890 protein-coding genes, 17 tRNA genes, 1 other RNA gene and 4 pseudogenes (2 of these 912 running past the window's edge) are annotated in these 910218 nt (G+C 60.3%); 446 read left to right on the top strand and 466 right to left on the bottom strand.

The genetic code is table 11. The features are described 5' to 3' along the window. Positions 1-411, top strand: the end of a protein-coding gene (locus tag ACPF9B_RS08040; RefSeq protein WP_424176597.1) for a phosphotransferase. It extends 606 nt beyond the left edge of the window; the window shows 411 of its 1017 coding nt (coding positions 607-1017); the start codon falls outside the window, past its left edge; its stop codon occupies positions 409-411. Here ACPF9B_RS08040 and ACPF9B_RS08035 read toward each other — a convergent pair. After that, entirely contained in the window at positions 408-623 is a 216-nt protein-coding gene (locus ACPF9B_RS08035) for a hypothetical protein (protein ID WP_007204405.1), read from the bottom strand. The genes ACPF9B_RS08040 and ACPF9B_RS08035 overlap by 4 nt on opposite strands. 109 nt (positions 624-732) lie before the next feature. Between ACPF9B_RS08035 and ACPF9B_RS08030 the strand changes: the two genes are divergently transcribed. Further along, positions 733-993 (top strand): DUF2312 domain-containing protein, encoded by a 261-nt coding sequence (locus tag ACPF9B_RS08030; RefSeq protein ID WP_007204406.1) that lies wholly within the window; start codon positions 733-735, stop codon positions 991-993. A 4-nt stretch (positions 994-997) separates the two neighbouring features. Here the strand turns inward: ACPF9B_RS08030 and ACPF9B_RS08025 are convergent, their stop codons facing one another. Beyond that, entirely contained in the window at positions 998-1879 is an 882-nt protein-coding gene (locus tag ACPF9B_RS08025; RefSeq protein WP_424176594.1) for a hypothetical protein, read from the bottom strand. Positions 1880-1961: 82 nt separating this feature from the next. Between ACPF9B_RS08025 and ACPF9B_RS08020 the strand changes: the two genes are divergently transcribed. From ACPF9B_RS08020 to ACPF9B_RS08005, 4 genes are all read left to right on the top strand, one after another. Then, complete coding sequence (locus tag ACPF9B_RS08020; protein ID WP_424176592.1) at positions 1962-3617, top strand: ABC transporter permease; 1656 nt, start codon at positions 1962-1964, stop codon at positions 3615-3617. A 101-nt stretch (positions 3618-3718) separates the two neighbouring features. Beyond that, positions 3719-3794: transfer RNA gene (locus tag ACPF9B_RS08015), tRNA-Thr, on the top strand. 166 nt (positions 3795-3960) lie between these two features. Beyond that, positions 3961-5148: a tyrosine-type recombinase/integrase gene (locus ACPF9B_RS08010; protein ID WP_007204409.1), complete on the top strand. Its 1188-nt coding sequence runs from the start codon at positions 3961-3963 to the stop codon at positions 5146-5148. A gap of 27 nt (positions 5149-5175) precedes the next feature. Further along, positions 5176-5493, top strand: coding sequence for a hypothetical protein (locus ACPF9B_RS08005; protein WP_424176589.1), 318 nt, complete (start codon positions 5176-5178; stop codon positions 5491-5493). Here the strand turns inward: ACPF9B_RS08005 and ACPF9B_RS08000 are convergent. After that, positions 5424-6181, bottom strand: a protein-coding gene (locus ACPF9B_RS08000) for an IS5 family transposase (protein WP_424176587.1) whose coding sequence is annotated in 2 segments (ribosomal slippage) — positions 5424-5857 and positions 5857-6181 — 759 coding nt in all. Because the reading frame shifts where the segments join, the coding sequence is not laid out codon by codon here. The two genes, ACPF9B_RS08005 and ACPF9B_RS08000, sit on opposite strands and share 70 nt — an antisense overlap. A 24-nt stretch (positions 6182-6205) precedes the next feature. On the opposite strand from ACPF9B_RS08000, the gene ACPF9B_RS07995 reads away from it, so the two are divergent. From ACPF9B_RS07995 to iolB, 17 genes are all read left to right on the top strand, one after another. Further along, positions 6206-6925, top strand: coding sequence for a hypothetical protein (locus ACPF9B_RS07995; protein ID WP_424176585.1), 720 nt, complete (start codon positions 6206-6208; stop codon positions 6923-6925). A 136-nt stretch (positions 6926-7061) separates the two neighbouring features. Beyond that, positions 7062-7271: a helix-turn-helix transcriptional regulator gene (locus ACPF9B_RS07990; protein WP_007204411.1), complete on the top strand. Its 210-nt coding sequence runs from the start codon at positions 7062-7064 to the stop codon at positions 7269-7271. Then, positions 7264-7689, top strand: coding sequence for a helix-turn-helix domain-containing protein (locus ACPF9B_RS07985; RefSeq protein WP_424176583.1), 426 nt, complete (start codon positions 7264-7266; stop codon positions 7687-7689). The genes ACPF9B_RS07990 and ACPF9B_RS07985 overlap by 8 nt, the downstream gene beginning before the upstream one ends. 52 nt (positions 7690-7741) lie before the next feature. Further along, positions 7742-8764 carry a site-specific integrase gene (locus ACPF9B_RS07980; RefSeq protein WP_007204412.1) on the top strand — a complete coding sequence of 341 codons (1023 nt, stop codon included), beginning with the start codon at positions 7742-7744 and terminating at the stop codon, positions 8762-8764. Between the two features lie 59 nt (positions 8765-8823). Next, complete coding sequence (locus ACPF9B_RS07975) at positions 8824-9069, top strand: hypothetical protein (protein ID WP_424176581.1); 246 nt, start codon at positions 8824-8826, stop codon at positions 9067-9069. Positions 9070-9244: 175 nt separating this feature from the next. Then, positions 9245-10285 (top strand): LacI family DNA-binding transcriptional regulator, encoded by a 1041-nt coding sequence (locus ACPF9B_RS07970; protein WP_424176579.1) that lies wholly within the window; start codon positions 9245-9247, stop codon positions 10283-10285. A gap of 155 nt (positions 10286-10440) precedes the next feature. Then, positions 10441-11256 carry a TIM barrel protein gene (locus tag ACPF9B_RS07965; RefSeq protein ID WP_424176577.1) on the top strand — a complete coding sequence of 272 codons (816 nt, stop codon included), beginning with the start codon at positions 10441-10443 and terminating at the stop codon, positions 11254-11256. Positions 11257-11334: 78 nt separating this feature from the next. After that, positions 11335-12279 carry a substrate-binding domain-containing protein gene (locus ACPF9B_RS07960; protein ID WP_040482751.1) on the top strand — a complete coding sequence of 315 codons (945 nt, stop codon included), beginning with the start codon at positions 11335-11337 and terminating at the stop codon, positions 12277-12279. Between the two features lie 95 nt (positions 12280-12374). Beyond that, positions 12375-13460, top strand: coding sequence for an ABC transporter permease (locus ACPF9B_RS07955; RefSeq protein WP_007204417.1), 1086 nt, complete (start codon positions 12375-12377; stop codon positions 13458-13460). A gap of 12 nt (positions 13461-13472) precedes the next feature. Continuing rightward, positions 13473-14255 (top strand): ATP-binding cassette domain-containing protein, encoded by a 783-nt coding sequence (locus ACPF9B_RS07950; RefSeq protein ID WP_007204418.1) that lies wholly within the window; start codon positions 13473-13475, stop codon positions 14253-14255. Beyond that, complete coding sequence (locus ACPF9B_RS07945) at positions 14252-15028, top strand: SDR family oxidoreductase (RefSeq protein ID WP_424176574.1); 777 nt, start codon at positions 14252-14254, stop codon at positions 15026-15028. The genes ACPF9B_RS07950 and ACPF9B_RS07945 overlap by 4 nt, the downstream gene beginning before the upstream one ends. Positions 15029-15071: 43 nt before the next feature. Continuing rightward, on the top strand, positions 15072-16064 hold the full coding sequence (gene iolG, locus ACPF9B_RS07940) for an inositol 2-dehydrogenase (RefSeq protein ID WP_424176572.1): 993 nt from the start codon (positions 15072-15074) through the stop codon (positions 16062-16064). Between the two features lie 114 nt (positions 16065-16178). Beyond that, the gene (gene purU / locus ACPF9B_RS07935) at positions 16179-17063 is read left to right on the top strand and encodes a formyltetrahydrofolate deformylase (protein ID WP_007204421.1); all 885 of its coding nucleotides are present in this window, start codon (positions 16179-16181) and stop codon (positions 17061-17063) included. Further along, on the top strand, positions 17063-18994 hold the full coding sequence (locus ACPF9B_RS07930) for a bifunctional 5-dehydro-2-deoxygluconokinase/5-dehydro-2-deoxyphosphogluconate aldolase (protein WP_007204422.1): 1932 nt from the start codon (positions 17063-17065) through the stop codon (positions 18992-18994). Before purU ends, ACPF9B_RS07930 begins: the two co-directional genes overlap by 1 nt. Before the next feature lie 12 nt (positions 18995-19006). Further along, complete coding sequence (gene iolD / locus ACPF9B_RS07925; RefSeq protein ID WP_424176569.1) at positions 19007-20839, top strand: 3D-(3,5/4)-trihydroxycyclohexane-1,2-dione acylhydrolase (decyclizing); 1833 nt, start codon at positions 19007-19009, stop codon at positions 20837-20839. After that, a complete protein-coding gene (gene iolE, locus ACPF9B_RS07920; RefSeq protein ID WP_424176567.1) occupies positions 20839-21744 on the top strand; it encodes a myo-inosose-2 dehydratase in 906 nt (301 codons plus the stop codon). Before iolD ends, iolE begins: the two co-directional genes overlap by 1 nt. A gap of 11 nt (positions 21745-21755) precedes the next feature. Then, positions 21756-22562, top strand: a complete 807-nt coding sequence (iolB, locus tag ACPF9B_RS07915) for a 5-deoxy-glucuronate isomerase (protein ID WP_040482752.1) — start codon at positions 21756-21758, stop codon at positions 22560-22562. Positions 22563-22575: 13 nt separating this feature from the next. Here iolB and ACPF9B_RS07910 read toward each other — a convergent pair whose 3' ends face one another. Then, on the bottom strand, positions 22576-23688 hold the full coding sequence (locus tag ACPF9B_RS07910) for a LacI family DNA-binding transcriptional regulator (RefSeq protein ID WP_424176565.1): 1113 nt from the start codon (positions 23686-23688) through the stop codon (positions 22576-22578). A gap of 52 nt (positions 23689-23740) precedes the next feature. Between ACPF9B_RS07910 and ACPF9B_RS07905 the strand changes: the two genes are divergently transcribed. The 5 genes from ACPF9B_RS07905 (at position 23741) to ACPF9B_RS07885 (ending at position 29214) form a co-directional block, all read left to right on the top strand. Next, positions 23741-24853, top strand: a complete 1113-nt coding sequence (locus ACPF9B_RS07905; protein ID WP_424176563.1) for a fatty acid desaturase family protein — start codon at positions 23741-23743, stop codon at positions 24851-24853. 11 nt (positions 24854-24864) lie between these two features. Next, the gene (locus ACPF9B_RS07900) at positions 24865-25176 is read left to right on the top strand and encodes a MocE family 2Fe-2S type ferredoxin (protein WP_007204428.1); all 312 of its coding nucleotides are present in this window, start codon (positions 24865-24867) and stop codon (positions 25174-25176) included. Position 25177: 1 nt separating this feature from the next. Then, positions 25178-26383 (top strand): NAD(P)/FAD-dependent oxidoreductase, encoded by a 1206-nt coding sequence (locus ACPF9B_RS07895; RefSeq protein WP_424176560.1) that lies wholly within the window; start codon positions 25178-25180, stop codon positions 26381-26383. Between the two features lie 42 nt (positions 26384-26425). Next, a complete protein-coding gene (locus ACPF9B_RS07890; RefSeq protein ID WP_424176558.1) occupies positions 26426-27208 on the top strand; it encodes a 3-methyl-2-oxobutanoate hydroxymethyltransferase in 783 nt (260 codons plus the stop codon). A gap of 488 nt (positions 27209-27696) precedes the next feature. Then, positions 27697-29214 (top strand): tyrosine-type recombinase/integrase, encoded by a 1518-nt coding sequence (locus ACPF9B_RS07885; RefSeq protein ID WP_424176556.1) that lies wholly within the window; start codon positions 27697-27699, stop codon positions 29212-29214. 664 nt (positions 29215-29878) lie between these two features. On the opposite strand, the gene ACPF9B_RS07880 is transcribed toward ACPF9B_RS07885, so the two are convergent. Continuing rightward, the gene (locus tag ACPF9B_RS07880; RefSeq protein WP_424176554.1) at positions 29879-30376 is read right to left on the bottom strand and encodes a hypothetical protein; all 498 of its coding nucleotides are present in this window, start codon (positions 30374-30376) and stop codon (positions 29879-29881) included. Positions 30377-31262: 886 nt separating this feature from the next. Next, the gene (locus ACPF9B_RS07875) at positions 31263-31817 is read right to left on the bottom strand and encodes a recombinase family protein (protein ID WP_424176552.1); all 555 of its coding nucleotides are present in this window, start codon (positions 31815-31817) and stop codon (positions 31263-31265) included. Between the two features lie 517 nt (positions 31818-32334). On the opposite strand from ACPF9B_RS07875, the gene ACPF9B_RS07870 reads away from it, so the two are divergent. Beyond that, a complete protein-coding gene (locus tag ACPF9B_RS07870; RefSeq protein ID WP_424176550.1) occupies positions 32335-33606 on the top strand; it encodes a hypothetical protein in 1272 nt (423 codons plus the stop codon). A gap of 158 nt (positions 33607-33764) precedes the next feature. On the opposite strand, the gene ACPF9B_RS07865 is transcribed toward ACPF9B_RS07870, so the two are convergent. The 3 genes from ACPF9B_RS07865 to ACPF9B_RS07855 form a co-directional block, all read right to left on the bottom strand. Further along, a complete protein-coding gene (locus ACPF9B_RS07865; RefSeq protein ID WP_424176548.1) occupies positions 33765-33896 on the bottom strand; it encodes a hypothetical protein in 132 nt (43 codons plus the stop codon). A 333-nt stretch (positions 33897-34229) separates the two neighbouring features. Continuing rightward, on the bottom strand, positions 34230-35411 hold the full coding sequence (locus tag ACPF9B_RS07860; RefSeq protein WP_424176546.1) for an ammonium transporter: 1182 nt from the start codon (positions 35409-35411) through the stop codon (positions 34230-34232). A 769-nt stretch (positions 35412-36180) separates the two neighbouring features. Further along, the gene (locus tag ACPF9B_RS07855) at positions 36181-39651 is read right to left on the bottom strand and encodes a class I SAM-dependent DNA methyltransferase (protein ID WP_424176544.1); all 3471 of its coding nucleotides are present in this window, start codon (positions 39649-39651) and stop codon (positions 36181-36183) included. 58 nt (positions 39652-39709) lie between these two features. Between ACPF9B_RS07855 and ACPF9B_RS07850 the strand changes: the two genes are divergently transcribed. Then, on the top strand, positions 39710-40126 hold the full coding sequence (locus ACPF9B_RS07850) for a hypothetical protein (RefSeq protein WP_424176542.1): 417 nt from the start codon (positions 39710-39712) through the stop codon (positions 40124-40126). A 191-nt stretch (positions 40127-40317) separates the two neighbouring features. On the opposite strand, the gene ACPF9B_RS07845 is transcribed toward ACPF9B_RS07850, so the two are convergent. From ACPF9B_RS07845 to ACPF9B_RS07800, 10 genes and pseudogenes are all read right to left on the bottom strand, one after another. Then, positions 40318-40632, bottom strand: coding sequence for a hypothetical protein (locus ACPF9B_RS07845; RefSeq protein ID WP_040483078.1), 315 nt, complete (start codon positions 40630-40632; stop codon positions 40318-40320). A gap of 591 nt (positions 40633-41223) precedes the next feature. Beyond that, positions 41224-42159, bottom strand: a complete 936-nt coding sequence (locus ACPF9B_RS07840) for a lytic murein transglycosylase (RefSeq protein WP_424176540.1) — start codon at positions 42157-42159, stop codon at positions 41224-41226. A 263-nt stretch (positions 42160-42422) separates the two neighbouring features. After that, entirely contained in the window at positions 42423-44675 is a 2253-nt protein-coding gene (locus ACPF9B_RS07835) for a methyltransferase domain-containing protein (RefSeq protein ID WP_424176538.1), read from the bottom strand. A gap of 117 nt (positions 44676-44792) precedes the next feature. Continuing rightward, positions 44793-45716 (bottom strand): glucose-1-phosphate thymidylyltransferase RfbA, encoded by a 924-nt coding sequence (rfbA, locus tag ACPF9B_RS07830; protein WP_424176536.1) that lies wholly within the window; start codon positions 45714-45716, stop codon positions 44793-44795. Continuing rightward, on the bottom strand, positions 45713-46582 hold the full coding sequence (gene rfbD / locus ACPF9B_RS07825) for a dTDP-4-dehydrorhamnose reductase (RefSeq protein ID WP_424176534.1): 870 nt from the start codon (positions 46580-46582) through the stop codon (positions 45713-45715). Before rfbD ends, rfbA begins: the two co-directional genes overlap by 4 nt. Beyond that, a complete protein-coding gene (gene rfbB / locus ACPF9B_RS07820; RefSeq protein WP_424176532.1) occupies positions 46579-47628 on the bottom strand; it encodes a dTDP-glucose 4,6-dehydratase in 1050 nt (349 codons plus the stop codon). The genes rfbD and rfbB overlap by 4 nt, the downstream gene beginning before the upstream one ends. Before the next feature lie 3 nt (positions 47629-47631). After that, positions 47632-48198: a dTDP-4-dehydrorhamnose 3,5-epimerase gene (gene rfbC / locus ACPF9B_RS07815; protein ID WP_424180385.1), complete on the bottom strand. Its 567-nt coding sequence runs from the start codon at positions 48196-48198 to the stop codon at positions 47632-47634. Positions 48199-48539: 341 nt separating this feature from the next. Continuing rightward, a complete protein-coding gene (locus ACPF9B_RS07810) occupies positions 48540-49175 on the bottom strand; it encodes a class I SAM-dependent methyltransferase (RefSeq protein ID WP_424176530.1) in 636 nt (211 codons plus the stop codon). Between the two features lie 3 nt (positions 49176-49178). Continuing rightward, a pseudogene (locus ACPF9B_RS07805) lies at positions 49179-50252 on the bottom strand (DUF3419 family protein). A gap of 146 nt (positions 50253-50398) precedes the next feature. Next, complete coding sequence (locus tag ACPF9B_RS07800) at positions 50399-51232, bottom strand: UDP-2,3-diacylglucosamine diphosphatase (RefSeq protein ID WP_007204444.1); 834 nt, start codon at positions 51230-51232, stop codon at positions 50399-50401. A gap of 211 nt (positions 51233-51443) precedes the next feature. Between ACPF9B_RS07800 and ACPF9B_RS07795 the strand changes: the two genes are divergently transcribed. Continuing rightward, positions 51444-52595, top strand: a complete 1152-nt coding sequence (locus tag ACPF9B_RS07795; RefSeq protein ID WP_424176527.1) for a glycosyltransferase family 4 protein — start codon at positions 51444-51446, stop codon at positions 52593-52595. A gap of 84 nt (positions 52596-52679) precedes the next feature. Here the strand turns inward: ACPF9B_RS07795 and ACPF9B_RS07790 are convergent, their stop codons facing one another. Both ACPF9B_RS07790 and ACPF9B_RS07785 read right to left on the bottom strand, forming a co-directional pair. Beyond that, a complete protein-coding gene (locus tag ACPF9B_RS07790) occupies positions 52680-53921 on the bottom strand; it encodes a saccharopine dehydrogenase family protein (protein ID WP_424176525.1) in 1242 nt (413 codons plus the stop codon). Positions 53922-53945: 24 nt separating this feature from the next. Beyond that, positions 53946-55040, bottom strand: coding sequence for a carboxynorspermidine decarboxylase (locus ACPF9B_RS07785; protein ID WP_424176523.1), 1095 nt, complete (start codon positions 55038-55040; stop codon positions 53946-53948). 672 nt (positions 55041-55712) lie between these two features. Between ACPF9B_RS07785 and ACPF9B_RS07780 the strand changes: the two genes are divergently transcribed. Together ACPF9B_RS07780 and ACPF9B_RS07775 are read left to right on the top strand one after the other, a co-directional pair. Beyond that, positions 55713-56762 carry an efflux RND transporter periplasmic adaptor subunit gene (locus ACPF9B_RS07780; protein ID WP_424176521.1) on the top strand — a complete coding sequence of 350 codons (1050 nt, stop codon included), beginning with the start codon at positions 55713-55715 and terminating at the stop codon, positions 56760-56762. Between the two features lie 11 nt (positions 56763-56773). Then, positions 56774-59824, top strand: a complete 3051-nt coding sequence (locus ACPF9B_RS07775) for an efflux RND transporter permease subunit (protein ID WP_424176519.1) — start codon at positions 56774-56776, stop codon at positions 59822-59824. Between the two features lie 250 nt (positions 59825-60074). Here ACPF9B_RS07775 and ACPF9B_RS07770 read toward each other — a convergent pair whose 3' ends face one another. From ACPF9B_RS07770 to ACPF9B_RS07760, 3 genes are read right to left on the bottom strand one after another with little or no spacing between them, the layout of a single operon-like run. Next, positions 60075-60791 carry a maleate cis-trans isomerase family protein gene (locus ACPF9B_RS07770; protein WP_424176517.1) on the bottom strand — a complete coding sequence of 239 codons (717 nt, stop codon included), beginning with the start codon at positions 60789-60791 and terminating at the stop codon, positions 60075-60077. Further along, positions 60788-61954 carry a M24 family metallopeptidase gene (locus tag ACPF9B_RS07765; RefSeq protein ID WP_424176515.1) on the bottom strand — a complete coding sequence of 389 codons (1167 nt, stop codon included), beginning with the start codon at positions 61952-61954 and terminating at the stop codon, positions 60788-60790. Before ACPF9B_RS07765 ends, ACPF9B_RS07770 begins: the two co-directional genes overlap by 4 nt. Continuing rightward, positions 61947-62990 carry a pyridoxal-phosphate dependent enzyme gene (locus ACPF9B_RS07760; RefSeq protein WP_424176513.1) on the bottom strand — a complete coding sequence of 348 codons (1044 nt, stop codon included), beginning with the start codon at positions 62988-62990 and terminating at the stop codon, positions 61947-61949. The genes ACPF9B_RS07765 and ACPF9B_RS07760 overlap by 8 nt, the downstream gene beginning before the upstream one ends. 172 nt (positions 62991-63162) lie before the next feature. Between ACPF9B_RS07760 and ACPF9B_RS07755 the strand changes: the two genes are divergently transcribed. Next, positions 63163-63624, top strand: a complete 462-nt coding sequence (locus tag ACPF9B_RS07755; RefSeq protein WP_424176511.1) for an Lrp/AsnC family transcriptional regulator — start codon at positions 63163-63165, stop codon at positions 63622-63624. 81 nt (positions 63625-63705) lie between these two features. Here ACPF9B_RS07755 and ACPF9B_RS07750 read toward each other — a convergent pair whose 3' ends face one another. Beyond that, the gene (locus tag ACPF9B_RS07750; protein ID WP_424176509.1) at positions 63706-64887 is read right to left on the bottom strand and encodes an ROK family transcriptional regulator; all 1182 of its coding nucleotides are present in this window, start codon (positions 64885-64887) and stop codon (positions 63706-63708) included. A 171-nt stretch (positions 64888-65058) separates the two neighbouring features. Between ACPF9B_RS07750 and ACPF9B_RS07745 the strand changes: the two genes are divergently transcribed. From ACPF9B_RS07745 to ACPF9B_RS07710, 8 genes are all read left to right on the top strand, one after another. Next, entirely contained in the window at positions 65059-66078 is a 1020-nt protein-coding gene (locus tag ACPF9B_RS07745; RefSeq protein WP_007204457.1) for a sugar ABC transporter substrate-binding protein, read from the top strand. Between the two features lie 99 nt (positions 66079-66177). Next, positions 66178-67266 (top strand): ABC transporter permease, encoded by a 1089-nt coding sequence (locus tag ACPF9B_RS07740; RefSeq protein ID WP_424176507.1) that lies wholly within the window; start codon positions 66178-66180, stop codon positions 67264-67266. Beyond that, on the top strand, positions 67266-68033 hold the full coding sequence (locus ACPF9B_RS07735; RefSeq protein ID WP_040482758.1) for an ATP-binding cassette domain-containing protein: 768 nt from the start codon (positions 67266-67268) through the stop codon (positions 68031-68033). Before ACPF9B_RS07740 ends, ACPF9B_RS07735 begins: the two co-directional genes overlap by 1 nt. A 237-nt stretch (positions 68034-68270) precedes the next feature. After that, positions 68271-69776 carry a cation:proton antiporter gene (locus ACPF9B_RS07730; protein ID WP_242601235.1) on the top strand — a complete coding sequence of 502 codons (1506 nt, stop codon included), beginning with the start codon at positions 68271-68273 and terminating at the stop codon, positions 69774-69776. Between the two features lie 27 nt (positions 69777-69803). Beyond that, positions 69804-70010 carry a hypothetical protein gene (locus ACPF9B_RS07725; RefSeq protein WP_424176504.1) on the top strand — a complete coding sequence of 69 codons (207 nt, stop codon included), beginning with the start codon at positions 69804-69806 and terminating at the stop codon, positions 70008-70010. A 51-nt stretch (positions 70011-70061) separates the two neighbouring features. Then, positions 70062-71009: a tRNA dihydrouridine(20/20a) synthase DusA gene (gene dusA / locus ACPF9B_RS07720; protein ID WP_007204462.1), complete on the top strand. Its 948-nt coding sequence runs from the start codon at positions 70062-70064 to the stop codon at positions 71007-71009. A 61-nt stretch (positions 71010-71070) separates the two neighbouring features. Further along, positions 71071-71889: a sulfite exporter TauE/SafE family protein gene (locus ACPF9B_RS07715; protein ID WP_007204463.1), complete on the top strand. Its 819-nt coding sequence runs from the start codon at positions 71071-71073 to the stop codon at positions 71887-71889. Continuing rightward, positions 71886-72647, top strand: a complete 762-nt coding sequence (locus tag ACPF9B_RS07710; protein WP_424176501.1) for a hypothetical protein — start codon at positions 71886-71888, stop codon at positions 72645-72647. The genes ACPF9B_RS07715 and ACPF9B_RS07710 overlap by 4 nt, the downstream gene beginning before the upstream one ends. Here ACPF9B_RS07710 and ACPF9B_RS07705 read toward each other — a convergent pair. Continuing rightward, complete coding sequence (locus ACPF9B_RS07705) at positions 72584-73282, bottom strand: helix-turn-helix transcriptional regulator (protein ID WP_424176499.1); 699 nt, start codon at positions 73280-73282, stop codon at positions 72584-72586. The genes ACPF9B_RS07710 and ACPF9B_RS07705 overlap by 64 nt on opposite strands. Positions 73283-73475: 193 nt before the next feature. On the opposite strand from ACPF9B_RS07705, the gene ACPF9B_RS07700 reads away from it, so the two are divergent. From ACPF9B_RS07700 to ACPF9B_RS07685, 4 genes are read left to right on the top strand one after another with little or no spacing between them, the layout of a single operon-like run. Continuing rightward, positions 73476-73694 carry a twin-arginine translocase TatA/TatE family subunit gene (locus ACPF9B_RS07700; RefSeq protein ID WP_007204466.1) on the top strand — a complete coding sequence of 73 codons (219 nt, stop codon included), beginning with the start codon at positions 73476-73478 and terminating at the stop codon, positions 73692-73694. Positions 73695-73720: 26 nt separating this feature from the next. After that, complete coding sequence (tatB, locus tag ACPF9B_RS07695) at positions 73721-74167, top strand: Sec-independent protein translocase protein TatB (RefSeq protein ID WP_040482759.1); 447 nt, start codon at positions 73721-73723, stop codon at positions 74165-74167. Beyond that, positions 74164-75030, top strand: a complete 867-nt coding sequence (tatC, locus tag ACPF9B_RS07690; RefSeq protein WP_007204468.1) for a twin-arginine translocase subunit TatC — start codon at positions 74164-74166, stop codon at positions 75028-75030. Before tatB ends, tatC begins: the two co-directional genes overlap by 4 nt. Next, entirely contained in the window at positions 75027-75869 is an 843-nt protein-coding gene (locus ACPF9B_RS07685) for an ATP-binding protein (RefSeq protein WP_424176496.1), read from the top strand. Before tatC ends, ACPF9B_RS07685 begins: the two co-directional genes overlap by 4 nt. A gap of 22 nt (positions 75870-75891) precedes the next feature. Here ACPF9B_RS07685 and ACPF9B_RS07680 read toward each other — a convergent pair whose 3' ends face one another. The 13 genes from ACPF9B_RS07680 to ACPF9B_RS07620 all read right to left on the bottom strand — a co-directional run bounded on the left by ACPF9B_RS07680 (position 75892) and on the right by ACPF9B_RS07620 (position 89326). Then, positions 75892-77088: a peptidoglycan DD-metalloendopeptidase family protein gene (locus tag ACPF9B_RS07680; RefSeq protein WP_424176494.1), complete on the bottom strand. Its 1197-nt coding sequence runs from the start codon at positions 77086-77088 to the stop codon at positions 75892-75894. Positions 77089-77150: 62 nt separating this feature from the next. Next, positions 77151-77792 (bottom strand): protein-L-isoaspartate(D-aspartate) O-methyltransferase, encoded by a 642-nt coding sequence (locus ACPF9B_RS07675; RefSeq protein WP_007204471.1) that lies wholly within the window; start codon positions 77790-77792, stop codon positions 77151-77153. After that, entirely contained in the window at positions 77789-78574 is a 786-nt protein-coding gene (surE, locus tag ACPF9B_RS07670) for a 5'/3'-nucleotidase SurE (RefSeq protein WP_424176491.1), read from the bottom strand. The genes ACPF9B_RS07675 and surE overlap by 4 nt, the downstream gene beginning before the upstream one ends. Positions 78575-78690: 116 nt before the next feature. After that, positions 78691-79335 (bottom strand): SDR family NAD(P)-dependent oxidoreductase, encoded by a 645-nt coding sequence (locus ACPF9B_RS07665; protein WP_424176489.1) that lies wholly within the window; start codon positions 79333-79335, stop codon positions 78691-78693. 52 nt (positions 79336-79387) lie between these two features. Then, positions 79388-80857 (bottom strand): amidophosphoribosyltransferase, encoded by a 1470-nt coding sequence (purF, locus tag ACPF9B_RS07660; RefSeq protein ID WP_424176487.1) that lies wholly within the window; start codon positions 80855-80857, stop codon positions 79388-79390. Between the two features lie 161 nt (positions 80858-81018). Further along, positions 81019-81621 (bottom strand): CvpA family protein, encoded by a 603-nt coding sequence (locus ACPF9B_RS07655; RefSeq protein ID WP_213396187.1) that lies wholly within the window; start codon positions 81619-81621, stop codon positions 81019-81021. A 27-nt stretch (positions 81622-81648) separates the two neighbouring features. Then, positions 81649-83013 (bottom strand): DNA repair protein RadA, encoded by a 1365-nt coding sequence (gene radA / locus ACPF9B_RS07650; protein ID WP_007204476.1) that lies wholly within the window; start codon positions 83011-83013, stop codon positions 81649-81651. Between the two features lie 2 nt (positions 83014-83015). Further along, the gene (locus ACPF9B_RS07645) at positions 83016-83483 is read right to left on the bottom strand and encodes a paraquat-inducible protein A (protein WP_213396185.1); all 468 of its coding nucleotides are present in this window, start codon (positions 83481-83483) and stop codon (positions 83016-83018) included. Continuing rightward, complete coding sequence (gene alr, locus ACPF9B_RS07640) at positions 83484-84521, bottom strand: alanine racemase (RefSeq protein ID WP_424176484.1); 1038 nt, start codon at positions 84519-84521, stop codon at positions 83484-83486. 57 nt (positions 84522-84578) lie between these two features. Then, positions 84579-86072 carry a replicative DNA helicase gene (locus tag ACPF9B_RS07635; protein ID WP_007204479.1) on the bottom strand — a complete coding sequence of 498 codons (1494 nt, stop codon included), beginning with the start codon at positions 86070-86072 and terminating at the stop codon, positions 84579-84581. 198 nt (positions 86073-86270) lie between these two features. Beyond that, a complete protein-coding gene (locus tag ACPF9B_RS07630) occupies positions 86271-86942 on the bottom strand; it encodes an orotate phosphoribosyltransferase (protein ID WP_007204480.1) in 672 nt (223 codons plus the stop codon). A 56-nt stretch (positions 86943-86998) separates the two neighbouring features. Further along, positions 86999-88051, bottom strand: coding sequence for a dihydroorotase (pyrC, locus tag ACPF9B_RS07625; protein WP_424176481.1), 1053 nt, complete (start codon positions 88049-88051; stop codon positions 86999-87001). A gap of 51 nt (positions 88052-88102) precedes the next feature. Next, entirely contained in the window at positions 88103-89326 is a 1224-nt protein-coding gene (locus tag ACPF9B_RS07620) for an acyl-CoA dehydrogenase (protein WP_424176479.1), read from the bottom strand. A gap of 109 nt (positions 89327-89435) precedes the next feature. Between ACPF9B_RS07620 and ACPF9B_RS07615 the strand changes: the two genes are divergently transcribed. The 7 genes from ACPF9B_RS07615 to ACPF9B_RS07585 all read left to right on the top strand — a co-directional run bounded on the left by ACPF9B_RS07615 (position 89436) and on the right by ACPF9B_RS07585 (position 97445). Beyond that, a complete protein-coding gene (locus tag ACPF9B_RS07615; RefSeq protein ID WP_007204483.1) occupies positions 89436-90338 on the top strand; it encodes an AAA family ATPase in 903 nt (300 codons plus the stop codon). A 59-nt stretch (positions 90339-90397) separates the two neighbouring features. Next, positions 90398-91660 (top strand): vWA domain-containing protein, encoded by a 1263-nt coding sequence (locus ACPF9B_RS07610; RefSeq protein ID WP_424176476.1) that lies wholly within the window; start codon positions 90398-90400, stop codon positions 91658-91660. A 35-nt stretch (positions 91661-91695) separates the two neighbouring features. After that, positions 91696-92658 carry an XdhC family protein gene (locus tag ACPF9B_RS07605; protein WP_424176474.1) on the top strand — a complete coding sequence of 321 codons (963 nt, stop codon included), beginning with the start codon at positions 91696-91698 and terminating at the stop codon, positions 92656-92658. Beyond that, positions 92655-93635 (top strand): molybdopterin-binding protein, encoded by a 981-nt coding sequence (locus tag ACPF9B_RS07600; RefSeq protein ID WP_424176472.1) that lies wholly within the window; start codon positions 92655-92657, stop codon positions 93633-93635. Before ACPF9B_RS07605 ends, ACPF9B_RS07600 begins: the two co-directional genes overlap by 4 nt. A gap of 88 nt (positions 93636-93723) precedes the next feature. Beyond that, positions 93724-94209 carry a (2Fe-2S)-binding protein gene (locus ACPF9B_RS07595; protein ID WP_007204487.1) on the top strand — a complete coding sequence of 162 codons (486 nt, stop codon included), beginning with the start codon at positions 93724-93726 and terminating at the stop codon, positions 94207-94209. A 62-nt stretch (positions 94210-94271) separates the two neighbouring features. Further along, entirely contained in the window at positions 94272-96641 is a 2370-nt protein-coding gene (locus tag ACPF9B_RS07590) for a xanthine dehydrogenase family protein molybdopterin-binding subunit (RefSeq protein WP_424176470.1), read from the top strand. A 12-nt stretch (positions 96642-96653) separates the two neighbouring features. Next, positions 96654-97445, top strand: coding sequence for an FAD binding domain-containing protein (locus ACPF9B_RS07585; RefSeq protein WP_007204489.1), 792 nt, complete (start codon positions 96654-96656; stop codon positions 97443-97445). 225 nt (positions 97446-97670) lie between these two features. Here ACPF9B_RS07585 and infC read toward each other — a convergent pair whose 3' ends face one another. From infC to cysG, 7 genes are all read right to left on the bottom strand, one after another. Next, on the bottom strand, positions 97671-98216 hold the full coding sequence (gene infC, locus ACPF9B_RS07580; RefSeq protein WP_081440109.1) for a translation initiation factor IF-3: 546 nt from the start codon (positions 98214-98216) through the stop codon (positions 97671-97673). Between the two features lie 303 nt (positions 98217-98519). After that, complete coding sequence (locus tag ACPF9B_RS07575; protein WP_424180382.1) at positions 98520-99368, bottom strand: ferredoxin--NADP reductase; 849 nt, start codon at positions 99366-99368, stop codon at positions 98520-98522. 64 nt (positions 99369-99432) lie between these two features. Continuing rightward, positions 99433-99843, bottom strand: coding sequence for a DUF934 domain-containing protein (locus ACPF9B_RS07570; protein ID WP_424176468.1), 411 nt, complete (start codon positions 99841-99843; stop codon positions 99433-99435). Further along, entirely contained in the window at positions 99840-100559 is a 720-nt protein-coding gene (locus ACPF9B_RS07565; protein WP_424176466.1) for a phosphoadenylyl-sulfate reductase, read from the bottom strand. Before ACPF9B_RS07565 ends, ACPF9B_RS07570 begins: the two co-directional genes overlap by 4 nt. After that, positions 100549-102219, bottom strand: a complete 1671-nt coding sequence (locus tag ACPF9B_RS07560) for a nitrite/sulfite reductase (protein WP_424176464.1) — start codon at positions 102217-102219, stop codon at positions 100549-100551. Before ACPF9B_RS07560 ends, ACPF9B_RS07565 begins: the two co-directional genes overlap by 11 nt. 88 nt (positions 102220-102307) lie before the next feature. Beyond that, positions 102308-102619, bottom strand: a complete 312-nt coding sequence (locus ACPF9B_RS07555) for a DUF2849 domain-containing protein (protein ID WP_424176462.1) — start codon at positions 102617-102619, stop codon at positions 102308-102310. Next, a complete protein-coding gene (gene cysG / locus ACPF9B_RS07550; protein ID WP_424176460.1) occupies positions 102619-104010 on the bottom strand; it encodes a siroheme synthase CysG in 1392 nt (463 codons plus the stop codon). Before cysG ends, ACPF9B_RS07555 begins: the two co-directional genes overlap by 1 nt. A gap of 136 nt (positions 104011-104146) precedes the next feature. On the opposite strand from cysG, the gene ACPF9B_RS07545 reads away from it, so the two are divergent. After that, positions 104147-104608 (top strand): Lrp/AsnC family transcriptional regulator, encoded by a 462-nt coding sequence (locus ACPF9B_RS07545; RefSeq protein ID WP_040482762.1) that lies wholly within the window; start codon positions 104147-104149, stop codon positions 104606-104608. Positions 104609-104685: 77 nt separating this feature from the next. Here ACPF9B_RS07545 and ACPF9B_RS07540 read toward each other — a convergent pair whose 3' ends face one another. Beyond that, positions 104686-105852: a cytochrome P450 gene (locus ACPF9B_RS07540; RefSeq protein WP_424176458.1), complete on the bottom strand. Its 1167-nt coding sequence runs from the start codon at positions 105850-105852 to the stop codon at positions 104686-104688. Between the two features lie 184 nt (positions 105853-106036). Between ACPF9B_RS07540 and ACPF9B_RS07535 the strand changes: the two genes are divergently transcribed. After that, entirely contained in the window at positions 106037-106867 is an 831-nt protein-coding gene (locus ACPF9B_RS07535) for a cobalamin B12-binding domain-containing protein (protein WP_424176456.1), read from the top strand. Here the strand turns inward: ACPF9B_RS07535 and tpiA are convergent. The 4 genes from tpiA to ACPF9B_RS07515 form a co-directional block, all read right to left on the bottom strand. After that, a complete protein-coding gene (gene tpiA / locus ACPF9B_RS07530; RefSeq protein WP_424176454.1) occupies positions 106864-107592 on the bottom strand; it encodes a triose-phosphate isomerase in 729 nt (242 codons plus the stop codon). The genes ACPF9B_RS07535 and tpiA overlap by 4 nt on opposite strands. A gap of 20 nt (positions 107593-107612) precedes the next feature. Then, on the bottom strand, positions 107613-107975 hold the full coding sequence (locus ACPF9B_RS07525) for a HesB/IscA family protein (protein ID WP_007204501.1): 363 nt from the start codon (positions 107973-107975) through the stop codon (positions 107613-107615). A gap of 75 nt (positions 107976-108050) precedes the next feature. Beyond that, positions 108051-109256, bottom strand: coding sequence for a glycerophosphodiester phosphodiesterase family protein (locus tag ACPF9B_RS07520; protein ID WP_424176451.1), 1206 nt, complete (start codon positions 109254-109256; stop codon positions 108051-108053). 85 nt (positions 109257-109341) lie between these two features. Then, the gene (locus ACPF9B_RS07515; RefSeq protein WP_424176449.1) at positions 109342-109704 is read right to left on the bottom strand and encodes an SUF system Fe-S cluster assembly protein; all 363 of its coding nucleotides are present in this window, start codon (positions 109702-109704) and stop codon (positions 109342-109344) included. A gap of 130 nt (positions 109705-109834) precedes the next feature. On the opposite strand from ACPF9B_RS07515, the gene tgt reads away from it, so the two are divergent. The 8 genes from tgt (at position 109835) to ACPF9B_RS07475 (ending at position 115558) form a co-directional block, all read left to right on the top strand. Next, positions 109835-110965 carry a tRNA guanosine(34) transglycosylase Tgt gene (tgt, locus tag ACPF9B_RS07510; protein WP_007204504.1) on the top strand — a complete coding sequence of 377 codons (1131 nt, stop codon included), beginning with the start codon at positions 109835-109837 and terminating at the stop codon, positions 110963-110965. Positions 110966-111079: 114 nt separating this feature from the next. Then, positions 111080-113488 (top strand): endopeptidase La, encoded by a 2409-nt coding sequence (gene lon / locus ACPF9B_RS07505; RefSeq protein WP_007204505.1) that lies wholly within the window; start codon positions 111080-111082, stop codon positions 113486-113488. Between the two features lie 117 nt (positions 113489-113605). Next, positions 113606-113926, top strand: coding sequence for an HU family DNA-binding protein (locus ACPF9B_RS07500; RefSeq protein ID WP_110549061.1), 321 nt, complete (start codon positions 113606-113608; stop codon positions 113924-113926). Positions 113927-113939: 13 nt separating this feature from the next. Beyond that, a tRNA-Val gene (locus ACPF9B_RS07495) sits at positions 113940-114014 on the top strand. Between the two features lie 62 nt (positions 114015-114076). Next, entirely contained in the window at positions 114077-114640 is a 564-nt protein-coding gene (locus ACPF9B_RS07490; protein ID WP_007204507.1) for a histidine phosphatase family protein, read from the top strand. A 114-nt stretch (positions 114641-114754) separates the two neighbouring features. After that, positions 114755-114830: transfer RNA gene (locus ACPF9B_RS07485), tRNA-Val, on the top strand. A gap of 465 nt (positions 114831-115295) precedes the next feature. Then, a tRNA-Asp gene (locus ACPF9B_RS07480) sits at positions 115296-115372 on the top strand. A gap of 109 nt (positions 115373-115481) precedes the next feature. Beyond that, positions 115482-115558, top strand: a tRNA-Asp gene (locus ACPF9B_RS07475). A gap of 41 nt (positions 115559-115599) precedes the next feature. Here ACPF9B_RS07475 and ACPF9B_RS07470 read toward each other — a convergent pair. Next, entirely contained in the window at positions 115600-116979 is a 1380-nt protein-coding gene (locus ACPF9B_RS07470) for a M20/M25/M40 family metallo-hydrolase (RefSeq protein ID WP_424176445.1), read from the bottom strand. A gap of 275 nt (positions 116980-117254) precedes the next feature. Here ACPF9B_RS07470 and hemA point away from each other — a divergent pair, with 275 nt between their 5' ends. From hemA to ACPF9B_RS07430, 8 genes are all read left to right on the top strand, one after another. Next, positions 117255-118478, top strand: a complete 1224-nt coding sequence (gene hemA, locus ACPF9B_RS07465) for a 5-aminolevulinate synthase (RefSeq protein ID WP_424176443.1) — start codon at positions 117255-117257, stop codon at positions 118476-118478. 112 nt (positions 118479-118590) lie between these two features. Continuing rightward, positions 118591-119799 (top strand): helix-turn-helix domain-containing protein, encoded by a 1209-nt coding sequence (locus ACPF9B_RS07460; protein ID WP_424176441.1) that lies wholly within the window; start codon positions 118591-118593, stop codon positions 119797-119799. Positions 119800-119871: 72 nt separating this feature from the next. Next, entirely contained in the window at positions 119872-120996 is a 1125-nt protein-coding gene (gene ispG / locus ACPF9B_RS07455; RefSeq protein ID WP_040483090.1) for a flavodoxin-dependent (E)-4-hydroxy-3-methylbut-2-enyl-diphosphate synthase, read from the top strand. Between the two features lie 45 nt (positions 120997-121041). Beyond that, the gene (locus tag ACPF9B_RS07450; protein ID WP_424176439.1) at positions 121042-122187 is read left to right on the top strand and encodes a pyridoxal phosphate-dependent aminotransferase; all 1146 of its coding nucleotides are present in this window, start codon (positions 121042-121044) and stop codon (positions 122185-122187) included. Then, on the top strand, positions 122184-123344 hold the full coding sequence (locus ACPF9B_RS07445) for an N-acetylmuramoyl-L-alanine amidase (protein WP_424176437.1): 1161 nt from the start codon (positions 122184-122186) through the stop codon (positions 123342-123344). The genes ACPF9B_RS07450 and ACPF9B_RS07445 overlap by 4 nt, the downstream gene beginning before the upstream one ends. A gap of 122 nt (positions 123345-123466) precedes the next feature. Then, positions 123467-125986, top strand: a complete 2520-nt coding sequence (locus ACPF9B_RS07440; RefSeq protein ID WP_040482765.1) for a PBP1A family penicillin-binding protein — start codon at positions 123467-123469, stop codon at positions 125984-125986. A gap of 63 nt (positions 125987-126049) precedes the next feature. Beyond that, positions 126050-127174, top strand: coding sequence for a peptide chain release factor 2 (gene prfB / locus ACPF9B_RS07435; protein WP_007204516.1), 1125 nt, complete (start codon positions 126050-126052; stop codon positions 127172-127174). 45 nt (positions 127175-127219) lie between these two features. Beyond that, on the top strand, positions 127220-128023 hold the full coding sequence (locus tag ACPF9B_RS07430) for a DUF2189 domain-containing protein (protein ID WP_424176434.1): 804 nt from the start codon (positions 127220-127222) through the stop codon (positions 128021-128023). Between the two features lie 24 nt (positions 128024-128047). Here ACPF9B_RS07430 and ACPF9B_RS07425 read toward each other — a convergent pair whose 3' ends face one another. From ACPF9B_RS07425 to bcp, 3 genes are all read right to left on the bottom strand, one after another. Further along, positions 128048-128548 (bottom strand): bactofilin family protein, encoded by a 501-nt coding sequence (locus ACPF9B_RS07425; protein WP_007204518.1) that lies wholly within the window; start codon positions 128546-128548, stop codon positions 128048-128050. Continuing rightward, the gene (locus ACPF9B_RS07420) at positions 128538-129830 is read right to left on the bottom strand and encodes a DUF5930 domain-containing protein (RefSeq protein ID WP_424180380.1); all 1293 of its coding nucleotides are present in this window, start codon (positions 129828-129830) and stop codon (positions 128538-128540) included. The genes ACPF9B_RS07425 and ACPF9B_RS07420 overlap by 11 nt, the downstream gene beginning before the upstream one ends. Before the next feature lie 225 nt (positions 129831-130055). Continuing rightward, the gene (bcp, locus tag ACPF9B_RS07415) at positions 130056-130523 is read right to left on the bottom strand and encodes a thioredoxin-dependent thiol peroxidase (protein WP_007204520.1); all 468 of its coding nucleotides are present in this window, start codon (positions 130521-130523) and stop codon (positions 130056-130058) included. A gap of 92 nt (positions 130524-130615) precedes the next feature. On the opposite strand from bcp, the gene ACPF9B_RS07410 reads away from it, so the two are divergent. The 6 genes from ACPF9B_RS07410 (at position 130616) to uvrA (ending at position 141546) form a co-directional block, all read left to right on the top strand. Beyond that, a complete protein-coding gene (locus ACPF9B_RS07410) occupies positions 130616-133933 on the top strand; it encodes a DUF3971 domain-containing protein (RefSeq protein WP_424176431.1) in 3318 nt (1105 codons plus the stop codon). Next, positions 133930-134985 carry a tRNA preQ1(34) S-adenosylmethionine ribosyltransferase-isomerase QueA gene (gene queA / locus ACPF9B_RS07405; protein ID WP_424176429.1) on the top strand — a complete coding sequence of 352 codons (1056 nt, stop codon included), beginning with the start codon at positions 133930-133932 and terminating at the stop codon, positions 134983-134985. Before ACPF9B_RS07410 ends, queA begins: the two co-directional genes overlap by 4 nt. A gap of 77 nt (positions 134986-135062) precedes the next feature. Then, entirely contained in the window at positions 135063-136328 is a 1266-nt protein-coding gene (locus ACPF9B_RS07400) for an MFS transporter (protein WP_040482766.1), read from the top strand. A gap of 99 nt (positions 136329-136427) precedes the next feature. Further along, positions 136428-137009 carry a DUF924 family protein gene (locus tag ACPF9B_RS07395; protein WP_424176427.1) on the top strand — a complete coding sequence of 194 codons (582 nt, stop codon included), beginning with the start codon at positions 136428-136430 and terminating at the stop codon, positions 137007-137009. 100 nt (positions 137010-137109) lie between these two features. Beyond that, positions 137110-138504, top strand: coding sequence for a dihydrolipoyl dehydrogenase (gene lpdA, locus ACPF9B_RS07390; RefSeq protein ID WP_424176425.1), 1395 nt, complete (start codon positions 137110-137112; stop codon positions 138502-138504). Positions 138505-138681: 177 nt separating this feature from the next. Continuing rightward, entirely contained in the window at positions 138682-141546 is a 2865-nt protein-coding gene (gene uvrA / locus ACPF9B_RS07385) for an excinuclease ABC subunit UvrA (protein ID WP_007204526.1), read from the top strand. 64 nt (positions 141547-141610) lie between these two features. Here the strand turns inward: uvrA and mmsB are convergent, their stop codons facing one another. The 4 genes from mmsB to ACPF9B_RS07365 all read right to left on the bottom strand — a co-directional run bounded on the left by mmsB (position 141611) and on the right by ACPF9B_RS07365 (position 146221). Further along, the gene (mmsB, locus tag ACPF9B_RS07380) at positions 141611-142477 is read right to left on the bottom strand and encodes a 3-hydroxyisobutyrate dehydrogenase (protein ID WP_424176422.1); all 867 of its coding nucleotides are present in this window, start codon (positions 142475-142477) and stop codon (positions 141611-141613) included. Beyond that, positions 142474-143496, bottom strand: a complete 1023-nt coding sequence (locus ACPF9B_RS07375) for an enoyl-CoA hydratase/isomerase family protein (RefSeq protein WP_424176420.1) — start codon at positions 143494-143496, stop codon at positions 142474-142476. Before ACPF9B_RS07375 ends, mmsB begins: the two co-directional genes overlap by 4 nt. After that, entirely contained in the window at positions 143493-144629 is a 1137-nt protein-coding gene (locus tag ACPF9B_RS07370) for an acyl-CoA dehydrogenase family protein (protein ID WP_424176418.1), read from the bottom strand. The genes ACPF9B_RS07375 and ACPF9B_RS07370 overlap by 4 nt, the downstream gene beginning before the upstream one ends. Positions 144630-144721: 92 nt before the next feature. Continuing rightward, positions 144722-146221, bottom strand: a complete 1500-nt coding sequence (locus ACPF9B_RS07365; protein WP_424176416.1) for a CoA-acylating methylmalonate-semialdehyde dehydrogenase — start codon at positions 146219-146221, stop codon at positions 144722-144724. A 95-nt stretch (positions 146222-146316) separates the two neighbouring features. Here ACPF9B_RS07365 and ACPF9B_RS07360 point away from each other — a divergent pair, with 95 nt between their 5' ends. The 3 genes from ACPF9B_RS07360 to coaD all read left to right on the top strand — a co-directional run bounded on the left by ACPF9B_RS07360 (position 146317) and on the right by coaD (position 148283). Continuing rightward, positions 146317-147261, top strand: a complete 945-nt coding sequence (locus ACPF9B_RS07360; protein WP_424176414.1) for a LysR family transcriptional regulator — start codon at positions 146317-146319, stop codon at positions 147259-147261. After that, positions 147258-147692 (top strand): CBS domain-containing protein, encoded by a 435-nt coding sequence (locus tag ACPF9B_RS07355; protein ID WP_424176412.1) that lies wholly within the window; start codon positions 147258-147260, stop codon positions 147690-147692. Before ACPF9B_RS07360 ends, ACPF9B_RS07355 begins: the two co-directional genes overlap by 4 nt. Positions 147693-147788: 96 nt before the next feature. Continuing rightward, positions 147789-148283: a pantetheine-phosphate adenylyltransferase gene (gene coaD / locus ACPF9B_RS07350; protein ID WP_007204533.1), complete on the top strand. Its 495-nt coding sequence runs from the start codon at positions 147789-147791 to the stop codon at positions 148281-148283. A gap of 57 nt (positions 148284-148340) precedes the next feature. Here coaD and gap (ACPF9B_RS07345) read toward each other — a convergent pair whose 3' ends face one another. The 4 genes from gap (ACPF9B_RS07345) to tkt form a co-directional block, all read right to left on the bottom strand. Continuing rightward, entirely contained in the window at positions 148341-149342 is a 1002-nt protein-coding gene (gene gap / locus ACPF9B_RS07345) for a type I glyceraldehyde-3-phosphate dehydrogenase (RefSeq protein ID WP_007204534.1), read from the bottom strand. A 79-nt stretch (positions 149343-149421) separates the two neighbouring features. Then, positions 149422-149565 (bottom strand): hypothetical protein, encoded by a 144-nt coding sequence (locus ACPF9B_RS07340; protein WP_007204535.1) that lies wholly within the window; start codon positions 149563-149565, stop codon positions 149422-149424. A gap of 25 nt (positions 149566-149590) precedes the next feature. Continuing rightward, the gene (gene gap / locus ACPF9B_RS07335; protein WP_424176409.1) at positions 149591-150592 is read right to left on the bottom strand and encodes a type I glyceraldehyde-3-phosphate dehydrogenase; all 1002 of its coding nucleotides are present in this window, start codon (positions 150590-150592) and stop codon (positions 149591-149593) included. A 178-nt stretch (positions 150593-150770) separates the two neighbouring features. After that, the gene (gene tkt / locus ACPF9B_RS07330; protein WP_424176407.1) at positions 150771-152789 is read right to left on the bottom strand and encodes a transketolase; all 2019 of its coding nucleotides are present in this window, start codon (positions 152787-152789) and stop codon (positions 150771-150773) included. Positions 152790-153043: 254 nt separating this feature from the next. Between tkt and ACPF9B_RS07325 the strand changes: the two genes are divergently transcribed. Further along, entirely contained in the window at positions 153044-153616 is a 573-nt protein-coding gene (locus ACPF9B_RS07325; RefSeq protein ID WP_424176405.1) for a hypothetical protein, read from the top strand. Then, positions 153603-153995: a cell division protein ZapA gene (zapA, locus tag ACPF9B_RS07320; protein ID WP_424176403.1), complete on the top strand. Its 393-nt coding sequence runs from the start codon at positions 153603-153605 to the stop codon at positions 153993-153995. The genes ACPF9B_RS07325 and zapA overlap by 14 nt, the downstream gene beginning before the upstream one ends. On the opposite strand, the gene grxD is transcribed toward zapA, so the two are convergent. From grxD to ACPF9B_RS07300, 4 genes are all read right to left on the bottom strand, one after another. Continuing rightward, entirely contained in the window at positions 153996-154355 is a 360-nt protein-coding gene (gene grxD / locus ACPF9B_RS07315) for a Grx4 family monothiol glutaredoxin (RefSeq protein WP_040482767.1), read from the bottom strand. Positions 154356-154381: 26 nt separating this feature from the next. Further along, positions 154382-154618: a BolA/IbaG family iron-sulfur metabolism protein gene (locus ACPF9B_RS07310; RefSeq protein ID WP_007204542.1), complete on the bottom strand. Its 237-nt coding sequence runs from the start codon at positions 154616-154618 to the stop codon at positions 154382-154384. A 100-nt stretch (positions 154619-154718) separates the two neighbouring features. Beyond that, entirely contained in the window at positions 154719-156878 is a 2160-nt protein-coding gene (gene purL / locus ACPF9B_RS07305) for a phosphoribosylformylglycinamidine synthase subunit PurL (RefSeq protein ID WP_424176400.1), read from the bottom strand. Between the two features lie 326 nt (positions 156879-157204). Then, positions 157205-158110: a LysR family transcriptional regulator gene (locus ACPF9B_RS07300; protein WP_007204544.1), complete on the bottom strand. Its 906-nt coding sequence runs from the start codon at positions 158108-158110 to the stop codon at positions 157205-157207. Between the two features lie 153 nt (positions 158111-158263). On the opposite strand from ACPF9B_RS07300, the gene ACPF9B_RS07295 reads away from it, so the two are divergent. The 11 genes from ACPF9B_RS07295 (at position 158264) to ACPF9B_RS07245 (ending at position 169627) form a co-directional block, all read left to right on the top strand. Further along, a complete protein-coding gene (locus tag ACPF9B_RS07295; protein ID WP_424176398.1) occupies positions 158264-161677 on the top strand; it encodes an indolepyruvate ferredoxin oxidoreductase family protein in 3414 nt (1137 codons plus the stop codon). A gap of 82 nt (positions 161678-161759) precedes the next feature. Continuing rightward, positions 161760-162665, top strand: coding sequence for a lysophospholipid acyltransferase family protein (locus ACPF9B_RS07290; protein WP_040483091.1), 906 nt, complete (start codon positions 161760-161762; stop codon positions 162663-162665). Next, a complete protein-coding gene (locus ACPF9B_RS07285) occupies positions 162643-163455 on the top strand; it encodes a glutamate racemase (RefSeq protein WP_424176395.1) in 813 nt (270 codons plus the stop codon). Before ACPF9B_RS07290 ends, ACPF9B_RS07285 begins: the two co-directional genes overlap by 23 nt. 12 nt (positions 163456-163467) lie before the next feature. After that, positions 163468-164496, top strand: coding sequence for an N-acetyl-gamma-glutamyl-phosphate reductase (argC, locus tag ACPF9B_RS07280; RefSeq protein WP_424176393.1), 1029 nt, complete (start codon positions 163468-163470; stop codon positions 164494-164496). Further along, on the top strand, positions 164493-164960 hold the full coding sequence (gene ccmE, locus ACPF9B_RS07275) for a cytochrome c maturation protein CcmE (protein WP_007204549.1): 468 nt from the start codon (positions 164493-164495) through the stop codon (positions 164958-164960). The genes argC and ccmE overlap by 4 nt, the downstream gene beginning before the upstream one ends. A 44-nt stretch (positions 164961-165004) precedes the next feature. Beyond that, positions 165005-165616: a holin-associated N-acetylmuramidase gene (locus ACPF9B_RS07270; protein ID WP_007204550.1), complete on the top strand. Its 612-nt coding sequence runs from the start codon at positions 165005-165007 to the stop codon at positions 165614-165616. Further along, positions 165607-166098, top strand: a complete 492-nt coding sequence (locus ACPF9B_RS07265) for a holin family protein (RefSeq protein WP_424180300.1) — start codon at positions 165607-165609, stop codon at positions 166096-166098. Before ACPF9B_RS07270 ends, ACPF9B_RS07265 begins: the two co-directional genes overlap by 10 nt. Next, a complete protein-coding gene (locus ACPF9B_RS07260) occupies positions 166088-166291 on the top strand; it encodes a hemolysin XhlA family protein (protein WP_424180298.1) in 204 nt (67 codons plus the stop codon). Before ACPF9B_RS07265 ends, ACPF9B_RS07260 begins: the two co-directional genes overlap by 11 nt. A gap of 74 nt (positions 166292-166365) precedes the next feature. Further along, on the top strand, positions 166366-168342 hold the full coding sequence (locus ACPF9B_RS07255) for a heme lyase CcmF/NrfE family subunit (RefSeq protein WP_424180296.1): 1977 nt from the start codon (positions 166366-166368) through the stop codon (positions 168340-168342). Then, the gene (locus ACPF9B_RS07250; RefSeq protein WP_007204554.1) at positions 168339-168779 is read left to right on the top strand and encodes a cytochrome c-type biogenesis protein; all 441 of its coding nucleotides are present in this window, start codon (positions 168339-168341) and stop codon (positions 168777-168779) included. The genes ACPF9B_RS07255 and ACPF9B_RS07250 overlap by 4 nt, the downstream gene beginning before the upstream one ends. Before the next feature lie 71 nt (positions 168780-168850). Continuing rightward, a complete protein-coding gene (locus ACPF9B_RS07245) occupies positions 168851-169627 on the top strand; it encodes an enoyl-CoA hydratase-related protein (RefSeq protein WP_424180294.1) in 777 nt (258 codons plus the stop codon). Between the two features lie 51 nt (positions 169628-169678). Here ACPF9B_RS07245 and ACPF9B_RS07240 read toward each other — a convergent pair whose 3' ends face one another. Both ACPF9B_RS07240 and gltX read right to left on the bottom strand, forming a co-directional pair. Next, positions 169679-170974, bottom strand: a complete 1296-nt coding sequence (locus ACPF9B_RS07240; RefSeq protein ID WP_424180292.1) for a citrate synthase — start codon at positions 170972-170974, stop codon at positions 169679-169681. Positions 170975-171063: 89 nt separating this feature from the next. Next, the gene (gene gltX, locus ACPF9B_RS07235) at positions 171064-172464 is read right to left on the bottom strand and encodes a glutamate--tRNA ligase (RefSeq protein WP_007204557.1); all 1401 of its coding nucleotides are present in this window, start codon (positions 172462-172464) and stop codon (positions 171064-171066) included. Between the two features lie 92 nt (positions 172465-172556). On the opposite strand from gltX, the gene ACPF9B_RS07230 reads away from it, so the two are divergent. Beyond that, entirely contained in the window at positions 172557-174623 is a 2067-nt protein-coding gene (locus ACPF9B_RS07230) for a ComEC/Rec2 family competence protein (RefSeq protein ID WP_424180378.1), read from the top strand. Here the strand turns inward: ACPF9B_RS07230 and lexA are convergent. The 7 genes from lexA to ACPF9B_RS07195 all read right to left on the bottom strand — a co-directional run bounded on the left by lexA (position 174617) and on the right by ACPF9B_RS07195 (position 180092). Further along, positions 174617-175300, bottom strand: a complete 684-nt coding sequence (gene lexA, locus ACPF9B_RS07225) for a transcriptional repressor LexA (protein ID WP_007204559.1) — start codon at positions 175298-175300, stop codon at positions 174617-174619. The two genes, ACPF9B_RS07230 and lexA, sit on opposite strands and share 7 nt — an antisense overlap. Positions 175301-175411: 111 nt before the next feature. Beyond that, entirely contained in the window at positions 175412-176584 is a 1173-nt protein-coding gene (gene glp, locus ACPF9B_RS07220) for a gephyrin-like molybdotransferase Glp (RefSeq protein WP_424180289.1), read from the bottom strand. Beyond that, a complete protein-coding gene (gene moaC, locus ACPF9B_RS07215) occupies positions 176581-177057 on the bottom strand; it encodes a cyclic pyranopterin monophosphate synthase MoaC (protein WP_424180287.1) in 477 nt (158 codons plus the stop codon). Before moaC ends, glp begins: the two co-directional genes overlap by 4 nt. Beyond that, positions 177054-177863 (bottom strand): indole-3-glycerol phosphate synthase TrpC, encoded by an 810-nt coding sequence (gene trpC, locus ACPF9B_RS07210; protein WP_424180285.1) that lies wholly within the window; start codon positions 177861-177863, stop codon positions 177054-177056. Before trpC ends, moaC begins: the two co-directional genes overlap by 4 nt. Beyond that, positions 177860-178501, bottom strand: a complete 642-nt coding sequence (locus tag ACPF9B_RS07205; RefSeq protein ID WP_424180283.1) for a uracil-DNA glycosylase — start codon at positions 178499-178501, stop codon at positions 177860-177862. The genes trpC and ACPF9B_RS07205 overlap by 4 nt, the downstream gene beginning before the upstream one ends. Beyond that, on the bottom strand, positions 178501-179514 hold the full coding sequence (gene trpD / locus ACPF9B_RS07200) for an anthranilate phosphoribosyltransferase (RefSeq protein WP_424180281.1): 1014 nt from the start codon (positions 179512-179514) through the stop codon (positions 178501-178503). The genes ACPF9B_RS07205 and trpD overlap by 1 nt, the downstream gene beginning before the upstream one ends. Beyond that, positions 179511-180092, bottom strand: coding sequence for an anthranilate synthase component II (locus tag ACPF9B_RS07195; protein ID WP_424180279.1), 582 nt, complete (start codon positions 180090-180092; stop codon positions 179511-179513). Before ACPF9B_RS07195 ends, trpD begins: the two co-directional genes overlap by 4 nt. A gap of 142 nt (positions 180093-180234) precedes the next feature. On the opposite strand from ACPF9B_RS07195, the gene ACPF9B_RS07190 reads away from it, so the two are divergent. Then, on the top strand, positions 180235-181542 hold the full coding sequence (locus ACPF9B_RS07190; protein WP_424180277.1) for a divergent polysaccharide deacetylase family protein: 1308 nt from the start codon (positions 180235-180237) through the stop codon (positions 181540-181542). Positions 181543-181544: 2 nt separating this feature from the next. On the opposite strand, the gene trpE is transcribed toward ACPF9B_RS07190, so the two are convergent. The 5 genes from trpE to fabI all read right to left on the bottom strand — a co-directional run bounded on the left by trpE (position 181545) and on the right by fabI (position 187528). Then, the gene (gene trpE / locus ACPF9B_RS07185) at positions 181545-183053 is read right to left on the bottom strand and encodes an anthranilate synthase component I (protein WP_424180275.1); all 1509 of its coding nucleotides are present in this window, start codon (positions 183051-183053) and stop codon (positions 181545-181547) included. A gap of 7 nt (positions 183054-183060) precedes the next feature. Beyond that, entirely contained in the window at positions 183061-184902 is a 1842-nt protein-coding gene (locus ACPF9B_RS07180; protein ID WP_424180273.1) for a peptidyl-prolyl cis-trans isomerase, read from the bottom strand. Between the two features lie 60 nt (positions 184903-184962). Continuing rightward, positions 184963-186138 (bottom strand): aminotransferase, encoded by a 1176-nt coding sequence (locus ACPF9B_RS07175; protein WP_424180271.1) that lies wholly within the window; start codon positions 186136-186138, stop codon positions 184963-184965. A gap of 75 nt (positions 186139-186213) precedes the next feature. Continuing rightward, positions 186214-186717: a xanthine phosphoribosyltransferase gene (gpt, locus tag ACPF9B_RS07170; RefSeq protein WP_007204570.1), complete on the bottom strand. Its 504-nt coding sequence runs from the start codon at positions 186715-186717 to the stop codon at positions 186214-186216. A 4-nt stretch (positions 186718-186721) separates the two neighbouring features. Then, complete coding sequence (fabI, locus tag ACPF9B_RS07165; protein ID WP_424180269.1) at positions 186722-187528, bottom strand: enoyl-ACP reductase FabI; 807 nt, start codon at positions 187526-187528, stop codon at positions 186722-186724. A 152-nt stretch (positions 187529-187680) separates the two neighbouring features. On the opposite strand from fabI, the gene pdxH reads away from it, so the two are divergent. The 5 genes from pdxH (at position 187681) to ACPF9B_RS07140 (ending at position 193645) form a co-directional block, all read left to right on the top strand. Further along, positions 187681-188286, top strand: a complete 606-nt coding sequence (pdxH, locus tag ACPF9B_RS07160; protein ID WP_007204572.1) for a pyridoxamine 5'-phosphate oxidase — start codon at positions 187681-187683, stop codon at positions 188284-188286. A 115-nt stretch (positions 188287-188401) separates the two neighbouring features. Further along, positions 188402-188929, top strand: a complete 528-nt coding sequence (locus ACPF9B_RS07155; RefSeq protein ID WP_007204573.1) for a cold-shock protein — start codon at positions 188402-188404, stop codon at positions 188927-188929. After that, positions 188926-189402: a DUF192 domain-containing protein gene (locus ACPF9B_RS07150; protein ID WP_424180266.1), complete on the top strand. Its 477-nt coding sequence runs from the start codon at positions 188926-188928 to the stop codon at positions 189400-189402. The genes ACPF9B_RS07155 and ACPF9B_RS07150 overlap by 4 nt, the downstream gene beginning before the upstream one ends. Before the next feature lie 43 nt (positions 189403-189445). Beyond that, positions 189446-189522, top strand: a tRNA-Pro gene (locus tag ACPF9B_RS07145). 514 nt (positions 189523-190036) lie between these two features. After that, positions 190037-193645 carry a vitamin B12-dependent ribonucleotide reductase gene (locus tag ACPF9B_RS07140; protein ID WP_424180264.1) on the top strand — a complete coding sequence of 1203 codons (3609 nt, stop codon included), beginning with the start codon at positions 190037-190039 and terminating at the stop codon, positions 193643-193645. 93 nt (positions 193646-193738) lie between these two features. On the opposite strand, the gene ACPF9B_RS07135 is transcribed toward ACPF9B_RS07140, so the two are convergent. The 6 genes from ACPF9B_RS07135 to ACPF9B_RS07110 all read right to left on the bottom strand — a co-directional run bounded on the left by ACPF9B_RS07135 (position 193739) and on the right by ACPF9B_RS07110 (position 198356). Beyond that, on the bottom strand, positions 193739-194167 hold the full coding sequence (locus tag ACPF9B_RS07135) for a cupin domain-containing protein (RefSeq protein ID WP_007204576.1): 429 nt from the start codon (positions 194165-194167) through the stop codon (positions 193739-193741). 10 nt (positions 194168-194177) lie between these two features. After that, positions 194178-194816 carry a DUF7002 family protein gene (locus ACPF9B_RS07130; RefSeq protein ID WP_424180262.1) on the bottom strand — a complete coding sequence of 213 codons (639 nt, stop codon included), beginning with the start codon at positions 194814-194816 and terminating at the stop codon, positions 194178-194180. Positions 194817-194849: 33 nt separating this feature from the next. Beyond that, positions 194850-196124: a phosphopyruvate hydratase gene (gene eno / locus ACPF9B_RS07125; protein WP_007204578.1), complete on the bottom strand. Its 1275-nt coding sequence runs from the start codon at positions 196122-196124 to the stop codon at positions 194850-194852. Positions 196125-196165: 41 nt separating this feature from the next. After that, on the bottom strand, positions 196166-197056 hold the full coding sequence (locus ACPF9B_RS07120; RefSeq protein ID WP_007204579.1) for a DMT family transporter: 891 nt from the start codon (positions 197054-197056) through the stop codon (positions 196166-196168). 3 nt (positions 197057-197059) lie between these two features. Next, positions 197060-197479 (bottom strand): Fur family transcriptional regulator, encoded by a 420-nt coding sequence (locus ACPF9B_RS07115; protein WP_007204580.1) that lies wholly within the window; start codon positions 197477-197479, stop codon positions 197060-197062. Between the two features lie 70 nt (positions 197480-197549). After that, a complete protein-coding gene (locus ACPF9B_RS07110; protein WP_424180259.1) occupies positions 197550-198356 on the bottom strand; it encodes a GNAT family N-acetyltransferase in 807 nt (268 codons plus the stop codon). A gap of 45 nt (positions 198357-198401) precedes the next feature. Between ACPF9B_RS07110 and ACPF9B_RS07105 the strand changes: the two genes are divergently transcribed. Beyond that, positions 198402-198551 carry a hypothetical protein gene (locus ACPF9B_RS07105; RefSeq protein WP_007204582.1) on the top strand — a complete coding sequence of 50 codons (150 nt, stop codon included), beginning with the start codon at positions 198402-198404 and terminating at the stop codon, positions 198549-198551. 72 nt (positions 198552-198623) lie between these two features. Here ACPF9B_RS07105 and tyrS read toward each other — a convergent pair whose 3' ends face one another. Then, positions 198624-199874: a tyrosine--tRNA ligase gene (tyrS, locus tag ACPF9B_RS07100; protein ID WP_007204583.1), complete on the bottom strand. Its 1251-nt coding sequence runs from the start codon at positions 199872-199874 to the stop codon at positions 198624-198626. A 61-nt stretch (positions 199875-199935) separates the two neighbouring features. On the opposite strand from tyrS, the gene ACPF9B_RS07095 reads away from it, so the two are divergent. The 5 genes from ACPF9B_RS07095 to ACPF9B_RS07075 all read left to right on the top strand — a co-directional run bounded on the left by ACPF9B_RS07095 (position 199936) and on the right by ACPF9B_RS07075 (position 205970). Beyond that, entirely contained in the window at positions 199936-201045 is a 1110-nt protein-coding gene (locus ACPF9B_RS07095; protein WP_424180256.1) for an anhydro-N-acetylmuramic acid kinase, read from the top strand. 273 nt (positions 201046-201318) lie between these two features. Beyond that, complete coding sequence (locus ACPF9B_RS07090; RefSeq protein ID WP_424180254.1) at positions 201319-201936, top strand: outer membrane protein; 618 nt, start codon at positions 201319-201321, stop codon at positions 201934-201936. A gap of 217 nt (positions 201937-202153) precedes the next feature. Further along, complete coding sequence (gene cysS, locus ACPF9B_RS07085; RefSeq protein ID WP_424180252.1) at positions 202154-203587, top strand: cysteine--tRNA ligase; 1434 nt, start codon at positions 202154-202156, stop codon at positions 203585-203587. Then, a complete protein-coding gene (gene cimA, locus ACPF9B_RS07080; protein ID WP_424180250.1) occupies positions 203587-205206 on the top strand; it encodes a citramalate synthase in 1620 nt (539 codons plus the stop codon). The genes cysS and cimA overlap by 1 nt, the downstream gene beginning before the upstream one ends. Then, positions 205203-205970, top strand: a complete 768-nt coding sequence (locus tag ACPF9B_RS07075) for a phytoene/squalene synthase family protein (RefSeq protein ID WP_424180248.1) — start codon at positions 205203-205205, stop codon at positions 205968-205970. Before cimA ends, ACPF9B_RS07075 begins: the two co-directional genes overlap by 4 nt. A gap of 70 nt (positions 205971-206040) precedes the next feature. Here the strand turns inward: ACPF9B_RS07075 and ACPF9B_RS07070 are convergent, their stop codons facing one another. The 3 genes from ACPF9B_RS07070 to cobA are packed head-to-tail and all read right to left on the bottom strand — an operon-like array spanning position 206041 to position 209453. After that, on the bottom strand, positions 206041-207261 hold the full coding sequence (locus ACPF9B_RS07070; RefSeq protein ID WP_424180246.1) for an MFS transporter: 1221 nt from the start codon (positions 207259-207261) through the stop codon (positions 206041-206043). A gap of 10 nt (positions 207262-207271) precedes the next feature. Next, positions 207272-208546, bottom strand: coding sequence for a cobyrinate a,c-diamide synthase (locus ACPF9B_RS07065; protein ID WP_424180244.1), 1275 nt, complete (start codon positions 208544-208546; stop codon positions 207272-207274). Positions 208547-208601: 55 nt separating this feature from the next. After that, on the bottom strand, positions 208602-209453 hold the full coding sequence (gene cobA / locus ACPF9B_RS07060) for a uroporphyrinogen-III C-methyltransferase (protein ID WP_424180242.1): 852 nt from the start codon (positions 209451-209453) through the stop codon (positions 208602-208604). A 97-nt stretch (positions 209454-209550) separates the two neighbouring features. On the opposite strand from cobA, the gene ACPF9B_RS07055 reads away from it, so the two are divergent. From ACPF9B_RS07055 to ACPF9B_RS07015, 9 genes are all read left to right on the top strand, one after another. Next, on the top strand, positions 209551-210594 hold the full coding sequence (locus tag ACPF9B_RS07055; RefSeq protein ID WP_424180240.1) for a cobalt-precorrin-5B (C(1))-methyltransferase: 1044 nt from the start codon (positions 209551-209553) through the stop codon (positions 210592-210594). Then, positions 210591-211313: a cobalt-precorrin-6A reductase gene (locus ACPF9B_RS07050; protein WP_424180238.1), complete on the top strand. Its 723-nt coding sequence runs from the start codon at positions 210591-210593 to the stop codon at positions 211311-211313. Before ACPF9B_RS07055 ends, ACPF9B_RS07050 begins: the two co-directional genes overlap by 4 nt. Continuing rightward, entirely contained in the window at positions 211310-211939 is a 630-nt protein-coding gene (locus tag ACPF9B_RS07045) for a DNA-3-methyladenine glycosylase 2 family protein (protein WP_207327957.1), read from the top strand. Before ACPF9B_RS07050 ends, ACPF9B_RS07045 begins: the two co-directional genes overlap by 4 nt. After that, positions 211936-212604: an alpha/beta hydrolase gene (locus ACPF9B_RS07040; RefSeq protein ID WP_007204595.1), complete on the top strand. Its 669-nt coding sequence runs from the start codon at positions 211936-211938 to the stop codon at positions 212602-212604. Before ACPF9B_RS07045 ends, ACPF9B_RS07040 begins: the two co-directional genes overlap by 4 nt. Positions 212605-212743: 139 nt before the next feature. Beyond that, positions 212744-213337, top strand: coding sequence for an HNH endonuclease (locus tag ACPF9B_RS07035; RefSeq protein ID WP_007204596.1), 594 nt, complete (start codon positions 212744-212746; stop codon positions 213335-213337). Positions 213338-213511: 174 nt separating this feature from the next. After that, complete coding sequence (zwf, locus tag ACPF9B_RS07030; protein WP_424180235.1) at positions 213512-214966, top strand: glucose-6-phosphate dehydrogenase; 1455 nt, start codon at positions 213512-213514, stop codon at positions 214964-214966. A gap of 4 nt (positions 214967-214970) precedes the next feature. After that, entirely contained in the window at positions 214971-215642 is a 672-nt protein-coding gene (gene pgl, locus ACPF9B_RS07025; RefSeq protein ID WP_424180233.1) for a 6-phosphogluconolactonase, read from the top strand. Beyond that, on the top strand, positions 215643-217244 hold the full coding sequence (gene pgi, locus ACPF9B_RS07020; protein WP_424180231.1) for a glucose-6-phosphate isomerase: 1602 nt from the start codon (positions 215643-215645) through the stop codon (positions 217242-217244). A 28-nt stretch (positions 217245-217272) separates the two neighbouring features. After that, complete coding sequence (locus tag ACPF9B_RS07015; protein ID WP_424180229.1) at positions 217273-217728, top strand: prepilin peptidase; 456 nt, start codon at positions 217273-217275, stop codon at positions 217726-217728. A 3-nt stretch (positions 217729-217731) separates the two neighbouring features. On the opposite strand, the gene ACPF9B_RS07010 is transcribed toward ACPF9B_RS07015, so the two are convergent. The 4 genes from ACPF9B_RS07010 to ACPF9B_RS06995 all read right to left on the bottom strand — a co-directional run bounded on the left by ACPF9B_RS07010 (position 217732) and on the right by ACPF9B_RS06995 (position 221102). Next, positions 217732-218082 (bottom strand): RidA family protein, encoded by a 351-nt coding sequence (locus ACPF9B_RS07010; RefSeq protein WP_424180227.1) that lies wholly within the window; start codon positions 218080-218082, stop codon positions 217732-217734. Positions 218083-218110: 28 nt separating this feature from the next. Continuing rightward, positions 218111-218184: transfer RNA gene (locus tag ACPF9B_RS07005), tRNA-Gly, on the bottom strand. Positions 218185-218230: 46 nt separating this feature from the next. After that, positions 218231-220261 carry an ASKHA domain-containing protein gene (locus ACPF9B_RS07000; protein ID WP_424180225.1) on the bottom strand — a complete coding sequence of 677 codons (2031 nt, stop codon included), beginning with the start codon at positions 220259-220261 and terminating at the stop codon, positions 218231-218233. Positions 220262-220415: 154 nt separating this feature from the next. Next, a complete protein-coding gene (locus tag ACPF9B_RS06995) occupies positions 220416-221102 on the bottom strand; it encodes a hypothetical protein (protein WP_424180223.1) in 687 nt (228 codons plus the stop codon). A gap of 111 nt (positions 221103-221213) precedes the next feature. On the opposite strand from ACPF9B_RS06995, the gene guaB reads away from it, so the two are divergent. From guaB to ACPF9B_RS06980, 3 genes are all read left to right on the top strand, one after another. Next, positions 221214-222662 (top strand): IMP dehydrogenase, encoded by a 1449-nt coding sequence (gene guaB, locus ACPF9B_RS06990; RefSeq protein WP_007204605.1) that lies wholly within the window; start codon positions 221214-221216, stop codon positions 222660-222662. Then, positions 222662-223831: an RsmB/NOP family class I SAM-dependent RNA methyltransferase gene (locus ACPF9B_RS06985; protein ID WP_424180221.1), complete on the top strand. Its 1170-nt coding sequence runs from the start codon at positions 222662-222664 to the stop codon at positions 223829-223831. The genes guaB and ACPF9B_RS06985 overlap by 1 nt, the downstream gene beginning before the upstream one ends. Before the next feature lie 190 nt (positions 223832-224021). Then, positions 224022-226247 carry an ATP-binding protein gene (locus tag ACPF9B_RS06980; RefSeq protein WP_424180219.1) on the top strand — a complete coding sequence of 742 codons (2226 nt, stop codon included), beginning with the start codon at positions 224022-224024 and terminating at the stop codon, positions 226245-226247. Here the strand turns inward: ACPF9B_RS06980 and ACPF9B_RS06975 are convergent. Genes ACPF9B_RS06975 through ACPF9B_RS06965 form a run of 3 tightly spaced genes read right to left on the bottom strand, consistent with a single transcriptional unit; the run spans position 226244 to position 229609 of the window. Beyond that, on the bottom strand, positions 226244-227245 hold the full coding sequence (locus tag ACPF9B_RS06975; protein WP_424180217.1) for a glucokinase: 1002 nt from the start codon (positions 227243-227245) through the stop codon (positions 226244-226246). The genes ACPF9B_RS06980 and ACPF9B_RS06975 overlap by 4 nt on opposite strands. Before the next feature lie 8 nt (positions 227246-227253). Beyond that, a complete protein-coding gene (locus tag ACPF9B_RS06970; RefSeq protein ID WP_424180215.1) occupies positions 227254-228576 on the bottom strand; it encodes a GH1 family beta-glucosidase in 1323 nt (440 codons plus the stop codon). Between the two features lies 1 nt (position 228577). Next, a complete protein-coding gene (locus ACPF9B_RS06965) occupies positions 228578-229609 on the bottom strand; it encodes a substrate-binding domain-containing protein (RefSeq protein WP_040483095.1) in 1032 nt (343 codons plus the stop codon). A 285-nt stretch (positions 229610-229894) separates the two neighbouring features. Here ACPF9B_RS06965 and ACPF9B_RS06960 point away from each other — a divergent pair, with 285 nt between their 5' ends. The 6 genes from ACPF9B_RS06960 to ACPF9B_RS06935 all read left to right on the top strand — a co-directional run bounded on the left by ACPF9B_RS06960 (position 229895) and on the right by ACPF9B_RS06935 (position 237271). Beyond that, entirely contained in the window at positions 229895-231160 is a 1266-nt protein-coding gene (locus ACPF9B_RS06960) for an ABC transporter substrate-binding protein (RefSeq protein ID WP_007204612.1), read from the top strand. An 82-nt stretch (positions 231161-231242) separates the two neighbouring features. Continuing rightward, positions 231243-232466 carry a carbohydrate ABC transporter permease gene (locus ACPF9B_RS06955; RefSeq protein WP_424180212.1) on the top strand — a complete coding sequence of 408 codons (1224 nt, stop codon included), beginning with the start codon at positions 231243-231245 and terminating at the stop codon, positions 232464-232466. Then, positions 232466-233620 (top strand): carbohydrate ABC transporter permease, encoded by a 1155-nt coding sequence (locus ACPF9B_RS06950; protein WP_424180210.1) that lies wholly within the window; start codon positions 232466-232468, stop codon positions 233618-233620. Before ACPF9B_RS06955 ends, ACPF9B_RS06950 begins: the two co-directional genes overlap by 1 nt. Before the next feature lie 85 nt (positions 233621-233705). Beyond that, the gene (locus ACPF9B_RS06945) at positions 233706-235322 is read left to right on the top strand and encodes an alpha-glucosidase (protein ID WP_007204615.1); all 1617 of its coding nucleotides are present in this window, start codon (positions 233706-233708) and stop codon (positions 235320-235322) included. A gap of 23 nt (positions 235323-235345) precedes the next feature. Next, positions 235346-236437: an ABC transporter ATP-binding protein gene (locus ACPF9B_RS06940; RefSeq protein ID WP_424180208.1), complete on the top strand. Its 1092-nt coding sequence runs from the start codon at positions 235346-235348 to the stop codon at positions 236435-236437. Positions 236438-236497: 60 nt separating this feature from the next. Further along, positions 236498-237271: an HpcH/HpaI aldolase family protein gene (locus tag ACPF9B_RS06935; RefSeq protein WP_424180375.1), complete on the top strand. Its 774-nt coding sequence runs from the start codon at positions 236498-236500 to the stop codon at positions 237269-237271. 57 nt (positions 237272-237328) lie between these two features. Here the strand turns inward: ACPF9B_RS06935 and ACPF9B_RS06930 are convergent, their stop codons facing one another. Genes ACPF9B_RS06930 through ACPF9B_RS06920 form a run of 3 tightly spaced genes read right to left on the bottom strand, consistent with a single transcriptional unit; the run spans position 237329 to position 239651 of the window. Continuing rightward, positions 237329-238393, bottom strand: a complete 1065-nt coding sequence (locus ACPF9B_RS06930) for a methyltetrahydrofolate cobalamin methyltransferase (protein WP_007204618.1) — start codon at positions 238391-238393, stop codon at positions 237329-237331. 9 nt (positions 238394-238402) lie between these two features. Further along, positions 238403-239326 (bottom strand): methylenetetrahydrofolate reductase, encoded by a 924-nt coding sequence (locus ACPF9B_RS06925; protein WP_110549064.1) that lies wholly within the window; start codon positions 239324-239326, stop codon positions 238403-238405. 28 nt (positions 239327-239354) lie between these two features. After that, on the bottom strand, positions 239355-239651 hold the full coding sequence (locus tag ACPF9B_RS06920; RefSeq protein ID WP_040483096.1) for a virulence factor: 297 nt from the start codon (positions 239649-239651) through the stop codon (positions 239355-239357). A 203-nt stretch (positions 239652-239854) separates the two neighbouring features. Between ACPF9B_RS06920 and ACPF9B_RS06915 the strand changes: the two genes are divergently transcribed. Both ACPF9B_RS06915 and ACPF9B_RS06910 read left to right on the top strand, forming a co-directional pair. Beyond that, the gene (locus tag ACPF9B_RS06915) at positions 239855-240967 is read left to right on the top strand and encodes a Ppx/GppA phosphatase family protein (protein WP_007204621.1); all 1113 of its coding nucleotides are present in this window, start codon (positions 239855-239857) and stop codon (positions 240965-240967) included. A gap of 14 nt (positions 240968-240981) precedes the next feature. Further along, positions 240982-241713, top strand: a complete 732-nt coding sequence (locus ACPF9B_RS06910) for an RlmE family RNA methyltransferase (RefSeq protein WP_007204622.1) — start codon at positions 240982-240984, stop codon at positions 241711-241713. Positions 241714-241762: 49 nt separating this feature from the next. Here the strand turns inward: ACPF9B_RS06910 and ACPF9B_RS06905 are convergent, their stop codons facing one another. Next, entirely contained in the window at positions 241763-242365 is a 603-nt protein-coding gene (locus tag ACPF9B_RS06905) for a hypothetical protein (protein WP_007204623.1), read from the bottom strand. A 182-nt stretch (positions 242366-242547) separates the two neighbouring features. Here ACPF9B_RS06905 and recA point away from each other — a divergent pair, with 182 nt between their 5' ends. The 3 genes from recA (at position 242548) to ACPF9B_RS06890 (ending at position 246715) form a co-directional block, all read left to right on the top strand. Next, on the top strand, positions 242548-243627 hold the full coding sequence (recA, locus tag ACPF9B_RS06900) for a recombinase RecA (RefSeq protein WP_007204624.1): 1080 nt from the start codon (positions 242548-242550) through the stop codon (positions 243625-243627). 149 nt (positions 243628-243776) lie between these two features. Next, positions 243777-246431 carry an alanine--tRNA ligase gene (alaS, locus tag ACPF9B_RS06895; protein WP_424180204.1) on the top strand — a complete coding sequence of 885 codons (2655 nt, stop codon included), beginning with the start codon at positions 243777-243779 and terminating at the stop codon, positions 246429-246431. Continuing rightward, complete coding sequence (locus ACPF9B_RS06890) at positions 246428-246715, top strand: DUF1330 domain-containing protein (RefSeq protein ID WP_007204626.1); 288 nt, start codon at positions 246428-246430, stop codon at positions 246713-246715. The genes alaS and ACPF9B_RS06890 overlap by 4 nt, the downstream gene beginning before the upstream one ends. Before the next feature lie 108 nt (positions 246716-246823). Here ACPF9B_RS06890 and typA read toward each other — a convergent pair whose 3' ends face one another. The 3 genes from typA to ACPF9B_RS06875 all read right to left on the bottom strand — a co-directional run bounded on the left by typA (position 246824) and on the right by ACPF9B_RS06875 (position 249672). Then, positions 246824-248641: a translational GTPase TypA gene (gene typA, locus ACPF9B_RS06885; RefSeq protein ID WP_007204627.1), complete on the bottom strand. Its 1818-nt coding sequence runs from the start codon at positions 248639-248641 to the stop codon at positions 246824-246826. A gap of 78 nt (positions 248642-248719) precedes the next feature. Continuing rightward, complete coding sequence (locus tag ACPF9B_RS06880) at positions 248720-249055, bottom strand: DMT family transporter (RefSeq protein WP_007204628.1); 336 nt, start codon at positions 249053-249055, stop codon at positions 248720-248722. A 2-nt stretch (positions 249056-249057) separates the two neighbouring features. Further along, positions 249058-249672, bottom strand: coding sequence for a YitT family protein (locus ACPF9B_RS06875; protein WP_007204629.1), 615 nt, complete (start codon positions 249670-249672; stop codon positions 249058-249060). Between the two features lie 267 nt (positions 249673-249939). Between ACPF9B_RS06875 and ACPF9B_RS06870 the strand changes: the two genes are divergently transcribed. Further along, positions 249940-250863 carry a transferrin-binding protein-like solute binding protein gene (locus tag ACPF9B_RS06870; protein ID WP_424180201.1) on the top strand — a complete coding sequence of 308 codons (924 nt, stop codon included), beginning with the start codon at positions 249940-249942 and terminating at the stop codon, positions 250861-250863. Positions 250864-250928: 65 nt separating this feature from the next. Here ACPF9B_RS06870 and ACPF9B_RS06865 read toward each other — a convergent pair whose 3' ends face one another. Next, complete coding sequence (locus ACPF9B_RS06865) at positions 250929-252137, bottom strand: NADP-dependent isocitrate dehydrogenase (RefSeq protein ID WP_424180199.1); 1209 nt, start codon at positions 252135-252137, stop codon at positions 250929-250931. Between the two features lie 270 nt (positions 252138-252407). Between ACPF9B_RS06865 and ACPF9B_RS06860 the strand changes: the two genes are divergently transcribed. Next, entirely contained in the window at positions 252408-253142 is a 735-nt protein-coding gene (locus ACPF9B_RS06860; RefSeq protein ID WP_424180197.1) for a 16S rRNA pseudouridine(516) synthase, read from the top strand. A 228-nt stretch (positions 253143-253370) separates the two neighbouring features. Here ACPF9B_RS06860 and ACPF9B_RS06855 read toward each other — a convergent pair. Further along, a tRNA-Ile gene (locus ACPF9B_RS06855) sits at positions 253371-253447 on the bottom strand. Positions 253448-253625: 178 nt separating this feature from the next. Between ACPF9B_RS06855 and purM the strand changes: the two genes are divergently transcribed. From purM to ACPF9B_RS06835, 4 genes are read left to right on the top strand one after another with little or no spacing between them, the layout of a single operon-like run. Next, positions 253626-254666 carry a phosphoribosylformylglycinamidine cyclo-ligase gene (gene purM / locus ACPF9B_RS06850; protein WP_424180195.1) on the top strand — a complete coding sequence of 347 codons (1041 nt, stop codon included), beginning with the start codon at positions 253626-253628 and terminating at the stop codon, positions 254664-254666. After that, positions 254663-255259: a phosphoribosylglycinamide formyltransferase gene (purN, locus tag ACPF9B_RS06845; RefSeq protein ID WP_424180193.1), complete on the top strand. Its 597-nt coding sequence runs from the start codon at positions 254663-254665 to the stop codon at positions 255257-255259. The genes purM and purN overlap by 4 nt, the downstream gene beginning before the upstream one ends. A gap of 57 nt (positions 255260-255316) precedes the next feature. Then, positions 255317-256474, top strand: coding sequence for a ribonuclease D (gene rnd / locus ACPF9B_RS06840; RefSeq protein WP_424180191.1), 1158 nt, complete (start codon positions 255317-255319; stop codon positions 256472-256474). A gap of 32 nt (positions 256475-256506) precedes the next feature. Next, positions 256507-256917: a SufE family protein gene (locus tag ACPF9B_RS06835; RefSeq protein ID WP_424180189.1), complete on the top strand. Its 411-nt coding sequence runs from the start codon at positions 256507-256509 to the stop codon at positions 256915-256917. On the opposite strand, the gene ACPF9B_RS06830 is transcribed toward ACPF9B_RS06835, so the two are convergent. The 5 genes from ACPF9B_RS06830 to ACPF9B_RS06810 all read right to left on the bottom strand — a co-directional run bounded on the left by ACPF9B_RS06830 (position 256889) and on the right by ACPF9B_RS06810 (position 260087). Continuing rightward, entirely contained in the window at positions 256889-257536 is a 648-nt protein-coding gene (locus ACPF9B_RS06830) for a DUF1638 domain-containing protein (RefSeq protein WP_424180187.1), read from the bottom strand. The two genes, ACPF9B_RS06835 and ACPF9B_RS06830, sit on opposite strands and share 29 nt — an antisense overlap. Further along, on the bottom strand, positions 257526-257705 hold the full coding sequence (locus tag ACPF9B_RS06825; protein WP_007204639.1) for a hypothetical protein: 180 nt from the start codon (positions 257703-257705) through the stop codon (positions 257526-257528). The genes ACPF9B_RS06830 and ACPF9B_RS06825 overlap by 11 nt, the downstream gene beginning before the upstream one ends. A gap of 52 nt (positions 257706-257757) precedes the next feature. Next, positions 257758-258465, bottom strand: coding sequence for a corrinoid protein (locus ACPF9B_RS06820; RefSeq protein WP_424180185.1), 708 nt, complete (start codon positions 258463-258465; stop codon positions 257758-257760). Positions 258466-258735: 270 nt separating this feature from the next. Continuing rightward, on the bottom strand, positions 258736-259755 hold the full coding sequence (bmt, locus tag ACPF9B_RS06815) for a betaine--homocysteine S-methyltransferase (RefSeq protein ID WP_424180183.1): 1020 nt from the start codon (positions 259753-259755) through the stop codon (positions 258736-258738). Between the two features lie 17 nt (positions 259756-259772). Then, the gene (locus ACPF9B_RS06810) at positions 259773-260087 is read right to left on the bottom strand and encodes a DUF1476 domain-containing protein (RefSeq protein WP_424180181.1); all 315 of its coding nucleotides are present in this window, start codon (positions 260085-260087) and stop codon (positions 259773-259775) included. Between the two features lie 132 nt (positions 260088-260219). Between ACPF9B_RS06810 and purC the strand changes: the two genes are divergently transcribed. The 6 genes from purC (at position 260220) to ACPF9B_RS06780 (ending at position 268081) form a co-directional block, all read left to right on the top strand. Beyond that, the gene (gene purC, locus ACPF9B_RS06805) at positions 260220-260981 is read left to right on the top strand and encodes a phosphoribosylaminoimidazolesuccinocarboxamide synthase (protein WP_007204643.1); all 762 of its coding nucleotides are present in this window, start codon (positions 260220-260222) and stop codon (positions 260979-260981) included. A gap of 40 nt (positions 260982-261021) precedes the next feature. Continuing rightward, on the top strand, positions 261022-261252 hold the full coding sequence (gene purS / locus ACPF9B_RS06800) for a phosphoribosylformylglycinamidine synthase subunit PurS (RefSeq protein ID WP_007204644.1): 231 nt from the start codon (positions 261022-261024) through the stop codon (positions 261250-261252). Further along, positions 261253-261921, top strand: a complete 669-nt coding sequence (gene purQ / locus ACPF9B_RS06795; RefSeq protein WP_424180178.1) for a phosphoribosylformylglycinamidine synthase subunit PurQ — start codon at positions 261253-261255, stop codon at positions 261919-261921. 45 nt (positions 261922-261966) lie between these two features. Further along, complete coding sequence (locus tag ACPF9B_RS06790) at positions 261967-263721, top strand: sensor histidine kinase (protein WP_007204646.1); 1755 nt, start codon at positions 261967-261969, stop codon at positions 263719-263721. Positions 263722-263730: 9 nt separating this feature from the next. Further along, on the top strand, positions 263731-265062 hold the full coding sequence (locus ACPF9B_RS06785) for a sigma-54-dependent transcriptional regulator (protein ID WP_424180176.1): 1332 nt from the start codon (positions 263731-263733) through the stop codon (positions 265060-265062). Between the two features lie 430 nt (positions 265063-265492). Further along, the gene (locus ACPF9B_RS06780) at positions 265493-268081 is read left to right on the top strand and encodes an Rne/Rng family ribonuclease (RefSeq protein ID WP_424180174.1); all 2589 of its coding nucleotides are present in this window, start codon (positions 265493-265495) and stop codon (positions 268079-268081) included. A 131-nt stretch (positions 268082-268212) separates the two neighbouring features. On the opposite strand, the gene ACPF9B_RS06775 is transcribed toward ACPF9B_RS06780, so the two are convergent. Further along, positions 268213-268440: a sulfurtransferase TusA family protein gene (locus ACPF9B_RS06775; protein ID WP_007204649.1), complete on the bottom strand. Its 228-nt coding sequence runs from the start codon at positions 268438-268440 to the stop codon at positions 268213-268215. Between the two features lie 93 nt (positions 268441-268533). On the opposite strand from ACPF9B_RS06775, the gene ACPF9B_RS06770 reads away from it, so the two are divergent. The 4 genes from ACPF9B_RS06770 to ACPF9B_RS06755 all read left to right on the top strand — a co-directional run bounded on the left by ACPF9B_RS06770 (position 268534) and on the right by ACPF9B_RS06755 (position 272428). Next, positions 268534-269289, top strand: a complete 756-nt coding sequence (locus ACPF9B_RS06770) for a cytochrome c biogenesis CcdA family protein (protein WP_040483099.1) — start codon at positions 268534-268536, stop codon at positions 269287-269289. A gap of 29 nt (positions 269290-269318) precedes the next feature. After that, positions 269319-270587: a hypothetical protein gene (locus tag ACPF9B_RS06765; protein ID WP_424180171.1), complete on the top strand. Its 1269-nt coding sequence runs from the start codon at positions 269319-269321 to the stop codon at positions 270585-270587. Then, positions 270584-271939 (top strand): cytochrome P450, encoded by a 1356-nt coding sequence (locus ACPF9B_RS06760; RefSeq protein ID WP_424180169.1) that lies wholly within the window; start codon positions 270584-270586, stop codon positions 271937-271939. Before ACPF9B_RS06765 ends, ACPF9B_RS06760 begins: the two co-directional genes overlap by 4 nt. A gap of 246 nt (positions 271940-272185) precedes the next feature. Beyond that, positions 272186-272428 (top strand): hypothetical protein, encoded by a 243-nt coding sequence (locus ACPF9B_RS06755; protein WP_424180167.1) that lies wholly within the window; start codon positions 272186-272188, stop codon positions 272426-272428. On the opposite strand, the gene ACPF9B_RS06750 is transcribed toward ACPF9B_RS06755, so the two are convergent. From ACPF9B_RS06750 to ACPF9B_RS06690, 13 genes are all read right to left on the bottom strand, one after another. Next, positions 272413-272646, bottom strand: coding sequence for a ribbon-helix-helix domain-containing protein (locus ACPF9B_RS06750; protein ID WP_424180165.1), 234 nt, complete (start codon positions 272644-272646; stop codon positions 272413-272415). The genes ACPF9B_RS06755 and ACPF9B_RS06750 overlap by 16 nt on opposite strands. After that, a complete protein-coding gene (locus ACPF9B_RS06745) occupies positions 272647-272823 on the bottom strand; it encodes a DUF4169 family protein (RefSeq protein WP_424180163.1) in 177 nt (58 codons plus the stop codon). Beyond that, entirely contained in the window at positions 272820-274211 is a 1392-nt protein-coding gene (gene fumC, locus ACPF9B_RS06740; RefSeq protein WP_424180161.1) for a class II fumarate hydratase, read from the bottom strand. Before fumC ends, ACPF9B_RS06745 begins: the two co-directional genes overlap by 4 nt. Before the next feature lie 65 nt (positions 274212-274276). Beyond that, the gene (locus tag ACPF9B_RS06735; RefSeq protein WP_110549002.1) at positions 274277-274744 is read right to left on the bottom strand and encodes an SspB family protein; all 468 of its coding nucleotides are present in this window, start codon (positions 274742-274744) and stop codon (positions 274277-274279) included. Between the two features lie 60 nt (positions 274745-274804). Further along, positions 274805-276055, bottom strand: coding sequence for a chromate efflux transporter (chrA, locus tag ACPF9B_RS06730; RefSeq protein WP_424180159.1), 1251 nt, complete (start codon positions 276053-276055; stop codon positions 274805-274807). 11 nt (positions 276056-276066) lie between these two features. Then, positions 276067-276714 (bottom strand): DUF1194 domain-containing protein, encoded by a 648-nt coding sequence (locus ACPF9B_RS06725; protein WP_424180157.1) that lies wholly within the window; start codon positions 276712-276714, stop codon positions 276067-276069. Between the two features lie 95 nt (positions 276715-276809). Then, positions 276810-277159, bottom strand: a transfer-messenger RNA (tmRNA) gene (ssrA, locus tag ACPF9B_RS06720). Beyond that, positions 277145-277501 carry a DUF4345 family protein gene (locus ACPF9B_RS06715; RefSeq protein ID WP_007204660.1) on the bottom strand — a complete coding sequence of 119 codons (357 nt, stop codon included), beginning with the start codon at positions 277499-277501 and terminating at the stop codon, positions 277145-277147. The genes ssrA and ACPF9B_RS06715 overlap by 15 nt, the downstream gene beginning before the upstream one ends. Positions 277502-277549: 48 nt before the next feature. Beyond that, complete coding sequence (gene hemN / locus ACPF9B_RS06710) at positions 277550-278899, bottom strand: oxygen-independent coproporphyrinogen III oxidase (protein ID WP_424180155.1); 1350 nt, start codon at positions 278897-278899, stop codon at positions 277550-277552. Between the two features lie 60 nt (positions 278900-278959). Further along, on the bottom strand, positions 278960-279565 hold the full coding sequence (locus ACPF9B_RS06705; RefSeq protein WP_424180153.1) for an SCO family protein: 606 nt from the start codon (positions 279563-279565) through the stop codon (positions 278960-278962). Between the two features lie 60 nt (positions 279566-279625). Beyond that, positions 279626-280078 (bottom strand): copper chaperone PCu(A)C, encoded by a 453-nt coding sequence (locus ACPF9B_RS06700; RefSeq protein WP_424180151.1) that lies wholly within the window; start codon positions 280076-280078, stop codon positions 279626-279628. 49 nt (positions 280079-280127) lie between these two features. Next, positions 280128-280526 (bottom strand): hypothetical protein, encoded by a 399-nt coding sequence (locus ACPF9B_RS06695; RefSeq protein ID WP_424180149.1) that lies wholly within the window; start codon positions 280524-280526, stop codon positions 280128-280130. A 117-nt stretch (positions 280527-280643) separates the two neighbouring features. Continuing rightward, a complete protein-coding gene (locus ACPF9B_RS06690) occupies positions 280644-281684 on the bottom strand; it encodes an ABC transporter substrate-binding protein (protein WP_424180147.1) in 1041 nt (346 codons plus the stop codon). A 149-nt stretch (positions 281685-281833) separates the two neighbouring features. Here ACPF9B_RS06690 and ACPF9B_RS06685 point away from each other — a divergent pair, with 149 nt between their 5' ends. From ACPF9B_RS06685 to ACPF9B_RS06635, 11 genes are all read left to right on the top strand, one after another. After that, complete coding sequence (locus ACPF9B_RS06685; RefSeq protein ID WP_007204666.1) at positions 281834-282568, top strand: DUF2182 domain-containing protein; 735 nt, start codon at positions 281834-281836, stop codon at positions 282566-282568. A 13-nt stretch (positions 282569-282581) separates the two neighbouring features. Beyond that, positions 282582-283223, top strand: a complete 642-nt coding sequence (locus ACPF9B_RS06680; RefSeq protein WP_007204667.1) for a DUF1326 domain-containing protein — start codon at positions 282582-282584, stop codon at positions 283221-283223. A gap of 63 nt (positions 283224-283286) precedes the next feature. Beyond that, positions 283287-284270, top strand: a complete 984-nt coding sequence (acuI, locus tag ACPF9B_RS06675) for an acryloyl-CoA reductase (RefSeq protein WP_424180144.1) — start codon at positions 283287-283289, stop codon at positions 284268-284270. After that, positions 284263-285477 (top strand): aminotransferase class V-fold PLP-dependent enzyme, encoded by a 1215-nt coding sequence (locus ACPF9B_RS06670; RefSeq protein ID WP_424180142.1) that lies wholly within the window; start codon positions 284263-284265, stop codon positions 285475-285477. Before acuI ends, ACPF9B_RS06670 begins: the two co-directional genes overlap by 8 nt. Next, a complete protein-coding gene (locus ACPF9B_RS06665; protein WP_424180140.1) occupies positions 285474-286889 on the top strand; it encodes a cryptochrome/photolyase family protein in 1416 nt (471 codons plus the stop codon). Before ACPF9B_RS06670 ends, ACPF9B_RS06665 begins: the two co-directional genes overlap by 4 nt. 101 nt (positions 286890-286990) lie before the next feature. Further along, on the top strand, positions 286991-288199 hold the full coding sequence (locus ACPF9B_RS06660; RefSeq protein ID WP_424180138.1) for a class I SAM-dependent methyltransferase: 1209 nt from the start codon (positions 286991-286993) through the stop codon (positions 288197-288199). 56 nt (positions 288200-288255) lie between these two features. Beyond that, positions 288256-288720, top strand: a complete 465-nt coding sequence (locus ACPF9B_RS06655; RefSeq protein WP_424180136.1) for a TrgA family protein — start codon at positions 288256-288258, stop codon at positions 288718-288720. Positions 288721-288846: 126 nt separating this feature from the next. Further along, complete coding sequence (locus ACPF9B_RS06650) at positions 288847-289878, top strand: cysteine synthase A (RefSeq protein ID WP_040483101.1); 1032 nt, start codon at positions 288847-288849, stop codon at positions 289876-289878. Next, positions 289875-292187: a DUF3772 domain-containing protein gene (locus tag ACPF9B_RS06645; RefSeq protein WP_424180373.1), complete on the top strand. Its 2313-nt coding sequence runs from the start codon at positions 289875-289877 to the stop codon at positions 292185-292187. Before ACPF9B_RS06650 ends, ACPF9B_RS06645 begins: the two co-directional genes overlap by 4 nt. Then, positions 292184-292900, top strand: a complete 717-nt coding sequence (locus ACPF9B_RS06640) for an alanyl-tRNA editing protein (RefSeq protein WP_007204675.1) — start codon at positions 292184-292186, stop codon at positions 292898-292900. The genes ACPF9B_RS06645 and ACPF9B_RS06640 overlap by 4 nt, the downstream gene beginning before the upstream one ends. A 3-nt stretch (positions 292901-292903) precedes the next feature. Next, on the top strand, positions 292904-293530 hold the full coding sequence (locus ACPF9B_RS06635) for a M35 family metallo-endopeptidase (protein ID WP_424180133.1): 627 nt from the start codon (positions 292904-292906) through the stop codon (positions 293528-293530). On the opposite strand, the gene ACPF9B_RS06630 is transcribed toward ACPF9B_RS06635, so the two are convergent. After that, positions 293527-294681 carry an AI-2E family transporter gene (locus ACPF9B_RS06630; RefSeq protein WP_424180131.1) on the bottom strand — a complete coding sequence of 385 codons (1155 nt, stop codon included), beginning with the start codon at positions 294679-294681 and terminating at the stop codon, positions 293527-293529. The two genes, ACPF9B_RS06635 and ACPF9B_RS06630, sit on opposite strands and share 4 nt — an antisense overlap. 126 nt (positions 294682-294807) lie before the next feature. Between ACPF9B_RS06630 and ACPF9B_RS06625 the strand changes: the two genes are divergently transcribed. The 3 genes from ACPF9B_RS06625 (at position 294808) to ACPF9B_RS06615 (ending at position 297288) form a co-directional block, all read left to right on the top strand. After that, positions 294808-294897 (top strand) — tRNA-Ser (locus ACPF9B_RS06625). A gap of 349 nt (positions 294898-295246) precedes the next feature. Beyond that, positions 295247-296083, top strand: a complete 837-nt coding sequence (locus ACPF9B_RS06620; RefSeq protein ID WP_424180129.1) for a DUF3883 domain-containing protein — start codon at positions 295247-295249, stop codon at positions 296081-296083. Between the two features lie 161 nt (positions 296084-296244). Then, positions 296245-297288 (top strand): hypothetical protein, encoded by a 1044-nt coding sequence (locus ACPF9B_RS06615; protein WP_424180127.1) that lies wholly within the window; start codon positions 296245-296247, stop codon positions 297286-297288. A 114-nt stretch (positions 297289-297402) separates the two neighbouring features. Here ACPF9B_RS06615 and ACPF9B_RS06610 read toward each other — a convergent pair whose 3' ends face one another. From ACPF9B_RS06610 to ACPF9B_RS06590, 5 genes are all read right to left on the bottom strand, one after another. Next, the gene (locus ACPF9B_RS06610; RefSeq protein WP_424180125.1) at positions 297403-297798 is read right to left on the bottom strand and encodes a hypothetical protein; all 396 of its coding nucleotides are present in this window, start codon (positions 297796-297798) and stop codon (positions 297403-297405) included. After that, positions 297795-299120, bottom strand: a complete 1326-nt coding sequence (locus ACPF9B_RS06605) for a recombinase family protein (RefSeq protein WP_424180371.1) — start codon at positions 299118-299120, stop codon at positions 297795-297797. The genes ACPF9B_RS06610 and ACPF9B_RS06605 overlap by 4 nt, the downstream gene beginning before the upstream one ends. Then, positions 299120-299527, bottom strand: coding sequence for a DUF2924 domain-containing protein (locus ACPF9B_RS06600; RefSeq protein ID WP_424180369.1), 408 nt, complete (start codon positions 299525-299527; stop codon positions 299120-299122). The genes ACPF9B_RS06605 and ACPF9B_RS06600 overlap by 1 nt, the downstream gene beginning before the upstream one ends. A 490-nt stretch (positions 299528-300017) precedes the next feature. Then, a complete protein-coding gene (locus ACPF9B_RS06595) occupies positions 300018-300938 on the bottom strand; it encodes an ImmA/IrrE family metallo-endopeptidase (protein ID WP_424180123.1) in 921 nt (306 codons plus the stop codon). Beyond that, the gene (locus tag ACPF9B_RS06590; protein ID WP_424180121.1) at positions 300935-301255 is read right to left on the bottom strand and encodes a helix-turn-helix domain-containing protein; all 321 of its coding nucleotides are present in this window, start codon (positions 301253-301255) and stop codon (positions 300935-300937) included. Before ACPF9B_RS06590 ends, ACPF9B_RS06595 begins: the two co-directional genes overlap by 4 nt. Before the next feature lie 158 nt (positions 301256-301413). Here ACPF9B_RS06590 and ACPF9B_RS06585 point away from each other — a divergent pair, with 158 nt between their 5' ends. From ACPF9B_RS06585 to ACPF9B_RS06510, 16 genes are all read left to right on the top strand, one after another. Beyond that, entirely contained in the window at positions 301414-302637 is a 1224-nt protein-coding gene (locus ACPF9B_RS06585) for a hypothetical protein (protein WP_424180119.1), read from the top strand. A gap of 13 nt (positions 302638-302650) precedes the next feature. Further along, complete coding sequence (locus ACPF9B_RS06580) at positions 302651-303559, top strand: hypothetical protein (RefSeq protein WP_424180117.1); 909 nt, start codon at positions 302651-302653, stop codon at positions 303557-303559. A gap of 172 nt (positions 303560-303731) precedes the next feature. Next, positions 303732-303941, top strand: a complete 210-nt coding sequence (locus tag ACPF9B_RS06575) for a helix-turn-helix transcriptional regulator (RefSeq protein ID WP_027261246.1) — start codon at positions 303732-303734, stop codon at positions 303939-303941. 11 nt (positions 303942-303952) lie between these two features. Next, complete coding sequence (locus ACPF9B_RS06570; protein ID WP_424180114.1) at positions 303953-304438, top strand: hypothetical protein; 486 nt, start codon at positions 303953-303955, stop codon at positions 304436-304438. Continuing rightward, a complete protein-coding gene (locus ACPF9B_RS06565; protein WP_058243160.1) occupies positions 304438-305184 on the top strand; it encodes an ATP-binding protein in 747 nt (248 codons plus the stop codon). Before ACPF9B_RS06570 ends, ACPF9B_RS06565 begins: the two co-directional genes overlap by 1 nt. Before the next feature lie 21 nt (positions 305185-305205). Continuing rightward, positions 305206-305709, top strand: coding sequence for a DUF669 domain-containing protein (locus ACPF9B_RS06560; protein WP_424180112.1), 504 nt, complete (start codon positions 305206-305208; stop codon positions 305707-305709). 65 nt (positions 305710-305774) lie between these two features. Next, a complete protein-coding gene (locus ACPF9B_RS06555; protein ID WP_424180110.1) occupies positions 305775-306137 on the top strand; it encodes a hypothetical protein in 363 nt (120 codons plus the stop codon). Continuing rightward, positions 306137-307081 (top strand): hypothetical protein, encoded by a 945-nt coding sequence (locus tag ACPF9B_RS06550; RefSeq protein ID WP_424180108.1) that lies wholly within the window; start codon positions 306137-306139, stop codon positions 307079-307081. Before ACPF9B_RS06555 ends, ACPF9B_RS06550 begins: the two co-directional genes overlap by 1 nt. Beyond that, positions 307075-308811 (top strand): DEAD/DEAH box helicase, encoded by a 1737-nt coding sequence (locus ACPF9B_RS06545; protein WP_424180106.1) that lies wholly within the window; start codon positions 307075-307077, stop codon positions 308809-308811. Before ACPF9B_RS06550 ends, ACPF9B_RS06545 begins: the two co-directional genes overlap by 7 nt. Continuing rightward, a complete protein-coding gene (locus ACPF9B_RS06540; RefSeq protein WP_424180104.1) occupies positions 308808-309032 on the top strand; it encodes a DUF6511 domain-containing protein in 225 nt (74 codons plus the stop codon). The genes ACPF9B_RS06545 and ACPF9B_RS06540 overlap by 4 nt, the downstream gene beginning before the upstream one ends. A 17-nt stretch (positions 309033-309049) precedes the next feature. Then, the gene (locus ACPF9B_RS06535) at positions 309050-311302 is read left to right on the top strand and encodes a DUF3987 domain-containing protein (protein ID WP_424180102.1); all 2253 of its coding nucleotides are present in this window, start codon (positions 309050-309052) and stop codon (positions 311300-311302) included. Positions 311303-311694: 392 nt separating this feature from the next. After that, positions 311695-312183 (top strand): crossover junction endodeoxyribonuclease RuvC, encoded by a 489-nt coding sequence (locus ACPF9B_RS06530; RefSeq protein WP_424180100.1) that lies wholly within the window; start codon positions 311695-311697, stop codon positions 312181-312183. Continuing rightward, positions 312180-312377: a hypothetical protein gene (locus ACPF9B_RS06525; protein ID WP_058243099.1), complete on the top strand. Its 198-nt coding sequence runs from the start codon at positions 312180-312182 to the stop codon at positions 312375-312377. The genes ACPF9B_RS06530 and ACPF9B_RS06525 overlap by 4 nt, the downstream gene beginning before the upstream one ends. Next, complete coding sequence (locus ACPF9B_RS06520) at positions 312370-312750, top strand: DUF6362 family protein (protein WP_424180097.1); 381 nt, start codon at positions 312370-312372, stop codon at positions 312748-312750. The genes ACPF9B_RS06525 and ACPF9B_RS06520 overlap by 8 nt, the downstream gene beginning before the upstream one ends. Before the next feature lie 426 nt (positions 312751-313176). Continuing rightward, a complete protein-coding gene (locus ACPF9B_RS06515) occupies positions 313177-314436 on the top strand; it encodes a site-specific DNA-methyltransferase (protein ID WP_424180095.1) in 1260 nt (419 codons plus the stop codon). Beyond that, positions 314433-314753 carry a DUF7220 family protein gene (locus tag ACPF9B_RS06510; protein WP_424180093.1) on the top strand — a complete coding sequence of 107 codons (321 nt, stop codon included), beginning with the start codon at positions 314433-314435 and terminating at the stop codon, positions 314751-314753. Before ACPF9B_RS06515 ends, ACPF9B_RS06510 begins: the two co-directional genes overlap by 4 nt. Here ACPF9B_RS06510 and ACPF9B_RS06505 read toward each other — a convergent pair. From ACPF9B_RS06505 to ACPF9B_RS06495, 3 genes are all read right to left on the bottom strand, one after another. Continuing rightward, positions 314735-314977: a DUF3489 domain-containing protein gene (locus ACPF9B_RS06505; protein WP_116904122.1), complete on the bottom strand. Its 243-nt coding sequence runs from the start codon at positions 314975-314977 to the stop codon at positions 314735-314737. The genes ACPF9B_RS06510 and ACPF9B_RS06505 overlap by 19 nt on opposite strands. A 90-nt stretch (positions 314978-315067) precedes the next feature. Further along, positions 315068-315286 carry a hypothetical protein gene (locus tag ACPF9B_RS06500; protein WP_149775041.1) on the bottom strand — a complete coding sequence of 73 codons (219 nt, stop codon included), beginning with the start codon at positions 315284-315286 and terminating at the stop codon, positions 315068-315070. A 5-nt stretch (positions 315287-315291) separates the two neighbouring features. Next, complete coding sequence (locus ACPF9B_RS06495; protein WP_424180091.1) at positions 315292-315561, bottom strand: hypothetical protein; 270 nt, start codon at positions 315559-315561, stop codon at positions 315292-315294. 146 nt (positions 315562-315707) lie between these two features. Here ACPF9B_RS06495 and ACPF9B_RS06490 point away from each other — a divergent pair, with 146 nt between their 5' ends. The 28 genes from ACPF9B_RS06490 to ACPF9B_RS06355 all read left to right on the top strand — a co-directional run bounded on the left by ACPF9B_RS06490 (position 315708) and on the right by ACPF9B_RS06355 (position 338755). Beyond that, positions 315708-316268, top strand: a complete 561-nt coding sequence (locus tag ACPF9B_RS06490) for a hypothetical protein (protein ID WP_424180089.1) — start codon at positions 315708-315710, stop codon at positions 316266-316268. Beyond that, positions 316216-318219 (top strand): phage terminase large subunit family protein, encoded by a 2004-nt coding sequence (locus ACPF9B_RS06485; RefSeq protein WP_424180087.1) that lies wholly within the window; start codon positions 316216-316218, stop codon positions 318217-318219. Before ACPF9B_RS06490 ends, ACPF9B_RS06485 begins: the two co-directional genes overlap by 53 nt. Beyond that, a complete protein-coding gene (locus tag ACPF9B_RS06480; protein WP_424180085.1) occupies positions 318219-318428 on the top strand; it encodes a phage head-tail joining protein in 210 nt (69 codons plus the stop codon). Before ACPF9B_RS06485 ends, ACPF9B_RS06480 begins: the two co-directional genes overlap by 1 nt. After that, positions 318428-319981, top strand: a complete 1554-nt coding sequence (locus ACPF9B_RS06475) for a phage portal protein (protein ID WP_424180083.1) — start codon at positions 318428-318430, stop codon at positions 319979-319981. Before ACPF9B_RS06480 ends, ACPF9B_RS06475 begins: the two co-directional genes overlap by 1 nt. Before the next feature lie 5 nt (positions 319982-319986). Further along, the gene (locus ACPF9B_RS06470) at positions 319987-322041 is read left to right on the top strand and encodes a prohead protease/major capsid protein fusion protein (protein WP_424180081.1); all 2055 of its coding nucleotides are present in this window, start codon (positions 319987-319989) and stop codon (positions 322039-322041) included. 78 nt (positions 322042-322119) lie between these two features. After that, complete coding sequence (locus ACPF9B_RS06465; RefSeq protein WP_424180079.1) at positions 322120-322455, top strand: DUF2190 family protein; 336 nt, start codon at positions 322120-322122, stop codon at positions 322453-322455. Next, entirely contained in the window at positions 322455-322766 is a 312-nt protein-coding gene (locus ACPF9B_RS06460; RefSeq protein WP_424180077.1) for a head-tail joining protein, read from the top strand. The genes ACPF9B_RS06465 and ACPF9B_RS06460 overlap by 1 nt, the downstream gene beginning before the upstream one ends. Continuing rightward, positions 322763-323392, top strand: a complete 630-nt coding sequence (locus ACPF9B_RS06455) for a DUF6441 family protein (protein WP_424180075.1) — start codon at positions 322763-322765, stop codon at positions 323390-323392. The genes ACPF9B_RS06460 and ACPF9B_RS06455 overlap by 4 nt, the downstream gene beginning before the upstream one ends. Before the next feature lie 203 nt (positions 323393-323595). Beyond that, positions 323596-324054, top strand: coding sequence for a hypothetical protein (locus tag ACPF9B_RS06450; RefSeq protein WP_424180073.1), 459 nt, complete (start codon positions 323596-323598; stop codon positions 324052-324054). Positions 324055-324066: 12 nt separating this feature from the next. Continuing rightward, positions 324067-324486: an acyl-CoA transferase gene (locus ACPF9B_RS06445; protein WP_424180071.1), complete on the top strand. Its 420-nt coding sequence runs from the start codon at positions 324067-324069 to the stop codon at positions 324484-324486. Between the two features lie 24 nt (positions 324487-324510). Then, positions 324511-325452, top strand: coding sequence for a phage tail tube protein (locus tag ACPF9B_RS06440; protein ID WP_424180069.1), 942 nt, complete (start codon positions 324511-324513; stop codon positions 325450-325452). A gap of 2 nt (positions 325453-325454) precedes the next feature. After that, positions 325455-325817 carry a hypothetical protein gene (locus tag ACPF9B_RS06435; RefSeq protein ID WP_424180067.1) on the top strand — a complete coding sequence of 121 codons (363 nt, stop codon included), beginning with the start codon at positions 325455-325457 and terminating at the stop codon, positions 325815-325817. A 197-nt stretch (positions 325818-326014) separates the two neighbouring features. Further along, positions 326015-326143, top strand: a complete 129-nt coding sequence (locus tag ACPF9B_RS06430; protein WP_424180065.1) for a DUF7697 family protein — start codon at positions 326015-326017, stop codon at positions 326141-326143. Next, positions 326136-328592 (top strand): phage tail tape measure C-terminal domain-containing protein, encoded by a 2457-nt coding sequence (locus ACPF9B_RS06425; RefSeq protein WP_424180063.1) that lies wholly within the window; start codon positions 326136-326138, stop codon positions 328590-328592. Before ACPF9B_RS06430 ends, ACPF9B_RS06425 begins: the two co-directional genes overlap by 8 nt. Then, positions 328589-329188: a hypothetical protein gene (locus ACPF9B_RS06420; RefSeq protein ID WP_424180061.1), complete on the top strand. Its 600-nt coding sequence runs from the start codon at positions 328589-328591 to the stop codon at positions 329186-329188. Before ACPF9B_RS06425 ends, ACPF9B_RS06420 begins: the two co-directional genes overlap by 4 nt. 20 nt (positions 329189-329208) lie before the next feature. Then, a complete protein-coding gene (locus ACPF9B_RS06415; protein ID WP_424180059.1) occupies positions 329209-329745 on the top strand; it encodes a hypothetical protein in 537 nt (178 codons plus the stop codon). Beyond that, positions 329745-330158, top strand: coding sequence for a DUF6950 family protein (locus ACPF9B_RS06410; RefSeq protein WP_424180057.1), 414 nt, complete (start codon positions 329745-329747; stop codon positions 330156-330158). Before ACPF9B_RS06415 ends, ACPF9B_RS06410 begins: the two co-directional genes overlap by 1 nt. A gap of 3 nt (positions 330159-330161) precedes the next feature. Beyond that, positions 330162-332756: a host specificity protein J gene (locus tag ACPF9B_RS06405; RefSeq protein WP_424180055.1), complete on the top strand. Its 2595-nt coding sequence runs from the start codon at positions 330162-330164 to the stop codon at positions 332754-332756. Beyond that, on the top strand, positions 332756-332986 hold the full coding sequence (locus ACPF9B_RS06400; protein WP_424180053.1) for a hypothetical protein: 231 nt from the start codon (positions 332756-332758) through the stop codon (positions 332984-332986). The genes ACPF9B_RS06405 and ACPF9B_RS06400 overlap by 1 nt, the downstream gene beginning before the upstream one ends. Positions 332987-333025: 39 nt before the next feature. Next, positions 333026-333337 (top strand): phage holin family protein, encoded by a 312-nt coding sequence (locus tag ACPF9B_RS06395; RefSeq protein WP_110281147.1) that lies wholly within the window; start codon positions 333026-333028, stop codon positions 333335-333337. 97 nt (positions 333338-333434) lie between these two features. Beyond that, the gene (locus ACPF9B_RS06390) at positions 333435-334367 is read left to right on the top strand and encodes a TIGR02594 family protein (protein ID WP_424180051.1); all 933 of its coding nucleotides are present in this window, start codon (positions 333435-333437) and stop codon (positions 334365-334367) included. Between the two features lie 65 nt (positions 334368-334432). Beyond that, a complete protein-coding gene (locus ACPF9B_RS06385) occupies positions 334433-334621 on the top strand; it encodes a hypothetical protein (RefSeq protein WP_424180049.1) in 189 nt (62 codons plus the stop codon). A gap of 135 nt (positions 334622-334756) precedes the next feature. Continuing rightward, the gene (locus ACPF9B_RS06380) at positions 334757-335110 is read left to right on the top strand and encodes a hypothetical protein (RefSeq protein ID WP_424180047.1); all 354 of its coding nucleotides are present in this window, start codon (positions 334757-334759) and stop codon (positions 335108-335110) included. After that, complete coding sequence (locus tag ACPF9B_RS06375; RefSeq protein ID WP_173486894.1) at positions 335107-335313, top strand: hypothetical protein; 207 nt, start codon at positions 335107-335109, stop codon at positions 335311-335313. Before ACPF9B_RS06380 ends, ACPF9B_RS06375 begins: the two co-directional genes overlap by 4 nt. Further along, the gene (locus ACPF9B_RS06370) at positions 335313-336428 is read left to right on the top strand and encodes a head decoration protein (RefSeq protein ID WP_424180045.1); all 1116 of its coding nucleotides are present in this window, start codon (positions 335313-335315) and stop codon (positions 336426-336428) included. The genes ACPF9B_RS06375 and ACPF9B_RS06370 overlap by 1 nt, the downstream gene beginning before the upstream one ends. 61 nt (positions 336429-336489) lie before the next feature. Next, the gene (locus tag ACPF9B_RS06365; protein ID WP_424180043.1) at positions 336490-336780 is read left to right on the top strand and encodes a hypothetical protein; all 291 of its coding nucleotides are present in this window, start codon (positions 336490-336492) and stop codon (positions 336778-336780) included. A 3-nt stretch (positions 336781-336783) separates the two neighbouring features. Then, on the top strand, positions 336784-337563 hold the full coding sequence (locus ACPF9B_RS06360) for a hypothetical protein (RefSeq protein WP_424180041.1): 780 nt from the start codon (positions 336784-336786) through the stop codon (positions 337561-337563). Positions 337564-338053: 490 nt separating this feature from the next. Then, positions 338054-338755 (top strand): hypothetical protein, encoded by a 702-nt coding sequence (locus tag ACPF9B_RS06355; protein ID WP_424180039.1) that lies wholly within the window; start codon positions 338054-338056, stop codon positions 338753-338755. A gap of 225 nt (positions 338756-338980) precedes the next feature. Here ACPF9B_RS06355 and drmC read toward each other — a convergent pair whose 3' ends face one another. The 10 genes from drmC to ACPF9B_RS06305 form a co-directional block, all read right to left on the bottom strand. Beyond that, positions 338981-339742, bottom strand: coding sequence for a DISARM system phospholipase D-like protein DrmC (gene drmC, locus ACPF9B_RS06350; protein ID WP_424180037.1), 762 nt, complete (start codon positions 339740-339742; stop codon positions 338981-338983). Beyond that, positions 339742-341583 (bottom strand): DrmB family protein, encoded by a 1842-nt coding sequence (gene drmB / locus ACPF9B_RS06345; RefSeq protein ID WP_424180035.1) that lies wholly within the window; start codon positions 341581-341583, stop codon positions 339742-339744. The genes drmC and drmB overlap by 1 nt, the downstream gene beginning before the upstream one ends. Continuing rightward, positions 341580-345569: a DISARM system helicase DrmA gene (drmA, locus tag ACPF9B_RS06340; RefSeq protein ID WP_424180033.1), complete on the bottom strand. Its 3990-nt coding sequence runs from the start codon at positions 345567-345569 to the stop codon at positions 341580-341582. The genes drmB and drmA overlap by 4 nt, the downstream gene beginning before the upstream one ends. Beyond that, on the bottom strand, positions 345559-346056 hold the full coding sequence (locus tag ACPF9B_RS06335) for a hypothetical protein (protein ID WP_424180031.1): 498 nt from the start codon (positions 346054-346056) through the stop codon (positions 345559-345561). The genes drmA and ACPF9B_RS06335 overlap by 11 nt, the downstream gene beginning before the upstream one ends. An 8-nt stretch (positions 346057-346064) precedes the next feature. Continuing rightward, entirely contained in the window at positions 346065-350009 is a 3945-nt protein-coding gene (locus tag ACPF9B_RS06330) for an Eco57I restriction-modification methylase domain-containing protein (protein ID WP_424180029.1), read from the bottom strand. Further along, positions 350006-353125, bottom strand: coding sequence for a DISARM system SNF2-like helicase DrmD (drmD, locus tag ACPF9B_RS06325; protein ID WP_424180027.1), 3120 nt, complete (start codon positions 353123-353125; stop codon positions 350006-350008). The genes ACPF9B_RS06330 and drmD overlap by 4 nt, the downstream gene beginning before the upstream one ends. Next, the gene (locus ACPF9B_RS06320) at positions 353116-353514 is read right to left on the bottom strand and encodes a very short patch repair endonuclease (RefSeq protein WP_424180025.1); all 399 of its coding nucleotides are present in this window, start codon (positions 353512-353514) and stop codon (positions 353116-353118) included. Before ACPF9B_RS06320 ends, drmD begins: the two co-directional genes overlap by 10 nt. 13 nt (positions 353515-353527) lie before the next feature. Further along, positions 353528-354625: a DNA cytosine methyltransferase gene (locus tag ACPF9B_RS06315; protein WP_424180023.1), complete on the bottom strand. Its 1098-nt coding sequence runs from the start codon at positions 354623-354625 to the stop codon at positions 353528-353530. Positions 354626-354656: 31 nt separating this feature from the next. Then, positions 354657-354845, bottom strand: a complete 189-nt coding sequence (mads1, locus tag ACPF9B_RS06310) for a methylation-associated defense system helix-turn-helix domain-containing protein MAD1 (RefSeq protein ID WP_424180021.1) — start codon at positions 354843-354845, stop codon at positions 354657-354659. Between the two features lie 548 nt (positions 354846-355393). Further along, positions 355394-357892 (bottom strand): membrane-bound PQQ-dependent dehydrogenase, glucose/quinate/shikimate family, encoded by a 2499-nt coding sequence (locus ACPF9B_RS06305; protein WP_424180019.1) that lies wholly within the window; start codon positions 357890-357892, stop codon positions 355394-355396. A gap of 523 nt (positions 357893-358415) precedes the next feature. Here ACPF9B_RS06305 and ACPF9B_RS06300 point away from each other — a divergent pair. Together ACPF9B_RS06300 and ACPF9B_RS06295 are read left to right on the top strand one after the other, a co-directional pair. Further along, the gene (locus ACPF9B_RS06300) at positions 358416-358808 is read left to right on the top strand and encodes a DUF3775 domain-containing protein (protein WP_424180017.1); all 393 of its coding nucleotides are present in this window, start codon (positions 358416-358418) and stop codon (positions 358806-358808) included. Positions 358809-358898: 90 nt separating this feature from the next. Further along, entirely contained in the window at positions 358899-360137 is a 1239-nt protein-coding gene (locus ACPF9B_RS06295) for a cation:proton antiporter (protein ID WP_424180015.1), read from the top strand. 334 nt (positions 360138-360471) lie between these two features. On the opposite strand, the gene ACPF9B_RS06290 is transcribed toward ACPF9B_RS06295, so the two are convergent. Continuing rightward, positions 360472-360681 carry a hypothetical protein gene (locus ACPF9B_RS06290; protein WP_424180013.1) on the bottom strand — a complete coding sequence of 70 codons (210 nt, stop codon included), beginning with the start codon at positions 360679-360681 and terminating at the stop codon, positions 360472-360474. A gap of 59 nt (positions 360682-360740) precedes the next feature. On the opposite strand from ACPF9B_RS06290, the pseudogene ACPF9B_RS06285 reads away from it, so the two are divergent. Then, positions 360741-360971, top strand: a pseudogene (locus ACPF9B_RS06285) (IS3 family transposase); the annotation flags it as partial. A gap of 515 nt (positions 360972-361486) precedes the next feature. Here ACPF9B_RS06285 and ACPF9B_RS06280 read toward each other — a convergent pair. After that, on the bottom strand, positions 361487-361723 hold the full coding sequence (locus tag ACPF9B_RS06280; protein WP_007204729.1) for a hypothetical protein: 237 nt from the start codon (positions 361721-361723) through the stop codon (positions 361487-361489). Positions 361724-361838: 115 nt separating this feature from the next. Here ACPF9B_RS06280 and ACPF9B_RS06275 point away from each other — a divergent pair, with 115 nt between their 5' ends. Next, positions 361839-362600: a Crp/Fnr family transcriptional regulator gene (locus ACPF9B_RS06275; protein ID WP_424180011.1), complete on the top strand. Its 762-nt coding sequence runs from the start codon at positions 361839-361841 to the stop codon at positions 362598-362600. 438 nt (positions 362601-363038) lie between these two features. On the opposite strand, the gene ACPF9B_RS06270 is transcribed toward ACPF9B_RS06275, so the two are convergent. Both ACPF9B_RS06270 and ACPF9B_RS06265 read right to left on the bottom strand, forming a co-directional pair. Beyond that, on the bottom strand, positions 363039-363776 hold the full coding sequence (locus ACPF9B_RS06270; protein WP_424180009.1) for a DUF5765 domain-containing protein: 738 nt from the start codon (positions 363774-363776) through the stop codon (positions 363039-363041). Between the two features lie 220 nt (positions 363777-363996). Continuing rightward, complete coding sequence (locus ACPF9B_RS06265) at positions 363997-364155, bottom strand: DUF3309 family protein (protein ID WP_424180007.1); 159 nt, start codon at positions 364153-364155, stop codon at positions 363997-363999. A gap of 477 nt (positions 364156-364632) precedes the next feature. Here ACPF9B_RS06265 and ACPF9B_RS06260 point away from each other — a divergent pair, with 477 nt between their 5' ends. After that, positions 364633-365412, top strand: a complete 780-nt coding sequence (locus tag ACPF9B_RS06260; RefSeq protein WP_424180005.1) for a PRC-barrel domain-containing protein — start codon at positions 364633-364635, stop codon at positions 365410-365412. A gap of 211 nt (positions 365413-365623) precedes the next feature. Here the strand turns inward: ACPF9B_RS06260 and ACPF9B_RS06255 are convergent, their stop codons facing one another. From ACPF9B_RS06255 to ACPF9B_RS06220, 8 genes are all read right to left on the bottom strand, one after another. After that, the gene (locus tag ACPF9B_RS06255) at positions 365624-366025 is read right to left on the bottom strand and encodes a Na+/H+ antiporter subunit G (RefSeq protein WP_424180003.1); all 402 of its coding nucleotides are present in this window, start codon (positions 366023-366025) and stop codon (positions 365624-365626) included. Between the two features lie 8 nt (positions 366026-366033). Beyond that, positions 366034-366303, bottom strand: a complete 270-nt coding sequence (locus ACPF9B_RS06250) for a K+/H+ antiporter subunit F (RefSeq protein WP_040483113.1) — start codon at positions 366301-366303, stop codon at positions 366034-366036. After that, complete coding sequence (locus ACPF9B_RS06245) at positions 366303-366794, bottom strand: Na+/H+ antiporter subunit E (RefSeq protein ID WP_424180001.1); 492 nt, start codon at positions 366792-366794, stop codon at positions 366303-366305. Before ACPF9B_RS06245 ends, ACPF9B_RS06250 begins: the two co-directional genes overlap by 1 nt. Beyond that, positions 366791-368347 carry a monovalent cation/H+ antiporter subunit D gene (locus ACPF9B_RS06240; RefSeq protein WP_424179999.1) on the bottom strand — a complete coding sequence of 519 codons (1557 nt, stop codon included), beginning with the start codon at positions 368345-368347 and terminating at the stop codon, positions 366791-366793. Before ACPF9B_RS06240 ends, ACPF9B_RS06245 begins: the two co-directional genes overlap by 4 nt. Beyond that, complete coding sequence (locus ACPF9B_RS06235) at positions 368344-368697, bottom strand: Na+/H+ antiporter subunit C (protein ID WP_007204739.1); 354 nt, start codon at positions 368695-368697, stop codon at positions 368344-368346. Before ACPF9B_RS06235 ends, ACPF9B_RS06240 begins: the two co-directional genes overlap by 4 nt. After that, on the bottom strand, positions 368697-371555 hold the full coding sequence (locus ACPF9B_RS06230) for a monovalent cation/H+ antiporter subunit A (protein WP_424179996.1): 2859 nt from the start codon (positions 371553-371555) through the stop codon (positions 368697-368699). Before ACPF9B_RS06230 ends, ACPF9B_RS06235 begins: the two co-directional genes overlap by 1 nt. Before the next feature lie 153 nt (positions 371556-371708). After that, positions 371709-372095 carry a hypothetical protein gene (locus ACPF9B_RS06225; protein ID WP_424179994.1) on the bottom strand — a complete coding sequence of 129 codons (387 nt, stop codon included), beginning with the start codon at positions 372093-372095 and terminating at the stop codon, positions 371709-371711. 132 nt (positions 372096-372227) lie between these two features. Continuing rightward, positions 372228-372785, bottom strand: a complete 558-nt coding sequence (locus ACPF9B_RS06220) for a YcbK family protein (protein WP_081440148.1) — start codon at positions 372783-372785, stop codon at positions 372228-372230. Between the two features lie 280 nt (positions 372786-373065). On the opposite strand from ACPF9B_RS06220, the gene ACPF9B_RS06215 reads away from it, so the two are divergent. The 3 genes from ACPF9B_RS06215 to ACPF9B_RS06205 all read left to right on the top strand — a co-directional run bounded on the left by ACPF9B_RS06215 (position 373066) and on the right by ACPF9B_RS06205 (position 375666). Continuing rightward, positions 373066-374130 (top strand): UDP-3-O-(3-hydroxymyristoyl)glucosamine N-acyltransferase, encoded by a 1065-nt coding sequence (locus tag ACPF9B_RS06215; protein WP_424179992.1) that lies wholly within the window; start codon positions 373066-373068, stop codon positions 374128-374130. Positions 374131-374194: 64 nt separating this feature from the next. Continuing rightward, positions 374195-374455 carry an acyl carrier protein gene (locus tag ACPF9B_RS06210; RefSeq protein WP_007204744.1) on the top strand — a complete coding sequence of 87 codons (261 nt, stop codon included), beginning with the start codon at positions 374195-374197 and terminating at the stop codon, positions 374453-374455. After that, entirely contained in the window at positions 374455-375666 is a 1212-nt protein-coding gene (locus ACPF9B_RS06205; RefSeq protein WP_007204745.1) for a beta-ketoacyl-[acyl-carrier-protein] synthase family protein, read from the top strand. Before ACPF9B_RS06210 ends, ACPF9B_RS06205 begins: the two co-directional genes overlap by 1 nt. Here ACPF9B_RS06205 and ACPF9B_RS06200 read toward each other — a convergent pair. The 5 genes from ACPF9B_RS06200 to ACPF9B_RS06180 all read right to left on the bottom strand — a co-directional run bounded on the left by ACPF9B_RS06200 (position 375663) and on the right by ACPF9B_RS06180 (position 380613). Further along, a complete protein-coding gene (locus ACPF9B_RS06200) occupies positions 375663-376247 on the bottom strand; it encodes an invasion associated locus B family protein (protein WP_424179989.1) in 585 nt (194 codons plus the stop codon). The two genes, ACPF9B_RS06205 and ACPF9B_RS06200, sit on opposite strands and share 4 nt — an antisense overlap. 413 nt (positions 376248-376660) lie before the next feature. After that, on the bottom strand, positions 376661-377962 hold the full coding sequence (locus ACPF9B_RS06195; protein WP_007204747.1) for an HlyC/CorC family transporter: 1302 nt from the start codon (positions 377960-377962) through the stop codon (positions 376661-376663). 50 nt (positions 377963-378012) lie between these two features. Then, the gene (locus ACPF9B_RS06190; protein ID WP_424179986.1) at positions 378013-378933 is read right to left on the bottom strand and encodes a site-specific tyrosine recombinase XerD; all 921 of its coding nucleotides are present in this window, start codon (positions 378931-378933) and stop codon (positions 378013-378015) included. 17 nt (positions 378934-378950) lie between these two features. Beyond that, the gene (locus ACPF9B_RS06185; protein WP_424179984.1) at positions 378951-380474 is read right to left on the bottom strand and encodes a hypothetical protein; all 1524 of its coding nucleotides are present in this window, start codon (positions 380472-380474) and stop codon (positions 378951-378953) included. Continuing rightward, the gene (locus tag ACPF9B_RS06180) at positions 380461-380613 is read right to left on the bottom strand and encodes a hypothetical protein (RefSeq protein ID WP_424179982.1); all 153 of its coding nucleotides are present in this window, start codon (positions 380611-380613) and stop codon (positions 380461-380463) included. The genes ACPF9B_RS06185 and ACPF9B_RS06180 overlap by 14 nt, the downstream gene beginning before the upstream one ends. A 150-nt stretch (positions 380614-380763) precedes the next feature. Here ACPF9B_RS06180 and ACPF9B_RS06175 point away from each other — a divergent pair, with 150 nt between their 5' ends. Both ACPF9B_RS06175 and aroB read left to right on the top strand, forming a co-directional pair. After that, positions 380764-381321, top strand: a complete 558-nt coding sequence (locus ACPF9B_RS06175) for a shikimate kinase (RefSeq protein WP_007204751.1) — start codon at positions 380764-380766, stop codon at positions 381319-381321. After that, positions 381321-382433: a 3-dehydroquinate synthase gene (gene aroB, locus ACPF9B_RS06170; protein ID WP_424179980.1), complete on the top strand. Its 1113-nt coding sequence runs from the start codon at positions 381321-381323 to the stop codon at positions 382431-382433. The genes ACPF9B_RS06175 and aroB overlap by 1 nt, the downstream gene beginning before the upstream one ends. Positions 382434-382512: 79 nt before the next feature. On the opposite strand, the gene ACPF9B_RS06165 is transcribed toward aroB, so the two are convergent. The 8 genes from ACPF9B_RS06165 to miaA all read right to left on the bottom strand — a co-directional run bounded on the left by ACPF9B_RS06165 (position 382513) and on the right by miaA (position 391841). Next, positions 382513-382824, bottom strand: a complete 312-nt coding sequence (locus tag ACPF9B_RS06165; protein WP_424179978.1) for a hypothetical protein — start codon at positions 382822-382824, stop codon at positions 382513-382515. A gap of 6 nt (positions 382825-382830) precedes the next feature. Further along, complete coding sequence (ssb, locus tag ACPF9B_RS06160) at positions 382831-383328, bottom strand: single-stranded DNA-binding protein (RefSeq protein ID WP_007204754.1); 498 nt, start codon at positions 383326-383328, stop codon at positions 382831-382833. A gap of 81 nt (positions 383329-383409) precedes the next feature. Beyond that, a complete protein-coding gene (locus tag ACPF9B_RS06155; RefSeq protein WP_424179975.1) occupies positions 383410-385491 on the bottom strand; it encodes a dipeptide ABC transporter ATP-binding protein in 2082 nt (693 codons plus the stop codon). Positions 385492-385579: 88 nt separating this feature from the next. Then, positions 385580-387025 (bottom strand): ABC transporter permease, encoded by a 1446-nt coding sequence (locus ACPF9B_RS06150; protein ID WP_007204756.1) that lies wholly within the window; start codon positions 387023-387025, stop codon positions 385580-385582. A 12-nt stretch (positions 387026-387037) separates the two neighbouring features. Continuing rightward, the gene (locus ACPF9B_RS06145; RefSeq protein WP_007204757.1) at positions 387038-388084 is read right to left on the bottom strand and encodes an ABC transporter permease; all 1047 of its coding nucleotides are present in this window, start codon (positions 388082-388084) and stop codon (positions 387038-387040) included. Positions 388085-388164: 80 nt separating this feature from the next. After that, positions 388165-389823: an ABC transporter substrate-binding protein gene (locus tag ACPF9B_RS06140; RefSeq protein WP_424179972.1), complete on the bottom strand. Its 1659-nt coding sequence runs from the start codon at positions 389821-389823 to the stop codon at positions 388165-388167. A gap of 209 nt (positions 389824-390032) precedes the next feature. After that, positions 390033-390848 (bottom strand): AraC family transcriptional regulator, encoded by an 816-nt coding sequence (locus tag ACPF9B_RS06135; RefSeq protein WP_424179970.1) that lies wholly within the window; start codon positions 390846-390848, stop codon positions 390033-390035. Positions 390849-390911: 63 nt separating this feature from the next. Continuing rightward, positions 390912-391841, bottom strand: a complete 930-nt coding sequence (gene miaA, locus ACPF9B_RS06130) for a tRNA (adenosine(37)-N6)-dimethylallyltransferase MiaA (RefSeq protein WP_424179968.1) — start codon at positions 391839-391841, stop codon at positions 390912-390914. 57 nt (positions 391842-391898) lie between these two features. On the opposite strand from miaA, the gene pyrH reads away from it, so the two are divergent. The 12 genes from pyrH to lpxB all read left to right on the top strand — a co-directional run bounded on the left by pyrH (position 391899) and on the right by lpxB (position 403589). Next, positions 391899-392624: a UMP kinase gene (gene pyrH / locus ACPF9B_RS06125; protein ID WP_007204762.1), complete on the top strand. Its 726-nt coding sequence runs from the start codon at positions 391899-391901 to the stop codon at positions 392622-392624. Between the two features lie 74 nt (positions 392625-392698). Next, positions 392699-393262: a ribosome recycling factor gene (gene frr, locus ACPF9B_RS06120; RefSeq protein WP_007204763.1), complete on the top strand. Its 564-nt coding sequence runs from the start codon at positions 392699-392701 to the stop codon at positions 393260-393262. Positions 393263-393284: 22 nt separating this feature from the next. Then, positions 393285-394016: a polyprenyl diphosphate synthase gene (uppS, locus tag ACPF9B_RS06115; RefSeq protein WP_424179965.1), complete on the top strand. Its 732-nt coding sequence runs from the start codon at positions 393285-393287 to the stop codon at positions 394014-394016. Positions 394017-394018: 2 nt separating this feature from the next. Further along, positions 394019-394822, top strand: coding sequence for a phosphatidate cytidylyltransferase (locus ACPF9B_RS06110; RefSeq protein ID WP_424179963.1), 804 nt, complete (start codon positions 394019-394021; stop codon positions 394820-394822). Continuing rightward, a complete protein-coding gene (dxr, locus tag ACPF9B_RS06105; RefSeq protein ID WP_424179961.1) occupies positions 394819-395988 on the top strand; it encodes a 1-deoxy-D-xylulose-5-phosphate reductoisomerase in 1170 nt (389 codons plus the stop codon). The genes ACPF9B_RS06110 and dxr overlap by 4 nt, the downstream gene beginning before the upstream one ends. Positions 395989-395992: 4 nt before the next feature. After that, positions 395993-397327: an RIP metalloprotease RseP gene (gene rseP / locus ACPF9B_RS06100; protein ID WP_424179959.1), complete on the top strand. Its 1335-nt coding sequence runs from the start codon at positions 395993-395995 to the stop codon at positions 397325-397327. A 111-nt stretch (positions 397328-397438) separates the two neighbouring features. Continuing rightward, positions 397439-399739: an outer membrane protein assembly factor BamA gene (bamA, locus tag ACPF9B_RS06095; RefSeq protein WP_040483115.1), complete on the top strand. Its 2301-nt coding sequence runs from the start codon at positions 397439-397441 to the stop codon at positions 399737-399739. Continuing rightward, on the top strand, positions 399739-400260 hold the full coding sequence (locus ACPF9B_RS06090) for an OmpH family outer membrane protein (RefSeq protein ID WP_424179956.1): 522 nt from the start codon (positions 399739-399741) through the stop codon (positions 400258-400260). The genes bamA and ACPF9B_RS06090 overlap by 1 nt, the downstream gene beginning before the upstream one ends. Before the next feature lie 80 nt (positions 400261-400340). Further along, positions 400341-400802 (top strand): 3-hydroxyacyl-ACP dehydratase FabZ, encoded by a 462-nt coding sequence (fabZ, locus tag ACPF9B_RS06085; protein WP_007204770.1) that lies wholly within the window; start codon positions 400341-400343, stop codon positions 400800-400802. Beyond that, a complete protein-coding gene (lpxA, locus tag ACPF9B_RS06080; protein WP_424179954.1) occupies positions 400802-401584 on the top strand; it encodes an acyl-ACP--UDP-N-acetylglucosamine O-acyltransferase in 783 nt (260 codons plus the stop codon). Before fabZ ends, lpxA begins: the two co-directional genes overlap by 1 nt. Then, a complete protein-coding gene (locus ACPF9B_RS06075; RefSeq protein ID WP_424179952.1) occupies positions 401584-402462 on the top strand; it encodes an LpxI family protein in 879 nt (292 codons plus the stop codon). Before lpxA ends, ACPF9B_RS06075 begins: the two co-directional genes overlap by 1 nt. Beyond that, the gene (lpxB, locus tag ACPF9B_RS06070; RefSeq protein ID WP_424179950.1) at positions 402459-403589 is read left to right on the top strand and encodes a lipid-A-disaccharide synthase; all 1131 of its coding nucleotides are present in this window, start codon (positions 402459-402461) and stop codon (positions 403587-403589) included. Before ACPF9B_RS06075 ends, lpxB begins: the two co-directional genes overlap by 4 nt. Positions 403590-403637: 48 nt before the next feature. Here the strand turns inward: lpxB and ACPF9B_RS06065 are convergent, their stop codons facing one another. Both ACPF9B_RS06065 and ACPF9B_RS06060 read right to left on the bottom strand, forming a co-directional pair. After that, a complete protein-coding gene (locus tag ACPF9B_RS06065) occupies positions 403638-404687 on the bottom strand; it encodes a transporter (RefSeq protein ID WP_424179948.1) in 1050 nt (349 codons plus the stop codon). Between the two features lie 154 nt (positions 404688-404841). After that, on the bottom strand, positions 404842-405708 hold the full coding sequence (locus ACPF9B_RS06060; protein ID WP_424179946.1) for a DMT family transporter: 867 nt from the start codon (positions 405706-405708) through the stop codon (positions 404842-404844). A gap of 280 nt (positions 405709-405988) precedes the next feature. Between ACPF9B_RS06060 and ACPF9B_RS06055 the strand changes: the two genes are divergently transcribed. The 3 genes from ACPF9B_RS06055 to ACPF9B_RS06045 all read left to right on the top strand — a co-directional run bounded on the left by ACPF9B_RS06055 (position 405989) and on the right by ACPF9B_RS06045 (position 412351). Then, positions 405989-408346, top strand: a complete 2358-nt coding sequence (locus ACPF9B_RS06055; RefSeq protein WP_424179944.1) for a methyl-accepting chemotaxis protein — start codon at positions 405989-405991, stop codon at positions 408344-408346. 668 nt (positions 408347-409014) lie between these two features. Next, positions 409015-409992, top strand: a complete 978-nt coding sequence (locus ACPF9B_RS06050; protein WP_007204779.1) for a TAXI family TRAP transporter solute-binding subunit — start codon at positions 409015-409017, stop codon at positions 409990-409992. A 103-nt stretch (positions 409993-410095) separates the two neighbouring features. Beyond that, positions 410096-412351, top strand: a complete 2256-nt coding sequence (locus ACPF9B_RS06045; protein WP_424179942.1) for a TRAP transporter permease — start codon at positions 410096-410098, stop codon at positions 412349-412351. Between the two features lie 115 nt (positions 412352-412466). On the opposite strand, the gene ACPF9B_RS06040 is transcribed toward ACPF9B_RS06045, so the two are convergent. The 6 genes from ACPF9B_RS06040 to ACPF9B_RS06015 are packed head-to-tail and all read right to left on the bottom strand — an operon-like array spanning position 412467 to position 419645. Beyond that, a complete protein-coding gene (locus ACPF9B_RS06040) occupies positions 412467-413870 on the bottom strand; it encodes an FAD-dependent oxidoreductase (protein ID WP_424179940.1) in 1404 nt (467 codons plus the stop codon). After that, a complete protein-coding gene (locus ACPF9B_RS06035; RefSeq protein ID WP_424179938.1) occupies positions 413857-414717 on the bottom strand; it encodes an isocitrate lyase/PEP mutase family protein in 861 nt (286 codons plus the stop codon). Before ACPF9B_RS06035 ends, ACPF9B_RS06040 begins: the two co-directional genes overlap by 14 nt. After that, on the bottom strand, positions 414714-415316 hold the full coding sequence (locus tag ACPF9B_RS06030; protein WP_424179936.1) for a cysteine hydrolase family protein: 603 nt from the start codon (positions 415314-415316) through the stop codon (positions 414714-414716). The genes ACPF9B_RS06035 and ACPF9B_RS06030 overlap by 4 nt, the downstream gene beginning before the upstream one ends. Further along, positions 415313-417385 carry a hydantoinase/oxoprolinase family protein gene (locus ACPF9B_RS06025; RefSeq protein WP_424179934.1) on the bottom strand — a complete coding sequence of 691 codons (2073 nt, stop codon included), beginning with the start codon at positions 417383-417385 and terminating at the stop codon, positions 415313-415315. The genes ACPF9B_RS06030 and ACPF9B_RS06025 overlap by 4 nt, the downstream gene beginning before the upstream one ends. Beyond that, positions 417382-419079, bottom strand: a complete 1698-nt coding sequence (locus ACPF9B_RS06020; protein WP_424179932.1) for a hydantoinase B/oxoprolinase family protein — start codon at positions 419077-419079, stop codon at positions 417382-417384. Before ACPF9B_RS06020 ends, ACPF9B_RS06025 begins: the two co-directional genes overlap by 4 nt. Continuing rightward, entirely contained in the window at positions 419076-419645 is a 570-nt protein-coding gene (locus ACPF9B_RS06015) for a tautomerase family protein (RefSeq protein ID WP_424179930.1), read from the bottom strand. The genes ACPF9B_RS06020 and ACPF9B_RS06015 overlap by 4 nt, the downstream gene beginning before the upstream one ends. A 141-nt stretch (positions 419646-419786) precedes the next feature. Here ACPF9B_RS06015 and ACPF9B_RS06010 point away from each other — a divergent pair, with 141 nt between their 5' ends. From ACPF9B_RS06010 to ACPF9B_RS05985, 6 genes are read left to right on the top strand one after another with little or no spacing between them, the layout of a single operon-like run. After that, positions 419787-420602 carry a GntR family transcriptional regulator gene (locus ACPF9B_RS06010; protein ID WP_007204787.1) on the top strand — a complete coding sequence of 272 codons (816 nt, stop codon included), beginning with the start codon at positions 419787-419789 and terminating at the stop codon, positions 420600-420602. Continuing rightward, a complete protein-coding gene (gene leuC / locus ACPF9B_RS06005; protein WP_424179927.1) occupies positions 420599-421981 on the top strand; it encodes a 3-isopropylmalate dehydratase large subunit in 1383 nt (460 codons plus the stop codon). Before ACPF9B_RS06010 ends, leuC begins: the two co-directional genes overlap by 4 nt. Then, positions 421978-422565 (top strand): 3-isopropylmalate dehydratase small subunit, encoded by a 588-nt coding sequence (gene leuD / locus ACPF9B_RS06000; RefSeq protein WP_424179925.1) that lies wholly within the window; start codon positions 421978-421980, stop codon positions 422563-422565. Before leuC ends, leuD begins: the two co-directional genes overlap by 4 nt. A gap of 48 nt (positions 422566-422613) precedes the next feature. Beyond that, the gene (gene dctP, locus ACPF9B_RS05995; RefSeq protein ID WP_007204790.1) at positions 422614-423612 is read left to right on the top strand and encodes a TRAP transporter substrate-binding protein DctP; all 999 of its coding nucleotides are present in this window, start codon (positions 422614-422616) and stop codon (positions 423610-423612) included. Between the two features lie 55 nt (positions 423613-423667). Continuing rightward, entirely contained in the window at positions 423668-424174 is a 507-nt protein-coding gene (locus ACPF9B_RS05990) for a TRAP transporter small permease (RefSeq protein WP_007204791.1), read from the top strand. Beyond that, entirely contained in the window at positions 424174-425481 is a 1308-nt protein-coding gene (locus ACPF9B_RS05985; protein ID WP_007204792.1) for a TRAP transporter large permease, read from the top strand. Before ACPF9B_RS05990 ends, ACPF9B_RS05985 begins: the two co-directional genes overlap by 1 nt. A gap of 9 nt (positions 425482-425490) precedes the next feature. Here ACPF9B_RS05985 and ACPF9B_RS05980 read toward each other — a convergent pair whose 3' ends face one another. Beyond that, positions 425491-426390 (bottom strand): LysR family transcriptional regulator, encoded by a 900-nt coding sequence (locus tag ACPF9B_RS05980; RefSeq protein WP_424179922.1) that lies wholly within the window; start codon positions 426388-426390, stop codon positions 425491-425493. 93 nt (positions 426391-426483) lie between these two features. On the opposite strand from ACPF9B_RS05980, the gene ACPF9B_RS05975 reads away from it, so the two are divergent. Both ACPF9B_RS05975 and ACPF9B_RS05970 read left to right on the top strand, forming a co-directional pair. Then, positions 426484-427692, top strand: coding sequence for an acyl-CoA dehydrogenase (locus ACPF9B_RS05975; protein WP_424179920.1), 1209 nt, complete (start codon positions 426484-426486; stop codon positions 427690-427692). 24 nt (positions 427693-427716) lie between these two features. Next, entirely contained in the window at positions 427717-428811 is a 1095-nt protein-coding gene (locus ACPF9B_RS05970) for a CaiB/BaiF CoA transferase family protein (RefSeq protein WP_424180366.1), read from the top strand. Positions 428812-428907: 96 nt separating this feature from the next. Here ACPF9B_RS05970 and ACPF9B_RS05965 read toward each other — a convergent pair whose 3' ends face one another. Then, positions 428908-431838 carry a beta strand repeat-containing protein gene (locus ACPF9B_RS05965; RefSeq protein ID WP_424180364.1) on the bottom strand — a complete coding sequence of 977 codons (2931 nt, stop codon included), beginning with the start codon at positions 431836-431838 and terminating at the stop codon, positions 428908-428910. A 995-nt stretch (positions 431839-432833) separates the two neighbouring features. Here ACPF9B_RS05965 and ACPF9B_RS05960 point away from each other — a divergent pair. Beyond that, positions 432834-433697 (top strand): helix-turn-helix domain-containing protein, encoded by an 864-nt coding sequence (locus ACPF9B_RS05960; RefSeq protein WP_424179918.1) that lies wholly within the window; start codon positions 432834-432836, stop codon positions 433695-433697. A gap of 772 nt (positions 433698-434469) precedes the next feature. On the opposite strand, the gene ACPF9B_RS05955 is transcribed toward ACPF9B_RS05960, so the two are convergent. Next, positions 434470-434544 (bottom strand) — tRNA-Asn (locus ACPF9B_RS05955). A 58-nt stretch (positions 434545-434602) separates the two neighbouring features. After that, complete coding sequence (locus ACPF9B_RS05950) at positions 434603-435544, bottom strand: MBL fold metallo-hydrolase (protein WP_424179916.1); 942 nt, start codon at positions 435542-435544, stop codon at positions 434603-434605. A 41-nt stretch (positions 435545-435585) separates the two neighbouring features. Between ACPF9B_RS05950 and ACPF9B_RS05945 the strand changes: the two genes are divergently transcribed. The 5 genes from ACPF9B_RS05945 (at position 435586) to ACPF9B_RS05925 (ending at position 440929) form a co-directional block, all read left to right on the top strand. Continuing rightward, positions 435586-436905 carry an ATP-binding protein gene (locus tag ACPF9B_RS05945; RefSeq protein WP_424179914.1) on the top strand — a complete coding sequence of 440 codons (1320 nt, stop codon included), beginning with the start codon at positions 435586-435588 and terminating at the stop codon, positions 436903-436905. 96 nt (positions 436906-437001) lie between these two features. Further along, positions 437002-438426 (top strand): circularly permuted type 2 ATP-grasp protein, encoded by a 1425-nt coding sequence (locus tag ACPF9B_RS05940; protein WP_424179912.1) that lies wholly within the window; start codon positions 437002-437004, stop codon positions 438424-438426. A gap of 1 nt (position 438427) precedes the next feature. Next, entirely contained in the window at positions 438428-439369 is a 942-nt protein-coding gene (locus tag ACPF9B_RS05935) for an alpha-E domain-containing protein (RefSeq protein ID WP_007204801.1), read from the top strand. Beyond that, the gene (locus ACPF9B_RS05930) at positions 439369-440166 is read left to right on the top strand and encodes a transglutaminase family protein (protein ID WP_424179910.1); all 798 of its coding nucleotides are present in this window, start codon (positions 439369-439371) and stop codon (positions 440164-440166) included. The genes ACPF9B_RS05935 and ACPF9B_RS05930 overlap by 1 nt, the downstream gene beginning before the upstream one ends. A gap of 34 nt (positions 440167-440200) precedes the next feature. Beyond that, positions 440201-440929 carry a peptidase gene (locus ACPF9B_RS05925; RefSeq protein WP_040482783.1) on the top strand — a complete coding sequence of 243 codons (729 nt, stop codon included), beginning with the start codon at positions 440201-440203 and terminating at the stop codon, positions 440927-440929. Positions 440930-440953: 24 nt separating this feature from the next. Here the strand turns inward: ACPF9B_RS05925 and ACPF9B_RS05920 are convergent, their stop codons facing one another. After that, positions 440954-442999 carry an FAD-dependent oxidoreductase gene (locus tag ACPF9B_RS05920; RefSeq protein WP_424179908.1) on the bottom strand — a complete coding sequence of 682 codons (2046 nt, stop codon included), beginning with the start codon at positions 442997-442999 and terminating at the stop codon, positions 440954-440956. Between the two features lie 169 nt (positions 443000-443168). Further along, positions 443169-443258: transfer RNA gene (locus ACPF9B_RS05915), tRNA-Ser, on the bottom strand. A 134-nt stretch (positions 443259-443392) separates the two neighbouring features. Here ACPF9B_RS05915 and ACPF9B_RS05910 point away from each other — a divergent pair. After that, positions 443393-444241 (top strand): DUF2059 domain-containing protein, encoded by an 849-nt coding sequence (locus ACPF9B_RS05910; RefSeq protein ID WP_424179906.1) that lies wholly within the window; start codon positions 443393-443395, stop codon positions 444239-444241. Between the two features lie 64 nt (positions 444242-444305). Beyond that, a complete protein-coding gene (locus ACPF9B_RS05905; protein ID WP_424179904.1) occupies positions 444306-444713 on the top strand; it encodes a hypothetical protein in 408 nt (135 codons plus the stop codon). Here ACPF9B_RS05905 and ACPF9B_RS05900 read toward each other — a convergent pair. Then, positions 444710-445045, bottom strand: coding sequence for a hypothetical protein (locus tag ACPF9B_RS05900; RefSeq protein ID WP_007204825.1), 336 nt, complete (start codon positions 445043-445045; stop codon positions 444710-444712). The two genes, ACPF9B_RS05905 and ACPF9B_RS05900, sit on opposite strands and share 4 nt — an antisense overlap. Before the next feature lie 178 nt (positions 445046-445223). Here ACPF9B_RS05900 and ACPF9B_RS05895 point away from each other — a divergent pair, with 178 nt between their 5' ends. From ACPF9B_RS05895 to ACPF9B_RS05870, 6 genes are all read left to right on the top strand, one after another. Then, positions 445224-445862, top strand: a complete 639-nt coding sequence (locus tag ACPF9B_RS05895) for a 50S ribosomal protein L21 (RefSeq protein ID WP_424179902.1) — start codon at positions 445224-445226, stop codon at positions 445860-445862. Between the two features lie 11 nt (positions 445863-445873). Further along, entirely contained in the window at positions 445874-446143 is a 270-nt protein-coding gene (gene rpmA / locus ACPF9B_RS05890) for a 50S ribosomal protein L27 (protein WP_026352164.1), read from the top strand. A gap of 125 nt (positions 446144-446268) precedes the next feature. Next, the gene (locus ACPF9B_RS05885; RefSeq protein ID WP_007204828.1) at positions 446269-446811 is read left to right on the top strand and encodes a GNAT family N-acetyltransferase; all 543 of its coding nucleotides are present in this window, start codon (positions 446269-446271) and stop codon (positions 446809-446811) included. Positions 446812-446884: 73 nt separating this feature from the next. Beyond that, positions 446885-447928: a GTPase ObgE gene (gene obgE / locus ACPF9B_RS05880; protein ID WP_007204829.1), complete on the top strand. Its 1044-nt coding sequence runs from the start codon at positions 446885-446887 to the stop codon at positions 447926-447928. Then, on the top strand, positions 447916-449022 hold the full coding sequence (gene proB, locus ACPF9B_RS05875; RefSeq protein ID WP_424179899.1) for a glutamate 5-kinase: 1107 nt from the start codon (positions 447916-447918) through the stop codon (positions 449020-449022). Before obgE ends, proB begins: the two co-directional genes overlap by 13 nt. Positions 449023-449031: 9 nt before the next feature. Further along, on the top strand, positions 449032-450288 hold the full coding sequence (locus ACPF9B_RS05870; RefSeq protein WP_424179897.1) for a glutamate-5-semialdehyde dehydrogenase: 1257 nt from the start codon (positions 449032-449034) through the stop codon (positions 450286-450288). A gap of 97 nt (positions 450289-450385) precedes the next feature. On the opposite strand, the gene ACPF9B_RS05865 is transcribed toward ACPF9B_RS05870, so the two are convergent. Beyond that, positions 450386-450976 carry a histidine phosphotransferase family protein gene (locus tag ACPF9B_RS05865; protein WP_007204832.1) on the bottom strand — a complete coding sequence of 197 codons (591 nt, stop codon included), beginning with the start codon at positions 450974-450976 and terminating at the stop codon, positions 450386-450388. A gap of 29 nt (positions 450977-451005) precedes the next feature. On the opposite strand from ACPF9B_RS05865, the gene ACPF9B_RS05860 reads away from it, so the two are divergent. The 3 genes from ACPF9B_RS05860 (at position 451006) to ACPF9B_RS05850 (ending at position 452907) form a co-directional block, all read left to right on the top strand. Beyond that, positions 451006-451188: a DUF3553 domain-containing protein gene (locus ACPF9B_RS05860; RefSeq protein WP_007204833.1), complete on the top strand. Its 183-nt coding sequence runs from the start codon at positions 451006-451008 to the stop codon at positions 451186-451188. A gap of 92 nt (positions 451189-451280) precedes the next feature. Beyond that, positions 451281-452096, top strand: coding sequence for a GNAT family N-acetyltransferase (locus tag ACPF9B_RS05855; RefSeq protein ID WP_424179894.1), 816 nt, complete (start codon positions 451281-451283; stop codon positions 452094-452096). Further along, positions 452089-452907, top strand: coding sequence for a lysophospholipid acyltransferase family protein (locus ACPF9B_RS05850; RefSeq protein WP_424179892.1), 819 nt, complete (start codon positions 452089-452091; stop codon positions 452905-452907). The genes ACPF9B_RS05855 and ACPF9B_RS05850 overlap by 8 nt, the downstream gene beginning before the upstream one ends. 59 nt (positions 452908-452966) lie before the next feature. Here ACPF9B_RS05850 and ACPF9B_RS05845 read toward each other — a convergent pair whose 3' ends face one another. After that, positions 452967-453593, bottom strand: coding sequence for a thiamine phosphate synthase (locus ACPF9B_RS05845; RefSeq protein WP_424179890.1), 627 nt, complete (start codon positions 453591-453593; stop codon positions 452967-452969). A 126-nt stretch (positions 453594-453719) separates the two neighbouring features. On the opposite strand from ACPF9B_RS05845, the gene ACPF9B_RS05840 reads away from it, so the two are divergent. From ACPF9B_RS05840 to ACPF9B_RS05830, 3 genes are all read left to right on the top strand, one after another. After that, positions 453720-454460 carry an RNA methyltransferase gene (locus tag ACPF9B_RS05840; protein WP_424179888.1) on the top strand — a complete coding sequence of 247 codons (741 nt, stop codon included), beginning with the start codon at positions 453720-453722 and terminating at the stop codon, positions 454458-454460. A 78-nt stretch (positions 454461-454538) separates the two neighbouring features. Beyond that, positions 454539-455675 (top strand): heme A synthase, encoded by a 1137-nt coding sequence (ctaA, locus tag ACPF9B_RS05835; protein ID WP_424179886.1) that lies wholly within the window; start codon positions 454539-454541, stop codon positions 455673-455675. Then, positions 455675-457144 carry a carboxypeptidase M32 gene (locus tag ACPF9B_RS05830; protein WP_424179884.1) on the top strand — a complete coding sequence of 490 codons (1470 nt, stop codon included), beginning with the start codon at positions 455675-455677 and terminating at the stop codon, positions 457142-457144. The genes ctaA and ACPF9B_RS05830 overlap by 1 nt, the downstream gene beginning before the upstream one ends. A 65-nt stretch (positions 457145-457209) precedes the next feature. Here ACPF9B_RS05830 and ACPF9B_RS05825 read toward each other — a convergent pair whose 3' ends face one another. Continuing rightward, positions 457210-457992 carry an enoyl-CoA hydratase gene (locus ACPF9B_RS05825; protein WP_424179882.1) on the bottom strand — a complete coding sequence of 261 codons (783 nt, stop codon included), beginning with the start codon at positions 457990-457992 and terminating at the stop codon, positions 457210-457212. 60 nt (positions 457993-458052) lie between these two features. Between ACPF9B_RS05825 and ACPF9B_RS05820 the strand changes: the two genes are divergently transcribed. Next, positions 458053-458472, top strand: a complete 420-nt coding sequence (locus tag ACPF9B_RS05820) for a PaaI family thioesterase (RefSeq protein WP_007204841.1) — start codon at positions 458053-458055, stop codon at positions 458470-458472. 46 nt (positions 458473-458518) lie between these two features. On the opposite strand, the gene ACPF9B_RS05815 is transcribed toward ACPF9B_RS05820, so the two are convergent. Next, positions 458519-458746, bottom strand: a complete 228-nt coding sequence (locus ACPF9B_RS05815; protein ID WP_424179880.1) for a DUF1127 domain-containing protein — start codon at positions 458744-458746, stop codon at positions 458519-458521. An 87-nt stretch (positions 458747-458833) separates the two neighbouring features. On the opposite strand from ACPF9B_RS05815, the gene ACPF9B_RS05810 reads away from it, so the two are divergent. The 6 genes from ACPF9B_RS05810 to ACPF9B_RS05785 all read left to right on the top strand — a co-directional run bounded on the left by ACPF9B_RS05810 (position 458834) and on the right by ACPF9B_RS05785 (position 464281). Continuing rightward, complete coding sequence (locus ACPF9B_RS05810) at positions 458834-460258, top strand: PLP-dependent aminotransferase family protein (protein ID WP_424179878.1); 1425 nt, start codon at positions 458834-458836, stop codon at positions 460256-460258. A 151-nt stretch (positions 460259-460409) separates the two neighbouring features. Then, the gene (gene rplM / locus ACPF9B_RS05805; protein ID WP_007204844.1) at positions 460410-460871 is read left to right on the top strand and encodes a 50S ribosomal protein L13; all 462 of its coding nucleotides are present in this window, start codon (positions 460410-460412) and stop codon (positions 460869-460871) included. Next, positions 460871-461362, top strand: coding sequence for a 30S ribosomal protein S9 (gene rpsI / locus ACPF9B_RS05800; RefSeq protein ID WP_007204845.1), 492 nt, complete (start codon positions 460871-460873; stop codon positions 461360-461362). The genes rplM and rpsI overlap by 1 nt, the downstream gene beginning before the upstream one ends. 167 nt (positions 461363-461529) lie before the next feature. Continuing rightward, positions 461530-462402 (top strand): ABC transporter permease, encoded by an 873-nt coding sequence (locus tag ACPF9B_RS05795; protein ID WP_424179875.1) that lies wholly within the window; start codon positions 461530-461532, stop codon positions 462400-462402. Next, complete coding sequence (locus ACPF9B_RS05790) at positions 462399-463199, top strand: ABC transporter permease (RefSeq protein ID WP_424179873.1); 801 nt, start codon at positions 462399-462401, stop codon at positions 463197-463199. The genes ACPF9B_RS05795 and ACPF9B_RS05790 overlap by 4 nt, the downstream gene beginning before the upstream one ends. Continuing rightward, on the top strand, positions 463196-464281 hold the full coding sequence (locus ACPF9B_RS05785) for an ABC transporter ATP-binding protein (protein WP_040482792.1): 1086 nt from the start codon (positions 463196-463198) through the stop codon (positions 464279-464281). Before ACPF9B_RS05790 ends, ACPF9B_RS05785 begins: the two co-directional genes overlap by 4 nt. Positions 464282-464356: 75 nt before the next feature. Here ACPF9B_RS05785 and ACPF9B_RS05780 read toward each other — a convergent pair whose 3' ends face one another. The 6 genes from ACPF9B_RS05780 to ACPF9B_RS05755 are packed head-to-tail and all read right to left on the bottom strand — an operon-like array spanning position 464357 to position 469204. Then, a complete protein-coding gene (locus tag ACPF9B_RS05780; RefSeq protein WP_007204855.1) occupies positions 464357-464872 on the bottom strand; it encodes an acyloxyacyl hydrolase in 516 nt (171 codons plus the stop codon). Positions 464873-464881: 9 nt separating this feature from the next. Beyond that, complete coding sequence (locus ACPF9B_RS05775; protein WP_424179870.1) at positions 464882-465499, bottom strand: TetR/AcrR family transcriptional regulator; 618 nt, start codon at positions 465497-465499, stop codon at positions 464882-464884. Next, the gene (ppk2, locus tag ACPF9B_RS05770; protein ID WP_424179868.1) at positions 465492-466361 is read right to left on the bottom strand and encodes a polyphosphate kinase 2; all 870 of its coding nucleotides are present in this window, start codon (positions 466359-466361) and stop codon (positions 465492-465494) included. The genes ACPF9B_RS05775 and ppk2 overlap by 8 nt, the downstream gene beginning before the upstream one ends. 46 nt (positions 466362-466407) lie before the next feature. Further along, on the bottom strand, positions 466408-467397 hold the full coding sequence (locus ACPF9B_RS05765; RefSeq protein WP_424179866.1) for an alpha/beta fold hydrolase: 990 nt from the start codon (positions 467395-467397) through the stop codon (positions 466408-466410). Next, the gene (metA, locus tag ACPF9B_RS05760) at positions 467387-468304 is read right to left on the bottom strand and encodes a homoserine O-acetyltransferase MetA (protein ID WP_424179864.1); all 918 of its coding nucleotides are present in this window, start codon (positions 468302-468304) and stop codon (positions 467387-467389) included. Before metA ends, ACPF9B_RS05765 begins: the two co-directional genes overlap by 11 nt. A gap of 36 nt (positions 468305-468340) precedes the next feature. Continuing rightward, positions 468341-469204: a hypothetical protein gene (locus tag ACPF9B_RS05755; protein WP_007204860.1), complete on the bottom strand. Its 864-nt coding sequence runs from the start codon at positions 469202-469204 to the stop codon at positions 468341-468343. A 124-nt stretch (positions 469205-469328) separates the two neighbouring features. Here ACPF9B_RS05755 and ACPF9B_RS05750 point away from each other — a divergent pair, with 124 nt between their 5' ends. Then, positions 469329-469676 (top strand): rhodanese-like domain-containing protein, encoded by a 348-nt coding sequence (locus ACPF9B_RS05750; protein ID WP_424179862.1) that lies wholly within the window; start codon positions 469329-469331, stop codon positions 469674-469676. A gap of 92 nt (positions 469677-469768) precedes the next feature. Here ACPF9B_RS05750 and mnmA read toward each other — a convergent pair whose 3' ends face one another. Then, positions 469769-470908, bottom strand: a complete 1140-nt coding sequence (gene mnmA / locus ACPF9B_RS05745) for a tRNA 2-thiouridine(34) synthase MnmA (RefSeq protein WP_007204862.1) — start codon at positions 470906-470908, stop codon at positions 469769-469771. Positions 470909-471037: 129 nt separating this feature from the next. Here mnmA and ACPF9B_RS05740 point away from each other — a divergent pair, with 129 nt between their 5' ends. From ACPF9B_RS05740 to ACPF9B_RS05720, 5 genes are all read left to right on the top strand, one after another. Next, positions 471038-471316: a DUF1153 domain-containing protein gene (locus ACPF9B_RS05740; RefSeq protein ID WP_424179860.1), complete on the top strand. Its 279-nt coding sequence runs from the start codon at positions 471038-471040 to the stop codon at positions 471314-471316. 87 nt (positions 471317-471403) lie between these two features. Further along, complete coding sequence (gene ctrA / locus ACPF9B_RS05735; protein WP_424179858.1) at positions 471404-472117, top strand: response regulator transcription factor CtrA; 714 nt, start codon at positions 471404-471406, stop codon at positions 472115-472117. Between the two features lie 84 nt (positions 472118-472201). Continuing rightward, positions 472202-474370, top strand: coding sequence for an NAD-dependent DNA ligase LigA (ligA, locus tag ACPF9B_RS05730; protein ID WP_007204865.1), 2169 nt, complete (start codon positions 472202-472204; stop codon positions 474368-474370). Further along, complete coding sequence (gene recG / locus ACPF9B_RS05725) at positions 474367-476457, top strand: ATP-dependent DNA helicase RecG (protein ID WP_424179856.1); 2091 nt, start codon at positions 474367-474369, stop codon at positions 476455-476457. Before ligA ends, recG begins: the two co-directional genes overlap by 4 nt. Positions 476458-476570: 113 nt before the next feature. Then, positions 476571-476693 carry a hypothetical protein gene (locus ACPF9B_RS05720; protein WP_007204867.1) on the top strand — a complete coding sequence of 41 codons (123 nt, stop codon included), beginning with the start codon at positions 476571-476573 and terminating at the stop codon, positions 476691-476693. Positions 476694-476847: 154 nt separating this feature from the next. Here the strand turns inward: ACPF9B_RS05720 and ACPF9B_RS05715 are convergent, their stop codons facing one another. Then, on the bottom strand, positions 476848-477294 hold the full coding sequence (locus tag ACPF9B_RS05715; RefSeq protein WP_424179854.1) for an iron-sulfur cluster assembly scaffold protein: 447 nt from the start codon (positions 477292-477294) through the stop codon (positions 476848-476850). Between the two features lie 67 nt (positions 477295-477361). Between ACPF9B_RS05715 and hisI the strand changes: the two genes are divergently transcribed. After that, positions 477362-477739 (top strand): phosphoribosyl-AMP cyclohydrolase, encoded by a 378-nt coding sequence (gene hisI, locus ACPF9B_RS05710; RefSeq protein WP_424179852.1) that lies wholly within the window; start codon positions 477362-477364, stop codon positions 477737-477739. Here hisI and gluQRS read toward each other — a convergent pair. The 5 genes from gluQRS to rocF all read right to left on the bottom strand — a co-directional run bounded on the left by gluQRS (position 477711) and on the right by rocF (position 484807). Beyond that, positions 477711-478568, bottom strand: coding sequence for a tRNA glutamyl-Q(34) synthetase GluQRS (gene gluQRS, locus ACPF9B_RS05705; protein WP_424179850.1), 858 nt, complete (start codon positions 478566-478568; stop codon positions 477711-477713). The two genes, hisI and gluQRS, sit on opposite strands and share 29 nt — an antisense overlap. Next, the gene (trmFO, locus tag ACPF9B_RS05700; RefSeq protein ID WP_040483125.1) at positions 478565-479920 is read right to left on the bottom strand and encodes a methylenetetrahydrofolate--tRNA-(uracil(54)-C(5))-methyltransferase (FADH(2)-oxidizing) TrmFO; all 1356 of its coding nucleotides are present in this window, start codon (positions 479918-479920) and stop codon (positions 478565-478567) included. The genes gluQRS and trmFO overlap by 4 nt, the downstream gene beginning before the upstream one ends. An 85-nt stretch (positions 479921-480005) precedes the next feature. Next, complete coding sequence (gene gyrA / locus ACPF9B_RS05695; RefSeq protein ID WP_007204872.1) at positions 480006-482732, bottom strand: DNA gyrase subunit A; 2727 nt, start codon at positions 482730-482732, stop codon at positions 480006-480008. Positions 482733-482834: 102 nt separating this feature from the next. After that, on the bottom strand, positions 482835-483878 hold the full coding sequence (locus tag ACPF9B_RS05690) for an ornithine cyclodeaminase (protein ID WP_424179847.1): 1044 nt from the start codon (positions 483876-483878) through the stop codon (positions 482835-482837). Continuing rightward, on the bottom strand, positions 483878-484807 hold the full coding sequence (gene rocF / locus ACPF9B_RS05685; protein WP_424179845.1) for an arginase: 930 nt from the start codon (positions 484805-484807) through the stop codon (positions 483878-483880). Before rocF ends, ACPF9B_RS05690 begins: the two co-directional genes overlap by 1 nt. An 85-nt stretch (positions 484808-484892) precedes the next feature. Between rocF and ACPF9B_RS05680 the strand changes: the two genes are divergently transcribed. Continuing rightward, on the top strand, positions 484893-485312 hold the full coding sequence (locus ACPF9B_RS05680; RefSeq protein WP_007204875.1) for an Lrp/AsnC family transcriptional regulator: 420 nt from the start codon (positions 484893-484895) through the stop codon (positions 485310-485312). Here ACPF9B_RS05680 and ACPF9B_RS05675 read toward each other — a convergent pair. Then, positions 485269-485745, bottom strand: a complete 477-nt coding sequence (locus ACPF9B_RS05675; protein ID WP_424179843.1) for a disulfide bond formation protein B — start codon at positions 485743-485745, stop codon at positions 485269-485271. The two genes, ACPF9B_RS05680 and ACPF9B_RS05675, sit on opposite strands and share 44 nt — an antisense overlap. Then, positions 485742-486320, bottom strand: coding sequence for a YqaA family protein (locus tag ACPF9B_RS05670; RefSeq protein ID WP_424179841.1), 579 nt, complete (start codon positions 486318-486320; stop codon positions 485742-485744). The genes ACPF9B_RS05675 and ACPF9B_RS05670 overlap by 4 nt, the downstream gene beginning before the upstream one ends. Before the next feature lie 108 nt (positions 486321-486428). Between ACPF9B_RS05670 and ACPF9B_RS05665 the strand changes: the two genes are divergently transcribed. Continuing rightward, positions 486429-486514, top strand: a tRNA-Leu gene (locus ACPF9B_RS05665). 212 nt (positions 486515-486726) lie between these two features. Further along, the gene (locus ACPF9B_RS05660; protein WP_424179839.1) at positions 486727-487485 is read left to right on the top strand and encodes a Hint domain-containing protein; all 759 of its coding nucleotides are present in this window, start codon (positions 486727-486729) and stop codon (positions 487483-487485) included. Here the strand turns inward: ACPF9B_RS05660 and ACPF9B_RS05655 are convergent. The 5 genes from ACPF9B_RS05655 to hemB form a co-directional block, all read right to left on the bottom strand. Continuing rightward, positions 487482-488072, bottom strand: a complete 591-nt coding sequence (locus ACPF9B_RS05655; RefSeq protein WP_424179837.1) for a nucleotidyltransferase family protein — start codon at positions 488070-488072, stop codon at positions 487482-487484. The two genes, ACPF9B_RS05660 and ACPF9B_RS05655, sit on opposite strands and share 4 nt — an antisense overlap. Continuing rightward, positions 488069-490477: a GcvT family protein gene (locus ACPF9B_RS05650; RefSeq protein ID WP_424179835.1), complete on the bottom strand. Its 2409-nt coding sequence runs from the start codon at positions 490475-490477 to the stop codon at positions 488069-488071. Before ACPF9B_RS05650 ends, ACPF9B_RS05655 begins: the two co-directional genes overlap by 4 nt. Positions 490478-490561: 84 nt before the next feature. Next, positions 490562-491119 carry a YSC84-related protein gene (locus ACPF9B_RS05645; RefSeq protein WP_040482794.1) on the bottom strand — a complete coding sequence of 186 codons (558 nt, stop codon included), beginning with the start codon at positions 491117-491119 and terminating at the stop codon, positions 490562-490564. Between the two features lie 147 nt (positions 491120-491266). Next, positions 491267-492583, bottom strand: a complete 1317-nt coding sequence (locus ACPF9B_RS05640) for a methyl-accepting chemotaxis protein (protein WP_424179833.1) — start codon at positions 492581-492583, stop codon at positions 491267-491269. 67 nt (positions 492584-492650) lie between these two features. After that, positions 492651-493649: a porphobilinogen synthase gene (hemB, locus tag ACPF9B_RS05635; RefSeq protein WP_424179831.1), complete on the bottom strand. Its 999-nt coding sequence runs from the start codon at positions 493647-493649 to the stop codon at positions 492651-492653. 119 nt (positions 493650-493768) lie between these two features. On the opposite strand from hemB, the gene ACPF9B_RS05630 reads away from it, so the two are divergent. Both ACPF9B_RS05630 and mfd read left to right on the top strand, forming a co-directional pair. After that, entirely contained in the window at positions 493769-494290 is a 522-nt protein-coding gene (locus tag ACPF9B_RS05630; protein WP_424179829.1) for a hypothetical protein, read from the top strand. A gap of 41 nt (positions 494291-494331) precedes the next feature. Beyond that, positions 494332-497778: a transcription-repair coupling factor gene (mfd, locus tag ACPF9B_RS05625; protein WP_424179827.1), complete on the top strand. Its 3447-nt coding sequence runs from the start codon at positions 494332-494334 to the stop codon at positions 497776-497778. A gap of 77 nt (positions 497779-497855) precedes the next feature. Here the strand turns inward: mfd and ACPF9B_RS05620 are convergent, their stop codons facing one another. Next, the gene (locus tag ACPF9B_RS05620; protein ID WP_007204888.1) at positions 497856-499064 is read right to left on the bottom strand and encodes a multidrug effflux MFS transporter; all 1209 of its coding nucleotides are present in this window, start codon (positions 499062-499064) and stop codon (positions 497856-497858) included. Further along, positions 499061-499705 (bottom strand): DsbA family oxidoreductase, encoded by a 645-nt coding sequence (locus ACPF9B_RS05615; RefSeq protein WP_007204889.1) that lies wholly within the window; start codon positions 499703-499705, stop codon positions 499061-499063. Before ACPF9B_RS05615 ends, ACPF9B_RS05620 begins: the two co-directional genes overlap by 4 nt. 96 nt (positions 499706-499801) lie before the next feature. Here ACPF9B_RS05615 and ACPF9B_RS05610 point away from each other — a divergent pair, with 96 nt between their 5' ends. After that, positions 499802-500425: a helix-turn-helix domain-containing protein gene (locus tag ACPF9B_RS05610; protein ID WP_007204890.1), complete on the top strand. Its 624-nt coding sequence runs from the start codon at positions 499802-499804 to the stop codon at positions 500423-500425. A 79-nt stretch (positions 500426-500504) separates the two neighbouring features. Here ACPF9B_RS05610 and ACPF9B_RS05605 read toward each other — a convergent pair whose 3' ends face one another. Beyond that, on the bottom strand, positions 500505-502337 hold the full coding sequence (locus ACPF9B_RS05605; RefSeq protein WP_424179824.1) for an extracellular solute-binding protein: 1833 nt from the start codon (positions 502335-502337) through the stop codon (positions 500505-500507). A gap of 252 nt (positions 502338-502589) precedes the next feature. On the opposite strand from ACPF9B_RS05605, the gene ACPF9B_RS05600 reads away from it, so the two are divergent. Together ACPF9B_RS05600 and ACPF9B_RS05595 are read left to right on the top strand one after the other, a co-directional pair. Continuing rightward, on the top strand, positions 502590-503363 hold the full coding sequence (locus ACPF9B_RS05600) for a 3-hydroxybutyrate dehydrogenase (RefSeq protein WP_424179822.1): 774 nt from the start codon (positions 502590-502592) through the stop codon (positions 503361-503363). After that, entirely contained in the window at positions 503360-504391 is a 1032-nt protein-coding gene (locus tag ACPF9B_RS05595) for a patatin-like phospholipase family protein (RefSeq protein ID WP_424179820.1), read from the top strand. Before ACPF9B_RS05600 ends, ACPF9B_RS05595 begins: the two co-directional genes overlap by 4 nt. Here the strand turns inward: ACPF9B_RS05595 and ACPF9B_RS05590 are convergent. The 5 genes from ACPF9B_RS05590 to ACPF9B_RS05570 all read right to left on the bottom strand — a co-directional run bounded on the left by ACPF9B_RS05590 (position 504384) and on the right by ACPF9B_RS05570 (position 508436). Next, positions 504384-504986 carry a LysE/ArgO family amino acid transporter gene (locus ACPF9B_RS05590; protein WP_424179818.1) on the bottom strand — a complete coding sequence of 201 codons (603 nt, stop codon included), beginning with the start codon at positions 504984-504986 and terminating at the stop codon, positions 504384-504386. The genes ACPF9B_RS05595 and ACPF9B_RS05590 overlap by 8 nt on opposite strands. 4 nt (positions 504987-504990) lie before the next feature. Next, positions 504991-505719, bottom strand: coding sequence for a DUF502 domain-containing protein (locus ACPF9B_RS05585; RefSeq protein WP_424179816.1), 729 nt, complete (start codon positions 505717-505719; stop codon positions 504991-504993). Positions 505720-505801: 82 nt separating this feature from the next. Next, positions 505802-506710 (bottom strand): pseudouridine-5'-phosphate glycosidase, encoded by a 909-nt coding sequence (locus tag ACPF9B_RS05580; protein WP_424179814.1) that lies wholly within the window; start codon positions 506708-506710, stop codon positions 505802-505804. Continuing rightward, on the bottom strand, positions 506707-507597 hold the full coding sequence (locus tag ACPF9B_RS05575; RefSeq protein ID WP_424179812.1) for a PfkB family carbohydrate kinase: 891 nt from the start codon (positions 507595-507597) through the stop codon (positions 506707-506709). Before ACPF9B_RS05575 ends, ACPF9B_RS05580 begins: the two co-directional genes overlap by 4 nt. A gap of 38 nt (positions 507598-507635) precedes the next feature. Then, positions 507636-508436 (bottom strand): DUF4198 domain-containing protein, encoded by an 801-nt coding sequence (locus ACPF9B_RS05570; RefSeq protein WP_424179810.1) that lies wholly within the window; start codon positions 508434-508436, stop codon positions 507636-507638. On the opposite strand from ACPF9B_RS05570, the gene ACPF9B_RS05565 reads away from it, so the two are divergent. The 3 genes from ACPF9B_RS05565 to tsf all read left to right on the top strand — a co-directional run bounded on the left by ACPF9B_RS05565 (position 508435) and on the right by tsf (position 511699). Then, positions 508435-509775, top strand: coding sequence for a HupE/UreJ family protein (locus ACPF9B_RS05565; RefSeq protein WP_424179808.1), 1341 nt, complete (start codon positions 508435-508437; stop codon positions 509773-509775). The genes ACPF9B_RS05570 and ACPF9B_RS05565 overlap by 2 nt on opposite strands. 195 nt (positions 509776-509970) lie before the next feature. Continuing rightward, on the top strand, positions 509971-510756 hold the full coding sequence (rpsB, locus tag ACPF9B_RS05560; RefSeq protein ID WP_040483128.1) for a 30S ribosomal protein S2: 786 nt from the start codon (positions 509971-509973) through the stop codon (positions 510754-510756). A gap of 70 nt (positions 510757-510826) precedes the next feature. Further along, positions 510827-511699 carry a translation elongation factor Ts gene (gene tsf / locus ACPF9B_RS05555; RefSeq protein WP_007204901.1) on the top strand — a complete coding sequence of 291 codons (873 nt, stop codon included), beginning with the start codon at positions 510827-510829 and terminating at the stop codon, positions 511697-511699. A gap of 93 nt (positions 511700-511792) precedes the next feature. Here tsf and aroQ read toward each other — a convergent pair whose 3' ends face one another. Beyond that, positions 511793-512239, bottom strand: a complete 447-nt coding sequence (aroQ, locus tag ACPF9B_RS05550) for a type II 3-dehydroquinate dehydratase (protein WP_007204902.1) — start codon at positions 512237-512239, stop codon at positions 511793-511795. Positions 512240-512420: 181 nt separating this feature from the next. On the opposite strand from aroQ, the gene ACPF9B_RS05545 reads away from it, so the two are divergent. The 4 genes from ACPF9B_RS05545 (at position 512421) to ACPF9B_RS05530 (ending at position 516963) form a co-directional block, all read left to right on the top strand. Continuing rightward, positions 512421-513479, top strand: a complete 1059-nt coding sequence (locus tag ACPF9B_RS05545) for a glycosyltransferase family 2 protein (RefSeq protein ID WP_424179805.1) — start codon at positions 512421-512423, stop codon at positions 513477-513479. Further along, positions 513460-514308: a hypothetical protein gene (locus ACPF9B_RS05540; protein WP_424179803.1), complete on the top strand. Its 849-nt coding sequence runs from the start codon at positions 513460-513462 to the stop codon at positions 514306-514308. The genes ACPF9B_RS05545 and ACPF9B_RS05540 overlap by 20 nt, the downstream gene beginning before the upstream one ends. Before the next feature lie 84 nt (positions 514309-514392). Further along, on the top strand, positions 514393-515040 hold the full coding sequence (locus ACPF9B_RS05535) for a class I SAM-dependent methyltransferase (RefSeq protein ID WP_424179801.1): 648 nt from the start codon (positions 514393-514395) through the stop codon (positions 515038-515040). Between the two features lie 36 nt (positions 515041-515076). Beyond that, positions 515077-516963, top strand: coding sequence for a glycosyltransferase family 2 protein (locus tag ACPF9B_RS05530; protein WP_424179799.1), 1887 nt, complete (start codon positions 515077-515079; stop codon positions 516961-516963). A 62-nt stretch (positions 516964-517025) separates the two neighbouring features. On the opposite strand, the gene phoU is transcribed toward ACPF9B_RS05530, so the two are convergent. Continuing rightward, positions 517026-517733 (bottom strand): phosphate signaling complex protein PhoU, encoded by a 708-nt coding sequence (gene phoU / locus ACPF9B_RS05525; RefSeq protein ID WP_007204907.1) that lies wholly within the window; start codon positions 517731-517733, stop codon positions 517026-517028. Between the two features lie 74 nt (positions 517734-517807). After that, positions 517808-518857, bottom strand: coding sequence for an ATP-binding protein (locus ACPF9B_RS05520; RefSeq protein ID WP_007204908.1), 1050 nt, complete (start codon positions 518855-518857; stop codon positions 517808-517810). 163 nt (positions 518858-519020) lie between these two features. Between ACPF9B_RS05520 and ACPF9B_RS05515 the strand changes: the two genes are divergently transcribed. Further along, positions 519021-519389, top strand: a complete 369-nt coding sequence (locus ACPF9B_RS05515; protein WP_424179796.1) for a hypothetical protein — start codon at positions 519021-519023, stop codon at positions 519387-519389. On the opposite strand, the gene ACPF9B_RS05510 is transcribed toward ACPF9B_RS05515, so the two are convergent. The 3 genes from ACPF9B_RS05510 to ACPF9B_RS05500 are packed head-to-tail and all read right to left on the bottom strand — an operon-like array spanning position 519386 to position 520692. Further along, positions 519386-519907, bottom strand: coding sequence for a gamma carbonic anhydrase family protein (locus tag ACPF9B_RS05510; protein ID WP_007204910.1), 522 nt, complete (start codon positions 519905-519907; stop codon positions 519386-519388). The two genes, ACPF9B_RS05515 and ACPF9B_RS05510, sit on opposite strands and share 4 nt — an antisense overlap. Further along, complete coding sequence (gene gmk, locus ACPF9B_RS05505; protein ID WP_424179793.1) at positions 519904-520542, bottom strand: guanylate kinase; 639 nt, start codon at positions 520540-520542, stop codon at positions 519904-519906. The genes ACPF9B_RS05510 and gmk overlap by 4 nt, the downstream gene beginning before the upstream one ends. Before the next feature lie 3 nt (positions 520543-520545). Next, positions 520546-520692, bottom strand: a complete 147-nt coding sequence (locus ACPF9B_RS05500; protein WP_007204912.1) for a hypothetical protein — start codon at positions 520690-520692, stop codon at positions 520546-520548. 186 nt (positions 520693-520878) lie between these two features. Here ACPF9B_RS05500 and ACPF9B_RS05495 point away from each other — a divergent pair, with 186 nt between their 5' ends. Next, complete coding sequence (locus ACPF9B_RS05495; RefSeq protein WP_424179791.1) at positions 520879-521532, top strand: PAS domain-containing protein; 654 nt, start codon at positions 520879-520881, stop codon at positions 521530-521532. Here ACPF9B_RS05495 and ACPF9B_RS05490 read toward each other — a convergent pair whose 3' ends face one another. Beyond that, on the bottom strand, positions 521533-522903 hold the full coding sequence (locus ACPF9B_RS05490; protein ID WP_424179789.1) for a class II 3-deoxy-7-phosphoheptulonate synthase: 1371 nt from the start codon (positions 522901-522903) through the stop codon (positions 521533-521535). A gap of 161 nt (positions 522904-523064) precedes the next feature. Here ACPF9B_RS05490 and ACPF9B_RS05485 point away from each other — a divergent pair, with 161 nt between their 5' ends. The 8 genes from ACPF9B_RS05485 to ACPF9B_RS05450 all read left to right on the top strand — a co-directional run bounded on the left by ACPF9B_RS05485 (position 523065) and on the right by ACPF9B_RS05450 (position 533410). Then, on the top strand, positions 523065-524066 hold the full coding sequence (locus ACPF9B_RS05485) for a GlxA family transcriptional regulator (RefSeq protein WP_007204915.1): 1002 nt from the start codon (positions 523065-523067) through the stop codon (positions 524064-524066). A gap of 14 nt (positions 524067-524080) precedes the next feature. Further along, positions 524081-525601 (top strand): DUF1963 domain-containing protein, encoded by a 1521-nt coding sequence (locus tag ACPF9B_RS05480; RefSeq protein WP_424179787.1) that lies wholly within the window; start codon positions 524081-524083, stop codon positions 525599-525601. Between the two features lie 150 nt (positions 525602-525751). After that, positions 525752-526936: an ABC transporter substrate-binding protein gene (locus ACPF9B_RS05475; RefSeq protein ID WP_007204917.1), complete on the top strand. Its 1185-nt coding sequence runs from the start codon at positions 525752-525754 to the stop codon at positions 526934-526936. Positions 526937-527031: 95 nt separating this feature from the next. Next, entirely contained in the window at positions 527032-527817 is a 786-nt protein-coding gene (locus ACPF9B_RS05470; RefSeq protein WP_424179784.1) for an ABC transporter ATP-binding protein, read from the top strand. 37 nt (positions 527818-527854) lie between these two features. Further along, positions 527855-528568: an ABC transporter ATP-binding protein gene (locus ACPF9B_RS05465; RefSeq protein WP_424179782.1), complete on the top strand. Its 714-nt coding sequence runs from the start codon at positions 527855-527857 to the stop codon at positions 528566-528568. A gap of 3 nt (positions 528569-528571) precedes the next feature. Beyond that, a complete protein-coding gene (locus tag ACPF9B_RS05460; RefSeq protein WP_424179780.1) occupies positions 528572-529582 on the top strand; it encodes a branched-chain amino acid ABC transporter permease in 1011 nt (336 codons plus the stop codon). Beyond that, a complete protein-coding gene (locus tag ACPF9B_RS05455; RefSeq protein ID WP_424179778.1) occupies positions 529579-530883 on the top strand; it encodes a branched-chain amino acid ABC transporter permease in 1305 nt (434 codons plus the stop codon). The genes ACPF9B_RS05460 and ACPF9B_RS05455 overlap by 4 nt, the downstream gene beginning before the upstream one ends. A gap of 55 nt (positions 530884-530938) precedes the next feature. Then, positions 530939-533410 (top strand): penicillin acylase family protein, encoded by a 2472-nt coding sequence (locus tag ACPF9B_RS05450; protein ID WP_424179776.1) that lies wholly within the window; start codon positions 530939-530941, stop codon positions 533408-533410. A gap of 67 nt (positions 533411-533477) precedes the next feature. Here the strand turns inward: ACPF9B_RS05450 and hflX are convergent, their stop codons facing one another. From hflX to dusB, 9 genes are all read right to left on the bottom strand, one after another. Beyond that, complete coding sequence (hflX, locus tag ACPF9B_RS05445) at positions 533478-534749, bottom strand: GTPase HflX (RefSeq protein ID WP_424180362.1); 1272 nt, start codon at positions 534747-534749, stop codon at positions 533478-533480. Positions 534750-534754: 5 nt separating this feature from the next. Then, positions 534755-534988 (bottom strand): RNA chaperone Hfq, encoded by a 234-nt coding sequence (hfq, locus tag ACPF9B_RS05440; protein WP_007204924.1) that lies wholly within the window; start codon positions 534986-534988, stop codon positions 534755-534757. Positions 534989-535114: 126 nt separating this feature from the next. Continuing rightward, positions 535115-536635, bottom strand: a complete 1521-nt coding sequence (locus ACPF9B_RS05435; protein WP_424179773.1) for a TrkH family potassium uptake protein — start codon at positions 536633-536635, stop codon at positions 535115-535117. Continuing rightward, complete coding sequence (trkA, locus tag ACPF9B_RS05430) at positions 536635-538011, bottom strand: Trk system potassium transporter TrkA (protein WP_007204926.1); 1377 nt, start codon at positions 538009-538011, stop codon at positions 536635-536637. Before trkA ends, ACPF9B_RS05435 begins: the two co-directional genes overlap by 1 nt. Then, a complete protein-coding gene (locus ACPF9B_RS05425; protein ID WP_007204927.1) occupies positions 538008-539411 on the bottom strand; it encodes a sigma-54-dependent transcriptional regulator in 1404 nt (467 codons plus the stop codon). Before ACPF9B_RS05425 ends, trkA begins: the two co-directional genes overlap by 4 nt. 7 nt (positions 539412-539418) lie before the next feature. Next, a complete protein-coding gene (locus tag ACPF9B_RS05420) occupies positions 539419-541647 on the bottom strand; it encodes an ATP-binding protein (protein ID WP_424180360.1) in 2229 nt (742 codons plus the stop codon). Between the two features lie 123 nt (positions 541648-541770). Continuing rightward, the gene (locus ACPF9B_RS05415) at positions 541771-543144 is read right to left on the bottom strand and encodes a response regulator (protein ID WP_213395012.1); all 1374 of its coding nucleotides are present in this window, start codon (positions 543142-543144) and stop codon (positions 541771-541773) included. Continuing rightward, positions 543144-544220 carry a two-component system sensor histidine kinase NtrB gene (locus ACPF9B_RS05410; RefSeq protein ID WP_007204930.1) on the bottom strand — a complete coding sequence of 359 codons (1077 nt, stop codon included), beginning with the start codon at positions 544218-544220 and terminating at the stop codon, positions 543144-543146. Before ACPF9B_RS05410 ends, ACPF9B_RS05415 begins: the two co-directional genes overlap by 1 nt. Further along, positions 544217-545218: a tRNA dihydrouridine synthase DusB gene (gene dusB / locus ACPF9B_RS05405; protein ID WP_424179770.1), complete on the bottom strand. Its 1002-nt coding sequence runs from the start codon at positions 545216-545218 to the stop codon at positions 544217-544219. Before dusB ends, ACPF9B_RS05410 begins: the two co-directional genes overlap by 4 nt. Before the next feature lie 184 nt (positions 545219-545402). Here dusB and ACPF9B_RS05400 point away from each other — a divergent pair, with 184 nt between their 5' ends. From ACPF9B_RS05400 to ACPF9B_RS05390, 3 genes are read left to right on the top strand one after another with little or no spacing between them, the layout of a single operon-like run. Further along, a complete protein-coding gene (locus tag ACPF9B_RS05400) occupies positions 545403-546536 on the top strand; it encodes a bifunctional 2-C-methyl-D-erythritol 4-phosphate cytidylyltransferase/2-C-methyl-D-erythritol 2,4-cyclodiphosphate synthase (protein WP_424179768.1) in 1134 nt (377 codons plus the stop codon). Further along, entirely contained in the window at positions 546533-547021 is a 489-nt protein-coding gene (locus ACPF9B_RS05395; RefSeq protein WP_424179766.1) for a phosphatidylglycerophosphatase A family protein, read from the top strand. The genes ACPF9B_RS05400 and ACPF9B_RS05395 overlap by 4 nt, the downstream gene beginning before the upstream one ends. After that, on the top strand, positions 547018-547485 hold the full coding sequence (locus ACPF9B_RS05390) for a CinA family protein (RefSeq protein ID WP_424179764.1): 468 nt from the start codon (positions 547018-547020) through the stop codon (positions 547483-547485). The genes ACPF9B_RS05395 and ACPF9B_RS05390 overlap by 4 nt, the downstream gene beginning before the upstream one ends. On the opposite strand, the gene ACPF9B_RS05385 is transcribed toward ACPF9B_RS05390, so the two are convergent. Further along, the gene (locus tag ACPF9B_RS05385) at positions 547446-547919 is read right to left on the bottom strand and encodes a type II toxin-antitoxin system RatA family toxin (RefSeq protein WP_040483134.1); all 474 of its coding nucleotides are present in this window, start codon (positions 547917-547919) and stop codon (positions 547446-547448) included. The genes ACPF9B_RS05390 and ACPF9B_RS05385 overlap by 40 nt on opposite strands. Before the next feature lie 135 nt (positions 547920-548054). On the opposite strand from ACPF9B_RS05385, the gene hpt reads away from it, so the two are divergent. Then, positions 548055-548600 carry a hypoxanthine phosphoribosyltransferase gene (gene hpt, locus ACPF9B_RS05380; protein WP_007204937.1) on the top strand — a complete coding sequence of 182 codons (546 nt, stop codon included), beginning with the start codon at positions 548055-548057 and terminating at the stop codon, positions 548598-548600. Positions 548601-548705: 105 nt separating this feature from the next. Here the strand turns inward: hpt and lipA are convergent, their stop codons facing one another. After that, positions 548706-549665 carry a lipoyl synthase gene (lipA, locus tag ACPF9B_RS05375; RefSeq protein WP_424179761.1) on the bottom strand — a complete coding sequence of 320 codons (960 nt, stop codon included), beginning with the start codon at positions 549663-549665 and terminating at the stop codon, positions 548706-548708. A gap of 102 nt (positions 549666-549767) precedes the next feature. Next, positions 549768-550904, bottom strand: a complete 1137-nt coding sequence (locus ACPF9B_RS05370) for a DUF6456 domain-containing protein (protein ID WP_424179759.1) — start codon at positions 550902-550904, stop codon at positions 549768-549770. 218 nt (positions 550905-551122) lie between these two features. Here ACPF9B_RS05370 and ACPF9B_RS05365 point away from each other — a divergent pair, with 218 nt between their 5' ends. Further along, entirely contained in the window at positions 551123-551461 is a 339-nt protein-coding gene (locus ACPF9B_RS05365) for a DUF6477 family protein (protein ID WP_424179757.1), read from the top strand. Here ACPF9B_RS05365 and ACPF9B_RS05360 read toward each other — a convergent pair. Further along, positions 551416-552966, bottom strand: coding sequence for a trimethylamine methyltransferase family protein (locus tag ACPF9B_RS05360; RefSeq protein WP_424179755.1), 1551 nt, complete (start codon positions 552964-552966; stop codon positions 551416-551418). The two genes, ACPF9B_RS05365 and ACPF9B_RS05360, sit on opposite strands and share 46 nt — an antisense overlap. 150 nt (positions 552967-553116) lie before the next feature. Here ACPF9B_RS05360 and guaA point away from each other — a divergent pair, with 150 nt between their 5' ends. Beyond that, positions 553117-554676: a glutamine-hydrolyzing GMP synthase gene (gene guaA, locus ACPF9B_RS05355; RefSeq protein WP_007204942.1), complete on the top strand. Its 1560-nt coding sequence runs from the start codon at positions 553117-553119 to the stop codon at positions 554674-554676. Between the two features lie 442 nt (positions 554677-555118). On the opposite strand, the gene nusG is transcribed toward guaA, so the two are convergent. Beyond that, complete coding sequence (gene nusG / locus ACPF9B_RS05350) at positions 555119-555571, bottom strand: transcription termination/antitermination protein NusG (protein ID WP_424179753.1); 453 nt, start codon at positions 555569-555571, stop codon at positions 555119-555121. 162 nt (positions 555572-555733) lie between these two features. Between nusG and ACPF9B_RS05345 the strand changes: the two genes are divergently transcribed. Then, positions 555734-556255, top strand: coding sequence for a hypothetical protein (locus tag ACPF9B_RS05345; RefSeq protein ID WP_424179751.1), 522 nt, complete (start codon positions 555734-555736; stop codon positions 556253-556255). A 320-nt stretch (positions 556256-556575) separates the two neighbouring features. Here the strand turns inward: ACPF9B_RS05345 and ACPF9B_RS05340 are convergent. Beyond that, a protein-coding gene (locus ACPF9B_RS05340; RefSeq protein ID WP_424177528.1) for an IS5 family transposase occupies positions 556576-557333 on the bottom strand; the annotation gives its coding sequence in 2 pieces (ribosomal slippage) (positions 556576-557009 and positions 557009-557333; 759 coding nt in all). A gap of 1009 nt (positions 557334-558342) precedes the next feature. Then, positions 558343-558669, bottom strand: a complete 327-nt coding sequence (locus tag ACPF9B_RS05335) for a hypothetical protein (protein WP_424179749.1) — start codon at positions 558667-558669, stop codon at positions 558343-558345. 287 nt (positions 558670-558956) lie between these two features. Between ACPF9B_RS05335 and ACPF9B_RS05330 the strand changes: the two genes are divergently transcribed. After that, a complete protein-coding gene (locus ACPF9B_RS05330; RefSeq protein ID WP_424179747.1) occupies positions 558957-559145 on the top strand; it encodes a hypothetical protein in 189 nt (62 codons plus the stop codon). Between the two features lie 67 nt (positions 559146-559212). Beyond that, positions 559213-559455: a hypothetical protein gene (locus ACPF9B_RS05325; RefSeq protein ID WP_424179745.1), complete on the top strand. Its 243-nt coding sequence runs from the start codon at positions 559213-559215 to the stop codon at positions 559453-559455. Positions 559456-559587: 132 nt separating this feature from the next. Here the strand turns inward: ACPF9B_RS05325 and ACPF9B_RS05320 are convergent. The 9 genes from ACPF9B_RS05320 to ACPF9B_RS05280 all read right to left on the bottom strand — a co-directional run bounded on the left by ACPF9B_RS05320 (position 559588) and on the right by ACPF9B_RS05280 (position 567199). After that, a tRNA-Arg gene (locus ACPF9B_RS05320) sits at positions 559588-559664 on the bottom strand. 49 nt (positions 559665-559713) lie between these two features. After that, complete coding sequence (locus ACPF9B_RS05315) at positions 559714-560937, bottom strand: cysteine desulfurase (RefSeq protein ID WP_007204985.1); 1224 nt, start codon at positions 560935-560937, stop codon at positions 559714-559716. Continuing rightward, positions 560934-561527, bottom strand: a complete 594-nt coding sequence (locus tag ACPF9B_RS05310) for a YIP1 family protein (protein ID WP_424179743.1) — start codon at positions 561525-561527, stop codon at positions 560934-560936. The genes ACPF9B_RS05315 and ACPF9B_RS05310 overlap by 4 nt, the downstream gene beginning before the upstream one ends. Continuing rightward, positions 561524-562027 carry a hypothetical protein gene (locus tag ACPF9B_RS05305; protein ID WP_007204987.1) on the bottom strand — a complete coding sequence of 168 codons (504 nt, stop codon included), beginning with the start codon at positions 562025-562027 and terminating at the stop codon, positions 561524-561526. Before ACPF9B_RS05305 ends, ACPF9B_RS05310 begins: the two co-directional genes overlap by 4 nt. Continuing rightward, positions 562027-563313, bottom strand: a complete 1287-nt coding sequence (locus tag ACPF9B_RS05300) for a SufB/SufD family protein (RefSeq protein ID WP_424179741.1) — start codon at positions 563311-563313, stop codon at positions 562027-562029. Before ACPF9B_RS05300 ends, ACPF9B_RS05305 begins: the two co-directional genes overlap by 1 nt. Continuing rightward, entirely contained in the window at positions 563313-564071 is a 759-nt protein-coding gene (sufC, locus tag ACPF9B_RS05295) for a Fe-S cluster assembly ATPase SufC (protein ID WP_007204989.1), read from the bottom strand. Before sufC ends, ACPF9B_RS05300 begins: the two co-directional genes overlap by 1 nt. 25 nt (positions 564072-564096) lie before the next feature. Further along, positions 564097-565620 (bottom strand): Fe-S cluster assembly protein SufB, encoded by a 1524-nt coding sequence (gene sufB / locus ACPF9B_RS05290; RefSeq protein WP_007204990.1) that lies wholly within the window; start codon positions 565618-565620, stop codon positions 564097-564099. A 10-nt stretch (positions 565621-565630) separates the two neighbouring features. Beyond that, the gene (locus ACPF9B_RS05285; RefSeq protein WP_424179737.1) at positions 565631-566662 is read right to left on the bottom strand and encodes a cysteine desulfurase family protein; all 1032 of its coding nucleotides are present in this window, start codon (positions 566660-566662) and stop codon (positions 565631-565633) included. Between the two features lie 75 nt (positions 566663-566737). Further along, positions 566738-567199 carry an Rrf2 family transcriptional regulator gene (locus tag ACPF9B_RS05280; protein ID WP_007204992.1) on the bottom strand — a complete coding sequence of 154 codons (462 nt, stop codon included), beginning with the start codon at positions 567197-567199 and terminating at the stop codon, positions 566738-566740. 168 nt (positions 567200-567367) lie between these two features. Here ACPF9B_RS05280 and ACPF9B_RS05275 point away from each other — a divergent pair, with 168 nt between their 5' ends. The 4 genes from ACPF9B_RS05275 (at position 567368) to ACPF9B_RS05260 (ending at position 571604) form a co-directional block, all read left to right on the top strand. Then, positions 567368-568021, top strand: coding sequence for an alpha/beta hydrolase (locus ACPF9B_RS05275; RefSeq protein ID WP_007204993.1), 654 nt, complete (start codon positions 567368-567370; stop codon positions 568019-568021). 3 nt (positions 568022-568024) lie between these two features. Beyond that, complete coding sequence (locus ACPF9B_RS05270) at positions 568025-568654, top strand: HD domain-containing protein (RefSeq protein ID WP_424179734.1); 630 nt, start codon at positions 568025-568027, stop codon at positions 568652-568654. A gap of 133 nt (positions 568655-568787) precedes the next feature. Next, positions 568788-571067 carry a DEAD/DEAH box helicase gene (locus ACPF9B_RS05265; RefSeq protein ID WP_424180358.1) on the top strand — a complete coding sequence of 760 codons (2280 nt, stop codon included), beginning with the start codon at positions 568788-568790 and terminating at the stop codon, positions 571065-571067. Between the two features lie 195 nt (positions 571068-571262). Then, a complete protein-coding gene (locus tag ACPF9B_RS05260; RefSeq protein WP_424179732.1) occupies positions 571263-571604 on the top strand; it encodes a TfoX/Sxy family DNA transformation protein in 342 nt (113 codons plus the stop codon). Between the two features lie 54 nt (positions 571605-571658). Here ACPF9B_RS05260 and ndk read toward each other — a convergent pair whose 3' ends face one another. Continuing rightward, entirely contained in the window at positions 571659-572081 is a 423-nt protein-coding gene (gene ndk / locus ACPF9B_RS05255; protein ID WP_007204997.1) for a nucleoside-diphosphate kinase, read from the bottom strand. A 137-nt stretch (positions 572082-572218) separates the two neighbouring features. On the opposite strand from ndk, the gene ACPF9B_RS05250 reads away from it, so the two are divergent. From ACPF9B_RS05250 to ACPF9B_RS05240, 3 genes are read left to right on the top strand one after another with little or no spacing between them, the layout of a single operon-like run. Beyond that, positions 572219-574072, top strand: a complete 1854-nt coding sequence (locus ACPF9B_RS05250; RefSeq protein ID WP_007204998.1) for an ABC-F family ATP-binding cassette domain-containing protein — start codon at positions 572219-572221, stop codon at positions 574070-574072. Next, the gene (locus ACPF9B_RS05245) at positions 574069-574698 is read left to right on the top strand and encodes a MarC family protein (RefSeq protein WP_007204999.1); all 630 of its coding nucleotides are present in this window, start codon (positions 574069-574071) and stop codon (positions 574696-574698) included. Before ACPF9B_RS05250 ends, ACPF9B_RS05245 begins: the two co-directional genes overlap by 4 nt. Positions 574699-574715: 17 nt before the next feature. After that, positions 574716-575294 carry a retropepsin-like aspartic protease family protein gene (locus ACPF9B_RS05240; protein WP_424179729.1) on the top strand — a complete coding sequence of 193 codons (579 nt, stop codon included), beginning with the start codon at positions 574716-574718 and terminating at the stop codon, positions 575292-575294. Between the two features lie 222 nt (positions 575295-575516). On the opposite strand, the gene ACPF9B_RS05235 is transcribed toward ACPF9B_RS05240, so the two are convergent. Then, positions 575517-575987, bottom strand: a complete 471-nt coding sequence (locus ACPF9B_RS05235; protein ID WP_424179727.1) for a DNA polymerase III subunit chi — start codon at positions 575985-575987, stop codon at positions 575517-575519. Continuing rightward, positions 575988-577457 carry a leucyl aminopeptidase gene (locus ACPF9B_RS05230; protein ID WP_424179725.1) on the bottom strand — a complete coding sequence of 490 codons (1470 nt, stop codon included), beginning with the start codon at positions 577455-577457 and terminating at the stop codon, positions 575988-575990. It lies immediately after the preceding gene. Between the two features lie 149 nt (positions 577458-577606). Between ACPF9B_RS05230 and ACPF9B_RS05225 the strand changes: the two genes are divergently transcribed. From ACPF9B_RS05225 to rsmA, 6 genes are read left to right on the top strand one after another with little or no spacing between them, the layout of a single operon-like run. Next, positions 577607-578716 carry an LptF/LptG family permease gene (locus ACPF9B_RS05225; RefSeq protein WP_007205004.1) on the top strand — a complete coding sequence of 370 codons (1110 nt, stop codon included), beginning with the start codon at positions 577607-577609 and terminating at the stop codon, positions 578714-578716. Then, positions 578713-579807 carry an LPS export ABC transporter permease LptG gene (lptG, locus tag ACPF9B_RS05220; RefSeq protein ID WP_007205005.1) on the top strand — a complete coding sequence of 365 codons (1095 nt, stop codon included), beginning with the start codon at positions 578713-578715 and terminating at the stop codon, positions 579805-579807. Before ACPF9B_RS05225 ends, lptG begins: the two co-directional genes overlap by 4 nt. Next, entirely contained in the window at positions 579807-581912 is a 2106-nt protein-coding gene (locus ACPF9B_RS05215) for an LPS-assembly protein LptD (RefSeq protein WP_424179723.1), read from the top strand. The genes lptG and ACPF9B_RS05215 overlap by 1 nt, the downstream gene beginning before the upstream one ends. A 17-nt stretch (positions 581913-581929) precedes the next feature. Next, entirely contained in the window at positions 581930-583147 is a 1218-nt protein-coding gene (locus ACPF9B_RS05210) for a peptidylprolyl isomerase (protein ID WP_424179721.1), read from the top strand. Further along, positions 583144-584160 (top strand): 4-hydroxythreonine-4-phosphate dehydrogenase PdxA, encoded by a 1017-nt coding sequence (pdxA, locus tag ACPF9B_RS05205; protein WP_424179719.1) that lies wholly within the window; start codon positions 583144-583146, stop codon positions 584158-584160. The genes ACPF9B_RS05210 and pdxA overlap by 4 nt, the downstream gene beginning before the upstream one ends. Then, positions 584157-585002: a 16S rRNA (adenine(1518)-N(6)/adenine(1519)-N(6))-dimethyltransferase RsmA gene (rsmA, locus tag ACPF9B_RS05200; RefSeq protein ID WP_007205009.1), complete on the top strand. Its 846-nt coding sequence runs from the start codon at positions 584157-584159 to the stop codon at positions 585000-585002. Before pdxA ends, rsmA begins: the two co-directional genes overlap by 4 nt. A gap of 3 nt (positions 585003-585005) precedes the next feature. On the opposite strand, the gene ACPF9B_RS05195 is transcribed toward rsmA, so the two are convergent. The 6 genes from ACPF9B_RS05195 to ACPF9B_RS05170 all read right to left on the bottom strand — a co-directional run bounded on the left by ACPF9B_RS05195 (position 585006) and on the right by ACPF9B_RS05170 (position 590354). After that, entirely contained in the window at positions 585006-585551 is a 546-nt protein-coding gene (locus ACPF9B_RS05195) for a DUF4167 domain-containing protein (protein ID WP_424179717.1), read from the bottom strand. A gap of 212 nt (positions 585552-585763) precedes the next feature. Next, complete coding sequence (gene prmC / locus ACPF9B_RS05190; RefSeq protein ID WP_424179715.1) at positions 585764-586597, bottom strand: peptide chain release factor N(5)-glutamine methyltransferase; 834 nt, start codon at positions 586595-586597, stop codon at positions 585764-585766. Then, positions 586594-587649: a peptide chain release factor 1 gene (gene prfA, locus ACPF9B_RS05185; protein WP_424179713.1), complete on the bottom strand. Its 1056-nt coding sequence runs from the start codon at positions 587647-587649 to the stop codon at positions 586594-586596. The genes prmC and prfA overlap by 4 nt, the downstream gene beginning before the upstream one ends. An 18-nt stretch (positions 587650-587667) precedes the next feature. Then, on the bottom strand, positions 587668-588114 hold the full coding sequence (locus tag ACPF9B_RS05180; RefSeq protein WP_050752710.1) for a DUF1499 domain-containing protein: 447 nt from the start codon (positions 588112-588114) through the stop codon (positions 587668-587670). 61 nt (positions 588115-588175) lie between these two features. After that, positions 588176-589144, bottom strand: a complete 969-nt coding sequence (speB, locus tag ACPF9B_RS05175) for an agmatinase (RefSeq protein WP_424179710.1) — start codon at positions 589142-589144, stop codon at positions 588176-588178. 52 nt (positions 589145-589196) lie between these two features. Next, complete coding sequence (locus ACPF9B_RS05170; protein WP_007205016.1) at positions 589197-590354, bottom strand: M20 aminoacylase family protein; 1158 nt, start codon at positions 590352-590354, stop codon at positions 589197-589199. A 62-nt stretch (positions 590355-590416) separates the two neighbouring features. Here ACPF9B_RS05170 and mazG point away from each other — a divergent pair, with 62 nt between their 5' ends. The 3 genes from mazG to ACPF9B_RS05155 all read left to right on the top strand — a co-directional run bounded on the left by mazG (position 590417) and on the right by ACPF9B_RS05155 (position 593188). Further along, positions 590417-591238, top strand: a complete 822-nt coding sequence (gene mazG / locus ACPF9B_RS05165) for a nucleoside triphosphate pyrophosphohydrolase (protein ID WP_424179708.1) — start codon at positions 590417-590419, stop codon at positions 591236-591238. Between the two features lie 78 nt (positions 591239-591316). Continuing rightward, positions 591317-592321: a Fe(3+) ABC transporter substrate-binding protein gene (locus tag ACPF9B_RS05160; protein ID WP_424179706.1), complete on the top strand. Its 1005-nt coding sequence runs from the start codon at positions 591317-591319 to the stop codon at positions 592319-592321. A 150-nt stretch (positions 592322-592471) separates the two neighbouring features. Continuing rightward, positions 592472-593188 (top strand): SDR family NAD(P)-dependent oxidoreductase, encoded by a 717-nt coding sequence (locus ACPF9B_RS05155; RefSeq protein ID WP_007205019.1) that lies wholly within the window; start codon positions 592472-592474, stop codon positions 593186-593188. On the opposite strand, the gene ACPF9B_RS05150 is transcribed toward ACPF9B_RS05155, so the two are convergent. Beyond that, a complete protein-coding gene (locus ACPF9B_RS05150) occupies positions 593189-594997 on the bottom strand; it encodes an ABC-F family ATP-binding cassette domain-containing protein (RefSeq protein ID WP_007205020.1) in 1809 nt (602 codons plus the stop codon). A gap of 41 nt (positions 594998-595038) precedes the next feature. Continuing rightward, entirely contained in the window at positions 595039-595755 is a 717-nt protein-coding gene (locus ACPF9B_RS05145; RefSeq protein WP_424179703.1) for a GNAT family N-acyltransferase, read from the bottom strand. Between the two features lie 66 nt (positions 595756-595821). Here ACPF9B_RS05145 and msrB point away from each other — a divergent pair, with 66 nt between their 5' ends. Next, positions 595822-596214 (top strand): peptide-methionine (R)-S-oxide reductase MsrB, encoded by a 393-nt coding sequence (msrB, locus tag ACPF9B_RS05140; protein ID WP_424179701.1) that lies wholly within the window; start codon positions 595822-595824, stop codon positions 596212-596214. Here msrB and bamE read toward each other — a convergent pair. Further along, positions 596211-596690 carry an outer membrane protein assembly factor BamE domain-containing protein gene (gene bamE / locus ACPF9B_RS05135; protein ID WP_424179699.1) on the bottom strand — a complete coding sequence of 160 codons (480 nt, stop codon included), beginning with the start codon at positions 596688-596690 and terminating at the stop codon, positions 596211-596213. The two genes, msrB and bamE, sit on opposite strands and share 4 nt — an antisense overlap. Positions 596691-596781: 91 nt before the next feature. On the opposite strand from bamE, the gene ACPF9B_RS05130 reads away from it, so the two are divergent. The 7 genes from ACPF9B_RS05130 (at position 596782) to ACPF9B_RS05100 (ending at position 601119) form a co-directional block, all read left to right on the top strand. After that, complete coding sequence (locus ACPF9B_RS05130; RefSeq protein WP_040482807.1) at positions 596782-597318, top strand: YceD family protein; 537 nt, start codon at positions 596782-596784, stop codon at positions 597316-597318. Positions 597319-597552: 234 nt separating this feature from the next. Next, a complete protein-coding gene (gene rpmF / locus ACPF9B_RS05125) occupies positions 597553-597759 on the top strand; it encodes a 50S ribosomal protein L32 (protein ID WP_424179696.1) in 207 nt (68 codons plus the stop codon). Positions 597760-597781: 22 nt separating this feature from the next. Next, positions 597782-598894: a phosphate acyltransferase PlsX gene (plsX, locus tag ACPF9B_RS05120; protein WP_007205026.1), complete on the top strand. Its 1113-nt coding sequence runs from the start codon at positions 597782-597784 to the stop codon at positions 598892-598894. Positions 598895-598898: 4 nt separating this feature from the next. Then, positions 598899-599870 (top strand): beta-ketoacyl-ACP synthase III, encoded by a 972-nt coding sequence (locus ACPF9B_RS05115; protein ID WP_424179692.1) that lies wholly within the window; start codon positions 598899-598901, stop codon positions 599868-599870. 107 nt (positions 599871-599977) lie between these two features. Next, a complete protein-coding gene (ihfA, locus tag ACPF9B_RS05110) occupies positions 599978-600280 on the top strand; it encodes an integration host factor subunit alpha (RefSeq protein WP_424179690.1) in 303 nt (100 codons plus the stop codon). A gap of 3 nt (positions 600281-600283) precedes the next feature. Beyond that, complete coding sequence (locus ACPF9B_RS05105; protein ID WP_424179688.1) at positions 600284-600931, top strand: MerR family transcriptional regulator; 648 nt, start codon at positions 600284-600286, stop codon at positions 600929-600931. A gap of 111 nt (positions 600932-601042) precedes the next feature. Then, positions 601043-601119: transfer RNA gene (locus ACPF9B_RS05100), tRNA-Pro, on the top strand. A gap of 10 nt (positions 601120-601129) precedes the next feature. Here the strand turns inward: ACPF9B_RS05100 and ACPF9B_RS05095 are convergent. Continuing rightward, on the bottom strand, positions 601130-601282 hold the full coding sequence (locus ACPF9B_RS05095) for a hypothetical protein (RefSeq protein ID WP_424179686.1): 153 nt from the start codon (positions 601280-601282) through the stop codon (positions 601130-601132). Here ACPF9B_RS05095 and ACPF9B_RS05090 point away from each other — a divergent pair. Next, complete coding sequence (locus tag ACPF9B_RS05090; RefSeq protein ID WP_424179684.1) at positions 601281-602363, top strand: 2'-deoxycytidine 5'-triphosphate deaminase; 1083 nt, start codon at positions 601281-601283, stop codon at positions 602361-602363. The genes ACPF9B_RS05095 and ACPF9B_RS05090 overlap by 2 nt on opposite strands. Here the strand turns inward: ACPF9B_RS05090 and ACPF9B_RS05085 are convergent. The 7 genes from ACPF9B_RS05085 to ACPF9B_RS05055 form a co-directional block, all read right to left on the bottom strand. Beyond that, positions 602353-602529, bottom strand: coding sequence for a hypothetical protein (locus ACPF9B_RS05085; RefSeq protein ID WP_007205033.1), 177 nt, complete (start codon positions 602527-602529; stop codon positions 602353-602355). The genes ACPF9B_RS05090 and ACPF9B_RS05085 overlap by 11 nt on opposite strands. A gap of 47 nt (positions 602530-602576) precedes the next feature. Continuing rightward, positions 602577-603218 carry an SMC-Scp complex subunit ScpB gene (gene scpB / locus ACPF9B_RS05080; RefSeq protein ID WP_007205034.1) on the bottom strand — a complete coding sequence of 214 codons (642 nt, stop codon included), beginning with the start codon at positions 603216-603218 and terminating at the stop codon, positions 602577-602579. Beyond that, the gene (locus tag ACPF9B_RS05075; protein WP_007205035.1) at positions 603211-604005 is read right to left on the bottom strand and encodes a segregation and condensation protein A; all 795 of its coding nucleotides are present in this window, start codon (positions 604003-604005) and stop codon (positions 603211-603213) included. The genes scpB and ACPF9B_RS05075 overlap by 8 nt, the downstream gene beginning before the upstream one ends. Positions 604006-604011: 6 nt before the next feature. Continuing rightward, entirely contained in the window at positions 604012-604998 is a 987-nt protein-coding gene (locus tag ACPF9B_RS05070) for a glycoside hydrolase family 3 N-terminal domain-containing protein (protein WP_424179681.1), read from the bottom strand. A gap of 3 nt (positions 604999-605001) precedes the next feature. Beyond that, positions 605002-605913 carry an SPOR domain-containing protein gene (locus ACPF9B_RS05065; RefSeq protein ID WP_424179679.1) on the bottom strand — a complete coding sequence of 304 codons (912 nt, stop codon included), beginning with the start codon at positions 605911-605913 and terminating at the stop codon, positions 605002-605004. A 69-nt stretch (positions 605914-605982) separates the two neighbouring features. Next, the gene (gene argS / locus ACPF9B_RS05060) at positions 605983-607725 is read right to left on the bottom strand and encodes an arginine--tRNA ligase (protein ID WP_424179677.1); all 1743 of its coding nucleotides are present in this window, start codon (positions 607723-607725) and stop codon (positions 605983-605985) included. 50 nt (positions 607726-607775) lie between these two features. Then, a complete protein-coding gene (locus ACPF9B_RS05055; RefSeq protein ID WP_424179675.1) occupies positions 607776-608948 on the bottom strand; it encodes a deoxyguanosinetriphosphate triphosphohydrolase in 1173 nt (390 codons plus the stop codon). Positions 608949-609018: 70 nt separating this feature from the next. On the opposite strand from ACPF9B_RS05055, the gene ACPF9B_RS05050 reads away from it, so the two are divergent. Next, on the top strand, positions 609019-609345 hold the full coding sequence (locus ACPF9B_RS05050) for a HesB/IscA family protein (RefSeq protein WP_040483145.1): 327 nt from the start codon (positions 609019-609021) through the stop codon (positions 609343-609345). Then, the gene (gene xth, locus ACPF9B_RS05045) at positions 609345-610124 is read left to right on the top strand and encodes an exodeoxyribonuclease III (RefSeq protein WP_424179673.1); all 780 of its coding nucleotides are present in this window, start codon (positions 609345-609347) and stop codon (positions 610122-610124) included. Before ACPF9B_RS05050 ends, xth begins: the two co-directional genes overlap by 1 nt. 30 nt (positions 610125-610154) lie before the next feature. Here xth and ACPF9B_RS05040 read toward each other — a convergent pair whose 3' ends face one another. Further along, complete coding sequence (locus ACPF9B_RS05040; protein WP_424180356.1) at positions 610155-611318, bottom strand: FAD-dependent monooxygenase; 1164 nt, start codon at positions 611316-611318, stop codon at positions 610155-610157. Next, positions 611293-611715 (bottom strand): RNA polymerase-binding protein DksA, encoded by a 423-nt coding sequence (dksA, locus tag ACPF9B_RS05035; RefSeq protein ID WP_040482810.1) that lies wholly within the window; start codon positions 611713-611715, stop codon positions 611293-611295. The genes ACPF9B_RS05040 and dksA overlap by 26 nt, the downstream gene beginning before the upstream one ends. A gap of 179 nt (positions 611716-611894) precedes the next feature. On the opposite strand from dksA, the gene ACPF9B_RS05030 reads away from it, so the two are divergent. The 5 genes from ACPF9B_RS05030 (at position 611895) to ACPF9B_RS05010 (ending at position 616337) form a co-directional block, all read left to right on the top strand. Continuing rightward, complete coding sequence (locus tag ACPF9B_RS05030; protein ID WP_007205045.1) at positions 611895-612734, top strand: AAA family ATPase; 840 nt, start codon at positions 611895-611897, stop codon at positions 612732-612734. Positions 612735-612832: 98 nt separating this feature from the next. Next, positions 612833-614164, top strand: a complete 1332-nt coding sequence (locus ACPF9B_RS05025; protein ID WP_424179670.1) for a DUF2927 domain-containing protein — start codon at positions 612833-612835, stop codon at positions 614162-614164. 20 nt (positions 614165-614184) lie between these two features. Continuing rightward, on the top strand, positions 614185-614355 hold the full coding sequence (locus tag ACPF9B_RS05020; RefSeq protein WP_007205047.1) for a hypothetical protein: 171 nt from the start codon (positions 614185-614187) through the stop codon (positions 614353-614355). 4 nt (positions 614356-614359) lie between these two features. Beyond that, positions 614360-615547, top strand: a complete 1188-nt coding sequence (locus ACPF9B_RS05015) for a vWA domain-containing protein (RefSeq protein ID WP_424179668.1) — start codon at positions 614360-614362, stop codon at positions 615545-615547. Positions 615548-615650: 103 nt separating this feature from the next. Then, positions 615651-616337 (top strand): M48 family metallopeptidase, encoded by a 687-nt coding sequence (locus ACPF9B_RS05010; protein WP_424179666.1) that lies wholly within the window; start codon positions 615651-615653, stop codon positions 616335-616337. Here ACPF9B_RS05010 and ACPF9B_RS05005 read toward each other — a convergent pair. Genes ACPF9B_RS05005 through ACPF9B_RS04995 form a run of 3 tightly spaced genes read right to left on the bottom strand, consistent with a single transcriptional unit; the run spans position 616334 to position 618689 of the window. Then, positions 616334-616879, bottom strand: a complete 546-nt coding sequence (locus ACPF9B_RS05005; RefSeq protein ID WP_424179664.1) for an RSP_2648 family PIN domain-containing protein — start codon at positions 616877-616879, stop codon at positions 616334-616336. The two genes, ACPF9B_RS05010 and ACPF9B_RS05005, sit on opposite strands and share 4 nt — an antisense overlap. Next, a complete protein-coding gene (locus ACPF9B_RS05000; protein WP_424179662.1) occupies positions 616876-618081 on the bottom strand; it encodes an RSP_2647 family RNA methyltransferase in 1206 nt (401 codons plus the stop codon). The genes ACPF9B_RS05005 and ACPF9B_RS05000 overlap by 4 nt, the downstream gene beginning before the upstream one ends. Before the next feature lie 50 nt (positions 618082-618131). Continuing rightward, a complete protein-coding gene (locus ACPF9B_RS04995) occupies positions 618132-618689 on the bottom strand; it encodes a DUF6778 family protein (RefSeq protein WP_007205052.1) in 558 nt (185 codons plus the stop codon). Positions 618690-618861: 172 nt separating this feature from the next. On the opposite strand from ACPF9B_RS04995, the gene edd reads away from it, so the two are divergent. From edd to ACPF9B_RS04980, 3 genes are all read left to right on the top strand, one after another. Next, positions 618862-620667: a phosphogluconate dehydratase gene (gene edd, locus ACPF9B_RS04990; protein WP_424179659.1), complete on the top strand. Its 1806-nt coding sequence runs from the start codon at positions 618862-618864 to the stop codon at positions 620665-620667. A gap of 81 nt (positions 620668-620748) precedes the next feature. After that, positions 620749-621393: a bifunctional 4-hydroxy-2-oxoglutarate aldolase/2-dehydro-3-deoxy-phosphogluconate aldolase gene (gene eda / locus ACPF9B_RS04985; RefSeq protein ID WP_040482811.1), complete on the top strand. Its 645-nt coding sequence runs from the start codon at positions 620749-620751 to the stop codon at positions 621391-621393. A 69-nt stretch (positions 621394-621462) separates the two neighbouring features. After that, positions 621463-623643, top strand: a complete 2181-nt coding sequence (locus ACPF9B_RS04980) for a methyl-accepting chemotaxis protein (RefSeq protein ID WP_424179657.1) — start codon at positions 621463-621465, stop codon at positions 623641-623643. Between the two features lie 9 nt (positions 623644-623652). On the opposite strand, the gene ACPF9B_RS04975 is transcribed toward ACPF9B_RS04980, so the two are convergent. Continuing rightward, a complete protein-coding gene (locus ACPF9B_RS04975; RefSeq protein ID WP_424179655.1) occupies positions 623653-623928 on the bottom strand; it encodes a hypothetical protein in 276 nt (91 codons plus the stop codon). Beyond that, complete coding sequence (locus ACPF9B_RS04970; RefSeq protein ID WP_424179653.1) at positions 623925-626684, bottom strand: glutamine-synthetase adenylyltransferase; 2760 nt, start codon at positions 626682-626684, stop codon at positions 623925-623927. The genes ACPF9B_RS04975 and ACPF9B_RS04970 overlap by 4 nt, the downstream gene beginning before the upstream one ends. A gap of 79 nt (positions 626685-626763) precedes the next feature. Here ACPF9B_RS04970 and ACPF9B_RS04965 point away from each other — a divergent pair, with 79 nt between their 5' ends. From ACPF9B_RS04965 to ACPF9B_RS04955, 3 genes are all read left to right on the top strand, one after another. After that, positions 626764-627234: a YbaK/EbsC family protein gene (locus tag ACPF9B_RS04965; protein ID WP_424179651.1), complete on the top strand. Its 471-nt coding sequence runs from the start codon at positions 626764-626766 to the stop codon at positions 627232-627234. Positions 627235-627345: 111 nt separating this feature from the next. Next, on the top strand, positions 627346-627774 hold the full coding sequence (locus tag ACPF9B_RS04960; RefSeq protein ID WP_007205059.1) for a DUF2852 domain-containing protein: 429 nt from the start codon (positions 627346-627348) through the stop codon (positions 627772-627774). Between the two features lie 136 nt (positions 627775-627910). After that, positions 627911-628717: an arginyltransferase gene (locus tag ACPF9B_RS04955; RefSeq protein WP_007205060.1), complete on the top strand. Its 807-nt coding sequence runs from the start codon at positions 627911-627913 to the stop codon at positions 628715-628717. A 4-nt stretch (positions 628718-628721) separates the two neighbouring features. Here ACPF9B_RS04955 and ACPF9B_RS04950 read toward each other — a convergent pair whose 3' ends face one another. The 4 genes from ACPF9B_RS04950 to ACPF9B_RS04935 all read right to left on the bottom strand — a co-directional run bounded on the left by ACPF9B_RS04950 (position 628722) and on the right by ACPF9B_RS04935 (position 634361). Next, complete coding sequence (locus ACPF9B_RS04950) at positions 628722-630887, bottom strand: TRAP transporter large permease (protein WP_424179648.1); 2166 nt, start codon at positions 630885-630887, stop codon at positions 628722-628724. Positions 630888-630902: 15 nt separating this feature from the next. Further along, complete coding sequence (locus tag ACPF9B_RS04945; RefSeq protein WP_424179646.1) at positions 630903-631847, bottom strand: TRAP transporter small permease subunit; 945 nt, start codon at positions 631845-631847, stop codon at positions 630903-630905. A gap of 99 nt (positions 631848-631946) precedes the next feature. Beyond that, positions 631947-633029 (bottom strand): TRAP transporter substrate-binding protein, encoded by a 1083-nt coding sequence (locus ACPF9B_RS04940; protein WP_424179644.1) that lies wholly within the window; start codon positions 633027-633029, stop codon positions 631947-631949. A 249-nt stretch (positions 633030-633278) separates the two neighbouring features. Further along, positions 633279-634361: a LysM peptidoglycan-binding domain-containing protein gene (locus ACPF9B_RS04935; protein ID WP_424179642.1), complete on the bottom strand. Its 1083-nt coding sequence runs from the start codon at positions 634359-634361 to the stop codon at positions 633279-633281. 241 nt (positions 634362-634602) lie between these two features. Here ACPF9B_RS04935 and yghU point away from each other — a divergent pair, with 241 nt between their 5' ends. The 4 genes from yghU to ilvN all read left to right on the top strand — a co-directional run bounded on the left by yghU (position 634603) and on the right by ilvN (position 639052). Continuing rightward, positions 634603-635445: a glutathione-dependent disulfide-bond oxidoreductase gene (yghU, locus tag ACPF9B_RS04930; RefSeq protein WP_424179640.1), complete on the top strand. Its 843-nt coding sequence runs from the start codon at positions 634603-634605 to the stop codon at positions 635443-635445. Positions 635446-635547: 102 nt separating this feature from the next. Beyond that, positions 635548-636465 (top strand): calcium/sodium antiporter, encoded by a 918-nt coding sequence (locus tag ACPF9B_RS04925; RefSeq protein WP_424179638.1) that lies wholly within the window; start codon positions 635548-635550, stop codon positions 636463-636465. Between the two features lie 240 nt (positions 636466-636705). Further along, complete coding sequence (locus ACPF9B_RS04920) at positions 636706-638457, top strand: acetolactate synthase 3 large subunit (protein ID WP_424179636.1); 1752 nt, start codon at positions 636706-636708, stop codon at positions 638455-638457. Between the two features lie 31 nt (positions 638458-638488). Continuing rightward, complete coding sequence (ilvN, locus tag ACPF9B_RS04915; protein WP_007205069.1) at positions 638489-639052, top strand: acetolactate synthase small subunit; 564 nt, start codon at positions 638489-638491, stop codon at positions 639050-639052. 144 nt (positions 639053-639196) lie between these two features. On the opposite strand, the gene ACPF9B_RS04910 is transcribed toward ilvN, so the two are convergent. Beyond that, on the bottom strand, positions 639197-639427 hold the full coding sequence (locus ACPF9B_RS04910) for a hypothetical protein (RefSeq protein WP_040483149.1): 231 nt from the start codon (positions 639425-639427) through the stop codon (positions 639197-639199). Positions 639428-639570: 143 nt separating this feature from the next. Between ACPF9B_RS04910 and ACPF9B_RS04905 the strand changes: the two genes are divergently transcribed. Then, on the top strand, positions 639571-640509 hold the full coding sequence (locus ACPF9B_RS04905) for a nucleoside hydrolase (RefSeq protein ID WP_424179633.1): 939 nt from the start codon (positions 639571-639573) through the stop codon (positions 640507-640509). After that, positions 640506-641900, top strand: coding sequence for a protein adenylyltransferase SelO (locus tag ACPF9B_RS04900; RefSeq protein WP_424179631.1), 1395 nt, complete (start codon positions 640506-640508; stop codon positions 641898-641900). The genes ACPF9B_RS04905 and ACPF9B_RS04900 overlap by 4 nt, the downstream gene beginning before the upstream one ends. A 74-nt stretch (positions 641901-641974) precedes the next feature. On the opposite strand, the gene ACPF9B_RS04895 is transcribed toward ACPF9B_RS04900, so the two are convergent. Beyond that, positions 641975-642520: a peptidylprolyl isomerase gene (locus tag ACPF9B_RS04895; RefSeq protein ID WP_424179629.1), complete on the bottom strand. Its 546-nt coding sequence runs from the start codon at positions 642518-642520 to the stop codon at positions 641975-641977. Beyond that, positions 642513-643019 (bottom strand): peptidylprolyl isomerase, encoded by a 507-nt coding sequence (locus ACPF9B_RS04890; protein WP_007205074.1) that lies wholly within the window; start codon positions 643017-643019, stop codon positions 642513-642515. Before ACPF9B_RS04890 ends, ACPF9B_RS04895 begins: the two co-directional genes overlap by 8 nt. Positions 643020-643147: 128 nt before the next feature. On the opposite strand from ACPF9B_RS04890, the gene ACPF9B_RS04885 reads away from it, so the two are divergent. The 6 genes from ACPF9B_RS04885 (at position 643148) to ACPF9B_RS04860 (ending at position 649697) form a co-directional block, all read left to right on the top strand. Next, positions 643148-644323 carry a phosphoglycerate kinase gene (locus tag ACPF9B_RS04885; protein WP_424179626.1) on the top strand — a complete coding sequence of 392 codons (1176 nt, stop codon included), beginning with the start codon at positions 643148-643150 and terminating at the stop codon, positions 644321-644323. A 165-nt stretch (positions 644324-644488) separates the two neighbouring features. Beyond that, the gene (locus ACPF9B_RS04880; protein WP_424179624.1) at positions 644489-645418 is read left to right on the top strand and encodes a class I fructose-bisphosphate aldolase; all 930 of its coding nucleotides are present in this window, start codon (positions 644489-644491) and stop codon (positions 645416-645418) included. A gap of 88 nt (positions 645419-645506) precedes the next feature. After that, complete coding sequence (locus ACPF9B_RS04875; protein ID WP_040482812.1) at positions 645507-645806, top strand: FtsB family cell division protein; 300 nt, start codon at positions 645507-645509, stop codon at positions 645804-645806. Positions 645807-645986: 180 nt separating this feature from the next. Further along, the gene (gene pdhA / locus ACPF9B_RS04870; RefSeq protein ID WP_040483151.1) at positions 645987-646997 is read left to right on the top strand and encodes a pyruvate dehydrogenase (acetyl-transferring) E1 component subunit alpha; all 1011 of its coding nucleotides are present in this window, start codon (positions 645987-645989) and stop codon (positions 646995-646997) included. Positions 646998-647000: 3 nt separating this feature from the next. Continuing rightward, a complete protein-coding gene (locus tag ACPF9B_RS04865) occupies positions 647001-648374 on the top strand; it encodes a pyruvate dehydrogenase complex E1 component subunit beta (protein WP_424179622.1) in 1374 nt (457 codons plus the stop codon). A 12-nt stretch (positions 648375-648386) separates the two neighbouring features. Beyond that, complete coding sequence (locus ACPF9B_RS04860; RefSeq protein ID WP_424179620.1) at positions 648387-649697, top strand: pyruvate dehydrogenase complex dihydrolipoamide acetyltransferase; 1311 nt, start codon at positions 648387-648389, stop codon at positions 649695-649697. A gap of 55 nt (positions 649698-649752) precedes the next feature. Here the strand turns inward: ACPF9B_RS04860 and cysE are convergent, their stop codons facing one another. The 24 genes from cysE to fabD all read right to left on the bottom strand — a co-directional run bounded on the left by cysE (position 649753) and on the right by fabD (position 669610). Then, entirely contained in the window at positions 649753-650562 is an 810-nt protein-coding gene (gene cysE / locus ACPF9B_RS04855) for a serine O-acetyltransferase (RefSeq protein WP_040482813.1), read from the bottom strand. A gap of 16 nt (positions 650563-650578) precedes the next feature. Next, on the bottom strand, positions 650579-650911 hold the full coding sequence (locus ACPF9B_RS04850; RefSeq protein WP_007205082.1) for a hypothetical protein: 333 nt from the start codon (positions 650909-650911) through the stop codon (positions 650579-650581). After that, positions 650908-654771 (bottom strand): baseplate multidomain protein megatron, encoded by a 3864-nt coding sequence (locus ACPF9B_RS04845; protein ID WP_424179617.1) that lies wholly within the window; start codon positions 654769-654771, stop codon positions 650908-650910. The genes ACPF9B_RS04850 and ACPF9B_RS04845 overlap by 4 nt, the downstream gene beginning before the upstream one ends. A 1-nt stretch (position 654772) precedes the next feature. Beyond that, positions 654773-655207 (bottom strand): NlpC/P60 family protein, encoded by a 435-nt coding sequence (locus ACPF9B_RS04840; RefSeq protein ID WP_424179615.1) that lies wholly within the window; start codon positions 655205-655207, stop codon positions 654773-654775. Then, positions 655204-656085: a DUF2163 domain-containing protein gene (locus ACPF9B_RS04835; RefSeq protein WP_424179613.1), complete on the bottom strand. Its 882-nt coding sequence runs from the start codon at positions 656083-656085 to the stop codon at positions 655204-655206. The genes ACPF9B_RS04840 and ACPF9B_RS04835 overlap by 4 nt, the downstream gene beginning before the upstream one ends. Further along, on the bottom strand, positions 656082-656711 hold the full coding sequence (locus tag ACPF9B_RS04830) for a phage distal tail protein, Rcc01695 family (protein WP_424179611.1): 630 nt from the start codon (positions 656709-656711) through the stop codon (positions 656082-656084). Before ACPF9B_RS04830 ends, ACPF9B_RS04835 begins: the two co-directional genes overlap by 4 nt. Positions 656712-656721: 10 nt before the next feature. Further along, positions 656722-657381 (bottom strand): phage tail tape measure protein, encoded by a 660-nt coding sequence (locus ACPF9B_RS04825; RefSeq protein WP_424179609.1) that lies wholly within the window; start codon positions 657379-657381, stop codon positions 656722-656724. Beyond that, positions 657374-657577, bottom strand: coding sequence for a rcc01693 family protein (locus ACPF9B_RS04820; protein ID WP_424179607.1), 204 nt, complete (start codon positions 657575-657577; stop codon positions 657374-657376). The genes ACPF9B_RS04825 and ACPF9B_RS04820 overlap by 8 nt, the downstream gene beginning before the upstream one ends. Further along, on the bottom strand, positions 657574-657888 hold the full coding sequence (locus tag ACPF9B_RS04815; RefSeq protein WP_424179605.1) for a gene transfer agent family protein: 315 nt from the start codon (positions 657886-657888) through the stop codon (positions 657574-657576). Before ACPF9B_RS04815 ends, ACPF9B_RS04820 begins: the two co-directional genes overlap by 4 nt. Continuing rightward, positions 657888-658304, bottom strand: coding sequence for a phage major tail protein, TP901-1 family (locus tag ACPF9B_RS04810; protein ID WP_213394636.1), 417 nt, complete (start codon positions 658302-658304; stop codon positions 657888-657890). The genes ACPF9B_RS04815 and ACPF9B_RS04810 overlap by 1 nt, the downstream gene beginning before the upstream one ends. A gap of 24 nt (positions 658305-658328) precedes the next feature. Beyond that, entirely contained in the window at positions 658329-658742 is a 414-nt protein-coding gene (locus tag ACPF9B_RS04805; protein WP_424179603.1) for a DUF3168 domain-containing protein, read from the bottom strand. After that, positions 658739-659077, bottom strand: coding sequence for a phage head closure protein (locus ACPF9B_RS04800; RefSeq protein WP_213394638.1), 339 nt, complete (start codon positions 659075-659077; stop codon positions 658739-658741). Before ACPF9B_RS04800 ends, ACPF9B_RS04805 begins: the two co-directional genes overlap by 4 nt. Continuing rightward, the gene (locus ACPF9B_RS04795; RefSeq protein WP_007205093.1) at positions 659074-659661 is read right to left on the bottom strand and encodes a head-tail connector protein; all 588 of its coding nucleotides are present in this window, start codon (positions 659659-659661) and stop codon (positions 659074-659076) included. Before ACPF9B_RS04795 ends, ACPF9B_RS04800 begins: the two co-directional genes overlap by 4 nt. Positions 659662-659815: 154 nt before the next feature. Continuing rightward, positions 659816-660994, bottom strand: coding sequence for a phage major capsid protein (locus ACPF9B_RS04790; RefSeq protein WP_007205094.1), 1179 nt, complete (start codon positions 660992-660994; stop codon positions 659816-659818). Between the two features lie 24 nt (positions 660995-661018). Beyond that, positions 661019-661549 carry an HK97 family phage prohead protease gene (locus ACPF9B_RS04785; RefSeq protein ID WP_424179600.1) on the bottom strand — a complete coding sequence of 177 codons (531 nt, stop codon included), beginning with the start codon at positions 661547-661549 and terminating at the stop codon, positions 661019-661021. After that, a complete protein-coding gene (locus tag ACPF9B_RS04780) occupies positions 661546-661752 on the bottom strand; it encodes a hypothetical protein (protein ID WP_007205096.1) in 207 nt (68 codons plus the stop codon). Before ACPF9B_RS04780 ends, ACPF9B_RS04785 begins: the two co-directional genes overlap by 4 nt. Next, positions 661745-662920: a phage portal protein gene (locus ACPF9B_RS04775; RefSeq protein WP_424179598.1), complete on the bottom strand. Its 1176-nt coding sequence runs from the start codon at positions 662918-662920 to the stop codon at positions 661745-661747. Before ACPF9B_RS04775 ends, ACPF9B_RS04780 begins: the two co-directional genes overlap by 8 nt. A gap of 262 nt (positions 662921-663182) precedes the next feature. After that, positions 663183-664463 carry a DNA-packaging protein gene (locus ACPF9B_RS04770; RefSeq protein ID WP_424180354.1) on the bottom strand — a complete coding sequence of 427 codons (1281 nt, stop codon included), beginning with the start codon at positions 664461-664463 and terminating at the stop codon, positions 663183-663185. Continuing rightward, on the bottom strand, positions 664432-664800 hold the full coding sequence (locus tag ACPF9B_RS04765; protein WP_424179596.1) for a hypothetical protein: 369 nt from the start codon (positions 664798-664800) through the stop codon (positions 664432-664434). The genes ACPF9B_RS04770 and ACPF9B_RS04765 overlap by 32 nt, the downstream gene beginning before the upstream one ends. Positions 664801-664959: 159 nt before the next feature. Then, complete coding sequence (gene mltG / locus ACPF9B_RS04760; RefSeq protein WP_424179594.1) at positions 664960-666117, bottom strand: endolytic transglycosylase MltG; 1158 nt, start codon at positions 666115-666117, stop codon at positions 664960-664962. Beyond that, entirely contained in the window at positions 666117-667379 is a 1263-nt protein-coding gene (gene fabF, locus ACPF9B_RS04755; protein ID WP_007205101.1) for a beta-ketoacyl-ACP synthase II, read from the bottom strand. Before fabF ends, mltG begins: the two co-directional genes overlap by 1 nt. Before the next feature lie 152 nt (positions 667380-667531). Beyond that, the gene (locus ACPF9B_RS04750; protein ID WP_007205102.1) at positions 667532-667765 is read right to left on the bottom strand and encodes an acyl carrier protein; all 234 of its coding nucleotides are present in this window, start codon (positions 667763-667765) and stop codon (positions 667532-667534) included. A 158-nt stretch (positions 667766-667923) separates the two neighbouring features. Further along, positions 667924-668661 (bottom strand): 3-oxoacyl-ACP reductase FabG, encoded by a 738-nt coding sequence (gene fabG / locus ACPF9B_RS04745; RefSeq protein WP_424179591.1) that lies wholly within the window; start codon positions 668659-668661, stop codon positions 667924-667926. Between the two features lie 10 nt (positions 668662-668671). Beyond that, entirely contained in the window at positions 668672-669610 is a 939-nt protein-coding gene (gene fabD / locus ACPF9B_RS04740; RefSeq protein WP_424179589.1) for an ACP S-malonyltransferase, read from the bottom strand. Between the two features lie 168 nt (positions 669611-669778). Between fabD and ACPF9B_RS04735 the strand changes: the two genes are divergently transcribed. Next, positions 669779-670972 carry a cytochrome b/b6 domain-containing protein gene (locus tag ACPF9B_RS04735; RefSeq protein WP_424179587.1) on the top strand — a complete coding sequence of 398 codons (1194 nt, stop codon included), beginning with the start codon at positions 669779-669781 and terminating at the stop codon, positions 670970-670972. A gap of 90 nt (positions 670973-671062) precedes the next feature. Here ACPF9B_RS04735 and ACPF9B_RS04730 read toward each other — a convergent pair whose 3' ends face one another. Then, positions 671063-671632, bottom strand: coding sequence for a YceI family protein (locus ACPF9B_RS04730; RefSeq protein WP_424179585.1), 570 nt, complete (start codon positions 671630-671632; stop codon positions 671063-671065). 103 nt (positions 671633-671735) lie between these two features. Next, positions 671736-672296: a hypothetical protein gene (locus ACPF9B_RS04725; RefSeq protein WP_424179583.1), complete on the bottom strand. Its 561-nt coding sequence runs from the start codon at positions 672294-672296 to the stop codon at positions 671736-671738. Positions 672297-672560: 264 nt separating this feature from the next. On the opposite strand from ACPF9B_RS04725, the gene rpsF reads away from it, so the two are divergent. From rpsF to ACPF9B_RS04705, 4 genes are all read left to right on the top strand, one after another. Next, entirely contained in the window at positions 672561-672962 is a 402-nt protein-coding gene (gene rpsF / locus ACPF9B_RS04720; RefSeq protein ID WP_007205108.1) for a 30S ribosomal protein S6, read from the top strand. Positions 672963-672981: 19 nt separating this feature from the next. Next, positions 672982-673209, top strand: coding sequence for a 30S ribosomal protein S18 (rpsR, locus tag ACPF9B_RS04715; protein ID WP_007205109.1), 228 nt, complete (start codon positions 672982-672984; stop codon positions 673207-673209). Positions 673210-673218: 9 nt separating this feature from the next. Beyond that, positions 673219-673800, top strand: a complete 582-nt coding sequence (rplI, locus tag ACPF9B_RS04710) for a 50S ribosomal protein L9 (RefSeq protein ID WP_007205110.1) — start codon at positions 673219-673221, stop codon at positions 673798-673800. 140 nt (positions 673801-673940) lie between these two features. Continuing rightward, a complete protein-coding gene (locus tag ACPF9B_RS04705; protein WP_424179580.1) occupies positions 673941-674510 on the top strand; it encodes a GNAT family N-acetyltransferase in 570 nt (189 codons plus the stop codon). Positions 674511-674688: 178 nt separating this feature from the next. Here the strand turns inward: ACPF9B_RS04705 and tig are convergent, their stop codons facing one another. Together tig and ACPF9B_RS04695 are read right to left on the bottom strand one after the other, a co-directional pair. Further along, a complete protein-coding gene (tig, locus tag ACPF9B_RS04700; protein ID WP_424179578.1) occupies positions 674689-676020 on the bottom strand; it encodes a trigger factor in 1332 nt (443 codons plus the stop codon). A gap of 23 nt (positions 676021-676043) precedes the next feature. Next, positions 676044-676128 (bottom strand) — tRNA-Leu (locus tag ACPF9B_RS04695). A 483-nt stretch (positions 676129-676611) separates the two neighbouring features. On the opposite strand from ACPF9B_RS04695, the gene ACPF9B_RS04690 reads away from it, so the two are divergent. Both ACPF9B_RS04690 and glnA read left to right on the top strand, forming a co-directional pair. Beyond that, positions 676612-676950: a P-II family nitrogen regulator gene (locus tag ACPF9B_RS04690; protein ID WP_007205114.1), complete on the top strand. Its 339-nt coding sequence runs from the start codon at positions 676612-676614 to the stop codon at positions 676948-676950. A 70-nt stretch (positions 676951-677020) separates the two neighbouring features. After that, positions 677021-678427, top strand: a complete 1407-nt coding sequence (gene glnA / locus ACPF9B_RS04685) for a type I glutamate--ammonia ligase (protein ID WP_007205115.1) — start codon at positions 677021-677023, stop codon at positions 678425-678427. Positions 678428-678735: 308 nt separating this feature from the next. On the opposite strand, the gene ACPF9B_RS04680 is transcribed toward glnA, so the two are convergent. Together ACPF9B_RS04680 and ACPF9B_RS04675 are read right to left on the bottom strand one after the other, a co-directional pair. Further along, entirely contained in the window at positions 678736-679341 is a 606-nt protein-coding gene (locus ACPF9B_RS04680; RefSeq protein WP_424179576.1) for a biotin transporter BioY, read from the bottom strand. 87 nt (positions 679342-679428) lie between these two features. After that, a complete protein-coding gene (locus ACPF9B_RS04675) occupies positions 679429-679851 on the bottom strand; it encodes a DUF6314 family protein (protein ID WP_424179574.1) in 423 nt (140 codons plus the stop codon). A gap of 92 nt (positions 679852-679943) precedes the next feature. Between ACPF9B_RS04675 and purB the strand changes: the two genes are divergently transcribed. Next, a complete protein-coding gene (gene purB / locus ACPF9B_RS04670; protein WP_424179572.1) occupies positions 679944-681251 on the top strand; it encodes an adenylosuccinate lyase in 1308 nt (435 codons plus the stop codon). Positions 681252-681277: 26 nt separating this feature from the next. Here purB and ACPF9B_RS04665 read toward each other — a convergent pair whose 3' ends face one another. Both ACPF9B_RS04665 and ACPF9B_RS04660 read right to left on the bottom strand, forming a co-directional pair. After that, positions 681278-681916, bottom strand: a complete 639-nt coding sequence (locus ACPF9B_RS04665; protein WP_007205119.1) for an acyl-homoserine-lactone synthase — start codon at positions 681914-681916, stop codon at positions 681278-681280. A gap of 119 nt (positions 681917-682035) precedes the next feature. Continuing rightward, entirely contained in the window at positions 682036-682644 is a 609-nt protein-coding gene (locus ACPF9B_RS04660; RefSeq protein ID WP_007205120.1) for a helix-turn-helix transcriptional regulator, read from the bottom strand. Positions 682645-682887: 243 nt separating this feature from the next. Between ACPF9B_RS04660 and ACPF9B_RS04655 the strand changes: the two genes are divergently transcribed. From ACPF9B_RS04655 to ACPF9B_RS04645, 3 genes are all read left to right on the top strand, one after another. Then, a complete protein-coding gene (locus tag ACPF9B_RS04655; protein WP_424179569.1) occupies positions 682888-683268 on the top strand; it encodes an autoinducer binding domain-containing protein in 381 nt (126 codons plus the stop codon). Between the two features lie 46 nt (positions 683269-683314). Then, positions 683315-684352 (top strand): FliG C-terminal domain-containing protein, encoded by a 1038-nt coding sequence (locus ACPF9B_RS04650; RefSeq protein ID WP_007205122.1) that lies wholly within the window; start codon positions 683315-683317, stop codon positions 684350-684352. Positions 684353-684531: 179 nt separating this feature from the next. After that, positions 684532-685524: a lysophospholipid acyltransferase family protein gene (locus tag ACPF9B_RS04645; protein WP_424180352.1), complete on the top strand. Its 993-nt coding sequence runs from the start codon at positions 684532-684534 to the stop codon at positions 685522-685524. Here ACPF9B_RS04645 and ACPF9B_RS04640 read toward each other — a convergent pair. Then, positions 685521-686210: a DUF1223 domain-containing protein gene (locus tag ACPF9B_RS04640; protein ID WP_007205124.1), complete on the bottom strand. Its 690-nt coding sequence runs from the start codon at positions 686208-686210 to the stop codon at positions 685521-685523. The two genes, ACPF9B_RS04645 and ACPF9B_RS04640, sit on opposite strands and share 4 nt — an antisense overlap. Before the next feature lie 230 nt (positions 686211-686440). On the opposite strand from ACPF9B_RS04640, the gene acnA reads away from it, so the two are divergent. After that, positions 686441-689218, top strand: coding sequence for an aconitate hydratase AcnA (gene acnA / locus ACPF9B_RS04635; protein WP_424179567.1), 2778 nt, complete (start codon positions 686441-686443; stop codon positions 689216-689218). A gap of 75 nt (positions 689219-689293) precedes the next feature. Here the strand turns inward: acnA and ACPF9B_RS04630 are convergent, their stop codons facing one another. The 9 genes from ACPF9B_RS04630 to yajC are packed head-to-tail and all read right to left on the bottom strand — an operon-like array spanning position 689294 to position 695304. Continuing rightward, positions 689294-689833 (bottom strand): DsbE family thiol:disulfide interchange protein, encoded by a 540-nt coding sequence (locus ACPF9B_RS04630; RefSeq protein WP_424179565.1) that lies wholly within the window; start codon positions 689831-689833, stop codon positions 689294-689296. Further along, entirely contained in the window at positions 689826-689969 is a 144-nt protein-coding gene (gene ccmD, locus ACPF9B_RS04625; protein ID WP_007205127.1) for a heme exporter protein CcmD, read from the bottom strand. Before ccmD ends, ACPF9B_RS04630 begins: the two co-directional genes overlap by 8 nt. Continuing rightward, on the bottom strand, positions 689962-690690 hold the full coding sequence (locus ACPF9B_RS04620; RefSeq protein ID WP_424179563.1) for a heme ABC transporter permease: 729 nt from the start codon (positions 690688-690690) through the stop codon (positions 689962-689964). The genes ccmD and ACPF9B_RS04620 overlap by 8 nt, the downstream gene beginning before the upstream one ends. A gap of 42 nt (positions 690691-690732) precedes the next feature. Continuing rightward, positions 690733-691389: a heme exporter protein CcmB gene (gene ccmB, locus ACPF9B_RS04615; RefSeq protein ID WP_424179561.1), complete on the bottom strand. Its 657-nt coding sequence runs from the start codon at positions 691387-691389 to the stop codon at positions 690733-690735. Further along, positions 691386-692000: a heme ABC exporter ATP-binding protein CcmA gene (gene ccmA, locus ACPF9B_RS04610; protein WP_424179559.1), complete on the bottom strand. Its 615-nt coding sequence runs from the start codon at positions 691998-692000 to the stop codon at positions 691386-691388. The genes ccmB and ccmA overlap by 4 nt, the downstream gene beginning before the upstream one ends. Next, positions 692001-692354: an Mth938-like domain-containing protein gene (locus ACPF9B_RS04605; RefSeq protein WP_424179557.1), complete on the bottom strand. Its 354-nt coding sequence runs from the start codon at positions 692352-692354 to the stop codon at positions 692001-692003. It lies immediately after the preceding gene. Between the two features lie 12 nt (positions 692355-692366). After that, positions 692367-693335, bottom strand: a complete 969-nt coding sequence (secF, locus tag ACPF9B_RS04600; protein ID WP_007205132.1) for a protein translocase subunit SecF — start codon at positions 693333-693335, stop codon at positions 692367-692369. A 4-nt stretch (positions 693336-693339) separates the two neighbouring features. Then, positions 693340-695001 carry a protein translocase subunit SecD gene (gene secD / locus ACPF9B_RS04595; protein WP_424179555.1) on the bottom strand — a complete coding sequence of 554 codons (1662 nt, stop codon included), beginning with the start codon at positions 694999-695001 and terminating at the stop codon, positions 693340-693342. A 21-nt stretch (positions 695002-695022) separates the two neighbouring features. After that, a complete protein-coding gene (yajC, locus tag ACPF9B_RS04590) occupies positions 695023-695304 on the bottom strand; it encodes a preprotein translocase subunit YajC (protein ID WP_007205134.1) in 282 nt (93 codons plus the stop codon). A gap of 249 nt (positions 695305-695553) precedes the next feature. Here yajC and serS point away from each other — a divergent pair, with 249 nt between their 5' ends. Beyond that, positions 695554-696846 carry a serine--tRNA ligase gene (gene serS / locus ACPF9B_RS04585; RefSeq protein WP_424179553.1) on the top strand — a complete coding sequence of 431 codons (1293 nt, stop codon included), beginning with the start codon at positions 695554-695556 and terminating at the stop codon, positions 696844-696846. Next, positions 696843-697553 (top strand): hypothetical protein, encoded by a 711-nt coding sequence (locus ACPF9B_RS04580; RefSeq protein WP_424179551.1) that lies wholly within the window; start codon positions 696843-696845, stop codon positions 697551-697553. The genes serS and ACPF9B_RS04580 overlap by 4 nt, the downstream gene beginning before the upstream one ends. Here ACPF9B_RS04580 and der read toward each other — a convergent pair. From der to ACPF9B_RS04565, 3 genes are read right to left on the bottom strand one after another with little or no spacing between them, the layout of a single operon-like run. Next, entirely contained in the window at positions 697543-699000 is a 1458-nt protein-coding gene (gene der / locus ACPF9B_RS04575; protein WP_007205137.1) for a ribosome biogenesis GTPase Der, read from the bottom strand. The two genes, ACPF9B_RS04580 and der, sit on opposite strands and share 11 nt — an antisense overlap. Positions 699001-699048: 48 nt before the next feature. Next, entirely contained in the window at positions 699049-700332 is a 1284-nt protein-coding gene (locus ACPF9B_RS04570) for a PQQ-like beta-propeller repeat protein (RefSeq protein ID WP_007205138.1), read from the bottom strand. Between the two features lie 28 nt (positions 700333-700360). Further along, entirely contained in the window at positions 700361-701020 is a 660-nt protein-coding gene (locus ACPF9B_RS04565; protein ID WP_424179548.1) for a tetratricopeptide repeat protein, read from the bottom strand. 248 nt (positions 701021-701268) lie between these two features. On the opposite strand from ACPF9B_RS04565, the gene ACPF9B_RS04560 reads away from it, so the two are divergent. Further along, entirely contained in the window at positions 701269-702486 is a 1218-nt protein-coding gene (locus tag ACPF9B_RS04560; protein WP_424179546.1) for an efflux RND transporter periplasmic adaptor subunit, read from the top strand. After that, positions 702483-706163, top strand: coding sequence for an efflux RND transporter permease subunit (locus ACPF9B_RS04555; protein WP_424179544.1), 3681 nt, complete (start codon positions 702483-702485; stop codon positions 706161-706163). The genes ACPF9B_RS04560 and ACPF9B_RS04555 overlap by 4 nt, the downstream gene beginning before the upstream one ends. A 9-nt stretch (positions 706164-706172) precedes the next feature. Here the strand turns inward: ACPF9B_RS04555 and ACPF9B_RS04550 are convergent, their stop codons facing one another. The 3 genes from ACPF9B_RS04550 to ACPF9B_RS04540 form a co-directional block, all read right to left on the bottom strand. Next, positions 706173-706514: a zinc ribbon domain-containing protein YjdM gene (locus ACPF9B_RS04550; RefSeq protein ID WP_007205142.1), complete on the bottom strand. Its 342-nt coding sequence runs from the start codon at positions 706512-706514 to the stop codon at positions 706173-706175. Between the two features lie 99 nt (positions 706515-706613). Beyond that, positions 706614-708440, bottom strand: a complete 1827-nt coding sequence (locus tag ACPF9B_RS04545) for an ABCB family ABC transporter ATP-binding protein/permease (RefSeq protein WP_424179541.1) — start codon at positions 708438-708440, stop codon at positions 706614-706616. 63 nt (positions 708441-708503) lie between these two features. Further along, entirely contained in the window at positions 708504-709667 is a 1164-nt protein-coding gene (locus ACPF9B_RS04540; RefSeq protein WP_424179539.1) for a LysM peptidoglycan-binding domain-containing protein, read from the bottom strand. Positions 709668-709776: 109 nt separating this feature from the next. Here ACPF9B_RS04540 and ACPF9B_RS04535 point away from each other — a divergent pair, with 109 nt between their 5' ends. Continuing rightward, positions 709777-710331 carry a TIGR00730 family Rossman fold protein gene (locus ACPF9B_RS04535; RefSeq protein ID WP_424179537.1) on the top strand — a complete coding sequence of 185 codons (555 nt, stop codon included), beginning with the start codon at positions 709777-709779 and terminating at the stop codon, positions 710329-710331. Here ACPF9B_RS04535 and ACPF9B_RS04530 read toward each other — a convergent pair. From ACPF9B_RS04530 to ACPF9B_RS04505, 6 genes are all read right to left on the bottom strand, one after another. Further along, a complete protein-coding gene (locus tag ACPF9B_RS04530) occupies positions 710326-711294 on the bottom strand; it encodes a threonine ammonia-lyase (protein WP_424179535.1) in 969 nt (322 codons plus the stop codon). The genes ACPF9B_RS04535 and ACPF9B_RS04530 overlap by 6 nt on opposite strands. Before the next feature lie 74 nt (positions 711295-711368). Beyond that, the gene (locus ACPF9B_RS04525; RefSeq protein WP_424179533.1) at positions 711369-711968 is read right to left on the bottom strand and encodes a superoxide dismutase; all 600 of its coding nucleotides are present in this window, start codon (positions 711966-711968) and stop codon (positions 711369-711371) included. 146 nt (positions 711969-712114) lie between these two features. Continuing rightward, positions 712115-712678: a sarcosine oxidase subunit gamma gene (locus tag ACPF9B_RS04520; protein WP_424179531.1), complete on the bottom strand. Its 564-nt coding sequence runs from the start codon at positions 712676-712678 to the stop codon at positions 712115-712117. Further along, a complete protein-coding gene (locus ACPF9B_RS04515; protein WP_424179529.1) occupies positions 712671-715679 on the bottom strand; it encodes a sarcosine oxidase subunit alpha family protein in 3009 nt (1002 codons plus the stop codon). The genes ACPF9B_RS04520 and ACPF9B_RS04515 overlap by 8 nt, the downstream gene beginning before the upstream one ends. After that, positions 715676-716005, bottom strand: coding sequence for a sarcosine oxidase subunit delta (locus ACPF9B_RS04510; protein WP_040483158.1), 330 nt, complete (start codon positions 716003-716005; stop codon positions 715676-715678). The genes ACPF9B_RS04515 and ACPF9B_RS04510 overlap by 4 nt, the downstream gene beginning before the upstream one ends. 28 nt (positions 716006-716033) lie before the next feature. After that, the gene (locus ACPF9B_RS04505; RefSeq protein ID WP_424179526.1) at positions 716034-717278 is read right to left on the bottom strand and encodes a sarcosine oxidase subunit beta family protein; all 1245 of its coding nucleotides are present in this window, start codon (positions 717276-717278) and stop codon (positions 716034-716036) included. A gap of 189 nt (positions 717279-717467) precedes the next feature. Between ACPF9B_RS04505 and ccmI the strand changes: the two genes are divergently transcribed. The 3 genes from ccmI to ACPF9B_RS04490 are packed head-to-tail and all read left to right on the top strand — an operon-like array spanning position 717468 to position 719376. Beyond that, positions 717468-718664, top strand: a complete 1197-nt coding sequence (gene ccmI, locus ACPF9B_RS04500; RefSeq protein ID WP_424179524.1) for a c-type cytochrome biogenesis protein CcmI — start codon at positions 717468-717470, stop codon at positions 718662-718664. Then, a complete protein-coding gene (gene ruvX / locus ACPF9B_RS04495) occupies positions 718661-719137 on the top strand; it encodes a Holliday junction resolvase RuvX (RefSeq protein ID WP_424179522.1) in 477 nt (158 codons plus the stop codon). Before ccmI ends, ruvX begins: the two co-directional genes overlap by 4 nt. Then, the gene (locus ACPF9B_RS04490; RefSeq protein WP_424179520.1) at positions 719134-719376 is read left to right on the top strand and encodes a DUF1289 domain-containing protein; all 243 of its coding nucleotides are present in this window, start codon (positions 719134-719136) and stop codon (positions 719374-719376) included. The genes ruvX and ACPF9B_RS04490 overlap by 4 nt, the downstream gene beginning before the upstream one ends. 191 nt (positions 719377-719567) lie before the next feature. Here ACPF9B_RS04490 and ACPF9B_RS04485 read toward each other — a convergent pair whose 3' ends face one another. Further along, entirely contained in the window at positions 719568-720638 is a 1071-nt protein-coding gene (locus ACPF9B_RS04485) for an ABC transporter ATP-binding protein (RefSeq protein WP_007205155.1), read from the bottom strand. 70 nt (positions 720639-720708) lie between these two features. Continuing rightward, positions 720709-721488, bottom strand: a complete 780-nt coding sequence (locus ACPF9B_RS04480; protein ID WP_424179518.1) for an SDR family oxidoreductase — start codon at positions 721486-721488, stop codon at positions 720709-720711. 97 nt (positions 721489-721585) lie between these two features. Here ACPF9B_RS04480 and ACPF9B_RS04475 point away from each other — a divergent pair, with 97 nt between their 5' ends. After that, the gene (locus ACPF9B_RS04475; protein WP_424179516.1) at positions 721586-722542 is read left to right on the top strand and encodes a Hint domain-containing protein; all 957 of its coding nucleotides are present in this window, start codon (positions 721586-721588) and stop codon (positions 722540-722542) included. Here the strand turns inward: ACPF9B_RS04475 and ACPF9B_RS04470 are convergent. Continuing rightward, complete coding sequence (locus tag ACPF9B_RS04470; protein WP_424179514.1) at positions 722531-723130, bottom strand: hypothetical protein; 600 nt, start codon at positions 723128-723130, stop codon at positions 722531-722533. The two genes, ACPF9B_RS04475 and ACPF9B_RS04470, sit on opposite strands and share 12 nt — an antisense overlap. Positions 723131-723184: 54 nt before the next feature. Next, the gene (locus ACPF9B_RS04465) at positions 723185-723793 is read right to left on the bottom strand and encodes a hypothetical protein (protein ID WP_424179512.1); all 609 of its coding nucleotides are present in this window, start codon (positions 723791-723793) and stop codon (positions 723185-723187) included. 102 nt (positions 723794-723895) lie between these two features. Here ACPF9B_RS04465 and ACPF9B_RS04460 point away from each other — a divergent pair, with 102 nt between their 5' ends. The 3 genes from ACPF9B_RS04460 to ACPF9B_RS04450 all read left to right on the top strand — a co-directional run bounded on the left by ACPF9B_RS04460 (position 723896) and on the right by ACPF9B_RS04450 (position 727729). Further along, on the top strand, positions 723896-725491 hold the full coding sequence (locus tag ACPF9B_RS04460) for a peptide chain release factor 3 (RefSeq protein ID WP_007205160.1): 1596 nt from the start codon (positions 723896-723898) through the stop codon (positions 725489-725491). Between the two features lie 46 nt (positions 725492-725537). Then, positions 725538-726044 carry a hypothetical protein gene (locus ACPF9B_RS04455; protein WP_424179510.1) on the top strand — a complete coding sequence of 169 codons (507 nt, stop codon included), beginning with the start codon at positions 725538-725540 and terminating at the stop codon, positions 726042-726044. Between the two features lie 188 nt (positions 726045-726232). Further along, on the top strand, positions 726233-727729 hold the full coding sequence (locus ACPF9B_RS04450) for a DEAD/DEAH box helicase (RefSeq protein WP_424179508.1): 1497 nt from the start codon (positions 726233-726235) through the stop codon (positions 727727-727729). A 100-nt stretch (positions 727730-727829) separates the two neighbouring features. On the opposite strand, the gene ACPF9B_RS04445 is transcribed toward ACPF9B_RS04450, so the two are convergent. The 32 genes and pseudogenes from ACPF9B_RS04445 to ACPF9B_RS04290 form a co-directional block, all read right to left on the bottom strand. Further along, positions 727830-729509 (bottom strand): ribonuclease J, encoded by a 1680-nt coding sequence (locus tag ACPF9B_RS04445; RefSeq protein ID WP_424179506.1) that lies wholly within the window; start codon positions 729507-729509, stop codon positions 727830-727832. Then, positions 729506-730279, bottom strand: a complete 774-nt coding sequence (locus ACPF9B_RS04440; RefSeq protein ID WP_007205164.1) for a type III pantothenate kinase — start codon at positions 730277-730279, stop codon at positions 729506-729508. The genes ACPF9B_RS04445 and ACPF9B_RS04440 overlap by 4 nt, the downstream gene beginning before the upstream one ends. A gap of 13 nt (positions 730280-730292) precedes the next feature. Further along, a complete protein-coding gene (locus tag ACPF9B_RS04435) occupies positions 730293-731054 on the bottom strand; it encodes a biotin--[acetyl-CoA-carboxylase] ligase (protein WP_424179504.1) in 762 nt (253 codons plus the stop codon). Next, a complete protein-coding gene (gene nuoN / locus ACPF9B_RS04430) occupies positions 731044-732489 on the bottom strand; it encodes an NADH-quinone oxidoreductase subunit NuoN (protein WP_424179502.1) in 1446 nt (481 codons plus the stop codon). Before nuoN ends, ACPF9B_RS04435 begins: the two co-directional genes overlap by 11 nt. A gap of 11 nt (positions 732490-732500) precedes the next feature. Continuing rightward, a complete protein-coding gene (locus tag ACPF9B_RS04425) occupies positions 732501-734042 on the bottom strand; it encodes an NADH-quinone oxidoreductase subunit M (RefSeq protein ID WP_424179500.1) in 1542 nt (513 codons plus the stop codon). Next, positions 734042-736159, bottom strand: a complete 2118-nt coding sequence (nuoL, locus tag ACPF9B_RS04420) for an NADH-quinone oxidoreductase subunit L (RefSeq protein ID WP_424179498.1) — start codon at positions 736157-736159, stop codon at positions 734042-734044. The genes ACPF9B_RS04425 and nuoL overlap by 1 nt, the downstream gene beginning before the upstream one ends. 4 nt (positions 736160-736163) lie before the next feature. Then, positions 736164-736469 carry an NADH-quinone oxidoreductase subunit NuoK gene (nuoK, locus tag ACPF9B_RS04415; RefSeq protein ID WP_007205169.1) on the bottom strand — a complete coding sequence of 102 codons (306 nt, stop codon included), beginning with the start codon at positions 736467-736469 and terminating at the stop codon, positions 736164-736166. Positions 736470-736554: 85 nt separating this feature from the next. Next, positions 736555-737160 (bottom strand): NADH-quinone oxidoreductase subunit J, encoded by a 606-nt coding sequence (locus ACPF9B_RS04410; RefSeq protein ID WP_007205170.1) that lies wholly within the window; start codon positions 737158-737160, stop codon positions 736555-736557. Further along, positions 737157-737555: a carboxymuconolactone decarboxylase family protein gene (locus ACPF9B_RS04405; RefSeq protein WP_007205171.1), complete on the bottom strand. Its 399-nt coding sequence runs from the start codon at positions 737553-737555 to the stop codon at positions 737157-737159. Before ACPF9B_RS04405 ends, ACPF9B_RS04410 begins: the two co-directional genes overlap by 4 nt. Next, the gene (gene nuoI / locus ACPF9B_RS04400; protein ID WP_007205172.1) at positions 737552-738052 is read right to left on the bottom strand and encodes an NADH-quinone oxidoreductase subunit NuoI; all 501 of its coding nucleotides are present in this window, start codon (positions 738050-738052) and stop codon (positions 737552-737554) included. The genes ACPF9B_RS04405 and nuoI overlap by 4 nt, the downstream gene beginning before the upstream one ends. A gap of 3 nt (positions 738053-738055) precedes the next feature. Beyond that, the gene (gene nuoH / locus ACPF9B_RS04395) at positions 738056-739096 is read right to left on the bottom strand and encodes an NADH-quinone oxidoreductase subunit NuoH (protein WP_040482819.1); all 1041 of its coding nucleotides are present in this window, start codon (positions 739094-739096) and stop codon (positions 738056-738058) included. Between the two features lie 10 nt (positions 739097-739106). Then, positions 739107-741125, bottom strand: coding sequence for an NADH-quinone oxidoreductase subunit NuoG (gene nuoG / locus ACPF9B_RS04390; protein WP_424179495.1), 2019 nt, complete (start codon positions 741123-741125; stop codon positions 739107-739109). A gap of 135 nt (positions 741126-741260) precedes the next feature. Beyond that, positions 741261-741668, bottom strand: coding sequence for a DUF5333 domain-containing protein (locus tag ACPF9B_RS04385; protein ID WP_007205175.1), 408 nt, complete (start codon positions 741666-741668; stop codon positions 741261-741263). Positions 741669-741854: 186 nt separating this feature from the next. Continuing rightward, positions 741855-742265: a hypothetical protein gene (locus tag ACPF9B_RS04380; RefSeq protein ID WP_007205177.1), complete on the bottom strand. Its 411-nt coding sequence runs from the start codon at positions 742263-742265 to the stop codon at positions 741855-741857. After that, entirely contained in the window at positions 742262-743548 is a 1287-nt protein-coding gene (nuoF, locus tag ACPF9B_RS04375; protein ID WP_007205178.1) for an NADH-quinone oxidoreductase subunit NuoF, read from the bottom strand. The genes ACPF9B_RS04380 and nuoF overlap by 4 nt, the downstream gene beginning before the upstream one ends. Then, positions 743548-743778 carry a DUF5337 domain-containing protein gene (locus ACPF9B_RS04370; RefSeq protein WP_007205179.1) on the bottom strand — a complete coding sequence of 77 codons (231 nt, stop codon included), beginning with the start codon at positions 743776-743778 and terminating at the stop codon, positions 743548-743550. The genes nuoF and ACPF9B_RS04370 overlap by 1 nt, the downstream gene beginning before the upstream one ends. A gap of 8 nt (positions 743779-743786) precedes the next feature. Continuing rightward, positions 743787-744326, bottom strand: coding sequence for an NADH:ubiquinone oxidoreductase (locus tag ACPF9B_RS04365; RefSeq protein WP_424179492.1), 540 nt, complete (start codon positions 744324-744326; stop codon positions 743787-743789). Between the two features lie 183 nt (positions 744327-744509). Beyond that, positions 744510-745427, bottom strand: a pseudogene (nuoE, locus tag ACPF9B_RS04360) (NADH-quinone oxidoreductase subunit NuoE); the annotation flags it as partial. A 121-nt stretch (positions 745428-745548) separates the two neighbouring features. Beyond that, positions 745549-745878: a hypothetical protein gene (locus tag ACPF9B_RS04355; RefSeq protein WP_040482820.1), complete on the bottom strand. Its 330-nt coding sequence runs from the start codon at positions 745876-745878 to the stop codon at positions 745549-745551. Positions 745879-745922: 44 nt separating this feature from the next. Beyond that, on the bottom strand, positions 745923-746120 hold the full coding sequence (locus tag ACPF9B_RS04350) for a hypothetical protein (RefSeq protein WP_007205185.1): 198 nt from the start codon (positions 746118-746120) through the stop codon (positions 745923-745925). Beyond that, positions 746117-747355 carry an NADH-quinone oxidoreductase subunit D gene (locus ACPF9B_RS04345; RefSeq protein ID WP_007205186.1) on the bottom strand — a complete coding sequence of 413 codons (1239 nt, stop codon included), beginning with the start codon at positions 747353-747355 and terminating at the stop codon, positions 746117-746119. Before ACPF9B_RS04345 ends, ACPF9B_RS04350 begins: the two co-directional genes overlap by 4 nt. Next, positions 747352-748248 (bottom strand): sulfotransferase, encoded by an 897-nt coding sequence (locus tag ACPF9B_RS04340; protein WP_424179489.1) that lies wholly within the window; start codon positions 748246-748248, stop codon positions 747352-747354. The genes ACPF9B_RS04345 and ACPF9B_RS04340 overlap by 4 nt, the downstream gene beginning before the upstream one ends. Further along, entirely contained in the window at positions 748245-748856 is a 612-nt protein-coding gene (locus ACPF9B_RS04335; protein ID WP_424179487.1) for an NADH-quinone oxidoreductase subunit C, read from the bottom strand. Before ACPF9B_RS04335 ends, ACPF9B_RS04340 begins: the two co-directional genes overlap by 4 nt. Positions 748857-748867: 11 nt before the next feature. Further along, positions 748868-749398 carry a NuoB/complex I 20 kDa subunit family protein gene (locus ACPF9B_RS04330; protein WP_424179485.1) on the bottom strand — a complete coding sequence of 177 codons (531 nt, stop codon included), beginning with the start codon at positions 749396-749398 and terminating at the stop codon, positions 748868-748870. Beyond that, complete coding sequence (locus ACPF9B_RS04325; RefSeq protein WP_424180350.1) at positions 749389-749721, bottom strand: NADH-quinone oxidoreductase subunit A; 333 nt, start codon at positions 749719-749721, stop codon at positions 749389-749391. The genes ACPF9B_RS04330 and ACPF9B_RS04325 overlap by 10 nt, the downstream gene beginning before the upstream one ends. A 218-nt stretch (positions 749722-749939) precedes the next feature. Beyond that, positions 749940-750719, bottom strand: a complete 780-nt coding sequence (locus tag ACPF9B_RS04320; RefSeq protein WP_424179483.1) for a crotonase/enoyl-CoA hydratase family protein — start codon at positions 750717-750719, stop codon at positions 749940-749942. Further along, positions 750716-751573 (bottom strand): hydroxymethylglutaryl-CoA lyase, encoded by an 858-nt coding sequence (locus ACPF9B_RS04315; RefSeq protein WP_007205192.1) that lies wholly within the window; start codon positions 751571-751573, stop codon positions 750716-750718. Before ACPF9B_RS04315 ends, ACPF9B_RS04320 begins: the two co-directional genes overlap by 4 nt. 101 nt (positions 751574-751674) lie before the next feature. After that, a complete protein-coding gene (locus ACPF9B_RS04310; RefSeq protein ID WP_424179481.1) occupies positions 751675-753585 on the bottom strand; it encodes an acetyl/propionyl/methylcrotonyl-CoA carboxylase subunit alpha in 1911 nt (636 codons plus the stop codon). Then, positions 753585-755147, bottom strand: a complete 1563-nt coding sequence (locus tag ACPF9B_RS04305) for a carboxyl transferase domain-containing protein (RefSeq protein ID WP_424179479.1) — start codon at positions 755145-755147, stop codon at positions 753585-753587. The genes ACPF9B_RS04310 and ACPF9B_RS04305 overlap by 1 nt, the downstream gene beginning before the upstream one ends. After that, the gene (locus tag ACPF9B_RS04300) at positions 755144-755437 is read right to left on the bottom strand and encodes a hypothetical protein (protein WP_007205195.1); all 294 of its coding nucleotides are present in this window, start codon (positions 755435-755437) and stop codon (positions 755144-755146) included. Before ACPF9B_RS04300 ends, ACPF9B_RS04305 begins: the two co-directional genes overlap by 4 nt. Before the next feature lie 34 nt (positions 755438-755471). Beyond that, a complete protein-coding gene (locus tag ACPF9B_RS04295) occupies positions 755472-756635 on the bottom strand; it encodes an acyl-CoA dehydrogenase family protein (protein ID WP_213394728.1) in 1164 nt (387 codons plus the stop codon). A gap of 90 nt (positions 756636-756725) precedes the next feature. After that, complete coding sequence (locus ACPF9B_RS04290) at positions 756726-757388, bottom strand: HAD-IA family hydrolase (RefSeq protein ID WP_424179476.1); 663 nt, start codon at positions 757386-757388, stop codon at positions 756726-756728. A gap of 121 nt (positions 757389-757509) precedes the next feature. Here ACPF9B_RS04290 and glmU point away from each other — a divergent pair, with 121 nt between their 5' ends. Genes glmU through ACPF9B_RS04275 form a run of 3 tightly spaced genes read left to right on the top strand, consistent with a single transcriptional unit; the run spans position 757510 to position 761395 of the window. Further along, the gene (gene glmU, locus ACPF9B_RS04285; protein WP_424179474.1) at positions 757510-758853 is read left to right on the top strand and encodes a bifunctional UDP-N-acetylglucosamine diphosphorylase/glucosamine-1-phosphate N-acetyltransferase GlmU; all 1344 of its coding nucleotides are present in this window, start codon (positions 757510-757512) and stop codon (positions 758851-758853) included. 2 nt (positions 758854-758855) lie between these two features. Beyond that, positions 758856-760676 carry a glutamine--fructose-6-phosphate transaminase (isomerizing) gene (glmS, locus tag ACPF9B_RS04280; protein WP_424179472.1) on the top strand — a complete coding sequence of 607 codons (1821 nt, stop codon included), beginning with the start codon at positions 758856-758858 and terminating at the stop codon, positions 760674-760676. Beyond that, a complete protein-coding gene (locus tag ACPF9B_RS04275) occupies positions 760673-761395 on the top strand; it encodes a DNA alkylation repair protein (RefSeq protein ID WP_424179470.1) in 723 nt (240 codons plus the stop codon). The genes glmS and ACPF9B_RS04275 overlap by 4 nt, the downstream gene beginning before the upstream one ends. Here the strand turns inward: ACPF9B_RS04275 and ACPF9B_RS04270 are convergent, their stop codons facing one another. Continuing rightward, a complete protein-coding gene (locus tag ACPF9B_RS04270) occupies positions 761396-761827 on the bottom strand; it encodes a D-galactarate dehydratase (RefSeq protein WP_424179468.1) in 432 nt (143 codons plus the stop codon). Positions 761828-761912: 85 nt separating this feature from the next. Here ACPF9B_RS04270 and moaA point away from each other — a divergent pair, with 85 nt between their 5' ends. After that, on the top strand, positions 761913-762917 hold the full coding sequence (moaA, locus tag ACPF9B_RS04265) for a GTP 3',8-cyclase MoaA (RefSeq protein WP_424179466.1): 1005 nt from the start codon (positions 761913-761915) through the stop codon (positions 762915-762917). Positions 762918-762923: 6 nt separating this feature from the next. Here moaA and ACPF9B_RS04260 read toward each other — a convergent pair whose 3' ends face one another. Further along, positions 762924-763535, bottom strand: coding sequence for an SAM-dependent methyltransferase (locus ACPF9B_RS04260; protein WP_424179464.1), 612 nt, complete (start codon positions 763533-763535; stop codon positions 762924-762926). Further along, entirely contained in the window at positions 763535-764698 is a 1164-nt protein-coding gene (locus ACPF9B_RS04255) for a M20 aminoacylase family protein (protein ID WP_424180348.1), read from the bottom strand. Before ACPF9B_RS04255 ends, ACPF9B_RS04260 begins: the two co-directional genes overlap by 1 nt. A gap of 222 nt (positions 764699-764920) precedes the next feature. Between ACPF9B_RS04255 and ACPF9B_RS04250 the strand changes: the two genes are divergently transcribed. After that, positions 764921-765169 carry a DUF1289 domain-containing protein gene (locus ACPF9B_RS04250; RefSeq protein ID WP_424179462.1) on the top strand — a complete coding sequence of 83 codons (249 nt, stop codon included), beginning with the start codon at positions 764921-764923 and terminating at the stop codon, positions 765167-765169. Here the strand turns inward: ACPF9B_RS04250 and ACPF9B_RS04245 are convergent, their stop codons facing one another. From ACPF9B_RS04245 to ACPF9B_RS04225, 5 genes are all read right to left on the bottom strand, one after another. Continuing rightward, on the bottom strand, positions 765170-765640 hold the full coding sequence (locus ACPF9B_RS04245) for a Dps family protein (RefSeq protein WP_007205207.1): 471 nt from the start codon (positions 765638-765640) through the stop codon (positions 765170-765172). 45 nt (positions 765641-765685) lie between these two features. Next, positions 765686-766042 (bottom strand): hypothetical protein, encoded by a 357-nt coding sequence (locus ACPF9B_RS04240; protein WP_424179459.1) that lies wholly within the window; start codon positions 766040-766042, stop codon positions 765686-765688. Between the two features lie 133 nt (positions 766043-766175). Then, positions 766176-767609 carry an NAD(P)(+) transhydrogenase (Re/Si-specific) subunit beta gene (locus tag ACPF9B_RS04235; protein WP_007205209.1) on the bottom strand — a complete coding sequence of 478 codons (1434 nt, stop codon included), beginning with the start codon at positions 767607-767609 and terminating at the stop codon, positions 766176-766178. A 14-nt stretch (positions 767610-767623) separates the two neighbouring features. Further along, the gene (locus tag ACPF9B_RS04230) at positions 767624-769198 is read right to left on the bottom strand and encodes a Re/Si-specific NAD(P)(+) transhydrogenase subunit alpha (protein ID WP_424179457.1); all 1575 of its coding nucleotides are present in this window, start codon (positions 769196-769198) and stop codon (positions 767624-767626) included. A 105-nt stretch (positions 769199-769303) separates the two neighbouring features. Then, positions 769304-769753, bottom strand: a complete 450-nt coding sequence (locus ACPF9B_RS04225) for a methyltransferase family protein (RefSeq protein ID WP_424179455.1) — start codon at positions 769751-769753, stop codon at positions 769304-769306. An 81-nt stretch (positions 769754-769834) separates the two neighbouring features. Here ACPF9B_RS04225 and ACPF9B_RS04220 point away from each other — a divergent pair, with 81 nt between their 5' ends. Further along, positions 769835-770593 (top strand): SDR family NAD(P)-dependent oxidoreductase, encoded by a 759-nt coding sequence (locus ACPF9B_RS04220; RefSeq protein ID WP_040483163.1) that lies wholly within the window; start codon positions 769835-769837, stop codon positions 770591-770593. Then, positions 770590-771798 (top strand): kynureninase, encoded by a 1209-nt coding sequence (gene kynU, locus ACPF9B_RS04215; RefSeq protein ID WP_424179453.1) that lies wholly within the window; start codon positions 770590-770592, stop codon positions 771796-771798. Before ACPF9B_RS04220 ends, kynU begins: the two co-directional genes overlap by 4 nt. A gap of 89 nt (positions 771799-771887) precedes the next feature. On the opposite strand, the gene ACPF9B_RS04210 is transcribed toward kynU, so the two are convergent. Both ACPF9B_RS04210 and ACPF9B_RS04205 read right to left on the bottom strand, forming a co-directional pair. Beyond that, positions 771888-772733: a YihY/virulence factor BrkB family protein gene (locus tag ACPF9B_RS04210; protein WP_424179451.1), complete on the bottom strand. Its 846-nt coding sequence runs from the start codon at positions 772731-772733 to the stop codon at positions 771888-771890. A gap of 107 nt (positions 772734-772840) precedes the next feature. Next, a complete protein-coding gene (locus ACPF9B_RS04205; RefSeq protein ID WP_424179449.1) occupies positions 772841-773848 on the bottom strand; it encodes a lysylphosphatidylglycerol synthase transmembrane domain-containing protein in 1008 nt (335 codons plus the stop codon). A 252-nt stretch (positions 773849-774100) separates the two neighbouring features. On the opposite strand from ACPF9B_RS04205, the gene ACPF9B_RS04200 reads away from it, so the two are divergent. Then, positions 774101-775075, top strand: a complete 975-nt coding sequence (locus ACPF9B_RS04200) for a S8 family serine peptidase (protein ID WP_424179447.1) — start codon at positions 774101-774103, stop codon at positions 775073-775075. A 24-nt stretch (positions 775076-775099) separates the two neighbouring features. Here the strand turns inward: ACPF9B_RS04200 and ACPF9B_RS04195 are convergent, their stop codons facing one another. Together ACPF9B_RS04195 and ACPF9B_RS04190 are read right to left on the bottom strand one after the other, a co-directional pair. Further along, positions 775100-775699, bottom strand: coding sequence for a hypothetical protein (locus ACPF9B_RS04195; protein ID WP_007205219.1), 600 nt, complete (start codon positions 775697-775699; stop codon positions 775100-775102). Between the two features lie 248 nt (positions 775700-775947). After that, positions 775948-776628, bottom strand: coding sequence for a DUF3047 domain-containing protein (locus ACPF9B_RS04190; RefSeq protein WP_424179445.1), 681 nt, complete (start codon positions 776626-776628; stop codon positions 775948-775950). 186 nt (positions 776629-776814) lie between these two features. Here ACPF9B_RS04190 and ACPF9B_RS04185 point away from each other — a divergent pair, with 186 nt between their 5' ends. The 4 genes from ACPF9B_RS04185 to ACPF9B_RS04170 are packed head-to-tail and all read left to right on the top strand — an operon-like array spanning position 776815 to position 780099. Further along, positions 776815-777564, top strand: coding sequence for an SDR family NAD(P)-dependent oxidoreductase (locus ACPF9B_RS04185; RefSeq protein WP_424179443.1), 750 nt, complete (start codon positions 776815-776817; stop codon positions 777562-777564). Beyond that, positions 777561-778289 (top strand): SDR family NAD(P)-dependent oxidoreductase, encoded by a 729-nt coding sequence (locus ACPF9B_RS04180; protein WP_424179441.1) that lies wholly within the window; start codon positions 777561-777563, stop codon positions 778287-778289. Before ACPF9B_RS04185 ends, ACPF9B_RS04180 begins: the two co-directional genes overlap by 4 nt. Then, positions 778286-779353: an FAD-dependent oxidoreductase gene (locus tag ACPF9B_RS04175; protein ID WP_424179439.1), complete on the top strand. Its 1068-nt coding sequence runs from the start codon at positions 778286-778288 to the stop codon at positions 779351-779353. Before ACPF9B_RS04180 ends, ACPF9B_RS04175 begins: the two co-directional genes overlap by 4 nt. Then, positions 779350-780099 (top strand): TVP38/TMEM64 family protein, encoded by a 750-nt coding sequence (locus ACPF9B_RS04170; RefSeq protein WP_007205225.1) that lies wholly within the window; start codon positions 779350-779352, stop codon positions 780097-780099. Before ACPF9B_RS04175 ends, ACPF9B_RS04170 begins: the two co-directional genes overlap by 4 nt. Before the next feature lie 2 nt (positions 780100-780101). Here the strand turns inward: ACPF9B_RS04170 and ACPF9B_RS04165 are convergent, their stop codons facing one another. From ACPF9B_RS04165 to ACPF9B_RS04115, 11 genes are all read right to left on the bottom strand, one after another. Beyond that, positions 780102-781088, bottom strand: a complete 987-nt coding sequence (locus tag ACPF9B_RS04165; RefSeq protein ID WP_424179437.1) for an ABC transporter ATP-binding protein — start codon at positions 781086-781088, stop codon at positions 780102-780104. After that, positions 781085-782095, bottom strand: coding sequence for an ABC transporter ATP-binding protein (locus ACPF9B_RS04160; RefSeq protein ID WP_424179435.1), 1011 nt, complete (start codon positions 782093-782095; stop codon positions 781085-781087). The genes ACPF9B_RS04165 and ACPF9B_RS04160 overlap by 4 nt, the downstream gene beginning before the upstream one ends. 8 nt (positions 782096-782103) lie before the next feature. Next, positions 782104-783081, bottom strand: coding sequence for an ABC transporter permease (locus ACPF9B_RS04155; RefSeq protein WP_007205228.1), 978 nt, complete (start codon positions 783079-783081; stop codon positions 782104-782106). 3 nt (positions 783082-783084) lie between these two features. Continuing rightward, positions 783085-784065 (bottom strand): ABC transporter permease, encoded by a 981-nt coding sequence (locus ACPF9B_RS04150; RefSeq protein WP_007205229.1) that lies wholly within the window; start codon positions 784063-784065, stop codon positions 783085-783087. A 78-nt stretch (positions 784066-784143) separates the two neighbouring features. Further along, the gene (locus ACPF9B_RS04145; RefSeq protein ID WP_110549011.1) at positions 784144-785727 is read right to left on the bottom strand and encodes an ABC transporter substrate-binding protein; all 1584 of its coding nucleotides are present in this window, start codon (positions 785725-785727) and stop codon (positions 784144-784146) included. Between the two features lie 206 nt (positions 785728-785933). Then, positions 785934-786782 carry an energy transducer TonB family protein gene (locus tag ACPF9B_RS04140; RefSeq protein ID WP_424179432.1) on the bottom strand — a complete coding sequence of 283 codons (849 nt, stop codon included), beginning with the start codon at positions 786780-786782 and terminating at the stop codon, positions 785934-785936. Next, positions 786779-787165: an ExbD/TolR family protein gene (locus tag ACPF9B_RS04135; protein ID WP_424179430.1), complete on the bottom strand. Its 387-nt coding sequence runs from the start codon at positions 787163-787165 to the stop codon at positions 786779-786781. The genes ACPF9B_RS04140 and ACPF9B_RS04135 overlap by 4 nt, the downstream gene beginning before the upstream one ends. Positions 787166-787169: 4 nt before the next feature. Continuing rightward, positions 787170-787538: an ExbD/TolR family protein gene (locus ACPF9B_RS04130; protein ID WP_424179428.1), complete on the bottom strand. Its 369-nt coding sequence runs from the start codon at positions 787536-787538 to the stop codon at positions 787170-787172. After that, complete coding sequence (locus ACPF9B_RS04125) at positions 787531-788154, bottom strand: MotA/TolQ/ExbB proton channel family protein (protein WP_007205234.1); 624 nt, start codon at positions 788152-788154, stop codon at positions 787531-787533. Before ACPF9B_RS04125 ends, ACPF9B_RS04130 begins: the two co-directional genes overlap by 8 nt. Next, a complete protein-coding gene (locus ACPF9B_RS04120; RefSeq protein ID WP_424179426.1) occupies positions 788151-788558 on the bottom strand; it encodes a hypothetical protein in 408 nt (135 codons plus the stop codon). The genes ACPF9B_RS04125 and ACPF9B_RS04120 overlap by 4 nt, the downstream gene beginning before the upstream one ends. Next, positions 788552-790657: a TonB-dependent receptor domain-containing protein gene (locus ACPF9B_RS04115; RefSeq protein ID WP_424179424.1), complete on the bottom strand. Its 2106-nt coding sequence runs from the start codon at positions 790655-790657 to the stop codon at positions 788552-788554. The genes ACPF9B_RS04120 and ACPF9B_RS04115 overlap by 7 nt, the downstream gene beginning before the upstream one ends. 214 nt (positions 790658-790871) lie before the next feature. On the opposite strand from ACPF9B_RS04115, the gene ACPF9B_RS04110 reads away from it, so the two are divergent. The 4 genes from ACPF9B_RS04110 to ACPF9B_RS04095 are packed head-to-tail and all read left to right on the top strand — an operon-like array spanning position 790872 to position 794624. Then, positions 790872-791912, top strand: a complete 1041-nt coding sequence (locus tag ACPF9B_RS04110) for a hemin-degrading factor (protein ID WP_424179422.1) — start codon at positions 790872-790874, stop codon at positions 791910-791912. Next, positions 791909-792769, top strand: coding sequence for a heme/hemin ABC transporter substrate-binding protein (locus ACPF9B_RS04105; RefSeq protein ID WP_424179420.1), 861 nt, complete (start codon positions 791909-791911; stop codon positions 792767-792769). Before ACPF9B_RS04110 ends, ACPF9B_RS04105 begins: the two co-directional genes overlap by 4 nt. Then, complete coding sequence (locus ACPF9B_RS04100) at positions 792769-793836, top strand: FecCD family ABC transporter permease (protein WP_424179418.1); 1068 nt, start codon at positions 792769-792771, stop codon at positions 793834-793836. Before ACPF9B_RS04105 ends, ACPF9B_RS04100 begins: the two co-directional genes overlap by 1 nt. Further along, the gene (locus ACPF9B_RS04095) at positions 793836-794624 is read left to right on the top strand and encodes a heme ABC transporter ATP-binding protein (RefSeq protein ID WP_424179416.1); all 789 of its coding nucleotides are present in this window, start codon (positions 793836-793838) and stop codon (positions 794622-794624) included. Before ACPF9B_RS04100 ends, ACPF9B_RS04095 begins: the two co-directional genes overlap by 1 nt. Positions 794625-794632: 8 nt before the next feature. Here ACPF9B_RS04095 and ACPF9B_RS04090 read toward each other — a convergent pair whose 3' ends face one another. The 3 genes from ACPF9B_RS04090 to ACPF9B_RS04080 all read right to left on the bottom strand — a co-directional run bounded on the left by ACPF9B_RS04090 (position 794633) and on the right by ACPF9B_RS04080 (position 796162). Beyond that, positions 794633-794911 (bottom strand): SH3 domain-containing protein, encoded by a 279-nt coding sequence (locus tag ACPF9B_RS04090; protein WP_040483171.1) that lies wholly within the window; start codon positions 794909-794911, stop codon positions 794633-794635. Between the two features lie 79 nt (positions 794912-794990). Next, complete coding sequence (locus tag ACPF9B_RS04085) at positions 794991-795623, bottom strand: NrsF family protein (RefSeq protein ID WP_424179414.1); 633 nt, start codon at positions 795621-795623, stop codon at positions 794991-794993. Next, complete coding sequence (locus ACPF9B_RS04080) at positions 795620-796162, bottom strand: sigma-70 family RNA polymerase sigma factor (RefSeq protein WP_424179412.1); 543 nt, start codon at positions 796160-796162, stop codon at positions 795620-795622. The genes ACPF9B_RS04085 and ACPF9B_RS04080 overlap by 4 nt, the downstream gene beginning before the upstream one ends. A gap of 183 nt (positions 796163-796345) precedes the next feature. Here ACPF9B_RS04080 and ACPF9B_RS04075 point away from each other — a divergent pair, with 183 nt between their 5' ends. The 5 genes from ACPF9B_RS04075 to ACPF9B_RS04055 all read left to right on the top strand — a co-directional run bounded on the left by ACPF9B_RS04075 (position 796346) and on the right by ACPF9B_RS04055 (position 799513). Continuing rightward, positions 796346-796657: a DUF2282 domain-containing protein gene (locus ACPF9B_RS04075; RefSeq protein WP_424179410.1), complete on the top strand. Its 312-nt coding sequence runs from the start codon at positions 796346-796348 to the stop codon at positions 796655-796657. A gap of 54 nt (positions 796658-796711) precedes the next feature. Continuing rightward, positions 796712-797560 carry a DUF692 domain-containing protein gene (locus ACPF9B_RS04070; RefSeq protein WP_424179408.1) on the top strand — a complete coding sequence of 283 codons (849 nt, stop codon included), beginning with the start codon at positions 796712-796714 and terminating at the stop codon, positions 797558-797560. Then, positions 797550-798296 (top strand): DNA-binding domain-containing protein, encoded by a 747-nt coding sequence (locus ACPF9B_RS04065; RefSeq protein ID WP_424179406.1) that lies wholly within the window; start codon positions 797550-797552, stop codon positions 798294-798296. The genes ACPF9B_RS04070 and ACPF9B_RS04065 overlap by 11 nt, the downstream gene beginning before the upstream one ends. Then, complete coding sequence (locus ACPF9B_RS04060) at positions 798293-798766, top strand: DoxX family protein (protein ID WP_424179404.1); 474 nt, start codon at positions 798293-798295, stop codon at positions 798764-798766. The genes ACPF9B_RS04065 and ACPF9B_RS04060 overlap by 4 nt, the downstream gene beginning before the upstream one ends. A 144-nt stretch (positions 798767-798910) precedes the next feature. After that, the gene (locus ACPF9B_RS04055) at positions 798911-799513 is read left to right on the top strand and encodes a methyltransferase domain-containing protein (protein ID WP_424179402.1); all 603 of its coding nucleotides are present in this window, start codon (positions 798911-798913) and stop codon (positions 799511-799513) included. On the opposite strand, the gene ACPF9B_RS04050 is transcribed toward ACPF9B_RS04055, so the two are convergent. Next, entirely contained in the window at positions 799510-800355 is an 846-nt protein-coding gene (locus ACPF9B_RS04050; protein ID WP_424179400.1) for an SDR family oxidoreductase, read from the bottom strand. The genes ACPF9B_RS04055 and ACPF9B_RS04050 overlap by 4 nt on opposite strands. A gap of 89 nt (positions 800356-800444) precedes the next feature. Between ACPF9B_RS04050 and ACPF9B_RS04045 the strand changes: the two genes are divergently transcribed. Then, entirely contained in the window at positions 800445-800798 is a 354-nt protein-coding gene (locus ACPF9B_RS04045; RefSeq protein WP_300975826.1) for a winged helix-turn-helix transcriptional regulator, read from the top strand. 13 nt (positions 800799-800811) lie between these two features. On the opposite strand, the gene ACPF9B_RS04040 is transcribed toward ACPF9B_RS04045, so the two are convergent. Continuing rightward, positions 800812-801972 carry an MFS transporter gene (locus ACPF9B_RS04040; protein ID WP_424179398.1) on the bottom strand — a complete coding sequence of 387 codons (1161 nt, stop codon included), beginning with the start codon at positions 801970-801972 and terminating at the stop codon, positions 800812-800814. Further along, on the bottom strand, positions 801969-802265 hold the full coding sequence (locus tag ACPF9B_RS04035) for an ArsR/SmtB family transcription factor (protein ID WP_007205252.1): 297 nt from the start codon (positions 802263-802265) through the stop codon (positions 801969-801971). Before ACPF9B_RS04035 ends, ACPF9B_RS04040 begins: the two co-directional genes overlap by 4 nt. Before the next feature lie 285 nt (positions 802266-802550). On the opposite strand from ACPF9B_RS04035, the gene ACPF9B_RS04030 reads away from it, so the two are divergent. Both ACPF9B_RS04030 and ACPF9B_RS04025 read left to right on the top strand, forming a co-directional pair. Continuing rightward, positions 802551-803216, top strand: a complete 666-nt coding sequence (locus ACPF9B_RS04030) for a sugar transporter (RefSeq protein WP_424179395.1) — start codon at positions 802551-802553, stop codon at positions 803214-803216. 21 nt (positions 803217-803237) lie between these two features. After that, complete coding sequence (locus ACPF9B_RS04025) at positions 803238-804866, top strand: alpha-D-glucose phosphate-specific phosphoglucomutase (RefSeq protein ID WP_424179393.1); 1629 nt, start codon at positions 803238-803240, stop codon at positions 804864-804866. 44 nt (positions 804867-804910) lie between these two features. On the opposite strand, the gene ACPF9B_RS04020 is transcribed toward ACPF9B_RS04025, so the two are convergent. From ACPF9B_RS04020 to ACPF9B_RS04010, 3 genes are read right to left on the bottom strand one after another with little or no spacing between them, the layout of a single operon-like run. Continuing rightward, positions 804911-806221: a TRAP transporter large permease gene (locus tag ACPF9B_RS04020; protein WP_424179391.1), complete on the bottom strand. Its 1311-nt coding sequence runs from the start codon at positions 806219-806221 to the stop codon at positions 804911-804913. Beyond that, positions 806218-806748: a TRAP transporter small permease gene (locus ACPF9B_RS04015; RefSeq protein WP_424179389.1), complete on the bottom strand. Its 531-nt coding sequence runs from the start codon at positions 806746-806748 to the stop codon at positions 806218-806220. The genes ACPF9B_RS04020 and ACPF9B_RS04015 overlap by 4 nt, the downstream gene beginning before the upstream one ends. A gap of 32 nt (positions 806749-806780) precedes the next feature. Continuing rightward, on the bottom strand, positions 806781-807809 hold the full coding sequence (locus ACPF9B_RS04010) for a TRAP transporter substrate-binding protein (protein WP_424179387.1): 1029 nt from the start codon (positions 807807-807809) through the stop codon (positions 806781-806783). Positions 807810-808302: 493 nt separating this feature from the next. Here ACPF9B_RS04010 and ACPF9B_RS04005 point away from each other — a divergent pair, with 493 nt between their 5' ends. From ACPF9B_RS04005 to ACPF9B_RS03990, 4 genes are all read left to right on the top strand, one after another. Beyond that, positions 808303-809403, top strand: coding sequence for an ABC transporter ATP-binding protein (locus ACPF9B_RS04005; RefSeq protein WP_007205259.1), 1101 nt, complete (start codon positions 808303-808305; stop codon positions 809401-809403). Positions 809404-809482: 79 nt separating this feature from the next. Further along, positions 809483-810598, top strand: a complete 1116-nt coding sequence (locus ACPF9B_RS04000) for an extracellular solute-binding protein (protein ID WP_007205260.1) — start codon at positions 809483-809485, stop codon at positions 810596-810598. A 126-nt stretch (positions 810599-810724) separates the two neighbouring features. Further along, entirely contained in the window at positions 810725-812329 is a 1605-nt protein-coding gene (locus ACPF9B_RS03995) for an ABC transporter permease (RefSeq protein ID WP_424179385.1), read from the top strand. Between the two features lie 4 nt (positions 812330-812333). Further along, the gene (locus ACPF9B_RS03990; RefSeq protein WP_007205262.1) at positions 812334-813221 is read left to right on the top strand and encodes an ABC transporter permease; all 888 of its coding nucleotides are present in this window, start codon (positions 812334-812336) and stop codon (positions 813219-813221) included. A gap of 67 nt (positions 813222-813288) precedes the next feature. Here ACPF9B_RS03990 and ACPF9B_RS03985 read toward each other — a convergent pair whose 3' ends face one another. The 7 genes from ACPF9B_RS03985 to ACPF9B_RS03955 are packed head-to-tail and all read right to left on the bottom strand — an operon-like array spanning position 813289 to position 819598. Continuing rightward, complete coding sequence (locus tag ACPF9B_RS03985) at positions 813289-814218, bottom strand: AEC family transporter (RefSeq protein ID WP_007205263.1); 930 nt, start codon at positions 814216-814218, stop codon at positions 813289-813291. A gap of 43 nt (positions 814219-814261) precedes the next feature. Then, positions 814262-815071, bottom strand: coding sequence for an MBL fold metallo-hydrolase (locus ACPF9B_RS03980; RefSeq protein WP_424179382.1), 810 nt, complete (start codon positions 815069-815071; stop codon positions 814262-814264). Further along, a complete protein-coding gene (locus ACPF9B_RS03975) occupies positions 815068-815871 on the bottom strand; it encodes a TatD family hydrolase (RefSeq protein ID WP_424179380.1) in 804 nt (267 codons plus the stop codon). Before ACPF9B_RS03975 ends, ACPF9B_RS03980 begins: the two co-directional genes overlap by 4 nt. 10 nt (positions 815872-815881) lie before the next feature. Next, the gene (locus ACPF9B_RS03970) at positions 815882-816988 is read right to left on the bottom strand and encodes a DNA polymerase III subunit delta' (protein WP_007205266.1); all 1107 of its coding nucleotides are present in this window, start codon (positions 816986-816988) and stop codon (positions 815882-815884) included. Continuing rightward, positions 816985-817593: a dTMP kinase gene (gene tmk / locus ACPF9B_RS03965; protein ID WP_007205267.1), complete on the bottom strand. Its 609-nt coding sequence runs from the start codon at positions 817591-817593 to the stop codon at positions 816985-816987. Before tmk ends, ACPF9B_RS03970 begins: the two co-directional genes overlap by 4 nt. Continuing rightward, positions 817590-818768, bottom strand: coding sequence for a D-alanyl-D-alanine carboxypeptidase family protein (locus ACPF9B_RS03960; RefSeq protein WP_424179378.1), 1179 nt, complete (start codon positions 818766-818768; stop codon positions 817590-817592). The genes tmk and ACPF9B_RS03960 overlap by 4 nt, the downstream gene beginning before the upstream one ends. Before the next feature lie 14 nt (positions 818769-818782). After that, positions 818783-819598, bottom strand: coding sequence for an SPOR domain-containing protein (locus ACPF9B_RS03955; protein WP_040483174.1), 816 nt, complete (start codon positions 819596-819598; stop codon positions 818783-818785). 240 nt (positions 819599-819838) lie between these two features. Here ACPF9B_RS03955 and ACPF9B_RS03950 point away from each other — a divergent pair. Then, positions 819839-819928, top strand: a tRNA-Ser gene (locus tag ACPF9B_RS03950). 235 nt (positions 819929-820163) lie between these two features. Here the strand turns inward: ACPF9B_RS03950 and ACPF9B_RS03945 are convergent. From ACPF9B_RS03945 to ACPF9B_RS03935, 3 genes are read right to left on the bottom strand one after another with little or no spacing between them, the layout of a single operon-like run. Then, the gene (locus ACPF9B_RS03945) at positions 820164-820967 is read right to left on the bottom strand and encodes a sugar phosphate isomerase/epimerase family protein (protein ID WP_424179375.1); all 804 of its coding nucleotides are present in this window, start codon (positions 820965-820967) and stop codon (positions 820164-820166) included. Next, positions 820964-822667, bottom strand: a complete 1704-nt coding sequence (locus tag ACPF9B_RS03940; RefSeq protein ID WP_424179373.1) for an FAD-dependent oxidoreductase — start codon at positions 822665-822667, stop codon at positions 820964-820966. Before ACPF9B_RS03940 ends, ACPF9B_RS03945 begins: the two co-directional genes overlap by 4 nt. Continuing rightward, positions 822630-823328 (bottom strand): TetR/AcrR family transcriptional regulator, encoded by a 699-nt coding sequence (locus tag ACPF9B_RS03935; protein WP_424179371.1) that lies wholly within the window; start codon positions 823326-823328, stop codon positions 822630-822632. Before ACPF9B_RS03935 ends, ACPF9B_RS03940 begins: the two co-directional genes overlap by 38 nt. A gap of 165 nt (positions 823329-823493) precedes the next feature. On the opposite strand from ACPF9B_RS03935, the gene ACPF9B_RS03930 reads away from it, so the two are divergent. The 8 genes from ACPF9B_RS03930 to ACPF9B_RS03895 all read left to right on the top strand — a co-directional run bounded on the left by ACPF9B_RS03930 (position 823494) and on the right by ACPF9B_RS03895 (position 831097). Further along, complete coding sequence (locus tag ACPF9B_RS03930) at positions 823494-824498, top strand: Bug family tripartite tricarboxylate transporter substrate binding protein (protein ID WP_007205273.1); 1005 nt, start codon at positions 823494-823496, stop codon at positions 824496-824498. 134 nt (positions 824499-824632) lie between these two features. Next, positions 824633-825208, top strand: coding sequence for a tripartite tricarboxylate transporter TctB family protein (locus ACPF9B_RS03925; RefSeq protein WP_424179368.1), 576 nt, complete (start codon positions 824633-824635; stop codon positions 825206-825208). Continuing rightward, positions 825208-826716, top strand: a complete 1509-nt coding sequence (locus ACPF9B_RS03920; protein WP_424179366.1) for a tripartite tricarboxylate transporter permease — start codon at positions 825208-825210, stop codon at positions 826714-826716. The genes ACPF9B_RS03925 and ACPF9B_RS03920 overlap by 1 nt, the downstream gene beginning before the upstream one ends. Then, positions 826713-827564, top strand: coding sequence for a shikimate dehydrogenase family protein (locus ACPF9B_RS03915; RefSeq protein WP_424179364.1), 852 nt, complete (start codon positions 826713-826715; stop codon positions 827562-827564). The genes ACPF9B_RS03920 and ACPF9B_RS03915 overlap by 4 nt, the downstream gene beginning before the upstream one ends. Beyond that, a complete protein-coding gene (locus ACPF9B_RS03910; protein WP_424179362.1) occupies positions 827561-829447 on the top strand; it encodes a bifunctional sugar phosphate isomerase/epimerase/4-hydroxyphenylpyruvate dioxygenase family protein in 1887 nt (628 codons plus the stop codon). Before ACPF9B_RS03915 ends, ACPF9B_RS03910 begins: the two co-directional genes overlap by 4 nt. Before the next feature lie 307 nt (positions 829448-829754). Then, positions 829755-830012 (top strand): PepSY domain-containing protein, encoded by a 258-nt coding sequence (locus tag ACPF9B_RS03905; RefSeq protein ID WP_424179360.1) that lies wholly within the window; start codon positions 829755-829757, stop codon positions 830010-830012. Continuing rightward, positions 829969-830577: a cytochrome b/b6 domain-containing protein gene (locus tag ACPF9B_RS03900; protein ID WP_424179358.1), complete on the top strand. Its 609-nt coding sequence runs from the start codon at positions 829969-829971 to the stop codon at positions 830575-830577. Before ACPF9B_RS03905 ends, ACPF9B_RS03900 begins: the two co-directional genes overlap by 44 nt. Continuing rightward, positions 830567-831097, top strand: a complete 531-nt coding sequence (locus ACPF9B_RS03895; protein WP_424179356.1) for a helix-turn-helix transcriptional regulator — start codon at positions 830567-830569, stop codon at positions 831095-831097. Before ACPF9B_RS03900 ends, ACPF9B_RS03895 begins: the two co-directional genes overlap by 11 nt. 47 nt (positions 831098-831144) lie before the next feature. Here ACPF9B_RS03895 and ACPF9B_RS03890 read toward each other — a convergent pair. Continuing rightward, positions 831145-831291, bottom strand: a pseudogene (locus tag ACPF9B_RS03890) (integrase core domain-containing protein); the annotation flags it as partial. Positions 831292-832285: 994 nt separating this feature from the next. Between ACPF9B_RS03890 and ACPF9B_RS03885 the strand changes: the two are divergent. Next, positions 832286-832885 (top strand): tetratricopeptide repeat protein, encoded by a 600-nt coding sequence (locus ACPF9B_RS03885; RefSeq protein WP_424179354.1) that lies wholly within the window; start codon positions 832286-832288, stop codon positions 832883-832885. Here ACPF9B_RS03885 and ACPF9B_RS03880 read toward each other — a convergent pair. Together ACPF9B_RS03880 and ACPF9B_RS03875 are read right to left on the bottom strand one after the other, a co-directional pair. Then, a protein-coding gene (locus tag ACPF9B_RS03880; RefSeq protein ID WP_424176587.1) for an IS5 family transposase occupies positions 832816-833573 on the bottom strand; the annotation gives its coding sequence in 2 pieces (ribosomal slippage) (positions 832816-833249 and positions 833249-833573; 759 coding nt in all). The two genes, ACPF9B_RS03885 and ACPF9B_RS03880, sit on opposite strands and share 70 nt — an antisense overlap. A gap of 310 nt (positions 833574-833883) precedes the next feature. Further along, a complete protein-coding gene (locus tag ACPF9B_RS03875) occupies positions 833884-834828 on the bottom strand; it encodes a glutathione S-transferase family protein (RefSeq protein ID WP_424179352.1) in 945 nt (314 codons plus the stop codon). Positions 834829-835334: 506 nt separating this feature from the next. Here ACPF9B_RS03875 and ACPF9B_RS03870 point away from each other — a divergent pair. The 5 genes from ACPF9B_RS03870 (at position 835335) to ACPF9B_RS03850 (ending at position 839380) form a co-directional block, all read left to right on the top strand. Continuing rightward, complete coding sequence (locus ACPF9B_RS03870) at positions 835335-835757, top strand: hypothetical protein (protein WP_424179350.1); 423 nt, start codon at positions 835335-835337, stop codon at positions 835755-835757. A gap of 4 nt (positions 835758-835761) precedes the next feature. Next, positions 835762-836259 (top strand): hypothetical protein, encoded by a 498-nt coding sequence (locus ACPF9B_RS03865; RefSeq protein ID WP_424179348.1) that lies wholly within the window; start codon positions 835762-835764, stop codon positions 836257-836259. A gap of 577 nt (positions 836260-836836) precedes the next feature. Further along, a complete protein-coding gene (gene rarD / locus ACPF9B_RS03860) occupies positions 836837-837760 on the top strand; it encodes an EamA family transporter RarD (RefSeq protein ID WP_424179346.1) in 924 nt (307 codons plus the stop codon). A gap of 705 nt (positions 837761-838465) precedes the next feature. Continuing rightward, on the top strand, positions 838466-838885 hold the full coding sequence (locus ACPF9B_RS03855) for a hypothetical protein (protein WP_424179344.1): 420 nt from the start codon (positions 838466-838468) through the stop codon (positions 838883-838885). A 3-nt stretch (positions 838886-838888) separates the two neighbouring features. Continuing rightward, positions 838889-839380 (top strand): hypothetical protein, encoded by a 492-nt coding sequence (locus tag ACPF9B_RS03850; RefSeq protein WP_424179342.1) that lies wholly within the window; start codon positions 838889-838891, stop codon positions 839378-839380. Between the two features lie 254 nt (positions 839381-839634). On the opposite strand, the gene ACPF9B_RS03845 is transcribed toward ACPF9B_RS03850, so the two are convergent. Further along, a complete protein-coding gene (locus tag ACPF9B_RS03845; RefSeq protein ID WP_424179340.1) occupies positions 839635-840780 on the bottom strand; it encodes an alpha-D-ribose 1-methylphosphonate 5-triphosphate diphosphatase in 1146 nt (381 codons plus the stop codon). Between the two features lie 34 nt (positions 840781-840814). On the opposite strand from ACPF9B_RS03845, the gene ACPF9B_RS03840 reads away from it, so the two are divergent. After that, positions 840815-841489: a DUF1045 domain-containing protein gene (locus tag ACPF9B_RS03840; RefSeq protein ID WP_424179338.1), complete on the top strand. Its 675-nt coding sequence runs from the start codon at positions 840815-840817 to the stop codon at positions 841487-841489. On the opposite strand, the gene phnN is transcribed toward ACPF9B_RS03840, so the two are convergent. From phnN to phnG, 7 genes are read right to left on the bottom strand one after another with little or no spacing between them, the layout of a single operon-like run. Beyond that, complete coding sequence (phnN, locus tag ACPF9B_RS03835; protein WP_424179336.1) at positions 841471-842013, bottom strand: phosphonate metabolism protein/1,5-bisphosphokinase (PRPP-forming) PhnN; 543 nt, start codon at positions 842011-842013, stop codon at positions 841471-841473. The genes ACPF9B_RS03840 and phnN overlap by 19 nt on opposite strands. Further along, positions 842010-842693: a phosphonate C-P lyase system protein PhnL gene (gene phnL, locus ACPF9B_RS03830; RefSeq protein ID WP_007205295.1), complete on the bottom strand. Its 684-nt coding sequence runs from the start codon at positions 842691-842693 to the stop codon at positions 842010-842012. Before phnL ends, phnN begins: the two co-directional genes overlap by 4 nt. Before the next feature lie 2 nt (positions 842694-842695). Then, positions 842696-843466, bottom strand: coding sequence for a phosphonate C-P lyase system protein PhnK (gene phnK, locus ACPF9B_RS03825; RefSeq protein WP_424179334.1), 771 nt, complete (start codon positions 843464-843466; stop codon positions 842696-842698). Beyond that, positions 843463-844293, bottom strand: a complete 831-nt coding sequence (locus tag ACPF9B_RS03820; protein ID WP_424179332.1) for an alpha-D-ribose 1-methylphosphonate 5-phosphate C-P-lyase PhnJ — start codon at positions 844291-844293, stop codon at positions 843463-843465. The genes phnK and ACPF9B_RS03820 overlap by 4 nt, the downstream gene beginning before the upstream one ends. After that, positions 844290-845372 carry a carbon-phosphorus lyase complex subunit PhnI gene (locus ACPF9B_RS03815; RefSeq protein ID WP_007205298.1) on the bottom strand — a complete coding sequence of 361 codons (1083 nt, stop codon included), beginning with the start codon at positions 845370-845372 and terminating at the stop codon, positions 844290-844292. Before ACPF9B_RS03815 ends, ACPF9B_RS03820 begins: the two co-directional genes overlap by 4 nt. Beyond that, on the bottom strand, positions 845372-845932 hold the full coding sequence (phnH, locus tag ACPF9B_RS03810) for a phosphonate C-P lyase system protein PhnH (RefSeq protein ID WP_007205299.1): 561 nt from the start codon (positions 845930-845932) through the stop codon (positions 845372-845374). The genes ACPF9B_RS03815 and phnH overlap by 1 nt, the downstream gene beginning before the upstream one ends. Continuing rightward, entirely contained in the window at positions 845932-846387 is a 456-nt protein-coding gene (phnG, locus tag ACPF9B_RS03805; RefSeq protein WP_007205300.1) for a phosphonate C-P lyase system protein PhnG, read from the bottom strand. The genes phnH and phnG overlap by 1 nt, the downstream gene beginning before the upstream one ends. Positions 846388-846475: 88 nt before the next feature. Between phnG and phnF the strand changes: the two genes are divergently transcribed. After that, positions 846476-847192: a phosphonate metabolism transcriptional regulator PhnF gene (gene phnF / locus ACPF9B_RS03800; RefSeq protein ID WP_007205301.1), complete on the top strand. Its 717-nt coding sequence runs from the start codon at positions 846476-846478 to the stop codon at positions 847190-847192. Positions 847193-847246: 54 nt separating this feature from the next. Further along, complete coding sequence (locus ACPF9B_RS03795; RefSeq protein ID WP_424179328.1) at positions 847247-848434, top strand: alpha-D-ribose 1-methylphosphonate 5-triphosphate diphosphatase; 1188 nt, start codon at positions 847247-847249, stop codon at positions 848432-848434. Here ACPF9B_RS03795 and ACPF9B_RS03790 read toward each other — a convergent pair whose 3' ends face one another. The 5 genes from ACPF9B_RS03790 to phnC all read right to left on the bottom strand — a co-directional run bounded on the left by ACPF9B_RS03790 (position 848435) and on the right by phnC (position 853086). Then, on the bottom strand, positions 848435-849049 hold the full coding sequence (locus ACPF9B_RS03790; RefSeq protein ID WP_007205303.1) for a chloramphenicol acetyltransferase: 615 nt from the start codon (positions 849047-849049) through the stop codon (positions 848435-848437). Continuing rightward, complete coding sequence (phnE, locus tag ACPF9B_RS03785; protein ID WP_424179326.1) at positions 849049-850377, bottom strand: phosphonate ABC transporter, permease protein PhnE; 1329 nt, start codon at positions 850375-850377, stop codon at positions 849049-849051. The genes ACPF9B_RS03790 and phnE (ACPF9B_RS03785) overlap by 1 nt, the downstream gene beginning before the upstream one ends. Then, the gene (gene phnE, locus ACPF9B_RS03780; protein WP_424179324.1) at positions 850374-851246 is read right to left on the bottom strand and encodes a phosphonate ABC transporter, permease protein PhnE; all 873 of its coding nucleotides are present in this window, start codon (positions 851244-851246) and stop codon (positions 850374-850376) included. The genes phnE (ACPF9B_RS03785) and phnE (ACPF9B_RS03780) overlap by 4 nt, the downstream gene beginning before the upstream one ends. Before the next feature lie 68 nt (positions 851247-851314). Beyond that, positions 851315-852217, bottom strand: a complete 903-nt coding sequence (phnD, locus tag ACPF9B_RS03775) for a phosphonate ABC transporter substrate-binding protein (protein ID WP_424179322.1) — start codon at positions 852215-852217, stop codon at positions 851315-851317. A 50-nt stretch (positions 852218-852267) separates the two neighbouring features. Continuing rightward, the gene (gene phnC, locus ACPF9B_RS03770; RefSeq protein ID WP_007205307.1) at positions 852268-853086 is read right to left on the bottom strand and encodes a phosphonate ABC transporter ATP-binding protein; all 819 of its coding nucleotides are present in this window, start codon (positions 853084-853086) and stop codon (positions 852268-852270) included. A gap of 164 nt (positions 853087-853250) precedes the next feature. Between phnC and nikR the strand changes: the two genes are divergently transcribed. Continuing rightward, positions 853251-853715 (top strand): nickel-responsive transcriptional regulator NikR, encoded by a 465-nt coding sequence (gene nikR / locus ACPF9B_RS03765; RefSeq protein ID WP_007205308.1) that lies wholly within the window; start codon positions 853251-853253, stop codon positions 853713-853715. On the opposite strand, the gene arsJ is transcribed toward nikR, so the two are convergent. The 7 genes from arsJ to ACPF9B_RS03730 form a co-directional block, all read right to left on the bottom strand. Further along, positions 853699-854934, bottom strand: a complete 1236-nt coding sequence (gene arsJ / locus ACPF9B_RS03760; RefSeq protein ID WP_424180346.1) for an organoarsenical effux MFS transporter ArsJ — start codon at positions 854932-854934, stop codon at positions 853699-853701. The genes nikR and arsJ overlap by 17 nt on opposite strands. Positions 854935-854951: 17 nt before the next feature. After that, entirely contained in the window at positions 854952-855950 is a 999-nt protein-coding gene (locus ACPF9B_RS03755; RefSeq protein WP_424179319.1) for an ArsJ-associated glyceraldehyde-3-phosphate dehydrogenase, read from the bottom strand. A 2-nt stretch (positions 855951-855952) separates the two neighbouring features. After that, positions 855953-856780, bottom strand: a complete 828-nt coding sequence (locus ACPF9B_RS03750) for a helix-turn-helix domain-containing protein (protein WP_424179317.1) — start codon at positions 856778-856780, stop codon at positions 855953-855955. A gap of 77 nt (positions 856781-856857) precedes the next feature. Next, positions 856858-857475 (bottom strand): ABC-type transport auxiliary lipoprotein family protein, encoded by a 618-nt coding sequence (locus ACPF9B_RS03745; RefSeq protein ID WP_040482826.1) that lies wholly within the window; start codon positions 857473-857475, stop codon positions 856858-856860. A gap of 4 nt (positions 857476-857479) precedes the next feature. Beyond that, positions 857480-859174, bottom strand: coding sequence for an MlaD family protein (locus ACPF9B_RS03740; protein WP_007205313.1), 1695 nt, complete (start codon positions 859172-859174; stop codon positions 857480-857482). Next, positions 859174-859971 (bottom strand): ABC transporter ATP-binding protein, encoded by a 798-nt coding sequence (locus ACPF9B_RS03735; protein WP_007205314.1) that lies wholly within the window; start codon positions 859969-859971, stop codon positions 859174-859176. Before ACPF9B_RS03735 ends, ACPF9B_RS03740 begins: the two co-directional genes overlap by 1 nt. Continuing rightward, a complete protein-coding gene (locus tag ACPF9B_RS03730; RefSeq protein ID WP_424179313.1) occupies positions 859971-861113 on the bottom strand; it encodes an ABC transporter permease in 1143 nt (380 codons plus the stop codon). Before ACPF9B_RS03730 ends, ACPF9B_RS03735 begins: the two co-directional genes overlap by 1 nt. Before the next feature lie 174 nt (positions 861114-861287). On the opposite strand from ACPF9B_RS03730, the gene ACPF9B_RS03725 reads away from it, so the two are divergent. Next, positions 861288-862139 (top strand): universal stress protein, encoded by an 852-nt coding sequence (locus tag ACPF9B_RS03725; protein ID WP_424179311.1) that lies wholly within the window; start codon positions 861288-861290, stop codon positions 862137-862139. Positions 862140-862184: 45 nt separating this feature from the next. Here ACPF9B_RS03725 and ACPF9B_RS03720 read toward each other — a convergent pair whose 3' ends face one another. Then, a complete protein-coding gene (locus ACPF9B_RS03720; protein WP_424179309.1) occupies positions 862185-862511 on the bottom strand; it encodes a phasin family protein in 327 nt (108 codons plus the stop codon). A gap of 73 nt (positions 862512-862584) precedes the next feature. Beyond that, positions 862585-863310 (bottom strand): endonuclease/exonuclease/phosphatase family protein, encoded by a 726-nt coding sequence (locus ACPF9B_RS03715; RefSeq protein ID WP_347360059.1) that lies wholly within the window; start codon positions 863308-863310, stop codon positions 862585-862587. A gap of 39 nt (positions 863311-863349) precedes the next feature. On the opposite strand from ACPF9B_RS03715, the gene ACPF9B_RS03710 reads away from it, so the two are divergent. Next, positions 863350-864012: a hypothetical protein gene (locus tag ACPF9B_RS03710; RefSeq protein WP_424179307.1), complete on the top strand. Its 663-nt coding sequence runs from the start codon at positions 863350-863352 to the stop codon at positions 864010-864012. A 9-nt stretch (positions 864013-864021) separates the two neighbouring features. Here the strand turns inward: ACPF9B_RS03710 and ACPF9B_RS03705 are convergent, their stop codons facing one another. Genes ACPF9B_RS03705 through ACPF9B_RS03695 form a run of 3 tightly spaced genes read right to left on the bottom strand, consistent with a single transcriptional unit; the run spans position 864022 to position 866581 of the window. Then, on the bottom strand, positions 864022-864783 hold the full coding sequence (locus ACPF9B_RS03705; protein WP_007205320.1) for an ABC transporter permease: 762 nt from the start codon (positions 864781-864783) through the stop codon (positions 864022-864024). Beyond that, the gene (locus ACPF9B_RS03700; protein WP_007205321.1) at positions 864780-865580 is read right to left on the bottom strand and encodes an ABC transporter ATP-binding protein; all 801 of its coding nucleotides are present in this window, start codon (positions 865578-865580) and stop codon (positions 864780-864782) included. The genes ACPF9B_RS03705 and ACPF9B_RS03700 overlap by 4 nt, the downstream gene beginning before the upstream one ends. After that, positions 865577-866581, bottom strand: coding sequence for an ABC transporter substrate-binding protein (locus ACPF9B_RS03695; protein ID WP_007205322.1), 1005 nt, complete (start codon positions 866579-866581; stop codon positions 865577-865579). The genes ACPF9B_RS03700 and ACPF9B_RS03695 overlap by 4 nt, the downstream gene beginning before the upstream one ends. A gap of 289 nt (positions 866582-866870) precedes the next feature. Between ACPF9B_RS03695 and ACPF9B_RS03690 the strand changes: the two genes are divergently transcribed. Continuing rightward, a complete protein-coding gene (locus ACPF9B_RS03690) occupies positions 866871-867173 on the top strand; it encodes a hypothetical protein (RefSeq protein WP_007205324.1) in 303 nt (100 codons plus the stop codon). 33 nt (positions 867174-867206) lie between these two features. On the opposite strand, the gene ACPF9B_RS03685 is transcribed toward ACPF9B_RS03690, so the two are convergent. From ACPF9B_RS03685 to ACPF9B_RS03665, 5 genes are all read right to left on the bottom strand, one after another. Beyond that, entirely contained in the window at positions 867207-867950 is a 744-nt protein-coding gene (locus tag ACPF9B_RS03685) for a L,D-transpeptidase (protein WP_007205325.1), read from the bottom strand. Positions 867951-868077: 127 nt separating this feature from the next. Next, positions 868078-869094, bottom strand: a complete 1017-nt coding sequence (locus ACPF9B_RS03680; protein ID WP_424179303.1) for a zinc-binding alcohol dehydrogenase family protein — start codon at positions 869092-869094, stop codon at positions 868078-868080. A 15-nt stretch (positions 869095-869109) separates the two neighbouring features. Further along, positions 869110-870291, bottom strand: a complete 1182-nt coding sequence (locus tag ACPF9B_RS03675) for a CaiB/BaiF CoA transferase family protein (RefSeq protein WP_424179302.1) — start codon at positions 870289-870291, stop codon at positions 869110-869112. Positions 870292-870830: 539 nt separating this feature from the next. Next, the gene (locus tag ACPF9B_RS03670; RefSeq protein WP_424180344.1) at positions 870831-871952 is read right to left on the bottom strand and encodes a Gfo/Idh/MocA family protein; all 1122 of its coding nucleotides are present in this window, start codon (positions 871950-871952) and stop codon (positions 870831-870833) included. Positions 871953-871963: 11 nt separating this feature from the next. Beyond that, positions 871964-872671: a GntR family transcriptional regulator gene (locus ACPF9B_RS03665; protein WP_007205329.1), complete on the bottom strand. Its 708-nt coding sequence runs from the start codon at positions 872669-872671 to the stop codon at positions 871964-871966. 103 nt (positions 872672-872774) lie between these two features. Here ACPF9B_RS03665 and ACPF9B_RS03660 point away from each other — a divergent pair, with 103 nt between their 5' ends. The 6 genes from ACPF9B_RS03660 (at position 872775) to dctP (ACPF9B_RS03635) (ending at position 878655) form a co-directional block, all read left to right on the top strand. Next, on the top strand, positions 872775-873932 hold the full coding sequence (locus tag ACPF9B_RS03660) for an LLM class flavin-dependent oxidoreductase (RefSeq protein ID WP_424179300.1): 1158 nt from the start codon (positions 872775-872777) through the stop codon (positions 873930-873932). Continuing rightward, the gene (locus ACPF9B_RS03655; protein ID WP_007205331.1) at positions 873932-874822 is read left to right on the top strand and encodes an aldo/keto reductase; all 891 of its coding nucleotides are present in this window, start codon (positions 873932-873934) and stop codon (positions 874820-874822) included. The genes ACPF9B_RS03660 and ACPF9B_RS03655 overlap by 1 nt, the downstream gene beginning before the upstream one ends. Next, the gene (locus ACPF9B_RS03650) at positions 874822-875331 is read left to right on the top strand and encodes a flavin reductase family protein (protein WP_007205332.1); all 510 of its coding nucleotides are present in this window, start codon (positions 874822-874824) and stop codon (positions 875329-875331) included. Before ACPF9B_RS03655 ends, ACPF9B_RS03650 begins: the two co-directional genes overlap by 1 nt. A gap of 77 nt (positions 875332-875408) precedes the next feature. Further along, positions 875409-876005 (top strand): TRAP transporter small permease, encoded by a 597-nt coding sequence (locus tag ACPF9B_RS03645; protein WP_007205333.1) that lies wholly within the window; start codon positions 875409-875411, stop codon positions 876003-876005. Beyond that, the gene (locus ACPF9B_RS03640) at positions 876005-877573 is read left to right on the top strand and encodes a TRAP transporter large permease subunit (RefSeq protein WP_424179297.1); all 1569 of its coding nucleotides are present in this window, start codon (positions 876005-876007) and stop codon (positions 877571-877573) included. Before ACPF9B_RS03645 ends, ACPF9B_RS03640 begins: the two co-directional genes overlap by 1 nt. A gap of 26 nt (positions 877574-877599) precedes the next feature. Further along, positions 877600-878655: a TRAP transporter substrate-binding protein DctP gene (gene dctP / locus ACPF9B_RS03635; RefSeq protein WP_007205335.1), complete on the top strand. Its 1056-nt coding sequence runs from the start codon at positions 877600-877602 to the stop codon at positions 878653-878655. 61 nt (positions 878656-878716) lie between these two features. Here dctP (ACPF9B_RS03635) and ACPF9B_RS03630 read toward each other — a convergent pair whose 3' ends face one another. The 9 genes from ACPF9B_RS03630 to ACPF9B_RS03590 form a co-directional block, all read right to left on the bottom strand. Continuing rightward, positions 878717-880429: a SulP family inorganic anion transporter gene (locus ACPF9B_RS03630; protein WP_424179294.1), complete on the bottom strand. Its 1713-nt coding sequence runs from the start codon at positions 880427-880429 to the stop codon at positions 878717-878719. Between the two features lie 58 nt (positions 880430-880487). Beyond that, positions 880488-880805: a YgaP family membrane protein gene (locus tag ACPF9B_RS03625; protein ID WP_424179292.1), complete on the bottom strand. Its 318-nt coding sequence runs from the start codon at positions 880803-880805 to the stop codon at positions 880488-880490. Continuing rightward, positions 880783-881454, bottom strand: coding sequence for a Crp/Fnr family transcriptional regulator (locus ACPF9B_RS03620; protein WP_007205338.1), 672 nt, complete (start codon positions 881452-881454; stop codon positions 880783-880785). Before ACPF9B_RS03620 ends, ACPF9B_RS03625 begins: the two co-directional genes overlap by 23 nt. A 45-nt stretch (positions 881455-881499) precedes the next feature. After that, complete coding sequence (locus ACPF9B_RS03615) at positions 881500-882723, bottom strand: glycerate kinase type-2 family protein (RefSeq protein WP_424179290.1); 1224 nt, start codon at positions 882721-882723, stop codon at positions 881500-881502. 29 nt (positions 882724-882752) lie between these two features. Next, positions 882753-884054, bottom strand: a complete 1302-nt coding sequence (gene xylA, locus ACPF9B_RS03610) for a xylose isomerase (protein WP_424179288.1) — start codon at positions 884052-884054, stop codon at positions 882753-882755. After that, complete coding sequence (gene xylB, locus ACPF9B_RS03605; RefSeq protein ID WP_424179285.1) at positions 884051-885490, bottom strand: xylulokinase; 1440 nt, start codon at positions 885488-885490, stop codon at positions 884051-884053. The genes xylA and xylB overlap by 4 nt, the downstream gene beginning before the upstream one ends. Before the next feature lies 1 nt (position 885491). Continuing rightward, positions 885492-886259 carry an ATP-binding cassette domain-containing protein gene (locus ACPF9B_RS03600; protein ID WP_213394094.1) on the bottom strand — a complete coding sequence of 256 codons (768 nt, stop codon included), beginning with the start codon at positions 886257-886259 and terminating at the stop codon, positions 885492-885494. Between the two features lie 12 nt (positions 886260-886271). Continuing rightward, positions 886272-887609 carry a sugar ABC transporter permease gene (locus ACPF9B_RS03595; protein WP_007205343.1) on the bottom strand — a complete coding sequence of 446 codons (1338 nt, stop codon included), beginning with the start codon at positions 887607-887609 and terminating at the stop codon, positions 886272-886274. A 162-nt stretch (positions 887610-887771) separates the two neighbouring features. Then, entirely contained in the window at positions 887772-888797 is a 1026-nt protein-coding gene (locus tag ACPF9B_RS03590) for a substrate-binding domain-containing protein (RefSeq protein WP_040483182.1), read from the bottom strand. A gap of 209 nt (positions 888798-889006) precedes the next feature. Here ACPF9B_RS03590 and ACPF9B_RS03585 point away from each other — a divergent pair, with 209 nt between their 5' ends. Together ACPF9B_RS03585 and ACPF9B_RS03580 are read left to right on the top strand one after the other, a co-directional pair. Beyond that, a complete protein-coding gene (locus ACPF9B_RS03585) occupies positions 889007-890272 on the top strand; it encodes an ROK family protein (RefSeq protein WP_007205345.1) in 1266 nt (421 codons plus the stop codon). Then, a complete protein-coding gene (locus ACPF9B_RS03580; RefSeq protein WP_424179281.1) occupies positions 890269-891750 on the top strand; it encodes a CRTAC1 family protein in 1482 nt (493 codons plus the stop codon). The genes ACPF9B_RS03585 and ACPF9B_RS03580 overlap by 4 nt, the downstream gene beginning before the upstream one ends. Here ACPF9B_RS03580 and ACPF9B_RS03575 read toward each other — a convergent pair. Next, complete coding sequence (locus ACPF9B_RS03575; protein WP_424179279.1) at positions 891721-893034, bottom strand: cytochrome-c peroxidase; 1314 nt, start codon at positions 893032-893034, stop codon at positions 891721-891723. The two genes, ACPF9B_RS03580 and ACPF9B_RS03575, sit on opposite strands and share 30 nt — an antisense overlap. Positions 893035-893093: 59 nt before the next feature. Beyond that, complete coding sequence (locus ACPF9B_RS03570) at positions 893094-894374, bottom strand: DUF3422 family protein (protein WP_007205348.1); 1281 nt, start codon at positions 894372-894374, stop codon at positions 893094-893096. Positions 894375-894517: 143 nt separating this feature from the next. Between ACPF9B_RS03570 and ACPF9B_RS03565 the strand changes: the two genes are divergently transcribed. Then, complete coding sequence (locus tag ACPF9B_RS03565) at positions 894518-895069, top strand: pseudouridine synthase (RefSeq protein ID WP_007205349.1); 552 nt, start codon at positions 894518-894520, stop codon at positions 895067-895069. 83 nt (positions 895070-895152) lie between these two features. On the opposite strand, the gene ACPF9B_RS03560 is transcribed toward ACPF9B_RS03565, so the two are convergent. Then, a tRNA-Leu gene (locus ACPF9B_RS03560) sits at positions 895153-895239 on the bottom strand. Between the two features lie 107 nt (positions 895240-895346). Between ACPF9B_RS03560 and lipB the strand changes: the two genes are divergently transcribed. The 3 genes from lipB to ACPF9B_RS03545 all read left to right on the top strand — a co-directional run bounded on the left by lipB (position 895347) and on the right by ACPF9B_RS03545 (position 898476). Beyond that, positions 895347-895991, top strand: coding sequence for a lipoyl(octanoyl) transferase LipB (gene lipB, locus ACPF9B_RS03555; RefSeq protein ID WP_424179277.1), 645 nt, complete (start codon positions 895347-895349; stop codon positions 895989-895991). A 176-nt stretch (positions 895992-896167) separates the two neighbouring features. Then, complete coding sequence (ctaD, locus tag ACPF9B_RS03550) at positions 896168-897826, top strand: cytochrome c oxidase subunit I (protein ID WP_007205351.1); 1659 nt, start codon at positions 896168-896170, stop codon at positions 897824-897826. A gap of 149 nt (positions 897827-897975) precedes the next feature. Next, positions 897976-898476: a DUF2244 domain-containing protein gene (locus ACPF9B_RS03545; RefSeq protein ID WP_424179274.1), complete on the top strand. Its 501-nt coding sequence runs from the start codon at positions 897976-897978 to the stop codon at positions 898474-898476. Positions 898477-898539: 63 nt separating this feature from the next. Here the strand turns inward: ACPF9B_RS03545 and ACPF9B_RS03540 are convergent, their stop codons facing one another. Then, on the bottom strand, positions 898540-899001 hold the full coding sequence (locus ACPF9B_RS03540) for a GatB/YqeY domain-containing protein (protein ID WP_424179272.1): 462 nt from the start codon (positions 898999-899001) through the stop codon (positions 898540-898542). 171 nt (positions 899002-899172) lie between these two features. Between ACPF9B_RS03540 and carA the strand changes: the two genes are divergently transcribed. After that, positions 899173-900321: a glutamine-hydrolyzing carbamoyl-phosphate synthase small subunit gene (gene carA, locus ACPF9B_RS03535; RefSeq protein ID WP_424179270.1), complete on the top strand. Its 1149-nt coding sequence runs from the start codon at positions 899173-899175 to the stop codon at positions 900319-900321. Between the two features lie 65 nt (positions 900322-900386). Then, positions 900387-902288: a glycosyltransferase gene (locus ACPF9B_RS03530; RefSeq protein ID WP_424179268.1), complete on the top strand. Its 1902-nt coding sequence runs from the start codon at positions 900387-900389 to the stop codon at positions 902286-902288. On the opposite strand, the gene ACPF9B_RS03525 is transcribed toward ACPF9B_RS03530, so the two are convergent. Beyond that, positions 902242-902895: a GntR family transcriptional regulator gene (locus ACPF9B_RS03525; RefSeq protein WP_007205356.1), complete on the bottom strand. Its 654-nt coding sequence runs from the start codon at positions 902893-902895 to the stop codon at positions 902242-902244. The two genes, ACPF9B_RS03530 and ACPF9B_RS03525, sit on opposite strands and share 47 nt — an antisense overlap. A 100-nt stretch (positions 902896-902995) precedes the next feature. Here ACPF9B_RS03525 and ACPF9B_RS03520 point away from each other — a divergent pair, with 100 nt between their 5' ends. Both ACPF9B_RS03520 and ACPF9B_RS03515 read left to right on the top strand, forming a co-directional pair. Next, positions 902996-903643, top strand: a complete 648-nt coding sequence (locus tag ACPF9B_RS03520) for a pyrimidine 5'-nucleotidase (RefSeq protein WP_424180341.1) — start codon at positions 902996-902998, stop codon at positions 903641-903643. A gap of 38 nt (positions 903644-903681) precedes the next feature. After that, positions 903682-904872, top strand: a complete 1191-nt coding sequence (locus ACPF9B_RS03515; RefSeq protein WP_424179267.1) for a UbiH/UbiF family hydroxylase — start codon at positions 903682-903684, stop codon at positions 904870-904872. Here ACPF9B_RS03515 and ACPF9B_RS03510 read toward each other — a convergent pair. The 3 genes from ACPF9B_RS03510 to ACPF9B_RS03500 all read right to left on the bottom strand — a co-directional run bounded on the left by ACPF9B_RS03510 (position 904869) and on the right by ACPF9B_RS03500 (position 907021). Continuing rightward, a complete protein-coding gene (locus ACPF9B_RS03510; protein ID WP_424179266.1) occupies positions 904869-905996 on the bottom strand; it encodes an aminotransferase class V-fold PLP-dependent enzyme in 1128 nt (375 codons plus the stop codon). The two genes, ACPF9B_RS03515 and ACPF9B_RS03510, sit on opposite strands and share 4 nt — an antisense overlap. A 120-nt stretch (positions 905997-906116) precedes the next feature. Further along, a complete protein-coding gene (locus tag ACPF9B_RS03505) occupies positions 906117-906569 on the bottom strand; it encodes an Lrp/AsnC family transcriptional regulator (RefSeq protein ID WP_007205360.1) in 453 nt (150 codons plus the stop codon). Then, positions 906566-907021 carry an Lrp/AsnC family transcriptional regulator gene (locus ACPF9B_RS03500; protein WP_424179263.1) on the bottom strand — a complete coding sequence of 152 codons (456 nt, stop codon included), beginning with the start codon at positions 907019-907021 and terminating at the stop codon, positions 906566-906568. The genes ACPF9B_RS03505 and ACPF9B_RS03500 overlap by 4 nt, the downstream gene beginning before the upstream one ends. A gap of 128 nt (positions 907022-907149) precedes the next feature. Between ACPF9B_RS03500 and ilvC the strand changes: the two genes are divergently transcribed. Both ilvC and ACPF9B_RS03490 read left to right on the top strand, forming a co-directional pair. Further along, the gene (gene ilvC / locus ACPF9B_RS03495) at positions 907150-908172 is read left to right on the top strand and encodes a ketol-acid reductoisomerase (RefSeq protein WP_007205362.1); all 1023 of its coding nucleotides are present in this window, start codon (positions 907150-907152) and stop codon (positions 908170-908172) included. A gap of 90 nt (positions 908173-908262) precedes the next feature. Next, complete coding sequence (locus tag ACPF9B_RS03490; protein WP_424179261.1) at positions 908263-909186, top strand: DMT family transporter; 924 nt, start codon at positions 908263-908265, stop codon at positions 909184-909186. Between the two features lie 48 nt (positions 909187-909234). Here the strand turns inward: ACPF9B_RS03490 and glmM are convergent, their stop codons facing one another. Beyond that, on the bottom strand, positions 909235-910218 hold the 3' portion of the coding sequence (gene glmM, locus ACPF9B_RS03485) for a phosphoglucosamine mutase (protein ID WP_424179259.1). It continues 360 nt past the right edge of the window; only the last 984 of its 1344 coding nucleotides appear in the window; its start codon lies beyond the right edge, outside the window; it ends in the stop codon at positions 909235-909237.

Here is a 910218-nt window from a genome sequence, read left to right as displayed (position 1 = left end):
CTTGATAACATGATCTTTGCGCGGGGCAGGCCGGATATTCTGGGCGTGCTGGATTGGGAATTGTCCACGCTGGGGCATCCGCTGGCGGATCTGGCCTATCAATGCATGCAATGGCGGCTGCCCAATGACGGGCGGATGCGCGGCCTGGGCGGGATCGAGCGCGCGGCCCACGGCCTGCCGACCGAGGCAGAATATGTCGCGGCCTATTGTGCGCGGCGCGGGCTGCCCATGATCGACAATTGGGCGTTTTATCTGGTGTTTGCCTTTTTCCGGTTGGCCGCGATCCTTGCAGGGGTCGCGGCACGGGCCGACAGCGGCAATGCGTCCAACCCCGATCAGGCGCGCGCTTATGGGCAGGCGGTGCCGGTTCTTGCTGCGCTGGCCTTGCAGGTGACCCGTGACGGGCCTTAGCCCAGCATGATCCCGACTGCGACCGTCATCAGACCCAGCACCGACACGCCCAGCGCGCCCAGATTGATCGGCAGCACCTTGGCCAGACGGGCGCGCATATCCGCATCCGACAGGTTTGCCCGTTTGGCGCGCGTGACCATGACCACGCTATAGCCGATCCCGATCAGGCCGATGACCGACAGCGCCGCACCGATCCAGACAACCATTTCCATGACGCACCTCTTTTGTTTGACCTGCCCTAGCGCGCAGGCCGAGGCCGCGCAAGGGTTGCGGGTCCACAGGCCAGCGGCTAGGAAACCGCAACCCCGCGAGGAGAGCGCCATGAACGATTCCGTCATCGACACGACTTCATCTGTTGCCGCCGAAGAACTGCGCCAGTTCATCGAACGGTTCGAACGGCTGGAAGCCGAGAAAAAAGACATCGCAGATGCCCAGAAAGAGGTGATGGCCGAAGCCAAAGGCCGCGGTTACGACACCAAGGTCCTGCGCAAGATCATCGCCATCCGCAAGCGTGACGCCAATGATCTGGCCGAAGAAGAAGCGGTGATGGATCTTTACATGTCCGCGCTGGGCATGTCCTGACCGGTCACCGGAACGGCAACACCAGATCAACCCCTGGCATCGCGTCGATCACGTCAAGGTCGCGTTCATAAAGCGTTGTCAGATGGTCCACGGTGGCGGCATCCAGTTCGGGCAGGTCGAGATCCTGTTCAACCGCATCAGGGAGCGCATGTTCGGCCCAGATCGCGGCGATCATGTCGTGCCTGTCGGTGTCACTGTCAAACGGTGCTTTGGCAAGGCTATCCGACAGGATCGACAGACCTTCGGGGTCCAGCACGGCAGCCAGCAGGTCGGTTGCACCCACGATCGGGCTTTGCGCGTCGATCCCTGACAGGCGGCGGATCAGCTGATCCCAGATCAGCGGCGAATCCTCGTTGCACCAGACCGTCAGCGGCGTGTCCGGTGCGGCTTGTTTGATGCGGCGGATCACGTCTGACCAGCGGATGTCTTCGGGTTCCAGCAGGCCAAGATTCGCGTCAATGCTGGTCTGCTCGATCCGGCGCAGCGTGTCCTGTAGGAAACCTGCCGGATTACGGATAGCCAAAAACAGGCTGATCTCGTCGTCGGGGAACAGCCGGTGCAGGCCGCGGGTCTTGGTTTCCGCCTGCGGATAGAACACGCCATGTTCATAAATCCGCTGCGGTACGCAAAGAAAGTTCTCGTTGCTCAGGACCAATCGTCGCAGATCCTCGGTATCGGTGATGGTATCGAGCAGAATATCGCGCGTGTCAGGGTGCAGATCGTTGCCAGCCAGCCCTTGGATCGCCTCTCGGATCAGGCTGCGGTACTTGCCGGGGCCGGGCACGGCAATGCCCTGCTGTGACAATATTTGGGCATTCTTGAGAATCGATTTCAGCAAACGGTCCTCGTCGGTGCAATGCGCGCCGATATGAAAAGCAATCTGCATAGGCGGTCCCCGTATTTTGTTCTGCTTTACAGTATCAGGCGCATTCTGGACAGCCAAACCGGTTTCGACTAAGCCGGTTTTCATGTCCGATCAAATAAGTCAGATTTCCTTGCCCCGTCCAAGGCGACGCCGGATCGACCCTTGGTCGGTCGGGGCCTTGGTGATCGCCGCCATGGTGATGATGCCGATCCTTGCGGTGGTCTGGTTCGCGCTGACGCCCACTGAAAACATCTGGCCACATCTGATCAACACGACGCTGCCGCGCTATCTGTCCAATACCTTCGTGTTGATGCTCAGCGTGGGCACGATCACGGCGGTGGTGGGGACAAGTACAGCCTGGCTGGTGGTGATGTACCGGTTTCCGGGGCGCGCGGTGCTGCAATGGGCCTTGCTGATGCCGCTGGCGGTGCCGGCCTATGTTGGCGCCTATGCGCTGGTCGATTTTCTGGAATATGCAGGTCCGGTGCAGACCGGGCTGCGCGACGCCTTTGGCTGGACCAGCCCGCGTGATTACTGGTTCCCCGCGATCCGCACCCGCGAGGCCGCGATCGTGGTGTTGAGCGCGGCCCTGTATCCTTATGTCTATCTGCTGGCGCGGGCGGCGTTTCGTGAACAATCGGGCGCGGCGTTCGAGGTTGCGCGCGCGCTGGGGGCAGGGGCCTGGGGCCGGTTCTTGCGGGTGGGGCTGCCGCTGGCGCGCCCCGCCATCGCGGCCGCTGTCGCCATTGTGATGATGGAAACCGTCAATGATTACGGCACGGTAGATTATTTCGCGGTGCAGACCCTGACGACCGGCATCTTTTCGGTCTGGCTTCAGGCGGGCAATCTGGGCGGTGCAGCCCAGCTCGCCAGCACGATGCTGGCTGTGATCGTGATCCTTGTGCTGGCTGAAAAGCTCAGCCGCCGCAAGATACGGTTTTTTGGTTCGGCCCGTGGCGCGCGCCCTGTCGCACCGGAACCATTGGCAGGCTGGAAGGCTTGGACCGTCACGGTGCTGTGCCTGTTTCCGGTGCTGATGGGCTTCGTGTTGCCTTTGGCGGTGATCACGAGCCACGCGCTCAACGCCGATATGTGGCTTGCCCCTGGCCTGCGCCGCGCGGCCCTGCACACGGTCACAGTTGGCGGGATTGCGGCGGTGGTGACCGTCGTTGGCGGGGTGTTCATGGTATACGGCGTGCGGATGTCGCGGTACCGGTTGCCTGCGCTGCTGATGCCGGTGACGGCCATCGGCTATGCAGCACCCGGTGCGGTGCTGGGTCTGGGGATTTTGGTGCCCTTGGCCGCGTTTGACAACAGGCTGGCCGATGGGATCGTGGCAGCAGGGTTCAGCGACCCAGGCTTGATATTCACCGGGTCAGCGGCGGCCTTGGTGTTGGCCTATGTCGTGCGGTTCTTTGCGATTGCCCAAGGGGCGGCTGACGCGGCATTGGGGCGGGTGTCACCCAGCCTGCCGATGGCGGCCCGGTCGCTGGGGCGGACGGCGGGCGGGACGCTGCGTGCCGTGCATCTGCCGCTGGTGCGTGCTTCGCTTGGGTCGGCGCTGTTGCTGGTGTTTGTGGATATCGTCAAGGAACTGCCTGCAACCTTGCTGTTGCGGCCTTTCAACTATGAAACACTGGCGACGCGGGTCCACGCCAAAGCGGTGCTGGAGAACCTCTCAGAGGCCGCACCCGCTGCCTTGATGATCACGCTGGTGGGGCTGGCCGCGGTGGTCCTGCTGGCCCGCGCCAACCGTTAAATCGACCGCGCACATATTTTACGCTTTTCTGTCAGATCGGCATTGCCAGAGAGCATTTGTCCCTGCTATACGCCCGCCATCGGGCGATGCCCCGCACCAGTGCCCCTATAGCTCAGCTGGTAGAGCAACTGATTTGTAATCAGTAGGTCCGCGGTTCGAGTCCGTGTGGGGGCACCATTTTATCATCCAAATTTATCCGGTGACATCCAAATAACCCTGAATTATAAGGGTTTTACGATGTCTCTTTGTCCAACGCCGTGCCATAGCGTTTGACAAGATACCCCCGAATTGGGGGTGTTTGCGGGGGTGTCGGGTTTGGTCCGGAAAGGTGATACCCCCAGCGATGCCATTATCTGATATTCAGGTGCGAAACCTAAAGCCGCGCGAGAAAGCCTATAAAGTTTCTGATTTCGAAGGGTTGTTCGTGCTGGTTAAGCCGAATGGCTCGAAGCTTTGGCAGTTCAAATACCGAATGGATGGTAAAGAACGGCTGCTTTCAATTGGAGTGTACCCCAACATCAGCTTAGCACAGGCTCGCAAGACCAAGGACGGCGCGAGAGCTAATGTTGCGGCAGGGATCGACCCAAGCGAAGCAAAGCAACAAGAAAAACGGCAGCGTCGCGAAGTGAATGACCAGACCTTTGAGAAGTTGGGCGCCGAGTTCTTCGCCAAGCAGCGGAAGGAAGGGAAATCCGCAGCAACGCTCTCCAAGACGGAGTATCACCTCCAATTGGCGTCCCGCGACTTTGGTCGCAAACCGATCATTGAGATCACTGCGCCTATGATTCTAAAGACGCTTCGAAAAGTTGAGGCCAAAGGCCACTACGAGACAGCGCACAGATTAAGATCGCGGATTGGCTCTATCTTTCGGTATGCAGTTGCAAGCGGCATTGCCGAAACCGACCCAACTTACGCATTGCGGGATGCATTGATCCGTCCGACGCGAAAGCATCGCGCGGCGATCATTGACCCGCAGGCGCTAGGTCGGTTGATGAACGAGATCGATGTCTTTGAAGGGCAGGCGACAACTCGCATCGCACTCAAACTACTGGCTATGGTTGCTCAGCGTCCCGGCGAGATACGCCACGCAAAGTGGTCAGAGATCGACTTCGTGAAGAAGGTTTGGTCTATCCCCGCTGACAGGATGAAGATGCGGAGGGATCATATTGTACCACTGCCGGATCAAGCAATTGCATTGCTGGACCAACTGCGCCGGATGAATGGCAACGGAGAGTATTTGTTTCCATCCCTGCGAACGTGGAAGCGGCCCATGTCTGAGAACACCCTTAATGCGGCGCTGCGTCGGATGGGATATTCTGGCGATGAGATGACCGCGCATGGTTTTCGTGCGTCCTTCTCGACCCTTGCCAATGAAAGTGGGCTTTGGAACCCCGATGCAATCGAACGCGCACTGGCTCACGTTGAGAAGAACGAAGTTCGGCGCGCCTATGCGAGAGGGGAGCATTGGGAAGAGAGGGTGCGTTTGGCCAATTGGTGGGCTGGATATTTAGAAAACCTACAGGCAATGTGAGTCGATATTGCCCAAGAGATTTCATTTATGCCCGATACAAACCTTAGGAAACTCTATTCGCTCTATTTTGCCGAGTGGCTCTTGGATGCAGGCGATGTGAACCTGTTATCGCTTGGCGACCATTTCGCCGAACGAATTTTAAAAATTATTGTATTCAAAGATCTTGTCGAGAAGGAAGTTGGCCTGCTCTCGGAAGACAGAGTTGCCAGACTTGTTGGTGGCCCGGACCAAGAATTGGACGATGCCGATCAGGCTAACATGATTAGGGTCAGGACTCATAACCAGAATATGACGGTTGCGGCGAGAGCGATTGCCGATAGGAAGACCTTGGGGCAACGATCATAGCGGGTTGAGACGCGTCTCCAGTCTTTGAGCCTGCCAAACATGCGCTCGATGCGGTTCCGGCGTTTGTAGCGACGCTTGTCGTATCTGACGACCTTGTTGCGTGACTTTCGACCTGGGATGCAGGGACGAGTCCCTCTGTCTGCTAAGGCTTCCCGGAACCAATCTGCATCATAACCCCGATCCGCCAATAGCCATTCAGCATCCGGTAGACTGCTGAGCAAAGCCATGGCACCGGTATAATCGCTGACCTGACCAGCCGTGATGAAGAAACGGATTGGGCGGCCGCTGGTGTCAGTGACAGCATGCAATTTTGTGTTCATGCCGCCCTTTGTCTCACCGATTAGGCGTCCACGCCCCCCTTTTTAAGCCGCAGGCTTGAGGCCGTGCGGTGTGCTTTGAGGTAAGTCGCGTCGATCGAGATGGTCTTATTGTCGGGTGCCTCCGCTGCCAAGCCTGTCATTATCCGAGCGAATACACCTGCATCGCTCCAACGTTTCCAGCGATTATAAAGCGTCTTGGGTGGCCCATACGCAACGGGCGCATCACACCAGCGTAACCCATTGCGATTGATGAAGATAATGCCGCTCAAAACACGCCTGTCATCGACGCGCGGCTTACCTCGGCTCTTTGGGAAATACGACCGTAGCCGCACCATCTGATCTTCTGTCAGCCAGTAAAGATTGCTCATCGTACCCCCAAATCATTGGTGGTCGTGAATCATGACGACAAACCAGCATCAAGGCATTTAATGGGTCCTGACCCTAGAGACGACGCCAAGTTTCGCAAACTTGCAAGAACTGCGCCAGCAGAGTTGCTCAATTCAAGGAATCAAGAGTTCGCACTGTGGGCACTTGGCCTTCGGCCCGAGATGTTTGCTGATTTTGATTATTGGGGCAAGTTCGATAAGTTCTCTCTGGATGAACTTGTTTGGCTCTCTACTGGTTTAAGTCCGCGAAGTGGATCGACAGAAAAGGAACTTCGGAGGCTGGCTAAAGCCCCTGCTTTTCCGCTAGCAGAAATAGAACGACGTCGGGCGTTAATCATTCGTGCATTTCCACAGGCGCAGAGAAACCACGTCAAGGCCGTGGAATTTTGCGATTGGGCATCGCGCGTTGGGCTGAAATGGCACACTGGCTTTCATGAAATGGTTGAAGCTGCTGCGATCCGTGTTGGGCAAGATCGAGCAGGCCCCACTGAAATGCCCCCAACAGGAAGTTCGGAGCGGGCGATGCAGCCACGTCAGTTCCGTACTGCTGCTAAGATTATTACGGCTATTGCCATTGACGCATATGGGCATGTGCCAAACGAAGTTCGAAGCAAGACTACAAAAGATATTCTTGATGCTTGCGACAAAGCTGGACTTACGGTCAGCAATGATACGATTTTGAAATTTCTTCGCGCAGGTGAACCGCAAATGGAAGATCCAAGTTAATCGTTATGCGAGTAACTCTGCAATAATTATTAAGTATCAGTGTGTTAAGTTGATAGCTTAAGCGTTCGCTTGACTAGCCCTAAACCTGATCAAACGGTGTCAGCCTTGTTGGAGTTTCAACAGACGAGGTTGCATCATGTCACACCAACAAAAGTTTCCCGATACTGGGTTCATTCGCCTTTCGCAAATATTGTACCCCGTTGGCCCGATCCCAGTATCCAAATCGACATGGTGGCAAGGCGTCAAAGATGGGCGCTTTCCACAGCCCCAAAAGTTAGGCCCCCGCACTACCGTCTGGAAAGTTGAAGACATTCGCGCGCTGTTTGAAAGCCAGATGGATGGGTAAGCGCGCCAACCCAATGGCAGTCAAGGCGGCTTTGACCTACGAGATAAGCGAGGCCGCCAAAGCGTTAGGTAAATCCCCTGCCACGATCCGCAACTGGATCAAGGATGGTTTGCCCGTCATGGCATCGCAAAAACCGTGTTTGATTTCGGGCGCGGCGTTGCGTGATTTTCTGCGGGCAAAATATCGCGCGACAAAGTCGCCACTGGCACCAGACGAGTTGTATTGCCTCTCATGTAGGGTAGGGCGCAACCCAGTCGGTTTTGCCGTCGAGGCTTCCCCGAACACGGCCAATACAACCCGTCTGAAAGGTGAGTGCAGTCGATGTGGGGCTGTCTCCACCCGCATAATTTCAAATACTGCGAGTGACACTTTCGCCGAAACCTTCCACTTCGCGAAAGGCGCTGACAGCGACCCCTAATTGATACCACCAGCCCCCGCCTAAATTTATAATTGCGAAGGAGTGCCGACACATGCGCAAAATCAACGAAGAAAACGAGCGGATCAAGCGCCGCTATCTGCAATATCTCAAAGTGGCAAAGCGCAAAGACCCGTCTACGGTTCTTAAGGCCGCTGAAGGCATTTTGAGATTTGAAGCGACCACGGGTTACGCCAGCTTTAAACGCTTTCGCATTGAACAGGCGATCAAGTTCCAGGAGCGGTTAAACAGCGATGTGAACAAAGCGACAGGCAAGCCGTTGTCGAAATCCACGATCCGCAGCGTCTTGGCTGCGAACAAAGGATTCATCTTTTGGCTTGCAGATCAGCAGGGCTATAAAAGCCGCATCCGTCACTCTGACGCCGACTACTTCAACATGGATGCGAAAGGTGCGCGGGTAGCCAGTGCAGTGCGGGAAACGCCCTATCCATCCTTGGAGATGGCCCGCCATGCTTTCTCCTACATGCCCGTGGATACCGAGATCGCCCAGCGCAACAAAGCACTTTTTGCTTTCTTGATGCTGACTGGCGCGCGTGATGGGGCAGTGGCTTCATTGCGTGTCAAACATATCAACATGATCGATGGTTGCGTTTATCAGGATGCCCGGGAGGTGAAGACCAAGAACTCCAAGACTATTACGACCTACTTCTTGCCTGTTGACGCCGCATATCTTGAATGCTTTACGGCTTGGATGACGTATCTCAGAACGGCTGCGCTCTTTGGACCAGACGACCCATTATTCCCACCCGCAAAAATCAAACCCGTCGACGGTACATTTAAGGTGGTTGGGTTTAGCCGCAAAACCTACAAGAATGCCAATGCCATCCGGGCGGTGATCAAAGAAGCCTTCACCCGTGCCGATTTGCCTCAATTCACGCCGCACGCATTTCGCAAGACCTTGGTCAAGTGGGCGGACACAGTGTACCCCAGCCGCGAAGCGTTCAAAGCGTTCTCACAAAACATCGGGCACACAAGTGTGATCACGACAATCAGCGCCTACTGCCCGATTTCTACTGAACAACAGGGGGTGTTGATTAAATCACCACGCTCTGGCTGATTGGCATTGTTCCTCGGATAGGCACGACTTGCCCTTGCTGAAAATCAAAGGAAACCAAGGTGTTTGAAAGCGCCTTCAACAACATCGACCGCGAGCATCGCAATGAAAAGCGGCTGGCGTCCAACCTTGAGTACGCCGAGCAAACATCTTGGATTCTTTTCTTCAAATACCTTGAGGACATTGAACAGGAACGACAAGACGAGGCCGATCTTGGGGGCCGCGATTATGCGTTCGTGCTAGTTAAGCCGAATGGATCGAAACTTTGGTGGCGCTTGTGGCTCTGCGGGCTTCTTGGTCGAGGCTGATACGCATGTGCTCACCCCCGACAGGCAAAGAGGTTGCAAAAAGTCGGTTCTTCGACAGCGCCTGCTTAAGAGTAGCGGCACTAACCGTCCGGACACAAGAGGACTCTTCGAGAACCGCCCAATCATCCAGATGCAGATGTGATTTCTTTTGCTACTATGATGAAATACCGTCATTATGGATTTTATGGCAAGACGACCAACAATCAAAGATGTCGCCCGCGAAGCTGGCGTGAGCGCTACGACGGTAGATCGCGTCATCAATGGTCGAACGCTCGTGCGCGAAGAGACGATGCGCAAGATCGCGGAGGCCGCCAACAGGGTAGGCTACCATGGTAAGGGCATCATCCAGGACAAGTTGAAGACTTCGGTCCCGGAAGTTCGCCTTGGTTTTATCCTTCTGAAGAAATCTCAGGAGTTTTACAAAAACTTCGCCCTGCAAATTGAAAAAGAGGTATCCGGACGGCCCGATTACAGAATAATCGTGGACATCCGTTTTTCGTCCTCACAGTCACCCGACGAATTCGCACAGTTGCTACAAGATCTTGGTCGGCGGTGTCATGCAATTGCCTGTACAGCCGTTAATGATAAGCGGCTTGACCCGGTTGTGCAAAGGCTGCGGGATGAAGGCGTAGTCGTGGTTTCGGTACTGAATGATTTTGCCCAAGGGATCAGGAAGGGGTATATAGGCCTTAATAACATGAAGATTGGCCGTACCGCTGCATGGATGATCACCAAGACGGTCCACCAGCCTGGTAAGCTCGCGATCTTCGTCGGGGGCAATCGATGGCATGGCCATGACCTACGTGAAGTCGGCTTTCGATCATTGGTCCGTGAGGTTGATCGTGGTTTTACGGTGCTTGATACGCTTGTAAACCTTGAGACGAGGCAGGTGACGTATGAAGCGACACTCGACCTGCTGCATAGGCACCCCGACCTGAAAGGCATCTATGTTGCGGGAGGGGGTATGGAGGGGGCCATCGCTGCGCTGCGCGAAGTCCATGACATACCTCATGTTGCGCTTGTCGTAAACGAATTGACAGCGGAAAGTCGGAGTGCGCTGATCGACGGTTATGCAGTTATGGCGATCGCTACTCCTTTGCCAGAGTTGTGTGCCGCACTCGTTGACCAGATGGTGGAATCTAGTTCAAAGGGCGTGGAAGGCGCATCTAGCCAGTACTTTCTGGAGCCAAAGTTGATTTTGCCGGAGATCCTATAATGATGTAAAAGCGTCATTATGTGACTAAAGTCACGTCATGAATGACATAAAATGAGACACGATCTATTGACCGAATCTTAGGTTGAGGCGCAGGTTCCCACCAGCTTTATACGGCAGACAACGTGATTACGTCATGTTTGCCTTGGGGGATAACAATGCAGACCGCACTCAATCACATGACGACGCCCAACCTGTCGTATGTAGAATTTCTTGACCTTGCAGCGCAGCTTGGTTGCGTCGGCGTAGAAGTGCGTAACGACATTACCCGCACGCTTTTTGACGGGTTGGATGCAACCAGCGCCGGGAAAATGGCCGCAGACAAAGGCCTGCGCCTAGTCGGGCTAAGTCAGGTCTATCCGTTCAACAGCTGGGATGACGCGCGCGAGGCCGCTGTCCGTGCGTTGATCGACACCGCCAAAGCAGCCGGGGCTGAAACCATCAGTCTGATCCCACGCAACGATGGGACCGGTTTGGGCAACGGCGAACGTCAGGCAAAGGTGCGGGTCGCGTTGAAAGGTATCTTGCCAATGCTAAAGGACGCAGACCTTGTCGCATTGATCGAACCGCTGGGTTTTGGGCGCTCTTCACTGCGGTCCAAGTCGGAGTTGGTTGACGTGATCGATGGAATTGACGGCACGGCCTATTTCAAGCTGGTCCACGACACCTTTCATCATACGCTGGCCGATGGTGGAGCGATTTTCCCCGAGTATACTGGGATCGTGCACATTTCGGGTGTCGTTGATCCATCGTTGGGCATCGACCAGATGGAAGACGAACACCGTGTTCTGGTCGATGCTGACGACCGGTTGGGAAATGTGGCGCAAATTCAGGCATTGTTGGCGGCGGGCTACGACGGGCCAGTCTCGTACGAATGTTTTTCGCCTCAGACCCATGCGCTGACTGATCCCTACACCGCGATCAAACGGTCATTTGAATTCATTGCCTCACAGCTCAAGCGGGAAGGCGCCTGAGTCTGGGGATTGATTGCCCCAGACAGGGGTTCCGGCAGGAGGAACGGTGCGCCGGACACCATTAACGGGAGGAACCCAATGAAAAAGACTCTTATGGCCGCAGGCCTCGCTTCGATGCTGTCCACAACCGCTATGGCCGAAAATATCGGGGTTTCCATGGCGCTATTCGATGACAATTTTCTGACCGTTCTGCGCAATGGCATTCAGGAAATGGCCGATGGCATGGACGGGGTGGACGTCCAGATCGAGGACGCACAGAACGACGTTGCCCGTCAGCTTGACCAGATCAATAACTTCGTCGCATCCGGCGTCGATGCAATCATCGTCAACCCTGTCGATACGTCGGCAACGCAGGCGATGACAGATGCAGCGGCTGCTGCCGGTGTTCCACTTGTCTTTGTGAACCGCCAGCCCGTCAACGTTGATACACTACCAGACAATCAGGCATTCGTGGCATCCAACGAGATTGAATCCGGTACGCTGGAAACTTTTGAGATATGCAAGATGTTGCGCGCACAGGGTCTTGGCGGCGGCGCAAAGGCCTATGTAATGATGGGCGAGCTTTCCAACCAGGCCGCCGTCCAACGGACAAAAGACGTCGAGGATATCCTTGGCATCGACATGTGCAACTTTATTGAAGTGATTGACCAACAGACTGCGAACTGGTCGCGCGAACAGGCAAACTCGCTGATGACCAACTGGTTGTCTTCAGGTGAAGAGTTCCACGCCGTCATCGCGAATAACGATGAAATGGCACTGGGAGCAATTCAGGCGATGAAGGCTGCAGGTATCGACATGGCTGATGTCGTGGTCGGTGGTGTTGATGCGACACAGGACGCTTTGGCTGCAATGCAGGCTGGCGATCTGGATGTGACTGTTTTCCAGAACGCTGCCGGTCAGGGTTCGGGCGCACTGAATGCCGCTATCGCGCTTGCGAATGGCGAAGACGTTGAACAGAAGGTCTATATTCCGTTTGAGTTGGTGACGCCTGCCAATATCGCCGACTATCTTTCCGCAAACTAAGCTGACTGACTAAGTCAGACCGAAGCGGCGCCTGTGTTGCGCCGCTTCGGGACATGAAAAAGATCACCGTGGGGTGAGCGCCTGAGGAGGGGAACATGGTAGATAAGCTATCACATGGTATCGGCGGGCTGACCTACGACAAAACCAAACGCGCTTGGCCGAACGAGGCAAACGTCTTTATCGCGCTGATTTTGATCATTCTGGCTTTTGAGGCTCTTGGGCAAATTTTGCCCTACATGAACGGCCAAAGCATGCTTTTTGATTTCAACACCAGCCGCGACGGCACCATCATGAATATCGCGCGGATCAAGATTATCATTCTGCAAGTGGCCATCATCGGCATTATCGCGCTGGGTGTGACCCAAGTCATTATCTCCGGCGGGATTGACCTGTCGTCCGGCCCGCTCGTTGGGGCGACGGCGATGATCGTGATGTCCTTTGCCCAGACCGAACTGGTGAACGGCCAGTTGAACCCCAAGGCTGTTTTTGGCGCATGGTCATTCGATTTGCCTGTTATCGTACCAATCATGGTCGGTCTGGTCTTTGGGGCCTTCATCGGCGGCATCAACGGGTTTTTGATCGCGTTTACGCGAATTCCACCCTTTATCGCGACGCTGGGCATGTTCCTGATCTGTCGCGGTATTTCGCAATGGTGGACCAAAGGGCAGCCGGTTTCTTTTCCAACGGACGCATTCGCCGCCATCGGGTCGGGCATGATGCCGGTCGTCTGGTTTGCAATGCTGGCCATTCTGCTGGGTCTGATCATGAAGTTTACCGTCTATGGCAAGCATACTTATGCGATCGGTTCGAACGAGGACGCAGCACGAATGTCCGGTATCAACGTCAGGCGGCACAAGATTCTGGTCTATATGATCGCTTCCATGTTTGCCGCCTTTGCAGCGATCGTGTTGTCATCCAAAAATCTTACCGCACAAGCTGGAATGGGGCAGTTTTACGAACTCTATGCAATTGCGATGGCCGTCATCGGTGGAGTCAGCCTGAAAGGTGGGCGCGGTTCGATGATCGGCACCGTGCTGGGGGCAATGGTGTTCGGTGTGATCCAGTCTGGCTTCACGTTTATCAAGCTCGATGCCTTTTACCAGTTGATGGCGATGGGCGCGATCATCATCGGCGCGGTGGTCTTGGATCAGTATCGTCAGCAACGTGCGACAGCCGGCTGAAAGGAACATATCATGAGCAACGACTATATCCTCGAAACCCGCAATTTGACTAAGCATTACGGCGGCGTTCACGCCCTGGAAGGCGCGAACTTCAAGCTGCGCAAGGGTGAACATATTGCGATCATGGGCGACAATGGTGCGGGCAAATCGACGTTCGTGCGGCAAATTACCGGCGTCGAACAGCGGACACGCGGCGATGTGATCTTTGATGGCAAACCAGTGAACTTTGTAGGGCCGTTAGACGCCCGCGAAGCCGGCATAGAAACCGTGTTTCAGACACTTGCGTTGGCTGACGATCTGGACGTGCCCGATAACCTGTTTCTGGGCCGTGAATTGACAAAATGGAATTTCCTGGGGCCGTTCCGTTTGCTTGACTACAAGGCGATGCATCAGGCAACCATGGCGGGTCTGGAAAAGACGGGCGTGAAAATCCCCAATGTCCGCAACCCGATCCGCAATATGTCTGGTGGTCAGCGGCAATGCGTCGCAATCGCGCGCACCGCTACATTCCATTCCAAGTTGACAATCATGGATGAACCGACGGCAGCTTTGGGTGTTCAGGAAACAGCACAGGTCGAAAACATCATTCGCACCCTCAAAGAAGCAGGCGAGCCATTAATCCTTGTCAGCCATAACATGCGTCAGGTCTTTGATCTGGTAGACCGTGTGGTCGTCTTCCGGCGCGGACGCATCTGTGCCGACCTCGACATCAAGAACGACGATGTAACGGGCGAAGATGTCGTGGGCTATATCACAGGTGCCAAGACCCAAGCTGGATTTGAAGACGCAGCATGAAAAATGGCATTCATTCCGATACTGCCGCGCTGGTCATTGGCGGGACGCAGGGACTTGGGCTTGCGATCGCAAAACGACTGGTCGCAGAAGGCTGCCGCCGTATCGTGATTGCGGGCCGTGATCCAGTGCGCGGTGAAGCGGCGGCACTTCAGATCGGTGCCAGTTTCATGGCTGCCGATCTGGAAGACACAGACAGCATTCTATCGCTCGTGGATAAGGCGGCCCATCGAATGGGCAGGATCACGGCCCTTGTTAATGCGGGTGCAATGACTGCCAGAGGTTCGGTGCTGGACACAACGCCCGAAGCGTTCGACCGCATGATATCAGCTAACCTCAGGTCGCCATTCTTTGCGATCCAGCGTGTGTCGCAACTTGCTATCGCAGCAGGAGAGCCTGCCGCAATCTTGAACATCCTGTCTATGGTCACCCATTGCGGTCAATCGTTTTTGGCGCCCTATTCGGCGTCCAAAGCGGCACTGGCCAACGTCACTAAAAATGCTGCCAATGCACTGCGCAACCATCGTATTCGTGTGAACGGAATAAACTGCGGATGGATGGATACCCCCGGAGAGGATGCCGTCCAAAAGAAATTCCAGAACGCCGGTGACGACTGGTTGGAAAAGGCCGAAGCACAGCAGCCCTTCAAGATGCTTGTGAAGCCCGACCATGTCGCAGGGCTGGCCAGTTATATTTTAAGCGATGCGGCGGGTGTCATGACCGGATCGCTTGTTGATTTTGACCAGAATGTTGCCGGAGCCTATCCGGAACACTGAAACACGCAAGGCTTTGGCCTGAAGGAAGAGAAAGAGAAGAAGAATGTCTATCAGATTTGCCGTGCTGGGTGCAGGCCGCATCGGACAAGTGCACGCAAAAGCAGTGTCGTCGGTCAATGGTGCAACATTGGTTGCCATCGCCGATCCTGTCGCAGCGGCAGCGCACCACATCCGCGACACGTATGGCTGCGACATCCGTTCCATCGACATGATCCTCACGTCCGACGATGTCGATGCCGTGATCATCTGCACCCCAACGGACACACATGCTGACTTGATCGAGCGTTTCATCAAGGCCGGAAAAGCGGTGTTCTGTGAAAAGCCAGTAGATCTTGACGTCGCACGCGCTCGCAAGGTTGTGGACACGGTAGTGGCCGAGAATGGGCTGCTGATGGTTGGCTTCCAGCGCCGTTTCGACCCCGATTTCATGGCGCTGAAACAGGCCATCGACGAGGGTGTCATCGGTGAGGTTGAAATGGTGACACTGACGAGTCGCGACCCCGGCGCACCGCCCGCAGACTATATCAAACGCTCTGGCGGGATTTTCCGGGATATGACGATCCACGATTTCGACGTGGCCCGCTGGCTACTGGGCGAAGAAGTCACTTCAGTTCAGGCGGCTGCGTCTGTCCTGACCGATCCGGCGATCAAAGAACTGGGCGATTATGACAGCGTCAATGTGATCCTGATGACGGCAAGTGGCAAGCAATGTACGATCAATAACACCCGCCGCGCGACTTATGGTTATGATCAGCGGATCGAAGTCCATGGATCAAAAGGCTCTGTCTCTGCCGAAAACCACCGCGAGAGCCGGATCGAAATCGCGAATGGGGCAGGGTATACCCGCCCGCCGCTGCTGAATTTCTTCATGTCCCGTTATACTGCGGCCTATGCCAACGAGATTGCGTCTTTTGTCGATGCTATTGCGAACGGCACACCAACCAAGACGACAGGTATGGACGGTTTGAAGGCTCTGGAACTGGCGGATGCGGCGCTAAAGTCTGCACAAACAGGACAGGCCGTCAGCTTGGCCTAGGGTAAGCTGCTTGGGCAATTGCAGCGCCAATGGCCTTTCAAAAGGTACATTGGCGCTGGCTGTGAAGTGGTCAGTTTTTGACAAGATCCCTGAAAGAAAAGAAGGACGAGCCTTATGAACAGCTTCGCGCTTCGCGTTCAATGTACATCCAGACGCGGTATCGTCGCTGCGGTATCCACTTATCTGGCAGAGGCCGGATGCAATATCATCGACAGTGCGCAGTTCGACGACGCGGATACGGGCAATTTCTTCATGCGGGTCAGCTTTCGGTCGGAGGAAGGATTGCCGCTAGAGAAACTGCGTTCGGATTTTGCACCGATCGCGGACGCGTTCGGCATGAATGCGCATTTCTTTGATGAGGCGGTCAAGCCGAAAGTCGTGATCATGGTCAGCCGCTTCGGGCATTGTCTGAACGATCTGTTGTATCGTTGGCGGATCGGGGCGTTGCCTGTCGATATCGTTGCAGTGATTTCGAACCACATGGATTACCAAAAGGTGGTGGTCAGCCATGACCTGCCGTTCCGCTACATCAACGTGACCAAGGCCAACAAGCCTGAAGCAGAGGCCCAAATCATGCAGGTGGTCGAAGAAACGGGCACCGAATTGATAGTGCTTGCGCGTTACATGCAGATCCTGTCCGACGCGCTGTGTCGCAAGATGTCGGGGCGGATCATCAATATCCACCATTCTTTCCTGCCCAGTTTCAAGGGCGCCAATCCTTACAAGCAGGCATTGGAGCGTGGGGTGAAACTGATCGGCGCGACCTCGCATTATGTGACAGCCGATCTGGATGAAGGACCGATCATCGAACAGGACACGATCCGCGTCACCCATGCCCAGTCTGCCGATGATTATGTCTCGCTTGGCCGCGATGTCGAAGCGCAGGTGCTATCGCGGGCGATCCATGCGCATGTGCATGGCCGTGTCTTTATCAACGGTGACAAGACGGTCGTGTTTCCGGCATCGCCTGGTTCTTTTGCCTCGGAGCGGATGGGCTGATGACGCAGGATCACAAAACGACCAAGCCACTTGATCTGATCACCATTGGTCGCAGCTCGGTCGATCTTTACGGCGCGCAGATTGGCGGCCGGCTTGAGGATATGCGGTCGTTCGAAAAGTATATCGGCGGCAGCCCCACGAATATCGCCTGCGGCACGGCTCGCCTGGGACTGAAATCTGCCCTGATCACTGGTGTGGGTGACGAGCATATGGGCCGCTTTATCGTAGAACAATTGCGTGCCGAGGGTGTAAATACAGACGGGGTAAAGATCGATCCTGAACGGCTGACGGCGCTTGTGCTTCTTGGGATCCGCGACAGCGAACAGTTTCCACTGATCTTCTATCGTGAAAACTGTGCCGATATGGGGCTGACAGTAGACGATATCGACGAAGATTTCGTTCGCAGCGCCCGCGCCGTGGTGGCCACTGGGACACACCTGAGCCACAGCCGTGTAGCGGCTGCGACGATCAAGGCCCTGCACATTGCCCGCGCCGACAGTATGCGCACAGCACTAGATATCGACTATCGTCCAAACCTTTGGGGCGTGGCTGGTCACGGTGACGGAGAAAGCCGCTTTGTCGAGAGCGCTGCAGTGACGGAAAAGTTGCAAGACACACTGCATCTGTTCGACCTGATTGTCGGGACCGAGGAAGAGTTTCACATCGCTGGCGGCACGACAGATACCATCGCGGCCCTGCGCGCTGTGCGTGCGGTAACGGCTGCGACGCTGGTATGCAAACGCGGGGCTGCCGGTGCGGTGGCCTTTACCGGCGCCATTCCCGACACGCTGGATAAAGGCGTTGCCGGTCCGGGTTTTCCGGTCGAAGTGTTTAATGTGCTGGGTGCTGGCGATGGCTTCATGTCTGGCCTGCTCAAAGGCTGGCTGGATGGTGCCGACTGGACTACGGCGCTGCAATACGCCAATGCCTGTGGGGCATTTGCAGTCAGCCGTCATGGCTGCACCCCGGCTTACCCAAGCTGGGATGAGCTTCAGTTTTTCTTTGGCCGCGGGATCACGCGACCCGATTTGCGCAACGACGCCGAATTGGAACAGGTGCATTGGGCTACGAACCGCGCCCACAATTGGTCATCGGTTAAAACTTTCGCCTTTGACCATCGGCTGCAACTTGAGGAGATGGAAGGGTATACCCTGGCGAAAGGGGGCGCCTTCAAAGAGCTGTGCCTTGACGCGGCATTGAAGGTCCAAGGTGGCATGCCCGGGTATGGTATTTTGTGTGACAACCGGATTGGACGGTCGGCATTGCATCGCGCGTCCGGGGCGGGCTTATGGATCGGCCGCCCGACCGAATGGCCCGGCTCGCGCCCGATTGAATTGGAACCAGAACTGGGGGCTGACTACGGCAAGTTGAGAGAATGGGCAGCAGGCAACGTCGTAAAAACTTTGGTCTTTTGTCATCCGGACGATGATGCCGAGACCCGCGCCAAGCAAGAAGAGGTGGTCAAACGTGTCTGGGCAGCCAGCCGCCGCAACGGTCTGGAGTTTCTGCTTGAGGTGATCCCCTCCAAAGTTGCACCGATTGATGACGGCACCACGCCGAGGCTGATCCAGCAGTTCTATGACGCGGGCGTTTTCCCCGACTGGTGGAAGCTTGAGCCATTTCGGACTGAGGCTGCATGGTCCAACGCGGTGGCCGCGATCGAACGCAACGATCCACGTACACGCGGTATCGTCGTTCTGGGTCTGGATGCGCCGGAGGATGAACTTGCGGCAAGCTTTGCGCTGGCGGCGAAACAGCCGTTGGTCAAAGGTTTTGCGGTGGGCCGTACGATCTTTGGTGATGCTGCCCGTGCATGGATGAAAGGCGAAATGAACGATATCGACGCCGTGACGCAAATGGCCGGACGGTTTGCGCGCCTTTGCCATCTCTGGGATCAGGCCCGCGTAGCGGCCCATGCGTACGCGGACTGAAGGATGACACCGATGACCAAGACAATCCGACTGACAGCCGCCCAGGCCATGGTCCGTTATGTGGCGGCCCAGATGAACGGAAACGGAGAGCAATTCATCGCAGGGTGCTGGGCGATCTTCGGGCACGGTAATGTGGCCGGTATTGGTGAGGCGCTTTATCACGTTCAGGACAATCTTCCAACCTACCGCGGCCATAACGAACAGACGATGGCCCATGCTGCCATTGCCTATGCCAAGCAACTGGGTCGTAAACGGGCGATGATGGTCACGTCCTCAATCGGGCCGGGGGCCACAAATATGGTGACGGCAGCGGCGCTCGCGCATGTCAACCGGCTGCCTGTGTTGCTCGTGCCGGGCGATGTCTTTGCCAACCGTGGTCCTGATCCTGTGCTGCAACAGATCGAGGACTTCAATGACGGCACAATCAGCGTCAACGATGTCTTCAAGCCCGTCAGTCGCTACTTTGACCGCATTACGCGGCCCGAACAGCTTTTGACCGCCTTGCCCCGCGCATTTCGCACGATGACCGATCCTGCGGACTGCGGCCCTGTGACTTTGGCATTCTGCCAGGACGTGCAGGCTGAGGCTTACGATTACCCTGAAAGCTTCTTTGCTCCCAAGGTCTGGACAACCCGCCGTATCCGTCCCGACTTAGAAGAGCTGGTAGCCCTTGCTGAGGCGATCAAGGATGCGCAATGCCCGGTGATCGTGGCGGGTGGCGGTGTGCATTACTCTGGCGCAACCGATGCGCTGCGGGCCTTTGCAGATGCGCACAACATTCCTGTCACAGAAACGCAGGCGGGTAAGTCAGCACTGGCTTGGGATCACCCGCTAAACCTCGGGCCGATTGGTGTAACCGGCGGTACGCCTGCAAATACGGTTTGCGCCAAAGCCGATCTGGTGCTCGGTGTCGGTACACGTTTTCAGGATTTCACGACCGGTTCATGGGGGCTGTTTGCCAACCCTGCGCGCCGGATCGCATGTTTGAACGTCGCGGCCTATGACGCGGCCAAGCATGACGCGTTGCCGCTGCTGGCGGATGCCAAGGTCGGTCTGGAGGCGCTGTCAGAGGCTTTGGGTGAACATTTTGCCAAGACGCCGGTCACTGGGCTGAAATCGGACTGGTTTGACAAGGTCGATCCCCTGACCGACGCGCCTAGTGACACGCACGCGCTGCCGACCGATATGCAGGTTGTGGGCGCTGTCCAGCGTGCAGCCACCGACGCCACGGTTGTAATGTGCGCGGCGGGCACGATGCCCGGCGAATTGCACAAGCTTTGGAAATCGGCGCGGCCCATGTCCTACCACATGGAGTACGGTTTTAGCTGCATGGGCTATGAAATTGCAGGTGCGATGGGTATCAAGATGGCACAGCCCGACCGCGACGTGATCTGCTTTACCGGCGACGGCACCTATATGATGGCCAACGCAGAATTGGCGACCGCGGCCATGATGGGTATCGCCTTTACCGTGGTTGTGACCGACAACCGCGGCTATGGATGCATCAACCGGCTCCAGATGGCCACCGGCGGGGCGGAGTTCAACAATCTGCTGGACCATAGTGTTCATGCGCAACCTTCGGCTATCGACTTTGCCGCCCATGCCGCCAGTATGGGTGCCACCAGCGTCAAAGTTTCGTCGATCGCCGAACTGGAAGTTGCCCTGGCAAGTCGTAGTGACATGCAAGGGCCCTACGTCGTCGTCATTGACACCGACCCCTATCCTAGCACGCCGCATGGAGGCACGTGGTGGGACGTTGGGGTGCCACAGGTGTCTCAGCGAGCCAAAGTAATCGCCGCACGCGCGGACTATGAATCCAAAAAGACAAAGCAAAGGGCGGACTGATGGCAGTCAAGATCGGCATATCACTGATTGCGTGGCAGAACGACGATCTGCCAGAACTCACAGCAGCTTACACGACTGAAGGGGCTATGGAGGATGCAGCAAAGATTGGCTATCAAGGTGTCGAACGGGGCCGCCGTATGCCTGCCGATACCGCGGGTTTGCGCGCATATCTCGACCGTTACGGCGTTGCACTCTGTGGCGGCTGGTGTTCGGGCAATTTGATGGTGTCATCCGTTGCCCAAGAAAAAGAGGCCGTGCGCCAGCAGGTAGAGCAGTTCGCCGCGCTGAACGCCCCGTGTATCGTCTATGCCGAATGTTCGAACACGATACAGGGCGCCATTAGCCGTCCCGTAAGCCAGCGCCCGAAACTCAGCAGGGACGAGGTTATGGCCTACGGCGCGAAACTGTCGGAACTAGCCAAGTGGTCCGCCGATAAGGGCTGTGTGCTGTCCTATCATCACCACATGGGTGCAATGGTGCAGGACGCAGAGGACATCGACTGGCTAATGGAAGGGTCCACATCGGACCTGACCCTTCTTTATGACACCGGACACCTGCACTTTGCCGGTGCCGACCCAGTTTCGGTTCTGGATAAATGGGGCCACAGAGTTCACCATGTCCACTTCAAAGACGTGCGCCAACCGGTGCTGGACTGGGTTCATGCTGGTGACAGAAGCTTTCTCGATGGGGTTGCGGCCGGTGTTTACTCGGTCCCGGGTGACCCCGAGGGCTGCATCGACTTTCAGGCCATCACCGACAAGCTCAAGGCGATGGACTATCAGGGCTGGATTGTGGTCGAGGCCGAGCAGGACCCTGCCAAGGCCCCGCCCTTTGACTACTCCAAGATCGGATATGATCATATTGTCAAAATCTGTGGCTGCTCAGGCCTGACCATCGTACACTAAAGGACTTCATTGTGACTGACCTCCTAAAGAAACCATTCGGCACCCGAGGCAAGGTGCACCAGATCACGCCGGAAAGCGCGGGATGGCGCTATGTCGGGTTCTCGCTCTACCGGCTAATAGCGGGGGATACTGTTGCCGAGGTCACAGGAGACCGCGAGGTCATTCTGGTGATGGTCGAGGGCAAGGCTGCGATTACCGGTGCGGGTCAGGATTGGGGTGTTCTGGGCGAGCGGATGAATGTGTTCGAAAAAACACCGCCGCATTGCCTGTACCTGCCAAACGGGACCGATTGGTCGGCAACCGCCGAAACCGACTGCGTTCTTGCCGTTTGCACGGCTCCGGGCAAAGGCGGCCATCAGGCACGGCGCATCGGGCCTGACGGGATCACCCTGACCGCACGCGGCAAGGGCACCAACACACGCCACATCAACAACATCGCGATGGAAAACGAAGACTATTGCGATAGCCTGCTTGTGACCGAAGTGTTCACCCCCGCTGGGCACTGGTCGTCCTATCCCAGCCACCGCCATGACGAAGACGATTTTCCGCGCATCACCTATCTGGAAGAAACCTATTACCATCGCCTGAACCCTGCATCAGGCTTTGGTATCCAGCGCGTCTATACCGACGACGGCCAGCTTGATGAAACCATGGCTGTGTCTGACGGCGAGGTTGTGTGTGTTCCGCGTGGCCACCACCCTTGCGGCGCGCCCTATGGGTTCGAAATGTATTACCTTAACGTCATGGCTGGCCCGTTGCGCAAATGGCGCTTTGTCCCCGCGCCACATGTCGAATGGATCATGGAGCGCGACGCCTGAGCCGGCACTCTGGTCAGAACGATTCTGGCACATAAAGCTGGGGTGTCATGAAGTGCTGGCTGGACGTCGAATCCGGCCCGTCCCTGACAGCGTTAATCATCAAGCCTATCAGATCACGACTAAGGTGCTGAAGCGGCGTTGCAATCACCATCGTGATGTAGCGGTCGACCAGCCCCTTGCGGCTTTCCTCGGTCAATTCGTTTACGACCAAAGCCACCTTTCCCGGCGGTCGCGCTTCACGCAAGGCCGCAATCGCGCCTTCCATCCCGCCGCCTGCAATATAGATGCCGCGCAGGTCGGGCTGCCTGCTTAGCAGTTCAAGCGTCGCCTCATAAGTCACTTGCCGTGTCTCAAGATTAACGACCGTGTCAAGCATCTGAAATTCAGGGGCATATTCTCGAATGTAGCTTTGAAAACCTGTCTCGCGTAGCAGGTGACCATGCCACCTGTTCCCCCCTACAAAAACTGCAAGTTTTCCGTTCGTGCGGGCCTGCGTCACGATCATCCATGCGGCCACGCGTCCCACTTTGACATTGTTCAGGCCCAGATAATTCTGTCGCACGCCCTGGGCGAAATCATTCAAAAGCGCGAAAACGGGGATGCCTTCGTCAATCAGTTTTGCTGCCAGGGCTGAAAGGCTGGGATGATTGATCGCCGACGTCGCGATGACATCGCAACTGCGCGAGACCTCTAGAATTTCCTTGGCAAAATCATCGGGTGCCTGAGAGGCCGCAAACCGGATGATCACACGACCGCGAATATCAGTCCGGGTCTCGACCGCTTTTTGAAGTTCTTGGGCGAAATTACGATAAAATTCTTGTCCGCCCTTGTGCAGGACAAATCCGAACTTGACGAGTGGCCGGGTCGTATCTTCGCGGCGCGCTGCCAGAACTCGCGTGGGGTATCCGATGCGCTCCGCTGCTTCGAGAACCCGATCAAGTGTTTCCTGCCGCACGTTTGAACGGCTGTTCAATGCGCGGTCCACGGTCGCGACGCCCACGCCCGCCGCTTGGGCCAGGTCTTTGATTGTTGGTCGTTGTGCCATTTTTTCAGCCGATAAATTTACATCATTACATGAGAATTTGATGATGTAAAATGATGTAATATACAAGTCGTTACGCGACATCCCCCGCCTTGATCTGGTATCACTTCGCCAATTTGATGCGCAGGAGATGGCAATGACGAAACGAGATTATTCCCTTCTTGGTCCTGACGCGGCGCTAGCCGTCGAAAACGGTCTGGCAGCCGCTGACTGGTATCACACCGATATTCCACGCCAGCAGATGAAGGCTTTGATGAAGCGCGAGGACCAGCCCGCAATCCGCGACACGCTGATCCTGTTCAGTGCGATGTTCGTTTTTACCGCGATTGGCGTTGCACTGTGGCCGTCGTGGTGGTCGGCACCATTCTGGCTGGCTTATGGTGTGCTGTATGGCTCTGCGATGGACAGCCGTTGGCACGAATGTGGCCATGGAACACCGTTCCGGACGGCGAAATACAATGACTGGGTATATCAGATCGCGTCGTTTTGTATGGTCCGCAACCCCGTTACATGGCGGTGGAGCCATGCGCGCCACCACACCGATACGGTCATCGTTGGGCGCGATCCTGAAATCGTCGCCATGCGCCCGCCTGCCTTATTCCGGATTTTCCTCAACTTTTTTGGTATTCTTGACGCCTTCCATGGCTGGCAGCGGATGATCGTCAACGCATCAGGGAAGCTTGAGACAGAAGAAGTGACCTACATACCGCAAAGTGAACACTATAAGGTCATTCGCGTCGCTCGGATCTGGGTGGTAATCTATGCCGCGGTCATTGCGATCGCTGTTGTTCTGCAGTCGATCCTGCCTCTGATGATTATCGGTCTGCCGCGGCTATACGGCGCTTGGCACCATGTCATGACAGGTATTCTGCAACACGCAGGGCTTGCCGACAACGTGATCGACCACCGCCTGAACAGCCGTACAGTCTACATGAATCCCGTCAGCCGGTTCATCTATTGGAACATGAACTACCACGTCGAGCATCATATGTTCCCGATGGTGCCTTACCACCGGCTTGCGGAATTGCATGAATTGATCAAGCAGGACGCGCCTGCCGCAAACCCCTCGATCTTGCAGGCCTACAAAGAAGTTTGGCCGATCCTGCTGCGACAGCTGCGTTATCACGATGAATTCTTGACCCGGGATCTGCCGCCAACGGCGCGGCCCTATCGTACAGACCTGCACGAAGGTGCCTTGGGCGATACCGGAGCCAGAACAACGACACCCCAAGCCGTTCCCGCTGAGTAAGGAGAAAAAACATGGCAAACTGGATTGACGCTTGCGCGGCAGAGGACATTGACGAAGAAGACGTGATCCGTTTCGACTATGACGGTCGGACTTTCGCGATCTACCGCTCGCCTGATAACGTATACTTTTGCACCGACGGGCTTTGCACGCATGAGCAGATCCATTTGGCCGATGGGTTGGTGATGGATCACACCATCGAATGTCCCAAGCATAACGGCCAGTTCGATTATCGCACCGGCAAGGCCATGCGCGCGCCGGTCTGTGTGAACCTTGGAACTTACGCAACCAAGGTCGAAGGTGACCGAGTCTTGATTGAAATCTGATATGTCAGGCATCGTAATACTGGGCGGAGGCGAGTGTGGTTCTCGCGCTGCGTTTTCCGCTCGGGACCAAGGGTATTCTGGCCCGATTACGATTGTCGGTGAGGAAACGGGGCTGCCTTACGAGCGGCCTCCTCTGTCCAAGCCTGATGCACAAGGGATCATCCGGAAGCCGATCTGCTCTGCTGACATGTTGCGTGATAAGGCGATCACGCTTTTGGATGGCCTGCAGGCAATTTCCCTTGACAGGGAAGTACGGTGTGTGACGCTGTCAACGGGTGTCAAGCTCGGCTACGACAAATTGCTTTTCGCAACAGGTGCCAGCGCACGGCAGTTGACCTGCGACGGAGGAGAACGGGCGCTGTCATTGCGGACGGTACAGGATGCCGCGCGCATTTATGATATCGCGCAACCGGGCACGAAAGTGGTGATCGTGGGGGCGGGGTTGATCGGTCTAGAACTTGCCGCAGTCCTCGTAGCGCGGGGCGTTGATGTGTCTGTGCTGGAGTATGCGCCAGTCGCTTTGGGTCGAAATGTGCCGCGCCCGCTGGCGCAAAGGATTGTTGACCGGCATGTGTCGGAAGGATCGCACATCTTCTGCGGTGTGGAAGTTGACAGTATCACGGCTGAGCATGTGGTTCTTGCTGACGGTCGGATGCTTGCGGCAAATCTGGTTGTGGCTGCAATTGGTGTCGCGCCAAGAACTGGGCTGGCTGCTGTGGCAGGTCTGGCGATTGAGAATGGCGTCTGCGTGAATGACAACCTTTGTACTGATGATCCACATGTCTTTGCCGCTGGCGATTGCGCCAGTGTCCAGCGCGGTGGCATCCGCCAGCGTTTCGAAACATGGCAAAACGCGCAAATCCAGGGGGATATCGCCGGACGGAACATGGCAGGCGGGCAGCACGCGTTCGACGGTCCCGTCTGGTTCTGGTCTGACCAGTTCGATCTTGGCCTGCAAGGCGTGGGGCAGACCAACGGCGCCGTTTTTGCGACGCGTAAGGTCGATAATGACGCCGAAGTTCTTTTTTACGTCAATGAAGCCAGTCAGTTGGTCGGTGCCGTCGGGCTGGGCCGCGGCAATGCAATCGCCAAAGATATCAAGCTCGCGCAAAAATTGATCGAAGCTGGAGTTTCTATAGTCGCCGAGCACCTGAACGATCCTGACATCAACCTCAAAACATTACTCAAGCCTGCGACAACAGCCTGATCATTGGAGATGACAATGGGACTTTATTACAAGCGGCCAACGGTGGCAGACATCCGCGCGCTCAAAGGCAAGCGCCAACTGACCATGCTCTATGTGGATACGCCGGCAGAAGCCGCAGCTGCAGCTACCGCTGGCATTGACATGTTGTCGATTATCGATCCGGTATGGAACGATGAAATGCGCGAAGCCGCGGGTGACTGCTTTGTGCAGGTCGGTTTGCTGTACGGTGAACTGGTGACGCAAGAGGATTACCAACGTGCAGCACATCGTGCCGTGAAGGTTGGTGGTGACTGCGTCTATTGTGCGTCGTCGATGGGAACGATCAAGGCGATCGCCGACGACGGTATCCCTGTCGTCGGCCACGTTGGGCTGATACCGTCCAAAGCGACATGGACCGGAGGTTTCAAAGCAGTTGGCAAAACTGCGCAAAGCGCTCTGCATGTGTTCAACCATGTCAAGCAACTCGAGGAAATCGGCTGCTTCGGAGCGGAATTGGAGGTCGTGCCGGATCGTGTAGCAAAAGAAATCGCGGAGCGGACAAACCTTGTGCTGCTGGGCATGGGGGCTGGGCCATATGCTGACGCGCAGTATCTGTTTGCCGAAGACGTGCTGGGCCACACGCAGGGGCATAAACCGCGGCATGCAAAGACCTATCGCAATTTTAAGGCAGAGCTTGACCGCCTGCAGCTCGAACGGATCGCTGCGTTCCGAGAATTCAAGGCCGACGTCGATGGTTGTGCTTATCCTGGGCCTGAACATACCGTCACGATTACTGATGCGGAACTGGAACGGTTCGTCGCATCACTGGTCGCAGCGGCTTCTTGAACTCAAACTTACAAGTGCTGAAAAACGTAGAGCAGATTGATTAAGCAATTGGTCGCTCTCGCGTCTGGTGGAGATCGTGGCTATGTCGCTTCCCCTATTCCATTGAGTAAGCTTAGAATGATCAAATTTGTAATTATGATGCACTCAACTCATGCCTGATCCGCCCCGCGAGAAGAACCTTGCCTGAAAAGTAAGTACAACATCGGTAGTATCCAGCCGTTGACGTCCCAATCTTTAAGCCAACCTCAATCCAGTTGGCGTACAAGGAACGTAAATTGGGGGTGTCATTGGGGGTGGCAAAATATAAGTAAAAATTTTTATATAATTATAACATTAAGTTAGCAGAAATTAGCGGGTCCGTGTGGGGCACCATTTACACCTAAATAATACTTATTTTGTTGACTTTACGAGTTAATTCCCCCGATTTGGTACTAAGAGATGGTACTAGGTTGGTACAAGCAGTGCGACTGGTCAGACAAAAGAACGGCATGAAGCGGTCATCGACTGGATACTATTCCTTTCGTAAGCAGGTACCTGCGACTTTAAGAAGTCTGTGGGGTAAGCGTGAGGTAAAAGTGGCGCTTGAGACCAAGGATGAGGCGACTGCTTTAAAGCGGTGCTCGTTGGTGTTGGCAGAGTTTAACGCCACGAAGCTGAGGCTGACAAAGGTGCTCGAAGGCGCTCATGATTTGACGCCCCAAGACATTCGTAACATTGCAGACAGTCGAGTTCGAAAATGGGGTCTTCATCCCGATCAAGCTCCTGTCTTGAAGGCTGGTCATACAGATGCCGAATATGTTGCGTTTAAGGACGCTGAGCAGACGTATTTGGAGGGCCTAGACATTTACTACGGGCTGGCTGCCGATGCTTTGATTGACGACGCTCAACTTGAAAAAGATTATCAGAGTGGCAGGTGGGCAGAACCCAACTATCAAACGCCATACAAGTCTCAGAGTGCTTCCACGGTTGAGAGTGTAACGGAAGGTATCGTCTCAGGTGCCATAGCGTCTACGACAACCCCGACCTTAAAGACTGCCATGGTCTCTTATCTTGAGTTCTATGCTGAAAAGAACATTGGTGGAAATGCGCGTACTATCCAGTCTCAAACGACCAACACCAAGCGTGTGATAACACAGTTTGCAGCTTTTATTGAGGGTGGCCGTGCTGTGAAAGGGTTTGATCGCCTTGTTACAAGCATCACTGTAGAAGAGGCCATCGGCTTCAGGCGGTACTTACGAGACCAGCACCCAAATACAGCCACTGGCGACAGTAACCTTCGTTATCCAAGTGCGGTATTTTCTCATATCATTGAGAAGGGGCAGGGGCTGTATATCGGCAACCACCTCATGCGTAACCCATTCGCCAAGCTCCGTAACAAGAGGCGTGAGGAGCAATTTACCAAGAAGAAATGGCCTTTAAACCCAGACGAGTTTCGCAGGTATGAGACAGCAGCCTGTCAGGCTGAGGATCATGTGAGACTACTTGTGTTGTTCCTGTTGTACACGGGATGCAGAGTGAGCGACGCATATGGGCTTGAGGTGCGGGACGTGAATCTGAAGGAAAACATCCCAACAATGTACCTCAGACATAACAGCATCAGGCGACTTGATAAGGACGGTATCCAAGCAAACATTCCCTTGGTTGGTCCCCTCCTAGACGGTCTTAGGAGCTACAAGATGTCTGATAACTCAAACGACCCAATATTCCCTGAGTTTGCCAACATTACATCTGGTCGTGATAGAGCTTCAGCGGAGGCTAATAAAGTGCGCAAGCGGGCAGGTATTACGAGAGATGGCGTTACAGCGCACAGCGCCCGACATACGTGGCAGGACAGGTTGGACGCTGCTAGAGTACCGATTGCCGAACGAGACTATCTCATTGCGCACAAGACTAAGCAGAGTAGTGCAGTGGCGCAGGCTTATGGTTCAGCTTACCCAGCTAGGAATATGCTCCAGAACCAGCTTGCTGCACTTGCTTGCAAGGACTGGGGCGATTTTCGCACGTAGGTATCTTGTCGCGCGTCTGATGGGACATGCCCAAGACAACCAGAGCTTTGGGAATTATTCTGATGGTTTGGTGTTCGAGGAGCTGAGGTTAGCAATCAATAGTGTTGACTGGTCCCAGCAGTACCCCTGAGAGGCCCTACAGGCGTACATGAGAGTGGTTGGCAATGTCAGCGCACCAATTCCGCACATCCGTCGTTACCATGCTGCACAACTCCCCTGAGGGGATACCCGATAAGGCCATTTACTCCATCGTGGGTCACAGCCTTGGGAAAGATGCGCATATGAAGAACTACATGGCAGGATTGAAGCCGCAGGCGCTGATTAAGGCTGTTGAGGCGATAAACTGGGACACTTGGGAGTGGCACTGAGTGACCTGTAGGAAGGCAGGAAACACTGGGGGCAGGTTTCTAACCGCGTAGCGTCGCCCCGCAACATTGTAAGCACAGTGACTGGACTGGTGCCACGGCTTTGCGAGTGGGCTACCATATCCCGATTGTGTCCGAGAAGGCTTACCAAATAGGTGAACAAAGCCCCGCATCGCGGTTCGTGAACCGAGCTATACGGTGGTCAGGTGTAATACACACCGTTACCGACGCTGCAACTCTCATGCTTTGACCATCATTACTAATACTGAAATAGTCAGCGATGTCCTCACTTTTGGTGTCTATTGCTCCTCATCTTCAAGACCATTTTTAAAGACTGCTGCCATCAGCGCGATGCCAACAAGAACCACTGGTAAAGAAAATGCGAAGGTTGTGAAATATGGTCGATTTTCAAAAATTAATACTTCATAAAAGATAACTAGATTATCTATCGTAGTATTCAGCGCATAGATAAACAGGGTTAGGCAAACTGTCCTGAACCCAAAATTAAAATATGCACTTATATTTAACGCAGCAAGAAGCCAGAAAACTACATGAGACCGACCATATAAAGCGCCGCTAAGCTCTTCATTCATTAATTCTTGACCTGGCGCATAAATCAGACCGTTTACCGATAGATAGTAAATAGATATGAAGGTAAAAAAGTATATGTTGATAGAGATAAGCAATGCTTTAAACAAAGTGCTTTGCTTGAGTGAGGATGTGTTATTCCCACTTACTTCCTCAAAGGACTGAAGGAGAGCGCTAATTTCTTTATCGTTTAGTCTGTTGTTCGACACGTCGCTAATATTTCTTGTATTTACTGAAAGTAAGTTCAAAGCTCATCCAGATCAAGCAGGCAATTGTAATTGGGCGAAGCGTCTGAAGAAGTACAACAAATCCTCTATCAGGATATTCTATAATTCTGTACAAAACCAAGTTATCGTCAATGTACATTGCAACAACCCAAGCAGTTAATCCAACTGTAAACAAAGTAATGTATTTCCGTGATTTCAATAGTAAAATTGGATAGGAGATTAATGCAATCGTAACAATCGCAGCTCTGACATATGTTAACTTGAAAACTGCAAGTGTGTGTTCTGGATTATTATTTATATCGAAAATGTTATCAGGAATAGTCAGAAAACTATAGATCACGGCTATGCCGAACAGATAATTTATTCCCAAGGCAATCCAGAATAACTTAGAGAGCTGTAGCTGTTTAACCATTTTAGTTAAGGTCCACGCAGTACTTTTGATCACAGAGATACTTTAGCTATATCAAATACCACCACTACTACTGATAGCTCGGCCTGACAACCGCAACTCAAGAAGTTCGTCGCAGGAACGAGTGCCCTGAACAAGCCTTGCAACGGCGGTTCCTACACTTCGAGAGGTTAGGACCTGCATCCTCAGGCTGGATAATTTGTTGGCTGATGTCCGCGAAGTCATCAACAAAGACCCACGCGTGTTGTGGGGCAAGGCTGTAAGAGAGTTCGCCCGACGAACGCTGCTGTGAAGTGAGAGAAAGCTAGTTCGTTGGCTTTCACACGACATAATAAAGCATGGGCCAAACTAATTTTTTGTCTTGCATACCAATGGGGAAACCCTTGGGGGCAAAACCCCTGTCCCAGAAAATAGGGGTCCCAAGAAGCATAGCTGCGCTACTACTACGATACGCCAGCATCAAGCCGCAAGAATACGGTAAAGGCTTGCCCTGCTGATGCCCAGCTGTTCACAGACCGTGGCCTTGGACATACCTGTCTTCAACAACGACAAAGCAGCATCTGACTTGTTCATGGCAGTAGGTTTACGACCTGTGTACTTGCCCTCAGCCTTGGCCTTGGCAATACCTTCACTCTGACGCTCAAGCATCATCTCACGCTCGAACTGGGCAACAGATGCCATGACGTTCAACATCATCTTCCCTGTGGCTGTTGTGGTGTCTATCTGCTGACCACCCATCGACAAGATGACTAGCCCTGCACCCTTCGCCTCCAGCGTCTCAAGCAACTCCCCAAGATGCCTGACAGACCTTGCCAGACGGTCCAGCTTGGTCACGACCAGCTTGTCACCCTTGCGCAGAGACTTGATGGCAGCATCTAGCTGGGGGCGTTCACCAACAGATGACACTTGTTCCTGATAGACTTCCTCACAACCGAAAGCCTGTAGGTCCCTGACTTGGGCCTCAAGCCCAGCCTGTTGGTCCAGTGTCGATGTTCTTGCAATTCCTACCAGCAACGTCTCAATCCCCTGTGCATGATTCTCAATAGGGTTATAGTATATTTAGAGAACTGCTTCAATAGGATTATTATTGCCTAGTTTTGAGACACTATTGGGCTGTTTCACTGAGGCAGGATCGTATGAGACGGCAGGCAACAACCAATACCAGCAGATCATTTCTAATCGAGCCAAGTATAACGCTGGTAAACGGCCCGATTGGCTAGCAAGGGGGGGCGATGGAAATCAAGTGTAGCGGGAACAGGTTGAGCAGACCCTAATAGTGGTTCGCACAAAATGCACTGCTGCAACAGAAAGTGGAGCTGGATCGAAGTGTAGTCAACAATCTGATCTATGATACTAAATGTCGTAACAGTAATCGGTCTGTGAGATTTACTTTTTCATTCGAACACATAACCTGCGCTACCAACCATAGTCTTTGTCCCCTATGCTCCTCTTAGTCTAACTAAGTTAGTAGTTATACTTTATAGCAGGTTGATCCTTCCATTAACTAATGACACTTGTGAGGCTTAGCGGTATGGCAACAGACAAACTTAGCGCGCCCTCAGGTACGTTTGCTGTACCAAGATATTATATCCCTGACTTTAGCCATGCTTATAAGCCTGCGCGTGCGCTGTTTGATCAGTTAAAGTGGGAGAAGGGTCGGTGGAGAGCTGACGCACTAGAATTTCGCTTTAAGGCTTTCTGTTGCCTACTTTGGGCTGCTGTTGAAGACCCGAAGTGGACTATTCATACAATCTTGAACAAGTCGCACTATGACGTGTCCAAGTGGCCTATCGGCTACAGGGCTATGCAAGATACTGTGCAGCAGTTGGAAAAAGAAGGATGGTTGGTCAAAGCTCATCCAAGGGAGAGACATCGCTCCCAAAGATACCTTGCACCCAAGAACTCCCCACTTCGGGCAATCAAAAAGTTCAAAGTCAGCGAAATGTATTGGGTGCCACCAGTCGTGAGCATCAGGCGAGGTGATAAGAATGGCCTTGATCGTGCGCCCCTAGACGTAGAGCTAATGGCAAACAAGAAGTGGAAAGCGTGGATAGCAAAGAATATCGTTCCGCCGATGGAGGCATTGAACGATAAACTGTTAAGCCATGACTTTACTTTGTTTCCATTTGGGAAGTCGAACGCAGATGCGTTCAGCCAACCACAATATCAACGTATCTACACAAACATCGCAGGATTTAAGCAGACGCCAGATTTGACGCATGGTCGAATTTATCCGCGTAATTTCTTCTTTCCGAGTAAAGACCAAGGTTGGCGGCAGATGACTTTGATCGATGGTCAAAGAACCGTGGAGGTTGATGTCCATGCTTCCTCTCTGACCCTGCTCTCAGAACATTATAACTACCAGTTTTCATTGCCAGATACGGATGACTATTACTCGTATGGACCACTTGGCGACCTCAACAGACCTCTTGTAAAGACTACTATACAGGCTGTCATTAACGGGGTTTCGTTAGAGCGGAAAAGTTGGCCAACCTCGTTCAAAGAGGATGCTAAAGTTCAACATCTTGTTGGAGATCAGGATTGGTCTGATTATTCATCAGCTATCCTTGCGGTCTATCCAGTTTTAGCAAAATTAGAAGCTGATTTGGGCCTTCGGCTCATGCTTGATGAGAGTAACATTATCATAAGGGCCATGAACAATTTGCTCGATAGAGGCATCGGCTGCCTTTCGATACATGATTGTTTGATCGTCCCTGAAAATAATGTTGGTGATGCTAAAGAGGCATTTTGTGCTGCCTACGCGAAAATGGATTGGAAGCCGCCAAAGTTAAGGGTTGAGTGAATAACGCCAGTCGCCTGTTTGTGCGCGGATTGACGTTGAGGGCCTCACGGACATGACCTCGAGCGCCCCTGCGTATACTTGGCTAGGCAGGCTAGGTAGTTTGACAGCAAGCCCTCAGGCGACCTCTCAGCGCGCCTACGCTGGGCGACATCCCGTGATTAGATGACAACAGGGGAACAGATGACACCACGCAGAAACCCGTCCAGATCAGACAACATCATATAATCGTCAGGGCTGTCATCAGACCACAGGTAGGCACCTAGACTTTCGAGGCCGATTTCATCTGACATACTGGTACCAGCTCCTTGTTGACGCCATACTGACAACATTTCTCATCTCATCAAGGATTGCCCCACCACTGTTCCCAACTTGCAGCGCGGCATCAATCTGGACGTTTGAGCAATTGTTCCCAATCCCAGCCAAAGAACTGATGATACCCTTTGTCACCTTGATCGAAGAACTGACTTCATTGCCGAAAGGATATCCCGCCATCTAGATGTCTTGCAGGAGTTCTGGTTGATCGCCACTCAACGCAAGCACAGTCGGTAGGCTGAAATCACCTTTCAAAAGGGCCAGATCGTTCTGTAGGTCATATGTGATGACTGTCACTGAGAAAGCGCGACCTAGCTGTTGAATTCGTAGGCCCGTTCACCATGCACGGCCAGATCAAGGCCTGTGGTTTCGGTCTCGTCATCCACGCGCAGTGTTGTTACCGCCTTGCAAATCAAGATGAGCGCGGTTGTCACGACCGTTGTGTAAACGCCCACAATCACAAGGCCGCCAAGTTGCGTCGCCCATGCACCCGCGCCGAAAACCGCGATCATGATGGTGCCGAAGATACCGCCGACACCGTGAACGGCGAAAACGTCCAATGTGTCGTCGATCTTGATCTTGTTGCGGAACAAGCTCACGGCCTCTTGGCACAGAATACCCGCGATGGATCCGATGATCAGCGCCTCGACGGGGCCGACAAAGCCTGAGGCGGGCGTGATCGAGGCAAGGCCCGCGATTGTCCCTGTAACCATGCCGACAAGAGATGATTTGCCGAATTTCACGCGCTCCCACAGCGCCCATGTGAGCGATGCCGCAGCAGCCGAAATATGTGTGACAGTGATTGCCATTGCGGCCCCGCCATCAGCAGCAAGCTGTGAGCCGCCGTTAAAGCCGAACCAGCCAACCCAAAGCATTGCGGCCCCGATCATGACCATACCGGGGTTATGCGGCGGCTTGGAGTGATCACGGCGTGCACCAAGAAAGATCGCCAAAATCAATGCGGCAAGGCCAGCCGTTTCATGCACCACGATACCACCGGCAAAATCACGCACTCCGGTGTCACCAAAAATACCGCCATCGGCCAGTATGCCGCCGCCCCAGACCCAGTGGACCACAGGCGCATAGCACAACAGCATCCAGAGCGATGAGAACAACAGCACAAAGCCAAAGCCGATCCGCTCGACATAAGCGCCGACAATCAGGGCAGGGGTGATGATCGCAAAGGTCATCTGGAAGGCAAAGAACAGAACCTCCGGCAGGGTGCCCGACAGCGTGTCGGCGGTGATCCCTGACAGGAACATTTTGTCCAGACCGCCCCAGAACCCACTGGTGCCCGATCCGAAGGCGATGGAGTAGCCGAAGGCAAACCACAGAATGCTCATCAGACAGGCAATCGCATAGCAATGCATGAACACGCTGAGCACGTTGCGCGCGCGCACCAGCCCGCCATAGAACAGCGCCAAGCCTGGCAACGTCATGAATAGTACAAGCGCCGTTGCCACGATGATCCACGCGGTATCTGCTCCGTCCATTGTCCCCTCCTTCAACTCTTTGGTCCTTGTTGACGGGGTTAGGTCGGATTCGAGCTGCCGGTTAAATAAGCAATGGCTGTGGATGGCGATTAATCTGCAAGCATTTTGCGAAATGACTAATCCGCGCGCGAAATTATCACCAAATGATTAATTACTGGGCGTATCTGAATCGACAGCCTTGGTAAGAAGCGCCAACCGGTGGTCGCGTGCCGCAACAAATAAACCGATAGTGACACCATGACCAAGCTATCAACCATAGGCGGCCACGTGATCTATTTATACTGCCGTTGCGGCCACTCTGCTGGCCTTCCAGTGGTGGACCTGTTGAAGACCCTACCAGAGGCTACCACGGTATCTCAGGTCGCTCAGGCGGCGCGGTGTAAGGGCTGTGGGGCAAAGGGTGACATTGTGTCCACACGCATCGTTTTCTCTTTGCCTGACTGATGATCCACGAAGCCGTAAGCTGCCAACAATATGGTACTAGAAATGTAAAGGATATGGTACTAACTTGATTTCGAAATAAATACAAAAATCATTATAAATCATACAGTTAGTTAACTTACATGGCTTAATGTGAGTCCGTGTGGGGGCACCATAAAATCCCGTAAGTCTGTTATATTAAAGTGATTGCACCGCTTTAGGGTTTGGCGCTGTGATGTGTTCCGCCATCGGGCAAGTTTTGCTGCTTTGTGGGGAACCGCCCGATCAGTGACAGCAGCGGTATCCGCAAAACAGCAAAGCGCTGCTTGCGACTGGCAAAGCCCACAGATCACACTGCGAACCGCCCGCCTTCCACGATGCGGGCTTGACCCAATGCTGTCAGGCTTTCCAGCAGTGGTTGCACGGTACCTGCGCGGGCGCGGGCAAAGCGGCGGGCGACTTGGTCGGGGGTGGCTTCGCCCATGTCGGTCAGGGCGGCGCGGACGGCCTTGATCTGTTCGGGCAGGGTTTTGGGCCATGGTTCTTTTGCCGTGGCGATAGCGGGGCCAAGGTCCATTGCGCCTTGGTCTGCCTTGACGGTCGCGGCGTGACCGGCGGGGTTCTGATATTCGGGGCGCAGCCAGCGGACCAGCCCGCGCGCTTCCTCTGCCGCGCGGGTGCGGTTGAGGTCCACCAAGCGGTGCAGAATGTCATCATCGGACAGGTCCGCAGGCCAGCCATAGGCCTCGGCCACCGCCCTGTCGATCTGGTCGTGCAGATCGCGCAGGATGCCCACCAGCCCTTGGCTATAGATTTCCTTGTCCTTGCCTTCGATCCGTTCATTCGCGCGCAGTTTTTCCAGCACGTTATACATGGCGGTCAGGGTTAACTTGGGGTGCGTGGCCTGACGCTCTTTGCGATGCGCGTCGAGCTGTTCGCCAAGGCTGCGCAGATGCGTTTTTTGGGCCTCGGTTGGGTCAGGGAAGGGGAAGGGGTCGAAACATTGGCCTTTTGGGTAAACAGCATCGCCATCATACATTCCGATCTTCGCAGCGTTCGCGATAGCCCATACCCAATGCGCTCTCGCTGACACCACTGCGAAGAACCAACTGTCGTCAAGGGTCAGCGCAACCAGCTTATTGTCTGGCAAGATATCACCATTAACCAGACTGAAAATTCTATGCTTCGCCGTTTCGACAGTTGCGATGTATCGCTTTAGGCCATCCAATGCAGGGCGCATATCTTTGCGGGGTTCCCCGTGTATCCACCAGTTCCTCTTGTAGCTTTCGCGGTTGTTCTGGTCCCGTTCTGGTTTCACTTTGTCCAGAACATGCTGATAAACAGAAGGAAACCGGTTGCGCACCTCAGCTTCGGTAAGCCCGAAAAGGTCGATGACCATCACGCCACGTGGGGTTGCCGTTAGGTCGCGCCCGTTGCGGTAGTTACGGATATGGTTTTCCAGTCCGGGCACGGTGCCCAACCCCAACGCACGAGCCTCGGCCCGAGAAATGATAAATCCCGAACCAATCACTTGCACGCCACGGTGCGCCAATTGCTCATTCGCCTTCAACGGAACCGCCCCCGCCACATCAGCCCCAATCCGCAGATTGCCAAAAATCTTGCCCTTCTGGATATCAAAGCGAACCAAGCGGCCTTCGGCCTCGGCCTCGCCTTTGGCTTCTTCGGCCACGGTCAGCAGCCGCCCCATCGCGCGACCCTTTTCGGCCACGGTCATGGCGATGCGCACCGCCGCGCCATCGCCTGCATCCACCCATGGATGGTCGGGAATGGCATAGGTCAGCGACAGCGGAGTTTTGGGGTCGGTCAGATGCGGTTCCAGCACTTTGCGGTTCAATGTCTGGCGCAGTGAATTGGTGGTGATCAGCCCGAAACGCCGCGCCCCTTTGGCCTGCGCCTTATCCGTGGCGGGTTTCCAATCGCGCGCAGCCTGTGCCGCCTTGTCCCACCAGAACATGACGAAATCTGCGCTTTGCGGCATTTTTGGATAGGCCTTCCACAACGCCTCGGCATAGCCATCGCCCAAGGCATCGCGCATCCGGCTGGCCCCGATAAACGGCGGGTTGCCGATGATGAATTGCGCATCGGGCCATTTGGCGGGCTGTGGTTTGAGATAATCCAGCACCGCAATGCGCGCCGCCGCATCCGGCACCTGTTCGCCCGTGACGGGGTGGGTGGTGGTCTGCCCGTCCCAGCGGGTGACGGGGTTGCCCGCATCATCCAGCCGCGCCTTGGTGCCTGCACAGGTCAGCACCGCATCGCGGTTTTCGATATTGCGAAAATCGCGCAGCACAGGTTCGGACGGGCTGGCCGTGCCATGGGTGCGGAAATGCCATTGCAGATAGCCGATCCACAGCACCAGTTCGGCCACCGCCGCCGCCCAAGGGTTTAATTCGATCCCAAGGAATTGGTGGGGGTCCACGGTATGCCCTGCCAGCGACAGCGCCGCCTGATCCTCGCCCAATTCGGCCAGCAGGGCGGTGACCTCGCCTTCCAGCCGCTTCATCAGTTCCAGCGCGACATACAGAAAGTTGCCCGATCCGCAGGCCGGGTCCAGCACGCGGATGTCGCATAGCTGGTCGTGAAAGGCGCGCACAGCGGCGCGGGCTTCATCTTCTTTGCCCTGCGCCGCCAGCGTCAGTGCCGCCGCCTGCACGTCGCGCCAATCGCTGCGCAAAGGGTCCATGATGGTGGGCACCACCAGCCGTTCGACATAGGCGCGCGGCGTGTAATGCGCGCCCAGTTTGTGGCGCTGTTTTTTGTCCAGCGCGCGTTCCAGCAAGGTGCCGAAAATGGCGGGTTCCACCTCGCGCCAGTCGCGGTTGGCGGCGTCGATCAGCAAGGACAGTTGCACGGCATTCAGGGGCAGGGCGTCTGCGTCTTTGAACAGGCCACCGTTAAAGCGTTTCAAGTCGATCATCAGCACTTGCGAAAAACCGCCTGTGTTCATCGTTTCCCACAGACCTTTCAGCGCGGGGGCCGCGTGTTCGGGATGCCCGCGCAGCCGTGTCAGCAGGTCTGAAAAGCTGTTATGCGGGATCAGGTCCACATCTTCGGCAAACATGGTGAACAGGCAGCGCATCAAAAAGCGCGCCACGGTTTCGGGTTCGTGGCCTTGCCCTTCGAATGATTTGCCAAGTGCGGCCAGCCTGTCGGCCACTTCGCGCGTGACTTCGGCGGCGATTTTCGAAGGGTCAAGCGCGTGCGGGTCGGTCCAGATCATGCGCAGGCGGTCTTGGGTCGCCTCATTGCGCAGATCGTCCATGGTGATGCGATAGCGGTTGCCATCGGGATATTGGGTGTAACCTTGGCCTTGCCCCGAAAAATCGGCATAAACCTCGATCACATGGCCCACGTCCACCACCAGCAGGAACGGCGGCCAGCCATCTTTGCGCGATACCGCGCGGGCGTATCCATCTGCCTGATTGCGGGCGCGCAGCATGGTATCATCCCAGCGCCGCGTGCCGCGCGTGCCGTGCCCTTTGCGGACAGCATTTGGCAGGTCGGGGATCAGGCTGGGCTGGCTGTCAGTGTCGGGCTGGTCGCCGCCCACGCCTTGCTTGGCTTCCATGACAAAGTGTTCGGCGCGGTAAAGGTCGATAAAGCCCCGCGATTGCGTGCCCGTGTGTATGAAGGTGACAGGGTGTTCGAAGCAATAAGAATTGGCCGCTGCAGTTTCCGTGGCCGGTGCAGGCCGTGGCACGCCCAGCGCGTCGCACAGTTCATTGGCGAAGGTTTGGAAATTCGCGCGTTCGCTTCCGCCCGAGTTTTTCCAACGGTTGATAAATGTCTCTATCGTCACAACACATCACTCGTTACGTCACCAGTATTGCAACTATAAAGTGTAAAGGGGAAGTGTTATGATCGATCCGCGACGCAATTTGCTGTTCGGTCAGAAGTTGTGGGTGAAGCAAGCAAGATTGGCTTTAGGCACTGGATTGCTATTCCCAATCTTTAGTTTGCCCGTTCCAGTGCCGCCCTTTTGGCCCGTGCCGGTCACAGATGTACCGCACCGGGTTTGTCGGAGGCTCCAACTCCTGAGGAGGATGGCGCATCATGAGCAAGACCAGGACACGTTTGCCCCTGAAGTGCGTGAACGCGTGGTGCGAGTGGTCTTCGACAATGAGGGGCAGCACCGGTCGCGTTGGCAGGCGATTATGTCGATTGTGGCGAAGATCGGCTGCGCACCCCAGACTCTGAACGACTGGGTCAATAATCGCCGCCTCCTCGGGCCTATCGGGAACATCCCGCCCGTAAAAGCCAAGGCAAACTTCTAGGCAGCTCTGGAAACCGAACATGTGGCTGCGTAACGAACCGAAATCAGCCACCGGCAAACGCGGTGCGGTTCAATCCTGTCAGCCATCGCTCTCTTGCTTGCAAAGGCCGTTGCACTGGCGTCCGTTGCCGTTGGTGATCTCTTCGACGTCCATACCAGCATGGCCAAGACGCCGTGCATCCCGTCTCGCCATTATTGTAAGGGCACCAAACCAAGCGGCGCGTTGATCAGCTTGTAGCCTGCGCGCTTTTCGGCGCCAGTCTTTTCAAGGTAGCCACGTTTGATCAAATGTTTCAGCGCCCGAAAAAACGTGCTGCGGGATATGTCTGCCATCAACGGATGCTCTTGCAATTCGACCAGCGAAACCTCTGGTTTGGCACGGGTCTGTATGGCAACGGCATAGAGCAGGCGGGTCTCCTGCTCTGGCAGATCAGCAAGCCCAAGATCACGCTCCATATCCAATAGAAGCTGTCGCAGATCTGCTAAACGCATCAATCCGTTCGTCATCACTTGCGCCACACGCTTGCTTGCGCCGGATTGGTACAAAGTCGCGCGGCGAAGTTGAAATCGTCCATTTTGCGGCTCATCGCTCTGAATCCATTGCCATTAAAGGTGTAATTAACAAACTATACGCGCTGGATAACACTACGTACTGGCATCGATTTTACTTACGTAGGCCTCAACCAGCCTTTTACGCAGAACGCCGTCACATGGGGTGATACCCCAGACCCACCACAGGTTTTTCAACCTGCAAAGACCATCTACTATGATAAGTTAACGCATGACAGGCGAGATTGCAACGCGACGCCGCTGCGCAGACAAGGCATCCGCGGCGTTTGCAATTGCGCCGCAAGGTCGGCCGCATCTGACAGCGCAATCGCAAGGCGTCCGTCAGGGTTTCGAAACAGGCGCGGTTTAGATCACGCAGAGGACGCTTGGAATGGCCCCGGCGGTCTGGCGTGATCTGAACTGGCGCCGCGCGCCCGAGCATAGCATCAGACAGTTGAAGATGTCGCGTCGCCTTGCCCGCCCCATGCCTGTTGGGTGTCAGTACCGGGCTGTGTCCTGCCAGTTACAAATCGCTGCGGTTTGGTTTGCTCAGCCTGCAACGGTCGGCGGGAAAGGCATTTGCAACTTTGCGCCACCGGCGATCCGGTCGGCCAGATGGCCTACACCGATCGCATAGGCATCGGAATTGTTATAGCGTTTGATTGCGCGGAAATTGGCGGTGGTGGTAAACCGTGGCCCGCCCCGCTGCGGTTCCAGCGTGCCACGCGGGTTCTCGCGCCCCCAGCCTATGCCGGTCTGCCAGCCGCTGCGGGCCAGGTAATTGGCCGCACTGGCCAGCGCGTCGGAAGGATCAACCGCCCAGATGTCGCGTCGCCCGTCGCCTGTGAAATCCACCGCGAATTCTGCGTAAGTCGTGGGGATGAACTGGGTATGGCCCATTGCGCCCGCCCATGATCCGGTCATGCGCGCAGGGCTGATGTCGCCCGCTTGCAGGATGCGCAGGGCTTGCAGTGTCTGCGCCTCGAAGAATGCGCCACGGCGGCCCTCATAAGCCAGGGTCGAGGTGGCCGCAATCACGGGGATGTTGCCTTGTCGTGCGCCGTAAAAGCTTTCTAGTCCCCAGATCGCGGTCACGATATAGCGGTTAACGCCGTAACGCGCCTCGATCGCGTTCAACACGGATGCATGGCGGGCATAGGCCGCGCGGCCCTTGGCGATCCGTTCGTCAGAGGCCGCAATGGCTAGGTAGTCCTGGAGCGTGCGGCGAAATTCCGTCTGGTTGCGGTCGCGCGTCACCACACCGGGCAGAAAGCCCACGTTTTGGAAGGCCGCATCAAAGGTTGTGGACGACAAGCCTTGGGCTAGCGCGCGGCGCCGAAACCCTGCGACCCACGCGTCATAGCCGGCATTGCGCTGCGGCAGCAGGTCAGGCGGCGTGGTGCCGCTCGTGTCGCGCCGCGAGGCACATCCCGCCAGCAGGCTTGCACCCAGCGCCGCGATGATGAAACGTCTGTCGGTCGTCATGTTATCCGCGTTTTCGTTATTTACTGGACAGTCTATTGGATGCTGTCCGTCGCACAAGCCTGCCATGATCGGACCAGCGGGGGCTTGCCAGGAGGGATGCGGTTTTGCGGCCATTGCGCCGGTTCTGCAGCCTGACTGCCTGGCTGAGCCGTGCCGCTATGAGTATTTGAAGAAAAGAGAAGCTGCCAGTGGCGCGAGGCTGGCCAGATCTGTCCAAAGCTGGTGCCGCCCAGCGTGATGCGCCATGAGCGAGTGATCGGCTATCATTTTTTGGCGCGATCTCTGCGCCTTGCCCGCGCATTCAGTCTTACACGATTCAATTGTTTGAGAATTGTCAGGAACTCGGATCGGTTCTTCTTGGAGCTATCCAGATCAATATTGGTGTGCGATCTCGGCTGGTTTTCGGTCCAGACCTTTCCGTCACGCGGAATCGACATGTGGTCAATTGCCGAACTTACAGAACCGCCATTGGCGAGAAAGACAGATTTCCAATTCAGGATACCAACGTTAAGGGGGTTATCTCTTATCAATTCAACCTTGATAAAGGGGAGGCCCTGAGATACCAAGTGATCCCAATAGCTATGGGATACGTTTACGCCCGCGTATGTTTCTTGTGGCATATTGCAAAAGAGATCATTCATCGGGAACAATATGCGCGTTGAAAGATTAAATTCATTCTTAATACTGGATAATAAGCTTATCTCGTAATTCTGTATGACATCAGATTTATTTGAAAGAAACGGCAAATTTTCGATAAACTTTCTGAATGCGATACTTTGCAAGGCTTTGTTCTGTAGAATCATGAAATACGTTTGTGCATGATGCTGGCGCACATAGGATTCTGTTGCAGCAATAAAGTCTTCTGTACATTCTCCGCATTTTTTTAGGAAGGTGGGGAGCAAGTCAGGGAGAAGAAACATACTATCATTTACAAGAAGCACACGATTTGCCTCTTGCCAGTCGGCGAGGTGTTTGAGGCAACTGGTCCACGAGCCAAAATCATAACCAATATTCTTTCTCAGAATAATCGCAGTGTCGCCATTTATATTTCCAAGATCTAATGCTTGCGCTGGGTTGTCCATCGCGAGGCAGAGGATGACGTCTATTTTATTATTCTGAAGCTCATTTATGTAGTTTGCAGTTGCATCAGATATTCTGTCGGACGATGTGTAGGCTGCAAAGATACAAACATCTCGGCCTTTCATCGGTCTTGGTTGGCGAAGCGTGATGGTGTAATCAATGTCGGTTTTGTCCCCCCCAATCTCAGAATCAAGATAAGAAAGTTTCTGATGTTCCTGCTTTGCAACTTCTATGAAAAATGCAGGCTCGCCTGCGAATTGCGCGCCTAGATCGATTTCTTTTTGCATGACCTCTATAGATCCGGAGATCAGTCTCAGTCGATTTAAAACTGAATGACCATGCCTGCCTTCGATAAGGCCGGCATAGAGCAAGGCACAACCCATCCAAGATGGGACCAGATGATTGTCGAGTTGTTTGCGATTTCGTGACAGATCAAGTGCTGGTTTGATATCGGCAAGATCTAGATCTAATCCCTCTTTTGCCACTTTCTTGAAACATTCATAAAACCAGTCGGCCCTGTCAAACTTTCCCAGGTTGTAGGAATCCTTCATGCCGCGGTAGACTGCGCCGCTGGCAACGTGATGATCTGCATTGTCTGACAGGATTTTCAGATAATCCAGATACAAATCCCATGCTGAAAACCCTATCTCGATATCGGGCAGGGCTTTTCTGGACGCCCACGCAAAGAGCCTATGACCACAATCATGGACTTTCACATGGTCAAATCCCGATTGTGTCAACAAGTCAGACAAGGCGCTTTTCGATGACACAAAATAGTGAAACCCGGGAGACAGGGTGGCAAGAACAACATGCTTGTTGCTGGTGGGTGTGAGTATGGTTGCACTCGGCGTTGTCAGTATAAGTATCCCATCATCGGACAAGGCGGTCGAAATCTCCTTGATAAATTCAAAAGGGTCTTCAACATGTTCGATGACTTCGCTGCTATAAACATAGTCAAATCGCCGGTCCTTGATCGCTTCTGCATTGGCGTAATATTCGGGAACGACTGTTATACCGAGCTTTTCGGCACCGATACGGCCATACGCGCTCATTTCCAATCCAATGGCGTCACCCCGACCCATCGTTTGCCAGAAATGCGGAACATAGCCAAATCCGCATCCAATATCCAAGAGACTACCGGTTGGATTGGATTTCAACGCAAAGATCGGCTCGAGCATTGCTGATATTCCAGCGCCGTTTTGAACGTAATTATACCAATAATCTTGGGCGAAATCCTGGGTATCATAGCCATCAACAGGATCATCATCAGTGAAATAAGCTGTGCCGCATTGCTGACATAAATTCATATGCAGGTCTTTTTGATTGTAAGAGCCGCTTTCGACTTGCAGCAATGGGCTGCTGTCACTTTTTGCGCACATAGGGCAAGGCTTGGCTGCCGTTGTGGTGTCGGTTGTCCCGAAATGAACTTTGACCATCTTTCTACTTTCCTGCCACGGTCATAACGTCCGGTTCTTGGGTCTTGTGGCGAAATGCACCGCGAAACTGGGATGTTTCAATCTCGCTGGTCCGTCGTGGTTTTGTTTCACCTTGTCTCAAACAGGTTTTATTTGTCGTGCGGGGGCGGGCTGATGCGCGCCGTATTCGTTCGTTGTGATACCGCGCAAATACGCGCCGTATTCATTCTTGGCATAGGTTGCGGCGGCCTTGGCCAGCGTGGCGCTGTCGATCCAGCCTTGGGCATGGGCGATTTCTTCGGGGCAGCCGACTTGCAGGCCTTGGCGTTGTTCTAGCGTGCGCACGAAATTGCCGGCGTCCAGCAGGCTGCCATGGGTGCCGGTGTCGAGCCAGGCATAGCCGCGCCCCATGCGTTGGACCGAGAGCGTCCCCTGTACGAGATAGATATCCAGCAACGAGGTAATTTCCAGCTCGCCGCGGTGTGAAGGCGTGACGCTGCGCGCTTTGGCGGGGGCGGTGCCGTCAAGGAAATAGAGGCCCGTGACGGCATAATTCGACGCAGGTGTCGTGGGTTTCTCGATGATCGATACTGCCTTGCCTGCCGCATCGAACCCCACCACGCCATAGCGTTCCGGATCGCTGACCTGATAGCCAAAGACCGTCCCGCCCGTGGTTTGCGCGGCCGCATCGCGCAGCAGATCAACCAGACCGTGGCCGAAAAAGATGTTGTCGCCCAGCACCATGGCCGATGGCGCACCGGCCAGAAAATCCTCCGCCAGCAGATAGGCCTGCGCCAACCCATCGGGCGAGGCTTGCACGATATAGGTGAACGCCAGCCCCCATTGGCTGCCATCCCCCATCATGCGCTGGAATTGGCCCTGATCCTCGGGGGTGGTGATGATCGCGATCTCGCGGATACCGGCCAGCATCAGGACGCTGAGTGGGTAATAGATCATCGGTTTGTCATAGACCGGCAACAGCTGTTTCGACACGGCCATCGTGATCGGATAGAGCCGCGTGCCGGAACCGCCCGCCAGAATAATCCCCTTGCGTTGGGTCATTGTCGCTCTCCTTGCAGGGATTGCAGAACATGGCGCAGGCTGCCTTGCCAGTCGGGCTGCGCGATGGCGTAATCGCGCGCCAAGGCGCTGCAATCCAGCCGCGAATTGGCAGGGCGCGCGGCAGGTGTAGGATAGGCGCTGGTGGGGATGTCCTGCACCGCGCAATCGATGCCTGCACTGGCAAAGATCGTGCGCGCGAAACCGGCCCAGCTGACATCGGGGCTGCCGCTGAAATGATAGGTTCCGCTGATCCCGCGCCCTGTGTGAAAGGCGCGCGCGATGCTGATCAGCGCTGCGGCGATATCATCTGCAGCGGTCGGCCCGCCATGCTGGTCGGCGACCACGTTGATATCGGGCCGCATCGCGCCAAGGCGCAGCATGGTTTTCACGAAATTCGCGCCATGGGCCGAAAATACCCAAGAGGTGCGCAGGATCACATGGGCGCCAGCGGCGGCGCGCACGGCATCTTCGCCCGCCAGTTTTGTCTGGCCGTAAATGCCCAAAGGGCCGGTCGGGTCATCCACCTGCCAAGGTCTGCTGCCACTGCCACCGAACACATAATCGGTCGAGATATGCAAAAACGGGATCTTGCGTGCGGCACAGGCCCGCGCCATGGCGGCGGGCGCTGTGGCATTGATCGCGCGGGCGAGATCGGGTTCGCTCTCGGCGCGGTCCACGGCGGTATAGGCGGCGGCATTGATCACGACATCGGCATGGGTTTGCGCGATGATCGCGGCGCAAGCGGCGGTATCGGTCAGATCGGCACGGTCGCGGCCAAGGCAGGTGATGGTGATATCTGCGCAGGTCTGCTGTGCCAATGCGGTGGCGACTTGGCCGGTTTGCCCAAAGACAAGCACATGCATCATGCCTTGGTCCCCAAGCGTTGGCCGACACCGGCGCGCGCCTGCAAAGGCTGCCACCACGCGGCATGATCCAGATACCATTGCACCGTCAGGCGCAAACCTTGTTCGACAGTGACGCTGGGCCGCCAGCCCAATTCGTCGCGGATACGGCTGGGGTCGATCGCATAGCGCGCATCATGGCCGGGCCTGTCGGTGACAAAGGTGATCTGATCGGCGTAGGACCCCGATACTTTGGGGCGCAAATCATCCAAGATCGCGCAAAGGGTGCGCACAAGCTGTAAATTGCTGCGTTCGTTTTCGCCGCCGATATTATAGCTGCGTCCCAACGCGCCCTTTTCCAGCACAAGCAACAGCGCATCGGCGTGATCTTCGACATAAAGCCAGTCGCGCACATTGGACCCGTCGCCATAGATCGGCAGCGGCTTGCCTGCCAGCGCGTTTAGAATGATCACTGGCACCAGCTTTTCGGGGAAATGATAGGGGCCGTAATTGTTGGAACAATTGGTCAGCACCACCGGCAGGCTGTAAGTTTCATGCCAAGCGCGCACCAGATGGTCGCTGCCCGCCTTGGACGCCGAATAGGGTGATCGGGGGTCATAAGGGGTGGTTTCGGTGAATTTGACGGCAGGGTCCGCTGGCAGTGAGCCGAACACCTCGTCGGTGGAAATATGATGAAAGCGGAAATCCGCAGGCTTGCCCTGTGCTGTCCAATAGGCGCGCGCAGCCTCCAACATGTTGAATGTGCCGGTGATATTGGTGGCAATGAAATCAGCCGGCCCGTCGATGGACCGGTCCACATGGCTTTCGGCGGCCAAATGCATCACCGCACCCGGGCGATGGGCGCCAAAGATCCGGTCCAGCGCCGCGCGGTCGCGGATATCGGCCTGTTCAAAGGCGTAATCAGGGTTGCTGGCCACGCTGGCGACATTGTCCAGACAGGCGGCATAGGTCAGCGCGTCAAGGTTCACCACGCTATGCCCGCGCGCAATGGCCAGCCGCACCACGGCCGATCCGATAAAGCCCGCACCACCTGTGATCAGCAGCTTCATCGCCTAACCCTCGAACACGAAGGGGGTATCCAGATCGCGCAGCAAGGGCGCTGCGGCGTCCTTGTCCGACAAGATCGGCGCAACCCCCGCAGGCAGGCCCCAATCAATCCCGATATCCGGATCATCGAACCGGACCGCACCATCACAGGCGGGCGCGTAATAATCGGTGCATTTATAGATGATTTCAGTATCGGGTGCGCGGGTGATGAACCCATGCAGGAAACCGGCAGGGATCAGTAATTGCCGCCCGTTTTGATCCGACAATTCCTCGCCCAGCCATTGGCCATAGGTTGGCGAACCACGGCGAATATCCACCGCAACATCAAACATACAGCCCCTGCCGCACCGCACCAATTTGGCCTGCGCATGGGGGGGCGATTGGAAATGCAAACCGCGTATTGTGCCAATTTGCGCCGAGAGCGAATGGTTATCCTGCACGAAATCAAGCGTGATGCCTTGCGCCGCAAGCGTTTTGCGGTTCCAGCTTTCCGAAAAAAACCCGCGCGCATCGCCAAAGCGGGCAGGGGACAGGATCAGCACTCCAGCGAGTTTTGTCGTCGTGATCTGCACCAATGTTTCTTCCAATCGTTTTTTGGCACACGCCATGATGGAAAATCTTGATCAGACGCTATCGTCCGCGGCGTATTTTTTCCTTGGCGGCTTCTCGCATAATCTACGAGGATTGTACGAAATACTGATTGAGGAATATTATGAGTAAAAAGAATCGATAATTTTAATAAATGTTTCGGATAGACACCTGCGCCGCCATTTGGCGTGCGGGTGGCAACACGTGCGACGTCTTGCGTCATGCACGCTCCGCCAGCCGTGGCAGATCATGCCAGATCATTGGAAATGCGGCACAGTTGCGGGGGGGGGGGGGGGGGGGGGGGGGGGCTGGCCGCGCAGGCCGGTCAGGTCCGCGTCAGGACCGCATGTTGCGCATAGCTGCCGTATAGATCGCGCATCTGCAGCGTCAGGCCCTGCGCTGTGGCCAGATCCGACAGCACCATGGGCAGGCTGTGGCGCGGCGTGACATGAAACCGTGCCAGCCAGCCGTTCAACACGCGCCTTGCGATGGCCGGCAGGCGGTGCTGTTGCCCGAAATCGACCAGATGCAGACGGCCCTTTGGGGCCAGCTGGTCCAGCGCATGGTGCAATGCCGCTTGCCAGTCGGGGATCATCGACAGGCTGTAGGAAAAGATGATGCTGTCGAATTGCGCGACCCCAAAGGCTGCGCGTGGGTCAAAATCGCAGGCATCACCTTGGGCAAGCGTGGCGCGTGCGCCAAGTTTCGCACCCGCGCTGCGCAGCATCTGCTGGGATATATCCAGCCCGTAAAGTGCCGTATGCGGGTATCGCTGCGCGATATGCTGCAAGTTGCGCCCCGTGCCACAGGCGATTTCCAACACCCGCCCTTGCGGCGGTGGCGCAAGATTTGCGATCAGATGATCGCGCCCCAGCAGATAATAGGCGCGCGTGGCATCATAGACCCACCGCTGATACCGGTACGTGTCGTCCATCAGCGCGGCATGTGATCTGTCGGTCATGCGTTACCCCGCAAAGCGATAAAGATGTACGCCCCCGTAAATTGCTGACCGGTCCTGCGCAAAAGCCAGGGCAGATGCAGGTGCATCATAGTGCCAGCGCGCCAGCAGATCGGCCGGCACCCGACCGGGCAGAATATCGGCATGCCCGCCGGTGCGGAACAGCACCCTTGCTCCGGGCCGTGCGGTGCGGGTGATCTGCGTCCAAAGCGCGGTCAGCTGCGCGTCATTCATCCAGTCTTGCGCATCAAGCAGCACATAGGCATCCAGCGCTGCCTTTTCGCGCGTGGCCAGATGGTCGGTCAGTGACTGGTTCAGGGCGCGGACACGGTTGGCACGCGCGGCGATATCGGGGAAATGCTGGCGCGCCAGATAGGGTGGGACCGCTGCGTCTGGCCTGTCGGCATAACCGCGGTGAAAGGCTTGCCACACGAAATAATTGTCCTGCACCGGAAATTCGCAGACCAGCCGCCGCGTGCGTTCGCGCAGCACCTTGATCACATCACCGCCGCCATCGGCGGCCAGTTTGTCGTATTACGCAGGCGGGATGCCCAGCCCGAACAGCGATGTGCGCTGGCGGGCAAGCAACCGCACGACTCGCTTGTCGAACAACGGGTCGATGACAGCCGCGTGAAACTGGCGCTGCGCGTCCAGGCTTTGCGCGGATAACAGCGGGCGCAGGTCGGTGCGCGTCAGTTTTGCCAGCAGATGCACCGCGCCGATGAACCGCCCCAATATCCCGTGCCGGTAAAGGTTGCGCGCGAACATGCCGGCCCTTTTGCGGCCCAGATGCCGCCCCGCCCAATAATCGCGGGTTTGGGCATCCAGATGCGGTGCAAGCTGGTCCAGCACCAGCGCCGGATTACCGGGCAGGTTGGCGCGGCCAAACAGATCATAAAATGCGGCTTGGTCAAGATGTTGGGCCGCGGCCACCTTCAGACGCAACAGCGCGATATGGGCAGGCGACAGATCGACAGCCGTCACAGAGGCGGGATCAGCGGTCAGATAGGACATCGCATTGCAGCCGCCCGATGCGATGCAGATCATATCCGCCCCCGCAGGCAGCGCCAGCGCCGTCATATCGGCAACGGGGTCTTCCCAGATCTGGGCATAGACCAGCCCTGCGAACAATCGTGCAAACAGCCGTTCCTGTATCCCCGTGACATGAAAGCGCGGGTTCTGGGACACGGCCGCGTCAAGCTGGCCTGCGACATCGGTTACTTGTGTCATCGTGTCATCGCTTTCTGTACAAGCTGCGTTGCAGCGTCCATGCGGTCGCTGATCTGCGGCGCAAGGCCGAATGCATGCTCGCGTCCCCCAAGGCGGCGCAGCGTGCCATCGCCGGGGTCTTCCAGCGCGGTCATGCTGTCGACCCAATCGCCACAATTGGCATAGGTCAGGCCGAAACGGTCATGCAGGGCGGCGATGTGGAAATGACCGCAGATCACCCCGTCCAGCCCTTTGGCCCGCGCAAGATTGACCATCCGCTGTTCATAGATCCGCCCGCGATAGCGCATCTTGTTCGCCGCGATCAGCAGCCAGTCAACCAGACCGCGCACATGCGGCTGGCGGCGCGATAGCTTGCGCAGCAGGCGGTCGCAGCGGCGCAAACCGTGGTCGATCAGGCTGCCCAACCGCGTCATCATATGCGCGCGGATCAGGCGGTCATCAGCCTCGTCACCATGCACGATCAGATAGTTTTTGCCCTGCAAGCTCTGATGCACATGGGATGCGACATAGTCCGCATCCAGCCGCGCATGGGGCGGGATCAGGCTGGGGTCAGGGTCATGGTTGCCGCGCACATAGATCAGCCGTGCGCCGTTGCGCGCGCGGGCCTGCAGATGGTCGATCACGGCCTGATCCTGCGCCGTCCAATGCGGCAGCAGCGGATGCCACAGATCAAGGATATCGCCGATCAACACATAGGTATCCGCGCGGTGCTGCTGCAGGAAACGCAGCACTAAATCGGGCCGTGAAGACAGCGCGCCCAGATGCAGGTCGGATATGAACAAGGTGCGCTGCGGTGACGGGGGCGGAAAGGTCAAACGTTCAATGGTCATCAAATCACCCCATCACTTGTGCATGTTGCGCGCGCCTTGAATCGCTCAGCGGGGTGACAGGGGCATGACCGGCATGTATCAGTTTTGTCTCAACCCCGGATTGTGACGAAAACCGCACAGGCGGACAACAGGGCTGGTCTGTTGCGCCGGGCTGACATGAAATTGTCATCTTGCGCGCGCTAGTTCGGCGAACCTTGTTGCAGGATGCCAAATGACCATCGCCAGGCCGGTTAACGCGCTACCCGTGCCGATCCGTCCTATAGGGCAGGGGCGGCCAGCGGTGCCTGCGCAGCGCATCCTGATCGTGACCGATGCTTGGGCGCCGCAGGTCAATGGCGTCGTGCGCAGCTATGAAAACATCATCCGCGAATTGCGGCTGTTGGGCCATGACGTGGCTGTGATCAGCCCGCGGGATTTCCCGACCTTGCCGTTGCCGGGCTACCGCGAAATCGCGCTGGCGGTGTTTCCCTATCGTCGCTTGGCGCGCAAGATCGCGCGCTATGCCCCCGACCGTATCCATATTGCCGTCGAAGGCCCCTTGGGCTGGGCCGCGCGGCGCTATTGCCTGCGCCATCGTCGCCCCTATTCAACGGCGTTTCACACCAATTTTCCCGCCTATCTCGCCCTGCGTGCGCCCGGGGTGGTCCGCGCACCGCTGCAAAAGCTGACGCTATGGTTGCTGCGGCGGTTTCATGATCGGGCCGCACATACCTATGTCGCCACTCCGTCGATCACCGCGCAATTGCGCGCTTGGGGCTTTACCGGTGTGGTCCGGCCATTGTCGCGGGGTGTCGATGCGGGGGTGTTCTATCCACCGCCTGTTCCTGCGCGCAATGATGTGCCGGTCCTGCTTTATGTCGGGCGGGTGGCTGCGGAAAAAAACCTCGACGCCTTTCTGGGCCTGACAACCGCGCAGACCGGACCCGTGCGCAAAGTCGTGGTGGGCGATGGTCCGGCACTGGGCGCGTTGCAGCGTGCCTACCCCGATGTCGCATTCCTTGGTACGCTGACGGGGCAGGCGCTTGCCGATACCTATCGCGCGGCGGATGTGTTCGTGTTTCCGTCGCGCACCGATACCTTTGGCATCGTGTTGATCGAGGCGCTTGCCTGTGGTCTGCCAATCGCGGCCTTTGACGTGCCGGGGCCTTGCGATATTGTCACCGACCCGTCGCTGGGGGCCTTGGATGACGATCTGGGGGCGGCCATATCCCGCGCACTTATTGCACCCGGCACCCGCGAAAGCCGCAGCGCGCATGCCTATGAGCGCTATAGCTGGCACGCCGTGGCTGCGGCATTTCTAGGGTGTCCGGGGCATGATCAGGACAGACCGCATGGTTCTGTCCTAAACCCAGCCGCGGGATGACGCCCCGTCCTTAGCGCTGCGCACAGCCCGCTTTTGGCGATTGACCAAAGGCGCGCCAGTTGTAGGCGTTCTGCTCGGTCATCGTTAGGCTTGGTCCCATGCCCGATCGCCAGCCCCATCCTGCACGCGCGTGGGCAAGCCTATCCGGTCAAGCAGCGTGAACAGCGGCTTTGGGTCCAATTCTTCCACGTTCACCATGCGGCCCAGATCATAGGTGCCATCCGCGATCAACATGGCCATGGCAACGGGCGGGACACCGGCAGTATAGGAAATCCCCTGGCTGCCAACCTCGGTATAGGCGTCCTTGTGATCGGCGATGTTATAGACGAACACCTCGACCTCCTCGCCGTTTTTGGTGCCTTTCACCAGATCACCGATGCAGGTCTTGCCGGTGTAATCGGGCGCAAGGCTGGACGGGTCGGGCAGCACCGCCTTGACGAGCTTTAATGGCACAACCTCCAGCCCTTCGGCGGTGGTGACGGGCTGTTCGGACAACAGGCCAAGGTTTTGCAGCACGGTGAACACGTTGATGTAATGGTCGCCAAACCCCATCCAGAACCGGATATCAGCCTGCGGGTAATTGGCCGCCAGCGAATGCACCTCGTCATGGCCGGACATATAGGCCTTTTGTTTGCCAACGACGGGCAGGTCCCATTCGCGGCCGATTTCGAACATCTTGTTTTCTTGCCAGGCACCTTTCTGCCAACTGTAGACCGTGCCGGTGAATTCGCGGAAATTGATCTCGGGGTCGAAATTGGTCGAAAAATAGCGGCCATGGTTGCCGGCATTGATATCCACGATGTCGATGGATGTTACGTCATCCATGAATTCATCCACAGCAAAGCGCGCAAAGGCATTGACCATGCCTGGGTCGAAACCGGCCCCCAGGATCGCGGTGACACCGGCGGCAGCGCAGGCGTCGCGGCGTTTCCATTCGTAATTGCCATACCACGGCGGGGTTTCGCAAATCTTGCGCGGGTCTTCGTGAATGGCGGTGTCGATATAGGCGGCACCGGTCTGGATACAGGCCTCTAGCACGGTCATGTTCACGAAAGGCGAGCCGACATTGATCACGATCTGCGCGCCGGTTTTGCCGATCATCGCCGCGACAGCCGCGCTGTCCATCGCGTCAAGGTCGTGGGATTCGAAAACGCCCGCCTGTTTCATCGCGCCTTTTTCATGCACAGAGGCGATGATCGCATCGCATTTGGCGCGCGTCCGGCTGGCAATGTGCAAATCGCCCAAAACATCGTTGTTCTGCGCGCATTTATGCGCCACGACCTGTGCGACGCCACCCGCGCCAATGATAAGAACATTGCGTTTCATCGTATCAAAACCCTTTTTGATCACTCAGGACAAGGCGGCAGCGAAATCAGCATAGTCGAAATCACGTACCAATCGTGTCGTTCCATCCAGTTCACGAATCGCGATGCTTGGCATCTTGACCCCGTTAAACCAGTTCTTCTTGACCATCGTGTAACCAGCGGTGTCCTGAAATGACAGACGATCACCTGCCTTGAGCGGCGCATCAAACAGGAATTCACCAAAGATGTCACCCGCCAGACAGGATTTTCCGCAGATCATCCATTCATGCGCGCCGGTATTCGGGGCGATCTTGGCCGGTTCGCGGTAGATCAGCAGATCAAGCAAATGCGCCTCGATCGAGCTGTCCACGATGGCCAGATTTTTCCCGTTATGCATCGTATCCAGCACGGTGACTTCAAGGGTGGCAGCGCCGGTAATGGCCGCCTCTCCGGGTTCCAGATAGACTTGGACGCCGAATTTTTGCGAAAATTCCTTGAGCCGCAGCGCCAGATTTTCCAGCGGGTAATCTGCGCCGGTGAAATGAATGCCGCCGCCCAGACTGATCCACGCCATCTTGTGAATGATCGCGCCAAAGCGGTCTTCGATCAGGGTCAGCATTTCATCGAAACGGGCAAAGCTGTCGTTTTCGCAATTGTTATGAAACATCAACCCGCTGATCTGATCAGCGACCGCGGCTATTTTCGCGGGGTCATGTTCGCCCAGCCGGCTAAACGGGCGGGCGGGATCGGCCAGATCAAATTCAGACGTCGATACCCCCGGATTGACCCGCAGGCCGCGCACATGCCCTTGCGACGCATCGTTGAATTTCGCCAATTGCCCGATCGAGTTGAAAATGATCTTGTCGGAATATGCCAAAACCTGTGCAATTTCGTGATCGGCATAAGCTACCGAATAGGCATGGGTTTCACCGGGAAATTTTTCACGCCCCAAGCGGACTTCGTACAGCGACGACGACGTCGATCCATCCATATGCTCTGCCATGAAGTCGAACACCGACCATGTCGCAAAACATTTGAGCGCGAGCAGACATTTCACCCCCGACGCCTCGCGCAGCCAAGAGATTTTTTCGAGGTTGCGAAGAAGACAAGACTTGTCGATCAGGTAATACGGTGTCTGCACGCCAAGACCTTTCGTGTGATTTGCGTGGGCGACTTACACCAAAATCCTATGGAAGACGAGGCTTAACAGACCCCGATCCGCCCCAAAAAACACGCGCAACCTGTCGACACGTCAGACCAGCCAAACGGTCAGGCCGCGGGCGCCATCCTCAGCAGGATGTCCGCAACAACGCAATCCGGCGCAGCAGTTTCAAAGCGGTGTTTCGCTTTGCCATCCAGCATCAAGATCGCGCTGCCTTAGGGTGTGTTGGTGTAAATATTTTCAACTTATCGTGAGCAGCCCCTATTTTCACCAGCGGAGGCTTTTTGTATCTATGCGCTGATCAAATAGCCTGTTAGTCTAGATTGCAGCGCCGGTCAGATGCCGGATTGTGCAAGAAAGCGATAAGAAAAAATGGCATATTGCTGGTGTAAGTCCCGGTCTTTACGTGTCTCATTGGTGCAATGCGAAGTGGCCGCGTTTTTCTTTCTGAATCCCATAAGGAACTGAAGATATGAGGAAAAAACGCATCGTTGGTCGCGGGCCGTGCATGTCAAATGATCCGCTGCGTCGCGTTATCGTACTGCGCGCGGCATCACCCCGCGAAGCATGCTGATCCTCTGACGGTTTTGTAGCCTGATCTTAATCAATTTGTTTTTTACTGGCCTTTCGAAGCCGCGACCGGAGCATCCTATGTTTAGATTCCTTGCCATCCTTTTCACAACGGCCGGTTTGTCCGGCACGCTTGCGCTGCCGCTTTTTGCGCAAGACCTGCTGCGGCCTGTCAAGCTGATGACAGTGGCGGATCAGGATCATCGGATGACACGGACATTTTTTGGTCAGGTCAACGGGCGTCAAACTGTTGATCTGGCCTTTCAGGTGGGGGGCCAAATTCAGGACCTGCCAGTCATCGAAGGGCAGTTTTTGCCTGCGGGCGAAATGATTGCCCAGCTCGACATGGAACCGTTCGCGTTGCAACTCGAACAAGCGCAGCTGCAAAAAAACGAAGCCGACCGCACTGTGGACCGGCTCCGGCGCCTGGCGGGCAGCGCTGCCAGCCAGGTTTCACTCGAACAGGCCGAAACGCAGGCACAACTTGCTGCACTGGCTTTGCGCGATGCTGCCAACCGCCATCGACATGCCACGTTGCAGGCCCCTTTTGATGCCCTTGTGGCAAGCCGCAAGATCGCCAATTTCAGCACGATCACGGCGGGCACGCCTGTCGTGCGGCTGCATGACATTTCTGAATTGTGGATCGAGATCAACGTCCCCGAAGTGTTGTTCCAGCGCTTTGATTCTGAGGATGACGTGCGTTTCCATGCCACGTTTCCGAGCCATGCCACCCGCTATCCGCTTGTCGTTCGGGAATTCACGGCCGAAGCCTCGGCCGTGGGACAAACCTTTCAGGTGACGCTTGCGCTGCAATCGACGGATGGGCTGCATATTCTGCCCGGTTCGTCGGCAACCGTCACCGCCGAGGCCACAGGCGGTCTGCAAGGTGCTGTTTTGCCAGCGTCGGCCGTGGGCATTGATCCGGATGGATCGACCTATGTGCTGTCGTTTCAGCCAGAGCCCGATGGAAACGGCACGCTGCACCGCCAATCTGTCATTGTGCAGCATGCCGATGACGGCAGTTTTGTCGCAATCAATGGCCTCGAAGCCGGGGTCGAAATCGTTGCTGCTGGCCTGCCGGTTCTGGAAAACGGCCAAAGAGTCCGGCGGTTTTCCGGGTTTGGCAACTAAGGAGCGTGACCATGAACATTGCACGCGCTGCCATCGACAGGGCTTTGCTGACGTGGATATTGATTATCGGCTGTCTGCTCGGCGGGCTGTGGGGGTTCAACAGCCTTGGGCGGTTGGAGGACCCTGCATTCACGATCAAGACAGCGGTGATTGTCACGCACTACCCAGGGGCCTCGGCCGAACAGGTGGCGGTCGAGGTGTCGGAACCGCTGGAAACCGCAATCCAAAGAATGGCAGAGGTTGCGCGGATCAGCTCGGTCAATCAGCCTGGCCAGTCGCTGATCGAGGTTGAAATCCATGCGACTTACGATAGCGACACGCTGCCTGCCATCTGGGTCAAGCTGCGCAATCGGATTAGTGATGCAGCCCGTGGCCTGCCGCAAGGCGTGACCGCACCGGTGGTCAACGACAGTTTCGGCGACGTGTTCGGCATCTATTACGCGGTGGTGGCCGAAGGGTTGAGCAATGCCGAAAAGCACCAGCTGGCAAGCTTCTTGCGCCGTGAACTGCTGGTGGTTGACGGTGTCGCTGATGTCGAGGTCAGGGGTCTGCCGCGCGAGGTGATCTATGTCGAACCCGACATGGTAAGAGCCGTAAACATGGGCGTGGCCCCGCAGGCGATTGCAGGGGCGATCGCGAATGCAAATTCTGTCGTGGACGCCGGCGCCCAAGACATTGGCAGCGCGCGCACCTTGATTCAGGCCCCCGAAGGCTCTGACAGTGTATCGGCGATTGCCGGCCTGTCGCTTGGGGTCGAAGGGCAGGTCCTGAGCCTGTTTGACATGGCGCATGTCTATCGCGGCGTCGAGGAACATCCCGCGATTATTGTGCACCACAATGGCGAGGACGCTTTCACGCTTGGGATTGCAGGCGCGTCATCTGAAAACATTGTGGATGTTGGATCACGGGTCGATCAGCGGCTGGCAGAGCTGGAATTGGACATGCCTTATGGGGTGACATTGCACCCGATCTACCAGCAGCATCTGGTTGTTCAGACGGCCTCGAACGACTTTCTGATCAATCTGTTCTTGTCAGTGCTGATTGTTGTGCTGGTGCTTGCCCTGTTCATGGGCTGGCGTGCCGCCGTGGTCGTCGGTACGACCCTGTTTCTGACTGTCGTTGGTACGCTGTTTTTCATGGCGATCTTTGCCATCGAGATGGAGCGGATTTCGCTGGGCGCATTGATCATTGCGATGGGCATGCTGGTGGACAATGCCATTGTCGTGGCCGAGGGGATGCAGATAGCGATGCAGCGCGGCAAGTCTTCGCGTGATGCGGCCGAGGATGTGGCCCGCAAGACCCAGATACCCTTGCTGGGCGCGACCGTTATCGGGATCATGGCCTTTGCCGGTATCGGGCTCAGCCCGGACGCCACAGGCGAGTTCCTGTTTTCGCTGTTCGCGGTGATCGGCATATCGTTGCTGCTGTCGTGGATACTTGCAATCACAGCGACCCCGCTGCTTGGGCATTATCTGTTCAGGCAGGGGGCGGCGGGCGGTGCAGATGCCTATGATGGACGGCTGTTCCGGCTGTACGGATCGGTTTTGCATGCTGCGATCCGGGCGCGTTGGCTGGTGGTGGTGGCGCTGCTTGTGGTGACGGTGGCGTGCTATGCAGGCTTCGGCCAGGTCAAGCAGCAGTTCTTTCCAGATTCCAACACCCCGCTGTTTTTCGCGCATTACAAGCTGTCGCAAGGCACGTCCATCCACACGACATCCGCGCATCTGGACCATTTGCAGCAATGGCTGTCCAAGCGTGATGAAGTCGTGTCGGTCACGGCTTTTGCGGGCGACGGCGCGGCGCGGTTCATGCTGACCTATGCCGCCGAACGGGCCAACGCGAGCTATGGGCATCTGATCATCCGCACCCGCACGCTGGATGATATTCCGGCGCTGAAGGCCGATCTGGATGCTTTTGCCCGCGAGACCCTGCCACAAGGAGAATTCCGCACCAAGCGGCTGGCCTTTGGTCCGGGCGGCGGCGATCCCATTCAACTGCGCCTGTCGGGCAGCGACCCTGCGGTGCTGCGCCAGTTGGCCGAGACGGCACGTGCCGTCATGCAGGACGCGTCGCCAAACTTGCGCGATCTGCGCAGTGACTGGCGCGAGCAGGAACTTGTGCTCGCCCCGATCTATGCCAGTGACCGTGCGCAGGCCGCAGGCATCGACCGCGATGACATCGCGCAATCGCTGTTGTTTGCGACCCAGGGGACAGTCGGTGGCGTCTATCGCGAGGATGAGCGACTTATCCCCATTGTGGTGCGTCAGGCGCCGTCTGCCGGGTTGGCCTTGATGGATCAGGTCGTGTATTCCTCGAGTGCCAATGCATTCATCCCGATCGAGCAAGCCATAGATGGCCTGCAATTCGAGGTGCAGAATACCTTGCTGCACCGGCGCGACCGTGTCCTGACGCTGACCTTGTCAGCAGATGTCGCCCCCGGCCTGACCACCGCCACCGTGCAACAAGAGATCCGCGCCGCCGTCGCAGCAATGCCTGTACCCAACGGCTATAGCGTCGCATGGGGCGGAGAGCTGGAAAGTTCGATGGACGCAATGACAAGCCTTGGCCAACAGCTGCCAGTCAGCGTGATCGTGATGGTGCTGATTTCGATCGTGCTGTTTTCGGCGCTGCGTCAGCCGCTGATCATATGGCTGCTGGTCCCGATGTCGGTGAACGGTGTGGTCATCGGGCTTTTGGCAACGGGTATTCCGTTTAGCTTTACAGCGCTGCTGGGCCTTTTGAGCCTTTCGGGTATGCTGATCAAGAACGGCATTGTGCTGGTCGAGGAAATCGATCTGGTGCGCGCAGAAGGCATAGCGCTGCGCGAAGCGATTGTCACCGCCTGCGTGTCGCGCCTGCGCCCTGTGGTCTTGGCTGCGGCCACAACAATTCTGGGCATGGCGCCGCTTTTGGGGGATGCTTTCTTCGTGTCGATGTCCATCACGATCATGGGTGGGCTTGCCTTTGCCTCGGTGCTGACCTTGATTGCTGTGCCGGTGCTTTACGATCTGTTCTTTTCGCGCGACGAGGTCGGCACGCCTGCTGGTGCAGGCGCGCGCTGATCAAGGCGTGAGCGTATACCGGATTTGCACAAGACCAGATCGGCGCGATGTGGCTGGTGTCGGAAAGACTTGGTGTCGGTAAAGACTGGCCTGTCAGGGTGGCTGTTGTGTTTCAATGCCGGTCCGCCCTGATGACGCAAGCCGAAAGATCATTGGCCATGCGGTTGCCGCGTGGCCGGTTGCTCTGCCTTGATGATCGTCAGCCGGTCGGGCTGGGCGCGCCGCCCCGATCAGGGCATGGCTGTCATACTCACCCATGCCCCGACGGTGGTGGCATTCCACAAAGCGATGCCATGTGCCAGCCAAGGCATTGGTTGGAACTCAGCACCGGCAGGCCCAATTCCACCGAAAGGGGGGCGAGGATATCGCGTGTTCGCAGATTGGTGCAGGACAGAAATATGCCATCAAGCTCTGCCTGCCGCGCAAGCGCGCGCGCGGCATTGGCAATAGAGGCGGGCGCGATGCGCGCGACCTTGGCTTCGACTTCTTCACCAAACGACAAGGTGGCGGGTACGGTGATGCCCGCGGATTCGAATGCCGCGCGGATCGGCGTGGCAACCGATGCGATATATGGAGAGACAATGCCGATCCTAGTCAGCCCCAAAACACGGCACTTTGCCAGCGCCGCAGTCAGCGGGTCCGTCGCGGCACGGGTCTGCGCGGCCCCCATCACAAGATCCCGCACACGCCCTGCGCCGATCAGGGTCGTCCCGGATGTGCAGGCATAACCGACAACATCTAGCCCGGGGGGCAACAGCCCGGCCGCGGTGGGCAACGCGGTTTCCATCTGGGCGATGCTATCGGGCGTCAGCTCTGCGCCCGAAGGGATACGGCTGATATGCAGCTTGACGCTGTCTGGTGCGAACAGATGGCGGAAATCCTGTTCGATCGTTTCATCGACCTGCAGCACGATCAGCCCAAGGCGCGGCAGGCTGTCGTCTTGCAGGTCATAAGGAAAGGCGGTCATGCGGTGATCTCTGGCAGCTCATGCGATGCGCGCGGTGATAGCACTTCGGCCCCATCCTTGCGCAGCACGATGTTTTCTTCATGCACCATGATCCGTCCGTCACCCGTCACACAGCCCGGTTCCAGCGTCAGCACCATACCTTCGCGCAGGGGTGTTTCGTCCAGTGGTGTAAAGGACGGCCATTCCGTCAATGTGATGCCAAGCCCGTGGCCCAGCCTGCCGCCGGATGGTGTGGCACCGTATTTTTGCAGGTTTGCGCAAAGGGCCGCATGCACATCACAGGCGCGCCATCCGGGGCGCAAAAGGGCCAGCGTGTCCTCGGTTGCCTGCCAAAGTGCGGCATGGGCGCGCCGTGCGGTGTCTGACGCGCGGCCAATCGCGAAATTGCGATCAAAATCGCAGAAATAGCCATTTTTGACAGCACCTGTGTCCAGCATCAGAATATCGCCGCGCCGCAAAGGCTGCGGGCCAGCGGGCGAGATCACATCGCCGTACCCATCTGGCCCCGCACCGCCCGCAACATAGCTGACCCAATCCGCCCCTTCGGTCAAAAGCGCGATCTGGAAGTCACGGAAAACGCAGGACAGGGGCTGACCTTCGGCTGCAAACTCTGGCACGCGGGCAAAGGCGCGCCCCGCAATGGCACAGCTTTCGCGGATCTTGTTGATCTCGGCCTCTGATTTCACCTCGCGGATGCGCTGGATGCAGGCGGTGGCATCCACGATCTGGCGCGGTGCAAGCCGTGCGCGCAGCAGGTCATAATCTGCAAGCGGCATGCGCAAATGTGTCTCTAAACCCATCGGCACGCCAATCTGTCCCTGTGCCGGGACCAGATCGGCCAAGGCACCCGCCAACAGACTGATCCCGTCATCGCGCGGGTCGGGCGCGTCCCAAGTGCGGATGTCATGCAGCCATGTCTGGCCCATCAGTGCCGCCCCGATTGACGGGATCACCGCCACCGGATCATCCGCCACCGGCACGATCACAAACCAGGGCCGCGCGGGGCTGGCCCAGAACCGGGTCAGAAAACCAGTGACATAAAACACATCCGCAGGTGTCGTCAGCAAGAGCGCATCCAGCCCCTGCGCGGCCATTCCCATCTGCAGCTTTGCCACACGATCACGGTATTCCTGCGCTGCAAAGATTATCATGGGTTCAGCCATCCTCTGGCCCTTCGCTTAGGATGGCCATCACACGCGCCTCGCGCGGTAAATCCAGCCCCGCAAGCAGGGCCGCAACGCCCGCAGCACCCGACGGGGTGGTCGGCAGCTGATATTCCGCTAACAAATCAACCGCACGCTGCGCCGTATTTTCCGAAATTGTAACAAAGTCATCGGCATCGCGCGCCAGACCATGCAGCGCAATCATCGACGCTGTCTTGCAATCTAGTCGCCCCATGCTGGACACAGGGCCGGTGGTATCCACCAGCCGGCCTGCGCGGATGCTTTCGATCAGGGCGGGGGCGGCGTCGGGTTCGACCACGATGATCTGTGGGCTGTCGCCCCAGACATGGCGGGCATGGGCCGCGACCGCCGCTGCCAGCCCCCCGACACCGGCTTGCAGCAGGATATGGGTCGGGGGCTGGTCGATCTGGGCTGCGGCCTCGGCGGCGAGTTGCAGATACCCTTCCATCACCCGCAGGGGCAATGCGGTATAGCCCGGCCATGAACTGTCCGACAGCAAGGTCCACCCATTGGCGTCAGCGGCCCGTGTGGCGGCCTGCATGCTGGCCTCATAATCCGCACCGTCGCGGACCACCGTGGCGCCTTTGTCCTGCAGGCGGGCGGCAAAGGTTTCTGGCACGGCCTGCGACAGATAGATCACCGCGGCTGCGCCAAACAGCTGCGCGCCTGCGGCCACCGACAGCCCGTGATTGCCCGCGCTGGCCGTCACATAGACCTGGCCTTGCAAGGCATGGCGCAGGTCGGGTGCGTTTGTTGCTGCTGCAGCGCGCGCGATGGCATAGGCCGCGCCAAGTGCCTTGAAACTGCCCAACCCCATGCGCCCGCGTTCATCCTTCAGCCAAAGCTGGCCAATCCCAAGGTGGGCGGCTAACGCGAGCTCTTGGCGCAGGGGCGTCGGGGCATGTGCAGGACAGCGCGCCAACAGCTGGCCAACGTCGCGCGCATCAGCCAGCGGAAACAGCGTTTCGCCAGGCAATCCTGACCCGCGCCAAGGATTTTTCAGATATTGACCCATAAACACCCCGTTCCTGACAGGGCCAGAATAATGCATTGCGCGATTGGCTTGACGGAAATATCGGCCCTGATTGGCGCTGATTTAGGATGGATCGGCCCTGTTTGGGCCGATTTTCGGACGAAGGGCCAGAATATGCTTCTCTTTTGGCCGATGTTACGCAATCCCTGTCGGCATGGATATATTCGACGCCCGTCTTCTCAACGCGCTGCAATCGCGCGCGCGCGCCACCGCCGAAGAGCTGTCCGCCCAGGTTGGGCTGTCGCCGGATGCTTGTCGCAAACGGGTGGCGCGGCTGCGAGCCTCTGGCCTGATCGAGGCCGAGATCGCGATCCTTGATCCGGCCCGTGCCGGGCGCGGCTTGATGCTGATTGTCGAAGTCACGCTTCAGAATGAACGCAAGCGCGATCTTGACCGGTTCAAATCGGCCATGCAGGCCGCGCCTGAAGTGATGCAATGTTATTACGTCACCGGAAACGCCGATTTCATCTTGATGATTTCCGCGCGCGATATGGCCGAATACGAGGCGTTTACCCGCCGCCATTTCTTTGCCGAAGACAATGTCCTGCGTTTTCGCACCAGCGCCGTGATGGACCGGGTCAAGACCGGCTTTGCGATCCCGGTTGAGGGCGATTGATCGCGGTTTGATTGCCATGACGCGACTGCATCGGGCTGCTGCTATGCAGCGCCGATACCGGCCCTGTGCGGCGTCAGGCCGTCAATTGTTGTTCAGCATGAATTGCGACAGGACCGGGCTGCAGGCGGCACCCAATGCGCGCGCATCGCTGCCGATACTGCCGCTTTCGATCACCGGCAGGATCAGCCCGCGCGTGTCCTCTGTCTCGATGGCGCGACGGACCTTTTTGACCAGTTCTTCGCGGATAACGGGTGGAAAGGCCCCGTCGATGATGATCGCCTCGAAGTCGATGACCGCGCAGGTGGACAGGCTTGCTTTTGCAAGCTCGATCGCGGTCTGGTCCAGCCATGGCGTCACATGATCGGCAAGATCGGTCCAGCTTTGCGGATTGTTCCAAAGCGTGATCGGGTTATGCCCGGCCTGCCGCAAACGCGCCTCCAGCGTATGGATCGACGCCGTGTCAACCAATTGGCGGCTTTCGCCACTTGGCCCGACGCTGCGCAGTGATCCCAGCGCGCCTGCATTGCCCAGCCGCCCCTCATAGACCGCATTGTTCAGTACGATGCCGCCGCCGACAAAGGCGCCCACGAAGAAATAGGCATAATCGCGAAACTGCTTGCCGCGCCCATAAAGGTGTTCGGCCTGACAGCCCGCCGTCGCATCATTGATGACAAAGACAGGCAGATCGGTGAAACGCGCCATTTCTGCGGTGAAATCGATGTTCTTCCAGGATTGGAACTCTGCCGCGTTCGGCCCTGTCAGGTCGTGCCAGTTCCACAGGTCGAAGGGTGCCGCGATGCCGATGCCACATATTCTGGCCAATTCGCTGTGGCTAAGATCGCTGGCCGCAGCGGCAAGCCCTGCCTGGACAAAGCCGAACACTTCGCGCGGAAGGGGATGGGTATAGGTCACCTGACGGTGCAACCGGATACCGCCGGTGAAATCTGTCAGCAGAAAATTTGCAGACCGCCGACCGATCTTGATCCCGATCGAATAGACGCCGTTCTTGTCAAACATCATGGGAACGGACGGTTTGCCAACTTTGCCCCGTAAAGGATCGCCACGCGTCAACAACCCGTCCGATTCCAGCTTGCGCAGGATCGCCGAAATTGTGGGTGGGGACAGATGCGACAGGCGTGCAAGGTCCGGTGCGGGCAATGACCCGTGCCGCTGCAGCAACGACAATAGCAGCCGCTCGTTATGGTCGCGGACACCTTTCTGGCTCAGCCCCATGCTGAGCGATCTGACCAATCCGTCATCCATCTGACATACCTTTACCTGCCATTTGGGGCATTTGTAGCGCCCTTTCATAAATTAATAAAGTTAATTAATAAATTGACAACCCGACACGAATCGCCTCTTTTGCGGTCATTCGCCGATGGTTCGGCCTGCGCCGCAGGCAGGCAAACGGCCCTAAATTTCTGGGAGGAAATCATGAAAAAACTGCTTATCTCGACGGCACTTGTGGCCATCACCAGTGTCGCTGCCACATCGGTCCAGGCGCAGGGCGTCTCGGCCTGTTTGATCACCAAGACCGATACCAACCCGTTCTTTGTCAAGATGCGCGAAGGTGCCGAAGCCGCTGCCGCCCAAGCAGGCATCACGCTGCGGTCCTATGCCGGCCGCGTTGATGGTGACCATGAAACGCAGGTTGCCGCCATTGAAACCTGCATCGCTGATGGCGCATCCGGTATCCTGATCACCGCGTCGGACACATCGTCCATCGTCGGTGCCGTCACGCAGGCCCGCGATGCCGGTCTGCTGGTGATCGCGCTTGATACACCGCTGGAACCGATCGACGCTGCAAACGCCACCTTTGCCACCGACAACTTTCTGGCGGGTGAACTGATCGGCCAATGGGCTGCTGCCTCGCTGGGTGACGCGGCTGGCGATGCACGCATTGCGATGCTGGATCTGGCCGTCAGCCAGCCATCGGTGGACGTGCTGCGCAACCAGGGCTTTTTGCAAGGCTTCGGCATTGATCTGGGCGACGCGAACCGGATCGGTGATGAAACCGATGCGCGTATCGTCGGCAATGACGTGACCGCAGGCAACGAAGAAGGCGGTCGCCGCGCGATGGAAAACCTGCTGGCCATCGATCCGATGATCAACGTGGTCTATACGATCAACGAACCCGCCGCCGCCGGTGCCTATGAAGCTCTGCGCTCGATCGGCCGTGAAAACGATGTGCTGATCGTGTCGGTCGATGGTGGCTGTCCCGGTGTGCAGAACGTCGCCGACGGCGTGATCGGTGCCACATCGCAGCAATATCCGCTGCGGATGGCCGCCCTTGGGATCGAGGCGATTGCCGCCTTTGCCGCCGATGGCACAATGCCTGAAAACACCCCCGGCAAGGATTTCTTTGACACTGGCGTCGCCCTTGTCACCGATATCCCCGCCGATGGTGTTGACAGCATCAACGTCGCCGAAGGTCAGAACCTGTGCTGGGGCTAAGCCTTTAAGACACCCGATGATAATGGGGCGGAGAAATTCCGCCCCTTTTTCCACCCCCGCGCTAGACTGCGGGGACCAAGACCGCAGGGGAGGCGCGCCATGTCCAGTCAGAAAGATGATTTCGAAGCCGTGGTGAAAACCGGCGCTCCTGGGACTGTCGCAGCCTTTGCACCCGCGCGCAAAGGCGGGCTGGCACAGATCCAGCACATGTTGCACCTGCAACCCGCGCTGGTGCCGCTGTTCGTGCTGGCGATGTCGATCCTGACCTTTGGGCTGCTTTTGGGCACCAAATTCTTTTCGCCTTTTGCGCTGACGCTGATCTTGCAGCAGGTGCAGATTGTGGGCATCGTCGCTTCCGCACAAAGCCTTGTGATCCTGACCGCAGGCATCGACCTGAGCGTTGGGGCCATCGCCGTTCTGTCCAGCGTCATCATGGGGCAATTCACCTTCCGCTATGGTTTGCCGGTCGAGGTGGCCGTTTTGTGCGGGCTGGCCTTTGGCACCGCTATCGGCACGCTGAATGGCTGGCTGGTCGCGGTGATGAAGCTGCCGCCCTTTATCGTGACATTGGGCATGTGGCAGATCGTGCTGGCCGCCAATTTCCTGTATTCGCGCAACGAAACCATCCGTGCGCAAGATATCGAAAGCCAGGCGTCGCTGCTGCAGTTTCTTGGCACGACCTTCAAGGTCGGCGCAAACGATGCGGGGCAGGGCGGTGCCACCTTTACCTATGGCGTGATCGCCATGGTGCTGATTTTCGTCATCCTTGCCTATATGCTGCGGCACACCGCCTGGGGGCGGCATATCTATGCCGTGGGCGATGACCCTGACGCGGCACAGCTGTCAGGCGTGAATGTGCGCGCGACGATTATTTCGGTCTATGCGCTGACCGGCTTTATCTGCGCCATCGCGGGCTGGGCCTTGATCGGGCGGATCGGCAGCGTCAGCCCGACATCGGGGCAATTGCTGAATATCGAAAGCATCACCGCGGTGGTGATCGGCGGCATCAGCCTGTTTGGCGGGCGCGGGTCGATCCTTGGCACGTTCTTTGGCGCGCTGATCGTGGGGGTGTTCACGCTGGGCCTGCGGCTGGCGGGCGCGGATGCGCAATGGACCTTCCTGCTGATCGGGGTGCTGATCATTGCGGCGGTCGCTGTGGACCAATGGATCAGAAAGGTATCAGGCTGATGGAACCGATTCTTCAAGGGCGCGGGTTGGTCAAACGATACGGCCGTGTGACCGCGCTGGACCATTGCGATTTCGATCTTTACCCGGGCGAGATTCTGGCCGTGATCGGCGACAATGGCGCCGGCAAGTCATCGTTGATCAAGGCAATGTCTGGCGCCATCATCCCCGATGAAGGTGATGTCATGTTGGAAGGCCGCAAGGTCAGGTTCACCTCGCCCAACGATGCGCGCCGCGAAGGGATCGAGACGGTCTATCAGACGCTGGCGATGTCACCTGCCTTGTCGATCGCAGACAACATGTTCATGGGGCGCGAATTGCGCAAACCGGGGATCATGGGCAAGGTGTTCCGCCAGCTTGACCGGCCGCGGATGGAAAGGCTCGCCCGCGAAAAGCTGACCGAACTGGGGTTGATGACGATCCAGAATATCAATCAGGCGGTGGAAACGCTGTCGGGTGGCCAGCGTCAGGGCGTCGCCGTGGCGCGTGCTGCGGCCTTTGGGTCCAAGGTCATTATCCTGGACGAACCCACCGCCGCACTGGGCGTCAAGGAATCGCGCAAAGTGCTGGAACTGATCCTTGACGTGCGCGCGCGGGGGATCCCGATCATTCTGATCAGCCACAACATGCCGCATGTCTTCGAGGTGGCGGACCGCATCCATATCCACCGTCTGGGCAAGCGGCTGTGCGTGATCAATCCGGGTGATTACACGATGTCGGATGCCGTGGCCTTCATGACCGGTGCGCGCGAGCCTGAAACGGCCGCCTGACTCGCGCCGGCGCATCACCGCATGGCACAAGATCATCATCCAAGGCGGATATGGCGGGCTTAACGCGACGTCGTTGACAACCGGGGCGCGTGGCACCACGCGCAGATCCGCAATTGAGCCAACCCGTCAAAGCCGGTACATGTTTTTATGCGCCAATGATGTGAGAGCGGCTCAATGTTCGAAGTCATCTGTATCTCTTTTGCATTCTTTTTTGGGCTAGCGGTACGGCAAGTCGGCTTGCCACCGCTCGTTGGCTTTCTTGCCGCGGGTTTTGCGATAAATGCAGTAGGGCCAAGCCTTGGTGTGCCGGAGGAGACCGGCGAGATACTGAAATATGTCGCGCATTTGGGCGTGCTTTTGCTCTTGTTTGCGGTCGGCCTGAAATTGCGCGTCGAACAGGTGTTCCAGCCGCAAGTGCTGGCGGGGTCGCTTGTGCATTTTGCAGTGACGGCAAGTGTCTTTACCTTGGGGCTTGCCGTGTTCTTGCAGCTTGATTGGAATACCGCGTTGCTGCTGGCCATCGCGCTATCGTTTTCATCGACGGTGTTCTCTGCAAAGATCCTGGATGCAAAGCGTGATCTTGGTTCATTTTATGGCCGTACCGCCATTGGCATTTTGATTGTTCAGGACGTTATTGCGCTGGTGGTTCTGGGGATATGGAGCGGGCAGACGCCCACCGTTTGGGCGCTGGGCGTCTTTGCAATTCCGCTGCTGCGACCTGCCCTGCACCGGTTGCTGGATTTCACCGGCCATGACGAGCTTTTGGTCCTGATGGGGATGCTGTTGGCGCTGGTCGTGGGGGGGATGGGGTTCGAAAGTCTGGGCCTGAGCGCTGAAATCGGTGCGCTGGTCATGGGTCTTTTGTTATCGACGCATCGTCGCGCAAAAGAATTGTCCGACGCGCTTTGGGCGTTGAAAGAGGTTTTTCTTGTCGGGTTCTTCCTGCAGATCGGGATGTCGGGTCTGCCGGATCTGGATGATCTCGTTTTTGCCGGGGTCTTTGCACTTGTTCTGCCGCTCAAGGGGGTGCTGTTCTTTTTCCTGTTCATTCTGTTTCGCATGCGCGCCCGCACGTCTTTCATGGCCGCCGCCAGCCTGACCGCCTATAGCGAATTTGGATTGATCGTCGCGGCAGGTGTGCTGACGGAATGGCTGGTGCCGCTGGCTGTCGCGGTCAGCCTGTCATTTGTGGTATCCGCGCCATTGAACAGGCTTTCACAAAGGTTTTTCGACCGCTACGAAGACCGCCTGCAGCGGTTCGAACTGTCGCGGGTTCATGTTGATGAATTACCCACCGATCTTGGCAATGCGCGCATCTTGATCCTTGGTATGGGGCGCATCGGAACAGCGGCCTATGATCATCTTAGCCCGGTTTGCGACCGGATCGTGGCGATTGATGCTGACACCTACAAGACCACGGCACATCGCGCGGCTGGCCGGAACGTCTGGTTTGCAGATGTCGAAGATGCCGGTTTCTGGCGCGGCCTTGATATATCCCTGCTGAAGGTGGTGATCCTTGCCATGGACAATGTCGAGGCAAAGGAATGTTCAGCCCGCGCGCTGCGCCGTAACGGGTTCGAGGGGGCGATCGTGTCGCATGCGCTGTTTGAAGACCACATCGACCGCCTGACATCCGCGGGCGCGACCCATACTTATCTGACGATGAATCAGGCCGGGATGGGGCTTGCCGATCATGCCGCACGCGCGATCGCACTTGCTGTGCCGGGCGATGACGGCGCGTGATTTTGGCGCGGAAGTTGTGACAATCTGATGCTGATGAACGAGAAGCCGAAAAAAGTTGCGCGTCATGGTGACAACATCGCGGTGAAAACAACCCAAACCGGCCTTGTCAGACTTGCCTTGGTCATGGAACAGATGGGCATCGCCACACCGCGCAGATGGCGTCTGATACGAATGCCCGTCAGAAACGGGCGGCGATTTTGGCTCATCGCCCCGCAGCAACCGCCGACAATTTGAAGATACAGAAAAATGCAAATCTCTCGACACGCCAGATTATCCATTGCCCCGATGATGGATTGGACCGACCGGCATTGCCGTTACCTGCACCGGCTGATGTCGCGGCATGTGCTGGTGTATTCCGAAATGGTCACAGCCCCCGCCGTGATCCATGGCGACCGCGACCGTCTGATCGGCTATGGTCCGGCGGAACATCCGGTGGCTTTGCAATTGGGCGGGTCCGATCCTGCGCTGCTGGCGCAGGCGGCGCGGATTGCAGCCGACATGGGCTATGACGAGGTCAACCTCAATTGCGGCTGCCCGTCGGACCGCGTGCAATCGGGATTCTTCGGTGCGGTGTTGATGGAAAATGCCGCCCTTGTCGCCGAATGTGTCGCGGCAATGATCGCGGCGGTTGATATTCCGGTGACCGTCAAATGCCGGATCGGGGTTGATGACCAGACCCCGTCCGACGTGCTGCCCGATTTCATCGCGCGGGTGTCGGCGGCGGGGGTGGACCGGTTTTCCATCCACGCGCGCAAGGCGTGGTTGCAGGGTCTCAGCCCCAAGGAAAACCGCGATATTCCACCCCTTGACCATGATCTTGTGATCGCGATGAAGGCGCTATTTCCGCATCTGCACCTGTCGGTCAATGGCGGGATCACGTCCCTGGATCAGGCGCAGGACTTTCTGGATCGCGGGTTGGACGGGGTGATGATCGGGCGCGCGGCCTATCATACGCCCTGCGATATCCTGCTGGATGCCGATGCCCGCATCTACGCCGACCCTTCGGGCCGCAGTGCCGAGGATGTCGTGCATCTGATGCTGCCCTATATCGCGGAGCATCTGCAAAACGGCGGGCGGCTGGGGCAGATCACGCGCCATATGCTGGGCATGTTCCAAGGCCGGCCGGGGGCCAAGGCGTGGCGGCGGCATCTGTCCGAACATGCGCATCAGGACGGAGCGGGGCCGCAGACCGTGTTGGCCGCCCTTGCCCATGTGACGCAAGCGGCGGCCTGAGCTCTGGTCATTTCCAGACCTCAGGTGTAGCGATAGCGCCAAAGCAGGCGGAGAACGCGCAATGCCCGAAACGATGTTATTGGTCCAGATGGCCCTGTTCTTGCTGGTGGTCGGGGCCTTTGCCGGGGTTCTGGCCGGGCTTTTGGGCGTCGGTGGCGGGATCGTGCTTGTGCCTGCCTTTTTCTATGTCTTCTCGGTTCTGGGTTTCGATAGCCCGCAGCTGATGCAGATATGCCTTGCGACATCGCTGGCCACGATCATCGTCACATCGGTGCGGTCTTTGCTGGCGCATCATCGCAAGGGTGCCGTTGATTGGGCTATCCTGAAAAGCTGGGCTCCCGGTATTGCCATTGGCGCGGTGATCGGCGTCATGGTCGCCGCGTCTTTGCGATCGGGGACGTTGCAGGTGGTCTTTGCGACACTGGCCGCGACCGTGGCGATCTACATCACCTTTGGCAAAAGCCATTGGCGGCTAGGTCCGGTGATGCCCGGCGGCATTCTGCGCGCGGTGCTGTCACCGGTGATCGGTTTTCTGTCGGTGCTGATGGGGATCGGGGGCGGATCTTTCGGGGTGCCGATCATGACCCTGTTCAACGTGCCGATCCACCGCGCGGTGGCGACAGCGGCAGGGTTCGGCGTGATCATCGCCACACCCTCTGTCGCAGCGTTTATGCTCATCGACATCGCGGTTGCCCCGCCTTTTACCATCGGCGCGGTCAACCTTGTGGCTTTCGTGCTGGTCATCGCGATGACGTTGATCACGGCGCCCTGGGGGGCGGCCCTTGCGCACCGGACCGATCCAATCCGCCTGAAACGGGTCTTTGGGGCGTTCCTGATCCTTGTGGCGCTGAACATGCTGCGCAAGGCTGTCGGCTGGTGATACAAACGCTGCACGATGACGGTTTTGCCGTTCTGCCGCATGATCCGGCGCTCGCGCGCTGGGCCGTTGCGGCCAATGCGGCCTGCGACCAGATGCTGCAACGCGGCCCGCTGCTGCGCCATGGCGGGACTTGGTGCGTGGGTGTCGATGCGCTGGACAATGGCCCCGACGGGGCGGTTGAGGGTGTGCCGCTGGCGGGCGCGTGGCGCGATCTGGTGCCTGTGCCGGACCATTGGCACCGCGCGCAGCTGTCGGTGGTCTTTCCGGGCTATCCCGCGCAGGACGCAGGCGAGACCGACGCTGCCCATGCCTTTCGCGTCAACCGCTGTGCTGCGCATGTTGACGGATTGCACGCCGAAGGCACGCCGCAACGCCGGCATCTGCGCGAAGCGCATACCTTCATTCTTGGGCTGCCGCTGAACCCCAGTATGGCCAGCCCCTTGGTCGTCTGGCCGGGCAGCCACACCGTCATGCGCGCGACCTTTGCCGCCTGTTTTGACGGGGTGCCGCCGACGCATTGGGGCGACATTGATGTTGCCGCCGCCTATCAAGACGCGCGGCGCCGCGTGTTTGCCAGCTGTCCGCAAGTGGCGGTGACAGCGCTGCCCGGGCAGGTTGTCATGCTTGACCGGCACCTGTTGCACGGGGTGGCACCTTGGGATGCATCAATCACCGATCAATGCCGCAAGCTCGCCTATTTCCGCCCGCTGGGGGCTGTTGCGGACTGGCTGTCGCCGTCTTTCCGGCGCGCCTTGTAATCATTCAGCGATTTGCCTGCCTCGGCCACGAACAGGCTGGGTAGCACCCGCAGGGCGGTGATCTGATCGACACGGATCACATCGAAATCGCGCCGTTTTTCGCACCAGACCACGCAGGTCCACAGCCGCCCCCAGTATTCCAGCTGCAACGGCCGCACCGTCCGGTCTTCGCCCTGCAAGGTCAGTGCGAGTTTCTGGCGCGTGCGCACGGCTTGGCGCAGGCGGGGCAGATGCTGGAACCCGCGCGCGGCATCCGCAAAAGGATAGATCGCAAAGCCATGCGCAGGCGCGCTGGCGGGATTTTCGGGCATCACGGCGTCCAGCTTTGCCAGCAGCTGGCGCGCGGCCTGCGCAAGATCGGGATCCTCGGCCGCCCCCACGGCGGACAGGCCCAGATGCAGCGCCTCGACCTCGGTCAGGGTCAGGTTCAGCGGGGGCAGGGTGATCGCGGCGGTCACGCGATAACCGATCCCGCGTTCTCCCGAAATTGGCACGCCAGAGGCGGCCAGCGTTTCCATGTCCCGGTAAATACTGCGCAAGGACACGCCCACCGCCGCCGCAAGGTCTTGGGCGCGGTGCAGGCTGCCATCGCGCAGGATCTGGACCAGCTGCATCAATCTATCGGCGCGGCGCATGGATGTCCTTTCAGCGCGATCGTTGTGCCAGTATTCTGGCAACTGACAGTTATTTGGCACAAAGTGGAAATAGATCATAGAAAATAGGGTGCTTAGGGCATCATTTTTTTGGAATGATCTCTTTCCTTGGCTCTTGGATAGGCATAGAAACCATCATCTGTGACAAGGGCGCATCCCGCCAGAGGAGAGAGACATGCTCAATAATATCGGCCTTCCGGGCCTTATCCTGATCGCGGTTGTCGTGCTGGTCCTGTTCGGGCGCGGCAAGATTTCCAGCCTGATGGGCGAAGTTGGCAAAGGCATCACCGCATTCAAGCGTGGCGTCGATGACAGCAAGAAAGAACTTGACGATAACCTTGCCGAACCACGCGATGTGACCCCCGAAGACCAAAAAGCCAAAGACAAAGTCTGAACAACACCCCGAAGGGATAGCCAGCCATGTTTGGTCTCGGCATGAGCGAAATGGTGCTGATCGGCATCGTGGCCTTGATTGTGATCGGGCCAAAGGATCTACCGGGCATGTTCCGGGCCTTGGGCCAGTTTACTGGCAAGGCCCGTGGCATGGCGCGTGAATTTTCCCGCGCGATGGAAGCGGCGGCAGATGAATCTGGGATCAAGGACGTCAGCAAGACGATCCGCGCAGCGTCTGACCCCAAGAAATTCGGCGTTGATGCGCTGAAGGACGCGACCAGCTTTACCAAGGGTCCAGCGACGCAGGAACTGGCCGCGCAGCGCAAGGCGGCCAAGGCCAAAGCCGATGAGCTGGCCAAGACCACGCAGGAAAATGCCGCGCGCGCGGCGGTCAAGACGGCTCCAGCAAAGACGCCGGCGCCAAAGCCCGAAGCCCCGGCAGCTGTGGCAGACACACCAAAGGACAAGGCATGAGCAAGTCTGACGAGATCGAAGACAGCTCTGCCCCGCTGATCGAACATCTGGCTGAATTACGCACCCGGCTGATCCGGTCGGTGCTGGCGTTTATCGTTGGCATGATCATCAGCTTTACGGTCTGGAACCCGCTGTTCAACTTTCTGACGCTGCCGCTCTGCGATGCGCTGGCCGCGCGTGACCAATCCTGCGATCTGCAATTCATCGCCCTGGAAGAAGGTTTCTTTGTCGCGATTTCAATCTCGCTTTTGGGCGGGCTGATTATCGGTTTTCCGATCATTTCCTACCAATTGTGGCGCTTTGTGGCACCCGGCCTTTACAAAAGCGAACAGGGGGCGTTTTTTCCGTTTCTGGTCGCCTCGCCTTTCATGTTCTTTCTGGGGGCGGCCTTTGCCTATTACGTCATCACGCCGCTGGCCTTTGGGTTTTTCCTTGGGTTTCAGCAACCCGGCACCGTGATGTCGGGCACTGATGGCAGCACACAGGCGGCGGGTATCCTGTTTCAGGGGTCGGCCAAGGCTTATTTGAGCCTGACAATCAAATTCATCGTGGCATTCGGCCTGTGTTTCCAGCTGCCCGTGCTGCTGACGCTGATGGGCAAGGCGGGGCTGGTATCGGCCCGCGGCCTGCGCGGCACGCGCAAATATGCTGTCGTCGGCATCTTGATCGTTGCCGCCCTTGCCACGCCACCGGATGTGATTTCGCAGGTGATCCTGTTTGTCGTGGTCTATGGCCTTTACGAAGTGTCGATCCAGCTGGTCGCGCGGGTAGAGCGCAAGCGCGAGGCGAAACTGCGCGCCGAAGGTCTGTGGGATGATGACCTGCATGGCGATGGCGCGATGGATGATGAGCCAAAGTCATGAATAAAGACACTTTGAAACGCATCGCACGCGCATTGGAGCGGATGCATCCTGCCCCGCAGAAAGCGCCCGATTTCGCCGCCGCCTCGGCCTTTGTCTGGCATACGCAGCCTGACCGTCTCGAACCCGTCGGCCGGATCAACCGGATCGATGTGTCCTTGCTGGTGGGCGTCAACCGGTCGCGTGATACGCTGTTGGCCAATACCCAGCGCTTTGCGGCGGGGATGCCTGCGAATAACGCGCTGCTTTGGGGTGCGCGGGGCATGGGAAAATCAAGCCTTGTCAAGGCGATCCACGGCGCTGTTCAGGCGGAACATCCCGCGCTGAAGCTGGTCGAGGTCCAGCGCGAGGATCTGCCCAGCATCACCCGCTGTCTGAACCTGCTGCGCAGCTCGGATGCGCGGTTCATCCTGTTTTGTGATGACCTGTCGTTTGGCCATGACGATGCGCATTACAAATCGCTCAAGGCGGTGCTGGATGGCGGGATCGAAGGGCGGCCAGACAATGTGGTGCTTTATGCGACCTCGAACCGGCGCCACCTGATGCCGCGCGACATGATTGAAAACGAACGCTCCAGCGCGATTTCACCCTCCGAGGCGGTCGAGGAAAAAGTATCTCTGTCGGATCGTTTCGGGCTTTGGCTGGGGTTTCATCCCTGCGATCAGGACGATTATCTGGCGATGATCCGGGGCTATTGCGATGCTTTCGGCGTGACCATCGACGATGTGACATTGCGCGCCGAGGCGATCGAATGGCAGGCCACACGCGGCAGCCGGTCAGGCCGCGTGGCCTGGCAATATTTCACCGATCTGGCAGGACGGCAGGGCGTGCGTTTGCCGTAAGGTGGATCTTGATCCACCTTACCTAGGGCAGGAAATCCATCGGATCGACGCTTTGCAGCCCGCGCCGCACCTCGAAATGCAAAAAGCTGGGGTTGCCAGCGCGCACCTTGCCGATGACCTGTCCGCGGCTGATGCTCGCATCCTTCTGGACGGTCAGATTGTCCATCTGCGTATAGACCGTCAGCAAACCATCGGCATGCCGTATCACCACGATGGACCCGCCCGATGTATCTGTTGTGACGGCAGCCACACTGCCCGCGTCGGCGGCGCGCACATCGGTGCCTGCAGGGACGCCGAAATCGACGCCTTCATTGGTGCCGGGCGCATAGGCGCGGATGATGCTGCCTTGTACGGGCGCAGCCAGCCGGCTGGCGCTGGCGGCCGCAGGTGCAGGTGCAGGCGTGCCGGTGTCGGGTGTCTGCGGTGCGGCGACAGGGGCTGTCGCTGCCGGCAACGGTCGGGCTGCACTCGGTGGTACGGGGGTTTCGCTGCCTGCGCCCGGCGCCGTCACAACAGCGGCTGGCGCACGCTGTGGGGTGGCACCGCCTTGCGGGATCAGCAGGTACTGGCCTTCGCGGATGGTGAATTCCGAATTCAGCCCGTTCCACTCTGCAATCGCAGTGACCGGCACATTGTAAAGCCGCGAGATCGAGAAAGCCGTTTCCCCGCGCACGACCTGATGGCGGATCGGTTCTGCACCGATGGCGGCTGTGGCGGGCGCGACAGCGGCGGGCGGTGCTGCCTGGTCAGCGGGGGGCAGTGCGGTTGCGGTGATTTGACCGCCTTCAGCGTCCGCACGGTCCAGCGCCGATGTCGCCACCGCGGCCACATCAAAGGGCTGCTGCGCTGCGGGCGCATCTGGGGCGATGGCGCCGTCTGGCAAGCGGCTCGGCAAGGCCACGATCTCGTCACGGCGCAGGATCGTATCAGGCTCGATTCCGTTATATTGCGCCAGCATGTTGGCATCCAGACCCAGCCGGATCGCAATGCCACGGATCGTATCGTCCTGCTGGGCCACCACAACCTGATAGGTGGGATAAGAAATCACGCCGCGGTCATCCGGGCGGGGGCGCTTGGGCAGATCCTGAACGGCACTTGCGGTGCTGAACCCGTTGCCCAGATCGCGCATATCAGGATCAAATCCTTCGCAGCCCGCAAGAGCAGCCAATGCAACGCTGGTCAGCAATAGGGTTCTGATGGTGCTTTGCCCTTGGGCCATTCTACCGCTCCTTGTGCTGGGCCGTCCCTTGTTGCCTGGACGGTACCTTATTTTGTGGCAGTTTACTCTTGTCCGAGCCCTTCTAGCAAGGGCACAAACCGGACAGCGCGCAATTCGTCATATTCATAGCCAGTGTCAAGCCGGGTCACGCGGATCAGGCTTTGCACGGCGTCTGATTGTCCGACAGGCAGCACCATGATCCCGCCCACGCGCAATTGCGCCAGCAAAGGCCCCGGCGGGTCTTCAGCGGCGGCAGTGAGCAGAATCCTGTCAAACGGCGCCTGATCAGGCAGGCCATGGCTGCCATCGGCGGTAAAGGTGATGATATTGGCGATCTGTTGATCAGCAAAGATCTGGCGCGCCTTTTCGGCCAAGCTGCGATAGCGGTCGATCGTATACACCCTGCGCGCAAGCTTGCTCAGGATTGCGGCCTGATAGCCGGACCCTGTCCCGATCTCCAGCACCTTGTCGCGCGGATTGACCTGCAAAGCCTGCGTCATCAACCCTACGACGGAGGGCTGCGATATGGTCTGGCCACAGGCGATGGGCAGGGGCATGTCTTCATAGGCGCGGTCCGCGAAAATGCCCCGCACGAATGCCGCGCGGTCCACCTGTTCCATCGCGGTCAGCACGCGGGTATCGGTGACACCCTTGCTGCGCAGCGCATAAAGGAACTGCATCTTAGTATCCGCGTCAAAGCTCACGCCAGCGCCTCTTGCAGCAGGGGTAGCATGGCGCGGTCAGTCAGGTCCGCGCGCATCGGGGTGACGGAAATATAGCCATCCAGATTGACGGCGGCATCGGTGCCGGGGTCTGTTGGCACATCCTGCGCGCCGCCGCGCACCCAAAGAAAACGCCGCCCACTGGGCGAGGTTTGCGCCTCGGCGGAAAAATGCGTGCCGCGCCGGAACCCTTGGGCGGCGGCGCGCATGCCTTTAACATCCGCACCGGCAACAGGCGGGAAATTCACGTTATAGAACAGCCGGTAATCGGCCTCATCCCACAGATCGCGCGCCATCAACCGGCGCACGACATCCGCGCCATGCTGTATCGCTGCATCGAACGGATCATCCAGATCGCGGTTGGCAGGGCCGAAGTATTGCGACAGCGCGATGGCGGGAATGCCTTGCAACGCGGCTTCCATCGCACCGCCGATCGTGCCGGAATATAGCGTGTTTTCCGCAGCATTATTGCCCCGGTTCACCCCTGACAGCACCAGATCGGGCCGCGCGTCGTGCATGACGTCGTAAAGCCCCGCGATCACGCAATCGGCCGGCGATCCTTCGGCGGCAAAGCGGCGAGGGGCTAGTTCGGCGATCATCGTAGGATGGGTATAGCTGATGCAATGGCCGACGCCCGATTGCTCGAACGCGGGGGCGACGGTCCAGACTTCGCCCGTTGGTCCTGCGATATCCTGTGCGATGCGGGTCAGCACCTGTAGGCCGGGGGCGTTGATGCCATCGTCATTGGTGATCAAAATACGCATGCGCTGCCCTTTGCTGTTGGCAAATACCTAGGCCAGCAGCCCTGCGGCGGCAAGCCGCGCAAGGCGTGCCTGCCTCCCACGTCCGCCTTTGTGGCGCAAAGGACCCAGAGGTCGGGTCAGTCAGCCAGTATCTGGGGCAAAAGCCGTGCGGCCTCTGCGGTCGGCTCGGTCAGGGTGCTGCGATCCTCGCCGGGATAGAACCGCGCACGGGTGGCGGTCGGCATCGGCGCGGGGGTGAGGATCTGCACGCGCGGGCCGGTCTTGACCGTTTCCGCCTGCCAGCTGCGCGCCAGGGCGATCTGTGCGGCCTTGGTTGCGCCATAAGCGCCAAAAAACTGCTGCCCGCCGCGCGGATCGTCAAAGAACACGGCCTTCCCGGTCTGGCCCAGCAAGGGGCTGACATAGGCGATCAGTCGGGCGGTGGCCTCGACGTTGATCGTCATGGATTTGGTCAGGTCCTTGGGGCCGATATGCCCCGCAGGGGCCAATGGGGCGGCATGAACGGCGGTGTGCAGCCACATATCAAGCTTGCCCCAGCGGTCGAATATCCCCCGGCACAGCTGCTGCATGGCGGCATCAACGGTGATATCCATCGGCGCCAGCGTTGCGGCCCCGCCAGCGGCCTGCACCGCATCGTCGAGTTCTTCCAGCGCGCCCACGGTTTTCGCCACGGCGATGATGTGATTGGTCGGCGCCAATTGGCGGGCAAGAGCCGCGCCCAAACCGCGCGATGCGCCGGTGATCAATACAATCTGTGTCATGGCGCGTCTGTCCAACGAACGCAGCCCCGCGTCAAGAGGGATCAGTGCCGCGCTATTGCGCTGCCGTCTTGGTCTGGAACCCGTCTTCGATCATGTCGGACGGCGCAACGGGGTATTCGCCGGAAAAACATGCATCACAATAGGCAGGCGATGCCGGATCGCGCCCGTTTGGCTGGCCCACAGCGCGGTACAACCCGTCAAGCGAGATGAATTTCAGACTATCCACCCCGATATGCACGCGCATTTCTTCTTCACTCATGGTCGCGGCCAGCAATTTGTCGCGCTGCGGCGTGTCCACCCCGTAAAAACAGGGCCAGGCCGTGGGCGGGCTGGCGATGCGGAAATGCACCTCGGCGGCACCCGCATCAAGGATCATGTCCTTGATTTTCTGGCTGGTGGTGCCGCGCACCACACTGTCATCGACCAGAATGATCCGCTTGCCGCGCACCAACGCGCGGTTGACGTTCAGTTTCAGCCGCACGCCCATGTTGCGGATCTGTTCAGAGGGTTCGATGAAGGTCCGGCCCATATACTGGTTGCGGATGATCCCCATCGCATAGGGAATGCCCGATTGCAGGCTGTAGCCAATCGCCGCAGGCGTGCCACTGTCTGGCACAGGACAGACCAGATCGGCGTCAACCGGGGCTTCTTTGGCCAGTTCGCGGCCGATGTTTTCGCGGGTTTCATAGACCGACCGGTCCCCGAGGATCGAATCAGGCCGGCTGAAATAGACATGTTCAAAAATGCAAAACCGCGATTTCGCACGGCGAAATGGGAAATGGCTTTGCACACCTTTGTCGCTGATCACAACCATTTCGCCCGGTGCGATGTCGCGGATGAATTCGGCCCCGATGATATCAAGCGCGCAGGTCTCTGACGACAGCACCCAGCCGTCGCCCAATTGCCCCAGCACCAGCGGGCGCACGCCCAAAGGATCGCGGCAGCCGATCAGCTTGGTGCGGGTCATGGCGACGATGGAAAACGCGCCTTCGACCTTGCGCAACGCCTCTTCCATCCGGTCGGGGATATTGCGGCCCATGGACCGGGCCATCAAATGGATGATACATTCGCTGTCCGACGAGCTTTGAAAGATCGACCCTCGTTCGATCAATTCCTTACGCAGCGCGCGCGCATTGGTGAGATTGCCATTATGCGCAATGGCGGCACCGCCCATGGAAAATTCGCCAAAGAACGGCTGCACGTCGCGGATCGCGGTCTGGCCTTTCGATCCGGCGGTAGAATAGCGCACATGCCCGATCCCGATCGTGCCGGGCAGGGTTTCCATGACTTTCTGGTTGGTGAAATTATCGCGCACCAGCCCCATGCGGCGGGCCTGATTGAAACCGGTTGCGGGGTCATGCGTGACGATGCCACCCGCCTCTTGGCCGCGATGTTGCAGCGCATGCAACCCAAGGGCCACAAAGTTTGACGCATCGGTGATGCCGACGACGCCAAACACGCCACATTCCTCGTGCAGCTTGTCGTCGTCAAAGGGATGGGCGGGAAGGTCTTTGCAAGACAATGGGCTGCTCCGAATCCGTGGGAGGGCGATTTGCCTCTACTTAGTCGCTGGCGGCGCGGGTGTCACGAAACGATCATGAAGATCTGTATCAAAGCGTGCCATGAACCAAAAAAGCCACCGCAAAGTTGCGATGGCTTTGATCGGTGACCCGAATCTTGCGCTTATTCGGTGACGGGGGCAGGGGCTGTGATCGGGGTGATCTCGGTTGCGGGTGCGCCGCAATTGCCGACCAGATCCTGATATTGCTGGGTGATCCAGCCAAGCGCCTGTTCGGGGTTTTGTGCCTCGATCCGCGCGGTGAGCTGGGCAAAGATATCAGCCGACCGGCTGTCGTCGATCATGCCAATCGCTTGGGTCGCAAAGATTGTGTCATAGACAAAGAACGCGACCGCGACCAACAGTATGCCGCGCAACACGCCAAAGAAAAACCCAAGCCCCTGATCGATTCCACCAATTGCGGATCGCTGCACAACGCTGGAGAACAGCGGCGTAAAGATCGACACGACCACCAGCGCCAGCGCAAAGACCGCTGCAAAGGCCGCGATGATCGCAAGTTCGCAGCTGTCGCCGATGAAATCGCCGACGATCGGGATTTGCCGCACCAGCGGTTCGACCTGTGGCGCAAAGGTAAAGGCGATGACAGCCGCACCGATCCAGCCCAAAATCGCCATGGTTTCGCGTACAAGACCACGGCTGTAGGCCAGCACCCCCGAAAGCAATATGATGATTGCCACGCCTGCGTCGACGAGTGTGAAACCGTCCATGCTTCGTCTTCTCCTACCATTGGCGCATTACCGCGCGCCGAATACGTCTTCTACAAATGCGGCCAAATCATGGGCTTGACGCAGATTTATCCCCTTGACCGCGACCTGCTTGGCCTGTTGCGGGGTGATCGCAGAGGTAAAACCAAGTTTCTCGGCCTCTTTCAATCTATTTTCGGTCTGCACCACCGGGCGCAGCGCGCCTGACAGGCTGATTTCCCCGAAAATCACGGCATCCGACGGCACTGCCGCATCCTCGCGCGCGGACACAAGGGCGGCGGCAACTGCAAGGTCGGCGGCCGGTTCTGAAATCCGCAACCCCCCTGCGACGTTCAGGTAAACGTCCAATCCGGTGAACGGCACGCCGCAGCGCGATTCCAGCACAGCAAGGATCATCGCCAACCGCCCGCCATCCCAACCGACGACCGACCGGCGCGGCTGGCTATGGGGTGAGGGCGCGACAAGCGCCTGTATCTCGCACAGCATCGGGCGGGTGCCTTCGATGCCCGCGAACACGACCGACCCCGGGGCAGGCGCGCCGCGTTCGGACAAAAACAGCGCCGACGGGTTCTTGACCTCGGCCAGCCCCTTGCCGGTCATCTCGAACACGCCGATTTCATCGGCGGGGCCAAAGCGGTTTTTCACCGCGCGCAGGATGCGGAACTGGTGGCCACGTTCGCCTTCGAAGTAAAGCACGGTATCGACCATATGTTCCACGACGCGCGGGCCTGCGATGCTGCCGTCCTTGGTGACATGGCCGACCATGACGACCGACATGCCGTTGCGTTTGGCGAATGTCGTCAGCTCATGCGCCGATGCGCGGACCTGAGACACGCTGCCCGGCGCGCTGTCGACATGATCGGCCCACATGGTCTGGATGGAATCGATAATCGCCAGATCGGGCTTTTCCGCCTCCAGCGTGGTCAGGATGTCGCGCAGATTGGTTTCGGCGGCCAGCCGGACAGGGCTTTTTTCCAGCCCCAGACGGCGCGCGCGCATCTGGACCTGTGCGGTCGATTCCTCGCCCGAAATATAGATCACCTTCAGACCGTTGCGCGCGAACCGGGCGGCCGCCTGCAACAGCAGCGTGGATTTGCCGATCCCCGGATCGCCGCCCACCAGCAGGGCCGAGGCCTTGACCAGCCCGCCGCCCAGCACGCGGTCAAGTTCTGCCACACCGGCCTGTGTGCGGGGTGGTTCGGGTTCATGCGTGTCCAGATCAATCAGCGGGATCGGCTTGCCGCGCAGGGCACCCAAGGATTTGCCCTTGGGTCCGCTGGCCAAAGCCTTGTTTTCGCTGATTGTATTCCATGATTGACAGGCATCGCATTGCCCCGACCATTTGGAATAGGCGGCACCGCATTCAGAACAGGTAAAGGACAGGTCTTTTGCCATGCTCAGCTTTTGGCCTGATCAGGGCTTGCATGCAAGCGATCCCGCGCCGTCAGCCCCGAGATCAGGATCGACGCCAGAACACAGGCGGTGAACAGATAGAGCCCCCAAGCGGTTTCCACCCGCCCCCATCCCATGCTTTTGAACACCACGATATAAAGCGCGATCAAGAACACATCCGCCATCGCCAGCTTGCCCAGCCAGCCCAGCAAAGGCAGGCTGCGGTCCGCCAGCAGGCCAAAATGGACCAAGGCCAGCAAGATCGTTTTGAGATAGGGCAAGAACAGAGCCAGCGCGGTGACCACCAGCGCCAGCACCACATCGCTGCCCCAAAGCGATTGCAACCCCGTGATGACCGAGATTTCAGACAGGCTGAACAAGGGCAACAAGCCCGCGCGCATCAGCGGCGCGAACCAGGCGACAGGAAACAGGATCAGCAGCGACAGGTTGGCGATGACCAGCGCTTGGCGCATTCACTTGCCATAGATCCGGCGGGTATAGCGCCCGCCCAGCTGCGTCAGCAATTCATAGCCGATGGTGCCCGCGCGGCGGGCGACATCATCGACGGTTTGTTCCGCACAGATCAGCGACAGCGCCTTGGGGTCTTCGGGCAGGTCGGTCACATCGACGGTCATCAGGTCCATCGACACACGGCCCACCAGTTTGCAGGGCGTCTTGCCATGATAGAAAATCGCGCGGTCCGACAGCGACCGGATGATGCCGTCGGCATAGCCGCCCGATATCGTGGCGATGCGCGACGCGCGTTCCGCCTGCCAGCTGTTGCCGTAACCCACAACCTCGCCCTGTGCGACATCGCGAATCTGGACCACGGGGAATTCCAGTGCGATGGCGGGCGTGCCTTGGGCGTAAGGTTCCGCCCCATATAGCCCGATCCCCGGACGGGTCAGATCAAAATGATAATCCGGCCCCAGCAGGATACCGCCCGTCGCGGACAAGGACCGTGGCACGCCGATCCCGTCCGTCATCATGTGGAAATTGGCCAGCTGATGCGGGTTCATCGGATGGTCGGGTTCATCGGCACAGGCCAGATGGCTCATCACCAAAGTCGGGTTCTGGTCCAGCGCCAGCCCGGCAATCGCCGCCCATTCCTGCATTTCCAGCCCCAGCCGGTTCATGCCGGTATCAAGCTGGATGCCGAACGGATGGCCGGGCAGGGTTTCGAAATGATGCGTCACCTGTTCCACGGAATTGAGCATGGGCGTCAGGTTCAGATCGCGGATCGCGGGGGTGTCGCCTTTCATATGGCCAGAAAAGACGTTGATTTCAGGGCGCGGGCCCAGTTCGGCACGAATGGGTGCGGCCTCTTCGGCGACGGCGACGAAAAACTGGCGCACGCCTGCCTTGAACAGCGCCTTGGCGATATTAACCGACCCCAGCCCGTAACCATCCGCCTTGATCACGGCGGCGGTTTTGCAATTTGTCATTGCGTCCAGCGCGCGCCAATTGGCGACGACGGCGTCAAGGTCGATGGTCAGGCGTCCGGTGCTCATAAGCGTCCTTTTGGCAGGGGCAGGCGGGGGCGGCAAGGGCGGATGAAGGTGCAGCCCCTAGAACTGCTGATCGCCGCCTTGCTGCCAGGGTTTGACAAGATTGCCAAAGCGGGTGAACTTGCCTTCAAAGCTCAGCTCCACCGTGCCGATGGGGCCGTGGCGCTGTTTGCCGATCACGACCTCGGCCCTGCCATGCAGGCGTTCCATCTCTTCTTGCCAGGCGGCCATCTTTTCCATCTCGTGATCGCCGGGCTTTTCGCGTTCCTTGTAATATTCCTCGCGGAACACGAACATCACGACGTCGGCGTCCTGCTCGATCGATCCGGATTCGCGCAGGTCGGACAATTGCGGGCGCTTGTCCTCGCGGCTTTCGACCTGACGCGACAGCTGCGACAGGGCGATCACGGGGATGTTCAATTCCTTGGCGATAGCTTTCAGGCCCATCGTGATTTCGGAAATCTCGTTCACGCGGTTTTCCGACCGGCCGGTGCCGCGTACCAGTTGCAGGTAATCCACCATCAGCACATCCAGACCGTGGGTGCGTTTCAGGCGCCGCGCGCGCGCCGCCAGCTGTGCGATGGGCAGGGCAGGCGTGTCGTCAATGAACAAGGGGCAAGCTTCGAGCGATTTGGCAGCATCGACGAAACGGCGGAATTCGGTTTCGGTCATGTCACCACGGCGGATCTGTTCAGACGGCACTTCGGCGGCTTCCGACAGGATCCGCGCGGCGAGCTGTTCGGCGCTCATCTCAAGCGAATAAAATCCGACCACACCGCCATCGACTGCCCCTTCGGTACCATCTGGCAGGATGCCCTTCTTGTAAGCCTTGGCAATGTTGAATGCGATATTGGTCGCAAGCGAGGTTTTGCCCATCGACGGACGCCCCGCAAGGATCAGAAGGTCGGATTTGTGCAAACCGCCCAGCTTCTTGTCCAGATCGATCAGCCCGGTCGAGACGCCCGCCATACCACCATCGCGCTGATAGGCCGCATTGGCCATATTCACCGCATCGGTGACGGCGCGCAGGAATGATTGGAACCCCTGATCGGTGGTGCCCTGTTCGGCCAGCGCATAAAGCGCCTGTTCTGCTTCGACGATCTGGTCTTTGGGTTCGCTATCCACATCGACCTTGGCGGCCTTGTCGGCAATATTGCGGCCCACCTGAATCAATTCGCGGCGCACCGCCAGATCATAGATCATCTGGGCATAATCGCGTGCGGCAAAGGCCGAAATCGCAGCCCCCGCCAGACGCGCCAGATAGGCCGGCCCGCCCAATTCCTTCAGCCCCTCGTCATCTTCCAGAAAGGTCTTGAGCGTGACAGGGCTGGCCAGCGCATTCTTGGAAATTCGCGTGGCGGCGGTTTCGAAAATACGCGCATGAACGGGGTCATAGAAATGTTTTGGCCCGATGATCGCCGCGACCCTGTCAAAAATATCGTTATTGGTCAGGATCGCGCCCAAAAGCTGTTGTTCAGCCTCGATGGAATGGGGCATCAGATCGACGCTGGCATCTGTCGTGCCGGACGCGTTGAAGGTCGCTATTTCGTTCATCACTTACCTCGCATGTCGCAATGTCATAGCAGGCCTTGGTACAGAGTTCACCTTGTATAACTTTGTTGACACCCGGCGGGATAAGGCGGTGCATAACGCCGATGACTGCAACCCGCCTACCAGATGCGGCAGGCGCAGCAAGCTGGTCAACCAGATATCGGGCGCGCGCGATTCTTCCGCGCCCGCCTGTGGATAAGTTCAGGCAGACGCCTGCCAACCCGCCGGATCATGCAGATAGGCCTCGACCGCCGCCAGCGTTTCGGGGTCATAGGCGCCACGCGCCTTGGCCTCGGCCAGCACGTCCCACCATGTGCACAGATGCAGCAATTGCACGCCATGATCGGCCAGCGTCTGTTCGACGCCGTCGAAAATCCCGTAATAGAAAATCACCGCCGTTGCGCAACAGGTGGCCCCCGTTTCACGGATCGCATCGACAAAGGACAGTTTCGATCCGCCATCGGTGGTCAGATCCTCGACCAAGAGCACGCGCTGGCCTTCGGTCATCACGCCTTCGATACGGGCGTTGCGCCCATATCCCTTTGGTTTCTTGCGCACATAGGTCATCGGCAGCGCCAGCCGTTCGGCCACGAGTGCGGCAAACGGAATCCCCGCCGTCTCGCCACCCGCGATATTGTCAAAGGCTTCGAAACCCGCCTCGCGCATGATCGTGACGGACAAAAAATCCATCAACGTGGACCGGATGCGCGGGAATGAAATCAGCTTGCGGCAATCCACATAGGTCGGTGCTTTCTTGCCCGATGCATGGGTGAACGGCTCGCGCGCATTAAAGGCGATTGCGCCGATTTCCAGCAGCATAGAGGCGCTCAGCCGTGCAATTTCAGCCTTGTCAGGATAGCAGGAGGGGATCATGGCAGTCGCTTTCTCATCGTTCGAGTATAAATATCCCCCGCGCGGAGCGCCGGGCGTCAGCCCGTCACACGCCAGTGCAGATCGAACCCGGGGTTGAACAGGGTCACCGGCCCGTCGCCGGTTTCGATCCTGTCGGGATAGGGAACAGGGTCGCCCTTAGTCAGGGTGATCGTCGCCTCATTCGGCGGCAGGCCGTAAAACATCGGCCCGTTGAGCGAGGTGAAAGCTTCAAGCTTGCGCAACGCGCCCGCGACATCGAACACTTCGGCCAGGCAGGACATGGTATTGGTCGCGGTGAATATTCCCGCGCAACCGCAGCTTTGCAGCTTTGCATCATCGGTGTGGGGTGCTGAATCAGTCCCAAGGAAAAACCGTTTATCCCCCGACACCGCCGCCTGCACCAAGGCAATCCGGTGCGTTTCCCGCTTGGCAACCGGCAGGCAATAGAAATGCGGCTTGATCCCACCAGCCAGAATATGGTTGCGGTTGATGATCAGGTGATGCGTGGTGATCGTGGCAGCCAGATTTTTCGGGTTGTCGCGCACATAATCGACAGCATTCTGCGTGGTCACATGTTCCATCACGACCTTGAGATCCGGCACTTTCTTGCGCAGCGGCTTGAGGATCTTGTCGATGAAAACGGCCTCGCGGTCGAAAATGTCGATATCGTGGTTGGTGACCTCGCCATGCACACATAGCGGCATGCCGATCTCGGCCATGGCCTCTAGCACCGGGCGAACCTTTTCAAAGTCACGCACACCCGATGCCGAATTGGTCGTGGCCCCGGCAGGGTAGAGCTTGACCGCCGTGGCGATCCCAGCGGCATGGGCTGCACGCACATCTGCGGGGTCGGTCGCCTCTGTCAGATAAAGCGTCATCAGCGGCGTGAAATCCATACCCTCGGGCAGCGCCGCCATGATCCGGTCACGATAGGCAGCTGCCTGCGCGCCCGTCACCACGGGCGGCACCAGATTGGGCATCACGATGGCGCGGGCGAAATCGCGCGCGGTTTCAGGCAACACCGCGCGCAGCATCGCACCATCGCGCAGGTGCAGATGCCAGTCATCGGGGCGGCGGATCGTCAGGCTGGTCAGGTTTTTATCGGGCATGGCAGTGCAATTACACAATCGTGATTGCGCTGACCATCCCTTTCCTGCGTCCTAGAAAAACGCCTGCAACCCGGTCTGCGCCCGCCCAAGGATCAGCGCATGCACGTCATGGGTGCCTTCATAGGTGTTGACCGTCTCCAGATTGACCATATGGCGCATGATCTGGAAATCCTCGGAAATGCCGTTGCCGCCGTGCATATCGCGCGACGCCCGCGCGATATCCAGCGCCTTGCCGCAATTGTTGCGCTTCATCAGGCTGATCATTTCGGGGGCTGCGCGGCCCGTCTCCATCAAACGGCCCAGTTGCACGGCTGCCTGCGTGCCAAGTGCGATTTCGGTCTGCATATCGGCCAGTTTCTTTTGAAACAGCTGGGTCTGCGCCAAAGGCTTGCCGAATTGCTTGCGGTCCAACCCGTATTGGCGCGCGGCATGCCAACAGGCTTCCGCAGCCCCCATGACCCCCCATGCAATGCCGTAACGCGCACGGTTCAGACAGCCAAACGGCCCTTTCAGCCCCTGCACGCCGGGCAGCAAAGCATCCTCGCCGACCTCGACATTATCCATCACGATCTCGCCGGTGACCGATGCGCGCAAGCTCAGCTTGCCGCCGACCTTGGGCGCGCTCAGCCCCTTCATACCCTTGTCCAGCACAAACCCGCGGATCTTGCCGCCATGCGCCTCTGACTTGGCCCAGACCACGAACACATCGGCAATCGGCGCATTGCTGATCCACATCTTGGACCCGTTCAGTACATAGCCACCGGCAGTCTTTTTCGCGGTGGTCTTCATCCCCGCAGGATCACTGCCCGCATCCGGCTCGGTCAGCCCGAAACAGCCGATGAGCGTGCCCGCCGCCAGCCCGGGCAGGTATTTTTCGCGCTGCGCATCGGACCCGTAGGCATGGATCGGATACATCACCAAGGACGATTGCACCGACATCATAGACCGGTACCCGCTATCCACGCGTTCAATCTCGCGCGCGACTAGGCCGTAAGTGACATAGCCCGCGCCCAGCCCGCCGTATTCCTCTGGGATCGTCAGGCCCAGCAATCCGGCCTCGCCCATCAGAGTGAAAATCTCGGGCGCGACCAAGGCATCGCGGTAGGCTGCGGTGACACGTGGCTGCAATTTGTCTTGCGCAAACTGGCGCGCGGCATCACGCAACATGCGTTCATCTTCGGACAGCTGATCCTCCAGACGCAGCGGATCGGCCCAATCAAACGGGCCAAGGTCGGGGCCAAAGCCGGTGGCGGTGATGGCGGCATTGTGGGTCATGTTGCGGTCTCCTTGTTGCCGCAAACTTAGGGCGCGGCAGGCATGGGGGCAATGCATGCCTTGACGCAGGGCGCGGCGAATGCAGCTATAGGCGGGCAGGGGGGATCACATGGCATTTGACACGATTGACGCAGCGCAGGCCGCCTTGGGCGATCAGGGCTATATTTGCGGCAGACCACTGGCGACGGTGGTGTTTCTTGCCCTGCGCCTTGGCCGGCCCTTGTTTCTCGAAGGCGAGGCCGGCACCGGCAAGACCGAAATCGCCAAGGCTCTGGCCGCAGCCTTGGGGCGCCGGTTGATCCGGCTGCAATGCTACGAAGGGCTCGATGCCTCATCGGCTGTTTACGAATGGAATTTTGCCGAACAGATGATTGCGATCCGCACCGCCGAGGCAACAGGCGGCGCCGACCGCAGCACGCTGAAATCGGAACTCTTCACCGAGGATTACCTGATCGAACGCCCCCTGCTGCAAGCCATGCGCCCGCAGCCTGGTGGCGCGCCGATCCTGCTGATCGACGAACTTGACCGCACCGATGCCCCGTTCGAGGCTTTCCTGCTCGAAGCGCTGTCCGATTTTCAGGTCACGATTCCCGAACTTGGCACGATCAAGGCGGCGGAACCGCCCATCGTGATCCTGACCTCGAACCGCACGCGCGAAGTCCACGACGCGCTGAAACGCCGTTGCCTTTACCATTGGGTCGATTACCCTGATTTCGACCGCGAAATCGCGATCCTGCACGCCCGCGCGCCCGAAGCCAGCGCCGCCCTTTCAGCCGAGGTCGTGGCCTTCGTCCAGCGGCTGCGCGACGAGGATCTCTATAAAAAACCCGGCGTGGCCGAAACCATCGACTGGGCGAAATGCCTATTGGCACTCGATGTCGTGAACCTCTCGCCCGAGGTGATCAGCGACACTTTGGGTGCGCTTTTGAAATATCAGGACGACATCCAGAAACTGCAAAACGCACAGGCCAAACGCATCCTCGACGACGCCCGCGCCAGCCTGTCCCCATGATGTCCCATCGTTCGAGCATAAATATCCCACAGGGGTCTGGGCCAAAAGAAATTGGGGATGTGAAATCCCCAGCCTATGCCCCGCTTGCCTTGCCGGACGATCCAAAACTCGCGGGCAATATCACCCATTTCGCCCGCGCCTTGCGCAAGGCAGGGGTGAAACTCGGCCCCGGACGGGTGATCGACGCGATCAACGCGGTGCAGGCGGTGGGGTTCAGCGAGCGCGCGGATTTCTTTTGGACCCTGCACGCCTGTTTCGTGTCCAAACCTGAGGACAGCGCCATTTTTGCGCAATTGTTCCGGCTCTACTGGCGCGATCCGCAATATATGGAACAGATGATGTCGCTGCTGACCCCGATGGTCCACGGCGTGCAACAGGACCGCGTGGCAGAGGCGGCAGAAAAACGCGCAGCCCAAGCCTTACTTGACGGGCGTGAGCCGCCCGCACCAGAGGCACAGGCGCGCGAAGACGAGATCGAGATCGACATCGACGCCAGCCAGACCGCCAGTGCCGAAGAACGGCTGCGCCAACTGGATTTCGAACAGATGAGCACGGCGGAAATGGCCGCCGCCACGCGGATGTTGGCTGGGTTGCGCCTGCCGGTGCCACCGATCCTGACACGGCGCAGGCAGGCGTTGCCGGGGCCTTTGGCCGATTGGCAACGGACCATGCGCCGCGCCGCGCGGCAGGGCGGCGAGATCGGGAAATTGGCCACCGCGCGCAAGCGCATGCGTTACCCCAACCTGGTGGTGCTGTGCGATATTTCCGGCTCGATGTCGTCCTATTCGCGCGCTGTGCTGCATTTCGTCCATGCCGTCGCCAACCGCGAAGGCCAGGGCTGGGCGCAGGTCCATGCCTTTACCTTTGGCACGCGGCTGACGAACATCACCCGCCACATGCGCCGGCGCGATGTGGACGCGGCACTGGCGGCGGCGGGCGCACAGGCGCAGGATTGGGAAGGTGGGACGCGGATCGGGGCCTGCCTGCATGATTTCAACCGCGACTGGGCGCGGCGGGTCGCGGGGCAGGGGGCGGTCGTGCTGCTGATCACCGACGGGCTGGACCGCGACGCCACCCATGATCTGGGGCGCGAGATGGAACGGATGCAACTGACCTTTTCGCAATTGATCTGGCTGAACCCGCTTTTGCGCTGGGACGGATTTGCGCCTCTGGCGCGCGGGATCGCGCAGATGCTGCCCTATTGCACCAGTTTTCGGGCGGTGCATAACGTGGCATCCTTGGCCGGTCTGGCCGCCGCATTGACGCGCCCTGATGACGGGGGCGAAAAGCGGCGGATGCTGGCGGCATTGCACGGGTCATGACCCATGCGACGGGCGGCCTATCGAAAGGGAAGACAATGACAAACGACCCCGCCGCGCTTGCGCTGCACTGGGCGCAGACCGGCCGCAAAGTGGCCTTAGCGACCGTGATCGCCACATGGGGATCGGCGCCGCGCGGTGTCGGCAGCCAGTTGGTCATCGATGCAGATGGCGCGATGGAAGGATCGGTCTCGGGCGGCTGCGTCGAAGGCGCTGTCGTTCTGGCCGCGATGGATGCCATTACGGCAGGGCAGCACGCGATCCTTGAATTCGGCGTCAGCGATGACGCGGCTTTTGCCGTGGGTCTCGCCTGCGGCGGGCAGATCAAGGTGCTGGTCCAACAGGTCGGTGATGGCCTGACCATCAAGACCTTGCAGGCCTTGGCCGAGGCCCGCGCCACCGCCCGCCCCATCGGGCTGGCCACCGATCTGGCGACAGGCATCAGCCGCGTCATCACCGCTGCCGATGCGCCCGAGCGGTTCCGCCTTGACCGTGCGGGGCTGGACGACGACGGCACGTTCATCACCATCCAGAACCCGCCCTTGCGCATGATTATCGTGGGTGCGGTGCATATCGCACAACCCTTGGTCGGGATGGCACGCGCCTGTGGCTATGCGCCGGTGCTGATCGACCCGCGCGGGGCGTTCGGCTCTGACGCGCGGTTTCCGGGCGAGACGATCCTCGAGGATTGGCCGGACGAGGCGCTTGCCGCGCTGAAACCCGATGCGCGCACCGCCATCGTGACGCTGACCCATGATCCCAAGCTTGACGACCCCGCAATCATGGCCGCCTTGCGCAGCGATGTGTTCTATCTGGGGTGTTTGGGGTCCACCCGCACCCATGCCAAGCGCGTGGCGCGGTTGCAGGCGGCGGGGTTCACTGACGCGGATATCGCGCGCATCCATGCCCCTGTGGGGCTGGATATCGGCGGTCGCCAGCCGGCAGAAATCGCGCTCAGCATCATGGCGCAGATCACGCAAACCCTGCGGCACGCCAGATGAAATTTGGCCCCGTTCCCGTAGCGGATGCGCTGGGCGCGATTCTGGCCCATGCGGTGCCAGCCGGTGCTACGCTGTTGCGCAAAGGCAAGCTGCTGGAGCCCGCTGATATTGCGGCCTTGCAGGGCGCGGGCGTGCGGCAGGTCACGGTTGCCATGCTTGATCCCGGTGATCTGGATGAAAACGCCGCAGCTGCGAAACTGGCGCGCGCGCTGGTGGGCGCGCATGTCACTGTCAGCGCGGCAGCGACGGGGCGCGTGAACCTTTTTGCGCAGGTTGCGGGCATTCTGTCTTTGGATGCTGCGGCTATTGGCCGCTTTAACGCGGTCAACCCGATGATCACGCTGGCGACCTTGCCGCTGCATAGCCGCGTTGCCGCGGGCAATATGATCGCGACGATCAAGATCATTTCCTATGCCGTGCCAGAGGCGGACGTGGACCGCGCGGCAGATATGGCAGCGGCGCTGGCCGTGCTGCCGCCCGTCTATCACCGTGCCACGCTGATCGAAACACGATTGGGCGAACCACAGCCCATCAAAGGGCGCACAGCTTTGGCCAAACGTTTGGCACGGTTTGATATCGCGCTGGATGAGCGTTGCATTGTCAGCCATGAAATCAACGATTTGGCCGCTGCTCTTGATGCAGCATCGGGCGAGGTGATCTTTATCCTGACCGCTTCGGCCACATCCGATATCGACGATGTCGGCCCTGCGGCGCTGCGCGCGGCAGGTGGGAAGGTCAGCCAATTTGGCATGCCTGTGGATCCGGGCAACCTGCTGTTTTTGGGTGATCTGCGGGGCAAACCGGTCATCGGACTGCCGGGTTGCGCGCGCTCGCCTGCGCTGAACGGGGCCGATTGGGTGCTGGAACGGGTGGTCTGCGGACGTATGCCAACGCCTGCCGATATCGCCGCGATGGGGGTGGGGGGGTTGCTCAAGGAAATTCCAGACCGGCCCCAACCACGCCGTCAGATCGGCTGATGCTGCACAGCAGCGAAAGATCGTTGTTCTCATGTGGTTTCAGCCGTGCTTAACTCGTCAGGTAGCAACGATGTATCGGGAGGAACGAATGGCATCTGTAGCAATGGTGGTGAACGGCAAGTCCATCACACGGGAGGTGGAAGGCCACACGCTTTTGGTGGATTTCCTGCGCGATGATCTGCGACTGACCGGCACCCATGTCGGCTGTGACACGTCGCAATGCGGGGCCTGCGTGGTCCATGTAAACGGCCAGTCGGTCAAGGCCTGCGCGATGTTCGCCATCGAGGCGGACGGCGCTGATGTCGCAACAATCGAAGGCCAGGCCAACAAGGACGGATCGCTGAATGTGATCCAGCAGGCGTTTCAGGACCATCACGGCCTGCAATGCGGGTTCTGCACGCCCGGCATGGTGATGACCGCGGCGGCGCTGCTGAAGGAAAACCCAAAGCCCACCGAGGCCGAAGTGCGCAGTTACCTGGAGGGGAATATCTGCCGCTGCACGGGATACCACAATATCGTCAAGGCGATTATGGCCGCATCCGGCCAGGATGTGACAGCCATCGCCGCAGAATAAGAATTCAGGGAGCAACGGGGACGCGCGCTATTGTGCTGCCGTCCCAACCGGGAGGAATTTCAATGCCTAAGGACACAGGAATTGGCGCCAGCGACAAGCGCCGCGAAGACATCCGCTTTTTGACGGGTGCGGGACATTACACCGACGACATTAAACATTACGGCGCGACCACGGCGATTTTTTGTCGCTCTACCGTGGCAAATGGGATCATCAAATCCATCGACACATCGGCCGCCGAAGACATGCCCGGCGTGCTGGCGATCTTTACCGGCGCCGATTTTGCCGATGTCGGCGGCAACCCCGCAGGCTGGCTGATCAACAGCCGTGACGGCACGCCAATGAAGGAACCCAAGCGCCCCGTGCTGGCGCATGGCAAGGTCCGCCATGTCGGTGATGCCTATGCCGCCGTGATTGCCGAAACTGAATTGCAGGCCCGCAATGCCGCCGAGGCCATCGTGGCCGAGATCGAAGAATTGCCCGCTATCGTCGATATGGCCGCCGCTTTGGCTGGCGATGCGTTCGTGCATGATGAAATCGGCACCAACCAGTGTTTCGACTGGGGCTGGATCGAGGATAACCGCGCCGCCACTGACGCTGCGATCAAGGCGGCCCCGCATGTGACAACGCTGGAACTGGTCAACAACCGTCTGGTGCCAAATGCGATGGAACCGCGCTGTTCCATCGGCAGTTATGACGCGGGCAATGACAGCTACATTCTGCAGACCACATCACAGAACCCGCATCTGACGCGCCTGCTGATTTCGGCCTTTGTCATGGGCATCCCCGAAAACAAGCTGACAGTGATTGCGCCTGACGTGGGCGGCGGCTTTGGATCAAAAATCTATCACTACGGCGAAGAAGCTTTGGTGCTGGCCGCTGCGCGCAAGATCGGACGTCCTGTGAAATGGACCGCTGATCGGACAGAGGCGTTTTTGACCGATGCACATGGCCGCGATCATGTGACCAAGATCGAACTGGCCTGTGAAAAGGACGGCACTTTCATCGCCTTCCGCACCGAAACCATGGCGAATGTCGGGGCGTATCTGTCGAATTTCTCGACCGCGACGCCGACCTTTCTGCATGGCACGCTGATGGCGGGCAATTACACGGTGCCGAATGTCTATGTGAACGTCAAAGCCGTGTTCACCAATACCGCACCAGTGGACGCTTATCGCGGCGCGGGCCGGCCAGAGGCGACCTATTCCATCGAGCGCGTCATCGACAAGGCGGCGCGCGAATTGGGGATCGACCCGATTGCGATCCGGCGCAAGAACTTCGTCAAGCCCGATCAGTATCCGTTCACCAGCGCCGCTGGTCTGGAATACGATTCCGGCAATTACGACGCGCTGATGGATACGCTGGAAAAGCATATCGACCGTGACGGTTTCGCCGCACGCCGCAAGGCAAGCGAAGCCCGCGGCATGCTGCGCGGTTTGGGCCTGAACGCCTATATCGAGGCTTGCGGCATCGCGCCGTCAAACCTTGTCGGTGTGCTGGGAAGCCGTGTCGGCCTTTATGATGCGGCCACCGTGCGGGTGAATGCCACTGGTAACCTGTCGGTCATGGTCGGGGCGCATAGCCACGGGCAGGGGCATGAAACCGTGTTCCCCCAGATCGTTGGTGAAATGCTGGGTATTGATCCGGCCAGCATTGATATCGTGCATGGCGATACGTCGAAAATCCCCTTCGGGATGGGCACCTATGGGTCGCGGTCCTTGGCGGTGTGCGGGTCCGCTATGGTCCGAGCGACCGAAAAGATCATCGCCAAGGCCAAAAAGATTGCTGCCCATATGCTGGAAGCATCCGCCGATGACGTAGATTTCAAGGATGGCCAGTTCACCGTCAAAGGCACCGACAAATCCGTCAGCTTTGGCGAGGTCGCGCTCAAGGCCTATATCCCCCATAACTTCCCCATCGAGGATATCGAACCGGGGTTGGAGGAAACGGCGTTCTATGATCCTGCCAATTTCACCTATCCATCCGGTGCTTATGCCTGCGAGGTCGAGGTCGACCCCGATACCGGCAAGGTCCGCGTGGACCGCTTCGTCGCGGTGGATGATTTCGGCAATATCATGAACCCGATGATCGTGACCGGGCAGGTGCATGGCGGGCTTGGGCAAGGCATTGGTCAGGCGCTGCTGGAAGGGGCGCGTTACGATGATGACGGTCAGCTTTTGTCGGCCAGCTACATGGATTACACCATGCCGCGCGCGGATGATCTGCCGTTCTATACGGTGGACCACGCCAATGGTACGCCCTGCACGCATAACCCCTTGGGCGTGAAAGGCTGTGGCGAGGCGGGGGCAATCGGATCGCCGCCGACAATCGTCAATGCCGTGGTCGATGCGCTGCAATCGGCGGGCAAGAACGTCACCCATATCGACATGCCCCTGACGCCGCTGCGCGTCTGGGATGCCATGCAAAACGCGTAAGGAGACTTTGGCATGTATGCTTTTGAAATCGAACGGCCTGGTACTATCGCGGATGCGGTCAAGGCGTTGCAATCGGATGGTGCGCAGGCGCTGGGCGGCGGACAGACCCTGATCCCGACGCTCAAGGCGCGCCTTGCGGCCCCTGACGTGCTGGTCAGCCTGTCCGCCATCGGCGAGATGCAGGGCGTCTGTTTGTCGGATGACGGCGCGCTTTGCATCGGGGCGGCGACGACCCATGCGACCGTCGCGCGCGACGCGGCGGCGCATTTCGCGGGGTTGGCGCATCTGGCCAGCCATATTGGCGATCCGGCTGTGCGCAACCGTGGCACTATCGGCGGATCACTGGCCAACAACGACCCTGCCGCCTGCTATCCGGCGGCGGTGCTTGGCACTGGGGCCGTGATCATCACGAACACCCGCCAGATCGCGGCGGATGATTATTTTCAGGGGATGTTCACCACCGCACTCGACGAAGGCGAGGTCATCACCGAGGTCCGTTTCCCGATTCCGCAGAAATCGCATTACATGAAGTTCGTCCAGCCCGCGTCACGTTTCGCGCTGGTGGGCGTGTTCGTGGCGAAATACGCAGATGGGGTGCGGGTCGCGGTGACCGGTGCGTCGGAGGAGGGTGTGTTCCGCTGGCATGAGGCCGAGGCCGCCTTGTCCGCCGATTTCTCGCCCAAGGCGCTGGACGCTTTGTCTGTCGATGCTGACGGCATGATCGGCGATCTGCACGGGACACCCGCCTATCGCGCGCATCTGGTCAAGGTGATGACCGGCCGCGCGGTGACCGCCGCGACCTGACCGGTTCGGCACCATCTTGCTTTCAACATGAAAAAGGGCGGCTCACTGAGCCGCCCGTTTGTCGTTGGAATGAGGGGCAAGTATGCTGCCCATCGTTGAAATATTACTTTGATAGCGGGCCGATCAGCATGACCATCTGGCGGCCTTCCCGCGTGTTTGCTTGCAAACATGCTCCAAGCGGCAGGTGTTTGCCTGCAAACACCGTGAGCTGGTTGGCCTGCAGACCTACTTTGATAGCGGGCCGATCAGCATGACCATCTGGCGGCCTTCCATCTTTGGAAAGTTTTCGACCTTGCCGGTTTCCTTGGTGTCCTCGGCCACGCGTTCCAGCAATTGGCGTCCCAATTCCTGATGCGCCATTTCGCGGCCACGAAAACGCAGGGTGATCTTTACCTTGTCGCCGTTTTCCAGAAACTTGAACACGCTGCGCATCTTCACTTCGTAATCATGGGAATCAGTGTTCGGGCGGAACTTGATTTCCTTGATCTCGATGATCTTTTGCTTCTTGCGCGCTTCGGCTTCTTTTTTCTGTGTCTCGTATTTGAACTTGCCGAAGTCCATGATCTTGCAGACCGGAGGAACAGCGTTTGGCGAAATCTCTACCAGGTCAAGCCCGGCCTCTTCGGCCATCTGCATCGCCCGTTCTGGTGATACAACGCCGACATTTTCGCCGTCTGCACCGATAAGCCGGATTTCGGATCCCCTGATCCGTTCGTTGATCCGTGGGCCGGTTTCGCGCTGTGGTGGCGCGTTGTGGGGTCTGCGTCCTATGGTCTTGATCCTTTGTTTGTGGCATAATGCTGCAGGGCAAACTAAACCTGCTTGGCGCGCGCTTCAACCCGCTATCATGCAGTTTCGCAGGTATTTTCAGCAGGACTGCGCGATTTCGCTTTCGCGCCGTTTACGACGCGATTTCACAATCTGTGGTTGAAAATAGCCTGCGGTTCTTAAATATGCGCTCTCCTGCAAGCTTATTTCCCAGCACGAGGTTCAGCGTCGCTGCAGGATTTGGCGTCAAACAATATGCACCAACAGCCCCTGGCCGCGATTAGCATCGTGCCAGGGGCAAAAAAATTAGTCCAGAAACGCCTTTTCCACGACATATTGCTGCGGATTGGAATTGGCCCCTTCGTTCAACCCATAGCTTTCCAGCATATCCTTGAGCTCCAGATTGAACGCCAGATTGCCGCAAATCATCGCGCGGTCGGTTTCGGGTGACAGGACTGGCACGCCAAGGTCGCTGAACGCCTCGCCCGAGCGCATCAGATCGGTGATCCGGCCCATCTTGGGGCTGTCTTCGCGGGTGGTGGTCGGGTAATATTTGATCTTTTTCCAGAACCCGTCGCCGATCACTTCGTTGAGCAATTCATCCCTTTTCAGCCCTTCGATCAGGTCGCGGCCATAGGTCAATTCGCCCAGTTCGCGGCAGGTATGGGTGATGATGATCTCGTCGTAATCTTCATAGGTTTGCGGTTCGCGCAACAGGCTGGCAAAGGGCGCAAAGCCGGTGCCGGTGGCAAAAAACCACAACCGTTTGCCGGGCAGCAAGGCGTCATGCACCAATGTACCAACAGGCTTGGGCCGCAGGATCAGCCCATCGCCGGGCTGGATATGTTGCAGTTTGGACGTCAGCGGCCCGTCCTGCACCTTGATTGAATAGAATTCCAACTCCTCGTCCCAGCTGGGCGAAGCGATGGAATAGGCGCGCATGATCGGCTTGCGCTTGCCGGTCTCTGGGTCTTCGTCGCCCATCAGCCCGATCATGACGAATTCGCCTGACCGGAACCGCAGGCTGGCCGGGCGCGTCACGCGGAACGAAAACAGCCGGTCGGTGTAATGTTTCACCTCTGTCACGGTCTGCATATCGGGCAATTGCGGGACGATTTTGGCGCTGGCGTGATTCACGGGGCTTTGCTCTGTCATATGTTCATCGTGACCCATATCGGGCCACCCTCTGTCTAGTCGTTGATCTGTGTCAGGGAAAGGGTCAGCTGCGCAAACGGGCCTGATAATGGTTTTGCTGCCAGTCGGCACGGGCCAGCCATTGGCTTTGTGGCTGGCGGGCGGCCATGGTGTCGTCGATCTCGACCTCGTCGAAACCCGCCCTGCGGGCCATGGCATATTGATCGGCGATCACATGGCCGCGCGCGCGCAAGCGGCCCTGATAGCCCGCGCGCCGCAACATCGCGGCCAAAGTGAAACCGCGCCCATCGGCAAAGCTGGGAAAATCAATGCGGATCATCGGCACATTGGTCAGCCGTGCCAGTGTGGCGGGGTCGGTGTCGGACGCGATGTCCACGGCATAGGCGCAATCATTGGCAATTGTCTGTGCGGCATCGCGGAACGGTCCGGTCCAGTCGTCGGCGGCAAAGCCGGTGTCGGTGACAATAATGCTCATGCTGCCTTGCCTTCCCGGACCATGCGTCCGTTTTCAAAATGAATACCGCATTCGGTTTTTTCGCTGCCGCGCCAACGGCCTGCGCGGGGGTCCTCACCTGCGCCGACGCGGGTTGTGCAGGGCATGCAGCCGATGGACGGGTACCCTTGCGCCACCAGCGGGTGACGCGGCAGGCTGTGGTCGGTCATATAGGCGCGCAGATCGTCCGAGGACCAATGCGCCAGCGGATTGATCTTGATGCGCGCACCGTCGGGTTCAAACAATGGCAGGCTGGCGCGCTGACCGTTCTGGAACTGCTTGCGCCCCGTGATCCAGCCGCCAAAGCCTTGCAGCGCCTGTTCCAATGGGCGGGCTTTGCGCAGGTCGCAGCAGGCATCGGGATCGGCCTGATGCAGCAGCCCGTCGACATCTTCGCGCAGAATGGCGTTGCGGTCGGGCGTGATAATGCGCACATCGCTTAGCCCAAGCGCCTTGGCCACGTCGCGCTGATAGGCCAGCGATTCGGGAAACAGCATTTCGGTATCCAGAAAAATCACCGGCACGGCCGTGTCGATCTGTGCAGCCAGATGCAGCAGCACCACGCTTTCGGCACCGAATGACGACACCAGCGCCACAGGCCCGATTTGGGTGTCGTTCAGCGCAGCGCGCAGGACGGCCAGCGCATCCGAATCGCGGTGCAGCGCGTTGCGGTGGTCGGCCAGATCATCAAGCGGCATCGGCTTTATCCTCGCTTGGGTAGAGCAGCGTCTTGAACGGGGCGAGCCCCAGACGGCGGTAGGTTTGCAAAAACGTCTCGGACGGGTCGGCGCGCAGGGTCAGATAGCCTGTCACCAGCCGTTCGATGGCGGGCACGATGTCGTCGGCGCTGAAACCGGGGCCAGCGCGTTCACCGATGGTCGTGGTCTCAGACCCGTCACCGCCCAAGGTGATCTGGTAGTTTTCCACGCCCGCACGATCGAGGCCCAAAATCCCGATATGGCCGACATGGTGATGCCCGCAGGCATTGATGCAGCCCGAGATTTTGATCTTCAGCGGGCCGACATCATGTTCGATTTTCAATGCGTCGAACCGCGTGGCGATCTGTTGGGCGATAGGGATCGACCGTGCCGTGGCCAGCGCGCAGTAATCCATGCCGGGGCAGGCGATGATGTCGGACGCCAGCCCGATATTCGCCGTTGCCAGATCGGCCTTGCGCAAGGCGGCGTAAACGGCAGGCAGGTCGGACTGGTGGACATGCGGCAGGATCACGTTCTGCTCATGGCTGATGCGCAATTCGCCGTGGCCATAGCGGTCTGCCAGTTCGGCCATCACGCGCATCTGGTCGGATGTCGCGTCACCGGGTGTGGCACCATGTTTTTTTATGCTGATCGACACGATGGCATAGCCCGCAGCCTTGTGCGCGGCAAGGTTCGTATCGGTCCATGACCGGAAGGCGGGGTTGGCCAGACGTGCCGCCTCATACCCGTCGGTGGCTTTGGTGACGAAAGCAGGCGGGGCAAAGGATTTTTCGATCTCTGCCAGCAGCGTCTGGTCATAGCCGCCAAAGCCGGCGCGGATCGCGTTGAACCGGTCTTCGACAAGATCGCGGATCGTCTCGATCCCGTTTTCATGCAGGGTAATCTTGATGCGCGCCTTATATTTGTTATCGCGGCGACCCAGCAGGTTGTAGACGCTGACAATCGCCTCGACGTAAGGCAGCAGGTCCGCCTTGGACACGAAATCGCGCAGCACCTTGCCCACCATCGGTGTGCGGCCCAGACCACCGCCGACGATGACCTGATATCCAACCTCGCCTGCATCATTGCGCACGACGACCAGCCCGATGTCATGGGCGCGGGTCACGGCGCGGTCGGCGGCGGCACCTGTCACCGCGATCTTGAACTTGCGCGGCAGGAACTGGAATTCGGGGTGGTCGGTGGACCATTGGCGCAGCAATTCGGCAATCGCGCGCGGGTCTTCGATTTCATCTGCGGCGGCACCGGCGAAATGGTCGGCGGTCACGTTTCGGATCGTGTTGCCGCTGGTCTGGATCGCATGCATGCCGACATCGGCCAAAGCCTCCAGCATATCAGGCACATCGCCCAGTTTGGGCCAGTTGTACTGGATATTCTGGCGCGTGGTGAAATGGCCATAGCCCTTGTCCCACCGATCCGCGATCATCGCCAGCTGGCGCATCTGCGCAGGGTTCAGCGTGCCATAAGGCACTGCCACGCGCAGCATATAGGCGTGCAGTTGCAGATAAAGCCCGTTCATCAGCCGCAGGGGCTTGAATTCATCCTCGGTCAGGGACCCATCAATGCGGCGTTCCACCTGCCCACGGAATTGCGCGACGCGGGTGCGCACGAAGGTTTCGTCAAAATCGTTGTATACATACATCTGTTTTGTCCTGTCGCCGTCCCGGACGTGATCCGGGACCTCTTGGTGGGCTTGGAGGTCCCGGATCAAGTCCGGGACGGGCCCCGGATCACGTCTGGGGCGGGGTCTCTACTTGTTTGCCGTGCGGATAATTCGACGGGCCGCGGGTGCGGAACGCCTCGCGGAAATGCACAGGCTCGGGGCCATCCGCGCCCAACCGGGCATCGGCCAGATAGGCCCCCGCGATTTCCGACGCCCGCGCCTTGGCCTGCAACAGGCGCAGATCGGCATGCGCCTCGTCGGTGATCAATTCAGCCTGGGACATCAGCGGCGACCAGCGGTCATCCTCGGTCAGCCAGACGGCATCACCGTCCAGCAGCGCATTGGCGGTGACGACCTTGGGGGTGAAACGGGGGGGCATCAGGCGAATTCCTTGATCTTGATGGCAGCCGCCGCCGCGTCGCGCGGAGCAAGGCCGTAAAAGGTGATGACGGGGCCGGTCAGGGCCGCGCGGGTCAGGGTGGGTTCCAGTTCCGCCAGACAGGTGGCGATCACGCGCTGATTGGCGCGGCTGGCGTTTTCGATGATCGTCACGGGTGTTGCGGGATCGGCCCCGTGCATCAGCAAACGGCCCTGAATGAACCGCGCGGCGCGCTTGCCCATGTAAATGGCTGCGACCTCGCCGGGGGCGGCCAGCGCGCGCCAATCGTGATCGGCGTAGCCGCGCGTGTCATGGCCGGTGATGAACCGCACCGCCGAATTGCGCCCGCGCTGCGTCAGGCTTTGCCCGATACCCGCCACCGCCGCAGAGGCCGCCGTGATCCCCGGCACGATCGTATAGCTCACGCCTGCGTCGATGATCGCGCTGATTTCCTCGTCCAGACGTCCGAACACTGTCGGATCGCCTGCTTTCAGCCGCACCACATGATGTCCGTCCAGCGCATGCTGCACGATCAGCGCGTTGATCTGGTCCTGCGGCATCGCACGGCCGAAACCCTGCTTGCCGGCGTCAATGATGATCGCTTCGCGGCGGGCAAGCTCCAAAATCTCAGCCGTGACCAGATTGTCGTGGATCACGACATCGGCTTTATCCAGCGCGTTGCGTGCTTTCAGCGTCAGCAGTTCAGGGTCACCCGGGCCCGCGCCGACCAGATCGACATGGCCCGCCTTGCTGCGCGCGGTGATGTGATTGTCGAGCAGCGTTTCCAGCGCGGGAATGATCCCGGCCTCGCCTGCCGTACCCATGGCCTTGGGGCCGTGCTGAAAATAGAAATCAGCCCAGAAATCGCGCCGTTTGCGCCCCATCGGCAGCACATCGACCGCATGGCGGAATGTCTTGCCAATCCGCGCCAGCACGCCCAGCGACACGGGCAGGCGTTCTTCGATATCGGCCTTGATCGCGCGGGCCAGCACGGGGGCGGCCCCTTCGGTGCCGATGGCGACGACGACAGGATCACGGTCGACGATGGCGGGGGTGATGAACTGGCTGTCCGCCAGGTTATCCACGATATTGACCAGCGCGCCATCGGCGTGGGCGATGGCGGCCACGCGGGCATCCTCGGCGTCATCTTCATTCGCGGCATAAAACAGGGCGGCACAAAGCGTATCACCCGGTTCCATCGCGCGATTGATGATGCGCAGCTTGCCCGCGGCGGCCCATGCGCTGATCTCGGGGGTGACATCGGGGGCGATCACCGTCAGATGCGCCGCGGTCTTCATCAGCAGACGCAATTTGGCCATGGCCGCATCGCCACCACCGGACAACACAATTCGGCGACCGGCGACAGCAAGGAAGATCGGAAAATGTTGCATGGCGCACCTTTTGATTTCTTGCCTTCAACATAGAACATTGTTCTGCTATTTACTGCCCCCAGACGGCAACAAAGGATGGATGTTCCAAGTTGCGCCAAAAACAGACCATGCGTCCTTGAATGATCGGAAAACAGGAATGGCTTTGCGGATTGATGCGACAGACCGGAAGATTTTAGCGGCCTTGCAGGCGGATGCGGCCCAGTCGCTGGACGATATTGCCAAGACGGTGGGGTCGTCCAAAACCCCCGTCTGGAATCGTATCCGCAAGCTGCGTGAGGCGGGGGTGATCGGCCAGCAGACCGTGATCCTTGATGCCGAAAAGCTAGGGTTCGAGGCGTGTTTTTTCGTGCTGATCCGCACGTCGGAACATGACAAGGACTGGCAGGCGCGGTTCCTTGCCGCGCTGAAATCACGGCCCGAGGTGCAAGAGGCGCATCGTCTGGCGGGCGATATCGACTATATCCTCAAGGTGCGGGTGAAGAATGCGCGGGCCTATGACACCTTCTATCAGGCGCTGATTTCAGAGGTAAAAGTGCATAATGTGACCGCGCTTTTGTCGATGGAAGAAATCAAATCGACGGTGGCCCTGCCGCTCTAGCGATGGGGTGCTTACGGGTGCGGGCGGGTTTTGCGCATCGTCAAGATCACACCGCGTTGATCGGGCCTGCCGCAGGCCTAGCGCGTGGCCACCATCAACCCTGTCAGCCCGTGAAAATGATAGACATCGCCATAACTGGGCTGGGCCGTCAGGCGCAGGTCTGGGCAGCGCGCGAACAGCACATCGAGCGCGATCTTCAGCTCGAGCCGTGCCAGCGGTGCGCCAACGCAGAAATGGATGCCGCCGCCGAAACTGGTGTTCTGCGGGCCGCTGCGCGCAGGATCAAACCGCGCGGGATCGGGATAGACCGCCGGATCGCGGTTTGCCGCCCCCAGCAGGCAGGCGATCTGGTCGCCGCGTTTGAAGCGCTGGTCGCCGATCTGCACATCCTCGTAAACCCAGCGGGTGAACATGTGCAGCGGCGGGTCGTGGCGGATAACTTCCTCTACGCAAGCATCTGTGATACCACGGATATTCTGTTCCAGCAGGGTCTTGGTGCCATTGCCCAAAGTATGCACCGTTGCTTCATGGCCCGCGTTCAGCAGCAAGATGCAGGTGGTGATCAATTCCTCGGTCGTTAGCTTTTCGCCCTGTTCCTCGGCCGCGATCAGGGTCGAGATCAGGTCGTCTGCGGGGGTCTTGCGGCGGGTTGCAACATAGCCGCGCATGAAATCTGAAAAATCCGTCGATGCGGTGATGGCCGCAGCCTCGATTTCCGGCGTGCGGCGGGCCTGATACATCGCGACCATGGCGTTCGACCATGCCAGCAGATCATCCGCGCGATCCTCTGGCACGCCCAGCAGCCGGGCGATGGTGATCACCGGCACGGGTTGGGCATAGGCCGTCAGCAGATCGAAGGGTTCGTCTGGGAAGCGGTCGATCAGGTCATGGCACAGCTGCGTGATCTGCGGGGCGAGCGCCGCAATGGTGCGGCTGGTAAAGGCGCGCAGGACCAGCGCGCGCAGGCGGGTGTGGCGGGGCGGTTCGAGTTCGAGCATCGAATGCGCCTCGATGTCATAGAACGGGCGTAGCGCATCGCGGATCGCGGGGGCCAGTTCGGGCGGACATTCGCGCCCCATGCGCCGGTCGCGCAGCACGGCATGAACAGCCTTGTGCGACACGGCACAGGGCATGGCATAATCGTCCCACCAGAAAAAATCACCCGTTTGCCGCGCGCGGTCATAGAACGGATAGGGGTTCTGCACAAAGGCGGGATCGGTCGGCGACTGGGTCAGATGCTGCATGGCGCAGCTTTGCCGCGCTGCCGCAATCTTTGCAATGGGGGCAGAACACATCCGATCACGAAACCGCGACGTTCTGACGCGGCACAGCGCCGTGCCGCTGTGTTAACCTGCATGCGATTGGATACCGCAGGCAGGCCGCAGAGTCGTCAACGATACCCAGTCAGCCAACGGGGGAGGAATGTTCATGGCGAAAACGTCTTTGGACGACGGAGTGTTCGACCGTTCGGCCTATCAGAACGCGAAACGGCAATTGCGTCTGGTGGAAACGGAACTGCCGCAAAACGCGGTATCCAGCCTGGCCAGAGAGGTCGTGCGCCGCCTTGCGTTCCGCATGCCGCGGCACGAAAACGCGGCCGACCTGCCGACGCAATCCGAAATCGACCTGCTTTGCGCCGCCCTGCTGTGGGCGGATGATACGGCTGCGGATCAGTTCATCCTTGCCGCCCGCCGTGATGGTGTCGATGTCGGGGCGATCAGCCGTGGCTATGTTGCCGGTGCTGCGCGCAAGCTGGGGCAGATGTGGGATGACGACCGGATTTCATTCATCGATGTGACGCTGGCCTGTGGCAAGCTTTACGGGATCATCCGTGGCCTGCGCCATGTGCTGGCCCCGCAGATCATTCAGGGCCGTGAAACGCGCCCTGCGCTGTTTGCCTTGGTGCCGGGCGAAACCCATACATTGGGGATCGAGATCGCGACCGACCATTTCCGCCGCGACGGGTGGGATGTGGATATGCTGATGGGGCTGGACCATGATGCGATGGTGTCCGAGGCCGACTTGCGCCATTACGAAGCCATCGTGCTGGTTGCCAATTCCGACCGCATGCTGGAACCGCTGACCCGGCTCAGCCTTGCGCTGCGCATCACGCAGCCGCTGGCGCATATCATCGTGGCGGGGGGCATTCTGGATCACCACCCCGATATCCTGCACCTTGTCGGAGCAGAGGCGGTGATGGCCGATCTGGATACCGCGATTGCCACCCTGCGCGACGTGCTGGGGCCAGCGAAAACCTAGCTTGCGGCAAGGGCCGCGATGATCGGGGTAAAATCGACAGCCTTCAGGCTGGCCCCGCCGACCAGCGCGCCTGTGACATGTGGCACGGCAAAGATGGCGGCCGCATTGTCGCCTTTGACCGACCCGCCATACAGGATGCCGAAACCGGCACCATCGGCAAAGCGCGCGGTCAGCCGCGCGTGGATATGGGCATGAACCTGCGCGATCTGGTCGGTGGTGGGCACCTTGCCAGTGCCGATAGCCCAGATCGGTTCATAGGCGATCACGGTATTGTCGGCGGTTGCGCAATCGGGCACAGATCCGGCCAGTTGCGCATCAATGACATCCAGTGTCGTGCCAGCCTCGCGCTGTGCGAGCGTTTCACCGATACAGATGATCGTGATCAGCCCCGCATCATGTGCGGCGCGTGATTTCGCGGCGACGATGGCGTCGGTTTCATGATGATCTGTGCGGCGTTCGGAATGGCCGGTGATGACATGGGTTGCCCCGACATCGGCCAGCATTGCCGCCGATATATCGCCGGTATGCGCGCCATGGGTGGCGGTGTGGCAATCCTGAGCGCCGATGGCGATCGGTAATCCCGCACAGGACCCGATCAGCGTGGCGGGCAGGCATATCAGCACATCAACATCATAGCCGCGCTGTTCTGCCAGCGTCGCCAGCTGTGTCAGATCGGCGCGCAATCCGTTCATCTTCCAATTGCCGGCGGCAAGCTTGCGTCGCATGGGCTGTCCTTTGATGGGCGTCAGCGCGACGCGATATTCTCCGCGAACTTGATCGATTCCCCGCAGCCGCAGGCATCGACCACATTGGGATTGCGGAACTTGAACCCGGATTCGAGCAAGGATGTTTCATAATCGATCTCGGTGCCGAACAGGAACATCTGCGCCATCGGCGCGATCATCACACGCGCGCCTTGCTGTTCGACGACCTCGTCCAGCGGATCAATGTCGGTGACATAGGCCATGGTATATTCCATCCCAGCGCAACCGCCCTTTTTCACACCAATCCGCAGGCCCTGATGGCCGTCCTTGGCCATGAGCCGGGCGATCTGGGTGGCGGCCTTTTCGGTGATGGTGACAGCTTGTTTGCCGGGGATGCCGAACATGGGAAACTCCTTGCGTTGTTTCCAAGATAGGGCAGGGACCCGGACGACACAAGGTCGCCGTCCGGGCCTTTGGGGTCACAGACCCATGCAATTGGCGTAATAGGTCGTGGTGGCGGGCCAGTCAGAGAACACGCCGATCACGCCGACATCCTGTGCCAGCACATCGAGCACCTCGAAATAGGCGCCGTCATTGGTGATCGCATCATTGACGCCCTGGAAATACCACCCGCCGCCGGTGTGCAATGGGCCGGACCGTTCCAGCGTCCAGGTGATGATCTGCAGATCGGCTGCCTTTGCGGCCGTGGCAAGTGCAGACGGCACGATCTTGCCGTCTTGCAGCGTGACCAGCATCCATGTCGGCGGCGCGATGATGTTCACACCCATCGCCTTGAGCTCTTCCATGGTGTTGGGCCAAGTCGCAGGATCATGCGGTGTATAGCCATCGACGGTTTCGTATTCGTCCATCAGATAGACAGCCTGCGCACCAAATGCGGGTTCGTTCTTGATCCAGTACAAGACATCGTCAAGGTTGAACGACTGCAGCCAGACGTCGCTGGCGGGGATACCGGCGGCTTTGTATTCATCGACCAGCTTTTGCGCGTAATCTTCCTGGCTAAAGCCGTTGAACGGCATTTCGACCGAGGGGGATTTCAGCTCTGGTGTGAATTTCGCGCCCAGATCGCGGAACAGCGCGATGGATTCGGCATGCGTCATCAGCGTAGCGTTTGTTGCATAAAGATCGGTGCGCCAGTTGGCGGTGCCGTTCAGATAGTCCTCGGCGGTGGTGGCGGCCGTGTTGGCAGCATCCATCTTGGGGTCAAGCGTCTGGAATTCGGCCAGCGTCAGGTCGCTGGTGCGGCATTCGGCGCTGGCGCGCGTGTCACCATTGGCGGGGCTAAAGCCTGCGGTGCATTTGTCGGCCAATGGTGTCACAAGGATGTTGGTCGTGGTGTGCAGGTCGTTCTGCGCATGGCGGCAGACCAGTTCCAGATCAGCGGTGAAGGTCACGTCACATTCCAGAATACCTGCACCCATCTGGGCTGCGGCGACGTTTGATTCGACAGTATGCTCAGGGAACATCAGCGGCGCGCCACGGTGCCCGATCGAGAAATCCGACCGCGTGGGCGTCTGGTCTGCGCAAGCCAGCAATTGCTCTTTCAGGGGGCTGTCGGTCATCTGGCTGACCAGATAGGCAGGGCGCGGACCATAGGTCAGTGCGGTCTCGGCGATGGCCGTGGTGCCGGCCAGCGTGGCAAGCAATGTAAGGGATAACCGTGTCATGGGATGCTCCAGTGTTATGACTGAAGCGGTGGATGCCGCGCGAATGTAACGGCTGCGCAATTCCGTTGTGAAGGTTTTCTGACGCTTACATGAAACCCAGTTCAAGCCGTGCTTCGTCCGACATCATGTCCATGCCCCATTGCGGCTCGAACGTCATTTCGACATCAACCTGTTTGACGCCGGGCAGAGGTTCGATCGCGTCAGCGACCCAGCCGGGCATTTCGCCTGCCACCGGACAGCCGGGCGCTGTCAGTGTCATGACGATGTTGACGGCGTTGTCGTCTTTGATGTCGATTGTGTAGATCAGACCCAGATCATAGATATTGACCGGGATTTCAGGGTCATAGACCGACCGGCACGCCTGAACGACATCGTCATACAAAGGATGATCTGTCGTCGATGGCGCGATCAAGGGCGCGCCTTCCAATTGTGCGTTTGCATCTGTCATCTGATTGGTTCCTGCATTCCTGAGAAAACATATAGGGTTTGCCGCCCATGCCGTAAAGGGGCGGCGGACGCTGCGGTCTTTCCAATCCCGCGCCCTTGCGGCATATGCCTTGCCAGCAAGAGGATAGCCGATGACCCAGCGTTTTTCATTTGACCTGCATGCCACCGACGGCAAGGCGCGCACAGGTGCGATCAGCACCCCGCGCGGCGTGATCCGCACGCCCGCCTTCATGCCCGTCGGCACCGCCGCCACGGTCAAGGCGATGCTGCCCGAAAGCGTGGCCGCCACGGGGGCCGATATTCTGCTGGGCAATACCTATCACCTGATGCTGCGCCCTACGGCGGAACGGATCGCGCGTCTGGGCGGGCTGCACAAATTCATGAACTGGGACAAGCCGATCCTGACCGACAGTGGCGGGTTTCAGGTGATGTCGCTGGCCGGATTGCGCAAACTGACCGAGGAAGGTGTGACCTTCAAAAGCCATATCGACGGATCGCGCCATCATTTGTCACCGGAACGGTCGATGGAAATTCAGGCGCTGCTGGGGTCTGACATCGTGATGTGTTTTGACGAATGCCCCGCCTTGCCCGCTGACCGTGACCGGATCAAATCCAGCATGGATCTGTCGATGCGATGGGCGCAGCGGTCACGTGATGCGTTCGGCGACAGGCCCGGTCATGCGCTGTTTGGCATCCAGCAAGGCGGGCTGGAACAGGACCTGCGCGAAGAATCCGCCCAAGCGCTGCAAGCCATCGGGTTTGACGGCTATGCCGTGGGCGGTCTGGCTGTGGGCGAAGGACAAGAGGCGATGTTCGGCGTGCTGGATTACGCACCCGACCAATTGCCGGTCGACAAACCCCGGTACCTGATGGGCGTGGGCAAGCCTGATGACATCGTGGGCGCGGTCAAGCGCGGCATCGACATGATGGATTGCGTGCTGCCGTCGCGGTCGGGCCGCACGGGGCAGGCCTTTACGCGCCACGGTGTCGTGAACATCAAGAATGCCCGCCATCAGGATGATCCGCGCCCCTTGGACGAGGCATGCACCTGTCCCGCCTGCCGCGGCTATTCGCGCGCCTATCTGCATCATGTGTTCCGCGCCAACGAGATGATTTCGGGCATGCTGCTGACATGGCACAACCTGCATTACTTCCAGCAGATCATGGCCGGTATGCGCGATGCCATATCCGCAGGCACCTTTGCCGCATGGGAGGCAGATTTCCACGCCCTGCGCGCGCAGGGTGATATCGACCCGCTGTGATCCATGGCTGGTTGACAGCCCCAGATGTCAGCCCCATTTGTATTGCCCAAGAGGGGACGCACCATGCTGCCGATCACACGGGGCTGACGCGTTCTGCCAAAAAAGGAAAAACCCATGCAAGAACCGTTGAGTTCGTCTTATCCCGTCCTGCCCCTGCGCGACATCGTGGTGTTCCCGCATATGATCGTGCCTTTGTTCGTGGGCCGCGACAAATCGGTGCGCGCATTGGAAGAAGTCATGCAGGACGACAAGCAGATCCTGCTGTCCAGCCAGATTGACCCCGGTCAGGACGACCCCGATCAGGATGGCATCTACAAATCCGGCGTGCTGGCCAATGTGCTGCAATTGCTCAAACTGCCCGATGGCACCGTCAAGGTGCTGGTCGAAGGGCGCAGCCGTGTGCGCATCACCGGTTTTCTGCCCAACGACTCGTTCTTCGAGGCCAGCGCCGAATATCTGACCGAAGAATCCGGCGATCCGACCGAGGTTGAAGCCTTGGTGCGCAATGTCGCCGCCGAATTCGAACGCTATGCCAAGGTCAAGAAAAACATCCCCGAAGAAGCCATGGCCGCCGTCAGCGACGCCACCGAGCCTGCAAAACTGGCCGATCTTGTTGCCGGCCATCTGGGCATTGAAGTTGCGCAAAAACAGGGCCTGCTGGAAACCCTGTCCGTCGCGGAACGGCTGGAAAAGGTTTACGGCATGATGCAGGGCGAAATGTCCGTCCTGCAGGTGGAACGCAAGATCAAGACCCGCGTCAAATCGCAGATGGAACGCACGCAGCGCGAATATTATCTGAACGAACAGATGAAGGCGATCCAGAAGGAATTGGGCGACGGCGAAGACGGCCAGAACGAAGTGGCCGAGCTGGAAGCCCGCATCCATGACACCAAGCTGTCCAAGGAAGCCCGCGAAAAGGTCGATGCCGAGCTAAAGAAACTCAAATCCATGTCGCCCATGTCCGCCGAGGCGACCGTGGTGCGCAACTACATGGACTGGATTCTTGGCCTGCCATGGAACGTTAAATCGCGCACCAAGAAAGACCTGCACAAGGCGCAGGCCGTGCTGGATGCGGACCATTACGGGCTGGAAAAGGTCAAGGAACGCATCGTCGAATATCTGGCCGTGCAGCAACGTTCGGCCAAGCTCAAAGGCCCGATCATGTGCTTGGTCGGCCCTCCCGGCGTGGGCAAGACCAGCCTTGGCAAATCCGTGGCCAAGGCAACGGGGCGCGAGTTTATTCGCATCTCATTGGGTGGTGTGCGTGACGAATCCGAAATCCGTGGCCACCGCCGGACCTATATCGGGTCGATGCCCGGCAAGATCATTCAGGCGCTGAAAAAGGCGAAAACCACCAACCCGCTGATCTTGCTCGATGAAATCGACAAGATGGGCAATGATTTCCGTGGCGATCCCGCATCTGCGATGCTGGAGGTGCTTGATCCCGAACAGAACGCGACATTCGTCGATCATTATCTGGAGGTCGAATATGACCTGTCCAACGTGATGTTCCTGACCACCGCCAACAGCTATAACATGCCCGGGCCTTTGCTTGACCGGATGGAGATCATCACCCTGTCGGGCTATACCGAAGACGAAAAGGTCGAGATCGCCAAACAGCATCTGTTGCCCAAGGTGATGCAGAACCACGGTCTGAAAGCGCGTGAATTCAGCGTGTCCGATGATGCGCTGCTGGCGATGGTACGTGTCTATACCCGCGAAGCGGGCGTGCGGAACCTTGAACGTGAACTGGCCAAGCTCGCGCGCAAGGCCGTGACCCGGATCGTCAAAAAAGAGGCAGAGGCGATTACCATCACCGCCGCCAATCTGACCGATTTCCTTGGCGTCGAAAAACACCGCTTTGGTCTGGCCGAAGAAAAAGACCAGATCGGTGTGGTGACAGGTCTGGCCTGGACATCGGTGGGCGGCGAATTGCTCAACATCGAGGCGCTGCGCCTGCCTGGCAAGGGCCGGATGAAGACGACCGGCAAGCTGGGCGATGTGATGAAGGAATCAATCGATGCGGCCTCCAGCTATGTGCGCTCGATCGCGCCGGAAATCGGGGTAAAACCGCCGAAATTCGACACGATTGATATTCACGTTCACGTCCCCGACGGGGCGACACCAAAGGACGGGCCATCGGCGGGCCTTGCGATGGTCACCTCCATCGTCTCGGTGCTGACGCAAATCCCCGTGCGCCGCGATATCGCGATGACCGGTGAAGTGTCGTTGCGCGGCAATGCGATGCCGATTGGCGGGCTCAAGGAAAAACTGCTGGCCGCGCTGCGCGGTGGTATCACCACGGTGCTGATCCCGCAGGATAACGCCAAGGACCTGCCGGACATTCCCGACAACGTGAAAGAAGGGCTGACCATCATCCCGGTCACACATGTGTCGCAGGTGCTCGAACATGCGCTGGTGCGCAAACCCGAACCGATCGAATGGGACGAAGCCGCCGAAGAAGCCGCCGCCGCCGCGGCAATCAAATCCGGCACCGCACCAGAGGCCGCGCGCACCCACTGACCGCGGTCTTGCAAAAACCAAAGGCGCGTCTTGCAAAAGGCGCGCCTTTCGCCTGCCAAGGCGCTGGCGCCGCGCGCCAAACCCGCTAAACTACCCCTGATTGCAACAGGACAGACCATGGCACGCGCAGATTCCTCCGCTTCCGAAACAGCCGCCCCGATGCCGCTGAAAAAACCCGACCTGCTAGATCAGCTGGCCACGCGCAGCGGGCTCAAGAAACGCGACGCCAAGCTGGCGCTGGACGCAACCCTTGCCCTGATCGGCGAGGCGCTGGCACGCGGTGACGACCTGCTTTTGCCCCCGCTGGGCCGGGTCCGCGTGGTCAAGGCCAAGGATCTGGGCGCAGGCGCACAGCTGCTGACATTGAAATTGCGCAGCGGCAAAGATGCCTCACAAAGCGGTAAAACCGGTCTTGCAACTGCAGTCGAGGACGTCTAAATCACCACGCAATGGGTGATTAGCTCAGTGGTAGAGCGCTTCGTTCACATCGAAGATGTCAGGAGTTCAAATCTCTTATCACCCACCATTTCGCTTGAAAGTGATGTGGTCCTTCGCCTGACAGCACAGCTCCAGCCTCACAGGTCCACAATGACATTCCCTGAAATCTATATCCTGCGCCACGGGCAAACCGAATGGAACGCCGAAAACCGGATGCAGGGCGCGCTCAATTCGCCGCTGACCGCGCAGGGCGCGGCTGACGCGGCGCGGCAGGGTGCGATCCTTGCGCAACGTGATCTGACTGGTTTCCAGTTCTGGTGCAGCCCGCAGGGGCGTGCGGTCCAGACGGCGGGCATCGCGCTGGCGCGGATCGCGGCACATATCCACACCGACCACCGCCTGCGCGAAATCGGTGTGGGCGATTGGGCAGGGTTGCTGCGCGACACGCTGCCGATGCCGGATGGCCCCGATCCAGTCGCTGCACAATATGCCATGGCCCCGAACGGCGAAGGTTTCGCAGCCCTCGAGACACGCTGCCGTTCTTTTCTGGCCGATCTGAACGCTCCCGCCGTTCTGGTGACCCATGGGATCACCAGCCGGGTGTTGCGCCGCATCCTTGCGGGGGATGCCGCGATTGCCGTGTCCACAGCGCATGGCGGGCAGGGGCGGGTCTATCACATCAAGGACGGCATCCAGCACCTTCTAGAAGCGTGACCCAGGCCGCCCGCACCCCCATTATCGTTCGAGCATAAATATCCTGGGGGTCCGGGGGTTAGCCCCCGGCCACCACTTGCATCACGCGCCGCGATATCCTAAAGCAGCTTCATCGGGTGATTAGCTCAGTTGGTAGAGCGCTTCCTTTACACGGAAGATGTCGGGAGTTCGAGCCTCTCATCACCCACCATCCACAATCCGCCACCCACAATCAGATTGTCGCGCCGCCGGTCTCGCACCGACATGTCATCGCGGTACTTTTGTGTGGGCTCGATTCACGATGTCGCCTGTCGCGGTCGGATCGGTCGCGCCGCCCATTTTGGTTAATCAAAAATTGATGGCAGCGCGCGGGATGATGGACCTTGTCAATCTCTGTGGCGGGCGTTGATTGCCAAGCATGGGTGCGTCAAGGTGCGCGGCGTGATTGCGTTTTTTTGGGGTCTCTCGATACGGATTTATTCATCGGCTTGCTTTGGTTGCATCGGCTAACTTGTGCCGTGACCAGCGCGCCAGTCTTTGTTGCAAATTTCTGCCGCGATCCGCGGGCGGCTGCGCGGATCAGAGTTATTTTCAGACAAGCCCTAAGACCGCTTGACGAGGCCCGCAGCCGCACTTAGAAGCACCCCACCAGCAGCGATGCTGGGAATGCAGATGCGCGGTTGTAGCTCAGTTGGTTAGAGTACCGGCCTGTCACGCCGGGGGTCGCGGGTTCGAGCCCCGTCAACCGCGCCACTGCCTTTCCCTTACAAAAGACGACCCGGAACGCCGCGCTGAAAAGCGCGGCTTTCGGTCTTTTTGCCGTTGACGCCCGGCGCGCCCACGATTATTGCGCCCCTCACGCGCGGTTGTAGCTCAGTTGGTTAGAGTACCGGCCTGTCACGCCGGGGGTCGCGGGTTCGAGCCCCGTCAACCGCGCCATTTCCCCGATATGACAGAGCGGCCTTCGGTGCTCTGCCTGATCACGCGGTCTGCGTCATTGCATGCAGGATTCGCGCCCAGGACCTGATTCCTTTGTGAAAAGACGACAGGTCATATTTTTCGTTGGGCGAATGGATCTGGTCGTCATTCTTGCCAAAGCCGATCAGCATCGCATCCATGTCCAAAATTTGCTTGAAATAGGCCGCAATCGGGATCGACCCGCCGCTGCCGACATAGGCGGCCGCCTGCGGCCATTCATCCGACAGCGCGCGGCGCGCCTGGGCAAAGGCGGGATGGGTCGTTGTCATCTGGCCTGCGGCGCTAGCCCCGTGCGCGGCAAAGGTCACGCTGCAATCGGCGGGGATCATATCCTGCACCATCTTGCGAAACGCGGCGCGGATCGCCAGCGGGTCTTGGGTGCCGACCAGCCGGAATGAAATCTTGGCGTGGGCCTGTGACGGCAGCACCGTCTTGAACCCGTCGCCGGTATAGCCTGACCACATACCGTTGACTTCGCAGGTCGGGCGCGACCAGATCATTTCCAGCGGACGGCGGCCTTTTTCGCCGGCGGGAATCGACAAGCCGACATCGCCCAGAAACGCCGCCTCATCAAAGCGCAGATCATCCCAAGCGGCAGCCAGTTCGTTCGACAAGTCTGGCACGCCGTCATAGAAACCGGGGACGGTGATGCGCCCGTCCTCGTCATGCAGGGCCGCAATCACGCGCGCCAGCACGCGGGCGGGGTTCATCGCCAGCCCGCCATACATGCCCGAATGCAAATCCTTGTCGGGGCCGGTGATCGTGATTTCCTCGCCCAGCAAGCCGCGCAGCTGGGTGATAATCGCCGGTGTGCTGTCGCCGTATAACCCGGTATCGCAGATCAGCGCGATATCGGCTGTCAGCTCTTTGGCATTGTCTTGCATGAACGGGACCAGCGAGGGTGAGCCTGATTCCTCCTCGCCTTCGAAAAACAGCGTCATTTTTGCGGGAAGTGACCCGTGCACAGCGATCCAGGCGCGGCAAGCCTCGACAAAGGTCATCAACTGGCCCTTGTCGTCGGATGTGCCGCGGCCGCGGATCACCTTGCCCTTTGGCGTGTCTTCGACCTGCGGATCAAACGGGTCGCGGTTCCACAGATGCAGCGGATCAACCGGCTGCACATCGTAATGGCCGTAAAACAGGACATGCGGCCCATCGCCACCCGCATGGGCCACGACCATCGGATGACCCGGTGTCGGGCGTTTGGACGCAGCGAATCCCATCGCCACAAGATCCGCCACCAACCAATCGGCGGCCATGTCACAATCGGCCTTGTAGGCCGGGTCGGTCGAAATCGACGGGATGCGCAGCAATTCCTTCAGACGTTCGACCGCCTGCGGCAAATCAGCATCAATACGGTCGAGAACGGGATCGAGGGACATGGGGAAGCCTTTCCAGAAATGTGTGATGCAAGGTTGTCCCGATCACAGCGCAGGTCAATGGCCGACGTGGCAACGCCCGATTGGACAAATCGCGCCAGCTGAAATTTATTGATCCAGATCATGGTCTGCACATTTTGGCCGGCCTAGGGTCAGCTCGGCGAGGGGTGACAGTTTGTAGCGTCTTGTTCGGGCGGTTTCTGCCCTATATGCAGATTAGAACGATTCATGGCGCCCCGCAAAAGAGAGCGTCCTGTCACGATAAGAAGGACGGATTGGTGGATTATAACGCCCAATTGGATACAGCGATCAACCGCTTGCATGACGAAGGCCGCTATCGCACCTTTATCGATATCGAACGCAAACGTGGTCAATTCCCGCATGCGACATGGGTCAAACCTGACGGATCCGAAATGCCCGTGACCGTCTGGTGTGGCAACGATTACCTTGGCATGGGGCAGCACCCTGTCGTGCTGGCCGCCATGCACGAGGCGATCGAGGCAACGGGCGCAGGTTCGGGCGGGACGCGCAACATTTCCGGCACCACCGTCTATCACAAACGGCTCGAGGCCGAGCTGGCCGATCTGCATGGCAAGGGCGCTGCATTGCTGTTCACCAGCGCCTATATCGCAAATGACGCAACGCTCAGCACGCTGCCGAAACTGTTTCCCGGCCTGATTATTTATTCCGATGCGCTCAACCATGCGTCGATGATCGAAGGCGTGCGCCGCAACGGCGGGGCCAAGCGGATTTTCCGGCATAATGACGTCGCCCATTTGCGTGAATTGCTGGCCGCCGACGATCCGGCTGCGCCCAAGTTGATCGCCTTTGAATCGATCTATTCGATGGACGGTGATTTCGGGCCGATTGCCGCCTTTTGCGATCTTGCCGAAGAATTCGGCGCGCTGACCTATTGCGACGAAGTCCATGCCGTCGGCATGTATGGCCCGCGCGGGGCAGGGGTGGCGGAACGTGACGGTGTGATGCACCGCATCGACATCATCAATGGCACGCTGGCCAAGGCATATGGTGTGATGGGCGGCTATATCGCCGCTTCGCCAAAGATGTGCGACGCTGTGCGGTCCTATGCGCCGGGGTTCATCTTTACCACCAGCCTGCCGCCAGCAGTGGCAGCCGCAGCGGCAGCGTCTGTTGCACATCTGAAAAAAGATCAGGCACTGCGCGACAGCCACCAGATGCAGGCGAAAATACTGAAACTGCGGCTCAAGGGGTTGGGCCTGCCGATCATCGATCATGGCAGCCATATCGTGCCGCTGATCGTCGGCGACCCAAAGCACACCAAAAAGTTATCCGATATGCTGCTGTCCGAATTCGGAATTTATGTGCAGCCGATTAATTTCCCGACCGTGCCACGCGGCACCGAACGGCTGCGCTTTACCCCGTCGCCGGTACATGGATCACGTGAAATGACCGCACTTGTGGGGGCATTGGACGGTTTGTGGTCGCATTGTGCATTGAATCGGGCTGAATTGGCGGGTTGACGCCTATTGCTGATGTGCAAGCATCGCGTTGATATGGTACAGCTTTTGCAAGCAGTACTTCCCGGTTGATTCGGTCGGTGCCGCTGAGGGGCGTAGTGCGGCAGGACAGTCAATGATGGGAAAGACCTTCAGGCGTGCCAGCGTGGCGCAGGACGTTCAAACCAGAGGGTTTGACGATTACGCCTTGCGTCTTGGCGATATCATGCGCGGCGAACGTGCAACGCTCGGCAAAAGCCTTTTGGATATCCAGCGCGAATTAAAGATCAAGGCGGCCTATATCGCTGCAATCGAAAATGCCGACCCATCGGCGTTTGATACGCCCGGGTTCATCGCGGGCTATGTGCGGTCCTACGCGCGCTATCTTGGCATGGACCCCGACGCAGCCTTTGCCACCTTTTGTAAGGAAAGCGGCTTTGCGACCGCGCATGGCATGTCAGAACAGGCGTCCTCGCTGAAAAATCGCGTGGCGGACACCAGCCGCGTGTCGGCTGGCAAGGATATCTTTTTATCGTCGCGCACGCCTTTCGTCCCTGCACGGGAATCGGTTTTCGCGCAGCTTGAATTGCGTGCCATCGGGTCTGTGCTGGTGCTGATCACGATGATCGCGGGGCTGGGCTATGGCGGCTGGACCGTGTTGCAAGAGGTGCAGCGCGTGCAATTCGCCCCGGTCGAACAGGCCCCCGTTGTGGTGTCAGAGCTTGACCCACTTGCCGGTGGCGGCAATGGATTCAATGTTCCTGGCGATGCGCTGGCGGATGTGACGTTGCCATCGCCCGATGCGCTGGACCGGCTCTATCGCCCGCAGGCGCTGGATGTGCCGGTCATGGTCGCGCGCGACACCCCGATTGCAACGCTGACCCCGCGCATGATCGGTGCCTTGGCATCAGGCCAAGATAATTCCGCTGTCGCGATGGTCGCAGCTGATCTGCCCATTGCTCAGCCAGATACCCTGCCGACCCCCAGTATTCAGGTGGTCGAACCGCCCGCGCCGCAGGTGCAATTGGTCGCCGCACGCCCAGCCTGGGTGCGGGTACAGGCAGCGGATGGCGTTGTCCTTTTCGAAGGCATCATGGAACCCGGCCAGAATTTCGTGCTGCCCGCGACCGAAGACCCCGCCATTCTGCGGGTCGGCGAAAGCGGTGCGATGTATTTCGCGGTCAATGGCCAGCATTACGGCCCAGTCGGGCAGCGCGGTGTTGTGACCTCCAATGTGGTTCTGTCGGTGGATAATCTGACCGCCAGCTATGCCTTGGCCGATCTTGCCAGTGATGCGGACCTGGCCGAAATCATCCGTGTCGCAGAAGCCGTGACAGACCAATAGCCGCAGACGCTTGCCCACAGCGGCAGGGGCGCTTAGGTTGCGGATGAACGCAGGTTTCGTGAAAGCGCAATGATGTCCCTGAACCATATCCGTCCTTGGCGGAATATCTATCGCCGCAAATCCCGTCAGATCATGGTGGGCAATGTGCCGGTTGGTGGCGATGCGCCGATCTCGGTGCAGACGATGACCAATACGCTGACCACCGACATCAAAGGCACCATCGCCCAGGTGCAGGCCGCCGCCGATGCCGGTGCCGATATCGTGCGTATTTCGGTCCCTGATGAAGCCTCGTCCAAGGCATTGCGCGAGATTGTGCGCAATGTCTCGGTGCCGATCGTGGCCGATATCCATTTCCACTATAAACGTGGCATCGAAGCCGCCGAAGCCGGCGCTGCCTGTCTGCGCATCAACCCGGGCAATATCGGCGATGAAAAACGCGTCAAAGAGGTGATCCGTGCCGCGCGCGACAACAATTGTTCGATCCGAATCGGGGTGAACGCGGGGTCGCTGGAAAAGCATTTGCTGGACAAATACGGCGAACCTTGCCCCGATGCGATGGTCGAAAGCGGGCTGGATCACATCAAGATCCTGCAGGACAACGATTTTCATGAATTCAAGATTTCCTGCAAGGCGTCCGACGTGTTCATGGCCGCCGCCGCCTATCAGCAATTGGCGGATGCGACCGACGCCCCGATCCATTTAGGGATCACAGAGGCGGGTGGCCTGATCAGCGGCACCGTGAAATCCGCTATCGGGATGGGCAATCTGCTCTGGATGGGGATCGGTGATACGATCCGCGTTTCGTTGTCCGCCGATCCGGTGGAAGAGGTCAAGATGGGGTTCGAAATCCTCAAATCCCTTGGCCTGCGGCACCGCGGGGTGAATATCATTTCCTGCCCGTCCTGCGCGCGGCAGGGGTTCGACGTGATCAAGACGGTCGAGGCGTTGGAAAAGCGGCTGGAACATATCAAGACGCCGATGTCTCTGTCGATCATCGGCTGTGTGGTGAATGGTCCGGGCGAGGCGTTGATGACCGATGTCGGTTTCACCGGCGGCGGGGCAGGGTCCGGCATGGTCTATCTGGCGGGCAAGCAAAGCCACAAGCAATCCAATGCCGATATGATCGAACATATCGTCGAACAGGTCGAAAAAAAGGCCGCCGAAATCGAAGCCAAGGGCGATCTGGCCGCCGAGTAGGGTGGATCTTGATCCACCTTACGAAACCCCACCAAGAGGCAGCAGATGCGACACGCAACCCGCGGCGACGTTGACCCTTTCATCGTGATGGATGTGATGGAAGCCGCCCGTCAGGCCGAGGCCGCAGGCCGCCATATCATCCATATGGAGGTCGGCCAGCCCGGCACCGGCGCGCCAAAAGCGGCGCGCGACCAGCTGATCGCGGATATGGCCAATCCTTTGGGCTATACCGTGGGCCTTGGCCTGCCCGATTTGCGCGCCCGCATCGCGCGTCATTATGGCGATTGGTACGGGCTGGACCTTGACCCTGCGCGCGTGGTCATCACTTCGGGTGCATCCGGTGCGTTTCTGCTGGCCTTTTCGGCGCTGTTCGACAATGGCGAAAGGGTCGGCCTTGGCACGCCCTGTTATCCGTCCTACCGGCAGATATTGCGCGCTGTCGGACTGACGCCCGTCGATATTCCGACAAGCCTTGCGGACCGGTTCCAGCCGCAGCCGCAGCATGTGGCCGCGCATGATCTGGCCGGGCTGATCGTCGCCTCGCCTGCCAACCCCACCGGCACCATGCTGGATGCCCCCCAATTGGCCGCCTTGGCCGAGGCCTGTGCCGCGCGTGATGCCGCGCTGATTTCGGATGAAATCTATCACGGGATCGACTACGACCTGCGCCCTGTCTCGGCGCTGAGCGTCACTGACGAGGTCTATGTCATTAATTCCTTTTCCAAATATTTCTCGATGACCGGCTGGCGCGTCGGCTGGATGGTTGTGCCGGATGACCACGTCCGCCGGATCGAACGGCTGGCGCAGAACATGTTCATCTGCGCACCCCATGCCGCACAGCGCCTTGCGCTGCATGCGATGAATTGCGCGCCGGAACTGGATGCCAACAAGGCCGTCTATGCCGCCAATCGCGCACTGATGATGGACGGGCTGCGCGCGGCGGGGCTGGGGGCCTTTGCGCCGCCTGACGGGGCGTTCTACATTTATGTCGATGTCTCTGCCTATACAGATGACGCCCGCGCCTTTGCCGCCGAGATTCTGGATCAGGCAGGCGTAGCCGTGACACCGGGGCTGGATTTTGACGCAGCCCGCGGGCATCACTGGCTGCGGTTTTCCTATGCGCGCGGCACCGCGGATATCATCGAAGGGCTGGACCGGATCGCGCGGTTCATGCAGGCGCGCCGCGCATGATCCGCTGGATCGTGCTGTGCTGCCTGTTGGCCACGAGTGCTGGCGCACAGGCGCGGTTCGACCCCGAAAGATCCGATATCCGCGATGGCTGGCGGTCGGTGCAGATCGTGCTGGGCCTGTCGGACATCGTGCCTTACCGGATATTCACGCTCGATGACCCGCGCCGTCTGGTGCTGGATTTTCAAGGGCTGGATACCGGCGGGGCCAGTGCCAGCCCGATCAACAGCGCCCGCCGCGTGACGGATATCCGCTTTGGCCCCTACCGGCCCGGCTGGACGCGGATGGTGCTGGACCTGAGCGAACCCCTGACGCTGGCCAAGGCCGAGATGACCCGCGACGCGCAGGGCGCGCAGCTGACCCTGCGGTTGGCCCGCACCACGGCGGATGATTTCGCCGCCGCCGCCGGTGCGCCGCCCGATCCGGGCTGGGATGCGTTGAGCGAAGCTGCATTGCGCGGGCTGGAGCAGCGCCAGAGCGGTGCTTTTATCGTCGTGCTTGACCCCGGCCATGGCGGCGTTGACCCCGGGGCTGAACGTAACGGGATCACCGAGGCGCATCTGATGCTGGAATTTGCCGCTGAAATCGCAGGCCAGCTGCGCGCCCAGGACGGGGTGGCCGTGGTCATGACCCGCGAGGCGGATGTCTTTGTCCCGCTGTTCACGCGGATGAGCATTGCGCGCCGCGCGCGGGCGGATCTGTTCATCTCGTTGCATGCTGATGCGCTGGAACACGATGATGCCTGGGGCGCCTCGGTCTATACCCTGTCCGAGGACAGCGACGATATCGCTATGGAACTGCTGGTAGAACGGCATGAGCGCGGCGACCTGCTGGCGGGGGTCGATCTGTCCGTCACCGATGACAGGGTGACCGGTGTGCTGATGGATCTGGCACGCCAGACCACCAGCCCGCGCGCGGCATCCTTTGCGGACCACGTGATCGCGCAGATGCAGGCGCAGGGCGTGCGGCTGAATGCCAAGCCCCGCCGTACGGGGCGGTTTTCGGTGCTGCTGGCCGCCGATTTCCCCAGTGTGCTGATCGAGGCGGGGTTTTTGTCAAATACGCAGGACCGCCAGACCCTGACCGACCCGCAAAGCCGCGCGCGGCTGGTGGCGGCGATCACGCAGGCGGTTGCGCAATACCGCAGCGGCATGCCCTAGCGCGGATCAGGCGATTGTGATGTCCCGCATTGGCGCGTGCCGCTTGACGGGCATTTGCGGTTTTGACCCCCACGCAGGCAGCGCGTATAAGCACACGGAATCCTGAAAGGAACGACCGCCCCGTGTTGCGCTTTATCTTCTCATTCTTCGGTGGCATTTTCACCTTTTTGACGATGGGTCTGGTGATGGCCGCGCTTGGCCTGGGCGGGGTGATTTTCCTTTATGGCCGCGATCTGCCCAGCTACGAGACGCTGTCGCAATACACGCCCAAGACGATCAGCCGGATTTATTCGCGCGAAGGCCGCATCATCGACGAATTCGCCGTCGAACGCCGCCTGTTCACCCCGGCCGAGGATATCCCCGATCTGGTCAAACAGGCATTCATCTCTGCGGAAGACAAGAATTTTTATACCCACCAAGGCTTTGACGCGACCAGCATGCTGTCGGCCGTGATCGACGCCGTGCAATCGCGTGGCGAAGACCTGCGCGGTGCGTCCACGATCACCCAGCAGGTGATGAAAAACTTTCTGCTCGACGGGTCACGGTCGGTGGAACGCAAGATCAAGGAAATCATCCTTGCCGTGCGGATCGAGCAGGCGATGTCCAAGGAACGTATCCTTGAGCTGTATTTGAACGAAATTTTTCTGGGCCAGAATTCCTTTGGCGTCACCGCCGCGGCGCTGACCTATTTCAACAAACCGCTGACCGACCTGACCGCGGGCGAGGCGGCCTATCTCGCGTCCTTGCCCAAATCGCCCAGCAACCGCCACCCCGTGCGCGACCAAGAGGCGGCGATTTTCTGGCGCGACAATACCCTGCGGCTGATGCATCAGAACGGCTATATCGACGATATCACGCTGGCGGTGGAAACCGGATCACCGCTGCGCACCGTGCAGGGCGGCGATTATGCTGATTTCCGCACGACCTTGCCGGACCGTGATTATTTCACTGATGAAATCCGCCGCCAGCTCAGCCAGGATTTCGGGCAGGAGGAATTTTTTTCCGGTGGCCTGTCGATCCGCGCCACGGTCGATCCCGAACTGCAAAAGGTTGCGGCACAATCGCTGCAACAGGCGCTGGAGGATTTTGACCGCGCCAGAGGCGTCTGGCGCGGTACCGGCCTGACCATCGCACCAGAGGCGCTGGCGGATGAAGCTGCATGGCGCGCGGCGCTGCGCGCAACCGATCTGCCGCGCGACGTGATGTTGGGGGGGCAATGGCACCCTGCCGTCGTGCTGGCCGTGGCCGAAAACAGCTTGCGCATCGGCATCGAAGGGCTGCCAGCCTCCGAGGCGGAACCCCATGTCGTGCCACGCCGCGATATCGAGTGGATGCGCGGCAATTTCTTTGACAATTTCACCCCCGGCGATGTGGTGCATGTCCGGCGCATCGTGCAGGACAGCGATGGTTCATTCCTGCGCTGGAGCCTGCGGCAGGTGCCAGAGGTCCAGGGTGCCTTTATGGCGATGGATGTGAACACTGGCCGCGTGATCGCGATGCAGGGCGGGTTCAGCTATCAGGCATCGGTGTTCAACCGCGCGACACAGGCGCAACGCCAGCCCGGATCATCGTTCAAGCCTTTCGTCTATGCCACCGCGCTGGACAGCGGCTATTCGCCCGCCACCATCGTGGTCGATGCCCCGATCGAGATCATGACCCCACAAGGGCTGTGGCGGCCAACGAATGCGTCCAACCAGTTTTATGGGCCGACACCCTTGCGCACCGGCATTGAACGGTCGCGCAACCTGATGACCGTCCGCCTTGCGCAAGAGGTGGGGATTGACCGTATCGCCGAATATGCCGAACGCTTTGGCGTTTATGACCGGATGAACCCGGTGCTGGCAGCCTCGCTGGGATCGGACGAGACGACATTGTTCAAGATGGTCGCCGCCTATGCGATGTTCGCCAATGGTGGCGAACGGGTCGCACCCACGCTGGTGGACCGCGTGCAGGACCGGTTCGGCAATACCGTCTATCTGCACGATGACCGGCAATGCCCCGATTGCGCCAATCTGACCTTGCCCGCAGGGCAGGCGCCGCTGATCTTGTCTAACCGCACCCGCGTGATGAACGAAGTCACCGCCTATCAGCTGACATCCATGATGCAGGGCGTGGTGGAACGCGGCACGGCGGCGGGGTCGGTGAACCTGCCTGCGCAGATCGCAGGCAAGACCGGCACCACCAATGACAGCAAGGATGTCTGGTTCGTGGGTTTTTCGTCCAATATCGTGGCGGGCTGTTACATCGGTTATGACAATCCGCGCAGTCTGGGCAGTGGTGCATCGGGCGGCGGCATGTGCGGGCCGGTGTTCAACCGCTTTATGACCGAGGCGATTGATGTGTTCGGCGCGCCGCCTTTCAGGGTGCCCGATCAATGCCAGTTCATCAAGATCGACCGCTTCAGCGGTGCGCGCCTGCCCGATGATGCCTTGGGCGACAACGTGGTGGCGGAATGTTTCCGCGCGGGCGAAGAACCGGTCTTTGGCATCATGTATGACGGCGGTTTCGCCATGGCCGCCGATCTGCCGCTGTATGACGAAGTGCCGCGCAGCCAGCGCGAAGTCACGACATCCACCGGCGATACGGCAACCGTGGGCGAGCGTGCGACCTTTGGCACCTTGTCCACCGGCGGGTTGTACTGACCGCCTTGCCGCTGGCGGGTGCGGGATGTAAGACCCCTCAGAACCAATCGGAACAGGTGTCCCATGCGCGCTGAAACGCAGAACAATGTCGATGCGATCCAGAAATCGTTGAACCTGCTGGCGCAACGGATGGATTATGAAACCGCCCGCTACCGGCTGGAAGAATTCGACGCGCGGGTCGAGGACCCGACATTGTGGGACGATCCCGACGCCGCGCAGAAACTGATGCGCGACCGGCAGGTGCTGGTCGATACATTGACCATGCATGATACGATCAAACAGGAACTGGCCGATAATATCGAACTGATCGAGATGGGCGAGATGGAAGGCGATGCCGACATCATCACCGAGGCTGAAGAGGCGCTCAAATCCCTGCGCGAGAAAGCCGCGCAAAAAGAGCTCGAGGCGCTGCTGGATGGCGAGGCGGATGCCAATGATACCTTCCTTGAAGTCAACGCAGGGGCGGGCGGCACCGAAAGCTGCGACTGGGCCAATATGCTGTCGCGCATGTATGTCCGCTGGGCCGAGAAAAAGGGCTACAAGGTCGAATTGCAATCCATGCAGTCGGGCGACGAGGCGGGGATCAAATCCGTCACTTATAAGATCATGGGCCACAACGCCTATGGCTGGCTGAAATCCGAAAGCGGCGTGCATCGGCTGGTCCGCATCTCGCCTTTTGATTCAGCGGCGAAACGGCATACGTCGTTCACATCGGTCAAGGTCTATCCCGTCGTCGATGACAATATCGAGATCGAGGTCAACCCCAGCGACATCCGCCTTGATACCTACCGGTCGTCCGGTGCGGGCGGCCAGCACGTCAACACCACCGATTCCGCTGTGCGGATCACCCACTTTCCAACTGGTATCGTGGTCACCTCCTCGGAAAAATCGCAGCACCAGAACCGCGATATCGCGATGAAGGCGTTGAAATCGCGGCTTTATCAGATGGAGCTGGATAAACGCTCTGCGCTGGTGAACGAGGCGCATGAAAACGCGGGCGATGCGGGCTGGGGCAACCAGATCCGGTCCTATGTGCTGCAACCCTATCAAATGGTCAAAGACCTGCGCACCGGGTTCGAGACATCGGACACCAAAGGCGTGCTGGACGGTGATCTGGACGGGCTAATGGGGGCGACGCTGGCGCTGGATATGTCGGGCAAGGGGCGGGACGCGGCCAACGCGGACTGATCAGGCTGGCTTGCCAAAAGCCGCCCTTGGGCGCAAGATTTGCGCATGACCCAGACTGGCATGATCAGCCACTCCGCCACCCCGCAGGTGCGTGACCTTGCGCTGGCTGACCTGCGTGCGGCGCTGCTGGCCGGGATCAAGGATTTCCGCAGAACCCCGCAATTCGGCCTGTTCTTTAGCGCAGTCTATGTGCTGGGTGGGTTCGGGATGCTGTCGTTGGGCGCGGGGCATGTGACATGGACGCTGGCGACCAGCCTTGGCTTTCCACTGATCGCCCCTTTCGCCGCCGCCGGTTTATACGAGGTCAGCCGCCGGATCGAGACGGGCCAGCCTTTGTCATGGCGCGCGGTGCTGGCCATCGTCTGGCAGGAACGCACCCGGCAATTGCCGTGGCTTGGCGCGATCATCGTGATTTATTTCCTGTTCTGGACCTTTCTGGCGCATATGATTTTCGCGTTGTTCATGGGGCTGAGCACGATGACCAACGTATCCCAAAGCTGGGAGGTGTTCCTGACCCCCACCGGCCTGACCATGATTGCCGTCGAACTGGCGGTTGGTGCCGTGCTGGCGTTTTTGCTGTTTGCGCTGACCGTGGTCAGCCTGCCTTTGGTGCTGGAGCGCGAGGTTGATTTTGTCACCGCGATGCTGATCAGCCTTGCCGTGGTGCGCCAGAACCCCGCTGTGACGCTGTGCTGGGCCGGCCTGATCGCCGCGCTGACGTTGCTGGCGCTGCTGCCGTGGTTTGTGGGGCTGATCGTGGTGCTGCCGGTGTTGGGCCACGCGACATGGCATCTGTATCGGCGGGCGTTGGATTTCGACGAAAAAGGGCGCCCCAAAGGACGCCCGTAATCAATCTATCTTCTCTGCAAAGCCTCAGGCCTTGTCGCCTTCGGCTGTGGGCAGCACGGGCATTTTTTGGCCACCTGAGGACAACGGGTCATCTTGCCGCTGCACGGAGCCTTCGAAATGTGCGCCCGATTCGATAGCGATCGTCTTGTGGATGATGTCGCCTTCGACCCGCGCGGTCGAGGTCAGCCGCACCTTGAGACCGCGGACACGACCGATCACGCGGCCATTGACCACGACGTCGTCGGCGATGATTTCGCCCTTGACCGTCGCGCTTTCGCCGACCGTCAGAAGATGGGCGCGGATGTCACCATCGACCTGACCTTCGATCTGGATATCACCAGTCGTTTTCAAATTGCCGGTGATCAGCAGATCCGACGACAGCATCGATGCCGGTGGCTTGGCCTTGGGCGGCGATGTTTTGAAATCAGGAACCGGGCTGCCGGTCTTGCTGGCATCCACCGTGGTGGCTGCGGGAGAATCGGCCACCTTTGGCCCGGGCTCATTGATTTTGGATTTAGAAAACATTCTGTCCAGCTCTTATATAAGTCATCGGATTGACGGGGTTACCATTGACGCGCACCTCGTAGTGAAGATGGGGCCCGGTCGAACGACCAGAATTTCCCATAGCACCAATTCGGTCGCCACGCGATACCCTTTGGCCAACCCGCACGTCAATTGTGTTCAGATGAGCATAGCGCGTCTCAAGGCCAAAATCGTGGCGGATGGTGATCAGGCGGCCATAACTGGATTCCCAGCCTGCCTTTACCACAACGCCATCAGCAGCGGCATGGATCGGCGTCCCGACCGGCCCCGCGAAATCAGTGCCTGCATGCAGCCGGCCCCAGCGTTGTCCAAAACCCGATGTCAGCCGGTAATTCGACCGTACCGGCATCGCGATCGGCAGTTTGTCGGCGGCGATCCGGTACAGGTTGATCCGGTCCATTGACGCAAGAATCGCATTGGCACGCAGGCTGTCGGGGTCCGGCTCGCCCGTTGCGGCGGTAAATTCGATGGGCGCCAGCGGACCACCGGTGCCGGAATAGCCGCGCCTGACCTGTTCGATCAGCGTGTCTGGGTTCATGCCAGCGGCGCGGAACACATTGTCCAGCGGTTCGACCGAGACCAGCATCGCTTCTTCCAATTGGCGAAAGATCTGGTCGTTGCGTTCCTGCAGCAGGCGCAATTCCAGTTGCATTTCCGCGGCCTGTTCGATGGCCATGCCTGCATCATCGGCGATTTGATCACGCTCGGCGGCGGTTTCGGCCAGCGCGCTGGCCAGCAGGTTGACGGTGCCGACAGCTTCGTCAGGCATCGACAGCGGTGTGCCGTTGTCGCCGGTCGCGGTCAGCATGGCGACCTGCTGGCGCGCTTCTTCGCGGGCTTTCATCGTGGTACGCAGGGTGGTCTGCACCACCTCCAGCCCTGTTTCCAGCTCGCGGCGCTTTTCCTCGGTGGCCAATAGTTCCGATTGCATGATCGAAATCTGTTCTAGCGCCATTTCAAACCGCGCATGGGCGGATGCCGCTTCGGCGGCGCGGTTATCGCGGTCGGATGACAGGATATTGAGCCGCTGTTCATAGGTCATCTGATCGCGCTGCGCCTGTGCGCGGAAATTGCCCGCCCCGATACTATCCATCAGCAGGATCGCGGTGGCGACGATGGTCCAGCCGACCACGATAGTGCTGCCCGCCCAAGCGACCAGTTGTGTTTCCGATGACAGGCGGATGAAACGCGTTTCGGTGTCTGACCGCAGGAAAAGCCGCTTTTCAGGGAACCATCGCTCGAGCGTGGCATGGATCGGTTTCATCAGTCTTGAACGCACCAGTTATCCACCTTGCTTGGCTATCAGACCTGCCCCGTTTCCCCACAAAAGGCAGTGCTGGACCGTGTTAGCCAGCCAAACGCCATGTCGCAACACCCAATCCCCGATTTTCGGCCCTAGGGGGAAAACACGCCAATCTGCGCAAAGTTCCGCCGAGACCTGCAGATCCGTGCCGGTCACGGCCGTCGCACCCTGCCGGATGGCGCGCGATTACAGCGCCTTGACCGCCGCCAGCACCGCGTCAACATGGCCGGAGACTTTGACCTTGGGCCAGACCTGCGCGATCTTGCCATCCGGCCCGATCAGGAATGTGGCGCGTTCGATGCCCATATAGGTCTTGCCATACATGCTTTTCTCGACCCAGGTGCCATAGCGTTCGCAGACATCGCCCGCCTCGTCCGACAACAGCGCGATTTTCAGGTCATGTTTGGCGACGAACTTGGCGTGCTTGGCCACGGAATCCTTGGACACGCCCAGCACCACGGCACCGGCGGCGGCAAAATCATCGACGCTTTGGGTGAAACCGATGGCTTCGGTGGTGCAGCCGGGTGTGTCGTCCTTGGGGTAGAAATACAGAACCACTGTCTTGCCCGCGAAATCGGACAGATTGACGATATCGCCGCCGTCGCGCGGCAGGCTGATTGCAGGCGCAGTGTCGCCGATGGCAGGGTGGGTCATGGCTGATGATCTCCGCTGAGGTTTTGATTGCCTTGTTTTAGTTCCATGGTGTCAAAGATAAAGGGACCAGTGACCCCATGGGCGGAGAATCCTTGCCAGATCCAATTCCAGAGCCAGTGCCAGACCAGCCGCAGCCAGCCGACCCCGTCCGCGCCCTATGGCCGCTGTCGCGTGTCCGCCTGGTGCTGCGCGGCGTGCTGCTGGTTTGTCTGATGCCGCTGGTCTTTGCGCTGGTGGCTGGCGTCATGATCATCGACCGCGAGATTACCGCCCCAAGCTGGATCACCGCGCAGGTGCAAGACCGCGGGACCGAAGTGCTGGATGGCGGGCGTTTGCGCTTTGCCGCGATATCGGTGCGGATCGGGCGCGACCTGCACCCGACCATCCGGCTGATCGACACCCAGCTGATCGACCGCAACGGGGCGCTGGTCACGCGGATACCGGTGGTCGAGGCTGACCTGTCCCCGCGCGGCGTGATCTTGCAACGCGCGGTACTGGTCCAACAGGTGCGCATCATCGGCGCACAGATCAACCTGCGCCGCGCGCGCGACGGCAGCCTTGGGCTGGCGCTGGGGGCCGGCAACCAGTTGCGCACACGCAGCCTGCCGGAATGGCTGGATGAAATTGATCTGTTCCTTGACCGGCCCGTGTTCGATGCCCTGCGCACAGCGCAGGTGTCCGGATTGATTGTCAATTACGATGACGCCCGCGCAAGGCGGAACTGGACCGTCGATGGCGGGCAGGTCGATCTGGACATGCGCGGCGGACAGTTGACGGTGCAGGCGGAACTGGCGCTGTTGTCGGGGCGGGCCGATGTGACCACGGCGCTGTTGTCCTATGCCAGCCCGCGCGACAGCCGTGCCGCCGATCTGGCAGTGACGATCAACAATATCGCGGCCAGCGATATCGCAGCGCAATCGCCGGCGCTGAACTGGCTGCGCGATGTGGCTGCGCCTTTGTCGGCCACATTGCGCACCACGCTTGATGAGACTGGCGCGCTGGGGGCGTTGCGGGCCTCGCTCGATATCGGGGCAGGGGTGCTGCAACCGACGCCCGCGTCCGACCCCGTGGGGTTCAGCGCCGCGCGGGCCGAGCTGACCTATGACCCGATTCTGGACCTGATCCGGTTCAGCGACATCGCGGTGCAAAGCGAATGGGGCAGCCTGCAGGCCAGCGGCGATGCCTATCTGCGCGATTTCGCCGATGGTCTGCCGCGCGCCTTGCTGGCACAATTCCAGCTGCGCGATGTGGCGCTGAACCCGCCGGGCCTGTTTGATGTACCACCGCTGATCGACGGGGCGAGCGTGGATCTGCGGTTGTCGCTTGACCCTTTCGTGGTTGATATCGGGCAGGCAATCGTGCGCGATGGTGCGTCGCGCGTCATGGCGCAGGGCCGGATCGCGGCCACGGATGCTGGCTGGCAGGTGGCGGTTGATGCTGTGATCGACGCGCTGGCGCCGGACCGGCTGCGCGCAGTTTGGCCCAACGGGTTTCGGCCCGGCACCCGCGACTGGTTTGACCGCAACATGCTTGCAGGCCAGTTGTCGGACCTGCATTTTGGCCTGCGTCTGGAGCCCGGACAGCCGCCCATTATCGCAGGCCATTTCAGCTTTGCCGATGCCGCCGTGCGGGTGATGCCTGCGCTGCCGCCGGTGACGCAGGCGCGTGGCACTGGGCATTTGATCGACCACCGCTTTGTGATCGTTGTGGATAACGGCATGATGATCGCGCCACACGGCGGGCCTATCCAGCTTGACGGCACCAGCTTTGCCATCGCGGACCTGCGCCAAAAGCCGGGCCTTGCGACGCTGGACCTGCAGGCACAAAGCCGCCTGCCAGACCTTTTGTCGGTGATCAATCAGCCGCCTTTCGCCTTTCTGGACAAGGCCGGTCTGCCTGTCACCATTGCCCAGGCCAATGCACAGGCGCAAGGCAGTGTGAACTGGCCCTTGCTCAAGCGCACACCACGCGAAATGGTGCGTTTCGACATCGGGGTCGATTTGACAGATATGCGCAGCGACCTGCTGGTGCCGGGGCGGGTGCTGACAGCGGCCGGCATGCAGGTGGCGGTCGATGAGACGGGCCTTTCGATCACTGGCCCCGTGCAGCTGGACGGTGTCGCCGCCGATGCGCAATGGACGCGCAGCTTTGCGCGTAATGCGCCGCGCGGTAGCCAGTTGCAGGCGGAGCTGATGATTTCGGACGCAGCTTTGCGCGCCTTCGGGGTCGCGTTGCCGCCCGGCATGATCAGCGGTGCCGCCGCCGCGCGGTTGCAGGTCACGCTGCAACCGGACGCGCCGCCGCAGTTCGTACTGACCTCTGATCTTGACGGGCTGCGGCTGGCGCTGCCGCCGATTGGCTGGGCCAAAGCCGCCGCGACCAAGGGCGATCTGCGCATCGAAGGCCGTCTTGGCCCTGTCCCCGAAATCACCCGCCTGTCGATCAGCGGTGGCGGCTTGCAAGCCGAAGGACGCATCACGATGGCCGCTGGTGGCGGCTTGGCGCAAGCGGCGTTTTCGCGGCTGCGCATCGGCAATTGGCTGGATGCGCCTGTCACCTTGAACGGGCGCGGTGCCGATCAGGCCCCCGCCATTGTGGTCCAAGGTGGCATGATCGACCTGCGCCGCGCGCGGTTCGGGGCTGGCGGCGGGGTGCAGGGCGGGGCGGGCGGCAGCCCGGTGCAGATCGCGCTGGACCGCCTGGTCGTGACCGAAGGCTTGGTGCTGACCGGATTTCGCGGCGATTTCACAAGCGTTGCGGGGTTCATCGGGCAATTCAGTGCGCGCATCAACGATTCCGCTGCTGTCACCGGCACCATCGCGCCGCGCGCCGGGCGGTCCGCGATCAGGCTGCGCAGCGATGATGCGGGCAATGTCTTGCTGGCCTCCGGGCTGTTTCGCAGCGCGATTGGTGGCACGCTCGACCTGACGCTTTTGCCTGCGGCGGATGCTGGCACTTTCGACGGGGTCTTGGCCGTCCGGTCGGTGCGGGTGCGCGATGCGCCGACCATCGCGGCCTTGCTGGATGCGATCAGCGTCGTGGGTCTGCTGCAACAGATGGACGGGCAGGGGCTGTCCTTTGACGAGGTCGATGTCCAGTTCCGCCTGACCCCCGATGAGGTCATCGTGTCGCAGGCCAGCGCGGTCGGTCCGGGGCTTGGCATTGCGGTCAACGGGATTTACACGCTGGCGGCCAAGGGGTTTGATTTGCAGGGTGTCGTGTCTCCGTTCTATCTGGTTAACAGCATCGGCGCGTTCCTGACCCGCAAGGGGGAGGGGCTGGTCGGCTTCAATTTCACCATCGCGGGGACACCGGATGCGCCGCGCGTTAGCGTAAACCCGCTGTCGGCATTGACCCCCGGCCTTTTCCGCGAAATTTTTCGCCGCCCGCCACCGGAGCTTATCCAATGAAACTGAGCGATTTTGATTTCGACCTGCCCGAGGCGCTGATCGCCACGCGTCCCGCGCGGCCACGATCCTCGGCGCGGTTGTTGCTCGCGCAGGGCGACCGGATCGCGGACCAGATCGTCACTGATCTGGTGGACATTCTGCAACCGGGCGACCGTCTGGTGCTGAACGACACCAAGGTGATCCCCGCGCGGCTGAACGGCACCCGCGCGCGGTCTGGCGAGGCGGGCGATACCAGCGCGCGGATCGAGGTAACCTTGCTGGAGCCGCGCGCCGATGGCAGCTGGTCGGCGCTGGTCAAGCCGCTGAAAAAGCTGCGTGACGGCGAGGTTGTGGTGTTTTCCGCCGATCTGTCCGCAACCATGACAGGGCGCGGTGACGGGCAGGCCTATCTGCAATTCAACTTGACGGGTGATGATTTCGACGCGGCGCTGAATGCCGTGGGGGCGATGCCCTTGCCGCCCTACATCGCGGCGAAACGTGCGGCGGATGCCGCCGACATGGATGATTACCAGACCTTTTGGGCAAAGCACGCAGGCGCTGTCGCGGCCCCCACCGCATCACTGCATTTTGACGGGCCCTTGTTGCAGGCCTTGGCGGCGCGCGGTGTGACGATGTCTTATGTGACCTTGCATGTGGGGGCTGGCACCTTTTTGCCGGTCAAGGTCGATGACGTAAGCGAGCACAAGATGCATGCCGAATGGGGCGAGGTGACAGCGACAGCCGCCGCCCAGATCAACGCCACCAAGGCGGCGGGCAAGCGCGTGATCCCCGTGGGGACAACCGCGCTGCGGCTGATCGAAAGCGCGGCCAAAGGCGGGCAATTGCAGCCCTGGACTGGGCCTACGGATATTTTCATCACGCCGGGTTTCACGTTCCAGATTGCGGACGGGCTGATGACCAATTTCCATCTGCCGAAATCCACGCTGATGATGCTGGTCTCGGCGCTGATGGGCATGGACCGGATCAAGGCGATCTATGCCCATGCCATTGCCGAACGCTACAGGTTCTTTTCTTACGGGGATGCGTCGCTTTTGTTACCTGACCGCGCGTGATTGTCGCCCCGGTTGCATTGCAATCCGGTTATGATCAGGTCACACGGCGGGCTTGGACCAAGCCCTAGGGGGACAGGATGTTTCAGGTATTAACAGGATCATGGGCTCTCTTTCTGGGGATGTTCCTGTTGATGGTGGGCAACGGGCTGCAAGGCACATTGCTGGGCCTGCGCGGCGAGATGGAAGGTTTCAGCACGCTGGCTTTGTCCGTCGTGATGTCGGCCTATTTTCTGGGATTCCTGTTTTCGTCACGTTTCACGCCTGAACTGATCCGCCGTGTCGGGCATGTGCGGGTGTTTGCGGCGATGGGGTCGATGATTTCGGCCGTGCTGATCTTGTATCCGACATTGGTGGACCCGATTGCCTGGACCGTCGGGCGGGTGATCATGGGGTTTTGTTTCTGTGGCGTCTATATCACTGCCGAAAGCTGGCTGAACGACGCGTCCAGCAATGCCAATCGTGGCAAGGCGCTGTCCCTTTACATGATCGTGCAGATGGCGGGGATCGTGTTCGCGCAATATGTCGTCAGTATCGGTGATGTGTCGGGCTATGTGATCTTTATCATCCCGTCGGTTCTGGTGTCGCTGGCCTTTGCGCCGGTGCTGTTATCGGCGCGCCCGATGCCCGCCTTTTCCGCGACCAAACCGATGAAGATCAAGGACCTGATCAAAACCTCGCCCTTGGGCTGTGCGGGCATGTTCCTGCTGGGCGGTGTGTTTGCCGCGCAATTCGGCATGTCGGCGGTGTACGGCAGCCGCGTAGGGCTGAGCGTGGGGGAAATTTCGTTCTTTATCTCGGCTATCTATGTGGCGGCTTTGGTGCTGCAATATCCGATCGGCTGGCTGTCTGACAGGATGGACCGGCGCAGGCTGATCATCTGGATCGCCATGCTGGGCGGTCTGGGGTCGCTGATCGCCTTTATCGTGCCGGGCAGCTTTTTGCTGATCATCCTCAGCGGGGCCATCGTGGGTGGCACGTCCAATCCGCTTTATGCGCTGCTGATCGCCTATACCAACGATTACCTCGAAAAAGAGGATATGGCAGCCGCATCCGGCGGGCTGTTGTTCATCAACGGGCTGGGCGCGATCATGGGGCCGTTGATCGTGGGTCTGATGATGGATGTGATCGGCGATAACGGGTTTTGGCTGTTCACCGCTGTTCTGATGCTGGGGGTTGGCATCTTTGGCATGGTACGGGCCACGCAGCGTGATCGCGGTGCGCTGGATCTGGATCAGGTGCCATATGCGCCGGTATCGGCCGGATCATCCGCCGTTGCTGTCGGTGTCGCGCAAGAGGTTTATCTGGACGCCGCCAGCGACGAAATCGCGGCCCGCACCGACTAGACCGCGCGAAATCGCGGCGCGTTTGCCACGAAGCTCTTGTCAGATCACGATTTGTCTGTTCCTTTGATCCGAGGGACAGCATCAGCGGGGGACGGGACAGTGACGCGCGAAGACGAGGTTCTGGCCTTCTGGCTTGATGAATGTTCCCCGGCGGATTGGTACAAATCCGATCCGGATTTTGATGCCCTGATCCGTGACCGTTTCGAACAGACATGGCAGGACGCGACCGAAGGGTCGCTGGGGCTGTGGTTGACCCATGCGACCGGCACGCTGGCCTATATCATCCTGACCGATCAATTCCCGCGTAACATGTTCCGCGACACGGCCAAGGCGTTTTCGACCGATTTTCTGGGTCTGGCTGCCGCCAAGATGGCGATTGACCGCAATTGGGACATGAAAATCGCAGAACCCGCGCGCCAGTTTTTCTATCTGCCGCTGATGCATTCCGAAACCCTGTCCGATCAGGACCGTGCTGTCCGTCTGATCCATTCACGGATGCCCGAAACCGGCGACAACAACCGCGACCATGCCCGCGCGCATCGCCGGATCATCCGTGATTTCGGGCGCTTTCCCTATCGCAACGCGGCCCTTGGGCGGCGCACCAGCCCTGCTGAACAGACGTTTCTGGATGCGGGCGGATATGGCTTTGCCCTGCGCGCGTTGCAGGAAAAACCGGCCTGAACTGCCTTGCATCCGCGCGATAGCTGATATGACCCAAGGTCACTGGAGGTCGCCGCCAAATTAGTTTAACGTTCAACTAATTCTGAACAGGGAGGGCCAGATGGCTGCGAAAAACTTTGATCTGATCGTTATCGGGGCTGGTCCCGGCGGTTATGTGGCCGCGATCCGAGCGGCACAGCTGGGCATGAATGTTGTGGTGGTCGAGCGCGAAAATCTGGGTGGGATTTGTCTGAACTGGGGCTGTATCCCGACCAAGGCGATGCTGCGATCCTCCGAAGTGTTCCATCTGATGCACCGCGCCAAGGAATTCGGCCTGAGCGTGGAAAAGGTCAGCTATGATCTGGACGCCGTGGTCAAACGTTCGCGCGGTGTGGCCAAGCAGATGGAAGGCGGCGTCAAGCATCTGCTCAAGAAAAACAAGGTCACCGTCATCATGGGCGAGGCGACGATCCCCGCCAAGGGCAAGGTCTCGGTGAAAACCGAAACCGGCACCGAGGAACTGACCGCCAAAAACATCGTGCTGGCCACCGGTGCGCGTGCGCGCAACCTGCCGGGGCTGGAGGCGGATGGCGCGCGTGTCTGGTCCTACCGCCACGCGCTGGTGCCACCGCATATGCCCAAAAAACTGCTGGTCATCGGATCGGGTGCCATCGGCATCGAATTTGCCAGCTTCTACAACACTTTGGGTGCCGAAACGACTGTGGTCGAAGTGATGGACCGCGTCCTGCCTGTCGAGGATGCAGAAATCAGCGCCTTTGCGAAAAAGCAATTCGTCAAGCAGGGCATGGTGATCATGGAAAAGGCGACGGTCAAACAGCTTGACCGCGCCAAGGACAAGGTCACTGCCCATATCGAAAGCGGCGGCAAGGTCGAGACGCGGGAGTTTGACACCGTGATCAGCGCCGTCGGTATCGTGGGCAATACCGAAGGGCTGGGGCTAGAGGCTTTGGGCGTCACGATCGACCGCACCCATGTGGTGACCGATGAATATTGCCGCACCGGGGTCGAAGGGCTTTATGCCATCGGCGATATCGCGGGCGCGCCATGGCTGGCGCATAAGGCGAGCCACGAAGGCGTGATGGTCGCCGAATTGATCGCGGGCAAACATGCCCATCCCGTCAAACCCGAAAGCATCGCAGGCTGCACCTATTGTCACCCGCAGGTCGCATCCGTCGGCTATACCGAGGCGAAGGCCAAGGAATTGGGCTATACTGTCAAGGTTGGAAAGTTCCCCTTTATCGGCAACGGCAAGGCCGTGGCCTTGGGCGAACCCGAAGGTCTGATCAAGACAGTGTTCGACGCCAAGACCGGCGAATTGCTCGGCGCGCATATGGTCGGCGCGGAAGTGACCGAACTGATCCAAGGCTATGTCATCGGTCGCCAGTTGGAAACCACCGAAGAAGACCTGATGAACACCGTTTTCCCGCATCCGACCCTGTCGGAAATGATGCATGAAAGCGTGTTGGATGCTTATGACCGCGTGATCCACATGTGACCCGTAGGTTGGGTTCAAACCCACCTTACCCCTGCCAAAGGCGCGGCTTGTCAATTGCAGGCCGCGCCTTAGGCCGTGCTTGCAAATAAATCTGTAAATGTTCTATGAATGTTCCGGAAAGCCATTGGACCGGCGCGCCTGTCGGCTTATGTGCAGGGCTTGGACGAGGGATGACCCATGGCAGAGCTGAAATATATCGCGGTGCGCGGCGCGCGCGAACATAACCTCAAGAACATCGATGTGGATATACCGCGCGACCAGCTTGTCGTGATCACCGGCCTGTCGGGGTCCGGCAAATCGTCGCTCGCCTTCGATACGATCTATGCCGAAGGGCAGCGGCGCTATGTGGAATCTCTGTCCGCCTATGCGCGCCAGTTCCTCGACATGATGGAAAAGCCCGATGTCGATCACATCAGCGGCCTCAGCCCCGCGATTTCCATCGAACAAAAGACCACCAGCAAGAACCCAAGGTCCACCGTCGGTACGATTACCGAAATCTACGATTATCTGCGTCTGCTGTTTGCCCGTGCCGGAACGCCCTATTCCCCCGCCACCGGCCTGCCGATCGAGGCCCAGCAGGTGCAGGATATGGTGGACCGTGTCATGGCCCTGCCCGAAGGCACGCGCGGCTATTTGCTGGCCCCGATCATCCGCGACCGCAAGGGCGAATACCGCAAGGAATTTCTGGACCTGCGCAAACAGGGCTTTCAGCGGGTCAAGGTGGACGGACAGTTCTATGAATTGGACGAACCGCCGACATTGGACAAGAAATTCCGCCATGACATCGACGTGGTCGTGGACCGGATCGTTGTGCGTGCGGGGCTGGAAACGCGGCTGGCGGACAGTTTTCGCACCGCACTTGACCTTGCCGACGGGATCACCGTGCTGGAAACCGCCCCCGCCGAGGGTGAGGGCGCGCCTGAACGCATCACGTTTTCGGAAAAATTCGCCTGTCCGGTGTCCGGTTTCACGATTCCTGAAATTGAACCGCGCCTGTTTTCCTTTAACGCGCCTTTTGGCGCTTGCCCCGATTGTGACGGGCTGGGGGTGGAATTGTTCTTTGACGAACAATTGGTCGTCCCCGATGTCACGCTGAAAATATCCGACGGTGCGCTGGCCCCGTGGCGCAAGGGCAAATCGCCCTATTTCCTGCAAACCATCGAATCCATCGCCAAACATTACGGGTTCAACAAGAACGCCCGCTGGAAAGACCTTGACCCAAAGGTGCACAATGTGTTCCTGCGCGGGTCCGGCTCCGAGGAAATCAAGTTCCGCTATGACGAAGGCGGGCGCGTCTATCAGGTTGAACGCCCTTTTGAAGGCGTGATCCCCAATATGGAACGCCGCTATCGTGAGACCGACAGTAACTGGATCCGCGAAGAATTCGAAGCTTATCAGAACAACCGGTCCTGCGGCACCTGCGGTGGTTACCGGTTGCGGGCCGAGGCGCTGGCGGTAAAGATCGGTGGCCAACATGTCGGCCAAGTCGTGCAGATGTCGATCAAGGAAGCCTATGACTGGTGCCTGACCGTCCCTGACAGCCTGAGCAAGCAAAAGAACGAAATCGCCGTCGCGATCCTGAAGGAAATCCGCGAGCGGCTGGGGTTTTTGAACAATGTCGGGTTGGATTATCTGACCCTGGCGCGCAATTCGGGTACTCTGTCAGGCGGCGAAAGCCAGCGCATCCGTCTGGCCAGCCAGATCGGGTCGGGGTTGCAAGGCGTGCTTTATGTGCTGGACGAGCCCAGCATCGGGCTGCACCAGCGCGACAATGACCGCCTGCTGACCACGCTGAAAAACCTGCGCGATCAGGGCAATACCGTGATCGTTGTGGAACATGACGAAGAGGCGATCCGCGAGGCCGATTATGTCTTTGACATCGGACCGGGGGCGGGCGTGCATGGCGGGCAGGTTGTGGCGCAAGGCACTCCGGCCGAGATCATGGCGAATGAAAATTCGATCACAGGGCTATATCTGACCGGCAAGCGCGAAATCGCCGTGCCCAAGACCCGCCGCAAGGGCAAAGGCAAAAAGATTACAGTGGTCAAGGCCAGCGGCAATAACCTGCACGATGTGACGGCGGATTTCCCGCTGGGCATGTTCGTGTGTGTCACCGGCGTATCGGGTGGCGGCAAATCCACCCTGACGATTGAAACCCTGTTCAAGAACGCGTCCCAGAAACTGAACGGGGCGCGCCAGACGCCTGCACCCTGCGAGACGATCAAAGGGTTCGAGCATCTCGACAAGGTCATCGACATCGACCAGCGCCCCATCGGGCGTACCCCACGGTCGAACCCTGCGACCTATACCGGCGCCTTCACCCCGATCCGCGACTGGTTTGCGGGTCTGCCCGAGGCCAAGGCGCGCGGCTACAAGCCGGGGCGGTTCAGCTTTAACGTCAAGGGGGGCCGCTGCGAGGCCTGCCAGGGCGACGGCGTCATCAAGATCGAGATGCATTTTCTGTCCGATGTCTATGTCACCTGCGAAACCTGCAAGGGCGCGCGCTATAACCGCGAAACGTTGGAGATCAAGTTCAAGGGCAAAAGCATCGCCGATGTGCTGGATATGACGGTGGAAGAAGCGCAGGGCTTTTTTACCGCTGTGCCGTCGATCCGCGAAAAAATGGATGCGCTGATGCGCGTAGGGCTGAGCTATATCAAGGTCGGCCAGCAGGCCACGACCCTGTCAGGCGGCGAGGCGCAGCGCGTGAAGCTGTCCAAGGAACTGGCGCGCCGGTCCACGGGACGCACGCTTTATATCCTTGATGAACCCACAACGGGCCTGCATTTCGAAGACGTGCGCAAGCTGCTGGAAGTGCTGCACGAACTTGTCGATCAGGGCAATTCGGTGGTGGTGATCGAACATAACCTTGATGTGGTCAAAACCGCCGATCATGTCATCGACATCGGCCCCGAAGGCGGCGATGGCGGCGGCCGGATCGTGGCGGTTGGCACGCCCGAACAGGTAGCCGAGGTCGCCGAAAGCCATACGGGGCGGTATCTGAAACCGATGCTGACACCGCGCAAGGTCGCGGCGGAGTAGGGACCACCCGATCCTTCGGGATCGGGCGGGCGCGCCGCGCGGGAGTATTTTTGGAAATAAGAAGTTACGGGCGCTGGCGTGTTTCAAACCGTGGCAGCATGGCAGAAAAGTCTTTGCCGCGCCCATCCTCGGTTTCGACGAAACGCGCGTAAAGCGCGGTGGCAGCCTGACCCAGTGGCGTGTCGGCTTGGGCCGCTTCGGCGGCCTGCTGGCTGAGGCGCAGGTCCTTGAGCATCAGTTCCGCGGCAAAACCGGGTTGATAGCCGTTGTCGGCGGGGCTGACAGGGCCGATGCCGGGGGCGGGGCAATAGCTGGTCATCGACCATGACGCGCCCGATGAGGTGCTGACCACATCGAACATCGCCTGCCGGTCAAGGCCCAGCTTGTCGGCCAGCGCGAAAGCTTCGCAGGTGGCGATCATTGTCACGCCGAGGATCATGTTGTTGCAGATTTTCGCGGCCTGCCCGTTGCCCGCCGCCCCGCAATGCACCGCCTTTTGCCCCATGATGGCAAACAGCGGTGCGACCGTCTCGAACGCGGGCAGCGGGCCGCCGGCCATGAAGGTCAGCGTGCCGTTTGTGGCGCCCCCGATCCCGCCCGAGACGGGCGCGTCGATGGCGTGCAGCCCGTGGGCTATTGCCTGTGTTGCGACGGTGCGCGCGCTGTCCACATCGACGGTCGAGCAATCCAGATGGATCGCACCCTGTTTCATCGCGGGATGGAGCTCTGCCGCGACTGCGCGCAGGATATTGCCATCGGGCAGCATGGTGATGACCACATCGGCGTCTTGCGCCGCCGCAGCCGCGCTGGGGGCCAGGGTCAGGCCAGTGGGCTGTGCCACGGGGTCAAAGCCTGTCACCTCATGGTCGCGCGCGAGGTTGGCGGCCATCGGCGCGCCCATATTGCCAAGCCCGATAAAGCCGATTTTCATGTTGCATCCTCCCAGATCAGTGCGTCCTTGCCCAAGGGGGCGGTCATCGCGGTGATGTCGTCGTATGTGTAATTTTGCCAGCGCGGGCTGCGGTCGCGGTCGATAATTGCGGCGCGGATGCCTTCGATGAAATCGCCCTGCGCGGCGCAGCGGAAAGTATAGCGGAATTCATGGTCCAGCGCTGTTTCGATCCGGGGGTCGCGCCGGACAGCGCCGATGATCCGCGCGGCCACGGCCATGGCCAGCGGTGCGTTATAGTCCAGCAATGGCAGCGCGTGATCGGCGAGCGTGCCACCCTGCGCTGCCAGCTTTGTGCGGATATCGGTGAGGTCAGGCGTGCCAAAGGCCGCGTCGATGGCTTTTTGCCAGTCTTTCAGGCGGCTTGGTGGCGGCGGGCTTGGTTGGATCGCCGCCACATTGCCTGTTGTGATCAGGACCGATTTCAGTGCCTCCCAAGAGGGGGCTGCGATGTAATGGTCGGCGAAACCGGCATGGATCGCATCGCCTGCATCCATCCTGTCGCCCGTCAGGCCCAGATAGCTTCCCAGATAGCCCTCTGCGCGCGCAAGGATCAGTGAGCCGCCCACATCCGGCACCAGCCCGATGCTGCATTCGGGCATGGCGATCCGGCTGTCATCACAGACAATCCGGTGGCTGGCGTGGCAGCCGATACCGACACCGCCGCCCATGGTGAAACCGTGCAGAAAGGTGACGATGGGTTTGGGGTAATGGTGGATTTTGCGGTTCAGCCGGTATTCGTCGCGCCAGAACCGCTGGCCATAGCCAAAATCGCGACGCTGCGCGCTGGCATACATATCTGCGATATCGCCACCCGAACAAAAGGCGCGATCCCCCGCGCCGTCGATCAAGATCAGGTCAACCAGATGGTCCGTGCGCCAGTCATCCAGCGCTGCCTCGATCGCGAGACACATGTCCCAGGTCAGCGCGTTCAGCGCCTTGGGCCGGTTCAGCGTGATCAGCCCCGCGCGCCCGTCCTTGCGGATGATGATGTCGCTCATCGGATCATTTGGCGCGCGGTGATCAGGCGCATAATCTCGTTCGTGCCTTCCAAAATCTGATGCACCCGCAGGTCGCGCACGATTTTCTCGATCCCGTAATCGGCCAGATAGCCATAGCCGCCGTGCAGTTGCAGGCATTGATCGGCCACCATGCTGCCGGTTTCGGTGCAGAGCTTTTTCGCCATGGCGCAGAATTTCGTGGCATCCGGCGCGCCCGTGTCGAGCTTCCACGCCGCTTGCCGCAGGAAGGTCCGCGCCGATTGCAGCGCGATTTCGGAATCCGCCAGCCGGAATTGCAGGCCCTGGAACTGGTCGAGCGATTGGCCAAAGGCTTTGCGGTCTTTCATATAGGCCAACGTCTGATCGAGCGCGCATTGCGCAGCCCCGATGGAACAGGCCGCGATATTCAGCCGCCCGCCGTCCAGCCCGGCCATCGCATAGCTGAACCCTTGGCCTTCGACCCCCAAAAGATTGCCCAAAGGTGTCGCGCAATCGTCAAGCTGTACCTGCCGCGTGGGTTGCGACCGCCAGCCCATCTTGTCCTCGAGCCCGCCGAACGACAGCCCGGGGGCGTCGCCTTCGATCAGGATCGCGCTGATCCCCTTGGGGCCTGCGTCGCCGGTGCGGGCCATCACGATATAGGCGTCCGAATAGCCACCGCCGGAAATGAAGGCCTTGGTGCCGGTCAGCAGATAGGTTTCATTGTTGCAGGTCGCGCGGGTTTTCAGCGCCGCGGCGTCAGAGCCAGAGCCGGGTTCGGTCAGGCAATAGGACAGGATCAGGTCCATCGACAAAGCGCGCGGCAGGATGCGCGCCTTGAGATCATCGGACCCATAGCTGTCGATCATCCGCGCGCACATGTTGTGGATTGATAAAAACGCCGCGACGGACGCGCAGGAGTATGACAACGCCTCGAACACCAGTGTCGCGTCAAGGCGCGACAGGCCCGCGCCGCCGCTGTCCTCGGACACATAAAGCCCGCCGAACCCAAGCTCGGCCAGTTTCGGCCACAGGGCTTTGGGGATGGTGCCGTCGCTATCCCAGTCACGCGCAAAGGGCGCGATATGCTCTTGCCCGAAGGCCAGCGCCATGTCGAAAATTGCGGATTGTTCCTCGGTCAGCGCAAAGTCCATGGTGCCTCTCCCAGCAAGAAATGAACACTTGTTTAATTATTGCGCGCCTGCGGGTGGTTTGGCAAGGGCGGCGTGCGCCCTTGCCGACAAGTTCATTCCATCAGCGGGATGGAAAAGGCGCTACCGTCCTTGATGCCCGATGGCCAGCGCGAGGTGATCGTCTTGGTACGGGTGTAGAATTTGAACGCATCCGGCCCGTGCTGGTTCAGATCGCCGAACATGGATTTCTTCCAGCCACCAAAGGTGTGATAGGCCAAAGGCACGGGGATCGGCACGTTGATGCCCACCATACCGATATTGATCCGGTTGGCGAAATCGCGCGCGGCGTCGCCGTCGCGGGTGAAAATCGCGGTGCCATTGCCATATTCATGGTCCATTGCCAGACCCAAGGCTTCTTCATAGTTTTGGGCGCGCACGACGGACAGGACGGGGCCAAAGATTTCCTTGGTGTAGATGTCCATGTCCTTGGTCACCTGGTCAAACAGATGCGGGCCGACAAAGAAACCGTCCTCATAACCCTGCAATTTGAAATCGCGGCCATCGACAACCAGATCGGCGCCTTGGGCCACGCCGCTTTCGATCAGTTTGAGGATGTTTGCCTTGGCGGCGGCGGTCACGACAGGGCCGTAATCGACGTCATTGCCCGATGTATAAGGGCCGACCTTCAGCGCCTCGATGCGGGGGACCAGTTTTTCGATCAAGCGGTCGGCGGTTTCATCACCCACGGGGACAGCGACCGAAATCGCCATGCAGCGTTCGCCTGCAGCACCGTAGCCCGCGCCGATCAGCGCATCGGCGGCTTGGTCCATATCGGCATCGGGCATGATGATCATATGGTTCTTGGCACCGCCGAAACATTGCACGCGCTTGCCGTTGGCGCAGCCGCGGCCATAGATATATTCCGCGATGGGGGTGGACCCGACGAACCCGATCGACTGGATCACGTCATGGTCAAGGATCGCATCCACCGCTTCTTTGTCGCCGTTGACGACTTGCAGGATGCCTTTTGGCAGGCCCGCTTCTTCCATCAATTCGGCCAGCATCAAGGGGACCGACGGGTCACGTTCGGAGGGTTTGAGGATAAACGCATTGCCGCAGGCAATCGCAGGGGCGAACATCCACATCGGGATCATGGCGGGAAAGTTGAAGGGCGTGATGCCGGCGGTGACACCCAGCGCCTGTTTCATCGAATACATATCAATGCCGGGGCCGGCGCTGTCGGTGAATTCACCTTTCAGCAGCTGTGGCGCGCCGATGCAATATTCGACAACCTCCAAGCCGCGCACGACGTCGCCCTTGGCGTCGGGGATGGTCTTGCCATGTTCACGCGACAAAGCCTCGGCCAGCTTGTCCATGTCGCGGTTCAAAAGGCCGACAAAGGCCATCATCACCCGCGCACGGCGTTGGGGATTGACCTTGGCCCATTTGGGCTGTGCCTCGGCGGCGATCTGCACGGCCTTGTCCATCTCGGCGGCATTGGCCAGCGGCACGCGCGCCTGCACTTCGCCGGTCGCCGGGTTATAGACATCGGCAAAGCGGCCCGACGTGCCTTTGACATGTGCGCCGCCGATGTAATGAGTCAGTTCCTGCATAGCATCCTCCATTGGGTTTGGCGGACTATAGCCTTGCGTTTTTGTCCGTAAAAGAGACAATATACCAAAATCATTTTGCATTAATGCAGGACAGAATGGATAATTGGGATGACATGCGGGTGTTTCTGGCCGTTGCGCGGATGGAAAGCCTGTCTGCGGCAGCCCCGCTGACGAAAATGGACCCGGCCACCCTTGGCCGCCGGATCACGCGGCTGGAACGCAGCCTTGGGGCGGCTTTGTTTGTGAAATCGCCCCAAGGCTACGCGCTGACCGATCTGGGAGAGCGTTTGCGCGACCGCGCCGCCGATGCTGAAACGCAATTCGCGCTTGCCATCGAGGAAACGCGCGGGGGCGCCACGGCGCTGACCGGCCAAATCCGTATTGGTGCGCCTGACGGTGTTGCCAATTTCCTGCTGCCGCAGGTCTGTGCGGCGCTGCAACGCGACAATCCCGATCTGGAAATGCAGGTGCTGGCCTTGCCGCGTGTCGTCAACCTGTCGCGGCGCGAAGCTGATATGGCGATCACCGTCAGCCCGCCCGCCGCAGGCCAGCTGATCGTGCAAAAGATCACTGATTACCAGCTGCATCTGGCGATGCGCGCCGATGCGCCCCCCGCCGAAACGCTGGATGATCTGCGCGGGCGGCCTGTCGTTGGCTATATCCCCGATATGATTTTTGACAAGGAACTGGATTATCTGGGGGCCTTGGGGGCAGGGGGGGTACAGCTTGCGTCCAATTCGGTCGCGGTGCAGTTGCAGATGATCCGCGCGGCGGGCGTGGGCATCGTGCATGATTTCGCGCTGCCCTTTGCGCCTGAATTGCGGCGCATCCTGACCGACAAGGTATCGCTGACGCGGACCTTGCATCTGGTGCGGCACAAATCGGCGCGGCAATCGGACCGGCTGACGCGGGTTGCCAGCGCGCTCAGCGCGGGGCTGCTGGCCGAGGTGGCGCGGCTTGAACGTATCGCGTGCTTGACAGATGCGCCTGCGGTTTGTCAGGCTGAAGTAACGTCAGCGGATGGGGGGAACACATCATGATCGTCGGGCAAATCCTGAAAACCAAAGCCGATATGGGTGTTGTCTCGGTCAATCCGACCGATATGGTGACCGTTGCCGTGACGCTGTTGTCACAAAACCGGATCGGGACAGTGGTTGTGTCTGGTGACGGTGTCACGCTGGACGGTATCCTGTCGGAACGCGACATCGTGCGCGAATTGGGCAAACGTGGCGTGTCCTGTCTGTCTGCGCCCGTGTCAGAGATAATGACAGCCAAGCTGACCACCTGCACCACCGCCGACAGTGCCGATCTGGTGTTGCAGATGATGACCGAAGGCCGGTTTCGCCACCTGCCGGTGATGGACAACGGCACGATGATCGGGCTGATTTCCATCGGTGATGTGGTCAAGGCGCGCCTGTCGGAATTGTCGATGGAAAAAGACGCGCTCGAAGGGATGATCATGGGCCATTAGGCGGTTCATGTTTTCCTGCAAACCTCCTTGGCCCGTTGCAATCCGCCGCGCGATAGTGTTGCTTGCGCGCAATATTCTTTCTTCCAGAGGTGCCTTATGCGCGTAGGTCTTTATCCCGGAACCTTTGATCCGGTCACGCTGGGCCATCTTGATATTGTGCGGCGGGCGGCATCGCTGGTAGACCGGCTGGTCATCGGCGTGGCGATCAATCGCGACAAAGGCCCGATGTTCACGCTGGAAGAACGCGTGGCCATGGTCGAAGCCGAATGTGTTCCGCTGGGCCGCGACGTTGGCTGTGAAATTATCGTGCATCCGTTCGAAAACCTGCTGATCACCTGCGCCCATGATGTGGGGGCCAATGTGATCATCCGTGGCCTGCGGGCTGTTGCGGATTTCGAATATGAATACCAGATGGTTGGCATGAACCGGATATTGGACGATTCGATTGAAACCGTGTTCCTGATGGCCGAGGCCGAACATCAGGCGATCGCGTCGAAACTGGTCAAGGAAATCGCGCGCTTGGGTGGTGATGTGTCGAAATTCGTCACCCCCGCTGTGAATGACGCCCTGATCGCGCGCCTGCGCGGCTAGGCGCACAAAAAAGCCGGCCCCGAAGGGGACCGGCTCTTTGTTACAAAAACGGTTTGATTACAAAAGCTTGCCCATTGCAACAGCTGTATCCGCCATGCGGTTGGAAAAGCCCCATTCGTTGTCATACCACGACAGGATCCGCACCATATTGCCATCGAGCACCTTGGTCTGGTCCAGATGGAAGATCGACGAATGCGGATCGTGGTTGAAATCGGAGCTGACCATCGGCAGCGCGGTATAGCCAAGGATACCTTTCAACGGGCCATCGGCGGCTGCGATGATCGCGTTGTTGATTTCCTCGGCAGTGGTCGCGCGTGATGCTTCGAATGTCAGATCGACCACCGACACATTCGGCGTCGGCACGCGGATCGCCACACCGTCCAGCTTGCCATTCAGTTCCGGCAGCACCAGCCCCACGGCCTTGGCCGCACCGGTCGAGGTCGGGATCATCGACAGGGCCGCAGCGCGCGCCCGGTACAGATCCTTGTGCATTGTGTCCAACGTCGGCTGGTCGCCCGTGTAGCTGTGGATCGTGGTCATGAAACCTTTGGTGATCCCCACGGCATCGTTCAGCACCTTGGCGACCGGCGACAGGCAGTTCGTGGTGCAGGACGCGTTCGAGACGATGATATCATCCTTGGTCAGCGACTGGTGGTTCACGCCAAAGACGATTGTCTTGTCGGCATCAGTGCCGGGGGCGGAAATCAGGACGCGTTTTGCACCGGTGGACAGATGCGCCTGACACGATTGCTTGCTGGTGAAAATCCCCGTGCATTCCAGCACCACATCGACATCGCCCCATGGCAGGTCAGCCGGATTGCGGATCGCGGTCACGGCAATCGGGCCACGGCCTGCGTCGATGCTGGTTTCGGTCGTCGTCACAGTGCCGGGGAACCGGCCATGCACCGAATCGAACCGCAGCAGATGCGCATTGGTTTCCACCGGCCCAAGGTCGTTGATCGCCACCACCGTGATATCGGTGCGACCGGATTCGATGATAGCGCGCAAGATGTTGCGGCCGATCCGGCCAAATCCGTTGATAGCTACTTTGACGGCCATGGTTGATCCTCCTTGGGGATGAATGTTGGCGCTAACATTGCGATTTATCGCAAAAGGTCAACTGCCGATCCCCATCCGGTCAGCGCCAAAAGGCGAGATATTCCGTCAAATCGACGAATTTGCGCAAGCTGAAGGTGAAAGCCTGCCAATCGTTCGCCAGCCCGTCATAGGCCAGCGCCGCCCCGATCAGCACAAGAAGAAAAACCGCGATCCCATTCGTCATGCCACAGGTCTAGCAATGACTGCGCTTATTGCAAGCGCCCCATGGTTGCAGCGACATCGGCCATGCGCGCCGAAAAGCCCCATTCATTGTCATACCATGCCAGCACCCGCACCGTGCGCCCGCCGACGACTTTGGTCTGGTCGGGGGCAAAGATGCAGCTTTGTGTGGTGTGGTTGAAATCGATGCTGACCTTGGCTTCGTCATCATAGGCCAGGACCATGCCCATATACCCGCCTGCGGCCTCGGCCACGATGGCGTTGACTTCTGCCACGCTGACGGATTTGCCCGCCTCGAATGTCAGATCCACGGCGCTGACATTGGGGGTGGGCACGCGCATCGCGGTGCCGTCAAGCTTGCCTGCCAGTTCGGGCAACACCTCGCCCAAGGCTTTGGCGGCACCCGTTGATGTCGGGATCATCGCCATTGCGGCAGCGCGTGCGCGATACAGATCGTCATGCCGGCGGTCCAATGTCGGCTGGTCACCGGTATAGCTGTGGATCGTGGTCATGATGCCGCGTTCGATCCCGATGGCATCGTTCAAGACCTTGGCCAGCGGGGCAAGGCAATTGGTGGTGCAGGACCCGTTCGACACCAGCCGTTCGGTCGCCAGCAGGTCGCGGTGATTGACGCCGTAAACCACCGTGCGGTCCACGTTTGTGGCAGGCGCCGAGATCAGCACCTTGCGCGCGCCACGGTCCAGATGCACGGCAGCCTTGTGGCCGTCGTTGAACTTGCCGGTGCATTCGAGCACGACATCAACGCCGTCCCAATCCAGCGTGGCGGGGTCATAGCTTGACATCACGTCGATGGGGCCGCGCCCAAGGTCGAGCGTATTGCCTTTAACACTCACCGGATGGCCGAACCTGCCATGCACGGAATCGTATTTCAGCAGATGCGCATTGGTGGCGATGGGACCGGTGGCGTTGATCTTGACGACCTGCACGTCATTGCGTCCCGCTTCGGTGATATGCGCCAATGTGCAGCGTCCGATGCGGCCAAACCCGTTGATCCCGATGGTGATTGTCATGTGGCACCCCTATGTCTGCATGCGTCGTGCAGATTGTATGCCGCGGTGTCCAGAAAAAAGTGACTTGTTGTCAGGGTGTTAACGGTAACAGACGGGTTTTTGTGCTGTTACCGCTAAATGTTTGCGCCAACATTCGGGCGGATGGGTAAGGTGGGTTTGAACCCACCTTACGCCGGTTTTACTTGATCAGCGATTTGACCTTGTCGGCCACGCCCTGCGCGGTGATGCCAAATTCCGCATACAGCCGTTCCGCCGGCGCAGAGGCACCGAAGCCATGCATGCCGACGAAGCCGGACTTTTCACGCTTGCCACCCTCGCCAAACAGCCAGCGGTCCCAGCCGAACCGGATACCCGCCTCGACCGCGACACGCACGGGGCCTGCGGGTAGCACACGGCGGCGATAGCTGGCGTCCTGTTCCTCAAACAATTCCCAGCAAGGCATGGACACAACCCGTGTCCCGATGCCTTGGGCCTGCAACAGATCGCGCGCGGCCAGCGCGATTTCCACCTCGGACCCGGTGGCCATGATGATCGCCTGCCGCTTGCCATCCGCATCGGCGAGCACATAGCCACCCTGCGCGGTCAGGTTCTTGTTGGTGTGGGTCTTGCGCACCGTGGGCAGGTTCTGGCGCGACAGGGCCAGCACGCTTGGCGTGGTTTTGCTGGTCAGCGCGATTTCCCAGGCTTCGGCCGTTTCAATCGTATCGGCAGGGCGGAACACATGCATGTTCGGCGTGGCGCGCAGCATCGCCAGATGTTCGATAGGCTGGTGGGTCGGGCCATCTTCGCCCAGACCGATGCTGTCATGCGTCATCACATAGGTCACCGGCACGCCCATCAGCGCGGACAGGCGCATCGCGCCGCGGGCGTAATCGGTGAAACACATGAAGGTGCCGCCATAGGCGCGCGCCCCGCCATGCAGCGCCATGCCGTTCATCGCCGCAGCCATCCCATGTTCGCGGATACCGTAATAGATATACCGCCCCTTGCGGGTATCGGGATGGAACACGCCCAGATCACCGGTTTTGGTGTTGTTCGACCCTGTCAGATCGGCCGAACCACCGATGGTTTCCGGCATGATCGGGTTGATGACTTCCAGCGTCATTTCGGACGATTTGCGCGTCGCGACTGATGGCGCGCTTTCAGAGATCTGCTTTTTCAGCGCGCGGATCGTGGCGGATAGTTTCTTGGGCGCGTCACCGGCATAGGCGCGGGTGAATTCGGCCTGTCTGGCAGCCGATAGCGCGGCAAAGCGGGCGTCCCAAGCGGCGCGGGTGGCCGCACCGCGCGCGCCAATGGCGTTCCATGCGTCCAGCACGTCGGCGGCAACCTCAAAGGCCCCCATCGGCGCGCCATAGGCGGTTTTTGCGGCAGCCAGCTGGTCGGCATTGGTCAAAGCACCATGGCCTTTGGACGTGTCCTGCGCCGCATGTCCCAGCGCGATATGGGTCTTGCAGGCGATCATCGATGGGCGCGGATCAGCCTTGGCCGCCACAATGGCCGCGTCAATGGCAACCGGATCATGCCCGTCGATTTCCTGCACATGCCAGCCCGATGCGGCAAAGCGTGCAGGCTGATTGGTGATATCGGCGATATCGACCGTGCCGTCGATGGTGATGTTGTTGTTGTCCCAGAACACGACCAGATGGCCAAGTTTCTGCATCCCCGCCAGGCCGATTGCCTCTTGGCTCACACCTTCCATCAGGCAGCCGTCACCGGCGATCACATAGGTGTGGTGATCGACGATCTTGGCCCCCCAATAGGCGCGCTGGATTTCCTCGGCAATGGCGAAACCCACCGCATTGGCGATGCCCTGACCCAAGGGGCCGGTGGTGGTTTCAATGCCGCGGGCATGGCCATATTCGGGGTGACCGGCGGTTTTCGCACCCCATTGGCGGAAATCCTTGATCTGCTGCAGCGTGATATCCTCGTATCCGGTCAGATACATCAGCGCATAAAGCAACATCGAGCCATGCCCTGCCGACAGGATGAACCGGTCGCGGTCGGGCCATGCAGGGGACTTTGGGTCGAATTTCAGATGGTTCTGGAACAGCACTGTTGCGACATCGGCCATGCCCATCGGCATGCCGGAATGGCCCGAATGGGCAGCCGCGACCGCATCTAGCGTCAGGGTGCGGATGGCGGTGGCCTTTTTCCAGTGATCGGGGTGCGCAGAACGCAGGGCGGCAATATCCAAGGGGGCAGTCCTTTAACCAAAGGGATTAAATTCTATGAACAGCGTCATAACAGGGTCGCCCCCAAGATCAAGCGCGACAGCTAAGCTGTTCTGATCTATGCCGTCAGCGCGTTTGCCGCGCTGCGGTTGATCGCATAGGATTTGGAAATGCCGGAACGATTCGGGGTAAGCGCCGCTGACCGGGGTCGATACCGGGGTGAAGGTCTGGCCCTGATCGGGGCAATCGGGCGTCGCAGAATGTGAAAGGTCGGTCAATGAGTGATGTGCTGGAACTTGGTCATCGGATCACGGTGGCTTTGGACCGAATACGCCGCGGCATGGAGGCGCAGGACAAGGCTGATGCGGCGGAAAGCTCGCTCTTTGACGCCTTGCGGGCCGAACAGGCGCAGACCGGCGCGCTGCGGGACCAGATCCAGCAATTGCAGGCTGCGCTAGAGACACAAGACGCGCAGGCAGCGCAGGCCGCGCTGGACGCGCAGGCAGCGCAGGCCGCGCTGGATGCTCAGATTGCAGATCAGGCAGCACTGCATGCAAAGGACGCGCAGGTCGCTGCGCTGACCGTGCGGTTGGAAACCCAAGCGGCCCAGTTGCAGACCATGGATGCGCATTTGCAGGGCTTGCGCGCCGCGACCCAGCAATTGCGCGATCTCAATGGCCAATTGCGCCAGGCGCTGACGGTGGGGCTTGCACCCGGCATGATCGACACGGCCCTGGCCGCCGAAATTGACGCCTTGCAGGCGCTGCGCGCCACCGATGCCGCCGAGATTGATATGATTTTGGCCGAACTCAAACCCCTGATCGAGGACGCCGCCCATGCCGCAGGTTGAAATTTTTATCGGCGGGCGCACGTTTGAAGTGGCCTGTCAGGAAGGCGAGGAACATTTCCTGCATTCCGCCGCCGCCATGCTGGACGCCGAAGCCGCGACACTGGCCGAACAGATCGGCCGTCTGCCCGAAGCGCGGATGCTGCTGATGGCGGGGCTGCTTTTGGCTGACAAGACCGCCGGTCTGGAAGACAAGCTGCGCGAGGCGCAGGTCGAGGCGGTGGCACTGCGCGCCCAGCTGGATGATGCCCAAGCGCAGCCAGCACCCGCGCCTCAAAGGATCGAAGTGCCTGTGGTGCCTGTCGATGTTGTGGACACATTGGCCGAACTGGCCGCCAGGGCCGAAGCCCTGGCAGATCAGGTCGATGCGAAACTGGCCTGATCAGGCGTTGGCTTCACGGATCTTTTCGGCGGCGTCTTTATCAAAGGACACGCCTTTTTCGGCAAACAGGGTGTCCAGCTCGCCCGAGAGGGTCATCTCGGTGATGATGTCGCAACCGCCGACGAATTCGCCCTTGACGTAAAGCTGCGGGATCGTTGGCCAGTCGGAAAAATCTTTGACCCCTTGGCGGATCTCTTCGTCGGCAAGCACGTTTACATCGGCGAAATCGACGTTCATGAAATTCAGCACCCCTGCGACGCGGCTGGAAAACCCGCATTGTGGCATGGATTTCGTGCCCTTCATGAACAATACCACATCATTCGATGTGATTGTTTCTTGGATTTGGTCTTTGGCAGTCATGTGGCGGTCCTTTGTCAGGTCGTGTTTCAATCGGGCGCCTTGGTGGTCAGTGCCAGCGCGTGCAATTCGCCTTGGCTGCCGTCCATCCGGCCTTTGAGCGCGGCATAGACCGCGCGTTGCTGCTGCACGCGGTTCAGGCCACGAAAGCTTTCGTCGATGACCTCTGCCGCGAAATGCGCGCCGTCATCGCCTTGTACGCTGATCCGGGCCTGCGGGAAGCTTTCGCGCAACAGCGTTTCGATCTCATGGGCGGTGATGGGCATCTGCGGTCCTTTTCGGGCGTGTCATGTACAAACTAGGTGTGATGCGGGCGGCAGGCAAGGCGCTGCCTCCGGCGGGAGTATTTTGAGAAATAAGAAGCCATCAGGCCAGCGCTTTTTCAAAGCTGGTGCGATAGATCAAGGCAAGGTCGGCCAAGGGCGCGCTGTCGCTGCCAAAGGTGATCTGGTCGCCACCGGCCTTGCCCACGGTTGTGACCGGCACGCCGGCATGACCTGCGGCGACCATCAGCGCCTCGGCCTGATCGAAATTGCAGCCGATCAGGTAACGCGCCTGATCCTCGCCGAATAGTGTCGGCGTGTCGCCAGCATCAAGCGTGATACCCACACCTGCGGATTCGGCCAGTTCAAACACCGCGAGCGCCAAGCCGCCGTCGCCTAGATCGGTACAGGCGGTGATCAGCGTGTGATTGGCGCGGATGAAATCGCCATGGCGCCGTTCTGCGTCCAGATCGACGGGCGGCGGCGGGCCTTCAGCGCGGTGATAGACCTCTGCCAGCAGGGCGGATTGGCCCAGATGGCCTGTGGTGTCGCCCACGACCAACAGCACATGGCCGTCGCGCAACTGGCCGCTGATGATCTGGTCGGGGTGGGTGATGATCCCTACGGCCCCGATGGTGGGGGTGGGCAGGATGCCCTTGCCGTCGGTTTCGTTATAAAGAGATACGTTGCCCGACACGATCGGCATGTCGAGTGCTGTGACCGCCGCCCCGATCCCCTGAATGGCGCCGACGAATTGCCCCATGATTTCGGGTTTTTCGGGATTGCCGAAATTCATATTGTCGGTGGTGGCCAGCGGTTTGGCCCCGACGGCGGTGAGGTTGCGATAGGCTTCGGCGACGGCTTGTTTGCCGCCTTCCACCGGGTCGGCCATCACATAGCGCGGCGTGACGTCAGAGGTGAAGGCCAGCGATTTATCCGTGCCATGCACCCGCACGATACCCGCGCCAAGGCCCGGTATCCGTGCGGTATCGCCCATGACCTGAGCGTCGTATTGTTCATAAACCCATTGCTTGGCCGCGTAATTGGGGCTGCTGATCAGGGCGCGCAGCCCATCAATCGGGTTCACGCCCACCACATCACCCAAAGGCGGCTGTGCCGGTGTTGGCACCCAGGGCCGGTCATATTCGGGGGCGGACCCGGACAGCGTGGCCAGCGGCAGATCGGCCATCACCACGCCTTTGTGCACGACGATAAAGCGGTCCTCTGGGATGGTTTCGCCGACGATGGCGAAATCGAGATCCCATTTGACGAAAACGGCGCGCGCCTGCGATTCCAGTTCGGGGCGCAGGACCATCAGCATGCGTTCCTGGCTTTCCGACAGCATCATCTCATAGGCGGTCATGCCGGTTTCGCGCTGTGGCACGGCGTCAAGGTTCAGCCGGATGCCCAGCCCGCCTTTGTCGCCCATTTCCACGGCCGAACAGGTCAGGCCAGCCGCACCCATATCTTGGATCGAAATCACCGCACCTGTGGCCATCAGTTCCAAGGTCGCTTCCATCAGGCGTTTTTCGGTGAACGGGTCACCGACCTGCACGGTGGGGCGCTTTTCCTCGATGCTGTCGTCGAATTCGGCCGATGCCATGGTCGCGCCGCCGACACCGTCGCGCCCGGTTTTCGCGCCGAGATAAACGACGGGCATCCCTACACCGGAGGCTGCAGAATAGAAAATCTTGTCCGCATCGGCCAGACCGGCGGCAAAGGCGTTCACAAGGCAATTGCCGTTATAGGCGGCATGAAACCGCACCTCGCCACCCACGGTCGGCACGCCAAAGGCATTGCCATAGCCACCGACGCCAGCCACGACACCATTGACCAGCTGGCGGGTTTTTGGATGGCTGGGTTCGCCAAAGGACAGCGCATTCATCGCCGCAATCGGGCGCGCGCCCATGGTGAACACATCGCGCAGAATACCGCCCACGCCAGTCGCGGCCCCCTGATAGGGTTCGATATAGCTGGGGTGGTTATGGCTTTCCATCTTGAACACCACGGCCTGACCATCGCCGATATCGACAACGCCCGCGTTTTCACCGGGGCCACAGATGACTTGCGGGCCGGTCGTCGGCAGGGTGCGCAGCCATTTTTTTGATGATTTATAGGAACAATGTTCGTTCCACATCGCCGAAAAAATGCCCAGTTCAGTAAAGCTTGGCGTGCGGCCGATAATGTCCAGAATGCGCTGATATTCGTCGGGCTTCAGCCCGTGGGCTGCGATGAGATCGGGCGTGATGGCTGGCTCTGTCATGATGTCCCCTTGGTGCTGCGCCTGTCATACAGAGGCAGGCCCATGGATTAAAGACGCAAAACGCAAGGATTGCGGTGCTGGCATGCGCTTTCCGGCGGGTGGCGGTGGGCCGCACCACCGCCCCGCAGGGCAAAAAAAAGCCGGGCACAAGGCCCGGCGAAGTCCAACAGGGAGGTGAGAGCGATGCGCAAGCGCGCATGATGCCCTCGACCGGACAGATAGGGTGCGTTTTTTGACCGTTCAAGAAAAAATGTCTGCCGCATGCGCATTGCCGCTATGCGATTTTTGCATGGCTTGGTAAGGCGATCCCCCGCGCCGGGCCTTGCCTATTGCGGCGCGGCTTCGCGGATCTTGCGGCGGTGGGCAAAGATTTCTTCCTGCACGAAATCGCGGAATGCGGCGATCCGTTTGGATTGGCGCAATTCCTCGGGGTAGGCCAGGAATACGGGGACTTCGCCGCTTTCAAGATCGGGCAGGACGCGCACGAGATCGGGGAAATCCTCGGTGACGTAATCGGGCAGCACACCGATCCCGATATTGTTCAATACGCCCTGCAACACGCCAAAGTAATTATTGACGGTAAACAGGTGCTGGATGTCACTGGTCAGCAAATGCTGCACCAGCGTTGCCCCTGCCGCGACCTGGATTGAATTAAGACTTTGGCAGACCAGCCGGTGGTCCGACAGATCCAGCAGCGATTCTGGCGTGCCGTTCGTTTCCAGATAGGTGGGCGATGCATAAAGCCGCATCCTGACCGACATCAGCCGTTTGCGGATCAGATCGGCCTGTGACGGTTCTTTCATACGGATGGCGACATCGGCCTCGCGCATCGGCAGGTCGAGCACGCGTTCTTCCAGCATCAGGTCGATTTTCAGGTCAGGGTAGGCTTCGAATAATTTGGGCAGGCGCGGGGCCAGCCAAAGCGTGCCGAACCCTGTCGTTGTGGTCACGCGCAGATCACCAAAAACCTCTTCTTCGCTGTCGCGGATGCGGGCAGAGGCGGTTTCAAGGCGTTTGTTCATTGATTTGGTCGCGTCAAACAGCAATTCGCCCTGTTCGGTCAGAATCAGACCGCGCGCGTGGCGGTGAAACAGGGTGGTGTTTAACGTTTCTTCCAAGGCGCGAATCTGCCGGCTGACGGCCGATTGCGACAGGTGCAGCGTGTCGCCCGCATGGGTCAGTGACCCTGCGTCCGCGACCGCGTGAAATATTCTTAGCTTGTCCCAGTCCATCCTGTGCTTTCGTTGCCGCTGCTGCCGTGGATGTATACTAATGATGCTGCGCCTGCAGCAAAAGGTTGTGGAGGCCATTTTTCGCGATTTTTTGCTTTGTAGGTCAGCAATTGTGACCTACGCTCTCGCTATGAGTGCTTGGGAGGGTGTCAGATGGGCCGTCATGAAATCACACTCGATGACCGTTATGATCTACACAAATCGCCGGTTTTGTTGAACGGGACGCAGGCTTTGGTCCGTTTGATGCTGATGCAAAAGGCGCGTGATACACGCGCAGGGTTGCACACGGCGGGCTATGTAACCGGCTATCGCGGGTCGCCCTTGGGGGCGGTGGATATGCAGATGGCGCGCGCGAAAAATGTGCTGGAACCCGCCGATATTACCTTTCAACCGGGGCTGAACGAGGATCTGGCCGCCACCGCGCTATGGGGCAGCCAGCAGGCCGAATTGCGCGGTGAAGGCAAGTTCGACGGTGTTTTCGGCCTGTGGTACGGCAAAGGCCCCGGCGTGGACCGGTCCGGCGATGTGATGCGTCATGCCAATATGGCAGGCACATCGCCGCATGGTGGCGTCATCATGGCGATGGGCGATGACCATACTGGCGAAAGTTCCACCACTTTGCATCAATCCGACTGGGCGATGGTCGATGCCTATATGCCCATCGTGTCGCCTGCGGGGGTGCAAGAAATCCTTGATTATGGCCTCTATGCTTGGGCTTTGTCGCGCTATGCGGGTGTCTGGGTCGGGCTGAAGACGATGAAAGACACGGTCGAGGTCACATCGGTCGTCGATGCCGATCCTTTCCGTGCCGATTTTGTCACGCCCGACATGGCCTTGCCTGATGGCGGGTTGAACATCCGTCTGGTCGATACCCCGCAGCTGCAAGAGGCGCGGATGATCGACCACAAACGTTTCGCCGCCGAGGCGTTCAGCCGCGCCAACAAGATGGACCAGCGCAAATGGGGCAAGGCTGGTGCAAAGATTGGCTTTGTGGCGGCGGGCAAAAACTGGCTTGATCTGCAACATGCGCTGGCCTTGTTGAATATTTCCGAGGGCGACGCCGAACGTCTGGGCATCACCACATATAAAGTCGGGCAGGTCTGGCCGCTGGATATGGCGTCGTTCCATGACTGGGCGGCGGGGCTTGATCTGGTCATCGTGGTCGAGGAAAAGCGCAAGCTGATCGAAGTGCAGGTCAAAGAAGCCTTGTTCGACGACAGCCGCACCCGCGTTTACGGCTGGCACAAGGGGGACGAGCATTCCGAAGGGCGGCGCGAAGAGATTTTTCCGACCCGTGCAGCGCTTGACCCGATCTGGATCGCCGAAAAGATCGGCGGGATTTTGATAGAGGAAGGCTGCGGGTCGGACGGGATCAGCGCCGGCATGACCGCCTTGGCCCAGGCACGGCGCGCCGACAATGCGCCGGAACTGGCGGCACGTCTGCCTTATTTCTGTTCGGGCTGCCCGCATAATTCATCGACCAAGGTCCCCGAAGGGTCGCGCGCCTATGCCGGCATCGGCTGTCACTATATGGTGCAATGGATGGACCGTGACACGGTCGGGTTTACCCAGATGGGCGGCGAGGGCGCGAACTGGGTGGGTGAAGCCCCGTTTTCCACCCGTGACCATGTGTTCCAGAACCTTGGCGACGGCACCTATAACCATTCGGGCGTGCAGGCGATCCGCTTTGCGCTGATGGCGGGGACCAATATCACCTACAAGATTCTGTATAACGACGCGGTCGCCATGACCGGCGGGCAGGGCAATGATGGCGGGCTGACGCCTGACCAGATCTGCCGTGAATTGCAGGCGATGGGGGTGCGCAACATCGCACTTGTCCATGACGCGAAAGAGGATTTGGACCTGTCGGTGTTTCCTGCGGGACTGGACATCAACGAACGCGCTGATTTCGAAGCTGTGCAAAAGAAATTTAGCAAATACAAGGGTGTGTCTGCCATTGTTTATGTCCAAACCTGTGCCGCCGAAAAGCGCAGGCGGCGCAAGCGCGGCCAATTCCCCGACCCCGACAAGCGCGTGTTCATCAACACGGATATCTGCGAAGGCTGCGGCGATTGCGGGGTGCAATCCAACTGCGTCAGCATCGTGCCGGTCGAAACCGAACTGGGGCGCAAGCGCGCCATCGACCAATCGTCGTGCAACAAGGATTTTTCCTGCGTCAAAGGGTTCTGCCCGTCTTTCGTGACGATTGAAGGCGCGCAAATCCGCAAAGACGCCACCGCCGCCGTCGATCTGCCCGACATGCCTGATCCCGTTCTGCCTGCCATCCACGGCACGCATAACACCGTCATCACCGGCGTGGGTGGCACAGGCGTCGTGACCATCGGCGCGGTCATGGCGATGGCCGCGCATATCGACGGCAAGGGCGCAGGCATGATGGAAATGGCGGGGCTCGCGCAAAAAGGCGGGGCCGTGCATATCCATTGCCGGATCGCCGAAAAGCCGGGCGATATCAGCGCGATCCGCGTGGCGACCGGCGAATGCGACACGCTGATCGGTGGCGATCTGGTGGTGTCGGCGGGGGCTAAAACGCTGGGGCTGATGCGCGCGGGCCGCACGCGCGGTGTGGTCAATAGCCATGAGATCATCACCGGCGATTTCACCCGTGATACCGCATTCACCCTGCCGACCGATGCATTGCGCCTGTCGCTACAGGCGCGGCTGGGCGAAAATGTGATGCTGTTCGACGCCTCTGATCTGGCTCGTGCGCTGCTGGGTGACAGCATCTATTCCAACATGATGATCTTTGGCGCGGTCTGGCAGATGGGGGCAATCCCCTTGACCCGTCAGGCGATCATCGACGCGATTGACCTGAACGGCGCTGCGGTCAAGCGCAACATCGCCGCCTTTGACTATGGCCGCTGGGCCTATCTGCATCCGGCGGATGCGGCGGCCATCCTTGCGCCGGATGTTGTGGTTTTACCGCAGACATTGGACGACAAGATCGCCTTTCGCATGACCCACCTGACCCAATACCAAAGCGCGCGACTGGCGAAACGTTATCGCACATTCGTGGACCAGTTTCGGGATCAACCGCTGCGCGAGGCTGTGGCGCTGGGGTATCACAAGCTGTTGTCCTATAAGGATGAATACGAGGTTGCGCGCCTTTTGACCCAGACCCGCGCCAAGGCTGCCGCCACATTCGACGGCGATCTGAAACTGACCTATCATCTGGCGCCGCCGATCATGTCCAAAACCGGCAGCGACGCACGGCCCGTGAAACGGGAATTTGGCGCGCGGATGGCCTGGGCCTTTCCCAAACTGGCGCAGTTCAAATTTCTGCGCGGCACATTGCTTGACCCATTCGGGCGCAACCCCGAACGGCGGATGGAACGCGCATTGATCGCGCAATACGAGGCGGATATGGCACAGGTTCTGCGCATCCTGCGCCCCGATACGCATGATGCCGCCGTGGCACTGGCGCGCCTGCCGCTGGATATCCGCGGCTTTGGCCCGGTCAAGGATGCAGCTGCGCGCAAAGCCGCCAAGCGCCGCGAGGAATTGCTGACCAGCCTGCATGCGGCACCGATGCAGCAGGCGGCAGAATGATGCTCTGGGTTCACATTTTTGTCATGCAAGTGTTGCATGATCCTGCTAGTGCCGCGCGGGGTGCATGACGAGGGCATGAATGATGCGCAAGGATCGGCAGGTGGCGCGAGATATCACCTATGCCACATCGGCCAAGGGGCGGGGCGGGCGCGCCTTGATCCGCGTGATGGAAAACGCCACCGGACGGCTGCGCCTGATCAAAAAGGCGCGTGGCTATGACCGCGACGTCGCACAGGGGGCGGATTTCTGGCAGGTGATCACCGCCCGCTATGGCCTTGATTTGCAAATCGCGGGTGGATCGCTGGATGATATCCCCAGCTCTGGCCCACTGATCGTGGTGTCCAACCATCCATATGGTATTCTCGACGGGCTGATGATGGGGCTGATCCTGTCGCAGCGCCGTGGTGGCGATTTCAAGGTGTTGGCGCACCGGATTTTCCGCGCCTCGCCCGATCTGGAAAAGGTGATCCTGCCGATTTCCTTTGATGAAACCAAAGAAGCCGCCAAGCTGAACCTTGAAACCCGCGCAGAGGCTGTCCGCTATCTGGCGGCAGGCGGGGCCATCGGGATTTTTCCGGGCGGGACAGTATCCACCTCGGCCAAGCCGTTTTCGCCGCCGATGGACCCCAGCTGGCGCAATTTCACCGCCAAGATGATCGCCAAATCCGATGCGGTGGTCGTGCCGATCTTTTTTGAAGGCCGCAACAGCCGCCTGTTCCAGCTGGCCAGCCACCTGCATGTGACCCTGCGCATGGGCCTGTTGATCCGCGAATTCAAAGCCCGCATCAACAAACCCGTACGCGTGGTGATCGGCAAGCCTATTGCCGCCGATGCCTTGGCAGGGCTGAAAAAAGACCCCAAAGCATGCATGGATTTCCTGCGAAAAGCCACCTATGAGTTAAGTCTCGACCCGCTCGATCCGACCATGATCGGGCATGAATTCGAAGACAAATACAAGGTGCGCGATGGCCGTAGGGATATTCGATAGCGGATTGGGCGGTTTGACCGTGCTGGATGCGGTGGCCAAACGGCTGCCCGATGTCCCGCTGGTCTATCTGGGCGATAGCGCCCATGCGCCTTATGGCGTGCGCACGCCCGACGATATCTACAACCTGACCACCGCCGCCACCCAGCGGCTGTTCGATGCAGGCTGCGATCTGGTGATATTGGCCTGCAACACCGCCAGCGCCGCCGCCCTGCGCCGGATGCAAGAAAGCTGGGTGCCGCAGGGCAAACGCGTGCTGGGTGTGTTCGTGCCGCTGATCGAGGCGCTGACCGAACGGCAATGGGGCGACAATTCCCCCCCGCGCGAAGTGGCGATCAAGCATGTCGCCCTGTTCGCGACGCCCGCCACCGTATCCAGCCGCGCGTTTCAGCGTGAACTGGCGTTCCGCGCCATCGGCGTCGATGTCGAGGCGCAGGCCTGCGGCGGTGTCGTTGATGCGATCGAGGACGGCGATATGATCTTGGCCGAGGCACTGGTGCGCAGCCATGTTGACGCCTTGCGCCGCAAGATGCCGAACCCCGATGCCGCCGTGCTGGGCTGTACGCATTACCCGTTGATGGAAAAGGTGTTTCAAGACGCGCTGGGGCCTCAGGCCAAGGTGTTTTCACAGGCCAATCTGGTCGCCGAAAGTCTGGCCGATTACCTGACCCGCCGCCCCGAAATGGTCGGCACCGGCCGCGACAGCGCCTTTCTGACCACTGGCGATCCGGCCCGTGTATCGGCGCGCGCCACGCAATTCCTGCGCCGCCAGATCACGTTTACCGCTGCATAAAAGGGGTCCGTCATGACCTATAACATCGCCATTCTGGGCGCGTCGGGCTATACCGGTGCCGAACTTGTCCGCCTGATCGCCACCCATCCGCATCTGCGGATTGCGGCCCTGTCCGCCGACCGCAAGGCCGGCCAGCAGATGGCCGATGTGTTCGCGCATCTGCGCCATCTGGACCTGCCCGCGCTGGTCAAGATGGAAGACATCGACTTTTCCGGCATTGATCTGGTGTTCGCCGCCTTGCCGCATGGGTTGTCGCAAGCCTTGGTCCGCGATCTGCCCCAAGCGGTGAAGGTTGTCGATCTGGGCGCCGATTTCCGGCTGCGCGATCCGGCGGATTACGAAAAATGGTATGGTGCGCCGCATGTTGCGCCCGAATTGCAGAAAACCGCTGTCTACGGGCTGACCGAGTTTTACCGCAACGAAATCAAATCCGCGCGGCTGGTGGCTGGCACGGGTTGCAACGCTGCCACCGTGCAATTTGCGCTGCGCCCGCTGATTGCGGGTGGGCTGATCGACCTTGATGACATCATTTGCGATCTGAAAAACGGGATTTCGGGGGCAGGGCGGTCGCTGAAGGAAAACATGCTGTTCACCGAACGCAGCACCGATGTGCTGGGCTATGCCCAAGGCGGCAAGCACCGGCACTTGGGCGAATTCGATCAGGAATTTTCGGCCCTTGCCGGACGGAAAGTCGAAATCCAGTTCACCCCGCATCTGGTGCCGATCAGTCGCGGTATTCTGGCCAGCTGTTATCTGCGCGGCGATGCGCAGGCGATCCATGACGCCCTAAGCGTGGCCTATGCGGGTGAACCGTTCATTCATGTCCTGCCGTTTGGCCAATGTCCCGGCACCGGCCATGTGATGGGGTCGAATTTCTGCCATATCGGTGTGACATCCGACCGCATATCAGGCCGTGCCCTTGTGGTGGCGACCCTCGACAACCTATGTAAAGGATCGTCAGGGCAGGCCGTGCAGAACGCCAACCTGATGTTGGGTCTGAATGAAACGGATGGTCTGATGCTGGTGCCGGTCTTCCCATGAGTGGTTTGAAAAACCTCAAGAAACGCCGCCGCGTGCAGGTGATTTCCATCGCGGGGGCCTGCGTGGCCTTTGTGCTGGTCTTGTTGTGGTTTCTGCCGTCAGACAGTTTCCAGTTCTTCCGCTCGCCATCTGAAGTGGCCGAAGCCACCCCCATGCCCAATGAACGGTTCCGTCTTGGTGGTCTGGTTGAAACGGGGACACTGGTGCGCGGGCAGGGGCAGGAAATCAGCTTTGCCGTCACCGATGGCGGCGCGTCGATCCCTGTCGTTTACGCCGGTATCCTGCCGGACCTGTTTTCCGAAGGCGAAGGCGTCGTGGCGCAGGGCAACATGATTAATGGCCGGTTCGAAGCCGTTGAAATCCTTGCCAAACATGACGAGACCTACATGCCGACAGAGGTGCTGGACGCGCTGAAGGCGCAAGGGGTCTATGTCGACCCGAACGGTGCCCGCATCACCAATTAACCTTGTCTTGATAGCCTGTCCTCGCAATCAGCAGAGGGCAGGATATGCAAAGCATCACCGATATCGCCGCCGAGATCGTCGCCCGCGAAGGCGGCTATGTGAACGACCCTGACGATCCGGGTGGGCCGACCAAATATGGCGTGACCATTCATACGATGCGCAGGCTGGGGCTGGACCTGACCGGCGATGGCACGATTGACGCGTCCGATGTGCAGCGGCTGGACCATACACAGGCCGTGACGATCTTTGTTGAACATTATTATCACCGCCCCCGCATCGACCGGCTGCCGCAGGTCATTCAGGCCAGCGTCTTTGACATGTATGTCAATGCGGGCGTCAATGCGGTGCGCATTCTGCAACGCTTGCTGGTCGATATGCGTCTCCCCGTTGCCGTCGATGGCGTGATCGGCCCGCAGACCATTACCGCCGCCAGCCGCGCGGCAGAGGCGGCGCCGGATCATCTGGCCGATGCTTACGGGATCGCGCGGCGCAATTATTATTATGATCTGGCAGATCGCCGCCCCGCCAGTCGCAAATATGCCCGCAGGCGCGATGGCGGCAAAGGCGGCTGGATCACACGGGCCGAGGAATTCATCTCATCTCACTATCACCTGACAGCCGCGCAGCATCAGCAAAGGACCGCGACATGGGCTTGATTTCTGGACTCATGGGGCTGCTATTTGGCAATAGCCGCAATGTCTTGGTGGACACCGCGCAGGTGTTCCGGCCCAATGCCGAACGCTCCGCGATACGCGACGCAGACGCCAAAAGCGAAAGCCTGCAACAATTCGCCGCCGAATTTGTCCATGCCCGCCAAGGGCTGTTTGACCGCGCGGTCGATGCGCTGAACCGGCTGCCGCGCCCGATGCTGGCGCTGGGGACGATCTGGCTGTTCGTGATGGCGATGCTGGACCCTGACGGGTTTGCCGCGGGCATGGCGGGTCTGGCGCTGGTGCCGGAACCTTTGTGGTGGTTGATGGGTGCGATTGTCAGCTTTTATTTCGGCGCGCGCCATCAGGCCAAGGAACAGGATTTCCAGCGCGTGCTGGCCGCCGCCGCCGTGGCGCGCCAGCCCGGCCCTGCGCCTGATGACACCAACCCCGCGCTGCGCGACTGGCAGGCCAGCCATGGAAACTAGCGTGCTGGACAGGCTCGAATCCCGTTTGCGCCAGCTGGAAACCCGCAATGCGGTGGATGCGGTCCACCGCGACAATGTGGCAACCCGCCTTGGCGCAATCGAGGATACGCTCAAATGGCTTGTGCGGCTGATCATCGGGGGGATGCTGATGGCCGCCGTCAGCTATGTCGTGCAGGGCGGTTTTACGCTGTAGCTGCGCCAATTTGTATCGCTGATGTGATGTCGGTCGTTGTTTCAACCGGACATCCAATAGGGTAATTGAAAACCATGTTAAATGAACTCGCGCATTTTGCCCTGATTCTGGCCTTTGGCGTTGCCATCGTCCAGATGATCATCCCTTTGATTGGCGCCCAGCGTGGCAATGTCGGCTGGATGAGCCTGGCCGAACCGGCGGCGACGATCCAGTTTTTGCTGACGGGCTTTGCCTTTGCCGCGTTGACATGGGCGTTTGTGGTGTCGGATTTCTCGCTGCAACTGGTCTATCTGAATTCGCATACGGACAAACCGCTGATCTACAAGATCACCGGCGTTTGGGGCAATCACGAAGGATCAATGCTGCTGTGGGTGCTGATACTTGCGCTGTTCGGTGCCTGTGCTGGCTGGTTCGGCGGTAACCTTCCTATGCGTCTGCGGGCGCGGGTGCTGGCGGTGCAGGGCGCGATCAGTGTGGCTTTCCTAGCCTTCGTGATCTTTACTTCGAACCCGTTCACGCGGCTGGAATTCCCCCCGTTGAACGGGCGTGATCTGAACCCGTTGTTGCAAGACCCCGGTTTGGCGTTTCATCCGCCATTTTTGTATCTGGGCTATGTCGGGCTGAGCATGGCGTTTTCCTTTGCCGTCGCCGCGCTGATCGAAGGGCGGGTTGATGCCGCTTGGGGGCGCTGGGTGCGGCCTTGGACATTGGCTGCATGGATGTTTCTGACCGTGGGGATCGCGCTTGGGTCCTGGTGGGCCTATTACGAATTGGGCTGGGGCGGGTTCTGGTTTTGGGACCCTGTCGAAAACGCAAGTTTGATGCCCTGGCTGATCTCTGCGGCTTTGCTCCACTCGGCTATCGTGGTCGAAAAGCGTGAGGCGTTGAAAAGCTGGACGATCCTGCTGGCGATTCTGGCTTTCGGATTTTCGCTGCTGGGTGCGTTCATCGTCCGATCAGGGGTTCTGATCTCGGTCCATGCCTTTGCCGTGGACCCGGAACGCGGCGTTCTGTTGCTGATCATTTTGGGCATCTTTCTGGGCGGGTCGCTAACGCTGTTCGCATTCCGCGCCTCGGCCATGCAGTCCAAGGGCGTGTTTTCGACGGTCAGCCGCGAAAGCGCGCTGGTGCTGAACAATATCTTGCTGGCTGTCAGCTGTTTTGTCGTCTTCATCGGGACGATGTGGCCGCTGGTGGCGGAGATGCTGTTTGACCGGACATTGTCGGTCGGGCCGCCATTCTTTGACGCGGCTTTCACGCCTTTCATGGTCGGGTTGGCGATCGCCTTGCCGCTGGGATCAATGCTGGCATGGAAACGCGGCACGCTGGACCGGATGTCCAAGGCGATGGTGGGCTGGTTGGCGCTGGCGGTGGCGCTGGCCGCACTGGCCTATGCGGTGCAAAGCGGCGGGTCCGCGCTGGGGCCTGTGGGTGTGGCGCTGGGTGTCTGGGTTGTGGGCGGTGCGCTGGCTGATCTGTGGCTGCGCGCAGGCCGCGATGATCTGCCCACAAGGCTGCGGCGCATCCGTAACCTGCCACGCGCCGATTGGGGCAAGGCCACGGCACATATCGGCATGGGCGTGACCGTCTTTGGCGTCGCCGCGATGCTGGCTTGGCAAAAAGAGGATATCCGCATCGCTGATATCGGTGACCGCTGGGATATGGGCGCATTTCAGGTACAGCTTGATGCTGTGAACCAGATTGAAGGGCCAAATTACGTCACCACGATGGCTGATATGTCCATCTGGCGCGGAGATCGCGAATTATACACGTTGCAGCCTGAAAAGCGGTTCTATCCCGTGGCGAACATGCCCACGACCGAAGCCGCGATCAGCAACGGGATCATCCGCGATGTCTATGTCGTGGTGGGTGATCCGCAGGTAAATGGCGGCTGGGCCGTGCGCACCTATGACAAACCCTTTGCCAATTGGATTTGGGGTGGCTGTATGCTGATGGCGCTTGGCGGCCTGTTGTCGCTGTCGGACAGACGGTTGCGGGTTGGTGCAGCCGCGCTTAAACCAGAGCGTACAGGCGCGGTGCCGGCAGAATGATCCGGCTGATTGCGATATTCTTGTTGGTCGCATCAGCGGCTTTTGCCGTGCAACCCGATGAAGTGCTGGACGATCCGGTCCTGGAAAAGCGCGCGCGCGACCTGTCGCAGGGCCTGCGCTGCCCGGTCTGCCGGAACGAAAGCATCGACGAATCCAATGCCGAATTATCGCGCGAATTGCGTATCCTGCTGCGCGAACGGCTGGTCGATGGCGATAGCGATGAACAGGCGGTGGACTTTCTCGTCGCCCGTTACGGTGAATTTGTGCTGCTGCGCCCCGATACCAGCGGCGTGAATGTGGTGCTGTGGTATGCCGCGCCCGTCATGCTGCTGATCGCGCTTGGGATCGGCTGGTCGGTGATCCGCCGCCCCGCCGTCGCCCCCCCAGAGCTGAGCGACGCCGAAAAAGCTGAATTGCAAAAGATATTACGCTCCTGACGTGATGTTGTCCTTTCCTGAACCGCCTTGTTCAGTAATGTGGGGGTGATTTGAGCAACAAGGACCGCATTATGGATTATCAGGCCGTCACACTTACCATCCGCGATGCGGTTGCAACGCTGATGCTGAACCGGCCAACGGTGATGAATGCGCTGAACACGCAGATGCGCGCCGAAATCGCCCATGCCGTCAAAGCCGCCGAAAAAGACGCGCGTGTGCTGGTGATGACCGGTGCGGGCAAGGCGTTTTGTTCGGGGCAGGATCTGGGCGATGGCGGGTCTGCTGCGTCGATCGACCTCGAACGCACATTGCGCGACGAATATGTGCCGATGCTCAAGGCGATCTTTGACTGTCGTATCCCGACCATTGCTGCGGTCAACGGGGCTGCGGCGGGGGCAGGGGCCAATCTTGCGCTGGCCTGCGACGTGGTGATCGCCGCCGATTCTGCGTATTTCGTGCAGGCCTTTACCCGCATCGGCCTGATCCCCGATGCAGGCGGCACCTATTGGCTGCCACGGCAGGTGGGCGCGGCCAAGGCGATGGGGGCGGCCCTGTTCGCCGACAAGATCAGCGCGCAGCAGGCCAGCGACTGGGGCATGATCTATGAGGTCGTATCCGATGCCAGTTTCGCGGATCACATCGCTGCACGCGCGGCCCATCTGGCGCAGGGGCCGACCGTGGCCTATCGGCAGCTGAAAAAAGCGATTCGTGGCTCGTTTGAAAACACGCTCGACGATCAACTGGCGCTCGAGGCGCGGCTGCAAGGGCGCTGCGGGCAGACCCGTGATTTTCAGGAAGGCGTTGTGGCTTTCCTCGAAAAGCGCAAGCCGGTCTATGAAGGGCGCTGAACCACAACCCCGTGAAAATAAAAGGCCGCCCCGAGGGGCGGCCTTTTTCAATCAGCGGTTTTCGATATCGACGTAATCGCGGGCCGTTGACCCCAGATACAATTGCCGTGGCCGGCCGATTTTCAGCTGTGGATCGGCCAGCTGTTCTTTCCACTGCGAAATCCAACCCACAGTGCGCGCGAGCGCAAAAACCGGGGTGAACATCGAGGTCGGGAAACCCATCGCCTCTAATATGATGCCGGAATAGAAATCGACGTTGGGGAACAATTTCTTTTCCGCGAAATACGGATCGGCCAGCGCCTGACGTTCCAATTCCTTGGCAACCTGCAGGACGGGATTATTTTCCACGCCCAGCAAATCCAGCACTTCATCGGCGGATTGTTTCATCACCGTGGCGCGGGGGTCGAAGTTTTTGTAAACGCGGTGGCCGAAACCCATCAGGCGATATGGATCGTTCTTGTCCTTGGCGCGCGCGATGAATTCGGGGATGCGGTCTGGCGTCCCGATTTCCTTGAGCATTTCAAGACAAGCCTGGTTCGCCCCGCCATGTGCCGGACCCCACAGACAGGCGATACCCGCCGCGATACAGGCAAACGGATTGGCACCGGACGACGACGCCAGACGCACGGTCGAGGTCGAGGCGTTTTGTTCATGATCCGCATGCAGCGTGAAAATCCGGTCCATCGCGCGGGCAAGGATCGGGTTCACATGATAGGTTGCCGCAGGCACAGCGAAACACATGTGCAGGAAATTCGCCGCATAATCCAGATCGTTGCGCGGATAGACGAAAGGCTGGCCAATCGAATATTTATAGGCCATCGCGGCAATCGTCGGCATCTTGGCGATCAGGCGGATTGATGCCACCTCGCGCTGGTGCTCGTCGTTGATATCAGTGCTGTCGTGATAAAACGCCGACATCGCGCCGACCACACCGACCATCGTCGCCATCGGATGCGCATCGCGACGGAAGCCACGGAAAAAGTTGTGCATCTGTTCGTGAATCATTGTGTGGTTGGTCACCAGCGATTCAAACTTTTCCAGCTCGGCCGCCGACGGCAATTCACCATAAAGCAGCAGATAGCAGACTTCGAGGTAATGCGACTGGCTGGCCAGCTGGTCGATCGGATAGCCGCGATGCAGCAGCTCACCCTTGTCACCGTCGATAAAGGTGATCGTGCTGTCGCAGGCCGCGGTCGAGGTAAAGCCGGGGTCATAGGTGAACACATCGGCCTGGGCGTAAAGCTTGCGAATGTCCAGAACATCCGGGCCGGTGGTTGGGGAATAGACAGGCAGGTCATAGGTCTTGCCCTTGATCGTCAGTTTTGCGGTATCTGTCGTTTCAGCCATGGTGCTTTCCCTCATCTGCGGCGCATCAATCCACGCCCGCACGTCCTTGTTCAATTCTACCCGATAATCACCTTTTGTGACGATCTGGTTTACTTGCTGGCATCCGAAAGGCGGCCAATCGTCTCGGATTGCCCCAGAACCAGCATCATGTCGAAAACGCTGGGGGACACCGAACGCCCGGCCAACGCGGTGCGCAAAGGTCCCGCCAGTTTGCCAAGCTTGGTGTCATGCGCCTGGGCAATGGTCGCAACGATGCTTTCCAGAGTATCTCTGGTCCAGCTAGCATTTTGCAACTGCGGCGTCAATTCCGACAGTATACCACGGGATACATCGGTAAGTTGCGCGGCCGATTTCTCATCCGGGACAATCGGGCGGCTGGTCAAGATAAAATGTGCTTTTTCAACAAGTTCTGGAAAGGTTTTTGCACGTTCTTTCAGGCAATACATGCCGCGTAACAGCCCGTCTTTTTGCGCATCACCCAGCGGCGCGGCGCCGGTTGCCGCAAGGTAGCCCTGCAATTCATGCAGCAGCGCAGCATCGTCAGCGACAGCGATATGCTGACCGCACAGATGTTCAAGTTTGGCCGTGTCGAACCGTGCCGGTGATTTGCCAATCCCGTGCAGGTCGAACCAGTCGCGCGCCTGCGCATCGCTAAAGAATTCGGCATCGCCGTGCGACCAGCCTAGACGGGCCAGATAATTACGCATCCCCGCCGCAGGATACCCCAGCGCCTGATATTCCGCAGCGCCGGTCGCGCCATGGCGTTTGGACAATTTCTTGCCATCGGGACCATAGATCAGCGGGATATGCGCCAGCACCGGTTTCGGCCAGCCCATCGCGTCATAGATCAGGTTTTGCCGGAAAGCATTGGCCAGATGGTCATCGCCGCGGATCACATGGGTGACGCCCATGTCGTGATCATCCACCACGACCGCCAGCATATAGACAGGGCTGCCGTCCGAGCGCAGCAGGATCATGTCATCCAACTGGTCGTTGGACCATGTCACATCGCCTTGCACCTCGTCATGCAGGGTGGTTGTGCCTTCGCGCGCGGCCTTGATGCGGATGACGAAAGGCAGGTCAGGGTGGTCGGCTGCAGGCACGTCGCGCCACGGAGAGCGGAACAGCGTCGAGGTTTTCTGTTCGCGGGCCTGTTCGCGGAAAGCTTCGATTTCGTCTTGCGTGCTGAAACACTTATACGCCTTGCCGGCTGCCAGTAAGTCATGTGCGACCTGCGCATGGCGCGCGGCGCTGTCAAACTGGCTGACAGGATCGCCATCCCAATCCAGCCCCAGCCATGTCAGCCCGTCCAGAATCGCTTGCGCGTTTTCGGGGGTGGACCGTGCGCGGTCGGTATCCTCGATCCGCAGCAGAAACTTGCCACCGCGCCCGCGCGCGTAAAGCCAGTTGAAAAGGGCCGTGCGCGCGCCCCCAATGTGCAAAGCACCCGTGGGCGAAGGCGCGAAACGTGTGACGACAGGACGGGACATGATGGGCTTAACCTTTCGTTCACCAGCTTTGGACTAATCTGCCGGTGCCCCTTGGGGATAGCCAGCCAAAGGACGAAGAACAAGTGCGAGCCTTGGTCGAAGACGCGCTTTTGGCGCAGCGCGGGGGGCTGTTGTGCTGGGTACCGGTCTGGCTGGGGCTGGGGATCGGGTGGTATTTCGCGCAGCGGCAGGAACCGGGTGATGCGGGCCTTGCGATTGGGGGGGCTGTGGCCTTTGCCCTGCTGCTGGCGCTGCCACGCATTGGCGTTGCCTATCGCCCTGTCGTGCTGGCTATCATTATCGCGCTGATTGGGGCAGGCATCGCCAAATACCGCAGTGAAGCGGTTGGCGCACCTGTGCTGAATTTCCGCTATTACGGGACGATCGAAGGGCGGGTTGTCAATATCGACAGGTCCGCCAGCGACGCGCTGCGCCTGACGCTGGACCGCGTGGTGCTGGATCGGATCGCACCCCACCGCACACCCGCGCGTGTGCGCGTGTCGGTGCATGGTGACCAGCCGTTCAGCGATTATCGCCCCGGTACGGTGCTGATGATGACCGGCCATCTGTCGCCCCCGGCCGGCCCGGCGGAACCGGGCGGGTTTGATTTCCAGCGCCATGCGTGGTTTTTTGGGTTGGGGGCGGTCGGTTACACCCGCAATCCGGTGTTGCGGTTGGCCGCGCCTGCGGCCCCCGATGCCATGATGCGAATTTTCGCATTGCGCATGGCGATTTCGCGCGCCGTGCAAGAGGCGATGCTGGGCGAGGCGGGGGCCTTTGCCGCCGCTTTGATGACAGGTGACCGGTCGGGTATGGGGCAGGATGGTCTTGCTGCTTTGCGCGCGGCCAACCTTGCGCATTTGCTGGCAATCTCGGGGCTGCATATGGGGTTGCTGACGGGCTTTGTGTTTGCGGTTGTGCGCTATGGGCTGGCGCTGGTGCCGGCGGTGGCACTGCGGTTGCCCACCAAAAAGATCGCCGCGGTCATCGCCCTGATCGTGGGCGCATTCTATCTCGCCTTGTCGGGGGGCAATGTCGCGACCGAACGCGCTTTTGTCATGGTGGCGGTCATGCTGGTGGCGGTGCTGCTGGGACGGCGCGCGCTGACGCTGCGGGGGGTGGCCATCGCCGCGATCATCGTGCTTGTCTGGCAGCCAGAGGCCTTGACCGGCCCGGGGTTCCAGATGTCATTTGCGGCCACCATCGCCCTTGTCGCGGTGTTTCGCGCCTTGCGCGGGGCCAAGCTGCACCGGCTGCCGCGCTGGACGCGCCCGGTGATGTCGGTGTTTGTGTCATCGCTGGTGGCGGGGCTGGCGACCGCCCCTTATGCGGCGGCACATTTCAATATCATGTCGCATTACGGGCTGATCGCCAATCTGATCAGCGTCCCGTTGATGGGGATGCTGGTGATGCCTGCCGCAGTGCTGGCTGCCTGCCTGTGGCCTTTGGGGCTGGCCTGGATCGGGCTGGCGGTGATGGAACCGGGGCTGCGCTGGATCTTGTTTGTGGCACAGACAACCGCGGCCCAGCCCAATGCGGTCAGCCATGTGATCGCGCCGCCCGGCGCGGTGTTGCCCATACTGACGCTGGCGCTGCTGTGGTTGATCTTGTGGCAGGGGCGCGCGCGGTTTGCGGGGCTGGCCTTTGCCGCGCTGGCCTTTGTGATCTGGCAGCAGGGCACGCGGCCTGCGTTGCTGGTGGCCGACGATGGCGGCTTGATCGGGGTGCTGGGGCCAGAGGGGCGCAGCCTGTCAAAACCGACGGGGGGCAGTTTCAGCGCGGGGATCTGGCTCGAGAATGATGGCGCGCCGGTGGCCCAAGACATCGCCGCCGCCCGTGGCGGGGTGCAACGGGACGGCCGCGTGGTCACGGCCATGTTGGGCGAGTGGCGGATCGTGCAGGTGTCGGGCAAAACCGCGCTGGCCGCCTTGCAAGGCTGCGGCGGTGCGGATGTGTTGATCGTCAATCAGGTGGATGAGGTTGCGCGCCCCTGTCATGTCTATGACCTGACCGGTCTGCGCAGAACAGGCGCGTTGGCGATGGACCTGACCGCCACAGGCGACCTGCGCATCGAGACATCGCGCGCACGGGCAGGCAACAGGCCCTGGAACGGGCGCACCGGCCCGCCCGAAGCAGCCCTGTTGCTGTCGCGTCAATAGGTGCGGATCAACCCGACCAGACGGCCCTGTACCTTGACCTGATCATCGCGGAAAACGCGGGTTTCATAAGCAGGGTTCGCAGCCTCCAGCGCGATGGCGCTGCCGGTACGGCGGAACCGTTTCAACGTGGCTTCCTGCCCTTCGACCAAGGCCACGACGATATCGCCGTTATTGGCCACGGATGTTTCGCGGATCACCACGACATCGCCATCGTTGATGCCCGCCTCGATCATCGAATCGCCTTTGACCTCGAGCGCGTAATGTTCGCCCTTGCCCAGCATGGACTGCGGGACATGCACATGGTGCGAGACTTCGGAAATCGCCTCGATCGGGACACCGGCGGCGATGCGCCCCATGACCGGCAGCGACATTGACCCGCCTTCGACCGGCAGGGCGGCTGTGGGGATACTGGCGGGTTTGTCGCCTGCGATCACGCGCGGCTGGAACCCGCTGCCCATCATGCTGTCGGGCAGTTTGAGGATTTCCAGCGCCCGCGCGCGATGCGCCAGCCTGCGGATGAAACCGCGTTCTTCCAATGCCGTGATCAGCCGGTGGATGCCGGATTTTGACCGCAGGTCCAACGCCTCTTTCATTTCGTCAAAACTGGGCGGCACGCCGTCGCGCTGCACCCGTGTGTGGATGAAGGCCAGAAGGTCGAGCTGCTTTTTGGTTAACATGGCGAAATCCTTGGCTGGTTTTGCTTATGTTCTACCCCTGTTCCCCTTTTGTGTCAATCGCCTTGCGATCGACGCGCGCCGCGCGGGAGTATTTTTGGAAATAAGAAGCTGTCAGAGTGGCACGATTTGCACGCTTTCGCCGGCTTGGCGCGCGGGGTCATGGGGCGGGCGCAGGGCAAGGCAATTGGCCTGCGTCAGCACGCTGAGCAGGCTGCTGTCCTGGCGCTCAAAGATTGTCACACCGGCGGCGGTGGCATGCGCGCGCATGTAATGCGCACGTGGCCCGTTCGCGCTGATGTCATGGGCAAGCAGGGCTGTCTGCGTTGCGGCGGGATGCGCGCCAAGCCCCAGCATCTTGCGGATCACCGGCAGCACGAAGACATGACCGCAGACCATGGCCGAGACCGGATTGCCCGGAAGGCCGATCATGGCGGCGCTGCCAAGCCGGCCGGCCATCAGCGGTTTGCCGGGGCGCATCGCGATCTTGTAGAAGCTGCGCTGCATGCCAAGGCTTTGCGCTACCTGTCCGACCAGATCGTGATCTCCGACAGAGGCGCCGCCGATGGTGATGATCAGATCAGCGCCCTGCGCCAGGGCAAAGGTCTGTTCCAGCGATGCGATGCTGTCGCGCGCAATGGGCAGCAGCCGTGCTGTGGCGCCTGCGGCCGCGACCAATGCGGCCAGCCCATAGCTGTTGGAGGCGATGATCTGGTCGGGGCCGGGGCTGTCGCCCGGTTGCACCAATTCATCACCCGTGGCGATGATGGCGACCACGGGTTTGCGGGTGACAGGCACGCTTGCAATGTTCATGGCCGCCAGCAAGGCAATATCATTGGGCGACAGGTGGCGTGGCGCGGGCAGCGACGTGCCTTGCGCGAAATCGCCCCCCAGGGGGCGGATATTGCTGCCGCTGTCCTGCGCATCGGTGATGGTGATTTTTTCGCCGTCGCGGGTGACATTTTCCTGAATGATCACGCGACTTGCGCCCGCAGGGACAGGCGCGCCTGTGAAGATACGCAAAGCCTGACCCTGGGCCAATGTGCCGTGCCAGCCGTGACCGGCCGCAGCTTCGCCGATGACGGTCAGGCTGGCCCCTTGGCGGTGATCGGCCGCATGGATCGCATAGCCATCCATGGCAGAGGCCGCAAAGGGCGGCTGGTCGCGCCGCGCGGTCACATCGCGCGCCAGTACGCGCTGTGCGGCATCACGCAGCGGCACGTCTTGTGCTGGTAGCGGGGTGACCAGCGCAAAGAGGTCGTGCAGGGCCTCTGCAACGCTGATCATGGATTTTCGAACCGGCCTGATTTGCCGCCGTCCTTGAGCGTGACGCGCAAACCGCCGATGACCATGTCCTTTTGCACCGCCTTGACCATGTCATAGACGGTCAGCGCGGCAGTGCCGGCGGCGGTCAATGCCTCCATCTCGACGCCGGTCTGGCCGCTGGTCTTGACCGTGGCACTGATCCTGATGCCGGGCAGGGTGGCGTCGGGGGTCAGGTCGATGCTGACCTTGGTGATCGGCAAAGGATGGCACAGCGGGATCAGATCGGCGGTTTTCTTGGCCGCCATAATGCCTGCGATCCGCGCGATGCCCAGCACATCACCCTTTTTGGCGCGGCCTTGGGTGATCAGCGCCAGTGTTGCATCCGCCATCACGATATGGGCCTCGGCCACGGCGATCCGGTCGGTCACGGCCTTGTCGGAGACATCGACCATATGAGCCTGTCCTTCGGCGTCGAAATGCGTCAGCCCGGTCATCGCATCGTCCCCGTGGATGGATTGGCCAGCAGGCGGGCGGTGGCGGCGGCCACGTCATCCTGGCGCATCAGGCTTTCGCCGATCAAAAAGGCACGCGCGCCGTATCGGGCCATGTCGGCAAGGTCTTCGGGGGTGAACAGCCCACTTTCGCACACGATCTGCCGGTCCTCTGGCACCCGTTTGGACAGGATGCGCGTGGTGTCCAGCGTCACGTCAAAGGTTTTCAGATTGCGGTTGTTGATCCCGATCAGCGGCGATTTCAGCAGCACCGCGCGGTCGAGTTCGGCCTGATCATGGACTTCGATCAGCACATCCATCTGCCAGTCGATCGCGGCCTGTTCCAGTTCCTGCGCCTGCGCATCACTGACCGAGGCCATGATGATCAGGATGCAATCGGCCCCCAAGGCGCGGGATTCCGCGACCTGCCAGGGATCATAGAGAAAATCCTTGCGCAGCGCGGGCAATGCGCAGGCGTCGCGCGCTGCGACCAGATAGCTGTCGTCGCCCTGAAAGGACGGCGCATCGGTCAGCACCGACAGGCAGGTGGCCCCGCCTTGCGCATAAGCCTGCGCCAAGGCCGCAGGGTCGAAATCGGCGCGGATCAGGCCCTTGGAGGGGCTGGCCTTTTTGATCTCGGCGATCAGGCCGTATCCTTCGCGGCTGGCACCCGCCAATGCGGCGGCGAAACCGCGCACGGGGCTGGCGGCGCGCGCCAGTGCTTCGGCTTCGGCCAGGGGCAGGGCGATTTTGCGCGCTGCCACATCCGCCAGCTTGTAGTCTTTGATCTTGGCAAGAATGTCGGTCATGGGTCCGCCCAGTTGATTGGAATATCCCCCCGATCCATAAGCCATTGGTTGACCTTTGAAAATGGGCGCGACCCGAAAAACCCCCGATGCGCCGACAACGGCGAGGGATGGGCCGAGGTCAGGATCATGTGATGCGCGGGCAGGCGGGCCGCATATGCCTGCGCCTGCGCGCCCCAAAGGATAAAGGCGCGGGGGTGGTCATTCAGCCGCGCCAATACCTGATGAACCAATCTGGACCAACCGATTTTACCATGTGCGCCGGCCCGACCGGGCGCAACAGACAGGGCGGTATTGAGCAGCAAAACACCTTGATCCGCCCAGTCATGCAGGTTGGTTTTATTCCGGATTTGGCCTGTATCGCTCTGGATTTCTTTGAAGATATTGCCAAGGCTTGCCAGATTTCCGGTGAATGCGGGGTTGATAGAAAAGGCCAGCCCATCGGCCTTGTCCGGCGTGTGGTAGGGGTCTTGCCCGAGAATGACAACGCGGGTGGCGGCAGGCTGGCAACGTGTAAGGGCCGTGAATGTCAGCGCGGGGGGCGGCAGGATATCCGCACCAATCCGCCCCGCCAGTATCGGCAGATCGTCGCGGAAAAAGGGCAGATCTGCCCAATCCCCCAGACGCGACAGATCGAACATCAGGCGTTCGTGACACGCACCAGCGCGTCAAGGGCGGCTTTGGCCTTGCCGCTGTCGATACTGTCGCGGGCGATCTGTACACCATCGGGCAGGCTGGCGGCCTTGTCGGCCACGACCAAGGCGGCGGCGGCATTGAACAGCACCGCATCGCAATAGGCACCGGGTGCGCCATCCAGCAGCGCGCGCAGCGCCTGTGCGTTGTCCTGCGGCGACCCGCCAATGATGTCGCGGAAGGCATGTTCGGGCAGGCCCGCATCTTCGGGGTGGATCTGGCGGGAGGTGATCTTGCCACCGTCCAGCACGGCAACGGATGTCGGCCCGCAGATCGTGATTTCATCGGTGCCATCGCTGCCGTGGACCAGCCAGGCCTTTTCAGTGCCAAGCTGTTGCAGCGTTTCCGCCATCGGAAAGATCAGGTCGATGGCAAAGGCCCCCGTCAGCTGGCGTTTGACACCGGCGGGATTTGTCAATGGTCCCAATATGTTGAATATCGTCTTGCAGCCAAGTTCCAGCCTGACAGGCCCGACATGGCGCATGGCGGGGTGATGCAAGGGGGCCATCATGAAACCGATGCCCGCCTGCGCAATGGCGCGTTCGACCACCTCCGGCGTGACGTTGACATTGATCCCAAGCGCCGTTTGCACATCCGCTGTGCCAGATTTTGACGACAGGTTGCGATTGCCGTGTTTGGCCACCGGCACGCCCGCGCCTGCCACGACAAAAGCGGTGGCCGTGGAAATATTCAGCGTATGTTTGCCGTCACCACCCGTGCCGACGATGTCCATCGCACCGTCCGGTGCTGTGACAGGCACGCAATGGGCGCGCATCACGGCGGCGGCTGCGGCATATTCCGACACCGCCTCGCCGCGCGCGCGCAGCGCCATCAGCAAACCGCCGATCTGGGCAGGGGTCGCCTGACCTGCGAACAGATACCCGAACGCCTCTTCGGCTTGGGCGCGTGACAACGGCCCTTCGGATGCGGCATAGATTAGCGGTTTCATCGCCTCGGTCATGCTAGCACCTTGGCGATGTCCAGAAAGTTCTGCAGCAGGGCATGGCCATGTTCGGAGCGTATGCTTTCAGGGTGGAATTGCACGCCGTGGATCGGCAAGGTTTTGTGCTGAAGCCCCATGATCGTGCCATCCTCCAGATCGGCGGTGATTTTCAGACAATCGGGCAGGGTGGCGCGGTCCACCACCAGCGAATGATAGCGCGTCGCGGCAAAAGGGCTGGGCAGCCCAGCGAACAGGCCCTGACCCTGATGGCGCATCTGGCCCATCTTGCCATGCACGATGTCATGGCAGCGCACGACGTTGCCGCCAAACGCCTCGCCAATCGCCTGATGCCCAAGACAGACGCCCAGCAGCGGCATGCCGGTTTCGGCGGCGGCATGGACCAGCGGCAGGCAGATACCGGCCTGTGCGGGATCACAAGGACCGGGCGACAGCACGATGGCATCGGGCCGCATCGCCATAGCCTGTTGCACATCCAGCGCATCATTGCGGCGCACGACGACCTCTGCCCCAAGTTCGCCCAAATAATGCACCAGATTATAGGTAAAGCTGTCGTAATTATCGATCAAAAGCAGCATGGACAGGTCCCGTAAGCTGGAAATTTGGGGCTACCGTCTGCGGCCAAGCTGACGATATAAGCGCCGCCATACATGGGCCGACAGGGCCGGTCGCGTCAAGTCCGAAGGCGGCGGGCGCATTTGCAATAAGGATGTGAGGTACATGCGGGCATTTCTGGCGGGGGGTGGCTGGGCGGTTTTGGTCGGCGGTGGTTTGCTTGGACTGGTGTCCGTGTCGGTGGGGCCGGAAACGCCCGTGGTGAGCCAACCGCCCGCAGCGACCGCGCAGCCGGCGGCGGTGCCAGCGGCCCCGGCGACAGCACCCGTTCTGGATACGCCGGTGATAACAACGCCCCAGGTTGTGCTGCCCGATACGGCACCAGCCGTGCCAGAAATTGTGCCAGAACCTGCGCCAGAAATTGTGCCAGAAATTGTGCCAGAACCTGCGCCAGAACCTTTGCCGGCAATTGTGCCAGAAACTGTGCCAGAATTGGCCCCGCAAACCGCCGCCGATGCGCCGCCCTTGGCCGCTGCGATCGAGGCGGCTGCGCCCCCGCCTGCCGCCATGACCCCGCCTGCGCCCGAACAAGACTTGCCTGTGGCAACATTACCCGCGCCTGTGCCACCGGCTTTGCAAGATACCCCAGCCGAGCCGCTGCCCGCGCCTCAGGTCCGGCCCCAGACCAGCCCATCGGCATCGCTGCCACAATCTACGGCGGATGTGCGCGTCAACCGACCCCGCACGGCCCCCGCTGCCGGACCCGAAGAACCGGCGCTTGACGGCGATCTCGCCTCGCCGCTTTTGCGCTATGCCGCCGATTTTGATTATGCCGCTGACCTGCCGATGATCGCGGTGGTCCTGATGGACAATGCCCTGATCCTCGATGCGCCCGATGTCCTGAGCGGGCTGCCCTTCGTGCCGACAATCGTGCTGAACGCCGCCGCCGCCGATGTGACAGCGCGGATGCGCGCCTATCGCGCCGCCGGGATCGAGGTGCTGTTGCAGGCCGATTTGCCGCAAGGTGCGCTGCCGTCCGACGTCGAAACGACCTATGTCGGGGCGTTCGGTCTGGTCCCCGAGGCGATTGCCATCTTTTCCGATGGCACCGGCCCAGAGGCACAGGACCGGATGCTGGCCGATCAGGCGTTGCGGTTGATCGGTGATGAAGGGCGCGGTTTTGTCACCCTGCCGCGCGGTATGGGTGGGGCTTTGCGCAATATCACGGCAGATGGCGTGCCTGTGGCGCAGATCACGCGCGACATAGACGGTGCGGGCGAAACCCGTGACGCGATTGAACGCAGCCTGCAGCAAGCGGCGCTGCGCGCGCGGCAATCGGGGCATGTTGTCCTGCTGGGGCGCACAACACCCGAAACCTTGGCCGCGATCCGCAACTGGGCCGAGCGCAGCGATCCGTCGCAGATTTCCTTGGCGCCGGTGTCGGCGATCCTATTGGAACAGCTCGCGCAATAGGGTCAGTTTCCGCCGCCCTTGAACATCCGCGCATCGGCCGCCGCCTTGCGGATGGCGTTGGATTTATGGACGGTTTCTTGATATTCCGCCTCTGGGTCGCTGTCATAGACAACGCCGCCACCGGCCTGAATATAAAGCTTTTCATCCTGCAAAACGGCGGTGCGCAGCGCGATGCACATATCCATATCGCCACCCGCGCTGAAATAGCCGCAACCGCCGCCGTAGACACCGCGCTTTTCGGGTTCCAATTCGTCGATGATCTGCATTGCACGGACCTTGGGCGCGCCTGATACGGTGCCTGCGGGCATACCGGCAAAAAAGGCGCTTAATGCGTCCTGATCATCGGCCAATTCGCCCACCACGTTGGACACGATATGCATCACATGGCTGTAGCGTTCGACGATGAATTGTTCCGTCGGGCGGACAGAGCCAATTTTTGACACCTTGCCGGTATCATTGCGGCCCAGATCCAGCAGCATCAGATGTTCGGCCAGTTCCTTTTGATCCGCCAGCAGATCGGCCTCGTTCGCATCATCCTCGGCAGGGGTTGCCCCGCGCGGACGCGTCCCTGCGATGGGGCGGATCGTGACCTCGTTGCCGAACACGCGCACAAGGATTTCGGGGCTGGCTCCGATCACCTGAAACCCACCAAAGTTGAAAAAGAACATGAACGGCGACGGGTTGGTGCGGCGCAAGGACCGATAAAGCGCGAAAGGCGGTTCGCGGAATTCCTGTGTCCAGCGTTGCGATGGCACCACCTGAAAGATGTCACCGGCGCGGATATAATCCTTGGCCTTTTCGACCGCCTGCAAATAACCTTCATGCGTGAAATTCGACACCGGCGGCGCGACAGGTGCCGGATCTGCCAAAGCGCGGCTGTGCTGGGGCAGCGACCGGTCCAGCGCGCGCTGCGCATCCATGACCCGTTCGGCGGCTTGCGCATAGGCGGCTTTGGCCGACAGGTCAGCCCGGACATAGGCGGGGGCGACAAGGATCACATCGCCCTTGACCCCGTCCAGCACTGCCACGACCGAAGGGCGCAGCATGATCGCATCGGGCAGGCCCAAGGGATCGGGGTTCACATCGGGCAGATGTTCCACCAGCCGGATCATGTCATAGCCCAGATAGCCAAACAGCCCCGCCGCCGCCGCAGGCAGACTGGCTGGCAGGTTGATCCGCGATTCGGCTAAAATCGCGCGCAAGGCGTCTAATGGGGCGGCCGGCATCACCTCGAAAGCATCGGCATCGAAACGGGCAGAGCGGTTGACGCGCGCTATGGTGCCGCGACAATCCCAGATCAGATCAGGGTTCATCCCGATGATCGAATAGCGCCCCCGGATTTCACCGCCTGTCACGCTTTCGAGCATGAAGGCATTTGTGCCCGCCTCGGACAGTTTCAGCATCAAGGAAACCGGCGTGTCCAGGTCGGCGGCGATCCGCGTATAGACCACCTGGTTTTCACCCGCGTCATAGCTGCGGGCAAAGCTGTCATAATCGGGCAATAATGCCATGGCGCACCTATTGAAGCTGGGCGTTGACCGCGTCAACGGTGGCCTGGTTGATCGTGATGCGCGTGGCCTGCTGGACCGCTTGCACATAGGCGTCAAACAGGTCCTGCGCGATGCCTGCGGCGATAGAAGCGGATATCGACGCGCGCTGCGCGGCCTGATCGGTCGCGGTGGGGTCGGCGTCGGTGATGGCATCCAGCCGCACGATCAGCGCCCCGTTGCCTGCGTCCACGACGCGGGCTTCGCCGGGGGCAAGCGCAAAGACAGCGTCATTGAACCCTTCGGGCATGCCTTCGACAAAGCTGCGGCGGGTCAGGTTGGATTCCACACGCGGGGTCATGCCGAGAGCGGCCAGATCGGTGTCGGCAGTCAGGTCGGCGGCGATTTCGGCCGCGCGGGCCAGCACGGCATCCTGCTGCGCCTGCAGCTGCCAGCGGGCGGCGACATCGGCGCGGATATCCTGCAGCGGCGGCACGCGCGCAGGCGTCACACTGTCCAGACGCAGCGCAAAAACGCCGCCATCGGACAAAACTTCAAGCGCGGGAAATGCGCCTTCGCTCAGGGCTTCGGCAGCGGCGCGGAAATTGTCATAGGCGGCGATGCCATCGGTGACATCAGGTGTCCAGCTGATCTGGCCCAGCACCAGATCGGTGCGCTCTGCCAGATCCTCGAGCGTGGCGCCACCGGCCAAAAGATCGGTGATCCGGTCGAAATCATCATTGATGACGCTGCGGGCGGCCTCGGCGGCCAGTTCGGCGCGCAGATCGTCAGAGGCTTCGTCCAATGTGACCTCTTGCGCGTTCAGCACCGCATTGACGCGAAACAGCGCCGCGCCCAGCGAGGTGGGGAATGGCCCGACCACATCGCCGGGTGTGGCGGTGAACACCGCATCAGCGGTGTTGGCGGGCAATTCATCACGGCCCAGATCGCCCATGTCCACATCGGCCAGCGTCAGCCCGCGTTCCGTGACCAGCGCGTCGAATGTTGCATCCCCCGATGCCAGACGGCCGCCCGCGAGCTGTGCGGCAGCCGGATCGGCATAGTTCAGCCGTTCAACAAGCCGGCGTTCGGGCTGCACGAAATCTGTGATCCGGTCCTGATACAGGGTTTCAATCGCCAGATCGGTGACCTCCATCTGGTCCTGGATCATCGCGGGGGTCATCCAGGCATAGGTAATCTCGCGCGCTTCGGGCAGCAGGAATTCATCGCCGTTTGCCTCGTAAAAGGCGGTGATATCAGCGTCGGTTGCACCGGGGACCGGGGCGGTCAGCATATCGGCACTGACGCGCAGCAGGGTCACGTCGCGGGCTTCGGCCACATAGCGGACCAGCGCATCGGCAGGGGCGGCAGCCCCCGGCACGCCGCTGACAATGGCGGCTTGCAACAGGGTGCGGGCCAGATCCTCGCGGATTTCAGCCTCGAATTCGGATTCACTCTGCCCGGATTGCTGCAAGACTAGGCGGTAGGTGTCGCGGTTGAACCCGCCCGCGCTTTGAAAGGCGCCGATCGCGCTGATCCGGTCGAAGACGGCCAGATCACCGGCGGAAATCCCCATTTGGGCGGCTTCGTTGTCCAGCGTGCGGGTCTGCACCACCTGTGACAGGGCCTGCCGGTCGATCCCGAAAGCCTGCGCCTGCTGGAACGAAATCTGCGTGCCGAATTGCGCAGAGAGCGCGCGGATCTGCTGGTCCAGCGTGCGCTGGTAGGCTGCGACGGTGATGTCCTTGTCCCCGACTGTGCCAAGCGTGCGGATATTGCTTGTCAGGCCGCCGGTGCCAAACCCCGCCAGCCCGACCAGCACCACGCCAACGATGATCCATGCGCCGATCTTTGTCTTTTTCTTTTGTGCCATGCCATCGCTCCGCCTGAATTATCGCGTCTGAATAAGGGGCGCGGCCCTTGGGTGCAAGGGTCAGACCGTGACCTTGGCCAGCCTGTCGAACAGCGTGGCGATCCCCGCGCGGTCGATATTGGCAAAGGCGATGCGCAGCTGGCGTTCGCCCGCGGGCATATCGTCGGGCATGAACATGGTGCCGGGCAACAGCAGGATGCCCGCATCCGCAACCAAGCTTTGCGCCAGATCGGCCGAGGAGGTCGCAAAAGGATGTTCCAGATAGGCGAAATAGGCCCCAACCCCCAGCAGCGACCAGCCCTTGGCGGCGAGTTGCGGGAAATGATCGGTGATCACGGCGCGCCGGTCGAGGATTTCGGCGCGCTCGCCCGCCAGCCAGTCCGACAGGTTCTGCATCCCCCAAAGTGCGGCGCGCTGCCCGATCTGGTTGGGGCAGATTGCGACGGTATCAAGGAATTTCTCGATCTCGGCCATGCGCATAGGATTGGTCAGCACCGCGCCAATACGGTGGCCGGTCAGCCGGTAGGCCTTGGAAAAGGAATAAAGCTGGATCAGCGTGTCATCCCAGGCCGGATCGCTGAACAGGTCATGCGCAGCACCCGTGCGGCTGTCGAAATCGCGGTAGGTTTCATCCACGATCAGCGCGATGCCCTGCGCGCGCGCCAGATCCATGAAGGCGCGCAAGGTGGCGGCGGGGTATTCCACACCGCAAGGATTGTTCGGGCTGACCAGCACGATGGCGCGGGTGCGATCGGTGATCAGCGCCGCAGCCGCATCCGCTGTCGGCACCATATCTTCGCCGCAAACCAGCGGCACCGTGGTCACACCCGCCATATCGAGCCACATGCGGTGGTTGAAATAATAAGGCACAGGCAGGATCACCTGATCGCCTTCGCCACAAAGGGCTGCGATGGCGGCGGCGAAGGCCTGATTGCAACCCGAGGTGATGCCGACCTGGCCTGCGTTTATGCGCCCGCCATAGGCCGCAGACCATTGCGCAGCGATTTCATCACGCAGCGCGGGCAGGCCCAGAACCGGACCATAGAGATGGGCATCCGTATCCTGCATCATGATGCGGGCCACGGCCTCGCGCAGCGCCAGCGGGGGTGCCATGACCGGGGCGGCCTGGCTGACGTTGATCAGCGGCCTGTCGGCGGGATGCGTCACCCCGTCCAGCCAGCGCCGCGCCGCCATCACAGGCGGGGTGAAGGTGGCGGCGGTGCGGGATTTTGGCATGGACGGTCCAGACGGGTTGCGCCGAAAAACTTTTGGGCCTCCGGCGGGGATATTTAAGCTCGAACGATGCGGTGATCAGTCCTTGCCGCGATAAGGTTCGACATATTGCAGCGCCATGTCCCATGGAAAGAAAATCCATGTGTCCTGCGATACTTCGGTGATGAAGGTCTGGACCTGCGGGCGGCCTTTGGGTTTGGCATAGACCGTTGCGAAATGCGCTTTTGGGAAAAGCGCGCGCACCAGTTCCAATGTCTTGCCACTATCAACCAGATCATCGACGACCAGAATACCAGTGCCATCGCCCATCAGCGCGGCGTCGGGCGCTTTGAGCACGCGGGCTTCGGATTGGTTCTGGTGGTCATAGCTTTTCACGCTGATCGTATCCACGGTGCGGATATCAAGCTCGCGCGCCACGATCATCGCAGGCGCCATGCCGCCACGGGTGATTGCCACCACCGCGCGCCATGCGCCGTCATCGGGGCCTTGCCCATCGAGCCGCCAGGCCAGCGCGCGGCTATCGCGGTGAATCTGGTCCCAGGAAATGTGAAAGCCTTTTTCATGCGGTAAACGGTCGGTCATCTGCTTAGTCCTTTGTGATATCTGGCGCATCGACGGCCTTCATGCCGACGACATGATAGCCTGCATCGACATGCAACACTTCACCGGTGACAGCGCTGGCCAGATCCGACAGCAGGTAAAGCGAGGATTTGCCCACCTCGTCCTGCGTCACGGTGCGCCGCAGGGGAGAATTATATTCGTTCCATTTCATGATATAGCGGAAATCGCCGATGCCCGAGGCTGCCAGCGTCTTGATCGTGCCGGCGCTGATCGCGTTGACGCGGATGCTTTTCTTGCCCAGATCCTCGGCCAGATAGCGCACAGAGGCCTCTAATGCGGCCTTGGCCACGCCCATCACGTTGTAATGCGGCATCACCTTTTCCGCGCCGTAATAGGTCAGCGTCAGGCAGGAGCCGCCATCTGTCATCATCTTTTCCGCGCGCTGGACAACGGCGGTGAAGGAATAGACCGAGATATCCATCGACATCAGGAAATTGGACCGGCTGGTATCGACATAACGGCCGCGCAATTCGTTCTTGTCGGAAAATCCGATGGCATGGACCACGAAATCAAGCTTGCCCCATTTCGCCTCGAGCGCCGCGAACAGCGCGTCGATCGACGCCTCGTCGCCCACGTCACAGGGCAGCACCGTGTCGGAGCCGACCGATTGCGCCAGCGGATCGACGCGTTTTTTCAGCGCCTCGCCCTGATAGGAAAATGCAAGTTCCGCTCCGGCATCGGCGCAGGCCTTGGCTATGCCCCAGGCAATGGATTTGTCATTCGCAAGCCCCATGATCAGCCCGCGCTTGCCTTGCATCAATTGTGAGGTCATCAGAGCACCCTTTAAGATTTGTTTCACGGTCCCTAGCACGGTCGCCCGCCGGTTGCCTAGATGCCAGCAGCGTGCGGTCTATCCCTTAAAGCGGTTGATACTGGTTGTTTTTGATCCTAAGCCTATCGCTTGGGGCATGGGGGAGATCGGCAATGTCTGATCGTGCTGGTATTTTTGCGGGTGAAGACCCTTTTGTTATTGCGCAGCAATGGCTGGCGTCGGCTGCGCAAACGGAGCCATCGGATCCGAATGCAATCGCCCTGGCCACTGTCGACGCCGCGGGTCTGCCGAATGTCCGCATGGTTCTGTTGAAAGAGATTGAACCGGAGGCCTTTGTTTTTTACACTAATTACGAAGGTCGCAAGGCTGTCGAGATTGATGCGTCGGGCAAGGCGGCATTTGTCATGCACTGGAAATCGTTGGCGCGGCAGGTCCGCGTCCGCGGGCTGGTGACGCGCGAAGACGGGCCGGTCGCGGATGCCTATTATGCAACCAGATCGCTGCCAAGCCGGATCGGCGCTTGGGCATCACGGCAATCGCAGCCGCTTGAAACGCGTGGCGCATTGATGGCAGAGGTCGCAAGAAAGACCCTGCAACTGGGACCAAATCCGGCGCGGCCGCCATATTGGGGTGGCTTCCGGATCACGCCGCTTGAAATAGAGTTCTGGGCAGATGGCGCTTTTCGTCTACATGACCGGTTTCGGTGGTCGCGAGAGACAAAAGACGACAATTGGAAGATCACCCGCCTAAGCCCCTAAGGGCCTGGCGATCAGATCGGCCCATATCAGCCCGGCCTTGGCCATGTGATATGCGGTGGAACGAAAAGTATACGGGCGTAGTGCGGGACGAGTGCCGCGTCAAAAGGAAGAGAAGATGGAAACGCTAGAGACCGCCTACCTTCGGCGGGTGCAAGGTCAGGTAAAGTGGTTTGATCCGACAAAGGGTTTCGGATTTGTTATTGCAGAGCTGGGCGGTCCAGACATCTTGCTGCATGCCAATGTGCTGCGCAATTTCGGGCAGGGGTCGGTCGTTGATGGATCGCGCATCGACCTGATGGTGCAAGACACCCAGCGCGGCCTGCAGGCGGTCGAGGTGATCTCGATCACGCCGCCACATGCGGATGCGGCATTACCGTTGCGCGATATGTCGGATTTCACGCCAGAGGACATCGCCAAACGGCCGATCGAGCCTGCCCGCGTCAAATGGTTCGACAAGGCCAAGGGATTCGGTTTCGCCAATGTGTTCGGCAGTTCGGACGATGTGTTCATCCATATCGAGGTCTTGCGCCGGTCCGGTCTGTCCGACCTGCAATCAGGCGAGGCGATTGGCCTGCGTCTGGTCGATGGCGAACGCGGGCGCATGGCGATCGACATTGTCGGTTGGGAAGCTGCGGCAAAATGAAGTCTCTGATTCTTGCGCTGGTTCTGGGGATGGCGGCTCCGCTGGCCGCCGCTGCCTGCGCCGAGGACCGCGTGACGATTCGGGGCAATTGGGGGCAGGCGACATTTACCGTCGAAATCGCCGATACCCCCGCGACCCGCGCGCAAGGGTTGATGCATGTCGAAACCATGCCACGCATGGCGGGGATGCTATTTGTCTATGAACGCCCCCAGGCGGTCAGTTTCTGGATGAAAAACACCCTGATTCCGCTGGATATGATCTTTGCCAGCCCGCAGGGCGAAATCCTGCGGGTGCATGAAAACGCGGTGCCGGGCGACCTGACCCCGATTCCCGGCGGCGACGGGGTGCAGATGGTGCTCGAGATCAATGGCGGGCTGGCCGCGCGGTTGGGAATTGCTGCTGGCGATATCATGCAGCACCCTGCTTTCGGGGCTGACGCAATTTTAGCTTGTCGCGAAAAGACCGACAGTTAGGGCTTTTCAAATCGGTTGAGGGGGGCTAAAGACAGCCTCGGTTCGGGGCGTAGCGCAGCCTGGTAGCGCATCTGTTTTGGGAACAGAGGGTCGGGAGTTCGAATCTCTCCGCCCCGACCATAAATCCAAGTTTTGTGAAATCGTAGCAATTGCCCTCGGGCTGTTGCTTTGGCGTTGCATGCGCTGCTGGCCGCCCAAGACTGGTGCCGGTCTGTGGATAATTCATGCCACAGGACAGAATTCACCGCTAAGTCAAAAGAGACAAAGACTTTCTTTGCAGCGCTTCGTGTCGGGGGGCTGTGGGTCGTTTGGTGGGTGAATCATCCGCCTGTTTTCGACGCACCCCCGTCGCTGCGCGTCAATCGAAAAAATCTGCATTTGGTGTTAAAAAAACGTTGACCCACTAGGTATAGATGCGCCACTTTAATCAAGCCGCCCAGACACCACCATATGTCGCGTCGGCGTGGGGACGACCAATTAACTAAGTACCAGACTGGAATGTGTTTCCAAACAGACCGTGCATCGTACGGGCTGCGCCGGTTTGCTTGGTGAAATCGCCCTTTCAGGCGGCGCTGTGCAAATGGTGCTTAACAAATACGGGCTGCAACGACGGCCATCCAAAAGGGGCAGAGACATGAAAATCGAACGGAATTTCACGACCGAAGGCGCGGATGCTTATGCAGCGCTTGCGTTCAAGACCACGACCTCTGAGATCCGCAATCCGGATGGCACCATCGTATTCAAGCTCGATGATTGCGAAATTCCCGCAAGCTGGAGCCAGGTCGCATCCGACGTGATCGCGCAGAAGTATTTCCGCAAGGCCGGCGTGCCGTCTGCGACCACAAAGGTCAAAGAAAAGGGCGTGCCAGAATTTCTGTGGAAATCCGTTCCAGCCAAAAACGCGACATTTGGCGGTGAAATCAGCGCCAAGCAGGTGTTCGACCGTTTGGCGGGCGCCTGGACCTATTGGGGCTGGAAAGGCGGCTATTTCACGACCGAACAAGATGCGCGTGCCTATTTCGACGAAATGCGCCACATGCTGGCCAGCCAGCGCGCGGCCCCCAACAGCCCGCAGTGGTTCAATACCGGTCTGCATTGGGCCTACGGCATCGATGGTCCCGCACAGGGGCATTATTATGTCGATTACCAGACCGGCGAGCTGACCAAATCGACATCCAGCTATGAACATCCGCAGCCGCATGCCTGTTTCATCCAATCCGTCGCTGACGATCTGGTCAACGAAGGCGGAATCATGGACCTGTGGGTGCGCGAAGCCCGCCTGTTCAAATATGGCTCTGGCACTGGCACCAACTTCTCTTCCCTGCGGGGCGAGGGCGAAAAACTGTCCGGCGGTGGTAAATCATCCGGCCTGATGGGTTTCTTGAAAATCGGTGACCGCGCTGCCGGTGCGATCAAATCGGGCGGCACAACACGCCGTGCGGCCAAGATGGTCATCGTCGATGCCGACCACCCCGATATCGAGGAATTCATCAACTGGAAGGTGATCGAAGAACAAAAGGTGGCATCCATCGTCGCTGGTTCCAAGATGCACGAACGCTATCTGAACGCGATTTTCGCGGCGATCAAATCATGGGACGGCGAAGAAATTGCCGCCTATGACCCCAAGACCAACGAAACACTGGCCGCCGCTGTGAAAGACGCAAAACGCTCGGCGATCCCAGAGACCTATATCAAGCGCGTGCTGGATTACGCCAAGCAGGGCCACACCAGCATCGAATTTCCGACCTATGACACCGATTGGGATTCCGAAGCCTATTCATCCGTGTCTGGCCAGAATTCCAACAACTCGATTCGCGTGACCGACGCCTTCCTCAAAGCTGTTGAAAACGACGAGATGTGGAAGCTGATCAACCGCAAGAACGGTGAAGTCGCGAAAATCATCAAGGCGCGCGATCTGTGGGAACAGGTGGGTCATGCCGCTTGGGCCTGTGCCGATCCGGGCATCCAGTACCACGACACCGTCAACGCATGGCATACCTGCCCCGAAGATGGCGCGATCCGCGGATCGAACCCCTGTTCGGAATACATGTTCCTTGATGATACGGCCTGTAACCTTGCCTCGATGAACCTGCTGACGTTTTACAAGGACGGGCAGTTTCAGGTCGAAGATTACATGCACGCCACCCGTCTGTGGACCGTGACGCTGGAAATCTCTGTGATGATGGCGCAATTCCCGTCCAAGGAAATTGCTCAGCGGTCCTATGATTTCCGCACGCTGGGTCTGGGCTATGCCAATATCGGCGGTTTGCTGATGAATATGGGCTTTGGTTATGACAGCGCCGAAGGCCGCGCCATGGGTGCTGCGCTGACCGCGATCATGACCGGCGTATCCTATGCGACATCTGCGGAAATGGCAGGCGAATTGGGCGCATTCCCTGGCTATGCCAAGAACGCAAAACACATGCTGCGCGTCATCCGCAACCACCGCAACGCGGCCTATGGCAAGACGGATGGCTATGAAGCACTGGATGTGAAACCCGTACCACTGGATCATGCCAATTGCCCTGACGACCGTCTGGTCAAACTGGCCGTGGAAAGCTGGGACGAGGCGCTGCGCCTGGGCGAGGCGCATGGCTATCGCAACGCGCAAGTCTCGGTCATCGCGCCGACCGGCACGATCGGTCTGGTGATGGATTGCGACACAACCGGGATCGAGCCTGATTTCGCATTGGTCAAGTTCAAGAAACTGGCCGGTGGCGGGTATTTCAAGATCATCAACCAATCGGTGCCGGCAGCACTCGAAAAGCTCGGCTACGGTTCGGCCCAGATCGAGGAAATCATCGCCTATGCAGTCGGTCACGGCTCAATGGGGCAGGCGCCTGCGATCAACCACACGTCGCTGATCGGGCATGGTTTTGGTCAGGCGGAACTCGACAAGGTCGAAGGTGCGTTGCGCTCGGCCTTTGATATCCGCTTTGTGTTCAACCAATGGACGCTGGGGGCGGATTTCTGCACCAAAACGCTGGGCATCCCAGAGGCAAAGCTGAACGATCCAACCTTCGATCTGCTGCGCCATCTTGGCTATACCAAGCAGGATATCGAGGCGGCCAATGATCACGTCTGCGGAACCATGACGCTGGAAGGCGCGCCGTTCCTGCGCGAAGACCATTATTCGGTCTTCGATTGTGCCAACCCCTGCGGCAAGAAAGGCAAGCGTTATCTGAGCGTTGACAGCCATATCTATATGATGGCGGCGGCGCAGTCGTTCATCTCGGGCGCGATTTCCAAGACGATCAACATGCCCAATGACGCGACGATCGAGGATTGCCAGAAAGCCTATGAGCTGTCGTGGTCGCTCGGCGTGAAAGCCAATGCGCTCTACCGTGACGGATCGAAACTGTCGCAGCCATTGGCATCAGCGCTGGTCGAGGATGATGACGACGCGCGCGAAGTGCTGGAAAGCGGCAACCACCATGAAAAGGCCGCCGTTCTGGCCGAAAAGATCGTGGAAAAGATCATCGTCCGCGAAATCCGCAACCGCGAACGCGAAAAGATGCCGCAGCGGCGCAAAGGCTATACCCAAAAGGCCATCGTCGGCGGCCACAAGGTCTATCTGCGCACCGGCGAATACGAAGGCGGCAAGTTGGGCGAAATCTTTATCGATATGCACAAGGAAGGGGCCGGTTTCCGCGCGATGATGAACAATTTCGCCATCGCCGTGTCCGTCGGCCTGCAATATGGTGTGCCGCTCGAAGAATTCGTCGATGCCTTCACTTTCACCAAGTTCGAACCCGCAGGCATGGTACAGGGCAACGACAGCATCAAGAATGCGACCTCGATCCTGGATTACATCTTCCGCGAATTGGCGGTGTCCTATCTCGACCGGACGGACCTCGCGCATGTCAAACCCGAAGGCGCGTCGTTCGATGATATCGGCCGTGGTGAAGCCGAAGGCGTTGCCAACGTCCGCACGCCCAGTGAAAACGCCGCCTCGCGCTCGCTCGAGGTTCTCAAACAGATTTCCTCGACTGGTTATCTGCGCAAACGGATGCCACAGGACCTGATGGCGCTGCAAACCGGCGTCAGCTCTGCGGCGCTGGTCAGCGGCACGGCGACAATGACAGCCGTGGTGGCGGAAACGGCCACCCTATCGGCCCGCGACAAGGCCAAGATGCAGGGCTATGAAGGCGAAGCTTGCGGCGAATGTGGCAATTACACGCTGGTGCGCAACGGCACCTGCATGAAATGCAACACCTGCGGCGGAACCAGCGGCTGTAGCTAAGCCCGTTTCGTAAAAAAACCCGCCGCCCCTCAAGATTATCCTTTGGGGGCGGCGTTACGCTGTGGTCTTTCAACTTCTCTTTTCCAAAAATACTCAGGCGCGACCGCGTGGAATATCAAACCCCGGGTCCGCCAGCGTGAAACCGGCAAAATCAAACCCCGGCGATACGGTGCAGCCGACCAGCGTCCAGTCACCCGTGCTGCGCGCCGCCTGCCAATGCTGGTCCGGCACGATGATCTGCGGCAGCTGCCCCGCAATCAAATCAGGCCCCAGCACATGATCCACCGCAGGGCCTGCATCATCGGGCGACAACGACAGCACCAGCGGCGCACCGGCGTAATAATGCCAAATTTCAACAGCATCGACACGGTGCCAATGGCTGCCGGCGCCGGCCTTCAGCAGGAAATAAATGCAGGTGCCGACCGGACGGCCCGCGTTTTGCGCCACCCATGTCTGGCGGTAAAAGCCGCCTTCGGGATGCGGGGCCAATTGCAGATGGGCGATGATGTCGTCGGCGGTCATGGGCGGGCCTTTACTGGATGTCGGGGGCAAGATCGTAAAACAAGCGGGCCGAGATGGCGCTGGTCAAGGATATTTCGCTGACCCTGTCGGTGCCGGTAACCAGGCCACGGTCGCGCCGGTTTCGGCGGAATGCGGTGATCCCATCGGTGGCGCGGCAATAAAGCCAGTCGCCACGCCGCGCCCGCGCGCCGCCTTGGCGGAAATTACCGCTGTTGATCGGCGACAGCCATAATGCGGGGCCAAGCGCGTCGAAAAGAGCGTCACTGTCAAACCAGATCAGCGCAATCTCGTTGTCACGCCTGATACTGTCGACAAAGGCGCGCCCCTTGTGGGCGGGCCAAAAGAACACGCGCCCATCCAGCTGGCGTGCCCAGCTGGTCGCGTCATGGCCGTCGATGATGCTGTTGGCGGCAGCCAACCCCTGCAAAATCGGCAGCTGATGGTTCAGCCGCGCGCTGGTGCTGTCGGGCAGCGTCAGCAAAACGCGGTCGCGGCGCAGCGCCAGCGTGGCAGGATCGCGCCGCGCCTTTTGCGCCAGCAGGGCAGGCGGCATCAACCCGTTCAGATGGATGCCCGCCAGGTTGCTGCGCGCGGTGCAATGCAAAAGCTGTGGCCCCACGGCCCGCAGAAATGCGGCGCGGGCCGTCATGGCGTGATCGTGTAGGGTGGGATCAAACCCACCTTACCGCAGGATGCTGCGACCGGCATAGGTGGCTGTTTCGCCCAAGGCTTCTTCGATCCGGATCAGCTGGTTGTATTTCGCCAGACGGTCAGAGCGTGACAGCGACCCGGTCTTGATCTGGCCGCAATTGGTCGCAACGGCGAGGTCGGCAATGGTGACATCCTCGGTCTCGCCTGATCGATGCGACATCACATTGGTATAGCGCGCGCGATGCGCCATATCGACGGCTTGCAGCGTCTCGGTCAGGGTGCCGATCTGGTTGACCTTGACCAGCATGGAATTGGCGCAGCCACGTTTGATGCCTTCGGCCAGACGGGCAGGGTTGGTGACGAACAGATCATCACCGACCAGTTGGACCTTGTCACCGATCATGTCGGTCAGCAGTTTCCAGCCATCCCAATCATCTTCGGCCATGCCGTCTTCGATGCTGATGATCGGGTAATCCGCGGCGAGTTTTGCCAGATAGGTGGCATTCTGTTCGCTGGACAACGAGGCCCCTTCGCCCGCCATTTCATATTTGCCGCCCTTGTAATATTCTGTCGCGGCGCAATCGAGCGCCAGATAGATATCGGCACCGGGCGCATAGCCTGCTTTTTCAATGGCTTTCATGATGAAATCCAGCGCCTCGCGGGTTGATCCTATGGCGGGGGCGAAACCGCCCTCATCGCCGATGCTGGTGCTGAAACCTGCGGCTGACAGTTCCTTTTTCAGCGTGTGGAACACTTCGGACCCCATGCGCACAGCCTCGCGGATATTGCTGGCGGCGACGGGCATGATCATGAATTCTTGGATATCAATCGGGTTGTCGGCATGTTCGCCGCCGTTGATGATGTTCATCATCGGCACGGGCAACATGCGGGCAGAGGTGCCGCCGATATAGCGATAAAGCGGCTGGCTGGTGAAATCGGCAGCCGCTTTCGCCACGGCCATCGACACGCCGAGGATGGCATTGGCCCCAAGGCGCGATTTGTTCGGCGTGCCGTCCAGTTCGATCATCGACATGTCGATGCCAACCTGTTCGGTGGCGTCAAACCCAAGGATCGCTTCGGCGATTTCGCCGTTCACGGCAGCGACCGCTTCCAGCACGCCTTTGCCCAGATAGCGCGATTTGTCACCGTCGCGGCGTTCGACCGCCTCATGCGCGCCGGTGGATGCCCCCGATGGCACGGCGGCGCGGCCCATGGTGCCGTCTTCCAGGATCACATCGACTTCGACCGTGGGGTTGCCCCGGCTGTCGAGGATTTCGCGGGCGTGGATGTCGATGATCGTGGTCATGAAAGGCTCCTTTGGAAGCGATGTTAGCGGTATCAGTGTGTCTATATCGTGGCTTCTGCCACAAGGGAAGCGCGGCGCATCCGGGCCTCGCGCCAGAGCGTGAAGATGCCGGAGGTGATGATGATGGCCGCCCCGGCCAGCGTTGCGGCATCGGGTCTTTCGCCAAGCACGACAAATCCGATTGCCAGTGCAAAGATCATACGGCTGTAACGAAAGGATGAAATCACGCCGGCATTGCCAAAGCGGGTGGCGGCGATAATCGACAGATAGGACATCACCCCGATAAAAACCCCTGCCAGCACCAGCGCCCAGGTGCCTGCATCCGGCTGGACCAGCGGTTCGCCCGGCGCGATCATCAGCACAAGCGAGGCGGGCAGCACGAAGGCAAAGGCATGGATGCCCAATTGTACCCCCGACAGCGTGACATGCAGCGCGCGTGTCAGCAGATCACGCGACGCCAGCGCCAGCATGCCTGCAACAGCCAGCAGCGTGGCGGGGTTGAACCCGTCCAATCCGGGGCGGATGATCAGCAGCACCCCGCCAAAGCCCACAATGATCGCGATCCAGCGCCGCCAGCCGATGCTTTGCCCCAAAAACAGCCCCGCACCCATCGCCACCACCAAAGGTGTCGCCTGAATGACCGCCGATACTGTGGTCAGTGGCACCAGCGACAATGCCAGCGAAATCAGGCAGGTCCCGACCACTTCGCACAGGCTGCGCAGGATCACGCGGGGGTTGCGGTAATCCGTCTGCCACAAAGGGATGCGTTGCACCAAAGACCAGCCCAGAAGCAGCGCCAGAATACCGATGCTGATCAGCGCCAGCGCTTGGCCCACGGACATGGATTGCGACAATACCTTTATCGTTGTGTCAAGCAGCGCGAAACAGAACATCGCCAGCACCATGAAGGCTGCACCGCGCAGGTTTTCCAAAGCTCAGTGGTCCTTTTTCTTCACAGGCAGCCCGTAGAGTTCCAGCCGATGCCCCATCAACCGGTACCCTAGCTTGGCAGCGATGCGTTCTTGCAGCGCCTCGATCTCGGGATCGACAAATTCGATCACTTCGCCGGTGTGCATGTCGATCAGATGGTCGTGGTGGTCGCGGTCTGCGGCCTCGTATCTTGCGCGGCCGTCGCCGAATTCGTGTTTTTCAAGAATGCCCGATTCCTCGAACAATTTGACGGTCCTGTACACTGTCGCCAGCGAAATGCGCGGGTCGACAGCCACGGCGCGGTTGTACAATTCTTCGACATCGGGATGGTCATCGGCAGATTCCAGCACGCCCGCGATGACCCGGCGTTGGTCGGTCAGGCGCAGGCCTTGTGCCTCGCAGCGGGAAAGGATGGTATCTGTCATGCGCAGTCCGGATATTCGTCTGTTCCCGTCTTAACGGCCGATCCATGCGCTGGCCAGACGTGATTGCCCATCACAGCCATGGCACCTTGATCCATGTACCACCCAACTGGCGGATCACGGCCCCCGTGCCGATCTTGAACCGTGCAAGGCCGGGGCTGTTGTGTGTATCGACGAGCCCCAGATCAAGCCTGCAATAGCCTTTTGTGGCATGGTCGCAGGCGGCGGCGATCAGGATCTTGTGATGCGCGCCGCACTGCCGCCCTGCATCGGATGTCCAGCCAAGGTGATAGGTGATGACCGGTGCGTGCCGCAAGAACAGCATTGCCGCGATAGGTGCGCCAGCCTGTGCTGCCGTATAGACCACAGCAGCATCGCGCCCCGTCGCGGCAAAGGCCGCGATCAGCGCATGGGGCAGAGCGCGGTAGCGCGCGCGGCGTTGTTGCGTATGTTCGGCCTGTAGCAGCCAGCTATGCGCGCGCGCGCAAAACGGCGCTGTTGTCAGCGTCAGATCGCCCGCCTTGCGCCATGTCGCGCGCCATTTGGGATGAAGCCGCGCCAGAATATCCCCGTCCAGCGGCATTTCGGCCACCGAGGCCGCGCTATGCGTCTGCCGGAACCCCGCCTGTCGCAACGCGGGATCTGGCATTTCGGCGTTGAGCAGGTGCAGCCGCGCCTGCCGCAAGGCGGCGATACGCTGTTGCGGCGACGTATCAAGGTCGAACACCGGCCCGCGCGAGGCGAAACGAATGCCCCAGCGCTGTACAATCTGCAAGCTGCCCCCCTGCGGCAGGGCCATGCTGCGCGTCACCACCCCCAAGGCGGACAGGGCGGCGGCAAAACGCGGATGCTGTTGCAGCGGATAGGGGCGGCTTTTCATGACTTGGTTAAGACATCAGATACCTAAGGCTGCGTTAATGGGCGCATGACAAACGAGAATCGTAAAACCCGCGCCGTGCATGGCGTCACAGCCCCGCCTGTGCGGCCCACTGTGCTGGGGGCGGCACTGGTCGCGGGGGCTGTCAGCTTGCCCGTCGGGATCACGATCCAGCTGATCAGCCTGCTGGTGCTTTAGGAACCGCGCATGGCCTTGGCCTCCACGGTTACCGCCACGGTTGCCGCCACGGTTGCCTCTGGCGCAAAGGTGCTATCCCAGCTGCACCAGCGCGTGGCGTTTCTTGCCGGCGCTCAGTTTGATCGGCTGTGCCAGCATCGTGGCATCGACCATCAGCCCCGCGTCCGTCAGCGGTTCGTCATTCAGCCGCGCGCCGTTTTCTGCGATCAGGCGCTTGGCTTCTTTGCCGGTGGCGGCAAGGCCCGCGCGCACGATGATCTGCGCAATCGACATGCCGTCGCCCAGTTCTGCGGCCCCCAGCGTCAGCGTGGGCAGGTCGTCACCAACACCGCCTTTTTCAAAGACTTCGCGCGCGGTGGCCTCTGCCGTCGTCGCAGCCTCGGCGCCGTGCAGCAGGGCGGTGACTTCATTGGCAAGGATGATCTTGGCGGCGTTGATATCGGAGCCTTGCAAGGCCCCCAGACGATTGCATTCGTCCAGCGGCAATTCGGTGTAAAGCTTCAGGAACCGCCCCGTATCGGCATCGGTCGTATTGCGCCAGAATTGCCAGAATTCGTAAGGCGACAGCATGTCGGCGTTCAGCCAGACAGCGCCCCCCGCAGATTTGCCCATCTTGCGCCCGTCGGATGTGGTCAGCAAGGGCGAGGTCAGGCCATAGATTTCATGGTCCAGCACCCGGCGTGTCAGGTCGATGCCGTTGATGATATTGCCCCATTGATCCGACCCGCCCATCTGCAACAGGCAGCCATAGCGCCGGTTGAGTTCCAGAAAATCATAGGCCTGCAGGATCATGTAGTTGAATTCGAGGAAGGACAAAGATTGTTCACGGTCCAGCCGCGATTTCACGCTTTCGAATGCCAGCATCCGGTTGACGCTGAAATGCCGCCCGATGTCGCGCAAAAAATCGAGGTAATTCAACTGATCCAGCCATTCGGCATTGTTCAGCATCAAGGCATCGGTTGGTCCGTCACCATAGGTCAGGTATTTGGCGAACACCTGCTGCATGCCTGCGATATTCGCGTCGATCTGGTCAGCTGTCAGCAAGGGGCGTTCATCGGCGCGAAAGCTGGGGTCACCGACCTTGGTCGTGCCGCCACCCATCAAGGTGATCGGCTGATGGCCGGTCTTTTGCAGCCAGCGCAGCATCATGATGTTCAGCAAATGCCCGACATGCAGCGATTTCGCTGTCGCGTCATAGCCAATATAGGTCGTCACCACCCCACGGCTGAGCGCATCGTCCAGTCCTTGATAATCGGTGCAATCAGCCAGAAAGCCGCGCTCCATCATCACGGACATGAAATCAGATTTGGGGTGGTAAGTCATGGATATGTTCCTAATCTCGCACCAGCACTCTATAATCAGCGCAAGTGATGAGGGAAAGCAGATGTTGGAGGGGATTGCCGTCACCGCGCTTGGCACCATGTCGGGCACGTCGCTTGACGGGGTCGATGCCGCAGTGGTCGAAACCGACGGCGTGCGTATTTTCGGGTTCGGGCCAGTCGCCTATCGCGCCTATAGCGTTGCGGAACAGGATGTGCTGCGCGCGGCCTTGGGCCTTTGGCCGGATCAGGATGTCACCGCTGCCGCCCGCATCGTCGAAGATGCGCATATCGCGGTGATGGCGGGGTTTCGCGATGTCGCGGTTGCGGGGTTTCACGGGCAGACATTGGCGCATGATCCGCGCGGGCGCGGCACGCATCAATGCGGCGACGGCGACAGGCTGGCCGCGGCGCTAAATTATCCGGTGGTCTGGGATTTTCGCAGTGCCGATGTTGCGGCAGGCGGGCAGGGCGCGCCACTGGCGCCGTTTTACCATTTCGCATTGGCCAAATGGATCGGGGCGCGCGCGCCGGTGGCGTTTTTGAACCTTGGTGGCGTTGGCAACCTGACATGGGTCGATCCGGCCTGCGCCGATCCGGCTGATCCGGGCGCCTTGCTGGCCTTTGATACCGGTCCTGCCAATGCGCCGATCAACGACGCGATGCGCGCGCGGCTGGGGCGGGGATATGACGACAACGGGCAGGTGGCGGCAGCGGGGGTGCCGGATGTCGCGTCGCTTGCTGCATTTTGCGCTGATCCCTATTTCGCCCTGCCGCCACCCAAGTCGCTGGACCGCGATCATTTTCGCGCGCTTGGTCCGGCCACAGCGCATCTGGGCGATGCCGATGCCATCGCCACGCTGACCCAAGCCGTGGTCTGGTCGGTTGCATCGGCAATGGCGCAATGCCCGCGCCCGCCTGCGCGGTTGCTGGTCACCGGCGGCGGGCGGCGCAATGCCACGCTGATGGCGGGGCTTGCTGCAATCTGCGGTTTGCCCGTCGATCCGGTCGAGGCGGTGGGGCTGGATGGTGACATGCTCGAAGCGCAGGCGTTTGGCTATCTTGCAGTGCGCGTGCTGCGCGGCTTGCCGATTTCTGCTCCCGGTACGACCGGTGTCCCAAGGCCCGCGCGCGGCGGGCGTGTGAGCGTCCCGCGCGGGCGGACCCAGACCTGACCCAGACCTGACCCGCACCAGCATGGTGGCCCTGCACGTTGTCGTATCGGCCAGGCACCCCGGGCCACGAAACGGGCTTAGCCATTCAAGTCACTTGATATTTTTTCGTGTCGATGTTGCGATTATAGCGCAAAATTAGGCGGATACTGGCCGAGCAGGGTGCATTTTGGGGTAAACGTAGCGGTTGAGTTCACACCGCCGTGAGGTGGTATTGAACCGAACTGTTTAGTTGTCAAATTCCGATCACAAGACAACCCAAAATGGAGAAGACAAATGACAACGACATTCAAATTCGTACGGACCGCTATGCTGGCAGCACCATTCGCAGTTGCAGCAGGCATGTCCGCCGCGGGCGGCCTGGCGCAGCCAGTGGAAACAGTGGCACCCACACCTGTCGCGCCCGCCCCCATGATGGCCAGCACCGACTGGACCGGGTTTTACGCCGGTGGCCAGCTTGGCTATGCTGATGTGACCGGCAGCGGTACGACCGCTGATGTCGATGGTGCGATCTATGGTGTGCATGGCGGCTATATGTATGATCTGGGTAGCGTCGTTCTGGGTGGCGAGGTCGATTACGACCTGAGCAGCATCGACAACGTGGCAGGCACCGCTGATCTGGACGATATCATGCGCGTCAAGGCGCGTGTCGGCTATGATGCAGGCGCGTTTCTGCCATATGTGACCGGCGGCGTCGTGCGGGCCAACACATCCGGTCCCGATCTGGAAGTCGACGGCGACTTTTACGGTCTGGGCGTTGCATATAAATATGCCGACAATATCGTGTTCGGTGGTGAAGTGCTGCAGCACAAGTTCTACGAAGGTGATGCAGCAACGCTTACCGACACATTGCGCGCCACAACGGCAACGGCCCGCGTGTCCTACCAGTTCTGATCTGACGCTTTGATCCGATCCAAGGGCCTGCGCATCACGCGTGGGCCCTTTTTTATTGCCATGGGCCGCGTTTGGCGCTAGGCGGATGGCATGAAAAGCATTTGCACCATCACCTGCTGCATTATTCCCTGCTGACATCCGTCGCGGGCCGCTTTTGTCGTTTCCTACCAGATCGCAAGCAGCTAAGCCCGCAGCATAACCCCGCGCGCGAGGCAACATGACCACCATCCGGCTGCACAACACCAAATCCCGCAAACGCGAAGATTTCATCCCCATCGACGCGCGCAATGTGCGGATGTATCTGTGCGGGCCGACGGTCTATGACCGCGCGCATCTGGGCAATGCCCGCCCGTCTTTGGTGTTTGACGTGCTGTTCCGGCTGCTGCGGCAGATTTATGGCGCCAAGCATGTGACCTATGTGCGCAATTTCACCGATGTCGATGACAAGATCAACGCGCGCGCCGCCGCTGCCGGCCGCGCTATTGGTGATATCACCGCCGAAACCATCGGCTGGTATCACGCGGATCTGGACGCGCTTGGGGCGTTGCGCCCGACCCACGAACCCCGCGCGACGCAATATATCGCGCAGATGATCGCGATGATCACCGATCTGATCGCCAAGAACCACGCCTATGAGGCCGAAGGCCATGTGCTGTTCGCCGTCGAAAGCTATGCTGAATATGGCGCGCTGTCGGGGCGGTCGATCGACGATATGATCGCCGGTGCGCGGGTGGAAATCGCGCCTTATAAACGCAATCCGATGGATTTCGTGCTGTGGAAACCCTCTGGTGATGGCGTGCCGGGGTGGGACAGCCCCTGGGGCTATGGCCGCCCGGGCTGGCATATCGAATGTTCGGCCATGGCGCATGATCTGCTGGGCGATAGTTTCGATATCCATGGCGGTGGCAATGACCTGCAATTCCCGCATCATGAAAACGAGATCGCGCAATCGGCCTGCGCCCATCCGCATGGCGAATTCGCCCGCTACTGGATTCACAACGAAATGTTGCAGGTCGAGGGCAAGAAAATGTCCAAATCTTTGGGCAATTTCTTTACCATCCGCGATCTTTTGGATCAGGGCATCCCCGGCGAGGTGATCCGCCTTGTGATGCTCGGCACGCATTACGGCAAGACCATGGACTGGACCGAGGCCCGCCGGTCCGAGGCTGACCTGACGCTGCGCCGCTGGTACGGTATCTTGCATGGGCATGGCTTCGGTCCTGATCTGATCCGCGCGCTGAAGGCGGATGGCAAATGGCAGGCAGATGCGGAATTTCTGGGCGTGCTGGCCAATGACCTGAACACACCCGGTGCCATTGCGCGGCTGCATGTGCTGGCCAAAGGCAAGACGCCTACGGCACTGGCGGGTTTCGCGCATGGATTGGACATGCTGGGTTTGGTGCGTGACTGGGCCGCGATCCCGCTTTTGGACGGGGCAGAGGCGGGGCCGGATGTGACGCCCGCCGTTGCCGCGCGTGTCGATGCGCTGCTCGCGGCGCGCGCCGCCGCCCGTGCCGCCAAGGATTGGGCGCAGGCCGATGACGTGCGCGATATTCTGACCAGCGCAGGCGTGCAGGTCACCGATGTGGGCGGGCAGGCGACATGGTCGCCGGGCCCAGATTTCGATGCCTCCAAACTGGGTGGGCTGTGATGGCACGCGACAGGCTCTATCTTTATGACACCACATTGCGTGACGGTGCGCAGACCCAAGGCGTGCAATTTTCAGCCAAGGAAAAACACAAGATTGCCTCTGTGTTGGACGGGCTTGGGCTGGATTACATCGAAGGTGGCTGGCCGGGGGCAAACCCGACCGATACGGAATTCTTTGCCAGCCCGCCCGTGACCCGCGCCCGTTTCACTGCCTTTGGCATGACAAAACGGCAGGGGCGGTCGGCGGACAACGACGATGTGCTGGCCGCTGTGCTGAATGCCGGCACAGCTGCGGTCTGCCTTGTCGGCAAGGCCCATGATTTCCACGTCACCACGGCGCTTGGCATCGGACTTGACGACAATGTCGCAAACATCCGCGACAGTTTTGCCCATCTGGCCACATTGGGGCGCGAGGCGCTGTTTGATGCCGAACATTTCTTTGATGGCTACAAGGCAAATCCGACCTATGCGCTGGAGGTGATCCACGCCGCCTTTGGCGCTGGCGCGCGCTGGATCGTGCTGTGCGACACCAACGGTGGCACCTTGCCCGACGACATTGCGCGCATCGTCACGGCGGTGATCGCCAGCGGTATCCCCGGCGATCATCTGGGGATTCATACCCATAACGATACCGAAACTGCCGTGGCGGGGTCATTGGCCGCCGTCATGGCCGGCGTCCGGCAGGTCCAAGGCACGCTGAACGGGCTGGGTGAACGCTGCGGCAATGCCAATCTGACGACGCTGATCCCGACATTGCTGCTCAAAGACCCCTATGCCAGCCGGTTCGACATCGGCGTCAGCCATGATGCCCTGCGCGGCCTGCGCCGCGCCTCGCGCCTGCTCGATGACATCCTGAACCGCGTGCCCACCAAACAGGCCGCCTATGTCGGGGCCTCGGCCTTTGCGCATAAATCGGGGCTGCACGCCAGCGCCATCGCCAAGGACCCAACCACCTACGAACATATCGACCCTGCTGCGGTCGGCAACAGCCGCATCGTGCCGATGTCCAATCAGGCGGGCCAGTCGAACCTGCGCGCGCGTCTGGCTGACGCCGGTATCACGGTTGCCGCCGACAACCCCGCCCTTGCCCGCATCGTCGAACGGATCAAGGAACGCGAGGCGCAGGGTTATGCCTATGACACCGCGCAGGCCAGTTTCGAACTGCTCGCGCGTGCTGAACTGGGCCTTTTGCCCAATTTCTTCGAGGTCAAACGCTACCGCGTCACCGTCGAACGCCGCCGCAACAAGCGCAACCAGATGGTATCGCTGTCCGAGGCCGTGGTCGTGACCAAGGTGCAGGGCCAGAAATTTCTCAACGTCAGCGAAAGCCTTGGCCCCGACGGCAGCGACCGCGGCCCGGTGAACGCATTGGCGCGCGCGCTGGCCAAGGACCTTGGCCCCTATCAGGCGATGATCGATGATATCGAACTGGTCGATTTCAAGGTCCGCATCACTGGCGGCGGCACAGAGGCCGTGACCCGCGTGATCATCGACAGCGAAGACGGGCAGGGCAACCGCTGGTCCACCGTGGGGGTGAGCGCGAATATCGTGGATGCCTCTTTTGACGCGCTGATCGACGCGATCAACTGGAAACTGGTGCGGGACGGCGCACAGGCATGAGCTTTGACGCCTGCGCCGCGCTGGTTGAAAAGGCTGATCCCGAACGGTTCCGCGCGATTATGGCAGCACCTGTTGCCGCACGGCGGCTGCTGTTCCCGGTCTATGCGTTCAACGTTGAAATCATCCGCGCGCCCTGGCTGACCAAAGAACCGATGATCGCGGAAATGCGCCTGCAATGGTGGCGCGACGCGCTAGAGGAAATCAAGGCAGGCGGCAGGGTGCGCAAACATGAGGTGGTTGATGCCTTGGCCGCCGTGCTGGATGCACAAGGGGCGGATCTGCTCGATGCAACCATCGCTGCGCGGCGCTGGGACATTTATACAGACCCTTTTGCGGATTGGGACGATTTCGACGCCTATATCCATGCCACCAGCGGCGCGCCGATGATCACCACAGCACGGCTGCTGGGGAACAAAAACGCGGCTCTCGTCAGTGATTTCGCCTATGCGACTGGTGTTGCGAACCTGTTGCGCGCGCTGCCGGTGCTGCTGGACCGCCAGCGCCAGCCGCTGCCGGACCAAAGTGCAGCCGCAATAGCAGATCTCGCGCAGCGCGCCTTGGCGCGCCTGGACGCCGCCCGCACCGCGCGGCGCGATCTGCCACATCATGCCAGCGCGCCGTTGCTGCTTGGCCATGTCGCGAAACCGATCCTGACCCAAGCGGCCAAACACCCCGCCGCCGCGCTGCATGGCAATCTTGAATTGACACCGCTACGCCAAAGCATGCGGCTGGCACATATCGCCCTGCGCGGCTGGTGGGTCTGAGACCGCAACTTCTTATTTCCAAAAATACTCGCCTTTTGCCGGACGCAGTCCGGGGTGCAAGCTGCACCGCTTAGGGCGCCACCACCCTGCGCTGGCGTGACAGCCAGATCAGCGATGCGCCCGCGAGTACCAGAAACGGGATCATCGCAAGGTTGACGGCGTTCCAGCCCTCGACCGTGGTGCCGCCCGCGCAATTCAGCAACCCGCCGCCCGCCAACGACGCGACAGTGACCATGCCAAACACCAGCATATCGTTCAGGCCCTGCACCTGCCCGCGTTCTTCGGGGCGGTGCGCACCGGCCAGCATGGTCGTGGCCCCGATAAAGCCAAAATTCCAGCCCATGCCCAAAAGCGCCAAAGCAACAAAGAAATTCGCCAGTTCCACCCCCGCGATTGCGACACCCCCCGCCATGGCGAGGATCACCAGCCCCGTCGCAATGATCTTTTCCACGCCAAAGCGGGCGATCAGATGGCCGGTGAAAAAGGACGGCGCAAACATCGCAATCACGTGCAGCGACACGATGTCATTGGCGTTGTTGGTGGTGAACCCACAGCCAACGACCGCCAATGGGGTCGAGGTCATGACAAGGTTCATCAGCGCATAAGACACCATCGCGCAGACGATCGCCACCACGATGCGCGGATCGCGCAGCAATTCCCGACGACTGCGGCCCTTGATCGGGTTCAGCACCTTGGGTTCGGACCTGCTGCCCTTGGGCAGGTCAAGCCAGTAGAACAGGCCAACGCCGACAAGGTTCAACAAGATGATCGCCATATAAGAGCCAAGAAACGGCACGACAAAGGCATCCTGCGCCAGCTTGTTCAATTGCGGCCCGATCACGGCCGAGAGCAGCCCACCCGCCATGACAAAGGAAATCGCCTTGGGCCGGAACGCCTCAGAGGCGGTATCGGTCGCGGCAAAGCGGTAAAACCCTTGCGCGGACATGTAGATGCCGCTCAGGTACGACCCCACCAGCAACAAAAAGAACGACCCGGTATAAAGCCCGTAGGCCGATACTGCCGCCCCCATCGCGCCCGCGAAGGCACCGATCATAAAGCCGAACCGCCGCCCGTTGCGCTGCATCAGCGGGCTGATCCATGGCGCGGTCGTCATCGAGCCGAACACGATCATCGAAATCGGTAAGGTGGCAAAACACGGATTGCTGGCCAGTTGTCCGCCCGCCAGCCCGCCGATCACGAACATCATCGGCAATTGCGCGCCCAAAATGGCCTGTGCCAGTACCAGAACTGTCACATTACGTTTCGCGCGGCTATCGTCGATCATATCCATGCGCGAATTGCTACGCCGCGGTTTCGGGGCTGACAATGGCGAAAGCGTCGATCAGATGCGCAAAAGATCCCGCCACGCGCCCCGCGATCAGCCCCATGGGTGGCAAGGCGGCACCTGTCGCATCACTGGCAGTAAACAGAGGCGTGCCGTCGGCGCGCAATGTGCTGGCGTAATGGAATTCATGGCCGGCCCAGTGTCCCGCAAAGGGGCCTTGTGCTGCATGCAGATGCCGGTAGCCCAGATGCAATTTACGCTGCGCAAAGGATGTCTCTAACCGCAGCAGCCCCGCCATCGCGTGCCGCGTGCCACCCCCATCGACCAGCCCGTCACCCAGCACCATATAGCCGCCACATTCGCCATAGATCAGTGCCTTGGAATGGCGCAGGCTGTCCATGAACCGCGCGTTCGCCGCAATCCGGCCCGCGTGCAGTTCGGGATAGCCGCCCGGTAGATAGATGAAATCTGCGTCTGGCATCGGATCATCGGCGAGGGGCGAGAAAAACTGCAATTCCGCCCCGCCTGCGCGCCAATCTTTCAGCAGATGCGGATAGGCAAAGGCAAAGGCCGCGTCGCGCGCGATGGCGATGCGTTGGGCGGGGGGGGCCATACGGTGCGAGGCCCCGGCGCAGGGCCGGGGCGTGTTGAGCTTTTGCAGTGCGGTCAGGTCCAGATGCTGTGTCACAAGATCGGCGGCGTGGTCGAGGAACGCCTCTAGATCAGGGCGTTCTTGTGCCTGCACCAGCCCCAGATGCCGTGATCCCAGATGCAAGGCCGCATCGCGCGGGAGTGCGCCAAAGACCGTGATATCCTGCAAGGCGGCGCGCAGCATCGCCTCGTGCCGAGGCGAGCCTACGTTGTTGAGGATCACACCTGCGACCCGCAGATCAGGATCATAGCGCATGAAGCCCTGCGCGAGCGCACCCACCGATCCTGCCATGCGCCCTGCGTCGATCACCAGCACCGCGGGCAGGTGCAGGATTTTTGCCAGATCGGCGCTGGAGCCTTTGCCTGCGGGTGGCGCGCCGTCGAACAGGCCCATTGCGCCTTCGACGATCAGCGGGCCGCTGCCTGCGGCCAGTGCCCTGATCCGGTCTTGCGTCATCGCCCAGGCATCAAGGTTCACACATGGCCCGCCAGAGGCTGCGGCATGAAAGGCGGGGTCGATGTAATCGGGGCCGGATTTGGCGCTGCGGACGGGGTTTATGCGACTGAACGCGCGCAAGAGCCCCAGTGTGACCGTCGTCTTGCCGCTGCCCGAGGCGGGGGCGCTGATCAGAAAGGACATAGGTCCCTCCGGGACGCCTCCGGCGGGAGTATTTTGGGAAATAAGAAGACGGGCATCAGGCCGATTCGGCGGCGCGGCCCCGGCCCAAAGGGTCGAGGTTGCGCGCAGGCGCGCCTGCCGCCATGCCTTGCCAATCGAGGACCTGCCGCATCAGCACCGATTGGCCGACGCAGATGATCGCGGGTGGTTCGAGCTTGGCCGCGGCGATATCATCGACGATCGTGCCAAGCGTTGTTTCGAGCACGTGCTGGTCCTGTGTTGTCGCGGTGGTCACCACGGCGACGGGTTCATGCAGGCTGCGTCCGGCGGCGATCAGGTGACCTGCGATCTGGGCGATATGTTTCATCCCCATATAGATCACGATCACCTGAGATCCTTTTGATATACTTGCCCAATCAAGATTACCCGGCGTGTTGCCGGATTGGTCGTGGCCGGTCACGAAAGTCACGGACTGGTTCACGTCGCGGTGCGTGACGGGGATGCCCGCGTAGGCCAGCCCGCCGATGCCCGCGCTGATCCCCGGAATGATCCTGATCGGCACGCCGTGTTGCACCAGGGTCTGCGCCTCTTCGCCGCCGCGCCCAAAGACGAAAGGATCGCCGCCCTTGAGCCGCAGCACCCGTTTGCCCGCGCGCGCCAGATCGACCAGCCGTAGTGAAATGTCGCGCTGCTTGGCCGAAGGTTTGCCGCCGCGTTTGCCGGCATAGATCAGTTCCGCCCGCGGCGCCCAGTCGAGGATCGCTTCTTGCACCAGCGCGTCATAGATCACCACATCGGCCTGCCGCAGCGCGTTCAGCGCATGCAGCGTGAGCAGTCCCGGATCGCCCGGGCCAGCCCCGCAGAGCCAGACCCAGCCGGGTTGCATGATGGGCCAATCATGGCCGGGAAGGGGGGGCGCGTTATCCATGTAGCCGTTATGCCGCGATTTGTGCCGCAGGGAAAGCGGTGTTGCGACCTGCGATTGCCGATTGCCGTCATCCGCGCTGCTGCCTATCGTCGCGCCGATGACACGCAAACCCCAGACCGAATTGCGCCGTGGCTGGACCACGGGCGCCTGTGCGACAGCGGCGACCAAGGCGGCGCTGGTCCGGCTATGGGGCGGGGTATTTCCGCGCGACGTCACCATCACCCTGCCCAAGGGCGAGATGCCCAGCTTTCCGCTGGCCTTGGCCGAGGCGGGCGCGGGTTGGGCCAGTGTCGGGATCACCAAGGATGCGGGCGATGATCCTGATGTCACCCATGGTGCATTGATTGTCGTGCGGGTGTCCGCGTCGGCTGGCGGTGTGGTGTTCAAGGCGGGGGATGGTGTGGGCATGGTCACCAAGGCCGGTCTGCCGATTGCTGTGGGCGAGCCTGCAATCAACCCCGTGCCGCGCCAGATGATGACCGATGTTGTGGCCGAGATGGCCCTACTCTATGGGCAAAGCCCGGATGTCGTCATTGAGATATCGGTGCCGGGCGGGGCAGAGATCGCGCTGAAGACATGGAACCCCCGTCTGGGCATCGCGGGGGGGCTGTCGATTCTTGGGACCACCGGGATCGTGCGGCCGTTTTCCTGTGCCGCATGGATTGCATCCATCCATCGCGGCATCGACGTGGCGCGTGCGGATGGGCTGGTCCATGTCGCGGGTTGCACGGGGGCCACATCGGAAACCGTGGTGCAGGCGATCTATGGTCTGCCCGATCATGCGATGCTGGATATGGGTGATTTCGCGGGGGGCATGCTGAAATATCTGGCGAAACACCCGGTGCCGCGTGTCACCATCGGTGGTGGCATCGGCAAGATCACCAAGCTGGCCCAAGGGGCGATGGACCTGCATTCGGCGCGGTCGCAGGTGGATTTTGGCGGGCTCGCGCGGATGCTGGATGATCCACGGCTGGCCGATGCCAATACCGCGCTGGAGGCGTATCAGATCGCGGGCCCCCCGCTCGCGCAGGCGGTGGCGGAGGCAGCTTTAGCGCAGGTCAGCGCGCGGTTTGCAGGCATGACCTTTGATATCATCGTGATTGACCGCGCGGGGGCTGTGCTGGCGAGGGCTGGGATATGACGCTGCTTTTGCTGGCAGGCACGGCAGAGGCGCGCGCGCTTGCCACGGCCTTGCAGGGCCAAGATGTGATCGCCTCTTTGGCAGGGGCCACGCGTGATCCGGCACTCTTGCCCGTGCCAGTGCATAGCGGCGGGTTTGGCGGTGTTGAGGGGTTCGCCGCCTTTCTGGCGCAGCATGAAATCCATGCCGTGCTGGATGCAACCCATCCTTATGCCGCGCGGATCACGCAGCGCTCGGCCATGGTCTGCGCGGATATGGGCGTGCCGTTTTGCCAGCTGTTGCGTCCGCCTTGGGTGGCAGGGCCGGGGGATGATTGGACCGAAATCGCCAGCGAAGACAAGGCCGCAGAGCATATTCCACAGGGGGCAACCGTATTTCTTGGTACTGGCCGCCAGACGCTGGACGGTTTTGCCAATCTGACCGGCCGGCGCGTGATCTGTCGCCAGATTGATGCGCCCGAGCGGCCGTTTCCGTTTGATGGCGGGGAATTTCTGGTCGGACGCCCGCCGTTTTCGGTGGCCGATGAAATCGCGCTGTTCCGCCGTCTGGGGGTGGATTGGCTGGTCGTGAAGAATGCGGGCGGGCAAGCGAGTGCCACAAAACTGGTGGCCGCGCGCGATCTGCGTATTCCGGTGTTGATGATCGCGCGCCCCGCTTTGGGCGCGTGGTCCCAAGTGGCCAGTGTCGAGGCGGCCTTGGCCTGGGTGGCGCGCTTGTGATCGTGCGGGTCATCACATCGGATACCTGCATCCGTGAAGGCGCGGAACATCTGGCACGGATCGAGCCGCGCTTTGCCGCGATCATCCCCGATTTGCAGCCTTTGCCCCTGCGGTTGAAACCGGACGGGTTTGCCGCCCTGTTGGGGGCGATTGTCAGCCAGCAGGTCAGCGTGGCCTCGGCCAATGCCATCATGGGGCGGCTGGTGGCGGCGGGTATGGATGATCCGCGCGCCATTGCCCTGGCCAGTGCCGAGGACCTGCGCGCCTTGGGGCTGAGCGCGCAAAAGGCACGTTACGCCAAGGCGCTGGCGCTGGCCGATCTGGATTATCCGGGGCTGCACGCCTTGCCCAATGACGCGGTGATCGCACAATTGACGCAGGTCACGGGTATCGGCGTCTGGACGGCGGAAATCTATGCGATGTTTTCTCTGGGCCGCGCCGATGTCTTTGCCCCCGGCGATCTGGCCCTGCAAGAGGCGGCGCGCGTGATCTTTGATCTGCCAGACCGGCCCCGCGACACGGCGCTGCGCGCGATGGCGCAAGCCTGGGCGCCGTGGCGGTCGGTTGCAGCGCGGGTCATGTGGGCCTATTACGCGATAATAAAGGACAGGGAAGGGATCAGATGACACGGGCACTTCAGGCGCAGCGGCGCGAACCGCTCTCGGGTGAAACGCAATCTTGCGTGATTTTTCTGCATGGCTATGGCGCGAATGGCGCGGATCTGATCGGGCTGGCCGATCCTTTAGCCGAGCATCTGCCCGACACGCTGTTTCTGGCCCCCGACGCACCCGAAGGCTGCGCCGGTGCGCCGATGGGATACCAATGGTTCCCGATCCCCTGGATCGACGGGTCAAGCGAGGAAGAAAGCCAGGCCGGCCTGCAACGCGCCGCCGATGATCTGGATGCGTTTCTAGACGGGGTCATGGTGGACGAAGACCTGTTGCCCGAACAGGTGATCGTGCTGGGTTTCAGCCAAGGCACAATGATGGCGCTGCATGTCGTGCCGCGCCGAGAAGACCCGGTTGCGGGGCTCGTCGCCTTTTCGGGGCGGCTGTTGCTGGCGGACCTTTTGGCCGACGAGGCGCAATGCCGCCCACCTGTTCTGTTGATCCATGGCGACCAAGATGACGTGGTGCCGCCGCAATCGCTGCCGATGGCCGCAGAGGCGTTGCAGCAGGCCGGCTGGACCGAAGTCTACGCCCATGTCATGAAAGGCACCGCCCACGGCATCGCCCCTGACGGGTTGCAAGTGGCGCTGGCGTTCATGCGCGACCGGCTGGGGATGGAATGACCGGCGCATCCTGACTGGCCCTGCGTTTGTTTGGCACATATTGTGGGGGTTGTCACAAATCTGACGCGAGATATAGTCATGGTGAAAGCGCTGCGGAAACGCCGGTACGCAAGGCATCTGCACGCAATACGCGGGATTGATGACGATGGCTCAGACAGAATTTCGGACCGACTTTGTGCGCTCCTCGGGGGCATTGAAACATTTCCCCGCGCTTGTGCTGAACGCGGATTACCGGCCCTTGTCCTATTACCCACTGTCTTTGTGGCCCTGGCAAGAGGCGGTCAAGGCCGCATGGCTGGACCGCGTTGTGATCGTCAGCGAATATGCCGAAACCGTGCGCAGCCCGTCAACCGAGATCCGTATCCCATCGGTTGTCGTGCTCAAGGAATATGTCACCCCGCAACGGCAGGTCGCCTTTACCCGGTTCAACCTGTTCCTGCGCGATGAGTTTTGCTGCCAATATTGCGGGGCCAAGGGTGATCTGACCTTTGACCATGTCGTGCCGCGCGCGGCGGGGGGTGTGACAAGCTGGGAAAATGTCGTTGCCGCCTGTAGCGGCTGCAACCTGCGCAAAGGGTCGAAATCGCTGCGCCAATCGGGCATGTCGCTGCGCAAGCCGCCGCGGCGCCCGGCCGCGTCGCAATTGCACAACGTGGGGCGCAAATTTCCGCCAAACCACCTGCATCACAGCTGGTTGGATTATCTGTATTGGGATGCCGAGCTGGACGCGTGACCCGACGCTTGGGCTTTGGCCATCGGTGTCAGCTCTGGCCGGCACGAAACCCCGCTGCCAGCCCGCGCCATGCGTGTCCTGCGCTCAGGTGGCAAAGCCTGTAGACAGGCAAGCAAAGATGCTTTAGCCAGCGAGCGTTAGCGCTAACGAAATTGCAGCACAGCGGAGCAAGTCATGGTTTCTCGCGTCATACCTGTTGAAACCTTTGATCTGGTGATCTTTGGTGGCACCGGCGATCTGGCCCGCCGCAAGATCCTGCCGGGACTGTTCCGCCGGTTCCGGTCTGGCCAGATGCCCGAAGGATCGCGGATCATCGGGGCCGCGCGCTCAGAGATCGACAGCGACGGTTACCGCGCGATGATCGCCGAGGCGATTGCCGAATTCGGCGGCGACGAAGCCTCCGACAGCGACAGTTTGGCCGCCTTTCTGGCCACGCTTGATTATGTCGCGATCGACGCCAAGGGCGATGGCGGTTGGGCTGATCTGGCGCAAAAGGTCCGGTCAGACGTGGTGCAGGCGTTCTATTTCTCGGTTGCCCCGTCGCTGTTCGGCGATCTGGCCGAACGGCTGCACAGCCACAAGATCGCAACGCCCGACAGCCGGATCGTTGTGGAAAAGCCCTTTGGCCGCGATCTGGACACCGCCCGCGCGCTGAACGCGGTGCTGTCGACGCATTTCAACGAAGATCAGATTTACCGCATTGACCATTATCTGGGCAAGGAAACTGTCCAGAACCTGATGGCGGTGCGGTTTGGCAACGTGCTGTTCGAACCTTTGTGGAACAACCATTACGTCGATCACATCCAGATCACCGTGGCCGAAACCGTCAGTGTTGCAGGGCGGGGGTCGTATTATGACAAATCGGGCGCGATGCGTGACATGGTGCAGAACCACTTGATGCAGCTGTTGTGCCTGATCGCGATGGAACCGCCCAGCCGGTTTGGCGCGGACGAGGTGCGTGATGAAAAGCTCAAGGTGATCCGCGCCTTGCAGCCTGTTGCCCCGCATCACATCGTACGTGGCCAGTATGACGCCGGCCCCGACGGCCCGAGCTATCGTAACGATGCCGAAAATCCGCGCAGCTTTACCGAAAGCTTTGTCGCTCTCAAATGCCATATCGCCAATTGGCGCTGGGCGGGCGTGCCGTTCTATCTGCGCACTGGCAAGCGGATGAAAGCGCGGTCATCCGAGATTACCGTGGTGTTCAAAGACCTTGGTCACACGATTTTCGAAGGCGATACCGCGCGCCACCGCAATATCCTGTCGATCCGCCTGCAACCCAACGAAGGCATGGATTTGCAGGTCACGATCAAGGAACCCGGACCGGGTGGCATGCGTTTGATCGACGTGCCTTTGGACATGACCTTTGCCGACGCTTTGGGTGCCGATGCAGAGGAGGTGACAGATGCCTATGAGCGGCTGATCATGGATGTGATCCGCGGCAACCAGACCCTGTTCATGCGCGGTGACGAGGTCGAGGCGGCTTGGCGCTGGACCGACCCGATTATCCAGGGCTGGGAGGCGCGCAACGACGTGCCGAAACTATATGATGCAGGGTCCACTGGCCCCGAAGACGCAATGATGCTGTTGCACCGTGACGGCCGTAAATGGCGCGAAGTCAAAGGCTAGATTGATGGATCTGATTGAATACCCCGATGCCGAGCTGATGATGATGCGGCTGGCTGATGTGCTGGCCAGCCAGATCAAACAGGCGCTGTTGACGCAGGACCGCGCGTCCTTGGCCGTGCCGGGGGGGACCACGCCGGGGCCGATTTTCGACACGCTTTGCGCTGTCGATCTGGATTGGTCGCGCGTCGATGTGCTGCTGACCGACGAACGCTGGGTGCCTGAAACATCAGACCGGTCCAACACCGCGCTGTTGCGTCGCCGCTTGCTGGTGAACCGCGCAGCCGCGGCGCGGTTGATCCCGCTTTACGCTGATGCCCAAGCGCCAGAGGATCGGCTGGCCGATCTGGCCGCTGGGTTGGAACCCGTATTACCGCTGTCTGTCGTGCTGCTGGGTATGGGGGCCGATATGCATACCGCGTCGCTATTTGCGGGTGCCGACCAGCTGGAGCTTGCCCTGACGGGCGACGCCCCTCTTGTCGCGATGCGCGCACCCGGTGCGCCTGAACCCCGCATCACCCTGTCGGCAGCGGTGCTGAACGCCGCGATGCGCCGCCATATCGTGATTGTTGGCCCGCAAAAGCGCGCAGCACTGGATCAGGCGCAGGGTCTTGACCCGCAGGACGCCCCCGTCGCTGCCGTGCTGAAAGACACAACCGTGCATTGGGCGGAGGCATAGATGGTCTGGGACAACCTGCGCGCCCATCACGCGGCCACCGCCGAGCGGCGTTTTGAAACCCTGCTGGATACCGCCCGTGCGGCGGATTTCAGCGCCACGGCGGGCGATATGGTGCTGGACTATGCCAAGACCAATATCGACGCTGCCGCGCGTGATTTGCTGTTCGCCTTGCTTGATCAGACCGGCGTGGCCGCCAAGCGAGAAGCGATGTTCACAGGTGCCGCGATCAACGAAACCGAAGGGCGCGCCGTATTGCATACGGCGTTACGCAACCTTGATGGCGGGCCGGTCATGGTCGACGGGGCCGATGTCATGCCCGATGTGCTGGCCACGCTGGCGCGGATGGCTGATTTCGCCCGCGCCGTGCGTGACGGCAGCTATCAGGGGCAGGGTGGCCGGATCACCGATGTCGTCAATATCGGCATCGGCGGGTCCGACCTTGGGCCGGCGATGGCTGTGCGTGCCTTGGCGCCTTATCACGACGGCCCGCGTTGCCATTTCGTCAGCAATGTGGACCCTGCCGATATCGCGGCTGTGCTGCGCCAGTGTGATCCCGCGACGACGCTGGTGATCGTGGCATCCAAGACCTTTACCACGATCGAGACGATGACCAATGCGCGCACCGCCCAAGCCTGGATGGCGCAGTCTGTCAGCGATACGGGCGCGCAATTTGCCGCCCTGTCGACCGCTGCCGACAAAACCGCCGCTTTCGGGATCGCCCCGTCGCGCGTCTTCGGTTTCGCCGATTGGGTCGGCGGGCGTTATTCGCTTTGGGGGCCGATTGGCCTGTCCTTGATGATTGCCATCGGGCCAGAGGCATTCCGCGCCTTCCTGCGCGGCGCGCAGGCGATGGACCAGCATTTCCGCGCGGCAGACTGGCATGAAAACCTGCCCGCGCTGCTGGCCGTTGTCGGCATATGGCACAACCAGATTTGCGGCTATCCGACACGCGCTGTGCTGCCTTATGACAATAATCTCAACCGTTTACCTGCCTATCTTCAGCAATTGGAGATGGAAAGCAACGGCAAGGGTGTGGCGATGGACGGGACCGATCTGCCCCGTGCCAGCGGCCCTGTCGTCTGGGGCGAACCTGGCACCAACGGGCAGCATGCGTTCTATCAATTGATCCATCAGGGTACCGGCGTGGTGCCTTGCGAATTCCTGGTCGCCGCGCGCGGGCATGAGGATGACCTGCACCACCAGCACCAATTGCTGGTCGCCAATTGCCTTGCCCAATCAGAGGCGCTGATGCGCGGCCGCAATCTGGACGAGGCGCGTGCCAGCATCGCAGACAAGTTCACCGGCGACGAATTGGACCGCCAAGCGCGCCACCGCGTGTTCACCGGCAACCGGCCATCCGTGACCATCGCCTATCCGCAGCTGACGCCCTTTGTGCTGGGGCAGATCATCGCGCTTTATGAACATCGCGTGTTTGTCGAAGGGGTTGTCTTGGGCCTCAATTCCTATGACCAATGGGGTGTTGAACTGGGCAAGGAACTGGCGACCGCGCTGCAACCTGTCGTCGAAGCGCGCGCCGGTCTGGACGGCAAGGATGCATCGACCGCAGCACTTGTCGGGTTTTTGCAGCGTAACGGGGTCTGACGACCCGCTTGATTTGGGAATTGTGCGAATGGCGGCTTATGCACCGTTTTTGATGTCACTGATCCTGATCGCCGCCATGGTGATCGAAATGCGCGATGGGCGCTTGCCGAACCTGCTGACCATGTTGCCTTTTGTGGTGTTCATGGCGCTGATCGTCACCGCCCCGGACCCTGCGGTCTTTGCCGGTCGGCTGGTCGGCGCGGCGATGGTGTTCGTGGTTGGGCTGGTGCTGTTCGCTGTCGCGGGTTTTGGCGCGGGGGCGGTCAAGCTGTTGACGGGGCTTGCGCTGTTCATCCCGCCTGAAGATGCGCTGGCCACTTTTGCCATCTTTATCGTGACGATGTTTGGCGGCACGTTCATTATCTTGCAGCTTCACAAACGGTTCGCCGCGCAGGGCAGCAAATGGGTGATCCTGAACAAGCGCGTTTTGCCGATGAGCTTGCCCATCGGCATCGCGGGGCTGTGTGCCTTTTGGCTGATCTAAGCGTCAGATCGCGGCTGTGACGATGATTTCCACGTCATAATCCGGCGTTGCCAGTTTCGCCTCGCCGGTCCAGCGGGCGGGGCCACGGCCCTCGGGCACCCAGGCATCCCAGACAGCATTCATCGCGGCGAATTGTGTGCTGATGTCCGACAGCCAGATCTGCGCGGTCAGGACCTTTGTTTTGTCGGTGCCAGCCTCTGCCAGAAGTGCGTCGATCTGCGACAGGATCGCCGCCGTCTGTTCAGCCACCGTGGCCCCCGGCGTGCCGACTTGACCCGCCAGATAGGCGATGCCGTTATGGGTGACGAGCTGGCTCATGCGGGCGTTTGTGTGGTGACGGGTGATATCAGACATGGGGTGGGCTTTCTGGGGTGACAGGGATTGGAGCGGGTGAAGGGAATCGAACCCTCGTATTCAGCTTGGGAAGCTGCTGCTCTACCATTGAGCTACACCCGCGCGCTGCAATCAGGTAATTGCGTCACCCGCTGCCGTCAAGCGCCGATTACCGCCGCCCGCGCCGGCGCGGCCCACGGTCGCCGCCTTGGTTATGGTTGATCTGCGGGATCTTGACGATGGAATTGAGGATCGGGAAAGGTTCCACCGCGTTCGGAATGGCCGAGGCATTGACGAAATGTTCTTGAAAACGCGGCTCGATCGCGGTCTCGATCTTGTGGATCTGGCGTACGATGGTTTCTATTTCGCGCCGCGCATCGGTGTTGAGAAGCGCGATCCGCGCGCCGGTGCCAGCGGCGTTGCCCGCGCTGGTGACCTTGTCCAAAGGCGCATCGGGGATCATGCCCAAAACCATCGCGTGTTTGGGGCTGATATGCGCGCCAAAGGCACCGGCCAGCACGACGCGGTCCACCTTGTCGACACCGAACTTGTCCATCAACAGCCGCGCGCCGGAATAAAGCGCGGCCTTGGCCATCTGGATTTGCCGCACATCGGTATTGGTGACGGTGATCAGCGGGCCACCCGCCGCCGTGCCATCGTAGAGCAGATAGGAATTGGTGCGCCCGTCGGCAAAGCAATTGGGCGATCCGGTCTGGTCGGCCGATCCGATCAGCCCCGGCCCGTCGACGATGCCCGCCATGCGCATTTCGGCGATCACCTCGATGATGCCGGACCCGCAGATGCCGGTCACGCCGGTCTGGGCGATGGTATCGCCGAACCCGTCTTCGTCGGACCAGATATCGCTGCCGATCACCTTGAAGCGGGGCAGTTTCGTGACGGGGTCGATTTCCACATGCTCGATAGCGCCCGGCGCGGCGCGCTGGCCCGAACTGATCTGTGCGCCCTCGAACGCGGGGCCGGTGGGCGATGAACAGGCCAGCACTTTTTCGCGGTTGCCCAACAGGATTTCGGCATTGGTGCCGACATCGACGATCAGCACAAGGTCTTCGGATTTGTCGGGTGCCTCTGACAGCGCCACGGCCGCCGCATCAGCGCCCACATGCCCCGCGATACAGGGCAGGATATAGACGCGCGCAGCCGGATGCAGGTTCAAATCCAGTTCCAGCGCGCGCAGCGACAGCGCGTCGGAGGTGGCCAGCGCAAAGGGTGCTTGCCCCAGCTCATAGGCGTCGATGCCAAGGAACAGATGATGCATGACCGGATTGCAGACAAAGACCGCATCCATAATCAGGTCGCGGTCGATCTGCGCCTCTGACGCGATCTGCACGAACAGCGCGTTCATGCCTTCGCGCACGGCGCGGGTCATTTCGTCCGATCCGGTGGGGTTCATCATACCATAGCTGACCCGGCTCATCAGGTCCTCGCCAAAGCGGATTTGCGGGTTCATGATGCCCGATGACGCCACAACCTCGCCCGAGCGCAGATCGCACAGATGGGCGGCAATGGTGGTGGACCCCAGATCGACGGCAAGGCCATAGATCGTGCCTTCGTAAAAGCCCGGCCAGATCGCCACGATCCGCGGCGAAAACACCGCATCACCCAGATGGACGGCGACGGTGACGCGCCATGCGCCTTTGCGCAGCGCCTTTTGCAGGTTGCGCAAAACGCCCAGATCAGCCTCGAGCGCGGGCAGGGCCCAGTCGCGGCGCAGCGCGATGACCAGCCGTTCCAGATCGCCCGAGGGGTCGTGCATGTCGGGTTCTTCGACCTCGACATAATACAGCCGTGTGGACGGGTTCATCGTGATTTCGCGCACTTCGGCGCGTTTGCGCACGACTTGTTTGTGGACCTGGCTTTCGGCAGGCACGTCGATCACGACATCACCCCTGATCTGCGCCTGACAGCCAAGGCGGCGGCCCTGTTTCAGACCACGGATGCTGTCGTAACGTTCCTCGACGCTGTTCCACTCGGACAAAGCGTCGGGGGCGACGGTGACGCCATGCTTGGAAAATTCGCCATAGGACGGGGTGATCTGGCATTTCGAACAGATGCCGCGCCCGCCACAAACGGAATCAAGATCCACCCCCAATTGCCGCGCCGCCGTCAGGACAGGCGTGCCGACGGGGAAATGCCCTCGCTTGCCGGAGGGGGTGAAAATCACAAGAGGGTCGGTGGTCATCAGAGGTGCCTTTATTGCCTTGCCCCTACATATCGCGCGTCGCAGCCCAGGGAAGGGCGGTATCCGTCAATCCGTATGATAAGAGCGGCATGGCGGGGCGGCGGGGTGAACCCCGCCCTACGAGACATCGTGTAGGTCGGGGTTCACCCCGACTCTACCGCACCACATCCACGCCCCAGAGCCAGACCGCCAGCGGCACCGGCGCCGTGGCAAGGGCGATCACCAAAAGCGTCGCGGTAGTCCCGAACAGCCGGCTCAGCCCTGCGACCAGCATGATCCCGCCGCCACCGCCTACCGCGATATTGCCCGGCGTGTTGATCGCGATGGCAAGGGTCGCATAGCGGTATTTCACCACGACCGGCCCCAGCCAGGCGGGCAGCTTTTGCTGCAGCAGCCGCAGCCGGTCAGCGCGCGCAAGGCCGTCCACCCGGTCCAGCCAGCCCGCCAGCCGGTGCAACCGCAGCCCCCGCAGCAGCCCGATCAGCCACAGCAGCGACACATATTGCCCGATCACAAAGGCCAGCGACAGCCCGCAAACCGTGGCAAGATAGACGAAAGGCGCGGCCTTGGCCCCTTGGATGATCAACAGCGCCACGCCGATTTCGACGCCAGGGACAAAGGGCGTGGCCAGAACGATGGCATACAGGATCAGCACAGCCACCATCAGCCCTGACATCGCGCGCAATGCTGCATCCTGTTCCAGCCGCACGATCTGTGTCTGCAGCCAGTCAAACCCCAGCACAGCCAGCCCAACCACCGCCAGTACCGCACAAAAGCGCAGCCCGAGCCGGACAAGATAGGCCGGTCTGGGCAGGTCGGGACAGGGGTGCTGGTCAATCATGCCGCACCATGCGCGGGCGGCTTTGCGGCTTCAAGCGGTGATTTGACCTTTCGGCGCGGGACTATCCATGCGATAGGGACGCGCCAACAGCCCCCGAACGGAGACAGGTTGATGGAGATTCGTGAAGCCCTGACATTTGATGACGTCTTGCTGGTCCCTGCAGCATCGAGCGTCTTGCCATCGACGGCGGATACACGCACCCGCGTGACGGGGTCCATCGCGATGAACATCCCCTTGTTGTCCAGCGCCATGGATACCGTGACCGAGGCGCGCATGGCCATTGCGATGGCACAGGCGGGCGGCATCGGCGTTGTCCACAAGAACCTTGATATCGCGCAGCAGGCCAATGAAATCCGGCGCGTGAAACGGTTTGTATCTGGCACGGTCTATAACCCGATCACGCTTCGCCCCGACCAGACGCTGGCCGATGCCAAGGATCTGATGGACCGCTACCGCGTCACCGGTTTTCCGGTCGTTGGCCCCGATGGCCGGGTGATCGGTATCGTCACCAACCGCGACATGCGCTTTGCGCAGGACGATAAAACCCCCGTCAGCGTGATGATGACGACCGAAAATCTGGCGATCCTGCATGAACCTGCGGATCTGGACGAAGCGCGTTCCCTGATGCAGGCCCGTCGCATCGAAAAGCTGCTGATCACCGATCATGCAGGCAAGCTGACCGGTCTTTTGACGCTCAAAGACAGCGAACAGGCCGTGCTGAACCCGATGGCCTGCAAGGATGCGCTGGGGCGGCTGCGGGTGGCTGCTGCGTCCGGCGTTGGCGATGCAGGGTTTGAACGGTCGCAGGCGCTGATCGATGCAGGCGTTGACATGATCGTGATCGACACCGCACATGGCCATTCCGAAGGCGTAGCGCGCGCTGTCGAACGGGTCAAGGCGCTGTCGAACGAGGTCCAGATCGTTGCAGGCAATATCGCCACCGGAGAGGCCGCGCGCGCCCTGATCGGCGTAGGCGCTGACGCGGTCAAGGTCGGTATCGGCCCCGGGTCGATCTGCACCACGCGCATGGTGGCCGGTGTCGGCGTGCCGCAGCTGACCGCGATCATGGATTGTGCGCAGGCCGCGGGCGACGTGCCGGTGATCGCCGATGGCGGCATCAAGTTTTCGGGCGATTTTGCCAAGGCGATTGCGGCGGGGGCGTCTTGTGCCATGGTCGGCTCGATGATCGCCGGCACCGACGAAAGCCCGGGCGAGGTGATCCTCTATCAGGGTCGGTCGTTCAAGGCTTACCGTGGCATGGGCAGCCTTGGCGCGATGGCCAGCGGCTCTGCCGACCGTTATTTCCAGAAAGAGGCCGCCAGCGACAAGCTGGTCCCCGAAGGCATCGAGGGCCAGGTGCCTTACAAAGGCTCTGCGCATGCGGTGGTGCATCAGCTGGTGGGCGGCTTGCGCGCAGCGATGGGGTACACCGGCTGCGCCACGGTCGAGGAAATGCGCAAGAACTGCACCTTTGTGCGGATCACGGGGGCAGGGCTGAAGGAAAGCCACGTCCATGACGTGCAGATCACCCGCGAAAGCCCGAATTACCGGGTCGGCTGATGACCCCCGGCGCGCGCGTTGCTGCTGCCATTACCGTGCTTGACCAGATCGGCGGTGGGGCCTTTGCCGAACAGGCGTTGACAGGTTGGGCGCGCGCGAGCCGTTTTGCCGGTGCCAAGGACCGCGCCGCGGTGCGCGACCATGTCTTTGATGTGCTGCGCTGCCGGCGGTCGCTGGGTGAGGGTGACGGACGGCTGTTGATGGCGCGGTTGTTGCAGCGAGATAATGTCGATCTTTCACATATTTTCAATGGCTTGGGCCATGCTCCTGATGTGTTGAGCGAGGCTGAGGCTGCTGCCCTTGCTTTGCCTTTGGCGTTGTCGGACGCGGCTGCCTGCGATCTGCCGGATTGGCTCTGGCCGGTCTGGCAGGCCAGTCTGGGCGCAGATGCGCTGCAGGCTGCGCAGGCGCAACAGGCGCGCGCGGATGTGTTCTTGCGGGTCAATCAACGGCGTATCACATTGGCCGCAGCGATGGCCGCGCTTGCGCAGGACGGGGTTACGGCACAGGCACATGATACGGTGGATGGCTGCCTGCGGGTGCTGGACAATCCCCGCCGGATCAGGACGGCGGCGGCCTATCTGACGGGTCTGGTCGAATTGCAGGATGCGGCGTCACAACGCGCGGTGCAGATGGTGCCGGTGGCTGCAGGCGCGCGTGTGCTGGATTATTGCGCAGGTGGCGGCGGTAAGGCGCTGGCCTTTGCTGACAGGCATGTGGCGGACATCTTTGCCCATGATATCGCGCCTGCGCGGATGGCCGATCTGCCGGATCGCGCGGCACGGGCGGGGGTGGTGATCACCAGGCTGGCACCCGATCAGGTCGCGGATCACGCGCCATTCGATGTGGTTTTCTGCGATGCGCCGTGCAGTGGCAGTGGCACATGGCGGCGCAGCCCCGATGCGAAATGGCGCTTGACGCGCGACCGGCTGGACGCGCTCTGCGCCATTCAAAATGACGTGATTGGCCGTGCGGCAACATTTGTCGCACCACAAGGCCTGCTGGCCTATGCCACCTGTTCGGTGCTGCAAGACGAGAATGACGCGGTGATAACGCGGTTTTTGCACAGCAATCCAGCATGGTCGGTCATGCTGCGCGATCAGCGGCTGCCCGGGCCTGATGGCGACGGGTTTTTCCTGTCGGTATTGGCCCAAAACAATATTTCTTAGCCGTGCGACGAAATATCCTGTATTAATTAATGATTAAGATGTTTTCACTAGCCTGAGTGGATACTGCTGAGGGAGGTGACCTTTGCCAGACAATCCAACGATTGCAAGGCCCGCTTCGCCCGCTGCGGCCCGTTTGGCATTGGTTCCATGGGTATACATCGCGGCTGTATTGGTTCTGATTGAGGCGCAGATGACCGAGGAGGGCATGCTGCGCATCGGTCTGATCACGGCGGGCGGCTTGCTCTTTGTGTTGGCAACGGTGCTGGCTGGACGGGTCGCCTTTGGCTATTGGCGCAGCAAACAGCTTGAGACGACGGCCATCCGGCTGATGCAGGACGATCTTGATTGCGCCTTTCTGACCGATGCCGTGGGGCAGGTGCGCTATGCCAATACCGCGGCGGTCATGCGGTTCGGCAATTGCGCGGGGCGGCGGCTGGCCGATCTGTTCGGCAGCTTTCTGGCCAACCCGCATCCTTTTTTGCAACGTCTATCGCATAGCGCGCATCTGACCGGCGCCAGCAAAGAAGACGTGATCACGCGCAGCGGGCATTTCCGGCTGAGCGTGGTTGTGATCGGCCCGGCGCTGCGGTTGTGGCGCATGGATGATCTGGGCGATCAGGCGGTGGCCGCTGCACGCCAGCACGAGAACCTGCCGCTACCAATGATGACGCTGGGGCCGAACAACGCTGTGTTGCATATCAACGTCGCCTTGCGCAGCTTGCTGGGCCGTAGCGTGGCGAACATTGATGATCTGTTCGACGATCTGCCCTTGGCCCCCGGACAGCGCCATATGCTCAAGACCGCGCAAGGCCCGCAGCCGGTGATCGTGGCCGTCGCCGAAGGCTGGGGGGGGGCGCGCGATATCTATCTGCTGGCCGATCAACGCGGCGATGGGCCGCGGTTTTTCACCGCTGGCTGGCATGCGATCGAGGATCTGCCGATCCCGCTGCTGAAAATCGCCCGTTCGGGCGAGATTTTGGGCACCAATCGCGAATCGCGCCAATTGCTGCGGATTGTGAACACCGATGGTCTGAAACTGACCGACCTTCTTGAAGGGTTGGGGCGGCCGATCAACGACTGGCTGCGTGAAGCCTTCGAGGGGCGCAGCGGTCGCAGCCCGCAATTCCTGCAAGGGCGCGGCCAAAGCCAGGACACATTCGTGCAGGTCACGCTGAACGCGGCGGGTGGCACGACCGACCCGCATCTGATCGCGGTGCTCGATGACGTGACAGAGCTGAAATCGCTCGAGGCGCAATTCGTCCAAAGCCAGAAAATGCAGGCCATCGGCCAGCTTGCCGGTGGTGTAGCGCATGATTTCAACAATTTGTTGACCGCGATTTCGGGGCATTGCGATCTGCTGTTGTTGCGCCATGACGAAGGCGACCAGAATTATAGCGACCTGATTCAGATCCACCAGAATGCCAACCGCGCGGCCAGCCTTGTCGGGCAATTGTTGGCGTTTTCGCGCAAACAGACCCTGCAGCCAGAGGTGATTGACCTGCGTGAAACGCTGTCGGACCTGACCCATCTGCTGAACCGGTTGGTGGGGGAAAAGGTGACATTGACGCTGGACCATGATCCCGACCTGCTGCCGATCAGGGCGGACAAGCGGCAGTTGGAACAGGTGTTGATGAACCTTGTCGTGAATGCGCGCGATGCGATGCAGGGGGCGGGCGACATTCGTGTCACCACCCAAAACCTGCGCCTGCGCGACCCGATGGTCAAGGACCGCGCCGTCGTGCCATTGGGGGATTATGTGCAGGTCAAGGTGATTGACCATGGCCATGGCATCAGCCCAGACAAGCTGCACAAGATCTTTGAACCTTTTTATACCACCAAACGTCCCGGCGAAGGCACGGGGCTTGGCCTGTCAACGGCTTACGGGATCGTGAAGCAGACCGGCGGCTATATCTTTGCCGATAGCGAAGTGGGCAAAGGCACGGAATTTACGCTGCTGTTCCCGCGCGATAACCGCCCTGACGAGCCGGTGGTGGTGCCCGAACCCACGCGCCGCGAGCCGGTTGACGGCCCGGCCACCGGTGTCGTGCTGCTGGTCGAAGACGAGGCACCGGTGCGTGCCTTTGCGTCGCGTGCCTTGCGCCTGCGCGGCTATAGCGTGCTAGAGGCCGATTGCGCCGAGACCGCGCTTGCCATGCTCGAAGATTCGGCGCTGCATGTCGATCTGTTCGTCACCGATGTGATCATGCCCGGCATGGATGGGCCGACTTGGGTGCGCCAGGCACGCGAGGCCAGACCGGACACCAAGGTCGTGTTCATTTCGGGTTATGCCGAAGATGCGTTCAGCGACAGTCAACCGCAGGTCGCCAATGCGATCTTTCTGCCCAAACCGTTTTCGTTGAACACTTTGACGCAGACCGTGCAGGACCAATTGGCCGAAACCTTGCCCGCAGCTTAGCTGCTGCTCTGTGCGGCCAGCGATCCGGTCGCGCCCAACGCGACCAGATGCGCCGCCGATCCGGTCAGGGCGGCATAATCATCCTCGATCACATGGACGGCGAAATTGCCCATGAAGCCTGCGAAACGGCCCTTGTCGCGGAACGCCTCGGCAAAGCCGAAACGCGTCAGATGCGGGGCAAAGGCCCGCGCGACACCGCCCACCAGATAGACGCCGCCAAAGGGCAGCTGGATCAGGGACAGGTTGCCGCAGACCGTGCCAAGGATGCGGGTGAAAAGGCGTGCCGCGGCAACGGCGCGCGGATCGCTGTCATCGGCGCAGGCGGCCATGATGTCTTGTGCTGCCGCCTCGCGCGGGTCGCCTGCCTCGGTGCCCAGAAAGGCATAGACCCGTTCCAGCCCGCGCCCTGACAGCACATCCTCGACCGCCGGAAAGCCATGCGCGGTGGACACGAACTGGCACAGGCGCAATTCCATCTCGTTGCGGATCGGCAGGTTGGCATGGCCGCTTTCGGACGGCGTGACGATCCGGCCTGCGGGGAGATCGAACACCGGGGCCGCGTTGAACCCTGTGCCGATGCCGATCACCAGCTTGGCCGCCTGCGCGCCGGTATCGGGACCAGGCAGGATCGTGCGGATATTGGCTGCGGCCAGATACCCCAGCGCATGGCCCTGCGCCTGCAGATCGTTCAGGATAGCAACGGTTTCAGCCTTGGTCGCGCGTTGCAGCGTCGTTTTGTCGATGGTCCAGTCCAGATTGGTCATCGTCGCGCGCCCGTCGCGTACCGGGCCTGCCACGGCCACGCAGGCTGCAACAGGATCGACGCCGCCTTCGTCCGCGATATAGCGGCGCAGCACCGATTCTAGCCCCGGAAAATCCGCATTCGCATAGCGCCGGATCGTGCTTGTGATGATGCGCCGCCCGTCTGCAAGGGCCACACGCGTATTGGTGCCACCGATATCGGCGACAAGTGCATAGCTGTTGGCAGGGTGGGACATGGGGCTTCCTAGCGCGCGATGGCGGATTTGAAAGCGTGATAGGATGCTTTGGGCGTCCGCTTCAAGGTGTCGAAATCGACATGGACCATCCCGAACCGTTTTTCATAGCCAAAGGCCCATTCGTAATTGTCCAAAAGCGACCAGTAAAAGAACCCCTGCACATTGGCCCCCGCCGCGATGGCGCGGCCTGTGGCGGCGATATGTTCCGCGATAAACTGGATCCGTTCGGGGTCATCGACCGCACCGTCTACGACATGGTCATCCCAGGCGATCCCGTTTTCGGTGACGAACAGCGGCAGATCACCGACATAATCATCCGCGAGCCGCGTTAGAAAGGATTGCAACCCGTCGGGATAAATCTCCCAGCCCATCTGGGTTTTCGCGCCCGGCCCTTCATGTGATGCCAGATGCGGCCAAGGTTGGGCCAGATCCGTGGTGACCTGATGGCGTGTGTAATAATTGACGCCCAGAAAATCCACGGGCTGGCTGATCTCGGCCATGTCGTCGCGCCAGCCTGCGGGCATATGGGCGGCGAAACCGGCCAAAGCCTCGGCAGGATAGGTGCCTTTGGCGATAGCCTCGATAAACCAGCGGTTCATGATCGCGTCCCATGTGGCCACGGCCTGTGCCGCCCCTGCGCTGTCATCCAGCGGCGCGGTATGGTCGAAATTCAGCACCACGCCGCAATTCTGCATCCCCTTGGCGCGCAGCCGTGTCATCGCCATGCCATGGGCCAGATTGATATGATGCATCGCGCGCGCCGTGGCGCGGATATCGCGCAGGCCCGGCGCGTGATGGCCCAGAAAATACGAAAGATACGCCACGCACCAGGGTTCGTTGATCGTGGCGATGGCATGGACGCGGTCCCCGATCCGGTCGGTGATCACATCGGTGAAATCGGCAAAGGCGGCACAGGTGTCACGGTTGGTCCAGCCGCCCTGATCGGCCAGCGCGGACGGCAATTCCCAATGATAGAGCGTCTGAAACGGCTTTAACCCGCGTTCCAGTATCGCATCGACCAGCCGGTCATAGAAATCAAGACCTGCGGGGTTCACCGTCCGCCCGTCCGGCATGACCCGCGCCCAGGATGTCGAAAACCGGTACGCATCCATGCCCGCATCGCGCAGCAGGTCCAAATCTTCGGCAAAGCGGTGATAATGGTCGCAGGCCAAGGCGCCGTTTTCGGCGCGCAGGACATTGCCGGGGGTGGCGGCGAATGTATCCCAATGCGTGGGGCCTGCACCGCCGAATTGATGCCCTTCGATCTGATAGGCGGCGGTGGCGGCCCCGAACAGGAATCCGTCGGGAAAATCGCTGCGTTTGAATTGCATGTCAGTCCTTTCTGGGGGCGGGTCCGGTGGAACGACCCACCATCAATTCAGCTTCGAGAAGCACGTTCTGATGCAGCAACTCGGGGTCCGCGATCCCGCCCAGCAGGATTTCCGCCAACCTTGCGCCCGCCGCGCGTACCGACGACCGTGTCGCGGTGAAAATCGGGATGTCGCCGCCGTTCTTGAGATAGGACAGATCATCGTCATGGGTGATGATCGACACATCGCGCCCCATGATCAGCCCCGCTTCTTCGACCGCGCGCCGCGCCCCCAAAGCCGAGATCAGCGAGGCACAGAGCAGCGCCGTCGGCGGATCGCCCAGCGCCAGCATATCGCGGGTGGATTGATAGCCAAAGTCTTCGGTCATCTCGCTGGACCGCATGATCGACGGGTCGACGGGCACACCGCGTGCGAGCAGGGCAATGGTATAGCCGTCGCGCCGCCGGTGGGCGAAATCCATGAATTCCATCCCATTGATCAGCCCGATGCGCAGATGCCCCAGATCGAGCAGGAAATCGGTGGCCCGCTGGAACGCATGGCGGTTGTTCACGTCCAGCCAGGCATAGGGCAGGGTGGCCCCCGACGACCGCCCATGCACCACAAAGGGCAGCCCGATGTCATGCAACAACCTGATCCGGCTGTCATCCAGCCGTGGCCCATGCACGACCACGCCGTCCACCGCCCGCCGCGCCTTGAGCCCGCGGTAAACCTGTTCTTCTTGTCCGTCATCGGCAGTACACAAGATCATTTCATAGCCATGCCGCGCATAAGTTTCACCCGCGCCCGCGATGAAATCCCCGAAAATCGGATTGACCATCTCGTGTTTGCTGGAAATCGGGATGACATGGCCAATGGCCAGTGCCTTGCCGGTTGCCAGCCCCTTGGCGCGGGTGCTGGGGCGATAATGATATTGCGCGGCCGCCCGTTCGACACGCATCCGTGTCGCCTCGTTCACCTCGGGGTAGCCGTTCAGCGCGCGGCTGACGGTGGTTTGGCTCAGACCCAGCTTTTGCGACAATTGTTTGAGGTTCATCCGGTCGGTGTCTTTCAAAGCGCTTTCAAACTGGCGATGCAATTTAAGCAAGATAATTTGCCATCGCGCCACCTTTGATGATTTGAGTAACGCTCCATTTGCTCAAATCCAAGGCATTTTTTCACAAATGACTGCGTCATTGACAATTTTGAAACCTTGATGGAATGTGGGAACATCCAAAGCGCTTTGGTACAACGATTCCAAAGCGCAGCGAGATGAACAGAGCCGACACTTTTGGTGTCACAAAACGCACATGCCATGGCGGCATGATTGGGAGGAATATCAATGAAATTCAAACTGTATGCCAGCGTGGCAGCGGTTGCCTTGGGCAGTGCTGCACAGGCCGAACAGATCACCGTTTTCGGTCCATGGCTTGGGCCGGATCAGGCCAATGTCGAACAGGTGCTGGCCGCCTTTGCCGCCGCAAGCGGGCATGACGTGCGCTATTCCGGGTCTGACAGCTTTGAGCAGCAGATCGTGATCGACGCCGAGGCAGGCTCTGCCCCCAATGTCGCCGTGTTCCCGCAGCCCGGCCTTGCCGCCGATATGGCGCGCCGCGGCTTTCTGACACCGCTGCCTGCAGGCACCGGCGATTGGTTGCTGGAAAACTATGCAGCGGGTCAGTCCTGGGTCGATCTGGGGACGTATACTGGCCCCGAAGGCAACCCCGATCTTTATGGCTTTTTCTACAAGGTCGATGTGAAATCGTTGGTCTGGTACAGCCCCGAAAACTTTGAAGATGCAGGCTATGACGTGCCTGAAACCATGGAACAGCTGATCGCGCTGTCCGAACAGATCGTCGCGGACGGTGGCACGCCTTGGTGCATCGGTCTGGGCTCAGGCGGTGCAACCGGCTGGCCCGCGACCGACTGGGTCGAAGACATGATGCTGCGCACGCAGCCCCCCGCGGTCTATGACGCTTGGGTCAGCAACGAACTGCCGTTTGACGCGCCCGAAGTCGTGAACGCGATCGAACAATTCGGCCTGTTCGCCCGCAATGACGCCTTTGTCGCCGGTGGTGCCGGTGCGGTGGCCACGACCGATTTCCGCGACAGCCCCAAGGGCCTGTTTGACAGCCCGCCCCAGTGCTACATGCACCGTCAGGCGTCATTCATTCCTGCCTTCTTCCCCGAAGGGACCGAAGTGGGTGCCGATGCAGATTTCTTCTACTTCCCTGCTTATGAATCCGAGGATCTTGGCTCGCCTGTTCTGGGTGCCGGCACACTCTGGGCGATCACCAACCCGTCTGACGCGGCCAATGACCTGATCGAGTTCCTCAAGACACCCGAGGCACATGAAATCTGGATGGGTCTGGGTGGCTTCCTGACACCGCATACCGGCGTGGATAATGCCGCCTTTGGCGACCCGACGCTGTCCAACATGAACGACATCCTGTTGGGCGCGACCACCTTCCGCTTTGACGCATCCGACCTGATGCCGGGCGCTGTGGGTGCGGGGTCTTTCTGGACCGGCATGGTCGATTATGCCGGTGGTGCAGATGCGGCTGAAGTTGCCGCAGGTATTCAGGCATCTTGGGACGCAATCAAGTAAGATTGCCAAACCTTCATCACCCGATGATCCGGCCTGCGTGCCGGGTCATCGACCCATAACGCAGCCCGAGGGAGGTTGAACGATGAATCCTGCATTACAGGGCCTCATGACGATCATCATCGGTGTCGGTGGCTGCGTCGCGTATTTCTATTTTTCCAACCAGTTTCTGGACAAGGTGCTGTTGCCCGCCAAAGGGGCCAACGCCGGCCGCAATATCAACCGTGCCAACCTGATCCGGCCGTGGTTGTTTCTGTTCCCCGCGATTGTGGCGCTGGGGCTGTACCTGGCTTATCCGGTGGTCGCGACCCTGTGGTATTCGGTGACTGACCGCAATCAGGGCGGGGCTTTTGTCGGCTTTGCCAATTACCAGCGCATGATGGCCGAACCCAAGTTCTGGGAAGCTTTGCGCAACAACATGCTCTGGCTGATCATCGTGCCTGCGGCATCGACCGCCTTTGGCCTGCTGGCCGCCCAACTGACCGACCGGATCAAATGGGGGGCGTTTGCCAAATCGCTGATCTTCATGCCGATGGCGATTTCCTTTGTGGGGGCCTCGGTGATTTTCAAACTGATCTATGACACACGCCCCGTGGACCAGAACCAGATCGGGGCGCTGAACGCGCTGTGGCTGCAATTCGACGGCGGGATCGGATCGTTCCTGATCCTGCGGCTGTTGCCCGGTGCGCTGATGATCTTTGCCGCGGCGCTGGCGCTGTTTGTGGCCTATACCAATGCGCAGGCGATCCGCGATAAAGGTTTCAGTGCGAATGCCGCGCTGCGCGCCGTGTTGATCGCGATCCTGGGCTATGTTGTCTATGCCACGCTGGGCCTGGCTTATGGGGCATTCACCAATGTCCATCCTTACGGTGAACCGCAGACATGGATGACGATTCCGGGTTGGAATTCGTTTTTGCTGATGGTGGTGCTGATCTGGATCCAGACAGGTTTCGCCATGGTGATCCTGTCCGCCGCGCTGCGCGGTATCCCCGAGGAAACGATCGAGGCGGCCGTCGTCGATGGGGCCAACCCGTTTCAGGTGTTTTTCAAGATCAAGATGCCGCAGATCGCAGGCACCATCGTCGTGGTCTGGACCACGATCACGCTGGTCGTGCTCAAGGTCTTCGACATCGTTTTCGCAATGACCAACGGGCAATGGGAAACGCAGGTTCTGGCCAATTACATGTTCGACAAATTGTTCCGCGCCTCTGACTGGGGTGTCGGGTCTGCCTCTGCCATGGTGATCATGTTGCTGGTCAGCCCGATTCTGGTCTGGAACGTCTATAACGCACGCAAGGAGATGCGCTGATGGATGGGATCGCAGGGCGTACATCGGCGCTGAACTGGATCGTGCAGATATCTGTCGTCGCACTTGTGGCGCTGTGGCTGTTCCCGACGGTGGGTCTGCTGGTGTCGTCGTTTCGCACAGCGGACCAGATTTCGGGGTCCGGCTGGTGGGGGGCAATGACAGCCAGCGAACAGAACCTGACCCTGCGCACCGCCAACCCCGGCGATGACGGGGTGCAGATGCTGGTGGATGGTGTCTATATTGTGCAGGGCCAGTTGTTCGATAAAGGGTCCGAGGCCGCAATTGGGGTGTGGGGTACGTCGTCATTGGCGATTTCCGAATTCGCCCCCGGCGACACCGCGGAGCTGTCGGATGGCGAAACGCTGACTGTGCAGGCCGATGGTGTCTATATCTGGACCAGCCCCACGCAAATGACCGGACGTGGCCAACGGGTTTTCGTGACCGCCACAACCCCGCCCGAATTCACGTTGCAGAATTACGAACGCGTCTTGTTCAGCGGCGACAGCACCGATGGCATGTCGCAGGCGTTTTTCAACACGCTGACCGTGACGATCCCCGCCACGATCATCCCGATCGTGATCGCGGCTTTTGCCGCCTATGCGCTGGCATGGATGGATTTTCCGGGCCGCGCGCTGTTGATTGCGGCGGTCGTCGGCCTGCTGGTGGTGCCGCTGCAACTGGCGCTGATCCCGCTGTTGCGCCTGCATCTGGAGATCGGGATCGGCAAAGGGTATCTGGGGACATGGCTGGCGCATACGGGGTTCGGGCTACCGCTCGCCATATATCTCTTGCGCAATTACATGGTCGGTCTGCCGCGTGACATTATCGAGAATGCCAAGGTCGATGGCGCGACCGATTTCCAGATTTTCACCAAGATCATCCTGCCGCTGTCGTTTCCGGCGCTGGCCAGTTTCGCGATCTTCCAGTTCCTTTGGACATGGAACGATCTGCTGGTCGCCAAAGTGTTCCTGATCGACGCGACAGGGGAAACCACCGTGATGACCAACCAGATCGTCGAATTGCTGGGCACACGCGGCGGCAATTGGGAAATTCTGGCGACAGCGGCCTTTGTGTCCATCGCGGTGCCTTTGGCGGTGTTTTTCGCGATGCAACGCTATCTGGTGCGCGGCCTGCTGGCCGGATCAGTGAAATAACTTTTTGAGGGTATGACATCCGGCACCACCGGATCGTCACTAGACAGGACAAGACACTATGACGGCTTTGGCTACAAACACCGAAATGGCGGTGAACAAGGATTGGTGGCGCGGTGCGGTGATCTATCAGATCTATCCGCGCAGTTACCAAGACAGCAACGGCGACGGTATCGGCGATCTTATGGGGATCGTGCAGCGCCTGCCTTATATTGCCTCTTTGGGGGTGGATGCGATCTGGATTTCGCCGTTCTTCACCTCGCCGATGAAGGATTTCGGCTATGACGTCAGCGATTATTGCGATGTCGATCCGATGTTCGGCTCTTTGGCCGATTTCGATGCGGTGGTGGAAACCGCGCATAGGCTTGGCATTCGCGTGATGATCGATTTGGTGCTGAGCCATACCAGCGACCAGCATCCATGGTTCGCCGAAAGCCGCGCCAACCGCAACAGTGACAAATCCGATTGGTATGTCTGGGCTGACCCCAAGCCCGATGGCACCCCGCCTAACAACTGGCTGTCGATCTTTGGCGGATCGGCCTGGCAATGGGATGCGCGGCGCGAACAATATTACCTGCATAATTTTCTGGTCTCGCAGCCTGACCTGAACTTTCACAGCCCCGCAGTGCAGGACGCGCTGCTGGATGTGGCGCTGTTCTGGCTGAACCGCGGGTGCGACGGGTTCCGGCTCGATACGATCAATTTCTACATGCATGATGCGGAATTGCGCGACAACCCGCCCCTGCCCAAAGAGATGCGCAACGCCAATATCGCGCCTTCGGTGAACCCCTATAACCATCAAGACCATATCCACGACAAGAACCACCCCGACAACGTCAAGTTCCTTGCGCGTCTGCGCGCCATCATGGAACCCTATGGCGCCGCTGCCGTGGGCGAGGTGGGCGATGCCCAACGCGGGCTGGAAATCATGGGCCAATATACCGCCGGCACCGATCTGATGCAGATGTGCTATGCGTTCGAATTTCTGGCCAAGGACAAGCCGACCGCTGCGCGCATCGTCGATGTGATGCGTCAGGTCGATGAGGTCGCGGGTGATGGCTGGGCTTGCTGGGCGTTTTCCAACCATGACGTCGTGCGCCATGCCACGCGGTGGGACCTGCCCGCAGGCGGCCAGCGCATGTTCGTCAGCTTGCTGATGGCGCTGCGCGGATCTGCCTGTATCTATCAGGGCGAGGAATTGGGCCTGCCCGAGGCTGACGTCGCCTTCGAGGACCTGCAAGATCCCTATGGCATCCAGTTCTGGCCCGAATTCAAAGGCCGTGATGGGTGCCGTACGCCAATGGTCTGGGACCGCGACAACCACCACGGCGGGTTCAGCGCCGTGCGCCCTTGGTTGCCGGTGCCATCCGAACATCTGGGCCTGTCTGTTGCCGCGCAAGAGGATGAACCGGGCGCATTGCTGCACCATTACCGGCGCGCCATTGCATTCCGGCACAGCCATCCGGCCCTGAGCGTCGGGTCGCATGACAAGATGCAGGCGCAGGGCGATGTCATCTATTTCACCCGCACATCGGGCGACCAGACGATCCTTTGTGCGTTCAACGTCAGCGAGACACCATCCGATTTCAACCCGCCCGCAGGGGATTGGGTGCCGATCGGGGCCGAACTGGGCAGCGCGCATATCTCGGCAGATGGCAAATTGCATTTTGGTCCGTGGCAAGTTTGCTTCGCGCTCAAAAGGTAAGGCAAGGTTAGGAGAGTTGCGACATGGCTGAACTGAAACTGACGGGGGTCGCCAAGACCTATGGCGGGACTGTTGATGTTCTCAAGGACATCAATCTCGATATCAAGACGGGCGAATTGATCGTCTTTGTCGGGCCGTCAGGCTGCGGGAAATCGACCTTGCTACGCATGATCGCGGGGCTGGAAAAGATCACGGGGGGCGAATTGCAGATCGACGGGCAGGTCGTCAACGACGTGCCACCCGCGCAGCGCGGCATCGCCATGGTGTTCCAGTCCTATGCGCTTTATCCGCATATGACGGTGCGTGAAAACATGTCTTTTGCCCTCAAGCTCGCCAAGAAATCCAAGGCTGATATCGAAACGGCGGTGGCCCGTGCCGCCAAGATCCTGCAGCTGGAGGATTATCTTGACCGCCTGCCCAAGGCCCTGTCGGGTGGCCAGCGCCAGCGAGTGGCGATCGGGCGGTCCATCGTGCGCGACCCCAAGGTTTATCTGTTCGACGAACCGCTGTCGAACCTTGATGCCGCCTTGCGCGTGGCGACCCGGATCGAGATTGCCCAGCTCAAGGAATCGATGCCCGACAGCACGATGATCTATGTCACCCATGATCAGGTCGAGGCGATGACGCTGGCCACCCGCATCGTCGTGCTGGCCAACAAGGGGATCGCGCAGGTCGGCACGCCGCTGGAACTGTACGAACGGCCCGAAAACGAATTCGTGGCGCAATTCATCGGCAGCCCTGCGATGAACCTGCTCGCGGGCGAGATTGTCGGCACTGGCCCCGTTACCAAGGTCAAGCTGCATGGCGGCGGCATTGTCACATCCGCTGCGCCGACCCGCGACAACGACATGGGCCTGCAGGTCAATGTCGGCATCCGCCCCGAGGATATGATTGCGACTGATGGCGAGGATTACGCCTTTGAAGGCAAGGTCAATATCACCGAAGCCTTGGGCGAAGTGACGCTTTTGTACTTCGACAAGGTCGGCGACAATGCCGCCGTGATCGGCAAATTGCCCGGTATCCATACCGGTCTGCGCGGCACATCGGTGCGCATGGCCGCCAGCCCCGACAAGGTGCAGGTCTTTGTGAACGGCCAATCGCTTTATTATCGCTGATGGCTTGCCAGTTTCGCGCCGATGTGGTCGCATCGGCGCGAACACTGGACGAGGCAAATGATGCAAACCCCTGAAAACCGTTTGAAAACTGCTCTTGCTGCAGGGCAGGTGCAATATGGTATCTGGCTGTCCACCGGATCGGCGCAGCTTGCGGAAATGGCGGGGCTGGCGGGGTTTGACTGGTGCCTGATCGACGCCGAACACGGGCCGAACGCGCCCACCGGGCTGATCGCGCAACTCCAGGCCCTTGCGGCGACCGGTGCCAGCCCTGTCGTGCGCATCGCCAGCGCCGAGGTCTGGATGGTCAAGCAGGTTCTTGATCAGGGCTGCCAGAACGTGCTGGTCCCGATGGTCGATGATGCAGCGACAGCGGCGTTGATGGCGCGCGCCATGCGCTATCCGCCCGACGGTATCCGTGGCATGGGCGCGTCATCTGCGCGCGCCTCTGGCTATGGCAGCATCCCCGATTATGCACGCACCGCCAATGCGCAGGTCTGCTTGCTGGTGCAGGCCGAAAGCCGTGCTGCACTCGAAAACATCGACGCTATCGCAAATACGGACGGGGTGGACGGTGTCTTTGTCGGCCCCGCCGATCTGTCCGCCGACATGGGCTATCCCGGCCAGCCCGACCACCCAGAGGTTCTGGCCGCCATCGACCATATCATCGCGCGCACGCGTGCCGCGGGCAAGATCGCGGGGATCATCACCTTCGACGAGGGCCGCGTTGCGGATTACGTTGGCAAAGGCGTGAATTTCATGGGCGTGTTGACTGATGTCACGCTACTGAACACCGCCCTGCGCGGTCTTGCAGGACGGATCAAACGCTCATCTTAAAAGCCCGTCAACTCGCGCTCGCGCGAATTGACGTAATTCCCGCCGGCGGCATGAAAGTTATTTGCGCCGCCGCCCGGTCCGTGCGCGGCCTTCGCCATCTTTGACCGGAGCGCGGTTGAAGCGGATCCATTCCGCGCCTGATGGATCGTTGTTGGTCAGAAAATTCGCGGCGCGGATCGCTTCCATTTCCTTGCCCGGACGCGGGAAGGTCGATCCCAGCCCGAACAGGGTGACAAAGGTTTCGTCGTCCAGATCCTCGGGCAGGATAATCCCCGCCGCCAGCGCCTCGGCGCGTTTTTCGGCGATTTTCAGCGGGCCGATGGGCAGGGCGACAGGGTTCATGATGGCCGATGTCATACCGGCGGCCATAGCCATCGGCAAAAAGGCATTGTTGATCCCGTGCCGGTTAGGAAGGCCAAAACTGATGTTAGAGGCACCACAGGTCGTGTTTACGCCCAGTTCCTCGCGCAGGCGGCGGACAAGGGTAAAGACCTGCAAACCGGCAGTCCCCATCGCTCCGATAGGCATCACCAAAGGATCAACGACGATGTCATGCGCGGGAATGCCGTAATCGGCGGCGCGTTCGACGATCTTTTTGGCCACGGCAAAGCGCACATCGGGGTCCTCGGAAATGCCGCTATCGTCGTTGGAAATCGCCACCACAGGCACGTTGTATTTCTTGACCAGCGGCAAGACGAGTTCCATGCGTTCTTCTTCGCCGGTGACGGAATTCAACAGCGGGCGGCCTTCGGCGGCGGCCAGACCGTTTTCCAAGGCCCCCGGCACGGATGAATCGATGCACAGCGGCACATCGACCACGGCCTGCACCCGGCGGATCAATTCAGCCATCAAGGGCGGTTCGACGAAATTGTTGTCGGCATAGCGCGGGTCTTCGGCCATCTTGTTGGAAAAGACAGCACCCGAATTGATATCCAGCACCGTCGCACCGGCGGCGACCTGCGCGATGGCATCGGCCTCGACCCGTGAAAAATCGCCACGTTCCAACTCCTCGGCCAATATCTTGCGCCCGGTGGGGTTGATCCGTTCCCCGATCACGCAAAACGGCTGGTCAAAGCCGATGATGGCGGTCTTGGTCTTGGATTCGACAATGGTGCGGGTCATGAAAAGTCCTTAGATTTGCGAGGCGGGCAGGGCAGAGGCGCCGCCGTTGTCGATGGCCCATTGCGCATTGGTCTTGATCCCGCCCAGCGGGAAGAAATGCACATGGGTGATGTTGAAATCAGGGTTGGCGGCCTTGTGCGCGGCAAGCTGCGTGACAACCTCTGTCGGCTCGTAGGGCAGCAACAGCTTGGTCACATCCATCGCGCGCTTTTGCAACACCTTGAGCGAGGGGCCAACCCCGCAGGCGATGGCGAATTTGATCAGCGTCTGCAATTTCGCAGGCCCTGCGATGCCAATATGGATCGGGATCGTGATACCCGCATCCCGCAAGGCATCCGCCCAGGCGATGATCGGTCCCGCCTCGAAGGCGAATTGGGTGGCCATCGCCATCTGTGCATCCGATGTGTCGCTGAACCGCTGTTTCCAGCGCAATGCGGCCATCACATTGGTATCGCTGCCGTCATGGTCGATGTCGCGGTTTCCCTCTGGGTGACCTGCGACATGCAGGCGTTTGAAATCACGGAATAATCCGCTTTCCATCAGTTGCATGGAGCTGTCGAAATCACCCTGTGGCTGGGCTACGCCGCCCGCCAACAACAGCGCCTGATCGACGCCCGCCTCGCCTTGATAACGCGCGATCCAATCGGCCAGCGTGGCGCGGTCCTTGATGATGCGGGCGGGAAAATGCGGCATAACCTTGTAGCCGTCATGGGCCAGCCTGCGGGCGGTGGCGACCATGTCATCAATCGGCGTGCCGTCAATATGGGCGATATAGACGCGGGTGCCTGCGGGCAGAAGATCGCGGAAATTCTCGACCTTTTCGGCGGTGCGGGGCATCACCTCGATCGAATAATCGCGCAATAGGGCTTCGATCTCTGGATTGATCGCAGACGTTTGTGGTTCGCGGGATTTGAAAAACGGCAAGAGCGACATCAATGTCTCCTTCAGGCGGCGGGCGGGATCAGGCCCAGCCGTCATTTGCAATCAACGCTTTGATCCGGTCCTGATCATATTCGGCCACGATCCGGGCAACGGCGGCTTCGGCGGCCTCGGCATCGGTGCCATCCGTGACATAGGGGTCAGCCTTGCGGAAACCGGACATGTAATCATCGGATTCCGCGGCCCCCGATTTCATCGCGGCACGGTCGATGGCCTGTTCGAAACGTTCGGGCAGGGGCAGCTTGGTGCCGCGCCGTCCACGGCCGACGATGACCTGCGCGGGCATGTCGCGCCAGTACACGATGGTGACGTCAGGCATGTGATTCCCCCTTAACCGTTTCAGCGGTTCTAGCATCGCGCGGCGACACGCAGGGTCGGTTTTCGACATCACGCGCGCGGTCCGCGACGGGCCGCGATGTCCTGCGGTATTTTCACGCAAGACACCTGTGGCGGGGTCTTGGGCTTGTCTTGTGATCATGGGCAGCATAGGTTCTTGGTAACTCGAAATGGAGGGCGTGAATAATGACGCCCAAGCGTCCCAAAGGTGCGGGCGCGTTCCCGAAAGCGGTCGATAGCCCCGCGCCACAACTAGCCGATCCGGCCACGCTTTATGCGGCGCTGGACCTTGGCACGAATTCTTGCCGGATGCTGATTGCCCAGCCGAAGGGCAGTCAATTCCATGTCGTGGACAGTTTTTCGAAATCTGTCCAGCTTGGCCAAGGGCTTGAAAGCACAGGGCGATTGTCGCGTGCATCAATGAACCGCACGATTTCGGCGATGCGGATCTGCCGCGAAAAACTGCACCGGCACGGGGTCAAGCGGATGCGCCTTGTCGCCACCGAAGCTTGCCGTCGCGCGCTGAACGGCCAGCATTTCGTGGCACAGGTGCGCCGTGAAACAGGGTTGAACCTTGAAATCATCCGCCCCGAAGAAGAGGCGCGTCTGGCCGTGATTTCCTGCGCGCCGCTGGTTAGCGTGAACACCGAACAATTGCTGGTCGTGGATATTGGCGGCGGATCGACTGAATTGGTCTGGATCGACCTGACCAATGTGCCCAAGCGTGAACGCCCCCGCGCGATCATGCGGCTGCATGCGGGGTTCAAATCCGACCCCGGCCCCTTTGCCGCGGCCAAGGTGGTGGATTGGATTTCGGTCCCGCTGGGCGTGGCCACGCTGCGCGATCAATTCGGCGATGTCGAAGACGATGCCGCGCGTTTCGCGCTCATGAGCTGGTTTTTCGAAGAAAATCTGGAGGCTTTTGCGCCCTCTGCCAGCGCGCAATCGCGCAAGGGGTTCCAGATCATTGGCACCAGCGGCACGGTCACCACGGTCGCGGCCAGTTATCTGGGGCTGAAACGCTATGACCGGACCAAGGTGGACGGGCTGCGCATGACATCCGACCAGATCGATGCGGTGATCCGCGATTACCTGACGCTGGGCCCTGACGGACGCCGCGCTGACCCGCGAATCGGTCGCGACCGGCAGGCGCTGATCATGTCAGGGGCCGCGATTTTGCAGACCCTGATGCGGTTGTGGCCCACCGACCGGCTGTCGGTGGCGGACCGCGGTTTGCGCGAAGGGTTGCTTTATGCCCAGATGTCCGCCGATGGGGTCTTGGAAGATGCCCCGTTTTAAGGGTAAAGCGCGTCATGGCGAAAAAACCCACCACCAAGAACACCTCTGGACGCGGCCAACGTGACCTGCATGTCAAGGTCAAGACGGCGCGCGGGCGCAAGCTGTCGTCGACCCAATGGCTGCAGCGGCAGCTGAACGACCCTTATGTCAAACGCGCCAAGGCGGATGGGTATCGCGGTAGGGCGGCCTATAAGATATTGGAACTGGACGACAAATACCGCTTTTTGGTGCCCGGCGCGCGGATCGTGGATCTGGGCTGTGCGCCCGGTGGCTGGCTGCAGGTCGCGGTCAAGCGCGCCAATGCCTTGGGCGAACGCACGTCCAAGGCGCAGGGCTATGTGCTGGGCATTGACCTGCAAGAGGTTGATCCGATCCCCGGGGCCGAGATTTACCAGCTGGATTTCATGGCCGATGATGCCGATGTGCAGGTCCGCGACTGGCTGGGCGGCAATGCCGATGTCGTGATGTCAGATATGGCGGCATCCGCATCGGGGCATAAACAGACCGATCACAACCGGATCATCGCGTTATGCGAGGCGGCGGCGCATTTTGCCTTTGACGTCTTGAACGAAGGCGGCACCTTTGTCGCCAAGGTGTTGGCGGGCGGTGCGGAAGGTGATCTGCAAAAACTGCTCAAAGCGCGGTTCGAGAAGGTTGCCAATGTCAAACCGCCGGCGTCGCGGTCTGACAGTTCGGAAAAATTTGTCGTGGCGACAGGGTTCAAAGGCCGTGACACTGCCGGCTGACGCCGGATTTCTTTGAGTATTTTTGGAAATAAGAAGACGCAGACCGCGGTCAGCCCTGTCCTGCCTGCCAGATGTCGAATTCTGCGGCGCGTTTATGGTGCAGTTGCGCGCGCACATCGTCCGACAGGGTCAGGTCCATATCGGGCGAGACGTTGATCTGTTTGAGTGTCAGGGTGAGCGAGAGCCGGTGTTCGAGGAAAGCTGTCACCTGATCCCATGCCTCGTAGCGGAACAGATGTTGCACACCGATTTCGCCGTCGTTGATGCGCAGGAATTTATCCTGTGACCCGACAGCGGCAAAGGGCGCGGGATCGCCTTTGCAATATTCCACCACGAAATCGTCAAAACTGATTCCCCGGGTGCTGTTTTGGTGCCCCACCAGATCGTCGCGGTTGCGGTACCGGTACCAGCTGCCCAGCCAGGACACCGGATGGCGCACGATCGCCATCAATTCTGGCGTCTTGCCGCCAGCCTGCACGAAAAACGGCCGCAAGAATCGTTTGTAGCGATAGCAGGGCGCATGTTTGAGATGCGGCGGGTCGCGCAGCACCATGGATGCGCGCGGGGCCAGCGCGCCTTCGAGCGCGGTCGAGCCGGTTTTCGGCACCGCCAACAAAACAAGGTTCTGGTCCCAGAACACCAGCATCTGCATCTATTCCTTGCATCTTGAGGCGATCTTTCGCGTCATAACGCATCTTTAACCAATTGCCGTCCAGAGTGGGATAGGAAATTTCTGTTGCAATGTTCATGTTTTGATCGCATGTAATATGGAACATAAAGCGAACAAAGCTTTGATTGCCCCTTGGCGGGGTGCGTGGAATAAGGACAGGGTAGATGGCAACGGCAGATCTTTTGAAAATGATGGACAAGAAAACCGCAGACAAGGAAAAGGCACTGGAAAGCGCCTTGGCCCAGATCGAACGCCAGTTCGGCAAAGGCTCGATCATGAAACTGGGCGGTCAGAACCAGATGCCCGAGATCGAGGCGACATCGACCGGATCGCTGGGTCTGGATATTGCTTTGGGGATCGGCGGGCTGCCCAAAGGCCGCGTGATCGAGATTTACGGCCCGGAATCGTCAGGCAAGACGACGCTGACGCTGCATTCCATCGCGGAAGAGCAGAAAAAGGGTGGCATTTGTGCCTTTGTCGATGCCGAACATGCGCTGGACCCGCAGTATGCCAAGAAATTGGGCGTCAATCTGGATGAATTGCTGATCTCGCAGCCCGATACCGGCGAACAGGCGCTGGAAATCGTCGATACTTTGGTCCGGTCGGGTGCCGTGTCACTGGTTGTGGTCGATTCTGTCGCTGCCCTGACACCCAAATCCGAGCTGGAAGGCGATATGGGCGACAGTTCGGTTGGCGTGCATGCCCGCCTGATGAGCCAAGCGATGCGCAAGCTGACCGGGTCGATCAACCGGTCGGGCTGCATGGTGATTTTCATCAACCAGATCCGCATGAAGATCGGCGTGATGTTTGGCAGCCCGGAAACCACGACGGGCGGTAATGCGTTGAAATTCTATGCGTCTGTCCGGCTGGATATCCGCCGGATCGGCGCGATCAAGGACCGTGACGAGGTGGTTGGTAACGCGACCCGCGTGAAGGTGGTCAAGAACAAGGTGGCGCCGCCGTTCAAGCAGGTCGAATTCGACATCATGTATGGCGAAGGTATTTCCAAGACCGGCGAATTGCTGGATCTGGGCGTCAAGGCGGGTGTGGTCGAGAAATCCGGCGCATGGTTCAGCTATGGCGATGAACGGATCGGGCAGGGGCGTGAAAACTCCAAACTGTTCCTCAAGGAAAACCCCAAGATCGCAAACGAGATCGAGGACAAGATCCGCGCAGCCCATGGTCTTGAATTCGCAATGAGCGATAGTGACGGCCCGGCTGACGACGATATTGTCGAGATGTAAGAGAATGGGCGCAGCTCCGGCTGCGCCCTGACCCGGCCTTTGGTGAAAAAGACGCAGCCCCATGATCGCGTGATGCGGTCTATTGGTGGACACTGGCCTGTTGCACCGCTATTTCTGACGCTGATAGATTTTTTCCTTGAAAGCGCGCCATGACCAGCCTTGCTGACATCCGTTCTACTTTTCTGAATTATTTCGAAAAACAGGGCCACCGTGTGGTCCCGTCGAGCCCGCTTGTGCCGCGCAATGACCCGACGCTGATGTTCACCAATTCGGGCATGGTGCAGTTCAAGAACCTGTTCACCGGGGTCGAAACACGCGATTACAGCCGCGCCACCACCAGCCAGAAATGTGTGCGCGCCGGCGGCAAGCATAATGATCTGGACAATGTCGGCTATACCGCGCGCCACCACACGTTTTTCGAAATGCTGGGCAATTTCAGTTTCGGTGATTATTTCAAATCCGATGCGATTCCTTTTGCGTGGGAATTGCTGACCCGCGATTTCGGGATCGACAAATCGCGTCTGCTGACCACGGTCTACCATACCGATGACGAGGCGTTCGATCTGTGGAAAAAGATCGGCGTCCCCGAAGACCGGATCATCCGCATCCCAACAGACGATAATTTCTGGCGCATGGGGCCGACCGGCCCCTGCGGTCCCTGCACCGAGATTTTCTATGACCACGGCGATCACATCTGGGGTGGCCCCCCCGGATCACCCGAAGAAGATGGCGACCGGTTCATTGAAATCTGGAACGTCGTTTTCATGCAGAACGAACAATTCGAAGACGGGTCGATGCGCCCGCTGGACATGCAGTCGATCGACACCGGCATGGGGCTGGAACGGATCGGCGCGCTGTTGCAAGGCAAGCATGACAATTACGATACCGATGTGATGCGCGCGCTGATCGAGGCGTCGGCCAACGCCACATCCTCGGATCCCGATGGTCCGGGCAACACGCATCACCGCGTGATCGCGGACCATCTGCGGTCCACCTCTTTCCTGATTGCCGAAGGCGTGCTGCCCTCGAACGAAGGCCGCGGCTATGTCTTGCGCCGGATCATGCGCCGCGCGATGCGCCACGCGCATCTGCTGGGGGCGAAAGACCCCGTGATGCACCGTCTGGTATCTGCTTTGGTGCAACAGATGGGGGCTGCTTATCCTGAATTGGGCCAAGGCCAGCGCCTGATCGAAGAGACGTTGATGAACGAAGAGATCCGTTTCAAACAGACGCTGGATCGCGGGCTGAAACTGCTTGATGATGAACTGGCCGGTCTGCCCGAGGATGCCGCCCTGCCGGGTGAGGCCGCGTTCAAGCTCTATGATACCTATGGTTTTCCGCTGGACCTGACGCAGGATGCCCTGCGCGAAAAGGGCCGCGCAGTGGATACCGACGGGTTCGATGCCGCGATGGCCGCGCAAAAGGCCAAGGCCCGCGCCGCATGGTCCGGCACGGGGGAAGCCGCCGACAGTGCGATTTGGTTTGATGTCGCCGATCTGGCGGGGCCGACCGATTTTCTGGGCTATGACAGTTTGGACGTCGAAGGCCAGATCAAGGCGCTGGTTGCCGATGGCGCAATGGTCCAGCAGGCGGGCGGTGCCGTGCAGATCGTGCTGAACCAGACGTCATTTTACGCCGAATCCGGTGGTCAGGTTGGCGATGCTGGAATTTTGCAAACCGACACCGGCACAGCCCAGATCACCGATACCAAAAAGGTTGCGGGCGTCTTTATCCATTTCGCCACTGTCACCAGCGGGACCATCGCGGTGGGCCAAGGCGCGGCGTTGCGCGTGGACGCAGGCCGCCGTGCGGCTGTTCAGGCCAATCATTCGGCCACGCATTTGTTGAACGAGGCGTTGCGCGAAACCTTGGGCGATCATATCGCGCAGCGCGGGTCGCTGAATGCGCCAGACCGGCTGCGGTTCGATTTTAGCCATACCAAACCGCTGAGCGCCGATGAACTGGCGCAGGTTGAACGCGATGTCAACGCGCTGATCCGGCAAAACACCCGCGTCGAAACCCGCATCATGGCGCCTGACGATGCGCGCGCGCTTGGCGCGCAGGCGCTGTTTGGCGAAAAATACGGCGACGAGGTGCGCGTTGTGTCGATGGGCCGCAAGGATGGGTCTGGCAAGGGTGCGGCAGGCAATACCTATTCGCTGGAACTTTGTGGCGGCACGCATGTGCGCCAGCTGGGTGAAATCGGTGCCTTTGTCGCCTTGGGCGATGCGGCCTCCAGCGCCGGTGTGCGCCGGATCGAGGCGCTGACAGGTCAGGCGGCACTTGATTACCTGCGCGCGCAGGATCAGCGGTTGGCGGATGTGGCCGCCGCCTTGAAAGCCCCGGCCAGTGATGTCGCAGACCGTGTCAAGGCGCTGATGGATGAACGCCGGACGCTGGCCAATGAAGTCGCGCAATTGCGCCGCGAACTGGCAATGGGCGGCGGCGCGCAAGGGGCATCCCCCGCGCTGCAGGTCAATGGCATCGCCTTTCATGCGCAGGTGCTATCCGGTGTGACGGGCAAGGATTTGCCGTCGCTGATCGACCAGATCAAGACCGATCTGGGCAGCGGCGTTGTGCTGTTGATCGCCGATACTGGCGACAAGGCAGCAATCGCCGTGGGCGTTACGGCAGACCTGACGACGCGCGTCTCGGCCGTGGATATCCTGCGCGCGGTCACACCAGAACTGGGCGGCAAGGGCGGCGGTGGCCGCCCCGACATGGCGCAAGGCGGCGGCGCGTCAACCCAAAACGCCGAAGCCGCCATCACACAAGCAAAATCAATCTTGGAGAAACTGTCATGACCGCACTCTGGATCGCCCATGTCAAAGTCACTGACGATGCCGCTTACGGCGAATATGCCCGGCGCGCCACGTCAGCCATCGCAGATCACGGTGGCGTTTTTCTGGCCCGTGGCGGCGCCTATGAACAGCTCGAAGGGCCGGATCGCCCCCGCAACGTCGTGGCCCGCTTTCCCAGCTTGCAAGCCGCACATGACTGCTATTATTCGACCGCCTACCAGGATGCGCTGAGCCATGCCAAAGGCGCCAGCCAGCGCGAGCTTTGCATCGTCGAAGAAATCGCCTGACAACAAAAAGGCCACGCCCGTTCAAGGCGTGGCTCTGTCTTTCCCATCTTCCGAGCGCAAATATCCCCGCCGGAGGCTTCGCGCTGGTCACACCAGCGCGAAATCAAATCATGCGCTGCGCGAATTCTTCTTGCGCTCATGCGGATCAAGAAACCGCTTGCGCAGCCGGATCGCATTCGGGGTCACTTCGACCAATTCATCATCGTCAATATAGGCAATCGCCTGTTCCAGCGACATGGTCACCGGCGTGGTCAGGCGTACCGCCTCGTCCGTGCCAGATGCACGCACGTTGGTCAGCTGCTTGCCTTTCAGCGGGTTCACTTCAAGATCGTTGTCGCGGCTGTGTTCGCCGATGATCATGCCGGTATAAACCGCTTCCTGCGCGCCGATGAAAAACTTGCCGCGGTCTTCGAGCTTCCACAGCGCATAGGACACCGACACACCGTTTTCCATAGAGATCAAGACACCCTGACGGCGGCCGTCGATCTTGCCTTTGTAGGGCGCCCAGCCATGGAACAGCCGGTTCAGAATGCCGGACCCGCGTGTATCCGTCAGGAATTCGCCGTGATAGCCGATCAGCCCGCGTGACGGGACATGCGCGATGATGCGGGTCTTGCCGGCACCGGCGGGTTTCATTTCGACCAATTCACCCTTGCGCGGGCCGGTCAGCTTTTCCACGACCGCGCCGGTATATTCGTCATCCACGTCAATGGTGGCTTCTTCGATGGGTTCATGGCGGACGCCGTCGATGTCCTTGAAAATCACCTGCGGGCGGGAAATCGACAGCTCGAACCCTTCGCGGCGCATGTTTTCGATCAACACGCCCATCTGCAATTCGCCGCGGCCCGAAACCTCGAACGCATCGCCCATGGCGGTATCGGCGACCTTGATCGCAACGTTGACTTCGGATTCGCGCATCAGCCGTTCGCGGATGACGCGGCTTTGCACCTTTTTGCCATCGCGGCCCGCCAGCGGGCTGTCGTTGATGCCAAAGGTCACGGTGATCGTTGGCGGGTCGATGGGCTGGGCGGGGATCGCGGTGTCGATGGACAGATCGCAGATCGTATCGGCCACGGTCGCCTTGGTCATACCGGCAAGGGTCACGATATCGCCTGCCTCGGCCACATCGATGGGTTGCTGGCTCAGACCGCGGAAGGCAAGGATCTTCGAGACGCGGAATTGTTCGAGCTTGTCGCCGTTGCGCGACAGCGCCTTGACGGTTTCGCCTGCGCGCAGGGTACCGGCCTCGACGCGGCCGGTCAGGATGCGCCCGATGAATGGGTCGGCCGACAGGGTGGTCGCCAGCATCTGGAACGGCTCTTCGCGGCGGCTGATCTGGGCGGGCATTGGGACATGTTCCAGCACTTTGTCGAACAGCGCGGACAGGTCCTTGCGCGGACCATCCAGCTGTTCATCGCACCAGCCGGCACGGCCGGATGCATACATCACCGGGAAATCCAGCTGTTCGTCGCTGGCTTCTAATGCGGCGAACAGGTCGAACACGTCATCGACGGCCTGATCGGGTTCGCCATCGGCTTTGTCCACCTTGTTGACGACAACGATGGGGCGCAGCCCCAGCGCGAGCGCCTTGGATGTCACGAATTTGGTCTGCGGCATCGGGCCTTCGGCGGCATCGACCAGCAGGACAACACCGTCAACCATCGACAGAATACGTTCGACTTCACCACCGAAATCGGCGTGGCCGGGGGTGTCAACGATGTTGATCCGCGTGCCTTTCCATTCGACGCTTGTGCATTTCGCCAGAATGGTGATGCCGCGTTCGCGTTCGATGTCGTTGCTGTCCATCGCGCGTTCTGTGGTGGCTTCGTTTTCACGATACACACCGGATTGTTTCAAAAGTTCATCGACAAGCGTTGTCTTGCCGTGGTCAACGTGCGCGATGATCGCGATATTGCGGATATCCATGGGTCAGCCTTATGGGAAATTTAGCTGCGCGATACCGTGCAATCGCAGCAAAAGCCACCCCTTAATCGCAAGGCCGCGTCAGTGCGGTGATGTGTGTGAAAAAAGATGAATGACAAGGATGCCGCACAGGATCATCCCGATCCCGACCACCGCAGGCAGATCAAGCCGTTGACCGAACACCAGATAGCCGATCGCCGCGATCATCACGATCCCCAGCCCTGACCACATCGCATAGACCACGCCCACCGGCATTACCCGCAGCGTCTGAGCCAGCAGGTAGAATGACAAGCCATAAGCGATGACAACCAGCACCGATGGCCAGAACCGCGTGAATTGATGGCTGGCTTGCAGGGCGGTGGTGCCGATGGTTTCGGCAATGATCGCAAAGATCAAAAAGATGTAATGCAACGGCATGATCAGCGTCCTGTATACCGGTCGGGGCGGTGGTTCGTGGCGATGATCAGGTTCGCAACCACGGCACCGGCCAGCGAATACAGCACCAGCCCGGGGGCGATCACAGCAAAGGCCGCCGCGAACAGGCACAGATCGAAAATCAACTGGGTATAGCCCGCGCGAAACCCCGTCCGGTCCTGTATGAACAGCGCCAGAATACCGATCCCGCCAAGGCTGGCACCATGCCGGAACAGCACGATCAGGCCCAGACCCGTGACCGCCCCGACCAGCACCGCCCCCAGTAACGGGTCTAGTGCTTCAAACACGATCAACTTGGGAAAGCTCTCGGCCATCAGCGACACCAGCCCGACGCAAAGAAAGCTTTTGAGCGTGAACCGTGGCCCCATCCGCAGCCATGCCAGCCAATAGAACGGCAAGTTGACGCAAAAGAATACCAGCCCGAACGACAGCCCCGTGCCATAGGACACCAGCACCGCCAGCCCTGCGGTTTGTCCGGTGATCAGCCCCAGATGGGTCAGCATCGTCACCCCCAGCGCACACATCGCCGTGCCAAGCGCAAAGGCCTGCGCGTCTTCGATGCGGGTATGCGGGGCGGGGGTGGTGGCGGTCTGGCTCATGGCACCGCGTTAGCCAGAACAGCCCATACACGCAAGCCGTGCAATGCCGAATCCAGCAACAAGGGGCGGCGTTGCATCACAGGTAAGTATGGCCTGCCGGGCGATACGGGTGGTGCGTTGAAATAAACCATAAGGTGATTAAGCTTATAGTTTATACACGTTTTAATTGATTATTTATTACAACTTGCCTAAAATGTAAGGTAAATAGATTTATAATGGATTTGGTTGGGTCCCCGCGTGGGCCGCGTAACAAGTGAGGAGCGTTAAATGAAGAAGTTGATACCCTATGTTATCATGGGTGCGGGAGCTATGGCTTTGGCGGGATGTGGGGCCTCGGTTGTGGATGTCGTGGGCACAGGCGCCGTGAACGGCACCAACGGCCTGCCGTTTGCCAGCGGCGATGTCACAGGCGGTGGCACGCTGTCCACCGCGGTCACAGGCCGCACGGCCAGCACCAGCAGCGTGTCTTTCGCCGCCGGAAGCGGCACTGGAAACTTTCAGGAAAGTACGTTCGCCGTTCAGGGCCTGACGCCGGACAGTATCCGGATCACCTATAACGGCGCAACATCGGATCTGGCCAGACTTGGCACTGGTGAAAGCTATCGCGTGACGACCGGGACGGTCGATGAATATCTGACGCGTGTGATGCGCCCCGGCACTGCTGTGTCTGCCTATACTTATGCGCGATTTGACCTCACAAATTTACAAGACAGTCGGATCATCCGTTTCGTGATCGGGAATGACACCAATCCCGCGAACCTGAGCGGTACCGCAAGTTATGCCGTCCAGCTGGAAGGAACCGGCACTCAATTGGCCAACGGCAGAGTGCGTTCCCTGAACATTGACGGCGACGGCACAATCAACGCAAACTTTGCAACAAATGCTGTCAACGGAACGCTGACAGTTCGCACCAGAACCAGTGGTGTTGATAATGATACAGCGACGCAAAGCGCAAGAAACGATGGATTTTCACTGACTGGTACGCGCAGTGGTGCGGGGTTCACGGCAAATGCGACACGGACAGATTGTCTGTTCGCCGAAGCCTGCGTGTCAAAGTCAACCCTGTCAGGCAATTTCTATGGCCAGACTGGCGGCGAGATTGCCGGCATCGGGGTTATTGACGAGACGGCGACATCCGCCACCGGCCTTGTTGAAACCAAGGGCAATTTTGCCTTTATCGGGGCGCAGTAAACGCAAAGCAGTAAACTGCACGGCAGCACCACAAAAAAGGGGGGCCAATCGGCCCCCCTTTGGTTTTACATCGCGGCGTTCAGGTTCTGATCCACCTTTTCAAGGAATCCTTCGGTGGTCAGCCATTTCTGGTCGGGGCCGACCAGCAGCGCCAGATCCTTGGTCATGAAGCCGCTTTCGACCGTATCCACCACGACCTTTTCCAATGTTGTCGCGAAATTCATCAGCTGTGCGTTGTCATCCAGTTTCGCGCGATGCTTGAGCCCGCCGGTCCAGGCAAAGATCGAGGCGATAGAATTGGTCGATGTCGCCTTGCCTGCCTGATGCTGGCGGTAATGGCGGGTGACGGTGCCATGGGCGGCCTCGGCCTCGATGATCTTGCCATCGGGGGTCATCAGCGCGGATGTCATCAGACCCAAGCTGCCGAACCCCTGTGCGACGGTATCGGATTGCACGTCGCCGTCATAGTTTTTACAGGCCCAGACGAATTTACCTGACCATTTCATCGCGGATGCAACCATATCGTCGATCAGCCGGTGTTCATAGGTGATGCCTGCCGCCTTGAATTTATCGGCAAATTCTTCCTCATACACCTTCTGGAACAGGTCCTTGAACCGCCCGTCATAGGCTTTCAAGATCGTGTTTTTAGTAGACAAATAGACTGGCCAGCCAAGGTTCAGCCCATAGTGCAGCGAAGCGCGCGCGAAATCGATGATGCTTTCGTCAAGGTTATACATGCCCATCGCCACACCGGCGCCGGGGCTGTCATAGACGACCTTTTCGATCACGGTGCCGTCGTCGCCCACGAATTTCATGGTCAGCTGGCCTTTGCCGGGCATCAGAAAATCGGTGGCCTTGTATTGGTCGCCGAATGCGTGACGGCCGATCACGATCGGATCGGTCCAGCCAGGCACAAGGCGCGGCACGTTCTTGCAAATGATCGGTGCGCGAAACACCACACCGCCGAGGATATTGCGGATCGTGCCATTGGGACTGCGCCACATCTGTTTGAGGCCAAATTCCTCGACCCGCGCTTCGTCGGGCGTGATGGTCGCGCATTTGACGCCGACACCGTATTTCTTGATCGCCTCTGCGGCATCCACGGTGATCTGGTCGTTGGTTTCGTCGCGGACTTCCATGCCGAGGTCGTAATATTTCAAATCCAGATCCAGATAGGGCAGGATCAGTTTTTTCTTGATGAAATCCCAGATGATCCGGGTCATTTCATCGCCGTCGAGTTCGACGACAGGGTTTTCTACCTTGATCTTGGTCATGTCTTTGCTCCGCTTTTTTCTGGGATTCTGGCGCTTTCATAGCGCAAAATGACTGTTGCAGAAAGGGCTGTATGCCTTTGTATACCGAAAATATGGCATCCGAGGCGGGGCTTTGCCGATGACGGTGAAATCCGCGCCAGATGCGCCGGCCGTGCGGCCTTGGCGGCTTGTGGCAGCGCGCTGCGGGCGTTAGGTGTCCTGCGCGCCGGTATCTGTGGTCGCGTTACGATCGGGTCAATGCTTGCGGCGGTTTTTAAGGGTCTGGACATAATGACAAAAACGGCCACGGCACGGATTGACCAATTGCTTGGATCATTGGGCTATGGGTCGCGTGGCGACATCGCGCGTATGGCGAAATCGGGCTGGATCACACTGGACGATGCACGCATCTGGGATGCCACCACCCGTATCGCCGTTACCCCCGATCTGCCCGCGCGCATGATTGTCAGCCGCGAACCGTTGGATCCTTTGGCGGGCCTGGTCATCTTGTTGCACAAACCGCTGGGCATGACCTGTTCGCATAAAGAAGACGGGCCGCTGGTTTACGACATTCTGCCCGATCGCTGGAAACGCCGGCAACCGGTGATTTCCACCGTGGGACGGCTGGATAAACAGACATCGGGCCTGTTGTTGCTGACTGATGATGGCCCGCTCTTGCACCGGATCATCAGCCCCAAACAGCATATCAAGAAAACCTATCGCGCCACGCTGGCACGGCCGCTGGAGGGCAACGAGGCCGCGATTTTCGCCGCCGGTGATCTGGTGTTGCAGGGCGAGGACAAGCCATTGGCACCTGCCGAGCTGCGGGTGATTTCCCCGACAGAGGCGGTGTTGACCGTGACCGAAGGGCGCTATCATCAGGTGCGCCGGATGTTTGCCGCCACCGGCAATCACGTCACCGCCTTGCACCGCGACGCCTTGGGCGGGCTGGTTCTGCCCGACGACCTGATGCCCGGCCAATGGCGCATCATTGATGCCGCCCAGATTGCCACGATCTTTGCCTAGCGCGTGCTGTCAGCGTGAAAAGCCCTGCAAAGCCGGATGCTGAAATCTGCACGGCGCGGCGAGGGGATCGAAAATGCCCCGGCGCCCGGACCCTATTGTGCCAAGTTGTGCAGAGCGCGTGCATCGCTATGGGGATGTAGGGATCACCGCAGTAACTGGCCCTGGCGGAACGGGGGCTGGGTCGGGTCATTTGGGGGTGGCTGCCACGGGGGTCACCCCAAAGCAGATTGGTAGGCCCGGCAGGACTTGAACCCGCAACCAAAGCGTTATGAGCGCTCTGCTCTGACCAATTGAGCTACAGGCCCCCGGTGATCGGGTTAATCGGCGCTGTGCCGATGGTCAAGCGTTTCGCATTCGGCGCGGTCGAAAAGAACTTTTATGCCTCCGGCGGGGATATTTATGCTCGGAAGATGCATGCGAGGGCGTTGCGCGGGGCGCAGGCTTGCGCTAACCGCAGGTCAACCAGACAAAGGGGTACCCCAGATGAGTAAAAACGGCCTGACTTATGCGGATGCGGGGGTCGATATCGACGCGGGCAATTCTTTGGTGGAACGGATCAAGCCGGCGGCCAAGCGCACGGCGCGGTCGGGCGTGATGTCCGGGCTGGGCGGGTTCGGTGCGCTGTTTGATCTGAAAGCGGCGGGGTTTGTCGATCCGGTGCTGGTGGCCGCAACCGATGGTGTCGGCACCAAGCTGCGCATTGCCATTGATACCGGCCATGTGGATACGATCGGGATTGATCTGGTTGCGATGTGCGTCAATGATCTGGTGTGTCAGGGTGCAGAACCTTTGTTCTTTCTGGACTATTTCGCCACCGGCAAGCTGGAACTGGATCAGGCGACGCGGATCATCAACGGGATCGCGGCGGGTTGCGAGGCCTCTGGCTGTGCGTTGATCGGCGGCGAGACGGCGGAAATGCCGGGCATGTATCACAAGGGCGATTTCGATCTGGCCGGTTTTGCCGTGGGTGCGATGGAACGCGGGGCCGATTTGCCGCGCGATGTGGTGGCAGGCGATGTGCTGCTGGGGTTGGCGTCAGATGGCGTGCATTCCAACGGCTATTCGCTGGTGCGCCGCATTGTTGATCTGTCGGGACTGGGTTGGGCGGATGATGCGCCTTTTGCAGACGGGTCCTTGGGCGAGGTGCTTTTGACCCCCACCCGGCTTTATGTGCAATCCGCGTTGGCCGCCGTGCGGGCAGGGGGCGTGCATGCGCTGGCGCATATCACCGGCGGCGGGCTGACCGAGAACCTGCCGCGCGTTTTGCCCGATAATCTGGGGGCGGATATTGATCTGGGGTCGTGGGCTTTGCCGCCTGTCTTTGGCTGGCTGGTGCAGACCGGCGGGATGGCGCAGGCCGAATTGCTGAAAACCTTCAATGCCGGCATCGGCATGGTACTGGTCGTCGATGCCGGCCGCGCCGAGGCGTTGGCTGCGGTGTTGGCTGCGGCGGGCGAGACGGTGCATCGTATCGGCACTGTCACCGAGGGCGCGGGCATCCGGTACACAGGCGCGCTTGTGTGACCAAACGGGTTGCTATCCTGATTTCTGGCGGCGGGTCCAATATGGTCTCGCTCGTCAATTCCATGACCGCCGATCATGCTGCGCGTCCCGTGCTGGTGTTGGCCAATGATCCGGCGGCAGGCGGGCTTGCCAAGGCGGCAGGGCTTGGCGTGCCGCATGTTGTCGTGGATCACCGCGCCTATGCCAAGGACCGTGCCGCGTTCGAGGCGGCATTGCACGCGGTCTTGCTGGATGTGCGCCCCGATATCATCTGCCTTGCCGGTTTCATGCGCATTCTGGGGGCGGAGTTTATCCGTCAATGGGAAGGGCGCATCCTGAATATCCATCCGTCACTTTTGCCGAAATATCGCGGCTTGCACACCCATGCCCGCGCGCTGGAAGCAGGCGACACCCATCACGGCTGTAGCGTGCATGAAGTCACCGCTGCACTGGATGACGGGCCGGTGCTGGGGCAGGCGCGGATGCCTGTGTTGCCCGGTGATACGCCCGAGACGCTGGCCGCGCGGCTTTTGCCGCTGGAACATGCGCTTTATCCTGCTGTTCTGCGCCGGTTTGCGGCAGGTGATCGCCGTCCGGTCATGCTGGGTGGCTGATCTTTTCATTGCCGATCCGATGCCCTATCAAGGGTGCAACAAACCGACGGACATTGCATGAAGATTATTTCCACGACCGCCGACCTTGCCGCATTTTGCACCCAAGCCGCCAAGCGCGCCTATGTCACCGTCGACACCGAATTTTTGCGCGAACGAACCTATTATTCCAAGCTTTGCCTTGTGCAGATGGCCTATCGCGATGCGGCAGGCGAAGATGCTGTGCTGGTTGATCCGCTGGCAGAGGGCATATCGCTTGACCCGCTTTATGACCTGTTCCGCGATCCCGGTGTCGTCAAGGTGTTCCATGCCGCCCGTCAGGATCTGGAGATTTTCCACGTCGATGCCGGTTTGATCCCCGCGCCCTTGTTCGACACGCAGGTTGCGGCGATGGTCTGCGGGTTCGGTGAACAGGCCGGGTATGAGACATTGGTGCGCAAGATCGCCAAGGCCGAGGTGGACAAATCGTCCCGCTTTACCGACTGGTCGCGCCGCCCGCTGACCGATGCGCAGGCCGAATATGCGCTGGCCGATGTCACGCATCTGCGCGATGTTTACGAATATCTTGCCAACCGGCTGGCCAAATCGGGCCGCACGAAATGGGTGGCCGAGGAAATGGCGGTGCTGAACGATCCCGCCACCTATCAATCCAACCCTGACGAGGCGTGGATGCGGGTCAAGACGCGCACCACTTCGGGTCGGTTTCTGGCGATCGTGCGCGAATTGGCGCGGTTTCGTGAAACCTATGCGCAGACCCGCGACATCCCGCGCAGCCGTGTGTATAAAGATGATGCGCTGGTTGAACTTGCCTCGACCAAGCCATTGAATGAAAACGATTTGAACCGGTCACGCCTGTTGTTGCGCGAGGCCCGCAAAGGCGAGATTGCCGATGGTATCCTAGCCAGTATCAAGGCTGGGCTGGCCGCCAAACCTGGCGATTTGCCTGAACCGGACCTGAGCCGTGCCAAGTTGCAGGTCAATCCCGCACTGGCCGATATGCTGCGCGTGCTGCTGAAAGCGGTGACCGATGATGCGGGCGTTGCGCCCAAGCTGATCGCGTCGTCTGCCGATCTGGATGCCATGGCTGCGGGGATGCGTGATGTGTCGGCCCTGAACGGCTGGCGGCGCGAAGTGTTCGGCGACGTGGCCTTGCAGCTGTGCGAAGGCAAGGTCGGGCTGGCGGTCAAAGGCCAAAAGGTGGTCACCGTCCCGCTTTAGGCTAGATCAGGCGAGACTGAAGGAACCCAGATATGACTAATGCCGCCTTTGAAGAGCTTGTCGAGACATTTGAATTCCTTGACGATTGGGAAGACCGCTATCGCCATGTTATCGACATGGGCCGCGCGATGGACCCGTTGGAGGATGCCTTGCGCGTGCCTGCGACCAAGGTAGACGGCTGCGCCAGTCAGGTCTGGCTGGTCCCCCAGATCAAGGATGATGTGTTCACTTTCCGTGGTGAAAGCGATGCGATGATCGTGCGCGGGCTGATCGCGGTGTTGCGCACGCTTTATGACGACCAGCCTGTGTCCGAGGTGGTCAAGATCGACGCGTCTGCCGCATTGGGCCGGTTGGGGTTGAACGATCATCTGTCGGCGCAACGGTCCAACGGTTTGCGCGCCATGGTGGACAGGATCAGGCAGACGGCGGCGGCGGCGCTGTAACGCTGGCCAATGTCGTGGCCAGATCGCCGTAGCCGGTAAAACGCCTCTCGAACGCCAGACCCAGCCGCGCGGCGCAATCCTGCGCCTTTTCGGTCAGGGCGGCATCATCGGTTTGCGCCTGATAGACCAGTTTTTCGTAATTTCCGAAATACATGTCGCGCAGGGCAGGGTGTTTGTGCAGGCCCAAAGGTTCCCAGACGAAGGCATCGAATTGCCGGACCAGAAAATCGGTCAGGTAAAAGGCGGTCATCTCGTCGCGGGCGGCAAAGACATCGACACCTTCGAAGAACGCATAGCAATGCGGCCCCGCAACCATCCGCAGGCCCATGTCGTCGCAGGCGGCCTGCAACAGCCCGCCGGTGCCGCAATCGGCATAGACCACAAAGATATCGTGATAATCTGCACCATGTTTCGCCACAGCCGCGCGCAGGGCGGGGATGATCCTGTCGGGGTGGTTGTGCAGGATCGCGGGCAGGCAATGCAGGTCCATATGCGCCCAGCCATTGGCAGCTTTCAGCGCAAGGATTTCACGCGCCAGCGCACCGCAGGCGATCAGCAGGATCTGGCCCTGTCCGGCGGGCGGCAGCCCGTCATGGCTTAGCTCTGCGTCACTGATCACGGTGGCGGCGCAACAGCACGCTGGCCAGCAGCACGGCAATGCTGATGACGGCAAGGCCCAGCATCGGCGCAAGGCCAGCCGCCCCCGCAACCCAAGCCCCCAATGCGATGGTCACACCAGAGGCCGCGATCACGGCGGCAAGGATAATGGCAAGTTTTTCGAGCGGCATAATGGTTCTCCTATAGATCATAGGTAAGACCGGGTGCCGCCCGAATAAAGGGTCACGCGTGAACGGCACCCTGATTGTGCTTGCGCGCGACCAGCGTTTTGGCGGTTTCCACCGCCACGGCTGCATCGCGGCAATAGGCGTCGGCGCCGATGGCGCGGCCGAATTCCTCGTTCAGGGGGGCACCGCCGACCAGCACGATGTAATCGTCGCGCACACCCTTTTCCACCAGCGTGTCGATCACGACCTTCATGTAAGGCATCGTGGTCGTCAGCAGCGCGGACATGCCCAGAATATCAGGCTGTTCGGATTCGAGCGCACCCATATAGGATTCGACCGAATTGTTGATGCCAAGGTCGATCACCTCGAAACCGGCCCCTTCCATCATCATCCCGACAAGGTTCTTGCCGATGTCATGGATGTCGCCCTTGACGGTGCCGATCACCATCTTGCCGACGCGCGGTGCGCCTGTCGCGATCAGCAGGGGCTTGAGGATGAACATGCCGCCTTTCATCGCATTGGCAGCCAGCAGCACCTCTGGCACAAACAAGATACCGTCGCGGAAATCATGGCCCACGATGGTCATGCCACCAACCAGCGCCTCTGTCAGCACGCGGTAAGGGGTCCAGCCGCGGGCGATGAGGATGTTCACGCCTTCCTCGATCTCTTCTTTCATACCGTCGTACAGATCGTCGTACATCTGCGCGACAAGGTCTTCGTCGCTCAGTTCGGACAGGATGATTTCGTCGTCTTGGTCGGCCATGGGAACCCTCATGAAAGTCATTGTCACTGTAGTGCGCCGAATTGCGCGCCGCCACCCGATGAATTGCGACATTCACCGTCGCGGGACCGACGCGGGCGTGTTGGTATTCTGCTTTTGTTCGCACAAGCGCCATGACCAATGATCTGACGCCATGTTCGCACGGCCCTGGGGCGGCGCGCTTTGCAATCCGGGAGTGCTTGGATACCTTTTATGCCTTCGCCAAGGAGCACGGTGAATTGTGCAACAATTCACCGCGCCCGCAAGATGGGCCTAGTCGCGTTTGGCGCGGCGGCCACGGCGGGGGGCGGCCTCAGGCCCTGCGCCATCGGTGCCGTCAGAGGCAGAGGAGAAGCCGCCCAATGCCGCGGTGATTGCGTCCAATGTTGGCGCTGTGCCTTTTGGGCGGGTCTCCAAGGCGTTACGCATGGCGCGCAGATGATCTGGCGTCGTGCCGCAGCAGCCGCCGATGATCGTGGCCCCGCTGTCGCGCGCCAGCACGGCGTAATCGGCCATCAATTCGGGTGTACCGTCGTAATGGATATGGCCGTCGTGGTATTTGGGAATGCCCGCATTGCCCTTGGCGATCAGCGGCAGGGTCGGGCCAGCGGCGGCAAAGCCCAGCACCGTGCGCAAAAGATCCGACGCGCCAGTGCCGCAATTGGCACCAAAGGCCAGCGGTTGATGCGCGAGCTTGCCGACCTTTTTCACCATATCGGCAGATGTCAGGCCCATCATCGTACGGCCTGCGGTGTCAAAGCTCATCGTGCCGCACCAGGGCATGCCTGCCAGCGCAAAGGCTTCGGCCGCGGCGGCGAATTCTTCGGCGGCAGAGATGGTTTCGACCCAGAGCACATCCGCGCCGCCTGCCTTCAACCCTTCGGCCTGTTCATGGAACATTTCCACCGCGCGTGCGTGGGTCAATGTGCCCATCGGCGACATGATCTCGCCCGTGGGACCAACGGACCCGGCGACCACGATGGTCCGGCCAGAGGCATCGGCGATGTCGCGGCCCAAGGCAGCTGCGACCTTGTTGAGTTCATGGACCTGACCTTCCGCGCCATGCAGTTTCAGCCGCGAGGCATTGCCACCGAAAGAATTGGTCAGGAAAATATCACTGCCCGCATCGGCTGCGCCTTTATAAAGCGCGCGGATTTTTGCGGGTTCGTCGATGTTCCACATCTCGGGCGCGTCGCCCGACATCAGGCCCATGTTGAACAGGTTGGTGCCGGTTGCGCCATCGGCCATCAGCCAGTCGCGGGTTTCAAGAAGCTTGGACAAGGCATTGGTCATGGCAGGGTCTTTTCGGGTCAAAGTTCGGTCATCAGCTGCGCCTTGGCCTCGGCCATCAGCGCGGCCATTTTGGCGCGGATCGTTGCTGTATCGGCAAGATCGCCCAGATCGCCGGACAATTTGCGAAACACGTCTTCGTCGCCGGTTTCTTCAAGATCGGATTTGACGACGTCGATGGCATAGGCAGCCGCATCCTCGCCGGTTTTGCCCAGCAACGCGGCGGCCCAAAGACCCAAGAGCTTGTTGCGCCGTGCCTCGGCCTTGAACTGCATTTGCGCGTCATGGGCGAATTTGGCCTCGAAGGCCTGCTGGCGATCGTCGAAGGTGGACATAGGGCAAACCTCGTTTTGCTGGAACGGTTGGATCAGATATGGCTGCACAGGTGCTTGCCCGCAAGGGGTGCTTGCACTAAGACGCGATCATGTCAGCGCCTTGCACGGGCGCGAAAGGGGTAAGGGGTCAGCATGGCGCGCCGCAAGAAAATATACGAAGGCAAAGCAAAGATCCTTTATGAAGGCCCCGAACCGGGAACGTTGGTGCAATATTTCAAGGATGATGCCACCGCATTCAATGCTGAAAAGCGCGCGGTGATCGAAGGCAAGGGTGTTCTGAACAACCGCCTGAGCGAATTTTTCATGACAGGTCTTGGCCAGATCGGGATTCCCACGCATTTCATCCGCCGCCTGAACATGCGCGAACAGCTGATCCGGCAGGTCGAGATTATCCCGCTGGAAATCATCGTGCGCAATGTCGCTGCAGGGTCGATGGCCAAGCGCTTGGGAATCGAAGAAGGCACCCAACTGCCGCGACCGATTGTCGAGTTTTCCTATAAGGATGACGCGCTGGGTGATCCTTTGGTTCCTGAGGAATATATCATCGCCTTTGGTTGGGCCAGCCAGCAGGACATGGATGATATCGTCAGTCTTGCGTTGCGGGTGAACGACTGGATGTCGGGTGTGATGTATGGCGTCGGGATCAAGCTGGTGGATTTCAAGATCGAGGTTGGCCGCGTCTGGGACAATGAATTTCCCCGTCTGTTGCTGGCTGACGAGATCAGCCCTGACAGCTGCCGGTTGTGGGATATCGAAACCGGCCAGAAGCTGGACAAGGATGTGTTCCGCCGCGATCTGGGCAATCTGACCGATGCCTATACCGAGGTTGCAAAGCGCCTTGGCGTGATGCCGTCCAATGTCACGCATCGGCCCAAGCCGACCCTGATCAACTGACGTTGATTTTTGAGTATTTGAAACAAAGCGAGGCAAGGCCATGAAGGCGCGTGTTTATGTGATGTTAAAGACCGGCGTTCTGGACCCGCAGGGCGAGGCGGTGCGCCATGCGCTCGGCAGTCTTGGCTTTGACGGGGTGCAGGGGGTGCGGCAGGGCAAGCTGATCGAGCTTGATCTGGCCGATGGCACGGATGAGGCTGTGATTGCGCAGATGTGTGACAAGCTGTTGGCCAATACCGTGATCGAAAGCTACCGGATCGAGGTGCTGTAAATGCGCGCCGCTGTTGTCGTTTTCCCCGGATCGAATTGTGACCGCGACATGGCTGTCGCCCTGCGTGCGGCTGGTGCTGATGTGACCATGGTCTGGCACAAGGATGCCAGCCTGCCTGATGGTGTTGATCTGGTCGCTATTCCGGGCGGGTTTTCCTTTGGTGATTACCTGCGCTGCGGGGCGATTGCCGCGCAATCGCCGATTTGTCGCGCCGTGGTGGCCCATGCGGGTCGTGGCGGCTATGTGCTTGGGGTGTGCAACGGGTTTCAAGTGTTGGCCGAAACCGGATTGTTGCCGGGGGCATTGATGCGCAATTCAGGCCTGAAGTTCATCTGCAAGACTGTTGATTTAATTGTACAAACCTCTGACACTGCATTTACCGCCGGCTATCAGGCGGGTCAGGCGATCCGGCTGCCGGTGGCGCATCACGATGGCAATTACACTGTGGATCCTGACATGCTGGCGCGGTTGCAGGGCGATGACAGGATCGCGTTTCGCTATGCGCAGCCGTTGAACGGATCGGTTGAAGGTATCGCGGGGCTGGTGTCTGCTAACCGCCGTGTGCTGGGGATGATGCCGCATCCTGAACGTGCGGTGGATGTGGGGCATGGCGGCACAGACGGGCAGGCGCTTTTCCGCGAACTGGTAGCGCAGGTCGTCGCGGCCTGAGCTTTGAGAGTTGCCGCGCCGCAGCGCGCGGCGTAAACTCTGCCGATGAATGACACCGTGCCACAAGGGTCGAAACGGGCTGCGCGCCGCTGGTATCGGCGGATCGCATTGGGCCTGTTCACGCTGTTCGCGGCCAGCGTCATGTATGTGACCAATGAATTGACGACCCAGCGTTATACCGAGACGATCAGCAACCGGTCGGAATTGCGCCTTGCGCTTTACAGCGCAAATCTGATGAGCGAGCTGCAGCGCAATTCGGTCGTGCCGCAGCTTTTGGCGCGTGATCCCGAACTGATCAGCGCGCTGAACAGCCAGGATTATTCACGCTCGACCGCGCGGTTGATGTCCTTTGTTGATGAAATCGGGGCGGCGGCGCTGACCTTGCTGGACAGCGAGGGGCGCGCGGTGGCGGCAACGAACCGCAACGAGCTGGGCGTCAATCACAGCGACAGGCCGTATTTCGTCGATGCCTTGCGCAGTAACCGGACGGTCTATTCGACCTTTCGGATGGATACCGGCGCTTATGCGTTCATCTTTTCGCGCAAGATCGAATCCAACGGGCAGGTGTTGGGCACGATCATGGTCGAGGTTGATGTTGGCCGCATGGAACGTGGCTGGGCCGGTGTGACGGATGCGGTGTTCGTCACCGATGCCCAAGGCAAGATCATCATGTCCACCGAACCTTTGTGGCGCGGTTTGCAGGAACGCGATGCGCTGGCGCGCCAACCGGCATCATCGGCGATCGAGCGCGCGTTGCGTGCCACGCAAAGCTGGGCCATGGCCCCCGCCGAGGCCTATTTGCGCGGCGAGGCGGTGCTGCGCCGCGAAGCCCGTGTGCCGCATCAAGGCTGGCAGATCGTCAATTTCACCACCTACGATTCGGTGCGTGAAAAGGTGAATGGCATCCTTGCGCTGCAGGTGATGGGCTTTGCGATCATTCTGGCGGTCAGTTTCTGGGTCATGTCGCGCCAGACCGCATCGCGGCTGGTGCTGTTCCAGCGGGAATCGGCGGAACTGCGCGCATTGAACCGCCGTTTGCAGCGGGAAATCGCCGAGCGCGAAAGGGTAGAGAAAACGCTGCAAGTGGCCGAACAGACCATCGCGCAATCATCGAAACTGGCGGCTTTGGGCGAGATGTCGGCGGCGGTCAGCCATGAATTGAACCAGCCACTGGCGGCGATGAAAACCTATCTGGCGGGCGCGCGGCTGTTGCTGCAACGTCAAAGACCGGACGAGGCGCTGTCGTCGTTCCAGCGGATCGACGATCTGCTGGAACGGATGGGCGCGATTACGCGGCAGTTGAAATCCTATGCACGCAAGGGGTCTGACGCGTTCGAGCCGGTGGATACACGCGCTGCCGTTTCAACGGCGCTGGCGATGATGGAGCCGCAGTTGAAAACGCGCTCGGTCAATATCGTCCGCACCCTGCCCACCGAACCTGTGATGATCATGGGCGACAGGCTGCGGCTGGAACAGGTGATCATCAACCTGTTGCGCAATGCGCTGGATGCGACCAAGACATCCGACAACCCCACAATCGAGATCCTTTTGGCGGTCGGCGATACCGTCAGCCTGCAAATCCGCGACAACGGCGAAGGGATCGAAAACCTCGATGAATTATTTGAACCGTTCTATACCACCAAACAGCCCGGCGACGGGGTGGGCTTGGGGCTTGCCATCTCTTCGGGGATCGTCAACGACCTTGGTGGCCGCTTGACCGCGCGCAATGCAGCGGATGGCGGGGCGATATTTGAAGTCCAGCTGCCGGCCTATATGCTGGGCCAGGCTGCGGCAGAATAGGAAGACAAGATGAGCAAAGCCATGAAGATCGCAATCGTCGATGACGAAAAGGACATGCGCCAGTCGATCAGCCAATGGCTGGCCCTATCGGGCTTTGACACCGAAACCTTTGCCAGCGCCGAAGACGCGCTCAAGGGCCTTGGCAGCGATTACCCCGGTATCGTGGTCAGCGACATCAAGATGCCCGGCATGGACGGGATGCAGTTTCTCAGAAAGCTCAAAGGCGTGGACAGCACCTTGCCGGTGATCATGATCACCGGTCACGGCGATGTGCCGATGGCGGTCGAGGCGATGCGGATCGGGGCCTTCGATTTTCTGGAAAAGCCGTTCAACCCCGACCGGATGACCGAACTGGCCAAAAAGGCCGCCAACGCCCGCCGCCTGACGCTGGACAACCGCGCGCTGCGGCGTGAATTGTCCGACGGCAGTTTGCTGATGAAAAAACTGATCGGCCAGTCGCCCAGCATGGAACGGCTGAAAGAGGATATTCTTGATCTGGGGCAGGCGGACGGCCATGTGCTGATCGAAGGTGAAACCGGCACTGGCAAGACGCTAATTGCCCATGCGCTGCATGCGGTCGGTGCGCGCGCCAACCGCAAATTCGTGCTGCTCAGCTGTTCGGCCTATGATGAGGACACGCTGACGCGGATCATCTTTGGGCCTGCGCATGACGACGAACCGATCCCCGCGATTGAAGAAGCGCGTGGCGGTACGCTGGTGCTGGAAGATATCGAAACTCTCAGCCATGCCTTGCAGTCGCGGCTTTTGACCGCGATCAATGATCAGGGCACGCCTGCAGAAACCCGCATTGTGGCGATCTGCAATCTGCAAGAACAGGACAAGACCTGCGAAAGCGTGCTGCGCCCTGATCTGTTCTATCGGCTGGCCGCGCTACGGATCACCGTGCCGCCGCTGCGCCAGCGTGGCGAGGATATTTTGACCCTGTTCACCCGTCTGGGGGAACAATTCGCCGATGAATATGGCTGTGACGCACCGCAAGTCAGCGCGCAGGAAGCCGCGCAATTGTTGCAGGCCCCATGGCCGGGCAATGTGCGCCAACTGATCAACGTGGCAGAACGTGCCGTGTTGCAAAACCGGCGCGGCAGCGGCTCTATCGCGTCGCTTTTGATGACCGAGACTGAAGATTCCCAATCCGCCATGACGACGGAAGGCAAACCGCTGAAAGAATTTGTCGAAGCCTTCGAACGGATGCTGATCGACAACACGATGCGCCGGCATCGCGGGTCTATCGTTGCGGTGATGGATGAATTGTGTCTGCCACGCCGGACCTTGAACGAAAAGATGGCCAAATACAGCCTGCAACGGTCGGACTATCTCTAGCCCCGCAAGCTGCCTCTCGCCCCGCTAACCGCCATTTGAGCCCCCGTGCAGCAAGCCACTTGTGCAGGGGGGCAAATCTCCATTATGTATTCATTACGGGTGCTCGTGCTTTGGTTGCGCGGTGATGCCCGATCGAGATTCTCTGCCCAAAGCTGGTTTCATCCTCTTTGCGGCGGCTGATTTGATCCCTTGGGGTCAGAAAAACGCCCTGCGCCGCGCGCCCAAAAGCGCCGACCGGGCCTTGAACGGGCCTCGGACCATTTCCGGGGTCGGAGAAGAACCGCGATGCAACGCGCGCAACATACAGGCAAGACCATGACGGCCCCGAGGGGCCCGGCATCTGCCCGCGCGACGCACGCCACAATCAGACACATCACGCGGACGGCCGCACCCCCTGGGGGGCCTGCCGCGCCATGTGCGAATGGACAAAATGCCAAAGAAAATGCTAATCGATGCCACCCATGCGGAGGAAACCCGCGTGGTGGTGGTGGACGGCAACAAGGTCGAAGAATTTGATTTTGAAAGCCAATTCAAACGCCAGCTGGCTGGCAACATCTACCTTGCAAAGGTAACACGAGTCGAACCATCGCTGCAGGCCGCTTTCGTCGATTACGGCGGAAACCGGCATGGTTTTCTTGCGTTCGCGGAAATCCATCCCGATTACTATCAGATCCCGGTCGCCGACCGCGAGGCGCTGATGGCCGAAGAACGCGCCTATGCCGAAAGCCTCAAGGCCGAGGAAGACGCAGAAGACGCGCCCAAACAACCCCGCCGCCGCACGCGCAGCAAGGTGCGCGCGGCCCCGGTCGAGGGCAGCGATGCTGTTGTGACCTCTGGCGATGATCCGGTCGGTCTGGAAACGATTGACTTGGACGACGATCTTGAAGGCAGCTCGCCGATGGAACTGGTCGGCGAAACGCCGGTCGAAACCCCTGCTGCCGACGAAGATATCGACGATGCGACGGCTGATGATGCCATCGAAAGCGTCGCTGAAACCGACGATATTGACGACATGCGCCCGGTGCGCAAACCGCGCCCGCGCCGCTACAAGATCCAAGAGGTCATCAAGGTCCGCCAGATCCTGCTGATCCAGGTCGTCAAGGAAGAACGCGGCAACAAGGGTGCGGCGCTGACCACCTATCTGTCGCTGGCGGGTCGGTATTGCGTGCTGATGCCCAATACCGCGCGCGGTGGCGGCATTTCGCGCAAGATCACCAATGCGGTGGACCGCAAAAAGCTCAAGGAAATCGCCGGTGAAATGACCGTGCCCGATGGCGCGGGTCTGATTATCCGCACCGCCGGGTCACAGCGGACCAAGGCGGAAATCAAGCGCGATTACGAATATCTGCAACGGATGTGGGAACAGATCCGCGAACTGACTCTGAAATCCATCGCGCCTGCGCGAATCTACGAAGAAGGCGATCTGATCAAACGCTCGATCCGCGATCTGTATTCCAAGGATATCGACGAGGTCATCGTCGCGGGCGAGGCGGGCTATCGCTCGGCCAAGGATTTCATGCGGATGATCATGCCGTCGCATGCAAAAAACGTGAAATTCTACGCCGAACCAATGCCGATCTATGCGCGCTATCAGGTCGAAACCTATCTTGCGGGCATGTTCAATCCCACGGTGCAATTACCCTCTGGCGGCTATATCGTGATCGGGATCACCGAGGCGCTGGTCGCCATCGACGTGAACTCTGGCCGCGCGACCAAGGAAGGCTCGATCGAACAGACCGCGCTGAAAACCAACCTTGAAGCCGCCGACGAGGTGGCGCGCCAACTGCGCTTGCGTGACCTTGCCGGTCTGATCGTGATCGATTTCATCGACATGGACGAACGCAAGAACAATGCTGCCGTTGAAAAACGGTTCAAGGACAAGCTGAAAACAGACCGCGCGCGCATTCAGGTCGGCCGGATTTCCGGTTTTGGCCTGATGGAAATGTCGCGCCAGCGCCTGCGCCCCGGCATGCTCGAGGCGACGACGCAAATGTGCAGCCATTGCCATGGCACCGGCCTGTTGCGCTCTGATGACAACGTGGCCCTGTCGATCCTGCGCCAATTGGAAGAAGAGGGCGTGCGCGCGCGCAGCAAAGAAGTGCTGGTTCGTGCTCCCATCGCGATTGCCAATTTCCTGATGAACGGCAAACGCGAAAACATCGCCGAGATCGAGGCGCGTTACGGCATGTCTGTTAGGGTCGAATGTGACCCTGTGCTGATCTCGCCCGATTTCGTGGTGGAAAAGTTCAAGACCGCAACCCGCATTGTCCCCGAAGCAGCACCGATCGTGGCCAGCGCGCTGTTGATGGACGACGACGAAGACGACGATCTGATCATCGAAACCCCCGATGAAGACGAAGAAGACGCAGTCGCACCTACGCCCAAAGCCGCAGCCGCCGTGCTCGACGCCCCCGAGGCCGACGGCGAAGACCGGCCCAAGCGCAAGCGGCGGCGGCGGCGGCGGCGGCGGACCGGCGCGGGCGATGCCCCGCAGGCCGAGGGTGCAGAACCGTCAGATGCCGAGGACGAGGCTTTGTCCGTGTCCGAACCCGCCCATACTGCTGCCTCCGAGGACAAGCCCAAGCGTCGCCGCACAAGGACCCGCAAATCCGCCGATGCCGCCCCGCAAGAGGTGGTAGAAACTGTCGCCGAAGCTGTCATAGACACGCCCGTCGCAGCCCAAGCGGCACAGGAGCCTGCACAAGACGCGACACCGGCAAAACGGACCCGCAGTCGCCGTAAACCTGCTGTTGCGCAGGATGCGACCCCAGAGCCTGTGGCTACGGCCGAAATCGCCGTGACCGAAGATGTGCCGGCCCCTGCCAAGCGCCGCAGCCGTGCAAAGCCGAAACCGGCCGAGCCCGCGGCTGCCGCGGTGCCAGACCCTGTCGCCGAGGCCCCCACCGATAGCGCGCCCGCAGCAGAACCGGCCCCCACACCGCAGCCCGTGCCTGACTCTGCGCCGGAACCCGCTGCTGACAAACCGCGCCGCAAAGGCTGGTGGTCACTCGGAAAATAACAGGCCACAAGACAACAAACAAAACGCCGCCCTGTCACGGGGCGGCGTTTTTCTTTGCCGACTTCTTATTTCCAAAAATACTCATCTTGTCCCGGATGTAATCCGGGAGAGGGGCAGCGCCCCTTCAACTCTCAGCCCTTGCGGATCAGATAGACCTGCGCGCCGTCCGTATCCTGACAGTCCAGCATCTTATGCCCCGCCTCGGCGCAGAAATGCGGCACATCGACGATGGCGGCGGGGTCATCGGCGGTCATGCGCAATACCTGGCCAGAGGCCAGCGCGCCAAGGCGCTTGCGTGCCTTCAATACAGGCAGCGGGCACAGCAGCCCGCGCGCATCAAGTTCAGCGTCATATGTCATGGCCGCAATCTGGGGGGGATGTTTCACTTTGTCCACCAAGATGTGACGCAACAGGGCGTGACGCTGCGCGATTGCTGGTCTAGGAACGTCGTGATGTTGGACACCGGATTGATCTTTGACGCAGGTTTGCTGCCTGCCATGATCGTCGCCTTGGCGGCGGGGGTCTTGTCGTTTCTCAGCCCCTGTGTGTTGCCGGTCGTGCCGCCTTATCTGGCCTATATGGGCGGCGTGTCCGTGACTGAAATGGAAAAAGCCAGCACCGCGCGCAGGCGCGTATTCATCGCTGCGCTGTTTTTCGTGATGGGCCTGTCCACGGTGTTCCTGCTGCTCGGGATCGCCTTTTCCACGATGGGGCGGATGCTGATCGGGGTGCAGGAATATTTCGTGATCGGCGCGGGGCTGGTCGTGATGGTACTGGGCGCGCATTTTGTAGGCGTGTTCCGCATCGGTTTTCTGGACCGCGAAATGCGGCTTGATGCGGGCGACAAGGGCGGGTCAGCTTTTGGGGCCTATCTTTTGGGGCTGGCCTTTGCCTTTGGCTGGACGCCCTGTCTGGGGCCGGTGCTGGGCGCGATCCTCAGCCTTGCCGCGTCAGAGGCGGATGTCGGGCGCGGCACGGTCCTGCTGGGGGCCTATGCGGTGGGTCTGGGTATTCCGTTTCTGCTGGTCGCGGCGTTTTTCCCGCGGCTCAAGGGCGTCATGGGCTGGATGAAACGCCATATGCGCCAGATCGAGGCGACATCGGGCCTTTTATTATGGACCGTGGGGTTGATGATGCTGACCGGCCAGTTCGCGGCGTTCAGCTTTTGGTTGCTGGAACGCTTTCCATTTTTGGCCAGCGTGGGCTAGACTGCTTCTGCAATAATCAGGGCAAGGCGATGACCAGTGACCTAAAACCCGTCAGCCTGCGCCGCGTGTTCCATATTCCGGGCTATGATCCGATCCACCCGCGCCGATACCGCGAACTCTACCGCAGCGAGAGTGCGGCGCAGGCGCATATCAGCGGCTATGACATCACCGTGCAAGGCGGCAGTGCCGGTGATATATTTCATTGGTTTGTGCAGGCACGGATCGCTGGACAGGCGGTGCAGGCGCGAATCGACGTGCTGGTCTGGGCCGATATCGTGCGGGCCAGCATGGCGCAGTCGGTGGGCGCGACCTATCTGCAACTGGTGCAGACGGCGTTGATCTATCTTGGCACCGGCACGCTGCGGCGGCTGATGTGGCTGCGCAAGGGGCCGATTATCGCCGCGTTCTACCCCGTGGGCATGCTGCTGGGGCAATTGCTGCTGGCAGTGCTGGCAGGCTGGTGGTTGGGCGGGCTGGTGCAGGCGGGGCTGGGTGCAGCCCTTGGCGCGGCTGGTTGGGGCGGTGGGGCTGTTGCGACAGATGTGATCTGGCTGGTCCGGCTGAGGGTTCTGGCATGTGTCGCCCTGTTCCTGCTGCGCTGGTTCAAGGCACGCGACAACCGGGTGTTCGCACATTACCTGATGCATGATTACGCCTTCAGCGCGCAGCATCTGGGGGCCACGCCGCCTGCCTTGGACGACCGGCTGGCGCAGTTCACCGGCCAGATCGCCCGCGCGCTCCAAGACCCTGTGGACGAGGTGCTGGTGGTTGGTCATTCCTCTGGTGCGCATCTGGCGATCAGCGTGGTGGCCGATCTGATCCGCGCGGGCCATGTGCCTGCGGGCGGGCCACGACTCGCCTTGCTGACGCTGGGGCAGGTCGTGCCGATGGTGTCGTTCCTGCCGCAGGCCAGACAGCTGCGCGCCGATCTGGCCTATCTGGCGACGCAGGATGCGCTGACATGGGTTGATGTCACCGCGCCGGGTGACGGCTGTTGCTTCGCGCTTTGCGATCCGGTTGCGGTCAGCGGTGTCACGCCGCCCGGCAAACGCTGGCCTTTGGTGATTTCGGCCGCTTTCACCCAAAGCCTGTCACCGGCGCGCTGGAAAGCCCTGCGCTGGCGCTTTTTCCGGCTGCATTTTCAATATCTTTGCGCTTTTGACCGGCCCAAGGATTATGATTATTTCCAGATCACCGCAGGGCCGCTGGCATTGGCCGACAGGTTTCGGGACCGCGCGCCGTCGGCCTCGCGCATTGATGTGGCGGCGTCGAAATATACCTCGATGGCGCTGCCATGACCCTGCCGCCGAAACCTGTCGCGCGCCCTGACAAGGTATCCTTGTGGCGCTATCTGCGGCTGTTCCGCCAGGATATCCTGGCGGCGCAACCCGCGCGGCTCTACCATGCATGGATGGCCGAATTCCGCACGCCGTTCTTTCGGTCTTTTCTGGTCAATGATCCCGCCTTGTTGCGCGAGGTGCTGAAAGACAATCCTGACGCCTATCCCAAATCCGACCGGATCGGCGCGGGTCTGCGCCCCTTGCTGGGCAACAGCGTGTTTTTGACCAATGGCGCGCAATGGCGCGCGCAGCGGCGCATCATCGACCCCGCGTTCGAAGGCGGGCGGCTGCGCGATACCTTCCCCGGTATCGTCGCGGCGGGGCAGGCGGGCTGCGACCGGTTTGCAGCCATGGCCGATGACACGCCCCGCGCCATCGACGCAGCAGCCAGCCATATCGCGGCTGATGTGATCTTTCGGACACTGTTTTCATTGCCGATCGAGGATGAAACTGCCGCCGAGGTCTATCACCGGTTCCAAGCCTATCAGCAGGCGCAGCCGATCCTGAACCTTGCGGCCTTTCTGCCGCGCCTGCGCTGGATGCCCGCGTTTTTCCGCCCCGGTGTGCGAGGGCAGGCGCGCGCGATCCGCCGTCTGATCGCCGATCTGACGCAGGCACGGCTGGACCAGATCGCCGCGGGAATCGCACCCGACGATCTGGCGACCAAGATCATGACGACCGCTGACCCCGAAACTGGCAAGACCTTTACCAAGGGTGAAATGGTCGATCAGGTGGCGATCTTTTTTCTGGCGGGGCATGAAACCAGCGCCTCTGCACTGGCTTGGGCGCTGTATCTGCTGGCCACCCATCCCGACTGGCAAGACAAAGTCGCCGCAGAAGCCGCCACGTTCGAGGCCCGTTTCAGCGACCTGTCGCGGCTGGCCACAACGCGCGATGTGTTCCGCGAGGCGCTGCGGCTGTATCCGCCGGTGCCGATGATGGTGCGGCAGGCGTCTCAACCCACGATATTCCGGTCGCGCCGCGTGCCTGCGGGCGCACAAATCGTGCTGTCACCATGGCATTTGCACCGGCATGACCGGATATGGGATGCGCCCGATGCCTTTGATCCCGCCCGCTGGCAGGATGACGCGACCAAGACCGCGCAGCGCGATGGCTATCTGCCGTTTTCCGCCGGCCCGCGCATGTGCAGCGGCGCGGGTTTCGCGATGATCGAAGGTGTCGTGCTGCTGGCGCAACTGGTGGGCCGGTTCCGCTTTGCGCCGGTCGCGGGGCAGGTGCCGGTGCCTGCGGCGCATCTGACGGTGCGCGCGCGCGATGGAATCATGCTGCGGATCACGCCAAGGGATTGATGCATTGTTTCCAATAATGACGATGATGCTGCATACCGGATAGGTTTAGTGAAGATAACGAAATAATGGTATGACACCTTGCCTTATTTCCGTGCCGTAAATGCGCGCCATATGACAAAAATATGCGAAAAATTGGCGTTTTTTGGGGTAAATATCTTTCTGTATGACGTGGGTATGATTGCATGCAAGCCATGATTGTGCCACATCTTCCCGTGAAAATGTACAACCTCAGGGGGGTGGGGCCACATGACAATTGCATTGACACAATCGCCAAAGGGCGGTCTGGCGCGGCTTTGGGGCCGCAAGAAAACCGCGGATCAATCGGCCCCTGCGCAAAAACTTGGCGCGCGCGACATCGCCAAGCTGTTCACGACAGGGCGCGATACTTTGCCCGAAAAGCGGATCACACCGGCGATACTAAATGACCGCGAACAACAGGATATCGCCCGGCTGTCCAGCCTGCGTGGTGCGCTTTACGCCAAGGATTGATCCTGCGCCAAGCTGCGTTCCAGAACATAGATCCTGATCGCCGAGGCCAGCCCGATATCACCGCGTTCCGCGTCGATTTCGGCGGCCAAGCCATTGATTGTCTTGGTATCCCGCCGTGCGATATCGCAAAAGGCGGTCCAGAATATATCTTCCAGCGTCACGCTGGTGCGATGGCCGCGCAAGGTGAGCGAATGTTTCGCGGGGCGGCGGTGGTTCACCTAGTCTTCCTCGAATTTCAGCTGCGACAGGTGGTTATGCGCCTTTTGCGCGCGGGCCGCATCCAGCAGGCGTTCGGCCTTGGTGCGGCCAAAGCGGATGGCGTTTTCATCCGCCTTGGCCTTGGCCGCCGCGCGGTCGCGTTCCTTGCGGGCTTGGTTCAGGTTGACGGGTTTCACTTGGGGCCGATCATGTCTTCGGGGCGCACGACGCGGTCGAATGTTGCTTCGTCCACAAAGCCCAGCTTGATCGCCTCTTCTTTCAGGGTGGTGCCGTTCTTATGCGCGGTTTTCGCCACGGTGGTCGCGTTGTCATAGCCAATGGTCGGCGCCAATGCCGTGACCAGCATCAGCGATTCGCGCATCAGTTTTTCAATCCGCGTGCGGTCGGCCTGAATACCCACAACGCAATTGTCGGTGAAGGCGCCGCAGGCATCGCCGATCAACTGCATGGATTGCAGCACGTTATAGGCCATCATTGGTTTCATCACGTTCAGTTCGAAATGGCCCTGCGACCCTGCAAACCCGACAGCGGCGTCATTGCCCATGACATGGGCGCAGACCTGGGTGATCGCCTCGACCTGGGTGGGGTTGACCTTGCCGGGCATGATGGATGATCCGGGTTCATTCTCGGGCAGCATCAATTCGCCAAGGCCGCAGCGCGGGCCGGACCCCAGCATGCGGATATCGCAGGCGATCTTGTACAGGCTGGCGGCCACGGTTTTCAGCGACCCCGACATTTCGACCAGCGCGTCATGGGCGGCCAGTGCTTCGAATTTGTTGGGCGCGGTGACAAAGGGCAGGCCGGTGATGTCGGCCATATGCGCCGCCACCGTTTCGCCCCAGCCCACGGGGCTGTTCAGGCCCGTGCCGACGGCGGTGCCGCCTTGCGCCAGTTCATAGATCGCGGGCAGGGCGCCCTTGATCCGGCGGATGCCCATGGCGACCTGATGGGTATAGCCCGAAAATTCCTGCCCCAGCGTCAGCGGCGTTGCATCCATCGTATGGGTGCGGCCGATCTTGATGATGTCGTTGAAATCGTCCTGCTTGGCGGCCAAGGCGGCATGTAGTTTTTCCAAGCCCGGCAGCAGCACATCGCGCGCGGTGGTGGCGATGGCGATATGCATGGCCGTTGGGAAAGTGTCGTTCGACGACTGGCCCATATTTACATGGTCATTGGGGTGGACAGGGGTCTTGGACCCGATCACGCCGCCCAGCATTTCGATGGCTCGGTTGCTGATCACCTCGTTGGCGTTCATGTTCGATTGGGTGCCAGAGCCTGTCTGCCAGACGACGAGCGGGAAATGATCGTCCAGCTTGCCTGCGACCACCTCGGCCGCGGCGGCAATGATCGCATCGGCCAGTTTGCTATCCAGCGCGCCACGGTCTTTGTTGGCGATGGCACAGGCCTGTTTGATCACGCCAAGGCCGCGCACGATGGCGACAGGCTGCTTTTCCCAGCCAATGGGAAAATTCAGGATCGAGCGTTGCGTCTGCGCGCCCCAATAGCGGTCTGCCTGCACCTCTAACGGGCCAAAGCTGTCGGTCTCAATGCGGGTCGCGGTCATGGGTTGATCCTTTGGTTCAATGGTCCAAAGGGTTTTAGCAGCGGACGCGCCCTGCGCAAGTCACCCTATTTGCGGAATTTGTCGAGGCTGACAACCTCGGCCTCTTTCCTTGCGGCGGGTTTGGTATCGTCGGGTTCGGCCATTTCATGCATCGGCGCTTCGGTGATTGCGGTGGGTTCGTCCTGTGTTTCGAACCGCAGGCCGAATTCGACGGATGGATCGACGAAAGTCTTGATCGCGTCATAAGGGATATAGAGCGTTTCGGGATTATCCCCGAAATTCAGCGTGATGGTAAAACCTTCGTCGGTGACATCAAGATTGGCAAACCAATGCTGGATCACGACGGTCATTTCGCCCGGATACCGGTCGGACAACCAATCCGCGATTTCGACATCGGGATGCATCGTGTCAAAGGTGACAAAGAAATGGTGATTGCCGGGCAGGCCAGTCTTGGCGACGTTTTCCAGCACCTGCTGGATCAGGCCACGCATGGCGCGGTGCATCAGGTTTCCATAATCAATGGTATTTGGCACGGCGCTACTCCTGTCGTTCTTAACCAGCATACGGGATTCTGCGGCCAAGAAAAGAGGCAGTCAAACTCCGCCCAAGGCAAATGTCAGCCCCAGTGCCGTGGTCGCCACCAGCGGCAGGACCAGCGCTAGCGGCCATTTCTGGCGCAACAGCAAGATCGCGGCCAATCCGGCCAGCCCAATCACCAGCGGTTGCAGGCTGGCCGGATCGGGAATGACCATGCTGATCACGCCGCTTTGCAGCCGCGTCACCGTGCCGAACATCACATGCAGCGCGAACCACAAAGACAGGTTTGCAATCACCCCCACGACCGCCGCCGTGATCCCCGCAAGGGCTGCGCGCAAGCGCGGGCGCCCATCCAGCCAGTCGATCAGTGGCGCGCCTGCGAAAATCCAGATGAAGCAGGGCACGAATGTCACCCATAGCGTCAACGCCCCCGCCGCCAGCGCCAAGGCCGTCCCACCCCGCGCCAGCCCCGCCACCATAGCCACGAATTGCGTCACAAGGATCAGCGGCCCGGGTGTCGTTTCGGCCAGCCCCAGCGCATCCATCATCTGTGGCGTCGTCAACCAGCCATAGGAAAAGACGACCTCTTGGGTCATATAGGCCAGAACGGCATAGGCCCCGCCGAATGTGACCACCGCCATGAGTGAGAAAAATGCCGCCACATCCAGCAGGAACGCGCTGCCCGACATCGCCACGATCACGACAGGTGCGGCCCATAACGCAGCACCGATCAGCAGCACCCGTCCGGCGGATCGCAGAAAGCCGCCCGGTGGCGGTGCTGTCGTGGTCCGGTCATGCGGCATCACCGCCCCGGCAATCCCTGCCATCAGCACGACAACCGGAAACGGCACCGCGAAGAAAAACAGCGCGACAAAAGCTGCACCCGCGATCAGCATATGCGCGCGCGACACCAGCGCGCGGCCCGCGATCTTGATCAGCGCCGCGATGACGATGACAATCACCGTCGCCTTGACGCCCAAAAACAGCGCCTGCACGACGGGCAGATTGCCGTAAACCCCATAAAGCAGGGCCAGTGCTGCAATTACCATGGCCCCCGGCAGTACGAACAACCCGCCGCCGACCAGCCCGCCGATCACGCCACCGCGTTTCCAGCCGGCATAGGTGGCCAGCTGCATCGCCTCTGGCCCGGGCAGCAACATGCAGAACGAAAACGCGCGCAGGAATTGCGCCTCGGTCAGCCAGGCGCGCTTGTCCACCAGTTCGCGATGCATCAGCGCGATCTGTGCGGCCGGTCCGCCGAAAGACAACAGGCCGATCCGGCCAAAGACCGTAAATAGTTCTTTCAACAGGGCATGTCCTAACCAACCACTTTGGAAATTTCGCGCAGGATCTTGGCCCTGATCGCTGCGGGATAATCCTGATGCATGCGGGCCGTCATGACAAACCCGTCCCGCGTGATGACCGCGCTTTGTAAAAAGTTTGTAATGGTGCGCCCCATGCTTTCGATCCCGATCCCGTTGATCGTGACTCCGGCACGTTCGGCGCGGCCCCGCACAAGGCGCACGTCGCCGCCCGCATTGGCGGTGCCGTCGGTGGAAATGTCTATCACCTTGCGTTTGCAATCGGCGACCGCATCGAATTGCGCCAGTGAAAACAGCAGCGCCTCGGCCGTGGCGGTGCCGGACAAAACGAAAGCACGCTCCATCGTGCGGGCGCGGCGCGACAGCTGGTCCAGCTGAGCGGCATGGCTGATCCGTTCCCAAGGGATGGCCACGACCTGGTCTGCCACCCCCGACCATTGCACAACGGCGACAGCGACACGGTCGCGCAGCATGATATCCACGATGGCGGGATCACGCAAAGCATCGGCCAAGCCATCGGTTTGCAGGCGGTATTCGGCGGCATCGACGCTGTTGGACACATCGATCGTCAGCAAGAGTGCTGTTTCGCACGCGACCGCAGGCGTGACCGACAGGGCAAAGAAAAACGGGGCAAGACAACGCATGGCCCAGCATCCTTGCCCCGCCAAGGCTTGGCAAGTCATTGCTGGCTGCAGTGATCATCACGAAACCGTCTGTGATCAGCAAAAATGGGGGGGAAGGTGCAGGTTTCTGTTGCCAGGTACCTGCGGACCCCGCCTATGGTCGCAAAACCATAGGGCTTAAGGTTTCAATAGTTCCGACTGCTTACGCAGCCATCGCCATTGGTGCTTTGTTGTCATTTGCAACTAGCTTTTTTGTACCGATAACGGTGGTAACTCACCGAGCCAAAGCAAACCCCTTTAGACGTTCGTCGATCCTGTTTCGTCCCCATGGCTGCCAAATGAGCAGTGTTTGGTGGAGACGCCGGGTACCGCCCCCGGGTCCGATCCGCGTATTACGAGCGCGTTTATGTCCATAGTCCCGAAGGACACTCCAGAAGTAGGCTTTCATCCGTCACAATGCAAGAGGCAGGTTCAGCGCCAGCGCGCCCAGACCAACGACAGCTTCGATCCCAAAGAACGTCCATTTCTTGCGTGATGTGCCGTCAAGCGCCAGCGACGTCGCGCGCCCTACAGCTGCCCCCAGCCAGCAAAAGCCCAGCATGGCATAGGCTTCTGGCCCGCCAATCATCAGCGCGCCCACACCCATGCCCACGAACAAAGCGCCCGCCGAAGCGCGGATTTCGGATGGGCCCATACCAGATGGCCCAGCCTGCAAATCCAGCGTTTCCAGCGTATAGCGCGGGGCGAGCCAGCCAAAGAAACCCAGCCCGATACTGGCCAGCGCAAAGATGATATTGATGATGTCCATGAATTGTTCCCTTTTTCAGTCCTAAAGCTGGCGCAACGGCCCGCCAGATCAAGAGGCTTGGGAATATCGCGCCGCCATCGCACCCGACCCGTCATAGGCATTGGCGATGATCCGCGTCAGCGGCCGGCCTTGTGGCAGGATGCGGATTGTATCGCCGTCGCGTACCACCATGCCAGCGAATTGGTCGAGTACCGCATCATGCACGGGGGCCACAATTGCAGCCTCTGGGTGTTGGTGCAGCACGGTCAGATCAATCTGAAAATCGCACATCAGCATGCTGATCGCCTGTGCGCGCAGCCGGTCCTGCGGCCCCATCGCATAGCCGCGATGGCCGGCCAGATCGCCCGCCGCGATCTGCGCGATATAGGCGGCGGTGACGGCGGCGTTCTGGACATAGCCGCCCGCATAATGCGAAATCGACGACGCACCGATCCCGATCAGGCTGGGGCAGGTATCATCGGTATAGCCTTGGAAATTGCGCCGCAGGCGGCCCGCTTGCATCGCTTGCGTCAGGCTGTCGGCGGGTTTGCCGAAATGGTCGATCCCGATGGGCAGATAGCCTGCATCCGTAAACGCGCGCGCGGCCTGTTGGGCCAGCGCGTACCGGTCTTCTTCCTTGGGCAGGGCTGCGTCGGGGATGAGTTTCTGGCGTTTGGAAAAAGTCGGCACATGCGCATAACCGAACAGCGCGATCCGGTCAGGATCAAGGCTGCGCACCTGCGCGATCGTATCGGCCAGTTTCGGCTGGGTCTGATGCGGCAACCCGTAAACCAGATCGGCGTTCAGCGATGTGATCCCCGCCGCGCGCAGGCTGTCCACGCAGGTCTTGGTTGCGGCAAAGCTTTGTTCGCGGCCAATCGCGGCCTGCACATCGGGGGCGAAATCCTGAATCCCGATACTGGCGCGGGTCATGCCCATCTTGGCCAGCATGGCGATTTTGGCATCATCCACCAAGGTGGGGTCAATCTCGACCGAGAAACTGAAATGATCGCCGGGCGGGATCACCGCCTTCACCGCCTGTGCCAGATCGCGGATCATGGCGGGCGGCAGGATCGTGGGTGTGCCGCCGCCCCAATGCATCTGGCCCATGCGGATACCGGCAGGCAGCGCGCGCGCCAACAACGCCAGTTCCAGTTGCACTACCCGCAGATAGTTTTCGACAGGTTTCAGCGTGCTGGTGCCTTGTGTGGCACAGGCGCAAAACCAGCACAGCCGTTCGCAAAAAGGGATGTGGATATAGACCGACACCGGTACGGCAGGGTCCAGCGCGGCAAGGCTTGCGCGTTGGAAATCAGCCCCCACCCCCGCGGTGAACGCCGTGGCGGGCGGATAGCTGGTGTAGCGGGGCACGCGCGCATCGAACAGACCCATGCGGCGCAAATTTGCAATATGATCCATCAGGCCATCTTGCAGATGATCCGGCGCGGTTTATTGCGCCAGATCAACAAATTTGCAAAATCAGCCCAGCTGGCCTGCAAAACAGGCGGTGATTTCGGCCACCTGTTCGGCGGGCGTGTCGCGCCGAAAGAAAGTGGCGAAACCCGTGTCCGGGAACATCAGATAGGTCTGGGTCGAATGATCGACCAGATAATACTCTGGGTCGCCTTCGACCGCGCGGTAATAGGTCTTGTAGGCTTGGGATGCCGCGCGCACCTGGTCGGGGCTGCCGGTCAGCCCGATCATGTCAGCGTGGAAATTATCGGTGAAATCACCCACAACCTGCGGCGTGTCGCGTGCCGGATCGACGGAAATGAACACGGTGCCGATATCCACGCCCTGATCGGCCAGAATATCCGCCGCGATGGCATTGCGCATCGAATCCAGCGGGCAGACATCGGGGCAGAAGGTATAGCCGAAATAGACCAGCGTCGGCTTGGTGATCACATCCGTGTCGGTGACGGTGGCACCGGTTTCCGAGACCAGCTCGAACGGGCCGCCGATAGCCGCACCCGCAACGGTGGTATTGCCGCAAGGGTCAGGTGCGGCATTGGTGGTCTGCCAAGTGTAAACCCCCAGCCCGACCGCAGCAGCGAGAACGCCCGATCCGATAATAACAGATTTCATATGGTTTCCTTTCGGGATGTGGCACCCCCCGCACGGTGGCGGGGTGGTGCCATGCCAGAATCAGTGGGTTTTGCCGTGGCCTGCCATGTTGCGTTTCACGATGGCAAAGGTAACGGGGATTTCGCCGGCCTGTTCAAAGACCAGCGTGGCGTCAATTGTGGCCCCTGCCATCAGCGGATTGCCTTGCAGGCCCATAAACATCACATGCAGCCCGCCCGGTTCCAGTGTGACGGTTTCGCCCGCAGGCACGGGGATTGTATCGACATGGACCATGCGGGCTATGTCATTTTCAAATTCGGTGGTGTGGAGTTGAACGCGCGGGAAATCGGCCAGTACGGCGATCAGCGTATCATCGCTGGTGCCGGTATTGGTGATGGCAAAAAACCCGCCACCCGCCATTGCACTGGGGGCAGTTTCAAAAGCGCGGGCATCGCTGACGCTGATCGCGCTATCTGCCGTGGCCGTGGTGGCAATGGCAAGCAGGGCCAAGCTGGCCAAAAAGGTCGTTTTCATGAGGATATATCTTTCCGTTATGCGCAGGCAGGCTGCGCCGATGATCGTTTCAAAGAGAAGTTGAATGATCAGCAAACGGGGGCGCACGCGCCGGATAGGCATTGGCGATTTTCAGCTCGGGGCGTGCCGTGGCCTGCATTGTCCAGACCATAGGCTGCGCGGTCACCGTGGCGCGCGGTGTCAGCACGGGGGCAGGCAGTGTGATGGCCTTGGCCAGAATACAGGCTGCGCAATGGTCGCCCGCGCGATGCGGCAAATCGTCTTGCGCACAAAGATCGGCCCAATCGCCACCAGCCAGAAGATAGGCAATGGCCTGCGGTTCGGCCTGCGCGGGGCGATGCCCGAAACCCACCAGAACAAGCGCCATCGACAGCACAGACGCCAGCACCATACGCCAGATCAGGCGCGGGTGGCGGGCGGTCGCGGTGGTGTGACGCTGCGGTTGCATGCGCAGTGGTTTACGACCTTTCGCGCGAAGGTCCAGTCACTTTTTTTGCGCCAACGGGCCGGCAAAGAAAAAGGGCGGCACCATCGGCACCGCCCCCGTTCTTTGCAAAGGACCAGATCAGAACCCGGCTTTGATCAATTCAAACGTCTCTGCCATCCGTTCGCGGTCGTCATTGCTGGTCGGCAATTGCGCCAGGATCGGCACGTCAATGTCCTCAAGGCCCGAAGCGACCAGATCTTCTTCGGTGACCAGCGCGTTCAATGCTGCGGCATTGGCAGAGCCATAGCCCGCTTCCAGCAACGGCAGGACCGACGATTCCGCCAAAAACGCGTTCAGATAATCATAGGCCTTGTCCACGCTGCCCTGACCTTCGGCCAGTTTCACATAACCACACAGCCACAGCGACGACCCCTCGGTTGCTTGACGCTGGAACGCGATGGGACGGTCTTCTTCGACCATGGTGGGGTAGGTTTCGTTCCACGCCCAGCTGACCAGAATTTCGCCCGAGGACAAAAGTTGCGCCAGTTCGGCCGGATCGGTCCAATAGGTGCGCAGGTTCGGATGGACGGCGCGCAGCCAGTTGGCGGCGGCTTCGAACTGCTCATCCGTCACCTCTTGCCAGTTGGTGACACCGGTCGCCAGATAGGCCAGCGCGAACGCGTCATCAACGTTGTCGGGCAGCGTCATGCGGCCGGCATAGGCAGGGTTGGTGAACACCTGCAGGCTGGCCACATCTGCGGCAGAGACCTCGTCAGGGTTATAGGCGATGGCGGTGGACCCGAAATCTGTCGGGATAAAATAGGTCTGGCCTGCGCCGATTTCTTCGCCGGTCAGGCTGGCGTTCAGATCGTCATAGGCGGTGATGCGCGCGGTATCCCATGGTTCCAGAATGCCGCTTTCGGTCCAGCGCGTGACCGACGGCGCGCAGACATGCGACACATCGGCCCGGAAACCCGAACGCAGTTTCTGGAACGCCTCGTCTTCGTCGCCAAAGAAGGTGAAGGTCGGGCTGGCCCCGTGCTTTTCGATGTAACCTTGATGGTATTCCGGCATCTCGAAGCCGGAATAATCGAACACCAGTAATTCGGCATCTTGTGCAAAGGCTGTGGTGGCCAGCGCCATGACACAGGTGGCACCCATGAATCTTGTTATCTTCATTTTGGTTCTCCCGGTTGAAGTTGACGTGAAATCTAGGTGCGTGCCAGCCGCACTGCAAGGGTATTTGCGCATTGCCGGGCCGGTGATTGTCTGACAGGCTTTGGTGATACGGGGGGATGCTTAATTTGCTGGCAGACAGGATCAGGGGAATGGGAACGGCGCATTGGCTGCTGGTCTTTGGGCTGATTCTGGTGGCTTGGTCGGCGCTGTTCGTGCTGGCGGTCCCGGCTGATCTGCGCAGCGCCGCGCGGTTTTACGGTGCCGATTTCTGGGACACGCTTTGCATGGTCACGCTCGACGGGGCGGGCTATGCCAATGCCGCGCTGATGTGGGCGCTGATGGCGGCGGCGATGATGCTGCCCAGCGCCTTGCCCGCCTTTGCCACCCATGACGATCTGGGCCGCCAGACCGGCGTGCCGTTTCTGCCACTGGTGCTGGGCTATGGTTGCGTCTGGATCGGGTTTGCATTGACCGCCGCGGCGCTCCAGCTGGGGCTGTACCGTTTCGGGCTGATCAGCGCGATTGGCGACAGCCTGTCGGTCTGGCTGACGGCAGGGCTGCTGCTGGGCGCGGGGCTGTACCAGTTTTCCCCGGTGAAAGAAGCCTGCCTTGCCAAATGCCGCCGCCCGCTGACATTTTTCATGCAGCATTGGGACGAAGGGCCATGGCGCAACGGTGTCAGGCTTGGCCTTGTTTGCCTTGGCTGCTGTTGGGCGCTGATGCTGCTTGCCTTCGTGGGCGGGGTGATGAACCTTGCCTTCATGGGGGTCGCCACGCTGATCATGGTGGGTGAAAAGATGGACATTGTCGGTCGCTATATCACGCGGCCTTTGGGGGTCATCCTGATTTTTGGGGCGTTTCTCGTCCTGCTGCGCACGGTTTAGAAAGGAAAATATTATGGCTTTGGATCAGAACGCACTTGTCGGCACAGTGCCTTGGGCGATCAAAGGGGAATTGATCCTCAACTGCAATTGCACGGTGTTCTGCCCCTGCGTGGTTTCACTGGGCAAACATGCCCCGACCGAGGGCTATTGTCAGGCCTGGGCGGGCATCCGCATCGACGATGGCCATTATGGTGACGAGGACCTTGGCGGGCTGAACGTCGGGCTGGTGCTGGAAATCCCCGGTCTGATGGCCCGCGGCAATTGGAAAGCTGCGGCCTATATCGACGACCGCGCCTCTGCGGCCGCTTATGACGGGTTGCTTAATATTTTTACCGGCAAGGCGCGTGGCACCACAGGCCTGTTCAAGGTGCTGGTCAGCGAATTTCTGGGCGCCGAACGCGCGCCTGTCGTGTTTGAAACCGAAGGCAAGGCCCGCCGCCTGATGGTCGGCAAAGCGATTCAGGGCGAAATTGTGCCTGTTGTGGGCAAAGACCCTGACACCGATATCGTTGTCACCAATACCGGCTATTGGATGGGGCCTGACATTACTGTCGCCACGGCCACCAAGGGCCGCGTGCGCGCTTTTGGCCGCGTGTGGGACTTTGACGGGCGCAGCGCCGAGATTTGCCAGATTGACTGGCATGGCCCGCAATGATCAACGCTTTTTCACACGCGCGTTACCCAATGATTTCTGCTTCGCTTTATAAAGGATAGACCCATGTTCAAGGCCCTGATTGTCGACAAAGATGATACCGGCAAAACCCACGCCGCCGTACAGGACATCACGCTTGACCGGCTGCCCGCGGGCGATGTGACGGTCGCGGTCGATTATTCGACCGTGAATTACAAGGACGGGCTGTGCATCGGGCCGGGTGGCGGGTTGGTGCGTCATTATCCGCATATCCCCGGCATTGATTTTGCCGGCACGGTCGAGGCGTCTGACGATCCGCGCTATGCGCCGGGCGATAAGGTCGTGCTGACCGGGTGGCGCGTGGGCGAGGCGCATTGGGGCGGCTATGCCCAAAAGGCCCGGGTCAAGGCCGATTGGCTGGTGCCTTTGCCCGATGGTCTGACCACGCGGCAGGCGATGGCGGTCGGCACCGCCGGTTTCACCGCGATGCTGGCGGTGATGGCGCTGGAAGATCACGGCATCAAGGCCGGTCCGGTGCTGGTCACGGGCGCTGCGGGTGGCGTGGGGTCGGTTGCTACCGCGATCCTTGCGCAGCTGGGCTATCAGGTCGCCGCTGTCACCGGACGGCCAGAGACAGCCGATTACCTGACATCTTTGGGTGCCACCCAGATTGTCGCACGCGAAGACTTGGCCGAAACGGTTAAACGCCCGCTGGAAGGCGAAACATGGGGCGGTTGCGTTGATGCTGTGGGTGGCGCGATGCTGGCGCGCGTATTGGGGCAGATGGAATATGGCGCCTCGGTCGCGGCCGTGGGGCTGGCCGGGGGCGCGACCCTGCCTGCGACGGTCATTCCGTTTTTGTTGCGCGGGGTAAACCTTTTGGGCATCGACAGCGTGATGCAGCCTTACGACAACCGTCTGCGCGCCTGGGCGCGGATCGCGCGCGATCTGCCGATGGACAAGCTTGACGCGATGATCCAGCCCGCGACGCTGGCGGAGCTGCCGCAACTGGGCGCGGATATTCTGGCAGGCCGCGTCAAGGGCCGTGTGGTGGTGGATGTGAATGCTTGATCTGGCATGGGTGCGGGCGCAATTCCCCGCGTTCTCGGAACCCGGCCTGCAAGGACAGGCGTTTTTCGGCAATGCGGGTGGGTCCTATGCCTGCCAGCAGGTCATCGACCGGCTGCACCGGTTTTACACCCAGCGCAAGGTCCAGCCCTATTCGGCTTACGAGGCCTCGCGCCTTGGCGGCGCGGAAATGGACGAGGCTCGCACGCGGCTGGCCGCGATGTTGGGGGTGGCACGGCACGAATTGTCCTTTGGCCCCTCCACCACGCAGAATACCTATGTGCTGGCGCAGGCCGTGCGCCGCTGGATCAAGCCGGGGCAAAAGATCATCGTCACCAATCAGGACCACGAGGCCAATTCCGGCCCGTGGCGCAGGCTGGCCGAGGATGGCGTGCGCGTGGTCGAATGGCAGCTTGATCCCGCCACGGGGCTGCTGAACCCCGATGATCTGGCGCAGCTTTTGGGTGATGATACAGCTTTGGTCTGTTTTCCCCATTGTTCCAACGTGGTAGGGGCCATAAATGATGTGGCAGCCATCACGCAGGTCGCCAAATCGGCAGGCGCGCGGGTCTGTGTTGACGGGGTCAGCTATGCGCCACATGGCTTTGCCGATGTTGGCGCGCTGGGGTGCGATGTTTATCTGTTCAGCGCCTATAAAACCTATGGCCCGCATCAAGGGATCATGGTGATCCGCGAAGATTTCGGGTTTGAGCTGCCCAATCAGGGGCACCATTTCAACGGTGATGTGCTCTATAAACGCTTCACCCCCGTAGGCCCGGATCATGCGCAGATCGCGGCCAGTGCCGGTATGGCGGATTATTTCGATGCCATGTCTCAGCATCACGGCGGTGGCACCGGTGCCTCTGCCGCGCGGCTGTCACATGACCTGATGCGCGCGCAGGAAATCGCCTTGCTGACGCCGCTGCTGGATTATGTCAGCGCCAAAAACTCGGTTCGGCTGATCGGCCCTGCGGATGCCAAAACCCGCGCGCCGACCGTGGCGATGGCCTTGCAAGGCAATGCTGCCGATGTCGCCGCACGGCTGGTGCCGTTCGGGATCATGGCCGAGGGCGGTGATTTTTATGCCCAGCGTCCCTTGCAGGCGATGGGGGTCGATCTGGACAAAGGCGTGCTGCGGGTCAGTTTCACGCATTACACCAGCATGGCAGAGGTTGACCAGCTGATGGCGGCGCTAGATCAGGTGCTATGACACAAACACCGATCATCGTGTGGGTCCGCCGCGACCTGCGGCTTGCCGACCATCCCGCGCTCACCGCTGCCTGCGAAAGCGGGCAGCCTGTGATTGCTGTGTATATCCACGACGATCAGGTGGCCTCGCTGGGGGGCGCGCAGAAACTGCGGCTGGATCTGGCACTGGCGCAATTTGGCAAGACGTTGGCGGATCGGGGCAGCAGGCTGATCCTGCGCAAGGGTCCGGCGCTTGGCGTGTTGCGCGATCTGATCCGTGAAACGGGGGCAGGGGCTGTTTACTGGTCGCGGCTTTACCATGCGGCGGCCAATGACCGCGATGCAGCTGTGAAATCTGCGCTGAAAGCAGACGGGATCGTGGCGCGCAGTTTCACCGGACATCTGCTGTTCGAACCTTGGACAGTCGCCACCAAGACGGGCGGCTTTTACAAGGTCTACACCCCGATGTGGAACGCTGTGCGGGGCAATGAAGTCGCCGAACCCCTGCCTTGCCCTGCGAAAATCACGGCCCCCGCCGTTTGGCCTGCCAGCGACGCGCTGGCCGATTGGCAGCTGCGCCGCGCGGTGCAGCGGGGGGGCGATATTCTGGCCCGCCATTGCACCGTGGGCGAAGATGCAGCGCGTGACAGGCTGGATGCATTTATTGCCGACCGCGTCGCTGATTACGTCAAGGGCCGCGACTTGCCCGCGATCAAAGGCACGTCGAACCTGTCCGAAAATCTGACTTTCGGCGAAATCAGCCCGCGCATGTGCTGGCATGCGGGCCAGCGCGCCTTGCGCGACGGCAAGGCCGATGCCGAGGTGTTTCTCAAAGAACTGGTCTGGCGCGAATTCGCCTATCATCTGGCGCATCACACGCCGCGTATCCTGACGGATAATTGGAAAGAGGATTGGGATGCTTTCGCGTGGAATACCCAGATCACGCCAGAGGTGGCGGCATGGCAACAAGGGCGCACCGGCATCCCCTTTGTCGATGCCGCCATGCGCGAGATGTATGTCACCGGCACCATGCATAACCGGGGCCGGATGATTGTCGCATCCTACCTGACCAAGCATCTGCTGACGCATTGGAAAATCGGGCTGGATTGGTTCGCCGATCACCTGATCGACTGGGACCCCGCCAGCAATGCGATGGGCTGGCAATGGTCGGCAGGGTCGGGGCCGGATGCGACGCCCTATTTCCGCGTGTTCAATCCGGTGACGCAGCTGGATAAATTCGACAAAGACCGCGCCTATGTCAAACGCTGGATCGCGGAACGGTACCGCAGCCCGCAAGACAGCGCGCTGACCTATTTCGAAATGATCCCGCAAAGCTGGCAGATGCGCCCTGACGCCGCCTATCCCGACCCCGTGGTCACCCCCGAACAGGGCCGGACCCGCGCGCTTGACGCCTACGGCAACCGCGGATTTTGAACCATGCAGTGACTTTTTGACAAGGATTGCCGTGACTTCGCCGGCGCAAAGGTTAATTAGCTGTCAACGCAGTCACCACAAATCTTACGAACGGAATACGCATGATTCTGACGACCACGCATGGGCAGACCGGACTGCCGCGGTATTTCAGCAATGTCTTTGACACGCTCAAGTCGATGAAACGCGGACGGCTTGATATCATCCTGCCCGATGGCCGCCATTTCCGTGCCGACGGGGCCGAACCCGGCTATGTCGCCGAAGTGCATGTCCACAATACCGATGTCTTTGCGCGCACCGTGCGCGAAGGCGATCTGGGCTTTTGCGAATCCTACATGGACGGCTGGTGGTCCACGCCCGACCTGATGGCTTTCATGGATCTGATGCATGACGACATGGAACATATCTATGACGGCTTTCCAGGCCAGTTTCTGGTGCGGTTTTATGAACGGGTGCGGTTTTGGTTGCAGAACAATTCGAAAAAGCAGGCGCGCAAGAACATCAGCTATCACTATGATCTGGGCAATGAATTCTATGGTCTGTGGCTGGATGACACGATGACCTATTCCTCGGCCAAGTTTGTCACCGGTCAGGAAAGCATGGAAGCAGGCCAGATCGAAAAATACAAAAGCATGGTTGACCAGATGGGCGTGCAACCGGGCGATCATGTGCTGGAAATCGGCTGTGGCTGGGGCGGGTTTGCCGAATATGCCGCCAAGGAACGCGGGCTGCGCGTGACCGGTCTGACAATCAGCCAGGCGCAGCATGATTATGCGGTGGAGCGGATGCAAAAGGCCGGTCTGTCCGACAAGGTCACGATCAAGATGCAGGATTACCGCGACGAAAAAGGCATCTATGATGGCATCGCCAGCATCGAGATGTTCGAGGCGGTGGGCGAAAAATACTGGCCGGTCTATTTTGAAACCCTGCACGACAGGCTCAAGCCCGGCAAGAATGCGACCTTGCAGATCATCACCGTCGAACACCGCCGCTGGCATGTCTACAAACGCGGCGTCGATTTCATCCAGAAATACATCTTTCCCGGTGGCATGTTGCCCAGCCCCGTCGTGCTGCGCCAAGAGATTGAAAAAGCAGGGCTGCAAGTCGCGCAATCGATCGAATTCGGCGAAAGCTATAGCCAGACCTTGCGCCGCTGGCACGACACGTTCAACGCGCGCTGGGATCAGGTGCAGGCGTTGGGGTTCGATGACAGGTTCCGGCGGATGTGGAACTTTTATCTGACCTCTTGCGCGGGGACATTTCATAGCGGAAACTGCGACGTCACGCAGATAACGGTGACCCGCACGTCCTGATCGGGGCGTGTTGGTGTAAGGTTTCAAGTGTTTGGTAACGAGTATGAGGTTGCAAGATGTCGGTATCGTATCGGTCTTCTATGCCCACAGCCGCGCGTTTGGCTGGGGCGATTTTGTTCGGGCTTTGGGGTTTTTATCATGCAGCGCTGGCTGCGCCGTTTTTCCTTGAAGGCAGACCGCCTAGGTCTTTCCTGCCGGCCAGCGTGATCATCGGTCTTTACCTTGGCTGGCGCTATGTGGGGCGGCGCGCGGGCAACGGATATGGCGCCGCCATCGGGGCCGGTGTGACGGCGGGGTTTGCCTTTGGCTTTTTGTCACTGTTGGTGATCGCTTTTTCGCAGATGATCCGCCACTCGCTGCACAACCGCTATCAAGGTTTGTCAGAGGCGATCCTCGATATCTTCGATCTGATGATCTCTGAAAGCAGCCGGTTTACCGATATAAACCTGTTCATAAGCCTCTTTGGTGGTGCCGTTTTATGTGCTTGGGTGACGGAATATGTTGGACAGAAATATCGCTAGGTAGCGGACCTTTTCGTTCACAGGACTATGGTGTCACAAGGGCTGATCCGGCCCTGCTGCGCGCGATGGGTTGATGTCGGGCGGGTGCGGTTCTACACATCAAGGGTGTAATGAAAGGCCCTGATGATGCAGATCCGCAATGATTTCGCCGAAGCAATCGGCAATACCCCCCTGATCAAGCTGCGCGCCGCATCGCAGGCGACAGGCTGCACCATTCTGGGCAAGGCCGAATTTCTGAATCCTGGCCAATCGGTCAAGGATCGCGCCGCGCTTTACATGATCAAGGATGCCATCGCGCGCGGCGATCTGCGCCCGGGTGGCACCATCGTCGAAGGCACGGCAGGCAATACAGGGATCGGACTGGCGCTGCTGGGCTCGTCGATGGGGTTCAAGACGGTGATCGTCATTCCTGAAACCCAAAGTCAGGAAAAGAAAGACATGCTGCGCCTTGCGGGCGCCAAGCTGGTCGAGGTGCCTGCCGCACCCTATAGCAACCCCAACAATTACGTCCGCTATTCCGAACGGTTGGCCATTGCGCTGCGCGAAACCGAACCCAATGGCGTGATCTGGGCCAACCAGTTCGACAATACCGCCAACCGGCAGGCCCATGTGGAAACCACAGCCCCTGAAATCTGGGCGCAGACAGATGGCAAGGTGGATGGGTTCATTTGCGCGGTGGGGTCCGGCGGCACGCTGGCAGGCGTTGCGCTGGCGCTGCAACCCAAGGGCGTCAAGATCGGGCTGGCCGACCCCGAAGGATCGGCGCTGTATAATTTCTATGAACATGGCGCATTGAAATCCGAGGGCGGGTCCGTGTCCGAAGGGATCGGGCAGGGCCGGATCACGGCCAACCTTGAAGGTCTGACCCCCGATTACGCTTATCGGATTCCCGATGCTGAAGCCTTGCCGCTGATCTATGACCTGATGCAGCACGAAGGTCTGTGCATGGGCGGGTCCACCGCGATCAATATGGCGGGGGCGATCCGCATGGCGCGCGATATGGGGCCGGGCCATGTGATCGTGACGATCCTGTGTGATGTCGGCAGCCGGTACCAATCCAAGATCTACAACCCCGCCTTCATGCGCGAAAAGGGTCTGCCGGTGCCGGCATGGCTGGAAGAAAAGGCCGATGTGCCATCGGTGCGCGCAGCCGTATGACGGCACGGTCGCTGGTCTTTCGCCTGCTCGTCTGCCTGTTGTGGCCGATGGCCGCGCTGGCGCAGGACGCAGCGCCATTGCCGGGTGGACCCTATGACGATACCGCCGTGTGGTCCGCGCTGGCCGAACGGGCCGAAACGCTGGTGATGCGCGACAGATCCTCGCAATTTGCGATCATGCGGCTGCGTGCAGAACTGGCGGGGTGGCGCGACCATTTCCTGTCGCAGAGCAATGTCAACGCGAACAGGCTTGCGACGGTGAATGCGCAGCTGTCCGCATTGGGCGCCATGCCAGATAGCGGCGCAGAACCAGCACAGGTCGCCGACAGGCGGGCCGCACTGCAGGCGCAGCGTGACGCCCTGCTGGCGCCCCGCGCGCTGGCGCAAGAGGCCTTTGCGCGCGCCAACGGGCTGATCAGCGAGCTGGACATGAAGGTCCTGCAACAACAGACTGCCCAGCTGTTCCAGCGGGGGCCGTCACCGCTGAACCCCGCGCTCTGGCCGGCGGCGGCCAGTGCGACATGGCAGGTGTTCCGCACCGTCGGCGCGGAAACGCTGGCTGGTTTGCAGGTCCAGTCCGGTAACGGGCGGCTGTTGGCGAACCTGCCGCGCGCGGCCTTGTTCATCGGCCTTGCGGTGTTGCTGGTCGGCTATACGCGTTGGTGGCTGGTGCAATGGCGTGCGCGGTTGTCGCATCGTGACACGTTCCTGCTGCCGATCTGGCTGTTTCTTTTGTCGCTGATGCAGATCCTTGTCTCGCTGGTCGGGCTGGTGGCCTTGGCGCAGGGGCTGGATACGCTGGCGATCTTCGGGCTGCGCGGACAGGCGGTGATCGCCGCGATCCCTGCGGCGGGGATGACGGTGGTGTTGGGCTGGTGGCTGGGCCGGCAGGTGTTCAGCGACGGCACACTGCCTGCGCATCTTGGATATGGCAAAGACACCCGCGCCAATGCGCGGCGGATCACGCTGGCGCTGGCATGGGTACTGGCCTTTGGTGCGGTGTTCGAGGCGGCGGCGGGGTCTGTCGATCTGGCAGCGGGGGTTGCGGCCACCATGGGCTTGCCGGTGATCGGCGTGGCTGGCGCATTGTTCTGGCAGCTGGGACGGTTGATCAAGACGCCCCCCATCGCATCCGACACCGCGCCTGTGTCGCAAGGCCGGATGCGGATACAGGTTGGCCTGTTCTGCACGATCGTAGCGGTGGCAAGCCCGGCGCTGGCCGCTGTGGGCTATTCGGCGGCGGGGCAGGGGATTTTGACATCCTCGATCCTGTCGCTGGCCTTGTTGGGGGCGATCCTTGTCTTGCAGCGGATCGTGCATGACATCACCCTGCGCCACGCATCCGCCGACGAAGCCAAGGGCCTGATGGCCCTGCTGCCTGTCCTTGCCAGTCTGGCGATCTATCTGTGCAGCCTGCCGGTCCTTGCCCTGATCTGGGGCGCGCGCACCGACGATATTCTGGAAATTTGGAACCGGTTCCGCGAAGGGTTTGCTATCGGCGAGACGCAGATTTCGCCCACCGATTTCCTGACCTTCGCCATCATCTTTTCGCTGGGCTATGCGCTGACGCGGTTCATTCAGGCCACGTTGCGGCGCACCGTATTGCCACGCACGCGGCTGGACCTCGGCGGGCAGAACGCCATCGCCGTTGGGTTTGGCTATGTTGGTATCTTGCTTGCGGCGCTGATCGCGATCACATCGGCGGGGATTGACCTGTCTAGCCTGGCTATTGTGGCGGGGGCGCTGTCGGTGGGCATCGGGTTTGGCCTACAGAATATCGTGTCGAATTTCGTGTCTGGCATTATCTTGCTGATCGAACGCCCGATCAGCGAAGGCGACTGGATCGAGGTTGGCGGCCAGATGGGCTATGTGCGCGCGATCTCGGTGCGCTCCACGCGGATCGAAACCTTTGACCGGACCGATGTCATCGTGCCGAATGCCGATCTGGTCAGCGGGCAGGTCACCAACTGGACCCGCGGCAATCTGGTAGGCCGCGTGATCGTGCCGGTGGGCGTGGCCTATGGCACCGATACCGCAGTGGTCGAAAAAATACTGTCCGAGATCGCGCAGGCGCATCCGATGGTCATTGTCACGCCGCCCCCCGCGGTGTTGTTCATCGGTTTTGGCGCAAGTTCACTGGATTTCGAGATCCGCGCCATCCTGCGTGACGTGAATTTCGTTCTGCGCGTCAAATCCGAGATGAACCACGAAATCGCCCGCAGATTTGCCGCCGAAGGGATCGAGATTCCCTTTCCGCAGCAGGATCTGTGGCTACGCAATCCCGAAACCCTGAAAGGCGATCCCGCATGACCACCCCGTTGTTTCGTGACGATGCCTATGCCCGTCAGGCCGAAGGCCGTGTGCTGGACATCACCTCTGAAGGGGGGATCGTACTGGATGCCTGCCTGTTCTATCCGACCGCAGGTGGCCAACCGGGCGACAGTGGCAGCCTGTCATGGCAGGGCACCACGCTGGATATCGCCACGGCGGTCAAGGGCGAGGGGGACAGTATCATCCTGTTGCCGGCCGAACCTGCCCCCTTGCCATCTGTCGGACAGAGCTTGTTGCAAAAGTTGAACTGGGACAGGCGATACCGCCATATGCGTGTGCATACGGCGTTGCATTTGTTATCGGTCGTGATCCCATTGCCGGTGTCGGGCGGGGCTATCGCCACCGATAAGGGGCGGCTCGATTTTGACATGCCCGATGCCCCGGAGGACAAAGAAGCTCTCGAAGACGCGCTGAACCGGTTGATCGCCTGCAACATGGCCGTGACCGAGGAATGGATCACCGAGGCTGATCTTGATGCGCAGCCCGATCTGGTGAAAACGATGTCGGTGCAGCCACCGCGCGGGTCGGGCCGGATCAGGCTGGTGCGGATCGGGATCGGCGCGGAAACCGCCGATCTGCAACCCTGCGGCGGCACCCATGTCGCGAATACTTCGGAAATCGGGCCGGTGCGGATTGGCAAGATTGAAAAGAAAGGCCGCCAGAACCGGCGTGTCTATCTGCATCTGGACTAGGCCATGCGCGTGATATTGGTTGTTTTATGTCTGCTGGGGGCGCAATCCGCGATAGCGCAGAATGTGGTGCATTGCAGCCCCGCGCAGGATGTGATTGTGCGCGCCGCATTGGACCATGCCAAATCCCTGGCAATCACGGCTGCCGCCGCGGTGGGCGATACACCGGATTATGCCCGCTGGTTTGGCACCTATTCCGACCGTAACGCCGAAACGGCGCGCGCCACGCTTAAATCGGTGGTGCGGGCAATCCGCGCGGGCGGTGTCAGCTTGCAATGCGACACCCTGCGCGACCAAGGGTGTGGCAACGACGAATATGCGTGGGTCTATGCGCATAAACCTTATCATATCTATCTGTGTCCATCTTTCTTTGACATGCCCGTGCTTGCATCCCTGCGGCCTGGCACCCGCGCCAGTGACAATGGCACCCGCGAAGGCACCTTGATCCACGAGTTGTCGCATTTCCGCAGCGCCGGTGGGACCGAGGATCATTGCTATACCCGCCGCGATTGCATGGGCATGGCTGTGCAAGACCCCGACCTCGCGATTGAAAACGCCGACAGCTATCAATATTTCACCGAAGATGTGATTTATTACGCCAGCCAACCCGTCATAGGCAAAGCGAGCCCCTAAATGTCGCCTGAGGGTTTCGGCGGCTTTTGGAAAACGTCACGCTTGGCCGTTTCATTCAGCATCTGTTCGGTGTCGGGCAATCCTTCGCGTGACAACAAGATTGCAAAGGGACGCAGGTCGGGCACATGGCTGCATACCACCAGCAACATGACCATGATCGGCACCGACAAGAACATGCCCGGAACGCCCCAGACAGCCCCCCAAAACGCAAGCGACAGGATGATCCCGAATGACGACAGCCGCAGCGCGCGGCCCATGAGCATCGGGTCGATGACATTGCCGTTCAGAAACTGGATACCGGTCGCGATGACGAATATCGCCAATGTCGTATTCGGGGCGCCAAACTGCACATGCGTCACCAGCGCGATCAGGCCGGTTGCAAGGATCGACCCGATATTGGGGATGAAATTCAAAACAAAGGTGATGACGCCCAGCGCGGTTGCCAGTTCCAGCTGGAAGGCAAGGGCCAGCGCATAGACCATCGCACCGGTGATGCCGCTGATCACGGTCTTGACCAGCAGGTAATAGTTCACGCGGTGGATGATCGACTGGATGATCTTGCGCACGCGCAGGGCCTGCGCCTTGTCGCCGATCAGGCTTTCAAGCTTGGTATCGAACCAGATCCGTTCGGCGAACAAAAACCCGACGAACAGGATGATCAGAACGGTGGCCTGTGTGATGCCGCTGGCCTGTCCTGCCGCGCTGCGCAGATAGCTGGTCGCATCGATCGACCGGACCGCGTTGAAAATGGCGGCCTGATTATCCTCGCTTAGCCAGCCAAACATCGACGCAATCGCCGATGGCGCCCGTTCGGTATAGGCCAGCGTCGTCACCAGCACGGTGTTGACCTGCGCCAGCAGCACCGATGTCAGGATCAGCAAGGCCGTCGCGATCAGCACCATGGCCGCGATGCTGGCAATGGCATTTGGAATCCGTAACGGGCCGATCCGCTGGCGGGCGATGAAATTGATCACATCGCTGGTCAGGCTGAACAGGATGATCGCGGTCGCCAATGAAATCAGGATGAACCGGGCCTGCACCAGCAGGAACAACACCACCGCAAAAGCGATGATGATCAGCGCGCCGGTCTGTAGCCGGGCCGTATCGATACGCTTTTCCGGGCTGGTCGGCTTGGGCGGGTCATGCAACATCGGGGGTCAATAGCTCCGCTTGGGTTAGGGCAATATAGCGGGGCTGCGGGGCAGGGGCAAACAGGCAGAACAAATCGTTCGGAAGGTCTTGCAAAGTCTGCCAAGTTGCGGCTAAACCCCCGCTACGGACAGGTGGCCGAGTGGTCGAAGGCGCACGCCTGGAAAGTGTGTAGGCGGGAGACCGTCTCCAGGGTTCGAATCCCTGTCTGTCCGCCACTTGCACATCGCAAACCCGAGATGAGGTCCCTGACGGGGCCTTTTTTCTTTTTGTTTCAAAGGGTTTTAGCGAGGCCATCCGACTTTCGGAGACTGGCGTTTCGGCCGAAATCAGTCTCTGAAAGCCCAGCGTCTCTTTCCACCCGCCCTTCACTCAAATCGAGACGCATTCAAAATTGTGTTCCTTTCCAAGTGCTTGGCAAAAATTGATTGCGCCGCAGTTGAGGCAGGTTCGACCGCTATCGACACCATCAGAGACACCCGAAGGCGGCGTGGTCGTGCGGGGTGGTGCGAACGGTCGCGAGAAGTCGTTGATGACAAACAGACTTTCCGCTCATAGCCTGGCTGCATGTCGAACGGGCCCTGGACAGATGCAGAAAACGACCTGATCGTCGCGGATTACTTCGCGATGCTGGCTGAGGACATGGCGGGCCGTCCATACAATAAGGCTCAGCACCGGCGCAGCTTGATGCCCCTTTTACGGAGCCGAACTGAAGGCTCGATCGAGTTCAAGCATCAGAATATCAGCGCCGTACTGAAGGGGCTCGGCGAAGATTGGATCCCCGGCTACAAGCCAGCGTTTAATTTCCAGATGACCTTGGTTGATGCTGTGGCGCGCTGGTTGGCATGGAACCCGGCCTGGCTTGGGCGGATGCCGAGCTCGCGACCAGCAAATGGTTTGCGCGAGGCTGCGCAGATCTGGATTGGACCGTCACCGACAATGTCTAACCAGCCCCCGCCTCAGGAACTGGAGCAGATGCTACATGTTGCCAGAAAGTTTGACGTGGCGGGTCGGGATGAACGCAACCGGGCCCTCGGCCGTGCCGGAGAAGAGCGGGTCATTGCACACGAGCGATCCGCACTGAAGTTGGCCGATCGAGAGGATCTGGCGCGCAAGGTGCGTTGGGTTTCAGAAGAGGATGGCGATGGTGCCGGGTACGACATTGCCAGCTTCACGCCGGACGGACAGGCGCGTTTGATCGAGGTGAAAACGACAAACGGCTGGGAACGCACGCCCTTTTACATTTCCCGCAATGAACTGGCGGTCGCCGAAGAGCGCCGGTCGGAATGGTGCCTGTTCCGTCTCTGGAACTTCTCGCGTGAACCGAAAGCGTTTGAGTTGCACCCCCCACTAGATGCCCATGTCTCGTTAACCGCGACGGCCTTTCAGGCAAGTTTTCATTGAAGTTGAGCCGATCGAGTGGTCCGCATTGCTTCAATGCATACCATCTCTGACAGCACAATCCGCAATAACCGAAACGCGAAAGGTTGAGCCCAACGAAAGGATGATACAAAGTCCGCCTCGGGCGCGATGGTGTACTGTCCGGAGTGTTTAAAGGAGACTGTATGATCGAAGAGCGCCCAGCACGATTAGCTGACTTCGGCGAAAAAGTGTTATGCCCGCCTGAACCGTTCTCGGTTTCGTGGGACATGATACCGGAGGTCGTGCGCCTATCATTGATGCCGGCATTTGGCATTCAGCCGGTGACAGGCGCTATGTTAGGCGCCGCGGGTCAGGCTCTATCCGCAGCACCCACAGATGGAGAAATAGAATATTTCCGGGAACGCGGAACGCAGTTTCAGATGGTACAAGTTGTGCTCAGCCTCGCTTGGTGGGAAACTTTTGAAGGCAGCGTCAATGCTGTGCCTTTTGCGATTTCTGCAATTCCAGCTTCGAAGCGTGGGAAAGTAACCCAAACATCGATCGACGGGGTCGCCGCATTGAGAGGGGCACCGGTCAATACAGAAGACGTCTATACAAGTTTTGACCCATTTAGCGGCGATTGGGGCATGTATGCCCACGGCGGGTTTGCAGCAAATTTCAGTTCGGGAAAGCACCCTATTGACGAATTAGGGATTGTGATCGAACGATATTTTTTGGCGCTCAACTATGATCGGGATGACTTAGTCGAGTTCGACACATTCATGCCGGATGAACAGTCGAAAAAGGCATACCGACGAAACAGAATGAAAAAACTCTTTACACCATTCTCTGAGGTTCGAGCCCGGAGACTTTGGGGATTAGAGACCCCGATTGAGCTCTTTTTGTTCCAAGAAATGCTTTCACGGGGGAGGACGCCGCAGTGCCAATGCCTCATATACCCGGACGGCAGTAGTTACCAATCCCTATATGATGTTTACTCAGATATTGAGTTCCGTCGCGGGCAAAATATTCTTGTTGAAGTCGACATGTTCCTTCCGGAGGAACGTGTTGCGATCTTCTGCGATGGTGCGCACCACGATAGGCGCAAGCAAAAGCAAACGGATGCTAAGATCAACGTCGCATTGGAAGGTCTCGGGATCAAGCCCGTCCGGGTTCCAGGAAGGTTAATCAATTCTGACATGAAAGCGGCAGGCGACATGATCGACGCAGCCATTTCGTCAAGATGAAGATGGTAATAACTACCAATGCTGGCTGCCATAGGGCTAAACATGGCTGACCTCGCGAAATCAGCGAAATCTTGGCGAAGGTGGTGCAGCGGCGGAATTCGATCAAAACTTGGGTCAGGGTTTAGAGTGTTCGAGCACGCGGTCAACTTGTTCCCACCAAGCCTCCCCTGCCAAAAAACACAGATCGTACAGGCTGACCGCCGACGCCTCGCGTCCGCAGGTAATCCGCTTGAGCACCTCCGGCGCAAGGTATGCCAGCCGCAACTGGCGGCTGACATGACGTTCGGCCAAACCGACGGCTTCAGCCAGTTCCTGGATCGTGGCAAACTCGCCAGCTTCCATACGCCGCCGCCATCCCCATGCCCGGCCGATGGCGCGCAGGACATGCGGGTCCTGCGTCTGGTCCTCGCTTGGGAGATAGTCAGATGGCGGTAGGATTTTGGGCCGCCCGTTCTTCTTGCGGACCTTCAACGGAATCAGCACGCGGATCGTGTCGTCAGGCTTGGTCATTCCGCAGCCTCCATCTGGCGCGGCGTGACCATCTCGCGGATCACACCTGCGATCCCTTCGCGCCTGATGTCGACCTCAAGCCCTGCTGCCGTAACGGTAACGCGCCGGACGAGAAGCTGGATGATGCGGGCCTGCTCTGCCGGGAAGAGTTGCGACCAGAGTGCCTTGAACTCGTGAAGGGCTGCGATGGCGTCGGCTTCCGAAACTGCAACCTGTTCCTTTTTAAGGGCCACGAGCACCTGCGACACGACCTCTGGCGTCTGTAGAATGCGCCGAACCTCGGTCACGACGGCATCCTCGACCATTCCTGCGGCCAGCCGCATTGGGGCGGTTTCTTCACCAGTCTCACGGTTCCGGATCACGTCCATCGACACATAGTAGCGATAAAGCTTCGCGCCTTTTTTCGTGCTGGTCGGCGTCATGGCCGCGCCGGTGTCGCTGAAGATCAACCCTTTCAGGAGCGCGGGTGTCCGCGACCGGCTGTTGTTGGCACGTTTGCGCGGGCTTTCCTTGAGGATTGCGTGGACTTGATCCCAAAGCGCTTCGTCGATGATGGCGTCATGCTCGCCTGGGTAGGCCTTGCCCTTGTGGACGGCCTCACCGCGATAAACACGGTTGTTCAGGAGCCGGTAGAGGTAGCCTTTGTCGATCAGCGTGCCCTGCTTGTTGCGGAACCCATCACCACGTAGCTCCCGCGCCAAAACCGTGGCGGAACCCAATTCGACAAACCGCTCGAATATGCGACGGACCGATGCGGCCTCGGCCTCGTTGACCAACAGTTTGCGATCCTGCACATCGTAGCCGAGCGGCACATAGCCCCCCATCCAGATCCCGCGCTTGCGTGATGCTGCCACCTTATCGCGGATGCGCTCACCGATGACCTCACGTTCGAACTGGGCGAAGGAGAGCAGGATGTTCAGCGTCAGCCGCCCCATCGACGTGGTGGTGTTGAACGACTGCGTGACCGACACGAAGGTGACGCCATTGCGGTCGAAAACCTCGACCAGCTTGGAGAAATCCATCAGCGATCGCGACAGGCGGTCGATTTTGTAAACGACCACGACATCGACCAGACCATCGTCGATGTCGGCTAGCAATTGCTTCAGGCCGGGGCGTTCAAGGTTGCCGCCAGAAAAACCGCCATCGTCATAGCGGTCGCGGGTGGCCACCCATCCCTCGGACTTCTGACTGGCGATATAGGCCTCGCAGGCCTCTCGCTGGGCGTCGAGGGTATTGAACTCCATGTCGAGCCCTTCTTCCGTCGACTTACGGGTGTAGATGGCGCAGCGCAGGCGGCGGTTTGGACGGGCGGTGATGTCCATCATGCTTCCTCCTGCTTGCGTTCACGTAGACCGAAAAAGCGATACCCATTCCAGCGCGTTCCGGTGATTGCGCGGGCCACCGCCGAGAGTGATTTGTATTTGCGGCCTTGCCAGTCAAAGCCGTCCTTCAGCACTGTGACGGTATGCTCGGTGCCGTCCCATTCGCGCAGGAGTTTCGTTCCGGCTACAGGATTGCGGGGATCGGCGATCTGATGTTTGCGGCGGGCATGGCCTTCAACCTCGTCTGCCAGCAGGTCCAGCATGCGGCGGGTCTCTCGATCTGGACCGCTGTAGGTCAGCTCCTGGATCCGATATGCGATGCGAAGTTCAAGAAATGCCCGGCTATTGTTTGGCGCCGAGGTGCCTAGGAGCTTTTCCCATTCAGCTTTGAGTTCCTTGACCGACATCGCCTTCAGGGCGGCCAGGCGCGACAGCACAGTCTGGTCCAGGGTTGGATCGCTTCCTGGTAATGCTGAGGTTATCTTATTGTGATGTTTCATCAATTCCTCCGATGCGGATACGTTTTGCACGACGACCACCGCTCTTTCGGGGCGAGAAGTCCACGAAACTGTCTCCGTTCTCAGAAGATAAATCGCTGGACTGTTCGGCGTTCAGCCGAACCACGGCTGCGGCGAGTATGCGGCCAATTTCTTCGAGGCGCGCGTCTGCTGACATGCGCTCAGGGCATAGGGGATTGGGACCCGAAATCGGGCCTGATGTGTTTTTAGGCATGGCGACTTTTCGCGATTGAGATGATGGCCAAAAGGTATCTAAAAATACAGAAAAAACAAGTAAATCAATGATTTGAGGACATCTGCGACTTGCGCGTAAAGCCGCGTATCTCTGCGTAATGAATATACGAGTACGCGGAGTGCCTATCGTTGCCGCTGAGCCGAATCAGCCTGTCCGTCCATCCATGAATTTGTCGAACGTATCGACGGTCTGCTCTTCTTCCAGCTCGGCCATCTCCCATCGGGATGGTGCGCGGTCAGGATAAATCAGCAGCGAGATCGTCATTTGGTCGTTGCTGGGCGAGAACACCGTCATTTCCTGAACAGGCTCAGACCCCAACCAGACACCTGCGGGGTGGAGGTGACCATGGCGACCAGTATCCCAGTCCACGTCCTGCGCGGCCAAGGAGGCGGCAGGCAGTTCCGTTACTGTTTGGCGTGCGCGATAGAAGACGCCGGATTTCAACAACGGCTCGCTGGACCATGCCCAGTCGATGAATCCCTCTTTGCCAACCACGATCATCGCACGCTTGTCGGTGATGGTCATCCATTTCAGGATCGCGGCTGTAAGTGACACGGCGTAGCGGTCGGCCAAATCAGTCATCAGATCGATATCAATGACCCGGCCTTTGATCTGCTCACGGAAATCATCCAGCGGCATCAAAAGGTAGGAGGCGAAGGTGTTTGCCTCCCCTTCGATCTTATTCCGCCCCTCATCCCAGTCAGCCATGTTGCGATTGGTGCATTCGAGACCGTTGGGATTGGTCTGACGGTGCAGCAGGTAATGGCCCAGTTCATGGGCCAACGTGAAGTTCTGCCGTCCCGGCGAACGGATTGTATCGTTGTAGATTATGCCCCACTCTCCGGAACCGTCAGGGTTCGGCATCAACATGCCTTCGACGCCCTTGGAGAGGTCCAGGCCGCCGACCATAGTTATCGGTGCATCCGGAAATACCTGTCGAGAGACATCCTGTGCCAGCGCGGCAACATCGATTGGAAACCGTGGTAGCCCATGCGCTGCCTGATGCAGCGACAGGATTTGGGTTAGGCGGATTGCCCAACCCTGTGGCGTCGTAGGCAGGCTCAATCCTTCTTTCCCCACGCATCAATCATCTGATTGATCTTTGCTTGGTCATCCGGGTCGAGCTTGCTGAACTTGCGGAAGAAGGCTTCCTTCAGAACCTCATCACCGGGTTCTGCGCTTTCGTCGAGGAGGTAATCAGTGGTGACCTCTAGGGCCTGTGCGATGCGGGTCAGCTTTTCGCCGGAAGGCTTGCGTGCGTCGCGGTTTTCCAACTCCCAAATGTAGCTCTTGCTCGAGTCGGTCAATTCCGCGAGCTTGTCGAGGGAGTATCCCTTCTCCTGGCGATGGCGCTTGATCTTGGCGCCGAGGGACGTGGTCATAGTATCATCCTTGTTTTCCTTGGTTGTAGGAAGCTTGTTCGGTATGCCGAACAAAAACGTGCCGCGCAAGTAGACTTGGCGGTTTGTTCGGTGTATATCGAACATTATCGTATCGCTTTGCGCCGATTCCCTCATACTCCTCGCCAGAAAGGGCTCCTATGACTGCTATCGCCTCCTTCCTTCGCAAGACCCCCGTCACACGGTTGCATGACTATTTTACCGGCTCCGGGTTCACATCCCTTCCACCGGTCGATTGGACCAAGCCTGAGGCGGAGGTCGTCGAGCCGCTGATCAAAGCTGTCGACGACATGGACGAACGTGAAAAACAACGCGTTGTCATGAATGCCAGTCAGGTCGCTGCTCTCGCGGACGAACCGGGCCAGAATGCGCTGCAGAATGTCGTCATCAACCGGCAGGTGTTCGACACGCTGGAGGGGGCTAATAATCGTTCGCTGTGGGTGTTTCTGAATGAACCAGACCAGTTTCGTAAGGCTGAAGAGGTCCGCTACAATGATGAACGGCGCCGTGGACGGTCATGGAGCGGCTTTGAAGTGGAAAAGGACCGCGTGGTCCGCCGGGATGCTGCATCGGTAGCTGACTTCACCAAGGCAATCCGCGAGCGTTTCGACACGCCGCATGTTCATGTCGATGTTTTCGACCGGCACCGTGTCATCCTCGATGATCAGGAATGCGATCTCGTTCAGGTTGCCGTCTACCGCGAAGGGCGGCCGGAGGACATGCTGGGCTTCGACGCAAACAGCACATTGTCCCGCCGCATCGTGAAGCCGGTTTTTGAGGCTGCGCTGACTTACGAGGCGGATACCGGCGTCATAGAGGTGGTGGCCAATACAATTGCAGACCGGAGGGATCTTACTGCCTACATGGCGCGGGACCTGCTCGGGATCGACTTCGAAGAAAAGCATATACCGCTGCGGGAATATGATCTTCGGATGCTTTTGAAGCCCTTTGACTTCCCGACTGACGTTGATGACGGCATCGCGGACGTCACCGTGAAAGAATTGCGTCTTATGGAGGTTGGCCAGCCTAACGAACGGATCATCCTCGAATCCATGTCGGGTGCCGACCGCACCGTGTGGGAAATGGCAGAAGAAAGAATTGGGCTCGACATTGGCAGTTCTGGGCATGTCCTGTCCGTTGCATCTGAAGCGCCTGAATGGATCGTCACGCGCGCGCGGTTCACAATCAAGTTTCAGCCCGGCCCGAGCGGCGGGCGGGGCAAATCGTTGACACTGACGGTGACCATGCCACATGGCTGCAATTTGAAGGACATGACCCCGCATGAGCGCCTGATCGGCGACAAGTATCTGCGCCGTTGGGGCATTCTGACCGACAGCTCCGACATCGGTGACCTCATTGACTAAGCGGGCGGTCGATATGCTGCTGCAGGTCGTTGAAACCCGCACCGCCAAGGTGCAGGCATCGGTCCTGCGGCAAGTTTCACCTCGGGCAACGGATCAGTTGCTCGAGGCCAAGTTGATGGTCGCGTCCGGACATATCCCGGTCGTCACCGCTATGGATGACTACGAAGACGAGCCCATCCCTGCAGAGTGGTGCGCCGAGCGCAGGCAGTATGGATACAACAACAGCATCGGTCGGTGGGTTGCGGTCGATGCCAAGGAGATCGCAGCTCTTGCAGTTGATTACCCGCTGCTCTTCGCGAAGATGCTGGTAGATTTCGAGCGTGCTGCCCCGGCGCGCCCGATCTCGTTGATCGATAGTGTCGCCTGGGACATTGGCACCATCCAGCTCAAGGGGGCGAAATTCCCCGTGCCGGTCTGGTTTGCGCGTCGGCTTTCAGATCCTGCGGTGTGGAAAAAGGTTGGTACTCTCCTGGAACGCAGGCCGCCTGATGAGGTCCGTGTCATCCTGACGTCCACACCAGGCGATCGCCTTCCTGTTGCTGCGAGTAAGAAGGACATCATCATCAGTGTGACCGATGTGGCCAAAGCGCCTGGAAAGCTGGCCATCTCACCGCAGGCCGTCGGCGCAAGGGTCTTCCCGGGCGAGGCGCAGCATCGGTTCCCGATTGATCATTCTGAAGATTGTGGGATCGTCTGGTACCGGGGTGAAACTCTCACGTTCCGCGGGGACAAACAGCGTCGGTTCTTGGAAATTCTGTTTGCGGCCTATTGGTCAAAGTCACAAGTTCTGCGTCTTGCCACTGTTCTGGAAGAGGCTGGCTATGGTGGTCAGGTGAACACACTGAAAAAGGCTTTTGGCCGCGACATCGACAAATGGCGTTTCGTCAAGGTCGAGAACGGAAACTGCTGGATCGATCCCTGATCCTGCTTCTCGTGCTTCTATGAAAAGGCCGTCCTTAGGGGCGGCTTTTTTCATTTTTAGGCATCTAACTTCGCTGCCTCCCAGTTTGCCTCCCGCTTGCCTCCACGGTGCCTCCCAGCCCCTCGGTCATGGTGATCCCGCAAGTGTTCGCAAAAACCACAAGGAGGTTCACATGGCGCTAAGACACCTTTCCCAGATCGAGCTGGCGGCTCGCTGGAACATTTCACATCGCACGCTGGAGCGTTGGCGGTGGACGGGTGAAGGCCCGAAATTCATCAAACTGGGTGGCCGGGTCATTTACCGGCTCGAAGACGTCGAGGCTTTCGAGGTCGAGCAAATCCGCGGTTCGGACCACGAGCCCCACCGCCCAATGTCGGCGTAAGGGGGACGAATATGACAATTCCTAACCACATCACACTGGCGGATATCCACCGCATGCCGGTCGGCCAAATCGCTGCACTGCCTGCTGATCAGCTGGCAATGCTGAAGGAGGCGGCTGATCAGCAGCTCACCCAGGCCAAGACGGTCTCGGATTGGCTCGATGGTGCCATCTCCCTGAAATACGCCGAGCGTGCTGCCGAATGCCGCGTTGAGGCAGGCAAGGACACCGGCACGATCCGCTTTGCAGATGGCGACGTCACCGTGATTTCGGACCTGACCAAACGGATCGATTGGGATCAGGTGCAACTCGCCCAGATCGCCGAAAACATAGCCTCAGCAGGTGAGGACCCGGCCGAGTTCATCGAGACCACGTTGAAGGTGTCAGAGCGCAAATACACGGCGCTGCCAGAAAGCTGGCGCAAAGGTTTTGAGCCTGCGCGTACGGTCCGGACCGGCAAGCCCAAGTTCCGCTTGGTGCTGGGCGAGGAGGTGCGCTGATGGCTATTTCTCTTGCATCTCTGCGCACCAGTTCGGTGCTCCAACCACCGCGTATCCTGATCCACGGCGTAGCCGGGGTCGGCAAATCCACCTTCGCGGCTGACGCGGGCGCGCCGGTGTTCATCATGACCGAGGATGGTCTTGGCAAACTGCAGGTCCCGCATTTTCCGTTGGCGACCAGTTATGCCGAAGTTGCACAAGCGCTCGACGCCTTGCTGGAGGAAGATCACGACTATGGCACGGTCGTCGTTGACAGCGTCGACTGGCTCGAGCCGCTGATCTGGGCTGAGGCGTGCAAACGCAATGGCTGGCAGTCGATCGAAACCCCGGGCTTTGGCAAAGGTTACGCCGAGGCGCTGACCATTTGGCGTGAATACCTCGACAAGCTGAATGCGCTGCGCGACCGCAAAGGCATGGTGGTCATCCAGATCGCCCATACCGACATCAAGCGTTTCGACAGCCCCGAACACGAACCTTACGATCGGTATGTGATCAAGCTGCAGACCCGCGCCTCTGCGCTTCTGCAGGAGCATTCTGATGTGGTGCTGTTTGCCAACTACCAGATCTCGGTCGCCAAATCCGATGTCGGCTTCAACAAGAAGGTGACCCGGGCGCTCGGGTCCGGTGCGCGCGTCATGCACACCGAGGAGCGCCCCGCCTTCCTCGCCAAGAACCGTTACGGCCTGCCGGACACTCTACCGCTTTCGTGGTCAGAGTTCCTCGCAGCCATGCCCCAATCCCAATGATTGCCTTGAAAGGATATGACCATGGCACGTTTTGATACGTCCTTTGACGCCACCAGCGTTGAACCCACCACCCCTTACGAGCTGCTGCCCGCAGGAAAATACCGCGCCCAGATCGTCGAGAGCGAGATGCGCGTGACCCGCAATGGTATGGGGCAGTTTCTCTGGCTGATGCTGGATATTTTGGACGGCCAGCATAAAGGCCGGAAGATCTTTGATCAGCTGAACCTGGTGAACCCGAACCCCACCACGGTCGAGATTGCACAGCGGACGCTGTCGGCAATCTGCCATGCGACGGGCCGGATGCATGTCAGCGACAGCGAGGAACTGCACCTGATCCCGATGACGATCCAGGTGAAGATCAAGCCGCCGAAAAACGGCTACGGCGAGAGCAACGCCATCGCTTATCTGCCGCCTGAAGGTGGGGGCGCTACGACCACTGCTGCAACCCCCGCAGCACCGCCGACAACGCAGGCTGCTGCCGCCCCGCCCAAGATGGCCTCTGCGCCCTGGAACAAGAAGGGCTGATCAATCGCGCTGCTCCGCTACCCTGACTGACGGGGCAGCGCTCAAACACATCTGAGGATATTCCCATGACTGACCTGCATAACTCGGCCCCTCGGGCCGTGATCAGTCCCGGCTTGCCTGATGATCAGCGCCGGTTGATCGAACTCGACGACGATATTGCCAAGATCCGCACACAGATTGCGACGGCTGATCTGGCCCGCCAACGGGGGCAAAAGCCTATCGACCCTGATTGGTTTCATCGGGCGCGCACCGCGCTGCGCCACCTGTGCCGCGAACGGTCCGAGTTGCTTGCCAAAGGCACCGGCCGTCGTCGCCGCGAAAAGCTGAAAGACGCTCTGATCGGTGTCCTGCGCGAGCGCCATGACCCGGACACTTGGAGCGGCATTCTGGCTGAGGCCCAAGCCCGCAGTGAACGGGAGGGCTTGTGATGGCTGATCTTCCCGCACCACCCACGCCAACGCTGACGGCGATCTACGCCGATTACGAGGCCCGCCAGGGTGATGGTTTCCGTGACCATCTCGGCGCATCCATCATCGGCAAATCCTGCGCACGCGCGCTCTGGTACGATTTCCGCTGGGTGACGCCTGCGCGCTTTTCTGGCCGCCTGCTGCGTCTGTTTGAGACCGGCCAGCTGGAAGAGGACCGTATGGTGCGCAACCTGCGCGCCACAGGGGCCACTGTTTTGGAACTAGACCCCGAAACAGGACGGCAAATCCGCGTGGAGGCCCATGGCGGTCATTTTGGTGGCTCGCTCGATGGCGTCGCCCTTGGACTGCTTGAGGCGCCGAAAACCTGGCATGTGCTCGAGTTCAAGACCCATGGGGTAAAGAGCTTCACTGAGCTGACCGCCAAGGGCGTCGTGCTGTCCAAGCCGCAGCATGCCGCGCAGATGCAGATCTACATGCACCTGACCGGTATCACTCGGGCACTTTACATGGCGGTCTGCAAGAACACGGACGCGCTGCATATCGAACGGGTTGAGGCCGATCCTGCGATGGCAGAACGCCTTCAGGAAAAGGCTGGCCGGGTTATCTTCGCCCAACACCCACCAGCGCGGATCAGCGAAGATCCGGCTTGGTTTGAATGTCGTTTTTGCGATCACCACGCTGCCTGTCATGAGGGTGGTGGGGCCGCTGTGACCTGTCGGTCCTGTCTGCATTCCACCGCAGTTGATGGCGGGTGGCACTGCGCCCGCCATGACAGAATGCTGGCGCCAGCTGAGCAGCGGGCCGCCTGCAGCAGACATCTCTTCATCCCCGATCTCGTGCCGGGTGAGGTCATTGATGCGGGCGACGATGTTGTCACCTACCGCATGAACGATGGCGCCTCTTGGTCAAATGACGCCCGCAATACGGAGGCCGCGCCATGCTGACCCTGCGCCCATACCAAAACGCTGCGATCTCTTCGATCTACGGCTATTTCAAGACCAACAAGGGTAACCCTCTGGTTGTCATTCCAACAGCCGGCGGCAAGTCGCTCGTCATGGCGTCCTTTATCGAAGGAGTGCTGAAGGCGTGGCCGGATCAGCGCATCCTGATCGTGACCCATGTGCGCGAGTTGATCGCCCAGAACCATGCTGAGATGATCGGGCTTTGGCCAGAGGCACCGGCGGGCATCTATTCGGCGGGCTTGGGGAAACGTGAGGCGCAGGCCCGCGTCCTGTTTGCTGGCATCCAATCCATCCATCGCCGCGCCCATGAGATCGGCCACACCGATCTGGTGTTGATTGATGAGGCCCATCTGATCCCGGGCAATTCCAGCACGATGTATCGGCGCTTTCTGGACGCGCTGCAGGCAATCAATCCTGTGCTGAAGGTGATTGGCCTCACGGCCACGCCGTTCCGAACGGGCAGCGGTATGCTGCATGAGGGGAAGGACGCACTCTTCACTGACATTGCCTATGAGGCGCCGGTGCGTGATCTCATTGACGCAGGATATCTCAGCCCACTGGTATCGAAACAGCCCAATACGCGGCTCGACGTCTCGAAGGTTGGTACACGTGCAGGGGACTTCATTGCCCGTGATCTGGCAGCCGCAGTCGATCAGGACGCGACGACGCGTGCGGCCGTTACCGAGATCATCACCCATGGAAAAGACCGCAAATCCTGGCTGGCGTTCTGCTCAGGTGTGGATCACGCACGCCATGTGGCCGAAGAGTTCGCGCGTCAAGGTATCACCTGCCGCACGATCTTCGGGGACACGCCAAAGGAGGAGCGCGATGCCATCATCGCGGCCTTCAAGCGCGGTGAAATCCGCGCACTGGCCTCAATGGGGGTGCTGACGACCGGGTTCAATGCGCCCGCCGTCGATCTCATCGCTCTGCTGCGCCCAACCAAATCCGCAGGGCTTTATGTCCAAATGGTCGGTCGCGGCACGCGCTTGGCTCCGGACAAGGAAAACTGCTTGGTGCTCGACTTTGCGGGCAATGTCCGCCGCCACGGGCCGATCGATCTGGTCCGCCCGAAACGCCCAGGCGATGGCGAGGGTGGCGAGGCCCCCACAAAGGTTTGCCCCGAGTGCGACAGCATCATGGCGCTCTCGGCGACGGAATGCCCTGATTGTGGCTATGTCTTTCCAGCACGTGAGGTGAAGATCGCCCCTACAGCGGCCACGCTCCCGGTTTTGTCTCCGAAGGTCCAATGGCTGCCAGTGCATGGTGTGTCCTACAGCCGTCATGACAAGCGCGGCGGGCTGCCCTCAATGAAGGTCACCTATAGCTGCGGGCTCAAGTCCTACAACGAATGGGTCTGTGTCGCGCATCAGGGCTATGCGCGCCAGAAGGCGCTCGAGTGGTGGCGCAAGCGCGCGCCGGGCTGCCCGATGCCACGCACTGTCGACGATGCCATTGCGCAGGCGGGGCAACTGGCCCGGCCAACCGCGATCTCGGTGCGCCCGTCTGGCCGCTTTCTTGAAATCTCCGGCTACAGGTTTGATCCATGCGCCACATCAACTCCGGCCTCTGCGCCGTCTGCCACCGGGAACCTCGCGGGTTTGGTTGGTTCAACCCCGCATTCATTGTCTCAGACCCACGGCGGGACCAAAGCCGTAAACGCCTCTGTTCTCGCACCTGCCAGGACATCTGTCACAGGAGGACAGGCATGATCGATCCCACCCCAAATGAAATGCAGGCAATGAGCGTTGGTGGCCAATATGGTGGCGAATACCTCGAGAGTATCGGCAAATCGGATCTCGCCTTCCTGACTGAGACCGAGTGGGATCGGTTCCTTGATGCGGTCATTACCGGATATTGCGATCAACTGCGCGCGCTGGCGGGACAAGACCGCACTCGGCTCGACGCTATGACACCGGAGGTGCCCCTTTGATGGTTAACACATCGTACATGGCGCGCTTCGGCGCACGGCTGGTCACCAATGGCTATGGCATCCTGCCGATCGGTCCGGGCACCAAAAAGCCTGGCCAGTTTAAGCGTGGAGCATGGGCAGACTACCCCGAGTGGAACCGGCACACCGAACGCCCGACCACGGAGGTTGAGGTGACGACATGGGCGACCTGGCCCGAGTGTGGCATCGGGCTTGTTGGCGGCACGGTTGCGGCTGTCGATATTGACGTCGTTGAGGATGCGGAACTGGCGCTCCACATTGAGCAATTGGCGCGTGAACGTTTGGGGGATACCCCGGCGCTGCGCATCGGCAAGGCGCCAAAGCGGATGCTGATTTATCGCACACAAACCCCTTTCCGGGGCATCAAACGTCATCCGCTGGAGGTGCTTTGCCTCGGTCAGCAGTTCGTGGCCTATGCCAACCACCCGGACACTGGCGCGCCCTATGCCTGGCCAGAGGAAGGGCTGGCCGATCTCGATATCACGGAGCTGCCTGAAATCACCGCAGAGATGGCGCGCGCCTTTCTCGATGAGGCCTACGCGCTGTTGCCCGAACATCTGCGGCAACGTGGCCTTGCGACAGGATCAACAGGCACGGAGCACCTGCAGGCCCACAGCCAAATGGGGACATTGCCAGCCATTGAGGCTGCGCTGAAATGTCTGCCAAATGCAGAGTTGGATTATGACAGCTGGGTGCGGATTGGCATGGCGCTGAAAGGCGCGCTTGGCGAGGCTGGGGGCGATATCTTTGCTGGCTGGTCAGCGCAGGCGGCCAAGGACGTGCCCAGCACCACAATGAAGGCCTGGGCCAGCTTCAAACCCGATCGCATTGGCGCCGGCACGATCTACCACCTCGCCATGGAGCGCGGCTGGCAACCTGATGCATCACTGCGCTTTGATGGATCGACGGCCCGCGATGAACAGCATCCTGCAGCGGATCTCTTGTCGAAGCTGGGAGGGCATTCCGAGGTTCATGAGGAACCTTCGGCCACCTCGACATTCACGCTGGCCATACCGGATGGATTAGTGGGTGATTTGACCGATTACATGCTGTCGACAGCCCGGCGTCCTCAGCCGTTGTTGTCACTCGGTGCTAGCCTTTGCGCGATTGGTGCGCTCATGGGACGGCAGTATCGCACCGAGAGTAACCTGCGCTCGAACCTGTATGTCGTGGGCATTGCGGATAGCGGATCAGGCAAGAACCACGCCCGCGAGATCATCAACGAGGTCTTTTTCGAGGCGGGGCTGGCCCATCATCTCGGTGGCAACAAGATCGCCTCCGGCGCGGGGCTTTTGACCGCGCTGCACCGCCAGCCTGCGATCCTCTTCCAGATCGATGAGTTTGGTATGTTCTTGGCAGCGGCGGCCGACCGGCGGCGCAGTCCACGCCACATCACCGAAATCCTCGACAATATGACCGAGCTTTATACGGCTGCGGGCGGGATTTTCCTGGGTGCGGAATATGCCAACCGTGATGGCTCAAATGAGCGGCGGGATATCAACCAGCCCTGCCTGAGTGTCTATGGCACCACGACGCCTTTGCACTTCTGGGGCGCATTGCAGGGCGCAAACGTCGTCGACGGCTCGCTGGCCCGCTTTCTGATCTTGCCGAGTGATGAGGATTATCCAGACGAGAACATCGCTGTGGGCATGCGCCAGGCGGATCCCGCGCTGATCGCTGGGCTGCAAAGCGTGGCCTCTGGTGGTGGGCACCAGAAAGGCAATCTTGCGGGCAAGACAGCCGATCAGAACACCGCGGTAAGCCCAACTATCGTGCCCATGACCGAGGAGGCACGGGCCCGGTTCCGGCTGCTTAGCGTAGAGCTGACGGAGGAGTTGCGCGCAGCAAGTGGAACAGCCTTCACGGCGATCCTGGCCCGTATTGGTGAAAACGCGCTGAAGCTTGCGTTGATCGTCGCGGTCGGGCGCGATCCGGCCAATCCTGCGATCGACCTCTCGGCCGCAGACTGGGCGATCGATTTTGTGCGCCATTATGCGCGGCGGACGATTGCGGCGGTGGAGCGGCATGTTGCAGATACCGAAACAGAGGCCCATCTAAAGCGGCTCAAGGAAGTCATCCGTGCAGCTGGATCAAGTGGGATTACCAAATCCGAGGTGACACGGGCGTCGCAGTGGTTGAAATCACGCGACCGAAATGAGATCCTCGAAACGCTGATAGAAAGTGGTGACATCACCACCGGCATGCGCGACACCGGTGGTCGCAGGGCCATGGTCTATCGGATCCTGCCGTGAACAATGGACTTCTTTCAAAACGGGATTTTCTTCAATTGAAAGAAGTCGGGAGCTAAGTTGCTGTTCAGGAACGGATTTTTGACTTCTTTAACTTCTTTCAATCTTTCAAGGGGACACATGTATATATGTGTATTCTCGCGCGCGATGAGATGGAGGGAGAGGTACCTATTGAAATATAAGTAATATTGAAAGAAGGTATATTATACATACAGTTCAACCTCTTACAGGCTAACTTCTTTCAAATTGGCCTGTTGAAGAAATTGAAAGAAGTGCCGGGCGACCTCGTCGCCCCGCGCCTGACCTGACCAGACCACCCTTCGGGGCCTGGCGAGACCGCAGCCTTCACCGGCCAGCCCTCTCGCCTTGCTCATCAAATCGAAGAGGAGGTCTGCATGACCCAACCCAAACAAACCCTGCGCTGCATACTAGCGCTCGATCTGGGCACCACCACCGGCTGGGCCATCCGTGACTTTGATGGCCTGATCACCAGCGGCACCGCCAGCTTCAAGCCCGGCCGCTACGATGGCGGTGGTATGCGCTATCTGCGGTTCACCAACTGGCTAACTGAACTCGATCGGCTGTCCGGACCGATTGCAACGATCTGGTTCGAGGAAGTCCGTCGTCATGCCGGTACTGACGCCGCCCATGTCTATGGGGGCCTGATGGCGTCGCTGACAAGCTGGGGCGAGCTAAGGGGCATTCCCTATGAGGGCGTGCCCGTCGGCACCATCAAGCGTCACGCCACCGGCAAGGGCAACGTCAACAAGGACGCCATGATCGCCGCCGCACGGGCGCGTGGGTTCAGCCCTGCTGATGACAATGAGGCGGACGCTATCGCCATCCTGCACTGGGCCATCGAGACCCGGGGAGGTGTGGCATGAGGTTCACCCCCAAAGGCTATGGCGGACATCGCCGTGATCCCGATCAGGTCAAACGAGACGGTTGGCACGAACAAGGTGTGCTGGCTGTCAGCGTCGACGATCAACGTCTGACCTGGCCTGAGCGTGAACTGGTCGAGCAATTGGGTGCAAAACTCTACGGGCCACGCCCCAAAGGGGAGGTGCGCCATGGGTGAGAAAAAGACCTGGACCGCCGACGATGTCGCTGAACATTTCGAAGAAGCGTTCCGCACGCTTCGCAAGCTGCCGCCGGTGAAGGCAAAGGGGTACTTCAACGCCTGGCCTGACATTGCGCGGACCAGCCGTGAGATTGCTGCGATGGAGCCACAGCCTATGCGGGTCTGGCCGTCGGCGGCGTCGATCACACGGCTTGAGCAGACCTTCGATTGGGTGCTTTGGATTGACGAGGCCGAGCGCAAGCTGATCTGGTCGCGGGCGGCGCGTGTGCCTTGGAAGCAGATCAGCGGTGAACTTGGCGTTGACCGCACGACGGCATGGCGCAAGCACAAGCTCGCATTGACCAAGATCGCGTCGCGCCTGAATGTCTGAATGACTACAATGTGTTGCAACACTTTTGTGTTCGACACATGCAACAGTTTCGTGCTATCCGTAAGGCATAATGGGGAGAGTGCGTTGGAAGACGGCTCTCCCCGTTTTTGTTGGTGGATACTTCTCTGGCTTCCGGTTTCCAACCAGGGGTCCAGCTGGCATCCATCGCACTAACCCACTGAATTCGCGGGTCCTTCCTGGCCCCAAACGTATACGGGGGGGCAAGGCGCGCAATATCGCTAGCGACAGGGCCCGTTTTTTGGGAAGCCACCCCAGCGGGTATCCACCCGCGATCTGACAAAAACCACAATTAAACAAACCCTTGGAGCTGGATGCCTTGGCCGCCGCTGGACCCTTCGTGGAGTCCAAGCTGGTTGCTGGTGTCCGGAACCCAGGGGTCCACCCCATTGAGGCGCCCTGAACATTATGACCCTGAGCTTTGCCCCCGACGCAATCGAGACTTGGCCGCTTGCCAAGCTCCAGCCTTATGCGAAGAACGCAAAGATGCATGGCGCGGATCAGGTTGCAAAGATCGCGGCCAGCATGGCCGAGTTTGGCTGGACCGTTCCTTGCCTGGTCGCGGATGATGGAGAATTGATCGCAGGCCATGGCCGTGTGCTTGCCGCCACACAGCTGGGGCTGCTTGAGGCCCCCGTGATCGTGCTGGGACATCTGACCGAAGCACAGCGTCGGGCTTACCGGATCGCGGATAATAAGCTGACGGAACTTGGCACTTGGGACGAGGCGCTGCTATCGGCCGAGCTGAACGACCTGCTGGCAGAGGACTACGATCTCTCGCTCATCGGCTTTGATGACGCTGAACTCGAAGCGCTGTTGGCCGGAGACGTTGATCCTGAAACAGCCTCTCGCGAGGGCGAGGACGATGTTCCCGAGGCCCCCGAGACCCCAATCAGCCGTCCGGGCGATCTTTGGGTGCTCGGCAAACATCGGCTGCTCTGCGGTGACGCGACCGTGGCCACCGATGTCGATCGTCTGCTCGGTGATGTGAAACCGCAGCTGATGGTGACCGATCCGCCTTACGGCGTCGAATACGATCCCGGCTGGCGTAACAAGGCAGGAGCCGCCGCAACAAAACGTACCGGCAAGGTACTAAATGATGACCGGGCTGATTGGCGTGAGGCCTGGGTGCTCTTCCCTGGCGATGTGGCCTATGTCTGGCATGGCGCGCTGCATGCGACCACTGTTGCCGATAGCCTCGAGGCCTCCGGTTTCAATATCCGGTCTCAGATCATCTGGGCCAAGGATCGCCTGGTGCTGAGCCGCGGCGATTATCACTGGCAGCACGAGCCGTGCCTTTATGCGGTGAAGAAAACCGGCAAGGGACACTGGGCGGGCGACCGCAAACAAACGACGCTATGGCAGATCGCGAACAAGGATCAGGATGCTGAAACCGTACACGGCACCCAGAAGCCCGTCGAATGTATGCGCCGTCCGATCCTGAACAATTCCAGCCAGGGCCAAGCTGTCTACGAGCCTTTTATGGGCTCGGGCACTACGCTAATTGCGGCGGAAACCACGGGGCGGGTCTGCTACGGGATTGAGCTTAATCCGGCGTATGTCGATGTGGCTGTTCAACGGTGGCAGCAGTTTACTGGCAAGCACGCTGTTCTTGAAGGCGCCGGGACCAGTTTTGATGATCTGCGCTCAGAGCGGGGTAGCCAATGAAGCAATCCCGTCTGATGTCATTTTGTGAAGCGATTGCGAATGTCGCGGTTGGCTACTGTATCGCTGTTCTGACGCAGACCATGATCTTCCCGATGTTTGGGCTGCACACAACGCTGGCCCAGAACCTGCAAATGGGGGCGGTTTTTACCGTGGTGTCGATAGCGCGTTCCTTCGCCTTACGGCGGGTCTTCGAGGCAATCCGGGTCCGATCAAAAAAGCCGCCGCTCAAGATAAGCGACGGCTCTGTTCGCGCAAGGCTCCCTTACCGCCGCGACTTCAGCGGTACAGCGGCGCGGGATCAGTCTTCGATACGATAGACGCGTCCGCGCTCCTCCACCTTTTCCGAGGTGATTGCGAGGCCTAGCTTTTTCTTGAGCGCGCCGGACATGGCGCCGCGCACCGTATGCGATTGCCACTCGGTGGCATTGGCGATCTCTTCGATGGTCGCGCCTTCGGGCCGACGTAGGAGGTCAATCACGATCTGCTGCTTCGTCTGGTGCGAGGCCGTAGCGGTTGTTTTCGGTGTGGATTTCTGAGCCATAAGTGTCTCCAGTATTTGAGGATCGCGACATGCGTCCTTCTACCGAGACAGGCCCCGCGAGCGCGGGGCATATCTTGAGGTCTGTGCAGTTCAGACCAGACCGATGTCTTTCAGACAGGCGGCTGCGTCGATCAGTTGATTGGTGGGCACCTCGATGGTGATCGTCATGCTGTCGGCGTAGGCGCGAACATAAACGCCACCGTCGTCCATCAAGGCGCATTCGATCTCGTCAAGGACTGTGGTGATGCGGCTGCGATCGAATTGATCGGGCAGTTTACGAATTGCGATACGAATTGTGCTGGTTTCCATGGCGCTTACTCCGCGTGCTCGCCTTCGCTGAAGGCGCTGTCGGTGATGCGCTTCAGCAGGCTGGCGTAATGCTCAAGGGTGCCAACATGGCCCCAGTTGATTTCGTCGGGGTGGCAGTTGAAATGCTCGTCGCTGAGGCTCTGAAGCCGGGCGAGCATGTTGTCGATCTCGGCTTTCTTGCCAAGGAAGGCGTTGATCGCAGCTTCGCGGTTCCGCGCGGCCTTTTCGGCGCGCAGTTGGTGGCGAGGCGTGGTGATCGGGTTCGAGCGGGTCATCGTGGCGGCTCCTTGGTTTTGTGCGACCGCTGCGCTGCTTGAGCGCGGTGGTGAGTTGCATCGTTTTCGTGAGACCACATTCGCTCTACTGCGGAGGCTTATCAACGACATAAGCACATGATTTTGAATGATAATCGGAGCGCGCAATGGAAGGTTTGAGCGAGCGCCAATACGCCACCCGTGTTGGTCTTTCACGCGGTGCAATCCAGAAGGCCAAGGCAACAGGACGGCTGGTGCTGCACGACGATGGCAGCATCGATGCGGTTGCAAGCGATGCCTTGCGTGCTGAGGCAACCGACCCATCCAAAGCCCGCAAGAGGCCGCAGCCAAGACGCAAGCCTGTGCCGGAAGCTGCTGTCTCGGCAGTCGGTGACACTCTGAAGGAACAGGGGCTTGAGGCTCCGGCAAATAGCGGTGGCACCACCTTTTTGCAGGCCAAGACGGCCAATGAAGTGCTGAAGGCGCAGGAACGTCGTCTGCGTCTGCAAAAGCTGAAAGGCGAGTTGATCGATCGGGCTCGCGCACTGTCGCTGGTTTTTCGGCTGGCGCGGCAGGAGCGTGATGTCTGGGTCAACTGGCCCGCGCGGGCGGCCGCGTTGATGGCGGCAGATTTGGGCGTTGAGCCCGCCGCAATGCAGAAAGTTTTGGAAAAACATGTCCGTGCCCAGCTCGACGATCTTGCCGAGGTCAAACCTGATCTCCGATGATGCGGACGATCTGCCGGATTTCGATGGCGCGGCAGAAATCCTGCGTGCCTGGGGCGCGGGTCTCACGCCGGATGCAGACCTGACCGTGTCCCAATGGGCGGACCGACACCGGATGCTGTCAGGGCGTGCGTCGGCAGAACCTGGTCGGTATCGAACGGCCCGCACGCCTTACATGGCTGAGATCATGGACAGGCTTTCGCCCGGCGACCGGGCACAGCGGATCGTGTTCATGAAGGCAGCGCAGGTCGGCGCGACCGAGGCGGGCAACAACTGGATTGGCTTTGCGATCCATCAGGCGCCAGGACCCATGCTGGCGGTCCAGCCAACGGTGGAATTGGCGAAACGAAACTCACGTCAGCGGATTGATCCGCTGATCGATGAGAGCCCGGAACTGCGGGAGCGGGTCAAACCGGCGCGTTCTCGTGACGCGGGCAACACGATGCTGTCTAAGGAATTTGCGGGCGGTATTTTGATCATGACCGGGGCAAACTCGGCCGTAGGGCTGCGCTCGACCCCAGCGCGCTACATTTTCCTCGACGAGGTCGATGCCTATCCGGCGTCCGCCGACGATGAGGGTGATCCGGTTACGCTGGCGGAAGCGCGTTCGCTGACCTTCGCCCACCGGCGCAAGGTGTTCTTGGTCTCAACCCCGACCATTCGCGGCATGAGCCGGATTGAACGGGACTATGAGGCCAGTGATCAGCGTCGGTTTTTTGTCCCATGCCCGCATTGTGGCGCGATGCAGTGGCTAAAATTCGAACGACTGCGTTGGCAGAAGGGGCGCCCCGAGACAGCGGAATATCACTGCGATGGCTGCGAGCAGCCCATAGCGGAGCATCACAAGACGGCGATGCTGGAGGCTGGCGAATGGCGAGCAACCGCCACGGCGGCGGACCCGAATACCGTCGGTTATCACCTATCTGCGCTCTATTCGCCGATTGGCTGGCTCAGCTGGGAGCGGATTGTGCGGGCCTGGGACGCAGCCCAGGGGTCGGATGAGGCGATCAAAGCGTTTCGCAACACGATCCTCGGCGAGACGTGGGTCGAGACGGGTGAGGCGCCGGACTGGCAGCGGCTCTACGACCAGCGAGAAGGGTGGAAGCCGGGCATTGTGCCTGCGGATGGGTTGTTCCTGACAGCTGGCGCCGATGTGCAAAAGGACCGGATCGAGGTCGATGTCTGGGCCTGGGGCCGCGGGCTCGAAAGCTGGCTCGTCGATCACATTGTTATCGAAGGCGGCCCCGATCGTCATGAGGCGTGGGGCGATCTGACCGAACTGCTTGGTCGAACCTGGCCGCATGAGCGTGGCGCGCACTTGAAGATTGCGCGGCTTGCCATTGATACCGGCTATGAGGCTCCGGCGGTCTATGGCTGGTCGCGGGCGCAAGGATTTGCGCAGGTCGCGCCCGTCAAAGGCGTCGAAGGGTTCAACCGCGCAAGCCCCGTATCTGGCCCAACCTATGTGGATGCGACTGAAGGGGGCAAACGTCTGCGCCGGGGCGCGCGTCTTTGGACCGTGGCGGTCTCGACCTTCAAGGCAGAGACCTATCGCTTCCTGCGGCTCGAAAGGCCGACCGACGAAGAACGCGCCGACGGTGCGACGTTCTCGCCCGGCACGGTGCATCTGCCGCATTGGGTCGAGAACGAATGGCTGAAGCAATTCGTGGCCGAGCAGTTGGTGACGGTGCGCACCAAGCGCGGCTTCGCCCGGCTCGAATGGCAGAAGCTGCGCGAGCGCAACGAGGCGTTGGACTGCCGAGTTTATGCTCGCGCTGCCGCCTGGATCGTGGGCTCGGATCGCTGGACGGACGAGAAATGGCGGGACCTTGAAGACCAGCTTGGGGTCGCTGACGCCTCTGCGGATCCTGCGGGGCAAATCAACAGGCAAGCGCAGGCTGCGCAAGGCAAGCGTCAATCCGACTGGCTCGGACGGCGTGGAGGATGGTTTTGATGACTGATTGGACGGAAACCGAGCTTTCAGCGCTGCGCCGTGCCTATGCCAGCGGCACCACGCGGGTCAGCTATGATGGCAAATCCGTCGATTATGGTTCAGCTGCAGATCTCCTTTTGCGCATTCGAACGATTGAGCGCGCCATCGCAGGGACCACACGGCCGCTACCGATCGCCGGACTTGCTGGCTTCTCGCGCGGAGATCGCTGATGTCGGGAAACTGGTTTGATCACGCAATTGCCACCGTGGCACCGCGCGCGGCAGCGCGGCGTGTCCTTGCGCGCCAGGCGTTCGAAACCCTGACGCGCGGATATGATGGTGCCGCTAAGGGGCGGCGAACCGATGGGTGGCGCGCGCCGCGCACATCCGCTGATACCGAGGTGGGCGTGGCTGGAGCCCTCTTGCGGGATCGGATGCGCGATCTGGTGCGCAACAACCCGCATGCGGCGAAAGCTGTGGCGGTACTCGTGAACAATATTGTTGGTGCGGGCATCATGCCCCGAGCGGCCAGCGGCAATGACACGCTGGACCGCAAGGTCGACGCGCTATTCGCGCGCTGGTCTGCCGTAGCTGATGCCGATGGACAGCTCGACTTCTATGGTTTGCAGACCCTGATCTGCCGCGAGATGGTCGAGGCAGGAGAAGTTCTGGTGCGCCGCCGCTTGCGCCGCTCCTCTGATGGGCTACCGGTGCCGCTACAATTGCAGGTGCTGGAAGCCGACTTTCTGGATGCCACAAAATCTGGCGTGCTCGGCGCGGGGCGCTTGGTACAGGGAATTCAGTTTAATCCCATTGGAAAGCGAGAGGCCTATTGGCTACACGCTGAACATCCGGGCGATGCCTATGGCGCGATGCAGAATGGCCTGCAGAGCCGCCCGGTGCCTGCGATGGAGATCGCGCACGTCTATGAAAAACAGCGCACACAGGCGCGTGGCGTTCCCTGGGGTGCACCGGTGATCCGCAGCTTGCGCGATCTCGACGATTACGAGGTGGCCGAGCTGGTGCGCAAGAAAACCGAGGCCTGTGTCACCGCTATCGTCTTTGGCGATGATGAAGCGCAACAAGGCATCGCGCCGTCGGTGGTTGATGCTGATGGCAATCGGGTCGAGCAATTCGAGCCTGGGCTCATTGCTTATGCGCGCGGCGGCAAGGACATTCGGTTTAACCAGCCCTCTGCCACCGGCGGCTATGCAGAATACAAGCGGGCGAGCCTGCATACGATCTCGGCAGGGTTCCGTGTGCCGTATGAGTTGCTGACCGGCGATCTCTCCCAGGTGAACTATTCCTCGATCCGTGCGGGGCTGGTGGAATTCCGCCGTCAGATCGACGCTGTGCAGTGGCAGCTGTTCATTCCAATGTTTTGCGCCCCGGTCTGGCGCTGGTTTTGCGAGGCTGCATGGGCTGCAGGTCTGATCCCAACACCAGACGTGCCGGTAGAGTGGTCACCGCCGAAGTTCGAAGCGGTCGATCCTCAGAAAGACGCGATGGCCAACCTGCTGTCGATCCGGTCCGGCACCATGACGCTGGCCGAGGTCATCGCGCGGCAGGGCCGCAATCCAGACGCCGTGCTGGCGGAGATTGCAGCAACCAATGCCAAGCTCGACACACTCGGGTTGGTACTCGACAGCGATCCACGCCGGGTCACCAAAACCGGAAGTGCGCAGACAAGCGATCTGGGTGCCAATCCGGACAATGACCCGACGAATGGCTCGCCCGACAACGACACAGACCCTGCGCGGGCTGACATCGACCAACAGGATTGACCGATATGGACACAACGATCGAAATCCCGGCCTTGCGCCGGATGGCGGAGCTTGCGCCAAACTCAGCTGATATTGACGCTCGGACTGTTGAAGTCGTCTGGTCAGCCGGTTCGCGTGTGCGCCGAACGACACTGTTTGGCGAGCCCTATGATGAGGAACTGAGCCTCGATCCGGATCACGTGCGGCTTGAGCGGCTGAATGCAGGTGCACCTTTTCTGAAGGTGCATGAGGTCGATACGCTGGATGCCGTGATCGGTTCTGTGGTTCCCGGCTCTGCCCGGATCGAAAACGGCCGTGGCATTGCGCAGGTTCGGATCTCTGAGCGCGCCGATGTTGAACCGATCTGGCGCGACATCCAGGCAGGCCACATCCGCGCGGTGTCCATCGGCTATCAGGTTCATCGGTTTGAGGTCTCAAAGCCCGAGGCTGCCCGCGAGTTATGGCGCGCAGTGGATTGGACGCCCTTTGAGGTGTCCGCTGTGCCTGTCGGCGCGGACCCCGCAGCGGGGTTTCGCGCACAATCCCCACTTCACGACTGCGTCCTTCATCGCCGGGACGTCTCACCCACACCTAGAGGAGCTACCCCGATGACGGACACATCCAACGCCCCGGCCACAGAGGCCAAAGACAAGCCCAGCGACAACAATGCTGACGAGGATACACCCATGACCGATACCCAAAAGCCGACGGACGAACCAAAAGTCGCTGCAAGCGAAACCCGCACACAGCCAAAGCCGCAAATGGCTGACATCGCCGCAGCGCCTGACACCGAGGCGGTCGCGACCCGCGCCCGCGAAACCGAACGCGACCGCGTCTCCACAATCTACGATCTGGCAGGCCGTCTGAACCTCGAGCGCGGCTTTGCCGAGGATCTGGTGAAGCGCGGCACGGATATCGGCGAAGCGCGCCGCCTGATCCTCGATCAGGTTGCGACAAAATCCGAAGAAAACCGCACCTTCAGCCAGGTGTCGATCCCACTGGGTGGCCGTGACGAGCAGGTCACCCGTCGGGATGCTGTCGCCAATGCACTCCTGCATCGCTACAGCCCGACGCTCTTCACTCTGGAAGATGCCGCCCGCCAGTACCGCGGCATGACGCTGATGGAACTGGCCCGCGAAAGCCTTGGCAACGCCGGGGTTAACACGCGGGGCCTGTCGCGTGACGAGGTGGCCACGCGGGCGTTGCATTCAACGTCTGACTTCCCCGAAATTTTGTCGGCGGTTACGAACAAGACCCTGCGGCAAGCCTATGATGCCTATCCCCGCACGTTTATGCTGTTTTGCCGTCAGGTTCTGGCCACTGACTTCAAGTCGATGCATCGGGTGCAACTTGGTGAGGCCCCGCAGTTGCTGGAAGTTGGCGAGAGCGGAGAGTTCAAGCGCGGCACGCTCGGCGAGAGCAAAGAGAGCTACAAGGTCAAGACCTATGGCCGGGTGGTCGCCATCACGCGGCAGACGTTGATCAATGATGATCTCGACGCCTTCACGCGCATCCCGGCAATGTATGGCAACTCTATCGCCCAGCTGGAGTCGGACGTCGTCTGGGGCATCATCACCGCCAATCCGGCGATGGCCGATGGCAATGCGCTCTTCCATAACACTCACAAAAACCTGGCCGGCACTGGCGCCGCACTTGATGTGGGCAGCGTCGGTGCCGCACGTGCTGCGATGGCCAAGCAGACCGGTCTTGATAAAAAGACGGTCCTGAATGTCCGTCCCGCTTATCTGATCGTGCCTGCGTCGTTGGAATTGCGGGCTGAGCAGATGGTCGCCCAGAACCTCGTGCCAGCTGCAACCTCGAACGTCGTACCGCAGTCAATCCGGACACTGTCCCCCATCAGCGAGCCGCGGCTTGATGCTGTGAGTGAAACCGCTTGGTATCTTGCAGCCAATCCAAATCAGATCGACACAATCGAGTACGCCTATCTCGAAGGCCAGCAAGGTGCCTACATCGAGACCCGCAATGGCTTTGACGTCGATGGGGTCGAGATTAAGTGCCGCCTCGACTTTGGCGCCAAGGCCATCGACTGGCGCGGCCTCTACAAGAACCCGGGCGCATAATCCGAGCCAATTCTGAAACTCCAACCCTGACGGGCGGTCCAATGGGGCCGCTCGTTTCGTTTTGCAAAGGACCCCGCAATGAAAAACTACGTCCATCCCGGCAACACTATCACCCTGACCGCGCCCTACGCCGTAACGTCCGGCGACGGCCTGCTGGTTGGCTCGATTTTCGGCGTGGCTGCCGGACATGCCGCCAATGCCGAAACCGTTGAGACCGCACTCGTCGGCGTCTTCGATCTAAAGAAGGTCGCGTCCCAAGCCTGGTCTGCCGGTGACAAGGTCTATTGGGACAACACAAACAAGGAAGCCTCAAAAACCGCCACCGGCAATGTGTTGATTGGCGTGGCGACCGAAGCGGTTGCGGCTGGCGCGGCTGACGTGATTGGCCGGGTGCGCCTAAACGCGAGCTTCTGATGACGGCATTTGCTGCAGTCATCGGAACACTGTTCAGCGATCCGAATATTTCTGTCGAGATATGGCATCGTGACGTCGAGGGTCAGTTCACACGGGCCCGTGGAATTCTGCGCCGTCCTGACGAGATCACAGAGTTCGGATCAGCCCGGTTATTCTCTGAGACGACACGCATCGATGTTCAGGTTGCAGATGTCCCGGATCCGCGCCCACAAGAACAGATCCTGATTGGCGAGGAAACGTTCCTGATCCAGGGTGAACCGCGCCGCGACCGCGAGCGGTTGGTCTGGACCATTGAGTTGTGTCCGGCATGAAGCTCGGGCTCGACATCAGCCCTGATCTCGTTGCCGTCACGGCAGCCGAGGTGAAAGCCGGTGAAAAGGCCGTCAGCGCAGCCATGCGTGAAGCTGGCACGGACCTGAAAACCGCATGGCGCGGGCAGATCACGCAAGCAGGCCTCGGTCGGCGATTGTCGAACTCGATCCGGAGCCAGACCTATCCGAGGTCTGGCGAAAGCTTGAAAGCAGCAGCGCTGGTCTGGTCGAAGGCACCCCAAATCATCGGGGCGCATGACACCGGGCCGTTAATTCGCTCGAAGGACGGTTTCTGGCTGGCAATCCCTACGCCTGCAGCAGGTCGTGGCCTGCGCGGTGGTAGGATCACCCCCGGCGAATGGGAGCGGCGGCGCGGACTTCGGCTGCGGTTTGTCTATCGGCGGCGCGGGCCAAGCCTGCTGGTGGCTGATGGTCGGTTGAACAATCGAGGATTAGGCGTGGCATCTCGGTTCAAAACCGGTCGCGGACGCAGCACCGTGCCGATCTTTCTGCTGGTCCCACAAGTGAAGCTCGCGAAACGGCTCAATCTGGCCCGCGACGCTGACCGCGCGCATGGCTCCCTGTCGAGGTTGATCGTGGAAAATTGGGTGATTGGCAGATTGTGACAAGTTCTTCCATCTATTCTCTTGGGTTCACTTGAGGCATCTCTTGTAAAATATCTGCGAACGTCCCTCTATTGCGGAGGAGTCCTGCGGGACAGAGGGCTATGATATAACAAAAAACTCCACCGGGGGGCCACTTGAGTAAAGCAAAAGTACGGTCAATGCAGCGCGGAGCTCAAAAACGGTCAAGCGAACCGTCCATCCGAATGCAGGACATCTACAAGAAACATCCGCCAAAAATCGCAAGTGCCGATAAACCACATTTGGATTTCCTGAGATTTGGTAAGCTTGAGCAGGTCACCAAGATCCAAGCCGTAATTGAGGCGGCAAAGAAAAACGGGATTGGTACGGCCTCAGAAATAAGTCATCTGCTGAACAAGCTTCTGATAAAAACTGCCATTGGAGACAAATGGACTCCTCGTCTAGCTTGGTTTGCCGTGTCTGCCATTAGGTCACATGGTCAAGATCCTGACCGACGAAAAATCGGCCAAGAAATCGGAAACCAACAGCGTTCCGACGCCAAATTCCGCGACTTGGTCAACAGGGTCGTTAAATCGCGCCTCGCAGAAATCAAAGATGAGTTTGAGGCGTCTAAACCCACCCTCGGCGAAGCTTCACCGGAATTGGCGGAGCTCAAGAGGCGTCTAGAGGGGAAAACCACCTGAAGGAACTCAAGTGTGAGCACCCCTCGCGAAACCATCCTCACAGCGCTGCACGCGCGGCTTTCGATATTGCCTGCCACCGCCCTGCGGGGCGACGTGCTGCCTGAGCGTGTGCCGACCGATGGCTTGCTGATCCTGCGCGACGGCGAACCAGGAGAGCCCGATGTCACGCTGTCACCGCTGCGCTACCACTACCAGCACCGCGCCGAGATAGAGACGGTCGTGCAGGGCGCGAACCGTGACGCTGCCTTCGACACACTCTGCGCCAGCATTGGCGCGGTGATCACCGCCGATCGAACATTGGACGGCCTTTGCGACTGGGTGGAGGCGGAAGCACCGCAGCCGGTCGATTTGCCTGTTGAGGGTGCGGCAAGCCTGAAAGCAGCGGTGATCCCAGTAATCCTGTCCTATTCCACGGCTGACCCGCTCAGCTGACCCCGCTAATCTGAGGAGACCACCATGGCACGAGCTCAAGGGGCGCGGGCGCAAATGGCGCTTGCGTTCGAGACCACATATGGCACGCCGCCTGCGAGCGGCTATACCAAGATGCCCTTTGCAAGCACGACGCTGGGGGCTGAACAACCGCTGCAGACATCAGAGCTTCTGGGCTATGGCAGGGATCCGCAGGCGCCGATCAAGGATGCGGTCACGGCGGACGGCAATGTCGTCATGCCTATCGACGCGGAAGCGTTCGGGGTCTGGCTGATGGCAGCATTTGGAGCGCCCACAACCACCGGCGCGGAGGCCCCCTACACGCACGAGTTCCGCTCAGGAAACTGGGCGCTGCCGTCTTTCTCGGTCGAGACCGGGATGCCCGAGGTGCCCCGCTTTGCGATGTATGCCGGCTGCATGGTCGACAGCCTCAACTGGCAAATGGCGCGATCAGGCTTGCTGACAGCAACGGCCAGCATTGTGGCCCAGGGCGAGGAGATCGCCACGACCAGTGCGGCAGGGACGCCTTCCAATATCGCGCTGAAGCGCTTCGGGCACTTCAACGGGGCCATCACGCGAAACGGTTTGAGCATCGGGAACGTGGTCTCCGCCGACCTGACTTATGCCAACAATCTTGACCGCATCGAGACGATCCGGGCGGATGGCAAGATCGACGGTGCGGACCCGTCTATTTCGGCGCTGACAGGAAATATCGTCGTGCGTTTCGCCGATCAGACGCTGGTGACCCAGGCAATCAATGGCGAGGCTTGCGAACTTGAATTCTCCTACACGCTGCCAACGGGCGAGAGCGTGACCCTCACGGCCCATGCCGTCTATCTCCCCCGACCCCGGATCGAGATCTCCGGCCCACAAGGCGTGCAAGCAACCTTCGACTGGCAGGCAGCCAGCGATCCAGGTCTTGGCCGGATGTGCACTGTGACCATTACAAATGACCGCGAGGTTTACTGACCATGCTACGCTTAAATCTCTCTACTGAGCCGCGCTGGCTCGACTTGGGTCACGGCGTCCGCCTTCTGGTGGAGCCGCTGACCACCGCCATCATGTTGGCCGCGCGCAGCGATCCAACCATTGCGGGTGCAGCGGCGGATGCTGAAATCAGCGCCTCCAACGACGACCTTGCGCGTATCGTGGCCAAAGCCGTCGCGCGCATCGTTGTGAAGGACTGGGAGGGCGTCGGAGACGAGGACGGCAAGCCCCTTCCTCTGACCCCTGAGGGGATCGACGCGCTTTTGGAACTCTGGCCGATCTTTGAGGCCTTCCAGACCAAATACATCGCAGGCGCGCTCATTCTGGATGCGGAAAAAAACGCCTGACCGCTCTCGCCGACTGGGAGTTCGGCGGGGGCGGTGAGTATTGCACAGCGTGTCCCTCTGTTTGCGCGGAATGCCCGCGCAGCCTGCATGCGCCATGTACGCTCGAAGGCTGGCAGATCTGGGATCTCGTCCAGCGCCTCGGCGGACAGGTGCGCGTTGCCGGCGGCATGAGCGGCGGCGCTGTCCACGGTTGGGATATGGCTGCTGCCCTGCAACTCGGCATAGCCCTCGGGCTCTCTCCCATGATCATCGCAGAACTCCTGCCGCCCATTGAGGCGGTGATGGTGCGCAAAACCAACCAAGAGATTGAACACAACCATGGCTGAAAAACGTGTCTCCGTCCGGCTCTCTGCGACCGGCGGACGCCAAGTGCGTGCCGAGCTGGAAGGTGTGGGCGAGGCAGGCACCCGCGGGATGGGACGATTGTCGCGCGAGCTGGACCAAGCCAATGCGCGGATGGCCGCTTTTGCGCGCCGTGCTCGGATCGCGGCGACGGCTGCGGCCACGGCTCTCGCGGGTGCTGTCGTTGCGATGACCCGCTCGACGGTGGCTGCGGCCAATGAGATTGGCCAGCTCTCCCAAGTGGCCAATGCCAACCCGGAGCTGTTCCAACGCTGGGCGGCGGCCTCCGCCACAGTGGGCATTGAGCAAGAAAAGCTCGCCGATATCCTGAAGGATGTGAACGACCGCGTGGGGGATTTCCTGCAAACGGGCGGTGGGCCGATGGCGGATTTCTTCGAGAACATCGCACCGCGCGTGGGCGTAACGGCGGATCAGTTCGCCCGCCTCTCGGGACCGGAAGCGCTGCAACTCTATGTCGATAGCCTCGAGCGCGCAGGCGTCAGCCAGCAGGAGATGACCTTCTATCTCGAAGCCATGGCGTCCGATACGACGCGGCTGATCCCGCTTTTGCAAAACGGCGGCGCAGAGATGACAAGGCTTGGAGCGCAAGCCCAGGCGCTTGGCGCCGTTTTGGATACTGACGCCATCGCCGCGATGCGCCGCTCTGAACTGGCGCTGATCAGCATTGGTCAGGTGTTTACGGGCGTGCGCAACCGGATTGCAGTGGCGCTTGCTCCGTCTCTGGAGGCGGTGGCCAATGCTTTTGTCGCGCTGGCCTCTTCCACCAGCCCGATCAGCCGGGCCTTTGATGCTGTTCTGGCCAATCTTGACCGGTTGGCGATTTACGCAGGCACCTTTGCCACGTTCCTCGCCGGTCGCTGGGTGGCGGCGATGGCGGCTGCGGCACTCTCAGTGCGCGGGCTGGCAACGACGCTGGTGGTTCTGAAAGGCGCGTTAATCCGCACTGGCATTGGCGCACTGATCGTGGGCGCAGCCGAGCTGGTCTATTGGTTCATGCGGCTTGCCTCTGGCGCGGGCGGCTTTGGCGAGGCGATGCGCCTCCTGAAGGATGTCGCTGTCGAGGTCTGGGACCGGATCAAGATGGGCGCAGCGGCTGCCGGCGCGCGCGCCACGGCGATGTTTTACGACCTGAAAGCCGATGCTGCGACCGGCATGGCGGGCGCGATTGAAAGTGTGGTCGTCTTTGGTAACGCCACAGCGAATACGTTTGAGGGGGCACTACTCGCCGTCCGCGAAATCTGGTCGCGCCTGCCAGCCGTGATTGGCGATCTTGTTTACGCCGCGGCAAACCGCATGCTCGATGGCATTGAAGCGATGCTGAATGGCGCGATCGCCCGGATTGATGCCTTTACGGGCAAGATCCGCGATGCGCTGGCGGCTGTGGGCATCGAGACCACCTTCGGCGAGATTGGCGAGATCAGTCTTGGTGATATCGAAAATCCCTTCGCTGGTGCTTCGGCGGATGCAGGGAGTGCTGCAGCTGATGCGTTCCGGCGTGCCTTCGCGGATAATCCACTCACAGCGCCCGACCTTGGACTTGATGGAACTGCAGCCGAGGCACTGGCCACCGCGAACACCTACCGGCAGGCCGCCTCCGATTTGGCAGCTGGAGCCACGGCCCCGCTCGCCAGCTGGGCTGCTTTGCGCGATGCTGTTGCGGGCACCGGCGAGGACGGCGCTGCAGCTCTTGATGACGCGACGGCTTCCGCGGACCGCCTGGCAGGCGCTATGGCCCAGGCCGGAGATGCTGTGGGCGGCGGCGGGTCTGGTGGCGGCGCTGCAGAGAGAATTGTGACCGGCTGGCGCGCCGTCTCGGAAGCCCTGAATTCTTATGCCACGGATGCCCTCAACTGGGGCAAAGGCCTTGGCGAAACGCTGACCAGCGCCTTTTCCGGCGCTGAGAGCGCCTTCCGCAGCTTTGTGGAAACCGGCAAGCTCGACTTCAAGGGGCTGGTGCGCTCGATCCTTGCGGACCTGGCCGTCTTGGCCTTCAAGAATGCGGTGTTGGGACCCATTGCCAATGCGCTCGGAGGTGTCTTTGGCGGCGGCTCTGTTGCTGCAGCGGTCTCCCATGCCGGCGGCATGGTTGGGATCTCCGGTCATACACGCGCCGTGCCCGCAGCTGTCTTTACCGCGGCCCCCCGCATGCACACCGGCGGTTGGGCAGGCCTGCGCCCCGATGAAGTGCCCACCATCTTGCAGCGCGGCGAGCGGGTGCTGTCCCGGGCTGAGGTTGCCCGCGGCGGAGGTGGCGCTATTCCTGTGGCCATAAATCTCAATGTGGATGCCCGCGGCGCGCAAATGGGCGTGGCCGAACAGATCGCGGCGGTGATGCGCGGTGCACAGCCGGAATTTGAACGCATTGCGGTGGCGGCCGTCGGCAATGCCATGCGGCGGGGACGCATGGCATGAGCATCATTGTGGAACTGCCGCGCACCTGGGTGGCCGGCATTGAGCGGCGCTTGGTGACCGCCACCAGCCAAACGCAGTCGCCCTTTACCGGGACGACGGAAGTGCAGGATTGGGGTGGCGAATGGTGGGAATATGACATTGAGTTTGCTGCGCAATCCGGACCGCTGGCGCGCTCTGTGTCGGCCGCACTCACGGCCCTTGGCTCTGGCCGGGGTCTGCTGCTGTTTGCCGATCCGTCCATTGAGCCAAAAGGGCTGTCGCAACCGGTCACGCTGGCGGCCCCCATCACAGGCGGCAATGTCGTGCAAACGCAGGGCTGGCCACCGGGACTGACCGCTGTGGCCTCGGGGGACTTTGTGTCGATCGGCACCGCGCGCGACACACGGCTGCACCAGATCGCCTTTGATGTCACAGCGGACATCAATGGACTGGCAACACTGACACTCTTTCCGGCCATTCGCAGCGCACTGCCGGCCAACACCCCGTTGGAGGTGAACAGTCCGCAGGTGCTGCTGCGCCCCACGAGTGCGGTGCCAACCCGTATTGAACGTGCAGCCCGCCACCGGTTCACCCTGTCAGCCCGCGAGGCGCTATGAGCCGGGATATCACAAATGGCATGGCCACAGCGCTCGATTGTGCTGAGCTGCAGCCTGCGATCTTTTTTGAAGGGGAATTCCCGTCGGGCATGGTGCGGATCTGGACCGGTCCGGGGCCGATGGATTGGGATGGCAAGACCTGGACCGGCGTCGGCGTGCTTCTTGGACTTGGCGCGCTTGAAGAAACCTCTGATGTTGTGGCCTCGGGAACGACGGTCTCGCTCTCGGGCGTGCCCCTGGATCTGGTGGGGCTTGCCATTGACGAAGCGCGCCAGGGTCAGGCGGGGCGCATCTGGCTGGCGCTGCTCACCGAGGAGCGGACAGTCATCGCTGACCCCGTGCAGGCCTTTACCGGCCGTCTTGATGTGCCGGAACTGCAAGAGGACGGGCAGAGCTGCCGGATCACGATCAGCTATGAAAGCCGGCTCATTGATCTGAGCGTGCCGCGCAACTGGCGCTACACCCATGAAAGCCAACAGGTCCTGCACCCGGGCGATCGTGGGTTTGAGCATGTCACGGCCATTCAAGATCAGGAAATCACCTGGGGGCGCGGTTGATGAAACAGAACCGCGTGCCCCATTGGGAGCAGGTCCTGGCGGACGCGATCCAGCAGGCCTGCGCGCGCCCCTTCGCTTGGGGCCAGCATGATTGCGCGACCTGGGCCTTTGATCTGCACCGCGACCTGACCGATGGCCCGGACCATGCCGCACTTTGGCGGGGGCGGTATCGCACATCGATGGGCTGCGGGCGGGTGTTGCGCCGTCTTGGCTGGACAAGCCTTGAACAAGGTGGGCGCGCCTTATTGGGCGCACCACTTGATAATGTGCGCCTCGCACAACGCGGCGATCTGATTTTGGGCGGTGAGCCAGAAGCCTTTGGCGTCGTCATCGGCGCCAAGGCCGCTTTTGTGGCACCTGACGGTCTGGTGCGCCTGCCGCTCTCTGTTTGTCGTCTCGCCTGGAGGACGTAGATAATGCCCCCAGTGGTTCTTGGTGCTGTCGCCCTCGGGGGTGCGGCCATTGCAGCAGGCGGTGTGGCCGCGGCATTTGCGGCGACGGGTCTGGTCGGCTTTGCCGCCCAGTTCGGGGCGTCGATGCTGCTCTCGGCGGCGGCCCAAGCGCTCATGCCCACACCGAGCCTGGGCCAGATGGAAATGAAGGCTCGCACGGTGACGGTGCGCGAGCCAGTGATGCCCCGCGAAATGGTCTACGGCCGCACCCGCAAGGGCGGTGTGATTGTCTTCCTGCATTCCACGGGGGCGAAGGACAAAGACCTGCACCTGGTGGTCGTGCTGGCGGCCCACCGCGTCAAATCCATCGGCGCCATTTATTTTGAGGGCGAGGAAGCGGTTGATGCGTCAGGGGCGGCCCAGGGCCGTTGGGCGGGCAAGGTTGCTGTCGAAAAGCGCCTCGGGGCTGATGACCAGACGGCCTTTGCGGGGCTGATTGCAGCAGCGCCCGAGCATTGGACGGATGCCCACCGCCTTGCGGGCTGTGCGGCGATCTATCTGCGGCTCACCTATGATGTGGATGCCTTTCCAGGGGGCATTCCCAACATCACTGTGGATATCGAGGGCAAGGCCGACATCCTCGATCCACGGACGGGTCAGGAGGGTTACACGGACAATGCGGCGCTTTGTGTGGCCGATTACATGGCACATCCGACCTATGGCATCGGGGCTGTCATCGGAGGTGCGGATGGGATCGAGACCGACAGTCTGATTGAGGCCGCCAATATCTGCGATGAAGCTGTGCTGCTGGCTGCAGGTGGCAGCGAGCCGCGCTATACCTGTAATGGTGTGGTCTCGCTCTCGGAAACGCCCAAAACCATTATCGAAGCGATGCTGACAGCCATGGCAGGCCGCTGCATCTGGCAGGCGGGCCAGTGGCGGATGCGGGCGGGGGCCTACCGGGTGCCAGAAACCACGATTACGGCAGATGATGTCCGCGAGGGCGGCATGACGCTGACCACGCGGCAAAGCAGGGCGTCGAATTTTAATGCGGTGCGCGGCCAGTTCGTCAGTCCTGAAAACAGCTGGCAGCCTGATGACTTCCCGGCCTATGCCAGTGAAGCCTACCGTTTGGAGGACAATGGCGAGCGGGTCTGGCGGGATATCTCGCTGCCCTTCACGATCTCCGCGTCCATGGCGCAGCGGCTGGCCAAGATCACGCTGGAGCGCGCACGCCGGCAAATGCGCCTGAAGGTGGCGGGCAAGCTGAAGGCCTGGCGGGTTGCCGCCGGAGAAACCACATATGTGCGCTATGATCGCTGGGGCTTTGGCGGCGCGGATTTGCCTGTGGGCAAGCCCTTTGAGGTTGAAGCAGTGCGGCTGGATCTGACACAAGTTGGACCGGGCCCGCGTCTGGCGCCAGAACTCCTCCTGCGGGAAACCTCTCCCCTCATTTACGACTGGGATGCCTCGGAAGAGCAGATTTATGCGGCAGCACCACGCACGACGTTGCCCTCGGCCTTTGACATCGCGCCACCGGGTGCGCCGCAGATCACAGAGGAGCTTTATGTGACCCGCGACGGCTCGGCGGTCAAAGTCCTGGCGCGGATCGCCTGGGAGCCCGCGGCCTCGGGGTTTGTCGACACCTATCAGGTGGAGACCCGCCGCGATGGCGGTGACTGGCTGGATCGCGGTCGCACCTCTGGGACGGTGATGGAGTTGCGCGACATCCAGCCAGGTCAATGGGACGTGCGGATTAAAGCGATCTCGGTTTTGGGGGTCTCGTCAGCGTGGCGCGAGGGGGCTTTGGAGATCGTGGGTCTTACGGCGCCACCGGCAGCCCTGACGGGGCTGACGATCCAGTCTGCAGGCGGTCTTGCCGTGCTGAAATGGCAGCGCTCGGTTGATGTGGATGTGCGCGTGGGTGGCAATGTCATTATCCGCCACAGCAAGGAAAGGACCGCCACCTGGGCCAACTCCACGCTGATGGACCGCGTCTCGGGCGGCGAGGCCATTGCGGTCGTGCCGCTTAAGCCTGGAACCTATCTGCTGCGTGCCGAGGACAGCGAGGGCCGGATTGGTCCTGTCAGTACGGTGAGCACAAAGGGCGTGCAGATCCTGAGCTTTGCCCAGCTGAATACGCTGGCGGCCGAGCCAGGCTTCCCCGGCCTGAAAACCGGTCTGGTGGCGACTGCCGGTACGTTGAAACTGCAAACCGGAACGGATGTGGCAGGTTCACCCGTCGTGCTGGCGGCCGAAGGTCTTTATCAGTTCGAGAGCCTGCTCGATTTTGGGGCGCTCAAGCGGGTGCGGCTGCGCTCGGATATCCTGGTCGGGGCCTCGGCCCTGTCGGATTACATCGATGACCGCATGACACCGATAGATAGCTGGGCTGACTTTGATGGCTCCGAGGGCGCGGATATCGACGTGGTGCTTGAGGTGCGGGAAACCGATGACGATCCCACGGGTGCCAACCCTGTCTGGGGACCTTGGGGCCGGATCGACAACAGCGAGATCGAGGCCCATGCCGTTGAGGCGCGGGCCTGGCTGAGAACCAGTGATCCAGCCTTTACGCCGATCGTCTCGGAATTGCGGCTCATAGCGGATGAGGTGGTTTAATGGCTCAGGCCCCAAGCTTTGTGATCATCAACGACAATGGGGCAGCTGTGCGCGCCCAGATCAACCAGATTGTTGCCGCTCTGCGCTCCACCAACAGCGGGGCGGTAGAACCTGCGGCCACCGCGCCTGGCATGCTGTGGCTCGATACCAGCACCACACCGCCGACGCTCAAGCTGCGCAATCTGGCCGATGCCGCCTTTGAGCCGCTGCTCGATGGTGGCGAATACTGACCGACACCACGAAATAAAAAACGACCACGGGAGGGGCCCATGACCGAGCCGGGCTTTTTAGAAACGTTGAACAGCCTGTTTGGCGGGGCGGTGACCACGCTGATCGGCGCATTTACGGGGCGGCTGATGTATCACTCGGGTGAGGTCAAGCTGGGTCGGCGGCGGTTTTTTGGCAAGGAGCTCTTGTGGGAAATCCCCGTGGCCATCGGCATGGCCATCATTGGCGAGGCCATCGCAAGCCACTTTGATCTTGGCCAGCCGGTGCGCACGGGGCTTGTGGCCACGCTGGCATATTTGGGACCACGCGGTGCGGAGGCCCTGATGACAGCCTGGCTCTGCCGCAAGAAGTAAGCCACGCCCCACAAAACTGAACACAACCAAGAACACGACCACAAACATCAAGCGCTGCTCCTCGGGGCGGCGCTTTCCATTTGCATGGGAGAGCATCATGACACCTTTTGAGATTGCTCGCGGATATATCGGCACCACCGAGGGCCCAGGCCCCGCAAACAACCCCACCGTTATGGAGATGTACGCTTCGGTTGGTCATGATTGGGTGGAGCACGACAGCGTTGCATGGTGTGCGGCATTCGTCGGGCATTGCCTGGAGAAGGCCGGCATTCGCTCAACGCGCAAGCTGACGGCGCGGTCTTATCTCGATTGGGGCGTGCCCGTAGAGACCGCGGATGCGCAGCCCGGTGATATCGGGGTGATCCCGCGAGGGTCTTCGAACTGGCAGGGGCATGTGTTCTTCATTGACCGGATTGAGGGGGCCTGGGTTTGGGGTCTTGGCGGCAATCAGTCTGATGCGGTGAATGTGAAACGCTATCCCATCTCGAAGCTCCTTGGCGTGCGGCGGGCTGGGAATGTCGTGGCCTCAGCGACGATGTCCGTCAAGACAGTACAGCACCGCTTGAAGGAACTCGGGTATCACGAGGTCGGCAGCATCGACGGGATCATCGGTCCACGCACGCGGGCTGCAATCCTGGCGTTCCGCGATGACGCGGCCCTGCCGCTAGTGCCCATCATTGATGTGGCGCTGGAAGATGCGCTGGAGCATGCCGCACCGCGCGAGGTCGCACCTGCGCGCGCCATGGGCAGCCCCCAGCAAAGCCGCATTGTTGCTGCCGCCAATGCGCAAATAGGCCTCGGAGTTCTGGGGGCTGCAGGGTCCATCACCTCTCAGATCGCACCAGCATTGCGAGAGGCCGAACAGGCCCGCGACACAGCCTCCCGGATCTTCGTGCTTGCCGGTCTTGAGGCGTGGCTCGCCGTGGCCTTGCCATGGATCGGGATGGCGATGTTTATCGGTGTTATTCTCTATGCGCTAAAGGCACGCTCCGCCCGCATTGAAGATCACCGGACAGGACGCACGCCATGATCGGCGTTGTCCGCGCACTCCTGACCAGCCTTGGCAGACGGGCTGTCTTTTACGGCGCCATTGTTTTGGCCGTGATCGTCGCTTTTTGGATCGCCTTCCGCCAGGGGCGCCAAGCCGCAGCGGCGCGTTTTGCCATCCGCCGTGCCGATGCGCGCGTCAAATCCATGCAAACCTCAAAGGACATCCGCCATGACGTGCAAAACGCTGACCGCGCTGATCTTGAGCGCAGGGCTCACCGCTGGATGCGCGATTGATCCGGGCGTGATGTATGAGGATTGCGACTGGGCAGAGCCTATCCGCCCGTCGCGTCATGATGTTTTGAGTGACCAAACTCTTGCGCAGATCGTGGCACATAACGAGGTCGGCGCGCGGCTGTGCGGGTGGCGCTCATGACAACCACCACTGTCACGGAGGGCCCGGCCGTGCTGATCGGCTACGCGTGGCGGCTGCAGATTGAGGCGGAAGCACCGGTCTTTGCCGAGGGTGCAAGTTATGCAGGGCAGATCCGGGAACGCCCGAATGCCGCCGAGGTCTTGGCCACGCTCACCAGTGCCGATCATGGTGTCATGCGGATCAGCGACACGGTTCTGGAACTGGCGCTACGTCCCGAGCAAACTGTAGGTCTCCCGCCCGGGCGTGTCGTTCTGGATCTGGTGCGCACCGATCTCGCGCCCGATCTGCATCTGGGCTTTCTCCTGGAGCTGCCGGTCATCCTGCCGGTGACGCGGGGGCTTGTCCCATGAGTGCCGCCATCTCGCAAACAGGACCGATTACCATCACCGCCCCCATCAAGGTCAGGGTGGTCACCGGGCCATTGCGCATCCGCCTTGGCGGCCAGCCAGGCCCGGAGGGCAAGGTCGGTCCCCCCGGTGACAAAGGCGATCAGGGCGATCCCGGCATCACCATCCTGCCCACAAACACACCTATCAATGGAGGCTTCTTCTGATGGCCAATACGATCCAGTTCAAACGTCGCCAGGCCGGCAATGCCGGCGCGCCAGCCGCGCTCAAATCCGGCGAAGTGGCCCACAACGAGGTCGACGACACGCTCTATATCGGCAAAGGCGATGATGGGAGCGGCAATGCGACCGCCATCGTGCCGCTGGCAGGTGTTGGCGGGTTTGTCGCCCGCGTGGGCAGCCAGACGATTGGTGGCGCAAAGACTTTTTCTCTGGTGCCCAAGTCGAGCCAGGACGCCAGCAGCAGCACCGATCTCGTGCGCAAGTCGCAGTTCGATGCGGGGCTTGCGGGCAAAGCGGCGGCAACACACGCGCATGCCATCTCGGAGGTGAGCGGGTTGCAGGCTACGCTTGATGGGAAAGCTGCTGATGGGCACGGCCACGGCATCGCCGATGTCACGGGGTTGCAGGCGGCGTTGAACGTAAAAGCGCCCCTGACATCACCAGCACTCACCGGCACGCCCACAGCGCCGACGGCCACGGGCGGGACAAATACAACCCAGCTGGCTACGACGGCCTTTGTGCAAACTGCACTGGCAGGCTTTAGTGCGGGCGACATGCTCAAATCCGCCTATGACGCGGATAATGACGGAAAGGTCGACGCGGCTGAGGTGGCAGACAGCGTGCCTTGGGCAGGTGTCACCGGCAAACCCTCCACCTTTGCACCCGCAGCGCATAGCCATGCCATCTCGCAGGTCACCGGCCTACAAGCCGCGATTGACGGGAAAGCTGGACTAGCCTCGCCTGCCTTTACCGGCACGCCGAGCGCACCCACTGCAACCAGCGGCACCAACACGACCCAGATTGCAAGCACCGCCTTTGTTCAGGCAGCGATCGGCGCACTGATTGATGCAGCCCCTGGCGCGCTGAACACCTTGAACGAGTTGGCCGCTGCCTTGGGCGATGATCCCAACTTTGCCACCACGGTGACCAATGGGCTGGCCGGCAAGCTGACTGCGACCGCAAACCTTGCAGACCTGCCCAATAAGGGCACGGCGCGGTCCAATCTGGGGCTGGGCTCTCTTGCGACGCAAGCGGCAAACGCAGTCGCCATCACCGGCGGAAGCATTACCGGCATCTCGCTTGATGGCGGCACCTTCTAAGCCCCTGCTTTGCGTTCCAAGTCATCCGTCCCTCACATGAGGCTCAACCCCAGGAGGTCCCATGGCCAGCACAATCCGTCTGAAACGATCCGCCATCGCCACAAAGGTGCCAACCACGGCGCAGCTGGATCTGGGCGAGTTGGCAGTCAACACCCGCGACGGCAAATTGTTCCTCAAACGCGCGGACGGCAGCGAAGAGATCGTCGAGGTCGGCGCCCGTTGGGGTGCGTTTACGGCCCATGCCGCGGGAGCAAGCCTGACCTTCCGCTACAACGGCGTTGACGTGATGACGCTCGACGGCACTGGCAATCTGACAGTGCTGGGCGATGTCACCGCTTTTGGGAGCCCGTAAACCATGGCGCTTCCACTGACAGGTCCGATCTCGCTCAGCCAGATAAACACCGAGCTTGGCCGCGCCACTGGTACTACGATCTCGCTTGGGGACGCAGAGGTGCGCGGGCTGGCGGGCGTGGCCTCTGGTGCTATCGGGCTCGGCGCTCTGCGCGGTAAATCTGCCCAGTTCACACATACGATCACCAGCCATCAGCAGGAGCTGAACCTGCACACGTATCTGCAGGGGCAAGGCTGGGATGGCACGAGTAAGGTCGAGGTAACAGTCGCCGCAGGCATCTACATCTGGTCGGATAACACCACGATCCCGGCGCTCGACATGGGCGGGGCCTTCCCTGGCGGGCTGACGCTGGTCAATCGTAGTTTTATCATGGGGAAAGGTGGCGACGGAGGCTATCAGCTTGCCGACCGCACCAGCTATGTCGCACCGACGTCAGGTGGTCCGGCGATTGGTCTGACCGGCCCGATCACCATTGATAATGCCGCAGGGTATATTGGCGGCGGCGGCGGTGGCGGTGCCGCGGCAACCGGCAGCCCCATCGCGATCCTCAATAGCCCATCGCACAGCCCCGGTGGCGGCGGTGCGGGTGGTGGGCGCGGCGGGGCCATGCCTTACGGCAATACATCAAGTCTTGTAATGGGCGCCTTTGGTCTCGGTGGTGCGATCGGCCAGCAGGGTTCAGTGGCCACGAATTCGAACAACTGGGCTGGCGCAACCATTCCAAGCCACGGCGGAGCCGGTGGTGCAGGCGGCGCCGGTGCCACAGCTGGCGGCGGTATTTAGGAGGATAAAACATGGGAAGTGGTAGTGGCGGTGGTCCGCTCAAAATTGGCGGCATATCCGGTCAGGGTGGCGGGCGTATTCTGCCAGGGACCGGCGGCAGTGTCGGGGAGCTGATCCTCAACGCTAACCGGATTGACGTCACGGCCAACGTGGCGCCAAGTCAGCCGGATTATCGACCGGCCCCACCCTATGGGTCCACATTTGATACATACTTCGCAGCGCCGGGTGGCGGGCCCGGACAACCCGGCAAGGGCGATGCCTTTGCGGTTTATACATTTGTGAATGCCAATGACGGCACGACATCTCCGGTGACATCTACGTCTGGTGGCGGCGGTGGATGGGGCGCCGCAGGTGGGTCTGGAACGCAAACAATTGATTTTGCCACCCAGAAAGGCGGCAATCCCGGCGCTGCCGGTGGAAAGGCCATCAAAACAAACGGGCATGCCGTCACCTGGCTGGGCGGGTCAGATCGGGCATATGGAGCAATCGGATGAAAACGTCCCTACAGTTCTTCAAAGACATGGGCGTCTGTGACGGCGCCTACGCAGTGCTAGCGCGCGTGTTTGGGCAGGCCGGCGTGACCGAGTTTGACTATGCCCAAGGGTACGAAGTCATGCTGAGTATGATGGACCAGCTTGAGGTCGACGCTGCCCAAAGCGGTGAACCTGGCCATGACACCGCCGAGGGCTGGCTGCAGTGGTGCTATGAGCTGCGCAACCGTCCCGAGGCCATCATGTATTTTGGGGATCATATTCCAGAGAACCTGTTCCGCACAGCGGACGGGCATCTGCACGAGACGCTGGAAGCAGCGCGCGATCATGATCGGCGTCGCTACGCCGGATTGCGCAGTGACCATGCCGCGGCGCGCGTGATCAACGGGGTGCGGTTTGGCGAGAGCGGTGTTGAAACTTGGGAGGTGGTGGATCCAGCGCATGATGATCTGGTGGGCTTTGATGCCTTCATCTGGCATGACAGTACCACGGGGTTGAACCATCGGACCGACAGCGCGGCGGAGGCCATGGCGTTCAACGCCGCGCAGGCCGAGATTCTTGATGCGATTGATGCTGCAGAGCGAGCAGCGCGGGTTGAGCGCAGGGTCACAGACGAAAGCGGGGTGTTCTCGGTCTGGGTCGTCGCCAAGAATGGCAGTTCAATGCCGGATGCTGGAGACGGCGGCTCGGCGTCTTCGTAATCGGGGCGAGTTGGTTGACCGGCTGCGCGACGGCGGGTTTTGAAGCGAACGGCGTGGCTGTATGTTCGCCGGTCGCGGAATACAGCAGAGAGTTTCGGGTCCGCGCAGCCGAGGAATTGGCTAGGCTTCCAGATGAAACGGCGATCGTCGAGATGATGGGGGACTAAGCTGGCATGCGGGAGCAGGTGCGCTCATGTCAAAGTTGAAGCACGTCCTGTTCGTTCGCTATAGTTTACGTATAACCTTAGTTCCAATCAGTGCCTCAAGATGAGCGCGAAGGTCCTGAGGAATCTTACCTCCATCTATAAACACGCCTGCTTCCATGTTTTTTTCCAGCGCGTGTCCAGTCAAGTTTGCACTGGTCAAAAAAGCAATTTCCCCATCGGCGACAGCAACCTTTGCGTGGACTTTGCCATCTGCGAAGGGTGCTGCTCTATCAGTCCAAGCAAAAAGAGCTGCGACAGGAACGTGCTTTCGCATGGTGGCAACTGGATCTACCGAGAGACTGCCACCATGAGAGACTGAGCTCTCCAACAGCACTTTGACATTCACGCCGCGCGAGATTGCTGCATTCAATGCATCGACCACAGTTGGAAAATCAAATGCAACGAAACTTACGAGGAATATGTCGGTCTTCGCTCGATTTATGAGATCCAGTAACACTTGTTCTGTTCGGCGTGTCGGGACGAACGGGGTTTGAGGTCCGGTCCAAACAAGTTCGACGTTGCCTTCTCGAAGTGTATGACGACGCAAGTGGGCGGCACCAATTAGCAAACCCGACAGATGCTCTCCAGAAATCGCAGATGTCTTCCAGTTCGATACGAGATCATCCAATGCCGCGCGTGCAGCAGGAGTGCTTACAAGCTGGTGAAGAGTCCGCCCAGCAACCTCAGGGGTTGAAACACGGATCCGGTCAGCAATTGACTGCACTCGAGAGGGAGGAAGCAGAGAGACAATTTCTGTCACGGCAAGCAGGACCGGTTCCATCAGATCGTCTCAAAGAAAGCTGCATCAGGGTTTTCGAGCGTCGGCACTACGAGTGAGCGATCAAGGTGGCGATTGCCCCGTTCACATGAAGTCTCCGAGACGAACGAGCAGGCATGACACGCGGCACCGTGCAGAGATTGATCTTTGCTGGGGTCATGTTCCGAACACAACGGATCCGACGCGCAAATATGTGCTCGTTCAAGTGCCTGGCGCAGTAGTCGACCAAGGTTTTCAGGTTTTCCTAGCTCCACAAGGCCTCCGAGGGTGCCATCAGAGTCGGCGGCAGCCGTGTAAATGAGAAATCCGGCTTGGTCGTTTCCATCTTCAACATCTGCGTAAATTCGTTCGCGAATACTCGCGGCATTGTATCCGCACTCCAGGGCAAGCTCGCGGATCAACATGTGCGCGAGTGTATGAAGCATAACATATCGGATGCCAGGATAGCCTTCTTCGGGGTCAAGGTTTCGCTTGTGCCGCCACCCGCGGTGCCCTTGACGAAGTCGCTCATCTGCCGCCTTGACAGCCGCTTTGTCTGCCCAGGTCTGCAGGATCGCGGAGTCAAAGCGAATGAATATTCCTTCACCATGTACTTGGGTGGCTGGCACCCAACTGGGTGCACTTCGACCAAGGGGTGCGCGTGGCGCGGCCTCGTCGCCGGCACCTTCCTCCGGTGATTCCACTCTCGTAAACCCCAATAGTGCGTTCACCTCGCGAAGGCGCTCTAAGAGCAGCACCCCCGAGATGGCTGAGCTGAAACCCTTGGGAACCCCGACTTTCTTGCTCATAAAGTGGGGGTAATCAGTAGGAGGGTTGGCAGCTGTCAGCGCATCCCATTCAGGACCCTTTAGATCGCTTTGCTCGACCGTGGAGCCGCCCGCGCGATGGTTTTCTACCGCCGCCCAGATTCGCTCGTTGGTGAACTGTTCAATCCCTGGAAGCTGTGCAGTCTTCTTCAAGGTCTTAACCACCAAGCCAACCTCGGCTTCCGAGCGAATGTCTTCAAAGAAGGTCCAGCCATCGGCGATGATCTGTGATAGCGGATCGCCGGATTGAGGGATCGCCAAGGCCGACAGAGTGACTGGAAACCAACTATTGGTCGCTCCCAACAGGATTGCTCGCGGAGCTTCTTGGCAATCGTCTTCGAAACGGTCGACGTGCGGGTGACGTCCACGACACGCAGGTAAGTTGTCACGCCCTGCCTGGCCGAATGCCTGCGCCATGTTTTTCGACGCACCACAGCCGTCACATTTCACCCAGAGGTTTTCAGTCTGCAAGGAGGCTCCACTTTCAAAGAACCTCAGAGTTGCCCGACACGAACTAGGACCGCCATGCACGAACCAGTCCCAAGCAAAATCATCCAAATGACCTGCGCGGCAGGCCATAAGGAAACGAGCCGGAACTGCGTCCGCATCGCGCGCTCTTTGATCGTTGTTTGAACCTCTGCAACCCTCATGAACGAAGCGTGTCAGCTCTGGCCGGTACCTATTCTCCCGCAACCTGAACAAGCCTGCATCATAAGGGGATAGCAATCCGCATTTCACACAGCGCAGCCACCTTGGAAAAGGCTTTACCGGAACACCGATGAGTGCGGCAGCAGAGAATGGGTCGACAGGATCGCCATCCCCAACTGGCGGCATTCGCAGTGCCTCGACTTGTGGGCCAAGGACGCTTCTGACATTTGCTAAGAGGCGTGCCTCTTGGATGGGCTGACATCTGTCTTTTTCCCAGCGATCTATTCCCATTGTGACCACCGATAAGTTTGGAAGGTCGATGAGCGCGCCAGGACCATAGGTCCAGAGAAGCTGGCTAGGGCGGATTTCTCCAACGGGTGTCCTGCTCATTCTGAATCCTCCTCGGTCGTCGTAATTCGAGGTCGCCAAGTTGGATCACTGTTCGAACGATCATCCTCCATGATGAGCCGTACTCCGGGTTCAACTTCGCGCATGGACATCGGGACGGTCCAATCTGTCCATGGTTTTATCCCAGGCTTTTCGAGGAGAGGGTAGGATGTTGGGCCGGCGCCATGTTTTTGGTAGACGAGTGTTCTTCCCCCGACGCCCGCCTCATTGGCCCAATCGTCGGCTCGGCTTTTCATTTCGTCTTCGGTCAAGCCCTTCTTCGCGGAGTCTTCGGTCACTTCCCAAGTTCGCGCGCTGATTGCACCGATCGTTTTCAGCATCTCATTGCGACTAGGGCTGGTCATTGCGCTGGCACCGTCATTTGCAGAAAATGGATCGTAGGTATGGCGCATGATTGAAAGCATTGCGCCAGTGAGCCCTCGGTCCAACGCACGCGGTGAGAATGGTGTAACAGATTGGGCCTCAACGTGCTGATAGAACGTCGCGTGGTAGTTTTCATAGGTTTCGTAGTGCGAAAGGTCACGAGGACGCGCCCAGGTCAGAACGGTGGCAACGAGGCCGGGTGACGCTCGTCCTACACGGCTGGTTGCCTGAATGTATTCCGCCGTCCCTTTGGGCTGACCGTTGACTACCATTACCCCTAGACGGTTCACGTCAACGCCGACGGAAAGCATGTTTGTAGCCAAGACCGCGTCGATGGGCTTAGCGTCGCCAGGTGTCCTATTGGTCAGCCACTTGTCCTGAACCGGATCAAAGGTGCCCTCAAATGGAACTTCCAGCTGATCAAGGTATCTAGGGATGTCTTGACTGGAGACCCGCGATGTCAATTCGCTGATTTCCTCGACGCGCCGCTGCGAAAGTCCTGGGCGGTCCACCAAGCTCATGTTGACTCGGAAAGAACGCGTCTGAACATCGTCCTCTGCCAATCGCTTCATTCCACCGAGCTCACGCAACGAATTGAAATAGCCAACCAACGTCATATACGGGTCGGCCACGGGGCCGAAACGATCGAACAGTGCCTGTGCTGCGGTCAGGAAGGCCGTATAGGTCCTGATAAGTACCGCTGGCCGTGAACTGCCTGGTGCGCAGAGCCCTATGTAGCGCCGCCCTGGCTTCTCGTGGATTGGCCTCTGAACCGAGAAGAAATTGTCTTCGACATCAAGTCCAGAGGGCGGAAAAACTGATGTCCTGCGCATAAACACGTTACGTACTTGATCATCAGCGCGCCGCACCGTTGCAGTGGATGCGACAATCTTTGGGCGAACCGTGTTCTCGCCGAGCTTCCAACTGCTTAGTTCATCTACTGCCGTTTCATATAGGCCTACCATCGTGCCGAGCGGACCGCTGATCAGGTGAAACTCATCTTGAATAATAAGATCCGGTGGGCGTATGGCTCGTATCGGCTTCACTTTGGCGGCGGGATAGGCTCCGGCAGCTCGGTGTCCAGTGCCACAATCGTGGCTTGGCCACAGTAAGCCATGGCGCGTACATTCTTGCTCAACTCTACCGAAAAGAGCGCGAACTTCTGGCCGCCACGCCATCATGGCGAATTTGTCCACCGTAGCGATCATCATCGTAGGTGGACGATGATAAATTTCCTCGTCGACCACTTTCACAGGCAAGCCCGGATGGGGCTGACTGCTCGATTTCGCTTTTGAAAAGTCGCAACTCCCCAGCTTGTCACCACAATGGATCAGCGTTCTACCACCAATCTTGTCCACCTCAATGTCGCGGCCACCAGAAATTTCAGAGCCGCACCAAGGGCAACTTGTCAACTGAGCAGGTGATGCAATACCGGACTTGTTGCGGTCGTTGTTGCGAATTGCACCGATCGCCTGGTGGGACGCGTCGGTAGTCCCAGGGGTGACACGGTTCCCAACCCACAAGCCAAGCGTGAACGGTTCCTTGCCCCAAATCGTATCGTCTGAGCGTCGGATAACCTCCATCGCACATAGAAGCGTGGTTGCCCTCTGGAACTGCTGCAGCGTCAGGAGCCTCAACGTATAACGCATAATGACGGCCAGGCCTCGCGAAGCGTCGAGACCTCCCAAGTCGTTCTTCAGACGTCGCATCGCCATCGTAAAAGCTGCGACACCCAGATAAGCTTCAGTCTTGCCGCCACCCGTCGGGAACCAAAGCAGATCAGCAAAAGCCTCGACTGGATTTGTCCTATCTGGGTGTGCTGGATCTGCCAGGGACGGGATCGACAGCAGCACGAATGCGAGCTGAAAAGGTCGCCACGATCTGTTTTTGGGCACGTCCAAAGAGGCAACGTCGACCGTCTCGTTCCGTCTGCGCTTGAGGGCGAAGATGCTTCGTACGCGCTGCATGGCCATGGACCGGTTTGCAAAGCGGAACGCGTTTAACGCATCGGCGTCTGTGAACAGGGTGTCCATTCCCTCCCGCAGGCGGATCTGTATTTCTTCGCAACGAGCGATGACGTCTTTGCCTGGATCATCAAAACCCAAGATTTCGCTACCCAGTCTCGCCTTCTGTTCGTCGATCCACATGGCATAATCGTCGATTAGGCAGCTGAGAGCGTCGCGCAACGCATCTGGTTCCATCTCTGCCAGTCTCGACATGTCGAGCCAGCCCTCTTCGATCATGCGTCGCATGGCCGGGCGGTCACGCTGGTCGAGACCTGGGGTCTCGGTAACGGCTACTTCGTAGCTTGGGATGATTAGTGTTGCTACTCGTAGGGCCGTCGTAGGGTCATTTGGCGTTACATCGACGTGAACCGATACGCCATGTCCCACCGCGAACTCCAGTCGGTTGCGATAGATGAGAGCAAGCCGATCGCGTTCCTCATCGTCGACTACGACCTCGTTGGATGGACGACGCCTGAACACCGATTTGTCGGAGGCATCTTCAATGGCTTCTACAGTGATTTCAGGCTGAAACAGCCAGGCGCGGTCTTTGTTGTCGCTCGGCTCGATTTGGCCATTCACAAGAAAGACGGTTACGAGGCGTTCGCCTTTTTGGTTTGTTCGAACCGTACCTTGCAGTCTTACGTCTGGCTGGTCGGGATCAGGAACCGATGGCTTGATTTGACCATCCACCAAAGGCAGCTGAACAGGTCCGCCACATGGGAAGCGCTGCCATACTCTGACCCTGACCTCCTCTTCGCGACCGGTTTGACGATTGCGTCGAGTTTTGACGATGTCATGTTCATCATTGGGAACGCGATCATAGCGGCCCCATCGAGCATCTACATTCAGTGTTTCCACGCCGGGCGCGACGCAAAATGTCAGACCCATGCTGGAGGCCACGAGCGACTGATTGTTGGTCGTGTCGATTTCGTCGAGCGTATCGTCTTCTGGCACCACCCGCCCAGTCGCGCTGGCGAATTCAGCGCCGGGTTCGTGCAGAGATGCCGTGCGTTCGTCCTCTAAGTCTCCAGCTTCATCCGCAGCAGAGGCTGGTTCTACTTGCGCAGTCTGATCCTCGTCTGGTCGTCGCGGTGCAAGTTTTCCAACCAGATAGCGATCGCGGACGCTCATGTCCTTGATCAGTTCGTGAGGGCCCTCGGCTGGACCGAGCAGATCGTCGCGGACCGACAGTTCGAGGAGATCGCGAACATAGGTCACATCATTGCTCAAAGGCACCGCATTGGGGTTCGCAACGCCGAGTAGTGGAAGCGCGCGCAGAAAATCGTCCCAAGGCAGACGCATCACTGGTGCGGTGGGCATAGTGAGACCGGTTTTGGAAAGCGGTACCCCCGGGTCAATGGTCTGGAACTGATCGAAATAGATCGTTCTGCCCTTGATGTCTGAGCGGATGCGAAGGATCCGACCGACTGCCATTATGTGGTCATTATCATCCAGTACGAGCGACCAGTTGCCCGGCACAATGGCGCTTTGATTGGTAGGATCAGCGCGAAGTCTGATCATATATTGGGATATTGGAGCCAGACTTTCAAAAAGCCATGCCGAGGAAGAGGTTGTTAAAACGTCACGATCAATGTTCATTTGAATCTCCAGTGAGAGAGCGGCTACTGACGGCATTCACTAGCATCATCGGAGTTCTTGAAGAGAGTATTGCATTCAGCAGAGGGCGTTTACTACTAGATACCAATAAATCACTTATCGTTGTTTCTTTTAGTTCTTCGCTAATTATTATCGCAGAAGCAGGTCTCTCTGGGTAATACTCTGGAAAATGAAATTGCAAAGCACTTTCTTTAGTGACTGTTGCAACAACATTTTGTATTTTTGATCTATACGCTGTAATATTTGCACCATCTCTCAAGATAACATAAAGAAATGTTTGTATTTCGTTACTGAGCTGTGAGTCTATTATTTTCTTTGTTGTGAATGAGATGGGCGCTCCAAATTTTCCAAAAGCACATTCCCCACTCACGCGCACCAAATCATTATGGGCACCAATGATGGATTGACGTCCGCGACGCACACCAGTCGGTTGTGATAGTCGGATTGCGATGTGCTTGCCTATTTCCATTTATAGTCTCACTTTTTTTTCTTTTGCGACCGGTTCATTTCGAGCAGGTTCCTGAGTATTGAATCGTGAAGAGACCTGTCTATCCCGAAGTACCTACTACCAATCTTATCAGTGTAGACCCCATAGTTGTAGTCGGCCACTTCAATGCCGTACGCGAGAAATACCTCCTTGTTAACATCACATAAAAGGCTTCGCATTTCTTCTATTTTCTCATCCTGAGACGCTTCGTTTATAAGCTCAGAATGGAGTGCTCGAACACCTACGTTGTGTTGCACGCACCAATCACTCACCAATTGAGAAAGTCGTGTTGCAGCCTCAACCGCACTCGTCGATATTTCATATATTGGTTGCGGCATCATTTGGACAGCTTTTACCGTAAGTGTATAGCAGGATACTCGTCCGAGCGTTCCTGAGCAAAACTCTTCCATCCAAATTCGGAACAAGGAACTTAAGAGCAGCGCCTCTGAAAACGGTTTTTCCAAACCGACGACCAGGACCTTATTGGTGAAAACACTTGCCGTAGTAGTAACCGCGCCCTGAAGCTGCATTGCTACCTTTGGAAACACGAAGCAGCGATTTGATCTTCGCAATCGGCGCATTTGGTCAGCTCGGTGGTTCCAGAATTGCCACCAGCGTGCATGAAGTCCTTTGTAACTTTTTAAAGCTTTCTCTGTTCTTGTTGGGCGGACCACCTCGTTTAGAAAACGACTCGCAATGGGCCAATTTTCTTCTATTTCTTCAAATTCACGGTCTTCAATGTCAAGACACCACCGCTTAGCAGAGGTTAAAGGTGCGCTAGTAATGTCATCCCCTGATATGTATGGCACAAGTAGATTTTTTGCCTCTGATTTTAAATCAGAAAACCATTCACTGTTTTTGCTAAGAAGAAATTCTAAGCCTTTGCTGTTATTTACACCCTCAAAAGCGAATAATGGATCAGTAATTAATTCAGGCTCCATATGATGTTCCTGACTTGAATCGCACTCAAGTCTCGCGCTGATCTGTTTGCAAATTACGCCATCAGCAAGGCATGAGGCACTCCATTTTCCTTTATAAAACAACACGAGAGCTATGCTAATACTCGCTGAACCGGGCCATGGAAGGTTTTTGTTTGCAGCAAAGATAGCTCCATTCTTCACCAAATGGGCTAGCCCAGAAGTAACTGAACTGCCCTCTGTGATGCTCGTGGATGCTAATAGACCATAAGTACCACCGCCACAAAGAAGGGCTTCCGCGCGTCTGTGAAACACTACGCTCAAATCAATTTTTCCGGGTGCCTTCCCTAGATTCATCCTAACAATTTCTGTCAGGCGACTGCCTGACGCACTTTTCCACAAACGATTTCCAAGAAATGGTGGATTTCCGATGATTGCATTAAAACCAGCATTGGATCCATAGAACACTTCTGGGAATTCAAGTGGCCAATGAAAGCTTGGGGAATGTAGGCTAACATCGATTTCGATTTTAAGTTCCTCGCGCGCATCGATCAACAGTCGCTCATATGCGGCGTTTTCTCCATTCGCTGCGGCGTCCGCAAATGCGGCCAAAGATTCTAATCTGGCTGAACGCTTGGAAGCGTTTGGTTCAAACGCAAAGATCTTAACCAAACTATCAGCAACGAGTTGGGGAGTGCGGACAATAGCTCGCGATTCAGCGTCAAGCGCGGCCATGGCATCCACATCTCCTATGTCGCGGATGGGGAGCGCTCTGAGGTGCATCCTAAGAGCAACGGCCTTATCAACCGCCGCCTCTATGCTGCGCCCAAATAACCTTAACTGTCTTGATTCCTTTGGTGCCATGTCCAGTTCGACGAGCTGTCGAATGTCGTGGATGCCGAGTAGGCTGTCACCACTGCGGAGGTTGTGGTCAAGGAAACCGAAAGGCCGTCCCTTGGACATTGTAGTCAGCCAGAGCGATAGCTTCGTCAATTCGACCGCGAGTGGATTCCTGTCCACGCCGTATAGGCACCGCTCCGCTACTAGTCGGCGCGCCAAGATCGAACGTTCTTCGGCGTCCTGTGAAAGTGGGTCGAAACCTTCGGTACTTTCACCGTCGCTGATCCGGCCCTCACAATCGATCATCCCGCCACTCGCCTCGGTACTCGACCATGCTTCGACCAAACGGACCGAGAGCCACCGGCAGGCCTGAACTAGGAAAGCTCCCGAACCCATCGCAGGATCACAGACCTTTAGGTCCAGCAGATCCTCTGCGCTCTTCAGCTCCCATTCCTGTGGCGGCTTTCCTTCGGCCGGACCACGATAGGCGACCGGCGTTAGCGTTTGCTCGACGATCTTCTCCGTTAGGCTCTTCGGCGTGTAATGCGTTCCGCTCTCGCGCCGATCGGCGCCAAGCACGACTACGAACGCGCCCTTGTGATGGACGAGGGGGTAGCCCCACGGATCGGTCCGCAAGAGGTTAGCCAATGGCAAGATTCTGGCGCGAAGGGTAACGTCTCCGCGGCAAACGGTCAGAAGGTGAGCGGCCACGCGATCGTCGACCTGCCGTTCGAGGGCATTGCGAATTGCGGACTCCGAACGTTCGCTCCGTTCTTTGATAAGTTCCACGACCCTTGTGATACCGTCGAGCCGGGCGGATTCTATCTCTCCAAGCGTGATCCGAGGGCTCTTTGCTTTCGAACCACCGTCGAGCTCCAGTGTTACGTCATCGACTCGCTTGACGGTGCGTTCGAGCAGGCCTTCATAGACGTGCCCAATCTGTTCCACATCCAGCGCACGGTAGGACAGCGCACGACCCTGAAAGGTTTGAATTGCCTCCAGCAGAAGCAGAACGGTCCGGTCGTCGATCGGAAGCGGTTCTGCCGGATCGGTCCGCCAGAAGGTGCCCTTCTTACGGCCTTCGAGGAACGGATAACGGTCTGGGTCGAACAGCGAACCTCCGAGCGCTGGTAGCCGGAGGGTGGGGTGTTCGATGCCGCCAAATACGCCGCGAAACAATCCGAGCAGGCGTGACCATGCCGAGCGGCGGCGCTCAAGGATTTCCTCGGAGTCCGACCGCAGCTGCATGCGTAGACTGGAAATGGCGTAGAACGAGTCATAGCGAGGATCGCCGAGCAAGAGCAGCCCACGTTCTTCAGCGGCCAATAGGAAGACCAACCGCATCATGACAGTCAGGCTAGCCTCATAGAGGTCTCGCGGCTCGACATCTCGGAGAAGCTCTTGGTTGCGGTCTTGATTGGCACGGTCCAGCGACTGCACAAGAACCTCGACCGCCCGACGCACCTGCTCGCCCAGAGCTTCGGTGACGTCGTCCTGATGCTTCAGAGATCTTTCGTAGAGTGCGGTCAGTCTGCCATCTTCAGGTCCGAAGAAACGACGCACTCCTAATAAACTGACGAATGCGCGCAACGTATCAGGTTCTTGCCCCCAAAGTCGCGCGTACCAGCTTGCAAAGCCTGCGACAGCGCCAACCGGAGCGTGAACTAGCATCCAGCGCTCCCCATTGGTGACCAAGCCGATAGGACACCCGGTCGCCCGGAGAAGTGAAACCATCCGGTCTGCCGGCGTAATGGCTAGGCCGTCAAAACGATGGGTCGCTTCGAGGTTGGTATCTGGTGCGTAGACGTGAATGAGGAGCAAGGGTTCGTCGGCATTCGTCGGATTGACGACTGCCAGATCTGGCGTAATCGTTGTCCCATGTTCCGGCATCATAATGGTCAAGCTCGCAGGGAGGTTATCGCTACTGCGTAGAACAGCGTCGTCTATCTCGAGAGCGGTTGAAAGAACTTCTTTCACCCAAGCGGCGTGGAGCTCTGTCAAATCGACATCCTGGATGTCTACCGCTTCCCGCCATTCTTCGTATGTCCTGCGGAGGCGCTGTGGGTGGCCAGAACTTAGAGCTTCTAGCCCTTGGGGGAATATGTCTTTGAGTACGGGAACAGCCAAGAAGGGCCCCGATACTTCGACGAGGTTGAGCCACTCGTGATCGTTACTCATTTGGGTTCCTCCGAGGAGAGCTTGCTCGGCACCAGGAGCACGACGGCGACGGGGAAGGTGTGCTCAATGGTATTTGAATACCGTTCCTCGACAGCCTGTATTTCTTGCTGCCGTTCCTTTGGCAGTCGAGCCAAACGCGCTTCCAATGCAGCAAGGTCACGCTTTAGCTGAGTGCGTTCGTCTTCGGTGAAAAGAGATAGTTGGATCGGCTGCTCCTCGGCTTTGATTTCGGATTCCAGAGCCTTCTCCAAATCATCCAAAACCTGCCGGATATCTTCGGCTTCCTTTTTCTTGCGGCTTTCGATCGTGTTTCCGAGAAAACGCAGCCTGTCTTTCGATCGCGCTTCAACGGTTGCAAGAATAGAGTCGCGCTGTTTGTCAAAACGGGTGCGCAGAGCTTCGACCGTTGCGCTGGACACGGCAGCAGGCTGCGAGGTGTCGAGCCAGCGCCTAATCTCCTTAACTCGGTCTTCCCTGCGGAAACCTGCCTCACGCAGGTATCCGCCCGCTTCAGTGAGTTCTTCGTGCAGGCGGTGGTGGTTTCCACCTGTCACGATCAGCCGGGACAAAACGACAACAGCCGGCCCATCCAACTGCTCATCAGGAAGAGAGCGAACCGTGATGCGATGGAGTTTTTTGACATCATCGCTTGCCCAGATTTCTGCCCGAAGTAGGCGCAGGCTCATCTGGACCAGTCTGTGGTTCAGGTGAACCAGAACGACGTCATCGCGGCCTTTGGCAACATCATGGTCGAACGTTATGGGGCGGACCTTCTGGGTATAAGGGTGCTGGAGACCTTCAAGGCATCGTGACCACGAACCCGAAAGGGTGGGCATGCGGAAAACAGTTCCGTCCGGCGCATCATGCAGGCTGATAGGCTCTAGGCCGGGTTTGTCCGCAAGCTTAAGGGCAGTACTGACAGCGCGTTGGATGTGGTCCGGAAACAGGCTTTGTTCGCGACGCGTTTCGCTCAGACGATCGTGAAGCTTTGCCACGCGATCACGCAGATCTCGTTCAGCTTTCACGAAGCGGCGAGATTTCTCCATCCTGGCTTCCGCGGCGCGCGTATCCAGGTCTCTGCGGCGGCCCTCAAGTAAATCGGGCAGCTGTGGTGTAATAACGGGATTTACGCTGCCCATATCGGCCCGCATCGCATCAAGCTTTCTCAGAGCGCGCAAGATGTCATCACCATGTCCGCCCTCGGCATCCACGGGGTGCCATATGACTACCTCACTGGCTCTCTGTCCGTGGCGATCGATACGACCGTTTCGCTGCTCCATGACGTTTGGGTTGTAGGGTATCTCGAGGTGGATCATCAGATGACAATGGTTCTGAAGGTCGATGCCTTCGGAAGCTGCATCCGTCGCCAAAAGAATTCTGACGGGAGAAACCGACGGGCTGGCCTGAAACGCAGCCTTTACGTCCTCTCGTTCCTTGGGATCCATACCCCCATAGATCAAGGCCAGCCGGTCGCCACCAAGGCCATTGGCGACCAATATCTCCTGCATCCATTGCTGCGTCGCACGGTATTCCGTGAAGAGGATCACGCGCTCGTCAGTCCAGCTATCGCCCTCGCGCAGATGCTGGGTGAGCCATTTTAGGATGGCTTCAGATTTGGCGTCTGAGCGTCGAGCTGCTTGCTGTGCCCAAGATCGAAGCTCACCGAGCATTTGGCGCTCTTCGCCATTAGGCGATCGAATGTGCTTGCCAGCCTCTTCGATCGCCTCCGCTTCGGCTGCGTCGCGCTGAGCGTCATCGGCATAGTTTTCTTCGGTTTTCGAAATGGCACGCCTAAGAATCCGATCATCGAATTTCTTCTTGCCATTCTCTGCGCGTCGATGTCCCTCAATCGTTGCGATATGACGTTCGAGTGTGGCGGCGAATGCGGCTGGACAGGAAGACAATCGCTTCCTAAGCAGCTGATGCACGAAATGATCAACTGCTCGGCCGTCCTCTGCTGAGCCCTCTCGTGCTTTTATGAATTCTTCGAGCTTTTGGCGCGCATCCCGCTCCTCGCTAGAATACTCGATAGGCAAAGGTTCCAGTCGGCGTTTTGGATAGAGCGGTTTTCCATTCGCATCGACTAGGTCGCTCTTGAGCCGCCGAACCATGACCCGCGCGAGTTGTTGATCACTGGGCAGCACGTTTCGGGCAAAGCGTTGGTCATCTAGTAGTTCCAATAGCGCCGTGAAGGATTCCGTGTAGCCGTCGTGCGGCGTTGCAGTGAGAAAAAGCTTATGCTGGAAATGAGGTGCCGCAAGACGGACCAGTCGTGTTCGCAGGCTTTCCACGGCATAACGGCCGACCGAGGGGGAGATGTTGTGTGCTTCATCGATAATCAGTAGATCGAATTTTCGAGGATGGCTCACATGCGGAGGTAGAGCATCTCTCAAGAGCCGCAGACCTTCGCCTTGTTTTGCCCAATCCATCGAAGTGATGAGGCGAGGAAATGAAGTCCAGGGGTTGGCGTGCAGGCCACGCTCCCGTCGCAAGTTTTTTACATATTCGGTGTCTACGATCCGAAACTCGAGCCCGAATTTCTCCTGCATCTCGGCTCGCCATTTTTCCTGTAGGGAGGCCGGGCACAAGATAAGAACGGTCCTGGCTCGATGCCGAAGCAACATCTCTTGAACGACTAGACCAGCCTCAATGGTTTTGCCGAGGCCCACGTCATCTGCAATCAGGAGATTTGTGCGCGCCATATCGATCGCACGCACAAGGGGATCAAGCTGAAAATCCTCGATGCTGACGCCGCTGCGGAATGGGGCTTGAAGATAACCGCGATCTGCATTGGTGGCAGCACCCCAAACGACTGCGTCGAGAAACGCCTGCAATGTCTGCGCGTCGTCCAGCCCAGTCATGCGTGGGAGCCCTGCGCGTTCAATCACATGCGCGCCAGGTTCGAGCTCCCATAAGACTTCGATCTCTTCGCCGAGTGAATCTTCATCGATTGATGCGAGGCGGACGAGGTGTTGTTTTGCTCGCCCGGGGGCGATAGCGCCTGCGTTAATTTCGGATACGATCCATTGCCGACGCCTGACTCCCACGAGTTGGCCTGGTTCCGGCGCAGTCCCATGAGTGGTTTTCGATGTGATTTCATCAGCAGTCATCGACATGCGCCGGTTCCATTCTTCTTCGTTGACAGGATTAGCTCTGCGATGCGGTCAGCAGCATCATTTGCGTCCTCGTGTTCCCAAATTCTGATCACTCGCCAGCCAAGTTCGGACAGACGTCGGCCTGTATCAGCGTCCCACGAACGATTTGCTTTAAACTTTTCTCGCGAGAATTCAGCATTGGTCTTGAGCCACGAGGCATGTTCAGGGCAGCCATGCCAAAAACAGCCGTCAACGAATACAGCAACTCGAGCAGAGACAAAGACAACGTCTGCGAACCTTCGGGGCTTTGTAATCAATGGAACCTGCAATCGATAGCGCAGCCCTCTGGAGTGCAGAGCCCTCCGAAGCTCTACTTCACATCGCCTGCCTTTCTGCCGCACGCGTGCCATTCTGTGGCTGGCGTCATGCGACGAGGGGCTTGCGTTCACCATCTTTCGAGGCTCTCTCCTTCTTGCCAAGACCTGCTTGATACATTGTGCCGAGGTGCTGGTTGATGCTTTGACCTATCACCTCACCAAGCGTTACAGGGACTGCGTTGCCTATCATTCGACCCAACGACTTGAAGTGAATGGGTGCGCCGTCTGGGACAAACGAATATGAAGTCGGGAAGCCCTGTAGAATTGCTCCTTCTCGCAACGAAATCGCACGCTCTTGATCTGGGTGCCCGAACCTGCCGTTACCGAACCCGTAATATTGGGTGGTCAAAGTGGGAGAGGGGGCGTCCCATTCCATCCGCCCGTAAACGCCTGGATAGGTGCGACCAGTCTCTTTGCGATGGCATGCTGCGACAAGGTGTTCAGGCCAATCCCTCCAAGTGCCGCCCGGCCGCGATGCTCGTATTCGCTCCACGTTCAGGAGGGACAGCTTGGATGCCGCATGCATGGCATCGGAGTGAAAGGCATCCCCGTTTGAAAGTGGAGGGAGGCCACCAATTGCGTCTCGCACGGTTCGTCTATTTCCAGGTTCGGGCGCGACGATTTCAATCGGCCCTAGTCTCGAGGCGAGCAGCACCATACGCCGTCTGGTCTGAGGGAGGCCGTACTTCGTGCAGTCGACCACGCTCCGATAGACATGGTATCCTTGGTCCATCAGCGAGTTTGCGAAATCGTCGAAAACCGCATGCTTGGCGACAGTGGGGACGTTTTCCATCGTCACTATTTGGGGGCGCGTTTCTTTGACAAGGCGGTCGAATTGGTAAAGCAGACCCCAGCGGGGGCTGCTCAACACATCATACCTCTGAGAATAGGTCGAAAAGGGTTGGCAAGGAGCGCAGCCCGCCAGAACCTTGATTTCACTCTTCCCGTACAGAGCGTTCAGCTGTTCGCCCGAAATCTTACTGACGTCTTCTTTTATGAATTTGGCGGCGTTGTTGAATTCGAAGGGGTGACGACAGCTCTCTTCAACGTCGACACCAGCGACGACATCAATTCCCTCTTTTTGCAGGCCATGGGTCAGGCCCCCGGCACCGCAAAAAAGGTCAATGCATGTCACGTCCTTCATTCTTAGTTTTGCTCCTCAAACACTTTTGGCCTTACGCCTTGAATTCATCTCCGGCCTTGCCGTTCCTGACCCATTCATCGACCTCGTCAGTCTTGAACTTCCAAAGCCTGCCAACCTTGTGAGCAGGCATTTCGCGTTTGGATATCCACCCATAAACCGTGTCTTTGCTGACACCGAGATAATCTGCGATCTCATCTACGGAGAGCCATCGATCGGTCATGGTGTGGCCCTTCCAGGTCCAGCCTAATTATCCTGACGCAAGCTTTACACTCTGCTTCGCCGAAGTAAACCGGAATAAGGGGGATTAAGGCTGATCTTGCCGTGTCTGAGAGTGCGCGCCGAAAGCGGGAAGACGAACGTTGTTACAAATTAGGCTAGGAAGCTATCGTTTGTCGTTTTCGTCCGCCCTGATTGCTCAGGAGACGACACCAGCCGACGCTGGCACGAGAGAGAGTTGGACGCGTGACTCATCCCCTCCGCCACACTACATCAACATCTATTTATAAATAAATTGCAAAATCGTCAGAGCGCGGTTTTGTATGCCAGTGTTGATACCACCAAAGTCAGTCCACCTGCAGGCGTTTTGTGCCTGGCCCAAGGTGTCTTCGGTTCCGAAACGAACCGAAGACTGACATGGATTGGTATATCTGACGGCACACCGCCTTGTGCTTGCAGCACGATCGCATTGATCTGTGCCTCAGTGTATTCGCCTGTATGTATTGAAAATCCTTGTTCATCTTGCCGGGCAAATTCGACTTTTGTAGCCCCTTACTTTTGCGGCGGGATTAGCCCTGGCAATGCCCAGACAAGGACGGAGTCGCCGACAGGGGTTTCCATGAAATGATGCCCCCCTGCCATAATGCCAATATACTGGATTCCATCAGCCTCGTAGGTAAAGGGATTAGCCTGACCACCCGCAGGAAGAACAACCGACCACAGTGTTTGCCCTGTGGTTATATCGACGGCGCGAAACAAGTTATCTGTTGCCGCAGCGAGAAACGCGACACCACCAGCTGTGACGACAGCGCCGCCGTTGTTTGGTGTTCCCAATTCAGCGGGAATAAAGGTCGGAATTCCCCAAGGACCGTTACGTCGTGCGGTTCCGAAAGGACGATCCCAAAGCGTTTCGCCGGTTGCCAAATCTATGGCGCGCAACCCGCCGTAGGGGGGTTCCTTACACAATAGACCGGTAAACGGGACACGCCATCCGGCATTGACGTCGATAGCGTAGGGCGATCCTTTTTGTGCACCAGCCTCCCCCAGCGAGGTCTCACCCTTGGCCTTGTGTTCGTTAATTGCACGCAGACCCAGCGCATCAGCCTCCGCGCGTGGCACAAGGCGATTATAATTTGGCACATCATTATAATTGGCAAGGATGATGCCGCGTTTCGGATCAATCGCCAGACTGCCCCAATCCGAACCGCCATTATAGCCGGGATATTGAATCCAGTGTGCGTCCGAAGTTGGGGGCGTATAAATTCCGTCATAATGAGCCTGACGGAACTGAATGCGACAGTAAAGCTGATCAAAAAGGGTCATGCCCCACATGTCGGATTCTGTCAGATCGGGGCGGGCCAGCGAATGCCATGTCGAAAACGGTTGTGTCGGGGACAGATAGTCTGGTTCAACCCCACCTTGCGGAACAGGACGTTCTTCGACCCCCGTCAGCGGTTCGCCGGTTTCACGATCCAGGATATAGATATCGCCTTGTTTGCTGGCTAGAACAATAGCAGGGACGGTGAAGCCGTTTGCCGGAAAGTCGACCAGCGACGGCTGGCTGCCAAGGTCGTAATCCCAGAGATCATTATGGACCGTCTGGAAAGACCACGCGACAGCACCTGTCGCGACATCCAATGCGACCAGTGATGTCGAAAATTCGTTTTCCGCCGGACTGCGGTTGCCGCCGTAGTAATCAACCGAAGAGTTGTCCATCGGCAGGTAAACTAGGCCGAGGTCGTCGTCTCCGGCGGCGATTGTCCACATATTCGGCGTGCCACGCGTGTAGGTTTCACCTGCGGCAGGCGCACCGGTACGATCAGGCGCGCCCATATCCCACACCCATGCGAGATCTCCTGTCCGTGCGTCATAGCCCCGGATCACACCGGACGGCGCATCTTCGGCCTGACCATCCTTCACTTGCGCGCCAAGCACCGCGATACCATTCACGATCGTTGGTGGGGACGTCATCACATACCAACCCGGGACCGTTTCACCGAGGCCGTCGAGCAGATTGACCTCTCCGGCATCGCCAAACTCGGGACAGGGTAGACCTGTTGTCGCGTCGATAGCGATCAGGCGTGCGTCCAGGGTGCCGTAGATAATCATCGTGGAACAAACGTCTCCCGCGAGGACGGGTTGGCTGTCCGGTTTGGCGGCTCCGATATCAGGCAGCCCTGCCTCGGTAGTCGGGTTGGGCGTAGTCGCGATTGTCGTGTCGAAATACGCAACCCCACGGCAAGTCGCGCCATAGGGGATTGACTGCGGTGCAACGGCAGGATCGTAGCGCCAAAGTTCCTCACCCGAAACCGGATTGACAGCTGTGATGATCCCCATGGCAGAGCAGACGTAAATCGTGTCGCCCACTTTCAATGGTGTGTTTTCGGGCGAATATTTCCCTTCTGTCTCGCCCGCAGGCATATCGCCGGTGTGGTATTCCCAAACCAGTTCAAGATCATCTACATTGTCCGACGTGATCTGCGTAAGGGTGGAATAGCGCATCGCAGCATTGGTGCCGCCGTAGGCTTGCCAGTCCTGACCCGACGCATCTGCGGGCATTGTTGCGTCGACCTGCGCGGTGCCGGAGCGTGTTGCCGTAACAACATTGTTTTCGCCGCCGGTGGCAAAGGCTGCGGCCCAGATCACCAGCCCCGCCAATGTCGCTACTGGCAGCGGCCAAAGGGTGCGCCGCACGCTCCTGCCTGTATTTCGCAAACGCAGCAACCAAATGCATAGCATGACGGCTAACACCATCGTCGCGCTCATCCTTGGGAGCATATCCCAACCATCGCCTCCGGTTTCCCACCAGGCCCAGATCGCTGTAGCGAGGGTGAGAAGTGCGACGATCCACGTGCCTGCGACACGGCCCTGAAACAACATTGTTGCGGCCAGCAGATAAAGAAGTCCGGCAATCAGATAATAAGCAGACCCGCCTAGCAAAAGCAGCCAACTACCACCAAACATCAAAGTGCCGCCGCCGACCGCCATCAAGGCCAGCACAAGTATTCCAAAAACTCCGATGTCACCGCGATACTGTTTGACTTGTTCCATAATCGGCCTCCGCTTAATTGTGTTAAATTGGAACTCCCACAGAATTTCGCTGCCAGTCAGTACCGCTCTTGATGCAGTTGATCACAGATGTGGCGGCAGAGACCTAACATCGATCAGTTCTGTGTCTTCTAAAGCTGTGTAGGCGTCATGAGGTTGTGGTGATCCAACCTGTCGGCGCTGAAATATGGCGAATGAAAGTTGGCCGTTGCCTGATCGTTTGCTGCATCATGAAACCCTTTACCTGTCACAGAGTGAAAATTTCGGACGCCGCAATCATCCCCGTTTTCGCTCAATTATGGGGTCAGCCGGTGTACTGATCTGGATCAGCGGGTTCGCATCCGATGGGTCGGTTTGGGGGTTTGCGCCTGCCAGGCCGCTACCTGGCTCAAACCATCTCATGTGGTTCCTGTCGGTGATCTTGGACAGCGCTGCTGGCGCGGATGCGGGCAGGGCATCATGATCGAGATCAGTGCCGTGCGGGACCCATGTGTTATCGTGGCGCCTTATTGAACAGGAGACACCCATGGCTGCGCTGCCCTTTAATGACAACCGGATCGAAGAACTCGTGCTGCGGTTCAACGCTCTGATGGCCAAGGAAGCGACGGATATTTCTAACCTTGGCGGCAATGCTTCGGATAACGCAGTGGCCGCGAACCTGCAAGAAACCGGTGGCGATCTGCGCCGTGACGAGATCACCCAAGAAATCGAAAGCATGAACGACGAACAGCAGGACGCGCTTGTCGCCCTTTTCTGGATCGGCCGTGGCGATAGGGAGCCTGCAGAGTGGGGAGCGGTCAAAACCCTTGCGCGCCAACAGCACAAGGGGCTGGTCAGCCGCTATCTGCTTGGCCAGCCTGAAGTTGGGGAATTCCTGACAGAAGGTCTTGAAAAAATGCTGGAATATGGTGTCGACTAATCTGGGGACTGATCCCTTTATCCTTGTGACCACCTGCGTCGTCGGCCACGCGGACGTCGTGCTGCGCAACAGCTGCCTGTGGTGAACGCGATGTCGCAATTCGAGCTTGTCGCAATGTTGCTGATACTGACCGCCACATTCAGTTGGGTGAATGTCAAGCTGGCGGTCATGCCGCACACCATCGGCCTGCTTGTGATGGGGCTTAGTGCCTCGCTTATTGTCATCGGTGCCGAGGCGGTGATGCCGGGGCTGTTCAATTATGAAGGTCTGAGTGTCCTTCTCCGCCAGGTTGATTTCCAGCAAACCGTTCTTGAAGGCATGCTCGCGTTCCTGCTGTTTGCGGGCGCGTTGCATGTCGACGTGGTCAACCTGCGTAGCCGCGCCTTGACCATCGGCACGATGGCGAGTTTGGGTGTTGTGGCGTCCACTGCGATCATCGGATCCGTCGTTTGGGCGGCATCCGACCTGATGGGTGTTACGATTTCATTGCCGTGGGCGCTTGTTTTCGGGGCGCTGATCAGCCCGACCGATCCTGTCGCGGTTCTTGCAACGTTGAAAGCCGTCAAGGTCCCCAAGGGCCTCAAGATAGTCATGACGGGGGAGACGCTATTCAACGACGGCGTGGGCGTTGTGTTGTTCGCCGTCCTGGTCCACGCCGCCACTGGTGACGAGTTCGGCGCTTTTCAGGTGGCCGAGATGTTCGTGGTCGAAGCTTTCGGCGGTGCAGCCCTCGGCGCCGTGACGGGCTATGTCGCCTATCGTGCCATGCGTGCCATCGATGACTATTCGATCGAGGTTCTAATATCGCTGGCGCTGGTCGTGGGCACATATGCGATTGCCTCCAGACTGATTGTGAGCGGTCCATTGGCGGTTGTCGTCGCTGGATTACTGGTCGGAAGCAGGGGGCCGCGCGACGCGCTGAGCGAAGAAACCCAGCGATACCTTTTCGGTTTCTGGACGCTGGTCGACGAAATGCTGAACTCGGTCCTGTTCCTGCTGATCGGGCTGGAGGTTCTGGTGTTGCGGTTCGAGCCTGCATTCGGCTGGCTGATGGCGCTCGCGGTGCCGCTGGTGCTGGTCGCGCGGCTGATTGCCGTCAGCGGTCCGGTCCTATTGCTTGGGATGTTCCGCAAATTCGAATCTGGCACGATTCCTGTGCTGACGTGGGGTGGCTTGCGGGGTGGTATCTCGGTCGCGTTGGCGCTTTCCTTGCCTGAAGGTGCTGAGAAATCAGCGCTTTTGGCAGCAACCTATGGCGTGGTTCTGTTTAGCCTGATCGTTCAGGGGCTGAGCCTGCGTGCCGTGATCCAGCGGGTCTTGCTAAAATGACTGTGGATTAATGTTGGCGGTCCAAACCGCAGGAACAACTCGGAGACATCAGCCAGCCTGAATAAGGTGAATGTGGATGACGCGTTCATTGATCGAAATCCTCGCACACAGCGCGAAGATCATCATGCCGACCACGACGCGCCAGAAATAGCTTTCGCGCCCATAAACTACCGGATGAGGCCGCAAAGAGTGACCAGTGTTGTCGTGCCGTTCCGTTTTGGTTTACGCCTTTTGGGTGGCACCTTGGATCGCAATGCAGGACACAGGGAGGGGCGATTAGCCGTTGCCAGTTCTCGCTCGACCTAAGTTGGCGTTTTCGGTTCGGCTTTATTCGCTACGCCGACTGCGTCAGCCCCCAGAAATCCGCGATGAGGCGGGTCGAGGAAATGCCGACCTCAAGCATATATTTGCCTTCTTGCCCCAGACCTTTGTCGCCATCGGCACTGATCGGGGTGCCGTGGCCCATGTCCCCGATGATGTAGTACTCGATCACCACCCGCCCGTCTGCGTCGCACCAGACTTCGCGAGGATAGCCGTCAACCATCTCGACATGTGTGGGCGGACCTTCGACCTTGTGGATCTTCTGCCATTGCCGGACAATCGAGCTGGCGTGGGAATTGTCACGATAACGCTGTCGCCGAGAGCTTCTTTCAGCTCTTGAAGCGGGAACGGATAAGGCGACGCACATACCCGACACGCGACGCTGCACGGCAGGACGTCTTCGAATACATCGAGATGTTCTACAACCCCAAGCGCAAGCACACGAACAACGGCATGCTGTCGCCCGTTGACTTCGAAGCCAGACAGCAGAAACTGAACGAGGCAGGTGTCTAGGAAACTAGGGGCACCTCAGTCCAAACAGCGAGATGTGAAGCAGGCGGCAAACCGGCGAGATAAAGGCTCGACTACCGTTGCGTTGGTCGGGAAAAGAAATCAGAAAAATTTACCCGTTCCTTGTGTCGTCAGGTCTGATTGACAGGCCTGCCGTCTGCTTCAACACCCAATATAACAAAGAGCCAGAACGACGTGATAACCTGGATCAGTCACCACTCAGAAATAAAGATGCCCTTGTGGGCAGCGATTGATTTGCCGTGGTTGCGCGTAATCTTGATACCCTTAACAAAAACATCGCGGCCGTGGCCGCTGACGGCTGGCGTGCTGATGAGAGAAGCTTAAAGGGATCGTCGTGTGACCCTTTGCAGCTTGGGATACGCAAGCAGGTCGTCTTGCGCCGTTAAACAGGATGCATCCCTAGAATTAATGTCGCCATTTTAAATTTTTTGGTATGGGTGATCCCACCGCTCACCCTGATCGGCGAATTTTTCATAAAAATTTTGAGAACGTGCCGGTCAAGGTCTTCGAACAGAATTTCCACCTGTGATGATCCGGTTGATCAGAGCGGCGACTGCGTTGTGCTCCATGATTTCTTTTTCGGAACCTTCCGCATTTGCATGTGCGGTGGCAGCATCTTTGAGAACACCCAAGATCTCGTTTTCCGGCAGGACCTTCGCATCATTCAGCGCAAGAAGCAGCGCTTCGCAGATTGATAAGGCGGCTACGCCAGAAGTTGTGCTATAGTCAGACATATTCTCTCTTTCCGGACTGTTGCGCCTGCGCAGTAGACCGGCACGGCGTGATTAACACACTCGCACGCAATAAGTTCCGTTTTGCTGATCTATATCAGTGGGATGCGTTTATTCTTTGGTACGCGTTGTTTATTTTGAGAAGGAGCCCATCATCGATACGAGACCACTCGCGCGCAAATTGGGTGCCTTTGTTACCCTGTCCACAGCGGAGCTGGACGTTCTTGAGCGCCTGTATAAGCGTAAGCGCACCTTTTTGGCCTGGCACGATTTGGTGCATCAAGGGCAAGAGGACCAAGCATGCTACATCCTTTTGTCCGGTTGGGCGTGTTCTTATAAACTTCTGCATGACGGCCAACGACAAATCGTTGATTTTCAAATTCCAGGCGATTTTTTGGGATTGCGCAGCGTGGTTCTGCATGTGTCGGACCACAGCATTGAACCCGTTACAGATATCGAAGTGACCGAAGTATATGCGTTTGATCTGCTTGACGTTTTTGCGAAGACGCCACGTTTGGCCACAGCAGTCCTTTGGACGGCTTCGCGTGACGAAGCAATGGTGGTGGAACATCTGGTTGGGATCGGGCGGCGTGGTGCGGCGGAACGGATTGCGCACTTCCTGTTAGAGCTTTGTGCAAGGCTTACGCTCGTTGGGATGGGGAGCAAGGCGGGATATGCTTGTCCGTTGAACCAGTATTTGATTGCTGATGCGATCGGGTTGAGTGCTGTGCATGTTAATCGTGTGCTGCGACAGCTGCGCGAGCAGGGGATGGTCACGTTTCGCAATGGGTATGTCACGTTCGATAATTATGATCGCACAGTCGCATTTGCAGATTTTGAAGTGAGCTATTTGGATCAATCCATGCCGCTGCTAAAGTAAGCGCGCGCATTCAGCTTGCCATATGTGCGAGATGCGCCAGCCCAGCACCTTGCGCATGTGCCAAGCCAGAAATGCAACCCGATACAAAACCCATGTCGGATGGGCATGTTACCGTCGAGACTGATCTAGATTAGCTTTAGCTACAGTTAGGGAGTGTATCGTTAACCTAAGTGTAATCCCCTCGTGACACTTAATGATCACTCTGGCGTCTTCCGGTTCTTGTCTCCCTGAAACTTGCGATTTCGCCAGAGTGATTACCCTCTACCAATGGCTGGTACAAACGTAATGGTTTGTCGCAGCCTATGATAACGAGAGCTGGCGTTATTAATCCCTTTGACAGTTCTGAAAAAGGGTCTCACGTCAGACAGCCTGCTGGACGCGGTAGTTCAGCCCTTATCCTTCCAAGCACAGACGAACCGATCATCGGGCGCTTCGCTTTCAGACGATTTGTTTGGGCCACAAAAACCATGATTTTACGAACATGTACTGTCTTATCGGTGTTTTGACGACAAGCAGCAGGATGCCTATGGATAGCAGGCACCAAATTGCGGCGACTTCATTGGGATTGCTGGTCAGGAGCATGGCCAATCGTGGGCCAACCACGAAGTGGTACAGCGTAAGCCGCCAAGACCCATAAAGTAGGGGCATCAAAAATGCGGCGACGAAATAGCTGGGATACGCGGTCAGGAAGGATGCCCAAGAATCGACAGTTATGAAGTTCAGCATCCCGTTTGTCGGTACTTCCCAGGCGATATGCCAGTCTCCGGACACTGAACACATGCGCTCGGCGCACATGACCTCACCCAGCGGACATGATCCTGCCCATTCGAACGGATAAAGCTGCAAAAGCATGATGATGGCCGAAACAAAACAGACTGCGTAAACCGGCCATTGAATTTTCTCGCGCACGAAATTCGGTATGAAGTACATCGACAGCATGTTGATAAAGAAGGGCTGGAACACGATGTGCAGATAGCCCAGCAGGGTGGCGATTTGATTGGACGGCAGGGCGCATTGATCAATGACCGCGTATGTGGAGGCCTGCAAAAGCTCCATCGAAGAGAAATAGCCTAGGGCTATCCACAACGGTGCCGGTTCTTTGTTGTAAGCTGCGTAAGCGGTGGTGGTTATACCAACAATTGCCAGTACAGCCGATGCTTCACCACTCCAGCACATAAAGTCTCACTTTTGTTTAAGATGCCCTAGGTTCGCATCGACGCCGCTTCGCGGCAGCAATGGCCCGCCTCATATCGAAACCAAACTCCAGGTTTCGCAAGCTGGGCCGGCACATTAAGGATGAAATCCTCTAGGCGGGCGTGGCAAAATATTGCGCAGGTCGACCTTGTAAGTGCCAAGCCCAAGCAATTTTCAAAGCCCGCATCTGGCTATGCGCAAATTAAATCAGCACACCGAGAAGCCACAGAACGATGAAGATAACGATCACCAGGCCAAGGACACCGCCAAGGCCGCGCGTGCCATATCGGTTGTATCCGTAATAACCACCGCCGCCGCCGAACAACAGCAAAAGGACAATGATAATCAGAATTGTACTCATGGGAGATATCTTTCTATTTGGCCGATGTTGGAAGGATCAAGCAGCTCAAAGCTTGATAGTCATCGGATGAGGTGACCCATTCGCAAGTCAATCAGTCTGGGTCGCTGTTCCGCGTCATGGCGCTCAGCGCAGGCCAAAAAAGCCCAGGATGACCAAGACGATGACGACGAGACCTACGATATATACGATCTGATTCATGAAAGTCCTATTTGCTAGGTCAGTCACCGGAGGCCAGCGACACATCCAAGCATAGGTGACTGCAGCATCATGCGAACTAACGTGGATCAGTGCGCTGCGAACGTCGGCACGCGATGCTGTGCTTGCGCTTTCGGTCTGGGTTGCAAAGCAAAGCCACGCGGCTGCCGAAGAAACTTTCGCTGTTTGTAGGTTCCGCACCCGCCTTGCGCAGCGAACGCGACGACGCAAAACGGGCGATGCACCCAGCATCGAACTTAGTCAGATTAAAGGAAACATCTTATGTTAATAGAGGCTTCAACCCTGAAGGGTTTCAAGATCTCCGCGACCGACGGCAGCGTCGGCACCGTGACTGATTTCCTGTTCGATGACCAAAGCTGGACGCTCCGCTGGGTCGTCGTTGAAACCGGCTCTTGGCTGTCCGGGCGCAAGGTGCTGCTCCCAGTTTCTGTTCTGGGTCATCCGGATACGTCCGCAAATAGCTTTCCAGTCCGCTTAACAACGAAATCGGTCAAAGATAGCCCAGATATCGACACGCATAACCCCGTGTCACGCCAGCACGAAGAACGCATGTATCGTCACTACAACATGAGCCCATATTGGGGAAACGGCTTTTACATGGGGGGCTATGGCGGCTGGACCGCGGGCATGTCAGAGACGCATTACGCTGATTCAATGCTGCGTCAGGACGCGCTTGACGCGAAGCGAAATCAGCAGCGGCATCAAAGCGACGAACCCCATCTACGCAGCATCAATGCCATGACTGGCTATAACCTGCATGCCACCGATGGTGCCATCGGTCATGTCGAGGGATTTGTGATCGACGATACCGACTGGACGATCCATTTTCTGACGGTGGATACAAAGAACTGGTGGCCGGGCAAACATGTCGTGATATCGCCGCGCTCTGCAAAGAACGTGTCGTGGGCAGACAGTGTCGTCAATCTGGATGTCGATAGGCAGATTGTCATGAACAGCCCAACCTATGACCCTTCTGTTCCGATGGACGCGGCATTCGAGACGCGGATGGCGCGTCACTACATCCCTGACGCCACCAAATAAGCTGCAAGTTTAAGGCCGCTGTGGGATGGGATCATGATCCTGTCGGTCCGGTGGTTCAGTCCAGTCGTGCTGCCGTATCATGGTGGCGCTTGGTCGCTTGACATCCGCCTCTGGCGGCCACTTTTGGGTTGCTGACGTTGGATCACCCCTTCAGGTGGCCAGCGTCGCTTCCCCGACATCGACTAAGATCACGTCACGGCGCTTGGCTGTGTTATTCGCCTATGTCGCTTTTTGCTTCAGCAATGCGGCGATCCTCGTCGCTCTCGAACCCCGCCCAAGGCCGATCGGATCCGGTCGGCGACACATCCTCGCGTTTGACAGATGTATGCAGGTTCGCTTTGGCGATAAAATGTGCCGTGATCGGGGCTGTCAGAAACAGGAACAGCGTGATCATCAGCTCATGAAAGCTGAATTTCGCGTCGGAGAAGAGGAAATAAATCATCGACGCGATCAGAACACCGCCCACACCGAGCGTTGTGGTTTTGGTCGGGGCATGTAGCCGCGTCATCGGGTCGGGGAGCTTTATCAACCCGTAAGAGCCGACAAATCCAAACACGCCAGCGATGACCAAAAAGGCCGCAACAATGATTTCCTGCCAGAGTTCCATGTCCATTGCTCCGGTCACTCGATGATATTGCCGCGCAGCATGAAGCGCGCGTAGGCAACGGTCGAGATGAAGCCGACCATTGCAATCAGGATCGATACCTCGAAAAATACCGCCGTGCCTTCGATGATGCCGTAAAGCACGAGGATTGCGATGAAGTTGATCACCATCGTATCCAGTGCAAGGATCCGCTCTGGTACGCCAGAAGACATGATCACGCACCACAGGTTCATCAGCAGGGCTACGCAAAAACAGCCCGTGGCAAAGATCAGGGCATAGGGCAGTATCATTCGAAAATCTCCCTCAATCGGCGTTCGTAGCGCTGCTTGATATCATCTCTGACAGCGTCGGGGTCCGTGGCGTCCAGACAATGCACCAGCAGGCTGCTGCCATCTGCGGCGACATCGGCGCTGACGGTGCCGGGTGTCATCGTGATCGTCCCGGCCAGCACGGTAATCGCCTCGGGGCTGCGCAGATCCAGCGGTACGGTGATCCATGTCGGGCGCATATCCTTGTTGCGTTTGAACAAGATGATCTTGGCCACGCTCACATTGGCGACGACGATGTCCCATAGAACAACAAGGATAAACTCGACGATCATCGCCGGGTTTTTCAGACGCGGCCGATCTGGCCAATAAGGAGCGGTAAGCAGCGGGATCAAGATGCCAAGGATCAGGCCGAACACCAATGTGCCCAATGACACATAATTGACCAGCATCTGCCAAACGGCGACCAGCAGCAGCGTTAACAGCGGGTGGGGTAGCAACCGGGCGATCATTTCTGCGACCCTTCCAAAGGCAGGTTTTCGACCTCAATCGCGCGTGCGGTTTCAAGCACTGCGGCGATATAGGACTGCTTGTCGAACACCTGCGCCGATGTGTGGGACAGGAATGTGGTGACAGGTCCGGCAAACACAGTGAGCATCACGATGGCAGCCAACAACCCGCCCGTCGCCACGAAAGTCAACGCTGTCTGGGTGTGTGGGGGGGCATTCTGGTCAACCTCGGGGGTAACGTTCCAGAACACCAGGCTGCCGGCACGGGCAAAGCCTACAACCGCCACCAGCGAGGTGATGAGGATCGTGGCCCAAATGAGCCAGACCAGCTCGTGATCGCGCACAGCATCCAGCACCAAAAGCTTGCCCAAGAAACCCGACAGCGGCGGCATACCGGCCATGGCGATGGCAGCAGCAAAGAAATAGGCCGCGACCAAGCCGTTCTGCACGATGGCCGGACGTGGCGCGATTGCGTCATCCTCTGCCACACGGCGGGCGCGGACCATATCGACCACCAGAAACAATGCGGCCCCTGCCAAGGTTGAATGGATCATGTAATAAAGCGCCGCTGTGATCGCTTGTGGTGTGAACAGGGCAATGGCAATCAGCAATGTGCCCATCGAGCCGATCGCGGCAAAGGCTGCCAGCCGCCCAAGATGGCTGGCACCCAGAACACCGATCATCCCGACCACCAGCGTCACGATCGCCCCAGCCAGCAGCCAGGGGCCGATAATGTCGGCGGTTGCGGCAACATCGGTCCCGAACACCAGCGTGTAGATGCGGATGATCGCATAGGCGCCGATCTTGGTCATCACTGCAAACAATGCGGCCACCGGTGCAGGGGCTTCGGCATAGGTCGCAGGCAGCCAGAAATGCAGCGGGATCAGCGCGGCCTTGACCGCAAAGACCAACAGCAGCAACACGGCAGCAACCCGTATCATCGCGGTGTCGCTTGCGGGCAGGTCTGCCACGCGCACCGCCAGATCGGCCATGTTCAGTGTCCCGGTCACGGCGTAGATCGTGCCGAGTGCGAATAAAAACAGGGTCGATCCCAGCAGGTTATAGATCACATATTGCACACCGGCACGCAGCCGCACGGCACCACCGCCATGGATCATCAGCCCGTAAGAGGCGATCAGCAGCACTTCGAAAAACACGAAAAGGTTAAAGGCGTCACCGGTCAGGAACGCCCCGAAAATACCCATCAGCTGAAACTGGAACAGCGCATGGAAATGATGGCCACGCTTGTCCCAACCCGACCCGATCGCATAGAGCACCACCGCCAGCGCCAGCACAGCGGTCAGCAGAACCATCATCGCCGACAATCTGTCCAGCACCAGAACGATCCCGAATGGCGCAGGCCAGTTGCCAAGCTCGTAGACATCAATCTGGCCGGACATGCTGTGCATCAGCAGGCCGATCCCGATCCCGATCAGTGCCACGGTCGAGGCGACAGAAAACACCCGCTGCGTTGTCACCTGATAGCGCAGAACCAGAATTATGATTGCCGCGACAAGGGCGGGCAGCAGGACGGGGGCAATGATCCAGTGGTTCACTTGCTTGGCTCCTGCGCGTCGACCGGCCCATCGGACAGGTTCACATGATCATCGTTGGACGACAGATAAGCACCCAATGCGATCAGAACAACGACGGCGGTCATCCCGAACGAAATCACGATCGCCGTCAGCACCAGGGCCTGCGGCAGCGGATCGGTGTAGGTCGGCGTGTTGTTGAGCAAAACCGGCGGCAGGTTGATCGCAATCCGCCCGGATGCGAACAAAAACAGGTTCACCGCATAGGTCAGCATCGAGATGCCCAGAATGACCGGAAAGGTGCGCAGGCGCAGGGTCAGATAAATCCCGGCGGCGGTCAGCGCGCCGATGGCACTTGCAAGTAGATATTCCATTACGCGTCCTTCGCCATCTGCGCGCTATCGCGCGACGGATCTATATCCATCGGGTAGGGGCTTGGCCGTTCTCCGGCACGATGGGCAAACCGTGACAGGCTTTCGAGCGCCAGCATTACAGCGCCCACGACACACAAAAACACCCCGACATCAAAGGCCATCGCCGTGGCCAGCTCGAATTTATTCATCGGGGGTATCTGGAAATAGCCGTAGTTGCTGGTCAGGAAGGGGCGACCTGCGAGCCACGATCCTATCCCGGTCAATGCAGCCGCAAAGATGCCCAGCGCAATGATTGTATGGTAAGGAAAGCGTTGACGCGCAGACGCCCAGTCAAAGCCGCTGGCCATGTGCTGCATCAACAGCGCAATCGCCACGACCAGACCGGCGATAAATCCGCCGCCCGGCTCGTTATGGCCGCGCAGGAAGATGAACACACCCACCATCAGCGCAATCGGCATCATGACTCTTGTCGCAATCACCATCATCAACGGGTGGCGGTCGCCCGCCTGATCGGGGTTGATGGGGCGCTGTCTCAGCCTTGCGCCGACCGGGCTGGTCAGAACGGATTCTGTCATGGCGAAAATCACCAGCGCGGCAATGCCCAGAACGATGATCTCGCCGAAGGTGTCAAAGCCGCGGAAGTCGACAAGGATCACGTTGACCACATTCGTGCCACCACCGCCCGGCTTGGAATTGGCCAGATGGAAGGCCGAGATACTGTCTTGTGAGAAATCCGACAGCAGCACGGCAAGCGCCAGCCCGCCAACCGCCAGCCCACCGATGACGGCAATTGTGCCATCGCGCCATTGCCGCGCCTTGCTGCTTTCCGTCGGCGTGGTCTTGGGCAGGAAATTAAGCGCCAGCAGCAGCAGAATGACCGTCACGACCTCGACCGAGATCTGTGTCAGCGCAAGGTCGGGGGCGGACATATAGACAAAGGCGATCGACACGATCAAGCCGACAATGCCCATCAGGACCAGTGCCAACAGACGGTTATGATGGAAAGCCACCATGCAGGCGGTGGCACCGACCAACAAGAACCAGCCGATCAATGGTACCACCCCGATGTCTATCGCTGCGCGGGTCGGGCCGGGTGCTGTGCCGCCAAACCACGCCGCTGCACCCAAGGCCGTCACAGAGACGATGAACACAGCCGTATAGCGTGTCATCGCGCCATTATGCAGCCCGTCCGTCAGGCCATGCGCCCCGCGTGTGATCGCACCAACGATCGCATCAAAGATCACTTTGGCTTCGGGACGGCGTGCTTTTGTCCATGCGGCATCCAGCGGACGGTGCAATGCCAGCAGGATCAGCCCGCCCACCACAGCCGTGATCGACAGGTAAAGCGGCAGGTTCACGCCGTGCCAGATCTTGAGCGAGTAATACGGCAGATCGCCGCCGATCACCGCGCCGGATGCCACCGCGACAAGCGGGCCAACCATCAACGCCGGCATGATCCCGATCAACACGACCAGAACCGCCAGCAACGCAGGCGAGGCCCACATGCCAAAACCTGGATCATGTGGCTTGGCGGGGTAATCGGTGCGCTTGGGGCCAAGGAACGTATGCACGATCAACCGCAAGGAATAAGCGACCGAAAACAGCGCCCCCAGCGTGGCAAAGCCGGGTAGGATCCAAGGATTACCGTTCCAGACCGTGTTGGTTGCAGCATCCAGCATCATTTCTTTGGACAGGAACCCGTTGAAAAGTGGTATGCCGGCCATCGACAGAGCCGCCACGGTCACGATGATAAACGTGACCGGCATGAGGTGGCGCAAACCGCCCAGACGCTTGATGTCGCGGGTGTGGGTCTCGTGATCCACGATGCCCGCGCTCATGAACAAGGCCGCTTTGAAGGTGGCATGGTTGATGATGTGAAACACGGCGACCACAGCGGCAAAGGGCGTGCCGAAGCCCAAAAGCATGGTAATCAGACCCAGATGAGACACGGTTGAAAACGCCAGCAACGCCTTCAGATCATCCTTGAACAGCGCAATAACAGCCCCCAGCACCATCGTGATCAGGCCAGTGGTCGCGACGATATAAAACCACTCCGGGGTGCCGGCCAGCACCGGCCAAAGCCGCGCCATCAGGAACAGACCCGCCTTTACCATCGTGGCCGAATGCAGATAGGCCGATACCGGGGTCGGTGCGGCCATCGCATGTGGCAGCCAGAAATGAAACGGAAACTGCGCCGATTTGGTAAAGCAGCCCAGCAGGATCAGGATCAGCGCCGGCAGATAATGCGGGCTGGCCTGCACCAGTTCCTTGTTTTCAAGGATCACGGTCAGATCATAACTGCCCACAATATTGCCAAGGATAAGCATGCCCCCGATCAGGGCCAAGCCGCCCATGCCGGTGACTGCCAGCGCCATGCGCGCACCTTGCCGACCTTCGGGCAGGTGCTTCCAATACCCGATCAGCAGAAAGGACGACAGCGAGGTAAGTTCCCAGAAAATCAGCAAAAGCAGGATGTTGTCGGACAAGACAATGCCCACCATCGCGCCCTGAAACAGCAGCAGATAGGTATAAAATTGCCCCATCGGGTCTTGTCGCGCCAGATAAAAGCGGGCGTAGATGATAATCAGCAAGCCGATCCCTAGGATCAGCCCTGCAAACAGAAGGCCCAGACCGTCGAGAAAGAAATTCGCGTTCAGCCCCAGCAAAGGCATCCATTCCAGCTGATACTGGATCACCTCGCCGCGCATCACAGCGGGGGCGTGGACCAAAAGGCCGACAAGCGCTGTCAGCGTGACCGAAGCCGTCGTCCAGGCGCAGGCGTCGCGCCCTGCACGGATCATCAGACCCGGCAGTAGCGCGCCCAGAAACGGAAGGGCGGCGATGATAATCAGCGACACTAACAAGGCTCCTTGATCAGAATGCGGCGCATTCCGGAATTTTTATTGCGTGGTTTTCCTACACAACTTTGGAGTAGATTTGTACCAATTTCTCATCGCTTGCAAGGGCAGCTCGCCGCCAAAGGCTGATTGCAGGTCGGGCTGGTTATGGGGCTACATGTGGTCGTGCGGCATCGCCTGGTGTTGGTCGGTTTCAACACGGTGATCGCTTTGCCAAAGGTCGGTTATGCGCGCATGCAATTGCCCGATCATGCCGTTGACAGGTGCTGATTTCGGGAGGGGGGCATGCGTGTTGCCGATGTCAAAGGCACAGTAAAAAACAGCCAAAAGACAGCGCAAATTGACACAACCTTGCATTGCAATCATCCGTTGCCAGGCAAGCGCCAGCATGCGCAAAGCGACAGTGTTATGATGCTGGCCGTGGCCCGCATGACGTGGGCCGGAAGGGAAGCAATCTGCACAGAACACGACGTGGACTTTGCGCGGTACGAACGGAAGGGGACAAATCTTGATCGTCAGTGCGGCAATTAGCCCCATCATGTCTTGCGAAAGGTCATGAGCACAGCGTGCCGACGATCAGTCCGCAGAGCGAATATCCGCAGGCCGCGGAATCGATCGCCAAAGGCCGATTATCAAAATAACGGGGGGCAGAGACGCAGCAAATCCAGCGTGTCAGCCGCGCCAAGTCCGGACTGGACCGCAATCCATATGGACGAAATTTGACCGACCGTACCGGCCGACGCCACCCGCGTTAAACGCAGTGGCCGCTTGTGCCATTTGAGTAATGCTTCTGCTGCGCAAGCGCAGATCGGCGGCCTGACCGCGCATATGCAAGGAATCCCGCGCCACGCCAGACGACCGGCTGCGCAGCATCGCATTGGTGGCAGGCGACCGATAGCCCGACAACAGCAGATAAGGTTCACTGGTTTCCATCAGTCGCAGCGCACCTGACATGATGTCGATCGTGCGCAGGTCCATCTGCACCGCTTCGCCAGTGCGCCAGTCGCGCATATGCAGGTTAATCTCGCGTACGGCTTCGGCGATATATTCACCTTCGATCCAGTAGATCGTATCGAGCGTTTCGCCGGTGCGCCCATTGTACATTGCTATTCTGCGGATATCGCCCGCGCCGCGCAGAAACCCCTGCGCCCGGCTGAATGTTGGTGCTGCCGTCACCGCTGTCGCTGCCAATGCAGTCAGCAGCCCGCGTCGAGTTAACCTCGAAGTCATGTTGTCATTCATTATACGCGCCTGTCCCGTCGCTTATATTAGATGCCCGCTTTGCCACGGACTGCCATCATGCCCCCAGGATGTGCCAAAGATATGGCACAAATTGATTCGTGGACCAAGTCTTGTTTAACACTGTCCCATGAACGAAAAGAAAATAGGCGAATTTTTGCGCAAGTGGCATTTTTGTTGTCATTTGTGGCTGCTTGCGCGGTAGGCAGCTTTTCGGTAACCGCCATCAAGGCAGGATCAGCGCTGCAGGAATGCGGCAGATGAGGTGGCGATGACACATAGCATTCGTGCGATTGCAGCAGCACTCGGGGCCGAGGCGCGGGGCGATCTGGATCTGATCGTGCTGCGTGCTGCGGAACCTGCGATGGCGGGGCGCGATGATCTGGCACTTGCCATGACGCCAGCCTATGGCGCGGCCTTGCAAACAGGGGCTGCGCGCGCTGCGATTGTCTGGCCAGATGCGGATTGGCAGGCGCTTGGCCTGCAAGCCGCGATCATCGCGCCGCGCGCGCGGTTGGCGATGGCGCGTTTGACACAATTGATGGACCAGACACCTGCACAGACAGGGATCAGCGCGCAGGCGCTGGTCGATCCGACAGCGATGGTTGCGGCGGATGCCAGCATCGGCGCGTTTTGTGTCGTGGGTGCGGGTGCGGTGATCGGGGCAGGGACGTGGATTGCCGATCAGGTCAGTATCGCGCCCGGTGTGGTGATCGGGGCTGGTTGCCGGATATATGCCGGCGTGCGGTTGCAGGCGGGCGTGCGCTTGGGCGACAGGGTGATCCTGCAACCCAATGTGGTGATCGGCGGCGACGGGTTTTCCTTTGTCACCGCAGCGCCATCGAATGTCGAAATCGCCCGCGAAACGCTGGGCGACGCAGCTTTGCAGGCCCCCGATGACCCAACATGGCACCGGATTCATTCGCTGGGCGGCGTGCTGATCGGGGATGATGTCGAGATCGGTGCAAGCTCTACCGTGGATGCCGGAACAATCCGTGCCACACAGGTCGGGCAGGGCACCAAGGTCGATAACCTTGTGCAGATCGGGCATAACGTGATCGTGGGCGCGCATTGTCTGCTCTGCGCGCAGGCGGGGGTTGCTGGCTCTACCGTGATTGGTGACCGTGTTGTCGTCGGCGGCAAGGCGGGGATCGCGGACAACCTGAAGATCGGCAATGATGTGGTGCTGGGCGGCGGGTCTGTGGTGCTGTCACATGTGCCGGCAGGGCGCGTGATGATGGGCTATCCGGCGACGAAAATGCAGCTGCATATCGACAGCTACAAGGCGCTGCGCCGCTTGCCCAGGCTGTTACGCGACATTGCAACACGTCAATAAGTTGTTTCATTGACGCGCGACATTGCCTAAATGAGCAGCGACAGCCAGAAACGGAGTTCACCCCATGACGACCGATGACCGGATCATCGCCATCATCGCCGAACAGGCCATGCTGGAACCCGGAGATGTGACGCTGGATGCCTCGCTTGCCGATCTGGGGATCGATTCTCTGGGTTTGGTCGAATGTATCTTTGCGATCGAGGAAGGGTTCGACATCACGGTCCCGTTCAACGCCAATGACCCAACCGCCAGCGATTTTGACATCTCCTCGGTGGGGGCGATCATCGCGGCGGTCAAACAATTGCAAACAGACCAGGCAGGCTGATGGCGCGGGTCGTCATTACCGGCGCAGGGACGATCAACCCGATTGGCGGCGATGTGCCGTCCACCTTTGCCGCGATGCGCGAAGGGCGCTGCGGCATCGGCCCGCTGGACATTCCCGATGTGGAAAGGCTGGCGATCCAGATCGGTGGGCAGATCAAGGGCTATGCCGAAACAGACCATTTCAACCGCCAGCAGATCGCGCTTTATGACCGGTTCACGCAATTTACCTTGCTCGCGGCTCGCCAAGCGGTGGGACAATCGGGCCTGAAATTCACCGGCGCCTTGGCTGACCAATCGGGCGTGATCTTTGGCACTTCGGGTGGCGGGCTGAATACGCAGGACGAAAATTACCGCGCTGTTTACGAAGAAGGCAAAAACCGCGTGCATCCGTTCATCGTGCCCAAGCTGATGAACAATGCCGCCGCCAGCCATGTGTCGATGGAATGGAACCTGCGGGGGCCGACCTTTACCGTGGCCACGGCCTGTGCGTCATCCAACCATGCGATGGGGCAGGCGTTCAACATGATCCGCTGCGGTATGACCAAGGTCATGGTGACCGGCGGGTCAGAGGCGATGCTGTGTTTCGGCGGGATCAAGGCCTGGGAAGGGTTGCGCGTGATGTCCAAGGACGGGTGCCGTCCGTTTTCGGCCACGCGCAACGGCATGGTGCAGGGCGAAGGTGCGGGTGTTTTCGTGTTCGAGGATTATGATCACGCCCGCGCGCGCGGTGCTGATATCCTGTGCGAAGTGATCGGTTTTGCGATGACATCGGATGCATCCGACATCGTGATGCCCAGCAAACAAGGGGCGGCGCGCGCCATTGCGGGGGCGGTCAGGGATGCGGGCGTGCCGCTGGATGCGGTGGGCTATATCAATGCGCATGGCACCGGCACCGCGGCCAATGACAAGACCGAATGTGCCGCTGTTGCCGATGTGTTTGGCGCGCATGCCGACAAGCTGATGATATCATCCACCAAATCCATGCACGGGCATCTGATCGGCGGGACAGGTGCGGTCGAACTGCTGGCCTGTATCATGGCGCTACGAGACGGGGTGATTGCGCCGACCATCGGTTACGAAGAACCAGATCCCGAATGTGCGCTGGATGTGGTGCCAAATGTGGCGCGCGACGCCACAATCGACGTCGCGCTGTCCAATGCCTTTGCCTTTGGCGGGCTGAACGCGGTGATCGCGCTGCGCCGGTTCGCTTAGGGGATCACGGCCAGAGTGTCGAAACCGGCGGTAAAGCCTGCCAGCGACATGCTCAGCAAGAATTCCTCGTCCGGTGTTGCAGCCGGCACAAGGCGCAACGTGGCGGTTGATCCGGTTTTGAACGCATCAATATCGGTCTGGGTCAGGCCGATCCGCGCGACACAGCCGGCATCATTGCAAAAGCTGAACGGATAGCGGCGCGGTTCGCCTGCATCGACCGACAGCGTCAATTGCTGGGTCAATAGGGTCTCAAGTGGAGCGACGACATTTGCCCCTGCCACGGCCTGACCGCCTTCGGGCAGGCGGAACAGGTTGAATTCTGCCACGGGCGCGCCTTCGGCATTGGTCAGCAGCTGGTAAAGATTGCAGCGGTCATTCTGCCCTTCGGGCGCGCGAATACAGCGGACCTGCCAATCGCCCTGGGTGTCGGCGACATAAACCTCGCCCACCTGCGGGCCGACCGGTTCGCCCAGATCAAGCGCATCTGCGGCGGCTGGGGCGGTGGTATCGTCCTGCGCCGTGGCCTGCGTGCCGATGGCCAGCAAGGCAACAAGGGTAAGGGCGGTGGTGGTCCTGCGCATGGGAATGATCCTGTTCTGTTTTGTCGCGATCTATCATGGCGCGCGGGGCGTGTCAGGGACAAAAACCGCATCAGTGGCGGGGTTCCGCCAGCGCCACCACGCGATATCACCGCATGAAAAAAGGGCCCGTTGCCGGACCCTTTATTTTTTCTCCCTGTCGGACTTGGCCGACGAATTGGGCTTACGCTACGCAATGGGCATGTCGCCGTCAACAGCTAATCCGACGCTTTTACATGGTGCTTGATTTGCAGGGGGGGGATGAAAAATGGCCGCACCCGAAGGCGCGGCCAGTCTAACAGGGAGAAGAGCAAGACCAGAAACCTGAGCTTGCCGATCCTCTATGGCAGGTAAAAGTTAACAATGTATTTTACCGACCACAAAATGCGACAGGCCGCGCACCACGGTCTGTTTGTCTAAAGCTTGCGGATCTTCAACGTAGCCAGCCGGTTTTCTTCTTTGGTCAGCACTTCGAAACGAAAGCCGTGAAAGGAAAACACCTGTCCGACCACGGGGATCATCTGTGCCTCGTGGATCACCAGACCCGCAACGGTGTTGGCCTCGTCGTCGGGCAATTGCCAGTCATGTGCGCGATTGAGATCGCGGATCGTGATGCCGCCATCGACGATATAAGCACCATCCGCCGTTGCCGCGATCTGGTCGGGTTCGTATTCGTCGAATTCATCCGCGATTTCGCCTACGATTTCCTCGAGAATGTCTTCGAGCGTGATCAAGCCCTCTAGGCCGCCATATTCATCAACCACCAGCGCGAAATGCGTTTTGCGCTTGAGAAAATTGCGCATCTGATCGCCCAGCGTCGTCGTTTCGGGGACGAAATAGGGCGGCATCGCAACTTTCATCACGTCAAAGACCGCCAGACCCTGTCCGTCCACTTCGCCACCGCTGAGCAATTTATGCATTGCGCGCAACAGATCCTTGGCGTGGATCACGCCGACGATGTTTTCGGGGTTGTCCCGATAGAGCGGCAGACGGGTATGCTGGCTTTGCAAGATCTGCGCGAGAATATCTTGCGCGGGCAGAGCAGCATCGACCATTTCGATGCCAGAGCGGTGCAGCATGACCTCTTCCACGGTGCGTTCGTTCAGGTCCAGTGCGCCCAGAATCCGGTCGCGGTCTTCTTTCTCGACCCAGCCTTCGGCATGGCCTAGATGCAAGGCGCCGGCGATTTCCTCGCGCACGGCAAGGATGTTGCTATCAGGATCTGTGCGCACGCCAAATAAATACAGAACACCGCGCACCAAAAACCGCACTGCGGTCACGGCAGGCGCAAAGACCAGCACGATCACGCCGATCGGGCGCGCCACGGCCGAGGCGACCTTTTCAGGGTTGGTGATGGCAAACGTCTTGGGCAGCACTTCGGCAAAGATCAGCACCAGCAGCGTCATGATCAGCGTGGCGGCGGCAACACCGTTCTGGCCAAAGACCTTGGTCAGGATCGCGGTCGCCAGCGATGTCGCCAGAATGTTGACAACGTTATTGCCCAAAAGGACCGACCCGATCAGACGTTCGTTATCCTCGGTCACCTTCAGCGCGCGTTGCGCACCCTTGGACCCTTTATCGGCGGCGGATCGCAGCTTGCCGCGTGACGCGGCGGTGAGTGCGGTTTCAGAGCCGGAGAAAAAGCCGGACAGGATAAGCAAAACAACAATGGCCGCCGCCGTGGCCCAGAAAGTTGCGTCGAGTGTCGAGGGTTCCATTTCACGCTTTCAGATGGTTCAGCCCTATATTGCCTGCGCAGGCCGCCGCTTCAAGACTTGCTCGGCTTGGCAAGCGGATGGTGTTGCATAACAAGATCAGTCAGGCGCTGGTCCAGCACATGGGTGTAAATCTCGGTCGTAGCGATATCGGCATGGCCCAGCATGGTCTGGATCGACCGCAGATCAGCGCCCCCCGCCAGCAAATGGGTTGCAAAAGCATGGCGCAGCACGTGCGGCGTCACCCGTTCCGGCGACAGGCCCGCCGTTACGGCAAAGCCCTTGATCAGTCCGAAAAAGGCGTGGCGCGTCAGATGGCCCGCCTTGCCATGCGATGGAAACAGGAATTTCGACGCAGGCTTGCCCGGCTTTTGCGCGACCTCTTGGGCGGCATCACGTGCGGCCAGCCATGCGGCCATGGCGGCGCGGGCAGGCGGCGACAGCGGCACCAGCCGCTCCTTGCCGCCTTTGCCGCGCACCAGCAGCATCCGTGGATCGCCGCGCGCCGCGGAAACCGGCAGGCTGACCAATTCGCTCACCCGCATCCCCGTCGCATAAAGCAGTTCCATCAGGCAGCCATTGCGTAACCCGTCCCGCGGGCTGGCACGGGCGGCATCAAGCAGGCGGTCCACCTCGGCCAGATCCAGAGTTTTGGGCAGGCGTTGGGCGCGACCCGGGCCTTTGATTTGCAGGGCAGGATTGTCGGCGCGCCAGCCTTCGTCATAGGCAAAGCGGAACAATTGCTTGATCGCCGACAACCGGCGCGCGCGGGTGGATTTGGCCAGACCATCGGCCGCGCAATCAATCAGATAGCTTTCGATCTGGTCCTGCGTCACCTGCATGAAATGCAGGCCGCGGCTGGCCAGCCATTCGGCAAAGCCCTGCAGGTCGCGCGCATAGGCCAGCTGGGTGTTGGTGGCTGCGTTCAGCTCGGCGGCTTGGGCTTGCAAAAAGGTCTGCACCCAGCGTGCCATATTGCCGGGGCCTTGCGTCACGTCGCGCGGTCCAGGATCATCAGTTCCAGCGATGTGCGTCGCGCGACGTCATCCAGATCGAGCAGCAAGAACAGCGCCAATGCGTCGGTCAGCGACCGGGCTTCGCCTGCGAACCCTTCGTTGAACAAGGTGATGGCGCGCAGCATTGCCTCGCCGGTTTTGCCGTTGGCGACAAGGTTTTGCAATTCGACCGGGGCAGGCGCACCCGCGAATGCCGCCTGAATGGCCAGCGCGCGGGGTGCGCTTGTCGGCACGTCCTGCGGGCGGCCCAATGCAATGGCGATCAGAAATGGGTCAAAGCTGTCGCCCCCCGCTGCGGCCAACTTTTCGGCGACGGTGCGATACTGCTCGGACAAAAGCCCGGCGCGGTTGGCGATGTCATTAGCTTCGCCGCGCAGCTCCATGTTTTGCAGGGCAGCGCTGTAGAGCTTGGCAAAAGGCACTTCGGTGCGCGCCTGTTTCATCGCGTCCCACGCGGCAGGCAAGTGTTGTGAGACCGCCTGCGGATCGCCCGCGCTGATCGCGGCATCAAGCCGGATGATGGCAGCCGCCCGGTCCCAGATGCCGCCCGATGCAGCGGGCCTGCGCGCGGTATAGAAATTCTGCAACACGTTTTCTGGCACAGCGCCGTGGCGGGCCAGCCTTTCGGCGGCTTCCAGCTGGGCTTTCCATGCATTGTTGCCGCGCAGGTCCGCATGGGCAAAGGCCAAGGGCAGGCCGCGTGTGATCAAGGGCTCGCCGAAGGCTTCGAACAGGCGAAAGGTCAGCGGGGTGACATTGGACGGGGCGGCCAGCGGGGGCGCGCCTTCGAATAATTCTGGGTCAAGAAACCGTGCCAGCATATCGGCCTCTGACAAGGTGATATCGCCAAGCACGCGGTGCGTGTTCAGTGACAGGACCGCAACCGGCCATTGGCCACTGCGCGCAAGGCAAAAGATCCGCGCCGCATTCGTAGGGGATAGATCGGGTCTGGCGTTCATCACGCGACAGGCCGCATCCTCGGTGCCGGTCAAGAGCGACAGATCGAACCAGCGTTGAAATACCGGCGGCGTATCCGGCGTTGCCAGTTCGATCAGCGACTTGGCCTGTTCCACCGCCCCCAGCTCGACCAACCGGTCGACGCGGGCCAGAAACAGCGCCCCATCCGGCCCCGCACCCAGGGGCGGGTCGGCACGCGCTTGCATCAAGACTTTGACGAACGCCACGATCGCCGGCAACGAATCGCGCCGGTCGGCACGGAGCAGCGCGACAATGTCCTGCTCATTGCTGGGGGACCAGATATTATGCGGCAGGCCGGTGACATCCGATGGCAACAGGCCGACAGGGTCCTTGGACAGCCGGTCCAGCGGCATGACCGCGATATCGGGCGGCAACGCGCTTTGAACGACGGGTGGTTCATCGGGATTGACCGCGTTCACGGCCTCTTGCGACAGCCAGTCGATCGAGGACAGCGGATCGCGGGCAGCCGCCGGACCTGTCGTCAGCACCGCAAGGGCAAGAACCGCGCTAGTTTGCGTCAAGCGTGACAGGGCGCGTTACCTCCTGTGCCGGGGCTGCGAAATCCGACGGGAACACGACAGGGCCAATATAGGCATAGCCGACAAATCCGACCGCCAGAAGAATGATAAAAAAGATCAATAATTTCAAAAACCGCCACATTGCCCGCCCCGTTCTGCCATCGCTGATAAGTGGTCTGTGCGCCACATTCTGCGCTGTTTATATATGGTCTTTCGGGCAATATCACGCCATTCATTCACAAAACTTTTCAAGTCGGCAGGCGATGGCCGATCACAGCACGAAAGGAACGGCATGGCATCGGCGGCGGCATATCGGCTGAAGCGTTCCGTGGTGCTGGTGGGCATGATGGGGTCGGGCAAGACCGCGATTGGGCGGTCGCTTGCGTCGACATTGCATGTGCCATTCGTGGACAGCGACACCGCAATCGAAGAAGCCGCAGCGCTCAGCATCGCGGAAATCTTTGCCCGCGATGGCGAAGCGTTCTTTCGCCGCCGTGAAACCGAGGTGCTGCGCCGCTTGTTGGCGGGGGGCGCGCAGATCATTTCGACCGGTGGCGGCGCTTTTCTGGCGGCTGAAAACCGCGACATGATTGCGCGCGATGCCATTGCTGTCTGGCTCGATGCCGATCTGAACACATTGTGGGAACGTGTCCGGCACAAGGACACGCGCCCCTTGTTGCGGACGCCTGACCCCAAAGGAACATTGACACGCTTGCTGGACCAGCGCCGTGATGTCTATGCGCTGGCCGGGCTGCGGCTGCCTGTCGGCATTCACGCCTCGATCGACGACACGACGCAAGACGCGCTGCGTCTGCTGGCCACGCGCCCCGATTTTCTGGAGACGATCTGATGCAAACCAAAGTCCATGTCGATCTGCCCGGTCGGGCCTATGACATCCATATCGGCCCCGGCCTGATCGCGGATGCGGGCGCGCATATTGCGGCCTTTGGCGGGCGGCGGCATATCTGCATCGTGACGGATGAAAACGTGGCCAGCTTGCATCTGCCAGCCCTGCAAGGCGCGCTGGCAGCAGCGGGGCTGACATCGGATGCGCTGGTGCTGCCAGCGGGCGAGGCCACGAAATGCTGGGCGCAGCTGGAACGCGTGGTCGAATGGCTGCTCGCGCAAAAGGTCGAACGGCGCGATTGCATCATCGCCTTTGGCGGCGGGGTGATCGGCGATCTGGCGGGCTTTGCCGCTGCGATCCTGCGGCGCGGCGTGCGTTTCGTGCAGATGCCGACCAGCCTGCTGGCGCAGGTGGACAGTTCGGTTGGTGGCAAGACCGGCATCAATTCACCGCATGGCAAGAACCTTGTCGGTGCGTTTCACCAACCCGCGCTGGTGCTGGCTGATACCGATCTGTTAGGCACGCTGCCGCGCCGCGATTTTCTGGCGGGTTACGGCGAAGTGGTGAAATACGGGCTGTTGGGGGATGCGGATTTCTTTGACTGGCTGGAACAGGCCGCCCCCGGCATGGCGGCGGGTGATATGGCGGCGCGCGTGCGCGCTGTGACGCGGTCGTGCGAAATGAAGGCCGGGATCGTGCAGCGCGATGAAACCGAACAGGGCGAACGGGCTTTGCTGAACCTTGGCCATACGTTCTGTCATGCGCTGGAACAGGCGACCGGCTATTCCGACCGGCTGTTGCACGGCGAAGGCGTGGCCATCGGCTGCGCACTGGCGTTCGAACTGTCCGCGCGGCTGGGCCTGTGCAGCCAAGAGGACCCAAGTCGCGTGCGCGCGCATCTGCGCGACATGGGGATGAAGGTCGATATCGCTGATATTAAAGGCGTTCTGCCCGATGCCGATGCGCTGCTGGACTTGATGGCGCAGGATAAAAAGGTGCAGGATGGCCAGCTGCGGTTCATTCTGGCGCGCGGGATCGGGCAGGCGTTCATCACCTCTGACGTGCCGCGCGACAAGGTGCGCGCGCTGTTGCAGGACGCGCTGTCGCCCCGCTGACGCCGCTATCTTCCGAGCGCGTCAATTCGCGCAAGCGCGATTTGACGTCATCCCCGCCGGAGGCCGCGGCTCTGCCGCGTCAGCGATCCTCGCCGGTCAGGGAGATACCGTGCTTTTTGGCGAATATATAAAACAACGGCGCTTCCATGATCATCAGCGTGACAATGCTGAACACCGCCCAATTGGCGGAAAACACCAGCATGTCAAAGGACAGGCCGCGCCCCCAGAACAGCGCGCCCGCGACCCCGACAGCCAGCACGCTCAGCACCAGATCGACGGTCATGATGCGCGCCAGTGTCTTTTCACGCAAGGACGGAAAAATCCCCAAATAGGCAACCCCAAGGATCGCGGCATTCAGGATCAGGATCTGTGTTTCCGGTGCTAATTGCATCGACGATCAGAACGGGATTTCGTCATCCATATCGCTGCCGCCCGATGGCGCGCCGCCTCCATAGCCACCGTCGTTATAGCTGCTACGCCCACCGCCGCCGCCACCGCTGCTGCCCGACCCGTAATCGCCGCCACCGGTGTTGCCGCCACCATCGCTGCGCCCGTCCAGCATGGTCAGCGTGCCACCCATCTGCACCACAACCTCGGTGGAATAGCGGTCGGCACCCGATTGGTCCTGCCATTTGCGGGTCTGCAACTTGCCCTCGATATAAACCTTGGAGCCTTTTTTCAGATATTGCTCGGCCACGCGCACAAGCCCTTCGGAAAAGAGCGCAACCGTGTGCCATTCAGTCTTTTCGCGGCGTTCACCGGTATTTTTGTCTTTCCACGTCTCGGATGTGGCGATGCGCAGGTTCGCCACCTTGCCGCCGTTTTGAAAGCTGCGGATTTCCGGGTCGGCGCCAAGATTGCCGATAAGAATGACTTTGTTGACTGATCCGGCCATGACGTGCCTCCTTCGATTCTATTGGCGCTTTTGTGACAGACACGGGGTGCCACAACAAGGTTAACGCTTGCTTGCGATCATTCATTCCGCCGCAATCTGGATCACCGGCTCCATCGCGGCCAGGGTGGCATCATCCAGATGGCATTTGATCTGGTGACCGGGGGCCAGCAGGCGCACAGGTGGGACCTGTGTGTCGCATAAATCCCCCGGCACCTGTGATTTCCAGCCACACCGGGTCTGGAACGGGCAACCGGGCGGCGGGTTCATCGCGGACGGAATTTCGCCTTCCAGCACGATATGCTTTTTGGTGACGCGCGTATCCGCGATCGGCACGGCTGATAGCAGCGCCTCTGTATAGGGGTGATAGGGGGGCGAAAACACCTGATCGGTGGTGCCAAGTTCGACCACATGGCCCAGATACATCACCATCACCCTATCGGCCAAATAGCGCACGATGGACAGATCGTGGCTGATGAACAGCAGCGTGGTGTTATGTTCGCGCTGAATATCCATCAACAGATCGGTGACCGCCGCCTGCACCGACACATCCAGCGCCGACACCGGTTCATCCGCCACCACGATCCGCGCATCCCCCGCAAAGGCACGCGCGATACCGACGCGCTGTTTTTGTCCGCCGGACAATTGGCGCGGCATTCGGTCGGCAAAGGCGCGCGGCAGTTTCACCAGATCCAGCAGCTCCAGCATCCGCGCGCGGCGCTCGGTATCGTTGGTGCCGATGCCAAAGATTTCCAGCGCGCGGATAATCTGGCGGCCCACGCTCATCGAGGGGTTCAGCGTGTCGAACGGGTTTTGAAACACCATCTGGATGTCGGCCACATTCTTGGTGCTGCGTTTTTCAATCGGCACATCGCCGATGGATATGTTGTCGAGCAAGATCTGCCCGTCGGTGGCGGTCTCCAACCCCATCAAGAGCTTGGCAAAGGTGGATTTGCCGCAGCCGGATTCCCCCACGATCGCCAGCGTTTCGCCCTCACGCGCCTCAAAGCTGAGGGTTTCATTGGCTTTCACAACCTTGCGGTCGCCGCCAAACAAGGCATTGGCAGCAACTTCGTAATATTTCTTGAGGTTTTCCATCTTCAACACGACCTGACCGGGGGCATGTTTGACCTTGGTCGCAGCGGCGGTGACAGGGGCGTTCCAGTCGATTTCGCGGTTGCGCAGACAGCGTGTCTGGTGCCGGTCGTCGCCGGCAACCCGCACCATCGGGATCATCTCCTGATCACAACGTCCGGCCTGAAAATAATCGCAGCGCGGGCCGAAATTGCAGCCCTTGGGGCGTTCATGCGGCAGCGGGAAATTACCGGGGATCGCCACCAGCGGGCGGTCGTTCTTGTCGGCACCGGGCAGCGGGATCGACCGGAACAGCGCCTGCGTATAGGGGTGCTGCATGTCGTCGAACACATCCCCGATGCTGCCACGCTCGACCGCCTCGCCCGAATACATCACGCAGATACGGTCGCAGGTTTCCAGCACGAGGCCAAGGTTGTGGCTGATGAACAGCATCGACGTGCCGTATTTGTGGCCAAGGTCCTTGACCAGCTGCACCACCGCCGCTTCGACCGTCACGTCCAGCGCTGTGGTCGGTTCATCAAGGATCAACAGCGACGGTTTCGACATCAGCGCCATTGCGATCACGATGCGCTGCTGCTGGCCGCCGGACAATTGGTGCGGATAACTGTTCAGGATGCGTTTGGGGTCGGGCAGCTTGACATCGGTCACAACCTCCAGCGCGCGGGCGTAAGCCTCTTTTTCGCTGACCTTGTCGTGGATCAGCGGGACCTCCATCAATTGCTTGCCGATCTTCATGGCGGGGTTCAGGGACGCCATCGGTTCTTGATAGATCATGGCAATCTTGCTGCCGCGGATCTCGCGCAGGCGGGCGGGGGACATGGTGTTCATCTCCTCGCCCTTGAACTTGATCGACCCGCCGACGATGCGCCCGTTGGCGCCAAGGTCCTGCATCACCCCCAAAGCCACGGTGGATTTGCCGCAACCGGATTCGCCGACCAACCCCAATGCCTCACCGGGCATGATGGTTGCCGAAAAATCCATCACCGCCGGAATCTCGCGCAGGCGGGTGAAAAAAGAGATCGACAAGCGGTCGATTTCAAGGATGGGTTCGGCTGTGGTCAGGTTGGCCAAATGTCTGGTCCTTTCGGTGGTGCCGTCCCGGGCTTGACCCGGGACCTCGTCTGAATTGTAGAGGTCCCGGGTCAGGCCCGGGACGGTGTCAGTCCTTCAGGCTTTCCTCGCGCAATCCATCCGCTAGCAGGTTCAACCCCAGAACAAGGCTCAGCAGTGCCATGGCGGGTGGCAGGGCAGGGTGGATATAGATCAACAGCAATTTGCGGCCTTCGTTGATTGTCGTGCCCCAATCGGGGCTTTCGGATGACAGGCCCAGACCAAAGAAACCCAATGTCCCCAGCAGGATCGTGGTATACCCGATCCGCAAGCAGAAATCGACGATCAGCGGCCCGCGCGCATTGGGCAGGATTTCCCACAGCATGATATACCATGCCCCTTCGCCACGGGTCTGGGCGGCGGCGACATAATCGCGCGTGCGCAAATCCAGCGTCAGCCCCCGCACGATACGGAACACGGTGGGCGCGTTGACAAAGACGACCGAGACGAAGACCACCAGCACGGAAATATCGAATAAATCCGCCCATGCGGGCAAAAAGTCGATCACGGTGCCGCTTGCGTTGATCGCGGACAGATAAAGCCAACCTAGGCTACCCAGCACCGGCAGCATGATCGCGTTGCGCTTGGCCGGTTGCGTGTAATAGCGGGTATTGACCAGCACGCCGATAAAGATCAGCGGAAAAGCAAACAGGAACGCTGCCATATAAGACGGAATACCGGTCTGCACGATTTCCGGCGTGACCAGCAGGTAAAACAGCAAGATCACCGGAAAAGCGAGGATCAGGTTCGCCGCAAATGACAGCGCGGTGTCAAACTTGCCGCCGTAATAGCCCGCAGGCAGACCCAAAGTGATGCCAACCATAAAGGCAAAGATCGTCGCCAGCGGCGCGATAGCGATCACAAAGACTGACCCTGCCATGACACGGCTGAAAATATCGCGTGCAAGGTTGTCACCGCCTAGCAAGTAATGCGGGATCGCCCCTTCGGTCCCATCGGGGGCCACGACGCCGGGCAGGGCGTTTTTCAGCCCCGACACCTGGCGCAGATAATCATGCGTCACGATCATGTCGAAAATCCCGACGAAAACCGCGACATAGACCCAGAACAGCACCAGCGCGAGCCCGATCATCCCCACGGTGCTGTCAAACAGCTTGCCATAAAGCCCCAGCCGCCGCTTGAACCGGATCGACAGCGCAAAGGTCGCAACCAACGCGATCCAGACCGGAAGCAGGCGGCGCGTGATCTCGCCCAAGATCCCCGCACTGCCATAGGGCATGACCAGCGGCACGGTGACATAGGCCAGCAGCAGCGCGACCAACGCCCACACCAGATAGATCAGCGCAGTGTCCAGCGCGCCCAGTACCCCGCCGCGCCCTTGCAAGGTGCCATCAGGATTGGATTGCAAGGTGACAGCGGCGCTGCCCATCCGCAGGCCGGTCTGGACCACCAGCACGATGCCGCACAAGGCCGCCGTGATCGCCAGCGCCGGGTTCAGAAAAGCGCCAAGGCCGCCGGTCCATGATAAGGGGTCCATCAATGTCTTCCTTTAGGCAATACGGATGCGCGGGTTCAAAAACACATAGCCGATGTCGGAAATCAGCTGTGTGGTCAGCACCACGAATACCGAAACAATAGAGACACCCAGCAGCAGCTCGATGTCGTTGTTGCTGGCCGCCTGCACCAGCGTCCAGCCGAACCCTTTGTAATTGAACAGGGTCTCGACAATCACGACACCGTTCAGAAGGAACGGGAATTGCAGCATGATCACCGTAAAAGGGGCGATCAGCGCGTTGCGCAGCGCATGGCGCAGCACGATCTGCGAAAAGGCCACGCCTTTCAGGCGGGCGGTACGGATATATTGCGCGGTCATCACCTCGGTCATGCTGGCGCGTGTCATTCGCGCAATATACCCCATGCCGTAAAGCGCGATGGTCAGGACCGGCAGAAAGAAATTTTCGAAATTGGCATCATCCATCGCGGCTGTCGCCGTGCCTTTGAACCATTGCATCCCGAAAGTCGCTGTCCCGAATACCGAGATGAACACGACGCCCGACACATATTCCGGTGTCGCGGTGGACAGGATCGACACGGTCGACAGGCTGCGGTCGGTGCGTGAGCCTTCGTTCATCCCCGCCATCACACCGATGATCAAAGCACCCGGCACCATCACCAGCATGACCCAGAACATCAGCTTGCCGGTCAGGCCCAGACGGGTGGCGATGATGCTGCCTGCATCTTCGCGGAAGACAGTGGAATAGCCCCAATTGCCTTGCAGGATACCGCAAAAACGGGCCGCATCCACGATGTCCTGCCCGCCTGTGGCGCAGCGCGCGCGCATTTGCCCGTCAGTGCCTGCGATCACATAGCCCGGCAATACGCCCAGCCATTGGCCGTATTTCACCGGCAAGGGCTGCAGATAGCCGTTATTGCCCAGATAGCTCAGCACGGCATCGTCGGACATGCGGAAATTGCCTTGGGTTTTGGCCAGCTTTTCCAGATTGGGGAAAAGGTTGGTCAGCCAGAACACAATGAATGTCAGGCAAAGCGCCGTCAGGACCATGATCCCGATGCGCCGCAAGATGAAAGATACCATAGAGGTCCCTGTCGCTGAATGTGATCAAGGCTGCGCGTTGCAAAAAGAGCCACCCCTGTCAGGGTGGCCCCTTTGTCAGATCACGCCGCGATGCCGATCTTGTAGATATGCGGCAGGTAGGCGATGTTCATGTCCCAGCCGACGAAACCGGGCTTGGCATGCCGATAGATCGTGCGCCAATAAGGCTGCAAGGTCACACCCTCATCGGTCATGATTTCCTGTAGCCGTTGCATCACGACGCGGCGGCTGTCGGCATCGGGGATCGCGTTGGCCTCGGCCAGCAGGGCATCGAATTCGGCATTGGCAAAGCCGCTTTCGTTCCATGCTTCGCCCGACCGGTAAGCCAGACCCAATGTCTGCGTGTCGATGGGCCGGTGGTTCCAGTCGGTCGAGGAAAACGGATATTCCGTCCAGTCACCCCAGAATGTCGCCCCCGGAATGACCGTGCGCTTGACGTTGAAACCTGCATCGCGCAGCTGGGCGGCCACGGCATCGGTGGTGTTCTTGCGCCAATCATCGTCGATGGAAATCAGGTCCATCTCGAAATCGGCCATGCCGGCCTCTTGCAGCAGTTCGAGCGCGCGGGCGGGATCATGCGGCATCGCCGGCACATCGGCCCAGGCGGGGTGCATCGGGCCGACATGCTGGTTGCGCGCGACTTCACCGCGACCGGCATAGCCCAGTTCCAGGCAGACCGCATTATCCACCGCCATGGCAATGGCTTGGCGGACGCGTTTGTCGGCATAGGGGCGCACACCGTCAATTTCGGCGCGCTGGTTGGGACGGATGCAGATCGTCGAAGACGATGCGACCGAGGATTCCTCGAACCCGATGCTGTTGAAGATATCGACGAAATCGCCGACCGTCTCATAGATGATATCAACCTCGTCAGCCGCCGCTGCTGCCACCCAAGCCGATGGGTCGGTGCCGTAATCGATATATTCGATCCGGTCGAGATAGGCGCCCTTGCCTGCGGCATAGCCCCACCAATCGTGGTTTTCATTGCGCACCAGCGTGGCCTTGATCCCGACTTCGACGGTTTCTGGCAGGTATGGCCCGGTGCCGACAGGATTTTCCAGCATCGTATCGGGGTTGAAACCGGCTGGCGTGATCGCGGCCGGATAATCCGACATGCCCGCAATCAGCGTGATGTCGGGGGCGGGCAGGTTGAGCTGCACGGTGTGATCGTCGATCACCTCGATCGCGCCGTCGAGTGCTTGACCGGTTTCTGGATTGATGATCGCGGAAAAACGCGCGGCCATGGAATTGCCTTCGACGGTGGTATCGCACCAGCCGGCGATATTGCGCGCCACATCCTGTGCGGTAAACGGCGTGCCGTCATTCCATGTCACGCCTTGCCGGACGTTCAGCACATAGGTGGTGGCATTGTCGTTCACATCCCAGCTTTCCAACAGCATCGGCTGGAAGGTGCCGTCATTGTTGTATTCCACCAGATATTCGAGCCAGCCTGCCGTCACATAGGTGATCTGCGGCCAGTCAAAGGCGCGCGGTTCCTTGACGGCGCGGACTTCCATCTGCATGCGCACGGTGCCGCCTTGCTGCATATGAGCGTTGGCGCGGGCAGGGGCCGCCAGCCCCAACAGGCCATAGGCAGCAGTGACGCTGACGCCAAGGGCGGTCGTGCGCGCCATGAATTCACGGCGGCTGAGCTTGCCTGCCTTTTCGTCCTGGGCGTATTGCAACGCGATTGGATGCAGCGACTGATCGTGCTTGGTCATGGATCTCTCCTTGTGAAAGCGAGCGTGATTTAATTGGCACCGGCATGGACCGTGCCTGCTTTGTGCAAACCCCAATAAGGCGGGTTGGCGCCATAGCGCCGCATTTGACCCCGCGCGTCAACAGTGGCGTGGCAAATAAATTGACAAAAGCGACATTAATCGGTCACAAAAACGACATTTGCCGCGTTTGACACTGCAGGATCAAGCTGTTAACGCGCCATGCTGCGTTCGTTGGCGCGCCGAAAATCTGTCGGCGTCTGCCCCGATTTTTCCTGAAAACTGCGGGTGAAATAGGCCGCGGAATGGAATCCGAGCGTTTCCGCGATCTGGTTGATCGGGATTTGCGTGTCGCGCAACAGCACGCAAGCCTCGTAATGGATGCGGTCATGCAGCAAGGCCAGCGCGGATCGCCCAGCGACCTGTTGGCAACAGCGTGCCAGATGCGTGGGCGTCACCCCCAGTTCGGCGGCATAGCTGCCAACCCCGCGATCAAGCTGGAAATCCCGCGCGATCAGTTGGGTATATCGCGCCACCAGCTTGGCTGCGGCACTGTCGCGGCGGCTGTCGTTGGGTGTGGCCACCTGCGCGCGCGCCTGCCTGTCCACAAAGATCGCCAGCAAGCCCAGCCACAAGGCCGCAGCCCGCGGGTGTCCGGCCGGTTGCAATTCGCGTTCGATCTGGTCGAAATATTGCGCCGCTTCTTTTTGCAACCAGACATCAAGCAGCCGCAGATGCACCGGTTCAGCTGGCCAATTGGCGGTATCGGGCAGGGTCAGGACATGGCCATGCACGGTTGGGCCGACCTCGATGCCATACATCGTCTGCGGCGGCAGATAGATCAGGTTGTTGGGGCCATAACCGTTGGTCAGGCCCGCGACTGTCACACGACCTTGCCCCTTGGTGATCAGGATCAGCCGCGCGGTCGGATGGCTGCGCATCGCCTCGGTCCGCCAGCGCATGGCGGGGCCTGCATGGGACAAAGACGTCAGCGCCAAGGCTGACGGGACGTTTTGCATCAAGCTCATGAACCTTGCCTTAGGGTTGTATTTTAACCCAGAATGTCGCCACATAGACTACCGATCAATTGGTTAAGATTGTGATAATTTTACTGTTGCAAAAATATCGGCATGATCCGCGTCCAAATGATGCCATGCTTTGTGCCTTGCGCGAAACCATGTGCGCTGGCGCTTGGCATATTGCCGTGAGGCGATAATTGCAGCGTCGCGGGCCTGTGGCAGTGATATCTGGCCTTGCAGATGGGCGATCAGGTCTGGCGCGCCGATCGCCTTGGCGGATTGATGCGCGGGGTTCCAGTGCGCCAGCATGGCACGCGCCTCGTCCAGCGCGCCGGTGTCCAGCATCGCATCGAACCGCCGCGCGATGCGGGCATCCAGCCAGTCCTTGGGCGCATCCAGCGTGATGGCGACCGTCCGGTCCAGCGCCAACAGCGGCGCAGGTGTCGCATCCTGCCATTCCGCAAGGCTGCGCCCGGTGGCACGCCACACCTCCCAAGCGCGCTGCACCCGCGCCCGGTTTTGCAGATCAATCCGGTCGCGGGTCGCGTCATCCAGTGCCGCGATCAGATCGGGCAGGGCGATCTGGTCCGCCTCGGCGCGGATCACGTCAGGCGTGGCGGGAATATCGGCCAGACCGCAAGTGAGCGCGTGAAAATTCAACCCCGTGCCACCCACGATAATCGGGCGCAGCGCACCTTGCAGCAATGGCGCCAGATCGCGCAGCCAATGCCCTACCGAATAGGGCGCATCAAAAGGAACATGGCCATAAAGCGCATGTGGCGCGCGCGCCAGATCATCGGCGGATGGCCGCGCTGTCAGCACCTGCCAGCCTGCGAAAACCTGCAAGGCATCGGCATTGATGATCACCCCGCCTTGCTGCGTGGCAATCTGCAGCGCCAAGGCGGATTTGCCGGATGCGGTCGGCCCCGCGATCAAAACGGGTGTATCGGGTGCGATGGTGATCATCTGCATCCTATACCGTCCTGACGCGACAAGCGCCATTGAACCCCGCCCCGTTTTACGACATTTTGCGCCAAACCGGCGCGACAGGGGAATTGCATGACCGATACACCGAAAACCACCTATAAACGCGTCATGCTGAAAATCTCGGGCGAGGCGCTGATGGGCGACACCGCCTTTGGCCTGCATCCGCCCACCGTCCAGCGCATCGCACGCGAAGTCAAATCCGTGCATGACCTTGGGGTTGAAATTTGCATGGTCATTGGCGGCGGCAATATCTTTCGCGGGCTGCAAGGCTCTGCGCAGGGGATGGAACGCACCACCGCTGATTACATGGGCATGATCGCCACCGTGATGAACGCGCTGGCGATGCAATCGGCACTGGAAGAACTGGGCATCCATACCCGCGTGATTTCGGCCATCACCATGAACGAGGTGGCTGAACCCTATATCCGCCGCCGCGCGGTGCGGCATCTGGAAAAGAAACGCGTCTGCATCTTTGCCGCAGGCACCGGCAATCCGTATTTCACCACCGACACGGCGGCGACACTTCGCGCCAATGAAATGAATTGCGAGGCGATTTTCAAAGGCACCAAGGTTGATGGCGTCTATGACAAGGACCCTGTCAAACATGCCGATGCGGTGCGTTACGATGTCGTCAGCTATGACGAAGTCTTGCAAAAGCATCTGGGCGTGATGGATGCCAGCGCGATTGCACTGGCGCGCGACAACAACCTGCCGATCATCGTGTTTTCACTGGATGAACCGGGTGGTTTCAAGGGTATTCTGGCGGGCGAAGGCACCTATACCACCGTGCGCGATTAACGGCTGTCTATACAATCGGGCGGCATTGGCTTAGATGAAAACAACGCCCCGCGTGACGAAGGAAGAACACGAGCATGTCTGACGATTTTGAACTTGATACCGACGATCTGGCCCGCCGCATGGACGGGGCCATCGCCAATTTGCGGGTGGAACTGGCGTCCCTGCGCACGGGGCGCGCGTCAGGCTCGATGCTGGAACCGATCATGGTCGATGCTTACGGATCGCCCACGCCGATCAATCAGGTCGGCACTGTCAACGTCCCCGAACCACGGATGGTCACCATCAACGTCTGGGACAAGGCTTTGGTCGGCAAGGTGGAAAAAGCTATTCGTGACAGCGGTTTGGGGATCAATCCTCAGCTGAATGGCACGATCATCATGCTGCCGATCCCCGAATTGAACGAAGAACGCCGCCGCGAATTGACCAAGGTTGCAGGCAATTATGCTGAACAGGCCCGCGTTTCCATTCGCAACCTGCGCCGCGATGGCATGGACCAGATCAAAAAGGCCAAGTCCGACGGTCTGTCCGAGGATGACCAGAAATTCTGGGAAACCACCGTGCAGGAAATCACCGACGCCCATACCAAACTGGTCGATGAAACGCTTGAAACCAAGCAAGCGGAAATCATGCAGGTCTAAGGACCACGCAGAAGGGGCCGGAATGCGCCACGACATGGACCAGACCACCAAAACCGGCCCCGCGCATGTCGCGATCATCATGGATGGCAATGGCCGCTGGGCGCAGCAACGCGGCAGGCCGCGTCTGTTTGGTCATCACGCAGGTGCGCGCCGTGTGCGCGAGGTTTTGCAATCCTGCCCTGAACACGGGGTCAAATACCTGACCTTGTTCGCTTTTTCGACCGAGAACTGGAAACGCACCCAGACCGAGGTTGCGGGCCTGATGCTGATGTTCCGCAAATATATCCAGCGTGAGGCGCGCGCCCTTGTTGATAACGGCGTGCGGGTACGGTTCATTGGCGACAGGATCAGGCTGGACGACAAGCTGGTCAGCCTGATGGATGAACTGGAACTGCTGACCGCGGGCAATGACCTGATACATCTGACGATCGCGCTGAATTACGGCGGCCGCGACGAGGTGACCCGCGCCGCAAAGCGCCTTGCCTACGAGATCGAAATGGGCCGGCTGAGCCATAAGGATGTCGATGCCGTAACGCTGTCGCGGTTTTTGGACACCCATGTCCTGCCCGACCCCGATCTTGTGATCCGCACCAGCGGCGAGGCGCGGATTTCCAATTTCCTGCTCTGGCAATCGGCCTATGCCGAATATGAATTCGTCGATACACTTTGGCCCGATTTCACGGCGGCCGAATTCGGCCGGGTGCTTGCAAGATACGGACAACGCGAACGCCGTTTCGGCGCTGTGCAGGCCTGAACATGACCGGCCAGCCGCCAAATCCCACGAAATGGGACGATCTGAGCATCCGCATCGCATCCAGCGTCGCGATGACATTTATCGGCGCTATCGGCGTGATCTTGGGCGATGTCTGGTTCCAGATGCTGGTCGTTTTCGTCAGCGCGGTCATGGTCTGGGAACTCTGGATGATGATCCGCCCCACCGAGCCGACCACGGGGATGTTGCTCGCGGCGCTTGTCGCATCGGTCATGTCGGGGCATTTGGCCTATAACAGCCAATGGGGGCTGCTGTTGTTTCTGGTGGCACCGCTGATCGGTGCCACGCAATTGCGCACCGAGATCAAGACATTCTTTGTTTTTGCATTGGGCATTCAGCTTGCGGGCTGGGGGCTGGTGCATTTCCGCGCTGATTACGGTTTTATCTGGCTGTTGTGGCTGATGTCGGTTGTGATCGTGACCGATGTGTTTGGCTATTTCGCGGGCAAGGCATTCGGCGGGCCGAAATTCTGGCCGCGCTATAGCCCCAAGAAAACATGGTCCGGCACCGCCGCTGGCTGGATCGGGGCGGCGCTGGTTGGTGCGGTCTTCATGATATTCACCGATGTCGGGCTGGTCATCGTGCCGATTTCCATGGCGCTGAGTTTCGCAGGACAAATGGGCGATATCGCCGAAAGTGCGTTGAAACGGCGGATGGGGGTCAAGGACAGTTCCACCCTGATCCCCGGCCATGGCGGCTTGTTCGACCGGTTCGATGCGCTGCTGGGCGGGGCCTTGTTCATGCTGCTGGTCGCTGATGTGTTCGATATCCCCGGAGTCGCGTTTTGAGGCGGATCACCCTGTTTGGTGCCACCGGATCGGTCGGCCAAAGCGCGGTTGATCTGATCGCGCGTGATCTTGATGCCTATCAGGTCGTGGCCTTGACAGGTGGGCACAATATCCAAAAATTAGCAAGTGATGCCATTGCCTTGCGCGCCGAACTTGCAGTGACGTGCCATGACGATTGTTATGCCGCGCTGAAAGATGCGCTGGCGGGCACCGGCATCGCCGTGGCCGCAGGTGACGCTGCGATCAAACAGGCCGCGATGCGCCCCGTCGATTGGGCGCTGTCCGCGATTATCGGATCGGCAGGGCTGGTGCCGGGGATGATTGCGCTGGACCATGGCACGACGCTGGCCTTGGCGAACAAGGAATCCCTTGTTACGGCAGGGCCTGTGCTGATGGCGCGCGCGCGCGCTGCCGGGGCCACGATCCTGCCCGTAGACAGCGAACATTCCGCCGTGTTTCAGGCGCTGGTGGGCGAAGATATGGCTGCCGTTGAACGCATCATCATCACCGCCAGTGGTGGCGCATTCCGCGATTGGCCCAAGGACAAGCTGGCAAGCGCCACATTGGCGCAGGCGTCAAGCCACCCCAATTGGGACATGGGCCAGCGGATCACGATCGATTCCGCATCCATGTTCAATAAGGCGATGGAACTGATTGAAACAAAAGAATTCTTTGGCGTGCCTTCCAGCATGATCGAAGTGCTGGTGCACCGTGAAAGCCTGATCCACGCGCTGGTGGGCTTCAACGATGGCGCGCTGATGGCCCATGTCGGCCCGCCCGATATGCGCCATGCCATCGGTTACGCGCTGCATTGGCCAGACCGGCGGCATCTGCCGGTGGAACGGCTCGATCTGGCCAAGATCGGCTCGCTGAGCTTTCAGGCCCCCGATGAGGACCGCTATCCCGCGCTCGCGCTGGCGCGGCAGGTGATGGACACGGGCGGTCTGGCGGGGGCGGTGTTCAATGCGGCCAAGGAACGTGCGCTGGATGCTTTCATCGCAGGCCAGATCGGTTTCTTGCAAATGTCCGCTGTCGTTTCTGGCACGCTCGACAAAATGTCATCGGGTGGTGGGCTGCAAATCCAGGAGATGACCCTAGATGATGTGTTAGAGGCCGACAGGCTGGCCCGCATTTACGCGGGCGAAATCACGACACAGATAGGATGACGTTTTGGACCTGACGCAATTCATGCCGGTTTTCGGCAATTTTGCCTTTATGATAATGGCGTTCGTCGTGGCCTTGTCGGTGATCGTGGCGATCCACGAATACGGCCATTACATCGTGGCGCGCTGGTGCGGCATCCATGCGGATGTTTTCTCGCTCGGGTTCGGGCCGGTGATCTACAGCCGGACCGATGCGCGTGGCACGGTCTGGCAGATCGCGGCGCTGCCCTTGGGCGGTTATGTCAAGTTTTTGGGCGATGCCAATGCCGCCAGCGTCGGGTCGGATGGCAGCGTGGACGCGGCCGATGCGCGCCGCTCGATGGCGGGTGCGCCGCTCTGGGCACGCACATTGACGGTGGCGGCGGGGCCTGTGTTCAATTTCATTCTGGCCATCGCGATCTTTACCGGATCGATCATGTATCAGGGCCGGGTGGCGGACCCGTTCACCATCGGTGATATCCGGCCCTTGCCTGCGCAATTCCAATCCGATTTGCGGGCAGGCGATGTCTTGTTGTCGGTTGCGAATGTTGCATTCTCTGTTCCTGAACGGCAGGTGTCGCTGCTGGATCTGCTGCCGGTGCAGGAACGGCTGACCTATCAGATCACGCGCGAGGGGCGCGCGCTGGCGGTTGAAGGGCCTTATCCGATGCCGCCGCTGATTTCTGCACTGGCGCCACGGTCGGCGGCAGATAATGCGGGGCTGCGCATTGGCGATGTGATCACGGCAGTCGATGGTGATCCGATCTTTGGCTTTCCGCAATTGCAGGACAAGGTGATCAGCGCCCAAGGCGCGCCTTTGAACCTGACAATCTGGCGGGGCGGGCAGGACCTGGACGTGACCCTATCGCCGCGCATCACGGATGAGCCGCAGCCTGATGGCAGTTTTACCCAAAGCTACCGGATCGGGATTGTCGGAGATCTGATGTTCACGCCGCAGACTGAATCTGTCGGGCTGATCGCGGCGGGCAGGCTGGGCGTCGAAGGCTTGTGGAACACCGCCACCACATCGCTGTCGGCCTTGCGCCATATCATCATCGGGCAGATTTCCACCTGCAACCTGTCAGGACCCGTGGGGATCGCGGAAACCAGCGGGTCGATGGCGCGCCAAGGCACACAAAGTTTCATCTGGTTCATTGGCGCATTGTCGGCAGCGGTGGGGCTGATCAATCTGTTTCCGATCCCCGTGCTGGATGGCGGGCATCTGATGTTTTACGCCTACGAGGCCGTAACCCGCCGCAAGCCAAGCGACCGTGCGGTGCAGGTGTTCATGTTCATCGGTCTGGCGCTGATCCTGACGATGATGTCCTTTACCATCCTGAACGATACGATCCTTTGCCGCTGACCCTGTGACATAGACCGGCAAAGCGGCGCTTTGGTGGGCTTTGTCGTTTTGACATCGGGCTTTATAGCGGCTACTCCCTTTGCAAACGGGATGTCAGGACAGGCGGACGAAATGCAGGGATTTGGTGAGCGCAGAATGGCGCAGGGCGCAGCAACAATACGGATGGTTGCGACGGTGACAGGTCTGGCGGTTCTGTCCGCCGGTGCTGCGGGCGCGCAGGACTTTGCGTTTAACGTCGTGACGATCGAAGGCAACCAGCGTGTGGCCGATGGCACAATCCTGTCCTTTGCCGGGATCAGCGCGGGTGCGACCCTGTCGGCGGCCGACCTAAACACCGCGGCCCAGCAGATACGGGAATCTGGCTTGTTCGAGACAGTTGACGTGGTGCCGCAGGGTGGCACCCTGGTGATCCGCGTTGTCGAATTTCCCACGATCAACCGGATCAGCATCGAAGGCAACACACGCATCCGCGATGCCCAGTTGCTGCCCCTGCTGCAAAGCGAACCGCGCCGTGCCTTTAACCCTGTACAGGCCGAGGCCGATACCAATGCGATCACGCAAGTCTATGCGAGCGAAGGCCGGATCAATGCCGTGGTCACCCCGCGGATCATCCGGCTGGCCGAGAACCGCGTCGATCTGGTGTTCGAAGTCGCCGAATCCGGTGTGACCGAGATCGAGCGGATTTCCTTCCTTGGTAACCGGACCTATTCCGAAGGGCGGCTGCGCCGGGTGCTGGACACCAAACAGGCCGGTTTGTTGCGCGCCTTGGTGGCGCGCGATACATTCTCGCCCGACCGTGTCGCGCAGGACCGCCAGTTGTTGACAGACTTTTACATGTCGCGCGGCTATGCCGATTTCGAGGTGTTGAATGTCGATGTCACGCTGACGTCTGAACGCGATGCCTATCTGGTGACCTATAATATCCGCGAAGGTCAGCAGTTCAATTTTGGTACTGTCACCGTCAGCAGCACGATCCCCGGCGTCGATCCTGCCGTGTTTCAGGACGCGATCCGCACGCGTGACGGCGCGGTCTATTCGCCGGTGACGATCGAAACCGACATCACGCGGCTGGAACGGCTGGCAGTGCAGCGCAATGTCAATTTCGTCCGTGTTGAACCGCGCATCACCCGAAATGAGCGCGCGCTGACGCTGGATCTGGAATATGTGCTGGTCGAAGGGCCGCGGGTTTTTGTTGAACGGATTGATATTCAGGGCAATGGCACCACGCTGGACCGTGTGATCCGCAATCAGGTTGGCGTGGTCGAAGGCGACCCGTTCAACCCCCGCGAAATCCGCGATTCCGCGCGCCGTATCCGCGCGCTAGGGTTCTTTGAAAACGCGACTGTCGATACGCGGCAGGGGTCATCGGCCAATCAGGTGATCGTCGATGTCGGCGTCACCGAAGGGCCGACCGGCACGCTCAGCTTTGGTGCCAATTACAACACCGACACCGGCGTTGGCTTGCTGGCATCTTATGGGCAAAGCAATTTTCAAGGCCGTGGCCAGCAGCTTGATTTCGATCTCTCGACAGCCGAGACGAACCAGCGGCTCAGCTTTCGGTTTGCCGAACCGCAGCTTTTGGGCCGCGATCTGCGCGGCGGGCTAGAGTTTTCCTATCGCCAGACCAACAACGAAAACGCAAGCTATGACACGCAGAACGGCCGGTTCAGCCCTTCGCTTGCCTTTCCGGTCAGCGACAACGGGCGTTTGTCGGTGTTCTATGCGTTCAACTATGCCGACCTGACGAATGTTGCCACGACCAGCAGCCAGATCCTGCGCGACGAGGAAACAATCGGCGCGGTGGCGACCAATTCGCTGGGCTATGCCTATAGCTGGGATTCGCGCCGCGCGGGGATTGACCCCAATACCGGTTATATCCTGCGGTTCGGGCAGGAATTCGGTTTTGGTGACAGCCAGTTCATCCAGACCACCGCCTTTGCCGGTGCCGAAACCAAGGTCTTGAACGAAGAACTGACGCTGCGCGCCACCGTCGAAGGCGGCTATCTGGATTATACAGATGGTCAAAGCCGCGTGACCGACCGGTTTTTCCTTGGCAGCCGCCTGATGCGGGGCTTTGATGCCGGCGGGATCGGCCCGCGTGCGCGGGACGGCGATGATGCCATCGGCGGCAATGCCTTTGCCGTGGCGCGGCTCGAGGCGGAATTTCCGTTGGGCCTGCCCAGCGAATATGGCATATCAGGTGGTCTGTTTTACGATTACGGGTCGGTCTGGGATTCAGGCTATGCCGGTCAGGTCGATTACGATGACTTTACCGCACGCTCGGTGATTGGGGCCGCGATTTTCTGGACCACGCCGATTGGGCCATTGCGGTTTAACTTTACCGAACCGCTTGACGTGCAGGCCCGTGACAAGACCCGCGCCTTCGACGTCACGATCTCGACCAATTTCTGATGCGCCTGTGGTCGGCGATTGCGGTCTGGCTGTTGCTGGCGTTGCCTTTGGCGGCCCAGCAATCGGGGCCGCAGGTTCTGATTGTTGACAGCGACCGGTTGTTTCTTGAAACGCAATACGGGCGGCAGATCGCCAGCGATCTTGCCGCACGCACCGCTGCTGTGCAGGCTGAAAACGATGCCATTGTCGCTGCGCTGACCGAAGAGGAACGCAGCCTGACCCAGCGCCGGCCCGGCATGGACCCCGCCGCATTCCGGATCGAGGCCGCAGCCTTTGACGCCAAGGTCCAAGAGGTTCGGCGCGCCCGCGATGCCATGAATGGTGAACTGGCGGCCGAGGCGGCAAAGGCGCGCGACATGTTCGAAGAACGCGCGCAGGCCGTGATTGCAAATCTGATGCTGGAACGCGGCGCCACCTTGGTGATGGAACAGCGCAATGTCATTTTGTCGGTGCGCACGGCCAATATCACCGATCAGGCAATCACCCGCATTGACCAGGTGCTGGGTCAAGGCACGCCCTAGCCACGCTTGCCGTGCGCGCTGCCGCTTGCTAGTCAGGGCCAGCCCCGTTGTTCGGGACCCGCCAAGACAAGGAACCCTAAATGTCCGACCCCATCACCACCGCCGATATCCAGCTGATCCAAAAGATCCTGCCGCATCGCTACCCGTTTTTGCTGGTGGACAAGGTGCATAGCATCGATGGCACATCCTCGGCCGTTGGCATCAAGAATGTCACCATGAACGAGCCGCATTTTCAGGGCCATTTCCCCGGCAACCCGATCATGCCCGGTGTCACCATCATCGAGGCGATGGCGCAGACATCTGCCGTGATGGTCGGTGCGTCGCTCGGGCTGATCAACGGCGATCTTTTGGTTTATTTCATGGCGATTGACGGCTGCAAATTCCGCCGCAAGGTGGTGCCGGGCGATGTGCTGGAAATGCGGGTTGAAACCACGCGCGGCAAGCCCGGCGGCAAGGTCTGGCGCTTCAAGGGTGTGGCGACGGTTGATGGCGAACTGGCCGCCGAGGCAGAGTTTACCGCGATGATGGATCTGCAAGGCTGATGGCGGGCATTCACCCCAGTGCGGTTATTGCAGATGGCGCGCAGGTCGGTGCCGATTGCAGTATCGGCCCGTTTTGCGTGATCGGTGCGGATGTGGTGCTGGGCGATGGCGTGACGCTCAAAAGCCATGTCGTTGTTGATGGCGACACACAGATCGGCGCTGGCACCGTTGTTTTCCCGTTTTCGGTGATCGGCGAAATCCCGCAGGATTTGAAATTTGCGGGCGAAAAGACGCAATTGCGCATCGGTGCGCGCAACCGGATCCGCGAACATGTCACCATCAACACCGGCACCGCCCAAGGCGGCGGGATTACCCGCGTCGGCGATGACGGCTTGTTCATGGCAGGCTGCCATATCGCGCATGACGCGCAGATCGGCAACCGGGTGATCATCGTCAACAGTTCCGCCGTGGCGGGCCATTGCGTGATTGAGGATGATGTCATCATCGGTGGTCTGTGCGGTGTGCATCAATGGGTGCGGATCGGGCAGGGCGCCATTATCGGGGCTGTCACCATGGTTACCGCCGATGTCGTCCCGCACGGCCTGGTGCAGGGGCCGCGCGGGGTGCTGGACGGGCTGAACCTTGTCGGGCTGAAACGCAAAGGTGTGGACCGCGCCGATATCACCGCGCTGCGCGCCGCGTTCCAGATGCTCAAAGACGGCGAAGGCAATTTTCAGGACCGCGCGCGCAAGCTGGGCGATGAAACCGATAGCGCTTATGTGCAGGATATGGTGCGCTTTATCCTTGGCCCGTCTGACCGCAATTTCCTGACGCCCGGCTGATGCTGGCGCTGATCGCAGGCACCGGCGATCTGCCGCCCGCGCTGTTGGCGCGGTTGCCGGAACGGCCATTGGTTTGCGCCTTGCAGGGCTTTGCGCCGCAGATCACGCCCGACATCACCTTTCGCCTCGAACATCTGGGGTCGTTTCTGGCCGATCTGGCCGCGCGCGGTATCACGCGCATCTGCATGGCGGGGGCGGTCAAGCGGCCTGCGATTGACCCTGCGCAGATTGATGCGGCGACTTTGCCACTGGTCGCAGGTCTACAAGCCGCGATGGCCAAGGGCGACGATGGCACCCTGCGCGGCGTGATCGCGATCTTGGAAAACGCAGGCTTTGCCGTCGTTGCAGCACATGACCTCGCGCCCGATCTTTTGCCTGCCGCTGGTGTGCTGGCGGGCCGTGTGACGCCGCAATTGCGGCTGGATGCGGTGCTGGGCGAGCAGACGATTGCCGCAATGGGGCAGGCAGATATCGGGCAGGCCTGTCTGGTACGCCTAGGTCACGTGATCGCGTGCGAGGATCAGGCCGGCACCGATGCGATGATCGCGCGCTTTGCCCCTGCGGGTGATCCGCTGTGGGGCAGTGTCGATCTGGTGGGTGACCTGCTTGGCACCGCCGCCGAATGGCTGAGCGGGGCGTATGGCGTGCCTGTCGATGCGCGCGGCGCGGTGCTGTTCAAGGCCCCCAAACCCGCGCAGGACCGCCGCGCAGACTTGCCGGTGATCGGGCCAAATACAGCGCGCGGGGCAGTTGCCGCGGGGCTGTCGGCCATCGTAGTCGAGGCGGGGGGCGTCATCGTGCTGGACCTGCCGCAGGTCATCGCCACGCTGGACCGCGCCGGGGTCTGTTTCTGGGTCCGCCCCAAAGGTGGCGCATGAGGGTGTTCGTGATCGCGGGCGAGGCGTCGGGCGACAAGCTGGGCGCCGCCTTGATGGCAGGGCTGCGCCAGCTGCGCCCCGATGTGACGTTTGACGGTGTCGGTGGGCCGCTGATGCAGGCCGAAGGGCTGGTCAGCCGCTTTCCCATGGATGAACTCAGCGTCATGGGGCTGGCGGAAATCCTGCCCAAATACCGCGCGCTGAAACGGCGCATCGCGCAGATGGCCGAGGCGGTCGTGCAGACCCAGCCCGATGTGCTGATCACCATCGACAGCCCCGATTTCTGCCTGCGCGTGGCAAAGCTGGTCAAGGCGCGCAGCACGATCCGCACCGTGCATTATGTTGCGCCCACTGTCTGGGCATGGCGGCCCAAACGCGCAGCCCATATGGCGCATCATATCGACCATGTGCTGGCGCTGTTCCCGTTCGAGCCGCCCTTGATGCAGGCCGCAGGCATGGCGTGTGATTTCGTCGGCCATCCGGTGGTGACCGATCCGATTGCCAACGCCGATGACGCCGCCGCCCTTGGTGATGGCACCGTCGTGCTGGTCCTGCCCGGCAGCCGCAAAGGCGAGGTGAGCCGCCTTGCCCCCCGTTTCGGGCAGGCCGTGGCGCGGATCGCGGCGCAGGTGCCGGATGCGCGGTTCGTCATTCCCACGACGGCCAATGTGCATGATCTGGTGCAGGCGCAGGTGGCGGGCTGGCCTGTGCCGGTCACTGTGTTGCCGCCTGCCAGCCCTGACAAACCTGCGTGGTTTCGCCGCGCGGATGTGGCCCTTGCAGCCTCTGGCACGGTGTCGCTGGAACTGGCCGCCAATGGCACGCCGATGGTCATTGCCTATGACATGGCTTGGCTTAGCCGGATCATTATCAGCCGCATGTTGCTGGTCGATACCGTGACGCTGGTCAATCTGGTCAGCGACACCCGCGTGGTGCCGGAATTCATCGGTCAGGCGTGCCAGCCTGCGCCGATTGCCGATGCCGTGCTGGCGGTGCTGGCCAACCCGACCGCACAGCAGGCGGCGATGGACCTGACCATGGACAGGCTGGGTCGCGGGGGCGCGGCACCGGGGCTACGCGCGGCGCGCGCGGTGCTGGATCGTCTGGCCACAACGCGCGCAAAATAAAGGCCCCACCACGGGGGCGGGGCCTTTGTTTTTGCCAAATGGCAGAATTTAAAAGCTATAGGCCAGTTTCAACCCAACAGCGACGACGCTATTATCGGTGAATTCGGGGCTAAACGAACCAATTGCTGTGGTTGCATCGCCAACATTCACATAGCGCACGCCACCTGACACCTCGACCCCGTTGCCCATATCATAGGCGCCGCCGATCTGAACGCTGGTATAACCATCGGTTGGACCAAGGTTGCTGACGACTTCGCCGGTGGATACTTCGTGGCCAATCGAAACAGATGCAGAGAACTGATCGCTCAGGCGTCTCCCGATGCCGATGTTGTACGTGTAAACATCATCTGTGTATGAAACCAGATTACCTGCCAGACTGTCAGTCAGGGCAAACCCATTCCAACCAACCCACCGCACAGAGCCGAACAACAATGTATCGGCGGCGATCCCTGTCTGGAAATCCAGATTATAGGATTCGGGCAAGGTCGTTGTCAGATTGCCCGCAGTACCATCCAGCGCAAGGTCGATTTCGCTGCTGTAGGTCAGCGCCACCCGCAGCGCGATATTCTCGCGTTCATAGGCGACACCAGCGACATAACCGCTGCCCGATCCGCTGGAATAAGTCGAAGCATATGAGGCTGGCTGCACCAATGCGACAGAACCTTCGGCGGAAACATTGCGCAGACCGACATGGACACTGTAGATCGGATCCAGCTCATAACGCACGAGCGCCGTGAACCCTTGGCTATCGACTATCGCCTTGGACCCAACGACCGGATATGGTGTCGTGTCATAATTCACATCGGCGCCAAAGGGCTGGTCGGAAATCAGTGCAAGCGATATCTGATCGTTGACCTGCATCTTCACGCCAAAGCCGAACTGCGTGTAATCAGGCGCCATATTTCCCGATTGTTGTGTCGTGGCGCCAAGCGCGACGCTGCCTGACACGCTGGGCCGCACTGACCCAAAGCTCAGCTCGACGCTGTTTCCATCTTCAAAAATAACGCCAATTCCTTGGCCCGAGCGGTCAAGCCCAGCAGCCTGCGCCATGGATGTTGTCAGCAATAAAGCTGCGCCAACGGTAAGTGCCTGTTTCATGGTGTCTCCCCCCTCATGAACAAATATTGTGCAAAAATCTTAGGGAGTGCCTCAAAGCTGCGCAATTTATGACGCTACGTCAACTTGAGCGTATGTCGTAGCGTCACGTGTTTGTGATTTGCTACGCTGTGGCGCGCCGAGCGCACCAAACGGACTATTTTTGTGCAACCGCGCCTGCGTGCCGGATATTGATGAAATTGCCTAGAAAAATGAGCGCCGCACCAGCAAAGACCAGCAATTCCAACGGTTCATCATACAGGATCATCCCCACAACCGCGATGGCGGGCAGGCGCACGAAATCCAGCGGCATGACGGTGCTGGCGGGGGCGATGCTCAGCGCCTTGGTCAGGCAGAAATGCGCGACCAGCCCTGCGATGCTGATCACCACGACCCAGGGCAGGGTCAGCGCCGATGGCACCGCGATGTCGCCGTCATAGCCGGCACTGAGCAGCCCGAAAATCGCCTGCGTGAGCGTCAGGAAAAACAGGATCGAGGTGATGCCTTCGGTCCGCGTCAGCTTGCGCGTGAAAATCGCGGTCAGCGCAAAGAACACCGCACACCCCGCCGCCGCCAGCAATCCGGGGCTCATATTGCCCGGATCGGGGCGCGCCACGATCAGGATGCCGGCAAAGCCGATCAGCGCCGCGATCAGCCCGATGCCGGTCAGCCGTTCTTGCAAGATCAGCGGCGATAACAGCAGCACCCAGATCGGCGTGGTGAATTCCAATGCGAAAACCTGCGCCAGCGGGATCGTGATGATGGCGTAAAACCAAAGGTTCTGCCCGGTGAAATGACAGATATTGCGCATCAGATGCAGGCGCAGCTTGCGGAACCTGATCTGGCGAATGGCACCGGTATAAGCCGCGATGGCCAGAACGATGATGATGCCGATCAGGCTGCGGAACAGCATGATCTCGAACGTGTCAAGTTCCACGCTGACGCTGCGCCCCGCGATGGCCATGGTGGTAAAGGCGATAATCGCGCCGATCATCCAAATGGCGGCCTGTGTCGTGTTGCTCATCTTGAAACCTGACAGGGATATCTGCGCCTTGCGCGCCGCCCCCTTTTGACAGGGTCGGATGATTTTGCAAGCGCATGCATTGCGCGAAACGGCGCGGTGCAGGGGCGGCGATGGCTTTGAACCGTCCGGCGCGCCAGTTTCGCGCGATCATGATCTGCCAGGCTGGCTGCTTTCGTTGGATGGCTGTCATGTGTTGCATGACATCTCAGCGGCTTAAGCGGTTCTTAATCGCTGTGCGCGATAACACCCGAAATCTGATTGTTCGGTGTTAGAGGTATTTATGCGCAAACTCAGTTCTATCCCCCTGTCCCGCAAGCTGCCTGTCATCATCGCGGGCATCGGCCTTTCGGCTGCGATCGCGGTGTCTGCGCTCAGTTATTTTGACTTTCGCGCCACGATGTTGAGGTCTGCCAAGGCCAATTTCGAAGTCCTTGCCGATGAACGCGGTCTGGCCGTAGAAAGCTGGTTTGCAGAGGTAAGGCGTAATATGCTGTCCTACGCGCGCACGCCAATGATCGTTGACACGCTGCCGGCGCTGTCATCCTCTTTCGGGATGACGGACACTGCGGCCAATCTGCAAGCGTCCTACATCGCAAACAACCCCAACCCCGTTGGGCAAAAATCCCTGCTTGACCGGGCGCCTGAAATGGTTCCCTACAATTTCCAGCACGGCGTGCTGCACCCGTTCTTTCGCAATGTGGTGTCATCGGCGGGATATTCCGATGTGTATCTGTTGAATACGGCCGGCGACGTTGTCTATTCCTACGCCAAAAATCCCGATTTTGCGACCAGTGTGGAAACAGGCCCCTATAGGGACACGGGGCTTGGTCAGGCGTTCCGTGCCGCGCGCGACGGCAATGTGGGACAGATCTATTTTTCCGATTACACCGCCTATCAGCCCAGCGGTGGCGTTGTTGCCGCTTTTATGGCGACACCAGTGCAAAATAGCGATGGTGTGACGGTTGGCGTCTATGCCGCCCAACTCTTGACCGCCAATCTTGATGAGATTGTGAACCGCGCGGTCGGTTTGGGGGCCACGGGTCAGATCTATATCGTTGGCCCCGACATGAAGACGCGCAGCACGTCACGTTTTGCCGGCGGGCACAGACCTTTGTATGACGTCAGTGGCCTCGATCAGGTCGCGGCTGGTGCAGCTGGCGCGGCTGAGGTGTTTAGCGGTGTGACCGGAATTAATGGGCGCCCGGTGATTGCCAAGGTGGTGAATATTGAAATCCTTGGTACGCCTTGGCGGGTGATCGGGGAACTGGACATGGCAGAGGTGCTGATCCCCGTGAACGATATCCGCGCCCAGATGGGTATTCTTGCGGTGATCGTCATGGTGCTGGCCGCATTGCTTGGCTATCTGACGGCGCGCTCGGTGTTAAACCCGCTGTCACGGTTGCGGGACGGTATGGGCCGTGTTGCGCAACGCGAGTATAATTTCGTCGTGGCCGATACCGGCCGCAGCGATGAATTGGGCGTGCTGGCCAAGGCGCTGGTTGAGTTTCGCGACAAACTGCAAGCATCTGATGCGGCTGATCAGGAACGCAAAGCGGTGCAGGCAGAACAGGCCCGCGTTGTACAGGAGCTGAGCAAGGCGATGGTGGCTCTGGCCGACGGCGATCTGACAGCGGTCATCCATATGCCCTTTGATGAAAGCTATGAACAGCTGCGGCTTGACTATAACCGCACCGTCACCAACCTCAGCACGACCGTTGGATCGGTTGTCACCAGTGCCGTTGGTATTCGTGAACGCTCCTTGGAGATGAGCAGCGCATCTGACGACCTGTCGCGCCGGACCGAAAATCAGGCCGCGACGCTGGAACAGACTGCTGCCGCGCTTGACGAACTGACGGCCAGCGTGCGGTCCGCTGCCGATGGCGCGCGTGAGGTGGAATCTATCGTCGGTAACGCCCAAGATGACGCCATTGCCAGCGAACCCGTGGTCCAAAAGGCGGTTGCCGCGATGACCGCCATCGAAAAGTCATCTGATGAAATCTCGCAGATTGTCGGCGTGATTGATGACATCGCCTTTCAGACCAATCTACTCGCGCTCAATGCGGGGGTCGAGGCGGCACGTGCGGGCGATGCCGGGCGGGGTTTCGCTGTCGTGGCATCAGAAGTGCGCGCCCTGGCGCAACGCTCCTCTGAAGCGGCCAAGCAGATCAAGACGTTGATCGCCGGCAGTTCTGATCAGGTCGCCAATGGCGTCAGCCTGGTTGGCGAGGCTGGCGAAGTCCTGACGCGCATCGCCAAACATATCAGCCATATCTCTGGCCTGATTTCGGAAATTGCGGCGGGTGCCGCGGAACAATCGACAGGGCTGGCTGAGATCAACATCGGGGTCACGCAGTTGGACAAGGTGACACAACAAAACGCCGCCATGGTTGAACAAGCCACAGCAAGCAGCCATGCCCTGAACGCGGAGGCTGGCAATCTTGGTGAACTTGTTGCGCGGTTCCAGCTGGACAACAATTCCAGCCACTCTGTCGCGCCGATGCCGCATCCGGCAGAAAATGTCATGATGTTCCAATCTCCACGCAGCCAACAGAAATCCGCCAAAGCGGTCCCTGCGGTGATGAACGGGACGCATGGTAGGACCAACAGCATGGGTGCCGACGACTGGCAGGACTTTTAGGTTGGAATTGGCGGGTGGCATCGCTGGCCGCCTCTGCCTAAATCAGCCGCGCCCCACAGCGCGGACCAGCGATATTGTCACTGCAAGGGTGTCGTTGGCGCCGCGCTGCCGCAAAGAATGATCTTTCGGAATATCGCCCGTGCGGGCGTGCGCTCACATCTGATTGGCTGGCATTGGCGTTGAAATCGAAAGCCTCATGCGCTTTTGCAAATTGGTCATGCAGGCGTGCGCGCCGGTATGCTGGCGCGCAGTATCTGTGCGCCGCCTGACGTATGTCCGCAGGCCCCATTGGCCTGATTGCGGGGCGTGGCGTCACCTTTGGTGGTTTGGCGCATGTGTTTTGTCGTGCGGTCAACCGGCCAAAGGCGACTGTACCGCCCGCCGCCAATAAGGTGTGCTATTCAAACCTGCGTCACCGCCGGCTTTGCAACAGCGCCAGATTTCATTGCGCTCATGAGAATGCGGCCGCCCACAAGATTGAGCCTTGGCCGCGCTGGATTTGCTATGCCATCCACCGCTGACTGCGGCCGCGATTTGACAAAGCGTCGCTTTCGACGCTTAACCGTTTGACAGCACGGTCCGGACCGCTATTTTCGCACGACGAAACGCTGACGGGTGTCGTTTGTACGACATGCGGCAGCTTTGTCTTATCATCCGGGAGGAATTCGATGATCAAATCTATTCTTGGCACATCTGCCATCGCACTTGTGGCGGCCTTGCCAGCATTGGCACAAGAGGTTGACCGCACGGACTGGCCGACCAGCTTTACCGTTGGTACCGCATCGCAGGGCGGCACGTTTTTCGTCTATGGATCGGGCTATGCCAACCTGATTTCCGAAGAGCTGGGCGTGACCGGCGGCGCCGAAGTCACCGGCGGACCCATGCAGAACATGGCATTGGTCCACACCGGTGAAGCCGCGATGGGCATGACCACGATGGGCCCAGCACAGGTCAGCATCCAGGGCAAAAGCCCGCTGGCACCCGGTCTGGAAATGACCAATGTCTGCGCGCATTTCCCGATGTATGAAACACCGTTCCATGCAGTGGCTCTGTCCAGTTCCGGCATCACCGCGCTGAGCGAGATCCCTGCAGGATCGCGCATCGGCTTTGGCCCAGCTGGCTCGACTGGCGATACCTACTTCCCTGAAATGATGACTGCGCTTGGCATCGAGTACGAGCGTCGCAACGGGGGCTGGAACGATCTGGGCGGCCAGTTGCAAGATGGCTTGATCGACGTCATCGGCTTTGCCGCCGGTGTGCCGATCCCTCAGGTTGCCGAGCTTGAGGCGTCCAACGATGTCAACATCATCGAATTCACCGCCGAAGAACAGGCGCTGATGACCTCGCTGTTCCCTGTGTCGAATTTCGACATTCCGGCCGGCACCTATGCCAGCCTGACCGAACCCGCGCGCGCGGTGTCGATGTGGAACTTTGCCATCGTCAATTGTGATCTGCCCGAAAGCTTTGTCTACGAAGCAACGCGGGTCATCATGGAAGACAACGCACGGATGATGCAGATCCATTCGTCAGCGGCAACGACCGTATTCGAAAACTGGGATAAAAACACTGTCATCCCTTGGCACCCCGGTGCTGCACGTTGGTTCACCGAAAACGGTGCAACCATTTCTGCGGACATGATCAAGTAATAAACACATCAGGGCCGGCGCAAATAGCACCGGCCCTAATTTGACAGGCGTTGTGCCTGCCATGCCGGGGCCTTGCCCCGAATTTCATGAGGGAAACTGGGTAATGGCCAAGGCCGATATTTCGAAATTTGATGATGACACCGGCCCGCTGGTTGCCGAAGGTGCGGACGAAGAAGTCATTGAATACAACCGCCGCCTTTACGAAGGCTGGGTGCGTTGGGCCATGGCTGCCGCGCTTGCGATCTATGCGTTTTTTCATATTGCCGCACTGAACGGCCTATCGATCCGCGACATGACAGGCGGGGTGGTCAACCTGCCGTTCCTGCCGCGTCTTCCGATGGAATCCTGGACTTACCGGACCGTGCATATCGCGGGGGCCACGGCGCTTGGGTTCTTGATGTTTTCGGGTACGTCCTTTAGCGAGCGGACCGGCACGGGCCGTGACCGGTTGTTCAGCTATCTGGCCTATGCGCTGATGATCCCGGCCTTGTTTTCATTGGGCGTGACCTTCTGGTTCCAAAGCCTCATCGCGGCTGGCACATCTTGGAACGGGATGGACCCGACGATCCAGTTCAACGAACGCTGGCTGTTCGGTATCCCGTTGATCGGGGCGACCTTTGGCGCGATTGCGCTGTCTTGGGTGCATCAGCGCCCGCGCACGCGGGTCAATCCTGCCGATTTGGTGTTGGTTGTCGCGGCACTGGCGGTGGCCAGCTATCTCGTCACGATTTACAACACACCGATACGGGCCACGACCGGCACATCCTTTGCGCCATTGGGCATATCACTGGCGGGGATCGCAGGCACCGCGCTGATCCTGGAATTGACACGGCGGGTAACGGGGTTGGCGCTGCCGATCATCGCGGGGATTTTCCTGATCTATGTCTGGCTGGGGCATCTGGCACCTGGCGTGCTGAATTCGCCACAGATCGCGTTGCAGCGGTTTTTCAGCCAAGTTTACACCGATGTCGGCATTCTGGGCCAGACGACCTCGGTATCCTCGACCTATATCATCCTGTTCATTATCTTTGCGGCTTTTTTGCAGGCGTCCAAGGTGGGTGAATATTTTATCAACTTTGCCTTCGCCCTGACCGGCCGGCAGCGCGGCGGGCCTGCCAAAGTGGCCATCTTCGCCTCGGGGCTGATGGGTATGATCAATGGCACGTCCGCGGGCAATGTCGTGGCCACCGGCAGCCTGACGATCCCGCTGATGCACAAGGTCGGATATGATAAAAAGACATCCGGCGCGATCGAGGCTGCGGCATCGACCGGCGGACAGATCATGCCGCCGATCATGGGGGCAGGGGCCTTTATCATGGCCGAGATCACGGGTATTCCATATCAGGAAATCGCCATCGCGGCGATCATCCCGTCGATCCTGTATTTCGCATCGGTCTATTTCATGGTCGATCTGTCAGCCGCGCGCATCGGCATGACGGGCATGCGGGCAGAGGAATTGCCCAAGGTCAAAGCGATGATGAAACAGGTGTTCCTGTTCTTGCCGATCATCATCCTGATCGCGGCGCTGTTCGCGGGGTATTCGGTGATCCGTGCGGGCACTTATGCCACGGCGGCGGCGGCGGTGGTTAGCTGGCTGACACCTTACCGGATGGGGGTGCGGTCGGTTGCCTATGCGTTCCAGATCGCGGGCAGCATGTCGATCCAGATCATCGCGGTCTGCGCATGTGCCGGTATTATCGTTGGGGTGATTTCGTTGACAGGGGTCGGCGCGCGGTTTTCCAACCTGCTGCTGGGCCTTGCAGGCGTCAGTCAGTTGCTGGCGATGTTCTTTGCCATGGTGATCGCGATCCTTTTGGGGATGGGGATGCCGACGACAGCGGCCTATGCGGTTGCGGCCTCGGTGGTGGCACCGGGCCTGATCCGGCTGGGGATTGACCCGCTGACGGCGCATTTCTTTGTGTTCTACTTTGCCGTTGTCTCGGCCATCACACCACCCGTGGCACTTGCCAGCTATGCCGCCGCAGGCATTTCCGGGGCAGACCCGATGGCCACATCCTTTGCGTCGTTCAAGATCGGGTTGGCTGCGTTCATCGTGCCGTTCATGTTCTTTTACAACGGCGCCTTGTTGATGAACGCCCCATGGCTGGAAATCCTGCAGGCGCTGACGACGGCGCTGGTCGGGGTGTACTTTCTGGCTGCTGCTGTGCAGGCCTGGCTTTGGGGCAAGGCTGCAGGGCCGCTGACCAGGGTCGGTCTATTGGTCGCGTCCTTGTTCATGATCTCGGGAGGGTTGTTGACGGACCTCTTGGGCCTTGGCATTGCGGTTGGCCTGATCTTGATCAACCGCACGTTCGGACCTGACAGCAAGACACCGCTTGTGCAGGGCCGGGCGGACTGACCCATAAAAAGGGTGCGGATTGCCGCGCCCTTTTTATTTGGCATGACGATCAAGCTGACGGTTGGCGTGATGCCACGCCAGACAGGACAATCAGCCGCGTCCCCTTGGTTTGTGGTTAAGGTATTTGCCCAGAGATCGCGGCAGAAGCTGAGTTGCCAGCGCCTGCGATACTGCCCAGAACACTTGCTGCAAGCAGCCCGTTGCCTGACAAATAGCCGCTGTCCGATGTCCCTGATACGCCCACCGCAGCGCCGCCTGTCGCATATAGGTTTTCAAACAATGCGCCCGATGTTGTTTTGACGCGTGCGGTTTCAGGGTCGATGTCCAGACCGCCTTGGGTGTGGAACAACGCGCCGGTAACTTTGACCGCGCAAAACGGACCGCAAAGCGTTTGGCCCGACCATGTGCGCCCAAAGGCATCTTGGCCCTGTGCAGGGCGTGTGGCCTTGGCGTGGCCAAGGCTGCCTTTGGCAAAGCCGCATTTTGCGTCAAGCGCATCCAGTGTATCGGCCCAGATCACCGCGCCTTGGCTTTCGGCATTTTTGAAATCGGCAAACTGGCGGGCGATGTTTGCAATACGGGCGTCAAAGATCGACCATGCATAGCCGCCATCTTGGCCCAAGACGGCGCGCGCGGCTTCGGAATAGCCCTGCGCTTCGTTCCAAAAGCGCTGGCCGGTCTTGTTAACTTGAAATCCGCCTTCGGTAATGACCGCCCATGTGATCAAAATACCATGTGGATGGGCGACATTGCCGTGGCCTTGATACGCGCCCAAATGCTGGGTGGCCGCGCCAAGCTGTTCGCCCCATAAAATCGCATCGCCGTTATTGCCGTCATGGCCAAACCACAGGCCCTTGTCGATCTCGGGCATGTAGCGGCTGACCATCGCGCGGTTGCCGCCAAAGCCGTTACAGGCCAGAATGATCCGCTGTGCGCCAATCGTTTCGATTGCGCCATCGGGGCGCATGACTTGGGCGCCAGACATCCGCGCGCCTTGCGCATAAAGCGTCACTGCGCGGCGTTCGCAGATCAACGGGATGCCAAGATGTTCGATCCGGCCACGCAGGGCGTTGACCAGTTCTTCGCCCGATCTGCTGGGCAGGCCATGCATCCGGCGGCGCGCATGTCCGGGATAGTCGAAATCAGTGACGACCGAAAACGGCAGGCCGTGGGTCTGGCAAAGCCAGTCAATGACGGATGCCGCATTTTGCGTCAGCACATCGACCAGCGCTTGGGCGTTTTCGCCATGCGCCTTTTTCTGGATGTCTTGGGCGAACAGGCGGGCGTCATCGGCGATCCCTGCCTGTTGTTGCAGCTGTGTTCCGGCGGCGGGGATCAAACCGGCGCTCAGCGCGGTTGAACCTGACGGCAGGGCGTCTGCCTCGATGACAAGGACGTCTTGGCCTGCTTCATGCGCGCGCAAGGCGGCGATCATCCCCGCAGCACCGGCCCCGATCACCAGCGTGCCGACGTCGATGTCGTATTCCGCCAGCGGCGCTGCGATATCAGGATGTGCCATCAAAGCGTTTTCCCATCGCCAGCATATCGGGCGTGCCAAGCACGGCGTTCAGCCCGTTAAAATCATACATCCGGTCGGCAAAGGGTGTGTTTGATCCGGCATCTTTCAGGCTGCGGTAATAATCATGGGCGGTGCGCGCCAAGGACCGCACAATACCGCCGGGAAAGATGACGATATCAAAGCCTAGATCCTGCAAGGCCTGTGCAGAAGAAATCGGCGTGGCACCGCCTTCGACCATATTGGCCAGCAATGGAACCTGACCTTTGAATGTGGTGGCGATATGGCCCAATTCGGCGTGATTGCGCGGGGCTTCGATGAACAAGACATCGGCCCCTGCATCGATATAGCGACCCGCGCGGTCAATCGCGGCATCAATGCCTTCAACGGCGATGGCATCGGTGCGGGCGATGATCAGCGTATCATGGCGGCGCGCATCGGCCATGGCCGCGATTTTCCCCGCCATTTCTGCCGCCGAGATCAGGGATTTATCCGACAGATGCCCGCAGCGTTTGGGATAGGTCTGGTCTTCGATCTGAACGGCGGCAGCACCAGCGCGTTCATAGGTCAAGATCGTGCGGCGCGCATTCAGCGCGTTCCCGAAACCGGTATCGGCATCCATGATCACAGGCAAATCGGTGCGATCCGCGATCAAGGCCATGGTGTCGGCCATTTCGCTGGCGGTGCTTAGCCCGATATCGGGGCGGCCCAAGCGGGTATAGGCAACGGCAGCGCCCGACAGATACAGCGCCTCGAAACCGGCATCTGTGGCGATGGCGGCGGTCAGCCCGTCATAGACGCCTGGTGCGATCAGGATGTCCGGCTGGCTTAGGCGCGCGCGCAGGGTCATTGGGGGGCTCCGATTTCGGCTGTGGCTTGGGCGCAGGTCAGAATGCGCGTCACCGTGCCAAGCGACACCAGCGTGGCGTCATGCACGTCACTGTTGAATGCCGCACAACCATCGGACAGCATCACTGTGTGAATGTCGCGCAGATGGGCATCGCGCAGCGTGCTGGCCACGCCGCCATTGGTGACAATACCGCCCACGATCAAGGTTTCGATCTGCATGGCGCGCAAGATATATTCCAGCCGCGTCTGATAAAAGGCGGAATAGGCGACCTTTTCAATGGTGAAATCGGCTGGTTTCAGCGTCTCGACCAGATCATGACCAAAACCGCCGGGGGTAAAATCGCCTTTGGTCAAAAAGGGTCGCAACTTTTGCAAATGGGCCGAAATCAGCGGCGCGCCGTCGCGCCCGGGAACCAAGGTGAATTGCGCCGAAATATAAATGCCACCCGCTGCGACAAGCGCGTCGCGCAAGGGCGCAATCCGTGCAGGCAGGGCGGTGATGGCGTCGGCTGTTTGGCCCGCGCGGCCATAGGCACCTTTGGGGTGCAAAAAATCGTTCTGCAAATCAATCGTCAACAGGGCGGTGCGCTGCGGGTTCATGGGGTTTTCCTTTCGATCAAGGTATTGCCGAACTGATCCACCGTGCCTGTCAGGTCTGGTTCAATCAAGACTGTGGTGTCGGGCTGTTCCAAAATGGCGGGGCCGGAAATGACCGCCCCTATGGGCAGCGCAAGGCGGGCGTAAATCTGGGTTTCGTGCCATTGCCCGCCGAAATAGACCTGCCGCGTGCCGCGCAAAGCTTCGGCGACCGATCCGCCTTTGGGGGCCAGCGTGGACAGATCAAAGCGCGGACGCTTACCTGTTACCGCCGAGCGCAGATTGATCACGCGCCGCACACCACCGGCAAGCAAACGCCCATAGGTCGCGCGATATGCGGCATCAAAGGCATCGCCAATCGCGGCTTGGGTGGGTGCTATCACGACACCATCTTGCACGGTGACCGCCAGTGGCACGCTGACCGTATGGGTCTGGCCCAGATACGCCATATCGAGGGTGAATGATGTCTCGCGGGCTTGGAATGTCGTGCGTGACGCGTCCAGCATCGCAAGCCCATCGGTCACATGGCGCTGCATATGGGCGGTGACAGCGGCAATATCGATCCCGTCCAGCATCGCGTTCAGCGTTTGCACGAAATCCTGACGCATGTCAGCGATGACACAGCCCATGGCCGATGTCACACCGGGGTAACGCGGTACGATGGCGCGGGCCAATCCGACCTCGTGTAGCATCGCGCCGGCATGTAAGGCACCGCCGCCACCAAAGGGCATAAAAGCAAAGCGTTTGGGATCAAAGCCGCGTTCAACCGAGACCAACCGCAGCGCGCCCGCCATACGGCTATTGGCAACGCGCAAGATCGCCTCGGCGGCGGTCAGCGCGTCAAGGCCAAGCGGTTTGCCGACATGTTCGGCAATCGCTGCCTTTGCGGCATCGACATCAAGGCGCGTCAGCTTGCCACCAATCGGGTTATCAGGATCAATCCGGCCCAACACGACATTGGCGTCAGTGACGGTGGGGCGGGTATTGCCTTGGCCATAAGCCACAGGTCCGGGGGTAGAGCCTGCGCTTTCGGGGCCGATATTGAGCAAGCCGCCTTTATCCACCCAAGCGATTGATCCGCCGCCTGCGCCAATTGTCGTGATCTCGATCATGGGTGAGCGCACGACCATGCCAAAATCAATCGCGGTTTGCTGGCTTAGCATGCTTTGGCCTTGCGCGATCAGTGATACGTCAAAAGACGTGCCGCCCATATCGCCGGTAATCACATCGGGAAAACCCGCCGCCTGCGCGATATAGCCTGCGGCGACCACACCCGCCGCTGGACCTGACAGCGCGGTGCGCACCGGCAATCTGGTCGCGGTGTCCACATCCATCACGCCGCCGTTTGACTGCACGATCAGGAATTCGCCAGCAAAGCCGCTGCTTTTGAGCGCGGTTTCAAGGCGTGCCAGATAGCCCGACACTTCGGGTTGCAGATAGGCATTCAGGGCGGTGGTTGAAAAACGTTCGAATTCGCGGATTTCGGGTAAAATCTCGGACGAGCAAGACACATGCGCATTGGGCCAGATGTCGCGTACCGCAGCCACGGCCAGCGTTTCATTTTCGGGGTTGGCATAGGCATTGGCAAAAAGCACGGCAACAGCGATGCAGCCGTCATCAAGCAGCTGTCGGGCGGCGGCCCTGACCGCATCCAGATCAACCGGCACACGGATCGTGCCATCCGCCAGCGTGCGTTCAGGCACTTCGAGGCGTTGGGCGCGGTCAACGATCGGGGTAAAATCGCCGCGCAAACCCCATGTGCGCGGACGGTCACGGCGGCGCATTTCCAAAACATCGCGCAGACCGCTGGTGGTGATGACGCCGATCTTGGCACCTTTGCGTTCCAGCAGCGCATTTGTGCCTGCCGTCGTGCCATGCACAACCACAGACACTGTGGCCAGATCGTCCACGCGCGCGCCAATCCCGCTCAGGAACCCTGCGGATTGATCGGGGCGCGAGGTTGGCACTTTGGCGACTTCGGCCAGCCCGCTTGCTTCGTCGAGCACAAAGATATCGGTGAATGTGCCGCCGACATCGACGCCGATCATTTTATGGGTGGGTATCTTGGTCATTGGGTCACCTTTCGCCATGCGGTCCCATAGGCTGCGTCCGCTTTTTCTGCGCTGACCAATCCGGCCGCGACATCGCGCGCCACGGCAGCGGGCGTGCGCTGCGATGCAGGGCCATAGCCGCCACCACCGGGTGTTTCCAAACGCACGGATTGGCCTTTTTTCAGTTGGATACCGACCATTTTTGACGCCATGGGCGGGCTGTGCCAGCCATCGTCTTGTTCATAGTGAAACACATTCAGCGCCGCATCACCGCCACCGGCGACACCGGCAGGGGCATGGCGGCCGCGTTCGCCAAACAAGAACGCCTTTGCGCCATTCCCTTCGAGAACTTCGATCTCGTAGATCGCGCCAAGGCCGCCGCGATGGGTGCCAACGCCCGCGCTATCAGGGCGCAAGGCCCATTGTTTGAACATCACCGGATAGGCGGCTTCGAGGATTTCCATTGGCGGGATTGTTGCGGTCGAAATCGGCGCATTGCCGTGGTTTAGCCCGTCGCCGTCCAATGATCCGCCATGGCCGCCGCCGTAAAAGCTGAACATGACCCAAGGTTTGCCGTTATCGCGGGTGCCGGAAATCGACAGCGCGTTGATCGTGCCATAGGCATTCGCCACCACGCGGTCAGGGGCGGCACCGGCGGCGGCGGTAAAGATCACGTCGATCATGCGCAAAATCGTTTCGGTATAACCGCCAACGGGCGCAGGGAAGGGCGCAGATAACAGCGATCCTTGCGGTATTTTCACCGTGATCGGGCGCATCACGCCTGCGTTTGCGGGCAGCGCGGGAAAGATATGTTTGATCGCCACATAGGCGGTGGCCACTGCTGTGGGCAGGGCAATATTCACCGGCCCTGCACAACGCGGCGCTGTGCCTTCAAAATCAAGCGTCATCGTATCGCCCGAAATTTCAAGCGTCACGGTGATTGGCAGCGGTGTGTCGGTGATACCGTCATTATCAAGGTAATCGGTTGCGGTCCAACGCCCGTCGGGCAGCGCAGTCAATTCGGCGCGCATCAAGGTTTCGGCGCTGTTTTGCAGCGCGTCCAAGGCTGCGCGCACGGTGGCTGCGCCATATTCGGCCAGCAATTCATCCATCCGGCGCACACCAAGATCAAGCGCGCCCAACTGGCCATTCAGATCACCCTGCGCCGATTGCGGCAGGCGTGTATTGCGCATCAAAATGTCGATAATATCAGTCTGGACCACACCAGCCTTGGCCAAGCGCACGGGCGGCAGAATGAAGGCTTCTTGAAACGCATCGGTGGCAGCGGGGTTGTAATTGCCCGGAACAGCGCCGCCGACATCATGCCAGTGACCCACCGACGCCAGATAGCAGAACAATTTGCCGTCGTAATAATAAGGCCGCACAAGGCGCATATCGCTGAGGTGTGTGCCGCCCAGATGGGCATCGTTAAAGATATAGATATCACCATCGGCCAGATCGCCATTTTCGGCGGCTTTGTCGATCACGGCTTTGACTGCAAAGCTCATGACGCCGACAAAGATCGGCAGGCCCGATTTGCCTTGCACCAAAGTGTCACCCGATACCGCGTGATACAGGCCATGGCTTGCGTCATGGGCTTCTGCGATGATCGGGTTAAACGCGGCGCGAAACAGGGTCGCGTCCATTTCATCGGCAATTTGTTCCATCCGGCCTGCCAGCACGGCCAATGTGATGGGATCAATATCTGTGGTCATGTCGTCTTTGCCTTATGCTCGGATATATCGTTCCAGACGTCTTGGCGCGTTAGCAGCCCGTTTGTGACCTCAAACCGGTCGATGAAACGGATGCCCGCAAAGGCGGTGCCATCGGGCCATTCCCCGCTCAGCGTGCCGTGGCAATACACAACGGCATGGGCGTCCGCTGATTGCAGTGCTTCGAATCCGGCATAGGTTTTGGTCACAAAGCGGTAACGCGGTGCGGCCCATGCGACCAGATCCTCGAGTTTGTGCATCTGTTTGTTGCCCGGAAAGGTCATGGTGAAATCGACACCAAGAAAGCCGCGCGCGGCGTTGAGATCACGCATTTCCATCGCGGTCAGAAACTGGCGCACGATACTGATCTGGTCGGGCTGTGCAGGGGCAGGGGTGCGGTGGGTGCGCCCGCGCATGTAATCTGCGCGCGGCATCTCGTGGATCATGACGGTGACAGCGTCGGGTGTCGCTGGCACAACGATTCGCACCGCATCTGTCAGGGCTTGGCCCAAACGGGTTTTGTCATCGTCACTATATCCTTCAAGGATATGAAGTTCGATTATTGGCATGCCATCCTCCCTCAAACCTGTATTTTTTATAATACAGATACGACTATCTGAACAGAACAAATATAATCATGAAATGCGTACAGGTTTCTTGCATTTGTAGAAATCGTCGCTAGGCTCGGCACGAAGAGGGACCAATCAGCAATGTGTGCAAAGCCTGTCGATACAGCCGCAAAAAGCCTTCCAGAGGGGGGTAAAGCGCGTCGGGTGTATTTGCAGTTGCTTGATGGGATCACGCGCGGGACATACCCCGATGGCGCGGCACTGCCCGCAGAACAGCGGCTTTGTGTGGAATTGGGTGTCTCGCGGGTGACGCTGCGCCGCGCTTTGGATGCATTAGAGGCCGAAGGGCTGATTGACCGCCGCGCAGGGGCTGGCACACGGGTGCGCACCCCGCAGCAAAAGCCCAAGATGTCGGCGGATTTTTCAACGTTGATGCCGCAGCTGGTGCAGATGGGCCATGAAACAACCGCGCGGTTGTTGTCGTTCAGCTATGGCGTGCCGCCTGCCGCGGTGGCCAATGCGATGCGGATATCGCCAACGGCGCTTGTGCAAACGGCAACGCGGCTGCGCTTGATCGACGGGCAGCCGTTTTCGCATCTGACGACCTATGTGCCGGAACATATTGCGCGGAATTATTCGGAATCCGAACTGGCGACATCGCCCCTGTTTCGCTTGCTTGAACGGTCCGGTGTCGAGGTTGAAACCGCCGATCAAAGTGTCAGTGCCACATTGGCTGGTCCCGAAGTGGCGGGCCATCTGGGGTTAAGTGTCGGCGCGCCGCTGTTGACGCTGAACCGTGTTGTGCGCGACGCCGAAGGGCGCGGTGTGGAATATCTGGCCGCGCTTTACCGGCCTGACATGTTCAAGCTGCAAATGACGCTGAGCCGCGTTGGCGCAGGCGATGCGCGCCATTGGGAACCGGTGGTCAACCCCACCCGTGCGGAGGCCGCAGAATGACCCTTGCGCGCAGTTTGATGGACAAGCTGTGGGATGCGCATGAAGTGCTGCGCCGCGATGATGGCACGTCTTTGCTGTGGGTTGACCGGCATCTGGTGCATGAAGGATCGCATCACGGTTTTGCCAAACTGGCGGCGCGCAATATGGCGCTGGCCGCACCGGAATTGACCTTTGGCGTTGTCGATCATTATGCGCCGACCCGTGCGGGCGATGTGGCCCCTGATATTCGCCGGATGATCCAGACTTTGGGCGATAATGCCCGCGCGGCAGGGATCAGATTGTTTGATCTGCACGACCCCGAACAAGGTATTGTGCATGTCATCGGACCCGAACAGGGCCTGACCTTGCCCGGTTTGCTGATCAATTGCGGCGATAGCCATACATCGACGCATGGCGCGTTCGGGGCGCTGGCCTTTGGCGTTGGTGCGACGGAAGTGACCCATATCCTTGCCACGCAAACGGTGTGGCAAAAGCGGCCAAAGACGCTGCAAATCACCTTTGACGGGGCTTTGGGCGCAGGGGTAACGGCCAAGGATATGGCGCTGCATTGGATCGCTGCATTGGGCGCGGATGGCGCGCAGGGGTTTGCGGTGGAATATGCCGGTGCCGCCGTGCGCGCGCTGAGCATGGAAGGGCGCATGACCTTGTGCAACCTGAGCATCGAAGGCGGCGCGCGCATGGGCATGATCGCGCCTGATGATGTGACATTCGCCTATCTCAAGGGCCGCCCTTTTGCGCCTGTGGGGGCCGCATGGGATGCAGCGGTCGCAGATTGGCGGCAGTTACATTCGGATGGGGACGCGGTCTTTGACCGCCATGTCAGCATTGATGCATCCGCCATTGCCCCCACCGTGACTTGGGGCACATCGCCCGAGGATGCTTTGCCCATCACAGGCCATGTGCCGCGCGCTGATGGGGGCAAAGATATCGGCGCGACGCTGGATTATATGGGGCTGGATGCAGGCATGGCTTTGACGCAGATCGCGATTGATCAGGTCTTTATCGGGTCTTGCACCAATGGCCGGATCGAAGATTTGCGCATGGCGGCCAAGGTGCTGGCAGGCCGGCAGGCGGTTGTGCCAGGTCTGGTATCGCCAGGATCGGCATTGGTGAAAAAGCAGGCCGAAGACGAAGGGCTTGCGCAGATTTTCGTGCAGGCCGGTCTGGAATGGGCCGGTGCTGGCTGTTCGATGTGTGTCGGCATGAACGGTGATCTGGTTGATGCGGGCAAGCGTTGCGCATCATCGACAAACCGTAATTTCAAAGGGCGGCAAGGGCGCGGGGCGCGCACCCATCTGATGAGCCCTGCAATGGTCGCCGCCGCCGCGCTTACTGGACATTTGACCGATGTGCGCCCCTTGCTCGAGGGCCGGATATGAGCGGCTGGCAAACCCTGACAGGCAGCGCCATTGCCCTGCCCGAGGCCAATATCGACACTGATCAATTGATCCCCGCGCGGTTCATGTCACAGCCGCGCAGCGCGGGTTATGGCGGGTTTTTGCTGTATGACGCGCGCCAAGCGAACCCCGACCACCCGCTGGACCGGTATGCCGCCAAAGTGTTGGTGGCGGGGCGGAATTTTGGCAGCGGCAGCAGCCGTGAAGCGGCGGTTTATGCGCTGGTCGATTATGGCATCAGGGCGGTCTTTGCACCCAGCTTTGGCGATATCTTTGCGGGCAATGCGGTGAACAACGGCTTGCTGACCGCGCAGATCGACGATGATGTGGCCGCATTTTTGGTGGCCACAATGGCGGGAAATGCCGCGGCAGCGCAGATTGATCTTGGCACAGGGCGCGCCACGATTGCGGGGCAAGACATCGGCTTTGATCTTGATCCGGTGCGCCGCCAGAAATTGATAAATGGCTGGGATGATATTGATATGACCGCGCAATATTCCGACCAGATAACGACGTTTCGCGCAGCACATTTTGCCGCGCATCCATGGGCAATGCCCGCCACGTAAATCACCACCAAAGGCGTAAATGCGCCACTCAATAGGGAGAAAGACCAAATGAAACACACATTATTCGGCGGTATCTTTGCCGCAACAGCACTGGCCAGTTCGGTCTATGCGCAAGAAACGATCACCGCCGTTCATGCGTTTCCTGAATCGCTGATCTATACGCAATCGTTTCTGGAATTCGTCGAAAAGCTAAACGTTGCAGGCGAAGGCGTGATCCAGATCGAAGTGCGCGGCGGACCCGAAGCGATCGGCATGTTCCAACAGCCTGATGCTGTGCGTTCTGGCGTGGTTGACATGGTCTATACGCCCGGCAGCTTTTATGCCGGTGCTTTGCCAGAAAAAGACGCGCTTGTGACATCAAACAGGGTTGCATCGGAAGTGCGCGAAAATGGCGGGATCGCCCTGATCGACGAAATTCACCAAGAAAAGATGGGCGTCAAATACCTTGGTTGGTTTGATTCCGGCGTTTGCTATAACTTGTGGACGCGCGAAGCCCCGACATTGGACGCGGGCGGCAATCTGGATGTTTCGGGCCTAAAGCTGCGCGGGAATGCGGTTTATAACGCCTTCTTTACCGATTATCTGGGTGCGCAGGTGATCGATTTGCCAACCACCGAAGTCTATTCCGCGCTGGAACGCGGTGTGGTTGATGCGACAGGCTGGACCCAGATCGGTCTGATCGATCTGAAGTGGAACGAGTTCCTGAACTACCGCATCGAGCCTTGCTTTTTCTCGACCGATCTTGGTGTGATCGTGAACCTTGAAAAGTGGAACAGCCTGTCCGACGAGGCACGCACCATTCTGCAAGATGTCGCCATCGCGCATGAGGCGGAATCAGCCGCAAAACTGGGCGCATTGCGCGATTCCGATTTTGCAGCGCTTGACGCGGCCGGCATGCAAGTTGTCACCCTCGAAGGCGAAGCCGCCGAGGCCTATCTGGCGGCAGCCGTGTCCAGCACATGGGACCGCATGAAAACGCTGATGGCAGAAAGCCCACAAGGTGCGGACAACTTTGATCGGCTGATCGAACTGTTCTACGCCAACTAAAAACAAAGCGCGTCGGGGATCATCCCCGGCGCGCACTGCATATCGGGGGGGCGCAATGAACACGGTCAACAAGCTTTATCTGTGGGTGTTATACACGATGGCGGGTATCGCGGGGGCGATGCTGGTCTGGCTGATGATTTCGGTTGTGACCTCGGTTGTGATGCGCAATCTGGCGCTGCAACCTTTTGCATGGCTGTTCACCTCGTCTGAATATGCGATCCTTTACATGACCATGCTGGGCGCGCCGTGGTTGGTGCGCGAAAAAGGGCATGTGCATATCGAATTGGTCACTGCGGCCTTGCCTGCGCCGACGCGCCGTATCGTCAGCCGCAGTGTTGCGGCGGCTTGTGTCGCGGTCTGTGCCTTGCTGGCATGGAAGGGCGGTGAATTGATGCTGACCAATATTGCGCAAAACGATTTGGACGTGCGCGCCTATTATTTTCCCAAATGGATCCTGACTGCGGCTTTTCCGATCAGCTTTGGGCTGATGGCGATTGAGTTCGGCCGGTTTGTTTTTGGCACCGAACTTATGCACTCTGGCGAAGCAGGAATTCACGAATAATGGAATGGTTTGAAGCGCTTGGCCTGCTGATCGGCTCTATTTTAGTGTTGATGGCAATCGGGATGCCGGTTGCGCTGGCGTTTTTGGCGGCCAATATCATTGGTGCATGGCTGTTTATGGGCGGTGCGCGCGGTGTCACCTTGATGCTGAACAATGGCTTTGGCAGTTTGACGAATTTCGCGCTGGTGCCGATCCCGTTGTTTTTGCTGATGGGCGAGATTTTCTTTCACACCGGCCTTGGCGCGCGGATGTTCAATGCAATTGACAAGTTGCTGGGCCGGTTATCGGGGCGTTTAAGCTATGTCACCGTGCTGGGTGGTACGGCGTTTTCGACGCTGTCAGGGTCATCGATGGGGTCGACCGCGCTGTTGGGGTCGCTGATGGTCCCTGAAATGACCGCGCGTGGCTATAAAAAGAAAATGTCGATTGGTCCGATCCTTGGCACTGGCGGCTTGGCGATTATCATTCCGCCTTCGGCGCTTGCGGTGCTGCTGGCGACATTGGCGCGGGTTGATGTGGGGGCCTTGTTGATCGCGGGCATTATTCCGGGCCTTATTCTGGCGTGTTTTTACATTGCCACGATCTATATCCAGACCAAGCTGGACCCAGACGCAGCCCCTGCTTACGACGTTGAAACCTACAGTTTGGGGCAAAAACTGGGGCTGTTGTTCAAAGATATCTTGCCGATGTTGTCGGTCATGGTGCTGATCGTGTTCGGCATGGTGGGCGGCTTGATCACCCCGTCCGAGGCGGCCGCCTTTGGCGCGCTGGGTGTGTTGTTGCTGGCGGTGGTGTTTCGTTGCCTGACATGGGTGGCGCTCAAACGGTCGATCATCGGGGCGCTGCGCGTGAGCTTGATGGCCTATCTGATCGTGTTCGGGTCTGCGACATTCAGCCAGTTGCTGGCGTTTTCGGGGGCCAGTTCGGGGCTGGTGCGATGGGCGACATCCTTTGATCTGGCACCGATTGCGATGCTGTTGGTGATGTTTGGTGTGCTGTTGCTGCTGGGCATGTTCATGGAACAAATCTCGATGATGTTGCTGACCGTGCCGATCTTTTTTCCGCTGGCGCTGACGCTGGGGTTTGATCCGGTCTGGTTCGCGCTGATCATTCTTTTGGCGCTTGAAATCAGTTTTACAACGCCGCCGTTCGGGTTGTTGTTATTCGTGATGAAAGGGGTCGCACCCAAAGACACTACGATGCGCGAAATTTATGCCGCGGCATTCCCGTATATCGGGTGTTCAATGCTGTTGGTCTTTTTGCTGATCTTGTTTCCGCAATTAGCGTTGTGGCTGCCCAGTTTATAGCGGCGCTGTTCAGGTGGTTTGCACCAAAGCCTGCAGCCACGTTGCAAAAGCATCCATGGTTGCGCTTTGTGCGCGCGCCTTGGGACGGATCAGGGCGTAATAAGCGTTGCTTTGCAAGATACGCGGGTGGACCTTGTGCAGCGTGCCATTGGCCAATGCTTGTTCGGCGAAAATTGTCGGCAACAGCGCAATACCCAGCCCCGCCTGTGCGGCAGAAATCACCATGTCAAAATGTTGCACCCGTGGGCCTTGGGTGCGTTCAATCGGTGTGGCATCGGCACCGATAAACCAATCGTTCCACAATTCGGGCCGCGTTGCCAATTGGATCAGCGGATAGGTCGCCAGATCGGCGGTTGACAGAATAGTACCGCCCGCGACCAGCCGTGGCGCGGCAACCATGATCAGCTGTTCATCAAGCAAATGCGCGACATCGGTGTCTTTGCGTGCCAGTGCCGCGCGCTGGATCGCGCCGTCAAACGGGCTGTCGGTAAAGTCGATCGGATGCAGCGTTGACGCCAGATCGATCGACACGTCAGGATGCGCATCCAAAAAGCTGGGCAAACGCGGGATCAGCCATGTCGCGGCAAAAGTGGGCAGAACCGCCAGCCGCAAGACATCGCCGCCTTTGCCAAAGGCCATCGCCATTTTTGCCGACCTTTCCAGCACGGCCAGAATATCGCGGGCATCATGCACCAAGGCGCGCCCTGCATCCGACAGGATCAGCCGTTTGCGCACACGGTGAAACAGCAACACGCCCAAACGGTCTTCGAGGGTGCGAATGGACCGGCTGACTGCACTTTGGGTCAGGTTCAGCGTATCCGCCGCCTGTGAAACAGACCCAAGATCGCTGCAATAGACCAATGCGCGCAACTCTTGGATGGTGGGGGTGTGATTAGACCGGTTTGCCATAATATGCGTGAAACTCATCAAGTGTGGAATATCTATCGTTACCAAAGATCGCGCAGGCTTGCTAGTGTCGCGCAAAATTCAAAGGAAGCCGAAATGTCGCTGAAAGCCAAAGACGCCCCCGATCTGAACCGGTTCAATTGGGAAGACCCATTTTCATTTGACGCGCAGCTCAGCGAAGAAGAGCGCATGATGCGCGACGCGGCAAAGGCCTATGCGCAGGATAAATTGCAGCCACGGGTGATTGCCGCCTACCGCGATGAACAAACCGATGCGGACATCTTTCGCGAAATGGGTGCGATGGGGCTGTTGGGGGTGACGATCCCCGAAGAATACGGCGGTCTGGGCGGGTCTTATGTGTCTTATGGGCTTGTCGCGCGCGAAGTCGAACGTGTTGACAGCGGCTATCGGTCGATGATGTCGGTGCAAAGTTCGTTGGTGATGTATCCGATCTATGCCTACGGGTCCGAAGAACAGCGCCAGAAATATCTGCCCAAACTTGCGTCTGGGGAATGGATCGGGTGTTTTGGTCTGACCGAACCGGATGCCGGCAGTGATCCATCCGCGATGAAAACAACGGCGAAAAAAACCGCCACCGGCTATACGATTTCGGGCGCAAAAATGTGGATTTCCAACAGCCCGATTGCGGATGTTTTCGTGGTCTGGGCGAAATCGGAGGCGCATGGCGGCAAGATTCGTGGCTTTGTGCTGGAAAAGGGCATGAAGGGTCTGTCTGCCCCAAAGGTGGGTGGCAAATTATCGCTGCGCGCCAGTATCACTGGTGAAATCGTCATGGACGGTGTCGAAGTCGGCGAAGACGCGTTGCTGCCAAATGTCGAAGGTCTGAAAGGGCCGTTTGGCTGTTTGAACCGTGCGCGTTACGGGATCAGCTGGGGTGTTCTGGGTGCGGCTGAGTTTTGCATGCATGCGGCCCGCCAATACGGGCTTGACCGCAAGCAATTTGGCAAACCTTTGGCGCAAACACAGTTGCAACAGGTCAAGCTGGCAAACATGTTGACCGAAATCAGCCTTGGCCTGCAAGCCAGCCTGCGGGTGGGCCGTCTGCTGGACGAAGCCCAAGCCGCGCCTGAAATGATTTCGATCATCAAGCGCAACAATTGCGGCAAAGCGCTCGATATTGCGCGCATGTCACGCGACATGCATGGCGGCAACGGCATTTCTGAAGAATACCAGATCATGCGCCATATGGTGAACCTTGAAACCGTGAATACCTATGAAGGCACCCATGATGTTCACGCCCTGATCATCGGGCGCGCGATCACGGGCCTACAGGCGTTTTTCTAAAACCGGCGCGTCAGGAAAACTATGATGTCACCATTGCACGGGCTGAAAGTTGTTGAATTGGCCCGTATCCTTGCGGGGCCATGGATCGGGCAGACGCTGGCTGATCTTGGCGCCGAGGTGACAAAAGTCGAAAGCCCCGGTGGCGACGATACCCGCACTTGGGGGCCGCCGTTTGTGGACCAAAACGGCCAACAGACGGCGGCATATTTTTACAGCTGCAATCGCGGGAAAATCGGCCTGCGCGCTGATCTCAAAACGCCCGAAGGCATCGCCGCCGTCAAAGCGCTGGTGATGGATGCCGATATTTTTATCGAGAATTTCAAGGTGGGCGGGCTTGCGCAATACGGGTTGGATTATGCCAGTCTTTGCGCGCTGAACCCGCGCTTGATCTATTGTTCGGTCACGGGCTTTGGGCAAACAGGGCCTTTGGCGCATCTGCCCGGATATGATTTTTTGTTGCAAGGCATGTCGGGGCTGATGTCGGTGACAGGCGCGCCGGATGGTCCGCCGCAAAAGGTGGGTGTGGCTGTCACCGATATTGTGACAGGGCTTTATGGCACGATCGGTATTCTGGCGGCGGTCGCACAACGCCACACGACAGGCAAAGGCCAGCATATCGATATGTCCTTGCTGGATTGTGCCACAGCGCTTTTGGCCAATCAAAACATGAATTATCTGGTGTCGGGGCAATCGCCCACGCGCATGGGCAATGCGCATCCCAATATCTGCCCTTATGATGTCTTTGAAACTGCCGATGGGCATATCATTCTGGCGGTGGGCAATGACGGCCAATTCCGGCGCTGCTGCGATGTGCTGGGCTTGGGCGCAATCGGGCAAGACCCGCGCTTTGTGACCAACCAGCAGCGCGTCAAACACCGCGACGATCTGTTGCCGATCTTGGCAAAGGCCGCCTTGGCGCGGCAATCGGGTGATCTGCTTACGGCCTTTTCGGCGCAAAATGTCCCCGCAGGGCCGATCAATTCGGTGGGCGATAACCTGTCAAGCGCTCATGCCAAGGCGCGTGGTCTTGTGGTTGACCCCCAAGGCGTGAAGGGCGTGCGCACGCCGATCGTCTTTTCGGACGCAACCCTGACATTGGATCGCAGCGTCCCCGAATAGCGCTTTTCGGGTGGCGCTCCCATGACGATCTTGTCCCATAATGCTGCCCTCCATTCCTGAGATAAGATCGCACCATCAAGCCATCGGATCGACCACCTAGGCGATGAATGTAAAGTCAGCCGTTGCCAAATCCACGACACCCGTCAATGTGGCAATCACAATCGCCGCGCCATCACCTGTACCGTCGGCGTCAAAGCTCAAATCGCCCGTTGTCTGGTTGAACAGAAATGCCGCCTCAGCTGCGGTTGCCGACTGAGCCCCCGTGCCAGAGACAAATGCCACAAGCACAGACCCGGCAGCATCACCGTCGATGTCAAGGCTCGCGCCACCAGCAGAATAAGCAACAAAGCCTGCAACACTCGCCAAGTCTGCAGCCGAGAATTGCAATTTGTCCGTGCCAGCACCAAAAGCCGCGCCATCAGCAATCGTGGTGAAGTTGGTGATGATGTCACGGGCTTCGTTTGCCACATCAGTGTAGACAATGGTATCTAGACCGGTTCCCGGTGTAACGGTGTCCGCGCCGCCCCCGCTTGTGATTATGTCGTTGCCCGCACCAGCCGTGATTGTGTCGTCGTCAGCACCGCCCATGATTGTGTCGTTGCCAGCACCGGCGGTGATGGTGTCGTTACCGGCGCCGCCCATAATGATGTCATCACCAGTACCGCTCGTAATGGTGTCGTTACCGGCGCCAGCTAGGATGATGTTGGTACCCGAACCGCCGGTGATTGTGTCATTGCCAGCGTCGGCCGTCATAATATAGCTGGCGGCACCGCCCGTGAATGTGCCATTCACGCTCTGCTCTACGTTTCCCGCAGCCAGCGTATAGCTGAGATTGCCCAGCGTCAGGCCAGTCCCAACCAGTGCCGTGATCTGTGCAATCGTCGTGGCCGTGCCGCTCAGCGACACGGTCACATCTGTTGTGGCAAAATTGGCCGATCCCGCAACGATTGCCACAAAACCCGCAACATCGGCCAAGTTCCGCGCGCCAAGCGCTTGCTGACCGTCAGCCAGCGTATAGCTGAGATTGCCCAGCGTCAGGCCAGTCCCAACCAGTGCCGTGATCTGTGCAATCGTCGTGGTCGTGCCGCTCAGCGACACGGTCACATCTGTTGTGGCAAAATTGGCCGATCCCGCAACGATTGCCACAAAACCCGCAACATCGGCCAAGTTCCGCGCGCCAAGCGCCTGCTGATCCGCTTCCAGCGTATAGGTCACCACACCGCTTGTGGCTGGTCCGATCAGCATGAAATCGGCGATGGAAATGGCATCACCCGTGATGTCTAGGTCGCCAGACAAAGTGTTCGCCGCAAAGCCAGTCAAAGCCGCTGTCAGGTCGGATGCAGACCCGCTCAAAGCACCGGCCGTGGTATTGGCCCCTAGCGTGATCATGCCCGACGTCGCATTGTTGATGGCGATGAGCTGTGCCAGCGTTGCAGCCGCTCCACCTGCTGTCAGCGTCACGGTGTAATTGCCATCAATTGCGAGAGTGCTTTCGCTCGCAATATTTGCCGCAATAACGGCCACAAGCTCGGCGCTGGTCCCGCTGATTGCCGTCACTTCGTTCGCATCAACCGCGATCCGGGTTTTCGCGGCAAGACCCGTCAAATCGGTCGCCGCAGCGACGCCTGCATCCAGAGTGATTGTAATCGCATCAGTCACCAGCGTCGTCAGGCCACCATCGGCCGCGTTCAACGCAGCCGCCGTCCCAGTGATCGTCGCGGTCACGACACCGCTTGTCGCGGCAGCAATTGCGTTCAAGCCATGCGCAGTGGTCGTGCCAGTTACCGCAATCGTCGCTGCCTGTGCAGTGACCTTGGTTCCATCGGTGACCAGCGCAGCTGTGACTTGCGATTCACTCCCGGTGATTACGACAGCGTTCGCGACTGTCACCGTGCCAGTCGTGGCTGCGCCAATCGCCGACAAATCCGTGACCGTGACAGCCACCCCGTCAGCATCTCTCAATTCAGCAGTGAAAGCCGCCGGCGCCGTATTAAAAGCAGCGAGCGCTTGGACGACGTTTGCCGCTGTTCCATTGATGGCGGTGAGGCCCGTACCGACGATGGTTCCATTTGCGTTACCAGCGGCAATCTGGGCAATTTGATCTGCACAGGCTACACCGGCAAGCGTTGTGACGCCCGTTACACCAAGACCGGTAACCACAGTGTCCTCGGCAAGACCGGTCATGATCAGATGACCAGCGCCCGTCACCGCCATGCTGCTCAATACGTCCGCAGAGGCGGTGAGCGTCAGACCGTCGACCTGAATGCCCGATACGTCAGTGTTGACCGCGGTGACGCTATTGGATGCAGCCGTTGTGAAACGCAGAACACCGTCCTGCATCGTCATGGCGACATCTCCATAACCTTCGGCAAGCTTGAAAACCTGGCTTGACTGCGCGATCAAACGAAAGCCCGGATCAGCGGTGCCGCCCCCATCAGTAACGCCAGTACCGCCGCCACTGGCAGCACCACTACCTGCATCGCCAGTATCAGTTGCCGGACGCGCGCCAGCGGCAACGCCCGCACCCGTATCAGTTTCACCCGATGATGCGGCCGGGGCTTCGCTTGCGGGGCGCACATTCGATGTCACAATCGACATCTGAGCAGTAATTTGGTCAGTCGTGACAGATGCGCCTGCGGCAGCAGTCACGGTGATATTCCCAGCAGCGCCAAAGAACTGTATCGTCTGGTTCTGCACCAAGGTCGCCAGCTCTGTTGCTTCTGCAATCGAGTTCACGACAATCTCGATCCGGCCTGTCACGTCATTGCTCACAAGAACGGGGATTTCGCGCACCTGTACCAGCGTCAGCTTTACGCCAGAAGCAACTTCGACGCGGGTCACACCTGTGATGCTCGCCAACGTCGCATCAAGGGTGCCGGACGTTACTTTCAAAGTTCCAAAGTCGTCAATCGTACTGCCAGCCTGCAGCGTGACCACGTCATTGGCGTCTGTGAATTTAAACTCCAAGATCCCCGCGCCATCAGCGTCGAGCAGAATGCTGTAAGCATTATTCGCGGCGTCCGCCACGCTCAATGTCGCGACTGCTGCGCTTGGAAGGACAAAACCATCCACCGAGGTTGCCGAATAAACACCGTCCGCGCGGGATATAATGAGGCTTGCTCCTCCGCTCTGCGCCGACGCATCATCATCCTCATCACATGCAGCCAGTAGCAGAGTTGATACCGCCAGCGATGACCCCTTGGCTGTCTTTTTGACAACATTGGATTTCAGCACCGCGTGGACCCGCGCTTGCGCGGACGCATTGTTTGCCACCTTGGCCTTGGATATCGCTGTGTCGGTTACATAAATTTTCGCGTCGTTTCTCATGATAACTTTCGGTCTTTAAATTTTTTTGTTGTTATTATCGGACGAAACTGACTGCCGCGTGCATCAACGACGTGCTGGAATGTCAGCACGTTTTATTCAGCACCGCGCTGCCCATCACGCGGCGGCCAGGGGGATAGATTTTATATTGGCAACACCCGCGACCAGCGCTCGCAGCAAGCCACCCTTGCAAACGCAGAAAAAATGCTGAATAGTGTAAATCTGGCTGTTAGAACGTCAGCCACATCGCATTAAAATGATGCGATATGTCTTTTCCGTTTTATTTTGAATGCACGTTGGGATCTGCCTTTGCTTGTTCCCTGACAGGGCCTGACGCGGTCAACTCTGGTTGCTATGCTGATCATGGTGTAGAACCTCGTTATATACAGACGGTGTGAAAGCCTTGGAAAGGCAGTTAATTTAGAAACACCGATCGGTTATTAAGACAGATAAATCAGAATGCCTGATTGCCCGGCCTCCATCAGCATTTGTGGTAACAAAACCGCACAGATGTGGAAAAGTGACCGATAAACCGTCACATTCGATCTGGTTTCCGGGAATGCCCTGCTCGCCGACAAAGGAAATGAAGTAATAGCTAAAAAATTGATTCACATTTTTTAATTCTATTCATAATTGAGGTAATTTTATTTACGATACCTTCTTTTGCTGAAATTTATGAATGAAATATTGAGGGTTTTATGAAGAATTCAGAAATTAGCGGAACCCAACTTATCGAGCAGCTTCGACACGCGTTTCATGCCCGACTACGCAGCCAAATATTAAAGAAAAATATCTCTTTATCGCAATTGGCCAGATCGAGCGGTATCAGCCGTTCGGTTTTATCAGGATATATGAGAGATGACCCTGCGCTTCCAAATACGGCTAACCTGATGCGACTAGCGCAAGCACTGGATTGTGAACCAGGTGCATTCTTTCCGATGACATCTGCAAGCGAGCAGCGCAATTCAGTTTCGGACATTGTCAACATCAGCCTTGCCATGGTTGATGATAACCAATTGAAAGAAACACTAAGCAAGATCGCCGCCGCTACGGGCGAGTTTATCTATTATGTGCCCAACACGCTGCCAGATGCTCTCAAGACTGATGGGATATTTTCTTTTGAAGATCATGCAAACCCGAAAAGTGATAATCGGATATATATCGAAAAAATACGTTTGATGATTAGCCCGACGTTGAACGGGGTTATATTGATATCAGAGGAAACATTACTGGACCTTATACACCAACGCGGCATTTATGCCGGATTGTCAAAAAAGGTGTCTGATCAGCAGATGAACAGCCTTGTTGATGCATGCCATGAACAGTTTCCAAGTTGGCAAATCAAGGTATTCAGTCATCGAGATTTTAGAGTAAGTCCTTGCTTTCTAATTGGAAATTCTTTTCTGGTTCAGGAGTTCTTTAAGTACAATATTCAGATCGAAAGCGTACCCACCATTTTGGGGGTGCAGGCCAGTTTAAACACAATTCACCGCCTTGCGACCGATTTCCTGCACTGGATGGAGCAGAATACACTCCCGCAAACCGATATCCAAAAGGTTTGAAAGCCTAAAATAGTTCGGATCATTTCTGTTCACGACCTTACGGTGCCAGCTCAACATTGGCGCGGGTCATTCGCCTGTGCGATGCAGATGTGATTGCAAGTGGGACATGCCGCCGTGGCCCTGGCACGAGATGAACGCGTTCCATTCGCCCGCCTATTGCCCAAACACGATCTTGCTATTGTCGGCACCGATGCAGATGCGTCGGGTCCGGCTTCGCTTCGATCAAGCTGGGAGGGGAAAGCAATAATACCAAGCAAGCGAAAATATGCGCCATCGAAAAGAGCCATAATTTCAGACCAAGCAGTAGTGCTGCGGGGCGACATCCGCCCAATTGCTGCCCACGTAGGCGGAAACTGCGGAGCCGTTATTCAATAAAGTGCTGGCCGTCGCATTGGGTATCTGGACTTTACTTTGCACGCTCGAAGCACGTGAGGCTTTTGACTGGCAGTTAGTCGTGCCGGTGAGGTCAAAGATCATGCCGCTATTTTAGGTTTTGCGCCCAAAATCAGACACTGCCTTTATAGACGATCCGCATATGCTTTGCATCGCGGCGCTGGCCGCATGATCCGCGCCGCGCTGAAGCTTTGAGCTGATCGACTATTGTTGCGCTCGGTAGCTGGACCAGCAAAGCAGCCAGCGGCAGGCTTGTATGGTGGCCGTAGCGCAAAGCTGTGTCAGCGCATTTTCTCTGACAAATCAGATGACACACCCACAAACAGCAAGCAAACCCCTCGCGGGGATCTTGCCTAAAACCTTGATGATATGGGGTTTTTGGCTCCGACGGTAGGGATCGAACCTACGACCAATTGATTAACAGTCAACTGCTCTACCGCTGAGCTACGTCGGAACATGCGGTGCGTATAGCAATGTGATTCCGCCCCGTCCAGAGCGATTTGGCCGGTTTTTCAAATTCCTGTTACGGGGGGCAAACCACCAAGATGCAGGTGGAAAACAGCCCCTTCGCAAATACCGGGCGTGGCGGCAACGATGCTTTTGCCATGCAGGTCGATCAAATGCGCCAGCACGTTGCGTTCGGCCGCTTTGGCCAGAAGCGGCGACAGATCTTTATAGACAAATGCGGTCACATCCCGCGCTGTTGCAGGACCGGCGGCAAGGGCCGCCAGAATCTGCGCCTCGCGCTGCAAACGATGACCGATCAGCCACGCCAGCCGCGCCTGCGGGTCAAGGACAGGCGCGCCGTGGCCGGGATACAAACAGGTGGCTGGCACGCCTTGCAGCTTGAGGCAGGAGGCCATGAAATCGGTCAGATCGCCATCGGGCGGCGAGACGAGAGAGCTGGCCCAACCCATGACATGATCGCCCGAAAACAACACATCACCCCAGGCAAAGCACAAATGATTGCCGATATGGCCAGGTGTGTGGATCGCCGTGATCCGGCCCCAATCGCCCTGCAACCCATCACCATCGGCCAGCGTCCGGTCGGGCGCGAAATCGGGGTCGATACCTTCCCCGCCGCCGGTCAGCCCGCGCGCAGCAAGCATGGACATCACTGCGCTACGCCCCGCTGCCGGCCCACCAAAGCCGCAGATCGCAGCACCGGTTGCGGCGGCAAGGGCAGGGGCCAGCGCGCTATGATCCAGATGGCTATGCGTGACAAGGATATGATCGACCACGCGTCCACCGATGGCCTGCAGCACCGCGTCCAGATGCGCAGGGATCGCGGGGCCGGGGTCGATCACGACAATCCGGTCATGGCCCAGCAGATAGGTATTGGTCCCCGGTCCCGTCATGGCGGACGGGTTGGGCGCCAGCACCAGCGCCAGATCATCGCGCAAAGCCAGAACCGCCCCCGGCTGCGGCGCAAATTCTGCGGTGGTCTGTGTCATCGGGACTTTCCGGCGGGATCAATGCCCGATACCGTCGCTTCATGACATTTCGCTGGATCAAAAACGCAATGCCGCGCGGGATTTACGCCCGTGCCGCGCTGATCCTTGTGTTTCCGGTGCTGTTTTTGCAATTGCTTGTGTCCGTGGTGTTTATTCAACGCCATTTTGACGGTGTGACGCGGCTGATGACAAGTGCAGTCAACATCGACCTGCAGTTTCTGATCGATACCGCCAATGAAGCAGAGACGGCACAGCAGGCCCGCGCCGCACTTGCGCCTTTGGGGTTGGCGTTGCAAATCCGTACCGCTTTGCCCGCCACCCCGCCGCCTGACGCCGATATCAACCCTTTCGTTGATCTGACAGGCGCGACGGTGATCGACACTTTGCGCAGCGGAATCGATGATTTGCAGGTCGCGTCGCTCGAAGACCGCGGGCGCGTGGTGTTGTGGGTCGGCACACGCCATGGCCTGCTGGAAATGGATCTGTCGCGCAGGCGCATGTCGGCGTCCAATCCGCATCAATTGCTGGTGATCATGGTGGTGATGGGCGCGCTGATGACGGTGGTGGCCTATATCTTTCTGCGCAACCAATTGCGCCCGATCAAGCGGATGGCGCAGGCTGCCGCCGATTACGGCAAAGGCCGGATCACCCCCTTTACCCCCACCGGGGCGGTCGAGGTGCGCGCCGCCGGCATGGCCTTTCTGGACATGCGCAACCGGCTGGAACGCCAGACCCAAAGCCGCACGATGATGCTGTCAGGCGTGAGCCATGATCTGCGCACGCCGTTGACCCGTCTGCGGCTGGGCCTGTCGATGCTGGACGAGGCCGAGGCGGCTGATCTGTTGCGTGATGTCGATGATATGCAAAAGCTGCTGGATGCGTTTCTGGATTTCGCGCGCGATGATGCGGCCGATAATCTGGAACAGGTGGTGCCTGCCGCGCTCCTGCGCGAGGTGCTGCATGATGCCGCGCGTATGGGCCAGAATGTCGGGCTTGCCGCGATCGAAGGGCCGGAACGCGCGATCAACCTGCGCCCCTTGGCAATCCGGCGCGCGCTGGACAATCTGGTGGGCAATGCGCTGCGCTATGGTAACCATGCGCTGGTCGGTGTCAGCGTGACCGAACGCGCTGTGCGGTTCTGGGTCGAAGATGACGGGCCGGGGATTCCGCCTGAATTGCACGAAGACGCGGTCAACCCATTCGTCCGGCTTGATCCCGCGCGCAACCAAGACAAGGGCAGCGGCGTCGGGCTGGGCCTTGCCATCGTGTCGGACGTGGCGCGCAGCCATGGCGGCGTCCTGCGGTTGGGCAAAAGCACGGTGCTGGGCGGGCTGAAGGCGGAACTGGTCATCAGTCGCTAGGGTTGTTTGCCTAAAAAAGTGGCAGTTGCACATATCAGTGGTATTTCTGCGTGGTGTAATCCTTGCAGTCTGATCAGAACCCCGTAGGCTTTTGCTATGGATGACGATCAAGCACATTTCGACGAAATGCTGGGGGCCACCGGCGCCCGCCCACCCTATGCCGGCTATGACGCGTGGTTCAACGCACAGGACCGTGCGCGATTGGCCAAGAAAGCCGCCGAGGCAGAGGCGTTTTTTCGCCGCACCGGCATTACCTTTAATGTCTATGGTCAGTCGGATGCCGAAGAACGGCTGATCCCGTTCGATCTGGTGCCGCGCATCGTGTCGAGCAGTGAATGGGCGCGCCTGTCGCGTGGCATTGAACAGCGGGTCCGCGCGATCAATGCGTTCTTGTATGACATCTATAACCGGCAAGAGATCCTCAAGGCGGGGATCGTGCCGATTGACCTGATCGCCAAGAACGCGGCCTTTCTGCCCCAGATGATGGATTTCAACCCGCCGGGCGGCGTTTATACCCATATCGTCGGCACTGATATCGTACGCACTGGCGAGAATGATTTTTATGTCCTCGAAGACAATGCGCGCACGCCTTCCGGTGTCAGCTATATGCTGGAAAACCGCGAAACCATGCTGCAAATGTTCCCCGAGCTTTTCAGCAAGATCAAGGTCAAGCCGGTCAGTGATTACCCCAAATCCCTGCGCCGGTCGCTGGAAGCCTCTGCGCCATCCACCTGTGAAGGGCGGCCTTGCGTCGCGGTTCTGACCCCGGGCATTCACAATTCGGCCTATTTCGAGCATAGCTTTCTGGCCGACCAGATGGGTGTGGAATTGGTTGAAGGCCATGATCTGCGCGTGATCGACGGCCATATCGCAATGCGCACGACGCGCGGCTACCGGCAGATCGACGTGCTGTATCGCCGTGTCGATGATGATTTTCTGGACCCGATGACGTTTAACCCGTCGTCGATGCTGGGCGTGCCGGGGATCATGGATGTGTACCGCGCGGGCAATATCACCATTGCCAACGCACCCGGTACAGGCGTGGCCGACGACAAGGCGATTTACAGCTATATGCCGGAAATCGTTGAATTCTACACCGGCGAACGCGCGATTCTGAAAAATGTAGAAACGCATCGCTGTTCCGAACCCGATGCATTGAAATATGTGCTGGAAAACCTTGCCGATCTTGTCGTGAAAGAGGTGCATGGGTCGGGCGGTTACGGCATGTTGGTGGGTCCCGCCGCCAACAAAAAGGAAATCATGGCTTTCGCGGCCAAGCTGAAATCAAACCCCGGCAATTACATCGCGCAGCCCACGCTGTCGCTGTCCACAGTGCCGATCTTTACTAAAAAGGGTCTTGCGCCGCGCCATGTCGATCTGCGCCCCTTTGCGCTGGTGTCGCCCGGTGGCGTGAATATCACGCCGGGCGGGCTGACGCGGGTCGCGCTCAAGGCGGGGTCGCTGGTTGTCAATTCCAGCCAAGGCGGCGGCACCAAAGACACATGGATATTGGAAGACTGACATGTTGGGAAAAACGGCAGGCGGTCTTTACTGGATGTTCCGGTTTCTGGAACGGGCGGAAAATACCGCACGATTGATCGAGGCGGGGTTTCGCATCGCGCTGACGCGATCGAACGACGCGGAATCGGAATGGAAATCCGTCATCATCACATCCGCCGCGCAACAGGCGTTCGAGGCGCGTCATGATAAATATTCCAGCGCGAATGTCGTCAATTTCCTGCTGCGCGATCCTGAACACCCCAGTTCGGTCCTGTCGGTCACCAAATCGGCGCGTGACAATGCACGGCTGGTGCGCACCGCCCTGACGACCGAGGTTTGGGCCGCCGTCAATGAAACATGGATGGTGCTGACCGAAACGCTCAAGCGGCCAATCCCCGAAACCGAACTGCCCGCAGTATTGGCCACGATCCGGCAACAATCGGCGCTGGTGCGCGGGGCGCTGGTCGGTACGATGCTGCGCAATGATATTTTTGATTTCTGCCGTTTGGGCACCTTTGTCGAACGGATCGACAGCACGGCGCGGATCATCGACGTGAAATATTATGCGCTGCTGCCTGCGCCATCGTTCGTCGGCAGCCGGATGGATAACGTGCAATGGGAAACAATCCTGCGGTCTGTTTCGGCGCATCGGTCGTTTCGTTGGGCGGTCGAGGATGATTTCACCGCGCCCGCCATCGCCGATTTTTTGATCCTTGACGACCGGATGCCCCGATCTCTCAGCCATTGTGCGGCGCAGTTGGTGAACAATCTGGGCCATCTGGCCAAGGATTACGGCGAGGCCATGCCATCGCATGCTTTGGCCGACCGGATGAATGCACGGTTGAAAGACCGCGATATCGGGTCGATCTTTGACGAAGGGTTGCACGAATTTGTCGGATCAATCCTGCGTGAAAATGCGGCGATCGGCATGCAGATCGAAATTGATTACAGGTTCAACTACTGATGCAGCTGACGATCACCCACAAAACCAGCTATGCCTATGATATGCCGGTGGATTTCGCGCTGCAAAAGCTGCGCCTGCGGCCCTTGTCGAACCCGATGCAGCAGGTCGATGACTGGCAGATCGACATCAGCGGCGGGCGGATCGAGGCCAGCTATCTGGACCATTACGGCAATCACACCGATCTGGTCAGCGTGATACCGGGGGCCACGGCGGTGGACATCACCGCGCGCGGGCAGGTCACGACCTATGACAAGGCGGGCGTTTTGGGCATGGTCTATGGCCGTGCGCCATTGTGGCATTTCGCGCAGCCCACGCCATTGACAGCATCCGGGGCAGGGGTGCGCGATTTCGCGCGGTCCTTGGGCAAGATGAAAGACCCGCTGACATCGCTGCACGATCTGTCCAATGCGATCCGCGATGCGCTGCCGTATCGCACTGGTGTCACGGGCGCCGATACCAGTGCCGAACAGGCGATCAAGATCGGTGCCGGTGTGTGTCAGGACCATGCGCAGATTTTCATCGCCGCCCTGCGCACGCGCGGCGTGGCGGCGCGTTACGTCAGCGGCTATCTGATGATCAACGACATCACCGATCAAGATGCCGCCCATGCCTGGGCCGAGGCGCATGTAGACGGGCTGGGCTGGGTCGGTTTCGATATTTCCAACGGTGTCGCACCCGATGAAAAATATGTCCGTGTCGCCATTGGCCCGGATGCCAGCTGTGCTGCCCCTGTCAAGGGGATGCGCAAAGGCCCCTCCAGCGAGACGCTCATTGTATCTTTACAAGTTCAACAATAGTGCTGTGATTATATCCCGCTAAGGACACTTTCAGATGACTTATTGCATCGGAATGCAGCTCGACCATGGGCTTGTATTCATGTCTGACACCCGCACCAATGCAGGCGTCGATAATTTCTCGACCAGCAAAAAAATGTTCCACTGGCATGTGCCGGGCGAACGGATGATCACCATCATGACCGCAGGCAATCTGGCCACGACACAGGCCATGGTCAGCCTGCTGCGCGAACGGTCGATCACCACCCAGGACCGCGACCCCAGCATCCTGCGCGAAGCCACCATGTTCCAGATTGCCCGTCTGGTCGGGGCGACCTTGAAAGAGGTGATTGCCGAAAGCAGCCTGAGCGGGCAATCGGCCGAACAATTCGCGGCCTCTGCCATTGTCGGCGGCCAGATCAAGGGCGGCTTACCCACGATTTTCCTGATCTATCCGCAAGGCAATTTCATCGAGATCACGCCCGATACCCCGTTTTTCCAGATTGGCGAGACGAAATACGGCAAGCCGATCCTCGTGCGCGCCTATGACCCGGCAATGAGTTTCGAGGATGCGGTCAAATTGCTGTTGGTGTCGTTTGATTCCACGGTCAAATCCAACCTGTCGGTCGGTTTGCCCTTTGATTTGCAAATCTATGAAAAGGACACATTCGCTCAAGGCCGGGTGATCCGCATCGATGAACATGATACGGTTTACCAAGCAATTTCAAGTGGTTGGGGTGATGCCTTGAAAGAGGCGTTCCAGCATCTGCCATCCTATAAGGTGTGAGCGCAGGGGGGGCTTAAGCCCACATTACAAATCCTTGACCAAGCGCAGCGCATCATAGATCGCGGCATGGATGTTGCGCGCACTGACCGCATCCCCGATGCGGAACAATTGGAACGCCCCGTCAGGATTGGTCGCCACCGCCTGTATGCGCCCCGCGATCAGCGCGTCCTGATCCACCGCGCCCAGATTGCGCGACAGGGGTTTGAGTGCGAAATACAGATCATCCAAAGGCATTGTCCCGTAATTCACCACGATCTGGTCATAGGTCTTTTGCTTGGTGAAATCGCTGTAATCGGTGCCGATCACCGCCTGCAGCCGGTTGCCGTCGCGGGTGACATCCAGCAGGCGGCGGGTGACGGTAAAGGTCACATCCTTGTCCTGCAGCGCGCGCATATAGGGCACAAGGTTCATCCCCATGATGTCCGGCGCAAAGGTCCGGTCGGGTGTCATCACCTCGACGCTGGCACCTGCATTGGCCGCAACCTCTGCTGCCATCAATCCGGGGTGATCGCCGCTTTCGTCATAGATCAGCACATCCTGCCCCGGTTTCACATCGCCCGAGATGATATCCCAGGCGCTGACCACCAGCGGATTGTCATGTTTTTGTTCAAATAGCTGCGTATTGGGCAGACCGCCCGTCGCCACGATCACCACATCGGGGGCAAGGGCGGTGACATCCTCTGCCTCGGCCCAGCTGTTGAAATGAAAGGTCACGTCGCGCGCGGCGCATTGCGCCATGCGCCAGTCGATGATCCCGATCATCTCGCGCCGGCGCGGGTTCTGTGCGGTCAGCCGGATCTGGCCGCCGGGATCGGGTTGCGCCTCGAACACGGTAACGGCGTGCCCGCGTGCGGCGGCAACGCGCGCCGCCTCCAGCCCTGCCGGACCCGCGCCGATGATGACGACCTTGCGCGCCACAGGGGCAGGGGCGATGTCATGCGGCATCGTCAGTTCGCGCCCCGTTGCGGCGTTATGAATGCACAGCGCCTCGCCCGCCTGATAGATCCGGTCAAGGCAATAGGTGGCCCCGACACAGGGGCGGATGTCATCCTCGCGCCCTTCCATGATCTTGCGCAGGATATGCGGGTCGGCCATATGCGCCCGCGTCATCCCGACCATATCCAGCAACCCCGCCTGAATGGCATGACGTGCAGTCGCCACATCGGGGATGCGCGCGGCGTGAAAGGTCGGCAATCCTGTGGCCTGTTTCACCGCACCTGCGAAATCCAGATGTGGTGCGCTTTTCATGCCCTGCACGGGGATCACATCGGTCATCGCAGGGTCGGTATGAATGCGGCCTTTGATCACGTTGAGGAAATCGACCATCCCAGTTTCGGCAAGGCGTTTGGAGATGGTGATGCCTTCTTCGGGGGTGATGCCGCCTGCCGCCGCCTCGTCCGCCGTATAGCGCAGGCCGATGATGAAATCATCGCCCACTCGTTTGCGACAGGCCGTCAGCACATCGCGCAGCATTTGCATCCTTGTATCAAGGCTTTGCCCGCCATAAGGCCCGTCCAGATCATTGGTCAGCGGCGACCAGAACTGATCAAGCAGATGGCCGTAGACCTGCAATTCGATCCCGTCCATGCCGCCTGCCTGCATCCGTTCGGCCGCATCGGCGAAATCGGTGATAATCCGCGCGATATCCCAATCTTCGGCCAGTTTCGGAAAGGCCCTGTGCGCCGGTTCGCGGTGCCGCGAGGAAGAGACAGAGGGCAGCCAATCGCCTTTGGCCCAACCCGTGCGCCGCCCCAGATGCGTCAGCTGGATCATCACCGCGCAACCATGGTCATGGCAGGCATCGGTCAGGTTCTTGATCCACGGCACGACCTCGTCTTTATAGGCAAGGATGTTGTTGAACACCGGCGGGCTGTCGCGCGAAACGGCGGCTGACCCCGCGGTCATGGTCAGCGCCACCCCCGCCTTGGCCCGTTCGGCGTGATAGGCGGCATACCGTGCCTTGGGCATCCCGTCTTCGGGATAGGCGGGTTCATGGCTGGTGGTCATGATCCGGTTGCGCAAGGTCAGATGCTTGAGCTGGTAGGGCTGCAACAGGGGATCGGTGGACATGAGCTGGCTCCGGGCTGGTTGGTGCCATACTGCCCCAAGCCGCGCGGATGTATAGCGGGTTTGCGGCAGCACAGAGGGTGGCACCGACAGCGCGCCCGATAGACCGGCCCCAGACCTTTCGGGCTGATGTGCATGCCCTGCAGCAGTCGATCATGTGTATATTGTTAATTGGCGGAGAGACAGGGATTCGAACCCTGGGTGGGCTTGCACCCACAACGGTTTTCGAGACCGCCCCGTTCGACCACTCCGGCACCTCTCCGCGGTGCGGGCGGAATAATGTGCCATGCAGCGCAGCGCAAGGGGCAAAACGCTCTCACCAAGAATTGCGTGGGCTTTGCGGCAAAAATCGTGTTTGTCGGTGCCGACACCTTCCATGCCCTGAAAGGACCCGCCATGTTCCGCCGCCTGTTTTTATCGCTTGTTGCCGCGCTCGGTTTCACGGGGGCCATCACGGGGGCCATCACCGGGGCCGCTCTGGCCCAGACCAGCGATGCCGACGCCCTGTTCGATCTGGTCGGCCTGCCGCAGATCGTGGCGATCATGCGCGACGAAGGGCTTGATTACGGCGAAACCATCGCGCGCGACATGTTTCCCGCAGGCATGACCCCCCGCTGGGCCGCGCAACTGGACCGGATCTATGACACCGACACGATGGTCGCGCAGATGCGCCAGGCTTTTGTTGCGGCGTTGGACGGGCAGGACGTGTCAGGGGCGCTCGATTTCTACGGCTCTGATCTGGGGCAGCGGATCGTTACGCTGGAAATCGCCGCGCGCGCAGCGATGCTGGACCCGACAATTGATGCCACCAGCAAGGAATTTGCCGTCGAACAGGCACAGGCCGACACGCCACGCTACCGGCTGATCAGCGATTTCATCGTGGCAAATGACCTGATCGAGGCCAATGTTGTGGGTGGGCTGAATTCCAATTTCGCCTTCATCGACGCGCTGGTGTCAGGTGGCGCCACGCTGCCGGGTGTGACCGCCGACAGTCTGTTGGCCGATGTCTGGGCGCAAGAGGATGCAATCCGTGCCAGCACGGCGGAATGGATCACTGCGTTTTTGCTGCTGGCCTATGCCCCGCTCGAGGATGCCGAGATCGCGGAACTGACATCATTCAGCCAGACGCCCGCAGGCCGGATCATGACGCAGGCTGTGTTTACGGCCTTTGACGAGATCTTTGTGCTTGTGGCGCGCGATCTGGGATCGGCGGCTTCTGGCTTCATCATCAGTCAGGATCTGTGACCGGCCTTGGCACGCGGGTGCAACGCGGTATGGTGCGGGTCCAAGACATAGAAGGATCAAGACCTTGCAAATCAAACTCATCGCAGCCTGCATCCTGGGGCTTTTGTCGGGCTGTGCGGGGCAGGGCGTGCTGGTCTCGGGCGATCCGAGCTTGCCAACCGGTGATCCGCGTCAGGAACGGTTGGTTTTCAGCGAATGCGCGATCTATTTTGCCGCCGTACAGACATTGCGCGCCGATGGCCGCAGGCCCAGTGGCAACCCGACCCGTGGATGTCCGCCCAAGGCCGCGGCGCGCCCCGCCGACATCAACCCGATGGTCAGCGTGCCATCCGTATCGCCCGGCTTTCCACAAGAATTATACAGCCGCATGATCGCGCGCGGCGTGCCGTCCGATCTGGCCGATGATATTGCGCGGTCCAAGGCGTTTTGGGATCTTGTGGCGCTCCGCGACAGCGTCATCAGCGGTTTCTAACTGCCATAGATTAGTAGCGCCGTAATCAGCGCGCTGGGGTTGGCCGCGTAAAGCCGGCTATTCGATTGCAGCTGGATCATGCGGGTCGGGCGGTCTTGATATGGCACACCCGCCGCATCCATCGCCGCGATCAGCGCCGGCCCGCCGCCAGCGATGATATCGCGGCGGATCGCGTCGTAATTCGATTTAACGATGATTTCGACCTGCCCGCGGTTTTGCGCCTGCGCAGGATCGCTTAGCGCGGCCAGCGGCGCAAAGACCGGCTGGCCCGGATTGGTCGGATCGGTGGTGCAGGCCGCCAATAGCAAGGGCAGGATCAGGGCAGGGCGCATGGGGGTTTTTCACCTTCTTATCGCTTGACTTACAGGGGCATTGGACGGATAAGCCGCCATCCTGACAAGGGTTTTGTCGGGCTATTTGCGAAATGACGCCTACGGGCGCGCAGTCCACAGGCACCAAACGCCGGGTAACACCGGGGCCTCAGTGACGCGGAAAATGAAGGAATAACATATGTTTGCGGTTCTCAAAACCGGCGGCAAGCAGTACAAGGTCGCCTCTGGCGATGTGCTGCGCGTCGAAAAGCTGGCAGCAAAAGCTGGCGACAAGATTCAGTTCAACGAGATTATGATGGTCGGTTCGACTGTTGGTGCTCCTTTGGTTGCAGGCGCAGGCGTGCAGGCCGATGTGATCGACCAGATCAAAGGCGAAAAGACAATCAACTACGTCAAGCGCCGTCGTAAGCACGGCAGCCAGCGCAAGAAAGGCCACCGTCAGCAACTGACGCTGGTGAGGATTGCCGACATTCTGGAAACAGGTGCGGACACATCCGGCGTCATGGCCGCTGTTTCGGGTGCGGGCATCAAGATGGTAATCACGCCCCGCGTGAACCCCAAAGGTATCGCCAAGCCAAAGGCCGGCGCAGCACCAAAAGCTGCCGCCGCCGCAACAGGTGGCGATGACCTGAAAAAGCTGTCGGGCGTCGGCCCCGCGCTGGAAAAGAAATTGCATGCCGCTGGCGTGACATCTTACGCGCAGATCGCAGCATGGTCCGAAGACGACGTGGCTGCATTTGACGAAAAGCTGTCGTTCAAGGGCCGCATCGCACGTGAAGGCTGGGTCGCACAAGCGGCCGAGCTGTCCAAAGCTTAAGGAGAGACGAGATGGCACATAAAAAAGCAGGCGGTTCATCCCGTAACGGACGCGACTCTGCGGGTCGTCGTCTTGGTGTAAAGAAATTCGGCGGCGAAGCCGTTATTCCCGGCAACATCATCATGCGCCAGCGTGGCACCAAGATGTGGCCAGGCATGGGCGTCGGCATGGGTAAGGATCACACGATCTTTGCAACTGCCGAAGGTGCCGTGAAGTTTCACAAGGGCCTGAAAGGCCGCACCTTTATTTCGGTTCTCCCTGTGGCGGAGGCCGCAGAGTAAGCCGAATTTCTCAACCAAAAGATTTGAGGGGATCGGTTTTCGCCGGTCCCCTTTTTTATTCATAAATTTGCTACCATATCCGTTTAGGTAGCACCAAACTGGCTTGTTTTTCGAGGAGGGAAAGCATGATCCACGAGGAAATCACCGTGCAGCAGACGATCCAATCGGATCGGTTCTTGCTGCGTCCGTGCCGCAAATCGGATGCAGGGCTGATCGCCATGTATGCCAGCGACGACCGCGTTGCGCGCGGCACACGGTCGGTGCCGCATCCGTTGCCCCCCGGCACGGTCGAGGCGATGATCGAACGCGCCCTACTGTCGGACCGGACAGAGGATGTCTGGATCATCGACGGTTCCGCCAATGCCCATGCAGAGGCTTTGGGCCTGATCAGCCTGGAACGGATGGACCGCGCGCAATCAGAAATCTTTTACTGGATCGCGCCCGCCTTTTGGAACACCGGCTACGCGTCAGAGGCCGTGCGCGCCCTTATCGCCGCGAACCCGCATCAATCCGAACGCATCTTTGCCGAGGTGTTTCAAGACAACCCCGGGTCCGCCCGCGTGCTGACCAATTGTGGTTTCGACTATCTCGGCGATGCAGAGGCGTTTTCCGTTTCGCGCGGTGCGACGGTGCCGACATGGACCTATACGCTGAAAACCGGCGCATGACCCGGCCCATGGCTTGAGAAGCGCAGCACAATAGACTATCGCCTGCGCTGAACAGCCCAGAAAGCCCGAACCTATGAAGTTTCTCGATCTTGCCAAGGTCTATATCCGGTCCGGTGCCGGTGGCGCGGGCTGTATTTCTTTTCGCCGTGAAAAGTTCATCGAATATGGCGGCCCCGATGGCGGCGACGGCGGCGATGGCGGCGATGTGATCGTCGAGGCTGTCGACGGTCTGAACACGCTGATCGATTTTCGCTATCAGCAGCATTTTTTCGCGGGCAGCGGCCAGCACGGCATGGGCAGCCAGCGCACCGGCAAGGATGGCGAGGATAAAATCCTGCGCGTCCCCGTTGGCACCGAAATCATCGACGAAGACGAAGAAACCGTCATCGCCGACCTGACTGAGATTGGCCAGCGCGTCATCATCGCCAAGGGTGGTAATGGCGGCTGGGGCAATCTTCATTTCAAGACCGCCACCAATCAGGCTCCCCGCCGCGCCAACCCCGGGCAAGAGGCGATTGAACGCACGATCTGGCTGCGGCTGAAACTGATCGCGGATGTGGGTCTGCTGGGGATGCCGAATGCGGGCAAATCCACCTTTCTGGCTGCCACATCCAATGCGCGGCCCAAGGTTGCGGATTATCCGTTCACGACGCTGGTGCCCAATCTGGGTGTCGTCGGCGTCGATGACGTCGAATTCGTGGTCGCCGATATCCCCGGCCTGATCGCGGGCGCCAGCGAAGGGCGCGGCCTTGGCGATATGTTCCTTGGCCATGTCGAACGCTGCGCCGTGCTGTTGCACCTGATTGATGGCACATCGGGTGATCCGGCGGGCGATCTGGTCACGATCATCCACGAATTGGAACAATATGGTGGCGAGCTTGCCGATAAACCGCGCATCACCGTGCTGAACAAGATCGATGCGTTGGACGCCGAAGAACGCGCCTTTTTGCGCGACGAACTGGCCGAGGTCGCAACCGGCCCCGTGATGCTGATGTCCGGCGTCAGCCGCGAAGGCATTACCGAGGTGCTGCGCGCCCTGCGCGGCGAAATCGACGACAACCGCCTGCGCCACCGCGTGGCAGAGGCCGCCACGGATGACCCCGAATGGCGGCCCTGAATGATGCCAAACGGCTCGTCGTCAAGATCGGGTCGGCCTTGCTGGTCGATGCCGCGACGGGGGCTTTGCGACAGGATTGGCTGACATCGCTGGCCGCTGATGTGGCCCAGATCAAGGCGCGCGGGGCGGATGTTATTCTTGTGTCATCTGGGTCCATCGCGCTTGGGCGCGGTGTGCTGGGTCTGCCGCAGGCCGCACTTGCGCTGGAACAATCACAGGCCGCCGCTGCCGTGGGCCAGATCCGGCTGGCGCGCGCCTATGAACAAGCACTCGCCCCGCATGGGATTATCGCGGGCCAAGTCCTTGTTACACTGGAAGATTCCCAGGACAGGCGGCGGTATCTGAACAGCCGCGCCACGATGGAAACCATGCTGGGCTTCGGGGTGGTCCCGATTGTGAACGAAAACGACACGATCGCCACCGATGAAATCCGTTATGGCGATAATGACCGGCTTGCCGCCCAAGTCGCGGTGACCATCGGGGCGGATCAACTGGTGCTTTTGTCCGATGTCGACGGGCTTTATACCGGCAACCCCAAGATTGATAGCACCGCGCAACACCTTGTCATTGTTGATAAAATAACGCCAGAGATTGAAAACATGGCTGGTGATGTCGGATCAACCCTGTCCAAGGGCGGGATGATCACGAAAATCATGGCCGCGAAAATCGCGACTGACGGCGGCTGCGCCATGGCCATCGCCCTTGGCACCGGCCTGCATCCGCTGGCGGCCTTGGCGCAGGGCGCACGCAGCACGTGGTTCACCGCACAGGTCGACCCGCAAGCCGCGCGCAAACGCTGGATTGCTGCAATGAAACCACGCGGTACGGTCACAGTGGATGACGGGGCGGGGAAGGCATTGCTGTCCGGCAAAAGCCTGCTGCCCGCCGGTGTGACCGGCATCATCGGCAGCTTCGGGCGGGGCGAGGTGATCACGATCTCCGATGCGGCAGGCGCGCCGCTGGGCCAAGGCCTGACCCGCTACACCAGCGCCGAGGCGCGCCAGATCATGGGCCGCAGATCAACCGAAATCGCGGCGATTTTGGGCTATGAGGGCCGCGCCGCCTTGGTGCATCGTGACGATATGGTGCTGTAAGGACAGATCATGACAGATATCCAAACCCTGATGGCAAAAATCGGCGCAGATGCGCGCGCCGCCGCCATTGTTCTGGCCACCACCGGATCGGAACGCAAACATGCCGCCCTGATCGGGGCTGCCGATGCGATCTGCGACAATGTCATGCAGATCCTGGACGCCAATGCCGAAGATCAGGTTTACGGCGCACAAAAGGGCCTCAGCCCCGCAATGATGGACCGGCTGGTCCTGACCGAACCGCGCATCCGCGCCATGGCCGAAGGTCTGCGCAATGTCGCGGCGCAACATGACCCCGTGGGTGCAGTGATCGCCGAATGGGACATGCCCAGTGGCCTGCATATCCGCCGCGTGCGCACACCTTTGGGCGTGGTGGGCGTGATCTATGAAAGCCGCCCCAATGTCACGGCAGACGCAGGCGCATTGTGCCTGCAATCGGGCAATGCGGTGATCCTGCGGGGCGGGTCTGAAAGTTTCCATTCCTCCACCGCGATCCACAAATGCCTGCAAACGGGCCTGCAACAGGCAGGTCTGCCCGCCACCGCGATCCAGCTTGTGCCAACCCGCGACCGTGCCGCCGTCTCTGCCATGCTGACCGCCACCGACCATATCGACGTGATCGTGCCGCGCGGTGGCAAGGGGCTGGTCGGGCTGGTCCAACGCGAAGCCCGCGTGCCGGTCTTTGCCCATCTCGAAGGGATCTGCCATATCTATGTCGGTGCTCACGCCGATCCGGCGATGGCGCTGGAGATTGTGCTGAACGCCAAAACCCGCCGCACGGGTATCTGTGGTGCCATGGAATGTTTGCTAATCGATTGGCGGTTCTACACGCAGCACGGATCGCTGTTGATCGACGCACTGATCAAAGCCGGGGTCGAGGTGCGCGCCGATGGCGATCTGGCTAAAATAATAGGCACCACGATTGCGCAACCCGATGATTTCGGACACGAATTCCTCGACATGATCTGTGCGGCCAAACTGGTCGACGGGGTGGATGCCGCCATCGCGCATATCCGCGAATTCGGGTCCAACCACACAGATGCGATCATCACCGAAGACGCGCAGGCCGCCGCCCATTTCTTTGCCCAGCTCGACAGCGCGATCCTGATGCATAATGCCTCAACCCAATTTGCCGATGGGGGTGAATTCGGCATGGGCGCGGAAATCGGCATCGCCACCGGCAAGATGCATGCGCGCGGGCCAGTGGGTGCCGAACAGCTGACCAGTTTCAAATACCTTGTCAGCGGCAATGGCGCGGTGCGCGGCTGACGCCCCCAACTTCTTATTTCCAAAAATACTCATCTTTTTTCGGATTGAGGCCGGGGAGGTCCCGGATCAGGTCCGGGACGGGACGGTCTACACGTTTTCAGAAACTCACGACGATCCGGTCGCTGCTCATCTTGACCTTCAACGCGCGCCCCGCCTCTTGCAACATGCAGGGCAAGAGCGCGAATTGTACCTGTGCTGCGGAATAGGTAAAAGCGGTATCGCCGGTGGCGAGCCTGTCCCACAGACAGGGATCGATATTGAACCGCAGACATTCCGCGCTCAGCACCCAACGGCCATCGATGACGCTGACATGGATGTCGCCACCCACGGGCATTGCAGCCTCAAAACATTGCAGCAGCAACAGCGCGCACCTCACCTCGCGACGGGGGCGATCCTCGGCCACTTGCCAGAAATATGTAAACCGGCCCCCGCGGGCCAGCACTGATATGAACGACAGCACATCAGCACTGCCCAGCATCTGTTCCGTACTGGCCGCGCCATAGGCGATGCGGTAAAACCTGATCCGCGCATTGGCGTTCTGGACAGAATCGGCGATCAGGTTCATCTCTGCGCCGGGATTGCCATCCGTCAGCGCCAAAAGTTCCAGCCCATTGCCGATCGCCCCAATTGGGCTGATAAGGTCATGACAAATTCGAGAGCCGACAAGAGTGGCAAGATCAGGCCGCATGACAAAAACTCCGGTAAAGGGACATCGAGATGACAGGCATCAATGCAATTCTGGAACCAGGAATGCTTGTCCGCCATCCTGCGCAGCCAGATTGGGGGATTGGCCAGGTGCAATCCAATATCGCAGGCCGGATCACTGTAAATTTCCGAGAGGCAGGCAAGATTGTCATCGAAGGGCACCACATTTCTTTAGAGATTGTCACGGATAACTAGATACAACTTAAGGTTGAACATTTTCCCTCACATCCGTCAACTGTGTGAAACAACTGGTTTAATTTGAACGCGAACAGGTTAACGATTCATTAATGAACGAAATGCAGGACCCTCCGCCTGATCTGGAAACAGGCCATCGCATGCCGCCGCATTTTGCAGTGTCAATTGCGCAAAATATTTGTGACGTGCAGGCGGCGCAGCGCTTGCGGTATTTGGTTTTCGTTTCCGAATTGGGGGGCGACGGCCCGTTGGTTGACCATGATGCACAGTTGGAACAAGACCGATTCGATGCGCATGCCGTTCATTTATTGCTGCGCGATACAACCCGCGCAGAAAATGATCAGGTGGTGGGTGTTTATCGTCTGTTAACCGAAAAGGCCGCGGTGGCCGCGGGGCGGTTCTATTGCGAATCCGAATATGACCTGTCGCGGCTGAAAACATCGGGGTTGCGATTGTTGGAGCTTGGCCGGTCCTGCCTGCACCCCGATTATCGCGGCGGCATGGCGATGATGCATCTGTGGCAGGCACTGGCTGCTTATGTTCAGGCGCAAAAGATCGATGTGCTGTTCGGTGTTGCGTCATTTCACGGCACCGACCTGCAGCATCTTGGCGGACCGCTCAGCCTTTTGTTCCATCGCCACCTGGCACCAGAACCCTTTCTGGTGCAGGCCAAAGGTGCCGGCGCGGTCGACTTTGCGCCACTGCCTGCCGACCAGATCGACCGCGTGGCCGCGATGCGCGACACGCCCCCCCTGATCAAGGCCTATCTGCGGATCGGCGGTGTTGTCGGGCAGGGGGTGTATGTCGATCATGCGTTCAACACCACGGATGTCTGCCTGATCCTGCCCACAGCCTGCATCAGCACGCGACAAAAACAGATCTACAGCCGGCCCCTGTCCGATGGTTGAGACATGGCAAGGGACCCCGCCACCGGACCATCCGCCGCTGGGTTTGCGCGACTGGATGCGCGTGCTGCGCCGTGGCGCGCCTTTGGCGCTGCTGGTCTTTGGCGGGCTGCTGGTGTTGGTGCTGATCCGCTTGGTCGAAAAGCCGTTTTTCGGGCAGCGGCGTCCTGTGACGCCTTTTGTGACCCAGGCGGTCTGTCGCGCGGCATTCGTGCTGTTGGGGATCGGTTATGACACGCAGGGCACGCCCATGCGCGGCCCCGGTGCGGTGGTTGCCAATCATGTCAGCTGGCTCGATATTTTTGCGCTGAATGCGCGCAAGCGGATCTATTTTGTATCGAAATCGGAGGTGGCGCGCTGGCCCGGTATCGGCTGGCTGGCGCGCGCGACCGGCACCGTGTTCATCCGGCGCGACCGGCGTGATGCGCTGAGCCAGATCGCGCTGTTCCGCGACAGGTTGCAGGCGGGGCACAAACTGTTGTTTTTTCCCGAAGGCACATCGACCGATGGCTTGCAGGTGCTGCCATTCAAACCGACATTGTTTGCCGCCTTTCTTGACCCCGCCCTGCGGGCTGATCTGCAGATGCAGCCGGTGACATTGCGCTATTGCGCGCCCACAGGGGCGGATGCGCGGTTCTATGGCTGGTGGGGTGATATGGGGTTTGGACCGCATCTGCTGCGCACTTTGGCCGCAAAGCAGCAAGGCCGCGTGCGCGTGATTTATCACTTGCCGGTACAGGTGCGTGATTATACCGATCGCAAGGCGCTCGCGCGGGCGTTGGAGGACCGGGTGCGCGCGGGGTTGGCAGGCTAGGGGCGCTGCCCCTCGTCGCTGCGCGCCTCACCCCGGAGTATTTTTGGAAAAGAGAAGTCTTAAGAGGTCATCGCCTTGAGGAGCGTGCCAAGAGCCGCTGCCGCGTCATCCTCGCGCCAGATTTCATCGCCGAAGCCAAAGAAATCGGTATGTGGTGTCAATTGCCGGATCAGCGCGGCATCCAGCGCGCCTTCGGCGACGACTGGGACTTCGATCATTTCCGACCACCAGGTGAAAAGTTCCAGATCGGCGGTGCGCCCGTCGCCCAGCGCCGAGGCCCCGACCGGGCCAAAGCTGACGTAATCGGCGCCAAGTTCGCCTGCCGTCATGCCGTCATGGCGCGAATTGCCACAAAAGGCGCCGATGATGGCGTCATCGCCCAGGTCTTTGCGGATTTTATTGACTGATCGGGCTGCGTCGAGCAGATGCACGCCGTCAAGCCCCAGCCTGTCTACCATCAACACATGGCTTTCGATGACCAAGGCCACATCCCGCGCATGGGTCACGGCGCGCAAGGCGTCGGCTGCGCGCGCGATCTTGCTGTCGTCCTTGGTGGCCAGCGCCAGCCGGACACAGCCGATATCGTTGCTATCAAGGCAGGCGGCCAAACGGTCAGGGAAGCTCGTCAGATCAAAATCTGATGGCGTGATCAAGTAGATTTGCGGTGTGTCTGCGGCGTCCGACATCTGGGCTGTTCCGGTCTTGGAAAGGGTTCGCCTGTATCTAGCGGGGATCAACCGCTTTGGCCATGCCTTGCTTGCCTTGGGGCGGGGTGCGGCGTAACAGGGCGCAGTTTCATGCAAGGAAAGCCGATGCCCATGACCAATCCGCAGCCCGCCTTTGTGCTGATCCGCCCGCAGATGGGTGAAAACATCGGGGCGGCCGCGCGCGGCATGTGGAATTTCGGTCTGGACCGGATGCGCGTGATCGCGCCCCGCGACGGTTGGCCCAACCAGCGCGCGGTTGCCATGGCCAGCGGGGCGGGCCGGTTGCTTGATGAGGCGCAATTGTTCGAGGATACTGCCGCGGCGATTGCCGATTGCGATTTCGTTTATGCCACAACGGCACGCCCGCGCGGATTGACCAAGCCGGTCCTGTCGCCCGAGGCCGCGATGCAGGACGCCCATGCGCGTATCGCCGCAGGGGGCAAGGTGGCGGTCATGTTCGGCCCCGAACGCGCGGGCATGGAAAACGACGATATCGCGCGCGCCAATGCCATCATCTCTGTGCCGGTGAACCCGGATTTCCCATCGCTGAACCTTGCGCAATGCGTTTTGTTGCTGGGCTATGAATGGCGCCGTGTGACGGGCGAGGTGGTGGCGTTGCGCCATGATGCGCCGGGCGATTGGGCGACGCAGCTCGAGGTTGAAAAACTGGCCGATCATTATCAAGACCGGCTGGACGAGGCGGGGTTCTTTTTCCCCGATCACAAGGCAGCGAATATGCAGATGAACCTGCGCAACCTGTGGTCGCGGTTGCCGCTGACACGTGCGGATGTGCAGATGCTGCATGGCATCCTGCGCCAGATGGTGCGCTGGAAGGAACGTGGTTAAGCGCCCCCTGTGGCACCCTGACGCTTGCGCTTGGGGCCTGCCGGACCTAGGTTCCGCCGCAGCAAGACGGAGAGCCAAATGTCCACCAAGCGCAGCATTTTTCAAGAGGTCGGCGACAGCCCCAAACAGGCCGTGACACCGGGTGGCATCGCCCGTGCTGGTCAAGGTGCGCGGCTGGCGATCAGGGCCTGGTTGATGGCGCTGTTCGCGCTGGTCGTGATCATGATCGCCGTAGGAGGCTTGACCCGCCTGACCGACAGCGGGCTGTCGATTACCGAATGGGCGCCAGTAACGGGGGCCTTGCCGCCGCTGTCGGCCCAAGCCTGGGAGGCCGAATTCGACAAATACCGCCAGATCCCGCAATACCAGCTGATGAACCGCGGGATGAGCATGGATGAGTTCAAGTTCATCTATTACTGGGAATGGGGCCACCGCCAACTGGGCCGGTTCATTGGTCTCGTCTGGGCCTTGGGCTTTGTCTATTTCCTGCTGCGCCGCCAGATCCCCGCAGGCTGGACCGGGCGGTTGTTATTGCTGGGGGCTTTGGGCGGATTGCAGGGCGCGATCGGCTGGTGGATGGTGGCATCGGGCCTGCAGGAGGGCATGTTAAGCGTTGTTTCTTACCGGCTGGCCACGCATTTGGGGCTGGCTTTTGTGATTTTTGGCTTCATTTCTTGGTATGTCTATCTGCTGAGCCGTCCGGCGGCTGATCTGTTGCAGGCCCGCCGGTCGGGGGATGCGCGGCTTGTCAAATGGGGCGGTGTGCTGGTCGGGCTGGCCTTTGTGCAGATCTTGCTGGGTGCGCTGGTGGCGGGGATCGACGCGGGCCGTGCCTTTCCCGACTGGCCCTTGATGGCGGGCGGTTTTTTTCCGCCGGAGCCTTTTGGCCTTGATCCTGTTTGGCGCAATTTCTTTGAAGATGCAGGGCTGGTGCAGTTCATGCACCGGATGGCGGGCTATGTGTTGTTTGCTGGCGCGCTGGTGATCTGGTGGATCGCGCGCGCATCAGCAAACCGCGCGATCCGGGCCGCGTTCAACATGATGATGGCGGTGATGGCGTTGCAAGTCGTGCTGGGGATCACAACGGTGATCTATTCGGCGCCCGTGCATCTGGCGATATCGCATCAATTCTTGGCTGTCATCCTGTGGGCCACGATCCTGCGCGCGCGGTTCATGGCGCGCTATCCCAAGCCACAATCGGTCAGGACCGCGTGATGGCAGCCTATACGGACCTAATGGCGTTTCAGCGCGATACCGAGGCTTTGGCGCAGGTGGCCGGCCGGCTGGGCTGGGATCAGGAAACCATGATGCCCGGTGGCGCTGGCCCGCAGCGTGCCGAGGAACATGGCGCGATGGCCAGCATCCTGCATGCCCGTCGCACCGACCCACGTGTGGGTGACTGGCTGGAGGCGGCCGAGGCTGGCGATGACGTCGCTGCCGCCAACCTGCGTCATATCCGCCGCAGTTTCGACCGCGCGACCAAGGTGCCGGCACGGCTGGCCACGGAACTGGCACAGGCAACATCGCGGGCGCATCGTATCTGGGCCAAAGCCCGCGCCGAAGAGGATGTCGCGGCCTTTTTGCCCATGCTGCAACAGGTGCTGGATCTGCGCCGCGAAGAAGCTGCTGCTATCGCGGGCAATGCCGATCCTTATGACGCGCTGCTGGATGATTACGAACCGGGCGCAACGGGGGCCAGCCTGAGTGCGATGTTCGCGGCTCTGCGCCCGCGTCTGGTGGCGTTGCGCGCGGCTGTGCTGGACCGGCCCAAGCCAGCCACCTTAAGCGGGCTGTTCGACGAGGCAGGGCAGCTTGCGCTGTCGACCAAGCTTGCGCTGGCCTTTGGTTATGATCTGCAGACAGGGCGGATTGACAAGGCGGTGCATCCATTCTCGAGCGGCTCTGGCCTTGATGTGCGGATCACGACGCGCACAAACCCGGCCGATCCGTTCAATTGTTTCTATTCCACGATCCACGAGGTCGGCCATGCCGCCTATGAACAGGGAATCGACCGCGCGCATCTGCTGACGCCGCTGGGGGCTGGCGCGTCGATGGGCGTGCATGAAAGCCAAAGCCGGATTTATGAAAACCAGCTGGGGCGCAGCCGCGCCTTTACCGGCTGGCTTTACGGTCAGATGCGCGACACGTTCGGGGATTTCGGCATTGCCGATGAAGATGCGTTTTATGCCTGCGTCAACCTTGTCAGCGACGGGTTCATCCGCACCGAAGCGGACGAGCTGCAATATAACCTGCATGTGCTGCTGCGCTTCGATCTGGAACGCGCGCTGGTGGCCGGTGATCTTGCAGTGAGCGATCTGGAGGCGGCGTGGAACGATCGTTTCGCCGCCGATTTCGGTTTTGCCGTCGACCGTCCGTCCAATGGTGTCTTGCAGGATGTGCATTGGTCCGAAGGGCTGTTCGGGTATTTCCCGACCTATACGCTGGGCAATGTCTATGCGGGCTGTCTGCATCAGGCGTTGCGCGCGGCGGTGCCGGATCTGGATGATGATCTGGCGCGGGGTGATACATCACGCGCGACAGGCTGGCTGCGCGCCAATCTGCAGCAATTCGGGGGCCTGCGGACACCAGTCGAGACGATCACCCATGCGGCAGGATTTGCGCCGCATGAGGGGCCGTTGCTGGAGTATCTGGAGACGAAGTTTTCAGGCATATATGGTCTTTAGAACATTTATGCCTCGGGCGGGGATTACGTCAAATCGTGCTTGCGCGAATTGACGGGCTGGGAAGATCATGACCAATCGGGGGCGCGTTTTTCCAGAAAGGCGCTGATCCCTTCGTCGGTGTCGCGCACCATCATGTTCTCGACCATCACGGCGCTCGTATAGGCATAAGCTTCGGCGGTTGAGAGTTGCGCCTGATCGTAGAATGCGGATTTGCCGATCTTGATTGCGACAGGCAGTTTGGCGGCAATGGTCTGTGCAAGGTTGTGGGTTTCATCAGCGAGGTCCGTCGCTGGTACCGCGCGGTTGATCAGGCCAAGGCGTGTGGCCTCGTCAGTGTGGATAAAGCGGCCTGTTGTCAGCATTTCGAACGCGGCCTTGCGCGGAATGTTGCGGGTTAGGGCCACCATCGGGGTGGAACAGAACAGCCCGATATTGACCCCATTGACGCCAAAGCGTGTATCATCCGCCGCAATCGCCAGATCACAGGTTGCGACCAATTGGCAACCCGCGGCGGTGGCGATGCCGTGGACCTGCGCGATCACCGGCTGCGGCATCGACTGGATGCGCTGCATCACGGCGGCGCAGCGCGCGAACAGATCCGCGAAATAGGCCGCCCCGCCATCGCCGGCCTGTCGCCCTGCCTGCATTTCGCGCAGGTCATGGCCGGCGCAAAAAGCCTTGCCATTGCCCGCGATGATCACGGCGCGGATCGCTGTGTCATCGGCAATCTGGTCCAGCGCGCCCTGTAAGGCTGCCAGCATCGCATCTGAGAGCGCGTTAAGCCTGTCTGGCGCGTTCAGCGTCAGATGGGCGATATGGTCACGGTCTTGGCGCAGCAGGATATCCATCGGCTTGTCCTTTGTCATGTGTCGTCGCATGCTAGGCCAGCATGGGGGCGAGGGAAAGTCATGACGCTGAAAATGGATGCAATCGCCCTGCACGGGTTTCTAGACAAGGAATTTGCACAGGTGCGGGGTGATTTTATCATCGCCGATCTGGCGCCGGACCGGATCAGCGTGCAGATGCAGGTCGCAGACCGCCACCTGCGCCCGGGTGGTACGGTCTCGGGGCCTGCGATGTTCGCGCTGGCCGATGTCACCGCCTATCTGATCGTGTTGGCCAATATCGGCCCCAAGGCGCTGGCGGTCACCACCAATTGCAGCATTGATTTCATGCGCAAGCCCGCCGCGGGCCAGATGCTGGTCTGCGAGGCGCGGTTGCTGAAACTTGGCCGTGCGCTGGCCGTGGTCGATGCGTTGATTTACAGCGCGGGGCAGGCGGCACCGGTGGCGCGCGCCAGCCTGACCTATGCAATCCCGCCTACCTGAAAAATGGGCCGGGAAACCCCGGCCCAGTCAGGAAGAGGCGGGGCTGTCAGGCCCGCCAGAAAGGCTTGGACACTTCGGCCATCGCCGCGGGGTGGTCCAGGCCAATATCGGGCAAAAGATAGGACGGCAGGTCGCGCAAATGCGCGCGGGTGCGTCGGCGCAGGTCCCATGTGGTCACCATTACCGCGAAACGCAGGGCCAGTCCGGCCATGACCGGCACATGGGACTGGCTGGTCAGCACCGCGATTTGCATTGGCTGGATCGTATATGACATGGAACAATCCTCTCGTATTGTATTGACACAATGTAGCTTGCCGCTACAATAGAACGATACAATGCGCGCCGACGAAAGGTCTATGAAATGATTGTATCGGATACAATTTTCAAATCACCGCTTGGCCTTGCAGGGAAATCGAAATTCAAAGCACTGGCGCAGGCGATCCGTGAAGCAATCTTATCGGGACAATTGGCACCAGAGGCCAAACTGCCGCCCGTGCGTGATCTGGCCTATCAGATCGGCGTGACACCGGGGACTGTCGCGCGGGCCTATCAGCTGCTGACCGAAGAAGGCCGTCTGATCGCGGCTGTCGGGCGCGGCACCTTTGTGGCCCCCGCACAGCGCAGCCTGCGCCCGGCCAGCCCTGCGATTCTGGCGGCGGATGACCGCCTGTCACATGCCGCCGATGTGGCGCATCTGCTCAGCCCGAAGATGCCGGACATGGGGCAGGGGCAGATGATCCGCGATGCGCTGCACCATCTGGCCGAGACCATGCCGACCGAACACTTGTTGCGTTATCCCGACAGGCAGACCGATCTGGCCGCGCGCAGGGCCGCCGCAACCTATCTCAGCGTCGCGCGGATCGGCGCCTTTACGGTGGACGATATCGTCACGGCCCACGGCGGGCAAAGCGCTGTCGTGATGATCCTGCAGACCATCCTGCATGGCGCGCGCCCTGTCGTGGCGGTCGATGCGCTGAGCTATGGCGGCTTTCGCTATGCCGCTGCGATGTGCCGCGCCGATGTGGTGGGCGTGCCCTGGGATGCGGAGGGGCCTGACCCCGCGGCCTTTGAGGCGTTGATCAAGGCCCAGAGCGTGCAGGTCTTTTGCACCTCGTCCGAGGTCTGCAACCCGACGGTGCGGCACACGACCCCCGCGCGCCGGACCCAGATCGCACGGATCGCGCAGCGGTACGGCGTGCATGTGCTGGATGACGATTGTTACCGGCTGATGCGCTCGGCACATATCGGGCCCAGCTATCGCGCTTTGCTGCCCGATCTGGGCTGGCATGTGGTTTCACCGGCAAAATCCATCTCGGCGGCGCTGCGGATCGGGTTTGCGCTGGCCCCGCAGGGCTGGACATCGGCGCTGGTGCGCACCGCGACCTTCAGTTCCTTTGGGGTGACGCGATTGATGACCGATCTTTATGCCCATATCCTTGCGCAACCCGGGATCGACGCCGTACTGGATGCGGTCAGGGACCGGATTGCGCAGGATATCCGTGCGGCCGTCAATGTGCTGGGCATGTACAAGCTCAGCTGGTCAGAGGACGTGCCGTTTGTCTGGCTGGAACTGCCTTTGGGCTGGCGCAGCGGGGAATTTCTGCAGGCGGCCGATGCCGCAGGGGTGCTGATCAAATCCGCCGATGATTTTGCGCTGCGCGACGGGCGCAGCGTGCATGCGGTGCGCATTGCGGTGAACGGGCTGGTGCCGCATCAGACCTTTGTGGACGCGATGCATGTGCTGCGCGATCTGCTGGCCCATCCGCCACAGCGGATTTCGGTATAGTTTTGTGGGGTATAATGATACCTAATTTGCAAGGCACTGTTATTGCATGATTATTTCAGATAAACGCCGCTTGACGCGCATTTCATGGCGCTTATAAGCCACCTATCCGAATGACCGTGGCGTTGCGCCACCACAAACCTTCTGGTGAGATATGAAAACCTTTACCGCTACCCCGGCGGATATCGACAAGAAATGGATCCTGATCGACGCTGAAGGCGTTGTTCTGGGCCGTCTTGCCTCGATCATCGCCATGCGCTTGCGCGGCAAGCACAAACCATCTTTCACACCGCACATGGATATGGGCGACAATGTGATCGTGATCAACGCCGAGAAAATCCAGATGACCGGTAACAAGCGCGATGAGCGTTATTACTGGCACACTGGCCACCCCGGCGGGATCAAGTCCAAGACCAAGGCAGAAATCCTTGAAGGCAAGCACCCCGAGCGCGTGATTGAAAAAGCCGTTCAGCGTATGCTGCCCGGTGGTAAGCTGTCGCGCCAGCAAATGACCCATCTGCGCATCTTCGCAGGCGCGGAACATGGCATGGAAGCCCAAAAGCCCGAAGTTCTGGATGTCAAATCCATGAACCCGAAGAATACGAGGACCGCATAATGGCCGATCAAGTCAATTCGCTCGAAGAGCTGGGGCAGGTCGCAGAAGGTGTGGAGGCTGTCGTAGCCCCCGTCGCCGCCCCCCGTGAACCTGTGCGCGATGCGCTGGGTCGGTCCTATGCTACCGGCAAGCGTAAAGATGCGGTCGCCCGCGTCTGGATTCGCCCCGGTTCCGGCAAGGTCACTGTCAACGGCAAGGAAATGAAGACTTATTTCGCACGCCCCGTGTTGCAGATGATCCTGGCGCAGCCATTCTCGATCGCCGGTGTTGCCGGTCAGTTCGACGTGGTTGCCACCGTCAAGGGCGGCGGTCTGTCCGGTCAGGCCGGTGCGGTCAAGCATGGCGTGTCCAAAGCACTGCAGCTTTATGATCCAAGCCTGCGCCCCGCGCTGAAAGCTGCCGGTTTCCTGACCCGCGACAGCCGCGTCGTGGAACGCAAGAAATACGGCAAGGCCAAGGCGCGCAAGAGCTTCCAGTTCTCCAAGCGCTAAGCTGCTCACATTTCGAAAAAGGCCTGCATCTTGCAGGCCTTTTTTGGTTTCGGACCCTTGGACAATATTGGCTAAAAATGCAGCAAATGGTAAAATTTCCGTCGCTGATATCTCTGTTAACGCGAGTTTCATGTTGATCTTTCCCGCATGACAATGAAGATCGGCCTATGTTCAAAAAACTGACATCATCCGAGGGCGGGCGTGGGCTGTTACTGATCAGCCCGCCGTTTTTCTATGCGCTGCTGTTGATGGCCTTCCCCTTGGGGGCGATCATCTTGTTCAGTTTCTGGACCCAGGATTTCATGGATGTCGATACGACATTCACGCTGAACAATTATCGCCAGATCATCGAACAGCCGATCTATGGCGCGCTGCTGCAACGCTCGCTGTTTGTGTCGGCGGTGGTGACAGTGGTCACGGTGCTTTTGGCCTTTCCGATTGCCTATTTCGTGTCGTTCCATGTGCGCCCCGACCGCAAATCGCTATGGCTGTTCCTGATCACGATCCCGTTCTGGACCTCTTATCTGATCCGCGTGTTTTTGTGGAAGGTGATCCTGGGGTATAACGGCGTGATCAACACTGGCTTGTTGAATATCGGTCTGATTGATGAACCGCTGACGTTCATCTTGTACAATATCAACGCGGTGATCATCACCCTTGCCCATGCCTTTGCGCCCTTTGCGATCCTTCCGATTTTCGTAGCTTTGGAAAAGATCGACCGGTCCCTGCTCGAAGCTTCGCGTGATCTGGGGGAAAACAAGGTGATGACGTTTTTCCGCGTGACCTTGCCCTTGGCGATGCCGGGCGTGGTGGCGGCGGTGCTGATCGTGTTTATCCCGACCATTGGCGATTATGTCACCCCTGAATTGATGGGCGGGGCCGGTGGCAAGCTGATTGCCAACATGATCCAAACCCAATTTCTGGCGCTGAATAATGCGCCGTTGGGCGCGGCACTGGCGGTGGTGGCGATGCTGTCGGTCACGGCGATCAGCCTTGTGTTCATCTTGCTCAACCGGCGCTGGCTGCGGGGCCGGTCATGAGCCTGCGTATTTATGCCATTGCCTATTTGGTGTTTCTTTATGCGCCGATCGTGCTGTTGCCGATCTTTGCCTTCAATGACGCGACGATCATCGCCTTTCCGCTGTCGGGTTTCACCACCGATTGGTTTGGCGAGTTGATGACCAACCGGTCGCTGCACACGGCGGTCAAGAATTCGCTGTTCATCGCGGTGATGACGGCGGTCCTGTCCACCTTGCTGGGAATCTGTGCCGCAAGGGCAGGGGCGATGTACCACTTTCCGGTCAAGGCGGGGATCATGGGGTTCATCATGCTGCCCTTGGTTCTGCCTGAAATCATCGTCGCTGTGTCCTTGCTGGTGGTGGTGGTGCAGATTTTCGATATGGGCCTGTCGAACTGGACGATCATCGCGGCCCATGTGCTGATCTGCACACCTTTCTGCATCGCCATCCTGAACGGCGCATTCCAGAACCTCGACCCCAGCCTGGAAGAAGCTGCAATGGATCTGGGCGAAAGCCGGTTTTCGGCCTTTCGTCTGGTCACGCTGCCCTTGGTGATGCCGGGGATCATTTCCAGCATGCTGATCGCCTTTACCATTTCGCTGGATGAATTCATCATCGCGTTCTTTTTGTCCGGCACCAGCCAGACGATGCCGGTCTATATCTGGGGCTTGATGCGGTTTCCGGCGTCACTGCCCGTTGTCATGGCGCTTGGCACCATTCTGGTTGCGCTGTCGATCATCTTGTTGACCATTGCAGAGCTTTTGCGCCGCCGCGGCATGGCCCGCGCCGGTGTAAAAGACAAAGGGGGCTTTCTTTGACAGCTTTGATCACGCTCAAGGGCGTCAATAAATATTACGGCGATTATCATGCTTTGCGTGACATCGACCTGACGATCAATACGGGCGAGTTTTTCTCGCTTCTGGGGCCGTCAGGCTGTGGCAAGACCACATTGCTGCGCACCATCGCGGGGCTGGAGGATGTGTCCGACGGGGTCGTGATGATCGGCGGCAAGGATATGCGCGGCGTCTCCGCCAATTTGCGCCCGACCAATATGGTGTTTCAATCTTATGCGATCTTTCCGCATCTGAGCGTGGCGGAGAATGTGGCCTTTGGCCTGCGCAAGCGCACTGATCTGAACAAGGACGACAAGGCCAAGATGGTCGAAGATGCCTTGGCCATGGTTGGCCTGTCCGGCTATGGCAAGCGCGCCTCGCATGCCCTGTCGGGGGGGCAGCGTCAGCGGGTCGCCCTGGCGCGCGCGCTGATCCTGAAACCCAAGGTTTTGCTGCTGGATGAGCCTTTGTCCGCGCTGGACAAAAAGATGCGCGAACAGATGCAGGTCGAATTGATCCGCCTGCAACGCCATGTCGGCATTACTTTTATTCTGGTCACCCATGATCAGGAAGAAGCCTTGGTCATGTCCGACCGGATCGCCGTGATGTTCGAAGGCGAGATCGGGCAATTGGCTGATCCCGAAACGCTCTACCGTCGCCCCAATTCGCGGCGGGTTGCAGAATTCATCGGCAAGATGAACTTTTTGCGCGCTGATGTGCTGCAGGTCGGTGACACGATCGATGTCGATGTGGCCGGTCTTGGGCGTGTGTCGGTGAATGCCGAACAGGCGCCCATGGCGCTGCACAAAGGGGCCGCCGTGGCTGGTGTGCGCCCCGAGACACTGGCCATCTTGTTTGCCGGTGAAACAACCGAGCGCAAGCTGATCGACGGCGTGGTGGACGAGGTCGTCTATTACGGTGACATGACCTATTACGACGTGCGCATTGCAGGCGTGGACCAGCCGCTGAATATCGCGATGAAAAACCTGATCGGCAGGCCGGTGCTGGATGTCGGCACCAGGACCAAGGTGGTTTGGGACGAACGGTCGCTGGTTATTCTGGCGTAGGGTGGCGTGAAGTCCACCTTGCCTGTCCGGCTGCGCCGGCGCTCCGCGGGCGATATTTAGGCTCGGAAGATCGGGTCAGTCGAGCACCATGGCAAAGCGCAGCCCCAGCGTTTCCAGCCCCGGATTGAGATCCTTCAGATCGCCATTGGACCGGTGATCCGCCAGCACGCTCAGCGTTGCGCCATTGTCAAAGCTATAGCCGACACCCAGCGCGCTGCGAAATTCCAAGGGCAGCCCAAGGTCCGGCCCATCGCCCTGCGCGTAAAGCCCCGGCATGAAAGACGCCTCGACAAAGAACGGCCCGTCGATCACCTTTTGTGTCGTCCATTTTGCACCAGCCCCGACCCACAGGCTGCCGTCACTGGTCGCACTGGCCCCGATCACCGGCTGGAACACGCCGTACCGGCGCGCCAGATCATAGGTGACATAGATTTCCTCGCTGATGCTGTCGTCCTGAAAGACTACGTCGCTGATCTGCAAAGCCGCACGCGCGGGCGCCTCTTGCAGCTGGTAGCAGCCGGTTGGACATTCATTCAGATAGGTATCGGTCAGACCGGTGATGAAAAAGATGATCGCGAAAGTTCCGTCCATGATGTGATCCTATGTATCGGGGTCAAGCAGGCCAAGCCCGCGCAGATAGATGCCAATGCCGGTTTCCAGCAGGTCATCGGGGGGAAAGGGACTTGTCCGGCCCGGATTGCCGCGCGCGAACAATTCCACCACCCCATGCGACATCGCCCAGACATGGGCGCTGAACATCTGCGCAGGCGGGCGTTTGTCGGCGGGGATATGTTGGCTGAGCGCGGCTGCCGCCTTTTCGAGCACGCCCATCGCGCGGGTCGCCACGGCATGTAATTCCGGCGAATGGTTGATCGACACGCCCGATTCGAACATTGCGATGTAATGCCCCGGATAGCGCCGCGCAAAGGCCAGATAGGCCCGCCCCGTCGCCCCGAAGGCCGCCAGCGCCGACGGTTGCCCATCCGCAAAAGCATGGTCCATCAGATCGGCGAAAATGGCATAGCCTTCCTGGGCGGCAGCGGCGATCAAGTCTTCACGCCCGGCGAAATGCCGATAGACCGCCGCGGGGGTGACACCTGCCTCGCGCGCGGCTTCGGATAGGGTGAACCCTGTTGGCCCGCGCATTTCAATCAGCCGCAGACAGCCGTCGATCAATGCGGCGCGCAGATTGCCGTGATGATAGCCCCGCTTAGTCATGCCACAGATCGGGGCCACCGGCGATTTTGGGGTCCACAACACCCAAAGCATCGACATCTTTGCGTTTGTAATCAAGCTGATGCAGGATCGACCTGATCACATTTATCCGCGCGCGCAGCTTGTCATCGCCCCGCACGACGGTCCAGGGTGCAAATGTCAGATGGGTCCGGTCCAGCGTTTCGCGGATCGCGTCAGAATACGCATCCCACAGCGCCAAACCGTCAACATCAATCCGGCTGAGTTTCCATTGCTTGAGAGGGTCTTGCTCGCGGTCCAGAAACCGCTGCAATTGCGTCGCCCGCCCGATATTGAGCCAGATCTTGAACAGGATGATCCCTTCATTGGCCAGCATATGCTCGAATTCAGGAAGCTGCGCAAACCAGCAGGCGCGCTGTTCCGGGGTGCAGAACCCGAACACATGTTCGACAACGCCGCGATTGTACCAGCTGCGGTCGAACAGGGTGATTTCGCCCTTGGCGGGCAGATGCGCGACATAGCGTTGGAAATACCATTGGGCCGCCTCGTGATCGCTGGGTTTGGGCAGGGCGACAAGGCGCGCGCCGCGCGGGTTGAGGTTTTCGCGGAACCGTTTGATCGTGCCCCCTTTGCCTGAGGCGTCGCGTCCCTCAAAAACCACCACAACGCGTTGGCCGGTGTCGCGGACCCAGGCCTGCATCCTCACCAATTCGACCTGAAGCCGGTTCATCGCATCGGTGTAATCATCCTTGTCGTACCGACTGTCATAGGGAAAGTGCGGGTTGAGGATGCCATCATTGGCCCTGCCCTTGATCAGGTCACGGATGGCCTGCGGCGCGTCTTGGTTAAAATAGCGGCTGATCGCGCCGTCGAATGGCCGTTCCATGAAATTCTTTCGCGGTTTGTCGCACCAGTATGGGGGTGCGCGCCGCCTAGCGCAATCCGGCGCGGGCTGCGGCGCGGTCGATGGCGGCAATCGCCTCAGGCTGGCGGGAATGATGAGGCTGGTGGCCGATGCCCTCCAGCCGGACCAGATTGGCGGTGGGCGCGATCTTGATCAGCTCTTCGGCATGCACATGGATCGGCACGACCGTATCGGCGGTGCCATGGATGATTTCAATCGGGATCGTGATCTGCCGGTAAAGCTCCGCCATCTCTACGACAAAGGGGCGCAGGGTATTGACCTGCCGCACATTGGCGCGAAACGCGCCGGGGCGCAGAGCCAGCTCGCCCCCCAGATGGGCGATATAGCCCGCGGGTGGCGCTTGGGGCGCAAAGGTGGTGGCGACAACATCATCCACCTTGCTTTTGGGAATAAAGGCGCTGATCAGCGGGATCACCACACCGCCCAGCGCGCTGCCGTTGACCATGTAATAAGACCCAAGGTCGCCGGGCCAGGGCATGGCAACACCGCCGTAAGATACCACCGCGCTGGCATTGGTCGGATCAACGCGGTCCAGACCGGTCGTGGCCCATGCCAGGGCAACAATGCCACCGAAACTATGCCCGACGACGATTGGTGCGGTGATGCCCAAAGCGCCTGCCGCCTCGCGCAGCATGGCAACCTGTGCTGCGGGGCTGTCGCCTTCGGTGGCAAAAGCGCCTGTCGCGATCCCCGGCACCCGGTCGGTATAGCCCATGCCGGGGCGGTCAAAGGCGGTCACGCGGTAGCGGTCGGTCAGGTGATCCATCAGCGAAAAGGTGAAATCGCGCAGATTACCGCCCGCGCCATGCAACAAGATTACATCCGGCCCTTGCCCTGCCTGCACATAATGAACGCGCCCGCCTGTCACCTCGACAAAGTTGCCCACCGGCGGAAAGGCTGCTGTGATCCTGTCAGCGCGCAGCGCGGCCATGCCAGTGGTCAGCACCGCCCCAAGGCCCAGCGCGATCGCGCCAAGGGTGATCGCCTTAAGTGCCAATTTTATCCAGATCGAAATAGGTGGTCTGATAGATTTCGTTGATCCAATTGCCATAAAGAAGATGCGCATGGCTGCGCCAGCGGTTCTGTGGTGCCTGCAACGGGTCGTCACCCGGATAGTAATTGACCGGCACATTGATCGGCGTGCCATTGGCGATATCGCGGTCATATTCCTGTTTGAGCGTGGTCGTATCATATTCGAAATGGTTGAAGATATAGAGCGCGCGATGTGCTGCATCCTCGACCAGCGCCGGCCCGGCCTCGGCGCTGGTGATCAGGGTTTTCAGCCCCGCCACGGCGTCGATCTCATCCTGACGCATTTCGGTCCAGCGACTGACGGGGATCACGCAATCATCCGAAAAGCCGCGCAGATAGGGGGAACCGGCGGCAGTGGTGTGATGGTGCAGGCAGCCGAACAGTTTTTGGTCCAGCAGGTGTTTTTCGACCCCGTGGAAATAATTGATCATCGCCATCCCGCCCCAGCAGACGCCAAAGGTGGAATGCACATGGGTCTGGGTCCAGTCAAAGACCTGCGTCAGCTCGTCCCAATAGGTGACATCGTGAAACGGCAGATGTTCGATCGGCGCGCCGGTGATGATCAGCCCGTCGAATTTTTCGTCGCGTACCTCGGAAAAGGGTTTGTAAAACTCTTCCATATGTTCGGCGGCGGTGTTGCGGGTCTGGTGTTCGCTCATCCGGATCAGTGAAAACTCGATCTGCAAAGGTGTCGCCCCGATCAGGCGGGCGAACTGGTTTTCGGTCTGGATTTTCTTGGGCATCAGGTTCAGCAATGCGATCCGCAAGGGGCGGATATCTTGGCGCGCGGCAGTCACCTCGTCCAGCACCATGACGCCTTCTTTGGACAGGACATCATAGGCGGGCAGGGCGGATGGCAATTTAATTGGCATGAACGTTATCCTTGCAGAACGGTGCAGATAAGCCCGTCACCCACGCTTCTCAAGGGCCTGAGCGATCATGTCGATAAAACCCGCGGCATCCTTGACCTGTGCCACATCATCCTGCGCGACGGTGATCCCCCAGCGATCCGCCATCGCCTTGTAACGCGGCTGACGATGCGCCAAAGCCTTGGCAAAGGCCCAGCGGATAAAATCATCAGGGTCCACATCATCTGGGGCTGCGTTGAATTCCGCCAGATAGGCGGTCCATGTCGCCAGCAAGAACACCGGATCATAGGACATCGGTTTGGGTTCGCGGTCAAACCGGCGGATCAATTCGGCAGTATGGGCGTCTGTGCCTTCGATCCAGACCATCAGCGTCTTGGACGCCAAATCCGTCATGATCGGATCATTCGGATCGGTGACATCGACCCATTCGCAGATCGACCCGCCGGTATCGCAGACGAAATGCGGATATTGGTAAAGATCATGCGAGCGTGTGATGAAATGGCCGGTGTCATGCAGCGCCGCCACTTCCGCGCGCTGGAACTGGTCCTGACGGCGGGTGTATTCATCCCAAGGCAGCCCGCCCTTGGCCGGATCGCCCGGTTTGCCCAGATAGGACGACATCGGCCGCAGGTCGTTGAACGAAATGTTCGACCCGATATAGATGCTGTCGCTGCGCAAAAGGTCGCGCAGGAACGGCACTTTCATCGCCTCGCGTTTGGCATTGTCGGCGATATATTCGCCCATATACCGCGTGCCGATCCGGTAATCGATAGAATAATGGAACCAGTCGCCGGTCTGGCGCAGCATGCTGGACAGATAGGTCTTGCCCAGCCCCGACATTGCGAAGAACAGGACCCGTTTTTGCGGCGCGGCGCGCCAGTCAGAGGCGGATGTATAAATCATGGCCCTTGGGTAATGCTGGTGGCGCTGATCTGCCAGCGATTTTTGCGCGATTGGTGATAATGTCACCGATCCGATACGGCTGTGGCGGCTATGCCTGCTGCAAGGTTCAAAAGGATGACAGCAAATGCAATATACCAGCAAGTTTCAGGCAATGGCCGATGCCGCACGCGCGCAGACCGACGAAGTCCCCGCCAGCGCGGTTGACAGCCTAATCGCAGCGGGAGCGGTGGCGCTGGATATCCGCGACAAGGAAGAACATGACTTGGATCATATTGCGGGGTCGGTGCATGTCAGCCGTGGCAAGCTGGAGATGAATATCGAAACTGTGCTGCCCGATCTTGAAACGACGATCTTGTGCTATTGCAATGCCAACAACCGTGGCGCGCTGTCGGCGGCCAGCCTCAAAGCGATGGGGTATAAAAACGCCAAATTCATCGCGGGCGGGTTGAAAGCCTATCGCGGGGCACGCTAGGCCGCGCTGCCCCTTTTTCCCGGAAAACGTCCGGGATAAGATGAGTATTTTTGGAAATAAGAAGTCAGGGGCGGGGCCAGCGGGCGCGGGGTTTATTGTCCGCGCCAGATCCAGCCGCCGCCCAGCACACGGGTGCTGTCGGTGTCGTAAAACACGCAGGCCTGCCCGGGCGAGACGCCTTGTTCGGCAACCAGCAATTCGACCTCTGCCTCGGTGTCCGAGATCGGGCGCAGGATCGCGTCCGTCGGCGGGCGGGTGGAGCGCACGCGCACCGCGATCTGGCGTTCTGCGATATCGGTCAGCTTGCCCCCGCCGATCCAGTTGATTTCGCGCAACGGCACGCGGCGGGTGGCCAGCATGTCCTTTGGCCCGACGATGACCTGTTTTTTGTCCACATCCAGCCGCACCACATAAAGCGGATCGGCCAGACCGCCGATGCCAAGCCCGCGCCGCTGGCCCACGGTGTAATGGATCACGCCGTTGTGTTGGCCCAGCACCTGCCCGTTGATATCCACGATCGTGCCGGGGCTTGCTGCACCGGGGCGCAGTTTTTCGATCACGGCGGCGTAATCGCCGTTGGGGACAAAGCAGATATCCTGACTGTCGGGTTTATCTGCCACGCTGAGCCCGTATTTCGCGGCCAAAGCACGGGTTTCATCCTTGCTTTTGTGATGGCCCAACGGAAAGCGCAGGTAATCAAGCTGGTCTTGCGTCGTTGAGAACAAAAAATAGCTTTGATCCTTGGCCGCATCGGCAGCGCTGTGCAATTCGGCACCCTGCACGCCCATCTTGCGCTGGATGTAATGGCCGGTCGCCATGCAATCGGCGTCCAGATCGCGGGCGGTTTGCAGCAGGTCCTTGAATTTCACCCGTTCATTGCAGCGGATGCAGGGCACAGGGGTTGCACCACCCAGATAGCTGTCGGCGAATTCATCCATCACCGCTTCGCGGAAGGTGTTTTCATAATCCAGCACATAATGCGGAAATCCCATTTCTTCGGCCACGCGGCGCGCATCATGGATATCGCGGCCCGCGCAGCACGCGCCTTTTTTCGCCAGCGCCGCCCCGTGGTCGTAAAGTTGCAGGGTCACGCCGACGACATCATAGCCTTCTTCGGCCAGTTTGGCGGCGACGACGGATGAATCCACGCCGCCCGACATCGCCACGACGACGCGGGTATCGGCAGGGGCCTTGGCAAAACCAAGCGAGTTGATCGGGGATTCAAGGGGCATGGCAGGTCCGTCGGTTCAAGAACAGGTCGAAATATAGGAAAATGCTATGCATTCTCAAGGTGCGGCTACACCTCTCATTAAGTTGCGCTCGGCATATCATCTGCGGGAGTTTCCTGAAAGGGGTGCCACATGTATTTGCGAAAGATCGAAGGGCGGCGTGCCGTCACCCTGCCAGACGGGTCAACGATGACACGCGCCGACCTGCCGGACAAGACGACCAGCCGCTGGGTCGCATCGCGCAAGGCCGCTGTTGTGCGGGCGGTGACGCATGGGCTGATCACGCGCACCGAAGCCTTGGAAACCTATGACCTGTCCGAAGAGGAAATGGCCGCTTGGGAGGCTGCTGTCACCGCGCATGGCGAGGTTGCCCTAAAAGCAACAGCATTACAGCGGTATAGACAGCCATAGGGTGCGTCCGTAGAATTCTGCGTTGGTAACACGTGGTTAACCTTTTTCGACAAAGGTGAGACGTAATTGTAAGAGTGGAGAATCCCTATGCGCGTGCTGCTGGTTGAAGATGACCCTACAACGGCGAAAAGTATCGAATTGATGCTGACCCATGCCAATTTAAATGTGTATACCACCGATCTTGGCGAAGAAGGCATCGATTTGGCCAAGCTTTACGATTACGACCTGATCCTGCTGGACCTGAACCTGCCGGACATGAACGGACATGAGGTTTTGCGCCAGCTACGGCTAAGCAGGATCGACACGCCGATCCTGATCCTCACCGGTGATGATGGCACTGAAAGCAAGCTGAAAAGCTTCGGGTTTGGCGCGGATGATTACCTGACAAAACCGTTCCACCGCGAAGAGCTTGTCGCGCGGATTCATGCAATTATCCGCCGGTCCAAAGGGCATGCGCAATCCATTATCCGCACCGGGCAGATCGCCGTGAACCTGGATGCCAAGACGGTCGAAGTGGCCGGAAATACCGTGCATCTGACCGGCAAGGAATACCAGATGCTGGAATTGTTATCGCTGCGCAAGGGCACGACGCTGACCAAGGAAATGTTCCTGAACCACCTTTATGGCGGAATGGATGAACCTGAATTGAAGATCATCGATGTCTTCATCTGCAAGCTGCGCAAGAAATTATCCGAAGCGGCAGATGGTGAAAACAATATCGAAACCGTCTGGGGGCGCGGCTATGTCCTGCGCGATCCGGAATCTGTGAAACCTGCCGCAAAACTGGCCATCGGGGCATAGGCCCAGCATCCGCCGTTGCCGCCGGGTCCAGTTTGTCGGCTGGACCTTGGCGGCTGGCCTGCGTAACACTATCTGGCGCGCGGCATGACGCGCGTGAAGTGGGGGCAGGTGGTGAGCACATCAAAACAGGATCATGATACCGCAACCATCGCCGTTGCGGATTTGACCCGAGCGGAGGCCATGGTCGAGCTGGCCCGCTTGGCGCAAACCTTGGCTCAAGCCAATACTGCCTATCACCGCAATGATACCCCCGAGATCAGTGATGCCGCCTACGACGCCCTGAAACAGCGCAACGCCGCGATCGAGGCGCGCTTTCGCGAGCTCAAACGCGCCGACAGCCCCAGCGATCAGGTTGGTGCCGTGGTGGCCGACGGATTTGGGAAGGTGCAGCATGCGGTGCGGATGCTATCGCTGGGCAATGCATTCAGCGACGACGATGTGACCGACTTTGACGAACGTCTGCGCAAATATCTGGGGCTGACGGCAGATCAGCCTTTGCGCTATACCGCAGAGCCCAAGATCGACGGGCTGTCGCTGTCGCTGCGCTATGAGGACGGCGTATTGGTGCAAGCCGCCACGCGCGGCGACGGGGCAGTGGGCGAAAACGTGACCGCCAATGCCTGCACCATCGCCGATATTCCCCAGCGTCTGACAGGCGCGCCCGCCGTGCTGGAGGTGCGCGGTGAAGTTTACATGAGCCATGATGATTTCGCGGCCCTGAACGCGCGGCAGGCCGACAAGGGCGCCAAGACCTTTGCCAATCCGCGCAACGCCGCCGCAGGCTCATTGCGCCAGCTGGATGCGGGTATCACCGCCGCGCGTCCGTTGCGGTTTTTTGCTTATGCCTGGGGGGCGCTGTCTGCGCCGCTGGCTGCCACCCAATCAGGGGCTATCGCGCGGCTGGCAGAACTGGGCTTTGCCACCAACCCGCTGACTGCGACCTGCGACAGCCCCGCCGATCTGATCGCAATCTATAGCGGGATCGAGGCGCAGCGTGCCAGCCTTGGCTATGACATCGACGGCGTTGTCTACAAGGTCGATGATCTGGCGCTGCAACAAAGGCTGGGGTTCCGCTCCACCACGCCACGTTGGGCGATTGCGCATAAATTCCCCGCCGAACTGGCCTGGACCGTGCTGGACGCCATTGATATTCAGGTTGGGCGCACCGGTGCGCTGTCACCTGTGGCGCGGCTGGTGCCGGTCACCGTTGGCGGGGTCGTCGTGTCAAATGCGACCCTGCATAACGAGGATTACATCGCAGGGCGCGGCGGCGATGGTCAGCCGATCCGGCAGGGCCGCGATATTCGCGTCGGCGATTGGGTGCAGGTCTACCGCGCCGGTGACGTCATTCCCAAGATCAAAGATGTCGATAGCGCGCGCAGGCCCGCAGGGGCCACGCCCTATATCTTTCCCGACACCTGCCCCGAATGCGGATCACCCGCGATCCGCGATCCGGGCGATGCGGTTCGCCGCTGCACCGGCGGGATGATTTGCCCCGCGCAAGCTGTTGAAAGGTTGAAACATTTTGTATCGCGTGCGGCATTCGACATCGAAGGTCTGGGCGCCAAGCAGGTCGAACAATTTCATGCCGATGGCTGGATCACGACCCCCGTCGATATCTTTACGCTGCGCGCGCGGTATGGGCAGGGGTTGCAACAGCTGAAAAACCGCGAAGGCTGGGGTGCGAAAAGCGCTGACAACCTGTTTGCCGCCATCGATGATAAGCGCGCGATCGCGCTCAACCGGCTGATCTATGCTTTGGGGATCCGGCATGTCGGCGAAAGCTCGGCTGCACTTTTGGCCAATCATTACGGGTCATGGGCGGGTTTTGCGACCGCGATGCAAGCGGCGCACATCGGGCAAGGCCCCGCATGGGACGCATTGACCAGCATTGATGGCGTGGGGGCCGTGATGGCCACATCGCTGATCACAACCCTGCAAAACCCGTCAGAGGCCGCATCCATCGCCGCCCTTGTCGCCCAGCTTGACGTACAAGACGCGCCCAAGATCGCCAGCGACAGCCCCGTGTCGGGCCTGACCGTGGTGTTCACCGGCACGCTGGAAAAGATGACCCGCGCAGAGGCCAAGGCGCGCGCCGAATCCTTGGGAGCCAAGGTCGCAGGATCGGTCAGCGCCAAGACCGATATCCTTGTGGCAGGCCCGGGGGCCGGGTCCAAAGCCGCCAAGGCCGAGGCCCTTGGCATCCGCACCATGGACGAGGACGGCTGGCTTGCGCTGATCGGCAGCGCATGACGGGCCGGCCAGAGGCTCTTTTCCCGCTGTTTGGCACGCTGACGCAGCTGGACGGGGTGGGCGCCAAGACAGCACAGGTGATGAGCGATGCGGGTATCGCCAAACCTGCCGATCTGTTGCTGACCCTGCCGGTATCGGGCGTGGACCGCCGCCGCCGTGCGTCCATCCGCGAGGTGATCGCGCCCTGTATCGTCACGGTCGAGGTGACGGTCGGCCTGCATCTGCCGCCAAAGACCAAGGGCAAACCTTACCGGATCACGGTGCAGGATGCGGAAACATCGTTTCAGCTCGTGTTTTTTCACCTGCGCGGCGATTATCTGCAAAAGCTGCTGCCGACGGGCCAGCGGCGGGTGGTGTCGGGCAAGCTTGAACTGTTCGACGGGATCGCGCAGATCGTGCATCCCGATCATGTGCTGCCTCCGCTGGATGCCGACACGATCCCCGCCTTTGAACCGGTCTATCCGTTGCATGCGGGCCTGACGCAAAAGGTGATGTGGAAAGCGACAAGATCCGCACTGGCGCTGCTGCCCGATCTGGCCGATTGGATCGACCCTGCGCAAAAGGCGCGCGAAGGCTGGCCCGATTGGGCGCAGGCGCTGCATCTGGCGCATAATCCGCAATCGCCTGTTGATCTGTCGCCGCATCATCCGGCACGCGCACGGCTTGCCTATGATGAATTGATGGCGCATCAGATCACGCTGGCCTTGGCGCGGGCCAATGCGCGCCGCGCCAAAGGGGTGGCATCGGCAGGCGACGGGCGGTTGCAAAAACGCGTCCTTGGCGCCTTGCCTTACAGCCCGACAGGCGCACAGACCCGTGCCATTGCCGAAATCGGGGCCGATCTGGCCGCACCTTTGCGGATGAACCGGCTGTTGCAGGGCGATGTCGGGTCGGGCAAGACGCTCGTTGCGATGATGGCGCTGTTGCAGGTGGTGGAATCGGACGGGCAGGGCGTGATGATGGCGCCCACCGAAATCTTGGCGCGGCAGCATTACGCAGGGCTGGAGCCGCTGGCCGCCGCCGCTGGTGTCCGGCTTGATGTGCTGACCGGCCGCGACAAGGGCCGCGATCGCGCCGCGAAACTGGCCGCTTTGGCACAAGGCGATATCCAGATCCTTGTTGGCACCCATGCGGTGTTCCAGAAAGACGTGCATTTCCATGACCTGCGGCTGGCGGTGATCGACGAACAGCACCGTTTCGGCGTGGCGCAACGGATGGAACTGGGCGCCAAGGGGCGCGCGGTCGATGTGCTGGTGATGACCGCCACGCCAATCCCGCGATCGCTCGCTCTGGCGCAATATGGCGACATGGATGTGTCGGTGCTGGATGAAAAACCGCCCGGGCGCAAACCGGTGCAGACCGCGCTGGTCTCTGCTGCGCGGATGGATGAAATCGTGGCCAAATTGCGCGCCGCCGTCGCGGATGGGCGGCAGGCCTATTGGGTCTGCCCTTTGGTCGAGGAAAGCGAGATCATCGAGATGACCGCCGCCGAAGACCGGTTCAAACGCCTGCGGGCGGCCTTGGGCGATACGGTCGTCGGGCTTGTGCATGGCCAGATGCCTGTCACCGAAAAAGACGCGGCCATGGCGCGGTTCGTCAGCGGCGACACCCGCGTTCTGGTGGCCACAACCGTGATCGAGGTGGGCGTGAACGTGCCAAACGCGTCGATCATGATGATCGAAGGCGCCGAAAGTTTTGGTCTGGCGCAATTGCACCAGCTGCGCGGCCGCGTTGGGCGGGGGGCTGCGGCATCGACCTGCTTGCTGATCTATCAACCGCCCCTGTCCGAAAACGGCCGCAAGCGGCTCGAAATCCTGCGCGAGACCGAGGATGGTTTCCGCATCTCCGAAGAAGACCTGGCCATGCGCGGCGCGGGCGATGTCATCGGCACCGCGCAATCGGGCCTGCCACGGTTCCGCATCGCCGACCTAGAACGGCAGGCGGGGCTGATGGCCGTCGCGCAATCGGATGCGCGCAAGCTGCTGCATGACGACCCCGATCTGCAAACGCCGCGCGGGCAGGCCGCCCGCGCCTTGCTATGGCTCTTGGAGCAGGACCGCGCGATCCGTTTGATTTCAATCGGTTAACGCCTCACACACCGATCTTGCGCAAAATGTTCTTAAAATGTTCTTAAAAAGTCTTTACAGCCACGGTTCAATATGAGAACAAAGTGGCAACAGAATATTAAGGGAACACTGACATGGCGAAAGAAATCACAACCATTCTGATCCGTTCGCGTCACACGCTGATCGGGGATGCCCTGGGCATTGTCGCCTTGATGGTGCTGTTGTTTGTCGGATTGGCCTTGCCCGGGCCGATCTGACCTGCTGCGCGGCTTTCTGGTCCTGACCATTGCCTGTCCCACCTTGCAATGACACCACCCCGCCTGACATCCGGATTTGCCTTTGCCTGATGCCTTTGGACCAGATACCGCAAAACCTGCCGCCGCCATCCTGCCCCGGATGCGCGGCGGTTTTTTATGTGCGGGCCTTGGCAGTTTGCAGCGCGTCCAGCGTGGCGTCAAACGCCAGCATGATGGATGCATGACGGTTCTTGTAATCGCGCGCGGGTTCCAACACCTCCAGCCCGTCAAACGGGGCAAGCGGCACCGGCCCGCCCGATGTCAGCATCGCCTGCAACGCATCGCGCCCGGCCTGCACCTGCTGTTCGGTCAGCCCGACGATCGCGCCGCCCACGACAGCCGCCGCCGCCTGCCCAAGCGCGCAGGCTTTCACATCCTGCCCGAAATCGGTGATCACGCCGTCCTGCAGCACGATATCCACCGTCACATTCGATCCGCACAAAGGTGCGCGCTTTTTCGCGCTGGCTGTGGGGGCAGACAGGCGCGCATTGCGCGGCATATCGGCCGCCAGCGCAAGGATACGCGCGGAATATAGCTTGATCATGTCGGTTTCGGCTGACATCGCATTTGCCCTTTTGTGCTGTCATCTCTAGTTAGGGCGCTGGACGCTGCTTGCAAAGGGAAACCCGATGCCATTCGACCTGACCACGCTGAAATATAACGATGCAGGGCTGATCCCCGCAATCGCCCAAGATGCCGCATCGGGCGAGGTGCTGATGATGGCATGGATGAACGCCGAATCCGTGGCCCGCACGCTGGACACAGGCCGCGTCACCTATTGGTCGCGCTCGCGTCAGGCCTTCTGGGTCAAGGGCGATACCAGCGGCCATGTGCAGGAATTGGTCGATTTCCGCGTGGATTGTGACCGCGATTGCGTGCTGGTGACAGTCAACCAGACCGGTCCCGCCTGCCACACCGGGCGGCGCAGCTGTTTTTACACCGCTGTGCGCGCGGGCGATGCGGTCGAATTGATGCAGCCTATGGGATCAACCCCACCATCCGCCTGATATCCGCAGGGCTGGCCCCTTCGGCGCGGAATGTCGCTATCGCCTTGGCATCATCCCGCTTGGCCAACCGTTTGCCAGCTGCGTCGCGGATCAGATCATGATGGTGATAGCGCGGTGTCGGCAGGCCCAAAAGCGCCTGCAAGGCGGCATGGATCTGCGTCGCCTCGGCCAGATCCGCGCCGCGCACCACGTCCGTGACACCTTGTGCGGCATCGTCGATCACAACGCTCAGATGATAGGATGTGCCGCTGTCCTTGCGCCCGATCACAAAATCACCGACATCACGTTGGAGGTCTTGGCGTGTCACTTCAACATGTAAACCGTTGTTTTGAAATGTAATTATGTCATTGCTTAAAGTGTCCAAATCAAACCGCAACACCGCATCGCGCGCGGGCATCCCGCTTTCGCTTTGTTGCCAATACTCCCGCCGGAGGCGGCGCTGCGCCTTGCATGTGCCGGGATAGATCAGCCCGTCAGGACCGACATTGCAGCCTTCCTGCGGCGCGCTCAGCGCCGCTTGAATATCGCGCCGCGTACAGGTGCAGACATACAAATGCCCCCGCTGCCACAGACCGTCGATCACATTGTCATAAACACCCATCCGGTCCGACTGGCGCAAAACCGGCCCGTCCCATGTCAGGCCAAGCCAGGCCAGATCGTCGTAAATCTGCACCTCCCATGCGGGCCTTGCACGGGTCTGGTCGATATCCTCGATCCGCAGCAGGAAGGTGCCGCCCAGGGCGCGCGCCATATCATGCGCAAGGATTGCGGAATAGGCATGGCCCAGATGCAACGGCCCCGTCGGGGACGGCGCAAAGCGCGTGATCATTCCGCGGCAAGCGCCTGCGGCACCAGCCAGTCCTGCCAATCCGCCTTGGCGCGGTCGGTATAGGCTTTGTACCGGTCCTTGCGCCCGCGCCGTCCGCCTTTGACACCGTCAAGCGGCGGGAACAGCCCGAAATTCACGTTCATCGGCTGGAATGTTTTGGCCTCGGCCCCGCCGGTGATATGGCTTACCAGCGCGCCCATCGCGGTGGTGACAGGCACTGGCGAAAGGCTGCGCCCCTGCAATTCCGCCGCCGCCATCCGACCTGCCAGCAATCCCATCGCGGCACTTTCAACGTAACCTTCGACACCAGTGATCTGGCCTGCAAAGCGGATATTGGGGCGCGAACGCAGGCGCATCTGGTCATCCAGCAAGCTGGGCGAATTGATGAACGTGTTGCGATGGATGCCGCCAAGGCGCGCGAATTCAGCAGTCTCCAATCCCGGAATCATTGCAAAAACAGTCTTTTGCGCACCGTATTTCATCTTGGTCTGGAAACCGACGATGTTATACAATGTCCCCAACGCATTATCGCGGCGCAGCTGGACCACAGCATAGGGCTTGTTGCCCGGATCATGCGCATTGGTCAGGCCGACGGGCTTCATCGGACCAAACCGCAGGGTTTCGCGCCCACGTTCTGCCATCACCTCGATCGGCAGGCAGCCGTCGAAATAACCGGCGGTTTCGCCTTCCTTGAATTCGGTTTTGTCGGCGGCCAGCAGCGCGTCGATGAAATCCTCGTATTGCGCCTTTGTCATCGGGCAGTTGAGATAGGCGGTCTGTTCTTCCACCGTCTCGCCCTTGTCATAACGCGACTGCATCCAGGCCACATCCATGTTGACCGTCTCGTGGTACACGATAGGGGCGATGGCGTCGAAAAACGCCAGCGCCTCGGTACCAGTCTCGGCGGCAATCGCTGCGGCCAAGGCCCCCGATGTCAGCGGGCCGGTCGCGATAATCCAATGGCCATCCTTTGGCAGGGTGGTAATTTCATCGTAACTGACGCTGATATTGGGATGCGCGGTCAGCGCGGCTGTCACGCTTTCGGCAAAAGGGTCGCGGTCCACGGCCAGCGCGCCACCGGCAGGCAAGCGGTGCTTTTCAGCCATATCCATGATCAGCCCGCCCGCGGCGCGCATTTCCCAATGCAATAGGCCGACGGCATTCTGTTCATGATCATCCGACCGGAAAGAATTGGAACAGACCATTTCCCCCAGATTGCCGGTACGATGGGCAAAGGTGCCGACCTTGGGGCGCATTTCGTGGATAACCACCTTGATGCCCGCATTGGCCGCCTGCCATGCTGCCTCGGACCCAGCCATCCCGCCGCCAATAATATGCAAATGCTGTTCCATCGCCATCCTCTCGTCGCGGCTTCTTATTTCCCCAAGTACTCCGGGGTGAGCCCCGGACCCTGTCCGGGGCGAGGGGCAGCGCCCCTTAAGCGTCGTCCTCGTCGTCGCCCTGATCGGCGATCCAAGCCACGCTGACCACGGTTTCACCCTTGCCAGTGTCGAACACCTTAACCCCGCCTGCGCTGCGCGACCGGAACGAAATCCCCTCGACCGGCACGCGGATCGACTGGCCGGTCGATGTGACCAGCATGATCTGATCGGACATTTCGACCGGGAAAGATGTGACAAGCGGGCCGCCCCGCATCGCCTTGTCCATCGCGGCAACACCCATGCCGCCACGCCCGCGCACGGGATAATCATGGCTGGACGACAATTTGCCCGACCCTTTGGCGCTGATCGTCAGGATCAGGTTTTCCGCCGCAGACATCGCGGCATAGCGCTCTGGGCTGATCTGGCCGGGGGCGGCTTCTTCGTCTTCCACTTCGGCATCGTCCGCCAAGCCCGCCATCGCGCGGCGCATTTTCAGATAGGCGGCACGTTCCTCGGCCTCGGCCTCGAAATGGCGGATGATGCTCATCGACACGACCTTATCATCGCCCTGCAACCTGATCCCGCGCACACCGGTGCTGTCGCGGCCCTTGAAGACGCGCACATCGGTGGTGGGAAAGCGGATCGCGCGGCCGGAATCGGTGATCAGCATCACGTCATCATCGGGCGAACAGATCCGCGCATTCACCAAAAGCGTATGTTCATCAGGTAGTTTCATGGCGATCTTGCCATTCGACTTGACGTTGGTGAAATCCGACAAAGCATTGCGGCGCACATCACCCGCCGATGTGGCGAACACGATCTGCAAATCATCCCATTCCGCCTCTGGCCGGTCCACCGGCATGATCGCGGCAACCGATACGCCCTGCGGAATCGGCAGGATGTTGACGATCGCCTTGCCCTTGGCGGTGCGGCTGCCCAGCGGCAGACGCCATGTCTTCAGCTTGTAGGCCATGCCATCGGTGGTGAAGAACAACAGTTGCGTATGGGTATTGGCCACGAAGAGGGTGGTCACGACATCCTCTTCTTTCGTCGCCATCGAGGACAGACCCTTGCCACCACGGCGCTGCGCGCGGAAATCGGCCAAGGCGGTGCGCTTGATATAGCCACCCGAGGTCACGGTCACGACCATGTCTTCCTGTTCGATCAGGTCCTCGTCATCCATATCACCAGACCAATCGACGATCTGTGTGCGGCGCGGCACGGCGAATTGGTCGCGCACTTCGGTCAGCTCGTCACGGATGATTTGCAAAATACGGTCGCGGCTGCCCAGAATTTCCAGATATTCGCGGATCTTGCCCGCCAATTCCTGCAATTCGTCCGTCACTTCCTTGACGCCGATCTGGGTCAGGCGTTGCAGGCGCAATTCAAGGATGGCGCGTGCCTGTGCCTCTGACAGGTTATAGGTGCCATCGTCATTGGCGGTATGGGTCGGATCATCGATCAGCTTGATATATTCAAGGATCGCCGCAGCAGGCCAGCGCCGCGTCATCAGTGTATGGCGCGCATCGGCGGCATCGGCGGACCCACGGATCGTGGCGACGACTTCGTCGATATTGGTCACTGCAACGGCCAGACCGCACAGGATATGCGCCCTCTCACGCGCTTTGCGCAGCTCGAACGCGGTACGCCGCGCAATCACCTCTTCACGGAAATCGACAAAGGCAACAAGGAAGGCCCGCAGCGTCAGCTGTTCGGGCTTGCCGCCGTTCAGCGCCAGCATGTTACAGCCAAAATAGGTCTGCATCGGGGTGAAACGGAACAGCTGGTTCAGCACCACCTCGGCGGTGGCGTCACGTTTGAGTTCGACGACGACACGCACGCCGTTACGGTCAGATTCGTCCTGCACATGGGCGATGCCTTCGATGCGCTTGTCGCGCGCGGCTTCGGCGATGCGGTCGATCATCACCGATTTGTTCACCTGATAGGGAATCTCATTGATTACAATGGCATAGCGGTCTTTCCTGATCTCTTCGACCACGGTTTTCGCCCGCACGATCACCGATCCGCGCCCTTCAAGGTACGCCTTGCGCGCGCCGGACCGACCAAGGATCAACCCGCCTGTGGGGAAATCAGGGGCGGGGATAAACTCGATCATTTCCTCAGAGGTCAGGTCGGGGTTGTCGATCAGCGCCAGCGTCGCGTCGATCACCTCGCCCAGATTGTGCGGCGGAATATTAGTGGCCATGCCAACAGCAATGCCGCCCGCGCCATTGACCAGCATATTGGGAAAACGGGCGGGCAGGACGGTGGGTTCACGGTCTTTGCCATCGTAATTGTCTTGGAAATCAACGGTATCTTTGTCGATATCCATCAACATATAGGCGGCTGGTTTGTCCATCCGCACTTCGGTATAGCGCATCGCGGCGGCACGATCGCCGTCCATCGACCCGAAATTGCCCTGACCATCCAGCAAGGGCAGCGACATGGAAAAATCCTGCGCCATCCGCACCAGCGCGTCATAGATCGCGCTGTCGCCGTGGGGGTGGTATTTGCCCATCACATCCCCGACGGACCGCGCGGACTTGCGATAGCTTTTGTCGTGGGTGTTTCCGGCCTCGTACATGCCGTATAAAATGCGGCGATGCACCGGTTTGAGACCGTCGCGCAGGTCGGGGATCGCACGCGAAACGATCACGCTCATCGCGTAATCCAGATAGCTGGTTTTCAATTCATGTTCGATGGTGACGCTCGGTCCCGCATGGGCCATCCGCGTCACTGGCAAATCATCATCGTTTTCAGGGGTTTCTGGGGTATCGTTCACAAAGTCCGCCTGTCTGCTATCTGCTATATTTGGGTCGAGTGACTATAGCAGACACCTGATCTTGGGTGCAATGGCGCAATCCAAAACTGCCCAGAAACTGACCTAACGCGCCCGTTTCAGCATCCCGAACAGATCACGCGGATCATCGGGGTCGGCGATCAGGTCCAGATCGACGTAATAGGGCGTGTCCTTGATCCGGTCATGGACATAGCGCAGCGCGCTGAAATCCTCGATGGCAAAGCCCACACCGTCGAACAGCGTGACTTCGGCCGCGGATTTGCGCCCCTGCGTCTGGCCGGTGATGACCTGCCAAAGCTCTGTCACCGGATGGTCGGCGGGCATCTGCTGGATTTCGCCTTCGATGCGGGTCTGGGGCGGATATTCGACGAAAATGCTGGACCGCGCCACGATATCGCGGTGCAATTCGGTCTTGCCGGGGCAATCGCCGCCAATCGCGTTAATATGCACGCCCGCGCCCACCATGTTGTCGGTCAGGATCGTCTGCATATCCTTGTCCGCCGTCGCCGTGGTGATGACCTGCGCGCCTTCAATGGCCTCTTCAGGCGTCGTGCATTGTGTCACCTGCAAGCCCAATCCTTCCAGATTGCGCGCGCATTTGGCGGTGGCTGCTGGGTCCAGATCATAAAGCCGGACATGGCTGATCCCGCAGACGGCCTTGACCGCAAGGCATTGGAATTCCGATTGCGCACCATTGCCGATCATCGCCATCGTGCTGGCCCCGGGCGCGGCCAGATGTTTGGTCGCCACCGCCGTCATCGCCGCCGTACGCAGCGCCGTCAGCAGGGTCATTTCGGTCAACAGGCGCGGATAGCCTGAATAGACATCCGACAGCACACCAAAAGCCGTGACAGTCTGCAACCCTTCGCCCATGTTCTTGGGGTGACCGTTGACGTATTTGAACCCGTAAAGCACCCCGTCGGATGTGGGCATCAATTCGATCACGCCAACATCCGAATGCGACCCCACGCGCGGGGTTTTGTCGAACTGGTCCCATTTGGCGAAATCTTCGGTGATGTTGCAGGCAAGGTCCGCGATGAAGGTCTCAACCCCGATGTGATGGACAAGGCGCATCATGTTATCGACGCTGACGAAAGGCACCAGCGCGCGAGAGGAAGCTTTGAGCATTACTTGTAACTCCGCGTAGGGCGGTCGAACACGCGACGGCCCAGCAAGGATGCGGTCAGATCGACCATCAGGTTGGCGGTCTTGCCGCGATCATCCAGAAACGGGTTCAGCTCTACCAGATCGAGAGAGGTGACAAGGCCGGAATCGGACAGCATTTCCATGACCAGATGGCCTTCGCGCACGGTGGCCCCGCCCGGCACGGTGGTGCCGACGGCAGGGGCGACCGAAGGGTCAAGGAAATCGACATCAAGCGACACATGCAGCATCCCACCCACCGCCGCCACCCGGTCAAGGAACGCCTGCAACGGTGCGCTGATCCCTTCCTCGTCAATCCGGCGCATATCGACGAGTTCGACATCACCGCGCGCAAGGATTTCATGTTCTGCCGTATCGACCGAACGCAGGCCGATCATGCAGATATTGGCCGGTTCCACGCGCACGGGTAGGGGTGGAAAGGCATCAAACCCGCGCCGCCCCGTGACGTAACCCACGGGGGTGCCGTGCAGATTGCCGCTGTCGGTGGTGTCGGGCGTGTGGATATCGCTATGCGCATCCAGCCAGAGCGCAAAAAACGGCCGCCCCGCGGTCTGCGCATGGGCTGCCATACCCGCCACGGTGCCAGCGGCCAGCGCGTGATCGCCGCCCATGAAAATGGGGAAACCCTGTGGTGCCGCCTTTTGCGCGGCTTCCATCAAGGTCTGGGTCCAGCCCACGTTTTCCGCCAGTTTCCAGACCAGCGGATTGCGCGCCTCAGCCACCTCGACCTGCGCGGGGGCAAGGTTGCCCCAATCGTGCACGCTATGGCCAAGGGCGGTGATCGCCTCGGCCAGCCCTGCGGTGCGATAGGCATCCGGCCCCATCAGACAGCCCCGGCGGCGTTTGCCGCAATCCACCGGCGCGCCGATCAAAATACAATGTTTCTGTGTCATGGCGGCAGATTAGCCAAAATGCCGCTTGGCGGAACCGTGCAAATTGTGCAAAACGGGCATGAATTAATCAAATTGAGCAGTCATTATGGACGAAACGGACAGCGCCATCATCCGCGCCCTACGGCAGAACGGACGGGCCTCGCTGTCGGAGCTTGCGTCCATCGTCGGCGTGACCCGCACGACGCTGCGCACCAGGCTTGACCGGCTGATCGCGGGTGGCGAAATCGCGGGGTTCACCGTGCTGACCCGGTCCGACGTGCGCCCCGATGCGGTGCGCGGATTGATGATGCTGGAAATTGCAGGGCGGGCAGGTGAAAAAGTGATGAAACGCCTGACCGCCATGTCCGAGGTGATCGTGGTCCATTCCACCAATGGCACATGGGATCTGATCGCCGAAATCGGCACCAAAAGCCTTGAAGATTTCGATCAGGCGCTGTTTGCCATCCGCCGGATGGACGGCGTCACGCGGTCCGAGACGAGCCTTTTGCTATCATCACGGCGCTGATCCAGATGGCCATCAGGCCAAAGGACAGCACGGCATTCCAGCTTGCCATCGACAGCGACAGCAATTCCCATGTCACCTGATCGCACATGACCACGCGCGGCCCGTCGATGGTCAAAAGGTCAGCGCCTGAAAGACCTTCCAGGCTGCTAACGCCGGTACAAGATGTCGGCCCTTCCCACCAGTCGCGTTCGACACCCGTGTGAAATACGCCAATCGCGCCAGTCGTGCCTGCGGCCAAAGCCCCCAGCAGCGGCAAGCTGCGCCCGCCGAACCGCAGCGCCAATACCGCAATCGCAATCGCGGCGAAATGCGGCCAGCGCTGCCATAGGCACATCGCACAGGGCGGGTAGCCCAAGGCCTGAAACAGATACGCCCCCGCAAGCAGGGCAAAAGACCCCGATCCGGCGAGAAAAACGAATAAATTGCGTGTCACATGACCCCCAAAACGGCGAAACCGCCAACCAACAGACCGCAGAACAAGGCGAACATCAACCCCAGCCGCCGTTCAATGAAATCACGGATTGGTGCGCCATATTTCCACAACAGCGCCGCCATCAGAAAAAACCGCAACGCGCGCGCTACGATCGAGGCGGCTATAAACATCGGCAACGACAATTGCGTGACACCCGATGCGATGGTGATCACCTTGTAGGGAAACGGCGTTACCCCCGCGACCAGCACGGCCCAAGCGCCATAGCTGTTATAGGTCACTGCGAATTCGGTGAAATAGGCTTCTTTGCCATAGAATTGCAGGATCTGGACGCCAATCGTCTCGTATAACGCGAACCCGATGTAATAGCCGAACAGCCCGCCCAACACCGAACAAAGCGTCGCCACCGCCGCAATCACAAAAGCCCGCGAGGGGCGCGCGATAATCATCGGGATCATCAGGACATCGGGGGGAATCGGGAAGAACGACGATTCGACAAATGCCACCAGCCCCAGCGCCCAAAGCGCGTAGCGCGTCCGCGCCAAGGCGACCGTTCCGTCATATAATCCGCGCAGCATTGCAAAGCCCTTGTTGAATTGGCCGCTTAGGCCATGCGCGCGCTGTCCCGTCAAGACTGTGCAAATCCGATTGACGCCGCCCGACCGCCGGATTAGGAACCGTTCTGTGCCGATGTGGCGGAATGGTAGACGCAGGGGATTCAAAATCCCCCGGTGGTAACATCGTGTGGGTTCGAGTCCCTCCATCGGCACCAATCGCGTCTTTGACGCGGCCTTTCCCAAGGACCTACGCAAAGACAAGGTTGCCCGATACGGGCCATTTTGATGCCATGTTTGATCTCTAGGACAACAGGCAGTCCCGCGATGGGTCCAGATAAGTTAACCCGCGGTTAGCCTCGGTATGGTGTTGTGTAATCAGGCGCATGTCGCGCCACATGGTAAAGAACGTGAAATTGTGGCTAGGTTTTTGACTGTACCTTCCGAACATGCCAACCGCTATGGCCGGTGCGATCTATTGAACCTGACAGGGCCGCAGGTCAAAAAGATCGCCTTTAAACCCAAAAATCCCGATGCCAGCTGCGTGACCTATGGTTGCGGCACCACTCTGACCTATGCCCAGATCGCGCAGGTCATTCCCTGTTTCACCCCCGGCACCAGGATCGCCACACCCAAAGGCGAAAAACTGGTCGAAAATTTGAAAATCGGCGACAGGGTCGTGACCCGCGACAATGGCATCCGCCACATCACTTGGGCCGGTCAAAAGACGATGCAGATGCAGGATCTGCAGATCAGCGCCACTATGCGTCCCGTGCTGATCCGTGCGGGCGCGTTGGGGCAGGGCCTGCCGGAACGCGATATGATCGTGTCGCCCAATCACCGTGTCTTGGTGGTTTCGGACATGGCAAAGCGTCATTTCGCCGAATCAGAGGTGCTGATCGCGGCCAAACATCTGACGCAGATGAAAGGCATCACACCGATCGATCTGCCAAAGGCGACCTATATCCATTTTATGTGCGAAACCCATGAAATCGTTTTGTCAGACGGTGCCTGGACCGAAAGTTTCCAGCCCGGCGATGACACGCTGCAAGGCATCGACGCCGATCAACGCGAAGAATTGTTCCTGCTGTTCCCCGAACTGGCCACCAAAGAAGGCCTGCGCCGCTACCGTGCCGCGCGCAAGACGCTGCAACAGACCGAGGCCGGGTTGATCACCGCCACCGGCTAAAGCGCGCTGCGCCGCCATGCATCCCATTGTTCGGGTGTGTCCAGATCAAGCCTTGCGCGCTCGTCGGGCAGCGGGACCATGCAGGTCTGACCCTGATGCGCCTGCACGATTGTTTCGGCACCCCCATCCCCCGCCAAATCCGCGAATTGACCGCGCAACCGCGCGTCAAAGATCACTGGATGACCGGGCTTGCCATCCGCGGTCGCACCCCGCCAGATCAGATAATCAGGATGCAGCTGCCGCGCGGTCAGAACCTGCTGCAGATCAGCTGTGCTCAAGGCCACCAGATCGCCGAGCAAGATCATGAAAGCCGCGCAATCGGGCAATTGCGCGACGGCGTCACGCATGCTGGCAGACATGCCCTGTGCGGCATTTTGCGCGATCAGCAGGGGTGCATCAAGATCACCAATCACCGCCGCGCGCGGATGATCCGCCGCAGGCAGCACCACGCAAACCGGATGGCCGGTCGCTTGCGCCATCACCACCTGCCGGCGTAACAGCGGCATGCCATCCACGACCTGCAACAGCTTGTCCTGCCCGCGCATCCGGCGCGACGCGCCAGCCGCAAGGATCAGGATCGGGATCATCCGCGCATGACCTGACCGTCCGGGTCGAACAGGGGTGTCGTGATCCGGCGGGCAGGGCGGCGCTGGCCCATGATCTCGATCTCGACCACCATGTCGTCGATCGCCGCGGCGCGCGGGACCAACGCAAAAGCGATGGATGTGCCTGTATGATGCGCATAGCCGCCAGAGGTACAGAACCCCTGCACCTGCCCTGCGATAAACACCGGTTCATAGGCGACGACATCGGCATCGTCCGCATCGACCACAAAGGTCACCAGCATCCGGTCCGGCGGCGTGGCGCGTTCCGCCTCGGCCAGCGCGCGGCCAATGAAATCACTGGACTTTTTGAAGTTGATGAAGCGGTCCATCCCAGTTTCGGCGGCGGTGTAATCAGGCGAAAACTCGCGCCCCCATGACCCGAAAAACCGGTCGAGCCGCAGCGACATCATCGCGCGCATCCCGAACGGGGCGATGCCGTAAGGCTGGCCCGCCTGCCAAAGCGTCCACCACAATTGCCGCTGGTCCGTGGGGTCGCAGTAAATCTCATAGCCCAGATCGCCGGTATAGCTGACACGCTGCACGATACAGGCGACCTGACCGACCGTGATGCGGCGCACATCCATGAACCTGATCCCCGCCACATCATCGCGCGTGCAGGCGGCCAGCACATCGCGCGCCTTCGGCCCTGCAATCTGGAACCCCGTGCGTGTGTCCGAGATATTCTCGACCCGCGCATCCGGGCTTTCGTTCTGCATAAACCAGCGGTGGTGGATGTCCTGCGCGCCATAGCTGGCGGTCAGCTGGAAGTCATCCTCGGCCAGACAGGAGACAGTGAAATCACCCCAAAGCCGCCCCTTGGGTGACAGCATCGGCGTCAATGACATGCGCCCCGGTTGCGGGATGCGTCCCGCCATGATCCGGTCGAGCCATGCGCGCGCGCCGCTGCCTGTGACGCTGAACTTGCCGAAATTCTGCAATTCATTGATGCCGACACCACCGCGCACCACCGCCACCTCGCGCGCGGTGGCGGCAAAGGCATCAGACCGGCGAAAGGTCGGGGTCTCATAGGGCGGGTCATCTGCGCGGGCAAAGTAATTGGCAACCTCCAGCCCGAATTGATGGCCCCAGACCGCGCCCAGATCGGTGAAAATGTCGTACATCGGCGTGGTGCGATGCGGGCGGGCGGCGGGCAATTCCTGATTGGGATAGCTGACGGAAAACCGGTTCTGGTAATTTTCCACCACCTTGGGGCGGGTATAGCCGGGCGTGATCCAGCGGCCATAGCGCGCGATATCCAAGGCACTGACATCGCGTTCGCATTCGCCCGTGATCATCCATTGCGCCAGCATCAGGCCCACACCGCCACCCTGACTGAACCCCGCCATGACACCGCAGGCCGACCAGTAATTGCGCAGGCCGGGCACCGGGCCGACCAGCGGATTGCCATCAGGGGCAAAGGTAAAGGGGCCGTGGATCACCGATTTGACGCCCGCGCGTTCCAGCACCGGAAAGCGGCTGTAGGCAAAGGCGATGGACTCTTCGATCTTGTCCAGATTGTCGGGCAGCAATTCATGGCCAAAATCCCACGGCGTGCCATCCACCGCCCAAGGTTTGCAGGGCTGTTCATAAAACCCGATGCACAGGCCCCGCCCTTCCTGGCGCAGATAGCTTTCGCCGGCGGGGTCCATGACATGGGGGTGTTCGCTGTCACGCTCGTAAATCTCGGGCAGGTCGTCGGTGACGATATACTGGTGTTCCATCGGGTGCAGCGGGACATAGGACCCCGCCATCGCCGCCACTTCGCGCGCCCAAAGACCCGCGGCATTGACCACATGTTCAGCATGGATCGTGCCTTTGTCGGTCACCACGTCCCATGTGCCGTCAGGGCGGGGGGTCGTTGCAATCACCTTGCAATGCAATTCGATCGTCGCACCGCCCATCTTGGCGGCACGCGCATAGGCATGGGTTGTGCCGGACGGGTCAAGATGCCCGTCCAACGGGTCGTAAAGCCCGCCAATGATGCCATCAAGATTGGTGATCGGCGCGATTTTCGCAATCTCTGCGGGGCCGATGATTTCCGTGTCCAGACCCATGTACCGGTGCTTGGCGCGTTCGGCGACCAGCATGTCGAACCGGTCCTTATTATCCGCAAGCGTCACACCGCCAACATGGTGCAGCCCGCAGGACATGCCCGTGATCGCCTCCAGCTCGCGGTACAGGCGGATCGTATAGCCTTGCAGCGCGGCCATATTCGTGTCGCCATTCAGCGTGTGAAATCCGCCCGCCGCATGCCAGGTGGACCCCGATGTCAGCTCGGAGCGTTCCAACAGCATGACATCCGACCAGCCCAGCTTGGTCAGATGATAAAGCACCGAACACCCGACAACGCCGCCTCCGATGATCACGGCACGGGTGGTGGTTTTCATGGCACTGCTCCTGCTGTTTGCCGCAGTATGGCAGGGGCGGTCAGGTCCGGCGTTCCGTTTGCGACATCTCGTGTCGCGGTGGCGTTACGGGATGATCCGCGTGTATTTGCTGCCTTCGAGCGTCGCACCGACCCGCAGACCGGTCTGGCCGAACACGACCGCGATCACCGGCGACAGCGATGTCGTGGTTTCTGCGCGTAACATGTCGCTTTGGTTGCTGAAGGCATAATCAATACTGGCACCCGCGGCCCAACCGGGCGCTTGGCGGAATTCCAACAGCGCATCAGGCGTCATGAAGAACAGCACAGAGCTGAATTGCTGCGCCCCGATCTGCAGACCGGCACTGCCTGTGGTGGCGGAATAATAATCCACCGTCGATTGCCCGACGCGCAACGCGCCGCGCCCGAATGACCCGCCAAAACCGAACCCCGCATTGGTCACCAAGGGCATCACCAACAGGCCCGATGCGCGCGACGCAAGATCGCGGGTACCGGGAAATTCGGTATACATCTGTTCCAATGTTGCATCGACGCGCGCATCGATGGTCGCGCCCGCACTACTGCCGATGCCGTTGTTACAAGCGGCAAGGCTGCCCGCCGCCATCAGGCCAAGCGCGAAACCACGCCGAGAAAATCTGCTCATATCAATCTGCCCTTTGCCAATTCGGGACGTTAGCCGCCCTTCGTCGCGCGATGATAGGCGATAGTGACGAAAGTGTCACGCGTTTGGTGTCGCTGCGCGGATATTTCCCACCAGTCAGTACGCGGGCTTGCGCCCTGCGCCAACATGTCATCCCGCGCGCCGCATCGGCGTCTTGTCGCTTTCGCTGGCATTCAGCTGCGACATCTGGTCGATCAGCGCGCCCACATTGCCCACCAGCGACGTGTTGGATTGCGCAAGCTGGTCCACCATTCCGGCGTTTTGCTGGGTGACAACATCAAGATGGCCAACACCAACGTTCAGTTCAGCCAGCGCATTGGATTGCTGGCGCGCGCTTTCGCTGATCGCGCCCATCGTTTCGCTGATCGTGCCAATGCTTTTGACGATGTTCTTCAGCTCGTCACCGGTATTGTTGACGAGATCGACCCCGTTTGTCACCTGCGTCGCGCTGCGGCTGATCAAAGATTTGATCTCCCCTGCCGCGTCCTGCGCACGATGCGCAAGGCCGCGCACCTCTGATGCGACAACGGCAAAGCCGCGGCCTGCATCGCCCGCGCGCGCGGCTTCGACACCGGCGTTCAGCGCCAGCAGATTGGTCTGAAAGGCGATATCGTCGATCACGGCGATGATCTTTGAAATCTCGCTAGATGAATTGGCAATCTGCGACATCGCATCTATCGCGCGCTGGACAACAGCATCGCTTTTGCGCGCACCGGCGGCGGTCTGGGTGGCCAGGTCTTCGGCATCCGTCAGGCGTTTGGTGGATAACCGCACGGTCGTGGTCAATTCTTCCAGCGCGGCGGCCGTCTGTTCCAGCGTCGCCGCCTGCGCGGTTGTGCGCGACGATAATTCCGAGGATGCATGTTCCAGATCACCGGTGATCGTGCGGACCTGTTGCGCGATCTGTGACACGTTGCGCAAGATATCGGCCAGACGGACGCTGGCCTTGTTAAAGGCGGTGCCGATATCATCAACATCGGACAGCCCGAAATGCGGCAACCGGTAGGTCAGATCACCGCCGCTCAGCGCATCAAGACCCTTGGCGATTTCGACAAAAGCGTCATTGCGCTGGGTCACGTCGGTGGCCACCTTGATCACGATTGCAACCGCGCCGGTCGCATCGCGCACACCGGCATAGGTCGCCTGGATCCAGATCATCCGCCCGCTTTTGCAGCGGCGCTGAAACCGGTCGGTAAATGGTTCGCCCCGCCCCAGCCGGTCCCAGAAATCGCGGTATTCGGCGGAATTGGCATAGCTGGGATCGACGAACATCCGGTGGTGTTTGCCCTGAATTTCGGCCAGCGGATATTCCAGCGTCTTGCAGAAATTTTCGTTCGCCGTGATGATGGTTCCATCGAGACCAAAGCGGATGACGGCCTGCGTCTGGTCAATCATCGTCAAAAGAGGATCGGGAGACGGCACGTCTTTTTTGTAAAATAATGGCACTTGCAAATCTTTCTAGCGTTAACGTGATGCCGAAAGACTTACATGAGCAGATTACCAAATGGTTTATTTAGCCCTGCAGCGCCTTTGCCGCATCCATTGCGAAATAGGTCAGCACGCCGTCACAACCTGAACGTTTAAAGGCCAAAAGGCTTTCCATCATGATGCGTTCCCCGTCCAGCCAACCGTTCTGGATCGCGGCCTGCATCATCGCGTATTCACCGCTGACCTGGTAGGCATAGGTCGGCACGCCGAAGGTGTCTTTGACCCGCCGGCAGATATCAAGATAAGGCATGCCGGGCTTGACCATGACCATATCGGCCCCTTCGGACAGATCGCGCGCGACAAGGCGCAGCGCCTCGTCACTATTGCCGGGGTCCATCTGATAGGTCTTTTTGTCGCCGGTCAGCGCCGAGGACGCGCCCACCGCATCGCGGAACGGGCCATAAAACGCCGAGGCATATTTCGCGGCATAGCTCAGGATCGTGACATGGCTGTGACCTTCGGATTCCAACGCGGCACGGATCGCGCCGATGCGCCCGTCCATCATATCCGATGGGCCGAGGATATCAGCACCGGCATCCGCCTGCGCCAGCGCCATTTTCACCAAGGCATCGACCGTGCGGTCATTCACAATCTCGCCGTTTTCGACAAAACCGTCATGGCCATTGATGTTATAGGGGTCCAGCGCGATATCGGTCATCACGGCGATATCGGGGGCGGCATCCTTGATCGCGCGGATCGCTTGATTGGTCAGGTTGTTTGCATCCCAAGCCATGGCGCAATCGGCCGTCCGCGCCTCCATCCCCGTATAGGGAAAAATGCAGATCGCGGGTATACCCAGCGCCTGCGCCTCGACCGCCGCCTTTGCGATCCGGTCCACGGTGCGCCGCATCACGCCGGGCATCGAGGTGACAGGCGTTTCATCGTCGCGGCCTTCCATCACAAAGACCGGCCAGATCAAATCATCCACCGTCAGCGTGTGCTGGCGGGCAAGCGCGCGCAGGGCAGGGGTCCGGCGCATCCGGCGCAGGCGGGTGATGGGAAAGGCGGGGGTGATCGGGGTCATGGGGCGGCCTTTGCGATGAATATGCCCTTTGGTCGCATGGATTTTGCGGCATCACAAGTCTGGGCAATCGCACGACGGCCCGCTATCGTCTGCGCTGACACAGATTACCGGACCATAGCTTGACCCTGATCGACATCATCACGAGCCTGATTGATTTCAGGACCTTTTCCAGCATCTGGTATTGGCTGGCGGTCTTGGTGACCTGGGCCGTTGCCACCCATTGGGTGATCGGCGTGCCGTTCGACATGGTCGTGCGCGCACGCAGGCAGGGCGGGCAGGCGGCGCAGGATCTCGAAATAATGGTGGCGATCAACCTGCGCCGGTTGATGACGATTTCGGGCACACCGGCTGTCATTCTGGTTGGTATCGGGGCGTTTGTCGTCACGGCAGCGGCGATGCTGGGTTTTGTTTACAGGCTGGAACTGGCGCAGGGGCTGTTCTGTCTGGCCTTTCCGCTGGTCTTTGTCGGGCTGCTGACGCAGCGCAGCTGCCAGCAATTCGCGCAGGACCAACCGACCGGACCCGCCTTGATCCTGGCCATGGTGCGGCTGCGGTTCTGGATTCAGCTGATCGCAATTACAGCGCTGTTCTGCACTGCACTTTTGGGGATCTATGTCCTGCTGAGCCAACGCTTCGGGTGATGAGCAGTTGACACGGCCCCGGCGCAGGATATCTCGGCGCAATGTCTGATCATACCCATATCACCGTCAGCGGCGCGCCCGAAGGGTTTGACGCCAAACTGATCCTTGCCGAATTGGCCAAGGGCCAGCCCGTTTGCCATATCGCGCGCGATGACAAAAGGCTGGCGGCCGTGCAATCGGCGCTGGCGTTCTTTGCGCCCGGCGTGCCGGTGTTCGTTTTCCCCGCGTGGGATTGCCTGCCCTATGACCGGGTATCGCCCAACACAGATATTTCCGCCGCGCGCATGGCCACATTGGCAGCCCTTGTCCACGGGATGCCCGGCCAGTTCATCCTGCTGACCACACTGTCGGCGGCGACCCAGCGCGTGCCAGCGCGCAGCACATTGCGCGAGGCGGCATTTACCGCAACCGTTGGCAAACGGCTGGATGAAGGGGCATTGCGCGCCTTTCTGGTAAGGATGGGGTTCACCCAAAGCCCCAATGTGATGGAACCAGGCGATTATGCCGTGCGCGGTGGGATCATCGACATCTTTCCACCGGGCCAATCCGGCCCTGTGCGGCTGGATCTGTTCGGCGATGTGCTGGATGCCGCGCGCCGGTTTGACCCCGCCACCCAGCGCACGGTTGAAAAACTGACCGAAGTGGAACTGGCGCCGGTGTCCGAAGTGATCTTGGACGAGGCCGCAATCACCCGGTTCCGGCAGAATTACCGGATCGAATTTGGTGCCGCCGGCACCGATGACCCGCTTTACGAGGCGGTCAGCGCGGGGCGCAAGCATGCGGGCGTCGAACATTGGCTGGGGTTCTTTCAGGACGATCTGGAAACCCTGTTCGATTACCTGCCCAAGGCGACCATCACGCTCGACGACCAGATCGGCCCGCAACGCGTGGCGCGGTGGGAATCCATCGCCGACCAATACGGCACGCGGATGCATGCGCTGACGCAAAAGGGGCGGATGGATTCGGTCTATAAACCGGCCCCACCGCAATTGTTGTATCTGGACGATGCCGCGTGGGCGCGCGCCGTGGCCGAGCGCCGCGTGTTGCAGTTTTCACCGCACAAACAGGCCACCGGCCCCGGCGTCATCGACGCGGGCGGGCGCATGGGGCGCAGTTTCGCCCCTGAACGCCAACAAGAGAACCTGAGCCTGTTCGGGGCCTTGGCCGCGCATATCAAGGCGCGCAGCGCCAAAGGCCCGGTCATTGTCGCCTCTTATTCCGATGGCGCGCGCGAACGGCTCGAAGGCTTGATCGAGGATGAAGGTGTTGGCGAGACGATTGCCATCAGTGATTTTTCGCGCATCGGCAAAACCGGCGTCTATCTGGCGGTCTGGCCTTTGGATCAGGGGTTTGAATCCCCCGGCCTGACGGTGATTTCCGAACAGGACGTGCTGGGCGACCGGCTGATCCGCCAGACCAAGCGCAAACGGCGTGCCGAAAATTTCCTCTCCGAGGCCAACAGCCTTGCCCCCGGCGATCTGGTGGTCCACGTCGATCACGGTGTCGGCCGGTTCGAGGGGATGGAGGTTGTCACAGCACTTGGTGCCGCGCATGAATGCCTGCTGATCGCCTATGCCGAGGAAACCAAGCTTTACCTGCCGGTCGAGAACATCGAGCTTTTGTCGAAATACGGCCATGAGGCCGGATTGCTGGACAAACTGGGCGGCGGTGCATGGCAAGCGAAAAAAGCACGGCTCAAGGAACGCATCCGCCAGATTGCCGAACGGCTGATCCGTGTCGCCGCCGAACGTGCGCTGCGCAAAGCCCCCGTACTGGAACCGGAATCAGGGCTGTGGGATCAATTCCTTGCGCGCTTTCCCTATGCCGAAACCGATGACCAGCTATCGGCCATCGATGATGTGCTCAGTGATCTGGGATCAGGTCAGCCGATGGACCGGCTGATCTGCGGCGATGTGGGCTTTGGCAAGACCGAAGTGGCCATTCGCGCCGCTTTCGTTGCGGCAATGGCGGGTGTGCAGGTGGCGATTGTGGCGCCCACAACCTTGCTCGCGCGCCAGCATTACCAAAGCTTTGCCGAAAGGTTCCGTGGCTTTCCGGTCAATGTGCGGCCTTTGTCGCGGTTCGTGTCACCGCGCGATGCGGCATTGACCCGTGACGGGATCGCCAAAGGTACGGTTGATATCGTGATCGGCACCCATGCGCTGCTGGCAAAGGCGGTGAATTTCAAGAACCTTGGCTTGTTGATCATCGACGAGGAACAGAAATTCGGCGTGCAGCACAAGGAACGGCTGAAACAATTGCGCACCGACGTGCATGTGCTGACCCTGACCGCCACGCCGATCCCGCGGACCTTGCAATTGTCGCTGTCGGGCGTGCGCGATCTGTCGGTTATTGGCACACCGCCGATCGACCGTCTGGCGATCCGCACCTATGTGTCCGAATTCGACACGATCACCGTACGCGAGGCGCTCTTGCGCGAACATTATCGTGGCGGGCAGAGTTTCATCGTCGTCCCCCGCATCACCGATATGGACGAGATGGAAGCGTTTTTGCGCGAAGAAGTCCCCGAAGTGACATTCATCAGCGCCACGGGCCAGATGGCGGCGGGCGAATTGGACGACCGGATGAACGCCTTTTACGACGGCAAATATGATGTGCTGCTGGCGACAACGATTGTGGAATCCGGCCTCGATATTCCAACCGCCAATACGATGATCGTCTGGCGGGCGGATATGTTCGGGCTGTCGCAATTGTATCAGATCAGGGGCAGGGTGGGCCGCTCCAAGACCCGCGCCTATGCCTATCTGACGACAAAACCGCGCCAGAAACTGACCACTACCGCGCAGAAACGTCTGCGCGTGCTGGGGTCCATCGACAGTCTGGGGGCAGGGTTTACGCTCGCGTCGCAAGACCTCGACATCCGTGGTGCGGGCAATTTACTGGGCGAGGAACAATCCGGCCAGATGCGCGAAGTGGGCTATGAGCTTTACCAGCAGATGCTGGAAGACCAGATCAATGCGATCCGGTCAGGCGCTGCCGAAGGCATCATCGACGACGGCCAATGGGCGCCGCAGATCAACCTGGGTGTGCCGGTTCTGATCCCCGAAGATTATGTCCCCGACCTTGACGTGCGTCTGGGGCTGTACCGCCGCCTGTCGAACCTGACCACCAAGGTCGAGTTGGAAGGTTTCGCCGCCGAACTGATCGACCGTTTCGGCCCGCTGCCGCGCGAGGTGAACACGCTGCTGCTGGTCGTGCGGATCAAGGCGATGTGCAAAAAGGCGGGCATCAGCCAGCTGGATGCAGGGCCAAAGGGTGCCACGATCCGGTTCCATAATGACAAATTCGCCTCGCCTGCGGGGCTGGTGGATTTTATCAACGACCAGCGCGGACAGGCCAAGGTCAAGGATAACAAGATCGTCGTGCTGCGCGATTGGGACAAGGAACGCGACAAGATACAAGGAGCGTTCAACATCGCGCGCGATCTGGCGGCAAAACTTGCGGAAGAAACGAAAAAAGCAGGGTAGAAACCTGCTTTTTCCGGTCTCCGACGGGGATCGCGTCAAATTGCGCTATGCGCGAATTGGCGGGCTCGGAAGATGGGTTATGCGTCGCCCGGCCGCGTGATCTTGGTTGTCAGCCAGAGCGCAATGCTGGCCGCCACCAAAGCCCCCACCGCCATCGGCAGCGGCGTGCCGTCAAACATCAGCGCGATGGGGGCGGCGATCATGACCGCGCCAATCGTCGAAATCGCCGCGATGATCGAGGCAGCAAGACCCGCCATATGGCCCATGTCTTCCATCGCCAGTGCGTTCAAATTGCCGATTGTCAGCCCCGCCTGAAAGAAATTGCCGGTGACCCAGATCACATAGGTGCCAAACGCCAGCCAATAGGGGCCATCCACCGCCGTGATCGCGATCATTGCCAGCGTGATGCCGATTTGAACAATCAGCATCGCCTTGATGATCGCGCGCATCCCCAGCCGCATCACTAGCCGCGCATTCAGCAGGCTGGCGCTGGCGGCCAGAATGGCGATGCCGCCGAACCAGTAATGAAAATACGCGCCTTGGCCAAAGGTGACATCGAACACCTGCTGGGTCGAGGACAGCACGATGAACAGGATGCCAAAAACCAGCGTCTGCACCGCGATCGACAGCCGCGCCGTGCGATGCGCGAACATCTCGACTGTGGCGGTGTAAAGGGCCCTAATGCTCAGCGCGCGGCGGTTTTCAGGCATCAGCGTCTCGGGCTGCCGGATCAACAGCCACAGCAGCGTGATCACTGAAAACAACATGAACGCGGCAAAGATCGCCCGCCAGCCAAAGCCCAGAATGATGAAATGCCCCAAGGTCGGAGCCAAGGCAGGCACCAGCGCAAAGACCGCCATCACGAAGGACATGATCCGCGCCATATCACGCCCCTGATAGATGTCGCGCACCAGTGCCATGGCGACAACCCGCGGCCCAGAGGCCCCCAGCCCCATCAGCACCCGTGCAGCCAGCATCAGTTCGAGCGATTGCGCGGCCCAAGCCAGCCCGCAGCCGACAACATAGACCACCGCGCCCGCGATCATCACCGGCTTGCGCCCGTAAGCATCCGACAAAGGCCCGGTGAACAAGGTACCGATCCCCATGCCCAGCACGAAACTTGTGATGATCAGCTGCGCATTGTTCAGATTGTCAGGGCTGAGCGCAGCCCCGATTTGCGGCAAGGCGGGCAGCATCGCGTCAATCGAAAACGCGACCGTCGCCACCACCATCGCCATCAGCGCGATAAATTCGGTTTGGCCCAACCGCTGGCGTGGGCTGATCATGCCTCGTCGCCAATTTGGGCAATGATATCACTGATAATTTTGACCCAAAGATCGGTTGGCTGCGCGCCCGGCACCGCATGTTGATTGGCCACCACAAAGGTCGGCACCGCGCTGATGCCCATGTCGCGGCTATGCGCATCACGCGCACGGATATCGGCGGTATCGGCGTCAGAGGCCAGCAGCCGGGTGATAAGGGCGGCATCCATTTCCGCCATATCGGCAATATCGGCGAGCACTTCGTGGCTGCCGATGTCGCGGCCTTCGACAAAGTAAGCCTTGAACAAAAGGTCCACAACCAGCAGCTGGCGCGCCTCGATTCCGGCCCAATGGATCAGGCGATGCGCGTCGATTGTATTGGGGGTGACCTGCATCGCTTCGAAATTGATGGTCAGACCTGCCTTTTCGGCATGCGCGACGACGGGCGCATAGGCTTTCGCCGCCGCGGCCTTGCCGCCGAATTTGGTTTCGAGATAGGTTTTGCGGTCCATCCCGCCTGCAGGCATATCGGGGTTCAGCTGGAACGGATGCCATTCGATCGTGAACGGATGATCGACAAATTGCGCCAATGCCGCGTCCAGATTGGCCTTGCCAATATAGCACCAAGGGCAGATCGGGTCGGAAATGATATCGAGTTTGACCATGCTGGCCCCCTGAGACTGTGGGATGAAAATATGTCACAGGGGTATCGGCACGCTGGGTCAGTTGCAAGATGAGCTGCGCCTGCGTAAAGAATTGCCATGACCGAGATCGACCCCAGAAACTTGATCCGCATCGCGCATGAAAACGGGTCCGCCAGCGTGGCGCAGCCGTTGGATCTGGGCGCGCGGGTGCGTGAATTGCGCAAGGCGCGTGACTGGACACTGGAACAGGCCGCACGGCAGGCGGGGCTGGCGCGGTCCACCCTGTCCAAGATCGAGAACGGCCAGATGTCGCCGACCTATGATGCGCTCAAAAAGCTGGCGGTGGGGCTGGATATTTCGGTGCCGCAATTATTCACGCCGCCGGCCAAAGGGCAGGTCAACGGGCGCATGGCCGTGACCCGCGGCGGACAGGAAGCGGTGCAGATCACCACGACCTATGAACATGCGTTGCTGGCTGAAAGCCTGAGTACGAAAAAGATGTTGCCTTACCGCGCCCGGGTGCGCGCGCGGTCGATGGAGGAATTCGATGGCTGGGTGCGCCACGACGGCGAGGAATTTCTGTATGTGCTGACCGGACAGGTGCGGCTTTATACCGAATTTTACGAGCCAATCGCGCTGAAACGCGGCGACAGCGCCTATTACGATGCCGCGATGGGCCACAATGTTGTGTCCATCAGCGCCGAGGATGCGACGATCCTGTGGGTGACATCGCTGTCCTAGACTTTGATGCGCTCCGCGCGGGGAGTATTTGGGGAAATAAGAAGGTGAAAAGGCCCGGGGCGATCCGGGCCTTTGTGTTTTAATCCTCGTACCACCAGACATCGGGCTGCCAGCCGGGCCAATCGCCGAAGATCGGCAGGTTTTCGGGGTAGCGCAATTCGCGGGCATGGGCGATGCGGCTGATGTTCCACTGATAGATCGGGATCACATAGCGCCCGGCGGTCAGGATGCGGTCGAGCGCTTGGACGGCTGCGACGAAATCATCCTGGCTTTGCGAGGTCAGCAGGCGGTTGATCATCGCATCCACGGCGGGGGATTTCAGTCCCATCACGTTGCGCCCGCCGGGCTGGTCGGCCGCGGCTGCGCCGAAGTAGTTGAACTGTTCGTTGCCAGGCGAGAGCGACAGGCCAACACGGTAATAGGTCATGTCGAAATCATAGGCATCGACGCGTTCCTTGTATTGCGCGCCATCAGCCAGCGACACGCGCGGGGAGATCCCGATCCGCCCCAGCGACTGGACATACATGTCGATGATCGACTGGTTTTCCGACCCGCCCTGTTGGAGCAGGATTTCAAATGTGAACGGGGTTCCGGCTGCGTTGCGCAGCACGCCGTCCTGCACGGTCCAGCCTGCCTGCGCCATCAGATCAAGCGCGGCGGCGGTGCCTGCGCGGTTGCGTTCGGTGCCGTCACCTATGGGTAAATTGTAGCCTTCGAGCGTGCCCGGTATCAGATCGGCGGCGAAGGGGGCGAGGAATTCTGCCACGCGCCCGGTGGCGGGGCCATGGTGCATGCCCAGCGGCGAGTTGGACCAGTAGGAGGTGATGCGCGGCTGTGCGCCGCCGGTCATCGCATCATTGATGAATTCGAAATTGAATGCATGGATCAGCGCATCCCGTACCCGCCAATCGGCGAATTGCGCGCGTCGGGTGTTCATCACGAACCCCGTCATGCCGGAGGGTCGTTCATGGCCCAACACCGACAGGGTGACATCACCGCTCTGCACGGCGGGAAAATCATATTGCCCGTCCCAACGCGCGACGTTGAATTCGCGGTTGGTGGTCACTTCGAGCGTCTTGAACGCCTCGAAAGCGGCGGTTTCATCACCGAAGAATTCGATCCGCACCTCGTCGAAATTATGCAGGCCGCGCTGGAACGGCACATTCACACCCCAATAATCGGGGTTGCGCCGTAGCGAGATGAAGCGTCCGGCCTCGAAATCGTCGATCACATAGGGGGCAGAGGTGATCGGCACCACGTCAAGCGTGCTTTGCGCGAAATCCACACCCTCCCATTGCGCCTTTTTCAGGATCGGGCGCAGGCCCGCGAGCAGCGCCAGTTCACGGTCGGCCACGTTGAAGGTCAGCCGGACCGACCGGTCGCCGGTCTGTGCGATGCTGGCCACACGGGTCCAGAACCCCAGATAACGGGGATGGCCAATGGTGCCCAAGGTTTCAAATGACCAGATCACGTCTGCGACTGTGACGGGGCTGCCGTCAGAGAATCGCGCCTCGGGCCGCAGGGTAAATTCGACCCAATCTCGGTCGGGGCTGGTTTGCACCGATTCGGCCAGCAGGCCGTAAAGCGTGAACGGTTCGTCCAGCGACCGCGCCATCAGGCTTTCGCCGACGAAATAGCGCAATTGCCATGACACCGACCCTTTCAGGATGAAAGGGTTGAGGCTGTCAAAGCCGCCAACCTCTGATGTGACGATGCGCCCGCCCTTGGGGGCATCGGGGTTCGCATAGGGCAGGGACACAAAATCAGGTGGCAGCGCGGGGTCACCATACATAGCTATGCCATGTTGCGGTTCGGCAAAAGCTATGCCCGCCATCGCGATCATCGCCGCGCCCATGCGCCATGCCGCGATCAAGCGGCCAAAATGAAATGCCATTTTCGTGATGTTCCCCATGCATGATACCTTGCTTGGTGGCACCGTAATGACGGTTCTAAGCATTTTCAAACTTTTAGCTTGGAGCCACGCGGGGAATTGCTTATAAAGAGGGCACTGCTCGATAGGTTTCTTGCCTGTATGAAACCTGCCTCAATAACTTAGCGCCCGCCTTGTGCGGGCGTTTTTTTATGGGCTTTGCCGGACCGCAGGTGACCTTTGCAGATGCAGCATGTACAGTGAGTCGCAATCGCAACATCCGGAGACCACGCCATGAATCTGCAAGGAAAAACCGCCATCATCACCGGGTCCACATCGGGGATCGGGCTGGGTATCGCGCGCGCCTTGGCACAGGCGGGGGTCGATGTGGTGCTGAATTCGTTCACCGACACCGAAGATGACCATGCCTGCGCCGCTGATATCGCGTCCAGCACCGGGGTCACGGCGCGGTATATCCAGGCCGATATGTCCAAGGGTGCAGAGTGTCGCCGTCTGATCGCGGATGCGGGTGGCTGCGATATTCTGGTCAACAATGCCGGCATCCAGCATGTCGCCCCGATCCAGGATTTCGACCCAGCCAAATGGGATGCGATCATCGCGATCAACCTGTCATCGGCCTTTCATACCACCGCTGCGGCGGTGACCGGCATGCGCGACCGTGGCTGGGGCCGGATCATCAACGTGGCCTCGGCGCATGGGTTGACGGCCTCGCCCTATAAATCCGCCTATGTTGCGGCCAAGCACGGCATCATCGGCCTGACCAAGACCGTGGGGCTGGAAACTGCGCGCGATCCGATCACCTGTAATGCAATCTGTCCCGGCTATGTCCTGACACCGCTGGTCGAGGCGCAGATCCCCGCAACGATGAAAGAATACGGCATGTCGCGCGACGAGGTGATCGAGAAGGTCATGCTCGCACGCCAACCGTCCAAGCAATTCGCCACGGTCGAGGAATTGGGCGGCACGGCGGTATTTCTGTGTTCGGACGCCGCAGCCCAGATCACCGGCACAGCGATCAGCGTCGATGGAGGCTGGACCGCGCAATGAAGCGGATCAACCTTGCCCTGCAAGGCGGCGGCGCGCATGGCGCCTTTACCTGGGGTGTGCTGGACCGGCTGTTGCAGGACGACGGCATCGAGATTGCCGCGATTTCCGCCACATCGGCGGGGGCGCTGAATGCGGCGGCGCTGAAATCGGGCTGGGTGCGCGATGGACGCACGGGCGCGCGTGAAAACCTTGACTGGCTTTGGGGGCAGGTGGGGGCGGTCACCGACGCGCGGTTGACAGATTGGGTATCGTCCATGGCCCCCGCCGCGCATGTGGTGGCGCAGGCGATGAAATATTCGCCCGCCTATGCCGCGCTCGATATGACATCGCGGATGATGTCGCCCTATGTCACCGGCCCTTTGATGCGCAATCCGCTGGAAAAGATCGTCAAGCAATTCCACTATGATGCGGTCTGCGGCCAGGTTGGTCCTGCGCTGCATATCTGCACGACCAATGTGCGCAGCGGCAAGATCCGCGTTTTCAGCGGCGACGAAATTTCAAGCGATGTCATCATGGCCTCGGCCTGTTTGCCGACGCTGTTTCAGGCGGTGGAATTTACTGATCCGCGCACCGGCAAGTCAGAGGCGTTCTGGGATGGTGGCTATAGCGGGAATCCTGCGCTATTTCCATTGTTCGCCAAGGACTTGCCAGACGATATTCTGGTGGTCAATATCAACCCGCTTTACCGTGCGGAACTGCCGACAGATGTGCAGGCGATCCAGAACCGGATCAACGAGATCAGTTTCAATTCGTCGCTGTTGCGTGAATTGCGCGCCATTGCCTTTGTCAAACGCCTGTTGGCCGATGGGTCGATGGCGCGTGGCACGATGAAGGATGTGATCGTGCATATGATCGCCGATGACGCGCTGATGAATGAATTGAACGTGGCAACCAAGACGATCCCGCAGCCTGTCATCCTTGCGCGGCTGAAAGAGGCGGGGCAGGCGGCGGCGGATGCGTTCTTGAAAAACCACAAATCCGATCTGAACGTCAAAAGCACCGTCGATCTGGACATGATGTTCAACTGACCAGCTTGACCGCCAGCGCCCACATGACCAGCCCGATCAGCAGATCAAGCCGCCGCCAGGCCCGGGCCGATTGCATGACAGGGGCCAACAGCCGCGCGCCATAGCCCAGAGTAAAAAAGAACGTATAGGACGCCAGCACAGCGCCTGCGCCAAAAGCGGCCTTCAGCGCGGTGTCGGTGAATTGTGTCGATACCGCGCCCACCAGCCCCAGCGTGTCCAGATAGACATGCGGGTTCAGCCATGTGAAGGCCGCCCCCGTCGCCAAAACCCGCCACAGGCTGGCCGATACACCTGCAACCTGCATCGCGTAATCGCCCTGATAGGCCGCAAGCAACCGCAACGCGCCGTAAACGGCAAGAAAGGCCGCACCACCCCAGGCCATGATCTGCGGAAACGCCGGATAAAGCGTGACGAGATAGCCAAAGCCCATTACGCCTGCCGTGATCAGCACAGCATCCGACGTGGCGCATAGCAGGCACAGCCAGAACACATGCTGCCGCGCCAGACCCTGCCGTAGCACAAAGGCATTTTGCGCCCCGATCGCCAGGATCAGCGCGAAACCGGTCGCAAAGCCGGTGATCCCCGCAGCTAGCAAGCCATCATTCCGCAGCGTCGGGCAAATCGGCCACGGCTTTGTTGTTGGGATAGACAAGCCCTGCCGAGATCACCAGTTTCGCAGCATCTTCGACGCTCATCTCAAGTTCGATGATGTCGCGGCGCGGCAGGAACAGCAAAAACCCCGATGTCGGGTTCGGTGTGGTTGGCAGGAACACGGTAACGATCACCTCGCCATGCACCAGCTTGGCGTCGATCTCGCCTTTTGCATCGGTCGAGATAAAGGCGATGGCCCAGATACCCTTGCGCGGATATTCGACCAGACAGGCCTTGTCGAAAGACGTCTCGCGCTGGGAAAACACGGTTTCGGCGATCTGTTTGGCGGCATTGTAGATCGACCGCACCACCGGCATCCGGTCCACGAAACGTTCGCCGATCCCGATAAAGGACCGTCCGATCAACCCCTTGCCCAGCCAGCCCACGATGATGGTGAATATCAGGAAGATCACGACACCGACGCCGCGCACATTCACCGTAATCTGGTTCTCTACACCGCGCCCCAGCAGGCGGTTGATCATCGGTTCGGGGTGATAATAATTTGGCACAAACGGCCAGACCCAGCTGTCAACCCAGCCCACAACCGTCCAGATCAGCCAGAGCGTCAGCCCGATTGGCGCGATGATGATCAGCCCCGCCAAAAAGTTCCCGCGCAACCGCGCGATCACCCCGCGCGAGGCGCGGCGTTTGGGGTCGAGGTTCAAAGGATCGGCCATGGCGTTATCCGACGCAAGTTATGCCAACATACCTAAGGACAGCGGCGCGCAGCGGCAAGCCACAGTGCTGACCTGCCAGTGCTTATTTCAGCATTGCTTGCGCGATTTCGGCGGCCAATCGCGCATTGTTGCGCACCAGCGCGATATTGGCGGTCAGCGACCGGCCATCGGTCAGCGCAAAAATCTGGTCCAGCAGGAAAGGTGTCACTGCCTTGGCGCTGATCCTTTGTGCGCGCGCCTCGGCCAGTGCCTTGGCGATGATCGGGGCCAATGTGGCGGCGGGGATTTCATCGGCTATGGGGATCGGGTTGGTCACCAATTGCCCGCCGGCAAGCCCCATCGCAGCGCGCATCTTGTGGCTGGCAGCGATGCTGACGGCATCATCCATCCGCAATGGCGCGGCCAGATCGGATGTGGCCGACCAAAAAGCGGGGATGCTGTCTTGGCCATAGACGATGACCGGCACGCCCAAAGTTTCCAGCACCTCGAATGTCTTTGGCAGATCGAGGATCGCTTTTGCACCTGCGGCCACCACCGTTACCGGCGTCAGCGCCAGTTCTTGCAGATCGGCGGAAATGTCGAAACTGGTTTCCGCCCCGCGATGCACGCCGCCGATACCGCCCGTGGCGAACACCTGGATACCTGCCAGATGCGCCGCGATCATCGTGGCCGCCACTGTCGTCGCCCCCGTGCCGCCTGTGGCGATACAGGCCGCCAGATCAGCGCGCGACAGTTTGGCGACATGCTGCGCCTGACCGAGCGCGTCGAGTTCCGAAGCCTCCAGCCCGATATGGAGCCGCCCCTCCATCACCGCGATCGTCGCAGGCACGGCGCCTGCGTCGCGCACATCCTGTTCGACCAGCCGCGCTGTTTGCACGTTTTGCGGAAACGGCATGCCATGGGTGATAATCGTGCTTTCAAGGGCAACGATGGCACGGCCATCGGCCAATGCTGCGGCCACTTCGGCGCAATAGGTCATGGGGATGGTCATGCAATCTCTCCTGAAACATAAGTAGCGGCGGCCTGGCAGGCGCGGTCAAGGGCTGCGTCGCGCGCCATGCCCTGTGCCTCTGACGCGATATGCGCGGCCATGAATGTGTCACCCGCACCGGTCACGCGCGTGACCATGACGGCAGGGGGCACGCGCGTGATGATGTCGTTGCCTGTCGCCTCTGACGCGGATTGGCCGCCATCGGTGACCAGCACCCGCCGCGCGCCACGCGCGATCAGCCCTGCCGCTGCATCAGCCGAGGATGCGAATGTGGTCTGGCACAACAACCCCGCCTCTTCGAGATTGACGTATAATGTGGCCGAAGGGTGGCCCAGCAGCGCCAGCAGCCGTTCCGCCTTGCCCGGAGATGCAGGCGCGACCCGCAGATCGGCGTTGCGAAACAACGGCGAGGTGGCGATGTCGCGCAGCAAATCAACCGTCAGGTTGCCATCCAGCGCCACAGGCCCCGCCCAGGGTGCCGTCACCGACCCCAGCGCGCCATTGGCAAGCGGGCGCAAGATCTTGTCGCCAGCCGCCTCGAGCGAATGGGCATCGGCGATGGCGGCGATCAGCCCGTTCGCGCCTTCGATGGCCATATAGATATCGGTGGGCAGGTCATCAGAGCGGTAGACATGGTCGCAGATCAGCCCCATGCGCTGTGCGGCACCGATCAGGTCGTCGCCTTCGGTATCGCGGCCCACATTGCTCAGCAATGCAGGCACCATGGCGAACCGGCGCAGGGTCATCGCGATATTCATCGCCACGCCGCCCGGCAGGCGGGTGATCCGCCCCGGCACGTCGGACCCCAGCCGCATCGGGTTGGGCGCGCGCCCGATCACGTCCCACAGGACCGATCCGATACAAAGAATATCAGGTTGCTGCGTCATGCGCGGCTTGTGCCGTGACAGCGTGCAAAGGGCAAGCGTTACTGCGGAACCGCAAAGGTCAGATTGGCCCAAAGCGTTTGCCAGACTGCGCCGGTGGCCTCTTGCAACGGCGCAGCCGGTTCACGGATCAGCACGGCATCCAGCATATATTCATGCGCGGGCAGGACCGCGACACGGGCGATTCCATCGGCATCGGTGCGGATATAGCTGGTCGTGACTTCGCCTTCGGGAGATCTGACAAAAACCTCGATCTGGGCATCGGCGCGCGGGTCGTTGCGATAGAAAAGCTGGACAGCAATGCCATCGGCCAGATTGGCGGTATAGGGGTTGGTCAGGGCAACAAGCTCGGTTTCCAGCCCGACGCGCCGGTCCGCACCCGCGCCAGACCCTACGCTGACCAAGGATTTGGAAAACCGCATGTAGGTTTCGGTAAATCCCGCATCTGGCAGGCCGCGCGCATCATGCATTGCGCGCAGATTACCAAGATCCTTGTGATCGACAAATGCCTGAAACTTGTCCCAATTGGCATATTCAATGCTGGCGGGGGCCGATTGATAGCCCAATATTGCCAGACCATCGCCGATCGGGTCCATTTGCAGAGCGGGCGTATCACCCGGCCTGCCGGTGATTGCCGCTGTCTGGTCGCCCGAAAACTGCAGCGCATTCAAGATGCCACGCGGCAGGAAAGGGATGGTCACGCCAGCAAAGCCTTCGCCATTGACAAGGTTGGCCTGCAACTTACTGTACGGCGACACCTGATAGTCCAGTGGTGCTATCCAGAATTCATGGGCGGTCGCAGGCACCGCCAACAGACAGAAAATGACAGAAAGTGCGCGCATGATTGGTTCCTTATTCGTTTCCTCTAGGGTGTCGCGCCTGCGCGCATTGTCAAGCGCGCTGCTGGTCACGTTGCTGAGCCTGAGTGCCGCCAGCGCGCATGAGGTGATCCCGACCATCGCCGATATGCGGGTGGATGGCGACCGGATCGTGTTCGATCTGCGCGCCAATCTGGAAAGTTTCGTGGCCGGTGTGGACCTGTCGGAAACCACCGATACCGACCTGTCGGCCGAAGCTGCGAGCTATGACAGCCTGCGCGCGCTGGACCCTGACGCGCTGGCCGCGCAATTTAGCGCGTTCTGGCCGCAGATGGCCGCAGCGATCACGTTGCGCGCGGGTGATGTGGTGCTGGTGCCGGAACTGGACAGCGTCACGGTACCGCCCATCGGCAACCCCGCACTTTTGCGCACATCCGACATCCGCTTTAGCGCCGCGCTGCCAGCGGGGGCGACATCAATCGAGTTTGGCTGGACGGGGGCGCTGGGGGCCATCGTGCTGCGCCAGATGGATGTGCCTGAACCTTTTGACGGCTATCTCGACAACGGGGCAACATCCGGCCCTGTCGCGCTGACCGGCGGTGACCGGGCGACCGGTTGGCAAACATTCGCCAATTATATTCCCGTGGGTTTCGACCATATCCTGCCCAAGGGGCTGGATCATATCCTGTTCGTGCTGGGGCTGTTCTTTCTGGCGGCACAGGTTGGCCCGCTGGTGTTGCAAATATCGCTGTTCACGCTGGCGCATACGATCACGCTGGCTTTGGCGGCACTTGGCTATGTCAGCATCCCGGGCGAAATCGTCGAGCCGCTGATCGCGGCATCAATCGTCTTTGTCGCGGTCGAGAATATCTATACACGGCAGGTCAGCCGCTGGCGGCCCTATGTGATCTTTGGCTTCGGGTTGCTGCACGGGTTGGGCTTTGCCTCGGTGCTGGGTGAATTCGGCCTGCCGCAGGATACTTTCGTCGCCGCCCTGATCGGGTTCAACGTGGGCGTCGAGGTCGGCCAGCTTGCGGTGATCGCGGTCATGTTCCTATGTGTCTGGCAGGCCATCCGCATCGACCGTGGCGCCAATGAGGTCGCACAGGGGTTTGCGCTTTATGGCGTGCTGTTTGCGGCCGCCTTGGCGCTGATCGCACTCAACCCGCCGATGCTGGTGGAATTGATGGAAAACCCTGCCTGGGTCTTTGCCGCACCCTTGGCCGCGATCTTTGCGCTGTCGGGGCTGTCGATTGCGCTGCGCGACCAGATTGATGGCTACCGGCGGATCGTGACGATCCCCGCCTCGGCGGCGATTGCGGCGGTGGGGGCTTTTTGGGTCGTGGAACGGGTGTTTTTGTGAAAAATACCTGCCTGCGGCCAAAAACGCGGGCGCCAAGGGTTGCAGGCTCTTGCACAGGGCAGGGGGTGCCGCTATAGCCGCGGCACTTAATCCCGCAAGCGGGGGCGGGTGTCTTGGGGAGAAATCCCAAGCCATCCACCGGTTGGGCAAATGCCTGATCCCCTGCTGAGGCTGAAACCGGAAAAGGAAACGACCATGGCTCTTCCAGAGTTCTCCATGCGTCAGCTGCTCGAAGCTGGCGTTCACTTTGGCCACCAGACCGCGCGCTGGAACCCCAAGATGGGTCAATACATCTACGGGTCGCGCAACGGCATCCATATCATGGACCTGACACAGACCGTTCCCATGCTGGACCGCGCGCTGCAGGTCATCCGTGACACTGTCGCCAAGGGCGGCCGCGTGCTGTTCGTCGGCACCAAGCGTCAGGCGCAGACACCTGTCATGGAAGCGGCGGAAAAATCCGCGCAATTCTTTATGAACCACCGCTGGCTGGGCGGCACGCTGACCAACTGGCAGACCGTGTCGCAGTCGATCAGCCGCCTCAAGGCGATTGACGAAGCCTCGGCCAACGGTTTCGCCGGCCTGACCAAGAAAGAGCGTCTTGGCATGGAACGCGAGCAGGGCAAATTGCAGGCGTCCTTGGGCGGTATCCGCGAAATGGGCGGCGTACCTGACCTGTTGTTCGTCATCGACGTCAACAAAGAAGCGCTGGCCATCGCCGAAGCCAACAAGCTGGGCATCCCCGTTGTGGCCGTTGTGGACACCAATTGTTCGCCCGCTGGCATTGATTATGTCATCCCAGGCAATGACGACGCGGCGCGTGCCATCGCGCTTTACACCGATCTGGCGGCCCGTGCGGCGCTGGACGGCATGACCGCCCAATTGGGTGCGGCCGGTGTCGATATGGGTGCGATGGAAAACTACGCCGAGGAAACGCTGGCACAAGAAGCGGCAGACGCCGCCGAAGCCGCCAACGCCTGATCGCGTCACAAAACTTTAGGGCAGGGGCGTTATGCCCCGCCCGACACATTCCCTTTCAAGGAGAAGTAACATGGCAATCACCGCTGCAATGGTGAAAGAGCTGCGCGACAGCACAGGCGCAGGCATGATGGACGCCAAGAAGGCGCTGACCGAAACCGATGGCAACATGGAAGCCGCCGTTGACTGGCTGCGCACCAAGGGCCTGGCCAAAGCTGCCAAAAAGGCTGGCCGTACCGCTGCCGAAGGTCTGGTGGCCGTCGCTGTCGAAGGTGGCAAGGGCATCGCCGTCGAAGTGAACTCTGAAACAGATTTCGTCGCCAAGAACAGCGATTTCCAGAAAATGGTTCAGGGCATCGCCGATGTCGCCTTGACCGTGGATGACGTGGACGCGCTGAAAGCGGCTGACATGGGTGGCAAAACAGTCGAACAGACTGTCACAGACACCGTCGCCGTGATTGGCGAAAACATGTCCGTGCGCCGTATGGCGGTGCTGACTGGTGGTCAGGTTGTGACCTATGTCCACAATGCTGCCGCCCCCGGCATGGGCAATATCGGCGTTCTGGTCGCAATGACCGGCGACAACGAAGCGTTTGGCCGTCAGGTCGCAATGCATATCGCCGCGGCCAATCCGTCTGCGCTGTCCGAGGCTGATCTTGACCCCGCAATGGTCGAGAAAGAAAAGCAGGTCCAGATCGACATCGCCCGCGAATCCGGCAAGCCCGATGCGGTGATCGAAAAGATGATCGTTGGCCGTATGCAGAAATACATGGCCGAAGTCACCTTGCTGAGCCAGCAATTCGTGGTGAACCCCGACCTGACCGTCGCTGCTGCCGCCACCGAGGCTGGTGTCACGATCACCGGTTACGTGCGTCTTGAAGTTGGCGATGGCATCGAAGTCGAAAAAGAAGATTTCGCCGCCGAAGTGGCCAAGCTGAACAGCTAAGCCGCTGGTTATAAACGACAAAGGCCCGCAGCGATGCGGGCCTTTTGCATTTGGGGCAGGGGTCACGCGCTGCGTGGTCCTATTAATTGGACATTACCCATGCGTCCCAAGATAGCCGGTCAAAGCCTCCATCGCCAAAGGATAGCCCGCAGCGCCAAAGCCGCAGATCTGCCCGATGGCGACCGGCGCGATATAGGATTGATGGCGAAACGCCTCGCGGGCATGAATATTCGACAGGTGCAATTCGACCACCGGCAGCATGATCGACGAGACCGCATCCATCAGCGCGATTGACGTATGCGTATAGGCGCCAGCATTCAGGATGATCCCGTCAAACACCCCGCGCGCGGCATGCAGCCGGTCGATCAGCACGCCTTCGTGGTTGGACTGGACGAATTCAACCGTCACGCCCAGCGATATGGCCTTGGCGGCGCAGATCGCTTCGATGTCTTGCAGGGTCGTGGGGCCGTAAACCTCTGGCTGGCGGGTGCCGAGCAGGTTCAGGTTAGGGCCATTCAGGATCAGGATCGCATGTTGCATGACAGGTCTGTAGCATCATTGCGCGACGGGTCAAAAGAGAAATGCAGCCCCCGGCACGACCACCCAATCTAAAGCCGTTAACCAATCTTAAGCATTCGCGCCATACGGGTACTGGATCGCTGCCGCGTGATGGTTTAGACCGCGATGGGCGACCACTTGCTGACAGGAAAGACCCCCGATTGTGACGCATGCGAAAGTCATCATCACCACGATGAAGAACGAGGCGCCCTATATTCTTGAATGGGTCGCGCATCATCTGGTCATCGGCTTTGACCATATCGTGGTGCTGACCAATGATTGCACCGATACCACCAATGCCATTCTGACGCGGCTGGACGCACTGGGATATGTGACGTTCCAGCCCAACAAAAAAGGGCCGGGCGGGGTGCATCGCACGGCGATCCGGCGTGCGCAGCGGCTGGATGTGGTGCGCAAGGCGGAATGGCTCTATGTCACCGATGCCGATGAGTTCCTCAATATCCATTGCGGCGACCATTCGGTTGATGCGCTGATCGCGGCCAGCGGCGGCGACGGCGTCGATGTGATTTCAGTACCATGGCGGATCTTTTCGTACAATAAGCGTGTCATTCTGCGCGACAGCCCCGTAACTGTGCAATTCACCGATGCCGAGCCTGCCTATGCCGATGGCGGGGCGGGACGGCGTTTCGTGAAATCTTTGTTTCGCAACAAGGATGTGTATCACCGGATCGGCCTGCATAATCCGCATGTGCGCGCCGAACATGGCACAGATCTGACATGGGCGCTGCCCGGCGGGCTGCAAGCCTCGCGCCTGCAGGCAGGTAACCACGCCCAGCCCCCCTTTGGCGAAGAATTCGCGCAGATCAACCATTATGCCGTGCGCTCCGCACAGGCCTATCTGCTCAAACGCTATCGCGGGCGGGCCAATCACCAAAGCCATGTGCTCGATACCGGGTATTGGGACCGCTGGAACCGTGGCGGCTGCGAGGATACAACGATCCACCGCTATGCCGCACTGACGCAGGCCCTGCTGGATGTGTTCAAGGCCGATCCCGTGCTGGCGCGGATGCATCGCAAGGGGTTTCGCTGGCACAAGGCGAAACTGGCCGAACTGCTGCAGGACGACGCCTATGCCGATCTCTACGCCAAGATTTCGGCGTCCGATCCGGTGTCTGTGGTCAAAAAGGATCGTGACATCCGCGAATCGCGCGACAGCGTTTCTGAACAACAGGATCATATCGATGATACGCCCTGCGCTTAAAGGTATCGGCACGTTGTGGATCGGTGGCCCGCTCAGTTTTCTTGAACAGATGTGCCTGTTGTCCTTTGTGGCCCAAGGCCACAAGGTCACGCTGTTCCATTACGGCGAGATTGCGCATGTCCCCCAGGATATCGAGGTGATCGACGCGCGCGAAATCCATGATCCCGCCATGATCATCTATAACAAACAATTCGGCACACCCGTGGTGCAATCGGATATTTTCCGGCTGCACATGCTGCGTCAGACCAATCTGATCTGGGCTGATTCCGATGTCTTGTGCCTCAGGCCCTTTGACCTGCCCACCGATCATGTGTTCGGCTATTTCCGGCGGCGCGAACTTTGCAATGCGATCATCGGCTTGCCGCAGGACAGTCCGGGGCTGAATGCCTATCTGGATTATGTGCAGGACGAATACCCGATCCCGCCGAACCTGCCCCCCGAAGACCACGACAGAATGCTCGCTCTCAAGGCTGCGGGGCAAATCAAACATGCGTCCGAACAGGCGCATAGTGTCTATGGGCCAGGGGTTTTCACGACTTTCATGGAACAAAGCGGCGAAATCAGCCATGCGACGCCGCCGTCGGTGTTTTATCCGCTGCCGTTCCGACAGGCCGGACAGATCAGCGATATCCATGTACGTGAATTTCGCGCGGCCTATATCAAGGATGACACGCTGGGCGTTCATCTATGGGGGCGGCGGATTCGCTGGTGGGTGCACGGGCGCGGCATCGCGCGCTATAGCTTGATGGACCGTACCCTGCGCCACCTAGGCATCGACCCCAAGGCAGCCCCGATCCAATTGCCATCACGCATCCCGGCATCGGCATGATCGCGCAAGGCTGCTTCCCTCTGACCCCGAAAAGATGCTACCAACCCTGTGTAGTGTTGCACCAGTTTCGCAGGATAAGTTGTTATGACCAGTAAAGTGATCGGCGTTTTGCCCGGCATCTCCACCGAAGAACAGCCCAAAAAGGCGCGCCGGATGTCCAAGGATTCCGTCAGGCGCAAATTCCTCGAAAAGCTGCCCAAAGGTGGGATTGCCGTTGAAATCGGCGTCTGGCAGGGCGAATTTTCCCCCACGATCATCGAATTGATCGCCCCCGAAAAACTGGTGCTGATCGACCCTTGGGCGCATATCGAGGATGACAGCCATGCCGAGGCTTTCGTCGGCCGCACCGGCAAGACCAAGATGGACCGGATCTTTGACGGCGTGGTCAAGAAATTCGAGACCGAAATCGCGGCGGGGCAGGTGGCGCTGATCCGTGATTTTTCGGTGCCAGCGCTTGCGCAATTCACCGAGCAGTCAATTTCCTTTGCCTATGTCGATGGCGATCATTCCTATGAGGGCGTCAGCGCCGATCTGGCGTCTTTGTTCCCCAAGATGAAGCGCGGCGGCATCATGGCCTTTGACGACTATCATCGACGCGGCTGGTGGGGCGACGGCGTGATCCGTGCAATCAACGAATTTCTGGGCGCGCATCCACGCGATCTGCGCATCCGCGCGGTTGTCGGCGCACAGATCGCGATCGAAGTTCTTGATCCGTCCGACCAGACAGCGTGATCTTGCCATCATGAAACCATCCATGACGGGTGCCGCATGCGTCTGATCGTGTCCACCATGAAGGACGAAGGCCCGTTCATCCTTGAATGGATCGCGCATTACCTTGCGCTGGGGTTCGACCATTTCATCATCAACAGCAATGATTGTTCCGATGGCACCGATCTGATCCTGCAACGCCTGCAGGATATGGGGATCGTGACGCATATCGCCAACCCGGGGCCATGGGAGGGCGGGCCACAGCGCGCCGCCTACGACAATGCGATGGCCCATCCCAAATACGCCGAAGCCGAATGGGTGCTTGTCTGCGATGCCGATGAATTTCTCGACATCAAGGTCGGCGACGGGACGCTGGATGCCTTGTTTGCCGCTGCACCTAAGGCGACAGCCTTTACCTTTATCTGGCAATTGTTCGGCCACAACAATATCGTCGCATTCCACGACCGCCTGATCACCACACAATTCACCCGTTGTGCTGCACCACAACAGATCCATCCGATGCAATCGCGTGCAATCAAGACATTGTTTTGCAACAACGGCCAGTATCGCCTGATTTCAACCCATCGGCCCAAAGGCATCCTGCCAAGACGCGTGAAACATGCCTATTGGGTCGATGGGAATGGTGACCGGCTGACAGGTTTCGAACATCAGGGCTGGGCCTTTCTGGGCACCGGCCACGGCTATGGTGACCGGCTGGCGCGGATGAACCATTACGCTGTGCGCAGCTTGGAATCCTATATGATGAAACGGCTGCGCGGTGACGTGAACACCACGTCCTTTCACGGCAAAATGGAAGAAAGCGGCGAAACATATTGGCGCTTGCACTGCTGGAATACGGTTGAAAATCATAGCCTTGCACAGCGAAGCGCCGCTATTTCGGCGGGCATGGACCGGTTGAAATCAGATGCTTTGCTGCACAAGTTGCACCAACAATCTGTCAATTATCACCAAAATCGTATCGCCAGCCTGCGATCAACGCCGCAATTCACCGCTTTTGTTGAAAAATACAGCGATTTTATGGGCGATCGCCCGCATCTGTTAAAAGACAACGTGCTGACCGACCTGAACAAAGCCTATGATACGCAGACATTTGATGTGACCACGCTTTTGTCGGATTTCCAGATCACGCGGTACAAGGAAATGCGCACACGACGTGTTGTGCGCAAATGGCCGTGGTTCGCGGGTATGGATGCGCTGGAAACATCAACAGACCCCGAAATATTCAACCGGATTGGCACTAGCGGACCGATGCCGCGCATGACCGCCGGCGCGCTGCCCGCCTTGCCAGAGGCCCTGACGCAGGGCATCACCGCCGCCGTTTCTGCCCACCACGCCAAAGCACCGCACCAGCCAGTCACCGCGCGGTTTCTGGCGCAGGCAAGCGCGCTCAAATGCAAAAGCTGGCTTTTGATCGGGGGCAGGGATCGGGCATTGATCGACGATATCCTGACCCGCAATGAGGTTGAATCGTTGATCGTCATCGACCCTTGGGGCCTGCGCGACTCGCATCTGGCACCCGGCAGTGTTGTACAAGATGCCGACCGGCTTGCGCTTGATCATGCATTTTTCCAGACAATCGTGATCTACGCCGATGCGATCAAATCCGGTCGCTTGCGTTTCGTGCGGTCGACACCGGCTTCGGCCTTGAAACTGATCGAGGACCGATCGCTTGACGTCGTGATGATCGCCGGCACGAAACCGGCAGACCGCGCCTTACGCTTGATGGAACGCGCCGCGCATAAGTTGCGCAAGAACGGCCGGTTGTTGTTCAACGGCTACCGTGTACGCACCAAGAAAGGCCGCGAAATGATTGGTGCTATTCACAAATTCGTCGCAGCATCACCCGGACGGCGGCGTTTTTTGGCGGCGCATGGCCATCATGTGGCGGTGGAATTGCTGCCAGTGCTGCGCAAGCGTGACCGCTGATTTAACATAATACTGATTATGCGCCTTAAAGATCATCCGAACAGGCCGCGTAATCCGCGGCCCTATCGCGCGTCTGACACATAGGATGTGCGGTCACCCTTGGGCCGCGCTTCTTCGGGCATGACGCCGGTGACCAGATAGATCACCTGCTCGGCCATATTGGTGGTCAGATCGCCCATCCGTTCGATATTCTTGGCCATGAAATGCAGATGCATGCAGGCCGTGATATTGCGCGGGTCTTCCATCATGAAGGTCAGGAATTCGCGGAACAGCGCGTTATACATCTGGTCCACTTCCTGATCGCGCTGGCGGACTTCCTCGGCCAGTTGCGCATCGCCGCGGACATAGGCATCAAGCGTGTCTTTCAACATACTTTCAACCTCGCGGGCCATGCGGCGCAAAGCAGCGTCAGACCCGCTGACCGGCGCCATTTCAACCAGCACGCTGGTGCGTTTTGCGATATTCTTGGCGTAATCCCCGATCCGTTCCAGCGATGCAGCCAGCCGCAGCACGGTTAGGATGGCGCGCAGATCCTTGGACACAGGCGCGCGCAGCGCGATGGTGCGCGCGGCCTCTTCGTTGATCTGTTCTTCCAGCGCGTCGATCACCTTGTCAGCCTTGCGCACGACTTCGGCCAATTCGACATCGCGGTCGCCCAGCGACCGCGCCGCATTCGTGATCGCATCCTCGACCAGCCCGCCCATCTTGACGATCAGCGTTGTGATCACTTCAAGATCTCGGTCATAGGCGGACGAGATATGGTCGTTCATTTCAGGCTCCTGTCGACAAGGCGTCGTGGTTAACACGGCGGATTGATCGCTTTTGTGTCAATTGTGTAAATGTTTTATGACAAAGACTCCACCGGCAAAAAGATCGACACCCGCGTGCCCTGTCCCAGCTCGCTTTCGATCAGCAGATGGCCACGGTGGCGGTTGACGATATGCTTGACAATGGCAAGGCCCAGCCCGGTGCCACCAACCTCGCGCGACCGATGCGTATCAACGCGGTAGAACCGTTCGGTCAGCCGCGCGATATGATGCGAAGCGATCCCGTCGCCCTTGTCGGTAACGCTGATCTGCACCCCCTGCCCGCGCAGCCGCAGATGATTGGTTGGCTCATGCAGCGTAACGACCAGTTCCTTGCCGGACCCGCCATATTTGATGCCATTCTCGATCAGGTTGGCAAAGACCTGCGTCAATTGCCCCGCATCGCTTGGCACGCGCATCACATCGCGCGCAAGGTCCAGCCGGACTGTGACATCGGCGGCGGCGGCCTGTGGTTCCAGCCCCTTGATCACCGAGGCCAGCAATCCGCACAGATCGACCAATTCGCGCGGGCGGACACGTTCGTCTTCTTCCACGCGGCTGAGCGACAACAAATCATCAACCAGCCGCGTCATCCGTTCAGCCTCATGCGCCATGATCCCCAGAAACCGCGCCCGCGCGGTGGCGTCATCACGCGCCGCCCCGCCCAGCGTTTCGATGAACCCCAGCAAGGCCGTCAGCGGCGTGCGCAATTCATGGCTGACATTGGCCACGAAATCGCGCCGCATCTTGCCGACATCCTCGGCTGCGCTCTGATCCTCGAAACACAGCACGATATCTTGGCCGGCAGCAGTGATATGCACCAGATAGGGCGTGTCCTTGTCGCGGTCACGGAACACGAACCGCACAGAGGCCGCCCTGCCAGAGCCGCGCACCCGCGCGATCGCGTCGATCACGCCGGGTTGGCGCAGCGCGGTGATATGGTGCTTGCCGGTCAGGTCACGGCCCAGGATCAGGTCGAGCGCGGGGTTGGTGGCACGAATGCGCTCATCCTGGCCAATCACCAGCACAGGCATCGGGATGGCGGCGATCAGCGACAGGGTGGTTTCGGTCAAGACAGGCCCTTTCATGTGTTTGACGGCTGTAGTGCGATCTTGATACCACACAGGCAAGAACAAATCTTGCCGGTGCAGTCTGCGCTACATGCTGCGGGGGAATATGCTAGTTTTGAAACAATGTTGTTAGATGGTTCAGAAAGCGCGGTGGTTTTCACGCGTTTTCTAGGTGGTGGTGATGATGATGAAAGTCGCGGATGCGGCCTGCGTTCAAGGCATAACGATACTGGTGATTGGTGATCTGGACCAGTGGCAGGCAAGCGGGCGGTTACGCGGGGTTCCGGCGGGATGTGTCTATCTGGGTATCGACCAGTTAAACCCTTTCACGCTGCGCCGCCACGCGCCCGACCTGATCCTGTCGCCGCTGTTATCGGATGGTTTTGATGCCGTCGATGTGGCCGAAAAGCTCAATGCCACGCAGTTCCGCGGCATGTACCGTGTGGTTGCCGACAACCTGCCCGATCCAGAGATCATCCGCGGGGATATCCGCGCCGCCGCACCCGATCTTGATTTCGACCTGCTGGTGCTGCCGCGCGAGACCCCCTAGATCGCGCGCAAATCCTGGCGGAACCGCGCCGCGTTTTTCTGGTACTGCAGCGCCGAGGCTTGCAGCCGTGCAATCGCCGCCGCATCCAGCGCGCGCACGACCTTGCCGGGCGCGCCCATGACCAGTGACCCATCTGGGATCACCTTGCCTTCGGTCACCAACGCCCCTGCCCCGATCAGGCAATTGTCCCCGATCACCGCCCCGTTCAGCACGGTCGCGCCCATGCCGATCAGGCTGTTGGCGCCGATGGTGCAGCCATGCAGCATTGCCTTGTGGCCCACGGTGCAGCCCGCGCCGATCACCAAAGGATGGCCCATATCAGTGTGCAAAACGCAGTTTTCCTGAATATTCGTGCCTGCGCCGATATGGATCGTCTCATTATCGCCGCGCAGGGTGCTGCCAAACCAGACAGAGGATCCCGCGGCCAGTTCCACCCGCCCGATCACGAAACACCCCGGCGCGACCCAGGCATCATCCGCGACCACCGGTGCCAGATCGCCAAGCGCGTAAAGGCTCATGTCAATTCTCCAAATTGGGTTTGCAGGCTGCGGACATGGTCAACCAGTTGCGGTTGCTGGCTGCGGCGCAACCGTTCGGCGCTGATGATGGTTTTCAGCGCCTGTTCTGTCGCGTCGATATCGTCGTTCACCAGCACATAATCATAGCCATCCCAATGGCTGATTTCATCCCAGCTTTTCTGCATCCGCTTTTCGATCACCTCTGGGCTATCCTGCCCGCGTGTCACCAGACGCCGGTGCAATTCGGGGATCGAGGGTGGCAGGATGAAGATCGACAGCACATGCGGGCTGAGGCTGGAATTGCTGATCTGCTGCGCGCCCTGCCAGTCGATGTCGAACAACACATCGCGCCCGTCCTCAATGGCGGTCTGCACAGGGGCCTTGGGCGAGCCATAGTAATTGCCGAACACCAACGCATGTTCCAGCATGTCACCCGCCGCGACCTGCGCCTGAAACGCATCCTTGGTGACAAAATAATATTCGCGCCCGTCCAATTCGCCCGCGCGCGCGGGCCGCGTGGTGGCCGATACCGAAAACCGCAGGCTGTCGTCCCACTGGCGCAGACGCCCTGCAAGCGTGGATTTCCCAGCGCCAGAGGGCGAGGAAAGTATAATCAAAAGGCCGCGCCGTTGCATCGTCTACTCCATCGTCTGGATCTGTTGGCGCATCTGGTCGATCACGTGCACCAGAGCAACAAGCTTGCGCCCCGTGGGCCTGTCGCAGACCCAGCTGCCCGCAACCAGATCGTCCGGCTGGCTGGCAAAAATAGTCATCGAACGGATCATTGCGGCACCTCTTGTTGGCCCCGTTCACTTACGGGAAAACAACGGCTTGGGGCAAGCCTGCTGTCGCGGTGCATTAACCCGTTAACACTTTGTTAAGTGAATCCATTGGTAACTTGTTTTAGGGTGGCCGTAAGTCACGAGTATTCGCCCCATCAACCGGGCGGCGTTAACAAGGTCGAGGTATTCATGTCCATCCATCACAACAATCCGGGACCTGGCCACCACGGCCTGCCCGGCGCAAATAGCCCTATCCTGCGCAATCTTGAAATCTATTGGCAATCTTTGCGGCATGCGCGCCATATTCCGGCGCGCAACGATATCGCCCCGCAGGGGATCGACGCGGCGTTGCCCTATGCGTTCATCTTGCAAAGGGTCGGTCCCGGCGTGGCGCGGATGCGGGTTGCAGGCCAGAAGATCCACGAGCTTTTGCGCATGGATGCGCGCGGTATGCCGGTCAGCGTCTTGTTCGCCCCCGATAGCCGCGAACAGCTGCGCGCGCTGGTCGAAACTGCCTTTACCCAACCCGCCATCGTCGCGGCAAGCCTGATCGCACCGGCGCAAAGGTTTCGCACAGCCCTGTCCGGCACGATCCTGATGCTGCCACTGCGTGATGAAAACGACCAGACCAGCCGCGTGCTGGGCGCGCTGGTCAGCGACGGGGCAACCGATGACCGGCCCCGCCGGTTCGATCTGGCCCCGGGGCGCGCTGTGCGCATCGACACGCTGGCGATCACTTTGGCCAGCAGCCAGCCTGTCCCTCCCCCCGCCGCTGTCGCGTCACAAACGCAAAGGCCGGACGTCGTGCGCCCGGCCCTGCGATTGGTCATCGATAACGGCTGATCAGCTGGCCTTGGCCTGTGCCAGCTTGTTGCGGCGCGCCGACAATTCCTCGGCCACCAGAAACGCCAGTTCCAGCGATTGTGACGCGTTCAGGCGCGGATCGCAGGCCGTGTGATAGCGGTCTGACAGATCCTCGTCCGTGACCGCGCGCACGCCGCCGGTGCATTCGGTCACGTCTGCGCCGGTCATTTCGAAATGCACACCGCCCGGGATCGTGCCTTCGGCGTTGTGGATGCCAAAGAATTCCTTGACCTCGCGCAGCACCGATTCAAAGGGCCGCGTTTTATAACCGCTCGAGGATTTGATCGTATTGCCGTGCATCGCGTCACAGGTCCAGACCACATTGGCGCCTTCTTCTTGCACCGCGCGCACCAGCCGTGGCAGGTGATCGCCCACCTGCCCCGCGCCAAACCGCGCGATCAGCGTCAGACGGCCCGCTTCGTTCTGTGGGTTCAGCGAGGCCATCAGCGCCTTAAGATGCCCTGATGTCATCGAAGGACCACATTTCAGACCAATCGGGTTCATCACGCCTTTACAAAATTCAACATGCGCCCCGTCTGGCTGACGGGTGCGATCCCCGATCCAGATCATATGGCCAGAGCCTGCCAGCATCTTGCCCGATGTGGAATCCAGGCGGCACAAAGCCTCTTCATATTCCAGCAGCAAGGCTTCGTGGCTGGTGTAAAAATCAACCGTCTGCAATTCGTGGTTGGTTTCGGTCGACAACCCCGCCGCCTGCATGAAATCCAGCGTATCGCTGATCCGGCTGGCCATGTCGGAATATTTCTTGACCTCGTTGGCATCGGTAAAACCAAGGGTCCATTTATGAACCTCGTGGACATTGGCAAAACCGCCTGTGGAAAAGGCGCGCAACAGGTTCAGTGTCGCCGCGGCCTGCAGATAGGCCTGCAACATGCGGTCAGGGTCGGGATTGCGCGCCTCTGGCGTGAAATCGAACCCGTTGATGATATCGCCACGATAGCTTGGCAGTTCGACACCGCCCACAACCTCGGTCGGGGCAGAACGTGGCTTGGCCATCTGGCCTGCCATGCGGCCCACCTTGACCACCGGCACCTTGGCGCCATAGGTCAGCACCATCGCCATCTGCAACAGCACTTTGAACGTGTCACGGATGCCATTGGCGGAAAATTCAGCAAAGCTTTCGGCGCAATCGCCGCCTTGCAGCAAAAACGCCTCGCCACGGCTGACGGCGGCGAGCTGCTTTTTCAGCTTGCGCGCTTCACCGGCAAAAACCAGAGGTGGATAGCTGGCAAGACGCGCCTCGACCGCCGCCAAGGCAGCGGCGTCGGTATAATCAGGCATCTGGACCCGTGGCTTTTTGCGCCAATCCGTTTTCTGCCAGTCGGTCATGGTCTTGCTCCATCATCTGCGGTAACGTTGCGCGGTATAGCCTGCACGGCAGGCAAGGCCAATCCGAAACTGTGCCCAGCTTTCGGAATTGACATTTGCCCCTTGTCGCGGATGGCGAAAACTGGTGATGTCCGCCGGTAATAACCCAGAGTATCCCAACAATGAGCCAAGCGCCGCAAATCATCGACGTCGGACCAATCAGCAAGCCGCGCCGCTTTGTTTTTGTGTTGATGGATCAATTCACGATGCTTTGCTTTGCTTGTGCAGTCGAAAGCTTGCGCATCGCCAACCGGACGGCCGGCAAGCAGATCTACGACTGGACCATCATCGGGGACGGCGGTGATATCGCCAGCTGTTCGAATGGTTGCGCTTTCAAACTGGAATCCGACCTGATCGAGCTGGAGCGCGACGACACGATCATGCTGTGTGGCGGGATCGACGTGCAAAAGGCCACGACCAAGCGCGTGCTGAATTGGCTGCGCCGCGAGGCACGGCGCGGTGTCACCGTCGCGGGGCTGTGTACGGCGGGTTATGCGATGGCCAAGGCCGGGCTGCTGGACGGCAAACGTGCCACGATCCATTGGGAAAATCAGGACAGTTTCATCGAGGAATTCGAAGAGGTCGAGCTGACCAAATCGGTTTTCGTGGTGGATGGCAACCGGATCACCACGGCGGGCGGCACCGCATCCATCGACCTGATGCTGAAACTGATCGCCGATCATCATGGCGAGGAATTGGCCAATGCCGTCGCCGATATCCTGATCTATTCCGCGATCCGCACCGATCAGGACACGCAGCGCCTGTCGATCCCGACGCGCATCGGCGTGCGCCATCCCAAACTGTCGCGCGTGATCCAGCTGATGGAAGGCAATATCGAAGAACCGATCAGCCCCGCCGTGCTGGCCCGCGATGTCGGCATGTCCACACGCCAGCTGGAACGGCTGTTCCGCCGGTATCTGTCGCGCAGCCCGAAACGGTATTACATGGAATTGCGCCTGCAAAAGGCACGCAACCTGCTGATGCAGACCGATATGACCGTGATCAACGTGGCGCTGGCGTGTGGTTTTGCGTCACCGTCGCATTTTTCCAAATGCTACCGGTCGCATTATGACACGACCCCCTACCGCGAACGCGGCAGCCATGCGGCGCGTTTGTCGGTCTGACCGGATCGCGGCGGATGGCACGACGCCTTGTGCAGATGTCGCTGACCCTGGCACGGATGAGCGGGATCGGTGCTGCAATTTATGGCGGGGCCGTTGGCCAATTGGGATTTCTGCTGGGCGGGGTCGGATTTGCTGGCATCGCGGTGTGGCTCTTGCGCCGCGTCCCTGCCCCGCCGCCGCCGCCGCGCGAACCGGTGCTGCCGCCTGCGCCAGACCAGGTCTATCTGGATATCGCTGCAGCGCATGATCTTGGCACGGGCGCGGCCTTTGCTGCGCGGATCAACGCCATCGCCCCCAAGGCCAAGCTGCCCATGCTGGGCCTTGCCGATCTGGCGCGGCTGGGGGATGTGATCGACGCGCGCCAGCGCAAGCAGGACCAGTTTCGCCTGTCGCCCCCCATCGCCGTGATCCGGCAGGCGCGGCGCGGCATTGATATCACCCGCGATGGCACCAGCTGGCTGGGTGGTCTGCCGCATTTGGGCGATACGCCTTGGCCACGCTCGGCCCAAGATGTGCCGCTGCATCATCTAGCGCAGATCGCGCTGGAAGACCTGCCCGACCACGCGCTGCCGCCGGGATTGCCGCGCGCGGGAAGCTTGTGTTTCTTTGTCGACAGCGCCACGGGCCATAAAGTTCTGCATATCGCGCCGCACAGCATGGGCCCAACCGCCCTGCCCGCCGATGTGCCCCCGATTGTCGCAGGCCCAGAGCATGACGATCAGACCACCATGCCGCCGGTCTTTGCGCGCTGGCCGGTCGGGTTTCATCCGCTGCCAGCACAGGACAGCGCCACCGCGATGGCGCTGGCCTTTGGTGATGACAAGGGCGGCACGCCGGATGCAGACAGCTATGCCGTGACAGCCCCTGCGCTCGCGCGCCCGTGGCTATGGGATACGGCGCATCGCGTGATCCATGCGCTGATGCAGGCTGAACACGACATCCCCCGCACGATTGCCGCAGCCCGCGCCCGTGTCGCTGATCACGGCGACAGATATGCCGCCGAACTGGCCTTTCTGATCGAGAATGAAACCGCGTTTCGCCGCTATGTGCAGGCCGCGGCAAAATGGGTGGCGGGGCGCGACCGGTTCACGCCGATGGACCCCGAGGATATCGCGCTGCTGGAAACGCTGTTTGGCCAGATCAGCACACGGCCCAACCGCCAGCCCGGTTTCGCGCTGTTCTACCGCTATGCGCGCGGCCAGATCACGCGGCTGCGCGATGCGCGCAATGCCACGCTGATGGTGCTGGCTCGGGGGGAACCGGCGGTCTATGCCCTACTGCCCGAACCGGTCAAAGCTGATCTGGACGCGCATCACCGCCTGCCGTCACAAGGCCGCTGGCACCAGATGTTCGGCGCGGCGCGCGACGGGCAGGCCCAAACGGGCGTGCATGCGCATGACCACATGCTGTTGCAACTGCATGCCGATGCGCTGGTGGGCTGGGGCGACATGGGGGTGATCCGGTTCTGGATCAGCACCGATGATCTGGCTGCACGGCGCTGGGACGCGGTCGGCGTGACCCGGCAAAGCACATGATGTGGGCCTTGTGCCTGCTTTTGCGGCACGGGCCGATTTCCCCCGATGATCCGCGTGTTAAGGCCAATCGCCTTTGTGTTCCGGCTTTCCTTTTGGCAACGGCCTGCTAATCTGCGCGTCAGGATAAAAAATCCGTTAAGGGAGACGACAATGAAAAAACTGATGATGGCGACCACCGCCATGACATTGATCGCTGGCGGCGCGTTTGCGCAGGACGTCAAGATCGGTGTTGTTCTGGGCTTCACCGGCCCGCTGGAATCGATCACGCCTGCCATGGCTGCCGGTGCCGAACTCGCAATGGCCGAAGTGACCGAATCCGGTCTGCTGCTGGACGGCGCAACCGTGACCTCGGTGCGCGCAGACAGCACCTGCATCGACGCCAGCGCCGCGACGGCCGCTGCTGAACGCGTCGTGACCTCTGATGGCGTGACCGCGATCATGGGTGCGGATTGTTCCGGCGTGACCGGCGCGATCCTGCAGAACGTGGCCCGCCCCAACGGCATCGTGATGATTTCGCCCTCCGCGACTTCGCCGGGCCTGTCCACCGCAGAGGATGACGGTCTGTTCTTCCGCACAGCACCATCCGACGCGCGTCAGGGTGTGATCATCACCAACATCCTGCAGGACCGTGGGTTCAACAATGTGGCCGTGACCTATACCAACAACGATTACGGCAAGGGTCTGGCCGATGCGTTTCAGGCTGAATTCGAGGCCGCTGGCGGCACCGTGACGATCTCTGCCGCACATGAAGACGGCAAGGCTGATTATTCCGCCGAAGTCGGCGCATTGGCCTCTGCTGGTGGTGACGTGCTGGTTGTCGCCGGTTACGTCGACCAAGGCGGGTCCGGTGTGATCCGTGCTGCACTTGATACCGGTGCGTTCGATACGTTCTACCTGCCCGACGGCATGGTCGGTTCGGTGCTGAACGACCGTTTCGGCGCGGAACTGAACGGCACATTCGGCGCCTATCCCGGCACCGACAGCCCGGGTGCTGCCCTGTTCGTCACAATGGCGGAAGGTGCGGGTTTTGACGGCACCAGCGCCTTTGCGCCGGAATCCTATGATGCGGCAGCCTTGATCATGCTGGCGATGGCCAAGGCCGGGTCCAGCAATTCCGCCGATTTCAAGGACCATGTCTTTGACGTCGCCAATGAACCGGGCGAAGTGATCTATCCGGGTGAACTGGCCAAGGCACTGGAACTGATCGCCGCCGGTCAAGACGTGAACTATGAAGGCGCTTCCGCCGTCGAACTGATCGGACCCGGCGAATCCGCTGGAAACTATCAGGAAATCGAATTCAAGGATGGCGTTTATTCCACCATCGGGTTCCGTTGATCTGACCGGATCATGACCTAGACGGCGCGGGGCCAGTCCCCGCGCCGTTTTTTCAAAGCAAGACGGGCGATAACGCCCGCGCGCGGGGAGCAAAAATGATCGTCGTTGAAAATCTGGTGAAGACCTTTGGTGGTTTTCGCGCTGTCGATGGGGCATCCTTGCGCATCGAACAAGGGTCCATCACCGGGCTGATCGGGCCAAATGGCGCTGGAAAAACAACGCTTTTCAATGTGATCGCTGGCGTTCTTCAACCAACATCGGGCCGCGTGACGATGATGGGCGAAGACATCACCGGCCTGCCACCGCATGCGTTGTTTCACAAAGGCTTGCTGCGCACCTTTCAGATTGCGCATGAATTTTCATCCATGACGGTGCGCGAAAACCTGATGATGGTCCCTGCGGGCCAATCGGGTGAAACGCTGTGGAACGCATGGTTCGGCCGCAAGCGGATCGCGGATGAAGAACGCGCGCTGCGCGCCAAGGCCGACGAGGTCATCGAATTCCTGACCATCGAACATCTGAAAGAAGAACGCGCTGGCAACCTGTCGGGCGGGCAGAAAAAACTGCTCGAACTGGGGCGCACCATGATGGTGGACGCCAAGATCGTGTTTCTGGACGAGGTCGGCGCAGGTGTGAACCGCACCCTGCTCAACACCATTGGCGATGCGATTATCCGGCTGAACAAGGAACGCAATTACACCTTTGTCGTGATCGAACATGACATGGATTTCATCGGCCGGCTGTGCGATCCGGTCATTTGCATGGCCGAAGGCCGCGTCTTGGCCCAAGGCACGCTGGCAGAGATCAAAGCCAATGAACAGGTGATCGAGGCCTATCTGGGCACTGGACTAAAGAACAAGGACAAGGTGGCTGTGGTATGAAATTCTTGCTGAGCATTCTGGCGGAGTATGTAATCCCGTGACCGAACCTTTCCTGATTGGCGACACCATGACCGGCGGTTATGGCAAAGGCCCCGATATTTTGCATGGCTGCACCATTGCCGTGGAAAGGGGCGAAATCGCCGTGATCGTCGGCCCCAATGGCGCAGGCAAATCCACCGCGATGAAGGCGGTGTTCGGCATGCTGAACGTGAACAGCGGTGCGGTGCGGCTGGATGGCGAAGACATCACCCACCTGACCCCGCAGGAACGCGTGGTCAAGGGGATGGGGTTCGTGCCGCAGACCTCCAATATTTTCACCTCGATGACGGTTGAAGAAAACCTTGAAATGGGCGCCTTTATCCGCTGCGACGATTTCAGCGATACGATGGCGCAGGTCTATGACCTGTTCCCGATCCTGAAAGAAAAGCGCCATCAGGCCGCAGGCGAATTGTCCGGCGGGCAGCGCCAACAGGTCGCCGTGGGCCGCGCGCTGATGACCAAGCCCAAGGTCCTGATGCTGGACGAACCCACCGCAGGCGTCAGCCCCATTGTGATGGACGAATTGTTCGACCGCATCATCGAGGTCGCGCGCACCGGTATCCCGATCCTGATGGTCGAACAGAACGCGCGTCAAGCGCTTGAAATCGCAGACAAAGCCTATGTGCTGGTGCAGGGGCGCAATGCCCATACCGGCACGGGCAAGCAATTGCTGGCCGATCCCGAAGTCCGCCGCAGCTTTTTGGGGGGATAGGGTATGGATGTCATCAACGCTTTGGTCGTACTGGCCAATTTTGTCATCGTGCCGGGGTTGGCCTATGGCGCGCAGCTGGCGCTGGGTGCGCTGGGTGTCACGCTGATCTACGGCATCCTGCGGTTTTCCAACTTTGCCCATGGCGACACGATGGCCTTTGGCACGGCGATCACAATCATCGGCACCAATGCGCTGATCGCCGCTGGCATCACCTTTGGCCCGCTGCCCACCGCATTGATCGCCCTGCCCTTGGGCATTGCAGCCACCTGTCTGCTGGTGCTTGGCACGGATTGGACAGTCTATAAATTCTACCGCACCAAGAAAGCCGCCCCTGTGATCCTTGTGATCGTGTCGATGGGGGTGATGTTCATCATGAACGGGATCGTGCGGTTCATCATCGGCGTGGGAGACATCAATTTCGCTGATGGCGAACGCTTTGTCGTCACCGCGCGCGGGTTCCGCGAAGCAACAGGTCTGGCCGAGGGGCTGGCGATCCGCACCACACAGGTCATCACTGTTATCGTGGCCCTGATTGCCATGGCGCTGCTGTTTTGGTTCCTGAACAAGACCCGCACCGGCAAATCCATGCGCGCCTTTTCCGACAACGAGGATCTGGCGCTTTTGTCGGGCATCAACCCCGATTGGGTGGTCAAGGTGACATGGATGATCGTTGCTGCCTTGGCTACAACGGCAGGTGTGCTGTACGGGCTGGATAAATCCTTCAAGGCATTCACCTATTTCCAGCTGCTGCTGCCGATCTTTGCCGCGGCTATCGTCGGCGGGCTTGGCAGCCCCTTGGGCGCTATTGCAGGCGGTTTCGTCATCGCCTTTAGCGAGGTCACCGTGACCTATGCGTGGAAACGCGTGCTGGGCTATGTTTTACCCGAAAACCTTGCGCCCGAAACCTTGGTTCAGCTTATGTCCACCGATTATAAATTCGCCGTCAGCTTTGCGATCCTGATTATCGTGCTGCTGTTCAAGCCGACCGGCCTGTTCAAAGGGAAATCCGTATGAACCCCGCTATACGCACACCGCTGCTGTTCGGTTTCGTCGCTGTCCTGATGATCGGGACAGGCATTGTGCAGGGCTGGAATTCGGCCTTGCTGATCCTGAACATGGGTCTGATTTCCGCGATCATGGCGCTGGGCGTCAATCTGCAATGGGGCTTTGCGGGCCTGTTCAATATCGGGGTGATGGGGTTTGTCGCACTTGGCGGGCTGGCCGCCGTGCTGATCTCGACCCAGCCGACCGAAGGTGCTTGGGCCGCAGGTGGGTGGAATATCGTGATCGGTCTGTTGCTGGGGGGCATGACAGTGATCGGGGCGATCCTTGCGCAACACCGGATGGCACCGGGGCGCATCCGCACGCTGACGACGCTGGCGATTCTGATCGCAGGCTTTTTCATCTATCGTGCGGTGTTCGATCCGGGTGTCGCTGCGGTCGAGGCGATCAACCCTTCGGTCAGCGGCAATATCGGCGGGCTGAACCTGCCAGTGCTGCTGTCATGGCCTGTGGGTGGCCTGCTGGCCGCCGGTGCCGCATGGATCATCGGCAAGACGGCTTTGGGCCTGCGGTCTGATTATCTGGCTATTGCAACGCTGGGCATTGCGGAAATCATCATCGCCGTGCTGAAAAACGAAGACTGGCTGTCACGCGGCGTCAAGAACGTGATCGGCATCGACCGGCCAGTCCCCTTCGAGATCGAATTGCAGCAAGACCCGACATTCATCGCGCGCGCCGTGGGCCTTGGGCTTGATCCGGTGACGGCATCAGGGATCTATACGAAACTGGCCTATTCGGCTTTGTTCGCTGTCGTTCTGCTGATCCTGCTGTGGATGGCGCAGATGGCCCTGAAAAGCCCGTGGGGGCGCATGATGCGCGCGATCCGCGACAATGAAACCGCCGCACGTGCAATGGGCAAGGATGTCACCGCACGGCATTTGCAGATCTTCATCCTTGGCTCTGCCATCTGCGGGGTCGCGGGGGCGATGATGACCACGCTGGACGGGCAATTGACGCCCGGCAGTTATCAGCCTTTGCGCTTTACCTTTCTGGTCTGGGTCATGGTGATCGTCGGCGGGTCGGGCAATAATTTTGGCGCGGTGCTGGGCGGTATCCTGATCTGGTGGCTTTGGGTGCAGGTGGAACCGATGGGGCTGGCGCTGATGCAGATCTTGTCCAGCGGGCTGGCCGATGGCAGCGCCTTGCAGACCCGCATGATCGACGCGGCTGCCCATATGCGCCTGCTGACCATGGGGCTGTTGATGCTGATCGTGCTGCGGTTCAGCCCGCGCGGGTTGATCCCCGAACGCTGACTTGTTCTCGGCCCCCGCCTTGATAGAAAGGCGGGGGAATTGAATAGGGTATTACATGTTCACGTTGTTTCGCTGGGCTGTCCGACTGACCACCACGCTGATCGTGCTGATGGTCGCAGGCGCTGTGCTGGCGTGGTATTTCGCCACGCGGTCCCTGCCCGATTACGACGCCACCGCAAAGGTCATAGGCATCACCGCACCCGTGGAGATCGTGCGCGACAATGCCAACGTGCCGCATATCTTTGGCGAAACCGACGAAGACGTGTTTTTTGGTCTGGGCTATGCCCATGCGCAGGACCGGCTGTGGCAGATGACCATGCTGCGCCGTACGGTGCAAGGGCGGCTGTCAGAGCTTTATGGCGCCCGCACGCTCGAGATTGATCAGGTCTTGCGACGCTATGATCTGTACAATGCTGCAACCGCATCTGTCGTGGCACAGGACGCATCCACACTGGTGGCGCTGACAGCCTATGCGGACGGCGTGAACACTTGGCTGGACGAGGTGAACAAAGGTGCCTTGGGCCGTGGCGCACCGGAAATGTGGCTGTTTAACCACCCCGTCGCCCGATGGCAGCCGGCCGATTCTATCGCGATCCTGAAACTGATGGCGCTGCAACTGACATCGAGCCTGGAAAACGAGGTGCTGCGCGCGCGCGTGTCGCTGGTTGTCAGCCCCGACAGGCTGCGTGATATCCTGCCCGATGATCCCAGCAGCGGTGTTGCAGCCCTGCCGTCCTTCGCCGAACTGGTGCCCGGCGTCGCGCCAAACCAGCCCGGCACGCGCATGGCCTATGACCCGTTGATGCCGGTGCCGCCGCGCGCCTTTGCGGGCGCGTCGAATGCTTGGGCCGCCAATGCCACACGGTCCGCGACAGGATCGACCCTGCTGGCCAATGACCCGCATCTGGGCCTGACAGCACCCAGCATCTGGTTTCTGGCACGGCTCGAACTGGAGGGTGGCGGCGTGATCGGCGGCACCATCCCCGGTGTGCCACTGGTCCTGACGGGCCGCAGCGCCAATCTGGGCTGGGGGCTGACAACTGCGAATGTCGATGATCAGGACGTGTTCTTGGAACAGGTGAACCCGAACAATTCTGAAGAATATCGCGGCCTTAACGGCTGGAAGTCGTTTATCAGCCGCGACAGTATTATCACCGTCAAAGACGCCCCTGCCGTCACGATCCGCCTGCGCTGGACAGAAAACGGGCCAGTGATACCTGACGATCTGTTTGATCTGGGTACGATCACGCCCCCTGGTCATGTCACCGCCATTGGCTGGACCGCGCTGTCACAAGCGGACACATCCATGTCGGCGGCGATGGCGCTGATGCGCGCGCGCAATGTGGATCAGGCGATTGCGGCGGGTGAATTGCATGTCGCCCCCGCCCAGAACCTGACGCTGGCCGACCGCAACCGTGTGGCGATGCAGACCATCGGCGCGATGCCGATCCGCGACGCGAACCACCAAAGCCAAGGCCGTTACCCCAGTTTCGGCTATTTGCCGGAAAACCGTTGGCAAGGCGTGTTTCCCTATGCTGAAAACCCCCGTTTCATGGACCCAGACGGCGGGATTGTCGGCAATACAAACAACAAGATGATCGACCGCCCCTTTCCGCGCCATGTGTCCTTCGACTGGGGCGACACGCAGCGTGTGATCCGCTGGCGGCGGTTGATGCAGGCGCGCGAGGTCCATACCCGCGACAGTTTCATCGAAGCGCAGCTTGATACTGTCAGTTTCACCGCGCGCACGCTGCTGACCTTCATGGGGGCAGATCTGTGGTTCACAGGGGACGCCGCCCCTGATGGCACACCCGAACGCCAACGCCAGATGGCGCTGGAACTGCTGGCCGCGTGGAACGGCGAAATGAACGAACATCTGCCCGAACCCTTGATCTATGCCGCTTGGGCGCGGGCGTTTCAGGCGCGCGTGATCCGTGACGAGTTGGGGCCGCTGGCCACCGAATTCACCCATCTGGACCCCGTGTTTCTGGAACGGATTTTCCGCGATGTGGATGGCGCATCAATCTGGTGTGACGTGATCCAATCCGCCCCCGTCGAGACCTGCGCCGATATCGCGCGTCAGGCGCTGGACGAGGCGCTGATCTGGATCACCGAAAACCACGGCACCGCGATCGAGGCCGTCCGCTGGGGCGACGCGCATGAGGCGACGCATGATCATCCGGTGCTGGGCACCACCCCGATCCTTGGCTGGATCGTCAATATCCGCCAATCGACCAGCGGCGGCGACAACACGCTGATGCGCGGGCGCACCCGCGGCACCGGCCCCGCGCCGTTCCAGAACGTGCATGCCGCGGGGTATCGCGGGGTGTACGATTTCGCCGATCCCGACAGTTCGGTGTTCATTTCATCCACCGGACAATCGGGCCATCCGTTTTCGCGTTATTACGATAATCTGGGCGAGATGTGGCGGCGCGGCGAATATATCCCGATGTCGCTGGACCCTGATCTGGCCCGTGCGGCGGCGGTGGGTGTTACGACTTTGGTGCCGGTGGAAAGTTCGGAATAGAACTTTTATGCCTCCGGCGGGGATTGCGGTGAATTGTGAAACAATTCACCGCGCTCGGAAGATGCGGTTACAGGCGGCTAAAACGCTCTTGCTGCAGGGCTGTCCACACAACGGTCATGCAATAGCCCTCGTCCGTCTGCTGGTCGTCCGTAACGATACCCGCCTCGAACAACCACGCGCGTTTGCGCCCTTCGGCGAAGCTCAGGGTCAGAACCGCTTCTGAGCGCGGGTCTTTGAGTTTTTCGGGGATCGCGGCCAGAAGGGCGGCCATGCCTTCGCCGGTCAGCGCCGAGACCGCGAAAAGATCTTCGGTGCGCGCGGCCTGATTGACGCGGCCTTCATAGGCTTCGCCTTGCAGCAGATCGACCTTGTTCCAGACTTCGATCAGCGGGGCGTTTTCGGCAACGCCCAGTTTGTGCAGGATCGCCATCACATCGCGCGCTTGTTCTTCGGTCTGGTCATGGCTGATGTCACGGATATGCAGGATCAGATCGGCGTCCAGCACTTCCTCCAATGTCGCGCGGAAAGCGGCGACCAGTTCGGTCGGCAAGTCCGAAATGAAACCCACCGTGTCGGACATGATCACCTCGTCGCCCGTGGGCAGCGTGATCTTGCGCATCGTCGGGTCAAGGGTGGCGAACAGCATGTCCTTGGCCAGCACATCGGCACCGGTCAGCATATTGAACAACGTCGATTTGCCCGCGTTGGTATAGCCCACCAGCGCCACGATCGGGAACGGCACCTTGGCGCGGGACGCGCGGTGCAGCGCGCGGGTTTTGCCTACCTTTTCCAGCTGGCGGCGCAGGCGCACCAACTGGTCGTCGATGGCGCGCCTGTCCGCCTCGATCTGGGTTTCGCCCGGACCACCGACGAAACCAAGCCCGCCACGCTGGCGTTCAAGGTGGGTCCATGCCCGCACCAGCCGGGTGCGCTGATAGGACAGGGCCGCCATTTCGACCTGCAACACACCTTCGGAGGTGCGGGCGCGGTCGCTGAAGATTTCAAGGATCAGACCGGTCCGGTCCAGCAATTTGACCCCCCAGGCTTTTTCCAGATTGCGTTGCTGCACGGGTGTCACAGACCCATCGACCAGCACCAGTTCAACCTCTGCCTCGGCAAAGATGATGCGCAATTCTTCGATCTTGCCTTTGCCGAACAATTTGCCCGCATGCAATTTGGGCAGCCGCACGATATCGGCCCCGAGCACGTCAAGGTCGGGCAAGGCTGCGGCCAGCGCCACGGCCTCGGCCAGCGCAGGCACGGGGGCACGGCGGCTGTGGTCGGATTTCAATTCAGGGTGCAGCACCCAGGCCCGCGTGACGGGCTTGTCGTGTTCCAGCAAAGCTATTCTTCGCCTTCATAAAGGCTGATCGGCTGCGCCGGCATGATCGTGGAAATCGCGCTTTTATAAACAAGCTGCGATTGCCCGTCGCGGCGCAGTAACACGCAAAAGCTGTCGAACCAGGTGATGACCCCCTGCAATTTGACACCATTCACCAGAAAGATCGTGACCGGCACCTTGGTCTTGCGGACATGGTTCAGAAATGCATCTTGCAGATTTGCTTTATCGGCGGCCATGACGACATCCTTTTCTTTATTCTTTTTTTTGGTCTTTTGGCCGTGATCCGGCCTTCCGGTCTGGGGTCCAGTATGTCGTGCCAATCGCCGAGTTTCCAGCCCCAAAAATGCAAAGCCCCCCCACGGCTAGCGTTGCCAGATTTCGGGGTTGAACAGCGCGATGATCGCCAAAGTTTCCAACCGGCCCAGCACCATCGCCCCGGCGAGGATTATTTTGGCGGCCTCGGGCAGGTCGGCATAGAAAATCGGGGTTTCGGCGGCGACCACGGCCAGCGGGCCGGTCGTGGACAAGGCGGCGACGGTCAGAACCATCGCCGTTTCAAACGGCACGCCGGTCAGCGACAACAACACCATGACCGCCGCGATGCTGATCGCAAAAAGCATGAAGAAGACCCAGGAAATATAGGCCCCCTGCCGGCGGATGCGCCGTGCGTCACGCCCGCCGCCGCCCACCGATGACGGTAACAACAGCCGTTCCTGTTCGCGTTCCAGATGCCGGAACAGCGCATAGATCCGCAACAATTTTACCCCGCCCGCCGTCGTCGCCACCCCGCCGCCGATCAGCGCCAGCCCGATCAGAACCAGCCCCGGCGTGGACAGGCGCGACCAATCTGTCGCAGCACCCCAGAATTGCGATTCAAATCCTGTGGTGGTCAGAAACGACGTGACCGTGAACAGCGTCCCCCAAAGGGCGGTCAACACGTCGCGCGGGCTGAAGGGGGCCTGTGCTTCGGTGGTCCCGACAAAATGCCGCAGAAACAGCGCCACTGTCGCAAGGCCGATCAGCACCAGCGCCGTGGTGAATTCGGGATCGCGCCAAAGCCGCTGGTTGCGTTCGCCCGACAGGCCGCGCGAAAAGGTCAGCCGCGACAGGGCAAAGACGAAAAAGCCAAAGATCAGGACTTCGCCCAGAAACCCCGAGGCCGCGAAATAAAGCCCGCCAATCGGCGTGATCCCCGATGTGGACAGCACCGCCATCGCATGGGCCAGCGCGATATAGGGGCGTTCGCCCAGCATGACCAACCCGATCCACAAAACGGCGGTCAGCCCCGCATAGACCGGCGTCAGCGCCATCGTATAGCGCACCAGCCGTTCGGACGGGTCAGCCACCCCGCCGATCTGGGTAAAACTGCCCGTGGCACCGCGTCCGACAGCGGCGGTGGCGCGGACCTCAAACCCGCCAAGGTTCATCGGGGCAAAGATCGACACTGCCGTGATCCAGACCAAAAGCCCCCCGAGCCAGCCCACGGTGGAGCGCCACAGATGCTGCGACGGCGTCAGATCAGCGCCACCTGCATAAACCGTCGCCCCCGTGGTGGTGAAACTTGACACCATTTCGAACCAGGCATCCAGAAAACTGGTGTTGCCCACCGCCTCGTAGAACGGGACCGCAAACATCAGCGGCAACACCGAAAAGGCGGCCAGCAAACCGATCAACTGGCTGCGGGCGATATTGGCAGGTACATAGCCCGACATCGTCAGCGCGATCAGCAGGGTCAGCACCGAGAACAGCACGAACCCGTAGAAAAACACCCGCATCGTGGCGAAATCCTCGACCACGGCGCCATGCGCGGCGGGCAGCAGCATCGCGATGGCGCCCAAACCCATCAGCACCACAAAGAACGGAAGGCGCGTGATCCACTGCATCAGAAAAAGTCGATACTGACCTGCAACAGCCGTTCCACTTCGGGGACATCGGCGGTCATGGCAAAGATGGCGATCACATCGCCTTCTTCGATGCGGGTGTCGGCGGTCGGGCGGATCACTTTGCCTTCTTTCATCATGCCGCCGATCAGCGTGCCTTCGGGGAAATCAATATCCTTGATCTTTTGGCCCGCGATGGGCGAGGTGCTCAGAACCTGCGCCTCGATCACCTCGGCCTCGGCGTCGCCAATGGAATAGACGTTGCGCACCCGGCCATGGCGGATATGGCGCAGGATCGAACTGACCGTGGTGGCGCGCGGGTTGATATAGGCGTCGATATCCAGCGGCCCCATCAGCGGCACCAGCGTGGGGTCATTGACCAGACAGATCGCCATGGCACAGCCCATTTCCTTGGCCCGAACAGCGGCCAGCAGGTTGGTCTTGTCGTCATCGGTGACCACGAGCACGGCATCGGCATTCATGATCCCCGCCTCATCCAGCAGCGCAGTGTCCAGCCCGTCGCCATGCAGCACGATGGTGCGGTCCAGCGCATCGGCGGCGCGTTCGGCGGCGGCGCGGTCTTTCTCGATCACCTTCACGCGGATTCTTTCGGTGCGCGCCTCCAGCGCCAGTGCCACCCCAAGGCCGACATTGCCGCCGCCAATGATGACGATGCGCTCTTGTTTCGACTGCGTCTTGCCAAAGATTTCCAGCGTGCGGTTCAAATCCTCGGTATGGGTGAACAGATAACAATCGTCGCCCGCGAAAATCTGGTCCTCGGCGGATGGCACGAACAGCGTACCTTCGCGCCGGATGCCGACGACGATGGCGCGCAGCGTCGAAAACAGATCGGTCAATTGCCGCAGCGGCGTGTTGATGACGGGGCAATCATCGGCAATGGTGATCCCCAACAATTGCGCGCGCCCGTCAAGGAAGCTTTCGGTATCGAATGCGGCGGGGGCAGCCAGACGCTGCAACGCGGCTTCGGCCACTTCGCGTTCGGGCGAGATCACGACATCAATGGGCAGATGGTCCTTGCGGTACAGATCACCATAAGCAGGGTCTAGATAGGTTTGCGCCCGCAGGCGCGCGATTTTGCGCTGCACAGCGAAAACCGAATGGGCGACCTGACAGGTCACCATGTTCACCTCGTCCGAATAGGTGGCGGCGATCACCATATCGGCATCGCGCGCGCCTGCCCGTTCCAGCACGTCAGGATGGCTGGCAAAGCCGGTCACGCCTTGGACATCCAGCGTGTCGGTGGCGCGGCGCACCAGTTCGGGGTTATTATCGACAACAGTAACGTCGTTTTTCTCGCCCGACAGATGGCGCGCAATTTGCCAACCAACCTGCCCCGCGCCGCAAATGATAACTTTCATCCCACGTCACCGTCGATATAGGCGACACGCCCGCCCGATTTCGATGTCGTCACCACGCCTAGCGATTTCAGCTTGCGGTGCAGCGCCGAGCGTTCCATCCCGACAAAAGACGCCGTGCGGCTGATATTGCCGCCAAACCGGTTGATCTGGGTCAGCAGATATTCGCGTTCGAACAATTCGCGCGCCTCGCGCAATGGCAACGTGGCAAGCCCGCCCGCCAGCACGATCCGGCCTGAATCGTCGGTGTTATCTTCGGTTGCGGGCAGTTCACGGGCGGATATGTCACCGCGACTTTCACCAAGGATCAAAGCACGTTCTATCACGTTCTTTAACTGTCGTACGTTGCCCGGCCAATGCATCGTCTGCAACAAGGCGCGCGCATCATCGGCCAATCTGCGTAACGGCAGGCCCTGAACGGTGTTGAACAATGTAATGAAATGGTCGGCCAGCACCGGAATATCCTCGCGCCGTTCTTCGAGTGAGGGAACAGCAATTGGCACGACATTCAGCCGGTGGAACAATTCCTCTCGGAACACACCCGCCAAAATCGCCGCAGAAAGATCGCGGTTGGTGCTGGAAATCACACGCAGATCGACCTGCACCTTGTCATTGCCACCGACCCGCTGGAACCGCTGATCCACCAGCACCCGCAGGATTTTCGATTGCGTCCCAAGCGGCATATCGGCCACTTCGTCAAAATAGATCACGCCGCCGTTGGCTTCTTCGAGCAGACCAGGTTCCACACCGCGGCCTGCACCTTCGCGGCCGAATAGCACCTCTTCCATGCGGTCGGGCGCGATGGTGGCGGAACTGACAGTCACGAAAGGCGCATTGGCGCGTGCAGAATTGGCATGGATATAGCGCGCGGCGATTTCCTTGCCCGCACCCGCAGGGCCGGTCAGCATCACGCGCCCGTTCGATTTTGTCACCTTGTCGAGCTGCGATTTCAGCATCCGGAACGCGGCACTTTCGCCAATCATTTCCGCCTGTGCAATCTCGCCGCGTTTGAGTTCGCTGTTTTCACGGCGCAGGCGGGATGTTTCCATCGCGCGGCGGATCACGACCAGCAACTGGTCGATATTGAAGGGCTTTTCGATGAAATCATAGGCGCCCTGCTTGATCGCTGCGACCGCGATTTCGATATTGCCATGGCCTGAAATGATGACAATCGGCACTTCGGGGTGGTCGCGTTTCACCGTCTTGAGGATGTCGATCCCGTCCATATTGCTGTCTTTGAGCCAGATATCGAGGATCATCAGCGCCGGCACCTCTGCCGCGATCTGCGCCATGCATTCGTCCGATGTGCCCGCCAGCCGCGTGCTGAACCCTTCGTCGCGCAGGATGTCGGAAATCAGCTCCCGGATATCGCGTTCGTCATCTGTGATCAGGATATCGCCCATATCGTCCTCATGCTGGTATTCTTGCGTTTTCGTGTTGTGCCTGCACCGCAGGCAGATGGATCACCGCCGCCGCCCCCGCGTGCGTATTGCCCGCAAAGATATCGGCATCGGTCAGGGTAAGTGTGCCACCGTGTTCTTCGATGATCTTTTTGACAATAGAAAGGCCAAGGCCGGTCCCTTTGTCGCGCGTCGTGACATAGGGTTCGAACAGGCGCGCGCGGTCTTCGGGCAGGCCGATACCATTGTCTGCAATCGTGATGCTGACGCGGTTGCCGTCTTGCTGCATCGTTATCCTGATTTGTGGCGCGTAACCTTCGGACCCGTGTTTTTCGATATAGGTTTCCGTGGCTTCGCCAGCGTTCTTGATCAGGTTCAGCAAGGCCTGCGAAATCATTGTCGCATCCATATCGGCCAGAATGGCAACATCCGGCAGATCGCCGGTGATCTTGACTTGTGGCTGGCCTGCGCGTTGCAACATGATGGCATCAGCCACCACCTTGGTCAGATCATTCAGCACCAGCACGGGTTCAGGCATCCGCGCGAATTTGGAAAACTCATCAACAATGCGGCGCAAGTCATTGGTTTGGCGCACGATCACATCCGTCATCTGATCCAGCGCCTCTGCATCGTCACCAACCTGCGCGCGGAATTTACGCTTGATCCGTTCCGCCGACAGCTGGATCGGGGTGAGCGGGTTCTTGATCTCATGCGCGATGCGGCGCGCGACATCACCCCAGGCGGCCATGCGCTGCGCACTGACCAGATCGGTCACATCGTCAAAGGCCACAACGTAGCCTTCCAATGCGCCACCATCGGTGCGACGCGGCGACATGCGCACCAGCAGGCTTTCTTGCTGGCCTTTGCGGATCAGGTTGATCTGGTCCTGCACAGACTCGTGGCCCGATTGGCGGACTTGTTCGAACAGGGCCGCAAATTCCGGCACGGCGACCGACAGCGAATGATCGGCGCTATCGTCATTTACCGACAAAAGCCTGCGCGCCGACGGGTTTACAAAGGCAACACGCCCATCCGCATCCAGCCCCACAACCCCCGATGTCACCGAACTCAACACGGAATCAAACAGCCGCCTGCGCCGTTCGGAGATGCGGTTACTGTTCAACAACGCCTCGCGCTGGCCTTTCAACTGGCCGGTCATCTGGTTGAAATAATGGCCCAATTGCGAAATCTCGTCGTCGCCTTCATCTTCGATCACGCGCACGTCCAGATCGCCGGACCCGACGCGCTGCGACGCCGATACCAGCCGCCCCACTGGGCGCGACAACCGTTCGGCAAACCACAGCCCGCCCCAGATCGCGCCAAGGATCAGGATCAGTGCAAAACCAAGATACAATAGCCCGAACTGAAACAGCATCCGGCCCTGATCAGAGGCAAGCTGTTCATATTGCTGCACCGTTTCGGTGGTTTCATCCAGCAAGGCCAGCACGTTGCCATCCACATCGCGGGTGACATACAAAAACCGGTCGGGAAAGGTTTCCAGCGGGATCAATGCGCGGAATTCGTTGTTTTCGGGGTCTTCGAAGATCACCAGCTGTTCATCGCGCGCGCGGGTGAAATCATCGGCAGCGGGCCGTTCATAATCAAATTCATAAGACCCGACCGCCCGCGCCGCGATCACGCCTGCACTGTCGATGACAAACGCCTCGCTCAGCCCGCGGTCGATCTGGCCCTGCACCTCGCCCAAGGCCAGCCGCAGATCGCCGTCATCCATGAACAGATCGCGCTGGCGTTCGCGGTTCAGATAGGCGGCCAGCCCCTGCGCATCGCGGGTCAGATCCTGTATATGTTCTTCCTCATAGGCCTGCGCGGTGGTCAGCGAGGTGCGCAGCACATTGCCCACAGGTTCCGAAAACAATCCGTCGAGAGCGACCGACAGCAACAACACCGAAAATACCGCGACCAGCACCGTGGGGATCAGCGCGAAAACGGCAAACACGCTGGTCAGCCGCAGATGCAGCCGCGATCCGGCGGATTTCGCGCGCCGGGCCGCGATCATCCGCGCCACCAGCCGCATCACCAGCGCCATGACAATCAGGATAAAAACCAGGTCGATCAGCAGCATGACCTGCAAAGTGCGCGATGACGTGCCCTGCCCCAGCGGCCCGACCACCCAATAGGTCAGGCCCGCCAGCACCGGCGCGCAAAACAGCAGCGACAGTGTCAGGGCATTTTGCACATGACGCTGCCGAAACCAGCGGACCAGTCGGGTGAAATCCATTCGCAGAAGGGTACGCTGCACGCGTGCCGCCTTGTGATTAAGGCGGGGTCGCCCCCGCATGACCGCCTTTGCCGTGCTCATCCCGCCCTGCTGACGCAGGAACGCCACGGTTCTGTTGCGGTTTTACATCAATTTGCGGCGGCGTGTCACGCGGATATCCAGATCCGTGATCTTCTTTCGCAATGTATTGCGGTTGATCCCCAAAAGATCGGCGCATTTCGCCTGATTACCGCCAGTGGCATCCAGCGCGATTTCGATCAGCGGGCCTTCGACCTCTTTCAAAATACGGTTGTACAGGCCGGGCGGCGGCAGCACCCCGCCATGCAGGTCGAAATACCGGCGCAGGTGCTTGCCCACGCTGGCCGACAGTTTTTCGCCCTCGCCACCAGAGCGTAAAGGTTCGATCGCGGGCTGGTTGCCCAGCACCATTTCCACCTCGGCGCGCGAAATCTCGTCCTCGGCGGCGGTGAACACCAGCCGGCGCACGGCGTTTTCCAGCTGGCGGACATTGCCGGGCCAGCTATAGGCGCGGACCATGTCGATGGCGGCCTGCCCGAACCGGCGCGCAGGCGCGCCTTCGCGTTCGGCACGCGCCAGAAAATGATCGGCCAACAGCGGAATGTCATCGACCCTTTCGCGCAAGGATGGCACGGCGACGGTGACACCGCCCAGCCGATAGAACAGGTCTTCGCGAAAAGAGCCGTCTTCCATGCGGATCATCAGGTCATTTTGCGATGTGGCCATGATCCGCGGCGCGTTTTCGCCCAAAGTATCCAGCATCCGCACGATGCGCGCCTGATCGGCATCGGTCAGGTCGCTGACCTCGTCAAACAGGATCGTGCCACCGCGCGCGCGCGACAGGATCGTGGATGGCCCGTCCATCCCGTCCAGATCGGCGGGGGCCACGACGATGAACGGCAGGCTGCGCCGGTCGGAAAAATCATGCACCGCGCGCGCGATCAGCGATTTGCCCGTCCCGCTTTCGCCGGTGATCAGCACCGGCAGCTGGGTATTCATCACCCGCGCCACCAAGCGGTACAGCGCCTGCATCACCCCCGTGCGCCCGACCAGCGGCAGATCGCCGCCCTGTTCGGTTGCATTCAGGTCCGGCGCGCGCGAAATTCCGGCACGGCGTTTGGTTTCCAGCGCACGCGCGGCACGTTTCATCAGATCGGGCAGATCGAAAGGTTTGGGCAGGTAATCATAGGCGTCAGCCTCGGCCGCCTGAATCGCGGTCATGATCGTATTCTGCGCCGAAATCACGATCACCGGCAGACCGGGGCGCAGGGCGGCGATTTTGGGCAATTGTTCCAAGCCGTTGCCATCAGGCATGATGACATCGGAAATCACCAGATCGCCTTTGCCTTCTTCGACCCAGCGCATCAGCGTCACCAGCGATGACGTGGCATGGACCTTGCAGCCCGCCCGCGTCAGGGCCTGGGTCAAGACGGTGCGGATCGTGCGGTCGTCATCGGCAACCAGAATTGTCCCGTCCATCAATCTTCTCCTGTTTCAGTCTCTTTGGGCGCCAGTGGCAGCGAGATGCGAAAACAGGTGCGCCCCGGCACCGAATCCACCGTGATCCAGCCGCCACCGTCGCCGATCAGTTTCGACACCAGCGCCAGCCCCAGGCCGGTGCCGTTTTCCTTGCCCGATATAAAAGGTTCGAACACATCCGCCGCGATGGCAGGCGGCAGGCCGGGGCCATCGTCGATAATCTCGATCTGCAGGGGCAGCCGGGATTGGGTGCCGTCATTGCGCCGCACCCGCAGGGATGTGTCGTAAAACGTATGTAGCCGGATCGCGCCGCCGTCCCTGTTGGCCTCGGCTGCGTTTTTCAAAAGGTTCAGAAACACCTGCAACAGCTGATCCGCATCGGCCATGGTGCGCGGCAGGGATGGATCGTAATCCTCGATATACAGCATATGCGCGCCAAAACCCACGGATGCAGACTGGCGCGCGCGGTCCAGCACATCGTGGATGTTCACAGGCTTGAGCAGCGGCGGGCGCAGATTGCCGAATTGTTCCACCTGTTCGAGCAGTTTGACGATCCGGCGGCTTTCCTCGACGATCAGGTCGGTCAATTCGCGGTCTTCGGTGGTCAGCCCCATCGACAAAAGCTGTGCCGCGCCGGTGATCCCCGCCAGCGGGTTCTTGATTTCATGCGCCAGCATTTCGGCCATGCCGATCGCCGATTTCGCGGCCTTGGCAGAGGAATGGTTCTGCGTCACACGGCTGGCAATCTCGCGCGGGCTGATCATCACGATCATCAGGTCGTCAGAGCCTTGCAGCGGCGCGAATTGCAGGTTGCACATCATCGGCGGGTTTTCACCGCTGCCGACATCGACATCATTCACGAACAGCGACGTGCGATTGGCCCGCGCGCGGGCAAAAGGTGCCTCTAGCGGGGCGTCGATCATCACCTTTTCCCAGATCCGCTGGCCGATCAGCGACCGTGTGGACAGGTTCAGGAAACTTTCCGCCGCAGGATTGCTCAGGATGATGATGTCATCGCCGTCCAGCAGCAAGGCAGGCACCGGCAGCGACGACCAAAGGGCTGTGTCCTGAATCATGCCGCCACCCGCATCGCCAAGGCATCGGCCAGATCGCGCAGCACCGCATCGGGTGTGTGATGCGTCAGGATCGCCTTGCGCAGACCGGCGGGTGTGCCAGCTTCATCCATATACCAGCCCAGATGTTTGCGCGCGACACGCCGCCCCAGATCCAGCCCGTAGAACGACAGCATCGCGCTGTAATGCGCGCCAACCATGTCGATAAAGTCCGCCCCTTGCGGGATCACGGGCATCTTGGTGCCATGCAGCCGTGCTGCGACCTGTGCCAGCACCCAAGGCCGCCCCTGCGCGCCCCGCCCGATCATCACGCCGTCTGCGCCGGACAATGCCAGCGCCTGTTTCGCAGCCTCCGGCCCGGTGATATCACCATTGGCGATGACGGGGATGCTGACAGCCTGCTTGATTTCGCGGATGGCGCGCCAATCGGCGGCCCCTTTGTAAAACTGGCAACGCGTGCGCCCGTGGATCGTGACCAGCCTGATACCCGCATCCTGCGCGCGCCGCGCCACATCGGCAGCGTTCAGGCAATCATGGTCCCAGCCCAGCCGCGTTTTCAGCGTCACAGGCAGCTTGACCGCGTTCACCACAGCCTCGATCAACCGCAGCGCATGGTCAGGGTCGCGCAGCAGCGCAGACCCGGAATAGCCGTTGGTGACCTTTTTCGCCGGACAGCCCATGTTGATGTCGATCATCGCGGCGCCATTGGCCTCGATCATGCGGGCGGCCTCTGCCATCCAATACGCCTCGCGTCCGGCGATCTGGACGGCGGTGCCTTGCTGGTCATAACCAAGCTCTGCCCTTTCGCGCACGCCGGGTTTGGCCTGCACCATTTCCTGACTGGCGACCATTTCACTGACAACCCAGCCCACGCCGAAAGACGCCACCAATTGCCGGAACGGCAGATCGGTGATCCCCGCCAGTGGCGCAAGAGCGACGGGCGGTTGCAGCCTGACATTGTCAAGAATGATGGCGGTTGTTTCAGTCAAAAGATACGACATCTGCCTAAAGGGTGAGCGTTGCTGCTGAAGTAAGCCGAATAGCACCACATCACAACGTCAGAAGCATACGATTATCCCTGAATAAAAGCATATGCCTAAAAATTAGTCAAAGCGCCTGTCAAAGAGACGAATTGCGCCGCAGCGCGCAGCGCCTTACACCAAGTCAAACAATCGCAGGATCGTCATGACCACCACCGCCATCATCGTCGCCGCAGGCCGCGGCACCCGCGCCGGCGGGGATATTCCCAAGCAATGGCAAGACCTTGGCGGGCGCAGTATCGCGGCACTGGCGATGCAGCCCTTTGCAGACCACCCGCGCGTGGCGCATTTGGTGCTGGTATTGCATCCCGATGATCTGGCGACCGATCTGTGGCGTGACACGCCCACGGCAAGTGTCGTGGCAGGCGGGGCCACGCGCAAGGCCAGCGTCATGGCGGGCCTCGCGGCCGTGCCGGACACAACGACCCGCGTGCTGATTCATGATGCCGCGCGCCCGCTGGTGTCAGCGCAGATCATTGACCGCGTGCTGACAGCGCTCGACAGCCACCAAGGGGCCGCCCCTGCGGTGGCGGTGACCGACACGCTGTGGCACGGGGCGGATGGGGTGGTGACAGGGGTGCAACCACGCGACGGGCTTTACCGCGCGCAGACGCCACAGGGGTTTCACCTTGCGCCCCTGCTGGCCGCGCATCTGGCACAAGAGGATGACGCCACCGATGATGTGGGCGTCGCCCGCGCGGCGGGGCTGGACGTGGCCATCGTCGCGGGCGATGAGACCAACATCAAGATCACGACGCCGGGCGATTTTGCCCGCGCGGCACGGCTAATGGGGCAGGATATGGATATCAGATGTGGCAATGGCTATGACGTGCATCGCTTTGGGCCGGGCGATCATGTCTGGCTTTGCGGGGTCAAGGTGCCGCACGGGCGGTCCTTGCAAGGCCATTCGGACGCCGATGTGGGCATGCATGCCGTGACGGATGCGATCTATGGCGCGCTGGGCATGGGCGATATCGGCCAGCATTTCCCCCCCTCGGACCCACAATGGAAAGGGGCAGAAAGCCAGATTTTCCTGCGCCATGCCGTAGGTCTCGCGCGCGACCACGGCTATCGGGTCAGCAATGTCGATTGCACGCTTGTCTGCGAATATCCCAAGATCGGCCCGCACCAGGGGGCGATGAAAGCTGCATTGGCCGCGATCATGGGGCTGGCGGCGGACCGGATCAGCGTCAAGGCCACGACATCCGAACGCCTCGGGTTCACAGGCCGCGAAGAAGGTATCGCATCGCTGGCAACCGTGACATTGGTGAAACCATGACCCGTTTGATCGCCACGTTCTTTTATGTGGGCCACCTGCGCCCGGCCCCCGGCACTTGGGGCTCGCTCGCCGCGCTACCCGTGGCTTGGGCCTTGGTGATGCTTGCAGGCCCTTGGGCGCTGGTCGCAGGAATCGTGCTGGCTTATGGGCTTGGCCATTGGGCGACGGGCGTACAAACCGCAGGCAAGGCCGATCACGACCCCTCCGAGATCGTGATCGACGAGGTTTCAGGCCAGTGGATCGCCCTGCTGCCCGTGGTCTTTGGTGCGGCGGCGCGCGATGCCGACTTGCTCGCGCTTTGGCCCGGCTGGGTCGCGGCGTTTGTGCTGTTCCGGCTGTTCGACATCACCAAATGGGGCCCCATCGGCTGGGCCGACCGGATGCATGGCCCCACCGGCGTCATGCTGGACGATGTGATCGCGGGTGCTTTTGCCGCAATCGGTGTCGTGGCGCTTGCCGCCTTGTTTCATCTGGTGCTGCTATGAGCGCTGCGGCGATCCTGCAAGCCGCGCGCGTGCGCGGTATCCTGATCGCCACCGCCGAAAGCTGCACAGGCGGGATGGTCAGTGCCGCGCTGACCGATGTGGCAGGCAGTTCTGCTGTGTTCGAGCGGGGATTCGTGACCTATACCAATGCCGCCAAGATGCAGATGCTGGGCGTGCGTGCCGCAACGCTGGAGGCGCATGGCGCCGTGTCCGAACAGGTGGCGGCAGAAATGGCGCAAGGGGCGCTGACATATTCGGCAGCAACGCTTGCGGTGTCAATCACCGGCATCGCAGGCCCCGGCGGGTCAGAGCATAAACCCGAAGGGCGCGTCTGTTTCGCAATCGCCACGCCGGATCGCTGCACCACGCAGACAATAGAATTTGGTGCCTTGGGCCGCGCGCAGGTGCGCCAAGCCGCCCGCGATCACGCGCTGGGGGCGTTGTTGGCGGCACTCACGCCATAAAGCTCCTGCGCGCGGCGTTCAAAGGCACGCACGATCCGCTGCATCGCCTCGTTGAAAAACATGCCTGCAGCCCCCTGCAACAGCCGGTTGCGGAACTCGAAATCGACAAAGAACGACACTTCGCAGCCGCCCTCTACATCGCGGAAATTCCACTGGCTTTCCATGTGCTTGAACGGGCCGTCCAGATAGGCGGTGTCGATCCGCTTGGTGGCAGGCCACAGCGTGACCTTGGAGCCGAATGTTTCGCGAAACACTTTGAACGAAATCACCAGATCGGCCAGCATCACCAGATGGTCGCCGTGATCCTTGGTGTCGCGGATGCGCGCGGCGGCCGTCCACGGCAGAAACTTTGGATAATGCGCAACATCGCCCACAAGAGCGTACATCTGGTCGGCGGAAAACGGCAAAACGCGCGTTTCGGAATGTTGTGGCATGGTCTGGCCCCTCTCGTGCGCGATGTCGGCCAAAACGCCGCCGGTTTCAAGGGCTTTGGACCATAAAGCCACCGTATGGATTGTCGCAGCCTGCATTTTGCGGCACAAGGCGCAGGTCACAAACCGGAGACAAAGATGCCCGCCGACCATCCCCCCTATGTCATCGACCAGATGATCAGCGCCAAATCCATTGCCGCAAGGATCGAAAGCCTTGCCCGCGAGATCGGGACCGAATTTGCCGGCACCGACAAGCTGGTCGTGGTGGGATTGTTGCGGGGGTCTTTTGTGTTCATCGCCGATCTGGTGCGCGAACTGGACCTGCCGGTCGAGGTCGATTTTCTGGAAGCCTCGTCTTATGGCGACGGCATGGACAGCAGCCGCGAGGTCCGCATTCTCAAGGACCTGCGCGGCCAGATCGAAGGGCGCGATGTGCTGGTGGTCGAGGATATCGTCGATACCGGCCATACGCTGGCGCATGTCACCAAGTTTCTTGTGTCGCGCAATCCCGCGCGGCTGCGCACGATCGCCTTGCTGGACAAACCGGCGCGCCGCGAGGTCGATTTCAAGGCCGATTGGATCGGCTTCGAAATTCCCGACGAATTCGTCGTGGGCTATGGCATCGATTACGGCCAGCGCAACCGCAACCTGCCCTATATCGGCAAGGTCCGGTTCACGCAGTAAGCCGCACCACTCTGCACCTGCCCCGGACCTGATCTGGGGCCTGCCCCGGACTTGATCCGGGGCCTCGCGCTATTGAGTATTTTTGGAAATAAGAAGTTGCAGGCGTCAACCGCGCCCGAGCTTTTTATTGCGCGCATCACGCAGGCGGGCGAAATCGTCACCTGCGTGATAGGATGATCGCGTCAGCGGTGTGGCCGATACCATCAGGAATCCCTTGCCATAAGCGGCTTTTTCATAGCCTGCAAATTCCTCGGGCGTGACGAAACGGTCAACGCGGTGGTGTTTTGGTGTGGGTTGCAGATACTGGCCGATGGTCAGAAAATCGATATCGGCGGCGCGCATGTCATCCATCACCTGCATGACGGATTGTTTATCCTCGCCCAAGCCGACCATGATGCCAGATTTGGTGAACATCGACGGGTCCAGTTCCTTGACCCGCTGCAGCAGGCGCAGGGAATGGAAATAGCGCGCGCCGGGCCGCACCTCGGGGTAGAGGCCGGGGATTGTTTCAAGGTTGTGGTTGAACACATCGGGGCGTGCGGCGACGACGGTTTCCAGCACGGATGGATCGCAGCGGATGAAATCGGGGGTCAGGATTTCAATCGTCGTGACGGGCGATTGGCGGCGGATCGCGCGGATCGTCTGGGCGAAATGTTCGGCCCCGCCATCGGCGATATCATCACGGTCCACCGAGGTGATGACCACATGGTTCAGCCCCAGTTTCTTGACCGCATCGGCCACGCGGCCCGGTTCAAAGACATCCAGCGCCTCGGGCGGTTTGCCGGTGGCAATGTTGCAAAAGGTACAGGCGCGGGTGCAAACTTCGCCCATTATCATCATGGTGGCATGGCCTTGGGACCAGCATTCGCCGACATTCGGGCAACCTGCCTCTTCGCAAACGGTCACCAGTTTATGTTCACGCATAATGTCGCGGGTGGTTTTATAGCCTTCGGAGGTCGGGGCCTTGACCCTGATCCAATCGGGTTTCTTGGGTTGCGGCGCATCCGCGCGGCGCTGTTTTTCCGGATGACGCTGGGCCGGAATCTTCAGATCGCGTGGGGACATGTTTTCGCTCCGGTAAGATATGTCTTACAGCTAGCCCTGCGCGCGTGATTTGTCCAATGCCAACGATGGCCCGCATGGCGGACCTGTGCGCGGCGCATGGGATCAGCCGATCAACGGGCCATAGCGTCCCTGGGTCTGCGCATAATGCCGCGCCAGCCGGTCCAATGCGATGCGCAGCACGATCTTGCCCGACCGCGCCGACCAGCCCATGGTCTTTTCGGTCTGTTCCAGACCTTCGAGCAGGCAGCAGCAGCGCAGCACCACATCGCCCAGACCGGGGCCAAGATCGGCCAGCGCGGCGCGCACCCTGTCATAGGCGGCCTTGGCTGCAGGTGCTGCATCTGCGCGCAATGCCGGGACCTGCCCGATTGCGGCCTGATCCCAGCGTGTTGCATCGCCAGTGGCCAGCTGTGCAAGTTCAAAATCCTCGCGCAGCCGTTCGCCGGTGGTGACCAGATCGCGCGACAAGAACAGCGCGCCATCGCGGTCGCGCCGCCGGGCCAGCCCGATCAATGGGCTTTCGGTGACGTGATAGCGGATCGGGCCACGGTGATCGTGATCCAGAGTGACGATGTCCCAGCCCGTATCATCCGCCGCTGAGCTGGGTTTGTCGCCAAACCCACCGGCGCGGTTTTCGTCCTGCGCCGTGAACCGTCGCAGCGCCGCACGGCCGGTCGCGGTGATGAAATAGCGCGCAACCCGCGCATCAGGGTCAGTGCAGGCGATCCAGTCTTTCAACGCCATGGCTTGGGCGATTTCGCGGTCCACACTGGTGGTGCGCAGCTGGTCGCCGGCCTGACCCTGCCGCACCACCACAGCTGTCGGCATGTCGCGCGCCGCCGCCAGCACCGCCCCCGGTTCGCACAACCGGCGCAGAATGCGCCGCGCCTCTTGGTCGATGCGGGCTTGTGTCAGGGGTGCGGTCTGGTCGGGCGCCGTCTGGTCGGGCGCGGGCAGATAGGCATCGCGGGTCATTGGTCCGGTTCCTTTCGACGGGTGGCGGGGTACGGCGCTGGCTTGCGCCGACAGTGATTTCAACGCACCATCAATCAGCAGGTCATCACGGCGGATTTCCAGCTTGCGGACCTGGCGCAGCACCGTGGAAGGGTGACAATCCTGCGCCCGCGCAAGGGCGCGGATCGACATGCCGTCCTCTGTATGCACCAGATAATTGCGGACCGCCTCTGGCACCCAGGCGGGGTAAGTATCGGACCGTTCTGGCCCCGGCCGTACCGTCATTTTCCTGTTCCTTTCCTGTCCGCATCCGTTCAGGCCAAGCCCGCGACTCAACCTAAAGAGTATAAAGACCAATGTGCCAACGCAGCTTTGCGTCCGTCAATCATTGTTACGAAAGGATAAATAAATCTGAGGGCAGCGTTCTTAACTTTTGATGAATAGGCAACGCCCGCGCAGGTTGTGCCATGCTGTCCCCAGACGTTTTATTGAAAGGCCTGCCCATGCTTGATGTCATGACCCTGATCCGCAATCTGCGCCGCCCAACCCTGCTTGCGAGGGCTGCGCGTTTCGGCGCGGATGACTATCGCCGCGACGCGGTGCTGCCGCGTTTATTGAAAACCGAAAAGGTACCACGGCCTGCGGCAGCGTTGATCGCATTGCTGGACCTCGAAGCCGCGACCGAGGCCAAAAGACGCGCAAAAGCGGGCGATTATTCGCCCGCCCGCCATGTCGAATTGCTGATCGCCATCACCGGCGAGGCGCGGATGCTGACAGCGACCGCACCCCGTGCGGTTCAGGCAAAAGCGTCAGGCATGGACGCCTTTTTTTCCGCCACATAGGCGCGCAGGCGCGCCTCGATCTCGGGATCAAGGGGGGGCTGCTGATAGGTGTCGATCAGTTTCTTGACCCGCACACTGGCCAGGGCGACCGTGTCACGCGCGCCTTCTTCGTCCCAGGTCTCGAAGGGTTTGTAATCGAACAGGTCCGACCGCCAGAACGCCGCCTTGAAATTCGATTGCGTATGTTCGCAGCCCAGAAAATGCCCGCCGGGGCCAACCTCGGCCAAGGCATCCATGGCCTGCCCGTTTTCAGACATATCCACGCCGCGCGCGAAATGGTGCAAGGTGCCCAATTGGTCGGCGTCCATCACGAATTTTTCAAAACTGGCGACCAGCCCGCCTTCGAGCCAGCCGCAGGCATGCAGCATGAAATTCACACCCGACAGCAGCCCCATGTTCAGGCTATGCGCGGTTTCATAGGCGGCCTGCGCATCGGGCAGTTTCGATCCGCAGAACGACCCTGCCGATCGGTAAGGCAGCCCCATACGCCGCGCCAATTGCCCCGCGCCATAAGTGATCTGGCTGGCCTCTGGCGTGCCAAAGGTCGGCGCGCCGGAGTTCATGTCGATGGAGGCGACGAACGTACCAAACACCACCGGCGCACCGGGGCGCACCAATTGGGAATAGGCGACACCCGCCATCACCTCGGCCAGCACCTGCGTCAGCGTGCCAGCGACAGATACAGGCGCCATCGCGCCGCCGACGATGAAGGGGCTGATGATGCTGGCTTGATTATGGCGCGCGAAAACTTCCAGCGCGCCCATCATCACGGAATCAAAGGTCAGCGGCGAGTTGATATTGATCAGCGATGTCATCACCGTGTTGTCACGCACAAAATCGGCACCAAACAGGATTTCGCACATCTCGATACTGTCTTGCGCCCGGCTGGGTTCGGTCACGGACCCCATGAAGGGTTTGTCGCTCAGCACCATATGCGCCAGCAGCATGTCCAGATGCCGCTTGTTCACAGGAATATCTGTCGGTTCGCACACGGTGCCGCCCGAATGATGCAGCCATTTGGACATATAGCCCAGTTTCACGAATTTTTCGAAATCGGCCATTGTCGCATAACGCCGCCCACCTTCGGCGTCGCGCACAAAGGGGGGGCCGTAAACCGGCGCCAGCACCAGGTTCTTGCCGCCGACCACGACATTGCGGTCAGGGTTGCGCGCATGCTGGACATATTCGGAGGGCGCGGTGGCACACAGCTTGCGCGCCAGCCCGCGCGGGATGCGCACACGTTCGCCATCGATTTCGGCCCCTGCGGCCCGCCACAAGTCGAGCGCGGCAGGGTTATCGACGAAATTCACACCGATTTCGGCCAGCACGGTTTCGGCATTCGCCTCGATCACCTGCAGGGCCTCTTCGGTCAGGACCTCGTAATTGGGGATATTGCGTTCGATGTATTTTGCGGTCTCGACGCTGACCGCCGTGCGTTCGGCCCGCCGCGCGGCCCCGCCGCCACCGCGCGCGCGACGTGGTGAAATGACTGATGCATCCGACATGGCGATTCCTCTATGGGCAAAGTTCGGGTCTTTCTAGCGCCACCGCTGCCCCAGCCCTGCCGTATTTACGCCCCTTCAGACGCGAAAACGACATCTGCGCTGCGCGTCTTGCTCTTGCACAGGGGCGCGACTGGCTTTACCGACTGCGGCATGGAAAACAGCACATATGAACGCTTGCTGATCATTGATTTCGGCAGCCAGGTGACACAATTGATCGCGCGGCGTCTGCGCGAGCTGAATGTCTATTGCGAAATTCACCCGTTCAACAAGGTAACGGATGCATTTCTGACCGAATTCGCGCCCAAGGCGGTGATCTTTTCAGGCGGGCCGGCGTCGGTTTTCGCCGATGGTGCGCCGATGCCGCCGCAATCGGTGTTCGATCTCGGCGTGCCGATTTTGGGCATCTGCTATGGCCAGCAGGTGATGATGCATGTGCTGGGCGGCAAGGTCGAGCGTGGCCACGGCACCGCCGAATTCGGCCGCGCCTTTGTGACGCCAGTGGAAAAGCTAGACCTGCTGGACGGCTGGTTCTTGACCGAGCGTGAACAGGTCTGGATGAGCCATGGCGACCATGTCTCTGCCATCGCGCCCGGTTTTGCCGTTTACGGCACATCGCCCAATGCACCATTCGCGATCACGGCCGATGTGAAGCGGCATTTCTATGCCGTGCAATTCCACCCCGAGGTGCATCACACCCCGAACGGCGCGCGGCTTTATGAAAATTTCGTGCGCATTGCGGGTTTTTCCGGCGATTGGACGATGAGCGCTTACCGCGAACAGGCCATCGCCGCGATCCGCGAACAGGTGGGCGACAAGCAGGTGATCTGCGGGTTGTCGGGGGGCGTTGATTCCTCTGTCGCCGCCGTGCTGATCCACGAGGCGATCGGCGACCAGCTGACCTGCGTTTTCGTTGATCACGGGCTTTTGCGGCAAGGCGAGGCCGAAGAGGTCGTCACCATGTTCCGCGACCATTACCAGATGCCGCTGATCCATGCCGATGAAAAGGAACTGTTCCTTGGCAAGCTGGATGGTGTCAGCGACCCCGAAACCAAGCGCAAGATCATCGGCGGGTTGTTCATCGACGTATTCCAGAAATACGCCAATGGCATCGAAGGGGCGGAATTTCTTGCTCAAGGCACGCTTTATCCCGATGTGATCGAATCGGTGTCGTTTTCAGGTGGCCCGTCTGTGACGATCAAAAGCCACCACAACGTCGGCGGCCTGCCTGAAAAGATGGGGTTGAAACTGGTCGAACCCCTGCGCGAATTGTTCAAGGATGAAGTGCGCGCGCTTGGCGCCGAACTTGGCCTGCCGCCCAGCTTCATCGGGCGCCACCCCTTCCCTGGCCCCGGCCTTGCCATCCGCTGCCCGGGCGAGATTACCCGCGAAAAGCTGGACATCCTGCGCAAGGCCGATGCGGTGTTCATCGACCAGATCCGCAAACACGGGCTGTATGATGATATCTGGCAGGCCTTCGTCGCGATCCTGCCGGTGCGCACGGTGGGCGTGATGGGCGACGGGCGCACCTATGATTTTGCCTGTGCGCTGCGCGCGGTCACATCGGTGGACGGGATGACGGCCGATTATTACCCTTTCACCCATGATTTTCTGGGCGAAACCGCCACACGGATCATCAACGAGGTGCAGGGCATCAACCGCGTGACCTATGACATCACATCCAAACCCCCCGGCACGATCGAGTGGGAGTAAACACAAAACGCCGCCCCTGATCCGGGCGGCGTTTTTGTTTCGTTGCAGCTTGAGAAGATGTGGCACCCGATGGGATTGAAACCAGTGCCTTCGGCCTTACGGGGCGGGTGTATCAACCCCTGAGAGCCGCGCGCATGAACCGCGATGCATCATTTCGGTTTATGGATGTCTTTACTTTCTTCGCTCATCCTTGGGCCGAACGTTTCAATCGCAGATCTGTTCTTTGTTGAACCGGCGCCCTAGGCGACTGGCATGTCCAAGTTTCCAAAAAGCACGATCAATGCCCTCAGACACCACAAGATATAGCTTTGGCATGGTACCACGCCGGGACGGGCGGGCAAACTGGCCATGAATGTCAGTGAACAAAGGTTATGCGCGTAACTGTCCAGTGACCGCTGAAAGACGCAAGCGCGACGAACGCAGGCCGTTGATCGCTGGGCACTTATCCGGCTTCGCGCTTGAGGCTTCTTGCATCCACGGCGACGCGTGTGGCGCGGCCCATCAGATCAATCAATAAATACACCCGCTCTGCTGCGGGCGTCGCCTCGACCTGGGCCACAAAATCGGCGAACGGGCCATCGAGGATCTTGACCCGGTCGCCCTGATCAAACTGCGACGCGGGCGTGATGTCGGGGGGCGCGAACCGTATCCGCAATGCTGCGATCAGCTCGGCAGGGACGATGGCAGGCCCCTGCCCCAGCGTAACAAGCTTGGTGATGCCCCGCGTGCTGTTGACGGCCCTGATGCCGCCCAACGCAGGGCTTTGCTGCACGAAGACATAGCCGGGGAAAGCCGGCACATCGCGCGTGACGAATTTGGCGCCACGGCGTTCCGTGCGCTGCTCTGTCGGCGCGAAATGCGCGATCGACTGCCGCTCCAGATTTCGCAATGCCATCAGAAGTCCATTTGGCCGCAATTGCGCAAGGTGCCAATTTGATGTGTCGTCTTGGTATGTCACGGATGGGCTTTCTTATTCGTGCAAGTGACCTGCACTAACCTGTAAGTATCCAAATGAAACTTATACCGTGAGGCGCACCCCGACAATGGCCGATGCGCATTGTACGGTAAACAGGCGCGCGGCGGCAAAAACTTGCGCCAGCTCAGGCTTCATACGCAGCAGACTCGAAAAATCACGTTGATCCTGAAAACCCGCTTTGTGAAAAGCGTCGTCGATCACCCTCTAATAACGCAACGTTTCGGTGTTTTTGGGGTCGTGCCGGTAAATCGGTTTTTGCCCTTTGGTGTCCAATGGCACTGGGTCAAATTCGGCTCCTCGCCACGCCGCGAGCGTTGTTTCATTTGCTGCCGCACGCAGCCCTCAAGCACGGCAATTTGGCGCGGCGCGTCTTATTTTCGCCATGACCCCGACGACACGCGATCATGGAGCCAGGATGTCGCGCTCCGCGATCACATCTGCACCGCGGAAACCTTGCAGCTTGGCGTCGTGAGCCTGCACCTCTCACGTATTCAGCGGGTGCAACGCCCCTCAAATGCCACGCGTCGTTTTGGCTGTGGTGATCCGACGCGTGCAAAATTCAAAAGAAAGAAAATCCCACACGGTGTTTCGCCTGCGGCCTGATGGTAGATATTCGCAAAAGGATGATTGATGCGCAGCCTGACAATCTGTCGGGCCTCAGAAACAGGGCCATGGTGTCATTGGGCGCGGACGTGCTTGCACCTCGATCATCGACGCGTTGTTGACCGCGGCTTTTGGGAACGAACGGTCGGCGCCGCACCATTTGCGCTTGTGTCAGCAATTGAGATTACCGATCTGTCCCGCAAATCAATAAGGTACGCGAATCCTGACAACACCGCAGCATCACGCCAATTAATGGGTCTTGAACCCAAAATGATGGCGCTGCTTGCCAAACATCCCAACGAAGCTGTTAGGGTCAGGACTCATAACCAGAATATGACGGTTGCGGCGAGAGCGATTGCCGATAGGAAGACCTTGGGGCAACGATCATAGCGGGTTGAGACGCGTCTCCAGTCTTTGAGCCTGCCAAACATGCGCTCGATGCGGTTCCGGCGTTTGTAGCGACGCTTGTCGTATCTGACGACCTTGTTGCGTGACTTTCGACCTGGGATGCAGGGACGAGTCCCTCTGTCTGCTAAGGCTTCCCGGAACCAATCTGCATCATAACCCCGATCCGCCAATAGCCATTCAGCATCCGGTAGACTGCTGAGCAAAGCCATGGCACCGGTATAATCGCTGACCTGACCAGCCGTGATGAAGAAACGGATTGGGCGGCCGCTGGTGTCAGTGACAGCATGCAATTTTGTGTTCATGCCGCCCTTTGTCTCACCGATTAGGCGTCCACGCCCCCCTTTTTAAGCCGCAGGCTTGAGGCCGTGCGGTGTGCTTTGAGGTAAGTCGCGTCGATCGAGATGGTCTTATTGTCGGGTGCCTCCGCTGCCAAGCCTGTCATTATCCGAGCGAATACACCTGCATCGCTCCAACGTTTCCAGCGATTATAAAGCGTCTTGGGTGGCCCATACGCAACGGGCGCATCACACCAGCGTAACCCATTGCGATTGATGAAGATAATGCCGCTCAAAACATGCCTGTCATCGACGCGCGGCTTACCTCGGCTCTTTGGGAAATACGACCGTAGCCGCACCATCTGATCTTCTGTCAGCCAGTAAAGATTGCTCATCGTACCCCCAAATCATTGGTGGTCGTGAATCATGACGACAAACCAGCATCAAGGCATTTAATGGGTCCTGACCCTAGCAAGAAGGCCAATTACGGGCGAACCGGCTCGGAGTTACAGGTGACGTGGGCAGATGGCGTTTTCGTGGCCGAGATAGGGGCAACCGGGCTTGACGCAATGGCCCAGAACGCGCGGGCTGACAGGGTGTTTCTGCGCCTGCTGGACGACTTCGCAAAGCAAGGGCGATTCGTCAAATCGGCACCAGCGCAAGGATATGCGCCCAAAACCTTCGCTGCGAGTGGACAGGCTGAGGGTCTATCCAAGCAGGCGCTGCACACGGCGATGGAGCGGCTCTTCGCAAAGGGCGAAATCGTCGAAGTTCTGGGTGGGCATAAGTCACCCTCCAAGCAGACAATGCGCATTGTGAGGGCCAGGCATGTCGGGTGCTGAACCTATGCTGAACCCCCTGCTAGACCTTAGTGCTAAACCTATGCCGAACCTATGCGAAACCCCTGCTAGACGTGGGTGCTGCTGAACCCCCTTATACCCCTATGGGTTTCGTACCCCGGAGGGTGGGTGCAACCCATTCCAGAGGGCACACTGACGGCAAGATCAATAATGCATGGCGCGACTATTCTAACGGTTCCGCCCCTCGATCCTCTGCCGGTCTGCATCCTCAGCCGTAGGATCACCGGCATGGGTGAAGGGTTCAAAGCCACGATGCCCCTGCGGCCAAGATAAAAAAAGTTGCAAGAGGCTTCGCGACGGACTTCAATGAGCTGGTTCGCTGTGCTTGGATCAAGCGCATCGGGAGCCACCCCAACAACACTACCGCTCCACCAATCGGTAGACGTTGAATTCGGCGGGCATATGCTGGTCGGTCATGGAAATTCATCCGATGATCCCAGATTATGCAAGCCAACCCCGTTAGGAGATAAGCAAGTAAAAGTCCGAACATTTCCGGTTGCTCCGACGATTGCGGGGCACGTGCTTTCAGTTTTCCATTGACCGTTCACCCAAAAGTGAAAGTGAAGCTATTCCCGCCAATTTCGCCTGTGCCAGCACCACGCGTTCCTGTTGATACGAATTTGAAAGGTCCGCTTTGCCCATCATCGCAGGTGAATACACCTTCGCCGTTCCTTCCTGTGACATACACAAAGTTGCCGGAGCAGGATCGTCCTTTGTTCGAGTTGATCGTGAGCGTGCCGCCTCCGTCCATGTATCCGGTTGCTGATCCAGTGAATATCTCGCTGCCATCGGACATCCGACCATTGACCGGCAAAGTCATTGAACAAGCTGCAACACTAAAAAATAATGAAATTCCTACGAAAATTCGCATCTCAAGCCCTTCCAAGTCTTAATACACCCCAGGGGTGAATTGTTTCAGTGGAGATTGGAACGGTCAAGGCTTCTAGGCTTTGGATGGAACGAAATCAGCAGAGCGATCTCACTGCCGGTCAACCTGATATATCCTTACTCTACCTCCCGGATTTTGGGCGCCGCTGAAGTGTTGCGATCAGTGTTGCGGTGTTGTGAATTAAGTAATATTTTTCAACGCTTTAGCTGTTTGCCTATCTGTATGCCTGCGCTACTCTGGGCATAGCGAAGCCTTTGGAGATAAGCCCGATGCCCGGCAACCTTGTCGAACTCGAAACCGACGCACTGAACCTGCGCGCCACTCTGCAAGAACTCGCCACAGCGATCGAGGCGGTGCAGGGCAATAGCTCCGAGGCTCAGGTCAAGGTGCGTGAGGCGATCCTGCTTGCTGGGGAACTGGCGGACGGGCTGGCCGATGCTCAAGAGGCATGCGGGTGACCGCCTGCCCACTCTGCGGGGCCGGTGCTGGCACTGGAACCCTCGACACCCTCTTGCGGTCAATGGCATGACAGAACACCCCGAGGCCGTCCTGCGTGCCTTGTGGGCGGCTGGCGGGCGCACGACGACGACTGAGCAAATGTTCGACTGGCTCTATGCCGACGATCCTGATGGTGGTCCGCCTCGAGGCCGGATGTATGCGAACCTGCGCGCCGCGATCGAAACGGTGAATACTGTGCTGGCCGGGACGCTGCAAATTGTGCCGATCGGGAACCGACGCGGCAGATGGCGACTTCGGATCTCGATCTGAGGGTTCCCGGCAGATCATCGGATTCGGACCCGCAATTTTCTACGCGCTGCTGAACCCGTGCTGAACCACGAAATCCGACAAAAATCAACACTGGCTCAACGCCTCGCAACCCATTGTTTTATATGGAATTTTTGGTGCACCCGACTGGATTCGAACCAGTGACCTCTGCCTTCGGAGGGCAGCGCTCTATCCAGCTGAGCTACGGGTGCGGTCACATTTTCTATAGCGACCCCGCTACGGGGTCGCAATGCAAAAACATCAGCTGAACAGATCGTGGCACAGTTCCAACGCGTCGATCAGCACATCGACTTCTTCGACCGTATTATAAAGGCCGAATGACGCGCGGCAGGTCGCCGGCACGCCGATGTGATCCATCAGCGGCATCGCGCAATGCGATCCGGCACGCACCGCCACGCCCTTTTTATCCAGCACAGTGGAAATGTCATGCGCATGCGCGGCACCGTTCAGCGTGAAAGAAAAGATCGCGCCCTTGGTGTCCGACGTGCCTTGCACCTGCACCCAGTTCAGCCCGTCCAGCCGGTCGCGGGCATAATTGCGCAACTGCCGTTCATGTTCGGCGATCTTGTCCATGCCAAGGCCGGTCATGTAATCCAGCGCCACGCCCAGCCCAATCATCTGCACGATGCCGGGTGTGCCTGCCTCGAACATCATGGGCGGGTCATTCCATGTCACGCTGTCGCGCCCGACCTCGCGGATCATGTCGCCGCCCCCCATGAAAGGGCGCATTTCGGCCATCCGTTCGCGGCGCACATAAATCGCGCCGGACCCCGACGGGCCATAGAGTTTATGCCCGGTGATCGCATAGAAATCGCAGCCCAAAGCCTGCACATCCACCGGCATATGCACCGCGGCCTGTGATCCATCGACCAGCACCGGCACGCCCTTGGCATGCGCGCCTGCGGTGATCTTGGCAATATCAACCACGGTGCCCAGCACGTTGGACATATGGGTTACCGCGACCAGCTTGGTTTTTGGGCCGATGGCGTCGATCACCTTTTGCGGGTCCAGATCGCCGCGTGTGTCGACATCGACCCATTTGATCACAACGCCCTGGCGTTCACGCAGGAAATGCCACGGCACAATATTGGCGTGATGTTCCATGATCGACAGCACGATTTCGTCGCCCGCTTCCATCCGTGGCATGGCCCAGCCATAGGCGACCATATTGATCCCCTCGGTGGTGCCGGAATTCATGATGATCTCGTCCTCGGACGCCGCATTCAAAAACCGCGCGATGGTGCCGCGCACGGCCTCGTATTTCTCGGTCGCAAGGTTCGACAGGTAATGCAGGCCCCGATGGACGTTGGCATATTCATGGGCATAGGCCTGCGTCACCGCATCGATCACGACCTGCGGTTTCTGCGCCGATGCGCCATTGTCCAGATAAACCAATGGCTTGCCATTGACCTGCCGCGACAGGATCGGGAAATCGGCGCGGACTTTTGCGATATCTAGGGTCATATCTGACCTCCGGTTGGGGCGATGCCCAGAACTGTCAGAACGATGCCTGCGATCAGCGCAGTGCCGATCACGGCGAAAATCATCGTGGCAAGGGATTTGCCAAGGCTGTCAAAGCGATGCATCACATTGACGAAATTGACCATGCAGCGGGTCAGGACCGCCAGCGACACCAGCCCAAAGATCGACGCGATCTGGGGGCTGATCAGCACCAGCAGGACCTGCACGGCCTCAAGCGCGACACTGATCGACTGGAACATGACGATGACGGTCACGCTGTCTTCGACTGTGCCCTGCCCGCCCATCATGCGGCCGACGTGATAGATCGTATAGACCAGCAAAAACAGAAATATGGTGATAATCATGGCATAGCTGAACGGGGTCAGCATCATGCCACCCTGCGCCATCACAGGCATCGGGGATGCGGCCTGCAACAGCGCCAGCATCAGCACGTTCAGCACCGCGACCAGCGCAAGCGCCATCCACATGTTGCCAAGGCCAAGCCGCCAGTCCAGCACCAGCCTTGCGGCTGTGGCCGGATCAATGATCGCCCCCCACAGGGCGCGCGTGGCGGATTGCATCGTGATATTCATGGTCTGCTTTCTGCTTCACGCATTGATTGCACCCAGATGATGGCAAAAGCCGCCAGCCAGAAGGCGCCGACGATATTGGTCTCGATCCCCGGTCCGATGAACCCGCGTGTCATCCCATGCAGCAAGATCGCAGGCGAGGTCGCCAGCATCGTCCAGAACAGGGCGATCCGCGCGCCAAACATCGTGCCTTTGCCGCCCAGAACCCTTGCCACCAGATGTGTGGTACCCGCCAGAAAATACAAGAACAATGGCCAGACCATCAGCCATGCCACAAATTCATAGGCAATCAACCGGTCCAGTGCCGGCACCTCGGCCCCCGGGGCAAGATCGAACCCCGCCGCCAGACGCGACAGGCGCGGCCATTGCGCGATAAAGATCAGAAAACAGGCGATCATCAGATAGGCAATCGCCCGATCCTCCCGCCTGCCCTGATCCAATATGCTGCGCATCACCGCACGCGGCGCGCGCCATGTTCGCACGATGTCGGTGGTGACTGGCATCAGGCCCGCCGCGCCAGCCAGCCTTCCAGCCGGGTCTGCAATTCCTCGGCCAGCGCCTGATCCTCGATTTCGGCCAAAGCTTCGGCAAGGAAAGACAGCGTCAGCAGGTTGCGCGCAGCCTCCATCGGCACACCGCGAGAGCGCAGATAGAACAAAGCCGTCTCGTCAATCGCCCCGGTGGTGGACCCGTGCGAACAGGCCACATCATCGGCATAGATTTCCAGTTCCGGCTTGGCCAGAAACTGGCTGTCGTCATCCAGCAGCAAGGATTGGCTGATCTGATAGCCATCGGTTTTCTGCGCGCCCTGCTTGACCAAGATCTTGCCTTGGAACACGCCAACAGCCCCGTTACGCAGCACCTTTTTGAACACCTGACGGCTTTCGCCGCGCAGCGCATCATGGGTGACGAACACGGTGTCATCATGGTGGAAATCCCCGCCGTCACCGACGCAAGCCCCCGCCACATGGGCCACGGCATCATCGCCACGCATGTCGATCACGCATTCGTTGCGCGTCAACACCCCGTTAAAGGTCAGGGTAAAGGATTTGAACACGGATTCGGCAGCCAATTGCGCGAAACAATGGGTCACGGCACGGCGTTCGTGGTCACTGCCTTGCGCGCGGATATGATGGAACTGGCCAGCATCAGCGATATCCACCTCCAGACAGGTGGACAGGCGCGCGGCACCGGGGCCGGTTTCCAGCAGGGTCAGGCTGGCACCCGCCTCGATCCGGACAAGGTTGTGCAATGTGACATCCGATGTCTCGGATTGGTGCAGATAAACCAGATGCACGGGTTTTTGCACCTTTGCCGTCGCGCGGATCACGATCCCGTCGCTGGCAATCGCGGTGTTCAGCGCCGCCAGCGGGCGTTCCACCGGATGCTGCCCGCGGCTTTCCAGCGTGCCGTACAGATCCTTGGCCCAGTGAATATCGCGCTGCGCGACATCGGCCAGACGGTGGATTTCGATCCCCGCGCCCGCCAGATCATCCGATTGCGCAGCATCAAACACACCGTCCACAAACACCAGCGCGATCCGGTCCACGCCTGCGAACAAAGGCGCTTCGCCATTGTCAAACAAGGCCGCAGGCGGCGCATCCGCCACAATCAGCGATGCAGGATCGGTATAGCGCCAATATTCATCGCGCCGCGTGGGCAGGCCCATCGCCGACAAACGCGCCAGCGCATCGCTGCGCGCCGCCGTGGCCCAAGCCGCCCCCTCGGGCAAGGTGATCCCCGCCAGCCGCGCCAGCGTTGCATCCTGTTTCAGTTTCGCCAAAGCCATCAGGCAGCCCCTGCCAGAATATCGGCATAACCGTTGTTTTCCACCTCGAGCGCGAGTTCCGGCCCGCCCGATTTGATGATTTTGCCATCCGCCAGAATATGCACGAAATCGGGTTTGATATGGTCCAGCAGGCGCTGGTAATGCGTGATCACCAGAAACGACCGGTTTTCAGACCGCAGCGCATTCACACCGTCAGCGACCAGTTTCATCGCATCGACATCCAGACCGGAATCGGTCTCGTCCAGAATGCACATTTTCGGTTCCAGCATCGCCATCTGCAGGATTTCATTGCGCTTTTTCTCGCCGCCCGAAAAGCCCACATTGACGGGGCGTTTGAGCATATCAGCGTCGATCTGCAGATCTTTCGCCTTGGCGCGGACTTCTTTCAGGAAATCTCCCGCACTCAATTCTTCCTCGCCACGCGCTTTGCGCTGCGCATTCACAGCGGTGCGCAAAAAGGTCATATTGCCGACACCGGGGATTTCAACAGGATATTGAAACGCCAAAAACAGGCCGGCTGCGGCGCGTTCTTCGGGCTCCATCTCCAGCAAATCCACACCTTCGAGCATGGCCGAACCCGCCGTGACGGAATAGCCATCCTTGCCAGACAGCACATAAGACAGGGTCGATTTGCCCGACCCGTTCGGGCCCATGATGGCATGCACCTCGCCCGGTTTGATCGACAGCGTCAGACCCTTAAGGATCGTGACATCAGCGTCAGTTTCAAGTTCGGCGTGCAAGTTATTGATTTCAAGCATATTATATTCCTTTATTCACGCGGCGTCAGCCGACCGATCCTTCAAGCGAGATCGCAACCAGCGCCTGTGCTTCCATCGCAAATTCCATCGGCAGGGCCTGCAACACTTCTTTGCAGAACCCGTTGACGACCAAGGCGACGGCTTCTTCCTCGTCCATGCCACGGCTGCGGCAATAAAACAGTTGGTCATCATCCACCTTGGATGTCGTCGCCTCGTGCTCGACCCGCGATGAATTATTCTTGACCTCGATATAAGGCACGGTATGCGCGCCGCATTGATCACCGATCAACAGGCTGTCGCATTGGGTATAATTGCGGCTATTCTTGGCCTTGGGGTGCATCGACACCAGCCCGCGATAGGTGTTCTGCGCCTTGCCAGCGCTGATGCCCTTAGACACGATCCGCGATTTGGTATTCTTGCCCAGATGGACCATCTTGGTGCCGGTATCGGCCTGCTGCATGTTGTTGGCGATGGCGATCGAATAGAATTCACCCTGACTGTCGTCGCCGCGCAAAATGCAGCTGGGGTATTTCCATGTGACGGCTGATCCGGTTTCCACTTGGGTCCACATCACCTTGGCCCGGTCACCACGGCAATCGGCGCGTTTGGTGACAAAGTTATAAATCCCGCCCTTGCCGTTTTCATCGCCCGGATACCAGTTCTGTACGGTGGAATATTTCACCTCTGCATCTTCTTCGATGATGATCTCGACCACGGCGGCATGCAATTGCGCGACATCGCGCTTCGGCGCGGTGCAGCCCTCAAGATAAGAGACATAAGACCCCTTATCCGCAATGATCAGCGTGCGTTCAAACTGGCCGGTATTTTCGGCATTGATGCGGAAATAGGTGGACAATTCCATCGGGCAGCGCACGCCGGGCGGAATGTAAACGAACGATCCATCCGAAAACACGGCCGAATTCAGCGTGGCATAATAATTATCCGACTGCGGCACGACCGACCCAAGGTATTTCTTGACCAGTTCGGGATGATCGCGGATCGCCTCGGAAATCGAGCAAAAGATCACGCCGGCCTTTTTCAATTCCGCCTGAAAGGTGGTGCCGACGGAAACGCTGTCAAACACCGCATCCACGGCAACCTTGCGGCCTTCGGCAGGCATGTCTTCGGCGCCTTCAACACCGGCGAGAATAGCCTGTTCCTTCAACGGGATACCCAGCTTGGCATAGGTTGCCAAAAGCTTAGGATCGACATCATCCAAGGATTTCGGCTTGACCGCCATGCTTTTGGGACGGGCATAATAATAAATGTCCTGAAAATCGATCGGCGGATAGCTGACCATCGCCCAGGTCGGCTCATTCATCTTTTCCCAGCGCGTGAACGCTTGCAGACGCCATTCGGTCATCCATTCGGGTTCTTCGTTCTTAGACGAAATCAGCCGCACGATATCAGGGTTTACGCCTTTGGGGGCGTAATCCATCTCGATCTCGGTTTCCCAGCCGTATTTATAATTGCCCGACAGGGCCGTGACCGCATCGACCGTGTCCTGATCGACGCCTTCTTTTACTTCGATCTTGTCCAAAGCTGTCATCTTCTTCCCCTCATGCCGCGCGCAGACGCGCCCGTTTTTCTGTCCAGGCCTGCACAAAGCGCAAAACCTGATCTTCTGTTGTCTCAAGCCCCAATGACACCCGCAGCGCACCAGCTGCAGCATCGTCATCCAGACCCAGCGCGCGCAAAACGCGGCTTTGTTTTACCTTGCCCGACGAACAGGCCGATCCCGCCGAAACAGCGTATCCCGCCAAGTCCATCGCCATGACCTGCGTTTCACCCTTCCAGCCCGATGTCACAAAACAGCTGGTGTTGGGAAGACGTGGCAGGTCTTTCCCGACAAAAATAGTGTTCTTTTCCGCAGCCTCAATGCCCATTTCTAGAATATTTCTAAACTGGGCGATTTGTTCCCAGCGGCCTGCTGCCAGATCGGCCTGTGCCGCCGCCACCGCAGCGCCCAGACCCGCGATGCCGATCACGTTCTCGGTGCCTGACCGGCGGCCCATCTCTTGGCCACCGCCCCTAAGCTGCGCATTCAGGTCATGGCCGCGCGGCAGGATCAAGGCACCAACCCCCTTGGGGCCACCGAATTTATGCGCCGACAAAAACACCATCTGCACGCCCGCCCAATCATAGGAAAACGGCACGCGACCAAAACCTTGGGTAATATCGGACACCGCCAGCCCTGCGGGCAGGTCCTGCACGATCCCCGTTTCGGAATTGGCCAGCTGCACCGTGCTGCGCGCCGCATCCACGACCTGCACCCGGCCCGCCAGCACCGGCAGCACCGGATCGACCCAGGCATGGACCGCATCATGCTCGACCAAGCTGGCCTGCAACCCGCGTCCGGCCAGCGCCAATGCCGCGGCCTCGGTCGCACCCGAGGTAAAGACAATATCGGCCGTCCCTGCCCCGACAGCCTCGGCAATCTGCGCGCGCGCACGCTCCACAATAGCTTTGGCAGCACGGCCTTCGGCATGCACGCTTGACGGATTGCCCACCGCATCCATCGCCGCAATCATCGCGGCGCGCGCCTCGGCCCGCACAGGCGTTGTGGCATTATGATCCAGATAGACCCTCATCGCGTCACGCGCGCCCAACTATCCCGGCAAGGCCCCGGATCACATCCGGGGCGCGGGCTGCCCCCCTGACAGCGCTCAATCCTCATCGACGATCTCGAACAAGGCCGGCACGGCCGGACAAGGGGCCAGCGAATTGCTGACCACATCCGACAGGCGCGCCTGATGCAGGAACACATAAACATGCGCGCTTAACCCTTCCCACAACCGGTTGGTCAGTGATTGCGCGCGACTGCCTGAGGCCCCGCCCGACGCCCCCGCCCCCTTGTGCATCGCCGATACGGTTTCATCCACAGCGCCCAAAATCTCGGCCACGCGAATCTCGGACGCGGGGCGCGACAGACGATACCCACCGCCCGGCCCGCGCACGGAATCAACCAGCCCGGAGCGGCGCAGCTTGACGAACAATTGTTCCAGATAGGGCAAGGATATATCCTGCCGCTTCGATATCTCGGTCAAATTAACCAACGCATCGGCGGGCTGCAGGGCCAAATCAGCCAACGCAACCATCGCATAACGGCCTTTGGTGCTCAACTTCATGCGCGCGCGCCCCGTTCCATGCCAGCAAATACATTGACGGCGCACGGCTGCGTCATTACTTCACCGTGAACCAGACTTGGGTTAACCCATAGTTTAGAATCCTTCTAAGGTGCCTGATAGTTTTCGTCAAGATTGCTGTCGCCACCCAACCAGCGACGGAACACCGCCATGCCCGAAGTCATTTTCCCCGGACCCGAAGGGCGCCTTGAAGGGCGCTATCATCCGCAAAAGGACCGTGACGCCCCGATCGCCATCGTCCTGCATCCGCATCCGCAATTTGGCGGCACGATGAACAACCGCGTGGTTTATAACCTGCATTACGCTTTCTATAACCTCGGCTTCACCGTGCTGCGGTTCAATTTCCGCGGTGTCGGGCGCAGCCAGGGCGAATATGACCAAGGCGTGGGCGAATTGTCCGATGCGGCCTCGGCGCTGGATTATCTGCAAGCGATGAACAACAATGCCAAACATTGCTGGGTCGCAGGGTTTTCCTTTGGTGCCTGGATCGGGATGCAGCTTTTAATGCGGCGGCCCGAAATCACCGGCTTCATCTCGGTCAGCCCGCCTGCCAACATGTATGATTTCAGCTTTCTGGCACCCTGCCCGGCCTCTGGCCTCGTCATCAACGGCAGCAGCGACCGGGTCGCGCCGCCGCAAGACACCGTCAATCTGGTCAACAAACTGCATGAACAAAAGGGCATCACCGTCACCCATGACGAAGTCGCCGGTGCCGGCCATTTCTTTGAAGACCCGCATATGGACCCGATGATCGACACGGTGAAAACCTATGTCCGGCGGCGTCTGACCGAAAACACGCGTTAGGCAATGGCCAACACGCCTCTGGACAAGCGTAGCGCTGCAACAGCCGACCGGATCGCAGCGCAACTAGCCTTTCTGACCGAGGCGTGCAAACTGAAATCCGTGCTGCGCGCCACAACGCTGTGCGATGGCTCACGGCGCGAAAACAGCGGCGAACACAGCTGGCATATCGCGCTTTACGCGCTGGTGCTGGGCGATCAGGCGCAGGCGGATGTGAACATCGACCGCGTGATCCGGATGCTGTTGATCCACGATCTGGTGGAAATCGACGCAGGCGACATGCCGGTCCACGGCACGCATGACGCGGCGGCACAGGCGCAGATCGAACAGATCGCCGCTCGCCGCATCTTCGGTTTGCTGCCGCCCGATCAGGCACAGGATTTCCGCGCGCTCTGGGACGAATTCGAAGCGGCAGAAACCCCCGATGCGATCTTTGCCAAATCCATCGACCGCGTGCAGCCGGTGATCGCGAACCTTGAAACCGGCGGCGGCACATGGCCTGCCTACGGCGTCACCGCCGCCCAGCTTGAAACCCGCGTCGGGGCAAAGGTCGCGCGCGGCGCGCCGGCCCTATGGTCCGCGCTCAAACACCGGATCGATGCCTGGTTCGCCGCGCGGGCCTCATCGTTGGAGTAAAAATATCCCGGGGTCCGGGGCTGGCCCCGGTCCATGTGGGCAACAAATCGCCAAGGCCCCTATACAAACAGCACAAGCAGGCGTAGGGCGCGTGGTTTACACTGCCCCAGAAAGCACCCGATTGATGACGACGATGATCCCGACCCTTGCTGCCGCCCTGTCCGCCCAAGGCTATACCGACCTCACACCCGTGCAGGTGGCGGTAACAGATGCAGCAGTTGCCGATCAGGATCTGCTGGTCTCGGCACAGACCGGATCGGGCAAGACGGTGGGCTTTGGCCTGGCCATCGGCCCGACCATCCTGCCCGAAGACGGGCTATTCGGCCCCGCAGGCCGCCCGCTGGCCTTGGTCATCGCGCCAACGCGTGAATTGGCCTTGCAGGTCAAACGCGAATTGCAATGGCTTTATGCCGGCACCGGCGCTGTGCTGGCCTCTTGCGTCGGCGGCATGGATTTCCGCGATGAGAAACGCAGCCTGGAACGCGGCGCGCAGATTGTCGTCGCCACGCCGGGGCGGTTGCGCGACCATATCATGCGCAACACGATCGATCTGTCCGACATCAAGGCCGTCATCCTCGATGAAGCCGACGAGATGCTGGATCTGGGCTTCCGCGAAGATCTCGAATTTATCCTCGACCAAGCCCCGCCCAGCCGCCGTACCTTGATGTTCTCGGCCACCGTACCTGCGGCTATCGCGAAACTCGCGCAATCTTATCAAAAGAACGCCGTACGCGTGGCCTCGACCTCCAAGGAAAGCCAGCACAGCGACATCGAATACCGCGCCCTGACCGTGGCCAACCACGATATCGACGCGGCCATCATCAACGTGCTGCGGTTCTACGACGCCCCCAATGCCATCGTCTTTGCCAATACCCGTGCCATGGTGACCCGCCTGACCACGCGGCTGGCCAATCGCGGTTTCGCCACAGTGGCGCTGTCGGGCGAGCTGAGCCAGACCGAGCGCACCCATGCCCTGCAAGCGATGCGTGACGGGCGTGCGCGGGTTTGTGTGGCCACCGACGTGGCCGCGCGCGGTATCGATCTGCCAAACCTTGAACTGGTGATCCACGCCGAATTGCCGACCAATGCCGAAATCCTGCTGCACCGGTCCGGGCGCACAGGCCGCGCCGGTCGCAAGGGCATTTCCGCGATGATCGTGCCTGCGAAAATGAAACGGCGCGCGCAGAACCTGCTGACATGGGGCAAGCTGCAGGCGACGTGGGCGCTGCCACCCACCGCCGATGAAGTCACCGCAAAAGACGAAGACCGCCTGTTGACCGATCCGGTCTGGTCGGAAACCTTTACCGACAGCGAACAGGAATTCGCCGCGCGCCTGCTGGCGCAACATGCGCCCGAAAAAATCGCCGCCGCCTATCTGCGCCTTTACGCAGGCAAACAATCCGCGCCAGAGGAACTGAGCGACTACAAGGACGGCCCCGCTGCCCCCGACCGCAAAGGCGATGCCGACCGCCCCCCGCGCGACCACAAATCCTTTGGGCCCTCGCGCTGGTTCCGCGTCGATGTGGGCCGCGACGGCAAGGCCGAGGCACGCTGGCTCTTGCCGATGATCTGCAAGGCCGGTGGCATCACGAAAACCGAAATCGGCGCGATCCGTATCCAGCCGGACGAAACCTTTGTCGAAATCTCCGAACCGGCCGTGGCGGGTTTCCTTGCCGCCATCGGCCCCGATATGGTGCTGGAAAATCAGGCAAAATTGTCTGCCATCGACGGCGCGCCACAGATCGGTGACCGCGGCCCGCGCACAACCAAGCGCGATTATGATACACCCAAACCACGTCGCCACGCGCCGCAGGGTCAGGATGCGCCGCCACCATCCGCACAGGCCGATATCGCCCCGATCCAGCCGATCCCCGGTGCCGCAGACGACGATCAGGCCCGCAAACCGCGCCACAAGCCGGGTCAAAAACCCGAACGCCGCGACCACGGCGATGCGCTGGTGGCCTATGGCGCCAAGCCCGCCTATAAAGGCAAATCCGACAAGCCGCCCTATAAGGGCAAATCCGACGACAAACCCGCTTGGAAAGGCAAATCCGACAGCAAGCCCCCCTATAAGGCCAAGTCAGATGACAAGCCTGCCTATAAAGGCAAATCGGACGGTAAACCCGCCTACAAGGGCAAATCGGATGATAAACCTGCGTGGAAAGGCAAATCCGACAGCAAGCCTGACGGCAAACCCGCCTGGAAAGGCAAGCCTGATGACAAAAAACCCGGCGGTTTCGCCCACGCGGGCAAGCCGTCTTTTGGCAAGCCATCCTTTGCCAAGCCTGATGGCAAGCCACGCCCTTCGGCCACCGACACGACCAAGCGGTTCACCCCGCCCGGTGGTGCTGCCAAACCGCGCAAACCGGCAGGCAAAGCCGGCATGACTGGCCCCAAGCGCGGCAAGCCTTAATGTTTAAGGGTGCGACGAGAACGGCGCGCTTGGTCGGGCGGGATGGTGAAAATCACCCTTCCGCCTGAAAAAGCGCAAACAAGCAGCAGCGACGGACCACCCAGATCGCCCATCGTCGCACAAACCCGGTGTCATGGATTTTTGCCAGCATCTGACACCGCTGGCGTTCTTTCGCGCGCGCGTTAAACTCGTGCCATGCCAGCGCTAGAGACAATCCGCAATATTGGTCCCGCTGTTGCGGCGTCACTGCGCGCGGCGGGCATCATGGATTCACAAACCCTGCACGCAATCGGCGCGGATGCGGCTTATGCGCGCCTGCTTGCAAATGGTGCGCGGCCGCATTTCATTGCCTATTACGTTCTGCATATGGCACTGCAAGGCAGACCATGGAACGATTGCAAAGGTGCCGAAAAAGACGCGTTGCGCGCACAATTCGACAACTTGAAAGCGCGCTATTGCGACACCGGCCAAAGCGAGCTGGAAAAGATGCTGAACCAGATCGGCGTGGTGCCGGCACAAAAAAAGCCGCCCGCGTGATGCGGACGGCCCGTAGGTCGGGGTTCACCCCGACCTGACCCGGCGAACGCCGACTTATCCGACGAGTTCGAGACCCGAAAAGAAGAAAGCGATTTCTTCGGCAGCCGTTTCCGGCGCATCCGACCCATGGACCGAGTTTTCACCGATCGACAGCGCGAATTCCTTGCGGATCGTGCCGGGGGCTGCATCGGCAGGGTTGGTGGCACCCATCACTTCGCGGTTCTTGGCAATGGCGTCTTCACCTTCCAGAACCTGCACAACGATAGGTTCGGAAATCATGAATTCACACAGCTCGCCAAAGAATGGCCGGTCTTTGTGAACGCCGTAAAATTGCTGCGCCTGTGCCAGTGTCAGGTGAATCCGCTTGGACGCGACAATGCGCAGGCCTGCTTCTTCGAATTTGGCAACAATCGCGCCGGTCAGGTTACGCTTGGTCGCATCGGGTTTGATAATCGAGAATGTGCGCTGGATCGCCATTTTTCAGTGTCTTTCATGGTTTGGGTTGAACTGCCTGCCCACTAGCATGCGCGCCATGGCATGAAAAGGGTCGCATCCGCAGCGATAGATCATTTCCCCCGATTGACCCCGCCCTTGGGATCAGGCAAGGCAAGCGCATGTTGAAAATCTCCGATCTTACCTATTCCGTTGAAGGCCGCACATTGGTCGAAAACGCGACTGTCACCATTCCCACCGGCCACAAGGTCGGCCTTGTGGGGCGCAACGGGTCGGGCAAGACCACCCTGTTCCGCATTATCCGCGGCGAAATGGTGCTGGACACCGGCAGCGTCAGTATTCCCAAAGGCTGGAAAATCGGCGGCGTGTCCCAAGAAGTTCCCGGCAATGAAGTGTCATTGATCGACACCGTGCTGCGCGCTGATACCGAACGCGAGGCGCTGTTGGCCGAGGCCGAAACCGCCACCGACCCGTCGCGCATCGCCGAAGTGCAGACGCGTCTGGCCGATATTGACGCCTGGTCGGCAGAGGCCCGCGCCGCCACGATCCTCAAAGGTCTGGGGTTCACCCATGAAGAACAACAAATGCCCTGTTCGGCCTTTTCGGGCGGTTGGCGGATGCGGGTGGCTTTGGCCGCCGTCTTGTTCAGCGAACCTGATCTGCTGTTGTTGGACGAACCGACAAACTATCTCGATCTCGAAGGCGCGCTCTGGCTCGAGGCTTACCTCGTCAAATACCCCCATACCGTGCTGATCGTCAGCCACGACCGCGAATTGCTGAACCGGTCGGTCGGCGGCATCCTGCATCTGGAAGAAAAGGGGCTGATCTACTACACCGGCACCTATGACATGTTCGCCAAACAGCGCGCCGAAAAACGCGCGCTGATGGCGTCAGCCGCCAAGAAACAGGACGCCAAGCGCGCGCATCTGCAGGCCTTCGTGGACCGGTTCAAGGCCAAGGCGTCCAAGGCCAAACAGGCACAAAGCCGCGTCAAGATGCTGGAAAAGATGGAAACCATCCGCGCCCCCGAAGACGCCGCGCGCACCGTTTTCACCTTTCCCGAACCCGAAGAATTGTCGCCCCCCATCATCGCCACCGAAGGGGCCGCCGTTGGCTATGGCAACACAATCGTGCTGCATGACCTGAACCTGCGCATCGATCAGGACGACCGGATCGCCCTGCTGGGCCGCAACGGCGAAGGCAAATCCACCCTGTCGAAAATGCTGTCGGGGCGGCTTGATGTCGCGCGCGGCAAGATGGTGACATCGAACAAGCTGCGCATCGGGTTTTTCGCCCAGCATCAGGTCGATGAACTTTACGTCGATGAAACCCCACTCCAGCATCTGATGCGCGAACGCGCCAGTGAAGGACAGGCGCGGTTGCGCGCACGTCTGGCGGGGTTCGGCCTTGGTGCCGATCAGGCCGAAACAGAGGTCGGGCGCCTGTCAGGCGGGCAAAAGGCGCGTCTGTCGCTGCTCTTGGCGACCCTGCCCGCGCCACATCTGTTAATCTTGGACGAGCCGACCAACCACCTTGATATCGAAAGCCGCGAAGCATTGGTTGAGGCGCTGACCGCCTATTCCGGCGCTGTGATCCTTGTCAGTCACGACATGCATCTGTTGTCGATGGTGGCCGACCGGCTGTGGCTGGTCAAGGGCGGCCATGTCACATCCTATGACGACGATCTGGAGGCGTATCGCCGCCTGCTTTTGACGCCCGACAAGCCCGCCGAAAAAGACAAGCCCAAGGCCAAAGCCGCGCCCAAACCCACGCGCGACGAAATCCTCGCGCTGCGCGCTGATGTGCGCAAGAACGAAGAGCGTGTGACTAAGATCAACGAAATGCGCGACAAACTGGCCAAGAAACTGGCCGATCCCGCGCTTTACGAAGACACAAAGGCAGGCGAGCTGGCCACCTGGAACAAGAAATACGCCGAAGTGATGGACGGTCTGAACCGGGCCGAGGCGATGTGGATGGCCAGCCTTGAAAAGCTGGAAAAAGCGCAAAACGCATGACCGAACTGCCCGCCCTCATCGCGGCCTTCACCACGATGTTCATCATCATGGACCCCCCCGGTCTGGTGCCTGTGTTCATCGCGCTGACCCAAGGCATGAGCGCCGAACAACGCCGCGCCATCGCCGTGCGCGCCTGTATCGTGGCAGGCGTGCTGATGATCCTGTTCTTGTTCGTGGGCGAGGCGGTGCTGGGCTTTATCGGCATTTCAATGGATGCATTCCGCATTGCGGGCGGTATCCTGCTCTTTCTGACAGCGCTTGATATGCTGTTCCAGCGCAGACAGGCGCGGCGCGCGGATAATGCCGCCGAAGGTCAGGCCGAACATCAGGATGATCCGTCGGTCTTTCCGCTGGCGCTGCCCTTGATCGTGGGACCGGGGGCGATCACGACGATCATCCTGCTGGCTGGCAACGCCACATCCGCCGCCGATTTCGGCGCGATTGCAGGTGTGCTGATGGCGGTGCTGCTGATCACCTTTCTGGCCTTTCTGGTCGCCCCCACGATCGAACGGGCCTTGGGCAAGACCGGATTGAACATCGTCACCCGTGTCTTGGGCATGTTGCTGGCGGCTTTGGCGGTGCAATTCGTGCTGGACGGGCTGCGGGGCTTTGGCATCGGCGGATAAGCCCTATATGATGCAGCATGACCACTGACCAGATCATGCAACTGACCTATCTTGTGCTGCTGGGGGCCGCCATCGGCGGGTCTGCCATCGTCGCGGGGCGCAACAACCTTGGCCGGATGGCACAACAGGCCGCGATCTGGGTACTGATTTTTATTGGCGTGATAGGGGCTTACGGGCTGTGGGGCGACATCAGCCAGAACGTCACTCCGCGCCAGACCCCCCTGTCCGATGGCCGCATCGCCATGCCGCGCGGTGCAGGCGGGCATTATTTCGTTGAAATCGCCGTGAACGACACACCGGTGCGCTTCATCGTCGATACCGGTGCCAGCCATGTCGTGCTGTCCGAACGCGACGCACGGCGCGTTGGCATTGATCCCGCAACGCTGACCTATTCGGGCATGGCGATCACGGCCAATGGCGCTGTGCGCACCGCCCCCGTCACATTGGACACAATGACATTGGGCGGCATCACCGACGGCCCGGTACAGGCCGTCGTCAACGGCGGCGACATGCAAGACAGCCTGCTGGGCATGTCCTATCTGGGCCTTTATGATCGGATCGAGATTTCCGACGGCACGATGGTGCTGACAAGGTGATCCGCGCGCTGACCCTGATCTTGCTGCTGGCAGCCTGCGCCCCCGCGCCACAATTGCCCAAAGATTTCGACGCAAGCTTTCCGTTTTAAAAACTTTCAAGCCTCCAGTGGGGATATTTGAACTCGGAAGATGCAAAAAAAATCCACATCTTCTTATTTCCAAAAATGCTCATCTTCCTCCGCGACTTGATCACAGATCAAGTCAGCAAAAGGGGCAAAGCCCCTATCCACCCGCACTGCGCGCGTCACGTTCCGCCTTCTTGACCCAGCGCCCATCCTCTTGCGCCCAATATTGCGCGGCGATGCCTGCATCGGTCAGGGTTTTCCATTGCAGGCGCGCCTGCGCCTTGGCGTGTTCGGCGCTGTCGAACAGGATGCAGGCGCGCGCAAGCAGCAACGCCTCCTCTGCGCTCACCGCCGCACCACCCACCGCCATCACGCAGGCGAAACCAGCGGCAGGCACATCGCCCAGCAGGATCGGTTGATCCGCGTCATGCGGCCCGCCTGCCAGCCCGTGCGGCAGGAAATGATCGACCGGCCCCTGCCAGAGCGCCGCGTCCAGCTGCGCCAGCAGCGCGGGATCCGTGCCGCGCACCAGAACCCGCCAGCCCTGACCGCGCGCCTTGTCCAACAGCATCGGCAGGGTCGTTTCCAGCGGCGCGCCTTGCAATTCGTAGAAAAAGACCGCGCCCATTTAAGCCTCGAAATTGTCCGCGATCAGCCGGTTCAGCGCCATGACGCCCCAGCCGGTCGCCCCCGCAGGGGCCAGTGCGGTTTCGGATTTCACATGCGCCACCCCGGCGATGTCCAGATGGCACCATGGCACGTCATCCTTGACAAAGCGTTGCAGAAATTGCGCCGCCGTGATCGCCCCCGCATACCGCCCACCCACGTTTTTCATATCCGCGATCTGCGATTTGATCAGCGCGTCATAGGGTTTGGCCAAGGGCATCCGCCATGCGCCTTCGCCTTCGGCCTCGGCGGCACGCAAAAACTGGGCGCAAAGCGCGTCATCATTTGAAAACAGCCCTGCATTTTCATGCCCCAAAGCCACCAGAATAGCGCCGGTCAGCGTGGCAAGATCGATCATCGCGCAGGGTTTGAACCTGTCTTGCGCATACCATAGCACATCGGCCAGCACGAGCCGCCCTTCTGCATCGGTGTTGATAATCTCGACGCTGTCGCCTTTCATGGACCGCACCACATCGCCCGGCCGCGTGGCTGATCCTGACGGCATGTTTTCCACCAGCCCCACGATGCCCACGACATTGGCGCGCGCCTTGCGCAGGGCCAGCGTCCGCATCACGCCTGCCACAACACCTGCGCCGCCCATATCCATGGTCATTTCTTCCATGCCGGCGGCAGGTTTGATGCTGATCCCGCCGGTATCGAACACGACGCCCTTGCCCACCAGCGCAAAAGGCGCATCGCCTGTCTTGCCGCCGTTCCACGACATCACCACCACCTTGGACGGGCTGTCCGATCCCTGCCCCACGGCCAAGAGCGTGCGCATCCCGAGCCGGACCAGATCCGGCTCCTCCAGAATCTCGACATCAAGCCCTAATTCCTGCATCGCCGCCAGCCGTGCGGCGAAATCATCGGTCGTCAGCACATTGGCGGGCTCATTGGTCAGATCACGGGTAAAGAACACGCCTTCGGCGATCGCGGCCATCGGGGCTGCGGTTTTTGCCACGGATTCGGGATCGGCGACCATGAAACACACCTTGCCGGGGGCGGGTTTGTCGCCGGTTTTATGCGTGTCGAAATGATACCCGCGCAACGCCAGCCCAAGTGCAATATCGGCCGCGCGCGGCGTTGTGCCGGCCAGCACGGTCAGATCCTGCCCGTTCTGCGCCTTGGCCAGCTGCGCGCCGGCCTTGCGCGCCTCGGCCACCGAGGGGCGGCGCGCCAGCTTGACCACGCAAAGCGCATCGGCTGCCAGCCCCGCCGGATAGCTGATCACGGCCAGATCGCCCGCCGCCATCTTGGTGAACCTGTCGCTGTGGATCAGCCGGTCGAGCGCCTTGCGCGTCAGGCTGTTGAGCTTGCGCCCGGCTGTATCCATCCGGCCATCCATATCCACGAAAACGGCGATCTTGCCCGCCGCCGTGGCGATCTGGTCAAGGTCGGTATCGGCAAATCGGATTTCTGCGGGGATGGGCATGGCGGCTCCTGTCGGGTGATGTGATCAGCGATACCTAGCCCGCAGGCCCGCCAAAGGCCAGTTAGCTGTTCAACCCGGCTCCGGCTTAGGCTAGTTTGCCGCAAGGGCAGAGCAAGAGGATCCAGCGTTTGGCACGATTTGACAGGTATATGCTGTCCCAGCTGATCATGCTGTGCGGATTTTTCGGACTGGTGCTGGTGCTGGTCTATTCGATCAACCGCGCGGTGTTGCTGTTTGACCAATTGATCGCGGATGGCCAATCGGCGGGGGTCTTTGTCGAATTTACCGCGCTGACGCTGCCATCGGTGATCCGGCTGGCGCTGCCTTTGGCGGCTTTTGCCGCCGCGATCTATGTCACCAACCGGATGACCAACGACAGCGAATTGGTCGTGGTGCAGGCGACGGGCTATTCGCTGTTTCGCATCGCGCGGCCGGTGTTGTATTTCGGGCTGATCGTGGCGCTGCTGATGTCCTTGCTGATGCATTTTCTGGTCCCGCGCAGCGCCGCGCAACTGGCCCTGCGCCAGACCGAAATCGCGCGCAACGTCACCGCCCGCCTGCTAACGCCCGGCACATTCACCGAACCGATCGCGGGTGTGACCTTTTACATCCGCGACCTGAGCCCCGACGGCGAATTGTTCGACCTGTTTTTGTCCGATACCCGCGGGATCGAGGACCAAGTCACCTATACTGCGTCGCGGGCCTTTCTGGTGCGCGAGGCGCAGGAAACCCAGCTGGTGATGATCGACGGCATGGTCCAGACCCTGCGTCTGGCCGACCAGCGGCTGTTCACCACACGCTTTGCCGAATTCTCTTATAATGTCGGGGGCTTGCTGGCCCCTGTGACACAGGCGGGGCGGCGGGCATCGCATCTGTCCACTTGGGAGCTGTTGCACCCGACACCCGCGCTTGTCGCCGAAACCGGAAGTTCCGCAGCGCGCATGATCGCGGACGGGCATGACAGGTTCAGCCAGTCCTTGCTGGGCATGGTGGCGGCGCTGATCGGTTTTGCCACGCTAATGGTGGGCAGCTATAGCCGGTTTGGTGTCTGGCGGCAGATCGTGGCGGCGATTGCGCTGATTGTGGTGGTCAAGGCGCTGGAAACCGCCGGGCTGAACGCAGCACGCGCCGATGCGCAGCTGTGGTTTCTGACCTATCTGCCCGGTGCCGGCGGGTTGGTCATCGTGTGGTGTTTGTTGTTCTGGGCCAGCCGGCCCTATCTGTTCAAGCGCCGCCCCAGCGCAGGGGTGCCCGCATGATCCTGCACCGCTACTTCGCGCGCCGGTTCCTGATGACCTTTCTGGGGGTGCTGGCGGTATTTTTTCTGATCATGCTGTTTCTTGATCTTGTCGAACAATCGCGCCGCTATGCCAGTGCCGAAGCGGGGTTGCGCGACCTGCTGACGCTGACGCTGCTGAATATCCCGCGCGCAATTTACGAAATCCTGCCGCTGATCATGATCCTTGCGGCGATCGGGCTGTTTTTGGGGCTGGCACGGTCATCGGAATTGGTGGTGACACGCGCAGCGGGGCGTTCGGCGCTACGCGCCATATTGGCACCTTTGGCGGTGGGGCTGTTGATCGGGATCGTTGCGGTTGCAGTGCTGAACCCCATCGTGGCGGCGACATCCAAAGAATACGAGGCCCGCGGCGGCGCCTTGCGCGGCAATGCCTCGGCCCTGTCGATCGGGTCATCCGGCTTGTGGCTGCGCCAGGGCGCCAGTGACGAACAAACCGTGATCCGCGCGGCAGGGGCCAATCTGGACGGCACGGTTCTGACCGACGTGACATTCCTGACCTTTACGCCCGATGTCGGGCCTGCGCGGCGCGTCAATGCCGCCTCGGCGGTGCTGACAGATGGTGCTTGGGTGCTGCGCAATGCCAAGGTCTGGACCTTCGGTGGCACCCTGACGCCAGAAGCAGGGGCCGTCACACAAGCCACAATGCGTATCGCGTCAACGCTGACACCCGACCAGATCCGCGACAGTTTCGGCACGCCCTCGTCGATCCCGATCTGGCAATTGCCCGCCTTTATCGACCGGCTGCGCGAGGCGGGTTTTTCCGCGCAGCGCCATCTGGTCTGGCTGCATAGTGAAATCGCACAGCCGGTATTCCTGATGGCGATGGTGATGATCGGGGCCAGTTTCACGATCCGCCACCAGCGCGGCGGGCGCACAGGGCTGGCGGTGATGACAGCCATCTTGCTGGCCTTTGTGATCTATTTTATCCGCAATTTCGCGCAGGTGCTGGGCGAGAACGGGCAATTGCCCGCCGCCTTGGCCGCATGGGCGCCACCGCTGGCGGCGATGGCGCTGTCGCTTGGCATCTTGCTGCATAACGAGGACGGCTGATGCGCTGGCTGGTCCTGATCCTGCTGCTGCTGCCGCAGTTGGCGCGCGCACAGAACGTGGCAACGCTGGTCGCGGATCATGTCACGCTATCGGCCGATGACCGGCTGATCGCCAGCGGCAATGTCGTGGCGTTTTTCGTTGGCACCCGGCTGCGCGCCAGCCAGATCATCTATGACCGCAGCGCCGACCGGCTGATCATCACTGGCCCGATCACCTTGCAGGATGCGGCGGGCGATGTGCTGACCGCTGACAGTGGCGATCTGGACCCACGGCTGGAAAACGGCATCTTGCTGGGGGCGCGCATCGTGCTGGACCAGCAATTGCAACTGGCCGCCAACCAGATCGACCGACGCGACGGGCGGTATTTGCAACTCTATCGCAGCACGGCGTCATCCTGCCGGGTCTGTGGCACCCGCGCGCCTTTGTGGGAAATCCGCGCTGAAAAGGTGACGCATGACACGCTCGAACAACAGCTATATTTCGAAAACGCCACCTTTCTTGTGCGCGGCCTGCCCTTGTTCTGGCTGCCCGCCATGCGCCTACCCGATCCGACACTGGACCGCGCGACGGGGTTCTTGATCCCGCGCCAGCGCAGCACCAGCCAATTGGGCACCGGGATCAAGCTGCCCTATTTCATCACGCTGGGCGATCATGCCGATATGACCCTGTCGCCTTATGTCTCGGCGCAAACGCGCACGATGGAACTGGAACTGCGCCGCGCCTTTGCCAGCGGATCAGTGACGGTTCGCGGTGCGGTCAGCGATGACACGTTGCAAGACGATCTGCGGTCTTATCTGTTCGCCACTGGCGCGTTCAGCCTGCCCGACAACTACAAGCTGCAATTCAATGTCGAAACCGTGTCCGACAAAGCCTATCTGCTGGATTACGATTATGACGACAAAGACCGGCTGGAAAGCGGGCTGAGCCTTGTGCGCGTCACCAACACCAGTCTGAACGAATTGCGGTTCAGCTATTTCCAGACCCTGCGCGAGGTTGAAACCAACGCATCGCTGCCGCCGATCATCGGCGAGGTGCGGCGCGAGGCCCGCATGCAGCCCGGTTTTGGCGGCACGCTGAGCTATGCGACCAGCATCGATACCGCCTATCGCCCCGATACCACCGATGGCAGCGCGGGGCGTGATGTGACCCGCGCAGGCGGGCGCGCGGATTGGCGGCGCGACGTGATCTTGCCGGGCGGGTTTGTGGCCACGGCACAGACCGGCCTGCGCAGCGATATCTATCAGGTGCGCGACGACAGCGCCTATCCCGGCACCGATCTGCGCCTTGTGCCCAGCGGCTTGGCCACCTTGCGCTGGCCGCTCGCGCGGCAGGTGGGGGCGCGGCAGGGGGTGGCGCGGCATCTGATCGAACCCACGCTGACGCTCAGCTGGGCCGCGGTTCATGGCGCATCCCCCCCCAACGAGGACAGCACCCGCAGCGAATTTGACCCCGCCAACCTGTTCGACCGCAGCCGTTTCACCGGGCAGGACGCGGTCGAAACCGGCACCCAATTGGCTGCAGGGCTGACATGGACACGGCTGGGACCGGCGGGCGGCGCGTCGTCGCTAACCTTCGGGCGGGTGTTTCGCGACCGCGCGCAGCCGGATTTCACGCCCTCCTCTGGTCTGGACGGCACGGATTCGGATTGGCTGGTGTCGGGGCAATATACGACAGCGGGCGGGTTCTTGATCGAATTGCGCGGGCTGTTCGACGACGATATCGAAACCACCCGCACCGATGGCCGCGCCCGCTGGAGCAACGAGCGTCTTGCCGTCGGGGCGACCTATATCTGGCAGGGACGCGATCAGGCCGAAAACCGGTTCGACACGATTTCGGAATGGACGCTGGATAGCGGTTTCCAGCTGACCGAGACGCTGCGGATGTCGGCGGATGCGCGCTATAACGTGGCGGCTGACCGGCCGGTGCAGGCAGGCTTGGGTTTCACTTGGCAAAACGAATGTGTGACCCTCGCGGTTTCCGCCTCGCGCCGGTACACGGCATCCACTAGTGTTGATCCGACCACCACTTTTGGGCTAGTCGGATCATTGTCGGGGTTTTCCACCGGTCGGTCCGCCAAAGGCCCCGCCGCCCAATGCCGGCAATGACAAGAAAAGAGGACCGCATGCGTGCATTTTCGACTTGGACTGCCGTTCTGGCGCTGGCGCTGGGCCTTGGTCAGCCTGCGACCGCGCAGAACCAATTTGCCCCCGCGATCACGGTGAACGAACGTGTCATCACGCAATATGAACTGACCCAGCGCATCCGCCTGCTCGAGGTGTTTGGGACCCGTGGCGATATCGCACAGGCCGCGCGTGACGCGCTGATCGCGGACCGGCTCAAGCAGCAGGAAATCGACCGCGTCGGGCTGCAGGTCCCGCCAGAGGCGATCAATGCCGCGCTGGATGAATTCGCGGGCCGTGCCGATATGGATCTGGCGCAATTCAATGCAATGTTGGCACAGAACGGCGTCGATGCTGTCACTTTGCGCGATTTTGTCAGCATCGGCGTCACATGGCGTGAATATGTCCGCGCGCGGTTCAACCGCGAGGTCACCGTGACCGATGCCGATATCGCCCGCGCACAAGGCCAGATCGGCCGCGCCACCAGCGAGATGGAGGTCTTGCTGAACGAAATCATCATCGCCGCCCCGCCAGAGATGGCCGACCGCGCCGCACAGGCCGCCGACCAGATTGCGCAGATGCGGTCCTTTGCCGATTTCGAGGCTGCCGCGCGGCAGGTGTCGGCGCTGCCATCGCGCGACCAGGGCGGGCAGCTGGATTGGTTGCCAATTGCGAATTATCCGCCACAATTGCAAAGCCTAATCCTCGATCTGGACACTGGCGAAGTGACCGAACCGATCATGATCCCCAACGGGATCGCGCTGTTCCAGATGCGTGGCAAGCGCGAGGCCCTGCGCCCCGCCACCGCCCCTGCCAGCATTGATTACGCCGCCTATTTCATTGCCGGTGGCCAGAGCGATGCAGCCCTGCAAATGGCCCGCGATATCGCCAATAATGTCGATACCTGTGATGATTTATACGGTGTCGCGCGCAACCAGCCCGCCGATGTGCTGGACCGCCGCACCCTGCCGCCTGCCGAGATCGCACAGGATATCGCGCTGGAACTCGCCCGGCTTGACCCGAATGAAGTGTCTACCAACCTCACCCGCGATAATGGCCAGACGCTGGTGTTTTTGATGCTGTGCCAGCGCAATGCGGCCGGTGCGGCAGAGACAGACCCCGATGCGCTGCGCAACCAGATCCGCGGGCAACGCCTGACAACGCTGGCCGATGCGCTGGTCGAGGATCTGCGCGCGCAGGCTGTGATCGTCGCACGATGAAACCCATTGCCATCAGCTGCGGCGAACCGGCAGGGATCGGGCCGGAAGTCGCGGCCAAGGCCTGGGCTGCACTGCGCCATGATCTGCCGATGGTCTGGATCGGGGATCCCGCGCATCTGCCTGCTGGCACGCCGGTGCGGGTTGTGGACGACCTGAACGGCATCACCCCTGATGCAATGGCCGTGCTGGCGCGCAATTTCGGCAGCCCCGCTGTCGCAGGCCAGCCCAACCCTGCCCATGCACAAGGCGTCATTGACGCGATTGCCACCGGGGTGGATCTGGTCCGCTCCGGTCAGGCCAGTGCGATCTGTACCGCGCCGATCCACAAGGCCGCGCTGATCGCGGGCGCGGGTTTCGCCTATCCGGGCCATACAGAATATCTGGCGGCATTGGCGGGGGTGGACCGCGTGGTGATGATGCTGGCCTGCGAGGGGCTGCGCGTTGTGCCAGCGACGATCCATATCCCGCTGGCGAAGGTGCCGGAAACACTGACGGCCTCATTGCTGACCGATACGATCCTGATCACCCATGCCGCCCTGCGCCACCAGTTCGGGATTGCGGCCCCCCGCATCGCGGTGGCAGGGCTGAATCCGCATGCGGGCGAGGATGGCAAGATGGGGGATGAGGAGATCACAACCATCACCCCCGTGCTGGACGCGCTGCGCGCCGAAGGCTTGGATATTTCCGGCCCCCATTCTGCCGATACGATGTTTCATGCCGCCGCCCGCGCGCGCTATGACGTGGCGATCTGCATGTATCACGATCAGGCCCTGATCCCGATCAAGACCATCGATTTCGCGGGCGGCGTGAATATCACGCTGGGCCTGCCGTTCATCCGCACCTCGCCCGATCATGGCACGGCTTTTGACATTGCGGGCCTTGGCGTTGCGGACCCTGCGTCAATGATCGCGGCCTTGCGGCAAGCCGAGAGGATGGCAAAAAACGTTGATGCCTCCGGCGGGGATCACCCTGATTTGCCGCAGGCAATTCATGGCGCTCGGAAGATGGCATGAGCGGGATTGACGATCTGCCGCCGCTGCGCGAGGTGATTGCGCGCTATGACCTGGCGCCGAAGAAATCATTGGGTCAGAATTTTCTTCTGGATCTGAACCTGACCGCGCGCATCGCGCGGCTGGCAGGGGATCTGGCGGGGGCCGATGTGCTGGAGATCGGCCCCGGCCCCGGCGGGTTGACGCGCGGCTTGTTGGCGTCCGGCGCGCGCCGGGTGCTGGCGATCGAGAAAGACCCCCGCTGCCTGCCCGCCCTGGCCGAGATAGCCGCCCGCTTTCCGGGCCGTTTGCAGGTGATCGAAGGCGATGCGCTGGCGATTGATCCGCTGGAATATCTGCAAGCCCCGATCAAGGTGGCCGCCAACCTGCCCTATAATGTCGGGACAGAATTGCTGGTGCGCTGGCTGACGCCGCAGGTCTGGCCGCCGTTCTGGGATAGCCTGACGCTGATGTTCCAGCGCGAGGTCGCGGAACGCATCGTGGCCCAGCCCGGTGGCAAAGCTTACGGGCGGCTGGCGCTGCTGGCGCAATGGCGCGCGGATGCGAAAATCGTGATGAACCTGCCGCCCGAGGTGTTCAGCCCGCCGCCCAAGGTGCATTCGGCAGTCGTCCATCTGACCGCCCTGCCCGCGCCGCGCTATCCCGCCGACCCGGCCGTGTTGAACATGGTAGTGGCTGCCGCGTTCAACCAGCGCCGCAAGATGCTGCGCTCGGCGCTGAAATCCGTCAGCCCCGCGATCGAGGATCATTTGCAAGAGGTCGGCATCAAGCCGACAGAACGCGCCGAACAGGTCGGGCTAGAGGCGTTTTGTGCGCTGGCGCGCAGCCTGAAAGCCGCGCGCTAGGGTCTATTCGGCAGCTTCGGGCGTTGTTGCAGCGCCGTCGCGGTTGTCGGGGCGCGGCTTGCGCGGGGCGCGGGGCTTGCGCGCACGCTGTTGCGGCTTTTCTTCGGGGGTTTCGACCAGACCCGTATCGGGGCCTTGCGCGCCCAGATCATCGGTCTCGCGCGGGTCGGGGCGCTCAACGGCAGCAGGCTGGTCATTGCCGGCTTGTTCTTGTGCCTGCATCCGGTCGTTGCGTTCCTTGTCGCGCTCAGCCTGCCGTTCGCGGTTCTGCGCTTCGAGCTCGTCGCGGCGCTGGTCAACCTCGCGCTGCGCTTCGGCCAGAAGACGGGTGTAATGTTCAGCATGCTGGGCAAAGTTTTCCGCATTCACCCGGTCATTGGACAATTGCGCATCGCGGTGCAGCTGGTTGTATTTTTCAATGATCTGCTGGGGCGTGCCGCGCACCTTGCCATCGGGTCCCGAGCTTTCGAAAACGCGGTTGATGATGTTTCCGCCCGAAGGACGTGGCGTGCGGTTCTTGTTGCGCGACCGTGACTTGGATGATCTCATTGATATGCTTTCGAGCCTTTGGCAGACCTTGCGCTGGCGCTGTATCGCGCAGCGGCGCGTCATTGATGTGGTGGCCTTGGAATGTTTTGGCAACTGATCGGAGAGAGAATAATACTCTCATACCCATCCGATACACCGCACTAAGCATGGCAGGCCCGGCAAGACAAGTCAAAATTGCCGTCACCTGCCAGAATAGCGGCCAAGCGCCGCGATCAGGCCGCAGCTGCGCCCCAGCGCCCGGCGACCCCGCGGTCGCGTCCGTCCAGATCGGGGATCACGCGCAGGCCGGTGAACCCCGCCTCGCGCAACAGGGCGCTGACATCTGACGCCTGTGTCGGCCCGATTTCCACGATCAACCGACCGCCCGGTGCCAGATGCGCCCCTGCCCCCGCGGCGATGATCCGGTAGCACGACAGCCCGTCAGCACCGTCGGTCAGGGCCAGATGCGGCTCGTGCAGGCGCACCTCGGGTTGCAGGCCGGCCATTTCGGTTGCGGCGATATAGGGCGGGTTCGACACGATCAGATCAAAGCTGCCAGTGACGGCGGTGAACCAGTCGGACCTGACCAATGTCGCGCGCTGATCCAGCCCAAGCGCGCTGCGGTTTTGCGCCGCCACCGCCAATGCGGCATCCGACAGATCGACGCCCAGCCCTGTCGCCTGCGGACGCGCCGCCAGCAGCGACAACAAGATGCAGCCCGATCCGGTGCCAAGGTCCAGAACATGCGCGAAAGGGTCTGCCAAAGCCGCTGTCACGATGGCTTCAGTGTCAGGGCGCGGGTCCAGCACATCGGGTGTCACGATGAAGCGGTGGTCATAAAAGTCGCGGTAGCCCAGCAGATGCGACAACGGCGCGCGCGCGGCACGGCGCGCCACGAGCGCGGCAAAATGCGCGCTATCCCCTGTCACATGCGCCCAGATCAGGCGCGATTCGTGACCGGGGTCCCCGACCCCGGCTGCGCCAAGCTGCGCATGACCCTGATCCATGGCCGCCTGATCTGCCGCCGTCATATCCCAGAACCGCCCGCCTGCGAAAAATCCGCTCACGCGCCCATCTCGGCCAAAAGCGCCGCCTGCGCTTCGGATTGCAGCGCGTCGATGATCGTATCCAGATCGCCCGCCATCACCTGCCCCAGCGAATAAAGTGTGAGGTTGATCCGGTGATCGGTCAGCCGCCCTTGGGGGAAATTATAGGTGCGGATACGCTCAGATCGGTCGCCCGACCCGACCTGCGCTTTGCGATCGGCCGATCTTTCGCCATCGATCCGCTGGCGTTCCAGATCGAACAGCCGCGTTTTCAGCACTTGCATCGCGATTTCACGGTTGCGGTGCTGCGATTTTTCCGCGCTGACCACGATCAAGCCGGTCGGGATATGCAAGATCCGCACCGCCGAATCGGTGGTGTTGACATGCTGGCCGCCCGATCCGCTGGCGCGCATCGTATCGATGCGCAGGTCATTCGGATTGATCTGGATATCAACATCCTGCGCCTCGGGCAGCACGGCGACGGTGGCGGCGGATGTATGGATGCGCCCGCCGCTTTCGGTTTCGGGCACGCGCTGGACACGGTGAACACCGCTTTCGTATTTCAGCCGGGCGAACACACCTTCGCCCGCGACACGCGCCACGACTTCCTTGATCCCGCCCAATTCGGTCTGGCTCTGCTCGAGGATCTCGAAGCGCCAGCCCATGTTTTCGGCATAGCGTTGATACATCCGCAACAGATCGCCCGCAAAAAGCGACGCCTCGTCCCCGCCGGTGCCAGGGCGGATTTCGAGCAAGGCAGGGCGCGCATCGGCGGCATCTTTCGGCAGCAGCGCCAGTTGCACGGCATGCTCGGATGCGGCCAGCGCGGCCTTCAGCTCCGGCAGCTCATCTTCGGCCAGCGCGCGCATTTCGGGGTCTTTGAGCAACGCCTGCGTATCAGTCATCTGCGCCAACAGGTCCTTATAGGCGGTCACCGTGTCCACCACGGGGCGCAATTCGGCATATTCGCGCCCAAGGGCCGCGATATCCCCGCCATGAGCGGCATCCGACATCTTGGCTTCCAGAAACCGGAAACGGTCGATGATCTGTTCGATTTTGTCAGCGGCTATCATGGCGCCCCGATTGGCCGATCAAGGGGCCGTGGTCAAGGGGCCAAGCTGGTCCAGCCAATCCAGCACCCGCGCGCGGTTCACCCCCATATCCGCTTGACCAAAGGTCAGACGGCCATGGATTACCAGCAAATCGCCCTGCACCGCGACGGTTGTGTGGTCGGGAAAACCCCAGATCAGTGACCGTGTCTGATAGGTCATCATCCCCGCATCCACACTGCCCGCGATGGCCCGCGTGCGCGGTGTGGCGCGCGCGATGGTGTCAATCGCAGCCAGTACCTGCGCTGGGTCAGCGGTGATCTGGCGGACCGCCATGAACCCGCCGGTGGCCATCACATCGCCCGCAGATGCAACCGCGGCGATCTGATGCCAACGCGCAGCATCGGTCGGGGCAAGACGCACATAGGCCATCAGCCCAAGGATCACGATGCCCAGAACCACCAAGGCGCGGACCATGATGGTCAGCATCGGACAGCACTTTGCGCCATGAGCACACAGCACAAGCATCGTATACACACAGAAAATAACATCACTTTTTCCTTTTGTTCCAAAGCGCCAGACAGCAAAGCTCCATCGCCACATGCGCACCGGCAATCGCCGTAGCCCCGGTGGTGTCATAGGGCGGCGAGACTTCGACAATATCACCGCCTACCATATTGATCCCCGCCAGATCGCGCAAAATCGCCGCCGCCTGCCAACTGGCCAACCCACCCCAGACCGGCGTGCCGGTGCCAGGCGCAAAGGCCGGGTCCAACGCGTCGATGTCAAAGGTTACATAGGCCGGATGATCCGCCACGATCCCGCGCACCTCGGCCACGACATCGGCGACACCGCGTTCATGGCAGGACCGCGCATCGATGTAACGCATGCCCATATAATCATCACATTCGGTGCGGATGCCGATCTGGACCGAGCGCGCCGGGTCCACCAGACCCAGCTTGACCGCCTTGTACATGAACGTGCCATGATCAATCCGCGCCATATCATCATCGAACCACAGATCCGAATGCGCATCAAACTGGATTACCGACAGCGGCCCGTATTTTGCGGCATAGGCACGCAGGATCGGCAGGGTAATGAAATGATCGCCACCCAAGGTCACGCTGGCCGCCCCTGCGCCCAGAATCCGCGCGATATGCGCCTCGACCAGCGCCGGCACGCCCGCCACATTGGCGTAATCAAACGCCATATCGCCGTAATCTACGATGGAAAATTCCGACAAAGGATCAAACCCGTCCCAGCCATAAGGCGGATCATAGGGCTGCAAACACGACGCCTCGCGGATCGCGCGCGGACCAAAGCGCGCACCGGGGCGATGGGTGACCGCCTGATCAAACGGCACGCCCGTCACCGCCAGATCAACCCCTGTCAGGTCCTTGGTATAGGCCCGGCGCAAAAACGACACCGCCCCGCCAAAGGCATTCTCGAACGCCAGACCGCGCCGGTCCTGCCGTGTAAAGGCCAGATCAACCTGCCCTTTCGCATCTTCCAAAGCCATTCTTCACACCTTCTTATTTCCAAAAATACTCCCGCCGGAGGCATCAAAGGTATCACGCGACCGGCAAGGCACGCTCGACAATGCGGGCAAAGAACGACGCACCCACCGGCGACAGCGCATCATCGAAATCATACCCCGGATGATGCAGCCCGGCCGTGTCCCCATTGCCAACAAACAGATAGGCCCCGGGGCGCTGGTGAAGCATATAGGCGAAATCCTCGGCCCCCATTTCAGGGGCGGCATCCGCAACGACATCGGCCGAAATCTCGCGCGCGACGTCGGCGGCAAAGGCGGTCTTGTCGGGATCATTGACTGTCGCGGGATAGCCGATCTCGTAATCCAGCGTCGCCGTGACGCCATAGGATGCGGCCTGCCCTGCCACGATCCCCTCCAGACGGTCCCTGACCATGGCCTGCACCGCAGGATCGAATGTGCGCACCGTGCCGTTGATATAGCCGGTATCGGGGATCACATTATCCACCGTGCCAGTGTGGATCTGCGTGACCGAGACGACCAGCTGGTCAAAGGCGAAATGGTTGCGGCTGACGATGGTCTGGATCGCGCTAACGATCCCCACGCAAGCAACCACCGGATCAGCGGTGTCATGCGGCATGGCCCCATGGCCACCGCGCCCTTTGACATGGATATGGAACGTGTCCACCGCCGCCATGATCGGGCCGGGGGTGGTGTAAAACGCCCCCACAGCCGTGCCGGGGGCATTGTGCAGGGCGTAAACCTCGGCCACGTCGAATGTATCAAGGATCCCTGCGTTAACCATCACCTCTGCACCGCCACCGGCCTCTTCGGCGGGCTGGAAAATCAGCGCGACACGGCCTGCAAAATTGCGCGTCTCGGCCAGATATTTTGCCGCCCCCAGCAGCATGGTCGTATGTCCGTCATGGCCGCAGGCATGCATCGCGCCCTTGACGGTGGATGCGTAATCCAGCCCCGTCACCTCCTCCATCGGCAGCGCATCCATATCGGCACGCAGCCCAATGGTGCGGCCCGCACCCTGCCCGTTGATGATGGCGACAATGCCGCTGGTGGCGATTCTCTCGTGGATTTCATCGACCCCGAAATCACGCAGCTTTTGCGCGACAAAGGCCGCCGTCTGGTGGCAATCGAACTGTAATTCGGGATGCGCGTGCAGGTGCCTGCGCCAGCCTGTCATCTCTGCGGTGAAATCGGCGATACGGTTGATGACGGGCATGGGATGGTGCTTTCCTTGACTTGGCAATAGGGTCAGTTGATCCCAAGTTGAAGGTGGCTGCAATGGCGCAAGATGCCCTGATCCATGACCCTGACGGCGGTATGCCGCGTCTTTTGGAAATCATGCGCCGGTTGCGCGACCCGGCCACGGGCTGTCCTTGGGATATCGTGCAGGATTTCGACACGATCGCGCCCTATACGATCGAAGAAGCCTATGAGGTCGCAGATGCCATCGCCCGCGCCGATTGGCCCGACCTCGAAGGCGAATTAGGCGATCTGTTGCTGCAAACCGTCTATCACGCGCAAATCGGGGCCGAGGCCGGGCATTTCACCTTTGATAGCGTGGTGCGCAATATCGCCGACAAGATGGTCGCGCGCCATCCGCATGTCTTTGGCGATCACAACCGCGACAAAACGGCCGACCAGCAGGTCGCCGATTGGGAAAAGATCAAGGCCGCCGAGCGCGCAGACCGCGCGCAGGGCGGTGTGCTCGACGGGGTGGCGCTTGGGCTGCCGGCGCTGATGCGCGCGGTCAAACTGCAAAAACGCGCCGCGCGGGTCGGGTTCGACTGGCCCGACACATCGCATGTGCTGGACAAGATCATCGAGGAAGCAGGCGAGCTTGTCGCCGCGCGCGACACCATGACCCAGACCGAAATCACCGATGAAATGGGCGATCTGTTATTCGTGCTGGCCAATTTGGCGCGCCATCTGGGTGTCGACCCAGAGGCGGCGCTGCGCGGCACCAATGAAAAATTCACCCGCCGTTTCAGAGGGATCGAAGCCACATTGGCCGCACAGGGCAAAACCCCCGCCGATAGCGACCTTGCCGAAATGGATGCGCTGTGGGACGCGCAAAAGGCGCTCGAAAAGGGCCGAAAATAGCCCGACTAAAATATTCAGGTATTGACCCAAGTAAAAGAGTCGGGTTTACAGGCGCCAGTTCAACCAAGGAGTCTTCCCATGAACCTGCGTCACATCCTTTTGGCCAGCACCTGTGCCGCCATCGCCGGGCCTGCCATCGCCGATGTCAATATCTACACCACCCGTGAACCCGTCCTGATCCAGCCGGTCATGGATGCGTTCACCGCCGAAACCGGCATTGCCGTGAACCTGTCCTACATTGATGACGGTCTGGTCGAGCGTCTGACCGCCGAAGGCGCGCGTTCGCCCGCCGATCTGGTGATGACAGTCGATATCGCCAACCTTAAGCAGATCGTTGATGCCGGTGTGGTGCAGGCGGTGGAAAGCGATGTTCTGAACGCGGCGATCCCTGCCGAGCTGCGCTCGGACGAAAACCTGTGGTTCGGCCTGACCACCCGCGCACGGATTATCTACGCCTCGAAAGACCGCGTGGCCGATGGCGAAGTCACCACCTACGAAGACCTGACCAGCGACAAATGGGAAGGTCGGATCTGTTCGCGTTCCGGCCTGAACAATTACAGCCTTGCACTTCTGTCTGCGGTGATCGCGCACAAAGGCGAAGACGGCGCGCGTGAATGGGCCGCTGGCCTGCGCGAAAATCTGGCCCGCAAGCCCGAAGGCAACGACCGCGCGCAGGTCCGCGCGATCTGGGCCGGTGAATGTGATATCAGCCTTGGCAATACCTATTACATGGGCGGCATGTTGGCCGATCCCGAACAGCAGGAATGGGCCAATTCCGTGCGCATCATTTTCCCGACATTCGAAGATGGCGGCACCCATGTGAACGTGTCCGGTGTGGCCATGACGCAATCCGCCCCCAACCGTGACGAAGCCGTGCAATTGATGGAATTCCTTGTCTCGCCAGACGCGCAGGCGATCTATGCGGAAACCAACCACGAATATCCTGTGCTGGCAGGTGCGGCGCGGTCCGAACTGGTATCCAGCTGGGGTGAATTCACGCCAGATACGGTCGATCTGAACGCACTGGCCGCGAACCGTCCGGTATCTGTGCGGATCACCGAAGAAGTGAATTTCGACGGCTAACGCCGATAAGAAAAGCTGGGGGGCTGTCGGCCCCCCAGACCCCCCGAGGATTAACGTCAAATCGCGCTTTGCGCGAATTGACGGGCTCGGAAGATGGGGGTTTCCATTTCGATAATGTTTCGGCAGGTTTTGCCGTAACGGGGGGAATGGATGGATATTTCAACAGCAGTGGTGATTGTGACGGGCGGCGCATCCGGTCTGGGGGCGGCGACGGCGCAGGCCTTTGTGGCCGCAGGCGCGCAGGTGACGATCTTTGATCGCGATCCGGCGGGTGCAGATTTTGCAGCGCAGATAGGCGCAGGATTCGCGCAGGTCGATGTCACCGATGAGGCCAGCGTGAGCGCGGGGTTGGATCAGGTCGCGGGTCTGAATGTTGTGGTCAATTGCGCAGGCATCGCCACGGCCGAAAAGACGCTGGGCCGCGATGGCCCGCACCGGCAGGACAGCTTTGCACGCACGATCGACATCAATCTTTGTGGCACGTTCAATGTCGCGCGCCTTGCCGCCGCACGCATGGCGCAGGGGGGCGTGATCATCAACACGGCCTCTGTCGCGGCGTTTGACGGGCAAAAGGGCCAGGCCGCCTATGCCGCGTCCAAGGCGGGCATCGCCGGTCTGTCCTTGCCCATGGCGCGCGATCTGGGGCGCAATGGCATCCGCGTGATGGCCATCGCGCCGGGGATTTTCCGCACGCCGATGCTGGTATCACTGGGCGAAGATGTGATGGCAGGGCTGGCCAAGGATGTCATTTACCCTGCCCGTCTGGGCGATCCGGCAGAATTTGCCGCATTGGCGCGGTTCATCGTGGAATGCGATTACCTTAACGGCACCACGATCCGGCTGGACGGCGCGTTGCGGATGCCGTGATCAGCCTGCGGCTTTTTCTTCCAGCGCCAGCCATTCGTCTTCGGCATCCGACAGCTGCATCTGCCGCGCGATCAATGCATCGGTGGCCTTGGCGAATTTCACCGGATTGTCAGTGAACAGCGCCGGATCGGCGAGCAATTCTTCCAGCTTGCCGATTTCCGCTGTCAGAGTGGCGATCACCCCGGGCAGCGCGTCAAGCCGGTGTTTTTCGGTAAAGGACAGCCCGCCGCTGGTTTTCTTTTCGGCCGGTTTGTCTTTTTTTGCCAAAGGCTTGGTGGCTGTGGCGCTTTCGGTGAAATCGCCGCCGCGCTGGTCGCGGTAATCCGTCCAACCGCCCGGATAGACGACGGCCTGCCCATTGCCTTCCATCGCGATGGTGGTCGTCGCCACGCGGTCCAGAAAATCGCGGTCGTGGCTGACCAGCAGGACCGTGCCGTCATAATCGCCCAGGATGTCCTGCAACAGATCCAGCGTTTCGATATCCAGATCATTGGTCGGTTCGTCCAGCACCAACAGGTTGCTTTCGCGCGCCATCAGCCGTGCCAGCAACAGCCGCGCCTTTTCACCGCCCGACAGCGACCTGACCGGCGCGCGCGCCTGTGCTTCGTCAAACAGAAATTCCTTGAGGTATCCCACCACATGTTTGGGTGTGCCGCGCACCATGATCTGGTCGGATTTGCCCGACACCCCCAATTCAGGGTCAGAGGCAAGGTTTTCCCACAATGTCATATCGGGGTTCAGCGCCGCACGGGTCTGGTCAAAGACCGCGATATCGAGTTTCGTGCCAAGCTTGACCTGCCCTGCATCCGGTTCAACCTGACCCAGCAACATCTTGATCAAAGTGGTTTTTCCGACACCATTGGGCCCGACAAAGGCGATCCGGTCACCGCGCTGCACAGTCAGGTCCAGCCCCTGCACAATGCTTTTGCCGTCAAAGGATTTGCTCAGACCGAAACATTCCACGACCTTGCGCCCCGATGTGGACCCGCCGTCAAACGCCATCGCCGCCGTGCCTTGACGCCGGATCTGCCCCGCCTTTTCGGCGCGCAGATCCTGCAAGGCCCGCAGACGGCCCTGGTTGCGGGTCCGGCGCGCGGAAATACCTTCGACGGCCCATCGCGCCTCGGCCTTGATCTTGCGGTTGAGTTTGTGGCGCTGCTGGTCTTCGTCTTCCCAGATCTTGTCGCGCCATTCCTCGAACGCATCGAACCCCTGTTCGGCGCGCCGCACAGCGCCACGGTCGATCCACAATGTCGCCCGCGTCAGCGCGCGCAAAAACGCGCGGTCATGGCTGATCAGCACAAAGGCGGCGCGGGTCTGCTTGAGTTCGTTTTCCAGCCAGGCGATGGCTTCGATATCCAGATGGTTGGTCGGCTCGTCCAGCAACATTAGCTCTGGGGCTTCGGCCATCAGCTTGGCAAGTGCCGCACGGCGGCGTTCCCCGCCAGATGCGGTGGCAACAGCACCGTCAGGGTCGAATTTCAGCCCTTCGGCGACCATATCAACCTTATAGGCTTCCTCTGGCGGCAGGCCAGAGGAAGCATATTCACCCAAAGTGGCGAACCCCTCCATCGTTGGGTCCTGTTCCATATAGCCGACCTGCACGCCGGGCGATGCAACGCGGGTGCCGCTGTCAGGCAGAACAAGGCCCGCCATCACCTTCATCAAGGTGGATTTGCCCGATCCGTTGCGCCCGACAAGCGCCACACGGTCGCCCGGCTGGATCACCAGCGACAGGTCGGCAAAAACAGGATCGCCGCCAAAAGTCAGGGCGATATCGGAAATCTGGAGAAGGGGTGCGCGTGCCATGCCCGCCTGCTATTGCGTGGCTTGCGCCAGCGCAAGGGGTTTCAACGCGCGCCCATCACCGCGCGCAAGGCGCGGGCGCGCGCCGGTGGCACGGCGGCGATATCAAGGCAGGTAAACACATGCAGCGTGTTCATCTGCCGGTCCACCACGGCGTGATCGCTGACCCAGCCGCCCATCGCCAGATAGGATCGCAACAGCGATGGCAGCGGGGCTGTGCCATCGCCCTGCCCGATCAGGGCCACAGTCTCGGGGGCTTTGACGCCGGGGCGCAGATGCGCAGGCCCCTGATGCTGGGCCGCCAGCCGCGCGAAACCCGTGCCATACAGTGCAGGATCGGTGCCGGTGAAACTGGTGCAGCCCATCATAATCTGCACGCCGTGGTCATCCACGAGCTGCGCAAGCGCGCCCCAGGCCACGCGCACGACATCGGCGTCCAGCACATCGGCGGCGATGCAAAACCGGCCCATTTCCATCATCGGGGCTTGCTGTGCGGCCAGGCCGGACAGGTCGTAAAACTGCGCCGCATAGCTTTGCGCGACATCCGCGCCCTGTTCCATCAACATGATCCGCGCGGCGGCAACCAACCGGCCTGCCGCATCCTCGATCATCAGATGGCGGCAGCGCGCGTCAAAAGCATCGCTGTCCAGACCGGGCTTGCCGAAAAAACACGCGTGCCGCAGCTGCTGACACGCGGCCAGATCTGCAGGCGCTGTTGCCAGACGGGTGCGGTACCGGCCGATTTCGAATGCGATTGTCATGGCCTGCCTTGGCGATTGCATGCTGGTGCCCTACCTTATGCGCAACAGACGAAAAAGGAATATGACATGGATAAGATCATCAAGACGGATGCCGAATGGCGCGCACAGCTGTCCGATCTGGCCTATAAGGTCACGCGCAAACACGGGACCGAACGTGCGGGCACGCATGATGATTTCCCCAAGGATAACGGCACCTATCTGTGCATTTGCTGTGGGGCGCCCTTGTTCGACCAAAGCGCCAAATTCGAAAGCGGCACAGGCTGGCCATCGTTTTATCAGCCTATCGACCCCGCACAGGTCGAAGAATCGGTGGACCGGGGGTTTTTCATGACCCGCACCGAAGTGCATTGCGCCCGCTGCGATGCGCATCTTGGCCATGTCTTTCCTGATGGGCCGGCCCCAACCGGGCTGCGGTATTGCATGAACGGTGTCGCGCTTGGCTTTGAACCTGCGGATTAAAACCCGCCGCCCTCCGCGCCAAGAAAACTGCCCGCGTCGATCCGGCCAAACGAGCCGAGCAGCTGTTCCAGCACCCCGATATCCTCGATCCCGTCATCGGTGACACGGCGGTCCAGTTGCACGATCCGCCCGTCCTGCAACGAATAGCGGGTGACGTTGCGCACGCGCTCGGCGCTATCAAAGCGCACGGCAATGACCGTGCGGTCTACCTCTTTGGGGGCAAAAGGACCGATGCGGTCGAACTGGCTGGCGACATAATAGATCGTATCACTGCGCATCCCGCCATCCGATGTAGGCGCACCAAACAGGGTCACGACATCGGCCCGCGTGGTCTGGCCGATCTGGACCTGCGCCAATTCGCGCGCATCGGGGGCAAAACCGTTGAACCGGGTCATCGGCGTGCAGGCCGTGACTGCCACCACCGCCGCCACAAACCCAGAGACCCGCAGGCTGGCGCGCAGTTTGATCATGTTCATGTCAGGCCCCTTGCTTTGGCATCCGATGCCTTTTATCCCCCCTACAACACCACCCGCCCCTGATCAAGAATCGAAAGCAGCCTTGCCCCAGATGCCACAGTCACTCTTGCGGTTGGCCGATCTTGCCGCGTCGCGCGGGACCAGCTTTGCGCTGACCCCCGATGCGGCTGAACGCCATGCCATCGCCGATACGCTCGGGATCGTGGGCATCAAGAAACTGCGCTTTGCAGGCACGCTGACCCCGCAAGGGCGCAAGGATTGGGTGCTGAGCGCAGATTTGGGCGCGACCGTGGTGCAGGATTGCGTCGTCACCCTTGACCCCGTCACCAGCCGGATCGACGAAACATTGACGCGCCAATACCTGTCCGACCTGCCAGAGCTGACCGGCACCGAGGTTGAAATGCCCGAGGATGACACAGCCGAACCGCTGCCCGACACAATCGACCTTTACGCCGTGCTGACCGAGGCGCTGGCGCTGGCGCTGCCGCTTTATCCACGCGCAGCAGGGGCCGCATTGGAGCAAACAATCTATACCGAAAAAGGCGTCACACCGCTGACCGATGAAGCGGCCAGACCTTTCGCAGGGTTGGGCGCGCTGCGTGACAGCCTGAAAGACACCGACGACTAAAGCGCCCTTCTTTCACCATCATTGTCGTAAAAATATCCCCGCCGGGGGCCTCAACTGTGGCGCAGCCACAGGCAGACCCAGGCAAATCAGGCAAAAAAGGGTTGCGCCGGGCGTTTATCGCAGTATTTAAGCGGCCTCTTTCACACTGCGTCTCGACAGGGCTGCCAGATTGGCGTAGACGCCCCCAAGATGCACAAATCAGGGCCGCGCGCCCGACTATCATAGGGTTCCGTCATGGCCGTCCAGCAGAATAAAGTTTCCAAATCCCGCCGCAACAACCGGCGCGCGCACGACTCGCTTGTCGCTGCAAATCCAAACGAATGCGACAACTGCGGTGAAATGAAGCGTCCGCATCACGTTTGCCCGTCCTGCGGCCATTACGCGACACGCGAAGTCGTCGCCTCCGTGACCGAGGTCGATCTGGACGAAGACGCAGCATAAGCTGTAACGCAGGCACAACAGCATGATACAGCGCCAGACGGGATCAGTCTCGACACCGGCCAATGTGCTTTCTGTTGATGCCATGGGTGGTGACAAAGGGCCTGCAACCGTGGTTGCGGGCCTTTCGAAGTTTCTGAACGCCACACCCGGCGCGCATGCCTTGCTGCATGGCCCCAAGGCGGAACTTGACCCCTTGGTCGCATCCCACAATATCGCGGCCCGCGTGACGGTGCATGACGCGTCCGATGTCGTAAAGATGTCGGACAAGCCCAGCCATGTGCTGCGGCATGGCAAGAAAACATCCATGTGGTCGGCGATTGACGCCGTGCGCGACGGTCAGGCCGCGGTGTGCATATCCTGCGGCAATACAGGTGGGTTGATGGCGCTGTCGATGCTGCGCCTGCGCAAGGCCGAAGGCGTGAACCGCCCTGCCATTGCCTGCCTGTGGCCATCGCGCAATCCGGCCGGTTTCAACGTGATGCTGGATGCCGGTGCCGATATTCGCGCCGATCAGGATGATTTGCTGACCTATGCGCTGATGGGGGCCGCCTATGCGCGCAACGGGCTGGATATCGCGCGCCCGCGCGTCGGCCTGCTCAACGTCGGGACCGAGGAACATAAAGGCCGCGCCGAGCTCAAGGTCGCACATGAGCTGATCGCGCGCGCCGCCGACAAGGGCGAGTTTGATTATGTCGGATTCGTCGAAGGCGGTGATCTGCCCTCCAACAAGGTCGATGTCATCGTCACCGACGGGTTCACCGGCAATGTCGCGCTGAAAACCGGCGAAGGCACAGCGACGCTGGTCAGCGAATTGTTGCGCGGCGCGATGATGGGCAATCCTTTGTCGATGCTGGGTGCCTTGCTCGCGCGCGGGTCCTTGCGCCGCCTGCGCAAACGGATCGACCCGCGGCGGGTGAATGGCGGCGTGTTTCTGGGGCTGAACCAGACCGTGATCAAAAGCCATGGCTCCGCCGATGCGACAGGCGTCGCCGCCGCGCTGCATCTGGCCTACCGGCTGGGGCAGACCGGCTTTTCGGACAAACTGGCGGCGCGGGTTGCATCCGCCGCCGCACTTGCCCAAGATCAGGGCCAAGAAAGTGCCGCCGAAGCGGGCAGCAACAACACAGGCGATTAACACGATGACACGGCGCGCAGTGGTCAGGGGCATCGGGCATTACCTGCCCGACAGGATCGTTCCCAACAGCGAGTTTGAAAAGACGCTGGACACATCCGACGAATGGATCAAAACCCGTTCAGGTATCGAAAGGCGGCATTTCGCGGCCGAAGGCCAGACCACGTCCGACCTTGCGATCCATGCCGCCAAGGCCGCGCTGGCCATGGCTAGAATCGCCCCCAATGACATTGATGCCATCGTTCTGGCGACATCGACATCCGACCTGACGTTTCCGTCCACGGCGACGATGGTGCAACATGCGATTGGAAATACCACAGGCTATGCCTTTGATATTCAAGCGGTTTGCGCAGGATTCGTTTATGCGATGTCAACCGCCAACGCGCTGATCACATCAGGCCAGGCCAATACCGTCATGGTGATTGGCGCGGAAACCTTCAGCAAGATCCTCGATTGGACCGACAGGGCCACCTGCGTGTTGTTCGGGGATGGTGCTGGCGCGCTGATCCTGTCGGCCGAAGACGGCGACGGCAGCACTGCTGACCGGGGTATCCTGTCTGTCGATCTGAATTCGGACGGCCGTTACAGGGATATGTTGTACGTTGATGGTGGTGTCTCGACCCAGACGACCGGCGTCGTGCGCATGGAAGGCCGCGAGCTGTTTCGCCATGCCGTCGAAAAACTGGCCCAGACCGCCGATACCGCCCTGCACAAAGTCGGGCTGACCGCCGATGACGTGGCCTGGGTCGTGCCGCATCAGGCCAATATCCGCATCATTCAGGCCACGGCCAAGAAACTGGGCGTCGGCATGGACCGTGTGGTCGTCACTGTACAGGACCATGGCAATACATCCGCCGCCTCGATCCCGCTGGCGCTGTCTGTTGGCGTGGCCAATGGTCAGATCAAGCGCGGTGATCTTGTCGTCACCGAGGCGATTGGCGGCGGTCTGGCATGGGGGTCGGTGGTACTGCGCTGGTAAGATCGGAAATGGCCGATTCTGCCTTGCATAACCCTGTTCCAAGCCCTTGTTATTGACTCTGAAATTGGCCCGCTCCAATGTAGTGCGAAATCGCGGGGAAACGATCTATGGCGGATAAGACACTGACACGCATGGACTTGGCTGAAGCTGTCCATAACGAAGTGGGCCTGTCGCGCAACGACAGCGCCGATCTGGTGGAAAGCGTGCTAACGCATGTATCCGATTCGCTGGTGGCGGGGGATACGGTCAAGATTTCATCCTTTGGCACCTTTGCCGTGCGCGACAAGGCCGCCCGCGTCGGGCGCAACCCCAAGACCGGCGAAGAAGTCCCGATCAATCCGCGCCGCGTGCTGACCTTTCGGCCATCACATCTGATGAAGGATCGCGTCGCATCCGGCAATAAGTCCTGATCCATGGTGAAAGCCCGCGAAGCCTTTCGCACGATATCCGAAGTGGCGGAATGGTTGGACACGCCCACCCATGTGCTGCGCTTTTGGGAAACCAAGTTCAGCCAGATCCGCCCTGTCAAAGGGGCAGGTGGCCGGCGCTATTACCGCCCCAGCGACATGGATCTTTTGGCCGGTATCAAGCAATTGCTGCATGAAGACGGGCTGACCATCAAAGGCACCCAGAAACTGCTGCGCGACAAGGGCGTGAAATACGTCGCCATGCTGGGGCCGCGCGTGGACGGCGGATCGGATGACACGGAGCTGTCCGAGGATGCTCTGCTGGCCGACCAAGGCGATGCGGTGCCGGACCTGGACGATATGCTGCCAGATCAGATGGATCAGCTGCTTGAACCGGTGACACAGATTGTGCCGCCGCCGCTGGCCGCGCCAGCTGCACCACCGCAGCCCCTGCAAACGGCCCTGCCCTTCGATGATATCGCACCGCCGCGCCTTGCCGTCTTTCCGGCACCGCCCAGCGAGTTGCCGGATGTTCCCGCCCGCCTGATCGGGCGTGCGCCGCTGCATGCGGGGGCCTTGCACGCACAGGCGGCCCGTATCGCGCCGGTGTTGGCGCGGCTTGACGCGGTCCGCGACCGGATGCGGCACGGCTGAACAGCACCTGCGCCAAAAAGATTTCGAGCCTCCGGCGGGGATATTTTGGCTAGGATGATGATGCTTTTCGGGCTTGTTCCTGCGCCAGATTCCAGTATGAACACGCCTAGTCGGGCTATAGCGCAGCCTGGTAGCGCGTCCGTCTGGGGGACGGAAGGTCGCAGGTTCGAGTCCTGCTAGCCCGACCAATACGGCGTTTCAGGACAGACCTGAAACAACACCTTTCGCCTGTGCGCGATGCGAAAGGCCGCGATAGGGAAGCAGTTTTTCCCAAACGCTTATCATCGCCCGCTTGCGTTTACGCGCAGCGGGCGTTTTGGTATCTGCAAGGGCCAAGGGGATGATTTTCATGCAAAACGGTGTTCTGGCAGACCATCAGATCCGCGCGCTGATCGCGCAGGGTGCGATCCGTGCCAGCGCCCCGATCGACGCGGGTCAGGTGCAGCCTGCCTCGCTTGATCTGCGGCTGGGGGCCATAGCCTACCGCGTGCGCGCATCATTTCTGGCAGGGCGCAGCCGGACGGTGACCGAACGGCTGGCGGATTTCCAGATGCATGCGATTGATCTGACCGGCGGGGCCGTGCTGGAAAAAGGCTGCGTCTATGTTGTCCCCTTGATGGAAAGTCTTGCGCTGCCGGCGGGGATGACGGGGGCGGCCTCGGCGAAATCATCCATCGGGCGGCTGGATCTGCTGACACGCATCATCACCGATCACGGTGTCGAATTCGACCGCGTGCCTGCCGGATATGACGGCCCGCTCTTTGTCGAGATTTGCCCGCGGTCGTTTTCGGTCGTGGCCCAGCCCGGCCAGATGCTGAACCAGATCATCTTCCGCCAGGGCAAGACCATCATGTCCGACGAGGACCTGCGCGCCTTGCATGCCACAACCCCCATCGTGTCGGGTGATCCGGTGATTTCCGATGGCTTGGGCTTTTCGGTCGATCTGCGCCCCGAGGCGGGCAATCTGGTCGGCTACCGCGCCAAGCCGCATACCGGCGTGATTGATCTGGCCAAGCTGAACCATTACGACCCCACCGAGTTTTGGGAACCAGTGCATACCGATACCGGCTGGATCATCCTTGATCCGGGGGCGTTTTACATCCTTGTCAGCCGCGAGGCGATTGTCATCCCGCCGATGCAGGCCGCCGAAATGGCCCCCTATCTGGCGATGGTGGGCGAATTCCGCGTGCATTACGCGGGCTTTTTCGACCCCGGTTTCGGCTATGCTGCCGCAGGCGGGGCCGGATCACGCGGGGTGCTGGAGGTGCGCTGTCACGAGGCCCCTTTCGTGCTGGAGCACGGGCAGGTCGTGGGGCGGCTGGTTTATGAACATATGGCCGCCCTACCCGCAGCTTTGTACGGGCAGGCGATCCAGTCCAATTATCAAGGACAGGGGCTGAAGCTGTCCAAGCATTTCAAACCTAGCGCATGAAACGGCGCAGCAGGCGCAGGCCCTGTTGCAATTGCTTGCCCTGACCCGCGCCGGGGGCGGGTTTGTCCGCCTGCCCGCCGCCTTTGGACAGCATCTGCATCCCTTTACCGATGCCGCGGTTCATGACCTGCCGGACGACCATGTTGATCAAGCGGTTCATGTTCATCGTTACTCTCCTTCACACCAAACAGGGGCGACGGTAGCGCAGAATCGTTAATCTTCAAACAGCTCTGATTGATCGGCATCGCCGTTGTCGTCGCCCGGATCGCCCAAGGCGACCGTGCCGGGGGGCGGGCGGTTTTCCAGCAGCCCTGCGGCGCGCAATTCCTTTATTCCGGGCAGGTCGCGGGCGTTTTCCAGCCCGAAATGGTCAAGGAAAGCTTGTGTCACTACAAAGGTCACGGGCCGCCCCGGTGTCATCTTGCGCCGGCCGAGCCTGATCCATTCCATCTCGATCAGCTGGTCGATGGTACCACGGCTGACACTGACGCCGCGGATTTCCTCGATCTCGGCGCGCGTCACCGGCTGATGATAGGCAACGATGGCGAGCGTTTCGATCGCCGCGCGCGACAATTTGCGGGTTTCGACGATTTCCTTTTGCATGAGGAACCCAAGGTCCGGCGCCGTGCGGATCGCCCAGGCATCGCCGATGCGCACCACATTGACGCCGCGCCCTTCGTAACGTTTGCGTAAGTACGCCAACGCCTCGGCCGGGTCGCAGCCATGCGGCATCCGCCCGATCAGGTCTTGCACGGTAACGGGGTCTGCGGTGGCGAACAGGATCGCCTCGACCATGCGTTCCTGTTCGCCCATCGGGGGCGCATCAAACAGACTGTCGTTTTGCGGTTTAGCCATGGCGCGGTTCTTTCTTGCGGATCTGGATCGGCGCGAATGTGTCGCCTTGCCGGATTTCGATCTTGCCTTCCTTGGCCAGTTCCAGTGACGCGGCAAATGTCGCCGCCGTGGTGGACCGCCTGCGTTGCGGGTCCGCGTCCCAGCCATCGGGCAGATAGCTGACGATATCGGTCCAGTCACCGGCAAAGCCGATCAGATGGCGCATCCGTTCCAGCGCCTGTTCCATCGTCATCACATGCGCGCGGTCCAGCACGAAGGGCCGGAAATCATCGCGGGTGCGGATGCGGGCGTAACCCTGCATCAGGTCCAGCAGCGTCGCGGTATAGCGGATGCGGCGCACGCGCTGCACGTCCTCGGTAATGCCGCGCGCGAAAAAATCGCGCCCCAGCTGGTCACGGGCCATCAGTTGCGCCGCCGCCTCGCGCATCGCGGACAGCCGTTCGAGCTGGAACGCCAGATGGGCGGCCAATTCTTCGCCCGATGGCCCCGCCTCGCGCGGGTCAGGCGGCAGCAACAGCCGTGATTTCAGAAACGCGAGCCAGGCCGCCATCACCAGATAATCGGCGGCCAGTTCCAGCCGCAGTGCCTTGGCCTGTTCGACAAAGGCCAGATATTGCTGCGCCAGCGCCAGAATCGAGATCTGGCGCAGATCGACCTTTTGGGTGCGCGACAGGGTCAACAGCAGATCGAGCGGCCCTTCGAAGGCACCGACATCGACAATCAGCGCCTCGGCGGCAACGCGGGCGCTGATACGGTCGGTATCTTGCTCAAATTCATCGGGCTGCATCGGACCTCACGCCATCAGCGTTTCAAATTCGGCCTCTAATGCGGTGATGTCAATCGTTTCGGGTGTCTTGCGCAGGGCAAGCGCGCGATCGGCGCGGATAACCGCCCGCGCCGACATGGCACCGGCGGCCTGTGCCACATCAGTCATCTCGCCCATATCACCATTGCAATGCAGGATCAGGTCACAGCCCGCGGCGATGGCGGCATGGCTGCGATCGGTCATCGACCCTGCCAGTGCCTGCATCGACAGATCATCGGTCATCAGCAAGCCGTCAAACCCGATCTGGTCGCGGATCACCTGCATCATCACCGGCGATGTGGTGGCAGGCCGGTCGGGGTCAAGCGCGTCAAACACGATATGCGCTGTCATGCCCAAGGGCAGATCGCGCAATGCCTTGAATGGCGCGAAATCATGGGCGGTCAGGTCATCAACGCTGGCACTGACGCGCGGCAAGGCCAGATGGCTGTCAGCCTGCGCGCGCCCATGGCCGGGGATATGTTTCAGCACCGGCAAAACACCGCCCGCCAGCAATCCATCCGCACAGGCGCGCGCCGCGGCGACCACCGTTGGCACATCGCGGCCGTAAAGGCGGTTTTGCAGGAACGGATGGGTCGCATCCTCGGCCAGATCGGCCAAGGGGGCGCAATTGACGTCAATGCCGACAGACAGCAAATCATGCGCAATCAACCGGTAGCGCAGCCATTGCGCGCGCAAAGGGTCAGCAGCGCGCGCCATCTGGTCCAATGCGGGCAGGTAGTCGCGCCAATGGGGGCTGCGCATCCGCTGCACCCGCCCCCCCTCCTGGTCGATCAGAATTGGCGCCGCGCGGCCCACGGCATCGCGCAGATCGCCGGTCAGGCGGCGGATCTGGTCAGGCGTGTCGATGTTGCGTGCAAACAGGATAAAGCCGAACGGGTCAGCGTCACGGAAAAACCCGCGTTCCCACGGCGTGATGTCGAGCGCGGCTGGGCCGAAAATCGCCGCGGTCTGCATGACCTAATTGACCACAACCGCGATACATTCCGCACCTTCGGCCTGCAAGGCGGCGCAGAACCGGCGGGCATCGTCGCGGTCGGCAAAGCCGCTGGCGCGCAACCGATACCATGTGCCACTGCTTTGCGTGCTGACCTGCACGACGCGTTCACGCCCGTTCATCAGCGCACCAAAGCGGGATTCAAGCCGCGCCCATTCTTCGGCCGCCAAGGCCGGTGACGAAAACGCGCCCAATTGCACCAGATCGGTGCCGGTGGCGAAACTGACCGTGGTCACCGGCACTTCTGTGGTGCTGGCGCGGGTGATCGCAAGCGCCGGTGCCGGCGCCGGGCGCAAGGATGCAGGCCGCAAGATCGGGCGCAGCGAGACCGCAACACCCGGCACAGAGGCAGGCACACGGTCCATGGCAGCGACATCGCTGCGGGCTTCAGCCTCGGTGATTTCGGCGACCATGGCCAGAACATCCTCGACCGTGGTGCCCATGGTCTGGTCAGGCACGGCAATGGCATCGGCATCCGGCAACAAGGCCACGGGCTGCATGATTTCCTCGCCCACGTCATCAACAGCGACCATTGGCCGGGTCTCGAGGTCTTCGCGGGCCAGGCCTGGCATCCGTGGGGCCAGCACAAGCCGGTCCTCGGGCGCTGCCGCCTCGCCCATGGCGACCAATTCATTGACGGACAGACCAACATGGCGCGCAATATCACCGCCCGGATCATCAGGCAGCACCCGCATCTCGCCTTCCATGGCGCGGACCACGGGGATGCCCGTGACATCACGCATGATCAGCTGATAACCCCAATAACCAATGCCAAAAATCAAGGACAAGGACACCAAAGCGCCCGTGGCATTAACCCAGGGTTGCGCAGGTCCACTGCCCGATTGCGGGGCAAGCCCCTGCTCGTAAGTCGCCATCACTGCCTCACTGCCCGCGCCATTTGCGGCTTGTCGGGTCGTCTGCTCTGCCTTGACCGGCGGGCTGCGTTAGCGCATTTCCTCTGCCGGTCTGACGCCTAGAATACCCAAACCGTGCGAAATAACAATCGCAACAGCCCGGATCAGCGCAATTTTCGCTTGTGTTGTATCAGAATCACCCATCTGCAGGAACCGCAGGGACGCATCGTCATTGCCACGGTTCCACAAAGCATGAAAATCCGACGCCAGATCATACAGATAAAACGCGATCCTGTGGGGTTCATGGCCCTTGGCCGCGATTTCCACCAGACGCGGCCATTCGGCGATCTTGCGCGCGACAGCCAGCTCGGCCTCGTGGGTTAGACCGGAGAGATCGACCGCAGCCAGCGTGGCGTCATCAACCGCGACACCGGCGTCCTGCGCCTTGCGCAACACCGAATTGACCCGCGCATGGGCATATTGGACATAAAAGACAGGGTTATCCTTGGATTGTTCCAAAACCTTTGCAAAATCGAAATCCAAAGGCGCGTCATTCTTGCGCGTCAGCATGTGAAAACGGGTCACGTCAGGGCCAACCTCGTCCACCACATCGCGCAGCGTGATGAATGTTCCGGCCCGTTTCGACATCTTGAACGGCGCGCCGTTCTGGTACAGCTTCACCAATTGGGTCAGCTTGATATCCAGCGGCACCTTGCCATCCGACAACGCCGCAACTGCTGCCTTCATCCGTTTGACATAGCCACCGTGATCGGCCCCGAACACGTCGATCAGCGCATCAAAACCGCGCTGCACCTTGTCATAATGATAGGCGATATCGGGCGCAAAATAGGTCCAGGCGCCGTCCGATTTCTGCACCGGCCGGTCCACGTCATCGCCGTGGGCGGTGGATTTGAACAGAGTCTGTTCGCGCGGTTCCCAATCTTCGGGCGTCTTGCCCTTGGGGGCTTCCAGCACGCCTTGATAGATCAGGCCCTTGGCATCAAGCTCTGCAATCGCTTTCTCGATCAAGCCACTGCCGTACAATGATTTTTCGGAATAGAAACTATCCATCTCGATACCCAGCTGCGCCAGATCGGCGCGGATCAGCGCCATCATCGCATCGGTCGCAAACAGGCGGACATCGTCCAGCCAGACATCTTCGCTTTGGTCCAAATACTCAGATCCGACCTTCTCCTTCAGCGCCTCGCCCACGGGGATCAGGTAATCGCCGGGATAGGACCCTTCGGGCCAGTCCACGGTCAGGTCATGCGCCTCGACATAGCGCAGATAGACCGACCGCGCGAGCACATCGACCTGTGCGCCGCCATCATTGATGTAATATTCGCGCGTCACATCATAGCCTGCGTAATCGAGCAGGCTGGCCAGCGCATCGCCGAACACCGCACCCCGCGTATGACCCACATGCAACGGGCCGGTCGGGTTGGCGCTGACATATTCGACCAGCATCCGCTGCCCCTGCCCCAATGTGGACCGGCCAAAACCTTTATCCGACAGCGCCGATTTTACGATGCCCTGCCAGGCGGCAGGCACCAGATGCATGTTCAGAAATCCAGGCCCTGCAACATCGGCGCTGGCGATCAGCGGGTCCGCGGCCAGTTTCACCGCCAGCGCATCGGCGATTGCACGCGGGTTCAGGCCCGCAGGTTTGGCCAGCACCATCGCAGCATTCGTTGCCATATCGCCATGTGCGGCATCGCGGGGCGGTTCGACCGCGACAGCATCCAGCGCCAGCCCCTGCGGCAAGGCGCCATCGGCAACCATCTGGTCAAGACAGGCCAGCACACGGCCCCGCACATCAGCGAAAAGGTTCATTTTATCGGTCCATTTTTGATCCGGCAGGTGTATCACCCCCGCCGCCCGCGTCAATTCCCGTCGATCACCCCGGGTGGGATGGTTTCGCCGCCAATCAGGCGTTTGTGTTCCTGAATGGCAAAACGGTCAGTCATGCCTGCGATGTAATCGGCCACGATCCGCGCCAGCGCGGTGCGGCCCTGCGCATCGGCCACATCCTTGCGCCATTGCTTGGGCAGCTCGTCCGGGTTGTCCATGAAGAACGGGAATAATTCGTTAACCATTTTCGTGACAACGACCCGCATTTCGACCACCGCAGGCGCGCGGTACATGCGGTCGAACAGGAATTGCCGGATCACTTTCAGATCGGTCCAAAGGTCGGGTGAAAACTGGATCACCATGCGCCCGGCGTGGCGGATATCATGCACCGATCTGGGGTTCAGATCGGCCAGATTGCGGCGGCTGACAGCGATCACATCCTCGACCAGCACGCCAAAGAACCGGCGCAACGCCTCGTGCCGGCGGCGGTAGTAATTCAGGCCGGGGTATTTCGCATCGACCCGCGCGAAACAATCGCGCAGGATCGGCAGGGCGGCAAGATCATCGGTGCTGAACAGTTCTGCACGAAGTCCGTCGTGCAAGTCATGGTTATTATAGGCGATATCGTCTGAAAGTGCGGCCACCTGCGCCTCGGCACTGGCATGGGTGTGCAGTTCCAGATCGTGGCGCGCATTATAGGCGGCCAGCGCATAGGGGATGTCGCCCACAACCGGCCCATTATGTTTGGCGATGCCTTCCAGCGTTTCCCATGTCAGGTTCAGCCCGTCCCATTCGGCATAATGCCGTTCCAGATCGGTGACGATCCGCAGGGCCTGCGCATTGTGGTCGAAACCGCCGTAAGGTTGCATCAGCGCATCCAGCGCCTCTTCGCCGGTATGCCCGAACGGTGTGTGGCCCAGATCATGTGCCAAGGCGACAGCCTCGGTCAGTTCCACGTTCAGCCCCAAGGTCGCGGCGATGGTGCGCGCGACCTGTGCCACCTCGATCGAATGGGTCAGGCGGGTGCGGAAATAATCGCCTTCATGTTCGATGAAGACTTGGGTCTTGTGTTTGAGCCGCCGGAAGGCCGAGGCATGGATGATCCGGTCACGGTCGCGCTGGAACGGCGAACGAAAGGTGCTTTCTTCTTCTGCATAAAGCCTGCCGCGTGGATTGGCCGGATCGGTCGCATAGGGCGCTGTCATTTGTTTGCCTGTTGTCGGGTTTGCCTGACATGCCTATATGTCAAAGATGAACAATCCGAAAGGCGATGCAATGCTTACGCTTCCTCCCCAAGTCACGCCGCGTGCTTTTGAACGGCTGGCGGAAATCGGCGCTGCCGCGCAAGGCAAGGCCCTGCGCATCGCGGTCGAAGGCGGCGGTTGTTCGGGGTTTCAATATGAAATTGATCTGGACGAGCCAAAGGACGACGATCTGATCCTGTCGGACAAAGGCGAAACCGTGGTGATCGACGCCATTTCGCTGCCGTTCCTGACCGATGCTGTGATCGATTTTTCCGAAGAATTGATCGGCGCACGGTTCGTGATCAACAATCCAAATGCATCCTCGTCCTGTGGCTGCGGCACATCGTTTGCGATGTGATGAAGATCGCGACATTCAACATCAACGGCGTCAAGGCGCGGATCGAAACCCTGTGCGATTGGCTGGACGACAGCGCGCCAGATGTGGCGATCCTGCAAGAGATCAAATCGGTCGATGACGGCTTTCCCCGCCAGTTGATCGAGGATCGCGGCTACACGCTCGAAACCCACGGGCAAAAAGGGTTCAACGGGGTGGCGATCCTGTCGAAACTGCCGCTGGAGGATGTGACCCGTGGCCTGCCCGGTGATGATGCCGACGAACAGGCCCGCTGGATCGAGGCGACAGTGGTTGGCGATGTCGCGGTGCGGATTTGCGGGCTATACCTGCCCAACGGAAACCCCGCGCCGGGGCCGAAGTTTGACTATAAGCTCGCATGGATGGAAAGGTTGCTGGCGCGCGCCACCGCCCTGCTGGCCGACGAGATGCCCGCGCTGATGGCGGGGGATTACAACATCATCCCGCAAGGAATGGACGCCGCAAGGCCTCAGGTCTGGCGCGACGATGCTTTGTTCCGGCCTGAAAGCCGTGCCGCCTATCGCCGTATCCTGAACCTTGGTTTTACCGAGGCGTTCCGCACGCTGGAACCCGGCGCGGGACATTATTCGTTCTGGGATTATCAGGCCGGGGCCTGGGAAAAGAACAATGGTATCCGCATCGACCATTTCCTGCTGACCCCGCAATGCGCGGATCTGCTGACGGGGGCCTGGATCGAAAAAGACCTGCGTGCGCGCGACAAACCGTCGGATCATGTGCCGGTCTGGGTGGAACTGCGCCCCTGACGGGGCTGGTGGCCTTCGGCGAGGATATTTTTAAACAGATGAAGTTGTCACGTCGTGGTCATAGAGCCAGCCAAGGCGGTTGATAAACGCGTCTGGCGCAATTTTACCAAGTGTTTTCAGCCCTAGATGCGCCACACGCCGTGGGGCGCCGGACAGGTGATAATTGCGCGCATTGGCGTTGGCGGCGGCGATGGCGCGGCTGACGCGGGGGCGGCGGGCGGATTGATAGGCGTGCAGCGCCTGCGCCAGATTGGGCTGCGCATCGGTGATCTGTGCGAGGGTAAAGGCATCTTCAATCGCGAGATTAGCGCCTTGGGCCAGAAACGGCAGCGTCGGATGGGCGGCATCGCCCAGCAGCGCGATTTGGTCATTGTGCCAATGATCCGCCACCTTATGGCGGAACAGGCCCCAAAGATTGCAGGCATCGACCCGCGCCAGAAGATCCTGCAACGGTGCGGCGCAATCGGCGAAGGCTGCCCGCAGATTGGCGGGGTCATCACCGTGGTGCCAACCTTCGGCGGCCCAAATGTCGCGTTCCTGCACGGCAACGATATTCAGCCGGTTCCGAGCCAAAGGATAGGTCACGACATGCCGCCCCGGTGCCATCCAGATTTGTGCGACGGGTGGCACGTTGGCGGCGGGAATGATCGCGCGCCAAGCGACCTGTCCGGTGAAAAACGGAGCATCCGCAGTGTTCAGCACAGGCCGGATCACTGAATGCAGCCCATCGGCGCCAAGCGTCATATCTGCGCCAGATAAACCATCCGTTGTCACATCCGCGATCCGCGCGTTCAGCACGATGCGCACGCCCGCCACGGCGCAGGCCTGCGCCAGCAGACCGATCAAATCGGCGCGGTGCACGAAGCGGTAAGGCGGGGTCTGGCGGGTCAGGTCAAAGCGCGCGATGGCCCGCCCGCTGAGCGCATCCACCGGTTGGACAGCTGTAGCGCGCAGACCGGACTGGTCCAGTGCATCCGCCAGCCCAAGAGCTGCAAGCGCACGCGCGCCATTGGGGGTGAGTTGCAGGCCTGCGCCTACCTCGGCAATGGCGGAGGCTTGTTCGTGGACAGTGACCTGTGCGCCTTGGCGTGCAAAGGCCAAGGCCGCGGTCAGCCCGCCGATCCCGCCGCCAATGATGGCAATGCTGCGTCCGGCATTGGCCCCCACATCAATCGTCGCGGTGGACTTTTTCACGCCGTTCGTGGCGTTCTTGCGCTTCAAGGCTCATCGTGGCGATGGGGCGCGCATCCAGACGCTTGAGCGAAATCGGCTCGCCGGTGATTTCACAATAGCCGTATTCGCCATCGTCGATTCGGCGCAGGGCGGCGTCGATCTTGTTGACCAGCTTGCGCTGGCGGTCGCGGGTGCGCAACTCGATCGACCTGTCGGTTTCTTCAGAGGCGCGGTCTGCCACATCAGGGATATTGCGGGTCTGGTCTTTCATCCCCGCCACGGTGTCGCGGCTGTCTTCGAGGATCTCCGCCTTCCAATCCAGCAACTTGCGGCGGAAATATTCGGTCTGGCGTTCGTTCATGAAAGGTTCGTCATCGGCCGGACGATAATCGTTCGAAAGAAACACTTCGGCTTTCATCGCATTTTCCTTGTCTGGCGATCGGGTAACGCGACCACAGGCCATGCAGCAACGGTCCCAATTCCAGCGCCGTGTACCCTTTTGGCCTTGCCATGTCACCCCCTGAATTGATCTGCGGGGCGGGTGTTGCCGATCGTCGTAGACCTGCTAACTTGCGCAGAAATCAAAGGGTAAAGATCATGCAGTTCACCGGCACCGACAGCTATATCGCGACCGACGATCTGAAGATGGCGGTCAATGCTGCGGTCACGCTGGAACGCCCTTTGCTGGTCAAGGGTGAACCCGGCACCGGCAAGACCGAACTGGCCCGTCAGGTCAGCGCCGCGCTTGGCCTGCCGATGATCGAATGGCACATCAAATCCACCACCAAGGCGCAGCAGGGCCTTTATGAATATGACGCCGTGAGCCGGTTGCGCGACAGCCAGCTGGGTGATGCGCGGGTCAACGATGTTGCCAATTACATCAAGCGCGGCAAGCTGTGGCAGGCCTTTGCCGCCCCGGGCCGTGTCGTGCTGCTGATCGACGAGGTGGACAAGGCCGATATCGAATTTCCCAATGATCTGTTACAAGAACTCGACCGGATGGAATTCCATGTCTACGAGACCGGCGAGACCGTGCGCGCGATCCACCGGCCCATCGTGATCATCACATCCAATAATGAAAAAGAACTGCCCGACGCCTTTTTGCGGCGCTGTTTTTTTCATTACATCCGGTTTCCCGACATCGAGATTCTGCGCCGGATCGTGGCGGTGCATCATCCGCAGATCAAGGATGCCTTGCTGACCACCGCGCTGACCCAATTTTATGACATCCGCGACACGCCGGGGCTGAAAAAGAAGCCATCTACGTCAGAAGTGCTGGATTGGCTGAAACTGCTGCTGGCCGAGGATCTGACCCCCGAAGACCTGCGCCGTGACGGGGCCGATGCGCTGCCGCGCCTGCATGGCGCATTGTTGAAAAATGAACAGGATGTGCATCTGTTCGAACGACTTGCCTTCATGGCGCGTGGCAAAAGGTGATCACGCGGCACCCTGATCCGGCCTCTACGTGCCTGACCAAGCGCATGAGGGGCGCGCCGTCTGCCCTGCCGATCCTTAAATATCTATGCCTGCTTGGCATGCTTGTGTTGGCCGCCTGCACGCCACAACTGCGCGTGGCAGGGCCTGACGGGGTCGCGCCGGTCCGCTTGGATTTTCCCTCGATGCGCAGCTTTGCCGCCGCCAACCCCGGCCCCGCGCGCCGCCCCAATGCGCAGATCGCGCGCGATTTTTCCGATCTGAGCTTTCAGCTTGAAAGCGGGCGGCCGATCCCGCTGTTCACCCGTTTTGAAGGGCCGGTCACGGTGGCGTTCAACGGCCCTGTCCCCGCGCAACTGGCCGCCGATCTTGACGGTCTGCTGGCGCGGCTGCGCGCCGAGGCGGGGATTGATATCAGCCAGATCACGGGCGGCGATGCAACGATCCGGATCGAGCTGGTAGCGCCACGCCAGTTGCGGCAGGCCGCCCCAGGTGCGGCCTGTTTCGTGGTGCCGCGTGTCCGCGACTGGGCCGCATTGCGCCGCAACCGCCAAAGCCCGCTGATTGATTGGACCACATTGCAGGTCCGCGAACAGGCTGCTGTGTTCATCCCCAATGATGCAACCCCGCAGGAAATGCGCGATTGTCTGCACGAGGAACTTGCACAGGCGCTGGGGCCGCTGAATGACCTGTATCGCCTGCCCGATTCCGTGTTCAACGATGACGACATGCATGCCGTGCTAACCGGTTTCGACATGCTGATCCTGCGCGTCACCTATGCGCCCGAATTGCGCAGCGGCATGACCCCGCCAGAGGTGATGGCGCGGGTGCCGGGCATTCTGGCACGGATCAACCCTGCGGGCGCGGGCGGCGCAGCACCGCTCACCGCGGCCACGACCCGCGACTGGACGCAGGCGATCATCATCGCCTTGGGCGGCACCGCATCGCGCGGGGTCCGCCAGCAAGCCGCGGCGCATGCGGTGGCCATCGGTCAGGCGCGCGGCTGGACCGGCACGCGCGCGGGGTTTGCGCAATATGTTTTCGGCCGGTTGCAGATTGGGACCGACCCGCCACTGGCCTTGGGCGCGTTCAATGCCGCGACCCGCGCCTATGCGGGCGATCCGAACCTGCGCATCCAAGCTGCACATGTGGCACAACAGCAGGCCGCCTTTGCCTTGATCGCGCGCGATCCAGAGGCGATACTGGCCCTGACAGGCCCGGCCATCACCGTGGCGCGCCAGCATGAAAACGCAGCCCTGCTGGCCGTGCTGATGATGTTGCGCGCCGAAGCTTTGGACCTGCAGGGCCAACCCGAAGCCGCAATGGCGCTGCGGCTGGACAGTCTGGGATGGGGGTTATACGGGTTCGGCGACAGGGACGCGGTGATTGAACGGCTTAATGAAATCGCCAGCCTGTCGCGCCTGCCAAGCTGAACCCATAGAAAGGTGTCACGATGATCTATCCACTGTCCGGGCTGCTGATCGGGGCCGCCATCGGCGCTTGGCGCGCAAAGGCGAACGGCGGCAAGCCGCTTGATATGCTGCAATGGGGCGCGGCCTTTGGGATTGCGCTGGGGCTGGTTGGGTTGTTCGTGCTGATCTTCGTCGAACGCAGCCTGCTGTGACCTGATGTTCTTGCCGTTTTTCGACAATCTGCGCAAAGCCGGACTGCCGGTCAGCTTGCGCGAATTCTTGTCGTTTCTGGAAGGCATGAAAGCGGGCCTTGCGACTTATGATGTCGAGGCGTTCTATTTTCTGGCCCGCACCGTGATGGTCAAGGATGAACGCCACCTCGACCGGTTCGACCGCGCCTTTGCCACAAGTTTCGCGGGGCTGGAGGCGATCCCCGCCGAGGCCGTGCTGAACGCCATCGATATCCCCGCCGATTGGTTGAAAAAACTGGCCGAAAAGCACCTGAGCGCGGATGAAAAGGCCGAAATCGCGGCGCTTGGCGGGTTTGACAAGCTGATGGAGACCCTCAAGCAGCGGCTGGCCGAGCAGAAAGGCCGCCATCAGGGCGGGTCAAAATGGATCGGCACGGCGGGTACATCGCCATTCGGGGCCTATGGTTATAACCCCGAAGGCGTGCGTATCGGGCAGGATCAAAGCCGCCACCAGCGCGCGGTGAAAGTTTGGGACAAGCGCGAATTCCGCAATCTCGACGACAGCGTCGCGCTTGGGACGCGCAATATCAAGGTGGCGCTCAAACGCCTGCGCCGCTGGGCGCGCGACGGCGCGCCAGACGAGCTGGACCTGCCCGGCACAATCCGCGCGACGGCGGAACATGGCTATCTGGATGTCAAAACCCGCCCCGAACGGCGCAATGCGGTCAAGGTGCTTTTGTTCTTGGACATCGGCGGGTCGATGGACCCGCATATCAAGGTGGCTGAGGAATTGTTCAGCGCCGCGAAATCGGAATTCAAGCATTTCCAGCATTTCTATTTCCACAATTGTCTTTACGATGGGGTGTGGAAGGACAATCGCCGCCGCTGGGATGCGCAGACACCCACATGGGATGTGCTGCATACCTACGGGCCTGATTACAAATGCATTTTCGTGGGTGACGCCAGCATGTCACCCTATGAGATCGCCTATCCGGGCGGGGCCAATGAGCATATGAATGCAGAGGCCGGCGCCGTCTGGCTGGCCCGCGCGCGCGATCAGTGGCGCGATACGCTTTGGATCAATCCGGTCGAGGAACGCCAATGGCCCTACACCCAGTCGATCGGCATGATCCGCGAGATTTTCGGCGCGGAGCGGATGGTGCCGATGACGCTAGACGGGATCAACCGCGGCATGAAGGCGCTGGTCGGATAAAAAAACTTTTGGCGCGCTGCGCGGGAGTATTTTTGGAAATAAGAAGCCGGGCGCGACAAAGCGGGCCATTGGCAAGCCGGGCCGCGCGCGCCATATCGGGACCATGATGAAATTTTTGCCGATCTTCCTTGCGCTGGTTTACGGATACGCGATGTTTCGCTTTTCGGTGTGGCGGACTGCGCGCGCATTGGACGACAAATCGACCGAACTGGCCGATCCGATGATCAAGGTGTTGATGGAGCGGATGGCCAAGGCGCTGGGGATCGACCGGATCCGTGTGCATATTTACGAGATCCCGCAGGTCAACGGGCTGGCGGCCCCTGACGGTCGGATTTTCATCACACGGGGATTTTTCAACAAATACCGCGCGGGCGAGGTTTCGTCCGAGGAAATGGCCAGCGTGATCGCGCATGAATTGGGCCATGTCGCTTTGGGCCATTCGCGCCGCCGGATGATCGATTTTTCCAGCCAGAATGCGATGCGCACTGCACTTGCAATGATCTTTAACCGGTTTCTGCCCGGCATCGGGCCTTGGATTGCCGGCGCGCTGATCAGTCTGGTCGCTGCACGTCTGTCGCGCGATGACGAATTCGAGGCGGATGCCTATGCCTCGGCCTTGCTGGTCAAGGCGGGGATCGGCACAGGGCCGCAGAAAACGCTGTTTGCCAAGCTGGAAAAGCTGACCGGGGCGCATGGCGCCGCCACCCCCGCCTGGATGCTGAGCCATCCCAAGACCGCCCTGCGCATCGCGGCGATCGAGGCGCATGAAGCCAAGTGGCAGGCGCCCTAGCGCGCGGTCAGCGCCTTGCCCAACCTTGGCAGACGCGCCTTTTTCAGCAGCGCGCGCAGGGTCCAGTCCTGACCGGAGAGGCGCTGCGCCTCGGCCAGCACGCCGTCTGCCACACTTTGCACGGGTTGCGGCGCATGCTGCCACAGGTCCAGCAGGAAATTGTCGGGGTCCAGCCGTTGCAGACCTTCGTCGTCCAGAATGTTGCGCGGGAAATCCTTGGCGTTCATCGTCAGGATCGCGTCACAGGACCCTGCGACGGCCGCGGCCAGAACGTGGATATCGCCGGTATCAGGCAGCCAGAACCGCCGTTCGATACCGGTCTCATAGCGGATGTTTGCACCTGGAAAGCGCGCCGCTAATGCAGCGATTTCGCCCCGCGCCCAGATTTCCTGCGCCGGGCCAAGCTTGGCTGCGGCCCGCGCCCATTCCTCCAGCACCCGCGCCGACCAGCGCGGCGCGAACAGCCCTTGCGCCGCGCAGCCCAGCACCATTTCCCGCATCACCGTGGGATAGAGCACACAAGCGTCGATCAGCACCTTCATAGGCGGAAGAACACGGCTTTCAGATAGCCGCTTTCGGCCAGATGCGGCATCAGCGGGTGGTCGGGTCCGGCGAAACCGGTATGGATGATCTGCCCACGCCGCCCTGCCCGCCCGATCCCGCGTGCCGATGCATTGCGGAACTTGGTCAGATCCACCGCATGCGAGCATGAACACAGCGCCAGGTACCCGTCCGGTGCCACCAGCGGTGCCGCCAGACGCGCCACCCGTTCATAGGCGCGCAATCCCGCCTCGAGCGCGGCCTTGCCCGGCGCAAAGGCAGGGGGATCGCAGATCACAACATCGAATTGCGCGCCTTCCTCGGCCAGGGCAGTCAGCACGTCGAAGGCATCGCCCTTGCGCGTGCTGAACCGGTCTGCCACGCCCATCGCGGCGGCACCCTGTTCGGCCAGATCAAGCGCCGGCGCAGAGCCATCTACCGCCAGCACCGATGCTGCCCCCTGCGCCAGTGCCGCAAGCCCGAAGCCGCCGACATGGGCAAAGACATCCAGCACCCGCGCATCGCGCGAAAGCCCTGCGGCAAAGGCATGGTTGGGCCGCTGGTCAAAGAACAGGCCGGTTTTCTGCCCGCCCATGATATCGGCCAGATAGGTCGCGCCATTCATTGGCACCGCAACGGGCGCTGTGGGGGCATTGCCGGCCAACACATCCATCCGCTCTGCCAGCCCTTCCAGCGCACGGGTCCGGCCGGTGCCGTTCATAATGACAGTTGTGACGCCGGTGACATCCTGCAAAGCCGCGACCAGCGGCGCAATCAGCACATCGGCCCAAGCCGCATTGGGCTGCACCACGGCAATATCGCCGAATCGGTCGATGATGACGCCGGGCAACCCGTCAGCCTCTGCATGGATCAGCCGGTAGAACGGCTCGGGATAGACCCGCGCCCGATGCGCCAGCGCCCGGCTGATCCGGGCGGCGAACCAGGCCTGATCAATCACGGCGTCGGGGTTCTGGTCCAGCATCCGGCAGATGATCTTTGACGCGGGGTTGACCGCAACGACACCCATCGGGGTGCGGTTCGCATCTTCCAGCAGCGCGAGGCTTCCCGCGGGCAGGCCGCGGGTGCGCCGGTCAGTCACCAGTTCATTGGCGTAAACCCAAGGATAGCCGTGGCGGATCGCCCGCGCCTCGGCCTTGGGGATGAGGCGCACTGTGGCGCGGTCGGATGCATCATGTTGTGTCATTCGCTGTCACTAGCGAAGGGCATTGTCCATGAAAAGACCCGATCGCAGCCTCAGCGCAATTGGTCAGCCAATACCGAAGTCAGGAAATCGGTGACGCGGACCTTTTGGGTGGCGCCCTGTGCGTCGAGTTGGGCATTGATATTGCCGCCCCACGCCTCAAGATTTGCAACAACGCGCCGCTTCGGCTCGATCACGGTGCCGATGTCAGCATCGCGCACCGTCAGATCAAAGACGATGTGATGAACGCCGCCGGTCGAAAATTCCGCACGGCGGGTCACGCCATGGAACCTGACCAGCGTAATGTCCAATGCGACCGGCCGGTCGCCAGCCCTGGTGGCAACGATATTGCGCGCCGCCGCCTCTTGGAACATCGCCGCGATCTGCGCGATCCGGTCACCCGGCGCATCGCCATGCCAGACGATGTCAGCCTGTGGATATATGCTGTTTTCTTCGGATATTGTCAGGTCGGCCAAAGCGCTAAAATTCACTCCGGCAAGCCGGTAATCGCGCGCGATGTCCTGACGGGGATCACCTTGTACGGTTCCAGCCGGGGCACAGGCCGCAAAGGCGCCGAGCAACGCCAATACACTCAAAAATCTTTGAAACATGACTACTCTTTCATCTCAACACACACCAACAGGCATGCTATATAAAAAATGCCCTCTTATTGCAACGACAAGAAATACCAGCCTTGGGAAATCAGGGTTCGGCATGGGCCGCGCCCTTGTTAGCGCTAACACAATCTGTTAGAGAGGCGACAACAAAAAGCCGAGGACCAAGATGCCGCTACACCCGACCATCGCCGCCGTCACCGACCGTATCCGCGCAAGGTCCGAAGGGCCACGCCGCCGCTATCTGGACACGATGGCGCGCGCCGCCGCCGAAGGCCCGCGCCGGGCGCACCTGACCTGTGGCAATCAGGCCCATGCCTATGCCGCGATGGGCGATGACAAGGCCGCGCTGACCGCCTCCAGTGCAGGCAATATCGGGATCATCACCGCCTATAACGACATGCTGTCGGCGCATCAGCCGTTCGAGACATACCCCGACAAGATCCGCGCCGCCGCGCGTGATGCGGGTGGCACAGCGCAGGTTGCAGGCGGCGTGCCTGCGATGTGCGACGGTGTGACCCAGGGCCAGACCGGTATGGAATTGTCGCTGTTTTCACGCGATGTGATCGCGCTGGCCGCAGGAGTAGGCCTGTCGCATAACGTGTTCGATTCCGCCATCTATCTGGGTGTCTGCGACAAGATCGTCCCCGGCTTGGTGATCGCCGCAGCGACCTTTGGCTATATCCCCGGCGTCTTTGTGCCTGCGGGGCCAATGGTTTCGGGCCTGCCCAATGACGAAAAGGCCAAGGTGCGCCAGCAATTCGCCGCAGGTGAAATCGGGCGCGACGCGCTGATGGCAGCAGAAATGGCCAGCTATCACGGGCCGGGCACATGTACCTTTTATGGCACCGCCAATACCAACCAGATGCTGATGGAATTCATGGGCCTGCATATGCCGGGCGCGTCTTTCGTCAATCCCGGCACGCCTTTGCGCGAGGCGCTGACCGTGGCCGCCACCGAACGCGCACTGGCGATCAGCGCGCTTGGCAATGCCTATACGCCGGTCTGCGACGTGCTGGATGAACGGGCCTTTGTGAACGGGCTGGTCGGGCTGATGGCGACCGGCGGGTCCACCAATCTGGTGATCCACCTGCCTGCCATGGCGCGCGCGGCGGGTGTGATCCTCGATCTGCAGGATTTTAGCGACATATCCGCCATCACGCCGCTGATGGCCAAGGTCTATCCCAACGGGCTGGCCGATGTGAACCATTTCCACGCCGCCGGCGGGCTGGCCTATATGATCGGGCAATTGCTGGACGCGGGGCTGTTGCACGACGACACGGTGACCATCGCAGGCAAGGGTCTTGCACATTACACGCGCGAACCAAAACTGGCAGAGACTGGCGTCATCTATGCAGACGGGCCAAAGATTTCTGCCAATGACCGCATCCTGCGGCCCGCCGCCGACCCGTTTCAGGCCTCTGGTGGGTTGATCCAGCTGCAAGGCAATCTGGGGCGCGGCGTGATCAAGACATCCGCAGTCGCCCCCGAACGGCACATCATTCAGGCACCTGCGCGGATCTTCCACACCCAGGAATCGGTAAAAGACGCGTTCAAAGCCGGTGAATTCACCAGCGACACAGTGATCGTCGTGCGCTTTCAGGGGCCGAAATCGAACGGCATGCCCGAATTGCACAGCCTGACCCCGATCCTCGCAGTGCTGCAAGACCGCGGGCACAAGGTCGCGCTGGTCACTGACGGGCGCATGTCGGGCGCATCTGGCAAAGTGCCATCAGCCATCCATGTCTCGCCCGAGGCCGCGGACGGCGGCCCGATCAGCCTGATCCGCGACGGCGATATAATCCGGCTTGACGCCACCACCGGCACAATCGCGGTGCTGGACGTGGACCTTGCCACCCGCAGCCCAGCTACCGCCGATCTGACCGGCAATGGCACCGGCGTCGGGCGCGAATTGTTCGAAATCTTCCGCCGCAGCGTGGGGCCTTCTGCCGACGGGGCGGGCGTCGTCGTCTGACGCCCCCCATTTCTTATTTCCAAAAATACTTCCGCCGGAGGCAGCGCAGTGCCTGCGGCCATAGCTTCAGAAAGACTGGACATGACCCCTCAGGATGCTTCCGCCGCCGCAATGAAAATCTGCCTCCTCGCCCCGGTGATCCCGGTTCTGGTGATCAGTGATGCCAGCTGCGCCGCGGACCTCGCGCGCGCGCTGGTCGCAGGCGGGCTGCCCGCGCTTGAAGTGACCTTGCGCACGCCAGCCGCCCTCGACGTGATCCGCGAAATGGCGGGCGTGGCGGGCGGGCATGTCGGCGCAGGCACGTTGCTGACCACGCGTGATGTCGAAAACGCCAAGGCGGCAGGTGCGACCTTTGGCGTTGCCCCGGGCGCCACTGACCGGCTGCTGGACGCCTGCGAGGCGAACGATCTGCCGCTTTTGCCCGGTGCGGCGACCGCCTCAGAAGCGATGCGCCTGCTGGAACGCGGCTATAGCGTGCAAAAATTCTTTCCCGCCGAGGCCAATGGCGGCGCTGCCGCGCTCAAGGCCATCGGCGCGCCGATCAGCCAGGTGAAATTCTGCCCCACCGGCGGCGTGACCCTGCAAAACGCGCCCGCCTATCTGGCGCTGTCCAACACATTATGCGTGGGCGGGTCATGGGTGGCCCCCGCAGATCTGGTGCAGGCCGGCGACTGGGCGGGGATCACCGCATTGGCCGCACAGGCAGCGGCGCTAGCGCGCGGATAAGACGGTATTTTCACCTTGCGTTAGGAATTACCCCCTATCCAGAACAGCGTAAGGGAATAGGGACTATTCATGCTGGCTCGGTGGTCTGTTGCGTGGCGCATCAACAGCGGCTTTGTCGTGCTGGCGTTGCTGATCATCGCCCTGTCGGTGGCTGCCGTTCGGGCGGTGGATAACCTGCGCAGCGATTTTGCCACCAGCGGCCAGATCGCGGCGCAGAACATGGCGGTAGGCGGGTTCATCCGGCAGATGCAAGCCGCCGAACGCACCGTACGGGCCTATGGCGCGGCCCCAACTGACGCCATGGCGCAAGCCGTTGCCGCTCATCTTGCGGCACTGCGCGATGATCCCGCGCTATCTGCGGCTTTTGCGCCCGGCACCGCAGCACGCACGGAAATCGACGCGGTATTGGCGCTGGCGCAGGATTACGCGACGACATTTACCCAGATCAGGGACCTGCGTGCCGCCGCCACCAACCCCGGCATCGCCCTGCAGGCAAAGGTGCAAGACATGCACGGCGCCCTGCGCAGCATCACCAACAGCGTCCGCGTCTCTGGCCGGCCACAGCTGGTGCAGGCCGCACAGACAGCGATGCACAGTTTCGATACCGCCACGCTGCATCTGGACAGTTATTTTAGCTTGCGCAACGACAATGACGGGCGTGCGGCGCGCGCGGCGCTTGATACCTTTGGCGCGGCGATGGCGCAGCTGGCACAGGCGGGCGCTGGTGCCTATCTGCAAAACCAGATCGCCCAGATCGCGGACGCTGTCCCCGCGCTGATCACGGATTTGGATCGCTACGCAGCCAGTATGACGCAGGCCGACAGGCTGGAAAGCACCGTACTGGCCCCGCTGGGGCAGCTGGTTCTGGACCGGCTGAATGCGCTGCTCCGCCAGATCGCGCAGGCCGGACAGGCCCATGATGACACCAGCGCCAGCCTGCTGGCGGATTTGCGCAAACTTATCCCAATGATGGGTCTGCTCACTGCTCTGCTGGCCCTGCTGGCCGGATATCTGGTCGCACGCGGCATCACTCACGCGATCACCCGACTGGTAGAGGCCACCAACAGGCTGGCGGCGGGCGATACCGCGACAGCCGTGACCGGCGGCGACACAGACCACGGGTTGGGGCGATTGGCGCAGGGTTTGGACGCGATCCGCGCGACACAGATCGCACAGGCAAATGCGGATGCGGCGCAAAATGCACAACAACGCGACCAAAAACAGGTGATCGACATGTTGCAATCGCAGCTGGTACGTTTGGCGGCGGGTGATCTGACCGTGCAGATCGATCAGCCCTTTGCCCCCGCCCATGACAACCTGCGCCAGGATTTCAACAGGGCAACCGATGCATTGCGCGCGCTGATCGGGCAGATGTCCCAGACCGCCGGGCTGGTCGCCGTGCAAACCCGCCAAGCGACATCGGCCACAGCGGCCTTGTCACAGCGCATAGAAAAGCAAGCGACGACGCTGGACCAGACCAGCGCCGCGCTGGACCAGCTGACAGCAAGCCTGCGCGCGGTCGCCGGTGATGCGCGCACAGTCGACAGCACAGTGACCGCCGCGCGCGCGCAGGCCACCAACAACAGCGATGTCGTGGCGCAGGCCGTCGCCGCCATGGCCGAGATCGGCGATTCGTCACAGCAGATGTCGCAGGTGATCGGGGTGATTGAAGATATCGCCTTTCAGACGAACCTGCTGGCGCTGAATGCAGGGGTCGAGGCCGCGCGCGCCGGTGACGAAGGGCGCGGCTTTGCCGTGGTCGCCGCCGAGGTGCGCACCTTGGCCCAAAAATCGGCAGAGGCGGCCAAACAGATCACCGCATTGATCGCCCGCAGCGGCAAACAGGTGCAACGCGGAACGGAACTTGTTGGTACCGCAGGCAGCGCGCTGTCGGATATCAGCACGCAGGTTGGCGAAATCGCCGCCCTGACCACGCGCATCGCCGCCGGCACGCAAGATCAGGCCACGGCTCTGTCGCGCATCACGACGGGCGTGACCAAGCTGGATCAAATGACCCAGCACCAATCAACAATGATCCACGATGCCAGAACGCGCGGCGCACAGCTCGATCAGGCGGCGGCGATGCTGACCGACCTGACGGGCCGCTTTGCCACCGGCCGCACACCCGCCCCATTGCTGACCGAAACGGCGATCATCCCGCTCGAGGCGGCGATTGGGCGCACAAGTGCCACGCTCTTGCATCCGCCCTTCAAATCATCGCAACGCAAGGCGCCGGTACCAGATGTTTAACCGCTTGCCCTAGCTATCGGCGCGCAACCGTGCATCGCGCCCGCCACGCCGCCGCGGCGGGGCGGCCATTGGCACAGCCTGCTGCAAGGTGCGCGTCATCGGGTGACCGGCTGGCGCATCCGCATACCGCGTCAGCACCGCGCGCACCGCGACACCGATGTCTTGACCGTCCGGCAGGCCCAGCACCCAATCCAGAAAAATCGACCGACACTCGGCCTCGGTAATGCCATCAATGCAAAACGCTTCGCGGATCAGGGCCTTGGTGTCATGCAGATCACCCTTCATCCGGTTCCTTTCAGACGGCGGCTGATGATGACATCTGCGGCCTTGTGCAAACGGGTCATCTGCGCCAGCAGCGCGTCCAACCCTTGGGTGTCAGTTTCACGCAGGATCATCCGGCGCGCCCCTTCACCCAGATCATTCGGGTCAAGCCCGCCCCCTGTCAAGAGCTTGACCGCCGCCTGCAATTTCCACAACAGCCGGGCGGCATCACACAGGGCCTGCGCATCCGCCGCATCCAGCCAGCCCGCGGCGACCCCGGCGTGCAATTGCGCATCCACATCACGCGCAGGACTGCCCGCGATCAGCGCCGCTGTCTGCGCGCATAATTCGATATCCTGCAACCGGCCCGGCCCGGTCTTGGCATCCCAAGCCTCGCCCGGCCCCTTGGCCTGCGCCAGCCGCATGCGCATTTCGGCCACATCGGCGACAACCGCCGCCCCCTGCCCTTTGCGCACCAACAGATCGCGGCGAAACGCCTCGATCGCGGCGCAAAGATTGGCATCACCCGTGATCGGGCGCGCGCGTGTCAGCGCCAGATGTTCCCAGGTCCAGGCATCGGTGTTCTGGTAATCGACGAAAGCATCCAAGGATGTGGCCACCGGCCCCTGCCGCCCCGACGGGCGCAGCCGCATATCCACCTCGTAAAGCCGCCCCGCCGCCATCGGCACGGCCAGCGCGGTGATCAAGGCCTGCGTCAGCCGCGCGAAATAGGCCCGCGTTGCCAAAGGGCGCGGCCCGTCAGAGGTTTCAACCCCCGCAGGGTCATAGATCACGATCAGGTCAAGATCGGACCCCGCGTTCAGCCGCGCCGCGCCAAGCGATCCCATCGCCACAACCGCCACGCCCCGCCCGGGCGGGGGGCCGTGTTTGCGCGCGAATTCCGCCACGATCACCGGCCAGAGCGCGGCAATCACCGCCTCGGCCAGATCGGCATATTGTGCGCCGCTGCCGACAGCGTCGATCAGCCCGCGCAGATGATGCACCCCGATGCGGAAATGCCATTCGCGCGCCCAGGTCCGTGCCGCGATCAGCTGGCTTTCGTAATCGGGATGGGTCGCCAGCACCGCGCCCAATTGATCGCGCAGCGCGGCCATGCCGGGCCATGGGTCAAAGAACGCGCCGCCGATCACCGCATCCAGCACGGCCGCATTGCGCGACAGATATTGCGCCAGCGCCGGCGCCGTTGCCGCGATATCGACGATCAGCCGGGTCAGTTGCGGATTGGCCTCGAACAGCGAAAACAATTGCACTCCGGCAGGCAGCCCCGCCAGAAAACCGTCAAATTGCGCCAGTGCTTCGTCCGGGCGCGCGGCCTCTTGCAGGCTGGCCATGATCTGCGGGATCAGCCGGTCGAAAATCTCGGTCGCGCGCGGGGATCGCAGCGCGGGATAGCCTTGCCAGCGCGCCACAACCTCCTGCCCCCAGGTGATCTGCGGTTTGGGTTTGGCATCGGGGGCAAAGAACCCTTCGGTCAGCACATGCACATCGGCAAGGCGGCGGGTCAGGTCGTGGCGCAATTCCGCGACATCGCGCCCCATGAAGGCCGCGAGCCTGTCGAACCCCGCCGCATCCTGCGGCAGATGATGGGTCTGCGCATCGGCGAACATCTGCACGCGGTGTTCCACCTCGCGGTGGTGGCGGTAGTGATCGAGCAATGTGTCAGCCACATCCGCCCCGATCCAGCCCGCCCCCGCAAGCGCATGCAAGCCTTCGCCGGTGCCACGCAGGCGCAGCGCCGGATCGCGCCCGCCTGCAATCAACTGGCGGGTCTGGGTGAAAAATTCAATCTCGCGGATACCGCCGCGCCCCAGTTTCATGTCATGCCCTGCCAGCGCGACCGGCCCGCCCAGCCCCTTGTGATCGCGGATTTTCAGCCGCATGTCATGGGCGTCCTGAATGGCCGCGAAATCCAGATGCTTGCGCCAGACAAAGGGGCGCAGGGTTTGCAGGAACCGCGCGCCAGCCGCCTGATCCCCCGCACAGACCCGCGCCTTGATATAGGCCGCGCGTTCCCATGTCCGGCCCACGCTTTCGTAATAGCGTTCTGCCGCTTCCATCGACAAACAGACCGGCATCACCGAAGCATCGGGGCGCAGCCGCAGATCGGTGCGGAACACATAACCGCCGTCTTTGACCTCCGACAGGATCGCCGTCATCCGGCGGGTCACGCGGATAAAGGCGGTGCGCGCCTCGAACACATCTTCGGGCGCGAAACGGCTGTCGTCGAACAAACAGATCAGGTCGATGTCAGAGGAATAATTCAGCTCATGCGCGCCCATCTTGCCCATGGCCAGCACGACCATGCCTGCGGCGTCCTGCGGCGCGCCGAGGGGGAGTTTTCCGCGCGCAACCTCGGCCGCGACCAGCCGCGTGACACAGGCCGCAACCGCCGCATCGGCAAAGCGGGTCAGCGTGCCGGTCACGGTTTCCAAAGGCCATACACCGCCCAGATCGGCCAGTGCCGCAACCAGCGCGATGCGCCGTTTCATCTGCCGCAGATGGATTGGCAGCGCGTCCAGCGTGACGGAGTCAAGCTGGACCAGCAAACCGTCCACCGCCGCTTCGGGATCATCGAGCGCGGCAGGCAGCCAGTCTTTTTCTTGCCGCATCAACCCTGCCAGATAGGGGCTGCATCCGGCAGTCCCGGCCAGCAAGGCACTGATTTCGGGCGCAAAGGCGGGCAGTTGCGTCAGCATATCCGCACCAAGCGCGGCGTCATACGGACGAGGGCAACGGGTGATGCGGCGGGCAATGCTCATGCGCTGCACATTGGGTGCAATCGGGGGGCTGGTCAATCGCCAACACCCCGCTAAGCTGCCCCAAACAGGAGCATGACAGATGAGCAAAAGCCTGACCCGCGTCATCCGCGCACTGCAAGATCACGGGGTCCAGATCACCCCGCTGGAAATGGACGAGCAGACCCGCACAGCACAACAGGCCGCCGATGCCGCAAACTGCGCGCTGGACCAGATCGCCAAATCGGTGATTTTCGCAGGCCAGACCAGCGGGCGCGCGATCTTGTTCATCACCGCGGGCGGCAATCAGGTGGATAGCGGCAAGGCAAGCGTGGCCGCGGGCGAGCCTTTGGCCAAGGCCGATGCCAGTTTGATCCGCGCGCAGACCGGTTTTGCCATCGGCGGCGTCGCGCCCATCGGGCATTTGACGCCAGTGCGCGCCTTTTTCGATGCGCGCCTGCTGGATTTCGCGCAAATCTGGGCGGCCGCTGGCACGCCACGGCATATATTCCCCATAGCGCCACAGCAATTGTTGCAGATTTCCGGCGCGCAGATTGCTGATTTCATTGCCTGATTTGTCATGATGTAAAAAACCTTTACATCACCTCTTGCAAAATATGGGCGGCTTTCCGATATCTGTGATGTGAAACACATTCACATCCACCCTGCTGCCTTGAAGGAGAGCATGATGACCACGAACACAGCCCAGACTTACGACACCAGCCCCGGTTTTCTTGCCCGGACCGAGGCTTGGCTTGATGCGCGCGGCAAAGGCGCCTGGATCGCCGCGATGGTGCTGGGCTTTATTGTGTTTTGGCCCGTGGGTCTGGCGCTTTTGGCCTATATGATCTGGGGCAAGGGCCTGTTTGCGGGGTCCTGCCGCAAGACTGGCAAGTCGTCCATCACCATGACCAAATCCAGCGGCAACGCAGCTTTTGACGCCTACCGCAATGAAACCATCCGCCGTCTGGAAGACGAGCAGCACAAGTTCGAGGCTTTTCTCAAGCGGTTGCGCGATGCCAAGGACAAGGCCGAATTCGACGCCTTCATGGATGAACGCGAACGCAAGGCCGCAGCAAAATCTGCCATGGCACCCGACGCGCCACAGGTCTGACACAGGCCAATTCCCCCGAACGGCCCGCCACGGCGGGTCGTTTTGGTAAGAGGCGCGCATTAACGCAGCGTGTGACACAGGGCTTGGCGCGCGGGCGCAGGGTTGTTAAGCTTCGTGAAACCATACGGGTTCATTCATGCGCCACACCCTTCCAATCGCCCCGCAGTTCTATGTGACAGCGCCGCAGCCTTGCCCCTATCTTGCGGGCCGGATGGAACGAAAGCTGTTCACAGCCCTGCAAGGCGACAACGCGCCGAAACTCAACGATTCGCTGTCAAAACAGGGGTTCCGGCGGTCGCAAAACGTGCTCTACCGGCCGTCCTGCGCGGAATGTTCGGCCTGTATGTCGGCACGGATCAATGTGGCCGCGTTCACGCCTTCGCGCAGCCAGCGCCGTGTTCTGGCGCGCGCGCATCACCTGCACCGCCGCGCGACATCGCCCTGGGCGACCGAGGAACAATATGACCTGTTCCGCGCCTATCTCGACAGCCGCCATGCGACGGGCGGGATGGCAGATATGGATATGTTCGAATTTGCCGCCATGATCGAGGAAACGCCGATCCGGTCGCGCGTGATCGAATATACCGATGCGGGGGTTTTGCAGGCGGTCTGTCTGACAGATATTCTCGATGACGGGCTTTCGCTGGTCTATTCCTTCTTTGATCCCGCGCTCGAACGCTTGTCGCTTGGCACCCATGTCATCCTTGACCATGTCAAGATCGCGCAGGAAATGGACCTGCCTTATGTCTATCTGGGCTATTGGGTGCCGGGCAGCCCCAAGATGGGCTATAAGGCGAAATTCGCAGGGCTGGAGGTGTTTCGCGGCGGCACATGGTCACCGCTGACCGCGCCCGACAGTTTCGACACAGCCCTGCATCCTTTGTCCTCCGAACCCATCGCCGAACAGGTCGCCAAGATCAACCTGCCCGACGGGCGCAGCTAGCCCATCAGCCCAGCAGGTTGGGCAGGATCGTCACCACCCAAGGGAAAAACGCAAGGATCAGCAGCGCGCCGATCTGGATGCCGATGAATGGCAGCACCCCGCGATAGATCTGGCCCGTGGTGATCGACTTGGGCGCCACACCGCGCAGATAGAACAGCGCAAACCCGAATGGCGGCGTCAGGAACGAGGTTTGCAGGTTCACCGCGATCATGATCGTCACCCATTTGGGATCAAACGTGCCGCCATAGATCACCGGCCCGACAATGGGGATCACGATGTAGATGATCTCCAGAAAATCCAGCACGAACCCAAGGATGAACAGCACGAGCATGACCAGCAAGAAAACCTGCCATTCATTGTCGAACGACCGCAGGAATTGCTGGATATAATGTTCCCCCCCGAAAGAGATCAGCACAAGGTTCAACAATTGCGACCCGATCAGGATGGCAAAGACCATCGCCGTCACCTTGGCAGTTTCGCGCACGACAGGTGCCAGAACGCCGCCCGCCAGCAGCACCCAACAGGCCCACAAAAGCCCGAACATCGCGTAAAGGAACGCGCCGAATGCCACCAGAAAGGCAATCCGGTCTTCCAGCGGCACCACCTCGCGGCCCATGCGCATGTCGAAATTATACCCCACCAGCAGCATCACGATGATCGCCCCCGCCGTCAGCAGCACGATGCGCGGTGACAGGCCCTGATCCTTGCGCTTGCGATACGCCGCCAGCAGGATCGCCCCGCCCGGCGTCGTCAGCGGCGAAACAAGCAGCACATCGACCAGCAGTAACAGCCCGATCCCCCCTGCCCCGATCAGCAAGGGCCGGTGGTTGGCCAGCGGCGCCACGCCGCGCGCCACGGCCAGCATCAGCCCCATGATCACGGCGGCAACGGCAATGCCGGTCCCGATGGGCGGCGCGTCAACGGCGCGCTGCGCGACCCTCTCGGCGCGTTCCTCTGGCGAAAGTTGTCGTGCCTGTGTCACGCCACCGGCGGCGTCGATCTGCGCCTGTTCGGCAAGGGCGCTGTCCCATGCCGCTTGGCCATGCAGGGCGATCATGCTGTCGGCGCAGGCGGGGCTGACGCGGGTGCGCAATGATGCGGATTGGCCTGCATCGGTGAAACTGCCCACCAGCACCGACTGGCTACCCACAACGCCTGCCCCGTTCAGCCCGATCACCAGCCCGATGATCCCCACAGGCACCGCCAGAAACCATGTCAGTTTATCGTTGCGGCTGCCGGTCTTGGTGCCGGTACCTGCGCTGAATTGCACGGCGGGGGCCTTGGTCGGGTTCAGCAGGGCAAAGACAAAGGCATAAAGCGCGTAAAGCACCGCCAGCATGATCCCGGGCAGCAAGGCCGCCTGAAACAACGCGCCCACCGACACCACCGCAGGCTTGCCCAGATAGGTCAGCGCGTCATTGCACCCCGCCAATTGCGCGCGCTGTTCTTGTGCCGTGGCGTATAGATCGCCTGCCAAGGTGCCCAACAGCACGATCACGATGGAGGGTGGTATGATCTGCCCCAAGGTGCCGGACGCCGCGATCACCCCCGTGGCTAATTGCGGCGAATAGCCGTTTTTCAACATCGTCGGCAGCGCCAGCAGGCCCATCGTCACGACGGTGGCGCCCACGATCCCTGTCGAGGCCGCCAGAAACGCACCAACGATCACGATCGACACGGCAAGCCCCCCCGGCAACGGGCCGAACACCCGCGCCATCGTTGTCAGCAATTCATCCGCGATGCGCGAGCGTTCCAGCACGATGCCCATCATCACGAACATCAGCACCGCCAGCAAAATCTCGATGGAATTGCCCGCCAGCACCTTTTCATTGATCCGGTTGACCATGAACCCGATGTTGCGGTCCAGCGCCGTTTCCCAGCCCTGCGGGAACAATGGCGCCTCAAACCGGGGCAGATCAGGATAGCGGAACACCGAAATCGTATCCGGGCGCACGCCCTCGGCGATCAGGGCGCGATAGGCGTCAGAGCGCATATCGACACCAGCATGGACCAGCAGACCGGACGAATCCAGCGCAGCAATGATCGCAAAAGACATCACCGCCGCCCCGCTGATCGCAAAGGCCACGGGAAACCCCGACAGGATCCCCGCAAACAGCGTCAGGAACAGGATGATGATGCCGATCTCGATGCCGTCTAAGCCGAAAAGCATGATACGTCCGCCTTGTTAATGTATCTTGGCTGAAAGATCGGCGATCTCGTCGCCAGTCTTGTCTTTATCAAGGTATTTGGCCTCGCTGGCCTCGCCTTCTTTGCGTTCCAGCAACGACCGGTAAAACACCGCGACCGCCTGCAACAGCACCATGAAGGTGAAGACCAGCAGCAGTATCTTGAACAGGAAATAGGCGTCAAAACCGTTTGCCGATGTGCTGATCGTTTCGATATTCCACTGGAATGCCTGCGACCGCGTCATCAACCGATCGAGCGTGTCAGACGCCGATGCGTTGGGCAGCACCAGATGCCGCCACATGAAAAACCAGCCATAGATCCAGATCACGATGGCGGATGGCACCATGAAAAACAGCGCGCCGAACATGTCGACACAGCGTTTGGCGCGAAAGCTCATCGGCGCATAGAGCAGATCGACCCGCACATGCCCGCCCTGCACAAAGGTATAGGTCGCGCACAGGGTGATGACGATGGCGTTATAAAGCTTCAGCTCGTCCGACCACCAGCTGACGGGGCGTTCAAAGGTCACGCCCAACCCGATGCTGATGTCAGAGACCGCGAAAATGCCTTGCAGAAAGATGATGACGATCTGTTGCAGCACCATCAACAGCCCTGCCCATGCCGCGGCCCGCCCGACGCTGTTGGCAAAGCCTTCCAGCACGCGCACGCAGCGCCACATGAAGGCATTAAAAATCAGCCCTGAGATGGTGACGACCGCAAAGATCACCAGCACCGCAAAGAACAATTCAACCGAGGCCCCGTAATAGATGAACCGCGCCAGCGCCTGTTTGGCGGCGGGGTCCATCGGGCCATTGATCTGCGGCACCCAAGACAGCCACAGGCCGGGGTTCAGCAGCGCGAAACCGATGTTGTAAAAGGCTGCGATCAGCTGCGCCGCGATCCAGCCAAAGGCGTTGCCGCCCCATGCCTCCACCAGTCCCATGATCTATCCCCGTTTATTCTTGCACCGATGCAAAGAAGGCCCGCAGCACCCGCGCGGGCCTTCTTTTGGCGTTGCATACCGGCGATGCCGGCCTTGCGCCTAGGCCTTCAGGCGGTTGCGCTGTGCCAGATAAGCACCTTCGGAAATGCTGGACCATTGCGCCGAGCTGCGCATCGAGGCGAAATAGCTTTCGTGGCATTTCGCATAGATCGGATCACCCAACGCTTCGGCGACGACTTCGTCGGCGGCGGCGCTGAACGCATCCCAGATCGGGTCCGCAAATTCGAGCACCTGCACGCCACCGGCCTGCAAACGCGACAATGCAGCGGCGTTACGGGCCATGAACAGCGACATCGTCCAGATGCTGCTGGCGCGGCTGGCGTTTTGCACGATCGATTGCTGCGCCGGCGTCAGGCTTTCGTAGACATCAAGGTTCAACACCAGGTTCAGGTTCGGCCCCGGCTCGTGGAAACCGGCGGTGTAATAGAATTTGGTGATTTCCTGGAAACCGGCGGTTTCATCAGCCCAAGGCCCGATCCATTCGGTCCCGTCAATCGCCCCAGAGGCCAGCGCCTGATACACTTCAGCGCCCGGCAGGTTCTGGACCGATGCGCCCAGCTTGCCCATCACCTGACCACCCTGCCCCGGCATGCGGAAACGCAGACCCTGGAAATCTTCGGGGCCGTTCATTTCCTTGGCGAACCAGCCACCCGATTGCGGGCCGGTGTTGCCTGCCGAAAACGCCTTGAGCCCAAAGATCGAATACAATTCGTCAGCCAGCACATCGCCGCCGTCGTGGTTGATCCAATTGGAATATTCCATGAAGGTCATGCCGAACGGGATCTGCGAAAAGAACGAAAACGCAGGGTGCTGGCCAAGGAAATAGTAATCCACGCCGTGATACATATCGGCCTGACCAGCGGCGACGGCGTCGAACACTTCGAACGCGCCAACCAATTCGCCCGCGGCCTTGAGATCGACGGTGACCTGCCCGTCGGTCATCGCGGTGATCATATCGGCGCAATATTGCGCGCTGTCATGCACACCGGCAAGGCCACGACCCCAGGTCGTCACCAGCGTCAGGGTACGGTTGCCCTGCGCATAGGCAGGCGCGGCCAGCGCTGTCGCTGCAGCGGCAGAGCCGCCAATCGCTGAATTCTTCAAGAAAGACCGACGGTCCATAAAATCTCCTCCCAGAAGGTTTTTGGCGGGGTCATGCAACATCCACGATCTGCTCAAGGTTGTCGTAAACCATTTTTAACCACATTCGAAATACAAAAGAAATACAAAACAACCGGCTAAACCTTCTCGGGCTTTCAAAGCCAACCGCAGTCATTGCAGGCTTTGAACGCTGAACTTTGCACGCCACCAGACCAAAGGCGGCCGCCCCTTTTGACGGGGGCGACCTGACTGTCCCCCGGGAGAGAAGGATCAGTTTTCCAAGCTGGCCTGAATACCCGCACGCACGATCGAGAACCATTCCCCCGTTAGGCGCAATTGTTCCAGCCCCGCGTTCATCGCAGGCAGGGCGGCATTGGCTTCGGGGTTGGTCTTGGCCACAAAGACATGCAGCGTCGCGGTCGTGGTCAGCGCATCCAGCGACACGACCCTGTCGGCCATCGCCAGGCTGCGCATGTCATCTTCGGCAGGCAGCGCATCATAGCTGACGACATCGACAGCGCCCGCTTCGAGCAGGCGCCAGCACTCCAGCTGACTGACCCGCGTCATCGTGATCTCTGGTTCGGTCAGGCCTTCGGCTTCCATGTCAAAGGTGAACCATGCATCGGGCCGACAGATTCGCGCGCCCAGCAGATCGGCATGGTCTGTCGCGCTGTCATAGGGGCTGCCCGCCAGCGTGTAATACCCGACCAGCGCGTCATAGAACGGGTCGGAATGGTTGAAATCGGTGCAGCGATACGCATTGGGCGGCGACAGGATTTCAACGCGGTCGCAATCGGGCTTGAACCACGGAAAGGCCATATCGACAGCGCCCGACGGCAGCAGGCTGTCCAGCTGCGCGTTCCAATCGTTCACGAAGAAGAAATTGACCTCTTGTGCAGGATTGCCCAGCTCGAGCGCGCGGAGCACTAATTGGGTGAACAGCCCGCCGCCGGGCAAGTCCTTGTCGGTGAATGGCGCATAGCCGCTTGCTGTCACGATGCGCAGCGGGCGGTCGGCTGTCACCGGTGCGGGCGCTGCGGCTTGGTTGGCCGCGGGCGCCGCAGATGGCAATGACCCGTCCGCGCAAGGGATCGTGATCACCTGCCCGGTTTCAACCAGATTGGGTGACCGCAGAACATGCGCATTGGCGTTGAACAACACCTGAAAACCGCCTTGAACCCCCGTCGCTTTGGCGATCTTGCTCAGCGTATCGCCTCGGACGATCGTGTACCGGCTGCATAAGTCCTGCGCCTGAGCTGCGTGACTACCGCCCAGCACCAGACCGGCCGATATCGCTAGCGCCATGGCCAAAGCCGAAGCGGTCTTGAATGCCATACCCGTCGTGGTCACCATGGGGTTTGCCTTTCTATGGTCGGTTTCCTGTCCCTCGACTATCCCGCAGAAAAAGGCGAAATGTTGACCAAATCTGCGAAAAGACCGATCTGGACCGCCCAGACCGCTGCTTTGTTGTCGAATGCGACCGATCCATTGGCGCGGGTCATTTCAGCGCCTCACGCATTCGTGGCGCGTTCAGGGTTGTTTTCAGGGGGCCAAGGCTGGTCTAACGTCGCAGGAACGCGAAAAGGATGACATGATGACCGACCACAAACCCTATACCCCCCCCAAAGTCTGGACATGGGACGCCGAAAACGGTGGCAAATTCGCCAGCATCAACCGGCCCATCGCAGGGGCCACCCATGACAAGGACCGCCCGCAGGGCGAGCATCCGCTACAACTTTATTCGCTGGCGACACCCAATGGCGTCAAGGTCACGGTCATGCTCGAAGAATTGCTGGCCGCAGGTCACAAGGGCGCGGAATATGACGCCTGGCTGATCGACATCAACAAAGGCGACCAGTTCAGCAGCGGTTTTGTGGGCGTGAACCCCAATTCCAAGATCCCCGCCCTGTTCGATAGTGACACCGGCCTGCGCGTGTTCGAAAGCGGCGCGATCCTGCTGTATCTGGCGGAAAAATTCGGGGCGTTCCTGCCTACGGACATCGCAGGCCGAACCGAGACGCTCAACTGGCTGTTCTGGCTGCAAGGCTCTGCGCCCTATCTGGGCGGCGGGTTCGGGCATTTCTACGCCTATGCGCCGGAAAAATTCGAATATCCGATCAACCGTTTCGCGATGGAAACCAAGCGCCAGCTGGATGTGCTGGACCGGCAATTGGCCGATCACGCCTATATCGCGGGTGACAGCTATACGATTGCGGATATGGCGATTGCGCCGTGGTACGGGCGGCTGGTCAAAGGCGGGGCTTATGGCGATGCCGCGACCTTCCTTGATGCGGCATCTTATAAAAACGTGAACCGTTGGGCTGATGCGGTTCTGGCACGGCCCGCCTATATCCGCGGGCAAAAGGTCAACCGCACATGGGGCGAGCCGCATGAACAGCTGCCCGAACGGCACGCGGCCAGCGATTTCGACACATAAACAGACTGTTGCGGTCCGGCGATAGCGGGGGTGAATTTCGCCCCCCGCCCTTGCGCCTGACGGGCAATGGCCCCATGTCCACCCGACAAAGGTGGAGTCCGCATGTTAACTTATCTTATTCTGATCGGCGGCTTGCTTGGCCTGTTTCTGGGTGGAGACTGGCTGGTCAAAGGCGCAAGCGGTCTGGCGCTGCGCTTTGGCGTGGCACCGATAATCGTCGGCGCAGTTGTCGTGGGCTTTGGCACATCGACACCTGAATTGCTGGTGTCATTGCAAGCGGCGCTGGGCGGGCAGCCGGGCATCGCCATCGGCAATGTCATCGGGTCCAATATTGCCAATATCCTGCTAGTGCTGGGAACGGCGGCGCTCATCGGGCCGCTGGTTTTGACCTTTGCGAATGTCCGCAAAGATCTGCTTTGGATGACAGGCGCGGTCTTGTTCCTGCCCTATGCCTTCTGGTCGGGCGAGGTGAGCCATGTCGAAGGGCTGGTGTTGATCGGCGCACTGGCGGTTTATCTGTTCATCAGCCTGAAAGGATCGCGGGGCGAGGTAGACGACATCGACGCCCCCACCAGCCTGTGGATCGGTGGCGGGCTGACCATACTGGGTCTGGTCACGGTCATGGTCGGCGCGCATTATCTGGTGCAAAGCGCCAGCATCATCGCCCGCCAGTTCGGCGTGTCAGAGGCGATGATCGGGCTCAGCATCGTGGCCATCGGCACATCGCTGCCGGAACTTGCCACCACGGTGATGGCCGCGATCCGCGGCGAACGCGATATCGCGCTGGGCAATATCGTGGGGTCCAACATTTTCAACATTCTCGCCATTCTGGGGATCACAGCGGTGGTGACACCTATTCCGGTCGATGCGCGGTTCTTGAACGTGGACACGCCTGTCGTGATCGGAATCACGCTGTTGTTGCTGGCGCTGGTCTATTTCGTCGGCCGGATGAACCGGCTGGTCGGGGGCGGGATGCTGGTGGCCTATGTCGCCTATATCGCCCTGACGGCCGGTCTCTGAAAGAAAGTTGCGACAAAACACCTTTTTGCGACATTTTCTCCAGCGGGGCGGTTGACCGCCCTGCGAAGTCGCTCTAGAACCTGCCAGAGCAAAAGGAAATATGATGATTGTCGTCGTACTAATCGTGGATCACATGCGCATGGGCCGGTAACGGATTTTCCATAATGACCCCATGCGCCCCCGACAAAATCGGGGGTTTTTTTATGCCGGATGCAACGAAACGGATAGGACACCAGAGCAATGAGCAAAACCATGACCGGCGCAAAAATGGTCGTACAGGCCCTGATTGATCAGGGCGTGGATGTCGTGTTTGGGTATCCCGGCGGGGCTGTCCTGCCGATCTATGACGAATTGTTCCAGCAGGAAAAGATCAAGCATGTGCTGGTGCGCCACGAGCAGGCCGCCGTCCATGCCGCCGAAGGCTATGCGCGCTCAACCGGCAAGCCGGGTGTGGCGCTGGTGACATCCGGCCCCGGTGCAACCAATGCTGTGACCGGCCTGACCGATGCGCTGATGGATAGCATCCCGATCATCGTGCTGACCGGCCAGGTGCCGACCTTCATGATCGGGTCAGATGCGTTCCAAGAGGCCGATACAGTCGGCATCACGCGGCCCTGCACTAAGCATAACTGGCTGGTCAAGGATACCGAGAAACTGTCAGCCACCCTGCACGAGGCGTTTCACGTCGCCCTGTCCGGCCGCCCCGGCCCGGTGCTGATCGACATTCCCAAGGATGTGCAATTCGCCACTGGCACCTACACCGAGGCACGCCAGGTCGAAACCCATTACAATCCCCAGGTCAAAGGCGATCTGGCGATGATCACCGAATTGGCCAAGGCGATGGAAACCGCCAAACGGCCCGTGTTCTATACCGGCGGCGGCGTGATCAATTCCGGCACTGCCGCGTCGCAATTGCTGCGCGAACTGGTGGCGGCGACCGGTTTTCCGATCACCTCGACCCTGATGGGTCTGGGGGCCTATCCGGCCTCGGGCGACAATTGGTTGGGGATGCTGGGGATGCATGGCCTGTATGAGGCCAATATGGCGATGCACGACTGTGATCTGATGATCAATATCGGCGCGCGCTTTGATGACCGGATCACGGGGCGAATCGACGCCTTTAGCCCACGCTCGAAAAAGGCACATATCGACATCGACGCCTCCTCGATCAACAAGGTGGTGCATGCCGATTTCCCGATCCTGGGCGATGTGGCCCATGTGCTCGAAGATTTGCTGAACGTCTGGAAAGCCCGCGGGCGCAAGACCAACACCGAAGGTCTGGCCAAATGGTGGGGCCAGATCAAGGAATGGCGCGCTGTCGATTGCCTGAAGTTCACCCAGCAAGGCAATATTATCAAACCACAATATGCGTTAGAGCGGCTCGAAGCCCTGACCAAAAAGCACGACCGCTATATCTGCACCGAGGTTGGCCAGCACCAGATGTGGGCCGCGCAATATCTGGGGTTCGAGGACCCCAACCGCTGGATGACATCGGGTGGCCTTGGCACCATGGGCTACGGTTTTCCCGCATCCATCGGCGTGCAAATGGCCCATCCGGACGCGCTGGTCATCAACGTGGCAGGCGAGGCGTCGTGGCTGATGAACATGCAAGAATTGGGCACAGCTATGCAGTACCGTTTGCCGGTCAAGCAATTCATCCTCAACAACGAACGGCTGGGCATGGTGCGGCAATGGCAGGAATTGCTGCATGGTGAACGCTATTCCTCCAGCTGGTCGGAATCCCTGCCCGATTTCGTGAAACTGGCCGAGGCATTCGGCGCCAAGGGCATTTTGTGCAGCGATCCTGACACGCTGGATGATGCGATCTTGGAAATGCTGACCCATAAAGGGCCGGTCCTGTTCGATTGTCTGGTCGAAAAGCATGAAAACTGCTTCCCGATGATCCCGTCGGGCAAACCACATAATGAAATGCTGCTCGGCGATGCCTCGACAAAGGATGCCATCCAGGCCGGTGGCGCGGTGCTGGTGTAAGCCAGATCAATTCAAGGATAAGGACACCAACATGTCACCGCTGAAAATCAAAAAAGGCTCGACCAGCCATTCCGCCTATGACCTGCGGCCCAGCTATTCCGACACGGTGGAACGGCACACTCTGGCCGTTCTGGTGGAAAACGAACCGGGTGTGTTGGCCCGCGTCATCGGGCTCTTCGCTGGCCGCGGCTATAACATCGAAAGCCTGACCGTCGCCGAAGTCGATCATCAGGGCCACCGGTCGCGCATCACCATCGTGACCACCGGCACACCGCAGATCATCATCCAGATCAAGGCGCAGCTGGGCCGCATCATCGACGTGCATAAGGTCAACGACCTGACCGTCGAAGGGCCAAGCGTGGAACGCGAACTGGGGCTGTTCAAGGTCGCAGGCAAAGGCGAACACCGCGTCGAAGCCCTGCGGCTGGCCGATATCTTCCGCGCCAATGTGGTGGACAGCACGCTGGAATCCTTCGTGTTCGAAATCACCGGAACGCCCGAGAAGATCGACGCTTTCGCCGATCTGATGCGCCCCTTGGGCCTGCAAGAGGTGGCCCGCACCGGTGTCGCCGCCTTGTCGCGGGGCGCGGTCTGATCCGCCGCGCTGCGCGCGCCGGAGGCCTCCGGCGGGAGTACTTATAGAAATAAGAAGCTGCGGATCAACGCCTCTCGCGGCTTCTTATTTCCAAAAATACTACCCGCGCGGAGCGCACCGAACATCGCGCAGAGATGTGACGGATCAACGCGGCAGGATGCCCGCCGCCTCGCCCGCGGCGATCTCTGCGGCATCAAGCAAGCCATCGCCATTGATATCGAGCGCAGCGAAATTGTCTTCGGACACTTCGGGGGCCGCGGCCTGCACTTCGGGGAAACTGTACTGCCCGTCGCCATTCACATCGATCGCCGTCGATTGCGCCAAGGCGGGCAGCGCCAAAAGCAAGGCAGCGGGGATCAGCAGGTATCTGGACATTGTCGCCTCCACAGTCTGTTTGATACATTCTATCTGGGCATTTTCTACGCCGAATACCAGTGCCTGCCGATCACTTAGCCGCGCCCCCTTGCCCCCGCCGCGCGCAGCGGACAAGCTATGCGCAGCTGACCAAGGATTGCATCATGACACCGCGCAAGATCATTATCGACACAGACCCCGGGCAAGACGATGCCGTGGCGATCCTGCTGGCCCTCGCCTCGCCCGAGATCGACCTGCTGGGAATCACCGCCGTGGCGGGCAATGTGCCGCTGCCGCTGACCGAAAAGAACGCGCGCATTGTGTGCGAACTGGCGGGCCGGCCCGATGTCCGGGTTTTTGCCGGCTGTGACCGCCCGCTGTCGCGCCAATTGGTCACGGCGGAACATGTGCATGGCAAGACCGGCCTTGACGGCCCGCAAATGGCAGATCCCACGATGCCGTTGCAGGATCAGCATGCCGTTGATTTCATCATCCAGACGCTGCGCGAAGAACCAAGCGGCACGGTGACCTTGGTCCCTGTTGGCCCCTTGACCAATATCGCCACCGCGTTCCAGCGCGCGCCTGATATCATCGCGCGTGTGCGCGAAATCGTGCTGATGGGTGGCGCCTATTTTGCGGTGGGCAACATCACGCCGGCTGCCGAATTCAACATCTATGTCGATCCCGAAGCAGCCAAGATCGTCTTTGCCGCCGGTGTGCCGCTGGTCGTCATGCCGCTGGATGTCACGCATAAGGCGCTGACCACACGCGCGCGGATTGATGCCTTCCGCGCGATGGGCACGCGCGTCGGCGATATGGTCGCCGCCTGGACCGATTTTTTCGAACGTTTCGATATGGCGAAATACGGATCAGAGGGCGCGCCTTTGCATGACCCCTGCACTGTCGCCTATCTGATCGACCCCAGCCTGTTCAGCGGCCGGCTGATCAATGTGGAAATCGAGACAGGGTCGGAGCTGACCCTCGGCATGACCGTGGCCGATTGGTGGGGCGTCACCGACCGCCCCAAGAACGCGCTGTTCATCGGCGATATTGATGCCGAAGGGTTTTATGCGCTGCTGGCCGAAAGATTGGCGCGGTTATGAAAATCGCCTTTGACAACAGCTATGCCGCCCTGCCCGCGCAGATGTTCACGCCGCAATTGCCGACGCCTGTGGCGGCGCCCGCGATATTCGCGCGTAATGACGCATTGGCCGCAGTGCTGGGCATTGATCTGCACGCGCCCGATGCCGCACAGATATTCGCAGGCAACCATATTCCGGCAGGGGCCAGCCCGATTGCCACCGTCTATGCCGGCCACCAGTTTGGCCATTGGAACCCGCAACTGGGTGATGGCCGCGCGATCCTGTTGGGCGAGGTTGTGGGCAGCGACGGCATCCGCAGCGATATCCAGCTCAAAGGGGCCGGTCCCACCCCCTATTCGCGGTCGGGAGATGGCCGTGCCTGGCTGGGTCCCGTGATGCGCGAATATCTGGTGTCAGAGGCGATGGCCGCCCTTGGCGTGCCGACCACCCGTGCGCTGGCGGCTGTCACCACGGGCGAGGATGTGTACCGCGAAACCCGCCTGCCAGGGGCCATCATCACCCGCGTGGCGCAGAGCCATATCCGCGTCGGGACCTTCCAGTTTTTCGCCGCGCGCAAGGATGTCGACGCGCTGCGCGCCCTGACCGATCACGTCATCGCGCGGCATTACCCGCAGGCGGATGGGCCTGCTGCCTTGCTCGATGCTGTGATCGCCCGCTATGCGCGGTTGATCGCGCGCTGGATGGGGCTGGGGTTCATCCACGGGGTGATGAACACCGACAATGTCAGCATTGCAGGCGAGACGATTGATTACGGCCCCTGCGCCTTTGTCGATGATTTCGCGCATGGCGCGGTGTTCAGCGCCATCGATCAACAGGGCCGCTATGCCTATGGCAACCAGCCACAGATCGGGGCCTGGAACATGGCGCAATTTGCCACGGCGCTGATCCCTCTGATGGCTGACCGCGACCGCGCGGTGCAGGATTTCACCGCTGCCGTGCAGGGCTTTGCCCCGATCTATGCCCATGCCTGGTTGCAGGTTTTCGCGGCCAAGCTGGGAATTGCCGATCCCACGCCAGAGGATGCGGCCCTTGTCACTGACCTGTTGAACCTGATGGCGCAGGATGGCGCGGATTTCACCGCGACCTTTGCGGCGTTGTTGGATGGTCAGGCGCGCGACCAGTTCATCGACCACGATGCCTTTGACGTTTGGGCGACACGCTGGCGGGCGCGCCAGTCGCCACAAGCCACAGAGATCATGGCAGGCGCCAATCCGCGCGTCATCGCGCGCAATCATCAGGTAGAGGCCGCGATTGCAGCGGGCGTTTCAGGCGATTTTGCCCCATTTGACGCGCTGCTGGCGGCGGTGACACAGCCCTACACCGACAATTCCGCGTTTTCACGGCCACCCAGCCGCGATGAGCGTGTGACGCGAACGTTTTGCGGGACATAAGAGGGTGAGGCCCCGGATCAAGTCCGGGGCGTGCGGTGCGACGCCCCGGACTTGATCCGGGGCCTCGGCGTTGTTTACTCGGTCACCCGCACGGCGGCCATCATGTCTGGCTGGCCGATCACGGCGCCATTGGCCCCGGTGCCACGTTTGATTGCATCGACAATCTCCATGCCTGCGGTGACCTGCCCCACGACCGTATATTGACCATTCAGGAAATAGCCCGGCTCGAACATGATGAAAAACTGGCTGTTCGCGGAATTGGGGTTTTGCGACCGCGCCATGCCGACAACACCGCGTTCAAACGGCAGCTCCGAAAATTCGGCCGGAATGTCATCGAACGCCGACCCGCCCATGCCCGCGCGCGACAGATCACTGCCCATCACGCCGTTTTCCACATCACCGGTCTGCGCCATGAACCCGTCGATCACGCGGTGGAAGACCACGTTGTCATACCCGCCCTGTGCGGCAATCGCGGTGATCTGGGCGGTGTGCAGCGGGGCCACATCCTCGAACAGATCGATGGTGATGGTGCCGTTCGCTTCGCCCGCGATGTCGATTTCGAGACCCGCGCCAAAGGCGGGACCGGCCAGCAAGGCCAGTGCGATCAGATGCTTATACATCGGCGGCCACCTTGACGCTGATCATGCGGTCGGGGGCGACGGGTGGCTCACCACGGGTGATGGCATCGACATGGTCCATACCGGAAATGACCTGCCCGTAGACAGTATATTGACCGTTGAGGAAATCATTATCCTTGAAATTAATGAAAAACTGGCTGTTGGCCGAATCCGGGCTGGAGGACCGCGCCGCGCCGATGGACCCGCGCGCATGCGGCAGCTTGGAAAACTCCGCCTTCAGATCGGGCAGATCCGACCCGCCTGTGCCAGCGCGGCGGATGTTGAAATCCTGTTCCATATTGCCATTGGCCACATCGCCCGTCTGCGCCATGAAACCGTCGATCACGCGGTGAAAGCAGACATTGTCATAGGCACCGGCGCGGGCCAGTTCCTTCATCCGCGCGACATGGCCGGGGGCGACATCGGGCAAAAGCTGGATGATGACATCACCGTCCTTGAGGGTCATGATGATGGTGTTTTCGGGGTCTTTGATCTCGGCCATTTGGGGCTCCTTGCAGGGTGATTGGGCTTGGACATATGGCGGATGCGCGCAAAAGCCAAGGCGGCGCTGTTGACGCGGGCACATCCTTGCCGCAACAAAGCGCCAAGCAACCCCGAAGGATGGATCACATGGGCTGGAAAACACTCGACGACATGGATTTCGCAGGCAAACGCGCATTGGTGCGGGTCGATATCAACGTGCCGGTGGAAAACGGTGTCGTGACCGATACCAGCCGGATCGAACGGATCATCCCCACAGTGGACGACATCCATGCACAGGGCGGCAAGGTGATCCTGCTGGCGCATTTCGACCGGCCCAAGGGCAAGGTTGTCCCCGAAATGTCGCTGGAACATATCGCCGGCACCGTGGCCGATGTGCTGGGGCTGACGGTGACTTTCGTCAGTTCCAACTATGCCGAAGCCGTGGACGAGATGGAGGATGAAGAAGTCCTGTTGTTGGAAAACCTGCGCTTTCATCCCGGCGAGGAAAGCAATGACGCCGCCTTTGCCGCGCGTCTGGCCAGCCTTGGCGATATCTATGTCAACGACGCCTTTTCCGCCGCCCACCGCGCCCATGCCAGCACAGAGGCCATCGCCCATCTGCTGCCGTCCTGCGCAGGCCGCTTGCTGGAAGAAGAACTGGGCGCGCTGGATGCCGCCCTTGGCAATCCCGCCCGTCCCGTGGTGGCGGTGGTCGGCGGGGCAAAAGTATCGACCAAGCTGGACCTTTTGGGCAATCTGGTGGGCAAGGTCGACCATCTGGTGATCGGCGGCGGCATGGCCAATACCTTTCTGGCCGCGCAAGGGTTCAACGTGGGCAAGTCGCTCTGCGAACATGATCTGGCCGACACCGCCCGCGCCATTCTGGCCAAGGCGCAGGCCACGGGCTGCGAAATCATCCTGCCGCGCGACATCGTGGTGGCGCGTGAGTTCAAGGCGGGGGCGGCCAGCGAAACCTGCGCCCCCGATGCCTGCCCCGATGATGCGATGATCCTTGATGCGGGCCCCGCGACCGTCGCCTATATCGCCGAGGTGCTGGAAAAGGCCAAAACACTGGTCTGGAACGGCCCGTTGGGCGCGTTTGAAATCACCCCCTTCGATGCCGCCACCAATGCCGCCGCGCGCCATGCCGCCGGTCTGACGCAGGCAGGCAAGCTGATTTCCGTCGCCGGTGGTGGCGATACGGTATCGGCCTTGAATCAGGCCGGCGTGGCCGATGATTTCACCTATATTTCCGGCGCGGGCGGCGCGTTTCTGGAATGGATGGAAGGCAAGACCCTGCCGGGTGTCGCGGCACTGGGCTGATCGGCGCGCGGGGTAAACCCCGCCTTACGCCCCTAGGTCGGGGCCATCCCCGACCCCCGGCTGCCGTTTGCGATAACATCCCACCCGTTCGCGCTAACATATTTGCAACCTGCGCCGCGCCGTCCTAACCCTTGCGCAACCACCGCTGCCAAAAGGGCCAAGCACATGAAAACCACCCGCGCTGTCCAGAAAATCCTCGGCCATTACGAAGGCGAAACCCCCGGCGTCAAAGCCAACCTTGCCCGGATGTTGATGACCGGCAAACTGGGCGGCACCGGCAAGATGATCATCCTGCCTGTCGATCAGGGGTTCGAACACGGGCCTGCGCGGTCCTTTGCGCCCAATCCCGCCGCCTACGACCCGCATTACCATTACCAGCTGGCGATTGATGCCGGGCTGAACGCCTATGCAGCACCTTTGGGGATGATCGAGGCAGGGGCGGATACTTTCGCAGGCCAGATCCCCACGATCCTCAAGGTCAATTCCGCCAATTCCCTGATCCCCGACGCCGCGCCCAAAACCCAAGCGATCACCGCATCGGTGGATGACGCGCTGCGGCTGGGCTGTTCGGCCATCGGGTTCACGATCTACCCCGGATCATCGGCCGCATTGGACATGTTCAGCGATATCGCCGCCATGCGCGCCGAGGCTGCGGCCAAAGGCATCGCCACCGTGATCTGGTCCTATCCACGCGGCGAGGATTTGGACAAAGACGGCGAAACCGCGATTGATATCGCCGCCTATGCCGCCCAGATCGCGGCGCTGCTGGGGGCGCATATCATCAAGATCAAACTCTCGACCGACCATCTGTCCCTGCCAGAGGCGAAAAAGGTCTATCAGGACAAAGGTATCGACATCGCCACACAGGCCGCGCGCGTGCGCCATTGCATGCAGGCCGCGTTCAACGGGCGCCGGATCACGGTGTTTTCGGGCGGTGCCGCCAAAGGTGCCGATGCGGTCTATGACGATGCACGCGCGATCCGCGATGGCGGCGGCAACGGGTCGATCATCGGGCGCAATTCGTTCCAGCGCGACCGCGCCGATGCGCTGGAGATGCTGGGCAAACTGGTCGATATCTATCGCGGACGTGACTGATCGCGCGCATTTTAGGGATTCCCTTTGCGAATCAGATATGCGATTCTGATGGCAGTCGCCCGCCAGAGGCGACAGCAGAGGATCGCAGATGTTCAGACGCAGCCGGCCGGCCATTGGGGCGACTTTATACTTTCTCGGGATGATCGTGCTGGGTCTGTATTTCACCTTTGCCGCCGTGCAAGGCGATTATGGCCTGTTCAAACGTGTCGAAGTCCGCGCCGAATCTGCAGCCCTGCGCCTCGAACTGGCCGGTTTACAGGCCGAGGTCGCGCGGATGGAAAACCTGACCACGCGCTTGTCGGATAATTTTCTGGACCTTGATCTGCTGGATGAACAGGCGCGCCATCTGTTGGGCCTGATCCGCGCCGATGAAATCGTGATCCGCTGATCCCATCGCCAGAGGATAAATATCCTCGCCGAAGGCCCGGCGCAGCCGGTCAGCCAGCCTTGCACCAGATGCAGACCTGCCCCGTGCCGTTGCGTCATATTCATGGTGGCAATCCCGTTCCAGATGCTCTAAAAGATAGTTTAATACTAAACTATATACCAAACCGCTGGAGGAATGCCGATGCCGCCAAAACAGGCCGCCGCGAAATCCAATGTCTCAGCCGAAGAATTGCTGGGCCATTACCGTGAAATGCTGCTGATCCGGCGGTTCGAGGAAAAGGCAGGCCAGCTTTATGGCATGGGCCTGATCGGCGGCTTTTGCCACCTTTACATCGGACAGGAAGCCGTCGTTGTAGGGCTGGAAGCTGCGGCCGGTGAAGGCGACAAGCGCGTCACATCCTACCGCGACCATGGCCATATGCTGGCCTGCGGCATGGACCCAAAAGGGATCATGGCCGAATTGACCGGGCGCGAGGGCGGCTTTTCCAAGGGCAAGGGCGGTTCGATGCATATGTTCTCGAAAGAGAAACATTTTTACGGCGGGCATGGCATTGTGGGCGCGCAGGTGCCTCTTGGTGCGGGTCTGGCGTTTTCGGATAAATACAAAGGCAATGACCGCGTCACATTCGCCTATTTCGGGGATGGGGCTGCAAACCAGGGGCAGGTTTATGAAACCTACAACATGGCGCAGCTGTGGGATTTGCCGGTGATTTTCGTGATTGAAAACAACGGCTATGCGATGGGCACCTCCGTCGTGCGGTCAACCAAATCGCCAAGCCTGTGGGAACGCGGTGCCGCTTATGGCATCAAGGGCGAAGAAGTGGACGGCATGAATGTGCTGGCTGTCAAGGAAGCGGGCGAAAGGGCTGTTGCCCACTGCCGTTCAGGCAAGGGGCCTTATATTCTTGAGGTCAAGACCTACCGCTATCGCGGCCATTCGATGTCTGATCCCGCCAAATACCGCACCCGCGACGAAGTGCAGAAAATGCGCGACGAACGCGACCCGATCGAACAGGTCCGCGATATGCTGCTGACCGGCAAACACGCGACCGATGATGACCTCAAGGCCATCGACAAGGAAATCAAGGCCATCGTCAACGATGCCGCCGAGTTTTCCAAAGAAAGCCCGGAGCCGCATCTCGACGAGCTTTGGACCGACATCTACGCCACAGAAATCCCGCAGGAGGCTTGACGCATGGCAATTGAAATTCTGATGCCCGCCCTGTCGCCGACGATGGAAGAAGGCACTTTGGCCAAATGGCTGGTCAAGGAAGGCGACAAAGTGTCCTCCGGTGACATTCTGGCCGAAATCGAAACCGACAAGGCCACGATGGAATTCGAGGCCGTGGACGAAGGTGTGATCGGCAAGATCCTGATCGCTGAGGGCACCGAGGGCGTCAAGGTCAACACCGCCATCGCCGTGCTGGTCGAAGAGGGCGAAAGTGCGGACGAGGTTCCGGGGCAAGCCCGCGACGCGGCCGCCCCGGCCCCCGCGCCGGGGCCTCAAGCATCCACCAAGACCCCCGCAGTCGCCAAACCCGCAGCCCCCGTGGCCGATGTCAGCCCCGATTGGCCCGCCGATGTCGCGATGAAACCAACCACGGTCCGCGAAGCCTTGCGCGATGCGATGGCCGAAGAAATGCGCCGCGACGCGGATGTGTTCCTGATGGGCGAAGAAGTGGCCGAATATCAGGGTGCCTATAAGATCAGTCAGGGCCTGCTGGACGAGTTCGGCGCCAAACGCGTGATCGACACGCCGATCACCGAACACGGCTTTGCCGGCATCGCCACCGGTGCGGCATTCGGCGGGCTCAAGCCCATCGTCGAATTCATGACCTTCAACTTTGCCATGCAGGCGATCGACCACATCATCAACTCTGCCGCCAAGACGCTTTATATGTCGGGTGGGCAGATGGGCGCACCGATGGTGTTTCGCGGTCCCAACGGCGCCGCTGCCCGCGTGGGTGCGCAGCACAGCCAGGATTATACCGCCTGGTACATGCAGATCCCCGGTCTCAAGGTCGTGGCCCCCTATTCCGCTGCCGATGCCAAGGGACTGCTCAAATCCGCGATCCGCGACCCCAATCCGGTGATCTTTCTGGAAAACGAAATCATGTACGGCAAATCCTTTGACGTGCCGGTCATGGATGATTTCACCATTCCCTTCGGCAAGGCGAAAATCGAACGCGCCGGCACTGATGTGACCATCGTCAGCTTTAGCATCGGCATGACCTATGCGCTGCAAGCGGCCGAAAAACTGGCCGCAGAAGGGATCAGCGCCGAGGTGATCAATCTGCGCTCGATCCGCCCGATGGATACCGAAACCATCCTGGCGTCCGTGCGCAAGACCAACCGCTGCGTCACCGTCGAAGAAGGCTGGCCGCAAGGCAGCGTCGGCAGCTACATCAGTTCGGTGATCATGCAGCAGGCATTCGATTATCTGGATGCACCCGTGATCAATTGCACCGGCAAGGATGTGCCGATGCCCTATGCCGCCAACCTTGAAAAACACGCCTTGCTGACCGTCGATGAAGTCGTCGCCGCCTGCAAGCAAGTGACCTACCGCTAAGGAGACAATGCGATGCCTACAGAAATTCTGATGCCCGCCCTGTCGCCCACGATGGAGGAAGGCACGCTGGCCAAATGGCATGTCAAGGAAGGCGACAAAGTGTCGTCAGGTGACATTCTGGCCGAAATCGAAACCGACAAGGCCACGATGGAATTCGAGGCCGTGGACGAAGGGATCATGGGCAAGATCATGATCGCTGAGGGCACCGAAGGCGTCAAAGTCAACGACGTGATCGCCGTGCTGTTGGAAGAGGGTGAATCAGCCGGTGGTATCAGCAAGGTCCCGGGTCAAGCCCGGGACGCGTCGGCGAAGAAAGCTGACGCCCCGGCCCCCGCGCCGGGGCCTCGCGCCGCAGCCGCCGCACCCGCCGTAGCCCCCGCCAAGGACAGCAGCCGCGTTTTCGCCTCCCCCCTCGCCCGCCGCATCGCGGCTGAAAAGGGTCTCGATCTGGCAGGTGTCAGCGGCTCCGGCCCGCATGGCCGGATCGTCAAGGCCGATGTGCAAACTGCCAAGGCCGGTGCCACGCCCGCCCCCACCACGGCAGCGGCCCCCAAGGCCGAAGCCCCCAAAGCCGCCACCACCATGGCAACTGGCCCCAGCACCGACGCCGTTATCAAGATGTATGACGGCCGTCCCTACACCGAGGTCAAGCTTGACGGGATGCGCAAAACCATCGCCGCCCGTCTGACCGAAGCCAAGCAATCAGTGCCGCATTTTTATCTGCGTCGCGATATCAACCTCGATGCGCTGATGGCTTTTCGTGGTCAGCTCAACGCCCAGCTTGAAGGGCGCGGCGTCAAACTGTCGGTCAATGATTTCATCATCAAAGCCTGCGCGCTGGCGCTGCAACAGGTGCCTGACGCCAATGCCGTCTGGGCCGGTGACCGCACGCTGAAGTTCGCGAAATCCGATGTGGCCGTGGCCGTCGCCATCGAAGGCGGGCTGTTCACCCCCGTCCTGCGCGATGCGGAAATGAAGTCGCTTTCGGCGCTGTCCGCAGAAATGAAAGACTTGGCCACCCGCGCGCGCGACCGCAAACTCGCCCCGCAGGAATACCAAGGCGGCAGTTTCGCGATCTCGAACCTTGGCATGTTCGGCATCGACAATTTCGACGCGATCATCAATCCGCCACATGCCGCGATCCTCGCCGTGGGTGCAGGCGTCAAAAAGCCTATCGTGGGCAAGGATGGCGCATTGGCTGTGGCGACGATCATGTCTGTCACCCTGTCGGTAGATCACCGCGTCATTGATGGCGCCTTGGGTGCGAACCTGCTGGCCGCGATCAAGGACAATCTGGAAAACCCTCTGACCATGCTGGCCTGATTAAGCTGGTCAGAGAAAAACAAAACGCCGGTCCTGTGTGGCCGGCGTTTTGCGTTCAGTGGTCGTGATCGAACAGATGATCCATCGTCACCGAAGGCTGTGAACAGCCTGCCTCGCCCACGATGCGCGCAGGCACGCCCGCCACGGTCTTCATCGGCGGCACATCGTCCAGCACGACGGACCCCGCCGCGATCCGGCTGCAATGGCCGACCTTGATATTGCCCAACACCTTGGCCCCCGCCCCGATCAGCACGCCATTGCCGATCTTGGGGTGGCGGTCGTCATCTTCCTTGCCGGTGCCGCCCAAAGTGACCGAATGCAGCATCGACACATTATCACCGACCACAGCCGTTTCCCCGATCACCACGGAATGAGCATGATCAATCATGATCCCCTTGCCCATACGGGCGGCAGGGTGGATATCGACGCCGAATACCTCGCTCACCCGCATCTGGATGAAATAAGCCATGTCGCGCCGCCCTTGGGTCCACAGGTAATGCCCCAGCCGGTACGCCTGGACCGCCTGAAACCCCTTGAAGAACAGCAAAGGCTGGATCAGCCGGTGGCAGGCCGGATCGCGGTCATAGATCGCAACCAGATCGGCACGCGCGGCCAGCGCCAGCGCGGGATCAGCGGCATAGGCGGCATTGGCGGTTTCGCGCAAAATCTGTTCCGACATCTCCGCCGAGGCCAGTTTCAGCGAAATCCGGTAGCCAAGCGCCGCCGCGAATGTCGTATGGTGCAACACGCCCGCATGGACCAGCCCGCCGATCAGCGGCTCAGAGACGATGGCGTCTTCGGCTTCTTGCCGGATGCGGTGCCAGACTGGGTCAATTTCGGTCAGGGCGGGTTTTGGCTGGCGCATGGCATCGATCCTGTGTTCAAGATGTCCTGTGTAACCCAGATAGGGTGCCATCGCCAATATCAAAGGTGTCATCCATCACATCACCAATCGTGATGGCCACAAAAGCCAGACAGTGCAGATAGTCCCGTGTCAGCACGGCTGGGCGCGGCGCGATTGATACGCGCGACAGCGCCGACATCAGCGTGCCGGTGCCATGATCGGGATGCGCCGTGCCACAGGCTGCATGATGCGCCGCGCCACGCCGTGCCATATCCAGCAGCCGCGCCAAAAGGGCGGCTCTTTCGCAGGCGGGCAGCAGCAGCAAGGCCCGCGTGGCCAGTTCCAGATCGGCCAGTTGCAGCCCCCTCACCCGACGATCCGCGCGGTAAAGGGGCCGGGACCGAACCGGTCGGACACTTGTGCAACTTCGACGCGGTAGGCCGCCCCGCCATGATCGGCGGCAATCAGGCTCGCGGGATAATGCCAAACCGGCGCGTCCAATGTCACGCTGCGGCGGATGATCCCGTCACGGATCACGCGGAGCTGATAACTTTCCACCGCCTCGCCCAACGGCACATCCGCGTCGCCCCAAAGATCGCCGTCAATCCGGCTGCACCTGATCCATGACAGATGCAGCCCGTCCGCCGCCTGCCGCGCGCGCAGATGCGCCACCGGATAGGGCCGCAGCCCGTTGCCTTGGAACGCCGCGACGGTATAGCGGAAACTGGGATCACCCAAGGGCCGCTTGGCCGGGCCATAGCGGAAATGGCGCGCCGCACCGCGCGCAGAGGACGCCAGCACCAGCTGGTCAACACGGGTGTCGAGCACCACAACGCGTGACCCCGCAGGCCACAGATCCGGCATGATCCCGCGACTGCCCGCCTGCCCGCGCAAAAGCCCGCGCAACCGGAACGCACCCGCACCCAAAGGCGTGGCATCACGGAATTGCAGCACTTCCCACGCGTCAGGCGATCCGTCACCGATGGCCAGCAGGTTCGCCCCCGCCAGCACCGCCTGCGCCGTGGCACTGCCCAGCGCGCCGGTCAGCAACCGCACATCAAACCCCGCCTGCCGGTCCCACAACCCCGCCCGCCCGCGCGGCAAGGGCGTCAGCGTCTCGCCCATGCCGGCGGGATCGCGGATAATGTCCTGCAAGGCATAATCGCTGTCCTGCGCGGCACCATAAACCGCCACCGACCCCGGCCAAGGTGCGCCCGCCACCGCCAGATGCGGCGCATGGGGGATTTCATCTCCGCGCAGCAAGGGCAGATCAAGAAACAGCAATTCCACCGGCACGGGGGCGGCAAAGGGTTTCAGCACGGCGGCCTGATCCTCGGACCGGACAGGCTGATAGGTGCTGGCGCTGATCCGCGTGGCGTCAACCAATTGCAGACCCGCATCTTCAATCCGGTCGATGCGGTAATCCCCCGCATGCCCGGGCAGATCGACAGCAACCACATCGCCCGCCCCCACCGCACGCGAGGGCGGCAGCGCGAAGGTGATACTGTCGCGCGCAACCCGCGCCTCTTGCAGCCAGCGTGTCGCGATGGCGCGGCCTTCGGCACGGGTCAGCGCCAAGGGCAATTCATGCCGCGCCACGGCAAGGCTGGTCGCATCGGCATGGGCGGCATCGGCGGCGGCGGGTTCATAATCGCCATCGGCATCCAGATGCAGCACCTGCACGCGCTGTGCGGTCTCTGACGCAGGCGCGCGGGTCAGCGACCATGCCTGATCCTGTTCGGGGTCAAGCGCCAGATCGGCCAATCCCAGCTGCGCGCTGATCCGTGCTGTGCGATTGCGAAAAATCAGCGTGCCACCCTGTTCGACCGCATCAAACCCGTAGGCCAGCATCAAGGGCTGCAAGGCCGCCCGCCCGCTGGCCGCATGATCCAGCAGATAGCCGCGCACGATGCCAAACAGCCGCGAGACATCATAGGCCACAATCCCCGCAGCCTCGCAAATCGCCGCGACAACCGAGGCCAGCGGCAGGTTGGTCGCCCGCCCGCCCAACCAATGCCCGCGCGCATAATTGCCCGCATCGGCCCACAGGGTGCGATTGGCCGGAAAGAACGGATAGGGCCGCGCATCCCATGCCCAGACATGCATCCGGCCTGTATCGACCATCGGCCCACCATAGACGGAGGAGACGGGATTATTGGCAGGGTCGGCATAATGCTGCGTCATCGCGCGCAGATATTGCATCTGCATCAGATCATCGCGCTGGCCGTTAGAATAATGCGGCAGGCCGGATTCCGATGACTTCACATCAAGAAACTTGTTGGGCTGGTTCGCCCCCTTGTCGATGGCGGCACAGCCGTATTCGGTGAACCAGACGGGTTTGGAGCGCGGCACCCAAGCGGTGGGCTGCGCTGCGCGCACACCCCCCACGCGGTCATGATGCGGTTGGCCCCACCAGTTGGCGATATCCTTGTAGCGCCAGATCCACGGCTCGCCCAGACCATCGGTGATGGGTTCGCGACGCTGGGCATCGCGGGCTTCGGGCGTGGGATAGTACCAATCAAAGCCTTCGCCGCCTGCGATATTGCCGCGCAGATAGGCCAGATCATGGATCGCGCCTGCGCCTGCATCGGCATGGGTATCGCCATCGCGCCAATCGGCAAGCGGCATGTAATTGTCGATCCCGATGAAATCCACGTTGGGGTCAGCCCAAAGCGGGTCAAGGTGAAAGATCTTGTCGCCCGTCCCTGCGGGCTGATACCCGTGATATTCCGACCAATCGGCAGCATAGCTGATCTTGCAATCAGGCCCGAGGATCGCGCGCACATCACCGGCCAGCGCGCGCAGGGCCGCCACCGCCGGAAAGCTGCCATCATTGCTGCGCACCTGCGTCAGCCCGCGCATTTCCGAGCCGATACAAAAAGCATCGACCCCGCCCGCCGCCGCACATAGATGCGCGTAATGCAAAATGAACCGCCGGTAGCCGCCATTGGCGGGGCCGGTATAATCGACCCGCGTGCCTTGGACGCTGAAATGCGCAGGTTGCGCTGCGCCCATGAACGCCGCCACCTCGGCCGCCGCTGTCGCTGTGCCATTGCCCGCCGCCGTGATCCGCCCGCGCCATGGCAAGGCGGGCTGGCCGATGTCGCCGGTCCACGGATCGGGCAGATCGTTTCCAGCCAGCTGTTCCATCAGGATGAACGGATAAAACACCGCTGCAATGCCGCGCGCGCGCTGGTCGATGATTGCCTGTACCACCGCCGCATCCGCAGGCGTGCCGCCATAAACCGGCGCGCCTGCGTCAAAGGCCACACGCGGGGCTGTCGCCCGCGTCAGGCCCGACACGCGCCATGGCATCGCCTGTGCATCCACATCGTTCTGTTCGACCTTTGGCAGCACGGTGCAATCGCCACAGCGCAGGTCATCGCCAAACCATGACACCACCAGCACCAAGGATGTGCAGGCAGGCAGATCACCTTGCAACGCATCCATCGCATGGGTGTAATCGGTCTGGCCGGACGGCGCGTTCATATTCACCGCCACCTGTTCGCCAAAACGTGGCGACAGATACACAGGCTGCGTCGCCAGCCCGTATTCGCCGGTGCCCGGGATCAGCGCCACGCCTTGCACGACAGCAGCAAGGCCCCCGTCCAGCCCTGCGCGGATCACCTCGAAGGTCAGTTGCGGAATGCGGTTGCCAAAGCCGCCCAGATCCAGATTCTCGATCACCACATAGGCGGTGCCGCGATAGGTGGGGACATGGCCTGCACCTTCGACGGCCTCCATCTTAGGGTCGGGGAATTGGTCGGCACTGCCGGTATAGACCCGCATGTTCAGATCATCGGGCGCGATTTCCACCCCATCGGCCCAGATCCGGCCCACACGGCTGATCGGCCCTTCGCACAAAGCCAAGGCAAAGCTCGCGCGGTAGCTATAGGTCGTGGTCCTTGGCGCGGCAGGCGCGCCTTTGCCACCGCCGGTCGTGGTGCTGGATTGGGTGAAATGGCTGGCCCAGATCACTTGGCCCCCCACGCGCATGCGGCCATAAACCTGCCCGATATCGCGGCCTTCGGCAGCCCCCGTCAGGCGGAACCGGTCAACGCGGCCGGTGTCCACCGCAGCGCTGCCCGCGCCCAGCAGGCGCTGGTCGATCCGCGCGCCGATCATCGCGCCCGCCGCACGGCCCGCCGCGGCCATCGACAGCCCCATGACGGTGCCACCCACCGAGCCGCCCAGCGCCATGCCCGCCGCCGCAAGAACAATCGTTGCCATATCAGATGATCCTTTGTGCAAAGAGGAAACGCGCCGCGATCCGGCGCGCCCAAGGTGCGCTCAGCGGGCTTTCGACAACGCCATGCCCGCTATAGGCGTGAATGAACGCAGGGGCGGCGCCGGTGACTGACACCAGCCCCAGATGCTTGGCCACCCCGCCCGCGCGCATCCGAAAGAGCAGCACATCACCCGCTGCCAGCGGACCCGTTGCAGGCGGCATATGGCGCAGCGCGGCCTGCCACAGCCGTTCCTGCCCCTGCGGTTCGGACCAATCGGGCGTGTAGGCCGGAACCTGTTCCGGCTCTGCCCCATGCAATTCACGCCAAAGCCCGCGCAACAGGCCCAGACAATCGCAACCGATGCCGCGCGCGGCCCCTTGATGCAGATAGGGCGTGCCGATCCAGCGCCGCGCGGCCAGTACCACGGGGGGCGTCATGGGTTGCGCCGGCTCTGGCCGGTCAGGTTGCTGTCGCTGCGCGGCACGGCAACCAGCCAGTCATCGCCCGGAATATCGGGAAAGCCCTGAAAGTTCAGCAGATTGGCAAATTTCACGCGGCAGGTCACCGCCGCCTTGTCGCAGCCTGCGGTCAGGGTCAACATATCCGCCACGCCAATGCCTGCGCGGATCGGGTCCCACAGCGTAATCTCGCGTACCGCGTTCAACAGCCGGTCGGATTTCACCACCCCCGACAGGCCAGCGGCAGGGCCGGTGGTGACCTGCAATTGCCCCGCCTCAAACCAGCCATCGTTGAACATGACCTGCCCGGCAAAGCGGAACACACGGTTATCCTGCACCGCGACAGGCTGCGCGCTGAACCGGTAGGCCGGATCATCCAGCGCAAAGCGGCAGCGCGCATCGCCCAGCACGGCGGAACATTGCGTCAGATATGACCGCCCCTGCGGCTGGTTCAGCATCTCGGTCAGCCCGCGGAGTTCGGCCTGAAAGCCACCTTTGGCGCGGGTGATCTCGCCCAGGGTGCCCGCGAATTGCAGCGCGCGGTCAGCCAGCGCATCCCAGCGCACCTGCCAGATGCGCACCATGGCCCCGGAATAGCGGCCCGCGGTGATATCGGCCTCGGATATCGCAGCGGACGACAGCGCGCCCAGCGCCTCGGTATTGTTCACCGACAGCCCCGTGGTGCTGGACAAGGCGCGCGCAGACAGACCCGTGTCAGGGGCAAAGCGGATACCGTCAAAGCTCAGCGGCAGATCATGGTCGGTGAACCCCAAGGTCACCCCGTCAAGACGGGTGACGGACCAGCAATGGCAGGTCTGCGTCGCGCCACCTGCCAGATGTGCGGCAAGCCCGGTCATATCCGCACCTCGATCACCGGCACGTCGGGGGCCTCGCCCGCCTGAAAGCGTGACATGGATGTGCGGATCGTATCGGTGGCAAAACGCACCGGCACGTCAAATTCGAACGCCGCCCTGATTTGCGCGCCAATGTCGGGCGGATCGGTGAAACTGACGATGCCGGTCGTGACATCGACGGTATAATCCACCCCCGCCACCATCGTATCACCCCCACGGCTGACGCGGATCGTGCCTGCGACGGGTTTCGTGATGGGGCGGATATAGCTGGTCTCGCCCGAGCGATAGGTCTTGGACAGCTGGAATTGCGTGGTCAGCTCGTCACCCAGACCGATCAACTGGTCCGGCCCTGCGGTATCCTGCGAGGGCAGGCAGGATTTGTAATCCGACCAGTCTTTCCAGCGAAAACCGATCAACTGGCCTTGGCGCGCCTCGAAAAACGCGATCAGCACCGCCAGATCGTCCAGCGCGCTCAGCCCCAGCCCCGCGTCATAACGCCTGCGCGCATGCGCCCAAGGCGTGTTGCGTTCCTCGTATCCATTGGCAAGGGTGACGACCTCGGTGCGCCGTTCCGGCCCACCGGTGGCGCCGAATGACAGGTTGGCGGGAAATCTGATCTCGTGAAACATCGCGTTGTCCTTAGCTGTTGCGCTGGCTGCGCTGCATCGCGCGCGCCATCTGCTGTGCGATCTGCGACTGGCTGCGCTGGAACCCCTGCACATCGGGTGTGGTGATCTGCATGGTGACATGCACGCCACCGCCACCACCGCCGCGCACGCCCAGCCGCCCGTCAGGGCCGCGCGCCAGTGGCATGATCGCCTCTGGCCCCGCCTCGCCCATCAATCCGGTGCCGCCGCGCATCGGGAATGTCGTGGGGCTGGACACGATCCCACCCTTGGCAAAGGGCATCACGCGGCCTTGCGAAAACGGCGCACCATCGGCAAAGGGCATCAGGCCGGAGACCAGGCTGTTCAGCCCCCCTGCCAGCATCCCGCCGAAATGGTCGGTCACAGGTTTCAGCGCGGCATTATAGACCGTGCCAGACATCGACCGGCCCAGACCGGCAAAGACATCCGACAGGGTCTTGCCATCCAGCACCAGCCCATCCAGCGCGCGGCGCAATCCGTTTGAGAACCCCCGTTCGAGATTGCCCAGATCGCGGGTCGTATCGTTCAGCGCGGTTTGCGTGCCGCGCAATTGCGCCTCAAAGGCCGCCGTGACAGCCGACACATCGCCAAGGCTGCGTTCCAGCGCGGAAATATCGCTGTCAAAGGCATCAAGCCGGTCAAGATCATTCATCTTCATCCCCTATTGGATCATCGGGAAAGGCGCGCGCCAGCGCATCCAGCCCCGCGCGCGTCATCGGCGCAGGCCCGGCCTGCGCGCCCAGCATCAATTGCAGTTCCGCAGGCGTCAGCGCCCAAAAGACGGCAGGCGACAGGCGCAAGCTGCAAAGCCCCGCGCGCATCAGCCCTGCCCAGTCCAGCGGTGTCATTGCGGCACCGTGAAGGCCCGCGCCAGCAGGCGCGCCGCCAGCCGCGCCGCACCCAGCGGCCCGCCGGGAAAATCCACCGCCAGCAGATCATCCGCCTGTCCGCGCCAGCCGCCGCCGCGCAGCCCTGCCACGATCACGGCCATCACGTCGCGGCTGGAAAACGCACCACATTCAAACCGCGCCACCAGATCGACCAGCGACCCGGTTTGCAGGGTCGTTTCCAGTTCTGCCAAAGCACCCAGCGTCAGCTTGGCCTCGATCACGCTGTCACCGATGGTGACGGCCACTTCACCCGCGAAAGGATTGGCCATCAGACCAGCGCCACGAATTGCAAGGCCCCGCCCGACGCCAGCGCGATTTCATAGCTCGCCTCGCCGTTATGGCTGCCTGCGTAATCAATGCCGGTGATCTGGAACGCGCCTTGCAGCGTGCCGAAACCGGGGATGATGACCTGAAAATCCGGCATCAGCCCGCCAAAGAAAATCTGGCGCGCGCGCTCGTCCGTGGCGTCATCCTTGAACACGCCCGCGCCGGAAATCGCGGCGGTTTTCACCCCCGCACCGCCCAGCAATTCGCGCCAGCCCCCGGTGCTGTCAAGGCTGGTCACATCCACCGTTTCCGCATTCAGGCTGATCCGCGTCGCGCGCAGGCCGGCCAAGGTTTCAAACTGGCCATCGCCGGTCATGTCGATCTTGATCAGCAGGTCTTTTCCGTTCTGGGCCACCATCGGGGCTCTCCTTTATGATCGGGGTTAAATGTCGTCGGCCACACGGGCGCGAAAGGTCAGGGTAATCTGGCGCATGTTGCCGGTGCTGGTGCGCGCGGCCTTGGCCTTGGTGAAATGCAGGCCGACCAGCGTGCCGCGCGACAGCGTCAATGGCGCATCCAGCAGCGCATCGCAGACAGCGCCGGCCGCGGCCTTGGCACCGGCGAACCCTGCCGCCTCGCTCAGTACATCAATGCTCAGCGCATGCGTGGCGCCTGCGCCGGTCTTGTCGGAGGCATCGCGCACATCCTCGTTGCCCAGCACCACATAAAGCGGCGGCAAGGGACCGGCAGGCACCGCGTCATAGATCGCAGCCCCCACCAGCGTGGCAAGTGCCGGATCAGCACTCAGCCGTGTATAAACCGCTGTCTGCAGCGCGGCCGCGATGGCATAGGTCATGTGGCCACCTCCTCGGTTGCGGTGCAGGTCAGATACAGACCCTTGTCATCAGCCTCGGTCACCGCCGCGATGGCGAACAACCGCGCGCCCAGCCGGAACCTTTGGCCCGGTTGCGGGCGCGATGGCGCACCATGAGGCGCGGCACGCAGGATGATCTGGTAAGGCACGCGCGACAGGCTGGCCGACAGCGCCGCTGCCTCGCGCCCGGTGCCGGGCTTGATTGCGGCCCAGACGCGGCCCAAGCTCTGCCAGTCGCTGGTGAAACCACCCGCGCCATCAGGGGTCTGCACGCGGTGTTCCAGCACCAGCGCGCGGGTCATTTGCGGAATGCTCATGCCCGCCCCCCCAGACGCAGATCGCGGAACCTGTCCACCATGGCGGTGACGCTGGGCGGCAGGGCGGCGATGGCCATATCATGGCGGCTGTCGTAATGATGGGCGGCCAGCATCAGGCTGGCCTGTGCCAGATCGGCAGGCAGGTCCGACCAGTCCGGCCCGAACCCCGCCATCAGCCCGATCCGCACCGACCCATGCGGCGGCACCGGCGGCAACACCCCACCCTTGGCCACCAGCGCAGGGCGCGTCGCATCAGCCACCAGATACCATGTGGCGGGGTCGGTGAGGGTAGCGGCCCCGTCATGGGCCAGCTGCGTGACATGCACGATGGCATTGACCGGCGCGATCGGCAGCAGCTGACGCACCGGATCGCGCCAGGCACGCAGGGTCCAAGTGAAATCGCGGTCAATCAGGATCTTGCCAGTGCGTGCCTCGATCGCGGCCATGGCGGCGCGCAGATGCCGCAACAACAGCCCGTCCTGATCGGCATCATCGACAAAACCCGTGGCAAGGCGCAGATATTCTTTCAGCTGCGCCACCGGCAAAACCGCGTCGGGTACCGGATTTTCTTCGACTAACATCATGGATTTGCTCCGAGTTCATATGGCACAGCTATCCCGGACACAGACCCACCCGGCCATGCTCGGACGGAAGGGGGGGCTGCTAGACATGGCCGCTTGGGCCTGTATCCGGGGGCCGGGCAACGCGCAGTGCTGCGCGCGCCCTATCGGGTCAGGATCAGCTGACCGCGAATTTCAGCAGCTTGATCGCGGCGAAATCGCTGACCGCACCGCCCACGCGCTTGGTGGCATAAAACAGCACATGCGGCTTGGCCGAGAACGGATCGCGCAACACGCGCAGATCGGGGCGTTCGGCCACGGTATAACCCGCCCCGAAATCACCGAACGCGATGGCGGCAGAGCCTGCCGCGATATCGGGCATGTCTTCGGCCACCAGCACCGGATAGCCCATCAGCCGCGCAGGCTCGCCCGCGGCCAGACCGTCGGACCACAAGAAGCGGCCGTCATTGTCCTTGAGCTTGCGGATCGTGCCAGCGGTCTTGGAATTCATCACAAAGCTGGCATTGGCGCGGTACACCGCCCCCAAGGCATAGACGAGGTCCACAATCGGATCACCCGACTGGATGCCACCGGAAACACCCGTGGCCACGAAACCGATATTGCCCCATTCCCAGATCTCGTTTTCGACCTGTGGATAGGTCAGCATCCCCTTGGGCTTGTCGATCCCGTCGCCGTTGATAAACGCCGCCGCTTCCGAGCGCGCGAATTTATCCGCGATCCGGCCTGCCAACCAGCCTTCGATGTCAAAGGCACTGTCATCCAGCAGCCGCTGCGACGCCTTGGGCAGCGCCGAAAGTTCATGCAGCGCAATGCTGATCCGGTCGATCTGCGGTGTAGTGGTTTCCGCCATGCTGCCCGTCTCGGTCGCCCAGCCAGCGCCCATTTCGGTGTGATCGACCAGCACATCGTAAGATGTGGCATCCACCGTCACAACGCTGGCCACAGCCCGCAAGGATGCGGTCGAGGACAAGGTGCTTTTGATCGTCTCGGCGGTCTGGGGGTCCACCAGATAGCCACCATCGGCGGCCATCACCGATGACAGCGCCTTGCCGTCCAGATCCAGCCCGCGCAGCGCGTCATCATCGCCCGAGCGCAGATAGGCGGCAAAGGCCTTTTGATGCGGTGCATCCGGCACAGCCCCTGTCGTCAACGCGCTGCGGGCGGTCATCATCGTCTTGCGATCCAGCTTGTTCATGCGGTCATCCTGTTTTTGAAGTTTGGCCTGCAGGCCGTTGGTAAAGTTGGTGAAATCCGCCAGAAATCCGGCGATGGCTTCGGTCAGGTCAGGCGCGGACAGATCTTCTGCGATCCGGGCCTTGGGCACGGGTGTGGTCATGGGGTTTTCCTTTGGCGGTCGGGGTTAAAGCGGGGGCAGCAGGTGGCGCGCCTGCGCAAAAGCACGCGCAAGACGGTCCAGATCATCGGTGTCGCGGGCCTGCGCCTTGGCAGTGACACGGGCCTCGGGCAGCATCGGAAAGGTGACCAAGGACACTTCCCACAGGTCCAGTTCCGACAGGCGGCGCGCGCCGCTGGCGTCTTTATGCGCGCGCAGCGTGCGATAGCCGATCGACAGCCCGTCGATGGCGCCCGCCGCGATCAGGCTTGCGGCCTCGCGGGCGCGGGCGATGTCGGTCAGCAGACGGCCCCGGACCCAGAGGCCCTTGGCATCCTCGACCACCTCGTCCCAGACGCCGATGGGCTGGGCCGGATCATGCTGCCAGAGCATCTTGATCCGGCGTCCCTTGGACAGGCTGATGCGATAGGCACCGGCCTCGACGATATCGCCCCCCTGATCGGTTGCGCCGAACAAGGATGCATAGCCGCTGATCACCTGCCCGTCGGTAACGGTCACGGCCTGCGGGCCGGTGCAGAATTTATGTTCCAAACTCATGATATGGCTCCAGTGATTGCCTTGACGATCTCGATAACCAGCAGACCGGCGCAGCCGCAGACCACGATCCAGACCTGCCATGCCAGCCGCGCGATGATGCTTTCGATCCGGCCAAGGCGCAGATCGACCTGCGCGAACCAGAAATCCGATGCAGGCGGCGGCGGGCGGCGCTGGCCGCGCAGGGCGATCACCTTGTCATCCATGCTGGCCGACCTCCTGCGCGGGCAGGCCCAACAGGCGACGCTTTTCCGCATCACTGAGGAAACTGGCCGCCCCCACCCGCGCCCAGAGGCTGTCACGTTCATGCGACAGCGCGGCGATCTGGTCGCTATCGGGGCGGATTTCGATGCGCTGGCCGGAAAAATCCGACAGCCAGTCGGCAATGACCGATGCCACGCGGGTCGCCAAAGGCAGCACCGTCAGACGGTAAAAGGCGCGGTTGGCCTCTTGATAATTGGCATAGGTCGCATCACCGGGAATCCCCAGCAGCATCGGCGGCACGCCAAAGGCGATGGCAATCTCGCGCGCGGCGGCCTCCTTGGTTTTCTGAAATTCCATGTCAGAGGGCGAAAACCCCATCGGTTTCCAGTCCAGCCCCCCTTCCAGCAGCATCGGCCGGCCTGCGTTGCGCGCGCCCTGATGCTGGCTTTCCATTTCACTGACCAGCCGGTCGTATTGATCACTGGTCAGCGCAGATTGACCATCCGCACCACGATAGACAATCGCGCCCGAAGGCCGTGCCGCGTTGTCAAGCAAGGCCTTGGACCAGCGCGAAGCGGCATTATGCACGTCGATGGCCGCGGCACAGGCCTGCAAAGGCGAAAACCCGTAATGATCATCTTGCGGATGAAAGGATTTGACATGGCAGATCGGGCTGTGATCCTCGGTGACGGCAAAGCGGTGCTTGCGGCCATCGACACTATATTCATACCCCTTGGGCCAGCCATCCGGCCCCGGGATCACGGCCATCCGGTCCGAGCGCAGAACATGGATCTCGGCCGGCAGGCGATCCACCGCCACCGCCTCAAGATAGCCGTTGCCGGTCAGCAGCAACTGCCCGAACAAGGCTTCGAGCAATTCTGCACGGCCCTGTGCGCCATTGGGACGCGCCAGTAGCGCCTGCACCGGATGGCGGTCATAGCGGTGGTCGTCATCCTGCACCACCAGCGGGATCGCTGCGGCCGCCTCGGCAATCAGGCGCACCGCACGAAAGCCGACCGGATTGCCCAGAAACCCTGTCCGGGTCAACGACACGACATCGCGCGGCGACCAGGCCACCCGCCCCGCCCCCTGCAGCGCGACGACACGGCCCGTGGCCGAGGTCTTGACCTGCGGTGCAGCGGGCGGTTTGCGATTCAGGAAATCAAACATGGCTTCTCCTCGAAACGATCATTGCGGCGTTGAAAGGACTTTAGCGCACAGGGCTGAGGATGCGGTTACGGCACCGTGCGCGCCCGCACGCAACACCTGCCCGGGCTGCACCGGCTGCAACGGCAGGAGCGCTCCGCGCGGGAGTATTGAAGGAAAAGAGAAGTCGAAAGAAAAAGCCGGGGCCCGCTGTTGATGCCCCGGCTTCTTATTTCGAAAAATACTCCCGCGCGGCGCGCCCGAGCAGCCCGCAGGGCTGCGACGGCTACAACCCCCTGATCTGGGGGTGGCGCCAGCTTTGGCCCGGGCCGATCATCAGGTCGTGGATCGCCCAGACCAAAGCATCGACACGGTCGGGCGATCCGCGGCCCTGATAGCCCGCGCCGGTCATCTGGCACATCTGGTCCTCCAGATCGCCAAGCCCGCGCAGGTGCCGCACGCGGCCCTGTTCATAAAGGGCGGCGACAGGTTCGGCGCGCGCGATCTTGCCACGGCTGGCATGGACCGCGCGCAACGGCACCAGCGGGTCGATCTGGCGGATCACGGCAGCGACCATGTCACCGCCCTGGTTCACCTCGGCCACCAGCCGGTCGGCATTGTGGCGCGCCATGGCACCAATGGCAGCGCGCGCCCAGGTATCGGGGCTGGCGCCTTGCAGGCTCGCGTCTTCGAGCACATAGGCGCGCCAGTCCTGCACCGGCCCTGCCATCACCACGCCTGCGACGATCATCCCGCAGGCATCCGATCCGGCATGGGCCGTAGTGGGCGGGTCGATCGCGACGACAATCCGCGTCAGCGGCGGTGCTCTGTCCACCTGACAGGCGGCCAGCGCGCCCATCTGCCATAAGGCGCCATCCACATCATCGAGCATCACGCCTTCGAGTTCCTGCCGCCCCAATGCCGTGCCAGCATATTCCGCCGTCATTTCCGCCAGAAAGCTGTCGGCGAGATTGGCGCGATTGGCGCTGGTGGGCGCATGGGTGACGACGGTGCTGGGCCGGTCCAGCAATTTGCGCAGCAAGGCCTGCCGGCGCGGCGTGGTCGTCACGCAGACGCGCGGTGCATCCCCCAGCCGCAGCCCGAATTGCAGCATGTCCCATGTGGCCGCAGCCTTGCGCCATTTGGCCAGCTCGTCCACCCAAGCGGCATCGAACTGGGGGCCGCGCAGCGCCTCTGGGTCTTGGGCGGAAAACAGCGTGGCCTGCGCGCCATTGGGCCAGACCAGCATCTGGCGGGTGGCGATCCATTTGGGGCGCGCGTCAGGCGGGCAGACCGCCATGATCCCGCTGTCGCCGAACACCATCACCTCGCGCGCCTGGTGATAGGTTTCGCCGACCACCGCGATCCGGCGCGCACCACTGGCCACCATGCGGCGCACCCATTCGGCGCCCGCGCGCGTCTTGCCGGCCCCCCGTCCACCCAAGATGACCCAGGTCCGCCAATCGCCCGGCGGCGGCAATTGATGCGGCATCGCCCAGAAGGCAAACAGATAGGGCAGCGCCTGCAATTCGGCGTCACTCAGGCTGGTCAGGAACGCCTGTTGCACCGAGACTGGCGCGGAGGCGATCAAATCTGCGCCCAAGCTCGTCGCGGATGCTGTCAAGGTCGGCGCTGTCAGCGGGGTTTGCGGTTTGGGCAGCATTGAAAGCCTCCTCTGCGGTCAGCACCTTGAGATGCGCCGCGATCAATTGATCCATACGGGTGATAATCGTGCGGGGGGTATCTTCGGTCAGATCGTCGGTGATCCGCAGGCTGTGGTCCAGCAAGGCGCGGATTCGCGCGAACAGGGTTGTGATTTCCGCCACCCGCGCCTGAGCCTGTGCCTTGGCCTGAGCCTGGGCCTTGGCCTGCGCGGTGGAATCGTGGTCGTGTCGTGCAGTCATGGTGTTGTGACCTGTTAGGAGCCTTCCGCAGGTCGAGTGGGCGACGATCCCGTCACGCCATCTAGCGGGCCGATCCTATCGCAAACCGGCACAAAACGCAACAAAGGGCCGCCCGAGCAGCGGGCGACCCTTTGTCAGTTTCTTTATCTTTTCAACGGATTACTGGTTTGATTCGCGCTCGGCCTCGATCCGGCGCCAAATGGCCACCGCGCGGTTATGGTCGGCCAGATTGGTGGTGAACGTATGCCCGCCGGTGCCATTAGCGACGAAAAAGATATAATCGGTTTCATCGGGATTGACCGCTGCGGCGATACTGGCCTGACCTGGATTGGCAATTGGCGTCGGCGGCAAACCGTCGATCACATAGGTGTTCCACGGATTATCATCGCGCAATTCGCTTTGCCGGATGCCGCGGCCCAGCACGCCCTGGCCACGCGTCACGCCATAGATCACGGTGGGGTCGGTCTGCAAACGCATCCCCTGCCGCAGGCGGTTGACGAAGACGCTGGCGACCTGCCGGCGTTCGTCGATCTCGCTGGTTTCCTTTTCGATGATGCTGGCAAGGACCAGCATTTCGGCAGGGCTGTCCAGCGGCAGGCCGTCCTGCCGGTTGGCCCAGGCCGTGGCGATGGTATCGTTCTGCCGCGCCGTCATTTGCGCCAGAATAGCAGACACCGGCGCGCCGGGGGTGAATTCATAGCTGGCAGGGGCCAGCGATCCTTCGGGCGGGGTTTCGGTGACATCGGCATCCAGCGTGCTGATGCCGCGCAACGCGTTCAGCACCTGCCAGCTGGTGACACCTTCGGCCAGCACGACGCGAAAACGGGTATCGGCTTGCGCGCGAACCTCAGTATAGATCGCGGGGTCGTCTTGGGACAGCGGGTCAAAGCTGGCACGCTCCACGAAACGGTTGGTCGCGGGGTCCAGTTCGCGCACCACGCCTTGCAGCTGGTTCACACCGATGCGGTAAATCACCTCGGTGCCGCAGCTATTGGCACCGCCGCGCGTGATGATATCCATGATCTGTTCCATCGACGCCGCTTCCGGCACAAGGAAACTGCCCGCTTTCAACAGGCCCGATGTCTCGCTGTAATCGGCACCGATGCGCAGGATCGTGCCGTTGCTGACAGCCCCCTGCGCCACCAACGCATCCGTGACCCGTGACATCGACGCGCCGCTGGGCACCTGAAAACAGATCGCTTGGGCCAAGGGGCCGGGGTCGCGGTATTGTTTCGTCCCCCAGCCAACAGCCCCCGCCAGCAAGAACAGCGCGACCGTGAAAAAGGTCAGGAAATTCGCTGCGATATGTCGCCACATCAAGCGATTTTCCCGAAAATCACGCTGGCATTGGTGCCCCCGAAGCCAAAGGAATTCGACAGGGCAATGTCGATCCGGCGTGCGCGTTTGGTATTGGCACACAGGTCCACGGTGGTTTCGACATCGGGATTGTCCAGATTGATCGTCGGCGGAGCCACCTGATCGCGGATCGCAAGGATGGAAAACACCGCTTCAATCGCGCCAGCAGCCCCCAGCAGGTGGCCGGTCGCCGATTTGGTCGAGGACATGGTCAGTTTCGCCGCGGCCTGCGGCCCGACAAGCCGTTCCACCGCGCCCAGTTCGATCGTATCGGCCATGGTCGATGTACCATGCGCGTTGACGTAATCAATCTGCGCGGGGTCGATGCCGGCATTGCGGCAGGCAGCGCGCATCGCGCGTTCGGCACCTTCATGGTCGGGCGGCGGGGCAGTGATGTGATGGGCGTCACCGGACAGACCGTACCCCAACACCTCGGCATAGATTTTCGCACCGCGCGCCTTGGCATGTTCATATTCTTCGAGCACGACGATCCCTGCCCCCTCGCCCATGACAAACCCGTCACGGTCACGGTCCCAGGGGCGGCTGGCTTTGGTCGGATCATCGTTATGGGCGGTGGACAAAGCCTTGCAGGCGTTGAAACCGGCAATGCCAAGCTCGCAAATCGCGGCCTCTGCGCCGCCTGCGATCATCACATCGGCATCGCCGAACATGATCAGGCGGGATGCGTCGCCAATCGCATGCGCGCCGGTGGAACAGGCGGTGACAGGCGCATGGTTCGGCCCGCGAAACCCGTAGCGGATCGACACCTGACCAGAGATCAGGTTGATCAACGCGCCGGGCACAAAGAAAGGCGACACGCGGCGCGGCCCTTTTTCGGCCATCATCACGGCGGTATTGGCGATGGAATTGAGACCACCAATCCCCGACCCGATCATCACGCCCGTGCGTTCAAGATCGGCAGGGTCTGTGGGCTGCCAGCCCGCATCCTCGATCGCCTGCTGGGCGGCGGCCATGCCGAACAGGATAAAGGTATCGACCTTGCGCTGTTCTTTGGGTTCCATATAGGCATCGGCGTTGAACGTGCCGTCACTGCCATCACCCAAGGGAACCTCGCAAGCATATTGCGTGGTCAAACGACTGGGATCAAAGCCGGTGATCTTGCCCGCGCCAGACGCACCGGCCAGCAGGCGTTCCCATGTTTTTTCAACCCCGTCAGCCAGCGGCGTGACCAACCCCAACCCAGTTACAACGACACGACGCATCTGATGTCCTCACCCTTTTGGTGTATTTTCGACTTGATACCCCAGCCCACCCACACGGGGCAAGGGCGGGGATGATGGCACGGGCGCAAAGCGACGCGCCAAAGCAAAACGGCGCCCCGAAGGACGCCGCCCGCAACCCCGCAGGGCTGAATTTATTGCGCGCTGGAAATGAATTTCACGGCGTCGCCAAAGGTCTGGATCGTTTCGGCAGCATCATCGGGGATCTCGATCCCGAATTCTTCTTCGAACGCCATTACCAATTCGACGGTATCAAGGCTGTCTGCACCCAGATCATCAATGAAGGACGCAGTCTCCGTCACTTTGTCTTCTTCAACACCAAGATGCTCTACAACGATCTTGCGTACGCGGTCGGCCACATCGCTCATGTCAATTCCTCATGTCTTTCTGGGCAGCTGCCCGTTTTCAGATTCCCTTGCGGGATTTAGCAAAGCGGGCATTCACCGCATCTTCAAGCTGCGAGGCTCATAGCAGAGAATTTCGTCTTGGCAAACGATTTCCCCGCCCGCCTGGTTCCCCGCCTGGTTCACAGCATGGCCATCCCGCCATTCACATGCAAGGTGCTGCCGGTGACATAACCGGCCTCTTGGCTAGCCAGATACAACACCGCCGCCGCGATCTCGTCCGCCTCGCCCATCCGGCCTGCGGGGACTTGTGTCAGGATCGCGGATTTCTGGTCGTCGTTCAGCTTGTCCGTCATGGCGGTGGTGATGAAACCGGGCGCCACGCAGTTCACGGTGATGCCCCGGCTTGCGACCTCATAGGCGATGGATTTCGACATGCCGACCATGCCGGCCTTACTGGCCGCATAATTCGCCTGCCCCGGATTGCCGGTGGCCCCGACGATGGACGAGATATTCACGATACGGCCCCAGCGCGCTTTCATCATGCCGCGGATCACGCCTTTGCACAGGCGCATGGTCGATGTCAGATTGACCTCCAGCACCGATGACCATTCCTCGTCCGACATCCGCATGAACAGGTTGTCGCGGGTGATGCCGGCATTATTGACCAAAATATCGACAGACCCCATCAGATCGGCGGCCTGTTTGGGCAGCGCGGTCACCGCCTCGGCATCCGACAGGTTGCAAGGCAGCACATGGGCGCGATCGCCAAGCGACGCGGCCAGCGCCTGTAGCGGTTCAACCCGTGTGCCGGACAGCGCGACGGTCGCACCGGCGTCATAAAGCGCCTTGGCAATCGCGCCGCCAATGCCACCTGACGCGCCCGTAATTAGTGCCGTTTTTCCAGTTAAATCAAACATTTGTTTTCCTTTATTCATGCAGTGCAGCAGCCATGGCCACCACATCCTCGGGGGTGCCAATGGCGGTGGCGGCCAGATCACGGTTGATCCGCTTGACCATGCCGGACAGGGCCTTGCCCGCCCCGATTTCATAGACATCCGTCACACCCTGCGCCGCCATGAAAGCCACGCTTTCGCGCCAGCGCACCGACCCCGTGACCTGTGCGACCAGCAATTTGCGGATCTGCGCAGGGTCGCTGACAACATCGGCCAGCACATTGGCGACCAGCCCCACGACAGGCGGGGTGATCGACACGCCATCAAGCGCCTGCGCCATCACATCGGCCGCAGGGGCCATCAGGCTGCAATGAAACGGCGCAGAAACAGGCAGCAGCATGGCGCGCTTGGCCCCTTTGAGTTTCGCAATCTCCAGCGCGCGTTCCACCGCGGCCTTGTGGCCAGAGACAACCACCTGCCCCGGATCATTGTCATTGGCAGCCTCGCAAACCTCGCCTTGGGCGGCTTCTTCGGCCACAGCGCGGGCCTGATCAAAATCGAGACCCAGCAACACGGCCATCGCGCCCACACCCACCGGCACGGCATCTTGCATGGCACGCCCACGGACGCGCAACAGGCGCGCGGTATCGGCGATGGTCAAGGCGCGCGCCGCGGCCAGGGCGGCATATTCGCCAAGGCTGTGACCAGCCACGAAACGGGCGGCGGTCACATCCACGCCTTCGGCCTCCAGCGCGCGGATCGTGGCCAGCGATGTGGCCATCAACGCAGGCTGCGCATTCTGTGTCAGGGTCAGCGTGTCGATATCGCCCTCCCAGATCAGCGCAGACAGGTTTTCGCCCAACGCGTCGTCAACCTCGTCAAACACGGCCTTTGCCGCCGGATAGGCCATCGCAAGCGCGCGCCCCATCCCGATTGTCTGCGCCCCTTGGCCGGGAAAAACGAATGCCCGCATCGAGAGCTTCTCCTTCAAATTGTTCGATCATGCGGGTTTACCCTGCGCAACCGGACACGGCAAGCAGACTGGGCCTCGCGCAGAATTGCACATTGTCTCTGCATGGTGGCGTCTATGCGCGGCGCGGCTTGGCTGCTATCTGGGGGCGATCGTAACGAGGATTTAGCAATGTCAGTATCCAATACCGCCCGCAGCTATGGCACCGTCACCAAGACCTTTCACTGGCTGACCGCGCTTTTGATCTTGATGATCGCGCCTTTGGGGATGATCGCACACGATCTGCCTTACGGCACCGATGCGGAACTGGCGCAAAAGGCGTTTTTGTTTTCGCTGCATAAAACGCTTGGGGTCACGGTGTTTTTCGTGGCGCTGGCGCGCATTCTATGGGCGCTTGGGCAGGTCAAACCGGGGGCGTTAACCGCGCCCCACAGCGCGCAAGCAATGATCACAAGCCTTGTGCATTGGCTTTTATATATCAGCATTGTCGCTGTGCCACTTACCGGCTGGGTGCATCACGCCGCGACCAGCGGCTTTGCCCCGATCTGGTGGCCCTTCGGCCAAGACCTGCCATTGGTGCCAAAATCCCAAAGCTTGGCCGAGGTCACAGCGGTCCTGCATGGGCTGTTCAGCCAGATCATGATCGCATCAATCGCCTTGCATGTTGCTGGGGCGTTCAAACATCACCTGATCGACAAAGACGCAACGTTGCGCCGGATGTGGTTTGGCAAAACCAACGCAGCGGGCTTGGGCGGGGCGCATGGCAGCTGGCGCGCGCCGGTGGCGGCACTGGCGATCTTTGCGCTGACGGGCGGCATTGGTGCGGCGGTGGCTCTGGTCCAATCGTATGATACAGCCGCACCGGCCCAAATCGCGCTGGAACAGGTCAGCGCCGGTTGGACAGTGACCGATGGCCAGATCAGCATTGGCATCACCCAATTGGGCAGCAATGTGCAGGGCAGCTTTGCCGATTGGACCGCCGCGATCGACTTTGACCCTGCCGCCACCGGCATCGCGGGAGAGGTCAGCACGACCATTTCGATCCCATCGCTGACGCTGGGGTCAGTGACATCGCAGGCGATGGGGGCAGATTTCTTTGACAGCGCAACCTATCCGACGGCGCGCTTTACCGGCGCGATCATCGCAGAGGCCGGCAGCTATACCGCCGATGGTGTGCTGGCGATCAAAGGCAGCGAAGTGCCGGTCCGCTTTCCTTTCGATCTGACGGTCGCGGGCGATACCGCAGAGATGTCGGGCACCCTGACACTGGACCGGCGCGATTTCGGCATCGGCGCGTCGATGGCGGATGAAAGCAGCCTTGGCTTTGCGGTGGATGTAACGCTGTCAGTCCGCGCAACACGCTAGGAAGGGGGCGCCCCCTTCCCCCCGCAAAAGGCACAAAAAAACCGCGCTGGATTTCGCCAGCGCGGTGTCATGTTTTGCGGTGATGGCGGCTTATTCGGCCTGCATCGCCTCGATCGAGATCATCACTTCGACTTCGTCGCTGACGAAAGGCGCGAAATTGCCGACGTTGAAATCGGACCGCAGCAAGGTGGTTGTTGCATCAAAACCGGCCCAGCCCTTGTTTTCCATCGGATGCATACCGGCCTGGTTCAGCGTGGCGTCCAGCACGACGCTTTTGGTCACGCCGTTCAGCGTCAGATCACCCGTGATCAGCGCGGTGGTGTCGCCGGTCACTTCGATCCCGGTAGAGGTAAAGCTCACCATTTCATCATCGGCGGCATCAAAGAAATCCGCGCTCATGAAATGGTTGAAACGGCCTTCCCAGCCGGTCAGCATGGTGCGCACAGGAAACGACACATTGACCGATGACGCGGCAGGGTCTGCCTGGTCAAAGTCGATTTCGCCGTCAAAGCCCGAGAACATGCCATAAGTGGTCGAGAACCCAAGATGGTTATAGCTGAACACGATCTGGCTGTGGCTGGCGTCCAGAACATAGGTTTCGGCGACGACAGGCGCGGCCAACAGCATGGCAAGGGCGGCGGTCGAAAGGATCTTTTTCATGGGTCAACTCCAATGTTTATACGATTCCCATACGCCCGTTTGCGTCCCAAAACACAATTGCGCAAATCCGAACATACAGTGTTCGATGACACGCGATGCGCGATCAGGTAACGCGCGGATCGCCTGTCACATCACGCGCAAGGCGGTCGTGCAACGCGTCCAACCGGGGCGCGCTGGCCATGGCGATGCAGATCGACAGCACGGTGTCATTGCCCTGCAGGACCAGCAGCGCGGTGCCACTTGCGTCATCGCGTTGCGTCAGGATATCGGTGATCTGGGCAAAATCATGCGTTCGCAGGATCGTCGGGCGGCCCGCACGGTTACGGATCACCTGATGAATCTCGCGGATACTGGTGTCGATATGGATCTCGGTTCGGGTGCCACGGCTTGCGAACCATAACAGATAGGCCGCCACCGCCCCCAAAAGCGCCACCACAGCCATGCGAAACGGGGTCAGCGCCACGCCAAACATCAGCGGCGTCAGCGTTGCCACGCCCGCAGCCATGACCAGGCACGCCATGCCCAACACCAAACAGGCCGATTGCAGCAGAACAAAGCCGAAGGATTCGCCCCTCTCACTGCGGATCAGATAGCCCCAATAAGTATCTTCAACGGCGACCAACGGCTGCGGTTTGAAAAATGCCATGATCGTGTCATTGCTCATCTGGGTCGGGTTCCTCCTTACCGACCCAGCATAGCCGCAAAAGACGACCAGAAATGGGCAACAGCAAGGCCGCGTCTGGCAAATGGGCCGCATCTGACCGAAGCCAGGCAAAACAGGCCGCCAAGGCTTGCATTGCAGCCCAAGCTGCGTATAAGGCGGCATCCTTCTGCGGATGTTATGAACTGCGCAGTCTCTCGTGGATGGGGTGCAGAAGGCTCACTGCCCCATTCTTTGAAATGCGCCGAGAAAAGAACTGGAGTATGCATGCCGCTGTATGAGCATGTGATGATTGCGCGTCAGGACTTGTCCAACACGCAAGCCGAAGCCCTGATCGAACATTTCGGGACCATTCTTGCCGACAACGGTGGCAAGCTCTTGGAAAACGAATATTGGGGCGTCAAGACGATGGCCTACAAGATCAACAAGAACCGCAAGGGCCATTACGCCCTGCTGCGCACCGATGCGCCCGCACCAGCGATCCAGGAAATGGAACGCCTGATGCGCCTGAACGAAGACGTCATGCGCGTGCTGACCATCAAGGTCGATGCCCACGAAGACGGCCCATCCGTGCAGATGCAAAAGCGCGAAGAGCGTGGCGACCGTGGCGATCGCCCCGATCGTGGTGACCGCGGTGACCGTGGCGGCGAACGCCGCGAACGTCGTTGATCAGTAAAGGATAGCAATCATGGCAACCAAACCATTCTTCCGCCGCCGCAAGTCCGATCCGTTCGAAGGCACTGATGCGCCAAAGATCGACTATAAGGACACACGCACGCTGCAGCGCTATATCTCCGAGCGTGGCAAGATCGTGCCCGCCCGCATCACTGCTGTCGGTTCCAAGAACCAGCGCGCTCTCGCCCGTGCGATCAAGCGTGCCCGGTTCCTTGCCCTGCTGCCATACGCTGTAAAGTAAGGACATATCATGGATATCATTCTTCTCGAACGCGTGGCAAAACTCGGTCAGATGGGCCAAGTCGTATCCGTCAAGGACGGCTATGCCCGCAACTTTCTGCTGCCACAGGGCAAAGCCCTGCGGGTGAACGCGGCCAATATGGCCCGTTTCGAGGCTGAAAAGGCCCAGCTGGAAGCGCGCAACCTCGAAACCAAGAAAGAAGCACAGGCCCTTGCAGACAAGCTTGATGGTCAGCGTTTCGTCGTCATCCGTTCCGCCTCTGACGGTGGTGCGCTTTACGGTTCGGTCACGCCACGCGATGCCGCCGAAGCCGCAACAAAAGCCGGTTTCAGCGTCGACAAAGGTCAGATCGTTCTGACCGGCGCGATCAAGGACCTTGGCCTGCATGATGTGCTGGTCAACCTGCACCCCGAAGTCACTGCCACGATCACGCTGAACGTCGCCCGTTCCGCCGAAGAGGCCCAGCTTCAGGAAGCCGGCAAATCCATCGCCGAACTGGCCGCCGAAGAAGAGGCAGCCGCCGAGTTCGAGATTCAGGAATTGTTCGACGACATCGGCGGCGCTGCCGACGGCGAAGACGACCGCGACTAAATCTTGGCGATACGTTATTAAAAAGGGCCGCGGCATTTGCCAGCGGCCCTTTTTGTTTGTTCGGTCCTCGGCCAGGCACATGTGTTGACACGTCCCCCCGTACCATGCGCTGCAACATTGCCTTATTGGAAAAGATCCAGATGTTTCAATTCCCCCATGACTTTGATCCTCAACCGTCACTCGCGAATGACATGCTTGAGCTTGCGCCGCTGGCGCGCACAGATATCGACGCGCTCGCCTTCGCGGCAAGTGATCCTGCCATTTGGGCTGGCCATCCGGCGCGGAACAGACACCAAAGAGACGTCTTCGACGGATATTTCACGGCTCTTCTTGATGTGGGTGGCACGCTGTTGGTGCGAGATCGCGCAACAGACGCGGTGATCGGATGCTCTGCATACTATACAGATCCGTCAGCCCCCTCGCGGCTATCAATCGGATACACTTTTCTGACCTGTGCATATTGGGGCGGCGCGACAAACTACGCGCTGAAAAGCCTGATGCTGGGTCATCTGTATCAGCATCATTCCGAAGCCTGGTTTCATATTGCGCCACAGAATATTCGGTCGCAAACAGCGACGATGAAACTTGGTGCGGTTTTGGCGCATGACGCTGATCTGGATCTGGGCGGCGGCCACCAACCCTGGCGGTGCTATTGCCTGTCCCGCGAATCTTGGACGCATAAAGTATCCAGTCGCGGCACAAAAACCTGACGACAGGCCAAACCAGCCCATACAGCAGATTTCCGGCGCGACAGGGCTGTCGAGATCATCGTCAAGACCACTTGCACGCCCTTTGTCCGAATGGCGTGACACCACGACATGTCAAAGCAACATTTCACAAAAAAGGGCACCCGCAGGTGCCCTTTCCCGTCGCCGCATGGCGCAGTATTTATTCTTCTTCCAGCTTCTCGACCGCTTTTTGCAGGTCTTCCTTGCTGACGTCTTTTTCTGTCACAGTTGCCGCGGCGAAGATGTGGTCAACGACCTTGTCTTCGAACATCGGCGCCTGCAATTGCTGACGGAACTGCGCGTTCTGCTGCACGAATTCAAAGAACTGGCGCTCCTGACCGGGATATTGCCGCGCCTGGTTCATGATCGCCTGGGTCATTTCCTGATCGGTGACCTTCACCTCGGCCTTCTGGCCGATGTCAGCCAGCAACAGGCCCAGTTTCACGCGGCGTTGCGCCAGTGACTGATGCTCGTCGGTGGGCGTGATCTCGGGGTGATCGTGGCCGTGGACATCAGGGTTTTCCTCATGCCACAGCTGATGCGCGATCTGGTTGGCTTCGGCTTCGACCAGCGCCTTTGGCAGTTCGAAACTGACAACACCGTCCAGCGCATCCAGCAAGGCACGTTTGGCCAGCGCACGGGATGCACCGCTATATTCAGCCTCCAGACGATCCGCGATCTGGGTCTTGAGCGTGGCCAGATCCCCAGCCCCGAATTTCGCCGCCAGTTCGTCATTGATTTCCGGCGCTTTGGGCGCGCGGACATCCTTGATGGTACAGGTGAACACGGCTGTCTTGCCGGCCAGATGGGCGGCCTGATATTCTTCGGGGAAGGTGACTTCGACATCCTTGACGTCGCCGGTCTTGACCTTCAGCAACCCGTCCTCGAACCCGGGGATGAAAGAATTGGACCCCAGAACCAGCGGGTAATCCTCGGCGGTGCCACCTTCAAAAGCTTCACCATCGACCTTGCCCACGAAATCCAGAACGACCTGGTCGTCCTTTTTGGCTTGGGTTTTCTTGGTCTCATAGGTCATGGCCTGCGGCGAAGCTGCCAGGTTGTCCAGGGCTTCCTGCACGGCGGCGTCATCGGCCTTCACGACCATGCGCTCCAGCGTGATCTTGGCGAAATCCACGGCCGGAATATCGGGCAGCTTTTCATAGGACACATCGACCAGCACGTCATCGCCGGGCTTCCAGTCGGGGTTGGACATCTTCATCTCGGGCTGGCCCGCAGGGCGGTCACCGCTGCTGTCCAGATGGTCGCGCACGGCAGAATCGATGCTGTCCTGCATCGCTTCGCCCATCAGGCGTTCGCCATATTGCTTGCGCAGCAATGCCATCGGGACCTTGCCCTTGCGAAAGCCTTTCATCTCGATGGTTGGCTGGGCTTCTTTGAGCTTCTCTTCAACCTTCGCGTCCAGCTCTGCCGCTGTGACGGTGATGGCATAGCCGCGCTTGAGGCCGTCGTTCAGGGTCTCGGTGACCTGCATGTGTTGTCCTTTTTTTCACTACCTGGTGCGGGTGGAGGGACTTGAACCCCCACGCCTTGCGGCGCCAGAACCTAAATCTGGTGCGTCTACCAATTTCGCCACACCCGCATGATCAAAAGGGGCAGGTTTTCACGCCTGCCCCATGTTGGGCGCTGTCTAGCAAAGCTGGTGGCGGGATGCGAGAGGAAAAATCGCCTGCGCGCCACAGCGTGAAACGGGTGCAGAACGCGGCAGGGCTTTGCAGGTCCGGTGCAATCGGCCCCGGCCCACCCTTCCCCATCTTCCGAGCCGAAATATCCCGGGGGTCCGGGGGCTGGCCCCCGCAGCATGGCATCCCGGCGCGTGGCATCCCGCCGCAGCCGCCGCAATCCGCCCCTGTGGAAAGGCGGTGATTTGGGCGACCGTCAGCAACTATGTCAAAAGATGGGCTTTAAAGTTTTCATTAAGCATATTATTTGTGCAAGCAGCCTAATATGCAATCACATGCATCTGTTTCCGGCGGCACATCCGCGTCAGGACTTTGCCACGAATTGTCCCCGTGCAACAGAAATGGTCTCACCACTGTGACCGAAATCCAAGGAGTCGCATGCCATGAAAAAGATCGAAGCGATCATCAAGCCGTTCAAGCTGGACGAGGTGAAAGAAGCGCTGCAAGACATGGGCGTGCAGGGTCTGTCCGTGGTCGAGGTCAAAGGCTTCGGGCGTCAGAAAGGCCATACCGAACTTTACCGTGGTGCGGAATATGTCGTCGATTTCCTGCCCAAGGTCAAAATCGAGGTTGTGTTGCCCGACGATCAGGTCGATGGCGCTATCGAGGCCATTATCTCCGCTGCCAAAACCGACAAGATCGGCGATGGCAAGATTTTTGTTTCCTCCGTCGAGCAGGCCATCCGCATCAGGACTGGCGAATCCGGCGACGAAGCTCTTTAACACCGCTTGCCGCCGCCCGGTTGGGCGTACGCCAAGCAAAACCCGAGATGCTACAGAAAGGTGCCCAAGAATGGACAAGAAAGCTGTTCTCAAACTGATCAAGGATGAAGAGGTCGATTACGTCGATATCCGCTTCACCGACCCGCGCGGCAAGTTGCAGCACGTCACCGTGGTTGCCGATCTTGTCGACGAAGACTTCCTTGACGAAGGCTTCATGTTCGACGGCTCGTCCATCGCCGGCTGGAAATCCATCGACCAGTCCGACATGAAACTGATGCCCGACGCCTCCAGCGCCTATGTCGATCCGTTCTATGCGGAAAAGACGATCTGCATCCATTGCAACGTTGTCGAACCCGACACGATGGAACCCTATGACCGCGACCCGCGCGGCACCGCCGTCAAGGCCGAGGAATATCTGAAATCTTCCGGTGTGGGCGACACGGCCTATTTCGGGCCAGAGGCTGAATTCTTCGTCTTCGACGATGTGCGTTTCAGCGTTTCGATGAACAAAGTGTCCTACCAGGTCGATGCGCTCGACGGCGCATGGAACACCGACACCGAATATGAAATGGGCAACACCGGCCACCGTCCCGGCATCAAGGGCGGCTATTTCCCGGTCAACCCGATCGACGATGCGCAGGAAATGCGGTCCGAAATGCTGTCCACGATGAAGCGGATGGGCATGAAGGTCGACAAGCACCACCACGAAGTGGCGTCTTGCCAGCACGAACTGGGCCTGATTTTCGGCACGCTGACCAAGCAGGCCGACGAGATCCAGAAATACAAATATGTCATCCACAATGTGGCGCAGGCTTATGGCAAATCGGCGACCTTCATGCCGAAACCCATTGCTGGCGACAACGGCACCGGCATGCATGTGAACATGTCGATCTGGAAAGATGGCAAGCCTTTGTTCTCGGGCGACAAATACGCCGATCTGTCACAAGAGGCGCTGTATTTCATCGGCGGTATCTTGAAGCATGCCAAGGCGCTGAACGCGATCACCAACCCGACCACCAACAGCTACAAGCGTCTGATCCCCGGATTCGAGGCCCCCGTGCTGCGCGCCTATTCCGCACGCAACCGGTCGGGCTGTGTGCGTATCCCATGGGCCGAATCGCCCAAGGCAAAACGCGTCGAGGCCCGTTTCCCCGACCCAGCCGCCAACCCCTATCTGGCCTTTGCCGCGCTGTTGATGGCTGGCATCGACGGGATCAAGAACAAGATCGATCCCGGCCCGTCCTCGGACAAGGATCTCTATGACCTGCCGCCAGAAGAGCTGGCATCGATCCCGACTGTCTGCGGATCGCTGCGCGAAGCCCTGCAAGAGCTGGAAGCAGATCACGAATTCCTGCTGGCCGGTGACGTGTTCACCAAATCCCAGCTCGAAGGCTATATGGCGCTGAAGTGGGAAGAGGTTTACGCCTACGAGCACACACCGCATCCGATCGAGTTCAAGATGTATTACAGCTGCTAAACGCAGGCTGTTTGCAAACATGCCCCGCCTGAGAAATCAGGCGGGGTTTTTTGTTTTGTGAATGTGCCGGCAACAACAGGTCACATCTCTCTACAGGACCGGGGTATGCAGGGCTGGTCTATGCAGGACTGGTCTATGCAGGACTGGTCTATGCAGGACTGGGCATCCACCCGCGTGGCCGAAAGACTTTGTCAAACGCCTTTCGTTGCCCGCCAAGAATATGCGGCGCATATTTTTTCTGCCCCCATCGCATGAAAAAAGCGCGGACCTTTCAGCCCGCGCCTTGTATCTCTCAGCCTTGTCCGCGCTTATTTGCGCGCGTCACCGATCAGCTTCCACAGGCCCGGCACCAGCAATGCCGCCAGCCCCAGTTTCAGCGCATCGCCCAGCAGGAACGGCGTCAGCCCCCAGGCCAGGATCGGCTGGTCCAGACCGTAAAGCACGGCAAGCCAGGCCAGACCCGGTACATAGATCAGCACATTGCCGATCAGCATGGCAAGCGCCATCAGCACGACCGACCGGTCCCAGCCCGCGCGCGCCGCATAACCCAGCGCCAGTGTTGCCAGCACATAGCCGACCAGATAGCCGCCGGTGCTGCCCATCATATAGCTGATCCCGTTCAGATCGGCGGTCGAGCTTTGGAATACGTCAAACCCCAACATCCCCACGATCATCCAGCCCAGAATCGTCGTCAGCCCCAGACGCGGGCCATAGGCCGCACCGATGGTCAGCACGGCGAATGTACCCATGCTGATCGCGACGGGGCTGCCGGGAACCGGCACCTTGATCTTGGCCATCACGGCCAGCAGCACGATGCCAAGGACGACCATCAGCGCCTGCTTGACGCGCAGGGCGGTGCCTTCGCTCGGGCCGAAAACCTCGGTCATGACGGATTTGTTGAGTGCGAGGGCCATCTGCCACTCTCCCCTGTTTGTGATTACCTGTGTGATTTATCGCTGATGCCACGTCGCAGCGCAAGCGATCCGCGCGTAAGGTGGATTTTAATCCGCCCGACGCCTATAATCCGTCACAGAGGTATAATCCTTGCGCGGCCCCCGCACATCCCATGTCGCGCGCCAATCCGGCCAGCGGGTGAAATCATAAACAACGGTATAATGATCGTCCCCGCAGGGATGATCCGTTCCCGCCGCCTGCCCCGCAGGCGCAAAGCTGTGAAAATCGCGCCCATCCTCGAACCGGACTGTGACCAGCCCCTCTGCGACTTCCCACAGATAGCGCCGCACGGCCTGCATCACCGGCGCGGTCCCGATCCGCATCTGCCCGGTTTCCATATAGATCAGCCCGTGCTCACCCGCAGGGTTCAAGACGGCCATGCCCGTAAAATCGCCCTGCATTGCCCCCTGCCGGTCGTCGATCCGGCGCAGAACTTGCCAGCGCCCTGCAAAATCATCCCGTCCCAACACCGTATCTGTCCCGTTCTTGGCTTGAGGCTTGGCCCCGTCCCTCTTATGACGCAAAGGCAACCCGCTGCCCAGACCAACGAAAAGGTGCCCCGATGATCCCACGTTATTCCCGCCCCGACATGACCGCCATCTGGGACCCCGCCACCAAGTTCCGCATCTGGTACGAGATCGAGGCCCATGCCTGCGACGCCCAAGCCGCCATCGGCGTGATCCCCGCTGAAAACGCTGCCGCCGTCTGGAAAGCCAAAGACGCCACCTTTGACGTCGCCCGCATCGACGAGATCGAGGCCGTGACCAAACATGACGTCATCGCATTTCTGACCCATCTGGCCGAAATCATCGGGCAGGATACTGCGCGTTTCGTGCATCAGGGCATGACATCATCGGACGTGCTGGACACCACATTCAACATCCAGCTGGTCCGCGCCTCTGACCTGCTGCTGGCAGGCATGGACCGCGTGCTGGCCGCGCTGAAAACCCGCGCGCTGGAACATAAGGACACGGTGCGCATCGGGCGCAGCCACGGCATCCACGCCGAACCGACGACGATGGGCCTGACCTTTGCGCGCTTTTATGCCGAAATGGACCGTAACCGCGCGCGTCTGGTCAATGCGCGCGCCGAAATCGCCACCGGTGCGATTTCCGGCGCTGTCGGCACCTTTGCCAATATCGACCCGAGCGTCGAGGAACATGTTTGCGCCCAGCTTGGCCTGATCCCCGAACCGATCAGCACACAGGTCATCCCCCGCGACCGGCATGCGATGTTCTTTGCCACGCTTGGCGTGATCGCATCGAGCATCGAAAACATCGCGATCGAGATCCGCCACATGCAGCGCACCGAAGTGCTGGAGGCCGAGGAGTTTTTCTCTGCCGGGCAAAAAGGCAGCTCTGCCATGCCGCATAAACGCAACCCCGTGCTGACCGAAAACCTGACCGGCCTTGCGCGGCTGGTGCGCATGTCGGTGATCCCTGCAATGGAAAACGTGGCGCTCTGGCATGAGCGCGATATCAGCCATTCATCGGTCGAACGCGCCATCGGGCCGGATACGACCATCACGCTGGATTTCGCGCTGCACCGGCTGGCGGGTGTCATCGAAAAACTGGTGATCTATCCCGAAAACATGCTGGCCAATATGAACAAATTCCGCGGGCTGGTGATGTCACAGCGCGTCTTGCTGGCGCTGACGCAGGCCGGTGTGAACCGTGAAGACGCGTACCGGCTGGTACAACGCAACGCGATGCGGGTCTGGGAACAGGGGGCGGATTTCAAAACCGAACTGCTGGCCGATGCGGACGTGCTGGCCGCCCTGTCACCTGCCGAGATCGAGGAAAAATTCGACCTTGGCTATCACCTGAAGCATGTTGATACGATTTTCGCGCGCGTGTTCGGCGCGCAGTAACAGGCCAAGCAGCAGCGCCGATGCGGTCACAGTGGTGCGTCTGCTTGCGGGCGCTGTGACCGCGTGGTGGGCTGTGACCTGCGCATGACCGCAGGCATGCGCATCGCGACGTAGCGGCGCGCATCGTGCAGGTTGACGTAAGAATCGCCGATGATCCGCGCCGCAAACCCCAGCTGCCGCAGCGTCCGCGCGAACACCGGCGGACAAAGTGCGATGATTTCCGTTGCACCATGCGCGCGGGCCTGCGCGACGATCCCGTCCAGCACAAGCGACAGACATGCAGCGCGGTCCGCCTGCGTTGTCACATCATCTGAAATGACGACACGGGTTGCTTCCCAGACCATCGGCGTGACCTCGGCATGGGGGATGATATCGGCTGGGATGCCGATCAGCTTGCCGTCCACCGCATCGCGCAACATATAGGTATGAGCCCCCCATTGCGCGGTGGTGGCCATCGCACGCATGCCGCCGATGACCTTGCCGTCGCGCAGCACCAGCGAATAATACGCTTTGGGATTATCGTATTGATCCATCTCGACCTGATCATCATGCGGGATATCCCAGCCCAGCTGATCAACGAAAAACCGTTTGCGCAGCGCAAGAAATTCGAAAAAGGCCGGGCCATGACGGTGCAGGTCCAAAAGATTGAAAGTAATATTTTCCATATCGACCCCTGAGCATTCAATCCACAGCCACGCAGTTGCGACAACCGGAAGTGTCGTCACGATGCCTCAAATTACGCTTTAATTGTAATTTATAAATTAAAAAGTTTAGGGGAAAGCGGTCAGATCAGACCGTATTGGCTGGCAAGGGCGGCGGCTTGTGTGCCGGTCTTTGCCCCCAGCTTGAGCTTGGCATTCTTCAGCCGCTGTTTCACGGCGCCTTCGCTGACCTTTAACTGAAAGGCAATTTCCTTTAACCGCCGGCCGTCCTTGATCATGCCCAGGGCCTCGATCTCGGCCTTGGTCAGATTCGTGGGCGGGGCTGTTTCGGTGTGGCGGCGGGTCAGATAGACCTGCAACAATTTCGCCTCCAGCGTGCTGAACTCCCGGTCAGACCGCGTGAAAGAGGCCAGTGACCGCTGCTGATCCTTGCTAGCGTCGAACACCGACACCGTCAGACCGTAGCGCATCCCGAATGACCGGGCCTGCGCCAAAACGCGCTTGGGATCGTCCAGCGTGATCTCGCTCCAGCGGATGCAACCGACATTGGAATAGGCCCATCTGACCGTCGGATCATACAGCATAAAGCGTTGTTTTGTATAGTGATCTATCCAGTCAGACGACAAGGCATTGGTTTCTTCAATCGGGAAGGCAAAGCCGATACGCAACGCAATATAATAACCGGCGGGAGCAAGCTGTCCGATCTCGGCCGGACCGATTAAAACAGACATCAGCTCCCCTTGACGAGCCCCACACATGAGAAAGCTCTTGTTGCTGCGCCCTGCATCACACTAGACTGACCCATGCGTTTTGTTTGCAGTGGCAAAATGATAAACCTGACATGGCAACCGTAAAGCGAGTGTTCCGTGCCTAATAAACAGTTGCAGATTACCAGTATTTTGGGGCGTTTCAATGGCCTGGCACCAGATGGATATGCAATAGGCCTTAATATTGCGTATACGACGCCACGTTTCATGTTTCAAACCTATCCCAAGGCTTGGCTTGACTATTATTCGGGAAATGGGCTGATCATGTCCGACCCGATGGTGGCATGGGGTTTTGAAAATGCCGGCATTGCGCGCTGGTCGGAATTGGACGATCCGGCAGGCGTTATGCATAAGGCGGCCGAATTCGGGCTGGCGCATGGCGTCGTGATTGTCGCATTATCCAATGACGACCGCAGCATCTGTGGATTTGCCAAAAATACCGCGGAATTCACTGATGCCGAAATAGATGAATTGGCCGAAAACGTTGCAGCCCTGCATGCGCTGACCGCCGATCTGTTGCGGCTGGACCCCGAAACGGTCGCGCAGCTGCGTAAGATGTCAATCATGGTGACGCATCCTGGATCCTGACAGGGTTGGCAAGGGTTTGTTTACAGCTCTGCGCTAGGGTCAGGATATGAGCTATATGTCCGACATCCATTCCGCTGCGGCGATGACGCGCCGCCGCAAGGCCGCCATCGTGGTGCAGATGCTGATCGCCGATGGCGGCAGCATGCCGCTGGCTGACCTGCCCGAACATCTGCAGGAATTGCTGACCGGCGAATTGGCCCGTTTGCGCCGGCTGGACCGGGTGACAATGGACGCGGTGGCCGAAGAATTCGCCTCTGAACTTGACGCCATGGGCATGGCCGCCCCCGGCAGCCGCGACAATGCGATCACGGCGCTGGCCGATCACCTCAGCCCAAGCTTGGCCAGCCGCCTGCAAGCGCAGATGGACAGCGTGCGCAACGGCGATCACTGGCCTGTGGTGGCCGATCTGGCGGTGCCGGTGCTGGCGCGGATCATGCAATCGGAAAGCATCGAAATCTGCGCTGTCACGCTGTCAAAACTACCTGTGGCCAAGGCGGCAGAAGTGCTGGCAAAAACGCCCGGCGACCGTGCGCGCCGGATCACCTATGCGATGTCGGTGACGGGCGATGTGACGCCTGATGTGGTGCGGCGCATCGGGCGCGCGCTGGCGCAGGAATATGCGCATCCCCCCGCCACCGCCTTTGACAAAGCGCCCGTGCAGCGGCTTGGCGCGATCCTCAATTCCGCCACCACCGACACGCGCGAGGATGTGCTCGAAGGTTTGGGTGCAAAGGATCCGGACTTTGCCAGCGATGTGCGCAAGGCAATTTTTACCTTCAAGGACATCGCGCCACGGGTCAAACCAAACGATATTTCCACCTGTACCCGCGCGGTCGATGCAGCCGTTCTGTCCACGGCGATTGCGGCGGCGCTGGCAGGCGATGCCGATGTGGTGGCCTCGGCGGAATATGTGCTTGCCAATCTGTCGCAGCGCATGGCGGCCCAGCTGCGCGAAGATGCGGCGGAACGCGGCCCGATCAAAAAGGCCGATGCAGAGGCTGCGATGTCCGCGATCACCACCGCCGTGCGCGAACTGGCCGATGGCGGGCTGATCGTGCTGCGCGACCCCGATCAGGAGGAATGACAAGGTAAGGTGGGTCATGCCCCACCCGACGGATCACCCGATGCAAGGATCGCTTTATCGCGTGGACAGCACGGCACGATCCGCTTAATCCTTGGGCATGACACAGCAAAACAGCATCACCGCCCGCCGCTGGTATGATACAGGCGGGTCTTGGTCCCATGGGCGCAGCTGGCCTCATGATGGTGCCGCGCATTGCGCCCCCTCTGCGGACGGATACCGATGCTGGCCGTGACCGACCGCGCCAATCTGCGCAGGATCGCCCCCGCCACGGCAGCACCGCGGCGGTGACCGATCCCGACCAGATCACCGGCAGCCTGGCCGACCGTGCCGCTGACCTTGCCCTGCGAGGCCTGATCGGCAGTGCGCGCCGCCTGCCCTATGCCGCGCGTGTTCGGCTGATGGGGGCTGTGCTTGCGCGCGGGATCGCGCCGCTGGCAGGGTACCGCAAAAGGGCCGAAACCCATCTGGCGCTGATCTATCCCGATATGGAAACCGCCGACCGACGCCGCCTTGCGCGCGCCTGTTGCGACAATTTCGGCCGCACCCTGATCGAGAATTACTGCTGGCGCGATTTGGCCATCCATCTGGCTGGCACCCTGCCCACTGGCCCCGGCGTTGCGGCGCTGGAACAGGCTGCCGCCGCCAAACGCCCAGTGATCTTTGCCACTGGCCATTTCGGCAATCACGAGGCCCCGCGCCAGGTGCTGACCGGTCTGGGCTATGACATTGGCGGGCTGTACCGGCCGATGCAGAATGCGTTTTTCAACGCCCATTATGCGCGCACCATGACATCCTGGGGCGGGCCGGTCTTTGCACAGGGCCGCCAGGGCACGATGGGCTTTGTGCGCCACCTGCGCGGCGGCGGCATGGGCACCTTGCTGTTCGATGTCGCGGCCAATGGCCCCGCGATCCCGTTTATGGGCCAGCCCGCGCATACCGCGACATCCATCGCCGATATCGCGCTGCGCACCGATGCGCTGGTCATTCCCTATTACGGTCTGCGCCAGCCCGACGGGCTGTCCTTTGCGGTCGTGCTGGACGCCCCGATCGACACCGGCACCCCGCTGGCGATGATGCAGGCGCTGACTGCGTCACTGGAACGCCAGATCGCGGCCAATCCCGCGCAATGGTTCTGGGTACATCGGCGTTGGAAACCGCGCACAGGCAGCTAGCGCAGCCGCGCCGCCCCCATGATCGCGCCATGCCCCGCCTGCTGGATGATGGCGACAACAGCCTCCGGCCCGTCGGCCTGCACCTGCATGGCCAAGGGCGCGGCCCCGTCCCATTGCCCCAAAAGCACCCAGGACGTGACGATATTGGCGTAATCCACCGTATTGCCCGCGTTTTCGCCGTTTCTGATCGCCACTGTCTGATGCGGCACATAACGGACCAGCTGCACGTCATAGACGCCCACAGCCCCCGGCCCCGCGTTCAGCGAAACCAGATCCCCCGACCGGACCAGCCGCAGATCGAACGGATAGGGCTGACTGGCATGGGCCTGCAATGCATCCATCACCTGCATCGGGCGCGATCCGACGATCTGGTCGATCCCGCCGACGATCATTTGCGGCGTATAGATCATCTTTGCCTGTGCCGCGCGGGCATAAGCCTGTTGGCGGGCGGTATGTTCTGCCTTGCCGAACAGATCGACCCAGCCAAGATAATCCCAGTAATCCACATGCAGCGCCAGCGCGATCACATCGTCACGCGGGGCCAATGCGCGCAGCATATCATCGGCGGGCGGACAGGATGAACAGCCTTGCGAGGTATAAAGCTCCACCACCACCGCATTATCCTGGGCTGCGGCCTGTGTGGCCAACAGGCCGATCAGCCCAAGTGCTACTCGTAAATGGCGCATGTTCAATCCCGACTGACGCTGTCCAACCCGTTTAGGCAAAAAAGGGCCGAAATGCCAATCAACCAATTGCGACTGTCTTGTGTACAATGTTTCAATCAGATTCCGGCAAAAAGCCATCTATTGTGTGCAATGGTATACAATTTTTCATCTACCCCCCTTGATCGGCCATCGCACATCGGGCAAAAGCGCAGCAATAGCCTTGCTTTGCATAAGCCATGAAAGGGATAGCCATGACCGTCACCGTCGGCAAAGACACCGCCAAAACCCGCAAGACATTGACCGTGGGGGACCAGTCGGTCGCCTATTATTCGATCCCCGCCGCACAGGCCGCTGGCTTGGGCGATTTTTCCAAACTGCCTGCCGCGCTCAAAGTGGTGCTGGAAAACCTGCTGCGGTTCGAGGATGGCGGCTTTTCGGTCAGCGTTGATGATATCAAGGCATTTTCCGACTGGGCCACGATGGGCGGCAAGAACCCCCGCGAAATCGCCTATCGCCCTGCCCGCGTGTTGATGCAGGATTTCACCGGTGTTCCCGCCGTGGTCGACCTTGCCGCGATGCGCGACGGGATCAAGGCGCTGGGGGGCGATGCCCAGCAGATCAACCCGCTGAACCCTGTCGATCTGGTGATCGACCATTCGGTGATGATCGACGAATTCGGCAACCCTCGTGCGTTCCAGATGAATGTGGACCGCGAATATGAACGCAACATGGAACGGTACCAGTTCCTGAAATGGGGCCAAAAGGCGTTCCAGAACTTCCGCGTTGTCCCACCGGGTACAGGCATCTGCCATCAGGTGAACCTTGAATATCTGGCGCAGACCGTCTGGACCGACACCGACCAGAACGGCGAATTGGTCGCCTATCCTGATACGCTGGTCGGCACCGACAGCCACACCACCATGGTCAACGGTCTGGCTGTGCTGGGCTGGGGCGTTGGCGGGATCGAGGCAGAGGCCGCGATGCTGGGCCAGCCTGTGTCGATGCTGATCCCCGAAGTTGTCGGCTTCGAGCTGACAGGCGCGATGACCGAAGGCACCACCGGCACCGATCTGGTGCTGAAAGTCGTGGAAATGCTGCGCAAACTGGGTGTGGTTGGCAAATTCGTCGAATTCTACGGTGCGGGTCTTGATAACCTGCCCTTGGCCGACCGTGCGACCATCGCGAATATGGCGCCCGAATATGGCGCGACCTGCGGGTTCTTCCCGATCGACAATGAAACCCTGCGCTACCTGCGCAACACCGGCCGTGACGAAGACCGCATCGCGCTGGTCGAAGCCTATGCCAAGGAAAACGGGTTCTGGCGTGGCGCGGATTACGCACCCGTGTATACCGAAACCCTGTCGCTGGACATGGGCACCGTTGTGCCTGCGATTTCAGGCCCCAAACGCCCGCAGGACCACATCAATCTGGATGTCGCCGGCAAGGCGTTCGGCGATTACGTCAAAGGCGTGCGCGGCGGCGTGACAGCCACCGCCAAGGAAGAAGTCCGCTGGGAAGGTGAAGGCGGCCAGCCAGAGCCCGTCAACATCCCCGGCGACGAAGGCCATCACAGCCGTGGCTATGTCAAAACAGCCGACGGCAGCTACCAGCTGCATGACGGGTCCATCGTAATCGCCTCGATCACCTCCTGCACCAATACATCAAACCCCTATGTGATGATCGGGGCCGGTCTGGTCGCGCGCAAGGCCCGCGCTTTGGGTCTGAACCGCAAACCTTGGGTGAAAACATCGCTCGCCCCCGGCAGCCAGGTCGTGTCCGAATATCTGGAGGCTGCTGGCCTGCAAGAAGACCTTGACGCCATCGGGTTCAACCTTGTCGGCTATGGCTGCACCACCTGTATCGGCAATTCCGGCCCGCTGGACCCTGCGATCAGCAAGGCGATCAGTGACTATGACCTGATCGCCACATCGGTCCTGTCAGGCAACCGCAACTTTGAAGGCCGCATTTCGCCTGACGTGCGCGCGAATTATCTCGCCTCGCCGCCTCTGGTGGTGGCCTATGCGCTGGTCGGCGATATGAACATCAATATCGCCACAGACGTGATCGGGCAGGACCAGAACGGCAATGATGTCTATCTGCGCGATATCTGGCCCACCTCGGCGGAAATCAACGCGCTGGTCGAACGCACCGTGACGCGCGAAGCCTTCATCAAGAAATACGCTGATGTATTCAAAGGCGACGAGAAATGGCAGGCGGTGGAAACCACCGATAGCGAAACCTACGACTGGCCAGCATCATCCACCTATGTGCAGAACCCGCCTTATTTCCGCGGCATGTCCAAGGATGCCGGCACGATCCAGAACGTGCATGACGCCAAGGTGCTGGCGGTGCTGGGTGACATGGTCACGACCGACCATATCTCGCCTGCCGGGTCGTTCAAGGACACCACCCCCGCCGGTCAATATCTGATCGCGCGGCAGGTGCCGGTGCGTGAATTCAACTCCTACGGGTCGCGGCGCGGCAATCACGAGGTGATGATGCGCGGCACCTTCGCCAATATCCGCATCAAGAACGAAATGCTGGACGGCGTCGAAGGTGGCTATACCACCGGACCCGATGGCGCGCAGACCTCTATCTTTGACGCGGCAATGGCGCATCAGGAAAACGGCACGCCTTTGGTCATCTTTGCGGGTGAACAATATGGCGCCGGGTCCAGCCGTGACTGGGCCGCCAAAGGAACCGCCCTGCTGGGCGTCAAGGCCGTGATCGCGGAAAGCTTTGAACGGATCCACCGGTCCAACCTTGTCGGGATGGGCGTGGTGCCGTTCGAGTTCACTGGCGGTGACACCCGCAAGACATTGGGCCTGACCGGCGATGAAACCGTGACGATCCTTGGTCTGGATGCAGTGAAACCATTGCAGGACATGACCGCACAGATCACGATGGCCGATGGCACGGTGAAAAACATCACCGTCAAATGCCGGATCGATACCGCGGTCGAGATCGAATATATCGAAAACGGCGGCGTGTTGCATTATGTGCTGCGCAACCTTGCCAAAGTGGCATAAACGCAAAAACCCCGGTGGAAACACCGGGGTTTTTTATCGCTAGGCGGCGTAGGGTGCGCATTTTGCGCACCCGTGTTAGCCGCCCGTCGCCTTGGCCAGTTCGGGCAAAAACCTTTGTTCGTAATCCGACCCCACCAGCGGGCCGATGAACCGGAACAACACCGTCCCGTCACCATCCACGATGAATGTTTCAGGCGGGGCTGTGACCCCCCAATCAATCGCGGACCGGCCGCGCAGATCAAACCCCGTGGCAAAGAACGGATCATCGTAATCCACCAGATAGCCCGAGGCCTGCGGTTGCTGGTCGCGGAAATTGATACCGGCGACACGGTAACCCTGATCTTGCAGCGCCAGCAGGTTGGGATGTTCGGCCCGGCAGGGCGGGCACCAGCTGGCCCAGAAATTGACGATCGTCACCGCGCCACTGCGCAGATCGGCATCGGTCAATTGCACGGTGCCGGCGACCGCCTCGGCCGGGACAGGCGGGGCTTGGCGACCGACAAAGGTCGATGGTAATTCCTCGGGATTGTCGCGCAAGAGACCGGCAAGAAACAGGCCCGCAAAGGCGGCAAAAACCACCGGCGGCACAATCATCAGGGGCGACAGCCTAGCCATTCTTTTCAACCTCGTCCAAGGCGGCGCGCACCCGCAGATACCGCCGCCAGCTCAGCCCCAGTATACCCGCCAACAGCGCGATACTGCCGACATAGGCCGCCGTCACCTCGACAGCATAGGTTCCCAGATCAGGCATGTTGCCCCCTTGCCTGCAACGCCCTGATCCGGCGCACGCGAATTTCGGTACGGGTGCGCATCAGCACCAAGGCGACAAACAACAGCACGAACCCCGCGATACAAATCAGCAGCGGGTAATAAAACACATCCGCCACGTTCTTTTCCGCATCCAGCGACAATGATGCGCCCTGATGCAGCCCCTGGTTCCAGAAAAACACAGCATAGCGCGCCAGAATCGCAAAGATCGACCCCACGATGCACAGGATCGCCGTCAGATCAGCGGCGGTATCGGGATCCTCGATCGCCTCCCAAAGCGCGATATAGCCCAGATAGAACAGAAACAGGATCAGAAAGGATGTCAGGCGCGGGTCCCATGCCCACCATGTCCCCCACATCGGCTGGCCCCAGACAGCACCGGTCCACAGCGCGATCAGCGTCATCACCACCCCCACAGGGGCAGCCGCCCGTGCGGCCAGCGCGCTGACGTGATGCCGGCGCACGACCCAGATCAATGAGGCCACCAGCATCATGATCCAGGCATTGATCGCCATCAGCGCGGCGGGCACATGCAGGTAAATGATCTTGACCGTCGATCCCTGGCGGAAATCGTCAGGGGTGAAAAAGAATCCCCAGATCAACCCCACGACCAGACAGACCCCCGCCAGACCAAAGGTCCAGGGCAGGACAGATCTTGTCCAGCTCATAAAAAGCCTTGGATTGGCATATTCCCATAACGACATGGCGTCTATTTATCCTTCTGACACATCTGGCTCAATCCCCGATCACCGCAGATTGATGCGTAACACGGCCGCAGTGGCGAATGGCAGGATCGCGAAACAGCCCGCCGTGATCCCCCCCTGCAAGATCAGCGCGCCGCTGGCGTCCAGCCCCGCCGCGCCGCGCCGCACCGCCTCGGCCCCAAAGATCAGGGTCGGCACATAAAGCGGCAGCACCAGCAGCGACAACAGCAAGCCGCCGCGCCGCAGACCCACCGTCAATGCGGCCCCAAAAGTGCCGATCATCGACAGGGCCGGCGTGCCGATCAGCAAGGACGCCAGCAGATAGCCGTAAGCCTCGGGTTGCATCAGCAACAAAAAGCCGAACAACGGTGCCGCCAATGTCAGCGGCAAGCCCGTGGTGATCCAATGCGCGCAGGCCTTGATCAGCCCTGCAGCCTCCAGTGGCAAGGGCGATGTGGCCAGCAAGGCCAGCGATCCATCCTCGAAATCCAGCGCAAAGATCCGGTCCAGCGACAAAAGCGCCGCCAGCAAGGCCCCGATCCACAAGATACCCGGTGCAATCGGGCTGAGGACGTCACGGTCAGGCCCAACGCCGAACGGCACCAGCACCACCACGATCAGGAAAAACGCAAGGCCAAGGCCAAAGCCGCCGCCTGCCCGCAGCGCCAGCCGCAGGTCGCGTTTCAGCAGGGCGATCATAAAAACGCCTCATCCGTGCCGCCGCCGGTGCCGGGGGCGGATTTGAACGGGGTCAGGTCCAGCACCGGCGCATCAAGCCCCAGATCAATATGGGTAGCGATCACCGCAATCCCGCCTTGGGCCAGATGGTCCCCCTGTAGCCAGCGCGCGAACATCGCCACCGACCCTGTGTCCAGCGACACGGTCGGTTCATCCAGAAACAGGATCTTGCGCCCGATTACCGCCAGCCGCGCCAGCCCCAGCCGCCGCTTTTGCCCCGCCGACAGGGTGCCGCCCTGCCGGTTGCGCAAGCCAGCCAGATCGAACCTGTCCAGCACCGCCAGATCCAGCGGCATGCCGTAAACCTCGGCCCAAAAGGCCAGGTTTTCGGTCACGGTCAGCGCGGTCTTGATCCCGTCGGCATGGCTGGCATAGGCGGCTGTTTCCTCTGGCATCACCACATCGCCGGAAATCGGCGGTTGCAGCCCCGCCAGCGTGCGCAGCAAGGTGGTTTTGCCAATGCCATTTGGCCCACGCAGGACCAGCGCCTGCCCTGCGACCAGATCAAAGCTGACATTGCTCAGGACCGCTGCACCGCCGCGGGCGCAGCCCAGACCCACGACATGCAACATTCAGACAGGGATCAGGGCAACCGCGACGCGGCGCCCTTCGGATAAAAGCACGTTATAGGTCCTACAGGCAGCAGGCGACGCCATGCTTTCCACGCCGATCCCGGCCTGTTCCAGCGTGCTGCGAAAATCCGCAGGCAGATGCGCGATTTCCGCACCAGTGCCGACGAACACCACATCGACATCCGCCATCCGGTCGATGATCGCACCCGTATCCGTGAACCCGCCCCAAGGTGACACGCCTGTCGGGAACACCAGCACAGCGCCCTGCACGACCTTGCCGCCGATGCGGAAAAAGCCGGGGCCATAGCCGTCAATCGGGACAGAATCGTTATATCTGATCTCGTTCAGGCGCATCGGTTTCCCGCCTCAGCTATCAATATGGCCGTATTTGGTGCCTGCGGCGGGGTCTTTTTTGGACCAATCCCGCTTGACCCCCAACATCAGCACGATGTTCTTGGCGACATAAAGCGAAGAATAAGTCCCGACAATGATGCCCCATGCAATCGCAAAGACAAAGCCCCGGATCACATCACCGCCCAACACCAGCAATGCAATCAACGCGATCAGCGTCGTGCCAGAGGTCATGATCGTGCGGCTGAGCGTTTCATTGGCCGACAGGTTCAACACATCAACCAAGGGCTTGGCCTTGTATTTGCGCAGGTTTTCGCGGGCGCGGTCAAACACGACCACGGTGTCGTTGATCGAATAGCCCACGATGGTCAGCAGCGCCGCGATGATCGCCAGATCGAACCTGATCTGGAACATCGAAAAAATCCCAATCGTCAGCGCCACGTCATGGATCAGCGCAGCCACTGCGCCCACGGCAAATTGCCACTCGAACCGCAGCCAGATGTAAATCACGATCGCCGTCAACGCGCCCAAAACCGCCATGACCGCCGTGCGGATCAATTCGCCCGACACCTTTGGCCCCACGCTTTCCACGGATGGGAAGGTAATGTCGGGGGCAACGCCGCGCAGGGCGTCTTGAATCTGCGCAATTGTCTGCGGCGAGATGCTTTCATCGCCATCTTGCGCCTGAATCCGGATCATCGCGACATTCTGGTCATCGTCAAAGGTCGGATCAAAGACCTGCGTGATACTGATATCGCCCAATTCAAGCGGGTTCAGCGCCTCGCGATAGGCGGCGACATCGACGGATTGGGTCGATTCCGTGCGGATCGACGTGCCGCCGCGAAAATCGATCCCGAAATTCAGGCCATACACCACAAACACCACCAACGACATGACCACCATCAGCGCGGACGCGCCAAAGCTCAGCCAGGCGTAGCGGAAAAAGTTGATATTCGTCTGTTCAGGAACCAGCCGCAGGCGCATTGCGTCAAACCTCGATTGTCTTGGGTCGGCGGTATGCGAACCAGATGGAAATCAGCGACCGGGTGACGAAAATCGCGGTAAAGACCGATGTAATGATCCCCAGTCCCAGCGTGATGGCGAAACCGCGCACAGGGCCGGACCCCAGCGCAAACAGGATCACCGCCACCATGAAAGTGGTGAAATTACTATCCGTGATCGCCGATAGCGCGCGTTCATAGCCAAGCTCGATCGCGCGGGCCGGGCCTTTGGCGGTTTTCAATTCTTCACGGATACGTTCGAACACCAGCACATTGGCATCCACCGCCATACCCACGGTCAGCACGATCCCCGCGATCCCGGGCAGCGTCAGCGTGGCGCCCACCAGCGACAGTACGCCAAAGATCAGGCCAAGGTTGATCACCAGCGCGATATTGGCAAACCAGCCGAAAAGACCATAGCTCAGACCCATGAACACGACGACCAGCAGCCCGCCCACCAGCGCGGCCAGACGGCCTGCATCAATCGAATCCTGCCCTAATTCGGGGCCGATGGTGCGTTCTTCCAGAAAGGTCAGTTCCGCAGGCAAGGCACCCGCGCGCAGCAGCACGGCAAGATTGGTGGCCTCTTCGGTGGTGAAATTGCCGGTAATGATGCCCGATCCACCCGGAATATGGCTTTGGATCGTGGGGGCGGAAATCACCTCGTTATCCAGCACGATGGCAAAGGGCGATCCGATATTGGCCAAAGTATAATCGCCGAAAACCCGCGCGGCAGAGGTGTTGAACCGAAAGCCAACCGCCGCCCGCCCGTTCTGGTCGAAATCCAGCTGCGCGTTTTCGAGCTGTTCGCCGGTCACGACTGGGCGGCGTTCAAGGATATAGAACAGCCCCGGGTCATCCAGCGATGGCACAAGGAAATTGCCGGTACCGGGGGATTGGTTTGCATTGCTGGTGCGCGCGACCACAGGGTTGAATGTCAGCTGCGCGGTGGTGCCCAGCAGGTCCTTGATTTCCTGCGCCGATCCGACACCGGGCACCTGCACCAGCACGCGTTCGAGCCCTTGGCGTTGGATCGTGGGTTCACGGGTCCCAACCTCGTCGATGCGGCGGCGGATAATTTCCAGCGTTTGCAGCATCGTGCGTTCGTTCATGGCGGACATTTCCGCCTCGTTGATCGTGATGGTCAGCAAGGTGCCAGTGATCCGCACGTCGATATTGGACGCCGCAGCCCCGGTAAAAGACGTGACCGGACGGCCCAGACCGCGCACCAGCTCAAAGGCGCGCGCGGCCCCCGCCGCATCAGAAATGCGCACGCGCAATTCACTGGCGGGGCCTTCCTCGCGCGTAACAAAGCCCACAACATCGCGTTCCGCCGCCAGCACGTCACGCACCTGCGGCCAGAAACCTTCGAGAAAGGATGCGTGGACATCCTGCACCGCGACTTCGACCAGCAGATGCGCGCCACCGCGCAGATCCAGCCCCAGATTAACCAGCGTGGATGGCAGGAATGACGGCCAAAGACCGGCATCGTGTTCCAGCGCGGCACTGGTCTGGCCCGTGGCGATCAGCGCGCGCGCATCGTTCGCCACCTCGACACGGCTGTAAAACCCGTTCGGTAGCGCCAGCATCAGGCCAACCACCACGGTCAGCCAGATCATGATCTGCTTGGGATAAGAAATAGACAGCATCTGGCGGCCTTTTCGGCGTCGTTAGGTTTTGGTCGGCTCGGTCTTGTTCAGCACCGATACGATCGTCGGCTTCATGACACGGACGATAACGCCAGAGGCGATCTCGACCTCGACCTCGCTGACCTCGTCCTTGACCTTGACGATCTTGCCGACAACGCCGCCCTGCGTGACGACCTGATCGCCACGGCGCAGTGCAGCCAGCATCGCGGCATGTTCTTTCACCCGCTTTTGCTGAGGCCGGATCAGCAGGAAATACATGATCCCGAAGATCAACAGCAACATAACCAGATCGGCAGCTCTCATTTTGGATCCCTTGTATTGGTTGGGGCCTGGCGGCCCGACAGTCGCAAGACCCTAAAAGTTGCAAGGCTGATTTGCAACAAGGTCCCTTCCTTGTGCCATATGGGGCAAGGGTGCGCCGGATGCAATCGGGCAGGCCCGCGCGGGGCGCACTTTTGCGCCAGCTTTGGGGGTGGGCGTGATCTGGCCTACTTTCCTCTGCCCGCAAACTGCGGCATATGTCGCGCAAACGACCAATCCAAGGACAAGCCCATGCATGATATCCGATCAATCCGCGACACTCCGGATGCGTTTGATACGGCCCTGTCCCGGCGCGGGCTGGCCCCTGTCGCGGCCACGATCCTTGATCTGGACGAGGCGCGGCGCAAGCTGATCCTTGCCGCCGAAACCGCGCAGGCCGAGGCGAACAAAGCGTCCAAGGATGTGGGCGCCGCCAAGGCGCGCGGCGACGACGCCGAATTCGACCGCCTGCGTGGCTTGATCGCCGACAGCAAGGCCCGCATCGCCGCCATGAACGACGAGGCGAAAGCGAAAGATCAGGCGCTGAGCGACCTGCTGGCCACGCTGCCCAACCTGCCCGACCCTTCTATCCCCGATGGCAAGGACGAGGCCGACAATGTCGAAATCCGCCGTCATGGCACGCCACGCATCTTCAGCTTTGCGCCGGTCGAACATTACGACATCGCGGGTATCAAACAGGGCATGGATTTTGAAACCGCCGCAAAACTGTCCGGCAGCCGCTTTGTGCTGCTGAGCGGCGCTGTCGCGCGCCTGCACCGCGCATTGGCGCAATTCATGCTGGATTTGCATGTCGAGGAGCACGGGCTGACAGAAACCATCACCCCCGTCATGGTCCGCGAAGACATGATGTACGGCACCGGCCAGCTGCCCAAATTCGGCGAAGACAGCTATCAGACCACCAATGGCTGGTGGCTGATCCCCACCGCCGAAGTCACGCTGACCAATATCGTCAATGGCGAAACGGTGGACGAATCCACCCTGCCCCGCCGCCATGTCGCCCACACGCTCTGCTTCCGCTCCGAGGCCGGATCGGCAGGCCGCGACACATCGGGGATGCTGCGCCAGCACCAGTTCGAAAAGGTCGAGATGGTCAGCATCACGACCCCGGACCAAAGTGCCGCCGAACATGATCGCATGACGCAATGCGCGCAAACCGTGCTGGAACGGCTGGGCCTGCCTTACCGCACCGTGGTGCTGTGTGCCGGTGACATGGGTGCCGGTGCCACCAAGACCCATGATATCGAGGTCTGGCTGCCGGGCCAGAATACCTACCGCGAAATCAGCTCTGTCTCGGTCTGCGGCGATTATCAGGCGCGGCGCATGAATGCGCGTTTCCGCCCTGCAGGCGGCGGCAAGCCCGAATTCGTCCACACGCTGAACGGATCGGGGTTGGCCGTGGGCCGCACCCTGATCGCGGTGGTGGAAAACGGCCAGCAAGAGGACGGATCGGTCGATCTGCCCGCAGCATTGCACCCCTATCTGCGCGGCAAGACGCGGATCACGGCCGAAGGTATGCTCGAATGACACATATCCGGGCCTATCTGACCCTGCTGTTCACGGTGACATTCGTCACCTCGCCCCTGTTTACCAGCCCGTTCAGCGGCTTTCGTGCCGATCAATTGCCGATCCCGCAGATCGACCCGCCGATCCAGCCTGCGGGCTATGCCTTTGCGATCTGGGGGCTGATCTATGGCTGGTTGGTTGTGTCGGCGGTTTACGGGCTGTGGAAACGGCCTGCCGCGCGGGCTTGGGACCGGGTCCGCCTGCCGTTGCTGCTCAGCCTTGCGCTCGGCACGCCGTGGCTGGCGGTCGCCAACGTCAGCCCGATCTGGGCGACGGTGCTGATTTTTGCGATGGCGGTGCCTGCGATCGTCGCCGTATTGGTCGCACCCAAGGCCGACCGGTACTGGCTGCGCGCGCCAGTGTCGATCTATGCGGGCTGGCTGACGGCAGCAGCATTCGTGTCGCTGGGCAGCACGGCGGCGGGATACGGCGTGCTGATGGGCGCGTTGGGCTGGGCCTATGTCGGGATCATCGCGGCGCTTGGCGTGGCGGTCATCACCCAATGGCGCAGCCGCGCGCCGGGGTATGGGCTGACAGTGATCTGGGCCTTGTTCGCGATCATCATGGCCAATGGCACCGCCGCGTTGGGCGTCAGCCTGCTGGCGGGGGCGGGTATCGCGGTGATGACGATCCTGACCATCACCACCACGGGCCGCCCTATTTCTTAAGATGCTTTGACAGGCGCGACGGCTGCGAGGATTTTTTATCCTTGTAGGGGTTCTTGTCACCCTGATCGCGCAGATACAGCCGGATCGGCGTACCCGGCATATCAAAATCAGCCCGCAACCCGTTGACCAGATAGCGTTTATAGCTTTCGGGCATCAGATCAGGGTGCGATGTCATCACCACGAATGCGGGCGGGCGGGTTTTCACCTGCGTGGCGTAACGCATCTTGATCCGCTTGCCCCCCGGGGCGGGCGGCGGGTGCTGTTCCAGCATGCCGATCAGCCAGCGGTTCAATTGCGCGGTGGTCACACGGCGGTTCCAGACGTCATGCGCGCGCATGATCGCCTGTTGCAGCTTATCGAGGCCCTTGCCCGTCTTGGCGGATACCGTGACCAAAGGCGCACCGCGCAGCTGTGGCAACAGGCGCTCGAAACTTTCGCGCAATTCGCGCAATTTGTCCTGCTTGTCGTCCTCGGTGTCCCATTTGTTCACCGCGATCACCACGGCGCGGCCTTCACGCTCGGCAAGGTCTGCGATGCGCAAATCCTGCTGTTCGAACGGGATTTCCACGTCGAGCAGGACAACCACGACTTCGGCGAATTTTACCGCGCGCAGGCCGTCCGACACTGACAGTTTTTCCAGTTTTTCATGGATCTTGGCCTTGCGGCGCATGCCTGCGGTATCAAAGATCCGCATCGGCACGCCAATACCGTCCGGCCCCGCCCAAACCTGTTTCACGGAAATCGCATCGCGGGTGATCCCCGCCTCTGGTCCGGTCAGCAGGCGTTCCTCGCCGATGATCTTGTTGATCAGGGTGGATTTGCCCGCATTGGGGCGGCCCACAACGGCAATCTGCAAAGGTTTGGCGATGGTCGGCACGCGCGGCGCATCTTCGTCGTCTTCGCCCACATCGACATCGGTTTCGGGCGCGTCCAATGCGGCGCGTTCCTCGAAAGCATCGGAAATCGGGCGCAGCACATCCATCAATTCGCCCATGCCTTCGCCATGTTCGGCGGAAATGCGGATCGGCTCGCCCAGACCCAGCGCATAGGCCTCGAGGATGGTGTTATCAGCGGCGCGGCCTTCGCCCTTGTTCGCGGCCAGAATGACATTTGCGTTCTTCTTGCGCAGGATATCGGCAAAAACCTGATCGGCAGGCAGAACACCGGCCCGCGCGTCGATCATGAACAGGCAGACATCGGCCATTTCCACCGCACGTTCGGTCAGGCGGCGCATCCGGCCTTGCAGGCTGTCGTCGGTGGCTTCTTCCAGACCGGCGCTGTCGATCACGGTGAACCGCAGATCGGCCAGCCGCCCTTCGCCTTCGCGCAAATCACGGGTGACGCCGGGCTGGTCATCGACCAACGCCAGTTTCTTGCCGACAAGTCGGTTGAACAAGGTGGATTTTCCCACATTGGGACGGCCCACGATGGCAAGGGTAAAGGTCATATCTACGGCTCCTGACGCGCTAGATGCGTCCGCTACACCATTCAGGGCCTAACGGAAAGCGTGCAGTTGCCCTGTCTTGCTGATGACGTAAAGGGTCTGGCCCGCCACCACCGGCGCCGAAGCCGCCCCACCGGGCAAGCCAATCGTGCCGATCAACGCGCCAGAGGCCGGATCAAACTGCCGGATCACCCCGTCAGAGGAGGCCACAATCAACCGCCCCCCGGCCAGTACCGGGCCGAAATGCGCGATCACGCTGCGCTGGCGGCCGGTATTGTCACCCTCAAAATCGGGCAGGTCCACGCGCCAGACAGGCGCGCCGGTGGCGGCATCAAGCCGAACCAGTTCGCTGATATCATTGACCATGAACAACGACCCGCCCGCAGGCCAGATCGGGCCAACAGCCCCCTCGCCCGCAGTCCAGATGCGGCTGCCGTCGCGGATATCAAAGGCAACGCTGCGTCCGCCGAAACTTGCGGCATAGACGCGGCCCGCGTCGATCACCGGCGCACCGGCGATATCGCTGACAAGACTGGCGGCACGGCCCAGCCGGTCACCCGCTACGACATTGGTCCAGCGCGGCAGCCCGCCCTGAGGATAGGTGGCCAGTATTTCACCCGACGGGAATGGAATCACCACGGTTTCACCGCTGACCGCAACGGCGGCGCTGCCCGCAAAGGTCGTCAGTGACGGCGTGCCGCTTTGTTGCCAGCGCGTCAGGCCTGTTGCGGCATCCAGCGCCCAAGCCGTGCTGTCGCGGGCCACGACATAGACCAGATCACCGTTGATGGTCGCAGGCGCATTGACCGGCGCGTTCAGCGTCTTGGTCCAGATCACCGCCCCCGTGGCGGGGTCTAGCGCGCTGATTTCACCAAATCCGGTCGTGACATAGACTCGCCCGCCGCCAAAAGACACCGCCCCGCCCGATGCCTGCCCCGCGTTGAAACGGTCAGGTGTCAGGTCGCGCTGCCAGATGGTTTGGCCGGCAGCCCCGGTCGCTGTCACCGTCGCGCCGGAATCAACGGTATAGATCACGCCGTCGACGACCACCGGTTCGCCTGTCAGGCGCGCACGGCGGCTGTCACCCTGCCCGATATCGGCAACAAAAACAGGCTGCAATGCCGCCCCAAGGGCAGGATGCGCCGGAATTGCCGCACGCTGGGTCCAGTCGGCATTGACCTGCGCCTGGGGCAGCGCCAAGGGCAGGGTCTGGTTGACCACAGGGGCTGTGTCGCGGATGTCGAACCGGTCGCCGGGCAGGATGATCTGCTCTTCACCACAAGCAGCCAGTACCGACAGGACGAAGGCAGCACCAATGAAGGGTCTCAGGGTCATGGGGGGTCCAATCCGTTTTTTCGGCCAGTTACTGCGCCAATGCGGCACCCGCCGCGTCTTCACCAAGCGCAATCAGCAGGGTCTGCACCCGGTCCGAGAGGCCACGGGTCACGGCGGCATCTTCGGCAATCTGGCGCAGGATCGCAACCGCGCCGGTCTGATCACCGGTTTCCAGCGTCAGATAGGCCATCTGTTCCAGCGCCAGCAGCCGAAAGGGTTGGCCAGGCTGGGCCAAAGGCGCAAGCGCGGCCAGACGGGCGGGCATGTCCCCCACAGGCAGCATCGCCGCCTTGATCGCCGCCAGATCGCGGTAGATCGCAGTGGTGTCGGCATTGGTGGCAAGCGCGCTTAAACTTGCGGCGGCGGCCTCGGCCTGTCCTGCCTGCTGTTGCGTCGATGCCGTCAGCAGCGCGGTGATTACGGCGGCATTGCCTGCGGCAGTCACCGCAGCCATCGCCGTCGCACGCGCCGCTTCGTCATTTTCGGCCAAGGCCGCGAGCAAGGCATCGCCCGCCGCCTGCGCTGCGGCGCGGTCTTGTGCGCTGCGGTATTCATTCCAGGCTGTGCCACCGACGATCCCCAGCACGATCAGCACCGCGACCCAGCCATAGCGGCGCAGATAGCCAAACAGCTTGTCACGGCGCATTTCCTCGGTGACTTCGTCGATAAAGCTGTCTGGATTGCTCATCCCGGCCCCCTTTTGCGCCGCAAGCGGCATGATCATTGCAGGGTTCATATCGTGAAGCCCGCCTACTGGACAAGAGCAGAGCGCAGATTGCCACCCCAAGGCACCAAATTCTCGCTTGTCGGCAGGTTAATGCCAGCATAACTTGAACTGAATGGTTCAGTTTAAAACGTGATCCACCCGCGCATTTTGCGCGTATTATCATCAGGCGTACTTTGATGCCTGTGTCTAAAGTCTGGAAAGGCCCGTCAATGCGCTTGATGTCGATGTTTGCGGCTGTGGTTGTCGCGGCTATTTTGTATCTGATTGTGTTTCAACGGGACCAATTGCTGGGTTTCGCGGGTGCCGACAGCGACACCCCCGTGACCGTCGCAATGTCAGACACGGCCACAGCGCAAGGGATTGGCGTCATTGCAATCCGCGCGCAGGCGCAAGCAATCGACAGCGCGGTCTTGCTGCGCGGCCAGACCGCAGCGGCGCGCGACGTGACGGTTGCCGCGGAAACATCCGGCCTTGTGGTGTCAGAACCTCTGCCCAAGGGCAGTTTTGTAAACGCGGGCGATACGCTTTGCACGCTCGACCCCGGCACGCGCGCCGCCACATTGGCCGAGGCGCGCGCCCGCCTGTCCGAGGCGCAAAGCCGCGTCCCCGAGGCCGAGGCGGGCGTCATCGAAGCGCAGGCGCGGGTGCGCGAGGCAGAGATCAATCTCAACGCGGCACGCGCGCTGTCACAGGATGGGTTCGCCTCTGAAACCCGTGTCGTGGGCGCGCAGGCGGCGATGGAGTCGGCCAGTGCCGGCGTGCAGCGCGCGCGCAGCGCGGTGTCATCCGCGCTGGCGGGAATCGAATCGGCCCAAGCCGCTGTCGCAAGCGCCGAACGCGACATTGCCCGCCTTGTGATCACTGCCCCTTTCGAAGGCTTGCTGGAAACCGATACCGCCGAGCTTGGGTCGTTGATGCAGCCCGGCGCGCCCTGTGCGACGATTATCCAGCTGGACCCGATCCGTCTGGTCGGTTTTGTCCCCGAGGCGGACGTGGGCCGGATCGCTGTCGGGGCGACGGCAGGCGGGCGATTCTCTGACCAGCAAGAGGTTGTGGGCGAGGTTACATTCCTGTCGCGCAGTGCCGATCCCGTCACCCGCACCTTTCGCGTCGAAGTGACCGTGCCGAACCCCGATCTGGCAATCAGCGACGGGCTGAGCGCCGAAATCATCGTCGCGGCCGACGGGCAATCGGCGCATCTGATCGCACAATCTACGCTGACGCTGAATGATGCAGGCACGCTGGGCGTGCGGATCGTCGGCCCTGACATGACCGCGCAATTCATGCCCGTCACCCTGCTGCGCGACACCGCCGAGGGCGTCTGGGTCGCAGGTTTGCCCGATGCGGTGGATATCATCACGCTGGGGCAGGAATTCGTCATTGATGGGGTGCCAATCGTGCCAACCTACGCAGAGGCCAACCAATGATCGGGATTGTCGATTGGGCCGCATCGCGCGCCCGCATGGTGCTGGCCTTTATCGCGCTGTCGCTGATCGCGGGGGGTGCCGCCTATGTCAGCCTGCCCAAAGAGGGCGAGCCTGACATCGAAATCCCTGCGGTATTCGTCTCGGTCCCCTTCCCCGGTATTTCCGCCGCCGACAGCGAAACGCTGCTGGTGCGGCCGATGGAAACCGAATTGTCCGATCTGGACGGGCTGAAAACCATGACCGCCACCGCCGCCGAAGGCTTTGCCGGCATGGCGCTGGAATTCGAATTCGGCTGGGACAAGACCAAGATCATCGCCGATATCCGGTCTTCCATGAACAACGCGCAGGCCAGTTTTCCTGCCGGTGCCGACCAATATTCCATCACGGAAATCAACTTTTCCGAATTTCCCATCATCATCGTCAACCTGACCGGCGATGTGCCGGAACGCACCCTGCTGCGCACCGCCAAAAGCCTGCAAGACCGCATCGAAAACATCGATGCCGTGCTCGAGGCCGGGCTGGCCGGTCAGCGCGACGAAATGCTCGAGGTGCTGATCGACCCGCTGCGGCTGGAAACCTACAACGTCACGGCAGGCGAATTGATCGGGGTTGTGACCAATAACAACATGCTGATCGCTGCGGGTGAAGTGGACACAGCCCAAGGCACATTTGCCGTCAAGATCCCGTCGTCGTTCAACAGCCCGCAGGATGTCTATGACCTGCCCGTCAAGACCAATGGCGACAGTATCGTCACCCTTGGCGATCTGGCCACGATCCGCCTGACATTCGAAGACCGCGTTGGCGTCGCGCGGTTCAACGGGGTCAATACGGTGGCCTTGCAGGTCGTCAAGCGCAAGGGGTTCAACCTGATCGACACCACCGCCCTTGTGCGCGACGCGGTCGCGGCTGAACGCGCCACATGGTCGCCCGAATTGCGCGCGGCAATCACCATCGGCACATCGAACGACCAGTCGCGCAGCGTGGCTTCGATGGTCAGCCAGCTGGAAGGCTCGGTGCTGACCGCCATCGCGCTGGTGATGATCGTGGTGCTGGCCTCGCTTGGGACACGCTCGGCGCTGCTGGTGGGTTTTGCGATCCCCACGTCATTCCTGTTATGTTTCGCCCTGCTGGCGGTGATGGATATCACGATTTCCAACATCGTCATGTTCGGCTTGATTCTGGCCGTGGGGATGCTGGTGGACGGGGCCATTGTCGTTGTCGAATATGCCGACAAACGCATCCAAGAAGGCACCGGCCCGATGTCGGCCTATACCGAGGCTGCCAAGCGGATGTTCTGGCCGATCATTTCATCCACCGCGACCACGCTTTGCGCATTCCTGCCGATGCTGTTCTGGCCGGGCGTGCCGGGGCAGTTCATGGGGATGTTGCCGGTCACTTTGATCTTTGTGCTATGCGCGTCATTGGTCGTGGCTTTGGTCTATCTGCCCGTCATGGGCGGCGTCACCGGCCGGATGAGCCGCGCCTTTGGCAAATCATCCGACATGTTGCGCGCGCGCCTGCCATGGGCCGCCTGTGCGGCGCTGGTGGTGCCTGCGATCATGGTAGTCTTTACCGGCGCGATGCTGGTGCTGAACCCGGCCTATCTGTCGGGCGATGCTGTCCAGACAACGGGCTTTGTCGCATCCCTGCCCGGGATCGTGCTGTTTCTGGGGGGGGCGGTCGGCTTGTCGATCACGCTGGGTGCGGCACGGATCGAACGGCCCGCCAAACGGATCAAGGCTGGCTATCAGCGCTCGCCCTTTGGCCGTGTCATGCATTTCATCGTCGGCAATCCCGTGATGCCGCTGGTCACGATCGCCGCGGTGATCTTTACCGTGGTGTCGATCTTTGGCTATTACGGTGCCAATAATAACGGGGTCGAATTTTTTGTCGAATCCGAACCCGAACAGGCGATTGTCTATGTGCGCGCGCGCGGCAACCTGTCGCTGGCCGAAAAGGACGCGCTGGTCCGGCAGGCCGAACAGATCGTGCTGGCACATCCGGGCGTGATTACCGCGTTTTCCTTTGCCGGTGACGGCGGGCTGAACACCGATGCAAGCGGCGCCAGCACCCCGCGCGACACGATTGGACAGGTCCAGCTGGAAACGATCCCCTGGGAAGACCGCGCCGGTATCGCCGCACTTGACGGTGATCTGGTGCTGGCGCAATTGCAGGACCAGCTGAACACCATCCCCGGGATCGAGACAGAGATTCTGGCACAGGCGCGCGGCCCCGCCTCGGGCAAGCCTGTGCATCTGCGGCTGAAAGGCGACGATTGGGATGATCTGATCAGCGCCGCCCAGATCACACGCGCCCATTTCGCGCAGACCCCCGGCCTGATCACGATCGAAGATTCGCTGCCCCTGCCCGGCATCGACTGGCAGATCGACGTCGATGTGGCGACCGCAGGCCGGTTTGGCGCGGATGTGGCCAGCGTCGGTGGCATGGTACAATTGGTGACGCGGGGCATCTTGCTCGATACGATGCGCGTTGACAGCTCGGACGAGGAAATCGAAATCCGCGTCCGCCTGCCTGAACAGGACCGCGTGCTGTCCACGCTCGATACCTTGCGCGTGCGCACGGCGGACGGGCTGGTGCCTTTGTCCAATTTCATCACCCGCACGCCGGTGGCCAAACTGGCGCAGATCGACCGGATCGACCAGCAACGCTATTTCGACGTCAAAGCGGGCGTCACCAGCGGGCTGACCAATCTGCTGGCAGATGGCAGCGCGGTGGCTGTCGCACAGGTCGACCGCAGCGCGACCGGCATGGCGCGCTACGGTGATGTGACGCTGCTGGATGGCACCACGGCGGATCGCTTTGCGCAATTGGTGGCGGATGGGGCCATCACCGAAACCCCGCTGAACGCCAATGAACGGATCGCCATGCTGACCGATTGGCTGTCCGATAACCCGCTGCCCGCCGGCGTCGCCTGGGAATGGACCGGCGATCAGGAAGAGCAGGCCGAATCCGGTGCCTTTTTGATGACCGCCTTTGCCGGGGCGCTGGGGCTGATGTTCATCATCCTGCTGGCGCAGTTCAACAGCATCTATAATTCGGTGCTGGTGCTGCTGGCCGTAGTGCTGTCCACCGCCGGATCGCTGGTGGGGATGCTGGTCATGGATCAGGCGTTTTCCATCATCATGACCGGCACGGGGATCGTGGCGCTTGCGGGGATCGTGGTGAACAACAACATCATCCTGATCGACACCTATCAGGATTACAGCCGCTATATGCCCAAGACCGAGGCGATCACCCGCACCGCCGAGGATCGCATCCGCCCCGTGTTGCTGACCACAATCACAACAATGGCAGGGCTGGCGCCGATGATGTTCGGCCTGAGCCTTGATTTCATGAATGGTGGCTATTCAATCGACAGCCCGACAGCACTTTGGTGGAAACAACTGGCCACGGCCGTGGTCTTTGGTCTTGGTATCGCAACGGTGCTGACGCTGGTCTTCACCCCTTCGATGCTGGCGGCGCGGGTCTGGTTTGTGACCTATGTGCAATGGGCAGCGCAATTGATGGCAAAACTGTCGATGGGCACCAGCAGCCGTGCCGCCCGCGACTGGGCGCTGGCAAGGCAAGCCGCACGCATCAAGGCACCAGAGGTGATCTGGGTCGAGGATGACGCGGCACCAGTTGCCAGCAGATCGCCGTTGCAGGCGGCGGAATAGCGTTGGACCCTAATCCATCACCTTTTTGACGAATTGGGATTTCAGCCCCATCTGGCCAAAGCCCGCGATCTTGCAGTCGATATCGTGATCGCCGCTGACCAGCCTGATGCCGGTGACCTTGGTGCCGACCTTGAGGGCGGTGGATGATCCTTTGACCTTGAGGTCCTTGATCACGGTCACGGTATCGCCGTCTTGCAGGATATTGCCCACAGCGTCACGGATCACATCGGCCGCATCCAACGCCGCATCGGGCGACCATTCATGCCCGCAAGCAGGGCAATTGAGCAGCGCATCCACCGCATAGGTAAAGCGCGCGCCGCAGTCAGGGCATGGGGGCAATGTATCAGGCATGGTGGTTTTCTTTCTTTGGCAAGGCGGGGTGAACCCCGCCCTACGATATTGCGTCGTTCGGGGTTGTTCCCGACCGGATCACGCAGGTGCTTTGCCGCGTCAAACCGCTGGCGCCTCTTCTTCGGACTGCCTGTTCCACAGATGCGCATAGCGTCCGTCCTGCACCAGCAATGCGTCATGCCGACCCTGTTCCACGATCACGCCGTTTTCCAGCACCACGATCAGATCGGCATCGGCGATGGTGGACAGCCTATGCGCGATGGTAATGACCGTGCGGCCTTGGCCCATCGCCTTGAGTTCAGCCTGAATTTCCATCTCGGTCTCGGTGTCAAGCGCACTCGTCGCCTCGTCCAGCAGCAGGATCGGCGGGTTCTTGAGCAAGGTGCGCGCGATGCCCACGCGCTGCTTTTCGCCCCCTGACAGTTTCAGGCCACGCTCGCCTACGGTGGTCTGATAACCATCCGGCAGGCTGGTGATGAAATCATGGATCTTGGCGGCTTTCGCGGCGGCGATGATCTCACCCTCACCCGCATCGGGGCGGCCATAGGCGATGTTGTAATGCACCGTGTCGTTGAACAGCACGGTATCCTGCGGCACCACGCCGATCTGCGCGTGCAGGCTGTCCTGCGTCACATCGCGCACGTCTTGATCGTCGATCAGCAAGGCACCGCCCGTGACGTCATAGAACCGGAACAACAGCCGCCCGATGGTGGATTTGCCTGACCCCGAGGATCCGACAATGGCCACCGTCTGGCCCGGCGCGACATCAAGGTTAATGCCCTTGAGAATACCGCGCCCCGCATCATAGCCAAAGGTGACATCGCGCAGGGTGACGCGCCCGCCGGTGACGGCCAAGGGCTTGGCATGGGGCGCATCATTCACCTCGGCCGGTTGGCCCAAAAGATCGAACATATCGCCCATGTCGATCAGCGCTTGGCGGATCTCGCGGTAGACCGTGCCAAGGAAATTCAGCGGCATGGTGATCTGGATCATATAGGCGTTGACCATGACGAAATCGCCCACCGTCAGATCACCGCGTTCAACGCCAATGGCGGCCATGACCATGACCAGCACCAGACCACCGGTAATCAGCACCGATTGGCCGAAATTCAGGAAAGCCAGCGAATAATTGGTGCGGACAGCCGCAGTTTCATATTGCGCCATGGCGCGGTCGTAACGGTCGGCCTCCCACTTTTCGGCGCCGAAATATTTGACCGTTTCAAAATTCAGCAGCGAATCAATCGCCTTTTGGTTCGCATCGGTGTCTTGATCGTTCATCACCTTGCGGATTTTCACCCGCCATTCGGTGACGGTAAAGGTGAACCAGACATAAAGTGCGATGGTCCCGACAACGACGGCCAGATACCAGACGTCGAACAGGTAAAACAACACGACCGAGATCATCGCCAGTTCCAGCATCAACGGCCCCATCGAAAACAGCAGGAACCGCAGCAGGAAATCCACGCCCTTGACGCCGCGTTCAATCACACGCGACAGCCCGCCGGTCTTGCGCGTGATGTGATAGCGCAGCGAGAGGCGGTGGATATGGGTAAAGGTTTCCAGCGCCAATTGCCGCAATGCGCGCTGGCCGACGCGGGTAAAGATCACATCGCGCAATTGCTGAAAGCCCACGTTCATCAACCGCGCAAAGCCGTAAGCCAGCGTCAGCCCGACCGCCCCCAACCCCAGCACGGTGGCCGCTGTCGCCCCGTCAGGGGCCAGCGCATCCACCGCTTGTTTATACAGGATCGGTGTGCCGACCGCGATCACCTTGGCCAACAGCAGGACCAGCATCGCGCCTATCACCCGCCGTTTGACCCAGCCCTGCCCCTGCGGCCACAGATAGGGCATCACGCGGCGAATGACGGACCAGCCCTGCACGCGGGTATTGCCAAGGTTCGTATCGGAATGGGTGGTTGGGCGCATAGCTGTCTCCGCGGTCTGAGACGTTACTAGGGCTCCGCCCGTCGATTGACCAGAGCCGCAAGGCTACTGCGCGATATCGGGAATCCGAAACACCTGTCCGGGATAGATCAGGTCGGGGTCGCGGATCAGATCACTGTTCGCCTCGAACACCTGCACATACAGGATTCCCGCGCCAAGGCTTTCTTTTGCAATCGCCCAAAGCGTCGATCCGGGCTGGACCGTGCGCACCGCCACCTCGAACCCGTCCCGCGCCGTGTCTTCGGCCATGACAGCAGCAACGCTGGCGGGTTCTTCGCGCTGAAACGGCGTTTCCATCCGCGACACGACGGTGCCATCCGCATCCACCTCGTCGATGCGCAGCGTATAGACACCTGTTGCCACAGGGGGCAGCGCGATGCTCCAATCGCCACCCGCCGTCACCGGCGCGGCCGCGACAGATTCGTTATCAAGATAAACCTGCACCTCGCCATCGCCAGTGGCACGCCCTGTCAGCTCCACCGCGCCGGCAGGATCATAGGTAATTGCGTCCAGCGCCACATTGGGTTGCGGCAGCACAGCGGCCCCCTGTGCAACGCGCACGCCATCCGCGCCGGTTTCCAGCACCACCGGCGGCGGTGCGGGTTCGGGGGCGATCTGGACTATTTCGGTCTCGGGCAGATCAGCCTCCTCGGTGGGCGGATCAATCGGGGCCTCTGCAGCAGTCTGTGGTGCGATCTGCGGGGTCGTCTCTGGAGCAATCTCTGGCGCTGCTTCGGCCACGACCACGGGGGCAATCGGCGCAACCATATAGCTGGTCTGCGATGGCACCGCCGCCCCGTCAGGATCAGCCAAGAGCGACAGACGGCGTGGCTGATCGGCCGGACCGGCACCGGCCAGCATCACGAAACTGCCGGTCGCATCCGCCGTCGCCCGCGCAATCGCGACACCGCCGAGAATCAGATCCACAACCTGCTCGGGTGCCGCGCGGCCCGCCACGATGATTGATCCGTCAGGGTCCAGCCGGAACGTATCAAATGCCGGCACAACAGGGGCCGCAACAACCGGTTCTGGTTCTGGTTCTGGTTCTGGCGCAGGCATCGGCGCCGTGGCTTCCGGCGCAGCCACGCTCGATACGGGCAATGTCGGGGATGGTGCGGGCAGCAGGATTAAAACCAGCGCCCCCAGCACGGCAGCCGCCAAAGCCCCCAGCGCCCAGGCACCCACCTGCGATTTATTCTGATCGTCCACGCCTTACACCCCGTCCCGGTCTTACCGGCAAAAATCCGCCCACAGCATTGAGACAATGTAGCAACCCCGCTATGAGCGGTCAAAGCCAAGCTGCATCAAAGGGGTAGCGATGTCCGATTTTCCAAGCTCAGTGTGTGTTTATTGCGGCTCTCGGGACGGAACCAACCCCGCTTATGCGCAGGCGGCGACCGAAACCGGCCAAATGCTGGCGCGCAACAGCTGGCGGCTGGTCTATGGCGCAGGTGACGTCGGGCTGATGGGACGGGTTGCCAAGGCCGTGCAGCAGGCCGGCGGGCGCACCTTTGGGGTGATCCCCACCCATCTGTTGGCGCTCGAGGTGGGCAAGCGTGATCTGGACAGTTTCGTCGTGACCGAAACCATGCATGAACGCAAAAAGGTCATGTTCATGAATGCCGACGCGGTGGTCGTACTGCCGGGCGGGGCGGGCAGCCTTGATGAATTCTTCGAGGTGCTGACATGGCGCCAGCTGGGCCTGCACCGCAAACCGATTGTCTTGCTCAATATCGCGGGCTTCTGGGACCCGCTGCTCGCCTTGATGCACCATGTCGTGGCGCAGGGTTTCGCGGGCGATGATATCCTCGCCTTCGTCAGCGTGGCGGCTGATGTGAGCGCCTTGGAACAGGCGCTGCAAGACGCGCTATAACGCTGCCATCAGCGTGGCATAGCGGGCGAGCGAAATATTGGACCCACAGGCGATGATCCCCACGCGCCGCCCGGCCAGATCATGCCGTAATGGCCCGATGATCGCGGCAAGCGACGCGGCACAGGCCGGTTCGGCGGTGATCCGCAGAATGGATTGATAAATCTCCATCGCGCGCAACATCGCTGCATCGTCGATCCGCACAATCCGGTCAACATGGGCCTGCGCCACCCCGAACGTATAAGGCAGCGCCATGGGTGCGCCCAGACTGTCAGCAATGGTGGCGATCTTGTCCAACGTGACCGGCGCGCCCTGCGCCAAGGATTGGAACATGCTGTCGGCACCATAAGGTTCGACCCCGATCACCTGCGCATCGGGGCGCAATTGGCGGATCGCACAGGCCATGCCCGAGATCAGCCCACCACCGCCGACAGGCACAACGAATGTATCCAGATCAGGGGCCTGCGTGACATATTCCAGCGCACAGACAGCCGCCCCCAGCACCATATGCCGCGCCTCGAACGGATGCAGCAAGGCGCGGCCCTGCGCGGCGGCGACGTTCATCGCGCCAAAGGCCGCAGCCATATCATCATGCAAGGACACACGCGCGCCCAAAGCCTCGCAGCCTGCGATGCGCGCGGGATCAGTGGCCCGCGGCATGCAGATCAGCGCATCCACCCCTGCCGCGCGCGCTGCCCAAGCGACAGCCAGCGCATGGTTGCCACCGCTGGCCGCGACAACGCCTGCAGCACGCTGGCCCGCATCCAGCCCCGCGATGCCCAGATAGGCCCCGCGCGCCTTGAACGATCCCGCCTGCTGGAACAATTCCAGCTTGACCGTCACGCCTGCGCAATCGGGCAAAACGCCGTCCCAGCGCGCTGATGTCAGCGGCAGGACCGGCGTGGCGATCACCACATCGCGTAAACACTCCGCCGCCGCCTTGATCGCTGCGAGTTCCGGCCCCATCGCATATCCCCCAAAGAAAAAACCCGCAGGACATGTCCCACGGGTCTTTGATCTTGTCTATGCTCAGACGGCGGTTACATCCGGCCGGCGACGTTTTCCCAATTGACCAGATTGTCGAGGAAGTTGGTCAGATAGGCAGGCCGCTTGTTGCGGAAATCAATGTAATAGGAATGTTCCCAGACATCACAGCCCAGCAATGCGGTCTGGCCGAAACACAAAGGGTTCACGCCATTCTCGGTCTTGGTGATCGCCAACGACCCATCAGCCTTTTTCACCAGCCAGGCCCAGCCGGACCCGAACTGGCCCGCACCAGCGGCGCTGAACTGCGTCTTGAACTCATCGACCGAGCCAAAGCTTTCCACCAGCGCCTTTTCCAGCGCGCCGGGGATCTTGCTGTCGGCGGGGGTCATCATTTCCCAGAACTGATTGTGATTCCACAGCTGGCTGATGTTGTTGAAGATCCCATTCTGTGCGACGGCGGCCGCGTCATAGGTGCCGATGATGATCTCTTCCAACGATTTGCCGGCCCATTGGGTGCCTTCAATCGCCTTGTTGCCATTGGTCACATAGGCATTGTGATGGATATCGTGGTGAAATTCCAGCGTCTCGGCAGACATGCCTTTGGCGGCCAGCGCATCATGGGCATAGGGCAGATCGGGAAGGGTGAATGACATGGTCAGTCCTCTGTGTTGTTCAGCATTGCGTTGCCCTTTAGGTGGCCCCCGGCTGCGCAAAGGTCAAGGGCGCACACCCTTTTCCCCCATCGTTGGAGCCCAAATATCCCCGCCGGAGGCCCCGCGCCCCGCGCGGGATCTGGCGCTCAGAACACCCCGACAGGGCCTGCCTTGGCCGAAGCCACCAGCAGGTCATGGACATAATCCGCAACCGACCGGAAACAGACCACAGCAAATGTATCCGCATCCACCATCCAGAACGCAGCAGCGACCTGCCCCAGATGGCTGCGGCGAAAATCACCCGTGCCGAATGTGGCCGGGTGCAGATCGGCGGGGGTCAACTTGGCCAAGATTTCGCGCGCAAAACCACCTTCAACATGGATCAGCGCGCGCGCGTCCGACACGTTTTCTGCAAGGTAATGTTGTCCCGCAAGCGCCGCATCAATCTGCGCCAAGGCATCTGTCACCTCTGCGTAAGGCAGCATCACCAGCACTTCATCTGGTGACATCCAGGCGATACCGCGATCTTCGCCCAGGGCAATTTTCGCTTTTTCAGGAAAAGCTTGCCCCGTGATCTTCTTGCACACCGCGCGCAGTTTGGCGTTTGACAGCTCACCGCGCAGGGTGATCATGCCGCATAGTCCCGCCTCGCGGATCGTGACCTCGCCTGCGGTGCTGCGGCCTTGCAAGGCGCTGATGGGATCAGACATTCTGCTTTGCCCCTTCCTTGTCATAAAACACCGGATCGACGATGCGCGCCTGCACGGTCTTGGCGTCATCCACGGTGTTAAAGGTAATCACCTCGCCCATCCGGTCAGGGCCGCGATGCACAAGGCCCATCGCGATCCCGCGCCCCAGCGTGGGTGAATGATAGGTCGATGTCACGCGCCCTTGCGTGTTGCGCTGGCCATTGGCGTTGCTGCCGTCAGCAATCGCATAGGCCCCGTCCGGCAGGACCGACCCGTCCAGCGTTTCCAGCCCCACCAGCCGCCAGCGGTCGGGGTTGTCCATGAAACTGCGGGCATGGGCGCGCTTGCCCAGATAATCGTCTTTCTTCTTGGACAAGGCCCAATGCAGGTTCAAATCCTGCGGGATCACCGTGCCATCGGTTTCATCGCCGATCATGATGAACCCTTTTTCAGCGCGCATGATATGCAGCGCCTCGGTGCCATAAGGCATGATCCCGAATTCCGCACCCGCATCTACCAGCGCATCCCAAAAGGCACGGCCCTGCCCCGCAGGCACGGCGATTTCATAGGACAATTCGCCCGAGAACGAAATCCGGAACACCCGCGCATCAAATCCGCCGATCTGCCCCGCCTGCCATTGCATGAACGGCAGCGCCGACAGATCCGTGCCACCCAGCTTGTCGAGCAGCAGCTTGGCCTTTGGGCCAACCACGGCGACCTGCGCCCATTGTTCGGTGACATTGGCGACATAGACTTTCCAGTCCCACCATTCGCATTGCAGCCAGTCTTCCATCCAGGCGTGGATACGGTCAGCACCCCCGGTGGTGGTGTGGCAAAGCCAGGTATCCTCAGACATCCGCGCAACGACACCGTCATCCATCAAAAACCCGTTTTCCGAACACATCAGCCCGTAACGGCATTTGCCGACACCCAGATTGGACATCATATTGGTGTAAAGCATATCCAGAAACTTGCCCGCATCCGGCCCCTTGACGATCAATTTGCCAAGGGTCGACGCATCGAGCAGCCCGACATTGCTGCGCGCATTGGTGACCTCGCGGTTGACCGCATCATGGACGCTTTCACCGGTGCGGACATAGGCAAAGGGCCTGCGCCACTGGCCCACGGGTTCGTTATCCGCGCCATTGGCAGTGTGCCAATCCGACATCGGCGTCTTGCGCAAAGGCTGGAAAACGCCGTCGCGTGCCGCACCCGCAATCGCCGCCATCGAAATCGGCGTATAAGGCGGGCGGAATGTCGTCGTCCCGACATTCGGGATCGCCATGTTCAGCGCATTGGAAAGCACAGCAAGGCCGTTGATATTGCTCAACTTTCCCTGATCCGTTGCCATGCCGAGCGTGGTATAGCGTTTGGCATGTTCGACGGACTCAAACCCTTCCTGCGCGGCCAGCTGGACATCGGTCACCTTCACGTCGTTCTGGAAATCCAGCCATGTCTTGGACCGCAGCGCATAGCTTGCCCCTTGCGGCATCATCCAGACGGGGGCCATCCGACCTTCGTCGGCATCGGTCGCCACAGGGGCGGCGGTGATACGCTTTTTATGACCCGCGTCATGCGCGGCGGCCTTGCCAGCGGCGATCCCGTCAGCCAGCACGTCAGCGCTGCGCAGATGGCCATTGGCCACCCCTGCGGCAATCACGAAACCGGCACCATCAGCACCCGTCGGCGGGCGGGCCGTATCGGGGCGGAACATCGCCTGCGCATCGTCCCAGACCAGCTTGCCACCGCAATGCGACCACAGATGCACGACCGGCGACCAGCCGCCCGACATCGCGACGCAATCGCAGGCGATCTCCTCCAGCACGGCACCCTCGCCCGCTTGGGCGCAAAGCGTCACGCCAGTGACCCGCTTGCCACCTTTGACCTTTGCGATGCCTTTGCCATCGGCAATCCGGATGCCCAAGGCGCGCGCTTGGTCGATCAGCGGCCCTGCGGGGGCGGTACGTGCATCGACGATGACCGGCACCTCCAGCCCCGCCTCTTTCAGCGCAATCGCGGTGCGATAGGCGTCATCGTTATTGGTGACAACCACGGTGCGATCCCCGATGGACACGCCGAAATTCACCGCATAATCGCGCACAGCCCCGGCCAGCATGACGCCTGGCAGATCGTTGCCCGCAAAAGACAAAGGCCGTTCAATCGCACCCGTCGCGGTCACGATCTGCGCCGCCCTGATCCGCCAGAGCCGGTGACGCGGGCCATCCTGATCGGGCGCATGGTCGGTCAGGCGTTCATAGGCCAAAGTATAGCCATGATCATACACACCCGCGCCCATACAACGTGCACGGATCGTGACATTTGACATCTTATCAAGTGCTTGCAGCGTGGATTTAATCCAATCCGCTGCATCCATCCCGTCGATCTGCGCCCCGTCCACGACAGCGCGGCCACCCCAATCGGCGGTCTGTTCGATCAGCAGAACCCGCGCGCCGGCCTGTCCTGCGGCCAGCGCCGCGGCCAGCCCCGCGATCCCGCCACCCACGACCAGCACGTCAACATGCAGGTTGAAATGCTCATAGGTGTCTTGGTCACGGTCCTTGGGCGCGCGGCCCAGACCGGCGGATTGCCGGATGAACGGCTCATAGACATGTTTCCAAAAGGCACGCGGGAACATGAACATTTTATAGTAAAAGCCCGCAGGCAGAAACCGTGACAGATGCGTGTTGATCGCACCGACATCGAATTCCAAACTCGGCCAATGGTTCTGGCTGGTGGCTGTCAGCCCGTCGAACAGCTCGGTCGTGGTGATGCGCTGGTTCGGCTCGAAAGCCGCACCCTGCCCCAGATTGACCAGACCATTGGGTTCTTCGGCGCCTGCCGCGACAACGCCGCGCGGGCGATGGTATTTGAACGACCGCCCGACCAGCATCTGGTCATTGGCCAACAGGGCAGAGGCCAGCGTATCGCCCGCGAAACCGCGCAAATTCTTGCCGTTGAAGGTGAAACTGACAGGCTTTGTGCGGTCGATCAGGCGACCATGCCCCGCAAGACGCGTACTCATGCGAAATCTCCCCATGTCCAGCCGGGGCGTTTGGCGGATATTTTGGCGCGCAGATCAGGCGGCGGTTCCGTTGTCTGCGCGGGATAGGTGCCGAAGACTTCCAGCGTGGCGGTGCAGCGGGCGGCCAAAAACCATTTGCCGCAGCCGTAAACATGCCGCCAGCGTTCGAAATGCACGCCCTTTGGGTTTTCGCGCATGAACATGTAATCCTCGAACTGGTCATCGGATGATCCGGGGCCGTACCGTTTCAGATGCGCCTGCCCGCCCGCATGCAGATCGGTTTCATCGGCATCTGTGCCACAATAGGGGCAATGAAGGGTCAGCATAGGCGCACCTTTTGTCTGGAATTCGTCATCAATGCGCGACCCCTGCGGCGACGCTTTCATCAATGAATTTGCCTTCGCGGAAACGGAACATCGAAAATTCATCTGTCAGTGGCGAGGCGCCCTTGGCCATCAATTCGGCCATCGCCCAACCTGATCCGGGGATCGCCTTGAAGCCGCCCGTGCCCCAGCCGCAATTCACGAACACCCCATCGACAGGGGTTTTCGACAAAATGGGCGAGCGGTCGCCTGTCACATCCACAATCCCGCCCCATTGGCGCAGCATTTTCAGGCGCGCGATCATCGGGAAAGTCTCGATCAGGGCGCGCACGGTTTCCTCGATATGATGGAAACTGCCGCGCTGGGTATAATTGTTATAGCCGTCGGTGCCGCCACCGATCACCATTTCGCCCTTGTCGGATTGCGACATATAGCCATGCACGGTGTTGGCCATCACGACGACATCCATACAGGGCTTGATCGGTTCAGACACCAGCGCCTGCAAGGCCACCGATTCAATCGGCAGCCGGAACCCGGCCATCTGCGCCATCACACCCGAATGGCCCGCAACGACCAGCCCGAGCTTGTCGCAATCAATCGCACCTTTGGTGGTATCGACGCCAACAACGCGGCCCCCATCGCGGCGGATCGCCGTCACCTCGCATTGCTGGATCACATGCATGCCCATATCCGAACAGGCCCGCGCATAACCCCAGGCAACTGCATCGTGGCGCGCCGTACCACCGCGCGCCTGCCACAACCCGCCCAGCACGGGATAACGCGGCCCGTCGATATTCATGATCGGGCAAAGTTCCTTGACCTTCTCAGGGCCGATCCATTCGGTTTTCACCCCTTGCAGCGCATTGGCATGCGCGGTGCGTTTGTAGCCACGGATTTCGTGCTGGGTCTGCGCCAGCATGATCACGCCACGCGGGCTGAACATGACGTTATAGTTCAGGTCCTGGCTCATGGTTTCATAAAGGCTGCGCGATTTTTCATAGATCGCCGCTGACGGGTCCTGCAAGTAATTCGACCGGATGATCGTGGTATTGCGGCCCGTGTTGCCACCGCCAAGCCAGCCTTTTTCCAGGATCGCCACATTGGTGATGCCGAAATTTTTGCCCAGATAATAGGCCGTGGCCAGCCCGTGACCGCCTGCGCCGACGATGATCACATCGTATTTCGCCCGTGGCGCGGGGTTGGCCCAGGCACGGGTCCAGCCGGTATGCTGGCGGAACGCTTCTTTCGCGATGGCAATGGCGGAATATCGTTTCATCTGCGCGCGATTCCCTGTCTAAACTATGCCCCTGTCTGGACCTTTCGGGGTGTGGAAAGGATACTGCCAGCGGCGCCTGGACCGCGATTTACGACATGCCCGCGACACTGTGAAGGGACGTGGCGTCGCAGGCCCTTTTCACCTTGGCCCATGGCGGCTATGTCGGGGCGAGCAAATGCGTGAGGGCATATGATATTCTGGATTTTGGTCGGCTTGATGACATTGGCCGTGGCGGGTTTGATGGCAATCCCCCTGCTGCGCGCGCCCGATGTGCAAGGCGAAAACCCCGATATCACCATCTACCGCGCGCAACTGGCCGAGATTGACCGCGATCTGGAACGCAGCCTGCTCGACCCGGCAGAGGCAGACCGTTCGCGCACCGAAATCGCGCACCGCCTGCTGGCCGCCAGCCGCAGACAAACCGCCCCGTTGCACCACCACAAACGGCAAGGGCTGACCGCTGTCACAGTGCTGGCCGTGATCGCGGCGGTGACGTTTGCGACCTATACGCAGCTGGGCGCGCCCGGATATGGCGATGTGCCGTTGCAGGCGCGGCTGGCGGCCTCGGACGCCATGCGCGCCAACCGGCCCGCGCAGGTGTTTTTGGAACAGGTGGCGCCACCACCGCCGCCCGTGAATGTCCCCGATGATTACCGCGCCGCCATCGACCAGCTGCGCGACATCGCCCCGACCCGCCCCGACGATCTGGAAGCCTGGTCGCGGCTGGTCTTTCACGAGGTCGAATTGCGCAATTATTCCGGTGCCGCCGTGGCACAGGAACGCCTGGTCGCGATCATGGGCGATGACGCGCAACCTGCCGACTTTGTCCGCCTGCTGGACCTGCTGGTCGTCGCGGCCGGTGGGCTTGTCTCGCCCGAGGCCGAACAGGTGATCCGCGACATCCTGGCGCGTGACGAGAGTAACGCCGCCGCGCGGTATTATTTGGGGCTGCTCTACGACCAGACCGACCGGCCCGATCTGGCCTATCGTCTGTGGCGCGATCTTGCCGAAAACGGTGATCTGGCCAGTTTCCACGTCGCCTCGGCCCGCCAGCTGATCGAGGATGCGGCCTTTCGCGCGGGTGTCGATTACACTCTGCCAGAGGTGCGCGGCCCATCTGCTGATGACATTGCCACAGCGCAGGACATGACCCCCGAAGACCGGCAGGCGATGATCGGCGGCATGGTTGCGGGCTTGGCCGACCGGCTGGCCAATGACGGCGGCACCGCAGCCGATTGGGCGCGGCTGATCACGGCTTATGGCGTGCTGGGCGAAACCGACAACGCCCGCGCAATCTGGGTCGAGGCGGCGGATGTCTTTGGTGCCAATGCCGAGGCGATGGCGACCCTGACCCAAGCCGCACGCAACGCAGGCGTGGCGGAATGATCTGTGCCACGCCCGAGGATTTCGCGGCCCAACTGCCACGGCATGGTGCTGTCGCGGGGCTGGATCTGGGGACGGTGACGATCGGGGTGGCAGTGTCGGACCTGATGCGCAGCGTGGCGACCCCGCTGGAAACCATCAAGCGCCGCAAATTCACGCTCGACGCCGCGCGGCTGTTCGAAATCACGACCCACCGGATGATCGCGGGGCTGGTGCTGGGCCTGCCGCGCAACATGGACGGGTCCGAAGGCCCGCGCTGTCAGGCGACCCGCGCCTTTGCCCGCAATCTTGAAAAATTAACGCCGCTGCCGATCACCTTTTGGGATGAACGTTTGTCCACCGTGGCCGCCGAAAGGGCCATGCTGGAGGCGGATATGTCCCGAAAGCGTCGCGCAGAGCGGATCGACAACGTCGCAGCCAGCTATATTCTGCAAGGCATGCTGGACCGGCTGCGACATCTGGAGGCGCGCGCGTGACCATCCCCGAACCGACCGACCACATCTGGAAACGGGCCGAAATCGACAGCCCCTGTATCAAGATCTGCGTGATCCAGCCCGCAACACGGCTGTGTACGGGCTGTTTGCGCACGATCGACGAGATCAGCGCGTGGTCGCGGATGACGCAAGAGGCACGCGCCGCAGTGATGGCGGACCTGCCCGCGCGCAAGGGGCTGGTCGCCAAACGGCGCGGGGGGCGTGCGGGACGGGTCACGTGAGGGGGCAAGACGTTTGCTTAGCCGTTATGAACGACGCAAATTCACCCTGCTTTGTGCCACTTTCAGAACTTCAAAATATCACTGGTCCCAAGCCTTCCACTGAACCGAGACGCAGTGGGATACAAATCTGAAACGGATGAATTGGGCGATTTCAGCAAGAAATGATCCGGTAAGGTGGATCATGATCCACCCTACCCCCTTGGAAACACGAAACACCGGTCTCGCCGGATCATAATCCATAATGGCGTTCCCACCTTTGGCAAAAACACCGATGGCACCGCCGCGCGCAGGATTGACCCGTCAAAATCCATGCGGAACTCGACCAGTGACGATGCCCCGATGAACCGCGCGCGCTGCACCACACCGCGGGCGGGGGTGCCGTCTTGCGGGGTGGGGTTCGGGCCGCGACCGGCGCGGTCGAAGTCGATTTTCAGATGCTGGGGGCGGATCACGATATCGACCTCGGTGCCGTCCGGCACGCCGGGGGCCAGGAACTGGCCGAATGGCGTATCGGTCAAAGCCCCTTGCACCTTGCCTTTGATCACGTTGATATCGCTGAAAAAACCAGCTGCTTCCAGATCCTTGGGGGCGTTGTAGATATTATAGGGCGATCCGCGCTGCACGATCCGGCCATCGCGCATCAGCGCGATTTCATCGGCCATGCGCAGCGCCTCGTTCGGTTCATGCGTGACCAGCAGAACGGCGGTGCCTTCGCTTTTCAAAATCTCCAGCGTCTCGTCGCGGATATCGTCGCGCAGGCGGTCATCAAGGCCGGAAAACGGCTCGTCCATCAGCATGATGCGCGGCTTGGGCGCCAGCGCGCGGGCCAGTGCCACGCGCTGTTGTTCGCCGCCCGACAATTGATGCGGGTAATCATGCAGATAGCGCAGCATGCCGACCTTTTGCAAAAGGTCCGTGACCCGCCCGTCATCGCGCTTTCCGCGCAGCCCGAAACCCACATTCTGCGCGACGGTCAGATGCGGGAACAGCGCGAAATCCTGAAACATCAACCCGATGGACCGGCCTTCGGGCGGCACGCGGTCCACCGTGTCGCAGATCAGCTGGCCATCGACATGGATCGTGCCGCTGTCTTGCATATCGACGCCCGCAATGATCCGCAGCGTGGTGGATTTGCCGCATCCCGACGGCCCCAGCAGGCAGGTCACCTGCCCTGGCATCACCGTCAGGCTGACGTCATCGACCACGCGCCGCCCGGCAAAGGTCTTGACCAGATGGCGGGCGGCAAGGCGTGGCAGTGTCATGCGAACAATCCCTGATCAAAACAATTGGATTTCGCGGACCTAACAACCCCGCCCTGCCGGTGCAAGTGGCTCAGATCGTCGCGTTGATCGCCCCGCCGTCCAGCACGATATTCTGGCCCAGGATGAACCCGGCATGCTGGCTGCACAGAAACGCGCAGGTCGCGCCGAATTCTTCTGCCGTGCCATAGCGGCGGGCGGGGATCGTCGCCTCGCGCTGTGCCTTGGCCGTGGCCATGTCAATGCCCTGCGCCGTTGCAACGCCAGTATCAAGGCTGATCGCGCGGTCGGTCGCATGGATGCCGGGCAACATGTTGTTGATCGTGACCCCGTGCTGCGCCACCTGCCGCGCGGTGCCTGCGACATAGCCGGTCAGCCCCGCGCGCGCGGCATTGGACAGGCCCAGCTGCGCAATCGGTGCCTTGACCGACCCCGAGGTGATGTTAACCACCCTGCCCCAGCCTTTGGCGATCATGCCGGGCAACAGCGCCTTCATCAGCGCGATGGGTGCCAGCATATTGGCATCAAGCGCCTTGATGAAATCATCGCGGTCCCAGTCCGACCACAGCCCCGGCGGTGGACCGCCTGCGTTGGTCACGAGGATATCGACACTGCCCGCAGCATCAAGCAAGCGCGCGCGGCCTTCCTCGGTTGCCACATCGGCGGCCACGGTGGTGACCTGCACGCCGAAACGGGCGCGGATCTCGGCAGCGGTCGCCTCCAGCGCGTCCGTGCCGCGTGCGTTCAGCACAAGGTTCACGCCTGCGGCGGCCAAAGCCTCGGCGCAGCCGCGCCCCAGCCCTTTTGACGATGCGCAGACCAGTGCCGTTTTGCCTGAAATTCCCAGATCCATTGTGTTCCCCCCTTTATTGCGCCCCTGACCTAGCATCCCCGCCGACCAAGGGCAATTTGATCTTACCCCAGTCGCGCCCAGGGTGTAGAGATCGGGGATGGCAAACACCCTGATCACGATCGAAGTGTTCCGCGCCGAGGATGTGTGCGTCATCGACGGTGTGCTGACCGGCGAAATGCTCGGCTTTGCCGACGCGCTGGTTTTGGACGATATCTATGCGCTGGCGGCGACATCCGTGCCGCTGTCGCTGGATCTGGTGACCGGACAGACCGGGCTGCGCCGCAAAACCGGCGCGCGCAATGCGGTGCATCTGGATTGCTGCCTGACGCTGATGGCCGCTGATGGCACCACCCATGACGCGCTGGTGCTGGTCGAGGAAAGCGCGGGCCTTGCCATCGCCATCTATCTGATGGCCTTGGGTGATATCGTGCCGGACCAATCCTATCGGCTGGTCGGGGTCGCGCGCGAAACCGCGACCCGCCGCTTTGCGGACGCGGCGGCAGGGTCATTCGCACGCGGCACGCGGATCACCATGGCGGATGGCCAGATGCGCGGGGTCGAAACGCTGGTCCCCGGCGATCTGGTGCTGACGCGGGATGCAGGCAAACAGCCGCTGCGCCATGTGACACAGGCCACGATGCGCGCGACGGGCCGCTTTGCGCCGGTGGTCATCACCCAAGGCACCCTGCACAATGACGCCGATCTGGTGCTGCGCCCCGACCACCGGTTTTTCGTCTATCAACGCAGCGACCTGCTGGGCGCGGGCCATGCAGAGGTGCTGATCCGCGCGCGCCAATTGGTCGATGATGTGACCGTGTTGCGCAGGCGTGGCGGCTATGTCGATTATTTCCAGCTGGTGTTCGACGATCACCACATCATCTATGCCGAAGGGATCGCCGCGGAATCGCATCTGGTCGATGCCACGACCCGCCATGCCATGCCCGCCGATGTGCCGCTGCACCGCCACCGCCCGCATCTGGAATATCAGGTCCGCGACAGCCTGATCGACCCTGCAACGGCAGCGGCGCTGCTACGGCGCGCCTCAACCTCCTGAATTTGCGCGTTCGGCGGCGAAACTGCCGTCAAACAGCTGCAGATCATCGCCCTGCCGCACGGCCCCGCGCGCGATCACGCCAGCGACACCCGCGCCTTGCGGGCCGTGAAAATCGCCCGACATTTCAGCGGTGACGTCATGGGCCACGGCATTCTGCGTCAGGGTGCCAGACAATTCGGCGGTAAATTGGTAATCACGTGCGGTGGCGGCATCGGGGTAAAACCGGCCATCGCTGATCTGCAAATGCCCTGTCACCGGACCAGCCCCGCCTTGCAGATTGCCGATACGCCCGGTCACCGGATCAGGTGCTGCGCCAAAATGGACGCGCAGGTCCAGATCGCCGTCATAGCGGGCAGCCGCCGCGCCGCCCAAAGGCAGAGAAAGCCGCACACGCCCTGCATAGGCCACCTCGCCCATGGTGGGCAACGTGGCAAAAGGCGTGATCCCCGCTGTCGTCACGCGGTCCCGCAAGGCGGCAAAGCCATCCGCAGGCGCACCATTGCCTGCACCGACATCGCCCCCACCCCCGCCGGAACAGGCCGCCAGACCAAAGACGATGCACACACCGAGACACACAAATCGTACCATGCCGCTTTGTCCGGTATTTTGGTTAATAAAGTGTTATGATGAGAGCCTGAGGCGTCACGGTGCAGCCTGTTCGGCCACCAGCACCAGCGTGCCGGTGCGCGTGACCCCATTAAGCGACAAAGAAGGGTCCAGATCGGACGCCGATACCGCGCGGACAGGATCGCCCAGAAACACGCCTGCCATTGTGCCTGACACGGCCAGCACCTGGCCCGCGCCGGACAAAGCCCCTGCATAGCTTAATTGCAGATCACGCGCGACCGGCGCATCGCTGATCGTGATGTCACCGCCGAAATCCTGCACGCCACGGCCCGGCACGGTGCCGAAAAACCCGTCCATCCGGCCGCTGGCGCCGGAAGTGCTGAAATCGAGATCCAGCCGTGCATCGCCGATCAGCACCAGGTCTTGCGCCCCTTCGACGCGCAGGGTGGCAAAACCGCTGAATTGCGCGCTGCCATCGACGGGCAGCGCGCCGGTCGTGGGGGCCACCCCCATGACACCGGCCCCGGGATCGCCCAGCACCCTGACCCGCTGTGCGGCATAGATATCCAGCCGCGCCAGTCGCGGATCAATCCCGCTGCCGGGGCTGTCGCCACCGCCGCCACCCCCGCCGCCACAGCCCGACAGGATCACGCAGATCGCCAGCCTTCGCGCCAAGAAACCCATTCTTCCGCCTTTCGCGCCCTGCCTAGCGCGAAATCGTTTATCTTGCGTCAAGACGGGCCGACACATTGCCCTTTTGCAGCGAAACGCCTAAAGCGTGACGCCATGACCAACCGCCCCGCCTTACCGCCCGAAATCGCCCGCCGTCGCACCTTTGCGATCATCTCGCATCCCGATGCGGGCAAGACGACGCTGACTGAAAAATTCCTGCTTTATGGTGGTGCGATCCAGATGGCCGGTCAGGTCCGCGCCAAGGGCGAGGCGCGGCGCACACGGTCTGATTTCATGCAGATGGAAAAGGATCGCGGCATTTCGGTATCCGCATCGGCCATGTCGTTCGATTTTGGCAAATACCGGTTCAATCTGGTTGACACCCCCGGCCACTCTGACTTTTCCGAAGACACCTATCGCACGCTGACCGCTGTTGATGCCGCCGTGATGGTGATCGACGGGGCCAAGGGTGTCGAAAGCCAGACCCGCAAATTATTCGAGGTCTGCCGGTTGCGCGACCTGCCGATCTTGACGTTTTGCAATAAAATGGACCGCGAAAGCCGCGACACTTTCGACATTATTGACGAAATTCAAGAAAATCTGGCGATTGACGTGACCCCCGCGTCCTGGCCCATCGGCGTGGGCCGTGATTTCATCGGCTGTTACGATATCCTGCGTGACCGGCTGGAACTGATGGACCGCGCCGACCGTAACAAGGTCGCTGACAGCATCCAGATCAACGGGCTGGATGACCCCAAACTGGCCCAGCATGTGCCTGCGGACCTGTTGGCAAAATTCCGCGATGAAATTGAAATGGCCAAGGCATTGCTGCCAAAGCTCGACCCCGCCAGCGTGCTGAACGGATCGATGACGCCGATCTGGTTCGGCTCGGCGATGAACAGCTTTGGCGTCAAGGAATTGATGGACGGGCTGGCCACCTATGGGCCGGAACCGCAGATCCAGTCGGCGCAACCGCGCAATGTGGCCCCCGAAGAAATACCCGTGACCGGTTTCGTGTTCAAGGTGCAGGCCAATATGGACCCCAAGCACCGCGACCGCGTGGCCTTTGTTCGGCTGGCGTCGGGGCATTTTGAACGTGGCATGAAACTGACCCATGTGCGCAGCAAAAAGCAGATGGCGATCACCAATCCGGTGCTGTTTCTGGCCGCCGACCGCGAACTGGCCGAAGAGGCCTGGGCCGGCGATATCATCGGCATCCCCAACCACGGCCAATTGCGCATCGGCGACACATTGACCGAGGGCGAGGCGATCCGCGTCACGGGCATCCCGTCATTCGCGCCGGAATTGCTGCAAACCTGCCGCGCGGGTGATCCGATGAAGGCCAAGCATCTGGAAAAAGCCCTGATGCAATTCGCCGAAGAAGGCGCGGCCAAAGTATTCAAACCGACGTTCGGATCAGGGTTCATCGTCGGCGTCGTGGGGGCCTTGCAATTCGAGGTTCTAGCCAGCCGGATCGAGCTGGAATACGGCCTGCCTGTGCGGTTCGAAAGCTCGCAATTCACCTCTGCCCGCTGGGTGGCAGGGGACAAGATAGCGGTGGACGCCTTTGTCGCGGCCAACAAACAGCATATCGCCACCGACAACGACGGCGACACCGTGTTCCTGACCCGCCTGCAATGGGACATCGACCGCGTCGGCCGCGATTATCCGGCAATCACCCTGACCGCGACCAAGGAAATGATGGTCTGAACGGCGACGCTAACGCGTTATTTACGACTATGCTGCGTGATGTGGCATGATTTGGCGTTTTATGATCTTGTGTTTCCTGCTCACCGCTTGTGCGCCGATCGGTGGTGTCGTCAGCTTTAATGACAACTGGACTGGCATCGACACAATCACCACCAATGAACAAGAGATTTTCCGTGACAGACAGGGCGTCATGCTTGTACGCCCTGCGATCACGTCGCGCGGCGGGCAACGCGCCTTTGGAATAGTGACGCGTGTTTATCGGATCGTACCGAACGGACCAATCATTGAGAAAATAGAAAGCAATGGCAATCTGCTGCGCTATCAAAAGACTGACAGGCTGCTCACGCAATGCATCGACACCTGCCGCCACACCGAAATCGGTGTGGTCCATCTTACAGAGGCGGAATTTCGCAACGCCGCCAAGTCTGGCCTGCCACTGCGGATATTCGGAAGGCGCGGTCGCTATCATGGCACAGTGTCACCCGCGCTGTTGCAGACGCTACTCGCACAAATTGATGCGACCCCGCAGGGTGCAGTCATCGGCGCGCCGTGACAGCCGCAGTGCAAGACGGCTCAACGTGCATTCTGTCGCTCCCAAAACACCGCGATGACCCGCGACCTTGACGATCACGCACATTTCCGATACCGCCTGCGCAGGCCATTGTTGGCCTATGACGCCGGGACGCCGGAAAATTGCGTCCTTTCACATCTTGCGGACCGATCCGCAAATACAGGACGCATATGACCAAATTCTCTGACATGAACCTTGATCCCAAGGTTCTCAAGGCTGTCGCCGAAACCGGCTACGATACCCCTACCCCTATTCAGGACGGCGCGATCCCACCCGCGCTTGAAGGGCGCGATGTGCTGGGGATCGCCCAGACCGGCACCGGCAAGACCGCCGCCTTTACCCTGCCGATGATCACGCTTTTGGGCCGTGGCCGTGCGCGCGCGCGGATGCCGCGCAGCCTTGTTCTGGCGCCGACGCGGGAACTGGCGGCACAGGTGGCCGAAAATTTCGACACCTATGCCAAATATACCAAACTGACCAAGGCGCTGCTGATCGGCGGCACGTCGTTCAAGGATCAGGACAAACTGATCGACAAAGGCGTTGATGTGCTGATCGCGACCCCCGGTCGTCTGCTGGACCATCTGGAACGCGGCAAGCTGATCCTGACGGACGTCAAGATCATGGTGGTCGACGAGGCGGACCGGATGCTTGATATGGGGTTCATCCCCGATATCGAGGAAATCTTCAAACGCACGCCCTTTACCCGCCAGACGCTGTTTTTCAGCGCGACCATGGCACCCGAAATCGAACGGATCACCAACACGTTCCTGTCGAACCCCGCCAAGGTCGAGGTGGCCCGCGCCGCCACCACCAATGTGAATATCAAGCAAGGTGTCGTCATGTTCCGCGCCAGCGCCAAGCTGCGCGAAGCGACCGAGAAACGCGCCCTGTTGCGCGCGCTGATCAATGCCGAAGGCGAGGCCTGTTCGAACGCAATCATCTTTTGCAACCGCAAGGCCGATGTCGATGTCGTGGCGAAATCGCTGAACAAATACGGCTATGACGCAGCCCCGATCCACGGCGATCTGGAACAAAGCCACCGCACGCGCACGCTGGAATCCTTCCGCGACAACAAGCTGCGGTTCCTTGTCGCCTCTGACGTAGCGGCGCGGGGGCTGGATATTCCTGCGGTGACGCATGTGTTCAATTTCGACGTCCCCAGCCATGCCGAAGATTATGTCCACCGCATCGGGCGCACGGGTCGTGCCGGACGGTCGGGCGTGGCGATCATGATCTGTTCGGGGCGGGATGAGAAAAACCTCGAAGACGTGGAACGTCTGGTGCAAAACCCGATCCCGCGTCTGGACAACCCGCTGGGCGTGACAGCCCCCGTGGCCGAAGAAGCGACCGAGGAAGCGCCAAAGCGCAGCCGCAGTCGCAGCCGCCGTGGGGCCGCCAAGGACACACCCGCTGCCCCAGCACCGGTCGAGGCGGCAGCTGTAGACGCGCCCATCGCAACGCCTGTCGCAGCGCCTGTCGAAAAACCAGCCGAACCGCAGCAGCAACGTGCGCCCCGCCCGCCCCGCGACGAACCGGCAAAGCCGCGCGACGACCAGCCGCGCGCGCGCTATCAGGATCGCCGTGACAATGGCCCGCGCATCATCGGCCTGGGTGACGATACCCCCAGTTTCATTGCAAAAAGTTTCGAAGAACGCGCCAAAGGCTAAATCAGTGTCGGGCTGAAGCCCGACCTACACAATGACAAAAGGCCCCCGCAGATGCAGGGGCCTTTTTCGTAGGTCGGGGTTCACCCCGACACCCTTGAATTCACGCCAGACGGCTGATGATCACGGTGACTTCGGGCTTTTTGCCAATCTCGCCTTGTGCGGATTTGCGCGCGATCATCTTGATCTCTTTTTCCAGCTTATCGTCATCGGCCAGCGTCTTGGCATGGGCGCGCCCGATGAATTGCGCCAGATCTTCTTCGACGACATCAACCAGCGGCACATCGTTGCGCCCGGTTTCAGGCAGGCCCATGATCTCGACCCATGGATCGCCTAGCATATCACCGTCTTCGTCGATGATCAGCGTCACGATCATATGCCCGTTCAGCGCCATGCGGATCCGGTCGCGCACCACCCCGTCCAGCGCGCTGACCTGCACCGACCCGTCCAGATAGGTGCGACCGGTTTCGATATATTCGGCCACCTTGGGGCGGTTGCCGGACAGGTCGATCATCATGCCATTCACGGCCACGATGCCGGTCATGCCGCTGGCCTCGGCCAGTTTGGCATGTGCGCGCAGATGGCGGTGTTCTCCATGCATCGGGATCAGCACCTGCGCCTTGATGATCTGGTGCATCCGCACCAGATCGGGGCGGTTGGCATGGCCGGACACGTGGTATTTGCCACCCGCATCATCGACGACATCGACGCCCAGTTCCGACAGCTGGTTCATGATCTTGATCACGCCGCGTTCGTTGCCGGGGATGGTCTTGGACGAAAACAGGAATGTATCGCCTTCTTTCAGCTTCATCCCCAGATACGATCCCTGCGCCAGCTGCGCCGAGGCGGCACGCCGTTCGCCCTGCGACCCTGTCACCAGCAGCATCAGGTTTTGCCGTGGCACCGACAAAGCATCCTCGACCGAGATGACAGCAGGGAAATCCGTCAGCAGACCTTCTTTTGTGGCGGCATCGACCATCGCGCGCATCGCGCGGCCCAGCAGCACAATCGACCGGCCGGCGGCCTTGGCGGCGGTGGCCAGCGTCTGCAACCGCGCCACGTTGGACGCGAATGTCGTGGCCACGACCATGCCGGTGGCATGCCGCATCATTTCGGTGATGGCGGGTGCCAGCGTGCTTTCGGACCGGCCTGCGTTTTCGGAAAACACATTCGTGCTGTCGCAGATCAGCGCCTTGACGCCGGGCTGGGCCACCTCTTCCCAAAGTGCGGCGTTCCACGGATCGCCGACCACGGGGTTTTCGTCGATCTTGAAATCGCCGGTATGCACCAGCCGCCCGTCAGGCGTGTCGATCAGCAAACCAGCACTTTCGGGGATCGAATGGCTGATCGGCAGATAGGACACTTTGAACGGGCCGCAGGTGATGACATGCGGATAGGGGTCCACGACCTTGACCACATTGGGCGACTGCCCATGTTCTTCCAGCTTGCGCCGGGCGATATTGGCGGTAAAGGGGCGCGCATAGACCGGTGCGCCCAGCTGCTGCCAGCAATGGCCGACAGCGCCGACATGGTCTTCATGCGCATGGGTGATGAAAATCCCGTCGATCTGGTGACGCCGGGCTGTCAGCCACGAAATATCGGGCAGAATGATATCGACCCCTGGCGTGCTGTCCATATCGGGAAAGGTGATGCCCAGATCGACCACGATCAACCGCTCTTTCCCTGCTGGCCCATAGCCGTAGACATAGGCGTTCATGCCGATTTCACCGGCACCCCCGAGAGGCAGATAGATCAGGCGGTTGGCGGTCTTGGCGTTGCTCATGCAATTTCCTTGTTATGGCGGTAGATGACGGTCAGGCCGTGCATCGTCAAATCGTCTTCGAACACGTCGAACAGGGTTTCCGTTTGTTGAAACAAGGCAGCTAAGCCCCCCGTCGCGATCACCAGCATGTCACTGCCGCGTTCGGCTTTTATCCGTGCGCATATCTCACGGACCAGACCGATGTAACCCCAAAAGACGCCCGATTGCATGCAGGCGACGGTGTTGGTGCCGACCACGGATTGCGGTTTGGTGATATCGACATGCGGCAGGGCGGCAGCAGCATTGTGCAAGGCCTCAAGGCTGAGGTTCACGCCCGGCGCGATCACGCCGCCGACATAGGCGCCGTCTTTCTCCACCACGTCAAATGTCGTTGCCGTGCCAAAATCCACCACGATCAGGTTGCCACCATGCCGGTCAAACGCCCCCGCCGTATTGACCAGCCGGTCCGGCCCGACCTGCGTGCCGATATCGACGCGCGGTGCCACGGGCAGCGCGCAATCGGGCTTGCCCACCACCAGCGGGCGGCAGTTGAAATAGCGGTCCGCAAGCACACGCAGGTTGAACACCACCCGCGGCACGGTGGAACTGATGATCACCGCGTCGATGGTGACATCCACGTTCTGCAACCGCATCAGCGTGGTCAGCCAGACGTAATATTGATCCGCCGTGCGCTGCCATTCGGTGCTAGTGCGCCATGTGGCCAGAAACTGGTCCCCGTCCCAGATCGCAAAGACGGTATTGGTATTGCCGCAATCAATCGCCAAAAGCATGGCATCCCCCCGTTTAGAAATAGACATCCGCCGCTGAAATCACGCGTGGTCCGGCCCCTGTTGTCAGCACCAGATTGCCGTCATCGTCGATCGTGTCAAAGGTGCCGATAATCTCCTCGCGCATGGTGCGCGCGGTAATCACCTCGCCCAGTCGCGCGGCATGGGCCAGCCAGTCCTGACGGATACGTGCAAACCCCATCTGTGCCAGCCTGGCCTCTTGCGTGGCATAGGCATCGGCCAGCGTGGTCAGGAAATCCACAGGCTCCACCTCCCAGCCGCCCATCTGGGTCAGGCTGACGGGGGCAAAGGCCGCATCGGCCACATCCTGCGGCGCATGGCGCAGGTTCACGCCCACCCCGATGGACAGCCAATCGACATTGCCGCCCTGCCCGCTGCTTTCCAGCAAGATCCCCGCAACCTTGCCACCCGACAACAGGACGTCATTTGGCCATTTCAGCGACAGTTTTTCCGCAGGCACATAGATCGACAAGGCGGCGAACAGCGCATTGGCCGCCAGAAACGACCGGCGCGCGGCCTCGGCCGGGGTAGCGTCGGGTTTGAAGATCAGCGTCGCGTTCAGATTGCCCGCAGGGGCCTGCCAGACCCGGCCCCGCCGCCCGCGTGCGGCGGTCTGGGTCTGTGCGATGATCCATGTCGGCCTGTCGATATCGCCCGCGCGGCGCGCGGCCTCGGCCATGGTGCTGTCCACGTTGTCCAGCATGATCCGGCCATAGGCATCGGGCCAATGGCCGTGACCTGACGGGTCAGTTGACAAGCGTTGCCGCCGCAGCAGCGGCAATCGGGTCCAGCCCGAACAGGTTGACCCCCGGTATCCACGCCAGCCCGACGATCCCCGCCGTCACCACCGCCGTCACCCACAGCATCGGCGGCACGCGGCCATCCAACGCTTGGGTATCTTCGCCGAAATACATGTAATAGACGATGCGCAGGTAATAGAACGCACTGATCACCGAGGCGATCACACCGGACACAGCCAGCCATGCCAACCCGCCTTCATAAGCGGCCAGCAGCACGGCATATTTGCCAAAGAAACCCAGCATCGGCGGCACGCCCGCAAGGCTGAACATCATCACCAGCATGACCAGCGCCATCAGCGGCTGGCGCTTGGCATGGGATTTCAGCGCGGCGATATCGGTCACGGGGCGCCCATCCTTTTCCATCGACAGGATCAGGGCGAAGGTGCCGATATTCATCGTCACATAGATCACCATATAGACCAGCATTGCCTGCACACCGCCGACCGTGCCTGCGGCCAGACCCATCAGTGCGAAGCCCATATGCGAGATCGAGGAATAGGCCATCAGCCGTTTGATATTTCCCTGCCCGATGGCGGCAATCGCGCCAAGGAACATCGACACCAGCGCAAGGAAGGCCACGATCTGCTGCCAATCCCCGATGATCCCGCCGAATGCGTCATGCACGACGCGGGCAAACAGCGCGATCGCCGCAACCTTGGGCGCGGTCGCCATAAAGGCTGTGATCGGGGTTGGCGCACCCTCATAGACATCGGGTGTCCACATGTGGAACGGCGCGGCCGATACCTTGAACGCGAAACCCGCAATCAGGAAAGCCATGCCGAACAACAGGCCCAGCGATGCGCCACCTTCGGCAGCCGCAATGATCCCGGTGAACAAGGTCGTCCCAGCAAAGCCGTAGGTCAGCGATGCACCATAAAGCAACAGACCCGAGGACAGCGCACCAAGAACGAAATATTTCAGCCCCGCCTCGGTGGATTTGGCGCTGTCACGGCGCAGCGACGCGATCACATACATCGCCAAGGATTGCAGCTCCAACCCCATATACAGCGCCATCAGATCGCCCGCGCTGACCATGACCATCATGCCTACGACGGCCAGCGTGATCAGCACCGGATATTCGAACCGCAACAGCCCGCGCCGCAGCATATAGCCTTCGCTGATCAACAGCACGGCGGCGGCGGAAATCAGGATCGTGATCTTGGCAAAGCGCGCGAAACCGTCATCGACGAACATCCCGCCAAAGGCGATACGGGTGCCTTGGCCATTCATGCCGATGGCAATGGCGACCAGCACGAACAGGCCCGCCGTCATCCATGTCAGCAAGGAGGCGGCCCCGTCCTTGGTCGTATAGACCGCGCCCAGCAAGGCCACCATCGCATAGACCGACAGCACGACCTCGGGCATCAGGATCTGGATATCAGCGCCAATCATCGTCAGCTTCCTTAATTCGCAGCGACTTGGCTGGCGGCATCAAAGGCCGCCAAGGCCGCGTCGTAATTATCAATCAGCGCCGCAACGCTCGGCCCGATCATGTCCAGCACCAAGGCGGGATAGACACCCAAAAGCAGGGTCATCACCACCAGCGGCGCAAAGATCAGGCGTTCACGCCGCGTCATATCGGTAATGGAGCGCAGGCTTTCCTTGATCAGATCGCCCAGCACCACGCGGCGGTACAGCCACAGCGCATAACCCGCCGAAAAGATCACGCCCGATGTTGCCACCAGCGCCACCCAGGTATTGACCTGGAACACACCGACCAGCGTCAGGAATTCACCCACGAACCCCGACGTCCCCGGCAGGCCCACGTTTGCCATGGTGAAAAACAGGAACACCAGCGCATAGGCGGGCATCCGGTTGACCAGACCGCCATAGGCGTCAATCTCGCGCGTGTGCATCCGGTCGTAGATCACGCCGACACAGAGAAACAGCGCGCCAGAGATGAAACCATGGCTGATCATCTGGAAAATCGCCCCGTCCAGACCCTGCTGGTTGAAGGTAAAAATCCCCATGGTCACAAACCCCATATGGGCCACGGATGAATAGGCAATCAGCTTTTTCATATCCGCCTGCACCAAGGCGACCAAGGATGTATAGACGATGGCGATAGCGGACAGCCACAGCACGAGCGGCGCCATCACCTCGGACCCCACAGGGAACATCGGCAGGCTGAAGCGCAAGAAACCGTAACCGCCCATTTTCAGCAGGATCGCGGCCAGCACGACAGACCCTGCCGTCGGGGCCTGCACGTGGGCGTCGGGCAACCACGTGTGGACCGGCCACATCGGCATCTTGACGGCAAAGCTGGCAAAGAACGCCAGCCACAGCAATGTCTGCATCCCGCCGACGATCTGGACGCCCAGAATGCTGAAATCTTCGGTCCCGAAGGCGAAACCCATCAGCGTTGGAATGTCGGTGGTCCCCGCCTGACTGAACATCGCCACCATGGCGACCAGCATCAGCACAGAGCCAAGGAACGTATAAAGGAAGAATTTGAACGAGGCGTAGATCCTGTCCTTGCCGCCCCAGATGCCGATGATCAGGAACATCGGGATCAGACCAGCCTCGAAGAACAGATAGAACAGCACCAGATCAAGCGCGAGGAACACGCCCAGCATCAGTGTTTCCAGGATCAAGAAGGCGATCATATATTCCTTGACCCGTGTCGTCACATTCCAGCAAGACGCGATGACCAAGGGCATCAGGAAGGTCGTCAGCATCACGAACAGGATCGAAATGCCGTCCACGCCCATCTTGTATTGCAGACCCATGATCCAGTCAGCGGTTTCCACCATCTGGAAATCGGTGTTGGCGGGGTCGAAATTGGTCAGGATGAACAAAGAACAGATAAAGGTGACGATGGTCGTGACCAAAGCCACCCATTTGGCATTGCGCTGTGCCGCAGCATCATCGCCACGCAGGCCAAGTGCAAGAATGACCGCGCCCAGAACAGGCAGGAAGGTCGTCAGCGTCAGGATATTGCCCATCAGTTCCACCCTCCGTTCAGGGTGACAATGGTCAACAGCACCGTGATCCCCAGCACCATCGCAAAGGCATAGGTGAACACATACCCCGATTGTGCCCGCCCCGCGAGGCGGGTGAAGAACGGGATGATCCCCATGGCGACGCCGTTGATCCCGCCGTCAATCATTTTGGTATCGCCCTGTTTCCACAAGATACGCCCAAGGGCCAGCGCGGGCCGCACGAAGATGAAGTTATACAATTCGTCAAAATACCACTTGTTCAGGAGGAATTCATACAGCGGGGCCTGTTGCTTGGCCAGCTGCGCCGGCAGTTCGGGCCGCCGGATATACATCTGATAGGCCAGCGCCAGACCGCCCAGCATCGCCACGAAAGGCGCAAGGCGGACCCAGGTCGGCACCTCATGCGCATCGTTCAGCACATGGTTGCCATCGCGGGCATGGATCGCCCCTTCGCCCGGTGCGCCGGTCAGGTTGTAATGCGGTTTCGCGTGTTCGCCCTCGGCCTCATGTGCGCCTTCGGCTGCGGCGCCATGATCGCCTTCGACTGCGACTTCGGCGGCGGCATAGGGGACGCCGAAAAACTTTCCAACCTTGTCGTTCGATCCAAAGAAACCGCCATACCAGACCATCCCGCTAAAGATCGCACCGATCGCCAGCACATAAAGCGGGATCAACATGCTGCGGGGCGCGTCATGGGCATGGTCATGCGTGTGTTTATCGCCGCGCGGGGTCCCGAAAAACGTCAGGAACATCAGCCGCCAGCTGTAGAAACTGGTCATCGCGGCTGCGATCACCAGCATCCAGAAGGCATAGCCGCCCGCGGTGCCGGCATAGGCGCTTTCGATAATCGCATCCTTGGACACGAAACCGGCAAAGCCGATGGGAAAGCCCACATAAAGCAGCGGAATACCCACGCCAGTGATCGCCAAAGTGCCGATCATCATCATCCAGAAGGTCTGCGGGATCTTGTGCCGCAGCCCGCCATAGTTCCGCATGTCCTGTTCATGGTGCATCGCATGGATCACCGACCCTGCCCCCAGAAACAGCATCGCCTTGAAAAACGCATGGGTCAGCAGGTGGAACATGGCGACCGAATAAACACCAAGGCCCGCAGCCACGAACATATAACCAAGCTGCGAACAGGTCGAATAGGCGATGACGCGCTTGATGTCGTTCTGCACCAGCCCCACGGTCGCAGCAAAAAACGCGGTCGTGGCACCAAGAAAGACAACAAAGCTCATCGCCTCTGGTGCATATTCCATCAAGGGCGACATGCGGCAGACCAAGAACACACCCGCCGTCACCATGGTTGCGGCATGGATCAGGGCGGATACAGGGGTCGGCCCTTCCATCGCGTCGGGCAACCAAGTGTGCAGGAACAATTGCGCCGATTTGCCCATCGCGCCGATGAACAGCAAGAAGGCGATCAGGTTCGCAGCGTTCCAGTCGCGCCACAAAAAGGTGATGGTCGTGTCGGCAATCGCAGGCACGGCGGCGAAAATATCGTCAAACTGGATGCTGTCGGCCAACAGATACAGCCCGAAAATCCCCAACAGGAACCCGAAATCGCCCACACGGTTAACCACGAAAGCCTTGATCGCCGCGGCATTGGCGCTGGGTTTGCGGTAATAGAACCCGATCAGCAGGTAAGACGCGACGCCCACACCTTCCCAGCCGAAAAACAGCTGCAACAGGTTGTCCGCCGTCACCAGCATCAGCATCGCAAAGGTAAAGAACGACAGATAGGCAAAGAACCTTGGGCGATAGCTTTCGTGTTCTTTGAAATTCTCGTCATGCGCCATGTAACCGAAGGAATACAGGTGCACGAGCGCCGACACCGTCGTGATCACGACCAGCATGATCGCGGTCAGCCGGTCCATACGGATCGCCCAATCGGTGGTCAGCGTGCCACTGTCGATCCAGCGCAGGATCGACAGGCTGTAGCGGCCATTGTCATGCAGCGACGGATCGAAGGTCAGGAAAACAACCCAGGACAAGAACGCCGCCAGAAACAAAAGGCTGGTCGCGGTCCATTGGGCTGCGGTTTCACCGATGATTTTCCAGCCAAAGCCGCAGAGGATCGCACCGACCAGCGGGGCAAAAAGAATGATACTTTCCATCTGGTCAGCCCTTCATCACGTTGACGTCTTCAACGTCGATGGTCCCGCGGTTGCGGAAGAAACACACAAGGATCGCCAAACCAATCGCCGCCTCGGCGGCCGCGACAGTCAACACGAACAGCGTAAAGACCTGCCCCACCAGATCACCCAGAAAGCTGGAAAAGGCGACAAGGTTGATATTCACCGCCAGCAGCATCAATTCGATGCTCATCAGCAGGATGATCACGTTCTTGCGGTTCAGGAACAGCCCGAAAATGCCGATGATGAACAGCGCCGCTGCCACCGTCAGATAATGTTCAAGTCCGATCATACCGTCACCTTTGCCGCAGTGTCAGGAACAAGAAATTTTGACAAAATTCCGTGTCGCGCCAAAATTTCTTGGGAAAAACTAGTCATCACAACCCCTGCCCCGGCTTTACATCGCGCAGTTCCATCGCCTTTGCGGGATCGCGGTACATCTGGTTCAGCACGTTCTGGCGCTTGATATCAACGCGGTGGCGCAGGGTCAGCACGATGGCCCCGATCATTGCCACCAGCAGGATCAGACCCGACAGCTGGAACAGCAGGAAATACTGGTCATAAAGCAGCATGCCCAAGGCGCGGGTATTGTCCAGCTCGCCCACGGGGGCGGCGATCCTGCCTTCGACACCTTCGGAAAAGCCCCAAACCCCCAGCGCCATCGCCAGCTGCATCAGGATCACGACGCCAATCAGCAAAGCAAGCGGGAGGTATTTGGTCATTTCAGCCTTTAACCCGGCGAAATCCACGTCCAGCATCATCACGACAAACAAAAACAGCACCGCGACCGCGCCGACATAGACGATGATCATCAGCATGGCGACAAATTCTGCACCCAGCGTCACGAACAGCCCGGCCGAGGACAGAAAGGCAAGGATCAGCCACAGCACCGAATGTACAGGGTTGCGGCTGATCACGGTGAACAGCCCGCCGGTGACAGTCGATATGGCGAAGAGATAAAAGGTGAAGGCGAACACACTCATGCGTCATCGTCCTTTTGCAAGACTTCATTGGCCAGTTCCATCGCCTTGGTCATCGCCGGCACGCCCGCGAACATGCCCATCTGCGCGATGGTTTCGGCGATTTCCTGTTTGGTGGCCCCCGCCTCGACCAGATGGCGCACGGTCAAACGAATCTGCGCCTCGGCCTGCGCGCCCAAAACGGTCAGCCCCGCCAGCGTCAGCAACAGCCGCGTCTTGGCGTCCAGACCATCGGGGTTGATGCCCTTGCCAAAGAACATCTCCATCGCGTCCTTGGGCATGGTCGGCCAGAGGTTTTCAAACCCCTTCGGCGTAAACGCCTCCATGTCGAAATTCATCGACTTGGCCCAATCCTGGCTCATCTTCATCATCGATTCAAAGGGGTTCTGATCGCTCATCTGTAAGGCGCGTCCAAAGCAAGGTTGCGCGCAATCTCTGATTCCCAGCGGTCGCCGTTTTCCAACAGCTTGGCCTTGTCATAATACAATTCTTCGCGGGTTTCGGTGCTGAATTCGAAATTCGGCCCTTCGACGATGGCATCCACGGGGCAAGCCTCTTGGCAGAAACCGCAATAGATACATTTGGTCATGTCGATGTCATAGCGGGTGGTGCGGCGCGACCCGTCATCGCGCGGTTCGGCGTCGATGGTGATGGCCTGCGCGGGGCAGACAGCCTCGCACAATTTGCACGCGATGCAGCGTTCCTCGCCATTGGCATAGCGGCGCAGCGCATGTTCGCCACGGAAACGGGGGCTTAGCGGGCCTTTTTCATGCGGATAGTTCAGCGTTGCCTTGGGTGCGAAAAAGTATTTCATCCCCAGCTTGAAACCGGCCCAGAAATCCTGAAGCAGGAAATACTTGGCCGCGCGGGTGTAATCCATATTGGTCTTGGACATATCTTAGCCTCCGATCGTCCAGCGGGCCCAAAAGCCCCCCAGCACTTCGTATTTCGCCAGAAACGCCACCAGCACCACCCAGCCAAGCGACAGCGGCAGGAACACTTTCCAGCCGATCCGCATCAACTGGTCATAGCGGTAACGCGGGGTGATCGCCTTGACCATGGCAAAGGCGAAGAACACCAGCATCATCTTGCCCACCATCCACAGGATACCATCGGGCAGGCCGGGGATCGGTGACAACCAGCCCCCCAGGAACAACAACGTGACCAGCGCGCACATCAGCACCACGGCCATCAATTCGCCGATCATGAACAGCAGGAAGGGAGTGGATGAATATTCCACCTGGTAGCCTGCAACCAATTCTGATTCAGCCTCTGGCAAATCGAACGGCGGACGGTTGGTTTCGGCCAGCGCCGAAATGAAGAACAAGAACAGCATCGGGAAATGCGCGATCAGATACCAGTTGAACAGCCCCGCATTGCCGCGCTGCGCATTCACGATATCGGTCAGGTTCATTGATCCTGTAGAAATAATCACGCCAATGATGATCAGGCCGATCGACACCTCATAGGAAATCATCTGTGCTGCGGACCGGAGCGAGCCGAGGAACGGATATTTGGAGTTCGACGCCCAACCACCCATGATGATGCCATAGACACCCAAGGATGAGATCGCGAGGATATAGAAAATCGCGATATTGATATCGGCCAGCACCCAGCCATCGTTGAACGGGATTACCGCCCAAGAAATCACCGCCACGACAAAGGTGATCATCGGGGCCAGGAAAAACACGAATTTATCCGCCCCCGCAGGGACCACGATTTCCTTGACGATGTATTTCAGGAAATCCGCAAAGGATTGCAGCAACCCGAACGGCCCCACGATATTCGGCCCCCGCCGCATCTGGACCGCGGCCCAGACCTTGCGGTCGGCATACATCAAGAACGCCAGCGCCAAAAGCAGCGGGATCAGCACCAGCAGCGATTGCCCAAGGATCAGCAGGACAATCCCAAGGTTGGTATTGGTAAAGAATTCGACCATTGTGTCGTCCTTATTCCGCAGCCAGCGGTGTGGTTTTGCGTGCCTTGGCATTGGCGCTGAGTTCGGCCATCAGGCTGGACGCACGCGCAATCGGGTTGGTCAGATAGAAATCGGTCACAGCCAGCACAAAATCGGCCTTGCCGGGTTTTGCCACCGGCAGTGGTTGCCAATCGTTCTCGGCCACCTCGTCAAGGGCGGCCAGATGCGGATGCGCCGCAACCAACGCCTGCCGCAATTGCGCCATGCTGTCATAGGGCAGTGTCGCCCCCAATTCAGCCGACAAGGCCCGCAGGATCGCCCAGTTTTCCTTGGCCTCGCCCGGTGGGAAACTGGCGCGCAGGGCCAGTTGTGGCCGCCCTTCGGTGTTCACGAAAAGGCCGTTTTCCTCGGTATAAGCGGCGGCAGGCAGGATGATGTCGGCGCGATGCGCGCCACGGTCGCCATGACTGCCCTGATAGATCACAAAAGCGCCCGGTTTGATCTCAACCTCATCGGCGCCCATGTTATAGACGACCTCGGCCCCGTCCAATGCGGCGTCCATGCCACCATCCGTGACAGCGCCCACATCCATCGCACCGACACGGCCAGCGGCAGTATGCAGCACAAGGAAACGCGATTTGGTCTTGTCGGCCAGCGCCATCGCTTGGGATAGCACCGCCTCACCATCAGCTTCGCGCAGCGCACCCATGCCGATGATGACAAGGCTGTCCATATCCTTGACCGCGCCCATATCCTTGGCGGCGGTATCGACCAGCGCCTGACGGTCAGTGCCGACATGCGCGACATCATAGGTCAGATCAACGTTCGGCCCGATCAGCCCGACATTGGCACCGCGCGCCCAGGCCTTGCGGATGCGCGCGTTCAGCACGGGGGCCTCATTGCGCGGGTCGGTGCCGATCAGCTGGATCATCTGCGCCGTGTCGATATCTTCGATCGCAGCGGTACCGACATAGGCGGACCGGTTGCCGATGGGCAGTTTTGCGCCATCAGTGCGACATTCGACGTGGCCACCCTGCCCTTCGATCAGTTGTTTTAGCGCAAAGGCCGCCTCGGTCGGGGCCAGATCACCGACCAGACCGGCGATTTTCTTGCCCTTCATCGCGGTGGCAGCGGCGGCCAGCGCCTCTGGCCAGGTGGCTTTGCGCAATTTGCCAGCCTCGCGGATGTAAGGCGTGTCCAGCCGCTGTTTACGCAAGCCGTCCCAGACGAAACGGGTCTTGTCGGAAATCCATTCCTCGTTCACGCCGTCATGGTTGCGCGGCAAAAAGCGCATCACTTCGCGCCCCTTGGTATCGACGCGGATATTGGACCCCAGCGCATCCATCACGTCGATGGATTCGGTCTTGGTCAATTCCCAAGGCCGGGCGGTAAAGGAATAAGGCTTGGACACCAGCGCCCCCACGGGGCACAGGTCAATGATGTTGCCCTGCAGGTTGCTGTCGAGCGTTTCACCCAGATAGCTGGTGATCTCTGCATCCTCGCCACGGCCGGTCTGGCCCATCTGGGAAATCCCCGCGACCTCGGTCGTGAACCGCACGCAGCGGGTGCAGGAAATGCAGCGCGTCATATGGGTTTCGACCAGCGGGCCAAGGTTCAGATCCTCGGTCGCGCGCTTGGGTTCGCGGTAGCGGGAAAAATCGACGCCGTAAGCCATCGCCTGATCCTGCAGATCGCATTCGCCGCCTTGGTCGCAAATCGGGCAATCCAGTGGATGGTTGATCAGCAAAAATTCCATCACGCCTTCGCGGGCCTTTTTGACCATCGGGCTGTTGGTTTTTACAACCGGAGGCGTGCCATCGGGGCCGGGCCGCAGATCCTTGACCTGCATGGCGCAGGAGGCGGCAGGTTTCGGCGGGCCGCCTACAACCTCGACAAGACACATGCGGCAATTGCCGGCGATGGTCAGCCGTTCATGATAGCAGAACCGCGGAATTTCGATGCCCGCGACTTCACAGGCCTGGATCAGGGTCATTGCCCCATCCACCTCGACCTCGGTTCCATCGATGATGACTTTGCGCAGATCAGACATGGCGTGCCTTTTTGTTCCCGTCGCGCCGTGTGCCGCATAAGGGGTAGGCGCGTTGAGGGCGTTCTAACCCGCGAGCGCCCCTGACGCCAGTGCGATCCGTAAAAAAGACGGCAATTTGTCACCGCTGACCTGTGGTCAGCGCAGAAGCCAGCCAACGCGCGTATTTGCAGCGATTTGTGCTTGTCCAACAGCGCAATAGCTGGCGGGATCATCGGTTGCGGCCCCCAATGCGGCCAGCTGCGCCCTTGCGATATCTTCCAGCCGCCGCTTTTCGGCGCTGTCGTCGATATAGGCGTCGATCGCTGCCTGACTATAGCCCAGATCGCGGGCCGTTGCGCGCAGCGATTGCAGATAGGTCAGACCCCGAAAGGTCCGCGCGCGGATGCTGTCGCATTTTTCTGCAATCTCGTAAGCCATGCCGACATAAATGATTCCGTCACGCACTGCCGGTTCATCGCGCAGCTGCGATTGCGCCGACAACGTCCCTGCCAGGCTGACCATCGCCAGCAGAATTACCATGATCGCGATTGTTGTTCTTGTCATGTCATGCCTCTTGTCCGGATGCTCGGGGCGGCATCCTTGGCCATCAGATTGCGACGGATGGCGCGTTATTCAATATCAACAGAATGACAGCGGGGATTTTCCGCCCATCACAGGTATCATCGCATGAAAAAAGGTCGCGCCAAGGCACGACCTTTTTCAAAAGCATCACAAATTGTCAGCAGATCGTCAGACCGGGACCAACATCACGCTGATCAAGCTGCCTTGCAGCACTTCGGCATCGGCAGCAGGGCACAAATCCGCCCCCTGCAATGCAACGCCGTGTTTGGCGGTGAAACTGCGCTGGCTGACATCGGTTTCCAATTCGATCCCGTCGCGCTGCGCAATGGCCGACAGCGACCCGCGGCCCAATTCATTGCGGCGTTCGTTCATCGCGGAATCAAGTTCCGCATCATAGCGATAGCGCGCGCAATTCTGTGCCACCTGCGACGCGATGGTCAACGTGGCGTAATATGCAGGCGTCGGCATCATCACCAAGCGTTGCACCGCAGAATCGGTCAGCTCGCGTGTGGGGCCAGAGCCTGTCGTGCAGCCGGCCAGAACGAGCGCCGCACAGATCGCGCCGCCCCGCTTCGTCATTCCGCAGCCAGCCCCGCGATCCGTTTATGTTTGATCCGGTCTTCGATTTCGTCGCGGAAATTCTTGATCAGCCCCTGAATGGGCCAAGCCGCCGCATCGCCAAGCGCACAGATCGTATGGCCTTCAACCTGTTTGGTCACATCGAGCAACATATCTATTTCATCGACTGACGCATTGCCTTCGACCAACCGCGCCATCACACGCATCATCCAGCCGGTGCCTTCGCGGCAGGGCGTACACTGGCCGCAGCTTTCGTGTTTATAGAATTTCGACAGACGCCAGATCGCCTTGATCATATCGGTGGAATTATCCATCACGATCACGGCTGCGGTGCCAAGCGATGATCCTTTTTCCTTCAAAGCATCAAAATCCATGATCGCATCGCGCATGTTTTCACCGCGCACGCACGGCACCGATGACCCACCAGGGATCACCGCCTTAAGGTTGTCCCAGCCACCACGAATGCCGCCGCAATGCTTTTCGATCAGTTCCTCGAAGGGAATCGACATTTCCTCTTCGACGACGCAGGGGTTGTTCACATGGCCCGAAATCGCGAACAGCTTGGTACCCGCGTTGTTGGGGCGGCCAAAGCCGCTGAACCACGCGCCACCCCGCCGCAGGATCGTCGGCACCACGGCGATGGATTCGACATTATTCACAGTGGTCGGGCAGCCATAAAGGCCGGCACCGGCGGGGAATGGCGGTTTCATCCGCGGCATGCCCTTTTTGCCTTCAAGGCTTTCGAGCAGGGCCGTTTCCTCGCCACAGATATAGGCCCCTGCCCCGTGGGTCAGGTAAATTTCAAAATCCCAGCCCGATTTGCAGGCGTTCTTGCCCACAAGCCCTGCGGCGTAAGCTTCGTCAATCGCGGCCTGCAGCGCCTCTTTCTCGCGGATATACTCGCCACGGATGTAGATGTAGCAGGCATGGGCATTCATCGCGAAAGACGCGATCAGGCAACCCTCGACCAGCGTGTGGGGGTCGTGGCGCATGATCTCGCGGTCTTTGCAGGTGCCGGGTTCGGATTCGTCGGCATTAACCACCAGATAGGCGGGGCGACCATCGCTTTCCTTGGGCATGAAGGACCATTTCAGACCAGTCGGAAACCCTGCACCGCCGCGCCCGCGCAGACCGGAGGCTTTCATCTCATTGACGATCCAATCGCGGCCTTTCTTGATGATGTCAGCGGTGCCATCCCAATGGCCACGCGCCTGCGCGCCTTTCAGCGTGCGGTCATGCATCCCGTAAAGGTTGGTGAAAATCCGGTCTTGATCCTTGAGCATCAGTTCTCGCCCTTGTCGTTCCGGCGCATGCGCCAGAGTTGAAACGTCTTCCACAGCGCAAAGCCGAAACCGGCCAGCGCTGCAAGGTCAAATATGGCCCGTGTCCGGTTGGACCAGCCGTATTGCGACCCGATCATCGTGACCAGCACCCACAAACCACCAACCGCAGCAACCGTCAACGCGACGCGTTGTCCGGCCTTCGCCTGATCTGTGTCGCCGTGCCGGGCCATGGTAATCCTTATGCGCTGGCGGCCAGTGTCTTGGCCTGCGCGACCCAGCCATCACGGCTGGCACGGCCTTTGAACCCCTGCAGATTGGCGTCCATCCACGCCAATTCCTCTGGTCCCCAAGACGCGATCTGGTCGAAATGAAAAATCCCCATGCCATGCAGGGTCTGTTCCAGCTTTGGGCCAACGCCGCTCAGCTGGCGCAGGTCGTCAGGCTGGCCGCCACGCGCTGCAGACAGCATTACAGGCTTTGTACCAGCACCGGATGTCGCGGCAGATGCGGCGGGTGCGGCAGGCGCGGGTGCCGCTGCTGGTGCAGGTGCAGGTGCTGCTGCCGGTGCAGCCGCCTCGGGGGCCGCAACGACATCATTGCGCGCCGGACGCCAGCCCAATGCAAGCGCCAGACCCGCGACACCGGCCACGATGATGGCCACGAAAACCGCGCCAACCAGGCCAAGGTCATAAAGCACATAGGCCACACCAAGTGCGACAACAAAGACAAGGCCCGCAATCGCGGCAATCCCCATCCAGATCGGTGCTGTGTTGTTCATCTTTTCAATTCTCCTCTCAGGGGGTTGCCCGTGCAATCAATTCATCGCGGAACCGGTTCTGCATCAAAGGATCACAGCACAACCCGCACTGCAACTTTTACCTGAAATGGTGGCATTGCGTAAATATTTTGTAAGATCCCGTGTCACTGCCCCAATCGGCCCGCAAAGCGCCTAAGTCTTGGGCTGTTTCGGCGCAGGTTTGGCGCGCGGTTTCTTGGTCACGGCCTTTTCGGCGGCTCCGGCCTGTTCGGGGTTGGATTTCGACACCGGCTTGGCCTTGGAGGATGCTTGCGCTTCTTGCTGGGTAACGCCGCTGTCATCGGCTGGCACATCGGCAGATGGTTTGGGGTCTTTGCGCGGCTTTCTGGCGACGGGCGCTTTGGGTTTTGGCGCATCGGTGATCCAAGGGGTCAGCAAAGGCACCTCTGTCCCGTCAATCCGCTTGACCGTGTCGCCAATGTCAACAGCGGCTTGCGCGCTGGCATTGTATTGCGCCTTGCCGGATGTGAAATCCTTGAGCGTGGTCAGCCCGCCCTTCGGCTCGGCGGCGAAACGGCCGTTCTGGGGGCCAGGTGTCGGCACACGACCAGCGGCCAGTTCGTCAATGATCTCGGTCAGCCGTGCGGCGGTCAGGTCTTCGTAATAATCCTTGCCGATCTGGGCCATCGGCGCATTGGCGCAAGAACCGAGGCATTCAACCTCTTCCCACGAAAACTTGCCATCAGCGGACAGGCTATGCGCCTTGGGGGCGATCTTGTCCTTGCACACGCCAATCAGATCCTCGGCACCGCAGATCATGCAAGACAGCGTGCCGCAGACCTGAATATGCGCGACAGACCCAACCGGCTGCAACTGGAACATGAAATAGAATGACGCGACTTCGAGCGCGCGCATATAGGCCATGTCGAGCATATTTGCGACATATTCGATGGCGGGCCGTGTCAGCCAGCCTTCTTGTTCCTGCGCACGCCACAGGATCGGAATAATCGCCGAGGCCTGGCGGCCTTCGGGGAATTTTTTCATCTGCGCCTCGGCCCAGGCCAGATTGGCATCGGTAAAGGCAAAGGTCGCGGGCTGGTCGTGGTAAAGGCGGCGTAGCATCAATTCATCCCGGTCATCATGACAGCGCCAGTGATCGGCGCAAACAAAGCGGCGGAAACGCTCCCGCCAAGGTTCGTCCCACCCATTAGCACAAGCACGCTTGCGGGCAAGCCGATTGACATCACAGGCAGGCCCCTGTGGTGATACGGAACGACCGGCCATCTGACCCGATCTCGCCTCGGCCTTCGGCGCGCAATTCGGTCATGATGCGGGCCATGTCCTGCTGGGACAGGGTCGCGCTGGCCAGTACGGTCTGCGTGTTGGCGCTGGTCAGCTCGCACCCATTGGCGGTGACAGCAGCGATAAAGCGGTCCTTGGACGATCCGGGATTGACCGGGGTCGGCAGTGTTTGCGGCGCAACCCTCGCACTTGGGTATGGCGCGGGCATCACCATCGGATAGGCGCAGGCCGACAGGGCGATAAAGGCGATGAAAGGCAGCTGGCGGATCATGGTGTCATCTTTCAATTAACGGGTCGCGGCGGGCCATGCCTGCATCATTCGGCAAGGACCACGCCATCACGACCGGCCACTTCGGTCAGCCCATAACTCAGCACGGCCACGGATAAAGCAATCCCCGCCACGCCGCCAAAAATGATACCGGCAACAGGCCGCCGAAACCAGCGCGACACGGCCGCCGACAGGAAAAACCCGACAGCCACCGCCGCGCCAAGCACGACCTGTTCCATCGTCATCTGTCGATTTCCCCGAAAACCACGTCCAGCGTGCCGATGATCGCCGCCACATCGGCCAATTGATGGCCAGTGGCGATATGATCCATCGCCTGCAGATGCAGAAAGCCCGGCGCACGCAGTTTGGCGCGATACGGCTTGTTGGTGCCATCGGCCACCAGATAGACGCCGAATTCGCCCTTGGGGGCCTCGACCGCGGCGTAAACTTCGCCCGCGGGGACGTGAAAGCCTTCGGTGTACAGCTTGAAATGATGGATCAAGGCTTCCATGGATGTTTTCATCTCGCCACGGCTGGGCGGGGTCATCTTGCCACGCGCCATCACATCGCCCTTTTCCACCCGCAGCTTGGCGCAGGCCTGACGGATGATATGGGTGGATTGGCGCATTTCCTCCATCCGGCACAGGAACCGGTCGTAACAATCACCGTTCTTGCCGACCGGCACCTGAAATTCGAATTCATCGTAACATTCATAGGGCTGCGCACGGCGCAGATCCCATGCCAGCCCCGACCCGCGCACCATGACGCCGGAAAAGCCCCAATCATGGATATCCTGTTCTGTCACCACGCCGATATCGCAATTGCGCTGTTTGAAGATGCGGTTCTCGGTCAGCAGGCTGTCGATATCATCCAGCACCTTGGGGAAAGTCACGGCCCAAGCGTCGATATCCTCGATCAAGGCATCGGGCAGGTCCTGATGCACACCGCCGGGGCGGAAATAGGCGGCATGCAACCGCGCCCCGCAGGCGCGTTCGTAAAACACCATCAGCTTTTCGCGTTCCTCGAACCCCCACAGCGGCGGGGTCAGCGCGCCCACGTCCATCGCCTGCGTGGTGACATTCATCAAATGGTTCAGAATACGGCCAATTTCGGAATACAGCACGCGGATCAGGCTGGCGCGGCGCGGCACCACAGTGCCGGTCAGCTTTTCAATCGCCAGACACCAGGCATGTTCCTGATTCATCGGCGACACATAATCCAGCCGGTCGAAATAAGGCAGGTTTTGCAGATAGGTCCGGCTTTCCATCAGCTTTTCGGTGCCACGGTGCAAAAGGCCGATATGCGGATCGCAACGTTCGACAATCTCGCCATCAAGCTCCAGCACCAGCCGCAACACGCCGTGCGCCGCAGGGTGCTGGGGGCCGAAGTTGATGTTGAAATTGCGGATCTTCTGTTCGCCGGTCAGCGCGTCGACTGACCCGTCGTCATAGGTGTTCACGCGGATATCGCCGTCCATCATGCTGTCATCCTTACACAATTGTTCTGCCAGTTCGCTGGCAAGGGGCCGACGTTACGCGCGACCCAGTCATATTGTTCAAATAGTAGCTTTTGCGCAGGTGTGCGCAGCTTTTCAAGCATCGCCACCGGCCGGCCATCATGCACCGCCTGTGCGGGGACATCGACAGGCCCGATCCCCAGAAAGGCACAGACCCGCGCCAGACCGTCCGCCGTCAGCAGCGTTTCGGCAAAAGCCACCAGCAGCCGGTCGGCAGGCACCACGCGGCGCAGCTTGCTGATCACGCCAGCATAATCACCGCGCGCGAGGATATGCGTCTCTTGCCCACGGTTCAACATCCGGTACAGGATATTATTTGCCTTTTTTTCGTAAATTTCGTGGCTTTGCCGCTGGCGATGCGCCTGCATCCGGATATGTGACCACAGCCGGTCCAACGGATCGCGGATCAGATAGATCACCTTGGTCAGGGGCGCTGCCGCAACCATCCGGTCCAGCAGCGCGTCAGACAAGGTGGCGTAATTGGGGGTCATATCGGCATAGATCCGCGCCACACCCCGCCCCTGTGTCAGCCATGCCAGATAGGCCGTATCATCATTGCGGTCACCGGCGACAACATCCATCAACGCCGCCATATCCGCGATCCGCCGGTCAAGGTTGCGGATCTGCCAGCCGCGATCTGCAGCTTCGGCCAGTACTTTGGCGGCGCGCAATTCGTTCAGCCGCAAGTCGAAAGCGGCCAGTTGCTTGTCACGCTCGGGGGTGGTGAATGTGTCCCAATAATGCGCCTCTTTCACTGCGGGCAGCGCGCAATCGGGATGATCGTGCAGCAAACGGTAAAACCACGACGTCCCCGCCTTGGTCGCACCGACGCAGTAAAGAACGGCAGGCTCGGTCACTTGCCTTCGGCCTTTGCCTTGTCATCGCCGGGCAGGACGTATTTGGCCCCTTCCCATGGCGACATGAAATCGAACTGGCGGTATTCCTGCACAAGGCTGACCGGTTCATAGACGACGCGTTTCTGCACCTCGTCATAGCGGACCTCGGTATAGCCGGTGGTCGGGAAATCCTTGCGCAACGGATGCCCGCGAAAGCCGTAATCGGTCAGGATGCGGCGCAGGTCGGGATGGCCGGTAAACAAGATGCCGAACATGTCGAAGACTTCACGCTCGAACCAATTGGCCGACGGATGCACCACGATGATGGATGGCATCATATCGTCGTCACGGATCTGGACCCGCACACGGATACGCTGGTTCTGATACATGCTCAGGAAATGATAGATCATGTCGAACCGCTTGGCGCGGCTGGGGTAATCCACCGCCGTGATATCCACCAGCGAGGTGAACAGGCAATTCGCATCCGTTTTCAGGAATTCCACGAAACTGACCAATGACGACGGTGCGACCGTCACGGTCAATTCGCCATGGGTGACATCCCAGGACTGAACGCAATCAATACGCTTGAGGTCCAGATGCGCGCCCAATTCTTGCAAGGCTTCAGTCATGTGTCGTTCCTTTAGCGCGTGATGGTGCCGGTGCGGCGCATTTTACGCTGCAATTGCATGATGCCGTACAGCAGCGCCTCTGCCGTGGGCGGACAGCCAGGGACATAGATATCCACCGGCACGATCCGGTCACAGCCGCGCACCACCGAATAGCTGTAATGGTAATACCCGCCGCCATTGGCACAGGACCCCATCGAGATCACATAACGCGGCTCTGGCATCTGGTCGTAAACCTTGCGCAAAGCGGGGGCCATTTTATTGGTCAACGTGCCAGCAACGATCATCAGATCCGACTGGCGCGGGGAGGCGCGCGGGGCCGTCCCGAACCGTTCCAGATCATAGCGCGGCATCGACGTATGCATCATTTCCACCGCACAACAGGCCAGACCAAAGGTCATCCAGTGCAGGCTGCCGGTGCGCGCCCAGTTGATCACGTCTGCGGTCGAGGTGACAAGAAACCCCTTGTCCTGCAGTTCCGCGTTCAGCAATTGCGCGCCATGTTCCTTGTCGGCGCCTACGGCCGTTCCGGTCATCACTCCCATTCGAGCGCCCCTTTCTTCCATTCATAGGCAAAGCCGATCGTCAGCACGCCCAGAAAAATCATCATCGACCAAAACGCCGTCATGCTGATGTCACCAAAAGCCACGGCCCAAGGAAACAGGAACGCGACTTCAAGATCGAAGATGATGAACAGGATCGACACCAGATAAAACCGGACATCGAATTTCATCCGCGCATCGTCAAAGGCGTTGAACCCACATTCATAGGCCGACACTTTTTCAGGGTCGGGGTTGCGCACAGCAATCACAGCTGCCGCAATGATCAAGAGCAGGCCCAGCGCGATGGCAAGGCCCAGAAAAATCATGATCGGCAAATAGTTGGACACGATATCAGGCAAGATGCGTTCCTTTCAAAAAAGCGCGCAGTCCGGCGCGCCCTTTAGTGGCTTGCCCCCACATACCGCCGCACCCTGCAAGGGTCAACCGAATGCGGTGTCGCAGCGGCGCGACACCGCCTCTTTGCGCTGCTCTGGCACAGCTGCAAATGGGTCGCATTTTATGCATCGCGGGTGACGTTGCGGCCTCAGGCAGATCCGGGCCAATTTGGTACCCGTTTGCCGAAAAAAGCGGCAATGCCTTCGGCCGCCTCGGCCCCATCCCAGCAGGCGAGCAGCGCATCGACAGAGCGCGCGATAATGGCCTCGTCAATCACCGGACCCAGCGACCGGGCATAGGCTTTGGCCGCCGCCACCGCCTCTGGCCCGCAGGACAGATAGGGCGCAACCTCGGCGGCGATAGCGTCATCGAGCGCGTCAGCAGGCACCGCGCGTGCCAGAACATCCAGCGCCACAGCCTCATCCGCGCCGAATACACGCCCGGACATAAAAACACGCCGCGCCTTGGCCGCGCCGATCCGCGCCAGCACATAGGGGCCAATGGTCGCGGGAATGAGGCCCAGCCGCGTTTCGGTCAGCCCGAACTTGGCCGTCTGCACGCCGATGGCCACATCACAAACGCAGGCCAGCCCGACCCCGCCACCAAAGGCATTGCCCTGAATGCGTCCGATCAAAGGCTGCGGCAAGCTGTTCAGCGCCCCCAGCATCTGTGCCAGCGACGTGGCCGCCGCGCGCCGCGTGGCGCGATCCGCTGCCATCTGGTCACGCATCCAGCCCAGATCGCCACCTGCACAAAACGTAGGCCCCGCAGCCGCCAGCACGACAACACGGATGCGCCGGTCCGCTGCAATCCGCGCGGTGGCCTGCGTCAGCGCGTCAATCATCGCCTGCGACAGCGCATTGTGTTTGTCCGCGCGCGCCAGCGTCAGCGTCGCCACCCCGCGCCCGTCCACCACCAGATCAATCATCGCATTCTCCTTGCCAGTGCCGCAGCCTCTGCAATGACATCTGTATCAATGCCGGTCTGAAACCCCGCGCCATGCAACAGCGCCAGCACCTTTTCTGTCGCCACATTGCCGGGCGCACCGGGCGCATAGGGACACCCGCCAAGCCCGCCCACCGCCGAATCAAACGCGCGCAGGCCCTTGCCAAGTGCCGTTTCGATATTGGCCAGCGCCTGCCCGCCCGTGTCATGGAAATGGCCCGCCAGTTGATCGGCGGGCGCAATCTCCAGCACCGCATCCAGCATCGCCGCGACCGTCTCTGGCGTGGCTTTGCCGATGGTGTCGCCCAGCGACACAGGCATCGGGGCCAGCGCGCGTACCATCGCCGCGACCTTGGCCACGGCGTCGGGGGCGACAGGCCCGTCAAAGGGGCAATCGGTTACGCAGGAAATATAGCCGCGCAAGCCTACCCCCGCCGCCTGCGCCGCTGCGACCACCGGGACAAGCCGCTCGACCGATTCCGCGACCGAGCAATTCAGGTTGCTGCGCGAAAACCCCTCGGAGGCAGCCACAAAAACGGCGACCTCATAGACCACCCCCGGCACACGCGCGGCGATAAACCCGTCCCAACCGCGCAGATTGGGCACCAGTACCGCGTAACGCACCCCCGCCACCGGCGCTATTCCTGCCATGACCTGCGGCGTGTCGGCCATCTGCGGCACCCATTTCGGGCTGACAAAACTGCCGATCTCGATATCGCGCAGCCCCGACCGGCCCAAAAGGTCAATCAGCGCCACTTTCTCGGCCACCGGAATGATGCGCTTTTCGGTCTGCAACCCGTCACGCGGGCCGACTTCATGCAGCCTCACAAATGTCATCGCTACCCCCATCGTTCGAGCCCAAATATCCCGGGGGAGCACCGGATCGGGTCCGGGGCCTGCCCCGGATCGGGTCCGGGGCGGGGGCAGCGCCCCCTGCCTCAGATCGGCGCAAGGGCCACCATCAGATCGCCTGCCGCGACCTGATCCCCCGGCTCTGCACACATGCTGGCAACGACACCATCGCGCGGCGCGCGCAGCACATGTTCCATCTTCATCGCCTCCAGCACGATCAGGCGCGCCCCTTGGACAACATGATCGCCCTCCTGCACCGCGACCTCGCGCACCAACCCCGGCATGGGTGCCAGCACCACGTCACCACCGGCGATATCGGACCCGCGCGCCAGCGGATCGACAATGCTAAACGTCACCGTCTGCGCGCCAAACACGCTGACCTGCCGCACCCCGTGCCGCAGCGCCCGCGCGCCCCAATCGGCCCCGTGCCGCCGCAGGCTGACCTGCGCCCCTGCCACATCAGCGGTGATCTGATCGGGGCCAAGCACCTGCAAGCTGACCTCATGCACCACGTCACCCTGCCCCAGCACGATCCGCCGCACCAGCGGCTGCCACAGCGTGAATCCCACCAGCGGGCCTGCGGCAATATCCGCCGCAACCACCGCCGCGATGGCGATCATCTGCGCATCCGGCACAGGCGCGGCACAGAGCCTGCCCTGCCCGCGCGCGATCAGGCCAGTGTCGACCACGCCCGCGACAAAATCTGCATCCCGTGCCAGCAGACGCAGAAAATCAAGGTTCGTGACACTCCCCGCCACTTCGGTTGCATCCAATGCGGCCTGCAGCTTGCGCAAAGCGGTGGCACGGTCCGGCCCCTGCACCGTGACCTTGGCGATCATCGGATCGTACCACGGCGCAATTTCGGACCCGGCCACCACACCACTGTCAATCCGCGCATCGCTCGGAAACGCCAGATGGTCGAGCCTGCCTGTCGCCGGCAAAAACCCTGCTGGCACATCTTCGGCATAAAGCCGCGCCTCGAAGGCATGGCCATTGATCCTCAACTGATCCTGCCGCATCGGCAGCGGTTCACCCGCCGCCACGCGCAATTGCCATGCCACCAGATCGACGCCCGTAATGGCCTCGGTGACGGGGTGTTCCACCTGCAAGCGCGTGTTCATTTCCATGAACCAAAACCCGTCGGGGCGCAGACCGCCCGCGCCATCGACGATGAATTCCACAGTCCCCGCACCGGCATAGCCGATGGCCTTGGCCGCCGTCACCGCCGCCTGCCCCATGGCGTCGCGCAGCGCCACCGTCATGCCGGGGGCTGGCGCTTCCTCGATCACCTTTTGGTGGCGGCGTTGCAGCGAACAATCGCGCTCGAACAGATGCACCGCGTCTGTGCCGTCACCGAAGACCTGCACCTCGATATGGCGGGGCGTCGTGATATATTTCTCTATCAACACGGCAGGATTGCCAAAGGCGTTGCGGGCCTCGGCTTGGGCAGAGGCCAGATGTTCCGCAAACTGGGCAGGCCCATCAACAAGCCGCATTCCCTTGCCACCGCCGCCCGCCACGGCCTTGATCAGCACCGGATAGCCGATTTTCGCGGCCTCACGTGCCAGAAACGCCCCATCCTGATCCGCGCCGTGATAGCCCGGCACCACCGGCACGCCCGCCTTGACCATCAGCGCCTTGGCCGCATCCTTCAGCCCCATCGCGCGGATCGCCTGCGCTGACGGCCCGATAAACACCAGCCCCGCCTGCGTGACCTGTTCCACGAAATCGGGGTTTTCCGACAAAAAGCCATAGCCCGGGTGGATCGCTTGCGCGCCCGTATCCAGCGCCGCCTGCACGATCAGATCACCGCGCAGGTAACTATCAGCGGCAGGCGCAGGGCCAAGCCTGACCGCCTGATCCGCCTGCTGCACATGCAGCGCACCGGCATCGGCATCCGAATAGACCGCGACCGTGCGCACACCCATCGCGCGGGCGGTGCGGATGATCCGGCAAGCAATCTCGCCCCTGTTGGCGATCAGGATCTTGGTGAACATCACATCCGGAACACGCCGAAGCGTGTCTCCTCTATGGGCGCATTGCAGGCGGCGGCCAGCGACAGTGCCAGCACCTCGCGCGATTTGCGCGGGTCGATGATACCGTCGTCCCAAAGCCGGGCAGAGGCATAAAGCGGGTGTGACTGTTCGGTGAACATATCAATGGTAGGTTGCTTGAACGCCACTTCATCCTGCGCCGACCACGCACCGCCCGCGCGTTCGATCGCGTCGCGTTTGACCGTGGCCAGCACCCCTGCCGCCTGTTCGCCGCCCATGACGCTGATCCGGCTGGTCGGCCATGACCACATGAAATGCGGCCCATAAGCCCTTCCTGCCATGCCATAATTCCCCGCGCCGAACGATCCGCCGACGACCATCGTGATCTTGGGTACCTTCGTTGTGGCCACCGCTGTGACCATCTTGGCACCATGCCGCGCGATGCCTTCGTTTTCGTATTTCTGGCCCACCATGAAGCCGGTGATGTTTTGCAAGAACACCAAAGGGATGCGCCGCTGGCTGCACAGCTCCACGAAATGCGCGCCCTTTTGCGCGCTTTCCGAAAACAGCACCCCGTTATTCGCGACGATCCCGCAGGGCCAGCCGTCGATATGGGCAAAGCCCGTGACCAGCGTTTCGCCGAACCGCGCCTTGAATTCGTCAAAGCGCGATCCGTCCACGATGCGGCGGATCACCTCGCGGATGTCGTAAGGCGTGCGCAGATCGGCGGGGATCGCGTCGAATAGGCTCGCGGGATCAAGTGCCGGAGGTTCGGATGCCAAGCGATTGACATTGCATGTATTCCGCATTGCACAGGACGCAACCGCCTGCCGTGCCAGCGCCAGCGCATGGGCGTCATCCTCGGCCAGATAATCGGCGACGCCGGACAGGCGGGTATGCACATCGCCGCCGCCCAAAGCCTCGGCTGTCACCACCTCGCCTGTTGCGGCCTTGACCAAGGGCGGGCCTGCCAGAAAGATCGTGCCTTGACCCTTCACAATGATCGACACATCGGCCATGGCAGGAACGTAAGCGCCGCCCGCCGTACAGGACCCCATGACCACGGCGATCTGGGGGATACCCAGTGCGGACATCTGCGCTTGGTTATAAAAGATGCGCCCGAAATGGTCGCGGTCGGGGAATACCTCGTCCTGATTGGGCAGGTTCGCACCGCCGCTATCGACCAGATAGACGCACGGCAGGCGGCAGGCTTGGGCAATCTCTTGCGCGCGCAGGTGCTTTTTGACGGTCATCGGGTAATAGGTGCCGCCCTTGACGGTGGCGTCGTTGCACACGACCATGACCTGCACACCGCCAACAAGCCCCACGCCCGCGATCACGCCAGCGCAAGGGGCGGCCCCGTTATAAAGCCCATGCGCCGCTGTTGCCCCAACCTCAAGAAACGGCGAGCCGGGGTCGAGCAGCCCCGCCACACGGTCGCGGGGCAGCATCTTGCCACGGGCCAGATGGCGGTCGCGCGCGATCTGCCCGCCGCCCAAGGCTGCGGCGGCTGCGGCATCACGCACTTGTGCAAGGGCCGCTTCGTGCAAGGCGCGATCACTCATATGGCGGGTCCTTGTGGTGGCGGCAGCGCCTCTCCGCGCGGGCCGGCATAGAAGGTCGTGGTCAGCCCATTGGGATTGGCGCAGTTGATGACCAAACGGATCGCCGGATCGGGATGAATGGTGGCGGCGCAATCGGTCAGCGCCGCACCATTACCCGCCATGGCGACATAGCTGGCGGCGTAGCGGGTGATGATCTCCGTCTCGGACGGCACCTGCCCCATGCGATAGCCGATGATGCCCGCCACCACGACCAGCCCCGCAACGGGGATGAAAAACATCCAGCGGGTCATGCTATGGCGTTCAGCGATGTGCGCGCTGCCATCCTCATCCCATCGCCCCCATCAATTCACGGCCGACCAGCATCCGGCGGATTTCGGATGTGCCGGCGCCGATTTCCATCAGCTTGGCGTCACGGAACAGCCGCGCGACAGGGGCGTCGGCCAGAAAGCCTGCACCGCCCATCGCCTGCACGGCCTGATGCGCCTGTTTCATCGCCTCCTCGGAGGCATAAAGACAGCAGGCCGCCGCATCCTGACGGGTGACAGTGCCACGGTCGCAGGCCGCAGCCACCGCATAGACATAGGCGCGCGCGGAATTCATCGCCGTATACATATCCGCGATCTTGCCCTGCATCAGTTGGAAATTGCCGATGGGTTGGCCGAATTGCTTGCGCGACGCCAGATAGGGCATGATTTCATCCAGACAGGCGGCCATAATCCCCAGACCGATCCCCGCCAGCACGACGCGTTCGTAATCCAGCCCCGACATCAAAACCGCAACGCCGCGCCCTTCCGCGCCCAGCACGTTGTCGAACGGGACCGCGACATCGTCGAAAATCAACTCGGCGGTGTTGGACCCACGCATCCCCAGCTTGTCGAAATGGGGGGACGTGCTGAAGCCGGTCATTTCCTTTTCGATCAGAAAGGCGGTGATGCCTTTGGACCCGGCCTCGGGGTCGGTCTTGGCATAGACCACCAGCGTGTCGGCGTCCGGCCCGTTGGTGATCCAGTATTTGTTGCCGTTCAGGCGGTAATGATCGTTGCGCTTTTCCGCGCGCAGCGCCATCGACACCACGTCGGACCCTGCCCCGGCCTCGGACATGGCCAAGGCACCCACATGATCGCCCGAAATCAGGCGCGGCAGGTATTTCGCCTTTTGCGCCTCGGTCCCGTTCAGCTTGATCTGGTTGACGCACAGGTTGGAATGCGCGCCGTAAGACAGGCTGACCGAGGCGCTGGCGCGCGCGATTTCTTCGATCGCGACCGTATGGGCCAGATAGGACATGCCCGCGCCGCCGTAAGATTCGTCCACCGTCACACCCAGCAACCCCAGATCGCCCATTTCGCGCCAGAGCGCGGCAGGAAACAGGTTGTCACGGTCGATCTGTGCGGCCATCGGTTTGACACGGGTCTGCGCCCAGTCATGGACCATGTCGCGCAGGGCGTTCACATCCTCGCCCAGATCAAAGCTCATGGAGGCGTGAAACATTGGCCTGCTCCTACGGTTAATTGAACGCTTGTTCATTTGTAGGCATGACAAACCCGCCCTGTCGAGTCATTTCTGCACGATTTATAGGCACTAGCCGATAAGCCGCGCCACGACGGCAGGCAGGTCCGCGAAATCGTCGATGGTGGCGTCAGCCTCTAGCGCCAGAACGCTGTCGCGCCCCGGCCCGAAGGTCACCAGCACCGATGGCACCCCCGCATTGCGCGCGGTGTCGCGGTCGGTGATCGTATCGCCCACCAGCAAGGATCGCGCGGGGTCGCCACCTGCGCGCAAAACCGCCTCGATATGATGCGCGGGGTCGGGTTTGCGCACCTTCAGCGTATCGGCCCCGATCAAGGACGCGAAATGGTCGCGCACCCCAAGGCTGCGCATCAGGGTTTCGGCCAAGGCGGCAGGTTTGTTGGTGGCGATCCCCACGGCGTAACCGCTGGATTTCAGGGCCATCACGGCCTCCATCGCGCCCGGATACAGCACGGTGTGGATGTCGATCGCCTGCGCATAGGCTGCCAGCAGCAGGGGATATTGGCGGTCAACCTCGGCCTCGTCGATGCCTTGCAGGCGCGAAAACCCCAGCCGCAGCATCGCCCGCCCGCCACATAGGGCGGTTGCGGCATCGGTCGCGGGGTCAAGCATGTCACCCAGCCCCAGATCGCGGAAACAGGCATTGGCGGCGGCGATCAGGTCGCCGCTGGTATCGGCCAAGGTGCCGTCGAGGTCGAAAATCACACTGCGCATGGGCGGCCTTTCTGTGCTGCGGTGCCGCCATCTGTAACGCGCTGTAAACTGATGTGAAGCCCCCGCCCTTGTGATAATCGAAAAGGCCAGTAGAACGCAGGCAACAATGAATGGGGCAAAGATGGCAAACGCAGTGATTATCCTTGGCGCGGGGCTTGGCACGCGGATGAATTCGGACCTGCCCAAGGTGTTGCACCCGATCGCGGGCGCGCCGATGCTGGTGCATGCGATGCAGGCCGCGATGGTGCTGGACCCTGCGCGCCGCCTGGTTGTGGCCGGATATGAGGCCGCGCAGGTCGAAAAAGCCGCTTTGGCCCATGATCCCGATGTGACGGTCGTGGTGCAGGCCGAACAGCTGGGCACTGGCCATGCGGTGGCGCAGGCGCAAGCGGCGCTGGCCGATTTTGTCGGCGATGCGCTGGTGCTTTATGGTGACACGCCCTTCATCCGCCCCGATACGCTGGAGGCGATGATGGAGGCCCGCCAGACCCATGATATCGTGGTCTTGGGGTTCGAGGTCGAAGACCCTGCCCGCTATGGACGCCTGATCCTGACGGACGGCCAGCTTGACCGGATCGTCGAATATAAGGATGCGACAGAGGCAGAACGCGCCGTGACCCTGTGCAATTCGGGTGTCATCGCCGCCGATGCTGCGACCTTGTTCGATCTGGTCGCCGCTATCGGCAACGACAATGCGGCGGGCGAATATTACCTGACCGACATCATCGCCATCGCGCGGGCGCGCGGATTGACCGCCACCGTCGTCGAATGTGCCGAGGCTGAAACCTTAGGCATCAATTCGCGGTTCGAGCTGGCACAGGCCGAAGCCCTGTTCCAGAATGGCGCGCGGATGACAGCCCTTGACGATGGCGTGACGCTGATCGCGCCTGAAACCGTCTATTTTGCCTATGACACCGTGATCGGGCGCGATGCGGTGATTGAACCCAATGTCGTCTTCGGCCCCGGTGTGACGGTCGAATCCGGCGCCACCATTCGCGCCTTTTCGCATCTCGAAGGTTGCCATGTGTCGCGCGGTGCAATTGTCGGCCCTTATGCCCGCCTGCGCCCCGGTGCGGAACTGGCCGAAAACACCCGTGTAGGCAACTTTGTCGAGGTCAAGAATGCCGTGATTGCCGAAGGTGCCAAGGTCAACCACCTGTCTTATATCGGCGATGCCGATATCGGGCCGCGCAGCAATATCGGCGCAGGCACGATCACCTGCAATTATGACGGCGTGTCCAAGCACCATACCACGATTGGCGCGGATGTGTTCATTGGGTCCAACACGATGCTGGTCGCCCCCGTCAGCGTGGGCGATGCGGCGATGACGGCCAGCGGGTCGGTCATCACCCGCGATGTGCCAGCGGGCGATCTGGCCGTCGCGCGGGCGCGGCAGGACAACAAGACAGGGTTTGCGGTGCGGCTGTTCGACAAGCTGCGCGCGCAAAAGGCGAAGGGTCAGTAAATATGTGCGGTATCGTTGGCGTTCTGGGCAATCACGAAGCCGCCCCCCTGCTGGTCGAGGCGCTGAAACGGCTGGAATATCGCGGCTATGACAGCGCGGGCATTGCCACGATCAACGGCGATGTGCTGGACCGCAGGCGGGCGGTCGGCAAGCTGGTGAACCTGTCGGACCTGCTGGTGCATGACCCGCTCGCAGGCAAGGCGGGCATCGGCCATACCCGCTGGGCCACGCATGGCGTGCCGAACGCGGGCAATGCGCATCCGCACAGATCCGGCGGTGTCGCGGTCGTGCATAACGGGATCATCGAGAATTTCCGCGAATTGCGCGCCGATCTGGCCGCCCTTGGCATCGCGCATGAAACCGATACCGATACCGAAACCGTGGCCTTGCTGGCCAATCATTACATCACTGAGGGCCTGTCACCGCGCGACGCGGCACAAGCGACCATCGCCCGCCTGCACGGGGCCTATGCGCTGTGTTTCCTGTTCGAAGGGCATGACGACCTGCTGATCGCCGCGCGCAAAGGGTCGCCTTTGGCCATCGGGCATGGCAACGGCGAGATGTTCGTCGGCTCGGATGCCATCGCCCTTGCGCCGATGACCGACCGGATCACCTATCTGGACGAAGGCGATTGGGCGATCATCACGCGCAATTCCCTGGAAATCCGCGATGCGGCGGGCAATCTTGCCAACCGCGATCTGCGCCAGATCCATATCGACGCCGCACAGGTCGACAAGGGCGGCTATAAACATTTCATGGCCAAGGAAATCGCCGAACAGCCGCAAGTGCTGCAAGGCGCGTTGAACCATTACATCAACGCGGGTGCGACGGCGATGACGCTGCCCGATGGCTTGGACTTTACGCAGGTCAACCGCCTGACCATGGTCGCCTGCGGCACGGCATTTTACGCCTGCATGGTGGCGAAATACTGGTTCGAACAACTGGCGGGCCTTCCGGTCGAGGTCGATGTCGCATCCGAATTCCGCTATCGCGAACCGCCCGTGACCGACGGCACCATGGCGATTTTCGTCAGCCAATCGGGCGAGACGGCGGATACTTTGGCCGCCCTGCGCTACATGGCGGGCAAGGCCATGCAGATCGTGTCGGTCGTCAATGTCCCCGAAAGCAGCATCGCGCGCGAAAGCGATATCGCGCTGCCGATCCTTGCAGGGGTGGAAATCGGCGTCGCATCGACCAAGGCGTTCACCTGCCAGCTGACGACGCTGGCCGCACTGGTGCTGCATGCCGCGCGCCAGCGAGGCCGGATTGATGATGCCGCCCTTGCGGGCAAACTGGCCGCCCTGCGCGCTTTGCCGGGGTTGATGAATACCGCGCTGGGGATCGAGGATCGCACCATCGCGCTGTCCCGCGATCTGGCCGAGGCGCGCGATATCCTGTTTCTGGGGCGCGGGGCGATGTATCCGCTGGCCCTTGAGGGCGCGTTAAAACTAAAAGAAATTAGCTATATACACGCCGAAGCTTATGCATCAGGCGAGCTGAAACACGGCCCCATCGCGCTGGTCGATCCGCATGTGCCGGTGATCGTCATGGCCCCGCGCGATGCCTTGTTCGAAAAAACCGTGTCAAACATGCAAGAGGTCATGGCGCGCGGCGGCAAGGTGTTGTTGATCACCGACAGCCAAGGCGCGGCAGAGGCCGGCGATGGTGTCTGGCAGGTGCTGCTTATGCCGGTCGTCGATCCGTTTCTGGCGCCGATCCTTTACGCGCTGCCTGCGCAACTTCTGGCCTATCACACGGCGATCGCCAAGGGGACCGATGTGGACCAGCCCCGCAATCTTGCGAAATCGGTGACAGTGGAATGATGGATGAACATGGCACGACAGACGCTCTGGCGGATCACGCGGGTATGACATTGGATGATGCATTGGCCACCCTTGGCAGCGACCCCGCGAAAGCCGCCGAAATGGCGCGCCATCACAAGGTGGACCGCGCCTATCTGGGTGTGACACCCCCCGCGATTGAGGCTGTCGCCAAAGGCTGGCGCGAAGCGCTGGATCTGGAGGCGCGGCTGGCGCTGGCAGCGGCACTTTGGGCCAGCGATGTGCATGAAGGCCGGATCGCCGCGGCGAAACTGCTGACACAGGCGCGGATCAGGCCCGATGACAGCGCCGCTTGGGATATGATCACCGCTTGGGTGCCTGCATGCGACGGTGCCGCGATTGCCGATCAAGTCGCCATCGCGGGGCAGAAACGGCTGGTGGCGGACCCTGCCCGCTTTGACGTGCTGGCGGATTGGGTCGCGTCGGACCATCTGTGGACGAAGGCCGCGGTGCTGGGCTTTACCCTGCCATGGACCAAGCAGACCCATCCCAAACCCGCCGATCTGGCGCTGCGTGATCGCGCGCTGGATTGGGCGGGCACACTTGCCGGTGATCCTCACAAGGTGATCCAGACCGCATTGGTCAGCTGGCTGGCCAGCCTTGCCAAACATGATCCGGCCAGCGCATCGGGTTTTGTTGACCGGCACGGGGCGGCGATGAAATCCTATGCGCTCAAATCCGCGCGGCACCGGCTGGGCTGATCAGCGCAGCAGGGTCAGTGCGACCAGACCGGTCAGCGGCGCCGCGATCAGGCGCATCGCGGCAAGGCTGATCTGGCTGCCCGATCCCGCCACCCCGCCCGAGGGGCGCAGTTCGGCATTGATCACGCGGCCTTGGTACCTGATGCGGCCCTGGGTCACTTGCGTCACCAGCGGCGTTTTCACCCAGATCCCCGGATCAGCGGGCGCGCCAAGCGTGGCAATTGTGGTGCCGATCGCGGTGCCACCGGCCACCACCTGCGTCGCCGCCTGTCGCGCGGCGGCGGTGGTGGTGTCAAAATCGTCTACATTGCGCGCACTGCGGGGCGGGGCCGCTGGCAGGTTTGTCGCAATTTCCGCCGTGGCGGGTGTATCGGCGACAGGCATCGCGCAGGCGGCGAGTATCATCAAGGACAGGATCAAGATGCATTTCATCCCCCGACGCTATTGTGCGCAATGACCGCGCACAACCGGGCCGATCACGCTTGCGCAAGGTGACGCCCATCTTTAGCTTATCCGCATGATGACACCTTTGATTGACCCATTCGCCCGCGCCATTTCGTATTTGCGGGTCTCGGTGACGGACCGCTGCGATTTTCGCTGTGTCTATTGCATGTCCGAAAACATGACGTTTTTGCCCAAAAAGGACCTGCTGACGCTGGAAGAACTGGACCGGCTGTGTTCGGCCTTCGTGCGGCTGGGTGTGAAAAAGCTGCGCATTACGGGGGGTGAACCCTTGGTGCGGCGCGACATCCTGACCTTTTTCAACGCGATGGGCCGGCATCTGGACAGCGGCGCATTGGAAGAACTGACGCTGACCACCAACGGCAGCCAGTTGGAAAAATATGCAGCCGACCTTTATGCCGCCGGTGTGCGGCGGATCAACGTCTCGCTCGATACGCTGGACGAGGCGAAATTCGCGCAGATCACCCGCTGGGGGAAGCTGCCACAGGTGCTGCGCGGGATCGACGCGGCACAGGCGGCGGGGCTGCGGGTCAAGATCAACACCGTGGCGCTGAAAGGTTTTAACGAAGAGGAACTGTTCACCCTGACCGATTGGTGTGCGGCCCGCGACATGGACCTGACCTTTATCGAGGTCATGCCGATGGGCGATATCGGCAACGAGGACCGGATCGACCAATATTGGTCACTGAACGATCTGCGCGCGCGGCTTGCGGCACGCGGCACGCTGACCGACCTGCCCGACCGCACCGGCGGGCCTGCGCGTTATCTGCGCGTCGATGCGACGGGCCAGAAAATCGGGTTGATCACACCGCTAAGCCATAATTTCTGCGAAAGCTGCAACCGTGTGCGGATCACTTGTACCGGCGAGATTTACACCTGTCTGGGGCAAGAAGGCCATTCCGACCTGCGCGCACCCCTGCGCGGGTCAGAGGCGGATCAGGATCTGGAAAACGCGATCCGTGCCGCGATTGCGCTGAAACCCAAAGGCCATGATTTCGACTATTCGCGCCAAAAGGTCGATGGTCAGGTCAGCCGCCACATGAGCCATACCGGCGGCTGACACGGGTCACACCGGCGGTGATGCTTCGGGCTTGCGGGCGATGAAATCAATCAGCGCAGCAGGCCCAACATGGCCAGAGCCCGCCTGCTGGACCCTTTCATAAGACGCACAACGTTCAACATGCCAGCCCGCGAAGGCAGCGCGCAGCATGTCTTCGGTATACATGTTTTCCACAAAAGGCGGCCCACCGGTGCCGCGCCCGACCTGTTCGGGGCGATAGCCATGCAGCACCAACCGCCCGCCGGGGCGCAAGGCGCGGGCCATGTCGGCGAATTGGCGCGCGCGCAGATCGGGCTCGGCAAACTGGATGAAAATCGCGGCGATCATGTCGAATGGCTGCGCCCAGTCCCAATCGTCCCAACCCGCGACATGGGTCTGCACTGCGACTGCGCTACGATCTGCCAGCGCCTGCGCGCGCGAAACGGCGGTCGGGGCCAGATCAAAGGCTGTCACCTGCATCCCCAACACAGCCAGATGCACTGCATTGCGCCCTTCGCCATCGGCCACGCAAAGCACGCTTTGCCCCGGCAGGGCCAGCCAGGGGTTATCCGCCAGCACCGCCGCAGGGGCAGTGCCGAACAGGTAATCATCGCTGGCGCTGTAACGGTCTTCCCACATCAGGCGGCAGGCATGCGTTGTTCAACGATACCCGCCCACCACGAACAGCCAGCCGGAATAGCATCATCATTGAAATTGTATTCGGGGTGGTGGACAGACGCCCCGTCACCATTGCCCACAAGGATATAGGCGCCGGGCCGTTCTTCGAGCATGAAGGCGAAATCCTCGCCACCCATGATCAAGGGCGCATCGGTGCAATCGCCCGCGACCGAACGCGCCACATCAGCGGCAAAGGCGGTCTGGTCCACATGGTTGACCATGCACGGATAGCCCCGGTGATAGCTCACCTCGGCCACGGCACCGAATGCACCCGCCGTGCCGGTGCTGATCGCGCGCAGCCGCGCCTCGGCCAGATCGCGCATATCCTTGGACATGGTGCGCACGGTGCCTTTCATATGCACCCGCTGTGCAATGACGTTGAACGCCTTGGACGAAGATTCAATTGCCGTGACCGACACGACGACCTGATCCACGGGGTCGGCATTGCGGCTGGCGATGGATTGCAGCGCGGTGATCACATGCGCCGCGACCAGCGTGCTGTCCACGGTTTCCTGCGGTTTGGCGGCATGGCCGCCCTTGCCTTCGATCACGATCTCGAACTGGTCGGTCGCGGCAAAAAACGCGCCCGGACGGATCGAAAAGCTGCCCACCGGACGGCCTGGCCAATTATGCATGCCGTAAACTTCGCTGATGTTCCAGCGGTCCATCATGCCATCGGCGCACATCTCGCGGCCACCGCCGCCGCCTTCCTCGGCGGGCTGAAAAATCACGACGACCTGTCCATCAAAATTACGCGTCTCGGACAGGTATTTCGCGGCCCCCAGCAGCATCGCGGTATGCCCGTCATGGCCGCAAGCATGCATCGCGCCGGGTGTTTTGGAGGCATAGGGCAGCCCTGTCGCCTCTTGGATCGGCAGCGCGTCCATATCGGCGCGCAGCCCGATCACCTTGCCCGCTGTATCCGTTTTGCCCTTGATGACGCCGACAACGCCGGTGCGCCCGATGCCGGTGACCACCTCGTCACAGCCAAATTCCCGCAGCTTGTCGGCGACCAATGCGGATGTGCGATGCGTGTCGAACAGGATTTCGGGGTTTTCATGTAGGTCACGCCGCCATGCGGTGATTTCGGGCAGCAATTCGGCAAAGCGGTTCTTGACGGGCATCATCTTCTCCAAAATTTTATCCGGCCTGCGAACGCGCGCATGGGGCGGGTCGGCACGATCTGCCATACAGGGGGCGGTGGTGCCATCTTTGCCGGAATTGGCGCTATGTGCAACGTCACCTTTGCCGCAGCCCGCAGCAAGATCAGGGGTTTGTGATCAGCGCCTGATTGACATAGCTGACAGAAATAATCAGATACAAGCGGTGATCAACGAGTATCTGCCATGGCAAAAACCCCGTCCCCCTGTATCAGCGTGTGCAAGTTCCGGCGCGAAGGCCATTGCATCGGCTGTTCGATGACCAAGGCGCAGAAATCCATGTTCAAGGCGCTGAAAAAACCCGCCCATCAATCGGCCTTTGTCACCATGCTGATGGCGCAACAGGCGGTGATGGGCAAGTTCAGCCATTGGCAGCGCGCCTATGAAAAAAAATGCGCCAAGAAAGGCGCATCTTTTCCACCGCAGGCCGGTTGATCAGGCCAGATGCGCGCGCAGCATCCAGGCAAATTTTTCATGCGTCTGCCCGCGGGCGATGCACAGGTCTTCGGTCAGCGCATCACCATGTTCGGCGGCCAGTTCGCCCGCAGCGGCCAGCGTCGCGGCCAGCGTTTCCTCGGCCTGTTGCAGCGTCTTTATCATGGTGCGGTCATCGGCATGGCCCGCATATTCAGCGACCTTTGACCGTTTGATCATGCCGGCCAGCGTACCTTCGGCATGGCCGTCCAGCGCCTTGATCCGTTCGGCCAGATCGTCCTGTCCGGTGAAATGATCCTCATAGATCGTCTGGAATAAGGCGTGCAGCGACCCAAAGGCCATGCCGGTCACGTTCCAATGAAAATTCTGCGCCAGCATCGTCGTCACCGTGGTTTCGGCCACGCATTGGTTCAGCGCATCGGCAATGGCGGCTTGGGCGGTCGGGCTTAGGTCTGTGGCTGTCTGTGTCATATGGAGTCTCCTTTGACGTGTAACCTATGCATTCGGTTCTTGAATTCAACCACCCGGTTGCGTCAGATGCGCGGCCTTGCAGACCAGAAAATGCAGCGCCGAGGCTTTTTCACGCGACATCCGGCTGAGCAGCGCAAAGCGGTAACGCGCCTCGTCGCCTTGGCGCACGGCGTCGAACAGGTTTTCCAGCCAGATTTCGTCAAAGGATTTTTCGGCCGCCTTGGGTTCATGAAACCGCAAGCGCCGCCCCAGCGCCTTGGGCAGGGCCGACAGCAGGTCTTGCATCGCGTCACCCGTGGTCACACCGCTCAGCCGGGCCTTGCGGCCTGCGATGCGCAGGGCATGCGGCCCATCCGGGGTTGGGGCTGCGGGCGTGTGGATAAGGGCGGGGGATACGGACATGGACGACTCCTATTCCCGACAAATATAGTCAGCCAAATTGCAGCTGGCAACCGGAACCGCTGCGGCAGATCGCACCCTGAAACGCAAAAGGCCCGCCACAAGGGCGGGCCTTTCAGGATCGTGGCACCCAAGATCAGTCGATCTTAGGCAGCAATTCATCCAGCGACTTTTTCGCATCGCCATAGAACATCCGCGTGTTTTCTTTGTAAAACAGCGGGTTCTCGATACCGGAATAGCCTGTCCCCTGCCCGCGCTTGGACACGAAAACCTGTTTGGCCTTCCAGCATTCCAGCACCGGCATACCGGCGATGGGGCTGTTGGGATCGTCCTGTGCGGCAGGGTTCACGATATCGTTGGACCCGATCACGATCGCCACGTCGGTCGTGGGGAAATCATCGTTGATTTCGTCCATTTCCATGACGATGTCATAAGGCACCTTCGCCTCGGCCAGCAGCACGTTCATATGACCGGGCAAACGGCCTGCGACGGGGTGAATGGCGAAACGCACATTCTTGCCTTTGGCGCGCAGTTTGCGGGTCAGTTCGGCGACGGTTGATTGCGCCTGTGCGACGGCCATGCCGTAGCCGGGGATGATGATGATGCTATCGGCCTCGTTCAAGGCCGCAGCCACACCGTCGCTGTCGATGGCGATCTGTTCGCCTTCAACCGCCATCTGTTCACCGGCAGGGCCGCCAAAGCCACCCAGAATGACCGACACGAAACTGCGGTTCATCGCCTTACACATGATATAGGACAGGATCGCACCAGAGGAGCCGACGAGCGCGCCGACCACGATCAGCAGGTCGTTGCCAAGGCTGAACCCGATCGCCGCCGCAGCCCAGCCCGAATAGCTGTTCAGCATCGACACCACGACAGGCATATCCGCCCCGCCGATGCCCATGATGAGGTGATAACCAATGAACAGGGCCGCCAGCGTCATCACCATCAGCGGCACAAAGCCACCAGTGCTGAAATACCAGATCAGGCACAGCACCGAAATCGCAGCCGCCGTCGCGTTGAGCACATGCCCGCCGGGCAGTTTCGCGGCAGCGGTGTTCACCTTTCCGGCCAGCTTGCCATAGGCAATGACCGATCCGGTAAAGGTGATCGCGCCGATAAAGACGCCCAAGAACAGCTCGACCCGCAGGATATTGATCTCGACTGGGGATTTATAGGCCAGAAGCGCGGCAAAACCGTCAAGGCTCGCGCGTGCGATGGCATCCATCCCCGCCACGCGGCCCAGTTCGAAATGTGCGATGAACCCGACCAGCACGGCGGCCAGACCCACAAGGCTGTGCATCGCTGCGACCAGTTCGGGCATCTGCGTCATCTGCACCTTGGTGGCCAGTTGATAGCCGATGATCCCGCCCAACCCGATCAGGACCAGCGACAGCAGCCAGAACCCCGCACCGGGGCCAACCAGCGTGGCGCAGATGGCAAGCGCCATGCCTGCCATGCCGTACCAGACCGCGCGCTTGGCGCTTTCCTGCCCTGACAGACCGCCAAGCGACAAGATAAAGAGAATTGCCGCGACAACATAGGCCGCTGTTGTGAAACCGTATTCCATGTCTCTTTACCCCTTTACGACTTTTGGAACATGGCAAGCATGCGCCGTGTCACCAAAAAGCCGCCGAAAATATTGATACCGGTCATAAAGACCGCCAAGGCCGCAAGCACCACGACAAGCCAGGAGCCTGACCCGATCTGTGTCAGCGCGCCCAGAATGATGATGCTGGAAATCGCGTTGGTGACCGCCATCAGCGGTGTGTGCAAGCTATGCGCCACGCCCCAGATGACCTGAAAGCCCACGAAAACCGCCAGCACGAAAACGATGAAATGCTGCATGAAACTGGCAGGCGCCACCAGACCGACACCCAAAAGCAGCACAGCACCGACCGTCAGCAAAGTCACCTGATTGCGGGTCTGCGCCTTGAAATCGGCGGTTTCCTTGGCGCGCTTTTCTTCGGCGGTCAGTTCCTTGGGCTGGTTCTTTTTGGCGACCTGCGCGATGGCACTGATCTTGGGCGGCGGCGGCGGGAAGGTGATCGCACCTTGATGGGTTGCAGTCGCGCCACGGATCACGTCGTCTTCCATGTTATGCACCGGCACACCGTCCTTGGCCGGTGTCAGATCGGTCATCATATGGCGGATGTTGGTGGAATAGAGCGTCGAGGCTTGCGCCGCCATCCGGCTGGGATAATCGGTGTATCCGATGATGATGACGCCGTTGTCGGTGACGATCTTTTCGTCCTTGACGGTCAGTTTGCAATTGCCGCCACGTTCGGCGGCAAGGTCGATGATCACCGACCCCGGTTTCATCGCGGCCACCATGTCAGGCGTCCACAATTCGGGCGCATCACGGCCGGGGATCAGCGCTGTGGTGATCACGATATCCATATCAGGCGCGATCTCGCGGAATTTGGCCAATTGGGCCGCGGCAAATTCAGGGCTGGACACAGAGGCATAGCCACCGGTTTTCGCGCCGTCCTGCTGTTCTTCCTTGAAATCGAGAAACACGAATTGCGCGCCCATCGATTCGACCTGTTCGGCCACTTCGGGGCGCACGTCAAAGGCATAGGTGATCGCGCCAAGGCTGGTCGCTGTCCCGATCGCGGCCAGACCCGCGACACCCGCACCGACGACCAAAACCTTGGCCGGTGGCACCTTGCCTGCGGCTGTGATTTGGCCGGTAAAGAAGCGGCCAAAGTTATTGCCCGCCTCGATCACCGCGCGGTAACCCGCGATATTGGCCATCGACGACAGCGCGTCCATTTTCTGCGCGCGGCTGATGCGTGGCACCATATCCATGGCAATGACGGTGGCGCCCTTGGCGTTGGCGGCTTCCATCAAATCCTTGTTCTGCGCGGGATAGAAGAAAGAAATCAGTGTCTGGCCTTCGCGCAGGCGCTTGACCTCCACGTCCTCGGGGGGGCGGACCTTGGCGATGATATCGGCGGCCTTGTAAAGCGCAGCAGCGGTCTTGACGACCTCGACACCGGCGTCCTTATAGGATTGATCGGTGAAACCTGCGGCCACGCCAGCCCCGGTTTCAATCACGCAATCATAGCCCAGTTTTTTTAGGTCTTGCGCCGAAGCAGGCGTCATTGCGACGCGGTCTTCGCCGGCAAATATCTCTTTTGGTGTGCCGATTTTCACAGACCATCCCCCATATTTGTGTCAGCAGTCAAAACGGACTTAGCGCGCGAAAGATTGTTTCACAAGGGAACGGCTGCAAAGTCTATTCTTGTCGTGCGCTAACAGTCACAGCCAGCGGCGGGTCTTTTCACAATAGCGCGCAAAATCAGCGTGAAACTTGCGACGCAGGCGGTTTTCCTCGGGGAGGATGAACCGCTGGGTCAGGGTTGCCATGAACAAAGGCACCAGCATCAGCGCGATAGGCGCATCCCAGCGCAGGGCCAGCCCCGCAAGGACCAATGCATCACCCAGATAGATCGGGTTGCGGCTGCGCGCAAAGACACCTGTGGTCACCAGCGCATCGGCCTCTTTATGCGGGATGACAGTGGTCTTGCGCCGGCGCATCTCGGCCACGGCCAGCAGCATCAGCACCAGCCCCGCGCCCACCAACAGACCGCCCAGCAAATCCAGCATCGGATGCCCGATGGTCAGCACCTGCGGTTGCAGCACACTGATCTGCCATGTGGTGGCCGCAGCCAGCAGCAACCAGACAGGGGGAATGTCGATCCATTTCATACCTGATCTTGTGACCCGCCGCTTTGCGCTTGTCCATGCCCGCCGCGCAGGTAGCATGGGCGCAAATCATAGGGGGCCATGATGGAACACGCAGGCAAACACGCGCTGGTGACCGGCGGCGGGACAGGTATCGGCAAAGGCATCGCGCTGGCCTTGGCCGAGGCTGGCGCAGAGGTGACGATCACAGGGCGCAATGCCGACCGGCTGTCGCAGCTCGCGGCCAGCCATCCGCGCCTGCATGTCTTGGTCATGGATGTGGATAACGAATCTTCCGTCCGTGATGGCATCGCCGGTGCCGCCACCGCCCGCGGCCCGGTGCAGATCTGCGTGGCCAATGCGGGGATCGCCGAAGGCGGGCCTTTTGCGCAAACCTCGCTGGCGGCATGGCGCAAGACGATGACGACAAACCTTGACGGCGTGTTTCTGACCTTTCAGGCCGCGCTGGCCAGCCTGCCGCCCGATATGGCGGCGCGTATGATCGTCGTCAGCTCTATCGCGGGGGTGCGGGGTTTGAAAAACGCGGTCCCCTATACCGTCACCAAACACGGCGTGATCGGCCTGATCCGCGGCTTGTCCGAGGAATATATGCGCAGCCCCGTGACCTTTAACGCGCTCTGCCCCGGCTATGTGGACACGGCCATCGTGCGCAACCAATTGCCCGGCCTGATGAAACGCTTTGATCTCGATGAGGCCGGTGCCGTGGATCTGATTGCCAAGGGCAACCGGCATCGCCGCCTGCTGGAAGTGGATGAAACCACCGCCGCCGCCATGTGGCTGTGTTCGGACGGCGCGCGCAGCGTGAACGGGCAGACGATCCAGATTTCAGGGGGACAAGTATGATCACCAGTTTCATTCGGGATTTTTCCCAGACCAAGGCGCTGTTCCAGATGCCTGCCGATATGATTTATCTGGATGGCAATTCGTTGGGGCCATTGCCGCGCGCGGCCGCCGCACGGATCAATGATTGCGTGACCCGCGAATGGGGCGAGATGGTGATCACCGGCTGGAACCGCGCAGGCTGGATGGCGCAACCCACCACCTATGCCGACCGGATCGGACGGTTGATCGGGGCGGAACCGGGGCATTGCGTGCTGGGCGATACGCTGTCGGTCAAGGTCTATCAGGCGCTGGCCGCCGCCCTTGATCTGGTCCCTGACCGGCGGGTGATCCTGACCGACAGCGGCAATTTCCCCTCCGATATCTATATGGCCGAAGGACTGATCAAATCACTGGACCGCGGCTATGAATTGCGCGTGGTCGCCCCACAGGATGTCGCGGACCATATCGACAGCGATCTTGCCGTGCTGATGCTGACGCAGGTCGATTACCGCACCGGGCGGATGCATGACATGGCCGCGCTCACGCAAAAGGCGCATGATGCCGGTGCCATCACGATCTGGGATCTGGCGCATTCCGCAGGCGCGCTGCCCGTCGATGTGGCGGGCTGCGGCGCGGATTTCGCGGTGGGTTGCACCTATAAATACCTCAACGGTGGGCCGGGTGCGCCCGCCTTCATCTATGTCGCCCCCCGTCATATCGACCGCTGCGAACCTGCGCTTTCCGGCTGGCTTGGCCATGCCGCACCTTTCGCGTTCGAGGCGGGCTACCGGCCCGGCACCGGGATCGAACGGATGCGCGTCGGCACGCCGCCGGTGCTGCAACTCGCGGCACTCGATGCATCGCTCGACATCTGGGACCGCGTCGATCTGCACGACATCCGCAAAGCCTCCATCGCGCTGACAGACCAATTCATCGCCGGGATCGAGGCCACCTGCCCCATGCTGACGCTGGCCAGCCCGCGCGACCCCGCCCAGCGCGGATCGCAGGTGTCGTTCCGTTTCGCCGACGGCTATGCCGCGATGCAGGCCTGTATCGCGCATGGGGTGGTCGGCGATTTCCGCGCGCCCGACATCATGCGCTTTGGCTTCACGCCGCTTTTCATCGACGCAGGCGACGTGGCACGCGCGGTCGAGATCATCGCCAAGGTGATGACCGACAAGCTCTGGGACAGGGCGGAATTCCGGCAAAAGGCGGCTGTGACCTAAACATCATCTTCCGAGCGCGTCAATTCGTGCAAAGCGCGATTTGACGTGATCCCCGCCGGAGGCTCCGTGTCCCAAAGGGGCGCGGAAAACTAGGCCGCTTCTTGCGCTTGGGCCTGCTTGCCATGCACATGCATGTTCAACGCCGCCCCCAGCAGGATCAGATAGGCGCTGACGTAAAGCCACAGCATCATGCCGATCACCGCCCCGATGGATCCGTAAATCTCGTTATAGCTGGCGAAATTCGTCAAATAGAACGACAGCCCCGCCGAGGCCGCGATCCACAGCACGATCACCACCAGCGCGCCCACCGTCACCCAGCGCCCGCGGCTTTCGATCCGCACCGGACCAAAACGGTAAAGCAAGCCCAGCGCCGCCAGCAATACGCCCAGCGCCACGCTCCAGCGCAATGCTTCGAGCAGCCATGCCGTGCCTGCGGGGACCGGCAGAAAAGCCATCACAACGGGCAGCACAATCACGACATTGACCGCGACAATGGCCAGAAACACCAGCGCAAAGGTCAAAAGCAGCGCCACGATCACCTGCCGCAGCCCGCTGCGCTGCTGTTGTCCGGCGATGGCATTCAGCCCGCTGATCAACGCCCCGACAGCTGCCCGGCAGGACCACAGCGCCACAAGGATCGACACCACGCTGGCCCAGCCAAGCGTCTGCGACGGCGCATTGACCAACCCGTTCACCTGCGTCTGCAACAGCCGGTAGGCATCTGCGGGGATGATGTCAGCCATCAGCGTCAGTTGATCCGCGATGACGACAGGGTCCGCCATCAGCCCGAAAATCGCGATGATCGCGGCCAGCCCGGGGAAAATTCCGAACATCCCGAAAAACGCAACACCCGCCGCGATCAGCCCCAGATGCTTTTCGCTGGCCGTGTGCAGCACGGCGTTGCCTGTCTGCCAGATTGCCCTGAACGCGGCCATGACCCATCTTCCCTCGGAATATTACACACTTGCGGTTGTCTGCGCAGGGCAGCCCGTCACGCTACCATAGCGGTCGGCCAGCGCAAAGGTTCCACAGGCATCTTGCCTCAGGAGCGGTTCGCCGCCGCAGGATGCCGCCGCTGCGACAGCAGGAACCAGACACCGGGCAGGCTGGCCACAAGAATGACAAGGCCAAAGGCGATGCTGGCAGCGATCCCCGCCTCGGGCGCTGCGCCCACGACAGGCCAGATCGCGGCAGCAGCCCCTTCGCGCAGCCCCCAACCACCCACCGACAACGGGATCATCATCACGGTCAGGATCAAGGGCAGGACCGTCACCACCGCGACCAATGGCAGATCGGTGCCGGTGGCGATGGCGCAAAAGGCAAAGCTAGACAAATTGCAGGCCACAATCGCGATGCTCAGCCCGACCTGACGCGGCCAGACCCCGCGCGCCAGCAGCCCCAGCCGCAGCGCAGCCCCAAACCCTGCCGTCGCATGCGCCACCGGGCCGGGCACGCGCGCCAGCACCGCGCCCAGCACAACCACCCCCGCCAAACCCAGCGCCAACCAGCCGACGATATCGCTGACCCAACCGGGCAACACCAGGCCACCGGGCACGGCAATCGCCGCGATGAACCCGCAAAACAGCACCACAAACAGCGCCACCTGCCCGACCAGCCGTTCCAGCACCACGGCCTGTGCCGCACGCAGCATCCCTGCCTGATGGCGCTGGCGCAGCGCACGGCCCGCATCACCCAGCACGCCCCCCGGCACCGCCAGATTGACGAATTGCGACAGGTAATATTCGCCGATCGCGTCACGCTTGCGCAAGGATTGGTCCAGCTGCGCGGCCGTCAACCGCCAGCGCAGCGCCGACAACAGCACCTGCCCATGCGCGCTGACCAACGCGGCCAGCAACCACGGCCATTCGGTTTGTACCAGGAGCGCCAGCACCTGCGGCCCGTCGGTCAGATGCCACAACAGCCCAAGAATGGCGAAGGTCACGCAAATCCGCAGCACGGCCCCGAAAAGCTTATGGCGCAGACCTGTATCGGGATCGGGGCGTTCGGACATTGGACGAGATATCCGCCAGTTGCCCGCAATTGCAAGCATCCTCGGTCATTCAGCCGGCATCTGCGCGCATGGCAGTGATGACCCGTATCACTGTCGCGCAGGGGTGCAGGGGTGCATCGGTGGCCCGCAACGCGCAATCGCCAATTGCGCTCACGACCGCGGCAGGACATCGATCCCCGCTGCGATATCTTAAGAGAACACGGGGTCGTGTGCTTCAAAACACGATGACGTTCTGCTAGAGGTATGGAGCGGTTTACCTTGCCAACCGCGCGGCGCAACGAGATCGTGACAATGACTGCAACATCCCTCTTTTCAGCCACCGGGCGCGTGATTGGTGCGATCAGCAGCCTTGGCTTGCTGTCGGCCTGCCTTGGCGGTGGTGCAGGCGGAAACACGGTGCAGCCGAACGATCATGTGTCTGCCAACACCAATCCGGTGTCATCGGGGGTCTATTACAGCTGGATGCACCCTGAGATTCAGACCGCATGGGATGAGGGCTATGTTGGACAAGGCGCGCAGGTCCTCACCATTGACGATTTCATCACTGATGTGACCTCGGTTGGCCGGTTGACCGATGTCAGCGCCGATATGCGGCATGGTGAGTGGATTGATATGCAAGTCGGGCTGATGGCCCCGGATGCCAGACGCGCGCGGCAGGATTTCACCGCGACCCACACAGTGCAGCTGGACGCGGGCGCGCTGAATATCGTCAACCTGAGCTTTGGGATGTTCGCAGCCAATGGCTTAGCCGATTCCCAGATCGACTGGACCGCGCGCGAAAGCTCTGTCATCACTTATGCGCAGAACGGGGCAGCTGTCGTGGTCAAGGCCGCGGGCAATCATGCGGTCGCAATAGGCTCTGTCAATTCCAGCGGCGAGGTTGATTACCTTGACCGCGCCCTGATCGGGGCTGATGCTGCGATTTTCGTAGGCGCGTTGAATGGCAACGGCACCGTCGCCAACCCCACAAGCCTGACCACGTTTTCCAACTATGCGGGCACCAACCTGACTGTGCAAAACCAATTCCTCGCCGTCGGCGTGCGCGATGACCTGACCAGCCTGAACGGCACATCCTTTGCCGCCCCCATCGTCAGCGGCTATGCCGCTGTGCTTGGCAGTAAATTCACGACGGCAACGCCGACCCAGATCACCAATCAGTTGCTCAACACCGCGCGCACCGACACGATCCTGAATTATTCCACCGCCATGCACGGGCGGGGCGAGGCCAGCATTGCCCGCGCTCTTGCGCCTGCATCAATCAATTAGCGGCATAGGGGCGATCGCGGGCCGCTAAAAGCGGATCTCGTAGCGCAAGGAAAATGTCGTTTCGATCGCCCCCCGTTCGCTAACCAGAAACGGCAGTGTTTCTTCGGGGGGCAATGGTGACGCCGCAAGACGGCAATTCACCTGCGCGAAATCATTCAGAATGGTGTAAAAGGCAACGCAGGATTGTTCCTGCAAAGCCCCGCCCAACAAGGTTGTGGCCGAGACTGTCAAAGCTTGATTATCATCCAAATCCGCCCGGTACACGAACCCGACCCATAGGCCGGGATCAATGGTGTACTTCTGGCCGGTCTCGCCGGTGCTGAACCCCCAGATCGCGCCAAAAGAGGGCTGGATCTCGGTCAGGAACAGGATGTTGAGATCCAAAAACCGCGGCCGGTACCAATCGGACAGTTCAACCATTGTCCCGTCTTCGAGCGCATACCGCCCCGCCGACAGATCCAGTGCAATACCCGACCGGACCGAGCCTGTGCGGACGTCGAGCACAGAGGTCTGGCTCCAGACATCCTGCGCCCCCGCCGCCTGTGCCTGAAACGTGCTGCCGATGGCCAGACCGACCCGCCCAAACCAGCGATGCATATGACGAAGACGGTGAATGTCGGGCATCCTTGCGTTCGTGTCGTGTTGCCTGCGCGGCCATCACGGCACATGAAGAAATGAAGCAACCACATCACCCGGAAACACAATACACAGCGCGGTGCCGCCCGCCGCCTCCGGCAGGTCACTGCACCACATGTTTTCGATGCGACACATATCATGCAACGGTGCCACGTCCATATCTGCGCCGCGCACAAGTCAGGATGCGGCGGTGATCTACCCCCGCTGACCGTTGCGCCATTCCTCTGGGCGGCGGATCAAAACACCTGCAAATCCGATACGCGTGCCACAACGCGGGTGCCGCTGTTTTCGCTGTTCGATGAGATCGCGACTGCGACCAGCTGTTGCAGGTCTTGGCCGAACACGCGCGGAAAATCCCGCGTCAGATCGACATCTTCGGAAAACCGCCCCGCCTGTGCAGGCCGCGTGATCAGATTGCGCAAACGGTCGGGGGCATGCGGGCTGGGCACCACAGCGCCCGCAGGCTGGCCACCGCCCCACGTATACATCAGCACCTGCGCTGCGCTGTTCAGCATCATCCGCCGGATGCTGGTGTTCGGCCCCACCCTTGCGGCGGCCTGCGCTGGCATACTGACAAAGAACATGCCCAGATTGCGGTCGTCATTGCCGATCTGTGACAGGTCGGATGGCGGCACGGAATTTTCCACCTCCCAGACCCATGTGGCGCGGGTCGCGCCGCGCAACGCCTCTGGCAGCACGCGGTACAGGATCGAGGAGGACGAATCCGCCACCACATCAACCGCCGTGCCGTGCAGGGTAAACCGGTTCGGCGTCAGGCGACGAAAGGTCAGATGATCCCATGCCGCGTCAAAAGCCACGGTATTGGCCACCGCGCGCCCCGGTGCCAACAGCACGCCGCTGGCCGCCAGACCAAGGCTGCTGACAAGCGCCTGACGCCGGGTGAACACTGCGGACATGGCACAATCCTTTCGCGGGAATGACACTGAGGTGTCTAACAGATAGGGCGGCGGCATGACAGAACTGTGCCAGCCAGACACAACTTGGTGATTTCCCGAAGGCTTTTGGTGGTATTGCTTTGCATGGCAGGGTCGGTATGCAAGCGGTGACCCAATGACAGGGCAGCACAAAGGCCACCCAGACCCATGTTGGACACCCACCTGATCCAGGATAACGACCAGCCCTTGCAGCTGCCGCCACAGGGCAGGCAGACATGGCTGGTGACAGGTGCCAGCGCGGGCATCGGGCTTGCGGTGTGCCAGATCCTGCATGCGGCGGGGCATGATGTGACAGGCTTTGGCCGCAGGCAGGCGCAGGACCTGCCCGCCGGTTTCCCCGATATCGCCTATCACACAGCCGATCTGGCCACATCGCAAGGCTGCGACCTGCTGGCAGAGCGCGCGCCGCGCAGGCTGGACCGGGCGCTGTTGAATGCGGGGCTGGGCCATTACCGCCCGCTCTGCCGCGAAACACCCCAAGCGATCAACGATGTGCTGGCGGTGAACCTGCTCGCACCGATAATGGCGGCGCATGGGCTGTTTGGCGCGCTTCAGGCGGGTCAGGGCGTGCTGGGGCTGGTTGGATCTGTCGCCTATCGCGGGGCGGCGGGCATGCCGGTCTATGCCGCCAGCAAGGCGGGGCTGGACGGGTTTGGCCGGTCGCTGCGCAGCGAATGGCAAGGCCGCGTCGATGTGCGCGTCATTCACCCCGGCCCCACCGCAACCGGCATGGCCATGCGCGCAGGGCTGACATCGCCGCTGGCGCAGCGGATGATGCTGCCGGTCGATGCGGTTGCAGCAGGGGTGATCGCCGCGATGCAGGGGCAAGGCCGGATGCGGCAGCGTATCTCGTTTGGCGCGCTCCTCCGGCACAAGATCACGAGCCGCGCGGCATGAGGGCGCTGATCACCGGCGGCAGCGACGGGCTGGGGGCCGCTGTCGTGCGGCAATTGACCCAAGCTGGCGCGCAGATCTGGATCATTGATAAATCCGCGCCGCAGACCAACCCGTCCCTGCGATTTCTGCCCTGCGATCTGGCGCAACCGGATGATATCGCCGGTCTGCCCGCCAAAGTGCAGCAGGCGGGCCCGTTCGATCTGGTCGTGATGTCCGCAGGGATCAACGCCGTCGGCCCGTTCGAGGCCATGCCGCTGGCCACGATCCGCAACCTGCATGCCATCAATTGCGCAGCCCCGATCCTGCTGGCGCAACACCTGTTGGCGCAGGATCTGATCGCAGCGGGCGGGCGGCTGATCTTTATCGCATCGGTGTCGCATTTCACCGGCTATCCGGGGGCCAGCGTCTATGCCGGGGGCAAGGATGCGCTGGTCGCTTTCGCCCGTTCATTGCGCCGCCCGCTCTGGGCCGATCAGCGGATCACGGTGCAAGTGGCCACCCCCGGCCCGATGCGCACCGCCCATGCCGCGCGCTATGCGCCACCCGGCAGCACCGGCCGTGGGCGGGCCTGCCCTGACCGTATCGCCCGCGCGATCCTGCGCAGCAAACGGCGCGCGGTGATCGTGCCGGGGGTGGCGGCACGGATGATGGCGCTTTTCGGGCGTCTGTTCCCCGTTCAGGCCACACAGGCGATGCGCAAAACATTGTACGAGCGTTTGCCATGAACCGGCTGATCCTGATCGGCGCGGGCCTTGTGCATCTGGAGGTGCTGCGCCGCCTGACAAAAACACAATTCCCCGACACCGAAATCACCCTGATCAGCAAGGACAGCCAAGCCGTCTATGCAGGCATGTTGCCCGGTGTCGTGGCGGGCCATTATGCGCCCGAACAGATGACCGTGGATACCGCCCGCCTTGCCGCTGCCGCACAGGTCGGTTTCCGGCAAGGCGCGATCAGCGGCCTTGATCTGGCCGCGTCCAAGGTCATTCTGGCTGATGGCGCAGCACTGGATTTCACCCATCTGAGCCTGAATGTCGGGGCATGGCCGCGCGACATCGGGCAGGCCAGCGCGGTGCAGAGCCTTTCGATCAAGCCTGCCCCCGCCTTTTTCGATGCTTTGCAGGCTTGGGAAAGACAGGCCGCCCCCGCAGCGCGGGTTGGTGTGATCGGCGGCGGGGCTGCGGGTGCCGAACTGGTGCTGGCGCTGGCGCATCGCTGGCGTGACAGCCGCCCTGCCCCGATCCTGATCGAACGCTCGGGCCTGCGGCTTGACCGGATTGCAGCCGCCGCGCGCAGGCCGTTGCGCCGCCATCTGGCGCGCGCGGGCATTGCCGTGCATACCCCCAACACAGCACCCGATCTGGCGCTGGCGATCAATGCGGCGGGTGCGGCACCGCCGGGCTGGCTGGCGCAGACCGGCCTTGCGCGCAATGCGCTTGGCTATCTGGCGATCGGCCCGAGCTTGCAGGTCACGGGGCAGGATCGCATCTTTGCCAGCGGCGATGTGGCCAGCATGGCCGATCATCCGCGCGCCAAGGCCGGTGTTTTCGCGGTCCGGCAAGGGCCGGTGCTGTTTGAGAACCTGCAACGCGCGCTGGCGGGGGAACCCTTGCTGGCGCATCGCCCGCAGACCGACTGGCTGAGCCTGATCGGCACCGGCCCCAAACATGCCATCGCCACGCGCAACGGGATCGCGCTGCAAGGGCGCTGGGTCTGGCGGATCAAGGATATCAACGACCGCAGCTATCTGGCGCGCTACCGCGACATTGTGGAAAAGGACAACCCATGACCACCCCAGACCCCGCCCCGCCCCGCAAAAACCGGTTGCTGCGCTTTGCGCCCGTTGCGGCGATCCTTGCAGCCCTTGGCGCGATGTATGCGGCAGGCTTGCAGGATATCTTCAACCTTGACTGGCTGGCTGCCCAGCGCGACACCCTGCGCGCGCTGATCGCAGATCATTATGCGCTGAGCCTGATCAGTTTCGCGCTGATCTATGTGCTGGCGGTGGCCACGGCGTTTCCGGCGGCATCCATGTTGACGATCAGCGGCGGGTTTTTGTTTGGCTGGCTGGTGGGCGGCAGCGTTGTGGTTATCAGCGCGACCTGTGGTGCGTCGCTGTTGTTTCTGGCGGCGCGCACTTCCTTTGGGGCGGGCCTGCGCGCGATCGCGGGGCCACGGGTGAACCGTCTGGCAGAGGCGTTCGAGAACAACGCCTTTTCCACGCTGATCGTGCTGCGGCTTGCGCCGGTCTTTCCGTTCTTTGCGATGAATATCGCGCCTGCGCTGTTTCGTGTACCGCTATCGACCTATGTGCCTGCGACGCTGATCGGCATCGCACCCGGCACCTTTGCCTTTGCCTATCTGGGGTCGGGCATCGACAGCGTGCTGGCCAGCGCCGAGGCCGCGGGCCAAAGCGTGCAGATCGGTGATCTGGTCACGCCCGAACTGACCATCGCCTTTGGTGCGCTGGCGCTGGTCGCGGCGATCCCGCCGGTGATCCGCAAACTGTATCCAAAGCGCACGCCAAAGGCGTGACGCTAGCTGATCCGCCCTTCTTGCACGGCATGACAGGCGACACCGCCCAGAACCTGCGGCACGTCACGCTTGCAGCGGTCATTGGCAAAAGGACAGCGCGGATGGAACGCACAGCCAGACGGCGGATCAATGGGCGATGGAATCTCGCCTTCGACCTGTTTGCGCCGCCGGCCCGTCATTTCGATATCGGGCACCGCATCCAGCAACATGCGGGTATAGGGGTGTTTGGGCGCATCGAACAGCGCGCCCGCCTCGGCCACTTCGGCCAGACGGCCAAGGTAGAGCACGCCGATATCATTGGCCATGTGCCGCACGACCTGCAGGTTATGCGAGATGAACACATAGGTCAGGCCAAAATCTTTTTGCAAATCCTTCATCAGGTTCAGGATCTGCGCCTGCACCGACACATCCAGCGCCGAAGTCGGTTCGTCACAGACGATGAAATCAGGGTTCGCAGCCAGCGCGCGCGCGATGGCGATCCGCTGGCGCTGGCCACCTGAAAACTGATGCGGGAATTTCACGCCGTCTTCGGGGGCAAGGCCCACAAGCGTCAGCAATTCGCCCACGCGCAACCGCTGGTCACGGTTGCTCATCGCGCGTTCGAACACGCGCAGCGGTTCGGCCACGATATCAACCACCCGCCAGCGCGGGTTCAGGCTGGCCAGAGGGTCTTGAAAGATCATCTGGAACCGGCGGCGCAAGGCCCGCGCCTTGGCCCCGTTCAACCCATCCTTAAGAGAGGTGCCATCAAACACGATATCGCCGCCGCTGGGTTTGAGCAGGCCCACAATCAGCCGCGCGATGGTGGATTTGCCCGACCCGCTTTCGCCGACCAGGGCAAAGGTTTCGCCCTGTTTGACGGTAAAGCTGACGTCATCGACGGCATTGACATAAAGCTTGCCGGTGCCTTCGATCTTGCGGTTCAGCCAGGGCTGCGACACGTCAAAACGGCGCGACAGGCCGCGGACATCCAAAAGCGTCTTGGTCATTGCGCGCTCTGCCTTTCTGCATTTGTGCCGGTGCCGTCCTGCGGCGGATATAGCCAGCAGGCCACATGGCGGCCGGGGGCGGTTTGCACGGCCTGCGGTTGGTCGATGCGGCATTTGTCCATCACATGCGGGCAGCGCGGGTTAAAGGCGCAACCGCGCGGAATGGCCGACAGGCGCGGCATTGATCCGGGGATCTGGGTCAGACGGTCAAGGTTCGCGCCCAGACGCGGGATCGCCCCCATCAGGCCGGATGAATAGGGGTGCTGCGCATCCTTGATCACGTCGCGCACGGGGCCGATTTCCGCGATACGGCCCGCATACATCACGGCTACACGGTCGGCGGTTTCAGCGATCACGCCCATGTCATGCGTGACCAGCATGATCGAGGCGCCATTTTCCGCACAAAGCCGTTTCATGACATCAATGATCTGCGCCTGCACCGAGACATCAAGCGCGGTCGTCGGTTCATCCGCGATCACCAGATCAGGCCCCGCGCAAAGTGCCAGCGCGATCACCACGCGCTGGCGCATCCCGCCAGAAAACTGGTGCGGATAATCGTCGATCCGGCGGCTGGCATCGGGGATACCCACGTCATCGAGCAGGCCAATGGCCTTTTTGCGAGCCTGCGCTTCGGACAGCGGCAGATGGGTGCGGATCGTCTCGATCAGCTGTTCGGAAATCCGGTACAGCGGGTTCAGCGATGTCAGCGGGTCCTGAAAGATCATACCGATCTTGCGGCCCCGGATCTTGCGCATCTCGGCATCGGGCAAATTGTCGATGCGGCGGCCTTGCAAGATCACCTCGCCCTGCGCGATCCGGCCGGGGCGGTCGATCAGCCCCATGATGGCAGACCCGGTCATCGACTTGCCAGCGCCGGATTCCCCCACAACGCCCAGCACTTCGCCGGGCATGATGTCGAATGAGATATCCTGCACGGCGGTCAGGATGCCGCGGCGCGTGGGAAATTCTACCGTCAGGTTGCGGACGGACAAAAGCGGTTCGGTCATAAAGCGTCCTATCGCAATTTGGGGTTCAGCGCATCGCGCAGCCAGTCACCCAACAGGTTGACCGACAGCGCCAGCGCGATCAGCGTGACGGCGGGAAAGAACAAGATCCACCATTCGCCGGAAAACAGGAATTGCTGCCCGATCCGGATCAGCGTGCCCAGGCTTGGCTGCGTCGGCGGCACACCCACGCCAAGAAATGACAAGGTCGCCTCTTCGATAATGGCCAAAGCCAGCGAAATCGTCCCGATCACAAGCACCGGTCCCAGCACATTGGGCAGCACATGGCGCAAAAGGATCAGGATCGGATGCACGCCCATGATGCGCGCGGCGGAAACGTAATCTTTCTGCCGTTCGACCATCGTGGCCCCCCGCACTGTGCGCGCAAACTGCGCCCAATTCGACAGGCCGATGGCCAGAATCAACACCCAAACCGCCATGCTTTCCTGCTGGTTGGCAGGGATCAGGCCCCGCGCAATCCCGAAGATCAGCAGCGCGATCAGGATCGCGGGAAACGACAGCTGGATATCGGTGACGCGCATGATGACAGCATCAATCGTGCCACCATTATAGCCCGCGATCAGCCCCAGCGACACACCCAGCGTCATCGCGAACAGCGTGGCAAGGATACCCACGAACAGCGACACGCGGCTGCCGTACATGATCGTGGACAGCACATCGCGGCCCTGATTATCGGCGCCCATCAGGAAATAATTGTCGGTGAATGCCCCTGTGCTGGCGGGCGGCGTGAACCCGTCCATCAGGTTCAAACTGGCGGGGTTGAACGGGTTATAGGGCGCGATCAGCGGCGCAAAGACCGCCAACAGGATCAGCGACAGGGCAACAAAAGTCGCCACAACCGTCACCGGCGATGTGCGCCAGGAATAGAAAATATCGCTATCCAGCGCGCGGGCCAGCCGCCCTTGGGCGCGGACCGGCACGATCAGATCCTCGGCGGGGATGTCTTTGACAAGTTTGCGGTTTTCCATGGTTTACTTCCCTGCCCCGCCATCAACGCGCAGGCGCGGATCGACGACGTAATACAGAATATCGACGACAAGATTGATCAGCACGAACACCAGCGCGATGAACATCAGATACGCGGCCATCACAGGCACATCCACGACCTGCACCGACACGATGAAAAGCGAGCCGACACCCGGCCATTGGAACACGGTTTCCGTCACGATGGCAAAGGCGATGACCGAGCCGAGCTGCAAGCCCGTGATCGTGATCACCGGCACCATGGTGTTTTTCAGCGCATGGCCGAAATTGATCGCACGCTGGCTTAGCCCGCGGGCCTTGGCGAAACGGATATATTCGGTGCGCAACACTTCGAGCATTTCCGCGCGCACCAGCCGCATGATCAGCGTCAACTGGAACAGCGACAGCGTGATCGCGGGCAGGATCAGCGATTTCAGCCCGCTTTCGGTCAGAAACCCCGTGCGCCACCAACCCAGATCGACGACATCACCCCGCCCGAAGGACGGCAGCCAGCCCAATTCGACCGCGAAAATATAGATCAGCCCGATCCCGATCAGGAATGTCGGCAGGCTGACACCCACCAGCGACAGCGCCATGATCCCCGCCGAAGACCATGCCTTGGGCCGCAGCGCGGTATAGACGCCAAAGATCACGCCAAAGACCAGCGCGATCGTGGCCGACACCAGCGCCAGTTCGATGGTCGCGGGCAGACGGCTGAGGATCAATTCGGTCACAGGTTGTTGCAGACGGTAGGAAATGCCGAATTCGCCCTGCATCGCATTGCCGATAAAGCGCAGGAACTGCACGATCACGCTGTCGTTCAGCCCAAGCCTTTCGCGCATGATTTCCTGATCTTCCAGCCGCGTGTCGACACCGACCATGCTGGCGATCGGATCACCCACATAGCGGAATACGACAAACGCGATCAGCGCCACAAACAGCATGACGACAACAGATTGCGCAAGCCGTCGGATGATGAAGGCCAGCATCAGGCGACCCTTTCGTGAATAAAAGAACCGCCTTGCGTCGGTAACCCGAGACAAGGCGGTTCATGGTAACGTAACGGATCAGTCTGCGAAAGTGACGCTGGTCATCAGCGGCTGGTTCTCAGGGTGAACCGGCAGGGTGATACGGTCGTTCATCGCATATGCCAAAACCTGATTGTGGATTGGCAGCAGCACGCGGTCCGCCTTGACCACCTCCCAGATTTCCGCAACCGTCGCAGCGCGGGCCTCAAGGTCGGTCTCGGTGCCCAGCGATTTGATCATCGCGTCAAGTGCGGGGTTGGAATAAAGCCCGCCGTTATAGGCACCATAGCTGCCTTCTTTCGAATGCACCAAGTCATTGAAAACATAGGCAGAATCAAAAGTAGGCACACCCCAGCCCAGCATGTAGAAATCGGTTTCGTTGGCGGTCACCAATGGCGAATGCTGTGCGACAGGGCGCGACGCCAGGGTCACGTTGATCCCGATCCGGCCCAGCATCCCGACAACGGCCTGGCTGATCGCCTCGTCGTTGACATAGCGGTTGTTGGGTGTGTCCAGCGTGACGCTGAACCCGTCGGGGTAACCTGCCTCGGCCAAGAGCGCCTTTGCACGGTCCAGATCGACGGCAGGATAGGCATCCAGCTCTGGGGTCCAGCCTGCGACGAAAGGCGGGTTGGGAATGCCGGTCGGGAACGACTGGCCGCGCATCACGACCGCCTTGATCGCATCACGGTCGATGGCCAATTCCATTGCTTCACGCACAGCGGGGTGGTTGAACGGGTTGCTATCCGTGATGTTGGACGAGGCCAAAGGTGCATCGCCGAACTTGTAGCCGAAATAGATCACACGGTTTTCTGCACCCGTTTCGACCTTGATCCCGTCGGTTCCGCTCAGGCGTTCGATATCCTGCACCGGCACGTCCTGCACGACGTCCACTTCACCCGAAAGCAGGGCTGCAACGCGGGTCGCGGCATCGGAAATCGGCAGATAGATGATCTCGGTCACTTCAGGCTTTGTTTCGGCCCAATGGTTGTCGTTCACCGTCAGCACAGAGCGCACATCGACTTCACGCGATTGCAGGATATACGGGCCGGTGCCGTTGGTGTTGCGCACGGCGAAATTGTCTTCACCTGCGGCGTAATCCTGCACTTCGACGACGTTGTTCGCCTCGGACCAATCCTTGTCCATCATAAAGGTGTTGGTCAGGTTGTTGGGATAAAGCGGCGACGGGCCGGTCATGCGGACTTCGACGGTGTAATCGTCCACGGCTGTGACTTCGGCCACATCGACATGCAACTGACGCATGTTGGATTTTTCCGACCGCGCACGGTCGAGCGAGAATACAACGTCTTCGGCGGTAAAGGCCGCGCCATCATGGAAGGTCACACCTTCGCGCAGGGTGAATACCCAAGTGTCCGGCGCACCGTCCTTGATCGCCCATGATGTCGCCAGACGTGGCGTCAACGTGCCTTCAGCGTCGCGATCCATCAGCGTTTCATAGACATGATGGGCAAAGTTGTGGGTCACGCCCTGGTTTTGCGAATGCGGGTCCAGCGTCAGCGCATCGGACGCACGCGCCCAGCGGATCGTTTCTGCCGATGCCTGCGACACGATCAATGTCGAAGACAGCAGCATCGCAGAAAGACTAAGAATTTGTCGGGTCATGTGGGGAACTCCATTACTTGTTTTCCGGGCATGCATCTTTGGTGCATGGCGTCCTGCAGCGTAAAAGAAATGATTCATCCGCCTTTTGCAATGGCCAAGACGTGGACCGCCCGACATCGGGGCGATCCGGGGCCGTGCCTTTGCAGGAGCGGCGCTATTGCACAAAACCTGTGCGCTGTGTGGATGATCTTGCCTGATCCGCCGTGTCAGGGACGCCCCAAGAATTCAAAGCTGAATGCCATCTGCGCCCCTGCGGGCGGGGCGGGAAAGGGGGCGGCGCGGCGGATATGGTCCAGCGCCAGCCGGTCCAGCGCCGCTGAGCCGGAGGATTGCGCCACGCTCAGATCGGCCAGCGCGCCCGATGCGGCAATCGCAAAGCGCACAAGCACAGAGCCCCGCGCCGGTGCGCGTTGCGCGCGCAGCCGCGTGATCTGGCGCAGTACCTGACCGGGATAGGCCGCTGCCGCCGCCTGCCCGCCCGTGCTGTCGGGGGCCGCTGCCGCCCCCGCCGCCGCGGCCTGCCCCTGCGCCTGCGCCTGCGTGCTGCCGCGCGCGGCGTCCGTGTCGGCATTGCCTGCGGGGCGCGGCGGGGCTGCGGGTTGCGCAGTTTGGGGCGCGGGTCTTGCTGTGGGTCTTGCTATGGGGCGCAGCGATGTCGCGGGCGCGGTGTCAGGCAAGGCGCTGGTTGTGTCGGGGGCGGTCTGCGGCGTGGTTTCCCGCGCAGTCACCGGGGTCGCGCCTGTGGCGACAGGGGCGCTGGCGGATGGGTCCGGCGTCACCGGCACCGCCAGATCGGCCACCGCAGATGCGGGCAGCGCAAGGCTGCGCTGTGCGGGCGCGGGTGCGACGGCGGGCTGTGCGGCGGGACTGACAGGTGACGCGCCTGCGACGAAATCCGCGAAGGCGGCGCCAATCGCGGCGATATCGGGCGTGCCGCCCCCTGCGACCTCGATGCGCTGCGGCGGCGCTGCGACAACCAGCAGGCCCGCCGCATGCAAGGCCCCCGACAGCGCCAGCGCCGCAATCGCGCCGCCACAGGCGCGCAGGCGGGTCATGGCGCAAGCCCCTGTCGGGTGACCAGCCGCACATCCTGACCGGTTTGCGCGCGCAGGGCGGCGGCAACGACGATCAGGTCGCGCGCAGGCAGATGACGGTCCGGCAGGATGCGTAAGGCCCCCGTTTGATCCGGTTGGGCCGCGACGAAATCGGTTAGTGTTGTTGCCAGACCGCGCCAGATCAGCGTGCCATCCGCGCGCAGCACCAGCGCATCGTCAGGCACCCGTGCCGCCATGCTATCGGCATCGACCAGCTGCACATCGCGGTCAAGCGGCTGGGCCACCTGCCCCGCGATCAGGAAAAACACCAGCATCAGAAAAACCACGTTGATCAGCGCGATCGTGGGTTCGGGCTTGGCGCGCGGAGATGGGGCAAGGCGCATCCGGTCACCCCCCGATCAGGCGCAGGCGAATGCCCGGCACGGTTTGGGCGGCGACCAGCACATCGACAAGCCGTTGCGCTGTCACCGCCTCGGACGGGGCGACCAGCACCAGCGCGCCATCCAGCGCGGCAATCGCATCCGGCAAAGTGGCCAAGCTTACCTCGGCCACGTTCAGCGTGATCGCATCGGCGCTGATGCGCAAAAAGGCGGGCGGCGTGCCGTCCTGCGTCGCCCCGCCGGTGGCCGCGATGAACGGCAGATCCCCGAAACGGGTAAAGGTCGATGACAGCATGAAAAACAACAACAGCAGAAAGATCACATCGATCAGCGATGTCAGCGACAGCCGCCGTTTGCGCAGCGCGGGTCTAGCCATGGGCCAGACCGGGGCGCAGCGCGCCTTCGATCAACGCCTCGGCCATGCGCCGTTCATGCGCCATCCGGCCTTCAAGCCATGACAGGATCGCGCTTAGCGGCATCGCCACGGCCAGACCCGCCGCGGTGGTCATCAAGGCCACCCAGATCCCCCCCGCCAGCACGGATGGATCCACGCTTTGCCCTGCATCCTGCATCGCGCGAAACGCCGCGATCATGCCCAGCACCGTACCAAACAGCCCCAACAGCGGCGCGGTCTGCGCCACACCATCAAGCAGGCGAAACCCGGCCTCGAGCCGCGCCAGCCGCGCCTCGGCCAAGGTATAAAGCCGGTCACGCGCGTCGCGCGCCTGCAAGGCCAGCGCCAGAACCGGCGCCAGATGCGATGGTGCGGCTTCGGCCAAGGCCAGCGCGCGGGCCTGTTGGCCTGCATCGGACGCCGCCAAGGCCGCCAGCAAGGGCGCATGCCGCCCGACGCCTGCGGTATAAAACTGCGCCAGTTTCCACAGCACCACAGCCCCCGACAGCACCGACAGCGCGATGATCAGCGCCACAACCCAGCCACCAAGGTCGATAAAGGCGGCCAGCGCATCGCGCGCCTGATAAAGATGGATCATTGCAGCACCTCGACATCGTCAACCGACCCCGTGACGCGCAACGCCTGCGCACAGGTCGCGGCGGTGGTGCTGTCGCCTGTGCAGGCAGCGACACCATTGATCAGCACCTGTGCGACATCCGTGCAGGCAACCCCCGCCACATCGAATTGCCGCACGCGGCGCGACCCCTGCGGCAGGTCTGCGAAATCGAACAGGGTCAGCGCGGCAACCCGCCCCGCCTGATCGAACAGCACCGTTTCCAGCGCCAGCGCGGTCAAGGGGGCCAGCGCGTTCTGCGCGACAAAGGTCAGCCGGCAGGCATTGTCCACAGGATCAAGCCGGTTCAGATCCACCGCGATCCCGCCGCTATCCTGTGCCGCCGCAGACCCTGCGACGGCAAGGGCAAAAAGACTGGTCCTTACCATGTCAGCGTCCGCGCAAGGCTGACCTTGAAGCTGCGCCCGCGGCCTTGGTCCAGCGACAGGTTGTTGCGGTAGTCCGTGTCGAACAGGTTTTCGACCCCCAGCTGCACATCGAACCCGTCCAGCGCGCCGCTCTCGGGCCGCCATGTCACAAACACATCCTGCGTGGTGTAGCCGTCAAAGGCAGTGTCGGTGACAACGCCGCTGGTCACGTTGCGGGTCGATGTCGTGATGTCATCGACAAAAGTACCGCGCCAGCCGAATTCCAGCCCCCGGTCGGGCAACCGCGCGCCCAAGGTCAGTGCCGCCTGATCTGCCGGTGTCGTCGACAAGGTATAGCCGAAATTACCGTCGGTGCCGCGCACGCGGGACAGGGCCAGCCGCGCGAACCAGCTTTCGGCTTCATAGCCGCCCTCGATCTCGGCGCCCTCGAAATCGGCCCGCGCCAGATTGCGGAAAAACACCGTATCGGTGGTGGGTGTCACCGTAACATAGCCGTCAATCCGGTTGCGAAACGCGGTCAGTTTCAGTTGCAGATTGTCAGCCGCCGCAAACAGGCCATCACGGTTATAGGTCAGCCCCAGTTCGATATTGGTGGCTTCTTCCTTGTCCAGATCAAGTGCTGCCGCCTTGGTCCCCGAGGTGGAATAAAGCTCGTCCAATGTCGGCAGCCGTTCGGTCCGCGCGACCGAGCCAAAGACCGACAGATCATCGGTGACGTCGTAAAGTGCCGCCAGCGTCAGCGCGGTGGCCTCATCGGTGACCGTCGCGCCGTTTGGCACGTCAGACCCCGGTTCACGTTCGGCAAAGTCGATGCGCGCGCCGGGGATGACCGTCAGCCGGTCGCCGATCACGACTTCGGATTGCGCATACAGGCCGATCTTGCGGTCGCTGCCTTCGGGGTGGAACCCAAGCGGACCGGCGCTGTCAGCCACGCGGTCCTGATAGGTTGTCTGCGCCCCGAAGGTCAGGAAATGGTTCCAGCCCGCGCCGCTGAAATCGGCGGTGTTTTCGGCCTTCAGCATCGTTGTGCTGTAGGCATAGGTCACATCGCAGAACACGTTGGCATTGGACGCTGTTGGCAGACAGGCTTGCGCCGCACCCGATGTGCTGCGCGCATTGGATTGGTCGACCGTCGTGTCGGAATAGGACAATTGCACGCGCGGATTGAACCAGCCACCACCGGCATGGTCCCATGTGACGTTGAACGTGTCATCCGTGACCGACCGGTCCACATTCCCAAAGGCGTTGGCGATCGCATCACCGCCCCCGGTTTGCGCCAGCGTCGTGTTATCGGCGTCCGACGAAAACCGTTGCGCCGACAGCCGCAGGGTCTGTGTGTCATTGATCTGGAACGTGCCTTTGAGCAGGGCAGAGGGTGCCTCGAACCCGCTGCCGGTCACCGCAGCACCTGCACCAGTTTCAAAGTCGTCGGACCGGCGATAGCCCAGCGCAGCAAGGAATTCAGCCCCTTCGGCGGGGCGCGCGGCATAGATCACCGAGCCAAGCTGGCCGTTGCCATTGCTCTCATAGCCGTATTTCAGCCGCAGCGCGCCAGTGCCGCCATCGGGAATGAAATCGCCTGCATCCTTGGTTTCAAAACTGACCACACCGCCAATCGCACCCGAGCCATAAAGCGTCGCCGACCCCGGCCCGCGCAACACCTCGACCCGGCGGTAAAGTTCGGGGTCCGAAAAGAACGACCCCATGCGATATTGTTCATAGAATTTCGGCACGCCATCGACGTTGACGATGATCCGCGCTTCTGATGCGGATTGTTCGGTCGCCCCGATACCGCGGATGTTGAACGCGAACCCAAATGGCCGGTCCGATCCAGCGGTCTGTACGCCCGGCACGTTGCGCAGGATCTGGCCCACGTTCGCCGCCTGTTCACGGTCGATATCGTCCTGATCCAGCACACTGACCGCCTGGGGTGTGTCGATGGCCACCTTTTGCTGGCCGGCGCCAAAGATCAGCCGCCCCAGAAAGGTGCTGCTGTCCAGTTGCGTCTGTTGGGCGCTGGCCATGCCTGCGGCAAGGATCGCTGTCGTTGTAAAAAGGCAGGCCAGGCCCAGCCTGCGGGGGCGCATGCGTAGCGTCATATCCGATTCTCCATCCGGTTTTAAGGTTTCGGCTGGCTATACGGCTGGCATGCATCAAGGTGTCTTGACCCCCGACGAGCGGCGTTCTAGTTATTCCGACACAAACAGTCAAGTACTGCGCCTGATCTTCCAGCCATGCCCTTTGCGGCAACGCCAGATCCGGGACCTCGCGCGTCAACGCCCGCCAAAAGCAGGCCCAACGGAGGTCAACCTCATGATTCTATCCCCCGACCGCGTAGCGGCGATTGCGACCGCCCGCGCCGACAAACCCAAAATGCGCGAACGCGATCTGGCCAATGTGCTGAACATCCGCGAGGCCGAGATTCTGGCCGCCGAGCTTGGCCATGGCGTGCGCCGGATCGCGGCAGACCCTGACAGGCTGTTGGCGCGCATCCCGGCGCTTGGCGATGTGATGGCGCTGACGCGCAACGATTTTTGCGTACATGAACGGCGTGGGCAATATCGTGACTATCGCGCTGGCGCGCATGCCGGCATGGTGCTGGGGCCGGATATCGACCTGCGCATTTTCCCCAGCCACTGGGTTCATGGTTTCGCGGTGGAACGCAGCGGGCCGGATGGCACAAGGCGCAGCTTGCAGGTGTTCGATGCCGCGGGCGATGCAGTTCACAAGATCTATCTGCAACCAGAGTCAGACCTTGCGGCCTATGACGCGCTGGTCGCCGATCTGGCCGTGGCCGATGACGCGCCTTTCGATCTTGCCCCGCGCGCCTTGCCAGAGCCTATCCGCGTGAACGAAGCCAAGTTTGACGAATTGCGCAGCGCCTGGCCAAAGATGACCGATACCCACCAGTTCCTTGCCATGACCAGCCGGTTGAAATTCGACCGTCTGGGGGCCTATCTGTCGATCGGGGCGCCTTGGGCGGTGCCGCTGCCGGTCAATGCGGTCGAACAGGCGCTGCGGCAGGCCGGCGCGCAGGCTGTGCCGATCATGGTCTTTGTCGGCAATCGCGGCTGCATCCAGATCCATTCGGGGCCTGTCGCACGGCTGGAACCGATGGGGCCGTGGTTCAACGTGCTGGACCCATATTTCAACCTGCATCTGCGCGCAGACAAGGTGGCGCAGGTCTGGTTGGTGCGCAAACCCACAAAACGCGGCGATGCGATCTCGGTCGAGGCGTTTGACAGGGACGGTCACCTGATCCTACAGATTTTCGGCAAACGCGCCGAGGCCGCGACCGATACAGGTGCTTGGGATGCGATCGCCACAGGCTTGGCTGCCGAGGTGATGGCATGATCCGCCAGATTGCAGCGGGCCTTGTGGTGGCGGTGGCGCTTGCCCCCGCAGCCTTTGCCGACACCCCGTCGCGCGTGATCGCGGCGGGCGGGTCTGTCGCGGAAATCATCCATGCTTTGGGGGCCGGTGACCGCCTGATCGCGCGCGATACCACGTCAACCTTTCCCCCCGCGCTCGAAGCCTTGCCCGATATCGGCTATGTCCGCGCGCTGTCGTCGGAAAACCTGATCGCGATGGCCCCCGACATTGTGATCGCCGAACATGACGCTGGCCCGCCCGAAGTGCTGGATGTGTTGCAGCGGTCGGGCATCGCGCTGGTGATGGCGCCACAAGCGCTCGACCCTGACGGTGTCGCCGCCAAGATCGACGCAGTGGCCACGGCGCTGAACCTGCCAGACGCTGGTGCCGCCCTGCAAGCCCGCGTGGCGGCACAGCTTGAACAGGCACGGATCGCAGGCGATGCTTTGCCCCGTTCCCCGCGGGTGATGTTTATCCTGTCGATGCAGGGCGGCCGGTTGCTGGTCGGCGGCGCAGGCACCTCTGCCGAGGCGATGATCCTGCTGGCCGGTGGCACCAATGCGGTGACTGCGCTGGACGGCTACAAGCCCCTGACCGACGAGGCCGCGATTGCCGCCGATCCCGATCTGATCCTGATGATGGACCGGGGCGGTGATCATGCCGTGGTCCTGGCCGATATCATCGCCCATCCGGCGCTGCGCCTGACCCGCGCGGCCATTGACCAGCGGATTGTCAGCATGGACGGGCTCTATCTGCTGGGCTTTGGCCCGCGCACCGGCGCTGCGGCGCTGGAGCTGAACACCCATCTGCGCCGCCTGACCGACGAGGTCAAAGGCTGATGGTCGCCCTTGCCGATACCCCCGTGCTGGCGGGCGACAGGTCGATCCGCGCGCGGCGCGTGGCCTTTGGGTTGGCGGGGCTTTTGCTGCTGACCAGCCTGCTAAGCCTGTCGCATGGCGCATCGGGCGTGCGGCTGGATCTTGTGCTGCAAAGCTGGCTGGTGGGACATGATGTTCCCGCGCGCGACTGGCTGATCTTGTGGGAAATCCGGCTGCCACGGATGCTGACCGGCGTGCTGGTCGGGGCATCGCTGGCCGTGGGGGGTGCGGTGATGCAGGGGCTGTTTCGCAACCCTTTGGCCGATCCGGGGCTGGTCGGGGTTGGCGCGGGGGCCGGTCTGGGTGCGGTGCTGGCCATCGTGCTGGGCGGACAGGCCCCAGCCTGGGTCGCGGCTTGGCTGGGCTGGAACATGGTGCCGGTTGCGGCCTTTATGGGGGGGTGGCTGTCCACCATGGTGCTTTACCGCGTCTCGACCCGCGCGGGGCGGACATCTACCGCGACGATGCTGCTGGCGGGGATCGCGCTTGGCGCGCTGGCGGGGGCGGCAACGGGGATTCTGGTCTATGTCGCCGATGATCGGCAATTGCGCGATCTGACCTTTTGGGGTCTGGGATCGCTGGGCGGGGCATCCTGGCCCAAGATCGCGGCGGCAGGCCCTGTGATGCTGCTTGCGCTGCTGGCCGCACCCTTTCTGGCGCGCGGGCTGAACGGGCTGTCGCTGGGCGAGGCTGCGGCCCATCACATCGGGCTGCCGGTACAAAGGGTCAAACATGTGGCCATCCTGACGGTCGCTGCTGCCACGGGGGCCGCTGTCGCGGTATCGGGCGGCATCGGGTTTATCGGGATCGTGGTGCCGCATCTGCTGCGGCTGGCGACGGGGCCGGACCACCGCTATCTGCTGGTGAATGCCGCCCTTTTAGGGGCGACGCTGTTGTTGCTGGCCGATCTGATCGCGCGCAGCATCATCGCCCCCGCCGAATTGCCCATCGGCATTGTCACGGCGGTGATCGGCGCGCCGGTGTTTCTCTGGATCCTGTTGCGCCGCCGTGGATTGGTGGATTTGTGATGCTGACCATTCGTTCCTTGCATGCGTCTTTGGGGCGCACCGCCGTGCTGCACGGGATCACCGCCAGTGCCGCCCCCGGCCGGATCGTCGCGGTGATCGGGCCGAACGGGTCTGGCAAAACCACGCTGTTGCGCGCCATTTCCGGCGATGTCGCCTATGATGGGCGGATCGCGCTGGACGGGGCCGATCTGGCCGATCTCAAACCATGGGAATTGGCGGCGCGGCGCGGCGTGCTGCCACAGGCCGCAACGCTGGCCTTTCCGTTCACCGTGGCCGAGGTCGTGCGCCTTGGGCTGACGTCGGGTACGCAGGCTGACCGGTCAGACCTGATCGGGCGCGCCTTGGCCGAGGTTGATCTGACCGGCTTTTCCGGGCGGTATTATCAGGAATTGTCAGGTGGTCAGCAGGCGCGGGTGCAACTGGCCCGCGTGCGCGCGCAGGTCTGGGACCCTGTCGTCGCGGGCCGCCCGCGCTGGCTGTTTCTGGACGAACCGGTGGCGGCACTGGATATCGCGCATCAGATCGGCGTGATGCGGGTGCTGCGCCGCTTTGCCGATGCCGGTGGCGGGGTAGTGATCGTGCTGCATGATCTGAACCTTGCCGCGATGGTGGCCGATGATGTCTGGCTGATCCATGACGGCCTGCTGTTGGATGCCGGATCGCCCGCGCGCGTCATCGGCGGGTCTGCCCTGGCCGAGGCTTATGGCTGCCCCATCGTGGCCAATCGGTTGCCCGGGCCGCAGGCGACCTTTGTGTTGCCGCATGGGCTATGGGCGGCGGCAGGATAAATTATGCGCTAACGCTCTGTCAGGTAATCGGCCGAGACATAGCCCGTCACCCCCGGCGCATCGGCCAGCGTCACGCGGCACCAGCGCTGCCCCAGTTCGGTCACGCAATCCTGCCGCGTCAAGGCGGTGCCATCGGGCAGGCCCATGATGACATTGAACTCCAGCCCCGGCCCCGCCCGCAGTTTCAGCAGATCGTCAGGCCCCGCCCCGCTGACAAAAACATTGCCGCCGGTGCATCCGGCGATCAGGGTCAGGGCGATGACGGCAAGGGCGCTTGTGCGGGGCATGATCTGACCTTTATTGCGGGCGGTTGGCCTGTTTATGGCACCCGCATCTGCAGGGGTGAACCCCCAAAAACCCACGTGCTTACCAGCGCAGCACCCTTGGGCCACAAATGGCACCGGCCAGCGCGACCGACAGGATCGCCGCCCCATAGGCGGGCAGCACGAAAAGCGCGGCATCCTGATCGCAATAAAACGCATAGATGGCGGCCGACGCCCCGCCTGCCGCCAGCCCCGCCACCGCCCCCGCCAGCCGTGGGCGCAGCACCGCCCCCGTTGAAAGCGACCACAGGATCGCCGCAAGAAACGGCAGGCCAAGCGCCGGCACGCTGGTCAGGCAGACCCAGAGGCTCGATATCGACAAAGCCTCGACCAGCCCTGACAGCCCGCCGCGCTGCAAATGAAAAACAAAGGTTGCGACCAACACTGCCGCAAAGACCGCAAGCACCGCCCAGCGCCTGCCCGCCACCTCCACCGGATGGGCCAAGGCGATAGCAACGGCACCGGCCAGACCGGCCAGCAGCACAGGCAGGATCATTTTCAGCACGGCCAACGACGCAAGCGCCGCCCCAAGGTCCGGGCGCACCCCCCAAAAGGCGACAAAAGCCGCCACGCAGACCGCCAGCGCCACGGGCAGCGACCAAACAAGCCGCTGCGCGATGCCCGGTTGCGGCAATGTATCGGCGGCAAGCGCCGCGATCAGGTCGTCGGTGTTCATTCGATCATCCTTTCACGCAAGCGCGCCAGCGTCCGCAACGCGCGGTGCAAAGCCACGCGTACCGCCCCTTCGGTCATGCCCAGACGCGCCGCCGTATCCGCCGTGGTTTCACCGCGCAGACCAAAGCCGCGCACAATATCGGCGGCACGCGGATCAAGCGCGCCCAAAAGCTTTTCCATATCGCGCCCATCCAGCGGGTCAGGCCCCTGGGGTGCTGCCAGCGCATCTGCAAAATCGTCAATCGCCAGCTCGATGCGCCGTCCACGGGCGCGGAATGCATCCACCACCTTGTGCCGCGCGATGGCATAAAGCCAGGGGCGCAGCGGCGCGTCCTGCCGCCATGTATGGCGTTTGGTGTGGATCGCCAGCAGCACATCCTGCAAGACATCCTCGCAGCTGTCCTGCCCCAGCCCGCCGCCCCGCGCCTGCACGACGCGGCGCAAAACAGGCGTGATCGCCTGCAACAATTGGCGGTAGGCCGCCGTATCGCCGCCATTCGCTGCGCGCATCAGGTCATCCCAAGGGTCAATTATGTCCAAGTTCTGATCCCTGTTCGTCCCGTGTCGGGCAAATGTTACAGCTACAACACCCGACTTGCCCAGAAACAAATGCGCTCGCCTTCAGCGGTTCACATGGGCGTGACCTGCGTAACACAAAGGCGCGGTGGCACGACCTGCTTTGCGGGACTGCACTGACGCAGCCCGCCACTAGGAGTGACCTTCATGACGACCAAAACGCTTTCGCTTACTCTTGCCGCTTCGCTCGCTTCTGCGCTGACCCTGTCCGCCGGGCAGATGCATGCACAAGAGGCCACGATGGAAAAATGTTTCGGCATTTCGCTGGCTGGTGCCAATGATTGCGCCGCCGGTCCCGGCACCACCTGCGCCGGCACATCCACCGTCGATTACCAGGGCAACGCCTGGACGCTGGTAGCCACCGGCACCTGCGCCGACATCGCACTGCCTGCCATGGCCGACGGCTCCGCGCGCATGGGCTCGCTGGAAGAACTGGACCGCGATCTGCCCCCTGCATGATCTGACATCAAGGGGCGGGGGTATCCCCCGCCCTCTATTCAAAAGGATTTTGCCATGCCCGCACTTCCCCGCACGACCGGTCTGGGTTTCAAGCCACAGCATTTCACCGATATGATGGCCACCGACACCATCGGGTTCATCGAGGTCCATGCCGAGAATTACATGGGCGATGGCGGCGCGCCGCACGCGATGCTGGCAGCTTTGCACGAGTGCCATGCCCTGTCGATCCACGGGGTCGGCCTGTCGATCGGCAGCGCGGGCGGGCTGGACCGCGACCACCTTGCGCGGCTGCGCAGATTGATTGACCGCTACCACCCCGAAAGCTTTTCCGAACATCTGGCCTGGTCCAGCCATGGGGCGGCCTGGCTGAATGATCTTTTGCCCCTGCCCTATACGCCCGAGACATTGGCCACGATCTGCGCCCATGTCGATCAGGTGCAAGATACCTTGGGCCGCCGGATGCTGCTGGAAAATCCAGCGACCTATGTGACCTTCGCCAGCTCCACCCTGTCGGAAACCGATTTCCTGACCGAACTGGTCCAGCGCACGGGCTGTGGGCTGCTGTTGGATGTCAACAATGTCTTTGTTTCTGCCACCAACCACCGGTTCGATGCCCGTGCCTATCTGGCCGATTTCCCGCTGTTTGCTGTGGGTGAAATCCATCTGGCGGGGCATGATACCGAAGATTTGCCATCCGGTCCGCTGCTGATCGACAGCCATGGCGCGCCGGTGGCGGACCCTGTCTGGGCGCTCTACGCTGAGGTGCTGGCGCGTACCGGCCCCTTGCCCACGCTGATCGAATGGGACACTGACGTGCCGGATTTCGCCACCCTGCTGGCCGAGGCTGCCCGCGCAAACGCCATCCTGCGTGATGTGCAAAGGCCGCAGACCGATGCAGCCTGACAGCCACGCCGCCCAGCAACAGGCGTTTGAAGCCGCGCTTTGGCAGCAAGACCCGCCCGCAGGGCTGTGCGCGCCCGTGATGGCAGAGGTCGCACAGCGGTTTGCCGTTTACCGCAACAATGTGCAGCACAGCCTGACCCGCGCGCTGGCGGGGCGGTTTGCCGTCGTCGAACAATTGGTCGGCCCCACCTTTTTTACCGCCATGGCGCGGGTCCATATCGCGCAAGACCCGCCGCAAAGCCCGGTTTTGCTGGGCTGGGGCGCGACATTCGCGGATTTTCTGGATGGTTTCGCCCCGGTGGCGCATCTGCCGTTTCTGGGCGATGTGGCGCGGCTGGAATATGCGCGCGGGCTGGCCTATCACGCCGCCGACGCCATGCCGGTCGCAGCCGATGCGCTGGCCGTGGACGACCCCGCAACGCTGCGGCTGGGTCTGCACCCGTCGGTGCAGCTGTTCACATCACCGCACCCGGCGCTGCAAATCTGGCAAGCGCATCAGACAGGTGCCACGCGCGCCCCGCTGCGTGCCGGACCCGACCATGCGCTGATCGCGCGCGCGCCCGATTTCAGCATCGTGACGGCCCCGCTGGACGAAGACACATATGCCGTGCTGCGCGCCTTGGTGGCTGGCGACAGGCTGGGTGACGCTGCAACCCATGCCGAACCCACCACCGCCCTGACGCTGCTTTTGCGCCACGGGCTGATCACCACGATAGATACAGGAGTTTCCCCATGACCCCCACCATAGAGTTGCGCAACCGGATCGGGCAGATCAACAGGCTTGCCGATCATCTGCCCCACGATGTCGTGGCCTTTGCCGCGCGGCTTTTTCCGGCGATCGTGTTCTGGCAATCGGCGCGCACCAAGGTTGATGGGTTCACGATCAAGGATTCCACTTATTTCTTGTTCGAACAGGTCTATGCCTTGCCGGTCATCCCACCCGCAACCGCCGCCCAGCTTGCGACATTGGCCGAACATCTGCTGCCGGTCCTGCTGGTGCTTGGCCTGTTTGCGCGATTTTCCGCGCTGGGGCTGCTGGTCATGACAGCCGTGATACAAACCTTCGTGTTTCCAGAGGCTTGGGTCACCCATGGGCTTTGGGCCACGGCGCTGCTGGTGGTACTGGCGCAAGGGCCGGGGCGGGTGTCGCTGGATCACCTGCTGGGGCTGGATCATGGCGGCGCGCGGCACAAACGGCTGCCCTGAGGTCAAAGCCGCACCATGCCCCAGGGGATTGACAGACAAGGGCAGATAGCACCTACGCTTGCAGCTGGACAACGGTCAGGGCGGGCGGCGGAAAATGGCGATTTGGCAAAATAGTGCAGATCAGGCAAGGCCGCGCGCCGCGCCATGACCAGTTATCTGCACGAAGACCGCCTGCAGGCCGTGCTGGCCGCGATCAGCGCCAGCGGCGCGCGGCGCGTACTGGATCTGGGCTGCGGCGATGGCGATCTGTTCGTGCGGCTGGCCACGATGCCCGCGCTTGACGATCTGGTCGGGATCGACATCTGCGCCGCCTCGCTTGACCGGCTGCGCGCGCGATTGGCGCGGATCACCGTGACCGCAGGCAAGGTCGATGTGCGCCACGGGTCGATGACCGACCCCGCACGCGATCTTGCAGGCTATGATTGCGCGGTGCTGCTGGAAACCATCGAACATATCGACCCCGATCAATTGTCGCGGCTGGAACGCGCGCTGTTCACCGTGCTGCGTGCAAGCACGATTATCATCACGACCCCCAATGCCGAATTCAATCCGCTGTTGGGCGTGCCGGCACACCGGATGCGCCACCCCGACCACCGTTTCGAATGGGACCGCGCGCGGTTTCGCACATGGTGCGCACGCGCGGCCAAGACGACGGGCTATGCCGCCGTCTTTCATGATATAGCGGGCACGCATCCCACCTTGGGCGGTGCCAGCCAGATGGCAGTTTTCACCCTGCCTGCGGGCTAGGCAAGGGCTGCGCGCACCGCTTCCGCCAGCGGCGTGGTCGGACGGCCCAGCAACTGGCGCAGGGTGCCGGAATTGTCGGCCAGCCAACCTTCGCCCGCCTGCTGGTCCACATCGACCAGCACAGCGGCGAAACCGGCAGGCAGGCCAAAGCTTTCCAGAATGCCCTGATACACATCGGCGGGCAGATCGTTGTAGGGAATGTCCTTGCCGGTCTGGCGCGACACTTCAGCGGCGATATCAGCCAACGTGATGGCCGTATCGCCCCCCAGTTCATAGACCTGCCCCGCATGGGCATCGTCCGCCGCGACCACCGCCAGCGCCTGCGCGTAATCGGCGCGGGTTGCGGGGGTAAAGCGCGCATCGCCCGCAGCCCCGATCATCGCACCGGCGCTGATTGCTCCGGCAAGGCTGCTGGTCCAGTTTTCGGTATACCAGCCATTGCGCAGGATCGTAGCCGTCAGGCCCGCGTCATTGATCGCGGCTTCGGTGGCGCGGTGATCAAAGGCGATCAACATTGGCGAGCGGTCGGCCTGCTGGATCGAGGTATAGACGATCCGGCCCACCCCTGCCGCCTTGGCCGCCATGATGACATTGCGGTGCTGGCCGACGCGGTCGTTGAAATCGCTGGATGAAATCAGAACCAGCACATCGACGCCCTGCAATGCGGGGGCCATGGTCGGTGGCGCGGTATAGTCAAAGGCGCGGGCCGCAACGCCAAGATCCGCCGCCTTGGCCGGATCGCGCACAAGCGCAATGATTTGGGCAGGATCGGTTAGGGTCTTGAGATGGGCAATGGCCAAACGGCCCAGTTGGCCGGTGGCACCGGTGATGGCAATGGTCATGAAACGCTCCGTTCGTTGATGTTGACGAGGCACAGATAACGCTATACGCACGAAACGGAAGTACACACATTTTTGTAAGTATGAAAAAGATGGCGCATGATCTGATCCCCGATGTTCTGAACGACCGCTGCCCGTCGCGCGCGGTGCTGAACCACGTGACCAGCCGCTGGGGCGTGCTGATCCTGATCGCCTTGCAGGACGGCACTTTGCGGTTCAGCGCGCTGCGCCGTCGGATCGGTGGGGTGTCTGAGCGGATGCTGGCGCAATCTTTGCGCCTGCTGGAGGATGACGGCTTTGTCCGCCGCACGGCGCACCCCGTGGTGCCGCCGCATGTGGATTACGATCTGACGCCACTGGGCTATGAGGTCGCGGCAAAGGTGCATGCCCTGGCTAGCCTGATCGAAGGCAATCTGGGCCAGATCATCGCCCAGCGCAAAACCTAGTCTGATCCGGCGGTCAGCTGCGTTTGAGGATCAACAGCGCCAATAAGGCCGCCATCCCGATCCCCGCCGTCAGCCAGACCGCGTTGACGCCCCAGCCGGTCAGTGCCGCGCCAAAGATCAGCGGTGCCGCCGCCTGACTGATCCGCGCGGGCGCGTTCAGCCAGCCCAGCCGCTGGCCGTACCCTGCCGGACCGAACAGCGACAAAGGCAGCGTGCCTTTGGCGATGGTCATGATCCCGTTGCCCGCCCCGTGCAACAGCGCAAAGACATAGGCCGCAGGCCCGCCAAAGCCGATCAGCGCGACCGCCGCCACCGGATGCGCCGCCGCCGCCAGCCGGGTCGAAACCAGCGGATGAAACCGCTGCAACAGGCCGAATTCCAGCACCCGCGCCGCGACCTGCGCAGGCCCGATCAGCGCGCCTGCCGCGATGGCGACAGCTGTGCTGGCCCCCGCCGCCTGCAACAGCCCCGGCAGATGCGCGGCCATGGCGGTGGCGTTGAACCATGCCGCGGCAAAGACAAAGGCCAGCAGCCACAGCGCGCGGCGCGATGGCGGCGGGCCGACAGGCTCGGGGGTAGCGGGTTTGGGCAAAGCCTCGTTGCCGCGCGGCAGCCATGCGTTCAGCGGCAATGCCACCAGCAGATGGATCAGCGCCCAGCCCAGACAGGCCTCGCGCCAGCCCCATGTCGCCAGCATGATCCCCGACAAGGGCCACCCCAATGTGCTGGCAAAGCCCGCGATCAACGTGATGCCGGTGATCGGGCCACGCGCATCTTTGCCATAAATGCCTGCCAGCGTGGCGAACCCGGCCTCGTACAGTCCGATCCCCATGCCAAAGCCCACGACGGCCCAGCCAAGATAGAGCACCGCCGGCACCGGTGCCGCCGCCAGCAGGCACAGCCCCAGCGCAAAGACGATATTCGACAGCATCAGCACCCCGCGCCCGCCGAACCCGTCGATTCGCGCGCCCGCCCAAGGCCCGACGATGGCCGACACCACCAGCGCCATCGAAAACGCGCCGAACACCCAGACCGACGACAGCCCGAAACTGTCCGCCATCGGGACCGCCAGCACCGCGGGGATATAATAGCTTGACGCCCAGCCAACGGTCTGGGACGTGCCAAGGGCTGCAATGGTCAGGCCCCGCTTGCTGGCCGACAGTCTGGCGATCACGGGCCAACCCCTGTGCAACAATGTGATGTCAGAAACCCGACCAGCCGGTGCATGGCATCGAAATCGGCTCGATTGAACACCTCGCGCCCTTGCTTGTCCTGCACCACCAGCCCTGCATCCACCAAGGCCGACAGATGATGTGCCAAAGTCGACGGCGCAATCCCCAGATGATCGCCAATCTCGCCCACGCGCAGCCCGTCATGCCCCGCTTTCACCAGCAGGCGAAAGATCGACAGGCGAGCGTCATGGCCAAGGGCAGCCAGCGCACGGGCATGGAGATTCGTGTCGGACATGCAGGCAAAATAACTATAAAATTAGTTTTATAAAGATATATTTCCCGATGACAGCGCCCGCTATTACCGGGCCGCGAAAGGGATGTCGCGCTGTGCGCTCAATAAAGCGGTTTGGGTTTGTGCCATTGCTGCATCGTCTGTCGGGTAGCGATCAGACGACTATCGACCACTGGGCAAAGATGGCCAATGCAAGGCAGCGAAAGTACAAGGGACATCAATTGCGCCGCAAAAATGTTGCAAGAAACATGTCGCGCCGCAGCGCCAAGCGCGTTAGGTTTGGACAAAATGTACCCAAAACCGACAGGCAAAGATTTGACGATCGTGACACGCCACGTCCATGAGCTGGCCGAGATGCTGCTGCAACGGGATGCGCCGCGCGTGATCGTCGCGGTTGCGGGCGCGCCGGGATCGGGCAAATCGACCTTTGCCGCCGAATTGGCCCGCAGGCTTTCGGCGCGCGGCAAGCGCGGTGTCGTTGTGCCAATGGATGGCTTTCATCTGGATAATGCCGTGCTGGAGGCGCGCAGCCTGCTGCCGCGCAAAGGCGCGCCCGAAACCTTCGACGCGCAGGGTTTTGTCCGGTTGATCCGCGCAATCAAGGCGCAAGAGGATGTTTTCGCACCCAGCTTTGACCGCATGCGCGATCTGTCCGTCGCGGGGGCAATCGCCGTGCCTGCCGACGCTTCGTATGTCATTGCCGAAGGCAATTACCTGATGTTCGATGAAAGCCCGTGGTCGGAGCTTGCGGGCCTGTGGGATGTCTCGATCCGGCTGGACGTGCCGATGCCCGAACTGCGCGCGCGGCTGATCCAGCGGTGGCTGAGCCAGAACCTGTCACGCGCCGTCGCCACACGCCGCGCCGAAGGCAACGACATCCCCAATGCACAGCGTGTCATCGCCAAGGCGCTGCCTTGTGATTTCACCTTTGATGGACAACAAGCGCGGGTCTGACCCGCCGCCAAGAGGTATCCCATGCAAATCCGCGACATTGCCACAGCACCCATCCGTGGGCAGGCTCCCGGTACCTCTGGTCTGCGGCGCAAGACCCGCGCGTATATGGCGCCGTTGTTTTTGGAAAATTATGTGCAGGCTATTCTGGATGGCGCCGGCGGGGCGGCAGGAAAGACCTATGTGCTAGGCGGCGACGGGCGCTATTTTAACGCTGCGGCGATCCAGATCATCCTGCGCATTCTGGCGGGCAATGGGGCGGCGCGGGTGATGGTCGGGCAAGGCGGGATTCTTTCCACCCCCGCCGCATCGCATCTGATCCGCAAGACCGGCGCGGATGGCGGGTTCATCCTGTCGGCCAGCCATAATCCGGGCGGTATCGACGCGGATTTCGGCCTGAAATACAATATGGGGAATGGCGGGCCTGCGACCGAAACTATGACCGCCGCCATCGTCGTCGCCAGCGAGTCCATCACCCGCATCCGCATGGCCGACAGCGCCGACATCAATCTTGACGCCTTGGGCGCGGCGGCGATCGGCCCGATGCAGGTTCAGATCATCGACCCTGTCACGGATTATCTGGCGCTGATGGAAGACCTGTTCGACCTTGACGCCATCGCCGCGCTGATCGCGGGCGGTTTCACCCTGCGGTTCGATGCGATGCATGCCGTGACCGGCCCCTATGCGCGCGCGCTGCTGGTGGACCGCTGCGGTGCCAGCCCCGACAACGTGATGAATGCCATCCCCCTGCCCGATTTCGGCGGCGGCCATCCCGACCCCAACCCCGTCTGGGCGGCAGAGCTGATGGGGCTGATGATGAGCCCCGACGCCCCCGATTTCGGTGCCGCCAGCGATGGTGACGGGGATCGCAACATGATTGTCGGGCGCGGCTGCTATGTGACACCTTCCGACAGTCTGGCACTGATTGCGGACCGCGCGGATCTGGCCAAAGGCTATCGCCGCGGGCTGGCGGGGGTGGCGCGTTCGATGCCCACATCGGGCGCGGTGGACAGGGTGGCAGCGGCCAAGGGGATCGCTTGTCACGAGACGCCGACAGGCTGGAAATTCTTTGGCAACCTGCTGGATACAGGCCAGATCACGCTGTGCGGCGAAGAAAGTGCCGGCACCGGATCGGACCATATCCGTGAAAAAGACGGGCTCTGGGCGGTGTTGATGTGGTTGAACATCATCGCCGTATCAGGGCAAAGCGTGGCCGATCTGATGGCCGCGCATTGGCGAAGCTATGGGCGCAATTATTATTCTCGGCACGATTACGAAGACGTGGACAGCGCTGTTGCCACCTTGCTGATGGCCGATCTGCGCGGGCGGCTGGACCGCTTGCCAGGGCAAAGCTTTGCAGGGCTGCGCGTCACAGCGGCGGATGATTTTGCCTATACCGATCCTGTGGATGGCAGCGTCAGCACCGGCCAAGGTCTGCGGCTGTTTTTCGAAGGCGGTGCGCGCGCGGTCCTGCGCCTGTCGGGCACCGGCACCAGCGGGGCGACCTTGCGGGTCTATCTCGAACAGCTGGTGACGGAAGGGGACCTGCATCACGATGCGGGTGACGTGCTGGCCCCATTGGTGGCGGCGGTCGATGCTGTGGCGGGGATTACCGCGCGAACGGGACGTACAGCGCCGGATGTGAAGACCTGAAAACTTTTATGCCTCCGGCGGGGATATTTGGGCTCCAACGATGATCAGATCAGGATCAGCGTGATGATCGGGAACATGAGCAGGATCACCACGCGGATGATGTCGGAGGCGACGAAAAACACGACGGCACGGTAGGTCGCAGTGATCTTGGTTTCGCGGTCCATGCTGTTGATGATGAAAAGATTCATCCCCACGGGTGGCGTGATCAGCCCGACCTCGACCACGATCAGCACGAGGATGCCGAACCAGATTGCAAGCTCGTCCGGCGTCATCCCGAAATCGAGGGTGGAGATCACCGGCCAGAAGATCGGCACCGTCAGCAGGATCATCGACAAGCTGTCCATCAAACAGCCGAGAATCAGATAGAAGACCAAAATAAGCACGATGATCATCATCGGGCTGAACCCCTGCCCCGCGACCCAGGTTGAGAGTTCTTGCGGCACCTGCGTCAGCGCGAGAAACCCGTTGTAAAAGGCCGCCCCCAGCACGATGAAAAAGATCATCCCCGTGCCGGTCGCGGTTTGCATCAGGCTGTCGCGCAAAGCCCCCCAGCCCAGCCTGCCCGCCGCCAGCGCGATCACCCCCGTGCCTGCCGCGCCCACCGCGGCCCCTTCGGTGGGCGTGAACCAGCCGTTATAGATGCCGCCGACCACCAGCCCGAAGACCAAGAGCACCGGCCAGACCGGCAGCAGGGCCTGCAAGCGGTCGCGCATCGGCAGGCGGTCTTGTGTGCCGGCCTGATCGGGGTAGAGCCGCACATAGATGGCAATGGTCAGCATATAGCCCAAGGCCGCCAGCAGGCCGGGGATGATGGCTGCGGCGAAAAGCTTGGCGATGTTCTGCTCGGTTAGGATCGCATAGATCACCAAAATCACCGAAGGCGGGATCAGGATGCCAAGCGTGCCACCCGCCGCCAGTGTCGCCGTGGCAAAGCCGCCCGCATAGCCCGACCGGCGCAATTCAGGCAGCGCGACCTTGCTCATCGTCGCGGCTGTCGCAAGCGATGAGCCGCAGATCGCCCCGAACCCCGCGCAGGCCCCGACAGCGGCCATGGCCATCCCGCCTTTGCGATGCCCCAGAAAGGCACCTGCTGCGCGAAACAAGGCCTGCGACATGCCCGAATGGGTGGCGAATTGCCCCATCAGCAAAAACAGCGGAATGATCGACAGGCTATAGCTGGAAAAGGTGGAATAGGTCTCGGACTTTAGCCGCGCCATGAAGACGGTTGTCCCGTCAGTGGCCAGCCACAGCCCGCCGATCCCGCAAATGAGCATGGCAAGGCCAATCGGCGCGCGCAGAAAGATTAGCCCCAGCAGGACAGGAAACGACAAAAACCCGAGGGCAAGATCGCTCATCCCGCGCGCTTTCCGCTCAGCCGCAGGGCCGCACAATAGAGGCTGACGATACAGGCGACGCAGGCGGCGGCAAGGCAGGCCGCATAGCCCCACCAGACCGGAAACTGCAACATAAAGGTGGTTTCGCCATAGCGCAATTTATCCTGCATCCCTGCGAACAGCCGCCATGTGATCAGCACGATCACCAGCGCCATCACCACCGACCAAAAGGCAGACAACGCTGCATTGATGCGCGCGCCCAGCCCGGCGGTAAAGATATCGACCCGCGCATGCGACTGCGTCAGCTGCGTCAACGGCAAAAAGCTGAACACGGCAAAGGCCATGCCCGCCTCGACCAGTTCGTAATCGCCCGTCACAGGGCCAAGACCCGCCCCGCGCACCAGATCGCCAAAACCCGCCATGATCGCCAGCGCGCCCAATTCGCGCCCCGTGATGCTGGCACAGACAAGACAGACCAGCCCGATCATGACGGAGCCGCCCAGCAATGCCGTACCTTGGGCCAAACGCGTGATTAGCAGATGCAACAAAAGGCAACCTCGGGGATAAACGCCCCCGCTGTCTAGTCCTTGCCCGCGTGCTTGGCAATCAAGGCGGTAGCGGCAGCATAAAGCCCGGTGCCGTCGATGCCTGCGGCGTCAGCTTCGGCAATCCAAGCGGCGGTGGTGGCGGCGGCGGCCTCGCGCCAGGGGGCGGTCTGATCGGGCGTCAGGGTGATGATGCTATTGCCGGCAGCAACCGCCAGTGCGCGGGCATCCGCGTCACCGGCCTGCTGGGTGCGTCCGGCAAAGGCGGAAAACTCCAGGCCCGAATTGGCGTCGATCACAGCTTTCAGATCGTCCGGCAAGGCGTTGTAACTGTTTGTATTCATCGCCAGAATAAAGGTTGCAGCATAAAGCGCGGCACCGTCGAATTCGGTATGGTTGGTGACCAGTTCCTGCACGCGGATCGAAGGGGCAACCTCCCACGGAATAACGGCACCATCAATCACGCCGCGCGATAATGCCTCTGGCACGGCAGGCACGGGCATGCCGACCGCGGTGGCACCCAGATCGGTCAGCAGGTTGGTGATCACCCGGGTGGGTCCGCGCAGTTTCAACCCTTCGAGGTCCGTGATCGCGGCGACGGGGCGGTTGGCATGGATGATCCCAGGGCCATGTACCCACAGGCCCAAGGGCTTGAACGCAGCGAAATCGCTGTCCATCATTCGCGCTTCGGCCAGGTCCCAAAAGGCCCGCGATGTGGCCTCGGCATCCGGCGAGATAAAGGGCAGCTCGAACACTTCAAGCTGCGGGAACCGGCCCGGCGTATAGCCTGGCAGCGTCCAGACAATATCGGCCACGCCGTCGATCACCTGATCAATCAGCTGCGGCGGTGTGCCACCCAACTGCATCGACGGAAACCGGTCGATCTTGATACGCCCGTTGCTGTCGGCCTCGACCCTGTCGGCCCAGACATCAAGGATATTGGCAGGCACATTGGCCTGCGCGGGCAGGAATTGGTGCAAGCGCAGCGTCACTTCCTGCGCGCTCGCGGCGGTCCCGATGGCAAAGGCCACAAGGCCAGCGAACACAGTGCGGGTGATGATCATGGAAGCCTCCCTCGAAAAACTCACCGCAGCTTTGCGCCAACGCCCGTTGCCGCGCAAGGGCAATGACGCCACATCACCCGCGCCACCCCGAGGGCAGGACCACCGCATTGACGACATAATGGCAATGCCGCTTCACGCTTCGCCCAAGACTGGCGCGCGCCCCGCCCCGTTCGCCCTTTTCATCTTCCAAGCCCAAATATCCCCGCCGGAGGCCGCAACTGCGTCGCAGACGCAGGCAGCGCTGAAACCGACGGCCACAGGCAGACGACCCCAATAGGGCATGCGGGCTGTCCGGCATGTGCCGGACAAACTCGCAACCCGCTTTCCACAAATTGCCGCAAGCGACATCAGCACGCACAATGATTACGCTTTTAGGGTCTGTTTGCGCAACATGTCGGTTTTGTCTGAAAAAGGTGCCCTTTCGCGTTGCATCTCGGGGCTTGCGGCGCTTTAGTCATGGAAAATAAATAACCAAAACCGGGGAGGTTTGGGATTGCAACAAGTCAAGAACGACGAAGCTTTCGTCGCGTTCGAACGCGTGCAAAAAAGTTACGACGGTGAAACACTGGTCGTCAAAGATCTTAATCTGGCGATACCCAAGGGCGAATTTCTGACCCTGCTTGGCCCGTCGGGATCGGGCAAGACGACCTGCCTGATGATGCTGGCCGGGTTCGAAACCGCAACGCATGGCGATATCCGGCTCGACGGTGTCTCGGTCAACAACATCCCCCCACACAAGCGCGGGATCGGCATGGTGTTCCAGAATTACGCGTTGTTTCCGCATATGACGGTGGGGGAAAACCTGTCGTTTCCGCTCGAAGTCCGCAAGATGGGCAAATCCGAACGCGAGGCCAAGGTCAAACGCGCGCTGGACATGGTGCAGATGGGCGATTTCGCCGCCCGCCGTCCGGCACAGATGTCCGGCGGACAGCAGCAGCGGGTGGCACTCGCACGGGCGCTGGTGTTTGAACCCGAACTGGTGCTGATGGATGAACCCTTGGGCGCGCTGGACAAGCAATTGCGCGAAACCCTGCAATTCGAGATCACCAATCTGGCGCATCAACTGGGCATTACCGTGGTCTATGTGACCCATGACCAGACCGAGGCGCTGACAATGTCGGACCGCGTCGCGGTGTTCAACGATGGCCGCATCCAGCAACTGGCCACGCCCGACGATCTGTACGAGCGTCCGCAAAACAGTTTCGTGGCGCAATTCATCGGCGAAAACAACACGTTGACCGGTGTGGTGCAGGATATATCTGACAAAAGCTGCACCGTGCGGCTGGACAGCGGCGATGTGATCGACGCGATGCCGGTCAATGTTGGCGCCGTCGGCGACCGCACCAAAGTGTCGATCCGCCCAGAACGGGTCGAGATCGACAAGACCCGCCTGCAACCCGGCGCGCATACGCTCAAGGCCGAAGTGCTGGAATTCATCTATATGGGTGATATTTTCCGCACCCGTCTGCGTGTCGCGGGGATGGATGATTTCGTCATCAAGACCCGCAACGCCCCCGATCAGGTCCGGCTGACACCCGGCACCAAGATCGACATCGGCTGGTTGGCACAGGATTGCCGCGCGCTCGACGCGTGACGGCTTTTGCAGGGTCACCGCCGCCCGGTGGGTGACCCTCATGACAAGACGAACCGGGCGTGACAACGGGAGAAAAATAATGAAACTGACCAAAGCAATGATGGCAACGACAGCGCTGACGCTGGCCGGAACCTCCGCCTTTGCTGGCGGCCATATGGCCAATGACATGACAATCGTCAGCTGGGGCGGCGCCTATCAGGCGAGCCAGGATTCTGCCTATCTGCAACCCTATCTGGCGGCCAACCCTGACGTCCGCGCGTCTTGGGACGAAAGCTCGCCCGAGGCCGTGGCAAAGCTGCGCGCGATGGACGAAGCCGGCAACCTGACTTGGGACCTTGTCGATGTGGTGGCCGCCGATGCGATCCGCCTGTGCGACGAAGGTCTGGCGATGGAAATCGACCATGACGCCCTTCTGGCCGCTGCCCCTGATGGCACATCAGCGTCCGAGGATTTCGGCGACCTGATCGTGTCGGATTGTTTTATTCCGCAGATCGCCTATTCCACAACCAACGCGTATCGCACCGATGTGACCGCCTGGAACGGCGCAACACCCGGCGATATCTGCGCCTTGTTCGATCTGGAAACCTTCCCCGGCACCCGGACCCTGCAGCGTGTGCCGCTTGATAACCTTGAATGGGCGCTGATCTGTGATGGCGTACCTTTCGTAGATGTTTATGACACGCTGGAAACGACCGAAGGTCAGGACCGCGCCTTTGCCAAGCTGGACACGATCAAGGACAGCACGATCTGGTGGACATCTGCCGCCGAAAGCATCCAGTCGCTGGCCGATGGCGAAGCCGTGATGGGCTCGTCCTACAATGGCCGCTTCTTCTCGGCGATCGTGGAACAGGACCAGCCATTGGCAATGCTCTGGGATGCACAGGTCTATGACCTTGACGGCTGGATCATCCCCACCGGCCTGCCCGAGGATCGTCTGGCCCGCGTGCTGGATTTCGTCTTCTTCGCGACAGACACACAGCGTCTGGCGGATCAGTCCAAGTTCATCTCTTATGGCCCAGCACGTGCATCATCGGCACCGCTGGTATCCACCCACGCAACTTTGGGCATCGAAATGGCACCACATATGCCAACCGATCCGGCAAACTCATCCAATGCCTTCGTGCAAAATTACATGTGGTGGGCGGATTACCGCGACGACCTGGATGCACGTTTCCAGGCCTGGCTGGCTCAGTAAATCACTGATTGCAGGGCGGGGATATCCCCGCCCTACGCCTGACACAAAGGCGCGGCCGCAGCGGTCGTGCTGAAAGGTAGGGCGGGGTTAACCCCGCCTTACGCCCCCAACCAAAGGTCCCGTCCCATGGCAGAACAGATGATGGCCGCCGATGGCCGCACGCTCAAATCAAGCTTGAACCGTGCCTTGCGCCGCCAGAAACTGCGCGCGCTGTTGCTGATCACGCCGCTGTTGCTGTTCATCCTGATCACCTTTGTCGTCCCCATCGGACAGATGTTGTTCCGGTCGGTGGAAAACCAGATTGTCGGCGACACCATCCCGCGCACCGTCGAGGCCCTAGCCGATTGGGACGCCGCGACCGACCCCGTGCCGGACGAAGACGTGTTCCGCGCCTTTGCCGCCGATATGATGGTTGCCGTCGAAGAACGCATTCACACCCGCCTTGGCTCACGGCTGAATTACGAAACCGCGGGGATCTCGTCGCAATTCCGCCGGTCTGGCCGCGATGTCGAGGATATGGGCGAAGACCTGACCGCCCAGTTCACAGCCCTTGATCCGGCATGGCAAGATCCTGCGACATGGATCGCGCTGATGGCCGACCCAGACTGGATTGCTGACAGCGCAACAGCGCAAACAGAACCCGCCTTCATTATCTCTGACGCCGCGCGCGACGCCCTGCCCCGCACCGCCGATATCTATGCCGATTTCGCCCGTGTGACACAGGTGATCAACACCGACAGCCCCACCGAAGAACAACCCTGGAACGTCGTCTATATCGCGCTGTACCAGGATCTGATCGCCAACCCCGCACCGCAGATCGCGGGCGCGCCCGATGGGTTACTGGGTGCCGCAGGCGCTGCGGTGGCTGGCTTTGTCGCCCCCGATATGCGGGCCGCCTTTGTCGACAGCGACGCTGGCTGGGGCAGCACAGCGACATGGCAGACGATCCAGACCTACAGCCCGGCCTATACCAGCAGCTATTTCTTGAATTCGGTCGATCTCAAACAGACCCCCGATGGCATCGAAATTGCCCCCGAGAACCAGCAGATCTATGTGAAATTGTTCATTCGCACGCTGATCATGTCGCTGACGATCATGGTGTCGTGCATTCTGCTGGGCTATCCTGTCGCCTGGATGCTGGCGAACCTGCCATCACGGCAGGCCAATCTGATGCTGATCCTCGTGCTGCTGCCATTCTGGACATCGCTTCTGGTGCGGACATCGGCGTGGAAGGTGCTGCTGCAACAACAAGGCGTGATCAACGACCTGCTGGTCTGGGTCGGCTTGGTGGGCGATGAAAGCCGACTGACGATGATCAACAATGCCACCGGCACGATCATTGCGATGACGCATATCCTGCTGCCCTTCATGATCCTGCCGCTGTATTCGGTGATGAAAACCATCCCGCCGAGCTATCTGCGCGCAGCAAAATCCTTGGGCGCGACCAATTGGACCGCGTTCTGGCGGGTCTATTTCCCGCAATCGGTGCCTGGGATCGGGGCGGGGTCGATCCTCGTGTTCATCCTGTCGATCGGCTATTACATCACACCCGAAATCGTGGGTGGTACATCGGGGATCTTTATCTCGAACCGCATCGCCTATCACATTTCCAGCTCGCTGAACTGGGGGTTGGCGGCCGCGCTAGGGACAATCCTGCTGGCCGTCGTGCTGGCGCTCTACTGGGCCTATGACCGGATCGTCGGCATCGACAACGTGAAACTCGGAGGATAACGCCATGACGTCGCTGCCCATCTACGCCACCACGGGCCAGAAGATCTGGCATTACACCTTCCGCGTCATTGTCGGGTTGATCCTGTTCTTTCTGATCGCCCCGATCATCATCATCATCCCGCTGTCGTTCAATGCCGAAAGCTTTTTCACCTTCACGCCGGAAATGTTGGCGCTGGACCCCGCAGGCTATTCGCTGCGCCATTACCGCGACTTCTTTACCAATCCTGACTGGATCAGACCGCTGCAGAATTCGCTGATCATCGCGCCCTTTGCGACCGTCCTGTCGGTCAGTCTGGGCACGCTGGCCGCGATCGGGCTGTCGCAATCGCATGTGCCCTACCGGCGCGCGATCATGGCGATCCTGATTTCGCCGATGATCGTGCCATTGATCATTTCGGCCACCGGCATGTTCTTCTTCTACAGCCAGATGGGGCTGTGGATGGAAAACACGCTGGGGTTCTCGCGGTCGTTCACCGGCTATGTCAAGGTGATCCTGGCCCATGCAGCCCTTGGTATTCCCTTCGTGATCATCACGGTCACGGCGACGCTGGTAGGGTTTGACCATTCACTGACGCGCGCGGCCGCCAATATGGGGGCCACACCGACACAGACGTTTTTCAAGGTGCAGATGCCGCTGATCCTGCCCGGTGTGGTGTCAGGCGGGCTGTTTGCCTTTATCACATCATTTGACGAGGTGGTCGTGGTCCTGTTCGTCGGTGCCGCCGCCCAGAAAACCCTGCCTTGGCAGATGTTTACCGGCCTGCGCGAACAGATCAGCCCGACGATCCTTGCGGCGGCGACGGTGCTTGTGGCTATCTCGATCGTGCTCTTGGCCACGGTGGAAATGCTGCGCCGCCGGTCCGAACGGCTGCGCGGCCTGTCGCCCAACTGACCACCGCATCGTCGCTTTGTTCAAAATACTCCCGCCAGAGGCGGACGGCCCGCAAGGGCCGTTCCAGCTAAGGCAACACCGCAAGCCAGCCCCAGACCGTCAGTATCGACAGCCCCGTCGCCAGCAAGACTGAGGATGCTGCAACCCGGCGCGCGCGGCCATACATATTGGCAAAGATATAGGCATTCACCCCGGGCGCCATTGCCGCTGTCAGCATGGCGGATCGCGTGCCGGCAATGCCCAGGCCACCCGCTTGCGCAAGCGCCCAAACCACCGCCGGATGCACCACCAACGACACCGCGACAACATAGATGATCGTGCGCATGTCGCCTTCAGGGCGGTAGCGATACAGCACCCCACCCAGCCCGAACAAGGCGGCAGGCAAAGCCGCGCGCGCAATCAGGTCGAGCGCATCCGTCAGCACCGCCGGCGCAGGAACCCCCGACAGGTTGACGACGAACCCCAAGGCGATCCCGATGATCAGCGCATTCTGAAACATCGCCCGCAGCACCTTGGCCGGCAAGGCGGTCAGCGCCGCACCCCGATTGCGTGCGATTTCCATCGCAGTGATGCCGATACCATAGCAAAACGGCGAATGGATCGCGATAATCGCATAATTGGATTCCAATGCCGTGGCGCCGTAGGCGCGTTCGGTGATCGGCAGCCCCAGCAGCAAAGAGTTCGAGAACAGACAGCAAAACCCGATGGCGACGCTATCTTCCCAATCGCGCCCAAAAATATACCGCGCGCCCAAAAGCCCGGCCAGAAACCCCGTGAAAGCCCCGGCATAGAAACTACCCAGCAGCAGCAAATCAAAATTCTGTTGCAGATCCAACGTCGAGATGGCGCGGAACAGCAGGCAGGGAATGGCGAAATTCTGGGTGAATTTCATCAGCCCGTCCACGCCGGCATCGCTGAAATAGCCTTTCCAGACCGCCAGATAGCCAAAGCCGATCACGAAGAAAACGGGCAGGATGACGTCGATCAGCGCGGCCATTGGCGGATTCCTTGGAAAACTTCTATGCCTCCGGCGGGGATATTCAGGCGCGGAAGCAGGGGAAAGTCAGCGTCAGCCCGTCATAGGCGGGCAGAACATGAGCGGGGGTTTCGGCGGCAATGGTGGCGTAGTCCAGATCGACATGCATATTGGTCAGAACGGCCTGACGCGGCGCGACCTTGGTGATCCAGCCCAGCGTCTTTTCCAGATGCGCATGGCTCGGGTGCGGTTTGCGGCGCAAGGCATCGACGATCCAGCAATCCAGCCCGGCAAGCGCAGGCCAGACAGCATCGGGGATGTCAGAGACGTCAGGCAGATAGGCCACATCGCCAATCCGGAACCCCAGCGCGTCAATATTGCCATGCGCCACTTTGAAAGGTGTCAAGGTTACCGGCCCGCCTGCGCCCTCGATGGTCACATCGCCGTCGATCAGGTTCAAATCGCAGATCGGCGGATAATCCGATCCTGCGGGCTGCACAAAGGCATAGCCGAACCGCGCCAGCAAGGCATCACAGGTATCGCCATCAGCCCAGACCGGCAGCCTTTGCCGCGTCTGGAACACGATCATCCGCAGATCGTCGATCCCGTGGACATGATCGGCATGGGCATGGGTGTAAACGACAGCATCAACCGTGCTGACGCCTGCATCCAGCAACTGGCTGCGCATGTCGGGCGACGTGTCGATCAGCACGCGGGTCGTGCCATCCTTGCCCTGCCGCGTGATCAACAGCGAACAGCGCCGCCTTGCGTTGCGCGGATCGGTGGGATCGCAATCACCCCAATCATTGCCCAGCCGTGGCACCCCGCCGGACGACCCGCAGCCAAGGATGGTAAAGCTGATTGTGTCGCTCATGCTGCTGCTTTCCAGAAAAGCCGGTCGAAATTGGCATTGGTCGCGGCGGCGAAAGCGGCATAGTCGAGACCAAAAAGCCCCGCCCCCACAGCCGCGGTATGGGCGGTATAGGCCGGTTCATTGCGCCGCCCGCGGTGCGGTGGCGGGGCCAGATAGGGGCTGTCGGTTTCCAGCAGCACACGCTCTAGCGGCACATTGGCAAAGATGTCGCGCAATTGCTGGCTTTTGGGAAAGGCCGCGATGCCCGACATCGACAGGTAGAACCCCAGATCAAGCGCCGCCTTGCCCAATGCCGCAGAGCTGGAAAAGCAATGCATCACGCAAGTATAGGCGCCGTTGCGGTATTCCTCGGCCAAGATCCGCGCCATGTCGCCATCGGCGTCGCGGGCATGGATAATCAACGGCAGGCCGGTTTCACGCGCCGCCGCGATATGGATGCGCAGGCTGGATTGCTGGATCGCCTTGCTGTCGGCGGTGTAATGGTAATCAAGGCCGGTTTCCCCGATGCCGACGAACTTGGGGTGCTGTGCCAGCGCGACAAGGTCATCCACCGTCACCGGCGGATGGTCTGCTGCCGACATCGGATGCACACCGGCGGCATAGAAAACCGAGGGATATGTTTCCGCGATAGCCCGCACGGCCGGTTCATTGTGCAGCTTTGTGCAGATCGTCACCATCCGCGTCACCCCTGCGGCCAGCGCGCGCGCGATCACTGCGTCGCGTTCACCCTCGAAATCGGGGAAATCAAGGTGGCAGTGGCTGTCGGTAATTGGGGTGGCGGCGATCGGGCTTTGGGTCATGGCGCGGCTTTCAGGCTGCGGCGACGCCTTGCGCCGTCTCTTCAATCTTGAAGATCATATCAAGGATCAGCGCGGCAGGGTCAAGGTTCACCGCGCGCCCGTGGCGCGACCTTTCGGACAGGTCCTGCTGCAATTGCGCCCACGCCTGTGCGGCGCGCGGGTCGGGGGCAAGTTTTGCAAGCAACAAAGCCTCGCCCGCAGCCCCTTGGGTGTCGGGTGCGCCCAGCAGGCCGGCACGCGCCACACGCGCCACAAACAAATCAATCAGGTCAAGCGTCAGGCCGAACCGCGCCTCGGCCCCGCGCCCGCTGCAGGCTTCGGCCAAGGCCAGCGCGGCCTGCCGGTCGATCCGTGGCAGCGCGCCGAACAGCCGGACCAGATCGGCGTAGAGCGCAAGGCCGCCACTGCCCAACAGCCGGATCGCATCCCCGACCGACCCGCCGGCAAGGGCGGCAAGGCCCGCTGCATTATCGCTGCGATGCCCAGCTTGGGCCAGCGCGCGGGCCAGATCCTCGGGCGACAGCGGGCCACAGCGCAATTCGCGGCAGCGTGACCGGATCGTGGGCAAAAGCCGTGACGGCTGATGCGCCACCAGCAGGATCACCGCCCCTGCGGGCGGTTCTTCCAATTCCTTGAGGATCGCATTGGCGGCGTTGCGGTTCATCTCATCCGCGGCATCGACGATCACGACACGCCGCCCGCCATCGGTGGCTGACATCTGGAAGAAATGCTTGAGATTGCGCACCGCATCCACGGTGATTTCGCCGCGCAGCTTGGCTGTCTTTTCGTCCCAAGGGCGGCGGATCAGCGCAAGGCGCGGATGCGCGCCCGATTGCACCAGACGCGCATCGGGGTGATCGGGGGACACATTCAGCGTGACCTCGCCCAGCATGTCGGGCGGCGCATCGGCCAGCAGGAAGGTCGCGATTTTCCAGGCCAGCGTCGCCTTGCCCACGCCGCGCGGGCCAGTGATCAGCCAGCCTGAATGCATACGGCCTGCGGTGAAGGCGTCCAGAAACGCGGCTTCGGCGGCGTGTTGGCCGTAAAGCACGGGCGTTTCACGCGGATGCGGCGCGCCGTCCAGCCGGTCCGGTTCTGGGATGGTGTCATCGCTCATAGATGCGCCGCCACATCGCTGGCGATCTGGTCTGGCGTGCGGTTGCCGTCAATCAGCACGCAGCGTTGCGCTTCGGCGCGCGCGAGCGCCAGAAAACCGTGGCGCAGGGTTTCCTGAAACGGCAGGCCGAAATCCTCGAACCGGTCTTCGCCCGACCGGCGGGCAAGGCCGCGCTCAAGGGCGGTGGCGGGGTCCATGTCGATGACAAAGGTCAGATCGGGTTCACGCCCGATCATCAGCGCATGAAGTGCGTCAACCTTGGCGCGCAGATCGCCACGGGTGGCCCCTTGATAGACGCGGGTGCTGTCGGCGAAACGGTCGGACACCACAGTTTTTCCGGCGGCAAGCGCAGGCAGGATCGTTTTTTCCAGATGGTCACGGCGCGCGGCGGTGAACAGAAGGATTTCGGTTTCCGCCGACCAGCGGTCAGTATCGCCAGTCAGCAAAAGCTGGCGAATTTCCTCGGCGCCTTGGCTGCCGCCCGGTTCGCGGGTGAGGATCACGTCATGGCCCTGATCGCCCAGCCATTGCGCCAAGCGGCGCGCCTGTGTCGATTTGCCCGATCCGTCGATGCCTTCGAAGGTGATGAACCTTGGTCTGGTCATGCGCCGTCAGGCTCTGCGCCCGAGGTCAGGCCGTATTTGGCCCACAATACCTGTGCTGCGGTGCGCATCCTTATGCCGAACCCGCCCAAGGGCACATCGGCTTGCGTGACCAGCGGCACACGCTTTTCCGGCAGACCGTCAAGCGTGATAATCAGCTCGCCCACCTGTTGGCCCGCGCTCACCGGCGCTTGCAACGGGCCGTCAAAGATCACCTGCGCGTCAAGCGCGCCGTCATGCAGGACCGGCACCAGCAGGCGCAGGTCTTCGGCCACGGTCAGCCCCACGCTTGGCGCAGCCCCCATCCAGACATCGGCACTGGCGATCTGGGTTCCGGCCACAGCGAGATCGCGTTCGGCAAACTGGCGAAACGCCCAATTGACGATGCGTTCGGATTCCTCGGCCCTGTCGCGGGCCGTCTGCAGCCCGGTGACCACAAAGATCACACGGCGGTTGCCTTGCATGGCAGACCCCACCAGCCCATAGCCCGCCTCTTGGGTATGGCCGGTCTTCAGCCCGTCCGCCCCGATCCCCATCGCCAGGATCGGGTTGCGGTTTTGCGAATTGGACGGCACGCGGTTGTCAAAGGCGAATTCGGTTTCCGAAAACAGCGGATAGAAGGTTGGGAAATCGCTGATCAGGCGGCTGGACAGGATGCCTAGATCCTTGACCGACATCCGGTGCTCGGCCGCAGGCCAACCGCTGGCGTTGACAAAAAACGACTGCGTCATGCCCAGTTGGCGGGCGCGGTCGGTCATCATACGGCCAAATCCCGCCTCGGTGCCATCGGGCGACAAGGCCTCGGCCAGAACCACGCTGGCGTCATTGCCGGACAGAACGATCACACCGCGCAGCAAATCTTCGACGCGCACACGGTCGGTGGTGTCCAGAAACATCGACGAGCCGCCAAAACTGGCGGCATGGGCAGACACTGGCAGGACATCGTCTATCGACAGCCGGCCATCGGCGATCGCCTCGAAGGCCATGTAGATCGTCATCAGCTTCGACATAGAGGCAGGCGGCAGCGGTAGATCGGCATCCTTGGCCAGCAGGACCGTGCCGGTGGTCTGGTCATAGACATAAGCGGCGCGTGCGCTGGTTTCCAGCGCCTGCGCCTGCGCCGCGGTGGCGCAGATCATGATCAGACCGGCAATCAGGCTACGTGCTGTGTATTTCATCGGCTGTCCTTTTGTCATTCGTCTGCCAGCACGAAGGCATCCACGAAGCCGAGCGCCCTGACCCGCGCCAGCGCCTGTTGATCCGCAACCGACCCCGCCACGACGCGCCAGACGCTGCGGCCACCGGCCTGCTGCTCGGTCACGCTCACCCCGAAACCCGCGGTTGTCAATGTGGCGGCGGCGGCATCGGCATTGGCGCGCACGCTGAACACGCCGATCTGCGCCAGAGGGCGTGCAGGCAGGGCTGTCGCGCCCGCCGGTGGCAAGGCAGCGACAGTGACCGGTGCGACAGCGGCGTCAGTGGTCATATCAGCGGTGGGTGCCACGGTGGTATCGGCGGCGGTTTCGGCAGCGGGATCAGCGGGCAGATCCGCGGGTGCGATAACGATCTCTTCGCGGCGTAACACGACGACGTTCAGATCGGTCGGCGCGCCTGCGAGAACGCCAAGTTCTTCGGCCGCGTCAGAGGATAATTGCAGCACCGGACCGGGATTTGCGCGTTCGCGCCGAAATAATGCACCGACCGTGGATTGTCCGTTCGTGGCATTGCGGATCACCACGCGTTCAGGATCACGCACATCGGGATGCGCCACCCAGATCCCGCCCAACGATGGCCGGCCATCCCACAGGCCAGTGTCCGTCACCTCGAAGATATCGGGCCGTTCGACATCTTGTTCGGTGCGCAGAACGCCGGGCGCTGCGGCGGTTGCCAGCGCCCCGTCGCTTGCGCTGCCCGCCCGCTCCGGCGCGCAAGCAGCGAGCAGCAAGGCACAGCACAGCGCGCAAGACAGCCGTGACCCACGCCCGTATCCGTCAGGTTTGCCTGTCATGTTCAGCCCTCTCTTATCCACCTCTTGCGAGCAGATATCAGCCCCGATGCGGTATTCTGTGCGGATGGGTTGCGCGGTGCGGACCAGCCCCCGGCCCCGCGACACAACCCCCGCACGATTTTGCCGAAGGATAGCGGCCTGCGGCGGACAATGAAAGTGTCTAGGCCGGACGACACAATTTTTTCACCCCCACGGATCGCGCTTTTCGAATCGTTGCGCAGTCGCTAACAGAGCCAGGTCGGAGGAGTGGCAGAGTGGTTGAATGCACCGGTCTTGAAAACCGACGTAGGTGAAAGTCTACCGTGGGTTCGAATCCCACCTCCTCCGCCAGAATGACCACATCGAGACGAGTCTCATGGTCAGCATCTCGTTGATAACCCTTGGTAATTCCTGCCTCGCTTCCATGCGGGCTGCCAAATGGGTAGACTAAATTGCTGACCAATTCACCTCCCTTCACCTTCGTTCGTCGCGGCTATTTCTACTTCTCACGGCGTGTTCCTTTGTCCCTCCGGGGAAAGGGGGGGCGCTTGTCACCTGATTTGTGCAACAGGGCCAAGCGGCGGTGTCAGGTGCGCAAATAGGCTTGCGTGTGATCGAAAATAGCCTGCGCCACCGCTTGCGCGGATAATCCGGCCCTGTGTTCCAGCGGCACTTCGACCGCGATGGCGATATCTTGGGGCAATTGCGCCAGAATATCGCGCAGCGCGATCGCACCTTGGCCCGCGATCAAACGCGCCCCGCGCGCGGTGTGCAACAGCGCCTCTTGCGTATAGGGCGGATGCACCGGCGCATCGCACAAATGGATAAACGGCAGCAACGCCGGATCAGTCGCCGCCAGATCCGACAACAAACTGCCCGAGCGATCAAAATGCAGCGTATCCACCAGAACCCCGATATTGCTGGCCCCGCTGGCCTGCACAATCTGCAACGCGGTTTGAAAATCCGGCACATTGGTCCAAGGAAAAAACTCAAGCACCGGTTTTAGCCCGAAACCAGCCGCCAGATCGGCAAAGCCCGCCAGATTATCCGCCAATCGCGCCAGATCAGGGTCATAAGGTGCGGTGACGATATATTTCGCGCCCAGTTCCGCCCCTGTTTGTAGAAAACCAATCAGCTTTTGGGGATCAAACGCAGGGGTCAGCCGGACAAATTCAATGTCATTGACCCGCAGTCCGGTTTGTTTGAGGGCGCGCAATGTGTCGCGCAGCATCTGTGGATCATCCATCAACGCATAGCCAGCGGTTGTCTCCGTCACCGCGATCAAACGCAGCCCGACCGCGTCAAACCCCGCCTGAGCCGCAACCGTAATGAACTGCGGCGGGGGCAATTCCAACAGCGTCAGATGCGCCAAGGATAACGCGCGCGTCATATCTGCCCCGCTGCATGTTTCGCCGCGACATACCCAAATGTCATGGCAGGGCCAATGTTGATGCCGCCCGCAGGATAATACCCGCCAAACACGCTCTTCATATCGGCACCAACGGCATAAAGCCCGTCAATCACGTGACCATCTTTGCTGAGCGCTTGGGCATGGGCATTGGTCTTGATCCCCGCAAAGCTGCCAAAACTCCCCGGCACGACCCTGATCGCCAGAAAAGGCCCGCGCATAATCGGCGCAACACACGGGTTGGGCGTGATATTTGCATCACCTTGCAGCCGGTTATAGGCGCTGCTGCCACGACCAAAGGCAGGGTCATCGCCGCGCAGTGCAGCGGCGTTATAATCGCGCAAGCTGCGTTCCAGCCCCTCGGGATCAATGCCGCAAACCTGCGCCAAGGCGCGTATGCTGCGCGCTTGTTTGACATAACCAGACCGCAGATGCGGCCCAAGCGGCAGCGGATTAGGCCGTGCATAACCGAACCCGTATTTGCGTTGAAAATCGCGGGTCGCAATCAGCCAAGATTCCGCAACATCGCCCTGTGGTGTCGCCGCAAGCAAGGCTGTGACGTAATCGTGGTATCCATTGCCTTCGTTGCAAAACCGTTTGCCGTTTTTCAAAACCCCGATAATCCCGGGCTTGCCGCGTTCGATGATATGGGGAAACAGGCTGGTCGTGCCATCGCGATGGGGGATTTCCGACACCGGACAATAGGCAAATGGGGCCGCCGCCGATCTGTCAAAGTCCGCGCCCGCAGCTTCGGCCAGTCGCGCGCCTGCGCCATCGCTGAACGTGGTCGCCAATGAACGTGGCGCTTGGGCGGGACCATCCGCGAACCGTGCCACATCATGCGATGCCCCGCCCGTGGCCAAGATCACACCGCAACGCGCGCCCAAAACGGCGGTGCCATCCGCTGTCTGCAAGGTGACACCCACAACCCTTTGGCCATCGCGCTGCAACGCGGTGACATTGGCCGATGTCATGATCTCGACCTGCGCATCAAGCGCCGAGCGCATCAACCGCGCGATCAGCGCATTGCCATTGCGCAGCTGCATCCCGCGCTGATGCCGGACCAAATCCCACAGATGCCGCCCGAAACGCCGCGCAACATAAACAAACGCCGAAGCCGATTTTGTCATCGCCATGAAGGCGCGCAAATCAGCGCCCGCTTGGATCGTCATGCCCATGAATGTCGTCGCAGGCAAAGGCAGGCGCAAGCGCGCGATCTGATTGCCCAAGGCGCGCCCGTCATAAGGTGCGGCAATCACCGACCGCCCGCCCTGCCCTGCACCAACCACATCGCTATACGTATCAGGAATGGCGCTGCCGCTTTGAAATGCCAGCGCCGTCTTGGTCGCAAAAAAGCCGACCATCTGTGGCGCATATGTCAAAAACGCATCCACCTTGCTTTCATCGAAATGATTGCCCAAAACATGGCTAAGGTATTGTTTCGGCGCGTCTTTATCTTCGACAATCCCGTCAGCAATGGCCAAAGGATTGCACGGCGCCCAAATCCACCCCCCCGACCAAGCGGTCGTGCCGCCGATCACGGGGGCTTTTTCCACGACGATCACCGTCAGACCCGCATGCGCGGCTGTCACCGCCGCACTTAGCCCCGCAGCCCCAGACCCGATCACGACAAGATCATACTGCCTAGTCACTTTGGTCCGCACCCCATGCAACAGGATCATAGCCAATCACCACCGCCGCCAAAACCATATCCGCGACCTGCGCCTTCAGCTGCTCTTGTGCGGGCTTGCCAAAAAGTGCGCCGCCAAAAGATGCCGAAAACGTCGCCTTATTGGACACGTTGTAAAAGCTGAACGCGCTGATCAACCAATGCAACTGCAACGCATTTGCACCTTCGCGAAACTGCCCCGCCGCTTTGCCGCGCGCGCAGACTTCTTCCAGTTTGACAATGATCGACCGGTTCAATTGCGGCACGATTTCGGATTTGCGCAGGTAATCAGCGTTATGGATGTTTTCGATCATCACCAGCCGAATGAAATGCGGCGCATTGGCATGTGCATCAAACGTCGCATGTACCAACCGCCGCAGCGCTGCGACAGGGTCCAGCCCTGCGACATTCAGCTTGTCTTCGCTGCTGCGCAACGACGCATAGACACGTTCCAGAACCTGACAATAAAGCCCCTCTTTATCGCCGAAGTAATAATAAATCATCCGCTTTGAGGTCTCGGTTTTCGCCGCGATCTCATTGATATTCGCCCCCGACAAGCCATGCGCAGCAAAGGCGATTGTCGCGACCTCTAAGATGTCTTCTTTGACCGCAGCGGGGTCTTTCTTCCAAGATGTCTTGCGCGTCTTGGGCGCGGGTTTTCCGCCTACATCCATGCACTTACCCTCCCTTGTTGACGCTTCGATTCGCTGACTGATAGCATGAATTTAACCCACCGGTACATTTTCTTTGACAAATTAACCCCAAGGTACATACAACAGGGCGTGACCGACGATGCGAGGAGCGAATCGTTGGCTAAATAACACCTAGGGAGGACACAGATGTCTTTTAAACTGATGGGCGCAGTCATGGCGCTGGGACTAAGCGCGACCATTGCCACCGCGCAGGATTACCCAAGCAAGGAAATTCAAGGCATCATCCAATGGGGTGCTGGCGGGTCGACCGATACGGTGATGCGCTCCGTGACGCCACATGCCGAAGCCGCCCTTGGTGGCACCGTGGTCATGCAAAACATGACCGGCGCTGTCGGCGCGATTGCGCTGAACTATGTCGTTGATGCCGATGCTGATGGCTATACCCTGTTGATGGGTGCCGAAAACCCGATGATTTACAAGGTGATGGGCCTTGGCGAAGAAGATTATTCCGCCTTCACACCGATCAACCTGCTGGCGCGCGGCACAGCGATGCTGGTGGCCAATAATGACGCACCATTTGATGATTACGCCGGCATGTTGGCCTATATCGCCGCAAACCCTGGTGAATTAAAGCTGGGTGCCACAGGTCCTGGCGGTCTGCCATCGGTGATCACCGCGATGATGAACGCCGTCGAAGGCGATCTGGACGTCATCGCCGTGCCTTATGATGGCGACGGCCCTGCCCTGACCGCGTTGCAAGGCGGCGCGATTGACGTGATGCCCGCCGTGCTTGGCGCCGCAGTCGAGGCGATCCGCGCTGGCAGCATCAAGCCGATCCTGATTTTCGACACCCAGACCAATGCAACACTGCCCGATGTGCAGATCGCAACAGACGCCAATGCCGCCTATGCGACCTATCTGCCATGGGGTCCGTTCTTTGGTGTGTTTGCGAAAAATGGCACACCTGATGATGTGATCGCAAAATTGACGGCCGCTTATGCGACCGCTGCCGAACATCCTGATTTTGTTGCCTTGATGGACAGCCGCGGCTTTACCATGATGAACATCAGCGGTGCCGAAGCCGATGCTTTCTTGACCAAATGGCAGCAAGGCACCGCATGGTTGCTTGATGATGCCGGTCTGACCCAAGCATCGCCAACCGCGTTTGGCATCGCCCGTCCAAGCAACTAAGGTCCGACAGTGTCGGATGGCGGGTATCATGCCCGCCAGATCTTGGCGCCGCCCGCGCCGATACAGGCTGGGCGGCGCTTTGCGTTCCAAGACAGGCGCGCAATCTTTTCAGATGGAAAAGGGGGGAACAGATCATGCAACCTGACGTCACAGGCACGACAGATCACAACAGCAGCACAGCCCATGTGCAGCAAACCAATCATCCACCACAACGCAGACCAGGTGAATTGGGTTTTGCCATTTTCCTGACCCTTGCCAGTGTATTCCTGCTTTATAACGCTTACGGGATATCAGGGTTTCGGGCCTTGTCGGGTGCAGGCTCGGTCCCGATGGCCACAACATTGGTCATGACAATCACCGCCTTGATCGTCACCTTGCGCACCGCCCGCCTTGGCAAAGTCGCGGGGGAAACGCTGGCCAAAGACATCCTGCCTGTCATGGTCATCGCCTTTATCGGGCTGTTGATCGTGTTTGGGCTGTTGTTGAAACCTTTGGGCTTTGTGCTGACAGCCGCGCTGTTTTTGATCTGCGCGATCAAGCTTTTATCACGCAAAGGCTGGGTCTACACCATTTCCATCGCGTTTTTATCCTTGGTGATCATCTGGGTGGTGTTCCGCGTCGTCTTTACCGTGCTGTTACCCGCAGGCATCCTGCCCGAGGCCGAATTCATCCAGTTTTTCCGTAACCTTTTCGCGGGGGGCGCATCGTAATGGACACCTTTTTGGCGATCCTGACCGTCTTTACCCAGCCACAGTTGTTGCTGTTGGTCGCTCTTGGGACATTTGCAGGCATTTATATCGGCGCGATCCCGGGTTTATCGGTGACAATGGCGGTGTCGATCCTGATCTCGTTCACCTTTTCATGGGATGTCTATCCGGCGATTTCGCTGATGGTGGGGATTTATATGGGCGGGGTCTATGGCGGGTCGCGCACGGCAATCTTGCTGAATATCCCCGGTTCTCCGTCTGCGATTGCCACCGCGATGGATGGCTATCCGATGGCGCAAAAAGGCCAAGCCGGCCAAGCCATTGGCGTCACCACCGTGATGTCGTTCTTTGGCGGGTTGATCGGCATTGTGGTGCTGGCACTTGCCGCCCCTTTCGTGTCGGCCTTTGCGCTCAGCTTTCAGCCGCGTGATTATATGCTGCTGGCGATCTTGGGCATTTTGCTGGTCGGCTCTTTATCCAGCGGATCGCTGGTCAAAGGCATCTTTGCAGGCGCGTTTGGCATTGCCATTGGCGCGGTGGGCCGCGATCCACTGACCTTTGCGGAACGTTTCACCTTTGATCTGCGCCTGATGGAAGGCGGTATTTCCTTTATCGCCGTCATGATCGGCATGTTCGGCGTGTCCGAAGCGCTGCAACAATTGCATAATGTCGACAAACGCGCCGTGCGCCAAAAGATCGACAAGATCATTCCATCATTTAGCACGATCAAAACCTATCTGCCGTTATCGCTGCAAACCTCGTCAATCGGTGTCATCATCGGCGCTTTGCCCGGAACGGGCGGGGATATCGCGGCCTTGATGGCCTATGACCATGCCAAACGCGTCACCAAGAACCCTGAAATCCCCTTTGGCCAAGGTGCAATGGAAGGGCTGGTCGCCCCCGAAACCGCCAATAACGCCGCCGTCGGCGGGGCGTTCATCCCGATGATGACCTTGGGCATTCCCGGCGATGCGGTGACCGCAATCATGATCGGGGCTTTGTTTATTCACGGCCTGAACCCCGGCCCGATGCTGATGATCGATCAGCCCGATATGTTCTGGTTTATCGTCGGCGCTTTGTTGACGGCCAATGTGTTCATGCTGATCTTTGGTCTGACCGGCATCAAGATCTTTACCAAGATCGTCGAGATGCCGCGCTCTATCATCATTCCCCTGATCTTGCTGTTGTCGATTGTCGGGGCCTATGCGGTCAATAATGCGATCACCGATGTCTATTGGATGCTGGGCTTTGGGATCTTTGGCTATTTCATGCGCCATTACGGCTATCCGCTGGGGCCGGTGATTTTGGGCATCATCCTGTCGCGGATGCTGGATGATAACTGGCGCCGTGCGATCATTTCCGAACGCGAAGACCTTGGCCGCTTTTTCGAAGGCATCCTGACCAGCCCATTGTCCCTGACGCTGTTTGTGGCCGTGATCTTGATCTTTGTCAGCCAGACCCCGATCTGGCGCGCCGCAAAAACCCGCTTGCTTGGAAAGGCAACATCATGACCGCGCCCGTACCAGATGTGATCAAACTGGGCCTGATCGGCGATAATATTTCACGCTCTAAATCGCCCAAACTGCATCGCACGGCGGGGCAATTGGTCGGGCGCAATGTCACCTATGACCGGCTGATCCCCAAAGACCTTGCCCTAACCTTCGACCAGACCTTTGAAAAGGCACGCCTTGCCGGATTTCGCGGCATCAACGTGACCTATCCTTACAAAGAACTGGTTACCGCCAAAGTTACGGTGGATGATCCGTTGGTCGCGGCGATCGGGGCGGTCAACACGGTTGTTTTCACGCCCCAAGGGCCACGAGGCTATAACACCGATTACAGCGGGTTTATGGCGGCGTATCGCAGCGTGATGGGCGAAAAATCCCCCGGCACCGTGTGCCTGATCGGCACCGGCGGCGTTGGCAAGGCCGTGGCCTTTGGCTTGCTCGGGCTCAAGGCCGCGACCATTCGCTGTGTCGATCTGGATGCTGCCAAGGCCGCAGATCTGGCACAATCGCTGCGCGATGCTGGCACCGCGACCCAGATCGAAACTGCCACCGATGCGATTGCCGCCGCCCAAGGCGCAGATGGTATCATCAATTGCACCCCTTTGGGCATGGTCGGCATCGGCGGCACGCCGCTGCCGCAATCGGCCATGACAGGCGCGCAATGGGCGTTTGATGCCGTCTATACGCCCGTCCACACGCAATTTTTACAAGACGCCACCGCCGCAGGTCTTACTGTGATTTCAGGTTATGAATTGTTCTTTGGTCAAGGCATTGATGCATGGCGCATCTTTACCGGCATTGATCTTGACACCACAGCCCTGCGTGCCGCCATCCAAGAGGATCAGCCATGAAAACCTCGATCGCGACTGTGTCGATTTCAGGAAACCTGCCTGAAAAGCTGGCGGCAATTGCTGCGGCCGGTTTTGACGGGATCGAAATCTTTGAACAAGATTTCATTGCACATGATGGCAACCCGCGCGATGTCGGCGATCTGATCCGCGCCATGGGCTTGCAAATCACCCTGTTCCAGCCATTTCGCGATTTCGAAGGCTTGCCCGCCCCTTTGCGCGCCAAAGCCTTTGACCGCGCCGAACGCAAATTCGATCTGATGCAGGAACTTGGCACCGATCTGGTGCTGGTCTGTTCATCCTGCCACCCCGCAGCCCTTGGCGGCATCGACCGCGCCGCCGATGATTTTGCCGCTTTGGGTGAACGCGCGGCCAAACGCGGTTTGCGCGTCGGATACGAGGCGCTGGCATGGGGTCGTCACGTCAATGACCACCGCGACGCATGGGAAATCGTGCGCCGCGCCGATCACGCCAATGTCGGGCTGATCCTTGATAGCTTTCACACTTTGGCGCGCAAGATCGACCCCGACACCATCCGCCGCATCCCCGGTGACAAGATTTTCTTTGTCCAACTGGCCGATGCACCGCAGATCGACATGGACCTGTTGTATTGGTCACGCCATTTCCGCAACATGCCCGGCGAAGGCGACCTTGCCGTCACCGATTTCATGCGCGCCGTTGTGGCGACCGGATATGCCGGACCTGTCTCGCTTGAAATTTTCAACGACCAGTTTCGCGGCGGCAGCCCCAAAACAATCGCGCAAGACGGGCATCGCGCGCTGATTGCGCTGATGGATGACGTCAAGCGCCAAGAACCCGCCGCACGGCTGGACCTGCCCGTCATGCCCTCACGCGCCAGTGTCGCCGGTGTCGCCTTTGTCGAATTCGCAACCAAGGGCGATGATGCCACGACATTGGAAACCCTGCTTGCCACGATGGGTTTTGCCCGCGCCGGCCAGCATATTGCCAAAAAGCTCACCCTATGGACCCAAGGCGATATCCGCATCGTGGTGAACCGCGAAACCACCGGCTATGCCAGCAATGCCTATACGATGCATGGCACCACAGTCTGCGATATCGGGCTGGATGTGGATGATGCCGCCGCTGCGCTTGCCCGCGCCACAGCCTTGGGCGCGCAACCATTTGCCCAACCCATCGGACCGGGTGAAATCGACATCCCCGCCATTCGCGGCCTTAGCGGCAGTGTGCTGCATTTTCTTGATCAAACCAGTGGCCTGAACGATGTGTGGTCGGTGGAGTTCAAAGGCGCTGTCACCCCGCCGCAAAATGCCGGATTGCTGCGCATTGACCACCTTGCCCAAACCATGAGCTATGACGCCATGCTGAGCTGGTCGTTGTTTTACACAACGCTGTTTGACATGCAGAAATCACCGATGGTCGATGTTGTCGACCCTGACGGATTGGTGCGCAGCCAAGCGCTTGAAACCGCCGATGGCGCGTTTCGGATCACGTTGAACGGGGCCGAAACCCACCGCACGATGGCGGGGCATTTTCTGGCAGATAGTTTTGGTGCCTCGGTGCAGCATATCGCATTTGCCAGCGACGATATTTTCGCCACTGCCGATGCGATGGCCCAGCGCGGGTTTCAGCCTTTGGCGATGTCGGATAATTATTATGCCGATCTGACCGCGCGTTTCGATCTTGCGCCGGAATTTCTGGCGCAATTAAAGCGCGGCAATATTTTGTATGACGAAGATGCGCAGGGGGTTTTCTTACAATTTTACTCCCAGCCTTATGCGGGCGGGATGTTCTTTGAAATCGTCCAGCGCCGCAACACATACACAGGTTACGGCGCAGCCAATGCACCTTTCCGGATTGCTGCGCAAAAACGCCTGATGCGGCCCAAGGGTATGCCAAAATCATAAATTCCGCGCCAACGCGGCCAATCATGCAATACCGCAACCTACCGACAAAATGCGGTGCCGTGACAATAAAAACTTTTTGCCTCCGGCGGGGATATTTAGGCTCCAACGATGGGGGCAAATCAGCAAACGATGCGCGTGGACACGGTGTGGCCCTTTGCTCTGGCATATACCTTTGGATTATCCCGCTACATTGCCAAATTTTACGACGCACATAATCCGTAGGCCAATAGCCAGTATCCATCGCAAGACCTTATTGAACGGCCATGACCAGCAGATCGCTGGCCTAACACATATAAGGAACGACCCGATGAAAAAGACCTTGCTTGCGGCAATCATGATACTTGCTGCTGTTCCTGCCTTTGCAGAACCTTCCTGCAATCCTGGCGCAGAGCTTACGCCGATCTGGCAATCAATCAAAACGTTCGAAGACGAAGGCGGCGAAGTGATGTCGTTCAAAATCAACGGCGGTGGCTGCTATGAAATCTACGGCAAAGTCGATGGCACCAATATGGAAGTCTTCTTTGACCCAAACACTGGTGAAGAGCTGGATCGCATCGAAGCCTAAGCCATCGAACAGGAGGCGCACCATGCAACATCACGCGAATATGTCATCAACCGATCGTGTCAAAGTTTGGGATATCGGGGTGCGCCTTTTCCATTGGTCATTGGTTGGCACGGTTGTGTTGACCTATTTTCTGATTGATCCCCGACAAGTGCATCGGACCCTTGGCTATATCGTCATCGGGTTGATCGGATTTCGTCTTGTCTGGGGGTTGATCGGAACCCGCCATGCCCGGTTTATCAATTTCATTCCTGCGCCAATGCGGCTGTTAAGCTATTTGCGGGATATGTTGCAGCGCCGTGAAGCGCGTTATCTGGGCCATAACCCTGCCGGATCAGTGATGGTGATCGTGTTGCTGATCACATTGTGCGCGGTGGGTGTCACGGGTTACATGATGGGTATGGATGCCTATTTCGGGCAGTCTTGGGTTGAAGACACACATAAACGGCTGGTGAACATTTTGATTATCTGTGTCCTGCTGCATTTGGCAGGGGTCATTTATGCAAGCTGGCGTCACCGTGAAAACCTTGTGCTATCAATGATTACGGGTAAAAAAGATGGTGATTAAGAAAAGTCGCGCTGTTGAACAAACGACGATGGCGTGGCGTCGGAAACTTTTTGTTCTCGCAGCCGCGCTCCAAACGGGGTGCGGCATCATTTTCGCGATCGACGTTTTTAACGAACGCACCGAATTTACGACGCAGACATTGCTTGAACTTGTGGCGGTCATTGCCTTGTCGATCGGTGCGATGCTTTCGATCAGCCAGTATCGGGCGCTTTTGCGCCGCAATTCCAAGGTGCAGCGCGAACTTGATGCTGCAAGCGGCGCGTTCCAAGACGTGATCGAACAATATTTCAAGATGTGGGGCCTGACCGAGGCGGAATGCGATGTCGCGCTATTGTCAATCAAGGGCGTTTCGATTGCCGATATTGCCGTCATGCGCAACACGCGTCAGGGGACTATCAAAGCGCAAAATTCTGCCATCTACCGCAAGGCTGGTATTTCGAGCCGCGCTGAACTGCTAGCGGTGATGGTTGAAGAGCTGATTGAAGGTTTAGAGGTCAAGTCACCGATCACAAGTCATTGAGCTTTTTATAGCGAGGTGTTTCGTCCGGCTTCTGGTAGATCGGATTTAAGATGGCCCTGCAATTGTTCGTGGTTGTCGTCGTGAAAGCGTTTGACGGTCGCGTCTTTGATCGTGCGGTTCATGCGCCCGACCTGGCCGTTGGTCCATGGGTGGTCAGGTTTTGTGAGGCGATGATCGATACCGTTGGCCGCGCAGCTCAGAACCTTGCGAAACATCACCCAAGTAAAGCGAAAACAATGCGGGTGGAGATGATGTTGCCCTTTACGCCACAGCCCTGACACCGTGGCAGCCTCCGGCAGGGTCTTCAAGAGGTTCGCCACTGGAAGGCCAGCACAATGGCCGCCTATGGCTGATCGCTTGGTCATGGCGTCACCAGTGGATGGTAGGTCACCGTCCTGACGACACAACAAGAAATCAGCGATACCACTTAGGGCGGGTGCTTCGTGTCTGGGTGGGTGACACTTCTTCAGATCACTTTGTAAGTGTTGTTGCCAATCATCAGGCACTTCGGGCAGGTCGCTCTGGTACGGATCTCATGTGTGGTGGTGTTACCGTCAACTACCAGCAGCAGGTTTGCCACTTCATGTACAACTGTGTGCTGACATCCACCGCAGGTGATGCTGATCCTGGAATTGGGTATTGTTTCTAGCCTGCTAACCATAAACTTCGCGCACTCTCCAAAACGCCTATGACGCTAAAATGACGTATGCTTTGGCGATCAATGCAAACGCAATAACCGCGACAAATATTTTGTTGATATGCTTGTCCACGGTGCAGATTAATCCACGCTTATTTCGATAGGGAATTGTTGTCAGTATGGCAAAAACGAGGCGCCGGTACCAGTATATCTGATGAAATCGACCTCGAAAGTCTGGACGCCTGCCTGTCGTTTAAGGCACGCCATGTGAGAGCTTTATGGATGGCTGTTGCCCGACGCCCCCAAAAGTGGCTCAGGCGGACAGTGACCGGTATCTTTCAGTTTTGGCGTTCTCTTGGTCAGCCCACAGCCTGATGCACTTTTATGACATTGCCCTCAGGATCATGAAAGAACACCTGATGCCATTCTTTCGCAAAGGCTGAAGTATTGATCTGGTCCAGCGTGCTCGCGAAAGATCACAGATCTAGCGCGGGCAAACGATTTTGGAATCTCTGCTTGACCTATCCTGTTTCGCGCGTTCAAGCTTGCATATGCGTCGTTTTCTTCCTCTACTGATAGCCTTTTTGGCTCAAAATGCTGCGGCTGACGGATGTCCCGTGGCGCCAGACCATTCGGTAGCGGTCGATAACATTTATACAGAGCTGCAACTTGCACCTAATCAGATGGTGGCCAGACCATATTCCAATCAATTGTGGGAGCTATGGCTGGAAGCACCCGACATGCCGTCACAGATGATGCTAGATGAGGGCCTGCGTGCAATGCGTGGTGGTGACTTGATAAGAGCTGTTGATCGGCTCAATGCGCTTGTGTCGTACTGCCCGTTCTATGCAGAGGGCTATAATCAGCGCGCTTTTGCGAATTTTCTACGCGAGGACTATCAGGCTGCCTTGCCCGACCTCGATCAGGCAATTTCATTGAACCCACGCCACACGGGAGCTTTGACTGGAAAGGCGCGGACCCTCATCGAACTTGGCGAAGATGATGAGGCGCAGGTCATACTTAAAAAGGCGCTTGCCCTAAACCCATGGCTCGGTGAACGCGCACTTCTTAGGGTCAGGACTCATAACCAGAATATGACGGTTGCGGCGAGAGCGATTGCCGATAGGAAGACCTTGGGGCAACGATCATAGCGGGTTGAGACGCGTCTCCAGTCTTTGAGCCTGCCAAACATGCGCTCGATGCGGTTCCGGCGTTTGTAGCGACGCTTGTCGTATCTGACGACCTTGTTGCGTGACTTTCGACCTGGGATGCAGGGACGAGTCCCTCTGTCTGCTAAGGCTTCCCGGAACCAATCTGCATCATAACCCCGATCCGCCAATAGCCATTCAGCATCCGGTAGACTGCTGAGCAAAGCCATGGCACCGGTATAATCGCTGACCTGACCAGCCGTGATGAAGAAACGGATTGGGCGGCCGCTGGTGTCAGTGACAGCATGCAATTTTGTGTTCATGCCGCCCTTTGTCTCACCGATTAGGCGTCCACGCCCCCCTTTTTAAGCCGCAGGCTTGAGGCCGTGCGGTGTGCTTTGAGGTAAGTCGCGTCGATCGAGATGGTCTTATTGTCGGGTGCCTCCGCTGCCAAGCCTGTCATTATCCGAGCGAATACACCTGCATCGCTCCAACGTTTCCAGCGATTATAAAGCGTCTTGGGTGGCCCATACGCAACGGGCGCATCACACCAGCGTAACCCATTGCGATTGATGAAGATAATGCCGCTCAAAACACGCCTGTCATCGACGCGCGGCTTACCTCGGCTCTTTGGGAAATACGACCGTAGCCGCACCATCTGATCTTCTGTCAGCCAGTAAAGATTGCTCATCGTACCCCCAAATCATTGGTGGTCGTGAATCATGACGACAAACCAGCATCAAGGCATTTAATGGGTCCTGACCCTAGATAAGTGACGCGAAAATACTGGAAGATGCGCAATCAGGACTGTTGCGCGTCAATAAAGCACGGTGAATCTGGGAATTACGAACCCCTTGAGCGATTGGTGTTGATCGTAATTGAGAACTGACTTGCAATTTTCATGCAGATTTGACCCACCCAGTCGATATGAAAGAAGCCTATTGGCGTCGTCCAAATGTTGGCGCATGCCGTGCCTTTTGCGCCTCAGATGATTGAACCTGTTAAGTCGGGTCGATTCTATAGCCTGATCTTGGGAAATGGACGCAGACAATGCCCACGTCCGCAGCAACGCGTTCTATCACGACTGTTTCGGCATCTGCATAACGTATCTTACCTACGACAGGCTGCTCGCCGCCATTGACGTCAGGTTTGATCGCCACGGATTGCCCAACCAAGAGCCCCTGCGGTTCATGCGCGGCCACACCAGCCACGGCCGTTGGCTCGCTATTTCTGGCAAGTGTTATGGCGTCCTGCGGGTCCATGATGCGCGAAGTGCCATGACCGATGTCGCGGACATTATCCTCCCAACGGACAAGGTCTTCAAACTCGGACAGAAACGATGGACCATCGGCCCACCGCCCCCGCAAGAACCAGACAACATGGTAGAATTGTGCGTCTATCGCAGCCGGCTGGGGACCGAGCAAAAATGCACGCCCATCAGACAGTTGGGCGTTCAACCATGACAGGGGCGCGCGCAATTGTGACACAAGATGGGGCAGGTCGGCGTTCGCCTGTTTCAGCCCTGCGGCCCAGTCTTCCCCAAGGTAGAGCCGCCCACGGTCTGCGGCAAAGTCCTTGTCCAAACGATCACCTGCCGTACCCAAAACGAGCCGCACTGTTTGGTCAAACAAGGCCCCGTCCGTCCACCTACTCAGGCACCACATGAGACCCTGTTCGTTCGTGGGCATGACGGTCGGAGAAGGGTAACGCCTTTCGAGCTCGCGGATGATACATTGGCTGTCACAATAAATGTCCGCACCAATCTGCATCACTGGTGTGCGCCGGTACCCGCCGGTAAGCGCGGTGAGCATTGGTTTGGGTGGCAGGCGCGGAATTTCTACGCTGCGCCAAGCAAGTCCTTTGATGCCGAACACGACCCTGACTTTTTCTGCAACAGGGGATTGCGGGTAGGCATGGAAGATCACTTCAGACGTTGGATCAGACAAGTTACGTTCCTTTTCGAGCATTCGGCCCGTACATGGATGTTTCGTTTGGATATCACACCAAAAAAATCAGGTGGCGGCAATATTCTAGGGTGTCTGACTTTCACACTTATTCAACGACATCACAATTAGATATTGATCAAAACTGAACCGCTAAAATTGTCCGCCGTCATATAAAATCAGACATCAGAGCGGCTTGCGCATTGGACCCTGTGATTCGTCTGTGTCATTGATTATGCAGCGCGCGCGCTCGCAGCTGGCACCAGGGCTTGCATCGGTGTTGCGTGATGATTGTCTGAACACCAGCCAACAAATTGGCAGGTCTCGGCTTGCAGGTCATACCCCCCCGGAAGTATCGCAACCGCCCTTGCAGGACTTGCCCAAAGCGACTCTTCCCTCAACGAACCCTCTATGTTACGCCTGTCAGATTGAACGATCTGTAGTAACGATAGCATATTAGACAGCTAGTTTATTGCCCTCATTAAGATATTAAGGCACCTTTAATTGAAATGATAAAAAAATTACAGCTCTCTAATTTATTTTGGATTTCCTTGGCAATAAATTATCTTTTTGCCATTATTGTAGTATATGCTTTTCTGACTGTTCCTGATACCATTTTCGATATTGAAAATCCAGAACATGCGCTAGCAGCTTTCAAGTTAACATATGTTAGAGCTGTGATTGTCGCACTTGTATTGATTGCATATCCAATTGTCCTGTTCAAATCACAGAAATATATCACTTTGTTTACAGTTGGATTAACTGCCTGGGTTGTTGCATTATACATTGATGATAACTTAGTTTTATATAGATTGATAGAATATCCTAGTCGAGGATTAGTCGTGTTCCTACAGGCCGTTCGTCCAATTGTGATTGCCTGCTTGATCTGGATGAGCTTTGAACTGACATTCAAGAATTACAAAAAACATTAGCATCATGTCAGACAACAGACTAAATGATAATGAAATCAGCGCATTGCTTAAAGCCTTTGATGAGGTCAACGAGACTAATGCATCCTCTCTCAAGCAAAGCACCACGTTCAAGGCGTTGCTGATCTCTATCAACATATACTTTTTTTCCTTCGTATCGATTTACTTTTTATCAGTAAACGGTCTGATCGATACGCCTGGTCAAGCATTGGAGAATGAAGGACTTCGCAGCGCTTTAAGTGCTCGGTCTCATGTAATTTTCTGGATTTTATCCATCCTAAATATAAGTGCATACTTTAACATTGGGTTCAGGACAGTTTGCCTGACAGTGTTTATCTATGTGCTGAATACTGTGATTGATAATATAGTTCTTTTTTATGAATTATTAAGCTTTGAACACCGCCCATATGTCACAAGTTTCGTGTTTTCTTTACCACTGACTCTTGTTGGGGTCGTATGGATGGGAATAGTATTCCAAAATGGCGTTGATCGTGAGGGGACATAGATACTGAAATTGGGAATATCACAGGCTAATCAAGGGTCAGAACTGCTGATCAAAGCATGACGGTCGCGGCGCTGGGAATGTCGCCAATTTTACGTGATGACCTTGCAGTAGAATTTTCAAACCGCGGTGCAGCGCTTTGTCCGCCTGTTTGGTAAGCTTTCTCGAACCCAATCAGGATATCTTAAACCGCTCGTAAAGACATGCCGCCGATCCAATCACTGAGCTTACAATGTTGCGGGGCGTCAGCAGCCTTTATCAGCCCCTAAGGCCCAGCAGATCCATAACATTGTTCATATCAGTATCTTCTCTTGCAGCGCCCATCGCCGCATGAATTGCAAAAATCCAATGTCGATCATGCCACGCGCCCGCAGCTTATTCAGGCCGGGGCAAGGTTGCACCAAGGTCAATTTTCAATGACAATTTTTACTCTGGTCGGGTCGGTCCTCAGTCGCAATCAGCATCCGACACCCGCCCCTGCCATCACAAACACGCTGGCACGATGCGTCCTTCGGTGGCGCATTGTGCAGCACTTGGCTATTGGCTGACATAATAGCCAGCAAATGCGGAGCAACACACCATGACGGCGACGAACGAAGACAGCCCACGCGGCCTTGCTCTCGCTGTGACGGCCTATGTCATGTGGGGGTTCCTGCCGCTGTATATGAAAGCGCTGGCCCATGTGCCCCCGACCGAGGTGATTGCGCATCGCGTGATCTGGTCAGTGCCGATTGCCGCAGTGATCCTGCTTGCCATGGGGCGAACGGCCGATATTCGCGCGGCTGTCAGCAGCCCACGCACGCTGGGCATGGCGGCCGTGACAGCGGCACTGATCTCGGTCAATTGGGGGATTTACGTCTGGGCGATCGGGTCGGGGCATGCGCTTGATGCCGCACTTGGCTATTACATCAATCCGCTTTTCAGCGTCGCACTTGGCGCGCTGCTTCTTGGCGAAAGGCCGCGTGGGGCGCAGCTTTTTGCGATCGCGCTGGCGGCAATTGCCGTCGTGGTGCTGACGGTCGCCGCGGGCAAGATACCAATCGCGGCACTGGGGCTGACATTCAGTTGGGGCTTTTATGCCTATTTCAAGAAAAGCCTGCCTGTCGGCCCGGCACAGGGATTTTTCCTTGAGGTGCTGCTATTAACGCCGCTGGCGCTCGCGATCATCGCCTGGACGTTTGTGAATGGTCAAAGCCATTTCGCCAACGGATCAGCACCCGATACCTGGCTATTGCTCAGTGCGGGGCTGGTGACGGCGCTCCCGTTGATCATCTATGCGACGGGGGCCAAGCTGTTGCGCCTTTCGACAATCGGAATCCTGCAATATATCGCGCCGACCATGATTTTTCTAACCGCGGTTTTTATCTTTGACGAACCCTTTGGCACCGCGCGGATGATCGCCTTTCCAATGATCTGGGCAGCACTTGTTATCTATACTGTTTCGCTCATTCGCCAGTCGCGCCGCAAACGCCACGCTGAAATCGCCGTACCTCATTCGGTCTAACGATGGGGTGACAGATTTCATCGTTAGACGACAAAGCGGCGTGATCACCGACAGCACTGCAAGACGTTCAATTGATATCGGACCACCAAATTCAACGCTTTGATGAATTGCATTGGCTTACGGCTCGGGTCACGGCCCATTCATCGGCCTGATCGGACCGACCATTGTACGCACAGCAAAGGTGCAAGCCTGCGGATGCCGGTTGGGTTTGCAAAGCCATACCAAACGGGAACCCAAGCCCTGCATCCCAGGTCGCAAATCCCGCAAAACGGGCGTCGGTGACGAAAAACGCCGTTTCGAATGCGCCTGACACCATCAACGGTCGCGCGCAGTTCAGCAACGCGCAGGCCGACATCGTTCTTGCACCACTGGGCATCGGCCCGCCCAATCCGAGACGCAAGATAGATCATGCCATAAACCAAAGCAGGTTGCGCGAACAAGATTTTCCAATATAGATAGGAGATGGCACGGCAAGTTCATGTTGAATTTTTCTAAGCATCATAGCAACTTATGCTTTTTATGCGGCGATTTGATAGGCAACATGAATAAGGCGATACCGATAGATTGAATATGCCGTTTCACGGTTAAACGTTTTTGTACAAGCAACTAACAGTTTCCTAATTTAGCGCGGCATTGCGCATTGGCGACATATGACTTATTGATGCCGCGTTATGAAAAACGATTGAAGATCCAATGATGTTAGGGATGACAAAACCAAAGATGTCTCGACCCTTTTGGGTGTCATTTGTCTTGGTTTATGCTATTGGATTTTTGGCTTTATATAGCATATTATTTGCGCCAGCAGGCTGGTTTGATACTGAAAATAGCATTGAGTATATAGCGGCACTCAAATTATCGACGATCCGCACTTTCGTGATTTCATTTTCTATGTTTACCTTCCCAATATTGCTTTTTACTTCGTTAAAATGGAGCAAGTATTTTGTTATTTCTGTCACCGCCTGGACCCTGGCAACATATATTGATGATTACTTGGTTCTGTATAGAATAATTGAATATCCTGAGAGAGGGCTGGTCGCGCTCCTTGTAGCAGTGCGGCCCCTGGGGGTTCTTGCGATGATATGGATGAGCTTTGAGTTGACCATGAAGTTAGCGGTAAAGGCGTGATATATGAAGCGCAGTAATATAACAAACGAGGAAATAGGCGCGCTTTTAGGGTCTTTTTCCGACCTGCGCAAAGAATTGTCTGCTGGCATCACGCAAGCTACCTCGTTCAAAGCAGCGCTAGCTATTTCCAACATTTATATCTTTATGTTTACTTGTTTGTTCTTTCTTATTCGCGGAAATATCGTACCTACGTTCACCCCAAATTTGATGGCCGAAGATTTTCTGGCTATCTTTGGTGGCAAAGCGATCGCTGCTTTCTGGATTTTTACCATTTTGAACATATCGCTGTATTTTAATTTCAGCTTCAATATCGTGTCATTATGTGCCACGATCTATATTGCCAGTAGTGTTTTCGATTTAGTAGCCCTGTTTCACGAAAGGATTTCTTTTCAAGAAACATTTTATTTAACACTTCTTATCACGACAAGCCCCGTTCTTATCTTTTCCATGGTGTTTATGGTTTTCACCCACAAAGCCTCTGTTGAAACTTTATAGATATTGTTATCGATTACACCGCCCCCCTTACGTGCCGACAACACTGGCGAAATGAGCTTTTTACATCAATGATGGTGTAATTGCCCCATCATTTGGACATATGCGTTGGCTTTCATCCTAAGTGGATGGGACCTTTGCCTGTCGTGTGTTGGATGGCTTTTGTATTTTGACAACTCTGACCTGCCGCTAAGAATACGGGCCAGTCAAACGGATACCTTGCTCTCGTGACGTTGCCGTCGGTCGGAATTGTCAGATCAGAACACCCGCCGTCCCGCGCTATAAGTCTGTTGCACCATTGCGGTATCAGCAAGCAGGCTGAACACGACCAGATCGGCCCGTTGTCCAAGGGCCAGCCTGCCACGGTCCTGCAATCCGGCGGCCTGTGCGGGGGCGGTGGTAACGGTCGCCATCCCGCGCGCCAGATCGTCCCAGATCAGCCCCAATCGCACCGCTGCCAGCAACAGCGATGCAGGCACGTAATCGGATGATAAAATATCCAGCCGGTCGCGCGCCGCCAGATCAGAGGCCGCCACATTGCCCGAATGCGACCCCCCCCGGATCAGATTGGGCGCGCCCATGATCGTCGCGATACCATGCCCGTGGCAAGCCTCTGCCGCCGCCACGCTGGTGGGAAATTCCGCCAGCGTCACGCCGTGGCCATGGCTGGTTGCAACCTGAGCGGGGGTCGTGTCGTCATGGCTGGCCAGGACCGCGCCAAGCCGGTTTGCTGCGGCGACCGTCGCCGCCTCATGCGCCGCCCCGTATTGCGCCTGCAACCCGTAAAGGAAATCGACATAACCTGCGAATTCATCCGCGCTCAGGTTGTTCTTGCCGCGCACATAGGCCTCAAACTTGGTGATATCGGCAAATTGGCGTTGCCCCGGCGTGTGATCCATCATCGAAATGATGCCGATCCCGTCGCTGTCGCTGAATTCATCCAGTTCTGCGATCAGGGTTTCGGAACAGATTTCAGCCCGCAGATGCAGGTGGTGGCTGATCCGCAGATGGCCTGCCGCGCGCATCGCCAAAATCTCATCCGCCATCTGGCGCGCATATTTGCCGTATCGTTTGCCGCCGCCCGATATGATCGACCCGACCCTGATCGCGTCATAGACGGTGGTGATCCCGCAGCCCGCCAATTCGCGGTCATGCGCCATGATCGCGGCACGATAGGGCCAGTCGACCTTTGGCCGTGGCGACAGATGCCGTTCCAGATTGTCGGTATGCAATTCCACTAGACCGGGGGCCAGATAATCGCCCCCCAGATCAACCGCGCCCTTGGGCACGTCCGCCCCTTGGGCCATATCTGCGATGACACCATCCTTGATGGTCAGTGATCCGGTAACCACCTCGCCGTCAAGGATCAGGCGGGCGTTGGCAAGAATGATAGGCTCTGTCATGTCGGTGTCACGATACTTTTGCTAAAGGATTGGCATGTTCGAAAGATTTGCAATTTTTTACACAGCGACCGGCCCACTGGCCGATTTCGGCGCGGCGTGGCTGGGCTGGGACAATGCGGCAGGCCGGGTGGTGGCGCATCCCGATATTGCAGGGATCGACGTGGCACAGGTCACGGCGACACCGCGAAAATACGGGCTGCACGCCACGATGAAAGCGCCGTTCCGCCTGTCCGCCGACAGCGGCCCCGCCAGATTGCAAAGGGCGGTGGCCGATTTCGCCACCCGTCATGCGGCGGTGGATATCGGGCCTCTGGCCTTGGGGCATGATCATGGTTTTGTCGCCTTGCGCCCTGTCGCGCCGCCCGCGGCCCTGCACGATCTGGAACGCGCCATCGTGACCGAACTGGACGCCCACCGTGCGCCACTGACCGAGGCAGATATCGCCCGGCGTCGTAAGGCCCCGCTGACGCGCAGGCAGGACCAGCAGATGCTGGACTGGGGCTATCCTTACATCTTTGACGATTTCCATCTGCACCTGACGCTGAGCGGGCCATTGCCCGATGTGCAGGCCGCACGGGTCGTGGCGGGGTTGCAGCCGCTGGTCGCGCCGCTGATCGCAGCGCCCTGCACCATCGACGCGGTCACGCTGATGGGGCAGGATGGGGGCGGCATGTTTCACCAGATCCACCGTTATCCCCTGACCGGATAAAGCAGGCGCAGCACCGCCCCTACGGTGGCGTCCAGATCGCCGCTATTGTCGATGCTCACGGCCGCAATCCCCGCAGGCAAGCCATGATCCGCACGATCAAGCCTGCGCGCGATGTCATCCGCCGCCTCGCGCCCGCGCGCGGCAAGGCGGGCGGCCAGCACATCGCGCCGCGCGGTCAATTGGATCACCATGAACGGGTCAAACTGCGCCTTGGCCGCAGGCAAGGCCGCGCGCGACAGGTTCGCCAGCATATCCCGCCCTGCCGCCAGATCAGCCAGCACAGTCGCGGGGATAGCATAATGCAGGCCATGCGCGGGCCAATGCAGCGCGAAATCGCCCTGTGCCGCGCGGGCGTGAAACGCATCCTCGGTGACGCCGTCAAAATCCTCGCCCCCCGCTGCGCTGGGGCGCGTAATGACACGGCGCACCAAGCGAAGGCGCGGATCACTGGCCGCCAGCGCGGCCATCACCGAATCCTTGCCGACGCCAGAGGCCCCGACAATGGCGATAAACCGGCCTGTCATGCGGCAAGACCGGGGGTAAAGCCGGTCACATCCACCTGCCGGTCGCACAAGGCCTCGCGCGCGGCATGGTCGTGGAAAATCCCGATGATCGCGGCACCGCGCGCCTTGGCCTCTTGCACCATCGCCAGCACGGTGGCGCGGTTGGTGGGGTCAAGGCTGGCCGTGGGTTCATCCAGCAACAGCGCGGGGTAAGCAAAGGCAAAGCCGCGCGCGATATTGACCCGCTGCTGTTCGCCACCCGAAAAGGTCGTGGGGCTAAGCCCCCACAACCGTTCGGGGATGTTCAGCCGTGCCAGCAGTGTGGCGGCCTGCGCGCGGGCCTCATCCGCCCCCGTGCCGGTCAGCAGCAAAGGTTCGGCCACGACGTCGATCGTCGGCACCCGTGGCACCACCCGCAAGAACTGGCTGACATAGCCAAGCGTGCGGCGGCGCAGCGCGATCACCTCGCGCGGGGCGGCGCTGGCGACATCGGTATCACCCACCATGATCCGGCCCGATGCTGTCAGGTAATTGCCATAGATCATCCGCATGAGCGTGGATTTCCCCGCCCCCGATGCGCCGACCAACGCCACACATTCGCCCGCAGCCACATGCAGGCTGGCCCCCGCCATGACGGGAATGACGGTGCTGCCCTGATTGTGCAGGGTAAAGCTTTTCGACACGTTTTCGACAGAGATCATTTTCACACCTGCAAGACAGAGGACACGAGGAGTTGGGTATAGCCGTGCTGCGGATCATCCAGCACCTGATCGGTCAGGCCGGTTTCAACGACATGGCCGTCTTTCATCACCATCAGCCGGTCGGCCAACAGCCGCACGACGGCCAGATCATGGGTGACGATGATCGCACTTAGCCCCATGTCACGCACCAACCCGCGCAAAAGGTCCAGCAAACGCGCCTGCACCGACACATCCAGCCCCCCTGTCGGTTCATCCATGAACACCAGACGCGGCCCCGTGACCAGATTGCGCGCGATCTGCAAACGTTGCTGCATCCCGCCGGAAAAGGCAGTGGGGCGGTCGTCGATCCTGTCTTTGGTAATCTCGACTCGGCCCAGCCAATCAATGGCCTGATCGCGGATATCGCCGTAATGGCGCGCATTCACTGCCATCAGGCGTTCACCCACATTGCCGCCCGCGCTGACATTCATGCGCAGCCCGTCGCGGGCATGTTGATGCACAAAGGCCCAATCGGTACGCCCCAGCATCCGGCGTTCGGGTTCTGACATGGTGACGGTGTCACGCAACCCGTCACTGCGGGTGGCAAAGCGCACCGCGCCATGATCCGGTTTTAGATGGCCTGCCAGACAGTTCAGCAAGGTGGATTTACCCGACCCGCTTTCGCCGACGATGCCCATGACCTCGCCGGGGTAAAGATCAAAGGACACATCGGTGCAGCCGATGCGCGCCCCGTAATATTTGGCAAGGTTTTCGACCTGTAACAGCGGGGTCATGCGGCATCCTCCACGCGGGTCGCGCAATAATCGGTATCTGAGCAGATGAACATGCGCCCGCCCGCGTCATCGGTGATCAATTCATCCAGATAGCTGGTGGTCGATCCGCAAAGCGCGCAGGCGTGGTCGGCCTTGGTCGGCTGGAACGGATAATCGTCGAAATCAAGGCTGACGACCTTTGTATAGGGCGGCAGCGCATAAATGCGCTGTTCGCGGCCCGCGCCGAACAGCTGGATCGCCGCCATGTCGAGTTTGGGATTGTCGAATTTCGGGATCGGGGACGGGTCCATGACATAGCGCCCCTCGACCTTGACCGGATAGGCATAGGCGGTAGCGATATCGCCGTGCTGGCTGATATCCTCGTAAAGCTTTACATGCATCAGCCCGTAATCTTCCAGCGCGTGCATCTTGCGGGTTTCCACCTCAGAGGGTTCCAGAAACCGCAGCGGTTCGGGGATCGGCACCTGATAGACGATGATCTGCCCCTCGCGCAGCGCCTGTTCGGGAATCCGGTGGCGGGTCTGGATCACGCTGGCCGCAGTGGTTTTTTCGGTCACCGCCACACCGGCGGTGCGTTGGAAAAACCGGCGGATCGACACGGCATTTGTCGTGTCATCCGCGCCCTGGTCGATCACCTTGAGCGTATCATCCGGCGTCAGCACGGCGGCTGACACCTGCACGCCGCCGGTCCCCCAGCCATAAGGCATCGGCATTTCGCGGCTGGCAAAAGGCACCTGATAGCCCGGGATGGCAAGACCTTTCAGGATCGCGCGACGGATCATCCGTTTGGTCTGTTCATCCAGATAGGCGAAATTATACTCTTTCATTCTGCGGCCTCCTGCATTTGCTGCGCATCGCGGCGCAATTTGCGGATCAGTTCCAGTTCGGACTGGAAATCGACGTAATGCGGCAGCTTGATATGCTCCAGAAACCCCGTCGCCTGAATGTTGTCGCAATGATACAGCACGAATTCTTCGTCCTGCGCCGGCGCGCCAAGGTTATCCTCGCCCAGTTCTGCCCAACGCAACGCGCGGTCCACCAGTGCCATGGAAATCGCCTTGCGTTCGGTCATACCGAACACCAGCCCGTAACCGCGGGTGAATTGCGGGGGCTGGGTTTTCGACCCTTGAAACTGGTTGACGGTTTCACATTCGGTCAGGGTGATTTCACCGATTTCGATACTGAACCCCAGTTCGGGGATCTCCATTTCCACGGCCACCGCCCCGATCCGTAGCTCTGCGACAAAGGCGTGGTTGCGCGCATAACCGCGCTGGGTGGAATAGGCCATGCCAAGGGTGAAGCCTTCGTCTGCGCGGGTCAGCGCCTGCAAGCGCAGTGCGCGGCTGGCGGGCAGTTCCAGCGGTTCGCGGGTCAGATCAGGGGGCGTCGTCTCGCCCGCCGGTTCCGGCTGGATCAGGTTTTCACGGTCCAGAAACCCCATGATATGCGGGGTCGGGCCGTGCAGCGGGGCGGCCTCGGCCACCTGCCCTGCCTCGCCATCAGCGGCGAGTTTGAAATCAAGCAAACGATGCGTGTAATCAAAGGTCGGCCCCAGAACCTGCCCGCCCGGCGCATCCTTGAAGGTCGCCGATACCCGCCGGTCGCAGGCCATCGCCCCCGTATCGACAGGCAGCGATGCGCCGAAACGCGGCAGGGTGGTGCGATAGGCGCGGATCAGGAAAATCGCCTCGATCAGATCGCCGCGCGCCTGTTTGATCGCCAGAGCAGCCAGATCAGGATCATAAAGCGAGCCTTCGGCCATCACGCGGTTGACGGCCAGCGCCATCTGTTCGCGGATCTGCGCGACAGTCAGTTCCGGCACCGCCAGATCGCCGCGCCGTTCCTCGGCCAGCCAGGCATGGGCATTGTCGATGGCCCGTTCGCCACCCTTGACGGCAACATACATCAGCCAACCCTCGTGCTGCGCGGCAAGGCAGCCAGCCGGTCGCCGCAAGTGAAGATAAAATCAAGCCCGCGCGGGAAAAGTGCCGCATTGCGCTGGAACATCGCAACATCTGGCAAGGACAGATGCGCCTGATCCTTGATCCCCGGTCCGCGCAACACAGCACCCGAATTGGTCAGTTCCGGCAATTCAACGATCAATGTGGCAGATCTATCGGGATATTCCGATGACCCCAGCGCAAAGCCGTCCAGCGGCAGGGCATCCCAAGTGCCATAGGCGAAATGGGCCAGACCGGCCGTCACGAAAGGTGCGCCACAGTGAAAGGTGATCCAGTCGCGAAAGCCCGGATTGTCCTGCGCCGCGCCCAGAAAAAGCGGCGTTTCGGGATCACACAAGGTCAACAGCGCGACACCGGCCGCGACGGATACCGGCGCAGGCGGCACCGCGCCCGCCAATGTGACAATCGTGCCGGGCTGCGCCATCGCCGTCATGATCGCGCGAAAGGCGTGGGCGGCATCTACGGGCGGCGTGGCGAACCCGCCATCTAGCGTCTGGATTTGCATCAATCCTCTCCTCTGACCATGGTGAAAAAATCGACCTTGGTGGCGGCGGCCTTGGCGGCGCGGGCTGTCTGGCGGTCGGCGGCGGCTGCGCGCAAAGGGGACAATATGGCGCGGTCAACCTGCCCTGCGGCATCGGTCTGCATCAGCGCGTCGATCAAGGCCGCGTGCAGCGCATGGGTCCGGTCGCGGCCCTGCACATAGCCATGCCCGATTGTCCCATCGGCCAGCCGGACCGAGGCACGTGTGACCGACATTTCGCCCAGATTGAACGCAGCCCCCACGGCACCTGCCCGCCCGCGCACCATGACTGCACCGATTTCGGGCGCGCGCAGCACATGATGCGTGGGGGTAATGTTTGCTGCTGCCCAAAGCTGTGCCAGCTTTGCCGCCGGCGCCTTGGCCAGCAGGCCAAGCCAGCCCTTGCGCGCAGCTTGAGAATCGATTGTCGCCTGCATCTAGACACCTGCCGTGCTTTACTATACAACTAGACAAATCATAGCTGAACCGCCCCGCCCTGCCAATCCCTACAAATGTGAAACTTCCATGACACGCACCCCGATCTGGCAAGCCATCGCCACCCGCCTGCGCGACGAAATCGCCGATGGCATCCACCGCCCGGGCGACAAACTCCCGACCGAGGCGGCGCTTGCCACACGCTTTGGCGTGAACCGGCACACGGTGCGGCAGGCGCTGGCGGCACTGGCGACCGAAGCTCTGGTGCGGCCACGGCGCGGGGCGGGCGTTTTCGTGACGGCGACCCCCACCGATTACCCCATCGGAGCGCGCGTGCGGTTTCATCAGAACCTGCGCGCCGCCGGTCGCAGCCCCGCAAAACAGGTGCTGGCGCTGGAAACCCGCGCGCCCAGCCCTGCGGAACGGGATGCGCTGGGGCTGACCGAAGGCCATGTCCATGTCTACGAAGGACTGTCGCTGGCCGACGGGCAGGTGATTGCCTTGTTTCGCTCGGTGTTTCCAGCGGCGCGGTTTCCCGCGCTTTTGACCCATTTGCACAATGATCCATCCGTCACCGCCGCGCTGCGCACCTGCGGGATCAGCGATTACACCCGCGCCAGCACGCGCATCACCGCGAAACTGGCCAGTGTCACGCAGGCACTGCACCTGCAAATCAGCGAAGGCGCGCCGATCCTGCGCACCAGCAGCATCAACGTCGATGCAGACGGCACCCCCGTCGAAGCCGGGCTGACATGGTTCGCTGGCGATAAGGTCACGCTGACGTTATCGGATCATGAGACGTCATAAGCCTGACATACTCAGCCTGTATCGACAGCGAAACATTTCAGATTGAGCAGTAATATGGCACCCACGCACATGATGCGCCTTACCGGCGCGCAGGTTCTTTCCGACGGCGATTTTGCGCAAGACGATCTGTGGATCGACGGGGCGCAGATCGCGCAACCCGCCGGTGCCGCCGACCGGCAGATCGACCTGTCGGGCTATCTGGTCCTGCCCGGCATCATCGACCTGCATGGCGATGCGTTTGAACGGCATCTGGCGCCGCGCCCCTCTGCCCCGTTTCCGGCCGCGATAGGCTTGCAATCGGTGGACCGCGATGCCGCGTCCAGCGGTGTGACCACCGCCTGGATGGCGCAAAGCTGGGGTTGGGAAGGCGGCGCGCGCAGCCCCGATTTCGCGGTGCAATTCATGCGCGATCTGGCCGCTTACAAGCCCCGCGCGCTGACCGACCTGCGCATCCAGCTACGCTGCGAGACCTATACCGTCGATACCGCCGACCAGCTGATCGCTGCCGTACGCGACCACGGGATCGATTACGTCATCTTCAACGACCACCTTGGCGAAGCATTGGACATGATCAAGACCGATCCCGAGGCGCTGTCGGTCTGGGGCAAACGTGGTGGCCGCGATCTGGCGGAGTTCATCCGTCTATTGCAGGACACCAAGGCCCTGTCGGCCCGCGTGCCACGCTATCTTTGCACGTTGGCGGCGGCCTTTGATGAACTGGGTGTCAAATATGGCAGCCATGACGACCATGACGCCGCAACCCGCGATTATTACGGCATGATCGGAGCCAAGGTCTGCGAATTCCCGACCCGTCATGCGCCCGCCAGCGTGGCAAGGGCCAACGGCGATCCGGTGCTGATGGGCGCGCCCAATGTCGTGCGCGGCGGGTCGCAATCGGGCAATATCGCCGCGACCGACCTGATCCGCGCGGGGCTGTGCGATGCGCTGGTGTCCGATTACCATTACCCGTCGCTGGCCAATGCAGCCTTTACGATGGCAGATACCGATATCCTGCCCCTGGGCCGCGCATGGGAGATGATTTCGACCAATCCGGCGCGGATCATGGGTCTGGACGATCGCGGCGTGATCGCACCCGGCAAGCGCGCCGATCTGGTGATCTGCAACGCCCAAACGCGCGCCATCGAAGGCACGCTGGCCGCAGGGCGCTGGTCGCATCTATGCGGTGATCTGGCCGACCGGATCAGCGCCGCCCCGATGCGCATGGCCCATGCGGCGGAATAACTATTCGTAACGTTCGAGGAAATCTTCGGCGCGCAGCTTGCGGAAATCATCCAAGGCTGCGCGCAACTGGTCGTGCGGCCAATCCCACCATGCCAGCGCCATCATCCGGTCCGCGACCGGTTCGCTGAACCGTGCGCGCAATGGCACCGCAGGAATGCCCGCGACAATCATGTAGGGGGCCACATCCTTGGTCACGATGGCTCCGCCCGCAACAACCGCGCCATGCCCGATGGTCACCTCTGGCCGGACCTGCGCGCCGTGGCCGATCCATGTGTCATGGCCGATCATTGTGCGGCGGGTGCGCCTGTGCATGAACCAGTCGGCATCATCAGCCGCATCGTCAAAATAGGACGCGGACCGATAGTGAAAGTGATGCAGGCTGGCCTTTTCCATCGGGTGGTCGGTGGCGCCGATCCGCACAAAGGCGGCGATATTGGCGAATTTGCCCACGGTGGTATTGGCAATGTCGGCAAAGCGGTCGCAATAGCTGTAGTCGCCGATGGTGCTATGGGCGATGCGGCTTCCCTGCCCGATCTCGACATAGGCCCCGAAATTGGCATCATCAATGCTGCACCCGTCATGGATGAACGGCGCATCTGCTGTCAGCCTTGCCATCAATGTCCCTCTCCGTCGCCCTTGATCAGCTTGCGCCGCAGCCAGCCGGACACCGTGTCCATCACCATCACCATGATCACGATCAGAATGATGTAATAGGTCACCTTTTCCCAATCGTTCTGGGTCTGCATCGCCTGCGTCAGGAACAACCCGATCCCGCCGCCCGTGATCGCGCCGATGATCGTCGCACTGCGGGTGTTGGATTCAAAGTAATAAAGAATCTGGGACAACAGGATCGGCGTGACTTGCGGGATCACCCCGAAACGGTAGCGCTGTATCGGTTTCGCCCCAGTCGATTGCACGCCTTCGATCTGCTTTTCATCCACGTTTTCCAAAGCCTCGGAAAAGCTTTTGCCAAAGCCGCCGACATCAGTGACCAAGATCGCCAAAGCGCCGGTCAAAGGGCCAGGCCCGAATGCGCGGCTCAGGATGATCGTCCAGATCAGCCCATCCACCCCGCGTACAAAGTCGAACACACGGCGCACGGCAAAGCGGACAGCCACAACAGGCGCAAAGTTCTTGGCGGCCAGAAAGGCCAGCGGCAAGGCAATGATCGCCGCACCAAAGGTGCCCAGAAACGCCATCAGCACGGTTTCGCCCAGCGCCCACATCACATCCGTATGCCGCCAGAGCGTATTGCCCCAGAAATCCTGCCAAGCGCCCACGATATTGCTGCGGCTGTCATCAAGCTGCGGACCAGCCAGGATGTCGACCAGACCGGTCCCGTGATAGGGGCTGGCAAGGGTGAAAAAGAACAGCTCCCAGCCATTGGAATAACGGAACACCTCGGCCTTGGACCTTGTATAGGTCAGACGGCCCGCATCGGTGGTAATCGACACCCGCGTATCCGATGCATTGACCCAAGAAGGTGCAGGATCGGGCAGATTGGTGACGACGACATCATCCACCAATTGCAGGGTGATCGTGTCGAAATCGGGGCTTTCAAAGGTGACCAGCGTATCATCCAGATAGCGGACAAAATTCCCGCCACCCAGATCGACCACCATATTGGTGCCATCAACGCTGACCCATTCAGGATATTCGCCTGCCGGATAGGTGCCGGCGCGCGACCCTTCGATGGCAAAGGACAATTCCGCATCGCGGTTGTCGCGGGCGACATGGGTTTTATAGCTATAGGCATCGGCCACCAGCGTGCGCGCATTGTCCATCCGCGCGCGATCGGCCAGACCAGCCACATCAAAAGCGATGAAGACATAGACAAAATAGGCAAAGATCACGGCAGGCACGGCAAGTGCGATACGTTTCTTGCGGGTGAATATATCGGCAGTTTGCTGACGCAGGTCGCCATTAGTGGACAGCATCGTCATGCCTGATACCCCTTGACCAGTTTGTTGCGGTAATAGCTGGAAATCTGGTCGAAAAACACGATTGTCAGGAACAGCAGCACGAAAATCGCGGCGGCCAGATCGAACCGGCCCATGCCGAATGTCATCGCATTGCGCAGTTCATAGCCGATACCGCCAGCGCCGACGAAGCCAAGGATGGCCGAGGCGCGGATGTTGATTTCAAACCGCATCAATGTGTAGCTCAGGTAATTGGGCGCCACCTGCGGGATCACCCCCAGCATCATCCGCTGCGACCAGTTCGCCCCGACCGAGGCCAGACCTTCGACAGGTTTCAGATCGGCGTTCTCGGCGACTTCAGAGAACAGTTTGCCCAATGCACCCGCGGTGTGGAACGCAATCGCGATCATCGCGGGGATCGGTCCACCACCAAGGATAAAGATCAGCACCAGCGCGATCACGATTTCGGGCAGCGCGCGCATGATGTCCATGATCCGCCGGAACACCGGGATCAGGCGAGGCCATTTCGCAAGACCGCGTGTGGACAGCAGCGACAGCACCAGCCCCAGCAAAGCCCCGACAAGCGTGGATACCGCCGCGATATTGATCGTCTCGATCAGCGCGGGGAAAAACTGTGCCAGATTGGCGGGCATCCGGTCGATCCGGTCCCACGCTTCGGTGACGACACCGGCAGGAAAGTCAAAAATACGCGGCAGACCTTCCCAGAACCCGCCCGCGCTGCGCGCATCGACGGTCTGAAAGCCGGTTACCATCAAGACGACAAAGACCCCAAGGATGATGCCGCCATAAGCACGCTTGCGGCGTGTCATCACCATATAGCTGTCGTGCATCGATTGCGTGCCGGTTCTGCCCGATACTGATAAATCCACCATTGCCCTGCCCTGTCACAAAAGAAATCGGGCCCGGCGTTTGCCGGACCCAATGTTTGGCTGAAATCGCCTTAGTTCATCTGGCTGCGGCGCACCGCGATGATGGTCTCATAAGCCTCGTGGCCGATGGGTGAAAAACCAGCTGTTTCGCCAGCGGCCACACCATAGGCGCAATCGGCGTCAACGTTGATCAGGTTGGCAGTCAGGTCGATCATCGTCTGTTTGACATCAGCTGGCAGGGCTGTGCGCAGCACCACAGGGCCTTCGGGGATCGGCTTGGATTTCCAGATTTCGACCAGATCGTTCATATCGACCAGACCGGCGTCAGCGGCACGGCGCAAAGCACCTGAATTATAGCCGTCTTCCCAATCGCCCAAACCATCGGCCCATGTCACGCCACCGGCGATATCGCCATTGGCCACCGCCACGATGGTTTGCTCATGTCCGCCGGTGAACACCACGTCCGAAAAGAACGTACCTGGTTCCATCGAATAGCCTTCGGCAGGGATTTCAACCAGCGGGATCAGATAGCCCGAGGTGGAGTTCGGATCGCCAAAGCCGAACACTTTGCCTGCCATATCATCCAGCGATGTGATGCCGCTGTCAGCGCGGGCAAAGCCGATGGAATGATAGGTGAATGACCCGTCCAGGTTGGTCTTGACCAGCACCGGCTCAACGACGGTCGGGTCTTCGACATAAACGGCAGCATAGGACGACGCGCCCAGCCAAGCCATATCCAGCGTGCCACCGATCAGGCCCTGAATGACGCCGTTGTAATCAGCGGCGGTGAACAGGCGGGTGGGGACGCCCAATGCTTCTTCGGTATAGGCGCGGAAACATTCGTTCTTTGCCATACGGTCCTGTGCGTTTTCGCCGCCCAACAGGCCGATGCGGAATTCAGTGATGCTGTCCTGCGCAAAGGCAGGGGCCACAAGGGCGGTCGTCATCAATGCGGTCGCGATGATCTTTTTCATGTCAGTCTCTCTTGGTTGAATGCTCCCCAGACGGGGCGCGGGGGAAAGGGTCAAAGGGCGGCGGCTTTTTCCATCATGGCGACAGCAGCGGCGCTTTGTTCGATCTGGGTCGATGTCATGCTTTCGGAAAAGCTGTCGTCGGCACCGTAAATGTCGCGGGCCACACCGGTGGTCAGCTGGTCGGGCGTGCCATCGAACACGATGCGCCCGTCGCGCATCCCGATCACGCGGTCGCAATAGCGGCGCGCCGTGTCCAGCGTGTGCAGGTTGGCAATCACCATGCGCCCGTCTTCTTCGTGGATGTCGCGCAGCGCCTGCATCACGACCTGCGCATTCATCGGGTCAAGCGACGCGATAGGCTCATCCGCCAGAATGATGCGCGGGTCCTGCATCAGCGCGCGCGCAATCGCCACACGCTGTTGCTGGCCACCGGACAAAGCCTCGGCCCGTTTGGGGGCGTGTGCGGCCATGCCAAGACGGTCAAGGATGTCGATCGCCTTGTGAATATCGGGGGTTGGATAAAGGTTGAACATGGTGGCCAGCGTGGACTGGCGGTTCAGCGTGCCATGCAGCACGTTGGACACGACATCCATGCGCGGGACCAGATTGAACTGTTGGAAAATCATCGCGCATTGCGATTGCCAGCTGCGCTTGGCAGCGCCGCGCAGGGCGGTCACATCCAGCCCGTCAAAGGTGATCTGCCCCGATGTCGCATCCGACAGCCGGTTCAGGATACGCAACAGCGTTGATTTTCCCGCACCGGACCGGCCGATGATGCCGATCATCATGGGCTTGTCCACGGTGAAACTGGCCGCGCTGACAGCCGTGTTCGCACCAAAAGTTTTTGTGACTTTATCAAATTTCAGCATGGCCAACCCCTTGTGTCTGCGGGTCAGATAGCGGTGCTGAGATTCACATTTGTGTCGCTTTCACGAAGTTTATGTAACGCGGCATGCGTGTGCCTTTTGCAAAGAACGTTGCCCTTGGCGCGGCTTTGCCCGATGCTGCGGCCAGCAACCGCAGGTAAGCCCCGATGAAACGTATCACGATGACCCTGGACGACGATCTTTTGGCGGCGGTCGATGCGCATATGGATGCCTCTGGTGCCACCAACCGGTCAGAGGCGATCCGCGATCTGGTCGCGCGCGCGCTGGCACCACAGGCACCGTCCGATGCCGCCTGCTTTGGCATTGCCAGCTATACGGTCGAACCCGACATCCGCGATCTGGCCCGCAAGGTGCCACAGGTCCGGCAGGACCATCACGACCAGTTCGCCGCTGCCCTGTCGGTGCCGGTGGATCATGCCACATCGCTCGAAGTGGCTGTGCTGAAAGGATCAGTGGCCGAGGTGGAAACCATCGCTAATGCGCTGTTTCTGGAACGCGGTGTGCGGCATGGCCGTCTGGCGCTGGTGCCGGTGGTGGTCGAGGATCACAGCCACGCCCATGGCAACGGCGCACCGCACCGGCACGCCCGCGTCGTCAACCGGTTTGCGTGACCGACCGCTCCAGCCTGCCTGCCGCCAGCGCCGACAATGCCACCATCACCGCCGCCGCGCCCAGCATCAGCGCCAGCCCGCCCGCCTGATAGGTCAGCCCCGACAGCAAGGTGCCTGACAGCCGCCCCGCCGCATTGGCCATGTAATAGAACCCCACATCCATCGTGACCCGTTCAGCCTTGCTGAAGGACAGGATCAGATAGGAATGCAGTGCGGAATTGACCGCAAAGATCGCGCCAAACACCAGCAGCCCCAGCACCAGCGTCACCGTCAGCCACAACTGCGGACCCGTGGACAGCACCACCGCCGAGGTCAAGATCGCAGGCACCGCTGCAAGCCCCCAAGCCCATTGCCGCGCCGCCCCGATCAGCTCTGCCGCGGGCCGCGTGTCCGCGCGCAACAGCTTGGGCGCGGCCGCCTGCACGGCCCCATAAAGGATGATCCAGACCGCCATAAAGGTCCCGATCATGAAAAACGCGGTCCGGTTGCCCGCGACGGTCCCGTCCGACAGCACCGCATAGAAATAGATCGGGATGCCCACGACAAACCAGATGTCACGCGCGCCGAACAGGAACACGCGCGCCGCACTCAGCCAGTTGACGTTATGGGATTTGGAAAAGACTTCGGTGAATTTGGCACCCTTGCGCCCTTTGGGCAGACCGGCGGGCATGAAGGCCAGCACCGCCAGCAAGATCACCGCCAGCACCGCAGCCATGGCCAGCACCGCCGCCGTGAAACCCAATGTCGCCAGCAGCACCGCCCCCAGCAGAAAGCCAAGACCCTTGACCGCGTTTTTTGATCCGGTCAGCAAAGCCACCCAGCGGAACAGACCACCATCGGGGGCCAGTATCTTGACCGCGGATTTGGACGCCATCTTGGCCAGATCCTTGGCCACACCGCTGGCCCCCTGCACCAGCATGACGAAAACAACCGATGTGCCGATGGCCCAAGTCGGGTCAAGCTGCGCCAGCGCCAGCAACGCCAGCACCTGCAACCCCAGCCCCAGATAAAGCGTCAGGGTCAACCCGAACCGTGCCGCGATCCAGCCTGCGGACAGGTTCGTCACGATCCCTGCGATTTCATACAGCACGAACAGATAGGCCAACTGCACCGGCGAAAAGCCCAAGCTGTGAAAGTGCAACAACACCAGCATCCGCAGCGCGCCATCGGTCAGCATGAACGCCCAATAGGATGCGGTGACCGCGATATAGGCGTTCATCCCTGCGGCGCGGGCCGTCACAGCGACGCCCCGACCATCAAGGCCACATCGACCAGCCGGTGCGCATAGCCCATTTCATTGTCATACCAGACGTAAAGCTTCACCTGCGTGCCGTTGACCACCATGGTGGACGGCGCATCCACGATCCCTGACCGCGTGTCATTGGTATAATCAGCGGAGACCAGCGGCCGTTCCTCATAGCCAAGGATGCCTTTCAGCGGGCCGTCGGCGGCGGCCTTCATCAGCGCGTTGATTTCTTGCGCCGTGGTCGGACGTGGGACCTCGAACACGCAATCGGTCAATGATCCGTTCAGCAAGGGCACGCGCACGGCATGGCCGTTCAGCCTGCCGGCCAGTTCGGGATAGATCAGCGTGATCGCGGTCGCGCTGCCCGTGGTCGTCGGGATCAGCGAATTGAGCGCAGAGCGCGCACGGCGCAAATCCTTGGCAGGCCGGTCGACGATGGTCTGGGTGTTGGTGACGTTATGGATCGTCGTGATCGACCCATGCGTGATGCCGATCCCGTCCAGCAGCACCTTGACCACCGGCGCAAGGCAGTTCGTCGTACAGGATGCAGCCGTAACGATCTGGTGCAATTTCGGATCATAAGCCTCTGAATTGACGCCATAAACGATATTTGCTGTCGGCCCGTCCTTGACGGGTGCGGACACCACGACCTTTTTCACCCCCGCCGCGAAATAGGGAGCGAGTTTCGCTGCCGTCTTGAACACGCCGGTGCAGTCGATCACCACATCGACACCGTCCAGCGGCAAGGCGGCAATGTCCTTGGTCCCGATGAACGGCAGCCGCGTGCCGTTGATCGTCAGGCTATCCGCGTCATGGGCGAAATCGGCATCCCAGCGGCCATGCACCGTGTCGAATTCCAGCAGATGCGCCTGCATCGCAGGATCGCCCACAGCATCATTGATCCATGCAATCCGCGCACCTTTTTCCAACAATGGTCTGAGCGCGAGCTTGCCAATCCGGCCAAGGCCGTTGATCGCATAGGTGGTCATGATCATATCTCCGACGGGGATTGCGCGATCTGATCGACCGCTTTTTGCAGCGACAACCGGTCAAGGCTGGCGATGGGCAGGGCTGTGAACAGCTTGATCCGGTTGGCCAAGGCCCCGTAGGCACGCTGGAAGGCAAGGCTTTTCTCGGCATCCGTGCCGGTGGCCTTGACCGGATCGGGCATGCCCCAATGGGCGCTGACGGGCTGGCCGGACCATGCAGGGCATTCCTCGTTCGCGGCTTGGTCGCAGACGGTAAAGACAAAATCGAACACCGGTGCATCCGGCCCCATGAAGGCTCCGACATTCTTGGATTGCAGCAGGGTCACATCGTGGCCTTTTTGCTGCAAGACTGCCAGCGCGAAGGGGTTCAGTTCTGACCGTGGCAAAGTGCCTGCCGAATGGGCGATGAAACGATCACCCGCCTCTTTGCGCAGGATCGATTCGGCAAAGATCGAGCGGGCGGAATTCCCGGTGCAGATGAACAGCACGTCATACTTTGTTCGTGTCATGCGATCATGTCCAAGTGGCGCGGGTGCGCAAAGGTCGGGCCTGCCCCGACAACAATCATTGAAAAGGTAATCAAAGGTCTGGTTCACCGCTGCCATAGCGATGGAATATTGCAGCGATGTGGCAGCACGGTCCTGTGTAACCAGACCGGCCTGCATCAGCGCGGACAGATAGGCCGACAGGGTCGATGGCTTGATATCCAGTGCCTGCGCCAACTCGCCCGCTGGCACGCGGTCGGGATAGCGCCGCATCAACAGGCGGAACACGGCCAGCCGCTGGGGATGGCCAAGGGTCGTCAGGCGGGTGCTGATATCTTTTTCCATATTTCACGAATATACGAAATAGAAAACACAGCAAGCCGCTTTGCGCAGTTTTACAAAAACTTCACAGGGCGGTCCTGTCAGGCGCGGTCCAGCACCCAATCGGCCATAGCGGGCAGCAGCGCATCCACCAGTGCCTGAAACCCCGCGACGATGGCGGCAGGGCTGTCACCGGCGACAGGCACCGACTGGCTGAACCGGCGCGAGCCGATCACCCGCTGGTCGCGGTCATTCAGCACGGTCAGGGTGATATCGATCGCAGCCACAGGCATGCGATCCGCACCAATGGTCACGTCGAACGCATCGACGCGGGTCAACAGCGCGCTGTCTGGCACAGGCCCGCCTTCCGCTGGTCCGACATAGCCGATCCGGCCCGTGCCAGAGATCGCCCGCACCAAAAGCGACTGCACCACACGGGGCAGTTCAGACGTCCAGCGCCCATCGGGCAGATAGGTGATCGCAGCCGCATCGGGCCGGACCAAGATCCGGTCCGTGCTGATCGCCGCGGTCGCATCTGGCAAGGCGACCAACAAGGTCCGCCGCGTCTGGCGCCCTGTCGTGCCGCCGCTGGGCGGGATCAGGTCATAGGTGTCCAGCGCGGTACCCGCCGCATTCAGCGCCGACACGGCACTGCATCCGCCCAGGGCCATAGCCCCACCGAACATGGCCAGTCTGCGTGTCAGTTGGATTGGGGTCATGATGTCATCTCCGGTATTCGGGAACGCGGTTGTCGAGGATGAAGCCCGCAGGATCGTTTCCGATCCGCCGCGTCAGCGTATTCAGCGTTGCAACAAGCCCGCGCGCCTCGGTGGCAAGGCGGCTGAGTTCGGTCAAGCCGCCAGTCGAGAAATCGCTGATCCCCGGCGCCGCTTGGGCGACGGCATCCTGCACCTGCACCATCACTTGATCGGCCCGCGCGATCAACGCGCGCAGATCGGCAGCGATGGCCGGCACGTCGGCGGTCACATCCTCGACCGCGGTGCTGATCCGTTCGGCGGAGACGCGCAGATCGGACAGAACCGGCCCAAGGTCGGTCTGCAACACGTCATTGGCGGTATCAAAGGTTGTCTGCGCCGACCCCAGCGCGCCGTCCACCACCCCCAGCGTGGTATTCAGCGCCGCAAGGGATGTCTGCGCCTGCGCGATCAGATCGGTGGCGGCGGTCAATGCAGCCTGGCCATCATCGGCCAAGGGCGTCAGCCGCCCGGTGAAACCTGTCACATCGGCGGCCACATCCTCGACCGCGACAGAGGCTGTCTGCACCGCGCGGCGCACATCGGCCACGATCAACGGCAGGTCGGTATTGACCACGGTTTCCACGGTGGCCACGGCGGCGCGCACTTCGGCGATCAAGGCGGCACCGTCGCCTTCGACCAGCACCTCCAGGCTTTCGGACGCAGTTGTGACGGCGTCAAAAGCAATCGTCGCATCGGCCAGCGTTGTTTCCAGCTCGACCAAGCGCGCGTTCAGCAGCGCCGCGGTTTCCCCAAACCCGTCCAACGTCCGGCCCGTGCGGGTCTGAATATCCTGCACCGCCGCATTCGTTTGCAGCACAGTCTCGGACACCTGCGCAAGGATCATCGGGATCTGCTCACGCAGCAAGTTTTCCGCCAGCGTAAATGCCCCATCCGCACGGTCCAGCATCGGGCCGGTCGTGTTCAGCACCACATCGGCGGATACAAACGCCTGTTGCACGGCAACCAGCGCGCTGTCGGTGCTGCGCAAGGTGATTTCCACCGCCTCGCCGATTGTGTCCAGCCGTTCGGTGAACTGGGTGATCTGCGCGGTCGCATCCCGGACCGTGCCGCTAATTTCGGAAAAATCGCTGAGCGCCTGATCCAGCCGGCCCGTGGTGCGCGACAGGTTGCGCAGGATATCCGCGACCAGCGCCTGATTTTCTGCACCCGCAAAGCCCTGCACCTGCTGCAACAAAAGCCGCGCCTCGGCCAGAAGGTTCGGCGCATCCTCGACCAGCGCCTGCACCGTGGACCGTTTGGAATCGATGATCGGCAGCCCGCCTGCGAATGTGTCGATCGGCGCAGCCACGCCATCGGTCGCCGAAAGCGAAATAAAGGCGACCCCTGTCACCCCCTGCGATTGCAGCTGCGCGATCGTGGCGGTGCTGACCGGCGTGGCTGCGTCAACCTGAATGATTGTGAAAACCTTGGACGGATCATCCTCGAAGATGCGCAACCCGATCACAGACCCGACCGCGATCCCGTTATAGGTGACCGCACCCGCAGCATCCAGCCCGCTGACATCATCAAGCAAGATGCCATACGTCACGTATTGCCGGTCCAGCTGGACCGAGGCGAGCCAGATAAAAAACCCCAACGTGCCAAGCATGGCCGCCAGCGTGAAAATCCCGATCAGGATGAAATTGGCACGGGTTTCCATCACTCAGTCTCTTTCGGCTTGGCCACCGGGGTGGCGGCCCTTGCGCGCGGGCCGTGGAAATATTCATGCACCCAAGGATGATCAAGGGCCAGCATCTCTTGCATCGTGCCGACGGCAAGCACTTTTTTATCGGCCAGCACCGCGATCCGGTCGCAGATCGCGTGCAGACTGTCCAGATCATGGGTCACCAGAAACACCGTCAGCCCCAGTGATAGCTGCAATTGCTTGATCAAGGTATCGAAAGCCGCGGCGCCAATCGGGTCAAGCCCCGCCGTCGGTTCATCCAGAAACACAATTTCGGGATCAAGTGCGATGGCGCGGGCAAAACCCGCCCTTTTGCGCATCCCCCCTGACAATTCAGACGGGTAATTGTCCTGCGCCTTGTTGGGTAGCCCGACCATCCGCACCTTGATGCCCGCCAGCAAGGCGCGCAGATCGTCATCAAGGTCCAGTTGTTCGCGCATCGGCGCTTCGACGTTCTGGCGCACGCTCAGCGATGAAAACAGCGCGCCATCCTGAAACATGACACCCCAGCGCCGCCGCAGCGCGCGGTAATCATCGGCATCGGTGTCGCGCACATTCTGGCCGAACACCTCGATCTGGCCTTCGGCGGGTTTGAGAAGCCCGACGATGGACCGCAACAGCACCGATTTGCCGGTCCCCGACCCGCCCACGACGCCGATAATCTCGCCGCGTTTGACATCAAGGTCCAGCCCGTCATGCACCACGGTCGTGCCAAAGCGCGTCACCAGCCCCCGCACACGGATGATCGGATCGATGTTGGGATCGCTTGGCATCACACCCCCACAATCGCGAAAAAGATCGAAAACAGCGCATCCGCCACGATCACCATGAAAATCGCCATGACCACTGATGCAGATGTCTGCCGCCCCAGGCTTTCGGCGTCGCCGCCCACCTTCATGCCTTGGTAACAGCCGATGATCCCGATGATGAGCGCAAAGACCGGCGCCTTGATCATGCCGACATTGAAGTGCCAGACATCGGTATTGCTGACCAAGCGTGCCTGAAACACCGCGGGCGACACGTCAAGTTCGATCCATGACATCAACGCGCCACCAAACAGCCCCGATACATTGGCGATCAGCCCCAGCGCGGGCAACATCAGCACCAGCGCCAAAACGCGCGGCACAACCAGAATCGCGACCGGATCAAGCCCGAGCGTGCGCATGGCGTCGATTTCCTCGCGCATTTTCATTGACCCGATGGCGGCGGTAAAGGCCGACCCCGACCGCCCCGCCACAATGATCGCGGTCAGCAGGATGCCCAATTCGCGCAGGATCGAAATGGCGATCAGGTCTACCACGAACACCTCGGCCCCGAACTGGCGCAATTGCGCAGAACCCTGGAACGCCAGCACGACCCCGATCAAAAACGCCATCAGCGCCACAATCGGCACAGCCTGCAGGCCGACCTGCTGGCAATGATGCACGACAGAGGTCAGCCGCAATGCGCGCGGATGCCGGATTACCCGCGCCATGGCGGCGATGACCTGGCCAAGAAACGACAGCATCTCCAGTGCGTGACTGCCCGCCAGCGCAACACGGCGCCCTAGCGTTTCAAAATGGTCCACCAGCCGCACCGCCGGCTTTGCGCCTGCAGCTTTCGGTGGCAGGTTGGTGCGCACGGCTTCGATCAGCAGGGTCTGCGCATCACTGGCCCCGGTGATCACCGACGCCGCACCGGCAGATGTCCGGCCTGCGAGATCCAGCAAGAACCACGCACCAGCCGTATCCATATGCGACAGCTGCGCGATATCGACCACCTCGGCCCGTGATGCCTGCTGCGCGATCAGGTCGCGGTCCAGATGCTCAAAGCTGTCGATTGTCAGCCGCCCCTGCACCGACAGCCGCTCGCCGTCGCTGTCAAAGCGGACTTGGCCGGACATATCCGGTGCGGTTTGCAATCGGGTGGCGGACATGTTTTCCTCGGATCACGGGGCGGGCGGCACTGCCCTTGGGTCGCATATCGCCACGAGCTGGGCAAGCGCGGGCTGCACTGCTGGTTGATTTGCGTCAAGGCAGCATCCCCGCCGATCTGCGATGCATAAAGAACGTGCGATAGTGTCGCGCGCTGCAACATAAAGGAAATCACCATGGACCGTTTGACAGCCCTGATCGTCGTCGATGCCACCTGTTCCGACGACCGCATCCGCCATTATATCACCAGCCTGCCCGCAGATGGCGTGCATCTGTCGGTGCTGGTGGTCGGTGCCGCCCCGTCCCTGCCGATGTGGGCCTATGGGTCGGCGCCTTACGGCCCGATCATCTTTCCAGAAAACTGGCACGAAACCTATCAGGCCGGCGGCAGCGACGTCGCTGATCGCGCCGATGTGATCGAAAAACTGTTGCAGACGGCGGGTGTCGCCGGTGATGTCACCTCTGCCTATGGCGAAGCCTCGGTGTTGGATGACCAGATCGCGGCCCGCGCGGCGCTGTGCGATGTCGTGCTGATCGATCCGGCGCTGGCAGATGCAAGCCTAACATTCCAACAAACCCTGGAAGGGGTGCTGTTCAAAACGCCGGTTGCTGTCGCGCTGAACGCGGCGGGGGTCGATCGGGTGCTGCAAGCCAAGCACCCGATGCTGGCGTGGGACGGCAGCCTGCCTGCGCTGCGCGCATTGCACCGCGCCTTGCCGATCCTGCGGCAGGCCGCACAGGTCACCATCCTTGTCGTTGATCCAAATCCACATGGACCAGAAGGCCAGAACCCCGGCAGCGATGTCGCCACTTGGCTGACGCGGCATGGCTGCACCGTCACCTTGCAACAATCGCCCAGCGCGGGGCAGGATACCGGCAGCTGCATCCTGGCCCGCGCGGGTGAAATCGGCGCCGACCTGATCGTGATGGGCGCCTATGTCCATTCGCGCGCGCGCCAGCGTATTCTGGGTGGCACCACGCAGATCGTGATCAGCCAGACAGATCACGCCGTCCTGCTGTCGCATTGAGCGGGCAGCGCCGGGTCTTGGCGTCCGGCGCTGGTCCTTGGCAGGTCAGTCAGCGACGGGGTGCTGTTCTGCCGCCATTTTGCCGGTGATCGTGATCAGCTTGCCGGTTTCGGCCTGATACTGGTCAATCGCTTTTTGGATGAACGCGGCCTGCACATGCTGGGCCTCGGCCAGCGATTTGCAACGCAACAGGGCCTGCTGCAAGTCAAGATCTTCTTTGAAACGGGCCGTGACGAAGGTCGCAAGCGCGGTGCTGACCTGTGTCATGATCGCGATCCATGCGGGGTGCATCCAGGTTGCGGCAGGTGCCACGGCTGCCAGCGTGTCCAGCACGTCGGGCGCAAATCCGTCTTTGTTGGTGTCTTTGGTCATCGCGGGTCCTCCTTGGCGGTTGGGATGCGCGATGATGCCATGTATCGCGCGCCCTGCCCTTGACCTGCGTCAATCAGGAGGCGCGGGTGATCAGCACATCACCCCAGATCGGCAGATGGTCCGAGGCACGCAGGCTTTGCCGTGTCTGCACGACGCCACCATCGGTCAGCGTCAGGCCACGGCCCAGCGCGATCCGGTCCAATGCGGCCATCGGCATGGCGGCATGAAACGATTTGCCCGGCGCATGGACGGTAAAGTCGGCGCGCAACGGGTCCAACCCGCGCGTGGCCGACCATTCGTTGAAATCCCCCAAAACCGCCGTGGGCCGCCCGTCAGGGGCGACCGCGGCGCTGATCGCGGCCAGCTGGCGCTGGCGATGAAACCGGGTCAGGCCCAGATGGGTGGCGATCACGCTGAACGGCCCACCTGCATCCATGTCGATGCGCAAGGCCCCGCGCGGTTCCAACCCCGGCAGGATCAGGCGTTTGACATCCGTCACAAGACTGCCGCGCCGGACCAGCACCGCATTGCCGTGCCAGCCCAGACTGTCGCCCTGCGTGGTGACCGGAACCAGATCGTAATCCGTGTGTTGCCTGATCATATCGGGCGACAAGGCCCCGGGCCTGCCGCGCCATCTGAAATCCGCCTCTTGCAAGGCGATGACATCGGCGTCGAGGCCCGCCAGAATATCTACGATCCGGCCCGGATCATAGCGCCCATCAACGCCTTTGGCCTTGCGGATGTTATAAGATGCCAGCCGCAAGGGGCGTGACTTGTGAGTGACGGGTAACATACCCATGATATAGGCACGCCCTGCGCGGATGAAAGAGACAGCAAAATGACCCAAGCGTCAGAGCATAACAACACACGCATGCGGCTGATGGCCCCGATCTGGGTCGCGCTGGCGCTGGCCGCGGTCTGGGCCGCATCGCAAGGCTGGTGGCCGCTGGCGGCGATGTCGACGCTGGCATTTTTCCTGTCGATGGCGCCGATCCTGCTGGCGTCGCGGTACAATATCGCGCTGCCGCTGCCGTTTCTGGTCGCCACGGTTGCTTTTATCATCGCCTCGCTGATCTTTGGCGAGGTTTTCGACATCTATTACCGGATCTGGTGGTGGGATATGGCGCTGCATGGGTCGTCCGCAGTGGCGCTGGGGATGATCGGCTTTTTGTTCATCTATATGCTGTTCGCCGGTGACAGGTTCGCCGCGCCGCCCGGTGCCATCGCCTTTTTGTCCTTTACCTTTGCGCTAAGCATCGGTGCGGTCTGGGAGATTTTCGAATATGGGATGGACCAATTATTTGGCATGAGCATGCAGAAAAGCGTCGATGACACGATGATTGACCTCATCACCGATGCCATCGGCGCGGTGATGAGCGCGCTGGCGGGCTATGCCTATCTCAAAGGGCGGTCAGCCGGCGTATTGGGGCGGCTGATCCGCGATTTTATCAAGCTGAACAGGCATCTTTATGCAAAAGGCCGGTCGCGCAACGACAAATAGACCCTTGCGCTAGATGTTGCTGCGATCCGCCCATCCTGCAAAGGTTTTTTCCAGCGCGACCACGATATAATACAGCAAGATCCCCAACAGCGCCAAGGCGATCAGCACAGCAAACATCAACGGATAGTCCGAATTGGTCTTGCCGCTGTCGAACAGCGCCCCCAGACCGCGCCCATGCGGCGACACGATTTCCATCAAATTGGTGCCAATAAAGGCCAGTGTGACCGATACTTTCAACGCGCCAAAGAATTCGGGCAGCGTCTTGGGCAGCGCAATTTTCCAGAAAATCGTCGATTGCGATGCACCCAAGGACCGCAGGATATCGCGGTATTCGGGTTCCAGCGTGGACAGCCCGATCGAGACCGACACCGCGATCGGGAAGAAACTGATCATGAAGGCGATCAGCACCGTGTTGAAATCGTGCCAGCCCACGAACATCAGCGCCACGATCGGCACCACAGTCGCCTTTGGCACCGCGTTAAAACCGACCAACAGCGGATAGAGCGCATCGCGCATGGTGCGTGAAAAGCCCATGACCATGCCCAGCGCCGTGCCGAACACGACCGCCAGCAACAACCCCGCCACCGTACGCCACAGGGTCTGCCAGCCCATCGTCAGGAACAATTCCCAATATTTGGCATAGGCGGGGGGCAGATCGCTGGGCGCGGCCATCTTGAACGTGGGCCAGCCCATGACCCAGACCAAAGCTTCCCATGCTGCCAAAAAGATCAGCAGCGCCGCGACCGGCACATAGACCTGCCGCGCGGTCATGCCGATGCCTCGGCGGGGACGCGGCCTTGGGCGACCTCGATCTGGTGGCGCAGGGTGTTGAGCATGGTTGCAGCCTCGGGGGTATAAAGATGGTCCAGCGTGCGCAGGCCGGTATCGGGGATATCCAGCACATATTGCGTGCGCGCAGGCCGGCCCGACAGGACCACGACCTGATCGGCCAGAAAGATGGATTCGCGCAGATCATGGGTGATCAGCACGCCGGTAAAGGGTTCCTCGGCCTTCACGCGGTGCATGATCTGCCACAGGTCTTCGCGGGTAAAGGCATCAAGCGCGCCGAAAGGTTCATCCAGGATCAACACCTCTGGCGCATGGATCAGCGCACGGCACAGCGACGCGCGCTGTTTCATGCCGCCGGACAGTTCGGACGGGCGCTTGTTTTCGAACCCTTCCAGACCCACCAAGGCCAGCAATTTGCGCGCGCGGTCTTCGCCCTGCGCGCGGCTCAGCTTGGTTGGCACGATTTCCAGCGGCAGCAGCACGTTTTGCAGGATCGTGCGCCATTCCAACAGCACGGGATTCTGGAACGCCATGCCAACATTCGACCGCGGGGCGGTGATGCGGGTGCCATGCACCCGCACCTCGCCCTGATCGGGGATCAAAAGGCCCGCGATCAGCCGCGTCAGGGTGGATTTCCCACAGCCCGACGGGCCAACAACGGCGACAAAGCCCCCTTCCGGCACGGACAATTCAAGCCCGTCCAGGACCGGCAAAGGGCCAGAGGCGGTGCGATAAGCATGCCGCACCCCCGTGATGTCAATCAGGTTATCCAAGGTCATTCGGCCAGTGAGAATCCGCCCTCGGGCAGATAGGCGCTGGTGAAATACATGGATGCATCTGGCGTGTTGACGAACGCATAGGTCGTGGCGATCTGCTCTATCGCATTGGCCATACGTGCGTCATCGATGATGCCGAACCCGTTGGCCATGACCCAATCGGTCGCCACATTGTCCTGAATGGACAATTGCAGGCGGCGCAGTTCCAACGCTGCATCAGCAGCTGGGTTACGTTCGATCAGCATCGGGATCACGGCTTCGGGGTCTGCGATGGCGGTGGCCCAGCCTTCGGCGACACCTTGCAGAAAGTTGGCGACCACCTCGGCGTTGGAGGCGGCGAAATCGGTATTCACGATGATCACATTGCCATAAAGATCGACACCGTGATCGGCCATCAGCAGCGTGACCAGATCATCCTCTGGCACGCCCAGACGGGCGGTGTTCAGGTAGGATGTGAACGAAAATCCGGTGATCGCGGCCACATTGCCTTCGGCCAGCATCGGTTCGCGCGTTGGAAAGCCCACGGGTTCCACGGTGATTGCCGCGGTGTCCAACCCATTTTCAGCCGCAAAGATCGGGAATTGCGCCCAGGCACCATCAGGTGGCGGCGCGCCCAAAATCTTGCCTTCAAGGCTTTGGGGCGTGTCGTCGATCCCGAGCGAGCGCCGCCCGATCACCGCGAAAGGGGGTTTGTCATAGATCATCATCGCGCCGATCACGGGCGCGCCGGGGTTCTGGTCCAGAAACTTGATCAGGCTGTTGATATCGGCCATGCCAACAGGAAATGCACCTGTCGCGACCTTTGGAATCGCGTCAAGCGACCCGTCACCGGCGGAGACCGTGACATTCAGGTCAAGGGCCGCGAAATTGCCATTATCGATGGCCGCAAAATAGGGCGCGGCCGGCCCTTCGAAACGCCAGTCGAGCGTGAAAGGCAGATCAGTCTGTGCGTGAACGGCAGATGCCCCCGTCAGCGCGACAACCAAAAAAGTACGATTGAACATCTTTTTTCCCCGTTGATGGTTTAATCCTAACAGACACAGACTTTCTTGCGCCCGACAAAGACACCAGCCGCCGTGGCGCATGCTGGTCAAGCCCACGCCATGTCGAACATGATTTGCCTGATTGTTGTGCAGTTTGCCACAAAAGCAAGCAAAAACTATACGGACGATCAAACCACGCCCTGACAGAAAAAATAAAGATGTTGCGCGCCCACTGTTGCGCATTGGCAAAGGTGGTGCCACTCACGCGACAGCCAAAGGGTCTTTGGCCAAGCATAACTGGAGGATACAGATGAATATTCGGTCAAAACTGCTGCTGTTGGCAGGCATGTCACTGGCAGCCTGCACCGAAATGGCAACGACCGGCACTGCATCGAACGGGTCACGCTTTCTGCCCGACCTGCCCGAAAGCGTGCGTGCGATTGCGGCACCGGGACAGAACCTCGACCAGGTCGTGTTTCTGGAAGACGACAATTGCTATTGGTATGAACATGCAGGCCCGGTCGAGACCACCTTGCTGCCGTTGCGCACCGCGCGGGGCAACGCGATCTGCGCCGAACAACCCACAGCGCCGGCAGCACCCGCCGCGACCTGACCCCTTTGGCTGCGCCGCAACGGGCGCAGCCGCCTAGCTGCGGGCGGTGATGTCGTTTTCGGTGGGATAGAGAATGGCGCTGACGCCGGTGTTCACCTCTTCATACAGCCCGATGATATGGGCCATCACCATGCGCACACAGCCCGAACTGGCCCGCCCGCCAATCGACCGCGGGCTGGGGGTGCCATGGATGCGCAGATAGGTGTCGCGGTTGCCATCAAATAGATAGAGCGCCCGCGACCCCAAGGGGTTATCCGGCCCGCCGTCCATCCCGTTGGCATGCTGGGCATAGGTTTCAGGGTCACGTTCAATCATCGCATCGGTCGGCCGCCATGTCGGCCATTTCGCCTTGCGGCGGATCGTGTAGGTGCCGGGTTCGTACAGATTGCCCCGCGCGATCGCCACGCCATAGCGCATCGCCGTCCCGTCACCGCGCACATGATACAGATAGCGCGCAACCGCATCGACGTGGATGTCACCGGCGCGCAAGCCGTCATTGGCCTGCACCAGCGTTGGCAGGAAACGCGGGTGAAACCCCCAGGGGTTCGACGTCATCGGATCGTAATTCGCAGGTATGACGCGCCGGTCCCAGCCCGCCCACATTTCTGGCGGGGATACTGGCGGCGGCGGTGGCGGCAGGTCAGCGAATTCCGGCAAATCGGCTGCGATCTCGCCCTGTGTCAGCGTGTCGATGGCCGGCGCAGCCAAGGTTTGCGCCGCAATCGGCTGTGAAAACAGGGCAGCGCCTGTCACGATAAAATGGCGGCGGTTCAGCATGGTTTTGGTCCAACTCTGGCGTCAAAAATCAATTTATGTCTAGGCACGGCCCAAGACCCTGACAAGGGTTTTAGGGTACAAGTCTTTACACAGCCTTGCGACGTGGTCTTGATGGAACACTGCGCAATCAGGATTGTTCCAGCACGATCTTGCCCTTGGCGGTGCCGGTTTCGATCATCGCATGGGCCTTGCGCAGGTTTTCGGCGTTGATCGGGCGCAGGACGGTATCGAGCGTAGTCCGCAACCGGCCCGCGTCGATTTCATCCGCGACATAGGTCAGCAAATGATGCTGCGCGATCATGTCGGGGGTCTGGAACATCGCGCGGGCGAACATGAATTCCCAATGCAGGCTGGCAGCCTTGGTTTTCATCGCGGCCATAGGCAGCGGCACATCGGTGTTGTCGATGGACACGATCCCGCCTTGCGGGCGGATCAGTTCGACCGCAGCCTCCCAATGGCGCATGTCGTTGAACACGGCGATATGATCGACATGATGCAGCCCCAGCGCGCGGACCTGTGCCACCATATCGGCGTGATGGTCGATCACATGATCAGCCCCCAGTGCGGTAACCCAAGCGACGGTTTCAGGCCGTGACGCAGTGGCGATCACGACCAGCCCTGCCGCCTTGGCCAGCTGGATGCCGATAGACCCGACGCCGCCCCCTGCCCCGATGATCAGGATGCTTTGGCCCGCATCCGCCCCGTCACGGTCGATGCCCAGCCGGTCGAAGAAAGATTCGTAAGCGGTGATCGTCGTCAGCGGCAAGGCCGCAGCCTGCGCAAAGCCCAAGGTCGCAGGCTTGCGCCCGACGATACGTTCATCAACCAGCTGGAATTCCGTGTTCGAGCCTGACCGCGTGATGTCGCCGGAATAATAGACCTCGTCGCCCACAGCGAACAGCGTCACATCCGGCCCCACGGCCGCAACAACGCCTGCGGCATCATAGCCCAGCACGCGCGGCGGGTTCTCAACCACGTCAGCACCCTTGGATTTGCGCACCTTGGTATCGACCGGATTGACCGACACCGCCTTGACCGCGACCAGAATGTCGCGCCCGGTTGGCACGGGTTGGGGCAGATCGACATCGACAAAACAGGCCGGATCGCTCACCGGCAGGTAACGGGTCAGGGCGACGGCTTTCATGGTTTTATCCTTTGGTCAGTCATCAAGGCTCAGTTGGGCGAGTATCTCTTCGCTGTCCTGACCGCAATGCGGCGGCGGCAAACGGTATGTCACAGGCGTGCGCGACAGTTTCAGCGGATTGCCCAACAGCCGGACCTGGCCTTTTTGTACATCCGCGCGCGGCATCGCCACGACCATGTCGCGCGCTTGAGCCTGATCCGACCCAAGAGCCAGATCAATGGTGTTGACGGGGCCGACGGGCACCTTGCGCGCCTCCAGCCCTGCGATCACCGCAGCCAGCGGGCGCGCAGCCAGCCGTGGGCCGATCACTGCAAGCAAGGCATCGCGGTTCTGCGTGCGCGCCAGATTGGTGGCAAAACGCGCATCGGTGACAATATCCGCACAGCCCAGAAAATCGCAAAACCGCGCGAACTGGCTGTCATTGCCGACCGCGATGATCGCATGGCCATCGGCCACGGCAAAAACGTGGTAGGGGACAATATTGGGATGCCCGTTGCCACGGCGCTGCGGCAGATCGCCCGATTCAAGGTAATTGGTGCCTTCGTTGATCAACCAAGCCAATTGGCTGTCCACCAAGGCGATGTCGATATGCTGGCCTTCGCCGGTGTGTTCCTTGTGGCGCAAGGCGGCCAGAATGCCCACAGTCGCATACATGCCGCACATCACATCGGCGACACCGACGCCGACCTTCATCGGCGCGCCGTCAGGTTCACCGGTTAGGCTCATGATACCGCCAAAGCCTTGGGCCATCAGGTCATAGCCCGGTTTGTCGCGGTTCGGGCCGGTCTGCCCAAATCCCGAGATCGAACAATAGATAAGCCCCGGCTGGCGCGTCAGCAAATCGTCCGGCCCCAGACCGTATTTCGCCAACCCGCCGGGTTTGAAGTTTTCGACAACGACATCGGCAGACCGCGCCAGCGCACGGACCTGCTGCTGGCCAAGCTCTGTGCTGATGTCGATGCTGACGGATTTCTTGTTGCGATTGGCGGCCATGAAATAGGCCGACAGATCGGTCGGTTGCCCGTTTGTGTCACAGACATTGGGCGGGCCCCATCCGCGCGTGTCGTCGCCCCCTGTCGCGGGGTTTTCGATCTTGATCACCTCGGCCCCCAGATCGCCGAGCAACTGGGTGCAGGTCGGCCCCGCCAGAATGCGGGTCAGGTCCAGAACCCTGATCCCGTCGAGTGCGCCCGCCATGCCTGCTGTCTCCCCTGATCATACCTGCGTGACTGTCTTTGGCCGCTGCAGCTTCGTCAAGGGCTGGCCAAGGCGGCGGGCGGTGGCGGGGTGTTGTTTACACCTTAAGAGTGTATTTTTTCCACAACAGGCGCATCCGGATCAAGCGCAGGACGGATCATGGGCCAAGGCCGGATCACGCAGGCGGCGGGCAGGCGCAAGCGTGTCTTGAGGCGGCGCAAGGCCGTTGAAAACACGCCACAGATTCGCCACAATTCGCCTTATTTTTACCATATTTTAACGCTTTACCGCGTGAAACTCATGTAATCTATTCCGTGACACAACGTCACTTTGGTGAAACCTGTCCTTTAGGTAAGGTTTCCGGAAAGGCATGCATGAAAGGCATTGACCGACTGAAAATGGATGCCGTAAAACACAACCAAGCCGCGTGTATGAGTAAATTTTGTATTAAGTTTTGCGGATTGCGGACGCCGGATCGGTGGCTGCTGATTTGCTGGCAGGACCTGGTCTTGCCAGCAAAGTTTTTTCCCTCAAATCCGCTATAGCCCGGCCACCTGCGCCGTCGTGACCGGCGATTGCGGCAGGCTGACCGCCTGCCCTGTTCGCGCGCTTTGCTGTGCGGCCATGCCGATGGCGACAGCCGCTGCCCCGTCCTGCACCGTTACCTCGACCGCGCCTTCACCGCGCACGACAGCATTGAACCGCTGGTGCTGATAAAACGTCGATCCATTGTGATCGCCTGCCTCCAGCAAGGTGGGATCGACCGGAATTTCGGATATGAACGGGCCTTTGGGGTCACGCGGGCTGATGATCAGCTGCGGCACGGGAGGCTCCCCCAGCGCCAGCGGCCAGAACCGGCCAGGCCCCGGCACAAGCGCCTCGATCTTGCCGAGGGGGCCGACGGCGCTGATTTCTTCTTGATAGCGTGATCCTTCGGCGAACATGCACAATTCCAGCATCGCACGCGACCCACGCGCGAAATCGACGATCACATAGGCATTGTCCCAAATATCCGGCGCCTGCCCGTCATAGCGTTCGTCAATATGGTTCACCGCCTGCCCTGCGCTCGCCATGACGCGGACGGGTTCGTCCTGCATGATCAGGCGCATCAGGTCGAAGAAATGACAGCATTTTTCAACCAAGGTGCCGCCGGTCTTGGCGTTGAACCGGTTCCAGTCGCCGACCTTGGGCAGGAACGGAAAGCGGTGTTCGCGGATCGTCAGCATCCGCACACCGCCCGTGGCCGCCTCGGCCTGCGCGACCAGCGCGGCAACGGGCGGCATATAGCGGTATTCCATCGCCACCCAGACAGGGTGCGGGTAAGCGGCGAACAGATCATCCACCAGCGCCGCATCAGACGGATTGGTGAACAGCGGCTTTTCACACAGGATCGGCAAAGGCCGCGTCGCCACGATCTGCTGCAATTGCGGGACATGCAGGTAATTGGGGCTGACGATGACCACGGCATCCAGATCGGCAAAGGCCAGCAACGCATCAAGGCTGTCCGCGACATGCGCGCCGCCCGCCAACACCGCCGCCGCCTGCGCGAGCTCTGGCACAGGATCATAGACCACGCAAACCCGCCCATGCGGCAACAGGTTGATATTCATGATATGTTCGCGGGCCATCATGCCGCAGCCGACCAGCCCGTAGTTCACCATTTGCACGTCGTTCACCCTTTTCCCATGCGCGAGATATATTGCGCCCGGTCCGCATCGAACCAGGTGCGCGAAAACTCGACAGGCACGCGGCCTGCCAGATATGAATTGCGTTCGATGTAACCGGCCACTGCCCCTGGCGGCAGATGAAAATCGGGCGGCGTCCAGTCGGGCAAAGGCGCGACACCAATCCGGTCCTCGGCCGCCGCGATCACCAGCCCGAGCCGGTCGCGGTAAAACAGATACAGCGAATCGATCAGGTCCTGTGGCCCGATGGCGGGCGCATAGCCCCCGTCGAGCCAGATTTCCTCCAGCCCGACCAGCACGCCCCCCAACCAGCGCAAGCGCCTGATCCGGTGCCCTTGCGCATGTTCGCCGAATGGCCGTGCATCCGCAGGTTTTGCCAACAGATCGACCGACAGCACCTGCGCCGTGGGCAAACCGCCGCCGCGTTTCAGCTCTAGCCGGAAAAAGGCGTAAACGGAATCGACCGCCTCGAGCTTGCGCACATAATTGCCAGACCCTTGAACGCGCTGGAGTAACCCCTTGGCCGCGACATCGGCCAGCGCCTTGCGCAATGTGCCGACAGCAACGCCCAAAGTCTCTGCCATCTCGCGTTCGGGGGGCAGGCGCGCGCCATCGGCCAGATGTCCGGCAGCGATTTCGCGGATCAGCATTTCGCTCAGCTGCACGAATTTCGGCAAGGCAGAGGGTGTCGCCATGGCCCTGCCCCTCCCCGGCGCGCCAGCTAATTGATACACTATTGTTGCACATATCTGGCCATGCTACGCAAGTGCAAAGACAACGTCCTTGGGAGGGGAATCAATGAGCGTCGTGCCCGTCACCAGCGCCGATCTTGATGCGGCAGAGGTGTCCTGGTTTTCCGCCCTTTGTTCGGATGATTACCAGTTTCTGGGCGTGCCGGACGGCGATCTGCGGTCGTCATGGGACCATTGCCGCGACATCGCCCTGACCGCCGAGGCGCAGGGGTTCCGCAACATACTTGCCCCATCGTCCTATCAGGTCGGGCAAGACACGCTGTCTTTCGTGGCCGGCATGGCGCCCTTGACCGACAAGATCAATTTCCTTGCCGCCATCCGCTGTGGCGAGGTGCAGCCGATCATGCTGGCGCGCACGATTGCCACGCTGGACCATATGCTGCAGGGGCGGCTGACGCTGAACGTCATCAGCTCCGATTTCCCCGGTGAAGTGGCCGATAGCAAATACCGCTACAGGCGCAGCCACGAGGTCGTGGAAATCCTGCGTAAATGCTGGACGCAGGACGAGGTCAGCCATGACGGCGAAATCTACCAGATCAGCAAACTGCCTACCGACCCCGCCCGCGCCTATCAGCAAAACGGCGGTCCGCTGCTTTACTTTGGCGGCTATTCGCCCGATGCCTTGGAACTTTGCGGCGCGCAATGCGATGTCTATCTGATGTGGCCCGAAACCCGCGATGTGCTGGCGCAGCGGATGAAGGATGTCCATGCAAGGGCCGCCGCCCATGGGCGCACGCTGGATTACGGGCTGCGCGTGCATATGATCGTGCGCGATACCGAGGCCGAGGCCAAGGACTATGCCGATTATATCGCCAGCAAGCTTGACGACGAATACGGCAAGCTGATCCGCGACCGCGCCCACGACAGCATCAGCCTTGGGGTGGCGCATCAATCGCGCGCGCGCGAACTGGCGGATCAATTCGGTTATACCGAACCGGGGCTCTGGACTGGCATTGGCCGCGCGCGGTCGGGCTGCGGGGCGGCTTTGGTCGGATCAACCGACCAGATCCTGTCCAAGATCGAAGACTACCAGAAAATGGGCATCCGTGCTTTCATCTTTTCAGGCTATCCGCATATCGCCGAGGCCGAACATTTCGGCGCACGGGTGATGCCACATCTGAAAACCTGCTCGCTGCCGCATGCCTATGGGCGCGTGCCAACCGCAACACCAGCCACGCCCTTGGGCATAGGACAACGCCGCTAATGCAACGCATCCAGATCACCAATGACCTTTCCTTCAGCCGCATCATCTATGGCATGTGGCGGCTGGGCGATGATACCGACACCAGCCCCAAACATGTGCAGGCCAAGATCGAAACCTGCCTGGCCCAGGGCATCACCACGATGGATCAGGCCGATATCTATGGCGGCTACATGGCCGAAGAAATCATGGGCCATGCGCTGCGCGCAGCCCCCGCGCTGAAACACCAGATCGAGATTGTCACCAAATGCGATATCATCGTCTCTGCCGGGCGCTATGCCGGGGCGGGGGTGAAACATTATGACACGTCAGCGGCGCATGTGACGGCCTCGGTCGATCATTCGCTGCGGCTGATGGGGGTGGACCGGATCGACACGCTTTTGATCCACCGGCCCGACCCGCTGATGGACCATCACGACACAGGGGCGGCGCTGGATGCGCTGGTCGCATCCGGCAAGGTGCGCAGTGTCGGCGTGTCCAATTTCAAACAGCATGACTGGACCCTGCTGCAATCGGCGATGCAAACGCCGCTGATCACCAACCAGATCGAATTGTCGCTGACGGCCCATCAAGGGTTCACCAATGGCGATGTCGCCTATCTGCAAGAACGCAGCGTGCCGATCATGGCGTGGTCGCCCCTTGGCGGCGGCGCGCTGATGACCGGCACCGGGGCTGTGCAGGACGCACTTGCCGCCGTGGCCGCTGAACAAGCTGTGGACAGCGCAGCCGTTGCCGTCGCATGGTTGCTGGCGCATCCCGCCCGGATCATGCCTGTGATGGGCACCAATGCGATTGGCCGGATCAAAACCCTATCTGACGCATTGAAAGTCACGATGGACCGTGAGACCTGGTTCAAACTTTATACCGCAGCCCTTGGCCAGGAAGTCCCCTAATGCCCCAGACATTCGACCCGCAGACCGACAGCACCCGTTTTCGTACGGCCCTCGGGTCCTTTACGACCGGCGTGACCGTCATCACCACAGATAGCCCCGAAGGCGCGATCGGGATCGTCGCCAACAGCTTTGCCAGCGTCTCGCTCGACCCGCCGCTGGTGTTATGGTCGCCGGCGAAATCCTCCAAGCGCTTTGAGCATTTTGCAGGCGCGCGGCGCTTTGCGATCCATGTCATGGCCGCCGACCAGCGCGATATCTGCGCGGCCATCCTCGAGTCAAAGACAGCAATCCGCAATGTGCCAACGCATCTGTCGCATTGCGGCATGCCGATCATCGCAGGCGCACTTGCCACGTTCGAATGCAATCTCGAAACCAGCCATGATGCAGGCGATCACGTCATCATCGTCGGCCGCGTGACCAAAGCCCATCACACCGAAGGCCAGCCCCTGACCTTTCATGGCGGCCAATACGGAACCTTCGCACCACACCATCCACCATCTTCAGAGTAAAAAATATCCCGGGGGAATTGCCCCGCAGGGGCAAGGGGGCAGCGCCCCGAAAGCGTAACAAAACAGGGGAGGAGCCGATGTCGGTCCTGTTTGGTATCTTGTGGCCGCTCGAGCGGTTCAACACCGCGGTACTTGCCATAGGCAAGCTGATCGCGGTGGTGGCGCTTGCCGTGATGGTGGCGTTGATCCTCGGACAGGTATTTTTCCGCTATGTGCTCAGCGATGCACCAAACTGGACCGAAGAAGGCGCGCGGTTCGGGATGCTCTGGATGACAGGGCTGATGGCGCCGCTGGCCTACCGGATCGGCGGCTTCGTGGCGATCGACATGCTCGAACGCGCCCTGCCCCGTTTGCTGGCGGGTCTTTTGGGCTTGCTGCTGCTGGCGATTTCACTCTGGGTGTTGGTGATCGCCTGGGAACGCGGGCTTAACAATCATCTGCTGACGCTCTCGGGGCGCGGCTGTTCGTCGTCGCTGCAATGGCCCTTCGGGATCGAAATCGGCAAATGCGGCGCGCGGTTCCAGAATAATTACCAATATGCCTCGCTCTGGGTCGGGGTCAGCCTGCTGATTGCAGTCAATGTCGAACTGATGCTGCGGCAGGTCATCACGCTTTTGGGGCAAGGTGACCGGCTGACATCGTTCAAACAGACCGAGATCGCGGGGGCTGAATAATGCTGATCCTGTTTTTGCCACTGTTCCTGATGCTGATCCTGATCGGCCTTCCGGTGGTTTTTGCGCTTATGGCCGCCCCTTTTGCCATGATCATGGCCGAAGGCGACACCCGCAACGTGGTGGCAGGGCTTTACCGCAACCTTTACAACGGTATGGACAGTTTCCCGCTAATGGCGCTGCCGTTCTTCATGCTGGCGGGCGAGATCATGAACCGTGGCGGCATCACCATGCGGTTGGTGGAATTCGCCCAAGCCTTTATGGGCCATATGCGCGGCGGGCTGGCGCATGTGAACATCCTGTCCTCGATGCTATTCGCGGGCCTGTCAGGGTCGGCTGTGGCCGATACATCCGCGATCGGGTCCACCATGATCCCCGCGATGGAAAAGAACGGCTATACCCGCCGCTTTGCCGCCGCGATCACCGCGGCCAGTTCAGTCATCGGGCCGATCATCCCGCCATCAGGCATCATGATCATCTATGCCTATGTGATGGGCGAAAGCGTCGCGTCCCTGTTTCTGGCAGGCATCGTGCCGGGGATTCTCGTGGGTGTCGGGCTGATGGTCATGGTCCGCTTGATGGCCGACCGGTACGACCTGCCCAAGGCCGAACGGATCGTCCATAAAAACCAGACCATCACGCCGGTGGAATATTGGGTCAGCTTTGCCCTGCTGCGGATCAATCTCGCGGGGCTTTTGATGGCGCTCTATTCCTTCATCGCTGGCCCTGTCGGGCTGGCGCGTGTGAATGATGCGGGCGACACCGTGCATGCGCTGAACCTTTGGGTCGTGTTCGCCGCCCTGCTGGTCGCGTCACATTTCATCCTGATGGGCTATCGCAAGCGGGTCACATCCGATTTCCGCATCGTCTGCAAAAAGGCGGTCGCACCGCTGCAAACGCCGATCATCATTCTGGGTGGCATCCTTGTGGGTGTCTTCACCCCGACGGAAGCCTCGGCCATTGCTGTCGCCTATGCGCTGATCGTGTCGTTCTTTGTGCTGCGGTCGATGAAATTCAGCGATCTGTCCGGCGTGCTGACACGCTCGGCCATCGCCACATCGGCGGTGCTGTTGCTGGTCGGGGCCGCTGTCGCGTTCAAGACTGTCGTGGCCTTGTCATATGCACCGCAGATATTGTCGGATTATATCTTGTCGCTGTCCGAGAATCCGCTTGTCCTTCTGTTTCTCATCAACGTGTTGTTGTTCGTCGTCGGCATGTTCCTTGATGCGGGGCCGGCGATCATCATTCTGGGGCCGATCCTTGGACCAATCTTTGTCGATATGGGCGTGCATCCGGTGCATTTCGCCATCATCATGAGCGTGAACCTGACCGTGGGGCTGGCTACACCACCCATGGGGCTGGTGCTGTTCGTGGCTTCGACCGTGTCGGGCGAACGGGTGGAAACCATCGCCCGCGCCATTCTGCCGTTTCTGGCGGTGGAAATCGCCGTCATTTTCCTGATTACCTATGTCCCCGCCATTTCGATGACGGTGCCATATCTGGCCGGATTTCTGGGCTGTGCCCCGGATGTCGGCTTTTCCGCCTGTATCAGCCCCGTGCCGATACAGTAATCACCAGCATCCACAGGGAGGATACCATGCTGAAAAAATTGACCCAACTTGCCATGACCGCCGCCGTGCTTGTCACGCCGATGGCCCTGGCCGCACAGGATTTCACAATCCGCGCGACCGCCAATTCCAACACCGATGACGAAGATTATGACGGTCTGGTCGTGTTCAAGGATTATGTCGAAGCGGCCTCCAACGGACGCATCGCGGTGGAATTGTTCATCGGCACGCAGCTTTGCGCCACGGGCGAGGAATGTCTCGAAGGCGTGTCCGAGGGTTCTATCGACGTCTATATCTCGACTTCGGGCGGGGCAGCGGGGATTTTCCCTTATGTGCAGGTGCTTGACCTGCCCTATCTGATGTCCTCTGATCGCGTGGCCGAGGCTGTGCTGCAAGGCGATTTCGTGCGCACCATGCGCGATATGGCGCTGGCTGACAGCGACAACACGATCCGCCTGATGACCATCGGCAATACCGGCGGCTGGCGCAACTTTGCCAATACCGAACGCCGCGTCCAAACCCCTGCCGATCTGCAAGGGCTGAAGCTGCGCACGGTCGTGGCCGACCTGCCGATCCAGCTGGTCGAGGCGATGGGCGCATCCGCGACCCCGATCCAGTGGCCCGAATTGTTCACATCGCTGCAAACCGGCGTGGTCGAAGGCACCGCCAACGGCATCACCGACATCATGAACATGAAATTCCCCGATGCCGGTCTGCAATATCTGACACTGGACGGTCATTCCTACATGGGTGCGCTGTGGTGGATGAACAACGACGCTTTCCTTGCAATGCCAGAGGATCTGCGCCGCGTCGTGGTTGACGGCTTTGCAGCACTTCAGCAGGCGACCTTCGCCTCGCCCAAGCGTAAATCCATTGCCGCTTATGAGGCGTTTCTAGCCGGTGGCGGCGATCTCTACGTGCCGACCCCCGAAGAAAAGGCGATGTTCGCCGAAGCCGCACAGCCGGTCTATGAGTGGTTCAGCGCCAATGTCCAAGGCGGCCCCGATATGCTGACCGCCCTGCAAGAGGCTGTCGCACAGGTCGAGACCGAGATGGCTGCAGGCTATGCATCCGATCTGAACTGATCACGACTGTAGGTCGGGGTTCTCCCCGACCTATTTTCGTGGCGGCGGGGTGAACCCCGCCCTACGCCAAAACCCCCTGTACCGCGTCATATTGCGACAGGAACACGCGGCCCGTCAGCTGATGCAGGAAATGCTGTTCGGCTAGCCGGTCCATCACCGGGCCTTTCACCTCTGACAGATGCAGTTTGACATCCATCTCGCGCAGGCGGTCGTTGATTGCCTCCAGCGATTCCAGCGCGCTGAAATCAATCTCGTTGATCGCCGAACATTGCAGGATGACGTGGCGCACCTCTTTGTCCCCCGCGACGCGGGCCTGAATCCGGTCTTCCAGATAACGGGCATTGGCGAAATACAGGCTTTCATCCACCCGCAGGGTCACGATGCTGGGATGGGTGATGACCTTGTGGCGCAGGATATTGCGGAAATGTTCGGTCCCCGGCACTTGGCCCACCTCGGCGATATGCGGCTTGGACGACCGGTACAGATGCAACAGCACCGACAAAAGGACACCTGCGGAAATCCCCGCCTCGACCCCCAAGGCTAGCGTCAGCAGGATCGTCGTGGCGACAGCCGCGAAATCACCACGGTTATAGGCCCAGCTGCGTTTGAGGATCGAGAAATCCACAAGGCTCAGTACCGCCACGATGATCGTCGCGGCCAAGGTCGCGGTCGGCAGGAAGTAGATCAGCGGCGTCAGCGCGAGTGCCGCAATCGCCAGCCCCACGGCGGTGAACGCCCCCGCAGCCGGTGTTGCAGCCCCTGCGTCAAAGTTCACGACAGAGCGCGAAAATCCGCCCGTCACCGGAAAGCCACCCGTGAGCGATGCGCCGATATTGGCGACCCCCAGACCGATCAGTTCCTGATCGGGGTCGATCCGCTGGCGCTTTTTGGCGGCCAGTGTCTGGGCGACGGAAATCGATTCCACGAAGCCGATGATCGAGATCAGAAAGGCCGGCAGCAGCAATTGCTGCAGCAAAGCTGGCGAAAAGGATGGCAGCGTGAACGGCGGCAGGCTTTGTGGTACAGCGCCCACGATCTTGACGCCGCGCGCGTCCAGTCCCCAGTACCAGACCGCCGCCGTGGTCGCCACGACCACAACAATCGGTCCCAGTTTGACCAGAAACCCCGTCAGCCCCGCACCAAGGCCCAGCTTGGTCAGCACAGGTTTCAACCCCTTGCGCACCCAGAACAAAAACCCCGTCGCCAGCACGCCGATCAGCGCGGTGATCCAGTTGATCCCCCCCAGATTACGGCCCAGCGACACCACCAGTTCGGCCAGGTTATGCCCCTCCGCACTGATCCCAAGGATATGTTTCAACTGGCTGGCCGCGATGATGATGCCCGAGGCAGTGATGAACCCCGCAATCACCGGATGCGACAGGAAATTCGCCACAAACCCCAGCCGGAACAGCCCCATCGCGACCAGAATGACCCCCGACAACCCCGCCAGCGACAGGGCGGCCACGGCATAGCCCATGGTGCCTTGTTCGACGATATTGCTCAGGGCGGCCGCCGTCATCAGCGACACCACAGCAACCGGCCCCACGGCCAGGCTGCGGCTGGTGCCGAACACGGCATAGAGCATGATCGGTACGATCGAGGCATAAAGCCCCGCCTCGGCCGGCAACCCCGCCAACAGCGCATAGGCAAGCGATTGCGGGATCAGCATGATCGTCACGATAAAGGCGGCGGTCAGGTCATTGCCAAGGTCGGAACGGGTATAGTGCCGCCCCCATGACAGAATGGGCAGGTAGCGGATCAAACGGGTATTCATGAATTTCTGGCCAGTTGGGCCGCTTGCAAGCGCAGCAAGCGGAAAGGTGAGCGCAAGATCAGACCTTGCAGGTACGCATGCCAAGAACGGTGTAGAGCGGGCAAGACCGCGTTGCGGCGACCCCCAGCATCACCAAGCCTACCACGACAGATAGGATCGTTGCGAGCAGGCTGTCAAACACTGCCACGCCACCGATGAAAGGCAGCGCCAGCAGGACAATGCCCAGGGTGCCACGGATCATTCGGTCGATATCGCCAACATTGACGGTCATTTCAAAGGCTCCTTGTTCAAGCTGCCAAAGGTCTAGCGCAATCGCCCCACCTGTGTCGGTGATATTGTCACAGACCCAATGGTCAGCCGTGATGCCGCGCCACATCTTGCAATCCTGCACGATCTGCAATCATGATGACCCCGCGCGCCTGCGCGATCCAGCCGCGGCGCTGGAATTCCTGCAATTGGCGCGACACGACTTCGCGCGCGGTGCCCAATTCGACGGCCAGTTTCTGATGCGTCGTGGCGATCCGGTCATCCCCATGCGACAATTTCAACAGCTTGTCGGCAAGCCGCACATCAATCCGCTGAAACGCAACCTCGTCGATCATCAAGAACAGATCGGTGATCCGCTTGGAAAAGGCGGCAAAAACAAAATTGCGAAAGGATTTCGACTGCGCGACCAGATCGTCGAACACATCGCGCGGCACGGCGGCAGCCCGCACATCGGTTTCGGCAATGCCCGTGGCGGCATAATCATCATAGGCCAGCAAACAGGCCGTGGTCAGCACGCAGCTTTCGCCAGCCTCGATCCGGTACAGCACGATCTCATGGCCGGTGTCAGACACTTGCTGGACACGCACCGTGCCCGCAAGCAAGAACAGCATGTTTTCCGGCGATTTGCCGGGACCAAAAATCACCGTGCCTGCAGGTGCCACCACAACCGCGCTGCGCGCCAAAAGCTGCGCCTTGATCGTGGGCTCCAGCCGCGCCAGCCCGGCAAACCTGTCCAGCCACGTGTCGTCCTGCGCCATTCTTTCCGCCTCGCTTTGTTGCAAATACTCCCCGCGCGGCGCGCGTCACCCACGCTGGATCAGCACACCCAGATCGGCAACATTGGTGCCGGTCGCGCCGGTCAGCAACAGACCATCCACCTGCGCCAAGGCAGCATAGCTGTCATTATTGGCCAAAAGCGCTGCCAGACCCGCAATCTTGCCCAGACTGTCCTGATCCACAATCCCGCCAGCGGCATCGGTTGGCCCGTCGCGCCCGTCACTGCCTGCTTGCAGACAGGTCCAGTCACCCCAGCCGCGGTCTGCGGCGGCGATCGCGATGCGCAGCGCCAGTTCCTGATTGCGCCCACCACGTCCTGTGCCTTGCAGCATGACCGTCGTCTCGCCACCCCAAAGCGTGATACCCGGGCGCGCCTGATCGCAGATCAGTTTCGCGGCATCGGCCACGTCGCCGGTGACGGGTGCGGCGATCACATGCGCCACGCCCGCCGCCTGCGCCATGGCGGCAACGCTTTGCCTGTTCGATCCGATCAGGATGTTGCGTGCGGCAGGCAGGTCCGGCGCGGGGCGCGCCTGCGCCAGATGATCACGCACCGATGGCGGCACGCGGTCCCACAGGTTTGCATCGCGCAACATTGTCACCGCCTGTGCCGCTGTGCCAATGGGCGGCGCAGTCGGCCCGCTGGCAATCGCGCTCAGATCGTCGCCCACGACATCGGACAGGATCAATGCGGTGACGTTGTTGGGGGCCGCATGGCGCAGGAACCCGCCGCCTTTGATATCGGACAATTGCTGGCGGATCAGGTTCATGGCGCGGATATCAAGGCCTGAGGCCAGAAGCAGCCTGTTCACCGCGATCTTGTCGGCCAATGTCAGCGCGCCTGCGGGGGCGGGCAGCAAGGCTGATCCACCGCCCGAAATCAGCGCCAGCACCGGGCCTTGGGCCGCGCGCAACGCCGCGATCACCGCCAGCGCCGCTTTTGCGCCGCTTTCATCCGGCACCGGATGACCCGCGGCAAACACCGCTGCCCCGTCCAGCGGCTGGGCGTTTTCGTAATTGGTCACGACGATAGCTGGCACACGTGCAAAGCGCGACAAGGCTGCCTGCGCCATACCGCGCGCGGCCTTGCCTACGGCCACGATCAGCGCCGGCGCAGGCAGATCATCCAGATGGCGCGTCACCGCCGCCACCGGATCAGCGGCCTGCACACCAGCGTCAAACAGCCGCCGCGCAGTGCTGTGCATATCGTTCATATCGGACCTCTTTTCGGCCTGCGTAAGGTGGATCATGATCCACCTTACCTGCCGGATTTACAAGGTCACAGGTAGCGGTTCACCAGATTTTCCAGCCGTTCCTGACGGCCCGACCGTGGCGCGGGGTTGATCGCTTGCGCCATCACCTTGGCGGTGATCGCATCCAGATCGCTGGCCAGCAACGCGCGGCCAGCCTCTGTGTCCCAGCCAGCGTAACGGGCATCGCGCGCGGATTCGAGCTTGCCATCCGCCAGCATCGCCGCTGCCGCCTTCAGCCCCGCAGCGCAGGCATCCATGCCGCCCACATGCGCAAGAATCAGATCCTCTGCATCAAGGCTCTGGCGGCGCAATTTGGCGTCGAAATTGGTCCCACCCGTGGTGAAACCACCGGCGCGCAGCACCTCGTAATAGGCCAGCGCCATTTCCGGCACATTGTTGGGAAACTGGTCGGTATCCCAACCGGATTGATAATCGTTGCGGTTCATGTCGATGGACCCGAAAATCCCCAATTCGCGCGCCATCGCCAGTTCATGTTCGAACGAATGGCCGGCCAGAATAGCATGACCCTGTTCGATGTTCATCTTGACCTCGCCTTCAAGGCCAAACTCCTTGAGGAACCCGTAAACCGTGGCGACATCGTAATCATATTGATGCTTGGTCGGCTCCTGCGGCTTTGGTTCGATCAGGATCGCGCCTTTGAAGCCCATCTTGTGCTTGTAATCGACGACCATCTGCAACATCCGCCCCGCCTGCGCACGTTCGCGGCCCATGTCGGTGTTGAGCAGGGTTTCATAGCCTTCGCGCCCGCCCCACAGGACATAGTTTTCGCCGCCCAGTTTCATGGTCGCATCCATGCAGGTCTTGATCGTGGCAGCAGAAAACGCGAATACATCAGGGTCAGGGTTCGTCGCCGCACCTGCCATGAACCGGCGATGCGAAAACAGGTTCGCCGTACCCCAGAGCAGTTTGACGCCGGTCGCTTCCATCTTGGCTGCGAAATAATCGACGATCTCTTCCAGATTGCGGGTGTTTTGCGCGAAACTATTTCCTTCAGGGCGCACATCGGCGTCGTGGAAACAGAAATAGGGCACGCCCAAGATCTGGAACATCTCGAACGCGGCATCGGCCTTCATGCGGGCTGCATCCATGCTGTCGCCGAACCATGGCCGGTCGAATGTCTGCCCGCCGAACGGATCACCACCCGGCCATGCAAAAGAATGCCAATAGGCAGCGGCAAAGCGCAAATGATCCTTCAGCGTCTTACCCATCACCACCTCATCAGGGTTGTAATGGCGGAAGGCGAAGTCATTGTCGCTGTCCGACCCCTGATAGGTGATGGCGGGGATGCCTTTGAAGAAATCGGTCATGATAGTCCTTTCAGAGCGGTATAGCTCGCGCGATAGCGCGCATGGGCCTGCGAAAAGGCCGCGGTCAATTTGGTGTCGGGTTCAATCATGCGGGCGATTTTCGGGGCGGTTGCCACTTCGGCCCCTGCCCCCGTCGCGGCCATCAGTCCAAGACGGGCGGCACCAAAGGCCCCGCCGAAATCACCCGCGACAGGCAGGGCGATGGGCAGGTCCAGCGATGTGGCAATCGCCTGCACCCAGTAATCCGACCGCGACCCGCCGCCGACGGCGATCAGGCGGGTGATCTTGGTGCCGGTGCTGGCCAGCGCGTCATGGCAATCGCGGATCGCATGGGTGACACCTTCCAACACGGCACGCGCCATGGCCGCGCTGTCAGTCGCGTGATCCAGATGCAAAAACGCGCCACGGATCGCGGCATCATTATGCGGGGTCCGTTCCCCGCCCAGATAGGGCAGAAACAGCGGCTTGCCCGGCGCCTGCAAGGCCCCCAGATCAGCGGTCAGCGTGGCGGCGGGTTTGTCCGCCACACGCGCAAACCAGTTCAGCGCATCGGCCGCGGCAAGGATCACACCCATTTGGTGCCATGTGTCGGGCAAAGCGTGGCAGAAGGTATGCACAGCAGATGCAGCATCGGGCTGATAGGCATCGCTGGCCGCGAACAGCACGCCGGATGTGCCCAGCGAGACAAAGGCATCGCCCGCCTTGACCACACCGACACCCACGGCGCTGGCGGCATTGTCACCACCGCCGCCCGCAACGACCACGCCATGCGGCAGGCCCCAACGGGTCGCCAATGCATCACGCAGCTGCCCCGACACGTCCGAGCCTTCCACCAATCGCGGCATCTGCGCGCGGGTCAGGCCGGTCGCGGCCAGCAGGTCATCGGACCAATCGCGCTTGGCCACGTCCAGCCAGCTGGTGCCAGCAGCGTCCGACATTTCGGCCACAGCCTCGCCCGTCAGCCACAGGCGCAGGTAATCTTTCGGCAGCAACACACGGGCGACACGGGCAAAAATCGCGGGTTCATGCCGCGCCACCCAGACAAGTTTCGGCGCGGTAAAGCCCGCAAAGACGATATTGCCGGTCAGCGCGCGGAACCGCGGGTCGGCGTCCAGTTCAGCCGCCTCAACGGCGGAACGCGTATCATTCCACAAGATACACGGGCGAAGCACCGCGTCACTTGAATCCAGCAAGGTCGCACCATGCATATGCCCCGACAGGCCAATACCGCGGACAGCGCCCAGCGAAACCTGCGCCGCCAAAGACTGCATCACGGCATCTGCCGCATCTAACCAACTGGACGGTGCCTGCTCGGACCACCCCTGCGCCAGGCGTGCGACCTGCAATGGGGCCGTCGCCTCGGCCAAGATGGCCTGCGCGTCGTCGATCAGAACAGCCTTGAGACCCGACGTTCCCAGATCAAGACCAATATACATATCAGTTTTGTTGTTTTTTGGGGTTTTTTCCCATGATGATCATCGACAGGATATCATCCTCGGTCACATCCTCGACACGTTCGTTGCCGATCAACTGACCGTTTTTCATCACGGCCACACGGTCACACAAGTCCATCATTTCGCGGGTGTCGTGACTGATCAGGAATATCCCAAGCCCTTGGTTCTTCAGCTCTTTGATCAGATCAGCGACCATTTCCGTTTCGTGGACGCCCAAAGCCGCTGTCGGTTCATCCATGATCAGGATGCGTGCGTTGAAATAGACCGCGCGCGCAATTGCCACCGATTGACGCTGGCCACCCGATAGCGCGCTGACAGGCTCTTTGAACTTTTTGAAATTCGGATTGAGCTGCGCCATGATCCTGCGGGTTTCAGCTTCCATGCTGGCATCATCCAGAAACCCAAACCGGGTCGTCAATTCGCGCCCCAGAAACAGATTGCTCGCGGCGTCCAGATTATCGGCCAAGGCCAAGGTCTGATAGATCGTCTCGATATTCAAATTCCGGCTATCACGCGGGCTGGTAATCTGGGCTTTCTTGCCTTCGATCCAGAACTCGCCACTATCGGCCTGATAGGCGCCAGACAGGCACTTGATCAGCGTGGATTTGCCCGCTCCGTTGTGGCCTAGAAGGCCCACAACTTCACCAGCATAAAGATCGAGCGACACCCCATCGACAGCACGGATGCCGCCAAAGGCAATCGAGATATTCCGCATTTCAACCAGCGGGGTCCCTGAACGTAAATCAGTCATCAAAAGGTCCCCTTACTTGACGTTTTTGCGGTAGAGATTGTCGAGGTAGACAGCGAGCACGAGAACCGAACCAACGACGATCTGCTGCACGGATGTATCAAAACCGATCAAGACCATGCCCGATTGCAGACTTTGCATCACCAGGGCACCCAGAATTGCGCCATAGATCGTACCAATGCCACCCGCCAGTGATGTACCGCCGATCACCGCTGCGGCGATCACATAGAGTTCGTCCAACAGGCCCAAGGCGTTTGTCGCAGAATTCAGACGCGCGGAGGCCACAACAGCGGCCAGTCCCGCCAATGACCCCATCAACATGAAGATGCGCATCGTCATCCATTTGACGTTAATGCCTGCCAGCTCTGCCGCTTCGGGGTTTCCACCGATGGCAAACACATTGCGGCCAAACCGCGTGCGCTTGACCAGAATGGTCATCAATATCCCGACAACCACAAGGATCAGAACAGGAATGGCAAAGCCATGACTGATGAAAAGACCTTCGGGCGGAACGGTGATGTTATTCGCAGCGGCATATTGGTTCACGATGCCGCGTGGCCACGGATAGGAATTCACCAACAGGACAGATCCGATGACAAGCGCACATGACGTGCCGCCGACGGTCAGTTCACCCCAGATCGGGCGCTGAGCAAAGCCGTGTCTCTGGCGACTGCGACGGCTTGAAACCATCATCCAGACGATGGCAATGCAAACGATAATCCCTACAACCCAACTGCCCGTCGCGCCAATCGTGCCATATGGACCGCCACCCAAAAGCTGGAAGGTCGAATCCACAGGCGAAATCGTTTTGCCGTTATTCGCCAGAAATGCCGCGCCCCGCCACACCAAAAGCCCGCCCAGCGTGACGATAAAGGCCGGGATCCCGCGATAGGCAATCAACCAGCCGTGAAATGCACCAATCGTCATCCCCATCAGTATGCCGATGGTCGCGGTGACGATCCAGATCAACGGATGACCCAGGCCCAGATATTGCGGCAAGATTTCAACCTGAACGATCCCCATCGTCATGCCGGTCACGCCCAACAGCGCGCCCACAGACAAATCAATGTGGCGGGTCACAATCACCAGCACCATCCCTGTCGCCATGATGCCAATCGACGAGGTTTGCACCGACAGGTTCCACAGATTGCGCGGCGTCAACATGGCGCCGAACCCGTTAAAAACCGCGCCGTAGATATGAAAACCGAACCAGATCAAGGCAAGCGCGCCAAACATCCCCAACAGGCGGGTATCAATTTCCGTTCCTTTGAGAAACTTGCCTATCAGCCCTAGGTCTTGCTGGCCGCTTTTGGTTTCAGCAGAGGCGTCAGAGGCCTCGGTCGTATCAGTCATACTCTTGTTCCCATGTTGCATTGGCCAAGCAACCGCAACTCTATCTGGCAATGAAAATGCGGCGGCTGTCACTGCGTCTGGACGTGGCTGTTGGCCAGACTGACATGCAGGCAAATAAAAGACCGGCGCCCGGTTTGTGCCGGGCGCCGGTCAATTCACAGCTTATTCGCAGCCGGCAACGCCAGCGATTGCGCCTTCACAAGCTTGCGCTTTCGAGATGTGGCCTGCGTCGATTGCAACATTCAGGTTGTCGCGTGTCAAAGGTGTCGGGTCCAACAGGATCGCGTTCACAGGGATCCCCTTCTCACCGTTCGAGAAGACACCAGCACCGTCGATGGCCGCCATGGCTGTCCCGCTTGCAAGATCAGACGCGATCTGACCGGCAGCCGCACCCAATGCACGGGCGTCTTTCCAGACAGACACTGTCTGCAAACCACGTGCAACGCGGTTGATCGCAGCCAAATCACCGTCTTGACCGCCAACCGGGATCACAAGACCCTGCGCGCTCAGCGCTGCAACAACACCGCCGGCCATGCCGTCGTTCTGGGACAGAACCGCATCAACGTTGTTGTTGTTGGCGGTCAGGATCTGCTCCATGTTGCGCTGCGCGCTTTCTGGCTTCCACGCGTCAGAGAAGGCTTCGCCCACGATGGTGATCGCACCCGAATTCACGCTGTCGCCGATGACTTCCATCATGCCCTGCAACAAGAAACCGGCATTCGGGTCACCTGGGTCACCTTTGATGATGGCGTAATTGCCTTCAGGCTGCACATCCAGAACGGATTGCGCGATGATCCGGCCAACGCCGACATTGTCGAATGTCAGATAAAATGTGCGGTCATCTTCGATCAGACGGTCATAACCGATGACAGGGATGCCTTCGTTGGCGGCTGCGTCGATAGCAGGCCCGATCGCATCTTTGTCCCAGGCGTTAATGATCAGGACATCAACACCTTGGCTCATCAGTGCTTCGATGTCTGTCAGCTGCTTTGCCGCAGAAGACTGCGCATCGGCGGACACATAGGTGTTGCCGTTGGCTTCGATCGCAGCGACCATGGCAGCTTCATCGATTTTCCAGCGCTCTTCTTGAAAGCTGGCCCAGGATACGCCAACGCGCATACCCTCTGCCAGAGCAGCCGAGTTGAAACCGACCACGGCAATTGCCGCGACGAGAATGGATTTATGCATGTTTTCCTCCCAATGATGTGCCCCCATGCACTGAGGGCGCGGGTTTTTGACCCCACGAAAGCCAAAATGCCAAATTTAATTCAGTTGTCAAAATAAAAATTGCCGAAAATTAGAAAATTTCGCTTTTCGACCGCGGAAAAATTGGGCAGACTTTGAAAATACCCGTAAACCACTCGGTCTCTGGTCATTAATAATTCAGGCCGTAAATTATGTACGACGTTATCTCATCGCAAAGCGACGAATCGCCCGCCCCAGCTGGGTGCGGCCCGCTGCTGCCAGCCACCCATGGTGAAAGCAAACCGTTGCGCCAGCAGATTTTTGAACATGTCCGCGCAGAAGGCCGTGCGGCCCGTACAGATGTGACCCGCGCATTGGGAATCAGTGCCGGATCGGCGACGACACTGACCGCTGACCTGATCACCGCCGGCCTGCTGCGCGAGGTCGAGGGGCTGACGCGCGAATTGGGCCGTGGACGCCCGCCCGTCGCGTTGGAAGTGGTCCCAGAAGGCCGCTACGTCATCGGAATTAAACTGTCAGACGAGGTTCATTCCGCCGTTTTGACAGATTTCGCAGGCCAGATGCTGGCCGATGCATCCTTGGCGACCCTGCCTACGCGCAAATCCATGGATGCGATTCTAGAAGAAATCGACGCCTTGATGGATCTGGTACTGAAAGCGGCGGGCAAGTCGCTGTCGGATATTTCTGCGGTGGGTGTCGGGTTGTCGGGTTTGGTTGACCACAGCTCAGGCATGGTCGCGTGGTCCCCTTTGCTGAGCGGACGGGATACGGATTTCCAGACCGCCTTTGTCGGGCGTTTCGGTGTGCCGCTGCTGGTGGACAATGATTCCAACGTCCTGACCCTTGCCGAACTGTGGTTTGGCGCGGGGCGGTCGATGTCGGATTTCGCGGTCGTCACGATCGAACATGGTGTCGGTATGGGGCTGGTGCTGGATAACCGGCTGTTTCGGGGATCGCGCGGGATGGGGCTCGAGTTGGGCCATACAAAGGTGCAGCTTGACGGCGCGCTGTGTCGGTGTGGCCAGCGTGGGTGTCTTGAAGCGTATCTGGCCGATTATGCCCTTGCCCGCGAAGCCGCGACCGCCCTGCACCGCAATCCGCGCAATCAGCAAAGCGCGCATGCGATGCTTGATGCCTTGTTCTCGCAGGCGAAATCCGGGAACGAGGCTGCGCGCACGATCTTTCGCCGCGCGGGGCGCTATCTTTCGGTGGGTCTGTCGAATGTCATCCAGCTTTTCGATCCTGAATTGATCATTCTGTCTGGCGAGCGGATGCAATACGATTACCTGTACGCCGACGAGGTGATTGCCGAAATGCAAAAACTGACGCTGACATCGGGGCGCGCGCCGTGCCGTATTGAAACCCATGCATGGGGTGATCTGGTGTGGGCGCGGGGTGCCACTGCTTTGGCATTGGCGGCCGTCACGGACGCAGCTTTGGGTGAAGCGCGGGCATGATCCGGTTTGTGGTCCTGTGCCTGATGGCCATGCCTGCAACGGCGCAACCTGTGTTCGAAAATCGGTCGGACGCCCTGCCTGCCCATGTCTATGGCGGCGGATGGGAACATTTTGTCGGCGGCGGTGTCGCTGTCTTCGACTGCAACGGCGACACATTGCCCGATATTTTTGCAGCCGGCGGCGAAAACCCCGCAGCCCTTTTCGTGAACGCTGGCGACTTTCGCTTTCAACCTGTCGGCTTGCCGGACATGTCCGGCGTGACAGGTGCGTATCCTGTGGACATCAACGCCGATGGACATATGGATCTATTCGTGTTGCGGGTCGGGCAAAATCAGGTGCTTTTGGGCAGCGGGGCCTGTGGCTTCGAGACCGGTTTCCCGCTGCCTGCGGATGACGCATGGTCCACAGCTTTTTCGGCATGGTGGGAAGATGACGGCTATCCTGTCATGGCCGTCGGCAATTATGTGGACCGCGCCAATCCCGACGGCCCATTCCAGGCCTGCGACGCCAACCAGATTTTGCGCCCCTCGCCGCAAGGCAGCTACCAAAGCACGGCGCTGACGCCCGGCTTTTGCCCCTTGTCGATCCTTGCCGCCAAGGATGCGCGTAAGCGATCCACTTTGCGGATATCGAACGACCGCCAATATTATGTGCGCGGTGGCTATGAACAGATGTGGGATATCGAGGACCAACGCTTTCTCGGGCCTGAAGATAACTGGAAACAGGTCTCGCTCTGGGGGATGGGGATCGCCAGCCGCGACCTGACCGGAGACGGGCGCGACGAGGTCATGCTGACTTCGATGGGGGATCAACTGATGCAGGTGGCCCAGCCTGACGGCACCTATGCCAATGCGCCCTTTAGTATCGGGACCTATGCCCATCGCCCGCATACCGGCGATGACGGGCGGCCATCCACCGGCTGGCACGCGGAATTTGCCGATGTGGATAATGACGGCCGCGCCGATCTGTTCATCGCCAAGGGAAATGTGGACCAGATGCCGGGGCTGGCGATGGCGGACCCCAACAATCTGTTGATGCAACAGCCCGATGGCACCTTTGTCGAGGCAGCCCAGACCGCAGGCGTCGCCACAACGGCGCGGTCACGGGGTGCGGCTTTGGCCGATTTCGACGGTGACGGGCGGTTGGACCTGATCGTCGTGAACCGCCGCGCACCGTTAGAGATTTACCGCAACGTCACGACAGACACCGGCAATTGGCTGACCGTGGCGCTGACGCAATCAGGCGGCAACCAGCATGCCATTGGCGCTGTGGTCACGGTCGTGACAGACGCCACGACGCAGAGCCAGCAAAACACCATCGGCGGCGGCCATGCGGGCGGCAAGGCACTGCCACTGCATTTCGGTCTGGGCGATGCGGATAGCGCGACAGTGACCGTGACATGGCCCGACGGGGCGCAAAGCACGCATCAGGTGCAGGCGAATGCACCCCTAACCTTCGGGCATCCGCGCGACAGTTAGGCCGCTTGGCACCGCATCGGGGATACCCAGAACGCCTGCCTGCGCATCAGGATCGGTCAGACTGTCCAGAAAGGCCAGCAAGGCATCAACGGCGGCATCGTCCACCGTGACCGGCGCAACCGTCACCGCCGCGGCAATCGCGGCACTATCGGCAAGTCCGCGGCTGTCATCGACCGGCAGGTCGGGCAACAACGCACGGTCAAGATCATAGACCTGCAATGCCGCCACCGGATCAAGATGCGCGACCAGAAAATCGCGCAGATCGGCATAGGCCCCCGAATGGCCATAAGGGCCGGTCTGCGCCACATTGCGCAGGCTGGGTGTGCGAAAGGCATACATATCCGCCGGATCACCCGTGACACGGAACCGGCCCAGATCGCTGGCGTGACTTTCGAACCGCTCGGCCTTGCCCGGCCCGATCTGCGGCACGCCCATCGCGTGAAACTGGTGGTCGGTCAGAAAAGGGCCGGCATGGCAGGACACGCAGCCCGCCTCCCCATAAAACAGCGCCATGCCGGTGGCGGCGGGTTCGGGCAATGTCGCCTCGCCACGCAGGACCGCGTCAAAGGGCGCGTTATCGGAGCGCCATTCCAGTTCCATGAAAGCCGCGACAGCGTTGGATATATCGGTGAACCCGATCTGCTCGGGGCTGTCGATATGGTCATAAACGGCAATGAAGGCATCGCCATAGGCCGGTATATCCGCGACGCGTTGGGCGATAATGTCCCAGGCCCCGCCCTGCCCCGTGATCATGCCGCGCCGCACAGCTTGGGCCACGTCGTTTTCGCTGTAATGGCCGGCCATCTCATCGGCGGACAGCACCGGAAACATCGTTTGCGCCGACAAAAGCGACGCAAAACCCACCACCATGTCATCGGCCAGCGGTGTGCGCAGGCCGCCGGGGCGGGCAGGGTCCACCTCGATCCGGCCATCGGCAAACAACACGCTGAATTCGTGCGCGCCCAGATTGAACAAGGCGGGTGAATTGCGCGGAATCCGCTGTTCGGGCATATTGGCCGCATCGGCCACACGGTTGGGGCCAAGCCCCATGCCGCCATCGCCCATACCAAGAGACAGCCCGTCGCTCGTGCCAAAAGCCGGGTGGTGACAGGTTGCACAAGAGACATCGCGGTTGCCTGACAGGATCGGGTCGTAGAACAACAGCTGACCCAGCTCTGCCTCGATCAGGTCGACTGGCTTGAAATCCGTATCCGTCAGCGGCGGCGGCACATCCTGCGCTGCCGCACTGCCCGCCATCACAGCAAAACCCAAAACCAGACGCATGTGATCCCCCCCCGTGTTGCGCGGATCGTATCACTTGCCAAGGCTCTGGCAAGCCTGCGTCATTCCATCCGTTTGCGAATCCGGCTGACCAGGGTCCAGACCAGCAGCAACACGATTGGCGTGGCAACGGCTGTCATCACTGGTTTGGTAATACCGAACGCTGCTTCAAGCGGGGCGGCCATGTAAAGCGCCAGATTGACCGCGTAATAGCTGATCGCGACGACAGACAGCCCTTCGACGGTGCGTTGCAGGCGCAGTTGCAGATCGGCGCGTTTGTCCATGCTGGTCAGCAATTCCTGATTCTGCGCCGAGCGTTCCACATCGACCCGCGTACGCAACAGATCGCCCGCACGCAGCGCGCGTTCGGACATTGCGTAAAGCCGTGCCTCGGTGGATTTGACGGTGCGCATCGCGGGATCGAAACGGCGCATCATGAATTCACCGAATGTCTGGCGACCGGCAAAGCGTTCCTCGCGCAGGATTGAAATGCGCTGGTTGACGATGGTTTCATAGGCCCCCGCCGCCCCGAACCGGAATGTGGTCTGCGCGATCGTATTTTCGATCTCGGCCGAGACCTGCAACAGCGATTGCAGCACCTTGGCGGCGTCGGCCATCGGCAGGCGCATGTCTTCCAGCAGGCTGGTCAGGATCTGGTCGAATTCCGCCATCTTCGGCCCAAGCGAGCGCGCCTTGGACAAGGCCAGCATCGACATCGCCTTGTAGGTTTCGATTTCACACAGGCGCTGGACAACACGGCCGATCCTGCGGTCATCGACATGCGGGCGCGCGAAAACCGCAAAGCGCATATGCCCTGCGGTATCGATGCGGAAATCGCCCGCGATCACCAGATCGTTTTCCACGACCCGGCTGATCGCAAGGCTTTCCGGCACGAACCAATCCTTCGCTTTTTCAACGATGCCGTCATCACCATCGACAACCTCGATCCGGATCAGGGCGGATGTCACGCGCGTGCCCGGCGCCTTGGACAGCCAATCGTCGGGAAAGACGTCAAAGGTGGCGGCTTCAAAAGGGCGCGCGGCAACGCCGTCACCAAAGACCGTGTAGGTCACGAATTCGGTATGGCTTTCCCATTTCAGCTGATGCTTGCCGATGGTGCCAAAATAATGCGTGGCATCGGGTTGCGGATGCTGCGCGCCGAACCGGTCCAGCAGGTCGATCAGATGCGCGCGGTCCGCCGCACGGTCACGGCCCGCCGCGTTGCTGGCTGGCTTGATCGCAAGATAGGCCGCACGGCTGGGCGCGCCCACTGCCGGAAATGGCCGCGCATGCAATTCATTCGCCATAGTATAGCGCAGGGGATGGTCGGCAATCGGCGGCATGGTCAGGCGCTTTCACAATAAGATCCTATGTACACTAGCGCAGCAATTCAGAGTGTAAATATAAAATCGTTGATTTATAAATACTTAGTAGCACACAAAGGTATACGGTGGACGGCACGGGGCAGCGCAGGCTAGAAAACGCCATGTCGCGCATCTTGTTGTTGAACAAACCTTATGGCGTACTGTCGCAATTCACCGATGCGCGCAGCCCGTCGCCGCGCCCGACGCTGTCGGGCTTTGTCACGGTGCCCGGCGTTTATCCCGCAGGGCGCCTGGACCGCGACAGCGAAGGATTGCTGGTCCTGACAGATGACGGGGCCTTGCAGGCGCGGATCGCCGATCCACGCCACAAACTGCCAAAAACCTATCTGGTGCAGGTCGAAGGCGCACCTACCGACGCCGATCTGGCACTGCTGCGTCATGGCGTGACACTGAATGATGGACCAACTCGGCCTGCGCAGGTGCAGCGCATTGCGCCCCCTGCCTTATGGGAGCGCGACCCGCCTGTCCGGTTTCGCAAATCGGTGCCAGATCAGTGGATCGAGATCACGATCCACGAAGGTCGCAACCGGCAGGTGCGCAGGATGACCGCGCATATCGGATTTCCGACGTTGCGGCTGGTACGCTGGCAGATCGGGGATTGGACATTGGACGGGCTGGCGCCCGGTGCCTGGCGGGATAGCGCGCTGCGGTGATGTGGCGGCGGGGGGCGCAAGGTTTCTTGGGCCAAAAAACCTTCAGCGCGCGGACCGGTCTGTTGGGGTGACACGCCAGACAATGGTGCGGTCGGGGGGACTCGAACCCCCACGAATGTTACTTCACAGCGACCTCAACGCTGCGCGTCTACCAATTCCGCCACGACCGCAAGTCCATAGGCTGGTAAGTGCCGTTCTCATAGACGAGGCGATTTGCGATGCCAAGAGGGAAATCAAGTCCCTTCCCATCGCCCATCTGGGCGTTTATCTCCAACGCATGGTAGAATGGATCATCACCGAAGGGCTGACAGCGTATGACGACGCGTTGGCCTTTATGGAGGCCCGCGTGAACGCGATCATCGTGGGCGAGGCGGCGGAATGTATCTGGTTGCTGGAACATCCGCCACTTTACACCGCAGGGACCTCTGCCAAAGCGGCGGACCTGATCACGCCTGACCGGTTTCCAGTGCATGACGCGCGGCGCGGCGGCGAATACACCTATCACGGGCCGGGGCAGCGGGTTGTCTATGTCATGCTCGATGTGGGCAAGCGCGGACACGACCTGCGCCGCTTTGTGCAAGATCTGGAAAACTGGGTCATTGGCACGCTGGACGCCTTCAACATCAAGGGCGAGGTCCGGCCGGGCCGTGTCGGCGTCTGGGTGCAGCGCCCGGACAAGCCGCGCAATGCGGACGGCGCGCTGGCCGAGGACAAGATCGCCGCAATCGGGATTCGCATGCGTAAATGGGTGTCGTTCCATGGCCTTGCGATCAATGTGGACCCAGACCTGTCGCATTTCGACGGCATTGTGCCCTGCGGTATCCGCGATCATGGCGTGACGTCGCTGGTGGACCTTGGCCTGCCTGTCAGCATGGCCGATCTGGACGTCGCCCTGCGGCAGCGTTTCGCGGATGTCATGTAGGGTCGTTTTCAATCCACCTTACGCGGTCAGCCGATCCCCAGCCTGCGCCAATTTTACCCAGCACCCCCGCCGCATCCGCAGTTGCCCATACCGGTGCAAGCGACTAGAACATCCGACAACGACCGCCGTATATTGAATCGGCGGCGTCGATCTGTAGCCAAAACGAGGAGAGCCACATGGCGGACGCAGCCATCCACGGCGACGCACATCAGGACAACCGGAGTGCCTTTACACGGTGGTTCATGTCCACCAACCACAAGGACATCGGGATCCTGTATCTGTTCACAGCAGGTGTTCTAGGGTTCATTTCGGTGGCGTTCACCGTTTATATGCGCCTCGAGCTCATGTATCCGGGTGTACAATACATGTGCCTAGAAGGGTTCATGACCGATCCCTGCACACCCAACGGCCATCTATGGAACGTCCTGATCACCTATCATGGTGTTCTTATGATGTTCTTTGTCGTGATTCCGGCCCTGTTCGGGGGCTTTGGCAATTACTTCATGCCACTGCAGATCGGCGCGCCCGATATGGCGTTTCCGCGGTTGAACAACCTGTCTTTCTGGATGTTCGTGGCCGGTGGTGCGATGGGTGTGGCTTCGATGCTGGCACCGGGTGGCAATGGCCAGCTTGGGTCGGGCGTTGGTTGGGTCATGTACCCGCCGCTGTCGACCAATGAAGCAGGCATGTCGATGGATCTAGCGATCTTCGCCGTGCACCTGTCGGGGGCCTCGTCGATCCTGGGCGCGATCAACATCATCACGACCTTTCTGAACATGCGTGCGCCGGGCATGACCCTGCACAAAGTGCCGCTGTTTGCCTGGTCGATCTTTGTGACCGCCTGGATGATCCTGCTGGCGCTGCCGGTTCTGGCGGGTGCAATCACCATGCTGCTGACCGACCGCAATTTCGGCACGACCTTTTTCCAGCCTGAAGGCGGCGGTGATCCGGTCCTGTACCAGCACATCCTGTGGTTCTTTGGCCATCCCGAAGTCTATATCATCATTATCCCAGGCTTTGGCATCATCAGCCACGTCATCGCCACCTTCAGCCGCAAGCCGATCTTCGGCTATCTGCCGATGGTCTATGCGATGGTCGCGATTGCGGTTCTGGGCTTTGTTGTCTGGGCGCACCACATGTATACCGTGGGCATGTCCCTGACCCAGCAAAGCTATTTCATGCTGGCGACAATGGTCATCGCGGTGCCGACCGGCGTCAAGATCTTCTCTTGGATCGCGACGATGTGGGGTGGCTCGATCGAGTTCAAGACTCCGATGCTTTGGGCGTTTGGTTTCTTGTTCCTGTTCACCGTCGGTGGTGTGACCGGCATCGTGCTGTCACAGGCCGCCGTGGACCGTGTGTATCATGACACCTATTATGTCGTGGCGCATTTCCACTATGTGATGAGCCTTGGTGCGGTGTTCGCCATCTTTGCGGGGATCTATTTCTACCTGCCAAAGATGTCCGGCCGTATGTATCCCGAATGGGCTGGCAAGCTGCATTTCTGGGCCATGTTCATCGGTGCAAACCTGACATTCTTCCCACAGCACTTTCTGGGCCGTCAGGGCATGCCACGCCGCTACATCGACTATCCCGACGCCTTTGCGCTGTGGAACCTGGTGTCGTCATGGGGTGCGTTCCTGTCGTTTGCATCTTTCGTGTTCTTTATCGGTGTGATCGCCTGGACATTGCTGCGCGGCCGCGTTGTGACGGAAAACAACCCGTGGAACGAATATGCTGACACACTGGAATGGACCCTGCCCTGCCCACCGCCTGAGCATACGTTCGAGACGCTGCCCAAGCGCGAAGACTGGGACAAACAACACGCCCACTAGCGGCGTAACAAATCAAAAGCCCCCGCGTTGCGGGGGCTTTTTTCGTTTTGGGCTGTGGCAAAACGCCTGACCGGCGCAAGACACCAGTGACAGTTTCACGCATGGCTCTAGGTTTGTGCAAAGACCAGACTGCACGCCGAGGAAACGACATGCCCTATGAGTGGACACCCGATCAGCCCGACAGACAAACCGACTGGCAATTGAGCCTGTGGCCTTACCGGTCGCTGTTGCGCAAGGATTTCGTGCTGTTCATGGGCGCGACAGCGGCGCTGGTGGCGCTGCCGCTGATCTCGCTTTTGGGGACGGTGGTTGTCTGGGCCTTGCTGCCGTTTTTCGGGCTGATGTTCTGGGGGCTGTGGACCGCGATCAACATCAGTTACAAACGCGGTGAGGTGTTGGAAGAACTGGCCGTGGATGACACAACCGCGCATCTGATCCGCCATAACCCCAAGGGCGAAAAGCTGGAATGGCACGCCAACCGCTATTGGGTGACGGTGCATCTGCATCCCAAGGGCGGGCCAGTCGAAAATTACATCACCCTGCGCGGCGGCGACCGCGAGGTTGAAATCGGGGCCTTTCTGGATGTGTCAGAACGGCTGGCGCTCTATGGTGATCTCAAACGTGCCTTGCGCAGCGATCAAGCAACCTGACGCGGAACAGAAACTTTTATGCCTCCGGCGGGGATATTTAGGCTCGGAAGATGATGAAAGACGCTATCCCAGCCGCGATTTGACCATCGGTCCGGCCTTGGCGAAATCCATCTGGCCGGTGTATTTGGTTTTCAGTTCCGCCATCACCTTGCCCATGTCGCGGATGCTGGTGGCCCCGACAGCGGCGATGGCCGCTTCCACGGCGGATTCGGCTTCGGACAAGGACAGCTGGCGGGGCAGGAATTCCTCGATCACCTTGATCTCGGCCAGTTCCTTTTCAGCAAGTTCCAATCGGCCGCCTTCTTCATAGGCGCGCGCGCTTTCCTGGCGTTGCTTGACCATCCGGCCCATGATCGCAAGGACATCAGCATCCGACAGGCCTGCGGCTTCGTCAGCGGTGCCGCGCATGGCGATGTCACGGTCCTTGATCGCTGCGTTGATCAGGCGCAATGTGGACAGCCTGTCGGCTTCTTTCGCTCTCATCGCATCGGTCAGTGCCGTCGTGATCCGGTCGCGCAGCTGCATGGAAAATCCTGTTCTTTTGCCGATAACGAAAGTGCATGCTACCCCTTTGCGCCAGCGGTGACAAGCAGACTGACGCCATGGTATCCCTTATTTGCAAGGCGGCACTCCGGCCTTGACCCTGTGGCTGTGCACCCGTAAACCCGCACCAATTTGACCAATGGAGATCCGCTCATGACGCAGAAACCGACGGCTTGCCTTGCACTGGCGGATGGGACGATCTTTTACGGCATGGGCTTTGGCGCTGTGGGGGAAACTGTCGCCGAGCTGTGTTTCAACACCGCGATGACGGGCTATCAGGAAATCATGACAGACCCGTCCTATGCCGGGCAGATCATCACCTTTACCTTTCCCCATATCGGCAACACTGGCGTCAATACCGACGATGATGAAACCGCTGATCCGGTCGCGGCGGGTATGGTTGTCAAATGGGACCCGACCGAGGCATCCAACTGGCGCGCCACAGGAGAGCTGAAAAGCTGGCTGGCCGCGCGCAACCGGATTGGCATGGGAGGCGTCGATACCCGCCGCCTGACCCGTGCGATCCGCCAGCAGGGTGCGCCGCATGTCGCCTTGGCCCATCATCCAGACGGCGTGTTCGATCTGGAAAAACTGGTGGCCAAGGCCCGCGCCTTTGCCGGTCTGGAAGGACTGGATCTGGCAAAGGATGTGACCTGCGCGCAATCTTATCACTGGAATGAAATGCGGTGGGCCTGGCCCGAAGGCCATCAGCCACAGACGCAAGCCCGCCACAAGGTTGTTGCGGTCGATTTCGGCGCCAAGCGCAATATCCTGCGCTGTCTGGCATCGGCTGGTTGCGATGTGACCGTCCTGCCCGCCAGCGCCAGCGCCGAGGATGTGCTGGCCCTGAACCCCGATGGCGTGTTCCTGTCCAACGGTCCGGGCGATCCTGCGGCCACCGGTGTTTATGCCGTGCCGATGATCCAGGGTGTGCTGGCAACCGATATTCCGGTCTTTGGCATCTGTCTGGGGCATCAGATGCTGGCGCTGGCCTTGGGCGCGCGCACAGTCAAGATGAACCACGGCCATCACGGGGCCAACCATCCGGTCAAAGATATGCAGACCGGCAAGGTAGAGATCACATCGATGAACCACGGCTTTACCGTAGACAGCCAGACCCTGCCTGCGGGTGTCATCGAAACCCATGTGTCGCTGTTTGACGGGTCCAATTGCGGTATCCGCCTTGATGGCCGCCCGGTGTTCAGCGTGCAATACCACCCAGAGGCCAGCCCCGGCCCGCAGGACAGCTATTACCTGTTCGAACGCTTTGCCGAGGCGATGGATACCCGCGCCGCGCGCTGAGGACGCATTAACCAGTCCTTAACCATGTGGCGCGATACCTGATCCGGTCACGGGACAGGTGCCATATGCTTGATTTCATCACCGATTCCGCTGTTGCCGCCCGCCTGACCGATACGGATGTGGCGCTGTTGCAATCCTTGTTGGCTACGCATCTGTTGGATCAGGGACAGGCCGACCGTGCCGCTGCTGCGGCGCTGCGTTTGGATGTGCCGCTGAGCGATATATTGCTGCGCGATTGCAACCTGCCATCGCGGACAATCGCCCGCTATCTGGCAAAAGCCCATGGCGCGCAGGTTGTTGATCCGACCCGCCGCCCAGCGGATGCAACGCTGATCGCCCGCTGGGGCGCACGGGATTGCCTGCGCCGCGGGGTGCTGCCATGGCGCGCTGCGCAGGGTACGGTCACGGTCCTGACCACCTGCCCCACCCGTTTCGCCGCAGCGCGCCCTGATCTGGAACAGGTCTTTGGCCGCATCCGCATGGCGATCACCACCGAGGCCAAGCTGACCGATGCCATCGCCACCCTGCATGGCCCCATCTTTGCGGCGGATGCGGAGACTTGCGTGCCTGCCACCGAAAGCTGCCGGACATGGGACGCGGCCCGCGCCGCGCGGCTGGCGCTGGCCATGGCGGTGGTCATCATGGCCTGTGCGGTCCTTGATCTGGGTGCGCTAATCATCGCAGTCACGCTTTGGGCGATGGTCGTGCTGATGGCCACGACGCTGCTGAAAGCGGCCGCCGTGATCATCGGGATGCGCGCGCGCGCCCACGACCCCCGCCCCGTGGCCGAGGCCGATCTGCCGGTGATCACGATGCTGATCCCGCTTTACCGCGAAACGGCGATTGCGTCGCATCTGCTGGTGCGGCTGGCGGCGCTGCGCTATCCGCGCGCCTTGCTTGATGTCTGTCTTGTGCTGGAACAGGATGACGCGACCACCCGCGCGACGCTGGCGCGCACCCAGCTACCGGGCTGGATCAGGGCCATCATCGTCCCGCCCGGTCAGGTCAAGACCAAGCCACGCGCGCTGAATTATGCGCTGCCCTTTGCGCGGGGCAGCATCATCGGCGTCTGGGATGCCGAAGACGCGCCCGCCCCCGACCAATTGCACGTCGTGGCCCGCCATTTCGCCGCCGCTGGGGCGCATGTCGCCTGCCTGCAAGGGGTGCTGGATTATTACAATGCCGGCACCAACTGGCTGACCCGCTGTTTCACCATCGAATATGCGGCATGGTTCCGTGTCGTCCTGCCGGGGCTGGCGCGGTTGGGACTGGTGGTGCCTTTGGGCGGCACGACGCTGTTTTTCCGGCGCAGCGTTCTGGAAACCTTGGGCGCATGGGACGCGCATAACGTGACCGAGGATGCCGATCTGGGCCTGCGTCTGGCGCGGCGCGGCTATGTGACCGCGCTGATCCCCACCCTGACGATGGAAGAGGCCAATGGCCGCGCCTGGCCTTGGGTCAAGCAACGCGCGCGCTGGCTGAAAGGTTACGCCATCACCTATGGCGTCCATATGCGCAGCCCCGTGCGCCTGTTGCGCGATCTGGGGCTGTGGCAATTCATCGGGGTGCAGGTGTTGTTTCTAGGCACGCTGAGCCTGTTTGCCCTGATGCCCTTGTTCTGGTCGCTCTGGCTGATCCCGCTGGGGGTGGCGCATCCGCTGCATGGCTGGCTGTCGGCAGGGGCGTTCTGGGCGATGACCTATGCGTTTATCGCGGCCGAGGCGCTGGCCTTGCTGGTCAATCTTGTGGGGCTACACAAGGCGGGCCGTCTGCGGCTGTGGGGCTGGGCGCTGACGCTGCCGGTTTATTTCCCACTGGGCACGCTGGCGGCCTATCGCGGGCTGGCCGAACTGGCCACAAGGCCGTTCTATTGGGACAAGACCGCGCATGGTGTGGTGCTGACGGGGCTGAAACCGCCCGCTAATCTGCCGCCTCGACCTTTGCCGCATCCAGTTTCAGCCGCGTAACAAACGCAGCAGAGATGTGATCGCGCAGCGCCTTATAAGCAGCGTCACCATCACCCGCCGCGATCGCTGCGACAATGGCGGCATGTTCCTCCAAGGTCTGCGCGCCGCGCCCTTCGGCGGCCAGCGACGTTGTGGCCAGCAAGGCCATCGACCGATGCACAAGGTCCAGCTGCTGCACCAGATAGCGGTTATGTGACGCGAGATGGATCTGCTTGTGAAACCGCCGGTTCGCGCGGCTCAGCGCGGATGGATCATTGATCAGCCTTTTGTCGGCCTCCAGCATGTCCTGCAAAACCCGCACCTCTTCGGGGGCGGCGTGGCGCGCGGCCAGACGGGCGGCCAGCCCTTCCAACTCGCCGCGCACGACGTAAAGTTCCGACAATTGCGAATGATCCAGCGACGCCACGATCAGCGACCGCCCGTCGCGGGTCAGCAAGGATTGCGTTTCCAGCCGCTGCAACGCCTCACGAATCGGGGTGCGCGACACGCCGAACCGTTCTGCCAATTCGCTTTCGACCAACCTGTCACCCGGTTTATAAAGGTGGCTGTCGATCGCCTCCAGTATCAGGGCATAGGCGTCTTTCTGGGCATGTCGCGGGTCTTGCATAAGTGAACCTGTCGTTGTTCCCAAAACATTACGCCGCATGCGCCGCCGCAGGCAAGCCCAAGCGGTTGCACCCCGACAAGGGGCAGATTACCAAAGCCGCATGGTTGCGCAGCATTTTGCACATGTCGATACGTGGGTCTTTGACCTCGACAACACGCTTTATCACCCGTCGGCGGGGCTGTTCGCGCAGATGGATGTGCGTTTTGCGGCCTATGTGATGCGGATCACAGGGCTGGATCAGGCGCGCGCGCTGCGGTTGGCGCATGACTATTGGATCAGCCACGGGTCTACCCTCGCGGGGCTGATGGCCGAACATCACATCGACCCCGATGATTTTCTGGCCGATGTGCATAACATCGACATCACGCATCTGGCGCCTGATCCGCTGCTGGGGGCGGCCATCGCGGGGCTGCAGGGGCGCAAGGTCGTCTATACCAACGGGTCGGAAAACCATGCCAAACGCGTGCTGGCCGCGCGCGGCCTGACCCGGCATTTCGATGCGGTTTACGGCGTTGAACACGCCAATTACCGCCCCAAACCCACAGCCGAGGCTTTTGCGGCGATCTTTACCCGTGACGGGATCACCCCCACCAAAGCCGCGATGTTCGAGGATGAAGCCCGCAATCTGGCTGTGCCGCATGACGTCGGCATGCGGACGGTACATGTGCATGAAACCCCCGAAAGCGCGCTGCATATCCACCATGGTGCGCCGGACCTTGCGGCTTTCTTGTCGCAGCTTGCGCGCTGATCCTTCTCAAGCCCGCATCGGCGGACTATGTCCGTGTCATGGAACGCAAAGAAACTGATATTCTGATCGCCGGTGGCGGTGTCGCGGGGCTGGTGGCGGCTGCCGCCTTTGGCACGGCCGGTTTTTCGGTGGTGATCGTCGATCCCACACCGCCCGTGACCGATGCCGACAGCGACGGGGCCGATCTGCGCACCACGGCGTTCCTGCAACCGGCACAGGCGTTTCTGGAGACAGCGGGCATCTGGCCACACCTTGCGGATTACGCGACCCCCTTGCAGATCATGCGCATCGTCGATGCCGCAGCCAGCCCCCATGTTATGCGCGATTTCGACGCCAGCGATATTTCCGACCAGCCCTTCGGCTGGAACCTGCCCAATTGGCTGCTCCGGCGCGAAATCGTCGCGCGCCTGCAAGACCTGCCAAACGTTGATTTCCGCCCCGGCATCGGTTTTGGCAACATGGTGCCGCGCCTGAACGCGGCCTTGGTCAATCTGACCGACGGCACACAGGTCGCAGCCTCGCTGGTTATCGGGGCCGACGGGCGCAATTCCGCCGTGCGCCGCGCCTTGGGGATCAGCGCGACAACCACGCGTTACGGCCAAAAGGCCATCACCTTTGCTGTCACGCATGACGCACCGCATGACAATATCTCGACCGAGATTCATCGCGCAGGCGGGCCTTTCACGCTTGTCCCGCTGCCCGATCATGCGGGCCTGCCCTGCTCTGCCGTGGTCTGGATGGATCATGGCGCGCAAACCCTGCGCCGCGCGGCGCTGGATGCTACCGATTTCGAGGCCGAGGCGAATGACCGGTCAGCATGGCATTACGGCCCGCTCAAGCTCGCCTCCAAACGCATGGTCTGGCCGATCATCAGCCAGATAGCCGACCAGATCACCGGCCCGCGCACAGCACTGGTGGCCGAGGCCGCGCATGTCATGCCGCCTATCGGCGCGCAGGGGCTGAACATGTCGCTGCGCGATCTGGCATGCTTGCTGGATCTTGCCACAGCCGATCCTGCCAGCCTTGGCAGCCCCGCGATGCTGGACAGCTACGCCCGCCAGCGGCACCCCGATATCAAGCTGCGGGTCGCGGGTATCGACGCGCTGAACAAGGCGTCGATGCTGGGCAATAGCGTGGCGCAGGATTTGCGCGCGCGCGGGATCGCGGCACTTTACGGGATCACGCCGGTCCGGCGCACGCTGATGCAACTGGGTCTGGGCGCGCGTTAGAGGACGCGATCCAGCACCGGTATCAGTCGCGCGAGCGTGCCTTGCACATCATAAAGCTTGTCCAACCCGAACAGCCCCAGCCGGAAGGTGCGGAAATCTGCAGGCTCGTCGCATTGCAGCGGCACGCCCGCAGCGATCTGCATGCCTTCGGCCATGAATTTGGACCCGTTCTGGATAGCCGGATCATCGGTATAGCTGACAACAACACCGGGCGCGGCAAAGCCATCCGCCGCGACAGAACGCAGCCCCTTGTCCGCTAGCACGCGGCGCACGGCATTGCCGAGCTCCCATTGCGCGGCCTTCAACTTGTCAAAGCCATACTGCCTGGTTTCCAGCATCGTGTCGCGGAACGCGCGCAGCCCGTCGGTGGGCATGGTCGCATGATAGGCATGACCACCATTTTCATAGGCCTGCATGATCGCATGCCATTTCTTCAGATCAACGGCAAAGGAATTGGACGTCGTCGCTGCCAGCCGGTCCGCCGCGCGCTGGGACAACATCACAAGGCCCGCTGACGGGGTGGACGACCAGCCCTTTTGCGGCGCGGAAATCAGCACATCAACACCGGTCGCCTTCATATCGACCCAGACACAGCCCGAGGCGATACAATCCAGCACCATGATCGCGCCCACCTCATGCGCCACATCAGCAAGGGCCGTCAGGTAATCGTCAGGCAGGATGATGCCTGCTGATGTTTCCACATGCGGGGCAAAGACGACATCGGGGCGCGCGTCGCGGATCGCGGCGACCACGTCAGCGATGGGTGCAGGCGCAAAAGGTGCGCGGCTGTCGTTCCCTGCCTGCCGGGCCTTCATCACCGTGGTCTGGGCGGTAAACTGGCCCGCATCGAAAATCTGGGACCAGCGATAGGAAAACCAGCCGTTGCGCAGAACAAAGGCATGGGCACCGCTGCCGAACTGGCGCGCCACGGCCTCCATGCCATAGGTGCCGCCACCCGGTACGATGGCTACGTGGTCGGCAGCATAGACCTCTTTCAGCATGGCCGAAATATCGGTCATCACGCCCTGAAATGTCTTGGACATATGGTTCAGCGACCGGTCGGTGAAAACGACCGAAAACTCCATCAACCCGTCCGGGTCCACTCCACGCGCTGCACCGTCCATCGCCATTCTCCTCGATTGTTGCCCCACAGCTAAGGCGCAGGCGACCCGAAATCAAAGCCTATCTGGGCATACCAAGGGCATTGTCGCAATTCTGCGTTTCCGATCGGCGTCAAAGCGACCTCACAATGGCCCGGGACGGCGCTCTTCGGACAAAAGCACATTGGCCTCGACATTGCCGACACCGGGCAGGGTCATCAGCCGGCGGCGCAGCACGCGCTCGAAATCCGCCAGATCGCGCGCCACCACGCGCAGGCGGTAGTCATACAGCCCCAGCACATGATCAACCGTCTGCACCTCGGGGACCGCCCCCACCGCACGTTCGAAATCCTCCAGGCTGACGCGGCCCTTGGTGGCCAGCTTCACCCCCAAAAACACTGTCACCCCGAACCCGGCCTTGGCAGCATCCAGCTGCAACCGGCGCCCCGCGATCACGCCAGCCTCCTGCAACCGCTTGATCCGGCGCCAGGTGGCAGGCTGGCTCAGCCCCAGCTTGGTGGCCAGCTGCGTGGTAGATTGATCGGCATTCACGCTCAGCGCGCGCAGGATCATGCGGTCAAGGTCATCCAATGTCATAGCGGAAGGCTTTCGTCGCCCTTGACAGTGGCGACGGTCATCAGCGCCTCGATATCCGCGATATGCGGCAATTCGAGAACCTGTTCACGGTAAATGCGCTGGTAATCTGCCAGATCGCGCGCGATCAGCGACAAGCGCACATCCACGCGCCCCAGAAAGGTCTGGATCTCGATCACCTCCGGCACCTGCCGTGCTGCCGCCAGAAAATCGTCAAAGGCGCGCGATTGCGTCTTGTCGAGCGTGATGCGCAGACTGACAGCCACCGCATAGCCCAGCGCACGCCAGTCAATCACGATCCGGCTGCCCAGCAAAACGCCCGCCGCGCGCAGCTGGTCCAGCCTGCGGGTCACCCGCGCCGGCGTGCTGCTCACAGCCTCCGCCAGATCCGGCACACCGCCGCTAGGGTCAGCCTGCAACAGGCGCAACAAACGGCGATCAAGCTCATCTAACATGAAATCCGCTATATTCGACAAAATTACGCATAACAATCTTCTTATTTCCAAAAATGCTCAAAGAACTGCGCTCACAAAACGGCGGGACGACGCTATAAGCGTTGCAGATTCAACAAAGGAATACGAAAATGCGCGTTTATTACGACCGTGACTGCGATGTGAACCTGATCAAGGACAAGAAAGTCGCCATTCTGGGCTACGGCTCCCAAGGCCATGCGCATGCGCTGAACCTGCGCGACTCTGGCGCCAAAAACCTCGTCGTCGCCCTGCGCGAAGGCTCGCCATCCGCGAAAAAAGCCGAAGGTGAAGGCCTCAAAGTCATGGGCATCGCCGAAGCCGCCGCTTGGTGCGACGTCATCATGTTCACCATGCCCGACGAATTGCAGGCCGAGACCTACAAAAAATACGTCCATGACAACCTCAAAGAAGGTTCCGCCATCGCTTTCGCCCATGGCCTGAACGTGCATTTCGGCCTGATCGAACCCAAAGCCGGCGTTGACGTGATCATGATGGCCCCCAAAGGCCCCGGCCATACCGTGCGCGGCGAATATACCAAAGGCGGCGGCGTGCCTTGCCTTGTGGCTGTCCACCAAGACGCAACCGGCAAAGCCATGGAAATCGGCTTGTCCTATTGCTCGGCCATCGGTGGCGGGCGTTCGGGGATTATTGAGACCAACTTCCGCCAGGAATGTGAAACCGATCTGTTCGGCGAACAGGCCGTGCTGTGTGGCGGTCTGGTCGAATTGATCCGTATGGGCTTTGAAACACTGGTCGAGGCCGGATACGAGCCTGAAATGGCCTATTTCGAATGTCTGCACGAGGTCAAACTGATCGTCGATCTGATCTACGAAGGCGGTATCGCCAACATGAACTATTCGATCTCGAACACCGCCGAATATGGCGAATATGTCTCTGGTCCGCGCATCCTGCCTTACGAGGAAACCAAAAAGCGGATGAAAGAGGTGCTGACCGACATCCAGACCGGCAAATTCGTGCGTGATTTCATGCAGGAAAATTCCGTGGGCCAGCCTTATTTCAAGGCAACCCGCCGGATCAACGACGAGCACCAGATCGAAAAGGTCGGCGAAAAACTGCGCGCGATGATGCCGTGGATTTCCGCAGGCCGCATGGTGGACAAAGACAAGAACTAAACACTTTCGGCGTAAGGTGGGTCAAGACCTACCCTACCCCTGCAAGGCCCGGACACGCTCCGGGCCTTTTTGCCCTTTGGACAGCACCCCATGCCACAGCAGCCCACGCCATTGAACTGGATCTCGATCGCCCTTCTCGGGCTGATCTGGGGGGCGACCTTCATGGTCGTGGCCACCGCCCTCGAAGGCTATGGCCCGCTGACCGTCGCCTGCGCACGCACCACGCTGGGGGCAGGCGCGATGCTGGCGCTGATGGTGGTCCTGCGCCGCCCCTTGCCTGATTTCACGCCGCAGATGCGGGCCTATCTGCTGGCCATCGGCATTTTCAACACCGCGGTACCTTTTGCCTTGCTCAGCTGGGGGCAACAATATGTGCCATCTGCCTTTGCGGGGATTTCCATGGCGGCGCTGCCTTTGTTCGTGCTGCCGCTGGCGCATCTGTTTTCGGATGAAAAGCTGCGCCTGCGCAGCGCGCTGGGGGTCGTGATCGGCTTTTGCGGCGCCGTCGTCCTGATCGGCCCGGGTGTGTTGCGGATCGGGACGGGGTGGGAGCCGTTGGGCCAGTTGGCCTGCCTTGCCGCCGCCATGTCCTATGCGGTGTCCAGCGTCATGACGCGGCGTTGCCCGCCCATCGACCCGATCACGATGACAGCCCTGCTTCTGAGCGTTGGTGCTGCCGCGCTGATCCCCGCGATGCTGATCGTCGAAGGCATCCCCGGCGCGGCCGCCCCCCGCCCGATGCTTGCGATTGTCTTTCTGGGCGTGATACCCACGGCGCTTGCCGCGGTTTTGCGCGTGGCGACGATCCGCAGCGCGGGGGCGGTCTTCATGACCTTGGTGAATTATCAGGTACCAGTCTGGTCGATGCTGTTCGGCGTGCTGGTTCTGAACGAGGTCCTGCCATTGCGGTTCTTTGCCGCCCTTGCCCTGATCCTGCTGGGCCTGGCGATCAGCCAATGGGCGGGGCTGAAGCGGCTGTTCGCCGCTGCAAGAGCCTCCAGCGGGGATACTTAGGTCAAATCGCGCTTCGCACGAATTGACCGGAGCGGAAGATGGGCAGGATCAGGACGCTGCCGCAACCTCGGCTATGATCTGGTCCACGACCTGTGCAAGAAGCGTGTCATCCTCGCATTCAGCCATCACGCGGATCAGCGGTTCGGTGCCGGATTTGCGGATCAGCAGCCGGCCTTTGCCGTTCAGCTTGATTTCGGCATCCGCAATCGAGGCCGCGACACGCTTGGTCGCCAGAGGATCGGTGCCAGCGGTGAAGCGTACGTTTTTCAGCATCTGCGGCACGGTGTCGAAATTGCGCGCAAGCACGCTCGCCTTATGCCCCGTGTCGATCATCGCGGCCAGAAATTGCAAACCGGCCAGCAAACCGTCGCCGGTGGTCGCGTAATCGGTCATCACGATATGGCCCGATTGTTCGCCGCCAAGGTTGAACCCGCCTGCGCGCATCGCCTCGACCACATAGCGGTCACCTACGGCGGTGCGTTTGAGATGCAACCCCTTGGCCCCAAGGAACCGTTCCAACCCCAGATTGGACATGACCGTCGCGACCAGAGTGTCACCCTGTAACCGCCCCACTGCGGCCCAGCGCGCAGCCATCAGCGCCATGATCTGGTCACCATCGGCCACGGCACCAGTTTCATCAAGGATCATCACACGGTCGGCGTCGCCATCCAGACAGATGCCCACATCGGCGCCTGTGTCGCGGATCACCTGTGCGGCGCGTTCGGGATGGGTCGAACCGCAACCGTCGTTGATGTTGAACCCGTCAGGGTCCACGCCGACCTTGATGACGGTGGCGCCCAGTTCCCACAACACCTCGGGGGCGACCTTGTAGGCCGCACCATTGGCGCAATCCACCACGACTTTCAGACCGTCGAGCCGCATACCTGCGGGAAAGGTCGCTTTCAGCCGTTCGGCATAGCGGAACCGCCCGTCGTCGATCCGCTTGGCCCGCCCGATATTGGCGGCCTTCGCAGGCTCCACGTCTGACGCGATCAGCGCCTCGATCTGTTCCTCGGCGGCATCGGACAGTTT

This window comes from Yoonia sp. TsM2_T14_4 (genome assembly GCF_049602355.1).
GTDB lineage: Bacteria > Pseudomonadota > Alphaproteobacteria > Rhodobacterales > Rhodobacteraceae > Yoonia > Yoonia vestfoldensis_A.
Note: the sequence above shows the minus strand (reverse complement) of the source record. Positions and strands in the feature narration are given on the sequence as shown.

Coding starts and splice junctions, on each gene's coding strand:
- ACPF9B_RS08035 (WP_007204405.1), bottom strand. CDS start 623: ATGGAAATGGTTGTCTGGATCGGTGCGGCGCTGTCGGTCATCGGCCTG.
- ACPF9B_RS08030 (WP_007204406.1), top strand. CDS start 733: ATGAACGATTCCGTCATCGACACGACTTCATCTGTTGCCGCCGAAGAA.
- ACPF9B_RS08025 (WP_424176594.1), bottom strand. CDS start 1,879: ATGCAGATTGCTTTTCATATCGGCGCGCATTGCACCGACGAGGACCGT.
- ACPF9B_RS08020 (WP_424176592.1), top strand. CDS start 1,962: ATGTCCGATCAAATAAGTCAGATTTCCTTGCCCCGTCCAAGGCGACGC.
- ACPF9B_RS08010 (WP_007204409.1), top strand. CDS start 3,961: ATGCCATTATCTGATATTCAGGTGCGAAACCTAAAGCCGCGCGAGAAA.
- ACPF9B_RS08005 (WP_424176589.1), top strand. CDS start 5,176: ATGCCCGATACAAACCTTAGGAAACTCTATTCGCTCTATTTTGCCGAG.
- ACPF9B_RS07990 (WP_007204411.1), top strand. CDS start 7,062: ATGTCACACCAACAAAAGTTTCCCGATACTGGGTTCATTCGCCTTTCG.
- ACPF9B_RS07985 (WP_424176583.1), top strand. CDS start 7,264: ATGGGTAAGCGCGCCAACCCAATGGCAGTCAAGGCGGCTTTGACCTAC.
- ACPF9B_RS07980 (WP_007204412.1), top strand. CDS start 7,742: ATGCGCAAAATCAACGAAGAAAACGAGCGGATCAAGCGCCGCTATCTG.
- ACPF9B_RS07970 (WP_424176579.1), top strand. CDS start 9,245: ATGGATTTTATGGCAAGACGACCAACAATCAAAGATGTCGCCCGCGAA.
- ACPF9B_RS07965 (WP_424176577.1), top strand. CDS start 10,441: ATGCAGACCGCACTCAATCACATGACGACGCCCAACCTGTCGTATGTA.
- ACPF9B_RS07960 (WP_040482751.1), top strand. CDS start 11,335: ATGAAAAAGACTCTTATGGCCGCAGGCCTCGCTTCGATGCTGTCCACA.
- ACPF9B_RS07955 (WP_007204417.1), top strand. CDS start 12,375: ATGGTAGATAAGCTATCACATGGTATCGGCGGGCTGACCTACGACAAA.
- ACPF9B_RS07950 (WP_007204418.1), top strand. CDS start 13,473: ATGAGCAACGACTATATCCTCGAAACCCGCAATTTGACTAAGCATTAC.
- ACPF9B_RS07945 (WP_424176574.1), top strand. CDS start 14,252: ATGAAAAATGGCATTCATTCCGATACTGCCGCGCTGGTCATTGGCGGG.
- iolG (WP_424176572.1), top strand. CDS start 15,072: ATGTCTATCAGATTTGCCGTGCTGGGTGCAGGCCGCATCGGACAAGTG.
- purU (WP_007204421.1), top strand. CDS start 16,179: ATGAACAGCTTCGCGCTTCGCGTTCAATGTACATCCAGACGCGGTATC.
- ACPF9B_RS07930 (WP_007204422.1), top strand. CDS start 17,063: ATGACGCAGGATCACAAAACGACCAAGCCACTTGATCTGATCACCATT.
- iolD (WP_424176569.1), top strand. CDS start 19,007: ATGACCAAGACAATCCGACTGACAGCCGCCCAGGCCATGGTCCGTTAT.
- iolE (WP_424176567.1), top strand. CDS start 20,839: ATGGCAGTCAAGATCGGCATATCACTGATTGCGTGGCAGAACGACGAT.
- ACPF9B_RS07910 (WP_424176565.1), bottom strand. CDS start 23,688: ATGTCGCGTAACGACTTGTATATTACATCATTTTACATCATCAAATTC.
- ACPF9B_RS07905 (WP_424176563.1), top strand. CDS start 23,741: ATGACGAAACGAGATTATTCCCTTCTTGGTCCTGACGCGGCGCTAGCC.
- ACPF9B_RS07900 (WP_007204428.1), top strand. CDS start 24,865: ATGGCAAACTGGATTGACGCTTGCGCGGCAGAGGACATTGACGAAGAA.
- ACPF9B_RS07895 (WP_424176560.1), top strand. CDS start 25,178: ATGTCAGGCATCGTAATACTGGGCGGAGGCGAGTGTGGTTCTCGCGCT.
- ACPF9B_RS07885 (WP_424176556.1), top strand. CDS start 27,697: ATGAAGCGGTCATCGACTGGATACTATTCCTTTCGTAAGCAGGTACCT.
- ACPF9B_RS07870 (WP_424176550.1), top strand. CDS start 32,335: ATGGCAACAGACAAACTTAGCGCGCCCTCAGGTACGTTTGCTGTACCA.
- ACPF9B_RS07865 (WP_424176548.1), bottom strand. CDS start 33,896: ATGTCAGATGAAATCGGCCTCGAAAGTCTAGGTGCCTACCTGTGGTCT.
- ACPF9B_RS07860 (WP_424176546.1), bottom strand. CDS start 35,411: ATGGACGGAGCAGATACCGCGTGGATCATCGTGGCAACGGCGCTTGTA.
- ACPF9B_RS07850 (WP_424176542.1), top strand. CDS start 39,710: ATGATCGATCCGCGACGCAATTTGCTGTTCGGTCAGAAGTTGTGGGTG.
- ACPF9B_RS07845 (WP_040483078.1), bottom strand. CDS start 40,632: ATGACGAACGGATTGATGCGTTTAGCAGATCTGCGACAGCTTCTATTG.
- ACPF9B_RS07840 (WP_424176540.1), bottom strand. CDS start 42,159: ATGACGACCGACAGACGTTTCATCATCGCGGCGCTGGGTGCAAGCCTG.
- ACPF9B_RS07835 (WP_424176538.1), bottom strand. CDS start 44,675: ATGGTCAAAGTTCATTTCGGGACAACCGACACCACAACGGCAGCCAAG.
- rfbA (WP_424176536.1), bottom strand. CDS start 45,716: ATGACCCAACGCAAGGGGATTATTCTGGCGGGCGGTTCCGGCACGCGG.
- rfbD (WP_424176534.1), bottom strand. CDS start 46,582: ATGATGCATGTGCTTGTCTTTGGGCAAACCGGCCAAGTCGCCACCGCA.
- rfbB (WP_424176532.1), bottom strand. CDS start 47,628: ATGAAGCTGCTGATCACAGGTGGTGCGGGCTTTATCGGATCGGCCGTG.
- ACPF9B_RS07810 (WP_424176530.1), bottom strand. CDS start 49,175: ATGACCGACAGATCACATGCCGCGCTGATGGACGACACGTACCGGTAT.
- ACPF9B_RS07800 (WP_007204444.1), bottom strand. CDS start 51,232: ATGACCATTGAACGTTTGACCTTTCCGCCCCCGTCACCGCAGCGCACC.
- ACPF9B_RS07795 (WP_424176527.1), top strand. CDS start 51,444: ATGACCATCGCCAGGCCGGTTAACGCGCTACCCGTGCCGATCCGTCCT.
- ACPF9B_RS07790 (WP_424176525.1), bottom strand. CDS start 53,921: ATGAAACGCAATGTTCTTATCATTGGCGCGGGTGGCGTCGCACAGGTC.
- ACPF9B_RS07780 (WP_424176521.1), top strand. CDS start 55,713: ATGTTTAGATTCCTTGCCATCCTTTTCACAACGGCCGGTTTGTCCGGC.
- ACPF9B_RS07775 (WP_424176519.1), top strand. CDS start 56,774: ATGAACATTGCACGCGCTGCCATCGACAGGGCTTTGCTGACGTGGATA.
- ACPF9B_RS07770 (WP_424176517.1), bottom strand. CDS start 60,791: ATGACCGCCTTTCCTTATGACCTGCAAGACGACAGCCTGCCGCGCCTT.
- ACPF9B_RS07765 (WP_424176515.1), bottom strand. CDS start 61,954: ATGGCTGAACCCATGATAATCTTTGCAGCGCAGGAATACCGTGATCGT.
- ACPF9B_RS07760 (WP_424176513.1), bottom strand. CDS start 62,990: ATGGGTCAATATCTGAAAAATCCTTGGCGCGGGTCAGGATTGCCTGGC.
- ACPF9B_RS07755 (WP_424176511.1), top strand. CDS start 63,163: ATGGATATATTCGACGCCCGTCTTCTCAACGCGCTGCAATCGCGCGCG.
- ACPF9B_RS07750 (WP_424176509.1), bottom strand. CDS start 64,887: ATGGATGACGGATTGGTCAGATCGCTCAGCATGGGGCTGAGCCAGAAA.
- ACPF9B_RS07745 (WP_007204457.1), top strand. CDS start 65,059: ATGAAAAAACTGCTTATCTCGACGGCACTTGTGGCCATCACCAGTGTC.
- ACPF9B_RS07740 (WP_424176507.1), top strand. CDS start 66,178: ATGTCCAGTCAGAAAGATGATTTCGAAGCCGTGGTGAAAACCGGCGCT.
- ACPF9B_RS07735 (WP_040482758.1), top strand. CDS start 67,266: ATGGAACCGATTCTTCAAGGGCGCGGGTTGGTCAAACGATACGGCCGT.
- ACPF9B_RS07725 (WP_424176504.1), top strand. CDS start 69,804: ATGCTGATGAACGAGAAGCCGAAAAAAGTTGCGCGTCATGGTGACAAC.
- dusA (WP_007204462.1), top strand. CDS start 70,062: ATGATGGATTGGACCGACCGGCATTGCCGTTACCTGCACCGGCTGATG.
- ACPF9B_RS07715 (WP_007204463.1), top strand. CDS start 71,071: ATGCCCGAAACGATGTTATTGGTCCAGATGGCCCTGTTCTTGCTGGTG.
- ACPF9B_RS07705 (WP_424176499.1), bottom strand. CDS start 73,282: ATGCGCCGCGCCGATAGATTGATGCAGCTGGTCCAGATCCTGCGCGAT.
- ACPF9B_RS07700 (WP_007204466.1), top strand. CDS start 73,476: ATGCTCAATAATATCGGCCTTCCGGGCCTTATCCTGATCGCGGTTGTC.
- tatB (WP_040482759.1), top strand. CDS start 73,721: ATGTTTGGTCTCGGCATGAGCGAAATGGTGCTGATCGGCATCGTGGCC.
- tatC (WP_007204468.1), top strand. CDS start 74,164: ATGAGCAAGTCTGACGAGATCGAAGACAGCTCTGCCCCGCTGATCGAA.
- ACPF9B_RS07685 (WP_424176496.1), top strand. CDS start 75,027: ATGAATAAAGACACTTTGAAACGCATCGCACGCGCATTGGAGCGGATG.
- ACPF9B_RS07680 (WP_424176494.1), bottom strand. CDS start 77,088: ATGGCCCAAGGGCAAAGCACCATCAGAACCCTATTGCTGACCAGCGTT.
- surE (WP_424176491.1), bottom strand. CDS start 78,574: ATGCGTATTTTGATCACCAATGACGATGGCATCAACGCCCCCGGCCTA.
- ACPF9B_RS07665 (WP_424176489.1), bottom strand. CDS start 79,335: ATGACACAGATTGTATTGATCACCGGCGCATCGCGCGGTTTGGGCGCG.
- ACPF9B_RS07655 (WP_213396187.1), bottom strand. CDS start 81,621: ATGGACGGTTTCACACTCGTCGACGCAGGCGTGGCAATCATCATATTG.
- radA (WP_007204476.1), bottom strand. CDS start 83,013: ATGGCAAAAGACCTGTCCTTTACCTGTTCTGAATGCGGTGCCGCCTAT.
- ACPF9B_RS07645 (WP_213396185.1), bottom strand. CDS start 83,483: ATGCGCCAAGCGCTGGTCATCGCCAACCTGTCGCTGCTGATCCTGTTT.
- alr (WP_424176484.1), bottom strand. CDS start 84,521: ATGAGCACCGGACGCCTGACCATCGACCTTGACGCCGTCGTCGCCAAT.
- ACPF9B_RS07635 (WP_007204479.1), bottom strand. CDS start 86,072: ATGAACGAAATAGCGACCTTCAACGCGTCCGGCACGACAGATGCCAGC.
- ACPF9B_RS07630 (WP_007204480.1), bottom strand. CDS start 86,942: ATGATCCCCTCCTGCTATCCTGACAAGGCTGAAATTGCACGGCTGAGC.
- pyrC (WP_424176481.1), bottom strand. CDS start 88,051: ATGCCCGATAAAAACCTGACCAGCCTGACGATCCGCCGCCCCGATGAC.
- ACPF9B_RS07620 (WP_424176479.1), bottom strand. CDS start 89,326: ATGACCCACAATGCCGCCATCACCGCCACCGGCTTTGGCCCCGACCTT.
- ACPF9B_RS07615 (WP_007204483.1), top strand. CDS start 89,436: ATGGCATTTGACACGATTGACGCAGCGCAGGCCGCCTTGGGCGATCAG.
- ACPF9B_RS07605 (WP_424176474.1), top strand. CDS start 91,696: ATGACAAACGACCCCGCCGCGCTTGCGCTGCACTGGGCGCAGACCGGC.
- ACPF9B_RS07600 (WP_424176472.1), top strand. CDS start 92,655: ATGAAATTTGGCCCCGTTCCCGTAGCGGATGCGCTGGGCGCGATTCTG.
- ACPF9B_RS07595 (WP_007204487.1), top strand. CDS start 93,724: ATGGCATCTGTAGCAATGGTGGTGAACGGCAAGTCCATCACACGGGAG.
- ACPF9B_RS07590 (WP_424176470.1), top strand. CDS start 94,272: ATGCCTAAGGACACAGGAATTGGCGCCAGCGACAAGCGCCGCGAAGAC.
- ACPF9B_RS07585 (WP_007204489.1), top strand. CDS start 96,654: ATGTATGCTTTTGAAATCGAACGGCCTGGTACTATCGCGGATGCGGTC.
- ACPF9B_RS07575 (WP_424180382.1), bottom strand. CDS start 99,368: ATGACAGAGCAAAGCCCCGTGAATCACGCCAGCGCCAAAATCGTCCCG.
- ACPF9B_RS07570 (WP_424176468.1), bottom strand. CDS start 99,843: ATGAGCATTATTGTCACCGACACCGGCTTTGCCGCCGACGACTGGACC.
- ACPF9B_RS07565 (WP_424176466.1), bottom strand. CDS start 100,559: ATGCCGCTTGATGATCTGGCCGACCACCGCAACGCGCTGCACCGCGAT.
- ACPF9B_RS07560 (WP_424176464.1), bottom strand. CDS start 102,219: ATGTATGTATACAACGATTTTGACGAAACCTTCGTGCGCACCCGCGTC.
- ACPF9B_RS07555 (WP_424176462.1), bottom strand. CDS start 102,619: ATGCCCCCCCGTTTCACCCCCAAGGTCGTCACCGCCAATGCGCTGCTG.
- cysG (WP_424176460.1), bottom strand. CDS start 104,010: ATGCAACATTTTCCGATCTTCCTTGCTGTCGCCGGTCGCCGAATTGTG.
- ACPF9B_RS07545 (WP_040482762.1), top strand. CDS start 104,147: ATGGCTTTGCGGATTGATGCGACAGACCGGAAGATTTTAGCGGCCTTG.
- ACPF9B_RS07540 (WP_424176458.1), bottom strand. CDS start 105,852: ATGCAGCATCTGACCCAGTCGCCGACCGATCCCGCCTTTGTGCAGAAC.
- ACPF9B_RS07535 (WP_424176456.1), top strand. CDS start 106,037: ATGGCGAAAACGTCTTTGGACGACGGAGTGTTCGACCGTTCGGCCTAT.
- tpiA (WP_424176454.1), bottom strand. CDS start 107,592: ATGCGACGCAAGCTTGCCGCCGGCAATTGGAAGATGAACGGATTGCGC.
- ACPF9B_RS07525 (WP_007204501.1), bottom strand. CDS start 107,975: ATGTTCGGCATCCCCGGCAAACAAGCTGTCACCATCACCGAAAAGGCC.
- ACPF9B_RS07520 (WP_424176451.1), bottom strand. CDS start 109,256: ATGACACGGTTATCCCTTACATTGCTTGCCACGCTGGCCGGCACCACG.
- ACPF9B_RS07515 (WP_424176449.1), bottom strand. CDS start 109,704: ATGACAGATGCAAACGCACAATTGGAAGGCGCGCCCTTGATCGCGCCA.
- tgt (WP_007204504.1), top strand. CDS start 109,835: ATGACCCAGCGTTTTTCATTTGACCTGCATGCCACCGACGGCAAGGCG.
- lon (WP_007204505.1), top strand. CDS start 111,080: ATGCAAGAACCGTTGAGTTCGTCTTATCCCGTCCTGCCCCTGCGCGAC.
- ACPF9B_RS07500 (WP_110549061.1), top strand. CDS start 113,606: ATGGCACGCGCAGATTCCTCCGCTTCCGAAACAGCCGCCCCGATGCCG.
- ACPF9B_RS07490 (WP_007204507.1), top strand. CDS start 114,077: ATGACATTCCCTGAAATCTATATCCTGCGCCACGGGCAAACCGAATGG.
- ACPF9B_RS07470 (WP_424176445.1), bottom strand. CDS start 116,979: ATGTCCCTCGATCCCGTTCTCGACCGTATTGATGCTGATTTGCCGCAG.
- ACPF9B_RS07460 (WP_424176441.1), top strand. CDS start 118,591: ATGATGGGAAAGACCTTCAGGCGTGCCAGCGTGGCGCAGGACGTTCAA.
- ispG (WP_040483090.1), top strand. CDS start 119,872: ATGTCCCTGAACCATATCCGTCCTTGGCGGAATATCTATCGCCGCAAA.
- ACPF9B_RS07450 (WP_424176439.1), top strand. CDS start 121,042: ATGCGACACGCAACCCGCGGCGACGTTGACCCTTTCATCGTGATGGAT.
- ACPF9B_RS07445 (WP_424176437.1), top strand. CDS start 122,184: ATGATCCGCTGGATCGTGCTGTGCTGCCTGTTGGCCACGAGTGCTGGC.
- prfB (WP_007204516.1), top strand. CDS start 126,050: ATGCGCGCTGAAACGCAGAACAATGTCGATGCGATCCAGAAATCGTTG.
- ACPF9B_RS07430 (WP_424176434.1), top strand. CDS start 127,220: ATGACCCAGACTGGCATGATCAGCCACTCCGCCACCCCGCAGGTGCGT.
- ACPF9B_RS07425 (WP_007204518.1), bottom strand. CDS start 128,548: ATGTTTTCTAAATCCAAAATCAATGAGCCCGGGCCAAAGGTGGCCGAT.
- ACPF9B_RS07420 (WP_424180380.1), bottom strand. CDS start 129,830: ATGAAACCGATCCATGCCACGCTCGAGCGATGGTTCCCTGAAAAGCGG.
- bcp (WP_007204520.1), bottom strand. CDS start 130,523: ATGACCCACCCTGCCATCGGCGACACTGCGCCTGCAATCAGCCTGCCG.
- queA (WP_424176429.1), top strand. CDS start 133,930: ATGAAACTGAGCGATTTTGATTTCGACCTGCCCGAGGCGCTGATCGCC.
- ACPF9B_RS07400 (WP_040482766.1), top strand. CDS start 135,063: ATGTTTCAGGTATTAACAGGATCATGGGCTCTCTTTCTGGGGATGTTC.
- lpdA (WP_424176425.1), top strand. CDS start 137,110: ATGGCTGCGAAAAACTTTGATCTGATCGTTATCGGGGCTGGTCCCGGC.
- uvrA (WP_007204526.1), top strand. CDS start 138,682: ATGGCAGAGCTGAAATATATCGCGGTGCGCGGCGCGCGCGAACATAAC.
- mmsB (WP_424176422.1), bottom strand. CDS start 142,477: ATGAAAATCGGCTTTATCGGGCTTGGCAATATGGGCGCGCCGATGGCC.
- ACPF9B_RS07375 (WP_424176420.1), bottom strand. CDS start 143,496: ATGAGCGACATCATCATCCGCAAGGACGGGCGCGCGGGGCTGATCACG.
- ACPF9B_RS07370 (WP_424176418.1), bottom strand. CDS start 144,629: ATGGACTTTGCGCTGACCGAGGAACAATCCGCAATTTTCGACATGGCG.
- ACPF9B_RS07365 (WP_424176416.1), bottom strand. CDS start 146,221: ATGCAGGAACTGACTCATTACATCGGCGGCGCACATGTCAAAGGCACG.
- ACPF9B_RS07360 (WP_424176414.1), top strand. CDS start 146,317: ATGGATAATTGGGATGACATGCGGGTGTTTCTGGCCGTTGCGCGGATG.
- ACPF9B_RS07355 (WP_424176412.1), top strand. CDS start 147,258: ATGATCGTCGGGCAAATCCTGAAAACCAAAGCCGATATGGGTGTTGTC.
- coaD (WP_007204533.1), top strand. CDS start 147,789: ATGCGCGTAGGTCTTTATCCCGGAACCTTTGATCCGGTCACGCTGGGC.
- gap (WP_007204534.1), bottom strand. CDS start 149,342: ATGGCCGTCAAAGTAGCTATCAACGGATTTGGCCGGATCGGCCGCAAC.
- ACPF9B_RS07340 (WP_007204535.1), bottom strand. CDS start 149,565: ATGACGAATGGGATCGCGGTTTTTCTTCTTGTGCTGATCGGGGCGGCG.
- gap (WP_424176409.1), bottom strand. CDS start 150,592: ATGACAATCACCATCGGGATCAACGGGTTTGGCCGCATCGGACGCTGC.
- ACPF9B_RS07325 (WP_424176405.1), top strand. CDS start 153,044: ATGAGTGATGTGCTGGAACTTGGTCATCGGATCACGGTGGCTTTGGAC.
- zapA (WP_424176403.1), top strand. CDS start 153,603: ATGCCGCAGGTTGAAATTTTTATCGGCGGGCGCACGTTTGAAGTGGCC.
- grxD (WP_040482767.1), bottom strand. CDS start 154,355: ATGACTGCCAAAGACCAAATCCAAGAAACAATCACATCGAATGATGTG.
- ACPF9B_RS07310 (WP_007204542.1), bottom strand. CDS start 154,618: ATGCCCATCACCGCCCATGAGATCGAAACGCTGTTGCGCGAAAGCTTC.
- purL (WP_424176400.1), bottom strand. CDS start 156,878: ATGACAGAGCCAGCCATCACGCCCGATCTCATCGCAGCCCACGGGCTG.
- ACPF9B_RS07300 (WP_007204544.1), bottom strand. CDS start 158,110: ATGGACTGGGACAAGCTAAGAATATTTCACGCGGTCGCGGACGCAGGG.
- ACPF9B_RS07295 (WP_424176398.1), top strand. CDS start 158,264: ATGGGCCGTCATGAAATCACACTCGATGACCGTTATGATCTACACAAA.
- ACPF9B_RS07290 (WP_040483091.1), top strand. CDS start 161,760: ATGCGCAAGGATCGGCAGGTGGCGCGAGATATCACCTATGCCACATCG.
- ACPF9B_RS07285 (WP_424176395.1), top strand. CDS start 162,643: ATGGCCGTAGGGATATTCGATAGCGGATTGGGCGGTTTGACCGTGCTG.
- argC (WP_424176393.1), top strand. CDS start 163,468: ATGACCTATAACATCGCCATTCTGGGCGCGTCGGGCTATACCGGTGCC.
- ccmE (WP_007204549.1), top strand. CDS start 164,493: ATGAGTGGTTTGAAAAACCTCAAGAAACGCCGCCGCGTGCAGGTGATT.
- ACPF9B_RS07270 (WP_007204550.1), top strand. CDS start 165,005: ATGCAAAGCATCACCGATATCGCCGCCGAGATCGTCGCCCGCGAAGGC.
- ACPF9B_RS07265 (WP_424180300.1), top strand. CDS start 165,607: ATGGGCTTGATTTCTGGACTCATGGGGCTGCTATTTGGCAATAGCCGC.
- ACPF9B_RS07260 (WP_424180298.1), top strand. CDS start 166,088: ATGGAAACTAGCGTGCTGGACAGGCTCGAATCCCGTTTGCGCCAGCTG.
- ACPF9B_RS07255 (WP_424180296.1), top strand. CDS start 166,366: ATGTTAAATGAACTCGCGCATTTTGCCCTGATTCTGGCCTTTGGCGTT.
- ACPF9B_RS07250 (WP_007204554.1), top strand. CDS start 168,339: ATGATCCGGCTGATTGCGATATTCTTGTTGGTCGCATCAGCGGCTTTT.
- ACPF9B_RS07245 (WP_424180294.1), top strand. CDS start 168,851: ATGGATTATCAGGCCGTCACACTTACCATCCGCGATGCGGTTGCAACG.
- ACPF9B_RS07240 (WP_424180292.1), bottom strand. CDS start 170,974: ATGGCTGAAACGACAGATACCGCAAAACTGACGATCAAGGGCAAGACC.
- gltX (WP_007204557.1), bottom strand. CDS start 172,464: ATGTCCCGTCCTGTCGTCACACGTTTCGCGCCTTCGCCCACGGGTGCT.
- lexA (WP_007204559.1), bottom strand. CDS start 175,300: ATGTTAACCAAAAAGCAGCTCGACCTTCTGGCCTTCATCCACACACGG.
- glp (WP_424180289.1), bottom strand. CDS start 176,584: ATGATCAGCGTTGCAGAGGCCCTGCACGACCTCTTTGCGCTGGTCACC.
- moaC (WP_424180287.1), bottom strand. CDS start 177,057: ATGACCGGGCTGACGCATTTCGACGCCGAAGGACAGGCTCATATGGTC.
- trpC (WP_424180285.1), bottom strand. CDS start 177,863: ATGACCGACATTCTTGCCAAGATCAAAGACTACAAGCTGGCGGATGTG.
- ACPF9B_RS07205 (WP_424180283.1), bottom strand. CDS start 178,501: ATGTTCGATCTGTCGCGTCTGGGGGATTGGGCAGATCTGCCCTTTTTC.
- trpD (WP_424180281.1), bottom strand. CDS start 179,514: ATGACCGAGGCGATGAAACCGCTAATCTATGCCGCATCCGAAGGGCCG.
- ACPF9B_RS07195 (WP_424180279.1), bottom strand. CDS start 180,092: ATGCTGCTTTTGATCGATAATTACGACAGCTTTACCTATAATCTGGTG.
- ACPF9B_RS07190 (WP_424180277.1), top strand. CDS start 180,235: ATGCGGGCATTTCTGGCGGGGGGTGGCTGGGCGGTTTTGGTCGGCGGT.
- trpE (WP_424180275.1), bottom strand. CDS start 183,053: ATGGCATTATTGCCCGATTATGACAGCTTTGCCCGCAGCTATGACGCG.
- ACPF9B_RS07180 (WP_424180273.1), bottom strand. CDS start 184,902: ATGGCACAAAAGAAAAAGACAAAGATCGGCGCATGGATCATCGTTGGC.
- ACPF9B_RS07175 (WP_424180271.1), bottom strand. CDS start 186,138: ATGCCAAAATCCCGCACCGCCGCCACCTTCACCCCGCCTGTGATGGCG.
- gpt (WP_007204570.1), bottom strand. CDS start 186,717: ATGACCGACCGTTTACCGCATGAAAAAGGCTTTCACATTTCCTGGGAC.
- fabI (WP_424180269.1), bottom strand. CDS start 187,528: ATGACCTCACAATTGATGCAAGGCAAGCGCGGGCTGATCATGGGGCTT.
- pdxH (WP_007204572.1), top strand. CDS start 187,681: ATGTCTGATCGTGCTGGTATTTTTGCGGGTGAAGACCCTTTTGTTATT.
- ACPF9B_RS07155 (WP_007204573.1), top strand. CDS start 188,402: ATGGAAACGCTAGAGACCGCCTACCTTCGGCGGGTGCAAGGTCAGGTA.
- ACPF9B_RS07150 (WP_424180266.1), top strand. CDS start 188,926: ATGAAGTCTCTGATTCTTGCGCTGGTTCTGGGGATGGCGGCTCCGCTG.
- ACPF9B_RS07140 (WP_424180264.1), top strand. CDS start 190,037: ATGAAAATCGAACGGAATTTCACGACCGAAGGCGCGGATGCTTATGCA.
- ACPF9B_RS07135 (WP_007204576.1), bottom strand. CDS start 194,167: ATGACCGCCGACGACATCATCGCCCATCTGCAATTGGCCCCGCATCCC.
- ACPF9B_RS07130 (WP_424180262.1), bottom strand. CDS start 194,816: ATGACGGCCCGCGCCGCATTTCTGCGGGCCGTGGGGCCACAGCTTTTG.
- eno (WP_007204578.1), bottom strand. CDS start 196,124: ATGACCACGATCATCGACATCCACGCCCGCGAAATCCTCGACAGCCGG.
- ACPF9B_RS07115 (WP_007204580.1), bottom strand. CDS start 197,479: ATGACAGATACCATCCTTTCCCGCTGCGAGGCACAAGGCCTGCGCCTG.
- ACPF9B_RS07110 (WP_424180259.1), bottom strand. CDS start 198,356: ATGAAAAGCCGCCCCTATCCGCTGCAACAGCATCCGCGTTTTGCCGCC.
- ACPF9B_RS07105 (WP_007204582.1), top strand. CDS start 198,402: ATGACAAACGAGAATCGTAAAACCCGCGCCGTGCATGGCGTCACAGCC.
- tyrS (WP_007204583.1), bottom strand. CDS start 199,874: ATGACTTACCACCCCAAATCTGATTTCATGTCCGTGATGATGGAGCGC.
- ACPF9B_RS07095 (WP_424180256.1), top strand. CDS start 199,936: ATGTTGGAGGGGATTGCCGTCACCGCGCTTGGCACCATGTCGGGCACG.
- ACPF9B_RS07090 (WP_424180254.1), top strand. CDS start 201,319: ATGACAACGACATTCAAATTCGTACGGACCGCTATGCTGGCAGCACCA.
- cysS (WP_424180252.1), top strand. CDS start 202,154: ATGACCACCATCCGGCTGCACAACACCAAATCCCGCAAACGCGAAGAT.
- cimA (WP_424180250.1), top strand. CDS start 203,587: ATGGCACGCGACAGGCTCTATCTTTATGACACCACATTGCGTGACGGT.
- ACPF9B_RS07075 (WP_424180248.1), top strand. CDS start 205,203: ATGAGCTTTGACGCCTGCGCCGCGCTGGTTGAAAAGGCTGATCCCGAA.
- ACPF9B_RS07070 (WP_424180246.1), bottom strand. CDS start 207,261: ATGGATATGATCGACGATAGCCGCGCGAAACGTAATGTGACAGTTCTG.
- ACPF9B_RS07065 (WP_424180244.1), bottom strand. CDS start 208,546: ATGTCCTTTCTGATCAGCGCCCCCGCCTCGGGCAGCGGCAAGACGACG.
- cobA (WP_424180242.1), bottom strand. CDS start 209,453: ATGGATAACGCGCCCCCCCTTCCCGGCCATGATTGGCCCATCATGCAA.
- ACPF9B_RS07055 (WP_424180240.1), top strand. CDS start 209,551: ATGACACGCAAACCCCAGACCGAATTGCGCCGTGGCTGGACCACGGGC.
- ACPF9B_RS07050 (WP_424180238.1), top strand. CDS start 210,591: ATGACGCTGCTTTTGCTGGCAGGCACGGCAGAGGCGCGCGCGCTTGCC.
- ACPF9B_RS07040 (WP_007204595.1), top strand. CDS start 211,936: ATGACACGGGCACTTCAGGCGCAGCGGCGCGAACCGCTCTCGGGTGAA.
- ACPF9B_RS07035 (WP_007204596.1), top strand. CDS start 212,744: ATGACGATGGCTCAGACAGAATTTCGGACCGACTTTGTGCGCTCCTCG.
- zwf (WP_424180235.1), top strand. CDS start 213,512: ATGGTTTCTCGCGTCATACCTGTTGAAACCTTTGATCTGGTGATCTTT.
- pgl (WP_424180233.1), top strand. CDS start 214,971: ATGGATCTGATTGAATACCCCGATGCCGAGCTGATGATGATGCGGCTG.
- pgi (WP_424180231.1), top strand. CDS start 215,643: ATGGTCTGGGACAACCTGCGCGCCCATCACGCGGCCACCGCCGAGCGG.
- ACPF9B_RS07015 (WP_424180229.1), top strand. CDS start 217,273: ATGGCGGCTTATGCACCGTTTTTGATGTCACTGATCCTGATCGCCGCC.
- ACPF9B_RS07010 (WP_424180227.1), bottom strand. CDS start 218,082: ATGTCTGATATCACCCGTCACCACACAAACGCCCGCATGAGCCAGCTC.
- ACPF9B_RS07000 (WP_424180225.1), bottom strand. CDS start 220,261: ATGACCACCGACCCTCTTGTGATTTTCACCCCCTCCGGCAAGCGAGGG.
- ACPF9B_RS06995 (WP_424180223.1), bottom strand. CDS start 221,102: ATGATTGACCAGCACCCCTGTCCCGACCTGCCCAGACCGGCCTATCTT.
- guaB (WP_007204605.1), top strand. CDS start 221,214: ATGGAGATTCGTGAAGCCCTGACATTTGATGACGTCTTGCTGGTCCCT.
- ACPF9B_RS06985 (WP_424180221.1), top strand. CDS start 222,662: ATGACCCCCGGCGCGCGCGTTGCTGCTGCCATTACCGTGCTTGACCAG.
- ACPF9B_RS06980 (WP_424180219.1), top strand. CDS start 224,022: ATGACCGAGGAGGGCATGCTGCGCATCGGTCTGATCACGGCGGGCGGC.
- ACPF9B_RS06975 (WP_424180217.1), bottom strand. CDS start 227,245: ATGTCCCACCCTGCCAACAGCTATGCACTTGTCGCCGATATCGGTGGC.
- ACPF9B_RS06970 (WP_424180215.1), bottom strand. CDS start 228,576: ATGCAATTCAAACGCAGCGATTTTCCCGACGGATTCCTGTTCGGGGCC.
- ACPF9B_RS06965 (WP_040483095.1), bottom strand. CDS start 229,609: ATGAACCTCAAACAATTGTCGCAAAAGCTGGGTCTGAGCCAAACCACC.
- ACPF9B_RS06960 (WP_007204612.1), top strand. CDS start 229,895: ATGAAATTCAAACTGTATGCCAGCGTGGCAGCGGTTGCCTTGGGCAGT.
- ACPF9B_RS06955 (WP_424180212.1), top strand. CDS start 231,243: ATGAATCCTGCATTACAGGGCCTCATGACGATCATCATCGGTGTCGGT.
- ACPF9B_RS06950 (WP_424180210.1), top strand. CDS start 232,466: ATGGATGGGATCGCAGGGCGTACATCGGCGCTGAACTGGATCGTGCAG.
- ACPF9B_RS06945 (WP_007204615.1), top strand. CDS start 233,706: ATGGCGGTGAACAAGGATTGGTGGCGCGGTGCGGTGATCTATCAGATC.
- ACPF9B_RS06940 (WP_424180208.1), top strand. CDS start 235,346: ATGGCTGAACTGAAACTGACGGGGGTCGCCAAGACCTATGGCGGGACT.
- ACPF9B_RS06935 (WP_424180375.1), top strand. CDS start 236,498: ATGCAAACCCCTGAAAACCGTTTGAAAACTGCTCTTGCTGCAGGGCAG.
- ACPF9B_RS06930 (WP_007204618.1), bottom strand. CDS start 238,393: ATGACCCGCACCATTGTCGAATCCAAGACCAAGACCGCCATCATCGGC.
- ACPF9B_RS06925 (WP_110549064.1), bottom strand. CDS start 239,326: ATGTCGCTCTTGCCGTTTTTCAAATCCCGCGAACCACAAACGTCTGCG.
- ACPF9B_RS06920 (WP_040483096.1), bottom strand. CDS start 239,651: ATGCCTGACGTCACCATCGTGTACTGGCGCGACATGCCCGCGCAGGTC.
- ACPF9B_RS06915 (WP_007204621.1), top strand. CDS start 239,855: ATGACGCCCAAGCGTCCCAAAGGTGCGGGCGCGTTCCCGAAAGCGGTC.
- ACPF9B_RS06910 (WP_007204622.1), top strand. CDS start 240,982: ATGGCGAAAAAACCCACCACCAAGAACACCTCTGGACGCGGCCAACGT.
- ACPF9B_RS06905 (WP_007204623.1), bottom strand. CDS start 242,365: ATGCAGATGCTGGTGTTCTGGGACCAGAACCTTGTTTTGTTGGCGGTG.
- recA (WP_007204624.1), top strand. CDS start 242,548: ATGGCAACGGCAGATCTTTTGAAAATGATGGACAAGAAAACCGCAGAC.
- alaS (WP_424180204.1), top strand. CDS start 243,777: ATGACCAGCCTTGCTGACATCCGTTCTACTTTTCTGAATTATTTCGAA.
- ACPF9B_RS06890 (WP_007204626.1), top strand. CDS start 246,428: ATGACCGCACTCTGGATCGCCCATGTCAAAGTCACTGACGATGCCGCT.
- typA (WP_007204627.1), bottom strand. CDS start 248,641: ATGGATATCCGCAATATCGCGATCATCGCGCACGTTGACCACGGCAAG.
- ACPF9B_RS06880 (WP_007204628.1), bottom strand. CDS start 249,055: ATGCCGTTGCATTACATCTTTTTGATCTTTGCGATCATTGCCGAAACC.
- ACPF9B_RS06875 (WP_007204629.1), bottom strand. CDS start 249,672: ATGAGCCAGACCGCCACCACCCCCGCCCCGCATACCCGCATCGAAGAC.
- ACPF9B_RS06870 (WP_424180201.1), top strand. CDS start 249,940: ATGAAGAAGTTGATACCCTATGTTATCATGGGTGCGGGAGCTATGGCT.
- ACPF9B_RS06865 (WP_424180199.1), bottom strand. CDS start 252,137: ATGACCAAGATCAAGGTAGAAAACCCTGTCGTCGAACTCGACGGCGAT.
- ACPF9B_RS06860 (WP_424180197.1), top strand. CDS start 252,408: ATGACAAAAACGGCCACGGCACGGATTGACCAATTGCTTGGATCATTG.
- purM (WP_424180195.1), top strand. CDS start 253,626: ATGAGTAAAAACGGCCTGACTTATGCGGATGCGGGGGTCGATATCGAC.
- rnd (WP_424180191.1), top strand. CDS start 255,317: ATGAAGATTATTTCCACGACCGCCGACCTTGCCGCATTTTGCACCCAA.
- ACPF9B_RS06835 (WP_424180189.1), top strand. CDS start 256,507: ATGACTAATGCCGCCTTTGAAGAGCTTGTCGAGACATTTGAATTCCTT.
- ACPF9B_RS06825 (WP_007204639.1), bottom strand. CDS start 257,705: ATGCCGCTCGAAAAACTTGCCATTATCCTTGCCGCCGTGATCGCGGCC.
- ACPF9B_RS06820 (WP_424180185.1), bottom strand. CDS start 258,465: ATGGCCGACCAAGACGACGAAATCATCCTGTCCGAACTGAGCGACGAA.
- bmt (WP_424180183.1), bottom strand. CDS start 259,755: ATGACCAATGCCTTGTCCAAGCTTCTTGAAACCCGCGACTGGCTGATG.
- ACPF9B_RS06810 (WP_424180181.1), bottom strand. CDS start 260,087: ATGTCCACCTTCGACGATCGCCAGCAGGCCTTCGAGGCCAAATTCGCC.
- purC (WP_007204643.1), top strand. CDS start 260,220: ATGGCGCGCCGCAAGAAAATATACGAAGGCAAAGCAAAGATCCTTTAT.
- purS (WP_007204644.1), top strand. CDS start 261,022: ATGAAGGCGCGTGTTTATGTGATGTTAAAGACCGGCGTTCTGGACCCG.
- purQ (WP_424180178.1), top strand. CDS start 261,253: ATGCGCGCCGCTGTTGTCGTTTTCCCCGGATCGAATTGTGACCGCGAC.
- ACPF9B_RS06790 (WP_007204646.1), top strand. CDS start 261,967: ATGAATGACACCGTGCCACAAGGGTCGAAACGGGCTGCGCGCCGCTGG.
- ACPF9B_RS06785 (WP_424180176.1), top strand. CDS start 263,731: ATGAGCAAAGCCATGAAGATCGCAATCGTCGATGACGAAAAGGACATG.
- ACPF9B_RS06780 (WP_424180174.1), top strand. CDS start 265,493: ATGCCAAAGAAAATGCTAATCGATGCCACCCATGCGGAGGAAACCCGC.
- ACPF9B_RS06775 (WP_007204649.1), bottom strand. CDS start 268,440: ATGACATATGACGCTGAACTTGATGCGCGCGGGCTGCTGTGCCCGCTG.
- ACPF9B_RS06770 (WP_040483099.1), top strand. CDS start 268,534: ATGTTGGACACCGGATTGATCTTTGACGCAGGTTTGCTGCCTGCCATG.
- ACPF9B_RS06765 (WP_424180171.1), top strand. CDS start 269,319: ATGACCAGTGACCTAAAACCCGTCAGCCTGCGCCGCGTGTTCCATATT.
- ACPF9B_RS06760 (WP_424180169.1), top strand. CDS start 270,584: ATGACCCTGCCGCCGAAACCTGTCGCGCGCCCTGACAAGGTATCCTTG.
- ACPF9B_RS06755 (WP_424180167.1), top strand. CDS start 272,186: ATGACAATTGCATTGACACAATCGCCAAAGGGCGGTCTGGCGCGGCTT.
- fumC (WP_424180161.1), bottom strand. CDS start 274,211: ATGACCGCGACCCGCATTGAGACCGACAGCTTTGGCCCGTTAGAGGTG.
- ACPF9B_RS06725 (WP_424180157.1), bottom strand. CDS start 276,714: ATGCGTTGTCTTGCCCCGTTTTTCTTTGCCCTGTCGGTCACGCCTGCG.
- ACPF9B_RS06715 (WP_007204660.1), bottom strand. CDS start 277,501: ATGGACATCATCAATATCATCTTTGCGCTGGCCAGTATCGGGCTGGGT.
- hemN (WP_424180155.1), bottom strand. CDS start 278,899: ATGGATCATATTGCAAATTTGCGCCGCATGGGTCTGTTCGATGCGCGC.
- ACPF9B_RS06705 (WP_424180153.1), bottom strand. CDS start 279,565: ATGAAATCTGTTATTATCGGATCGGGCGTTCTCGCTGCTGCGGTCGGG.
- ACPF9B_RS06700 (WP_424180151.1), bottom strand. CDS start 280,078: ATGAAAACGACCTTTTTGGCCAGCTTGGCCCTGCTTGCCATTGCCACC.
- ACPF9B_RS06695 (WP_424180149.1), bottom strand. CDS start 280,526: ATGCAACCGCAGCGTCACACCACCGCGACCGCCCGCCACCCGCGCCTG.
- ACPF9B_RS06690 (WP_424180147.1), bottom strand. CDS start 281,684: ATGAAGATAACAAGATTCATGGGTGCCACCTGTGTCATGGCGCTGGCC.
- ACPF9B_RS06685 (WP_007204666.1), top strand. CDS start 281,834: ATGGGAACGGCGCATTGGCTGCTGGTCTTTGGGCTGATTCTGGTGGCT.
- ACPF9B_RS06680 (WP_007204667.1), top strand. CDS start 282,582: ATGGCTTTGGATCAGAACGCACTTGTCGGCACAGTGCCTTGGGCGATC.
- acuI (WP_424180144.1), top strand. CDS start 283,287: ATGTTCAAGGCCCTGATTGTCGACAAAGATGATACCGGCAAAACCCAC.
- ACPF9B_RS06670 (WP_424180142.1), top strand. CDS start 284,263: ATGCTTGATCTGGCATGGGTGCGGGCGCAATTCCCCGCGTTCTCGGAA.
- ACPF9B_RS06665 (WP_424180140.1), top strand. CDS start 285,474: ATGACACAAACACCGATCATCGTGTGGGTCCGCCGCGACCTGCGGCTT.
- ACPF9B_RS06660 (WP_424180138.1), top strand. CDS start 286,991: ATGATTCTGACGACCACGCATGGGCAGACCGGACTGCCGCGGTATTTC.
- ACPF9B_RS06655 (WP_424180136.1), top strand. CDS start 288,256: ATGTCGGTATCGTATCGGTCTTCTATGCCCACAGCCGCGCGTTTGGCT.
- ACPF9B_RS06650 (WP_040483101.1), top strand. CDS start 288,847: ATGCAGATCCGCAATGATTTCGCCGAAGCAATCGGCAATACCCCCCTG.
- ACPF9B_RS06645 (WP_424180373.1), top strand. CDS start 289,875: ATGACGGCACGGTCGCTGGTCTTTCGCCTGCTCGTCTGCCTGTTGTGG.
- ACPF9B_RS06640 (WP_007204675.1), top strand. CDS start 292,184: ATGACCACCCCGTTGTTTCGTGACGATGCCTATGCCCGTCAGGCCGAA.
- ACPF9B_RS06635 (WP_424180133.1), top strand. CDS start 292,904: ATGCGCGTGATATTGGTTGTTTTATGTCTGCTGGGGGCGCAATCCGCG.
- ACPF9B_RS06630 (WP_424180131.1), bottom strand. CDS start 294,681: ATGTTGCATGACCCGCCCAAGCCGACCAGCCCGGAAAAGCGTATCGAT.
- ACPF9B_RS06620 (WP_424180129.1), top strand. CDS start 295,247: ATGTCGAACGGGCCCTGGACAGATGCAGAAAACGACCTGATCGTCGCG.
- ACPF9B_RS06615 (WP_424180127.1), top strand. CDS start 296,245: ATGATCGAAGAGCGCCCAGCACGATTAGCTGACTTCGGCGAAAAAGTG.
- ACPF9B_RS06610 (WP_424180125.1), bottom strand. CDS start 297,798: ATGACCAAGCCTGACGACACGATCCGCGTGCTGATTCCGTTGAAGGTC.
- ACPF9B_RS06605 (WP_424180371.1), bottom strand. CDS start 299,120: ATGGACATCACCGCCCGTCCAAACCGCCGCCTGCGCTGCGCCATCTAC.
- ACPF9B_RS06600 (WP_424180369.1), bottom strand. CDS start 299,527: ATGTCGGTCAAGGAACTCAAAGCTGAATGGGAAAAGCTCCTAGGCACC.
- ACPF9B_RS06590 (WP_424180121.1), bottom strand. CDS start 301,255: ATGACCACGTCCCTCGGCGCCAAGATCAAGCGCCATCGCCAGGAGAAG.
- ACPF9B_RS06585 (WP_424180119.1), top strand. CDS start 301,414: ATGACTGCTATCGCCTCCTTCCTTCGCAAGACCCCCGTCACACGGTTG.
- ACPF9B_RS06580 (WP_424180117.1), top strand. CDS start 302,651: ATGCTGCTGCAGGTCGTTGAAACCCGCACCGCCAAGGTGCAGGCATCG.
- ACPF9B_RS06575 (WP_027261246.1), top strand. CDS start 303,732: ATGGCGCTAAGACACCTTTCCCAGATCGAGCTGGCGGCTCGCTGGAAC.
- ACPF9B_RS06570 (WP_424180114.1), top strand. CDS start 303,953: ATGACAATTCCTAACCACATCACACTGGCGGATATCCACCGCATGCCG.
- ACPF9B_RS06565 (WP_058243160.1), top strand. CDS start 304,438: ATGGCTATTTCTCTTGCATCTCTGCGCACCAGTTCGGTGCTCCAACCA.
- ACPF9B_RS06560 (WP_424180112.1), top strand. CDS start 305,206: ATGGCACGTTTTGATACGTCCTTTGACGCCACCAGCGTTGAACCCACC.
- ACPF9B_RS06555 (WP_424180110.1), top strand. CDS start 305,775: ATGACTGACCTGCATAACTCGGCCCCTCGGGCCGTGATCAGTCCCGGC.
- ACPF9B_RS06550 (WP_424180108.1), top strand. CDS start 306,137: ATGGCTGATCTTCCCGCACCACCCACGCCAACGCTGACGGCGATCTAC.
- ACPF9B_RS06545 (WP_424180106.1), top strand. CDS start 307,075: ATGCTGACCCTGCGCCCATACCAAAACGCTGCGATCTCTTCGATCTAC.
- ACPF9B_RS06540 (WP_424180104.1), top strand. CDS start 308,808: ATGATCGATCCCACCCCAAATGAAATGCAGGCAATGAGCGTTGGTGGC.
- ACPF9B_RS06535 (WP_424180102.1), top strand. CDS start 309,050: ATGGCGCGCTTCGGCGCACGGCTGGTCACCAATGGCTATGGCATCCTG.
- ACPF9B_RS06530 (WP_424180100.1), top strand. CDS start 311,695: ATGACCCAACCCAAACAAACCCTGCGCTGCATACTAGCGCTCGATCTG.
- ACPF9B_RS06525 (WP_058243099.1), top strand. CDS start 312,180: ATGAGGTTCACCCCCAAAGGCTATGGCGGACATCGCCGTGATCCCGAT.
- ACPF9B_RS06520 (WP_424180097.1), top strand. CDS start 312,370: ATGGGTGAGAAAAAGACCTGGACCGCCGACGATGTCGCTGAACATTTC.
- ACPF9B_RS06515 (WP_424180095.1), top strand. CDS start 313,177: ATGACCCTGAGCTTTGCCCCCGACGCAATCGAGACTTGGCCGCTTGCC.
- ACPF9B_RS06510 (WP_424180093.1), top strand. CDS start 314,433: ATGAAGCAATCCCGTCTGATGTCATTTTGTGAAGCGATTGCGAATGTC.
- ACPF9B_RS06505 (WP_116904122.1), bottom strand. CDS start 314,977: ATGGCTCAGAAATCCACACCGAAAACAACCGCTACGGCCTCGCACCAG.
- ACPF9B_RS06500 (WP_149775041.1), bottom strand. CDS start 315,286: ATGGAAACCAGCACAATTCGTATCGCAATTCGTAAACTGCCCGATCAA.
- ACPF9B_RS06495 (WP_424180091.1), bottom strand. CDS start 315,561: ATGACCCGCTCGAACCCGATCACCACGCCTCGCCACCAACTGCGCGCC.
- ACPF9B_RS06490 (WP_424180089.1), top strand. CDS start 315,708: ATGGAAGGTTTGAGCGAGCGCCAATACGCCACCCGTGTTGGTCTTTCA.
- ACPF9B_RS06485 (WP_424180087.1), top strand. CDS start 316,216: ATGTCCGTGCCCAGCTCGACGATCTTGCCGAGGTCAAACCTGATCTCC.
- ACPF9B_RS06480 (WP_424180085.1), top strand. CDS start 318,219: ATGACTGATTGGACGGAAACCGAGCTTTCAGCGCTGCGCCGTGCCTAT.
- ACPF9B_RS06475 (WP_424180083.1), top strand. CDS start 318,428: ATGTCGGGAAACTGGTTTGATCACGCAATTGCCACCGTGGCACCGCGC.
- ACPF9B_RS06470 (WP_424180081.1), top strand. CDS start 319,987: ATGGACACAACGATCGAAATCCCGGCCTTGCGCCGGATGGCGGAGCTT.
- ACPF9B_RS06465 (WP_424180079.1), top strand. CDS start 322,120: ATGAAAAACTACGTCCATCCCGGCAACACTATCACCCTGACCGCGCCC.
- ACPF9B_RS06460 (WP_424180077.1), top strand. CDS start 322,455: ATGACGGCATTTGCTGCAGTCATCGGAACACTGTTCAGCGATCCGAAT.
- ACPF9B_RS06455 (WP_424180075.1), top strand. CDS start 322,763: ATGAAGCTCGGGCTCGACATCAGCCCTGATCTCGTTGCCGTCACGGCA.
- ACPF9B_RS06450 (WP_424180073.1), top strand. CDS start 323,596: ATGCAGGACATCTACAAGAAACATCCGCCAAAAATCGCAAGTGCCGAT.
- ACPF9B_RS06440 (WP_424180069.1), top strand. CDS start 324,511: ATGGCACGAGCTCAAGGGGCGCGGGCGCAAATGGCGCTTGCGTTCGAG.
- ACPF9B_RS06435 (WP_424180067.1), top strand. CDS start 325,455: ATGCTACGCTTAAATCTCTCTACTGAGCCGCGCTGGCTCGACTTGGGT.
- ACPF9B_RS06430 (WP_424180065.1), top strand. CDS start 326,015: ATGGCTGCTGCCCTGCAACTCGGCATAGCCCTCGGGCTCTCTCCCATG.
- ACPF9B_RS06425 (WP_424180063.1), top strand. CDS start 326,136: ATGGCTGAAAAACGTGTCTCCGTCCGGCTCTCTGCGACCGGCGGACGC.
- ACPF9B_RS06420 (WP_424180061.1), top strand. CDS start 328,589: ATGAGCATCATTGTGGAACTGCCGCGCACCTGGGTGGCCGGCATTGAG.
- ACPF9B_RS06415 (WP_424180059.1), top strand. CDS start 329,209: ATGGCCACAGCGCTCGATTGTGCTGAGCTGCAGCCTGCGATCTTTTTT.
- ACPF9B_RS06410 (WP_424180057.1), top strand. CDS start 329,745: ATGAAACAGAACCGCGTGCCCCATTGGGAGCAGGTCCTGGCGGACGCG.
- ACPF9B_RS06405 (WP_424180055.1), top strand. CDS start 330,162: ATGCCCCCAGTGGTTCTTGGTGCTGTCGCCCTCGGGGGTGCGGCCATT.
- ACPF9B_RS06400 (WP_424180053.1), top strand. CDS start 332,756: ATGGCTCAGGCCCCAAGCTTTGTGATCATCAACGACAATGGGGCAGCT.
- ACPF9B_RS06395 (WP_110281147.1), top strand. CDS start 333,026: ATGACCGAGCCGGGCTTTTTAGAAACGTTGAACAGCCTGTTTGGCGGG.
- ACPF9B_RS06390 (WP_424180051.1), top strand. CDS start 333,435: ATGACACCTTTTGAGATTGCTCGCGGATATATCGGCACCACCGAGGGC.
- ACPF9B_RS06380 (WP_424180047.1), top strand. CDS start 334,757: ATGACAACCACCACTGTCACGGAGGGCCCGGCCGTGCTGATCGGCTAC.
- ACPF9B_RS06375 (WP_173486894.1), top strand. CDS start 335,107: ATGAGTGCCGCCATCTCGCAAACAGGACCGATTACCATCACCGCCCCC.
- ACPF9B_RS06370 (WP_424180045.1), top strand. CDS start 335,313: ATGGCCAATACGATCCAGTTCAAACGTCGCCAGGCCGGCAATGCCGGC.
- ACPF9B_RS06365 (WP_424180043.1), top strand. CDS start 336,490: ATGGCCAGCACAATCCGTCTGAAACGATCCGCCATCGCCACAAAGGTG.
- ACPF9B_RS06360 (WP_424180041.1), top strand. CDS start 336,784: ATGGCGCTTCCACTGACAGGTCCGATCTCGCTCAGCCAGATAAACACC.
- ACPF9B_RS06355 (WP_424180039.1), top strand. CDS start 338,054: ATGAAAACGTCCCTACAGTTCTTCAAAGACATGGGCGTCTGTGACGGC.
- drmC (WP_424180037.1), bottom strand. CDS start 339,742: ATGGAACCGGTCCTGCTTGCCGTGACAGAAATTGTCTCTCTGCTTCCT.
- drmB (WP_424180035.1), bottom strand. CDS start 341,583: ATGAGCAGGACACCCGTTGGAGAAATCCGCCCTAGCCAGCTTCTCTGG.
- drmA (WP_424180033.1), bottom strand. CDS start 345,569: ATGAACATTGATCGTGACGTTTTAACAACCTCTTCCTCGGCATGGCTT.
- ACPF9B_RS06335 (WP_424180031.1), bottom strand. CDS start 346,056: ATGGAAATAGGCAAGCACATCGCAATCCGACTATCACAACCGACTGGT.
- ACPF9B_RS06330 (WP_424180029.1), bottom strand. CDS start 350,009: ATGAGTAACGATCACGAGTGGCTCAACCTCGTCGAAGTATCGGGGCCC.
- drmD (WP_424180027.1), bottom strand. CDS start 353,125: ATGTCGATGACTGCTGATGAAATCACATCGAAAACCACTCATGGGACT.
- ACPF9B_RS06320 (WP_424180025.1), bottom strand. CDS start 353,514: ATGGCACGCGTGCGGCAGAAAGGCAGGCGATGTGAAGTAGAGCTTCGG.
- ACPF9B_RS06315 (WP_424180023.1), bottom strand. CDS start 354,625: ATGAAGGACGTGACATGCATTGACCTTTTTTGCGGTGCCGGGGGCCTG.
- mads1 (WP_424180021.1), bottom strand. CDS start 354,845: ATGACCGATCGATGGCTCTCCGTAGATGAGATCGCAGATTATCTCGGT.
- ACPF9B_RS06305 (WP_424180019.1), bottom strand. CDS start 357,892: ATGGAACAAGTCAAACAGTATCGCGGTGACATCGGAGTTTTTGGAATA.
- ACPF9B_RS06300 (WP_424180017.1), top strand. CDS start 358,416: ATGGCTGCGCTGCCCTTTAATGACAACCGGATCGAAGAACTCGTGCTG.
- ACPF9B_RS06295 (WP_424180015.1), top strand. CDS start 358,899: ATGTCGCAATTCGAGCTTGTCGCAATGTTGCTGATACTGACCGCCACA.
- ACPF9B_RS06290 (WP_424180013.1), bottom strand. CDS start 360,681: ATGGTTGACGGCTATCCTCGCGAAGTCTGGTGCGACGCAGACGGGCGG.
- ACPF9B_RS06280 (WP_007204729.1), bottom strand. CDS start 361,723: ATGTCTGACTATAGCACAACTTCTGGCGTAGCCGCCTTATCAATCTGC.
- ACPF9B_RS06270 (WP_424180009.1), bottom strand. CDS start 363,776: ATGTGCTGGAGTGGTGAAGCATCGGCTGTACTGGCAATTGTTGGTATA.
- ACPF9B_RS06265 (WP_424180007.1), bottom strand. CDS start 364,155: ATGAGTACAATTCTGATTATCATTGTCCTTTTGCTGTTGTTCGGCGGC.
- ACPF9B_RS06260 (WP_424180005.1), top strand. CDS start 364,633: ATGTTAATAGAGGCTTCAACCCTGAAGGGTTTCAAGATCTCCGCGACC.
- ACPF9B_RS06255 (WP_424180003.1), bottom strand. CDS start 366,025: ATGGACATGGAACTCTGGCAGGAAATCATTGTTGCGGCCTTTTTGGTC.
- ACPF9B_RS06245 (WP_424180001.1), bottom strand. CDS start 366,794: ATGATCGCCCGGTTGCTACCCCACCCGCTGTTAACGCTGCTGCTGGTC.
- ACPF9B_RS06235 (WP_007204739.1), bottom strand. CDS start 368,697: ATGGAATATCTACTTGCAAGTGCCATCGGCGCGCTGACCGCCGCCGGG.
- ACPF9B_RS06225 (WP_424179994.1), bottom strand. CDS start 372,095: ATGATGGGGCTAATTGCCGCACTGACGATCAAGATTTGTCCCCTTCCG.
- ACPF9B_RS06220 (WP_081440148.1), bottom strand. CDS start 372,785: ATGACTTCGAGGTTAACTCGACGCGGGCTGCTGACTGCATTGGCAGCG.
- ACPF9B_RS06215 (WP_424179992.1), top strand. CDS start 373,066: ATGACACATAGCATTCGTGCGATTGCAGCAGCACTCGGGGCCGAGGCG.
- ACPF9B_RS06210 (WP_007204744.1), top strand. CDS start 374,195: ATGACGACCGATGACCGGATCATCGCCATCATCGCCGAACAGGCCATG.
- ACPF9B_RS06205 (WP_007204745.1), top strand. CDS start 374,455: ATGGCGCGGGTCGTCATTACCGGCGCAGGGACGATCAACCCGATTGGC.
- ACPF9B_RS06200 (WP_424179989.1), bottom strand. CDS start 376,247: ATGCGCAGGACCACCACCGCCCTTACCCTTGTTGCCTTGCTGGCCATC.
- ACPF9B_RS06195 (WP_007204747.1), bottom strand. CDS start 377,962: ATGGAACCCTCGACACTCGACGCAACTTTCTGGGCCACGGCGGCGGCC.
- ACPF9B_RS06190 (WP_424179986.1), bottom strand. CDS start 378,933: ATGGCACGCTGGGTGCAGACCTTTTTGCAAGCCCAAGCCGCCGAGCTG.
- ACPF9B_RS06180 (WP_424179982.1), bottom strand. CDS start 380,613: ATGTGGCGGTTTTTGAAATTATTGATCTTTTTTATCATTCTTCTGGCG.
- ACPF9B_RS06175 (WP_007204751.1), top strand. CDS start 380,764: ATGGCATCGGCGGCGGCATATCGGCTGAAGCGTTCCGTGGTGCTGGTG.
- aroB (WP_424179980.1), top strand. CDS start 381,321: ATGCAAACCAAAGTCCATGTCGATCTGCCCGGTCGGGCCTATGACATC.
- ACPF9B_RS06165 (WP_424179978.1), bottom strand. CDS start 382,824: ATGCAATTAGCACCGGAAACACAGATCCTGATCCTGAATGCCGCGATC.
- ssb (WP_007204754.1), bottom strand. CDS start 383,328: ATGGCCGGATCAGTCAACAAAGTCATTCTTATCGGCAATCTTGGCGCC.
- ACPF9B_RS06150 (WP_007204756.1), bottom strand. CDS start 387,025: ATGGACCCCTTATCATGGACCGGCGGCCTTGGCGCTTTTCTGAACCCG.
- ACPF9B_RS06145 (WP_007204757.1), bottom strand. CDS start 388,084: ATGGTATCTTTCATCTTGCGGCGCATCGGGATCATGGTCCTGACGGCG.
- ACPF9B_RS06140 (WP_424179972.1), bottom strand. CDS start 389,823: ATGACCAAGCACGATCAGTCGCTGCATCCAATCGCGTTGCAATACGCC.
- ACPF9B_RS06135 (WP_424179970.1), bottom strand. CDS start 390,848: ATGAGCTTGATGCAAAACGTCCCGTCAGCCTTGGCGCTGACGTCTTTG.
- miaA (WP_424179968.1), bottom strand. CDS start 391,841: ATGGCGCTTGTCGCGTCAGGACGGTATAGGATGCAGATGATCACCATC.
- pyrH (WP_007204762.1), top strand. CDS start 391,899: ATGACCGATACACCGAAAACCACCTATAAACGCGTCATGCTGAAAATC.
- frr (WP_007204763.1), top strand. CDS start 392,699: ATGTCTGACGATTTTGAACTTGATACCGACGATCTGGCCCGCCGCATG.
- uppS (WP_424179965.1), top strand. CDS start 393,285: ATGCGCCACGACATGGACCAGACCACCAAAACCGGCCCCGCGCATGTC.
- ACPF9B_RS06110 (WP_424179963.1), top strand. CDS start 394,019: ATGACCGGCCAGCCGCCAAATCCCACGAAATGGGACGATCTGAGCATC.
- bamA (WP_040483115.1), top strand. CDS start 397,439: ATGCAGGGATTTGGTGAGCGCAGAATGGCGCAGGGCGCAGCAACAATA.
- ACPF9B_RS06090 (WP_424179956.1), top strand. CDS start 399,739: ATGCGCCTGTGGTCGGCGATTGCGGTCTGGCTGTTGCTGGCGTTGCCT.
- fabZ (WP_007204770.1), top strand. CDS start 400,341: ATGTCCGACCCCATCACCACCGCCGATATCCAGCTGATCCAAAAGATC.
- lpxA (WP_424179954.1), top strand. CDS start 400,802: ATGGCGGGCATTCACCCCAGTGCGGTTATTGCAGATGGCGCGCAGGTC.
- ACPF9B_RS06075 (WP_424179952.1), top strand. CDS start 401,584: ATGCTGGCGCTGATCGCAGGCACCGGCGATCTGCCGCCCGCGCTGTTG.
- lpxB (WP_424179950.1), top strand. CDS start 402,459: ATGAGGGTGTTCGTGATCGCGGGCGAGGCGTCGGGCGACAAGCTGGGC.
- ACPF9B_RS06065 (WP_424179948.1), bottom strand. CDS start 404,687: ATGAAACAGGCACTTACCGTTGGCGCAGCTTTATTGCTGACAACATCC.
- ACPF9B_RS06060 (WP_424179946.1), bottom strand. CDS start 405,708: ATGAGCAACACGACACAGGCCGCCATTTGGATGATCGGCGCGATTATC.
- ACPF9B_RS06055 (WP_424179944.1), top strand. CDS start 405,989: ATGCGCAAACTCAGTTCTATCCCCCTGTCCCGCAAGCTGCCTGTCATC.
- ACPF9B_RS06050 (WP_007204779.1), top strand. CDS start 409,015: ATGATCAAATCTATTCTTGGCACATCTGCCATCGCACTTGTGGCGGCC.
- ACPF9B_RS06045 (WP_424179942.1), top strand. CDS start 410,096: ATGGCCAAGGCCGATATTTCGAAATTTGATGATGACACCGGCCCGCTG.
- ACPF9B_RS06040 (WP_424179940.1), bottom strand. CDS start 413,870: ATGGCACATCCTGATATCGCAGCGCCGCTGGCGGAATACGACATCGAC.
- ACPF9B_RS06035 (WP_424179938.1), bottom strand. CDS start 414,717: ATGACCCTGCGCGCGCGCCTAAGCCAGCCGGACATCCTGATCGCACCA.
- ACPF9B_RS06030 (WP_424179936.1), bottom strand. CDS start 415,316: ATGAACCCGCAGCGCACCGCCCTGTTGACGATTGATTTGCAGAACGAT.
- ACPF9B_RS06025 (WP_424179934.1), bottom strand. CDS start 417,385: ATGACCAAGATACCCACCCATAAAATGATCGGCGTCGATGTCGGCGGC.
- ACPF9B_RS06020 (WP_424179932.1), bottom strand. CDS start 419,079: ATGACCACAGATATTGATCCCATCACATTGGCCGTGCTGGCAGGCCGG.
- ACPF9B_RS06015 (WP_424179930.1), bottom strand. CDS start 419,645: ATGCCAATAATCGAACTTCATATCCTTGAAGGATATAGTGACGATGAC.
- ACPF9B_RS06010 (WP_007204787.1), top strand. CDS start 419,787: ATGTGTGCAAAGCCTGTCGATACAGCCGCAAAAAGCCTTCCAGAGGGG.
- leuC (WP_424179927.1), top strand. CDS start 420,599: ATGACCCTTGCGCGCAGTTTGATGGACAAGCTGTGGGATGCGCATGAA.
- leuD (WP_424179925.1), top strand. CDS start 421,978: ATGAGCGGCTGGCAAACCCTGACAGGCAGCGCCATTGCCCTGCCCGAG.
- dctP (WP_007204790.1), top strand. CDS start 422,614: ATGAAACACACATTATTCGGCGGTATCTTTGCCGCAACAGCACTGGCC.
- ACPF9B_RS05990 (WP_007204791.1), top strand. CDS start 423,668: ATGAACACGGTCAACAAGCTTTATCTGTGGGTGTTATACACGATGGCG.
- ACPF9B_RS05985 (WP_007204792.1), top strand. CDS start 424,174: ATGGAATGGTTTGAAGCGCTTGGCCTGCTGATCGGCTCTATTTTAGTG.
- ACPF9B_RS05980 (WP_424179922.1), bottom strand. CDS start 426,390: ATGGCAAACCGGTCTAATCACACCCCCACCATCCAAGAGTTGCGCGCA.
- ACPF9B_RS05975 (WP_424179920.1), top strand. CDS start 426,484: ATGTCGCTGAAAGCCAAAGACGCCCCCGATCTGAACCGGTTCAATTGG.
- ACPF9B_RS05970 (WP_424180366.1), top strand. CDS start 427,717: ATGTCACCATTGCACGGGCTGAAAGTTGTTGAATTGGCCCGTATCCTT.
- ACPF9B_RS05960 (WP_424179918.1), top strand. CDS start 432,834: ATGAAGAATTCAGAAATTAGCGGAACCCAACTTATCGAGCAGCTTCGA.
- ACPF9B_RS05950 (WP_424179916.1), bottom strand. CDS start 435,544: ATGACACAGACCACCGCAGAATTTGCGCCGCAGCCGGGGGCGGTTCTG.
- ACPF9B_RS05945 (WP_424179914.1), top strand. CDS start 435,586: ATGACATTTCGCTGGATCAAAAACGCAATGCCGCGCGGGATTTACGCC.
- ACPF9B_RS05940 (WP_424179912.1), top strand. CDS start 437,002: ATGGATGACGATCAAGCACATTTCGACGAAATGCTGGGGGCCACCGGC.
- ACPF9B_RS05935 (WP_007204801.1), top strand. CDS start 438,428: ATGTTGGGAAAAACGGCAGGCGGTCTTTACTGGATGTTCCGGTTTCTG.
- ACPF9B_RS05930 (WP_424179910.1), top strand. CDS start 439,369: ATGCAGCTGACGATCACCCACAAAACCAGCTATGCCTATGATATGCCG.
- ACPF9B_RS05925 (WP_040482783.1), top strand. CDS start 440,201: ATGACTTATTGCATCGGAATGCAGCTCGACCATGGGCTTGTATTCATG.
- ACPF9B_RS05920 (WP_424179908.1), bottom strand. CDS start 442,999: ATGTCCACCGATCCCCTGTTGCAGCCCTACCAGCTCAAGCATCTGACC.
- ACPF9B_RS05910 (WP_424179906.1), top strand. CDS start 443,393: ATGTTCCGCCGCCTGTTTTTATCGCTTGTTGCCGCGCTCGGTTTCACG.
- ACPF9B_RS05900 (WP_007204825.1), bottom strand. CDS start 445,045: ATGCGCCCTGCCCTGATCCTGCCCTTGCTATTGGCGGCCTGCACCACC.
- ACPF9B_RS05895 (WP_424179902.1), top strand. CDS start 445,224: ATGTTTGCGGTTCTCAAAACCGGCGGCAAGCAGTACAAGGTCGCCTCT.
- rpmA (WP_026352164.1), top strand. CDS start 445,874: ATGGCACATAAAAAAGCAGGCGGTTCATCCCGTAACGGACGCGACTCT.
- ACPF9B_RS05885 (WP_007204828.1), top strand. CDS start 446,269: ATGATCCACGAGGAAATCACCGTGCAGCAGACGATCCAATCGGATCGG.
- obgE (WP_007204829.1), top strand. CDS start 446,885: ATGAAGTTTCTCGATCTTGCCAAGGTCTATATCCGGTCCGGTGCCGGT.
- proB (WP_424179899.1), top strand. CDS start 447,916: ATGGCGGCCCTGAATGATGCCAAACGGCTCGTCGTCAAGATCGGGTCG.
- ACPF9B_RS05870 (WP_424179897.1), top strand. CDS start 449,032: ATGACAGATATCCAAACCCTGATGGCAAAAATCGGCGCAGATGCGCGC.
- ACPF9B_RS05865 (WP_007204832.1), bottom strand. CDS start 450,976: ATGCGGCCTGATCTTGCCACTCTTGTCGGCTCTCGAATTTGTCATGAC.
- ACPF9B_RS05860 (WP_007204833.1), top strand. CDS start 451,006: ATGACAGGCATCAATGCAATTCTGGAACCAGGAATGCTTGTCCGCCAT.
- ACPF9B_RS05855 (WP_424179894.1), top strand. CDS start 451,281: ATGAACGAAATGCAGGACCCTCCGCCTGATCTGGAAACAGGCCATCGC.
- ACPF9B_RS05850 (WP_424179892.1), top strand. CDS start 452,089: ATGGTTGAGACATGGCAAGGGACCCCGCCACCGGACCATCCGCCGCTG.
- ACPF9B_RS05845 (WP_424179890.1), bottom strand. CDS start 453,593: ATGTCGGACGCCGCAGACACACCGCAAATCTACTTGATCACGCCATCA.
- ACPF9B_RS05840 (WP_424179888.1), top strand. CDS start 453,720: ATGCCCATGACCAATCCGCAGCCCGCCTTTGTGCTGATCCGCCCGCAG.
- ctaA (WP_424179886.1), top strand. CDS start 454,539: ATGTCCACCAAGCGCAGCATTTTTCAAGAGGTCGGCGACAGCCCCAAA.
- ACPF9B_RS05830 (WP_424179884.1), top strand. CDS start 455,675: ATGGCAGCCTATACGGACCTAATGGCGTTTCAGCGCGATACCGAGGCT.
- ACPF9B_RS05825 (WP_424179882.1), bottom strand. CDS start 457,992: ATGGATATCCTGCTGCGCCAAGACCGTGACCATATCGCCCATCTGACG.
- ACPF9B_RS05820 (WP_007204841.1), top strand. CDS start 458,053: ATGACGCTGAAAATGGATGCAATCGCCCTGCACGGGTTTCTAGACAAG.
- ACPF9B_RS05815 (WP_424179880.1), bottom strand. CDS start 458,746: ATGTCATATACGATCCAGCCAATGCAAATCGCGGTGCTGACCAGCCAG.
- ACPF9B_RS05810 (WP_424179878.1), top strand. CDS start 458,834: ATGATTGTATCGGATACAATTTTCAAATCACCGCTTGGCCTTGCAGGG.
- rplM (WP_007204844.1), top strand. CDS start 460,410: ATGAAAACCTTTACCGCTACCCCGGCGGATATCGACAAGAAATGGATC.
- rpsI (WP_007204845.1), top strand. CDS start 460,871: ATGGCCGATCAAGTCAATTCGCTCGAAGAGCTGGGGCAGGTCGCAGAA.
- ACPF9B_RS05795 (WP_424179875.1), top strand. CDS start 461,530: ATGTTCAAAAAACTGACATCATCCGAGGGCGGGCGTGGGCTGTTACTG.
- ACPF9B_RS05790 (WP_424179873.1), top strand. CDS start 462,399: ATGAGCCTGCGTATTTATGCCATTGCCTATTTGGTGTTTCTTTATGCG.
- ACPF9B_RS05780 (WP_007204855.1), bottom strand. CDS start 464,872: ATGGACGGAACTTTCGCGATCATCTTTTTCATCACCGGTCTGACCGAT.
- ACPF9B_RS05775 (WP_424179870.1), bottom strand. CDS start 465,499: ATGACTAAGCGGGGCTATCATCACGGCAATCTGCGCGCCGCATTGATC.
- ppk2 (WP_424179868.1), bottom strand. CDS start 466,361: ATGGAACGGCCATTCGACGGCGCGATCAGCCGCTATTTTAACCAAGAC.
- metA (WP_424179864.1), bottom strand. CDS start 468,304: ATGCCAATTAAATTGCCATCCGCCCTGCCCGCCTATGATGTCCTGTCC.
- ACPF9B_RS05755 (WP_007204860.1), bottom strand. CDS start 469,204: ATGATTTATACATCCGCCTCTGACTGGCGCGCCGCGCCGCAAAAACGG.
- ACPF9B_RS05750 (WP_424179862.1), top strand. CDS start 469,329: ATGCAATATACCAGCAAGTTTCAGGCAATGGCCGATGCCGCACGCGCG.
- mnmA (WP_007204862.1), bottom strand. CDS start 470,908: ATGCCCCTTGAATCCCCGATCAACTCGCTTGGTTTTGCCAAGGCCCCT.
- ACPF9B_RS05740 (WP_424179860.1), top strand. CDS start 471,038: ATGTATTTGCGAAAGATCGAAGGGCGGCGTGCCGTCACCCTGCCAGAC.
- ctrA (WP_424179858.1), top strand. CDS start 471,404: ATGCGCGTGCTGCTGGTTGAAGATGACCCTACAACGGCGAAAAGTATC.
- ligA (WP_007204865.1), top strand. CDS start 472,202: ATGACGCGCGTGAAGTGGGGGCAGGTGGTGAGCACATCAAAACAGGAT.
- recG (WP_424179856.1), top strand. CDS start 474,367: ATGACGGGCCGGCCAGAGGCTCTTTTCCCGCTGTTTGGCACGCTGACG.
- ACPF9B_RS05720 (WP_007204867.1), top strand. CDS start 476,571: ATGGCGAAAGAAATCACAACCATTCTGATCCGTTCGCGTCACACGCTG.
- ACPF9B_RS05715 (WP_424179854.1), bottom strand. CDS start 477,294: ATGTCAGCCGAAACCGACATGATCAAGCTATATTCCGCGCGTATCCTT.
- hisI (WP_424179852.1), top strand. CDS start 477,362: ATGCCATTCGACCTGACCACGCTGAAATATAACGATGCAGGGCTGATC.
- gluQRS (WP_424179850.1), bottom strand. CDS start 478,568: ATGATCACGCGCTTTGCGCCGTCCCCGACGGGGCCGTTGCATCTGGGC.
- trmFO (WP_040483125.1), bottom strand. CDS start 479,920: ATGGAACAGCATTTGCATATTATTGGCGGCGGGATGGCTGGGTCCGAG.
- ACPF9B_RS05690 (WP_424179847.1), bottom strand. CDS start 483,878: ATGCTCAAAGCTTCCTCTCGCGCGCTGGTGCCTTTCGTCAGCGTCGAT.
- rocF (WP_424179845.1), bottom strand. CDS start 484,807: ATGACACAGAAACATTGTATTTTGATCGGCGCGCCGGTGGATTGCGGC.
- ACPF9B_RS05680 (WP_007204875.1), top strand. CDS start 484,893: ATGGACGAAACGGACAGCGCCATCATCCGCGCCCTACGGCAGAACGGA.
- ACPF9B_RS05670 (WP_424179841.1), bottom strand. CDS start 486,320: ATGCTGCGCGGATTATATGACGGAACGGTCGCCTTGGCGCGGACGCGC.
- ACPF9B_RS05655 (WP_424179837.1), bottom strand. CDS start 488,072: ATGATCCCGATCCTGATCCTTGCGGCTGGCGCGTCGCGCCGGATGCGC.
- ACPF9B_RS05650 (WP_424179835.1), bottom strand. CDS start 490,477: ATGAAAACCACCACCCGTGCCGTGATCATCGGAGGCGGCGTTGTCGGG.
- ACPF9B_RS05645 (WP_040482794.1), bottom strand. CDS start 491,119: ATGAGCAGATTTTCTCGGCGTGGTTTCGCGCTTGGCCTGATGGCGGCG.
- hemB (WP_424179831.1), bottom strand. CDS start 493,649: ATGACCCCGATCACCCCCGCCTTTCCCATCACCCGCCTGCGCCGGATG.
- mfd (WP_424179827.1), top strand. CDS start 494,332: ATGTCTGATCATACCCATATCACCGTCAGCGGCGCGCCCGAAGGGTTT.
- ACPF9B_RS05620 (WP_007204888.1), bottom strand. CDS start 499,064: ATGATCAGCCCACGCCAGCGGTTGGGCCAAACCGAATTTATCGCGCTG.
- ACPF9B_RS05615 (WP_007204889.1), bottom strand. CDS start 499,705: ATGGTCAAACTCGATATCATTTCCGACCCGATCTGCCCTTGGTGCTAT.
- ACPF9B_RS05610 (WP_007204890.1), top strand. CDS start 499,802: ATGACCGAGATCGACCCCAGAAACTTGATCCGCATCGCGCATGAAAAC.
- ACPF9B_RS05605 (WP_424179824.1), bottom strand. CDS start 502,337: ATGGGGAACATCACGAAAATGGCATTTCATTTTGGCCGCTTGATCGCG.
- ACPF9B_RS05600 (WP_424179822.1), top strand. CDS start 502,590: ATGAATCTGCAAGGAAAAACCGCCATCATCACCGGGTCCACATCGGGG.
- ACPF9B_RS05595 (WP_424179820.1), top strand. CDS start 503,360: ATGAAGCGGATCAACCTTGCCCTGCAAGGCGGCGGCGCGCATGGCGCC.
- ACPF9B_RS05585 (WP_424179816.1), bottom strand. CDS start 505,719: ATGGCCGATCCTTTGAACCTCGACCCCAAACGCCGCGCCTCGCGCGGG.
- ACPF9B_RS05580 (WP_424179814.1), bottom strand. CDS start 506,710: ATGACCATCCCCATGACCTATTGCGCCGAAGTGGCCGCAGCATTGGCC.
- ACPF9B_RS05575 (WP_424179812.1), bottom strand. CDS start 507,597: ATGACGCAGCAACCTGATATTCTTTGTATCGGATCGGTCCTGTGGGAC.
- ACPF9B_RS05565 (WP_424179808.1), top strand. CDS start 508,435: ATGATTGGTTCCTTATTCGTTTCCTCTAGGGTGTCGCGCCTGCGCGCA.
- ACPF9B_RS05570 (WP_424179810.1), bottom strand. CDS start 508,436: ATGCGCGCACTTTCTGTCATTTTCTGTCTGTTGGCGGTGCCTGCGACC.
- rpsB (WP_040483128.1), top strand. CDS start 509,971: ATGGCTCTTCCAGAGTTCTCCATGCGTCAGCTGCTCGAAGCTGGCGTT.
- tsf (WP_007204901.1), top strand. CDS start 510,827: ATGGCAATCACCGCTGCAATGGTGAAAGAGCTGCGCGACAGCACAGGC.
- aroQ (WP_007204902.1), bottom strand. CDS start 512,239: ATGCAACATGCGATCCTGATCCTGAATGGCCCTAACCTGAACCTGCTC.
- ACPF9B_RS05540 (WP_424179803.1), top strand. CDS start 513,460: ATGATACGCCCTGCGCTTAAAGGTATCGGCACGTTGTGGATCGGTGGC.
- ACPF9B_RS05535 (WP_424179801.1), top strand. CDS start 514,393: ATGACCAGTAAAGTGATCGGCGTTTTGCCCGGCATCTCCACCGAAGAA.
- ACPF9B_RS05530 (WP_424179799.1), top strand. CDS start 515,077: ATGCGTCTGATCGTGTCCACCATGAAGGACGAAGGCCCGTTCATCCTT.
- phoU (WP_007204907.1), bottom strand. CDS start 517,733: ATGAACGACCATATCTCGTCCGCCTATGACCGAGATCTTGAAGTGATC.
- ACPF9B_RS05520 (WP_007204908.1), bottom strand. CDS start 518,857: ATGAAAGGGCCTGTCTTGACCGAAACCACCCTGTCGCTGATCGCCGCC.
- ACPF9B_RS05515 (WP_424179796.1), top strand. CDS start 519,021: ATGATGATGAAAGTCGCGGATGCGGCCTGCGTTCAAGGCATAACGATA.
- ACPF9B_RS05510 (WP_007204910.1), bottom strand. CDS start 519,907: ATGAGCCTTTACGCGCTTGGCGATCTGGCACCGGTGGTCGCGGATGAT.
- gmk (WP_424179793.1), bottom strand. CDS start 520,542: ATGCAACGGCGCGGCCTTTTGATTATACTTTCCTCGCCCTCTGGCGCT.
- ACPF9B_RS05500 (WP_007204912.1), bottom strand. CDS start 520,692: ATGATCCGTTCGATGACTATTTTTGCCAGCCAGCCGGACGATCTGGTT.
- ACPF9B_RS05495 (WP_424179791.1), top strand. CDS start 520,879: ATGTCCATCCATCACAACAATCCGGGACCTGGCCACCACGGCCTGCCC.
- ACPF9B_RS05490 (WP_424179789.1), bottom strand. CDS start 522,903: ATGACCGACTGGCAGAAAACGGATTGGCGCAAAAAGCCACGGGTCCAG.
- ACPF9B_RS05485 (WP_007204915.1), top strand. CDS start 523,065: ATGAGCCAAGCGCCGCAAATCATCGACGTCGGACCAATCAGCAAGCCG.
- ACPF9B_RS05480 (WP_424179787.1), top strand. CDS start 524,081: ATGGCACGACGCCTTGTGCAGATGTCGCTGACCCTGGCACGGATGAGC.
- ACPF9B_RS05475 (WP_007204917.1), top strand. CDS start 525,752: ATGAAAAAACTGATGATGGCGACCACCGCCATGACATTGATCGCTGGC.
- ACPF9B_RS05470 (WP_424179784.1), top strand. CDS start 527,032: ATGATCGTCGTTGAAAATCTGGTGAAGACCTTTGGTGGTTTTCGCGCT.
- ACPF9B_RS05460 (WP_424179780.1), top strand. CDS start 528,572: ATGGATGTCATCAACGCTTTGGTCGTACTGGCCAATTTTGTCATCGTG.
- ACPF9B_RS05455 (WP_424179778.1), top strand. CDS start 529,579: ATGAACCCCGCTATACGCACACCGCTGCTGTTCGGTTTCGTCGCTGTC.
- ACPF9B_RS05450 (WP_424179776.1), top strand. CDS start 530,939: ATGTTCACGTTGTTTCGCTGGGCTGTCCGACTGACCACCACGCTGATC.
- hfq (WP_007204924.1), bottom strand. CDS start 534,988: ATGGCCGCCGATAAAGCAAATCTGCAAGATGCATTTCTGAACCATGTC.
- ACPF9B_RS05435 (WP_424179773.1), bottom strand. CDS start 536,635: ATGCAGTGGATCACGCGCCTTCCGTTCTTTGTGGTGCTGATGGGTTTG.
- trkA (WP_007204926.1), bottom strand. CDS start 538,011: ATGAAAGTTATCATTTGCGGCGCGGGGCAGGTTGGTTGGCAAATTGCG.
- ACPF9B_RS05425 (WP_007204927.1), bottom strand. CDS start 539,411: ATGGGCGATATCCTGATCACAGATGACGAACGCGATATCCGGGAGCTG.
- ACPF9B_RS05420 (WP_424180360.1), bottom strand. CDS start 541,647: ATGGATTTCACCCGACTGGTCCGCTGGTTTCGGCAGCGTCATGTGCAA.
- ACPF9B_RS05415 (WP_213395012.1), bottom strand. CDS start 543,144: ATGGACGGGACAATTCTGGTTGCCGATGACGACCGCACGATCCGCACC.
- ACPF9B_RS05410 (WP_007204930.1), bottom strand. CDS start 544,220: ATGATTCAGGACACAGCCCTTTGGTCGTCGCTGCCGGTGCCTGCCTTG.
- dusB (WP_424179770.1), bottom strand. CDS start 545,218: ATGTCGTATCTTTTGACTGAAACAACCGCCATCATTCTTGACAATGTC.
- ACPF9B_RS05400 (WP_424179768.1), top strand. CDS start 545,403: ATGACCACCACCGCCATCATCGTCGCCGCAGGCCGCGGCACCCGCGCC.
- ACPF9B_RS05395 (WP_424179766.1), top strand. CDS start 546,533: ATGACCCGTTTGATCGCCACGTTCTTTTATGTGGGCCACCTGCGCCCG.
- ACPF9B_RS05390 (WP_424179764.1), top strand. CDS start 547,018: ATGAGCGCTGCGGCGATCCTGCAAGCCGCGCGCGTGCGCGGTATCCTG.
- ACPF9B_RS05385 (WP_040483134.1), bottom strand. CDS start 547,919: ATGCCACAACATTCCGAAACGCGCGTTTTGCCGTTTTCCGCCGACCAG.
- hpt (WP_007204937.1), top strand. CDS start 548,055: ATGCCCGCCGACCATCCCCCCTATGTCATCGACCAGATGATCAGCGCC.
- lipA (WP_424179761.1), bottom strand. CDS start 549,665: ATGTCCCCACGCGATCTGAAGATTCCGGCCCAGCGTCATCCGGAAAAA.
- ACPF9B_RS05370 (WP_424179759.1), bottom strand. CDS start 550,904: ATGACGGTACGGCCGGGGCCAGAACGGTCCGATACTTACCCCGCCTGG.
- ACPF9B_RS05365 (WP_424179757.1), top strand. CDS start 551,123: ATGCTTGATGTCATGACCCTGATCCGCAATCTGCGCCGCCCAACCCTG.
- ACPF9B_RS05360 (WP_424179755.1), bottom strand. CDS start 552,966: ATGTCGGATGCATCAGTCATTTCACCACGTCGCGCGCGCGGTGGCGGC.
- guaA (WP_007204942.1), top strand. CDS start 553,117: ATGGAAAACAGCACATATGAACGCTTGCTGATCATTGATTTCGGCAGC.
- nusG (WP_424179753.1), bottom strand. CDS start 555,571: ATGGCATTGCGAAATCTGGAGCGGCAGTCGATCGCGCATTTCGCGCCG.
- ACPF9B_RS05335 (WP_424179749.1), bottom strand. CDS start 558,669: ATGCGAATTTTCGTAGGAATTTCATTATTTTTTAGTGTTGCAGCTTGT.
- ACPF9B_RS05330 (WP_424179747.1), top strand. CDS start 558,957: ATGCCCGGCAACCTTGTCGAACTCGAAACCGACGCACTGAACCTGCGC.
- ACPF9B_RS05325 (WP_424179745.1), top strand. CDS start 559,213: ATGACAGAACACCCCGAGGCCGTCCTGCGTGCCTTGTGGGCGGCTGGC.
- ACPF9B_RS05315 (WP_007204985.1), bottom strand. CDS start 560,937: ATGACCCTAGATATCGCAAAAGTCCGCGCCGATTTCCCGATCCTGTCG.
- ACPF9B_RS05310 (WP_424179743.1), bottom strand. CDS start 561,527: ATGAATATCACGATGCAATCCGCCACGCGCGCCCTGTGGGGGGCGATC.
- ACPF9B_RS05305 (WP_007204987.1), bottom strand. CDS start 562,027: ATGCCAGTCACCACCGACATCGTGCGAACATGGCGCGCGCCGCGTGCG.
- ACPF9B_RS05300 (WP_424179741.1), bottom strand. CDS start 563,313: ATGGCTTTGGCGAAACTGAAACAGGATGCAACGCTGGCGCGGCTGGCG.
- sufC (WP_007204989.1), bottom strand. CDS start 564,071: ATGCTTGAAATCAATAACTTGCACGCCGAACTTGAAACTGACGCTGAT.
- sufB (WP_007204990.1), bottom strand. CDS start 565,620: ATGACAGCTTTGGACAAGATCGAAGTAAAAGAAGGCGTCGATCAGGAC.
- ACPF9B_RS05285 (WP_424179737.1), bottom strand. CDS start 566,662: ATGAGGGTCTATCTGGATCATAATGCCACAACGCCTGTGCGGGCCGAG.
- ACPF9B_RS05280 (WP_007204992.1), bottom strand. CDS start 567,199: ATGAAGTTGAGCACCAAAGGCCGTTATGCGATGGTTGCGTTGGCTGAT.
- ACPF9B_RS05275 (WP_007204993.1), top strand. CDS start 567,368: ATGCCCGAAGTCATTTTCCCCGGACCCGAAGGGCGCCTTGAAGGGCGC.
- ACPF9B_RS05270 (WP_424179734.1), top strand. CDS start 568,025: ATGGCCAACACGCCTCTGGACAAGCGTAGCGCTGCAACAGCCGACCGG.
- ACPF9B_RS05265 (WP_424180358.1), top strand. CDS start 568,788: ATGATCCCGACCCTTGCTGCCGCCCTGTCCGCCCAAGGCTATACCGAC.
- ACPF9B_RS05260 (WP_424179732.1), top strand. CDS start 571,263: ATGCCAGCGCTAGAGACAATCCGCAATATTGGTCCCGCTGTTGCGGCG.
- ndk (WP_007204997.1), bottom strand. CDS start 572,081: ATGGCGATCCAGCGCACATTCTCGATTATCAAACCCGATGCGACCAAG.
- ACPF9B_RS05250 (WP_007204998.1), top strand. CDS start 572,219: ATGTTGAAAATCTCCGATCTTACCTATTCCGTTGAAGGCCGCACATTG.
- ACPF9B_RS05245 (WP_007204999.1), top strand. CDS start 574,069: ATGACCGAACTGCCCGCCCTCATCGCGGCCTTCACCACGATGTTCATC.
- ACPF9B_RS05240 (WP_424179729.1), top strand. CDS start 574,716: ATGACCACTGACCAGATCATGCAACTGACCTATCTTGTGCTGCTGGGG.
- ACPF9B_RS05235 (WP_424179727.1), bottom strand. CDS start 575,987: ATGGGCGCGGTCTTTTTCTACGAATTGCAAGGCGCGCCGCTGGAAACG.
- ACPF9B_RS05230 (WP_424179725.1), bottom strand. CDS start 577,457: ATGCCCATCCCCGCAGAAATCCGATTTGCCGATACCGACCTTGACCAG.
- ACPF9B_RS05225 (WP_007205004.1), top strand. CDS start 577,607: ATGCTGTCCCAGCTGATCATGCTGTGCGGATTTTTCGGACTGGTGCTG.
- lptG (WP_007205005.1), top strand. CDS start 578,713: ATGATCCTGCACCGCTACTTCGCGCGCCGGTTCCTGATGACCTTTCTG.
- ACPF9B_RS05215 (WP_424179723.1), top strand. CDS start 579,807: ATGCGCTGGCTGGTCCTGATCCTGCTGCTGCTGCCGCAGTTGGCGCGC.
- ACPF9B_RS05210 (WP_424179721.1), top strand. CDS start 581,930: ATGCGTGCATTTTCGACTTGGACTGCCGTTCTGGCGCTGGCGCTGGGC.
- pdxA (WP_424179719.1), top strand. CDS start 583,144: ATGAAACCCATTGCCATCAGCTGCGGCGAACCGGCAGGGATCGGGCCG.
- rsmA (WP_007205009.1), top strand. CDS start 584,157: ATGAGCGGGATTGACGATCTGCCGCCGCTGCGCGAGGTGATTGCGCGC.
- ACPF9B_RS05195 (WP_424179717.1), bottom strand. CDS start 585,551: ATGAGATCATCCAAGTCACGGTCGCGCAACAAGAACCGCACGCCACGT.
- prfA (WP_424179713.1), bottom strand. CDS start 587,649: ATGATAGCCGCTGACAAAATCGAACAGATCATCGACCGTTTCCGGTTT.
- ACPF9B_RS05180 (WP_050752710.1), bottom strand. CDS start 588,114: ATGCTGACCATCATGGTCCGCGCCTTGGTGGTTCTGGGCATCGTGATC.
- speB (WP_424179710.1), bottom strand. CDS start 589,144: ATGGCTTTGGAAGATGCGAAAGGGCAGGTTGATCTGGCCTTTACACGG.
- ACPF9B_RS05170 (WP_007205016.1), bottom strand. CDS start 590,354: ATGCCCGTCATCAACCGTATCGCCGATTTCACCGCAGAGATGACAGGC.
- mazG (WP_424179708.1), top strand. CDS start 590,417: ATGGCGCAAGATGCCCTGATCCATGACCCTGACGGCGGTATGCCGCGT.
- ACPF9B_RS05160 (WP_424179706.1), top strand. CDS start 591,317: ATGAACCTGCGTCACATCCTTTTGGCCAGCACCTGTGCCGCCATCGCC.
- ACPF9B_RS05155 (WP_007205019.1), top strand. CDS start 592,472: ATGGATATTTCAACAGCAGTGGTGATTGTGACGGGCGGCGCATCCGGT.
- ACPF9B_RS05150 (WP_007205020.1), bottom strand. CDS start 594,997: ATGGCACGCGCACCCCTTCTCCAGATTTCCGATATCGCCCTGACTTTT.
- ACPF9B_RS05145 (WP_424179703.1), bottom strand. CDS start 595,755: ATGACAATCGCATTCGAAATCGGCCGGTACCGCACCCGTCTGGCAACA.
- msrB (WP_424179701.1), top strand. CDS start 595,822: ATGGATAAGATCATCAAGACGGATGCCGAATGGCGCGCACAGCTGTCC.
- bamE (WP_424179699.1), bottom strand. CDS start 596,690: ATGAACATGATCAAACTGCGCGCCAGCCTGCGGGTCTCTGGGTTTGTG.
- ACPF9B_RS05130 (WP_040482807.1), top strand. CDS start 596,782: ATGCCACAGTCACTCTTGCGGTTGGCCGATCTTGCCGCGTCGCGCGGG.
- rpmF (WP_424179696.1), top strand. CDS start 597,553: ATGGCCGTCCAGCAGAATAAAGTTTCCAAATCCCGCCGCAACAACCGG.
- plsX (WP_007205026.1), top strand. CDS start 597,782: ATGATACAGCGCCAGACGGGATCAGTCTCGACACCGGCCAATGTGCTT.
- ACPF9B_RS05115 (WP_424179692.1), top strand. CDS start 598,899: ATGACACGGCGCGCAGTGGTCAGGGGCATCGGGCATTACCTGCCCGAC.
- ihfA (WP_424179690.1), top strand. CDS start 599,978: ATGGCGGATAAGACACTGACACGCATGGACTTGGCTGAAGCTGTCCAT.
- ACPF9B_RS05105 (WP_424179688.1), top strand. CDS start 600,284: ATGGTGAAAGCCCGCGAAGCCTTTCGCACGATATCCGAAGTGGCGGAA.
- ACPF9B_RS05090 (WP_424179684.1), top strand. CDS start 601,281: ATGCAAAACGGTGTTCTGGCAGACCATCAGATCCGCGCGCTGATCGCG.
- ACPF9B_RS05095 (WP_424179686.1), bottom strand. CDS start 601,282: ATGAAAATCATCCCCTTGGCCCTTGCAGATACCAAAACGCCCGCTGCG.
- ACPF9B_RS05085 (WP_007205033.1), bottom strand. CDS start 602,529: ATGAACATGAACCGCTTGATCAACATGGTCGTCCGGCAGGTCATGAAC.
- scpB (WP_007205034.1), bottom strand. CDS start 603,218: ATGGCTAAACCGCAAAACGACAGTCTGTTTGATGCGCCCCCGATGGGC.
- ACPF9B_RS05075 (WP_007205035.1), bottom strand. CDS start 604,005: ATGCAGCCCGATGAATTTGAGCAAGATACCGACCGTATCAGCGCCCGC.
- ACPF9B_RS05070 (WP_424179681.1), bottom strand. CDS start 604,998: ATGCAGACCGCGGCGATTTTCGGCCCAGCCGCGCTCGACATCACGCCG.
- ACPF9B_RS05065 (WP_424179679.1), bottom strand. CDS start 605,913: ATGGCGACTTACGAGCAGGGGCTTGCCCCGCAATCGGGCAGTGGACCT.
- argS (WP_424179677.1), bottom strand. CDS start 607,725: ATGAACCTTTTCGCTGATGTGCGGGGCCGTGTGCTGGCCTGTCTTGAC.
- ACPF9B_RS05055 (WP_424179675.1), bottom strand. CDS start 608,948: ATGACAGCGCCCTATGCGACCGATCCGGCCAATCCACGCGGCAGGCTT.
- ACPF9B_RS05050 (WP_040483145.1), top strand. CDS start 609,019: ATGCTTACGCTTCCTCCCCAAGTCACGCCGCGTGCTTTTGAACGGCTG.
- xth (WP_424179673.1), top strand. CDS start 609,345: ATGAAGATCGCGACATTCAACATCAACGGCGTCAAGGCGCGGATCGAA.
- dksA (WP_040482810.1), bottom strand. CDS start 611,715: ATGAAAGCCGAAGTGTTTCTTTCGAACGATTATCGTCCGGCCGATGAC.
- ACPF9B_RS05030 (WP_007205045.1), top strand. CDS start 611,895: ATGCAGTTCACCGGCACCGACAGCTATATCGCGACCGACGATCTGAAG.
- ACPF9B_RS05025 (WP_424179670.1), top strand. CDS start 612,833: ATGCTTGTGTTGGCCGCCTGCACGCCACAACTGCGCGTGGCAGGGCCT.
- ACPF9B_RS05020 (WP_007205047.1), top strand. CDS start 614,185: ATGATCTATCCACTGTCCGGGCTGCTGATCGGGGCCGCCATCGGCGCT.
- ACPF9B_RS05015 (WP_424179668.1), top strand. CDS start 614,360: ATGTTCTTGCCGTTTTTCGACAATCTGCGCAAAGCCGGACTGCCGGTC.
- ACPF9B_RS05010 (WP_424179666.1), top strand. CDS start 615,651: ATGATGAAATTTTTGCCGATCTTCCTTGCGCTGGTTTACGGATACGCG.
- ACPF9B_RS05005 (WP_424179664.1), bottom strand. CDS start 616,879: ATGAAGGTGCTGATCGACGCTTGTGTGCTCTATCCCACGGTGATGCGG.
- ACPF9B_RS05000 (WP_424179662.1), bottom strand. CDS start 618,081: ATGACACAACATGATGCATCCGACCGCGCCACAGTGCGCCTCATCCCC.
- ACPF9B_RS04995 (WP_007205052.1), bottom strand. CDS start 618,689: ATGTTTCAAAGATTTTTGAGTGTATTGGCGTTGCTCGGCGCCTTTGCG.
- edd (WP_424179659.1), top strand. CDS start 618,862: ATGCCGCTACACCCGACCATCGCCGCCGTCACCGACCGTATCCGCGCA.
- eda (WP_040482811.1), top strand. CDS start 620,749: ATGACCCCTCAGGATGCTTCCGCCGCCGCAATGAAAATCTGCCTCCTC.
- ACPF9B_RS04980 (WP_424179657.1), top strand. CDS start 621,463: ATGCTGGCTCGGTGGTCTGTTGCGTGGCGCATCAACAGCGGCTTTGTC.
- ACPF9B_RS04975 (WP_424179655.1), bottom strand. CDS start 623,928: ATGAAGGGTGATCTGCATGACACCAAGGCCCTGATCCGCGAAGCGTTT.
- ACPF9B_RS04970 (WP_424179653.1), bottom strand. CDS start 626,684: ATGAGCATTGCCCGCCGCATCACCCGTTGCCCTCGTCCGTATGACGCC.
- ACPF9B_RS04965 (WP_424179651.1), top strand. CDS start 626,764: ATGAGCAAAAGCCTGACCCGCGTCATCCGCGCACTGCAAGATCACGGG.
- ACPF9B_RS04960 (WP_007205059.1), top strand. CDS start 627,346: ATGATGACCACGAACACAGCCCAGACTTACGACACCAGCCCCGGTTTT.
- ACPF9B_RS04955 (WP_007205060.1), top strand. CDS start 627,911: ATGCGCCACACCCTTCCAATCGCCCCGCAGTTCTATGTGACAGCGCCG.
- ACPF9B_RS04950 (WP_424179648.1), bottom strand. CDS start 630,887: ATGCTTTTCGGCTTAGACGGCATCGAGATCGGCATCATCATCCTGTTC.
- ACPF9B_RS04945 (WP_424179646.1), bottom strand. CDS start 631,847: ATGGGACTGGTGGAGGCATGGGGCGGCAACGCCTTTGGCTGGATCGCG.
- ACPF9B_RS04940 (WP_424179644.1), bottom strand. CDS start 633,029: ATGGACCGTCGGTCTTTCTTGAAGAATTCAGCGATTGGCGGCTCTGCC.
- ACPF9B_RS04935 (WP_424179642.1), bottom strand. CDS start 634,361: ATGGTGACCACGACGGGTATGGCATTCAAGACCGCTTCGGCTTTGGCC.
- yghU (WP_424179640.1), top strand. CDS start 634,603: ATGACCGACCACAAACCCTATACCCCCCCCAAAGTCTGGACATGGGAC.
- ACPF9B_RS04925 (WP_424179638.1), top strand. CDS start 635,548: ATGTTAACTTATCTTATTCTGATCGGCGGCTTGCTTGGCCTGTTTCTG.
- ACPF9B_RS04920 (WP_424179636.1), top strand. CDS start 636,706: ATGAGCAAAACCATGACCGGCGCAAAAATGGTCGTACAGGCCCTGATT.
- ilvN (WP_007205069.1), top strand. CDS start 638,489: ATGTCACCGCTGAAAATCAAAAAAGGCTCGACCAGCCATTCCGCCTAT.
- ACPF9B_RS04910 (WP_040483149.1), bottom strand. CDS start 639,427: ATGTCCAGATACCTGCTGATCCCCGCTGCCTTGCTTTTGGCGCTGCCC.
- ACPF9B_RS04905 (WP_424179633.1), top strand. CDS start 639,571: ATGACACCGCGCAAGATCATTATCGACACAGACCCCGGGCAAGACGAT.
- ACPF9B_RS04900 (WP_424179631.1), top strand. CDS start 640,506: ATGAAAATCGCCTTTGACAACAGCTATGCCGCCCTGCCCGCGCAGATG.
- ACPF9B_RS04895 (WP_424179629.1), bottom strand. CDS start 642,520: ATGTATAAGCATCTGATCGCACTGGCCTTGCTGGCCGGTCCCGCCTTT.
- ACPF9B_RS04890 (WP_007205074.1), bottom strand. CDS start 643,019: ATGGCCGAGATCAAAGACCCCGAAAACACCATCATCATGACCCTCAAG.
- ACPF9B_RS04885 (WP_424179626.1), top strand. CDS start 643,148: ATGGGCTGGAAAACACTCGACGACATGGATTTCGCAGGCAAACGCGCA.
- ACPF9B_RS04880 (WP_424179624.1), top strand. CDS start 644,489: ATGAAAACCACCCGCGCTGTCCAGAAAATCCTCGGCCATTACGAAGGC.
- ACPF9B_RS04875 (WP_040482812.1), top strand. CDS start 645,507: ATGTTCAGACGCAGCCGGCCGGCCATTGGGGCGACTTTATACTTTCTC.
- pdhA (WP_040483151.1), top strand. CDS start 645,987: ATGCCGCCAAAACAGGCCGCCGCGAAATCCAATGTCTCAGCCGAAGAA.
- ACPF9B_RS04865 (WP_424179622.1), top strand. CDS start 647,001: ATGGCAATTGAAATTCTGATGCCCGCCCTGTCGCCGACGATGGAAGAA.
- ACPF9B_RS04860 (WP_424179620.1), top strand. CDS start 648,387: ATGCCTACAGAAATTCTGATGCCCGCCCTGTCGCCCACGATGGAGGAA.
- cysE (WP_040482813.1), bottom strand. CDS start 650,562: ATGCGCCAGCCAAAACCCGCCCTGACCGAAATTGACCCAGTCTGGCAC.
- ACPF9B_RS04845 (WP_424179617.1), bottom strand. CDS start 654,771: ATGGCAACGATTGTTCTTGCGGCGGCGGGCATGGCGCTGGGCGGCTCG.
- ACPF9B_RS04840 (WP_424179615.1), bottom strand. CDS start 655,207: ATGACGCCCCCCGTGGTACTGGCCGCGCGGCGCTGGATCGGCACGCCC.
- ACPF9B_RS04835 (WP_424179613.1), bottom strand. CDS start 656,085: ATGACCGGGCTTGCCGCACATCTGGCAGGTGGCGCGACGCAGACCTGC.
- ACPF9B_RS04830 (WP_424179611.1), bottom strand. CDS start 656,711: ATGTTTCACGAGATCAGATTTCCCGCCAACCTGTCATTCGGCGCCACC.
- ACPF9B_RS04825 (WP_424179609.1), bottom strand. CDS start 657,381: ATGAATGATCTTGACCGGCTTGATGCCTTTGACAGCGATATTTCCGCG.
- ACPF9B_RS04820 (WP_424179607.1), bottom strand. CDS start 657,577: ATGACACCGCTGGACTGGGCAGGGCTGATGCGCGCGGGGCTTTGCAGC.
- ACPF9B_RS04815 (WP_424179605.1), bottom strand. CDS start 657,888: ATGGCCAATCCTTTCGCGGGTGAAGTGGCCGTCACCATCGGTGACAGC.
- ACPF9B_RS04810 (WP_213394636.1), bottom strand. CDS start 658,304: ATGGTGGCCCAGAACGGAAAAGACCTGCTGATCAAGATCGACATGACC.
- ACPF9B_RS04805 (WP_424179603.1), bottom strand. CDS start 658,742: ATGACCTATGCCATCGCGGCCGCGCTGCAGACAGCGGTTTATACACGG.
- ACPF9B_RS04800 (WP_213394638.1), bottom strand. CDS start 659,077: ATGAGCATTCCGCAAATGACCCGCGCGCTGGTGCTGGAACACCGCGTG.
- ACPF9B_RS04795 (WP_007205093.1), bottom strand. CDS start 659,661: ATGATGTTAGTCGAAGAAAATCCGGTACCCGACGCGGTTTTGCCGGTG.
- ACPF9B_RS04790 (WP_007205094.1), bottom strand. CDS start 660,994: ATGACCACACCCGTGCCCAAGGCCCGGATCGCAGAAGATCTGTCCGCG.
- ACPF9B_RS04785 (WP_424179600.1), bottom strand. CDS start 661,549: ATGAGTTTGGAACATAAATTCTGCACCGGCCCGCAGGCCGTGACCGTT.
- ACPF9B_RS04780 (WP_007205096.1), bottom strand. CDS start 661,752: ATGGATGACAAGGTGATCGCCCTGCGCGGCCAGCGCCGCCCGCCGCCG.
- ACPF9B_RS04775 (WP_424179598.1), bottom strand. CDS start 662,920: ATGTTTGATTTCCTGAATCGCAAACCGCCCGCTGCACCGCAGGTCAAG.
- ACPF9B_RS04765 (WP_424179596.1), bottom strand. CDS start 664,800: ATGACTGCACGACACGACCACGATTCCACCGCGCAGGCCAAGGCCCAG.
- mltG (WP_424179594.1), bottom strand. CDS start 666,117: ATGTGGCGACATATCGCAGCGAATTTCCTGACCTTTTTCACGGTCGCG.
- fabF (WP_007205101.1), bottom strand. CDS start 667,379: ATGCGTCGTGTCGTTGTAACTGGGTTGGGGTTGGTCACGCCGCTGGCT.
- ACPF9B_RS04750 (WP_007205102.1), bottom strand. CDS start 667,765: ATGAGCGATGTGGCCGACCGCGTACGCAAGATCGTTGTAGAGCATCTT.
- fabG (WP_424179591.1), bottom strand. CDS start 668,661: ATGTTTGATTTAACTGGAAAAACGGCACTAATTACGGGCGCGTCAGGT.
- fabD (WP_424179589.1), bottom strand. CDS start 669,610: ATGCGGGCATTCGTTTTTCCCGGCCAAGGGGCGCAGACAATCGGGATG.
- ACPF9B_RS04735 (WP_424179587.1), top strand. CDS start 669,779: ATGTCAGTATCCAATACCGCCCGCAGCTATGGCACCGTCACCAAGACC.
- ACPF9B_RS04730 (WP_424179585.1), bottom strand. CDS start 671,632: ATGAAAAAGATCCTTTCGACCGCCGCCCTTGCCATGCTGTTGGCCGCG.
- ACPF9B_RS04725 (WP_424179583.1), bottom strand. CDS start 672,296: ATGAGCAATGACACGATCATGGCATTTTTCAAACCGCAGCCGTTGGTC.
- rpsF (WP_007205108.1), top strand. CDS start 672,561: ATGCCGCTGTATGAGCATGTGATGATTGCGCGTCAGGACTTGTCCAAC.
- rpsR (WP_007205109.1), top strand. CDS start 672,982: ATGGCAACCAAACCATTCTTCCGCCGCCGCAAGTCCGATCCGTTCGAA.
- rplI (WP_007205110.1), top strand. CDS start 673,219: ATGGATATCATTCTTCTCGAACGCGTGGCAAAACTCGGTCAGATGGGC.
- ACPF9B_RS04705 (WP_424179580.1), top strand. CDS start 673,941: ATGTTTCAATTCCCCCATGACTTTGATCCTCAACCGTCACTCGCGAAT.
- tig (WP_424179578.1), bottom strand. CDS start 676,020: ATGCAGGTCACCGAGACCCTGAACGACGGCCTCAAGCGCGGCTATGCC.
- ACPF9B_RS04690 (WP_007205114.1), top strand. CDS start 676,612: ATGAAAAAGATCGAAGCGATCATCAAGCCGTTCAAGCTGGACGAGGTG.
- glnA (WP_007205115.1), top strand. CDS start 677,021: ATGGACAAGAAAGCTGTTCTCAAACTGATCAAGGATGAAGAGGTCGAT.
- ACPF9B_RS04680 (WP_424179576.1), bottom strand. CDS start 679,341: ATGGCCCTCGCACTCAACAAATCCGTCATGACCGAGGTTTTCGGCCCG.
- purB (WP_424179572.1), top strand. CDS start 679,944: ATGATCCCACGTTATTCCCGCCCCGACATGACCGCCATCTGGGACCCC.
- ACPF9B_RS04665 (WP_007205119.1), bottom strand. CDS start 681,916: ATGGAAAATATTACTTTCAATCTTTTGGACCTGCACCGTCATGGCCCG.
- ACPF9B_RS04660 (WP_007205120.1), bottom strand. CDS start 682,644: ATGTCTGTTTTAATCGGTCCGGCCGAGATCGGACAGCTTGCTCCCGCC.
- ACPF9B_RS04655 (WP_424179569.1), top strand. CDS start 682,888: ATGTTTCAAACCTATCCCAAGGCTTGGCTTGACTATTATTCGGGAAAT.
- ACPF9B_RS04650 (WP_007205122.1), top strand. CDS start 683,315: ATGAGCTATATGTCCGACATCCATTCCGCTGCGGCGATGACGCGCCGC.
- ACPF9B_RS04645 (WP_424180352.1), top strand. CDS start 684,532: ATGGTGCCGCGCATTGCGCCCCCTCTGCGGACGGATACCGATGCTGGC.
- ACPF9B_RS04640 (WP_007205124.1), bottom strand. CDS start 686,210: ATGCGCCATTTACGAGTAGCACTTGGGCTGATCGGCCTGTTGGCCACA.
- acnA (WP_424179567.1), top strand. CDS start 686,441: ATGACCGTCACCGTCGGCAAAGACACCGCCAAAACCCGCAAGACATTG.
- ACPF9B_RS04630 (WP_424179565.1), bottom strand. CDS start 689,833: ATGGCTAGGCTGTCGCCCCTGATGATTGTGCCGCCGGTGGTTTTTGCC.
- ccmD (WP_007205127.1), bottom strand. CDS start 689,969: ATGCCTGATCTGGGAACCTATGCTGTCGAGGTGACGGCGGCCTATGTC.
- ACPF9B_RS04620 (WP_424179563.1), bottom strand. CDS start 690,690: ATGTCGTTATGGGAATATGCCAATCCAAGGCTTTTTATGAGCTGGACA.
- ccmB (WP_424179561.1), bottom strand. CDS start 691,389: ATGATCGCCCTGCTGAAACGCGACCTGCGGCTGGCGCTGCGGGCAGGC.
- ccmA (WP_424179559.1), bottom strand. CDS start 692,000: ATGTTGCATGTCGTGGGTCTGGGCTGCGCCCGCGGCGGTGCAGCGGTC.
- ACPF9B_RS04605 (WP_424179557.1), bottom strand. CDS start 692,354: ATGCGCCTGAACGAGATCAGATATAACGATTCTGTCCCGATTGACGGC.
- secF (WP_007205132.1), bottom strand. CDS start 693,335: ATGCGCCTGCGGCTGGTTCCTGAACAGACGAATATCAACTTTTTCCGC.
- secD (WP_424179555.1), bottom strand. CDS start 695,001: ATGCTGTCTATTTCTTATCCCAAGCAGATCATGATCTGGCTGACCGTG.
- yajC (WP_007205134.1), bottom strand. CDS start 695,304: ATGAGAGCTGCCGATCTGGTTATGTTGCTGTTGATCTTCGGGATCATG.
- serS (WP_424179553.1), top strand. CDS start 695,554: ATGCATGATATCCGATCAATCCGCGACACTCCGGATGCGTTTGATACG.
- ACPF9B_RS04580 (WP_424179551.1), top strand. CDS start 696,843: ATGACACATATCCGGGCCTATCTGACCCTGCTGTTCACGGTGACATTC.
- der (WP_007205137.1), bottom strand. CDS start 699,000: ATGACCTTTACCCTTGCCATCGTGGGCCGTCCCAATGTGGGAAAATCC.
- ACPF9B_RS04570 (WP_007205138.1), bottom strand. CDS start 700,332: ATGACCCTGAGACCCTTCATTGGTGCTGCCTTCGTCCTGTCGGTACTG.
- ACPF9B_RS04565 (WP_424179548.1), bottom strand. CDS start 701,020: ATGAGCAATCCAGACAGCTTTATCGACGAAGTCACCGAGGAAATGCGC.
- ACPF9B_RS04560 (WP_424179546.1), top strand. CDS start 701,269: ATGCGCTTGATGTCGATGTTTGCGGCTGTGGTTGTCGCGGCTATTTTG.
- ACPF9B_RS04555 (WP_424179544.1), top strand. CDS start 702,483: ATGATCGGGATTGTCGATTGGGCCGCATCGCGCGCCCGCATGGTGCTG.
- ACPF9B_RS04550 (WP_007205142.1), bottom strand. CDS start 706,514: ATGCCTGATACATTGCCCCCATGCCCTGACTGCGGCGCGCGCTTTACC.
- ACPF9B_RS04545 (WP_424179541.1), bottom strand. CDS start 708,440: ATGCGCCCAACCACCCATTCCGATACGAACCTTGGCAATACCCGCGTG.
- ACPF9B_RS04535 (WP_424179537.1), top strand. CDS start 709,777: ATGTCCGATTTTCCAAGCTCAGTGTGTGTTTATTGCGGCTCTCGGGAC.
- ACPF9B_RS04530 (WP_424179535.1), bottom strand. CDS start 711,294: ATGGGGCCGGAACTCGCAGCGATCAAGGCGGCGGCGGAGTGTTTACGC.
- ACPF9B_RS04525 (WP_424179533.1), bottom strand. CDS start 711,968: ATGTCATTCACCCTTCCCGATCTGCCCTATGCCCATGATGCGCTGGCC.
- ACPF9B_RS04520 (WP_424179531.1), bottom strand. CDS start 712,678: ATGTCTGATCCCATCAGCGCCTTGCAAGGCCGCAGCACCGCAGGCGAG.
- ACPF9B_RS04515 (WP_424179529.1), bottom strand. CDS start 715,679: ATGAGTACGCGTCTTGCGGGGCATGGTCGCCTGATCGACCGCACAAAG.
- ACPF9B_RS04510 (WP_040483158.1), bottom strand. CDS start 716,005: ATGCTGACCCTTCATTGCCCCTATTGTGGCACAGATGCCGATGAAACC.
- ACPF9B_RS04505 (WP_424179526.1), bottom strand. CDS start 717,278: ATGAAACGATATTCCGCCATTGCCATCGCGAAAGAAGCGTTCCGCCAG.
- ccmI (WP_424179524.1), top strand. CDS start 717,468: ATGATATTCTGGATTTTGGTCGGCTTGATGACATTGGCCGTGGCGGGT.
- ruvX (WP_424179522.1), top strand. CDS start 718,661: ATGATCTGTGCCACGCCCGAGGATTTCGCGGCCCAACTGCCACGGCAT.
- ACPF9B_RS04485 (WP_007205155.1), bottom strand. CDS start 720,638: ATGACACTGCCACGCCTTGCCGCCCGCCATCTGGTCAAGACCTTTGCC.
- ACPF9B_RS04480 (WP_424179518.1), bottom strand. CDS start 721,488: ATGGATCTGGGAATTTCAGGCAAAACGGCACTGGTCTGCGCATCGTCA.
- ACPF9B_RS04475 (WP_424179516.1), top strand. CDS start 721,586: ATGGCAAACACCCTGATCACGATCGAAGTGTTCCGCGCCGAGGATGTG.
- ACPF9B_RS04470 (WP_424179514.1), bottom strand. CDS start 723,130: ATGGTACGATTTGTGTGTCTCGGTGTGTGCATCGTCTTTGGTCTGGCG.
- ACPF9B_RS04465 (WP_424179512.1), bottom strand. CDS start 723,793: ATGGGTTTCTTGGCGCGAAGGCTGGCGATCTGCGTGATCCTGTCGGGC.
- ACPF9B_RS04460 (WP_007205160.1), top strand. CDS start 723,896: ATGACCAACCGCCCCGCCTTACCGCCCGAAATCGCCCGCCGTCGCACC.
- ACPF9B_RS04455 (WP_424179510.1), top strand. CDS start 725,538: ATGATTTGGCGTTTTATGATCTTGTGTTTCCTGCTCACCGCTTGTGCG.
- ACPF9B_RS04450 (WP_424179508.1), top strand. CDS start 726,233: ATGACCAAATTCTCTGACATGAACCTTGATCCCAAGGTTCTCAAGGCT.
- ACPF9B_RS04445 (WP_424179506.1), bottom strand. CDS start 729,509: ATGAGCAACGCCAAGACCGCCAACCGCCTGATCTATCTGCCTCTCGGG.
- ACPF9B_RS04440 (WP_007205164.1), bottom strand. CDS start 730,279: ATGCTTTTGGCGATTGATTGCGGCAATACCAATACCGTCTTTGCGATC.
- nuoN (WP_424179502.1), bottom strand. CDS start 732,489: ATGATTGGCGCTGATATCCAGATCCTGATGCCCGAGGTCGTGCTGTCG.
- ACPF9B_RS04425 (WP_424179500.1), bottom strand. CDS start 734,042: ATGGGCAATATCCTGACGCTGACGACCTTCCTGCCTGTTCTGGGCGCG.
- nuoL (WP_424179498.1), bottom strand. CDS start 736,159: ATGGAAAGTATCATTCTTTTTGCCCCGCTGGTCGGTGCGATCCTCTGC.
- nuoK (WP_007205169.1), bottom strand. CDS start 736,469: ATGATCGGACTTGAACATTATCTGACGGTGGCAGCGGCGCTGTTCATC.
- ACPF9B_RS04410 (WP_007205170.1), bottom strand. CDS start 737,160: ATGAGTGTGTTCGCCTTCACCTTTTATCTCTTCGCCATATCGACTGTC.
- ACPF9B_RS04405 (WP_007205171.1), bottom strand. CDS start 737,555: ATGAGCGATCAGAACCCCTTTGAATCGATGATGAAGATGAGCCAGGAT.
- nuoI (WP_007205172.1), bottom strand. CDS start 738,052: ATGTCCAAGACCAATATGGATTACACCCGCGCGGCCAAGTATTTCCTG.
- nuoH (WP_040482819.1), bottom strand. CDS start 739,096: ATGGTCGAATTCTTTACCAATACCAACCTTGGGATTGTCCTGCTGATC.
- nuoG (WP_424179495.1), bottom strand. CDS start 741,125: ATGTCTGATCTGCGCAAAGTCATCATCGATGGAACCGAGGTCGAGGTG.
- ACPF9B_RS04385 (WP_007205175.1), bottom strand. CDS start 741,668: ATGACAAGAACAACAATCGCGATCATGGTAATTCTGCTGGCGATGGTC.
- ACPF9B_RS04380 (WP_007205177.1), bottom strand. CDS start 742,265: ATGACGAAGCGGGGCGGCGCGATCTGTGCGGCGCTCGTTCTGGCCGGC.
- nuoF (WP_007205178.1), bottom strand. CDS start 743,548: ATGCTCAAGGATCAAGACCGGATTTTCACCAACCTTTACGGGATGCAT.
- ACPF9B_RS04370 (WP_007205179.1), bottom strand. CDS start 743,778: ATGGCCCGGCACGGCGACACAGATCAGGCGAAGGCCGGACAACGCGTC.
- ACPF9B_RS04365 (WP_424179492.1), bottom strand. CDS start 744,326: ATGAACAACACAGCACCGATCTGGATGGGGATTGCCGCGATTGCGGGC.
- ACPF9B_RS04355 (WP_040482820.1), bottom strand. CDS start 745,878: ATGATCCGCCAGCTGCCTTTCATCGCCTTTATCGCCCTGTCGGCCTGC.
- ACPF9B_RS04350 (WP_007205185.1), bottom strand. CDS start 746,120: ATGACGATGGAACAGGTCGTGCTTGGCGCGGCGGTGGCTGTCGGGTTT.
- ACPF9B_RS04345 (WP_007205186.1), bottom strand. CDS start 747,355: ATGATGGACGGCGATATCCGCGTGAACACCTATGACGACGGGTCAGTC.
- ACPF9B_RS04335 (WP_424179487.1), bottom strand. CDS start 748,856: ATGACTGAAGCCTTGCAAGAATTGGGCGCGCATCTGGACCTCAAGCGT.
- ACPF9B_RS04330 (WP_424179485.1), bottom strand. CDS start 749,398: ATGGGAGTGATGACCGGAACGGCCGTAGGCGCCGACAAGGAACATGGC.
- ACPF9B_RS04325 (WP_424180350.1), bottom strand. CDS start 749,721: ATGATTTTTCTGGGCCTTGCCATCGCGCTGGGCCTGCTCTTGATCATT.
- ACPF9B_RS04320 (WP_424179483.1), bottom strand. CDS start 750,719: ATGATTGATCTGGTGGTGGACGGGCGCGGGGTGGCGACGCTGACGCTG.
- ACPF9B_RS04315 (WP_007205192.1), bottom strand. CDS start 751,573: ATGACATTTGTGAGGCTGCATGAAGTCGGCCCGCGTGACGGGTTGCAG.
- ACPF9B_RS04310 (WP_424179481.1), bottom strand. CDS start 753,585: ATGTTCACCAAGATCCTGATCGCCAACAGGGGCGAGATTGCTTGCCGG.
- ACPF9B_RS04305 (WP_424179479.1), bottom strand. CDS start 755,147: ATGAGTGATCGCGCCTTGCACGAAGCGGCCCTTGCACAAGTGCGTGAT.
- ACPF9B_RS04300 (WP_007205195.1), bottom strand. CDS start 755,437: ATGACCCGCTGGATGTTTTTCATCCCCGTTGCGGGGCTGGTCGTGGTG.
- ACPF9B_RS04295 (WP_213394728.1), bottom strand. CDS start 756,635: ATGTTTCACGCCTCCATGAGCTTTGATCTGGGCGAGGATGTGAACGCC.
- ACPF9B_RS04290 (WP_424179476.1), bottom strand. CDS start 757,388: ATGCGCAGTGTGATTTTCGACCTCGACGGCACCTTGGCCGATACCAGC.
- glmU (WP_424179474.1), top strand. CDS start 757,510: ATGGCAAACGCAGTGATTATCCTTGGCGCGGGGCTTGGCACGCGGATG.
- glmS (WP_424179472.1), top strand. CDS start 758,856: ATGTGCGGTATCGTTGGCGTTCTGGGCAATCACGAAGCCGCCCCCCTG.
- ACPF9B_RS04275 (WP_424179470.1), top strand. CDS start 760,673: ATGATGGATGAACATGGCACGACAGACGCTCTGGCGGATCACGCGGGT.
- ACPF9B_RS04270 (WP_424179468.1), bottom strand. CDS start 761,827: ATGAAATGCATCTTGATCCTGTCCTTGATGATACTCGCCGCCTGCGCG.
- moaA (WP_424179466.1), top strand. CDS start 761,913: ATGATGACACCTTTGATTGACCCATTCGCCCGCGCCATTTCGTATTTG.
- ACPF9B_RS04260 (WP_424179464.1), bottom strand. CDS start 763,535: ATGTGGGAAGACCGTTACAGCGCCAGCGATGATTACCTGTTCGGCACT.
- ACPF9B_RS04255 (WP_424180348.1), bottom strand. CDS start 764,698: ATGCCCGTCAAGAACCGCTTTGCCGAATTGCTGCCCGAAATCACCGCA.
- ACPF9B_RS04250 (WP_424179462.1), top strand. CDS start 764,921: ATGGCAAAAACCCCGTCCCCCTGTATCAGCGTGTGCAAGTTCCGGCGC.
- ACPF9B_RS04245 (WP_007205207.1), bottom strand. CDS start 765,640: ATGACACAGACAGCCACAGACCTAAGCCCGACCGCCCAAGCCGCCATT.
- ACPF9B_RS04240 (WP_424179459.1), bottom strand. CDS start 766,042: ATGTCCGTATCCCCCGCCCTTATCCACACGCCCGCAGCCCCAACCCCG.
- ACPF9B_RS04235 (WP_007205209.1), bottom strand. CDS start 767,609: ATGGAATACGGTTTCACAACAGCGGCCTATGTTGTCGCGGCAATTCTC.
- ACPF9B_RS04225 (WP_424179455.1), bottom strand. CDS start 769,753: ATGAAATGGATCGACATTCCCCCTGTCTGGTTGCTGCTGGCTGCGGCC.
- ACPF9B_RS04220 (WP_040483163.1), top strand. CDS start 769,835: ATGGAACACGCAGGCAAACACGCGCTGGTGACCGGCGGCGGGACAGGT.
- kynU (WP_424179453.1), top strand. CDS start 770,590: ATGATCACCAGTTTCATTCGGGATTTTTCCCAGACCAAGGCGCTGTTC.
- ACPF9B_RS04210 (WP_424179451.1), bottom strand. CDS start 772,733: ATGGCCGCGTTCAGGGCAATCTGGCAGACAGGCAACGCCGTGCTGCAC.
- ACPF9B_RS04205 (WP_424179449.1), bottom strand. CDS start 773,848: ATGCTTGCAATTGCGGGCAACTGGCGGATATCTCGTCCAATGTCCGAA.
- ACPF9B_RS04200 (WP_424179447.1), top strand. CDS start 774,101: ATGACTGCAACATCCCTCTTTTCAGCCACCGGGCGCGTGATTGGTGCG.
- ACPF9B_RS04195 (WP_007205219.1), bottom strand. CDS start 775,699: ATGCCCGACATTCACCGTCTTCGTCATATGCATCGCTGGTTTGGGCGG.
- ACPF9B_RS04190 (WP_424179445.1), bottom strand. CDS start 776,628: ATGTCCGCAGTGTTCACCCGGCGTCAGGCGCTTGTCAGCAGCCTTGGT.
- ACPF9B_RS04185 (WP_424179443.1), top strand. CDS start 776,815: ATGTTGGACACCCACCTGATCCAGGATAACGACCAGCCCTTGCAGCTG.
- ACPF9B_RS04180 (WP_424179441.1), top strand. CDS start 777,561: ATGAGGGCGCTGATCACCGGCGGCAGCGACGGGCTGGGGGCCGCTGTC.
- ACPF9B_RS04175 (WP_424179439.1), top strand. CDS start 778,286: ATGAACCGGCTGATCCTGATCGGCGCGGGCCTTGTGCATCTGGAGGTG.
- ACPF9B_RS04170 (WP_007205225.1), top strand. CDS start 779,350: ATGACCACCCCAGACCCCGCCCCGCCCCGCAAAAACCGGTTGCTGCGC.
- ACPF9B_RS04165 (WP_424179437.1), bottom strand. CDS start 781,088: ATGACCAAGACGCTTTTGGATGTCCGCGGCCTGTCGCGCCGTTTTGAC.
- ACPF9B_RS04160 (WP_424179435.1), bottom strand. CDS start 782,095: ATGACCGAACCGCTTTTGTCCGTCCGCAACCTGACGGTAGAATTTCCC.
- ACPF9B_RS04155 (WP_007205228.1), bottom strand. CDS start 783,081: ATGGAAAACCGCAAACTTGTCAAAGACATCCCCGCCGAGGATCTGATC.
- ACPF9B_RS04150 (WP_007205229.1), bottom strand. CDS start 784,065: ATGCTGGCCTTCATCATCCGACGGCTTGCGCAATCTGTTGTCGTCATG.
- ACPF9B_RS04145 (WP_110549011.1), bottom strand. CDS start 785,727: ATGACCCGACAAATTCTTAGTCTTTCTGCGATGCTGCTGTCTTCGACA.
- ACPF9B_RS04140 (WP_424179432.1), bottom strand. CDS start 786,782: ATGACCCGCCTGCGCGCCTGTGGCGGCGCGATTGCGGCGCTGGCGCTG.
- ACPF9B_RS04135 (WP_424179430.1), bottom strand. CDS start 787,165: ATGCGCCTTGCCCCATCTCCGCGCGCCAAGCCCGAACCCACGATCGCG.
- ACPF9B_RS04130 (WP_424179428.1), bottom strand. CDS start 787,538: ATGGCTAGACCCGCGCTGCGCAAACGGCGGCTGTCGCTGACATCGCTG.
- ACPF9B_RS04125 (WP_007205234.1), bottom strand. CDS start 788,154: ATGATCCATCTTTATCAGGCGCGCGATGCGCTGGCCGCCTTTATCGAC.
- ACPF9B_RS04120 (WP_424179426.1), bottom strand. CDS start 788,558: ATGGTAAGGACCAGTCTTTTTGCCCTTGCCGTCGCAGGGTCTGCGGCG.
- ACPF9B_RS04115 (WP_424179424.1), bottom strand. CDS start 790,657: ATGACGCTACGCATGCGCCCCCGCAGGCTGGGCCTGGCCTGCCTTTTT.
- ACPF9B_RS04110 (WP_424179422.1), top strand. CDS start 790,872: ATGATTCTATCCCCCGACCGCGTAGCGGCGATTGCGACCGCCCGCGCC.
- ACPF9B_RS04105 (WP_424179420.1), top strand. CDS start 791,909: ATGATCCGCCAGATTGCAGCGGGCCTTGTGGTGGCGGTGGCGCTTGCC.
- ACPF9B_RS04100 (WP_424179418.1), top strand. CDS start 792,769: ATGGTCGCCCTTGCCGATACCCCCGTGCTGGCGGGCGACAGGTCGATC.
- ACPF9B_RS04095 (WP_424179416.1), top strand. CDS start 793,836: ATGCTGACCATTCGTTCCTTGCATGCGTCTTTGGGGCGCACCGCCGTG.
- ACPF9B_RS04090 (WP_040483171.1), bottom strand. CDS start 794,911: ATGCCCCGCACAAGCGCCCTTGCCGTCATCGCCCTGACCCTGATCGCC.
- ACPF9B_RS04085 (WP_424179414.1), bottom strand. CDS start 795,623: ATGAACACCGACGACCTGATCGCGGCGCTTGCCGCCGATACATTGCCG.
- ACPF9B_RS04075 (WP_424179410.1), top strand. CDS start 796,346: ATGACGACCAAAACGCTTTCGCTTACTCTTGCCGCTTCGCTCGCTTCT.
- ACPF9B_RS04070 (WP_424179408.1), top strand. CDS start 796,712: ATGCCCGCACTTCCCCGCACGACCGGTCTGGGTTTCAAGCCACAGCAT.
- ACPF9B_RS04065 (WP_424179406.1), top strand. CDS start 797,550: ATGCAGCCTGACAGCCACGCCGCCCAGCAACAGGCGTTTGAAGCCGCG.
- ACPF9B_RS04060 (WP_424179404.1), top strand. CDS start 798,293: ATGACCCCCACCATAGAGTTGCGCAACCGGATCGGGCAGATCAACAGG.
- ACPF9B_RS04055 (WP_424179402.1), top strand. CDS start 798,911: ATGACCAGTTATCTGCACGAAGACCGCCTGCAGGCCGTGCTGGCCGCG.
- ACPF9B_RS04050 (WP_424179400.1), bottom strand. CDS start 800,355: ATGACCATTGCCATCACCGGTGCCACCGGCCAACTGGGCCGTTTGGCC.
- ACPF9B_RS04045 (WP_300975826.1), top strand. CDS start 800,445: ATGGCGCATGATCTGATCCCCGATGTTCTGAACGACCGCTGCCCGTCG.
- ACPF9B_RS04035 (WP_007205252.1), bottom strand. CDS start 802,265: ATGTCCGACACGAATCTCCATGCCCGTGCGCTGGCTGCCCTTGGCCAT.
- ACPF9B_RS04030 (WP_424179395.1), top strand. CDS start 802,551: ATGTACCCAAAACCGACAGGCAAAGATTTGACGATCGTGACACGCCAC.
- ACPF9B_RS04025 (WP_424179393.1), top strand. CDS start 803,238: ATGCAAATCCGCGACATTGCCACAGCACCCATCCGTGGGCAGGCTCCC.
- ACPF9B_RS04020 (WP_424179391.1), bottom strand. CDS start 806,221: ATGAGCGATCTTGCCCTCGGGTTTTTGTCGTTTCCTGTCCTGCTGGGG.
- ACPF9B_RS04010 (WP_424179387.1), bottom strand. CDS start 807,809: ATGATCATCACCCGCACTGTGTTCGCTGGCCTTGTGGCCTTTGCCATC.
- ACPF9B_RS04000 (WP_007205260.1), top strand. CDS start 809,483: ATGAAACTGACCAAAGCAATGATGGCAACGACAGCGCTGACGCTGGCC.
- ACPF9B_RS03995 (WP_424179385.1), top strand. CDS start 810,725: ATGGCAGAACAGATGATGGCCGCCGATGGCCGCACGCTCAAATCAAGC.
- ACPF9B_RS03990 (WP_007205262.1), top strand. CDS start 812,334: ATGACGTCGCTGCCCATCTACGCCACCACGGGCCAGAAGATCTGGCAT.
- ACPF9B_RS03985 (WP_007205263.1), bottom strand. CDS start 814,218: ATGGCCGCGCTGATCGACGTCATCCTGCCCGTTTTCTTCGTGATCGGC.
- ACPF9B_RS03980 (WP_424179382.1), bottom strand. CDS start 815,071: ATGAGCGACACAATCAGCTTTACCATCCTTGGCTGCGGGTCGTCCGGC.
- ACPF9B_RS03975 (WP_424179380.1), bottom strand. CDS start 815,871: ATGACCCAAAGCCCGATCGCCGCCACCCCAATTACCGACAGCCACTGC.
- ACPF9B_RS03970 (WP_007205266.1), bottom strand. CDS start 816,988: ATGAGCGATGACACCATCCCAGAACCGGACCGGCTGGACGGCGCGCCG.
- tmk (WP_007205267.1), bottom strand. CDS start 817,593: ATGACCAGACCAAGGTTCATCACCTTCGAAGGCATCGACGGATCGGGC.
- ACPF9B_RS03960 (WP_424179378.1), bottom strand. CDS start 818,768: ATGAAATACACAGCACGTAGCCTGATTGCCGGTCTGATCATGATCTGC.
- ACPF9B_RS03955 (WP_040483174.1), bottom strand. CDS start 819,598: ATGACAGGCAAACCTGACGGATACGGGCGTGGGTCACGGCTGTCTTGC.
- ACPF9B_RS03945 (WP_424179375.1), bottom strand. CDS start 820,967: ATGACGCGCGCGTTATCCTTGGCGCATCTGACGCTGTTGGAATTGCCC.
- ACPF9B_RS03940 (WP_424179373.1), bottom strand. CDS start 822,667: ATGATCCTGTTGCATGGGGTGCGGACCAAAGTGACTAGGCAGTATGAT.
- ACPF9B_RS03935 (WP_424179371.1), bottom strand. CDS start 823,328: ATGGATGTAGGCGGAAAACCCGCGCCCAAGACGCGCAAGACATCTTGG.
- ACPF9B_RS03930 (WP_007205273.1), top strand. CDS start 823,494: ATGTCTTTTAAACTGATGGGCGCAGTCATGGCGCTGGGACTAAGCGCG.
- ACPF9B_RS03925 (WP_424179368.1), top strand. CDS start 824,633: ATGCAACCTGACGTCACAGGCACGACAGATCACAACAGCAGCACAGCC.
- ACPF9B_RS03920 (WP_424179366.1), top strand. CDS start 825,208: ATGGACACCTTTTTGGCGATCCTGACCGTCTTTACCCAGCCACAGTTG.
- ACPF9B_RS03915 (WP_424179364.1), top strand. CDS start 826,713: ATGACCGCGCCCGTACCAGATGTGATCAAACTGGGCCTGATCGGCGAT.
- ACPF9B_RS03910 (WP_424179362.1), top strand. CDS start 827,561: ATGAAAACCTCGATCGCGACTGTGTCGATTTCAGGAAACCTGCCTGAA.
- ACPF9B_RS03905 (WP_424179360.1), top strand. CDS start 829,755: ATGAAAAAGACCTTGCTTGCGGCAATCATGATACTTGCTGCTGTTCCT.
- ACPF9B_RS03895 (WP_424179356.1), top strand. CDS start 830,567: ATGGTGATTAAGAAAAGTCGCGCTGTTGAACAAACGACGATGGCGTGG.
- ACPF9B_RS03885 (WP_424179354.1), top strand. CDS start 832,286: ATGCGTCGTTTTCTTCCTCTACTGATAGCCTTTTTGGCTCAAAATGCT.
- ACPF9B_RS03870 (WP_424179350.1), top strand. CDS start 835,335: ATGATAAAAAAATTACAGCTCTCTAATTTATTTTGGATTTCCTTGGCA.
- ACPF9B_RS03865 (WP_424179348.1), top strand. CDS start 835,762: ATGTCAGACAACAGACTAAATGATAATGAAATCAGCGCATTGCTTAAA.
- rarD (WP_424179346.1), top strand. CDS start 836,837: ATGACGGCGACGAACGAAGACAGCCCACGCGGCCTTGCTCTCGCTGTG.
- ACPF9B_RS03855 (WP_424179344.1), top strand. CDS start 838,466: ATGACAAAACCAAAGATGTCTCGACCCTTTTGGGTGTCATTTGTCTTG.
- ACPF9B_RS03850 (WP_424179342.1), top strand. CDS start 838,889: ATGAAGCGCAGTAATATAACAAACGAGGAAATAGGCGCGCTTTTAGGG.
- ACPF9B_RS03845 (WP_424179340.1), bottom strand. CDS start 840,780: ATGACAGAGCCTATCATTCTTGCCAACGCCCGCCTGATCCTTGACGGC.
- ACPF9B_RS03840 (WP_424179338.1), top strand. CDS start 840,815: ATGTTCGAAAGATTTGCAATTTTTTACACAGCGACCGGCCCACTGGCC.
- phnN (WP_424179336.1), bottom strand. CDS start 842,013: ATGACAGGCCGGTTTATCGCCATTGTCGGGGCCTCTGGCGTCGGCAAG.
- phnL (WP_007205295.1), bottom strand. CDS start 842,693: ATGATCTCTGTCGAAAACGTGTCGAAAAGCTTTACCCTGCACAATCAG.
- phnK (WP_424179334.1), bottom strand. CDS start 843,466: ATGACCCCGCTGTTACAGGTCGAAAACCTTGCCAAATATTACGGGGCG.
- ACPF9B_RS03820 (WP_424179332.1), bottom strand. CDS start 844,293: ATGAAAGAGTATAATTTCGCCTATCTGGATGAACAGACCAAACGGATG.
- ACPF9B_RS03815 (WP_007205298.1), bottom strand. CDS start 845,372: ATGTATGTTGCCGTCAAGGGTGGCGAACGGGCCATCGACAATGCCCAT.
- phnH (WP_007205299.1), bottom strand. CDS start 845,932: ATGCAAATCCAGACGCTAGATGGCGGGTTCGCCACGCCGCCCGTAGAT.
- phnG (WP_007205300.1), bottom strand. CDS start 846,387: ATGCAGGCGACAATCGATTCTCAAGCTGCGCGCAAGGGCTGGCTTGGC.
- phnF (WP_007205301.1), top strand. CDS start 846,476: ATGACACGCACCCCGATCTGGCAAGCCATCGCCACCCGCCTGCGCGAC.
- ACPF9B_RS03795 (WP_424179328.1), top strand. CDS start 847,247: ATGGCACCCACGCACATGATGCGCCTTACCGGCGCGCAGGTTCTTTCC.
- ACPF9B_RS03790 (WP_007205303.1), bottom strand. CDS start 849,049: ATGGCAAGGCTGACAGCAGATGCGCCGTTCATCCATGACGGGTGCAGC.
- phnE (WP_424179326.1), bottom strand. CDS start 850,377: ATGACGATGCTGTCCACTAATGGCGACCTGCGTCAGCAAACTGCCGAT.
- phnE (WP_424179324.1), bottom strand. CDS start 851,246: ATGGTGGATTTATCAGTATCGGGCAGAACCGGCACGCAATCGATGCAC.
- phnD (WP_424179322.1), bottom strand. CDS start 852,217: ATGAAAAAGATCATCGCGACCGCATTGATGACGACCGCCCTTGTGGCC.
- phnC (WP_007205307.1), bottom strand. CDS start 853,086: ATGCTGAAATTTGATAAAGTCACAAAAACTTTTGGTGCGAACACGGCT.
- nikR (WP_007205308.1), top strand. CDS start 853,251: ATGAAACGTATCACGATGACCCTGGACGACGATCTTTTGGCGGCGGTC.
- arsJ (WP_424180346.1), bottom strand. CDS start 854,934: ATGAACGCCTATATCGCGGTCACCGCATCCTATTGGGCGTTCATGCTG.
- ACPF9B_RS03755 (WP_424179319.1), bottom strand. CDS start 855,950: ATGACCACCTATGCGATCAACGGCCTTGGCCGGATTGGCAAGCTCGCG.
- ACPF9B_RS03750 (WP_424179317.1), bottom strand. CDS start 856,780: ATGGAAAAAGATATCAGCACCCGCCTGACGACCCTTGGCCATCCCCAG.
- ACPF9B_RS03745 (WP_040482826.1), bottom strand. CDS start 857,475: ATGACCCCAATCCAACTGACACGCAGACTGGCCATGTTCGGTGGGGCT.
- ACPF9B_RS03740 (WP_007205313.1), bottom strand. CDS start 859,174: ATGGAAACCCGTGCCAATTTCATCCTGATCGGGATTTTCACGCTGGCG.
- ACPF9B_RS03735 (WP_007205314.1), bottom strand. CDS start 859,971: ATGCCAAGCGATCCCAACATCGATCCGATCATCCGTGTGCGGGGGCTG.
- ACPF9B_RS03730 (WP_424179313.1), bottom strand. CDS start 861,113: ATGTCCGCCACCCGATTGCAAACCGCACCGGATATGTCCGGCCAAGTC.
- ACPF9B_RS03725 (WP_424179311.1), top strand. CDS start 861,288: ATGGACCGTTTGACAGCCCTGATCGTCGTCGATGCCACCTGTTCCGAC.
- ACPF9B_RS03720 (WP_424179309.1), bottom strand. CDS start 862,511: ATGACCAAAGACACCAACAAAGACGGATTTGCGCCCGACGTGCTGGAC.
- ACPF9B_RS03715 (WP_347360059.1), bottom strand. CDS start 863,310: ATGGGTATGTTACCCGTCACTCACAAGTCACGCCCCTTGCGGCTGGCA.
- ACPF9B_RS03710 (WP_424179307.1), top strand. CDS start 863,350: ATGACCCAAGCGTCAGAGCATAACAACACACGCATGCGGCTGATGGCC.
- ACPF9B_RS03705 (WP_007205320.1), bottom strand. CDS start 864,783: ATGACCGCGCGGCAGGTCTATGTGCCGGTCGCGGCGCTGCTGATCTTT.
- ACPF9B_RS03700 (WP_007205321.1), bottom strand. CDS start 865,580: ATGACCTTGGATAACCTGATTGACATCACGGGGGTGCGGCATGCTTAT.
- ACPF9B_RS03695 (WP_007205322.1), bottom strand. CDS start 866,581: ATGTTCAATCGTACTTTTTTGGTTGTCGCGCTGACGGGGGCATCTGCC.
- ACPF9B_RS03690 (WP_007205324.1), top strand. CDS start 866,871: ATGAATATTCGGTCAAAACTGCTGCTGTTGGCAGGCATGTCACTGGCA.
- ACPF9B_RS03685 (WP_007205325.1), bottom strand. CDS start 867,950: ATGCTGAACCGCCGCCATTTTATCGTGACAGGCGCTGCCCTGTTTTCA.
- ACPF9B_RS03680 (WP_424179303.1), bottom strand. CDS start 869,094: ATGAAAGCCGTCGCCCTGACCCGTTACCTGCCGGTGAGCGATCCGGCC.
- ACPF9B_RS03675 (WP_424179302.1), bottom strand. CDS start 870,291: ATGGCGGGCGCACTCGACGGGATCAGGGTTCTGGACCTGACCCGCATT.
- ACPF9B_RS03670 (WP_424180344.1), bottom strand. CDS start 871,952: ATGGTGAACTACGGGCTGGTCGGCTGCGGCATGATGGCCCGCGAACAT.
- ACPF9B_RS03665 (WP_007205329.1), bottom strand. CDS start 872,671: ATGGCGACACCCTCTGCCTTGCCGAAATTCGTGCAGCTGAGCGAAATG.
- ACPF9B_RS03660 (WP_424179300.1), top strand. CDS start 872,775: ATGAGCGTCGTGCCCGTCACCAGCGCCGATCTTGATGCGGCAGAGGTG.
- ACPF9B_RS03655 (WP_007205331.1), top strand. CDS start 873,932: ATGCAACGCATCCAGATCACCAATGACCTTTCCTTCAGCCGCATCATC.
- ACPF9B_RS03650 (WP_007205332.1), top strand. CDS start 874,822: ATGCCCCAGACATTCGACCCGCAGACCGACAGCACCCGTTTTCGTACG.
- ACPF9B_RS03645 (WP_007205333.1), top strand. CDS start 875,409: ATGTCGGTCCTGTTTGGTATCTTGTGGCCGCTCGAGCGGTTCAACACC.
- ACPF9B_RS03640 (WP_424179297.1), top strand. CDS start 876,005: ATGCTGATCCTGTTTTTGCCACTGTTCCTGATGCTGATCCTGATCGGC.
- dctP (WP_007205335.1), top strand. CDS start 877,600: ATGCTGAAAAAATTGACCCAACTTGCCATGACCGCCGCCGTGCTTGTC.
- ACPF9B_RS03630 (WP_424179294.1), bottom strand. CDS start 880,429: ATGAATACCCGTTTGATCCGCTACCTGCCCATTCTGTCATGGGGGCGG.
- ACPF9B_RS03625 (WP_424179292.1), bottom strand. CDS start 880,805: ATGTGGCGCGGCATCACGGCTGACCATTGGGTCTGTGACAATATCACC.
- ACPF9B_RS03620 (WP_007205338.1), bottom strand. CDS start 881,454: ATGGCGCAGGACGACACGTGGCTGGACAGGTTTGCCGGGCTGGCGCGG.
- ACPF9B_RS03615 (WP_424179290.1), bottom strand. CDS start 882,723: ATGATCCACCTTACGCAGGCCGAAAAGAGGTCCGATATGAACGATATG.
- xylA (WP_424179288.1), bottom strand. CDS start 884,054: ATGACCGATTTCTTCAAAGGCATCCCCGCCATCACCTATCAGGGGTCG.
- xylB (WP_424179285.1), bottom strand. CDS start 885,490: ATGTATATTGGTCTTGATCTGGGAACGTCGGGTCTCAAGGCTGTTCTG.
- ACPF9B_RS03600 (WP_213394094.1), bottom strand. CDS start 886,259: ATGACTGATTTACGTTCAGGGACCCCGCTGGTTGAAATGCGGAATATC.
- ACPF9B_RS03595 (WP_007205343.1), bottom strand. CDS start 887,609: ATGACTGATACGACCGAGGCCTCTGACGCCTCTGCTGAAACCAAAAGC.
- ACPF9B_RS03590 (WP_040483182.1), bottom strand. CDS start 888,797: ATGCATAAATCCATTCTCGTCGCGGCAATTGCCGTGGTCGGTTTCAAC.
- ACPF9B_RS03585 (WP_007205345.1), top strand. CDS start 889,007: ATGTACGACGTTATCTCATCGCAAAGCGACGAATCGCCCGCCCCAGCT.
- ACPF9B_RS03580 (WP_424179281.1), top strand. CDS start 890,269: ATGATCCGGTTTGTGGTCCTGTGCCTGATGGCCATGCCTGCAACGGCG.
- ACPF9B_RS03575 (WP_424179279.1), bottom strand. CDS start 893,034: ATGCGTCTGGTTTTGGGTTTTGCTGTGATGGCGGGCAGTGCGGCAGCG.
- ACPF9B_RS03570 (WP_007205348.1), bottom strand. CDS start 894,374: ATGCCGCCGATTGCCGACCATCCCCTGCGCTATACTATGGCGAATGAA.
- ACPF9B_RS03565 (WP_007205349.1), top strand. CDS start 894,518: ATGTCGCGCATCTTGTTGTTGAACAAACCTTATGGCGTACTGTCGCAA.
- lipB (WP_424179277.1), top strand. CDS start 895,347: ATGGTAGAATGGATCATCACCGAAGGGCTGACAGCGTATGACGACGCG.
- ctaD (WP_007205351.1), top strand. CDS start 896,168: ATGGCGGACGCAGCCATCCACGGCGACGCACATCAGGACAACCGGAGT.
- ACPF9B_RS03545 (WP_424179274.1), top strand. CDS start 897,976: ATGCCCTATGAGTGGACACCCGATCAGCCCGACAGACAAACCGACTGG.
- ACPF9B_RS03540 (WP_424179272.1), bottom strand. CDS start 899,001: ATGCAGCTGCGCGACCGGATCACGACGGCACTGACCGATGCGATGAGA.
- carA (WP_424179270.1), top strand. CDS start 899,173: ATGACGCAGAAACCGACGGCTTGCCTTGCACTGGCGGATGGGACGATC.
- ACPF9B_RS03530 (WP_424179268.1), top strand. CDS start 900,387: ATGCTTGATTTCATCACCGATTCCGCTGTTGCCGCCCGCCTGACCGAT.
- ACPF9B_RS03525 (WP_007205356.1), bottom strand. CDS start 902,895: ATGCAAGACCCGCGACATGCCCAGAAAGACGCCTATGCCCTGATACTG.
- ACPF9B_RS03520 (WP_424180341.1), top strand. CDS start 902,996: ATGGTTGCGCAGCATTTTGCACATGTCGATACGTGGGTCTTTGACCTC.
- ACPF9B_RS03515 (WP_424179267.1), top strand. CDS start 903,682: ATGGAACGCAAAGAAACTGATATTCTGATCGCCGGTGGCGGTGTCGCG.
- ACPF9B_RS03510 (WP_424179266.1), bottom strand. CDS start 905,996: ATGGACGGTGCAGCGCGTGGAGTGGACCCGGACGGGTTGATGGAGTTT.
- ACPF9B_RS03505 (WP_007205360.1), bottom strand. CDS start 906,569: ATGACATTGGATGACCTTGACCGCATGATCCTGCGCGCGCTGAGCGTG.
- ACPF9B_RS03500 (WP_424179263.1), bottom strand. CDS start 907,021: ATGTTAGATGAGCTTGATCGCCGTTTGTTGCGCCTGTTGCAGGCTGAC.
- ilvC (WP_007205362.1), top strand. CDS start 907,150: ATGCGCGTTTATTACGACCGTGACTGCGATGTGAACCTGATCAAGGAC.
- ACPF9B_RS03490 (WP_424179261.1), top strand. CDS start 908,263: ATGCCACAGCAGCCCACGCCATTGAACTGGATCTCGATCGCCCTTCTC.